Consider the following 905854-nt stretch of genomic DNA (forward strand, 5'->3'; position numbering starts at 1 on the left):
CTGCAGGCGCGCGTTGTCGCCGGTCTGCTTGTTCACCGCGATGCGCAAACTGTCCACCTCCTGCATGCTGCCGCTGCCGAACCACAGCTTCAGCTGCAAGCCGACCAACAGCAGCAACAACAGCAGGGCGATCCAACGCAGCATGGCGGCGTGTCCCGCTCAGCCCGGCAAACGGCCGAGGTTGGGGAACGCCTCGCGACCGGCGTAGCGCGCAGCCGAGCCCAGCGCCTCCTCGATGCGCAGCAACTGGTTGTACTTCGCCACGCGATCGCTGCGGCACAGCGAGCCGGTCTTGATCTGGGTCGCCGTGGTGGCCACCGCGATGTCGGCGATGGTGGTGTCCTCGGTCTCGCCGGAGCGGTGCGAGATCACCGCCGCGTACTTCGCCGCGTCGGCCATGGCAATCGCCTCCAGCGTCTCGGACAGCGTGCCGATCTGGTTCACCTTGATGAGGATCGCGTTGGCGATGTTCTTCTCGATGCCCTCGCGGAAGATCGCCGGGTTGGTCACGAACAGGTCGTCGCCGACCACCTGCACGCGCTCGCCGATCGCGTCGGTGAGCAGCTTCCAGCCGTCCCAGTCGCCTTCGGCCATGCCGTCCTCGATGGTGACGATCGGATACTGCTTCGCCCAGCCGGCGAGCAGGTCGACGAACTCGGCCGAGCTGTACTGCTTGCCTTCGCCGGCGAGGTCGTACTTGCCGTTCTTGTAGAACTCCGAGCTGGCCGCGTCGAGGCCGAGCAGGATCTCGCTGCCGACCTTGTAGCCGGTCTTGTTGATCGCTTCGAGGATGGTGTCGATCGCCTCGACGTTGGAGCGCAGGTTCGGCGCAAAGCCGCCCTCGTCGCCCACCGCGGTGGCGAGGCCACGGCCGTGCAGCACGCTCTTCAACGCATGGAAGATCTCCGCGCCGGCGCGCAGCGCCTCGGCGAAGCTCGGCATGCCGACCGGCAGGATCATGAACTCCTGCACGTCGACGTTGTTGTCGGCGTGCGCGCCGCCGTTGATGATGTTCATCATCGGCACCGGCAGCGCGCCGGGCTTGCCGTGCGACAGGTACTGCCACAGCGGCTCGCCGCGCGAAGCTGCCACCGCGTGCGCGGCCGCCATCGACACGCCGAGCAGCGCATTCGCACCCAGCCGGCCCTTGTTCGGCGTGCCGTCCAGCGCAATGAGCTTGGCATCGAGGCCCTTCTGATCGGCCGCATCGAAACCCTTCAGCGCATCGGCGATGGTGCCATTGACGTTGGCTACCGCGTTCTTCACGCCCTTGCCGCCGTAGCGCGACTTGTCGCCGTCGCGCAGCTCGACCGCCTCGCGCGAACCGGTGGAGGCGCCGCTCGGCACCGCGGCGCGGCCGAAGCCGCCGCCGGCCAGGGTGACTTCGGCTTCCAGCGTGGGGTTGCCGCGCGAGTCGAGGATTTCACGGGCTTGGATGCGGGTGATCAGAGTGGTCATGGTTATCCGTCAGTGAAGTGTTGTCGTAGGGGCCCGCTCGCGGGCGATGCTTTTACAGATCCCGAATCCCCGCTCTCAGCAGACGAACGTCCGGTCATCCCGACCCAACAGCATCGCCCGCGAGCGGGCTCCTGCAGGCGTGGTCACACGTCCTGTTCGAGGAAGCGGTGGCGCTTGGTCACGGCGTCCAGTTCCAGCAGGGTTTCCAGCAGCGCCTCCATCTTGCCCAGCGGCCACGCATTCGGGCCGTCGGACAGCGCCTTGCTCGGATCGGGATGGGTCTCGGCGAACAGGCCGGCCACGCCGACCGCCACCGCCGCGCGCGCCAGCACCGGCACGAATTCGCGCTGGCCGCCGGAGCTGGCGCCCTGCCCGCCCGGCAACTGCACCGAATGCGTCGCGTCGAACACCACCGGGCAACCGGTCTCGCGCATCACGCTGAGCGAGCGCATGTCCGAGACGAGGTTGTTGTAGCCGAAGCTGGCACCGCGTTCGCAGACCATGATGTGGTCGTTGCCGACGGCCCTGGCCTTGGCCACCACGTGCTTCATGTCCCACGGCGCCAGGAACTGGCCCTTCTTGATGTTTACCGGCTTGCCGGCACGCGCCACTTTCTGGATGAAGTCGGTCTGCCGGCACAGGAAGGCCGGCGTCTGCAGCACGTCGACCACCGATGCCACCTCGTCCATCGGCGTGTACTCGTGCACGTCGGTGAGCACCGGCACGCCGATCTGGCGCTTCACTTCGCCCAGGATGCGCAGGCCCTCTTCCAGGCCGGGCCCACGGAAGCTCTCGCCGGAGGAGCGGTTGGCCTTGTCGAAGCTGGATTTGAAGATGAAGGGGATGCTCAGCCGCGCGGTGATTTCCTTCAGCATGCCGGCGGTGTCCAGCTGCAGCTGCTCGGATTCCACCACGCAGGGGCCGGCGATCATGAACAGGGGTTGGTCGAGGCCGACCTCGAATCCGCAAAGCTTCATGACTCTTTCCCGTTCAAAGCGTTCTTGATTCCATCATGCCCGCATTCGCGGGAATGACAGCCACGAGGGTGTCGCGTTGCCGCGTCATGCCGTCGCCTGCACCGGCGCCAGCTTCTCGCCGGCGCGCACGGCCTTGTACTCGCGTGCCGCGCGCACGAAGCCGCTGAACAACGGGTGGCCGTCGCGCGGGGTCGAGGTGAACTCCGGGTGCGCCTGGCAGCCGAGGAACCACGGATGCTGCTGTTGCGGGAGTTCGACGATCTCCACCAGCAGGTCGTCCATCGACTTGCCGGAGATCACCAGGCCCAGGTCCTCGAACGTCTGCCGATAGCGGTTGTTGAACTCGTAGCGATGGCGATGGCGCTCGCGCATGACGTCCTGCCCGTACATCGCGCGCGCCAGCGTGCCGGCCTTGAGCCGGCATTCCTGCGAACCCAGGCGCATGGTGCCGCCCAGGTCGGAGCGGTCGTTGCGCTGCTCGACTTCACCGGTCGCGGTGGTCCACTCGGTGATCAACGCGATCACCGGGTTCGGCGTGTTGCGGTCGTTCTCGCTGGAATCGGCGTCGGTCAGGCCAGCCACGTGGCGGGCGAAATCCACCACCGCCGCATGCATGCCGTAGCAGATGCCGAAATAGGGCACGCCGTGCTCTCGGGCGTACTTCGCCGCCAGCACCTTGCCCTCGAAGCCGCGCTTGCCGAAGCCGCCGGGCACCAGGATGGCGTCGGCCTTGCCCAGCACTTTGGCGGCGCCTTCGGCCTCGACCTGCTCGGAGTCGATCCAGTCCAGGTTGACCCGTGTCTGCTGCTTGATCCCGCCGTGGCGCAGCGCCTCGCCGAGCGACTTGTAGGCGTCCTTGTGCTCGACGTACTTGCCCACGATGGCGACGGTGACCTCGTCCTTCGGGTGCTCCACCGCATCCACCGTGCGCTGCCACTCGGACAGGTCGGCCGGCTTGGCGGCCAGGCCGAGTTTCTTCACCACGATGTCGTCCAGGCCCTGCTGGTGCAGCCACAGCGGCTGCTTGTAGATCACGTCGACGTCGGCCGCGCTGATCACGGCGGATTCGGGCACGTTGGTGAACAGCGCGATCTTGCGCCGTTCGGCCTCGGGCAGCGGCTCCTCGCAGCGGCACAGCAGGATGTCCGGCTGGATGCCGATCGAGCGCAGCTCCTTCACCGAGTGCTGGGTCGGCTTGGTCTTGATCTCGCCGGCGGCCTTGATGTACGGCACCAGGGTCAGGTGCATGAACACCACCTTCTCCGGACCGTGCTCGATGCGCAACTGCCGGATCGCCTCCAGGAACGGCAGCGACTCGATGTCGCCCACGGTACCGCCGATCTCCACCAGCGCCACGTCGAAGCCGCGGGTGGCCTCGTGGATGCAGTGCTTGATCTCGTCGGTGATGTGCGGGATCACCTGCACGGTGGCGCCGAGGTAATCGCCGCGACGCTCCTTGCGGATCACCGCCTCGTAGATCTTGCCGGTGGTGATCGAGTTCTTGCCGGACAGGCGGGTGCGCACGAAGCGCTCGTAGTGGCCAAGATCGAGATCGGTCTCGGCGCCGTCGTCGGTCACGTAGACCTCGCCGTGCTGGAACGGACTCATCGTGCCCGGGTCCACATTGATGTAGGGATCGAGCTTCATCATGGTGACCGAGAGGCCGCGCGCTTCGAGGATGGAGGCGAGCGACGCCGCCGCGATGCCCTTGCCAAGCGAGGACACCACACCGCCGGTGACGAAAATCAGGGGGGTCATGGAAAGCAGCCGTGCGGGAAATTGGCATTTTAGCTGCAGAACCGTCCGACGGCGAGATGGCGTGCGAAAAATCGACCCCATCGGTTCATTTCCGGAGCAGCGCGTGCATGAAAACGGCAGATGGCGCCTGCTAGCATGACAGGATGAACAATCCCGTCCCCGCCCGTCTCGCCGCCTTGCGCGCGGCCATGAAGCAGCACGGCGTCGCTGCCGTGCTCGTTCCCAGTGCCGATCCGCATCTGTCCGAGTACCTGCCGGCGCACTGGTCGGCGCGGACATGGCTGTCCGGGTTCGACGGATCGGCCGGCACGCTCATTGTCGGTCGCGAGCAGGCCGGGCTGTGGACCGACTCGCGCTATTTCGCGCAGGCCGAGCAGCAGCTGGCCGGTAGCGGCGTCGCGCTGATGAAGCTGCGCGTGCCGCACACGCCCGAGCATCTGGAATGGCTGCAGCAGCAACTGCATGACGGCGACGTGCTGGCAGTGGCCGGGGACAGCGTGGCGGTCGCCACCCGGCACCAGATCGAACACCGGCTGGCGGAGACCGGCGCCACCGTGCGCACCGACCTCGACCTGCCGGGCGAGATCTGGACGGATCGCCCCGCCCTGCCGGCGTCGCCGGTGGTCGAGCACGCGCTGGCCTGGGCCTGCATCCCCCGCGCGGAAAAGTTCGCGCGCCTGCGCAAGGCGATGCGCAAGCTCGGCGCCAGCCATCACCTGGTGTCAAGCCTCGACGACATCGCCTGGCTGACCAACCTGCGCGGCAGCGATGTCGAGTGCAACCCGGTGTTCCTCGCCCACCTGCTGGTACAGGCCAACGCCGGCGCCACCTTGTTCGTCGGCCGCGCCAAACTCGATGATGCGCTGGTCGCGGCACTGGCCGCCGACGGCATCGGCATCGCCGATTACGCTTCGATCACCTCGGCGTTGCCGGAGCTGGGCGCGGACGACCGCCTGCTGCTGGACAGCGGCCGCGTGGTCAGCTCGATCGCCGCGGCAATCGCGCCGGAGGTCACACGCATCGAGGCGCCCAACCCCAGCACGGCGTTCAAGGCGATCAAGAGCGCCGCCGAACTCGACCATGTCCGCGACGTGATGCGCCGCGACGGCGCGGCGCTGGTGCGCGGTTTCCGCCGGCTGGAACAGCGGCTCGCCGCCGGCATGACGCTGACCGAGCTGGACGTGGACACGCTGCTGCACGAGGAACGCTCGGCCCAACCCGGCTGGGTCGGCGAGAGCTTCGCCACCATCGCCGGCTACCAGGCCAACGGCGCATTGCCGCACTACCGCGCCACGCCGCAGTCGCACAGCACACTGCAGGCAAAAGGCCTGCTGCTGATCGACTCGGGCGGACAGTACCTCGGCGGAACCACCGACATCACCCGCGTGCTCGCCCTGGGCGAGACCACCGCCGAGCAACGCCGCGATGCCACGCTGGTGCTGAAGGGCATGATCGGGCTGTCGCGCGCGCGTTTTCCCAAGGGCGCCAGCGGCCCGCAACTGGATGCGCTGGCGCGTGCGCCGCTGTGGGCGGCGGGCATGGATTACGGCCACGGCACCGGCCATGGCGTGGGTTATTTCCTCAACGTGCACGAAGGCCCGCACGGCATCCGTGCACCGGTGCCCGGCGGCGCGCTGGTGCCGCTGGAGCCGGGCATGATCAGCTCGATCGAGCCGGGCCTGTACAAGCCCGGCCGGCACGGCATCCGCCACGAAAACCTGGCCGTGGTGGTCGAGGCCGACCACACCGAGTTCGGCGAATTCCTCGCCTTCGAGACACTCACGATGTGCCCGTTCGATCGCCGCGCGCTCGAACCGAACCTGCTCAACCCGGAAGAGCGCGCGTGGCTGGACGACTACCACGCCAACGTGCGCGCCGCGCTCAGCCCGCTGCTGGCCGACGCCGATCTGGAGTGGCTGAACCGCCACTGCGCGCCGCTGTAGGCCGCGCCCTGCGGCAGGCTCCATGGACCTGCCGTCGCGCCGCGGGTCACAGCCCCAGGTTGTTGTGCTCCAGCACGCGTTCGGCGCGATAACTCGAACGAACCAGCGGTCCGGCGACCGCCTCCACGAAACCCTTGCCCAGCGCCAGTTCGCGATAGGCACGGAATTCGTCCGGCGTGACGAAGCGCTCCACCGGCAGGTGGTGCGGGCTGGGCCGCATGTACTGGCCCAGGGTGACCACGTCCACGCAGGCGGCGCGCATGTCGTCCAGCGCCTGCTCGATCTCGGCGTCGGTTTCGCCCAGGCCCAGCATCAGGCTGGTCTTGGTGAGCGTCCTGGGCGCGTGGCGCTTGGCGAACGCCAGCACGTCCAGGGTCTGCTCGTAGCCGGCACGCGGATCGCGCACCGGATGGGTGAGGCGGCGCACGGTTTCCAGGTTCTGCGCGTAGGTGGCCAGGCCGGCGTCGAGCACGGTGGCGACGCTGGCATGGTTGCCGGCGAAATCGGGCGTGAGCGCCTCCACCGCGGTGTCGGGCGAGCGCAGGTGGATGGCCTTCACGCAGGCGGCGTAGTGGGCGGCCCCGCCGTCCGCCAGGTCGTCGCGATCCACCGAGGTGAGCACCACGTACTTCAGCCCCATCAGCGCCACCGCGTCGGCCACCTTGGCCGGCTCCAGCGGGTCGAGCCAGCCGTTCGGGTTGCCGGTGGAGACCGAGCAGAACTTGCACGCGCGCGTGCACACCGATCCCATCAGCATCAGCGTGGCGGTGCCGCGGCCCCAGCACTCGGCGATGTTGGGGCACTTGGATTCGGCGCACACGGTGTTGAGCTGGTGCGTGCGCACGATATCGGCCACTTCCTCGTAATGCGCGCCGCTGGGCAGCTTCACGCGCAGCCACGGCGGCTTGCGGCTGACGTCGGGCTCATGGCTGTGCGCGTTGGGCTTCTGGCCGCCCTTTACCGCACGCGTGCCCTGCGGACTGGTGAACTTGCTGCCGTCCGGGATGGAAGGGTTGCTGGACATGGAGATGCGGGCTGGCTGGACTGCCGCCAGTGTCGCGCGCCACGCCTGCGCCTGCCCTGATGCACGTCAAAGCAGCCGGGTCGATGCCACGCGCCGCATGCCGATCAACCGCGCCGTGGCGGCACCAATCGCAGACGGGGGGAGCCGCTCTGCTGGTTGGGGCTGAGCAACGCCTGGATTTCCTCGGCCTGCAACGGATACGAGTAGAGGTAGCCCTGCCCCTCGACGCAACCGGCGCGCAGCAGGAACTCGTGCTGCGCCTCGGTCTCGATGCCTTCGGCGATGGTGACCAGGCCCAGGCTGCGCGACATCGCCAGCATCGCCTCGGTAATCGCCGCGTCGTTGGCGTCGCCGGGCAGGCCGGTGACGAAAGAGCGGTCGATCTTCAGGTAAGTGACGGCCGGCAGCTTGAGGTACGCCATCGAGGAGTAGCCGGTGCCGAAATCGTCGATGGCCACGTCGATGTTCAGCATGTCCAGCGTCTGCATGGTGCGCTGGGTGTCGTCACCCAGCCGCAGCATCGCGCTCTCGGTGATCTCCAGCAGCAGGCGGTGCGGCGACACGCGACGCGACTGCAAGGTACGGCTGACCCCGTCGACGAAGGACGGATGGCCGAACCAGCGCGCGGAGATGTTCACCGCCACGCGGATCGGCGGCACGCCGGCCAGGTCCCAGGCCTGGATCTGGGCGCAGGTGGCCTGCAGCACCCATTCGTCGATGCGCCGGATCAGGCCCAGACTCTCCGCCACCGGGATGAACTCGCCGGGCAGTACCTCGCCGCGCTCCGGATGCTGCCAGCGCAGCAGCGCCTCCACCGCGACGATGCGTCCCGTGCGCAGCTCGATGCTGGGCTGGAACACCAGGTCGAACTCGCCGCGACTCAGTGCCTGGCGCAGTTCGGTCGCCAACTGCAGGCGGCGCCGGTTGTCGGCGTGCATCATCGGCGTGTAGAAGCGGAACGCGTTGCGCTCCTCGGTCTTGGCCGCATACATCGCCGCGTCGGCGTTGGCGATGAGGACTGCCGCGTCGTTGCCGTCCAGCGGGTAGCCGGCCACGCCGATGCTGGCGGTGAGCACGACCTCGTAATCGTCCAGCACCAGCGGCTCGGACAGCGTCGCCAGCAACCGGTTGACGATCGCCCGCGCATCCTCGCGCAGGCTCAGTCGCGGCAGCAGCACGGTGAACTCGTCGCCGCCGATGCGTCCGGCCACGTCGCCGTCGGAGAGCTGCCGGCTGATGCGCTCGCCCACTTTCACCAGCAAGCGGTCGCCGATCGCGTGACTGTAACTGTCATTGACGATCTTGAATGCATCCAGGTCGATGAACAGCACCACCGCCGCCAGCCGCTCGCGCTCGGCCTGGGCGATCGCCTCGCTGCAGTAGCGTTCGAACTCGGCGCGATTGACCAGGCCGGTGAGCGGATCGTGCCGGGCCAGGTGTTCCAGCCGGCGCTGGTTGGCCTTGGCCTCGTGGATGTCGGTGCACACCGCCACGTAATACGTCACGTGGCCGTCGCCATTGCGGATCGCGCTGAGGCTCAAGTGTTCCGGATAGGTCGTGCCGTCGGCGCGGGTGCTCAGCACCTCGCCGATCCAGTTGCCGCCGGCGGCCACGTCGTCCCAGATGGCTTTCGGCAGCGCACGTCCGTCCGGCAGGCGGCGCGTGTCGCCCAGCCGCCGGCCCTGCAGCGCCAGGCTGCTGAAGCCGGTCAGCTCGGTGTGCGCCGCGTTGGTGGAGGTGATCCGCTGCTGCGCGTCGGCGATGACCACGCCCTCGGCGATGCTGGCCAGCGCCTCGGCCGCCACCCGGCGCTCCTGTTCCATCGCCACCCGCTCGGAGATGTCGCGGATGATCGCCTGGCACACCGGCAACTCGCCCCAGCGGGCAACGCTGGTCTGGGTCTCCACCGGGCGGGAGCTGCCGTCGGCGGCCAGCAGCGCGTTGGTGGCGGCGCGCCCCGCCTGCTGGCCGGCCAGCGGCTGCAGGAACAGGTGCACGTAGCGGTCGCCGATCAGCTCCTTCGCGCTGCGCCCGGTCCAGGCCGCCGCCGTGCGGTTCACGTCGAGAATGCGTCCGCTGCCTTCGTCGATCATCACGATCGCGTCGGCGGCGCTGTCGAACAGCAGCCGGTAGCGCTCTTCGCTGCCGCGGATGCTCTCCAGGATGCGCCGGGCCATGCCCAGCCACAGCAGCACGGCGACCAGGGTGACCGCGACCACGCCACCGAAGAGCAGCTTGCCGACCCACGAGGCGCCGCGCGCCACCTCGACCGAGAAGACGTTTGTGCGCGGCTCGATGAAGCGGTTCAATTCGTGGATGCGACTGCGTTGGCGAAGCTGCTCGGCCGGCGGCAGGCCACCGGCCGCGTAGGCGCGTTGCAACTCGCCGGCAATCTCGTCCAGCTCGGTAATGGCGTCGTCGACCGAGTACCAGGCGCGAAGCGCCTCGCTGATGTGCGGCGCCGACGAAAAATGCTGGAGGATGAAGATCATCCCGGGGATGGCATCGGGGATCACGCTGCCCCGGGCGAACGCCTGGGCGACCTTGTCGTGGTCGAACTGGCCCGAGGCGATCGCGTCGCGGGCCCAGCGATCGGAGAGCACTACCGCGTAGTGGCGCCTGAAGCCGGCCAGGTCCGCGGCGTCGCCGCTGATCGCATAGGCTTCCAGGTCGATCACCGACTGCTTCTGCGCCTTGGACCACAGACTCTCGCCGTTGAGGAAACCGGCGAGAGTGATCTGGATCTGCAACGCGCCCCAGGTCAAGGCCAGCATCAGCCCCACCATCGCGATCAGCGCATACGCCAGCGGCATCAGTCGCCGCGACAATGGCTTTTGCAAGGTGGCTCGGGAAGTGCGCATCATGCCCCTTCTACCATGACTGGTGCCTTGTGACCCACTGCGTGCTCCTTGGTTGCTGCAGTTCTGTACGTCAGGCGGCGGCTTCCCTCAGGGCCTCCAACTCGTAACGCGTGCCGATGCAATGATCCATGCTGATGCGCATGCTTACATAGCTGCGCTTGATGCAACTGGCAATATGTTCCACGTCGTGCGCGGCCGGGGTCGTCCCCATCAACGTGCAGACGATCTCCAGCGCCTCCCACGGATGGGTATCGTCATAAGCGGCATGAAGTTGAAGCCAGCGCAAACTGCCGGCACGTTCCTTCGGCGCGAAGCTCTCGGCATAGGCCTTGCTTTCGTATACGCGCTGCGACCACTCGCCAGTGGCCCCCTCGACGGCGTAGTTGGTGGCTGCGATGCTCGCCGCCAGCGAACCGCTGGCGCAAATCTCCTCGCACCAGTCCGCCAGGGTACCGGTGCCGTGCGGCGCCCGGCCGTTCAGCACGTCCTCGCGCTCAACGCCCGCGCCTTCGGCCCAGTTGAGCCAGTATTCGGCATGGTTCTGCTCCACGCGGATGTTGCGCACCAGCCAGCGCCGGGCCAGGTTGTCGCCGGGGCTGCGGCCGAAGCGGGTCTTGAGCAGGCTCAGCGCCATGTACGCCGGGAAACGCTCGATCACCGGCCAGATCCCGACCATGAAGTGACGCGTCGCCGTGTGGCTGAGCGAAGCCTCCCTCATCAGGTCCCACATCTCGTGCCGCACGACGCCTTGCTTGGCGGCTTCGCAATCGGCCACCATGTCCTGCGCCCATTGGGGGTAGCTGGTCAGTTCGGTGAGCGGGCCGGTACGTTCAAAACGGGTGTTCATCTTCCATCTCCTTACAGGTGGATGTTGCGGTGGTTCGCCTTGCCTGACCGCGCGCTGGACTGCTGCCGGTCCTGATCGGACGCCGCCGGAGGCGGCGCCACGGAAAAATGCCGCATCGGCTGCAATGGCGACGCACGAGCAGCGTGCCGCAGTGCAGGGGTTGCTGTCTGGATACCATGTCGCACTCCGCCCATTCACGCCAGCCGGCGGTCCGGACATCCGGATGCCTGGTTGGTTTTCGCGGGTTCGCGAGGGGGCGCTCGGCAATCACTGCGCGGCCACCGCGCTCTCGGGCAGGTCCTTGCGATAGCGGGCGATTTCATCCTCCGGTACGCCAGCGGCGCTCATGTTGCGCAATGCCTGCTGCATCCGTGCTGTCCCTTCGGCGCGCCTTCCCATGCGCAGCAGGATCTGCGCGTGCAGCGCGCCAAGCACGGAGGCGCGGCCCGGATCGGCAGTGCTGGCCTGGTAGGCCGCCGGATCGACATGCTCGATCAGGGCCAGCGCTTCGGCCTGGCGACCCAACTGGCTGAGCACGTCGGCGCGCGCGACGCGCGCCGCCTGCACCGCGGGACTACGTTCGCCGGACACCGCCACCAGGCCATCCTCGGCCGCGCGCAGATCGGCCAGCGCGGCGGGCAGGTCACCGGCCTCCTGCTCCTGCGAGCCAAGGTTGAGCTGCTCGACCAGGGTGTACTGGTGGCGAGGACCCCAGCGTGCCAGCGCGCGCCGGTAGACGTCGCGCTGCACCACCAGCGCCCTGGCCTCGTCGCCGCTCAGCGAATACAGGTAGCCCAGCGAACTCAGCGCCGTGATCGTGCCCTGCCCGCTGGGCCCTTGCGTCGCCTCGTAGTCCGCCAGCGCCTGCTGCGTGGCCACGATGGCCGCGGCATGGTGACCCTGCGCGCGCAGCGCGTCGCCCAGCCGCGAGTGCGCCAGCGCCAGCACCGCCCGGCCCACGCGCTGCTCGGTGTAGGCCGGCCCGCCCAGCACTTCGCGGGCGATCCGTTCGGCCTCGCCGGCCCGGTCCAGGCGCAGCTGGCAGCCGGCGATGCCCAGCAGCAGGTGGGCGGACATCAGCGCATCATCCGGATGCAGGATCTTCTGCGTGGTCAGCGCGGCACGGTAGTTGTCCAGCGCCACCTGCACTTGCAACTGCTGGTAGGCCAGGTCGCCGCGCGCCATGTGCGAGCGCAGGCTCACCTCTGACACTGCCTGGCGGGTCACGCCGGCGGCCGCATCGGCCTCGTCAAGGCGCGCCGTGGCCTGCTTGAACTGCGACATGTGCGCCTGCATCACCACCAGTTCGTACTCGGCCAGCAGGCTGCGTTCGTCCGCGCGGCCGAGCTTCTGGCGCAGCAAACCGGCTGCGGCCAGCAGGTGGGCCAGCGCCTTGCGGTAATCACCGGTGCTGCGATACGCGCGGCCCAGGGTCTGGTGCAGGCCGGCCGCCAACAGCGGTGCCTTGCCGAAGCGCTGGTCCACGCGCGTGGCCGCGGCATCGAGGATGTCGCCGAGGCGGGGGTTCTTCTCGTACCACGCCGGCGAGTCACCGCCGATGCCTGCACCCAGCAGGTCCTGGTTGAGGAATTGATTGGTCGCGGTAGCCAATGCGGCCTGCCGCTGCGCTTCGTCGCGGGCCACGCGGGCACGCTGGAACTGCCACAAGCTGGTAGCCAGGCCGACCAGCAGCAGCAGCACGGCGGCGACGATCCACGGCCGTCGTGCACGGCTGCGCTGCAGGCGCTGCTCGGCGCGATGCGCACGCGCCTCGGCCTCGCGCAGCCGGCTGCGTTCGACCTGGCGCGCCTCGCGCCGGCGCAATCGCGCGCACAGCTCGGCCACGCTGCGCAGCCGGCGCGCGGGCGCGCCGGCGGTCGCCGCGGCGATGTCCTCGCACAGCAACTCGTCGTCGACGTCGGCCTCCCATCCGGGTGCCAGCGGCCGGCGCAGGTCGCCCACTACCAGTTGGTACAGCATCAGGCCAAGCGCATAGACGTCGCTCTGCACCGTCGGCGGCTGGCCCGCCAGCAGCTCCGGCGCCAGGTACAGCGGGGTGGCGCTCGAGTCGCCGGCCGCCTGAGTCAGGGTCAGGCCCAGCGCGGTGATGCCCAGTTCCTGCAGGCGTTCGGGCTCGAGCAGCCGACTGGCGCCGAAATCCGCCAACCGCGGCTGCCAGCCGTCGCCGGCCGGCCGCATCAGCACGTTGGCCGGCTTGATGTCCTTGTGCAGCACGCCGACTTCGTGAGCGGCGACGATGGCATCGGCGATCTGCAGGAACAGCTGCAACCGCTGCGGCAAGTCCAGCGCGGCCAGGCCGGGCGAGCCGGCGGCCCATTGCGCCAGGTCCTCGCCGCCGTACTCGCATTCCAGATAGAACGGCGCGGTGGCGAAGTTCCAGTCGATCACGCGCACGAAGTCGACGCGCTCGCCCAGGCTCTCGCGCAACAGCCGGTGGATCGTGGCCTCGCGCTTGAGCGCCGCCAGGCGCTCACCGTCGGCACTGAACTTGTACACGCGCAATTCGCCGGTCTTGTCGTGGCGGGCCAGCCAGACCTCGTTGCCGTGCGCCGGCCCGAGCTGCTTGCGCAGACGGAAGTGTTCGCGTCCGGGCACGCTCTGCCCTGCGGCCAACGACAGCAGACTGTGCAGACGCCGGCCGGAAACGGTCCGCTCCACCGGCCCGTGCAGGCGATAACCGACCCGCGGCAGGTTGACGATGCGCCCATGCCCACCGGCGCCGAACGCCTTGCGCAGCTTGGCGACCGCGTTGGCCAGCACGTTGTCCACGGTAGGCCGCGCGCCCCATACCGTCGCGAACAACTCCTCGCGCGGCACCACCTCGTCGGCGCGACGCAGCAGGCAAGCGAGCACCTGCTGCGGGCGTTGCTCCAGTTCCACCGGCTGGCCGTCGACGCGCAACTCGCCGCGCGCCTCGTCGAATTCGACGTTGCCGAAGGTGTACCGATAAAGCGGTTGTTCGTCGCCCTGTTCGACCGGCTGCATAGGCCCCCCACGGGAACTATGCCGCAGATGGCAGTGCGGCGCGAGCCGCGCCCCGCAACGATCGCCACCGCCGTTAGTGATCGGTTAGGCCGCCGTGACGACTTGGCGGCCGCCGGCGTGCGCCAATCGCTCCGTCCACTGCCACTGCCGCGAAGCCCGCCATGCGATCCCTGCCGCATCCGTCCGCCGCGTCGCTGTTGCTGATCCTGGCCTGCGCCGCGGGATGCGACCACCGGACCAGTTGGGTCGATGTCGACGCCAGCGGCTGCAACGACGCGCGGATCAGCGCGATGAACCGCGACCGCGAGCTGGTGCACCAGATGGGTGCCGTGTGCGCGGTCAACGGCAAGGCGGCCACCGCCGACCGGCTGCGTTGCCACGGCAACACCCTGCAGGTGGCCTGCCGCGAATGACCGCTGTCGTACCCGTTGAACGTCCATCCGCCACGAGGTGATCCCGATGTCCACGCCAACCACTGCAAGCGCTGCCGGACCCGGCAGTTTCCTGTCCGCACTGGAAGCCTTGCGCAGCCCGGCCAACCTCGCCCTGGTCGCGCTGGCGGCGATCCTGGCGCTGGCGCTCACGGCGCTGGCCACGGCCGGCTTCGCCGCCGGCAGCATTGGCTCGACCTTCGGCCTGCTGCTGATGGTGCTCGCCTGGCTGGTGGGCGAAGCCGGCTACTGCGCCGTGACGCTGCGGCAGTTGCAGACGGGTCGTGGGCAGCGGCCGGCCGGCATCGCGGTCGCGGCGATCAGCGGCTTCTTCGCCGCGATCAAGGTGCTGCTGGCGATGCTGCTGCTGTGCATCGCGATGCTGTTGCTGCTGCTGGCAGCCGGCGCGCTGTTCCTGGTCACCCAGATCCCCGGCATCGGGCCGCCGCTCAACTACGTGGTGTTTCCGGTCGTGGCCCTGGTGGTGGGCGTGACGCTGTACGCACTGCTGTTCATCGCCGTGCCGCTGGCGGCGGTGGCTGCCTGCAACGGGCGCTCGGTGTTCGGCATCGTCGCCACCACGGTGCTGGTGATCCGCTCGCGGTTGTTCGACACCGCGCTGCGCGGCGTGTTGCTCAACCTGATGGCGGCGTTCGTGATCGTGCTTGGCGTGCTGATCGTCTCGCTCGGCGTGGCCACCTCCGGCGCGCTGCAGCAGATGGTCCACATCGGCCACGCCGGCTACGGCCAGCCGGGCGGCTACGGCAACGCCATGCTCGCCTTGGGCGGGATGGGCGGCGGCCTGCTCGGCGCACTGCCCGGCTTGCGGGCAGCGGGCGCCTCCTCGCTGGTGCTGTATTTCCTCGCCTTCAGCCTGGGCCTGGTGGTCTACGCCAGCGGCTGGGTGGTGATCTTCAACGACACCGCGCGCGACCTCGATCCGGCGGCCCTCGAAGCGCAGATGCGCACCCAGGCGGAGCGCGTGCAGCAGAAAGCGCGCGCGGCACAGGCCCGCGCCGCCCAGATGGCCCGCGAGCACGGCAGCAGCGCGGGCAACGACACGCCACCGCCGGATGCGTGAACGCGCCGGCCCGCACGACCCGGGCACTTCCCTATCCCTTCGATGAGGACCAGCACCATGCACACCACACAGCTTGCAGGTCTCCTGCTGATCGCCGGCCTGCTCTGCGCCTGCGGCGCGGACAAGCCCGGCGCGGCCACCGCCGGAAGCGATGGCCGAGCCGCGGCACCGGCGGCGGCGCCGTCCGGCGACGCGTCGGCCGAGGACGTCGCCGCCGCCGCGCGAGGCGATGTCGACTGCCCGGTCGATGCCGCGCCGAACGCTCCGGGCACGCCGGTGGACGACATCGTCGGCGTGCGTCCCGGCATGAGCTACGAGCAGGCCGCCAACGCGGTGATGTGCAGCGGCCCCTTGCTGGTGATCAAGCCCGAGAACAGTCGCGGCTTCGAGATCAACACCTTCGGGCAGACCGTCCGCCAGGGCTTCAGTGCGCGCTTCGCCGAGCCGCGGGTGAACAAGAGCGGCCGCCAGATCATGCAGGAGATGGAGCGCGATGCGATGGCGCGGGGCATGAACGCGGTCCGCCAGGACATGCAGCCGGGCCAGTCGAAGTGGTTCGTCGCCACGATGGGCATGCCGGGCCAGGAGAAAGCCATCAGCGTGGCCCGCGAGCAGTGGTTCGAGCAGGATCGCAACCCGACCGTGGACAGCGTCGAGCAGGCCCTGCTGGAGAAATACGGCGCCTCCACCGAGCGCAACGACCAAGGCGACACCCACCAGCTGCGCTGGGCCTACGACCCGCGCGGACGCCTGATCACCGAGACCTCGCCGCTGTTCAACCGGTGTCGCGGCGCCGCCGACCCGGACAGCGGCGTGAGCCTGTCGGCGGATTGCGGCCTGGTGGTGGCTGCCAACGTGGTTCCGCTGCGCGGCAATCCGGCGCTGGCGCAGTACCTGCAGGTCGGCGTGGTCGACCAGGCCGGCGGCTACCAGGCATTGACCGACACCCAGCAGGGGCTGCAGGCGATGGATGCCGAACGCCGCGCGCAACAGGTGCGCGACGCGGGCAAGAACGCCCAGGCGCCCCAACTGTGAGGTACGCAGGCATGCGCATGAATCCGATCCCCCGCACCGGCACGGTTCCGCTCTGCCTTGTGCTGGCAGCGCTGTTGCTGGCCGGCTGCGGCAAATCGCCAGCCGCACCGACCGCCGCCACGGCAGTGGGCGAGCCGGCCGCGGCAACGCCGACGCGACCGGCCGGAGCCGCGGCGCCCGGCGCCGATGCCGGCAGCCTGGCCGGCCGCAGCGGCACGCTGAACAACCCGGACAACGCCACCATGGTGTTCCTCTATTACGACCTGGCCGGCATCGCGCCGCCGGTCGACCAGTGGGTGGAGGCCGATCAACGCGTGCGCTACGCACCCGGTGCCGACAAGGCGGCACGCCGCGCTGCCGTGCGCGCCGAGTTCGAGGCCGGCCTGGCCGCAGTGCGCGGCGTGGGCATGCTGCAACTCACCCTCCAGGCGAACCTGAGCAGCTACGACCCCACCTACGGCGAGTTCACCGTGGGCGCGCTGTCGCCCGGCGCGGTCTACACCTTCAAGGCGCAGGAGCAGACCGTGAATCTCAAGTTCGACAACGCGCTGGCCGCACAGAGCTGGAGCGTGCCGAAAGACCAGGCGCAGGCGATCGTCGACAGGATCGGCAACGACTCGCTGCTGCTCGATGCCACCGTGCACATCCGCAAGGTGTTGCCGGGCCCCGGCGGCGGAACCGTGGTGGCGCACGTCGACTCGTGGAGCCTTCGCGACAGCCGCAGCGGCAGCACCGTGGCGCGTGTCACGACCAGGGACTGACCGTCCGCCCCAACCCTCCACCAGCCCAGGAGCCACCATCATGATCCGAGTCCGTGCCTTCGCCACCCGCCTGCCCGCACTCGCGCTGGCCACGCTGTTTGCCGTGGCCATGCCAGGCGTTCCCGCCCACGCGGCCGACTGTGCCGGCGTGTCCTGCTTCGATGCCGGTCCGTTCGTGGCCGAGGTGACCTCGGTCAGCCCGTCGTGGGACCGTACGCATCGCACCCACTTCCTGCGCCTCAACGTGCGCTTCCGCAACACCGGCAGCGAGCCCGTCTCGCTGGCCTTTCCGTGGCGCGGGGCGGCGACCATGACCGACAACTACGGCAACACCTATTCCATCGACTGGCGTTATCCCGAGCGCATCGTCGGCATCGCCGTGATCAGCCGCAGCGGGGTCAAGGGCAACTTCACCATCGCGCCGGGATCAAGCCGCACGGCCAGCTGGATCTTCAGCCGCAGCGTCGCGTCGACGCCGGTCGGCAACGTGTTCGCCGCCGACCTGCCGGTGGAGGATCTGCAGCCCATCCCCGGCCAGCAGAAGGTGCGCGTGGGCAACCAGTATTCGCTGGACTTCCAGCAACTGCGTGGCGGTTCGCTGGGCCTGCTCGGCGATGGCAACGGCAACGGCAACCGCGGCGAGCAGGCCGCCGCGGGCATGGGGCTGCTGCTCGACGCACTGTCGAAAAAGAAGCACCACTAGGGTCGCGGTGAGCGCAACGCCGCCGTCGGAGCCCGCGGACGGGCCCCGACGGACTTGGCGCGGCTGCCGGGATGCGGCCGGCTCCGCTCAGTGGCTCGGCGCCATCGGCGCCAGCACCGCCTCGGTCACGCTGCTGCCGTCGTGGCCGAACACGGAGTGGTTTTCCTCGGTGCGCCGCGACACCGCCAGCAGGCGCGTGCCGACCTGCTGCAACGCGTAGTCGGTGGTGGTGCCGAACTCGATGCTGATGAGCAGCTTGCGCCCCTTGATCGCCAGCATGTTGCGCACCGCCACCGGCACGCCATCGGCGCCCAGCCACACGCTGAGCTGGCCGGCGTACTTCTTGACCGACATCTCCTTGTTCGCTGACGGCGGCATCGGCACGTCGAACACCAGCAGGCGCGCCGGCTTGCCGTTGCGGGTGTCGTCGCGCTGGCTGGCCAGGGTCGCGCCGTCGAGCTGGCGCAGCAGCACCGGCGCGTAATTCACCATCGGCTGCACGTTGACCGGGCTCAATTGGCCGAGCAGGTCCTGCACCGGCGTCGGCGCATCCTTGTTCTTCGCGTTCACCGCCGCCTCGGCCGCGGCACGCTGCAGCAGCTCCGGCGAAAAATGCAGCTCCAGGCCATCGGTGCCGCTGCGCACGCCCAGCTGCAGCTGCGCGCGCTCGATCTTGCCGTCTTCCTTCTTCACCGTGCTGCTGACGCGCGCCGTGGCCAGCAGCGGCTGCGCCGGCTGCAGTTTGCCCAAGGTGGCACGCAAGTCGGACACGGCATCGGCCCGGGCCAGTGCCGGCAAGGCCAACGCGGCGAGCAGCGCGGCAAGGATCACGCGTGAGGTCATGGTACGGTTCCGGTCGCCAAGGGCGGCCAGTATCGCCTGCCCGGGCGGCGCGCACACGGTCGGCGCCGCCGGCAGTTCAACCGGCGTGCTTGTGCGGCACCGCGCGTACGGTCGGCTCGAACAGGATGCCCACGCGGCTGGCCGGCGCATCGCGATACAGGCCCAACACGCAGTGCTCCGCGCGCAACGCAAAGTCCGCGTAATAGACCACGCCCGGATAGGGCACGAAGGTCAGGTCGGGCGAACACGAATACATCCGCTGGTAGCCGCTTGCCACCAGCACCTTGAACAGCATCAGGCGCTCGCCCGTCGGCACCTGCAGCTCGCCGTGGCTGCTCTTGAGGTCGTAGCACCGGCGACCATCGCAGAAACTCAGCGGCATCGCTTGGCTGGCCAGGTTCGGCGACAGCTTGATCGTGGCCAGCGGCTGGCCGGCCGCCGGCTGGTACATCGGCAGCCCCGCGCAGCCGCCAAGAACGGCAGCGGCCACGGCGGTCAGCAGCCGGCGGATGACGTGATCGGCGCTCATCGGTGGCCTGCCTGTGCATGGACATAAGAGACGTAGCGCTTCTCGATCTCGCCCGCGTCGAGGTCGCCGGCGGAGTAGTCCTGGTCGAACAGCACGAACACCCAGTCGCCCATGTCGCCCGCCACCCGGCCTACGGTGAGGTCCATGGTGGGGCGGTCGCGGATGGCATCCGGCAGCGATTCGTACAGGCGGAAATACCGTTTGTGCCGCTGCAGCGCCAGCTCGGCGCAGCGGTACATCAGATAGGCGTGGGTGGTGTCGCGGTCGATGTAGCCGTTGCCGGAGAAACCCACCTTGAGCAGTTCACCCGGGCCGGGCTGCTCCCAGTAACCGCCGGTGTAACCGCGGATCACCCCCTTGTCGGAGTGATAGCCCGTGGCGCAGCCGCCAAGCAGCACGGCGGCCACCATCGCCCACATCCTTCTTCCCATCCCCTTCCCCCATTCCCTCGCCAGCCTGTCGCGGCGAAAAGCCGCCTCGATGCGTATCCGCCGACGCGTGCCGCGCGATGATGCACGGCCACCCCGGTGGCCGCAAGCGCTTCAGGCCAGGGCGCGGCGCAACTGGGCGAACGCCCTGGTGATGGCGTGCGGATCGATCACGCCGTAGCCGAACGTCACCGCCGGCTCGATCGTGCGCGTCATCGCGTAGCTGGCGGTGGATTCGGCGCCGACGGCGTGGCGCAGGATGATCGGCATGAGCCGGGCCGCCCGCGCGGGGTCGCGGAATCGCGCGGCCAGGTGCAGGCCGGCTTCGGAGGGAATCGGTTGCAACCAGCGGCCGAGCTCACCCTGCAGCGCGTCGAGCAGGGCCGCGCGACGCTCGGCGTAGATCGGCCGCATGTGGCGCACGTGCCGCGCGAGGTGGCCGTCGCGGATGAAGGCGGCAAGCGCGGCCTGGGTTATGCCGTCGCAATGCGAGTCGACGCAGTGCTTGACGGTGACCAGCCCGCTGCGCGCCCACGCCGGCGCCACCACGAAGCCCTTGCGCAGCGAGGGAAACATGCTCTTGGAGAAAGTGCCGACGTAGAACACCAGCGCGTCGCCATCCAGCGTCTGCAGCGCATCGAGCGGACGGTCGCCGAAGCGGAACTCGCCGTCGTAGTCGTCCTCCACGATCACCGCATGGCGACGACGCGCGAAGTCGAGCAAGTCGGCACGCCGACGCAGCGACATCGCCACGCCGGTGGGCGACTGGTGCGACGGGGTGACGCTGATGATGCGCACGTCGTCGGGCAGGCGCTCGACGCACAGGCCCTCGTCGTCCACCGGCAGCGGCACCAGTTGCGCGCCGGCGGCGGCGAACGCGGCGCGCACCGGCGGGTAGCCCGGTTCCTCCACCGCCACCTTCGTCTGCCCCGGCGTGACCAGCAGGCGGGCGATCAGGTCGACCGCCTGCTGCGCGCCGGAGGTGACGATCACATCGTCGGCGCCGCAGGCCACCGCGCGGGTGAACGCGACGTGCTGAGCGATCGCCTCGCGCAAGGCAGGGATGCCTTGCGACGGTGCATAGGCGAACGGTTCGCGCGCGCTCTGGCGCAGCGTCTGCGCCATCAGCCGGCGCCAGACCTCGTGCGGAAAATGGCGGTGGTCGGGAATGCCCAGACGGAAATTTCGCTCGGGCAGGCTGCGCGCCGGCGACGGCTGCAGGAACGGCGTGCGCCATGCCGGCGCGAAACGCGATTCGTCCGCGCCCGTGTGCACCGGCCTGGATCGCCGCCGAACGAACTCGGCGACCCGCGGCCGGGCGCCCTGACGTGGGGCCAGGTAGCCCTCTGCGATCAGCAGGTCGTAGGCGGCGACCACGGTATTTCGCGCCACGCCCAGGGCCTCGGCCACTTTCCGCGTGGCGGGCAACGCGGCGTGTGGTGGCAGGCGGCCGTCCAGGATCGCCGCGCGCAATTGCTGGTGCAGCGCCTGCGTGAGCGTGCCTGAGCCACGCGGCAGCAGCACGGGGAACGGAAAAACTGGTTCCATGGAATCTCTCGGGAATGGGTCAATCACAGGTCCAGATTATGCCTAGAGTCGGCACCGTACGGCGGGCACCGCCCGCCGTTCCCGAGTCGAAAAGCCGGCGGGCACCACCCCGCCCCAAGCGAGGCCAGACCATGACAAACGCCATCTGCGAAACCTGCGGCACGCAATACCCGAACGTCCCCACGCACTGCGCCGTCTGCGAGGATGAGCGCCAATACGTCGGCGCGCGCGGCCAGACCTGGACGACGCACGACGCCCTGAAAGCCACCCACACGCTGCGCCTGCAGGACGAAGCCGGCGTGCTCGGCATCGGCCTGGCGCCGGATTTCGCCATCAACCAGCGCGCGCTGTACCTGCCCACCGACGCGGGCAACATCCTGTGGGAAGCCTTGAGCCTGGTGACCGACGAGGCGGTCGCCGCCCTGAAGGCGCGCGGCGGCGTGGACCTGATCGCGATCTCGCACCCGCATTTCTACGCCGCGATGCTGGAGTGGAGCGAGGCGTTCGGCAACGTGCCGATCCTGCTGCACGAGGCGGACCGCGACTGGGTGCGCCGGCCGTCGCCGAACGTGCAGTTCTGGCGCGGCGAGGTCTACCGCCTGTCCGACGCGGTGACCCTGATCAACAGCGGCGGCCACTTCCCCGGCAGCACCGTGCTGCACTGGAAGAACGGGCCGCGACCCGGCGGCGCGCTGTTCTCCGGCGACGCGCCGCACGTCGCCAGCGACCGCCGCCACGTCTCGTTCATGCACAGCTACCCCAACTTCATGCCAATGCCGGCGGCCGACGTGCACCGCATGCGCTCGCGCCTGGCCGGCTGCGACTTCGGGGACGTCTACGGCTTCACCTGGGGCCGCAACATCATCGGCGGCGGCCGCGCGGCGGTCGATGCCTCGTTCGCACGCTATCTCGCCGCCATCGCCGCCTGAGGACACGCCATGAATCGTTCCTCCCGCCTGCACGACTATCTGCCCGCCCGCTTCAGCACCGCCGCCGCGCGGCACTGGGTGCCCTCCTCCACGCCCGGCAAGTCGTCCAGCCCGTTGCGCTTCTTCGCCGACGACCGCGGTTTCGTCGAGCTGCTGCGCATGGAACCGGGCACGGTGATGCCGCTGCATCGGCATACCGGCGAGATCCACGCGTACAACCTCAGCGGCACGCGCAAGCTGTGCACCGGCGAGCTGATCGGCCCGGGCGACTACGTCTACGAGCCGCCGGGCAACACCGACTGGTGGAAGATCGTCGGCGACGAGCCGATGCTGGCGCTGGTGATCGTGATGGGCACGGTCGAGTTCCTCGGCCCGGGCGGTGCGGTGACCGCCCGCGCCTCGGCCAGCACGCAACTGGCGGAGTACGAACGCCATTGCCGCGAGCTGGGCGTGGCGATGCCGGATGTGCGGGACCGCTGAACGTGGCTCGGCGACGACGCAGCCCGGGCGGCGGCGGCAACCTTCGCCGGCCGTGTCGAAATCGCCGCGCGCCAATCGTCTTACGGGAGACGAGCAGCGCCGCTCTCCGTATCCCCCACCACCGGAAAACCCCGCCATGCCCAAGATGATCTTCGTCAACCTGCCGGTCGCCGACCTCAAGAAGTCGATGGCCTTCTACGCATCCCTCGGCTTTGCGAACAACCCCCACTTCAGCGACGACACCGCCGCGTGCATGGTGTGGAGCGAGGCCGTCCACGTCATGCTGCTCACCCACGCCAGGTGGCGCGGCTTCACCGAGCGGCCGCTGCCGAGCGCAGGCGCCAGCGAAGTGATGCTGGCGATCTCGCTCGACGACCGCGCCGCGGTCGATGCCATGAACGGCACGGCCGCGGCGAACGGCGGCACGGCCGACATCAACCCCGCGCAGGATCACGGCTTCATGTACAGCCGCAGCCTGGCCGATCCCGATGGCCACGTGTGGGAAGCATTCTGGATGGACCCGGCGGCCATCCCGCCGGGTTGATGATGTCCGCTGCCGTGGTGGCCGCTGACGCAGCGCCCGGTACCGTCATCGGCTGCTGTAGCGGCCGTCCTGTTCGCGGGCGCGGCCCAGCGCCACCAGCATGTCGAGCAGTTGCGGCAGGCGTTTCTTCCACGGGCCGCGGGCGGTGAAGCGGGTCGCCAGCGCGTCCGCGTCGAGCGCGACCGGACTGGCGGCGAGCGCGTCGGCTACGGCACGCACCTGGGCCACCGCGTCCTTCGGCCACGGCAGCGGCTTGGCCGCGGCGGCCGGTGCAGCGGCTTCGTCCCCGCCCTGCCCGGCGGCAAGCTCGGCCTGCTCCGGTGCCGCCTGCGCGGTCGGGTGCTGGAATGCGGGGCGCAGCCAGCGGACCAGGCCGCGCGCTTCCTCCGCCGCGCGTTCCGCATTGAGCGCCACCAGCCGTTCGAGGATCGCCTCGTCGAAGGCGCGCTTCGCCTCGTCGCGGCTGGCGCCATCGGCGGGCGCGTCATTACCGTGCGCCACGCGCAGCAGCGGCAACAGGTCGCCCCAGCCGTAGGCATCGAGCACCGCCGCGTCGATCTCGTCGTGCAGCTGGCGCAGCACCGAGACCAGGCCCTGCTCGTGGATCACCCGCTCCTTCGCCGTCAGCGGCTCGCCGCTGCGCAGCTTGTCCAGCACGTTGTACATGCCGGTGAGGGTGAGGTCGGGGTGCGCGGCTTGCTGGTGTTTGCGGTGGGCGTCGAGTTGTTCGGCGAGATCGCGGAGCTTGGTTTGCTGCTCGTCAGTAGTGAGGGGGAAAGGGAAGGGGTCGAAGCAACGAGTTTTGTTGTAGCGAGGGTCGTTGCCAACGCCGAGACGGCCACCTGCACTCAAGCTCCAGGCAACGTGAGTCGTGCTGGAGAGGATTGAGAGGGCGGCTGCGTCGCTATCGGCGATGCAGACAATTGAGTGGTCAGCCATCACATCGCCAGCGATAAATTGAAATGGGCGGTGCTTGGATGTTTCTGTTGTTCCGATGTATCTGGACAGACCGTGCAGCGCCTTCCGCAACTGCGGTCTCTCCCAGCCAAAGCGCCACCACAGCGTCTTGAGAGCTGCGCGGTTGTTTTGGTCGCGCTCGGGCTTTACGTAGTCGATCACGTGCTGGAATGCGGCGGGATTCGCAGCGCGCGCTTGTTCCTGGCTCATTCCGAAGAAGTCGATCAGGTAGCGCTCGCGCGGAACCTGCAGCAGATCGCGACCGCCGACGTAACGCTTGATGACGGATTCTCCGTGCAAGCGGAGATGTGCGGCTTCCTCAGGCTCGACGATGAAGCCTGCGCCGTGCAGCGCGACGCCCATGCCGGCGATTCCGTCGTTTGCCCGAAGCGCCCGCGCCGAACCGATATTCGCGCCAATGCGAAGGTTGGCGTGGATGATGCCGCTGCCATGTTCAAGCTCAACTTGAGTTTCACCCTCAACTTGATCGAGTTCCCGAGTGACGCGCGCCATCCGTCCGATTTTTGCTTGCGTCGTGCCAACGGTCATCGCGATACGGACGGCCGCACCGTCAGTGCTATCCACCCACGGGTGGTCCGGCACCGCGAACACCAGCGAGAGCGGCATGCTTTTCCCTTCTCCCTTCGGGAGAAGGTGGCGCGCAGCGACGGATGAGGGTTCGGGCGAAGCGCGACGGCTCGCCCTGACCGCACCCTCATCCGCCCTTCGGGCACCTTCTCCCGGAGGGAGAAGGGAAGAAGCCATCGCGGCTTCGATGACGCGGCGGTTGAAGGTCTGACTGATGGAATTGGTGGTGATGAAGCCGAAGCGCTGCAATGCGCCACGGCTGGTCAGCACGGCGGCGTGATGCCACCAATACATGACGAGGTCAGCCGATTCGGGCACCTCAGGCCATGTGTCGCGCAGCGCTTCCACATAACCCTCGCCGAGCGCCGCTTTCATGCGCTTCGTGCCAATAAACGGCGGATTCCCCACCACGAAATCCGCCTCAGGCCACGCCGCCTTGCGCGGATTCACATACCGCTCCAGCGGCACGCGCTTGCTGTCGTCCGGCACGTCCTCGCCGGTGACGGGCGAGGGCTTCATGCTCACGCCGTCCCAGCGACTGACCGGCACGCCGCGTTCGTCGAGCACGTACTCCATGCGGTCGTAGGCCAGCACCGCATCGCGGTTCTCGATGTTGCGGAAGTCGCGGATCACCGGCTGCGGCGGGTTGATGTCGCCGCGGGTGCGGTAGTGCCATTGCAGGTAGCCGATCCACAGCACCACTTCGGCGATGGCGGCGGCGCGCGGGTTCAGCTCGATGCCGAGCAGCTGGTGCGGGTCGACGGTTTCGCCGCCGAGCGCGTCCGCGCGCTCGCCATCCAGCGCCAGGCCGGTCTGGCGGTAGCCGAGTTCGTCCAGCGCGTTGAACACTTCGCCTTCGAGGCGCTTCAGGTGTTCCAGCGTGACGTAGAGGAAGTTGCCGCTGCCGCAGGCAGGGTCGAGCACCTTGACCGTGCACAGGCGATGGTGGAATGCGCGCAGGGTCTTCACCGCCTCGTCGGCCTTGCCTTCGGCGGCGAGGGTGAGCGCGGCGGCATGGGCGTCGCTCCATTCGCCGCGCAGCGGCTCGATCACGGTGGGCAGCACCAGCCGCTCGACGTAGGCGCGCGGGGTGTAGTGCGCGCCGAGCTTGTGCCGCTCGCCGGGGTCGAGCGCGCGTTCGAGCAGGGTGCCGAAGATGGCCGGCTCGACGTGTTCCCACTTGGCCTTGGCCGCCTCGATCAGCAGCGCGACCTGCTCGCGGGTGAGCGGCAGCGTGTCGGGCTGCTTGAACAGCTTGCCGTTGAAGTGCAGCACCTCGCTGGCGATGGCGCCGCTGAAGCCGCCCTTGTCCATGTCGTGCCAGAGCAGGCCGAGCATGCGCATGGCGGTGTCGGGCTGGTCGGCGTATTTCAGCAGCAGGTCGCGGAAGCTGTCGCTCGGCAGCAGCTTCACGTCTTCGGCGAACATGGTGAACAGGCAGCGCATCAGGAACTGCGCGACCGCCTCGGCGCGGTGGCCGGCCGCTTCCAGGCTACGCGCCAGGGTGGCGAGCCGCGCGGCAATCTCGCGGGTGACGCGGGCGGATTCGCGACTGGGGTCGAGCGCGAGCGGGTCGGTCCAGATCGTGCGCAGGCGCGCGCGGATCTTTTCCTCGCGCAGCTCGTCGAGCGCGATGCGGTGGCTGCGCGGGTCGGGGAACGGCGTGTAGGTGGCGCCGGAGCGGCTGAACTCCGCATACAGCTCGATGCGGTTGCCCACATCCACCACCAGCAGGAACGGCGGGCGGCCCTCGCTGGCCGGCAGCGCGCGGGCGTACTGCTCGGCCTGGCTGCGTGCGCGCAGCATCGCGTCGTCGAAGCCCTTGGTATGGGTGGGCGCCTTGAGCTTCTTCGCTTCGAGCACGAAGCAGCCGCGCTTGTACAAGTCGATGCGTCCGGCCGAGCTGCTGCCGTCGCCGTGACTGAAGGTGACCGGCCGCTCGAACATGTATTGCTGCTCGGCATCCGGGTGCGGCGCTTCCACGTCGAGCAGCCGGCACAGGTCCAGCGCGAAGCTCTGCGCGGTGGACAGCTCCGAGGCGGTGACGCCGCGCCATTTGGCGATGAAGGCGTCGGCGGCTTCCATGCGGGTGGTCGTCATGAGTGCTTCACCGCGACGGCGAGTAGGTGTTCCACGATCATTCCTTTCGATAGCCCCGCCGCCGAGGATATCCGGTTCCGCGCCCTGCCCTCACTTCGCCGTCTGCGCCGCCGCGTGCAAAAGCTCAGGCCGAACCCGACCGCCGCCTGCCGGCCGCGGCCACGCGCTTGGCCGGCGCGCTCTTGCGCGTGGCCGGCGCGCAGGTGCCGCCGGACTGGCTGCAGCAGTGGTCGGTGAGGTAGCCGACCAGCGCGTCCATCGTCTCGATCACCGGCGCGTAGTAGATGAAGCGACCGCTCTGCCGGCTGCTCACCAGGCCCGCGTGCGACAGCTCCTTCAGGTGGAAGGACAGCGTGGCGTTGGGCAGGCCGAGCTTCTCCGCGATCGCGCTGACCGCCAGTCCTTCCGGCGCATGTTCGATCAGCAGCCGGTAGACCGCCAGGCGTGATTCCTGGGCGAGCGCGGCGAGGATGGTGATGGCTTGCCTGTTCTGCATGGCGCTACTCCCGGGCCGATTCATACCAGCGCTTGCTGCGGTTGACGATGCGCACCACCGACAGCATCACCGGCACCTCGATCAGTACGCCCACCACGGTCGCCAGCGCCGCGCCGGAATGCACGCCGAACAGGCCCACCGCGGTGGCCACCGCCAGCTCGAAGAAGTTGCTGGCGCCGATCAGCGCCGACGGGCCGGCCACGCAGTGCGGCACGCCGAAGCGACGATTGAGCCAGTAGGCCAGGCCGGCGTTGAAATACACCTGGATCAGGATCGGCACCGCCAGCAGCGCGATGATCGCCGGCTGCGCGAGGATCTGCCGGCCCTGGAAACCGAACAGCAGCACCAGGGTGGCCAGCAGTGCGCCCAGCGACACCGGCCCCAGCCGCTGCAGCAGTTTCTGCAAGCGCGCCTCGCCGCCGTGCGCCAGCAGCTGGCGCCGCAGCAGCATGCTGAGCGCCACCGGTACCACGATGTACAGCAGCACCGACAGCAACAGCGTGTTCCACGGCACCGTGATCGAGGAGATGCCCAGCAGCAGCGCCACGATCGGCGCGAACGCCACCACCATGATGGCGTCGTTCAGCGCGACCTGGCTCAGCGTGAACGCCGGCTCGCCGCGGCACAGGTTGCTCCACACGAACACCATCGCCGTGCACGGCGCGGCGGCCAGCAGGATCAGGCCGGCGATGTAGGAGTCGAGCTGTGCGGCCGGCAGCTGGCCGGCGAACAGGTGACGGATGAAGATCCAGCCCAGCAACGCCATCGAGAACGGCTTCACCGCCCAGTTGACGAACAGCGTGACGCCGATGCCCTTCCACTGGCGGCGCACGCCGCCGAGCGCACCGAAGTCGATCTTCAGCAGCATCGGGATGATCATCAACCAGATCAGCACGGCGACCGGCAGGTTCACCTGGGCTACCTGCATGCCGCCCAGCGATGCGAAGCTGCCGGGCAGCAGGTGGCCCAGCAGCGTGCCGGCGACGATGCACAGCAGCACCCAGAGCGTGAGCCAGCGCTCGAAGAAACCGATGCTGGCGCCGTCCGGAGCAACCGCGTCGGCGGCGAGTGCGGCGGATGGCTGGTTCATGCGTCGGCTTCCTCGCCGGTGAGGCTGCCGATGCGGTCGAGCGCCTGTTTCAGTTCGTCGCGGCCCATCGTTTCCACCGGCAGCTGCAGCAGTGCGGTGATCCGCCGCACGATCAGCGCGTGCGCACGCCGGAACGCCGCGGCGGCGTCCGCGTCCCGGGCGGCAGCCGGATCAGGCAGGCCCCAGTGACTCTTCACGAAATCGCCGAACAGCACCGGGCAGGTCTCGCTGGCGGCGTTGTCGCAAACCGTGATCACGATGTCCAGCGGCGGCGCGCCCGCTTCGGTGAAGCGGTCCCACGACTTGCTGGCGAGTCCCTCGGTGGCGATGCCGTGGGCCTGGAGTTCCTCGATCGCGTAGGAATTGACGCGCCCGGTGGGCTGGCTGCCGGCGCTGAACGCCGCGAAGCGTCCCGCGCCTAAATGATTGAGGGTGGCCTCGGACAGGATGCTGCGGGCCGAATTGCCGGTACAGATGAACAGGACGCGACACGGGTGCATGGGCGGCGGTTCCGGGTTGGTTTCCATATTTCCATAGTTATAGAATTGACAAACCAATGCAACAGGAACTGCCGTGATCCCGGACCTGCCCCATGTCGCCGCCGACGTGCTGGATACCCCCAGCCTGGCCAAGCTGGCCTTGCCGGCCGACGCCGGCCACCCGCCGCGCATCCTGATCCTGTACGGCTCGCTGCGCCCGCAGTCGTTCAGCCGCAAGCTGGCGCTGGAAGCCGAGCGCATCCTGCGCCACTTCGGCGCCGAGACGCGGGTGTTCGACCCGCACGAACTGCCCCTCCTGGACAGCGTGCCGGCCAGCCACCCCAAGGTGCAGGAACTGCGCGCGCTGTCGCTGTGGTCCGAGGGCCAGGTGTGGGTCAGCCCCGAGCGGCACGGCACGATCACCGGCGTGTTCAAGAACCAGATCGACTGGTTGCCGCTGGAAGACGGCAGCGTGCGGCCCACGCAGGGGCGCACGCTCGCGGTGATGCAGGTCTGCGGCGGCTCGCAGTCGTTCAACGTGGTCAACACCCTGCGCGTGCTGGGCCGCTGGATGCGCATGCTGACCATCCCGAACCAGTCCTCGGTGGCCAAGGCCTGGCAGGAGTTCGACGACGACGGCCGGATGAAGCCCTCGTCGTTCTATGACCGCGTGGTGGACGTGATGGAGGAGCTGTTCAAGTTCACCCTGCTGGTGCGCGGGCGCAGCGACTACCTGGTCAGCCGCTACAGCGAGCGCAAGGGCGCCGCCGCGGCGAAGGCGCTGACGGCGGCGGCCGAGGTGCTGGAAAGCGCGGCGACGGCGGGCAAACCCGCCTGCTGCAGCGGCGCGGCATGTTGAGCCCGCAGCTCTCGTAGGAACCCGCCAGCGGGCTCCTACGGGAGTGCATCCTCCGCCGCCACGAAGCCACCGGTTTGCCGCTTCCACAGTCGCGCGTACAAGCCCTCGTGCGCGATCAGCTCGGCGTGCGTGCCGGTCTCGACGATCTGCCCCTTGTCCAGCACCACCAGCCGGTCCATCCGCGCGATGGTGGAGAGGCGATGGGCGATCGCGATCACCGTCTTGCCCTGCATCAGGATGTCCAGGCTGTCCTGGATCGCCGCCTCCGCTTCGGAGTCGAGCGCCGAGGTTGCTTCGTCCAGCACCAGGATCGGCGCGTCCTTCAGCAGCACGCGGGCGATCGCGATGCGCTGGCGCTGGCCGCCGCTGAGTTTCACGCCGCGCTCGCCGACCAGGGCGTCGTAGCCGCGACGGCCCTCGCCATCGCTGAGCTGCGGGATGAATTCGTCGGCGCGCGCCTTGCGCACGGCCTCGGCCACCTGCGCTTCGCTGGCATCGGGGCGGCCATAGAGCAGGTTGTCGCGGATCGAACGGTGCAGCAGCGAAGTGTCCTGGGTGACCACGCCAATCTGCGAGCGCAGGCTTTCCTGGGTGACGTGTGCGATGTCCTGGCCGTCGATCAGGATGCGCCCGGCCTCGAGGTCGTACAGCCGCAGCAGCACGTTGACCAGGGTGGACTTGCCGGCGCCGGACGGGCCGACCAGGCCGATCTTCTCGCCCGCGCGCACGTCCAGATCCAGCCCGGCGATGACGCCGCCACGCTTGCCGTAGTGGAAGTGGATGTGCTCGAAGCGCACCGCGCCGTTGGTCACCTCCAGCGGCATCGCGCCTTCGCGGTCCTGCACCGCGCGCGGCTGCGAGATGGTGGTGATGCCGTCCTGCACGGTGCCGACGTTCTCGAAGATGCCGTTGACCACCCACATGATCCAACCGGACATGTTGTTGATGCGGATCACCAGCCCGATCGACAACGCAATCGCCCCGGTGGTCACCCGCCCCTCGCTCCATAGCCAGATCGCCAGCGCCGAGGTGCCGGTGATGAGGAAGCCGTTGAGCGCGGTGATGCTGACGTCCATGGCCGTCGTCAGGCGGGTCGTCAGGCGATGCTTGTCGATCAACTCGCCCATCGCCTCGGCCACGTATGCCTCCTCGCGGCGCGTGTGGGCGAACAGCTTCAGCGTCATCACGTTGCTGTAGCCGTCGACGACGCGGCCCATCAGCTTCGATTTCGCCTCCGAGGATTTCCACGAGCGCTGTTTCACCCGCGGAATGAAGAAGGCCAGCAAGCCGATGTAGCAGAAGATCCACGCCGTCAGCGGTACCGCCAGCCAGCCGTCGGCCTGCGCGAACAGCGCGATGGCGCTGCCGGTGTAGATCACGATGTACCAGATCGCGTCCACGATCTGCACGGCCGAATCGCGCAGCGAGGCGCCGGTCTGGATGATGCGGTTGGCGATGCGCCCGGCGAAATCGTTCTGGAAGAAGCCCAGGCTCTGGCGGATCACGTAGCGATGGTGCTGCCAGCGGATGCGGTTGGTGAGGCTGGGCAGGATCGCCTGGTTCACCAGCAAGTCGTGCAGGCCGCCGAGCAGCGGCCGCGCCACCAGTGCGACCAGCGCCATCCAGATCAGCGCCTGGCCGTGCAGGCGGAACAGGTCCGCCGGCGTGCCGCTGGCCATGTCCACGATGCGCCCGATGAAGCCGAACAGCGACACCTCCACCACCGCCACGCCAAAGCCGACCACCAGCGTGGCGGCGAACACCGGCCACACCTGGCGCAGATAGAACACGTAGAAACGCACACCGGCCGCGGCGGCATGCCGTCGGCCGGTTCCTTGAACGCGTCGATGAGGGATTCGAACCAGCGAAAGATCATGGGCGGCACGCAGCAGGCAGGTTCTCTAGCGTGGGTGCGCGGCTGGCTGCATGCAAGGACCCAAGCGTGACCAGCGGCGGCGACTGCGGCAGGCCAGGCGCGCTTGCCCGCGCTTGCCACCGCGCAACCAAGCTGAACCGTCGCCGTGCCTTTCGCCGCGCAGGACGCCAACACGATTGACCGCCTGTCGCACCGCTCCGATCATGCGCGGATGCCCACACCATGCCGCTTCCTCCTGCTCGCCCTGCTCGCCTGCGGCAGCCTCGCCGTGCACGCCCAGCAAGGCGACGCCGCGCCGGCATCGGCGGCGAGCGCCGCCACGCCGGCGCAGTCGCTGGAGCAGTTGGACGATCGCCTCGATGCACTCAAGGCAGCACTGAAGGACAAGCAAGCCGCCAGCTCGCTCGGCGACCTGCGCAACGACGCGCTGGCGGTGCAGGACCAGGCGCGGCAACTGGCCAGCGACCTGGCGCCCCAGCTGGCCGCGCTGCAGGCGCAGCTCGACGTGCTGGGCCCGCCGCCGGCCAAGGGCGCGGCGCCGGAAGCGCCGCAGGTCGCGGCCCAGCGGCGGCAACTGGACAAGGCCGGCGCCGCGCTGGATGCACGGATCAAGCAGGCGCAGCTGCTGGGCCAGAACGCGCTGCAACTGGCCGCGCAGATCACCGGCATGCGCAACGACGCGTTCCAGGCGCGGCTGGCCTCGCGCACGGCATCGCCGTTCGGCCGCGCATTCTGGAGCGAGCCGGCGCGCAGTTTTCCCGATGACCTGGCACGGCTGGACCGCCTCGGCGGTCGCGTGGCCGATGCCTGGAGCGAGGCGTGGGAAGCGCCGAACCGCACGCCACTGCTGCTGTGCCTGATTGGCGCATTGCTGTGGCTTGGCGTGGGCCGCTGGCTGCTCGATCGGCTGCTGTTGCGCCTGGCCACGCGCCACGTGCCGGACGGCCATCTGCGCCGCAGCGCGATGGCGGTGGCGGTCGCGCTCACCGCGCTGCTCACCACCGGCATCGCCGCCCAGCTGGCGTACCTGGGCCTGAACTGGAACGACATCCTCGCACCGGACCTCGACGCGCTGGCGCGCTCGGCGGTACGGCTGGTGCTGTTTGCGGCGTTTGTCACCGGGCTGGGCCGCGCGCTGCTCTCCGTGCGCCGGCCGAGCTGGCGCCTGCCGCCGCTGTCCGACCTGGCTGCGCAGCGCCTGCGCATGCTTCCCTGGCTGCTCGGCGCCGCCGCGTTGCTGTTCGGCCTGGTCGAGCGCATCAGCCGCACGATCGGCTCCAGCTTGCCGACCACGGTGGCCACGCGCGGCGCGGTGGCGCTGGTGGTCAGCGGTCTCATCGCGGCGGGCTGGTGGCGTTTGCGTGGGGCGCGGCGGCAGGCCGCGGCCGAGGGCGTGGTCGAACATCAGCCGTTGTGGGTCGGCGCGCTCGGTGCCGGCGCAGTGCTGGGCGTGCTGGTGAGCTGGCTGGGCGTGGCCACCGGTTACATCGCGCTCGCGTTCTTCGCCGCGGTGCAGATGCTGTGGGTCGGCGTGGTGGTGGCCAGCGCGTGGCTGCTCGGCCACCTGTTGAACGACCTGATCCACGTGGCGCTGTCGCCGCACGAACGCGGCGGCCAGCGGCTGCAGGCATCCTTCCAGCTGGCGCCGCATGCGCTGGACCAGGCCGCCACCCTGCTCGCCGGCATCGCCAAGGTGCTGCTGACCCTGCTGGCCATCGCCATCGTGCTGACCCCGTTCGGCGCCGGCCCGGGCGACCTGCTGGCCAGCGCCCTACGCACCTTCGGCAACCTGAAACTGGGCGATCTGCCGATCAATCCCGGCAACATTTTCCGGGCGGTGCTGGTGCTGGTGGGCGGCGGCGTGCTGCTGCACATGCTCAAGCGCTGGCTGCGCGAGCAGTTGCTGCCCAAGTCGACGATGGAACCGGGCATGCAGGATTCCATCGTCACCCTGCTCGGCTACCTCGGCGGCCTGCTGGTGCTGGTGCTGACCCTGGCCGCGCTGCACGTCAACCTGACCAGCATCACCTGGATCGTCAGCGCGCTGTCGGTGGGCATCGGCTTCGGCCTGCAGGCGATCGTGCAGAACTTCATCTCCGGCCTGATCCTGCTGGTGGAACGGCCGGTGAAGGTGGGCGACTGGGTCAGCCTCAACGAGGTCGAGGGCGACATCCGCCGGATCAACGTGCGCGCCACGGAGATCCAGTTGTGGGACCGATCCACCGTGATCGTGCCGAACTCGCAGCTGATCACCGAGAACGTGCGCAACGTGACCCAGGCAAACGCGCTGGGCCGCGTGCAGATCAAGCTGCCGATGCCGCTGGACACCGACGCCGACAAGGTACGGGCACTGGCGCTGGAGGTGCTCGGCGCACACCCGGGCACACTGGCCGCGCCGGCGCCCTACGTGCAACTGGAGGGCCTCGATGCCGGCTCGATGACCTTCAACTGCGTGGCCTACGTCGGCAGCCCGCGTGACACCGGCGGCGTCAAGAGCGACCTGCTGTTCGAACTGCTGCAGCGCCTGCGCCGCGCGCGACTGCCGCTGGTGCGCGCGCAACTGGTGCGCACCCTGCCACCGCTGGCCGAGGAAGACGAACAGACGGGCTGAGCCGGCACGCCAGACTGCCGCGTATCCACGGAGACGAGCCGATGGGATTCCAGTACTACCTGCCCGGGCCACCGCTGGACAAGCTGATCGCGAAAGTGTGGGACTGGGACATGCCGCCCGCGGCGCATCGCCACGAGCGCGTGCTGCCGCAACCCGGGGCGCAGCTCATCATCAACCTGCACGAGGACGAAACCCGTGTCTACACCGATGACGCGGCGCGGCGGTGTATCCGCTCGTCCGCCTGCGTGCTTGGCGGCCCCACCCTGCGCAGCGAGATCATCGACACCGCCGAACAGATCCGCGTGATGGGGGTGGTGTTCCGCCCGGGAGGCGCCCACGCGCTGACCGGCGAGGACGCCACCACGCTGATCGGACGGGACGTCGACCTGGTGACTTGTTCGGGCCGGCCGCCGCGCTGCTGCGCGAGCAACTGCTGGAGACCCCCGCACCACGGGGCCGCCTGCGCCTGCTGACCCGGTGGCTGGTGCGACGCCTGCACAGCACCGCCTTGCATCCCGCCATCGCCTACGCGCTGGATCGGTTGGCCGACCCGCCGCAGGTGCAGCGCATCGCGCCGCTGGTGCGCGAGGCAGGCTTGTCCGAGCGCCGCTTCGGCATGCTGTTCCAGCGCCAGGTGGGCATGCGTCCCAAGCACTACACGCGGCTGCTGCGCTTTCGCGCGGTGGTGGATCATGCGGCAGCGCAGTCGGCGGTGAACTGGAGCCAGGTGGCGGCCGATGGCGGCTATTTCGACCAGGCCCATTTGACCCACGAGTTCCGCCAGTTCGCCGGCGTCACGCCGACCGCATTCATGGCTGCGCGCGGTCCCTACTCGAACCACCTGCCGCTCGATTGAGCGACGGAAATCTACAAGACCGCCACGCCTCGCGGGGATAGTCTGGTCGCGTCCCTGCTGGGCCGCGACGTCGTTTCGTGCAAGCGGAATGACCGCCTCACCGGCTCTGCGAAATTCCACCACGGAGGTACCCCATGGAACAGTCCGGCGGCAGCACCATCATCCCTTGCCTGCGCTATCGCGACCCCCACGCGGCCATCGCCTGGCTCTGCCAGGCATTCGGTTTCGAACGGCACGCGGTCTACGAAAACGACGCCGGCCAGGTCGAGCACGCACAACTGGCCTACGGCCGCGGCATGATCATGCTCGGCGGCGTGCGTCATGACGATTTCGGCCGGCACATTGCCCAACCCGACGAGATCGGCGGTCGCGAGACGCAGTGCGCCTGCGTGACCGTGACCGACTGCAAGGCCCACTACGAGCGGGCAAAGGCAGCCGGCGCGGTGATCGTCGACGACTACGCCGAAAAGGACTACGGCGGCGCCGGCTACAGCTGCCACGACCCGGAGGGCCACCTCTGGTACATCGGCAGCTACGACCCGTGGCAGCCGGAATGAACCGAAAACGCGCGGGCGGCGGGCGGTGCCCGCCCCACGGCGCGATGAGGATCAGGGCGTGACGACGGGCTTCAGCCTGGAATCCGGCCGCGCGATCGCATACATCGCCCAGCTGATCTGCTTGAGCAGGCCGTGGTGGTCCTCGCCGATCCAGTACAGGTTGCCGTGGGTGCGATCAGGCAGGAAGCGGAACTCCGTCTTCGCTCCCAGGCCATCGAGCACGGCCTTCAGCTTGTGCGCGGAACCGTCGAGATAGAACGTGTCGGCCGTGCCCACGTAGAGATGGATCTTGCCGTCCAGGTCGGGCTTCAGCTGCGGCCATTGCTGCTGCAGGCGGTGCGCGATGTCGTAGTGATCACGCCAGTACGCCACCACCGCCGGGTCGACGGCGCCGGTGTCGCGATCGAACATCGGCACGGGCCGGCCATCCTCACCGCGCGGCGAGAATACCCACTCGAACGACGCCAGCTGGCCGCCGTAGCTGCCCAGCACGCGTTCGAGTTTCGCGAACTGCTCGAAGGTGCCCAGCACCTTGTCGTGGTTGCGCACCAGCGGGTAGGCCGAGCCGTCGGGCCGGCGGTAGACGTTGGCGTGCGGCGCGTAAAGATCCACGCCGGTGAAATCGTGAAAGTCACTCGGGTCGGGCGAGGTCGACCAGGTGCCTCCGAACAGCTTCGGGTAGCGCGTCTGCAGCCACAGCGTGGCCCAGCCGCCGGAGGAGTGGCCGTTGAGGAAGCGGCCGTTGGCATCGCCATCCATGCGGTAGTGCGCTTCGAGATGCGGGATCAGCTCGGTGGTCAGCGCCAGTCCCCACGGGCCGTTGTTGACCGAGTCGGCAAACTCGTGGGTGCCGGTGGGGCTGGACTCGTCGAGGAACACCCAGATCATCGGCGGCATCTGCTGCTTCGCCATCGCGGTGTAGACGGTGACGACCGGGCCGATCACGCGCTCGTTGTTGCCGCCGAAACCCTGCGTGTAATAGACGGTCGGGTAACGCGCGGCAGCCGCGGCGTCGTAGCCGGGCGGGGTCAGCACCCAACCGCGCATGTGGATCGGCCGGCCCCAGAACGCACTCAGCGACGGGCTGGTGAAATCGACCAGGTGCGCGTGCGCGCGTACCGCCGCCACACGTTCGCGCAGGTCCGGCGGGGCCGAATCCGGCACGGCCCAGGGATCGCCGTCCGTCGGCAACGCTTTCGCCAGGACCAGTTCCGGCACGCCGGTCGCCGGCAGATGCAGCCTGACCACGTCGCTGACCAGATCGCCGGCACCACGCCCGGTGTAGTTGTAGTCGTGGTTCACGTCGAGCACGGCCTGCACCAGGTAATCGCCCGGCGGCAGCTGCGACCACGGAGCCGGGTACGCCATGCGGTTGGTGTCGATGTCGATGGCCTGTCCCGGCGCCCAGTGGTCCACCTCGCGCGCGGCCACGCTGGTCACCGTGCCGCTGAACGGATCGGCGTCGACCGACTCGACCACGCTGCTCTTGCCCTTGGACTCCGCTTCGGCCGCCGCCTGCGCCGCCTTGGCATCGACCGCGAACAGCAGCAGCCGGCCCGAAGTCGCTTGCGTGCTGGCCGCGCCCAGTTCGACGCGGATGTAGCGATGTTCCAGCGCCTTGTCGCTGCGTGCCTGGGCAACGCCGACGAGCAAGCCGAAAGCCAGCAAAATCGCCCCGGCGTGACGACGATGATTCATGTCCCTTCCCCTTCGGCGTGGACGCCGCGAACGGCGCCGTGATGGATCACTTGCCTGCTGACGCCCCGGTGGCGGCCTCCACCGGCACCAGTCGCAGGTCCTGGAAATCGAAACTGAAATCGGTCAGCGGCGAGATCGGCTGCATGCGCACTTCACGGATCTTGCCGTCCATGTCCAGCGCGAAATCGACGAAGGCATCGGCGTCCAGCGAGCGGTCATCCCAGCGCACGGTGAAGCTGTCGTGTTGCCACGGCGTCAGCGTGCCGACCAGCTGTTCGGTCTTGCCGAAGCGCATGCGCAGCTTGCCGCGCTCCTGGCTGATGATGACGTCGCCGTACCACGGGTCGCGATAGGTGCCGGCGTAATCGGCCAGCGGCAACGAAGGTTTGCTGCGCTTGTCGCGCGCCTGCTCGTGCTTCGCCACGCTGTCGTCGGCCTTGGCCTGGGCGTGCTGCACGGCCTTCTCGTACACCGCCACCCAGTCGGTCTTGTGCGACGGGTTGAGGTACGCATCCAGCACTCGGTACGTCACCGCGTTGAACGCGGCGCCGGACTGCTGGTTGGTCAGCACCACCACGCCGAGCTTCAACGAGGGCACCATCGTCACGCGCGAGACGAAACCGGGCCAGCCGCCGGTATGCCAGACCAGCTTGCGGCCCTGGTATTGGCCGAGGAACCAGCCTTCGCCATAGCCGTAGTAGTCCGGTGTCAGCGGCTCCAGCTCGGGGATCGACGCCTTCCTGATCGGTATCGGCGTCAGCATCGACCACATCTCGTGGTGGCTCTTCTCGGAGAACACCCGGCGCGGCTTGCCGTCGGCGCCCACGGTCGGCAAGGCGCCGCCGGCCAGTTGCACGTTCATCCACTTGGCCAGGTCATGCACGCTGGAGTAGATACCGCCAGCGCCCGGATCATTGAGCCAGGCCATCGGCGGCACCGGCTTGATGTCCTTGAACTCGTACGGGGCATGACCGGCAGCCACGTCCATGCCGGGCTTCAGGTAAGTCATGTCGATCAGCGACTCCTCCATGCCCACCGGCTTGAACAGGTGCTCGCGCACGTAATCGGCATAGCTCTGGCCGGAAGCCTGTTCGATCACCAGGGTGGCCACCGCGAACAGAATGTTGTCGTAGGCGTAGTGGCTGCGGAACCCGTTCTTCAGCGGCACCTTGGCCAACCGCTCGACCACTTCCCTGGTGGTGTACGAGGACGGCGGCCAGTACAGCAGATCACCCGCGCCCAGACTCAGGCCACTGCGGTGCGCCAGCAGGTCGCGAATGCGCATCTCGTGCGTCACGTACGGATCGGACATGCGGAACCAGGGCAGGTGGTCGATCACGCGGTCGTCCATGTCCAGCTTGCCCGCGTCGGCCAGCTGCTGCAGCGCCGCGGCAGTGAAGGCCTTGGTGTTGGAGGCGATCGCGAACAGCGTGTGCGCGTCGACCGGGTCCGGCTTGCCCAGCTCCTTCACGCCGAAGCCGCGCTCCATCACCACCTTGCCGTTCTTGACGATGGCCACCGCGATGCCGGGCACCTCGAAGGTCTTCAGCGTATCCGCCATGTAGGCGTCGAAATCCTGCAGCTGCGCCGGCAGCAGCGGCTGCACGATGTCGCCGGTCGATACCGGCGGCGGCAGCTGCTGCGTGGCCGGGGCCTGCGCCAGCGCCGACGCGCCGAGTACCAGCAAGGCATGGCCGGCCAACAGCCGGAACGACAGCGCACGCACGGACCCGAATCGCTGGACCATCGAAGTTCTCCCCCAGGGCGACGACCCGCGCACTATCGCGAGAAATCGCCCGCAAGGCCAGCCCGGCATCCAACTCGACGCCGGCCGCGCAAGCCGCGATCATGCGCGGATCGGCAAGCGAAACAAGGATCGCAATGAACACGCTGGCGGAATGGATTGCGCTGCACTCCCTGCTGCTGTGGGCGCTGCTGTTGTTGCTGGCCTTGCTGGCCGGCGACCTGGCCTGGCGGCGCAACGCGCGCTGGCAGCGGCGCGCTGCGCTGCTGGGCCAGGCGCCGACGATGCTGCGCTGGCGCACGGGCCTGCTGCTGTGCATGGTGCTGGGGTTGTTCTTCGGCGGCCTCGCGCTGGCGATTTCCGGCCAGCCGACGACCGGCCTGGACGGCTTCGACGCCAGCCTCGCCGCCAGCCTCCGTGCCCATCTGCCGGTGCCGGCGCTGCGCGTGATCGCCGCCATCACGCATCTGGGCGACACCTTGTGGGTCGCCAGCGCGGCGGCCGTGGTGCTGCTCATCCTGCTGCTGCGACGCCAGTGGACGCTGGCGGCGAGCTGGAGCGTGGCCCTGCTCGGCATCCTGCCGATCAACGGCGGGCTGAAGGCGCTGTTCCGCCGTGCCCGCCCGATGCACGACCACGGTTTCATCGTCGAGCCGGGCTGGAGTTTCCCCAGCGGGCACGCGTTCGGCGCGATGGTGTTCTACGGCATGCTGGCCTACGTGCTGCTGCGGTTGACGCCGCGCTTCCATCGCGCGGTCATCGCCGGCGCCGTGCTGATGGTCGGGGTGATCGGCGTCAGCCGGATCCTGCTGCAGGTGCATTACCTCAGTGACGTGATGGCCGGTTATGCCATCGGCGCGGCGTGGCTGGTGCTGTGCATGGGCACCTCCGAATGGCTGCGCCACCAGCCCGGCGGGGCCACGCCATGAACAAGCACGGCACGATCCGCGTCGGCATCGGCGGCTGGACCTACGCACCGTGGCGCAACAACTTCTACCCGACGAAACTCGTGCAACGGCGCGAGCTGGAATACGCCAGCCGCCAGCTGCGCGCGATCGAGATCAACGGCACCTTCTACGGCGCGCAGAAACCGGCCACGTACGCGAAGTGGGCGGCGGAAACGCCGGACGGTTTCGTCTTCTCGCTGAAGGCGCCGCGCTACATCACCGAAGGCAAGCGGCTGGCCGACACCGGCAAGGGCATCGGCGGATTCATCCACGGCGGCCTCGTCGAGATGGGCGACCGGCTGGGGCCGATCCTGTGGCAGCTGCCGCCGTCGCGACGGTTCGATGCCGACGACCTGGCAGCCTTCCTGGACGCCCTGCCGCGCGAGTTGAACGGGCGCCCTCTGCGCCACGTGCTGGAAGTGCGCCACCCCAGCTTCGCCTGCGCGCCGTACGTGGAACTGGCCCGCGCACGAGGCGTACCCACCGTGTTCACCGACTCGACCGAGTACCCGTCGCTGGCCGATCTCACCGGCGACTTCGCTTACGCGCGCTTGATGCGCAGCGTCGACGGCATCCCGACCGGCTACGCCCCCGACGCGCTCGACCTCTGGGCCACGCGTGCACGAGCCTGGGCTGCCGGCGAGGACATCGCCGACCTTCCGCACGCGGCCGCCTTGCAGCCACGAGGCAAGCCGCGCGACGTGTTCGTGCTCTTCATCAGCGCCGCCAAGCACCGCAACCCGGCCGCCGCGATGGCGCTGCAATCACGCGTGGATTCGGCGCCGCAGGGCGGGCGCGATCGCCCGGGCGCCGCCACGTGATCTGCAGGAGTGCCCCCTGCATCAGGCAGGGCGGTAGTGGTCGACTTCGCGATAACGCCTGGCGTAAAGGCCGAACGCCAGCGCAGCGAGCAAGGCGAAAGCGGCGAAGAAGAACATCTGGAACGCCGTGACGCTGAGCCCGCTGTGGGCGATCGAACCGATCACGCTTTCGTTGCGCACCGCCGCGTTGGCCAGCAGCACCCACAGGTTGCCGACCGTGGTGGTGAGGTTCCAGAAACTCATCACCACGCCCTTCATCGAGGCCGGCGCCTGGCTGTAGGCGAACTCCAGACCAGTCGCGGAGACCAGCACCTCGCCGAAGGTGAGCAGCGCGTACGGCAATACCTGCCACACGATGGACAGCGGATCGCCGCCGTCGATCACCACCTGCAGGCCGCCCACCACGATCCAGGCCAGGCCGCTGAACGCGATGCCGGCGGTCATCCGGCGCAGCGCGGTGGGCTCGTAGCCGAGTCGGCGCAACAGCGGGTACAGCACCAGGTTGTTGAACGGGATCAGCAGCATCACCAGCAACGGATTCAGCGCCTGCATCTGCGCCGGCCGGAACCAGGACGGCATCGTCATCTCGCCACCCTGGATCACCCAGGTCGAGGCCTTCTGGTCGAACAGCGAGAAGAACGGCGTGGTCAGCGCGAAGATCACCAGCACGCGCAGCACGTTGCGTGCGCCATCGACCGCAGCGTCCGGATGCGCGCCCCGTGCGCGATCCATCTGCAGCCAGGCGCCGCCGCCCACGCCGCCGATCAGCACCACCAGCGCGATGCATGCGGCGATCACGAAGCCGAGCGACGGCACCAGCGCGAACGACGCCAGCGCCACCACCACCGCGACCACCGCCAGCCACAAGCCCGGCCGCGTCTGACCCGGCCGCTGCGTCAGCAGCGCGGTACGGACCACCCGCGAAAACGCGTGCTGGTCCGGCGGCCCCGGCGGCACCATCACGTACTGCTTGCGGCCCAGCCAGAACACCACGGTGGCGACGAACATCAGGCCCCCGGGAATGCCGAACGCCACCGCCGCGCCGAAGTGGTGCAGGAACAGCGGCATCAGCAGCGAGGCGAAGAACGAGCCGAAGTTGATGATCCAGTAGAACGCGTCGAACACCATCTTCGCCAGGTGCTTGTTCGACTGGTCGAACTGGTCGCCCACGAACGACGCCACCAGCGGCTTGATGCCGCCCGCGCCCAGCGCGATCAGGCCCAGTCCCGCGAAAAAGCCCAGCCGGTTGTCCTCGAAGATCGCCAGGCAGGCGTGACCGGCGCAATAGACGAGGCTCATCCACAACACGGTGTTGTACTTGCCGAAGAAACGGTCGCTGATCCAGCCGCCCAACAGCGGGAAGAAATACACGCCGATCACGAAGGTGTGGAACACGTCCTTCGCCGCCAGCATGCGCTGGCCCTCGGGCAGGTACAGCAGCAAGCTCGTGATCAGGAACGGAGTGAGGATGTTGCGCATCCCGTAGAACGAGAAACGCTCGCAACCCTCGTTGCCGATGATGTAGGCGATCTGGCGCGGCAAGCGGCCGCGATCATGGTCGGAGGTGGTGCTCATCCGGGCTCCGGAAGTCGGGTGGGCAGCGCACGCGCTGTATCCGGGAGCCTGTCGGACTTTGGTGGTCGAGGCGAGAATTCGGCTGTGTGAGGACAGATTTTCGACGATTCGCCGGTCCATAGTGGTTCTATGGACCAAGGATCGGCGGAAATATGGACCACACAGGCGGATTCGCAGACCGGCCAGCAAAGTCCGACAGGCTCCCAGTGGAAGGCGGAGTGTGCGTAATTTCCTTCGATGAAGGAAGCCTGCAGCCCCGTTCGGCCCTGCTAAGCTCGCCTCGCCACCGCCTGCCGCGAGAACCATGCGCCGTATTCGACCGCTGCTGTTGCTGCTGATCGCCATCGTCGCCGTGCTGCTGTGGCAGCGCCACGGCGAAGCGCCGGGCGCGCCTGCCGGCTCCCCCGGCAACCCTGTCGCCACGCGCGTGGCACCGGCGGACGACGCGATGGCATCGCTGCCGCCGCAGGCGCGCGCGATGGTGCAGCGGATCGCCGCCGGCGGTCCGTTCGAGCACCGCCAGGACGGCGCCGTGTTCGGCAACTACGAAGGCTCGCTGCCCAAGGAGCCACGCGGCTACTACCACGAGTACACGGTCGAGACTCCGGGCGCGCGCAACCGCGGCGCGCGGCGCATCGTCACCGGCGGCACGCCGCCGGAAGTCTGGTACTACACCGACGATCACTACCGCAGCTTCCGCCGCTTCGAGGTGGCGCGATGAGCGCGGACCGTTTCGACCTGGACCTGACCCGGCCCGCGCTGAGCGGCGTGTATTTCGTCGGCGTCGACGATCTCGATCGGCTGGCCCGCATCGCGGCGCGTGACGATTTGCACGTGTGTCGCACCGACCTTGCCGGCTGCCACGACAAGGATGAACTGCTGCACCGCCTGGCGGTGTCGTTGCAGCTGCCGGCCAGCTTCGGTCACAACTGGGACGCGCTGGCCGACTGCTTGCGCGATCTCGGCTGGCTGCCGGCGTGGGGCCACGTGCTGTTGTTCGAGCACGTCGACGACTTGCGCGCGACGGCCAGCCGCGACTACGAGATCCTGCTCGGCGTGCTGGACGACGCCGCCACCTTCGGCGCAGAGCGCGACCATCCCTGGTTCGCCTTCCTGGCGCTGCCCGACAGCGCGTTCGAGCACGCCCATCCTTCCGCCTGAGTGCGGACCATCCATCCCCACGGCAAGACCATGCAGACCATCGAATTTGAACTGGAAGGCGGCTACGTCGAACTCAACATGCTGCTGAAGCTGGTCGGACTGTGCGACAGCGGCGGCGCCGGCAAGGCGATCGTGGCGAGCGGCGCGGTGAAGGTCGACGGCACCGTGGAACTGCGCAAGACCTGCAAGATCCGCGCAGGCCAGTTCGTCACCCTCGACGACGTGGAAATCCACGTGCTGGCCGACCCGCTGGGCGACGAAGACGGCCGCCCGTCGGCCGGCGGACACCGCTGAATCAGGCGCGCGGCAAGCCTTGCAGGCGATCGCCAAGCGCCTCGACCGCGGAAGCTGGCAGCAGGAATTCACCTTCCATCACCTCGCGCAGCTCGGCCACGTCGCGCAGTTGCCGGCGCTCCGGCTCCTGGCCATCGCGACGGATGATGAACTCGTAATCGAGCAGGCCCAACCGTCGATCCGCGGTGGTGCGGCCGAGCAAGAGATGGCTGACGAAGCGCGAGGCCGGGTGGCTCGACACGTAATGATTGGCCACCACGTAATCGACCATCGGCACCGCGCGCAGATCAAACCGGTACAGCGTGCGCCACTGGCCATGCGCCAGCGACTGCATGCGCCACTCGCCATCGCGTTCGAGCAACCGGAAGGGTTCGTGCGCGGTGGCCTGCCGGATATCCGGCAGCAGCCGCAGCGCGCCGGTGAGCACGTGGCCGCCGAAGCCGACATCCGCCAGCCAGCTCTCGCCCTCCAGCTCGACGCGCAACAGCATGTGGCTCTGCGGGGTTTGCGTATCCTCCGGATGACCCCACAGCACGCGGGCGATCAGGCCGCTCACCTCGAAGCCGATCTCGCGCAGCATCGCTTCGAACAGCAAGTTCTGCTCGAAGCAGTAGCCGCCACGGCCCTCGTCGACCAGCTTGCGCTGCAACGCCGCCAGACCGAGATCCACCGGCCGGCCCATCAGCGGATCGAGGTTGGCGAACGGGATCGTGGCCACGTGCGCGATGGCCAGCCCGCGCAGGGTCGGCAGATCCACCCCGACCGGGCCGGACCAGCCCACGCGGCGCAGGTAGGCGTCCAGATTGACGGCGTCAGGCATGCAACCCTCCAGCGAATTCGCCGCCCATGGTAGCGCCGCACCGTCGCGAGGTAACCGCCGCCCTCCCGTCGACGAATGATGGGTTGAGTGCGTCCGCATGCCATCGTCAGCGAGGTTGCCCATGATCCGTCCACGCCGCCTGTTTCCGTTTGTCGCCGCGCTCCTGCTCGCCGGCCTCGCGGCCTGCCAGCCCGCCGCGGCTGCTCGTGAAGGCGTGCGCCTGCCCTCGCCCGTCGTCGATGCGGCGCCTTCCACCGCGCACGACGAGGTGGCCGTGCTCGCCGGCGGCTGCTTCTGGGGCATCGAGGCGGTATTCGAGCACGTGAAGGGCGTGCGCAAGGTCACCGCCGGCTATTCCGGCGGCGCCGCCAGCACCGCCCACTATGATGAGGTCAGCGGCGGCGACACCGGCCACGCCGAGTCGGTGCAGGTCGAGTTCGACCCGTCCCGGGTCAGCTACGGCACGCTGCTGCAGGTGTTCTTCTCGGTCGCGCTGAACCCCACCGAACTCAACCGGCAAGGACCGGATCGCGGCACCCAGTACCGCTCGGTGATTTTCTACGGCAACGACGAGCAGAAGAAGATCGCCACCGACTACATCGCCCAGCTGACGGCGGCCCATGCGTTCGCCGCGCCGATCGTCACCCAGGTGGTTCCGCTCACGGCGTTCTACCCGGCCGAGGCCTATCACCAGCACTATTACGACCTGCACCCGCGCAACCCGTACATCGTGATCAACGATGCGCCCAAGGTGGCCCACCTGCAGCGGCTGTTCCCCGAGCTCTACCAGGCCGCTTTGTAGGGGCGCGCTCGTGCGCGATGCTCTTCGTGACGCAACGAAAAGGCATCGCGCCCAAGGGCGCTCCTGCGACAGGGGTCGCCTTGCGTGTGACGGCACGACCCCCATGTCGGAAGCTCCGCGCACCGTCCGCGCCTTCCGGCGACCTCCCACGTGCCACCCCACGCCACTTCTCCCGAGCCACCGAAGGAACTCGCCCGCAGCTTCCTGGGTGTGTTCCGCTACAGCGGTCGTGCGCTGGAACTGGTCTGGAGCACCAGCCACGCGCTGACCGTCGCGCTGGCCGCGCTCACCCTGGTCGCCGGCCTGCTGCCGGCCGGCATCGCCTGGGTCGGTGCGCACATCGTGGATGCGGTGGTGGCCGCCAGCCGCCTCTGGGCCACAGACGGCCACGCGCCGCTGCGATCGGTCTTCGAATGGGTGGCGCTGGAAGGCGTGCTGGTGGCGGCGCTGGCCGGCGCGCAACGCGGCCTGTCGCTGTGCCAGTCGCTGCTGCGCGCGCAGCTCGGCCAGCGCGTCAACGTGATGATCCTGGAAAAGGCGCTGACCCTGGAGCTGGCGCACTTCGAGGATTCGGAGTTCTACGACAAGCTCACCCGCGCCCGGCGCGAGGCATCGAGCCGGCCGTTGTCGCTGGTCACGCGCACGTTCGGGCTGGGCCAGAACGCGATATCGCTGCTCAGCTACGGCAGCCTGCTGTTCCAGTTCTCGCCGTGGGCGGTGGCCGTGCTGCTGCTGGCCGGCTTGCCGTCGTTCTTTGCCGAGACGAAGTTCTCCGGCGACGCATTCCGCCTGTTCCGCTGGCGGTCGCCCGAAACGCGGATGCAGCTGTACCTGGAAACCGTGCTGGCGCGCGAGGACCACGCCAAGGAAGTGAAGCTGTTCGGCCTCGGCCCGCTGCTGCTGCAACGCTATCGCGACATCTTCCACACCCTGTACCGCGCCGATCGCGACCTCGCCGTGCGCCGCGACAGCTGGGGTTTCGTGCTGGGCTTGCTGGGCACGCTGGCGCTGTACGGCGCCTATGCGTGGATCGCCGCCAGCACGGTGATGGCGCGCATCACCCTGGGCCAGATGACGATGTACCTGGCGCTGTTCCGCCAGGGCCAGTCGGCGGTGTCGGCGATGCTGTCGGCGATCGGCGGGATGTACGAGGACAACCTCTACCTCTCCACGCTGTACGAGTACCTGGAAACGCCGGTGCCGCCGGCGACCGGCATGGCGCAGCGCGGCGCGAAGCCCGAGGACGGCATCCGCTTCGAGCAGGTCAGCTTCACCTACCCCGGCGCCAGCGAGCCGGCGCTGCGCGACATCGACCTGCACATCCGCCCCGGCGAATCGCTGGCCCTGGTCGGCCAGAATGGCTCGGGCAAGACCACGCTGATCAAGTTGCTCACGCGCCTTTACACGCCCGACAGCGGCCGCATCCTGCTCGACGGCACCGACCTGCGCGAGTGGGACGAAGCCGTGCTGCTGCAACGCATCGGCGTGATCTTCCAGGACTTCGCCCGCTACCAGATGCGCGTGGGCGAGAACGTCGGCGCCGGCGACGTCACCCATTTCGACGATGAAGCGCGCTGGCGCGAGGCCAGCGACAAGGGCATGGCCAGCGATTTCATCGACAGCCTGCCGGCCGGCTTCGAAACCCAGCTCGGCAAGTGGTTCAACGACGGCCGCGAACTCTCTGGCGGCCAATGGCAGAAGATCGCCTTGGCCCGCGCCTTCATGCGCTCGCGCGCCGACATCCTGGTGCTGGACGAACCCACCGCCGCGATGGACGCCCAGGCCGAAGCCACCATCTTCGAACACTTCCGCGAACTCGCAGGCAACCGCATCGCGATCCTGATCTCGCACCGCTTCTCCACCGTGCGCATGGCCGACCAGATCATCGTGATCCAGGACGGCCGCATCATCGAACGCGGCAACCACGAACAACTGATGGCCGAGAACGGGCACTACGCGCATCTGTTTTCGTTGCAGGCGCAGGGGTATCGGTGAGCCCCTGACGACCGCGGCACCAACTCAGTCGTAGTAGCCGGGTGCGAACACGAGCACGCTTTCCGACGGCAGTTTCGGATCCTTCGCCGCATGCGGGGCGTAAAGGCTTATCCCCAGCGCCAGGGAAATCGCCCCGTCGACCTCGCGCTCCAGCTGTGGGTCCTTGGATTTCAGGTACTTCACGGCCTCGTCGAAACCCATGCCCAACAAGTTCATGCCGTAGAGTTCCGGCGCTGCAGGCGGGGCGAGTTCGATCGCCTCAAGGTGTCCAGCCTTGTCGTAAATCGCGAACAGCCCCAGGTCGGCGAAGTGGTCACTCGGACAGGCGGCGTCCGGGGTTCGCTTGAACGAGTTGAACCTCGCATGCAGCAGCGCCCTGACTTGCGCCGCGGACATCCCGAAGACAAGACGACCCACACCCTTCTGCGAAGTGATCACGCGCTCCATCGGCCCCTTGCCTCCTGCAACGCCTGATCACTTGAACAGCAGTTTGCGCAAGCGAGTCCGCACGCGTACTGAACTCCCGCCCAAAAAGTCACCGAAGATGTTCGTCAGCCGCGTCGAGTGCGCCGCGACAGGAAACCCGCATCGCCGTGTTCAACGCAGGCCTGCAGCGCTGATCGGCACGGTCACCGTCGGCGAAGGCTTTTTCAACGAAGCATCACCGTCGCCCATTGCCACCGATACCATGCGGCCACCGTCGACATACTCGATCTCCCGCGTGTCGCTGGTGAACACCGTACGCGGCTTTCCGACCTGGCCGATGGTGGCCTGTGCAGCCAGGTCCAGCTGCAACATATGTGCAATTTCGGCGCCGCTGGCCTGCATCGCGGCCTTCAGCGCCTCTCCATGATCGGCTGCCCAGGCACCGGCCAGATACTGGGCGCGGGTATCGGCATCCCATATGGGCGAAGCCGCCTGCGCCAGCCGCCTGCGGTGCTCGACCTGCTCCTGGTTGATCTTCGTGCGCAAGCGCGCCGCCTCCGGGTCGCGCCGATTCAGGTCGGCATTGGCTTTTGCGATGTCGTCATCCACATGCAATGCGAAATAACGCTGATTTTCCTGCGCTGTCATGCGTTTGCTGTCTTCGGCGGTTTTCCGCGGCGCTACCTGCCGCTTCGACTGATAGACGAGCATGTTCCGGTAGATCGGTTTGCCGGAGTCTGCGCCAGTGCCTTCGATCGACACGAGCGAGATCACCTGCAAGGCGGAGAAATCCGGCGTCATCGAGTACGTGGTTTTCACCAGCAGGCGACGGGGAACGGAGGCCGGCGCGGTTGCCACCATCTTGAAATCACCGAAGCGCGCCGGTTGCAGGATCAACGCCTGCCGCAACGAGTCGCTCAATGCCGATCTTGCGTCAAACCCCTGCAAGGCTGCGCGCAGCGGCTGCACGTGCTCCTCGGCAAATCGCTTCGCCTCCGCCTTGATCTCCGCATTGACTATCGCCATGCCAAGCGCGCCACCGGCCGCGGCGGCCATGATCGGCACGCCTGGCCCCGCGATCACGTTGGCACTGGCGGCAGTAAACGTGTCTTGCGCAGCCAGACTGTCCTGATCGATCACCTCGACCACGGACACTGGTTCGAGCTCGTGCAGTTGCGCCGCGCTCGGCCGTATCACCTGTGCTTGCTGTGCGCAGCCGGCCAGCCCCATCACCGCTGCCATGGCAACGGCCCAATTGACCCCTCGGTTCATGCTGTTCCCCTGATGATTTGACGGTCGGGCTGCGCCGTGTCCGCAACGACATGGCGAGTCGACGCGCAACTCTAGTCCCGCGTTGCGCGTGACGACAAGCGATGCCTGGTCGCAATAAATTGCGCCTCGGCGTCACCGAGCCACGCGGGCGTCAGCGGGGTCAGCTCGACCCCGAGGCCATCCAGCGCGAAGCCAATTGCCGCTTTCCCCAAGCGCCCTTTTTTGGTCATGACGTCGGGGACGTGACCAGCAGGCGCCAAGCGCCAGGCGGCGTGCCTGTTGTGCGTCGGCTTGACCCTGCCCGCCCGAGCCCCGCATGCTTTGTGTCTTGTCTCGCAGAAAACACCCGCATGAGCAGTCGCTACAACGCCGTCGACATCGAAGTCCTCTCCGGCCTGGACCCGGTCAAGCGCCGGCCGGGCATGTACACCGACACCACCCGGCCCAACCATCTGGTGCAGGAGGTGGTGGACAACTCGGTGGACGAGGCGCTGGCCGGGTACGCCAATGCGATCGAGGTGATGCTGCATGCCGACGGTTCGGTTTCGGTCAGCGACAACGGCCGCGGCATGCCGGTGGACATCCATCCCGAGGAAGGCGTGTCGGGCGTCGAGCTGATCATGACCCGGCTGCACGCCGGCGGCAAGTTCAGCGGCAAGAACTACAGCTTCTCCGGCGGCCTGCATGGCGTCGGCGTGTCGGTGGTCAACGCCCTGTCCGATCGGGTCGAGGTGACCATCCGTCGCGACGGTTCGGAATACGCGATGGCGTTCGAGCACGGCGACAAGGTCAGCTCGCTGGAGATGACAGGGACGGTGCCGAAGAAGCGCAGCGGCACCACGCTGCGTTTCTGGCCCGAGGCGAAATACTTCGACTCGCCGAAGATCTCGCTGGGCAAGCTCAAGCATCTGCTGCGCGCCAAGGCCGTATTGTGCGCGGGGCTCGACGTGAAACTCACCGACGAGGCCAGCGGCGAAGTCGTCGAATGGCGTTACGAGGACGGCCTGCGCGACTACCTGCGCGGAGAACTGAACGGCAACGAGCTGCTGCCGACCGAGCTGTTCGTGCACCAGATGGCGCGCGACGCCGAAGGCATGGAGGTCGCGCTGGCCTGGCTGCCCGAGGGCGAACTGGTCCAGGAAAGCTACGTCAACCTGATCCCCACCATGCAGGGCGGCACCCACGTCAACGGCCTGCGCAGTGGCCTGACCACCGCGATCCGCGAGTTCTGCGACATCCGCAACCTGCTGCCGCGCGGCGTGAAGCTGGCGCCGGAGGATGTGTGGGAGCGCATCGCGTTCGTGCTGTCCGCGCGCCTGCAGGACCCGCAGTTTGCGGGCCAGACCAAGGAGCGGCTGTCCTCGCGTCATGCCGCCGGGTTGATCGAGAACGTCATCCACGACGCCTTCAGCCTGTGGCTGAACCAGCACGTGGACATGGGCGAGCGCATCGCCCAGTTGGCGATCGAGCGCGCCAGCGCACGGCTGAAGGCGGCCAAGCAGATCGTGCGCAAGAAGATCACCCAGGGCCCGCAACTGCCCGGCAAGCTGGCCGACTGCACCGCCACCGACCTCACCCGCACCGAGCTGTTCCTGGTCGAGGGCGATTCGGCCGGCGGCAGCGCCAAGCAGGCACGCGACAAGGAGTTCCAGGCAATCCTGCCGCTGCGCGGCAAGATCCTCAACACGTGGGAGGTCGAATCCACCTCGGTGCTGGCCTCCGAAGAAGTGCACAACCTCGCCGTGGCGATCGGCTGCGATCCGGGCAAGGACGACTTGAGCGGCCTGCGCTACGGCAAGGTAATCATCCTCGCCGACGCCGACTCCGACGGCCTGCACATCGCCACCCTGCTCTCTGCCCTGTTCCTGCGGCATTTCCCGCGACTGGTCAGCGAAGGCCACGTGTTCGTGGCGATGCCGCCGCTGTTCCGCGTCGACGTGGGCAAGCAGGTGTTCTATTGCCTCGACGAGGGCGAGAAGGAAGCGATGCTGCAGCGGATCGAGCGCGAGAAGATCAAGGGCGCAGTCAGCACCACCCGCTTCAAGGGCCTGGGCGAGATGAATCCGCCGCAGTTGCGCGAATCCACCATCCACCCGGACACCCGCCGCCTGGTGCAGCTGACCGTCGACGACGATGCCGGCACGGCGAAGCTGATGGACATGCTGCTGGCCAAGAAGCGCGCCGGCGACCGCAAGGCGTGGCTGGAGGAAAAGGGCGACCTGGCCACGCTGGAAGTTTGAGCGCGGCGACAGCGCTAAGATGCGGCCATCGAACGCGAGCGACGCCATGTCCCTGACCCCGCCCCTCAACTTGCAGCGCTGGATCGACGAGCACCGCCACCTGCTGAAGCCACCGGTGGGCAACAAGTGCATCGTCGACGGCGACTTCATCATCATGATCGTCGGCGGCCCGAACGCGCGCACCGATTATCACTACGACGAAGGCCCCGAGTTCTTCTACCAGCTCGAGGGCGAGATCACGCTGAAGGTGCAGGACGACGGCGTGGCCCGCGACATCCCGCTGCGCGCCGGCGAGATCTTCTACCTGCCCGCACGCGTGCCGCATTCGCCCAACCGCGCCGCCGGCTCGATCGGACTGGTGATCGAGCGCCGCCGCCTGCCCGGCGAAAAAGACGGCCTGATGTGGTTCTGCGAGCAATGCAACCACAAGCTCTACGAGGAGTATTTCTCCCTCGCCAGCATCGAGCAGGACTTCCCGCCGGTATTCGAGCGCTTCTACCGCTCGACCGACGCACGCACCTGCAGCGAATGCGGCCACGTCCATCCCGCACCGGAGAAATACACGTAGGGCGAGCACGGCCCGCCGTTGCCACGCACGAATCGGTGCGGCGTTCGGTATCGCGTAGTTCCCCAGCGATGGCTGTGGGAGCGCACCTTGTGCGCGATGCTCTTGGGCCTTGGCCGAAAGGCATCCGCACAAGTTGCGCTCCTACATTTTCATCAGCCACTTGCGCGCCATCCGCCGCAACGACGCGTCGAGCGTCTCGTCGGCGGCAACTTCGTTCACCGGTCGCCATGCCAACGCGTGCGATTCGGCATTCACCACGAACGATTCGTCGGCGCCGGCATGCACCACGTAACGCACGTCGTAATGCCAATGCTCCGGTTCGTTCCCGCGCGCCGCGATGCGATGCCGGTCGATGTCGAAAATGTCGCCATCGATACGAAGGCCGGTCAGGCCGGTTTCCTCTTCCGCTTCGCGCAGGGCCACACGCCCGAGGTCCGTGTCGCCATCGGCATGGCCGCCCGGCTGCAGCCAGCGATCCAGCTTGCGGTGATGCATCAGCAAGACACGGCCGCCATCGGCGCTGACCAGCCAGGCCGAGCCGGTGAAATGGGCCACCGGGTTGCTGCGCTCGAAAGCATCCGCGTGTGTCTGCGCGAAATCCTCGAACTGCGCGACGACGTCGGCGTCACCCTGCCATTGGTCACGGTAGCGACGAAGGGCCTCGATGAGACTGCTTGCGGACTCGCCCATGGGCACCTGCACGCGTGAAAGAAAGTGGGCGCGGCATGTTTCGCCGCAACATGGACGAAGCTTGTACAACCTTCGTCGCATGGGATATGTTGGCCCGCCATTGTCCAGCCTGTCCACGCACGCCGCCATCGCGCGGAAAGGACAGGAAATCCATCCGAGGGGAACCCGATGACAAAAGGTCTTTTTGCCACCCACGGCATCGAGGCGATGCCTCATGTCGACGCCGGCGAGCCTGTCGAGGGCAGCGGTACCGGCGAGGTGACACTGAAACGCGCACTGACCGCGCGTCACCTGGTGATGCTCGGTATCGGCGCGGTCATCGGCGCCGGCATCTTCGTGCTCACCGGCACGGCGGCGGCGCAGTTCGCCGGTCCGGCGCTGGTGATCAGCTTCCTGATGGCCGGTTTCGCCTGCGCACTGGCCGGTCTCTGCTACGCGGAGTTCGCCGCGATGCTGCCGGTATCGGGCAGCGCCTACTCCTATTCCTACGCCACGCTGGGCGAGGTGGTCGCCTGGTTCGTCGGCTGGAACCTGGTGCTGGAATACCTGTTCGCCGCCTCGACCGTGGCGGTGGGCTGGTCGGGCTACTTCAATGAAATGCTGCGCATGATCAGCGCCTGGATCGGCGTGGATGTCTCGCTGCCCGCCGCACTGGCCTCGGCACCACTGACCTTCGACGCCAGCGGCCACCACATCATCGCCACCGGCACCCTGATCAACCTGCCGGCGGTGGCCATCGTGGCGGCGATCAGCTGGCTCTGCTACCGCGGCATCACCCAATCGGCCACGGTCAACGCGATCATCGTGGCGATCAAGGTCATCGTGATCCTGCTGTTCCTGGCCGTGACGTTCCATTACCTCAACCCGGATCTCTGGCACCCGTTCATCCCGGAGAACGAGGGCGGCGCCAAGTACGGCTGGAGCGGCGTGATCCGCGCGGCGACGCTGGTGTTCTTCGCCTATATCGGCTTCGACGCCGTATCCACCGCCGCGGGCGAGGCGAAGAATCCGCAGCGCGACATGCCGATCGGCATCCTCGGCTCGCTGGCGATCTGCACCCTGCTCTACATCGCGATGTCCGCGGCGCTGACCGGCCTGGCCCCCTACACCGAACTCAACACGCCCGAGCCGGTGGCCACCGCGCTCAACTACGTGCTGGGCAACGTGCCGGCCGGCAGCAGCGCCAGCCATATCCTCGGCACGCTGAAGATCCTGGTGGTGTTTGCCGCGCTGGCGGGTCTCAGCTCGGTGGTGCTGGTGATGCTGATGGGCCAGCCGCGCATCTTCTATTCGATGTCGCGCGACGGCCTGCTGCCGCCGCTGCTGGGCAAGGTGCACAAGAAGCACCGCACCCCGTACGTGGGCACGGTCATCGTGGGCGTGATCGCCTCGGTGCTGGCCGGCCTGTTCCCGGTCGACGTGCTCGGCGACCTGGTTTCGATGGGCACGCTGCTGGCGTTCACCACCGTATGCATCGGCGTGCTGGTGCTTCGCCACACGCGCCCGGATCTGCCGCGCGCATTCCGCGTGCCATTCGTGTGGGTCGTCTGCCCGCTCGGCGCGGCGGCCTGCCTGTTCCTGTTCTGGCAGGCGTTCGTGGTGCGCTGGTGGCTGATCCTCGGCTGGACCGCGATCGGCTTCCTGATCTACGGCTTCTACGGTTACCGCAACAGCAAGTTGCGCCAGAACGCCCACTGACCAACCCGCGGCCGGCGCCTCCAACGCCGGCCGCGACGCTTTTGCTGCTCTCCGCCCCGGCCACGAAGACTTTCCCATGCTCAGCCAGTTGCTCGCCCGCAAGACCGATTTCAGCAACGACGACCACGCCCACGGTCCGGGCCTGCGCCGCACGCTGGGGCCGTGGGGCATCACGGCGCTGGGCATCGGCGCGGTGATCGGCACCGGCATCTTCGTGGTCACCGGCACGGCCGCGGCCGAACATGCCGGCCCGGCGGTGCTGATCTCCTTCATCATCGCGGCGATCTGCAGCGGCTTTGCGGCCTTGTGCTACGCCGAGTTCGCCACCTTGATCCCGATCTCCGGCAGCTCCTATTCGTACGCCTATGCGTCGCTGGGCGAACTGGCGGCCTGGTTCATCGGCTGGAACATGGTGGCGGAATACGGCATCTCCGCCTCCGCCGTGGCGGCGAGCTGGACCGGCTACTTCACCAGCCTGCTCGATCATATGGGACTGCACCTGCCGGTGGCGCTGACCGAAGCACCGCTGGCCTTCACCAAGGGCGAACTCGTGGTCACGGGCCACCTGTTCAACCTGCCCGCGGTGGCAATCGTGATGGCGCTGACCTGGCTGTGCTACATCGGCATCCGCGAATCGTCCAGCCTCAACGCGCTGATGGTGCTGGTCAAGGTCGGTCTGATCATCATCGTGGTGGTGGCCGGCTACCGCTACGTGAACCCCGAGAACTGGCACCCGTTCATCCCCGAGCCGCAGGGCGACGGCAAGTACGGCTGGTCCGGCATCATGCGCGGCGCGGCCATGGTGTTCTTCGCCTACATCGGCTTCGAGGCCACCTCCACGGCGGCGCAGGAATGCAAGACACCGCAACGCGACCTGCCCTTCGGCATCCTGGTGTCGCTGGTGATCTGCACCGTGCTCTATCTGGCGATGGCCGCGGTGCTCACCGGGCTGGTGCCGTACACCCTGCTGGACACCGCCGAGCCGGTGGTCACCGCGGTGGCCGCGCATCCGGAGCTGGACTGGCTGCGCCTGATCGTCGAGATCGGCGCCATGATCGGCCTGTCGTCGGTGATCCTGGTAATGATCATCGCGCAGCCGCGCATCTTCATGATCATGGCGCGTGACGGCATGCTGCCGAAAGTGTTCGCCAAGGTGCATCCGCGTCACCGCACGCCGCACATCAACACGTTGATCACCGGCAGCATGATCGCCTTGCTGGCGGCCGTGTTCCCGCTCGACCTGCTGGCCAACCTCACCTCGATGGGCACGCTGATAGCGTTCTCGGCGGTGTGCGCCGGCGTCCTTATCCTGCGCTACACCTTGCCCGACCTGCCGCGCACCTTCCGCGTGCCGTGGGTCTGGTTTACCTGCCTTGCCGGCGTGGCGTGCTGCTTCGCCCTGCTGTTCAGTCTCGACTGGTTCAACTGGGCGATCCTGGGCGGCTGGACCCTGCTGGGTTTCGCCATCTACTTCCTCTACAGCCGCAAGCACAGCGTGCTGCATCAGGCGGCCAATCAACCGTCCGTGACGAAATTTCAGTGATATTCGCTTAAGATCGCTGAAAATACTTCATAAGCACACAAGTCACGCAAACGTCGCGATTCCACCATTCTCGTCAGAACATGCGAACTTGAATGTAAAATGCGTGTTATATGATTGATTTTAAATAGCTTGTCGGTGCGCCATCGCGGCGAGTTGCATCCGGGGTCGCCCATTCGCCGAACGCGGGAGTATGATCCCCAGTCCGAGGGTAAATCACTTGGCAGTGGGCCCCGGATCGCGGCCCGGCCCGTCAGGCAAAGCAGCTCCTCAGCCTGACGTCGCCGGGCCGCACTTTGTCCAGCATCCGCGCATCCATCACCGGCTCGTCCGCGGAATCCGCCCCATGAAATGAAAAGGCCGGCGAGATCGCCGGCCTTGCAGAGCTTGCCGCGTGGCGGTCAGGCTTTCTTGGGGGTGTGCGACACGCACCAACCTTTCGCGTTCACCGACTTGCCCGGGAACAGCTGGCACGGGCCGCGGCCAGTGGGGCCACCGGAGTAGAACTGACAGTTGGCGCAATCGTCGCCGGCCTTGTGCTTGGGGTTGGTGGACTTGGTGGTGTCCTCCACGTAGTCCAGGGCCTTGGCGGTCGGATCGTCAGGGCCCAACGCCGGCAGGTCGGCGGCACGCGCGAACCGCGGCAGGCCCCCCATCACCACGGCTGCCGCCGTGGTCCCTGCGGCCACCTTGAGGAACCGGCGACGCGATTCGATATCTTTGTCGTTCGACATGGCACATGTCTCCATTGGGTTGCAGCCGACGCACCCTGCCCCGGCCCCTCGGCGATGGTACGCCCGGTCACGCAATCTTTCCTGACTCGCGAGAATGGCTCTCATTCCGGCAAGAGCCGCTGGCGCGGCGTGTTATCATCGATCACTCATTTGGACGTCCAAATCACATGAGCCAGCCCCTGCCCGACGCGATCGCAGCCAGCCACTTCGACGCCTGCGCCGACCGCGTGGCCGAGACCGCGCGCGCGCTCGCAGGCAAGGGCTGGACTCCTGCGACCAGCAGCAATTTCTCGATGCGCGTCGATGCGGGCCACGCCGCCATCACGATCTCCGGGCGCGACAAGGGCAAGCTGGGCCGCGACGACATCATGCTGATCGACCTCGAGGGTCGACCGGTGGGCACCGGGGCGCGCCCCAGCGCCGAGACTGCGCTGCACACCCAGGTCTACCGGCGCTGGCCCGACATGAATGCGGTGTTGCACACCCACTCGCGCACGCAAAGCGTGGCGTCGCGACTGTTTGCCCGCGAGGGCGTGGTCCGGCTGCAGGGCTGGGAGTTGCAGAAGGCGATCAGCGGCTACCACAGCCATGACAGCGTGCTGGAGATCCCGGTGTTTCCCAACACCCAGCACATGCCCGAACTGGTCGCCCATGTGGATGCCTGGCTCGACGCCGGCAAACCGCTGCACGCCTACCTGATCGACGGCCACGGCATCTATACCTGGGGCCGCGACATGGCCGAGAGCGAGCGCCACCTGGAAGCGCTGGAGTTCCTGCTCGGCTGCGAACTGGATCTGCGAACACTGAGGTCATCATGAGCCGCCTGCGCATTTTCGACGAGAACGAACCGCACACCGCCCGCGCCACGCTCGACCGCCACGAAGCCATCGCGGAGGAACTGGCCAAGGTCGGCGTGCGCTTCGAACGATGGGAAGCGAACCAGCCGATCGCCCCGGGCGCCAGCCAGGAGGAAGTGATCGCGGCCTACCGCAGCGACATCGACCGCCTGATGGACGAAGCCGGCTACCAGGCCGTCGACGTGATCAGCCTCGCTCCCGACCATCCCGACCGCGCCGCCCTGCGCCAGAAGTTCCTCAGCGAACACACCCACAGCGAGGACGAGGTGCGATTCTTCGTCGCCGGCTCCGGCCAGTTCACCCTGCACCTGGATGGCAAGGTCTACGACGTGCTGTGCGAGCAAGGCGACCTGATCGGCGTGCCCGACGGCACGCGGCACTGGTTCGACATGAGCGAGGCGCCGTACTTCGTGGCCATCCGCCTGTTCACCAACAAGGAAGGCTGGGTGGCCAACTTCACCGGCGACGACATCGCCACCCGCTTCCCCCGCATGCAGCCGAACCCGTAGGAGCCCGCTCGCGGGCGATGCCTTTTCCAACCCCCGCATCCATCGTCCTGAATCTGTCGAAGGCCCGAGTCCCGTCCCCATGACCGAAATCCGCGCCATCGTCACCGACATCGAGGGCACCACCAGCTCGATCGACTTCGTCCGCGACGTCCTGTTTCCGTTTGCCCGCAAGCGCCTGCCCGCGTTCGTGGAAACCCATGGCAATCGTCCCGACGTGCAGCACTGGCTGCACGAGGCCGCGCGCGAAGCCGGCATGATCGAGGCCGAACGACAGGAGGTGGTGGAATTGCTGCTGCAATGGATCGCGCAGGATCGCAAGTCCACCGCGCTCAAGGCGTTGCAGGGCATGATCTGGAAGGAAGGCTACGAAAGCGGCGCCTACCGCGCCCATGTCTACCCCGAAGTGGCTGCCCGCCTGCGCGCCTGGCGCGCCGACGGGCTTCGCCTGTATGTGTACTCCTCCGGTTCGGTACCGGCGCAGCAGCTGTTCTTCCGCTACTCGGAAGCCGGCGACCTGACGCCTTTGTTCGCCGGCTATTTCGATACGGAAACCGGCCCCAAGCGCGAGGCGCAGTCCTATCGCCGCATCGCCGAAGCCGTGGGCGAGGAGCCCCGCCACCTGCTGTTCCTGTCCGATATCGTCGAGGAGCTGGACGCCGCGCGCGCCGCCGGTTTCCAAACCGCCTGGCTGGTGCGTGAGCCGCAACCGCTGCCGGAGGCGGCAAGCCATCGGGTCTATCGCGACTTCGACGCGATCGACCCGGCCAGCTGAGATGCGTCGGGGCGTGCGTACTCTGCTGACCATCGCGGCGGCATTCAGCGCCGGCGTGGCGCTGGCCGCGTGGTTGCCGGTCAGCGCTCTCCCCGACTCGGCCAACACGCCGCCCACCATGCCGCTTCAAGCCGAAACACCGGCCGAATCGACAGCGGCGCCCGATGCCTGGCCGGCATCCGCGCCCAGCCCCGAGCAGGTGCTCTACGCCCAGCCGCAGATGGTACGCGACGCCCTCGCCCGACTGACGCCGCGGGTGGCGGGCAAGCCCAATCTCTACCTGCTCGCTTTCGCCGGCGACGGCAGCGAGGACGTGTTCCGCAATGAGGCCGAATACGCCGCGCAACTGTTCGGTTCGCGCTTCGGCCCCACCGTCCACAGCCTGGTGCTGGAGAACAACCCGGCCTCGCTGACCACCCACCCGCTGGCCAGCTGGAGCAATCTCGAAGTGGCGCTCGACGGTATCCAGCAGATGATGCGGCCGGACCAGGACATCCTGCTGCTCTACGTCACCAGCCACGGCGGCGAGGACCATACCCTGCTGGTCGACATGGACCCGCTGCCGCTGGACCAGATCGGTGCACAGTATCTCGCCGACATCCTGGCGGCACGCCACTTCAAATGGAAGGTGGTAGTGATCAACGCGTGCTACTCCGGCGGCTTCGTGCCGCCGCTGCGCGGCCCCGGCACCCTGGTGCTCACCGCCGCGCGCAGCGACCGCAGCTCGTTCGGCTGCGGCAGCGATTCGGACATCACCTACTTCGGCAAGGCCTGGCTGGTCGATGCGCTGAACCACACCGACAACTTCGTCGAGGCGTTCAAGCGGGCACGCAGCGACATCGCCACGTGGGAAAAGCGGGACGAACTCACCCCGTCCGAACCGCAGATCGACATCGGCAGCGGCATCGCCACGCAGCTGGCGGCGTGGCGCAACCATGTCGTACCTGGCCCGGCGGTACCGTTCAAGCCGGCGGGGCCCGACACGGTTCGCGTGCCCACGACACCCTGATCGCGGCTCAATCCCTCGGCCAGCGCCACGCGCAAACCACGATCAGCAGCGACAGCACCACTTCGATCACGCCCAACGTGATGTAGAACCACCACGCGCCGGGCATGGTCAGCAACATGATGGCGGTATAGAACAGGCCGAGCACGATGTTCGCCCAGCGGCACAGCCGCGGCGACAAGGCCAGCGACAGGAAGACCATCAGCCCCGGCATCGCCAGCAGCAGCGCCGTCATCACCAGCGATGCCTCGCTCACCGGGCCGACAGGGCCCTCGCCGCCCAGCATGCCCTTGAGCTTGCCCGGCACGTACAGGCCGAAATAGTCGCCGTAGACGTAGCAGAACATCAGTGCCGCCCACAACGCCGACAGCTTGAAGCGGACGTGGATCCGGATATCGCTCAACCTGGACGTCGTCATGCCTGGCCTCCTTCGGTCATCCCCGCCCGCCTGCCGCCAGTGTGCACGCCCATAACCAGCAGCCACAGGCAGGTGCCCACTTCGCCCACCGCCGCCGGCAGGTGCACGATGTCGGAGAACGCCGTCTGTGCATACCCTTCCAGCAACAGCGTGCCGAAAACATCGATCACATAACCTGCCCCACCCAGCATCAACAACGCGCCGAGCACGCGCGGAAGCCTCCCGCAGCGCATCACCAGCCAGCCGAACGGAAACAGCCACAGGCCCCAAAACAAGCTGGCCACGAAAATGGCATGGCCGTACGACTTCAGCGACAGCCATGCCATCGCATGCGCGATGTCCACCGGCAGACCACCCGCGTCCGTCAGCAGCTGCAGCGCGTCCAGCCGGTGCGCGACGCCGAGTACCGCCATCGGCACGCCCGTGAACGCCAACGCCACCATCGCCACCGCCGAAGGGCGATGGATCCCGCCGAGCAACCGGAACAGCAGCAGCGGCAACACCAGGAACGCCACCTGCTCGACCAGGAACGCGGCAACACCCGCGCGGAACAGGCCCTGCTGCGACACGATGTTGGCGAGCATGGCTTCGTGACTGCCCGCCACGGCGAGCTGCCCCGGGACATAGCCGAGGCTGAAAAAGCCGGTCACGACCACCACCAGATAGACCAACCCCGCGCAGCGCGCGAGCCCGCTTTCATTCGTCATGGACAACCCCGGACCCATCGGCTCCCCCGTGGAGCGTGCGGGGCAGTGTCCCTGCGGGGCCGCGCTGCCATGAGTGCCGGAAGTAACGCGGCACGCATGTCGCTAGGCGGCTTCACGGATTTCACGCACGGCGCCTGTTAGCGTCAGCGCTTTTTTCCCCGCAGGAGACCCGAATGAACGTCCGCTGCGGCCGCCGGCTCGGACTCGCCACGCCGAGTCGCTTGCGCAGGATATTCCTGCAGCCGTGGTGGCTCGCCATGGCACCACTGCTGGTACTGTCGGCCTGCTCCCCGCAGCCGCCGGCGACGCGCCCGGCGCAGGCTTCCGGACCGGCGGCCTGCATGCCCGCGCAGCTGAGCCTGCAACTCGACGACGGCAATGGCCGCTTCAACGGGATGTCACATTCCGGCACCATGCTGGTCGTGCGCAACGCAGGCAAAGTCGCTTGCTCGATCGTCGCCATGCCCTCGCCGAGGTTGCAGGATGCCCGGCACCAAACCCTGGTCATCACCGCGCAGGTCCCGCCCTCACCGGCAAGCCAGCCGCCGCGGCTCATGCTGGCGCCCGGGGCAGGCGTGGGAAGCGACATGCGCTGGGTGTCGGGCAACGTCTACGATGACGGCCACTGCGAATCGCCTGCCTTCATCACCCTGCCCCTCGGCACGGGAACCGTGACGACACCGTTCCACGGGCAGCTTTGCGGTGCCGGCGGCAAGCCATCCACATACTCGATCACGCCGTTCCGCGTGACGGCGGCAGGCGCAGCCATCCGCCTCACCTACGCCTGCGACGACGGCCGCACGGTGCAGGTGGCCTACCCCGACACGCAGACCGCCGTACTGAACTTCGATGCGCAGACCCATCGACTGCACGCCGCCGTCTCGGCGGATGGCGCGCGCTACGTGGGCGGGCGATGGCAATGGTGGAGCAAGGGCATGCACGACGCTTGGCTCGCCGAACTCAAGCCGGGCGAAAAGATCGCGTCCGCCGCCGGCGTGGCCTGCCGCGCCCCCTGATCCGCAGCAGTTGTGCGCTGCCCTGCGCTAGCGGGGGCGATGTCGGTCGGCAAGCACCGCCACCACGTCGGCCAGCGACAAGCCGCGCGCCCGCAGCGCCACGACGAGATGGAAAACCAGGTCAGCCCCCTCGCCCAGCAGGGCCTCGTCGTCCTGCGCCACCGCCGCCAACGCCGTCTCCACGCCCTCCTCCCCGACTTTCTGCGCGATGCGGCGGATGCCGCTGTCGAACAACTTCGTGGTGTAGCTGCCCGCGGGGCGTTCCGCGTCGCGCCGGGCCACCAGGGCATCGAGTTCGGCCAGGAAACCCAGCGGCGCACGGACGTCGGCACGCTCACCGAAGCAGCTGAAGCTGCCGGTATGGCAGGTAGGCCCGTGCGGGTCCGCTTGTATCAGCAAGGTGTCGCCGTCGCAGTCGATGCGGATGGACTTCAGCACCAGCACGTGGCCGGAGCTTTCGCCCTTGGTCCAGAGACGCTGCCTGCTGCGGCTGTAGAACGTGACATGGCCGCTGGCTCGTGTCTGTGCCAGCGCGTCGGCGTTCATGTAGCCGAGCATCAGCACTTCGCCGCTGGAGCAGTGCTGCACGATCGCAGGCAGCAGGCCATCGCCCTTGGACCAGTCGAGGCGCCCGGTATCGGAGTTGTCGCTCATCGTCATTCCTCGTGGCTTACCGGCGTACCGGCACGCCGTGTTCGTGCAGGTAGCACTTGAGTGCGGGGATCGCGATGGCCCCGGAGTGGAACACGCTGGCCGCCAGCGCGCCATCCACGTCGGCCTCGACGAAGGCATCGCGGAAGTGTCCGGGAGCGCCCGCCCCGCCGGAGGCGACCAATGGCACGTGGCAGATCGCCCGGGCGACCGACAACTGATCCAGGTCGTAACCACGGCGCACGCCATCGCTGTCCATGCAGTTGAGCACGACCTCGCCGGCACCGCGCTGCTGTGCCTCCTCCATCCAGTCCAGCGTGCGGCGCGGCAATGCTCGGGTTTTCGAAGGGTCACCGGTGTACTGGCGCACGCGCCACTCGCCGTCGCCGTCGCGCAACGAGTCGATGCCGACCACCACGCATTGCACGCCGAACGCGGCGGCCAGTTCGTCGATCAGGCCAGGACGCTCCAGCGCCGGAGTATTCACCGAGATCTTGTCCGCTCCGGCGTGCAACACGGTCCGCGCTTCCTCGACGGAACGGATGCCACCGGCCACGCAGAACGGGATGTCGATCACGCGGGCGACTTTCTCCACCCAGGCGCGGTCCACGCTGCGCCCCTCGGGGCTGGCGGTGATGTCGTAGAACACCAGTTCGTCGGCGCCCTCGTCGCGATAGCGCAGCGCGAGGTCCACGATCTCCCCCATCACCACGTGGTCGCGGAAACGCACGCCCTTGACCACCTGGCCATCGCGCACGTCGAGACAGGGAATGATGCGGCGGCTCAGCATGCCAGCGCCTCCGCCACGGTGAATCGCCCGTCCAGCAGGGCGCGGCCGAGGATCACCGCCTTCGCGCCGGCGTCGCGTGCGGCACGGATGTCGTCCAGCGAGCGCACGCCGCCGGACGCCTGCAATGCCAGCTGCGGCACGCTGGCGGCGAGGTGGCGATACAGATCGAGATTGAAACCGGCGAGCATGCCGTCGCGATCGATGTCGGTGCACAACAGGTGGCGCGCGCCGTGCGTCGCGTACCACGGCGCCAGTTCATCCAGTGTGCGTGCCTCCACCTCGGTCCAGCCCGCGCTCGGCAGGATCCAGCGCCCGTTCGTGTGGCGCGTGTCCAGCGCGAGGGTCAGCCGTTCCGCGCCGAACTTCGCCAGCCAGTCGGCCACGCGCGCGGAATCGCGGATCGCCACGCTGCCCAGCACCACGCGTTGCACGCCGGCATCGAACAATCGCTGCACGTCGGCCTCTTCGCGCACGCCGCCACCAGCCTGGATCGCCACGCCATCGGCGGCGATCGCGGCGATCACCGCAAGGTTGCCCGGTTGTCCCGAGCGCGCGCCATCGAGGTCGACCAGATGCAACCAGCGTGCGCCGGCATCCGCGTAGCGCCTGGCCAGTTCGCGCGGGTCGGCCGCATAAGTCGTCTGCTGCGCGTAGTCGCCCTGCCTCAGGCGCACCACTTGGCCGTCGCGCAGGTCGATGGCGGGAATGACATCGAAGTTCATAGCTCGAGAAAATTCCTGAGGAGCTTCGCGCCGACGGCAGCAGAGCGCTCGGGATGAAACTGGAGGCCGTGGAAATTGTTCCGGGCGATCGCTGCGGAGAACGCCTCGCCGTGGACGCTGGCAGCCAGCGTCCAGTCGCCCGTCGGCACCGCGTAGCTGTGCACGAAGTAAGCCTGCTCGCCTTCGCCGAGACCGGCCAGCAGCGGATGCTCCCGCAGGATCGACACGCCGTTCCAGCCCATGTGCGGCACGCGCAGGCCGGGGGCCTCGGTGAAGCGGCGCACCGGCGCGGGAATCAGCCCAAGGCATTCGGTATCGCCCTCTTCCGAGTGCGCGCACAGAAGCTGCATGCCCAGGCACACGCCCAGCACCGGCTGACGCAAGGACCGCAGGACCTCGACCAGGCCCAGCTCGCGCAGCCGCGCCATGCCCGGGCCTGCCGCACCCACGCCGGGCAGGATCACCTTGTCGGCGGCGCGGATTCCGGCCGCGTCGCAAGTCAGGGCAGCATCCACGCCGAGTCGCTGCAACGCGTAACGCACCGAGCCGATGTTGGTGCCGCCGGCATCGACCAGCACCACGCTCATGCGAACCCCCTGTTTAGGAGCTCGTTCGGGGGGACCGGGGGAGACAGCATCACAGCGCACCCTTGGTACTTGGCAGCTCGCTGCCTTCGCGGCGGATCGCCTGGCGCAGCGTGCGCGCCACCACCTTGAAACAGGCTTCGACCATGTGGTGCGCGTTGTCGCCACGCACGGCGAGGTGCAGGTTTGCACCCAGCGTCTCGCACAGCGAGCGAAAGAAGTGCGGCACCAGTTCGGTCGGCACCTCACCCACGCGCTCGCGCGGAAAATTGCCGTCGAACACGAAGTACGGACGACCGGACAGGTCCAGCCGCGCGTCCGCCGCGCTTTCGTCCATCGGCAGCGCAAAACCATAGCGGCCGATGCCACGCTTGTCGCCGAGTGCCTGTTTCAGGGCCTGGCCCAGCGCCAACGCGCAGTCCTCGATGGTGTGGTGCTCGTCGATATGCGTGTCGCCGTCGCAGTCGAGTTCCAGCGCAAAGCCGCCGTGCTTGCCGATCTGCTCCAGCATGTGATCGAAGAAACCCAGCCCGGTGCGCACCCGCGGCTCGGCCACGCGATCCAGATCGACCCTGATGGTGATGCGGGTCTCTTTCGTGTTGCGCACCACGGTGGCGGTGCGTGGTGCATCGAGCAGCTGGTGCGCGATCTCGCCCCAGCCCACGCCCTGCGGGCCCACGCGGAAGCCGCGCACGCCGAGGTTGGCGGCAAACTGCAGGTCAGTTTCGCGATCGCCGACCATCGCCGACGCAGCGCGGCTCCAGCCGTCGTCGGCCAGGTAATGACGCAGCATGCCGATGCCAGGCTTGCGCGTGTCGAGGCCCTCGTGCGGAAAGCTGCGGTCGATCAACACTTCGTGGAAACGGATGCCTTGCGAAGCGAGGATGCGCAGCAGCAGGTCATGCGGGCCACGGAAATCGGATTCGGGAAAACTGTCGGTGCCCAGCCCATCCTGGTTGCTCACCATCACCAGCGCGTAGCCGGCGGCGACGAAGCGCTGCAACGCGGCGATCACTCCGGGCAGCAGGGCCAGCTTCTCCCAGCTGTCGACCTGCTCGTCGGCCGGCTCCTCGATCAGGCAGCCGTCCCGATCGACGAAAAGAATCTTGCGGACGGTCATGCGATGCCTCGATCCGAAGCCAGCACGGCCAGTACCCGCTCGTTCTCCGCCGGCGTGCCGATGGTGATGCGCAGCGCGTCGGCGAGGTTCGGGTAGCGGCGCACGTCGCGCACCACGATGCCGGCGGCGAGCAGGCGCCGGTAGACGTCGGCGGCATCGTCGAAGCGGACGGCAAGGAAGTTCGCCTGCGAAGGCAACACCTCGCGCACGCCGGGCAACCGGCGCAACGCCTCGCGCATGCGCGTGCGCTCCGCACGCACGACGGCGAGGTGTTCGCGCGCATTCGCCTGGCCCCAGCCGGACAGCGCCAGCAGCGCCGCGTCCACGCACGGCAACGGCAACGGGTACGGCGCCATGATCTTCCGCAGCAAGGCGACCACGCCGGCGTTCGCCAGCAGGCTGCCGATGCGTGCGCCGGCCAGCGCCCAGGCCTTGGACAGAGTGCGCAGCACGGCGAGGTTGTCGTAGCGGTCGATCAAGTCGGCGATGCTGCCGTCGTCGGCAAACTCCACGTACGCCTCGTCCACCACCAGCAAGGCGCGGTCAGACAGCGCCCGCGCCAGCCGTTCGAGTGCCGCACGCGGCACCGCCTGACCGGCGGGATTGTTCGGAGTGCACACGAAGACGAGCGTCACCGCCGGGGTCAGTGCCGCGAGCACCGCGTCCACGTCCAAGGTGAAATCCGCCGCCAGTGGCACCTCGACGATGCCGGCGCCCTGCACCCGCGCGCACACCGCGTACATGCCGAACGTCGGCGGCTGGATCAGGATCGCGTCGCGGCCGGCGCGACAGAACGCGCGCAGCAGCAGGTCGATCGCCTCGTCGCTGCCGCGGCCGACCAGCAACTGTTCGGGCCGCACGCCATACAGTGCTGCCAACGCAGCGACCAATGCGACGGGCTGCGGTTCGGGATAGCGGTTGCAGCCCAGTCCGTCGTCACCCACCGGTGCCCACGCCGACTCGTTCGCGTTGAGGAAAACCTCGCCGCCGCTGGCCTCCATCCGCGCCGAGGAATACGGCTGCATCGCCCGAAGTTCCGGCCGCGCCAGGTCGAGCACGCTCATGCCAGCGCCTCCAGCCGCAGGGTCACTGCGCGGCGGTGCGCTTCCAGCTGCTCGGCCGCCGCCAGCGTCGCGGTGCACGGGCCGATGCGGCGCAGGCCGTCGGCGCTGACTTCCTGCACGCTGATCTGCTTCTGGTAGCTGGCCACCGACACGCCGCTGTAGCTGCGCGCGTAGCCGTAGGTCGGCAGCACGTGATTGCTGCCGCTGCAGTAATCGCCCACCGATTCGGGCGTCCACGGACCGAGGAAGATCGAGCCGGCACTGTCGACGCCGTCGAGCAACGCACGCGGCTCAGCCACCTGCAGGATCAGGTGCTCGGGCGCGTAGCGGTTGCTCACCTCGACCGCCTGCGCCAGCGAGTCGACTGCGATCAACCGGCTCTGCGCGAGCGCCTGGCGCGCGATGTCAGCGCGCGGCAGGCCGTCACACTGACGTTCGACCTCACGCTCCGCGCGCTCGATCAGCTCCACCGAATCGCTGAGCAGGATCACCTGCGAATCCGGTCCGTGCTCGGCCTGCGACAGCAGGTCGGCGGCGACGAACACCGGATTCGCGGCGGCATCGGCGATCACCAGTACTTCCGACGGCCCGGCCGGCATGTCGATCGCCGCACCGTCCGGATCGGACGACACCTGCAGCTTCGCCTCGGTCACCCAGGCATTGCCGGGGCCGAACAGCTTGTCGCACTTCGGCACCGACTCCGTACCGTAGGCCATCGCGGCGATCGCCTGAGCGCCACCGAGCTTGAACACCTTGTGCACGCCGGTGAGGCGCGCGGCGTACAGCACCGCCTCGTCGCAGCACCCGTCAGCGCGCGCGGGCGAGCACAGCACCACCTCGCGACAGCCGGCGATGTGCGCCGGGACGCCCAGCATCAGCGCGGTGGAAGGCAGCGGCGCACTGCCAGCCGGCACATACAGGCCCACCCGGCTGACCGGCCGCAGCATGCGCTCGACCCGCACGCCGGGCGCGGTGTCGACCGCCACCGGCCGCAGCGCCGCGGCACGATGGAACAACTCGATGCGTGCGGCGGCTTCGCGGATCGCCGCTTTCAATTCGGGATCGAGCGCCGCCTCGGCCGCGACGAACTCGGCCTCGTCGACCTCAAGTGCATTCAGTGTGCAGCGATCGTACCGGGCGCTGAGCGCGCGCAACGCCGTGTCGCCGTCCTTGCGCACGGCCGCGACGATCCGTTCGACACCATGACGCACGTCGTCTGCGCGCGACTGCGCCGGTCGCGCCAGCGCCTCGCGCCGGGCCGTTTCGTCCAGGGCGTTCCAGTCCAGACGTTTCATGCAAGCGAACTCCTCGTGCTGCCCTGCTTCATGCCAGCATCTTCTCCACCGGCAGCACGAACATCTCGCGTGCACCGGCCTTCTTGATTTCCTCCAGTTGCCGCCAGCTCACCTCACCGGCGCACAACGCCTGCAGCATCAACTGGTCGGCCTGGCCAGCCACCGCCAGCAGCGTCGGCTGCGGACCGCCGGGGAGCAACCGGGTGACCGCCTCCAGCGAGTGACGCGAGGTCTGCAACAGCAGCAGCCGCGATTCGCGCACCTGGATCACGCCATCGAGCCGCTTCAGCAACAACTCCAGCATGTCGCCGCGCTCGTCCGCCGGCAGGGTCACCGGCCCGGCCAGCACCGCCTCGCTCTCCAGCAGCACCTCGGTCTCGCGCAACTGGTTGGCCACCAGGGTGCCGCCGCTCTGCACCAGGTCGCAGATCGCGTCGGCCGTGCCCAGCTTCGGCGCAATCTCGACCGAGCCGGCCAGGGTCACCACGCCGGCGTCGATCTGTTGCGCGCGCAGCCATTCACCAAGCAGGCCGGGGTATGACGTGGCGATGCGCCGTCCCGCGAGATCGCCGGGCGCGGAATAGTCGAGCTCCTGCGGCACGGCGATCGACAACCGGCACCGTCCGAAGCCGAGTGGCCGCAGTTCGGCCAGCGGCTCGCCATCGCGCCCGGCAGTGAGCTGGAACTCGCCCAGCACGTTGCGGCCGACGATGCCGACGTCGCATACGCCTTGCGCGATCAGGCCGGGGATGTCGTCGTCGCGCACCAGCAGCAGGTCGACCGGCTCGCCTTCGCCGAAGCAGAACAGCTTGTCGCGGCTTTGCCGGAAGGTCAGGCCGCATCGCTTGAGCAGGTCCAGCGCCGGCTCGGTCAGCCGTCCGGATTTCTGCATCGCGATGCGCAGGCGGTCGCGCGGCTTCATGCCCTCTTCCTTGCCGCCTGCGCCTGCCGCCGCGCCGCGCGGGCCGCGGCCGCGAGATAGCCGCCGCTGCCCTGGTTGAGATAGCGCGCGACCCGCCCGATCGTGGTGATGCTGACCGCAGTGCGCTCGTGGATCTCCCGGTACGACACGCCTTCGAGCAGGAACGGCACCACCCGCCAGCGGTCCACCAGCACTTCGAGTTCCGCCGGCGTGCACAGGTCGCTGAGGAACGCGCCGACTTCCTCGACGTTCTTCAGCGACAGCAACGCCTCGTACAGGCTCAGCTCGGCGGACTCGACGGGTGTTTCGGGATCAAGCGATCGACGCTTCATAATGTACTAACGCATTAACACAGTGGTGCGCATCATACACCCATGCGGCGCTGCCGCAACCCCCTCGTTCCTCGCCGCTCGCCTCGCATCCCGGAACCCGCATCCCGGCTCTCGACAGACGAATGCCCGGTCATCCCGGCCCCAAAAACATGAACCCCCGCCGAGGCGGGGGTTCATGGCAACACGGGAAAGCCGTGTCGACTCAGGCGGACTTCTTGCGCGGGGCCGCCTTGCGGGTCGCCGGCGCCTTGGTCACCGTCGGCTTGGTGCCGGCCACGGCCGGGGCCAGCGCGTGCGCGCGCGTATTGCCGTAGCTGCTGCGGTAGATCTTGCCGCGGCGGGTCTTGCGATCGCCCTTGCCCATGGGGAACTCCTTGATTCGATGGATGTACGGCCGTCCATCATAGCAGTGCGGCGGGCAACGCCATAGGCCACTCGCGTCCAGCCCCAACCAGCCTCAATGCGCGCATTGCGGGCCGTGCACATGGACCTGGACACGGCGGTCGCGACGCAGGTTGACGAAGTGCGCGGCGGCCAACAGCAGGCCGCCCGACGTGACCAGTGCACTATGCACCAGGGTCAGTCCACCCTCGGCCCAGGTGACGCCGGAAATCAGCAGGAGCAACCCCGGGATGGCCAGCAGCAACGGCAAGGGCTGCTGGTGGCGCCGAAAGCCCCGCACCAGGGCGATCACCGCCAGCACGCAGGCAAACGCCACGAAACCCCGCTCGAAGCGATGGTCGGCCAGGAACTCCAGCCCGACCAGTGGCAGCGCGGCCAGGACGAAGGGCAGCAAGGCACAGTGGATCGCGCACAGGAACGAGGCGATCGCACCGATGCGATCGGCGCTCTGCCATCCACGCGATGTGCCTGCCTGCCCGGAATGCATCTGCCTGCCTGCCGTCGCCGCGCGAGGCGGCCGGGGAATCTGGCCGGCATGTTACATTATAACAATAGGCCGCGCTACCGGGCGATGGTCGCCGTTCAGGCTTTGCGGCAGGCCCGGCACAGACCGTGGACTTCCAGCGTCTGCGCCTGCGGCCGGAAACCCAGCGCGCGGGCCTGCGCCTCGATCAATTCGGCGACCCGTTCGTCGCAGACCTCCTGCGCGCTGGAACAGTTGTCGCAGATCAGAAATGGGACCTGATGCGCCTCGGTCGGATGGTGGCAGGAGACGAAGGCGTTGATCGACTCCAGCTTGTGGATGAAGCCGTTCTCGAGCAGGAAATCCAGCGCGCGATAAACCGTGGGCGGAGCGGCATTGCCGTGCTGTTCGCGCAGCTGGTCGAGCAGTTCGTACGCCTTGACCGGTATGCGAGATGCCGCGATCAGTTCCAGCACCTCCTTGCGCAGGGGGGTCAGACGCAGGCCCCGCTCCTCGCTGGCGTGTTCCACCGCACGCACGAAACCCTTCGCGTCATGATGGTGGTGCGGGTGGTGCGCGTGCGCGTTGTCGGCAACATCGTGGTTCAAAGCATTCACCTCGCCTCGATCATACATCCGCCACCGCCCGCCTCAGCGCGGCACCGGCGGCGGTTTCACGGCCGGCTGGCCGCGCGGCCTGCGCAGGATCACGATCCAGCCGATCGGGCCGAGCACCCAGGACCACAAGACCGCTTCCAGCACCCGGCCGCGCCACCAGCCGAGCAGCAGGCCCACGGCGACGAACAGCAGATTCCACCAGAACATGGCTGCCCAGGGCACCATATTCAACAGATTGAAGAAGACGTGCCGGAACGCGCCGGGAGCGTCGAGATCGACGCCCTGGGTGGCGCGGGCCAACAGCTCATCCACGGGGAGACTGGCGCCAGCTGCGCCGCGCCGCCAACTCAGGCATGGGTCATGGCCATCGCGGCGTCGAGGCGGCGGATCGCCTCCTCGCGCCCGGTGAGATAGATCGTGTCCTCGATCGAGGGCGAGACCTGGGTACCGGTCATTGCCACCCGCAGCGGCTGCGCCACCTTGCCCATGCCCAACTCCAGCTGCGCCGCCACCTGCTCGATGACCAGGTGGATCGCCGCCGGCTTCCACTCGCACGCGCTCAGCAGCGTCTTCGCCGCCGCCAGCACGCCCGGGGCACCGGCATTGCCGAGATGCTTCGCCACCGCCTTGTCGTCCCAGGCAGTGATCGGGCCGTACCAGATCTTCGCCCGCTCGGCCATTTCCTTCAGCGTGTGCACGCGCTCGCGCAGCGCCACGATGACCTCGATCGGCGCGGGGCCTTGCGCGACGTCCACGCCGGCGCGCTGCAGGTGCCATTCGAACTCGGCCAGGAACGACTGCGGCTCGTCGGTCTTCAGGTAATGCTGGTTCAGCCACGCCAGCTTCTCGGTGTCGAAGCGCGAGGCCGCCTTGTTGACGTCGGCGATGTCGAACAGCGCGATCATCTCCTCGCGCGAGAAGATCTCCTGATCGCCATGCGACCAGCCCAGCCGCACCAGGTAGTTGAGGATCGCGTGGGGCAGGAAACCCTGCTCGCGATAATCCATCACGCTGACCGCGTTGGTGCGCTTGGACAGCTTCTTGCCTTCCTTGTCCAGGATCATCGGCAGGTGCGCGAACTCCGGCACCGGCGCGCCGAGCGCGTGATAGATGTTGATCTGCCGCGGCGTGTTGTTGACGTGATCGTCGCCGCGGATCACCTCGGTGACGCCCATGTCGATGTCGTCGACCACCACGGCGAAGTTGTAGGTCGGCCAGCCATCGGAGCGAAAGATCACCAGGTCGTCCAGCTCGCTGTTGGCGATCTCGATGCGGCCCTTGACCTTGTCCTCGAATACCACCGAGCCTTCGATCGGGTTGCGGAAGCGGATCACCCGGTTGGGGTCGTCGCGGCACGCCTCGTTGCGATCGCGGTAGTAACCGTTGTAGCGCGGTTTCTCGCCGGCCTTCATGGCCGCCTCGCGCATCGTCTCGATCTCGTCCTTGCTCTCGTAGGCGTAGTAGGCCTTGCCGGCGGCGACCAGTTCGTCGGCAACCTGCCTGTATCGATCGAGTCGCCGGGTCTGGTAGAACGGGCCCTCATCGGCATCGAGGCCGAGCCAGTGCATGGCGTCGAGGATCGCCTGCACCGCCGCGTCTGTGGAACGTTCGCGATCGGTATCCTCGATGCGCAGAATGAACTGTCCGCCGCGACGACGCGCCTCCAGCCAGCAATACAGCGCGGTGCGCGCGCCGCCGATGTGCAGGAAGCCGGTGGGGCTGGGAGCGAAACGGGTACGGACGGCCATGATGTTCCGGACAACAAGGAGAAACGATGGATTTTAACCGATACCGCGGGCAGCGCCGGCCTCGCATGCGCGCCCTGCCCACCTCCATGCTCGCGTTGGCGCTGCTTGTCGCCGCCGCACCCGCAAGGGCGGAGAACCCCGGTTTCGACCGCCCCGGCTACGGCTTCACGCCGGGCGTGCTGGCCGCTGGCGAGGCAATCCTCGAACAAGGCCTGCCGGACTGGAGCCGCGACCGGCAGGATGGCGTCACCGTGTCGCAGTACACCGCCGACAGCTTGCTGCGCATCGGGCTCGGCGGGCCGTTGGAAATGCAATTGGGCAGCGACTCCTGGAACGTGCTGCGGCAAGCCAGCCCGGGCGGCAGCGTGCACAGGGAAGGCCGCGGCGACAGCCAGCTGGGGCTGAAGCTGGCGCTGCCGTCGAGCCATGCGGGCTTCAGCTGGGGCCTGCTGGGCAGCGTCACCTTCACCGACGGCGAGCGGGAGTTCCGCGGAGACCATCGCCAGTACCTGCTCGGCGCGCAGTTCAACCTGGATGTCAGCGAGCGCCACTCGCTGGGCCTTTACCTGGAGAACGTGCGCCGCGGCGGCGCCGACAGCCCCACCGTGGCGCTGGACGACAGCCATGCGCTGTCGTCGGCGCTGACCCTGTACACCGAACTCGCCTGGCAGCACCTGCCCGGCGAGGGCAACGGCAGCCTCGCCGGTGCCGGCGTGCAGTGGATGGTCACGCCCCGCGTGCAACTGGACGCGGGCTTCGACCATCGCCTGCACGGCTCGGCAAACCAGTGGCAGGGCAATCTGGGCGTGTCGATCTACTTCGGCGGCTGATTGGGTCGCACGCCCCCGCGATTACTTCACGTGGACGGTGATCTTCTTCGACACCACCGCCGGCACGAACGGCACATGATTCGCGTCACCCAGCTCCAGTTGCAGAGTATGCGTACCCGGGGCCAGCTTCAGCGTGGTCTGGGTCTGGCCGCCGCCGAAATGGATGTGGTTGGTGTCGGCCGGAATCGGCTGGCCGGCGGCGGGCAAGGTCTTCACGTCGACCAGCAGGTGATGATGGCCGGTGTGCTCCCTGGTCACGCCCGCTGGCGCCACGCCCATGCCCTCGAGGCCGAAGCGCACGGTGAATTCCTGGCCGACGGTGGCGCCGTCCGCGGGCGAGATGATGTAGACCCTGGCGGCGGCCGGCGCCGACGTGCCCGGCAGCGCAGGTGCTTCGGCTGCCATCGCGACAGTGGCCAGACCGGTGAGGGCGAGAATGAGCAGGATGCGATTCATCGAGGGAACCTCCAGCAAAGGGGAACTCCCAGTGTAAGCGCTGCACCGCGCCGCCGCCCACTGTGCGCAATATGCTCACGCCGTCGTGGCTGCCTTTGCGCTCAAGCAGATAGCGAATTTGTCCACAGGCTTTGCCGAACGTGCTCCACAGTCGCTGTGGAAAACTCTCGCGCGGTTGCTCAGAAAATCATCAAGGCGTGGCAAGTCATTGCCGGCAAAGGACGAAGCGCGGTTGTCCACAGGCTTGTACAGCGACGGCGCACAGAAGCTGTGGAAAACCCGGCCCGCGATACGACGATGCCGCCCGTGGGCGGCATCGCTCCGCGACACGCGACGCACGCTCAGGCCGCGCGATCGGCCCGGGTCAGGATGCCGAACAGGTCGGCAAGCTTGTCGCGCATCTCGCGGCGGTCGACGATCAGGTCGATCGCACCGTGGTCAAGCAGGAACTCCGAACGCTGGAACCCTTCCGGCAGCGTCTCGCGCACGGTCTGCTCGATCACGCGCGGACCGGCAAAGCCGATCAGCGCCTTGGGCTCGCCGATGTTGATGTCACCCAGCATCGCCAGGCTGGCCGAGACACCACCGGTGGTCGGGTTGGTCAGCACGCTGATGTACGGCACGCCGGCATCGCGCAGACGCGCCAGCGCGGCCGAGGTCTTGGCCATCTGCATCAGCGAGAACAGCGCCTCCTGCATGCGCGCACCGCCAGTGGCGGAGAAACACACCAGCGCGCTCTTGTCGGCCAGCGCACGTTCGGCGGCGCGGGCGAACTTCTCGCCCACCACCGATCCCATCGAACCGCCCATGTAGGCAAACTCGAACGCCACCGCCATCAACGGACGTCCCTTCAAGCGGCCGCTCATCGCGACCATGGCGTCCTTCTCGCCCAGTTTCTTCTGGGTGGCGATGATGCGGTCGCGATACTTTTTCGAATCGCGGAACTTCAGCGGATCGGCCGGTTCCATGCTGGCCCACAGTTCCTGGCCGGAACCTTCGTCCAGCAGCGCGCCCAGGCGCGCCCGTGCGCTGATGTAGTGATGGTGGCCGCACTTGGGACACACCATCAGGTTGCGTTCCAGTTCAGGCCGGTACAGCACGGTGCCGCAGCCCGCGCATTTCTCCCACACGCCCTCGGGCACCGAGCCCTTGCCGCCACCCGAAGGGAGCGTGCGGGTACGCGGGTTCATGATCTTCTGCAGCCAATTCATGTCAATCGAATTCCATCCGGGCACAAGAGCGTTCGTATGCGGCAACCTCTCACGAGGCCAATCCCGCACGGCACCCCTTTGAGAGAGGGCAAAGGGTGAGGGTCCACGCTACCTCGAACCAACAGCAATAACCGCAATCATTTCCCTCAGCGTGCATCCAGCGCCGCGCGGATCGGCTGCAGGAAACTGCGCGCACGATCCGGGATATCCGCCGCGTCCGTGGCCGCCGCCAGGTTTTCGACCAGCGCGCTGCCGATGACGACCGCGTCAGCGAAGCCGCCGATCGCTGCGGCGCTGGCCGCATCGCGAATGCCGAACCCCACCGCCACCGGCGTACCGGCGAGGCTCCTGACTTCGGCAACGCGCTCGGCAATCTCGCTGACGCTCAACTGCGCCGCTCCGGTGACGCCAGCGAACGATACATAATACAGGAAGCCTTCCGCCGAGCTGCACAACTGCGCCATACGCGCAGGTGCGGTGGTGGGCGCGGCGAGCAGGATCTGCTGCAACCCCGCCTCGCGCAGCGACTGCAGCACGGTCGACTCCTCCAGCGGACAATCGACCAGCAGCACGCCATCGACGCCGGCCGCCACGGCCTCCTGTGCGAAGCGCGCGTAGCCGTGGATCTCCAGCGGGTTCAGATAGCCCATCAGCACGACCGGGGTTTCCGCATCGCGTTCGCGAAATGCATGCACCCAGCCCAGCACCTGCGCGAGACCGACGCCCTTGGCGATCGCCCGCTCACTGGCGTGCTGGATCACCGGGCCGTCTGCCATCGGATCGGAAAACGGCACGCCCAGCTCGATCAGGTCTGCCCCCGATTCCACCAGCGCATGCATCATCGCCACCATGTGCTGCGGCGAGGGATCGCCCGCGGTGACGAACGGGATCAGGCCGGTGCGGCCGGTGGCCTTGAGTTGGGCGAAGCGGGTGTCGATGCGGCTCATAAGACAGGAGTGAGTAATGAGAAGTGAGAAGTGAAAGAGAGCTCGGGCGGGTCTGAGCGGTTCTGGAGTGCGAGACTTCCTCTCACTTCTCACTCCTCTCCACTCACTCCTCGCTACACGCTCACTCCCTCGCGCGCCGCGATCGTGTGCACGTCCTTGTCGCCGCGGCCGGACAGGTTGCACAGCACGATGCCGTCTTTGGGCAACTCGCGCGCCAGCTTGATCGCCTGCGCCACCGCGTGGCTGGATTCCAGGGCGGCCAGGATGCCTTCGGTGCGCGCCAGCAGGTGGAACGCCTCCAGCGCCTCGTCGTCGGTGATGCCGACGTACTCGGCGCGACCGGCATCCTTCAGGAAGGCATGCTCCGGCCCCACACCGGGATAGTCGAGGCCGGCGGAGACCGAATGCGTCTCGGTGATCTGGCCGTTGTCGTCGCACAGCACGTAGGTGCGGTTGCCGTGCAGCACGCCGGGACGGCCGGCCGCCAGCGAGGCGGCATGATGGCCGGTAGCGATCCCCTCGCCTGCCGCCTCGGCGCCGACGATGCGCACGTCGGCGTCGTTGAGGAAGGCATGGAACAGGCCGATGGCGTTGGAGCCGCCGCCGACGCAGGCGGTCAGCACGTCGGGCAGGCGGCCGTATTGCGCCAGCATCTGCGCGCGTGCCTCGCGCCCCACGACGGCATTGAAGTCGCGCACCATCTTCGGATACGGATGCGGACCGGCCACGGTGCCGATGATGTAGAAGGTGTCGGCCACGTTGGTGACCCAGTCGCGCATCGCCTCGTTCAACGCATCCTTCAACGTCTTCGAACCGGAAGTCACCGGCACCACCTCGGCGCCGAGCAGCTTCATGCGGTAGACGTTGATCTTCTGCCGCTCGATGTCGACCGCACCCATGTACACCACGCAGCGCATGCCGAAGCGCGCCGCCACCGTGGCCGTGGCCACGCCATGCTGGCCGGCGCCGGTTTCCGCGATGACGCGCTGCTTGCCCATGTGCCGCGCCACCAGCGCCTGGCCGATGGTGTTGTTGATCTTGTGCGCGCCGGTGTGGTTGAGGTCCTCGCGCTTGAACAGAATGCGCGCGCCGCCAACCTGCCGCGACAGCCGTTCGGCGTGGTAGATCGGGCTGGGCCGGCCGACGTAGTGCTGCAGGTCGCGATCCAGTTCCGCGAGGAAAGCCGGATCGGTGCTCAGCCGTTCGTAAGCCTCGCTCAACTCGGCCAACGGCGCCATCAGCGTCTCGGCGACATAGCTGCCGCCATACTCGCCGAAGCGGCCATGGGCGTCGGGGTAGAGGTTGAAGTCCGCAATCTTGCTCATGGGGTCACTCGGGGATGGGCATGCCGCACTGCGGCAAGCGACCATCTTAGCGGATAGTTCACAGATAACGCCGGATGGTTTCCCGGAACTCGGCCAGTTGCCCCGGCGTGAGCGCGCCGAGTATCCCGCGCCGCTCGGCGGGGATGTGCGCGGCGGGGTCGTCGTCGCCGAAGACGTAGTGATCCAGCAGGCCTTTCCACGCCGCCCGCTCTGCCGGCGGCAACGCGCGGAACACGAGGATGCAGTGCATCAGGCAGCCCAGCGCCGTGGCCGGTGCGTCGCCCCCGGCCGGCACCGGTTTCCACCAGTAGTTCACCAGCGCATTGATCTGCTCCAGCGACTCGACGTGGTGCCACCACATCGGCGGGATGTAGATCGCGTCGCCGGGATGCAGTTCGGCCACCTGCGCCGCGGCCAGCGCATCTTTCAAGCGCGGATAACGCGGATCGTCGGGACGATCCAGCCGCGCCATGCCGATCGCCGCGCCGGTCGGCGCGAAATCCAGCGGGCCGACATAGAGATTGCTCACCTGCTCCGGGGCGAACAGGGTGAAGCGCCGCACCCCGCACGCCACACAGGCGACGTTGTGGTACTCGTCGAAATGCGCCGGCGTGGTGACCTTGTTGCCGATCCAGATGCGCGGCTGGATCGCCTTGTCGATGAAGGGAACCGCATGATCCTCCAGCAGTCCGGGCAGGCAGTCGGCGATCAGCGCGCTCTGCATCGCCAGCCCCGGCGGATTGTCCTGGCGACTGTAGGCCGCCAGCCGCTGCAGGCCCCGGGTGATCGAGACGCGGTGATGCGCGTAGTTGAAACCGTCGACATTCGCGTTGTAGCCGATCACGCCGCCCTCGCCTGCCGGCATCAGCAGCGCGTCGACCTCGCGGCCGTTGTCCAGCTTCGCCAGGCCTTGCGCAAAGGCGGTGTCCGACTGCCGCGACCACGCCACCATCGGCCAGTCGCAGCAGAGGCCGCGGATCACCAGCGGGCGGGCACGATCCACCAGGCCCGCGAGTTCGAGTGCTTGCCCGGCGCCGCGATATTCCTCGATCACTCCCGGCATGCCGCCTGCTCCGCGTCGGCCGCGCGCACCGCGCGGATGAAGGCTTCGAGCCGCGCCACGTCCTTGATCCCCGGTGCCGATTCCACTCCGCTGGCCACATCCACCGCCCACGGACGTGCCGCGCGCACCGCATCGCCCACGTTGCCGGCGTGCAGGCCACCGGCCAGGATCAGCGGCTGCGCCAGATTGCCGGGCAGCAACGACCAGTCGAACGCCTTGCCGCTGCCGCCCGCCTCGCCGGGTGCATGGCCGTCCAGCAACAGGCCGGCGGCGCGCGGGTAATCGAGCAGGCGCGGCAGCGCGGCAGCGCCATCGCCCATCGCGATCGCCTTGACGAAGGGGCGGTCGAACCGTGCGCACCAGTCGTCGCCCTCATCGCCATGGAACTGCAGCAGCGCGGGATCGACTTCATCGACCACCTGCCGCACCAGCGCCGCCGCGTCGTCCATGAACAGGGCCACCGTGGCGATGAACGGCGGCAGCGCCGCGACGATCTCGCGCGCACGCGCCAGCGTCACCTGCCGCTTGCTGCGCGCGGTGAACACCAGGCCGATCGCATCGGCGCCGAGCCGCGCGGCGAGCAGCGCATCCTCGACGCGGGTCATGCCACAGCATTTGATGCGGGTCACGGGCCGGCTCCCGTCAGGCAGACTTCGGTGGGCAGGCCCCAGTGCGCCTCGTAGCGCGGGCCGATGAAGGTCAGCCCCGAGGCCGGCGCAGTCGGTCCGGCCACCTGGCGGTCGCGGCCGGCGAGCAGTTCGGCCATCCATTCCACCGGCTGCTCGCCGCGACCGACCAGCAGCAGCGAACCCGCGATGTTGCGCACCATGTGGTGCAGGAAGGCATTGGCCTCGATCTCCAGCATGACGTGCTCGCCCTCGCGGCGAACGCTGATCTCGAGCACCGAGCGCCGCGGGTGCGGCGCCTGGCACGACAGCGCCCGGAACGCGCTGAAGTCGTGCTCGCCCAGCAAGGATTGCGCGGCTTCGTGCATGCGCTGCGCGTCCAGCGGGAGGCGCTCCCAGGTGACGTAGCGCGCGTCCAGTGCGGCGCGCACCGGCCGGTTGAGGATGTGGTAGCGATAACGGCGGCTGCGCGCGGAGAAGCGCGCGTGGAAGCTGTCCGGCACCGGTTGCGCCCACAACACGGCCACGCTGGCCGGCAGGTTCGAGCACGCGCCCAGCACCCAGCCGCGCAATTCGCGGCGTGCATCGGTATCGAAATGCACCACCTGGCAGCGGCCGTGGACGCCGGCGTCGGTGCGTCCTGCGCAACTGACCAGCACCGGATGGGCCGCCACTTTCGACAAGGCCTCCTCCACTGCGCCCTGCACGCTCGGCCCTTCGGTCAGGCGTTGCCAGCCGAAGAAATCGGTGCCGTCATACTCGATGCCGAGGGCGATGCGCATGGATGCCGCAGATCCGGAAGGAAGCGTCGAAGATTAGCAGGCAGGCACCGACGTCATGCCCGCCGAAAAGAAATCGGGCCGGCAAGGCCGGCCCGGTTCCGTCCCGTTCGCGATGCGATCTCAGCCCAGACCGTCGAGCAGCTTGCGCGCCACGTCGCGCTGCATCTGGCTGCCTTCCTTGAGCACTTCGCCCAGCATCGCGCGGGCGCCATCGGCATCGCCCATGTCGAGATAGGCGCGCGCCAGGTCGAGTTTGGTATCGACCGGATCGTCGCTGAACTCAGCCGACTCCGCGGCGGACGCGCCGGTTTCCGGCGCATCCCAGGAAGCCTTCGGCTCGGCGTGCGGCTTGACCACGGTAATGTCGTCCGCGGCCGCCGGCGGCGCCGTGCGCGAACCACCGGCTGCGGGCTGGGTCAGGTCGAAATCGAAGCTGTACTCGGTGACTTTCTTCGTGCCGGTCGGCAGCGCCGGCGGCAGCGGGGAAACCACGGTGGGTGCGTCGCTGTCGTCGGCGTAGTCGTCGATGTCGAACGCCTGCGTCGCCTCGGACTCGACGTCAGCAGGCTCCGCATGATGGTCGAACAACGGATGCCCCGGCGCGAGATCCTCGCCCATGTGCACCACGTCCTGCCACTCGTCCTGTTCCGGGTCGGTGATGTGGGCGTGCATCGCTTCGGCCGCGGCCTCGAAACGCTCCACGTCGCGGCGCGAGTAGTACAGCGTGACCAGTTCCAGATGCAGGTAGATGTCGTCCGGATGCTCGGCCAGCTGGTCGAGCAGTTGCTCCTGGTCGGTATCGCCATCGGCCAGCAGATCGTCGTCGCCCTCGCCTGCCGGCGGCGTGGCGCCGAAACGATCGGCCAGCGAGGCTCCCCCCGTCTTGGCGGCGGCCGCAGGCTTGCGGCGGCGACCGAGAACGGCAAGCAGAATCAACACGATGACCGCGCCGGCCGCTGCGGCCCAGGCCCAAGTCTGCATGTACCAGGGTTGCTCGACCACGCGTGCCGGGGCGGGCGCGGGCGCGGGTGCGGACGCAGGTTCGGCCGCAACCGTGGCCGCAGCAGCCGGTGTCGCACTGGCAGTAGCCAGCGAGGCCGAACCGGCCGGCGCGAACGCGGTGCCTGCCGCTGCCACCGATGCCGAGGTCGCCGCGCCGGAGGAGGCCGAGGCCACCGGGCTCTCGCTGGCCTCGGCGCTGCTGCCGGCGCTGGCCACCGCCGGCGCGAGCGCTGCGGGTTCCGCTACCGTGCTCGCAGCCACGGGAGCGGTTGCCGGCGCGCCGGTGCCCTTGCGTGCAGCGGCCAGCTTGGCCTGCAACTCGGCGATCTCGCTGTCCTTCAGCGACAGCAGGTGTTCGTTCTTGGCGTTGATGTCGGTGAGGTCTTTCAGCCGCGCCTTCAGGTCGCCGCTCTGCTGCTTCAGGCTGGCCACGCTTTCGCGGGAGCGCAGCAATTCCTCGCGCAGGCTGGCAGCCGACTGGTCGGTCTTGCCGGATGACTGCCCGCCGCCGACGGTGCCGGCCTGCGGAGGCACCAGCGCCAGCCGGTCCTCGTTGTCGGCCGCGCCGGTGGTGGGCGAGCCGGAGGAGGAAGCGCGCGTTGCCGCATCGGCCACCACCGCGGGCTTGCCCGGCGTGCCGGCGCGCCAGTCGCTGTTCTGCCGGCTCACCTCGGCGGCCGCCGCGGCCAGGCTCATGGCCTGCGCCTCGGAGGCGCTGGGCACGCGCAACACCGCGCCGCTCTTGAGCGCGTTGATGTTGTCGCGATAGAAGGCGTCCGGATTGGCCTGCTGCAGGGCCAGCATCATCTGGCGCACGTCGACGCCGGTCGGCGTCACGCTGCGGGCGATGCCCGACAGCGTCTGGCCGCTCTGCACCGGACCGAGACGGCCGTTCTCGACGGCAGCGGGAGCCGGTGTGCGGGTAGCCGCTGCCGCTTGCGGCGCCGGGGCGGGAGCGCGCTGCGCAGGGCGCGGCGCCGGGCTGGCCGGGCGCGGCGCCGCCACTGGCGCCGGCGCGGGGGTTGCCGCGACCGGGTGCGAGCCGGGTGGATCGAGCAGGATCGCGTACTCGCGCACGCTGGGGCCGTCCTTGCCGTCCACTTCAATGAGGAGGTCGAGATAGGGATCGTTCACCGGTTCGCTGCTGGTGATGCGGATCACCGGGTGCGCGCCGGTGGCAACGCTGAAGTGCAGCGGAATGTCGGTGCGCCCGCCGACGATGCCGGCCCGGGCAAACTGCTCGCTGGAGGCCAGTTTCACCTTGAGACCCTGCAACTCGGCCGGACTGGCCGGGTGCAGCGGAATCTCGGCCAGCAGCGGCTGTCCCAATGCCGATTTGACCTGGACCTGGCCCATGTCCACGGCCAGGAGCTGGCTGCTCCCCAGCGCCAGCGCCACCAGCATCGACAATTTCAACGAACGATTCATGCATGTTCCCCCGAGCGATCCCTGACGCTTTCTTGTTGAAAAGATGCCGCCACCAGGGCGGCGGCCGCGTCACCGTGCCGCCACTTTAGTTACAAGAAGCGCAATCAACAATAGCCGCGGCGAATACTTGCGACACATTGCTGCTGCCGGTTCTTGCCCCGGACACACCGTCATGGGTGGTCATCAGGCACCGCGGCCCGCACCTGCAACAACTGGCGGCGCAACTCGGCGATCTGCGCGTCCTGCTGCTCCAGGCGCCGGCTGGCGCGCTGGCTGGCCGATTCCTGACGCGCCACCTCCTGCTGCAGGCGCTTCACCTCGACCTGATTGCGTTGCATCCGCTGCCGTACGGCCGGCAGTGCCGGGACGGCCGTCGAGCCGGCGCGGGCCGGTCCGGCCGGCGGCGCGGCCCAGGCCGACGCGGTGAGCAGGATGCCGATGGCGGCAAGAGACGGCAGGACACGCATGGTCAGAGATAATCCTCGATCAGCAACTCGGCAATCTGCACCGCATTCAAGGCCGCACCCTTGCGGATGTTGTCCGAGACGACCCACAGGTCCAGCCCGCGCTCATGCGAGATGTCCTCGCGGATGCGCCCGACGAACACGCCATCGGTCCCGGCCGCCTGCGCCACCGGGGTCGGGTAGCCGGCCGGCTTGCGCTCGTCAATCAGCACCACGCCCGGCGCCTGGCGCAGCAGTTCGCGCGCCTCCTCGGCGGTGATCTTGTCGCTGGTCTCGATGTGCACCGCCTCGGAATGGCCATAGAACACCGGCACGCGCACCGCGGTCGGGTTCACCTGGATCGACTCGTCCTCCAGGATCTTGCGGGTCTCCCACACCAGCTTCATCTCCTCCTTGGTGTAGCCGTTGGGCTGGAAGTCGTCGATCTGCGGGATCACATTGAACGCGATCTGGACCGGGAATTTCTTGCCCGGTTCCACGCTTTGGAAATTCAGCAGGGCCGCGGTCTGTCGGCCCAGCTCCTCCATGCCGCTGCGGCCGGCACCGGAGACGGACTGGTAGGTGGCCACGTTGATCCGCTCGATCTGCGCCGCGCGGTGGATCGGCGCCAGCGCGACCAGCATCTGCATGGTCGAGCAATTCGGGTTGGCGATGATGCCGCGGTTGGTGTACTGGGCGATCGCGTGCGGGTTGACCTCGCTGATCACCAGCGGGATGTCGTCCTGATAGCGGAACTCGGAAGTGTTGTCGATCACCACCGCGCCGGCCGCTGCCGCGCGCGGCGCGTGTTCGCGGCTGACCGAGCCGCCGGCGGAGAAGAACGCGATGTCGACGCCGGCGAAGTCGTAGGTATCCAGCAACTGCACGGTGACCTGCTTCCCGCCGAAGCTGACCTTGCCACCGGCTGATCGCTCGCTGGCCAGCGGCACCAGCTCGCTGACCGGAAACTCGCGCTCGGCGAGGATGGCCAGCAGGGCTTCGCCGACGGCACCGGTGGCGCCGACCATGGCGACCTTGTAACTGCTCTTGTGACTCATGGAATGGGTTGCTCTGGAAGTGGAGGCGTGCCGGTCACAGCACGTTCGGGTTGAGGAGGTTGGGTGGTCGTCCTGCGTGCGGACCATGGCCGAACAACGCGAGCACATTGTCCACCGCCACCGATGTCATCGCGCGGCGGGTATCGGTCGTGGCGCTGGCGATATGGGGGCTGAGCACCACGTTGTCGAGCGTGAGCAGCGCCGGATGCAGCTTCGGTTCGCCCTCGAACACGTCCAGCGCCGCGCCGGCCAGGCGCCGGTCGCGCAACGCCGCGGCCAGCGCGGCGTCGTCGACAATGCCGCCGCGGGCGATGTTGACCAGCATCGCGGTCGGCTTCATCAGGGCCAGCTCGGCCGCGCCGATGGCGTGTCGGGTGCGCGGCGTCAGCGGCAAGGCCAACACCAGGAAATCGGACTCGCCCAGCAACTGCGCCTTGTCCACGTGGCGTGCGTTGCAGGCGCGCTCGACCGCCTCGGGCAGCGGCGAGCGGTTGTGGTAGATCACCGGCATGCCGAAGCCGACCGCGCGATGGGCGATGGCCTGGCCGATGCGGCCCATGCCGAGGATGCCCAGGGTGCGACCGCGCACGTCGCTGCCCAGCCACGCCTTGAACTCGGTGGCATGCCAGTGGCCGGCACGCAGCCAGCGCTCGGCCGCAGTCATGCGCCGGGCCGCGCCCAGCAGCAGCGCCCAGGCGAAGTCGGCCACGCTCTCGTTGAGCACGTCGGCGGTGTTGGACACCGCGATGCCGGCAGCGCTCATCGCGTCGACGTCGATGTTGTCGTAGCCCACTGCAAGGTTGGCCACGATACGCAGGCGCTCGGCCGCACCGATTTCGGCCGCGCCGATGCGGTCCTTGAGGCCGACGATCACCGCATCCTGCCCTGCCAGCCGGGCGGCCAGTTCGGCAGGACTGAACTTGCGTTCGGTCTCCTCCACGGTCACCTGGAAATGCGGCTCCAGCCGGGCGATGACACCGGGGAAAGTGGGGCGGGACACCCAGACGCGCGGCTTGTCGGTCATCGAACGGGTTCCGGTGGCGGTGGCTCGGCCTCAGGCGATGCGTGGCGCGACCGGCCCCACGTCGCCGCATTGCGCCCGATGGCGCAAGGCGTGATCCATCAGCACCAGCGCCATCATCGCCTCGGCGATGGGCGTGGCACGGATGCCGACGCAGGGGTCGTGACGCCCCTTGGTGACCACGTCCACCGGCTCGCCGGCCAGGTTCACGCTGCGGCCGGGGATCAGGATGCTGGAGGTGGGCTTCAACGCGATCGAGGCGGTCACCGCCTGTCCCGTGCTGATGCCACCGAGAATGCCACCGGCGTGATTGGACGTAAAGCCGTCCAAACGCATTTCATCGCGATGTACGCTCCCGCGTTGGGCGACGGCGGCGAAACCATCGCCGACCTCCACGCCCTTGACTGCGTTGATCGACATCAGCGCACTGGCCAGGTCGCCGTCCAGCTTGCCGTAGACCGGCTCGCCCCAGCCAGGAGGCACGCCCTCGGCGACCACGTTGACGCGCGCGCCGACCGAATCGCCGGACTTGCGCAGCTTGTTGATGTAGTCCTCCAGCGCCGGCACCTGCGATGCATCGGGCCAGAAGAACGGGTTCTGCTCCACCGCGCTCCAGTCGAACGCACCGGGCACGACCTCGCCGATCTGCGCCAGGTAGCCGCGCACGTGCACGCCGTGGCGTTCGGCCAGCCATTTCTTCGCCACGACGGCGGCGGCCACGCGCATGGTGGTCTCGCGCGCCGAGGAGCGCCCGCCGCCGCGCGGGTCGCGGATGCCGTACTTCTGCCAGTAGGTGTAGTCGGCGTGGCCGGGGCGGAAGGTCTGCTCGATCTCGCCGTAGTCCTTGCTGCGCTGGTCGGTGTTGCGGATCAGCAGCGCGACCGGCGTGCCGGTGGTCTTGCCCTGGTACACGCCGGAAAGAATCTCCACCTCGTCCGCCTCGTGCCGCTGCGAGGTGTAGCGGCTGCGGCCGGTGGCGCGGCGCTCGAGGTCGGTGCGGAACTCTTCCGAGGCGATGGCCAGCCCCGGAGGGCAGCCGTCGATCACGCAGCCGATCGCCGGCCCGTGGCTTTCGCCGAAGGTGGTGACGGTGAACAGCTTGCCGAAGGAATTGCTTGACATCGCGCGTCCGGGATCAAAGCCCAGAGCATACCGGCACCACCCCTCTTGTAGGAGCCCGCTCGTGGGCGATGCCTTTTTAATCTTGCGAATCCCGAATCCCCAATCCCGGCTCTCGACAGACGAATGTCTGGTCATCCCGGTTCAAGAACATCGCCCGCGAGCGGGCTCCTGCCGTGGCGCCGCTGGCCACTCGCGGGAGAGCATGGCGAAGATCATGTCGTCCACCCATTCGCCGTGCAGCCACAGGCTTTCGCAGTGATGGGCTTCCTGGCGCATGCCCAGCGAACGCAGCAGGGCGAGGCAGGCCTGGTTGCGCGGGTCGACCGAGGCGTGGATGCGGTGCCGACGCCACGGGCCGAATACCTGCCCGAACAGGGCGCGCACGGCCTCGCCGGCGTAGCCACGGCCCTGCCCGGCCGGCGCGAGGCTGATGCCGAACTCGACCGATTCCATCGCATCCTCGGGCAGGTTCACGCCAAGATCGCCGATCAGCCGGCCGTCCTCGCGCAGGCGGATCGCGCGCTGGAACCAGCCGGCGGGAGTGGCTGCGGGCGATTGTCGCTCGATGAAGGCACGCGCGGCGGCGAGATCGGCTGGCCGCCAACCCTGGTAGCGCGCCACCACGGGGTCGCTGCGCAGGGCGAACAGCGCCGCGGCGTCTTCAGCGCGCAACGGGTCGATCCGCAGTCGCGCCGTGACCAGTTCCATGTCAGCCCGGGCGGCGTGCGACAGCCGCGGCGTGAATCGCCGCCGCATGCTCGACCAGGTCGCGCCGCTCCAGCGCGAACACGCCCATCGGGCCGACCTTGAACTCGATCCACACGAACGGGACCTCCGGCAGCAGCGCGGACAGCGCGTGCTCGCTCTCGCCCACCTCCACGATCAGCAGGCCGTCCTCGGTCAAATGACCAGCCGCCTCGTCCAGCATGCGCAGGCACAGGTCCAGGCCGTCCGCGCCGGAGGTCAGGCCCAGCTTGGGCTCGTGCGCGTATTCGCCCGGCAGCGCCGCGTACTCGTCCTCGGTGACGTAGGGCGGGTTGGAGACGATCAGGTCGTACTTGCGCCCGGCCACGCCGGCGAACAGATCCGACTGGATCGCCTCGACGCGGCCCTCGACGTGCTGGAACGCGATGTTCTCGCGCGCCAGCGACAGCGCCTCGTCGCTGATGTCGACGATGTCGACCTGCCATTCGGGGTTGTACTCGGCCATCGCGATGCCGATGCAACCCGAGCCGGTGCACAGGTCCAGCGCGCGCTCGACGTGGCGCTCGTCCAGCCACGGCGTGAAGCCCGTCTCGATCAGCTCGGCGATCGGCGAGCGCGGCACCAGCGCGCGGCGGTCGCTCTTGAACTTCAGCCCGGCGAACCAGGTCTCGCCGACCAGGTAGGCCACCGGCAGGCGCTCGTTGACGCGCCGCTCGATCAGCGCCAGCACGTTCGCGCGCTCTTCCGCGGTGAGCCGGCCGGCGCCGTAGGCCGGCGGAATGTCCGGCGGCAGATGCAGGCTGGCCAGCACGAGATGCGTGGCCTCGTCGATCGGGTTGTCGTGGCTGTGCCCGAAAGTCAGCCCGGCGGCCGAGAAGCGGCTGGCGCCGTAACGGATGAAGTCGATGATGGTGGCGAGATCGGCAGTCACGGTGGTGCCCGGAGCGGAATGGCCCGCAAGTATAGGGGCGAGGAGTGAGTGGAGAGGAGTGAGAAGTGAGAGAAAGCCAAGGCAGTTGCCGGCGATCCCATGCGTTCCTCTCTTTTCTCACTCCTCTCCACTCACTCCTCGCCTCTCCACTCACTCCTCGCCCCTATACTGCCCGGATGACTTTCAAGGTATTCCTCCAATACGTCCTTCCGCACCGCTTCCTGTCCCGCCTGGTCTACTGGGCCACGCGCTGGACGTTTGCGCCGTGGAAGAACTGGCTGATCGCCACCATCGTGCGCAACTACGACGTGGACATGGCCGAGGCCGCGCAGTCCGACCCGCTGGCCTACCAGCATTTCAATGCGTTCTTCACGCGCAAGCTGAAACCCGGCGCGCGCCAGGCGGATGCCGATCCGGCCACCCTGCTCTCACCCGCCGACGGGCGCATCAGCCAGGCCGGGCGCATCGTCGACGGGCGGATTTTCCAGGCGAAGGGGCAGGATTACACCGCCGCCGAACTGCTCGGCGGCGACCAGGCCGCCGCCGCGCCGTACCGCAACGGCAGCTTCGTGACGGTCTACCTGTCGCCGCGCGACTACCATCGGGTGCACATGCCGATGAAGGGAACGCTGCGCGAAACCGTGCATGTGCCGGGGCGCATCTTCAGCGTGGCGCCATTCGCGGTGGAGGCGATCCCGCGGCTGTTCGCGCGCAACGAGCGGCTGGTCTGCCATTTCGACGGCGAACGCGGCCCCTTCGTGGTGGTGATGGTCGGCGCGATCCTGGTCTCGTCGGTGGCCACGGTCTGGGACGGCCTGGTGATCCCGCCGTACGCCTCGTCGATCCGCCGCAAATCGTTTGCCGGGCAGGACATCACGCTGGAACGCTTCGCCGAGATGGCGCGCTTCAACATGGGTTCGACCGTGATCGTGTTGTTGCCGCCGGGCAGCGCGACGGTCGATCCGCTGCCGCCGCAACAGCACGTTCGCGTGGGCCAGCGGATCGGCCAGATCAGGGTGGCAGGCGGCCACTTTCCCGAAAACTGACGTTGCGCGTCATTTTGTGACGCTATGCGCGCAAATTCCGGGGGTGGCCGGTTAACCTCCTCGCGACGGACCGGCCAACATGCCGTGCCGAACCTGTGCCGAGGGGAACCATGCAGATACTCACTCCATTCTTCGCGGTGGTGCGTTCGCGCCAGCTTGGCCGCCAGTTCCGCGATGTCGAACGCAGCATCCGGACCCTGCCCAAGCGCAGCCGCGATCGGCTGAGCATGCTCACCCTGCGCGAGATCGGCCAAGCCTCGCGCTGCGATTTCCCGCACCTGTACGGCACCACGCCGGAATCGCGCTACCTGCCGTGGGGACAAGGCACCGACCTGGGCTACGAGCGTGCACGTTCGAACAACGCCGAGGTCGCGCTGCGCGGCATCGCGCTGTGGCTGGCGGTCGCCTATCACGAGACCAAGACCGCCACCCAGCCCAACCTGCAGGCCCAGCACCGGCAGTTGCTGCAGTTGCTGCGCGAGCTCAAGGAGCTCCACGGCGGCGGCAGCCGCAGCGATACCTCGGACAGCTGGATGCAGGAGAGCGCCGTCGCCTGACCGCGCGGCGGCGCCCCACCCCGCGCCTCAACGGCAGACCGGCACCTTCAGATGCTGGCCCACCCGGATGCGGTGGTGCTGGAGATCGTTGATCTCGGAAATCTCCTGCACGCTGGAACAATGCAGTTTGCGCACGATGCTGATCAAGGTGTCGCCGCGGCGCACGCGATACGTGGTCGTTCTCTGCGCACCCGCCTTCGCCAGCGCCTGCGCCGGATCGGGTACCACCGGCACCGTCGCACGGTGCAGGTCCGCCGCGAGGATCGGCCACGGACCATCGACGCAACGGGCGGCATAGGCACGCTCCAGTCGCTTGGGCACCCGCAGCGTGGCGCCGACCGGCTGGCTGGTATCGGGGTCGAGCCGCGGATTGAGGTTGCGCAGGGTGCGGAACCAGCCCTCCTCCATGCCATCGGCCGAACCCAGGCAGACGGTGAGCTCATCAAGCGACGCGGCGCGCTTGAGCGTGATGCTGCCGGGGTCGCCGTCGATCTTCGGGAAGCGCAGGTTGTAGCTGTCTGGATGCAGGAACAGCCACGCCGCCGCCAGCACCGCCGGCACGTAGTCGCGCGTCTCGGGCGACATCTGGTCGTAGATGCGCGGGTCGTAGAAACTCACCGACGGGTCGTCGCCCACCGCCCGGCGCATGCGGCCTTCGCCGCCGTTGTAGGCGCCGATGACGAGCTCCAGGTTGTTGTTGAAGATGCGCAACTGCTCGTTGAGGTATTCGGCATTGGCCCGCGCCGAGGCGGCCGGGTCGAAGCGCATGTCGAAGCCGTTGTCCACGCCCAGCCCGAAACGCATGCCGGTGGAATACATGAACTGCAGCGGGCCGGAGGCGCCGGAGCGCGACACCGCGTGCACCTTGCCGCCGGATTCCTGGGCCACCATGCCGAACAGCAGCGCCTCGGGCAGGTCGGCCTTCTGGTAGGCCGGCCACATATCGTGGCGCAGGTACTGGTAATTGACCCAGGCGTCCATCAGGTAAGGCCGGCGCTGGGTCAGCCACATCTCCAGCGCTGCCTTCACCGGCCCGTTCATCGCGATCAGCTGCGACAGCTTCTGTCCGTGCAGCAGCGTCACGCTGCGCTGCGCCTGCGGCAGGCTGGCCGCACCGGCATGACCGGTGGCCAGCGCCGCCTGCGACGACTCGACATCCCCGGACAGATCCGGGAGGTCGTCGAAATCGCCATCTTTCAGGCGCAGCAGGCGGTCGAATACGGAAAAGAAGCGCTGCGGATCGCAGCCGGCGGTGACCGCACATTTCGCCGACGACTGCTTCAGCAAGTCGAGCGACTGGCGCAGGCTCAGTGCCGACGCATCGCTGTCGCCTTCGCGCGCCTGCTGCAAGGCGGTCTCGTAGCCCTTGCTGGCCTGGTTCAACTGGCCGTACAGCGCATCGGCCGGCGTCGGGGTCCTGTCGCCGCCGCTGCTGGCGCAGCCGCCCAGCAAGGTGCAGGCCAGCACAAGCGACGCGAGGTGCCGCGGGCGAAAGACGTGGGGCAACGACATGAAGAACTTCACCTGCAAAAAGCATTCACCATAGCCGGCCGCGAAGCCGGACTCAACGCACGGCGTCACAACCGCGAGCCACGCGTCGGGTTGGCTACAATCGCGTCACCACCAATGGAAGGACCGCCATGACTGACATCCTGATCGGCCGCAACGACAGCACCAGCGTCAGCCTGGACCCGCACTACGGCAATCGCCACGGCATGATCGCCGGCGCCACCGGCACCGGCAAATCCGTGTCGCTGATGGTGCTGGCCGAAGGCTTCTCGCGGCTGGGCGTGCCGTGCTTCCTGGCCGATGCCAAGGGCGACCTGGCCGGCCTGGCGATGGCCGCGGGCGAGCCGGGCGACAAGCTCAAGGCGCGCCTGGAAAAGCTCAAGCTCGCGGACTGGAAGGCGCAGGCGAACCCGGTAGTGTTCTGGGACATCTACGGCAAGCTCGGCCACCCGGTGCGCGCCACCGTCAGCGAGATGGGTCCGACCCTGCTCGGCCGCGTGCTGGAATTGAACGACACCCAGGAAGGCGTGCTCGAAGTGGTGTTCAAGGCCGCCGACGACCAGGGCTGGCTGCTGCTGGACCTGGCCGACCTGCGCGCCCTGCTCACCTACGCCGCCGAGAACGCCAAGGCGCTGTCCACCCAGTACGGGCTGATCAGCACGACCAGCATCGCGGCGATCCAGCGCGCCCTGCTGAAACTCGAGGGCGACGGCGCCGACCAGTTCTTCGGCGAGCCGGCACTGGAACTGGCCGACCTGATGCGCCAGGACATGAGCGGGCGCGGCATCATCAACGTGCTGGCCGCCGACCAGCTGATCATGAAGCCGCGGCTGTACTCCACCTTCCTGTTGTGGCTGCTGTCCGAACTGTTCGAGCAATTGCCCGAAGTGGGCGATCTCGACCAGCCGAAGATGGTGTTCTTCTTCGACGAGGCGCACCTGCTGTTCGACGACGCCTCGCCGGCGTTGCTGCAGCGGGTGGAACAGGTGGTGCGGCTGATCCGCTCCAAGGGCGTCGGCGTGTACTTCTGCTCGCAGAACCCCGACGACGTGCCCGGCGTGATCCTCGGCCAGCTCGGCAACCGCATCCAGCATGCGCTGCGCGCGTTCACCCCGCGCGACCAGAAGGCGGTCAAGGCGGCGGCGGAAACTTTCGTCGCCAACCCGAAACTCGACGTCACCGAGGCGATCACCAAGCTGGCCGTGGGCGAGGCGCTGGCCTCGACGCTGGCCCACGGCGGCGTGCCCACGCCGGTGGAACAGGTGCTGGTGACCACGCCGTGCTGCCGCATCGGCGCGATCACCGAGGCCGAGCGCGGCACCATCCGCCAGCGCTCGCCGGTGGGCGCGAAATACGACACCACGGTCAATCGCGAATCGGCCGCCGAGATGCTGGCCAAGCGCGCCGAGGACAAGGCCGCCAATGCCGCCACCGTGGCGGCCGACGCGCCGGCCAATGGCTCGGCGAAGGAAGCGGACGGCGGCTGGGGCGGCGCCGTGCATGACGCCCTGTTCGGCACCAAGCGCCGCCAGGGCATGATCGAGACGATGGGCAAGCAGATGGTGCGCACCGCGGGCAGCCAGCTCGGCCGACAGATCCTGCGCGGCGTGCTGGGCGGCATCTTTGGCGGCAAGCGCTGAGTGAGAGCCTGCTCCATGTCTCCGCATAGCCCGCGTTGCCTTGCCGTGGCCGTCAGGTGGTGGCGCGTGGCGCAGCGCCTGCCTGGCTGGCAGGTCAAGCCGCGCGCTGCCGCATGGCGGCCACGGCAAGGCAACCCGAAGGGCCGGGTCTGTTTGCCCGCATCCCTGCGTCATCACTCGGTCGTGGACGGACGTCCACTCCTTCGTTCTTCCTTGGCCTGCGCGCAAACAGCTCCCGGCGCGGGCCATGCGGAGACATGGAGCAGGCTCTGATGCCGCGCGTCGAAATCGTCGCCGCCGATACGCCGTTCGCGCAGCGCCTGCGGGACGGTTTCGGCTATCCGCTGCGCGGCGCCGCACTGGCCACCTGCGTGGCGCTGGCGCTGGCCCACTACGTCGGCCTGCTGCCTGGCTATGTCGGTGCGCTGGCCAGCGCGCTGGTCTGGGCCGCCACCTGGCGTTATGCCGCGGACTGCATGCAGCACACCGCCAACGGCTACGCCGACCCACCGGACGTGGGCAGTGACGGCAACAGCGCCAGCGGCTGGGGACTGACCGCGATTCACCTGCTGGTGGTCGCCTTGTGCGTGGTCTCCATCGTGTTCTTCCCGCGCCTGCTGTGGCCGGTGCTGCTCCTGGCGGCGCTGGTGCTGCCGGCGATCGACATGTCGCTGGCGTTCGACGGCAACCTCGCGCTGGCCATCAATCCGCTCAACTGGTTGCGCATCATCGGCGGTTTCGGCGGCGCGTATCTGGTCCCCGTGGCGATCAACCTGCTGCTCGGCGTGCTGATCGTGGTCGCTTCGGTCACCACTGCGCGGCTGCCGCGACTGCTCGCCTTGCCGCTGTTCGCGTTCGCCTACACCTACCTGATCGTGCTCGCCTTTCATCTCATGGGCGCGATGATCCACCAGCGCCACGAGCGTTTCGGCATGGTGCCGGAAGCGCCGGAGCTGGCCAAGGCTTCCGGGCAGGACGCCGACGACCGACTGGTGGATGCCGCGCGCCAGCAGGCAACCGACGATCCGCAGGCCGCGTTGCGCCAACTTGCCGCGCGACTGCGCGAGCGCGCGGCGCCACCCGCCGTGCACCAGTTCTACCGCGAGCTGCTGCACCGGCAGGGCCTGCGCGACGACCTGCTGGTGCACGGCCAGATCTGGATTGCCGCGCTGATCGCCCAGGGCGAATCGCGGCGCGCCCTCGGCGTGCTGCAGGAATGCTGCGGCATCGACGCCAGCTTCATCCCGGACGACCCGCAGACCTGCGGCGCCCTGGCCGACCTGGCCGTGCGGATGGGCATGAGCCGCCTCGCGATCCATCTCGGCCAGGGTTATGTCGCGCACTGGCCACGCGACCCGCAGGCGCCACACTACGGCCTGCTGGCCGCACGCGCACTGGCCGCCCATGCCGACCAGCACGCCGACGCGGCAGCGCTGCTCGACCGGCTCGTCGCGGCCTGGCCCGAGCACCCGCTGCGCGGCGAGATCGACGCGCAGCGACGACAACTGGCCAGCCCGGCATGAGCCGCTGGCGCCCGCCCTCGCCCGGCTCCACCGCGATCATCACCCGCGACGGCTTCGAACGGCTCAAGGCCGAACTCGACCACCTGTGGCACGTGTTGCGCCCGGAAGTGGTGAAGGCCCTCGCCGCGGCAGCCGCCGAAGGCGATCGCTCGGAGAACGCCGAATACACCTATCGCAAGAAACAGCTCGGCGAAATCGACCGCCGCGCGCGTTACCTCAGCAAACGCATTCCCGCACTGAAAGTTGCCGAGGGCGTGCCGGGCGATCGCCGCGCCGTGTTTTTCGGCGCCTGCATCGGGCTGGAAAACGTGGACAGCGGCGAAGTCCACCGCTACCGCATCGTGGGCCCGGACGAGACTGACGCCAGGCGCGGCTGGATCAGCATCGACTCGCCGCTCGCACGCGCCGTGCTGAAAAAACGCGTCGACGACGAGTTCTCCGCCGAGCTGCCGGGCGGGCGGGCGGAGTTCGTGGTGCTGTCGGTGGATTACGAGCAGGAAGCCTGACGCGGGCCAGTCGACCGCTCAATGCGGCCGCAGCAGTTTCAATGCATGCTGGTGGTCGCGTTCGATCTGCGCCAGCCGCGCCTGCCGTGCCTGCGGGCTGATCCACCGGCCCTGCTCGGCCTGCTGCCGCAGCAGGGTGTACTGCATGTCGACGAAGGGCTGCAGCACGTGGTTGGTCTCCGCCGCGAAACCGCCCAGGTCCGGAATCCGCGCCAGCCGCTCGCGCTGGCGCTCGCCGACCTCGCCGGGCGCCTTGCCGTAGGCCAGCAGGAATGCCGTGAGCTTCTGGCGCAGCGATTCGGGCATGCCGTCGCGGATCACCAGCACGCCGGAGGGAATCAGCCGCGAGCGCCAGATCACCCGCAGTTGCGCTGCCTCGCGCGGAAAGTTGCGCCGGAACAGGTCCATGTCCGGGTTGTTGCTGCTGGCCACGTCCACTTCGCGGTTGACCACGGCGAGCAGGTTGCTCTGATGATCGCCCACCCGCACGTTGGCGAAGAAAGTGTCCGAATTGAGCCCGCGCGGCGCGAACACGTAGGCTTCCGGCGCGGTATAGCCGGTGACCGAAAGCTGTTCGCTGCGCGCATAACGCCAGCCGTGGCTGGTCGTGGCGAGCAGGTCGTTCAGATCGCGGATCGGGCTGTCGCTGCGCACCACCAGCATGGCGACGTTGCCGTTGACGCCATCGTTGCGCACGAACTGGGCGAACACCTGCATGTGCTGCTGCGTCACCGCCTCCACCGCGAGCTTGCCGGAGAGAAAGGCCACGTCCACCCGCTGCGCGCCGATGGCGTCGGACAGGCCGGCGTAGCTGCTCACCGACACGGTGGTCACGGGGTGGTCCAACTGCTTGTGCAAGTCGTCCAGCAGCGGCCGCCATTGCTCCAGCGACTCGGCCGCGCTGCCGATCGGCAGGATGCCGAAGCGGATCGGCTCCATCGGTGTCGCTGCCTGCGCCGTCCCTGCTCCGGCGCACGCGAGCAGCACACCCTGGGTGAGCAAGGCTGCAAGCATCCACGTCACGCCACGCCCGAGACGCCCCTGGCGTCGTCGCAAACCCGCGATATTCAATGCCCTGCTCCCTCGAACCCCGTGCTCCCCGATTGCTCGTATATAGTCGCGATCGGTCGATCCGGCAAGCACGGGGAGGGCTTCGGCGTCGCGGAAGATGCCGGCCCGGATGCGGATGCAGGGTTTCCGGGCGATCGGTCAACCTCCGGCCAGCGGCGGCGGGTAACTCCGCCCGGCCCGCACCGGCCGAAAGCACGCCGCCTCGCGCACGAAAGCCTCCTGCTCGTTGTCCGGATGCCAGCCGGGCACGCCGGCCAGCGGCAAGGGGCGCAGTTCCAGCGGATCGCCGAGCACATCGCCGTTGCCGATGGCCTGCGCGCAGGCTTCGAGGACCTCGCCCGGTGACAACCGCGGCCCGGCGACCACCAGCGCCTTGCCCACCAGCAGTTGCGCCGGTGTCAGCGCGTGTTCGAGCAAGGCGTGGCCGAACACCTCGACATGGATGCGCCCGTCGAACCACGCCTCCCGCTCGCGCCAGAACAGGCCATGCCAGTCATGCGCATTCCACAGCGCCAGCAGCGCCGGATTGCGCAGCGCGACCACGACGCCGGCCTCGTCGAAATGGGTCAGTGCGCATTGCGCACGCGAGCGCTGCCTGGTGCCCATGCGGGCGATTTCGGCCACCTGCCGCGCGTTGAGCGCGCGCTTGAGCGCACAGTGGCGCAGCCAGGCGAGTGCGTTGAACAGGTCGTGCCAGTTGCGTTCGCGGGTAGCGATCGCGCCGTGTTCGGCAATGCGCTGTTCGTAGTGCAGGCCGTCGGCCAGCAGTTCACGGGTCTGCGCCACGAAGCGTTCGTGCATGCCGGCGGGGCGGGCGGCATTGAGCGCACCGATGGATGGCCAGTCGCGGCCCTCGACCAACCGGGCGTGCTCGCGCCACGCGGCCAGCGGCATCCGACCGAACACTTGCGGATCGACCGCACCGCGCGCCGGCGCCACATAGCGCATGGCGCGTTACACGATCTTGAGCGCGGGATGCGCCAGGCGCGCGTGCAGGTCGTGTTCGCTGGCCGCCTCGACCACCACGTCCACGAACTGGCCCGGCTTCAGCTGCTGGCCGTCGGCGATCAGCACGCAGCCGTCGATCTCCGGCGCATCGGCGGCCGAGCGAGCCACCGCGCCGTCGACGCCGGCCTCGTCCACCAGCACCTTGAGCGTGCGGCCGATCTTGCGCTGCAGTTTGGCGGCGGAGATTTCCGCCTGCACCGCCATGAACTGTTCGAGGCGATCCTCCTTCAGCTCCTCGGACACCGCGCCGGGCAGCTCGTTGGCCTTGGCGCCGTCCACCGGCGAATAGGCGAACGCGCCCACGCGGTCCAGTTCGGCCTCGCGCAGGAAGTCCAGCAGCTCCTCGAACTCGGCATCGGTCTCGCCGGGGAAACCGACGATGAAGGTGCTGCGGATGGTCAGCTCCGGCACCAGCTCGCGCCAGTTCCGGATGCGCTCCAGCGTCTTGTCGATGTTGCCGGGGCGCTTCATCAATTTCAGGATGCGCGGGCTGGCGTGCTGGAACGGGATGTCGAGGTAGGGCAGGATTTTCCCCTCCGCCATCAGCGGCATCAGCTCGTCCACGTGCGGGTACGGGTAGACGTAGTGCAGGCGCGTCCACGCGCCGAGTTCGGACAGGCCTTCGCACAGCTCGGTCATGCGGGTGCGGTAGTTCTTCCCGCGCCACGGGCGCTCGGCGTACTTCACGTCGACGCCATAGGCGCTGGTGTCCTGCGAGATCACCAGCAGTTCCTTCACGCCGCCCCTGACCAGTTTCTCGGCCTCCACCAGCACCTCGTCGACCGGCCGCGAGACCAGGTTGCCGCGCATCGAGGGGATGATGCAGAAGCTGCAGCGGTGGTTGCAGCCCTCGGAAATCTTGAGGTACGCGTAGTGCTTCGGCGTCAGCTTCACGCCGGTGTCCGGCACGATGTCGAGGAACTTGTTGCGCGTGGGCGGCAACACCTCGTGCACCGCGCTCATCACGCTGGCGTAATCCTGCGGGCCGCTGATCGAGAGCACGTCCGGATATGCCTCGCGGATCAGCTCGGCGCGCTTGCCCAGGCAGCCGGTGACGATCACCTTGCCGTTCTCGTTGAGCGCGGTGCCGATCGAGTCCAGCGACTCCTGCACCGCCGCGTCGATGAAACCGCAGGTGTTCACCACCACCGCGTCGGCCTCGCCGTAGCTGGGCACGATCTGGTAGCCCTCCACCTTGAGCTGGGTGAGGATGCGCTCGGAATCCACCAGCGCCTTGGGGCAACCGAGACTGACGAAGCCGATCTTCTGGGTGGGCTGGGGCATGGCGGACGGCTACCGTGGCAGGGCGCGAAAACGGTTGATTATACGTGACGGCCACGCCCTCGCCGCTGCGGTTACCATCGCCGCATCGGCAACTGATCGAGGCAGAGCCATGGGCCAGGACATCACCATCCCCACCGGCGGCACCCATTGCATCGGCGCCTACATGGCCACCGCCGAGGGCAAGCCCAAGGGCGGCCTGGTGGTGATCCAGGAAATCTACGGCGTCACCGCGCACATCCGCCGGGTGGTCGACCACTTCGCCGCGCTCGGCTATACCGCGATCGCGCCCGCGTTCTTCGACCACCTGGAAAGCGGCGTGGAACTGGCCTACGACCAGGTCGGCACCAACAAGGGCCGCAACCTGGTCAACGAGCTGGGGCTGGAGCGTGCCGTCGAGGACGTCGCCAGCGCCGCCGAGGCCATTTCCTCGGCGGGGAAAATCGGCACGGTCGGCTACTGCTGGGGCGGCACCGTCGCCCTGCTCGCCGCGCTGCGCCTGGGGCTGCCGTCGGTGAGCTACTACGGCGCGCGCAACCTGCCGTTCCTGCACGAGGTGCCCAGGGCGCCGGTGATGTTCCATTTCGGCGAGAAGGATCAGAACATCACGCCGGAGATGGTGGAGAAACATCGCGTGGCGCTGCCGCAGATGGAACTGTTCACCTACCCGGCGGACCACGCGTTCAACCGCGATGGCAGCAAGGCGTATCACGAAGCCAGCGCCAAACTGGCGCTGCAGCGCACGCTGGCCTTCTTCGACAAGCACCTGGCCAACGCATGAGCGAGGCGTTCACCCTCGACCCGCGGCTGGCCGCCGACACCCGCCTGCTCGCCTCGCTGCCGCTGTGCGACGTGCGCCTGATGGATGACGCGCGCTACGGCTGGCTGGTGCTGGTGCCGCGCCGCGACGGCCTGGTCGAGATCGCCGACCTGGACGAGGGCGAACAGGCCACGCTGTGGCACGAAGTCAACCGCGCCGCCGCCGCCCTGCGTGCGGCGATGCCGTGCGACAAGCTCAACCTGGGCGCGCTGGGCAATATCGTGCGGCAGTTGCACGTGCACGTGGTGGCGCGTCGCGAGGGCGATGCCGGCTGGCCCGGCCCGGTGTGGGGCCACGGCCAGCGCGAGCCCTGCGCCGAAGCCGTGCTGCACGAGCGGATGACCACGCTGCGGCAAGCACTCGCGGCGCGCGGCTAGCGTGCCGGCCGACGCGATCCAGTTCGAGCCGCTGGCCGAGGATGCGCTGCTGCTGCGCTTCGGCGACCGCATCGAGCCGGTGCTCAACGACCGCGTGCACGCTGCCGTCGCCGCGCTGCGGGATCTGCCCTCGCTGGAATGCGTGCCAGCCTATGCCAGCGTGCTGTTGCGATTCGCGCTGGCGGCGTGGCAAGGCGACGAGGCGGCGAGTGCGCACCAGCGCGTGGAACGGGCCGCGCGCATCGCGCTGGAAACCCGCCACGCGCCGGCCGGCGCTGGCCGCATCCACGAAATCCCCGTGTGCTATGGCGGCCCGCACGGCCCGGATCTGCATGAACTGGCGCAGCACCTGGGCCTGTCCGGGACGGTGGTGGTGGCTCGCCACGTCGGCGTCGACTACCGCGTGGCGATGCTCGGCTTCGCGCCCGGCTTCCCCTACCTGCTGGGGCTCGATCCCACGCTGGCGATGCCGCGCCGAAGCGACCCGCGCACCCGCGTGCCTGCCGGCAGCGTGGCGATCGGCGGCGCGCAGACCGGCATCTATCCGGCCGAACTGCCCGGCGGCTGGCATCTGATCGGGCGCACGCCGCTGCGCCTGTTCGACGCCGACGCAAGCGAACCTTCGCTGCTGGCCGCCGGCGACCGCGTGCGCTTCCGCGCGATCGACGCGGAGGAATTCGCCGACCTCGATGCGGTGCGGCGCCGATGAGCGTGCGCGTGCTCAAGCCCGGCCTGCTCGGCACGCTGCAGGATCGCGGCCGCCCCGGTCATGCAGCGATCGGCGTGGGCCGCGCCGGCGCGATGGACCTGCCGGCCTGGCGCCTGGCCAACGCGCTGGTCGGCAACCCCGGCGACGAGGCGGCGCTCGAATGCACCCTGCTCGGCCCGACCCTGCGCTTCGAACACGCGGCGTGGATCGCGATCACCGGTGCGCCGATCGCCGCCCGGGCCGGCGACACCGACTTGCCGACCTGGACAGCCTGCTGGCTGCCCGCCGGCAGCGTGCTGCAACTGGGCCGCATGGCCGCCGGCTGCCGCAGCTACCTGGCCGTGCGCGGGGGTTTCGACGTGGCCGCCGTGCTGGGCAGCCGCAGCAGCGACCTGCACGCCGGGCTCGGCCGCGCGCTGCAAACCGGCGACACGCTGCCGGTCGGCGCCACCGCCAGCAGCGCGGCGCCGGCGAACCATCCCCACGCCCTGCCATGGCGACTCGACCCGCGGCCATGGTTCGACTTCGCGCAAACGCCGCTCATGCTGCTGCCCGGCAGCCACCACGCGCAACTCGACGAGGTGTCGCGGCAAGCACTGCACATCGGCACTTTCCGCGTCGCCAGCGACAGCAACCGCACCGCCAGCCGTCTGGACGGCGCACGCCTGCAGTTGCGCGCACCGCTGGAACTGATCTCCGAGGCAACCCTGCCCGGCACGATGCAACTGCCGCCGTCCGGCCAGCCGATCGTGCTGATGGCCGAGGCGCCGGTGACCGGCGGCTATCCGCGCATCGGCCAGCTTGCCGCGGCGGATCTTCCGCGCCTGGCGCAACGCCGGCCGGGCGATCCCGTATGCTTTCGCCGTGGCACACTGGAACAGGCTGCCGATCGCCTGCGGCGCCGCGAGCAGGCGCTCGACGCTCTGTGCCGGCAGATCGCGCGACGACTGCAACACGACGGACTCCTCCCCGCATGACTGGCCTTGCATGACGCGCATCGACCTCAATGGCGACCTCGGCGAATCGTTCGGCGCCTGGCGAATGGGCGAGGACGCTGCGCTGCTCGATGTGGTCAGCTCGGCCAACCTCGCCTGCGGCTTCCACGCCGGCGACTTCATGACCATGCAGCAGACCGTGGCCGCCGCGATGGAGCGCGGCGTGGCGATCGGCGCCCACGTCTCGCTGCCCGACCTGCAGGGCTTCGGCCGCCGCGAGATGCGCGTGACACCCGCCGAGGTGCACGCGATGACGCTGTACCAGCTCGGCGCGCTCCACGGCTTCGCTCACGCCGCCGGCACCCGGCTGAGCCACGTCAAGCCGCATGGCGCGCTGTACAACATGGCGGCACGCGATCGCGCGCTGGCCGATGCGATCGCCGCGGCGGTGTGCCAGTTCGACCCGCGCCTGCGGCTGTTCGGCCTGAGCGGATCGGCACTGGTCGACGCCGGCGCGGCGCAGGGCCTGGCGGTGGCCGCCGAGGCATTCGCCGACCGTCGCTACCGGCCGGATGGCACGCTGCAACCGCGCAGCGAAGCCGGTGCGGTGATCGACGATGCCGGACTGGCCACTGCGCAGGCCTTGCAGATCGCGCTCGACGGCACCGTCACCGCCATCGACGGCAGCACCATCGCCATGCGCGCCGACACGCTGTGCCTGCACGGCGACGGCGTACATGCCGCACGCCTGGCGCGCAGCCTGCGCGCCGGGCTGGAAGCGGCCGGGGTGACCATCACGGCAACAGGTGAGGCATGAACTACTGGCCCCTGCTCGGCGTGGCGGTGATCGTGATCGGCTTCGCGCTGCGCTTCAACGCGGTGCCGGTGGTAGTGGTGGCGGCTTTGGTCAGCGGCCTTCTGTCCGGCCTGTCGGTGCCCGACCTGCTCGCCCTGCTGGGCAACAGCTTCGTGTCGCAGCGCATGCTGCTGCTGTTCGTGCTGACCTTGCCGGCGATCGGCCTGCTCGAACGCGCCGGCCTGCGTGAACACGCCCAGCGCTGGATGGCGCGATTGCAGAACCTGACCCTGGCGCGGCTGCTGGTCGGCTACCTGCTGCTGCGCCAGCTGCTGGCCACGATGGGCCTGACCGGCGTGGCCGGCGCAGCGCAGACGGTGCGCCCGCTGCTGGCTCCGATGGGCGAGGCCGCGGCGCAGAAGATCCTGCCCCGGCTGGACCAGGGCGATCGCGAGGAGCTGCGCGCGGTCGCCGCGGCCACCGACAACATCGGCCGCTTCTTCGGCGAGGACGTGTTCATCGCGCTGGGCGCGGTGTTGCTGATCCAGGGTTTCTACACCCAGCACGGCATCGAACTGAGTCCGCTGGCGATCGCCTTGTGGGCGCTGCCCACCGCGGTGGCCGCCTTCATCATCCAGTCGGTGCGCATCTGGCTGTACCAGCGCCGGCTGCAACGACGCGCTGCCAGCATCGAGCGGGACGCCTGAGCATGCTGCGGATCGAACACGCGTACTGGCTGATCGCCGCCTTCCTGCTCTACAGCGGCTGGCGCAACCTGCGCGACGGCCACCGCTGGCATGCCGCGTTCTGGATCGTGCTGGGGCTGCTGTTCGGCGCCGGCGATTTCATCCTGGCACAGTCCGCGGCCGGCCACGCCCTGCCCGCGCAGATCGCCGGCATCGGCGTGATCGCGCTGGCCTGCCTGGCGCCGCGGCTGCGCCGCCAGGCGCATCCGGAAAACCGCACGGCGGAGCAACGCCTGCAGTCGGCGATCGCGCTCGGCCACCGGCTGTTCGGGCCTGCCCTGCTGATTCCGCTGGTGACCCTGCTGGTGGCCTTGTTCGGCGGCTACCTGGTGATCGGCCACTTCGCGCTGTTCGCCAAGTCGCAGATGACGCTGACCGGGCTGGCGCTGGCCTGCGTGATTGCCCTGCTGGCCGCTGCGCGGGTGGCGCGAACGCCGGTGCTAGAAGGCGTGGCCGAAGGCCGGCGGTTGCTCGACGCGATCGGCTGGGCCGCGCTGCTGCCGTTGCTGCTGGCGGCGTTGGGCCAGGTGTTCACGCGCAGCGGCGTGGGCGCGGCGATCGCCGAGATCGCCACCGATTTCCTGCCCACCGGCAACGCCACCGCGGCGCTGGCGGTGTTCGCGCTGGGCATGGTGCTGTTCACCGTCATCATGGGCAACGCGTTTGCCGCGTTTCCGGTGATGATGGCCGGCATCGGCCTGCCGCTGCTGATCCACCAGCACGGCGCGCACCCCGCCATCCTCGGTGCGATGGGCATGCTGTGCGGCTACTGCGGTACCCTGCTGACGCCGATGGCGGCCGACTTCAACCTGGTGCCGGCGGCGCTGCTGGAATTGCGCAATCCGTACGGCGTGATCAAGGCGCAAGCCTGGAGCGCCGTGTGGATCTTCGCCAGCACGTTCACCATGATGTGGCTGCTGGTCTTTCGTTGAACGTGCGAGGCCCGATGAGCAAGACCCTGCCACGCATCCTGCTGACCGGCTTCGACCCGTTCGGCGGCGAGACGATCAACCCCTCGTGGGAAGCCGCGCGCGCCCTGCACGGGCGGCGCATCGGCGGGCACCGGGTGGTGGCGCGGCAAATCCCGACCGAGTTCGCCGCCTCGCTGCGCCTGCTCAAGGCCGCCCTGCGGGAAACGACGCCGGCGATCGTGCTGGGCGTGGGCCAGGCTGGCGGGCGCGCGCAGTTGTCGCTGGAACGCGTGGCGATCAACCTGCAGGATGCGCGGATTCCCGACAACGCCGGCGCCCAACCGATCGACGAACCGGTGATCCCCGGCGCGCCCGCGGCCTACTTCAGCACCCTGCCGCTGAAGGCGATGCTGGCGGCACTGCACGAGGCCGGACTGCCCGCCGCGATCTCGCACACGGCCGGCACCTACGTGTGCAACCACCTCGCCTACGCGGCGCTGCACTGGAGCGCGCCCAAGCGCCGCGTGCGCGCCGGCTTCATCCACATCCCGTAGCTGCCGCTGCAGGCCGCATCGCGGCCCGGCGCGCCCAGCATGGCACTGGACGACATGGTGCGCGGCCTGGAGATCGCGCTGCGGGTGGCGGCCGTCACGCACGCCGACCTGCGCCTCGGCGGCGGCACGATCGCCTGATCGCCGTTCGACAAAAAGCCCGCGGCTCGCGCCACGGGCTTTTCGCGGTGCCGCGGTCGCGGCGGTTCAGTGCTGCTGCGAAGGCTCGTAGCCGCCGCCGTCGCTGGACGGCTGCGCGCGCTGCTGGTGGTCCTCCAGCTTGCGCGCCTTGACGTCGACCGGGCTGATCTGGGTGAGGCGGCCCTTGTGGTCGAAGAAATACGCGGCAAAGCCGTAGTCGATCGACATGCGGGCCAGATACTGCAGATGCTTCTTGCCGACCTTGGCCTCGTCACTGTCGATCAACAGCACTTTCGCGGGCAGCTTGCCCTGGTCGCGCAGGTAGGCGAAGTGACTGCCGGCGTCGAGCGCCGAGAGCACCGCGCCATCGATCAGGAATTGCCCGTCCTTGTACGCCTGCATGGTCAGGCTGAATTCGCCCTTCATCGACGCCGCCAGGTGCTGCTCGTTCTTGACCTGGTTGCGGTGGCAACCGGCCAGCAGCAACACGCTGCCCAGCACGATCGCGGCGGACATGCGGACAAGCAGGGTGGACATTCGGCTCATGCAGCTCTCCCGGAAGGCGTCGTGGCAACGGTGAAGTCTAGCAGTCCGTGGCGCCGACGGCGGTTGCCGCGCGCCGCCGTTCAGGCAGGCGGGGTCAGGTACGCGGCAGGGTCACGCCCTGCTGGCCCTGGTACTTGCCGCCACGGTCCTTGTAGCTGGTCTCGCACTCCTCGTCGGACTCGAAGAACAGCATCTGCGCCACGCCCTCGTTTGCGTAGATCTTCGCCGGCAGCGGCGTGGTGTTGGAGAACTCGAGCGTCACGTGCCCCTCCCACTCCGGTTCCAGCGGCGTCACGTTGACGATGATGCCGCAGCGCGCGTAGGTGCTCTTGCCCAGGCACACCACCAGCACGTTGCGCGGGATGCGGAAGTACTCCACCGTGCGCGCCAGCGCGAACGAGTTGGGCGGGATGATGCACACGTCCGAGGCCACGTCGACAAAGCTGTTCGGGTCGAATGCCTTGGGATCGACGATGGTCGAGTTGATGTTGGTGAAGATCTTGAACTCGCGCGCACAGCGCACGTCGTAGCCGTAGCTGGAGGTGCCGTAGGAAACGATGCGCCCGCTGTCGTTCTGCTTGACCTGGCCCGGCTCGAACGGCTCGATCATGCCGTGGCCCTGGGCCATGCGGCGGATCCACTTGTCGGATTTGATGCTCACGCGCTCTCCGGTCGATTGCGGGCAGCCCGAACCAACCGGGCGCAAAGCGGCAAAAATACATGGTCGGGGTACCGCCACGCCAGCCGGCTGGCCTTCGTCACCCGTAGACACTTAGATCGAAGTCAAGCCTTTTCGAGGTCTGCATAGAGGAGAGCGGAGTCGTAGAGGGCGGGGTTTTTCATGACGGCCCAAGCGGCGGTGAGCATCTTGCGCATGACGGCGGTGGTGGCCTGCAAGGGCTTCTTGCCGCGGGCGACAAGGCGTTCCTTGAAGGCCTTGGCGCGTGGGTCGTGCACGGTCGCGCTCATGGCGGGCAGGAAGAGCGCGCGGCGCAGGTACTTGTTGCCGTGGCGGGAGATGCGCGGCGCCTTGTGCACGCTGGTGCCGGATTCGAACACGCGCGGGTCGAGGCCGGCGTGGCTGACGCAGGCGCGGCTGCTGAGCGTGGGTGGCAGGGTGATCAGTTCACTGAGCAGGGCGACAGCGGAGACGTCGGCGATGCCCGTGAAGCTGCACAGTGCCTTGAAGCAGGCGTTCAAGTGAGGCTCCTCGCGGATCAGGGCGATGGCGTGGGTGCGGATGCGCGCGATGCGCTTGTCGGTGCTGGCGATCATGCGCTTGAGCTCGTCGCGCAACAGGCGCGGGCTGCCTTTGACGCTTTGCAAGGCGTGCAGGCGGTTCTTGTTGGCGGTGTTCGCCTCGGTCAGCTGGACAAGGAAACGTCCGTAGCTCCGCAGCTGCAGGTGCGCCTCGCTCGGCGCCACCCAGGCCAGGAACGGCATGCGCTGAAGGCATTCCAGCAGCATCTTGGCGTCCAGCCGGTCGGTCTTGTTACGCTGGTTCAGCGCTTGCGCGAAGTGGTGCGCCACGCGCGGGTTGATCACCATCACCTCGGCGCCCAGCTGCTGCGCCTGCAGCGCCACGTCCAGGTAATACACGCCCGTGGCCTCGACCAGTACGCGCAGCGTCATGCCGTGGCGCAAGCGCCCTTTCAGGAACGTCAGCAAGGCTGGCGCCGTGTTATCCACCGTGCCTTGCTCACGCTCGCCGGCGATCTCGCTGGCCCAGGCATGGGACTTCGCGCCGATGTCCAATGCCAGCCAAGCCGTATCCGAAGAAGAAGTCATGCGCGTGCCTCGTGCGGTATCGTGGGGTAGGATGTTTTCAGGTTCCCCGACCCCGCACTCTCGCGGCACACCCTTGTCACGCTGGCTCAACGGCCCGGGACACTTATCGTGCTCAGCGAATGGGGCGGGGAGCCGCTCTACGTGCGAGGTCAGCCAGGCTGCCTCAAGGAGCCCGCGGCTTCCCCGAAAACGTGGACGACCTTACGCCTGCCGCCCTCGATGACCAACGTACAAGGAGCCCGCTCGCGAGCGATACTCTTGCGAACCCCGAATCCCGGCCAGGAGCATCGCCCGCCAGCGGGCTCCTACGGGCGGGGTGGAAGCTCGGCCAGGAGGTCCAGCGCTTCCTGCAATTCCGCGCAGCGTTCCGCGCTGGCCAGCACCTGCGCCGCGGTGCAGCCGGCGCCCGGCAATGCCACCGGCACGGGCCGTGCCGTCAGCAACCGGGCCGACATGGTGAACAGGATATCGGCCAGTGCCTCCTGCGCATGGTGCGAACCGCGCGCGGCCGTGTTCAACAGCAACACCGGCTTGCCGGGAAACTCCAGGCTGCCGACCAGCCAGTCGAGCAGGTTCTTGAACGCGCCGGGCACGCCGTGGGCGTATTCGGGACAGGCGATCAGCAACGCATCCGCGGCGCCGACTGCTTCGCGCAACGCCAGCACCGATGGCGGCAACGGATCGACCTCGTCATCCGGATTGAACAGCGGCAGCGTGCCCGGCGTGTCGTGCAACACCAGTTCGAGCGGTGCCGCGGCCAATTGGCACGCGGCTTCCAGCGCGGCGCGATTCGACGATACCCGGCGCAAGCTGCCGCACAGGCACAGCACGCGCCGCGGCGCCGTCATGCAGAGGGCACGCCCTGCACCACGATCTTGCCCAGGCCCAGCGACTTGTTGCGCGGCTGGCGCGACAGCCGGCCGGCGGTATTGCGGGCGATCTCGCGGTAGCGGGCAGCAAGGTCGGAATCGGGGATCGCCGCCACCGTGGGGTTGCCGCCATCGGTCTGCTCGCGGATGCGGATGTCCAGCGGCAGCGAGCCGAGGTAGGCCGCGCCGTACTGCGTGGCCATGCGCTCGCCGCCGCCTTCACCGAAGATGTTCTCCTCGTGGCCGCAGTTGGAGCAGACGTGGGTGGCCATGTTCTCCACCACGCCAAGCACCGGCACCTCGACCTTCTCGAACATCTTGAGCGCCTTGCGCGCGTCCAGCAGGGCGATGTCCTGCGGCGTGGTGACGATCACCGCGCCGGCCACCGGCACTTTCTGCGACAGCGTGAGCTGGATGTCGCCGGTGCCCGGAGGCAGGTCGATGACCAGGTAGTCGAGCTGTTCCCAGCGGGTGTTGGTGATCAGCTGCATCATCGCCTGGGTCACCATCGGGCCGCGCCAGATCATCGGCGTGTCCTCTTCGACGAGGAAGCCGATCGACATCACCGGCATGCCGTGCGCCTGCATCGGCAGGATGCTCTTGCCATCGGGCGAGGCGGGCTTGCCGTGCACGCCGAGCATGGTGGGCTGGCTGGGGCCGTAGATGTCCGCGTCCATCACGCCCACCTTCGCGCCCTCGGCCTGCAGCGCCAGCGCCAGGTTGGCCGACACGGTGGACTTGCCCACGCCGCCCTTGCCCGAGGCGACCACGATGATGTTCTTCACGTTCGGCAGCGGCCCCAGCGTGCCCTGCACCTTGTGCACGTGGATGCGGCTGGTGATCGACACCGTCGCCGACTCGATGCCCGGATCGGCCTGCAACGCCTCGCGCACCCGCGCGGTGATCGCCCCGATCGCGCTGGCGGCGGGATAACCAAGCTGCAGGTCCACCGAAACCCGGCCGCCGTCGACGCCCACGGCGCGCACGGCCTCGCCCAGCGGGGCACCGGTGTGGGTGTCGATCAGCCCGCCCAGGATCTGGCGGACCAGGGCTTCATTCACCTGCGTCATGTCGGTTCGGTCGTCGAGAGAGACGCCCATTATGCCAGCGCGCCGCAGACGGCCGGCTGACACAGATCAGCGCCTCACCGGCGCACCGGCAGCCATGGCGCAATGCAGCTTGACGACCTCGCCGAACCTCGCCAGTCTCGATTCCATACGCTTTCGTACGGGAGAGACGCCATGAAGTCAGCACGACGCTTTGCCTTCGCCACCTGCCTGCTGCTCGCCGCCGGTTCGGCACTGGCTGCCAACGACACCCCCGTGGGCAACTGGAAAACCATCGACGACGAAAGCGGCCAGGCCAAGTCGATCGTGCAGATCACCGACGAGAATGGCGAGCTGAAGGCCACCATCGTCAAGCTGCTCAACCGCAGCCCGTCGGATATCGCCCGCGACGGCGAGGTGGCGCTGTGCAAGAAGTGCGACGGCGAGCGCAAGGACAAGCCGATCGAAGGCATGAACATCATGTGGGGCGTGCACCAGGATGGCGACGTCTGGAGCGGCGGTCACATCCTCGACCCGAAGACCGGCAAGGTCTACAAGGTGAAGCTGTCGATGCTCGACGGCGGCCAGAAGCTCAACGTGCGCGGCTACATCGGCTTTTCCTGGGTCGGCCGCTCGCAGCAGTGGGAACGCCAGCCCTGACCATCCGCTGCGTCGATTGACCTTCGACCACGCCCCGCACCGCCGACCGGTGCGGGGCGTTCTTGTGTGCGCGGCCGGCGTCCGCACCGCTGAGCCGGCGTAACCCGGCATGGTCACCGTGGTCAGCGAGACCCCGGGCGACGCCCCGGGCAAACGCCCGACCGCGCCGAACATCACCGGCACGATGGCCGCCATGCCGATGCCCAAGGCGAGGAAAACCAGCCGCGTGGCGCGCGGCCCTGGCGCAAGGCTGCCGTGATCCGTGGCCGAAAGGACTCTGCCCACATGCGCTCCAGCAACCAGCGACAGCAGCCAGGCGCTCTGCACCACCGCACCGGAATCCCCGGCGAGCAAAGTCCGCGCGCGCTGCGGCATGGCCATCCGGACGGCCAATACCGGCGGGGACGCATGCCATAATGCGCAGTCCCCCAAGGAAGCCACGCAACCCATGAGTCGTCGCCTGCTCGTCACCCACGCCCTGCCCTACGCGAACGGTCCGCTGCACCTGGGCCACATGCTGGGCTACATCCAGGCCGACATCTGGGTGCGTGCGCAGCGGATGATGGGCAACGAGGTGCATTTCGTGGCGGCGGACGACGCGCACGGCACGCCGATCATGCTGGCCGCCGAGAAGGCCGGGATGACGCCGGAGGCCTTCATCGCTGGCATCCGGGCAGGTCATGAAGCCGATTTCGGCGATTTCCACTTCAGCTTCGACCACTACCACACGACCCACTCGGACGAGAATCGCGAGCTGGCCTCGCTGATCTACACGCGCCTGCGCGACAGCGGCTGCATCGCCAGGCGCAACATCCAGCAGCTGTTCGATCCCGAGAAGCAGATGTTCCTGCCGGACCGCTACATCAAGGGCACCTGCCCGAAATGCGGCACGCCGGACCAGTACGGCGACAACTGCGAAAACTGCGGCGCCACCTATGCGCCCACCGACCTGATCAACCCGTATTCGGTGATGTCCGGCGCCACCCCGGTGCTGCGCGATTCGGAGCACTACTTCTTCGAGCTGGGCAAGTTCGAATCGCTGCTGCGCGACTGGTTCGCCGGCAAGTTCACCCAAGGCAAGCCGGTGGCCGACAGCGGCGTCGCCGCCAAGCTGCGCGAATGGCTGGATGGCGGCCTGAAGGACTGGGACATCTCGCGTGACGCGCCCTACTTCGGCTTCCCGATCCCCGACGCGCCGGGCAAGTTCTTCTACGTGTGGCTGGATGCGCCGGTCGGCTACCTGGCCAGCTTCAAGGCGCTGTGCGACAGGACCGGCCTGAAGTTCGACGACTTCCTCGGCCCCGACAGCACCGCCGAGATGCATCACTTCATCGGCAAGGACATCATCAACTTCCACGGCCTGTTCTGGCCGGCGATGCTGCATGGCGCGGGTTTCCGCACGCCCACCGCGTTGCACGTCAACGGCTACCTGACGGTGAACGGCGCCAAGATGTCCAAGTCGCGCGGCACCTTCATCCAGGCGCGCACCTATCTCGACGCCGGCATCCACCCGGAATTCCTGCGCTACAACTTCGCCACCATGCTCAGCGCGGCGCCGGTCGACGTGGACCTCGATCTGAAGGCATTCGAGGAACGGGTCAACTCGCACCTGATCGGCAAGTGGGTGAACATCGCCAGCCGCACCGCCGGCTTCGTGCAGAAGTTTTTCGACGGCAGGCTGGCCGACCGTTTCGAGGCGGAGGAAGCGGCGCTGTGGCAGACCCTGCTGTCGCACTACGACGGCGTCGACGCGTTGTACGACGCCGGCGAGTTCGCCGAGGTGACTCGTCGTTTCGTCGCCATCGCCGACCTGGTCAACGGCTACATCGCCACCAGGGCGCCGTGGCTGATCGCCAAGGACGACGCCCGCCGCGCCGAACTGCAGCAGGTCTGCACGCTGGCCCTGCACGGCTTCCGCCTGCTGTCCGGCTTGCTCAAGCCGGTACTGCCGGCCACCGTGGCAGCCGCCGAACAATTCCTCGCCGCACCCATCGCCAGCTTCGACGACGCCCGCCGCGAACTGCACGGCCACCGCGTCAACACCTTCGAGCCGCTGCTGGCCCGCCTCGATGCCAAGCGCATCGAGGCGATGGTCGAGGCCTCCAGGGAATCGCTTGGCGCATCCGTTCCCGCCGCGCCGGCTGCCCCGGCGAAGAAATCCATGAACGACAAGTCGAAATCTGCCGCGACGAACCCCGAATCCGGGATCCACCGTCCCGAGCCTGTCGAAGGGGCGAATCCCGGCCTCATCTCCATCGACGACTTCGCCAAGCTCGACCTGCGCATCGGCAAGGTCACCACCTGCGAATTCGTGGAAGGCTCGGACAAGCTGCTGCGCTTCGAACTGGACGCCGGCGAACTCGGCAAGCGGCAGATCTTCTCCGGCATCCGCGCCGCCTACGCCGAACCGGAAAAACTGGTCGGCCGCGACGTGGTGTTCATCGCCAACCTGGCCCCGCGCAAGATGCGCTTCGGCCTGTCCGAAGGCATGATCCTGTCCGCCGGCGACGGCGGCAGCGACCTGTTTCTGCTCGATGCCGACCAGGGCGCCAGGCCCGGCGCCAGCGTGCGCTGACACGCAGGGCGGGCACTGCCCGCCTTACGGCGAGCGACCCGCAGGAGCGCACGCGGTGCGCTCCTGCCCTCGATCCAGCGGACCGTTCACTGCCTCGTGTAGGTCACGAAGAAGCCGACCAGGTCGCCGTTCTCGTTGTACGGCGCCATGTCCACGTAGCGGTAGCCGCGCGCGGCGTAGTCGGCGTGGGATTTCGTGAGCTGGTTCGCCATGTGCTTCTTGCGGAAACCCAGCGTGGCGTCGACGAAGACGGTCACCGTGTCGGCGGTGGCGCTCGATTGCGCCTGCGCCGTGCCGGCATGGGTCAGGAGGATCGAGCCGCCGGCACCAAGCACGGCAGCCAGCAACAGGGAAGCGAGGAACGACGGTTTCATGGCGACACTCCAACAAGTGATCGGCAATTGCGGGACAATGGGCGTCGATTATCGCCCACCCCGCACCGCGCATGAGTGATCCCATCGCCGTCCTGGCCGACCGCATCGACGCGCTGCTGCCGCAGACGCAGTGCGAGCAATGCGGCTACCACGGCTGCCGGCCGTATGCCGAGGCGATCGCGCGTGGCGAGGCGGCGATCAACCGCTGCCCGCCCGGCGGCGCGGCCGGCATCGCGAAACTGGCGAACTTGCTGGGCCGGCCACCGCTGCCGCTGGACCCCGCCTGCGGCATCGAGAAGCCACGCATGCTTGCGCGCATCGTGGAAGCCGATTGCATCGGCTGCACCAAATGCATCCAGGCCTGCCCGGTCGACGCCATCATCGGCGCGCCGAAACTGATGCACACCGTGCTCGCCGACGATTGCACCGGTTGCGAGCTGTGCGTGCCGGCGTGCCCGGTGGATTGCATCGAACTGGTACCGATGCCGATGGGGCAGATCGATCAGGCGCACGCGGATGCCGCACGCGCTCACTTCCAGCGCCGCGGCGCCCGGCTGGCGCGCGAACGCGCCGAGCGTGACGCCGAGCTGGCCGCACGCAAGGCCGCGGTGGATACCGCCGCGTCGACCAATCCGGTGCTGGCGGCGCTGGCACGCGCGAAGGCGAAGAAATCCTCATGAAGCGCGCCGACGTGGTGGAACTGTTCACGCGTCTGCGCGAACTCGACCCGCATCCGACCACCGAGCTGCTGTACGGCACCCCGTTCGAGTTGCTGGTGGCGGTGGTGCTGTCGGCGCAGGCCACCGACGTTGGCGTGAACAAGGCAACCCGCAAGCTCTATCCGGTGGCGAACACGCCGCAGGCCATCCTCGACCTCGGCGAGGATGGGCTGAAGCGCTACATCAGCACGATCGGCCTGTTCAACGCCAAGGCCAAGAACGTGATCGCGCTGTGCCGGCTGCTGATCGAGCAGCACGGCGGCGAGGTGCCGCGTACCCGCGAGGCGCTGGAAGCGCTGCCCGGCGTGGGCCGCAAGACCGCCAACGTGGTGCTCAATACGGCCTTCGGCGAGCCGACCATCGCGGTCGACACGCACATCTTCCGCGTCGCCAACCGCACCGGGCTGGCGCCCGGCAAGGACGTGCGCACGGTGGAGGACAAGCTGGTCAAGGTGATCCCGGCCGAGTTCAGGCAGGACGCCCACCACTGGCTGATCCTGCATGGGCGCTACGTGTGCAAGGCGCGCAAGCCGGATTGCCCGCACTGCGTGATCCGCGATCTGTGTCGTTACAAGCACAAGACGCCGGCGGAGTAGTTCCCGGTCGAAGGCGCGCGGCACTGCCCGCGGCCTTTCATCCCGATCACGCGCCATCGTCGAGCGTCAACTTGCTGCGGAACCGACGCGGTTCGCCCGACAACGGATCGACGAACGCCAACTCCCGCGCCAGCAACTTCAGCGGCCGCCGATAATCGTCCGGCGCCGCCTCCGTCAGCTCGGGATAGAACGCGTCGTTGCGGATCGGCGCACCGAGCGCCGCCATGTGGACCCGCAACTGATGCTTGCGCCCGGTCACCGGATGCAGCGCATAGCGCCAGTCGGTGTCGCCGCGCTCGATCACCTCGATGCGCGTCTCGCTGTTGGGCTCACCCTCGACCTCGGCCATGCGGAAGAACGGCTCTCCCTGCACGATGCGCGTACGCCGGTAGAGCGGAAAAACCCCTGCCGGCAAGGCCGGGGCGAACGCCTCGTAGCACTTGTCGATGCGCCGCTCGCGAAACAGGGCCTGATAAGCCGCGCGGCTGGCGGGATTCGCCGAAAACAGCACCAGTCCGGCGGTGGCGCGGTCGATCCGGTGCAGCGGCACGAGCTGCGGATTGTCGAGCCGGCGGATCAATCGCCGCAGCAGGGTCTGCTCGACAAAACCTCCGGCCGGAGTCACCGGCAGGAAGTGCGGCTTGTCCGCCACCACCAGGTGTTCATCCGCGTGCAATACCGTCTCGACGAACGGTATCTCCGCCTCGTCCGCCACCTCGCGGTAGTAGTGGAGGCGCATTCCCGCGCGGTACGGCACCTGCGCGTCGATCGCCACGCCATCCCCGTCCAGCACGCGGCCGCGCGCGATCCGGTCCAGCCATTGCGCACGACTGATCGCGGGAAAGTGCGCGCACAGCGCGTCGAGCGCCCTTCGCCAGGGTCCTGGCGGCAGGTGCACCGTGCTGGCGCCGCGGTCAGGACGGAAAGGAACGTTCGGCATGATCGGGCCAGTCTAGCCGCAGGTCGGCGGCAGGTCGGCGCCACGCCGCGTACAATGGTCGGCTGTTGTCCTCCGGCATGCGCATGGCACTCAACTCCACCATCTACAAGGTCGAACTGCAGATCAGCGACATGGACCGGCATTACTACGCCACCCATGCGCTGACCCTGGCGCGCCACCCGTCGGAAACCGAGGAGCGCCTGATGGTGCGGCTGCTCGCGTTCGCCATGCATGCGGACGAGCGGCTGGAGTTCGGCAAGGGCCTCAGCGACGAGGACGAGCCGGCGCTGTGGCGCAAGGCGTATACCGACGAGATCGAGTTGTGGATCGACGTGGGTCAGCCCGACGAGACGCGCGTCCGCAAGGCCTGCGGCCGTGCGCGCCAGGTGGTGGTGATCAATTACGGCGGCAACGCGGCGGAGCTCTGGTGGAACCGCCACGCCGCCACGCTGGCTCGCCACCGCAATCTCAGTGTGCTGGACATCAGCGCCGACACCGTCGCCGCACTGGCCGCCCTGCTGCAGCGGGGCATGCGCCTGCAGGTGCTGATCCAGGACGGCCAGCTGCAACTGATGAACGATGCCGACGCCGTGGCGGTCGATCCGCAGATCCGCATGGCGAGCGCCGAAGCGGTGAGCTGACCGGCATGTCGGCTGCTGGTCCGCTATCGCCGGCACGGCGGCAGCCTGACCCGTGCGAGCTCACCGCGGCAGGCACGCGCCGGTCGATTGCCGGATAATCGCGGCTCCCTCAAGAAAAACCCGACCAGGTTCTCGCCCCGACGAAAGTCGGAATGACAAACCCGAGACTTGATCGGGACATCCGCTGCCCCCTTGCCCAGGAGTCTTTCCATGCGCTGGTTGCTTTCCCTGTTCGCCCTGATTTCGCTCGTCGCCTGCTCGGCGCCGGCGCCGCAACAAACCCGCGGCAGCGTGGACCAGCTCACCGTCGTCGACAGCAAGGTCGGCACCGGCACCGAGGCTGTGGCGGGCATGAAGGTCACCGTGCACTACACCGGCTGGCTGTATGACGAAACCGCCGGCAACAAGCACGGCAGCCAGTTCGACAGCTCGCGCGATCATGGCGAGCCGTTCTCCTTCGTGCTCGGCGCCGGCAACGTCATCGCCGGCTGGGACCAGGGCGTGGCCGGCATGCGCGTGGGCGGCAAGCGCACCCTGCTGATCCCCGCCGCGCTGGGCTACGGCGCGCGCGGCGCCGGCGACGACATCCCGCCGAACGCCTCGCTGGTGTTCGACGTTGAGCTTTTGGACGTCCAGAAGCCCTGAGGCGGCTCGGCCACCGGCGGGCAGCGCCCGCCATCGTGATTGGCGACCCACCGGGCGCTCCTACAATTCCCGCTCCGCCGCTTCCCTGCCCTGCTGGCGGATGATCGCTTCCTCGCGGGCGTCGATGATCGACTGCATCACGCTGTCGACGTCGGCGATGTGCTCGTCGAACTCGAACCGGCCGGTCAGTTCGGTATCGGGATGCAGCTCGCCCAGTTCGTACAGCGCCCACATCTCCTCGCCGTAGTGGGTGTCCAGCAGCTCGGGCGCGAAGCGCGACAGGCTGATGGTGATATTGCCCACGTCACGCCGCAGCATCGTGCGCGCGCTGTTGTTGCCCGCCGCGCTGACCGCCTGCGGCAGGTCGATGATGACCGGGCCGTGCGGGCCGACCAGCACGTTGTACTCGGACAGGTCGCCATGGATCAGCCCCACGCACAGCATGCGGGCCACCTGCTGCATCAGGAAGCGGTGATACGCGCGCGCCTCGTCGGCGGACAGTTCGACCTCGCCGAGCCGCGGCGCGGAATGGCCGTCCGCATCGGTGACCAGTTCCATCACCAGCACGCCGTTGAAGTAGCCGTACGGCCGCGGCACGCGCACGCCGGCGGCGGCCAGCTGGTACAGGGCGTCGACCTCGGCATTCTTCCATGCCTCCTCGGCCTCGCGGCGGCCGAACTTCGTCGCCTTGCCCATCGCCCGCGCCTGTCGGCTGCCGCGTACCTTGCGCCCTTCCTGGTATTGCACGCGCGCCTGGAAGCTGCGCTGGGCCATGTCCTTGTAGACCTTGGCGCAGCGCACCTCGTCGCCGCAGCGCACGACATACACCGAGGCTTCCTTGCCGCTCTTGAGCGGCCTGAGCACCTGGTCGATCATGCCGTCGTCGATCAGCTCCTGCAGGCCCTTGGGGGTTTTCATCGGTGGCGTGGCTTCAATGCGTCGACGGGGGAACGCCCATTATGGCCGACGCCGACCGCATCCGTGGCGAAGCTCATGCCTCGCGTGCCGCCGCGGCGATCTCGAACGAATGTCGTCGCGCCGCGTGCTCGAAGATGTTGGCGGTCAGCATCAACTCGTCCGGCCGGTGGCGGGCCACGAAGGCCGCGATGCCCTCCTTCACCGTGACCGCATCGCCGACCACCGCGCAGGCCAGCGCGCGCTCGACCATCAGCTTCTCCGGCGGCGTCCAGTACGCCTCGATGTCGTCGATCGGCGGCGGGATCAGGCCGGGCTTGCCGCGACGCAGGTTGATGAAGCTCTGCTGCTGGGTGGTGAACAATCGCCGCGCCTCGGCGTCGCTGTCGGCGGCGACCACGTTGATGCCGAGCATCGCATACGGCTGCTGCAACCGCGCCGAGGGCACGAAGTTGCGCCGGTATAGCGCCAGCGCCTCGTCCATCGCATCCGGCGCGAAGTGCGAGGCGAACGCGAACGGCAGCCCCAACTGCGCCGCCAGCCGCGCACTGAACAGGCTCGACCCCAGCAGCCACACCGGCACCTCGATGCCGGCGCCGGGCACCGCGCGCACCGGCTGGCCGGGCTGCGCCGGCTCGAAATAGCCAAGCAGCTCCAGCACGTCCTGCGGGAACGCGTCGGCGCTGTCGAAGTAGCGGCGCAGCGCCCGCGCCGTGGGCTGGTCGGTGCCCGGCGCACGCCCCAGGCCCAGGTCGATGCGGCCCGGATGCAGCGAGGCCAGCGTGCCGAACGCCTCGGCCACCTGCAACGGCGCGTGGTTGGGCAGCATGATGCCGCCGGCGCCCACGCGGATCGTCGAGGTGCCGGCGGCGACATGACCGATCAGCACGGCGGTGGCCGCGCTGGCGATGCCGGGCATGTTGTGGTGCTCGGCCAGCCAGTAGCGCCGGTAGCCGAGCCGTTCTCCCAGCTGCGCCAGGTCCAGCGTGTTGCGGAAGGCCTGGCCCGCGTCGCTGCCTTCGGTGATCGGGGCCAGGTCGAGGATGGAAAATGGAATCATGGCGCAATCCCGGATGACGGAAGCACCCTATCTGGGGGCGAACCGGTTCATTGCCAGCCACAGCCACGCGCGGCGGCCGTCGGCTCAACTTTCCGGCCGCGCGGCCGCTAACGGGAGCGAACCATCGACGACACGGCGCGACAGAGGGGCAGTCCCCATGGTGGGAAACATGTGGCGGCGCGTGTTTTCGCGACGCAAGGCAAAGGCCAGTCCGCAGCGCGCCAGCAAGGCGCGGTCGCCGGCCCCTGCCGCCGTCCCGTCGCCCGCCGTCGCCCACGCCGCGACGGAAACGCCGTCGCTGGCCTTGATCGACGAGCGCTTCCACCGGCTCGTGCTCGGCCTGCCGCCGCCCCGCCAGGATGACCCGCTGCCGGCCGAAGCGGCCCTGCTGCGACGACTGGAGCTGCTCGGCGCTCGCTTCGACCTGCGCAGCCTGCCGCGGCTGCCGACCGTGCTGCCGCAACTGCTGCGCACCCTCAAGAGCGACGAGGCTGCAGGCGCCGAACTGGCCAAGCTGGTCGGCCGCGACCCGCTGATGGTGGGCGAGGTCATGCGCGCCACCAGCACCGTGTTCTACCGTTCGGCACAACCGATCAGCAGCCTGCAACAGGCGGTGGTGCTGCTCGGCCAGGACGGCCTGCGCCGGGTGATCACCCTGCACGTGATGAAGCCGATCCTGCAGGGCAACACCGGCAGCATGGGCCACGCGGCAGGCGGGCGCCTGTGGGGCCACGCGGAACGCTGCGCGCATGCCTGCGCGTGGCTGGGGCGCACCACCGGCTGCGATGCGTTCGAGGCCTATCTGGCCGGGATCGTGCGCCATGCCGGTACGGGCGCGGTGGTGCGCCTGCTGGATCAACTGCTGCCCGGCACGCCGCCTCCGCCGTTGTCGGCGGGCTTCGTGCGGCACTGCGCGATGCTGGCCGCGCAACTCTCGCTGCAGGCTGCCCGCCAATGGGGGCTGCCGGCGCGCGTGCTCGGCGCCCTGGCCGAGTGCCAGGGCGAGGTCAGCGCAGCCACCTCGCCGCTGGGCCGCGCGCTGGCGGTGGCCGACAGTCTGGCCAGCCTGAGCCTGCTGGTGGAAAACGGCGAGTTCCCCGCCGATGCGGACCTGGCGCACAGCTGGCCGGGCGTCATGCCGCCGGCCGTGCTCGCACGCTGCCAGCGCGACCTCGGCCAGCACTTCGCCGCCGGCCTGGCCACGGCCTGATCGGCGACGGCAACGACTCCCGTTTGGTCGAGGAAACGCCTAGACTTGCCGCCACCACCATCGTCCACATCGAGGAGCCGCGCATGAGCAAGGGCATGGATTCGAAGAAGAGCGAAAAGAAGAAGCCGGAGAAAACGCTGAAGGAAAAGCGCGCCGCCAAGCAAGAAAAAAAGAAGGACAAGTAGCTCCGCCGCTCACCAGCCGGCAAGCGGCGAACGCGATGCGGAAAGCATGTTGCATTCCGCTCCTGCACCGTCGCCACCGGCACCCACGCAAAGCATGAAACGTGCGGGCAGGCCCGCGACGTCCCGGCTTGCTCCGCTCGCCAGCACGAACTGCCGTGCGCCGGACTGCTCGCAGGCCGGCGCCTTGGTCGCGTGCGCGGCCGGCGTCGGGCACGCCAGCAAACGGTAATGGCAACGCCCGCTGGCGCTGCGCACGCAGGTGATGTCGGCGATGTCGGCGACAATCCGCGTACGGCTGTAAAGCACGTCGACACCGTTGACGCTGGCGCGCGTGGCGTGCGACTGGCTGCCGTAGCCCTCCACCCCGGCCAGCGAGAGCACCAGCCAGATCAGCGCGATGAGATAGTGCATGGCCGTCCTCCCGACAAACCGTTGCGAACGCGGCAGTTACATGTTGCGAAACAGGGTCATGAACGGCGCGCTCACGCTGAGCGTTTCCGGCCGCTCGCGCAGGCGCACGATGCCCTTGCCGGTGTCGTCGCGGGTGACGGCGGCGACCGCCTTCATGTTGATCACGGTGCCGCGGTGGATCTGCTTGAACACGGTCGGGTCGAGCACCTCCAGCAGTTCGCGGATCGGCGTGCGCAGCAGCGCCTCGCCCTCGGCGGTGACCACGGTGGTGTACTTGTTGTCCGCGCGGAAATAGGCGACGTCGTCGAGCAGGATCAGCCGCGTCTCCCGCCCCGTGCTGGCGGTGACCCAGCTCAGCGGCGGTTGCTGGCGCGCCGGCCCCAGCCGGCTGCCGATCTGCCGGACCAGGTCGGCCAGCGAGGCAGTGTCGGACCGATCCGCGCCCACGCGCGACTGCACGCGCTCCACGGTGGCGCGCAACCGTTCCGGGACGACCGGCTTGAGCAGATAGTCGATCGCGCCGCGCTCGAAGGCGTCGATGGCGTACTGGTCATACGCGGTGACGAACACCACCTGGGTCGCCGGGCACGCTTCGGCCGCGGCGGTGGCGACTTCGAGGCCGGTGAGGCCGGGCATGCGGATGTCGAGGAAGGCCACTTCGGGCCGATGCTCGACGATCGCCTCCAGCGCGCTGGCGCCGTCCTCGCACTCGGCGACGATGTCCAGCCGCGGCCATGCCGTCTCCAGCGCGGCACGCAGCGACTGGCGCAGCAAGACCTCGTCTTCGGCGATCACACCCTTAGCCATGGGCCTGCTCCTCGTTGTAGTGCTCCGGCACGTTGATGGTGGCGGCGACGCCCTGCGGGAAGTTCGCCGCGATGGCCAGGCTGGCCTGGCCGGCATAGATCAGTTTCAGCCGTTCGCGCGCGTTCTTCAGGCCGATGCCCGCGCCGCTTTCCTGCGCGCCGAAGCCCTTGCCGTCGTCGGCCACGGTCACCGCCACGCGGCCATCCTGCCGGCGCGCGAAGATCCACACCGTGCCGTCGCCGGGCCGCGGCTCCAGGCCGTGCTTGATCGCGTTTTCCACCAGGGTCTGCAGCAGCATCGGCGGCAGCGGCGTGGCCAGCAGTTCGTCCGGCACGTCGATCTGCACGTTCAGGCGTGCGCCCATGCGGATCTTCATGATCGCCAGGTAGGCGCGCGAGCGCTCCAGTTCCTCGCCCAGGCTGGCGAGCGCGCGGTCGGCGCGCGGCAGCGAGTGACGCAGGTACTGGATCAGGTGGCCCAGCATCGCATCCGCCCCGGCCGGGTCGCTGCGCACCAGCACCTGCGCGCTGGCCAGCGTGTTGTACAGGAAGTGCGGCTCCACCTGCGCCTGCAGCAGGCTGAGCTTGGCGATCGCCAGCTCCTTCTCGGTCGCCGTCTGTGCCGCCGCCGCCTGCTCGCCGCGGCGGCGGCTGGCCACGCCGAGCGTCACCGCGCGGGCGATCGCCTCGAGGTTCTCCAGGTTGACGCCGTCGTCCACCTGCAGCCAGTCGCTCCACGGCGCGCTGCACGGCTCGCAGACCAGGCTGAAGCTGCTGCTGCCTTCGCCGCGGTTGACCGTCGCCAGGATTCGGTTGCGCTGGCTGACGATCCAGCGCATCGGATTCCAGCGCCCCAGCTGCGCCAGGTCATAGGGGTCGGCGTAGACCGCGGTCGCGCGAATCTGCAGATGGTTGCGCGTGCGGTCCACCTGCTCCACGCCCGGCAGTTCGCGAATCGCGGCGTCCAGCAGCTCGAACGCCTCCTCCGCCTCGAACGGCGCCTCGATCTGCCGCCGTTGTCGGGTCGCCAGCGTCGCCGAAGTCAGCTTGCCCGCGATCATGCGCACCCGCACCAGGTGCGAATGCGCGCGGATCACCACGAACACGATCACCACCAGCCCCAGCAACTGCACCAGGCTGCCCAACCCCGACCAGATCCAGCTCACGGACAACGTCGCCAGCAGCACCAGCAGGTACCAGGCCACGATCAATCGGAGGTAGAAAAACAGGCTTCGAAACACGGCAACCATCCACGCTGGGGAGACCGCCAACGAGACTAGCGGCCCCGCCGCGGAAAATCGCGCGGCCTGCGACGAAACCGGCCAGGAGGCGACGAAACGGGGCGGCGGGTGGACGAAGGTTCTAGGTCCCTACGCGATCCCAGGGACATCTACGCCGGGTTGGAGTGTCGGCAAGGTCGAGGCATGCCATCAGATTGCGACAGCGAGCGGCCACAAGAGTGCACTGCCAACGACGTAGATGCCCAGGAACACCGCGGCAATCCAGCCAATCACGCGGACGAAGCCCGGCGCAGCCGGGTTTGGCTGTCGGTACTTGCCGTGAGGCCCGAACCACAGACACGCACAAAACAATCCCCAAGGAAGAAACACCAGAGGTCCCATCGCGGCAAAACAAAAGATATCAAGCCCCGGCTTGTGCACCGCGACGATTGTTGCGAGCAAAATTGCCAGCGCACCGACGGCAGCCGAAAGAAGGAGCCAACGGTAGTCAATCAGCTTCCATGCGAGCGATGTAGCGATTCGAGGGGTCATGTCGAACACCTTGGTGGTGTGCGTGTCGGCCGGGCTGCGCAGGGCGTTGCTCTCGCAATTTAATTGGCCACGTCCCCCTTATTCCTTTATTCTTCACGTCCCCTTTATTCTTTATTCCCTTTATTTCAAATCAAATAGGTCGTTCCGCACCGGTCTTGTGCGGCCGCTGCCCTTCCTGGTTCACGTAATGGATCATGCCGCCGGCCGCGTTCAGGCGGTTGAAGGCGTCGTACTGGTAGGCCGTGGCGTGGTGAGGTTAGCGCGAGCTGGTGTGAATGAAGTGTCTCGCAGGCGCCTAATTATGTTTGAATGTGATCTATCTCAATAAAAGCCTCAAGAAAAGCAGCAAAAGCCGACATTCTCGGGGGAATAACAATCGATGGAATTCTCAATTCACTATTAACGACTATAGTTAATTTCGCACTCCCTGTTCCAGCGACTTCCCTCAAAGCTTCTTTCTTATTCAGCAAGATGCCTTCGAGCTCATTCCAATGATCTTCAATGCTGTTCGAATTGACCTTAGACCTTATTGCCCAAAGATTCTCTCGAGGAAGAACAAGTTTGTTGTTTCGTTCCCCCTTCAAAAATTGAACATCCGGTTGAATTTTCGTTAGCTCAGATATCCTTCGCGGAGGAATTGATGTAGCCCAAAGCTGAAAATCTATTTCTACATTATTTTTCATGAGTTTTAGTTAGGCCCGCCTGTGTTCATCTTTAGCCACTCCATAGCCCCTGATCCACTACGTGGACCAGAGTACATGTTGCCATTTCTATCAGAGAAAATATCCCGATCAGAACCGAGTCCTAAATCCCTTTTAAGCTCATGCGCGTCCTTATAACCATTTGCTTTACACGCTTTATCCAACCGGTCCTTTGACATCCTTTTTGCGTCCTTTGCGTCCTGCACGCTAGGTGCCTGGCCATTCTCCGCACACTGCTGACCCTCAAGGTTAAGCCCTATTAATGGTATAGGGATTCTAACTATAGTTTTGCATTCCTTAACCAAGCCAAGCTGATCAACATAATTCAGCGGATTACCACCGACATAGACATACGTATTTATTCCACCCGCCAACCCAATCGGATCACTCTCCACATACCGCCCCAACGTATCGTCGTAATCCCGAAACCCGTTATGCCACAGCCCCGTCTCCGCATCGTGGTACTGCCCCGGGAACCCCAGGTTCAGCGGCACGGTATTCGCCACCGCCACGACGCGCGTGAACGGCCAGTTCTGCGCGCGCCACACCACGGATTGCGAGGCGTTGGTCACCACCTGCGGACGTCCCAACTGGTCGCCGTGGATCGCCTCCAACTGCCCGTTGACCTCGCGCCCGATCAGCCGGCCGTTGAGCCACAAATAGTTGATCCATTGGCCGCCACTGTACTCGGCCAACAGCGCGCCGCCCCGATCCGGGGCGAAGTAGGTCGTTCCCGCCGCACCGGTCTTGCGCAGCCGCTGCCCTTCCGGGTTCACGTAGTAGGTCATGCCACCGGCCGCGCGCATGCGGTTGAAAGCGTCGTACTGATAGGCCGTGGCACCGCCCAGCGTGGTGAGGTTGCCCAGCGCGTCGTAGCCATAACTCTGCGGGTCAACGCCCGTGCTGCTGACCAGGCGATTGCTGGTGGCGCTGTAGCTGGTCGCACGACTGCCGCTGGTGCCGGCCGTATTGATCCGGTTGCCGTTGGCATCGTAACCATAGCCAGCCACCGCATTGGCCGAGTACATCGACACCAGCCGCGACTGTTCGTCGTAGCCGAAATCCTGACTGAGGGTGCCATCGAGCGCGTTATCGATGCCGGTCAACCGATTGGTCGCGTCGTAGCTAAAACCCAGCGCCTCTACCCCGGGCACGTTGATGCCGGTGAGCCGACCATCGGTGTCGTAGGCCAGCGTGGTGGCCAGCCCGTTGCTGGCTGTCCAGCCGACCATGCCTGCATCCATCGGCCGATAGGTCACGGCACTGGCCGCAGTGACCGTGGTGCCACCCGTCACGAACGAAACCCCCGACACCACGCCACGGGTGTAGCTGTAGAGCGCCTGGCGTCCATCGGGATAGGTCACCGCGACGGGATGACCCATGCCGTCATAGCCGTAACCCAGCGCGTAGGAAGTACCCGCGATGGTGAACGACCGGCTGGCGATCCACCCCTCCGGCGTGTAGCCATAGCTCGTGCTACCGGTGCCATCGCTGTCCGAGCACAGCCGACCGATACCGTTCGTGCAGCTGTCGTAGGCGAAGCTCTGCGTCTGCCCACCGGCGCTGACGCTGACGAGCCGGTTGAGGCTGTCGTAGCCGTAGGTGGTCTGGACATTGTTGGCGCGGGTCAGGCTGGTGCGCCGGCCATAGGCATCGTAGCCGTAGGTGGTCGTGCCGGTGTCGGGGCTGGACAAGCCCCACAGTTGGCCCAGGCCGTCGTAGTTGTAGGCGGTGACCAGGCCGCGCGGGTCGGTCACCGCGACGACGTGGTCCCCCGCGTCGTAGGCGAACGTCGTCACCAGCGGATTGGCGGCGACCGGCTGGCTCATCAGCAACCCGCCCACCATCGCCAAGATGGCATACGACAGCCGATAACCGTGGAAAGCTTCCATGCGAGACATCCTCTGCGCGGCGAAACGAGCTTCGGTACCATCGCGCGGCATACCCGCCGATGGTCGAACAAGGTGACGGGGCAGCATCAGTTTGACCCCGCCATGGTTGCCGTCAACGTGCAGGTGGAGCTGGACACGTTGGCGCCTGCCGCGTTGAAGAAGTCCACGCGCAGCTGATACTGCATCCCCACCACATCAATGCGGTAACTGTAGGTGCCACTGGTGTACTGGCTCACTGGGTTGGTGCCCAGTGCCACCGGCGAGCTGGCTGGATTGCTCACGCTACCGCCTGACGTGGCGTCGCCACTGGGCGGGCCCTGCTGGACCCAGGTCAACTGCACCGTGCTTGCTGTGGCGGGCACGGCGCCCGAGGCCACCGCCACGCCTCCATTGCCTACGCCGGGCTTGGTGGTGAACACCTTCCAGGTGTTGCCGCCCGTGATCTGAAAACCGATCGAAACCGATGCCGACGTTTGCATCGGGATAACGTAGCTCACCGAGTAGGACTGCCCATTGATCGCAATGGGCACGGGGATGGTGACCGTGGTGGTCCGCGGCGCGCTCCATGCGCTGCAGCCGCCGGCATTGCAGGCCTGGACCTCGTAACCGTAACTGCCGCTTCCCTGCCCACTGGCGCTCCAACTGGTGGCGGCGGAGTTCTGCACGACCGCCCAGCTACCGCCGTTGACCTGCTTCCGCAGACTGTAGCTGGCTGCCCCGCTCACGGCGCCCCAGCTCACGGCGTAGTTCCCTGTGCTGCTGGTGGCCGGCACGCTGAGCGACGGCGTGGCAGGCTGTGGCGGCAGCGTCACCACCACCGTGCCGGTCGCACTCCACGGGCCGCAACCGACGGCATTGCAAGCCTGCACCGCATAACCGTAGCTTCCGCTACCTTTCCCGCTGGTGCTCCAGTTGGTCGCGGCCGAACTTTGCACAGTCGACCAGATCCCTCCGTTGAACTGCTGCCGCAGCTGGTAACTGCTGGCGCTACTGACCGTGGTCCAGCTGAGCGCATAGGTTCCGGTAGCATTGTTGCCGGGCACTGTCAGGACGGGGGCCGAACCGGGGGCGGCGGGGATGGACACGGTGATGGTCCGCGTGGCGCTCCACGGCCCGCAACCAGTGGCATTGCAGGCTTGGACCCGGTAGCCGTAGGTTCCATTCGTCTTCCCGCTGGCGCTCCATCCATTTGCTGCAGAACGTTGCACAGTGGCCCATGCGCCGCCGTTGACTTGCTCCTGCAGTTCATAGTCGGCCGCGCCGCTGACCGTCGTCCAGCTCACCGAGTAGTTGCCGTTGGTGCTGCTTGAGGGCAGGCTCAACGAGGGCGCGGTGGCCGGCATCGCCGGGCTTGCACCGCCGGCTTCGGTCTTCTGCATGACGCGGTCGAGCGCATCGTACTGGTACGAAGTGACATGGCCCGCCGCATCGGTCATCGACAATACGTTGCCGTTGCCGTCATAGCTGTAGGTCGTCACTTGGCCGTGATTGCCTTGCACCTGATACGGTCGCGCCAGCGCATCGTAGACGACATGCCGCGAGGAACTCGTCACGCCGCCACGACTCACGACGTCGCTGGTGACATCGTTGTTGGCATCGTAGCCAAAGGTTTCGAGCGCCGTTGCATCCTTGTCGTTGTGCGTGATGCTGGTGACGCGCATCTCGGGATCGCGATTCCACGCCGTGATTTCTCCGTCGGGTGCAGTCAATTGGGACAGCAAGCCGAAGCCGTCGTAAGCGTATGTCCAGGTCGTCGCGACGCCATTCGGGTGCGTAGTCCGGGATGCAACCCGACCGCGCGCATCGTAGACAAAATCGGTGGCATCACCGTTCGCACCCACTACATGCCCCGGTTCGCCCAACCCGTTGTAGCTGCTGTAGGAGGTGGTCTGGCCCAAGCCATTCGTGACCGTCGCCAAGTTGCCCAACGCATCGTATGTGTAGGTAGTGCTGTCGCTCCCGTTCGGCGACGGTTGCGTCACGACCCGGGTGTGAACCATCCCGTTGGGATAGAGCGTGTCGGCATAGTTCGTCGTCAGCGTCTGGCCCGTCACGCCATTGCCGGACAGATTGGTGACCGCCACCGACGCCAGGCGGTTCTGGGCGTTGTAGGTGTACGCCGTCTTCGACCAGCCTTCGACCGTGACGGTCGATAGTCGATTGAGTTGCGGGTTCGGATCCCACGTGTAATCCGTGGTGCGCGCAAGCGGGGTGCCGTAAGCCTCGGTCTCCTTCAGCAACTGACCGTTGGCGGCGTAGGTATAGGTGTGGGCATTGCCGTTGTTGTCGACGGTTTTTGAGAAATTACCGTTGCTGTCGTAAGTACGAGAGCTCGCGGTCGCTCCGCATGTCGACACTGCAGAATCGCTGACCGCCGTCAGGCGACGATATCCATTTATCCATGTGTACTTGTTTGTGGTGACATGACCAAGCGGGTTGGTGATGGTACTTGTGAGGTTATCACTGGCGTCGCGACTGTATTGAGTTGATATCAACTCACTGCCATCGGCAAGGTAGGTGCTCGTACCCCACCGATACCAGTAACTGCTCGGATCGGTAACATAGGTGGTGTACGAATAAGGAACACCGTTGTAATCGACCTCTGTCAGCCTTGCGTCGGCGTACTTGAAAGAAATGATCGTTTGCGGCGAGCCGGGAAAAGTTATCGAATCGACCAGACCTTTTATGATGTAGGCATTGCCGGCAGGGTCCGTTACGGTCGTCACGTTGACCGATCCGGCTGTTGTGTAACCGAAAGTGACTGATTTACCGTTTGTGTGAGTTACCTTCAGGAGGTAACTACCGACTCCGTTCACAGGCCCGTAAGTCATGGTCCAGCCGATGCCCGAGGCGTCGGTGATCGACTTGATATGGCCATCCGACGCATAGGTCTGGGTCGTAGCATCCTCGTCGTGCAGCGTGAATTCGCCGGTGACAGCATCCCGCTGCAGGGTCGCTAGCCCCCCGCCGCCTCGCTCCGTAAAAGTCGTGTCCGCGGTTGGATTCCCGTCGAACACGAGTGCCGAGCCGTCAGGGCCGTAAACCTTCACGTACCTACATAGACCCGTATCCTGTTCACTGCACGTCGCGTCGAGCCAATAGTCAAAACTATTTGACCAGTGAGATCCGGGTACTGCGGTATTATAATAAAGCGCGTAACTCAGACCCATCTCACCAGGCGTGCTGAAGATGGGGTATGTCTCGATTTTTGCGCCCGTACTGACGTCGATCGGCGGACCCACTAAACTCCCACAGTCGGATGAACTCTCCGACGAATCGTGTTTATTGCTTAAAAATTTCCCGACAGGTGCGCGAAAGCCAGGCGACGGATGCTTCAGTTGCCCAATAACTTCGTGAACGTTAGGGCCTGCCGGTTCTTTCGGTCCAGGCACACCATGAACAATAACTTTGGCAATATCTCTAACCGGCTTGCCATCCTTATATTTTTTAGTCGTTCCTGAGTCAGTCTCAGAGAAAACTTGCGTCGAGACCGATATAAGAACCAACGCAATGAAGGCAATTCGGCACAGCTTGAAAAAATGGTTTTTCATTCCCCTTCCCTGGCGAAACTTCGAACGTGAAGTTCACCGTAATAGTCAATACAAACTACGGCCTTTCCTTTCGAAAACTCTCTTCAAAAATAGTCGTAAGTGTTAAATCTTGTCAAGAGGTGGCCGTGAAGTTCGATCGGCGAATTCAACCCTGGCGCGCGCCAGCTCTGCCACAAAGTGGTGCAAGCGCGATGAGCCCCATCGGTGACGCCGCGGTGCAGCAGGCCACCTGCCAGCCGCCCCACTACGGCCGGGCACGTGCTCACCCTCGTAGCCGTCGGCGCTCGCGCCACACCGCGAGGGCTTGTTCGTAGCGTTCGAGCGCCTCGTCATGCACGTCGTACACGCAGCGCACGCAGCCCTCGCCGCAGCAGTCGGCGGCGTCCGGTTCGGGCGGGCGCCGCGGCATGGGGTCGGCTGGGTCGTCGTCGGGCGGGTCGGGTTCGCTGGGGCTCATGGAATCGCTTCGGGCGTGGCGGCGCGGTGTCGACACCGTCCGAGGGTGCCGACTACTGCGGTGAAGCCCAAGCCTGCCCCCGTCAACGCGCTACGCGCAACCCCGCGCTGCCGTGGTTACTTCGCCGGCTTGCGGAAGCGGTAGACGAACTGGTCGGTGTGGCCGCGTATCGACTTGTCGAACACCTTGGTGGTGTGCGTGTCGGCCGGATTGCGCAGCACGTTGCTTTCGCCGTCGAAGACGAAACCGGCGGCCTCGACCTCGCGCTTGACCACGTCCGGGTCGATGCGATGCAAGGTGTCGGTGTCGGCCAGGCCGGAGCCGGCGGGGGCCACGTGGTCGATCACCACGAACAGGCCGCCGGGCTTGAGCGCGTCGTAGACCTGCTTGTCGAAGCTGGCCATGTCGACCGGGCCCATGAACGGGTCGTGGTAGTCGTGGTAGTTCTGCGAGGTGAATACCAGGTCCACCGGCATCGGCACGCTCAGCTTGGCCGCCGGCTGCTGCAGCACGCTCACGTTGGCGTAGTGCGGCGTGGCCGCCAGCTTCTGCCAGTTGGCCAGGCTCTTGGCGGAGTACTTGCCCATCTCGTCCGGCCAGACGGTGTAGACGTGGCCCGTGGGCCCGACGATGGCGCTGAACGCCCGCGTCCAGTAGCCACTGCCGGGCACCAGTTCGAGCACGTTCTGGCCGGGCTTGACCTCGGCGAAGGTCATGACAAGCGCCAGCTTGCGGCGCGCATCCTCGTGGCGGTCCGCCGCGCGCGCCGGATCGTCGACGCCTTTCTGCACGGCAGCGGTGATCGCGCCGCTGTGCAGGTCGGCAACCTGGGCGGTCGCCACGGCGGGGAGCGGGAGGGTCAGCAGGAGGGCAAGCATGGCGTGGCGCATGGCGTACTCCATCGGCAGGCGGGGCTCCCGATTGTGCTCCGCTTTGATCGTGATGACACTGTGTCGACAGGCACAGGCATGCGATGGTGCTTGCGGTAACGTGCACGGGTTGCGGTTCCACCGCCGCGGGATGGCCACGCAAACCCACCGACTCACGGGAGGTTCCATGCGCTGTACCAGCATTCTGTTCGCCGCCGCCTGCGCCGCGATCGCCGGCATGCCCGGCTCCGGCCATGCGCAATCGCCGGCGCACTGGCAGGCCAGGCAACTCAAGGCGTCGCAGGAATCCGAGGCGATCATGCGCGACGCCGACAAGCGCAACGGCCTGCTGGCCCAGTTCCAGGTGATGCGCTACGCCTCCGTCGGCAACAACGACCCTGCTTTCCAGGTCATTTTCAGCCAGTACCTGAGCTGGTATCAGACCTTCATCGGCGATTACCCGGACGCGGCGACCAGCTTCTCGATCAGGCAGGGAGCGTTGCCCGACGACCGCCCCTTGCCGCTGGACGACGGGGTCCACCACGCCGAGTCTGCCCTGACGGCGATCGCACGGCTGGCGAAAGGGCGCCGGGCAGTGTTCTTCAACGAGGCGCACAACATCCCGCTCACCCGCAGCCTGACGGTGCAGATGCTGGCGCGACTGCGCGCCGAGGGTTACGACTATTTCGCGGCCGAGACGGTCTACCAGACCGACAAGGGGCTGCAGGCGCGCGGATACCCGACCAAGGACAGCGGCTTCTACACGCAGGAACCGGTCTGCGCGGAAATGGTGCGCACCGCGTTGCGGCTCGGCTACAAGGTGGTCGGCTACGAGGCGCTGTCCGATGCCTCCGGCGACGCCCGCGAAGCAGAGCAGGCGCGCAACCTGTACCGACAGGTGTTCAAGGACCATCCCGACGCGCGCGTGGTGGTCAACGCCGGCTACGCGCACATCCAGGAATCCGGCGCCTACCTGGGCGGTGCCTCGATGGCCCAGCACCTGCGGCGGCTGATCGACATCGACCCGCTCACCGTCGAGCAGACCATGCTGTACGACCACCCCGATGTCGGCGGCAATCATCCGTACTACGAGCCGGTCATGAAGAAGTTGCAACCGACCGGCCCCATCGTGTTCGTGGACGACGCCGGCAAACCGTGGTCGTTGCGGCCGGGCTACGACGTCAGCGTGTGGTTTGCGCCGATATCCATGCGCCGCGGCCGCCCGACCTGGCTCAGCCTGGGCGGCGAACGCAAGCCGTATTACGTGGATGGCGAACGCTGCAACCAGCATTTTCCCTGCATGGTGGAGGCGCGTTACGCCAGCGAAGGCAACGACGCCATCCCGGCCGATCGCGTGGTGCTCGATCCGGTGCCGCTCAACGCCGTGCCCAGCGACCGCGTGCGCAGCGGCGGCGCGGCGCCCGCCAGCGAGCTCTACCTGCGGCCCGGCAAGTACCGCGTGGTCTACAGCGGCGAGAACAACGCCACGTTGTTTTCACAGAACGTCACGATCAGGGACCGCAACCCGCGGCCACCGCCCTCCCAGCCCCCGGCAGCCACTGCCGGGCCCGTGTCCACGCCGGTTCGCGGCGATGTGGCGCAACCCTCCGTCGACCAGGGGAACTGATTCCATGACCCACCACAGAATGCGCGTACTGCTTGCCACGGCGTGTGCGCTTGCGACCTTCGCCGCCATCGGAGCGGAACCCGCCGCCCCATCGCAAGCCGGCCTGCTCGGCTTCACGCCCGCGCATGCCACCACCCAACTCGACCTGGAACGACGTTTCGACGCCCAGCTCGACCCGGCCGAGCTGCGCGACTGGTTGAAGCAGATGGCATCGGCGCCGAACCAGGTCGGCTCGCCGCACGACAAGGCGAATGCCGAGTTCATGCTGGAGCAGTTCCGCGCCTGGGGCTGGGATGCGCACATCGAGACGTTCGAGGTGTTGTATCCGACGCCGAAGAAAGTCGCACTGGAACTGCTCGGGCCGCAGCCGTTCACCGCCACCCTGCACGAGCCGCCGGTCGCCGGCGATGCCACTTCGGCGCTGCCCGGCGCGCTGCCGCCATACAACGTCTACGGCGGCGACGGCGATGTCACCGCACCACTGGTCTACGCCAACTACGGCATGCCGGACGACTACAAGGAGCTGGCCCGCCGCGGCATCGACGTGCGCGGCAAGATCGTGATTACCCGCTACGGCGGCGGCTGGCGCGGGCTCAAGCCGAAGCTGGCGCAGGAGCATGGCGCGGTCGGCTGCCTGATCTACTCCGACCCGCACGATGACGGCTACGCCCAGGGCGACACCTGGCCCGAAGGCGGCTGGCGCCCGCCCGAAGGCGTGCAGCGCGGCTCGGTCGCCGACATGCAGCAATATCCCGGCGATCCGCTGACCCCCGGCATCGGCTCCACGCCCGGCGCCAAGCGGCTGGCGATCAAGGACGCGAAGACCCTGCTGAAGATTCCGGTGCTGCCGATCTCCTACGCCGACGCCACGCCGCTGCTGAAGTCGCTGGGCGGCCCGGTGGCACCCGCAGCCTGGCGCGGCGCACTGCCGCTGACCTACCACGTGGGCCCGAGCACGGCCAAGGCGCACCTGACCGTGCTGTCGGACTGGAACCGCAAGCCGATCTATGACGTGATCGCCAAGATCGAGGGCGCCCGCGCGCCGGACCAGTGGATCATCCGCGGCAACCACCACGACGGCTGGGTGTTCGGCGCATGGGACCCGCTGGCCGGCAACGTGGCCCTGATGGCCGAGGCCAAGGCCATCGGCGGCCTGCTCAAGCAGGGTTGGCGGCCGCAGCGCACCCTGGTCTACGCCAGCTGGGACGGCGAGGAACCGGGCCTGCTCGGTTCCACCGAATGGGCCGAGGCGCACGCGAAGGAGCTGCAGGCCAAGGCCGTGCTCTACATCAACTCGGATACCAACGGCCGCGGCTTCCTCGGCGCCGGCGGCAGCCATTCGCTGCAGCACCTGGTCAACCAGGTCGCCGACGGCGTGACCGATCCGGAAACCCGCGTCAGCGTGGGCAAACGCTGGCGGGCGCACCTGATGATCGAAGGCAGCGATCCCAAGGCGAAACCCGAAGCCAAGGCCAATGCCAAGGCGGCAGCCAGCGGCGGCGATTTGCCGATCGAGGCACTGGGCTCCGGCTCAGATTACAGCCCGTTCCTGGAACATCTCGGCATCGCCTCGCTCGACCTGGGCTTCGGCGGCGAGGACGACAATGCCGGCATCTATCACTCGCGCTACGACTCGTTCGACCACTACGCCCGCTTTGGCGATCCCAGCTTCGAGTACGGCGTGGCGCTGGCCAAGGTGGCCGGCCACATCGTGTTGCGCAGCGCCGATGCCGATGTGCTGCCGCTGCGCTTCGGCGATTTCAGCCAGACCCTGGGCCGCTACGTCGGCGAACTGCACAAGCTGATCGAGAATACGCGCAAGGCAACGGCGCAACAGCACCAGTTGCTCGACGCGCATGCCTACGCGCTGGACAGCGACCCAACCCGGCCGCTGCTGCCGCCGGCGCGCGACTCCGATGTGCCGGCGATCGAGCTGGCCCCGCTGGACCGCGCCGCCAGCCAGCTGGAGCAGAGCGCAAAGGCTTTCCAGGCCGCCTACGCGCGGCAGGCCGCCGACGGCTTTGCCCTGCCCGCCGCGCGGCTGCGCCAGATCAACCGGCAGATGGGCCGGATGGAACAGGCGCTGACCGATGCCGACGGCCTGCCCGGCCGGCCGTGGTTCCGGCACTTCATCTACGCGCCAGGCATGCTCACCGGCTACGGCGTCAAGACGGTTCCCGGCGTGCGTGAGGCGATCGAGGCACGGCGCTGGGACGAGGCGAACCGCTATGCAACGATCACTGCGCAGGTGCTTGACCACTACCGCGCCCAACTCGACCAGCTGACCCGTTTGCTGACCCCGTCGAGCTGACCGGCGCAAACCACGGCGAATCCACGGATGGATCGCCCGCCGGCCGTCACCCGTACGGCCGCTCGCCGGAGCCAGGACGATGATGCTGAGCCGCACCCTTCCATCGAGCATCCGCAAGCTGGACCCCGGCGCGTTCGCGCTGGTGATGGCCACCGGCATCGTCTCCATCGATGCCGGCCAGCACGGCATGCCCGTGCTGGCGCGTGCGCTGTTCGTGCTGAACGCGGTGGCCTTCGTGCTGCTGCTGGCGCTGAACGCGCTGCGCCTCGTGCATGCCAGGTGCGAGGTGCTGGACGACTTCACCAACCCGGCGCGGGGCGCGGGCTTTCTCACCTTCGTCGCGGCCATCGGTGTGCTGGCCAGCCAGTGTGTGCTGGTGGTTCCGCTGCCGCATTGGGCCGTCGCGTTGACCGTGCTCGGCGCGGTCGGCTGGGGCTGCCTGTCGTACCTGCTGCTGCTCGCCGTGATCACCGGCCAGCGCAAGCCCGGCTTCCGGCGCAGCATCAATGGCGGCTGGCTGGTGGCGGTGGTGTCGACGCAGGCGCTGGCGGTGGCGATCACCTTGCTGGTGGCGCACGACCATGCGACGCCCGCGCTCGGCTGGCTGTTCGCCGCGCTGTGCCTGTACCTGGTCGGTGCGGCGCTGTACCTGATCCTGATCACGCTGATCTTCTACCGCCTGCTGTTCCTGCCGCTGCCGGCCAGCGGCTTCACGCCGCCGTACTGGATCAACATGGGCGCGCTGGCGATCACCACGCTGGCCGGCAGCCTGCTGGTGCTGCATGCGCCGGCGCAACCGTCGCTCGGTGCGCTGGTGCCCTTCGTCAAGGGCTTCACCCTGTTCTTCTGGGCCAGCGCCACCTGGTGGATTCCGCTGCTGGCGATCCTCGAGCTGTGGCGCCACGGCATGCGCCACGTGCGCCTGCGCTACGCGGTGGACGACTGGGACATCGTGTTTCCGCTGGGCATGTACACGGTCGGCACGAATGCGCTGGCACAGGCACTCGACCTGGATCTGCTGCAGCCGGTGTCCGACCTCGGCGTCTACATCAGCCTGCTGGCCTGGTTGCTGGTGGCGGCCGGTGCACTGCGGCACTGGCGGCGCGCCTTCGTGCGGGGCTGAGGCGCACGATGCGCGCCTTCACCGGCGGCTTTCGGCGTGCCGCACCTGGCCGTCGCCGCGCAGCACGAAGCGTTCGATGGTCAGCGCCTCGGCACCCATCGGCCCGTAGGCGTGTAGCCGCGTGGTGGAGATGCCGATCTCGGCGCCGAGGCCCAGCTCGCCGCCGTCGCTGAAACGGGAGGAGGCGTTGACCATCACCACGGCGGAACGGATCGCCTGCACGAAGCGTTGCGCGGCGGTTTCGTCGGTGGTGGCGATGACTTCGGTGTGGTCGGAGCCGTGGCGACGGATGTGCGCGATGGCGGTGTCGAGGTCGTCGACCACGCGCACGGCGAGGATCAGGTCGAGGAACTCGGCGGCGTAGTCGTCGTCGGTCGCCGCGCGCATGTCGGGCACCAGGGCGCGGCTGCGCTCGTCGCCGCGCAGCTCGACGCCGCGCTCGCGCAGTGCCTGCGTGGCGCGTGGCAAGAACGCTTCGGCGACGTCGCGATGCACCAGCAACGTCTCCAGCGCGTTGCACACGCCGGGGCGCGAGGTCTTGCCGTCGAGCAGCAGGTCCAACGCCAGGTCGAGGTCGGCGGCGCAATCCACGTACAGGTGACAGACGCCCTTGTAGTGCTTGATCACCGGCACGCGCGCGTGTTCGGCAACGAAACGGATCAGGCCCTCGCCGCCGCGCGGAATCGCAAGGTCGACGATGTCGACCAGCTGCAGCAGTTCGACCATCGTCTCGCGGCGCAGGTCGTCGACCAGGGTCACGGCGGCGGTCGGCACGCCGTGCGCCTCCAGTGCCGACTTCAGCGCCGCGGCGATCGCGGTGTTGGAATGGATCGCCTCGGAGCCACCGCGCAGGATCACCGCGTTGCCGGCCATCAGGCACAGCGCGGCGGCGTCGGCGGTGACGTTGGGGCGCGCCTCGTAGATCATCGCGATCACGCCGAGCGGGATGCGCACGCGCTCGACCGACAGTCCGTTCGGTCGTGTCTCGCGGCGGGTCGTTACGCCGACCGGGTCGGGCAGCTCGGCCACTTCGCGGAGCGCGCCGGCGATGCCGGCCACGCGTGCCTGGTCCAGCCGCAGGCGGTCGAGCATGGCGCCCTGCACGCCTTTCGCCGCGGCCTGTTGCACGTCTTCGGCGTTCGCTGCCAGCACCGCGGCGGACTGCGCTTCCAGCGCCGCAGCCATGTCGCGAAGCAACGCGCGCTTCGTCCCCGTGTCGAGCGCCGCGACTACCTGCGCCGCGCCGCGGCAGGCGAGTGCCTGTTCGCGGATCGTGCTCATGTGCTGATCTCCTGTCCGGACACAACCGGGCGACTCATGCCGACGAGGTCGTCGCGATGCACCACCTCGTCGCCGTAGCTGTAGCCGAGCACGCCGTCGATCTCGCGGCTGTGCCGGCCGGCGAGACGGCGCACTTCGGCGGCGCCGTACTGGCTGAGTCCGCGCGCGACGGCGGCACCGTCCGCGTCGACGATCTCCACCAGGTCGCCGCGGTGGAACTCGCCGTCGGCGCCAAGCACGCCGCCCGGCAGCAGCGAGACGCGCCCGCCGGCCAGCGCCTTCACCGCACCGGCGTCGATGCGGATGCGGCCCGGCGCCGCGGGTGCGTGGCGCAGCCAGTACTTGCGCGCCTGCAATCGCGTGGAAGCCGCGGCGATCAGCGTGCCGCGCAGTTGCCCGCGGTGCAGCGCCTGCACGGTGGCCGTCTCGCGCCCGCTGAACAAGGCCGTGGGAATTCCGGCCGCCGCAGCTTTCGCCGCCGCCTGCAGCTTGGTGCGCATGCCGCCGGTGCCGGCCGCGCTGCCGCTGTCGCCGGCCATCGCGACGATCTCGGGGGTCAGCGCGGCCACCTGCGCGATCGGCACGGCCGCGGGATCGCGCCGCGGGTCGGCGCTGTACAGCGCATCGACGTCGGAGGCGATCAGCAGCAGGTCGGCGTCGACCAGCGCGGCCACGATGGCGGCGAGATTGTCGTTGTCGCCGAGCTTCAATTCATCCACCGACACGGTGTCGTTCTCGTTGATCACCGGCAGCACGCCGAGCTGCAGCAGCTCGCGCAGGGTGGCGCGCGCGTTGAGGTAGCGGCGGCGGTTGCGCAGGTCGTCGTGGGTCAGCAGCACCTGCGCCACCGGCCGCGCGGACAGCGATTGCCACAGCGCGACCATCGGCGCCTGCCCCAGCGCGGCCAGCGCCTGCCGCGCGGCGAGGCCGCCGCCGTCGCGCGCATGCTGGCGCAGCAGCGCGCGCCCGGCCGCCACCGCGCCGGAGGACACCAGTACCACCTCGCGGCCTTCGGCATGGCTGGCGGCAACGAAACCGGCCAGCGCTTCGGCATGACGCGGGGTGAGGCCGCCGCCGTCGGCGGCAAGCAGGTTGCTGCCCACTTTCAGCACGGCGCGGCGCCAGGAGGGCAATGCCTGTGCGGGCAGGTCGGTGTGCGTGTTCCCCGTGTCGATCGCCGCCATGCCCGTGCCTCCGCTTCAGTCGTCGAGCGCACGCAATCGCGCGTGCAGTTCATCCAGTCGCAGGTCGTTGCCGGCGCCCGGCGACACGCGGGCGGCGAGGCTGCCTTCGGGCGTGCGCCCCTGCCCTGCGGATGCCGCGGTTTCCGCCGCCGCGCGATACGCATCGCGGAACGGCACGCCGGCGGCGGCCTGCTCGATCGCCACGTCGGTGGCGTACATCGCCGGCTCGATCGCAGCGCGCATCGCGGCTTCGTTCCACGCAAACCGCGCCAGCAGGTCGGGTACCAGTTCCAGCGCCATCAGGCCATGACGCACGCCATGGAAGATCGAGCCCTTGGAGAACTGCAGGTCGCGCTGGTAACCGGACGGCAGCGACAGCAGCTGCTCGATCTCGGTGCGCGCGGCGGCCACGCTGGCGTAGCTGGCGCGCAGCAGTTCGATCACGTCGGGGTTGCGCTTGTTCGGCATGATCGAGCTGCCGGTGGTGTACTCGGGCGGCAATTTGACGAAGTCGAATTCGGCGGTGGTGAACAGCGACAGGTCCCACGCCAGCCGGCGCAAGTCGAGCAGCGCGCCGCCGATCGCCTCCAGCACCGCCATCTCGAACTTGCCGCGCGACAGCTGCGCGTAGATCGGCGAAATCTGCATGCGCGCGAAACCGAGCGCCTGGGTGGTGTGCTCGCGATCGAGTTTCATGTTCACGCCGTAGCCGGCGGCGGTGCCGAGCGGGTTCGCGTCGATCAGCGTCATCGTCTGCCGCGCGCGCAGCGCATTGTCGATGAAGCCCTCGGCGAAGCCGGCGAACCACATCGCGGTGGACGACACCACCGCACGCTGCAGGTGGGTATAGCCCGGCATCGGCACGGACGGCTGCGCGGCGCGGCCGAGGCACACTTCGGCGATCGCACGGCAATGCGTTTCCAGCGCGGCCAGCTTGTCCTTCAGCCACAGCCGCGTGGCAACCAGGATCTGGTCGTTGCGGCTGCGTCCGGTATGCACGCGGCGGCCGGCGTCGCCGAGGCGCTCGGTGAGCCGCGCCTCGATCGCCGAGTGACCATCCTCGTAGCGCTCGTCCAGCACGAACGCGCCGCTCGTGAAATCGTCGGCCAGCGCATCCAGCTCGCGCTTCAGCGCGGCGGCTTCGTCGGCGTTGACCACGCCGATGTTGGCCAGCCCTTCCACGTGCGCCTTGCTGGCGGTGATGTCGTGCAGGAAGAACTCGCGATCCAGCAGCACGTCGTCGCCGGCGAGGAACTGCATGATCTTCGCGTCGATCCGGATGCCGGCTTTTTGCCAGAGGGGTTGGGTCATGGTAGCCAGAAGTGAGTTGAGAGGAGTGAGAAGTGAGAGAGATCAAGAGCGGAGGGGCGGGAGTGCTGTGAGTGTGAGCTTCTCTCACTTCTCACTCCTCTTCCCTCACTCCTGCCCCACTGGAATCGCGGTGTATTCGTCCACGCCGATCGCACGGTTGATGTTCTGCATCGCCTGGGTGGCGGCGCCCTTGAGCAGGTTGTCCAGCGTGGCCACGATCACCACGCGCTTGCCGTCGGCCGATACGGCGAAGCCGCCGACCTCGGCATGGTGGCGGTGCGCGATGCGGCTGACCCACGGCGCCTCGTCGGTCACGACGGCCAGCTTCTCGCCGTCGTAGGCGGCATGGAAACGCTGCAGCACGTCCTCGCGTTTCAGCGGGCGGGTGAGATACAGGTTGGTGGTGACGGTGAGCCCGCGGAAGTGCGGCGCCACGTGCGGCATGAACTCCACCGGCACGCCGAGCCGGAACGAGGCCTCCTTCTCGTGCATGTGGCCGGTGAGCGCGTACGGCATCAGGTTGTCGCGCAGTTTTTCCGGATCGTTCTTGTCCGACGGCGTGGTGCCGGCGCCGGAATAGCCGGAGACACCGAAGCACACCGGTGGCGCGGCCAGCAGGTCCTTCAGCGGTGCGATCGACAGCTGCATCGCGGTGGCGTAGCAGCCGGGGTTGCTGATGCGCTTCTCGCCCCGCCACTTGTCGCGGGTGAGTTCCGGCAGGCCGTAGTACCACGACAGGTCGAAGCGGTAGTCGGCGGAAAGGTCGAGGATCAACGTATCCGGCTTCGCCGCGTCGATCGCCTCGACGAACGGCGCCGCCTTGCCGTTCGGCAGCGCCAGGATCACCACGTCGGCGCCCTGCGCCACCACCGCGGCCGGGTCCAGGCTGGCGTAGCGCAGTTCGCCGGCGAAACCGTCGACGTGATCGGCCACTCGCTGGCCGTCCAGTTCGCGCGAGGAGACGAAGGCCAGTTGCAGCAGCGGGTGCGCCGCGATCAGGCGGATCAGTTCCATGCCGGTATGGCCGCGCGCGCCGACGATGCCTACCGTTTTCCTGTTCGTGTGCATGGCTCAATCCACCAGTGTCGGCTGACGTTGCGCGCAATGCGCCACGCAACGGGAGATCGTGTCGAACCCGTCGATGCCGTACCAGAACACCTTCCAGCGCGGCTGCTTGATGCAGCCGTCCGATTCGGCGTAGTAGAAAGGGTTGACCGGGTTGCCGTGACGCGAGCGCCAGAACAGCCGCGGATTCTCCTCGCGCATCACCTGCCACACCGCGCGGCCCAGGCCTTCGCCCTGCGCGTCGTCCAGCACGGCGAACTTGTCGAGATACGGCAAGCCGTCCTCCTCGACAAGGATCATCGCCGCGCGGTAGTTCTCGCTGACGTAGATGCGCATCGGCCTGGTGCGCTCGAAATAGTCCGGCACCAGGGTGCGGCCGAAGCTGGACTCGATCAGCCTGCGCATGCGCGCGCGGTCCACGCCGTCCCAGGAGTCGAAGCGCAGCACCTTCTCGCCGCGTCGCACGAGGGTGCCGGAACCCTTGTGGGTGAACAGCTCCTTGGCCAGTTCGGACGGGCGGGTGATCGACACCGACGAGGTCAGCGGCAGGTCGGCCAGCAGGTCGGCGATCTGCTCGATCTTCAGGCGCATGCCACCGTTGATCCAAGGCTGCGCCATCAAGTGATCGAACTCGGTGCTCAGATTGATCGAATCGATCACTTTGCCGTGCTCGTCGAGCAGGCCTCCCGTGCCGGTGAGGAACACGATCTTGTACGGCTGCAGCACGCGCACCAGTTCGTTCGCGGCGAAGTCGGCGTTGACGTTGAGGATCTGCCCTTCGTCGGTTTCGCCCAGGCTGGCGATCACCGGGATGGAGTTCGCGCGCAGGCTGGCCTCGATCGGCGCCAGGTTGATGCTGCGGACCTTCCCGACCAGACCGTAGGTATCGCGGTCCAGGTAGTCGGCCATGAACACGCCCGTCGCCACCGAGGTGGCGCGCGTGTCCATCGACTGCAGTGCCTCGACCAGTTTCAGGTTCTGCTGCTGGAACACGCGGCGCACGATGCCGAGCGCCTTCGGCGAGGTCACGCGCAGGCCGTCGATGGTGTGCTTCTCGATGCCGGCGGCAGCCAGCTCCTCGTCCAGCTGCGGACCGGCGCCGTGCAGCACGATCGGGGTCAGGCCGACCTGCTGCAGGAAGGTCAGCGACGAGGCGAGATCGGCCAACTCGTCGCGCAGCACCGCGCCGCCGACCTTGACCACGGCAAAGCGCTTGGCATCCAGCTCGGAGAAGCGCTTGAGGTACTGCTGGATCTCCTTCGCGCTGCCCATGCTCGAAAGCAGGCGCACGATGGTCTTGCGGGTGTGCTTATGCGTTTCCATGTTTATTCCTTGCGTTCATCCGTGAACGCCAGAGTCGAAAACCGGCCTTCCCTGGCCGGACCTCTCGATGATTCGATAAACCGTTTGTGCATAGCGCTCGAGCTGCTCCAGCGCGACCCACTCGTCGGCGCTGTGCGCCTGCGCGATATCGCCGGGGCCGTAGACGAAGGCGGTGTAGCCGGCGGCGGAGAACAGCGCCGCCTCGGTCCAGAAGTCCACCGCGTTGCCGACCGGGATGCCCAGCTCGTCGGCCACGTCGCGCGCGACCAGCCGGTTCGCCTCGGCGTTCGCCGTGTCGCCGGCCGGCAGCGAGGCGCCGCGGAAGGTTTCCGCGAACTCGACCGGCGCCGGCTCGACCAGCGAGCGGAACTGGGTCAGCAAGCGGTCCGGGTCCATCGTCGGCAGCGGCCGCATGCCGAAGCGGACCTCGGCACTCGGCGCGATCATGTTCGCCTTGATGCCGCCCTCGATGCGGCCGATGTTGAAGCGCAGGCCGGTCAGTCCGCCGAAGCGTTCGTGCGACTGCGCCGCCACGAAATCCAGCGCCGCGTTGCCCCAGCGCACGGCCTGGTGCAGTGCGCTGTCGCCCGGCTTCTGCTCGCCCGAGGCATGCCCGGCCTGGCCGGCGAAGCGCATCAGCACCGACTGGATGCCGCGATGCGCCAGCACCGCCTCGCCCTTGGTGGGCTCGGCCACGATCACTGCGTCGTAAGCGTGCGGTTCGCGCAGGAAGCCGGCGATGCAGCGCGCGTCGTTCGCCTCCTCGTCGGTGGTGAACAGCAGCGCCAGGTCGCCGTCGCTGGCCTTCGCCACCGCCAGCAGCGCCGCCGCCGCCCCCTTGATGTCGCACGCGCCCAGGCCGATCGCGCGATCGGCAGTGACCCGCAGCGTGTGCGGATCGGCCGTCCACGCCGGCGAGTCCGGCACGGTGTCCAGGTGCACGTTGAACAGGACCTTCGGCTCGCCGCGCACCGCGTGCAGGGCCACCGCGCCGGCACCGAAGTCGGTCACCGTCACGTCGAAGCCGGGCAGCTGCGCGCGCAGGTAGTCGAAGATGCCGCCGGTATCGATCGTGCGCGGCGGATTGCGCGTGTCGAAACCGACCAGCGCCGCCAGGTGTTTCAACGTGGCATCGAGCAGTGCGCTCATCCGCGATTGACCTCGGCCCACAGCGTGCTGCTCATGCCGAACAGCTTGATGAAACCCTCGGCCTCCTCCACGCCCCAGTCGGCCGACTGCGCATAGGTGGCGCCCTTGGCGTTGAGGATGTGCTTCGACTCCACCGCCACCGCGCCGACGCTGCCGCCATTCGTTTCCAGCGTCACCGTGCCGTTGACGGTGGACTGGCTGGACGCCAGGAACGCCTCCAGGTCGGTCTTCAGCGGGTCGTGGAAGAAGCCCTCGTAGACCAGCTCCACCCACTTGCGCGCCACCTCCGGCTTGAAGCGGTTCTGCTGCTTGCTGAGCACCGCTTCTTCCAGCGCGCGATGCGCGGCGAGCAGCGCGGTCAGGCCCGGTGCCTCGAAGATGATGCGGCCCTTGAGGCCGATCGTGGTGTCACCGGTGTAGAGGCCGCGACCCACGCCGTACTGCGCGAACAAGCCGTTGAGCTTCGCCAGCATGGCGTGCCCGGCGATCGCCTCACCGTCCAGCGTCACCGCCTCGCCGTTGACGAAGCCGATCTTCACCTGCAGCGGTTTGGACGGCCATTCGGCGCGCTGCTTGCACCAGCCCACCGCGCCGGCGCCGGGCGCCTGCCACTGATCGATCTCGCCGCCGGACATGGTCAGGCCGAGCAGGTTCTCGTTGATGGTGTAGGCCTGCTGCTTGGCGCGCACGCCGAAGCCGCGGTCTTCCAGGTACTTCTGCTCGTAGGCGCGCGTCTGCGTGTGTTCCTTCTGGATCTCGCGGATCGGCGCCACGATCTGGTAGTCGCCCAGCGCCTTCACCGCCAGGTCGAAACGCACCTGGTCGTTGCCCATGCCGGTGCAGCCATGCGCGATCGCCTTCGTGCCCAGTTCGGCGGCGCGCTTCAGCGCGGCTTCGACGATCAGGTAGCGGTCGGACACCAGCAGCGGGTACTGCCCCTGGTAGCCCTCGCCGGCCCACACGAACGGCTTGACGAAGCCCGCCCAGATCGCCGGGCCGCCATCGACCGTGACGTGGCTGGCCACGCCCAGCTCCTTCGCGCGGTTCTCGATGAAGGCGCGCTCTTCGGCGTCGACACCACCGGTATCGGCGAACACGGTGTGCACGGCCCAGCCACGCTCCTGCAGGTAAGGCACGCAGAAGCTGGTGTCGAGGCCGCCGGAAAAGGCGAGGACGATGTCTTTGCTCATGGCTTGCAGATCCTGGAAATAAGTAGGGTCAGGCGGATTCGACGACGACACGCGGCTCGCAGCGCACCGGGAAATTCACGGAATTGGCGATGAAGCAGGCGTGATGCGCCGCCTCGTGCGCCGCTTCGGCCTTGGCCGGGTCGCTGGCGGCAGTGATGGTCACCGTGGGGCGCAGCACCACTTCGACGAAGCGGCCGCCGTCGCCTTCGGTGGCCATCGTGCCTTCGGCGGCATCGCTGTACGCCGTCACCACCACGCCGGCCATGGTGGCCATGTGCAGATACGACAGCATGTGGCAGGTCGACAATGCCGTGACCAGCATGTCCTCGGGATTGTGCCTCGCGGCATCGCCGCGGAATGCGGGATCGGAGGAACCGGCGATCGCCGGCTTGCCGTCGATGCGGATCACGTGGTCGCGGCTGTAGTTGCGGTAGCCGTCCGTGCCGCTGCCGAGGTTGCCGGTCCATTCCACGGCGACGCGATAGTGATGCTGATGGTTCACGGTTTCGACTCCTCTTGTCGGGACATCCATGCGGCCAGTTCCGCGTCGCCATCGCCGTCGCGCTCGCGCAGCCCGGCGATCACGCCCGCGCGGTTGCGCGCGGGATGATTCTGGCTCAGCTTGAACTTGCCTTCGATGCGGTCGATCGAGACTCCAAGGCCGACGATCGCGCGCAGCGACTTCTCGATGTGGTCATCCGGCGCGTCGCTGATCTTCCATGGCTGCGGCTGGCCCGCCTCATGGTGGTCGGTCAGGGTTTCCAGCAGACGACGCAGCCACGCCGCGTCGTCGATCACGCGCAGCCGGCCGTGCACGTGCACCACCGCGTAGTTCCAGGTCGGCACCTCGCGCCCGGTCTCGTGCTTGCTGGGATACCAGTTCGGGCTGATGTAGCCGTCCGGGCCCTGGAACACCAGCAGCACCTCGGCGCCGTCCAGTCGCGCCAGTTCGTTGCCGCGCGCGACATGGCCGTGCAGCACCTCGCCGACGAGTTCGAACGGCAGGTGATTGGCCGTCAATCCGTCGGCCGCGCGGGTCACCAGCGTGGCGAACGGGTATGCGCGGATCAGCCCGTGCAGGGCCTCGATGCGGCTTTCCACGAAATGCTTCGGCGTGTACATGACGGTTCAGCCCTGCCCGATCAGCGAAGCCATCACCGCCTTCTGCACGTGCAGGCGGTTCTCGGCCTCGTCGATGGCGATGCAGGCGGGCGAATCCATCACCGCGTCGGTGGCCTTGACGTTGCGGCGCAGCGGCAGGCAGTGGCTGAACAGGCCGTAGTTGGTGAGCGCCATCTTCGCCTCGTCGACGATGAAGTGCCTGCTGGCCTCGCGCACAGGCTTCTCCTCTTCCCAGCGACCGAAGAACGGCAGCGCGCCCCAGCTCTTGGCGTAGACCACGTCGGCCCCGGCGTAGGCTTCCTCGATGTCGTGGCTGACCTTCAGCGAGCCGCCGTTCTGCTCGGCGTTCAGGCGGCCAAACGCCATGTAGCGCTCGTCCAGCACGTAGTCGGCTGTCGGGCAAAGCAGGGTCACGTCCATGCCCATCTTCGTCGCGATCAGCAGCGCCGAATTCGCCACCGCGGTGTTCAGCGGCTTCGGGTGATAGGTCCAGGTCAGCACGTACTTCTTCTTCGTGAGGTCGCCCAGGTGCTCCTTCAGCGCCAGCGCGTGGGCCAGCTCCTGGCAAGGGTGGGTGATCGTTTCCATGTTGATCACCGGCACCGTGGCGTAGTGCGCGAACGCCTTGATCACCTTGTCCTGGCGATCCACCGCCCAGTCCTGGAATTTCGGGAACGCGCGCACCGCGATCAGGTCGACGTAACGCGACAGGACCCGCGCCACCTCGGCGATGTGTTCCTCGGTATCGCCGTCCATCACGCTGCCCACCTCGAACTCGATCGGCCACGCGTCCTTGCCCGGCGCCAGCACGATCGCGTGGCCACCCAGCTGGAACGCACCCAGCTCGAAGCTGGTACGGGTGCGCATGGAGGGATTGAAGAACAGCAGCGCGATCGACTTGCCGGCGAGCTGCTGGCCGCGCGGCGAACGCTTGAACACGGCGGCCTGCTCCAGCAGCGCGTCGATCTCGGCGCGGCTGTAATCCTGGGTAGTCAAGAAATGCCGAATGATCATGAAGTCGATGCCTTATTGAAGAGTCCGGCCATGGATGGCCGGGGTGTTGCGGATGGATCCGCGTGAAATAAACCAACAAAAAACCCGGCACAAGGGCCGGGTTTGTCGTCGATGCACAAGAAACGCGTGCGACTGCCTACCCGGCCGGATGTCGAGTCATCGGTCGGCGCGCACGCGACGTCATGCCAGCGGCCGCGCGGGCGCTGGTAAGTACGGTGGCGGTATAGACGGCTGAAGACATGCGATGTTCCGGGTGGTCGGCGGCTATCATGGCGAGAATTTCGCTGCCATGCAACAAAAATCTGCGCCAGGTCAGTGCCTGTCCGGCAAGTATCGGCGTCTGAAAAAAAATCGCCGCCCGAGAGGGGCGGCGGGATGGATGAGCGGAAGTCGGGATCAATCCACCGGGGTGACGGAAACCCGCACGCGCAGGCGCTCGCCCGGATCGTAGTCCAGCCGCGACATGTAGACCTCGCCGCGATAGCGATATTCCACGTCGTAGCCGATGATCCGGCGCTGCTCGCTGACCGTGTTCACCTCGCGGCACTGGGTCTGCGTGCTCTCGTAATCGCGACCGCGCGTGCTGCGGTTGCCGATCGCGCCACCGGCCACGGCACCGGCGACCGTCGCCGCCTTGCGCCCGTCGCCCTTGCCCACGGTGTTGCCCAGCACGCCACCGATCACCGCGCCCAGCACCGTGCCGGCGGTGCTGTTGCCGCCCTCGTGGCGCACCACCTGCTGGTCGTAGCACTCCTGCCGCGGCACGTTGGTGCGCGTCACGCCATGCACCGGGTCGGCGCGCAGCACGTCGGCCCAGCCGTAGTGGGCATTGCCGTCATCGTTGGGGTACGGCGCATTCTGCGCGTGCGCGCCGGCCGCCATCATGGCCAGCACCAACGCGGAAACCCATAGCTTGACCATGACCTGCTCCCGTGATGCACGTTCCACGCCACGCGCGGACTGGCAGCATTGCAGCAAATTCACTATGAATACACGCTTAGGCCGGACCGGCCTGTTCAGCCGTGGCGACCGTTTGCCGCAAGGCCGACGGCATCACGGATCGCCGGGTCCGGCCAGGAGCGGGCGATCCGCGGGGCACGAGCGGCATCGTCGCTTGTTAAGATGCGCAACCTGCCCCGCCCGACCGCCGACTCCCTCGCGGATGTGACCGATGCCGATTTCGCTCTACAACAGCCTGACGCGCCGCACCGAACCGTTTGTTCCGCTGGATCCCGCGCGCGTCACGATGTACCTGTGCGGACCGACGGTCTATAACTACGTTCACATCGGCAACGCGCGCGGGCCGGTGGTGTTCGACGTGCTGGCGCGGCTGCTGCGGCGGCACTACCCGCAGGTGGTGTATGCCCGCAACATCACCGACGTCGAGGACAAGATCAATGCCGCGGCATTGGCCGAAGGCGTGCCGATCTCGATCATCACCGAGCGCTACGCGCGCGCCTATCGCGAGGACATGGCCGGGCTGGGCATTGCGCCGCCGGACCTGGAGCCGCACGCCACCGCGCACATCGGCGCGATCATCGCCATGAACGAGGCGCTGATCGCCGGCGGCCACGCGTACGCGGCCGAAGGCCATGTACTGTTCGACGTCGGCTCGTACCCCGACTACGGCGCGCTCTCCGGCCGCGACACCGAAGAGTTGATCGCCGGCGCACGCGTGGAAATCGCGCCATACAAGAAGAACCCCACCGATTTCGTGCTGTGGAAGCCCTCCACGCCCGAACTGGCCGGCTGGGACAGCCCGTGGGGGCGCGGGCGCCCCGGCTGGCACATCGAGTGCTCGGCGATGTGCGCCGCGCAGCTGGGCGAGACCATCGACATCCACGCCGGCGGCGTCGACCTGCTGTTCCCGCATCACGAGAACGAGATCGCGCAATCCACCTGCGCGCACGGCGGCAAGACCTTCGCGCGCTGGTGGATGCACAACGGCATGCTCACCTTCGACGGCCGCAAGATGTCCAAGTCGCTGGGCAACGTGCTGCTGGTGCACGAGCTGATGAAACTCCACCCGCCCGAGGCGCTGCGCCTGCGCCTGCTCAGCGGCCACTACCGGCAGCCGCTGGACTGGTCCGACGGCGCCATCCAGCAGTCGGTCAGCACGCTGGACGGCTGGTACCGGGTGCTGCGCGACCTTGCCGACGTGGCGATCGACGCATCGCGGCTGCCCGTGCCGGCCGCCGTCGAAGCGGCGCTTTGCGACGACCTCAACACGCCCCTGGCGCTGGCCGAACTGGCCGTGCTTGCAGACGCCGCGCGTCAACACGGCACGCCCGCGGCCAAGGCCGATCTGCTCGGCGGCGGCGCCCTGCTCGGCCTGCTGCAGCAGGACCCGGAAGCATGGTTCAAGCACTCCGGCGGCGTGCACGTGGATGCCGCGCAAGTCGAGGCCTTGCTGGAAGCGCGTCGCGTCGCCCGCAGCGCCCGCGATTTCGCCCGCGCCGACGCGATCCGCGACGAGCTGGCCGCGATGGGCGTGGTGATCGAGGATGGTGCACAGGGCACGCGGTGGAGCATCGCCAAGGCCTGACGGCCATGCCGGAGCGGGTTTCATTTCCCACCCTGCTACGCGCGATAATGGCCGCATGAATATCGCCGCCAGCAGCACCGACCAGGCCCAGCAGGAAATCGCCGAAGAGTTCGCCTTTCTCGGCGACTGGAGCGAGCGCTATCAGTACCTGATCGACCTCGGGCGGCAATTGCCGCCGTTTCCCGAGGAGTGCAAGACCGAAGCTTGGCGCGTGCACGGCTGCCAGTCGATGGTGTGGCTGGTGCCCAGTGGCGATGCGTCGTGCATGCACTTCGAAGCCACCAGCGACTCCGCCATCGTCTCGGGCCTGATCGCGCTGGTGCTGCGCGTCTACTCCGACCGCCCGGCCGCGGAGATCGTGGCCACCGAACCCGGCTTCATCGGCACGATCGGCCTGGCCAAGCACCTTTCACCCACCCGCTCGAACGGCCTGACGGCGATGCTGGCGAAGTTGAAGGGATACGCCGCGGCAGCGGCGGGACAAAAGTGAGCAAGGAAGGGAAGCGAGCAAAGAGAAGTGAGGAATGAGAGAAGGCAACGGCGTCTCGCGCTCCGGCTCCTCTCCCACTCATCTTCACTCGCTCCTCGCAAAAAGCCCCGCTCGAAGCGGGGCTTTTTGCTGCATCGCGAAGCGGCGCGCCTTGCTCAGTCCCCCATCTGCTTCTGCAGATGTTCGCGGCGTTCCTGGGCGTCGAGCGAGAGCGTGGCGATCGGGCGCGCGTCGAGGCGGTCGACGCCGATCTCCTCGTCGGTCTCCTCGCAGAAGCCGTAGCTGCCTTCCTCGATCCGGCGCAGCGCCTTGTCGATCTTGGAGATCAGCTTGCGATAGCGGTCGCGGGTACGCAGCTCCAGCGAGTTCTCGGTTTCGCGGGTGGCGCGTTCGGCTTCGTCGCCGACGTCGCGCACCTCCTCCCGCAGGTTGTCCATGGTCTGGCGCGACTCTTCCACCAGCTGGTCGCGCCATTCACGCAACTTGTTGCGGAAGTAGGCCAGGTGTCGCGGGTTCATGTACTCCTCGTCGCTGCTCGGGCGATAACCCTTGGGCAAGGAGATCGTGCTGGTGGAGGGCAAGGCGTATCGCCCGTCTTCACGGGTGACGCCGCTGTCTAGAGTTTTTGTTGCCAGTTTATTCATTGGGGACGACGAATTCTTCGATTTCTTGTGGGAGGAAGCATGATTCCCGGGAGCGCTGACCATGGCCGTGGCGCTTGCCACCTTGCCCTTGAAGAGCCTGCTCGCGGGTGAAGGAGAATGGTGGATGGTCGCCGCGACCGGCTCCGGTCGTGCCGCGTGGGTTGCCGGCGCCTTGGCTGCCGGTGCCGCCGGTTTGGCGGCCTTGCCGTGCACCGGCCGGGGCGCCGGCTTCTTCGCCGCGGGCTTCGCCGCGACCTTGCTGGCCGGTGCCTTGCCCGCTGCAGCCTTCCCGGGCGATACCTTCTTCGCGGGAGCCTTCTTCACTGCGGGATGCTTCACGACGGGATGTTTCGTCACGGCCTTTTTGGCAACGACCTTCTTCGCCGGCGCTTTCTTCACCGCGGCCTTGCTCGCCGGCGCCCTGCCCTTGGCGGCCTTGCTGCCCGCCGCGGCCTTCTTGGCCGGTGCGTGGGCAGTCGGCCTGGAGGCCTTGGTGTGCGGCGCAGCCTTCTTCGGGGTGGCCTTGCTGGCGGGTTTCGCGGCGGCCCGTGCGGGGGACTTCGCGGCGACCTTGGCAGCCTGCCCCTTGCCTGCCACCGGCTTCGACTTGACGGCCTTGGTGCCAGCCTTGTTGGGCGTCTTGCCCTTGTGCGCCTTGGCGGCGGTCAAACTCGCTTTGGTCTTCGCCATATCCCTTCACCCTGATTGGCCTTGGGGGCCGCGTGTTATAGCCGATGCATTCAACACCGGCAAGCCTGCTTCTGGAATACTTGTACCACTACATGGCGCACGCCGCTTCGGTATCCGTGAACATCCTCTCCCGATTCATACTGTGGTTGCTTGGTTTGTACAAGCGCTGGCTCAGCCCCCTGCTTGGCCCTCGCTGCCGCTTCCACCCCAGTTGTTCCGATTATGCACGGATTGCGGTCATCCGCTTCGGTCCGTGGCGGGGCAGCCTGCTGGCCGCATGGCGACTGCTGCGCTGCCAGCCGCTGTGTCCCGGCGGAGAAGATCCGGTGCCGGAACATTTTCATTTTGCGAGTTGCCGCGACCACGACGCGCCGCGTGATCCGGATGTGCCGCACTCCCGCTGACGATCGCGCGGCCTAACCGATGGAACCGTAGCCGCCTTCCACGCCCTTGCTGGCATAGGCAACGGCGTCGTGCGGATGCAGGCTCTCCTGGTGTTCCACCCGGATGTGGAAATCGCCGAGGCGGTCGTCGGCATCGAGTGCCTTCTGGATGCGCCGGGCGGCGTCCTCGCAGAACATCAGGTTGCCGCCGTTGGCCAAGGCGAAGGCTTGTTCGTCCTCGCGCTTTACCGCGGTCTGCACCGGCGTGCCGAGCGCGCTTTCGACCCGATCGATCAGCCCGACCAGATGGAAGCCGGCGTCGGCCGCCGGGCGCACGCGCAGGCGCGCCACGCTGCGCTGCGCATGGGCGGCGGCCACGATGCCCTTCTCGCTGCCCAGCCACGCCAGCACGGCGGCGTGATCGAGCGCCTCGCCGGGCGCAAAATCGTGAATGAACTGGTCCTGGATCAGCTGCCGCGACAGCGCCGCCGAGGCCGGGCAAGTCGACGAATAGACCACCTCGGTGCCGAACTCCAGCAGGAACTGGTCGCCAACCAGGCTGGCCTCGATGCACACCGGATAGGCGCGCCAGCCGCTGTTCGCGCTTTTCAGTGCCGGCCGGCGCACGAGGTGTTCGAAGCGGATGCTGAGGCAGGCGCGGTCGGACAGATCCTGGTGCGAGTCGAGGAAGCCGCGCAGCAGCGAGCGCAGCATGTCGGCGCTCAGGGTCTGCGTGCTCAATGCCTGCTCCACCTGCAGGTACAGCCGCGACATGTGGATGCCGCGCTTGTCCGGTCGCTTGAGATTGACGAAGGCACCGACGCGGGCGCTGGAGCGCTGCGTTTGTCCATCGCCCGCGTCGAACAATACCGGCACCTGGATCTCGGCCATGCCGACCCAATCCAGCGCACCGGCAAGATGCGGCTGTGCGTGGACGGCCACGTCGGGGAGCAAGCGGGCGGTGTTTTCCTGGCTGGGCATGGAGGAGATCCTGGCATCGGCGCGACGAGCCGCCGCGAAACCGCCAATCTTGGGGCAAGGCGGCCACCTCACAATGGTGTCGCCGCGGAAACGCTGCGTCCGCTCGCGCAAAACTACTGTGTCTGGCGCCGCCATGCACGGGCGGCCTGCCACGCCCGCCACGGCGTCGACCACGGCGTGCGCGACCAGTCGGCCTGCAACACGGCCAGTGCCTCGTCGGCATGCAGCGCGCGGCGCGCCAGCGCGCAGGCCTGACGCGACTCGAGTGCACGGAACACGCTGAGTGGCCCGCCCAGCGCATCGGCAGCGCGCCAGTCGCCGAGCAAATCCTGCAACTGCGCCCGGATCGCCTGCTGCCGCGGTGCGCAAGGCTTGCGCAGTTGCGCGCGATCCAGCCCGTGGCGTGCCAGCCGGGCCATCGGCAGTGGCAGGCGGTCGCGTTCGGCGTCTGCGTCCAGGTGCAACAAGGCATGCAACAAGTGATTGAGCACGGCCACCCGGGTCGCGCGCTCGGGCGAGGCCGCAGCGCCATACCACCATGCCGTCTCCAGTGCGGCCAGCGCACCGTGCAGCGGCATCGCCGCCTGCAGTTGGTCGGCGTAATCGGCCGCCGTGCCCTGCTCCAGCTGCGCCATCGCCGCCAATACCGGTGCCAGCCACAGCTCCGTGGTGATCGCGTGAGCGCGTTCGTCATCGAACAGCACCTGGGTGAGCGGATGCCGTCCGCCGCTGGCCGCCGCACCGGCCAGTTCCTCCGCCCACCAGCCGAGCTTGGCGGCGGCCACCTGCGGCTCGCGGATGCCGTAAGCCGCGCTCAGCAGCTCCTGCTCCAGCGCGGCCAGCGCCACGTGGCCCGGATGGCGGCGGCCGTCGACGAAGGCCAGCGCCACGCGCTGCTGCGGCTGCGCGGCCAGCCATTTGTCGATGAAGCCCTGCAACACCGCGTTCTGCCCAGTTGGTTCGCTCATGCCGTCGCCGACTCCAGTCGCAGCAACTCGGCCAGGGCGGCGGGCCGATCCAGCACGACATCGGCGCCCCAGGCGTGCGGATCGCCGCCGTCGAGGTAGCCCCAGCTCGCGGCCACGGTGAACACGCCCGCCGCTGCGCCGGCCTGCACGTCGCGGCGATCGTCACCGACGAACAGGCACTGGCCCGGCACCAGTCCTGCGCGTTCGCAGGCCAGCAGCACGGGTGCCGGATCGGGCTTTTTCACCGGCAAGGTGTCGCCGCACACCACGGCGGCGGCGCGCGTCGACCAGCCGATCCGGCGCAACAGTTCGTCGGTCAGGAATGCCGCCTTGTTGGTGACGATGCCCCAACGCAGGCCTCGCGCTTCCAGCCGCGCCAGCAGGTCGTCGACCCCGTCGAAGGCGCGCGTGTCGCGGGCCATCACCTGCTCGTACAACTGCAGGTAGCGCGGCACCAGCGCCTCGATCACCGCCTCGCCGCGCGAGGCGAACGCGCAACGCAGCACCGCGCGGGCACCGCGCGAGACCACCTCGCGCACGGGCGCGTAGGCGGGCGATGCCACGCCCTCCTCGGCGCACTGCGCCTGCAGCGCGGCGTACAGATCGGGTGCGCTGTCCAGCAAGGTGCCATCGAGATCGAACAGGACGCCGGCGACGGATGAAGGCAGCGGCTTGCTCATGCCGGCTTCTGCGCGCAAAGCACGTAATTGACTGCCGTGAGAGAGCTCAGGCGTGCCTCGCGGCGGAACGGGTTGTAGGCCAGGCCGCTGACGTCTTCCAGCTCCAGCCCCGCGCCGCGCAGCAATCGCGACAATTCGGAGGGCTTGAGGAATTGCGCGTAGTGGTGTGTCCCGCGCGGCAGCATGCGCAGCAGGTATTCGGCGCCCAGGATCGCCGCACCGAACGCCGCTGGCGTGCGATTGATGGTGGACATGAACAACCGTCCGCCGGGCTTGAGCATCGCGGCCAGGTCGGTGACCAGCGCCGCCGGATCGGGCACGTGCTCGATCAGCTCCATGCAACACACCACGTCGAACGACGCCGCTTCGGCAGCCGCCAGCTCGGCGGAGGATTGCACCCGGTAATCGACCTGCAGGTTCGACTCGTGCAGGTGCAAGCGGGCGATGTCGATCACCTTCTCGCCCAGATCGATGCCGGTGACGTGCGCACCGGCACGGGCCAGCGATTCGCTGAGCAGGCCGCCGCCGCACCCGACATCGGCCACGCGGGCACCGCGCAGTTCCGCGCGTGCCGCGATGTAGGCCGTGCGCACCGGATTGAGGTCGTGCAGCGGTCGCGATTCGCCGTCGGGGTCCCACCAGCGGGACGCCAGCTGGTCGAAGCGGGCGATTTCGGCGGGGCTGACATTGGCGGCGGTCATGTTCGAGTCCACGTTGAATCCACGAATTTATTGAAAAGTGCGGCCATGGATGGCCGCCTCTTGATTTTCACGCTTATGGATGAGCGCAAAAGTCAAGACGCCTGCCATTCGTGCACCGTGATGTCCCAGCCGCCACTTACATGCGCGGGGTCGCGCTGCACCAGCGCCGTTGCCTCGGCGAGGTCGGCCGCGTGCAGCAGGTAGGCACCGCCGGACTTGTCGCCGAAGCCGCCGGACAGCTCCACCTTGCCCTCGCCGCGCAACTGGTCCAGATAGGCCAGATGCTGCGGCACCACGGCCGCGTCGAACTGCGGCCGGCGGATCAGCAAAACCAGGTAACGATTCATCGGAAAACTCCCACTCAAGTTGCGGCGATCCGCTCGCGCCAGGCGCGCGCTCGCGCCAGGATCGCCGCGGTATCCATGTCGATCAGCTCGCGCGCGGCCAGCTTGCGGTGCCCGGCGATCCACACGTCGGTAACCTGCTGGCGGCTGCACGCATACACCAGTTGCGAGGCGACGTGGAACAGCGGCTGGGTCTCCAGGTCGCTCAGGCGCACGGCAGCCAGGTCGGCCTGCTTGCCGGGTTCGATCGAGCCGATGCGCGCTTCCAGCCCGATCGCCCGCGCGCCGTTGAGCGTCGCCGCACGCAGCGCAAAGGCGGCGTCGAAGGCGGCGGCGTCCTGCGCCACCGCCTTGGCCAGCTGCGCCGCCGTGCGCATCTCGCCGAACATGTCCAGGTCGTTGTTGGAGGCGCAACCGTCGGTGCCGATCGCCAGGTTCGCGCCGGCGCGCCGGAACTGCTCCGCCGGGCAGAAGCCGGAGGCGAGCTTGAGGTTGGATTCCGGGCAATGCACCACCGAGACACCGGCGCTCGCGCAGGCGGCGATCTCGCCCTCGGTGACCTGGGTCATGTGCACCGCGATCAGGCGGTCGTTGACCAGGCCCAGGCGCTGCAGGCGCTGGAACGGGCGCAGGCCGCTCTTTTTCTTCTCTTCCTCGATCTCGTGCGCGGTCTCATGCAGGTGCAGGTGCACCGGGATGTCGAGCTGATCGGACTGCAGCCGGATGCGCTCGAAGCTCTCGTCGGAGACGGTGTACGGCGCATGCGGCGCGAACGCGGTGCTGACCAGCGGATCGCCGCGGAAGCTGTCATGCACCTCGCCGGCGCGCGCGAAATACTCGTCCTGGCTGTTCGCCCAGGCGGTGGGGAACTGGATTACCGGCAGGCCGACCACCGCGCGGAAGCCCAGCTTGCGATAGGTCGCGCCGATCACGTCGGGGAAGAAATAGTTCTCGTTGGCGCAGGTGGTGCCACCGCGCAGCATCTCGGCCACGGCCAGTTCCACGCCGTCGCGCACGAACTCCGGGCCGATCACCCTGGCCTCGGCCGGCCAGATGTGCTGCTGCAGCCAGACCATCAGTGGCAGGTCGTCGGCGAGGCCGCGCAGCAGGGTCATCGGGTTGTGCGTGTGGCTGTTGACCAGGCCGGGGATCAGCGCGTGCTCGCCCAGTTCGACGCGCTCGCGCGGCGCATAGGCGGCGCGGGCCTCGTCGATCGGCAACAGCGCCACGATGCGCTCGCCGTCGATGGCCACGGCGTGGTTTTCCAGCACCACCGCATGCGGCTCGACGGGCACCACCCAGCGCGCCTCGATCAGCAGGTCGATGGATTGCGGGGTGGTCTGGGTCATCGTTCACTCACTTGCAAGGGGTGGATGCGAGAAGGGGCGGCACACCCCTCGATGGTGCCCGCCCCGTGTTCGTCATCCCGGCCAAAGCCCGGATCCCATGTTGCTGCGGTTGCTTGTGCGCAGGATGAGGCGTGCTGCGCACGAGTGTTTCACTGGACCCTGCCTGCGCAGGGATGACGAACCGGCAAAGGCGCGGGCATGGCCCGCGCGCCGCTTCGTCACTTGACGCGGCTGTCGTATTCGCCGGTGCGGGTGTCGACCTTGATGACTTCATCCTGGCCGACGAACAGCGGCACGCGCACCACCGCACCGGTCTCCAGCGTGGCCGGCTTGCCACCGCCGCCGGAGGTGTCGCCGCGCACGCCCGGGTCAGTCTCGACGATCTTCAGCTCGACGAACTTCGGCGCCTGCACCGCCACGATGTTGCCGTTGAACAGGGTGACCACGCACTCCTCTTCGCCCTTGAGCCACTTCCACGCATCGCCCATCGCGGCCTGCGTGGCCGGCACCATCTCGAACGTCTCCATGTTCATAAAGTGCCACAGGCGGTCCTTGCCGATGCCGTCGATGAAGGACAGCTGCATGTCGGTGTCGGTGACGTCGGCCTCCTCGAACGAGTCGCTGGACTTCAGCGTCTGCTCGGTGGTGCGGCCGTCCTTCAGGTTGCGGATGCGGATGCGGGTGAACGCCTGGCCCTTGCCCGGCTTGATGAAGTCGGCCTCGGTGATGATCCAGGGATCGCCGTTGTGGAGGATCTTCTTGCCCGTCTTGACGTCGTTGAGGCCGAGGGTCGCCATGCGCTGTCTGCTCCAAAGGTAAAACCGCCCCGCAGGACGGCTAAAATGGGTATCTTTTCACGGGCCAAGAGGCCCGCCGAAGGCTCTCCATGATAACCGCAAGCCCCAGTGCCCGCCTATCGTCGCCTGCAACCGACTGGCGCGAGCTCTGGCGCAACGCCATCACCGACCCTGCCGAACTGCTGCAGGCGGTGGGCCTGGGCGACCGCACCGACCTGCTGCCGCCGGACGACGCCGGCTTCGCCCTGCGCGTGCCGCGCGGTTTCGTCGCGCGGATGCGGCGCGGCGATCCGCGCGATCCGCTGCTGCTGCAGGTGCTGCCCCAGCGCACCGAACATGACCGGGTCGCCGGCTTCACCCTCGACGCCGTGGGCGACCTCTCGGCCAAGGCCGGCCACGGCATGCTGCACAAGTACGACGGGCGCGCGCTGCTGATCGCCAGCGGCAGCTGTGCGGTGAACTGCCGCTACTGCTTCCGCCGGCACTTCCCGTACGGCGAGGAAATCGCCGCCGCCTCGCACTGGCGCGAGGCGCTGGAGCGGCTGCGCGCCGACCCGTCGATCCGCGAACTGATCCTCTCCGGCGGCGATCCGCTGTCGCTGGCCACGTCCAAGCTGGAGGAGCTGACCCGCGGCCTGGCCGAGCTGCCGCAGGTGATCCGCCTGCGCATCCACACGCGCCTGCCGGTCGTACTGCCCGAGCGGGTCGATGACTCCCTGCTGGCCTGGCTGGCCGGCCTCCCGCTGCAGAAGGTGGTGGTGCTGCATGCCAACCATGCCAACGAACTCGACGCCGGCGTCGACGCGGCCTGCGCCGCCTTGCGCGAGACCGGTGCGACGCTGCTGAACCAGTCGGTGCTGCTGCGCGGCGTCAACGATGATGCCGACGCGCTTGCCAACCTTTCCGAACGCCTGTTCGCCGCCGGCGTGCTGCCCTATTACCTGCACCAGCTGGATCGGGTCCACGGCACCGCCCATTTCGAGGTGGCCGACGACACCGCGCTCGCGCTGCTGGACACCCTGCGCGCGCGCCTGCCCGGCTACCTGGTGCCGCGACTGGTACGCGAGGTGGCGGGCGACCCGGCCAAGCGGCCGCTGTGAGCCGCCACCGGCCAGGTCCGGGGCTGCCGCACCGGTGGCGAGCGACAGCGGAATCCGCTACAAACACTCATTGCCATCGACCATGCGGACCCGTCAAGGGCGCCCGCCCTGCCCGGAACCCACGCCCCGCCCCATGAAAAAAGACTTCGTCATCAAGATCCTGTTCGTCGAGAACTCCCTGGAGGAGGCCGAACAGATCATCAGCCTGATGCGCAACAGCGGCATCGCGGTGCGACCGGCGCGGGCCACCAACATCGAGCAGATCCGCTCGGCGGTGGGCGAGCTTGAGCCTGACGTGGTGATGTTCGACCCCTCGGTCACCGACGTCAGCCTGGACGAAACCATGGGCGTGATGGAGGCCTCCGGCCGCGATTTCGCGCTGGTCGGCCTGGTCAGCAACATGGACAACGAACTGGTCGCCGACCTGTTCGTGCATGGCGCCCGCGGCGTGGCCTCGCGCACCCACCCCAAGCAGCTCATCGCGGTGCTGAAGCGCGAATTCGAATCCCTGCACACGCGCCGCCAGGTGCGCTGGCTGCACACCGCGCTGCGCGAAACCGAGCGCCGCTGCGACGCCCTGCTCGACTCCTCCACGGACGCGATCGCCTACGTGCACGAGGGCATGCACGTGCGCGCCAACCAGGCCTACCTGGACACCTTCGGCTACGAGAGTTTCGACGACCTGTTGGGCATGCCGCTGCTGGACATGATCGACTCGGCCAATGCCGATGAGATGAAGGCGCTGCTGCGCGGCCAGGCCCACCAGGGCAAGTTCCCGGCCCAGTTGCCGTTGCGCGCGCGTCGCGCCGACGACAGCCGCTTTGATGCCACCGTGGAGTTCGCCCCGGCGACCTTCGAGGGCGAGCGCTGCCTGCAGATCGTGTTCCGCCGCCAGGTCGTCGACCCGGCCGTGCTGGAACAGCTGCAACGCGACCCGGTCACCGGCCTGTACAACCGCCAGCACATGCTGGCATGCATCGACGATGCGGTGACCGAGGCAGCCAAGGGCAAGAAGGGCCAGTCGCTGCTGCTGATCGAACCGGACAACTGGGCCTCGCTGGTCAGCGGCATCGGCCTGGGCAAGACCGATGAACTGCTGGCCGGCTTCGCCGGGCGCATCCGCATGCTGCTGGGCGCCACCGACATCGCCGGCATGCTCGCCGAGCACACTTTCGGCGTGGCCCTCGACTCGCGTTCGGACGAGGCGATCCGCGAATGGATCGCCAAGCTGCAGCACAGCGTCGGCAGCGAGATCTTCGATGCCGGCACACGTTCGCTGACGGTCACCGCCAGCGTCGGCGGCAGTCTGCTCGGCGAGAAGAACGCCAACAGCGAGCTGCTCCTCAACCAGGCCAGCCACGCCTTGCGCACCGCGCAGAACCTGGGCGGCAGCCAGGTCGAACTGCACGACCCGGCGGCGCGGGAGAAGGCCGACGAGGAGCGCGAGCGCTACTGGCTGGACCTGCTGCAGCAGGCGCTGGCCAACAACGGCCTGGTGCTGTATCACCAGCAGACGATCAGCCTGCAGGACGCCGAGGGCGAGTTCTCCGAGATCCTGCTGCGCATGAACGGACCGCAGGGCGAGGTGCTGCCGGGCTTCTTCATGCCGATCGCCGAGAAGCACAACCTCACCGGGGCGGTCGACCGCTGGGTGCTCGACCAGGCCATCCGCATCCTGCAGGCGCGCGAGCCGCAGGGACAGCCGACCACGTTCTTCATCAAGCTTACCGCCGCCTCGCTGCAGGACGACAGCCTGTTGCCATGGCTGAAGGAGCGCCTGGGCAAGGCCGGGCTGAAACACGGTCGCCTGGTGCTGGAGATGACCGAAAGCAAGGTGATGACCCTGCTGCGACCCGCGCAGGAGTTCGTCAACGCGTGGAAGAAGATGGGTGGCGGCTTTGCGCTGGAGCAGTTCGGCTCGGGCCTGAACTCGTTCCAGCTGCTGAACCACATCGACGCCGACTACCTCAAGATCGACCGCAGCCACATGGCCGACCTGCCGCAGCATGCCGACAGCCAGAAGAAGGTCGCCGAGATCTGCCAGCAGGCACACGAACTGAAGCGCCTGACCATCGCCGAGTGGGTCGAGGACGCCACCAGCACGTCGCTGCTGTTCGCCTGCGGCGTCGACTTCGTGCAGGGCAACTTCCTGCAGGTGCCGCAGCGGCTGGAATGAATGCTGCCTCGGGACCCGGGGTTCGGGATCCGATCGCAGGAACATCAGGCGGTATTCGCAGAATGGCCGGAATCAAACAGCAAAAACCCCCGGGGAGCGATCCGCGGGGGTCTTTTCATGCAGCCTTCGCAGCGAGGATTACTCGGCAGCGGCAGCCGCCTTGGCGTTCGCCTTGGCGGCGGCAGCGGCGGCGATGTCTTCCTTGATGCGGGCGGCCTTGCCTTCCAGGCCACGCAGGTAATACAGCTTGGCGCCGCGCACCTTGCCCTTGCGCTTCACCGAGACCGAGTCGATGGTCGGGCTGTGCGCCTGGAACACGCGCTCCACGCCGGTGCCGTGCGAGATCTTGCGCACGGTGAAGGCCGAATGCAGGCCGCGGTTGCGCTTGGCGATGACGATGCCCTCGAACGCCTGCACGCGCTCGCGGTTGCCTTCCTTCACCTTCACGTTGACCACCACGGTGTCGCCGGGGCCGAAGTCCGGCAGCTGGCGGGTGATCTGCTCGGATTCGAACTGTTCAATGATCTTGTTCATGGCGCACCTGTCGGTTCACTTTTGCGATATCAAGGCTGCGGCCGTCACTCGACCGCATCGTCTTGCCGTGTCGACTGCCCGGAGGCATGTTCACGGCGAAATTCATCCAGCAAGGCCCGGGATGCCGCATCCAGGCCACGCTGCGACAACAAGTCCGGGCGGCGCAGCCAGGTGCGACCCAACGATTGCTTGAGGCGCCAGCGGGCAATTGCCGCATGGTCGCCGGACAGCAACACCGCCGGTACCTCACCCAGCGCATCCTGCACCGGTTTTCCGTAATGCGGACAATCCAGCAGGCCATCGGAGAATGAATCCTGCTCGGCCGACTGCGCGTCGTTCAACGCGCCATCCTGCAAGCGCCCCACCGCGTCGATGACCACCGCCGCGGCAAGCTCACCGCCGGACAGCACATAATCGCCGATGGAGAGCTCCTCGTCGACCTCGTGCGCCAGCAGGCGCTCGTCCACACCTTCGTAACGTCCGCAGAGCAGGCCGATGCGCGGCAGCTTCGCCAGCGCCTCCACCCTGCCCTGCGTCAGCCGCGCTCCCTGCGGACTGAGATATACCAGATGCACCGGTTCCGGTGCCGCCTCGCGCATCGCCTTCAAGGTGGTGCGCAAGGGCTCGATCATCATCACCATGCCCGGACCGCCGCCATACGAGCTGCTGTCCACGCTGCGATGCTTGTCGGTGGCGTAGTCGCGCGGGTTCCAGGCTTCCACCTGCAGCAGCTCGCGTTGCTGCGCGCGTCCCACCACACCGACGGCGGCGCACTGGCGCACGAAGTCGGGAAACAGGCTGACGACATCGATGCGCATGACCCTTGATCCTCTGCCCACAAGCCGGCGACGTCAGAATTCGGGATCCCAGTCCACCACCATGCGCCCTGCGGACAAGTCCACCGAACGCACATACGACCCTTGGACAAAGGGGATCAGCCGCTCGCGCGTACCGTCCCTGACCACCACGACATCGTTGGCGCCGGTGGCGAACAGGTGGCTGACCCGCCCCAGCTCCACGTTGTCCGTGGTGACGACATCGAGTCCTTCGAGGTCGACCCAGTAATACTCGCCCTTCGCCGGGGGAGGCAGCTGTTCGCGGGCGACATGGATGTCGGTACCGATCAACGCTGCCGCCTGGTCCCGATCGTCCACCCCGGGCAACTGGGCCACCATGCCCTTGCCCTGCGGTCGACCTTTCACGCCGGAGACCTCTCTTTCCGTGCCTGGCGCTGCACCGAGCAGCCACGGCTGGTAATCGAAGATCCGCATGCGCGGCTCGGCGAAGGATTCGATCTTCAGCCAGCCCTGCACGCCATACAGCCCGACGATGCGCCCGATCAGGACGCGCCGACCGGCTGTCGTCATGCTCAGGCGGCCGGCTGCTGCTTGCCGGCTTCCTTGACGAGGGCGGCGACCTTGTCGCTCATCTGCGCACCCTTGCCGACCCACTCCTGCACGCGCGCCACGTTCAGCTCCAGACGCTTGTCCTTGCCGGAGGCGACCGGATTGTAGAAGCCGACGTTCTCGATGTTGCGGCCGTCGCGCTTGCTGCGCTGATCGGTCACCACGACGTGGTAGAACGGACGGCCCTTTGCGCCACCGCGCGAAAGACGAATCTTGACCATGGTAAAACTCCGGAAATTGCCGAATCAGCGGCAGGCGCACGAGAGTCGTGCGCGGGAAACGGGGCATTTTAGCGGATTTTCGGGAAAAGGGAAGGCTTGGGAAGGCAGGAGTGAGTGGAGAGGAGTGGGAAACGAGAGAAAGCCAGCTCGGCGCTCCACTCTCGTTTCTCGCTCCTCTCCGCTCATTTCTCGCTTTCAGCGCATCGGCGGCAGCCCGCCCATGCCACCCATGCCCTTCATCGCGCCGCGCATCTGCCGCATCAGGCCCTTGCTGCCGCCCTTGCCCAGCTTGGACATCATCTTTTCCATCTGCATGTACTGCTTGAGCACCCGGTTGACGTCGGCCGGCTGGGTGCCGGAGCCCCGCGCCACGCGGGCACGGCGCGAGCCGTTGAGCAGGTCCGGGTGGCGGCGCTCCTTGCCGGTCATCGAGTTGATGATCGCGATCATCTTCTTCATTTCGCCGTCGTTGACCTTCGACTTCACGCTGTCAGGCAGGCTGGAGACGCCGGGCAGCTTGTCCAGCAGGCCGGCCAGGCCGCCCATGTTGCCCATCTGCTCCAGCTGATCCTTCATGTCGTTGAGGTCGAAGCGCTTGCCCTTCATCACCTTCTGGGCCAGCTTCTGCGCCTTGTCCTGGTCGACCTTGCGCTCGACCTCCTCGACCAGGCTCAGCACGTCACCCATGCCGAGGATGCGCTGGGCCAGGCGGTCGGGATGGAATGGTTCAAGCGCGTCGGTTTTCTCGCCGGCACCGAGGAACTTGATCGGCTTGCCGGTAACGTAGCGCACCGACAGCGCCGCGCCACCACGGGCGTCGCCGTCGCTCTTGGTCAGGATCACGCCGGTCAGCGGCAGCGCCTCGTCGAACGCCTTGGCCGTGTTGGCCGCATCCTGGCCGGTCATCGAATCGACCACGAACAGGGTTTCGATCGGCGTGATCGCGGCGTGCAAGGCCTTGATCTCGGCCATCATCGCCTCGTCCACATGCAGGCGGCCGGCGGTGTCGACGATCAGCACGTCGACCAGCTCGCGCCGCGCGGCGGCGATGGCGTCCCTGGCGATGCGCACCGGGTCCTGGCCCACCTCGGAGGGGAAGAACTTCACCCCGACCTGCCCGGCCAGCGTGCGCAGTTGCTCGATGGCGGCCGGACGATAGACATCGCAGCTGACCACCATCACTTTCTTCTTCTTGCGCTCGGTCAGCAGCCGCGCCAGCTTGGCGACCGTGGTGGTCTTGCCCGCGCCTTGCAGGCCAGCCATCAGCACCACCGCGGGCGGCTGCTGGGCCAGGTTCAATTCGGTGTTGGCGATGCCCATCACCATGGTCAGCTCATCGCTGACCACCTTCACCAGCGCCTGACCGGGCGACAGGCTGCGCGCCACTTCCTGGCCGACCGCGCGCACCTTGATGCGCTGGATCAGCGCCTGCACGACCGGCAAGGCCACATCCGCCTCCAGCAGCGCGATGCGCACTTCGCGCAGCGCTTCGCGGATGTTCTCGTCGGTCAGCCGGCCGCGACCGCGCAGTCGGTTGACGGTGGTGGCAAGGCGTTGGCTGAGCGACTCGAACATGGCGAAACCGGCGAACAGGAAAAGGATGATTATAGCGGACGGATCGATCGGCTCCCGCATGCAACCCGGCCGGGCCCTGTGCGACACTTCACCGTCATGCCGCTGACTCTTCCTTCCATTCTCGCCATCGCCCTCTACGCCGGCGGCGCCGCCTTGCTGGCTGCTCCGCTGACGGGTTGTCCGCGCTCGCCGCGGCGGCTCGGCCTGGCGACGGCAACGGTGGCGGTCCTGCTGCACGCAGCGGTCCTGCTGGGAGCGCATGGCGGCCGGCTCGACCTGCACTTCTTCGCCGCGCTGTCGCTGGTGGCCTGCGTGGTGGCTGCGCTGACCCTGCTGGTGAACCTGTCGCGACCGGTCGCCGGGCTGGGCGTGATCGTGTTTCCGCTGGCTGCACTGTTGCTGGCGCTGGACGTGTTCCTGGCGCCGCCGACCGTGCCCAGGCCCATGGACTGGCAGATCCAGTTGCACGTGGTGATCGCGCTGCTTGCCTACAGCGTGCTGTCGATCGCGGCGGTACTCGCCCTGCTGCTGGCGGTGCAGGAGCGCGCACTGCGCGCGCGCCGGCCAGGCATGCTGGTTCGCGCCCTGCCGCCGCTGACTCAGACCGAAGCCTTGCTGTTTCGCCTGATCGGCGCCGGATTCGCGCTGCTCACCCTGACCTTGCTGAGCGGCTTCCTGTTCATCGCCAATATCCGTGCGCAACACCTCGTGCACACCACGGTGCTCAGCGTCGTGGCATGGCTGATCTTCGGGGCCTTGTTGTGGGGTCGCTGGCGCCATGGCTGGCGCGGGCGCAGCGCCGTCAACCTCACCCTGATCGGCATGGCGGTGCTGGGGCTGGCGTTCTTCGGCTCGAAATTCGTGCTGGAAGTGATCCTGCAGCGCACGATGGGCTGAATCCGCCCGCGACCGGTTCTAGCGGCAGGCGTCGATCGCCTCTCCCAGCCGCTCCACACCGATCACTTCCATCTCGCCGACCCTGCCCTTCTTCGGCGCATTCGCCTTGGGCACGATCGCGCGGCGGAAGCCGTGATGGGCCGCTTCCTTGAGCCGCTCCTCGCCATTGGGCACCGGACGGATCTCGCCGGACAGGCCCACTTCGCCGAAGGTGACCATGTGCTCCGGCAGCGGGCGATCGCGCAGGCTGGACAGCACCGCCAGCAGCACCGGCAGATCGGCCGCGGTTTCCTGCACGCGGATACCGCCGACCACGTTGACGAACACGTCCTGGTCGTACGCTGCCACGCCGCCATGCCGGTGCAGCACGGCAAGCAGCATGGCGAGCCGGTTCTGCTCCAGGCCCAGGGTGACCCGGCGCGGGTTGCCCAGCGAGGACTGGTCCACCAGCGCCTGCACCTCGACCAGCAACGGGCGGGTGCCCTCGCGGGTCACCATCACCGCGCTGCCTGATGTCGGAGTGCTGTGCGAGGAAAGGAAGATCGCCGACGGATTCGGCACCTCGCGCAGGCCCTTGTCGCTCATCGCGAACACGCCCAGCTCGTTGACCGCGCCGAAGCGGTTCTTGAACGCGCGCAACACGCGAAAACGGCTGCCCGATTCGCCCTCGAAATACAGCACCGCATCGACCATGTGCTCGAGCACGCGCGGCCCGGCGATGCCGCCCTCCTTGGTCACGTGGCCGACCAGGAACACTGCCGTGCCGGTCTCCTTGGCGAAGCGAGTGAGCTTGGCGGCCGATTCGCGCACCTGCGACACCGAGCCGGGCGCGGCGGCCAGCAATTCCGTCCAGATGGTCTGGATCGAGTCGATCACCAGCACCTTCGGCCGCGTGGCCATGGCCTGTTCGAGAATCCGTTCGATGCAGGTCTCGGCCAGCGCCTGCAGCGGCTCCAGCGCCAGGCCCAGGCGCTGCGCACGCGCGGCCACCTGCGAAAGCGACTCCTCGCCGGTGACGTAGACGCTGGGCAGCTGCAGACCCAGCGTGCCAAGCACCTGCAACAGCAGGGTCGACTTGCCGATGCCCGGATCGCCGCCGATCAGCACCACCGAACCCTGCACCAGACCGCCGCCCAGCACGCGGTCCAGCTCGCCGATGCCGGTCAGCGTGCGCGCGTCGGCGGTCAGCATCACTTCGGTAAGCGGCGTGATCTTCGGCGCGCCCGCAGCGGCGCCGGCATAGCTGGAACGCTGTGCACCTGCCGACGCCTTGCCCGCCGTGGCCGGCTCCAGCACGATCGCGCTGAGCGTGTTCCACACCCCGCACTCGACGCACTGTCCCTGCCACTTGCTGTGCTCGGCGCCGCATTCGGTGCAGACGTAGGCGGTCCTGGCTTTGGCCATGCGGATTTCCCGAGTGAAGCGACAGAGGACAACGAGTTTAGTGCGCGACCATCGCAGGCGGCGAGACGCGCGCGGCGCGCAACGATGTCAGCCTTCGTCCTCGACGAACAGCACACGGCGGGTCATGCCGCAAGTGAGGTCGTAGGAGATCGTGCCGGCCGCGGCGGCGATCGTTTCGACCGGAAGCTGCGGTCCCCACAGCGTCACCCGGTCGCCGATCGTCGCGTCGGGTGCGCCGCGCAGGTCGAGCGTGATCAGGTCCATCGAGACCCGGCCGATCAATGCCACGCGGCGATCGCCGACGAGCACCGGCGTGCCGGCGGCGGCACTGCGCGGGTAGCCGTCACCGTAGCCGACCGCGGCCACACCGACCGGCATGTCCTCGGGACAGGTCCAGGTGCCGTTGTAGCCGATGCGCTCGCCTCGGCCGATGCGGTTGATCGCGATCAGCCGGGTGGACAGCGTCATCGCCGGGCGGAAGCCGAAATCGCCACCATGCCTGCCCTCGACGACCGACAAGCCGTACAGCAATCCGCCGGTGCGCACCCAGTCGCCGCGCGCGTCGGGCCAGCCGAGCACCGCGGCGGAATTGGACAGCGAGCGCGGGCCGGCGAACGAGTCCGTCACCGCCGCGAAACGGGCGATCTGCGCCGGCGTCTGCGGGCCGTCGAACACCTCCGAATCGGAAAAATGCGTAAGCAGGCCTATCTCGGGATCGACGCCGGCCATCGCGGCCAGCTGCGCATGCACCGCCGCGACACGCCCGGGCGCGAAGCCCAGCCGGTGCATGCCGCTGTCGACCTTCAGCCACACCCGCAGCCGCCCGCGCACCGGCGCCATCGCGGCCAGCCATGGCAACTGCGCCTCGTGGTGGATGGTCGCTTCCAGCTGCAGCCGCTGCATCTCGGCGAGGTCGCCCGGCTTGTCCGGCCCGGACAACACCACGATGCGCTGCCGATGCCCCGCCGCGCGCAGGCGCAGGCCATCGCCCAACGCCGCCACCGCAAAGCACTCGGCCTCGCCATCCAGCGCACGCGCCACCCGCTCCAGCCCATGCCCGTAGGCATCGGCCTTGACCACCGCCATCACCTTCGCCGGCGCCGCCATGGCCTTGAGCCGCGCCAGATTGTGGCGCAGCGCACCGAGATGGATGGTGGCGACGGTGGTGCGGCTCATGGGGCTCTGCCCGGCAATGGGACATCGGAGACAAGGAATGGGAAAAGCATGCGACCTTGAGATACGACTTGGCGTTCCAGATTCGGCAAACCCTCAGAAGCGCTTCGAAGACTGCCGGTTCTTTCCGATTCCCGATTCCCCATTCCCCGCCTCAATCAAACCCGCCCACGAACGAGTCCGGTGCGTAGTTCACGAACTTGGTGTAGTGGCCGAGGAAGGTCAGTTTGCAGGTGTCGGTGGGGCCGTTGCGCTGCTTGCCGATGATGATTTCGGCGATGCCCTTGTCCTGCGATTCCTTGTTGTAGTACTCGTCGCGGTAGATGAACATGATCACGTCGGCGTCCTGTTCGATGGCGCCGGACTCGCGCAGGTCGGACATCATCGGGCGCTTGTCGGCGCGCTGTTCCAGCGAGCGGTTCAACTGCGACAGGGCGATCACCGGCACGTTCAGCTCCTTGGCAAGCCCCTTCAGTGAACGCGAGATTTCTGAAATTTCGGTGGCGCGATTCTCCGTGTTGCCGGGCACCTGCATCAGCTGCAGGTAGTCGATCACGATCAGGCCGAGACCGCCGTGCTCGCGATGCAGCCTTCGCGCGCGCGAACGCAACTCCACCGGCGACAGGCTGGGCGTGTCGTCGATGAAGATCTTGGCGTCGGACAGCAGCGCGATGGCATTGGAGACGCGTGGCCAGTCCTCCTCCTCCAGCGTGCCGTTGCGCAGATGCTGCTGGTGGATGCGGCCCACCGAGGAGATCAGGCGGAATGCAAGCTGCGAGGAGGACATCTCCATCGAGAACACCACCACCGCCTTCTTGCTGCCCAGCGCCGCAGTCTCGGCGATGTTCAATGCGAAGGCCGTCTTGCCCATCGAGGGGCGCGCGGCCACGATGATCAGGTCCGACGGCTGCAGGCCGGAGGTGAGCTCGTCCAGGTCGGTGAAGCCGGTGCTGACGCCGGTAAGCTGGCCGCGGTTCTGGTAGCGCTCGGTGAGCAGCTTGAAGGCATCCTTCACCGCCTCGCGCATCGAGACGGAATCCTTCTTGCCGCGGGCGCCGGATTCGGCGATGTGGAACACGCGCTGCTCGGCGCTTTCCAGCACCTCGTGCACGCTCTTGCCTTCGGGCCGGTAGCCGTCCTCGGTGATCGAGGTGCCGGCGTCGATCAGCTGGCGCAGTACCGACTTCTCGCGCACGATCTCGGCATAGGCGGCAATGTTCGCCGCGCTGGGCGTGCTGTTGGCCAGCTCGATCAGGTAGCTGGCCCCGCCGACCATCTCGGCCAGGCCATTGCTCTCGAACCAGTCGCCCAGGGTCACCGCGTCGCACGGCATGCCCTTGTTGGCCAGCTCGTTGATCGCGCGCCAGATCAGCCGGTGATCCTTGCGGTAGAAATCGTCCTCGGCCAGCCGGTCGGCGACGTTGTCCAGCGCGCCGGGGGCCAGCATCAACCCGCCCAGCACCGCCTGCTCCGCGTCGATGGAATGCGGCGGCACCCGCAACGCCTCGATCGCCGCGGAGGAGGATTTGCGCTCTGGGACGAAGGACATCGGATTACCTCGGGAACGACCCCGCCACCGGCGCCGCAGGCGCCGACCGCAGGTGAGCGGACATGTCGACACATCATGCGCGGCCGCGTCTCACGCGTCGAGACAACAACTCTGTGGATATGTTGGGGATGGCTGGGGATAAAGCCGGGAATGGGGAATCGGGAGTGGTAAATCGAAGGCAGCGGCCAGGCCGTTTCCGATGCCCTGTTCCCCATTCCCGGCCCTCGAAAAACAAACGGGCGCCTCGCGGCGCCCGGACGTTTCCGATGGACCGGAACTTACTTGTCGCTGACCACGATCACCTTGACGGTGGTGTGGACGTCGGCGTGCAGGTGCACGGCAACCTCGAACTCGCCGGTGGTGCGCAGCGGGCCTTCGCCCAGGATCACTTCGCCCTTGTGGACGGCGTGACCTTCGGCGGCCAGGGCCTCGGCGATGTCGCGCGGGCCGACCGAACCGAACAGCTTGCCCTCGGCACTGGCATGTGCCGGGATCGTCACCGCCACGTCGGCGAGCTTGGCCTTGCGCGCTTCGGCGTCGGCCAGCACGGAGTTGGCCTTGGCCTCGTACTCGGCGCGACGCTGCTCGAATGCGGCCAGGTTGGCGGCATTGGCGCGCGCGGCCTTGCCCTGCGGCAGCAGGTAGTTGCGGCCGTAACCCGGCTTCACGGTGACCTTGTCACCCAGGTTGCCGAGATTGCGGACTTTCTGCAGAAGAATGAGTTCCATGATGCTTTCCTGTTCGTTAGCGCCGGTGTGGCCCGACGCAGCCAGAGGACGGTTGTCCGAAGTCTTGCACCCTCTCCCCATCGGGGGAGAGGGCTGGGGTAAGGGGCCGGACTTGCGAAGGTGCCTGTCGAAGAGACTTCGATGAAGCTTGTCGCGAGTACCCGCCCCTCATCTGCCCTGCGGGCATCTTCTCCCCGGAGGGGAGAAGAAATGGCAGATCAGACGTCGTGGTTGTCGGTATACGGCAGCAGCGAGAGGAAGCGCGCGCGCTTGATCGCGGTGGCCAGCTGGCGCTGGTAGCGCGCCTTGGTGCCGGTGATGCGGCTGGGCACGATCTTGCCGTTCTCGGTGACGTACTGGCGCAGGGTGTTGAGATCCTTGTAGTCGATCTCCTTCACGTCTTCGGCAGTGAAGCGGCAGAACTTGCGGCGGCGGAAAAACTTGGACATGTGGGTGCTCCCTGATCAGTCGTCGCTGTCGCGATCGTTGTCGGCGTGGCCATGGCCACGGCTCTCGCCATCGTTGTCGTCGTCGCGGCGACGGCTGGACTTGGCATCGTCCTTTTCCTTCGACTTCAGGATGAAGGACGGCTCGATGTCGGCCTCGTCACGACGGATCACCAGGTGGCGCAGCACGGCGTCGTTGAAACGGAAGCCGGACTCCAGCTCGTTCAGCGCGTTCTGGCTCACTTCGATGTTGAGCAGCACGTAGTGTGCCTTGGCCAGGTTGACGATCGGGTAAGCCAGCTGGCGCCGGCCCCAGTCTTCCAGGCGGTGGATCTTGCCGCCGTCGGCCTCGATCAGCGACTTGTAGCGCTCGAGCATGGCGGAAACCTGCTCGCTCTGGTCCGGATGGACCATGAATACGACTTCGTAATGACGCAGGGTCATCGTGGGTTGACTCCTTGTGGATGCGGCCAAAGCGGCCTGGCAGCCTCCCGTCAGTGCGGTGAGGCAAGTGTCCCGCCCGTGCCCTTTCGGGTGCAGACAGAAGCGGAATTGTACGATGACGCACAACGGCCACGCAAGTCATTGAAAAGCCTGCGCGCCGGGCGGAGGCGCTCAGCTGACGGTGAAGCTCTCGCCGCAGCCGCACTCGCCGGTGGAGTTCGGGTTGTGGAACACGAAGCTGGCGTTGAGCCCGTGGCGCTGGAAGTCGATGACGGTGCCGTCGACCAGGGCCAGGCTCTTGTCGCTGACGATCAGCGGCACGCCGTCCACCTCCAGCAGCCGGTCACCCTCGTCCATCGACTCGGCCAGGTCGACCACGTAGGCAAACCCCGAACAGCCGGTGCGCTTGACCCCGAAGCGCACGCCTGCCGCCGCGGGCGTCGAGGCGAGGAAGTGGCGCATGCGTTCGTTGGCAGCGGGGGTGATGCTGATGCTCATGGCAGGCGAATTCGATCTCGTGAAATGGGCGGCAGGTGTCGCGACCCGGGCAAGCCCTACATTATCATGCGGGTTTGGCTCCGCGCGCCGCGCGGGCGCCCACCATCCAGCGCACCGACCGGTGCGCAAGCAGCAGGAGTTCCAATCCATGGCCGTGGTCAGTGTGAAGCAGGCGTTGTCGGGCAGCATCGATGCCGGCAGCCAGGTGACCGTGCGCGGCTGGGTGCGCACGCGCCGCGATTCCAAGGCCGGCCTGTCCTTCGTCAACGTCACCGACGGCTCCTGCTTCGACCCGATCCAGGCGGTAGTGCCGGCCACCCTGGCCAATTACGAGAGCGAGGTGAAGCACCTCACCGCCGGCGCGGGCGTGATCGTCACGGGCACCCTGGTGCCCTCGCAGGGCAAGGGTCAGCGTTTCGAGATCCAGGCCGGCGAGGTGATCGTCACCGGCCTGGTCGACGACCCGGAAACCTACCCTATCCAGCCCAAGCAGCACTCGATGGAGTTCCTGCGCGAGGTCGCCCACCTGCGCCCGCGCACCAATCTGTTCGGCGCGGTGACGCGCGTGCGGCACACGATGATGACGGCGATCCATCGCCACCTCACCGAGCAGGGCTTCTTCTGGATCAACACGCCGATCATCACCACGTCGGATGCGGAAGGCGCCGGCGACATGTTCCGGCTGTCCACGCTGGACCTGGCCAACCTGCCGCGCCTGCCCGACGGCAAGATCGACTTCCGCAAGGACTTTTTCGGCCGCGAGGCGTTCCTCACCGTGTCCGGCCAGCTCAACGTCGAGGCCTATTGCCTGGCGATGAGCAAGGTGTACACCTTCGGTCCCACTTTCCGCGCCGAGAATTCCAACACGGCGCGCCACCTGGCCGAGTTCTGGATGTGCGAGCCGGAGATCGCCTTCGCCGACCTGGCCGCCAATGCCGACTGCGCCGAGGGCTTCCTCAAGGCGATCTTCAAGGCCGTGCTGGACGAACGCCCCGACGACATGGCGTTCTTCGCCGAACGCGTGCAACCGGATGCGATCAGCCGGATGGAGGCATTCATCGCCAAGCCGTTCGAGCGCATCGACTACACCGACGCGATCGAGATCCTGAAGAAGTCCGGCGAGAAGTTCGAATACCCGGTGGCTTGGGGCATCGACCTGCAGACCGAGCACGAACGCTACCTCGCCGAGAAACATGTCGGCCGCCCCGTGGTCGTGATGAACTACCCCGAGGCGATCAAGGCGTTCTACATGCGCTTGAACGATGACGAGAAGACCGTGGCCGCGATGGACGTACTCGCGCCCGGCATCGGCGAGATCATCGGCGGCAGCCAGCGCGAGGAACGGCTGGATCATCTGGACCGCCGCATGATCCAGTTCGGCCTCGATCCGGCCAGCTATGGCTGGTACCGTGACCTGCGTCGCTACGGCACGGTGCCGCACGCCGGGTTCGGCCTCGGCTTCGAGCGCCTGCTGGTCTACATCTGCGGCCTGTCCAACATCCGCGACGCCATCCCCTACCCGCGTGCCGCCGGCACCGCCGAGTTCTGACGCCCATGTCGTACCGCTTCGCCGCCCTTGCCGCCGTGTTCACCGCCGCCCTCGCGCTGACCGGCTGCCATGCCGCCAAGGCGTTGCTGCCGCCCAACCTGCGGCCGCCCGCGGAGGACCCCGGCGATCCGCTGAAGATCGCCCAACTGCATCTGCAGCAGGCCACGCCCTGCTGCAGCAGCTTTGCCGATTTCTCCTACCGCAGCCTGCTGCCGTGGCAGCCGCAGAAGTTCACCCTGGGCAGCGGCAGCATGGTCGCCAACCTCAACGGCACCAAGAGCTATTTCCTCGCCTTCCGCCTGCCCACCGGCATGAAGCTGCCGTACCGGGTGGCGCTGAAATCGGAATTGAACGGACGCTGGCTGCATGCCAGCTACCTGTTCGCGCCCACCATCGTGCTGCTCGACGACGGCTTCCAGCCGATCCGCTTCGACGACATCCGCCTGTGCGAACACATGGGCTGGAGCGACGAAACCAGCGGTGCCTTCGGCAGTTTCAAGATCGACAGCGACAAGGCCCATTACCTGCTGGTCTACAGCTCGGCTGACCAGCAGTCGGGCAAGACCTACTGGGAGCAGTCGCCGGCCTCGCTCTCCAACGCGACCACCGCGGCCACCCTGAAGATGAACTCCAGCGGCAGCTTCAGCATCCCGCACGGGCCGGACGGGTCGCTGTGGATCGGCATGATGAACTCCGTCTACCAGAAAGCCATCGACAACGCGGTGTGCGGCGAAGCACCCCACGGCGACGGCCTGCTGAACGACTTGCCGCTGCCCTGGAGCGGGAAACGCGGCAGTTCGTCGTGATCGTGCTGTACCTGGCGTTGCTGGTCGCCGGGGTGGGCCTGTTTGTGCTGTCGTTCGTGGCGCAATACCGATTGGCCACGCTGTTGCGACGGCGTTATCCGCAACACTGGCAAATCATCGCGGCAGCCGACCACGCGCGGCCCTCCGCCTGGCGCCGCTGGGCGCGGATGCAGCAGGTGCTGCGCTCGCCGGCACTGCCGGCGCTGGGCGACCGCTCGATCGACCGCTGGCGCCACCTGTGGCGACTGGGTCCATGGCTAGGCTGGCTGTGCTGGCTGGGCGCGCTGGCCACGCGTCTCTCCTCCTGACCCCTCACCGAGGAAGAACTCCATGCAACTGGATCTGAGTGGACGTCATGCGCTGGTCTGCGGCGCTTCCCAGGGCATCGGCCGTGCCTGCGCGATCGAGCTGGCCCTGCTCGGCGCCAACGTCACCGTGCTTGCGCGTCGCGCCGAAGTGCTGGCCGAGGTGGTCGGCAGCCTGCCGCGCACCGACGGCGCGCAGCACCACGACCTGCTGGTCGCCGATGCGAGCGACACCGGCAGCCTGCGCGAGCGGGTCGAAGCCCTGGTCGCGGCGGCGCCGGTGCACATCCTGGTCAACAACAGCGGCGGACCGCCGCCGGGCAGCATCCTCGACGCCACGCCGCCGCAATTCCTCGATGCCTTCGGCCAGCACCTGCTGGCCAATCACACGCTGGCGCAGGTCGTGATCCCCGGCATGCGCGACGCCGGCTGGGGCCGCATCGTCAACATCATCTCCACCTCGGTGAAGGAGCCGCTCTCCGGCATCGGCGTCTCCAACACCACCCGCGGCGCGGTGGCGAGCTGGGCCAAGACCCTGGCTGGCGAACTGGCGCCGCTGGGCATCACCGTCAACAACGTGCTGCCGGGCTCCACCCACACGCCGCGGATCGAGCAGATCGTGCGGGTACGGGCGCAGAAGTCGGGGCGCAGCGAAACAGAAGTCGCGCGCGAGATGGCCGCGGAGATTCCGATGGGCCGCTTCGCCGATCCCGCGGAAACCGCCGCCGCCGTCGCCTTCCTCGCCTCCCCGGCGGCCAGCTACATCACCGGCACGAGCCTGCCGGTCGACGGTGGGCGCATGCGCTCGCTTTGAGCGACCAGACCCGCCAGCAGCCCGACTGAAGCCCGGCCCATCCAGCGCGTCGCGCGCCCTGCGTACGGTCGCGTTCGGTGCAATTGTCGCGTGCTGGACTTAAGATGACGCGGATGTCCACTCCGCGCCTAGCCAACCTGATCGACGGCCGCCTGCGGGCGCCCATTCGCGACAGCTGGCTCGACGTGCACGAACCCGCCACGGCGGGCGTGCTGACCCAATGCCCGGATTCCGATGCCGCCGATGTCGGGGCCGCCGTCGCCGCCGCCAGTCGCGCAGCAACCGCCTGGGCGGCCACGCCGATCGAGCAACGGGCGCACTTGCTGCACCGCCTGGCCGACCTGATCGAGGCGCGGCTGGAGGAGTTCGCTGCGCTGGAATCGCGCGACAGCGGCAAGCCGCTCGCCCTCGCGCGCCGCCTCGACATCCCGCGCGCGGTGAGCAACCTGCGCTACTTCGCCGCCGCGATCATCGGCTGGGGCAGCGAGTCGCATGCGATGGAAACGGGCACGCCGGGCGCCGGCGCCATCAACTACACCTTGCGCCAGCCGCTCGGCGTGGTCGGTTGCATAAGTCCGTGGAACCTGCCGCTGTACCTGTTCGCCTGGAAGATCGCGCCGGCACTGGCGGCCGGCAACACGGTGGTGGCAAAGCCCTCGGAGATCACGCCGTGCACTGCAGCCCTGCTGGGCGAGCTGAGCATCGAGGCCGGCTTTCCGCCGGGCGTGCTGAACATCGTGCACGGGCTGGGGCCACAGGTCGGCGAGGCCATCGTGGCGCATCCGGCGGTCAAGGCGGTGTCGTTCACCGGCTCCACGCGCACTGGCGCGGCCATCGCTGCCGTCGCGGCACCGGCGTTCAAGAAAGTCTCGCTGGAGATGGGCGGAAAGAATCCGGCGATCGTGTTCGCCGATGCGGATCTTTCCGACGCCAACCTCGACACCATCGTGCGCTCGGGCTTCGCCAACCAGGGCGAGATCTGCCTGTGCGGCTCGCGCTTGCTGGTGCAGCGCTCCATCTACGACGCGTTCCGCGAACGCTACCTTGCGCGCGTGCAGGCGCTGCGCGTGGGCGATCCGGACGACGCACGCAGCGACCTCGGCGCCATGGTGTCGCGGGCGCACTACGACAAGGTGCTCGGCTGCATCGCACAGGCCCGCGCCGAGGGCGGACGCGTGCTGTGTGGCGGCGCGGCGGTTGCCGTGCCGGGCCGCTGCGCCGGCGGCTGGTTCATCGCGCCGACCGTGATCGAAGGGCTGCCCTCTTCGGCGCAGACCAACCAGCAGGAAATCTTCGGCCCGGTAGTCGCGCTGATCCCGTTCGAGGACGAAGCCGAGGCGCTGGCGATCGCCAACGACAGCCACTACGGACTGGCCGCGTCGCTGTGGACGCAGGATCTTTCCCGCGCGCACCGGCTGGCCGGGCAACTCGAATTCGGCATCGTGTGGATCAACTGCTGGTTGCTGCGCGACCTGCGCACGCCGTTCGGCGGCGCCAAGCAATCGGGCGTCGGCCGCGAGGGTGGTGCCGAGGCGCTGCATTTCTTCACCGAACCGAAAAACGTCTGCATCGCGTACGGTGCCAGCCCCTGATACGCCGCGCCACCCGTCCGAAACGCCTGGAACCTTGATGAACTCACTGAACGATCTGCTTGCCAACAACCGCCGCTGGGCCGATCAGGTCACCACGCAGGACCCGACCTTTTTCGAGAAGTTGTCGCAGCAGCAGGCGCCGCAGTATCTGTGGATCGGCTGCTCGGATTCGCGCGTTCCGGCCACCCAGATCGTCGACCTGCCGCCGGGCGAGATCTTCGTGCATCGCAACGTCGCCAACGTGGTGGTGCACACCGACCTCAACGCGCTCAGCACGATCCAGTTCGCGGTCGACGTGCTCAAGGTCAAGCACATCCTGGTCGTCGGCCACTACGGCTGCGGCGGCGTCGGCGCGGTGTTGAAGGAGAGCCGCCTCGGCCTGATCGACAACTGGCTGCGGCACATCACCGACATTGCCCTGAAGCACTCGGACAAGCTCGACCCGAACCAGTCGTTCGCCCTGCGCCACGCCCACCTGTGCGAGTTGAACGCGCTGGAACAGGCGCTCAACGTCTGCCACACCACGGTGGTGCGTGAAGCCTGGGAGCGTGGTCAGCAACTGGCCGTGCACGCGTGGATCTACGGCCTGGACAACGGTCACATGCACGACCTGGGGCTGGACGTGCGCGGCCGCGAACAGTTGCCCGAAGCCTATGAGCAGGCGGTGGCCCAGCTGACCCGCCGCTGGACCGGCGGCGCATGAGCGGCGCGGGTATCCGCACCGACGCCGCGCCGCAACCGGTGGGCGCCTATCCGCACGCGCGGCGGGTCGGAGATTTGCTGTTCCTGTCCGGCGTCGGCCCGCGTCAACCGGGCAGCAATGCCATTCCCGGCAACGTCCACGACGCGGATGGCCGTCTGCTCGACTACGACATCGAGGCGCAATGCCGACAGGTGTTCGCCAACGTACGCGCCGTGCTGGAAGCCAGCGGTGCGCAGTGGACCGATCTCATCGACGTCACCGTGTTCCTGACCGACATGGCGCGCGACTTTGCGACCTACAACCGCCTCTACGCGGAATATTTCGCCGGCGTCGACGCCTGCCGCACCACGCTGGGCATCCACAGCCTGCCCACGCCGATCGCGATCGAGCTCAAGTGCATTGCCGCGCTGCCGGCACAAAAAAACCCGCCGACCTGAGTCGGCGGGGCACTCAGCCAGAACCTTTCCAGGCCGGCGCGGGATCAGCCCGCGGTCGGCGTGGCGGCGGCCTTCTTGTGGCTCTTGTGATGCTTGTGGGTCTTGTGGTGCGTCGTCGTGTGCGCAGCGGCTTTCGGCGCAGCTTCGGTCGCCGGGGCGGCCTTGGCTGCCACGGCAGCCTGCGCCGCGGGGGCGGCGGCCTGCGGGGCAGCAGCCTGGGCCAGCACGGAGCCGGAAAGCGCCACGCCCGCAACCAGCAGGGAGGCAATCAGAACATTACGCATCATGGTGACAAACCTCGGAGAAGAAATGCCGCGAGCCCGGCCGGAACCCGGCGCCTCGGGTGGCGCGACGGCAAGACAATGCGGCGCACAGGACATACGGCTGCTGAATGCAGCAGGCCATTTCGGTGCGCCGGATCGCGCCGGATCTTGACAGTCGAAAAACGCTCCGGCCGCCGGCAATTTCTTGCGTTCAGTCCAGACAGGTGCGCAACAAGGATTCGATCAACGCCTGCACCTGCGACGCCTTCGACGCGTCATAGGCAAAGCTCGCCTCGTCCATGTAGTTGAGCTGCACCAGCTCCAGTTGCACCGCCTGCACGCCGGCGTCCGGGCGACCGTAATGACGGGTGATGTAACCGCCCTTGAAACGCCCGTTGATCGCAACGCTGAAGCGCGACTGCGCCTGCAGGCCATCGGCCAGGCGCATCTGCAGGGCGGCATCGCAGCTCGCCCCGTTTGCCGTGCCGAGGTTGAAATCCGGCAGCCTGCCCTCGAACAGCATCGGCACGCGACTGCGGATCGAATGGCCTTCCCACAGCACCACGCGGCCGTGTTCGGCCCGCAACCGCGCAAGTTCCTGCGCCAATGCATCGTGGTAAGGCTGCCAGTACTCGTTTATCCGCCGTTGAACTTCGGCCGCGTCGGGCGCATCGCCGTCGCGGTACAAGGGCTCGCCATCGAAGCCGATCAACGGCACCAGGCCGGTCTCGCGCTGGCCCGGATACAGCGCATGGCCATCGGCAGGCCGATTGAGGTCGACCACGTAACGCGAGGCGGCAGGTTTCAGCACGCTGGCGCCCAGCGCCTCGGCCAGCGGCTCGTACAACCGCGCCACGTGCCAATCCGTATCGGGCGAGCGCCGCGCGGCCGGGGGCATGCGCGCGGCGATGTCGGCGGGAATGAAGCTGCCATCGTGCGGCAGGCTGATCAGCAGGGGTACGCGGCCCCGGTGCAAGGTGAACGTGTCCATGGGGGTAGTCTAAGGGCCGGGATCAGGGTTGGGGAGTCGAAAGCCAAAGCCCGCATGCGGCCGCTCCCCCGAATCCCGAGTCTTCGATCGCGGCCACTAATCCATCAACACCAGCTCTTCCGCCGAGGTCGGGTGGATCGCCACCGTGGCATCGAGATCGCGCTTGCGGATGCCGCGCTTCAGGGCTACCGCGAACCCTTGCAGCATCTCGTCGGCACTCGCGCCCAGCAGATGAATGCCGACGACGCGTTCGTCCTCGCCAACGCACACCAGTTTCATCAGGCTCTGCTCACGCTTGCCCACCAGCGCCCAGGCCATGGGCGTGAAGCGGCTGCAGTGGATGCGCACCGCGTCGCCGTGGCGCTCGCGGGCCTCTTCCTCGGTAAGGCCGACGCGACCCAGCGGTGGCTTGGAGAACACCACGCTGGGGATGTTGCGGTAATCCAGCCACGACTCGTCCTGCCCGCCGAACAGGCGGTCGGCAAGCGCGCGCCCGGCGGCCACCGCCACCGGGGTCAGCGCATGCCGGCCGGTGACGTCGCCCACCGCGTGGATGCCCGCGACGTTGGTGTCCTGCCAGGCATCGGTCGTGACGTGGCCCTTGTCGTCCCGCTTCACGCGGACAGTATCCAGGCCCAGCGATTCGGTGTTCGGCACGCGCCCCACCGCCCACAGCACCGCGTCGTAGGGACCTCGCGTGCCGGCAACGGCAGCGTCGTCCAGCACGATGCCATCGTCGGTGCGACGTGCGCCGCGCACGTCGGTGTCCAGCTGCACGGCGATGCCCTGGCCATGCATGTGTTCGCGCAGGGCGCGCACCAGTTCCGCGTCGAACCCGCCGAGCAGGCGCTCGCGCGCCAGCATCTCGACGCTGCAGCCGAGCGCCCGCAGCAAGCCGGCGAACTCCGACGCCACGTAACCGCCGCCGACGATCGCCACGCGCGCGGGCGCGGCGTCGAGCGCGAAGATGTCGTCCGACACCAGACCCAGATCGAAGCCGGGGAGATCCAGCCGACGCGGCCGTGCGCCGGTGGCGATCACCACGTGCGGCGCCTGCGTGCGGCGGCCATCGGCCAGCTCCACCGTGTCCGTCGCGACGAATCGCGCGGCCTGCCGCACAAGCTCGACACCGGCCTGCTCCAGCCGTTCGGCATAACGACGGTCGATGCCTCCGATGTAGGCCACGCGCACCTCGCGAAAGTGCCGCCAATCCAGCGGCCCGGGCTGTGCATCGAACCCCAGCGCTGTCGCCCAGCGCTGCTCCTGCGCCCATTGCGCGGCGATCCACATGGCCTTCTTCGGCACGCAACCGCGATGGACGCAGGTGCCGCCCAGTTCTCGCGGCTCGACCAGGGCCACGCGGGCACCATGCCTGGCTGCGCGAAAGGCCGTGGCCAGGCCGCCGGAACCGGCGCCCAGCACGATCAGGTCATGGCTTGCCGTCATCGCATGCTCCTCGGCGTTCGTGGGAGGCGCCGACGGATGGCGCCGCGATCGCTACAGCCCGAAACGCGCGGGTGCGTAGGGGGTGGCGTCGAGCAGCGCCGGCGTGCCGGCCAGCAGCGACGCCACCAGTTCACCGGTGGCCGCCGACATGCTCACCCCCAGCATGCCATGGCCGGTGGCCAGGCACAGATTGGTCCAGCGCGTGCTGGGGCCGATGATCGGCACTTCGTCGACGCTCATCGGTCGCCAACCCCACCATTCCTCCAACAGCCGGCCACCGGCCGGTTCGCGCAGGTTCGCGGCGGCGCCGCGGCGCAACGCCTCCAGACGGGTGCGATTGAGCCCGGCGCGGTAGCCGGAGAACTCCATCGTGCTGCCCAACCGGAAACCGTCGCTCCAGCAGGTGACGCAGACGGAAGGTTCGCGCAGGCTCAGCGCACGGCGCGGCGCCAGCGCGGGACGATCCCAGGTGATCGAATAACCCTTGCCCGGCTGCATCGGCAGGCGCAGCTCCAGTTGTCGTGCCAGCAGCGGCGACCACGCGCCCAGCGCCATCACGATGCGCTCGCCGCGGAACGCGCCGCGAGAAGTGCGCACGCCGGTGATTCGCGTACCGTCGGTGATGAAGCCCTCGATGCACGCACCGCTCTCGATCGTGCCGCCGCATTCGAGCACGCGGCGCGCCAGCTCGGCCGCGTAGCGGTCCGGCCGCAGCGAGGCATCCTGCGGATGCAGCACGCCGCCGGCCACGCCCGGTTTCAAGGCCGGCTCCATCGCCTCGACCTCGGCGCCGTCCAGGCGCTGCACCGTCACGCCGAGTTTTTCCAGCAGCGCCGCATGCCCCTTCTCGTCCGCCTGGCGCAGCCGGTCCGTGCGGTAGACATGCAAGGTGCCCTGCTCGCTGAACTCGCAGTCGAGCCCTTCGTCACGCACCAGCTCGCCGAGCAACCGGCGCGAGCGCTGCAGGATCGCCAGCCGCGCATGGGTCGCCGCATGAAAGTCGCGCCAGTTGCAATGGCGCGCGAAACCCAGCAGCCAGCGCAGCCGCGGCCCGTCCAGGCGCGGGTCGAGATACAGCGGCGCGTCTGCGTGGGCGATCGACCGCAACGCGACGCCGATCATTCCCGGCATGGCCAGCGACGCCGCATGGCTGGGCGTGATGGTGCCGCAGTTGCCGTGCGAACTGCCGCAACCGGGCGTGCCCTGCTCCAGCACGCGCACGCTGGCACCGGCCTTGCGCAGTTGCAGCGCACAGGCCAGCCCGATGACGCCGCCGCCAAGGATCAACACATCGTCGCGATCCGAATCCATCGACGGATTGTAACCAGCTGCGCCGATACCGCGGCATGGCCACAACTGCACCAACTTGTGAGAACTTTCTTCCAACCCATTGATTTGATAACCTCAGCCCGACTCAAGCCGGGACCCCGCCATGCGCATGGACCGAACACGCCGCGTCACGTCGATCGCCGCCGCCCGGCGCATGACGCACGCCTTGCTGCTCGGCGCCATGCTCGCGTTGCTGGCCGCTTGCGCCAGCGCGCCGCACCATCGCGAGCCGACCTACAGGACTTCGCATTCCGCGCTGGCCGACCTGCCGCCACGCGCACCGTCAGCCGCCAGCGCGGGCGAAGCCAACGACATCCTGTTCCGCGCGATCGGCCTGGTGGGCACGCCTTATCGCTGGGGCGGCAACACGCCGGCCGGCGGCTTCGACTGCAGCGGGCTGGTCGATTACATCTACCGCACGGCGGCCGGCATCGCCCTGCCACGCACCTCGCACGCCATGGCCTCGATGCGCGCGCACAAGGTGAAGCGCATGACCCAGTTGGCCAGCGGCGACCTGGTGTTCTTCGACATCGGCGGCAGCATCAGCCACGTCGGCGTGTACGTCGGCAAGGGGCGTTTCGTGCATGCGCCGAACAGCGGTGGCACGGTGCGGCTGGACGACATCGACGGGCCGTACTGGGGCGATCATTTCGCGTACGGGAAGCGGGTGCTGGATTGAGGGGCCACACGGGCCGGAACCCTGCAGGAGCGCACCTTGTGCACGATGCCTTTCGTTACGCGGCGAAGATCGTCGCGCACAGGGTGCGCCCCTGCACGAATTGCCGGCCCTCATCCGGACCTTTCACCCGCAGTGGGACTTCCGCGGGTCGCCCGGGCTACCCCTCTCCAACGCTCCCGTGGAAGGGAGAGGGCCAACGAATGACGGCGCCCGAGGGCGCCGTCATTGCCTTGATTCGATATCCCCTGCTCAGTGCTCCGCACTGCCCGGCGGATGGGCATGGCCGTGCTGGAGTTCTTCCTCGGTGGCCTCGCGCACCTCGCCGATGGCGACATCGAAATGCAGGTCCTTGCCGGCCATCGGATGGTTGAGATCCACGTCGATCGTGCTCATGCCGACCTTGTGCACGGTGACGGCGCGCTGGCCACCCTGCTTCAGCTGCAGCACGGTGACCATGCCGGGCTTGAGTCGGCTGGCCTGCGGGAAGTACTTCTTGGACATGCGCTGGATCTGGCCTTCCTGGCGCTCGCCGTAGGCGTCCACGGCGGCCACGTCCACCGCGAGATTCTCGCCGGCTTCGTGGCCTTCCAGGGCGGCTTCCAGACCGGGAATCAACTGGCCGTGGCCAAGCAGCACCCACAACGGCTCGTCGCGATCGTGCGAGCTTTCGACCTTGTCGCCGGCCACCGTCAGCGTGTAGTGCAGGGAAACCACCTTGTCCTTTCCAGCTTTCATCATGTGTCTCGCAAGAGGGCGCAAACCGGCGATTCTATCAGGAGTGCGACCTGCCAAAGCGCGTACCGCGCACCTCCGGCCCCAGCCAGGCCAGCAGCGCCAGCGCGACGGCGACCACGGCCATCCACCCCGCCATCACCAGCGCATAGTTGCCGCCGCTGCGGTCGGCCAGCCACGATTGTGCGGTGGCCGTGCTCGCGGCCAGAAGATTGCCCAGCTGGTAGGCGAAGCCGGGCAAGGTGCCGCGCACGTCGTCGGGCGACAACTCGTTGAGGTAGGCCGGCACGATGCCCCAGGCCCCCTGCACCATCACCTGGATGAGGAACGCGCCCAACCCGAGCAGCACCAGCGAGCCGCCATGCGTCCAAAGCGGAATGCACGGCAAGGCCAGCAGCGCCGCCACGATCATCGCCCGCCGCCGGCCGATGCGTTCGGACCAGGCACCGAAGCTCAGACCACCGAGGATGGCGCCTGCGTTGAGCAGCATCGTCAGCACGGTCACCGCGCCGACCTGCAGGTGCAACTGCGATTTGAGGAAGGTCGGATACATGTCCTGCGAGCCATGGCTGAACATGTTGAACGCCATCATCAGCAGCATCATGTACAGCAGTCGCTTCCATTGCCCGCGCATCGAATCGCGCAGGCTCCGCCGCTGCCTGCCCACCTGTCCCGCCTGCCACACCGGCGACTCGGGCACCTTGCTGCGCAGATACAGCACCAGCAACGCCGGCAGCACGCCGACGACGAACATCGCGCGCCAGCCCAGGCCCAGCACGTCGAATACCACCCAGTAGGCGATCGCGCCGAGAAAGTAGCCGCACGGGTAGCCGCTCTGCAGCAGCCCGGAAACCATGCCGCGGGAACGCGCCGGGATGCTCTCCAGCGCCAGCGAAGCGCCGATGCCCCACTCGCCGCCCATCGCGATGCCGAAGGCGAAGCGCAGCACCAGCAACACGGTCAGCGTCGGCGCGAAGGCGCAGGCGAGTTCCAGCAACGAGAACAGCAGCACGTCGAACATCAGCACCGGCCGGCGCCCGTAGCGATCGGCCAGCCTGCCGAACAGCAGAGCGCCGAGCGGGCGGGCCGCCAGGGTCAGCAAAATGCCCAGCGTCACCTCGGTCTTGTGCACGTGGAAATCGTCGGCGATGTCGCCCAGCACGAACACCAGCAGAAAGAAGTCGAACGCATCCAGCGTCCAGCCCAGGAAGCTCGCCGCCACCGTATGCCGCTGGGTGACATCGAGTTGGCGCAGGGGTGCAAACCATGACATCGCGGAACTCCAGGGAGCGGCCGTCGGCCAGCGCTGCGCACGGTATGCACGAGGCCGGCCCGCCACGCAACCCCGCACCGCCCCGGCAAGCTTGCTAGGCTGGCCGCATCTTCGGCACGCGGGACACGCATGGACCGTCACACCCGGCAACGCATCGCCCGGCTCTATCAGGGCAGCCTGCAGCGTGGCTACGTGCGCGGCAAGCTGGCCAGCGACCCGGTCTACGCGGCCGTGGCGGCGCGGATCGACGGCACCGCATTGCCGCTGCTGGACATCGGTTGCGGCATCGGCCTGCTGGGCCAGTACCTGCACGCGCAAGGCCACCACCAGCCCTACCTCGGGCTGGACCATGACCGGCGCAAGATCTTGGCGGGCCAACGTGCGGTGCAACGCGCGGGACTCGATGCCATGATGCGGCTGCAACAGGCCGACGCCGCCGAACTGCCCGCGCAGCAGGGCCATGTCGCCCTGCTCGACGTACTGCACTATCTGCCCGCCGTGCGCCAGCCGGCCCTGCTGCGGGACGCCGCCCGGCACCTGTCGCCGCAGGGCTGCCTGATCATCCGCAACGTACTGCGCGAGGCCAACTGGCGCTTCCACGCCACCCGCGTGGAGGAGTTCTTTCTGCATGCCTCCGGCTGGATTTCCGGCGGTGCGCAGCATTATCCGAGTGCCGGCGAATTGCGCGAGCCACTCGAGCAGGCGGGGCTGGAGGTGCGCATCGAGCCGTTGCGTGGGCGCACCCCGTTCAACAGCTACCTGGTGGTGGCGCACCACCCGCGCTGACTCCTGCCCGAAGGGGCAGACGCCGGCGCGTCGAATCCGCTATACTTGCCGGGCCGTCGTCTTCACGATGGCAGCGGCACCTGCCGCCCCCCTTCCCTTTGCTTCGCAACACGGTATGAACACTCCGGGTTGCCCAGGAGTGTTTCATGTCCTTCGATTCGCTGGGCCTTGCGCCCGCGTTGTTGCGTGCGCTCGCCGATTACGGCTACGCCAATCCCACCCCGATCCAGGCCGCGGCGATCCCGCCGGCGCTGGAAGGTCACGACCTGCTCGCCGCCGCCCAGACCGGCACCGGCAAGACCGCCGCGTTCGCGCTGCCCCTGCTGCAGAAGCTCTCGACCAGCGGGCAGACCATGACCCGCCGCCCGCGCGCGCTGATCCTCACCCCCACCCGCGAGCTGGCCGCGCAGATCCACGAGAACATGCGCGACTACGGCAAGCACATCCACGTCAGCGCCACCACCATCTTCGGCGGCGTCGGCATGGGTCCGCAGATCAATGCGCTGCGCCGCGGCGTGGACATCGTCATTGCCACCCCGGGCCGGCTGATCGACCACCTGCAGCAGCGCACGCTCGACCTCTCCGCGGTGGAAACGCTGGTGCTGGACGAAGCCGACCGCATGCTCGACATGGGCTTCCTGCCGGCGCTGAAGCGCATCCTGCAGGTGGTGCCGAAGAAGCGCCAGACCCTGCTGTTCTCGGCCACCTTCGCACCGGCGATCAAGACGCTGGCGATGGAGTTCATGCACAACCCGCGCGAGATCTCGGTCTCGGCGCCGAACACCGTGACCGCCCTGGTCAGCCACCAGGTGCACCCGGTGGACGCCTCGCGCAAGCGCGACCTGCTGCTGCACGTGCTGTCGCAGGACAGCCGCCGCCAGAGCCTGGTGTTCAGCCGCACCAAGCACGGCGCCGACAAACTGGTCACCTACCTCAACGCCTCGGGCCTGCGCAGCGCCGCGATCCACGGCAACAAGAGCCAGAACGCGCGCACGCGCGCCCTCAGCGATTTCAAGAGCGGCCGCGTCACCGTGCTGGTCGCCACCGACATCGCCGCGCGCGGCATCGACATCGAGCAGTTGCCGATCGTGATCAACTTCGACCTGCCGTCGGTCGCCGAAGACTACGTGCACCGGATCGGCCGTACCGGCCGCGCCGGCATGGAAGGCCTGGCGCTGTCGCTGGTCAGCCATGACGAATCCGGCTTGTTGTTCGACATCCGCAAATTGCTCAAGCAGGACATCGCGATCACCGCCGTGGCCGGTTACGAGCCGTCCGCCCCGCTGCGACTGGATGCCGGCGCGCCGCGTCCGAAGCAGGGTGGCGGCGGTCAGCGCCAGCAGTCGCGTGCACCGCGCCAGGGCAAGCCCGCCGGCGCGGCACGGCCGAACGGCTACGCGCCGCAGGGCCGCGGCGATCACGCCGCCGGCAACCAGCGCCGCCGCAACAACCGGCGCCCGGCGGCCAAGGCCTGAGCAAGCCGACACGCGCCGAGTCTCCCACGGCAGGAGCACGCTTGCGGGCGATGCTCTTTTCCTCGCGACTCCGGGGCAACGGTATCGCCCGCGAGCGGGCTCCTTGTACGTTGGTCATCGAGGGCGGCAGGCGTAAGGTCGTCCACGTTTTCGGGGAAGCCGCGGGCTCCTTGAGGCAGCCTGGCTGACCTCGCACGTAGAGCGGCTCCCCGCCCCATTCGCTGAGCACGATAAGTGTCCCGGGCCGTTGAGCCAGCGTGACAAGGGTGTGCCGCGAGAGTGCGGGGTCGGGGAACCTGAAAACATCCTACCCCACGATACCGCACGAGGCACGCGCATGACTTCTTCTTCGGATACGGCTTGGCTGGCATTGGACATCGGCGCGAAGTCCCATGCCTGGGCCAGCGAGATCGCCGGCGAGCGTGAGCAAGGCACGGTGGATAACACGGCGCCAGCCTTGCTGACGTTCCTGAAAGGGCGCTTGCGCCACGGCATGACGCTGCGCGTACTGGTCGAGGCCACGGGCGTGTATTACCTGGACGTGGCGCTGCAGGCGCAGCAGCTGGGCGCCGAGGTGATGGTGATCAACCCGCGCGTGGCGCACCACTTCGCGCAAGCGCTGAACCAGCGTAACAAGACCGACCGGCTGGACGCCAAGATGCTGCTGGAATGCCTTCAGCGCATGCCGTTCCTGGCCTGGGTGGCGCCGAGCGAGGCGCACCTGCAGCTGCGGAGCTACGGACGTTTCCTTGTCCAGCTGACCGAGGCGAACACCGCCAACAAGAACCGCCTGCACGCCTTGCAAAGCGTCAAAGGCAGCCCGCGCCTGTTGCGCGACGAGCTCAAGCGCATGATCGCCAGCACCGACAAGCGCATCGCGCGCATCCGCACCCACGCCATCGCCCTGATCCGCGAGGAGCCTCACTTGAACGCCTGCTTCAAGGCACTGTGCAGCTTCACGGGCATCGCCGACGTCTCCGCTGTCGCCCTGCTCAGTGAACTGATCACCCTGCCACCCACGCTCAGCAGCCGCGCCTGCGTCAGCCACGCCGGCCTCGACCCGCGCGTGTTCGAATCCGGCACCAGCGTGCACAAGGCGCCGCGCATCTCCCGCCACGGCAACAAGTACCTGCGCCGCGCGCTCTTCCTGCCCGCCATGAGCGCGACCGTGCACGACCCACGCGCCAAGGCCTTCAAGGAACGCCTTGTCGCCCGCGGCAAGAAGCCCTTGCAGGCCACCACCGCCGTCATGCGCAAGATGCTCACCGCCGCTTGGGCCGTCATGAAAAACCCCGCCCTCTACGACTCCGCTCTCCTCTATGCAGACCTCGAAAAGGCTTGACTTCGATCTAAGTGTCTACAGCAAGCCCAGCGCCCCGGCGTGGTGCCGCAGGTGGTCGTCGATGAAGCTGGTGATGAACCAGTAGCTGTGGTCGTAGCCGGCGTGCCGGCGCAGCAGCAGGGCCTGTCCGGATTCGGCGCAGGCCTGGTCGAACAGTTCCGGTTTCAGCTGCGCCTCAAGGAAGCCGTCGGCCTCGCCCTGGTCGATCAGGATGGTGCCGGGAAAGGTCTGCCGCCGCACCAGTTCGCAGGCATCGTGCGCGGCCCAGGCCGCCGGGTCGTCGCCCAGGTAACGCGGCAGCGCCTTGCGCCCCCACGGCACCTGGCTGGGGGCCACGATCGGGGCGAAGGCCGACACCGAGCGATAGCGTGCAGGATTGTTCAAGGCCAGGGTCAGCGCGCCGTGGCCACCCATCGAATGGCCGCAGATGCCGCTGCGCACGAGGTCGGCCGGGAAATGGGTGCCGACCAACGCGGGCAGTTCGTCGACGACGTAGCTGGCCATGCGGAAGCGCGTCGACCACGGTGCCTCGGTGGCGTCGAGGTAGAAGCCGGCGCCTTCGCCGAACTCCCAGTCGCCGGTGGCGCCGTCGAAGCCGGTATCCCGCGGGCTGGTATCGGGCATCACCAGGATCAGGCCCAGTTCGGCCGCCAGCCTTTGCGCGCCGGCCTTGATCGTGGCGGTTTCCTCGGTGCAGGTGAGGCCGGCCAGGAAATACAGCACCGGACACTGCTGCCGCGCCGCCTGCGGCGGCTGGTAGACGGCAAAGCGCATGGGGCCGGCACAGGCATGCGATTCATGCCGATAGAAACCCTGCACGCCCGCATGCAGGCGCTGTTCGGAAATCGTTTCGATGGCCATGGCTTTGTACTGTCCTGGTCGCGCGAACCGCCAGCATACTTGGCCGCCACGATGGCAGCCCGTTCAGGCTTGCCGGCCACGCGCGTCGGCAGAGACTGGTAGAATCCGCCCCTTGCGCGTCTCATTCACGGCGCTGCGTTCCATTCCGAGGTTTCCCCATGTCATCCCCCACTCCCGACCACGCCCCGGTCCCGTCCGGCTTTGGCGCGCTGGCACTGCACCCCGACGTTCAGCGCGTGCTGGCCGACGTCGGCTACGAGTCGCCCTCGCCGATCCAGGCCGCCACCATTCCGCCGCTGCTGGAAGGCCGCGACGTGCTGGGCCAGGCGCAGACCGGCACCGGCAAGACCGCCGCGTTCGCCTTGCCGATCCTCTCGCGCATCGAGCGCCGCGCCGGCAAGCCGCAGGCGCTGGTGCTGGCGCCCACGCGCGAGCTGGCGATCCAGGTAGCCGAGGCGTTCCAGACCTATGCCGCGCACGTCCCCGGCTTCCAGGTGCTGCCGATCTACGGCGGCCAGAGCTACGGCCCGCAGCTGCATTCGCTCAAGCGCGGCGTGCACGTCGTGGTCGGCACGCCCGGCCGCGTGATCGACCATCTGGACAAGGGCACGCTGGACCTGTCGGAGCTGAAATTCCTGGTGCTCGACGAGGCCGACGAGATGCTGCGCATGGGCTTCATCGACGACGTCGAGAAGGTGCTGCAGGCCACCCCGCCCGGGCGCCAGGTCGCGCTGTTCTCGGCGACCATGCCGGTGCCGATCCGCAAGATCGCGCAGCGGCATCTGAAGGACCCGGTCGAAGTCACCATCAAGTCCTCCACCACGACCGCGGCGAACATCCACCAGCGCTACTGGTTCGTCAGCGGCATGCACAAGCTCGATGCCTTGACCCGCATCCTCGAGGCCGAGCCGTTCGACGCGATGATCATCTTCGCGCGCACCAAGCAGGCCACCGAGGAGCTGGCCGAGAAGCTGCAGGCGCGCGGCCTGGCCGCTGCCGCGATCAACGGCGACATCGCCCAGGCGCAGCGCGAGCGGGTGATCCAGCAGCTGAAGGACGGCAAGCTCGACATCCTGGTCGCCACCGACGTGGCCGCGCGCGGGCTGGACGTGGAGCGGATCAGCCACGTGCTGAACTACGACATCCCGTACGACACCGAAAGCTACGTGCACCGCATCGGCCGCACCGGCCGCGCCGGGCGCAGCGGCGAGGCGATCCTGTTCGTCAGCCCGCGCGAGCGCGGCATGCTGCACGCGATCGAGCGCGCCACCCGCCAGCCGATCGAGCAGATGCAGCTGCCGTCGGTCGAGGTGGTCAATGATGTACGCATCGGCAAGTTCAAGCAGCGCATCAGCGACATGCTGGCGCAGGGCGACCTCGGCCAGTTCCAGCAGCTGATCGAGCAGTACGAGCAGGAACACAACGTGCCGGCGGTCGAGATCGCCGCCGCGCTGGCGCGCATCGCCCAGGGCGACCAACCGCTGCTGCTGGCGCCGCCGCCCAAGCGCGAGAAGTACGAGCCGGCCACGCGCGAACACAAGCCGCGCGAGCGCGACGGTGCCAGCCGCACGGCCCGCGAGCACAAGCCGCGCAGTCACGAGGGCGCGCCAACGCGCGAGTTCGCGGCGCGCCCGCTGCGCGCGCATGCCACCGAACAAGGCAAGCGCACCTACCGCATCGAAGTCGGCCACGAGCATGGCGTCAAGCCGGGCAACATCATCGGCGCGATCGCCAACGAGGCAGGACTGGACAGCCAGTACATCGGCCGCCTCAGCATCCGCGACCACTACAGCCTGATCGACCTGCCCGACGGCATGCCGAAGGAAATCTTCGAGCACCTGAAGAAGGTGTGGGTGGTGCAGCAGCAGTTGCGCATCCACGAGTGGGACGGCAACGACACCGGCTCAGCGGCACCGCCCGCACACCACGCCCCCAGCCACAAGCCGGGCGGCCACAAACCCGGCGGATTCAGGCCAGGCGGCGCCAAGCCGCGCACAGGCAGCAAGCCACCACCGCGCAAATAAGGCGCGCGCCCGACAGTCGAGGCCGCTCAGGCACTCTGCGGCAACGGCGGCTCGCCGGCATCGAAGGGGTCGAGCCAATCCTCCGGCTGCAGCACCGGCAAACCGTGCGCCAGGCGCGCCTTGTCGCACTGCGGGCTGGCCGCACCGAACTCCCACGAGGGCTGCACCTCGCGGCACACCGATGGCCGCAGCGGATAGATACCGCATTGCGCGGCCTCGCCCACCACGCCCTGCAAGGCGGTGCAACGCGGCCGTGCGGCCTGCGTGCCGCGCATCACGACGCGGTGCGGATCGAGTTTCTCGGTCAGCTCCGGCGGCACCTTGCCGCCCAGGAACGCCTCCGTCTCCGACCAATGGAAGGCCACGCGGAAATACGCGCAGCAGGCACCGCAACGCAAACAGGGATGCAGCATCGAATCGAACCCGGGCGCAGCTCATGGCGCACCCCGCGGCGCGCAGCGGACGATTCTAGAGCGTCCGCAACCCGCCGCACGGCGGACCAAACGATACGTTCAACACGCGCTCAGGGTTCACCCGCAAACGTGTTGCACTGACTCACGTCGCCGCTGCCGAAGCCGGTCTTGAACCATTTCACCCGCTGCGCCGAGGTGCCGTGGGTGAAGGTGTCCGGCCGCACCCGGCCCTGCGACTGCTGCTGCAGGGCGTCGTCGCCGATGTGGCTGGCGGCGTTCAGGGCCTCCTCGATGTCGCCCGGCTGCAGCCAGTTCAACTCGCGCTGGCTGTGGTTTGCCCACACGCCGGCGTAGCAGTCCGCCTGCAGCTCCTGGCGCACCGACAGGCCGTCGGCGCCATCCATCGGCGCGCCGCGGCGGCGTGCCTCGTCGACCTTGTCGAACACGCCGGTGAGCTTCTGCACGTGATGGCCCACCTCGTGGGCGATCACGTAGGCGCGGGCGAAGTCGCCGGACGAATGCAGCTCGTCCTGCAATTGCTGGAAGAAGGCCAGGTCGAGGTAGACCTTCTGGTCGGCCGGGCAATAGAACGGCCCCACCGCGCTGGTCGCGCCGCCGCAGCCGGTGCTGACGCCGCCGCTGAACAGGTGCAGCTTCGGCTCGACATAGGTCATGCCACTGGCCTGGAAGATCTCCCCCCAGGTCTGCTCGGTCGAATGCAGGATCGCGCTGACGAAGGCCTGTTGCTCCGGATCGACCTGGGCCGGCGTGTCGGACGAGGGCGCGTAGGACGCGCTGCCGCCCTGATCGAGCAGGGCCATGGGATTCTTGAAGAAGACCCAGCCCAGGATCGCGAGCACGATCAGGCCGCCGATGCCCATCCGGCCGCCACCGCCGCCGAAGCGCCGACCGCCGCCGTTGCCGCCGATCTCGACGTTGCTGCTGCTGCCACCTTTTCGCCAATCCATGATGTCCTCGCCGGGCGCCGTGAGGTGGCGCCATCGTGCGACGATAGCGCCACGCCCGCGATCGCGCCAAGCGGCACGCCACCGATACCCCATCTGCCGAGGACCACCATGACCCAGTTGCCCGCCCTGGTTACCCTGCTCACCATCCTGCTGCTGTTCGGCACCAGCTGGCTGGTGGGCCGCGCCCGCGGCAAGTACGCGATCAAGGCACCGGCCACCAGTGGGCACCCGATGTTCGAGCGAGCCTATCGCGTGCAGATGAATACGCTGGAACAGACCGTGATGTTCCTGCCCACGCTGTGGCTGGCGGCGACCTACGGCTTCACCGGCTGGGCCGGCATCGCCGGACTGGTCTGGGTGGCGGGACGGGTGTGGTACGCGGTGGCGTACATGGCCGAGCCGGCGAAACGCGGCCCCGGCTTCGGACTGGCCTCAGTCGGCTGGATCGCCTTGCTGGTGATGGCCGCCATCGGCGTGGTGCGCGCGATGGCGGTGGGCTGACGCGCTTGCCGTCAATCCGGCAACCCCGGCGCCACGGCGCTCAAGGCCCATACGCGATGTGGCACCGCCAGCGGCTCGTGCGGATGACGGCTGGCCAGCATCGCGGCCAGTTCCCCATCGAAATGCTTCACCTTGGCCGCATCCAGTACGGCGCCGATACCGGCGCTGGCACGGATCCGGCCGCGCCAGGCCTCGTGGCTGTAGGGGATGTCCAGGTCGAACGACCAGGTGCGCAAATCGGTGAAACCGGCCTCGGCCACATCCTTCAACCAGGCAGGATACAGGCCGCTGCCGCTGTGCAAGGTCCAGCCGGGATTGCAGGCCAGGATCAGCCGCTCGGTGTCCTGCACGATGTTGCCGTTCAACGGCAGCCAGTCGAAGTGGGCAATCAGCAAGCGTCCGCCCGGGCGCAACCAGCGACGCACCAGGGCCGCGGTGCGTGCGCGCTCGAACCAGTGCCAGCACTGCCCGGCGGTGACCAGGTCGAACGAGGCCGGCGGGAAATCCGCGTTCTCGACCCGCGCCCGCACCTGCTTCACCTGCACGCCGGCAGCCCGGTCGAGCTCGGCCGCCTGCGCCAGCAGCGGCGCCGAATGATCCAGCGCGGTGACCGTGCAACCGCGCAACGCCAGGCCCCGGGCGACCGTGCCGGTGCCGCTGCCCAGGTCGAGCGCCTGCTGGCCGGCGCGCGCCGTGCCATCCTGGAAGATGCGTTCAAAGAACGCTTCGGGAAAACCCGCCCGATGGCGTACGTAATCGTCGGCCGTCCTGCCAAAGTCGATAGCCATCGCGCGCCCCCTGATGCATCGGTTCCTGCCACGATGTTACGCCATGCGGCCGGTAGCGACCGTGTCGGATGGCCGATTGCGCGGGAGCGCGGCCACGGACTAGCGTGCTGCCAGGAACGCCGTGCCGCTGCGGCGCGGCTCGTCACTCGCCGCAGCTGAAGGAACCTCGATCATCGACATCCGCCCCGCCACCACCGCTGCGCCGACGGCCCCCGGACCGTGGATGGCACTGGGCTGGATCGTGCTTTATTTCGCCCTGCAGGCAGCCGGCAGCAGCGTGCTGGTGGTCCTGCTGGCCATCGCCACCGGCCACCTGCACGACTGGCACGGCGTGGCCGATTTCACCGTGCGCATCCGCGAAACCCTGCAGCCGCCCGGCATGCAGGCGCTGCTGGTGATGCTGACGCTGGGCCTGGCGGCAGCCACGATCCTGTGGCTGGTGTGGCGGCGCTCGCCGCGGCTGTGGTCGCTGGCGCAGCCGCCGGGTTTCGGCTTCGTGCGCCCGTCGCGGCTGGGCTTTCTCGCGCTGGCGGTGGTCATCGGCCTGCTCGCACCCGTGCTCGGCGGCTGGCTGACGCACTGGCTGGCGCAAGGCCACCCGGTCACCCAGAACATCCAGCAACTGGGCGAGAACACGCCGCTGGGCTGGCGCATTCCTCTGATGCTGATGGTGGCGAGCCTGGGGCCGCTGGTGGAAGAGCTGCTGTTCCGCGGCGTGCTTCTGTCTTCGCTGCAGCCGCGTTGGGGTCGGTTCGGCGCCGCGGTGCTGAGTTCAGTGATATTTGCGACTGCCCACCTGCCCGGGCTCAACTGGCAGGTGTTCGCGCTGCCCGCCCTGTGGCTGCTGGCGATGGCGCTGGCCTGGCTGCGCCTGCGTTCGGGCTCGATCTGGCCCGGCGTGATGGCACACGCGGCGAACAACGCACTGGCCACGGCGGCGTGGTTCCTGGCGGCTCACGCAGGCTGACCCGCGATCAATCCGCAAACTTGCGCAGCGCCTGTGCGGTCTCGAACAAGGGCAGCCCCATCACGCCGGAATAGCTGCCGGCGAGGTGTTCGACCAGGGCCGCGCCACGGCCCTGGATCGCGTAGCCACCCGCCTTGCCGAATGGCTCGCCGGTGTCGACGTAGGCGGCGATGGCCGCCGCATCCAGCGCCGCAAAGCGCACCTGCGACACGCTGACCGCCGCCAGCTCGCGCCGGTTCGCCACCAGCCACAGCGCCGAGATGACCTCATGCGTGCGTCCGGCCAGCCGGCCCAGCATCGCCGCCGCATCCCGCGCATCGCGCGGCTTGCCGAACACCTCGCCGTCGAGCACCACCTCGGTGTCGGCACCCAGCACCACCGCGTCGGCGGCATCAGCGCCGAGCGATGCCAGCCCCGCACGCGCCTTGTCGTGCGCCACCCGCTGCACGTAGGCCAGCGGCGACTCCGCCGCGTCGCGACACTCCACCACCTCGACATCAATGACGGCGAACTCGACGCCGAGCTGCTGCAGCAACTGCCGCCGACGCGGCGACTGGGAAGCGAGATGAAGCATGGACAGTTCCGGCGTGACGATCCCGGCAGCATAGCCGTCTCACAGCCCCAGGCTGTACTCGCAGAAGCCCGATTCGCGCCGCCAGCCCAGTGATTCGTACAAGGCCTGCGCCGGCGCATTGTCCAGCGCCGTGGACAGCGACAGGCTCGCCGCACCCCGTTCGCGCGCCTGCTCGGCCGCCACCCGCAACAACGCACCCGCCACCCCGCGTCGGCGCGCCGACCGGGCCACGAACAAGTCGTTGAGCAGCCATGTGCGCACCGCGCGCACCGACGAGAACAGCGGGTACAGCTGGGTGAAACCCAACCCCGTGCCGTCATCGTCGCGCGCCAGCAGGATCAGCGATTCGCCGCGCTCGATGCGCTCGGCGAGAAACGCCCGCGCCCGCGGGAGGTCGGGCGACTGGCGGTAAAACTGGCGATAGCCATCGAACAACGGCACCAGGGTGTCGAGGTCTGCCATCGTGGCGAGCTGGATGTGGGTTGGCATGGCGGGGATTCGGGATTCGGGATTCGGGATTCGGGATTCGGAAAACCATAGCTCGCCCGGGCCCGCAACGCGATGTTGCATGCATCCATCAATCCGTGACGGGTACTTCGCCCAGCCGCAAACTCCGTTCGCCCTGAGCGCAGCCCAGCGGAGTCGAAGGGCTCACCACGCCATGCCCAGGGAGAACGACGAAAGGGTCGGGCGAAACGACCGGGCAGGAGGCCCCACCTTCACCCCCGGTGATACGGATGCCCCGCCGCGATCTTGCACGCGCGATACAGTTGCTCGGCCAGCACCAGCCGCACCAGCATGTGCGGCAGGGTCAGCGGGCCCAGCGACCAGCGCTGGTCGGCGCGCGCCAGGACTTCGGGCGCATGACCGTCGGGACCGCCGATCAGGAAGGCGAGATCGCGCCCGCCCGTGCGCCATGCCGCCAGCTGTTCGGCCAGGTCCTCGCTCGACCAGGCCTTGCCGCGGCCATCAAGTGCGATCGCGTGGGCGTCGTGCGGCAAGGCGGCGAGTAGCGCGGCGCCCTCGTCCTGGATCGCCCGCGCATCGTCGCGGCCCTTGCCGCGCAGGCCGGGCTTCAGTTCGACCAGCTCCAGCGGCAGTTCGTGCGAGAGCCGCTTGCGGTATTCGGCGAAGCCTTCCGCCACCCACCCGGGCATGCGTTCACCGACCGCGATCAGGCGCGCGCGCATGGTCCGCTCTCATGAAATGACACGCGCGCAGCGCCGCGTTCGCTTCCTCTCCCCTGCGGGGAGAGGACTGAGGTGAGGGGCCACTCCTGCGACGCACCCCACACGAAATTCAGCCGGCTTGCGCGGCGTCGGCTTCGTGCCCGTGGTCACCCACCGTCCACAGCCGCTCCAGGCCGTAGAACTCGCGGATGCGGGGCAGCATCACGTGGACGATCACGTCGCCCAGGTCGACCAGTACCCATTCGCCCTCGGTCTCGCCTTCCACGCCCAGCGGCATCACGCCGGCCTTCTTGGCGAATTTGCCGACTTCGTCGGCAATGGATTTGACGTGGCGGGCGGAGGTGCCGGAGGCGATCACCAGCAGGTCGGCGATGGAGGTCTTGCCGCGGACGTCGATCTCGCGGATGTCCTTGGCTTTCAGTTCTTCGAGCGCGTCGATGACGCACTTGCGCAGGGTGGCCGTGGTGACGGCCGGGGTGCTACGAGCTGTGCTCAAAAGGGTGGGCCTCGATGCAGGATCGCCGCGCAAAATGGCGCGGGCGCAGTATAACCGCCCAGCCGTGACGGCAAGTCAAGCCGGCCGCCCAGGCCGCGGCCATCAATGTGCGAGCGACCTTTTCGCCATCCGGTACTCGTGCATCAGCCGCGCCACCAGTTCGGCGGCCGGTTGCGGGCGCACCATGGCGGCGGCCTGGCCGCACCACTCGGACAGCAGGTCGCCACGCCCGGCCGCCGCCGCGGCGCGACGCAGCGGCGCGGTGAGCGCGTTCAGCACCGGATACGGCAGGCCCTGCGCCGCCTGCGGCATCGCCTCGACGAAACGGTTGCGCAGGCCACGGGCGGCGCGGCCGGAGAAGCTGCGGATGGTGGCGACCTGATGCTCCTCGACCCGTGGCAAGTCCTGCTTCCAGGCCTCCGCCGCCGGACATTCCGGACAGGCGAGGAAGGCGGTGCCGAGCTGGCTGGCCGCCGCGCCGAGCACTTCCGCCGCCAGCATGCCGCGGCCGTCCATGATGCCGCCGGCGGCGATCACCGGGATGTTCACCGCGCGCGCGGCCAGCGGCAGCAGGGCGAACAGGCCGATCATGGCGTCCTCGGGCTCATGCAGGAAGGTGCCGCGGTGACCGCCTGCCTCGGCGCCCTGCAGCGACACGGCGTCGGCACCGGCATCGGCCCAGGCACGCGCCTCGGCGACCGTGGTGGCCGTACCGATCACGACGATGTCGCGTCGGCGCAATTCGCGCCGCTGGGCCGGATCGATCACCCCGAACGCGAAACTCGCCACCGCGGGACGCGCCTCGCACAGCGCGGCGAACTGTTCGGAGAAACGTGGCGCCCAGCGCGCCGGCACGCGGGTGCGCACGTCGAGCCCTTCGCGCGCCATCAGCGCGTCGAGCTGTTCGCGCGCCCTGGCCACCGCTGCCATGTCGGCCTCGAACTCGTCCGGCAGCACGAACAGGCCGATCGCATACGGCCGATCGCCCAGCGCGCGGATCTGCGCCGCCTGGTCCAGGATCGCCTGCGGCTCCAGGTAGCCGGCACCGAGCGAACCCAGCGCCCCGGCGTTCGATACCGCGGCCACCAGCGCGGGCGACGTCGACCCGGCCATCGGTGCCTGGATCAACGGATGCTCGATGCCGAGCCGGCTGGCGAACGACGCGCTCATGCATGATGGCCTGCGGCGGAAATGATCCCAGTATCCACCGCCGCCGCAGGCAACTGAAGCCGGTCAGCCGCCGAAGCCGATCGCCTCCTTCCTCATCGCATCCCCCTTCATGGCGTTCTGCTTCATCGCGTCGTGCTTCATCGATCCGCGCTTCATGGCATCGTGCGGCATCGCGCTGCCGGAGCTGGCAGCCATCGCGTCCAGGGCAAACGCCTTGCTGGCGACAAGGGCAAAGGCAAAGGCGCGCGTTCATCGGTCATTCCCCGGGGAAAAGGCAAGAAGGGATGAAGCGGTCATGCCGCTCCACGCTCCCTTTGCCGCGAACCGAGGCCGGGTTGCCCGGCCCGATCAGCTCCCCTGCCCGGCCACGATATTCACCGTGATCGCGATGATGAACACGTTGAAGAAAAACGCGATCACGCTGTGCAGCAGCACCACGCGGCGCAGGTAGGGGCTGGTGATCTGCACGTCGGAGACCTGGAAGGTCATGCCGATGACGATCGAGAAATAGGCGAAATCCCAGTAGTCGGGTTTCGGCGTGTCGGGAAACTCCAGGCCGGCATGCTTGTCGCCGAAGTTGCCGTAGTAGCCGTGGGCGTAATGCACCGCGAACATCACGCTGAGGAACAGCCAGCTCAGCACCACGCTGAGCACGCCGACGGCCAGCTCCGGCACCCCGCCGCTCCTGGCCGCGTGCAGTTCGTCACCCAGCGCCGCCAGCACCACCGCCGACAGCAGCACGCCGCCCCACAGCACGCCCCAGCGCCCGGTATCCAGCGCCTGCGCCTGGCGCCGCATGTGGCTGGGCGTGGCGTGGTTGAACAGCCTGGCCAGGATGCCGAGGTAGACCACCGCGGCCAGGTCGAAACCGAGCAGCACCGCGCTGGCCAGGCGCAGACCGAATCCCCACGACAGCACCGCGACCGACGCCACGAAAAGGACCAGCGACAGGATCAGCCACGGGCGCCCCGCCACGAAACGCCACGGCCGCCAGCCACGCGGCCGGACTGGAGTCGGCTCCGGCAGTGCCGAGGGTTTTCCCATGCATGCCTCCGCGTCAGGAGTTAGCCGAGCAGGTCGTGATATTCGGGATGCCGCTGCACCCACGCGGCAGCATAGGAGCATGCCGGCACCACCTGCCAGCCTTCCGCACGCGCAGCCTCCATCGCCGCCTGCACCAGCGCCGAGGCGATGCCGCGACCGCCCACCTCGGGCGGCACGCCAGTGTGGGTGATCGTCATCACGGTGCCGGCCAGGCTGTAGTCGAGCACGCAGTGCGCGCCATCCACCTCGGTGTGGAAGCGGTGCGCCTTGCGATCGTGCTGGATGGACAGTGGCATGGGTGCTCCTGACGGTCGGGCAAACCGCGAGCATACGGCGCGCGAGGGGCAACCGCATGTGAACCGAAATGCCCGCTTCATTCGCGCCGGCTGCATGAAGCTTCGTGCAGCATGGGTGCTTGTCCGCACAGGAGAACCCCGATGAAGAAATCCGCATTCGCCCACTGGTCCGGCGGCATCAAGGACGGCCAGGGCACGATCTCGACCGAGACCGGCGTGCTGCGCGAGGCGCCCTACGGCTTCAAGTCGCGGTTCGAGGATGGCCCCGGCACGAACCCGGAGGAACTCATCGGCGCAGCACATGCCGGCTGCTACTCGATGGCGCTGTCGCTGGGCCTGGGCAACGCCGGGCTCACCGCCACCGGCATCGACACCAAGGCGGTGGTGACGCTGGAGAAGGACGGCGACGGTTTCACGATCACGGCGGTGCACCTCAGCTGCGAGGCGAAGGTGCCCGGCGCCGACGCGGACACGTTCGCCCGGATCGCCGAGGCGACCAAGCTGGGCTGCCCGGTATCCAAGGTGCTGAAGGCCGAGATCACGCTGGACGCGCGCCTGCTCGGCTGACTCAGGCGGCGGCTTCCGCCGGAAGCGCGGCAACAGTGCGGCGGCGCTGCCGCACTGCCCGCGCCAGCCGCTGCAGCACCTGCACGGAATCCTCCCAGCCGAGGCAGCCGTCGGTGATGCTCTGGCCGTAGCGCAGCGGCTGGCCGGGCTGCAGCTCCTGCCGACCGCCGAGCAGGTGGCTTTCCACCATCACGCCGAGGATGCGCGTTTCGCCGGCGGCGATGCGCACGGCGAGGTCTTCGATCACCCGCGGCTGGTTCTCCGGGTTCTTGCCGCTGTTGGCGTGGCTGGCATCGATCATCACCTGCGGGCGCAGGCCGGCCTTGTCGATCGCCGCACAGGCGGCCTCGACGCTGGCTGCGTCGAAGTTGGGCGCCTTGCCGCCGCGCAGGATCACGTGGCAGTCGCCGTTGCCGCTGGTGCTGGCCACGGCGGCCCGGCCGTCCTTGGTCACCGCCATGAAATGGTGCGGCTGCGACGCGGCCTGCACCGCGTCCACCGCGATCTTCACGTTGCCGTCGGTGCCGTTCTTGAAGCCGACCGGGCAGGACAGCCCCGAAGCCAGCTCGCGGTGCACCTGGCTCTCGGTGGTGCGCGCGCCGATCGCGCCCCACGCCACCAGGTCAGCGATGTATTGCGGCGTGATCATGTCGAGGAACTCGGTGCCGGCCGGCACACCCAGCGTGTTGATGTCACGCAGCAGGCCGCGGGCAAGGCGCAGCCCCTTGTCGATGCGAAAGCTGCCGTCGAGGTCGGGGTCGTTGATCAGCCCCTTCCAGCCGACGGTGGTGCGCGGCTTCTCGAAATACACCCGCATCACGATCTCCAGCGCGTCGCCCAGTTCGCGGCGCAGCGGCGCCAACCGTGCGGCGTACTCCAGCGCCGCGCGGGGGTCGTGGATCGAGCACGGGCCGATCACCACGGCGAGGCGGTCGTCGCTGCCGCAAAGCATGCCGTGCATGGCGCGGCGCGCGGCATCCACGGTGGCCATCGCGGCGTCGCCGGCGGCGCAGTCGCGCATGATCTCGGCCGGCGTGCCGAGGGGGGTGATGGCGCGGATGCGCAGGTCGTCGGTGGCGTGCATGGCGGCTCTCCTGGGGATATTCAGGTGGCGGCCAAAAAAAAACCGCCATGGATTGGCGGTTCGGTGTGGTTTTTCGATCAGTTCAAAACGATCGCGTCCGCGCCGCCGCCGTTGGCTTCGGGTAGCCGTAAAACCAGAAATACAGGCGGGCGGTGATGGAGGACATGGCGCCATTGATAACACAATGGACGTCCAAATCAAACCTTCGCGTCCAGGCGATAGACTGCAGGCATGCCCTCGCCCATCGACGTGCTGCGCCAACCGATCCGCCACTGGGTGCTGCGCGCCTTCCCGCGCGCCGGCTCCGACGGCCCCGACTACGACCATCCGCACGGCGATCCGGGCCTGTTCGGGCCGCACAGCGCCACCTGGCGCGTGCACTCGGATTTCCCCGGCATGCTGGCCGGCGGCCTCGCCGCGCTGACCCTGCAGACGCTGCACCCGCTGGCGCTGGCCGGAGTCTGGGACCATTCCAATTTCCGCGGCGACCTGATCGGACGGCTGCGTCGCACCACGGCCTTCGTCGGGGGCACCACCTATGCGCCGCGTGCGCAGGCCGAGGCGACGATCGCGCACGTGCGGATGATCCACGGCCACGTCACCGGGCACGGCGAAGGCGGACGGCCATACAGCGCCGACGATCCCGACCTGCTGACCTGGGTCCACGTCAGCGAGGCGTACTGCTTTTTGCAGGGCTACCGCCGCTACAGCCACATCGCGATGCCGCCCGGTGCTGCCGACCGCTACTACGACGAGGTGCGGCGGATCGCCGAGGCGCTTGGCGCGCGCGACGTGCCGGCGTCCGAACGCGAGACCATGGATTATTTCCGCCGCATCCAGCCCGAACTGGCCTTTACCGAACGCTCCCGCATCGTGCTCGGCCTGCTCGCGCGGGTGCGGCTGCCGGTGCCGGCGGCCGCGCTGTCGCGCGACCTGTTCCTGCGTGCCGGTCATGCCCTGCTGCCGGATTGGGCGCTCGCGGCGCTCGGCCACACGCCTCGGCAACAGCGCCAGGCGCGACTGGCCGCGCGTGCGCTGTGGTCGATCGCGCCGGTGTTCCGCGCCGCCCTGCAGGACGGCATCGCCAGCCGCGCGTGTCGGCGGGTGGACGTGGCGCCGGAGCAGTTGTCGCACTGGACGCAGCTCCACGCCGTCAATCAGCATTGACAGCGCCACCCTATCGGCTAACGTCACCCGGTGACGTCAGCCAGGGGCGCCTGTGGCAACACTCATCCCAACCCGCAACAGCTGCCTGCCGCGCATGACCGGCGGCGAGAAGCGTGTCTCCGAACGGCTGGAACAGAAGCTGGAGGACGACTACCTGCTCTGGTACGACGTGCCGGTCGGGCTCAAGCAGCGCCATCCGGACTTCGTGGTGTTCCACCCGCGCCGCGGCCTGCTGGTGCTGGAGGTGAAGGACTGGAAGGCCGACACCATCCGCCACGCCGACAGCACCCAGTTCACCCTGGTCACCGAGCGCGGCCTGGTGAAGGAGAACAACCCGCTGCTGCAGGCGCGCGCATATGCGCTGGAGATCGGCGTGGTGCTGGAGCGCGACCCGGCGCTGCGCCACCCGCAAGGCTCACGCCACGCCGGCAAGCTGATCATGCCGTGGGGCTGGGGCGTGGTGCTGGCCAACATCACCCGCAAGCAGTTCGACGAGGGCGGCCTGGGCGAGGTACTGCCCGAGCACCTGGTGATCTGTCGCGACGAGTTGTACGAGACGGTCGACGCCGAGGCGTTCCAGCAGCAGCTGTGGGCGATGTTCCCGCAGGTGTATCCGGTGGCGCTGACCCTGCCGCAGATCGACCGCGTGCGCTGGCACCTGTTCCCCGAATTGCGCGTGGAAGCCGGCAGCGGCCAGTTCGGCCTGTTCGGGCCCACCGATGCCGCGGTGCGGCCGCTGGAAATCCCCGACCTGGTCAAGGTGATGGACGCCCAGCAGGAGCAACTGGCACGCTCGATCGGCGGCGAGCACCGGATCATCCACGGCGTGGCCGGTTCCGGCAAGACGATGATCCTCGGCTTCCGCGCGATGCAGCTGGCGCGCGAGATGTCCAAGCCGATCCTGGTGCTCTGCTACAACAAGACGCTGGCCGCGCGGCTGGAACAACTGATCGGCGAGCGCGGTCTCGGCGAAAAAGTGCAGGTCTACAACTTCCACAAGTGGTGCCGGAAGATGCTTGTGGCCTACAACGAGCCGCTGCCGCCAGGCAGCGGCAAAGCCTTCGTCGAGGCGTTGCCGCCGGCGGTGATCTCGGGCGTCGATCGCGGGCAGATCCCGCGCGCCCAATACGGCGCCGTGCTGGTCGACGAGGGTCACGACTTCGAGCCGGACTGGTACAAGCTGATCGTGCAGATGATCGACCCGGCCACCAACTCGCTGCTGGTGCTGTACGACGACGCGCAGAACATCTACGGCCATGCCGACCGCCGCAAGATCAGCTGGAAGAGCCTTGGCGTGCAGGCGCAGGGCCGCACCACCATCCTCAAGCTCAACTATCGCAACACGCTGGAAATCCTCTCGGTCGCCCGCGCGTTCGCCCAGGACCTGCTTGCCTCGCGCAGCGACGACGATGACGGCGTACCGCTGATCGCGCCGGAAAGCGCCGGCCGCCGCGGCGCCGTGCCCGAGCTGGTGCGCACCGAGACCGCCCGCGCGCAGATGGATGTGCTGATCGCCCGGCTGCGCGACGAGCATGCACATGGCCGCCCGTATTCCGACATGGCGGTGATCTACCGCAACCAGTGGGAAGGCGAAAGGCTGCACGAAGCACTCAGGCAGCTCGGCATCCCCAGCCGCCTCGCCGACAACGCCGGCAAGCAGGCCCTGTTCGTGGTCGAGGACAGCGTGAAGCTGGTGACCATGCACTCCAGCAAAGGCCTGGAGTTTCCCTTCGTCATCATCCCCGGCATCGGCGGCCTGCCCAAGGAAGGCCAGGCCGAAGCCGACGAGGCGCGCCTGCTCTACGTCGCGATGACCCGCGCCACCGAACACCTGCTGCTGATCCACCACGACGACTCGGTGTTCTCCAAGCGCATCCGCGACTCGATCAACGAAGTGCAGGGTCAGCTGAAAGACACGCCGTAAGCCAGCGCCCCTCTTTCGCGTGAACCCGCCCGCGAGCGATGCTTTCGGGGTCCGGATTCGGTATCTGCAAGAGCGAGAGCATCGCCCACGAGCGAGCTCACAAGGGGCGTCGCAGCCATCGGTGGCCGGCCCGAGAAGTTGAAAAACTCACAAGCTCTCAGCGTGGCTTGACCGGCAGATATTGCCGCCGCTCGCCATGGCGCGCGCCGCGGGTGTCCACGTTCGCGCACAGCGTGCCGCTGTCGCACAAGGTCACGTCGGCGCCGTTGTAGGCTTTCAGCAACTCGGCGGAAAGCTGGTTCTCGCGAATCACGCGGGTGTAATGCGTCGACAACCACACGCTGCCGGCCAGCAACAAGGCGAACGCCAGCACGACGGCGCCGAGGGTTTTCCATATCAACTGGCGATGCAGCCGTTGCAGGTGACCGATCTGTCCGGCCAGCGCCTGTGCAGTCTTTTCCACATCGCCGCTCGCCGAATCCAGACGCTGGCGATAATCGCCGATCGACGAGCCAAGGCCCTCGCGCATCAGCGAACTCATCTCGGCCGGCAAAGTCTGCAACGCACCATCGGCAGAGGTCTTGACTACCGCCGGCAGTTGCAGCGCCAGTCCCTGCAGCGCATCGGCCAGAGCTTGCAGGCGCGAGTCGATGGCGGCGCCGCGGCGCTCGTAATGCACCATCAGCGTCGCGGTCTTGTCGATCAAGGCGGTCAATTCGTCCTCTTGCATGGTGTCGCTCCTTGATGCCAATCGATCGTGTTCAGCGCTGCAGCACGGGTTCCGGAACGGGTTGCAGCCGCGGTGGCGCGGGCATCGCCTGCTGCTGCGCCGCGTGCTGCTCCAGCCAGCCCGCCTGCATCGCGGCGCGCTCGAGCAGCCGGCGGCCAGCGTCACCATCGGCCAGCGTGCGGTTTTCGCGGCTGAACGTCGCCCAGTCGTTTGCCTGTCCGGCCGCCAGCAGGCGGTCGAGCCGTGCCGACAAATCGTCGGCTGGCGTCTTCCATGCCGACTCGGGCGTTACCGTCCGGGCCCCTGCCTGCACCGGCTGCCGTTCAAACTGCCGGCTCAGCACTTCGTCGCGGGGCTCGGCGTTGTACGGATCGCTCACCTTGCCAGCTTCGTGCTTTGGCACCAGCAGCTCGTTGTAGCCCTCGGGACGGAGTCGGTCGACCTCGCGGCCGAGTCGATAGATCAGCATGCCGTCCTCCGATCGATGCACCACGTTCAGGCGCGGGTCGCCGGGTACCGCCTGCAGCGTGAGGAACGGCTGATCGCTGAGGGCGTTGAGGTAATCGCTCATCAGGTTCTCGCTGCGGATGGCCAGGCCATCCCGGTGATAGCTGCCCCCGACGTCCGAATGCACCCCGGCCACGATCACGCCCAGGAAGCGACCATCCGGCGTCATGCCCGGATCGATGATGCGATCGGACTTGAACAACCCGCGCCGCTCGTCCGCGGAAATGATCTGGAATCCGAAAATCACCGACGGCGGCAGGCGCCGGTCGTGTTCGCGCACCGGCTCGCCGGTACCTACCGGATCGAACAGGCCCACCACCTGTGCCACCTGGCCGGGGGCGACCAGGGGAGGCCTGCCGTATTCGACGTGGGTTATCTGGCCGTGCCGGTCGCGGATATAGATCGCACCTGAAGGGTCTTGAATGCCCCGCTCATGAACCAATCGCGCGAACCCGGCAGCTTGTTCCGAGCCGCGGCTGAAACCAATATCGGCCACGCGGATTTCAGCCTCGGGATCCTTCTGCTTCCACTGCCAAGCCTTGTCGATGAGCTGCTTGTACACCTGCTCGATGCGTTCGTCGTAGGTATTGCCGTTGATGCCATCCAGCGTGCGCCCAAGATAATGATCCTGCGTGCCTGGGCCCGGAACATAACCAGCCGCAATTTGCTTGTTTCCCTGTTTGGCCAACATATCGACTTGCGCGTTGATCCTGGCCACATTGGTCGCATGCTGTGGGTCCTTGAAAACATCGTTACCGGTACCGTCGAACGCCGCCAGGAACAAATGCTCGTGAGGGTTGCATTCGTGCACCAACACCGGAGCCTGGAACCTCGACAACGCAGCGGCAGCGTCGACGTAACTTTGCAGCCGCTGTGCGTCCGCCGCATAGTACGGCACGCCATCATCGAGAATACCGTCCTTGTCCAGCCTGTCCTCCTGGCTCATTCCCTTGCCCCTCGATCAATAGGTGCGCGTCCAGACCAGAAACAGATCGTCGCGCGCGCTGCTGTACTTGTTCCCCGGTATCTGCTCCGTCCTGGTGGGAACAAGCATCTTCATGTAGACGTCGATGGTGCGGTCGTTTACCACCAGAATAATTCCGGGTTCGCCAGCCACGGGGCCACGGAAGAAATCAGCCATGTCCGCCTTGGGCACTTTGTGCCAGATCAACTGATTCTTGAAGATTGCAGCCATGTCCACCTTGGCCTCATGCGGAATGCCATCCAATGACTTCCAACGCACTTCTGCAGGTGCCGGAAAGTTGTCGATGCCCAGGTACGACGCATCCAGATTGGCTTGGTAGTCCCCCGCGGGCGGCGGCCCGGAAACCACCTCGGGATCCCGCTCGGATCCAGACCCGGTGTGATCGAAGTTGTCGTAGATAACGTGGCAGCCTGTCGCGTTGTAGCAATAAGCCCCGAAACTGTGCTTTGCAAACCGCAACGGCACCGCAAGCGTCTCCGGCGGCGGCTGGATCTTCGTGGACTGGGTGGTCATGGCGGGGTGGCATCCTGTCATCAGGGCGGCGGCAATCGCCAGCAAGGGAAGTGCGCCGTGGCGCATGGGCTTCCGTCGATGCATCGGGCTCTCCTGCCTCGGTCTGCAAACGTCATGGAATGTACGGTGCCTTCGGCGCGATGCGCAACGCGCAGGCCGGGGAAATGCCGAATCGATCGGACTTTGCAGCGGAGGCCCACAACGCGGCGGGGCTTGCGCCCACGGCATCGGCGATTGATACACTGCAAGCTCGATTCGCGCGCGGGGCGCGACCATGGATGAACACGAGGCCGGCATGAAGGAAACCGATCGACGACCCATCGCCGCGCGCAGCAGTGCCTGGGCGAAAGCCGTCACCCGCGCGCTGGTACGCACCTCGATCACGCCCAACCAGATCTCCTGCGTCAGCGTGGTGTTCGCATTGTCGGGTGCTGCCGCCCTGCTGGTGCTGGCCGACCCGTTCGGCAAATTGCTGTGCGCGGCAGCCATCGTGCTGCGGCTGCTTTGCAACATGTTCGACGGCATGGTCGCGGTCGAGGGTGGCAAGGGTTCGCCGGCCGGCGCGCTGTTCAACGAGATACCGGACCGGCTGGCCGATTCGCTGTTCCTGGTCGCTCTCGGCTACGCCGCCGGGCTGCCGTGGCTGGGCTGGCTGTGCGCCCTGCTGGCCGCGCTCACCGCCTATGTGCGGGTGCTGGGCGGTTCGCTGGGGCTGGTGCAGGACTTTCGCGGGCCGATGGCCAAGCCGCACCGCATGTGGCTGCTGGTGGCGACGTTGCTGCTTGCCGCGCTGCTGCCCGCATGGAGTCGCGAACTGCTGCTGGGCGGCGCGCTGGTGATCGCCGCAGGCGCGGCGCTGACCTGCATCACGCGCAGTCGCGCGATTGCCCTGCGGCTACGCACTGAAGACGGCGCATGATTACCTCGCACGTCCTCGTCGGCCTGGTGCGGCTGCTGGTGGGCGCGCACGCGCGCTGGATCGGCTGCGAACCTTCGCCTGCGCAGCGGATCTACTTCGCCAACCACGCCAGCCACCTCGATGCACTGGCCCTGTGGTCAGCCCTGCCGCCGAGCTTGCGCGCCCTCACGCGTCCGGTGGCGGCGCGTGATTACTGGGGCCGGGGCGGCATCCGCGGTTTCATCGCCGACCACGGTTTTCGCGCCGTCTACATCGAGCGCGACCGCAGTCGCTGCGAGGGCGATCCGCTGCAGCCGCTGCGCGACGCGCTGGATACTGGCGAGTCGCTGATCATTTTCCCGGAGGGCACGCGCAGCCAGCAGCCGCTGCCGCAACCGTTCAAGGCCGGGCTGTTCCATCTGGCGCGCGATTACCCGCAGGCAGAGCTGGTGCCGGTCTACCTGGATTCGCTGCACCGGAGCATGCCCAAGGGCAGCCTGCTGCCGGTGCCGCTGACCTGCGTGGTGCGCTTCGGCGAAACCATGCGATTGCGGGCGAACGAAGACAAGGACGATTTCCTCAGGCGCGCCCACGCGGCGGTGGTGGCACTGGCATGACGGCACAGCAGAAGTTCTGGTGGGTGATGGGCGGCATCCTGGCGCTGTTGCTGCTGGCCAGCGCGATCGGTGGCTGGCTGGGACGGCGGGCGGCGCCGGACAAGCGCGAGGTGATCGACAACCTCAACGCCCGCATCCGCGCCTGGTGGTGGATGGTCGCGCTGCTGTGCGCCTGCTTCGTGCTGGGCCGCGTCGCCACCCTGGTGTTCTTTGCGCTGGCCTCGTTCTTCGCGCTGCGCGAGTTCGCCACGCTCACGCCGACCCGCCGCGGCGATCACCTGCCGCTGGTGCTGTGTTTCTATGTGGCGATACCGCTGCAGTACTGGCTGATCGGCATCGACTGGTACGGGCTGTTCGCGATCTGCATTCCGGTGTACGGCTTCCTGCTGTTGCCGGCGATCACCGCGCTCAGCGGCGATACCGAGAATTTCCTGGAGCGCACCACCAAGATCCAGTGGGGACTGATGCTCACGGTGTACTGCGTGAGCTACGCGCCAGCGGTACTGCTGCTGCACATTCCCGGCTATCAGGGGCAGAGCCTGCTGCTGATGCTGTACCTGCTGCTGGTGGTGCAGATCAGCGACGTGCTGCAGTACGTGTTCGGCAAGCTGTTCGGCCGACACAAGCTGGCCCCTCGGGTGAGTCCGTCCAAGACCGTCGAGGGCCTGGTCGGCGGCGGCCTTTCGGCCATCGCCATCGGCGCCTGCCTGTGGTGGATCACGCCGTTCACGTTCTGGGGTTCAGCCGGCATGTCGCTGGTGATCGTGCTGGCCGGCTTCCTCGGCGGACTGGCGCTGTCGGCGGTCAAGCGCAGCATCGGCGCGAAGGACTGGGGCAGCATGATCGAGGGCCACGGCGGCATCCTCGACCGGCTCGACTCGGTCACCTTCGCCGCGCCGATCTTCTTCCACATCGTGCACTATGCATTCATGTGATCCGGGGCCGGATCAGCGGCGATAGGGCGCAAGCAGCCCGGCCGAATCGAACAGCCCCGCCGGCAGCAGGTAGCGCGGATCGCGGCCGGCGGCCAGCAACTGGCGGATGCGGGTGGCGGAAATCTCCAGCGGGGTGACCGCCAGCTCGATCACGCAACCGGCTGGCGCCAGCCGCAACGCCGCGGCGTCGTCCGCCCGGCGGCCGGCGAGTTCCCGGTGCAACGCTTCCGGCAGCGGGGCCTGTTCACCCGGACGGCTGAGCACGCCAATGTGCGCCAGCTCGAACAGCCGCTGCCACTCGTGCCAGCCGGGCAAGCCGGCGAACGCGTCGGCGCCGAGCAGCAAAACCAGCGGACGATCACCCTGCTCGGCGCGCAAGCCGGCCAACGTGTCGACCGTGTAGGACGCGCCCTCGCGGGCCAGCTCGCGCCCATCCGGGATCAGCCGCGATTGGCCGCGCAGCGCCACCTGCAGCATCGCCAGCCGCTGCGCCGCGCTGGCGATCGGCGGCGGGCGATGCGGCGGCAGCCCCGCCGGCATCATCAGCACCTCGGCATCGAGCAGTTCGGCGGCTTCCCACGCCACGCACAGATGGCCGAGGTGGATCGGATCGAAGGTGCCGCCAAAAATCGCCAGCGGTTTCACGCGAGCGCCTTCGCGGCGCGCGGCTCGGCAATGGCCGCGATCAGCCGTTCGGCTTCCAGCCACGGATCGCCCTGCTCGCGGCCCTTGGCCATGCGGTCGATGCGCGCGGCACGCGCCAGGCATTGCAGCCAGTGTTCGCGCGGCGCACGGCGCAATGCCTGGCGGAACATCTGCTCGCGCGATTGCCACAGGCGCTCGGCCTTGGCCTGCGCGGCGAAGTTCTGCGCATTGGCCAGACGCAGCGCCAGCTGCAGCTGGTTGACCAGCCAGCCCATCAGCGCGATCAGCTCGTCTCCTTCGGAGCGCAACCCGGCCAGCACGCGCAGCGCGCGCGCACCGTCGCCGGACAAGGCGGCGTCGGTGAGCTTGAATACGTCGTAACGGGCGCTGTCGGCGACGAGGCTCTCCATCTCGGTCGCGTCGATGCGGCCTTCACCATGCAATACCGCCAGCTTGTCGACCTCCTGCGCCGCCGCCAGCAGGTTGCCCTCGACCCGCTCGGCCAGCAACGCCACCGCGTCGGCACTGGCGCTGAGTCCGCGGGAAGCCAGCCGCGCACCGACCCAGGCGTTCCACTCGTGCGGCCGCGGCGCATTGAACACCACCATGCTGTGGCTGGCGTCGAGCTTCTTGCTCCAGGCGCCGTCGTGCTTGCTGCTCCACTCCATCGCGGTGATCAGCAAGGTGACGTCCGGCGGCGGGTCGGCGCAGAACGCGGTGATCGCCTTGGCGCCTTCGATGCCGGGGCGACCGGTCGGCAGGCGCAGGTCGATCAGCCGGCGGCTGGCGAACAGCGACATGCTGGCGCCGGCGCGGGCGACGTCATCCCAGTCGAAATGCTGGCCGACCTCGAGCACCTCGCGCTCGCCGTAACCCAGTCGCCGTGCCTGCGCGCGCAAGGCGTCGGCGGCCTCCAGCACCAGCAGTTCCTCGCCGGCCAGCAGGTAGACGGCGTCGAGTCGATCCGCCGCCAGCGCCTTCGACCACTGGTTCGGGTTGAGCGGCATCAGCGCACGCTGGACGCCGCGGCGGGAGAATGGGCGGCGGCCTGCAGGCGGAACATGATCGCCTGCACCATGTCGTCATCGAGGCTCTTCTGGATCTGCTCGACCTGCGAGGCGCTGCCCACCGTGTTGCCGGCGTCGTAGCTGAACTCGCGCGACATGTTGATGGTCTGCAGCGGCACCAGGATCTGCCCGCTTGCGTCGGTGACGCCGAACCTGACCGTGTAGTGGATCGCGAACTCGCTGATGCGCGCGTAGCCACCGGAGGTGAGCGTGTCGGTGTTGAAGGCGGCGGTGGGTACGGCAAGCTCGGCGATGCCGGGGCCGGGCGCGTCTTCGACGGCAACGCCGGCGCGTTCCAGCGCGAGGGTCAGCTGGCGCTGGAAATTGCTGCCGCCGTGGGCGTCCAGATGCACCCGCTGCATGGCCGCGGGCAGGTTGGCGTTCTGACGCAGATGGAAGCCGCAGGCAGTCAGCGCCAGCGCGGCGAGCAGCAGCGACAGCAGGCGAATCCGACGCGCGTTGATGAAGCCCATGGTTGTCATCCTGCGACGATGTTGACGATCTTGCCGGGCACCACGATGACCTTGCGCACCGTCATGCCCTCGAGGAACTGCCTGACCTGCGGCTGCGCCCGGGCCAATGCCTCGGCCTCGTCCTTGCCGGCGTTGACCGGCAGCTCGATGGTACCGCGCAGCTTGCCGTTGACCTGCACCGCCAGCGTCGCGGTGTCGCGCACCAGCGCGACGGGATCGACTCGCGGCCACGGCTGGTCCTCCAGCACCGCGACCGGGTGGCCGAGCACCTGCCACAGCGCGTGGCAGACATGCGGCACCACCGGATTGAGCAGCAGCACCATCGTCTCCAGTGCCTCGTGGCGCACGGCGCGGCCCTGCTCGCTGGCGTCGTTGAACTTGCCCAGCGCGTTGAGCAGCTCCATCAGTGCGGCGATCGCGGTGTTGAACGCGTGGCGCCGGCCGATGTCGTCGCTGACTTTCTGGATGGTCTCGTGCAACTGGCGGCGCATGGCCTTCTGCGCGGCATCCAGTGCCGCCGGGTCCACCAGCGCATGGTCGGGGCCGCCGGCGTGGGCGGTCACCTCGCGCCAGAAGCGCTTGAGGAAACGCGCCATGCCCTCGACGCCGGCCTCGTTCCACTCCAGCGACTGCTCCGGCGGCGCGGCGAACATGGAGAACAGACGCACCGTGTCGGCACCGTACTTGGCCACCATCGACTGCGGATCGACGCCGTTGTTCTTCGACTTGGACATCTTCTCGATGCCGCCGATCCGCACCGGCCGTCCGTCGGACTTGAGCCGCGCGCCGGTGACGCGGCCGTGGTCGTCGCGCTGCACCTCCACGTCGGCCGGGTTGAACCATTCCCTGGAGCCGTCGGCGTTCTCGCGGTAGAACGTCTCGGCGATCACCATGCCCTGGCACAGCAGGTTGGTGGCCGGTTCGTCGGTGGCCACCAGGCCTTCGTCGCGCAGCAGCTTGTGATAGAAGCGGAAATACAGCAGGTGCAGGATGGCGTGCTCGATGCCGCCGATGTACTGGTCCACGGGCAGCCAGTAGTTGGCGCGGTCGTCGACCTGGGTGGCCGCGCCGGGCGAGGTGTAGCGCGCGTAGTACCAGCTCGACTCCATGAAGGTGTCGAAGGTGTCGGTCTCGCGCTCGGCGGCGCCGCCGCAATTCGGGCAGGTGGTCTGGCGCCAGGCCGGGTCGGCCTTGATCGGCGACTGCACGCCGGAGAAGGCGACGTCCTCGGGCAGCAGCACCGGCAGTTGGTCTTCCGGCACCGGCACGTCGCCGCACGCCGCGCAGCGGATCACCGGGATCGGGCAGCCCCAGTAGCGCTGGCGGCTCACGCCCCAGTCGCGCAGGCGCCAGTTGACCCGGCGCGCGCCGCAGCCGGCGCGCTCGAAGCGCGTGGCCAGCGCGTCGAACGCATGGGCGAAATCCATGCCGTCGTACTCGCCGGAATTGACCAGGGTGCCGCGCGCGGTCCAGGCCGCCTCCTCCATGATGCGGCGCTCGAACTCCTGCACCACGCGCAGCGGCGCGGAGACATCCTGCGCATGGATGTCGCGGCCTTCCAGCGCGGCCAGCATCGCGTCGCTGCCCACGCCCAGCGCCAGCTCGTGGCGGATCTGTTTCAGCGCATCGAGCACCGACTCGTCGACGATCACCATCCTGATCGGCAGGCTGTACTTCTGCGCGAATTCCCAGTCGCGCTGGTCGTGTCCCGGCACTGCCATCACCGCGCCGGTGCCGTAGCCCATCAGCACGAAATTGGCCACCCAGATCGGCACGCGCTCGCCGCTGATCGGGTGGATCGCGCACAGGCCGGTGTCCATGCCGCGCTTGTCCTGGGTCTCCAGTTCGGCCTCGGACACGCCGCCGTGCTTCAGCTCGGCGATGAAGGCGGCCAGCTTCGGATTGTCCTGCGCCGCGCGCTGCGCCAGCGGGTGCTCGGCGGCGATCGAGAGGAAGGTCACCCCCATCAACGTGTCGGGGCGGGTGGTGAACACGCTCAGCGGTTCGCCCTCGCCGTCCAGCGCGAAGCGGATCTCCAGCCCCTCGCTGCGGCCCAGCCAGTTGCGCTGCATGGTCTTGACCGCATCGGGCCAGCCCGGCAGCGCGTCCAGGCCGTCAAGCAGTTCCTGCGCGTAGTCGGTGATCTTCAGGAACCACTGCGGGATCTCGCGCTTCTCCACCAGCGCGCCGGTGCGCCAGCCGCAACCGTCGATCACCTGTTCGTTGGCCAGCACGGTCTGGTCCACCGGGTCCCAGTTCACCACCGCGTTCTTGCGGTAGGCCAGGCCCTTCTTCATCAGCCGGGTGAACATGCGCTGCTCGTGCACGTAGTAGTCCGGCCGGCAGGTGGCGAACTCGCGCGACCAGTCGAACGCGTAGCCCATCGCCTGCATCTGCGCGCGCATGTGCTCGATGTTGGCGTAGGTCCACTTGGCCGGCGCGGTCTTGTGCTTGATCGCGGCGTTCTCCGCCGGCAGGCCGAATGCGTCCCAGCCCATCGGCTGCAGCACGTTCTTGCCCTGCATGCGCTGGAAGCGGCTGATCACGTCACCGATGGTGTAGTTGCGCACATGCCCCATGTGCAGCGCGCCGGACGGGTACGGCAGCATCGACAGGCAGTAGAACTTGGCCCGGCCGGACTGTTCCTTCACCTCGTAGGCGCGCTGCGCATTCCAGTACTGCTGCGCGGCAGCCTCCACCGCTTGCGGGCGGTAGGCGGTTTCGTCGGTGTCGGCAGCGGTCGGGGCTTGATTGTCCTGCATGATTTCGGAAGGCCATGATGCGGTGGGTGCGCACCGGATCGAACCGGCGGCGGTGAACGGGTCAGACTAGCCCAGCGCGGGGTTTCCGCCAAGGCCGGCACCGTTCCGGCATTCACGCAGGAGCGGCCGACTCAGCCTTCCGGGCAGGCGGCCGGCTGGCCGGATGCCAGCGCGCGCGCCACTCCCGCCATCTGTTCCGCCAGCTGATCCAGCGCCTGCTGGTGGCCCTGCACCAGGGCGTCGTAGCCCGGCCCCACGGCTTCGCGGATGCGGCTGCTGCATGCCTGCGTGGCCAGCTTGCCGTCGTGGCGCCAGCGCAGTTGCCAGGCTGCCTCGATCAACGCGTGATCGCCCGGCTGCGAATCGAAGCGGCGCACGTCCAGACTCACCTGCAACAGCGGCTTGCCGCTGGCCGCCATGCCGCCCACGTCACGGCCCGGCAAGGCGCGAGTCAGGTCGGCGGCCAGCGCGCCGCGCACCTCGTCGGCCAACGGCGCGATCCAGCGCTCGCCCTCCAGCAGGGCCACGCTCTGGCCGCCCTGGCGCACGACCAGTTGCGGCCGGTCGACCTGCGCCGGCACGTTGACGGTGAGCACCTCGAACGCAATCGCGGTCGCCGACTCGGCCACCGGTGCCGCCGATCCGGGCAGCAAGGTGTAGTAGTGCAGCGGTGCCGAGGCACAGGCCGCGAGCAAGGCTGCGGCGGTGACCGCCAGCAACGCGATGGCATTACGCATCATGGCTTGTGCTCCTGTGCCGGGGCCGGTTCCGGTGCGGGCGGCGTGGCAGGTCGGTCGTCGGGGCGGCGCCCGCGCAGCAGGGCTTCGGGATGACCGCTGAGGTAATCCGACAGCACGCGCAGCGAACGCGACATGCGCTGTACCTGCTCCAGCGTGGCGCCGAGATTGCGTTGCAGCGGCGAATCGTCCGACAGCGCCGCATCGGCGGTGCCCATGGTTTTCTGCACGCCGTGCAAGGTCTCGGTGAAGGCCGGCAAGGTCTTGCCGTTGACCTGCTTCAAGGTGGTGTCGAGCCCGGCCAGCACCTGGTCGACATGTTTGCCGATGCTGTCGAACGGCACCTTGTCGAGCTTGTCGACGATCTCCGCCAGTTGCTCCTGCAGTTTGTCGAAACTGCCCGGCGCGGTGGGGATGGTGAGCGGCTTGGCGGCCGGGTCGAAGTCGACCTTGGTGGCGTGCGGCACGAAATCCAGCGCCACGTAAAGCTGCCCGGTGAGCAGGTTGCCGGTGCGCGCCTGTGCGCGTAGCCCGTGCGCGATCAACCCGCCCATCATGCGCGCCAGGTCCGGAGCATGGCCGTTGGCCCTGGCCATCGCTTCCAGCTTGTCGTAGGCGGCACCGAGGCGCTCAGGGTAGACCACCGCGCCCACCAGCACCGGGAATTTCTGCGTCTTCTCGTCGTAGTCCAGGCGCACCGAGACGACCTTGCCGATGTTGATGCCGAGGAACTCCACCGGCGCATCCACCGCGAGCCCGCGCACCGACTGTTCGAAGCGCATGCGCAGGTAGTGCGGCTCGCCGTCGGGCGGCGCCATCGCGGTGGTGCGGTCGCCGAACAGTTTGAAGCTGGTGTCCTCCGGTGCCGGCGTGCTGTCGTGGGGACCGGGCGGGTCCTGGAAGGCCACGCCGCCGGCCAGCACCGCGGCCATCGACTGGGTATTGAGCTTCAGCCCGTTCGCGCCGAGCGAGAGATCCACCCCGCTGGCATTCCAGAAGCGGCTGGAGCGGCTGACGAAACGGTCGTTCGGGCCGTCGATGAAGACGTGCAGCGACACGCCCTTGCCGTCCTTGTCCAGCGTGTACGAGGCCACCCGCCCGACCTGGATGCGCCGGTAATAGACCGGCGAGCCGACATCCAGCGAGCCGAGGTCCTCGCTGTGCAGGACGAAGCTGCGGCCCAGCTCGCCGTGGCGCACCGCCGGCGGCGCTTCCAGGCCATCGAAGTGCTCCTGCTGCTCGTCCGACTCGCCCACGTCGGCGCCGATGAAGGCGCCGGAAAACAGCGTGTCGATGCCGGACACGCCGCCCAGCCCGATGCGCGGGCGCACCACCCAGTAGCGCGTGCCCTTGGTGGCGAAACCCTCGGCGCTCTTCTCCAGCGCCACCGACACCAGCACGTGGCTGCGGTCGGGGCTGAGCCGGATCTTCTTGACCCGCCCGATCACCACGTTCTTGTATTTGACCGGCGTCTTGCCGGCGTCCAGCCCCTCGGCGCTCTGCAGGCTGATCACGACCTGCGGGCCGGTCTGCAGCCAGTTGTGGATCACCAGCGAAAGCCCCACCAGCGCCGCCAGCGCGGGCACCAGCCAGATCAGCGACTCCTTGAAGCGGCGCTGCTCCACCACCGGCCGCGGCAGGGCGTCGGGCGCGGGCGGACCGGGTTCGACGCGGGTGTCTTCAGTCATCGGTGTTCCTGCCATCCCAGATCAAGCGCGGATCGAAACTCATCGAGGCGAGCATGGTGAGCACCACGGTCAGCCCGAAGAAAATGACGCCGGGCAGCGGCTCGACCCGACTCAGCACGTTGAAGCGCACCAGCGCCGTCAGCAGCGCTACCACGAACACGTCCAGCATCGACCAGTAGCCGATGAACTCCACCAGCCGATACAGCCTGGCCCGCTGCGGTCGCGCCCAGTCGCTGCCACGCTGGCTGCTCACCAACAGCATGCCCAGCGAGAGAAACTTCAACATCGGCACCACGATGCTGGCCAGGAAAACGATGATCGCCAGGTCCACCGAGCCATTCGTCCACAATTCGACCACGCCGCTGATGATGGTGTTGTCGTCGACGTCGTTGAGGCTGGCCGTGCGCATGATCGGCAGCACGTTGGCCGGAATGTACAGGATGAAACCGGCGATCAGCAGCGCCCAGGTGCGCGCGTAGCTGTTGGTCTTGCGCCGGCGCAACGTGGAACCGCAGCGCGGGCAGGCCATCGCGTCGCCCACGCCGTCGCCGTCGAGCTTCGCGTTGCCGGCCACGTTGCGGCACACCAGCCCGCACATGCGGCAGCCGATCAGGCCCAGGTCGACGGCACGAGGCAGCGCGCTCACGGCTTCGGCTCCGGCGTCTGCTCCCACAGCTGGCGCATGTCCACGCCGGCGAAAATGGTGATCAGCAACGTCAACGCGCCATAGGCGTAGATGCCCGGGTCGGCCACCACCTCGAAGTAGGTGTGCGCCTTGACGATCGCCACCAGCGCACCCAGCACGAACACTTCGCTCATCGTCCACGGGCCGATCCGGTGCAGGGCCACCATCAGCGGGGCAAAGCCGGGCGCACGCCGGCCCATGCGGGCGAACCACAGCAGCCAGCCCATCACCATCATCTTCGTCATCGGGAAAAAGAACAGCGTGCCCGCCGCCAATACGGCGACCACCTGGGCGCCCTGCTCCCACATCGTGACGATCATGCCCCACAGCGTGGTGGCGCTGAACTGGCCGTTCAGGCCGAGCGTGAAGATCGGCCAGATGTTGGCCTGCACGAACACGATCATGGCGGTGAGGATCAGCGCCAGCAGCGCATTGACCGACAGCGCGCGATGGCGATCCAGCTCCGCGCCGCAACGCACGCAGCGGGCGACCTCGCCCCGCGCGAGCGGACGCCGCCGATAGACGGTGTCGCAGTGTTCGCAGATCAGCAGCGCATCGGACGAACGCGCATGCAGGCAATCGGTGTTTCGTACGGCGGTGGCCATCGGGGGATTCTCGCAAATCTTTCGTGAATGCGCGCGCGAGCGCAGGCCGCGCGTCCGCTGCTTGATATGCTGGGCATCGCCCTGATCTGGGCATCCACAACCCGCCGCCGGAGCTTTCCGTGACCGATACCACCCGCGCCAGCCACGTCTTCGACATCGACCAGCAGACCTTCGAGACCGAGGTGCTGCAGGCGTCGATGGACACGCCGATCCTGGTCGACTTCTGGGCCGCATGGTGCGAACCGTGCAAATCGCTGGGGCCGATCCTGGAAAAGCTGGCCGCCGAGTTCAACGGCGCGTTCCGGCTCGGCAAGGTCGATGTCGACGCGCAGCAGGAGCTGGCGGGGATGTTCGGCATCAAGAGCATCCCCACGGTGATGCTGGTCAGCCAGGGCCAGGTCGTCGACGGCTTCGCCGGCGCACTGCCCGAGCGCCAGCTGCGCGAGTTCCTCAGCCGCCACGTGCAGGCCCTCGAAGGCGACGAGGGCGACATCGCCGACGACGACGCTCCCGCCGAAACGCCCGAGGCGGCGATCAACCGCATCCAGCAGGCGATCGCCGCCGAGCCGGCCAAGGCCGAGCTCAAGCTCGACCTGGCGCTGGCGCTGATGCGTGCAGGCCAGGCCGATGCCGCCAGCGCCGAACTCGACGCCCTGCCCGCCAACCTCGCCACCGACGCGCGCGCCCAGCGCCTGCGCAGCGAACTGGAACTGGCCCGCGCCGCCGCGGCCGCCCCTGCAGCAGACACATTGCAACAGCGCATCGAGGCCAACCCGGAAGATTGGGAAGCACGCGACCTGCTCGGCCTGCGCCTGCTGCAGGAAGGCGACGCCGAAGCCGGCCTCGACCAGTTTCTCGCCATCCTGCAAAAGGCCCGCGACTGGAACGACGGCCAGGCGAAGAAGCGCCTGCTCGCTGCCTTCGCCACGCTGGACGACGCCGAGCTGGTCGGGCGTTACCGGCGACGAATGGCCTCGATGCTGTTCTGAGGCCGATCATCCCCCTCGCAGGAGCCCGCTTGCGGGCGATGCCCTTAAGCTTTTGCAAATCCCGAATCCCGAATCCCGGCGCAAGCGCATCGCCCGCGAGCGTGCTCCTGCGTGTTCATCGGGGTGCGCACCCGTTCCATACCGTTACGTATGTTCGGGTAGGATGTTTCTTTTCTCGTTCCATCGCCCTCATGCGCGCCTCCACTTTTCGCCGGCTGTTCAACCTGTGGCCGCCGGCCCTCGTCAACGCGATTCGCGTGCAATCACTCAGCGAGGACTACACCGAAGCGACGGTGGTGTTGCGGCTGCGGCCGTGGAACCGCAACTACGTCAAGAGCCAGTTCGGCGGCAACCTGTTCGCCATGGTCGACCCGTTCTGGATGCTGCTGGCGATGCACCAGCTCGGCAGCGACTACTTCGTGTGGGACAAGGCCGGCACGATCGACTTCGTGGCGCCGGGCTACGAGGACGTCTACGCACACTTCAAACTCGACCCCGCCGTGGTCGATGAACTGCGCGTCGCCGCGGCCGGCGGCGAAAAAGTGCTGCGCTGGTTCGAGACCGAAGTGACCACCGCCTCCGGCAAGGTCATCGCCATCGTGCGCAAGCAGCTCTACGTTCGCCTCAAGCCCAAGGCACGCTGATCGCGCACGGCGGATGGGCATTCTCATGCCCGCGGAAGCGGCTGTCATGTCAATGTGGCCGGAGTCGACACCGGTGCGGGCGCAAGTTCCTGCGTTTCCAAAATGCGATCTCCGACTGCTATAAATAAGCGATCGCGTGGCCGCCATCCGGACGGTCGCGTCCAGGGGGGGGAATCAGAGATGGATATTCGGTGCAAGGTTGCGGCCCTGTTGCTGGTCTGTGCGGGCGTGGTCCACGCCGCGCCAGTGTCGTTTGCCGATCTGGCGAGACATCCCGAATACACGGAGGTGAAGATTTCTCCGGACGGGCAGTACCTGGCGGCAATGGGCCTGGTCAAGGGGCAGCGCTCGCTGGCACTGATCCACCTGTCCGACATGAAGGGGCACGTGGTGCGCCCGCGCGAGGGAGACGACGTCATCGACTTCTGGTGGGCTTCGCCCACCCACGTGGTCTACAGCGTCGGCGAGCACGTGGGTGGGTACGACGTGCCGCTGTCCACCGGCGAACTGTTCGGCGTCGAGGCCGATGGCGGCAATCCGCTGCTGCTGTACGGCTACCGCAAGGGCGGCAGTTCGGTGAGGTGGCTGACGCAGCGCAACGACGGCAAGTACGGCACGGCGACGTTCATCGCGCCGATTCCCGGCGATCCCAACCACGCGCTGGTCTCGATCAGCTCCTGGTCCGGCTCGGGCAACGAGGGCGAGCTGTCCCGGGCGGTGCGGATGGACCTGCGCAGCGGCGACATCGCGCCCATCATCAACGCCCCCGGTCGCGACATGACGTTCGTGGCCGACCACCAGGGCCGCATCCGCTTTGCCGCCGGACTCGACGCCAACGGCAACCCGAAGGTGTACACCCACCCGGTGGATGCGGACGGCTGGAAGGAGCTGCCGGAGTTCGAGGCCAGCCGCTCCTTTCCGTGGGCGTTCGACGCGGACGACAGCCATGCCTATTTCAGCTGCTCGCCGAAGGCGGGCGGCTTCGGGGTGTGTCGCTGGGACCCGGCCACCGGCAAGCTGACCGAGCTGTGGAGCAACCCGACGGTCGAGGCGAACGCGCTGATCTTCGGTCCCGCCGACGACCAGATCATCGGCGTCGGTTTCGAGGATGGGCGGCCAGGCGTGGCGCTGTTCGATGGCAACGCGCCGGCAGCGAAGACGGCGGTGGGGTTGATGCAGCACTTCCCTGGCGAATACGCGCGCATCGTTTCCGGCACCCGCGACGGCGCCCTCTGCATCCTGTACGTGTCCGCGGACAGCGACCCGGGCCACTTCTACCTGTTCGACCGCAAGGCCGGCAAGCTCACCTCCTTGCTGGCCACGGAACGCTGGATCGACCCCGTCCGAATGGCGACCAAGCAGCCGTTCGCGTTCTCCGCCCGCGACGGGTTGAAGTTGCAGGGTTACGCCAGCTTCCCGCCGGGGCTCGAAACCGCCCGGCACCTGCCGATGGTGGTGCTGGTCCACGGTGGCCCCTACGGCGTGCGCGACGATTGGGACTTCGACCCCTACGTGCAGATGCTGGCCACCCGCGGCTACCTGGTGTTGCAGGTGAACTATCGCGGCTCCGGCGGTTACGGCTACGCCTTCGAGAAGGCCGGCTGGCTCGAATGGGGCGGCAAGATGCAGGACGACGTCACCGACGCCACCCGCTGGGCGATCGCGCAGGGCCTCGCCGATCCGAACCGCATCTGCATCTTCGGCGGCAGCTACGGCGGCTACGCGGCGCTGGAGGGCGCAGTGAAGGAGCCCGACCTGTACAAGTGCACCATCGGCTACGTGGGCGTGTATGACCTCGCCCTGATGTACCGGCGCGGCGACATACCGCAGTCCACCTCCGGCGAGAACTACCTGCAGCGCGTGCTGGGCACGGACATGGACACGCTGGCGCGGCGCTCGCCGATCAACCAGCTGGACCGACTCAAGGCCAGGGTCATGCTGGTGGTTGGCGGCAAGGACAAGCGCGTGCCGTCGATCCAGGGCCGCAGCCTGCACACGGCCCTGCTCGACCGCCACGTGGCGCACGCCTGGATCGACCAGCCCGACGAGGGCCACGGCTTCTACGACGAGAAGAACGTGGCCGAGCTGTACCAGCAGATCGTGCAGTTCGTCGGCTCCAGCATCGGCCCGGGCGCCCCGACGGCGGTTGCCGCATCCGCCAAGTGACCCAAGCCGGCCCGGCCGCCCGCCGCCATGGGCGGCGGCCGACCGCGGCCGGCTCGGCCAGCTGATAACCACCCCGACACGGCCCGGGCAAGCGCGCCCGCGTTCTGGCACAGTGCAACGATCCGTTGCCACGTTGCGAAGGGGAGCCATGGCCATGCCCGCTTGTTGTCGAATCCCGTTGCTTGCCCTGCTGGCGTTGGCCAGTTGTGCAGCCACCGCCGCCACCGAGCCGAACGGCTCGATCACCTACGCGCGTGACCCGGCGCAACCGGTCGACCAGGCGTACACGGCGCAGATCCTGAAGGACACCACCGATCCCTCGTTCAACTCGCCGCTGACCGACTACCTGCCCGCCTCGGCTACCGTGCCGACGCCGCTGAAGGTGCTCGGCCACATCGCCGGCGCGCCGAATTACCTGCCCTACTCCACCGACGTCTACCGCTACTTCCGGGCGCTGGCGGCGGCCAGCCCGCGGGTGAAGGTGTTCACCATCGGCCAAAGCGAGGAGGGCCGCCCGATGATCGCGGTCGCCGTGGCCGATGAAGATCTGCTGGCCGGCCTGGATGCCAACAACGCACGCCTGGCCAAGCTGGCCGACCCGCGCACGATCGGCATGGACGATGCTGCCGCCGACACGCTGATCGCCCAGTCCACCCCGGTCTACTACATCACCGGCGCCATCCACTCCACCGAAACCGGCTCGCCCACCGCGCTGATGGAACTGGCCTACCGGCTGGCGGTGGACGACGCGCCCTACATCAAGCACATCCGCTCGCACGTGATCACCCTGATCACGCCGATCGTCGAGGTGGACGGCCGCGACCGCCAGGTGGACCGCTACAACTGGCATCGCGCCCATCCCGGCCGGAACTATCCGCGCCTGCTGTACTGGGGCCATTACGTGGCGCACGACAACAACCGCGACGCGATGGCGATGACGTTGAACCTCACCCGCAACGTCGCCGACACCTTCATCGGCTGGCACGCGCAGGTGTTGCACGACCTGCACGAGTCGGTGCCTTTCCTCTACGACAACACCGTCGGCGACGGCCCGTACAACGCCTGGATCGATCCCATCCTCACCGGCGAGTGGCAGCAGTTGGGCTGGGACAACGTGCAACAGATGACCAAGCTCGGCATGCCCGGCGTGTTCACCCACGGCAGCTTCGACACCTGGAGCCCGGGCTACCTGATGTTCATCGCCGCCATGCACAACGGCATCAGCCGGCTCTACGAGACCTTCGGCAACGACGGTGCCGACACCGTCAAGCGCATCCTGGAACCGGAGGAGTACCAGCGCACCTGGTACAAGCCGAACCCGCCGCTGCCGGTGGTGACCTGGTCGCAGCGCAACAACAACAATTACCAGCAGACCGGCCTGCTCACCGCGCTGAAGTATTTTTCCGACAACGGTCAGCTGTTCCTGAAGAACTACTACCTGAAGAGCAAGCGCTCGATCGAGAAACCGCAGAACGCCGGCCCGGCCGCCTACGTGTTTCCCGCCGACGACGCGCGCCCCGGCTCGCAGGCGCAGTTGCTGCGCATCCTGCAGCGCCAGCACGTGGAACTGAGCCGCAGCACGGCGCCGATCAAGGTCAGCCTGCCGGCGGCGAAGGACGATGAGGGCAAGGAGCAGCCGGCGCGCACGCGCCGTTTCCCCGCCGGCAGCATCGTCGTGCGCATGGATCAGCCCTACTCGCGCATCGCCGACACCCTGCTCGACCGCCAGTACTGGTCGCCGAAGGACCCGCAGCAGCACCCCTATGACGACACCGCCTGGTCGATGGGCGACCTGTTCGACGTGGAAGTGGTGCGCGTCACCGACAGCTCCATCCTGAAAGCGCCGATGCGCAAGCTCGACGCGGCGGTGGACGTGCCGGCGGGGCTGGCCGCGATCGACCTGCCGCACGCGAAACTTCCGCGCATCGCGGTGATGCACACCTGGCTCAGCACGCAGACCGAAGGCTGGTGGCGCATGGCGCTGGACCAGTTGCAGGTGAAGTACGACTACATCAGCACCCAGGACGTGGCGAAGCTCGGCGACCTGCGCGCGAAGTACGACGTGATCCTGTTCGGTCCGATCGGCGGTGCCAGCAGCCGCCGCATCATCGACGGCCTGCCGATGTGGGGCGAGCCGATGCCATGGAAGACCACCGAACTGACGCCGAACATCGGCCGCATCGACAGCACCGACGACATCCGCCCCGGCCTGGGCGAATCCGGCGTCGCCAATCTGAAGCGCTTCGTGCACGAGGGCGGCCTGCTGATCACCGCCGAGGACACCGCGCGCTTCGCGATCGACGTGGGCCTGGCGCCGGGCGTCTCGGTCACCCCGACCGACAAGCTCAAGGTGGTCGGCAGCGTGCTGCAGGCGCAGTTCGTCAACCGCAAGAGCCCGATCGCCGCCAGCTACACGCGCGACGACCTGGCGATCTATAGCGCCGAAGGGCAATCGTTCAAGATCTCCAACCTGGTCACCGGCGACCACGGCCTGCCGACGGCGAAGGATTTCCAGCGCGCAACCGGCCGCGGTGGCCCGCACGACACCGACACACCCGAGGGACGCGCCGCCGTCGAACCCGAGGCGCTGCCCGACGTCAAGCCATGGCAGGCCACGCCGCTCAACGCGGAGCAGCTGCGCAACAACCCCTGGGTGATCCCGGCCGACCAGCAGCCGCAGGTGATCCTGCGCTTCGCCGCCGCCGACAAGCTGCTGATCGCCGGCCTGCTCGACCACGGCAGCGAAATGGCCGAGCGCGCCGCCGTGGTCGATGCGCGCTACGGCAAGGGCCACGTGCTGCTGTTCGCCAGCAATCCGATGTGGCGCGGCGAAACCATCGGCAGCTACCCGCTGGTGCTCAACGCCATCGTCCATTTCGACAAGCTGGACGGGCCCGCGAAACCCTGAGCCGAGCACACGCGGAGGAGCCCGCTCGTGGGCGATGCTCTTGAGCAGGGATCAGGGAAGGTCCGAACAATCCGTCATCCCGGCGAACGCCGGGATCCAGCGCCTCGGCAATTATTTGAAGGCACTGGATTCCAGCGTTCGCTGGAATGACGGGCAAAGACTTGATCAAAGCATCCTTGGGGATTCGGCAAGAACAAGAGCCGGCGGACACTGCCCGCCGGCTCTTTATTGCCCGCGAAACGCGCCTAGGGTTGCTTGGCCGGCGGCGCCATCATCCTGTCGCGCCTGGCCTTGAACGGGCTGTCGGCGTACCACGCCGGCCACACGCCGGCGTGGCTCAGGTATTGGCCCAATTCGTACAGCGCCTGGGTGTCTTCGAGGATGCCCGAGTAATCCCAGGCCGGATCGAATACATCATTCGGCGTGTGGTAACGATGCGCGGTGTAATCCTCGGCGGCCTTGCGACCGGCCGCCTCGCCGCCGTCCAGCAGGTCGAGGCCGGAGCTGGCCAGCATGGCCGGCACCCCGGCGCGGGCGAAGTTGAAATGGTCGGAGCGGAAGTAGAAACCGTTCTCCGGCGTGGTCTCGGGCGAGATCACCCTGCCCTGGGCCTTCAGCACGTCGGCCAGCATGTCCTCCAACTGCGACTGGCCCTTGCCGATCACGGTCATGTCGTGGGCGCGGCCGATGATCGGCAACGCGTCCACGGCGATGTCGGCCACGGTGCGGTTGAGCGCAAACACCGGTTGCGCCGCGTAGTACTGCGAGCCGAGCAGGCCCGATTCCTCCAGCGTGGGCATGAAGAACAAGATGCTGCGCTCGGGCGGCGTGCGCTGCTGCGCGAAGGCGCCGGCGATTTCCAGCAGCATGCTCAGGCCGGTGCCGTTGTCGATCGCGCCGCCGTACACCTTGTGGCCGGGCCGCGAAGGGTCGGTGCCCAGGTGATCCCAGTGCGCGGTATAGACCACCACCTCGTCGGGCTTGTAGTCGCCGGGGATCATGGCCAGCACGTTCTTCGACTCGAAGTGGTCGATCTTGTTCCTGAGGCTGATCGAGGCGGTCGCGCCGAGCGGCACCGGCTTGAAGCCCGGTTTCGCGGCTGCCGCGGCGAGCGCGTCGAAATCCTTGCCGGCGGCGGCGAACAGGCGCGTGGCGGCGGCATGGGTGAGCCACCCGGCTACCGGCAGGCGCGGCGCGGGATCGACACTCGATGGCAGGCTCAACTGCGGGCCGCGGTTGCCGTTCTGCAACACGCTGAAGGGGTAACCCGCCGCCGCGTCGCTGGTGTGCACGATGAAACACGCCGCCGCACCCTGCAGCGCAGCCTCGGCATACTTGTAGGTCCAGCGGCCGTAATAGGTCATGGCGCGGCCGTTGAACAATTTCGGATCGCCACTGGCAAAGCCCGGATCGTTGACCAGCACGATCACCGTCTTGCCCTTCACGTCCACGCCGGCGTAATCGTTCCAGTGCCAGTTCGGCGCATCCGCGCCGTAGCCGAGGAACACCACCGGCGAATCCTTCAGGTCGACCTGCGCTTTTCCTTGCAGGGTCTGCACCACCATGTCCTGCTGGTTGGCGAAACTGGCGTGCTGCGCGCCGGCGGCGATCTGCAGCTTCACCTTGTCATTGAGCAGCAGGGTGCTCTCCGCCGGCACGGTCTGGAACCATGAACCGTGGTTGCCGGGCTGCAAGCCCATGCGCTTGAACTCGCCGACCAGGAAATCCAGCGTGCGTTGCGCACCCACCGTGCCGGGCTTGCGCCCGCCGAAGTCGTCGGAACTGAGCGTCTTCTCGTAGCGGGCAAAATCGGTCGCGTTGATCGACGGCGCCAGCGTTGCAGGCTCGGTGGCAGGGTCATCGGCCATGGCCGATGACGGCAGCACCGCCAGTGCCACGGCAAACAGCAGGAACGAACTCATCGCGCGCATCGGAAAATCCCCGGCCGGAACGAATGCCTGTTGTAACCCGCACTCGTCCCGCTGTCCACGCCGGCCGGCGCGGATGTCCTGCCGCGAGGCTGAGCTAGACCAGGCTCAATTGCACATGGCGGCTGCTGGACAGGTTGACCCGGTTGCGGCCTTCGCGCTTGGCCGCGTACAACGCGTCATCGGCATCGGTCATCAACTGGCGCAATTCATAGCCCGAGTTGGCGACCGTCGCCACGCCGAAGCTGGCCGAGACTGCCACGTTCGGCACGTCCTCGCCAAGGGAGACCGAGGCAATCGCCAGGCGGATCTGCTCGACGCGTGCAACCGCCTGGTCCAGCTCGCACTCGGGCAGCAGCACGCCGAACTCCTCGCCGCCGAGGCGGCCGAACAGGTCGGTGGAGCGCAGATGCGCCTGACAGGCTGCCACCGCGCGTCGGAGCACACGGTCACCCACCGCATGGCCATGGGTGTCGTTGACCTGCTTGAAATGATCCAGGTCCAGCAGCACCAGGCAGGCCACCCGGTCGGACTTGCGGCAGTACTGCAGCAGCCGCTCCGCCTCGCCGACGAAATGCTGCCGGTTGAAGATGCCGGTAAGCCCGTCGCGCCGCGCCAGTTTCATGAACTTGAGCTGCGAGCGCTTGATGCGATAGGTGATGAAGCCGATGGAACACAGCAGCAACACCAGCAGGATGATCCACAGCCGCCCCGCCTCCACGGCCTTCTTGCTGAGCGCCTGCTGCAGCTGCAGGATCTTGTTCTGCTTGGCCAGCGTGTCGACCTGGAGTTTTTTCGCAAGTACCTGTTGCTTGACGGTCTGGTAGGCGAGCGCACGGGCACTGATTTCGTTCAAATAGCCCTTGTCGGCTGCCATGTACTTCTTGTGATATTCCAGCGCCGATTGCAAATCGCCCTGCCCTTCCTCGACCAGGTACAACACGCGATAAGCAGCGACAAGTCCTTCGGAAAACTGATTAGGCGCCACATGATCAATGGCTTCCAGAGCCGATTGCCTGGCGGCCACAGGATCATTGGTCTCCAGATACGCCCGCGCCAGCATGGCATCAAAAAACAAGATGATCGGAGGATAACGAGTAGCCTTGGTAGCAGCGAGGCTGCCTTCGAGCAGCCGCAGCGCTTCCTGCGCGCGCCCTTGATCCAGGTTTCGTTCTGCCACGTAGACGCGAACGAAGCTTGAGTAGATTGGCTCGCCCACCTTCACGCAGGTATTGATACCGCTCGATGCCTGCTGATCGAACAGATCGAACCGCTGGTTCTTGTACAGCGCCAGAAGTTTCAGGGCAATGGCTTTGCAGGCACCCGGACCACTCGGATTCTCTTTCAGCAACCGATCCGAATACTGCGTCGCAAGCTCGTATTGCCCTGCCTGCGAATAGAGTTGCACAGCCGTACCCAGCGCTTGCAAACGGGCATCCTTGTCGGTGATATGTGGCAAGTCATCGAGCAACTGGTTCATGCGCGCATACGCTTGCTCGTAGTGCGCGCCAATTCCAAGGACGTTGACCACGGTCAACCCGGCCCGAAAGCGCAGCACCGGGTCGGTGGATTCGTCCATGACCCGGCTCAACAGCGGAACCGCCGCATCGTACTTGCCCGCATAGCTGTACTCGAAACCCTGCAGGTAGAGCAGATACATACGCTGCTGGGCCGACAGCTTCAGTTCCGTATCGTCGAGGCGCCGCAGCACTTCGGCGAACTTCGCATGATTGGAAGTGCGGTAGTTGTCAGCTTGCCTGAGCAACTGCGCCGGGTCATCGGCAGGAGGCACGGCGGCGCGCGCCGTACCTCCTGCCACGATCAGTAGCATCACACCTGCCGCGACCCAGAGGGAATGCCACCTGCTCATGCAAGTTTCAATCAGGTTCGCAAAGCCGCGATGGGGCGGATAGCTCTTGCCCGGCTTTCCTCTTCCTCAGGCGATGGAGTGTTTTCATCCTCGCGCTCGTTCTCGCCTTCCTCTTCCTCCGCAGGAAGCAGCAGGCAGCAGATCTGTCCGCCTCCCCGCAACCGATCGAACGCCGAAAAATCCCTCGCCAGAATCGCCTCGCGCATCTCGGGGTCCAGCCGCTCGCCATCCAGGGCCGACTCCAACTCGGTCGCCGACGCGTACCTCAATCGAGCGTCGTGCCCCACCCTTTCCAGAAAATCGATCACATTCGACATAGTTACCTCAATGGTTGAAATGGTTTGATGCCCGGCCAACACGAACGCTGAACCGACCAGCGACACTCAGGAGAAGATGGCCGCCCTGCCGGCAGCTCATCACTCACCTTGAAACCAACGGCTGCAACTAGCCGCCGCGCTGCCGGGTTGTCCCGCGAAAACTGTGCCCCTACCTCATCTGCAGCTGCGACGGTGAATACACGATCCACCAGTGCTGCAAGTCCTTCCCGCGCCAGTCCCCTCGACCGCGCCGACCTGATCAATACTAAGCCAACTTCCAACCGGATGGCAGCGGCATCGAAACGCGGCAAACCGCAGATGCCAAGTGGCTGCCGAGACCCCTTGTCGAGCATGGCCAGATAAATGCACGACGGAGGATGCCGTCGCATCCCGGCCATGATCGCGGGAAATACCCTCGCTGCCTGTTCCAGGGAAAGCGGACGCCCAATATGGTGCATGGTTTCCTGATCGGTGTAGAGCCCAATGAACAACGCTTCATCGCCCGCGGCTAGAGGGCGCAAGCTCAGTCGCGCGGTCTCGCATGAAAACGTTTCCGGAGTAATTGCGGACATCAGCAGCAAGCGACGATGCAGGTTTTGCCGTCCAGCCAGGCCGACGGCAAATCCTGGTCGGAACCCTTTCCGTTGCAGCAGGAAGTCAGCAGGCAATCCCTTGCCGCATACGCCTCCGATGACTCACGCATGGCCCGGCTGTACAGATCGACAGTTGGCCAGGCTGACCCGGTTGCGCCCCTCGCGCTTGGCCCGGTAAAGCGCGTCGTCCGCGTCCGTCATCAACTGGCGCAGTTCATATCCCGAGCTGGCGGCGGACGCGACGCCGAAGCTGGCCGAGACAACCACGCCGGAGCCCGCCTCGCCGGCAGGAACCTGGGCAACGGCCAGGCGCATCTGCTCCACGCGCTCCAACACCTGCTCCCGCCCGCACTCGGGCAGCAGCATGCCGAACTCCTCGCCGCCCAGCCGCCCGAACAGGTCGGTGGTCCGCAAGTGCTTCTGGCAGGCCCCCACCGCACGCCGAAGCACGCGGTCGCCCACCGCGTGGCCATGGTTGTCGTTGACCTGCTTGAAATGATCCAGGTCGAGCAGCACCAGGCAAGCGTCGCGGCCGGACTTCTGGCAATAGCGCAGCAGCCGTTCCGCCTCGTTGACGAAGTGCTGCCGGTTGAAGATGCCGGTGAGTCCGTCGCGCCGCGCCAGTTTCATGAACTTGAGCTGCGAGCGCTTGATGCGATACGCCCACAAACCGATGGACGCGAGTACCAGCAGCAGCAACAGGATGTACAGGCGGCTGGTTTCGACCTCCTTGCGATCCAGCTCGCCCTGCATCCCGAGCAGCTTGTTTTTCTTGTCCAGCTCTTCGACCTGCAGTTTCTTCGCCAGCACCTTTTGCTCGACGATCTGGTAGGCAAGCGCCTTTGCACTGAGGCGATCCATGTAGCCGTCGTTGGTGACGACGAACTTCTCGAGATTCTCCAGCGCCGCACGGTCGTCGCCGGTCTTCTTGTCGACCCGATAAAGCACGTGGTACGCCCGGGCGGTCGACTCGGAATACGGCCTGCTGGCGTTCGTCACCAGGGCCTGATTGGCAAACTTGGCAGCCGAGACAAGGTCGCCACGCTCCAGGTGCGCCTTGGCCAGAGTGGACTCGAACTCCGCGACCTGGGGCGGAAAGCCTGCTCGCAGCACCTTGGGATAGCTGGTCTGCAACAAGCGGATGGCGGAGTCGAGGCGGCCTTGCCGCATGTCGAAACTCGCCAGCAAATACTGGAAGCTGAGTGCGAAAAGCGTATTGCCTGCCTTGCTGCATGCTTCCGTGCCATCGCGAAGCTGATCGGCAGCCAGCTTCGTGGTGCCACTTTCAAACAAGGCCTCGGACTTGTAGAACCACCCCCTGCAGGCGCTGCGCGTATCAGTGCTCTCATTGATGATCTGATCTGCGTAACGCGAGGAGGCTTCATACTGACCTGCCTCGTTGTACAACTGCGCCGCGACACCAAGTCCCTGCACACGGACATCGTTTTCCTCCATCTTCGGCAGCTGCTCCAGCAGCGAATTCAGCCTGGCGAAGGCTTCCTCGTAGCGGGATTGCGCCACCAGAAGGTCAATCACCGTGGCTTTGGCGCGAAACGCCAGCACGGGATATGCGGTCTGACCCGCGATCGCCGTCAACGGCGGCAAGGCGGCGTCGAAATTGCCGGCAAAAGCGGCCTGCCGGGCCAGAAGATAGCGGCGATGCACTTGCTGCTGCGGAGAAAGCTCCCGCACAGGCTTGGCGAGCCGGCGCATCAATTCGTCGAACTCGACACGATTGGAGGACGGAATGCTTTCCGCCTGTTTCAGCAGTTGCCCGGGGTCGTCCGATACGGACGCGGGTACGGTGGCGAGACCCGCCACTGACCAGAGCAGAAGCGCAGAACATGCGAAAGCCAGCCTGTAGCCGCCAGCCTTGTCCATGGGCTAGTCGGTGGTCGCCAGCGCAGACAAGACAAAGGGCGAATGATCCTCAGTCCCCATCCCTTTTCTCCTTCCTTTCCTCGTCACGCTTCTTTTCCTCGCTTTCCTTGCAGTTGCCGTCACATTCCTCCTGCTCCTCATCGGGCTTGGCCGGGTTGATCAAGCAGCAGAACGGATCCTGCCCAAGCAACGCCTGCAAGCCCGGGCCATTTCTGGCGAGGATCGCCACCCGCATCGCCGGCTCCACCACCGCCCCGGACAGCGCAAACTCCACTTCATCCTGCGACGCGTAACGCAGCTGCGCGTCTTGCCCCAGGGTCTCAAGAAAATCGATAACGTCGAACACCTGATGATTCCCCCTACCTCGCTGATTGACAACTGGCCGCCAGCTCCAGTCTTACTGCGACTCCCTGCTCGCAACGGCGCTCTTGTCAGGCACGGCTGCGCCGAGGCCATCTTACGCTTGGTTTTTGACGCCTTGCAGACTCGATGCGGCAGCATCGCCGGCGGCTTCGGACGCCGCCTTGTCAAGCACATCCAGCCTCGCCCTCATCTCGTGGTCCACCGACAGCGCCCGCGCCGGCGGCACCACCACCGTATCGGCCATGCCCACCTCCGCTTGAGGCAGCTCCCCCAGCGGCAACCGCTCGATCCGCGCCTGCTGAATCGGCAGGGTCGGTGCGCGGTAGATGATGACCTCATGCTCCGGCGGGTAGTCGCGCGAGAGCACCTCGACCAGCAGTTGGCGGTAGGCCGGGCCGGTGGAGAAGCGCGCCAGCGACAGGTCGCCGACCAGGCCCACCTGCCACAGCATCAGGTAGGCCGTGGGGTCGATCCGGCGTCGGTAGAACAGCAGCTGGCTGGCCTCGTAGTGCTGGCAGCCGACGCGGCCGGGGTCGATGCCGAGATCCGCATAGAGACAATCCTCGGCGGAAATGCCCGGCTCCATGTGCGCGGCGTAGCCTTCGCCGCGGGCCACCTCGATCGCCTTGTGCGGCGCCCAGGCGAATACGCCGGGATGGCCGTAGAACACGCCGCACACCTTCTTGCCCGCACGCACCTCGGTGAGGATGGCCTCGACCATCTCGCGGTAGGTCTGCATGCGCGACTTGCCCTCGCGGTAGTACACCTGCAGGCTGCGCACGTCGCGGTGCATGCGCTGCAGCCACAGCTCGACGATGCCGTCGGAGAGGCCGGCGAAAACCACGTCGGCCTGCTCGATGTGGCTGCGCGCCAGCGGGCCGAGGTGCGAGCCCAGGGTCATGCCCAGACCCACGCAGACCAGGCTTCCCGTTGAATATCCTGCTTCCATCTTGTCGCTTGCTCGCAAAAAAAAAATCGTCCCCGAATCGAGCCTGCTCCCGCAAAAGACTCCGATTTCCGTCATTCCCGCAAAAGCGCGAATCCGGCGGCTTTGGCAGCAGGAGGCCCGTCATCCCCGCCTTGGCGGAGATGACGGGCCTGAGCAAGTATCATTCGAATCAAATCCTTGTACCTGAATCCGGCTTCGGCGGAAATGCCTCCATCAGCGGCCGGATCAGGTCCAGCGGCAGCGGGAACACGATGGTCGAGGATTTGCCGTTGTTGGACATGTCGGCCAGCGTCTGCAGATAACGCAACTGCAGCGCCTGCGGCTGTTGCGACAGCATCGCCGCAGCATCGCGCAGCTTCTCGGCGGCCTGCATCTCGCCTTCGGCGTGGATCACCTTGGCGCGGCGTTCGCGTTCGGCCTCGGCCTGGCGCGCGATCGCCCGCACCATGGTCTCGTTGAGATCGACGTCCTTGATCTCCACGTTCATCACCTTGATGCCCCACGGGTCGGTGGCCTCGTCCAGGGTGACCTGCAAGGTGTGGTTGATCGACTCGCGCTGGGACAGGATCTCGTCCAGCTCGTGCTGGCCCAGCACCGAGCGCAGCCGCGTCTGTGCCAGCTGGCTGGTGGCCTGCAGGAAGTTCTCCACCTCCAGCACCGACTTGTCCGAGTCGACCACGCGGAAGTACACCACGGCATTGACCCGCACCGAGACGTTGTCGCGCGAGATCACGTCCTGCGGCGGCACATCCAGCACGGTGACCCGCAAGTCCACCCGGATCATCTGCTGCACCACCGGGATCAGCAGCACCAGGCCGGGGCCCTTGGTGCCGGTATAGCGGCCCAGGGTCAGCACCACGCCGCGCTGGTACTCCGGCAGGATCTTGATCGCGGCGAACAGCAGCAAGATGCCGAGGATGATCAACACACCGACGAATCCGAACATGGTCTTCTCCTGTCAAAAACCTCAAACGGTCGCGACGGCAGGGGCCGGCTCGACCCACAACAACAAACCTTGCCGCGACACCACCCGCACCGCGGCGCCCGCCGGCAGGTCGACCGCGCAGCGCACGCGCCAGCGCTCGCCGTGCAGCATCGCCCAGCTCTCGCCGCCGGCAGCCACGCTTTCCAGCAGGCGGCCGGTTTCCTCGACCATCGCGGCCTCGCCGCCGAACGGCGGTGCGCGGCGCGCGCGAAAAACCAGCCACACCACCGTGCCCAGCAGCGCCGCGAAGCCCACCGCGATGCCGCCGATCACGCCCAGGTTGACCGCGTAGCCGGGCACGCCGGTCTTCATCAGCATCACCGAGCCGATCACGAAGGCCGCCAGCCCGCCCACGCCGAAGGCCCCCACCGTGGGATTGACCGCCTCGGCCACCAGCAGGCCGATGCCCAGCGCCATCAGCGCCAACCCGGCGTAATTCACCGGCAGCAGCTGCAAGGCGTACAGGCCCACCAGCAGGCTGATCGCGCCCACGATGCCGGGGAGCATCGCGCCGGGGTGCATCGCCTCCACCGCCAGACCGAAGATACCGCCGAGCAGCAGCAGGTAGGCGATGGTCGGATTGGTGATGATGCCCAGGAAACGGGTGCGCGCGCCCGGCACGTAGTCGCGCACGCTCGCGCCCGCCAGTTGCAGGGTCAGCTGGCGCTCGCCGACGCGTACCGCGCGTCCGTCGGCCTTCGCCAGCAGGTCGGCCACGTCGCCGGCGACGAAGTCGATCACGTGTTGTTGCGCTGCCTCGCTGGCGGTCAGCGTCGCCGCGCCGCGCACCGCCTGCTCGGCCCAGACCGCGTTGCGATGGCGCAACTGGGCCAGCGAGCGGAGGTAGGCGATCGCGTCGTTCAGCACCTTGTTCGATTCGGCGTTGTCGCCGGCCTCATCCTGCGCGGGCGGCGCGCCGGAACCGGCCCTGGCCGGCTCGCTCGCCTGCGGCACCGGCAACGGCATCGGCGTGGCGCCACCCAGCGATACCGGTGTCGCCGCACCCAGGTGGGTGGCCGGCGCCATTGCGGCAACCTGCCCCGCATAAAGGATGTAGGTGCCGGCCGAAGCAGCACGCGCACCACCCGGCGCCACGTAGACCAGTACCGGCACCGGCAGCGCCAGCATGCGGCCGATGATCTGGCGCATCGACTCGGACAGCCCGCCCGGTGTGTCCAGTTGCAGCACGATCGCCACCGCGCCGTCGGCTACCGCGCGTTGCGCCGCGTCGTCGAAGTACTCCGCTGCAGCCGGCCCGATCGGTCCGTCCAGGGTGATCCGCGCCACCATCGCCGAAGGCGCAGCCACCGGCGGTTCGGCGCGCGACGGGGCCGACGGCACCAGCCACGCCAGCATCAGAACGATCAGCCAGCAGCCACGCATCATGATTCCGTCCTCCGCGCACGGTCTCGCGACGTCGGCCCACTGTAGCCGGTCGGGTGTACAGAAAGCGCTCATTCACGGCAACGGCGCGCTTTCGGTGGACAATCGCCATCCACGCCGGAGAATCCCCATGCCGAAGATCGATGTCAGCCAGGTGCCCGAGCGCAAGGGCTCGGGCTATCCGCCGCCGTTTGCCGCCTTCGCCGGCGCGCGCACCGGGCAGGCGCTGGGCGATGCCGGCGGCCTCGCCGATTTCGGCGTCAATCTCACGCAGCTTCCGCCGGGCGCGTGGTCGAGCCAGCGGCACTGGCATACCGACGAGGACGAGTTCGTCTGCGTGCTGTCGGGCGAGCTGGTGCTGATCACCGACGACGGCGAGCAGCCGCTGCGCACGGGCGAGTTCGCGGCGTTCCCGAAGAACTGTCCCGACGGTCATCACCTGGTCAACCGGAGCGCACAGACAGCCGTCTATCTGGAGATCGGCAGTCGCCACGCGGACGACCGCTGCCACTACCCCGACATCGACCTGCACTGGGACGGCGCGGCCGGCGTCTACACGCACAAGGACGGCTCGCCGTATCCGTAGGAGCACGCTTGCGGGCGATGCTTTAGTAGCTGGGATTCGGGATTCGGGATTCGCGAGAGCATCGCCCGCAGGCGGGCTCCTACCCGTTGATGAGTCGGCAGCCTGGCTATTTCAGCGTGGCGGCTCCAGTGGCCGAACCCGCCGCGGCAGGCTGCAGGTGCTGGCCGACCAGCAGGCCGCGGATCGTGCGCAGCCGGGCCTTGATCTTCGCTTCGTTGGCCGCTCCGGTGCGCAGCAGCAGGCGCTGGCCGGCGGAGCGCGCTTCCAGCGCCGGATCGGCGAACACGTACTGGCCCCTGGACGGCAGCAGTGCCGGCGGCGTGGCAGGCTCGGGCGCGGCGAGCAGGTTGTCGATCACCACGATCAGGCGGTCGTTGAAGTAACCGTGCGGGTAGCCCAGGTGTTCGTAGGCCTGCTGGAACAGCGGATAGGCGTGCACGTACCAGGCCACCAGCGCCTGCGGATCGACCTGCTCGACGATCGCCATGTACGGCGCATAGCGGGCGGCGTTGGCTTCGCCGATCACGGTTTGGCCGTCCATCTCGCCGGTGACGAAGGCACCCTTGGGCGGCCTCGCGGGCATCATGATGCCGCCGAGGCTGCGCCCGGGCATGGCGTCGATGCTGGCCACGATGCGGTTGATGATCTGCGGGCGCACCAGCAGCAGCGACAGCTCGCTGTCGCCGGCCAGCCGCTGCAGGGCGGCCAGCACGTCGTCGTCGCTCTGGTCCAGCGCCGGCAGCGGCGCGGTGGAGGCGCTGGCCGGGACGGCTTGCGCCTGCGCCTGCGCGATCGGATGCTGGGTCGGCGCCACCGCGCTGCGGCTCGTCGCCGGTTGCGCCGTTTCCGCCGTCGGCGGGCTCGCCGCCTCGGGCTGCATGGCGCGTCGCACCAGCCAGCCCCCCGCCCCGACCAGGACGATCACCACGATCGCCGCGGCGACCCAGCTTCCGGTTGATGTCTGCCTGCGCATGAACTTCCCCGTGGTTGCCTTCAAATAGTGCTGGGACTGGAGCCCGCGCGATTCGTTCAACCGGCGTGGTTCAGGCCTTCAATCGGTAGCCGCTGCGGAAGATCCACCACACCAGTCCCAGGCAGATGCCGAGGAACACCAGGGTCATGCCCAGGCTGATCCCCACGCCGACGTCCGACACGCCGTAGAAACTCCAGCGGAACCCGCTGATCAGGTACACCACCGGGTTGAACAGGGTCACCTTCTGCCACAGCGGCGACAGCATGTGGATCGAGTAGAAACTGCCGCCAAGGAAGGTCAGCGGCGTGACGATCAGCAGCGGCACCAGTTGCAGCTTCTCGAAGTTGTCCGCCCAGATGCCGATGATGAAGCCGAACAGGCTGAAGGTCACCGCGGTGAGCACCAGGAACGCGACCATCCACAGCGGGTGCGCGATCTCGAAGGTGACGAACAGCCGCGCAGTGGCCAGGATGATCGCGCCCAGGATGATCGACTTGCTCGCCGCCGCGCCGACGTAGCCGGCGACGATCTCGAACGGCGACACCGGCGCCGACAGGATCTCGTAGATGGTGCCGACGAACTTGGGGAAATAGATCCCGAACGAGGCGTTGGAGATGCTCTGCGTGAGCAGCGACAGCATCACCAGGCCCGGCACGATGAAGGCGCCGTAGCTGACCCCGTCGATGCCGTTCATGTGCGAGCCGATCGCCGCGCCGAACACCACGAAGTACAGCGATGTGGAGATCACCGGCGAGACGATGCTCTGCAGCAGCGTGCGCCGCGTGCGCGCCATCTCGAAGCGGTAGATCGCGCGGATGCCGTGGATGTTCATGCGCGCTCCCTGACCAGGTCCACGAAGATGTCCTCCAGCGAGCTCTGGCTGGTCCTGAGATCCTTGAAGTCGATGCCCAGTTCGCCCAGCCGGCGCAGCAGCACGTCGATGCCGCTGCGCTCGTCCTGCGCGTCGAAGGTGTAGACCAGTTGCTGGCCGTCAGCGGACAACTCCAGCGCGTGGCCGGAAAGTTCGGTGGGGATCGCCGCCAGTGGCGACTGCAACTGCAAGGTGAGTTGCCGCCGGCCGAGCCTGTTCATCAGCTCGGCCTTGTCCTGCACCAGGATCAGCTCGCCCTTGTTGATCACGCCGATGCGGTCGGCCATCTCCTCGGCCTCGTCGATGTAATGCGTGGTGAGGATGATGGTGACGCCACTGGCGCGCAGGCCGCGCACCATGGTCCACATGTCCCGGCGCAGCTCCACGTCGACGCCGGCGGTGGGTTCGTCCAGGAACAGGATGCGCGGCTCGTGCGACAGCGCCTTGGCGATCATCACCCGGCGCTTCATGCCGCCGGACAGGGTGATCATCTTGTTGTCCTTCTTGCTCCACAGCGAGAGGTCCTTCAGCACCTTCTCGATGTACGCCGGGTCTGGCGCCCTGCCGAACAGGCCGCGGCTGAAGCTGACCGTGTTCCACACCGTCTCGAACGAGTCGGTGGTCAGCTCCTGCGGCACCAGGCCGATCTGCGAGCGCGCGGCGCGGTATTCGCGCACCACGTCGTGGCCATCGGCCAGCACGGAGCCTTCGCTGGGATTGACGATGCCGCAGATGATGCTGATCAGGGTGGTCTTGCCGGCGCCATTGGGGCCGAGCAACGCGAAAATCTCGCCCTGGCGGATCTGCAGGTCGATCGGCTTGAGCGCCTGGAAACCGGAGGCGTAGGTCTTGCTGAGCTGTCTGACGTCGATGATCGGCTGCACGCGATCTCCTGGGCCTGGGGACGGGCGACGGGAACGGGCGATGGTATGCCCTTCGCCGCGCCACGGCCAGCCGCTGCCGCACCCCTGGACTTCCTCGCTCCTCAAAGCTGCGGCCATCCATGGCCGCTCCCCGCGTGCGGCGCCGCGCCTGCGCTCAGGGCGAACGGCGATGTCGTTTCCCGCTCCCCATTCCCGATGCCGCCCGACGGCACGCCCTTCCCCGCAGGCGGGCCGCCCATCTTCCTCGCCACCGCGCTGATCCCGCTCTCGCTGGTGGTCGCCAGCATCGGCCTGCTGCCGTTGCTCGAAGGCCAGGAACTGCCGCCGGAACCGGCGGTCCTTCGTGAGGAGAACATGGCCCGCCGGGCCGCAGCCATCGCCGCCGTCGTCTCGGACGAGGTCTCGCACCGGCGGGTGCGCGAGATCGACCTGCAGGAAGCACACTACCGCCAGACCGCACGCCCCGGTTCCGCGATCCTTCCGGCCGATCGCTCCACGCATTCCCCAGGGAACCAGACCATGCGCATGTTCCGCCAGTTGCTCATCGTGGCAACCCTCGCCATCGCAGGACCCGCTGCCGCCGCCAGCCTGCCGAACCGGCCGGTGCCGTCGCTGGACCTGCATCGGTATGCCGGCCAGTGGTACGAAATCGCGCGCCTGCCGATGTACTTCGAACGCGAGTGCCTCGATGCCGTCGTCGCCACGTACACGCCGAATCCCGACGGCACCATCCACGTGCACAACACCTGCCGCACCCGCAAGGGCCGGTCGTCGGTCGACGGCGTGGCGCGGATGAAGAAACACCAGCCGGCCGCGCTGGAAGTGCGCTTCGCGCCTGCCTGGCTGACCTGGCTGCCGATGGCGTGGGCCGACTACTGGGTGATCGAGGTGGACGCCGACTACCAGTGGGCGGTGATCGGCGGCCCCGGCCGCAACCACCTGTGGATACTCTCGCGCCAGCCCACGATGGATCCCGCACTTTTGCAGACCCTCGTGGAGCACTCGCGCCAGCGTGGCTATCCGGTCGACCGATTGATGATGACCGCACCCGCCGGTGCGCCGGACCAGCCCGCGGAAAGCGCGCCGTCGCCGAACGGAACCCCACCCCTCCACGACCGTGGCCTCAGGCCGGCGGCACCGGAAACGCGCGGATGATTTCGAACGTCGCGATCGCGCAGGCGGTGGCCACGTTCATCGACGAATGCGCGCCCAGCATGGGGATGTGCACGGTCTGGTCGGAGCCGTCCAGCAGGGCCTGGCTTACGCCGCGGTTCTCCGAACCGAGCACCAGGCAGATGCGCTCGCCCGCGGCCACCGGCAACTCGCGGATGTCGATGCTGGCGCTGGTGAGCTCCAGGCTGACGATGCGGTAGCCGGCGGCCTTCAGTTCGTGCACTACCGGCAGCGGATCGTCGTCGTGGCGGAACGGCACGTGCTGCTCGGTCGCACGCGAGGTCTTGCGCAACTTGCGGTTGGGCGGCACCGCCGAAGCGCCGGTGAGGTGGATCATCTCCACCCCCAGCGCGTCGGCAATGCGGAACACGCTGCCCACGTTCATCGGCACCTCGAAGTCGTGCACCAGGTAGCGCAGCGCGAACGCGGAACGCGCCGGGCGATGCTGCAAATGGTCGAGCTGCCGGTTCGCCATGCCGCGACCGGCTCAGGCCAGCAAGAGCAGCAGGGGCGCGGCAATCCCGCCCAGCAGCACGGCGCCGAACAGCCGCGGCCGGCGAGTGAAGCGCCAGGCCATGTACAGCCCGCTGCACACCGACATGAACAGGCCCAGCGCGATCGCGGCGAAGAAGATCTTCATCGGCAGCAGGTTGCGGCGCGCACCGGGTGCCGCGGGCGCGCCCTGCACCGCTGCCCGCGCGACCGGCGCGGCCTCGGCCGCCGCTGTCGCCGGACGCGGACGCCGCACCGGTACCTCCAGGGTCTGCTTCTTGTGCAGCTGCGCCATGCCGGCCAGCCACGCCGGTGGCGCGTAGCTGCTGCCGCGGCTGGCCTCATGCAGGCCGAAGGTCTGCAGGCCGCCGCTCACCGCCAGGAACAGGAGCATCGGCGCGGTGAACACGCCGAGGTAGAGATGGCAGCTGCGAACGAAGCGGATCAGGCGATGCGACGACGGCATGGGCGGCGATATCCACGAAACGGGCGCACAGGGTACGCCGCCGCATGGCGCACCGGCCAGCCGTTGGCACGGCAATCCGCACTGCTGCTAACCTCGCCGCTGGACCGCCGCGATCGCGTTGCCGTGGCTCGGCGTCCACCATCGGTCGGAGCAGTGCGTGGCTTTCGAAATCGAAGAGCGTCGGATCGACGTGGCCGATCTGCAGCTGGGCATGTTCGTGTGCCGGCTGGATCGGCCATGGGAGGAGACGCCATTCGCACTGCAAGGTGTCGCGCTGACCCGGCTGGAGGACATCGAGACCCTGCAGCAGTTGTGCCGCGAGGTCTGGGTCGATGCGCGCCGCCTGGTGCCGCCGGACGCGCCGCAGGCGCTGATGCGCGCCGACGCCCCGCGCCACCGCTTCAGCAGCCGCACCCATTACGCCGATCTCGCCGCGGTCGAGGACGAGGCGCCACGTGCCCGCGCCGCGCTGGAGAACGCCTCGCAGATCGTCGATGGCCTGTTCGAGGACGTGACCAGCGGCCGCGAGCTGTCGGTCGAGCGCGTCGAGCAGGCGGTGCGCCCGCTGGTGGCCACCGTGCTGCGCAGCGCGGATGCGTTCTTCCTGGTGGAGGGCCTGCGCCGCAGCGACAGCTATTCCTACAGCCACGCGGTGAGCTGCAGCGCGCTGGCCGCCGCGTTCGGCCGACACATGGGTTTCGACGAGGAGACCATCTTCAGCCTCGCCGCCGGCGGCCTGCTGATGGACGTGGGCAAGACCCGCCTGCCGGAGCAACTGCTGCAATATCCGGGTTCGCTGGCTCCCAGCGAGGTCGACATCATCCGCTCGCACATCGGCCACGGGCTGGCCCTGCTGGACGAGGCAGGCATCGCCAACCTCGACGTGCTCGACATCGTGCGCACCCACCACGAGCGCCACGACGGCAGCGGCTACCCGGACGGCCTGGCCGGCCACGCCATCCCGATCAGCGGGCGCATGCTCGGCATCATCGACAGCTACGACGCGATGTCCAGCGCGCGTCCCTACCGCGCGCCCATTTCACGCCACCAGGCGCTGCAGCAGATCTACGCCGCACGCAACCGCCTGCATCAGGCCGAGATGATCGAGCAGTTCCAGGTCTGCCTCGGCGTCTACCCCACCGGTTCGCTGGTGGAACTGAGCACCGGCGAGGTGGCGATCGTGATGGCGCAGAACCAGGTGCGCCGGCTGCGCCCGCGGGTGGCGATCCTGAGCGAGCCGAACAAGCAGCCGCTGGACGATTTCCGGGCGGTGGACCTGATGCAGCTGGACGACGACGAGGGCGTGGACATCGTGCGCAGCCTGGCGGTCGGCGACTACGGCATCGATGCCAGCCGCTTCTTCCTGTAATGATGACCACCCCGACGCCTGTCCGCCCGCCTTCCCCCTGGCCCGCCGCCGCATGCTGAATCGCGAACACATCTTCGAGCAGATCGACGCGCACATCCGCGCCAGCGCAGGCGAGCGTTTCGCCGTGCTGATGCTGCGCGTGCCCGGCCTGCGCGAGATCAGCCTGCGCTTCGGCTACGCCCAGGGCGAACAGGCCGAGGACATGGCGCATGCGCTGATCCAGCGTTCGCTGCGTCCGATCGACCGCGTGTTCCGCGCCGGCGACGACAGCTTCGTCGTGCTGCTGCCGGATATGCTCAGCGCCAACCACGCCCTGCTCGCCGGCACGCGCCTGACCCAGGCCTTCGAGCAGCCGCTGGACGGAACCGCCTCGCCCTGGCTGGTGCGGCCGGTGATGGGCATCGCGCTGTATCCCGACCACGGCCCCGGCGCCGACCGCCTGTGTCGCCGCGCCAGCATGGCGCTGGACGAGGCGCAGCGGCGCGGCGAGCTGTACGTGGTCTACGCGCCGCACGACACCCAGGTCGAGATCTTCTACGACGAACTGCGCGAGGCGCTGGACGCCAACCGGCTGCAGGTGTTCTTCCAGCCGATCTGGAACCTGCAGAGCGACCGCCTGGCCGGCGCCGAATCGCTGGCGCGCTGGAGCAGCCCCAACCACGGCGAGGTCTCGCCCGCCAACTTCGTGCCGTTCTCCGAGCAGAGCGACCTGATCTCGGTACTCACCCGCTGGAGCATGAACACGACCCTGCGGCACGTGGCCAGCCTGCCCTCGTTCCAGGGCCTGCGCTTTGCGATCAACTTCTCGCCGCGCGTGCTGTCGCGCCCGGGCATGGTGGAGCAATTGACCGGCGCGCTGGAAATCTGGGGCGTGCCACCGACGGCGGTGATCGTGGAGATCACCGAGACCACCCTGGTCAACGACCTCGAGCTGAGCGTGCAGGTGTTGCGCCGGTTGCGCGACCGCGGCATCGGCATCGCGATCGACGATTTCGGCACCGGCTACGCCTCGATCGCCTACCTGCGCCAGTTCCCGGCCACCGAATTGAAGATCGACCAGTCGCTGATCGGCGCCATCCGCAGCGAACCGCATACCGCCAAGCTGGTACGCGCCATCATCAACATGGCCCATCACATGGACCTGGCCACTACCGCCGAAGGCATCGAGGATGCCGCCACCCAGGCGTTGCTGATCGACATGGGCTGCGACTTCGGCCAGGGTTTCCATCTCGGCCGCCCGCAACCGGCCGCCGACTTCATCGCGCGCTTCGCCACCACGGTGCCGCCCGCGTGAGCGCGCACCGGACCACGCCACAGGGTGGTTCCCGTCGCGCCCGGAACCATGGGCGCCGCTGAGGTCGGCGGCGGCATCCGCTTCGCGCTCGACGGCGCCAGCAAGCGGTACGGCAAAGTCGTGGCGCTGCAGCGGATCGACCTGGCCTTCGCCGCCGGCAGCACCACCGCGCTGATCGGCAGCAGCGGTTCGGGCAAGTCCACCGTGCTGCGCCTGCTGCTGGGGCTCGAGCGCAGCGACAGCGGCTGCGTGCGCGTGGACGGCCGCGCCCTGCAGCCGGCCGACATCCTCGCCTTGCGCCGTCGCGTGGGCTACGTGATCCAGGACGGCGGGCTGTTTCCGCACCTCACCGCCATGGGCAACCTCGGCCTGCTGCCGCAACACCTGGGCTGGGCGCCGCAACGCATCCGCGAGCGAGCGCAGGCGCTGGCGCAGCTCACCCGGCTGCCGTCGGACGCGCTGGCGCGCTACCCGGCCGAACTCTCCGGCGGCCAGCGCCAGCGCGTGGCGCTGATGCGCGCGCTGATGGTCGATCCCGACGCCTTGCTGCTGGACGAACCGCTGGGTGCACTGGACCCGATCGTGCGCCACGAATTGCAGGAGCAGTTGCAGCGCATCTTCGGCGAACTGGGCAAGACGGTGATCGTCGTCACCCACGACCTGGCCGAGGCGGCCTGGTTCGCCCCCCGACTGGTGCTGCTGCGGCGCGGCGCGGTGGTGCAGGACGGCAGCTACGCGGATCTGCGCGACCGCCCGGCCGACGACTTCGCGCGCCAGTTCGTGCAGGCGCAACGCACGCTGCCGGCCACGCCATGACCGGCATGCCTGCCCGCATCGCCATCGTGCTGCTCGCCGGCCTGCTGCCGGTGCTGGCGATCGCGCAACCGGTGCGGATCGGCTCCAAGCAATTCACCGAGTCGGTGATCCTGGGCGAGATCGCGCGACTGGCCGCACGCGATGCCGGCGTCCAGGCCGTGCACCAGCGCGAGCTGGGCGGCACCCGCATCCTGTGGAAGGCCCTGCAGCAGGGCGACATCGACGCCTACCCCGAGTACACCGGCACACTGACCCACGAGCTGCTGCAAGACGTGCCGGCCGACGCCGACATCGCCACCTTGCGCGCCCGGCTGAAACCGCTGGGCATCGGCATCACCGACCCACTCGGTTTCGACAATACCTACGCGATCGGCATGCGTCAGGACGAGGCGGCGCGACTGGACATCCGCCGCATCTCCGACCTGCGCGCACACCCGTCGCTGCGCTTGGGCTTCTCCAACGAGTTCATGGACCGCGGCGATGGCTGGCCGGGTTTGCGTCGCGCCTATGCCCTGCCGCAAACGAAGGTCAGCGGGCTGGATCACGTGCTGTCCTACCGCGCGGTGGCCAGCGGCGCGGTGGATGCGATCGACCTGTACAGCACCGACGCGGAGATCCCCTACTACCACCTGCGCACTCTGCTCGACGACCGCCACTACTTCCCGCGCTACCAGGCGGTGTTCCTCTATCGGCTGGCGCTGGAGCGGGACGAGCCCGCCTTCGTCGCCGCCCTGCGCCGCCTCGCCGGCCGCATCGACGAGCAGGCGATGCGCACGATGAATGCCGCGGTGAAGCTCGACGGCCGCCGCGACAGCGCGGTGGCCGCCGACTTCCTCGGCACCCGCGTCGAGGCGGGGCGGCGCGGCCTGTGGCAGCGGCTGCGCCAGCGCAGCGTGGAGCACATCGAGTTGGTGGCGAGCTCGCTGGGCCTGGCGCTGGCGCTGGCGATCCCGCTCGGCATCGTCGCCGCGCGTCGGCGCCGGCTGGGGCAACTGGTGATCGCGGCCACCGGCGTGCTGCAGACGGTGCCGTCGCTGGCGATGTTCGTGTTCATGATCCCGTTGCTGGGCATCGGCACCTGGCCGGCGGTGGCCGCGCTGTTCCTGTACAGCCTGCTGCCGATCGTGCGCAACACGCATGCCGGCCTGGTCGGCATTGCGCCGGAACTGATGGAATCGGCCGCGGCACTGGGCCTGCCACGGCGGGTGCGGCTGCGCCGCATCGAATTGCCGCTGGCGATGCGCTCGATCCTGGCCGGCATCAAGACCGCCGCAGTCATCAATGTGGGCACGGCCACCCTGGCCGCGCTGATCGGCGCCGGTGGCTACGGCCAGCCGATCCTCACCGGCATCCGGCTGGACAGCATCCCGCTGATCCTGGAAGGCGCGATCCCCGCGGCGGTGCTGGCGCTGCTGGTGCAGGGCCTGTTCGAACTGGTCGAGCGCTGGCTGACGCCGCGCGGGCTGCGCCTGCAGGCGCGGCAATAAACGGCCGCAAGGCGGCGTCGGCTATCCTGTGGCGGGTTCACTGCGAGATTGTCGACATGTTTCGATCCCTGTTGTTGTCATTGATTCTGACGGTCACTCCGCTCGCCGTGCATGCCGCCGCACCGGCCGAGACCGCGCTGGCCGACCTGCCGAACGTGTCGTTCCCGGCGCCGCATCGGGTCGCATCGGGCAGGTTGCAGGCCGATGACGTGGCCGCCCTGCAGCGAGCCGGCATCAAGCAGGTGATCGACCTCAGCGTGGACAGCGAGACGCCGCGCTTTGACGAGGCCGCCGCCATGCGCGCGGCGGGCATCGACTATCACAACCTGCCGATCCACGGCGCCGCCGACCTGACCCGCAACAACGTGGTGCAGTTCGACCGCCTGCTGCACCAGGCCGGCACGCAGGAAACCCTGGTGCATTGCGCGAGCAGCAACCGGGTCGGCGCGATGATCGCGCTGCGCGCTGCCTTGATCGACGGCAAATCGACCGAAGCCGCGCTGGCAGAAGGCCGCCGCTGGGGCATGAAGAGCCTGGAGCCGGTCGTGCGCGAACGCCTGCAGGCGTGGTCGGGCAATCCGCAACACGGAAGGCCGGAGCAGAGTCTGCCCGCATCCGGCGGCACAACGCCGTAGGGCGGCACCGCCCGCCGGCTCTTGTCACAGTGTGAAGCGGCGGGCATTGCCCGCACGGCGCCGAGGCGGAATGGGCTACCATGCGCGCCTCCCACGTCCTTGCGCGGCACCGCCCTGGCTCCGATCCCCCCCTCGTCGCCCGTAACCGCACTGCCCTTGCGCGCGGTGTTGCTGATGCTGGCCAGCGCCAGCCTGTTTGCCCTGATGGCGGTGGTGATCCGGCTGGCCTCGGCGCAACTGCACCCGTTCCAGATCACGTTCTTCCGCAGCGCGTTCGGCACGCTGTTCGCGCTGCCGCTGCTGATCGGGCCGGGCTGGTCGCTGCTGCGCACGCCGCGCTTCGGTTTCTACGTGATGCGCTGCGTGCTCGGCATGGGCGGCATGCTGGCGGGCTTCTGGGCAATCGTGAACCTGCCGCTGGCCGAGGCGGTGGCGCTGTCGTATTCGTCGCCGCTGTTCGTCACCATCGGCGCAGTGATCTTTCTCGGCGAGGTGGTGCGCCGGCGCCGCTGGACTGCGGTGATCGCCGGCTTCATCGGCGTGCTGGTGATCGTGCGCCCCGGTAGTGCCGCGTTCGCACCGGGCAGCATGGTCGCGCTGCTGGCGGCCGGGCTCACGGGCGCGGTGACGATCAGCATCAAGTCGCTGACCGGCAGCGAGCCGGCCGACCGCATCGTGCTGCTGACCACCTTGCTGTGGGTGCCGCTGTCGCTGCCTGCGGCGCTGTCGGTGTGGCAATGGCCGCACGCCGGCATCTGGCCGTGGCTGGTGCTGTCAGGCGCGCTGGGCACCGGCGGCCACTATTGCTGGACGCGCGCGCTGCGCCTGGCCGAGGCGTCGATGCTGGCGCCCTTCAGCTATCTGCAGTTGCTGATCGTGGCGGTGCTGGCGTGGTGGATCTTCGGCGAGGCGGTGGATCACTACACCGCGCTGGGCGCGGCCATCATCATCGGCGCCAGCCTCTACATCGCCCAGCGCGAGCACGCGCTGACGCGACAACAGCGCACAAGCACGCCGCAGGTCCGCGCGGAGCCGCCGATCTAGGCATCCCCGACCGACACTTCATTCGTCGGGCAACGAGGGCAACTCCGGCAGGTTGGCCAGCTCGGCCAGCAGGTCCACCGGCGCCGGCGCCGGCGCACCCGGCAATGCCCAGCGCCCGACGATCTCGTGGCTGGATTGACCGAAAAAGCTGCGGATCAGCACGAACTCCTCCGCACGCCACTGGATCGGGGTGATCGACTCCTCGATCGCATCGATCGCCGGGCCATGCTGCAGCGCCACGTGCGGGTGGAAGCTGGACACGCCGTTGACCCGCAGTCCCTGCGCACGCTGCGCCTCGGCGATCGCCTTGCGCAGGCGCAGCGTCGCCTCGGCGGCCGCCTGGTCCGCGCACAGCACGAACGGGAACTGCCCGCCGACGGGAATGCAGCGCATGGCAGTGTCGAGGGTGACCACGAACGCATGGGTTCGCACCGCGGCACCCGCGGCCAGCAGGGTGTGTTCCAGCGACTGACGCAGCCGTTCGGGACGGCCCATCGGGCACAACAAAAGATGCAGGTTGTCGATCGGCATCGGCACCCCGCTGACCCGCTGGGCACGGCGGAAACGCGCGGCAGCGTCGGCGATCTCCGCGCGGGCCCGGCCGTCGGGGCGCAGCGCGAAGAAATAGTCGATGCCGGAGGCAATCTCGGCGGGGGGCGTCGGGGTCGAAATGGCCTGTACCTCAGCGACAATCGCGCGGGCAAATGCTGACGCCGCCACCATACTCCCCCGCCGTGGCAACCGGATGTGATCCGCGTCGCCGGCCGGGTGCGAACCTTCCCCCCCCCCCCCGGCGGCACCGGATTCGCTTGGGTCCGGGGCAACAAGGTGGGTAACATGTCCGCCAAGGGGCCACGGGGGAGTTGCCGACAGGCACTTGGCCGATTCATGACTTTGTATGCGTCCAGCTTGCTGATCGCCTGCGGCATCTGCCTGTTCGCGGGCGTGCACGCCTTGCTCGTGGGGTCGGCCGGCGAACGCGAGCCGGTGAACCAGTCGTTCGGCTGGCTCAGCCTGTTGCTGGCCGGCTACCTGTTGCTGACTGCCTGCATCTTCCGGAACGACTCGCTGGAGATGGCGCGTTCGCTGATCCGCTGGCAGATGGGCCTTGCCTGCCTGATCTACCCCGCTGCCGTGTGGTTCCTGGGCCTGTACGCCGGGCTGCGCCATCGGCGGCGCTGGCTGCTGGTGGCCGCCGTGGTGTTCGGCGCACTGCTGCTGGCCAACGCTTTCTCGCCCGACAGCGTGATCTATTCCGAGATCGTCCAGCGCGAGCCAATCCGCTTGCCCTGGGGCGAGCAGGTCAGCAATTTCGCCGGCACCAGGTCCGCCCTGTTCGGGCCCTACTTCCTGGCCAAGGATGCAATCTATGTGTGGGCGATCGGCTGCTGCGTGGCGCTGTGGCGTGCACGCAGCGAGCGTGCGTGGCCACTGACGCTGTTCCTGCTGATCGAGGCCACCGCCGCGCTGCACGCCGACGTGGTCAACCGCGCGGGCATCCAGACCGTGACTTACGAATCGCTGGCCTTCCTCGCCCTGGTGCTGGTGATGGGCGACCAGTTGCGGCGCGAGCTGCAGCACCGCGGCACGCTGCTGGAGCACCGACTGGAGGAGCTGCGCGCGGAAACCGTGCGTCGGCAGCGGGTGGAATCGGAGCTGCGCCACCTTTGCCTACCATGACCCGGTCACCGGCCTGCCCAACCGGGTGGCGCTGCGCGAGCACGTGCGGACCGTGCTGGCGGGCGAACACCGCGGCGACAGCGCGCTGATCATGCTGGACCTGGACCACTTCCGTACCATCAACGAAGCGCTCGGCCACGACGTGGGCGACCTGCTGCTCAAGGCGATCGCCGAACGGCTGGTCGCCGCGGCACCGGCTGGCGCGCTGGTGGCGCACCCGGGTGGCGACGAGTTCGCCCTGCATGTCGAGCTGCCCTTCGGCCAGCCACCGGCAGCCACCGCGCGCGACCTCGTACGTGAACTCACCGCACGGCTCACCGCACCGTTCCAGATCGACGCCCACGACCTGGCCATCGGCGTCAGCGGCGGCATCGCCCTGCTGCCCGGCATGGCCGCCGACGTCGATGCAGCCCTGCGCCAGGTCGCGGTGGCGCTGCACCAGGCCAAGGCCGCCGGGCGCAACACCACGATGGTGTTCGAACAGCTGATGCAGGCCGGTGCCGACCGTCGCCTGCTGCTGGAGAAGGGCCTGCGGCTGGCGCTGGAACGCGACGAATTCGAATTGCACTACCAGCCCCAGGTGGACGCCCGCGGCCGCTTCGTCGCGGCGGAGGCGTTGTTGCGCTGGCGCCATCCGCAGGAAGGCCTGATCGCGCCGGACGAATTCATCCCCATCGCCGAGGAAACCGGCCTGATCCACGCGATCGGCCGCCATGTGCTGGAACAGGCATGTCTGGAACGCCAGCGCTGGCCGGCCGCGCACGCCGCAGCCCGCGTGTCGATCAACGCCAGCGCGTGGCAGCTGTTGGCCAAGGATTTCGTGCGCACCGTGCACGACACCGTCCGCGCCACCCGCACGCGACCGGAGCTGGTTACCATCGAGATTACCGAAAGCGTGCTGCTGCACGATCTCGACGACGTGGCCTACAAGCTGCGTGAACTGGCCAGCCTGGGCTTCCAGTTTTCGCTGGACGACTTCGGTTCGGGCTACGCCTCGCTGGGCAACCTCAAGCAGCTGCCGCTGCACGAGCTCAAGATCGACCGGGTGTTCGTCGAGACGCTGCAGGCCGGCGTGCCGGACCCGTTCATCGAGGCGATCATCACGATCGCGCACGAGCAGCAACTGTTCGTGGTCGGCGAAGGCGTGGAGACCAGCCAGCAGCGCGACGCACTGGCCGAGCTGGGTTGCGATGCGCTGCAGGGCTACCTGATTTGCCGGCCGCTGCCGGCTGCGGCGTTCCGCCAGTGGCTTGAGCAGGAGACGGCGGCGCAGGTGTTGCCGGGCATCTGACGTCGGCCCAGTGCCTGTGAAGAAAGCCACGTCTTGGGGGAATGGCACGGCGCTTTTCAACGGCCGAAGGGCCGGTCAAACAGGAATCCAGCGCCTTCAAGGCTTTGGGCGGCGTGAGGGGCACTGGATCCCCGCTTTCGCGGGGATGACGCCGCTCAAGCAAGTGCCATTCCGTCCTGGGGCTTTCTTCTGTCGCGAGTCCGGTACACGCCCGGACGCGCGCACGCGAATCAGTCACTTGCGGGACCGATCCGCGTCCGGCGTCCGTGGCCGGCCTGAGAGGTTGAAATATTCACAACCTCTCAGCGCAGTTGGCTGTCCTTGCTGCCACGCCGGTTGTACAGGCTGGCCGACTGCTCGGTGTCGCGTACCTGCTGACAGGCCACGCACAATCGCACGCCAGGCACTGCGAGGCGCCGCGCTTCGGGGATCGGAGCCTCGCATTCCTCGCAATGGGTCAGACCCGGGCCCTCGCGCAATTGCCGGCGCGCCCGCTGCACACCGTCGTTGACGGTGGCATCGATCTGATCCTGCACGGCGCCGTCGCCGGCCCAGCCGGTTGCCATGGTCTACCTCCGAAAAGCGTGGATGCGCCGCGGGCGATCCATGCTCCCTGGCGCGCGGACCCTTGACGGCCCGATTCAACCCATGACTTGGGTGCACCCGGTCGAGTTTCAAGCAGCCGCGGCTTCCCGTGGTCGAGGCAGGCGGTGCCTGGGGCCTGCGTCGATTCGCACCGGTGCCCGCGGCGGAGGAAGTGTCAGAATGAGGTTTCCACGTCCCAGGAGAACCTGCCGTGAGCATGCCGCCCGCCCCCACCGAGCAGCCCGCGCTGCGCAGCGACGAGAGCGTCGCCAAGCAGCTGTTCCTGGGCAACATCCTGGAGGAGAACCTGTTCCCGTATCCGGCGATCCGCGCCCGCGACAGGGAAATGCTGGGCGCGATGACCGACGCAATCGACCAGTTTCTCGCCGACAAGGGCGCCGAGCTGAAGCAGTACGACCGCGATGCCGAGCAGCCGGCCGAGTTCATCCAGGCGCTGCGCGAGATGGGCCTGTTCGGCCTGATCATTCCCGAACAATTCGGCGGCCTGGAGCTGTCCAACGGCGCCTACGCGCGGGTGCTCGGCCAGACCAGCAGCCACGACAGCTCGGTCTCGCTGACCATCGGCGCGCACAGCTCGATCGGCATGAAGGGGCTGCTCTTGTTCGGCAGCGACGAGCAGAAGCAGCGCTACCTGCCGAAGCTGGCCAGCGGCGAGATGATCGCCGCGTTCTGCCTCACCGAATCCGGCGCGGGTTCCGACGCCGCCTCCATCCGCACCAGGGCCGTGCGCAACGACGACGGCAGCTGGACGCTTTCCGGCGAGAAGATCTGGATCACCAACGGCGGCATCGCCGACTTCTACACCGTGTTCGCGCGCACCGACACGCCCGAGGGCAAGATCACCGCGTTCATCGTCGAGGCGAAGTGGCCCGGCGTCAGCCACGGCCCGCACGAGGACAAGATGGGCATCCGCGCGTCGAGCACCACCACGGTCGCGTTCGCGGACGTGCGGGTGCCGCCGGAAAACGTGCTGGGCCCGGTCGGCAAGGGCTTCAAGGTGGCCATGAGCATCTTGAACAGCGGCCGCACCGGCCTGGGCGGCGGCGCGGTCGGCGGCATGCGCTCGCTGATCCGCCTCGCCTGCGCGCAGGCGAAGGAGCGCAAGCAGTTCGGCCAGCCGATCGCCGAGTTCGGCCTGGTCCGCGAGAAGATCGCGCAGATGACGGTGGACTGCTTCGCCGCCGAGAGCGCGGTGTGGATGGTGGCGCACCTGATCGACGGCGGCGGCAGCGACTACTCGGTCGAGGCCGCGATGAGCAAGGTGTTCGCCAGCGAGGCGGTGCAGCGCGCGTCGTACGAGGCGCTGCAGATCGCCGCCGGCAACGGCTTCATGCGCGAGTTCCCGTACGAGCAGATCACCCGCGACACGCGCATCCTGTCGATCTTCGAAGGCACCAACGAGATCCTGCGCCTGTACATCGCGCTGTCCGGCCTGAAGGGCGTGGGCGCGGGCCTGAGCGAGCTGAAGGCGGCGGTGGGCGACATCTTCAACGACCCGATCAAGGGCTTCGGCGTGCTCGGCAGCTACACCGGCCGGCGCATGCGCGAGGCCACCGGCTACGGCATCGACCGCATCGCGCACGAGCTGTCGCCGCGGCTGCGCAAGGTCGCCGCCACCTACGAGAAATACACGGTGGAGCTGTCCAAATCCTCCGACGCGCTGCTGCGCCGCCATGGCAAGAAGGCGGCCGACATGCAGCACGCGCAGAAGCGCCTGGCCGACATCGCGATCGACCTGTTCGTCGGCCTGTGCGTGCTGTCGCGCGCCGACAGCCTGGCGCAGCAGTCGCATCCGGCCGCCGAGGAAGCCATGAGCATCGCCGAGGTGTTCGCGCGCCAGGCGCGCCGCCGCATGGCGCGCAACGTGCGCGGGTTGGAGCGCAACGAGGACGAGGCGATCGAGCAGCTGGCCGGCGCGGTGCTCGCGCATGACGGCTACCTGTGGGACGTGATCTGAAACCCGACCAAGGAGAACCCGCCATGAGCATCCCCACCGTCCGCACCAGCACCGGCGGCGCGCCGTACGCGGTCGATTTCACCGACGACCAGGGCAACCACTGGCACGCCGACGAGCCGCTCGAGGAAGGCGGCGCCAACACCGGCCCGGCGCCGCACCGGCTGCTGCTGTCCGCGCTGGGCGCCTGCACCGCGATCACCCTGCAGATGTACGCGGCACGCAAGCAATGGCCGCTGCAACATGTCGACGTCGAACTCGCGTTCAATCCCGACGGCACGCCCGAGTCGGGCAACGACATCACTCGCGTCATCACCCTGCAGGGCGCGCTGGACGACGAGCAGCGCGAACGCCTGCTGCAGATCGCCAACAAGTGCCCGATCCACAAGGTGCTGACCGGCGAAGTGCACATCGCCTCGCGCCTCGCGGGCACTGCGTAGACGCTCCAGCCGCGTCGACATCCGGAGGATGCGGCCGCCGCGCGCGGTTTTCAGATCGACGCGGCCACGTGGCCTGCGCCGGATTCGGCGAGGGCTCCTTCGCCATGCGGCCCGATCGCGTTTTGACACCCGGGACCAGCTGGACCATAGTGCCCCCGTCTTGACCGGTGGGGACCGTCATGATTCTTCAGGATCTCATCTGGACCATTGCGCTGGTCGGCATGGGTCTGATTGCGCTGGGTTTCATCCACGTGATCCATCAGGCCGGCAAACCGGCCGACGACGCGGCGACACGCAAGGCCGCGAACACCTCCAACGTACTGCGACGATGGCTGTTCGGCGCCCTGCTGATCATCTTCGTGGGCGCCACCTACGCCACGCTCCACCGTTTCCCGATCGCGCCACAGCACGCTGCGCTGGATATCCAGCAGGTGGTGGACGTGACCGGGCAGCAATGGTCGTGGCAGATAACGCCGAACACGGTGCACGCCGGCAGCCCGGTGGAATTCCGGGTGACCAGCCGCGACGTGAACCACGGCTTTGCCATCTACGCGCCGGACGGCCGGATCGCCGCGCAAACCCAGGCGATGCCGGGTTTCACCAACAAGCTCGTGCACACCTTCACCCAGCCCGGCACCTACCGGGTGATGTGCCTTGAGTACTGTGGCCTCGGGCATGCGCCCATGACCTCCGAGTTCACGGTGGTCGCTGCGAGCGGAGACTGATCATGGCTGCTCTCACGATGTACCCCGAAAACGAGCGTCTCGCCGGCGGGAACCGGGTCGTCTTCAATCTCTACGTCATCTCGGCCGTGGCGCTGTTCGTGCTGATGATGCTGCTCGGCCTGACCATGCGCATGGGCCAGGCCACCTGGCTGTCGGTGCCGCCCGATCTTTTCTACCGCATCCTCTCGATGCACGGCGCCGGGATGGTCGGCACCGCCGGCCTGGCAACCACGGCGGTGATGTGGTTCTTCCTGCGCCAGCATGTCCAACTGCATCTGTGGGCGTTCGTCACCAACTACGTGATGTTCCTGCTCGGTGCGTTGTGCATCATCTTTTCCATCTTCGTCGACGGCTACGCCGCGCTGTGGACCTTCCTCTATCCGTTGCCCGTGCACGGCATGGGGCTGTGGAGCCCCGACGCCGCGGCCGTATTCATGCTCGGCTATCTGCTGATCGGCGTGGGCATGCTGGTGTTCTATCTCGACGCTGCCGCGGCCATCATCAAGGTGCACGGCAACCTCGGGCGCGCGCTGGGCCTGCAGTGGTTGTTCCGCGGCACCATCGACCCGAACCATCCGAAGACCGTGGTGGCCAGCACCATGGTGATCATCTCCAACGTGCTGGGCATCCTGGCCGGCGCAGTGGTGCTGGTGATGAGCCTGGTCAACGTCTTCTATCCCGAGATGGCGCTGAACGCGCTGCTGGCCAAGACCCTGATCTTCTGGTTTGGCCACATGTACATCAACGCCACCATCTACATGGGCGTGATCGTGGTGTACGAACTGCTGCCCCGCTATTCGGGCCGGCCCTACCCGATCTCGCGGGCGTTCCTGTGGTCGTGGGCGCTCAGCACGGTGTTCGTGACCATCGTGTTTCCGCACCATCTGCTGATGGACTATGCCCTGCCACGCTGGTTCGCGGTCATGGGCCAGCTGGTGTCGTACGGCGCGGGGTTCCCGGTATTCCTGGTCACCATGTACGGCGCGCTCACCAACATCTATCGCGCAAACATGCGCTGGACGATGCCCTCGCGGCTGATGATCCTGTCGCTGTTCGGCTGGGCGGCGGGGATCGTGCCGGCGATCCTCGACGGCACCATCCGCATCAACCTGGTGATGCACAACACGCAGTGGGTACCCGGGCATTTCCATTTCTACCTGCTGCTCGGCGTGCTGCCGATGGCGCTGGCCCTGATGTTCCATGTGATCGGCCAGCGTGCGGACGCGCCGCCGAACAACGCCGCCGACCGGCTGGGATTTCCCGTCTACCTGATCGGCGGGCTGATCTTCGTGCTGGCCTTCCTCGACGCCGGGCATCTCAGCGTGGCGCGGCGCATGGCAACGCATCTGCCGGAGTGGACCGGCACCGACAAGGTCGGTTCGATCGGCGCGATGCTGGTGGTGCTGGGCATGCTCTATTTCGCGGTGCGCATCACGGTGGGCCTGCTGAAGGCGCCGGCGCGCGGAAAGCCCGATGACGGTACTGCGAACCCTGCTGGCTAGCCTCGTCCTGTTGGCGGCGGGCCTCGGAGTGCTCGCCGCCGCCACCCACGGGTTTCGCGCCTACACCAGCGAGACTGCCCGCCGCATCGATGTCCGCGAGCATCCCCGCCCGCTTCCGCCCACGCCGTTGCAGACCGCCGATGGCCGGCACACCAGTTTCGGGGAACTGCGCGGGCGCTGGCTGCTGGTCGATTTCATCTACACGCGCTGCCTGACCTACTGCTCGGTGCAGGGCAGCGAGTTCGCGCGCCTGCAAGGCGAGCTGGCCGGACCGATCAGCGCCGGCAAGGTGGCGCTGCTGAGCATCAGTTTCGATCCGGCCCGCGACGATCCCGCCGCACTGGCCGATTACCAGCGTCGGCACGGCGACCACGGCACGGGCTGGATCGCGGCGCGCCCGGTCGACCAGTCTGGCCTCGCCGTGCTGATGCAACGGTTCGGCGTGGTCGCCGTGGCGGATGGAATGGGCGGATTCGTGCACAACGCAGCGATCGCGGTGGTCGACCCGGGCGGCAGGATCGTCGCGATACTGGACTGGAACGACTGGCATGCCGCCGTCGGTTACGTCAGCCGGTCATCAGCACCATGAAGCGGTTCCGGGGCCGCCTGTGCCTGGTCGGTGCATTGCTCTGGGCGGCACTCGCCCTGCCCCCGGCGCGGCATGTGCTCGAATCCACCATGACCCTGCAGATGCTGGTGCAGATCCCGTTGCTGGCGCTGGCCGGTGGCTGGCTGGCGCAGGGAACGCCCGAGTGGTTTGAGCGATCGCTGTCGGCGTGGAACCATCGCGGCATCAGCGGACTGCTGTTGGCCTCGCTGGCGGGCGCGGTCTGGATGCTGCCACTGGCGATGGACGCGGCACTCGACGACCCGCGCATCGAACTGGCGAAATTCCTCAGCGTGCCGCTGCTGATCGGCGCGCCGATCGCCTTGAGCTGGCCGCGGGCGGGGTTCGTGGTGCGCGGTGTGGTCCTGCTCGAACTGATCGCCACGATGCTGCGCCTCGGCTGGCTCTACCTGATTTCACCGGTGCGCCTGTGCAGCAATTACCTGCTGGACGACCAGCAACGACTCGGCAGGATTCTCCTCGTGGCCGGCTTTGCCGTGCTGCTGATGCTCGCCTGGAAGCTGATGTGGGGGCACGTCGACAGCGGGCGCGCGACTCACGACGATGCGCCGGACGAACGGGACTGACTCGCCACGCGCAGTGGGCGTCAGCCGCCGCAACCGCCGCAGCAGATCGACGGCAACTGCACTACCTGCGCCGGCGTCACCGACCAGCCGACCTGACGCAACACCTCGACCAGATCCGTCGCGGAGGCGGCCGCGGACACACGCATCACCAGGCCGCTCATGTCCAGGTCAACCACGGCAGTCGGGTCGACGTCGAACAAGGCATCCTGCACCACCGCCGGTTCCGGCGACGCGCTGGTCAGCGCAATATGAAATTCCATGGGGCACCTCGCTTTACCGGCACCTGCGCAGTGTCGTCAGGAGCGATGCTGGCCCCCACCGCGCGCTGATGCCTTGACTCCAGTCAAGTCACGCCATGGCGAGCGATCTGCGTCACGCTCCGGGCCTGCAGCAAATTGCCGCAGGCCCCGGCGCGGCGCGCTCAGCGGCGACGCAGGAGCTTCGGGTTCGACGCGCCCCACACCGTGTACTGGTCGGCCAGGATCACGCCGGTGACCTGCTCGACTTCCGCCTGGGTGATTTCGGCATCGCCCTGCTTGCCGAACATCACCACTTCGTCGCCCGCCTGCACACCGGGGATGTGGGTCACGTCGACCATGGTGGTGTTCATGGTGACGTTGCCCATCACCGGTGCACGCTGGCCGCGGATCAGCATGGCGCCCTTGTTGGAATACGCGCGGCGGTAGCCGTCCGAATAGCCGACGGGGATGTTGGCCAGCAGCGAATCGCGCTTGAGCACGCAGGTGCGGTCGTAGCTCACCGTGTCGCCGGCGGGATAGGCCTGCACCTCGGTCACCCGCGACTTGAACGCCGCAACGTGCGCGAACGGCGGTTTGGGTGTGCCACCGTAGCCGTACAGCGCGCCGCCTGGGCGCACCATGTCCAAGTGCGATTCGGGAACGTGCTGGACGGCGTAGGAGTTGGCCGCATGCAGCAGCACGTGCTCACGCCGCAAGGCGGTATGGGCGAACATCCATGCGGCCTGCGTCTTGAAGGCCTCGACGCCCTGCAGCGCGTCGGCGCGTTCCTCGGTCGGGAAGTGGGTCATCAGGCCGACGATGCGCAGGCCTTCGATCTTCGCCAGCGCCTCGGCGTCGCTGCGGCCGCGCGCGGTCTGCATCTCGATGCCGTTGCGGCTCATGCCCGCCGAGTTCAGCGCCAGGTGCACGCGCAATGTCCGCCCGCGCTGGTGCGCCCAGGCACCGATCGCCTGCGCCTGGGCGAGGTTGCCCATCAGCTCCTCCAGGTCGTAACGCAGACCGTCGTGGATCTCGTCCAGCGTGGCGGCGCGCACGCGCATCACGCGACCCCGGTAGCCGCAGGCGCGCACCATGCGCGCCTCCTCGTTGCTCGCGATGCCGACGTAGGGGATGCGCGCCTTGATGACGCTGGGCATCACCAGGTCGATGCCGACACCGTAGGCGTCGGCCTTCATGATGGCGCAGATCTTCGGGTGGCCGATCAGGGCGGCCTCGACCCGTCGCAGGTTGTCCTCGAAAATCGCCGGATCGATTTCGATCCAGGCGTTGAACGCGCCCGTCGCCCTGCGCTGCCCCGGCAGGCCGAGCAGCGGTGCGGCGTGAGCATCGACGGCCAGCGCCACGGCCGTCCCCGCGGTGGCCAGCAGGAATCGGCGGCGGCCGGGAGAAGGAGGCGTGGGCTGGCGCTCGGACATGGAGTTCTCCGGTGGCCGCCGCCGGTCCACCGGCGGCGGCTGGATGCAGCGGTCAATCGAACCTGTATTCGGCCATCAGGTAGAACGAGCGGCCACGCGGATCGGCCACGCGCGGCTCCCACGCCGCGCCCGAGGCGAAGTCGACCTGGTGCGCGGTGAACGGCGGATCGGTATTCAGCAGGTTGCGCACCGCGAAGCTGAGCTTGGTGTTCGGCAGGCCGGTCCAGTTCAGGCTGTAGTTGTAGAGGATGTAATCGTCGACGTCGGGGTTCCAGTTCGGCGGGATGTAGCTGCCGTTGGCAACGCTGATCGGCTCCTCGTCCTTGTAGCCGGCGCGATAGATCTGGCTCAGCGTGTGTGTCCAATCACCCTTGGACCAGTCGAGGCTCAGTGTGTGCTTCCACTTCAGCGGCAGGTTGTAGAACTGCACGTACTCGCCAACCTCATTGCTGCTGTAGGGCTGGTTGGCGAGCGGCTTCTCCTTGAAGGTGTTGATGTAGCTGCCGTTGAGGTTGACGTGCCAGCGGCCGCCGGCCAGTTCGCCGGTGAGGTTGGCATCCAGTTCCACGCCGCTCATCAGCGTGCCGCCGGAGTTGATGAAGCGACGGTCGATCGCGGTCACCTTGCCGCTGCTGTCGCGGATCCAGTTGGCGGAGAACAGGTCGTAGTTCTCGATCAGCGTCGGCAGGTTGGGCGAGCGGATCGTGTTGCTGCGTTCGATCTCCCACCAGTCGAGGCTGAGGTTGAAACGCGGCGTGGGTGCGTAGACGAAGCCCAGGCTCTTCTGTCGAGCCGTCTCCGGCTGCAGGTCGGTCTTGCCGCCGGTGATGATGGTCGGCTGGATCAGCTCGCAGCCCGGCACCGTCGAATTGGCCACGCCACCGGGACAACTGGCCGGGTCGGCCAGGTCGAGGCCGAAGTACTCGACCTCGTTCACGCCGGCAAACAGCTTGGTGAACTCCGGCACCTTGAAACCGGTGCTGTACGCACCGCGAAACGCCAGCGACTCGATCGGCTGCCACTTGAACGAGTACTTCGGATTGGTGGTGCCGCCGAAGGTGTCGTACTGGTCGCGACGCACGGCCAGGGTCACGTCCAGCGTCTTGACGATCGGCAGGTAGACCTCCGCGTAGACCGCCTTCACGTTGCGGTGCACCTTGGGCAGCTCGCTCGTTTCGTCGAACGGCGCCTGGTAGATGGTGTCGTAGTTGAGCGGCAAGCCGTTCAACTCCTGCACGCCGCCAAACTCGAACTCCTCGCGCCGCGCTTCGAAGCCCGTCGCCAGCTGCGCTTCGCCGCCCCACAGGTTGAAGCCCAGGCCACCGCTGAAACTGGCGTCCAGCGAGGTGACCGTGGACTCGCCGCCGTAGAGATGGATTCCCGTGGCCGACGCCGCCTGCAGCGCGGAAATGCCGGCCGGGTTCTGTGCCTCGTTCGGCATCAGGAACGGATTCAGCAAGCCGCTGCCAAGCGCCTGCTTGAGTCCGCTGGAGAAGTAGTAGCCCCCGGCGAGCACCGATTCGGCCTTGCTCGACGCGCGCGACAGACCCACGTCGTAGTCCCACCTGCCGATGCTGCCCTTCACCCCGGCCAGCAGGCGATAGGCCTTGGTGGTGGTCTCGATCTCGCGCCGACCGCAGGGGATGCAGCGCCAGCGGTACGGAATCTTGTTGCCATACACCAGGTCGCCGGTGCCGAAATAGTCGGCGATGGCGTTGTAGATCATGTCGTAGGTCGGCTGCGTGTCCGCGTTCAGCGGATACCAGGTACTCGGATCGAGCACGGCGGTGGACGACGCGCTGGAGGTGAGCTGCAACGGCTCGTACTCGCGCCGAACCTTCACGCGCGAGCTCATCGCCTCCACGTAGAACTCGTGATCCCCGCCGAGCTTGCGGGTGGCGTGGCCGAGAAACTGCACGCTGTCCTGCGGCTGCTGCAGCGCCTGCGCGGCCGGATAATCCCAGGCGCAGGCGTACTTGGAACTGCCGCCGTCCCACAGCCGGTAATCGTACGGCCCCATGTTGGCGCCGCCGTTCTCGCAGCCGGCACCGCCAGGCAGGTTGAGGATGTTGATGTAGCGCATGGCGTTGCCGCCATCCGGATCGGTCAGCGAGCCGTTGATGATGCCGCCGGCGGCGTTGGTCACCGTGGCGAACGGCGTGCCGCGCGTGTCGGGCGAGACGCCGCGGTCGGGCTGGAAGCTGTTGGCGAAGTCGCGCTGGCCGCTGCGCAGGATCTGCGCGCGTCGGTAGTTGATCGTGCCCCATGCGTTCCAGCCATCGCGATCCAGATCACCGATGCCGCCCAGCACGCTGTAGGTGGTGATGCCACCGCCGCCGTCGGCGGTCACGTCGACACCGGCGTTGAGCGTGACGCCACGATAGTCGGTGCGGGTGATGAAGTTGATCACGCCGCCGATCGCGTCGGTGCCGTACATCGCCGACGCGCCGTCGCGCAGTACCTCCACGCGCTCGATCGCCGCGAACGGAATCGAGTTCAGGTCCACCGCCTGGCCGCGCAGGCCGTGGGTCGCGACGCGGCGGCCGTTCAGCAGCACCAGCGTCGCGTCGGAACCCTGTCCGCGCAGGTTGGCACCCGACACGCCGGCAGTGCCACGCAGTTCGCCGAGATCCATGTCCACGGCAGCCGAGGTGAGCCCGTCGGCGCCGTTGCCGGCGATGTTGAGGAACTGCAGCAGTTGTTCCGCCGAGGTGATGCCCTGCGCGTCGATCTTCTGCTTTTCGATGATGGTGATCGGCAGCGCCTGCTCCAGATCGGTGCGCTTGATGCGCGAACCGGTGACGGTGACTTCCTTGAGCGTGGTGACCTGCGCGGGCTGGCCGGGTTGCGAGGGCTGAGCAGTCTCCTGCGCCGCGGCCGGGACGGCAATCGCGACCAGCAGCGCCGCGCAGAGGAGATTCAATCGGAGGTCGTGCCGGATGTGCATGGTGTGCCCCTCAGGGTGATGAACGGCGGATCGGTTGGACCAACTTTCTGCTGCGCGAATCGGGTCGACGAAACCCGGTCTGTTACTGGGTGCCCTCCATGAACAGCCGGCCAATCGAGACGGCCAGGTCATACGGCGTGGGATCGTTGCGGTTGCTCAGCACGACCACGGTCAGGTGCTGCTTCGGCCAGCGCACGATCGTGTTGCGGAAGCCGATGCTTTCGCCGGAGTGCCACAGCCGGTCGCCGGCGACACGCCAGCCGAAGCCGTAGTACGTGGCTTCGGGCGTGTCGGAAACCTGCGCCTGGTGGCCAAAGGCCAGCGCACGCGAGGCGTCGCCGAGCAGCCGGTCGTCGTACAGCGCGGCGTCCCAGCGCGCCATGTCGGCAATGTTGGAATAGATGCCGCCATCGCCAAGCACCGCGCTGTAGGCGTTCTGGTCGGTGCGTGTCCAGCCATCGCAGGACTTGCTGTAACCCCATGCCCGGTGCGGCACCTGCGGCCCGCCGGCCACGTAGGCCAGCGTGTTGCGCATGCCCAGCGGCTGGAAAATGCGCGTGCGCACATAGTCCGCGAAGCTCATTCCGGAAGCGCGCTCCGCCACCAGCGCCAGCAACGCGTAACCGCTGTTGCTGTAGCGATACTTGCTGCCCGGCGGGAAATACAGCCGGTTTTCCTTCTCCAGCAGGGCCAGCACGCCGGCATCGCTGATCTGCCCGGCGTAGGGCTCGGGCATCAGGTCTTCGTAGTTCAGCACGCCGGAGGTGTGGTCGAGCAGGTTGTGCAAGGTGATGCCGTCGGCCACCTGCGGCAGCGAGGGCAGCCAGCGCCTAACCGGATCGTCGATGGAAAGCTTGCCATCCTGCGCGAGCAGCAGGATCGCCGCGGCGGTGAACTGCTTGGTCACCGAGGCGAGTCGATAGTCGGTCGCCGGGCCCGCCTCGGTGCCGCGCGTCAGATCGGATCGCCCGTAGCCGCGACTGAGCACCGCCTTGCCGTCCTTGAGCACCAGCAGCGACACGCCCGGCACATCGCCGTCATAGGGCTGCACCAGACGCTGGATCTCCGACTCCCGATCGGTGCCGTCGGGGGCCGTCACCGGAACGTCGTAGAGGGTGTCGGGCGTGGGTTCGGGGTGCAGCGTGTAGTGCCACCACTCCATCGCGTAGTTGCGAAAACCCTGCGCTTCCATCGCATCGCGCAGCAGGTGGCGGTTGGCACGCTGCGCGGCGTCGACCTCGCTCGTATCGGTGTGTGCGCGGGTTCCGAAGAAGTCGAAAGCCGTGCCCATGTCCAGCGGTTCGCAACTCTCGTTGTTTGCATCGCAGCGCAAGGCGGTCAGGTCGACGGTGGCGCCGCGGCTGTGGCCGGAGACCGGCGCAATGTAATCGCCGAGCAGCTTCGACTTGTCGAGGTCGGGGTAATGTGCAGCCTTGGTGCGCTGGTCGGCGGGGTCGTTGGCCCAGCGCACGAAATTCGCCACGGCGCGCGCCGGCCGGTAGCAGTCGAACACGCGCAGGCGCATGTGGCGCTCGCGCAGCGCGGCATCCACCCGCGCCAATGCCTCGGCGGCTTCGCGCTTCAGCCAGCAACGCGGTGCCTGGTAGCCGTTGACCGGCGCGCCGACGAAGTTGTCGCTGCCGGCATAGGCGATCGACTGCGAGATGTCCGGCACCAGGCTACGGATGTCGACCATCCCGGCCTGCTCCATCGTGGCCGCCGCCGAGACGTGGGGCGCGGTGTCGACCTGCGCCGGTGCCGGCGCCGATGCCAGGCACAGCGCAAGCAACAGGGCGGAGCGCATGACAACCTGGTGTCGCTTCCGCTCGCGCCAGGAAGGACTGTCGAAGGGAAAACCCGGCGCAACATATTGCGACACGACGCGCAGACATTCCCGGATACGCACGGCATCTCCCCAAGACCGATCAACGTGGATGGATGAACAGCATCCATGCCGCCTGACCAGATCAAGATCTCCGTACGCGCCTGCCCCCGCTCCGGCCCTGGTCCCGGACTCCCCGGTCTGATGCCATCAATCGCATGGCATGGCGCCGTACCGGGGCCTGCCGTCGCTGTGTAGCACGGTCATTTCGGAAGCGTCAACGAGGCGCCGCGAGGGTGTTTCGGGTGGTCTGCAACGGCACCCGGGACGAGGAAATTCGCACAACCTGCTACCGACGACGCCGCGTCCTTAACCAAAATATCTTGCGAATCCACGAGTTGCCGAGGCGGCCGACGACAGGCACCGCAACGTGCCACGCCCGCCTGTCGCATCACGCGTGCCGATGCCACCACAAAATCCATAACCGGGGGTTTGGGTTCACCCAAATCATTCCATGGACTTTCGTCGCTTCCGCTTGCGTCGACGCAGCCGACTTGCCCGCAAGGCGCTTGACGACGGTCGCGGGATCAACCTTCCCCTATTGCTTCTTGCGCGAATCCAGCACGCCTTGCAGCAGGCTGTTCAGGGCATCCTGCTTGCTGGACTTGTTCGCAGGCTGGGTCCCGGGTGCCGGGTTGTTGCGGCCTGCCCCACTGCCAAGCAAGCCGGCGACGGCCGAGGGATCGAGCTTGAAGCTGGGCGCGCTCGCGGTGCCGCCGACGTGCACGCCGACGCCATGTTCGGAGGCGCCGCCGAGCACGCCACCGAGCAGGCGCCCGGCCTTGGAGTTGCCGAGCAGGCCACCGGCCGCCTGACCACCACCGACCACCGCCTGGTCGAGCTTGACCAGCATGTTGAAGTCGAGCCCGCCGTCGGCGGCCATGCCACCCTTGCCAGTGAGGCTGCCCAGGTCGACGATCTCCGCACTGGCCGGCTCGGCGTGGATGCCGGACGGCGCGATTTTCAGCGTCGCGGCAGCATGCCGGATCACCGTGTCCTTCGGCGCCTTGATGCCGGCCAGCGACAGCACCCCGCCGAGTTTCGAGCCCAGGCTGTAGCCGGCCAGGCGCGAGTCGTCGAGGGTCACCGGGCCGCTGATCACCAGCGCATCGAGCGGCCCGCGCGCGCGCAGATCCACGCCCACGCTGCCGCCGCTGAGCCGCGAATCCTTCGGCAACACCACGCCGAACACCGGCAGCAACGGCTGCAGGTCGTCGACCGGCAACGACTTGCCGCGCAGGCGCAGGTCCAGCTGGATCACCTTGCCGCGGTTGTCGAAGCTGCCATCGACGGCGAGCTTCGCGCCGCCGCTGCCCAGCGTGCCTTGTTCGATGCGGCCGGTGCCGTCGAGCAGCCGGTAGCTGGCCTGGTAGTCGATGCGCAGCGGCTGCGGCGACGGCGAACCGGACGCCACCAGCTTGAGCCGGCGCGCGTCGATGCCGCCCTTCGACGTCAGTACGCCCTTCGCCGAACTGATCCGCGAGTCGATATCAAGCACGCCGCCGACGCCGTCGGCGCTGCTCATCAGGCCGGCGCCGACCAGGTCCAGCCCCTGCATCACCAGATGCGCCTCGACCGGCGTCAGCAGTGCGTCCTTCGCGTCCCATGGGCCGAGCGTGCCATCCAGTTTCAGGCTGCCGCCGCCGGCGATGTCGGCGCCCATCGAAAACGGAAACGCCGCACCGAGGCCCACATGGTCGGCGCGCAAATCCACTTTCCGATAGCTGCGCGTATCGCCGGCCGCGCGCTGCAGGTCGATGCGACCATCCGCGATCCGCAACCGGTCGACACTGAACGCGGGCGGTGGAGCCGACGAGGCACTGGCGGCGGGTGTCGCCGCCGTGCCGGCGCCGAAGTGGGAGAAGTTCCACTGGCCGGCACGATTCTGCAGCAGGCGCACCACCGGCTGGTCCAGCGTCAGCGAGGTGATCTGCACCTGCCTGTGCAGCAGCAACGGCCACAGCTTCACGCCAAGCTGCAACGATTTCGCGCTGACGAACGGCTTGTCGCCGAACGCCGGATCATCGCCGATGCGGATCTCGTCGGCATCCAGCGAGCCGGACCAGATCGAAACGTGCAACTGGCTCAGCGTCACCTCGCGGCCGAGCGCCTGGCCCAGGCTGGCCTGGATCTGCGGACGGAAGTGGTTGGCGTCGACCAGCAGCAAGGCGCCGCCCGCCACGATCAACGCCAGCAGCACCAGGCCGAGCAAACCGAGCAGCAGGCGTTTCATGACCGTCACCTCGCGCAATTCTGTCGTGTGCCGATACTAGGAGCGTCGAGCTTCACCTGTCGATTCCGCGCGCCTTCGTTCGTCGCCTTCGCGTACCCTCCCCTATCAGGTGTCCCACGATGACCCTCAAGCTCTACGCCCACCCCTTCTCCTCCTACTGCCAGAAGGTGCTGATCGCGCTGTACGAGAACGACATCGCGTTCGAATGGCGCGTACTCACGCCGGATGACGCGGCCACCGACGCCGAGTTCACCGCGCTGTGGCCGATCCGGCGCATGCCCCTGCTGCGCGACGGCGAACGCACGGTGATCGAATCGAGCATCATCATCGAGTACCTCGACCGGCATTACCCCGGCGCCGCACCGCTGATTCCCTTCGACGTCGACACCGCACTGGAGGCGCGCGCGATGGACAGCTGCTTCGACCTCTACGTGCAAACCCCCGTGCAGAAGATCGTGTTCGACAGCCTGCGCCCCGCCGCCGACCGCGACCCCAGCGGCGTGAACGAGGCACGCGCGAGGCTGGATACCGCCTACGCCTGGCTGGACCGGAAACTCGCCGGCCGCCACTGGGCCACCGGCGGCGATTTCAGCCTCGCCGACTGTTCTGCCGCGCCCGCGCTGTTCTACGCCGACTGGACCCATCCCATTCCGGCGGACTTCGCCAACGTGCTGGCCTATCGGCAACGCCTGCTCGCGCGCCCTTCGTTCGCCCGGGCGGTGGACGAGGCGCGGCCCTACCGCTCGTACTTTCCGCTCGGCGCACCCGACCGCGACTGAGAGCCGCATCCCGCCGGATTGCCCGCAGCGGGACAACAGACATTCGGCTCATGCGCGGCGCGCCCGGCGCCCCTTCCACGCGTAACCGATCCCCAGCAGCACGAACCACACCGGACTCGCAATCAGCGCCTCGCGCGTATCCGGCTGCAGGCTCAGCAGTACCAGCACGAACACGAAGAACGCCAGGCACACCCAGCACATGAACACGCCGCCGGGCATCTTGTAGATCGACGCCTCGTGCAATTGCGGGCGCTTGCGCCGATAGGCCATGTAGGCAAACAGGATCAGCGACCACACGAACATGAACAGCACCGCCGATACCGTGGTGACCAGGGTGAAGGCGGTGACGAGGTCCGGAATCAGGTAGATCAGCGCCGCGCCCAGCAGCAGGCAGAAGCAGGAGAACAACAGGCCCAGCGACGGCACCGCAGCGCGCGACAGCCGACCGAACGTCTTCGGCGCATGTTTTTCTTCGGCCAGGCCGTACAGCATGCGGCTGGTGGAGAAGATGCCGCTGTTGGCCGACGAGGTGGCCGAGGTCAGCACCACGAAATTGATCAGGCTGGCCGCGGCCGGGATGCCGGCCAGCACGAACAACTCCACGAACGGGCTCTTGCTCGGCTCCACCAGGCGCCACGGCGTGACCATCATGATCGCGACCAGCGCCAGCACGTAGAAGATGATGATGCGGATCGGGATCGAGTTGATCGCCTTGGGCAGGTTGCGCTGCGGGTTGGCGGTTTCCGCGGCGGTGGTGCCGACCAGCTCGATGCCGACGAAGGCGAACACCGCGATCTGGAAGCCGGCGAAGAAGCCGCTCATCCCCTTCGGAAAGAAGCCGTCGTCGTTCCACAGGTTGGCCACCGAGGCCTGGTGCCCGGTGGGCGAGGTGAAGCCCCAGGCGACCAGCGCAAAGCCGGTGACGATCAGCGCGCAGATCGCCACGATCTTGATCAGCGCGAACCAGAACTCCATCTCGCCGAACAGTTTCACCGTGACCAGGTTGAGGCTGAGCAGCAGCAGCACGCACAGCACGGCGGGAATCCACGGCGCCAGCCCCGGGAACCAGAACTGCGTGTACGCCGCGATGGCGATGACGTCGGCGATCGCGGTGATGATCCAGCAGAACCAGTAGGTCCAGCCGCAGAAGAAGCCGGCCCACGGCCCGAGCAGGTCGGTGGAGAAATCGATGAACGACTTGTACTCGAGGTTGGACAGCAGCAGCTCGCCCATCGCCCGCATCACGAAGAACAGCATCACGCCGATGATCAGGTAGACCAGCAGGATCGACGGCCCGGCCAGGCTGATCGTCTTGCCCGAACCCATGAACAGGCCGGTACCGATCGCGCCGCCGATGGCGATCAGTTGCAGATGTCGGTTGGAAAGGCTGCGGCGCAGGTGGTCGGGTTGTCCCGGCAATGCGGTCATGCGTCGAGCCTTTGCAATGAGGAAAGCGACAACATACAGAAAACCGGGTCCCGCGTGCACTCCCGCGCTACGCGCCCGCAGGCACCGCCCGCGCGCAGTCCAGCGGCCAGCAGCCGAGCCGGATATGCCGCGTCCTGCCCAGCAGGCTGTGCACCAGCACGAATTCGTCGACGCGCCAGCCGATCGGCGCCACCGGCTCGGCGGCCACCTTGCGCGCGTCATATGCCAGGGTGACATGCGGCTCGAAACCGGCCCCGACCGGCACCACGCCCGCCTCGCGCAACAGCGCGGCAAGTTGCGCCTGGAAGGCGCGCAACGGCGCATTGCCGCCATCGGCGCGCAGCACGAACGGCAGCTTGTCGCGCCGGCCGTCGAAACTGGCCACGCGGTCGAACACCACTTCGAAAGGCGCTTCCCGCACCCGCGCTGCCGCCTTCATCGTGGCCTGCGCCACATCCGGTGGCAGCCCGGCCCAGTCGCCCAGATGCAGCAGGGTGATGTGGAAACGCTCCGGCAGCAGCGGCCTGCCGCGCAACCCGTGGCGGGTGCATTGTTCGGCGGCAAGCGCGCTCAACCGCGCCACGGTTGCCTGATCGGGGAACACCGCCAGGAACAGCCGGTCGGTCGCCGCCGCGGGTGCAAAGCCGGGAAATGAAGTCTGTGCCGCCACGCCCGTCACCCTCTGTGGTCATTGCCGGTGCGCGGCACCGGCGAGTTCAGTCCCTGCCCGCGCATCACTGCGGCAACGACGGAATCGCGAGGCTGCGCTCGGGGTCGCCGCTGGCGCCCGTGCGCAGGCCCGGCGGGATGTGCCCGACGTCGCCCACCGAGATCACCTTGAAGCTGCCGTCGGCCTCCACCCGGATGCGGGTGATGCTGGCGTTGCCCACCGACATCTCCAGCCACGCCTGCGGATCGACGCCCATCGCGCGCACCACCATGTTGCGGATCACGTTGCCGTGGCAGACCATCAGGTCGGTCTGCTCATGACCGGATGCGGGCTTGAAATAGCGCGCGAACAGGCGATCGAACTGCGCCTTGCAGGCGGCCAGATCGGCCGGCTTTTCCTTCGCCATGATCGCGGCCCGGCGCGTCGGCGGCGTGCACTCGGCCAGATCGTCGACCACCTCGAAGCGACGCGCCGGGAAGTCCTCGCCGATCAACGCTGCCGTATCGCGCGCCCGCTGCACCGGGCTGACATACATCGCATCGAAACGCGTCGGCAACCCGGCCAGCCGCGCACCCGCCAGATGCGCCTGCGCCACCCCGAGCGGCGCCAGCTGCGGCCCCAGCTTCGGATCGGCTTTCGCATCGGGCAGGTAATAGCCATGGCGGACCAGCACGATGGTGCGGGCAGCCGGCGCCGCCACATCGGCCGCGTGCAACGGGGCGATCAGCAACACCAGGCACAACCAGGGGAGCAGCCTTTTCATCACGAGCCATCCTGCAGCGGGTGTGGTGTCGAATGGTACCCGCTGCACGTCGTCATTCCCGTGCACCGGCATCCATGGCCATGCATGGGGCCATTCCTTCAACGCAGTCCCACCGTGCCCTCGGCAGCCTTGACCAGCTTCACCGGGTCGTAACCCACGCCATCCTTGAACACGAGGGTGACGTTCTCGATGTCCTTGATGCGCTCCGCCGGGTTGCCCCTGACCAGCACCAGGTCAGCCGCCTTGCCCACGTCGATCGAGCCGATCTCCTTTTCCACGCCCATGAAACGCGCGCCGTTCAAAGTGGCGATCCGGATGGCCTGCACCGGCGTGAAGCCCGCCTCCACCAGCAGCTCCACCTCACGCTGGTCGCCATAGCCCGCGATCACGCCACCGTAGCCGGTGGGATCGAGGCCGGCGAGCAGGGTGCCACCGGCCTCGACGAAGGCGCGTTCGAAAGCCATCTCCAACTTGAACGCCTGCGGCCACGGGGAATCCTTCATCGCCGCGACGCGCTCGCGCGCCTTCAGGTATTCGACGCGGGCCTGCGGCAACATCGCGTCCAGCACCCGCGCATCCTGCGGCGCGCGGCCGGGCACGAAGGTCTCGAACACCGGCAGCGTAGAGGTCACCGCAACGCGCTTCGCCACCAGATGCTTGATCAGCGCCCGGATTTCCGGGTCGTCGACCTTCAGCGTCGCCAGGCGCGCCACCGCGGCCTTGGTGTCCGGACACACATCCGGCTGCTTGCCGGGGCTGAACTCGGTGTCCACGAACAAGCCGTGCTCGAGATCGTCGATGCCGAGATCCGCCGCTTCGGTGAAGCCGATCGAACACAGGTGGCCGGTCACCTTGATGCCGCGCGCATGCGCCGCCGCGATCGCCGCCGACAACTCGGCGCGGGTGATGTGCATGTAAGCCTTGAACGACGTCGCACCCTCGTCCATCCAGTAGTTCACCGTATCGCGCGCGTCGGCGGCATCTGCCAGCTCGTGCATCTGCGGCGTGAAGCTGCCCTTGCCTTCCAGATACGGCCCGGTGGTGTGCATCTTCGGCCCCGGAATACGGCCCGCGTCGACCGCCTTCTTCAGCGCCAGGTCGGTGTAGGGCTCGGTGCTGCCGGTGGTGCGGATGGTGGTGACGCCGCCGGCGAGGTACAGCTTGGGAAAACTCGACGCCTGCTCCGGATAGATCGCCTCCTTCGCCGCGGGATTCACCTTGGGCGCGGGATAGAACATGTGGTCGTGCATGCCGACCAGGCCGGGAATCAGCGTCTGCCCGCCGCCGTCGATGACCGTCGCGCCCTCGGGCAAGGTCACGTGGCGCCCGACCGCCGCGATGCGCCCGTCGCGCAGCAACACCGTCTGGTTCTCCCGGGCGGGCGTGCCGTGGCCGTCGATCACCCGCACGTGGATGATCGCCAGCAGTGGCTGGGCGTGCACGACATAAACCTGCGCCGGAGACGACAACACCGGCATGGCGGCCCGGGCCGGCGACGCGGCCCCGAACGCGGCGCAGACCACAACCAGGGCGAACGCCCGCACTGTACCCATGCCACGAAGATTCGACGAACGATGCATGACTGCCCCCGGTTTGCGTGATGCACGGTTCCACTCGACCGCGCCGGGCGGAATGTACGCCCAGCGCCGCCGCCGGGGAATGGCTTGCCGCGACCAATTTGTCATGTATGTTGACTATCAAGTACACGGACTAATGAGTTGCCATGTCCCGCACACCTCACTGGCACGAGCAAGTCGTGACGCCGGCCCTGCTCCGCCACGCGCGAACCATTTACGGCACGGCCATGCGCCGGGCGCTGGGCAACGCCGGCTATCACGACATTCCGAAGAACGGCCTGTACCTGATTGGCGGCATGGCACTCCACGAGCGCGGCGTGCCGCTGGGGGAACTGGTCCGGGAGTTGCGCGTGTCCAAGCAGGCCGCCAGCCAGCTCGTCGACGCACTGGTGGCGGGTGGCTACCTGCAGCGTGCCGCCGACGAAAACGATCGCCGCAAGCTGGTCGTGACCCTGACTCGACGAGGCCGCGCCGCCGCGGAGGTGCAGGCGAAAGCGCGCGAGCAGGTCGACGCCGAACTGCTTGCACGTGTCGGTGCCCGCGCGGTCAGCACCACCCGCAGGACGCTCGCCGCCCTGATCGACCTCGGCCAGCCCGGCGAAAGTGGCCACCGACACGACTGAGCCGCTTGCTGGAACCTTTGCTCCAGCCCACCACCTGAGCGATGCCGCGCGGTTCGCGTACGTGTCGGCATCGCCCGTACCCGCCGGGCCTGGTACTGGACCCACATCGATGGCCATCGACTGGCGCTCGCGAGCCAACGCTTCTTCGACGGCCAGAGTGCGGGCCATTGCGCCGCGACCACCAGCCCGATCGGAACCGACCCCATCGCGCGGCATCATTGCCGCCCATTCGGGACACCGCCAAGGATGCTCTTCGCGCGCAAGGCGACATCCCTTTAGCTCACCTAAAATTCGCGGTGACGCTCGCACGGAATTTGTTGCCCGCGATTTCAGCGCATGAGCCCGCTCGCGGTGATACTCGGCTGCGTCGAGCCCGTTCGCTTCCTACAAAACAGCCTCCAGCCCCTTGCGATCAATCAGGTTCAGCAGCTTCAGCGAAGGACCGCTGGGCTTCTTCTCGCCGATTTCCCACTTCTGCACGGTGGAAACGCTGGTGTTGAGCACGGCAGCGAAGACGGCCTGGCTGACCTTCGAATTCTCGCGGATCAGCTTGATCTTGCTTGCGCCAATGTCCGGCACGGCGAGATGGCTCAGCGCTTCGTACTCGTGCATGCGGCGCTTGCTGATCACACCAGCCCGATGCAGGCCTGTGGCCGTCTCGTGGACTTCGGCAAGAATGCGGCTCTTGCGGACTTTGTTAGTCATGGTCTACCTCCACAAGTTCGTCGGCTTCCAGCGCGGCGGCAAGAGCTTTGTCGTCCTGACCAAGAAGATCTGACGCCAGCTCCTGCAGCGCGCGAAGCTCATGCTTGTCGATATTGGCTCGTTCGTTCTTGCCGAAACCAAAGATGAAGTACCAGCGGTCGCCTCGATTGGTGGCGACGATGGTTCGTGCGCCTCCGCGCTTTCCACGGCCGGGCAAGGCAATCCGTTTCTTGACCAACTGTCCGCCGAGGTCGGCATCGATCAGTCGTGCCTCCATCTCGATCACCGACTGGAACAGATCAGGACCGGCCAGACCCGTCTTGCCCATCCAACGGCTGAACGTCCGTGTTCTGAAAATCCGTTTCATGGCTACAACCATAGCACTTGGTGATATGGTTTTCATCTGCCCGTGGAGTCCTCGCATCAGTCAAAAAAGAAGCCCGCCATCGGCGGGCTTCTTCAGGCCAACGAGGTATCCCGTGCCCTACCCCAGCAACACCCGGTTCATCCGCTGCACGAATGCGGCGGGGTCCGGCAGCTGCGCACCGGCGGAAATCTCCGCCTGCTCCAGCAGCAGCGTAGCGAGATCGCGCGCCTTGTCCTCATCGGCCTCGTTCTCCACACGCTTGACCAGCGCGTGCGCCGGGTTGATCTCCAGCGTCGGCTTGCTCTCGGGCATGTCCTGCCCGGCTTCGCGCAGCAGACGCGCCAGGTGCGGGGCCATTTCGTAATCGGAGAGCGCCAGGCACGACGGCGAATCGGTCAGGCGGGCGGACACCTTCACCTCGCCCACGCGATCGCCGAGCAGGTCCTTGAGCTTCTTCAGCAGCGGCTCGGCCTCTTTCGTGGCCTCTTCCTGCTTTTTCTTGTCGGCCTCGTCCAGCGGTACCTCGCCCTTGGCCACGCTCTTGAGCTTCTTGCCTTCGTACTCGCCCAGGGAGCCGATCATCCATTCGTCGATGCGGTCGGACATCAGCAGCACCTCGATGTCCTTGGCCTTGAACGCTTCCAGCTGCGGGCTGCCGGCGGCGGCCTTGTAGCTGTCGGCGGTGATATACCAGATCGCGTCCTGGCCGACGGCCATGCGGCTGATGTAGTCGTCCAGCGAGACGTTCTGTGCGGTGCCCTCGCCCCTGGTCGAGGCGAAGCGCAGCAGCTTGGCGATGCGCTCGCGGTTGTTGGCGTCTTCGCTGATGCCTTCCTTGAGCGTATTGCCGAAGGCCTTGTAGAAGGTCGCGAACTTCTCCGGTTCGTCGCGGGCGAGCTTCTCGATCAGGTCGAGCACGCGCTTGACGCAAGCCGCCTTGATGCGGTCGACCTGACGGTTGTGCTGCAGGATTTCGCGGCTGACGTTGAGCGGCAGGTCGTCGGCATCGACCACGCCGCGCACGAAGCGCAGGTAGTTCGGCAGCAGCTCTTCGGCGGCGTCCATGATGAAGACGCGCTTGATGTAGAGCTTCAGGCCCTTGCGCTCGTCGCGGCCGCCCATCATCAGGTCGAACGGCGGCTGCGCGGGAATGTAGAGCAGCGTGGTGAAACTCTGGCTGCCCTCGACGCGGTTGTGCGTCCACGCCAGCGGGTCGTTGAAATCGTGGCCGAGCGACTTGTAGAAGCTCTGGTAGTCCTCGTCGGAAATGTCCGATTTCGGCTTGGTCCAAAGCGCGGAGGCCGCGTTGATGCTCTCGAACTCGTCGGTGGGCTTGCCGTCCCCGCTCTTATCAGAATCGGCCACCGGCATGCGGATCGGGAACGCCACGTGGTCGGAGTACTTGCGGATCAGCGATTTCAGCCGCCAGCCCTTGAGGAAGTCGTCCTCGTCGGCCTTCAGGTGCAGGGTCACCGCGGTGCCGCGTTCGGCCTGCTCGACCGCTTCCAGCGAGTACTCGCCCTTGCCGTCGCTCTCCCACTTCACGCCCTCGGCCGCGGGTGCGTCCGCGCGCCGGGTCACCACGGTGACCTTGTCGGCCACCACGAAGGCGGAATAGAAACCCACGCCGAACTGGCCGATCAGGCGGGCGTCGGCCTTCTGCTCGCCGCTCATCGCCTCCAGGAAACGGCGCGTGCCCGAGCTGGCGATGGTGCCGATGTTGGCCACCACCTCGTCGCGGCTCATGCCGATGCCGTTGTCGCGCACGGTGACGGTACGCGCCTCCGGGTCCCAGTTGATGTCGATGTGCAGCTCGCTGTCGCCGGCCAGGAGTCCGGGCTTGGCGATCGACTCGAAGCGCAGCTTGTCGCAGGCGTCGGAGGCGTTGGAGATCAGCTCGCGCAGGAAGATCTCCTTGTGCGAGTACAGCGAGTGGGTGACCAGGCGCAGGACCTGGGCAACTTCGGCTTCGAACTGGCGAGTTTCGGCGACAGGCGCATTCATGGGCGGATTCAACTCCATGGCAAATGAAAATGGTGGGTCGTCGCCTCCTCGGGCATGACCGGCGGACCGACCCCGCACGATCCCCGCACCGGTGGAACCGGTCATGGAAACGCGACAACTGGCCCCGAGATTCGGGCAGCCGGCCGCGGTTTCAAGGCCGGGCGGCCGATAAAATGGCCCGATGACGTACCGCGGACGCTTCGCCCCTTCGCCCACCGGGCAACTGCACTTCGGCTCGCTGGTGGCCGCGGTGGGCAGCTGGCTGTGCGCCCGCCACGCCGGCGGCGAATGGCTGGTGCGGATGGAGGATATCGACCCCCCGCGCGAGGTGCCCGGCGCCGCCGCCGACATCCTCGCCGCGCTGCCCGCGTTCGGCCTGGTGGCGGATGCGCCGGTGCTGTTCCAGTCGCAGCGCACCGCCGCCTACGACGAGGCGTTCGCGGCGTTGCGCGCGGCCGACCTGGTATTTCCCTGCACCTGCAGCCGAAGCCAGCTCGCCGCCAGCGGCGGCATCCATCGCGACGGCCACTGCATCGACGGCAGTCACGCCGATCGCGAACCGGCGTGGCGGCTGCGCGTGAGCGATGTGGAGATCGGGTTCGACGACGCCCTGCTGGGGCCGCAACGCGAGCGGTTGCGCGAAACCGTGGGCGATTTCGTGATCCGCCGCGCCGACGGTTTCTATTCCTACCAGCTGGCCTGCGTGGTGGACGACGCCTTCCAGGGCATCACCGAGGTGGTGCGGGGCCAGGACCTGCTCGACTCCACCGCGCGGCAGATCTGGCTGCAGCGCTGCCTGGGCCTGACCACGCCGACGTATCGACACCTGCCCCTGGTGCATGACAAGGCCGGCAACAAGCTGTCGAAATCCTCCCACGCCTGGCCGCTCGACCCCGGCGAGCCCACGCCGGCGCTGCGCCGCGCACTCGCTTTCCTCGGGCAGGCATTGCCGGACCGGCCGGTGGACGCAGACGCCCTGCTGGCCCACGCGCTGACCAGCTTCGACCCCGCCCGATTGCCGCATTGCAGCGGTAGTTCCCCCGACTGATCGGCTATAACTGGACGGCCGTTCACGCCGTTTTGCACGAGCAGTGCAGGCGCGCGACAACGGCAACATTCGCGTGCTTGACTTGGGCAAACAGGAGATCGACGGCATGACCCAGCGTACGGCTTTGGTTACCGGGGGAACCGGGGGCATCGGCAGCGCCATCGTGCGCCATCTGGCGAAACAGGGTCACAAGGTCGCCACCAATTATCGCGACGAGGCCAAGACCGCCGCCTGGCGCGAAGCGATGGCGCAGGAGGGCATCGAGGTGTGCACGGTGCGCGGTGATGTGTCCGATCCCGAATCCTGCGCGGCGATGGTGCGGGCGATCGAGGAAAAATGCGGTCCGGTGGACATCCTGGTCAACAACGCCGGCATTACCCGCGACACCACCTTCCACAAGATGAACTATCAGCAGTGGACGGACGTGATCAACACCAACCTCAACTCCTGCTTCAACGTCACCCGCGCGGTGATCGAGGGCATGCGCGCGCGCAAGTGGGGCCGCATCGTGCAGATCAGCTCGATCAACGGCCAGAAGGGCCAGTACGGCCAGGCCAACTACGCCGCGGCCAAGGCCGGCATGCACGGTTTCACCATCTCGCTGGCGCAGGAAAACGCCAAGTTCGGCATCACCGTCAACACCGTCTCGCCCGGCTACGTCGCCACCGACATGGTGATGGCCGTGCCGGCGGAAGTGCGCGCCAAGATCGAGGCGCAGATCCCGCTCGGCCGGCTCGGCCGGCCGGAGGAGATCGCCCACGCCGTGGCCTTCCTCACCGGCGAGGAAACCGGCTGGATGACCGGCGCCAACCTGGCGATCAATGGCGGCCAGTACATGGGGTGGTGATAGAAGAGGAGTGAGAAGTGAGAGAGGAGCCCCTGCTTTCTCTCTTTCCCCACTCCTCTGCACTCACTTCTCACCTTTCCCCAGGAGCTTCTCGATCACCTTGCCCACCGCTGCAAAGGCGAACGCGCCGGTGACGTGGGTGGCCGCGCCCAGGCCCCCGCCGCAGGCGAGGTTCATGGAATCGCCGCCCGGCGGCCGGGTGCCGCAGACAGTGCCGTCGGGTTGCGGGTACTGCACGTTCTGCAGCGAATAGACGGCTGAAACGCCGAAGTAGCGATCCGGGTTGCGCGGGAAATTGAAATCCGCACGGAGCTTCTTGCGGATCAGGCTGAACATTGCGTCGTGCTCCGTGCGCGACAGGTCGCGCACGCGGATCTGGGTGGGGTCGGTGCGACCACCCGCCGAGCCCACGCTGACGATCGGCAGCTTGCGCCGGCGGCACCAGGCGATCGTTTCCAGCTTCACCCGGAACGCGTCGCAGGCATCGAGCACCACGTCGTAGCCGCGGTCGAGCAGCTCGTCCAGCGTGGCCGGGGTGAGGAAGCGCTCGATCGCCTCCAGCCGGATCGCCGGGTTGATCGCATGCGCGCGCGCCGCCATCACGCCCACTTTCGACTTGCCGTATTCGCCGTCCAGCGCGTGCAGCTGGCGATTGGTGTTGGACACGCAGACCTCGTCGGCGTCGATCAGGGTGAGCCGGCCCACGCCGCTGCGCGCCAGCGCCTCGACCGCCCACGAGCCGACGCCGCCCACGCCGATCACGCAGACATGCTTCTGCGCCAGCATGCCCACGCTGCCCTGCCCGAACAACCGCTCGACGCCGGCGAAGCGCTCGACCGGCACGGCTACCTCGTTCATGGCATACCCGCGCGAAGCGGCGGCGGCAGGAAAACGGTCACGGCGAGCACCCTGGCGAAAACGGTCATTTTATCGCGCCGGCTTGGCCTCGCGGCAGTCGCGCAGGCTATGCTTGCGCTTATCCCTCGAAATGGAGCGGCTCCATGCGTGTTGCCCTGATGATCCTGCTCGGCCTGGTGATTGGCATCATCGGTACCGTCAACGTGATGAACGTGCTGAGCGAGCGCAATCCGATGCCCGCAGCGGTGATGCATACGCTCGGCTATCACGTGGGCGAATTGAAAGGCGCGATCAAGGCCAACCAGTGCGAGGCGGCGAAGGTCCAGCATCACCTGGCCCGGCTCGAATCCACCGCCAGCGACATCACGCCGGTGTTCGGCATGAACGACAAGGATTTCGCCGACCACGCCAGCCAGTTGCAGGACCGCCTGCACCAGGCCGTGGCAGCGGCGCCGGCGACCTGCACCGCGCTGGCCGCCGTGCTCAAGCCGGTGGGCGAGAGCTGCAAGAGCTGCCACGACAAATATCGCTGATCGCGGGCGCCGCTCAGAAGCGGATCTTGCCGCGCAGCATCTGCGCGTACATCACCCAGTCGCCGGCAAGGCTGTACAGCGGGTGCTTGAACGTGGCCGGGCGGTTTTTCTCGAACGCGTAGTGGCCCAGCCAGGCGAAGCCGTAGCCGGCCACCGGCACCAGCCACAGCCAGCGCCACTGGCCGCTCGCCACGGCCAGCACCAGCACCGCGAGCACCAGCGTGCTGCCGATGAAATGCATTCGGCGGCAGCTGCGATTGGCGTGCTCGCCGAGATAGAACGGATAGAACTCGGCAAAACTGCGAAAGGTCGACATGCTGCTGCTCCGCGAGCGGGCGCCCTGATTCCGCCCCGCCACATTTACCAGGCGCGTTGATATTGCACCGGTGCGTCGATCGACGCACCCAGCTGCGCTGCCGCGCGGCGGGGAAAATAGGGATCGCGCAGGCTCTCGCGGGCGATCAGCACCACGTCGGCGGCGCCGTTGGCGATGATCTGCGCGGCCTGCTCCGCGCCGGTGATCAGGCCCACCGCACCGGTGGCGATCCCGGCCTCGCGGCGGATTTGCGCCGCGAACGGCACCTGGTAACCCGGCGCCAGCGGAATCTTCACGTGCGGCAGCAAGCCGCCGCTGGAGACGTCGATCAGGTCCACGCCCAGGGGCTTCATCTGGCGCGCCAGTTCCACGCTCTGCCCGATGTCCCAGCCGCCGGCATCCGCCCAGTCGGTAGCCGAGACGCGCAGCCACAACGGCAGTGCGGCCGGCCACACCTCGCGCACGGCGACGACCACCTCGCGCACCAGACGGATGCGATTCTCGAAGCTGCCGCCGTAAGCATCGTCGCGCCTGTTGCTCAGCGGCGACAGGAACTGATGCAGCAGGTAGCCGTGCGCCGCATGCACCTCGATCAACTCGAAACCCGCTGCCAGCGCGCGTTGCGCGGCGGCGCGAAAGTCCGCGATCACCGCCTGGATACCGGCCTCGTCCAGCGCCTGCGGCGCCGGCCAGCCGGCAGCGAACGGCAGCGCCGAGGGCGCGACGGTAACCCAGTCGCCCTGCCCCGCCGGCACGGGGCCGTGCCCGTCCCACGGCCGCAGCGTGCTGGCCTTGCGCCCGGCGTGAGCCAACTGCATGCCGGCAATCGCGCCCTGCGCCTTGATGAAACGGGTGATCGGCTGCCATGCCTGCAACTGGGCGTCGTTCCACAGGCCGGTGTCCTGCGGCGAGATGCGCCCCTGCGCGGACACCGCCGAAGCCTCGGCGATCACCAGCGCCGCGCCGCCGACCGCGCGGCTGCCCAGGTGCACCATGTGCCAGTCATTGGGCACGCCGTCGGTGGCCGAGTATTCGCACATCGGCGACACCGCGAGGCGGTTGCGCAAGGTCAGGCTGCGTTGGGCAAGCGGATCGAACAGGTTCATGGAAAATCCAGCGTCACGGAACGGTCGAGATGCAGACGGCGACGCCGGGAATCAAGCCGCCGTGTCGCCGCGCGCGACGAAAGTCGCATCCGCCTCGGCCAACCAGCCGGCGATGCGCGCGGCGACCGGCGCCGGCGCCTTCATCCAGCCGAAATGGTCGGCCGGCGTGCCATCCAGGTCGTCGCGCAAGATCGTCTCCACGCGACGCGCGGCCGGACCGAGCTTGCCCAGCAGCCATGCCAGCGAGGCCGGCGGACCGAGCCAGTCCTGCTGCAGTCGCAACGCCAGCACCGGCAGTTGCAGCGCGGCCAGCAAGCGCTCGAAATCCTGCGTCATGCCGGCCACCGCATAGCGGCCGCTGCGGCCGCTGCGTGCCCAGTCGGCGATCACGCCGCGCGCCTCGTTGCCGCCGAAACCGATCCGCCGCCCGGGCAGATGGCCGACCAGCGCAGCCAGCCAGGGCGCCAGCGCATAAGCGGCACCAATCAGCCAGCCGTGCCGGAACCGCCGCCAGTACGGCGCGCCACTGGCGACCAGCACCACGCCGGCGAAATCGTGCGGATGCAGGCTGGCGTAAAGCAGTCCGAGCTGGCCGCCGAGGCTGTGGCCGCCCAGCCAGCAGCGCGCCTGCGGCCAGCGCTGGCGCACCGCCGCCATGCCGGCGGGCAAGTCGTCCTCCAGCAATTGACGGTAACCCCAGTTGCAATCGCGGCCGGCGCGCCGATCGCTGGAGCCGATGCCGCGCCATTCATGCAACACCACGGCGACGCCGGCCACCGCCAGCGCTTGGGCCAGCGGCAGGTAATGCCGCGCCGGCATGCCCATCGCCGGCATCCAGTACAACAACTGCTGCCAGCGACCGGCCGGAAGCGTGGCCAGCAGCTCGCAGCGCGCGCCGTCGGCGGCGGTGACCGGGATGACCAGCGACTCGGCCGCGACAGGGGCGTTCTGGATGAAATGGTCGGGCATCCCGACAGGCTAGCGAATTGCCCGCGCCACTACAAAAAGGGTCCTTCCGGCTTTAGCGTGGGTAAACATCGAGGCCGCCGCAGAAGAAGTAGGCGGCGGTCTTGAAGTGTTCGGGGTTGCGGTAACCGCAGGCCCGGCGCTTGATGGCCATGAGCTTGCTGTTGATGCCTTCGGCGACGGCGTTGGTGATGCGTAGGCGACAGTAGGTGACTATGTTGTCCAGACGCCGCTTGAGCATGTGGGCAACTTGCCGGATGGGCTCCAGGCGGCTGTGCGTGGCCCAGTGGAACCAGTGTTTGAAGTAACGGCGTGCCCATGCCTCACGCCGGTAGGACCACAGGTGGCGCAAGGCCTCCTTGATCGCCCAGGCACGAGCCACCTTGAGGTTCTGCCCCATCAGGTCACGCAGTTGATGCCGTCGCTGCTGGGGCAGGTTTTCCCGGCTGTAGAGCCACAGGTATTTGGTTCGCGCCAAGGTGTTGTCCCCGGTCGCGCGCAGGGCCCGATGCTCTGCCTTGCGTACCGCATCCACGGCTTGCCCCATGTGCTGCATGATGTGGAAGCGATCGAAGACGATCTTGTCGGTGGCCGCGGGGACATGCGACACGGTGGCCTGGAAATAGGGATCCCACATGTCCATGGCCACCGCCTGGATGTGCTCACACTGCTCCGGCGTCAGGGTCTCGTAGAACTCTGCCAGCGATCCACGCGTGCGCTCATCTGCCATGTACTCGATGGTGGAACGATCCACGTCACTGACAATGGTCGTGTACGAATGGCCTTTGCGGAACGCCTTTTCATCCACGCCGATCCGACGCAGCGACAGCGGCCCCTTGCGCGACTGACCACGGCGCACCGCTCGCTCCATGACGCCGAACACCTCGTCCCAGGACAGATGCAGCAGCCGGCAGGTGCCACTGACCGTGGCGCACTGCTGCAGCACGTCGATGATCCAGCGCTCCATCAGCAACGTGAAGCGAGAGCGTGGCTCGGCCCAAGGCACCGCGACCTGCACCACGCCGTGATCCGGGCAGCGAACACGAGGCACCCGTGCCTTGAGGATCGTCTGCAGCTGGCAGGTATCCAAGTGGCGCCAAGCGCGCGCCGGCGCATGGTCATGGACCGGCAGTTCCTGGTCGCACTTGGGGCAACGCCAGCGACATCCCTCCGGATGATCCACCTCTACCTCAACCCGATTCCCTGGTAGATCCAGATGAACATCCGCTACTCGCCAGGGTGCTGATAGACCAAGGATCTGCCGGTATAGCTCTACATCGCGCATTGGACGGGCTCCGCTCACCGCTCCCGCCCATCCTCCTATCCCCAGCTACCCACGGGAATCCCGGAAGGACCACAAAAAGAGGCCGGCTTGCGCCGGCCTCCTCAAGCAGACCTCGCCACCGTCATCAGACGGGGGTGACGTCTTCGGCCTGCAGGCCTTTCTGGCCGTCGACCACCTTGAAGGTCACCTTCTGTCCTTCCTGCAGGCTCTTGAATCCCGAACCAGTGATGGCGCGGAAATGCACGAACACGTCGGGGCCGCTTTCACGGCTGATGAAGCCGAAGCCCTTGGCGTCGTTGAACCACTTGACTGTACCCGTTTCACGATCCGACATGACTCACACTCCGATCCAATCCAGACTCTATCGACTAACCGGCCACAGGGGGGCCGACGGTTTACTGAGCATGCCAAGGTCGGGTGCAACGGACGGATTCAGGAAATCCCCAGTGGGCACTCACGCCGCCAAGCAGACGCAGCGATTCAAGCATAACGGATTTTTGGAAGAAAAGTGATTTGTCAAGCGGCTCGTCGTGACAGCCGTCCCGACAGCCGAAATCCGTTGCCGATCCGCGCCCCTGGCGGGCCGGGGCGGGCTCGCCGACAACCGACCCCTGCCGACCCCGGCGCGCGGGTTTCAGGTTTTCTTTACTTCACTTGCGGTTTAGTTGATTCGTTCGACCTTCCGCCAGACCGGGTGCCTGCGGCCTGCCCAATGCACAGGAGAGCATCATGACCACCCCGTTCCGCCTGGCCCTGGCCGCCACGGCCGCCACCTTGCTTCTCGCCGGCTGCGCCAGCGACACCGGGACCCGGCCGACACCGGCCACCTCGTCCCACGCCACCACCCGCTCGACCGCTCCGCCGACACCCGGCCAGCGCTCCAGCCACCACGCCGCCGCGCCTGGCGACGCGAACCTGCCGGAACAGACCGGCATCCCCGCCTGCGACGACTACCTGTCCAGCTACCTCGCCTGCCACCGTGCGGCCGGCATCTTCTCGGCCGAACAGCTGCCGCTGCGTTACGAGGCGATGCGCACCAACTTGCTGCGCGATTCGCAGAACCCGGATGTCCGTCCGCAACTGGGCGAGCGCTGTAACTCGCTGGCGCGCAGCCTGCGCGAGGCACTGCATGGCAAGTCCTGCAGCCCCAACCCGGCTCCGGCGGGCAGCACGCCGTAGGCTGGGCGCCTAAGCCAGTCGACGCAGCTCGGCGCGCAGCGACCGGGCGAAGGCGGCCGGTCGCGAGCGGACCACCCGCACCTGCGGCGTGCCATGCCAGCGCGCGGTATCGAGGATGGCTTGTGCCAGTTCCGCCAGCAGGCGCGGCGCGATCGCCACACCGGGTTCGAGTTCGATCGACTTGACCTCGAACAGGCCATCGCCGCGATGCGCCTTGGCGTCGAGCCGCCCGACCAGCCGGCCGCGATGCAGGATCGGCAGCACGAAGTAGCCGTAGCGCCGTCGCGCGGCCGGGACGTAGCACTCCAGGCTGTAGTCGAAATCGAACATCGCGCGCAGCCGCGTGCGGTCCCACACCAGCGGATCGAACGGCGACAGCAGTGCCGTGCGCGTGGCGCGCAGCCGCCCGCCCAGCGCCCGTTCCAGCAGATCGGCGTGATCGCGATGCACGTAGCCGGGAGTCGCCCAGCCCTGTACCGCCACGGCCAGCAGTTCACCGCTGGCCAGCAGCGGCGCCAGTTCGGCAGCGCCAACGCGCGGCTTGAGCCGGTGGTAGTCGGCGATCCACGCGGCCGGCGCCACGCCCAGTGCGCGCACGCCGTCGAGGACGAAGCGGCGACGCAGCGCGGCGGCCGGGAGCGTGGCCACCCGCGGATCGGGCGGCGGGTCGAGTTGCGCCAGCACCCGTTCGCTCAAGTCGTACACGCGCTGGAAGCGCTCGCGCCGCAGCACCATCAGTTCACCCAGGGCGAACCACGCCTCCAGCCAGCGCTTCTCCGGCTTCCACTCCCACCAGCCCGAGCTGGCCGCGCCCTGCTCGCGGGCAAAATCCGCCGCGCGCACCGGGCCCTCGGCGCGAATCCGCTCGAGCAGGCCGTCCATCCCGCTGCGCTGTTCGCGATGCATGCGTGCGGCGTGTCGGTGCGCCCAGTGTCCACCGCGCTGGTCGCTCCACGCACGGTGCCACGGCAGATCGGCGGCGCTGACGAAGCAGGCCTCGTGCGCCCAGGTTTCGGCCAGCTTGCCTTCGGCCAGCGCCTCGTCCAGCCAGGCCATCGGGTAATCACCCAACCGCGCGTGCAGTACCAGGTACGGGCTGCGCGCCACGACGTGGATGGTGTCGATCTGCAGCAAGCCCATGCGCTCGATGGCGGCCACCACGTCGGCGCGCCGGGCGCGTCGCCGGCTGGCCTGCAGCAAGCCCTGGGCCGCCAGTTGCAACAGGCGCGCCTGGGCAAGGCTGAGGGTGGGCGAAGCTGAAGCCCGGCTCAATGGCGTGTCGCCGTTGCCCGCATCGGCGGGCGATCTTGAGCGGACATATACACATCCCTTGCTAGGGTCGAGAGGAGTTCGGGTGCGGCGGCATGCGCGACCGGACCCCCGTGTTTTTTCGGACACTCATTCTGGCATGGAGGATTCCATCATGAACTTCCGCACTCCCCTGTACGGCTGCCTGTTGGCCGGCGGGTTGTTGTTCGCCGGCGCGAGCCTGGCGCAGGACACCCCTGCCCCGGCCGCTTCCGCCACCGCCACCGATACCGCCACGTTCAACACGCCGCAGGGTCAGGTCGTGGTCAAAAGCGCACCGGCTCCGGCGCCGACGATCGCCCCGGCGCCCTCGTTCCAGCAGTTGGCGGCGGGCGGCAAGGGCATCACCGAGGAACAGGCCTCGGCCTATCCTCCGTTGGCCAACGACTTCCTCAACGCGGACAGCAACAAGAATGGCAAGGTCAGCGAAGCGGAATACGCACGCTGGGTGAAGCAGCTGCATTGAACACGCGGACGCGATGCCCGTGAATCGTGCATTCACGGGCATCGGATAAACTTGCCGGCCTGAATCGACGGCCGGCATGGCGCTCGCCGCGCATCGGAAAGACATCATGAAACTCCCGCTCGTCGCAGCCTGCGCGGCATGGGCCTGCGTGGCTGCTGCCACGGCGCATGCACAGAATCCCGACCCGATGGACATCCGCGGCTGCACCGCGATCGAGAGCGATGCGCAGCGGCTGGCCTGCTACGACCAGGCCACCGGCCGGGTCAACCTGCCGGTGGCGCAGAAGCGCACGGTGCAGGCGGCCGGCGGCGAAGTGTTCGGTCACGACCATCCCGGCACACCCGCGGCCGGCCCCGGCAACAGCGAGGTGGCCGTGCCGCTGTCGCTGCTTGACAGCCGCTGGGAGCTGGCGCCGGAAAGCAAACTGGGCACCTTCAACGTTCGCGGCTACAAGCCGGTCTACGTGCTGCCCATCTTCGCCAGCAGCAACCAGAACAACCAGCCGCACAGCCCCAACCCCGACAACGACGCCACCGGCAGCGAGCGGCTGGACAACATCGAGGCGAAATTCCAGCTGAGCCTCAAGGCCAAGGTGTGGCAAGGCGTGTTCGGCGACGCCGGCGACCTGTGGGTGGGCTATACCCAGTCGTCGCGGTGGCAGGTCTACAACTCCACCCTGTCGCGCCCGTTTCGCGAGACGGACTACGAGCCCGAGGCGATGCTGATGTTCGACACCAGCTACCACGTGCTTGGCTGGGAGGGACGCCTGCTCGGCATCGGCTTCAACCACCAGTCCAACGGCCGCGGGCTGCCCTTGTCGCGCAGCTGGAACCGACTGATCGCCAACGTCGGCTTCGAACGCGAGGGCTGGACGGTGATGATCCGCCCGTGGTGGCGCATTCCCGAATCGCGAAGCATCGACGACAACCCCGACATCAGCGATTACGTGGGGCGCGGCGAGGTGGAGATCGTGCACGAGTGGAACGGCCAGGAATTCGGCCTGACCTTGCGCGACTCGTTCCGCGGCGGCAGCCGCCAGCACGGATCGTTGCGCTTCGGCTGGAGCTTTCCGATCGCCGGCAACCTGCGCGGCTACGCCGAACTGTTCAAGGGCTACGGCGAGAGCCTGATCGACTACAACCACAACGCCACCTACCTCGGCGTGGGCGTGTCGTTGCTGGACTGGTACTGACGCGCGACGCGTTGCCGGCGGGCTTCAAGGCTCGCCGGCGATGCCGTTGCGTTCACCAATGCACTGGCGCATCGGGGCACGATTGCCCTGGTTGCTCAGTGGTGATGGCCACCCGCACCGTGCACGTGGCCATGTGCCAGCTCTTCCTCGCTGGCCGCGCGCACGTCGGTCACCTCGATGGCGAAATGCAGGGTCTTGCCCGCCAGCGGATGGTTGCCGTCGATGAAGACCTTGTCGTCCTCGACGCGGGTGACGGTGACGTTGATCTCGCCCTGCGGACCGCGGCCCTGGAACTGCATGCCGGGCTGGATGTCCTCCACGCCCTGGAAGGCCGAGCGCGGCACTTCCTGCATCAGCTCGGGATGGTGCACGCCGTAACCCTCCTCGGGAACCACGTCGGCGGTGAACTTGTCGCCCGCCGAGCGGCCTTCCAGCTGCTTTTCCAGGCCCGGTACGATCTGGCCGCCGCCGTGCAGGTAGGTCAGCGGATCGCGACCGGCGGAGCTGTCGATGACCTGGTTCTGGTCGTCGGTGAGGGTGTAGTGGAAGGCGGCAACGGAATCTCGGGCAATCTGCATCATCTGGCCTCGCTCGGGGGTCATGTGGGCCGACCACGGTCGGCAAAGGGACAAAGCCTATCAGACCGCGCGCGCATGGCCTGCGCAGGGGCGTCCCGAGCGCCGCCGACCAGCTCAATGCAGGCCGTGGCGATCGCCGTGGACCGCGGTGACGGGATGGTTCACCCCTGCAAGCGGGCCCGCGTGTCGCGACCGATCTTCTGCGGCGTGTCGGTGGGCGCGTAGCGCTTGACCACCTGGCCGTCGCCATCGACCAGGAACTTGGTGAAGTTCCACTTGATCGCCTCGCTGCCGAGGATGCCCTTGGCCTGGCTTTTCAGCCATTGGTACAGCGGCGCGGCGTGCTCGCCGTTCACCTCGACCTTGGCGAACATCGGAAAGGTCACGTCGAAGCGGGTGCTGCAGAAATCCTTGATCTCGGCTTCGCTGCCCGGCTCCTGGTGGCCGAACTGGTCGCAGGGAAAGCCCAGCACCACCAGGCCCAGCTCGCGCTGTTCGCGCCACAAGGCTTCCAGGCCCTCGTATTGCGGAGTGAATCCGCACTGCGAGGCGACGTTGACCACCAGCAAGGTCTTGCCGCGCCACTCACCCAGCGATCGCGGCTTGCCGTCGATGTCGGTCACGGTGAAATCGTGGATGCTGGTCATGGCTTGCTCCGGAACTGTGGCGGGTGTCCGGCCAGCGTACGCCATCGAGATGGCTCGGGCATATCCATATGCGGCATGCTCCTTTGGCGCCGGCGGTGCGCGCGGCTACCGTCAAGGCGTTGCCGCCACGCCGGATTCGCCGTGCTCCACCTTGCCCTCGTGCTGCTGTCCCTGTTGCTGCTGGCCGGCGTGTTCAGCCGCGCGCCGGACGATCCGTGATCGGCGCCACTCACCCCTGGGTGGCGGGGATCTCGAACACCTGGCGCAGGTAGGCCACGTAGGCCGGGTCATCGCACATGTTCTTGCCGGGGGAATCGCTGAGTTTGGCCACCGGCTGGCCGTTGCAGCGGATCATCTTGATCACGATGTTGATCGGCGCCGGCCCCACGTCGTTGGTGAGGTTGGTGCCAACGCCGAAGGCGAGTTGGCAGCGGCCGCGGAAATGCGCGTAGAGCTGCATCACGCGCGGGATGTCCAGGCCGTCGCTGAACACCAGCACCTTGTTGCGCGGGTCGACGCGGTTGTCGCGGTAGTGCGCCAGCACCTTCTCGCCCCAGGCGAACGGATCGCCGGAATCGTGGCGGGTGCCGTCGAACAGCTTGCAGAAGTACATGTCGAAATCGCGCAGGAAGGCATCCAGCCCGTACACGTCGGACAGCGCGATGCCCAGATCGCCACGGTATTCGCGCGCCCACGCCTCCAGCGCCGCGACCTGCGAATCGCGCAGCCGCGGCCCCAGCGCCTGGTGTGCCTGCAGATACTCGTGCGCCAGCGTGCCCAGCGGGGTCAGGCCCAGTTCGCGTGCCAGCCACACGTTGCTGGTGCCGGCCAGCTGCGCGCCCAGTTCGTCGCGCAAGGTGGTGACCACCTCCTGCTGCCAGCGCCGCGAATACCGCCGGCGGGTGCCGTAATCGGCGATGCGGCACAGCGTGTAATCCGGCGCATCGCGCAGCATGGCGATCTTGTCGTGCAGGCGCCGGCGCCCTTGGGCCAGATCCAGCCCGGCGCTGGTGCGGCGGAAATATACCTCGTTGACGATCGCCAGCAGCGGCACCTCGAACATGATCGTGTGCAGCCACGGCCCGCGGATGCGGATCTCGATCTCGCCGGGCACGGCGGCCGAGGGCGCGATCTCCACGTACTTCTCGTTGAGCTGGAACAGGCCCAGGAAATCGACGAAATCGCTCTTGATGAAACGCCAGCTGCGCAGGTAATCCAGCTCGTCCGCGCGAAAACGCAGGCGGCACAGCGCGGCCAGTTCGGCGCGGATGTCGTCGATGCACGCGGCCAGGTCAATACCCGGCGTGCGGCACTTGAAGCGGTATTCCACCTCGGCCGCGGGATACTGGTGCAGCACCACCTGCATCATCGAGAACTTGTACAGGTCGGTGTCGAGCAGCGATTCGATGACCATCGGGCGCCCAGGGGAGGAAGAAGCGGCAGCACCGGCCATTATCCATGGTCGGCCATCGGCGCCGGGCAAAATAAAACCCCATCGGCCAGGGGAGGACCGATGGGGCTTGTCAGGCGGCCTCCAGGGGAGGTAAGGCCGGCCCCTCAGCAAGGCGATGGATTGCCCCGCTTCCTGTCGCCGTCACGGCGATACACGGGCTTAGTGTGTGCGCGACGACGTGAGTTCAACGTGCACGCCCGCCGCCGTTCAGCGCCGCGACAGGTGCGCCGGCCCGCCCGGCGCCAAAGCTGGCCCTACACTGGGCCCATTGCACGGAGAATCCCATGCGCGGAACCTCGATCGACGCCCCCCGGATGACGCGGATCACCGCCCTGCTTGCGATCGCGCTGATGCTTCTCGGCAGCAGTCGATTCGTGCGCGCCGCCGAACTCCGCATCGACCTGGGCCATGGTGCCACCCGCTGGAGCACCGCCACCCTGCTGGCGCGCCCGGACGCGCGCACCGTCACCGTGCTCGGCGACGTGGCGTTCAAGCGCACCCGACACTACCGCGCCGTGCCGCTGACTGCCCTGCTGCCCGGCATCGTGGCCGGCGATCACCTGCAATTTGTCGCGAAGGACGGCTTTGTCGCCGAAATACCCGCCGCGCTGATCCTGAGCCGGCGCGGCAGCGTCGCCTGGCTGGCGATCGAGGAGCCGGCCCGGCCGTGGCCGGCGTTGCCTGGCGGACACGGCCGCGCCGGCCCGTTCTATGTCGTGTGGACGCAGCCGCGCGCGGCGGGCGTGGGACCGGAGCAATGGCCATATCAACTGGCCACGATCCGCCGCGCCGACAGCATGGCCGCGCGTTTTCCGGCCATGCTGCCGGACCCGCGAACGCCGGCGGACAGTGCCGTGCGGCGAGGGCTGGCGGTGTTCCAGCGCACCTGCTTCGCCTGCCACACACTCAACGGCGCCGGCGATGCCCGACTCGGGCCGGACCTCAACATTCCGCACAACCCCACCGAGTACCTGCGCGCCGACCTGCTGCGCGGGTACATCCGCGATCCGCAATCGCTGCGCCGCTGGCCGCAGGCGAAGATGCCGGGCTTCGACACGCGGGCGCTTTCCGACGCCGACCTCGATGATCTGCTGAGCTACCTGCGCCACATGGCGGGGAGAAAAACATTGCCGGGCGGCGGGCACTGAGTTTTCAGCGCGGCGCGTCCTGAGCCTCCGCACCGTGTGGCGGCGTCATCAGCGCTTCCAGCGCGCGATCGCGGCGCGGCTTCGGGTCGCGAGCCAAAGCGCGGACGTCGGCGTAGAACGCCGTCCAGTCCTGCCCCGAGCGCTGGAACAGCACGTCGAACGCCGGCACCCAGTGGTCGTACAAGCCGAACGGCAGCAGCCGGGCGTTGTTGATCGGCTGCGCCACCCACGCGTCGTAGCGATGGTCGCCGGGCCATCGGCGTTCGCGCCACTGCGCGTAGCGTTCGCGGAACGCGGCGATCGCGGCCTGCTTGCCGGCTTCCATTGCCTCGGCATCGACGCCGCTGGCGTACAACAGCTTCAGGCGCTCGCGCAGATCCAGCACGAGCCGGGTGAAGCCGTCGGCGATCGCGTCATCGTGGCCTTGCGCCGGCGGCAGGCCGCGCGAGGCGCGCCATTCGCGCAGGCCCTGGCGCTGCACGAAGCTGGCGAAGGATTCGTTGAACGCGCTGTCGCTTTTCACGTAGATCAGCTGGTGCGCCAACTCGTGGAAGATCGTGCCGGCCAGCTCGTCGTCGTCCCAGCGCAGCATGCTGGACAGCACCGGATCGGCAAACCAGCCCAGCGTCGAATACGCCGGCACGCCGCCGATCCACACATCGTCGCCGCGGGCCTTCCAGCGCGCCGCATCGGCCTGCGCCGCCTGTTCGCTGAACCAGCCCCGGTAAGCCACGCAACCGGCGATCGGAAAGCACTGCGGCACCGCCTGCACCGAATGGCGCGGCGCAGCGAACACGTTCCACACCACGTAGTCGCGATCCAGCGGCACGTAGCCGGTGTAGCTGCGATTGTCAGGCAGGCCCAGCTCGCGCGAGGCGAACCGGCGCGCCTGCAGCGCCAGGCGCAGGCGCGCGGCCAGCTGCGGGTCGGTGTGCTGGTCGGCGAGCACGCGCTCGATCGGGCGTCGATGCACGATGAGTTCGGCTTGCCCGTGGGCGGCCTGCGCGTAGTAGCGCACGCTGGTGCAGGCGGACAGGGCAAGTCCCGCCACCATCAGGAGGGCAAACCGGAATATCGCGGCGGATGCGCTTGACGGTCGCGAAGGCATCCGCCGATTGTGCCTGAACGCCCGGCGCTACCGGGCGCGGCGGGGGTCAATGGCGACGGTCGTCGCGGTCGCGCGAATGGCGTCCGCCGTGCTGCGAGTCACGATGTCCCGAGTGGCCATCGTCGCGGTAATGGCCGCGGTCGTTGTCGCGATGGCGGTAGTCGCGTCCGTAGTCGCGCCCGTGATAGCGCGGATAGCGCGAACCGCCGTACCAGTGCGAGCTGATGCCGACGCTCACCCCGGGTGCGTAGCAGCAACCGTAGTAGCCGCCGTAATAGGCCGGCCCGTAGTAGCTGTCGTAAGGCGAGGCGTAGTACGTCGTGCCGCTGCCGTAATACGCGTCGCCGGACGACCCGCCGCCACGCACGTAGGTATAGCCGGGGTCGTAATAGCAACCGGACAGCGCCGCCGCTGCCACCATCAATCCAACGCAAGCGAGCAGTCGTTTCATGGTTCACCTCCGCGGTGCTTATCAAGCTCCACGCTGGACCATGCCGCTTGAACTCTGCCTGAGCGGACCCGGCGCCGCGGCACCGGCCCGCCCGCGGAGATTCAACCCTTGCGCTTGCCCAGGTCGTCGCGCGGCGATGCCGTCACGGACGCATCGCCCGTGCCGGTCACCGGCGCGTGCATCTCCGTCACGTTGGGGGTCGGATGCGACGGGTTGGCGCCAGGCCACGACGGCTCGCGCTGGTCCCGCTCATGCTTGGCGTCAAGCAAGGCCTGGATATGCGCCACGGCTTCTTCCGGGCTGATGTGCGCCACCGGCCGGTCGGCCGGACGAGGGCCCGCGGGCGACGACTTGGGCGCAGGCCGGGTTGCGACCCGAGGTGCGGCTGGCCGCGTGGCCAACGGCTTCTTCGCCATGGCTTTCTTCGCGGCAGGCTTCTTCGCGGGCGCGGCCCTCGCCGCGGATTTCACGGGCACGGCCTTGCGTGCGGCGGACTTGCGCGGTGCCGACTCGCGCGACGCTGCGCTGACGCTGGGGCGAGACTTCTTCGCTGCCGGCTTCGGCGCGGCCTTGCCGGTAGCGACTTTTTTTGTCTCCGGCCGCCGGGGCGTCGCCTTCTTCGCGCTGCGCGGGCCGGTCGTGCGCTTGGCGACGGCCTTCTTCGCGGCGGTTTTCTTCGCCGGGGACTTCCTGGCGGCTGCCTTCTTCACGGCGACCTTTTTCGCCGGAGCTTTCTTCGCAACTGATTTCTTCGCAACTGATTTCTTCGCAACTGATTTCTTCGCAACTGATTTCTTCGCAACTGATTTCTTCGCAACTGATTTCTTCGCAACTGATTTCTTCGCGGCGGGCTTCTTCGCGACGGACTTCTTCGCGGCGGCTTTCTTCGCGACTGGCTTTTTCGCTGCGGACTTTTTCGCCGATGCTTTCCCTGCCGCGGACGTCTTCGCTGCCGACTTGCGGGTCATTGCCATGCGTTCGTTCTCCTGCGGTGAGCGGTGAGCAACGCAGCCAGTATGCGCGTATCGGCGCGCGACGGCATTACGCAGCGCAAGAAGCGTTCATCTGCGGGCCGACCGAACGCGCGCTCAGCCCGGGTGCATCAGCGCGTCGAGAAAGTGCGGCAGCACGCGATGATTGATCGCGATGGTGAACAGCACGCCATAGGCTGCGCCCCACAGGTGCGCGCTGTGGTTGACGTTGCCCTGCCCGCGCCGGTCCATGTAGATCGAATAGGCGGTGTACAGCACCGCGTAGACGATTGCCGGCATCGGGATCACCAGCACGATGATCTGCTGCCATGGCGCGATCAGGATGTAGGCGAACAGCACCGCCGACACGGCGCCCGACGCACCCAGGCTGCGATAGTCCGGGTTGTTCCGGTTCTTCAGCCAGGTGGGCAGGATCGAGACCACCAGCCCGCCGATGTAGAACAGCGCGAACCCCAGCGTGCCGAGCACGCCGGTGTAGAACGGCTCCATCGCACGCCCGAAGAAGAACAGCGTGAACATGTTGAACAGCAGGTGGCCGAAATCCGCGTGCACCACGCCGTAGGTCACCAGCCGGTGGTACTCGCGCTGGCGGGTGATCGCCGGCGGCCACAGGATCAGGTCGTTCATCAGCCGCGCGTTCTTGAACGCCATGAACGAGACGATGCAGGTGATGGCAATGATGGCCAAGGTGATCGGCATGGACGGTTCCGCGACGCAAAAGTCGGCATCTTGGCGCCTTGCCCCGGGCTTGTCGACTCGCCCGGCGCCCCGGCGCACTTATGCCCGGCACGGCGCGGCTTATGCGAAAGCGGCAGTGTCGCCGCCGTGGCCGCCCCTCTATCATCTGCCGTTTTGCACCGCGCCCCGCGGTCGGACGAAATGCATGAGCCTGCTCCGTTACCTGCATCTGGACGTCTTTGCGGCCACCCTCGGCGGCGGCAACCACCTGGGCGTGGTGATCGGCGCGGACGGCTGGGACAGCGCGGCGATGCAGCGTTTCGCGCGCTGGACGGCGCTGGTGGAAACCACCTTCCTGCTGCCGCCGACCGATCCCCGGGCGAGCTATCGGGTGCGCATCTTCACGCCGCACGAGGAGATCCCGTTTGCCGGCCACCCCAGCATCGGCAGCGCCCATGCGGCGCTGGAAGCAGGTCTGGCCACGCCGCGCGACGGACTGCTGTGGCAGGAGTGCGGCGCCGGCGTGTTGCCGATCCGGGTCGAAGGCAGCGGCGCCATGCGCGAACTGCTGCTGCGCTCGCCGGGCGAACGCGTGCTGGCGACCGGCCGCGACGCAAACCCGCTGCTGGCCGCAGCGCTGCACGGCGTGACCGATGGCGCACTGCCGCCGGCGCTGGTCGATGGCGGCCGACGCTGGTGGCTGGCCGAGGTCGCCGACGAGGCCAGCCTGCGCGCCTGGCAACCCGACCACGCGGCCATCCTTGCGCTGGCCCGCGCCAGCAGCAGCATGGGGCTGTGCGCCTTCGCACGCGTGGCATCGGATCAGCCGCGACTGGTGGTGCGCGCATTCCCCGCCGGCGTGGGCATCGTCGAAGACCCCGCCTCCGGCGCCGCCAACGGGTTGATCGCCGCCTGGATCGCACACGCCGAACCGCACGGCCCGCTGGCCCGCGGCTACCAGGTCAGCCAGGGCCGCGAGATCGGCCACGACGCGCAGCTGATGGTGCACATCGACAACGACGCGATCTGGGTCGGCGGGCGCAGCCACACCATCGTCGACGGCAGCCTGGCCTGGTCGGCGTGAGCTTCCAGTCTCTCGGTGCCGGTGAAAGCGGCTTTCTGCTCGGGCGCTGACACGCACGCGCCCACGGCTTAAGCTCGTCGCACCTGCGACCGCCGGGAGCGCACGATCGTGTTCCATCCCTTGCACAGGCTGGGCCGTGCCCTGGCCCGTTACCTCTCGAAGCCGCGCGTCGGCGGCATGCATTTCGGCACCTCGCGCCACGACATGCTGGAGGCATCGCTGCGGCCGGCCGACGTGCTGCTGGTCGACGGCAACAGCCGCATCGGCACCGCGATCAAGTACGTCACCCAGTCGAGCTGGTCGCACGCGGCGTTGTACGTGGGCGACGCCCTGCGCGACCGCTACCCCGCGCTCGGTGCGCACGTGCTGATCGAAGCCGACGTGGTGGAAGGCGTGCGTGCGCTGCCGCTGCAGGCGTATCGCGGGGCGCACACGCGCATCTGCCGCCCGGTCGGGTTGCACGCCGGCGAGATCGAGCAGGTGATCGAACACGCCGCGCGTCGCCTCGGCCAGCGCTACGACATGCGCAACGTGATCGACCTCATGCGCTACCTGCTGCCGACGCCGCCGGTGCCCGGACGCTGGCGCCGGCGCCTGCTGGCGCTGGGCAGCGGCGAGCCGACCCGGGCGATCTGCTCGTCGCTGATCGCGGCGGCCTTCCACAGCGTGCGTTATCCGATCCTGCCGATGCTGGACCGCGACTACCGCCAGTTGCGCGGCACCCAGCGCGCGCGCCAGGAGATCCTGCACATCCGCAGCTCCAGCCTGTTCACGCCGCGCGACTTCGACATCTCGCCCTACTTCCGCATCATCAAGCCGATGATCGAGAGCGGTTTCGATCCGCACCACCTCCACTGGGCGACCCTGGCGCCCGGCGACCTGCAACCGTCGGTGGGATCGCTGCAGGCCCCGCGATGAATCGGCGCGCCGCTCAGCGCAGGTTCGGCAGCGCCGCGAGGCACGACTCGCGGCAAAGGTAGCGCTGGTTGGTTGCCCCGCCGTCGTACAGATAGGCTGCCCCGCCGGCGAAAATCTCCCAGTGGTAGAGCTGGCCCGCACGGCGCAGGGTGCCGCGGTAGCTGCACGGCATGATGATCGCCTCGGCGTCGAACGTGGCCGGATCGACCACCTCGGCCAGCGTGAAATACCGCGCCACGTCCGCGCGACTGAGCGTCAACGCGCTGCAGATGTCGGCGTCGGCGCGCGTGGCATCGACCTGCCGCTGCAACGAAACAACCTCGATGCCGCCATTGCCGCGCACCGGCACACACGCAGCCAGCGCTGCGCCCAGCAGCACCAGGCCCAACGCCTTCACGGCTTGCCTCCAGCGGTCAGCGCCTGCAGCAACTGGGCGCCCTCGGTGACCTCCTTGCGGGCGATCGCGCCGTGCGCGTAGACGTCGCCCAGCAGGTTCAGGCCGAACAGGCCGACCAGAATATCCACCAGGTGCTTGAGCGACTTCAGTTGTTCCGGCGTCGGCGCCTCGAACGCCTTCTGCGCGGGCTGGAACGTGCCCACCACCTCGATCCCCAGCGAGTCCTGGTTGGAGGGATAGCGCGAGGGATACGGCTTGCCCAGTTCATGTCGCGAAAGGTTCTTCGCGCGGGTACCGAAGCCCACGCCTTTCGCGTGCATGAGCGAGGCAATCGTCTTCAGTTCCTGCGGATCGCAGCCGTGTTCGACCTGGCAGCGCGCCTGCAGCACACCGACGTGCCAGCACACCTGATCGACGCGTGCGGTCTGGCAGATCTTGCCGGCCTTGTCGATCAAGAAGTGCGCGCCGGTCTGCTTGCCGCCCGCGTACGCTTCGAGCGTGCTGGTGGCGGTGGAGGAATCGGTACGATGCAGCACGATCGCGTGGACGGCATCCAGGCTGCCATGCTCGATCGACGCATACAGCTTGACCTCGATCGCCGGGTCGACCAGCTTGCCCTTGTCCAGCGTTGCCATCGGCCGCCCTCCTCTGGAGATGCGCCGCCGCCCGATGGCGGGCGCGGCGCGTTGGAAATTCCGTCGCACGATGCTGCAGCCCCCGGCCGGAGGCGTCAAGCAACCGGCATCAGGCCGCCGCGCCCGCCGCCTGCCCCGACGCCCACGCCCACTGGAAGTTGTAGCCGCCGAGCCAGCCGGTGACGTCGACCACCTCGCCGATGAAGTAGAGGCCGGGCACGAGTTTCGATTGCATCGTGCTGGAGGAGAGGCCATCGGTGTCGACGCCGCCGAGAGTGACCTCGGCGGTGCGGTAGCCTTCCGTGCCGCTGGCGGTGATCGGCCACGCGGCGAGCTGCGCGCCGATCTGCGTCAGTTCGGTCTCGCGGTACTGGCGCATCGGGCGGTTGCCGAGCCATTGCTCGCACAACCGCTGCGCGAGGCGCTTCGGCAACACCTCGCCGAGCACGGTCTTCAGTTCGGCCAGCGGCCGCGCCGTGCGTTGGTCGACCAGCCAGGCGCCGACGTCGAGGTCCGGCAGCAAGTCGAGGCGCAAGTCGTCGCCGGGCTGCCAGTGCGAGGAGATCTGCAGGATCGCCGGGCCGCTGATGCCGCGATGGGTGAACAGCAATCCGGCGCGAAAACCCTGCCTGCCCACGCGGGCCTCCACCCTCGGCAACGCCACACCGGCCAGATCCGCGTAATGCTCCTGGTGCTTGCCGCTCAGCGTCAGCGGCACCAGGCCGGCGCGCGTGGGCAGCACGGCGTGGCCGAACTGGCGCGCCAGTTCGTAACCGAAACCGCTGGCGCCCATGCTGGGAATCGACAGGCCGCCCGAGGCGACCACCAGCGACTCGGCATGCACCTCGCCGCGCGCGGTGTGCACGCTGAAGCCCTCCGGCGTCCTGCGCACGCGTTGCACGGCGCAGTTCGCCTCCACCGTGACGCCGGCCGCGGCGCACTCGTCCAGCAGCATGCGCACGATCTGCTTCGAGGAGTCGTCGCAGAACAACTGGCCCAGCTCCTTCTCGTGGTAGGCGATGCGATGCTTCTCCACCAGCGCGACGAAATCCCACGGCGTGCAGCGCGCCAGCGCGGACTTGGCGAAATGCGGGTTGGCCGAGAGGTAATTCGCCGGCGTCGTGCCCAGGTTGGTGAAGTTGCAGCGGCCGCCGCCGGACATCAGGATTTTCTTGCCGACCTTGTTGGCGTGATCGACCACCAGCACGCGCCGGCCGCGCTGGCCGGCGGTGATCGCGCACATCAGGCCGGCGGCGCCGGCGCCGATGATCAACACGTCGGTTTTCAAGAACTCACCATGGTCACGCCATCAAGCTCGTTGTTCGTCATCCCGGCGCGGCGCCTTTCAACGACCGAAGGGTCGGTCAAGCCGGGACCCGGTGACTGTGTCCGTTGAAAGGCGCCGGATTCCGGCTTGCGCCGGAATGACGGAAGTGAGGGTTGCGCCATTATCGCCCAGCGCCATCGCTTACACTTTGCCTCCTGTTCCCAGCGAGCCGCCGCCATGCCTTCCTTCGACGTGATCTCCGAAGTCGACAAGCACGAACTGACCAATGCCGTCGACCAGGCCAACCGCGAACTCGGCACGCGCTTCGACTTCAAGGGCGTGGACGCGAAGTACGTGCTGGACGATGGCGTGATCGCCCAGAGCGCCCCCAGCGAATTCCAGCTGCAGCAGATGCTGGACATCCTGCGCGCCCGCCTGATCGCGCGGAAGATCGACGTGCGCGCGCTGGACGTCGGCGACCCGGAAACCAACCTGGGCGGCTCGCGCCAGAAGATCACCGTCAAGCAGGGCATCGAGCAGCCGGTGGCGAAGAAACTGGTGGCCGAGCTGAAGGCGGCCAAGCTCAAGGTCGAGGCGCAGATCAACGGCGACAAGCTGCGCGTCAGCGGCAAGAAGCGCGACGACCTGCAGGCGGCGATGGCGGTGCTGCGCAAGGCCGACGTGGAACTGCCGCTGCAGTTCGACAATTTCCGCGACTGAGCCGGGATTCGGGATCGAGGCCGGCATCCCACGCGCCCCGCCACAGCGGATCAAGGCATTCCCCCGCAGGAGCCCGCTCGCGGGCGATGCCTTTAAGCTCTTGCGAATTCCAAACCCCGCCAAGAAAAGCATCGCCCGCGAGCGGGCTCCTACGCTTTGGACAGCAGCCGTCCGCCCATCGCCGCGTTGACGGCCACCACCACGGCCACCGCCAGTGCGTGGGTCAGCAGGTCGGTGGCGGCGGAATCGAACGCGTGGCAGATCTCCAGCAGGCTGGCCGAAGCCGCCGCGCTGGCCAGGCCGATCAGCACCGCGGCAAGCACCGGCCGCAGCGGGCAGGCGCGGCGCAGCAGCACGACCAGCAGCGCGGACAGCGGCACCGAGAAGCCGATGATGAAGAGCAGGCAGTCGGCGCTCTGCTGCACGCCGGCGACTTCGGTGCCCGGCGCGAGCCACGTGCGCAGGCAGCCGAGGCCGCTGGCACCGATCCACAGCAAGGCACCGGGCAGCGGCAGCCACGCCCATGCCGCACGCCGCCCGGGCACGGCCAGCGCGAACGCGGCCCACGCCGCGCTGATCGCGGTGATCACCGCGCCGATGCCGGCCCAGGCCAGGTCCGGCGTGGCGGCCCAGCGCCGCAGCATCGGACCTGCGCCGTAGTGCATCAGCAAGCCCGCCGCCAGCGCCGCCACCAGCAGCAGCCAGCCGGCCGTGCGCAGCCCTGGCGGCAGCAGCCGCCGCACCGGCACCAGGTCGGTGCCAAGGCGGTCGATCAACGCCTGGTGGGATTGCGGATCGGCCGTCACGTCAGGGTTCTCCATGGAAACGTTCGCGCAGTGCCTTCAGCGCGCGATGCAGGTTCACTTTCAGCGCGCCGGTATTGCGCCCGGTCAGCTCGGCCGCCTCGCTGAGCGAGCGCTCGCGCAGGCCAAGCTGTTCCACCGCCTCGCGCTGGCCGGGCGGCAACTCGGCGATCGCCTCGTGCAGGCGCTGTGCGCGCTGCTCGCTTTCGGTGGCGGCGCTGGCGTCGTCGGCATCCGGGTGACGGTCGAGCGCGAATTCATCGTGCAGTTCGCGGCTGTCGCGGCGACCGCGGCTGCGCAGGGAGTCGATCGCGCGGCGAGCGGCGATCGCGCCGAGCCAGGCGTCGTAGGAACGGCTGGGGTCGTAGGTCTGGCGCACGCGATGCACGGTGATCAGGGTTTCCTGCACCACGTCATCCAGATGATCGGGCGCCACACCCTGGCGGCGTGCCACGGCGCGGATCAGCGCCACCGAATCGGCCAGCAGTTTTTCGTAGGCACGCCGGTCGCCGGCCTGCGCGGCGGCCATCCACGCCGACCGGCGCCGGTCGGGCGATTCGCTGGCGCTGGCGGCGGCGGATTCGGCTGGCACGGTCCGGACGGGACTGATCCCATGGGAAAGTCCACTATCTAGACCCATGAAGGCGGTGGCGGTCAAGGCTTGCGACCCGTTCGCTCCACGACGGAACGCTCACCGGGGTCTTCGCCGCATCGTGCGCCGACGTTACCTCCTGCCCGCAGGTAACCCGGGCGGCGGCGGCGGCGAATCCTCAGGCAACCACCCACGGATGAAACTCCATGCTCGTGTTGATCCTCGCCTATCTCGGCGGCGTCCTGACCATCCTCAGCCCGTGCATCCTGCCGGTGCTGCCGTTCGTGTTCGCCCGCTCCGACCGGCCGTTCATGCGCAACGGCTTGCCGATGCTGCTGGGCATGGCGATCACCTTCGCCGTGGTCGCCACGCTGGCCGCGCTCGGCGGCGGCTGGGCGGTGCACGCGAACCAGTACGGCCGCTGGGTGGCGATGGCGGTGCTGGCCTTCCTCGGGCTGACCCTGCTGTCGACCCATCTGGCCGAGTGGATCACGCGCCCGTTCGTGGCGCTGGGCAACCGGCTGTCGCAGCGCTCGGCCGCGGACGGCGACTCGGTCTGGGGCGCAGCCGGCCTCGGCGTCGCCACCGGCCTGCTGTGGGCGCCGTGCGCGGGGCCGATCCTCGGCCTGCTGCTGACCGGCGCGGCATTGAACGGCGCCAGCGTGCAGACCACCCTGCTGCTGCTCACCTACGCCGCCGGCGCGGCCACCTCGCTGGGCCTCGCCCTGCTGATCGGCGGCAGGGTGTTCGCGCTGATGAAGCGTTCGCTAGGCGCCGGTGAATGGGTGCGTCGTGCGCTCGGCGTGCTGGTGCTGTGCGGCGTGGCGGCCATCGCGCTGGGCCTGGACACCGGCCTGCTCACCCGCGTCTCGCTGGCCAGCACCAGCGGCATCGAACAGAAGCTGATCGACGCCGTGCGCCCGGCGCCGGCGCCGCAGCCCGAGCTGAAGGCCGGCGAGCCGTTGCCGGTGGAAGGCGCGTTCCCGTCGCTGGCCGGCGCCACGCAGTGGCTCAACAGCCCGCCGCTGAGCGCCGAATCGCTGCGCGGCAAGGTGGTGCTGGTCGATTTCTGGACCTATTCCTGCATCAACTGCATCCGCGCGCTGCCGTACGTGCGCGGCTGGGCCGACAAGTACAAGGACCACGGCCTGGTGGTGATCGGCGTGCATGCGCCGGAGTTCGCCTTCGAGAAGAACCCGGCCAACGTCGCCAAGGCGGTGAAGGATCTGGGCGTCGACTACCCGGTAGCGCTGGACAACGACTACGCGATCTGGAGAGGCTTCAACAACGAATACTGGCCGGCGCACTACTTCATCGACGCGCAGGGACGGATCCGCCACCACCATTTCGGCGAAGGCGAATACCGGCAAAGCGAGGACGTGATCCGCCAATTGCTGACCGATGCAGGCCAGAAGAACCTGCCCGGCGGCTACGTGCGCGACGACCATCGCGGCGTGGAGGCCGCTGCATCGAACGATCCCACCCGTTCGCCCGAGACCTATGTCGGCTATGCCCGCGCCAGGAACTTCGTCGGCGGCCGCGTGACGCGCGACGAGGCGCACGACTATCACGCACCGGCCGCGCTGGCCACCAACCAGTGGTCGCTCGACGGCCGCTGGAGCGTGCACGACGAGAACGCGCAACTGGAGCAGGCCGGCGGCGCCATCGTCTATCGCTTCCGCGGCCGCGACCTGCACCTGGTGCTCGGCCCGGCGGCGGACGGCAAGCCGATCCGCTACCGCGTCACCATCGACGGCAAGCCGCCCGGCGCCGACCACGGCATGGATACCGACGCCGATGGCAACGGTACCGTCACCGGCCAGCGCCTGTATCAACTCGTGCGCCAGGCCAACGGCAGCGGCGAACGCCTGTTCAAGATCACCTTCCTCGATCCCGGCGTGCGGGCCTACGCCTTCACCTTCGGCTGATCCGATCCGCCATTCCACCCATTCCGCAACCCGGGAGGCCGTCATGTCTCGACTCGATGAAACCCTCGCGATGGATCGCCGCCGCTTCCTGCGCGCCGCGCTCGGCGGCGGTGCCCTGCTGGCCGTGGGTGGCGGCTGGCTGGTGCCGCGGCTGCACGCGGCGGCCAACACGCCGGTGGGCGAAGCCGGCAACGTGCTGCTGGAGATCTTCGACGATGCGGGCCGCGACCTCGGCGCGCGCGAGGTAGCCAAGCTGGTGCTGAGCGACGCGCAGTGGCGGCAGCGGCTGTCGCCGGCGTCGTACGAAATCATGCGTCACGCAGGCACCGAGCGAGCATTCAGCGGCGAGCACGAACACCCCGCCGTGCCCGGCCTGTTCCGCTGCATCGCCTGCGGCACCGCGCTTTACGACGCCGCCACCGAGTTCGACTCCGGCACCGGCTGGCCGAGCTTCTGGCAGCCGATCGCGCGGCGCAACCTGGTCGAGGCGACCGACCACCTGTTCGGCATGACGCGCACGGCCATCAGCTGCAAGGGCTGCGACAGCCACCTCGGCCACGTCTTCAACGACGGCCCGCGCCCGACCGGCCTGCGCTACTGCATGAACTCGGTGGCGTTGCGGTTCGTGCCGCGCCGGACGGCCTGATCCGCCAGCCGCGGCCGGCTTGGATTTCGCCGCGCGCGCCGCCATCTGCACTGCAGGGCGTCGCCCGCCCGTTGCCGGAGTCCGCCATGAGCACCGCACTGACCATCCCCTGCCCGCATTGCGGCGCGCTCAACCGCGTGCCCGCCGAGCGTGTCGCCGAGCACCCGAACTGCGGCCGCTGCAAGCAGGGCTTGTTCGAGGGGCATCCGGCGGAACTCACGACCGCGAACTTCGACGCGATAGCCGGCCGCGGCGACCTGCCGGTGCTGGTGGATTTCTGGGCGCCGTGGTGCGGGCCGTGCGTCGGTTTCGCGCCGGTGTTCGTGCAGGCCGCCGGCAGGTTCGAGCCGCGCCTGCGGCTGGCCAAGCTGGACACCGAAGCCCAACCGCAGATCGCCGCGCGCTTCAACATCCGCAGCATCCCCACCCTGGTCATGTTCAGGCAGGGCCGCGAGATCGCGCGGCAATCCGGTGCGCTGAACGCGGCGCAGCTGCAGCAGTTCATCGAAGGCGCGCTGGCGCACGGCTGATCAGCGCGCAGCAGGCCGCCGCTCGCCACGTCGTCCGCCGCCAGCCGATGGCGCGCCAGCGCCACGCCCTGCCCTGCATCGCCGCACGCAAGACCAGGTCGGGATGAGGCGTGTAGCGGGTGCCGCGCTGCAGCGCGCCGTCGACCCATGCCTTTCAGCACACTCGGTGCATGCGCCGCGCGTTTAGGCTTCGGTCTTTACGCTCGAGGAGAGGCCTGTGCGCAAGTCCCTGCCGTTTGCCCTGATGGCTGCCCTGCTGTTGCCGGGGTTCACCACCGCCGCCGTGGCGGCCGACAACCACAAGCCGGCGGCGAGCGCCGAGGCAACCGGCAAGGACGGCTTCCAGCTGCCGCCGTTCCCTGCCGACGCGCACGTGACGCAGACCACCACGGTCGACGGCAAGACGCTCAAGTACACCGTCACCGTTGGCTCGCTGCCGGTGCGGGACGAGCAGGGCAAGACCACTGCCGAAGTGGTGTTTACCGCCTACACCATCGCCGGCAAGGACCGGCCGGTGACCTTCGCGCTCAACGGCGGCCCCGGCGCCTCGTCGGTCTACCTCAACCTGGGCGCGATCGGCCCGAAGAAGGTGAGCTTCGGCGACGCCGGCGACTCGCCTTCCGACCCGCCGGTGCTGCACGACAACCCCGGCACCTGGCTGGGCTTCACCGACCTGGTCTTCATCGACCCGGTGGGCACCGGCTACAGCCGCGCGCTGGTCGACGACAAGCAGGCGACCAAGGATTTCTACAGCACCGACGTCGACATCAAGTACCTCTCGCGCATCATGTACGACTGGCTGGTGAAGAACGGCCGCATGGATTCGCGCAAGTACTACGTGGGCGAAAGCTACGGCGGCTTCCGCGGCCCGCGCATCACCGAGTACATGCAGACCCAGCTGGGCGTGGCGATGAGCGGCGTGACGCTGATCTCGCCCTACCTCGATCCGTCGGCGTGGAGCGACGACACCGTCTCGCCGCTGCCGTGGATGACCACCCTGCCTTCGATCGCCGCCGCCCACCTGGAGCGCGAGGGCAAGCTCAGTGCCGAGGCGATGGCGCCGATCATCGCCTACACCCGCGGCGAGTACGCGACCACGCTGATGAAGGGCCGCTCCGATCCGGCCGCCACCGAGGCGATGATCCGGAAAGTGACCGAGCTGACCGGGCTGGACCCGGTGTTCGTCAAGCGCTCCGGCGGGCGCATCGAGACCCAGGCCTACCTGCGCGAGGTGTACCGCGCCGAGGGCAAGCTGGGCAGCCGCTACGATTCCAACGTCACCGCCTGGGACCCGTTCCCGCATGCGCCCTCGCAGCGCACCGGCGACCCGCTGCTCAACAGCATCATCGCGCCGACCACCAGCGCGATGGTCAACTTCGTCACGCAGACGGTGGGCTGGAAAGTCGCCGGCCGCTACAACGCGCTCAGCTACGAGGTGAACCGCCTGTGGCATGAGGACGACGACGCCCGCGAGGGCTCGGTCAGCCAGCTGCGCGAGGCGGTGGCCAACGATCCGAAGCTGCGCGTGCTGATCGCGCACGGCTGGGACGACCTCTCCTGCCCGTTCATGGTCTCGGTGCTGGCGGTCGACCAGATGCCGGCCATGGGCGACCCGACCCGCGTGCAGGTGAAGGAGTACCCCGGTGGCCACATGTTCTACTCGCGCGCCGACAGCCAGTCCGCGCTGACCCGCGACGTGAAGGCGTTGTACGGCGCCAGGTAAGCGTGCCGCGCGACGACGGCAGGAGTCGGCAGCGCCCCGCCGACTTCCGCGTCGTCGCCATCCGCCAGGCCACCCATGAACAAGCGCACGCTGTATCACGTCGACGCCTTCACCACCACGCGTTTTCGCGGCAACCCGGCCGGCGTGGTGCTGAACGCCGACGGCATGTCCGACGCGGAGATGCAGGATCTCGCGCGGGAACTGAAGCACTCCGAGACCGCCTTCGTGCTGGCGCCGGACGGCGCGGACCACGACGTGCGGCTGCGCTACTTCTCCCCCACCACCGAAGTGCCGCTGTGCGGCCACGCCACGATCGCCACCCATTACGTGCGCGCCGGCTTGCCCGGCTTCGGCAGCAACGAATTTCGACAGAAGACCGCCGCCGGCATCCAGCGCATCCGCATCGGCCGCAACGAAGCCGGGGGCCGCCGCGTCTTCATGCAGCAGGAGCGGCCGCGCATCGGCCCGCCGCTGGGCGATTCCGTCCGCCGTCGCATCGCCGCCGCACTGGGCGTGGCCGACGACCAGCTGACCCCGACGCTGCCGCTGCAGGTGATTTCCACCGGCCATGGCAAGGTCATGGTGCCGCTGGAACCGACGGTCGACCTCGACGCCCTGGCGCCGAGGATGTCCGCGCTGGCGGCCCTGAGCGCGGAGATCGGCTGCAACGGCTACTTCGTGTTCCAGCGGCGCGAGGGCGAGGCGGCCACCGACGGGCGCATGTTCGCCCCCGCCATCGGCATCGACGAGGACCCCGTCACCGGCAATGCCAACGGCCCGCTGGGAGCCTATCTGGTGCACCACCGACTGCTGCCGCACGACGGCGCCTCGCTGCGGTTCGCCGGCCACCAGGGCCGCGCGCTGCGCCGCGACGGCATCGTCCATGTCGAGGTGCGCATCGTGGACGACGAGCCGGTCGAGGTGACGATCGCGGGCGACGCCTGCATCCTGTTTTCCGCGCCGCTGAGCGGCTGACGCCGGCCCTCCCGCCCGCGGCGTCAATCCATCCGCAGGCCGGCACGCACCAGGTATTGCACGCTGAACATCTGTCGGGAATCGGTCCACACCCGCTGCACCGCCAACCCCGCCTTGTCTGCCAGCGCCGCGAAATCCTCCAGCGAATACTTGCAGCTGTATTCGACCTGGACAGCCTCCTCCGCGCCGAAGCGCACCTTGTCGCGCCCGATCGCCACCTGCTGCTCGCGCCGACTGACCAGTTGCGTCTCGATGCGCCCGGCCATCGGGTTGTAGCGCGCGCGGTGGGCGAAGGCGGCGAGGTCGAAATCGCTGCCGATCTCGCGGTTGAGCCGGAGCAGCATGTTCAGCGTGAACTCGGCGGTGACGCCGGCCGCATCGTTGTAGGCGGCCTCGATCAGCGCCGGGTCCTTTTTCAGATCCACCCCGATCAGCAGGCCGCCGGCGTCGCCCATCTCGCTGCGCATCTTGCGCAGCAAGGCCACCGCGTCATGCGCCTCGAAATTGCCGATGGTGGAACCGGGGAAATAGAGCACCGTGCGGCGCGGCGCGCGCGGCGGAATCGGCAGGCGCAACGGCTTGCTGAAATCGGCACAAAGCGGCTGCAGCGGCAGTTGCGGAAACTCCTGCGCCAGGCGTTGCACGCTGTGCTGCAGCGGCTCGGGCGAGATTTCCACCGGCACGTAACTCACCGGCTCGCGCAGGTGGCGCAGCAGCATGCGCGTCTTGCGTCCGCTGCCGCTGCCGTACTCGACCAGGCGCACGTCGCTGCCGAGGCTGTCGGCGATGTCGGCGGCGTGCTCGCTCATCAACGCGATCTCGCAGCGGGTGAGGTAGTACTCCGGCTGCTCGCAGATCTGCTCGAACAAGGCCGAGCCGCGCTGGTCGTAGAACAGCCACGACGGCAGCCGCTTGGGTTTCAGCGCCAGCCCGTGCCGGGCGACTTCGAGCAGTTCGCTGGCGGGCGGGCGGCGTTCGTCGTCGCGAAGGCCGCAGGCTTGCATGCTGTTCATCGGTCCTGTCCCAGTCGCAGCCCGGCAAACTGCCAGCGGGCATGGGGTGGAAAGAAATTGCGGTAGCTGGCGCGGATGTGATCGCGCGGGGTGGCGCAGGAGCCGCCGCGCAGCACCCATTGGCCGCACATGAACTTGCCGTTGTATTCGCCCAGCGATCCGGGCAGCGGGCGGTAACCGGGGTAGCCGACGTACGGCGAGGCGGTCCATTCCCACGCGTCGCCGAACAACTGCAGCGCGCCCTCGCCAGCGTGCGCGGGCAGCGGCTGGCAGCGCCCGCTTTCCTGCAGGTTGCCTTCGATCGCGACGCCCTGCGCGGCGGACTCCCACTCCGCCTCGGTCGGCAGCCGCGCGCCGGCCCAGCGCGCGAACGCATCGGCCTCGTAGTAGCTCAGGTGGCATACCGGTTCGGCGGGGTCGAGCGCACGCACGCCGGCCAGGGTGAACTCGCTGGCCAGGTCATCCTGCCAGTAGAGCGGATGTTGCCAGCCTTCGCGCTGCACCGTAGCCCAGCCGTCGGACAACCACAAACCGGGCTCGCGATAGCCGCCTTCACGCACGAACGCCAGGTATTCGGCATTGGTCGCCAGCCGGTTGGCCAGCGCATGCGGTTGCAACAGGGTGCGGTGGCGCGGGGTTTCGTTGTCGAAGGCGAAGCCTTCGCCACGATGGCCGATCTCCACGATGCCCTCGCGCCCGGGCAGGAATTGCAGCGGCACCGTGGGCGCACCCGCGGGTGCCGCGATCGACGAATGCAGCGCCGGCTGCAGCGGATTGCACCAGAACGCATGCTTGATGTCGGTCAGCAACAACTCCTGGTGTTGCTGCTCGTGCTGCAGACCCAGCTCGACCAGGCTCGCCAGTTCCGGATCGTCGCGGCGATCCAGCAAAGCAAGCACCGCCTCGTCCACGCGCCGGCGGTAATCGCGCACCTCGTCCAGCGAGGGCCGCGACAGCAGCCCGCGCTGCGCGCGCACGTGCATCGGCCCGACCGACTGGTAGTAGGAGTTGAACAGGTAATGCCAGGCCGGGTCGCGCGGCTTCCAGGCCGGGTCGTGCGCAAGCACGAAGGTCTCGAAGAACCAGGTGGTATGCGCCAGGTGCCATTTCGCCGGGCTGGCGTCGGGCATCGACTGCAGCTGCATGTCCTCGGCCGTCAGGCTCGCGCACAGCGCCGGCGTCTGCCGGCGCACCCGCTCGAAACGCGCGGCGGTGCCGGCGCGGGCCGACGGTGGATCAACGGTCATGCATGCTGCGCCGCGGTCGCGACGGCCGGACGAACCGGCTAGGGGACAGCGGCATGATGGTGCGAAAGTGCATGCCCTCAAGGATGCCGCGAGAGTTGTTCAGAACTTGTGATCGGACACGCCGTCTTGCGACGGGTACAAACGCGCGAGCCCGGCCGGGGCCGGGCTCGCACACTCGCATCACGACGTGACTCAGTTGCCGTCGTAGCCGTCGTCGCGGTCGTAGCCGTCGTCGCGGATGTAACGCGTCTGGTACGGGTCGTCGTATACCACGGTACGCGTTTCCACCACGCGGCGGGTCACCACCGGCGCACCGTACTCGTAGACCACCGTGCGCGGCGCGCGGTAGACCGGCTGGTCGTAATAAACCGGAGCCGGCCGCAGCGCGTCGGCGACCAGGCCGACCACGGCACCGGTGACGATGGCCCCGGCGATCCAGCGGCCGCCGCTCCAGTGGCCGCCATGACCGTAGTAGCCGCCGTGATAACCGCCATGGTGACCGCCGTAGTAGCCACCATGGGGACCATGCCCGCCCCAGCCGCGCGCGGACGCGCCCAGAGGCATTGCCAACGCGGCGACCAGCGCCAGGCCGATCGCGGCACTCTTGCCGGAAGCACGCAAACCCGCTGTGTTCATGATCGTTCTCCGTTGTACGCGGGGATAGTCGAGCGCGCGGGCTTAATGCGCACTGAAAGGTTCACGGCTTGATGCGCGCCGTATCCCACGGGTTGACTCCCGTCACGGCCCGGCGCCGGCGCAGCAGCCAGCAGCCGTGGATGTCGGCACGGCGGGCGAAGTCGAACGGGATGCTGGGCGCGCTCCAGTCCTCGATCTCGAAGTGCGGCTCCAGCGCCTCGCGATCCAGCTTGAAGCGACGGAAATTGTTGGAGAACACGATCACGCCGTCACGGGTGAGCCGTTCGTTGCAGGCTTCGAGCAGCTTCACGTGGTCGCGCTGCACGTCGAAATCCTCGGCGCGCTTGGAGTTGGAGAAGGTCGGTGGATCGACGAAGATCAGGCCGTAATGGCCGCGATCACGCTGCAGGAACTCCAGCGCGTCGAACTGCATCAGCCGATGGTCGGCGCCGGTGAAACCGTTCAACGCGAGGTTGCGCGATGCCCACTCCAGATAGGTGGCCGACAGATCCACGCTGGTGGTTTCCAGCGCGCCGCCGGCCGCCGCGTGCACGCTGGCGGTGGCGGTGTAGGCGAACAGGTTGAGGAAGCACTTGCCGTCGGCCAGCTCGCGCACTTTCGCGCGCACCAGCCGGTGGTCGAGGAACAGGCCGGTATCGAGATAATCGGTGAGGTTGACCAGGAACTTCAGGCCGCCCTCCTCCACTTCGATGAACTCGCCGCGCTGGTCGAGCTGGCCGTACTTGGAACCGCCCTTGCCGCGCTCGCGGGTCTTGATCGCGATGCGTTCGCGCGGCACGCCCAGCACCTCGCCGGCGACGCGGGCGATCTCGCGCAGGCGCAGGCGCGCCACGTCGGCGGGGATATCCGCCGGCGCGCGGTACTCCTGGATGTGCAAATGGTCGTCGCCACCCGTGTCGCCGTAGACGTCGATCGCCGCCGCGTACTCGGGCAGGTCCTGGTCGTAGGCGCGCCAGCAGTGGATGCCTTCGCGGGTGAGCCGCTTGCGCAAATGCCTGACGTTCTTCTCCAGCCGGTTCTTCAGCATCTGCGCGCCCGGCGAGAGCGGCCTGGGTTCGCGCGGCGTCTCGTCGCGCGGCTTCAGGTCGAACGTCAGCAGCACGGTTTCCAGTGCGCCGTTGTACAGCGCGTAGCGCTTGTCCGCATGCAACTGCATGGCACGCCCCAGCTCCAGGTCGCCGGCCAGCACCGCGGCGCGCCAACCGGTGAAGCGCTGGCGCAACGTGTCGCCCAACGCGCGGTAAAGCTTCGGCATCTCGGCGCGGTCGCCGAGGCGCTCGCCGTACGGCGGATTGGTGATGACCAGGCCGTAGCCGACGCCGGGCGGCGGCGCGGCGCGGGCCATGTCCTGCTTGTCCAGGGTGAAAAAGCCGGCCACGCCGGCGGCCTGCGCGTTGCGTTTGGCCGTCTGCACCATGCGCGGGTCAGCGTCACTGCCGAAGAAGCACGGGCGCAGCGCGCGCAAGCCGGTCTCGGCACGCTGCTTCGCCTCGTCCAGCAGGCTGCGCCACAGCGCGATGTCGTGCTGCTGCCAGCCGAGGAAGCCGAAGTATTCGCGGCGCAGGCCGGGCGCCACGTCGGCGGCCATCAACGCACCTTCGATCAGCAGGGTGCCCGAGCCGCACATCGGGTCGAGCAGCGCGCCGCCGCCGGCGTAGACCTCGGGCCAGTGCGCGCGCAGCAGCATCGCCGCGGCGAGGTTTTCCTTGAGCGGCGCCTCGCCCTGCTCCTCGCGCCAGCCGCGGCGATGCAGCGGTGAACCCGCGAGATCAAGCGATACGGTGGCGCGGTCGCGCCGCAGGCGCAGGTTGATGCGGATGTCCGGCTCGTCGGTGTCGATGTCCGGGCGCGAGCCGTCGCGCTGGCGGAACTGGTCGACCACCGCGTCCTTGGTGCGCAGGCCGACGAACTGGCTGTGGGTGAGCTTGCTCAGCGCGGTGCCGGCGTCCACGGCGAAGGTGCCGTGCGCGGCCAGGTGCGCGCTCCAGTCGATCGTCTGCACGCCGCGATACAGCGCCTCGTCGTCGGCCGCGTCGAACTCGGCCAGCGGCAGCAGGATGCGGCTGGCCAGGCGCGACCACAGGCTGGCGCGGTAGGCGGTTTCCAGCGTGCCGGAGAAGTGCGCGCCGGCCAGTGCCTCGCGCACGTCGAGCGCGCCGAGCGCGACCAGTTCGTCGCGCAGCAGGTATTCCATGCCTTTCGGGCAGGTGGCGAAGTAATGGTTCATGCGGCGCTCGCCAGGCGTTCGAGCATGGCCCGGAACTGCGTCGCGATCAGCTCCATGCTGGAACCCAGCCGGTGGTCATCGTCCAGCACGAGCAGCGGCAGCCGGCGCTTCGCGGCGAACGCCTGCACGCCGGCCAGCGGGCACACCTCGTCGCGCCAGCCATGGATCAGCATCGTGGGCACGCCGGGACGCAGATCGAACGCCCGCGCGTATCCCGGGACTTGACTGGGCGTGGCGAGCAGCAACAGCCCGGCCACGGGCACCTCCAGGGAGACCAGGCCGGAGACGAACGCGCCCATGCTCGACCCGACCAGCAGTGGCGGCGCGTCCAGCGATTCGATCGTGGCGCGCAGGCGCGCGATCCGCGGCGCCACCGACCCGGCATGGCCGCGCGCGTCGTCGCTGCGGTAGTCCGGTCGCTGCGTGCGCCAGCCCAGCGACTCGGCCAGTGCGGCCAGCGCGCTGACCTTGGTCGCCTCCGGCGCGGAATCCGAGCCGTGCGAAAGAATGATCTGGCCGCGCATGGCGGTCTCCGGAAAGGCCAAAAGCAAGACGCGCATGGTAGCAGGCGGCGTTTCCGCCTCCGGCCGCGCCATGCGAGACTTGGCCGATGTCCCTGACCCTCCACGACCAGCCGCTGCCCTACGTCGACCGGCTGCCCGAGCGCCCGGCCGAGGCCATCGAACTGGTGGTGATCCACTGCACCGAGCTACCCGACCTGGCCATGGCCCGCGAATACGGCGAACGCGTGCTGCATCCGAGCGGCACCGGCAACAGCGGCCACTACTACATCGACCGCGACGGCACGATCTGCCGCTACGTGCCCGGCACGCGCATCGCCCATCACGTACGCGGGCACAACGCGAATTCGATCGGCATCGAGCTGGTGAACGCGGGCCGCTACCCCGACTGGTTCGACTCGCGCCGCCAGACCATGACCGAGCCCTACCCCGCCGCGCAGATCGACGCCCTGCTTGCCCTGCTGACGCAGTTGCGCGCGGCGTTCCCGAACCTGCGCCGGATCGCCGGCCACGAAGACCTGGACACCGACCTGATCCCGGCCAGCGACGATCCCGCGCAGCAGATCCGCCGCAAACTCGACCCCGGCGTGCGCTTCCCGTGGGACGCCATCGTGCCCGCCTGCGGCCTGCAACGGCTGCGTTAGACTGCGAACCAGCCTCCCCCGGCCCAGGCCATGTCGGAATTCACCGTCCAGCCGCTGCTGCAAACGCCGCTCGTCGCGGCGCACGACGTGCATTGCCGCGGCGAGTGCCGTCATCGCAGCGCGGAGGAATGCGCGGCCGCGACGCACCTGGTGTTTCCGTATCGCGGCCTGTTCCTGCGCCACGTCGGCAGCACGCAGTCGGTGGCCGATGCGAACCACGTGCTGCTGTTCAATGCCGGCCAGGACTACCAGGTCAGCCATCCGGCGACTGGTGGGGATGCCTGCCTGTCGCTGTCGATCGCGCAACCGCTGCTGCGCGAGCTGGCGCCGACCGACCTGCTGCAGCGTCGCGACGAACCGGTCTTCCACGGCCAGTCGCTGCGCATCGACGAACGCGCCCAGGTGCTGGTGGCACTGCTGCGCCACAGCCTGCGCCACGGCAACATCGAGCCACTGGAAGCCGAGAGCCTGGCGCTGACCCTGGTCTGCCGCAGCCTCGGCCCTCGCACCACCCATGCTCCCGGCGCCAGCCACGCGCGCCAGCGGCTGGTGGACCGGGCCAAGCTGCTGCTGGCCAGCGACCTCACCCGGCGCTGGACGCTGGCCGAGATCGCCGCGGACATCGGCGGCTCGCCGGTCTACCTCACCCAGGCCTTCCAGCAGGTCGAAGGCATGCCGCTGTACCGCTACCACCTGCGCCTGCGGCTGGCGCATGCGCTGGACCGGATCGCCGATTGCGAGGACGTCGCCGCCCTGGCGCTGGACCTCGGCTTCTCCAGCCACAGCCACTTCAGCGCCGCGTTCCGCCAGGCTTACGGCCGCACGCCCAGCGCGTTCCGCCAGGCCGCGCTGACGCGCGCATCGTGAGTCGCTAAAGATCCTGACAGCCGCGCCTGTCGCGGCATGGTCTCCTGCGCTTGCCCGATCCCGGGCAGCCCACGGAGAACCCCCATGAACGAGAAAACCTGCGCCGCCTGCGACTACCCGCTGGACCACAACGCGATCGAAGTGACCATCGGCGGACGCACCGTCGAAGTGTGCTGCGAGGAATGCGCGCAGAAGCTGCGCGAGGCGGCAGCGCAAGCGTGAGCGGCGAAGTCCCCCTCGCCACAGGATCGGCGCCCCTCGGGGCGCCGATCCGCCGCCGAGAAACGCCCCGGCGGGATCGCCGACATGACCCGGAAACTCCCGAGAACTACCTGATGAGCAATCGTCGCGTCGCCGTGTACGGCGCCTACGGCCATACCGGCCGCTTCGTCCTGGACGAGCTTCGCCGGCGCGGTTTCGTGCCGGTCGCCTGTGGCCGCGACGCGTCCCGGCTGCAGCAACTGGCTGCGACCACCGGCGTGGAAGTGCATGCAGCATCCGTCGACGATCCCGCGGCATTGGACGCCGCCTTCGCCGACGCCGCCGCCGTGCTGCATTGCGCCGGGCCGTTCCTCGACACGGCGGGGCCGGTGCTGGATGCCGCGTTGCGCGCACGCATCCACTATCTGGACGTGGCGGCGGAACAACGCGCCGTGCTCGATACGTTCGCACGCGATGCGGCGGCGAAAGCCGCTGGCGTGACCGTGCTGCCGGCGATGGCCTTCTACGGCGGCCTCGCCGACCTGCTCGCCAGCGCCGCGCTCGGTGGCGCCACCGATGCGGATGCCGTGGACATCGCCGTGGCGCTCGACGGCTGGCATCCCACCCGCGGCACCCGCATCACCGGCGAGCGCAATCATTACCCGCGCACCTGCATCGAGCACGGCCGCAGCCGCACCGTGCCCGACCCCGCGCCGCTGCGCGAGACGGATTTCCCGGCCCCGTTCGGACGACTGGAAACCGTGCTGCTGCCCTTGTCCGAGGCCGTCGTGCTGCCACGGCACATCACCTGTGGCGACCTGCATTCATGGATGAACCTGGCTCCGCTGCGCGACCTGCGCGATCCGTCCACGCCGGCACCGGTGGCCGCCGACGGCAGCGGGCGTTCCGCGCAGCGGTTCGTGGTCGACGTACGCGTACACCGAGACCAGCGCCGCCTGCGCGCCGTCGCCAGCGGCCGTGACATTTATGCGGTGACCGCGCCGCTGCTGGTGGAAGCGTTGCAGCGCATTCTGGACGGCCGCGTCAGCGGTACCGGCGCACTCGCCCCGGGCCAGGCTTTCGACGCCCGCGACTTCCTGGCCGCGCTCGATCCCCGGCAGATCGCCGTCACCTTCGACCGCTGAACGGGGATCGCGGGGCACCGCCGCTATACTGGCGCCCCCTGCAAGGATCCCCCATGAGCGAAGACCACGTCGCCGAACTCGTCGAACTGCTGCAGCTCGAACGGCTGGAAGACAACCTGTTCCGCGGCCAGAGCCGCGACATCGGCACGCGTTTCGTGTTCGGCGGCCAGGTGCTGGGGCAGGCCTTGTCGGCGGCGCAGCAGACAGTGGACCCGGCGCGCGAGGCGCACTCGCTGCACGCCTATTTCCTGCGCGCCGGCGACATCCGCGCACCGATCGTCTACAACGTGGAACGCACCCGCGATGGCGGTTCGTTCTCCTCGCGGCGGGTGGTGGCGATCCAGCACGGCCAGCCGATCCTCAACGGCTCGATCTCGTTCCAGCTCGCCGAGCACGGCGTGGAGCACCAGACCTCGATGCCCGAAGTGCCCGCGCCGGAAGACATCGAGCCGATGCATCCGCTGCCGGCCGACGAACTGGCGCGGCTGCCGGTGAAACTGCAGCGCTGGCTCGGCATCGACGGCCCGTTCGAGTTCCGCCAGGTGTGGCCGCGCGACGAGATGCACCCGGTCAAGCGCCCGCCGATCCAGCACATCTGGTTCCGGCTCACCGCGCCGATCGACGATTCGCCGATCCTGCACCGCGCGCTGCTGGCGTACGCGTCGGATTTCCACCTGATCGGCACCGCCACCTTGCCGCACGGCATCTCGTACATGACCCAGAACGTGCAGATGGCCAGCCTCGATCATGCGCTGTGGTTCCATCGCCCGTTCCGCGTCGACGAATGGCTGCTGTACTCGTTCGACAGCCCCACCGCGCAGGGTGGGCGCGGCCTGGCGCGCGGGCAGATCTTCAGCCGCGACGGCGCCCTGGTCGCCTCCAGCGCGCAGGAAGGGCTGATCCGCGTGCGCAACGGCGTGGCCGGGGACGACTGAACGCCCGGTTCAAGGCTGTTCGCGTAAACTTCCCGCATGCGCCAGATCTATACCTCCCCCCGCCCGGAAAACATCGATTCGGTGGTCGCCCTGATGGCCGAGCACGGCATCCAGGCGACGGTGTCCAATCGCTCCAACTACCATCGGCGCGGCTGGCAGCGGCACAGCTATTCGCCGCGCCGGCAGGATCGCAGCCAGTGGCCGCAGGTGTGGATCACCCACGCCGACGACTACAGCCAGGCGCGCAAGCTGCTGATGGGCCTCGGCATCGAGCCGGTGATCCGCCACGGCGAGGAACTGGCCGCCACGCGCAACGCCTCGCCGCTGGAGCGCCGCGCCCGCATCGCCACCCGCGTGCGCCGCGTGCTGCTGCTGGCCGTGCTGGCGGTGTTCGCGGTGCAGATGCTGCGCTACCTGCGCGTGTTCTGAACCGGGCCGCGCCGGCATAGAATCGGACCATGCGCCGCTCCGATCCCGTCCGCCTGTTCCAGACCCTGCCGCATGCCTGCGGCTACTACGCCGAGCGCACGGCGCAGAACCTGGTGCTGGACCCGGCCGCGCCGCAACTGGATCAACTTTACGGGCCGGCGCTGGAACGCGGCTTCCGCCGCGCCGGCGGCCACCTCTACTACCCGCATTGCCCGCAGTGCCACGCCTGCACGCCCTGCCGCATCGACGTGGAAAACTTCCGGCCGGATCGCGCGCAGAAGCGCTGCCTGAAGCGCAACGCGGATCTCACGGTGGTCGAATGCATGCCCGGCTACAACCGCGAGCGCCACGCGCTGTACGAGCACTACCTGCGCACGCGTCATCCCGGCGGCGGCATGGATGATGCCGACGCCAGCGATTTCCGCCGCTTTCTCACCGCGCCGTGGAGCCCCACGCTGTTCCTCGAACTGCGCCTGGGCACGCGCCTGCTGGCGCTGGCGGTGACCGACGTGTGCCCGAACGGGATCTCCGCCGTCTACACCTTCTACGACCCCGCCGAAACCGCGCGCAGCCTGGGCACCTGCGCGATCCTGCAACAGATCGAACTGGCCCGCCGCCGAGGCATGCCCTGGCTGTACCTGGGTTTCTGGATCGACGGCCACCCGAAGATGGATTACAAGCGCCGCTTCAAGCCGCTGCAGATTCGCGGCACGGATGGCTGGCGCGAACTGGCGTAGGGCGGGCACTGCCCGCCGCTTCGCTGGCGGCAGAGGAGTGAGTGAAGAGGAGCGAGAAGTGAGAGAAAGCGGGATGACGCAGACTGGATGCTTTCTCTCACTCCTCACTTCCAACCTCTCACTTCTCGCTCCATCGGATACGGGTAGAGCTTTTCCAGCGGCATGGAGATGCCGTCGTCGCCGACCACGCGGCAATGGCTGCGGTCGAGCTGGCGCGGGTCCTCGACACCGCAGCTGTGCGCGATGATGCCCACCTCGTGCATCACGTTGCGGGCGTAGTTCGCCACCTTCTCGCACTTGTCGGTGACCACCAGGCCGCGCTGCAGCTTCGGGTTCTGCGTGGTGATGCCGGTGGGACAGGTATTGCGGTTGCATTGCAGCGACTGGATGCAGCCCAGCGCCAGCATGAAGCCGCGCGCCGAGTTGACAAAATCCGCGCCGGTAGACATCGCCCGCGCCACGTCGTAGGCGGTGATGCACTTGCCCGAGCAGATCACCTTGATGCGCTGGCGCAGGCCGCGCCGGATCAGCACGTTCACCAGTTCCGGCAACGCCTCGTGCAATGGCAGGCCGACGCCTTCCATCAGCGTCTGCGGCGCCGCGCCGGTGCCGCCCTCGGAGCCGTCGACGATGATGAAGTCCGGTGCGCTCTCGATGCCGCGCAGCTCGACCTCGTCGCACAGTTGCTCGATCCAGTCCATGCCGCCGAACACCGCCTTGAAGCCGGTCGGCTTGCCGGTGAGCTCGCGGATGTGCGCGATCGCATCCATCAGCTGCGCCACGTTGGCGATGTCCAGGTGGCGGTTCGGGCTCTGCGAATCCTCGCCGACCGGGATGCCGCGGATCGCCGCGATCTCCTCGGTCACCTTGGCGCCCGGCAGCAGGCCGCCCATGCCCGGCTTGGCGCCCTGGCCGAGCTTGATGCTGACCATCTTCACCTGCCTGTGCGCGCAGATCGCGAGCAGCTTGTCGTCGTCGAGCTTGCCGTCGCTGGTACGCACGCCGTACTTGGCGGTGCCGATCTCGAACACGAGGTCGCAGCCGCCCTCCAGGTGGTACGGCGCCAGACCGCCTTCGCCGGTGTCCATCCAGATGCCGGCCTTGGCCGCGCCGATCGACAGCGCACGCACCGCCGGCGCCGACAGCGCCCCGAAACTCATCGCCGAGATGTTGAAGAACGCGGCGTGATCGTACGGCTCGCGCGCGTACGGGCCGATGCGCACCGGCTTGGCATCCACGTGGTGATCGCCCAGCGCCGGGAACGGTGCGTTGACGAAGAACGGCACGCCTTCGGCGCGCAGGTCGCGGGTGGAGCCGAACGCGTTGGTGTTCTCGGCGTTTTTCGCGGCGCGATAGACCCACACGCGCTGCGCGCGGTTGAACGGCAGTTCCTCGCGATCGCTCGAATACAGGTACTGGCGAAAGAACTCGCCCAGGTGCAGGAACCAGTAGCGGAAGTGGCCGATCACCGGGAAGTTGCGCAATACCGCGTTGGCGGTCTGGTTGCGGTCGATCACCCACGTGGCCATCAGCACCAGCACCGCAACCGCCAGCAGCATCAGCGCCAGCAGCGCGAAGGTCTCCACCAGTACCACCAGCCAATGCGAAAAACCCGTCGATTGCATGCCGCCTCTCCCCCGTCGTCATCCGGTGCAATACCGCAAGCGTAACCCAACGGCGCGCACCGCCTGGCTCACAGCTCGATGCGCAACGCCTCTTTCGCGCGCACCGCCTTGGCCACTGCCGCCTCCAGCGTGCCGGCGCGCGCCAGCGTCACCGCCATGCGCCGGCGGCCCTTCACCTCCGGCTTGCCGAAGATGCGCAACTGCGTGTCCGGCTCGGCCAGCGCCGCGGCCACGCCGTGGTAACGCGGCCCCGTGCCATCGCCTTCGACCAGCACTGCGCACGACGCCGACGGTCCGTATTGGTGGATCACCGGGATCGGCAGGCCGAGGATCGCGCGCGCGTGCAGCGCGAACTCGGAAAGCTCCTGCGAGATCAGCGTGACCAGACCGGTGTCGTGCGGCCGCGGGCTGACCTCCGAGAAGATCACCCGATCGCCCTTGACGAAAAACTCCACGCCGAACACGCCCCAGCCGCCCAGCGCGGCGGTCACCGCCGCAGCCTGCCGCTGCGCTTCGGCCAGCGCGGCTTCGCTCATCGGCTGCGGCTGCCAGGATTCGCGATAGTCGCCGTCCTCCTGGCGATGGCCGATCGGTGCGCAGAAGCTGACGCCATCAACGTGGCGCACGGTGAGCATGGTGATCTCGTAATCGAAATCGACGAAGCCCTCGACGATCACCCGGCCCTTGCCGGCGCGCCCGCCGGACTGCGCGTACTCCCACGCGTGCTGCAACTCGTCGGCACTGCGCACCACGCTCTGGCCCTTGCCGGACGAACTCATCACCGGCTTGATCACGAACGGGTAGCCGATCGCGGCGGCGGCCTCGCGGTACCGGGCCTCGTCGTCGCAGAAGCGATACGGCGAAGTCGGCAGCTGCAGCTCCTCGGCCGCCAGCTTGCGGATGCCTTCGCGGTCCATGGTGAGCCATGCCGCGCGGGCAGTCGGGATCACCCGCTGCCCTTCCTCTTCCAGCGCGAGCAGGGTCGGCGTGTGGATCGCCTCGATCTCCGGCACCACCAGGTCGGGCCGCTCGGCCTCGATCACCGCACGCAGCGCGGCGCCGTCGAGCATGTCGATCACGTGGCTGCGATGGGCGACCTGCATCGCCGGCGCGTCGGCGTAGCGATCCACCGCGATCACCTCCACCGCGTAGCGCTGCAACTCGATCGCCACCTCCTTGCCCAGCTCGCCGGCGCCCAGCAGCAGCACGCGCAGCGCGTGGTCGGTATGGGGCGTGCCGAATGGCTTCATCGGGTTCTCCGGTGCGGGCAAACCGGCATTGTATGCGGCCACGCGGGGTGTCCGGCGGCGGCGTTCACGGCATGCCGGAAGTTCGCTTGCATCAGATATCATTTTGATATCTAATTTTCCCACCTCAGGGAGACTGCTCATGAACGAACATCAAGGTTTTTCGGTCGCCGGCATTCCTTTCGTCGGCTTTTGCCTGGTGCTGGCCGGCATCGGCGTGTGGCTGGTGCTCGGCGCCATCCACGGCCAGCCGGACGCGCCGCCGCTGGCGCGGTTGCTGGGCGGCGCGCTGCTGCTGGCGATCGACGGCTTTCTGCTCAAGGGCTTCTTCCAGGTCGCGCCGAACGAGGGCCAGGTGCTGCAGCTGTTCGGCAAGTACGCCGGCACCGTGCGGGTCGAGGGCCTGCGCTGGACCAACCCGTTCTACTCGCGCCAGCGCATCTCGCTGCGCGTGCGCAACTTCGAGAGCGGCAAGCTCAAGGTCAACGACAACGACGGCAATCCGATCGAGATCGGCGCGGTGGTGGTGTGGCAGGTGCTGGATACCGCCGAGGCGGTGTTCTGCGTCGACGATTACGAGGACTTCGTGCACATCCAGAGCGAATCCGCGCTGCGGCAGATGGCGCAGAGCTACCCCTACGACGCCCACGACGACGGCAAGCCCTCGCTGCGCAGCCACGGCGAGGTGATCAACAACCACCTGCGCGACGAGATCCAGGCGCGGCTGGAGAAGGCCGGCGTGCAGGTGATCGAGTCGCGCATCAGCCACCTCGCCTACGCCCAGGAAATCGCCCAGGCGATGCTGCAGCGCCAGCAGGCCGGCGCGATCATCGCCGCGCGCACCCGCATCGTGGAAGGCGCGGTCAGCATGGTCGGCATGGCGCTGGTGCAATTGCGTGCGCAGGGCGTCGTGGAACTCGACGAGGAGCGCAAGGCGACCATGGTCAGCAACCTGCTGGTGGTGCTGTGCGGCGAACGCGGCACCCAGCCGGTGCTGAACACCGGCACCTTGTACTGACCCGTGGCCGGCGAAAAAAAAGCCTACCCGCTGCGCATCAGCGCAGCCGTACTCGACGCCATGCAGCGCTGGTCGGACGACGAACTGCGCAGCGTCAACGCCCAGATCGAGTACGTGCTGCGCGAGGCATTGCGCAAGGCCGGCCGGCTCAAGGCCGGCCCGATCCGGCCGACGCCGGACGACGACGCAGACTGACCCCACCCATCCCCGAAGCCTGCCCATGCCCACCCATCCGACCAACCTGTCGGCCAGCGGCCCGCACCTGAAGCTCGCCGTATTGTTCGGCGTCGCCGGCGCGTTGGCCACGCTGGCACTGATGCCTTATCTGCTGGCGCTGGTGCCGACGCAGCTCACCGCACTGCACTGGCCGCTGCCGGCCATCGTGCTGACGCAGGTGGGAGCGACCGGCGTGCTGTGCTGGTTGCTCGGCTGGGCGGGCCTGCGCCTGGGCGCACCGTACGGACTCGACGCACCGTGGCTGCGCGCCTGGGTATATGCGCAGCCGCGCGATCCGGCGCGGCGTTCGCGCTGGTTGCTGGCCGCGCTGCTCGGCGTACTCGCGGCGCTGGGGGTGATCGGCGTGTCGCTGCTCGGCCCGCAGCCGGCTCACACCGGGACGGTCATCGCGGCCTGGCGCGGCGCGCTGGCATTGCTCTACGGGGGCGTCGTGGAGGAAGTGTTGTGCCGCCTGTTCCCGATCGGCGCCATGGTGTGGATGCTGGCGCGCGGCAACGGACGCGTGGCGCGGCCGTGGATGTTCATGCTGGCAATCGTGCTGGCCGCGCTGCTGTTCGGCGCCGGCCACCTGCCCGCTGCGCACACCGCCGGCATGCTCGGTACCCCACTGCTGGTGGCGCGCATCGTGCTGCTCAATGCCGTAGTCGGCATCGTCAGCGGCGGCCTGTTCTGGAAATACGGACTGGAGCACGCGATGCTCGCGCACTTCTGCGCCGACGTGGTGCTGCACGTGACCCTGCCGCTGATCGGCACCTGACGATCAACGCGTGTCGGCGCTCACCGCCTGCAATTGCGGCAGCTTCAGCAGGCGCACCTTCGGATGTTGCCCACCCGTCACGAACAGCCACGGCCCCTGCAGCACGATCGATTGCACGGGCGGCACGCCGTCTTCGGCGCCGAGGCGTTGCAGCGGCCGGCCGTCGCGGGCGTCATAGACGACCAGCTCGCGCGTCTGCGGATCGACCACCAGCAGCCAGTCGTGTCCGGCACCCTGCCAGTGCACCAGCTGGTTTGCCGCGGGAAGTTCCGTCGTTTCATCGGACGCCGGCAGCCACGACCACAGCAGGATCGCCGACAGCACGACGAGCAGCACGATGCCGGGCCGGCGCAGACGCTGCAGCAAGCGCCCGGGCCACGCGGCCGTGTCGGATGAATGCCGAAGGGCGATGCGCATGTCCATGCCGCCACCATCGCCGTCGACGATGACCGCCGCATGACACTTGCCGAAACTATTCGTGACGCGGGCGCAGCGCCCAACCCAGCGCCAGCCAGCCGATCACGAAGGCCAGCCCGCCGAACGGCGTGATGATTCCCGTCCAGCGCGGCGCACCGAGCGCCAGCGCGTACAGGCTGCCGCTGAACAGCACGATGCCGGCGGCAAACGCCACCGTCGCCACGCGCGCGCCGCGGCCGTGGCCGAGCGCCACGGCGAGCGCCAGGGCCAGCGCGTGCCAGGCGTGATATTCCACCGCGGTATGCCACAGCTCGACGGCACGGGCGTCCAGCATGCCGCGCAAGGCATGTGCGCCGAACGCGCCCAGCAGCACCGCGCTGGCACCGGCGAGACCGACCAGCAAGGCAGTGGCGAGGTGGGCAGGTTGTCGCATGGGCGGTGAATCTCCCGCACCGTCGGCGCCGCGGCGCGGCCGGTGTCGTATGCTTGAATGGATGAAGCTGCAGGATTCTCGCATGAAGTCACTTCGCACCCGCCTTGCCGCCCTGCTTGCGCTGCTGGTTGCCGGCACGCTGCTCGCCGGTTGCCACGGCGCGACGCCGCTGCCGTTCCGCCTGACCGACCTCACCGGCCACATGCCGCAGCTCGAGTTCAACCTGACCAGTGACGAGAACAAGCCGGTGTCCGCCACCGACTATCGCGGCAAGGTGGTGCTGCTGTTCTTCGGCTACACGCATTGCCCGGACGTCTGCCCGCTGACCATGGCCCAGCTGCACGTGGTGATGAAGAAGCTCGGCGCGCAGGCCGACGGCGCACGCATCCTGTTCGTCAGTGTCGACCCGACGCGGGACACGCCGGCCGTGCTGCACGGCTACGTCAACGCGTTCGACAAACATGCGATCGGGCTCACCGGCGCACCGCGCGCGGTCGAGGCGCTGGTCAAGCGCTACCGCTCCGCGTTCACCCGCGAGCCGTCCGGCAAGGACGGCAACTACGAAGTGAGCCACAGCTCGGCGATCTACGTGTTCGACCGCGACGGCAACCCGCGCGTGTTGTACACCCCGGCCGACAAGCAGGACGACCTGGTACACGACCTGCAACTGCTGCTCGACCAGGGAGAACCGACATGAAGCACGCCCGCCTGTTTGCCCTGCTCGCCGGACTGTCGCTCGCTGCCGGCGTGCATGCCGCGGCCGCCGACCAGGTGCACGCCAGCCACGCCTGGATTCGCGTGTTGCCCGGCACGTTGCCGGCCGGCGGTTACGTCACGCTGGAAAACCGCGGCGACCAGCCGGTTGCGTTGACCGGCGCGCGCAGCACGGCATACGCGGAAGTGATGCTGCACCACAGCTCGACCCAGGGCGGCATGAGCCGCATGGCCATGGTCGAATCGTTGCCGATCCCCGCGCACGGCAGCGTCGTGCTGGGGCCCGGCGGCTATCACCTGATGCTGATGAAACCGGCCGCGGCGGTGTTACCCGGCAATCGGGTGCAAATGCAACTGCAATTCGACGACGGCAGCAGCCTGCCGGTCGACTTCGCCGCCCGCCCCGCCAATGCGCTGGGCGACGAGGCCCCCGCGTCTGCCCATTCCGGGCACTGATTCAATCCGCTCAGTCGTGCGCGCTGCCGGCGATCACCGCCGGCGGCAGCGGCTTGCGCGGCAGGCGCCCGTTGCGTGACAACCGCATCCAGTGGCGCAGCGCAATCAGGCCGCCGACCGACTCGATCAGCGCCGCCGGCACCCAGGTGATCAGCCCGCCGACCATCTGCCCGGTCAGCACGTTGAAGGTAAACGCGCGGCCGCAGATCTCGAAGATCGGATAGAGGTCGGTGCGCGAGAACGTGATGATCGCGCCAGCCAGGATCTGCGGCGTCATGGTGATCGCCGGCGACAGCACGCGCATGCCTGCCACCATGCGACCCGGCGGATGCGGGCGGTGATCGAGCACCAGCGCCCAGTAGGCAAAGCCGCTGAGCAGCATCGTCCAGTTCATGAAGCGGTACACGCGCCAGTCCAGCATCGCCAGCGTCTGCAGGCCCGGGATCAGCCAGATCAGCACGAACACCACGAACAGCACGGTGACGATCGTGGGATTCATCAGCACGCCCATCACCGACCGCCACGGCCACGACCGCTGCAACGGCCGCAGCCACCGCGCCCGCCACGCCAGCGGCAGGCCGGCGCGCAGCGCACTGGCCGGATAGGCGATGACGATCAGCAGCGGCGCCAGGTGGTGCAACAGCAACTGCTGCAGGCGATGCATGAAGAACTCATGCTCGGCGTAGTAATCGAGATAGGTGTGCAGCGACAGGTAGATGATCGCCATGCCGATCCAGAACGCCAGCCGCCGGCTGGACGGCACCCTCAGGCGGCGGCTGCCGCGCCAGTACAGCACGCAGGCCAGCACGAACGTGGCCAGGAACAGCCACGAGAACTCCCACGGCACCACCCATTTCAACAGCGTTGCAATCACGATCGGCTTGCTTCCACGTCCGTCAGCACCGGCACGACCGGCGACCACCGCCCAGCATAGTGCGCCGCGCCGGCGCCGTCTGCCCTGCCGCGGACGGTCGCTTGCGGCAGATTGCCGCCATCAGCGTCGACGCCGGCTGTGGCGGGTGCGACGCCAGCCGTACAGCAGGCCGATCAGCACCACCAGCGCCGGCACCAGCACGATGTTGATCACCTTCACGCGCAGGCCCAGCGCGTCGATCTCGGCATTGAGCTGGTGCTGCACGTCGCGCAGCTCCTTGTTGATGGCGAGCTGGCGCTGGCGGAACTGCTCGATCTCGCGGCGCTGCTCGGGGGTGACCGTGCTCGACCGCGCACCCTTGGCCGGCTGCAGCTCGTCCAGCCGGCGGCGGGTGTCGGCCAGCTCCTTCTCCAGCTCCTGCTCCTTCTGCAGGAACTTCTGGTCGGCCACGTTGCGCAGCGCCTGCACCCGGGTGAACGGCCGCTGCGAGGTGGAGCGCGCGCGGATCGACAGCAGCGCCGACGAGCCGCTGAGGTTGTCGACCAGGTTGGTGACGAAATCGCCGTTGTTGGCGAAGATGCGCACCATGGTCTGGCCCAGCACGGTCTGCGGCTCCACCCACAGACGATCGCTGAGCACGTCGGTGTCGGCCACCAGCACCACCTGTGCGTTGGCCGCCGAATGCGCACGGTGGCCCGGCTTGCCGGCGTCCTGGGGAAACGCGCTGACGAAGGTGCCACGCAACCGCGCCGCCAGCACGTAGTGCGCGTTGTCCGCCTTGTAGTCTTCGAGCAGGCTGGTCGGATCGCTGCTGGCATCCATCACCCGCTGGGTCGGCGCCAACTCGGCGTCGGCACTGCTCTGCAGCAGCGGGACCAGCCGCGCGGTCGCGGTCCGGGTGAGGTCGAAATGGCCGATGCTGGAGACGTTGATGCGCTGCAGGCTGGCGGTCACCGGATCATTGCGGTTGAGCTCCTGGTCGCCCAGCCCGAGCATTGCCGGATGGTTGAGGCTGCTGCCGGCCAGCTCGATCTGCAGGCCGCGGCTGCGGTCCAGCACCACCTCGCGCGGCTGGTATTCCACGCCCCACGCGGCGAACAGGCGCGGCAGGTCCGAGGCGTGCGCAGGCAAGCCGCTGATGTCGGGCGTGAACGGTGCGGCGTCGAGCTCGGCATCGGGATCGACGAACACCACCAGGTGGCCGCCGCCCATCACGTACTGGTCGATCGCGTACTGCGCGGCCGGCGGCAGCTGCTTGGGGTGGATCAGCAGCAGCACCTTCAGGCGATCATCCACGTGCTGCAGGGTGGCGGCGTCGAGGGTCTTCAGCTCGAACAACTGGCCCAGCTGCTGCATCACCGCCCAGGGCTGCTCGCCCAGCGCCAGGTCGCCCTGCACCGGCAGCGAGCTGAGCACGCCGATCTCCGGCTTGCGCACCTGGTTCAGCTCGTACAGCAGCTTGGCGATGTCGTATTCGAGGAAGGCCTCGCGCGAGGGATCGAAGAACGCGATCGAGAGCGATTTTTCCGGCGTGCCGGCGTCCTCCGCACCACGCGCCTCGCCCGGCGCCATGGCGCTGCCGGCCAGTCCGAAGAACACCCGCTCGCCGTTGCTGCCGCCATTGGCGGCAATCAGCCCGCTGCCCTCGGCGCCCGCCTCGTCGTCCGAATACGGCACCGGGTCGATCACGCGCAGGCGGATACGCCCGTGCGAGCGCGCCACCATCTCCTGCAACATCTCGTTGACGCGCCGCTCGTAGCTGCGCAGCTTGGGCAGGTCGCGGGTGGCGTGCTCGGAGAAGTACAGGGTCAGCTGCAGTGGCCGTTGCAGGCTGTCCACGATGTGCCGCGTGCCGGGCGTCAGCGTGTAGAGCTGGTCAGCGGTCAGGTCGATCCGCGTGGCATGCAGCCAGCGGCTGCTGGCCACCACCAGCGGCACCAGCACCAGCACCAGCGCCACCAGGCCGGCGTACAGCCAGCTGCTGCGGGTCAGGCGCAGCGGCGTGGTGAGCAGGCGGGGCAGGCGCAGGCGCGGCATCGTTCAGCGCGTCCGCTTGAGGTCGAGCAGCAATACGCCGGCGACCAGCCAGCCCAGCGTGCTGAGCACGAAGTACAGCAGGTCGCGCAGGTCGAGCACACCGCGCGAGATCGCCTCGAAATGACGCAGCATCGAAAGGTGCGCCACGGCGTTGATGAGGCGCCGCGGCAGCGCGCCCTGGAAGAAATCCAGCACCTGCGGCTGCCCGGCCAGGATCAGCAGCACGCAGACCAGCGCGGTGAGGATGAAGGCCACCACCTGGCTGCGCGTCAGCGCCGACAGGCAGGCGCCGATGGCGATGAAGTTGCCGGCCATCAGCCAGCTGCCCAGGTAGCCGGCCAGGATCACGCCGTTGTCCGGCGCGCCCAGGTAGTTGACGGTGATCCAGATCGGAAAGGTCAGTGCCAGCGCCAGCCCGATGAACAGCCATGCGGCGAGGAACTTGCCGAGCATCGCCTGCCACAGCGTCAGCGGCAGGGTGAGCAGCAGTTCCAGCGTGCCGCCCTTGGTCTCCTCGGCCCACATGCGCATGGTGATCGCCGGCACCAGGATCAGGTACAGCCACGGGTGCATCACGAAGAACGGCTGCAGGTCGGCCTGTCCGCGCTCGTAGAAATCGCCGACGTAGAAGGTCAGGATGCCGGCGAGCACCAGGAAGATCACCAGGAAGACATAGGCCACCGGCGTCGCGAAGTAGCTGCCCAGCTCGCGCCGCACCACCGCGTTGACCGGACTCATGCCGCCACCCCGCGGCCGACTTCCTCACCGCTGGTGATCTGGCGGAACACCTCGTCGAGGCGGCCGCGTTCGAGCTGGATCTCGGAGACTTCAAGCCCCTGCTCTTGCAACAGCCGCTCGACCGGTTCCAGGATGCGCTCGCCCGGCTTGGGGAACACCGTGACGCGACCGTCCAGAGGATCGATCTCCACTCCGGCCACCTGCGGCAGCCGGCCCAGCATTTCCTGCGACATGCCGCTGCCCGGCGCACTGAACGATACCGCGCCGTGATAACGCGAGCGCGCCTCCAGCTCGGCGGGCGTGGCATCCGCCAGCAGCTTGCCGCGGGCGATGATCACCACCCGGTTGCACAGCGCGTGCACTTCTTCCAGCAGGTGGGTGGAGATCAGGATCGTGCGGTCGCGCGCCATCATGTCGATCAGCTGGCGCACCGCGTGCTTCTGGTTCGGGTCGAGGCCGTCGGTGGGTTCGTCCAGCATCAGCACCGGCGGGTCATGCAGGATCGCCTGGGCCAGGCCCACGCGTCGGCGCAAACCCTTGGACAGCGTGTCGATGCCCAAGCCGAGCACCTCGTCCAGCTGCAGTTGCTGCACCACCGCATCCATGCGCCGATAGCCCGCCTCGCCGCGCAGCCCGCGGATGCGCACGATGAATTGCAGGAACTCGCGCACGGTCATCTCGCCGTAGCTGGGTGCGCCCTCGGGCAGATAGCCCAGCGCGCGCTTGGCCTTCAGCGGTTCGCGCATCGCGTCGTAACCGCACACCCGCGCGCTGCCGGAGGTCGGCACCAGGAAGCCGGCGATCATGCGCATGGCCGTGGACTTGCCCGCGCCATTGGGTCCGAGCAGCCCCAGCACCTGGCCCGGCTCGACGCGGATGCTCAACGCATCCACCGCCGTGAGGTTGCCGTAGCATCGGGTGAGTTTGTCGGTTTCGATCATGTCCGCGAGCGGGCTGTGGCCGGGCTGGCGACGCGCTGGCCGCCGGCCAGTCGGGGCGCCGGAGTGTCCCGGCAATGTACCGCAAGAGCGCCGCGACCGCGCGCACGTCCGGCGTGCAGTCGCAGGGGCGCCCAAGAAAAAGGCCCTTTCGTCACGAAAGGGCCTTCATCGAACAGCTGCCGTGCGCCAGGTTTATTCGGCGGCAGTGGCAGCCGCAGCCGGTGCGCTGGAGGCAGCCGGTGCGGGCGCCGAACCTGCAGCCGCCGGTGCACCGTTCTGCTCGGGCGGAAGCAGGCCTGCTTCCTGCTCCGGCGTCTGCGCCGGCGCGTCGAGCAGCGGCAGCGACACCTGGTGGCGTGCGTAGCTGGTGATCGCACCGGTGGAATCCCTCACCTCTGCCGCGACCACGATGTCGTAGGGCGGGTTCACGGTGCTGTCGAACTTGTAACCGTGGGTCTGCGCGTAGGCGGTGAGCATCTTCACGGTCTGCGGCACGCCGTTGAAGGTGCCTTCCCAGATGCCCTGCAGCGTGGAACCGCCGAAGGCCATCATGCCGCGCACATCGCCTTCCACCACCAGGTTGCCGAAGCGGTCGCGGGTGCCGGCCGTGGCGGCGGCCGCGGCGGCTGCGGCGGCGGAAGCGGACGGCGCCGGCTCGGCGGCTGCGGTCGCGTCCAGCGTGGGCGCGACGGGAGCGGTCAGCTGCTCGCTCTGGCCGTTGATGGTCAGCGTGCTGGAGTCGATCGGCAGGGCCACGTCGAAATCGAAATCCGGATCGCCGTAGTTGGTGATGAACAGGATCGCCGGGCCGGTCACGTTCACGCCCAGCTTCTTGGCCTGCGCCTTCAGCTCGGTCTGCGACTGCGCCAGGATGTCGTCGAGCACTTCGGAGCCGCCCTTGCTGCGGTCGATGTGACGCGTGACGAACAGCACCGGGGTCGGCTGCGACTGCGCGATCTTCGGCATCAGGCCGCTGTAGTCGACGTTGGCCACGCCGGCCAGCACGTTCTGCAGGTTGTTCAGGCTGAACTGGATGAACGAGTCCGGATCGCCGTGGATGTACAGGTTCGCGAAGCGGTTGATCAGGTTCCAGCCGTACTGCACGTCGTACGACCAGGTGATCTGGGTCAGGCGGCCGTGACCCTGGCGCTCGAGATCCAGCGTGAAATGCTTGTCCAGACCGCGCCAGTTGTTGTCCAGGTTCCAGACGATGGTCGCATCCTGCGTGTTGTTGTCGATCTGGTCGAACTGCGGCGTGGCGCTGGCGATGGTCAGACCGCCGTCACCCAGCTTGGGGTCGGTGCTGGTCCAGCTGATCTCGGAACCCGGGCCATACGCCTTGCCGGAGAACTTGAACTGCACGCCGCTGTCCTGTGAACGGAGCACGGAGTAATCCGGGAAGCGCCGGAAATTGTTCAGCAGGTCGTACACCTGGCGCATGTCCTTGCCGACAACCTGTGAGCGTTCGACGTGCCCGCTGGAGGGCATGACCACCGCCGCCACCACGCCAATCACCGCGACGATGACCAGGGCAACCAGAAATTCAAAGACACGCATCATTCCAGAGTTCTCCGAAGCGTCTTTACGCCATACCTTGAGTGTGCCCCAACAGCTGCGCGGGCCCAGGGGGCAGCAGCGGGGGTCGGCAAACGCCGAAGCCGCCGATGTTACTTGCTCGCGGGCTTGAACGCCATCCGCCCGCAGAGGCTCCCGCCGCGGCCGCGAAGGCAGCTCCACCCAAGGCGCGCAACCCCGTCGGAGCTCATACGATGCCCAGTTCCAGCGCCTTCAGCACGGCCCGGGTGCGATCGCGCACGCCGAGCTTGGAAAGGATGTTGGAGACGTGGTTCTTGACCGTGCCCTCGGCCACCTTCAGCGAGTTGGCGATCTCCTTGTTGCTGTAGCCGCCGGACAGCAGGCGCAGGATCTCCGTCTCGCGCTCGGTCAGCGGGTCGGGCTGTTCGAGGCTGGTGAACTGGTTCTGCATCCGCGCCACGCCGGCCATCAGGCGCTGGGTGACCATCGGCGCCACCAGCGAGCCGCCGGCGGCGACGGTGCGCACGGCCTCGACCAGCTGCTCCAGCGAGACGTCCTTCAGCAGGTAGCCGCGCGCGCCGGCCTTGAGGCCCTGCAGCACCAGCTGGTCGTCGTCGAAGGTGGTCAGGATGATGGTCGGCGGCAATTCGTTGCGCGCCGACAGCGCCTGCAGGACTTCCAGCCCGCTCATGTTCGGCATGCGCAGGTCCAGCAGCATCACGTCGGGCTTGATCCGCGGCACCTCCAGCACGGCCTGCGCGCCGTCGGCGCACTCGGCCACCACGCGGATGTCCTCGGCCAGGTCCAGCAGCGAACGGACGCCCTGCCGCACCAGGTTCTGATCGTCGACGAGACAGACGGAAATCATCGGGGATCCTCGGTCATGGGTGACTGGCGGCTGGCTGGGTGGTGCCCCTGGGGAAGCGCCGTATTGTTGCACGGCTTCCGCCGCGGGCGACCGCGCCTGCACGAGGGCTGCCGCCAAACCACTTACGAAACATCCAGCGCCGGCGGCTCGAACCGCGAGGGCGTGTGCGCCAGCGCCGCCTGCTCGCCCAGTGGCAGCCGCACGGTCAGCGCAAAGCCTCGACTCAGGCCGGCATCCAGCGACACGCTGCCGCCGAACTCGGCCAGGCGCTCGCGCATGCCGGACAGGCCGTTGCCTTCGGCCACCTGGTCGGCGCCGCGACCGTCGTCGCGCGCGTGCAGCCCCAGCTGGCCGGCCTCGGCGTAGGCAAAATTGAGCCACAGGTTGCGCGCGCCCGCGTGTCGCGCGGTATTGGTGACGATTTCCTGCGCGCAGCGCAGCAGCACCTGGGCGCGCTGCGGGTCCTCCACGCTGAAGCGCGGCGGCATCGCCACGTGCACGTTCAGGCCGGGCACGCCCTCGGTGAGGCCGCGCAGCGCCTGGGTCAGGTCGATCGAGTCGTCCTGGCGCAACTCGCTGACCACCTCGCGCACGTCGGCCAGCAGCAGCTTGGCCGTGCTCTGCGCCTTGCGCACGTGCGCCGCGGCCGCCTCGTTGGTGAGGTGGCAGGCCACTTCCAGGTTCAGGCTGAGCGCGGTGAGATGGTGGCCGATCAGGTCGTGCAGGTCGCGTGCGATGCGCATGCGCTCGGCGATCCGGCTCGATTCGGCCAGCAACGCCCGCGTGGTGCGCAGCTCGGAGTTCAGGCGGCGCTGCACGTCGCTCTGCTCGGCCTGCTGGCTGGTCGCCAGCGAGGCGATGTAGGTCAGCGCCGAGATGCCCAGGTAGATGCTGGTCTGCAGGAAGGCCAGTCCGACGCTGTGGTCGTACTCGGGGAAGTTGACGAACACCGCGACCAGGCTGAGGTTCTGCAGCACGATGCACAGCACGCCCAGCCACACCGGCAGCAGCCACGGCAACGCCACCGCGCTGATCGCCATCAGCATCGCCGACAGGCCGCTGTGGCTGTACCAGCCCACCGCCATCGCGAAGAAGCTCATCGCCACCAGCCCGATCAGGCGCAGCCCCTGGTAACGGCGCTGGCCGAGGTTGCTGGTGACCACCCAGTACAGGAGGCCGAACAGCAGGTAGCACAGCGTCCACATCAGCAACGCGAGGTTGGGCCGATGCAGCAGGCTCACCCGTTCGGCCGCCCAGCTGGTGATCAGCGGGGTACCCACGCACAGGTAGGTGAACAGGCCGGCGTAGCGCAGCAGCCGCACGTGGTTGAAGTTGGACAATTGCATGCCCGGCATCATAGGGGAGCACGCCACGCGCGCAATGCGCGGGAAGTCACGCCCGGCCAGGCCTTGCCGGCACCGTTTTACGCCGGTTTTACATGTTCCCGGCTTGATGCCAGCGCGACAGCCGCATGGCATAATGCGCCGTCCGGGAGCCGCACCGTCGACTCCTGTCCCGATTCCACCATTGCGGAGCAACGAATGGCCCTTGCCATCCGCGACGTGCGCGAGCACGACCTGGATGCCGTGCTGGCGCTCAACAACGCCGCCGGTCGCTCCATCCTCACCCTCGATGCCGGCCAGTTGCGCTACTTCTTCGAGCACGCGAACTACTTCCGTGTCGCCGAGATCGACGGCCACATGGCCGGTTTCCTGATCGCCCTGCGCGAAGGGCTCGACTACGACAGCCCGAACTACCGCTGGTTCGCGGCGCATTACCCGCAGTTCGTCTACATCGACCGCATCGTGATCGCCAACGCCTATCGGCGCCACGGGCTGGGCCGCATTTTCTACAGCGATGTGCACAGCTACGCCGAAGTGCGCGTGCCGCTGCTGACCTGCGAGGTGTTCCTGGAGCCGCGCGACGACGTGGTGGTGCTGTTCCACGGCACCTACGGCTTCCAGGAGGTCGACCAGCAGAAGATGGGGCCCGACGGCCCGCAGGTCAGCCTGCTGGCGAAGGACCTGCCCAGCTACGCCTACGTCCGCGACACCTGGCTGGAGCACGGCGGGCTGCCCGACACGGCGTGGCTGGCCGAGCGCGAGCTGCCGCACGACGACAGCGGCCAGCGGCGTATCGCCCGCGAGCGGCACGCATGAACGCCCGCGCCGAAACCAACGACGCCTGCGACCTGCGCTTCGGCCAGGTCGGCATCGCCTGCGTGCGCGTGCGCCGGGTCGACGCCGCCGCGCTGTGCGACGAACTCGAACGCCGCGTGCGCGCCGCGCCGCAGATGTTCGCCCGCGCCGCGGTAGTGCTGGACCTGAGCCACCTGTCGAGCCTGCCCGACGACGGCGCGGTCGACGCCCTGCTGGAGGCCGTGCGCAGCGCCGGCATGCTGCCGGTGGGCCTGGCCTACGGCACCAGCGAGACCGAGGCGCTGGCCAAGCGCATGGGCCTGCCGCTGATCGCCAAGTTCCGCGCGGCGTACGAACCGGCCGCGGCCGCGCCGGCGGCAGCCCAGCCGGCGCGCACCGAACCCGCGCCGCCGCCCGAACCGATCCTGTCCACCCCCGCCGCCGGCAACCGGCAAAGCACCGAGCACCACATCGGCACGGTGCGCTCCGGCCAGCAGGTCTACGCGCGTGACTGCGACCTGATCGTCACCGGCACCGTCGCCAACGGCGCGGAGGTGATCGCCGACGGCAACATCCACATTTACGGTGGCCTGCGCGGCCGTGCCATGGCCGGCGCGCAAGGCGACGAGAAGGCGCGCATCTTCGTCTCCGGCTTCCGCGCCGAGCTGGTCGCGATCGCCGGGCAATACCGCGTGTTCGAGCAGATTCCGGCCGAACTCGAAGGTCAATCCGTGCAATGCTGGCTGGAAGGCGAAAAGCTGCTGATCGCCAGGCTGTGATCGTTCACCACGCATCCTGTACAACAAGAACAACCACGCGGAGATGGGCCCTTGACTGCTGAGATTATCGTTGTCACCTCCGGCAAAGGCGGCGTCGGCAAGACGACGACCAGCGCCTCGCTCGCCACCGGCCTGGCCATGGCCGGCAAGAAAACCGCGGTGATCGACTTCGACGTCGGCCTGCGCAACCTCGACCTGATCATGGGCTGCGAACGCCGCGTGGTGTACGACTTCGTCAACGTCGTGCACGGCGAGGCCACGCTCAAGCAGTCGCTGATCAAGGACAAGCGCTACGACAACCTGTACGTGCTGGCTGCCAGCCAGACCCGCGACAAGGACGCGCTGACCATGGAAGGCGTCGAGAAGGTGCTCGACGGCCTGTCCGCGGAGGGTTTCGAGTACGTGGTGTGCGACTCCCCCGCCGGCATCGAGAAGGGCGCCCACCTGGCGATGTACTTCGCCGACCACGCCGTGGTGGTGGTCAACCCGGAAGTGTCCTCGGTGCGCGATTCGGATCGCATCCTCGGCCTGCTCGCCAGCAAGACCCGGCGCGCCGAGAAGGGCGAGACCCCGGTCACCCAGCACCTGCTGCTGACCCGCTACAACCCGGCGCGCGTGGCGATCGGCGAGATGCTCAGCGTGAAGGATGTGGAGGAAATCCTCGGCATCGAGGTGGTCGGCGTGATCCCCGAATCGGAGAACGTGCTGACCGCCTCCAACAACGGCATCCCGGTAATCGTCGACGCCAACTCGCAGGCCGGCCAGGCCTACGGCGACACGGTGGCCCGCATTCTCGGCGAAGAGCGCCCGTTGCGCTTCATCGACGTGCCCAGGAAGGGCTTTCTCCAGCGCGTGTTCGGAGGTTGATCACGATGGGTATTCTCGATTTCCTGAAGCGCAAGCCCGAAGCCACCGCCACGGTGGCGCGCGAACGCCTGCGCATCATCGTGGCGCAGGAGCGCTCCACCCGCGGCGCACCGGACTACCTGCCGATGATGCGCAACGAACTGCTCGAAGTGATCAAGAAATACGTCCACGTCGACCTCGATGCGATCAACATCAACTTCGAGCGCGACAGCGGCCACGAGATCCTCGAACTCTCGGTCACCCTGCCGGAAGGCAAGCAGGCGGCCAAGGGCGAGAACAAGGACGAAGCCAGGACCGGCTGAGCCGCGGCCAGCCGGTTTTCATCATTCGACAGCCCGCCGGCACCCTGTCCGGCTCCACTCCGCCGCCACCGCACGCGCCCGGCGCACGACCATGCATCCCGACATCACGCGACCTTCCGGCGATCCGGCCCGCACCGTGCTGCGCATGGCCGACATCGGATTCGACGCGCCCGCGGCGCTGCTCGGCCGCTTCGGCCTGCACCTGCAGCGGGTGGCGGCGGGTGAACCGATTCCCGGCAGCTTCTGGGGCGAGGAGGAGGCCGGCATCATCGGCACCACCGTCTACGCCCGCGACGACACGCCGGCGCACTCGCTGCTGCACGAGGCCGGCCACCTGATCGTGCTGCCGGCGGATAGACGTCCGGACGTCCATACCGACGCCACCGATTCGATCGAGGAAGAAGACGCCACCTGCTACCTGCAGATCGTGCTGGCCGACGAGCTGCCCGGCGTGGGCCGCGAACGCCTGATGCGCGACATGGACGCCTGGGGCTATTCGTTCCGGCTCGGCTCGACCCGCGCGTGGTTCGAACACGACGCCGAAAATGCCCGCGAATTTCTCAAGGCGCGCGGCCTGCCGCACGCCTGACGCAAATCCCCGACTCCGAACCCCGAATCCCGGCTACCTGGCGTGCCAGTTGCCGTCGCGGCCCTTCTCGTACTTCTGCTTGACCGCCGACCAGGCGACCTTGTGCGCCACTTCCTCGCGTGACTCGTCGCCGCGCCGCTCGTCCTTGTCGGCGTATTCGTCCCAGGCGCTGTTGAATGCTTCCTTGTAGATCTCCTGCGCGTGCCTGGGCAGGTGGTCGCGTACGGAATCGGGCAGGTTGCTGATGGAGGAATAAGGCATGGCCGCAGGCTCCGCAATGGATGGTGAGGCTGGGTACCGTGTACCGCGCGCGATCAACCTGCCGTCAATTCCATGTGGTCTGCGCGGAAAGCACCGCCGCTCAGCGACGCGAGACGTGCGGGTCGTTCGGCACGTACCAGCGCCACGGCTCGTCGACCGCGCGGGTGATGCCGACGCGCGGCGTGACCACCGGCGCGGCGGGCGGCGGCACGCCATCGTCGACGATGCTGAAGCCGCCGGCGCCGTCGACCAGGTCGATGCCGTCCTGCGCGCGGTCGATGCCCATCGCCTGGCACAGCCGCGCCGGTCCGCGGCACAGGTCGCGATCGCTGCGGCAGGCCGGGCGTGCGGCGCGCATCGCGGCCAGCCCGTCCAGCGGCGCCAGCGCGCGCAACAACACCGCCACGCCCTCGCCCTCCTCGCCGCAGACCGGGTTGCAGCACCAATGCATGCCGTAGGTGAAGTACACATAGAGCAGCCCCGGCATACCGAACATCGTCGCATTGCGCGCCGTGCGGCCGCGCCAGGAGTGCGCGGCCGGATCGGTCGGCCCGCAGTAGGCTTCGGTTTCCACGATGCGGCCGCTGCGGCCGTCGGCGTGCCGCAGCACCTTGTTCAGCAGTTCCGGCGCCACCGTGCGCGGGTCGCGCCGGTAGAATGCGCGCTCCAGCACCATGGCGCGATCAACCCGCCGGCTGCGGCTGGTAGTTGCCGACATCCGCGCGGAATCCGATGGCCAGCCGGTTCCAGCCGTTGATCGCGATGATCGCCAGGGTGAGATCGACCATGGCCTTGTCGTCGAACTGGGTGCGTACCTCGTCATACAGGGCGTCAGGCAGATCGTTCGTCGATACCAGGGTGACCGCCTCGGCCCAGGCCAGCGCGGCACGCTCGCGCGCCGAGTAGAACGGCGCCTCGCGCCACGCCGCCAGCACGTGCAGCCGCTGCTCGGTCTCGCCGGCGGCGCGCGCGTCCTTGCTGTGCATGTCCAGGCAGTACGCGCAGCCGTTGATCTGCGACACGCGCATCTTCACCAGCTCGATCAGCGAATGCTCCAGGCCGCTGCCGCGAACCTGGGCTTCCATCGCCAGCATGGCCTTGAAGGCGGCCGGCGAGGCGGTCCTGTAGTCGATGCGTCCACTCATTCCTGTCACCTCTCGTCAGTTCGAACCGGTTCGAACAGTTGCTGCGCGTCGGCGTAGCCGAAGTCGGCAACCAGTCCCTCGAAATTTCCGCTCTCGCGCATGCGCGCCAGCGCGTGATCGACGGCCGCCAGCGCCAGCGTGGTCAGCCGCGTGGCGGTGCTGACCCGGGCCACGCCGAGCTGGAAAAGCTCGGCCAGGCCGGGCATGCCGGCGCCTGCCGCGACGTTGACCGGCGCGTCGAGCGCGCGCACCAGCGCGGCCAGCGTGGCCGGATCGGCCAGTCCGATCGGATAGATACAGTCGGCGCCCGCGGCGAGGTAGGCGCGGCCACGCTCGATGGCGTCGGCCAGGCGTGCGGCCGGCTCGGCGCCGTCATGCTGCATCCAGTGATCGACCCGCGCATTGATCACGATCGGCACCCCGGCCGCGTCGGCGGCCGTTCGTGCCGCGCGCACCCGCGCCGCCGCCGCGGACGCCTCGCGCAGCGGGCCGTGGCCCGGCATGCCGTCCTCGATGTTGATGCCGACGGCGCCCGCGGCAATCACCGACTGCACCGTCGCGGCCACCTCCGCCGGCGTCTCGCCGTAGCCGGTCTCGATGTCCACCGTCACCGGCACCTCCGCCGCGCGCACGATGCGGGCGACCGCCGCCAGCACCTCGTCCAGCGGCGCCTGCTCGCCATCGGCGTAGCCCAGCGACCACGCCACGCCGGCGCTGGTGGTGGCCACCGCGGCGAAGCCCCGCCGCGCGAACAGCCGCGCGCTGAGCGCATCCCAGGCGTTGGGCAGCAGCAGTACGCGGCTGCGGTCGTGCAGGCGCCGGAACGCCTGCGCCATGTCTGTCCGGGCCCGTGACTGCATCGTCGCGCGTCGCCTCGTCTGGCGGAGTTGACCTTGCAGCATACGCCGCCGGCCACACTGGCGCATGGCGCCTGCTACAGTCGGCGCCGATCGACCCGAAGCTGTCGCGGGCTGCGCCCGTCGCGACGGAGGAATCCATGACCACGCGCCGACTGGTGCTGTTGTTCGACGGCACCTGGAACAAGCCGGAATCGAATACCAACGTGGAGCGCCTGCGTCGGCTGATCGCGCCGCGCGACGCACTGGGCAACGTGCAACAGGTCAACTACATCCCCGGCGTGGGGGTGAAGCGCGGGATCACCCACCTGCTCGGCGGCGCGTTCGGCTATGGCCTCTCGGGCAACGTGCTGGATGGCTACCGCTGGCTGTGCGACACGTGGCAGGCGGGCGACGAGATCTACCTGTTCGGTTTCAGCCGCGGCGCCTATACCGCGCGCAGCCTGGGCGGCCTGATCCGAAAATGCGGCCTGCTCAAGCGCGACGGCCGCGGCAAGCTGTCCCGCGCCGACGCAAGTCACGCCTACGATTTCTACCGCGACGTGGAGACCAGGCCCGACGACCCGGCCGCGCGGGCATTTCGCCAGCAGCACTCGATCGAGGTGGACATCCATTTCATCGGCGTGTGGGACACGGTCGGTTCGCTCGGCATCCCCGACACTGCCTCGTGGTTTCCGTTTGCGCGCTCGCGCTACCGCTTCCACGACACCGAGCTGAGCAAGATCGTCAAGCACGCCTACCAGGCGCTGGCGCTGGACGAACATCGCGGCGATTTCCAGCCCGCGGTGTGGACGCGCAATCCGTACACCGTCAAGCCCGGCGAATCGCTGACCTCGAAGAAGCGCGAACAGATCGACGTCGAGCAACGCTGGTTCATCGGCTCGCACTCCGACGTGGGCGGCGGCAATCGCCGCGACGGCGCCGGCCGCAAGCCCGACCCGCTGCCCGACCTGGCCCTGGCCTGGCTGCAGACCCGCGCGATCAAGGCCGGCCTCACCTGCAGCGAACTGCTGGTGCCGCCGCGTGATGCATGCACGGGCGTGCCGCGCGACTCCTACAAGGAGTTCATGGACGGCCTCTACAAGGAGTTCAAGCCGCCGTTCGACCGCACCGTGGGCAGCGGCGTCAACGAGAAGGTGGACGAATCGGTGTGGCGTCGCTGGCTGGCCGACCCGGGCTACCGTTCGCCCAGCCTGGTTCGCGCCCTGGCCACCGCGACCGTGTTGATGTCGGTGGAAAGCGTGACCGACCCGGTCGCGCCGGTCGGCAGGCGCGGCGGTTGATCCACGCTTGACGGGCGGCCGGCGGTTTCCACTACGATGGCCCGATGGGAGATGGCATGCCTCCCGTTGCGGGCGCGCGACGCGTCCGCAACCAACCACCCCGGGTGCTTCCGCCACGAGGTTGATGATGCCTGCAACGCCGGTTCCCGGCGGCGCAGGCCTGCCTGTCGCTGCGGTCGCCGGAACCTTTCCTGCAACGGAGTAGCGCACGTGGGTCTGACTGGATTTGTCGCGATCGGGCTGGGCGGTGCCCTCGGTTGCTGGTGCCGCTGGGGCCTGGGCCTGCTGTTCAACCCGCTGTTCCCCACCCTGCCGCTGGGCACCCTGGCCGCCAACCTCACCGGCGGCCTGCTGATGGGCGTGGCAATCGGCCTGTTCCGCCATTTCCAGGCCGCCTCGCCGGAGCTGCAATTGTTCGTGATGACCGGCTTCCTCGGCGGCCTGACCACGTTCTCCACCTTCTCCGGCGAAGCGGTCACCCTGCTGCTGCGCCAGCAGTACCTGTGGTTCGGCGGCCACGTGCTCAGCCACCTGGCCGGCTCGCTCGGCATGACCGTGCTCGGCCTCGCCCTGACCCGCAACCTGCTGCGCCACTGAACGAGAGACCCCATGAATCACGAAGCCCTGCAACACGGCGCGCACCTCACCTTCTATTGCCATGCGCGTGCGCGTCACGAAGGCATCCTGCTTTCCGAGTGGCTGCTGGCGCAGGCCAAGGCGCTGCATATCGGCGGCGGCTCGGTGTTCCGCGCGATCGCCGGCTACGGCCGCCACGGCGTGCTGCACGAGGAGCAGTTCTTCGAACTGGCCGACGACCTGCCGGTCAAGATCGAGTTCGTGCTGCTCGACGAGCAGGCCGAGGCGCTGCTGCAACGGCTGCGTGAGGCCCGCGTCGACGCCACGTATGCACGCTGGCCGGCAAGCTTCGCGGTACTCGGCGATTCGCCGCAGCCGCACGGGCATCATCAAGGCACGAGGTAGCGCATGAGCCAGGACGACCTCAAGAACCGCGCCGGGGAACTGCTGGCGCAAGCCGGCATCCACATCAACGGCCACGACGCGACCGACCTGCAGGTACACGACGAACGCCTCTACGCCCGCGTGTTTGCCCACGGTTCGCTGGGCCTGGGCGAGGCCTACATGGACGGCTGGTGGGACGCCGCCGACCTGCCCGGCCTGTGCACCCGCCTGCTCAGTGCGGGCATCGACCAGGGCCTGAAGACCCTCGACACCGTGCTCGCCCACCTCAAGGCGCGCTTCATCAACCTGCAGCGCGGCGAGCGCGCGTTCGAGATCGGCAAGGCCCACTACGACCTCGGCAACGACCTGTTCCAGGCCATGCTTGGCAAGCGCCTGGTGTACTCGTGCGGCTACTGGGCCAAGGCCGACAACCTCGACGACGCGCAGGAGGCCAAGCTCGACCTGGTCTGCCGCAAGCTGCAGTTGAAGACCGGCCAGCGCGTACTCGACATCGGCTGCGGCTGGGGCGAGGCGTTGAAGTATGCCGCCGAGCACTACGGCGTCGAAGGCGTCGGCATCACCGTCTCGCAACAGCAGGCCGACTACGCGCGCGAACTCTGCGCCGGCCTGCCGATCGAGATCCGCCTGCAGGATTACCGCGAGGTCGACGAGCCGTTCGACGCGGTGTATTCGATCGGCATGTTCGAGCACGTCGGCGGCAAGAACTACCGCAGCTATTTCGAAACCGTGCGCCGCTGCCTGAAGGAGGGTGGCCTGTCGCTGCTCCACTGCATCGGCAGCAACGGCGCGCCGGCGCAGACCGATCCGTGGATCGAGAAATACATCTTCCCCAACTCGATGATCCCCGCCGCCAGCCAGGTCGCGGCCGCGCTGGAAGACCTGTTCGTGGTCGAGGACTGGCACAACTTCGGCGCCGACTACGACCGCACCCTCACCGCCTGGCGCGCCAACGTCGAATCCGCCTGGCCCACCCTGCCGGAAACCTACGACGAACGCTTCCGGCGCATGTGGCGCTACTACCTCGCCGTCTCCGCCGCGGTCTTCCGCAGCCGCCGCGACCAGCTGTGGCAGATCACCCTGAGCCCGCACGGCGTGCCCGGCGGCTACCGCGTGCCGCGCTGACGCGCGCGCGGGCTCAAGTCATTGCCGCCGCGCCGTGCCGAATATCCAGGGGATGCCTGAGGGCTTTCATGTGCACCAGGGAACGGATGGAAGGGTCATGCGGAAAACCGGGGGCACCCGTCTCCAGGCCGGCATGCTGTCGCTTCTGGGGCTTGTGTTCGCGCTCCTGCTGCTACTCGATGTCGCCTATTTCATCCATGGGTCGCTGGAGCTGTTCCCCACGCAGGAACAGCAGGGGAAGATCAAGGGCATCGCGGCGCTGGCAGGGTTCGGTTTCGCGCTCGTCGAACTGGTGATCCTGACCCTGCTCAGGCGGCTTTGCGCGCGCACCCATCGAACCCGAAACTCCGCGAAAGCATCCACGCCCGACGGCATGACGGGATTGAAGACAGCTTCGCTCCGTCCGGATTCGTTGCCACCTCCAGCGCGGGGCCCCACTGAATCGCATTGACGGCCCACGCAATGGCGGCTGCCAAAACAAGAGCATATTAGGGACGCGAACAAGGGGCGGAAGAAATGAATTGGCTGTAATCCAAACGAGCCCCGACCTAGCCGGCGGCTACCACCCATCCCACCCACTCCACGCAAATCGCAGGCGGCACCATGACCACCTCAGCTCTGGTACTCACGCTGTTCCTCGCCTGGACATTACTGCTGCTGGTCGTGATGGAGGTGCTGCGCAGCTACCTCGTCGTCACCGGCCGCGTCCGCTCGAACGGGTTCGCGCCCGACAACGCGGGCCTCTCGCCGTTCATGCAGCGGCTCGCCCGGGCACATGCGAACTGCATCGAAAGCCTGCCCGTCTTCGGCGGGCTGTTGCTGGTCGCGCTGGTCACGGATCGGACCGAGGTCACGGATGCGCTGGCCCCCTGGCTGCTGGGCGCGAGGGTCATCCAATCCGGCATCCACCTGGCTTCGACCAGCGTCATCGCCGTCAACGCCCGCTTCACCGCCTTTGCCGCGCAAATGGGCATTGGTGTTTACTGGACGTGTGGGCTGCTCGGCCTGTAGGTCAAACGAGGTCGGCTTCATTCAAATTCAAACGCCACGCACTCTCCCAGGGGAGCCGAAATGAATAGCCGGAACAAGTATTGGTTTCCCGCCAAACGGTACGGCTGGGGTTGGGGCCTGCCGGCTCGGTGGCAGGGCTGGGTTTGCCTCGCCGTCTATGCGGGCTGTGTTGCGCTCGTCTTTCGTTTGCTGCCGCCAGCGGCCGATCCGGTCATGTTCGCGCTCAGCCTGGCATTGCTTACCCTCGGCCTGATCGCCGTGTGCTGGCTGAAGGGCGAACCGCCGCGCTGGCGTTCGGGCGACTGATCGGCATGGACGATCGCAGACAATCCGGGATACCGGATTGAACCGCCACGCGCTTGCCGCAACACTCGCAGGCATGAAGCACCTGCTCGCCCACATCTCCCTCTGCCTGCTCCTGCTGCTGCCCGCGGCAGTCATCGCCCACCCCGCGCTGTGGGTAGTGAAGGATGCCGATACCACGATCTACCTGTTCGGCACGGTGCACCTGATGCCGAGCGACGCCAGTTGGCACGACCCGACGCTGGACCGGGCGATGGCAGACAGCCGCACGTTGTACATCGAACTGACCGACGACGACCCGGCGAACATGACGGCGCTGGTGCTGCGCTACGGGATGGATGCGACGCACCCGTTGTCCAGCCAGCTCAGCCAGTCGGAGGCGCATCGACTGGACCTGCTGGCGAACAAGCTCGGCGTGCCCGGCGGCATGCAGACGCTGAACGTGATGCGCCCGTGGCTGGCCGCGCTGACGCTGGCGGTGACGCCGCTGCTGAAGGCCGGGCTCGACCCGAAGCATGGCGTGGACAAGCAGCTGAAGGCGCAGATGAGCGCCGCCGGCAAGCCGGTGCTGGGCCTGGAAACCGCGGAACAGCAGATCCGCTTTCTCGCCGACATGCCGCGCATGATCGAGCTGGCCCTGCTGCGCTCGACCATGCGCGACGCGGACAAGGGCACGTTTCGGCTCACCGAACTGATCGACGCCTGGAAGGCCGGCGACGTGGACGCCATCGCGCGCATCGGCAACGACGACATGCGCCTGCACGAGCCGAAGCTCTACCAACGGCTGCTGGTGCAGCGCAACCAAGTGTGGGCGACCAAGATCGCCGCCATGCTGCAGCAGCCCGGTACAGTCTTCATCGCCGTCGGCGCGGCACACTTGGCCGGGCCGGACAGCGTGCAGGTGCAGTTGCGAAAGCTCGGCATCTCCGCTCAACGAAATTGAGGCCATCGCCGTGATGAAGTCCGCAGGGATCGTTGCATTCGCACTGGTGTGTCCGCTTGCCTTGTGGGCACAAACGCCGGTGCAGCCATCGCACGGCCGAAATTTCAGCCACCTGCAGGTCATCGACATCGCCAACGGACCCAACGCGATCGACATCGATGGCGATGGCCGGAAAGATCTGGTCTTCAATGCCCACCGAAGCAACTTCAACGCACATGATTTCGAGCACATCACGTTCTACATGCAAGATCATGTTGAGGCCGGCGAAACGGATGGGACGGTGCAGGAGAAGTCGATGTGGAATGTCGTGCCGTTCTTCAACGAGAAGATTCCCGAATACGTGGCCTTCGACACCATCGAGGGGGCGGATTGCTGGCTGCGCGACATGGTCTTGCTACGCAACTCGGAGGGTTCCGTCACCGTTATCACGGCTGATCGCGCCCTGGGGACGTCCTATGCCGACAAAGCGCGCATGACATTCTCGATCTATCGTGTTGCGCACAATGCGGATGGTGCACCAGGATCACCGCCTGTTTATTTCCAACGTATCGACCAGTTCCAAAGCAGGAACCTCTATTGCGATGCGAATTACGCCATCGCCGCAGAGCTCGGCGTGAAGTTCAGGCACCCGCTCGAAGACAACGGCATCGATCACTGAAAGGTACCCGCAGGCACCGGCTTTCTGGCACCATCGTCCGGCTATCCGCGCAGCCTGCGCGCTACCTGATTGATCCAACTCCATGAACCTGCAAGCCAATTACGAACAGATCCCGCTGAAGGAATACGCCGAGCGGGCCTATCTCGACTACTCGATGTACGTGGTGCTGGACCGCGCGCTGCCGTTCGTCGGCGACGGCCTGAAGCCGGTGCAGCGGCGCATCATCTACGCGATGAGCGAGCTGGGCCTGGCCGCCACCGCGAAGCCGAAGAAGTCCGCGCGCACCATCGGCGACGTGATCGGCAAGTTCCATCCGCACGGCGATTCGTCGTGCTACGAGGCGATGGTGCTGATGGCGCAGCCGTTCTCTTACCGCTACCCGCTGGTCGACGGCCAGGGCAACTTCGGCTCGCCGGACGACCCGAAAAGTTTTGCCGCAATGCGCTACACCGAATCCAAGCTCAGCCCGATCGCCGAGGCATTGCTCGGCGAGCTGGCCCAGGGCACGGTGGACTGGGTGCCGAATTTCGACGGCACCATGGACGAGCCGAGCTGGCTGCCGGCGCGCGTGCCGCACGTGCTGCTGAACGGCTCGATGGGCATCGCGGTCGGCATGGCCACCGACATCCCGCCGCACAACCTGCGCGAACTGGCCACCGCGTGCATCCGCCTGCTGGACGATCCGGACGCCAGCGTCGCCGACCTGTGCGAGCACGTGCGCGGGCCGGACTACCCGACCGAGGCGGAGATCATCACCCCGCGCGCCGACCTGCTGGCGATGTACCAGACCGGCGGCGGTTCGGTGCGCGCCCGCGCGGTGTACCAGCGCGAGGAAGGCAACATCGTGATCACCGCGCTGCCGCACCAGGTCAGCCCGTCGAAGATCCTCGAACAGATCGCCGCGCAGATGCGCGCGAAGAAGCTGCCGATGATCGAGGACCTGCGCGACGAGTCCGACCACGAGAATCCGATCCGGCTGGTGATCGTGCCGCGCTCGAACCGCGTCGACGCGGACGAGACCATGCAGCACCTGTTCGCCACGACGGACATGGAGAAGAGCTTCCGCGTCAACCTCAACATGATCGGCCTGGACGGCCGGCCGCAGGTGAAGGACCTCAAGCGCATCCTCACCGAGTGGCTGAGCTTCCGCACCAGCACCGTCACCCGGCGCCTGGAACATCGCCTGGCCAAGGTCGACCGTCGCCTGCACCTGCTCGAAGGCCTGCACACCGCCTACCTCAACCTCGACGAAGTCATCCGCATCGTGCGCAGCGAGGACGAGCCCAGGCCGGTGCTGATGGCACGCTTCCGGCTCAGCGAGGAGCAGACCGACTACATCCTCGAAACCCGCCTGCGCCAGCTGGCACGGCTGGAGGAAATGAAGATCAATGCCGAGCGCGACCAGCTCGAGGAGGAGCGCGCGCGCATCAACGTGCTGCTGAAATCGCCGGCCAAGCTGAAGGGACTGATCAAGGACGAACTGCGCGCCGATGCCGAGAAGTTCGGCGACGCACGCCGCTCGCCGCTGGTCGAGCGCGAGGTGGCGCATGCGCTGGACGAGAGCGCGCTGGTAGCCAGCGAACCGGTCACCGTGGTGCTCTCGCAGAAGGGCTGGGCGCGCGCCGCGAAGGGCCACGACATCGACGCCGAGGCACTGAACTACCGCGACGGCGACGGCCTGCTCGCCGCGGTGAAGGCGCGCACCACGCAGCAGGTCGCGTTCATCGACTCCACCGGCCGCGCCTACTCCACGCCCGCGCACACCCTGCCCTCGGCGCGCGGCAATGGCGAGCCGCTGACCGGCCGCTTCAGCCCGGCCGCGGGCGCGAGCTTCGACGCGGTGGTCGCCGGCGACAACGACACGCGGCTGATCCTCGCCACCGACTTCGGCTACGGCTTCGTCAACCGTTTTGAATCGCTCACCGGCCGCAACAAGGCCGGCAAGCAGATCATCTCGCTCAGCGACGGCGCGAAAGTGCTGGCGCCGCAGGTCAGCGCCGATCCGGCGCGCGACCGCATCGTGGTGGTCACCAGCGAAGGGCACCTCTTGATGTTCTCGGTGGCCGAACTGCCGGAACTGGACAAGGGCAAGGGCAACAAGCTGATCGAGATCCCCAAGAAGCAGCTGGCCGAGGGCGAGCGCGTGGCCGGCGTGGCGGTCGTCGCCGAAGGCAAGGGCGAGGTCACCCTGTACGCCGGCGCGCGCAAGCTCACCCTGAAGTGGGCCGACCTGGTCGAGTACGGCGGCAACCGCGCCACCCGCGGCAACCTGCTCCCCCGCGGCCTGCGTCGCGTCGAACGCATCGAAACCACCGGCTGAACCGAACACCCGTAGGAGCCCGCTCGCGGGCGATGCTCTTGGGCGACCTCGTCAGAAGCATCGCCCGCAAGCGGGCTCCTACGACAGACAGGTCGTGACGCCTCCCGGAACTTGTCGGCGCGCCGCCTTTCCAACAGGGATGTACACGCCGACGCGGCCTCGCGCGTTGGATACGTGATCACCCCGGAGTCCGCATGAACGTCCCCCGCCTTCTCCCCGCCCTGCTGGCCACCTTGCTGGCCGCGCCGGCATGGGCGCAGAGCACAACCCAGCCGCTGAATCTCAAACTCCCGCCCGGCGAACTGCCAGCCGCCAGCAGCACCACGGTCACACCTGCGAACGACGCCACGACACCCGCTCCCGCCACCACGCCCCGCACGCGCACCGCAGACAGCGTCGCCGCCACGCCACCGCGCGACCCGCCAGGCGTCTACTACGGCGACACCAGCGGACGCCTGGGCAACACCGAAGTCGCCCGCGACGCGCGGGCGGACTGCGACGACTCCACCTACAACCAGCCGCAAGTCCACGGCAGCGTCGGCATGGGCGTGGCCGGCGGCAGCCGCTTCAGCGGCAACTACCAGACCGGCACGGTCAACGTCACCAAGGCCTTCGGCAGCTGCGACGAGCCGAGCGGCGGCATCAGCATCTCCGTCGGCGGCGGCACCAGCCACTTCCACGGTCGCGGTCATTGATGCGGCAGGGGTACTCGCGCCCAAAGGGGTCAGGTTCATTTCCTACGCCAGATTGAGCCGTACGGAAGTGCGCCACGCGCGCGCTCCCGGCAGCACTCGTTTCAACAGCCATGCAACCTGATCCGCTCCAACGCAGGAAGCACGGCATGGCGCGCTAGCCCCGTATCGATCTTCCCGCCATCCCGCAACACGTGGTTCAACGAGGCAATGACCGCCAAGCCTGCTTCGCGGGAGAAGCCGACTACTTGCGCTATCTGCAGGGGTTGCGTGGAGCATCATCCAGACACGACTGTGCGATCCCCGCCTACGTGTTGATGACAAACCACGTCCACCTGCTGGTGACACCGGCCACCACCGGAGCCATCTCCCGCATGATGCAAGCGGTAGGCCGCCGCTACGTCGGCAGTTTCAATGCACGCTACCGGCGCACGGCACCTTGTGGGAAAGACGCTTCAAGGCAGCACTGGTCGATACCGACCGGTACCTGCTCACCTGCTATCGCTACATCGAGCTCAATCCCGTCAGGGCCCACATGACCGACGATCCCGCGGACTACCCTTCGAGCTACCACCACAACGCGATGGGACAACCAGCGCCGCTCATCACGCCGCACCAACAATACATGCTGCTGGCCACCACACCTGCCACACGACAAGCCGCCCACCGCGCGCTGGTCGATGAACTCGTGGAAGAAAAGCATCTCGACGACCTTCGCCAACACACTCAGCAGCAGCGCGCCTGGGGCAGCGAACGCTCTCGACAGCAAATCGAAGCACTGACCCAACGCTCAGTCAGCGTCAGGCCTCGCGGCAGACCCCCCAAGCCGCGAAAAATCGGGACTAAATGAACCTGCCCCCTTTTTTCGACCCCTTTTTCCGGGGACTGGGCACCGCGGCGGCCTGCCGGGCGCGCGAACGGGCGAAACGGCCAGCCCTTGCCTCGACCCATGCGCGGAATCGATCCAAGCCCGGTATCTTCTGTTGCTGCGGGTAGTCGCGGATATCCGATGCCAATTCAATGGACAGCGCATCCTCGAACAGGGCCCGTTACGTCACGGCGCGAGCGAAGGGCAGGGACCGCCCCAGCCCTCGTCCACCCCCCCCGCGCGCTGCCAAGTGGGGTCTGCCGAACGGGCCAACTCAACCTCACTCCGTTCTTGCCACCGTTTTTGCCCCCACTTTTTCGCTTCCGCTACCATTCGCTGCGAACGTAGAGTTCCCTTTCACAGGAGTGAGCACTTATGGCGTTCGATGAGGGGAAAAGCCGCTCGGGTGAACCCGATCTCGACTTGCTCGGCTTGCGGCTGGGAGCAAATCGGATCGCCCAAGGAACGGTGGCCTACGAGGTTGGCAACGAACTCGTCGTCAGAAAGAAGAAGCGAGAAACCCTTTACAGGAATGGCTTCACATTGCCGGTGACGGCAGAACGACTGATGGCCGAGGCCGAGCGAACAACACGGCACTCGACGAAACTGACGCGCAACATGAAGGCCGCGGGTCAGATTCGGCCGGTCGATGCCGCACCCAGAACGGTGTCCGCGCACCACGTGGTTGCGGCCAAGGATCTACGCGCTGACGAAGCGAGAAAGATGCTGTTCCGATGGTGCATAGGCATCAACGACGTCGACAACGGCGTGTATCTGCCGGCCCACAAGAAGTCCACGGTGGCCAGCATTCCGGGCGCATCGAAGCATGCGGTGATACATACCGACCTTTACCATTTGAATGTCCTGGCGCGGCTCATGCCGGTACCAGCCAACAACCCTCAGAACGGGAGACTGGCGCTTCGTCAGATCAAGCAAGAGCTGGTCGACGGCGTCTTCCCCTACTAACCGGGCCATGCGATGACAATCTGGGAAATTGCGAACGACTCGATCGACAAGGCATCCATGCTCGTGGCGACCGAAAGCGATCGAGCCAACCTGCACTTCTGGGACCAGTTCGGCGGCGACGGATCGCCGATCCACTGGTCGAAGCCACCCAAGCTGCAACCGTTCACCGACAAGAAGCGATCGAAGCCAAAACCACGCGTGGACATAAGCCCGTTCCGGCCCGGCAGCCTTGCGCTCAACGCCAGGGCGCGCGACGCGCTGGGCGAATTCCTCGGCCAGTTCGGCCAACTGCTCGAAATCGACGTGCTTGGCGAGGTCGAGTACTACTACAACATCACCAACGCCATCGACTGCATCGACCACGACAGGTCGAACGTGCTGCCGGGCGGGTTCATCAAAAAACCGGTGTTCAAGGACTCTGCGGTCCCGACCCAGGCGACGATATTCAAGGATGCTACCCACCGCTCGAGCATCTACGTCAACGACGCCGCGAAATCGGAACTTGAAAAGCGCATCGCCGAGTCCGGCATCACGGGCATGAGCTTCAGGAAAGCGTGAACGCAACGGGGTGCCTGGCAAAAAGGGGACGTGGCCAATCAAGCCACCACCCTCAAAGCTTGTACTTGTACTTCCCCTTCACCCCCAACCCCTCCCTCTCCGGCCACACCGGACACAACGCCTCCACCACCTCCATCAACTCCACCCAGTCGGAAAGACCCCCCTTCCCCGGCAGCGAGGCCGACACAACGCAGCCACCGGCCAGCGGCTCGGCCACCCGGTCAGGATGCTTCGTCGGCAGCTTGGGCGAGGAGTTCATCGAGCCATTCCGTGCGGTCGAACAGGGCGAAATATTCGCATACCTCGGTCATTTGAGCTTTCGGCCACGGTCGCGCTGCCCGAGCAGTACCGCTGGTCAAGCGTGGACGCAAACCTGGACTTGTCAGAGGACCGGTTGGTGAACCCTCACCCGGTCTTCCTGGCGCAGGATCGTGATCCTCAGACGCGCGCGGCGTGCTACCGGGCCTGGTTGCGTGAGGGTGTCGGCGAAGACGAACTGACGAGCATCCGGGCGCATCTCGAACAAGACCGTGCGCTGGCCGACGCGAAGTTCCAGACGATGATCGAAAAGGCCATGGGCCGCCCGGCCCACGTACGGCACCGCGGTAGGCCGCGACGCGCAAACCGCCCGCCGGACGAGGCTTAATTCCCTCCGTCCCCTTTTTGCCTTTTCACCCTTGGCAATAGACCAGAATGGTTTTGCTGGCGGCGCTGACAACCACACCAATCATTTCGTTGGTATCGATATCCACCATTTGAGCTGAATACTCATGGAGTTCGTCGAAAATTGCCGTGGCGACTTGAGCGCTTCGAGAAGACCCCTTCCTGATGATGTAGATGTCCACATCGTGCCCGCTGGCAACTTTCTTGATTTCAGAGACCTTGACTGTCCCGTTGGCGTGCAAGAGCCATACGTTTGTCGGCGAAAAGATGATGACCGGCACACATGGGCTGAACGAATCGGAGACCAGGAAACTGTTGTTCCCGATGGCGGAGATCTGGTTTATTCCGGTGAACCGACCGCGATATCCTCCCACAACATCCACGTCCTGACTGGAGTTGTAGTCAACGCCGTCCACCGAATAGGGAGGCGCCTGGGGCTCACTGAGAAATGTCACGGTCACATCCGTGGATACGATCTGCATCTCCGTCAGCAGTGCTCCCACCCGGGCCGAACTGGTGGTCACGGGAACTGCGTCGAGATCCTGCTCATTTGTCGCGAGCTTGCAACCGCACAGTCCCATGTCTTTCTCCGGCTGGCTTTGGGTGAGTGAGCGAGGACAGAGTACTCGCCGAGGAAGCCATGATCCATAAGCCATCGGGAACAAGGGCGGAGATGGCTGATTAACCCCGGGCAATCCGCCCGCGCTAGCAAACGATCGGCGAGATTTATTCGCCGCGTCCTATTTAATTGAAAAGGCCTTGGGCCACCCAGTGAGCGTGCGGCGGCCCGGGAGACGGTCGCGGACGGAAGAAAAGCTCGATGGCATTTAACTTCATCCGTCCCCTTTTCGCCCACCCGGGCGGCCGGCCACCGCGCGCAAGCAGCCAGGAAGACATTTAATTAGCCACGTCTCCTTTAACTGGACGGAAGAAAAGCTCGATGGCATTTAACTCCCTCCGTCCCCTTTTTGCGTCCCTGCGGTTTCGCAAGCCATGCCGACCATCCACCTGGCGAAGGCTGCCATCGTGTGGAAACCACCCTGGGACGCCCCGCCGCATGCCGCCCACGTGGGCGACCAAGGCTGGCCGGCGTGTGGGACGAGGCTTAATTAGCCACGTCCCCTTTATTCTATTCCATTCCGCTTTATTCCGCTTGAGGTGGCTCCTGCTTTTTCCGGGCGACCAAGGCTGACCGGCGCGGATGACAGATTTAATTAGCCACGTCCCCTTTAGTTCGTCCCCTTTAGTTTGTTTTTAGGCCTGCGTACAGACCGCCACGCTGCGGTTCAAACGGGTGTAATTGAACCTGACCCCGTTTTTGTTTTGGATTAAATGAACCTGACCCCTTTGTTTTTCCGCCCGCGTGGGCGGCCGCCGCGGGCAAGCAGCCGGGAAGACGTTAATTAGCCACGTCCCCTTTAATTTCGTCCCCTTTAATTTAATTAGCAAGAAGGGGACGCATCAGAAGATCAATGCAAGTACGCAGCCGATCACCGCCAGTGCGGACATCACCACAGCCATGTTGGCGCGAGCCTGCAGAGCCGCGGCCAAGATGGTGACCTTCTGCAGTTCTTCCAGCGTCTGTTGGATCAGTTTGGCTTGGGCAACCTGTGAAATCTCCAGTTGCTCAACCCGTTTGGACAACGCTTCGACCTTCTGCTGCGGCGTATCCTCGGCCGGTCGTGAGTCACTGGTTCCCTGCGCAGTGGAATCGGCCTTGGTAAAGAGTTTGGCCGCCTGCTCGATGAGAGCTGGCAAGGCGGCCCCGGCGATGGTTTTCCAGATAATCGCGGACATTCAATGCACCCAGAAGTTGAGATAGACGACCACTGCGATCAAAACAGCCAACACGACCAGATGCCCGGCCACGCCGCGGATACGAAACACACCTAGGTACTGCGAGGCGTAGAAGGCGGCATCTTTCTTCAACTTGCTGGCGTTGATGTAGTTGGAGATACCTTTGGACACAAGCCAGATACCATGCCCTATCGCCAACGCCAAGACGAAGCTGCGGAATATGCCGTAGATGTCCATGTCACCCGACACGTAGCGCCGATACAGCACCGAGATGATCCCCACCAACACGGCGGAGAATAACGCGATCGCCAGATTACTGATCGCCGAACGCTTCTGGATATCGGCAGCCTCGGACATTTCTCTTCTGACCTCGGACAGCTTCGCCGTGATCAGGGCATCCGTCTCGGCCTTCAGCTTATCGATCCTGTCGTCGAGTGTTTTGCCGAAACGCTCAGCCGCGTAATCGATCAACTCCTCGGCGTGGCGTTTGCCTTCCTGCATCTCATCTTTAAACCAGTTCGCCACACTACCCCCTGCTGCTGTACAAAAAATCCCTGGAACCCGGCTTACATGGTTCCCCGACACTCCCCACCTACCTCATGCAACGAGCAAAAGGGTGTCAGGGACAATTTGAGCGTCCATCGTCGGAAATTGTCCCTGACACCTTTTTTGCTTTTGAAACGGTTGTAAGTGAACCTGACCCCGTTTTGCAACAACAACGTGCCTTGGGTCGAGACGACTTCCGCGCCATGGTCGAAGCGAAGACTCAACGCTTTGCCGGCATCAGGCCTGCGCACAGACCGCGAGGCTTCGGTTCAAACGGGTGTAAGTGAACCTGACCCCGTTTTTGCTTTAAGTGAACCTGACCCCGTTTTTGCTTGGTGACGAGCGCTTCCAGCGCATGGTGGAAACCACCCTCGGACACCCTGCCGTGTGCCGCCCGCGTGGGCGGCCACCGCGGGCAAGCGGCCAGCAAGACATTTAATTAGCCACGTCCCCTTTAATCGACTGCCCTTTAACTGGATCAGGGACTGGCCCATGGAGCGAACATGCCACTGGCTCGAACGCTTGCGCACGCCGCCTTCCGATATCCTTCTACAGACGCGAGCGACACCGTGAATTCGTGGGAAAACCTCAGAACCTGACCCCGTTTTTGCGTTACTAGCTCGCCGCAAGGTTCAAATCGTTAACCAAGGACCTGAAAAGCGCGAGCTCGCCACTCGTACCGGGCTTAAAATTGTCCGTATTAAAATCCTCATCCTTCAAATGCGACTTTCTGAGGAGCGTCAAGAATGCTCCGGACGGAACCACCGATCCTGGCTTTGTAAGATGCAAATACGCAGGTCTCAAAAGACGCATACATGCCTTGAATCCGTTCGTCTTATTCAACATCATGCCATCACCACTCGAAGACCACGCAGCCGGCCAGCGTTCTGCCACCGCCTTAAAGAAATTGAAGACCACGTCGGCAATTTCGAGATCACGCTCTTCCAGAAACATATTCCGGAAAATCGTTCGCCGCAATTCTGGCATATCAACCTTACTCGGCACACGCCCTCTCAGAAACATATCCCTATCCTTAACCGGATCATCGCTAAGATAGGGAAGCAAAGATTCTACGAGAGTTGCTTGCGTCAGAGTTTCAGTGAACCTTCCATGTGTAGCCACCCCAAGGCGCTTTATGCGTTGATAGAGGGGGCTTGGAACCGTAGTGTCGAGCGCCACCGCAACTTGGTGGCAGGTCTTCTGCGGACTTCTTGCTCTAGAAAATTCGAATAAGTCATACACGAGACTCTTGTTGACCTTGGTTTGAGCAAGATTTACTACGGAAAAAAGATATGCTTGGCTTTCAATATCCATTTCAACGAAAACAGAAATGTTTATCTCAAATGGCGGATGGCCATCTGCCAATGCCTTCAACCCCTCAATTCTATGCTGACCGTCCAAGACTCTCGCAATTTCTAATCTATTAACTCTACGCTCTTCGTCGTCCTCGTCGAGCGATGTATGCAGAGTAAGTATCCTTCTGTCGGGATCAAAATCGGCACAGCGACCGGGAATCGCCAAGATAACCGCTGTCGGAAAGCAGGCATCGACCGTATTAACGTATTGACCGATATCCTTCACCCGCTTTGGATTGACCTCGCGTTGTATACCGAGATACCTATCCATCTCGCGGTCTTCTGTCAGACGACGAACATCAGAATAGGTAATTTGCCCCAATACCGCGGAGTCTATAGAGGCCACATAGAAGTCGCCTATCGGCTGCGAAACCCTCACACAGGGTAATTCGATGCTGAAATCTTCGTCGAGCACGCTTCGATGGTTTGTATTGCTCATTCGCGGTTCCTCTTCGCAAATTCAGCTGCAAAATCGTGCGCCGGCTCCACAAGCTCTGCCTCTGGATCAAATATCAGTGTATTTTTCCTATAGACGACAGCAAGATAACGTAACGCAATGGAGAAGATGGCTATTACTACCGAAGCGCGGAAGAGGAAACTAGAGTTCAGGTGTACGCCTCCGGGAAACTCTCGCGCTGCGAGCTGAATAGCATAGAAACTAGATCCAACTACGGCCAGAAGAAATAGAAGAACGAGATGTAGCCCACGATTAGGAAACGTTTTTGCCTTCGCAGGATCATCGCCCGCAATAATGAACACAGGACCCAAAAACGTTACCGCAAAAATAAAAAGTTGGCCCGCATTTGCGGTCTTATAGAGCAAATCTATGAATGACGCATCTCGATTAACGAGGAACGCCTCAAATAAAAGCGCAGAAATCCAGAACGTGGCTGTCGAGAACACAAGGGTAATGAAGAGCTCCTTGATGGTCTCAGCGTGATTCTTGCGAGTACAGTAAGACAAGTAGCCAAGTAACGGCACCTTAGTCCATAGCGACCTTAAAGATTCCCCGCCTATCTTCTGAGTCATTCCGAGACCCCTACCCTGTGATGATCAATTCGGCGAAAGTTCCCCGAGAAGCCTTCGTTCCCGAGATGGCGCTGTATCTACTAACTGCCGTCAGCGAAAAGAATTTTTCATAGAGCTCTCTGACGCTTTGATGGTCCGCATTCGTGCAAAAGATGATCGCCCCGCGGGATTTTGCCCGACGAAGCGCTTCCATCAATCTTTCCTGATCCGCCCAGGAAAATAGCTTTTCGTTATATTTTATAAAGCCATTGAATTGGTGCCTTACCGTATAAGGAGGGTCTGCAAAAACCAGATCGCCATCGCCAGCCATGTTTATAATCTTCTCAAAATCGCCATTGGCTAACACAGCAGACTCCAGAATTGAAGACACCAACTCGAAATCATCGGTTTCAAGGACAACATGTTTCTTGGAGCCAACGGGCGTATTAAACACGCCATCGCGGTTCACGCGATAGAGGCCATTCCAACAAGTCCTATTCAGATAGATAAAGCGAGCTGCTCTCGTATGCGCTGTGCGGGGAAGACTCGCGCGCACTCGATAATAATATTCCGGAGAATGATTTCGATGATGGCGTTTCAGCTCCATATATACGGCACGCCAGTCTGCACGGATAGCAGCGTAGGTGTTCATCAGATCCTCATTCGAATCTGACAGCACTGCCATTGCGGGTCGGAGCGCAAAATACATTGCACCACTACCTAGGAATGGCTCGTAATATGTGTTAAATCGCTGCTGTACCAGGAGCCTTGCTGTCGGCATTAACCAACGCTTGCCTCCCGCCCACTTCAAGAAGGGCAAAATCTTCACGCCACCAGCGGGAGTCTCATTGAGCTCTGATATGTTCGATACCGGCGCACTTGATTTTAATGCCCCATTTGAATCGATGAGCGTCGCGAACCAATCCTTTTTCTTCACTGTGCCCCCTCAATTCGCGCCATCTAACGATAGGCGGATATCGAATGCTCGTTCATTCCTCGTGCCGGCGATGCGCTCGTACCTCACATATTCCTCCGATACTCCCCCCCCACCTCATACAACGCATGACTAATCTGCCCCAACGAGTTGTACTTAACCGCCTCAATCAACTGCTCAAACACATTCCTACGCTCCCGCGCCGTCCCCTGCAACACCTTGAGACTGTCGGCAGCCAGCGAGTTCCTCGCCTCCCCGTAGCTCCGAACATTGGCAATCTGCGCGCCCTTCTCCTCGGGCGTCGACCGAATCAACTCGATCTCGGTCGCAATCTCCCCCCCATGATCCTTCGGCAGGAACGTATTCACGCCGATCAACGGCAACGACCCATCATGCTTCTTGTGCTCGTAATACATCGACTCTTCCTGGATCTTGCCGCGCTGGTACATGGTGTCCATCGCCCCAAGCACGCCGCCGCGCTCACTGATCGCCTCGAACTCCTTGTACACCGCTTCCTCGACCAAGTCGGTCAGCGTGTCGACCACGTAGCTGCCCTGCCACGGGTTCTCGTTGAAGTTGAGGCCGAGTTCCTTGTTGATGATCATCTGGATCGCCACCGCGCGACGCACGCTTTCCTCGGTCGGCGTGGTGATCGCCTCGTCGTAGGCATTGGTATGCAGCGAGTTGCAGTTGTCGAACAGCGCGTACATCGCCTGCAGCGTGGTGCGGATGTCGTTGAACTGGATTTCCTGCGCGTGCAGCGAGCGGCCTGAAGTCTGGATGTGGTACTTCATCATCTGGCTGCGCGCGCTGGCACCGTAGCGTTCGCGCATGGCGCGGGCCCAGATGCGGCGGGCGACGCGGCCGATGACGGTGTATTCCGGGTCCATGCCGTTGGAGAAGAAGAAGCTGAGGTTGGGCGCGAAGTCGTCCACGTTCATGCCGCGGGCGAGGTAGTACTCGACGATGGTGAAGCCGTTGCTGAGGGTGAAGGCGAGCTGGCTGATCGGGTTGGCGCCGGCTTCGGCGATGTGGTAACCGCTGATCGACACCGAGTAGAAGTTGCGCACCTTGTGGTCGACGAAGTACTGCTGGATGTCGCCCATCATGCGCAGCGCGAATTCGGTACTGAAGATGCAGGTGTTCTGCGCCTGGTCTTCCTTCAGGATGTCGGCCTGCACGGTGCCGCGCACCTTGGTCAGCGTGTCGGCCTTGATGCGGGCGTAGGTTTCCGCGTCGACCAGCTCGTCGCCGCAGACGCCGAGCAGGCCCAGCCCCAGACCGTCGTTACCCTTGGGCAGCTCGCCGTGGTACTGCGGGCGCGAGGTGTTGGCGTACAGCTTGTCGATGTATTGCTGCGCGGCGGCCCAGCGCGTGGCGTCTTCCTTCAGGTACTTCTCGACGTTCTGGTCGATGGCGGTGTTCATGAACATCGCCAGGATCATCGGCGCGGGGCCGTTGATGGTCATCGACACCGAGGTGCTGGGCGCGCTGAGGTCGAAGCCGGAGTACAGCTTCTTCATGTCGTCCAGGGTGGCGATGTTGACGCCGGAGTTGCCGATCTTGCCGTAGATGTCCGGGCGCGGCGCCGGGTCTTCGCCGTACAGGGTGACCGAGTCGAACGCGGTGGACAGGCGCGTGGCGGCGCCGCCCTGGCTGAGGTAATGGAAGCGGCGGTTGGTGCGCTCGGGCGTGCCTTCGCCGGCGAACATGCGGGTGGGGTCTTCGCCGCTGCGGCGGTACGGGTAGACGCCGCCGGTGTACGGGTAGTGGCCGGGCAGGTTTTCCTTGCCGAGGAAGGTGAGGAGTTCGCCCCAGTCTTTCGATTTGGGCGGGGCGACCTTGGGGATCTTCTGGTGGCTCAGCGATTCGCGGTAGTTGTCGACGCGGATGACCTTGTCGCGCACCTTGTATTCGTTGACGTCGGCGGTGACCGAGGCGTACAGCGCGGGCCATTCGCGCAGTTGGTGGATCGCCTCGTGGCTGAGTTCCTTCAGCGCGGCGTTGTAGCGCTGGCGCAGGGTGAGCAGCGAGCGGTCGGCCTCGGCCTGCAAATCGGCGTTGCGATACAACTCCAGCGGGCGCGGCAGCTTGTCGTCGCCCAGTTCCTTCAGCGACTCGTAGTAGTGCTGCGCCTTGCTGGCGTACTCGGCCTGGGTCTCGATGCTCTTGTTGATGGCGCGGCCCTGCTCGGCGATTTCGGCGAGGTAGCGCACGCGGGGGCCGGGGATCAGCACGGTGGCGCGGGGTTCTTTCAGGGTGGTGTCGAGGTTGGGGGTCCACTTGTCGGCGGGCAGCGACAGTTTTTCGCGCATGAGCCGGCACAGGTTGGCGAACATCCAGGTGATGCCGGGGTCGTTGAACTGGCTGGCGATGGTGGGGTACGCCGGCACGTCCTCGTCTTTCACGGTGAACGCGGTGCGGTTGCGCTTCCACTGCTTGCGCACGTCGCGCAGCGCGTCCTCGGCGCCGCGCTTGTCGAACTTGTTGAGCACGATGAGCTCGGCGAAGTCGATCATGTCGATCTTCTCCAGCTGGCTGGCGGCGCCGTAGTCGCTGGTCATCACGTAGGCGGGGAAATCGACCAGGTCGACGATCTCCGAATCGCTCTGGCCGATGCCGGCGGTCTCGACGATGACCAGGTCGTAGGGCTGGCTCTTGAGGAAGTCGATGCAGTCGTGCAGCACGGTGTTGGTGGCCGCGTGCTGGCGGCGGGTGGCCATCGAGCGCATGTAGACGCGATGGCTGCGCAGCGAGTTCATGCGGATGCGGTCGCCCAGCAGCGCACCGCCGGAGCGGCGGCGGGTGGGATCGACGGCGAGCACGGCGATGCGCATGTCGGGGAAGGCGTGCAGGAAGCGCAGCAGCAGTTCGTCGACCACGCTGGATTTGCCGGCGCCGCCGGTGCCGGTGAGGCCGAGCACGGGCGTGTGCTTGCCGGCCAGCTTCCACTGCTTGCGCAGGCGGTCGAGTTCGGCGTCGGTGTAGCTGCCGCCTTCCAGGCTGGTCAGCACGTGGCCGATGCTGATCTCGTCGTCGACGTCGGGCGTGGCGTGGCTGGCCACCTCGCGCTGGGTGAGGCGCGACTCGCGGCCCTGCTGCGCGCGGCGGATCACGTCCTCGATCATCTCCACCAGGCCCAGCTTCATGCCGTCGTTGGGGTGGTAGATGCGCTCCACGCCGTAGGCTTCCAGCTCCCTGATCTCTTCCGGGGTGATGGTGCCGCCGCCACCGCCGAACACGCGGATATGGCTGGCGCCCTTCTCCTTGAGCATGTCGACCATGTACTTGAAGTACTCGACGTGGCCGCCCTGGTAGGACGACATGGCGATCGCGTCGGCGTCCTCCTGCAATGCCGCGCGCACCACGTCCTCGACCGAGCGGTTGTGGCCGAGGTGGATCACCTCCGCGCCTTGGGCCTGGATGATCCGCCGCATGATGTTGATCGCCGCGTCGTGGCCATCGAACAGGCTGGCCGCGGTGACGAACCGCAGTGGGGTGGTTTCCGTCTGCGGGGCGCTGGCGGGGACGTGCTTGGCGGGGGAACTCATGGCAACTCCGGACATCGTGTGCTTGAACTCCTCGATTCTAGTGGGAATCGGCAGCAAGGGCTTGGACGGGGCCAGCCTGGTGCGAGGTGCGTCGGCGTTTTTCGCCGGCATCCGGCGGCACCCCACGTGGTGGCTGCCACCACGTTTTGCCGACATACTCGGCTCAGACAGGTGACGCCATCCGCGCGCCGACCAAGGCGAACGGGTAACGGACCGCGGCAGGGAGCGGCGCCAGGCAACTTCAACGCACTGGAGGAATGCACGCATGAAGAAGGTGATATTCGCGGCCATCTTTGCCTTGGTCGCGGTGGTCGTGCAGGCCAGCTCGGTCAAGGATCTCGAATCCTCTGCCGTCATCGACGGCAGCATCGTGGTGACCACGGATGGCTCGGTGCGGGCCACGCAGATCGATGAGCCCGAGAAGTACGGTCCCATCGCCGAGATGGTGCGCAACGCCGCGCTGAAGTGGCGCTTCCAGCCCGTGCTGCGCCATGGCGAACCGGTGGTGGCGAAAGCCAGCATGCATGTCCGCGTGGTGGTCAAGAAATTGTCCAAGGGCCGCTATGCCGCGCGCATCACGGGCGCGACGTTCGGCGACGACGACCCCGTGCCCACCAACGAGCTGCGATATGCGGACAGCCAGCGGGTCGTGCCGATCTACCCCGCCGCCCCGGCCAAGGCCGGCGTGGACGCCACGGTGTACGTGGTGTTGCGCGTGAACCGCAGCGGCCGCGTCGCCGATGCCGTGGCCGAACAGGTGAACCTTGGCAGCCCCGGGGCCGAAGTTCTGGCGCGCAGATACCGCCGTGCCTTCGCCGAGGCGGCGCTGGAGGCGGCGCGCAAGTGGACTTTCAAGGTCCCCACCACCGGCGAGCTGGCCGCCAGATCGGACTGGACGGCTCGCGTCCCGATCAATTTCCACATCGAATCACCGCGCCATGGCGATGCCGTGCCGGTCTGGCAGACCTACGTTCCCGGGCCGTACACGCCCGCCCCATGGGTTCACCGCCAGGGGCAAGACGCCAGCGATGCCATTGCCGAGGGTGCGCTGCAGACCGATGGCACCGGCCCGGTACTGCTCAGCAAACCGGACCAGGGCTGACAAGCGGCGAATAGCGCGTCGTCCGGTGACACGGAAGCGGTGCTTGCCCAGGGACACGCCATGGTGGCGATCACGCCGCCGCAGGCGTGGCTCAGGCCTGGTCGCAGAAGAGGTTCGGCGAACCCACCACGCGCGCGCCCACCGTTTCCCCGCGCAGGAAAGCAAACGCCGCGTTGATCACCTCGGGCGCGTCGAGCACGCGGCTATGGCCCAGGCCTTGCGTGGTGTACAGCCGCGCGCCGGAGCAGTACTGGGCGTAGCGCTCGCCCTCGCTCCACGGCACCTCGGTGTCATCGAGGTCGTGCACGATCAGCACGGGCTGGCCCAGCGCGGGCAGGTGGCGATGCACCTGCAGTTGTTCGACGCTGACGCCGGTGCGGCGCAGCAGCCAGTCGAAGAATGGTTGTTGCAGGTGTTCGCCCAAGCGCACGAAGCGGAAAAAACGGCTGGCCGCGGCCTTCATGTCTGCCGCCGGCGCCACCAGGATCAGCCGCCGCGCATGCCAACTCTCGTCCTGCGCGAAGACGACGGCGGCGCCACCCAGCGAGTGGCCGACCGCCAGCGCGGCGTTGCCGTAATGTTCGCCGATCGCGTGGATGGTCGCGGTGAATTCCGGCAGCGTGCACAGCGTGCCGCTGCTGTGGCCGTGGCCGGGCTGGTCGAACGTGACCACGGCGAATCCCAGCGCGCGCAAGCGCGCCACCCACGGCAGGAAGCGCAGGCCGAAGCTGGACCAGCCGTGCGCCAGCAGCGCATACGGCTGGATCGAGGGATCACCCCAGACATAGGTGGCGATGGTTTCGCCGTTGACGTGCAACTCGCCGCGGCGCATGTCCGCATCGCCCTGCACGGCTTCGGCGCGGCTGCGGCTGCTGGCGAACGGGGTGGCAAACAGGCGCGCGGCGCGGTTCACGGTGCGCCCGGGCGCGATCCGCCCGCCCAGCACGAAGCCGGTGCGCACGGTGCCGAGCCTGATTTTTTCGATGACGGTGGACATGGGTCTCGCCTCAGGTTTGCCAGCTGCGCCACAGGCGCTCGAAGGCCGCGCGGGTGCGCTGGCCGGCTTCGTCGAATCCGAACAGCCCGGCGTCGTGGTGCAGGCCGAGCATCAGGGCGTAGATCTCGAAGGCGAGCTGGGCGACGTCGGTGTCGCTGCGCAGGTGGCCCAGTTCCACCGCCTGCGCGATCGCCTTCTGCAGTTCGTCGCGCCAGCCGGCCTGCTGCCGCACCACGCCGTCGTGCAGCGCACCGTCGCGGCCGTCGTACTCGCTCACGGCCGACAGCAGCACGCAGCCGCTCTGGTGCTCGCGGCTCCACTCGAACCAGTGCGCCACGATCGCGCGCAGCCGCGGCAGGCCGCGTGGCTGCTTCAGCGCGGGAAGCAGCACCTGGGTCACGAAGCGCTGGCGGCCGGTGTCGAGCACGGCCAGTTGCAGGTCTTCGCGCGAGCCGAAGTGGGCGAACACGCCGCTCTTGGACATGCCCACGTCGCTGGCCAGGCCGCCGATCGACAGGCCTTCCAGCCCGTCGCGGCGGGCCAGCGCATAGGCATGATCGAGGATGGTGTCGCGGGTGGCCGTGCGCTTGCCGGGGCGGGTTGCGAGTGTCATGTCGGAAAAATAGCACGACCGTTCGTTCTATATCAAATGGCACTCACACAGTCTCGGCGGACCTTGCGGCTATGCTTCACCACTGCACGCCATGGAGGATTCCGCATGAAAATCCGCAACCTGGGCATTCCGCTCGCCACCGCGCTGCTGGCCGCCTGTGTCACCTCGCCCACCGGCCGCTCGCAGCTGATGGTGGTGTCGGACAGCCAGATGAGCCAGATGGGGCTGGCCGCTTTCAACGACATGCGCAAGCAGGGCAAGTTCGTCGACGCGCCGCGCGAGCGCGCGTATGCCACCTGCGTGTCCCGCGCGCTGGTCGCGGTGCTGCCGCCGCCGTGGAATACCCAGCAGTGGGAAGTGCAGATCGTTGGTGACGACACCGCCAACGCGTTCGCCCTGCCCGGTGGCCGGATCGGCGTGAACAAGGGCATGTTCAAGCTCGCCGACAACCAGGACCAGCTGGCCGTGGTGCTCGGCCACGAGCTGTCGCACGTGGTGGCACGCCACGGCGCGGAGCGCGTGTCCGACAACATGGCGGCGCAGGCGGCGGTGGCCGCCGGCACGATCTACGCCGGTTCGCGCGGCGGCGACGCCGGCAACGCCGCCGCCCTGCTGGGCGCCGGCGCGCAACTGGGCATCCTGCTGCCGTTCTCGCGCACCCAGGAAAGCGAGGCCGATACCTTGGGCCAGCGCTACATGGCGCAGGCCGGTTTCGATCCGCGCGCGGCGGTGGTGCTGTGGCAGAAAATGGGCGCGCAGGGCGGCAGCAAGCCGCCGGCATTTCTTTCCACGCATCCCGCGCCGGGCAACCGCGCCGAGGCGCTGGGTCGGCAGGCGCAGCAGTTGCTGCCGGTCTATCAACACGCACGCGCCAGCGGCCACGCACCGGACTGCCACTTGTGAACGGCGCTTGATCGCCGCCTGAACGAGCCACGCGCGGCGGGTCAACTGCCCGCCGCGCATCCCGTTTTCCATCCTGCCTGCCGCCTGACGCGGCGCCGACGGAGAACGCGATGTTGCGCAGCCCACTCAAGTTTGCCCTGCTGGCCGGTTTCGGCCTGAGCCTTGCCGGCGCGCTGTATGCGCCGCCCGCCACCGCGCACACGCGGGTCGCGGTGGGCGTGAGCATCGGCGTGGCGCCGCCGCCGGCCCGCTTCGAACGCGTCCCGCCGCCACGCCGCGGCTACGTCTGGGCGCCCGGTTACTGGCGCTGGAACGCGCCCGCGCATCGTCATGTCTGGGTCGGCGGCTACTGGGTGCGGATGCGTCCGGGCTACCACTACCGACCGGCGCATTGGGTCCGTCACGGCCACGATTGGCGCTTCCGGCGAGGCTACTGGGGCCGCTGAGGGCGGCGGCCCGCGGCGCTCCATCCGCAGCCGGCTTGACGCGCCGCACCATCGCCGCAGGGGACGACGTACTAAACTTGGCGTTTTGACTGATCGCCCCGGCCCTGGTCGGGGCGATCGATTTCGTCCCTTACCACCATCGAGCGGGCCGCGTGCCCGCACCTTAGTCGGCGAGGCCTGCGGGCAACGTCAATCCATGGAGTCACCGTCGCAATGATTTTTGAAACCATCGCCAAGACCGGCCACGAAGAAGTCGTGTTCTGCCACAACGCCGACGCCGGCCTGAAGGCCATCGTCGCGATCCACAACACGGTGCTGGGCCCCGCGCTCGGCGGCCTGCGCATGTGGCCGTACAAGTCCGAGGCCGAAGCGGTGAACGACGTGCTGCGCCTGTCGCGCGGCATGACCTACAAGAACGCCGTGGCCGGCCTGAACCTGGGCGGCGGCAAGGCGGTGATCATCGGCGATCCGAGCAAGGACAAGTCCGAGGCGCTGTTCCGCTCCTTCGGCCGCTTCATCAACTCGTTGAACGGCCGCTACATCACCGCCGAGGACGTCGGCATCGACGTCAACGACATGGAATACGTGTTCCGCGAAACCGAGTACGTCACCGGCGTGCACCAGGTGCACGGCGGCTCGGGCGATCCCTCGCCGTTCACCGCCTACGGCACGCTGCAGGGCCTGATGGCCACGCTGCAGTTCAAGCACGGCAACGAGGACGTGGGCAAGTACAGCTTCGCGGTGCAGGGCTGCGGCCACGTCGGCGGCGAGTACATCAAGCTGCTGCGCGAACAGGGCGCCAAGGTGTTCGTCACCGACATCAACAAGGAAGCGGTGCAGCGCTGCGTCGACGAACTCGGTTGCGAGGCGGTGGGCCTGGACGAAATCTACGACGTGGACGCGGACGTCTATTCGCCGTGCGCGCTGGGCGGCACGCTGAACGAACAGACCATCAACCGCATCAAGGCGAAGATCATCTGCGGCCCGGCCAACAACCAGCTGGCCACCGACGAGATCGGCGACGAGCTGAACCGCCGCGGCGTGCTGTACGCGCCGGACTACGCGGTCAACGCCGGCGGCGTGATGAACGTGTCGCTGGAGATCGACGGCTACAACCGCGAGCGCGCGATGCGCATGATGCGCACGATCTACTACAACCTGGGCCGCATCTTCGAGATCAGCAAGTCGCAGGGCGTGCCGACCTACCTGGCCGCCGACCGCATGGCCGAAGAGCGCATCGCCGCGATCGGCAAGATCAAGCTGCCGCACATGGGCAACGGCGGCACCCGCTTCCAGGGCCGCATGCGCGGTCAGTGATCCCGACGGTTGCGCAAGACAAGGGCCGCGTCGCGAGGCGCGGCCTTTTTCATGGCAATCACGCCAGGCAGACGCCGTTGCGGCCGGCGTGCTTGGCCGCGTACATCTGCTGGTCGGCGCGGGCGACGGCTTCCATGAAACCCTCGCCGCGGCGATATTGGGTCACGCCGGCGGAAAAGCTGAAGGGCTGGCCCTCCGCTGCCCGCAATCCGCGCACGCCCCGGAGCAGACGATCGACCGTGGCGAGCGCGTCGACCCCGGCGCTGTCCGGCATCAGCACGAGAAACTCCTCGCCGCCCCAGCGGGCCACCATGTCCGAGCCGCGCAGCAGGTCGCGCACCGTATCCGCGAATGCGCGCAGAACGCGGTCGCCGCCGGCGTGGCCGAGCGTGTCGTTGATTTCCTTGAAGTGATCCAGATCGATCAGCGCCACCGAAAAGATCGTGCCGCTGCGCTCGGCGCGTGCCTGTTCCTGGGCCAGGCGATCCTGCGCGTGGCGGCGGTTGGCGAGTCCGGTGAGTTCGTCGTAGGCGGCGAGCCGCTGCACTTCCTCCAATGCGCTGGCCAGCGCCACGCGCTGTTCGCGCAGGTTGGAACGCAGGCGCGAGAGCCGCGACGCCACGTACGAAATCACCGGCAGCACGATCAGCAGCATGCCAAGGGCGGAAATGTCGTCGAGCATTTCCGGCGAGTCCAGCGACCACCCGATGGCGGGGGCGCGCTGCCACTCCATCACCGCGATGCTGACCAGAAAGCTTGCCAGCGCAAAGATGGTGAGCCGGGCGATGCGCTGCCACGGCAGCGAGAACGCGCCGAAGGTGAAGACCAGCAGCAGCGGGCACAATGCCAGGTGGCGCGCGCTGCCGGCGGACATGTAGGCATAGTCCACGGCCACGATCGCCAGCACGGTCTGCCATTCGGTGAGCGCCGGATCGGCAAAGCGCAAGCTGAAGCCGCTGCGCAACGCGGCGTAGATGAGCCCCTGCCCGATCGCCTCGATCACACCCAGGATCAGCAGGTTTTCCCAGCTCATCCAGCCCAGGAAAACGCCGCCTGCAAAGAACAGCGCGCAGCCCGCGGTGGCCACGCAGGCGATCAGCCACTGGCGCAGCCGGATGCGCTGGTGTCGCTCCGACCCCAGGATGATCTTGTCCAACCGCTGCATCAACGTTGTCACGTGGGCCTTGCCACCTCTTGTCGCCGGGGCAGACATGGGGTGCACCATGGGCAACTGTGCCCATGGACAACCTGCAAGGCGGCCCGAACTCTGACGGTTGCCCGCCGTCGTCTTGCGACACGGCAACGGCCGGGGCGGCGAAAACTTTAGCCGGTCCCCGCGCAGCACTCGGTGAAGGCCGCCTGGCGGCGCTCCCGCGGCCGTTGCGTGCCACGCCAGACTGTCCATTCCCCTTCCGGCTTTGCGTATGCGCGGCGGTCAACGAATAATCGGGTACGGGAGGTGCCACGGATGCGCAGGATGATGATCTGGCTGGGTTGCGGCATGTTCGCGCTGGTGCTGTTGATGGTCAGCGGGCTTTTGCTCGCCGACCGGCTGACCCCGCGCGCCACCGGTGCCCCGAGCAGCGCGTTGCCGATGCGGCCGGCACAGACCCCGATCGATCGCGAACTGGCCCCGTACCTGGCCGCGCACCCCGGCGAGACCGCGGCGACCCTGCTGCCCGACGGCCTGGATGCGTTCGCCGCGCGCGCCGCCTCCGCGCGCCTGGCCGGGCGCAGCCTGGACCTGCAGTACTACATGTGGCACGACGACCTGGTCGGCCACCTTCTGGCGCGCGAGGTGTACGCCGCGGCCGAGCGCGGCGTGCGCGTGCGCCTGCTGCTCGACGACATCAACACCAAGGGGCTCGACCCGGCGCTGCTGGCGCTGGACGCGCACCCGAACATCGAGGTGCGCCTGTACAACCCGTTCCGCAACCGCAGCGGCGTGTGGCGCCTGCTGGAGATGGTGCAGCGTTTCTTCAGCGTCAACCACCGCATGCACAACAAGGCGTGGATCGCCGACGGCCGCGTCGCGCTGGTCGGGGGGCGCAACATCGGCGACGAGTACTTCGACGCCAACCGCAGCGTGAATTTCCGCGACCTCGACATGCTCCTGCTCGGTCCGGCCGTGGCCGACGCCAGCGCGATCTTCGACGACTTCTGGAACTCCAGCGCCGCGGTGCCGATCGAGGCGCTGAACCCGCAGACACCGGAAAACCTGCACAGGCTGGTGGCCGCGCTCGCCAACGAGTCCGCCGACGCGGCCGCGCAGGTCTACCTTGGCCGTGTCGCCGCCTCTCCTTCGGCGCAGCGCCTGACCAACCACGAGCTGGTGCCGCACTGGAGCGCGAACATCACCGTGGCATCCGATCCGCCGCAGAAGACAAAAGGCGCCGACCGCCGCGGCTGGCTGCAGCCGCGGCTGGCCGCGCATCTCGACGGCATGCATCGCGAGGTACTGCTGATCTCGCCCTACTTCGTCCCCGGCAAGCAAGGCACGGCGACCCTGCTCGGGCTGGCACGCGGCGGCACCCGCGTCGGCGTGGTCACCAACTCGCTGGCCGCCAACGACGTGCCGGCCGTACACAGCGGCTACGAGCGCTATCGCGATCGGTTGCTGGATGGCGGCGTGAGCCTGTTCGAGATCCGTCGCCACGGCCCGGTCGCCACCCACGGCCTGTTCGGCAGCAGCGGCGCCAGCCTGCACACCAAGGCATTCGTGATCGACGGCGCGCGCGGCTTCGTCGGATCGTTCAACCTCGACCCGCGCTCGGCCAACCTCAACACCGAGATGGGCGTGCTGTTCGACGACCCCGGCCTGGCCCGCGACCTGCGCCAGGAATACCTGCGGCTGGCCGCGCCGGTGCTCAGCTACGCGGTGCGCCGCGGCGCGGATGGCTCGACACAGTGGCTGGACCGCAGCACGCAGCCGCCGCAGGTGCTGGAGCACGAGCCCGACACCAGCTGGTGGCTGCGCACGACCACCCGCGCGATCAGCTGGCTGCCGATCGAATCGCAGCTGTAGGGACGCACGGGCCAGGCGGTGCCGCGTGCGCTAAAATCAGCAGCTCGCACCCAAGGAACCACCATGCGCCCGTTCCCGCTCGGAGAAGACATCGACCTGTTGCGCGAATCCGTGCATGCGTTCGCGGAGAAGGAGATCGCCCCGCGCGCCGACCGCATCGACCGCGACAACCTGTTCCCCGCCGACCTGTGGAAGAAGTTCGGCGAGATGGGGCTGCTCGGCGTGACCATTCCTGCCGAATACGGCGGCAGCGGCATGGGGTTCCTCGCGCACATGGTGGCGATGGAGGAGATCTCGCGCGCTTCCGGTTCGGTGGGCCTGTCCTACGGCGCGCACTCCAATCTCGCCGTGCAGAACATCTTCCACAACGGCAACGAGGCGCAGCGGCGCAAGTACATCCCGAAGCTGTGTTCGGGCGAGTACGTCGGCGCGCTGGCGATGAGCGAGCCGGGCGCCGGTTCGGACGTGGTCGGTTCGATGAGCTGCAAGGCCGAGAAGAAGGGCGACGCCTGGGTCGCCAACGGCAACAAGATGTGGATCACCAACGGCCCGGACGCCGACGTGCTGCTGGTCTACATGCGCACCGCGCCGCGCGTCGCCGGCAGCCGCTGCATGACCGCCTTCATCGTCGAGAAAGGCATGAAGGGCTTCCACACCGCGCAGAAGCTGGACAAGCTGGGCATGCGCGGCTCCAACACCTGCGAGCTGGTGTTCGAGGATTGCGCGATCCCCGAGGAGAACATCGTCGGCGAGGTCAACGAGGGTGTACGCGTGCTGATGAGCGGCCTGGACACCGAGCGGTTGGTGCTCTCCGGCGGCCCGATCGGATTGATGCAGGCATCGCTGGACCTTGCCCTGCCCTACGTGCGCGAGCGCAAGCAGTTCAACGCGCCGATCGGCACGTTCGGCGTGATGCAGGCGAAGATCGCCGACATGTACACGCGGCTGCAGTCCTCGCGCGGCTTTGCCTACATGGTCGCGCAGCAGTTCGACAACGGCGTCAAGTCGCGCATCGACCCGGCCGCGTGCCTGCTCAACGCCTCGGTCAACGCGGTGCAGGTGGCGCTGGAGGCCATCCAGACCCTCGGCGGCAACGGCTACATCAACGAGTTCCCCGCCGGGCGCCTGCTGCGCGACGCCAAGCTGTACGAGATCGGCGCCGGCACCAACGAGATCCGCCGCATGCTGATCGGCCGCGAACTGTTCCACGGCAAGGCATGAACCATATGCGCCGACAAAGGCATCGGCGCCGGCACATCGAACCGAATTCCGCCGCATGCTGATCGGCCGCGAACTCTTCCACGGCAAGGCATGAACCACATGCGCCGACAAAGGCATCGGCGCCGGCACATCGAACCGAATCCCGCCGCATGCTGATCGGCCGCGAACTCTTCCACGGCAAGGCATGAACCATATGCGCCGACAAAGGCATCGGCGCCGGCACATCGAACCGAATTCCGCCGCATGCTGATCGGCCGCGAACTGTTCCACGGCGAGGCATGAACCACATGCGCCGACAAAGGCATCGGCGCCGGCACATCGAACCGAATCCCGCCGCATACTGATCGGCCGCGAGCTGTTCCACGGCAAGGCATGAAGCAAGGCGCCGAGGGAAGGCGCCAGACATGAAAAGGCCCGCACGACGCGGGCCTTTTCATCACGCATGACTCGCGCGTTTCAGAACGTCCAGTTGAAGCTGATGGTGCCGGTCTGACCCTGCTGGTGCTGGCCGGCGTAGCGGTCGTAACCCAACTGCAGGCTGGCCGCCGGGCTCATTTGCCAGTCCAGCGTGGTGCCAAGCACGCTGCCGTAGCGCGCCAGCCCGATGCCGCCGACCGGGGCAAACTGGTTGACGCCGCTGAAGCTGGCGTCGACCCACTCGCCACGCAGGCCGAAACTCTGCTGCCACAGCAGGCGCGTGCGCAGGCTGAGGCTGCCGCCATGCGCCAGCGCCCACGTGCGCGTGGCGCGCACGCCCAGGCCGGCCTGCCACAGGGCGGTGGTCTGCGCTCCCGACTTCAGTCCGAAGCCATAGGCGCCGACTTCGTTGAAGCCATCGCGTTGCAGCTGGGCGTACTGCATGTCGACGTACGGCGTCAGCTCGGTGCGACCCAGCGCAAGGCGGTAACCGCTCTCGCCATAAGCCACGCCGTAGCGGCCATTGACGTTGCTGGCCACGCCGGTGACCTGGTTGCCCAGTTGCACCTGGCGACGCATCATCTCGCGATAGCTGCCAAGCCCGAAGCGGCCCATGGTGTACCACGAGCCGTGGATGATGCCGCCGTACAGCATGCCTTCCAGCGCGTGGCTGCGGCCCTGGTCGGCACTGCCGGCCAGCCGGCCCAGCCCCTCGCTCTGGCTGATCGCGTAACCAGCCACCGCATTGCCGCCGCCGAACCGGTAATCCTGGCCGACCAGCCAGCCACTGAGATCGACGCCGACGTTGCTGTAGCCGCTGCGCGACAGGTCGCCGTGATAGCCGAGGTTCTGCGTCCAGCCACCGGGCTGCGGGTTGTCGACCAGCGTATCGAAACGATCCGACAACGCGCGCGTGCCGGCGTTGATCGCCTCCAGCGTCATCGCGGCACTGGCCGCGTGCAGTTGGCCGGACAGGCTCTCCAGCGAATTCTGCAGCGCCGGGATGCCCTGCGTGTGCTGCAGGTTGCCGGCGCCCTCGATGAAGCCCAGCGATGCCGGCGCGATCCCCGACGGCGCCGCCGGACCCAGTTGGGTGTTGATCTGGTCGAATGCCGTCTGCACGCGCTGGGCCGCACCGTAGGACGCGGCGGTATAGCCCATCCCCTGCACGGCCGTGGCTTGCACCTGGGTCACGTTGAGCCAGGCGTTGTTGCCGTCGTAATTGAGCGTGGCGGTGAGCAAGGTGACGTTGGATGCCTTGTTCAGCGCACTGAACGTCCCGGTGAGGCCGCCGGTCGCGGTGAGCACGTCGGTGTGCGTGTTGACCGTGTAGCCGGAGTCGTAGCCGGTGACGTACAGGTCGCCGCCGTTGAGCGTGGCGGTGCCGGTCACGCGCAATGCCGAACCCAGCGAAAGCGCCAGTCGCCCGCTGCTCTGCTGGGTGTAGTTCCCAGCCACGTTGACGTCGCCGCCGGCCACGGCCAGCACGCCGGCATTGCCCACGTTGCCGCCGATATCGTGGGTCTGGCTCAGCGTGCCGGCGGTGCCGATGTTGACGCTGCCGCCCAGCGACTTCGCCGTGAGCGTGCCGCCCAGCACCTGGGTCATGCCGGTGTAGCTGGCCGCCTGGGTCAGGTTTAGCGTGCCGGTGCCTTGCTTGATCAGGCCGCCCGCGCCGGAGATCGGGTTGTTCCAGTTGGAGCTGCCGGTAAAGCTGACGGTGACGTCGCCCCAGTTGAACTTCGCCGGGCCGTCGACCGCCCGCCCGACGTTCAACGCGCCGTAGCCGAAGACCGGGTCCGGGCCGGCAGCGCCGAGATCGTCGGCGGTGCCGAGCAGGGTCTGCCGCACCAGATCATTGGTGAAGTACGGGAACGCCTGCCACACCACGGCTGCGGCGCCGGAGATTTCCGGTGCAGCGAACGAGGTGCCCTTGACGATCCAGTAATCCGGGCTCGTCGTGCTGGCCGTTGCATCCTTGTCCAGCACGATCACGTCGCCCGGCGCGGCCAGGCAGTAGTCCATCGCCTTGCCGCAGGCGTTGGAATAACTGGCCAGCTGAGTCGGGTGCAGGCTGTCCAGCGCCACCGCGACCAGCCAGCCCTGCTCCAGATCGGGCGACAGCGTGGGCAAGGCGGCGATGTCGCTGGGATCAGTCCTGGATTCGTTGCCCGCGGCGAACACCACCAGGCCGCCGTGCTGCACCACGAAGGGTCGATAGGCGGCAGCGAAAGCCTGGTTGATCGAGGCGTCGGTGGTATCCCAGTAGATGCCGCCCCATGAATTGTTCATCACCTGCACGCCGGCATTGATCAGCGCCGGGTTCAGGGTCTGCGCGAAAAAGTCCGCGTCGGCGGCGGTGACCTTGTTGCCCTGGCCCGAACCGTCGTCGGTCGGCTCGGTGTCGCTGATGATGCGCGCCGATACCAGTTTGGCCCCGGGGGCGATGCCGCCCGGGAACTTGTCGAAAGCCGCGCCGGCGGCAATCTCCGATACCCAGGTGCCGTGCCCGACCACGTCGTCGATGGAGGTGTTGTTGAGCGTCGGGTCGACGTAGATCAGCTCCTGCGTGACCCGACCGGCCACGGTCGGATTGCTGCGCATGATGCCGCTGTCGACGATGCCCAAGGTGATGCCGGCGCCGGTGAAGCCCTTGCTGTGTGCGGCATAGGTGTTGGTGAGACCGAGCTGGGCGTCGATCGGCGGCTGATCGGCCGGCGGCGGTGCCGGTGGTGGTGCCGGCGGCGGAGCGGGTGGCGGCCCGGATGGAGTGACCGGCGGCGCCTTGACCATGCCGCCGCCACCGCCGCAAGCACCCAGTGCAAACGCCAAGGCCGTCACCAAGGCGACGTTGCGTCGACGCATTCCCGCCACAGTCCTGCTCATGTCCCTTCTCCCGTCTCGTTCAGCACGCCGACCGCCAACGCTCGATCGCGGCAGTAGTATCCCCCCGGATCGGCGTATCTTCGCACAACAAATGTCATGAAAAACGCGCCGATATGTGCGCTTCGTCTACTGCCGGGGCCATTTGCCGTCGCCGGGAGCGCACTGCGATAATCCAGAGGTTCATTCCGGGCATTTGGCCCGTCGATTGCCACCTTTCAGTACCCCAGCGGAGTGTCATCATGTCGGACGTAAGCATCGTCATCACCGGTTCCAGGCGCACCGCCATCGGCTCCTTCCTCGGCCAGTTCACCGGCGTGCCCACCCCGAAGCTCGGCGCCACCGCGATCCGCGCGGCGCTGAAGCAGTCCGGCGTGGCGCCGGCCGAGGTCAGCGAGGTGATCATGGGCTGCGTGCTGCCGGCCAACCTGGGCCAGGCCCCCGCGCGCCAGGCGGCGCTGGCCGCCGATCTGCCGGCCGGCACCGGCTGCACCACGATCAACAAGGTGTGCGGCTCGGGCATGAAGGCGATCATGCTCGGCCACGACCTGATCAAGGCCGGCTCGGCCAGCGTGGTGGTGGCCGGCGGCATGGAGTCGATGACCAACGCACCGCACATGGTGCAGGCGCGTACCGGCATCCGCTACGGCGATGGCCAACTGGTCGACCACATGGCCTGGGACGGCCTGACCAACCCCTACGACGGCAAGTCGATGGGGGTGTTCGCCGAATCCTGCGCCGACAAGTACCACTTCACCCGCGAGGAACAGGACGCCTACGCGATCGAATCGGTCAATCGCGCCAAGGCAGCCCAGGCGAGCGGTGCGTTCGCCGACGAAATCGTCCCGGTCACGGTCAGCGGTCGCAAGGGTGACGTGCTGGTCGACACCGACGAGCAGCCCGGCCGCTCCGACATCGCCAAGGTGCCCACGCTCAAGCCCGCGTTCCGCAAGGAGAACGGCACCGTCACCGCCGCCAGCTCGTCCAGCATCTCCGACGGCGCTGCCGCGGTGGTGCTGATGTCCGCCGACGACGCGGCCAGCCGCGGGTTGAAACCGCTGGCCCGCATCGTGGCCCATGCCACCCATTCGCAGGAGCCGGAATGGTTCACCACCGCGCCGGTCGGTGCGATCCGCAAGGTGCTTGAAAAAGCCGGCTGGAAGGTCGAGGACGTCGACCTGTGGGAGATCAACGAGGCATTCGCGGTAGTGGCGATGACGCCGATGAAGGAGCTGGGCATTGCGCACGACAAGCTCAACGTCAACGGCGGCGCCTGCGCGCTCGGCCACCCGATCGGCGCCAGCGGTGCGCGACTGGTGGTGACGTTGATCAACGCCTTGAAAACGCGGGGATTGCGTCGCGGCGTCGCCTCGCTGTGCATCGGCGGCGGCGAGGCGACGGCGATTGCGGTGGAGTGCACCGACTGACACGACAAGGCGCCGTCCATCCCGCCGCCTTCACCTGACGCTTGCGTAAATCGTTTTGCCGGCAAGGCCCGCAGCACCATGAAAGATGTGGCGCAATGCCGGCGAAAGCGCTATTAATACACGGCCAAACGGCATTCCACGGCAAAGGAGATCACCCATGAAGTTTACGCGTACCCTACTCGCCGCCGCGCTCGTCGCGCTGTTGGCGGCATGCAGCAACGGCGCGCAGGATTCCGCGCAGGACGCCCAGAAGTCGGCGGACACGGCGCAGCAGGCGGCAGACCAGGCGCAGCAGGCTGCTTCGGAGGCCCCGAACACGGCCACCGAACAGGCTGCCGGCCAGGCCGCCACCGCCGCTTCCGCTGCGGGCGAGGCGGCCACCCAGGCTGCCGGCGCCGCCAGCGCCGCTTCCGCGATGGCTCCGGCCGCTGCCGGCACCTCGCATGACGCGATGTCGATGGCGAAGGATGCCGCCAGCAACGCGGCCGACGCGGCCAGCAACGCTGCCGACGCCGCCAAGAGCGCTGCCAGCAACGCGAAGGACGCCGCCGAGAAAGCCAAGGACGCCGCGAAGGGTCACTGATCCCCAGCTGGCTCTCGGCAACAGAAAAAACGGTCGCCTCGTGCGGCCGTTTTTTTTGCCCTTGATATCCAGCCGCCTTGCCCTGCGCCGGCCACCTTCCGTTTTGGGGGGCACGCCGCCGCCGGTTATGATCCAGAGTTTGGCAACCCGCCGTTTCCCGCTTCCCGTGAATCCCTCCATGAATGTTTTCGCGACCCAGATCGACCCCCGCTCACCCGAGTTCCAGGGCAGCACGACCCAGTTGCGCGCCATGGTCGACGACCTGCACCGCGAACTGGCGCGCAACGCCGAGGGCGGCGGCGCGAAGGCACGCGAGAGGCACGTCGCCCGCGGCAAGCTGCTGCCACGCGAGCGCATCCGCGCCCTGCTTGATCCCGGTTCGCCCTTCCTCGAACTGTCGCCGCTGGCCGCACACGGCATGTACGACGACGCCGCGCCCGGCGCAGGCATCGTCACCGGCATCGGCCGCGTGCACGGCGCCGAGGTGGTGGTGGTCGCCAATGACGCCACCGTCAAGGGCGGCACCTATTTCCCGATGACGGTGAAGAAGCACCTGCGCGCGCAGGAAGTGGCTCTGGAAAACCGCCTGCCCTGCATCTACCTGGTCGACTCCGGCGGTGCGTTCCTGCCGCTGCAGGACGAGGTGTTCCCGGACAAGGAGCACTTCGGGCGGATCTTCTACAACCAGGCGCGGATGTCGTCGCTCAACATCCCGCAGATCGCGGTGGTGATGGGCTCGTGCACCGCCGGCGGCGCCTACGTGCCGGCAATGAGCGACGAGACGATCATCGTGCGCGAGCAGGGCACCATCTTCCTCGGCGGCCCGCCGCTGGTGAAGGCGGCCACCGGCGAGGTGGTGGACGCCGAGACGCTGGGTGGCGCGGACGTCCATACGTCCATTTCCGGCGTGGCCGACCACTTTGCCGAGAACGACGCGCACGCGCTGTCGATTGCACGCGACATCGTGGCCCACCTCAACCGGAAGAAGGACATGCCGCTGGCGCTGCGCACACCGGTCGAGCCGAAGTATCCGGCCGAGGAACTGTACGGCGTGATCCCGCAGGACACCCGCCGCCCGTTCGACATCCGCGAGGTGATCGCGCGCATCGTCGACGGCTCGGAGTTCCACGAGTTCAAGGCGCGCTACGGCAAGACCCTGGTGTGCGGCTTCGCGCACATCCACGGCTACCCGGTGGGCATCGTCGCCAACAACGGCATCCTGTTCGCCGAGAGCGCGCTGAAGGGCGCGCACTTCATCGAGCTGTGCAACCAGCGCAACGTGCCGCTGGTGTTTTTGCAGAACATCACCGGCTTCATGGTCGGCAAGAAATACGAGCAAGCCGGCATCGCCAAGGACGGCGCCAAGATGGTCACCGCGGTCGCCTGCTCGCACGTGCCGAAATTCACCGTGGTGATCGGCGGCAGCTTCGGCGCCGGCAACTATGCGATGTGCGGTCGGGCCTATGGCGCCCGCTTCCTGTGGATGTGGCCGAACGCGCGCATCTCGGTGATGGGCGGCGAGCAGGCCGCGAGCGTGCTGGCCACGGTCAAGCGCGACGGCATCGAGGCCAAGGGCGGCGAGTGGTCGGCCGAGGAGGAGGAAGCGTTCAAGGCACCGTTGCGCGAGCAGTACGAACGCCAAGGCCACCCGTATTACGCCAGCGCGCGGCTGTGGGACGACGGCATCATCGACCCGGCCGATACCCGGCGGGTGCTGGGACTGGCGATCTCCGCCTCGATGAATGCACCGATCGAGCCGCAGCGCTATGGCGTGTTCCGCATGTAGCCAGGCGGACCGCCCTCAATCGCCGGCTTTTTCGCCGCGCAGGCGCACGTCGTCGGCAAGCATCTCGGTGCGTTCGGCTTCGGCTTCGCGTTGCGACTCGAAGAAGCGCTGCACCTGCTGGCACACTGCCATGGTGTTTTCACGCGCGATCGCCGAGACCAGGAACCACGGTTGGGTCCAGCCCAGTTTGTCGACGATGCCTTGCGCCACGGCCTGGCGTTCGCCCTCCGGCAGCACGTCGGCCTTGTTGAGCACCAGCCAGCGCGGGCGCTCGAGCAACTCCGGATTGAACTTCTGCAGCTCCTGCTCGATCGCGCGGACCTGATCGGCCACGTCGGTGCCGTCGATCGGCGCGATGTCGACGATGTGCAGCAGCAGGCTGGTGCGCGCCACGTGGCGCAGGAACTGGATGCCCAGCCCCGCCCCCTCGGAAGCGCCCTCGATCAGGCCGGGGATGTCGGCGATCACGAAGCTCTGGTCGGTACCCAGGCTGACCACGCCAAGATTCGGATGCAAGGTGGTGAACGGATAGTCTGCCACCCGCGGGGTCGCTGCCGACACCGCGCGGATGAAGGTGGATTTGCCCGCATTGGGGAACCCCAGCAGGCCCACGTCGGCCAGCAGGCGCAGTTCGAGTTTCAGCTCGCGCACCTCGCCCGGCGTCCCTGGCGTGGCCTTGCGCGGGGCGCGGTTCACCGAACTCTTGAAATGGATGTTGCCCAGCCCGCCCTTGCCGCCTTGCGCCACCAGCATGCGCTGGCCGTGGGCGGTCAGGTCGCCGATCACCTCGTCGGTGTCGACGTTGGTGACCATGGTGCCTACCGGCACGCGGATCGTGGTGTCCTCGCCGCCCTTGCCGTACATCTGGCTGCCCATGCCGTTCTCGCCGCGATGCGCCTTGAAGCTGCGCTGGTGGCGGAAATCGACCAGCGTGTTCAGGCCCTCGTCGGCCACCAGCCACACCGACCCGCCCGAGCCGCCGTCGCCGCCGTCGGGGCCGCCGAACGGAATGAACTTCTCCCGCCGGAAACTGATGCAGCCATTGCCACCGTCACCGGCCAGGACCTTGATTTGCGCTTCGTCGACGAATTTCATGGAATAGGGCCGGGAATGGAGAATCGGGAGTCGGGAATCGGAAGAGCAGGCAACCAGGGCATGGTACGAGGCCGGCGGCAGGCCCGCCTTTGCCATCCCGATTCCCGGCGGTACAAAACAAAAACCCCGCCGAAGCGGGGCCTTCGTTGCCGCGTCGCGAAGAGCTTACGCCTGCACGACGTCGACGAAACGGCGGTTCTTGTCGCCGCGGACAGCAAACTGGACCTTGCCGTCGACCAGCGCGAACAGCGTATGGTCGCGACCCAGGCCGACGCCATTGCCCGGATGGAACTGGGTGCCGCGCTGGCGCACGATGATGTTGCCGGCTTCGATGGCCTGGCCACCGTAGACCTTGACGCCGAGGTATTTCGGGTTCGAATCGCGACCGTTGCGGCTGGAACCTACGCCTTTTTTATGTGCCATGACTCAATGCTCCAGGTGCTCAGGCGTTGATGCCCGTGATCTCGATTTCGGTGAAATGCTGCCGATGGCCCTGCTGACGCTTGTAGTGCTTGCGGCGGCGGAACTTGATGATGCGGATCTTGTCGGCACGGCCGTGCTTGCGCACGGTGGCGCTGACGGTGGCGCCCTCGACGACCGGCGCACCGATGGTGACCGACTCGCCGGTGCCGACCAGCAACACCTGGTCGAAGCTCACGCTGGCGCCTTCATCGGCAGTCAACAGCTCCACGCGCAGCACGTCACCCTGCTGCACACGGTACTGCTTGCCACCGGTCTTGATGACTGCATAACTCATGGGAATGCCCTTCTGTCGTTATTCTCTTGGGTATCGCCAAGGCCCTGCGGGTCTGGCGAACCGCGGATTATAGCGATGGCAACACGGCCTGGTCAAATAGTGAGCAGGCCCACTGAACGCCCGCCCGGCGCTCAGTGGGCCACGGCCGGCGACGGCGCGGTGCCGCTGGCGGCGGGGCTGGCCGGGCAGCGGCCGGTGGCGTCCAGCGTACCCTTCTGCTGCAACTCCCGGATCATCTGTTCGCCGCGCTCGTGCCCCCATTGCTGGCCGACCTTCATGCCCTCGGCCATCGTCTGCGGCATCTGGGTGATCACCTTCTGGCCCAGCGCGGACTTGTAGAACTTCAGCAGGCCGGCCACATCGGCGGCGGTGAAGTGCTGCTGGTAGACCGGAACCATCCTGTCCAGCAGCTGCTCGGTGCCGGCCGCGTCGATGAAGCCCTGCCAGTAGGACGCCGGCACGCAGGGCACGGCCTGGCCCATCACGCCGGCCATCTGCGTGTTCATCTGGCTGAACATCTGGCTCAGGTGCATCACCTCGAACAGCTGGCGTACCTGCCTGGCGCTGGGTTGCGCCGCCATCGCCGCGCCGCTCGCGCCCCATGCCAACACGGCCGCAGCCGCCATTCCTGCCCATCGGTGCATGCCGGTTCCCGGTCGAGTGGAACCGCCATTTAGCCACAGCCGCCGCGTCGGGGGAAAGCAAGGCGCGGCTCCTGTCGAGTGAACTATCCAAACTACTTGGTATAGTAATGAGTCCCCCCCATATACGGCGTCCATGGACACCATTCGCATCCGCGGCGCACGCACGCACAACCTCAAGAACATCGACCTCGACCTGCCGCGCGACCAGTTGATCGTGATTACCGGCCTGTCCGGCTCGGGCAAATCCTCGCTGGCGTTCGACACCATCTATGCCGAAGGCCAGCGCCGCTACGTGGAGTCGCTCTCCGCGTACGCACGACAGTTCCTGTCGATGATGGAAAAGCCCGACGTCGACCACATCGAAGGCCTGTCGCCGGCGATCTCGATCGAGCAGAAATCCACCTCGCACAACCCGCGCTCCACCGTGGGCACGATCACCGAGGTGTACGACTACCTGCGCCTGCTGTACGCCCGTGTGGGCACGCCGCGCTGCCCCGACCACGGCATCCCGCTGGAGGCGCAGACGGTAAGCCAGATGGTCGACGCCACGCTCGCGCTCGACCCCGGGCAGCGCTACATGCTGCTGGCGCCGGTGGTGCGCGAGCGCAAGGGCGAGCATGTGCAGGTGTTCGAGCAGCTGCGCGCACAGGGTTTCGTGCGCGCCCGCGTCGACGGCGCGGTGTACGACCTCGATGCGGTGCCGCCGCTGGGGCTGCGCATCAAGCACACCATCGAGGTGGTGGTGGATCGCTTCCGCCCGCGCGAGGACATCAAGCAGCGCCTGGCCGAATCGTTCGAGACCGCGCTGCGGCTCGGCGACGGGCTGGTGATCCTGGCCAACATGGATGCAACCGACGCCCCCGAGCAGTTGCTGTCCTCGCGCTATTCCTGCCCGGTCTGCGACTACTCGCTGCCGGAACTGGAGCCGCGGCTGTTCTCGTTCAACTCGCCGATCGGCGCCTGCCCGGCCTGCGACGGCCTGGGCGTGACCCAGGTGTTCGACGCCGCGCGCGTGGTCGGCCACCCGGAGCTGTCGCTGGCCAACGGCGCGGTGCGCGGCTGGGACCGGCGCAACGCACACTATTTCCAGCTGCTCATGTCGCTGGCCGCGCACTACGGCTTCGACGTCGACGCGCCGTGGCAGAAGCTTCCCGCGGACGTCCAGAAGGCCATTCTCTACGGCAGCGGCAAGGAACAGATTGCCTTCCGCTACATCACCGAGCGCGGCGGCAAGGTCACCCGCGAGCACGCGTTCGAGGGCATCGTGCCGAACCTGGAACGACGCTACAAGGAAACCGAATCCGCCGCCGTGCGCGAGGAGCTGGCCAAGTACATCAGCGACCAGCCCTGCCCCGAGTGCGCCGGTCAGCGGCTGAACCGCTCGGCGCGCAACGTGTTCGTCGCCGACCACGCGCTGCCCTCGCTCACCGCGCGCTCGATCGATGATGCGCTGGCGTTCTTCCAGGAGTTGAAGCTCAGCGGCTGGCGTGGCGAGATCGCGGTGAAGATCGTCAAGGAGATCCGCGAGCGGCTGACCTTCCTCAACGACGTGGGCCTGAACTACCTCACGCTCGATCGCCAGGCCGATTCGCTCTCCGGCGGCGAGGCGCAACGCATCCGCCTCGCCTCGCAGATCGGCGCCGGCCTGGTCGGCGTGATGTACGTGCTGGACGAACCGTCGATCGGCCTGCACCAGCGCGACAACGAGCGCCTGCTCGGCACGCTCACGCGCCTGCGCGACCTCGGCAACACGGTGATCGTGGTCGAGCACGACGAGGACGCCATCCGCATGGCCGACCACGTGCTCGACATCGGCCCCGGCGCCGGCGTGCACGGCGGCGAGATCGTGGCGCAGGGCACGGTGCAGGACATGCTCGACTCGCCGCGCTCGGTGACCGGCCAGTTCCTCTCCGGCGTGCGCGCGATCGAGGTGCCGAAGGAACGCCGCCAGCCTGTCGACGACGCGTGGCTGCATCTGAACGGCGCCAGCGGCAACAACCTCAAGCAGGTCGACTTGGCGATCCCGGCCGGCCTGTTCACCTGCGTCACCGGCGTGTCGGGTTCGGGCAAGTCGACCCTGGTCAACGACACCCTGTTCCGCCTCGCCGCGATCGAGCTCAATGGCGCCAGCGCGCAGCCGGCGCCGTTCAAGTCGGTCACCGGACTGGAACTGTTCGACAAGGTGGTCGACATCGACCAGTCGCCGATCGGCCGCACGCCACGTTCCAACCCCGCCACCTACACCGGCTTGTTCACCCCGCTGCGCGACATGTTTTCGCAGGTACCGGAGGCGCGCTCGCGCGGCTACACGCCAGGCCGCTTCAGCTTCAATGTGCGCGGCGGCCGCTGCGAGGCGTGCGAAGGCGACGGCATGATCAAGGTGGAGATGCACTTCCTGCCCGACGTCTACGTGCCCTGCGACGTCTGCCACGGCAAGCGCTACAACCGCGAGACGCTGGAGATCCTGTACAAGGGCCACACCATCGCCGACGTGCTCGACATGACGGTGGAGGACGCGCTGAAGCTGTTCGAGAACGTGCCAACCATCGCGCGCAAGCTCGACACCCTGCGTGCGGTCGGCCTCGACTACATCAAGCTCGGCCAGAGCGCGACCACGCTGTCCGGCGGCGAGGCGCAGCGTGTGAAGCTGTCCAAGGAGTTGAGCAAGCGCGACACCGGCAACACCCTGTACATCCTCGACGAGCCCACCACCGGATTGCACTTCCACGACATCGAGCAGCTGCTCGACGTGCTGCACCAGCTGGTCGACCAGGGCAATACCGTGGTGGTGATCGAGCACAACCTGGATGTGATCAAGACCGCCGACTGGGTGGTCGACCTCGGCCCCGAAGGCGGCGCCGGCGGCGGTCGCATCCTGGTCGCCGGCACGCCGGAGACCGTGGCGGCCACAACCGGGTCGCACACCGGCCACTTCCTCGCACCGCACCTGAAACCGGTCAAGCCGAAAAAGCCGGGTACCACCACGCGGGTCAAGGCCGCCACCAAACACATTGCCTCGGCCGACAAGTACAAGCCGATGCGCGGACGAAAGAAGAAGCCCACATGAGTACTCGCACCCCCAACCCGCCGCCAGCCGACACGGACACCGGCGCGGGCAAGCCGCTGTTCGTCGCCGCCATCGGCGTGCGCTGGCGCGATCTCGACGCGTTCAATCACGTCAACAATTCCAACTACCTCACCTACCTGGAAGAGGCGCGTCTGCAGTGGCTAAGCCACGTGCCGGGCCCGTGGTTCGACGAGCACGCCATGCCGGTGATGGCCGCCAGCCAGGTCAACTACCGCCGCCCGATCGCGTGGCCCGCGCAGTTGCAGGTGCAGCTGTTCTGCGAGCGCATGGGCAACAGCTCGATGACGATCGCGCACCGGGTGATCGACGCCGAACGGGCCGACACCCTTTACTGCGACGGCAACGTGGTGATGGTCTGGATGGACCCGGCCACCGGCAAGCCGGTGCCGCTGCCAGAGGCGATCCGCTGCGCGGTGGAGTAAACGGCCCGTGCATGCCGCCGCCCGCACCTTCTTCACGGTCAGCGCAACCGGCGCCCATCGGATCGAAACGATCGCCGGCGCGCGCCATGCCTGGCGCTTCCGGCTGCATTTTCATGCCGGCGACGAAGTCGTGCGGATGTTGGCGGGACGGGCACGACTGCGCTTCCCCGATACCTGCAGAGACGTGGTCGCCGGCGATACCGTCGTGGTGCCGGCGGGTGTGATCCACCGCTTCGAACCGGTGGATGGCGGTGGCTGGTCCTTTGTCTCGCGCTTCGAGCAGCCCGCCGCGAACAGCGACGAGGGCCGCGAAGCGCTCATCGCGCGGGTCGCGGCCTTGCTGGCCGAACGACCTTCGCTGCACACCGACGTGGAGATGATCGCGCGCACGTGCGCGATTTCCGCCGGCCACCTGTCGCGCACGTTCCGCCGCCAGACCGGCACCAGCCTGCACAACTTCCACGTCCTGCTGGCCTTGCACAAGGCCAAGGCCCTCTTGCGCAACCAGGTGCCGATCATCGACGCGGCGCTCGACGCAGGCTTCTGCGACCAGGCTCATCTCAACCGCGAATTCGCGCGGACATTCGGCATGACTCCCGCCGCATTCCGAGCGGCCTGGGCCACTTGCGGATCGATGTCCAGGGCCATGTACAAGGTTCCGGGCAGCGGGTTGTCGTAATACGGCGCCACCGGATGAAAACCCAGCGCGACATAGAGCTGCCGCGCCGCCGCCATCGACGCCAGCGTATCCAGCAGCATGCACGCATAGCCGGCTCGCGCGGCCCACGCGATCGCCGCTTCGGCCAGTTGCCGCCCCAGCGCCTGCCCGCGCGCCGCCGGGCGCACGTAGAGGCGCTTGATCTCGCACACGCCAGGCTGCGGCCATGGGCGCAAGGCCACGCAACCCGGCGTGGCTCCCGCACTGTCGCGCGCGAGCAGGATCACGCCGCCTGGTGGCGCGTACTTGCCGGGCAGTTGCGCCAGTTCCGTGGCCACATTCTGAAAGGAAAGATCGACGCCGAGGCTGTCGACATATTCCGTGAGCAGTTGGCGCACGCTCCCGATGTCCTCCGGCAGGCGGGCGGGCGCGATGGTGACGGTCGGGGAGGCGGGCATGCTCGGTCACTCGCGGGAAAGCTCCCGACACGATAGTGAATCCGGACCGCCGGTTCTTGAACGGTTCTGATCGCACGCGCACCCCGCCGACGCGCGCTGCACGCGTGATCGTTATGATGGCCGTTCGGTCCCCACCATGGAATGCACCATGACGACAGCCCGCCACCTCCTCGCCTTCGCCTGTCTCACCGCCCTGGCCGGCACTGCCAACGCGCAGACGGCCGACAGCACGGCACTGAGCTTGTACCGCAGCGACAACCCCTCCCTGTATGCCAGCCAGGGCGGCGACGTCGACGCGGGCTACGCGGTAGTGCGCGAACAGCGCGCGCTGACCTTGGCCGCGGGCACCCACGACGTGACCATCGGCAACTTGCCGAATGCGCTGGACGCCGAGGCGCTGGCGCTGGCCTTTCCCGACAACGATGCCACGGTGATCTCGCAGCGGCTGTTGCTGGCGCAAGGCAACGACGGCGCGTTGTCCGGTCTGGTCGGACAGGAGGTCAACGTGCTGGGCAGCAACGGCGAATCGCTGGCCAACGGCACGTTGCTGCGTGCCGGCAACGGCCTGCTGGTCCGCGGCGTCAGCGGCGTCAGCGGCACCACGCTGGTGCGCGATTACGCGGCGGTGCGCAGCAACGGCGGCAGCTTCCCGCTTGGCTCCAGCCTCAGCCTGCGCGTGGACGCCGCCCGCGCCGGCCGGGCGCGCGCCGTGCTCAGCTATCCCACCGCCGGCCTGGGTTGGCGCGCTGCGTATGTGGCGACGCTGCAGCCGGGCAATGCCTGTCGCATGCAGTTCGAATCGCGCGCCAGCATCGCCAACCGCAGCGGGCGCGACTGGCAAGACGCCCAGCTCACCCTGATCGCCGGCGAGCCGAACATGGCCAGGGATTCCGGCCCGCGCCCGATGATGGCGATGGCGCGCGGCTACAGCGCCAAGGCCGAGGCGATGCCGCAGCAGGACAGCCTGGGCGATTACCGCAGCTTCACCCTGCCCGACAAGGTGAGCCTGCCCGACGGCAGCGTCAGCCAGGTGCCGCTGTATGCCACGCGCACGATGGATTGCGAGCGCACCACCTTGCTGGAGAACGGCAATGCCTTCGAGCCGCAGCAGCCTGTCATCCAGCGCGACTTCCAGCAAGGCGCCGGCGCCATCGTCAGCACGCTGCAACTGAAGGCCTTCGACAGCCTGCCCGCCGGTTACCTGCGCGTGCTCCAACACGACCGCCACGGCGTGCCGCAGTTCATCGGTGAAGGCCGCATCAACGACACGCCCAAGGGCAGCGACGCCACGATCACCCTGGGCACGCCGTTCGACCTGCGTGCCGAACGCACGCGCACCAGCTTCCACGTCGACAAGGACGGCCGCACCCTCGACGAGGCCTTCCGCATCGAGCTCAGCAATGCCGGCGACAGCGCGCGTACCGTGACGGTGCGCGAGCATCCCTCGCGCTGGCGCGAGTGGAAGCTGGTCTCCTCCAGCAGCAAGCCCGCGCAGCAGGACGCCGACACGCTCGAGTTCCGGGTAGAAGTGCCCGCCAACGGCAAGGCCACGCTGAGCTATGCCGTGCGCTACAGCTGGACCGCCGACCAACAGCCGCAGTAACCGAACGGAGTCGATCATGCTCAACCTCATCACGCACGACCATGCCATCCGTGAAATCCAGCTCGCCCGCCCGCCGGTCAACGCGCTGAACCTGGAACTGCTGCAGGCGCTGCGCAAGGCGATCGACGACAGCGTGCGCGACGACGTGCGCGGCATCGTGCTGTCCGGCGCGCCCGGCCTGTTCTCCGCCGGCGTCGACGTGCCCGCCCTGCTGCAGCGCGACCGCGCCGGGGTTCGCGAATACTGGCGGGAATTTTTCGCCCTGTGCGGCGCGCTGGCGCGCGCGCCGATCCCGCTGGTCGCGGCGATCACCGGTCACAGCCCGGCCGGCGGCGCGGTGCTGGCGCTGTTCTGCGACTACCGGGTGATGGCCGACGGCCCGTACCGGATCGGCCTCAACGAGGTGCAGGTCGGCCTGATCGTGCCCGAGGCGATCCAGCTGGCGCTGCGTCGCGTGGTCGGCACCTACCGCGCCGAGCGCCTGCTGGTGGTAGGCGCCATGATCGAATCGGCCGACGCGCTGGCTTGCGGCTTCGTCGACGAAACCACCGCCGTCGAACAGGTCACCACCCGCGCGCTGCGCTGGCTGGACGAACTGCTGGCGCTGCCGAAGCACGCCATGCTCACCACCCGCCGCCTGGCCCGCGCCGATCTCGCCAACGCCTACGCCGACCTGGACGCGTTGCCGCTGGACGACTTCGTCGAAGCGTTCTTCCACCCGGAGACGCAGGCCACCTTGCAGGCGCTGGTGGCGCGGCTGAAGAGCAAGAGCGAGAAGTGAGTAAAGAGGAGTGAGGAGTGAGGTCGAGCATTCGCTTCCACTCTCTTTTCTCCCACCTCTCCACTCACTCCTCGCCTGTTGCCACTGGTCGCGACGGGTCGCTGACCCAGCCGCTCCACGATGGCGCGTACAGCCGCGAGCCGTGCAGGCCGGCGTGTTCCATCGCCAGCAGGTTGTGGCAGGCGGTGACCCCGGAGCCGCACATGTGCACCACGTGCGAGGGTTCGGTGGCGCCGAGCACGGCGGTGAACTCGGCACGCAACTGCACCGCCGGCTTGAAGTGGCCATTGGCATCGAGGTTGTCGGCGAACGGGCGGTTCAGCGCGCCGGGGACGTGGCCGGCGGCGCGGTCCAGCGGCTCGGTATCCCCGCGGTAGCGCGGCGCGCCGCGCGCGTCCAGTAGTTGGCCCGAGGCGCCATCGGCGACGGCCCGGTGATCGAGCAGCAGCTGGCTGGCGTCGTAGCGCAGCGAAACATCGCTGGACGGTCGCGGCGCGGGCTCGCCGCGTTCGACGGGCTTCCCCGCCGCCGTCCAGGCGGCCCAGCCGCCATCCAGCACCGCGGCGGGAATGCCCGTCAGGCGCAGCAGCCACCAAAGCCGCGCGGCCGCCAGCGCGCCGCCGGCGGCGTCATAGGCCACCACCTGCATGCCGTCGCGCCAGCCCCAGCGCGACAGCAATGCGCTGAACGCCGCCTCCAGCGGCAGCGGGTGGCGGCCCAGACCTTCGGCCTGGCGCGACAGGTCGGACAGGTCGCGATCGAGACTGGCGTAGATTGCGCCGGGCACATGGCCCTGCGCGTAATCACGCGCGCCGCCGGCGGGGTTGGAAAGCTCGAAGCGGCAATCCACGATCAGTACGTCGCGTGGCGTCAGCGCGGCCAACGCGTCGACGTCGATCAGGGTAGTTTTCAGGCTCATGTGCGGTCCATCCTCTCCAGCAGGTTGCAAAGCATCGCGGCGGTGGCGCCCCAGATGCGGTGTCCGGCGTGGACGAATTCCACCATCGGCCGCTGCTGCCCACGGAACTCCATCGTGTAGCGACGCAGGTTGGCCGGGTCGAACAGGAACGTCAGCGGCACCTCGAACACCTCGGCCACTTCATCGGGCGACGGATACAGGCGGGCCTCGGCCGCGATGCTCGCCACCACCGGCGTGACGCTGTAGCCGCTGATCGTCTCGAAGCGATCGAGGAAACCCAGCGGCTTCACCAGCGCGCGATTCAGGCCGATCTCCTCCTCGCTCTCGCGCAGCGCGGTATCCACGGCATCGGCATCCCGCGGCTCGCTGCGCCCGCCCGGAAACGCCACCTGGCCGGCATGGGCCGGCAGGCGCGCGTCGCGCACGGTAAACACCAGCCGCGGCTGCACGCCTTCGCGGATGCCGAGCAGCACGGCGGCCGGCAGGCGTGCCTGGTCGCCGAGCCATTCGTTCACCTCGGCGTGGTTCCAGGCCGGACCTTCGGGCGGTGCGGACAAGGGCCGCAGCGCCTGCACCAGGGTATCCATCATGGCCGGCGACCGGGCAGCAGCACGTCCATCACGTGGCGGCGTTCGGGATCGCTCATCGCGCGCCAGCGGCCGATTTCCTCGCCGCTGCGGCGGCAGCCGATGCAGTAGCCGTGGCTGTCCAGTCGGCACACGCCGGTACAGGGAGTCAGGGGCGGAACTGGCTGCGGCGCGGGATCGTTCGGCATGTCGGCGCATGTTAGCACCGGCCGGATTCAGCCCCTCAGCCCCGCGGCGGCTTGATCTCGATCAGTTCGATCACGAACTGCAGCGCCTCGTTGGGCCCGATGCGCGGCAGCGCGCCCTCCTCGCCGTATGCGAGCCGCGAGGGGATCACCACCTTCCAGCGATCGCCCACGCGCATGCGCGGGAGCACGTCGCGCCAACCGGGAATGACCTGGTCGACCGCGATCGTCGCTGGCGCGCCATGCGCCCAGGTGCTGTCGAACTCCGTACCGTCCACCAGCATGCCGCGATAGTTCACCACCACCGTGCTGGTCAGGCTCGGGTGCACCGTGCCGCTACCCTGGTGCACCACCGCGTACTGGATGCCGGAAGGCAGCTGCACCACGCCCGGCTTCTTGCGGTTTTCCGCCATGAACGCCGCGCTCTTGCTCGCGTTCGCCGCAGCGATGCGCTTGAACTCGGCCAGGGCGTCGCTGTGCATCTGTTGCTGCAGGCGTTGCAATTGCGCCTGCATCTCGCCAATCGGCACGCGCGGCTGGTGACGCGCGTAGGCGTCCGCGATCGCGCGCTGCAGGGTGGACAGATCCACCTCGGGCGAGCCGCCGGCGAAGCGGCTGCCGATCTGGTAGCCGATCGCATAGGACAACTTGACCTTGTCGGGTTTCGCCGTGCTGGCGGCTTGCGCGGGCGCGCCAGCCTGTGCCGCATGCGCCGGCAGCATGCCACCCGGCAACACGCCGATCAGCAGCCACGCCGCCAGATGTGTCACGCCTTTCGCCATCGAATCCATGCCCGCCGTGGTGAGGTATCGCGGCCCCGCACGCGTGCCGCTGATGCATACGCGAGTTGAGAACCCCGCCATCGGCAAAGGTTCCCGCTGCTACCATCGGCGGCCTGCACTCACAGGAACCGGCCATGGCCTATCGCAATCTGGAACTCGGCAACCGCGGTGCGGTGCGCACGATCGTAGTGAACCGCCCCGACAAGCTCAATGCGCTGGATCGGCAGACGCTCAACGAGCTGACGCTGGCCTTTGCCCAGGCCGCGCAGGACGACGCCGTGCGCGTGGTGGTGCTCGCCGGCGCCGGCGAAAAGGCGTTCGTGGCCGGCGCCGACATCAGCGAGATGAGCGGCTGCAGCAGCGTGCAGGCGCAGGCGTTCTCGCGCGCCGGGCAGCGCCTGATGAGCAGCATCGAACGGCTGGGCAAACCGGTGATCGCGCGCGTGCAGGGTTTCGCGCTGGGCGGCGGCATGGAGCTGGCGATGGCCTGTCACCTGCGCGTGGCCAGCGAAAAGGCGAAGTTCGGCCAGCCGGAAATCAACCTCGGCCTGATCCCCGGCTTCGGCGGCACCCAGCGCCTGCTGCGCCTGGCCGGGCGCAGCGCCGCGCTGGAACTGTGCCTCACCGGCACCCCGGTCAACGCGCAACGCGCGTACGAACTGGGCATCGTCAACCGCGTGGTGGCACCCGAGGCGCTGGACGAAACCGTGGAAGCGCTGGCCGACCAGCTCGCCGCCGCCGCGCCGCTGGCCGCCGCCGGCATCCTCGATGCCGTGCTGCAAGGTGGCGAGACGTCGCTCGACCAGGGGCTGGAATTCGAGACGCAGGGTTTCGCGCTGATGTTCTCCACCGAGGACATGCGCGAGGGGACGCGCGCGTTCCTGGAGAAGCGCAAGGCCGCGTTCAAGGGGCAATGAGCCCCCCGACAAAGTTACGGGTCAGTGCCCGCCGCGGTATTTCTTTTCGCCGGCGGTGATGGCGACGTCCAGCCGGTTCTCCGGTGGCGCCAGCGGACAAGTCGCGAACGAGGTGAACGCGCAGGGCGGGTTGTAGGCCTTGTTGAAATCCAGCACCACCTTGCCCGGATGGTCGAGACCGCCGGCAGGCAGCGCGGCGTAGAGGAAACGCGCGGCGCCGTAGGTTTCCTTGCCGGAGGTGCGATCGGCCAGCACGAAGAACAGCTCGCCGCCCGGTTCCTCCTGGTACGGCAACAGCTCGAAGGTGTGGCCGTCGCGCCGGAACACCGCCTTGCCGGGCACCTTGACCGTGTCGATGGTGCCGATCACCGAGCCCATCGCCAGGTCGTGCGGTGGCGTGAACGGGACCCAGTCGGCCTCGATGCGCCAGGCGTCGTCGATCGGGAAATAGTCGATGCCGAGAAAATGCCGGCGCGACTCGGCGTCCTCGTCCTTCACCCGCAATGCCTTGCGGCCATCGCGCTCGATCACGTAGAAGCTGGCCTTGCCGAAACGCACGGTGGTGGGATCGGCATCAGCGGCGGCGTGCATGTCGTCGACCAGCGCGGCTTCGGTCACGGCCTTGCCGTCGACGGTGGCGCCGCTGGCCGGGTCGAGCGCCAGGTGCAAGCCGCCATCCGGCGCCAGCGTCACCGTACCCAGGTGCGCGGGACCGGCCTTCAGCACGATGTCGTTGTCGGCGGCGCTGCCCACGCGGTTGGCGCCCTCGTTCAACCATTCCAGCCCGATCAGGCTGAGCCATCCCGTCGGCGCGGTGAGCCTCGCCACGCGGGCGGCGCGCCATTGCTCGATCTGCTGCGTGTAGGTGGCGCTGGGTGACGGGACATCGGCGGCAGACACGGTGGCAACTCCGGAAAGCATGGCAAGGACGAAGGCGGCGGTACGCAACATGGGGACGATCCCGCATCGGTGAAAGCATCGAGTATGCGCAGCAGCGCGCGCCGTCGGCAAGCCGCCGTCCGAAACGGCCCCGAGCCCCGGCGTGACGCGCAGCGCCCTTGCTCCCGCGAATCCCCAACCCCGGCTCTCACCGCCCCCGCATGAACAACTTGTCCAACTCGCCCAACGACAACTGCGCCCACGTTGGCCGCCCGTGATTGCACTGGCCGGAGCGCTCGGTCTCTTCCATCTCGCGCAGCAGCGCGTTCATTTCCGGCAGGGTCAGGCGGCGCCCCGCGCGCACCGAGCCGTGGCAGGCCATGGTGGAAAGCAGTTCGTTCTCCAGCTCCTGCAGGCGGTGCGAGCTGCCGTGCTGGGCCAGTTCGGCCAGCACGTCGCGGGCCAGTTGCGCCACGTCGGCCCCGTCGAGCAGCGCGGGGATGCGCCGCACCACCACGCCCGACGGGCCGCTGCGCGAAAGCTCCAGGCCCCACTCGGCCAGCGCGTCGGCATGTTCCTCGGCGGCGGCGGCCTCCCTTGCGCTCACCGCGATGCCGAGCGGCACCAGCAGCAACTGCGAACGCAGGTTGCTGCACACGCGACCGGCCTTGAGCTTCTCGTAGGTGATCCGCTCGTGCGCCGCATGCATGTCCACCAACACCAGCCCGGCAGCGTTCTCGGCGAGGATGTAGATGTTCTTCAGCTGGGCAATCGCGAAACCCAGCGGCGGCGCCTCGCCGGGTTCGGGCCCGGGCATCGGCACCGCGTTGGCGGCGGTGCCAAGCAGCGCGGCGTAACCGGCCAGCGGCTCGTCGCGCACGCCCAGCGACAGCCGGCTCTGGCTCGCGCTGGCCGGCCATGCCGCCGGCATCGGCATCGGTGCGGCTGCGGCCATGCGCAGGCCGCCCTCGGCCTCGTGCGCGGGCGACCCCACCTGCCCCGCGCGCGTCTGCGCCAATGCCTCGTGCAGGGTGCGGAACAGGAAATCGTGCACCAGCCGCTGCTCGCGGAAACGCACCTCGTGCTTGGCCGGGTGCACGTTCACGTCGACCCCGGCCGGGTCGAGTTCGAGGTACAGCACGAAGGCGGCGTGGCGACCGTGGAACAGCACGTCGGCATACGCCTGGCGCACGGCGTGGGCGACGATGCGATCACGCACCAGGCGTCCGTTGACGTAGAAATACTGCGCATCGGCCTGCGCCCGCGACGCGGTGGGCAAGCCGACCCAGCCGGACAACTGCAAGCCGGCGGCGGCGTGCTCGACGCGCAGGCTGCGTTGCGGGAATTCCGCGCCGAGCACTTCGGCCACGCGCTGCAGCGCGGCCTGTTCGTCGCGCGCCGCCTTCCACACGCGCACCGGCTTGCCGTTGTGGCTGAGTCGAAACTCCACCGAACTGCGCGCCAGCGACAGCGACTTCAGCAGATCGTCGATGTGCGCGAATTCGGTGCGCTCGGCGCGCATGAATTTCTTGCGCGCCGGCACGTTGTAGAACAGGTCGCGCACCTCCACGCTGGTGCCCGGGGGGTGCTGCGCCGGGCGTGCGGCCTGCAACCGGCCGCCATCGACCTCGATACGGAAGGCGGCCTCCTGGCCGGCGCTGCGCGAGACCAGCGCGAAGCGCGACACCGACGACACCGAGGCCAGCGCCTCGCCGCGAAAACCCATGCTGGCGACGTGTTCGAGATCGTCGAAGCTGCGGATCTTGCTGGTGGCATGCGAGGCCACCGCCAGCGGCAGGTCGTCCAGCGCGATGCCGCCGCCGTCGTCGCGCACGCGGATCAACCGCGCGCCGCCAGCCTCGATGTCCACCTCGATGCGCGTGGCGCCGGCGTCGAGGCTGTTCTCGACCAGTTCCTTGACCACCGAGGACGGCCGCTCGATGACCTCGCCGGCGGCGATCTGATTGATGAGTTCGGGAGGAAGCGCGCGGATGTTGGCCATCCGCGGACTTTAGCAGCCTGCCGTCGGAAGACGGATCAGCCAGACGGGATCGTCAGCACCGCGCCGGCCTGCACGATGTTGCTGCGGATCTGGTTGGCGGTCTTGAGCGCGCCCACGCTGATTCCGTATTGCTGCGCGATGCCGCTGAGGCTTTCGCCGCGTGCGACCTTGTGCGTATCCGCGGCGCCACCCGTCGCCTTGACGGCGCTGCCGGCGGACGTGTCGACGGTTGCCACGCGCACACCGCGGCGCCTGGCCGCCTGCGCGGCGAACCAGGTGCCCGGCGGCGGCGTCGATTCGAAATAATTCCTGACGCCGGACATCACCGCGTTGGCCAGCAGCTTCTGGTGCGACGGGTCGCGCAGCTTGCGCTCTTCGGCCGGGTTGCTGATGAAGGCCGTCTCCACCAAGATCGAAGGCACGTCGGGCGAACGCAGCACCACGAAGTTGGCGCGCTCGACATGGCCACGATGGGTCGGGCCTAGCTTGGCCAGCGCGCGCAACACATTGCCGGCCACCTCGTCGCTGGCCTGGATCGCCCAGCCCTGCTGCAGGTCCAGCAACACCTTGGCGAGGCCGTCGTCCTTGTCGTCCAGGCTGATGCCGCCGATCAGGTCGGCGCGGTTCTGCCCGTCGGCGAGCCAGCGCGCAGCCATGCTGGTCTTGCCGCGCGGCGACAGCACCCACACCGACGAGCCGCGGGCGTCGTCGCTGGTGAAGGAGTCGGCATGGATCGACACGAACAGGTCGGCGTTGTGCTCGCGGGCGATTTCGTAGCGGCGCTTGAGCGGGATGAAGGTATCACCATCGCGAGTCAGCACCGCCTTCATGCCGGGCTGCCGGTTGATCTCGGCAGCGAGGTCGCGCGCCACCGCCAGGGTGACGTTCTTCTCCAGCGTGCCGGCCGGACCGTGGGCGCCCTGGTCCTTGCCGCCATGGCCGGCGTCGATCGCCACCACCACGGCGCGCTGTCCGTTGAGCATCGCCGCAGCCTGCTCGGCGGCGACCCGGCGGCTGCGCGTGGGGTTGCTGTAGTTGACGGTCGGGACCGGCGCGCTGGCAGCGGGCGCCTCGGCGACCGGCGCCTTGGCGCTCGGCGCGCTGCCCGGGTACAGATCCAGCACCAGCCGGTAATTTTCGTCGGCGGTGGGCTTGAGCACGAAACTCTTGAGCGTGCTGGCGGGATCGACCGTGGCGATCAGTTGCAGGTCGTCGCCGCGACGCGCATGGCTGATGCCACGAAACAAGCCTTGTGCCGCCGGCGCGGAGAAGCCGCCCGCAGCCTGACTGTCGCGCAGGTCCACCACGATCCGGCCGTCCTTCTGCGCGATCGTGTAGTGCAGCGGACCGTCCGCATCGAGCACCACGCGGGTGTATTGCGGACCTGCCCAGACGCGGGCGTCCTTGACCTGGGCGGCTTGCGCCGCGCACGGCAAAAACGCCGCCAGCATCACCGCGACGCCCCAACCGGCCAGCTTGTTCAGATAACCCCGCATGGGCCGCATTGAAACGCAGTCGCCATCTGAATGCAAGCGGGTTTTCCTTTTAATATCCGCCACCTGCAGTGCATTCATCAGGGGATATCAAGTTATCGGCCGCAAGTGCCACATTTCGAACAGCTCCCTGCCCGATTCGGCGACCGGGGAAAACCCAAGCAGAAATAGTCACTTGGAGTGTCAGGACAGGCGCGAGAGCAACTTGTCGCCACGCACGGTATCGGCACGCAGGACGGCCTGGCGACCGGGCCCGGCGTAATCGAGATGAACGTGGAGATCCGCCGCCGGCAAGGCGCCGGCACCGCGTTCGGGCCACTCCACCAGCACCAGCGCAGCCGGGTCGGCCAGCGTGTCCAGACCCAGCCACTCCAGCTCGGCGGGGTCGGCGATGCGGTACAGGTCGAGATGCCAGGCCGGTCGCTGCGCGGTCGCATAGCCCTCGACCAGGCTGTAGGTCGGGCTCTTGACCCGCTCGCCCACGCCCAGCGCCAGCAGCAGGGCCCGGGCGAAACTGGTCTTGCCGGCGCCGAGCGGGCCATGCAGGTAGACCACCAGGCCGTGATCCAGCAGGCCGGCCACGCGTTGCGCCAGTGCGGCGGTCGCGGCCTCGTCCGGCAAGCTGCGGGAAAGCTCGTTGGACATGGTCCCGTTCATTCGTCGGTTTCACAGGGAACGGCATTGCCGAGCCGCCGCAGCGGCAGCAGCAGGTCACTGGCCAGCAAGCCGCGCTCGCCCTCGCATGCGGCGAGGTCGCCGGCCCGCGCATGCAGGCCGACGCCGAGGCGTGCCGCCTGCCAGGCGTCGCAGCCTTGCGCGAGCATGGCCGCGACGATGCCGGTGAGCAGATCGCCCATGCCGCCGGACGCCATGCCGGGGTTGCCCCACGGACAGACGTCCAGACGTCCATTCGGATCGGCCACCAGGCTGCCGGCGCCCTTCAGCACCACGACGGCATCGAAGCGCGCGGCCAGCTCGCGCGCGGCCGCGAAACGGTCACGCTCGACCGCCTCCACGGAACGGCCGAGCAATCGCGCCGCCTCGCCCGGATGCGGCGTCAGCACGGTCGGCGCGGTGAATCGCCGAGGCTCCTTCGCCAGCAGGTTGAGGCCGTCGGCGTCGAGCACCAGCGGCTTGCGGGCATCCAGCGCGGTCAGCCACAGCGCATGCGACCACGCGGACTGGCCGAGCCCCGGGCCGAGCGCCAGCGTGTCGGCACGCTCCAGCAGCGGCCGCAGCGCCTGCGGGCCGTCCACGCCGTGGGCCATCAATTCCGGTCGCGCCGCGTTGAGCGCGCCCACGTGTTCGGCATGCGTGGCGACGCTGACCAGGCCGGCACCGGCGCGCAGTGCCGCCGCGCCGGCCAGGTGCACGGCGCCGGCCATGCCCTGCCCGCCACCGATCACCAGCACATGGCCATAATTGCCCTTGTTGGCATAGCGACGGCGCGGCGGCAGGCTCGCGGCAACAAGCAGATGCGCGTCCGGCGCCACCTGCGCAAACGCACTGGCCGGCACGCCCAGCGTCGCCAGCTCCAGCACGCCCGTGCAGTCGGCCGCGCGACCGGTGTGCAGGCCGCGCTTGTCGGCGATGAAGGTGACCGTGAGATCCGCGCGGATCGCGGCACCGGGGCACTGCCCGCTGTCGGCGTCCAGCCCGGACGGCACGTCGAGCGCCAGGACGGGGATGCCGCTGCCGTTGATGCGTTCGATCAGCGCCGCGGCAGCCGGCTCGGGCGCGCGGTTCAAGCCGATGCCGTACAGCGCATCCACCTGCAGGTCGGGCTCCGGCAATTCGTGCAGTGCGTCGACGGCATGCACTGCACCGCCGGCGTCCACCCACGCGGCACGCGCCGATGCGGCATCGCCGCGCGACGTGTCGGCCAGCGCCACCATGTCGACCTGCAGGCCCGCTTCGCGCGCCAGCACGCCAAGCAGGAAACCATCGCCGCCGTTGTTGCCCGGGCCGCAATGCACGCGAAGCCTGCGCGCCTGCGGCCAGCGCCGGTGCAGGCTGCGCAGGGCGTCGCTGGCGGCACGGCGCATCAACTCGCTGCCGGAGATGCCCAGTGCATCCAGCGCGGCGCGATCGATCCGCCGCATGTCGTCGACGGTGTACAGGTCGCGGGGCGAAGGTTCGGACATGCGGCGAATTATAGGGGTGCGACTAGACTATGCGGATGTCCGTGTCGTCCGCTTCCGCCTCACCCGATTACGCCGCGCTCGCCCGCGACATCAAGCGCTGGGCGCGCGAACTGGGGTTTGCCGAGACCGGCATCAGCGGTGTCGACCTCGCCGAGGACGAGCGGCATCTGCAGCACTGGCTCGATGCCGGCCGGCACGGCGAGATGGAGTACATGGCCAGACACGGCAGCAAGCGCACCCGCCCGGCTGAACTGGAACCGGGCACGCAACGCGTCATCTCGGTGCGCATGGATTACGCCCCACCCGGCACCGCCAACGCCTGGGACGTGCTCGGCGACGGCGAGGCCGGCTACGTCTCGCGTTACGCGCTGGGCCGCGACTATCACAAGCTGATGCGCAACCGCCTGCAGAAACTGGCCGAGCGCATCCGCGCCGCGGTGGGCGAGTTCGGCCATCGCGCCTATGTCGATTCCGCGCCGGTGATGGAAAAAGCGCTGGCGCGCAACTCGGGGCTGGGCTGGATCGGCAAGCACACCGTGCTGATCAACCGTCATGCCGGCTCGTACTTCTTCCTCGGCGAGCTGTACACCGACCTGCCGCTACCGGTGGATGCACCGGCCAGCGCGCACTGCGGCACCTGCACGCGCTGCATCGAGGTGTGCCCGACCCAGGCAATCACCGGGCCGTACCAGCTCGACGCCAAACGCTGCATTTCGTATCTCACGATCGAGCTCAAGGGCAGCATTCCCGAAGATCTGCGCGCGCCGATGGGCAACCGCATCTTCGGTTGCGACGACTGCCAGCTGGTATGCCCCTGGAACAAGTTCGCGCAGGTCGCCACCGAGGCGGATTTCGCGCCGCGGCACAGCCTGGACGGCGCGAAGCTGGTCGAGCTGTTCGGCTGGAGCGAGGAGGAGTTTCTCAAACGTACCGAAGGCATGGCGATCCGCCGCACCGGCTACGAAGGCTGGCTGCGCAATATCGCCGTGGCGCTGGGCAACGCGCCTCCCGGTGACTCGGTCGACGCCGCCCTCGCCAGCCGCGCCGACGATGCCTCGCCGCTGGTGCGCGAACACGTCGCCTGGGCGCTGGCGCAGCAAGCGGCCAAACGGCGCGCCGGCTGAATCCCGCGGTCAAGCCGGCGACGGCGCCGCCGGCAAGCCCGGGCCCGACCGTCAGGCAGCGGCCATCTGCTTGGGGATCGAGCGGTTGGTGTGGCTGATGTGGTTCCCTTCACCGGCGGCGATGTACACGCAGGTGGGCTGGAATTTCTCCAGCTCAGCCTCGTTCAGCTGGGCGAAGGCGGCAATGATGACGATGTCGCCGGGATTGGCCCGATGCGCGGCACTGCCGTTCACCGAGATGATCCCCGAGCCTTCCTCGGCGCGCAGCGCGTAGGTGACGAAGCGCTTGCCGTTGTTGACGTTCCACGCGTGGATCTGCTCGTACTCGCGGATGCCCGACGCATCCAGCAGCAAGCCGTCGATCGCGATCGAGCCTTCGTAGTGCAGCTCGGCGTGCGTCACCGTGGCGCGGTGGATCTTGGCCTTGAGCATGTTCAGGTGCATGACGTTGTTCCCGCGGTGCTCCGCAAAGTCGGCGATTATCGAACCGATGGCGCTGCGCTGCAACATCAACGGCCCGCCCACGATATGTGCGGGCGGCTCAGTCCAACAGCAAGTTGTCGATCAGCCGGGTGCCGCCCAGCCGCGCGGCGATCAGCGCCACCAGCCCGTCACGCTGGCCATCGTCCGGCTCGGCGAGATCCCCGGCCCGGCGGATCGCCGCGTAGTCGGGCACGAAGCCGGCGCGGGTCAGCTGGGCTTCGGCCACCTGCTCCACGGCGCGCCAGGCGTGGCCCTGGCCCAGCAATTCGCGCATTTTCAGCAAGGTGTCGTGGATCAGCGGCGCCCGCGCACGCTCCTGCGCCGAAAGGTACTGGTTGCGCGAACTCAGCGCCAACCCGTCGTCGTCGCGCACGATGGGCGCGGCGATCACCTTCACTGGCAGCGACAGGTCGCGCACCATGCGCTCGATCACCTTGAGCTGCTGGAAATCCTTCTGCCCGAACACGGCCAGGTCCGGATTGACCAGGTTGAACAGCTTGCACACCACGGTGGCCACGCCATCGAAGTGCCCGGGCCGGTGGGCACCTTCCAGCGTGGCGGTGACCTGCGGCACGCGCAGGTTCACGCTGAGCGCGGCGCCGTAGGGATAGATCGTGGCGACCTCGGGTGCAAACAGCAGGTCGCAACCTTCGTCGGCCAGCGCCGCCTGGTCGTGCACCAGGGTGCGCGGGTAGCGCTCGAAATCCTCGCCGGGGCCGAACTGGGTCGGATTGACGAACACGCTCGCCACCACCCGATCGGCACGCGCCCGCGCCAGCCGCACCAGCGACTGGTGGCCGGCGTGCAGATTGCCCATGGTCGGCACGAAGCCGACCGTCTGGCCCTTGCTGCGCCAGCCGCGAACCGCGGCGCGCAACGCCGGCGCATCCTGAACCGTTTGCATGGTGGAAACTCGTCAGCTCAGTTGAAACAATGTTCCGGCGCCGGAAAGGCACCGCTGCGCACGTCGTCCGCATAGGCGCGGATCGCCGCTGCCACAGAATCGCGGCCGGCGAGAAAATCCTTGCTGAACTTGGGGCGCTTGCCTGGCGTGACGCCGAGCATGTCGTGGATCACCAGCACCTGGCCATCGCAATGCGGGCCGGCGCCGATGCCGATCACCGGGATCTCCACCGCCGCGGTCACGCGCCGGCCCAGCTCGACCGGCACGCCCTCCATCACCAGCAATTGCGCGCCCGCCGCCTGCACCGCCAACGCGTCGGCCACCAGTTGATCCGCAGCGGCCTGCTCCCGGCCCTGGACGCGGAAACCGCCGAAGCGGTGCACGGATTGCGGGGTCAGTCCCAGATGCGCGCATACCGGCATGGCCCGCGCGGTCAGCGCGGCGATGCCCTCCAGCACGTGCGCGGCGGCGCCTTCGAGCTTCACCATCGCCGCACCCGCTTCACCGACCAGCCGCGCACCGGCCGCGAGCACGTGGGCGACGTCGCGATCGGCCATGAACGGCAGGTCGGCCACCAGCAAGGTGGCGGACAAGCCGCGCGCCACGGCTGCGGTGTGGTAGACCATCTGGTCGAGTGTCACCGGCAAGGTGCTGGCGTGTCCTTGCACCACCATGCCGAGCGAATCGCCGACCAGCGCCACGTCGATGCCCGCCGCTTCCAGTTGCCAGGCGAAGCTGGCGTCGTAGGCCGTCAGCATGGTGATGCGCTGGCCTTGCGCCTTCATCGCGCGCAGGCCCGGCACGGTCACCGGCTTGCGGTCGGGGAGATTGGCGTTCTGCACGTACACGGGGGTTTCCTGGTCGGCGAGGGTGACTGCCGATTATGGCGCAAGCAGCCGCTCGCAACCGGCCGGGTCGACCCGCGCCAGCAGCTCGGCCACGCGCCCCTGGCCGGGCAGGTGCAGATCCGGTACGACATCGTTCAGCGGCAACAGCACGAAGGCACGCTCGGCCAACCGTGGGTGCGGCAGGGTCAATGCCGGGTCGTCGCGACGCACGCCCTCGACATGCAGCAGATCCAGGTCGAGCGTGCGTGGCCCGTTGCGTTCGGCGCGGACGCGGCCGGCGCGCTGCTCGATCGCCAGCAGGTGCTGCAGCAGCGCTTCGGGCGACAGCGTCGTTTCCAGCTCGGCCACGGCATTGATGAAGGATGGTTGATCGAGCACGCCCCAGGGCGGCGTGCGGTAAAGCGGCGAGCGCTGCAGCAAGCAGGTGCCGGGCAGCTCGGCGAGCGCGTTGAACGCGTCGAGTACCTGCTGGCGCGGTTCACCGAGGTTGCTGCCCAGCGCCACGTAGGCCAGGGTCATTCGGAGGCCGGGTTGTCGCTGCGTTTGCGCCGGCGCCGGCGCGGGCGCGGCGGCTTGCGCACCGCCGGTGCGGGAGCAGCCTCTGCCGCAGCCGCGCCGCTGAGCACCGGCAAGGCCGCGGCCAGCACGTCCTGCGGCAGGCGCTGGGCGTGCGCCCACCACTGCCCCAGCTCACGCATCGCCGGCGATTCGTCGGCGCGCAACAACAGGAAATCGAACGCCGCGCGGAACCGCGGATGTGCCATCAGGCGGAACACCCGCTTGCGTTGCACCTGCTCGAAACGCGGCTGCAGCGACCAGATCTCTTCCATGGTGAAGGTGAAGCGCCGCGGGATCGCCACCCGCTGGCACTGTTCGCCGACCACCTTGGCAGCCGCGCGCGACCACGCCTCGGCGCTGTCCAGGCCGCGCTCGATGCCGAGTTGGGCCTCGTCGCGCACCTCGCCCCACAGCAGCACCGCGAACAGGAACGCGGGGGTGACCGACTTGCCTTCGCCAATGCGCGCATCGGTGTTGGCCAGGCCCTGCTCCACCAGCGAGCGCAACGCCGCATCGCCACGCTTGAGCGCGCGCGCGGTGGCCGGGAACAGGAACTTCAGCAGGCCGCACTGCTCCAGCATGCGGAAACTCTTCAGGCCGTTGCCGGACAGGAACATCTTCAGCGATTCGTCGAACAGCCGCGCCGGCGCGGCGTCGCCCAGCAGCGGCCCCAGCGATTCGAAAGGCGCCGCCGCCGCCGCGTCGATGCGCATGCCGAGCTTGCCCGCCAGCCGCGCGGCGCGCAGCATCCGCACGGGATCTTCGTGGTAGCGCACCTCGGGGTCGCCGATCAGGCGCAGCACGCGATCGTGCAGGTCCTGCATGCCGCCGACGTAATCGCGCACGGAGAAATCGCTGATGTCGTAATACAGGGCATTGACGCGAAAATCGCGGCGCAGCGCGTCCTCCTCGATGGTGCCCCAGATGTTGTCGCGCACGATGCGGCCGTCGACGATGTGGCGGTCGCCCTCGCCTTCCTCGCCGGTGCCGCGGAAGGTGGCGACTTCGATGATCTCCGGGCCGAACACCACGTGCGCCAGGCGGAACCGTCGCCCGATCAGGCGGCAGTTGCGGAAGAGCTTCTTGACCTCCTCCGGCGTGGCGTCGGTGGCGACGTCGAAATCCTTCGGACGAAACCCCAGCAACAGGTCGCGCACCGCGCCACCGACGAGGTAGGCGGCATAACCGGCGTCATGCAGCCGGTACAGCACGCGCAGCGCGGCCTTGCTGATGTTCGCCCGCGAAATGATGTGCTGGTCGCGCGGAATGATTCGCAGCGCGGGGGTGGGATCGGTGCCTGGTGTGGGGTTCAAGCGGTTGGAATCCTTGCGGGACGCAGGCGCCCCGTGCTTGCCATGTTCACGATGCCGAGCATCAACAAATAGCCGCGGCAGGACGACGATCTGTGCACCTGCGCGGCAGGCTTCGACGCGCGTCGATCGGGCGTTGCCGCGCGAAGCAATTCCGCTATACTAGCGCGCTTCGCCGCACAACGCTCCCTTCGTCTAGTGGCCCAGGACACCGCCCTCTCAAGGCGGGAACACGAGTTCGAGTCTCGTAGGGAGCGCCATTTGGTTGTGCAATCTTCCATGATTGCCATGGTCTGGAAGGAGTGCGGTAGCCCAAGGTTACCGGCTATCGGCTGGATCAAAAGCAGCCATCCATGGCCGCACTGTCTGTCACCTGTGCGATCATCCCCGATCGCGGTTGTCCGGGAACATCCGGACAGCAGGGAGTTCCGGGCCTTCGGCCGGATCAAAAGCGGCCATCCATGGCCGCACTTTTCAAAAGAGCCCTCTGCCGAACCCCGCGAGAGCCCTTCGGTGTACTTTGCCGTGGATCTGCGTCGTTTTTCAGAAGAGCGTTCCATCTGCCCCTTCCTACAACCGAGTTGACTTCATGACTTTCGTCGTCATCGACAACTGCATCAAGTGCAAGTACACCGATTGCGTCGAGGTGTGCCCGGTGGATGCCTTTCACGAAGGCCCGAACTTCCTGGTGATCGACCCGGACGAGTGCATCGACTGCACCCTGTGCGAGCCGGAGTGCCCGATCAACGCGATCTACCCGGAGGACGACGTGCCGGTGGGGCAGGAGCCGCTGGTGGCGCTCAACGCCGAGCTGGCCAAGAGCTGGCCGGTGATCACCGAGCGCAAGGACGCTCCCGCCGATGCCGGCGACTGGGAAGGCAAGCCGGACAAGCTGGCGCTGCTCGAGCGCTGAACCGGCCTCCCGTCACGATGTCGAAACGAAAACGCCGCCCCTCCGGGCGGCGTTTTCGCATGCGTGGCGCGCTTGCGATCAATCCAGCTTCGACTTCAGCCGATCGATCACCTTGGCCACCGCGCCCAGCGAATCGCTCTGCGCGCGAATCTCGCTGCCGGCGTCGCCGCGGCTCTCCACGTTGACCTGTACCTGGTGCATGCCGCCACCGGCGGTGCTGGCAGAATCATCCCGGTGCCGGCCGAACAGCCGCGAGAAGAAACCGCGCTTCTTGCCGGTGGCGGCCGCCATCACGCTGACCACGTAGGAGTGCGTGGCGTCGTCGTGGCTGACCAGTTGGCCCGCCTTGCCGTCGGCCAGCACCTTGCCCACCTGCTGGTACACGCTGTCGACCGTGCCCTCGTGCACGAAGCCGTCGGAGATCTGCCCTGCCTGGCCCGGCACGCCCGCCACGGAGGCAGTCGCGCCGTCCGCCGTCGGCTGGTTCGCGCCCGGCGGCGGGATCACCAGGGCGTCGCTGGTGGAGGGACGATCCATGCTGGGCGGAATCTCCAGCGGCGCCTCCTGCCGGGCCTTCTGCCAGGCGCTGTGCGAACGGAACATGCCGCAACCGGAGAGCAGCAGGCCGGCGAGCGCGACGGCCGGCAAGGCCACGAGGAGCGAGGTTTTCTTCATCGAATCGGATTCCGTGAGTGAGCCAGGCCCGGATCAGCGGGCACAGGTGTCTAGGATGACAGACTGGACAGCGCCTGGTGCAAGCGGGCGCGATCCGGGCCGTCGGGCAGTTCCACCAGCGGCAACCGCGGCCGGGCCGAGCCCAGCCCCAGCGGCGGCAGTCCGGCCTTGACCGCGATCGGATTGGGCGCGCAGTCCAGCGCGTGCAGCAAGGGTTCCAGTGCATCCCGGCACCGTGCCGTGGCCGCCTCGTCGCCCGCCGTGGCGGCGTCGCACAGGGCGCGGAACGGCCGCGGCACCAGGTTGGCCACCACCGAGACGGTGCCGGCCGCACCGGCAAGCATCGCCACACCGGCGCTGGCGTCGTCACCGGACAGATAGACGAAATCCGCGCGCGCAAGTTCCGCCAGCGCGGCGATCCGCGGCGCATCGCCCCGCGCTTCCTTGATGCCGATGATCGCCGGATGCTCGCTCAGGCGCGCCACCGTCTCCGGCAGCAGGTCGCAACCGGTGCGACCGGGCACGTTGTAGAGCAGCACCGGCAAGCCGCCTGCATCAGCGACCGCGGTGAAGTGTCGCCACAGGCCCTCCTGCGTGGGGCGCACGTAGTACGGCACCACCACCAGTGCCGCATCCGCGCCCAGCTCCTGCGCACGACGCGTGGCAGCGATGGTCTTCGCGGTACCGGCCTCGCCGGTGCCGGCAATCACCGGCACGCGACCTGCCACGCGCTCGATCGCGAACGTCAGCAGGCGGTCGAACTCGCCCGCCTCCAGCATGTGCGCCTCGCCGGTCGAGCCGGCCACCACCAGCGCCTGGGTGCCGCCGGCGATCTGCTGTTCGATCAGGCGGCCGAACGCCGCCAGGTCGAGGCTGTCGTCGGCCGCGAACGGCGTGACCAGCGCACAGATGCTTCCACGAATGTCCACGTGCTCGATTCCGCTGCAACGGCAAGCCCTGCATGTTACTTGCCGCTTCGCAAGACGGGCAAGTAAGCTCGATGGGAGTAACCTGATGCTTCCGCATCGGGCGGAATGCTGCCCACAGGTGGACCTCCTTGAAATCTCCCTCCACTGCCTCGCACGCGGCCGGACGCACGACTGGCGACAGCCAGTTGCTGATCCAGGCGCTCACTCCGGCCGACAAGTCGCCGCTGCTGGCGCTGGCCCGCCGCATTGCCGACGCCGGCTGCAACCTTTCCGAATCGCGCGTCTCCACCATCGGCACCGAGGTCTCGCTGATGCTGCTCGCCAGCGGCGCCTGGGATGCGCTGGCCAAGCTGGAAACCGCACTGACCAAGCTGGCCCGCGACGAAAGCCTGCGCCTGGTGCACTACCGCACCGGCCAGCGAGGCAACAGCGCGCAGCTGCCTTATCTGGTGGAAGTGGTGGCCGCCGATCGCCCCGGCATCGTCGCCCGGATCGTGGAGTTCTTCGCCCAGCACGAAATCAGCGTGGAGCAGTTGAACTCTACCCGCTATCGCGCCATGCAGACCGGCGCGGAGATGTTCCAGGCCCAGTTCACCATCGGCATCCCGGCGGACATCCACATCGCCGCCTTGCGCGACGATTTCCTGGAACTGTGCGACGGCATGAACCTCGACGCGATCATGGACCCGGTGAAGTTCTGAAGTGTTGCCGTCCGCCGAGCATCGCGCGAACGCCTTGCCCTGACAAGACCTGTCATCCGCCACCCCGGGCGCGCTAGTCTGTGGCCGTGGCCCTGCCGGAGGACGTCAGCATTGCAGAACCGCGAGTCGATTCACGCCAGCCGGCCCCGGCTTGCCCGGTCGCCTCGCCGCCGCACTGTCGTCATCCGCGCCACGTCTCCCTTCCATCCCACCGCAAGCACGGCCGCGCAGGCCGCGCAGGATGCCCCATGCCCGCCATCGGCAAGAAACTTCCCGCACTGAAAGGCACCACCGGCGACGGCACCGAGCTGAAGCTTTCCGACTACCGCGGCCAATGGCTGGTCGTGTACTTCTATCCGAAGGATTCGACCCCCGGCTGCACCAACGAGGCCAGGGACTTCCGCGACTTGCACGCGAAGTTCCGCCAGCGTCACGCGCAGGTCATCGGCGTGTCACGCGACTCACCGAAATCACACGCCAACTTTGCCGCGAAGCAGGAGCTGCCGTTCCCGCTGATATCCGACGCCGACGAAACCTGGTGCCAGGCCTTCGACGTGATCCACGAGAAGGTGCTCTACGGCAAGCGCCACCTCGGCATCGTGCGCAGCACCTTCCTGATCGACCCCGACGGCAAGCTCGCCGCCGAATGGCGCGGGGTGAAAGTCCCCGGCCACGCGCAGGCCGTGCTTGACGCGATCCCCGCCGCCTGAGCCATTCGCCTTGATGAGTTGTCGCCATCCGCTTTGCCCACCCACCAGCGAGGACACTTCCGCATGACCGGAAGCAAGCGCATCTACGCTCTCGACACCAACGTCCTGCTGCATGACCCGACCTCGCTGTTCCGCTTCGAGGAACACGACGTCTTCATCCCCATGACCGTCCTGGAGGAGCTGGACGAGAAGAAGAAAGGTGCTTCGGAAGTCTCGCGCAACGGCCGCCAGGTCAGTCGCTTCCTCAACGAACTGATCGAGGCCGGCAAGCAGCACGACCTGGCGGAAGGGCTGGAACTGGCCAATCCGCAAGGAGTCAAGCTCAAGCGCGGCGGCTCGGCCGGTCGGCTCTATTTCCAGCATCGCATCAGCAGCAACGGCCACACCAAGGCCGACAACCAGATCCTCGCCGCGGTGATCGAGCTGCGCGACCAGAACCAGGATCGCGACGTGATCCTGGTCACCAAGGACATCAACCTGCGCATCAAGGCCGGCATCAACGGCCTGGTTGCGGAGGATTACGAGAACGACCGCGCGCTCGACGATTTCTCCCTGCTCTACACCGGCTCGACCGAACTGCCGGCGAACTTCTGGGAGCTGCACCCGGAAGTGCACTCGTGGACCGATCACGGCCGTACCTATTACCAGCTCGATCGCCGCGAGGACGAGGCGTGGCATCCCAACGAGTGCCTCTACCTGCCCGGCGAGAACGAGATCGAACTGCGCGTGCAGAAACTGGACGACGAGCACGCGACGCTCATGCTTCTGGACGACCACTCGCACGCCAACCATCACGTCTGGGGCATCGGTGCGCGCAACCGCGAGCAGAACTTCGCGCTCAACGCGCTGATGGACCCGGAGATCGACTTCGTCACCCTGCTCGGCAACGCCGGCACCGGCAAGACCCTGCTGGCGCTGGCCGCCGGCCTGGCCCAGGTGATGGACCAGCAGCGCTACCGCGAGATCATCATGACCCGCGCCACTGTTTCCGTCGGCGAGGACATCGGCTTCCTGCCCGGCACCGAGGAAGAAAAGATGACGCCGTGGATGGGCGCGCTCACCGACAACCTCGAAGTGCTCGCCAACCCCGAGGACGGCGGCAGCTGGGGCCGCCAGGCCACCAACGACCTGCTTGCCTCGCGCATCAAGATCCGCTCGCTCAACTTCATGCGTGGGCGCACCTTCCTGTCACGCTACCTGATCATCGACGAGGCCCAGAACCTCACCCCGAAGCAGATGAAGACCCTGATCACCCGCGCAGGCCCCGGCACCAAGATCGTCTGCCTAGGCAACGTCGAACAGATCGATACTCCCTACCTCACCGAAACCACCTCCGGGCTTACCTATGCGGTGGATCGCTTCAAGAGCTGGGAGCATTCGGCGCACATCACGTTGCGGCGGGGAGAGAGGTCGCGGTTGGCGGACTTTGCGGCGGAGATGATGTAGGAGCTGGCTTTCGGTTTTCGGCGTTCGGAAGCCCGGTAGCGGAATACCTGCCAGGCAACACCACTCCTGCCATCATGGTGAACACCCGATGCGCTGCGCGCGGTTGACCAGCCGCGACGCGGAACGCAGGTTGGATTTGCCGGTGTCCAACGATCCATTGCCGGCACGTCCATGGGAAATCGTGCCAAACAGTTGGGGGGCAAGCCTTGAACGCGGTGACCCGTCGAGGCTGGCCAACCTGGCCGCGGGAACGGCGCACGCGCGAATCCGCATCCGGTGGCTGAAGAACGTGATCGCACGTGGTACCGGCCCCGTCAAGTAGAATGTGTTGCCGTTGCCAAAGCCAAGACCGAGTTTTCGCCTCTCACGACCAAGCAAGGACCGCCATGTCAACCGCACTTTTGATGCAACTGTTCCAGATCATGCTGGTTCTCGGCCTGGGCACGGCGTTGGCGGTTTCCGCCATACGGTTGATGTGGATTGCCGGCAGTTTCCTCAAGCGCAAATCGCGCCTGTTGCCGTAAAGACAAGTCGCACGAAATGGCGTCCGGCCGGGCCGCCGTCAACTGATGTTGCCATCGGTCGAGTAGAATCACGACATTGCTGGCTCCGTGGTTCCTCTGCCCATGTTCGTGACGCCGCGCCTCATCCTGTTGCTCTTGTTCGCCTTCTTCGCACTGTGCGTGCTGCTGGTGCATTTGCGCGGGCGGGTGCGGTTGCGTTTCGACCGCCAGCTGGTGGATCACTCGGCAGTGTTCGCGCCTTACAACCTGCTGATGTACGCGTTCTCGGCGGTGCCGGCCAAGCCGATACTCGACCGCCGCGGATTTCCCGAGCTGGATTTGCTGCAGGCAAACTGGGAGACGATCCGGGCCGAGGCGCTGCACCTGACGGACCGGGGACACATTCGCGGCACCACGAAGAACGACGACGCCAGTTTCAACAGCTTCATCAAGCAGGGCTGGAAGCGCTTCTACCTCAAGTGGTACGGCGAGCCGCTGGCCTCGGCCCAGGCGCTGTGCCCGAAGACGGTGGAACTGCTCAATGCGATCCCCGGAATCAAGGCGGCGATGTTCGCCACGCTGGCACCCAACAGCAAGCTCAATCCGCATCGCGATCCGTTTGCCGGTTCGCTGCGCTATCACTTGGGCCTGATCACGCCGAACTCGCGCGACTGCCGCATCTTCGTCGATGGCGAAGAGCACGCCTGGGGCGACGGCAAGGACGTGGTGTTCGACGAGACCTTCGTGCACTGGGTGGAGAACAAGACCGACCAGACCCGGGTGATCCTGTTCGCCGACGTGGAGCGCCCGCTGCGCACGCGCTGGATGAGTGCGATCAACCATCGCGTGGGCGCGTTCATGGGCAAGATCACCGCTTCGCCCAACAGCGACACCGGTACCGAGAAGACCGGCTTCGTCAACCGCCTGTACGCGTGGAGCCAGCGCAAGGGCGCCATGCATCAATGGAAGGCGGCGTTCAAGCGGCGTCACAAGAAGCTGTACAAGGCCGGAAAATACGTCGGCATCCTTGTGCTGTTGTGGCTGATTTTCCTGGCTCCCTGGCCATTGCTCCGCTAGCGGTCACGTTTCGCTCCATCCATGCGTCCTGGCAGCATCCTTTCCCCGGAGTGCCTCATGGATTCGCAAACCGCCCTGTTCCAGCAACACCGCCAGCGCCTGTTCGGCCTGGCCTACCGCATGCTCGGCACGCCCGCCGACGCCGAGGACGTGCTGCACGATGCCTGGCTGCGCTGGCACGCACAGAATGTCGCCGCGCTGGACGACCCGGAAGCCTGGCTGGTCACCGTGACCACGCGCATCGCGCTGGATCGCCTGCGCCGGGCCAAGACCGAACGCGCGCACTACTCCGGCCCCTGGCTGCCGGAGCCGCTGACCGTGGATGCCGACCAGCCCGAGGCGCAACTGGAACGCGCCGAAAGCCTCACCCTCACCTTTCTGCTGTTGCTGGAGCGGCTGAGCCCCGAGGAGCGTGCCGCCTTCCTGCTGCGCGAAGTATTCGACTACAGCCACGCCGAAACGGCCTCGATGCTGGAAATCAGCGAAGACGCCTGCCGCCAGCGCGTGCACCGGGCGAAGCAGCGGCTGCGCGAGGATCGACCGCGCCAGACGATGCCGAACGCCGACATCCAGCGGCGCCTGCTCGAACGCTTCATGCAGGCGCTGCAGCAGCCGGACATGCCCACGTTGCGTGCCTTGTTTGCCGAAGACGCCATGAGCGTATCCGACGGCGGCGGCCTGGCGCGGGCCACCCTGCACCCGCTGCACGGCGCCGAGCGGCTGGCCCGGCTGTACATGCAGATCGCGCTGCAGCAGCAGCGCCATGGTGGCGTGCGCCACGAAATCCGTCAGCTCAACGGTACGCCGGCCCTGTTCGGCTGGCAGGGCGACACGCTGGTCTCGGCCAGTTGGATCGACGACGACGGCGAACGCATCACCGCCGTGCATGCCCTGCGCCACCCCGGCAAGCTTGCCCGGCTGGCGGCGGTCACGAAATCGACGGCGCCCACGTCCTTGCACTGAACGGCCGATCCCGGCCGCACATCGCAAGGAGAACCCCATGCCTCGTTTCAACATCAACAAGCGCCTCGACGCCGTGAAGCCCTTGTTCGCCCTGGGCGAATACATCAAGAACTCCGGCATCGAACAAAGTCTGATCGAACTGGTACAGATGCGCGTTTCCCAACTCAACGGTTGCGCCTACTGCCTGGACATGCACAGCAAGGATGCCCGCGCCGCCGGCGAGACCGAGCAGCGCCTGTACGTGCTGCAGGCCTGGCGCGAGGCGCCGTTCTACAGCCCGCGCGAGCGTGCCGCGCTGGCGTGGTGCGAGGCGGTGACCCGGCTCGACCCGGTGCACGGCGTGCCGGACGAGGTCTACGAACAAGCCCGCGCCGAATTCAGCGAAGAACAGCTGATCGACCTCAACATGGCAGTGATCGCGATCAACAGCTGGAACCGCATCGCCATTCCCTCTCGCGCGGAACCCGGTCACTACCGGGCGGCGCAACACTGAACCGGCGGCGCCTCGCGCAAACCGTGCACGACAAGCCTGCCTCGCGATGCGCGCCAACGGCGTATCCCGTCAACGGCATGACACCGGCTGGGGCACGACCATCCCGCGCCGATCCAACGAAAAGGCCGCGGCATGCCGCGGCCTTCATTGCGCCCAGCGGCGTCCCGGATCAGGCCGCGAGGCGCTTCACGATGGCGTCGGCGAAGCTGCCGGTGCTGCCCTTGCCGCCGATGTCCGGCGTCACGCTGTCGCGATCGTTCGTCATGGTGTCGCGGATCGCGGCGCGCAGCTTGTCGCCCTTGGCCACCATGTCCAGGTAGTCGAGCATGTCGGCCGCGGCCAGCAGCAGCGCGCAGGGGTTGGCGATGCCCTTGCCCGCGATGTCCGGTGCCGAGCCGTGCACCGCCTCGAAGATCGCCGCGTGCTCGCCGATGTTGTCGCCCGGCGCCAGGCCGAGGCCACCGACCAGGCCGGCGCACAGGTCCGAGAGGATGTCGCCAAACAGGTTGGTGGTGACGATCACGTCGAACTGGTACGGGTTCATCACCAGTTGCATGCAGGTGTTGTCCACGATCATCTCGTTGAACTCGATCTGCGGGTATTCCTTGGCAATCTCGCGCGCCACATTGAGGAACAACCCCGAGCTGGTCTTCAGGATGTTCGCCTTGTGCACCGCGGTGACCTTCTTGCGGCCCTTCTTCACCGCCAGCTCGAAGGCGTAGCGCACGATCCGGCTGCTGCCCTTGCGCGTGTTGCGCGCCACCGACTCGGCGATCTCGCCGTCGGCGGACAGGGTTTGCCCCTCGGAGCGGTAGGCGCCCTCGGTGTTCTCGCGCACGGTGATGATGTCGATGTTCTCGTAGCGCGACTTGGTACCGGGGAAGCTCACCGCCGGGCGCACGTTCGCGTACAGGTCGAAGTGGCGGCGCAGGGTCACGTTGACCGAGGTAAAGCCGCCGCCGATCGGCGTGGTCAGCGGGCCCTTCAGCGCGACCTTGTGCTCGGCGATCTTGTCCAGCGTGGCCTTGGGCAGCAGGTCGCCGTGCTTCTCCAGCGCGACCATGCCGGCGTCGACGAAGTCGTATTTCAGGCCGCAGTCCAGCGCGTCGAGCACGCGCAGCGTGGCGGTCATGATCTCCGGGCCGATGCCGTCGCCCGGGATCACGGCGATGGTGTTGTTCATGGGGGGACTCCTTGGGGGCTGATCGCATGCACGGCGCGCAAGGCGCGCGTCAAGACCGCCCATTATCGCTCATGAGCCCCAACGCCGGACACCCGTCCGCCGCGCAAGTCGTTGCAAATCCTCGCATGGAGCGTTGCGGAAAGCCGCATGCCCGCGGGCATCTCAAGCGTGGTCGGCGCACTCCGGCGCACCGGACTCGCCGTTCTCCAGCTGGTCCAGGAAATCCACCGCGCGGCGCAGATGCGGGATCACGATCGAGCCGCCCACCACCAGGCCCACGCTGAACACCTCGAAGAACTCGTCGCGCTGCACGCCGGCTTCCTTGCACTGGGCCACGTGGTAGCTGATGCAGTCGTCGCAGCGCAGCACCATCGAGGCGACCAGGCCCAGCATCTCCTTGGTCTTCACGTCCAGCGCGCCGGCCTTGTAGGTCTGCGTGTCCAGCGCGAAGAAGCGCCGCACGACCTGGTTGTCCTCGGCCAGGATGCGCTCGTTCATGCGTTGGCGGAACGCGGTGAATTCGGCCAGCTTGTCGCTCATGCGCCCGCCTCCAGCAATTGCGCCAGTTTGCCGCTGCGGTCGGCCGCCGCCAGGTCGTCGAAGCCACCGACGTGGTGATCGTTGATGAAGATCTGCGGCACAGTGCGCGCGCCACCGCTGCGCGTCAGCATCGCCTCGCGCTGGGACGGGTCGGTGTCCACGCGCACCTCGGTCCACTCCAGCCCACGGGCCTTGAGCAGGTTCTTGGCGGCCACGCAGTAAGGACACACCGCGGTGGAATAGACCTCGATCTTCGACATCACGACAACTCCGCAAAACGGGGGAACGGCCTGTAAATGGGGGCGTCCGGGACAACAGGCAAGGTGGGAACCGACGCCGCCCGGGGCGGTCACAATGCTATTGTCGCTTACCCATGGCCATGACACCACGACGACCCGCCCGGCGTGTTCTGACTGCGCTGCTCTGCGCCGGCCTGACCTGCATGGCCAGCGCGCAGGACGACGTACGCCTGCCCGACCTGGGCAGCTCGGCCGACGCGCTGATCTCGCCGCAGGAGGCGCGTGATTACGGCGCCTCCATGCTGCGCCAGATGCGCGCGCTGGACATGGTGGTGGACGACCCGCTGCTGGACGACTACGTCAACGATCTCGGCCATCGCCTGGCATCCAACTCCGACAAGCCCAAGGACCACTTCGCCTTCTTCATCGTGAAGGACCCGGAGATCAACGCCTTCGCCGCGCCGGGCGGCTACATCGCGGTCAACTCCGGGCTGTTCGTCATCACCCGCGACGAGAGCGAACTGGCCGGCGTGATCGCGCACGAGATCGGCCACATCACCCAGAACCACCTGCAGCGGGCATTCGAGGCCTCGCGCAAGGATGCACCGCTGATGGCGCTGGTGCTGCTGGGTGCGGTACTGGCCGGCGCCGGCAGCCACAGCGGCGACGCGCCGATGGCGGTGCTCGCCGGCGGCCAGGGCCTGATCGCGCAGCGTTCGATCAACTTCACCCGCAAGGACGAGATCGAGGCCGACCGCGTCGGCATCCAGACCCTCGCCAAGGCCGGTTTCGACCCGGAAGCGATGGCGGCCTTTTTCCAGCGCATGCAGGACGTGCTCAGCACCGGCGCCGGTGGCGACGACGTGCCCGTCCTGCTGCAGACCCACCCGGTGACCAGCATGCGCATCAGCGACGCCAAGGCGCGTGCCGGCGCACTGGTGGCGGCGCAGAAGCTGCGGCCCTCGGGCACCGTCATGGACGTGCAGCAGTGGCAGCAGCACACCGCGCCGATCGCCTTCGTCAAGGACCCGACCTCGCTGCTGGACACGCCCAGGCCCGGCCCGCTCGACACCTACCAGCTGATGCGCGAACGCGTGCGCGTGCTGGCCGGCGACGCCACCCGCGAAGCGACGTACTACGGCTCCAACCTGCAGGACCGGCCTGCGTTCGACACCCCGGCCAACCATTACGGCTACGCGCTGGCACTTACCCGCAGCGGCCGCGGCGCACAGGCGGTGGCGCAGTTGCAGCCGTTGCTGCGCGACGCGCCGGACAACCTGATCCTCAAGCTCGCGCTGGCCGATGCCAAGTTGCAAGCCGGCCAGCGTGCCGCGGCGCTCGCCATCTACCAGGACCTCAACGAGCAATCGCCGCGCAACCGCGCGGTGGCGCTGGCCTACGCCAAGGCGCTCACCGCCGGCGGCGACAAGGCGCAGGCCGGCCTCGCCGCCAGCTTGCTGCGCCCCCTGCTGGACGACGCCAGCGAACCGGAGATCTACAGCGCCTACGCCCGCGCCAGCGACGCAGCCGGCGACAACGTGCGTGCCGGCGAGGCGTTCGCCGATGCCAGCTATTACTCCGGCCGCCCGTTCGACGCGATGGAACAACTGCAGCGTCTGCTCAAGCGCAACGACCTGGATTACTACGCCCGCGCACGCATCCAGGGCCGCATCACCGAACTGACGCCGCTGCTGCTGGAGCTGCGCAAGCGCCGGATCGAGACCAAGGACAACCCGGACAGCCAGCAGCATGCACAACCGTTCGGCCCGTGCATCGAGCCCGCCTGCCGCGGCAGCGCGCCAGTCTCCGCCTGGCGGCAGGATTGATCCGCCGCTGAAGGTCCTTTGCGCGCCGGCGCATCATGCATCGTCCACCGCCATGGGCCAGAATGGGCCATGTCCAGACCTTCCGCCCGCGTACCCGCCATCGACCTTGCCGCCCCGCAGCTGTACTTCAGCCGCGAGCTGGCCGCCCTGGAGTTCAACTTCCGCGTGCTGGCGATGGCCCGCGATGCCAGCGTGCCCCTGCTCGAACGCGTGCGCTACATGAGCATCGTGGCGAACAACCTCGACGAGTTCTTCGAGGTGCGCGTGGCCATGCTCAAGCATCATCACGCCTACGGCTCGGCCGCGCCGGGCCCGGATGGCGTCCCCTCCGGCGAATTGCTGGCGCGCATCCGCGGCCGGGTGCTGGACCTGGTGGCCGAGGTCTACGCCGCGTGGCGGGAACAGATCCGCCCGCAGCTGGAGCAGGAACACATCCACATCCTTACCCGCAAGCAGTGGACGCCGCGCCAGCGACGCTGGCTGCAGGGCTATTTCGAGCACGAGGTGCTGCCGGTGCTGTCGCCGCTGGGGCTGGACCCGGCGCATCCGTTCCCGCGCATCCTCAACAAGACGCTGAACATCGCGGTCGTGCTGAAGGGCCGCGACGCCTTCGGCCATGAAGGCCATCTGGCCCTGGTGCGCGCACCGCGCTCGCTGCCGCGGATCATCCGCGTGCCGGCCGAGGTCAGCGGCCGTGGCCATCACTTCGTGTTCCTGGCGGAGTTGCTGCAGGCTTTCGTCGACCTGATGTTCCCCGGCCTCAAGGTGCTCGGCTCGTACCAGTTCCGCGTCACCCGCAACAGCGAGCTGATCGTCGAGGAGGCGGAGGTGGAAAACCTCGCGCTGGCGCTCAGCGAGGAACTCCTGGGCCGCGGCTACGCGCGCCCGGTGCGGCTGGAGATCGCCGAGGATTGCCCGCAGGCGATCACCGCGCTTCTGGTGGAGAAATTCCAGCTCGGCGAGGCCGACGTCTACCGCTGCGACGGCCCGGTCAACATCATCCGCGCCGGCCTGATCTACGACTGGCTGGACCGTGCGGAGCTGAAGTTTCCGCGCTTCACCCCGCAGTTGCCGCCGTCGCTGGACAGCAGCCTGAACAAATTCGAGGTGATCGCCAAGGGCGACGTGCTGCTGCACCATCCCTACCAGAGCTTCGCCGCGGTGATCGACCTGCTGCGCCAGGCCGCCGCCGACCCGCAGGTGCTGGCGATCAAGCAGACCCTGTACCGCGCCGGCGAGGACACCCCGCTGGTCGACCTGCTGGTGGAGGCCGCGCGCCACGGCAAGGACGTCACCGTGGTGATCGAACTGCGGGCGCGCTTCGACGAGGAGGCCAACATCCGCCTGGCCACGCGGCTGCAGGAGGCCGGCGTGCAGGTGGTGTACGGCGTGGTGGGTTACAAGACCCACGCCAAGATGATGCTGATCGTTCGCCGCGAGGGCGACACCTTGCGCCGCTACGCGCACCTGTCCACCGGCAACTACCACCAGGCCAACAGCCGCGTGTACACCGACATCGGCCTGATGACAGCCAACCCCGAAATCGGCGAGGACTTGCACAAGGTGTTCCAGCAGCTGTCCGGACTGGGCCCGGTGATCGAGCTGAAGCGCCTGCTGCATTCGCCGTTCACGCTGTATCGCGGCGTGCTGGCCCGGATCGAGCGCGAGACCGAACACGCCCGCGCGGGGCGACCGGCGCGCATCGTGGCCAAGCTCAACGCGCTCAACGAGGCGAAGGTGATCACCGCGCTGTACACCGCCTCGCAGGCCGGCGTGGAGATCGACCTGATCGTGCGCGGCGCCTGCACCTTGCGACCCGGCCTGCCCGGTGTCTCCGAGCGCATCCGGGTGCGCTCGATCGTCGGGCGCTTCCTCGAACACAGCCGGGTGTACTGGTTCGCCAACGATGGCGAGGCGGAAATCTACTGCGCCAGCGCCGACTGGATGGAGCGCAACCTGATGCGGCGGATCGAGATCGCCTTCCCCATCCTCGATCCGCAGCTGGCCGCGCGTGTCTACGACGAGACGCTGGCCAACGGCCTGGCCGACAACACCCAGGCGTGGCTGCTCGACAGCGACGGCCGCTACACCCGCGCCGAGCCCGGCGACAACCCGCCGTACAGCGCGCAGCAGACGCTGCTGGAACGACTGTGCCCGTGAGCCGCCTGCAATGCGCGCACGCGTGCGAGAATCCGCACTTCGCGATTGCCGGAGCGCCGGATTGAGCGCAGTCGAACAAACGCCGATCCGCGATGGCGAACTGATGGCCGCCATCGACATGGGCTCGAACAGCTTCCACATGGTGGTGGCGCGCATGGAGCATGGCGAACCGCGGGTGATCGACCGCCTGCGCGACACCGTGCGCATGGCCGCCGGCCTGCGCGCCGACGGCAGCCTGGATGCCGAACGGCGCGCGCGCGCACTGGCCTGCCTGGCCCGCTTCGGCCAGCGCATCGCCGGCTTGCCCACCGCGCGCGTGCGTGCCGTGGCGACCAATACCGTGCGCCAGCTCGCCTCGCCGCAAACCTTTCTGACCGCGGCGGAAGCCGCGCTGGGCCACCCGATCGAGGTGGTCTCCGGCCGCGAGGAGGGCCGCCTGATCTTCCTCGGCGCCGCGCACGACCTGCCCGCCTCGCGCGAACCGCGGCTGGTCATCGACGTCGGCGGCGGCAGCACCGAATTCATCATCGGCCGCGGCCTCGCGCCGTTGCACACCGAGAGCGTGCAGGCCGGCTGCATCGCTTCGACCCTGCGTTTCTTCCCCGGCGGCAAGATCACCCGCGCGCGCTGGCAGCGCGGCCTGAGCGAGATCGGCGTGCTGCTGCAGCAGTTCGCGGAGGACTATCGCGAATCGGGCTGGCAGGATGCGTTCGGCTCGTCCGGCACCACCAAGTCGATCGGCGCGGTGGCACTGGCCATGGAGCTTTCCGACGACGGCATCACGCCCGCGGCGCTGGCCGCCCTGCGCGATGCGCTGATCGAGCAGGGCCAGGTCGGCACGCTCAAGCTGCCGGGCCTGGTTCCTGAACGCACGCCGGTGTTCGCCGGCGGCGTGATGATCATGGAAGCGGCCTTCACCGCGCTGGGCATCGAGCGGCTGCGCGTGTGCGAAAGCTCGATGCGCGAAGGACTGCTGTGGGACCTGCTCGGCCGCGCCGGCGGCAGCGACCCGCGCACCGCCAGCATCGACGCGCTGGCGACCCGCTACGGCGTCGACCGCGCGCAGGCGCGGCGAGTGGAAGCGACGGCACTGATGCTGTTCGACCAGGTCGCGCGCAACTGGAAGCTCGACGCCGACGCGCGTGAGTGGCTGTCCTGGGCTGCGCGGGTGCACGAGATCGGCCTGGCCATCGCGCACAGCCAACATCATCGCCACGGCGCCTACATCCTGCGTCATGCCGACCTGGCTGGCTTCTCGCGGCAGGAGCAGGAATTGCTGGCCGCGGTGATCGAACTGCACCGGCGCAAGCCGGACAAGTCCATCGTCGCCAGCCTGCCGCTGCGTTATCGCGCGCTGGCGAAGCACATCACCGCGCTGTTGCGTCTGGCCGTGCTGTTCCGCCGCGCCCGCCGCGCCGAGTCGCTGCCGCAGATGCAACTGGCAGCCAGCGCCCGCTCGCTGCGCCTGAAACTCCCGCCGGGATGGGGCGAGCAGCACCCGCTCACCGAAGCCGACCTGCAACAGGAAAAGGCACCGATGACCGAACTTGGGGTGAAACTGGATCTCGCGAACAAGTGATCCGCCTTTTTCGCGGCATGCCGATGCCATGCCGCGTATCATGGACGCCCGCCTCGTGAATGCCGGTCCGGATCGCTCGCTGCCATGCTCAAATCCCTGCTGATCGCCCTGCTCCTGCTCGTTCCGTTCGGCGCCGCCGCGCAGGCGGGCAAACCTGCACCGGCCACATCGAGCGCCGCGCCCGTCGCCGCACCGCCGCACGTCCTGCTGCACACATCGCAGGGCGATCTCACGCTGGAGCTGTATCCGGACAAGGCGCCCAAGAGCGTGGCCAACTTCCTGCAGTATGTGCGCGACGGCTTCTACGACGGCACCCTGCTGCACCGGGTCATCCCCGGCTATCTGGTGCAGGGCGGCCTCTACACCCGCGACCTGCAGCCCAAGCGCACGCGCCCGGCCATCGCCAGCGAGGCGGACAACGGGTTGTCGAACCTGCGCGGCACGATCGCCGTCGCCCGCGGCGCCGATCCCAATTCCGGCACCGCGCAGTTCTTCTTCAACCTGGTCGACAACCGCCGGCTGGATTTCGTCGGCAACCAGAGCGGCCTCACCTGGGGCTTCGCGGTGTTCGGCAAGGTGACCAAGGGCATGGACGTGCTGGACAAGATCGCCGCCCTGCCCACCCGCCCGCTGGGCCCGTTCGCCGGCGACGTACCCGAGCCACTGGTGGTGATCGAGAAGGCCAGCGTGATCGGCGAAGAGGTTCAGGCGCCGGCGAGCAGCGCCAAGGCGCCGGCCAGGGCAGCATCTGTCACCAAGCCGACCAGCAAGCCGGCGGCGAAGCAGTCCGGCGGGAACTGATCGGCATGGCCACGTTGTTCATCGCCGACCTGCACCTCGATCCCGCACGCCCGCAAATCACCCGCCTGTTCGAGAATTACCTCGCCAGCGACGAAGTGCGAAGCGCCGACACGCTGTACATCCTCGGCGACCTGGTGGAAGCCTGGATCGGCGACGACGATGATGCCGAGTTGCCGCAGCGCATCGCCGAGGCCATCCGCGCCGTGCACGATGCCGGTGTGCCGGTGCATTTCATGGTCGGCAACCGCGACTTCCTGCTCGGCGAAACATTCGCCACCCGCGCCGGCATGACCCTGCTCGACGACGGCACCGTGCGCGACATCCAGGGCCGGCCCACCTTGCTGATGCACGGCGACACGCTGTGCACCGATGACCTCGCCTACCAGGCCGTGCGCAAGCAGGTTCGCACGCCCGAATGGCAGGCGCAGATCCTGGCGATGCCGCTGGAGGCGCGCCGCGCGTTTGCCGCCAAGGCCCGCGCCGACAGCAAGGCACACACCGGCAGCACCATGGAAAGCATCATGGACGTCAACGCCGAGGCGGTCGCCGCGGCACTGCGCGGAGCGGGCGTGACGCGGTTGATCCACGGACACACGCATCGGCCAGCCATCCATCGTCTCGAACTGGACGGAAAGCCTGCCGAGCGGATCGTGCTGGGGGACTGGTACGAACAGGGGTCGGTGCTGGTGGTGGACGGCGAGCGCGTGGAGCTGCGTGGATTGGCGACGAGGTGAGGCCCCACGGGCCAGAAACTCGACATCAAGGATTGATTCCCCGAACCGTTCGGGCTGAGCGTAGCGCTGGAGGCGCGCAGTCGAAGCCTCGGCGCGACCTGCCAAGCAAGAGCTCGCTTCGATGGAATGCGTCGCGGTGTAGAGGGCGCGGAGATTGTGAATCCCATCCACGGGATTCACAATCTCCGCGCTGTGCGCTACCGGGCCAGCCTTCGGCTGTCCAAATTCGTTCCAGACGAATTTGTCGCTCGCGGAGGCAGGATGCCGGAGCGAACAGCGGCAAAGCCGCCGGCCCGAAGGGTGAGGCGCAGGATGCGCCGAGTCACCGGAGAGTCCGTCCACCGCCTCTCTCCGCCAGATACGCAAAACGCCCGCTTCGACGGAGCACGTGGTTACTTGGTCGTGCACGAGGGATTGTTCGGCCCATCCATGGGCCTCACCCCTTCGCGCTGCGCGCTACGGGGCCAGCCTGCGGCTGTCCAATTTTGTTCCAGACAAAATTGTCGAACCGGGAGGGTCCGTCCACCACCTCTCTCCGCCAGATACGCAAAACGCCCCGTTCGGGGCGCTTTGCGTATCTGGCGGAGAGAGAGGGATTCGAACCCTCGATCAGGCTTTTGACCCGATACTCCCTTAGCAGGGGAGCCCCTTCGGCCACTCGGGCATCTCTCCGGGGTTTTGCCGCATGACTGCGGAGCCGGCAAGGATACTGATCGGCGCGGCCCAGGTAAAGTCTTGAAACGGTGGTCAGTGGTCGCCGCTGTCGTCCGGAGCGCTGCCGGCGTCGTGTTCACCGCGGATTCGCTGGTAGATTTCCTCGCGATGGACGGCCACGGTTTTCGGCGCGTTGATGCCGATGCGTACCTGATTGCCTTTCACGCCAAGAACGGTGACGGTCACCTCGTCGCCGATCATCAGGGTCTCACCGACCCGGCGGGTCAGAATCAACATGATTGCTACTCCATAAAATGCTGCTGGTCACAGGCTTGCGGATTGACCCTGCCTCACCCCTGAGCGTGAGTCCATCCGCGGCTCGACGTTTTTGATCCGTCGAAGGCCCTACCGCCTTCCCGGCTCACAGCCAAAACACTCCTTAAGCGTCCTGACTGGCGGCTTTGCGCCTTTTGGCGAAAAACCGACCTCCGCGGATACTAACTGAGCACGATTCCCCGGTGCAATCGGCGCTGCAGCAGTCGTTAAGCCGAATCAACGCGAGGAAACCCAGTCGGCAAGACCCGCCAGGATCGCCGGCAAGTCGGCGCTGTCGGAACCGCCGCCCTGGGCCATGTCGGGTCGACCGCCGCCCTTGCCACCGATCTTCGCCGCGACATGGGCGACCACGTCACCGGCCTTGATCCGGCCCAGCGCCTTGCCGTGTACACCGGCGATCAGCGCGACCTTGCCGTCGGCAGCCCCGGCCAGCAGCACCACGCAATCGCCGAGCTGCTGCTTGAGCTGGTCGACGCTGTCGCGCAGCGACTTTGCGTCGAACCCTTCCAGGCGCGCAGCGACCACCTTGATGCCGTCGACGTCTGCAGCCGAGGCAGTCAGGTCGGCAGTGACGGAACCGGCGGCCTTGCTGCGCAGCGAATCCAGTTCGCGCTCGAGTTTCTTCTGGCGATCGAACAACTGGCGCAGTTTTTCCACGGCGTCGTCGCCGCTGCTGGAGAGCAGACGGGAGAGATCGGCGAGGCGGCGCTCCTCCTCGGCGACATGCGCGAGCGCACCGTCGCCGGTGACCGCCTCGATGCGACGCACGCCGGAGGCGACGCCGGATTCGCCGACGATCTTGAACAGGCCGATGTCGCCGGTGCGGTTGACGTGCGTGCCGCCGCAGAGTTCGGTGGAAAAGTCGCCCATCTTCAGCACGCGCACTTCATCGCCGTACTTTTCGCCGAAGAGTGCCATGGCACCAGTGGCGATCGCCTCGTCGTAACCCATGCGGTGCACCTCGGCGGCCGCGTTGCGGCGCACCTCGGCGTTGACCATCGACTCGACGCGAGCCAATTCCCCGTGGCTCACTGGCTTGGGGTGCGAGAAATCGAAACGCAGGCGCTCCGGCGCCACCAGCGAGCCCTTCTGGGTGACGTGGGTGCCGAGCACCTCGCGCAGCGCCGCATGCAGCAGATGCGTGGCCGAGTGGTTGAGCACGATCGCCTGGCGGCGCGCGGGATCCACCTGGGCGTCGAGCAGGTCGCCGCTGCGCAGCGGTTGCGTGCCGTGCCAGTGGCCGGCGTGGCCGAAGAACACGCCGCCCATCTTCAAGGTGTCGTCGACCGCGAAACAGCCGGACGTGCCGGACAACGTGCCGGTGTCGCCGACCTGGCCGCCGGATTCGGCGTAGAACGGCGTGCGATCCAGGATCAGCAATCCTTCCTCGCCCTCGCCCAGCCGGTCGACATGGCGACCGCCGCGCACGATGCCAAGCACCTTGCCGCCGCGGTCTTCCAAGGCCTCGTAGCCGAGGAACACGGTAGGCGGCAGTTGGCTGGCCAGCTCGGCCGGCATCTGTCCCCTCGCCTCGAACTTGCCGGCGGCGCGGGCGCGTTCGCGCTGCTCGTTCATGGCCTGCTCGAAGCCGGCCATGTCGACGTCGAGGCCGCGCTCGCGTGCGATGTCGGCGGTGAGGTCGACCGGGAAACCGTACGTGTCGTAGAGGCGGAACGCCTCGGCGCCCGGGATGGTCTTGCCGGACTTCGCCGCGGCCTCGTCGAACAGCCGCATGCCGTGTTCCAGCGTTTCGCCGAAACGCTGCTCCTCGGTGCGCAACGCATCCTCGACGATGGCCTGTTTCTCTTTCAGCTCCGGATAGGCCTCGCCCATCTCCTCCACCAGCGGCGCCACCATCTTCCAGAAGAAGTCGCCGCGCACGCCGAGCATCCAGCCGTGCCGCAGCGCGCGGCGGATGATCCGGCGCAGCACGTAGCCGCGCCCCTCGTTGGACGGCAGCACGCCGTCGACGATCAGGAAGGAACAGGCGCGGATGTGGTCGGCAATCACGCGCAGCGACTTGTTGGCCAGGTCGGGCGTGCCGGTGAGTTCGCCGGCGACGCGGATCAGGTGCGCGAACAGGTCGATCTCGTAATTGGAATGCACGTGCTGCAGGATCGCGGCAAGCCGCTCCAGGCCCATGCCGGTATCCACGCACGGCGCCGGCAGCGGGCTCAGCGTACCGTCGGGGGCGCGGTCGAACTGCATGAACACCAGGTTCCAGATTTCGATGTAGCGGTCGCCGTCCTCATCCGGCGAACCGGGCGGACCACCGGCGATGTGCGCGCCGTGGTCGTAGAAGATCTCGGTGCACGGGCCGCACGGGCCGGTGTCGGCCATCTGCCAGAAATTGTCGGAGGCAAACGGCGCGCCCTTGTTGTCACCGATGCGGATGATGCGCTCGACCGGCACGCCGATCTCGTCGCGCCAGATCGCGAAAGCCTCGTCGTCGGTGTGGTAGACGGTGACGGTGAGCCGCTCCGGCGGCAGCTTGAACACCTGGGTCAGCAGCTCCCACGCCCAGCCGATCGCCTCATGCTTGAAGTAATCGCCGAACGACCAGTTGCCGAGCATCTCGAAGAACGTGTGGTGGCGCGCGGTGTAGCCGACCTGGTCCAGATCGTTGTGCTTGCCGCCGGCGCGCAGGCAGCGCTGCACGTCGGCCGCGCGCACGTAGCCGGGTTTCTCGCTGCCGAGGAACACATTCTTGAACTGCACCATGCCGGAGTTGGTGAACATCAAGGTCGGGTCGCTGGCCGGCACCAGTGAACTGGACGGCACGATGGCGTGGCCCCGGGCGCGGAAGAAGTCGAGGAAGGCGGAACGGATTTCGGAGGTTTTCATGCGGATCGCGGTGGCTGGCGGCAGGGGGTCACACCGGCTTGGCGCCAATCGCTCCTCCACCGCCGGGTGGCGATGGATGTCAGGGAAGATCGTCGGCGTCGTCCACTTCGGCGTGGGTAACACGTCGTACTGTGGCGGCGGCAAAGCCGCGGCGCAAGAGGAACTGTGCCCGGCGGGCGCGTTCGGCGGGGTCGTTGGCGCCTGTCTTGCCGTAGCGTCGGCGCAGTTGGGCGGCGGCCGACGCGTCCCAGTCGACCTCCGCCGCGTCCAGCAACTCGCGGATGCGGGCGTCGGCCAGGCCGTGGCTTTTCAGCTCCTGGCGCAGGCGCATGGGTCCGTAGCCCTGGGCAATCCGGCTGCGCAGCAGCACTTCGGCGAAGCGGTCGTCGTCCTGGTAGTGCTGCTCGCCCAAACGATCCAGCGCCGCAGCGGTTTCCTCGCCCTCGTAGCCGCCCTGGCGCAGCTTGGTCTTCAGTTCCTTGCGCGAATGCTCGCGGCGGGCGAGCAGGCCCAGCGCCTTCTCGTAGGCGCTGCGTTGGGGTTTGGTCGGGTTGCCCGCGCCAGGACGCTTGTTCATGTCATGGCCATGCGAACGCATACCGGGTACGGGCAAATTTCCCCCGCCGTTCTGCCTGGGCGTGGCGTGGCGAAGCCGAAGGGCGACCCTTCGACGCCGATCCTGCGGATCCACGCCCGGGCGGACCGACCGGGAAGACATGCATCGTCGCGCCGAGATACGGCACCTGGCCAAAACGCGCATGGCCCGGGCGAGCCGGGCCATGCGCATGCAACGGAACGTCAACCATCACGGCTCACGCTTCCTCGAGCGCCTCTTCGGGACCGGCCGCGGCCGCCTTGCCCACCGGCACCAGCAGGCGTTCGCGCAGCTGCTTGTCGATCTCGTTGGCGATGGCCGGGTTGTCGCGCAGGAACTGGCGCACGTTCTCCTTGCCCTGGCCGATGCGGTCGCCGTTGTAGCTGTACCAGGCGCCGGACTTGTCGATCAGGTTCTGCGCCACGCCCAGCTCGATGATCTCGCCTTCGCGCGAGGTGCCCTCGCCGTACAGGATTTCGAATTCGCACTGGCGGAACGGCGGCGCCACCTTGTTCTTGACCACCTTGACGCGGGTTTCCGAGCCGATGATCTCGTCGCCCTTCTTCACCGCGCCGATGCGGCGGATGTCCAGGCGCACCGAGGCGTAGAACTTCAGCGCGTTGCCGCCGGTGGTGGTCTCGGGGCTGCCGAACATCACGCCGATCTTCATGCGGATCTGGTTGATGAAGATCACCAGGCAGCCGGACTTCTTGATGTTGGCGGTGAGCTTGCGCAGCGCCTGGCTCATCAGGCGCGCGTGCAGGCCGACGTGGGAGTCGCCCATTTCGCCCTCGATTTCCGCCTTCGGGGTGAGCGCGGCGACCGAGTCGACCACCACCATGTCCACCGCGCCCGAGCGCACCAGCATGTCGGCGATTTCCAGCGCCTGCTCGCCGGTGTCGGGCTGCGACACCAGCAGGTCGTCGACCTTGACGCCGAGCTTTTCCGCGTAGGTCGGATCGAGCGCGTGCTCGGCATCGATGAACGCGGCAGTGCCGCCGGCGCGCTGGCAGCTGGCGATGGCCTGCAGGGTCATGGTGGTCTTGCCGGAGGACTCCGGGCCGTAGATCTCGACTACGCGGCCGCGCGGCAGGCCGCCGACGCCCAACGCGATGTCCAGGCCCAGCGAACCGGTGGAAACCGTCTCGATCGCCTCGTTGACGCGGTCACCCATCCGCATCACGGCGCCCTTGCCGAACTGCTTCTCGATCTGGCCGAGGGCGGAGGTGAGCGCCTTGCGCTTGTTGTCATCCATCGTTGGTATTCCGGTTGGGCGGTGAGTGGGAGGCATGATGCCCGGATCGAATCTCACGGGTTGCGATCATGCGGGCTCGGCCGCGCGCGGCAACGGGCCATGATCGGAACGTGCAGTATCCCACACTCGTCAAGCCGGTCCGGCAGCGCGCGGCGCCTCATTCCGTCAGGGTTTTCCGCAAGCCTTCGAGCGCCGCCGCCACGGTTTGCCGGCGCACGGCCTCGCGATCGCCGGAAAAATGGAACATCCGCGCATGGGCGTAACCGCCGCGGCGTTTCCAGCCGATCCAGACCGTACCGACGGGTTTGCCCGGCATGCCGCCGGTCGGGCCGGCGATGCCGGTCACCGCTACCGCCACGCCGGCACCGAAGCGCGCCAGCGCGCCGGCCACCATCTCCAGCACGGTCTCTTCGCTGACCGCGCCGGCATGCTCCAGCGTGCGCGGGTTGACCCCGAGCAGGGCCTCCTTGGCCTCGTAGCTGTAGGTGACCACGCCGGCGTCGAACCAGGCCGAACTGCCCGGCAGGTCGGTCAGCGTCTTGGCGATCCAGCCGCCGCTGCAGGATTCGGCCGTGACCAGCATCAAGCGGCAGCGCTGCACTTCCACGGCCACCTCACCGGCCAGCGCCAGCAGTTCGGCATCGGTGGGAACGGACGGCATATCCATACGGGGCTCCGGGGATGGGGCGTGGTCGTCGCCACGCGCGAACGGCACCGTTCTACCCGTTCCGCGCGACCACGCCAAGACGGCGAGTCGCACGTCGGCGCGAGCCATTCAGCGTGTCGAGGAGTCCACCGACTCGGGCCGCGACCGGGACGGCGGCTTTCCGGCATCCCGGGGGCGGACTGCCGGAATCTCGCCGCCCGCGTCGGCGCCGTGTCGGCCAAGCAGGGTTTCCATCTGCAGTTGCAGGTTTTTCAGCGCCACCGTGTGACGGTGAAGCGCGGCCATGATGGCCCACAGCAGCACGCCGTTGACAATGAGCAGGATGCCAAGACTGGTGAGGGTCATCGGTATGGTTCCCGGTTGCAGCAATCGCGGACGCGTGGCGTCGCTTGTGGACATGGAATGGTCGCTCACCCGTCCGGTGGCGCGACGGATGGCCGGCTCGGCAGAGCCTGCAGGGGATTCAAGCACATTCCAGGCCATGACCACCGTGCGCGCGTGCACGTCTCCCCTGATGACGGTCACCCTGCCGGTTGCGCAAGCGCACCGCGCCGCGAAATCCGACGCGCGCAGCGGGTCATCTGCGCGCAGCCGATACCCCGCGCAGGGATCAGGCGAGCCGTCAGTCGACGGCGGCGGCGTGCGCCATGCGGTCGGGCTGCAGCAGTTCGCGGTATACCGCCAGTGTGCGTTCGATGACGAGGCGTTCGTCGAAATTCGCCAGTACCTTGGCCCGCGCGGCGGCGCCCAGGCGGGCGGCCAGTTCGGGCGCATCGACCAGGCGGGCGATGGCGCGCGCCAACGCGGCGGCGTCATGCGGCGGAATCAGCAGGCCATCGACCTCGTTCGTCACTACCTCGCGGCAGCCCGGCATGTCGGTGGTGATCAGCGGTCGCGCGCAGGCGGCGGCCTCGATCAGCGATTTCGGCAGGCCTTCGCGGTAGTACGTGGGCAGCGCCACGATGTCCACCGAACGGAACAGCTCGCTGGTGTCGTCCACGTGCCCCAGCCACTCGATCACGCCCTCCTCCACCCACTGTTGCAGCGTGGCTTCCGGCACCGCCGCCGGATTGCCCCGATCGGGCATGCCGGCGAGCAGGAAGCGGATGCGGCGGCCGGCCCCACGCAGCAGGCGCGCCGCCTCGACGTATTCGGCCACCCCCTTGTCCCACAGCAGTCGCGCGGCCAGCAAAACGCACGGTTGCGGCCTGCGCGGACCGTCTGCGTTCGCGCGCGGACTGAACCGCGTGCAGTCCACACCCGAGCCCGGGATCAGGTCGATGCGATCGGCACCGATCAGGCCCGATTGCCGAAACATCATCTCGTCGTCCGGATTCTGCAGGATCAGCCGCGTGCGCCGCCCGCGCATGGCCAGACGCAGCGCCGCGCGCACCATCGGCCGCAGGCAGCGCGCCTTGCGGTCGTTGCTGGCGAACACGTAGCCCAGCCCGGCCACCGCATTCACCCGCGCCGGCACGCCGGCGAGCTGCGCGGCAAGCGAGCCGTACACCGCGCACTTGATCGTGAAGCCATGCATCAGCGCCGGGCGCTCGCGCCGGAACAGCCGCACCAGGCTCGCCAGCAGTTGCAGTTCGCGGGCGGGATTCAGGCTGCGCCGATCCATCCCTGCCAGCGGCTGCCAGCGCAGGCCAAGGCCGCGCAGCCGCTCGCCGTACGCGCCGGACGGCGACACCAGCAGCACCTCGTAGCCGCTGGACTGCGCGGCCAGCGCCAATGAGCGGCGGAAGTTGTAGAGGTACCAGTCGGTGTTGGCGAAAAAGACGATCTTCACGGTGGGTATCGAGCCTCCTCAGTGTGCCTGCCTTTGCGCCAGCGGGTCGGCAGCGCTCGCCGTGCAGGACGCGCGCATCGCATGGATGGCGGCGGTGTACTGCGGAAAGTCGGCGGTGACCGGCGCGCCGCCATAGGGGCCGTCGGCCTGCCACGCGCTGCCGTAGCCGTAGATCCACACGTAGTCTTCCGCCGCGCTGTAGGCGGACCGCAGGTGCTCGGCGAATGCCTGCGGCGTATCGCGGGCGGACTTGTCGGTGTAGGAATGCCCCAGCGGCCACAGTCCGGGAGCCACGCTGAGGCCGCTGCGACTGGCCTGTTCGGCGCCCATGAAGACGTCGTAGTTGCGCTGCGTCTGGCGTACCGGCGTGGCCATGTCCGAGCCGTCGTAGGTGACTTCGGTCGCAATCACCACATGCGCCCAGTTCGCCGACAGCAACCCGTGCAGGAACGGGATGGCCAGCGCATAGCCGCCATGCCAGAAATGACGCGAGGGGCCCGGATCGGTGCCGAACTTCGAGACCAGTTCGTCGAGCGGCGTGCGCGGATAGTTCTGGTGAAGCGCGTCCTTGATGACGACCAGGGTCATCTGCGGATAGGCCGCCCGCATGGCCTCGGCGATCGCGCTTGCCTCGGCCTGCACGGTGGCGGACAGTTCGCCGCTGTCGACCCAGGTCGGCTCGTACGGCTCCAGGTCGATCGCGATGCCCTTGAGCCCTGCATGCCGCGCCAGCGCCGCGGCGTGCGAGAAGTTCCGCACCACCTGTTTCAACCCATCCGGGTCATGCCAGTCGATCGGCTTGTACAACGCCACCTTGATGAAGTTGTCGGTCACGCCGTGGCGGGCATAGACGGACTGGAACAGGCCCAGTTGCCGCCACAACTTGCTGTCCGTGCGGGTGCCGACATCGTCCTGCCAGGAGGCCATGACGCGGTTGACGAAGAATCCCTGCACGCCGACCGTGTCGCCCCAATAGGCAGCCTGCCCGTCGGTCGCCTGGGTGTGGAAATTGGTGCCGTCGAACATCAGCAGTTTCGGGCAGCCTGCGCTGACGGGCCTGGCTGCGAACAGCAGCAGCGCGACCGCGCCGAGCAACGCCCGCGTTGCGCGCGGCGACGCATGCACCCCCCTCATGGCGTGGAACCCGGTGCGTCGGCTGCGCCGAACACGCCGGCCCGGCCGCGCCGGGAGCGCAACAGGAACACCATCTCCTGCGACAGCGCAGGCGCGATCCATATTTGCCGGAGCACCTCGAAATCCGCTGACAGCTCGGCATGCGCCTGCCGGACGCTGCAGAAGCACAGCGGGTCCCGCCCGCCGCCGAACACCGCCGCGCGCAGTTCACGCCGTTTCTTGTGGAAACCGGTTTCGATCCCGTACGAGACGATGGTGCAAGGCGCGATCCGGGCGAACTCGCGCAGCATCCGCCGGCGCAGACCCGAAGGCACGCGGTGCATCAGCCGCAGGCACACCACCACGTCGAACGACCCTTCGCGGAAGCGCGCCAGGTCGGTCGCGTCCTCCACCTGGAAGCGCGCATCGGTGCAGCCGGCGCGAGCGTATTCGGCCTCGGCCAGTTTCAGCATGCTGGCGGAGATGTCCGAGGCCACCACGCGCGTACCCCGCGCGGCGAAGATGCCGGCGAGCTTGCCGGTGCCGGCCGGCAGGTCCAGCGCGGTGCGGTGCGGCACCTGGTCGAGCAGGGTTTCGATGGCTCGCCGCTCGCGTCGCGCGACCAGCCGCGAGGGAAGATTGCGCCACCCTTTCGGCGACATGAACATCTGGTGGTAACGCCGCGCCGTATCGTCGTTCTGATAGAAGCCGCGGGTATCGCGCTCATAGTCAAAATTCATGGTTTGCGGCCCAGTGGTTGAGTTGCATGAAATAGCCGGCCAGATACGGTCGGCCAATGACCCGCCTGGCGCCCGCCATGTTGCGCAGCGCCTTCTGCGCAAAATGTCGACGCATGGCGATCGTCTCGCGCAGGAAATAAGTGAGCAGGGTGCCGTCGAGCAGGAAGCCGGCGGCATCCTCGTAGGCGGCGAGCAGGTCCTCCACGTCGAATCCCTGCCACAGCGTGACGCCGCCGCCCTGCCCCCAGTTGATCATCAGCAGGGAGATCACGAACCGCGCCACGTCGTCCTCCGGCATGCCGAGGTAGACGTGCTGCGGGTCGAAGAACAACCAGTCCTCGCGCTCCTCGTCGTAGCGGAAATTGCGCACTTCGAAACCGCCGATGAAGAGCGTGCGCTCGCGTTCGCCAATGCGCCGTGCGACCTCCGCGTCGGGCACCAGGTAGCCGTCGTGCAGGTAGTCCTTGGCCGGGTAGCCGGCCGGATTCGAGCGCGCGCGATGCAATTGCGCCAGCACCACCATCGCCTTGCGCAAGGCTTGCGCTCGATGCCGCGCGCCGAAGGCACCGTGCTTCTGCTGCAGCATCGGGCGCAGGTCTGGCCCGGAGAGTCGCGGATAGACCACGCATGCATGGTCGAGCCGCAACGGCGTGCAGACGTGTTCGCTCAGCTCCCGCAGCAGCAGCGCGTCGGCGTACTCGCGGCCGGCCTTTTCCATGCACGTCGGGTCCAGCCAGTCGCGCAGCGGGTCGTCGCTGCGGCGGAATATCTTGTAGAAGCGGTCCGCCGACGAGGCCACCCAGGATTCCTTGCGTGGCGTGAAGGCAAGCTCGGCGAGCCACCCCGCGGAGCCGGTCGGCGGCACCCGTTCGGACGCTGTGTTCTGTCCGTTCATGTCGTCAGCTCGCCATGCCACGTCAAAAGCCCGCCGGCGCGTGCGAGCCGCACGCGTTCGCGACCGCATCGCGCGGGTGCGCGTCCGGCTGCCGGGTTTCCCGCAGCCAGGCCTGGAACATCAGCACGTCCCACAGCCGGCCGCCCTCCTGCACCCGCCCCGCCAGGTGGTCGACGAACATCGCGCGCACGTATTCGGGTTCGAAGTAACCCTCCTCGCGCAACCGTGCCGGTTCCAGCAGCGCTTCGGCCCACTCGCGCAGCGGCCCGCGCAGCCACTCGCCCATCGGCACGCCGAAGCCCTTCTTGGGGCGGTCAATCAGCGCGCGCGGCACGTGCCGGTACAGCACCTGGCGCAACAGCCACTTGCCCTCGCCGCCGCGCACTTTCTGCCGCATCGGCACGCGCCAGGCGAACTCGGCCACGCGGTGATCCAGCAGCGGCACGCGCGCCTCCAGGCTCACCGCCATGCTGGCGCGATCGACCTTGGTCAGCACGTCGCCCGGCAGGTAGCTGACCAGGTCGCTGTACATCATCCGCTCGAACACCTCCCGCACCTGCGGCCCCAGCTCGGGGTGGCTCAGCCCGGTCGGCGGCTCCTCGCCGTGCAGCACCACGCGAGCGGGATCGCGCAAATGCGACATCAGCAGGCGATAGCGCTGCTCCTGTGGCCCGGCGTCGAGCATGCTGGCGAGCACGCCGATCTTGGAGCGCGGCCGCTTCAGGCGGATGCGCGCCGGTACGCAGCGATTGGCGCCGGCGAGCAGCGACTCGTAGAAACCGGCGCGATGCGACAGCGAGCGCGCGAGCCGCCGCTGCAACCCCGCCGGTATCCAGTCCAGGCCGCGCTCGATCGCGCGCGCCTTGAAATAGCGCTCGTAACCGCCGAACAACTCATCGCCGCCGTCACCGGAGAGACTCACCGTCACCTGGCGCCGGGCCAGCCGCGACAGCAGGTAGGTCGGTATCTGCGAGGAATCGGAGAACGGCTCGTCGAACATCGACGGCAACTTCGGCACCACGTCCAGCGCGTCGCGCGCGGTCACGTACAACTCGTGGTGCTCGGTGCCAAGGTGTTCGGCCACGGCGCGGGCGTAACCCGCTTCGTCGTAGCCCTTCTCGTGGAAGCCGATGGAGAAGGTCTGCACCGGCCGCATCGACTGCGCCTGCATCAGCGCCACCACCAGCGAGGAATCCACGCCGCCGGAGAGGAACGCGCCCAGCGGCACGTCGGCCTCCATGCGCAGGCCGACCGCGTCGAGCAGGAGTTTCTCCAGCTCGTCGGCGGCCGCGGCGTCGGACAGGTGCAGGCGATCGGCCACGCCGGCCTGCGCGACCTCGCGGGCCGACCAGTAGACTTGCGCCCGCGTGGCGAGCGTCGACGCGTCGACGCGCGAGGCGGCCATCCCCTGGTCCACGCTCAGCCAGGTGCCCGGCAGCAGCTTGCGGATGCCCCGGTAGATGGCGTGCGGTGCGCCGATGTAGTTGTGCCGCAGCAGCAGGCACAGCGCGTCGCGGTCGACCGGGTTGGCGAACCGCGGGCAGCGCCGCAGCGCCTTCAGCTCGGAGCCGAACACGAACAGCGAACCCACCCAGCCGTAATAGAGCGGCTTGATGCCGAGCCGGTCGCGCACCAGGGCGAGCGTGCGCTCGCGGCGATCCCACAACGCGAAAGCGAACATGCCCACGAAGCGCCTGACCGCCGCTTCCAGCCCCCATTGCTCGATCGCCGCCAGCATCACCTCCGTGTCCGAGTGCCCGCGGAACGTCGCGCCGAGCGGCGTCAGCTCGCGGCGCAGGCGGTGATGGTTGTAGACCTCGCCGTTGAACACGATCACGTAGCGTCCACTGGCCGAAGTCATCGGCTGGTGGCCACCCGGTGTCGGGTCGATCACCGAAAGACGCCGATGGCCGAGCGCCACGCCTGCCGCGGCATCCTGGAAATGGCCGTCGTCGTCCGGGCCGCGATGGCTCAGCGCGTCGGTCATGCGCCGCACGATGGCGCCGCCGTCTTCGGCGGTGAAGGCGTGGGAGGCATCCCAGAAGCCGGCTATTCCGCACATGCTTGTCGCTCCTGCACGATGGACGAATACAGATCGGCGTAACGCCGCGTGCGCAGCCTGGCCGTGTAGTTGTCGACGATGCGCTGGCGCGCGCGCAGACCCAGTTGGTGCCGCTCGCGCGGCGACAGCGCGGCCAGGCTGGCCCAGCCGGCGCAGAGCGCGGCGGAATCGCGCGCCGGCACCACCACACCGGTGTCGGCCACGATCAGCGGCACATCGCCCACGTCGGTGGCCACGCACGGCACGCCGCAGGCCATCGCCTCGGCCACCGCATTGGGGAAGGCCTCGCCGCGCGAGGCCAGGGTGGCGATGTCGAACGCCGCGTTGATCGCGGGGATGTCCTGGCGCCGGCCGAGCAGGCGCACATGGGTGCGCAATTGCAAGGCGTCGACCTGGCTGGCGAGTTCCGCATTCGCGGCGGTCGCGCCGTCGCCGACCAGCACGAACACGCTGTCGGGATGGCTTTCCCGGAACAGCTTCGCTGCGTGCAGGAAGTTGCCGTGATCCTTGGTCGGATGCACGCGCGCCACCATGCCGATCACCAGGCCATCGCCCGGCACCGCCAGCTCCTCGCGGATGCGCGCGCGCGCCGCCGGGTCCGGCACCAGCACGCCGGTGTCGTAACCGTTGGGAATCACCACCGTGCGCAAGCGGCTGAAGCCGTAGTCCTCGTGCTGCGAGGCGCTGAGCTGGGAGGCATACAGCACGCAGCTGGGCCGCGTCGAGAACACCGCGTTGAGGCGGATCACCACGCGCGTCAGCGGCTTGTCGGTGGCCAGGTCGGTCAGTGAATGGTGCACGCTCCACAGGTGCGGCACGGACTGCCCCCACAGCGCCAGCGAGGTGAGCAGGTGCGCGTGGTACATCCAGGCATGGACCAGGTCGGCCGACTCGTGCGCCAGCAATCGCCGCAGCCGCATCACGTCGCCGGGGCCGGCGCGGCCGGGCCGGATGCCCATGTGGTGCACCCGGGCAGATTCGGCCAGGCGCGCGCTCAGCGTCCCCTCGCCGCCCAGCACCACCACCGCATGCCGGTACGCCGGGGCGGGCAATGATTCGAGCAGGCGACACAGCGCGATCTCGGCGCCGCCGGCGTTCAACCCGGTGATGACGTGGCAGATCTTCACGCCGGCACCCCCACGCGGGGCGACGCCAACCACCGCGTCACCGCGAGCTCGCGTTTCTCCAGCGCCTGCCGCGCAAGCATGAAGCTGATGACGAGGATGATCGTCGGGCTTTCCAGCAGGTTGTGCGAGAAGAAGCTGGCGATCACCAGTTGCAACACCAGCACGCGCTGCAGCCCCGACGTGGCCCGCCACAACACGACCAGCAAGGCCAGGTAGAAAGCCAGCCCGAACACGCCGCCCTCGACCAGGAAACGCAGGTACATGTCGTGCGGCCCGACCGGAAACGCCCACTCGTAGACATAGCCGCTGCCATGCCCGAACAGCGGGCTCCGCGCCGCCTCGTGCAGCGAGAACCAGACCAGGTCCATGCGGGTGGCAGCCGAATCGCCCGACAGCGAGGAGCCGCCCACGCCCATGCGCGCCAGCGTGTTCGGATCGAGATAGCGGGCGAACGACGTGCCGGCCAGCAGTTCGCCCAGCTCGCCGCTGAACAGGGACAGCAGGATGCCGATGCCGGCCAGCGTGGACAGCGTCATCACGGCGAGCTTCCACTTCGCGCCGTGCGTGCGATCGTGCCGGCCCAGCCAGATCAGCGCCACGCCCCACATGATCCACGCCGATCGCGAGAACGTGACCAGCACGCCGACGCCGCAGACCAGCACGAACAGCCAGCGCAAGCGCGCCGGCACGCTGTCCATGCCGCACAACATCACCAGCGCGAGCGCATAGCCGGCCACGTTGGGGTTGATGTACAGCCCGGCCGCGCGCCCGGGCACGTTGGAGAACCGCGGATGGATGAAATCGAGCAGGTTCATGCCGGCGGCGAACAGGGCCAGCAGCAGGAACATCCCGCCCAGCATGTGCAACCGCCGCGGATGCACCATCAGCGTGGCGAACGCCATGCCGATCGCCGCCATCTCGATCAGCGTGATCAGCGCCTGCAACGCGGTATGGCTCTGCGAGGACTGCAGGAAGATCAGCACGCCATACACGATGTAGAGCAGCAGCCAGATGACGAAGCGACGCGTGCCGCCGTCGCGCAGGATGGCCAGCGACTGCGCCGCCGCGCCCTGGGCCACCGCATAGAAGGCGGCAAAGCCGATCACCGCCACGTAGGAATAGAGCGGCTTGAGGCCGCGCGTGGTGAACAGGAAATCGCTGGCATCGCTGCCGAACCACAGCACGAAGGCTGCCAACAGGAGGTCCACCGGCGTGCGCGGCAGGAAGCGGGCGTTCACGACGTCGCCCCGCCCAGCGTGCAGTGGCGACGATGCACCTCTTCCAGCACGCGCTCCGAATGGCCGACCAGCCGCGCAGTGCTGAACTGGTCGACGACGCGCGCGCGTGCAGCGTGCGCCGCCGCGAACGGATCGCGCGCCATCCGCTCACGCATCCGCGCGATGCCGTCGCGCAGCGCCACCGGGTCGCCGGCCGGCACGACGATGCCGGTGTCCCCCACCAGATCTGCCGAATCGCCGACGTCGGTGACCACGCACGGCCGTCCGCACGCCATCGCCTCGGCGACCACGTTCGGAAAGCCTTCGCCGCGCGAGGAGGACGCCAGGATGTCGATCGCGCTGTAGGCCGCGGCCATGTCCTCGCACGGGCCGGCCCAGACCAGGCGCTCGGCCAGCCCCAGCCCGCGCGCCAGTGCCTGCAGTTGCTCGGCGTAACCCGCATCGCCGCCGCCGACGCAGACGAAACGCCAGCGCGCATCGTCCGCCAGCCCCGCGATCGCCTGCAGGAAGGTCGGGTGGTCCTTCATCGGATCGAGCCGCCCGACCAGCCCCACCAGCAGCGCAGTGTCGGGCACCTCCCACGCGCGCCGCATCCGCGCGCGCGAGGCCGCGTCGAAGCGGAAGTGTCCGGTGTCGATGCCGTTGGCGATCACCACCAGCCGGTCGGCGGGATAACCCTGCGCGCCATGCAGCGTGGAGCCGGCGCGGGAGTTGAAGATGATCCGGTCCGCGCGGCGCGCCATGCGGCAACTCAGCGCAAAGGTGGCGCGCGACATCCAGTCGTAGCGCTGCCGGTCGATGAACGAGGAGCGCACGCCCCAGACCACGCGCGAACCCGGGCTGGCCAGCGGCGCGAACAGCGACAGCAGATTGCCGACGGTGAGGTAGCCGTGCACGATGTCCGGCCGGTACCCGCGCAAGGCGCGCGCCAGGCGCCACAGGAAACCGGCCACGTCCCAGCGCCCGCGCTTGTGCAGGTCGATGATCGGCACGCCGCCGCGCTCCAGCTCGTGCTGGAACGGGCCGCCGGCGTAGAAGCAGGCCACCGCCACCTCCCAGCCGTCGCGGCGCAGGCCGATCGCCAGCGTCGCCAGCTGCCGCTCGGCGCCGCCACGGCCGAGCGAACGGATCAGGAACAGCACGCGCGGCTTGCGCGCGTCGTCCGCGCCGTTCGACGGCACAGTTGCGCGCACGCGCACCGGGCACTGCGCCACCACGCGCGTCACCAGCGACTGCCAGCGGGCGAACACCGAGGCCAGCGAATGGGTGTGGCGCACCTCGATGGCGCGTGCGCCAAGGCGCCGCCGCAGCGCCTCGTCGTGCATCAGCGTGCCGAGCCCGGCGGCCAGCGCGGGCGCATCGGCCACCGGCACCAGCCAGCCGTTGCTGCCGTGCTCGATGATCTCGCGCGGGCCGGTCTCGCAATCGGTGCTGACGCAGGCCAGGCCCAGCGACATCGCCTCCAGCAGCACATTGGGCATGCCCTCGAAACGCGAGGAGAGCACGAAGATGTCGGCCTCGCGCATCGCGCCGGCGAGGTCGTCGTCGAACCCGGCCAGCTCCACGCTGGCGCCGAGGCCGAGCCGGTCGATCTGTTCGCTCAGCGCCGCACGCATCGAGCCTTCGCCGGTGATGCGCAGGCGCCAGTGCGGGTGCGTCGCGGCGAGCGTGGCCCAGGCGCCGATCAGGATGTCGAAACCCTTCTGCGCCTCCAGCCGGCCGGACGCCAGCACGATGCGCCCTGGCCCGCGCGGGGTCCGAGGCGCGCCGGCCAGCGGCAGCTCGCGCACCGGGTTGGGGATCACCTCGACCGGACGTTGCAGGCGCGCCTCCAGGTCGTCGGCGCCGCGGCGCGTCTGCGCCACCACGGCGGCGGCGCGACGGCAGAGCACGCGGTACAGGAGCCGCCAGGGCGCCCGCGGCGGATGCGCCGCGACGAACACCCGCTCCGAAACGATCACCGGCACGCGCCAGCCGGTGACGGCAAGCACCACCATCAGGTTGGTGGTAGTGGTGAAGCTGACGATGACATCGGGCCGCGCCGCGCGCAGCGCATGGCGCAGCGCGCGCAGCCGCAGCACATTGCTGCGCAGCGCCACCAACGCATGCGGCGAGGGCGCCGCCACGTCCAGCCCCACCCGCTGCACCGCCGCGTGCAGCGGGTACTTGTCGCCATGGCTGCGCGCCAGCGTGATCAGGGTCACGGCCGCGCCGTCGGCCACCCACGCATTGGCCAGCGTGGCCATCACGCGCTCGGCGCCGCCGCCGCCCATTGTCGGAATGACCAGCGCCACCCTCATCGCGGCACCCCCTTTGCCGGTACGCCGAAGATCGACGGATCGATGCCCAGTCGCGCGCGCACCGCGCGCCACGCCAGGGCGCGCCAGACCAGCAGCGACGCCACTGCGCCGATCGCCGCGCCGGTCGCGCCGAGGCTGGGCACCAGCAGCCATGCCACCGCCGCATTGGCGGCCACGCCCACCAGCACCAGCATCGAGGCCCGCCGCTGGAACCTGGTCATCGACAACATGAAGCCGACCTCACCCAGCGAGGTGGTGGCGCAGTAGCCGCACAGCAGGATCAGCAACGGCACATAGGCCGCGTCGAAGCCCGGGCCGAACAGCCCCAGCAACCAGTGCCCGGCGACGCCGAAGCCCAGGCTCACGGCGAGCGCGCCGGCGAAGGAGAAACGCGCAGCGCGGGTGGCCACCAGCTGCAGGCCGCCCATGTCGTGCGCGTCGTAGCGCTCGGCGATCATCGGCGCGAGCACCACGTTGGCCGCGCTCTGGGCGAACAGCGCAAAGCCGGCCATGCGCACCGCGGCGTAATACGGGCCGACGTCGCCAGGACCCATCAGCGCGCCCAGGATGAGCACGTCCAGACGGCTGCCGGAAACCACGATGATCGACAGCATCGACATCTGCGAGCCGACGACCAGCCAGCGGCGGATCTCGTACGCGGGCGCCGCCGCCCTGCCCTGCTCGGGCCAGCTGCGCTGCAGGTGCCGCGCCGAGCCGGCCAGCGCCAGCGCCGCGGCTGCCAGCGACGCCGCCGCCGCCCACGGCGCGTCGATCTCGCGCACGCTCAACACCAGCACGCCCAGCAACACGATCAGCAGCAGCGGACGCCCCAGCGTCTGGTACAGCCCGCTGACCACCGGTCGCTTGAACGCCCGGTGCAACGCCCCGCTCTGCTGCAGCTGGGTCAACACCGGCAGCATCGCGAAGCCGATGTAGAAGGTGTGCCGCCAGCTCGCACTCTGATTCGCGCCGAGCACGTGCACCACCACGCAGCCGCCCAGCGCGATGCAGCAGCTGGTGGCCAGCACGATCATGCCCACGCCCCGCCGCAGGCCGTGCACCTTGCCCCACGCGCCCTCGCGGATATAGGACGGCAGCAACCGGATCATGCTGATGTCCTGGCCGGCCTGCGCGATCACCGCCAGCACGCTGACCCAGCTGAACATCAGCGCGTAGACGCCGAACTCGTGCCGCCCGATGACCCGCGCCATCACCAGGTTGGCCAGAAAGCTCAGCCCGGTGCCGCCGACGGTGACGAGGAACGCACCGGAGGCGCCGCGCTTGAGCAGCTGCAAGCTGGACGCGTGCAGTGCCGGCAGCGAGCCGATCGTGCGGGCGGCGGCGGTGTCATTCATGGCTTCCACCGAGGCATCCCTGGACGCGCTCACGAGGCGGACGCCCGCGCCAGCAGCGCATCGAGCGTGTGCGCGGCCTCGTCGGCGCCGTACCAGTCCAAGCCGGTATCCGCCTGCGACGGCTGCCGCTCCAGGCTGCGCAGCGCGTGCACGCAGTGGAAGGCGATCAGGCGTCGATTGGCTTCGTTGCGCGAGCGTCCCAGCTCGCCCATCAACCGTTGTTCGAGGCCCTGCGCCCGCGCGGCCGGCGCATCGCCGCCCAGCCGCGCCACCGCGTCGAGCAGGCAGATCAGGTCGTGGTCGGCCGGATACGCGGCGCCGGCGTATTCCCAGTCGAAGACGCACAGGCGGCTGTCCTGCCGGAAGCAGTTGACCGGCGTGAAGTCGCCATGGGCCAGGCCGCGGGATGCGATCAGCGACGGCTCCGCCGCCAGCACCGCCATCGCGCGATCCAGGCGTTGTCGCCACGGCGGCGCCAGAGCGTCACCTAGTTGCGCAAGGCGTGCGCTCCATTCGTCCAGCAGCGAGGCTCCGCTGCGAGCCCATGACGACGCCGTGCGCGCAGCGAGTTCCTGCAGGAAATCCAGGTGCAAGGCATCGAGGTCGGTCAGGCAGCGGGCGGCAGGTGTCCGCACCGCATCGGTGGCGAGGATCGCGGTGCCGCCGCGCACTTCACTGCGCAACACGCAGGGCAGCCACGCCGAGCGCAGGTCCATCGCCGCAAGCAGGCGCAACACCTGCGCTTCGCGCTGAAGCAGCACCTGCACCGCCGGCACGAGCGACACCTTCGCGTAGGCGCGAATGTGGCCGGCGTCGTCCATCAGCTGCACGCTCAGCTTGCGATGCGGGCCGGGCGTGCCGGTCAGGAAGGCACCGTGGCGGGCACCGGCATCCGCCATGCGCGCCAGGTCGCCCACCCCGGAAACATGCACCTTGTGCGGCAACAGCGGCCCCAGTCCCAGCCGCGCGCCGACGCTGGCCACGCCCTTGACCGCGCGCGGCACCCACCGCACCGGCTGCACCAGGGCCAGCGCACCGGTGCTGACCGCACGCGGACGCAGCGGCAGCAGGAAGAAGCGCGAACCGGTGCGGCCGGACAACACGCCGTACGGCGCGGAGCCGGCATGCGGCTGCGTGCGCACGCGCAGGCCGACCGCCTCCATCTCCCGCACCGCCGCGCGGAAAGACGTATCCGCGCCGAAACCCGGCCGACGGCGCGAGCCGGACCCGTCGCGGTTCGACGGCCGCGGCACCGGCTCAGCCAAGTCGCTGATCTCGGCGCGGATCATTGGGCAAAGCCGTATCCGAGGAACCCGTAGGTGGAAAAGCCGTTGCTTCGCTTCTCCATGCCGTTGAACACCACGCCCTTGATCGACACGCCAGCCTGGCGGAAGCGCTGTATGGCCAGCTCGACCTCGCGCGACTGGTTGAGCCCGTAGCGCACCACCAGCAGGCTGGTGCCCACGTGATGGCCGATGATGGCCGCGTCGGTCACCGCCAGGATCGGCGGGCTGTCGATCACCACCAGGTCATAGGCCGGCGAAAGCCGCCGCAGCAGCGCGCCGAAGTACGGCTGCATCAGCAGCTCCGACGGATTGGACGGCTTGCTGCCGCGCGGGATGAAATCCAGCTCGCCGCCCAGGCCGGTGATCGGGCGGATGGCTTCAGCCACCTCCAGCTCGCCGGCCAGCAGCTCGGACAGGCCGCCGTCCGCGCGCACGCCGAGTACCTGGTGCAGGTCGCCATCGCGCATGTTGGCGTCGATCAGCAACACGCGCAGGCCCGCCTGCGCATTGACCGCCGCGAGGTTGGACGAGACGAAGGTCTTGCCTGCCTGCGAGCTGGAGCCGCAGACCATCAAGCGGTTGTCGCTGGCGCCGAGCTGGGTGAAGCGCATGCTGGTGCGCAGGCTGCGCATGGCCTCGGACGCCACGTCGTCGGGGGCCGCCAGCGCCAGCAGCGCGGAGCGCCCCTTGCCGAGCAGGCGCCGACGATGCTGCGACAGCTCGATCTGCTGCTCGCTCAACGGAATCGCGGAATACACCTCCACGCCGAGCTGTTCGATCTCGGCGGGGTCTTCCAGGCCGCGCCGGAACATCTGCTGCAAGAAAATGTACGCCACCGCCAGGAACCCGCCGAGAAAGGCGCAGCCCATCAGGGTGAGCAGCTTGCGCGGCTTGGCCGGGTGGGTGATGTCGACCGAAGGCGCATCCACCACGCGCGCGGTGCCCACCGTGCCCGCCTGCGCAAGTTCGAGTTGCTGCGCCTCGTTGAGCAGCCCGGTATAGGTGTTGTTGAGCACTTGCACGTCGCCGGTCAGGCGCAGCAGTTGGCGCTGCGTGTCGGGGAACGTGGTCATCCGCTTGTCGATCGCGGCGCGCTGCGCCTGGAGCTGCCCGATCTGCTGCATGATCGCCTTGTAGGCCGGATGCTGCGGCGTGTACAGGCGCTGCACCTCCGCCTTCTGGATGTTGAGCTGGTCGATGTTGTTGTTGATCGTGGCCATCTCGCTCAGCAGCGTCTGCGTCTGCATCGGCACATCCACCGAATGGGCCTTGAGCTGGAACGCGGCCAGCGCGGCCTGGGCGTCGGCCAGCTTCTTCTTGACGTCGGGCAGTTGCTGCTGCACGAACTTCAGGCTGCTGGATGCCTGGGCCGAATTGCGCCCCACGTTCTGCGCGAGGAACGCGCTGACCACGTGCTCGAGCACCTTGACCGCCTGGTGCGGATCGGCGCTGTCATAGGCCAGCGAGATGATGTTGGAGCCCTGCACCGGCTGGCTGGTCGAGATCGCCTGCTGGATGCCGGCGATCGTGGTCACCTCGTCGTTGCGCACCACGTGGAAGCGCATGCCGGGGTTGGCGCGCATGCTCTTGACCAGCATGGTCACGCCCGACCCGCTCGACACGCGTCCGACATGGCCCTGCAGCAACTGCATCCCCGGCGAGAACGGCACCTCGCTGTCCTCGGTGAGCACATAGCTGCCGTCCGGGCCGGCGGTCAGTGTCATGTCCTCCCCCAGCAACCGGTCGGGCACGTTCAGCTGCGGCATGTCCAGGTGCGCGCCGCCCCATCCGTACCCGTTCAGCCCGAACCAGGGCGCGTTGACCTCGTTGCCCGAGGTCAGGTCGTGCAACCGGGCGACCAGACCGCCGATCACCGGCACGCGATAGGGACTGGTGTCGATATAGAGATGCAGGTTGCGCACCGCCTCGCCGACCACCGATTGCGCGGTGAGGATCGCCTTGGCGTCCGCCGCCGCGGGGCTCGACGGGCTGCTTTGCTGCGTGCCCAGGTTCAATCCGGGCAAGCTCGGCGCCTGCTCCACCTGCACCATCGCCTTGGCCTCGTACTGCGGCGTCGCCACCAGCAGGTAGGCGAGCCCGATCGCCAGGGCGCCCAGGGTCGCCTTGATGATGAGCCATTTGTGGTCCAGCAAGGTGCCCACCAAGGCACGGGGATCGATCTCGTCGTCGGGCTGGATCTGGATCGCGGGACCACTGATGGCTTTCACGGGGCTCTCTCCGGAACGAAGCTGGATACGCGGACGCCACGGCGGACGGCCATGCCCGGGAACCGGCATTCGCCGGCATCGGCGACGCGATTACCCGGGCGCATCCACAGTGGACCTTGAAAATGTGAATGTTCCATATGAAACCATTATCTACTCATGCATTTCATGCAGAAGACATTCCGGTTTGAAACGGATATTCACGTCATTCATGAATCAGCCAAGTTGGCGCATCGATCACTCACCATCGAAACAAAATGCGACGCGCCATCGCGCCGAATATCCGCCGCACCCACCGGAGTTTTGCCGCCTCCATCCTTCGCTGCCGCACGAGGCCTCGAGGCGATCGGATTCAGGCCATGGATACCGGCTTTCGCCGCGGCCGCAGCGCAATTTCTTGCGGCACGCCGCCTCGCGAGGGCCGGCGTGAACGGTAGAGCCACATGACGCAATGCGCCGTTGTCGAAGGAAGCATTTGCGCGCGGCGCGCCGGAATTGTCAACCCGGACATCGGCACTGAAACGTGAAATGCCGATGAAATGGTTCACTGCCGGGACATGTGAATGAACATCCAATAAATCCATGCACTGGACAAATCACCCACGGCGCGGATTATTGGGCCGGCTCGATATTGCATCAATGCCATTATCCGATCCGAATGACAGGAGCAAATCCGACATGAACCGAGGTGCGCTTGCTGCAGTTCCGACGATGCCCCGCCGCCAGGTCCGCAACGACATCCGCCCGCAGGGCAAGCGCGGCAGGGCGCACGCCGCGGCGTCGATGCGCAGCGTGGCCGGCATGCTGCTGGTGGCATCGCTCGCCGGCTGCGTCTGGGCGCCGGGGCAGTCGATGTCGAAGAGCTCGCTCGGCGGCGAAAACAGCTACGTGACGCTGGTGCCGATCACGCCGAGCCTGGTCCAGACGCAGCAGCAGAACGCGGCGGCGGACACGACCTCGGCGCTGCCACCGGCGCTGCTGGACTATCGCCCGGAAGGCTACCGGATCGGCCCCGGCGACACCCTGCACATCACCGTGTGGGACCACCCGGAGCTGACCTCGCCCGCCGGGCAACAGCAGGAAACCGCCGCCAACGAGCGGCTGGTGCGGCCCGACGGCACCTTGTATTTCCCCTACGCCGGCGTGGTGAAGGTGGCCGGCATGACCATCGAGCAGGCGCGCCAGGCGATCACCTCGGGGCTGTCGCACTTCATCCGGGCGCCGCTGGTGGACGTGAGCGTCGCCGGCTACGGCAGCCAGCGCGTGGTGCTGGAAGGCGCCTTCGTCAAGGCCGGCGCGCAGCCGGTGACCACGGTGCCGCTGACGCTGGGCGAGGCGATCGGCGTGGCGGGCGGCGTGGACAGCAAGAATGCCGACCTCTCCAACGTGGTGTTGACGCGCGGAGACGAGTCCTACCACCTCGACCTGAGCCCGTCGCACGACGGCAAGGCGCTGGCCCGCAAGATCTACCTGCGCCCGGGCGACCGCGTGTTCGTGCCGTTCAACTTCGACCAGGAGGTCTACGTGATGGGCGAAGTGCTGCGCCCGCAGGCGCTGCGCTTCAACACCTCGAACCTCACCCTGACCCAGGCGCTGGGACAGGCCGGCGGCCTCAACGAGACCACCTCCAGAGGCATGGTCTACGTGGTGCGCGGCGCGCTGCACAAGGAGGACCCCAACCAGCGGCCGACCGTGTACGAGCTGGATGCGAAATCGCCTGCCGCGTTCGCGCTGGCCGACAGTTTCAAGGTGCAACCGGGCGACGTGGTGTTCGCCAGCGCGGCCGGCATCACTCGCTGGAATCGCTTCACCAGCCAGTTGCTGCCGCTCACCAGCGCGCTGAGCGCCACCGCGTCCAGCCAGTACTACCTCAACAACAGCAAATGACCGGGCTGGGCGGCGAAGGGTCGCGGAGTCGACCCCTCGCCGATGCGGCATGCCCCTCCACCGAGCCGTTCGTGTGGCATCTCGAACAGGCCGAGCAGCGTCACCGAATGATGCAGCGACCCGGGCTTGCGAAAGCATCGAGGCTGCCGGCGACGCGAAGAACAAGCAGGATTGCCATGACCTTCGACCCGCGGATACTCGAAAGCTGCGCGATCGCCACCGGCGTGTCGGCTGTCTCGCTGATGGCACTGCTGCCGCTCGGTCGCCGCCTGGGCCTGGTCGATTACCCGGACCAGGGTCGCAAGCGGCACGCCTTCGACACGCCGCTGGTCGGCGGCCTGGCCATCGCCATCGGCATGCTGGCCGGGTGGTGGCACGCGGATGTCTTCACCCCGTTCGAGGACGCCGTGATCTGGACCACGCTGATGCTGGTGGTGGTCGGCGTGGCCGACGACCTGCTCGACCTGCGCGTGTGGGTGCGCGTGGTCACCGAGCTGGCCGCCATCGCCATCGTGGTCATCAGCTCGGGCGTCTACATCCGTTCGCTGGGCATGGTGCATGGCCACGAGCTCACGCTCGGCTGGCTGGGGATACCGTTCACCGTGGTCGCGGTGATCGGCCTGCTGAATGCGTTCAACCTCATCGACGGCATCGACGGATTGGCCGGCTGCCTGGCCCTGGTCGCCGCCGGCGGCATCGAGCTGCTCGGCCGCCACACCGGATCGAACCTGCAGTTCGCCGCGGTGGCGGTGATCGCTGCCGCACTGGTGCCGTATCTGGCGGCCAACCTGGGTCTGTTCGGACGCGTCGGCAAGGTGTTCCTCGGCGATGCCGGCAGCGTCATGCTGGGCTACCTACTGGCCTGGTCGCTGATCGGCATGAGCCAGGGCCAGCCGCGGCAGCTCTCGCCCGGGCTGGTGCTGTGGTGCGTGGCGCTACCCGTGTTCGACACTTTGACCGTGATGTTCCGCCGCCTGCACCGGGGCGAGTCCCCGTTCACCGCCGATCGCGGCCACATCCATCACCTGCTGATGGATGCAGGCCTGAAGCCACGCGACACGCTGATCTGCCTGGTGGCGTTCGCCGCGATCATGCCGGTGCTGGGCCACGTCATCCACCAGCTTGCCGGCGCGCTGGCCAACGCGGTGGCCTTCGTCGTGCTGCTGGCCATGTATGCGCTGTTTACCGCTTGCCTGGGGCGGCGGCGGGAGATGGAACAGCCATCGCCGCGGATGGCCTCGCGCGTGCTCGCCGGCCCGGGCATGCCCGCGCGGCCTCCTTCGCGCATGCGCCAGCGCAGCGGTGAGGGCGCGCAACACGACGCACCGCCGCGCGTCCAGCGCAGCACCGACCTGCCGACCTGAATCTCGCCGCCCGCACCGGCGTGTTCACCGGCAGTCGCAGCGCGGGATCACGCACGCCGTTACCATGGGCACGAACTCCGTGCCAGACTCGCGCCCCGGAATCCGGCCGCGGGCATGTCGCCGGCCGGGCGCCTGCTCCCCTTCCAGATCCGATTGCATGAGTCACGACGACCACGCCAAGCACACCCCGTTCATGCGCCAGAATATGGGTGTGGTGAACAGCGCTAGGCGCAGCAAGGCTTCCCAGCCAATTTCTGACAATCCGAGAGCCTTGGACACTTCTTGGACACCATAAAACGGGGGTTTTGACCCGGGTACAACCTCGAAAAACGCTTGGACACCCCCATAAAACACCGCCGCACAGGCCGCCGTTTGGACGTCCAAACGCCCGCCACGAATGCACCCACAGTTCAGCGACAGGACCTTCTCAACGCGTGGATAGCGCCCACCACTTGGCCGACTCCTCTAGCGAGCCTGGGGTGCTTGGAATTACCCAGCCAAAAGGTCCAGGACAAGCGGACCGTGATGACGACCAATGCTGGTCGCGACGAAAACGGAATGAAGTGGTCCGCGGATGCGTTAGGGGGTGATGTGCTCGCCTGCACCAGAGACGGGTAAGCAATCCAGAACAGCTGGAGCGCTGATGGCGCACCACCACGCCGGGAACAAGGCCTGGGGTGCGGCACGAATTGACCAGAAAAGGTTGACCGGCCGGTGGATCGCTGGGCCAAGTTCGGGCTAATCAGGACTTGGGCGTCGCCCAGGCTCGGGTTTCAGGCTGGTCGTGAGAGGAAAGACCTCACAACCCCACTATCCTGATGTAAGCGGCACGCAATGCCTCGGCGTCCACTGCTGCGTGATGTCGGCGCGCCGCCCTCTCAGGCCTGCAGTCGAAATAGATCTCCAGTTCCCCCAGGACGTCTTGGCGTGTGACGAGCACCGGCTCCCACATCGGCACCTCACCGCTCCACGTTCCAAACCCCGTCAGAGCCCGCGCCAACTGTCTCTTGTCGATCGCCCCGTCGAAGTGAATGCGTGGGTGGCCGAAGGACGCTACGAACCCTCGTAGTTGTTCACCGAAGTTCTCATCCGAGAGCGCTGCATCGCCACCGTCCAGGAGCGGGTAGACCGCTTTGCTCACGAAGGATGACGGTGCTCCGGGTCGTGGAGCCCGCTCGGCGTAGAAGCATTGGGTGGCATCCGCGTTGACCAAGGCCAAGCTGACCAGCTCGCGCACGGCATCGTTGTTCCACTCGGTGTCGAGAAAGAGAAGATCGGCCATGCTGGGCCCCGGTGTCATTGGGCGGTGATTGGGAATAACGACGGACGGCGATGTCGTCAGTATGCCCCGCGTGCGTATTCTGCTGAAACCCGCCATCAATTGCGGTTGCAAATCCACCATTCGCAACGCTTCCAAACCAACCAGCTGTAATGCTCCAAATCAGCCATTGACAGCCTCAATTGCAAAGCGCCATCTACCTGCCCACATTCGCTGACCGGCTACGCCAGTGAAACTGACCCCAGCCGGCAGTCACACTACCCAGTGTTGTCAGCGTGTTGCCTATGCCCGCATCGTGCTTGACCACCATCGCCGGAAGAACCGACCACGTTCGCCAGGAGCGCTGACAAGCGCAGTCGATTGGCTCACTTCGGCCGATTCTGTTGAAAAACTCCTTTTTAACGAATGGACGTCCGAATTTTCGATCACGACGGCCGTGACGATTCGATTCTGTACAAATTTGCACATTCAGCTCGACAGAAAGCGATTGTCGCGGCCGCATTTTCTCGCTTCGAACGAGCTCGAATTTTCGAAGCGAGTTTTTCAACACTATCGGCCAGGAGCGGACATTGAACTGGCCGGTCCACTAGGGTTCCCCTTTGACGCCTACAGCGGTCTGTCCGATCGCCAAAAACGCATTCCGGCGCGTGGCCGATACGCTGCAAGAGGAGGATGGTGCCAAAGCCGCACGCGTTCGGCGCGCATCGACGCACTGATCCCGGCGTTCGCGAACTCATCGTGGCCTGAGAGGATTATTTGAAGCTGTGATGGTGGGCGCTCAACTCACATGCGTCGTGACTCAGGGCAGCGCATCTTGCCTTGAATCTACCCATCAACCCTGAACTAGTCGAAGCAAGGCACCCAGGCAGGCGCATATGCCGAGCGTCCATGCCATGCCAACGCGATAACGCAGCATGGCGATCATCGCCCCGGCAGCAAGCATCAACGCGGCCAGATTGAGCGTGGCTGGTTGCGGCACATCAAGATGGATGATCCCGGCGCTGAATGTTTTCACCGATCCGAAGATGGTGTGCTCCGCGAACCATACCGACAGGTTCAGCACCACGCCCACCACGGCGGCGGTGACGGCGCTGAGTGCGCAGTGCAGTGCCCGATTCCCGCGGAGTGCTTCGATGTAGGGGCCGCCGAGAAATATCCATAAGAAACACGGCACAAACGTCACCCATACGCTCAGCAGCGAGCCGAGAATGCCGGCGAGCAAGGGCGACATGCCGGCCTGGTGCTGGAACGCCGCTATGAAGGCCACAAACTGCACCACCATGATCAGTGGCCCGGGGGTGGTTTCCGCCAGCGCCAGTCCGTCGAGCATTTGTGCCGGCGACAACCAGCCGTAATCGGTCACCACGCGCTGAGCAATGAAGGCCAGCACCGCATAGGCACCGCCAAAAGTCACCACAGCGGTTTCGCTGAAGAACAGACCCGCGCGGGCGAGCACACTGGTGCGCCCGAGCAGAATCACAGCCGCTACCACCGGCGTGGCCCATAGCAACAGGCCAATCACGGCAGTGCGCAATGCCCGCGCTCGTGATGGCCTCGTATGGGTCAACTCACCGCGCAGTATCTGTTGGTCGATCAGGTAACCATCGCTGGCCAGTTCCTCGGCCGTGGCTGGCGTCGGGAACCACTGCGGATACCATCGGCGGGCCACGAGGCCCAGCACGGCGGCTCCGGCGATAATCAAAGGGAACGGCAGCCGAAACACATGGATGGCCAGGAAGGCCGCCGCCGCAACACCGACAAAGAAGTGGCCTTTCAGGGCACGGCGCGCGATCCGCAGCACCGCCTCGACCACTACCGCCAGCACTGCCGCCTTCACTCCAAAGAAGACCGCGACCACCATCGGCACTTGACCGACCGAGGCATACAGCAGACTCAGGCTGAGCAGCACGATCACGCCAGGCAGCACAAACAGGATGCCCGCAATGAGACCGCCGATCGTGCGATGCATCAGCCAGCCGATGTAGATAGCCAGTTGGGTCGCTTCGGGACCTGGCAGCAACATGCAGTAGTTCAGCGCATGAAGAAACCTCGACTCGCTGATCCATCGACGCTGCTCGACCAGCTCACGATGCATCACGGCAATCTGGCCCGCCGGACCGCCGAAGCTCAACCAGCCGATCTTTGCCCACACCCGCGTGGCTTGCGCGAGGCTGACCGGGGCAACCGCTGGCGTATCCGCTTTCACGAGTGCACCACGCCGACCAGGGTGCGATGCAGAGCCTGTGCCTGTGCGAAGCGGCGATCGACTTCATCCCATTGCACATTGGTCAGGAACGCTTCGATGTATTTCAGTGCTGCGGCACCGTAGTCCATCTGGTAGGAATGCTCATACATGTCCATGACCAGCAGAGGCAACGCGGTCGCGAGTACCTGCGTGTGGTGGCCCGACCAAACCGTGCGTAACTCACCGGTCATCAGTTCGAACGCCAAGATCGCCCAGCCACTGCCCCCACCAAGGCTGGCACCGGTCAGGCGGAAATGAGTTTCCCAGGCATCCATGCTGCCGTACGTGGCCGAGATGGCGGCAGCGATACCGCCGGTGGCGCGACCGTCGCCACCCAAGTTGCCGAAATACGCCTCGTGCAACGTCATCGAGTTGCGATACATCAGCTCGTGCTGACGCAAGCCGCCGACGACAAACGCAGGCGTGTCCCTACTGACCTGCACCAGCTGCTTCTCCAGGTTATTGAGGTTGCGCACCGCGCCGCCGTAATTGTTCTCGTGATGCGAGACGATCAACCGCTCCGAGAGACCGGTAAGCGAGCGCGGATCGAAGGGCAGCGGTTGCAGTACATGCTGGCCCGCAAAGGCAGGCGACGTGGAATCGGACATGGCGATACCTCCTGCGTGTATTACGAACGAAAGTCCCAGCGCAACTTGGCAATCACGGCGTTCGAGATGGGCGCGTAGCGTGCGATCGGATCCGTCACCGAGGTTTTCACCCCGTGATTGAAGACCAGATAGAAGTCCCGTCCCGGCGCGATGATCCAGTGCAGACGCGTGTTGATGCCGACATGGCCTTGCGCCGAGTCGTACTGGGCAAAGCTGGACAGGATGAGGTCGGGGCTGAAGGAGTAACTCAGCTTGAGTTGGTAGAGCCGCTGGATGAACCGGCCTTGCGGCAAGCGACCGACATCCGTTTCATTCTGCAACTCGAAGCGCAGTTTTCCTTCCAGTGCCGTCCAATCCACGAACGGCATGTATTGCGTCAGCCGCCCACTATAAAAATCGCCAAATTCAACCACGCTGCCGATGCGCCATGGCCGCGCATCGGACGACTGCGTTTCGAAGCGATAGCGATTGAAGTGATAGCGTCCCGCCGGCAGGATCACACCATCGGCGATCTGGAACGGTTCGGTCAGCGCCTCGTAATCCGGAATCCAGTCGAACTCGTAGTGCTCGCCGGACTCGGCGTCAACATTGAACGGGGCAGTGAAAATGCGCCGGGTCTGCGTGGTGCCATGCAGGTCGTCGATCTGCTGCACTTCGAATTGGTAGAAGAACTGTCGCGCCCAGCTGAGCGTCGCGCTGGTGGGACGCGGCCGATAGTCGATATACACGTCGTACTGGCGCGTGCCTGGACGTGGCAGGAAACCCAACGCGGGGTTGAGAGCGTCACCGAATACATTGACGCTGGCATTCCAGTTCCATAGATCATTAGGGTACTGCGCATAGACGCCCCAACCCGAATGCCGTCCTTGCAGACCATCGTCTTGCGTACGCGCCGCCCAACCCGAAAGCGTCAGGTTCTTGTCACCACGAAACGTGGCCGTATGCCAGACCGCATCGACGCCAGCAAAGAGATTACGCGTCTGCCCGGTCGGATCGCCGCGTGTCACCAGCGTACCGACGCGCAAATGGTCATCGACATCGTAGGTCAGGCGCCCGACGAACAAGTTGATCGGGCGGCCATAGAGACCCGAGGGGCCGGTTTGCACATCCAGCGCACCGATCGACCACGGGCCGGTTTGGCCGATAAGCTTGACGCCTTCATCCAGGCGTACCGTTTCGCCGTTCAGAAGGCCGACGCGGCGCGAGTAAAACGGAATGAACGTGCTGTTGAGGTCGCCGGTCTGGCTGAGCCCAGCGGCAAAATTGAACTGATTGGAGCCTTCCAGGAAGAAGCGGCGCTTCTCCGGCAACGACAGCGAAAAACGGGTCAGATTGATCTGTTGAGCATCGGCCTCGGCTTCGGCGAAGTCCGGATTGACCGTGACGATGGCCGCCAGTTCGGGTGTCACGTTGTAACGCACATCACCACCGGCCTGCGCCGAATAGCGATTGCTGAGGCTGTCGTGATTCAGCAAGGCATACGGCGATACTTCCAGGCCGTGTCCCTGTTCAAGGCCGCTGGTCCCGCTCAGGACGCCCATGCGGGAAAGATCGAAGATCGAACTATTGAGCGTGATGCTGGCCCACTGCAGGCTGAGCTGAGCGCGCGGCACGTAGCGCTGCACATTCAGACCCCAACGATCCAGCCCCTTACGGAATTGCAGACTGCGCGTGTCGATCGCGATCTCGGCGCGCCAGCCGTCTGCCGTTTGCCGAACGTTCGCCCGCCAGATCCCGTCCCAGTCGTAATTCGGATCGGGCGATGCGGGGGAGATCAACCCATCGGTACGCGCGCCACCGGCGTTGACCTGAAACACGTAGCCCACGCGGTGGTTGCCGAAGGTGTCCAGCACCAACGTGACGTGATCATCGTTGGTCTGATCGCTGTCGCGCTCCAGCGTATGCACCGAACGCTTGCCAAAACTCGGGTCGACGCAGTCGATCAACAGATACAGGTGCGTGCGATCCTTCAGCACCCGCACCGTCGTACGGTAGGACGTCGGCTGGCCGGGGTGCGGATCTTGCTGCGTGAGTTCGATCGGCGCCGACTGCGCCCAGTCTGGTTCGTCGGGCAGCGCGCCCGTGAGGGCGCTGCGTACCGACAGGACGCCGATCTCGGGTGGTGCGATGCTGGGACTGGTCACGATCGCCGCATAGGTGTTCGGCGACAACAAAGCGAGAAACATCCACGCTGATCCGCCTACTCGCTGGTGGGCATATCTGGTCATGGATCGCCATCCGATCAATCAGGGCTGCTTGACGGCGGCTTGGGCATCAAGCGCGGCGCGGAATCCACGAGCGAGCTCCGCGGTCGTTCCCTTGCCCCAGAAGTGGGCGAAGTACAGATCGGGCTGCACGTCCATCATGTGGTTGTGCAACGCCACCACATGGATACCGGCCCTGCGCAAGGCACGCAGCACAGGCTGCACCTCCCCAGTGGCCATGATGAAATCACCGTCCATCGCGGCCGCTTCGTCGCTACCGCTGAACGCGGCCCAGGTGGTCAGTCCCATCGAGCCGCCGACCTGCATGCCCTGCATGCTGCCGCTGCGTCCGATCGTGATCTTGCCGACGCCCTGCATGTCGACCGCCGGCTGACCCACGATCTTGCCGAGTGCATCCACGTTGATATGCCCGGCGATGGGCGTCATCCCTGCGAACCCCGTTGCCGGCTGTGGATGCGCGTGGCGCACCGCGCGGATGGCCGTCCAGACGGCTTTGACACCGGCGGCAAGCATTTCAGGGTTGCCTTCGCCGCCGATGTGCATGAAGTAGACCTTCGGCGTGTCGTAGAAGAAGTGATTGTGCAGCGCGGTGACGGTGAGGCCGTGGGCAAAGGCCGCATCCATCGCGGCGTCCACTTCGTCCTGGAACACCACCGTGTCGCCCATCACCATGGCGCGGCCGCCCGTCATCGACGAAAACGCGGCCCAGGAACCCAGGCCCGCCGCCGGCGGAAGCTTCATGCCATCCACGGTGACGGCGACATCGGTACGTGACCAGCCAATTTTCACGACGCCATCCGGCGTGGCGGTGGCGGTCGCGCCACTGGCCGCGCTAATGGCTTTCAAGTCCAGCTGGCCAGCCGCCAGCGTCGGCAGCGCACAGCCAAGGAGCATGGCCGCCACCACCATCACCTGGAAACGACGAGAAAGAGAGGTTCGCGTGTAGTTATGGGCAGACGATTTCATAGACACCTCCGGGTGGTAATTGAATGGCGTCGACAGCGGCAACTCATGTCGCTGGCGGTTCGGCATAGGCGGCGTACAGGCTGTCGAGCACCGGGCTGATGTTGCGCAGCAGTGCGTCATCGTCCGGCTGGGTCGCACGAGCGCCGGCCATGATCGCGGCGAAGCCCGCCGCCTCCGGCACCGGCACGCCCCCGACATCGAGGTAATGCACCAGCGCGCCGAGACGGGCGAGACCGCGGTCATCGCCCAGCCCGAAACTGATCAAGAGCACCTCGAAAGTCACCCGGGCGCCGCGATGGGTGAACTCGGCGCCATCGAAGTCAAAGCCGACCGCCTTCTTCGGACAGCTTTTCGGGGTCTTGATCCACGCGAATGTCGCCTTGCGATCAATGAACCGGGCGATCAGCCACGCCGATGCCACCCGATCGATCCACAAGTGCTCGCGGGTAGCCCACAGACGCCCGCGATACTCCGCCGGATCGCAGCGTGGCACCCCGCCGCGCAAGGCATGGGGCTCGTCCGGTGAAAAACGCGCATTCAATGCCGCTTCGGCATCGCTCAAGGCGCTTTCCACCTGACGGCGCGGCGAACCGGGAAAGAAGTCGATCTCCACCACGGCGGCGACATCGCGACGCAACATGGCCAGCTCCCGGCGTGCCTCGACTTCTTCCAGAGTGGCCAATCGGGCCTGCAAAGCATCGAGCTGACTGAAGAGTTCACGGTACTCGTTGCTGCGATCGAGCAAGGCAACGAGTGCGCGCTGCTGCGCCTCGTCCCGGCTGTCGAAGGCGACGATTTGCGCGGTGCCGTCGGCCGCGACCACCTCGGCAGCCTGCTCCTCGAACACGGCGTGGGCATTGTCGGCCTGTGGCAGCACGTACACGCCGTCCCGCATGGCGCCAGCACCCGCCGCCTTCAGCGCCCGCCATACCCGCATGCGCGCCGTCTGCGTCTTTCCGGGCAAGCTGCTGATCAACATCAGCCATCTCATGGGCTCAGTCATGTAGAGTACACTACATGACTGTTATATAGTCTACAACTGCCGGAGAATGCGGTCATGCAATGGGTCACACGAGAACGCCCCAAGATTGATCGGATCGCCTGTCCTTGGCTGATCGCCCGATTCATCGACACGGCGCCAGAGTTTGTGTACGTGCCGACTGACCAGGTATTTGCGGTCGCTGAGGCGACCGGCGCCATCCCTTACGACATTCCGGGTGCCGAACTGTCCCACGAGGGAGAGTTCTGCAGCTTCGATGCCTTTCTCAAACGCTATGCACTCGATGATCCCGCCTTGCAACAACTTGCTGTCATCGTGCGTGGCGCGGACACCTCACGCCTCGATCTGACGTCTCAGTCCGCCGGGCTGTACGCGATCTCGCTGGGATTGTCGCGGGTGTTCGAGGACGACCACGATATGCTGCGCCACGGGCTGGTGATCTACGACGCGTTGTATGCCTGGTGCAAGAAGGGCCAGGGCGAAACGCATCGCTGGCCACCCGGCGCTTGATCGTCATCGGGATAGACGGAGTATTTATGAGCATGTCGATCTTGCTTCGCCGGGTCGGATCGTTGGTGGCTCTCCTGTGCACGGCCACGGCCTGTGCCAGTCCGGCCGGCGCCAGCAGCTTGCCGCTCACTCAGGTTGCCGATGTGCCCCTCGGTGGCGAAACCACGCGTCTGGACTACGAAAGCTACGATCCAGCACGGCACCTGTTGTTCATTGCGCATCTCGGCGATAGCGCGGTGATCGTGTTCGACACGCAGACACAGCGGGTAGTGACGCGAATCCCTGACATCAGCAAGGTCCACGGCGTGCTGGTGATCCCGGAGCTCGGGCGGGTCTATGCGTCGGCCACGGGCACCAACGAAGTAGTTGCGATCGACGAGGACAGCCTGAAGATCCTGGCGCGTGCGCCGGCTGGTGTGTATCCGGATGGCATGGCTTATGTCCCCGATCTGCACAAGCTCTACGTTTCCGACGAACACGGCGCGACCGATACGGTGATCGACGTGCGCACGAACCAGCGGGTGGCGACCATCCCGCTCGGTGGCGAAGTCGGTAATACCCAATACGATCCCGTCTCCAAACACGTCTTCGCCAACGTGCAGACCCGCAGGCAGTTGGTCGAGATCGACCCGGCAACCGACAAGGTGATCGCTCGCATCGATCTACCCGGTGCAAAGGGCAATCACGGCCTGCAGATCGTGCCGCAACAGCGGCTCGCGTTCATCGCCTGCGAGGACAACCACAAACTGCTCGTGCTGGATCTGACGAGTCGCCGCGTCACGGCCTCCTTCGAGGTCGGCGACGATCCGGACGTGCTGGCCTACGATGCCGGCAAGGGCTGGCTGTATGTCGCCAGCGAATCAGGCGTGGTCTCGCTGTTCTCCGTGGCCAAGGCCACTGTGACGAAGCTCGGCGAGGGCATGCTTGGACCGCACGCGCACGTGGTCGCCGTCGATCCGGACACCCATCTTGCTTACTTTCCCCTCAAGGACCTGCAGGGACATACCGCACTGCGCATCATGCAGCCGCTTCCTTAATAGCCGCCGACCCGAGACGGCCACCAACGAAAACTCCGAAGCCACGAAGAATCCGTTGGCCGCCACCAGTACCAACACCGAAAGCACGCCAATCACGTCAGACACTATGGCGGTCTCCATCAAACAAGAGGCTCCTGCCGTCGCTGTCAGTCGGTGCCCATCAACGTCGTACCCTGCGCATGTATTGCGCAGGGTACGACAGCTGCATAGGCCGGATATCGGTTATTGCCGGATTACCGCTTCTTTGTCGGCGGGTGCAGTCTCGGCGTCACAGCGTGCTTTCAGAGCCTTGATGTCGGGGACCGAAACGTCATTGGAATAACGCTGAACATCGGCCAGCTCGGTGCAGGTGGCGGGCTTGGCCTTCTTCGCGGTGACGGGGGCCTGCGCGGCTTCATGCAGACGGGGATCGTGAGCCAGTGCTGTCATGGAAGCCACCGATGCACACGTGGCAACAGCAATCAACAAAGAACGAAAAATCATTGCAGCATCTCCTGATGGATGAAGGCGGCGTTTTCGCCGCAGTTGGAACATGCAGGACAGTGTCGTCTCGCCGTACGACGGCTCAGGACTGCCCCGGTCGGTACAACTTTTCCTGGAAGCCCGTGACTTCGATCCGAACGGTCACGGGCGCGGTCCCGCGATTTTCCCAGTACCAGCCATGGCTGCCGTCGAAGGGGGCGACAAAGGTGCCGGCCCCCTCGCGCTGGGCTTGTTCGACCCAATAGCTGGTCCAGGCATTTTTCACGCCGCTTCGCTCGCCATGCATGTCGACAGCCACCTCACCGGTGGCCGTCCAGTGGAACACGGCACCATCGCCGGACTTCAGCAGGGCCTTGACCTCGGTACCCTTGCCGGGCAGCAGCTCGACCGTGAGCGTGTCATGGCGGATCGGCACGCCGCTCTGGTCAATAGCTTGCGTGTCGAAGGTCTGGCCGGCATTCACACCAAAGGCGGCCGCTGCCTTGGCGGCCTCTCCGGTATCGTCGGCATGGCTGTTTGATGGTGTCGGCATGCCCGTGGCAGCAGGCACCGCAGGCTCCGCGGCTTCGGCGGTTTCAGCCAGTACGTTGAGGCCGAGGCGTTTGCCCATGCCGGTGGGGTCGATGCCGTACTCGGCCGGCAGAACGGTGGTAACCAGCAGAGCACCGGCCACGACGATGGCCACGGCAGTGGCCTTCAGCAGCCGGCGCGTAGTGGGCAAGGGATGCGATGGGATAGTGGACATGGAAGCCTCGGTCAGGAAACGAAATAGCCGGTGAGTTGGTAGCCAGTCAGCATGAAGCCGGCGGTCATGAGCACGGTATTGGCCGCAAAGGCCTGACGTGAAAAAGCGGTGCTGCGACGCCAGAATCCCATCGCGATCAGGATGGCGCTCAGGGCCAGCAACTGGCCGAGTTCGACGCCCACGTTGAACGCGAGGATGTTCGCCACCAGCCCGTCGCGGGACAGTTCAAAATCCTGCAGCTTGGTGGCCAGGCCGAAGCCATGGAAGAAGCCGAAGATCAGCACCGCGGCCTTGGTGTTGGGCTGGAATCCGAACCAGCGCTTGAAGGCCCCGAGGTTGTCCAGCGCCTTGTAGACGACCGACAAGCCGATGATCGCGTCAACCAAGTAGGCGTTGACGTGGAGGCCACCCAACACCCCGAGCAGGAGCGTGACGCTGTGGCCGACGGCGAACAGCGTCACGTAGGCTCCCACCTCGCGCACGCGGTACAGGAAGAACACCACCCCGAACAGGAACAGCAGATGGTCGTAGCCGGTGACCATGTGCTTGGCACCCAGGTAGATGAAGATGAGCAGTTGACGGCCGCTGCTCTGTTCGAGAAACGCCTTGTCACCGCCGGTGACGCCATGCGCCGAAGCGACGCCCACTGCCACCAATGCGAGGAACAGCACCAGCAGCCCGCGCCAACCTACGGCCAGGCCGAGCAGCCTCGCAGGTAATGAAGGGATCAAGGCAATCTCCGTAATGGGTTTGGGTTGGACATAAATCCTCATGGCGAGACGCCTGCTGTCGGCGTGGTTCGATCGTCGCGGTGCACCAGTCGGTACAGCGCCGGCAGCACCAGCAAAGTCAGCAGCGTTGACGACAGGATGCCGCCGATCACCACCGTGGCCAGCGGACGCTGCACCTCGGCACCGGTGCCGACGTTCAGTGCCATCGGCACGAAGCCGAGCGACGCCACCAGCGCCGTCATCAGCACCGGCCGCAGACGGGTCAGCGCACCTTCGCGAATGGCACCATCGAGATCCATGCCGTCGTCGAGCAGGCGGCGGATGAACGACACCAGCACCACGCCGTTGAGCACCGCCACACCCGACAGCGCGATGAAGCCCACGCCGGCGGAAATGGAGAACGGGATGTCGCGCAGCCATAGCGCGAGGACACCGCCGGTCAGCGCCAGCGGCACGCCACTGAAGATCACCGCGGCGTCCCGGCCCGAACCAAAGGCCATGAACAGCAGACCGAAAATCATCAGCAGCACGATCGGCACCACCACCTGCAGGCGCTGGCTGGCCGACATCAGCTGTTCGAAGGTACCGCCATAATTGATCCAGTAGCCTTCCGGCAGCGTGACCTCCGCGGCCACGGTGTCGCGCAGTTCCTCCACGAACGAGCCCAGGTCGCGATCGCGCACGTTGGCGGTGATCACCACCCGCCGCTTGCCGCTTTCGCGGCTGATCTGGTTAGGCCCGGTGGACAGTTCGATATGCGCCACTTCGCCCAACGGCACCGTGGTCGGGGCGGTCGGGTCGTCACGTGGTGGCAACGGTATCGGCAAGGCACTCAGGCTCTCCAGTCGGCTGCGCTGCGCCTCCGGCAGGCGCACTACGATGTCGATGCGCCGATCACCCTCGAACACCTGACCGGCGGGCCCACCGCCCATCGCGATGGACACCGTGTCCTGCACGTCGGCGATCGCCAGCCCATAGCGGGCGAGCGCGGCGCGGTCGGGCAGGATCGTCAACAACGGCAGGCCGGTGGATTGTTCCAGCTTGACGTCGGCCGCACCGGCGACGCCAGCGGCTACTTTCTCCACCCGCTCGCCCAAGTCCACCAGCGTGTCGAGGTCGTCGCCGAAGACCTTGATCGCCACCTCCGCGCGCACGCCGGCGATCAGCTCGTTCATACGCATTTGTACCGGCTGGGTGAACTCGTAATTGTTGCCGGGTATGGCACGCACCGCCGCGTCCATCTCACGCACCAACTCGGTCTTGGGCTTGCGTGGATCGGGCCAGTCCTTGCGATCCTTCATGATGATGAAAGTGTCGGCGACGGACGGCGGCATAGGATCGGTGGCTACCTCGGCGGTGCCGAGCTTGGCGAACACGCGATCGACTTCGGGGAACTGCTTGATGCGCGCTTCCAGGTGTAGCTGCATGCCGATCGCCTGGGTCAGGCTGGTACCGGGAATGCGCAGCGCGTGCAGCGCGATGTCGCCTTCGTCCAGATCGGGGATGAACTCGGCACCAAGCCGGCCGGCCAGCAGTCCGGCCGCGACCACCAGCACGGCCGCAACGGCCACCACCGCCACTCGCCATGCGACCACCTGCTCCAGCAGCGGCGCGTAGACACGGCGAAATCCCTGCATCACGCGATTTTCTTTTTCGGCCACGCGGCCGGTCACGAACATCGCCACCGCCGCTGGCACGAAGGTCAGCGACAAGACCATCGACGCGGTGATCGCGATCACCACAGTGAACGCCATCGGATGGAACATCTTTCCCTCGACGCCTTCGAGGCTGAAGATCGGCAGGTACACGGCGGCGATGATGAACAGGCCAAACAGGCTTGGCTTGATGACCTCGGTGGTGGCGCTGGCCGCCAATGCGAAGCGCTCGTCCCGACTCAGTACACGGCCCAGGCGTTGCTGCGCCTCGCCAAAGCGGCGCAGGCAGTTCTCCACGATGATCACGGCGCCATCGACGATCAGACCGAAGTCGAGTGCGCCCAGACTCATCAGGTTGCCGGAGATCCGATTGCTGACCATGCCGGTGATCGTCATCAGCATGGTCAGCGGAATCACCGCCGCGGTGATCAGCGCCGCGCGCAAGTTGCCCAGCAGGAGGAACAGCACCGCGATCACCAGCAGGGCGCCCTCGATCAGGTTCTTCTGCACGGTGGCGATCGCGCGATCGACCAGCTGCGTGCGGTCATAGACCGCGCGTGCCCTCACCCCGGCAGGCAGGTTTTTGTTGATGTTCTTCAGCTCGGCGGCGGCGCGCTGGGCCACAGCGCGGCTGTTCTCGCCGATCAACATGAAGACGGTCCCGAGCACGGCTTCGTGACCGTTCTCGGTCGCCGCGCCGGTGCGCAATTCCTCGCCTTCGACTACCTCCGCCACATCGCGTACGCGCAGCGCCACACCGTCTTTCTGCTTGACCACGACTTCGCGCAAACCGTCGAGATCGGCAATCTGCCCCGGTACGCGGATCAGGTACTGCTCACCGAAACGCTCGATGTAACCGGCGCCGACGTTCGCGTTGTTGCGTTCCAGCGCCTGTTGCACTTCCACCAAGCTCAGTCCGTAGGCGGCCAGCTTCGACGGATCGGGCGTGACGTGGAATTGGCGGACAAAGCCGCCGACCGTGTTCACCTCGGTAACCCCGGCAAGGTTGCGCAACTGCGGACGGATCACCCAGTCCTGCAGCGAACGCAGGTCCGTCGGCGTCCATGGCTGACCATCGGCACGCCGCGCGTCCGGATCGGCTTCGACCATGTACATGAAAATTTCGCCCAGGCCGGTGGCCACCGGTCCCAGCGTCGGCTCGACACCGGCCGGCAGCCGCGAGCTGACTTCCTTCAGACGCTCGGCCACCTGCTGCCGGGCGAAATACACATCGGTGCCGTCCTCGAACACCGCGGTGATCTGGGACAGCCCGTAACGGGCAATCGAGCGCGTCTGCTGCAGATGCGGCAGACCAGCCAGCGCCGTCTCGATCGGATAACTCAGGCGCTGCTCCGCTTCCAGTGGCGAGTAGCCGGGCGCTTCGGTGTTGATCTGCACCTGGACATTGGTGATGTCGGGCACGGCGTCGATCGGCAGTTGCGCATAGTTCCACACGCCCAGCGCACCCAACCCCAGGGCCAGGATGAGCACCAGAAAGCGGTGCGCGATCGCGGTACGTACAAGTCGTTCAAGCATGCGGGCGTCCTCAGTGGTCGTGGCTGGCGCCGGACTTTTCGATGTCCGCGCGGATGAGGAAGCTCTGCTCGCTCACGTAGGCCGTGCCAGGCTTGAGACCGCCGAGCACCTCGACCGAGGTGTCGTCGCGATCGCCCAGTTCCAGCATGCGCACCTCGTAGGTGTCGCCGACCTGGGCAAACACCACGGTGAAGTCGCGAAAGCGCTGCAGGCCGGAGATCTTCACGGCCAACGGCACCTCCCGCTCGGCGACAGTGACACCGCCGACCACCGCCATACCCGGACGCCAGGCGCTGTCCTTGTTGGGGATCTGCGCACGGGCCACCACGCTCATGCCCGCGTTGGTGACCGGCACCAGGGCGTCGATCCGGGTCGCCAACGCCTCACCGCCACTGGCCGGGCGCACATTCACCGTTTGCCCCGGTCGCAAGCGGTCGGCATCGCGCCCGACCGCATTGAGTTCGATCCAGACCGAGGACAGGTCGGCGATTTCGAACAGCGGCGTCTCGCCGGCGACGTCGCCGACGTTCGTGTTGCGCGCCAGCACCAGGCCGTCCAGCGGCGCGATGACCGCGTAGCTGCGCATGCTGTCGTTGCCTTCCACCGTGGCCAGTGTCTGCCCGCGGCGCACGTGATCGCCCAGGTTCACCGGTACCGCGCGGACAATGCCCGGGAAGCGCGCGCGCACCTGTGCCTGGCGGCCGCGGTCGATCGCCACGTGCCCCATCAGCGGCAGTACGTCGCGGATCGTGGCCGGGCCGGCGGTGGCGGTTTTTACGCCCGAGGCTGCCGCGGTCGCGGCGGGGATCGTGACGCGCCCTTCGTACGATGCGTAGTTCCACACGGATGTCTTGCCGTCGTGGACGGCGCTGACCTTGACGTCGAACGAATGCGGCTCGACCACCGTGTTGCTGGCGACCAGCGCATCGCCTTCGGGGCGGAACGTGAAGCGGGTGGTTTCACCATCCAGGCGCTTGACCTCGACCGCCGGCTGCAGCGTGTTCGGCGGCAATGGCTTGCCGTCGCGATAGCCATACAGGCGGAACTCCGGTGGCACGCCGGTTTCGTAGACAGTGACTTCGAGCGCGAACGCACCGTCGCGCAGCAAACGGCCGTTGTGCGGGCCACGTTCGAACGCGTCGGCAGCCGCATGGGCGCCTTCGGCCGGGTTCTGCGCCGCACGATCGCTGCAGGCACCGAGGGCAAACGAGGTGACGATCAGCAGCGCCAGGGCGGCGCGCTTGAGGTGAGCGGTTTTCATGGGGACGAAACTCCGGCAGTGACCGTCATCCGTTCGATGTCGGTCAACAAGGTGTGGTAACGGACGGCGGCGTCGATCTGGGTGTTGCGCAGTTCGAGCAGCGTGCGCTGGGCCTGCGACAACGCGACAAAGCTGAAGCGTCCGGCCTCGAAACCCTTGCGGGTCAATGCCAGCGCGGCTTCGGCTTTCGGGATCATGCGGTCGCGATGCGCCTCGAAGGCAGTACGTGCGTGGACCAGTTCCTGGTACGTCGAGAACAGCCGCTGGCGCACGTCCATCTGCTGCGCCTGCGCGCGTGCGTCGGTCGCCTCGGTCTCGGCCACGGACTGGGCCACGCTCAGCGCCGAACGTCCGGCGCTTCCCAGTGGCAGCGAGACGCCGGCGATCAGCGCCGTGTCGTTGAATGTCGACAACCGCCGCACACCGACGTGCCATGTGACGTCCGGCGTGGCACTGGCGGCGGCCACGCGTTCGCGCGCCTGCGCTGCGCGTGTATCCAGCGCGAGAGCACGCAAGGTCGGGTTCTCGGGAAGGCGCGCAACCAAGGTTTCATACGACGGTAGCGCCGGCAGCTCGAACAGGTTGCCGGCCGCCGCGTCGAAATCGGGCTCGACGGTATTCCACAAGGCAGAGAGCGACACCCTGGCGCTGGCCAATTCGTGCGACGCGTGCTCCACCTCGATGTCAGCCCGCTCCTCGGCGATCTGCATCAGGTTGAGATCTGATTCCGGACTGCGGCCGGCCTGCACCCAGCGATGCACGGTCGCGGTCAGCTCGCGCGCGAGGGCGAGATCCTGCGCCGCCACGCTGGTACGCGCCTGATCGGCGAGCACTTCGACAAAACGCCGGGCTGTCTCGGTAGCCAGCTCCAGACGAGTCTGGTCGATCGCATTGCGCGACCGCTCGATGTCGATGGCGCCCACCGCCCGGCGTGCGTCGCGTTTGCCGCCTCGCTCAAAGACGCGGCCCAGTCGCACCGTGGTTTCGGCGGCATGAATGCCCGATACCGCTCCGGTACCGCCCACATTCTCCACATCCGCCCCGACCACCCAGGGTGGAGTCAGCCCGGCGAGATCCGCCTGCCGTTCGGCGGCGACGACCGTCTGGTCACCGGCACGAACGGCCGGGTTGTGCGCGAGCGCACGAGTTACCGCTTGCGGTAACGAAAGAGCCTCGCCCGCGACCGCAGGCGTGCCAAATCCGCCTGCCAATAGCAGGAGGCACCAATAACGTAAAGAAAGCACGAGGTTCTCCCATCGAATGCACAGTCAACGAGTTCAGGCCGCAGTGCGGCCGTCGGGACGTTGCCGTCAGACGATGGGAGGGCGGTGCAAGGGTGTCAGTGGGCCATCAGAGGTCGACGCATCGCGCCCGGATGGGCATGTACCACCCGGGATGGCCAGCTGGCACAGGTCGGCGAGCGTTGCCGGCAGCGTCGCCACCACCCCGGCCAGGTAATGCACATGGGGGTATGGCGCATCCGGGAACGAGGTGGCCGGCTCGTCGGCCTCATCGAAATGATCGTGATCATGGTCGACCGACACATCGGCAGTGAGCGCCGGGACCGTCTCATGCGCCCGGTCATGGCTATGCGCAACCCATTTCGGCATCGAGGCAAAGGTCATGATCGCCAGCAAACACAGCAACGCCCCGCGCACCACCATGGCATGGCGGTGTTGCAGTCGGCGAATGGTGCGAAGGGTCGGCATGATTCGTAACTATGCGCAGGCTGGCCGGCAAAGGCAACCCGCCGATGCCATTCCACGACGGGTGAGACGCAAGGCGCGCTCCGAGGATAGGTTGTCAGTGGGCATAGGCGCTCAGCCCATGCCAGCCCAGATACGCGGTATACAAGCCCACCAGAACGATCAGCCCACTGGAGAAGTAAGGGGCTCGGCGGGCCAACGTTCCAAATCCGCTCCACCGCCGGCTGGCCTGCCGCATGCTCAGCGCGGCCACCGTGCCCGCCAATACCATCGTCAGTGCCAGGCCGATGCTGAAACACAGCACCAGGACGATACCCAAGCTCACCTGCTTGAGCTGCAAACAGAGCAGCAGCACAGTGATCGAGGCTGGACAGGGAATCAGTCCACCGGTCAAACCGAACATCACGATCTGCCCGGTGGTGACGTCCTTGTTGTGGAAGCGACGCTTGATGTCGTTCGCGTGCGCCAGTTCATGGGCATCCTGGTATCCCGGCGCGGTCAGATCCAGTGCGATGTCGTCATGGTGGTGACCGTGATCGGCAGCTTCCTCGAACTGGACATCGAAGTCATGCACATGGCCGTGCGACAGACGCAGACGCGCAGTGAAGGTATGCGGTTCGGGAATGGCGTCGATGGATTCGAGCCCATCGCCCTTGACGGCGAACCGGAACGTGGCACGACTCCCATCGGACCGCGTGGTCTCCACCGAGACTTCCTCTGGCGACGGCGAGGCGGTGGGTTTCTCGTGCGCCTCAAAGCGCAGGCGGAATCGCGGCGGCCCCTCGTGCTCATCGATTTCCAGCCAGGCGATCCCATGATGACCGGTCTCGATGCGCCGGCTTTCATCGTGAGCGTGATGGTCATGGCCGCCGTGATCGTGGTCGTGCTCATGCGCCATCTCGCGCTGATGCTCGCGGTACGTGCGGCGAAGCATCCACACGGCCACGCCGATAATGACCACGGCCGAGACCAGCTGAAAGTAGGGCTCATACCGCTCGGCGTCGATCTGGCCACCCAGATGCAGGCCGACCAGCGCAATGGTCCACACGATGGCCGTGTGCGAAAGCGTTGCCGACAATCCCAGAAGAATCGCTTGGGGCACCGTGCCACGGATGGCCACAATGAACGCGGCCATCATGGTCTTGGAATGGCCGGGCTCCAGTCCGTGCAGGGCACCGAGCAGGATCGCGCTGGGAATGAAGAGCCAGGCATGGCCGGCTCCCTGCTGGAGAAGTTCAGCAAACGGGGTCATGGACAGGGCGTCTCTCAGAGGTACTTGGACATTTCCTTGAACTCTTCAAGCACCGCCCGCGAAGTGGTGGCGATGCCTTCGTCCAGGCAATGGTCGATGTGATCGTGGATGAAGGTCTTCTTTGCTTGCACGATGGCTTTCTCGACAGCCTTCAGCTGCATGGCCACCTCCGTGCAGGCACGCTCCTCCTCGATCATCACCACAATCGAGTTGAGTTGCCCGATCGCCCGGCGCAATCGCTTGAGGATGTCCGGGTGGGTGGTGTGGGCGTTGCGCGAGGTGTGACTCATGGCGATACCATACCCCCCCTGGGTATATCATGGCAACGAGATTGACGGGAGCACCGGCCCACACGGCAGGCACTCTGTTTAGCCCACTGCACGATCACTCTTGTCGAGTACCGCCATGCCATGGATCATCACCAAATACCTCATCACCGCAGCCATCGTGGTGGCCGTGTCTGAGTTGGCCAAGCGCAGCGATCGCCTCGGCGCGCTGCTGGCGTCGCTTCCGCTGGTGACACTGCTTGCGTTGACGTGGCTCTATCTGGACAAGCAGCCCGCGGAGAAGATTGCGAACCACGCCTGGTATACGTTCTGGTATGTCGTACCGACGCTGCCGATGTTCTTGATCTTTCCGCGCCTGTTTTCCCGTTTTGGCTTCTGGCCGGCACTGGCGTTGAGTGCGCTCATCACCGTGGTGTGCTTCGGCATTTTTGCGCTCGTCCTCAAACCCTTCGGGATCAAGCTGCTCTAATCCTGTTTTCCTGGCTGCGGCGAGTCGTAGTGCGCCGCTACGGATTGGATTGACAGCCGGCAATCATGTGTCGATGTCGCAACAGTCGTGCGGTCGGCATCGAATGCCGAGGCGACTGCACCCGCCCAGCAGAACTCGCCATGAGCACCATATCGATGGTTTGAAATACGTGCCGCACGTTTTGCATTGATACCGCGGGATGGGCTGGCGGTTGTGCTTGGCCGCCGGTAGCCTTTCTTCCGATAGGAGTTCGGCAGCGGATGGTGGTGGGCCGCGCAGGCCGTGTTGGGACACTGAGGGCGTGGGTTCTTCACACCTCCAAATCTACGCCGATTTATCCCCACCTTGGATATCGCACGGGGCTAAGGGCTGTTTACACCCGGGTTTGATGATGGTTGGACGGGTCGGTGGTGCCGCGTGGTGGGGCAGGTAGGGTGGAGCGCCCCACCAGGTCGACCCAAATCCGATGTGCACGGGCCAACCATGCGGATCATCCCTTGTTGCCCAACTTTTCCATGGTTCAATGACTGCAGCTCCGGCGCCCATCCCGACGACTCGTCTGGTTCAAGGCCTCTCATTGGTTTTTCACGAAGAAGAACTTGGACACCCCAGGGCACCGACATGCGCACTCCTCATCAACCTGGACGCTACCTGGACACCAATTTGTCCCCTCCAAGCCACGGACGCGCGAAAAGCACACGAAATCACCCAAACTGTACAAAAATACCAAAAGCCAAAATATTGAAATGATTGATAAAAATGACAAAGAAGCGCACGCTGGTTGGTTGGCTGCTCATTCTCCTTCCATGCGCCAGTACCTCGCCGCCAAGGCCGAGCACCCGGACGTGCTGCTGTTCTTCCGCATGGGCGATTTCTACGAGCTGTTCTACGACGATGCGCGCAAGGCGGCGCGGCTGCTCGACATCACGCTGACCCAGCGCGGGCAATCGGCCGGTGCGCCGATCCCGATGGCCGGCGTGCCATACCACGCGGCGGAGAACTACCTGGCGCGGCTGGTGCGCCTGGGCGAGTCGGTGGCGATCTGCGAGCAGATGGGTGACCCGGCACTGGCCAAGGGCATCGTCGAGCGCAAGGTGGTGCGCGTGGTCACCCCCGGCACGGTGACCGATGCCGCGCTGCTGGAGGAACGCCGCGACAACCTGCTGCTGGCGATCGCCGCCGGCGCGCGCGGCGATTACGGGCTGGCCTGGGTCGATCTTTCCAGCGGCCGTTTCCTGCTCAGCGAAGTGCCCAGCGCCGAGGCGCTGGCCGCCGAGCTGGCACGGTTGCAGCCGGCCGAGACCCTGGTCGGCGAAGACGTGGCCTGGCCGAAGCTGGTCAGCGCCCTGCCCGGCCTGCGCAAGCGTCCGCCGTGGCATTTCGACAGCGACGCGGCGCAGCGCGAACTGAACCGTTTCTTCGGCACCCACGACCTCGGCGGTTTCGGCGTGGACAAGCTGCCGCTGGCCGTGGCCGCCGCCGGTTGTTTGCTCGGCTACCTCGAGGAAACCCAGAAGAGCGCGCTGCCGCACCTCACCGGCATGGCCGTGGAAAGTGCCAGCGAGACGATCGCGCTGGACGCGGCCACGCGGCGCAACCTGGAGCTGGACACCCACCCGAGCGGGCGCACCGAACACACCTTGCTCGGCGTGCTCGACGAGACGGTGACGCCGATGGGGGCGCGAGCGCTGCGCCGCTGGCTGAACCGGCCGCTGCGGGCGCGCGAACTGCTGCGCCAGCGCCACCAGGCGATCGGCGCGCTGATCGACAATCGCCGTTACGACAACCTGCGCGAACAGCTGCGCGGCATAGGCGACCTCGAACGCATCCTCGCCCGCGTGGCGCTGCGCTCGGCGCGCCCGCGCGACCTGTCGACGCTGCGCGACGGCTTGCTGGCCGCGCCGGAGCTGCGGGCGCGCATCGCGGATCTGGACAGCCCGCTGCTGCACGCCCTGGTCGAACGTATCGGCGACCACGCCGACAGCGCCGCGCTGCTCGCCCGCGCCGTGGTCGAACAGCCGCCGGTACTGCAGCGCGACGGCGGTGTGATCGCCGACGGCTACGACGCCGAGCTCGACGAACTGCGCCGGCTGTCCACCCACGCCGACCAATTCCTGGTCGAGCTGGAGGAACGCGAGAAGGCCGCCAGCGGCATCACCACGCTGAAGGTCGGCTACAACCGCGTGCACGGCTACTACATCGAGATCACCAAGGCGCAGTCGGACAAGGCGCCCACGCACTACACGCGCCGGCAGACCACCAAGAACGCCGAGCGCTACATCACCGAGGAACTGAAGGCGTTCGAGGACAAGGTGCTGTCGGCGAAGGAACGCTCGCTGATGCGCGAGCGCGCGCTGTACGAGGCGCTGCTCGACACGCTCACCGAGAAACTCGAACCGCTGAAAACCGCCGCCGCCGCGATGGCCGAACTGGACGTGCTGGCCACCCTGGCCGAGCGCGCCGAAGCGCTCGACTGGAGCGCACCGCAGCTCACCGACGAACCGGGCATCGCGATCGAGCGCGGCCGCCACCCGGTGGTCGAGAAAGTCCGCGACGAGCCGTTCGAGCCGAACGACCTGAAGCTCGACGACACCCGCCGCATGCTGGTGATCACCGGCCCGAACATGGGCGGCAAGTCCACCTACATGCGCCAGAACGCGCTGATCGTGCTGCTTGCGCACATCGGCAGCTACGTGCCGGCGGCCAGCGCGGTGATCGGCCCGATCGACCGCATCTTCACCCGCATCGGCGCCGGCGACGATCTTTCGCGTGGCCAGTCCACCTTCATGGTGGAGATGAGCGAGACGGCGAACATCCTGCACAACGCCACCGCCGACAGCCTCGTGCTGATGGACGAGGTCGGCCGCGGCACCAGCACCTACGACGGTCTGGCGCTGGCCCGCGCCGCCGCCGTGCACCTGGCGCGGCACTGTCGCGCGTACACCTTGTTCGCCACGCATTATTTCGAGCTGACCGAACTGGCCGGCGAGTTCCCGGCGATCGCCAACGTGCACCTGGATGCGGTGGAGCTGCACGACCAGAAGCGCGGCGAGCAGCTGGTGTTCATGCACGCAGTGAAGGACGGCCCGGCCAACCGCAGCTTCGGTCTCCAGGTGGCCGCGCTGGCCGGCCTGCCGAAATCGGTGATCGCCGATGCGAAGCGCACGCTGGCCGAACTCGAACGCGGCATGCACCGGCACGCCAGCGCAGCGCCCTCCGCTGAAGTTTCGCCGCAACTGGGATTGTTTGCGCCGGCGCAACCCTCGGCCGCCCAGCGCGAGCTGGAACGCATCGATCCGGATACGCTGACGCCGCGCGAAGCGCTGGAAGCCCTGTACCGGCTGAAATCGCTGGACTGAGCCGGCGCGCTGTCAAGCCACGCGATGCAGCGGCAGCGGCGCCTCGGTCGTTCCCGGCGTCCCGGCATCGGGCATGGCGATGTCGGGAATGCCGTCCAGCGCCTCCGCCGACAAGGCAGACAGCAGCGTGTTCTCCGCCACCGAGGTATCGCGGGCGGGCAACCGCCCGGCGGCCACCAGGCTGCCGATGCGCTCGTACACATCGTCGCGGTCGAACGGCTTTTTCATGAAGTCGTCCGCACCGTAACGCTGCAGGTAGAACTGCTCGGTGGCCTGCTGGTTGCCGCTGATCATGATGATCGGGATGTCGCGCGTGGCCGGATCGTGGCGAAGCGCGCGCAGCACGCTGAAACCGTTCATGCCGGGCATCACCACGTCGAGGAAGATCAGCGCCGGCAACTCGCTGCGCGCCAGCTCGATCGCCGCCGCGCCGTCGGCCGCCTTCAACGGGTGGTAGCCATCCTGGCTGAGCATCTTGCCGAGCACGGCGCAGATCGTGGGCGAATCGTCCACTACCAGCATGCGCGCGCCCTGCGTGGTCTGCACGTGTTGCGGCTCGACCGCATGCCCGCCCAGCAGGCGCTTGATGAAGCCGATGCCACTGATGCGTGCCAGTCCGTCCATGCCTTCTCCCCGGGTCGTGAGTGGTGCGCGCGGGGCGCACTCGTGGATACGTCGCGCATGCTCGCGCAGAGCGACGCAGCAATGTGCGACGCAGTACTCAGCCTGAACTTGTCAGCGCAAGTCCTTGATCTTCCGCAATTGCCGGCGCGCCTGCTTGTCGGGTCGATGTGCCGGATGATCGAGTGCCGCGCCGCTCAGGCGACGCTGTTCGCGCAATACCTCGGCGGCCTCGCGGCTGGCTTCGGTTTCCCGATACAGCCATTGCGCCTCGCTGGCCGGCCCGCGCCGCCAGGCCAGCGCGAGCACGTCCAGTTCCAGTCGCTCGTGCCCGCGATTGACCTGCATTCGATCGCCGACATGCACGGCGCGGGAAGGCTTGCAGCGCGCGCCATCGAGTTCCACGCGCCCGGCCTCGATCGCCGCGCGGGCGAGGCCACGGGTCTTGAAGAAGCGTGCCGCCCACAGCCAGATGTCGAGACGCAGCTCGCCGCGTTCCTCGGGCATGCCGTTCAGTTCGTTTCGCCCGGAGGCGGCACCAGGTCCTGCGGATCGGGCATGGCGATGTCCGGAATGGCCGCCTGCTCGTCGGCGCTGAGCACCGGCTCGGCCGCCGCCACCGGCACGCTGGTGCGCGGTCGCACCACCAGGCGGCCGGACTGGGTCAGGTGCTGCAGGCGCGCAAACACCTCGCCGCGGCCGAACGGCTTTTTCATGAAGTCGTCGGCGCCGAATCGCTGCACGTAGAACTGCTCGGTGGCCTGCAGGTTGCCGCTGATCATCACGATCGGGATGTCGTGGGTGAGCGCTTCGCGGCGCAACGCGCGCAGCACGGCGAAGCCGTTCATGCCGGGCATCACGATGTCCAGGAAAATCAGGTCGGGCAATTCGTTGCGGGCCAGCTCGATCGCGCTCTCGCCGTCGGCCGCCTTGAACACCACGTGGCCGTCCTGGGTGAGCATCTTGCCCAGCACCGCGCGAATGGTCGGCGAGTCGTCGACCACCAGGATGTGCGCTTCCTTGGGCACGCCACTGCGCGGCACGGCACGACGTTCGCCGTGTTCGTTGCCGAAAATCCGCCGTATCAGCTCAAAGCCGGACATGACGCGAGCCCCTTCCCCCGGGAAATCCCCGCCCAGTCTCGACGCAGCGCGGCCGCGACGCAAGCGTCCGCACCGCGTCGCTCACCACGCCGCGCCGACCATCAGATAGTTGGCCAGCGGGACGGTCAGCAGCGACAGCACGATGCCCGCGCCCAGCACGGTGTTGGCCAGCGCCGGGTCGAGCTCGTACTCGTCGGCCAGGATCGCCGCCGACACCATCGGCGCCATCGCCGCCTGCAGCACGCCCACCGTGAGCACCAGGCCCTCCACGCCCGCCGCCGTGCCCATCAGCCAGCACAGCAGCGGCGCCAGCAGCAGCTTCCAGCCCAACCCCCAGGCGGCCGCGCCGAGCTGACGCTGGCCGGGATGGAACTTGAACTGCAAACCGACCGAGAACAGCGCCAGCGGCGTCAGCGTGGCCCCGATCGGCGCGAACACCCCGTCGAGCCACTCCGGCCAGCCACCGAGGCGGCCCACCACGATGCCCAGCAACAAGGCCAGGAACGGCGGAAACGAAAACACGCGGCGCAGCATCGGGCGCAGCTGCGGCGTGCGTCCGGAATAAAGCGACGCCACCACGATGCCCGCCGACGCCAGCACCGGAAACGCGCCCAGCTGATCGGCGACCACGGCCAGCGCCAGGCCGGCCTTGCCGTGCAGCGCCTGCACCATCGGATAACCCATGTAGGCGGTGTTGCCCAGCCCGCACACCAGGATCAGCGAACCGGTGCGCTGCCGCGACCAGCCCAGCCGCGGGCCGAGCAGGCCGAACAGCAACCAGGCGCCGCCGAAGGTGAGCCACATCGCGGCCACCACGAACCACAGGTCGGCGTTGAACTTCAGCTTCGGGATCAGCTCCAGCACCAGCGCCGCCAGCGCCACGTTCAGCACCCACCAGTTGATGCCTTGCACGATGCCCGCCGGCGGCCGCGCGAAACGCGCCACCACGACGCCGAGCAGCAGGCAGACGAACAGCAGCAGCAAGGCACTCATGGGATGCGCACGGACCCGGGCAAAGAGCGTCATTAGACGCGAAAAACACCGTCGGCCGAAAGGCGCAGCGGCTGGGCGATAATCGTGCCGATGCCAAAGCCGACCGCCCCTGCAGACCCCGATCACCTCGTGCACGGCCTGGCCGGCGACGATATCGCTCCCGACTGGCCGGCTCTCGTCGCGCCGGAACTGCAGGTGCTGCTGAGCCGCTTTCCGCAAACCGGCGCCTTGCGGCGAGTCGTCTGGCACAGTCCGCGCCCGCTCTCGGCGGCCTGTCTGGTCGACACCGAAGCCGGCACGCTGTTCGTCAAGCGCCATCATCAACGGGTGCGCTCGGCCGCCACGCTGACGGAGGAACACCGCTACATCGCGCACCTGCGCCAGCACGGACTGCCGCTGGCCGACGTGTTGCGCGACGCCGACGGCGACACCGCCATCGCCATCGGCGACTGGGTCTACGAAGTGCATCGGCGCGCCGCGGGCATCGACCTGTACCGCGAGCTGGTCTCGTGGCAGCCATTGCCGAACCCGTTCCACGCGCGCCGCGCCGGCCGCATGCTGGCGCGGCTGCACGACGCCGGCGCCGACTACGCGGCGCCCCAGCGCAGCACCCACATTCTGGTGGCACGCAGCGAGCTGATCGCCGCTGCCGATCCGGTGGCGGCACTGGAATCGCAGTTGCCGCAGCGACCCGGCCTCGCCGATTACTTGCGCGGCCGGCCCTGGCAGCGCGAGTTCGCCGACCTGCTCGCGCCATGGCACGCGCGCCTGCAGCCAGCGCTGGCCCGGCAACCACGGCTGTGGACGCACGGCGACTGGCACGTCTCCAACCTCTGCTGGAGCGGCAGCGGCGACGACGCCGACATCACCGCCGTGCTCGATTTCGGCCTGGCCGCGGCGAACTGCGCGCTGTTCGACCTCGCCACCGCGATCGAGCGCAATGCGGTCGCATGGCTGGCGCTGGATACCGGTGCGGCGGCGATCCATCCGTCCATCGCCCGCGCGCTGATCGAGGGTTATCGGGAAATCCGCCCACTCGCCCGCGACGACCTGCAACTGCTGGCCGACCTGCTGCCGCTGGTGCACGTGGATTTCGCTCTGTCCGAAGTGGAGTACTTCCACGCAATCACGCAATCGACTGCGAGCGCCGACGTTGCCTACGACACCTTTTTGCGCGGCCATGCGGCGTGGTTCCGCACATCCGCCGGGCAGGCTCTGTTGCAAACCATCCGCGCCCTTGCCACCGGCGCGCAGGGCGATTCGGCAGGCCGCGCCCATTCGTGTTTCAATACGCATTCTTGAAGCGGGGGTGCCCGGCAAAACGCCGGGCTGAGAGAGTCCCTTGGAACCTGATCCGGTCAATACCGGCGTAGGGAGCTTGCAGAGTCGGATCGTTCTCGCGAACGTACCGGTTCGCCGTCGCTTCGTCCGCTACCCGAAGACGACGACGATGACCCGCACTCCCCTCGCCCTGGCCCTGCTTGCCGCCCTTGCCGCCACCGGCGCGGCCGCCACCGGCAGCGCCACCCCGCAACCCGATACCCCGCAGGCCGTCGACCTGGCCACCGTGCACGTGCGCGGACAGGCGCCGGAGCACCCGCGCGACAGCGGCCTCGACAGCTACGGCCGCGCCACGCTGCACGACACGCCGGCGTCGATCACCGTGGTGGCGCGCCAGCAGCTGGACGACCGGCAGATCCGCACGCTCAGCGAACTGGCCCGCGAGGATGCCGCGCTGGGCGACAACTACGCGCCGGTCGGCTACTACCAGGACATCGCGATCCGCGGCTACGTGCTGGACCCCGCTACCGGCTTTCGCAGCAACGGCCTGACCATCGCCGGCGAGCAGAAGGTGCCGCTGGAAGACGTGCAGCAGGTGCAGATCCTGAAAGGCCTGGCTGGCCTGGAAGCCGGCGTGATGGAGCCCGGCGGCGTGGTCAATTACGTCAGCAAGCGGCCGGCCGACGTGCGCAGCGTCACCCTGGGCACCGATTCGCACGGCTCGCGCCACGTCGCAGTCGACGTCGGCGGCTGGCTCACGCCGCAGTTCGGCGTGCGCGTCAACGCGGCCCACGAGGACATCCATTCGTATGTGCACCACGCCAACGGCCGACGCAGCATGCTGGCGCTGGCGGCGGACTGGAAGATCAGCGAGCGCACCACGCTGGAGCTGGACGGCAACTACCAGACCAGCGGCCAGCGTTCGGTGTCGGGCTACCAGTTGCTCGGCGGCACGACGCTGCCGGCGCACCCGGACGCCACGCGCATGCTGGGCTATCAGCCGTGGCAGCAGCCGGTGGGTATCCAGTCGTCCAACAGCAGCGTGCGCATCGAGCATGCCTTCAGCGACGACTGGCACCTGCGCTTCGCCGGCGGCCACAGCCGCAGCGTGATCGACGACAACGTAGCGTTCGCCTACGGCTGCTTCTACGCCAGCGAATGCGCCGACGGCAGCGTGCCCGGCTGGTTCTTCGCGCCCAACGGCGACTACGACATCTATGATTTCCGCAGCCCCGACGACACCCGCGTCAGCGACGAGGCCCGCGCCGTGCTCGAAGGTCGTTTCGCCACCGGCGCGCTGAGCCACGAGCTGAGCCTCGGCGCCAGCGCGTTCCGCCGCACCATCGACCGCCGCGCCTATGTCTACGACTACGTCGGCACCGGCAACATCGACCAGGCCGACCCACCCATCTTCGCGCCCTCGCCGAACCAGCCCGGCCCTTCGGTGCGCCGGCTCACCAGTTGGCAGCATTCGCTGTTCGCGCTGGATCGCGTGCACCTGGGCGAGCGCTGGCAGCTGATCGCCGGCGCCCGACTGGCACGCCTGCACGAGCGCAGCTACGACGACAGCGGTGCGCCCGAGCGCACCACCCGCTTGCGCAAGGCGTTGCCGCAGGCCGCCGTGTTGTGGCAGCCGAACGCACCGACCACCGTATACCTGAGCTACAGCGAAGGCCTGTCGCTGGGCATCGAGGCGCCGTACTGGACCAGCAACGGCGGCAGCACGCTGGGGCCGCGGCTGTCGCGCCAGCTCGAAGCCGGCGTCAAGCTGCAGGCCACCGATGCGCTGGCGCTGAGCGGCGCGCTCTACCGCATCCACCAGCCCGGCCAGTTCGCCCGGCCGGACGGCACGCCCGAGGGATTCACCTTCGTGCAGCAAGGCGATGAAGTGCATACGGGTGTCGAGCTGGGCGCGAACGGCCGGCTCGGCGACAACCTGCGCGTGATCGCCAGCGCCAGCGTCATCCAGGCCCGCGCCGAAGGCAGCGGCACGCCCGCGTACGAGGGCCACCAGTTGACCAACGTGCCGCGCCTGCGTGCCGCCGTATTCCTCGACTACCGCCTGCCGTCCGCACCGGCACTGAGCCTGCTCGGCGGCTGGCGCCACGCGTCGGCCAACGTCGCCACGCCCGATGGCGCCGTGCGCGTACCGTCGTACGACGTGTTCGACGCCGGCCTGCGCTACACCACGCCGTGGCGCGGCCACGCGCTGACCTGGCGGTTGTCGGTGGACAACGTGTTCAACCACTTCTACTGGCGCGACACCGGCTCGGCCGGCGGCGATCGCTACCTGTTCCCGGCTGCGCCGCGGCTGGCGCGGCTCTCCGTCAGCTACGACTTCCAGTGATCTGGATCGAACTCGCCGGCGCGCTGATCAGCGCCTGGGCCGTCTGGCTCACCGCCAGGCGGCGGCCCTGGTGCTGGCCGGTCGGGCTGGTGTCGGTGCTGGTCTACGGCTGGATCTTCATCGACGCCAGGCTGTATTCCGACGCCCTGCTGCAGCTCGCCTTCGCCGGCCTGATCGTCTACGGCTGGCGACGCTGGCTGCAGAACCTGGACGACGACGGTCGCGTCCAGCTCGCCCCGCTGCCGCTGATGCAGGCGATCGTCCACCTGACCATCGGTACCGTCGCGGCCTTGCTGCTCGGCTATTCGATGCATCGCTGGACCGATGCCGCGCTGCCCTGGCTGGACGCGGCACTCACCGCCTTCAGCCTGGTCGCGCAGTGGTGGCAGGGCCGCCGCCACATCGCGGCGTGGTGGCTGTGGATTGCGGTGGACGTGATCTATGTCGGCGAATACATCTACAAGCACCTGCTGATCACCTCGGTGCTCTACGCCGGCTTCGTGGTGCTGGCGGCGATCGGCTTGCGCGCGTGGCGGCAAGCCGGGCGCGCCGCTGCGGCGGCTTGATTTCACGGCACATGGTGCCCGTCGGGGCACAATGGGCGATTCCGCAACCATGACGAAACAGCATGCCCGACCTGTCCCGTTTTCCGATCACCGCGCGCTGGCCCGCGCGGCACCCCGAACGCATCCAGCTGTATTCGCTCAACACGCCCAACGGCGTGAAAGCGTCGATCATGCTGGAGGAAACCGGGTTGCCGTACGAGCCGCACCTGGTCGACATCACCAACGACGAAAGCCACACGCCGGAGTTCCTGTCGATCAACCCCAACGGCAAGATTCCCGCGATCATCGACCCCGACGGCCCCGGCAGCGAGCCGCTGGCGCTGTTCGAATCCGGCGCCATCCTGCTGTACCTGGCCGACAAGACCGGCGGCTTCATTCCCGCCGAACCCGCGCGGCGCTGGGAGTGCATCCAGTGGGTGTTCTTCCAGATGGCGTCGATCGGCCCGATGTTCGGCCAGCTCGGTTACTTCAACAAGTTCGCCGGCAGGGAGATCGCCGACAAGCGCCCGCGCGAGCGCTACGCCAACGAATCGAAACGACTGCTCGCCGTACTCGAGGCTCGCCTCGCGGGCCGCGACTGGATCATGGGCGACGACTACGGCATCGCCGACATCGCCACGCTGGGCTGGGTGAACAACCTGATCACCTTCTACGAGGCGCGCGAGCTGGTCGACTACGACCGCCTCGTGCACGTGCCCGCCTGGCTGGAGCGCGGCATGGCGCGGCCGGCGGTGGCGCGCGGCCTGCAGATCCCGCGGCGCGGCTGAACCGGGCGCCTGCGGGCTGGACGAAGGTACGCGCCGGGGGCAAGCTTCCAGTCACGCGGCATCCAGTCGCGCTGCCGCAAAGTGGCCATCACCATGAACGACTCGATCGCCTCATCGTTGCTGCCTGGCCTGGCGCTGGCCTTGTGGTTGCTGGCCCCGGCGGCCGGCGCCCAGAACATCTACAAGTGCCCGCAGGCCGGCGGCGGCGTAGCCTATACCGATCACCCCTGTGCCGACGGCAAGGGCCAGCTGCTGCACCAGGCCGACGACAGCGAGGTGATCGACCGCTACCTGCGCCTGGGCCAGCACGACCTCGCCAGGCAGTACGCCCACGCGCGCCATCTCGACGCGTTGTACGAGGAGCGCGTGGCCGCCTATCGGCAGGCGCAGGAGGACGCCGAACAACGCCGCTACGACGAGGCCCTCGCCGCGCAGCAGCGCGAGGATGCCGCGCGCCGGCAGGCGCAGCTCGACCAGGAGGCCGAGCGCAACCAGTTGCAGGTCGAGAACGACACCCTGCGCCAGCAGAACGACCAGTATCGCGAGGCGTTGTCCCAGCCGGTGGACGACTACGCGCCGCTCTACTGGGGGGCGCCGGCGCCGCCGTATCGACACCGCCCGCACGACCACGACGGCGATCACGGCCATCGCTGGACGCCGCCCCCACCGCCGACCTACCAGCCGTGCACGCAACTCGCCGGCGGCCGGGTGCAGTGCTGAGGCCGCATCCGGACCACCGCCGCCGCTGAGGCGCGCAGGCGCCCGATTCAGCGCGCCGCTTGCGGTATGTCGGCACCCTGGCGGCGAACCCCCGGATCGTCCAGATGCTCGGCCTTCCACACCATCGCGCGATGGATGCGCTGCCAGCCACTGGGATGGTCGAAGAACAGGAACTCCTCGACCGGACCGGGATGCATCTTGCGGTACTCGGACAACTGCACCGCGACATGCGCAAAACCATCCGGCTGGCGTGCCGCGTTCAGGCCGAACGCGTCGGCCTCGGCCTCCATGCTGCGGGTGATGGTGTTGTTCACCGGCGTCATGAAGAACATGAAGATCGCGAACAGCGCCGCGATCAGCGGCAAGCCCGCCACGTCGCCCACGTCGCGCAACTGCCAGCGTTCGCCCCAGCGCCGCTGCGCCCAGCCGAAGCCCCAGCGCACGAAGGCGAAGCCGATCACGATGATGACGCCGAAGAACACGATGCCCTTGTAGATGTGGTTGAGCACGTAGTGGCCCATCTCGTGCCCGAGCACGGCCTTGATCTCTTCCGGCGAGCTGCGCTTGAGCAGGTTGTCGTTGAGGCTGATGCGGGTGGTGCCGAACATGCCGCTGACGTTGGCGCTGATGCGCTTGCTCTGCCGCGAGGCGTCGAACCAGTACACGTCCGAGGCGGGGATGCCGTTGGCGCGCGCCATCGACAGGACCTGCTCCTTCAGCGGGCTCTCCGGCAGCGACTGGTAGGTATTGAACAGCGGCGAGATGTAGACCGGCGCGATGGTGGCCATGAACATCACGAACACGATGGCCACCCCCGCGCCCCACAACCACCAGGTGCGCGTGGCGCGCCGGATCACCGCATAGATCAGCACCAGCGCCAGCGTGCCGAAGATCAGCCCCACCGCCAGCCCCTTGGCCTGCTCGCCCAGCCAGCCGCCGAGGCCCAGATTCGACAAGCCGTACTGGTGCTCGCGGAAATAACCTTCGTACAGCGCCCACGGCAGGGTCAGCACGGTCGTCAGCACGATGTACTGGATCGCGTAGATCGCCGTCTGCAGCCAGCGCCAGCGGGTGAGTCGCTCGGCGAGGTTGCGCATGCGCGCCGAGAGCCGCGTGCCGAGCAGCAGCCACGCCACGCCCAGGGCCACCAGCAGATCCCAGCCGGTCAGCCAGTAACCGCCCTCGAAGTAGGCATCGGAATTGGCCCGCTGCGCCGGCGTCAGCTCGGCCATGTAGGCCTGGGTGGCAGCATCGGCGTCGAACGCCGCCGCCGCGGAAACCGCCGGCGCCGGGGCCGCTGCGGTGGACGAAGGTATTGCTTGCGCGTGGATCGCGCCGACGACAAACCATGCAAGCAGCAGCACGCCGATCAGCTTCTTCATGACTCCCCCATCCCCATGTGGAGCCAGCACGCTAACCCAATCGCCGGAAGCCCGCCACCACGCCCGTCGCCGCGCCGGTCGCCTACAATGCGGGACACGACCCGCCGGATCGATCCATGCCCCCGCTCCGCCTCAAACGCTATCTGCTGACCGGCCTGCTGACCTTCATCCCGTTGTGGGTGACCTGGCTGGTATTCAATTTCGTGCTGGGCGTGCTGGCCGGGATCGGCGCGCCGATGGTCGAGGCCCTGCTCGGCACGCTGGCGCTGGTGGCACCGCGTGCCGCCGAGTCGTTGAAGATGGAATGGCTCACCTACATCGCCGCCCTGCTGATCACACTGGGCTCGCTGTACCTGCTCGGCTTCGTGGCAAACCGGGTGATCGGCCAGCGCTTCCTCAATGCCTTCGACAACCTGCTCGCGCGCATCCCGCTGGTGCAGACCATCTACGGCGGCACCAAGAAGCTGATGGCGGTACTGCAGAACAAGCCCAGCGGCATGCAGCGCGTGGTGCTGGTGGACTTTCCGCGGCGCGGCATGAAAGTGGTGGGCTTCGTGACCCGGGTGATGATCGAGGAAGGCAGTGGCCGGGAGATCGCCGCGGTGTACATCCCGACCACGCCCAACCCCACCGGCGGCTATCTGGAACTGGTGCCGGTGGACGAGCTCGTCCCCACCGACTGGACCATGGACCAGGCCATGGCCTTCATCATTTCCGGCGGCGCGGTGGCGCCGGACAGCCTGCCGGCCGCGCCGGTCCGGCACGCCCTCAGCCCCTCACCCCCTGACCTTTGACACTGTCTGGCCCCTGTCGATTGGCCTAGCGTGAACGGCTGCGTCCGCGCGCCCGGGGAGCCTTTTGCGCGCGGCCATGTCCGCAACCTCAAACCGTCCAGATCCACCCATCGAGGGATATCCATGACCAAGCAGTACCTGAAGCCCCTGGCCCTTGCGGTCAGCCTGGCCCTGACCGTGAGCGCCTGCGGCAAGCAGGATGCCACCCCGGCCGATGCACCGGCGCCGACCGCCAGCACCGCACCGGCCGCCGCCGGCAGCACCGCGGCCGTCGACAGCAAGAGCATCTTCGACGTCAGCGAGCTGGGTGCGCCGGCCGAGGCGTGCACGGACTTCGACCAGTTCGTCAATGCCAAGTGGGTCGCCGCCAACCCGATCCCGAACGACCGCACCCGCTGGGGCGCGTTCGACAAGCTGGCCGAGGACAGCCTCAACACCCAGCACACGATCGTCGAGAACGCCGCCAAGGGCGCCGACCAGGCTGCCGCCGGCTCGATCGAGCAGAAGATCGGCAACCTGTACAAGTCGGGCATGGACGAGGCCGCCATCGACAAGGCCGGCTTCGACCCGATCAAGCCCAAGCTGGCCGAGATCGATCAGCTGAAGAACGGCAACGACGTGGCCGCCTTCCTCGACAAGAGCTTCGCCCAGGGCGACATGCTGGTGTTCCAGTTCGGCGCCGGCGCCGACTTCAAGCACGCCGAAACGCAGATCGGCTACACCTTCCAGGATGGCCTGGGCCTGCCCACCAAGGACTACTACACCGACCCGAAGCATGCCGACCTGCGCAAGGCCTACCTCGACTACATCGCCAAGACGCTGGAGCTGACCGGCGTGTCCGCCGCCGACGCCAAGGCACAGGCCGACCAGGTGATGGCGTTCGAGACCAGCCTGGCCGCCGCCTCGCTGGCGCCGGTCGAACTGCGCACCCCGGAAAACCAGTACCACTTCGTGAGCGTGGCCGAAGCGGACAAGATCACCCCGCACTTCAGCTGGGAGAACTTCTTCAAGGCCCAGGGCGTGACCATCGACAAGGGCTTCTCGCTGTCGCAGCCGAAGTTCTTCGCCGAGTTCGACAAGCTGCTGGCCAGCGCGCCGGCCAGCCAGTGGCAGGCGTACCTGCGCTTCCACACCATCGACGGCGCCGCCGATGCGCTGAGCAAGCCGTTCCGCGACAACCGCTTCGCCTTCTACGGCAAGACCCTCTCCGGCCAGCCGGAGCAGAAGCCGCGCTGGAAGCAGGTGCTGAATGCGGTCAACGGCTCGATGGGCATGGCGCTGGGCGAGCTGTACGTCAAGCAGGAGTTCACCCCCGAGGCCAAGCAGCGCGCCGAGGAACTGGTCACCAACATCCGCAACGCGCTGAAGGCGCGCATCCAGAACCTCGACTGGATGAGCGACGAAACCAAGGCCAAGGCGATCGCCAAGTGGGAAACCTTCCTGCCCAAGATCGGCTACCCGGACAAGTTCCGCAGCTGGGACGGCCTGACCATCGTGCCGGACAACTACTACGCCAACCTCGAAGCAGCGTCGAAGTTCAACTACGACTACGACATCGCCAAGATCGGCAAGCCGACCGACCGCAAGGAATGGGGCATGACCCCGCAGACGGTCAACGCGTACTACAACCCCACCGACAACACGATCAACTTCCCGGCCGCGATCCTGCAGCCGCCGTTCTTCGATGCCAAGGCCGACGACGCGATCAATTACGGCGGCATCGGCGCGGTGATCGGTCACGAAGCCAGCCACGGCTTCGACGACGAAGGCAGCCAGTTCGACGGCGCCGGCAACAACGTGAACTGGTGGAGCAAGGCCGACCGCGCCAAGTTCGACGCCCGCACGGCCAAGCTGGTGCAGCAGTTCAACGACTACACGCCGATCAAGGACAAACCCGACGCGCACGTCAACGGCAAGCTGACCCTGGGCGAGAACATCGCCGACCTGGGCGGCCTCAACGTCGCCTACGACGCCTTGCAGGTGGCGCTGAAGCAGCACCCGGCCGAAGCCACGCAGAAGATCGACGGCTACACCCAGGACCAGCGCTTCTTCCTCAACTGGGCGCGTGTGTGGCGCGGCAACATCCGCGAGCAGCAGGCGCTGCTGCGGCTGAACACCGACCCGCACGCCCCGGCCCCGCTGCGCGCGATCGGTGCGCCGTCCAACATGCCGGCGTTCGCGGCGGCGTTCCAGTGCAAGCCGGGCGACGCGATGGTGCGTCCGGCCGACAAGCAGGTGAAGATCTGGTAACCGCGCTCGTCGCAGCCGCTTGAGAACCGGGGCCCCGCATGCGAATGCGGGGCCCTTTTGCATGCCGGCCCCTGACCTTTGACACTGTTTGACCCATGACGTTTGGCCTAGCGTGAATCGGCATGGCCACGGCCTTGCCGGCCGTCGAACACCGGCCATCCGGACACCCACGCAACGCCTGCGGGCGAACCATCCATGGAGGCAATCCGCATGACCAAGACCCTTCTGAAACCGCTCGCGCTCGCCGTCAGCGCCGCGCTGGCGCTCACCGCGTGCGGCAAGCAGGAACCTGCCAACACGCCGGCGACTCCGGCCGACGCAGCCAGCGCGGCCCCCGCATCCAGCAGCGCCGTCACGGCGGCAGCACCCAGCGTGTTCGACATCAGCGAGCTGGGCCAGGCCGCCGAGGCGTGCGCCGACTTCAACCAGTTCGTCAACGCCAAGTGGATCGCCGCCAACCCGATCCCGGCCGACCAGACCGTGTGGGGCTCGTTCAACCTGCTGCGCGAGAAGAGCCTGTCCGACCAGCACGCGCTGGTCGACGCGGCCGACAAGAACGCCGACAGCGCCGCGCCCGGTTCGATCGAGCAGAAGATCGGCTGGCTGTACCGCTCCAGCATGAACATGGACGCGCGCAACAAGGCCGGCTTCGAGCCGCTCAAGCCCTACCTGGCGAAGATCGACGCGCTGAAGTCGAACAAGGACATCCCCGCCTGGCTCAACCAGTCCTTCGCCAAGGGCGACAGCGCGGTGTTCCGCTTCGGCGCGCGCGCGGATTACAAGAACGCCAGCATGCAGATCGCCTACGCGGTGCAGGGCGGCCTGGGCCTGCCCACCCCGGACTACTACACCGATGCCAAGTACAAGGACGTGCGCGCCGAGTACGTGAAATACCTGGCCAAGCTGTTCGAGCTCACCGGCACGCCGGCCAAGGACGCGGCCACCCAGGCCGACCTGGCCATGAAGTTCGAGACCGAGCTGGCCAGGCACTCCATCCCGCGGGTGGAGATGCGCAAGCCGGAGAACCAGTACCACTTCGTCACCGTGGCCGAGGCGAACAAGGTCACTCCGCATTTCGACTGGAACGATTTCTTCAAGGCGCAGGGCGTCACCATCGACAAGGGCTTCTCGCTTTCGCAGCCGAAGTTCTTCGCCGAAATGGACAAGCTGCTGGCCAGCGCGCCATTGGCCCAGTGGAAGGCCTATCTGACCGCCCACACGATCTCCGGCGCGGCCGACGTGTTGTCCGAGCCGTTCGTCGACGCCCGTTTCGATTTCTACGACAAGACCCTGCGCGGCCAGCCCGAGCAGAAACCGCAGTGGAAGCGCTCGCTGAGCGCGGTCAACGATGCCATGGGGCAGGCGCTGGGCCAGTTGTACGTGGCCAAGTATTTCCCGCCGGAAGCCAAGCAGCGTGCCGAGGAACTGGTCACCAACATCCGCAACGCGTTGAAGGCGCGCATCCAGAACCTCGACTGGATGAGCGACGAAACCAAGGCCAAGGCGATCGCCAAGTGGGAAACCTTCCTGCCCAAGATCGGCTATCCCGAAAAGTGGCGCAGCTGGGACGGCCTGAAGATCACCGCGGACAACTACTTCGCCAACATGGAGGCGGCGCAGCAGTTCGACCATGACTACGACATCGCCAAGATCGGCCAGCCGACCGACCGCCAGGAATGGTTCATGACGCCGCAGACGGTCAACGCGTACTACAACCCCACCGACAACACGATCAACTTCCCGGCCGCGATCCTGCAGCCGCCGTTCTTCTATGCCAAGGGCGACGACGCGATCAACTACGGCGGCATCGGCGCGGTGATCGGCCACGAGGCCAGCCACGGCTTCGACGACCAGGGCAGCCAGTTCGACGGCAGCGGCAACCTGGACAACTGGTGGACGGACGCCGACAAGAAGCAGTTCGACGAGCGCGCGCAGAAGCTGGTCGACCAGTTCGACAACTACGCGCCGCTGCCCGACCACCCGGACCTGCACGTCAACGGCAAGCTGACCCTGGGCGAGAACATCGCCGACCTGGGTGGCCTCAACATCGCCTACGACGCGCTGCAGACCGCGCTGAAGAATCAGCCGGCCGAGGCCACGCAGAAGATCGACGGCTACACCGAGGATCAGCGCTTCTTCCTCAACTGGGCGCGCGTGTGGCGTGGCAGCATCCGCGACAAGGCGCAGATGGTCTACCTCAACGCCGATCCGCATTCGCCGATGAAGTTCCGCGCGATCGGCGCGCCGTCCAACATGCCGGCGTTCGCCCAGGCGTTCCAGTGCAAGACCGGCGACGCGATGGTTCGCCCGGCCGACAAGCAGGTGAAGATCTGGTAACCGCCGGCGCGGCGGCAGGCGCAACGCCTCGCCGCCGCAGCCGAACATCGACAAGCAGGAAACACGAGGCCCCACACGCTGCTGCGGGGCCTCTCGCTGTGTGATGCCTGTCGTTGGCGAATGGGCCTTGTTGCCTCGACGAGTTATTGCAAATCATTCTCATTGGCAATATCGTGTGCGCCTTCACGGCCACCGCCGTCACTCCATTCGATCGACGGCGATGGCTGTCGCGCGTGCGGGACGGGGACCGGCCTGATTCCACACGACGCACAGGACCCCGCATGAGCCCGATCAAGAGCAGGAAACACCCCACCCGCCGCGCCCTCCCCGCGATGGCGCCCGGGTTGCTGACCACCGCCCTCCTCGGCAGCCTGGCCCTCGCCCCCGCGCATGCCGCCACGCCCGCCGACGCGGCTGCCGCGGACGCCCCGCTGGTCGCGCAGGCGCGCAACCTGCCGCGCGTGCAGGTGCGAGGCAGCGTCGGCGTCGACTACCGCATCGACGAGCTCTCGTCGAACAAGTTCACCCAGCCGCTGCTGGACACCACGCAGACCATCAGCGTCATCGGCCGCGACCTGATCCAGCAGCAAGGCGCCACCACGCTTTCCGAGGCGTTGCGCAACAGCCCCGGCGTGGGCACCTTCTACGCCGGCGAAAACGGCGCCACCAGCACCGGCGACACGATGTACATGCGCGGCTTCGACAGCTCAGGCAGCATCTTCGTCGACGGCGTGCGTGACCTCGGCTCGGTCTCGCGCGACGTGTTCAACATCGAGCAGATCGAAGTCACCAAGGGCCCGGACGGCACCGAATACGGCCGCACCGCGCCGACCGGCGCGATCAACATGGTCAGCAAGCGCCCGCAGCTGGACAACGCCATCTCCGGCTCGCTGGGTTACGGCAGCGCCAGCCAGCAACGTGCCACCGCGGACTGGAACCAGGCGATCGGCGAAGACGCTGCCTTCCGCCTCAACGTGATGGGCCAGGACAGCGGCGTGCCGGGGCGCGACCGGGTGCAGAACAACCGCTGGGGCGTGGCGCCGTCGCTGGGCCTCGGCCTGGGCAGCGCCACCCGGACCTATCTCGACTACCTGCACGTGAAGCACGACAACGTGCCCGATGGCGGCGTCTCCACCATCGGCCTGCCCGGCTACGCCAGTCCCGATCCGACGCGGCCGTTCCTGTCCGACGCCGCTGCGGTCGACCCGCACAACTTCTACGGCACCCGGCAGGACCACGACGACGTGCAGGTCGACATGTTCACCGCGATCGTCGAACACGATTTCTCCGATCACCTCGCCGTGCACGACACCTTGCGCTGGGGCCGCACGCGCCAGGATTACCTGCTCACCTCGTTCACGGCCACCGCGGCGCACCTGTCGACGCCGGACCCGGATGACCCCTCGACCTGGACGGTGGCGCGCAGCAACCCGACCTTCAAGCACCAGACCAACCGCATCCTCACCAACCAGACCAACCTCGCCGCCAGCTTCGACACCGGCGCGGTCGGCCACGACCTCAGCGCCGGCATCGAGCTCAGCCGCGAGCAAGCCGCGACGCAGGGCATTGCCCCGCTCTCCGGCAGCACCTGGCCCCCGGCAAACCTGTACCGGCCCGACCCCGACCAGGGCGGCCTGGCCTACGCCCGCAACGGTGCCCACGGCAACGGCAAGACCGATACCGTCGCGGCCTACCTGTTCGACACGCTCAAATTCGGCGAGCGCTGGCAACTCAACGCCGGCGCGCGGCTGGACCATTACCGCACGCGGTTCGTCAGCACCGACGTCTGCGGCGGCCGGCGCGGCCCGGCCTGCGGCAGTCACCCGGCCGGGACGGTGCTGCCCAGCGTGGACGCGCGCCTCTCCGGCAACCTGCCCAATTACAAACTCGGCGTGCTGTTCAAGCCCGTCGCCGCCGGCAGCATCTACGCCAACTTCGCCATGTCGCAGGAGCCACCGGGCGGCAACACGCTTACCCTCAGCAACGCGTCGAACAGTGCCGACAATCCCGACCTCGACCCCCAGCGCGCGCGCACCGTCGAGCTGGGCACGAAGTGGAGCGTGCTGGGCGACAGGCTGCTGCTGACCGGTGCGCTGTACCGCACCACGGTCAGCAACGACCTGGTGCAGGACCCGACCGATGGCCTGTACTACCAGGTCGGCAGGAAGCGCGTGCAAGGCGTGGAGATCGGCGCGGTCGGCAGGATCACCGACCGCTGGGCGGTGAGCACCGGCTATACCCGCATGGACGCCAAGGTCATCCGCGGCAGCGCGGTGACCAGCGACGGCTCCGCCGATCTGCCGTACACGCCGACCAGCGCGTTCACCGCGTGGACCACATACCGGCTGCCGTTCAACCTCACCCTCGGCGGCGGCGCACGCCATGCCGGCGGGATGAAGCGCGGCAGCGACGGCGCGGTCGGCACGCCGGCCTTCACCCGCGGCTACTGGGTATTCGACGCGATGGCCAGCCTCGAGGTGAACACGCACCTCGACCTGCAGCTCAATGTCTACAATGTCTTCGACAAGCACTACATCGCGGCGATCAACAAGAGCGGCTACCGCTACACGCCGGCCATGCCGCGCTCGGCGATGCTCACCGCGCAGTTGCGCTTTTGACCCGCCGACCCACGCCACCACTTCCCGCGGGTGACCCATGCTGCTGCACATTCCCGGTGTACTGAGCGCCGAACAGATCAGGCGGATGCGCGAGTCGCTCGACGCGGCGCCGTGGGTCGACGGCCGCGAAACGGTGGGTGCGCAGGGCGCGCGGGTCAAGCACAACCAGCAACTGCCTGACGCCTCGCCGCTGCGTCGGCAACTGGGCGAAACGGTGCTGGCGGCGCTGGCCGCGCAACCGCTGTTCCACGCCGCCACGCTGCCGCTGCGCATCCTGCCGCCACGCTTCAACCGCTATGCCGACGGCGGCCAGTACGGCTTCCACGTCGACGGCGCGGTGATGGCCCTCCCCGATGGCGGCGGGCAAATGCGCAGCGACGTCTCGTGCACGCTGTTCCTCGGCGAACCGGACGAGTACGAGGGCGGCGAACTGATCGTCAGCGACACCTACGGCGAGCACGAGGTGAAACTGCCGGCCGGCGACCTGATCGTCTACCCGTCCAGCAGCCTGCACCGGGTGGCCCCGGTGACTCGCGGCGCGCGGGTGGCCTCGTTCTTCTGGGTGCAAAGCCTGGTGCGTGACGACAGCCAGCGCCGGCTGTTGTTCGAGCTGGACACCTCGGTCCAGGCATTGACCCGCACCGGCGCCGACCACGCCGCCGTGCTGCAACTCACCGGCGTCTACCACAACCTGCTGCGGCAGTGGTCCGTCACCTGATCGTCGCAGCGGTTCCCTCGGCGCGGCGCACGGCGGATAATCGTCGACCCCCGACGCCGATGGCTGCACGATGTTCGTACCCGGTCAACGCTGGATCTCCTCCGCCGAACCCGAGCTTGGCCTCGGCACCGTGCTGCGCGTCGAAGGACGCGGCGTGCAGGTGCTGTTCGCCAAGGCCGGCGTGCTGCGCCCTTACGCGATCGACTCGGCGCCGCTGCTGCGCGCCGAGTTCCGCGCCGGCCAGCGCGTCGCCGGCAAGGGCATCGCGTTCCTGGTCGAGCGCGTCGAGATCAAGGACGAGCTGCTGATCTACCGCGGCGAAGGCCGCGAACTGCACGAAGGCCAGCTCGACGACGAACAGAGCGTGAGCCAGGCCGACGACCGCCTGATCGGTGGGCGCACCGACAGCGTGGCGCAGTTCGAGCTGCGCCTGGAGGGTCTGAAGCGGCGCGCCGAGGCGCGCCGTTCGCCGATGTGGGGCCTGGGTGCCGCGCGCATCGGACTGGTGCCGCACCAGCTGCGCGTGGCCGGCATCGCCTCGGCGCGCCGCCCGCCGCGCGTGCTGCTGGCCGACGAAGTGGGACTGGGCAAGACCATCGAGGCGGGCATGATCGTCGCGCGCCAGCTCGCCACCGGCCGCGCCTCGCGCGTGCTGCTGCTGTTGCCCGACACGCTGGTCTACCAGTGGTTCGTCGAGATGCTGCGCCGCTTCAACTTGAGCTTCGCGATCTACGACGAGGAACGCTGCGAAGCCCTGGAGCAATCCGGCGACGCCGGCAACCCGTTCGAGGACGAGCAACTGGTGATCGCCGACTTCGGCTTCCTGGAAAGCTCGCCGAAATACACGCAGCAACTGCTGGACGCGCCGTGGGACCTGCTGGTGGTGGACGAAGCGCATCACCTGGCCTGGTCGCCGGAAGCCGCCAGTCCGCGCTACACGATGGTGGAGCAACTGGCCGCGGCGATCCCCGGCGTCATCCTTCTCACCGCCACCCCGGAACAGCTCGGACGCAGCGGCCACTTCGCCCGCCTGCGCCTGCTCGATCCGCAGCGCTACCACGATCTGGACGGCTATCTGGCCGAGGCCGACACCTATCAGGCGCTATCGAAGATCGCCGACCGCCTGCTCGACGGCCAGCCGTTGGATGCCGGCCAGCACGCCGCGCTCACCGAGGCCTTCCACGGCGATGCGACGCTCACCGCACTGCTGGCCGATTCCACCAGGCCGGCCCATGCGCGCGAACTGCTGGCCGCGCTGATCGACCGCCATGGCACCGGTCGCGTGATGTTCCGCAACAACCGCGCCGGCGTCGGCGGCTTTCCCAAACGCCTGCCCGAATGGCACCTGCTGGACGCCGACACGGTCGACGACAGCACACGGCAGGCGCTGCTGGCCGAGTTCCACGCCGACATCCAGCAGCCGCCGGCGCTGATCGAGGTCGACTACGCCACCGACCCGCGCATCGATACCCTGATCGCCCTGCTGGAGAAACATCCGCAGGACAAGTTCCTGCTGATCTGCCGCAGCCAGGCCAAGGTGCTGGCGCTGGAAGAAGCGCTGCGCACGAAGAGCGGCGTCGGCGTGGCGCGTTTCCACGAAGGTCTCAGCATCGTGCAGCGCGACCGCAACGCCGCCTATTTCGCCCAGCCCGACGGCGCGCGTTTGCTGCTGTGCTCGGAGATCGGTTCGGAAGGCCGCAACTTTCAGTTTGCGCACCGGCTGGTGCTGTGGGATCTGCCGCTGGATCCGGACCTGCTCGAACAGCGCATCGGTCGGCTCGACCGCATCGGCCAGAAGCACGACATCGCCATCCACATCCTCGCCGTGGCCGACAGCGCCCAGCACGTGCTGGCGCGCTGGTACGACGAAGGCGTCGACGCGTTCCGCCTCAGCCCGGCCGACGGCCGCGAACTGTTGCGCCGCTACGGCGAGCCGCTGACCCGCCTGGCGGACGAGCACGCCCGCGGCGACGACAACCGCGATCAGGAACTCGACGCCCTGCTCGCCGAAACCCGCGCCAGCCACGAGCAGATGGCGGCACTCATCCGCGGCGGCCGCGACCACCTGCTGGAACTCGCTTCCAGCCGCGACCCGCACGCCGACGAATTGCAGCAGGCCTTCCGCCGCGACGACCATGATCCGGGCCGCGACGCCTTCGTGCAGCGCCTGCTGGAGGCATTCGGCATCCACGCCGAGGAGCTCGGCGCGCAAGTGCTGCTGCTCGACCCGCAATACCTCTCCACCGACGCCCTGCCCGGCTTCGCCGAAGGCCCGCAGTCGGTCACGTTCTCGCGTGAGGTGGCGCTGTCGCGCGAGGAGCTGCCGCTGCTGCGGCTGGACCTCCCGCTGGTAGCCGGTGCGCTGGATCTGGCGCTGTCCGGCGAACAGGGCAATGCCGCCTTCATGGTCGACGACGTGCTGGCTCCGCGGACCGCACTGCTGCAGGCGGTTTACGTGCTCGAATGCGTGGCCGATCGCCGGCTCGACGCCGAGCGTTTCCTGCCGCCCTCGCCGCTGGTGGTGACCGTGGACACCCGCCTGGTCGAACGCGCCGACTTCACGCCCAGCGACACGGCGCTGCGCAAGGCCAACGACCGCCACATCGAGGTGGCACGCTACCGCAAGTTCCTCGGCAAGCTGGTGCCGCCGATGCTGGAACGCGCCGAAGCGCTGGCCAGTACGCGCGCGCAAGCGCACATCGACGACGCCGTGGCCGCCGCCACCGAATCGCTGGACAACGAACTCTCGCGGCTGCTCGCCCTGCGCACAGTGAACCCATCGATCAGCGACACCGAAATCGCCGCCGTCACCGACGAGCGCCACGCCCTGCTCGGTGCACTGCCGCAAGCGCGGCTGCGACTGGACGCCGTGCGTTTCGTCGTCAGCGCCGACTTCCTCGCCCTGCGCTGACCCGCCTGCGACGCCGGGCGGGCACCGCCAGCCCGGCGCGTCCGCCTTTGCGATCCCCGATTCCCGGATCTACAGCATCAGCCGCCGCTGCGGCTTGATCGGCAGCTTGCCACGCCAGTACTGGATCAGCACGATGCCGCCGACCATGCCGCCGAGATGGGCGAAATGGGCCACGCCGGCCTGGGTGCCGGTCACGCCCAGCACCAGCTCCACCGCCGCATAGCCGATCACGAAGATCCATGCGGGGATCGGCACTGGCAGGAAGATCAGCATCATCTTCTCGTGCGGATACAGCATGCCGAAGGCCAGCAACAGGCCGAAAATCGCGCCAGACGCGCCCAGCGTGGGATAGAAGCCATGGGTGAACCAGTGCACCACGATCAGCTGGGCCACCGCCGCCACGACTGCACAGACAAAGTAGTAAATGATGAAATTGCGCGCGCCGAAGGTGCGCTCGATGGTGCCGCCGAACATGAACAGCGCGAACATGTTGAACGCGATGTGGGTCAGGCCGCCGTGCATGAAGGCGTAGGTCACCAGCTGCCACGGGCGAAAGCCGATCGAGGCCAGGCCCTGCGTGGTCTGGAACACCTGGTCGGCCCCCCACGGCCACAGCGCGAAATACTGCAGAAAGACCTCGCCGAAGAACTGTTGCAGCAGGTAGACGACGATGTTGGCGATCAGCAGGTTGCGCGTGACCGGCGGCAGATCAAGGGGCATCAGGCGGTTCCGGGGAAGGGGCTCGACCCCAAGCGTAACGGCGCGCGCGCCCGGCCGCCATGCAGGCGATGTCGCGGGGGTCCGATCGGCCCATGGCGCCGGCCATAAAAAAGCCGCCTTGCGGCGGCTGCAGAACGTACCTGTGCAGGTACTCAACCCTTGTTGTTGGCAGCGAGCGCCATCGCCTCCGGCCGCTTGGCACCGGCGAAACGCTTGGCCCAGTAACCGTCGTCCAGGCTGGAGATTTCCACCGACTTGCCGGCGCTCGGCGAATGGATGAAACGTCCGCCGGAAATGTAGATGCCCACATGCGAGATGCGGTGACGGCCATGGGTGCGGAAGAACACCAGGTCGCCCGGCTTGATGTCGGCGCGATTGATCTTGACCCCGGCCAGGAACTGGCTGGCGGAGGTGCTCGGCAACTGCAGGCCGATCGCGTGCGAGAACACGTAGCGCACGAAGCCGCTGCAATCGAAACCGGTGGCCGGATTGCGGCCGCCGCGCACATAGCGGATGTCGCGCAGACCCATCGCCGCGGCCAGCAATGCCTTGCGCAGGTCGGTGATGTTCTGCGTGGCGACGCGGGCTTCCGGAGTCCGGGCAGTCGTGATCGCCGGCTCGGCCGCAGCCGCCTGCGTGTCCGCCGCCTGGGGCAGCAGGTCGCTGGCGTTGTCGGGCAGTACCGACTGGCTCAGGCGAACGGCCGGGCTGAAGCTGGGGAGCGGCTGCAGCAGCGGCGCGGCCACGCTAACGGAAGCCGATGCGCTGAAGGCAGTGTCGAGATTGGCGGCGCGAAGGGTTCCGGAAAACAGCAGCGCAGGCACAAGCGCAGCAAGCACGATCAATCGCTGGGTTGGCATGCAGGAAAATCCCGGATATTCACGGAGTTGGCCATCACCGCAAAGCGGCAACGACGTGACTGAGCCGTGAAAATACCAAGCCAGGGCCCCTCGTATGTTGGATTGAGGTTAAGTGAACCCTGCCGTTTCGGTATTTCGGGACGCACCGCACATTTGACACAAGTTGATGATAATAAAAGGATTTACTTGCCATCTGACGACTCGGGCCAGTAGTGCGAGTCCGGATAGGGTCGCCGGCCGAAGATCGCGGTGCCGATCCGCACCTCGGTCGCTCCCTCGGCGATGGCGAGCGGAAAATCACCGCTCATGCCCATGGAAAGTTTCGGCAAATCATGCCCTTGCAAAACCGCCTGGTCGCGCAGCTCGCGCAACCGATGGAAGCAGCCGCGCACCTCGACCGGATCGGTGGAGTGGATCGCCAGGGTCATCAGGCCGCGTACGCGCAAGGTGGCGTAGCCGCGCAGGGTGTCGAGGAAGCCGGGCAGCTGTTCAGGCGGCAGTCCGTATTTGCTGGGCTCGGTGGAGGTCTTCACCTGCACCAGCACGTCGATCGCCCGACCCTCGTGCTGCAGGCGGCGATCCAGCGCCTCGGCCAGTTCCAGGCGATCCAGCGACTGCACTTCGCTGGCCAGCCGCGCCACGTCTTTTGCCTTGTTGGTCTGCAGGTGGCCGATCATCACCCAGGCGATGCCGCAGTCGACCAGCAGCGGTGCCTTGTCGCGGATCTCCTGCACCTTGTTCTCGCCGAAGCGATGCATGCCCAGCGCCACGCCCTCGCGGATCAGCTCCGGACCGAAGGTCTTGCTGACCGGCAGGATGGATACCTCGGCCGGGTCGCGGCCGGCGGCCCGGCAGGCCTCGTCCACCCGGCGCCGGATATCGGACCAGTTGGCGGCGAGGTGGGAATGGGTGGTCATCTTGCGGACTCCGCGGGAGAAAAAGGAGTGAGAAATGAGGAGTGAGAGATGAGCGGACGCGTGCGATGCGGCTATCTCTCACTCCTCACTACTCACTACTCACTCCTCGCCCTCAGCCTTGCGCGAAGTGCTTCGCCACCACCTCGGCCACCACCATGCTGACCTTCTTGCCGGTGGGAATGTGCAGGAACTCGTTCGGGCCGTGCGCGTTGGAATGCGGACCGAGCACGCCGGTGATCAGGAACTGCGCCTTGGGGAATTTCTCGCCCAGCATGCCCATGAACGGGATGCTGCCGCCTTCGCCCATGTAGGTGGCCGGCGCGCCGAAGTAGTGCTGCGAGGCATCGCTGACCGCCTGCTCCAGCCACGGCGACAGTGCGGGCGCGTTCCAGCCCGAGCCGTCCTTTTCCAGGGTGAACGTGACCTTGGCGCCGTACGGCGGGTCCTTCTCCAGCAACTGCTTGACGAACTCGCCGGCCTTGGCGCCGTTGAGCGTGGGCGGTACGCGCAGGCTCAGCTTCACCGCGGTGAACGGGCGCAGCACGTTGCCGGCGCTTTCCAGCGGCGGAATGCCGCCGATGCCGGTCACCGCCAGCTGCGGGCGCCAGGTGCGGTTGAGCACCAGCTCGGCAAGGTTCTTGGTGACCGGCTGCATGCCCTCGGCCCACGGGAACTTGCTGTAGATGTCCTCGCCCAGCACTTCGGCCGACAGTTTGGCCTGGTCGATGCGCTGCTGCGGAATGTCGACGTACAGCTCCTTCGGCTTGATCGTGCCGGTGGCAGGGTCCTCCAGCCGCGACAGCAGCTCGCGCAGGATGCGGAAGCTCGACGGCACCACGCCGGACGCATCGCCCGAATGCACGCCCTCTTCCAGCACCTGCACGGTGAGGTTGCCGCCGGTCATGCCGCGCAGGGACGTGGTCAGCCACAGTTGGTCGTAGTTGCCGCAGCCCGAATCCAGGCACACCACCAGCGACGGGCTGCCGATGCGCTCGGCGAGGTGATCGACGTAAAACGGCAGGTCGTAGCTGCCCGATTCCTCGCAGGCCTCGATCATCACCACGCAGCGCGCATGCGGAATGCCCTGCTCGTGCAGCGCCAGCAGCGCGGCCAGCGAGCCGAAAATCGCATAGCCGTCGTCGGCGCCGCCACGGCCGTACAGCTTGTCGCCCTTGAGCACCGGCGTCCACGGACCGAGACCATCAGCCCAGCCGGTCATCTCCGGCTGCTTGTCCAGGTGGCCGTATAGCATGACGGTGTCGTCGCCCTGGCCGGGAACTTCGATGTAGATGAGCGGCGTGCGCCCTTCCAGCCGCACCACTTCCAGCGAGGCACCCGGCAACTGGCTGAGCTTGGAGCGCGCCCAGGTTTCCATCAGCTTCACGGCCGCATCCATGTAGCCGTGCGCCACCCAGTCCTTGTCGAACATCGGCGACTTGTTGGGAATGCGGATGTATTCGACCAGTTGCGGCACGATCTCCGCATCCCACAAATCGCTGACGAAACGGGACAGGCGGCTGGTATCCATGGGCAACTCCAACGTGGCGAACAATCGCTCATTGTAGCAGCGCACCCGCGGCGGCACCGACGTCGCGGGCGGCCGTCGCCCACACGAGCGGGGGCGCAAGCCGCACGTCGGGGCAACCCGGGGTCCGGCTGCGCGGCCATGCGGTGGCGCGCATGGTGAGGGCGCGGCGTCGACCGCCGCGATCCACCCGCCAACCCGCCATTTCACGGAGGAAAGACCATGTTCCACAAGCTCGCCGCCATCGCCCTCGCGCTGGGCCTCGCCGCCCCGGGGCTGCTGTTCGCCGCCACGCCGGTCAACATCAACAAGGCCGATGCCAAGGTCATCGCCAAATCGCTCGACGGGATCGGCGCGACCCGCGCCGAGGCCATCGTGGCCTGGCGCGAGGCGCACGGCCCGTTCAAGAAGGCCGACGACCTGAAACATGTCAAGGGCCTCGGCAAGGCCACGATCGAGCGCAACCGCAGCGCGATCCTGTTCGCCGACGACGGCGCCGCCGGCAGCGACACCGCCGCCGTACCCAAGCCGCGACGCGGCAAGACGGCCGCCAGCGAGTAATCCCGGCGGCGACGGGCGCAAGCGGTGCGCGCCCTGCACCGCTTGCGCTACACTCGCGCGCCGCATCCGCCGCCACGCCGACATGATCCTCCCGCGTTACCACATTGCCGCCTCCGCCATCGCCGGTGCCGGCAAGGGTCTGTTCCTCGACGAGGCGGTGGCCGCGGGCCGCATCCTTACAGCACCTGACGGCATCGAACAGACCTACCGGCAGGCCGACATCGAGGCCTCCGACGCGCTGCGCAGCTTGTGGCACGCCAGCGCACGCTGGTTCGAGGACCGCTACACGCTGACGCCGGAATGGCCCGACGAGTGCTTCATCAACCACAGCTTCACGCCGAACGGACTGTGGCACCTGGGTTTCGTGTTCGCCTTGGCGGACCTGCCCGCCGGCAGCGAAATCACCGTGGATTACCGCCACCTGCTGCCTCCCGGCCAGGCCGAGGACTTTGTCGATGCGGCCACGGGTGAGACAATAACGGGGTTGTCCTGGCAAGAGAGCCTCGTCAGCAGTACCCGCGCCCTGGCCGAACTGCTGGCTCCCGCTCGATCCGGGTCGTGATGGTTGATGGTGATGGTTGAGATTCCTACCCTTGAGACGCCGCGGTTGCGCCTGACCGCGTTGAGCGAACGACACTTCAACGACTACGCCGCGATGCTGGCCGATCCGGACAGCACCCGCTGGGTGGGCGACGGCCAACCGCTGGACCGCACCAACGCCTGGCGCTCGCTGGCGATGCTGTTGGGCCACTGGCAGTTGCGGGGTTTCGGCATGTGGGCGCTGGAGCTGAAGGAGACCGGCGAGTTCGTCGGCCGCGCCGGCCTGATGTATCCGGACGGCTGGCCGGACCTGGAGCTTGGCTGGATGCTCAAGCCGACGCATCGCCACCAGGGCTATGCCACCGAGGCGGGCAATGCGACGCTGGATTTCGCCTGGACCCAGTTGCGCGCGCCGCGCGTGATCAGCCTGGTGCGCATCGGCAACGAGGCCTCCGACCGGCTGGCCGAGCGGCTCGGCGGCGAACACATCGAGAACATCGACTTCTACGGCAGCAACAGCCACGTGTTCGCCTACTACCCGCCGCATCGCGAACGCCACCGCGCCTACGCCTGAGCGGACGTCAGTAGACGTCGCGGCGATAACGCCCCTGCTCACGCAACTGCGCGACCTGTCCCGCCCCCAGCACGTCGCACAACGCCGCATCGACGCCGGGGGCCAGCCCGTCGAGGCTGCCGCAGACGTAGATCGCCGCCCCCTCGTCGACCCAGCGCCGCAGCTCGTCGCCGGCTTCGCGCAGACGCTGCTGCACATGGATGCGCTCGCCCTGGTCGCGCGACCAGGCAAAATCGGCGCGCTCGATGGCGCCTTCGCCGATCCAGCGCTCGATGTCTTCCCGGTGGAGGAAGTCGTGCGCACGATGACGCTCGCCGAACAGCAGCCAGTTGCGCGTCCGGCCGACGGCGATGCGCTGCTTGAGCAGGGCGCGCAAGGCGGCCAGGCCCGTGCCATTGCCGATCAGCACCAGCGGGCGCGCATCGCGAGGCGCATGGAAGTTGACGTTGCTGCGCACGCGCAGCGCGATCTCCGCGCCGATCGGCGCGTGCTCGGTAAGCCAGCCCGAGCCCAACCCGGGATAGCCACCACGCGCACGCATCCGGCGCACGATCAACTGCAGCGCGCCGTCCTGCGGCAGCGAGGCGATCGAGTACGCGCGATGCGGCAGCTGTTGCAATATCGCGGCGACGCCTTCCTCGTCCAGGCCGTCGACCTCGCCCGGCTCGGGCAGGCGACAGCGCGCCAGCAAGGTCGCCAATGGCAGCCGCTCCCGGTGCCCGAACGGCACCACGACGCGGCCATCCAGCCCCCGCGCCGCCAGCCATGCCGCCACCGCTTCGGCAGCATGGCAAGGACCGATCTCGGCCAGGTCGCCGGCCTGCCAATCGGCACGACCTTCCAGCGGCTTCATCGCCAGATGGAAGCAGGGTTCACCCACGCTGCCCGGATTGAGCAGGCGGCGCTCGACCAGTTGCCAGCGCTGGTATTTCGGCGCCTGCCAGTCCGGCAGATCAGGCGCGCCGCCGAGCATGGCCAGGTGATGCTGCCAGTGGCGCAGGCTGGCGTCGTCCTCGCTGTCCACCTCAACCGGATCGAACAGCGCCTGCGCGCCGCTGGCCTGCAGCCAGCGCTGGAGCTGGCGGCCGAAGCCGCAGAAGTCCTCGTAGTCGCTGTCGCCCAGGGCCAGCAGGCCGTAATGCAGGCCGGCCAGTGACGCCGGCTGTTGCATCAGCTTGCGGCTGAACATCTGTGCCATGTCCGGTGGCTCGCCATCGCCGGTGGTGCTGACCACGAACAGCACGCGGCCGGCCTGGCGCAGGTCGTCCAGCGCCAGATCGCCGATGCCGATCATGCGAGTGGGCAGACCGGCCAGTTGCAGGCTCTGCGAGGTCTGCCGCGCCAGTTGTTCGGCGAAACCGGTCTGGCTGGCGTACACCACGCGCAACATCGCGTCCGCGGGCCGAGCCTCGATGCTGCGGATGTCGCCCGCATCGCGCGTGGCGGGCGACTCTGAGGCCGCCATGTCCGTCACGGCGACCGGCCGGCGTGGCGCGGCATGACGCCGAAAGCGCAACAGGCCGAACAGATCCAGCGCCGAAATGGTCCAGTGCCACGGGTACAACTGGCGCGTGCAGAAGGTACCGCGCTGCAGTTGTGCGTTACCGACAGAAGAGGTGGGTTGATTCATGGCGATCCGTGTTCCGCGCGCCAGCCCTTCCCGCGGCAACTTGCGTGGGCGCGAAAGACGGAACCGGCGCGGTGCCGGGCAAATGATCCGGTCGCATCATTAGACAGTAAACAAGAATCAATCGCAATACGGCACGTCGGGGAACGCAGCATTCCCCATGGGCGAAATGGCTGCCCCGACCCATGAGCAATGCACCACGGACGCGGCGCCACACACGCCAGCGCTATCGTCCGGCGTGATACAAACGGGTACCGCGCGCCCCCTCGCAACCGCCGTGCCCGCGCCGGCAGTCAGCTCAACCCGATCTGCTTCATCGCCTTGCTCTTGATGCCCGCGAAGAAACCCTTCTTCGCATGCGTCCCCTTGTTGCTGCTCAGCCCCTCCAACTGCAGGCGGGAACCCATGATGTTCTTGTTGGCGATCTTCAGCAGCGGGTCCATCTGCTTCTTCTTCATCAGCTCGACCTTGTCCATCCAGCCCGGCAGGCCGATGTCGGCGATGAACATGTTGGCGACCGCCGAGGTGTCGGCGCAGGTGAGCAGGTAGCAGCCGAGGATCGGGCACTCGCCGAACACCGTGAGATCCAGCGTGTTGGGCGCCGCCAACCGCTTGTTGCCGGCACGCATGTCCTTGATGTCCAGGCCCAGCGAGAACAGCTGGAGGCCCAGGCTGGCCAGCGTGTTGGCCACGCCGATCGCCGCGGTAGTGGCCGTGCCGAAGTCGGCGAACAGACCGCCGATCTTCGCTCCCGTCGCCACCGTCTGCTGGCCCAGTTTCACCGAGTGCTGGGCCAGGTCGCGCTTGATGATCGCCTGGATCGCTTCGGCCGCCGCACTCGGATCACCCATGCGGAAGCCATTCTTGTATTCGTCGCTCTTGTAGAGGTTGTAGCCGTCCTGCGCCACCGCCTTGCCCGCCTTGGCCAGCCTCACCGTGCTGGTGACCACGCCGAGGTAGGGCGTCACCTCCGACAGCAGTTCGTGCAGCACCTCGCCGCCGATCGCCTCGATCACGTCGTGGATGTTCTCCACGTCGGCGCATTCCACCATGAAGTTCTCGAACGCCTCCTTCATGCCCGGCACGCTGGCGACCTTGCTTGCCGTGCTGCCGCCCTTGGCAAGCTTGTCGACGCCCGACTTCAGCTTCTTGCCGGACGACAGCAGCGACTTGCCCGACGACAGCATGCTGGCACTGCCGAACTTGAGCTTGGTGCCCCCGAACATGTTGACGACGAGCTGGCGGCGTGCGCGCGCCAGCTCGCCCATGGCTTTGAATTCGCCCGAGCTCAGCGGTTTGGAGGGCATTGGTCTGGTCCCTCGTTGAGGCTGACGATATTGCGCAGCGGCGCCATCATGGCTTCGTGCATTGGTCGTAATCCGTACTGGCCGGATGGGTCATCTTCAGCGAGCCACAATACAGCGAGACTGCCGCCCATGCGTAAGAGTCAGCGTTTTCAAGCCGGTCCACGAGACTGAGCGAAAAGTAGGTTGGATCGTCTGCATATGCATGATCCTCCGTATTGAAATATTTGTGTGTTGCCTCATGCACGATGGTCTGTGCATAGCTGATGGGCGAGAAATTGAGATGCTTTACGAAGGACACGTGTATTTCGCCGTGCCGGAAACCGCACGTGATGCCGTTACCCCAGCGCGCGCTCCTTGTTCTCCACGTTGTTGGATCGAGCGAGGTTTTCTCCGGCGATACATAGCCAAGGGCGGAAATGGTGCCGGGCGCCTTGGCAACACCTGATTCCAGATCACGGTTGTTGGCATCTATGTCGATGAGGTAGATGCCGGTATTGAGGTGGAAGCTCAGGCTCAACATGTTCTTGCGGATCTTCTCCAGCACCCATCGGCGGTCTTTTTCGAACACCGCGCGCGGCGAAAAGGACTTGTTCACGACGTTGTCTTTCAGGTACCCACCCTGCGTGTCTCCCGCCACCAGACCAAAATGGGTGGCGAGCACCTGTTGAAACAGCGCCGACTCCTTCTTGCGCAGAAGCACCACCGCGGCGAATTCGTCGTTGGCCTTGCGCACGATACGTCTGGCGCGGCTCGCCGCTGCGATGATCGATGCTTTCATCGCATCACTTGGATAATTCGCGCCCGCCGCGGGCTTCTTGTAACCGATGACCACGCCCGGCGAAAGCACTTCCATGTGATCCGTGAAACCACGCCGTGGATCGGCAGGCACATGCATTCCGAGAGTCTTGCGTACGCCGACTTCCGCCTTGCGCACGAGAGTGCTGGGTTTCGTAAAGCCGTTCATGCGGTAATCTCCTGAAGACCGACCGATTGATGATGTGGCCGAGTGGATCCGGCCAATTCTTTGCCATCACAACTGCACGAGAGTCGGTACAAAGCGGCGTGCATTGCTCGCGCACGTCAACCGAACGCGTAAGAAAAATCTCCGTCCGCCACGTCTACCCGCACCTTCGCAATCTCCTCTCCCGCGATCATCTTGCTCAGGAAAGCGCGCGAAATATCCGGCAGCATCGAGTTGGTCAAGATCGCATCGATCATGCGGCCGCCCGACTCGGTCTCGGTGCAGCGCTCGACCACCAGCTTCACCACGTCCTCGCTGTACTCGAACGGGATCTTGTAGCGGGCCTCGACGCGCTTCTTGATGCGGTTGATCTGCAGCTTGACGATCTTGCCCAGCATCTCCGGGCTCAGCGGGTAGTACGGGATCGTCACCAGGCGGCCCAGCAGCGCCGGCGGGAAGATCTTCAGCAGCGGCTCGCGCAGCGCCTTGGCCATGCCCTCGTGATCGGGCATCAGCTCCGGGTCCTTGCACAGGCCGGCGATCATGTCGGTGCCGGCGTTGGTGGTGAGCAGGATCAGGGTGTTCTTGAAGTCGATCTGGCGGCCCTCGCCGTCTTCCATCACGCCCTTGTCGAACACCTGGAAGAAGATTTCATGGACGTCCGGATGGGCCTTTTCCACCTCGTCCAGCAACACTACCGAATACGGCTTTCGACGCACCGCTTCGGTAAGCACGCCACCCTCGCCATAACCGACATAGCCCGGAGGCGCGCCCTTGAGCGTGGAGACGGTGTGCGCCTCCTGGAACTCGCTCATGTTGATGGTGATGATGTTCTGCTCGCCGCCGTACAGCGCCTCGGCCAGCGCGAGCGCGGTTTCGGTCTTGCCCACGCCGGAGGTGCCGGCGAGCATGAACACGCCGATCGGCTTGTTCGGGTCGACCAGGCCGGCACGCGAGGTCTGGATGCGCTTGGCGATCATCTCCATCGCGTGGTCCTGGCCGATGACGCGCTGGCCCATCAGCTTGGCCAGGTTCATCACGGTCTCGACTTCGCTCTTGACCATGCGACCGACCGGGATGCCGGTCCAGTCCGAGACCACCGAACCCACCGCCTGCTGGTCGACCGAGGCCAGGATCAGCGGATGCTCGCCCTGCAGCTCGGCCAGCTGGCCCTGCAACTCCTGCAGTTCCTTCAATGCAGCAGCGCGATCATCCCCCGCAAGGGCAGCCTCTCCCGCCGATGCCTCCTTTGCTTCGGCAACCTGGTTGGCCGACTCTTCCAGCGCACTGCCGGTGCCTTCTACCGGCGCCGAAGAACCGCGCAACTTCGAGCGGATGTCGAGGATCTTCTCGACCAGATCCTTCTCCTTGATCCAGTTCGCCTCCAGCGTTTCCAGTCGTGCCTTCTGCGTGGCCAGCTTCTCGTTGGCGGCGTCTTCGCGGGCAGTGACGTTCACGCCGACGTTCTTTTCGCGCGCGATGATGCCCAGCTCGGTCTCCAGCGCCTGGATGCGCTTGCGGGTGTCGTCCACCTCGGCCGGCACGGCGTGCTGGCTGATCGCCACGCGGGCGCAGGCGGTATCGAGCAGGCTGACCGACTTGTCCGGCAACTGGCGCGCGGGAATGTAGCGGTGCGACAGCTTCACCGCCGCCTCCAGCGCCTCGTCGAGGATCTGCACCTTGTGGTGCTTCTCCATCACGCTGGCGACGCCGCGCATCATCAGGATCGCCTTCTCCTCGCTGGGCTCGTCGATCTGCACGGTCTGGAAGCGGCGGGTCAGCGCGGGGTCTTTCTCGATGTGCTTCTTGTACTCCGCCCAGGTGGTGGCGCCGATCGTGCGCAGGTTGCCGCGCGCCAGTGCGGGCTTGAGCAGGTTCGCCGCGTCGCCGGTGCCGGCCGCGCCGCCGGCGCCGACCAGGGTGTGCGCCTCGTCGATGAACAGGATGATCGGCTTGGTGGACGACTGCACCTCCTCGATCACCTGCTTCAGGCGGTTCTCGAACTCGCCCTTCATGCTGGCGCCGGCCTGCAGCAGGCCGACGTCAAGCACGCGCAGTTGCACGTCCTTCAGCGGCGGCGGCACGTCGCCGATGGCGATGCGCATGGCAAAGCCCTCGATCACCGCGGTCTTGCCCACGCCGGCTTCGCCGACCAGCATCGGGTTGTTCTGGCGACGGCGCATGAGGATGTCGACCAGCTGGCGGATCTCGTCGTCGCGACCGACGATCGGGTCCATCTTGCCGTCGCGCGCCTGCGCGGTGAGGTCGATGGTGAACTGCGCCAGCGCTTCCTGCTTGCCCATCTGTGCCGGCGACATCGCGCCGCTGGCCTCGCCCGGCGCGCTGCCACCGCCCATGCGGAAACCGTCGTTCGCATGCTGCCCGTCCTCGGGTGAGCCGCCGACCACCTCGGCGAACTTTTCCACCAATGCTTCGGGCTTGATCTTGTCGAACTCGGCCGAGATGTTGACCAGCGCGTTGCGCAGATTGCGCGTGCGCAGGCAGCCGACGATCAGGTAACCGGTGCGCACCTGCGCCTCGCCGAACATCAGCGTGGCGAACACCCAGCCGCGCTCGACCGCTTCCTCGACGTTGCTGGACAGATCGGAGATGGACGAGGAGCCACGCGGCAGCCGGTCCAGCGCATCGGTGATGTCGCGCGCCAGGTTCGACGGGTTGAGGTTGAACTGCTTGACGATGCGGTGCAGGTCCGAATCCTGCAATTGCAGGATCTGGTGGATCCAGTGCACCAGTTCCACGTACGGATTGCCGCGCAGCTTGCAGAACACCGTCGCGCTTTCGATGCACCGGAAAGCGAGCTTGTTGAGTTTCCCGAACAGCGCGCCGCGACTGATCTCGGCCATGTCATTGATCCTCTGAGTTGATTGCCAATCCCATCATGTCTGTTGCCACGTCGACCCGGCCGCCAGCGGCTATCCCACCGGTTGCAGCACGACCTCGTCGACGTCGTCGTCGTGCCGGGGCGAACCCATCCACGTCGTCAGGCCCATCCGTCCTTCGCGCCCCAGGCGCGTCACCGGGACATCGGCCTTCTTCAGTACCAACTGCACATCCCAGGCTTTTTCCTCGCCGACGTAGGTTTTCACCGCGGCCACCAGTTGCCGCAGCGCTTCGCCGCCGGGCAGGAAGTTGTTGAACTGGGCGCGGGTGAGCGGCCCCAGGCGCAGGCGGAAACGCTGCTGGCTGCCGCGCACGTATTCGCCGGTGACCGTGGTCAGGCCCAGTGCTGCAACCTCGCGCGAGGCGCCCAGGCGCAGCTGCGAGGCGGACGGCAGGCGCATCCATTCGGCGATGAACTCGACGACGCCCACCGGCACGCGGAAGAAGCGCTCCAGCATGCCCTGCAGGCCTTCGGCATTGCGCGCCTGCTGCAGCAGGCGTGCGGCGAAGAACCGCTTGAACTGGTCCGGCAAGGCGTCGCGATCGCCCAGATCCGGCGTGGCCAGGCCGACCAGCGCGCCCATGTACAGCTGGAAACGATCCTCCTCGGGGCGATCCAGCTGCACCGTGGGCTGGGCGTCGGCCCAGCTGCGGTAGAACAGGCTCATCATGCGATGGTGGAAGATGTCGGCGAACGCGCGGAAGGTGGAATCCCGCGCGTTGATCTCGCGGTCCATCGCGTATTCGGTCAGGTGCAGCGGCAACGGCCCGTTCGGGCCGAACAGGCCGAAGAACAGGCCTCGCATGCGCGCCGGCCGGCCGCCGCCACCGGGCTGGTAGCTGTCCACGGTGCGTGGCGCAAAGGCCAGCGAAGGGGTCTGGCCCAGGCGCACGAAGTCATCGCTGACCTTGGTCGACTGGCCCAGCCGAGGACGCTCCGGGAATGCGCACTCCAACCGCCGGAGCGCTTCGAAGAACTCGAAGGACTCGGGATGGTCGCGCAGCGCGTTCTCCAGCGCTACAGCGTCTGCCGTGTTCCCAGCCGGGCGGGCCATCGGGCGACCTCGTTGCGTTCCAGCGTGCGCAGAACGGTTTCAGTGAAGGAGTTGATCGACACGTAACGGGTAAAGAACTGCTGCATCACCGCGCCCAGCAGGAACGCTCCGGTGCCCTCGAAGGCGCCGTCGTCGCAGGTCAGGGTGATCTCCAGGCCGCGGCCGAAGGTGATCGGCCCGGGCAACGGGATGCGTCGCACGATGGATTGCGAACTCACCGCCTTGAGCCCCTCGATCTGGCGCAGTGCGCTGGAGTCGAACTCGTCGCAGTACAGGGTCAGCATCTCGCGCAGTGCCGCGGCGCCTTCGCCCGCGTTGTTTTCCAGCAGCGACACGTAGTTGAGCTGCAGGTGGCTGAGCAGGCGCCACGCGGTCTCGCCGGTGGCGACCGAGGCACGCGGCTTGGTCGGACCGGCGACGCAGCGGATCGATTCCACCGGCGCGCCCGTCTCCAGGGTGAAGTCGGTGTGGGACTTGCCGACCGGCATCTGCAACGGAAGGTCGCGGTTGGTGCACATCAGCTGCATGCCGATCTGGCGCAGCTCGGTGGAGTACGGCGCCTCGCTGGAGTCGACCAGCGAGATGAACATCTCGTTGCCGATGTAGCTGGAGCGCGCACCCTGGCGCTTCTGCCGGGAGGACAACAGCCGCGGCTCGCGGCGGATCGTGTAGTAGGCCGAGTGCCGCGCGTGCCAGGTGCGCTCGTCGCAGCCGTAGAACGGCAGGAAGCGCTGCTCCGGCTCCTGCCGGTCGCCGAACCCCTCGACGTTGCCGATGCTGTGGATTTCGAAATCCATCGGCCGGGTGCGATCGGCGAGGATGTGGTATTCGCTGGTGCCCTGCGTCAGGTGGATGCGATCGGCACGCCGCGGGAACAGGTTGATCGCCGGCGTGCAGAACAGCCGGAAGTTGCTGACGTCGACGGCGTTGTGCAGGCTGGCCACGCTGCGGTCGAACAACACCACGATCTCGAACTCGTTGCCCTTGGCCCGCGCCAGCAGCGACCGCAGGCCGGTGAACTCGGCGAACAGGAAGCGCTCGGGGCAGGCGAAATACTCCTGCAGCAGCCGGTAGCCGCTGAACGAGCGCCCGGAGTACGGGATCAGCGCCTCGTCGTCGTCGTAGCCGCGACGCTCGATGTGGCTGGCGTCGTGGTTCTCGTTGATCGCCCCCGACGCGCCCTGCGCGCGGACCTGGTAGCCGACCGCATTGCCGAGCAATTGCTCGTACAGGCGCTTGGGCAGTTCATCGGCACCGGCAAGGAATATCGGCAGCCGGTCCAGCGCCAGCATGTTGGCCTGGGCACCGGCGGTGACGCGGAACTTCAGGCGCAGGCCGGCGCGTACGATCTTGCCGGCCGGCAGCACCACCCCGGCGGCGGCGATCGCGGCGGGGGTCTCGAAATACTTCGCCTCGGCCAGCTCCAGCGGCCACAGGGTGACCTCGTGGGCGGTGCGGTATTCGCAGGCGGTGCGGTCGTCCTTGCCGATCATGCTGCGCAATGCCGTGTGCCGGGCCACCTTGTGGCCGGCCAGCAGGCCGCTTTCCTTGAGGTCCGGGTGCATCTGCACCACGGCCATCGAGGGCACCGGCGCCAGGTAATGCGGATAGATCATCTCCAGCAGGTGCTGGGTGAACACCGGATACTGCGCGTCGAGTTTGAGCTGCACGCGCGCGGCCATGAAGGCAAAGCCTTCCAGCAGGCGTTCCACGTAGGGGTCGGCGCACTCGAAGCCTTCCAGGCCTAGGCGGCCGGCGATCTTCGGATACTCGCGGGCAAACTCGCCGCCCATTTCGCGTACGTGTTGCAGTTCCCGGTTGTAGTAGCGCAGCAGTCTCGGGTCCATGGGCGATCAGCCGAAGCCCTCCGACACCTTGAAGTTGCCGGTCTCCAGGTCGACTTCGGTCTTCAGGTACAGGTTCAACGGAATCGGCTGCGCCCACATTTCCGATTCGATGTTGAAAATCAGCGCCTGGCGATCCATGCGCTTGGTCAACGCGTTGACGTTGACGCGCAGGGTGTTGGCGGTCAGCCGCGGCTCGTAGGCCACGATGGCATCGCGCACACGACGCTGCAGCGCTTCGGCGTTGATTCCCGACAGCGCCGCACCGGTAAGGTCGGGAATGCCGAAGTTGAGCACCGAGCGGGAAACCTCGGGATATTCCTCGAGCTCGACATTCGCCTCCAGGCTCACGCAATTCAGCAGCCAGGAGATATCGCGGGTGACGCATTCGCGCAGTCGAGACACCGAGATCACGCGCTTCTCGCGGCTTTCCTCCAGCTTGCCCGGCTCGTCGTCGGTCAGGCGATCGAGCAGCGAAGGCTGAAGTCGTTCCTGGGTGGTGAGCTCAGCCATGGAAAGTCGGCACTCCGGCTCAGGCGACGTCGAAGGTGATCAGTCGCGCGTCGAGCAGCGGATAGTCGGCCACGTCGGTGGCCAGCATGCGCTGTCCCAGACCGATCTGGTCGCTGCCCTGCTCCACCCAGTCGGTCTTGCGCCCGAGCACGATGTCCTGGTCCTCGGACCGTTCGCTGCCGGCGTAACGCCCCGGAATGAAGCCGATGGCCTGGCCGCCATTGCTCCATGTCACCTGGGTGGGCACCCAGATCTTGTCGCGCAGGTCACTGGGGGCCTCGAATTTCAGCTCGCGCAGGCGCGAGAACGGTACCCAGGAGTAGCCGCCGTTGACGATGATCTCCAGGCACGGCCCGATGCGGGGGTCGGCATCGGCGATCCACTCGAACGCGGCGCCGTCGATGTTGCCCGCCACCGCGGGAGCCTGTTCCAGTGCCTGCTCGCGCAGCGTCGCGGCCTGCTCGTGCCTGCCTTCGGCGCCGAGCTTGAGCGATTGCAGCAGCCACGCCAGCCAGGGTTCCGGCTCGCCGATGATCACCGGCATGCGTTTGCCGGCGAAGACGTCGGCGCGCACCAGTTCGCCCTTCAGCGCCTCCGAATAGGCACCGACCATCATGGCGTTGAGCGGGTCGAGTTCGCCGCAGACGCTGAGCTGGTTCTGTGCCCGCTCCCATTGTCCGAGCAGCGCCAGCAACTGGAATAAAAAAACCCGGCGCTTGGCATCTGCCGGGTTGTTGCGTACTTCCGCCGTGAGCAGTTGCAACGCTTCGTCCGGCCGGCCTTCTTTGAGCTTGCTTTCGGGTGTCATGTCGTCTCTCGATGCCGGCGCCCCGTCGGCAGCGTGGCCGCGGGCGCGGGAAGGTCGCCGTCACCCCGACCGGACGATCCCGGGTGCAGGCGGACAAACGCCGCTGGTCGCACCCGGAAGTCCGGGGTGCGACAAGCCGTTGCATTCGTCCCCTGCACCTGGACCGCCGGACAGCAGGTTCCGGCGAAGCCTGGTCAGGCGCCAGCTCAGCTCGCCGCGACTTCCTCGACGCTGTACCCGACCGTGCCGGCCGAAGCCACCACGCCCTTGTCGTTCTGGGCGAAGTACTCGACGTCGAACTTGGCGAAGCTGATCGAGATGTTCTCCGTCAGCATGTCCTCACCGCCCGAGCCGCCGGTGGAATAGCTGGTCACCATCGCGCTGGTCAGCTTGATGGTGAAGTAGTCCTCCTGCTTGCCGCCGGCCTTGGACACGAACAAGGTCGCGGTGCCGATGTGCGCGCCGGTGACCAGCGCCTTGATGAAGGACGTGGTGCTCTTGTCGAGGTACTTGGTGAAGCTGATGTCCTGCACGTTGGCCTTGCCCGCGCCGCCGCCGGTGCCATGGCCGAAGGAACCGCTCTGCGACATCCCCCAGGACCAGGCCAGCAGCTGGATCTGGTCCTTGTGCTTGGTGTGCTTGGATTCGCCGGTGAAGGTGACGTCGCCGCCCTCCAGCTTCAGGTGCATGTCTAGTGCCATGAGAATTCTCCTTGTCTGTTGAAATCAGGTGAACCGGACAGTTCTCGCTCGGAGGAAGCTGCTCGGCGATTGACTGGTACTGCCAGTTGAAACCGTGGAACGAACCTGCGAGAAACTTCCGGGTCAGCTCTTGGCCGCCGAAGGAAGACGGGACACCAGCCTCAGGGAAACGGTCAGGCCCTCCAACTGATAATGCGGCTTGAGGAAAAACTTCGACGTGTAATACCCAGGTGCTCCTTCCACCTCTTCCACCACCACCTCCGCGGCCGACAAGGGTTTGCGGGCCTTGGTCTCTTCGCTGGAGTTGGCCGGGTCGCCGTCGACGTACTGGTTGATCCAGGACGCCAGCCAGCGCTCCATCGCCGTACGATCCTTGAAGGAGCCGATCTTGTCGCGCACGATGCACTTCAGGTAATGCGCGAAGCGGCAGCAGGCGAACATGTACGGCAAGCGCGCGCCCAGCGCCGCGTTGGCGGTGGCGTCCGGATCGTCGTACTCCTCCGGCTTGCTCAGCGACTGGGCACTGATGAACGCGGCCATGTCCGAGTTCTTGCGATGCACCAGCGGCATCATGCCCATCTTGTCCAGCTCGGCCGAGCGGCGATCGGTGATCGCGATCTCGGTCGGGCACTTCATGTCCACGCCGCCGTCGTCGGTCGGGAAGGTGTGTGCGGGCAGGCCTTCCACCGCGCCGCCGGACTCGATGCCGCGGATGCGCGAGCACCAGCCATATTCCTTGAACGAGCGGTTGATATTCACCGCCATCGCGTAAGCCGCGTTCTGCCAGGTGTACTTGGACGAGTCCGCGCCGGCAGTGTCTTCCTCGAAGTTGAACTCCTCCACCGGATCGGTGTTGGCGCCATACGGCAGGCGGGCCAGGGTGCGCGGCATGGTCAGGCCGATGTACTTGGCATCGTCCGACTCGCGCAGCGAGCGCCACGCGGCATAGTCCGGCGTGGAGAACACCTTGGCCAGGTCGCGCGGGTTGGCAAGCTCGTTCCAGCTGTCCATGCCCATCAGGGTGGAAGCCGCGGCCGAGATGAACGGCGCGTGTGCCGCCGCAGCAACCTGCGCGATGCCCGAGAGCAGCTCGACGTCGGGCGGGCTGTGGTCGAAGTAGTAGTCGCCGACCAGGCAGCCATAGGGCTCGCCGCCCAGTTGGCCGTACTCTTCCTCATACAGCTTCTTGAAGATCGGGCTCTGGTCCCAGGCCGTGCCCTTGTAGCGTTTCAGGGTCTTGCCCAGCTCCTTCTTGGAGATGTTCATCACGCGGATCTTCAGCAGCTGATCCGTCTCCGTGTTGTTGACCAGGTGATGCAGGCCGCGCCACGCGCTTTCCAGCTTCTGGAAATCGGGGTGGTGCATGATCAGGTTGATCTGCTCGCTGAGCTTGCGGTCGATCTCGGCGATGTAGGCGTTGATGGTCTGGGCGACGTCGTCGGAAACGATGTCGGCCTTGTTCAGCACCTGCTCGGCCAGGGTGCGCACGGCCGATTCGACCTCTTCCTTGGCGCGGTCGCTCTTGGGTTTGAACTCCTTGCTCAGCAACGCAGCGAAGTCGCCGGCGTCGAGAGTCTGTACGGCGCCTTCCTGTTCGGCTAGCTTTTCGGTGGCCATGCGTGCTTACTCCCCGTCTTTGTTGGTGTCGTCGGCGGGCTTGGGCGCCGAAACCAGCGACTGCAGCAGCGCCGGGTCCTTGAGTGCCTGGGCAATCAGGTTTTCAGCGCCTGCCTTGCCGTCCATGTAGGTATCCAGGTTGGCAAGCTGCGTGCGCGCCTCGAGCAGTTTCGCCACGGCGCCCACCTTGCGGGCGACCGCCGCTGGCGAGAAGTCGTCCATGCTCTCGAAGGTGATGTCCACCGCCAGGCTGCCTTCGCCGGTGAGCGTGTTCGGCACCGCGAAGGTCACCCGCGGCTTCATCGAATTCAGGCGGCTGTCGAAATTGTCGACGTCGATCTCCAGCGCCTTGCGATCCTCGATCGGCGGCAGCTCGCCCGCATTGGCACCGGACAGGTCCGACATCACGCCCATCACGAACGGTACCTGCACCTTCTTCTGTGCGCCGTAGACCTCGACGTCGTACTCGATCTGCACGCGGGGCGCACGATTGCGCGCGATGAATTTCTGACTACTTTGCTTGGCCATGCGACTCTCCCGGTGGGCATGCTTGGGTTTTCGAGATGCAGCATTCATCCGCCCCGGCGCGGCCGGGACCTGCCCGGCGGCAACGGAACGAAAAGTCATTGAAGGCAGGTGCGCAGACGCGGCGGCGACCTTGCACGGTCGTGACCGAGACATCGTGCGCGCGGCATTGGCGATCGGCAGAAAGATCGGGCGACACGGCAACGCGCCCGCGCGAACCGCGTCGACGTACGGGAGCAAGGCACGATTCCGATGGCGACTGTGCACGCAAGTCCATACGTCCCCTTCGTTCCCCCCGGCGGTTCGGCAGTGGCGGCATGACATGCGCCGCGACGGATGCAACGTCTCGGCACACCATCCGACTTTACTGAAGCACCACATCCCGCCGTCGCACGTCGAAACCGATGACCACCCCACCTCGGCGTTGGACTTGGCGTAGCTGCGTGCCCGATCTCCTCGTCGCCTCACGGCGCGCCCGGACCCGAAGATCGCTGGCAGCCGGAGTACGATCGACCGTCCGGGCAATCTACATCCGTGAAGAGATTGCTGCAAGCTGAATCGACGGAATTCCGCCGATCCGCGAGGGAGCGGCGAGAGGGCATCGAATCGAGCGGCTGGCGAGGGCACGCGCAGCGGACGCGAACGTGTTCGGCGAACGAATCAGATGGCCGCGCAGCCAGCGACGAGCGCGCCGTCGCCCCACGAAAAAGGGGAACCCTGGCCGGATTCCCCTCTCGGTTCCACTCGATCGGTGGATCATGGAATTGGTGGGCGGTACAAGGATCGAACTTGTGACCCCTACCATGTCAAGGTAGTGCTCTACCGCTGAGCTAACCGCCCGTCGCCACGGCCAGGCCGTGCGAGCCGCGCAGTATACGGGAGCCGACGGCGCCCGACAATATCCCGCCGCCCGGCTCAGCGCAGGGCCTGCTCGCGCAACTGGTGGATCTGGTCGCGCAGCCGGGCGGCGTCCTCGAACTCCAGGTTCTGGGCGTGCTTGTACATCTGCGCCTCCAGCTTCTTCAGCAGGGCAGCCGCCTGCGCCGCGCCGAGACCGGCGTAATCGGCGCCCTGCTCGGCCACCGCGCGGTCGCGGGTGCGCGTCTTGCCGCCACGCCGGTTGCCGACCTCGCTGCGCGCGCCCTCCATGATGTCGGCGATGCGCCGCACCACGGTTTTCGGGGTGATGCCGTGCACCTCGTTGAAGACGATCTGCTTCTCGCGGCGGCGGGCGGTCTCGTCCATCGCCGCCTGCATCGAGCGGGTGACGTTGTCGGCGTACAGGATCGCCTTGCCGCGCACGTTGCGGGCAGCGCGGCCGATGGTCTGGATCAGCGAGCCGGTGGAACGCAGGAAGCCCTCCTTGTCCGCGTCGAGGATCGCCACCAGTGATACCTCGGGCATGTCCAGGCCCTCGCGCAGCAGGTTGATGCCGACCAGCACGTCGAACTCGCCCAGGCGCAGGTCGCGGATGATCTCGCTGCGCTCCACCGTCTCGATGTCCGAGTGCAGGTAACGCACCTTCACGTCGTGCTCGGACAGGTACTCGGTGAGGTTCTCGGCCATGCGCTTGGTCAGCGTGGTGACCAGTACGCGGTCGCCCATCGCCACGCGCTTGTGCACCTCGCTGAGCAGGTCGTCGACCTGGGTGCGCACCGGGCGCACCTCGACTTCCGGGTCGACCAGGCCGGTCGGGCGCACCACCAGCTCGGTCACCGCATCGCCGGATTTGTGCAGTTCGTAATCGCGCGGCGTGGCGGAGACGTAGATCGCCCGCGGCACGCGCTCCTCCCATTCCTCGAAGCGCAGCGGCCGGTTGTCCATCGCCGAGGGCAGGCGGAAACCGAACTCCACCAGGGTCTCCTTGCGCGAGCGGTCGCCCTTGTACATCGCGCCCAGCTGCGGCACGGTGACGTGCGACTCGTCCACCACCAGCAGGCCGTCGGCCGGCAGGTAGTCGAACAGGGTCGGCGGCGGCTCGCCCGGCGCGCGGCGGGTCAGGTGGCGCGAGTAGTTCTCGATGCCCTGGCAGTAGCCGACCTCGGCCATCATCTCCAGGTCGAAGCGGGTGCGCTGCTCCAGTCGCTGCGCCTCGACCAGCTTGTTCTCCCGGTAGAGATATTCCAGCCGATCCTTCAGCTCGAGCTTGATCGTCTCGATCGCGTTGAGCACGCTCTCGCGGGTGCTGGCGTAATGGGTGCGGGGATAGACGGTGTAGCGCTGCACCTTGCGGATCGTCTCGCCGGTGAGCGGATCGAACAGCGCCATCTTCTCCACTTCGCCATCGAACAGCTCGATGCGCAGCGCCTCGGTCTCCGACTCGGCCGGGAACACGTCGACGATCTCGCCGCGCACGCGATAGGTGCCGCGGCGCAGCTCCGTTTCGTTGCGGGTGTACTGCAGCTCGGTCAGCTGGTGGATCAGCTTGCGCTGGTCGATGCGCTCGCCGGTGGCCAGGATCAGGCGCAGTGACAGGTAGTCCTCCGGATTGCCCAGGCCGTAGATCGCCGAGACGGTGGCCACGATGATCGAATCGCGGCGCGACAGCAGCGCCTTGGTCGCCGACAGCCGCATCTGCTCGATGTGCTCGTTGATCGAGGCATCCTTCTCGATGAAGGTGTCCGACGCCACCACGTAGGCTTCCGGCTGGTAGTAGTCGTAGTAGCTGACGAAGTACTCCACCGCATTGTGCGGGAAGAACTCCCTGAACTCGCCGTACAGCTGCGCGGCCAGCGTCTTGTTCGGCGCCATCACGATGGTCGGGCGCTGGATGCGCTCGATCACGTTCGCGATGGTGTAGGTCTTGCCCGAACCGGTCACGCCGAGCAGGGTCTGCGCGGCCAGGCCGGCCTCGAAACCCTCGGCCAGGCGCTGGATCGCCTGCGGCTGGTCGCCGGCGGGCTGGTAGGGGGCGGCGAGTTGGAAGCGGTCGGTCATCAGCTGCAGATGTGGGCGGGACGGCACATTTTAAATCCGGCCTGCTGACATGCCGCGTCAGCAGAGTCCGACGCCGCGGGCGGCATCGGGCTGCTGGCTGGCACGGGCCATCGTCCTAGCATGCCGGTTCCGGCACAGCGCAGGATGCGAGATGACGACGACGCCATGGAAAGCGAACCGCGGTTTCAGCCTGATCGAACAAGTCATGGTACTGGCCATCGCCGGCATTCTGACCGGCATCGCGTTGCCGCCGCTGCACCATGTGTTGAGCCGCAATCGACTGCAGGCGGCGCAAAGCGACTTCATCGCCGCCTTGCGACACACGCGCAGCACCGCGGCGATCACCGGCAAACGCACGCTGTTCTGCCCCAGTGCGGATGGCAGCCGATGCAGCGAAGACAACCGCTGGGAACATGGCTGGCTGCTCGGACAGGACCTCGACGGCGATCACCAGCCCGATGGCCAACCCGCCCGCACCGGGACGGCCTACGACCTGGGCCTGCGCATCACCAGCAGCAATGGCCGCCACGAGGTGCGTTTCCAGCCTGACGGCAGTGCCGGCGGCAGCAACCTGACCTTGCTGTTCTGCGAGCCGGGGCGGGACAGCCAGGCGCTCAGCGTGGTGGTGTCCAATGCCGGCCGGGTGCGCGGGGCGCCGGCCACAGCCGCACAGGCCGCGCGCTGCCAACATGGCGGCTGACGCGCGAAGTCAGCGGTCGTCGCGCGTCCAGATCGCGCCGTCTTCCTCGCGCACCGGAAAGCTGGCGATCGGGACATACGCCGGCGGCCTGGTCACCGCACCGGTGCGCAGGTCGAAGCGCGCGCCGTGGCGCGGGCATTCCACCTCGAATCCGAACACTTCGCCGCCAGCCAGTTCGCCGCCATCGTGGGTGCAGGTGTCCTCGACCGCATACAGCGCGCCGTCGATGTTGTACACGGCGATCGACGTGTCGCCGTCCCACACCACCTTGTATTCGCCGGGCAGGAAATCGCTGCGCGTGCCGACCCTGATCCATCCGTTCATGCAAGCACCTCGGTGAACTCCTTGACCAGCACCTCGAAACACAGGTCGGCGCGACGCGGAATGCCGAAACGCTCGTTGCCGTACGGGAACGGCTGCCGTTCACCGGTGCGCCGGTAGCCGCGCCGGCCATACCAGGCGATCAGCTCTTCGCGCTGCACGATCACCGTCATGCGCATCGCGCTGCAATGCCACTGTTCGCGCGCGATGCGTTCGGCCTGGGCCAGCACCTGCTTGCCCAGGCCGTGGCCCTGCTCCGCCGGGTCAACCGCGAACATGCCGAAATAGCCGGCCGCAGCTTGCCGCTCGACGTGGCAGCTCGCCACCAGCGCACCGTCGCGGAACGCCAGCAGCACGCAGCTGTCCGGCCGCGCGATCAACGCCTCGACATCGGCCGCGTCGGTGCGCTGGCCGTCGAGCAGGTGGGATTCGGTGGTCCAGCCGCGCAAGCCCGATTCGCCGCGATAAGCCGATTCGACCAGCGCGACGATGGCAGGGACGTCCGCCGCGCGGGCGGTGCGAAATGCGACGGGGGCGCGTGGCTCTGTCATCCGCGCATGGTAATGCGCGACGTGCCGGCCGGCCATGATCTGCAGCAAGCGCGCACGCCGGATCGACTCATGCCGACGGGGTGGCCAGCCGACGGGCCTCGTAGACCTTGAGGTGCGCATGGACGAGTTCCAGCATCGCGGCCGGCAGCTGCGCCTGCCGCGCGCGCGCAAGCATGTCGCCCACCACGTGGTCGGCCTCGATCGGATGGCCCTGGCGCAGGTCGCGCAGCATGGAAGCTTCGAGGCGCGACCCTGGTTCCGTCAGCATGCCGCGCGCCCGTTCCAGCACGCGCTCGTGGGGAGCATGGCCGGCCGCTGCCGCCGTCGCGCGGCATTCCTCCAGCAGGGCGAGCGCCGCCGCGCGACCGCCGGGTGCGGCCTCGATCTCGCCGATCGCCCCGCGCATCAGGCAGGTGATGCCGGCCAGCGAGGTCAGGAAAAACCATTTGTCCCACATCTCCTGCACGATCGCGTCGCTGGGTCGCGCGTCGAAACCGGCCTGGCCCAGCATTTCGGTGATCGCCTGCATGCGCGCGGACGCGCTGCCGTCGCGCTCGCCGAAGGTGAGGCTGTGAAGCCGGTTGAGATGCTGCACGGCTCCTTGCGCGTCGAGCGTGGCGGAAATGGCGCATTGGCCGCCAAAGATGCGCTCGGCACCGAAGCGGTGATCCAGCAGGTCGAGATGGCGCATGCCGTTGAGCAATGGCAGCACGGTGGTGCGCTCGCCCACGGCCGGAGCGATGTCGACCATCGCCTGCTCCAGGCCGTAGGCCTTGCAGCTGAGCAGAATCAGGTCGAACGGCTCGCACAGTGCACTTGCCAGCACGGTCGGCGGCGCGGGCAGGTCGACGTCGCCGGCCGCGCTGCGGATGACCAGGCCGTGCTGCGCCAGCTGCCGCGCGCGGCCCTCACGCACCAGGAAGGTCACATCGCGCCCGTGCTGCAGCAGGCGACCGCCAAAATAGCCGCCGGTAGCCCCGGCGCCCACGACCAGCACACGCATTTCAGTCTCCTCTCGATCCGGCATCGGGCGACAGCTGCATGCGCGCCGCCTGGGCGTCCTTCTCGTGCCACAAGTCGTTCATCCATGCCTTGACCCGGCCGCGGAATGCCGCGTCCTCGTCGTAGCTGCCGATCAGCTCGCGACCGATCGGGCGTTCACGCACATGCACGCGAATTTCGCGCACGCGACCGGCGATCAGGTCGGCAATGGTGCATGGGCCATGCGGATAGACGATGGTGACGTCGAGGATCGCGTGCAGCGCCTCGCCCATCGCATCGAGCACGAAGGCCACGCCGCCGGCTTTCGGCCGCAGCAGGTAGCGAAACGGCGAATGCTGCGCGTCGTGCTTGGCCGGCGTGAAGCGCGTGCCTTCGGCGAAGTTCATCACCGACACCGGCATGTGGCGGAACTTCTCGCAGGCGCGGCGGGTCGCCTCGCGGTCCTTGCCCTGCAGCTCGGGGTGGCGCAGCAGGGTCTGCCGCGAATAGCGCTTCATGAAGGGGAAATCCAGCGCCCACCATGCCAGGCCGAGCAAGGGCACCCAGATCAGTTCCTGCTTGAGGAAAAAGCGCAGGAACGGGATGCGCCGGTTGAACACCTTCTGCAGCACCGGGATATCCACCCAGCTCTGGTGGTTGCACAGCACCAGGTAGTTGCCGTCGCGACGCAGCCCGGCCAGCCCCTCCACCTGCCAGCGCACGCGGGCGAATACGCCGAACAGGACATTGTTGACGCCGATCCAGCTTTCCGCGATGGCGACCAGGGCTCGTGAGCAGGCCTGCCGGATCGCGTGCACCGGCAGCAGCAGCTTGAGCAGGGTGAACGCGAAAATGAAAGCCACGTGCAACAGGATGTTGAGTGCAAGCGCAAGCAGCGCCAGCGGCACGCGGATGAACGATGGCAACGAGGCAAGCATGGGGATGATCGATGGGAACTCCGCCGCACATGATGCCCGACCGTGGCGGCGGCAGGAAAGCCGCCGCCGTTTCAGCGCAGCAGGCGGCGCACCTTGAGCAGGGCGACGACGAAACTGTCGATCTCCTCGCGCGTGTTGTAGAGCGCCAGCGACGCACGCAGCGTGGCGGGCACGCCGAAGAACTGCATCAACGGATGCGCGCAGTGGTGGCCGGAGCGCACGGCGACGCCTTCGAGGTCGAGCAGGGTCGCTAGATCGGTGGCCTGCGCACCTTCCAGCAGGAACGAGACCACCGGCTCCTTCTCGGCCGCCTCGCCGATGATGCGCAGGCCGGGAATCTCGCGCAGGCGTTCCGTGGCGTAATGCAGCAGTTGCTGCTCCCATGCCTCGATCGCCGCGAAGCCGACCGACTCGTAGTAGTCGATCGCCGCCGCCAGGCCGACGAAGCCGGCGATGTTCGGCGTGCCGGCCTCGAACTTGTGCGGTGGCGCAGCGAAGGTGGTGCCGGAGAACTTCACCTCGCGGATCATCTCGCCGCCGCCGAAAAACGGCGGCATCGCCTCCAGGTGTTCGCGCCTCGCCCACAGCGCGCCGGTGCCGGTGGGGCCGAGCATCTTGTGCCCGGTCAGCGCGTAGAAATCGCAGCCCAGCGCCTGCACGTCCACCCGCCGGTGCGGCACCGCCTGCGAGCCGTCGACCAGCAGCGGGATACCGCGCTTGCGGCATTCGCGCGCGATCTCGCGCACCGGGTTGACCGTGCCCAGCACATTGGAAACGTGGGTGACGCAGGCCAGCTTCACCTCCGGCGTCAGCATCTCGACGTACTTCTCCACGATCAGCTCGCCGCGCTCGTCGATCGGCGCGGCCTTCACCGTGGCGCCGCGGCGCGCGGCAACCAGCTGCCACGGCACGATGTTGGCGTGGTGCTCCATCACCGTGGTGAGGATGCTGTCGCCCGCCTTCAGTTGCGGCAGCACATGGCTGTAGGCGACCAGGTTGGTGGCCTGGGTGGTGCCGGAGGTGAGGATGACCTCATCGCGCGAACCGGCATGGATGAACCGCGCGAGCTTGTCGCGCGCGCCTTCATACGCCGCCGTGGCCTCCTCGCCCAGCTGATGCACCGCGCGCGACACGTTGGCGTTGTGTTCGCGATAGTGGGTGTTCACCGCCTCGATCACCGACACCGGCTTCTGGCTGGTGTTGGCGCTGTCGAAGTACACCAGCGGCTTGCCGTGCACCGTGCGCGACAGCAACGGGAAGTCCGCGCGGATGCGCTGGACGTCGAAGACGGTCGGTGTGCTGGCTTGTGCGTTCATTCGGAGAATCCGGTTGGGACTCCCTCCCCTGCTCGCAGGGGAGGGTTGGGCTGGGGTTCGCTCTTGATCTTCAGGCCAGGAGCCTCGCCCCTCCCGGCCTGCCCCTGCGGGCAGGCGCAGGAGCTGGAGCGTCAAGCGGGAAGCTGTGCGACCAGCAAGGTGGATAGATGCTCGCGCAGGGCCACGTTCGGCAGGTCGTCCAGCACCGCGCGGCAGAATGCGGCAGTCAGCAGTGCGCGTGCCTCGGCGAGCGGAATGCCGCGCGAGCGCAGGTAGAACAGCGAACGCTCGTCGAGCTGGCCCACCGTGGCGCCATGCGCGGCCTGCACTTCGTCGGCATAGATTTCCAGCTCCGGCTTGGTGTCGATCTCGGCGCTCGGCGACAGCAGCAGGTTCTTGTTGGTGAGGTTGGCGTCGCTGCCGTCGGCACCGGGCGCCACCACGATCGCGCCGCGGAACACGCCGCGCGCGCGGTCGTTGGCGACGCCGCGCCAGTGCGAGGTGGAGGTGGTGTCCAGCGCCTGGTGGCGGATCGCCAGCTGGGTGTCGATGTGCTGGCGACCATGCGGCATGAACACGCCGCGGGTGTGCACCTGTGCGCCGTCGCCGATCAGCTCGGCACGCAGGTCGTGGCGTACCAACGCGCCACCCAGTTCCAGCACGTGCAGGGCAGCCTGCGCGCGCGCATGCAGGCGCAGGCTGCTGCGTCGAATCAGATTGGTGCCGGCTGCCGCATCCTGCAGCATGACGTGATGCAGCTGCGCACCGTCGCGCAGTTCGATGTCGCTGACCACGGTGGCCAACTGCGCGGCCTCGCCACGGCTTGCATGCTGTTCGACCAGGCTCAGCTCGGCGCCCTCGCCCAGCTCGATCACATTGCGCACATGCCAGGCCAGTTCGGCCTCGGCGCCGACGAACACCAGCTGCACCGGCTGGTCGATCCTGGCGTGGGCGGCTACGCGCAGTACCACGCCATCACCGGCACTGGCGGCATTGATCTGTGCGAAGGCGTCGCCGATGTCGCGGTAGTGGCGCGACAGCGCGAAGCGCAGCGGTTCGACGTCGCCCCGCAAGGCCTGCGACAGCGGTTGCAGCGAAAGTCCGGCGGGCAGCGAATCCACCGCCGACAGATCGGCGCGGAATGCCCCGTTGACGAAGACCAGGCGAACGCCCGAGACACCGGGCAATGCCAGAGTCGATGCCTCCACCGCGCGCGTCTGCGCCGCGGCGTCGCCTTGGGTAAAGCGGCGCTGGCCGAGCCCGCGCAGTGCGGTGTACTTCCATGCCTCCACCCGCGTGTCGGGCAGACCGCCGATGGCGAACGCCGCGCGGTTTTCCTGCCGCGCCGCATCCAGCCAGGCGATGCCGCTGGGCGGCAGCGGGGCATCCAGCAGCGAGGCGACCAACGGCAGCGATGCCGGCTGGTTCATGCCTGCGCTCCCGCCTGGTGCGGGACTGCCGGATGGCTGGCGCCGATCCCGGCGTAGCCATGCGCTTCCAGCTTCAACGCCAGCGACCTGTCGCCGCTCTCGACGATGCGGCCACCGGCGAGCACGTGCACGAAGTCCGGCACCACGTAGTCGAGCAGGCGCTGGTAGTGGGTGATCATCAGGAACGCGCGCTCGGGCGAACGCAACGTGTTGACGCCCTGCGCCACCTGCTTCAGCGCGTCGATGTCGAGGCCCGAGTCGGTCTCGTCTAGGATCGCCAGCTGCGGCTCCAGCACCGCCATCTGGAAGATCTCGTTGCGCTTCTTCTCGCCGCCGGAAAAGCCCTCGTTGACGGCGCGGTGCAGCAGCTCGTCGGAGATCTGCATCACCTTGAGTTTCTCGCGCACCAGCTTGAGGAACTGCATCGAGTCGAGCTCCTTCTCGCCACGCACCTTGCGCTGCGCATTCAGCGCCGCGCGCAGGAAATAGGTGTTGTTGACGCCGGGAATCTCCACCGGGTACTGGAACGCCAGGAACACCCCGGCCGCCGCTCGCGCCTCCGGCGCCAGCGCCAGCAGATCGATGCCGTTGTAGGTCACGCTGCCCGCGGTCACCTCGTAGCCGTCACGGCCGGACAACACGTTGCCCAGCGTCGACTTGCCGGCGCCGTTCGGCCCCATGATCGCGTGCACCTCGCCCGCGTTCACTTCGAGGCTGAGCCCCTTGAGGATTTCCTTGCCCTCGACGCGGGCATGCAGGTTTTCGATTTTGAGCATGAGGATTCCTGATCTTGAGCCCCTCTCCCACCGGGAGAGGGGTTGGGGTGAGGGTTCGGGGCTTGCGGAAAAATCCGTGCAGGCCCGCACCCTCATCCGCACTTCGGGCACCTTCTCCCGGAAGGAGAAGGAAAAAGCATCAACCCACCGCACCTTCGAGGCTCACCTCAAGCAGCTTCTTCGCCTCCACCGCGAACTCCATCGGCAGTTCGCGGAACACCTGCTTGCAGAAGCCGTCGACGATCATCGACACGGCATCCTCTTCCGGGATGCCGCGCGCGCGGCAGTAGAACATCTGGTCGTCGGAGATCTTGGACGTGGTCGCCTCGTGCTCGACGATCGCGGTGGGGTTCTTCACTTCCATGTACGGGAAGGTGTGCGCGCCGCACTGCTTGCCGATCAGCAGGCTGTCGCACTGGGTGTAGTTGCGCGCGCCCTCGGCGCCCTTCTCCATCTTCACCAGGCCGCGGTAGCTGTTGGAGCTGCGCCCGGCGCTGATGCCCTTGGAGACGATCTTCGACTTGGTGTGCTTGCCGAGGTGGATCATCTTGGTGCCGGTGTCGGCCTGCTGGAAATGGTGGGTCAGCGCCACCGAGTAGAACTCGCCCACCGAGCGGTCGCCGCGCAGCACCACGGACGGGTACTTCCAGGTGATCGCCGAGCCGGTCTCGACCTGGGTCCAGCAGATCTTCGAGTCGTCGCCGCGGCAGTCGCCGCGCTTGGTCACGAAGTTGTAGATGCCGCCCACGCCGTTCTCGTCGCCGGGATACCAGTTCTGCACGGTGGAGTACTTGATCTGCGCGCCCTCCAGCGCCACCAGCTCGACCACCGCGGCGTGCAACTGGTTCTCGTCGCGCTTGGGTGCGGTGCAGCCCTCGAGGTAGGAGACGTGGGCGCGCTCCTCGGCGACGATCAGGGTGCGCTCGAACTGGCCGGTGTTCTGCGCGTTGATGCGGAAGTACGTGCTCAGCTCCATCGGGCAGCGCACGCCTTTCGGGATGAACACGAAGCTGCCGTCGGAGAACACCGCCGAGTTCAGCGCGGCGAAGAAATTGTCGCCAGTGGGCACCACGCTGCCCAGGTATTTCCGCACGATCTCGGGGTATTCGCGGATCGCCTCGCTCATCGAGCAGAACAGCACGCCGGCGTCGGCCAGCTGCTTGCGGAAGGTGGTGCCGACCGAGACCGAGTCGAATACCGCATCCACCGCCACGCCGGCCAGCGCAGCGCGCTCGTGCAGCGGTACACCGAGCTTCTCGTAGGTTTCCAGCAGGGCCGGATCGACTTCGTCCAACGACTTGGGCTGCTTCTTCGGCGCGGCGTAATAGCTGATCGCCTGGTAGTCGATCGGGTCGATGTTGAGCTTGGCCCAGTCCGGTTTGGGCATGGTCAACCAGTGGCGATAGGCCTGCAGCCGCCACTCGGTCATCCATTCCGGCTCGTGCTTGACGGCGGAGATGGCGCGGATGGTGCCCTCGTCCAGGCCCGGCGGCAGGCCGGTCATCTCGATCTCGGTGATGAAACCGGCCGAGTAGCTGCGACCGAGCGCCTCGGCGACGTCGGCATTGTCGCGCAGTGCGGTGGCGCTGCTGCTGTCGTTGATCATGCTGTTCATTCGGTGATGGCCTCGCCGGTTTTCACGGTGACGGCGATTTTTCGTTTCGCGGGCGGCGGCTTGAGCATGTCGGCCAGGCTGACCGCGCGCAGGGTCTGGTCCAGCACGCTGTTGATGCGTTGCCAGCTGCCGCGCACGCCGCACTGCGCCTCGCGTTCGCACTGGCCTTCGCCCACGCCGCACTCGGTCATGCCGATCGGGCCTTCCAGCGCCTCGACGATTTCCGCCAGCGATATCTCGCTGGCCGGGCGGGCCAGCCGGTAGCCGCCGTTGACGCCGCGGAAGGACTCGACCAGTTCGGCGTGGCCCAGCGCCTTGAGCAGCTTGCTGACCGTGGGCAGCTCGAGCCGCGTCTCGTCGGCGATCTGCGCGGTGCTCAGCACGTCAGCCGGGTGCGCAGCGATGCAGGTCATCACCACGGTGGCGTAATCGGTGAGGCGGCTGACGCGAAGCATGGCAGGCGGAATCGGCCGGGCTTGAATCGGGACCAAAATGGTACTGATTAAGCCGGCCGCGGTCAACGTGACCGCCGCCACCGGCGCAGGGTAGCCGGGCCCGCCTCTTTCATCTCGTCGCGTGCGCAGGCCAGCCTGTGCCTGCCGCGCCCACGCACGCACGGGGTCCGGGCTGAAGCGATCCAGCGAGGCCGTGTCGCCATGCCGTGGCGGCCTCGCTAAGCTGGCGGCCATGACTTCGCACGATCGCGCCGCTGCCCGCCTCGCCTGGGCCCGCAAAACCCTGAACGCCCCCACGCTGACGCTGGACAGCGCCTCGGCCGATGCCAGCTTTCGCAGCTACTGGCGCACCACGCAAGGCGGGCAAAGCTGGATCGTGATGGATTCGCCGCCCGATCGCGAAGACCCGCGCCCGTGGCTGGCCATTGGCGAGCGCCTGGCCGCCGCCGGCCTGCACGTGCCGCAAGTGCATGCACGCGACCTCGACCAGGGCTTCCTGCTGATCGAGGACCTGGGCTCGCGGCTGTACCTCGATGCATTGAACGACACCAGCGCCGACCGCCTGTACGGCGATGCGATGGACGCCCTGCTGAAGATACAGACGCGGGTGGCCGCCGACGACCTGCCGCCGTTCGGCCATCAGGTGCTGGTGAGCGGACTGGAGGTGATGCCCGAATGGTTCCTGCAGCGCCACCTCGGCCACACGCCGGCCTGCGGGGAATGGGACGTGCTGGAGGCGGCGTTTGACCTCATCGTGCACAACGCGCTGGAGCAACCGCGCCGTTTCGTGCACCGCGACTTCCACAGCCGCAACCTGCTGCTGACGGAGGCGAACAACCCGGGCATCGTCGATTTCCAGGGCGCGCTGCACGGGCCGGTCACCTATGACCTCGCCTCGCTGCTGCGCGATGCCTACATCGCCTGGCCGGGCGATCGCGTGGAGGCGTGGGTGGAGTCGTACCGGCAGCGACTGCTGCGCGCAGGCGTGATCGACGCGGCAGTGGACGCCGCGCGTTTCCTGCGCTGGTTCGATCTCACCGGCCTGCATCGCCACGTGCGCGTGCTGGGCCAGTTCTATCGGCTGTGGTACCGCGACGGCAAGAGCGGCTATCTCAAGGACGTGCCGCAGGTGTACCGCTACGTGATCGAGGTGGCGCGCCGCTATCCCGAGCTGGCCGATTTCGCCGACCTGCTGGAGCGCCACGCGCAGGGCCGCGACCTGACCCGGGCGGCGGCATGAGGCACGCACTGATCTTCGCCGCCGGCCGCGGCGAGCGCATGCGCCCGCTGACCGACCGCACGCCCAAGCCACTGCTTTGCGTGGGCGGCAAACCGCTGATCGTCTGGCACCTCGAACGTCTCGCCGCCGCCGGCGTGCACTACGTGGTGATCAACACCTCGCACCTGGCCGAGCAGTTTCCGGCGGTGCTGGGCGACGGTTCCCGCTGGGGCCTGCGCATCCGCTACGCCTACGAAGGCCCCGTGCCGCTGGAAACCGGCGGTGGCATGCTGAACGCGCTGCCGTTGCTGGGCACCGGGCCGTTCCTCGCCATCAGCGGGGATGTCTGGTGCGATGCCGATTTCGGCACGCTGCCCGCCGAGCCGGCGGGGCTGGCGCACCTGCTGCTGGTCGACAACCCGCCGCACCACCCCGAAGGCGATTTCGCGCTGGACGGGCAAGGCTTGGTGCAGGCGAGCGGCGAACCGCGGCTCACCTTCAGCGGCATTGGCGTGTTCCGCCGGGAGCTGCTGGACGGCTGGCGGGAACTTGCCGGCACGGCCGCCGACGAAGCCGCGGCGCCCACCTTCAAGCTGCGCCAGTTGCTGCTGGGCGCGATGGCTCGGCAAGCCGTCAGCGGCACCCATCACCACGGCGTGTGGACGGACGTGGGCACGCCCGAGCGCCTCGCACAGCTCGACGCCGAACGCGGCGACGCAGCGATGTCGCACGGCGATCAGCGCGACGAGGGTTTCGCCGAGAACTGAGTCGCGCCCGTTCCCGGCGTCGCCGCGCTCTCGGGGTGGACGATCACCGGCGGCACCGGCAGACGCGCCAGCGCGGGCGTCGTGGCGACAATCGAAGCGGCCAGTGGTGCCGGTTTTGGAGTCGGCATCGGCGAAGGCTGCGTCGCACCGCCATCGGCCACTTCCATCGAACGCGCCGCCTTGGCGGCCTGGTCGGTCATCACGATGATGCTGATGCGGCGATTGACCGGATCGGCGGGGTTCTGCTTGTCGAACGGCACGGATGCGGCCAGGCCCACCACGCGCGAGATCTTGTCCGCCTCCAGCCCGCCGGCGATCAGCGCACGACGGGCGGCGTTGCCGCGATCGGCCGACAACTCCCAGTTGCTGTAGTCGTGCCCGCTGTTGTACGGCGCATCGTCGGTGTGGCCGGAGATGCTGATCTGGTTCGGCACGTCGTCGATCGAGCGGCCCAGTTCGCGCAGGATCTGCACCGTGTACGGCTTGAGCCGCGCGCTGCCGGTGTCGAACATCGGCCGGTTGAGCTTGTCGACGATCTGGATGCGCAGGCCTTCGGAGGTGATGTCCAGCAGCAGCTGATCCTTGAATGGCGCCAGCGCCTGGCTGCTCTGGATCGAGGCATTCAGCCGCTTCATCAGCTCCTCCAGACGCGACTTGTCGGCCTGGCGCGCCAGTTTGATCGCGTCCTCGACGTTGTGCTTGACCTGCGGCGCACCGCGCTTTTCCGCGCCCGGGCCGCGCGGCAGGTCCATCGTCCCGCCAAGCTTGATCATGCTGTCGCTGGCGCCGCCGGGGCCGGCCTGGCCAGGCGGCGCGATCGTGGCGGCGCCCGGAGTCATGCTCGGGTTCTTGAAGTACTCGGAGATCGCGGCCTTCTGCTCGCGGGTGCCCACGCCGATCAGCCACATCACCAGGAAGAACGCCATCATCGCGGTGACGAAATCCGCATAGGCCACCTTCCACGCACCGCCGTGATGGCCGTGCTTCCGGCGCTGCACGCGCCGGATGATGATCGGCTGGTCGAACTCCTCGCTCACGCCCCGGCTCCGGCGCGCGCGCCCTTGAGATGCCCCTCCAGCTCCATGAAGCTGGGCCGCACCTGCGCGACCAGCGATTTGCGCGCGAACTCCACCGACACCATCGGGTTGTAGCCGCGCAGGTTGGCCATCAGCGCCACTTTCACGCATTCAAACGCCTTGCCGTCCTCCTGCGCGCGGTTCTCCATCGCCGAGGCCAGCGGCCCGGCGAAGCCATAGCACAGCAGGATGCCGAGAAAGGTGCCGACCAGCGCGCCGGCGATGTGCTCGCCGATGCGCGAGGTATCTCCGCTCAGCTGCGACATCGTGGTGACGATGCCGAGCACCGCCGCCACGATGCCGAAACCGGGCAGCGCGTCGGCGGATTTCATCAGGGCCATCGCCGGCGCCTCGGCTTCCTGGTGGTGGACTTCCAGCTCCATCTCCAGGAGCTGTTCCAGCTCGTGCGGGTTCATGCTGCCGCCCACGATCAGGCGCAGGCAGTCGGTGATGAACTCGATCAGGTGGTGCTCGGCGAGCAGGCGCGGATAGGCCGAGAACACGCTGCTGGTGGCCGGCTCCTCGATGTGCGATTCGAGGCTGAGCAGGCCGTTCTTGCGCATCAGGCTGAAGATGTCGTAGAGCAGCGAAAGCAGGTCGAGATAATCCTGCGTCCGGTACTTCGGGCCTTTCAGCAGCCCCATGATGTCGCGGAAGGTGGCCTTGACGATCTTGGTCGGATTGGCGGTGAGGTAGGCCCCCGCAGCGCCGCCGCCGATGATCAGCAGTTCGTAGGGCTGCCACAACGCCAGCAGCTGCCCGTGGGACAGCAGGTAGCCGCCCACGACGCTGACGAGCACAACCAGGGTTCCGACCAGGACAAGCATGCAGGTTCCAGCGCGCGGTTCGACAACGAGTTATCGGCCCGCCGCGGGAAAGATGTAGCCCGGATTTGCCGCAAGGCCGCCGGCGTCGCGAACGGCGGGTATCCCGAAAAAGGAAAGGCCCGGGCATGGCCGGGCCTCTCGTCTGGCTCGTGCCGCGCGGTCGGTCAGGGGCGGCGCGCCAGCTCCGGGTTGTCGCGGGTGACCGGCATCAGGTCCTTCTTCGAGACGCCCAGCCACAGCAGGATCGGGCTGGCCACGAAGATCGAGGACAGCGTGCCGACCACGATGCCGATCAGCATGGTGATGGCGAAGCCGTGCACGGCCGGGCCGCCCAGCAGCCACATCGCGCCCATGGTAATGCCGGTGAACAGCGAGGTGATGATGGTTCGCGACAGGGTGTTGTTGATCGAGCGGTTGAGGATCTCCTCCGGCTCGGCCTTGCGCGCGAGGCGGAACAACTCGCGGATGCGGTCGAACACCACGACCTTGTCGTTGATCGAGTAGCCGATCACCGCCAGCACCGAGGCCAGCACGGTCATGTCGAATTCGCGCTGCACCAGCGCGATGACGCCCAGCGTGACCAGCGTGTCGTGGATTTCGGTCGCCACCGCGGCGATCGCGAAGCGGCGCTCGAAGCGGATCCACAGGTAGGCCATGATGCCCAGGATCACCAGCAAGGCCGCCCAGGTACCGTCCGATTTCAGCTCCGCGCCGACCTGCGCGCTGACGAAGTCGCGGCTCTTCAGCTTGGCGTCCGGTCGCGCCGCGTGGAGCTTCGCCATCACGTCGGCGGAGACACGGTCGAGGTTGACCGTGCCGTTGGCCAGGATCGCCTCCGGATCATCCTTGGCCTGGAACCGGATCGACACCTCGCGGGTGCCGCCCAGGCTCTGCACCACGGCGTCCTCGAAGCCGCCCTTGGCCAGCGCGCCGCGCACGTCGGCGATCTCCACCGGCTGGTCGTAGTTGACCAGCATCGACACGCCGCCGGTGAAATCCAGCCCGTAGTTGAGCCCGCGGGTGGCGATCAGCACGATCGAGCCGATCATCAGCAGGATCGCCAGGCCGACCGTGTACTTGCGCATCCCCAGGAAGTGGATGTTGCTGTCGTGATTGAAGATTTCCATGGCAATTCTCTGTGTGGACGTTCCGTTCCGGTCAAGCGGCCCTCATGGCCGCACGATCAATTCAGGGAATCCCTTTCCGGCGAAAGCGGCCGTCCGGGGCCGCACTGTTCGACGCGACGCCTAGACCGACAGGGTCTTGAGCTTGCGGTGGCCGTGGATCGCCGCAGTGAACGCATGGGTCAGCGTCACCGAGGTGAACAGCGAGGTCAGGATGCCGATCATCAGCGTGACGCCGAAGCCCTTGATCGCGCCGGTGCCCATCGTGGTCAGCGCCAGCGCCGCGATCAGGTGGGTGACGTTGGCGTCCAGAATGGTCGACCAGGCCTTCTCGTAGCCGGCGTAGATCGCCGCGTGCGGCGTGGAGCCGTTGCGCAGCTCCTCGCGCACGCGTTCGCAGATCAGCACGTTGGCGTCGATCGCCATGCCCAGGGTGAGCACGATGCCGGCGATGCCGGGCATGGTCAGGGTCACCCCGATCAGCGACATCACCGCCACCAGGATCACCAGGTTGAAGAACAGCGCGATGTCCGCGACCAGGCCGAACAGCTTGTAGTAGACCGCGGCGGCCAGCAGCACCAGGGCCAGGCCCAGCATCACCGACTTGAAGCCCTTGTCGATGTTGTCCGCACCCATGCTGGAACCGATCACGCCTTCCTCGATGATGTCCACCGGAGCAGCGAACGCGCCACCCTTGAGCAGCAGCGCCAGGTCGGAAGCTTCCTTCGGGCTGCCCAGGCCGGTGGTCTGGAATTGCCGGCCGAACGGGCTGGCGATGTTGGCGTCGTTGATCACCGACTCGGTGACCTTCGGAACGCGCACTTCCTTGCCGTCGATCATCTTGGTCTCGGTCACGCGCTCGACGTAGACCACCGCCATCGGCTTGCCGACGTTCGCGTTGGTGAAATCGCTCATCTTGCGCGCGCCGGCGGCATTGAGCGTGACGTCGACCTTGGGCGTGCCGCTCTGCTGGTCGATGCCCGAGGAGGCGTCGACCAGCTCCTTGCCGGTCACGATCACCTTCTTGCTGACCAGCACCGGCAGGCCGGTGCCGCGCATGTGGTAGAGGTTGGCGTCCGGCGGGATGTTGCCGGTCTTCTCCGCCTCGCGCGCCTGCGGATCGCCGGGGTGGCCGATGCCGGGGCGGTATTCCAGGGTGGCCACGGTGCCGATCAGCTTCTTCGCCTCGGCCGGGTCCTGCACGCCGGCGAGGTCGACCACGATGTGGTTCTCGCCCTGCTGCTGGATCAGCGGCTCGGACACGCCCAGCGCGTTGATGCGGTTGCGCAGCGTCTGCAGGTTCTGGGTGATCGCGCCGCGGCCGATGTCGCGCAGCTTGTCGGGCTTGATCACCGCATTGAGCACGAAACGGTCGCCGGTGCTGGGACCGTTGGACACCAGCAAGTCGGTGTACTCGTTGGCGATCGCGTCTGCGGCCTTTGCGCGGTCGTCCTCCGAGCGCAACACCACGGCGACGCCCTTGCCGCGCACGGAATTGCGCGCCACCGATTCATAGCGGATCTTCTTGTCGCGCAGCAGGCTGCGGATGTCGTCGGCGTAGCTGCTCTCCTGCTTGTCGATGACGTCGTTCTGGTCGACCTGCATCAGGAAGTGCACGCCGCCCTGCAGGTCCAGGCCCAGCGGCATGGAACGGGCACCGATCATGCCCAGCCACTCCGGCACGGTGGACTGCAGCTTGAACGCCACCGTGTACTTGTCGCCGAGCAGCGCCTTGATCGCGTCCGAGCCGCTCTTCTGCACGTCGGTGTCGGCGAAGGTGGCAAGCAGGCTGTCGCCTTCCACCACGACCTCGCCGAAGGCGATGCGCTTCTGGGTCAGCGTGTCGATGACCTTCTGGCGCACGGCCTGGTCGATCGCCGGCGCACCGCGATTGGCGCTCACCTGAACGGCGGGCACGGGAACAAAGGCGTTCGGCAGCGCGTAGATCACGCCGAACACCATCACCAGCGCGACCAGCGCGTATTTCCAGCGGGGAAAATCAGTCATGATCCGGTCCTTTGCGATCATCCATGATCGTGAACGTCAACAAGCGGCCATCCATGGCCGCACTATTGGAGAAAGTCCCGCGTCCGGACATCCCGCGACTCATGCAGACTTCAGCGAGCCCTTGGGCAGCACCTGCTGCACGGCACCCTTCTGCAGCTTCACCTTCACGTTCGGCGCGATCTCGACCGTGACGAAGGTGTCGCCCACTTCTTCCACGCGCCCGGCCAGGCCGCCGTTGGTGACCACTTCGTCGCCCTTGGCCAGCGCGGCGATCAGGGCGCGGTGCTCCTTCTGCCGCTTCATCTGCGGCCGGATCATCATGAAATACATCAGGCCGAACAGCACCACCATCATGATGATCATGGACATGCCGCCGCCCTGCTGCGGCGTGGCTTGGGCAATCACGGGGGAAAGCGGAAAACTCATCTTCGCGTCTCGCAAGTTGTGGCGCCAGCAGCGATTTCCGCCGAACGCCCGATAAAAGATTCTCGATTATGCCTTGCAGGAGGGGTCAGCGTCACCCTTGGAGGGGGTCAGGGTCACCTTTCGCTTGCCAAAGGTGACCCTGACCCCGGTTCCGGCCCCGGCTCCGCGCCGCGCCGGGCATGAAATTCGGCGACGAAGGCATCCAGACGGCGCGCGGCGATCGCCTCGCGCAAGCCTGCCATCAGCCGCTGGTAGTAGCGCAGGTTGTGCATGGTGGCGAGCTGGCTGCCGAGGATCTCGTTGCAGCGGTCGAGGTGGCGCAGGTAGGCGCGGCTGAACCCGTGGCTGCAGGCGTAGCAGTCGCAGCCTTCCTCGATCACCGCGGTGTCGCTGGCGTACTTCGCATTGCGGATGCGCAGCGTGCCCGCGGCGGTGAACAGGAAGCCGTTGCGCGCGTTGCGGGTAGGCATCACGCAGTCGAACATGTCGATGCCGCGGCGCACTGCTTCCACGATGTCCTCCGGCCGGCCCACGCCCATCAGGTAGCGCGGCTTGTCCGCCGGCAGCAGGGGTACGGTGAAGTCCAGCGCGTGGTTGCGCTCGGCCTCCGGTTCGCCCACCGCCAGGCCGCCGATCGCGTAGCCGTCGAAGCCGAGCTTCACCAGGCCTTCCGCGGAGCGTCGGCGCAGGGTTTCGTAGACGCTGCCCTGCACGATGCCGAACAGCGAGTTCGGATTCTGCAAATCGTCGAACGCGCGGCGCGAGCGCTCGGCCCAGCGCAGGCTGAGCTCCATCGAATCGGCCGCCACCTTCTCCGTCGCCGGGTATGGCGTGCACTCGTCGAAGATCATCGCGATGTCCGAATCCAGCGTCGTCTGGATCCGCATCGACACTTCCGGCGACAGGAACACCTTCGAGCCGTCCACCGGCGAGGCGAAGGTCACGCCTTCCTCCGTGATCTTGCGCTTGTGCGCCAGCGAGAACACCTGGAAGCCGCCCGAATCGGTGAGGATGGGCTTGTCCCAGCCGATGAAGCGGTGCAGCCCGCCGAACTTCTCCACGATCTCCAGCCCGGGTCGCAGGAACAGGTGGAACGTGTTGCCCAGGATGATCTCCGCACCGGTATCGGCGACATCGCGCGGCGTCATCGCCTTGACCGAGCCATAGGTGCCCACCGGCATGAACGCCGGCGTCTCCACCGTGCCACGGGCAAACGTGAGGCGGCCGCGGCGGGCGGCGCCGTCGGTGGCGTGGAGGTCGAACTGGAGGGAGGTCATCCGGCCATTATCGCGGGTTTGCCCTGTTCCGCCCATCGCCACACCGTGTGTGCAGGAACCCGCTGGCGGGCTCCTGCAACCATGCAACGATCGCTCAGGCGCCGTGCGGCAGGATCAGCATGGCGTCGCCGTAGGAGAAGAAGCGGTAGCGCTGCTCGACCGCGTGGCGATACGCGTCCAGCATGAACTCGCGCCCGGCCAGCGCCGACACCAGCATCAGCAGGGTCGACTGCGGCAGGTGGAAGTTGGTGAGCAGGCCGTCGATGCTGCTGAAGCGGTAGCCGGGGAAGATGAAGATCTGCGTCTCGCCGGCGAACGGATGCACCTGGCCATCCTTGCTGGCGCTTTCCAGCGCGCGCACCACCGTGGTGCCGACCGCGATCACCCGCCCTCCGCTGGCGCGCGTGCGTCGGATTTGCTCGACCAGGTGCGCGCCGACATTGAGCCACTCGGTGTGCATGTGGTGATCTTCGAGATTGACCGCGCGCACGGGCTGGAAGGTGCCGGCGCCCACATGCAGGGTGATGTAGCCGAACTCGACGCCGCGCTCGCGCAGCTGATCCAGGATCGCCTCGTCGAAATGCAGGCCGGCGGTGGGCGCAGCGACCGCGCCGGGCTCGCGCGCGAACACGGTCTGGTAGCGCTCCATGTCGCTGGCGTCGGCGTGCCGCTCGATGTACGGCGGCAACGGCATCTCGCCCAGCTTCAGCAGCAGCCTCTCCAGCGGCTCCGGCGCCTCGAAGCGCAGCCGGAAGAAACCTTCGTCGCGGCCCAACACCACGGCATGGCTGCCGTCGGCCAGTTCGATCTGTGCGCCTTCCTTGGGCTTCTTGCTGACGCCCAATTGCACGGTGGCCTCATGCGCGCCGGTAACCCGCTCGATCAGGATCTCCACCGCACCGCCGGTGTCCTTGCGCCCGTACAGCCGCGCCGGCAGCACGCGGGTGTCGTTGAACACCAGCAGGTCGCCCGGACGCAGGAAGTCGGGCAGCTCGCGAAACATGCGGTCCTGCCGCGACTGCGCGGCCACGTCGAGCAGCAACAGGCGACTGGCCGAACGCTCGGGCAACGGGGCCTGCGCGATCAGCTCATGCGGCAGGTCAAAATCGAAATCGGACTTCTTCAAGGCTGCGGCCGGCATCGGAAAACGGGACATTATCCCGCAGCCGGCGCGCCGGGGCACGCGCGAAAAGACGCCGCCCCTCGCGGAGCGGCGCCGGCTTCATCCCTTCACGCACAGCACCTGGCGCAGCGTGTGCACCACGTCGACCAGGTCGGACTGCGCCGCCATAACCGCGTCGATCGACTTGTACGCCGCCGGCGATTCGTCGATCACCGCCGCGTCCTTGCGGCATTCGACATGGGCGGTGGCCTCCCGATGCTGCGCCAGCGTGATCCGCTGGCGCGCCGCGGTACGGCTCATCACCCGGCCCGCGCCGTGGCTGCAGCTGTGGAAACTTTCCGGATTGCCCTTGCCACGCACGATGTAGCTGCACGTACCCATGCTGCCCGGGATGATGCCCAGCTCGCCGACCCGCGCGCTCACCGCACCCTTGCGGGTCACCAGCAAGTCCTCGCCACCGTGCGTTTCCTTCTGCACGTAGTTGTGGTGACAGTTCACCGCCAGCTTTTCCAACTGGAACTTCGGCAGCCGGTGGCGCATCTCGGCCAACACCCGCGCCATCATCGCCTCGCGGTTGGCCTGGGCGTAGTCCTGCGCCCAGGACACCGCTTCCACGTAGTCGTCGAACAATGCTTCGCCTTCCATGAAGAAGGCCAGGTCTCTGTCCAGCAGGTCGAAACCCAGCACGCGCTGCGCCAGCTCCTCGCGCGCCCGCTCGATGAAGTAGCTGCCAATCAGGTTGCCGGTGCCGCGCGAACCCGAGTGCAACATCACCCACACGGCGTCCGATTCGTCGAGGCAGACCTCGATGAAGTGGTTACCACCGCCCAGCGTGCCGATCTGCCGGCCCAGCTTGTCGGTGCGGATCTTGCGATGCTTCGCCTTGATTGCTTCCAGCCGCGCGACCAGCCCGGATTGCGCCAGTTGCGTCTCAATGCTGTCCGGCAGCTTGTGATGGTCGCCACCACGGCCGTTGCCGACCGGCACGCCGCGCTCGATGCTGGAACGCAGCTGGGCCAGGTTGTCCGGCAGGTCGCTGGCGCGCAGCGTGGTGCGCACCGCGGCCATGCCGCAGCCGATGTCCACGCCGACCGCAGCCGGGATGATCGCGCCCCGCGTGGGCACGACTGAACCGACCGTCGCGCCCTTGCCCAGGTGCACGTCGGGCATCACCGCGACCCACGGACCGACAAACGGCAGCATGGCGATGTTGCGCAGCTGCTGCCTCGCGGCATCTTCCAGCGGCACGCCATGCACCCAGCCCTTGATCGGCGTGGCGCTGCCTTCGGCATGCAGAAACTCGTACTGTTGGTTGCTCATCTCTTCTTTCCTTGAATGGATCGCGGCGAGCGCTTCCGTGCGATCGCCGCGAGGTTACTGCTTGAGGCTCACCAGCTGGTTCAGCACGCCGTCCAGGCCGCCGAACACGGTGAGCTTGTCGATCTTCTCGGTGACCTTCTCCAGAGCCTCCAGCTCCTTCAGACGCATCAGCACCGGGCTCTCCTCGATCAGCCGCGCGGTATTGAGCAGCGAACGGGTGGCGTTCGACTCCTCGCGCCGGCGGATCACGTTGGCCTGGGCCGCCTTCTCCGCCTGCACCACGCTGTTCAGGATGTCCTTCATCTCGCCCGGCAGGATCACGTCCTTGACGCCCACGCCGAGCACTTCCACGCCCAGCTCGACGACACGGCCGCGCACGTAGGCAAAGATGTCCGCGTCCAGCGAAGCCTTGTCGCCCAGCAGCTCGTCCAGCGTCTTGCCGGACACCGCCTTGCGCAAGCCGTATTGCAGCTCGCGATAGACGTAGTCGCCGTACTTGACCACCTTGGTGCGCGCGGCGACCGGATCGGTCACGCGCAGGCTGGCGGCCAGGTTCACCCGCAGGCTCACCTTGTCGCGGGTCAGCAGTTCCTGGCCCGACACCTCCAGCGATTGCACGCGCAGCTCGACCACCTCGGCCGCCACGTTCTTCTGGAAATTCCAGAACGCCCAGGCCCCCGGTGCCAGCGTACGCACCAGCTTGCCGTCGATGAACAGCAGGCCTGCCGACTCCGTCGGCACGTCCACCGTCACCGCGACCTTGCCGAGCACGCCCAGCTGGCGCAGTCGGCTGGCCACGCGCGCATCGACTTCCAGCGTTTCCGCCAGCGACACCGCCTGCACCTCGACCGGCACCAGGCCCTTCCAGTAGAGCTTGCGCGTACCCGGTGCCAGCACGTCCTCCAGCTTGCCGTTCTTGAGCACCAGGCCAACCTGCTGCGTGCCGATGTCGGCCACGTCGAAGCATTCGGCCAGCGCACCATCCATCAGCGCCATCAGCACGTCAGTGTCGGCGCCGGTGTACTCGGGCTTGGCCAGGTTGTGCACGCTGGCCGCGATACGCTTGCACGGGTCGACAAAGTGGTACACGCCCGGCGGCAGTACGCGCTGGAAACGACGGTTGCGATACAGCAAGCCGCGCTCGCCGTCGCCGATCACGATTTGCTTGATCCAGAACATGTTGATACTCCTTCCGTCAATCCTTGTTTCGATCCGTGGGATAAGCCGACTGCGTCGCCGGATCGGTACGACGCATTAACATTGCAGATAATCGGGCCGCAAAAGCCCCTCCCTCGCGGGATAATCGACGTCATGCGCCGATGAAAGCGAATAAGGCGGAAACGCCTCCTGACGATAATGGGGCGGAGCCGACGTGCGTTGGCGGGGACCGGATATTCCGGCGAATGCCTGCAAGACAATCGCTTCGATATCCGCTTGCCCGCTGTCGGGACGTGGGCCCGGCCCCGCCACCGCCGCCTTGCCTGATCCGCAAACCCTCCGTGGCTTGCAGGCCAGGCGCCGCACGAGGCGTTTCCTGGTCGGAACTTTCGTTCCTGGTCATGACGTGACAGGTCATGGTTTGGAGCGGGAGTCGAACCCGCGACACTCGGTTTACAAGACCGATGCTCTACCCCTCTGAGCTATCCAGTGGCCGACGTGCCGGAATCGAACCGGCGTTTGCAGGAACGAACCTGCCGCTCTACCGCTGAGCCAACGTCGTCGTTGTGGAACACCGCCCGGCAGACCCCGGCATACGCCGCCGGCAAAGCCGCGCGCACCGGATGGGGCTTGAGCCCATGCCGCTGGAGCCGGTCGGTTCGATGTTCCCGATTGCCGGCTGTCACCAACCGGCAATAGGTGCGGGCATGGTTGCCCGATACGTGGTGATCCGTTTCTCGCACAGCCCGCGCCGAAGCACCGGGACGCAGCGCGCAAGCGCCATTGCAGCTGCGCCCCTGCCTCGGCCATGGCTCACCGGATGCCTCAGGGCGAAACGGATTCCGCAAACCTTGTTCGATGCATGCGCATCCCCTGCGAACGGCAAAAACAAGACGCCCCGGGGTTGGCGACCCGAGGGCGTTCGCGTTGCCTCGGGAGATCGGGGTGACCGATCTCCGCAAAGGGATCAGTCGATTATCGGCAGACGATTGCCAAGTCGAGCCATTCGCCGCGCATGAACAGGCCTGCATCGCGGCAATACTGCGACGTGCATGGTGTGCTCATCTGGGTTATGCGGAACGACATGGAAACTCTTTTATCTGATGGTCGCCAAAAGGCGAGGGCTGCGGACGTTACACCTATTAACAACCACGCGCAAGCATTTTTTTATCGAATATCGGAAAAACTTACAACCAGCCTTTTTGCCGCGCCAGCCGATACGCCTCGATGCGGTTGCCGACGCCGAGTTTGCCGATCGCTTCGGACAGATAATTGCGCACGGTGCCGTGCGAGAGGTTGAGTTTTGCGGCGATGTCGCCGGCGGATTGGCCCTCGCCGGCGAGGCGCAGCACCTGGCGTTCGCGATCGTTCAGCGGGTCGGCTTCGGACCAGGCTTCCAGCGCCAGCTGCGGGTCGATCGCGCGCCCACCGCGGTGTACGGTGCGCAACGCCTCGGCGAGGTTCTCGGCGGGAGCGTCCTTCAGCAGGTAGCCCGACACGCCGGCGTCCAGCGCGCGACGCAGGAAACCAGGGCGGGCGAAGGTGGTGACGATGATGACCTTCACCGGCAGCTCGTCGTGACGCTGGATGCGCTGGGCCAGCTCCAGCCCGGTGAGGCCGGGCATCTCGATATCGGTGACCAGCACATCGGGCTTCAGGCGCTGCATCTCCCGCCACGCCGCCTCGCCGTCGGGTGCGGAGCCGAGCACCTCCATGTCCGGCTCCAGGCTCAGCAGCGCCGACAGTGCGCCGCGCACCATCGCCTGGTCCTCGGCCAGCAGCACGCGGATCATGCGGCGCCTCGTGGCGATTGCTTCAGCGGCATTGGAAAAGCTCCATCGTGATGGCTTTGATCGTCAGGCGGCCGAATGCCCACCCTGCGCCGCGGGCGCCACGCCGCCGGCAGCGGTCGCTGGCATGGCGACCAGTCGCAGCACCGGCAGCGGCGCGCTGACCAGCATGGTCGTGCCGCCGCGCAACGGCGAGCTGATCTCCAGCGTGCCGCCCAGCGAGCGCACGCGCTCGCGCATGCCGCGCAGGCCGTTGCCGGCGCCGTCGATGCCGCCGCGGCCGTTGTCACGGATACTCATGCGCACGCTGGCAGGCTCGCGCACGAAATCGACGTTCGCGCAACTTGCCGCCGCGTGGCGCGCGATATTGGTCGCCGCCTCGCGCAGGATCAGCGAGAGGCTGCGTTCGGTGTCTTGCGGCAAGTCGGTCGGCGGTGCCGCGTATTCCATGCACACCCCGGAGGATTCCAGCAGCAGCCGCGCCGAGGCCAGCTCGGCCGCCAGGTCGGTGGCGTGGATGCCGCTGACCGCACTGCGCACTTCGGCAAGGGCGTGACGCGCCACCTTCTCCGCCTCTTCCACTTCGCGCCTGGCCGCCGCATGGTCCCGGTCGAACAGCTTGCGTGACAACTCCAGCTTCAGCGTGATCAGCGACAGGGTATGGCCCAGCAGATCGTGCAGGTCGCGGCCGATGCGCTCGCGCTCGGCAGTGGCCGCCAGCCGACGCACTTCTTCGTGCGAGAGCCGCAGCTGCGCGTCCTTCTCCTCGCTGCCATGCTCGGCCTTGATGATGATGCCGATGATGAACGAGGTCAGCGGGATGGAGAACACGGCCTGCCATGGGTAACTGAGCAGCGAGGTCTCGGCCAGCAACACCACATTGAGCCCGGCCAGCCAGCCGAGATAGGCGCGGAAACGACCCACGCTGGTGCAGAGCATCACGCAGCCATAGATGAAATAGGTCAGCCCGCTGGGGTACCAGGGCAGCAACGACATGCTCAGCAGCACCAACGCGAGGGCGCCGGCGCGGACCTGCGCACGCGGCCCCGCGATGCACCGGTAATACAGCAGCAGGAACAGCGGATAGCTAACCAGAGTGGTGACGACCCAGCGCGTGCTCCAGCCGTCGTTGTTCCACACCGGCACGACGAAGATCCACGCCGACCACAACAGGTGCACAGCATCCACCCACGGCGATTTGCCGCGATGCATGCTGCGCGCCGCCGCGGAGTCCGGCGCCGGGGTCAGAAACTGGACGATGCGCTGGTGCATGACGCCAGGCTCCCGCAGATTGGTCATGAGGGTGATCCTACTTCAACCGTTCCGGTGCAAACGCCGCGCCGCCAGCCACAGGAAAACCGCAGCGAAACCGGCCAGCGCCAGCACGTGGCCCAGCACAGGGCCATGGTTCAGACCCACCGCCGCCTGGGTCAGCTGGTTGAGGTGATAGCTGGGCCAGACGGGCGCGATCTGTTGCAGCATCCGCGGCAACATCGACAGCGGCAGCCACAGGCCGGACAGGAACGCCATCGGCAGATAGACCAGGTTGAGCAGCCCCGGCGCGCCCTGCCCCTTGAGCAAGGTGCCGACGAACATGCCCAGCGCGCAGAACGGCAGTACGCCGAAAGCACCGGTGGCGACCAGCGCCAGCATCTGGCCCCACGACAGACTGACGTGCGCCAGGAAGATGCCGATCAGCAGCAGCAGCGCGATCACCACGGTGGCCGCGATCATGGCCATCACCATCTTGCCCAGCAGGTAGGCGCCAGGCGGCATCGGCAAGGCACGCTTGAGCGTGAGCAGGCCGCCATCGCGCTCGATCGCCAGCGAGACGCCGAAGCCGAACAGGCCCGGTCCGATGATGCCGAACGCACCATAGCTGGCCAGCAGGTAGCGCGACGCCTCGCCGTGGTTCAGCAACACGCCGAACATCACGTAGAACACCGTCGAGAACAGCGTCATCGGCAGAATGAAACCCGGCGCGCGCAGGTAGCGCAGGCACTCGCTGCGCATCTCGGCCAGGTAGGCGCCCAGCACGCGCCGGCGCGACATCGGCATCGCGGCGGCAAGCGGAATCGACATGGCTTGATCCATCTCAGGCAACCTCGCGGCGTGTTTCGGGCAAGCCCTGTTCGGCCTCGCGGGTGAGTTCGGTGAATGCCTCGGCCAGGCCGGCGCGCTGCACTTCCAGCTCGCTCAGTTGCGGGTCGGCGTCGAGCAGGCGGCGTACCACCGCTTCGGCCGCGTCGGTGGTCACGTGCAGGCGGTCCTGGCGCCGTTCCGCCGCGGTGACCGCAGGCCAGCCGCCGACCACGCCGGCATCCACCGTGCTGACGCAGCGGATGCGCCGGGTCGCGATCCGTGCGCGCAGCGCCTCGACCGTCCCTTCGTGGATCACCCGCCCGCGCGCCATCACGCAGACCCGGTCGGCCAGCGCCTCGGCTTCCTCCAGGTAATGCGTGGTCAGCAGCACCGCGCAGCCCTCGGCCCGCAATTGGCTGATCGCCGCCCACAGCCTCTGCCGCGCCTCGATGTCCATGCCCACAGTCGGCTCATCCAGGAACAGCAGCTCGGGCCGGCCGCACAGCGCCAGCGCGAACTGCACGCGCCGCTGCTGGCCGCCGGACAGCTTCGCGTAGGGGCGAGCCAGCAGGTCGTCGACACCGGCCATGCGGGCGCTCTCCGCCATGCTGCGGGGGGCCGGGTAATAGCTCGCAATCAGACGCAACAGTTCGCCCACCCGCAGCGTGCCGGGCAGTTCGGCGTGCTGCAGCATCACGCCGATGCGCCGGCGTGCGCGGACATCCCCGGGATCGCGCCCGAACAGCTCGACCGAGCCGGCATCGGCGCGCAGCAAGCCCAGCAGCAGGCTGATCGCGGTGGTCTTGCCGGCGCCGTTGGGGCCCAGCAGGGCCAGCAACTCGCCGCGGCGCAGTTGCAAACCGGCATTGTCCAGCGCGACCAGGCGGCCGTAGCGCTTCTCCACGCCCGCCAGCCGGGCCACCACCTGCTCGGAAACAGTCATCGACATGATCCTCCTCGATGCCCGCAGCTTGGGCATTTCGCGGCCGATTGCCCATGCGCCGGCGTCAGTCATCGGGGGTGACAGCCGTCATGCCGGGGGTACCGGAGACCTGCCCGGGCGCGTTATGCTGGGCCAATGATCTTGCGCGACCGGCACGTCCGGGCGCCCCGACGCGGGCTCGCCACGCTGGAATTTGCGCTACGCAAGGATTTCCGGCCCACGACGCCCACGCGCGGATCGAGCGGCCTGCTTCGCGCTGGGTGCGAGGCGCCGACGTCTACGAGGAGAATGTCATGGGTGTGATCAACCAGCTGCGCGAACTGCGCGAATTCGGCGGCAAGCCCCGCACCACCGGCCTGGACGACGCCAGCATCGAGCGCATGGCGGCGAACGATCCGCTGCTGGGCCAGGCAGTCGCCGAGGCCGTCGCGCGCCACCGCGAGCTGCGCGACGAGCTGGGGGATTTCCTCAAGCTCGACGAAGCCGAGCAACTGGCCAAGGCACAGGCGGGTTTCGTCAATTTCTACCCGGACGACGCGATCAACCCGTACCTGCCGGCCGCCGCGCGCGGGCCGTGGATCGTCACGCTGAAGGGCGCCGTGGTGCACGACAACGGCGGCTACGGCATGCTGGGTTTCGGCCACAACGATGCGGCCATCCTGGCGGCGCTGTCGCGCCCGCAGGTGATGGCCAACGTGATGTCGCCCAGCGTGGCGCAGATGCGTTTCACCGCCGCACTGAACAAGGAGCTCGGCCGCAACCGCGGCAAGAATCCGTACGAACATTACCTGTGCCTCAACTCCGGCTCCGAGTCGGTGTCGCTGGCCTGCCGCATCGCGGACGTCAACGCCAAGGCGATGACCGATGCCGGCGCGCGCCATGCGGGCCGCACGATCAAGCGACTGGCGGTGAAGGGCGCCTTCCACGGCCGCACCGAGGCGCCGGCGCTGTATTCGGACTCCTCGCGCAAGACCTACCAGCAGAACCTGGCCAGCTACCGCCACGAGGAGAGCGTGATCACGGTGGCGCCGTATGACGTGGCGCAACTGAAGGCCGTGTTCGCCGATGCCGACAGGCACGGCTGGTTCATCGAGGCCATGTTCCTGGAACCGGTGATGGGCGAAGGCGACCCGGGCCGGGCGGTGACGCCGGAGTTCTACAGTGCCGCCCGCGAGCTGACCGAAGCGCACGGCACCCTCCTGCTGGTCGATTCCATCCAGGCCGGGCTGCGCGCACACGGCGTGTTGTCGATCACCGACTACCCCGGTTTCGAGAAACTGCCGGCGCCGGACATGGAAACCTTCTCCAAGGCGCTCAACGCCGGCCAGTACCCGCTGTCGGTGCTGGCGGTGGGCAACCGCGCCGCCGGGTTGTACCGCAAGGGCATCTACGGCAACACCATGACTGCCAACCCGCGCGCACTCGACGTGGCGCTGGCCACGCTGGGCGAATTGACCGATGAGGTGCGGCAGAACATCCGCGAGCGCGGCAAGGAGTTCGTCGACAAGCTTGGCGCGCTCAAGCACGAGCTGGGAGGCCTGATCACCAAGGTGCAGGGCACCGGGCTGTTGTTCTCCTGCGAACTGGCCCCGGAGTACAAATGCTTCGGCGCCGATTCGACCGAGGAATTCATGCGCGAGCACGGCATCGGCGTGATCCATGGCGGCGTCAACTCGCTGCGCTTCACCCCGCATTTCAAGGTCACCAGCGCCGAGGTCGACCTGATCGTCGCCCACGTGCGCAAGGCCTTGCTGGAAGGCCCGCGCAAGGCCAAGGCCGAAGCGGCCTGAGCCGCGCGGCCACCCACACCGGCTGCGGCGAAACACGACGTTTCGCCGCAGCTGAATACTTCATGCACGTAAGAACTTGCCGACTGCCCTGACGGTGTCCCCCTGCCTAGACTGATCCGGCCGGCAGCTGCCGGTCACCCAGGGAGGATTCACCATGTCACTGCCACTGCGCCTGCTCGCCATCAGCGCCGCCTTCGCCTTTGCCGGCACCGCCTTCGCAGCCAGCCCGGCGACCCCGGCGGCATCCACCAAGCCGCACACTGCCCAGCAGCAGCGGATGATCGACTGCAACCACCAGGCCACCGGCAAGAAGGGCGCCGAGCGCAAGGCGTTCATGAGCTCCTGCCTGAAAGGCCATGCCTCGGCGCCCGCGGCGGCGTCGACCGACACGGCCCAGCACGCGAAGATGAAGAGCTGCAACGCGGACGCCAAGACCAAGGCGCTCAAGGGTGCCGAGCGCAAGGCGTTCATGAGCTCCTGCCTGAAGGGCGGAGCGGCCGCCGCGCCCTGACGCATCGCGGTGCTGTCCATGCCGGCGTGCGTGGACAGCACCGCTTCGCTAAGCTCCCGGACTGTCGCGCCCGGCGCCGCCACCAGACCGTCCACCGATGAAGATCGTCGAAGTCCGCCACCCGCTGATCCAGCACAAACTGGGCCTGATGCGCCGCGCCGGCATCAGCACCAAGGAGTTTCGCGAACTGGCTTCCGAAGTCGCCGCCCTGCTCACCTACGAGGCCACCAAGGATCTGGAGACGGTCGAGGAGGAGATCGAGGGTTGGGCCGGACCGCTGCACGTGCATCGGATCAAGGGCCGCAAGATCACCATCGTGCCGATCCTGCGCGCCGGCCTGGGCATGCTGCCCGGCGTGCTCGACATGATTCCGGCGGCCAAGGTCAGCGTGGTCGGCCTGCAACGCGACGAGCACACGCTCAAGCCCGTCACCTACTACGAGAAACTCACCGGCCGCATGGACGAGCGCATCGCGCTGATCGTCGACCCCATGCTGGCCACCGCCGGCACCCTGGTCGCCACCGTGGACATGCTCAAGGCGGCCGGCTGCAAGCGCATCAAGGGGCTGTTCCTGGTCGCCGCGCCGGAAGGGCTCGAACGCATCACCGCGACCCATCCCGATATCGAGATCTACACCGCCTCCATCGACCAGCGGCTCAACGAGAACGGCTACATCCTGCCCGGCCTGGGCGACGCCGGCGACAAGATCTTCGGCACCAAGCAGCTGCCCGCCGGCTGAGCGCCAGATCGCCGCGGAAGCGGCGTGCGCGGTTTCACGGCACGGTCACAAGGCGCCACTAAACTCGGCGCGTTCCGGCTGACCGGACGTCATCGGGGGAGAAACCATGTTCGCAAAGCTCGCGCAACGCGGCCTGTGGCTGCTGCTGGCCGGCATCGCCTCGACGTTCGCCGCACAGGCTGCCGACGTCAGCATCGACCAGTTCCGGGTTCGCGGCCCCGCCGGCGGCAACGACGAGTTCGTCGAACTGTTCAACGCCGGCCCTGCGGCGATTGACTTGTCCGCGTACAAGTTCAACGCCTCCAACGCCAGCGGCACGATCGGCACGCGGCTTACCTTCCCCGCCGGCACGCAACTGGCGTCGGGCTGCCACCTGCTGCTGACCAACAGCGCCAGCGGCGGCTACTCCGGCAGCGTGCCGGGCGATCTCACCTACGCCACCGGTGTCACCGACACCGGTGGCCTGGCCCTGCTCGACGCCGACGGCAACATCGTCGACCAGGTGGGCCTCAGCACCGGTTCGGCCTACAAGGCGGGCACGCCGCTGGCCTCGCTGGGCAGCAGCAATACCGACCAAGGCTACCAGCGGCGGCAGACCGCGGCCGGCCTGCCACAGAACACCGGCGACAACAGCGCCGATTTCGTCACCTTGAGCCCGACCCAGCCGCACAACAGCGCCAGCACCTGCGTGGCCATGGGCCCGTCGCTGTCGATTGCCGACGCCAGCATCAGCGTGCACGGCGCCAGCGACGTGGCGATGCCGTTCACCATCACCATGAATGAACCGGCGCCGAGCGGCGGCACCAGCGTGCACGTGGCCACCGCCAACGGCAGCGCCACTGCGGGCGTGGAGTACGAAGCGCTTGACACTACCCTCACCATCGCCGCGGGCGAGACCCAGGCCAGCTTCAACGTGGTCGTGCATGGGCGCTCCACGCCGGCCGACGACAAGGACTTCAGCGTCACGCTGAGCGATCCCGGCGACGGCGTGGCGCTGGGCGACGCCACCGCCATCGGCACCATCCACTACGACATCCCGGTGCAGGCGGAGATCTGGCAGATCAACGGCAGCGGGCAGCGGGCGGCCCTGCTCGGCAAGTCGGTGCTGACCTACGGCAACGTGGTCACCGCAGTGGGCCCGCTGGGCTTCACCATGCAGACGCCCGACGCGCGCGCCGACGCCAGCCCGCTGACGTCCAATGGCGTGTATGTGTTCACCAACGCCGCACCGACGGTAAGCGTGGGCGAGGCGGTGGACGTCGCGGCGGTGGTGGACGACTACTACGGCCTCACCGAGTTGAAGAACCCGACGATAAGCGTGGTCGGCCGCCACGTGCGCCTGCCGCGCGCCGTCGTGTTCGACCGGCGCACGCCCTCGCCCGATCCGGACCAGCTCTCCTGCGGCACCACCAATTTCCAGTGCTTCATGAGCATGCGTGTGCGCATCGATCACGGCATGATCAACACCGGCAACAAGCGTTTCAGCAGCGAACCGTATGCGGAGGTCAGCATCACCGCCAATGGCCGGCGCTCGCTGCGCCAGCCCGGCGTGGTGTTCGGCGTGCCGGTGCCTGCGGGCGTGGACCTGCCCAACTGGAGCGGCAACCCGGAAGTGTTCAAGATGAACACTGCCGACTTCGGTGCGGTGCCGCTGAACACGCCGTTCAACGCCGGCAGCACGTTCCGGGCCGAGGGCGTGATCTCCTACGACTTCGGCGCCTACACCTTCATCCCGACGCAGTTCCGGCTGGCGTACGCCGCGCCGATACCACGGCCGGTCTCGCCCACCCCGCTGCTGGCGCTGCGCATCGGCGCGTTCAACATGGAGCGCTTCTGCGACAGCGTGTTCGACACCACCTACACCTGCAGCGGCGGGAGCAAGGAGCCCACGCCGGACGCCGTCGCGCTGAAGACCCGCCGCCTGTCCAGCTATGTCGGCAGCGTGCTGCAGCTGCCCGACGTGCTGTCGGTGGAGGAAGTGGAAACCCGGCCGCTGCTGCAGGGCCTGGCTACGCAGATTCTTGCCGACTATGGCGTGGCGTACGACGCTTACCTGCTGCCCGGCCACGATCCCAGCGGCATCAACGTCGGATTCCTGGTGCGCCGCGACCACGTGCAGGTGCTCTCGGTGCAGCAACTCGCCGCCGGCGAAACCTGGGACGACGACGGCCACACCGCCTTCATCCACGACCACCCGCCGCTGCTGCTCACCGCGCAGGCAGGCCGCACGCGCTTCCACGTGATTGCCGTGCACATGAAGGCGCGCTCGAACGTCGACGACAATACCGCCGCCGCCGAGCGTGATCGGGAAAAGCGTTTCCTGCAGGCAAAATCGCTGGCCAGCCAGGTGCAGGCGCTGCAGCAGGCCGATCCGCGCATGCCGCTGCTGGTGGTGGGCGACTTCAATGCCTACCAGTTCACCGATGGCTGGACCGACGTGGTGAACCTGGTCGCCGGCCGCTACGACGACAACCAGAACCTGCTCAAGCTCGGCCACAATATCGTGCAGCCGGCGCTATGGAACGCGGTGAACACGGTGCCGCCCGACGATCGCTACTCGTTCCTGTACACGCAGAACTTCGGCGAGATCCAGGGTTACACCAGGGCCGGCAGCGGCAACCCCGGGCGCACCGTGCCGACCTTCCAGGTGCTGGACCACGCCCTGCTCAACGTGCCGGCGCGGCTGCGCTTCCTGCGCATGCAGTTCGGCCGTGCCGACCTCGACGCGCCGGCGCAGACCGTCGACGACGCCGCCAATGCCAGCGACTGGACGCGGGCGATCGGCGTCTCGGACCATGACGGCTTCGTGGTGGACCTGTTCGTGCCGCTGATCCACCGGCGGCTGCACTGAACACACTGGCGAAGGCCGCCGACCGGCGGCCTTCGCACGTTGACCGGGCTCAGCGACCGAAGCGGTCGGTGGCTTCCAGCAACTGGTGCAGGATGCCCGGCTCGAACGCCGAATGGCCGGCGTCCTGCACGATGTGCAGGTCGGCTTCGGGCCAGGCACGGTGCAGATCCCATGCGCTGCGCAATGGGCACACCACGTCGTAGCGGCCCTGCACGATCACCGCCGGAATATGGCGGATGCGATCCACGTTGCGCAGCAACTGGTCGTCGTGTTCGAAGAAGCCGCCGTTGACGAAGTAATGGCATTCGATGCGGGCAAAGGCCAGCGCGAAGTCGTCCGCGGCACTCGATTCGATGTGCGACTTGTCCTGCCACAGGAAGCTGGTGGCGCCTTCCCATACCGACCAGGCGCGCGCGGCCGCGCTGCGCACCGCCGCGTCGTCGCTGGTCAGGCGGCGGTGGTAGGCGCTCATCAGGTCACCGCGTTCCACCTCGGGGATTGCAGCCAGATAGGTTTCCCATGCGTCCGGATACAGCGAGTCGCAACCCTTCTGGTAGAACCACTCCAGCTCTTCCCGGCGCAGCATGAAGATGCCGCGCAGCACCAGCTCGGTCACCTTGTCCGGATGGGTCTGCGCGTATGCCAGCGCCAGGGTCGAACCCCACGAACCGCCAAACACCTGCCAGCGGTCGATGCCCAGGTGCTCGCGCACGCGCTCGATGTCGGCGACCAGGTCCCAGGTGGTGTTGTCGGCGAGTTCGGCATGCGGGGTCGACTGGCCGCAGCCACGCTGGTCGAACAGCACGATGCGATAGACCGCCGGATCGAAGAAGCGCCGGCATTTCGGATTCGTGCCGCCGCCCGGGCCACCGTGCAGGAACACCACCGGCTTGCCGTGCGGATTGCCGCTCTGCTCGTAGTACAGCGTGTGCAGCGGCGACACCGGCAACATGCCGCGGTCGAACGGCTCGATCTCGGGATACAGCGAACGCAGCGGCGACGACGGCATGACGGCTCCTTCGAATCCACAGACAAGCCGCCAAGGCTAGCACGGGCATGGTTTGCAGGCCCTCAATCGCCAGCAAACAGCTTGCCGGGATTGAGGATGCCGCGTGGGTCGAACACCTTGCGCACGCCGCGCATCAGGTCGATCTCCGCCGCGCTGCGGGTGCTGTCCAGATAGGCCCGCTTGACCAGACCGATGCCGTGTTCCGCCGAGATGCTGCCGCCATGGCGCTGCAGGGTATCCGCCAGCAGATGGGTGACGTGTTCGCACTGCTCAATGAACGCGGCCTCGGCCAGGTCATCCGGCCGCAGCACGTTGATGTGCAGGTTGCCGTCGCCGATGTGACCGAACCAGACCACCTCGGCTTGCGGATACTCGCGCGCCAGCAACGCCTGCATGTCGTGCAGAAAGGCGGGAACCGCGCCGACCCGCACCGAGATGTCGTTCTTGTACGGCCGCCGCGGCGCCAGACTCTCGGTGATGCCTTCGCGCAGGCGCCACAGCGCGGCTGCCTGCGCTTCGCTCTGCGCGATCACGCCGTCGCTGACCCAGCCCTGTTCCAGTGCCAGCTCGAATGCAGCCAACGCTGCTTCCTGCTGCCGCTCGTCCGCAGCATCGAACTCGGTGACCACGTAGTACGGATAATCGCCGTCGATGGCGCGCTGCGCGCCGTGTGCCAGCACGTGGCGCAAGGCGTGATCGGTGAAGAACTCGAACGCCTGCAGCACCAGCCGCGCGCGGAACAGCGCGAACACCTGCATCAGCGCGTCCATGTCCGGCAACGCCAGCAGCATCACCTGCGAGGGTAGCGGCGGATCGGTGAGCTTCAGCGTCGCCTCCAACACGATGCCCAGCGTGCCTTCCGAGCCGACCAGCAACTGGCGAAAATCGTAGCCGCTGGAGTTCTTCACCAGGCCGCGGTTGAGATCGAGCAGCTCCCCGTTGCCGGCCACCACCTTCAACCCGGCGATCCACTCGCGCGTGTTGCCGTAACGGATCACCCGGATGCCGCCGGCGTTGGTGGCTATGTTGCCGCCGATCGAACACGAGCCGCGCGCCGCGAAATCGACCGGATAGATCAGGCCATGCTGGCGTGCCGCGTCATGGACGTGCTGCAGGATCATCCCCGCCTGCACGGTGAGGGTGCGATCGACTGCATCGAAGCCGAGCACGCGCTGCATCCGCTCCAGGCTGAGCACCAGCTCGCAGTTCGCCGCCACCGCGCCGCCGGACAGGCCCGTACGCCCGCCCGATGGCACGATCGCCACCGCCTGCTCGTTGGCCCAGCGCACGATCGCCTGCACTTCTTCCACCGACGCCGGCAAGGCGATTGCCAGCGGCGCCGGCGTCCAGCGGCGGGTCCAGTCGCGACCGTAGTGTTCGAGGTCGGCCGCGGCCGTCAGCAGGCGCAGTTCGGGCAGTCGGCGGGACAGGTCGGCGAGGCGGTCATCGGACATGCGGCGGCTCCGGGGGCATCCACACAGACTGCCAGCCGCGCCGGAGCGCGTCCAGTGTTGCAGTGCGGCAATTCCTCGCCTACTCTGGACCGACCGCCGCCACCGGACACGCCACGAAGATGCAGACCTCCTATCCGCGCCAGGACATCAAGGTATTGCTGCTGGAGGGGGTCAGCGCCAGCGCGGTGGAGGTATTCCATCGGGCCGGCTACAGCCAGGTCGAGTTGCACGCCAAGTCGCTGCCCGAGGACGAACTCAAGGCGCGCATCGGCGAAGCCCACATCATCGGCATCCGTTCGCGCACGCAGCTCACCGCCGAAGTGCTGGCGCAGGCCAAGCGGCTGATCGCGGTGGGCTGCTTCTGCATCGGCACCAACCAGGTGAACCTGAGCGCCGCCCGCCTGGCCGGCGTGCCGGTGTTCAACGCGCCCTATTCCAACACCCGCAGCGTGGCCGAACTGGTGATTGCCGAGGCGATCATGCTGCTGCGCGGCATTCCGCAGAAGAACGCGCAATGCCACCGCGGCGGCTGGGCCAAGTCGGCCAACGGCAGCTACGAGACGCGCGACAAGGTGCTCGGCATCGTCGGCTACGGCCACATCGGCACCCAGGTCGGCGTACTGGCCGAGAGCCTGGGCATGCGGGTGATCTTCCACGACATCGAGACCAAGCTGGCGCTGGGCAATGCCCGTGCGGTGTCCAGTCTGGACGAACTGCTGGAACGCGCCGACGTGGTCACCCTGCACGTGCCCGAGACCCCGGCCACGCAGCTGATGATCCGCGCCGAACAACTGGCGAAGATGCACGCCGGCGCCATGCTGATCAACGCCTCGCGCGGCAGCGTGGTCGACATCGATGCGCTGGCCGTGGCACTGCGCGAGAAGCGGCTGGCCGGCGCGGCGATCGACGTGTTCCCGCTCGAACCCAAAGGCAACGACGACGCCTTCGTCTCGCCGCTGGCGGGCATGGACAACGTGATCCTGACTCCGCACATCGGCGGCAGCACGCTGGAAGCGCAGGACAACATCGGCATCGAGGTGGCCAGCAAGCTGGTGCGCTACAGCGACAACGGCTCCACCCTGTCGGCGGTGAACTTCCCCGAGGTCACCCTGCCCGAACACCCGCACAGCCGCCGCCTGCTGCACATCCACCGCAACGTGCCCGGCACGCTGTCGCGCATCAACGAACTGTTCTCCGCCGGCAACCTCAACATCGACGCGCAGTTCCTGCAGACCGACAGCGAAGTCGGCTACGTGGTGATCGACGTCAGCGCCGACGAGGCCCAGGCGAATGCGTTGAAGGCGCAGATGGCGACGATTCCGGGGACGTTGCGCGCCCGGGTGTTGTATTGAGGCTGGGAATAGGGAATGGGGAATAGGGAATCGGAAAAGCAGTTGCCGGACCGCGGCTCTGGCTCCTCCATTCCCTATTCCCCATTCCCTATTCCCGACATGAAAAAGGCGCCCAGTGGGCGCCTTTTTCATGTCAAACCATTGGTCGGGGCGGCCGGATTCGAACCGACGACCCTCTGCCCCCCAGGCAGATGCGCTACCAGGCTGCGCTACGCCCCGACGAAACGGCGATTCTAGCAGCTTGTGGTGCGCTGCCGGAAGCGTGATGTCGCTCAGCGGCGCAGCAACGTCAGCACTTCCTCCAGCTCCATCCGCACCTGGCGCACGATCTGGTGCGACATGCTCGATTCCAGCCGTGCCTGCGGGCCTTCAAGGCGCGCGCGCGCACCGGTGATGGTGAAACCCTCGTCGTACAGCAGCGAACGGATCTGACGGATCATCAGCACGTCGTGGCGCTGGTAGTAGCGGCGGTTGCCGCGGCGCTTGACCGGGTTGAGGGCCGGAAACTCCTGCTCCCAGTAACGCAGCACGTGGGGCTTCACACCGCACAGCTCGCCCACTTCACCGATGGTGAAGTAGCGCTTGGCCGGGATGGCCGGCAGTTCGGTGTTATTCCCTTGATCCAGCATAGCTTTCGACTCTCACCTTGAGTTTCTGCCCCGGTCGGAAGGTCACCACCCGCCGCGCGGAGATCGGGATCTCCTCGCCGGTCTTGGGGTTGCGCCCCGGCCGCTGGTTTTTCATGCGCAGGTCGAAATTGCCGAACCCGGACAGCTTCACCTGCTCGCCGTTCTCCAGCGCACCACGCACCACCTCGAAGTAGGCATCCACGAATTCCTTGGCCTCACGCTTGTTGAGGCCCACGTCGAGGAAAAGCCGCTCGGCCATTTCCGCCTTGGTCAGCGCCATCTCATCCTCGCAGTTTCCCCTGGCATGTCTGCTCCAACGCGTTCACCGCTTCGCGTACCCAGTGATCCGCGTCGTCGTCTGTAAGGGTGCGTGAAGCGTCCTGCAAAATCAAGCCCATAGCGAGACTCTTTCGGCCTGCTTCGACGCCTTTGCCGCTGTAGCGGTCGAACAGCCGCAGCTCCCGCAACCGCGCGCCCAGCGTGCCGCGAACGGTGTGCTCGATCCGTGACCAGCTGACGCTTTCCGGCAAATCCATCGCGATATCGCGGCGCACCGCAGGAAATCGCGGGATCGCGGTCGCCCGGGGCAGGCGGCGGGCCAGCAGCGGCTCCAGCGCCACCTCCAGCACATGCACGTCGGGGCCCAGATCGAGCTCCCGCGCCAGCCGGGGGTGCAGGGCGCCGAGATAGCCGACCGTCTCGCCGTCGCGCGCGACCCGGGCGCCGCGGCCCGGATGCAGCCAGGACGGCAGCTCATCGGCATGGATCGACCAGCGCTCCGGCTCGCCGCCCCAGGCGATCAGCGTATCCAGGTCGCCCTTGAGATCGTGGAAATCGAGCAGGCGCGACGGCTCGCCCCATTGCTCGGCGCGCGCGTTGCCGCTGGCCACGACGGCCAGGCTGGGGGTTTCCATCGGTGGTTCGCCGGCCTGCGGATGCGTCAGGCCGTGGATGCCCGGCTCCTCGCACCCGGCCGCGCCTTGCCGGAACACCCGCGCCACTTCGAACAGGCGCACGCGACCCTGCTGGCGTGCGCGGTTGTGCCGCAACGCCTCGACCAGGCCCGGCAGCAGCGAGGGGCGCATCACCGCCAGGTCGGCCGACAGCGGATTGGCCAGCGGCACCAGTTGTTCGTTGAAGCCCCAGCGGGAGAGCAACTCGGCCGCCACGAACGACAGGTTGACGGCTTCGTGGTAACCCCGTGCCGCCAATTGCTCGCGCAGCGCCAGCTCGTTGATGCGCGCTTCGGGCTCGATCGCCAGCACCAGCGCGCCGGACGGCGAATGGGTGGGAATCTTGTCGTAGCCGAAGATGCGCGCGACCTCCTCGATCAGGTCTTCCTCGCGCTCGATGTCGAAGCGGCTGCTCGGCGCGGTGACCCGCCAGCCATCGCCGATCGTTTCCACCCGCATGCCCAGCGCGGTGAAGATGCGTGCCACCTCGGCGTCGGCCACGTCCACCCCGAGCACGCGTTTCAGGCGTGCTCGGCGCAAGGTCACCGGCACCGGCTGCGGCAGGTCGGCGGCGTTCTCGGCCACCAGCACCGGGCCGGCCTGCCCGCCGGCGATCGCCAGCAGCAGTTCGCTGGCGCGCTCCAGCGCGCGACGCGGCAAGCCCGGATCGACGCCGCGTTCGAAGCGGTGCGAGGCGTCGGTGTGCAAGCCCAGCTTGCGCGCGCGGCCCATGATCGCGGCCGGGGCGAAGTGCGCGGACTCCAGGAACACGTTGCGCGTGGCGTCGGTGACGCGCGAGTCGTGACCGCCCATCACGCCGGCCACCGCCAGCGCTTTCTTCTCATCGGCGATCAGCACGAAGCCGTCATCCAGCTTTGCTTCGCTGCCATCGAGCAGCTTCAGTGTCTCGCCGGCGCGCGCATGGCGCACCACGATGTCGCCGTCCAGCGTGTCGTTGTCGAACGCGTGCAGCGGCTGGCCCAGTTCCAGCATCACGTAATTGGTGACGTCGACCACCGCGTTGATCGGGCGCAGGCCGGCTCGGCGCAGGCGCTCGGCCAGCCACAACGGCGTTTTTGCCGCCAGGTCGATGCCTTCGATGATGCGACCGAGATAGCGCGGCGCATCCTTGCCCGCCTCCAGGCGGATGCCGCGGCGCGCTTCGCTGCTCACGGGCACCTCTGCCTGCGCGACGGTCTTCACGTGACTGCCGAACAGCGCAGCCACGTCATGCGCCAGGCCGACCAGGCCGAGGCAATCGGGGCGATTCGGGGTGAGCTTCAGTTCGAAGCTGGCATCGGGCAGGCCGAGGTAGGCAGCCAGCGGCTGGCCCACCGGCGCATCCAGCGGCAGTTCCAGCAGGCCGGAGGCATCGGCATCGATGCCCAATTCCTTCGCCGAGCAAAGCATGCCGAACGACTCGACGCCGCGCAGCTTGGCCGCCTTGATCGAAACATCGCCGGGCAACTGCGCACCAACGGTGGCCAGCGGCACCTTGATGCCCACCCGCGCGTTCGGCGCACCGCAGACGATCTGCAGCGGCTCGCCCTGCCCTGCATCGACCTTGCACACCTGCAGCCGGTCGGCCTGCGGATGCTTTTCGGCTGCGACGATTTCGGCCACCACCACGCCGGCCAAGCCCTCGCCCAGTGGCGTGAGCTCTTCCACCTCCAGCCCGGCCATGGTCAGCGCATGCGCCAATGCCGCACGGTCAGCCTTGACCTCGACCAGTTCACGCAACCAGTTTTCGGAAAATTTCATGGTTTGGATCCGGGAATGGGGAATCGGGAATCGGGAATGGGAAAGGCAAAAACCACGGCACCGAGGCCGCCTCTACGATTCCCTGCTCTCCATTCCCGATTCCCGTTCATGCAAACTGCCTGAGAAACCGCAGATCGTTCTCGAAGAACGCACGCAGGTCGGAGACGCCGTAGCGCAGCATGGCGAAGCGCTCCACACCGAGGCCGAAGGCGAAGCCGGTGTAGCGCTCCGGATCGATGCCGCAGTTCTTCAGCACGTTCGGATGCACCATGCCGCAGCCGAGCACCTCCAGCCAGCGGCTCTGGCCATCCTCGGTCTCCCAGCGGATGTCGACCTCGGCCGAAGGCTCGGTAAAGGGGAAATAGCTGGGGCGGAAACGCATCTCGAAATCGCGTTCGAAGAACGCGCGGATGAACTCGGCCAGGGTGCCCTTGAGGTCGGCGAAACTGGAAGTCTCGTCAACCAGCAGGCCTTCGATCTGATGGAACATCGGCGAGTGAGTCTGGTCCGAATCGCTGCGGTAGACCTTGCCCGGCGCGATGATGCGGATCGGCGGCTGGCGACCGGCCATCGTGCGGATCTGCACCGGCGAGGTATGCGTGCGCAGCAGACGGCCGTCGCCGAAGTAGAAGGTGTCGTGCATCGCGCGCGCCGGATGGTGCGGCGGGAAGTTCAACGCCTCGAAGTTGTGCCAGTCGTCCTCGATCTCGGGGCCGTCGGCGCGCTGATAGCCGAGCCGCGCGAAAATCGACGCGATGCGTTCCAGCGCGCGGGTGATCGGGTGAATGCCGCCGCGCTCGCCATCGCGGCCGGGCAGCGAAATGTCGATCGCCTCGGAGGCAAGCCGATGGTCGAGCTCGGCCTGTTCCAGCACGGCCTTGCGTGTCGCCAGTGCGTCGACGAGGCGCTCCTTGACACGGTTCACTTCGGCACCGCGCGCCTTGCGCTGCTCGGGCGCCAGGGTGCCCAGGGTCTTCAGCGCGGCGGTCACGATGCCGCTCTTGCCCAGCAGGCCCACGCGCAGGGACTCCAGCGTATCCAGCGTCTCGGCCTGTTCGATGCCAGCCAGCGCCTGCGCGGCCTGGCGTTCCAGATCATCCATCGGTGCGGTCCCGGTTCGGACGTGCAAAAACGAAAACGGGGAGGAGGCGTGTGGCCTCCTCCCCGCTTGATTCACATTCTATCGTCGCAAGCGACGATCAAGCAGCCAGGGCGGCCTTCGCCTTGTCAGCGATGGCCCCAAACGCCTTGATGTCATGCACGGCGATATCAGCCAGGACCTTGCGGTCGACGGTGATGCCGGCCTTGCTCAGCCCATTGATCAGACGGCTGTAGGACAGCCCGAACATGCGCGCGGCAGCGTTGATGCGCACGATCCACAGTGCACGGAACTGGCGCTTGCGCTGCTTGCGGCCGATATAGGCGTACTGACCAGCCTTGATGACGGCCTGGTTGGCGACGCGGAAGACCTTGCGGCGGGCGTTGTAGTAGCCCTTGGCGCGGCCGATGATGGTCTTGTGACGACGACGAGCGGTGACACCACGCTTTACACGAGCCATGGTCTATCTCCTCACAAGTACGGCAGCATGCGAGCCACGCCCGGCGCGTCGCACGCCTTGAGGTGGTTCGGGGCACGGAGACCACGCTTCAGCTTGGTCGACTTCTTGGTCAGGATGTGCGACTTGTATGCGTGGCCGCACTTGATCTTGCCGGATGCGGTCTTGCGAAAACGCTTCGCAGCCGCCCGGTTGGTCTTGATCTTGGGCATGGAATGCTCCTTGAGTGGGAATGATCCCGTTTCTGACTGATCTGGCGGCAACCGCGGGTTGCTCTTTCCGTCCTGCCATGACCGGTGCACGACCCTTCCGGCGGGTCGAACCCGTAATCATACGGGTTCAAAAGGTCAAACGCCAGCACGAAGTGCCGACGCGTGCCTCCTCTCCCCTCGGGAGAGGATTGGGGAGAGGGCACGGGGCTTGCCCGCTACCCAATTGAGGGCGGCCGCTCCGGGAGACACGGCAAAAGGAGCATTGCCCGCGAGCGAGCTCCCGCAAACGCGAACAGCCTATTTCTTCTTGGGCCCGATCATCATGACCATCTGGCGCCCTTCGAGCCGGGGGTACGACTCGACCTGGCCGTTGTCGCCGACGTCTTCCTGGATCTTGCGGGCCAGGTTCTGGCCGAGATCCTGGTGCGACATCTCGCGGCCGCGGAAGCGGATGGTGACCTTGACCTTGTCGCCCTCTTCCAGGAAGCGAAGCATGTTGCGCAGCTTGATCTGGTAGTCGCCCACGTCCGTGACCGGACGGAACTTCACTTCCTTGATCTCGACCTGCTTCTGCTTCTTCTTGGCGGCCTGGGCTTTCTTCTGGGCTTCGAACTTGAACTTGCCGTAATCCATGATGCGGCATACGGGCGGATCGCCATTGGGCTGGATCTCGACCAGATCCATGCCGGCTTCCTGCGCCAGCGCCAGCGCTTCGTCACGGGTCAGGATGCCGAGTTGCTCGGAATCTGCGCCAATGACACGCACCCGCGGCACGCGGATTTCCAGGTTGCGACGATTGCCCTTGTTGTCGGTGGTTGCGATACCACGATCCTCCAGAAGAAGTGATGAAACAGACCGTTCGGCGTTCAACGCCGGGTTTCGGTCTCCAGTCGCCCGATGAAATCGGCCAGCGGCATGCTGCCCAGATCCTCGCCGGAACGGGTACGGACAGAAACCGCCCCCGTCTCTTTCTCGCGGTCGCCGACCACGAGCAGATAAGGCACTTTCTGCATCGTATGTTCGCGGATTTTATAGCCGACTTTCTCGTTGCGCAAATCCGATTGTACCCGGAAACCTTTGTCGACAAGGGCTTGCGTGACCTCGCGAACGTAACCGGCCTGCGCATCGGTGATGCTGAACACCATCGCCTGGACCGGTGCCAGCCAGGTCGGCAGCAGGCCGGCATGGTGCTCGATCAGGATGCCGATGAAACGCTCCATGGACCCCACAATGGCCCGGTGCAGCATCACCGGATGCTGCTTCTGGGAGTGCTCGTCCACGTATTCGGCGCCCAGCCGCTCGGGCATCATGAAATCCACCTGCATGGTGCCGACCTGCCAGTCGCGGCCGATCGAATCGCGCATGTGGTACTCGATCTTGGGGCCGTAGAAGGCGCCCTCGCCCGGCAGCTCGGTCCAGGTTACCCCGGCAGCCGCCAAGGCACCCCGCAGCGCGGCCTCGGCCCGATCCCATACCTCGTCGTCGCCGATGCGCTGGTCCGGACGCAGCGCCAGAGCCACCTCGATCTTGTCGAAGCCGAAATCGGCGTAGACCTGCATCGCCTGCCGGTGGAAGGCGGTGACCTCCGGCTCGATCTGCCCGGGCGTGCAGAAGATGTGGCCGTCGTCCTGGGTGAACGCGCGCACGCGCATGATGCCGTGCAGCGCGCCGGACGGCTCGTTGCGATGGCAGCCGCCGAACTCGCCATAGCGCAGCGGCAGGTCGCGGTAGCTGCGCAGGCCCTCATTGAAGATCTGCACGTGGCCAGGGCAGTTCATCGGGCGCAGCGCGAAGGTGTGCTTCTCCGACTCGGTGAAGAACATGTTCTCCTTGTAATTGTCCCAGTGCCCCGACTTTTTCCACAACGACACGTCCAGCACCATCGGGCAACGCACCTCCTGGTAACCGCTGCTGCGGTACACGCCGCGCATGTACTGCTCGACCTGCTGCCAGATCGCCCAGCCGTTCGGGTGCCAGAACACCATGCCGGGGCTCTCTTCCTGCTGGTGGAACAGGTCCAGCTGCTTGCCGATCTTGCGATGGTCGCGCTTCTCGGCCTCTTCCAGCTGGAACAGGTAGGCCTTCAGGTCCTTGTCGTTGAGCCAGGCGGTACCGTAGATGCGGCTGAGCATCGCGTTGCTCGAGTCGCCGCGCCAGTACGCGCCAGCCACCTTCATCAGCTTGAACGAATGCAGCTTGCCGGTGTTCGGCACGTGCGGCCCCCGGCACAGGTCGGTGAATTCGCCCTGTGAATACAGCGACAGATCCTGGTCGGCCGGGATGCCCTCGATGATCTCGGCCTTGTAGTTCTCGCCCAGGCCGCGGAAGAACGCCACCGCCTCGTCGCGTGATTTCACGCTGCGCGTGACCGGCAATTGCTCGGCCACGATCTTGTGCATCTCCGCCTCGATCTTCGGCAGATCCTCGGGCGTGAACGGGCGTTCGTAGGCGAAGTCGTAGTAGAAGCCGTTGTCGATCACCGGGCCGATGGTGACCTGCGCGCCGGGAAACAGCCGCTGCACGGCCTGGCCCATCAGGTGCGCGGTGGAGTGGCGCAGGATCTCCAGCGCCTCCGGGCTCTTCTCGGTGACGATCTGCAGGCTGGCATCGTGTTCGATCGGGAAGCTGGCGTCGACCAGCTTGCCGTCGACCTTGCCGGCCAGCGTGGCCTTGGCCAGGCCGGCGCCGATCGAAGCGGCCACGTCCTGCACGGTGACGGGGTGTTCGAACGGCTTCTTGCTGCCGTCGGGGAGCGTAATCTCGATCATCGCGAAAGCTTCTCTTGAAAAGCAAAAAAGGGCTTGACGCCCTTTCTTTGACAAACGAAGGCGTGGTGGCGGTCAGTCGTGGCAGCGCGTAGTCGTCATGTCGCACACTCGGCCGGCGCAAGCGCGGGCCACCTTGGTCTCGTGGATGGTGCCGAAATCCTAGTCTAGCCCAGATCGTGCGCGTCGCGGAGAGCCTCAGAACGGCTTGGCCAGCACCAGCCAGATCACGCCCAGCAGCAACAGCACCGGCAGCTCGTTGAGCCAGCGCAACGTGCGCGCCGAGGGCAACGCAAGGCCCTTTGCGCTGCGCTTGAGCAATCGCCCGGCCCAGGTGAAGTAGATCAGCAACAACGCGACGAGGGTCAGTTTGGCGTCGATCCAGTGCGTGCCGGAGGCCACGTTCGGCAGGCTCTGCGGGAATACCCGCCAACCCTGCCACAGCACCAGGCCGAACAGGAACGCGATGCCGAACATGTTGTGGCCGAACTTGTACAGCCGACGCCCCATCAGCTGCAGCCGCGCCTGCACCGCCGGCTCATTCGCCGCTTCGGCCATGTTCACCAGGATGCGCGGCAGGTAGAACACCGTGGCCATCCAGGCGATCACGAACAGCAGGTGCAACGATTTGATCAACAGATAGGTCATGACGAATGGGCGTGGCCGCTGCCTCGCGCAGCGGCGGGCATGATAGCGCGAGCCGCCGGCTTCACTCGCGCGCGGGACCGATCCGCGCCAGCAACGCCTGCAGCAGGCGCTGCTGGTGCTGCGCATCGAGCGGCGCGTTGGCGCGGTCGGTCAGCAGGAAGAAGTCCTCCACCCGCTCGCCGAAGGTGGCGATGCGTGCGTCGTGCACGCGTACGTCCTCGCTCAGCATCACCTGCGCCACCGCCGCCAGCAGACCGGGCCGGTCGGTCCCCGCCAACGCCAACTGGGTGCGGCCGCCGGCGGCATGGAAGCTGATCTTCGGCGTCACCTGGAAATGCTTCTGATGGCGCGACATGCTGCGCTTGCTCGGCTGCACGCCCACCGCTTGCGCGAGTGCGCGCTGCAGGCGCTGCTGCAACTCTTCGGCACGCGCGGGACTGGCCGGTTGCTGGCTGTCGGCTTCGAGCAACAGGAAGGTATCCAGCGCCATGCCGGTGGGCGAGCTGAGGATGCGCGACTCCATCACCGAAAAGCGCAGCCGATCCAGCATCGCCGTCACGGTGGCGAACAGGCCGTCCCGATCGGGCGTGTAGACGAACAGCTCGGTGCTGCCGCGTACCGACAACGGTTCCACCGCGACCAGCGGCACCGCACCCTGCGCGCGCAGGATCGCCGCGGTCTGCCACGCGATCTGCTCGGGCCGATGGCGCAGGAAGCTGAGTTGCGGAAAATCCCCCCAGACCTGCCGCACCCGGGCTTCGTCGAAGCCATCCTCCTGCAGCCGCGCCAGCGCCTGCGCGCTGCATTCGCGCACGCGCACGCCGGCGTCGCGCGGCAACTCGACGTCGCTGCGCAGGGCATGGCGGGTGCTGGTGCAGAGATCGGCCAGCAGGCGATCCTTCCAGCTGTTCCACAGGCGCGGGCTGGTGCCGATGATGTCGGCAATGGTCAGCAGGTAGAGCTGGCCGAGCTGCTCCCGCTCGCCCACCGTCTCGGCGAAGCGGTGCACCACCTCGGGATCGGTGATGTCCTGACGTTGCGCCGTGGTGCTCATCAGCAGGTGATGGCGCACCAGCCAGGCGACCCGTTCGACGTCGCCGGAGGGGAGGCCCAGCCGCGTGCAGAAATCCCGCGCATCCTGTTCGCCCAGCACCGAATGGTCGCCGCCGCGACCCTTGGCGATGTCGTGGAACAACGCCGCCAGCAGCAGCACCTCGGGCTTGGGCAGCATGGCCCAGATCTCGCAGCCAAGCGGGAACTCGCCCCGTGCCGCCGGCTCGGCGAAGCGCGCCATGTTGCGCAACACGCGCAAGGTGTGTTCGTCGACCGTGTAGACATGGAACAGGTCGTACTGCATGCGCCCGAACACCTTGCCGAACGCCGGCAGGATCGCCGCCAGCAGGCCGTGCCGGTTCATCCGCCACAACGCCTCCACCGCCGGCGCACCTCGCCGCAACAGGCGCAGGAACGCGGCCAGTACCTCCTCGTCCCGGGCCAGCGCCGCGCCATGGGCGTCGGTCGCCTGATGGATGCGGCGCATGGTGTCGGCGCTGAAGCCCAGCACGCCGGACTGCTCCAGCCGGGCGATGAAAATCTCCACCAGCGCCGCGGGCCGGCGCATGAACAATTCCGGATCGCGCGCGGCCAGGCGCGCGCCGTAGCGCACGAAATCGTCGCCCACCGGCTGCTCCGCCGCGGGAGGCTCCAGCATCTCCTCGAAGCGCTCGGCCACCTGCACGCCTAGCCGCTCGACCTGGCTGGCTGCGCGGTAGTAGCCCTGCATGAACTGTTCGACGCCGAGGTTCTTCTCGTGCTCGTCCTGGAATCCCAGGCGTGCGGCCAGCGCCTGCTGATAGTCGAACAGCAGCCGCTCCTCGGCCCGTCCCGCTTCCAGATGCAGGGCATAGCGGTAACGGCGCAGCGTCGATTCGGCTTGTTCCAGCTGGGCTTGCTCGGCCGGATCGAGCAGCCCCTCGGCGACCATCCCCGACAACCCGTCCGCGTGCGCCAGGCGTCGCCCCATCCAGCGCAGCGAGTCGAGCGTACGCAGGCCGCCGGGCCCGTCCTTGAGGTTCGGTTCGAGGTTGTAGGCAGTGTCGTCGTAACGGGCGTGCCGCGCGTTGCGCTCGGCCAGCCGGGCGGCGAGGTATTCGCGCGGCGGCCACAACGCCGGGTCGTCAACGATGCCCCGCAGTTGCGCATCGAAGGCCGGATCGCCGGCCAGCCGTCGCGCGTCGAGCAGGCTGGTGAATACGCTGGCGTCCTGCGCGGCCAGCGCCCGGCATTGCGCTGGTTCGCGCACGGCGTGGCCCACTTTCAGGCCGATGTCCCACAACGTAGCGAAGAACTGCTCCAGTGCCCGCAGGCGCGCAGGCTCGGGTGCCGCCGCCAGCGCCAGCAGGTCCACATCCGAGTACGGAAACAGCAGGCCGCGGCCAAAGCCGCCAATCGCGAACAGCGCCGCGCCGGCTACCTCACCGAGGCAGGCTGCCCACACATGCGCAACCACCCGCGCCACCGACTCGCCGCGCCGCCGCGCCAACGCACTGGCGTCCATGCCGTCGCGAAACGCCGTAGCCAACCCGCGATCCACATCCTCCAGCAACTGCCGCAACGCCCGCCGCGCCTCGGCCGAAACGCCGGAGCGCGGCACTGCCACGGGCAGGCGCGGCAAGGGAGGGAGCGCTGAATTCATTGGAGCGAGAAGTGAGTGGAGAGGAGTGCGGAATGAGAGAAGGCAGTCTGCCATGTCTGCATGGCATCCGGCGCCGACGCCGCGCGTCCGGCTCTCTTTTCTCACTCCTCCCCACTCACTCCTGCTTCACGCATCCGGCCAGGGCGTGAGGATCTCGAAACCGTCGTCGGTCACCGCCAGGGTGTGTTCCCACTGGGCGGACAGCGAATGGTCCTTGGTCACCACGGTCCAGCCGTCGGGCATCTGGCGCGTCTGCGGCTTGCCGGCGTTGATCATCGGCTCGATGGTGAAGGTCATGCCCTTCTTCAACTCGACGCCGGTGCCGGGCTTGCCGTAATGCAGCACCTGCGGCTCGTCGTGATAGACCTTGCCGATGCCGTGGCCGCAGTACTCCTTGACCACGCTGAAACCGGCCGCCTCGGCATGCTGCTGGATGGCGTGGCCGATATCCCCAAGCGTGGCGCCGGGACGCACCGCCTCGATGCCGCGCATCATCGCCTCGAAAGTCGTATCCACCAGCCGTTTGGCCAGCACCGACGGGGTGCCGGCGACGTACATGCGACTGGTGTCGCCGTGCCAGCCGTCCTTGATCACGGTGACGTCGAGGTTGACGATGTCGCCGTCCTTGAGCACCTTGCCCTCGCTCGGGATGCCGTGGCAGATCACGTGGTTGACCGAGGTGCACAGGGTCTTGGGGAAGCCGTGATAGCCGACGTTGGCGGGAATCGCCTTCTGCACGTTGACGATGTGCTCGTAGGCGCGGCGGTCCAACTCCTCGGTGGTGACGCCGGGCTTGACGTACTCCTTGAGCATGGCCAGCACTTCGGCAGCCAGCTTGCCGGCGACGCGCATGCCTTCAAGGTCTTCGGGAGATTTCAGGGTAATGGCCATGGATTCCACTCATGTGGCGACAGAACTCCTTGAAATCCAGAGACTTGCCGCACCGCCGGCGTACCGGCTACAATTTCGGAGTTTTGCAGGGCTGATGCCTCCCGAGCGGGAGTCGATCCACGCAAAGCGAGCCGGGATTGTAACGCCCAGCGGTACAACACCCAAACCAACGCCACACACGCATCGGCACCGCCTTCGGGGTGCCGCGCCTCACCCGCCGTCAAAATCGGGCCAGTCGCGGTCGAAGCCGGGGATGCGTGGAGGTCCCAACCCCCAGGTTCCTTCTCGAGGGAACCGACAATCGGAGCGACACCCATGGCACAAGTCACCATGCGTCAGATGCTGGAAGCCGGCGTCCATTTCGGTCATCAGACCCGTTACTGGAATCCCAAGATGGCCCCGTACATCTTCGGTGCCCGCGGCAAGATCCACATCATCAATCTCGAAAAGACCCTGCCGCTGTTCACCGACGCGATGAATTTCCTGTCGGGCCTGGCGCAGAAGCGCGGCACCATCCTGTTCGTCGGCACCAAGCGTTCGGCCCGCGAGCCGTTGGCCGAAGAGGCTGCCCGCGCCGGCATGCCGTTCGTCACCTCGCGCTGGCTCGGCGGCATGCTGACCAACTTCCGCACCGTGAAGCAGTCCGTTTCGCGCCTGAAGGAGCTGGAAGCAGCCGAGACCGACGGCAGCTTCGACAAGCTGGTCAAGCACGAAGTGCTGGCCCGTCGCCGCGAGCGCGACAAGCTGCAGGCCTCGCTGGGCGGCATCAAGGACATGAACCGCCTGCCCGACGCGCTGTTCGTGATCGACATCGGCCACGAAGACATCGCCGTGCAGGAAGCCAAGAAGCTCGGCATCCCGGTGATCGCCGTGGTCGACACCAACTACAACCCGGAGCTGGTCGACTACGCCATCCCGGGCAACGACGACGCGATCCGCGCGATCCAGCTGTATGCCCGCGCCGCCGCCGACTCGATCCTCGAAGGCAAGGCCGCCGCGCCGGCCGCCGCCCAGGGCGACGGCAACGACTTCGTCGAGCTGGACGAGGAAGGCAACCCGGTGGCCAAGGTCGATCGCCCGCGCCGCGAGGCTGCCCCGCGCAAGTCCGCGCCGCGCCGCGACGGCGGTCGCGACGGCGGCCGTGGCCCGCGCAACGAAGGCGCGCCCGCCAAGTAAGCGCCGAGGCGGCGGTCGCCGACCGCCGCCAGGCTGCCGAGATCAACGCGTGACGGCGTTTGCTTGCCGTCGCGCCATCCAAGCATTGGAGAACTACCGATGAGCAATATTTCCGCCCAGATGGTGAAGGAGCTGCGCGAGCGGTCCGGTGCCGGCATGATGGAATGCAAGAAGGCGCTGGTGGAGAACAACGGCGACCTCGACGCCGCCATGGAGTGGCTGCGCAAGTCCGGCCTCGCCAAGGCCGACAAGAAAGCCAGCCGCATCGCCGCCGAAGGCCGCATCGTCACCGACCAGGCCAGCGGCAAGGCCGTACTGGTCGAGATCAACTGCGAAACCGACTTCGTGGGCAAGGACGCGAGCTTCCTGAAGTTCAGCGACGCCGTCGCCGAAGTCGCGCTGAAGTCCGGCGCCGCCGATATCGACGCGCTCAAGGCAGCCGCCTATCCCGGCGGCGGCACCGTCGAGGACGCGGCCAAGGCGCTGATCGCCACCATCGGCGAGAAGATCGACGTGCGCCGCATGGCCCGCATCGAGAACGACGGCGTGATCGGCAACTACATCCATGGCGGTCGCATCGGCGTGCTGGTGTCGCTCAAGGGCGGCTCCGAGGAGCTGGCCAAAGGCATCGCCATGCACGTGGCGGCGATGAACCCGGCGCACGTCCGCGCCGAGGACGTGCCGGCCGAGTTCGTCGCCAAGGAGAAGGAAATCGCGCTGAGCCTGATGTCCGAGAAGGACAAGGCCAAGCCGGCCGAGATCCTGGAGAAGATCATCAGCGGCAAGATCCACAAGATCGTTTCCGAAGTCACCCTGCTGGGCCAGCCCTACGTGCTGGACACCAACGTCACGGTCGCCGAGGCGCTGAAGAAGGAAGGCGCCGACGTCATCTCGGTCGTCCGCCTGGCCGTCGGCGAAGGCATCGAGAAGGTGGAAGAGGATTTCGCCGCCGAAGTCATGAAGCAGGCAGGCTTGAGGTAATCCGAAGTACCCGTCATCCCTGACGGCAAAGACCGGCCATCGGGCAACCGCTCCTGCGTTGCCTCACCTCGGGCATCCATGCCCTCGCCATGGCCGGACTTTCAGAAAGAGCGGGTGCTTCGAACCAGGGGCCGCGGGAAACCGCGGCCCTTTTCGTTGTCGCGGTCAATCCCGGTAGGCGCCCAGGTCGCGACGATGGCCGAACTGCGTGACGTAGAACCCCAGCCGCCCGCGAAAGCCTCCCAGCGCCACCTCCACGCGATGGCGCGGATGGGCCTCGTAATAGGCCGAACTGGTGCAAAGGTGGTCGAACAGGAAGCCGGTCATGGGGCCGCCCCTCAACTGGTAGTCGCATTCCCGGCGCCGCCGGCGGTGAACGGTGTGCATCTGCACCGGCGGCAGGAATGCGGCATCGCCCAGCATTCGCGTGACCCCGCCCGCCACCCCATGCGCCAGCGCGCACCAGATGAAGCCTGCAGCCAAGGCAGCGCAGAACGGTGCCGCCAGGAGCATTTTGGCGGTACCGCCCTGATAGGCTTCGTTGCGTCCGGTGAGATTGACCCACGCGAGCCACACCGTGACCGCCACGCCAAGCACCAGCGCCACGTAGAAGCTGGATCGTTCCACCCACGGCTCGGGCAGGAAGTCGATCCAGCCGCCGTAGAACGCCAGGGCCATCACGATCAGCGTGCCGTGGATGGCGATGCGTCGCCCGCGCGACGGCGCCGGGACCCCGTAATAAAGCGTGTTCCACCCCACCCGTTCGCTCCTTGAACCGAATCCGTCACGGCGACTTCAATCGACCGACGCAAGCTTACCCGAGAGCGGCTCTGCCGCTACAATGTGGCGGTTTGCCCCCACAATCCGGAGAACCCATGAGCACCCAGCCCAAGTACCACCGCATCCTGCTCAAGCTCTCCGGTGAAGCGCTGATGGGCGAGGCCGACTACGGCATTGATCCGAACGTGATCGGCCGGCTCGCCGAGGAGATCATCGAGGTGCGCCGCGCCGGCGTGGAAGTGGGCGTGGTGATCGGCGGCGGCAACATCTTCCGCGGCGCCGGCCTGGCCGCGGCCGGCATGGATCGCGTCACCGGCGACCACATGGGCATGCTCGCCACCGTGATGAACGCGCTGGCGATGGCCGATGCGATCGAGAAGCGTGGCGGCTATGCGCGGGTGATGAGCGCGATCCAGATCCACGACGTGGCCGAGGACTACATCCGCCGCCGCGCGATCCGCCACATCGAGAAGGGCCGCATCGTGCTGTTCGCTGCCGGCACCGGCAATCCGTTCTTCACCACCGACTCGGCCGCGGCGCTGCGCGCCGTGGAAGTCGGCGCCGACCTGCTGCTCAAAGCCACCAAGGTCGACGGCGTCTACAGCGCCGATCCCGCCCGTGACGCGCACGCCATCCGCTACGAGCGGCTGAGCTACGAGGAAGTGATCCAGCGCAACCTGCAAGTGATGGACACCGCCGCGATCGCGCTGTGCCGCGACCACGGCATGCCGCTGCGCATCTACGACATGAGCGTGCCCGGCAGCCTGATGCGCATCATGGGCGGCGAGTCGATCGGCACGCTGGTCGGCTGAGTCGGCCCGCGGGGGCGACGCCCGCCACTGCTATAATCACGCGTTGCCAGATTCACCGGGGTACGACACATGCTCAACGACATCAAGAACGATGCCCAGGCCCGCATGGGCAAGAGCATCGACTCGCTCAAGCACGACCTCACGCGTATCCGCACCGGCCGCGCCAGCACCACGTTGGTCGACCACATCAAGGTCAGCTATTACGGCGCGGAAACGCCGCTGTCGCAGGTCGCGTCCGTGACGCTGGCCGATGCGCGCACCATCCTCATCACGCCGTGGGAAAAAAACATGGTGGCGCCGATCGAGAAGGCCCTGATGGCATCGGACATCGGCATTACGCCGACCACCGCCGGCACCGTGATCCGGCTCAACATGCCCGCGCTCACCGAGGAGCGTCGCAAGGAGCTGGCCAAGCACGTGGGCCATGAGGGCGAGAACGCCAAGATCGCCATCCGCAACGTGCGCCGCGATGCCCTGCAGCAGGTCAAGGACCTGCTCAAGGACAAGCAGATCACGGAGGACGAGGATCGCCGTTTCGACGACGAGATCCAGAAGCTCACCGATCGCGCGGTCAAGGACGTCGATACCGTGGTCAAGGCCAAGGAAGAGGAGCTGATGGCGCTCTGAGCGCCATCGCACCCCGCATGCCGGCCGCCACGGCTGCCCGGGTTCCCCGCCATGTCGCCATCGTGATGGACGGCAACGGGCGCTGGGCCCGCGCCCGGCACCGTCCGCGCAGCTTCGGCCACAACGCCGGGCGCCGCGCGGTGCGCGAGGTGATCGAAGCCTGCCTGCGCGAAGGCGTGCCGGTGCTGACCCTGTTCGCCTTCTCCAGCGAAAACTGGCAGCGCCCGCAGGACGAGGTCAGCGCGCTGATGAACCTGTTCGTGCGCGCGCTGGACAAAGAAGTGGAGGAACTGCACGGCCACGGCGTGCGCCTGCGCTTCATCGGCGACCTGGACAGCTTCGACGAGCCGCTGCGCCAGCGCATGCGCGCGGCGACGGACCGCACCGCCGGCAACGCGGCGCTGCAACTGAATATCGCGGTGAGTTACGGCGGCCGCTGGGACATCGTGCAGGCCTGTCGCCACGCTGCCGCGGCAGTCGCGCATGGCGAGTTGCGCGCCGACGAGATCGACGAATCACGGCTGGGCCAGTGGATGAGCCTGGCCGAGCTGCCGCCGCTGGACCTGTTCATCCGCACCGGCGGCGAACGCCGCATCAGCAACTTCCTGTTGTGGCAGGTCGCCTACGCCGAGCTGTACTTTACCGATACGTTGTGGCCCGATTTCGACCAGGCTTGCCTGCGCGAGGCCATCGCCGACTACGCTTCGCGCGAGCGCCGCTACGGCCGCACCAGCGCGCAGCTGGCCCCTGCCCCCTAGAGGATTTCCATGCTGCTTCAGCGCATTCTCACCGCCCTGGTGCTCGCGCCGCTGGCGATCCTGATCGTCCTGCTGCCGCCGACCGGCGTCTTCGGCGTGATCGTGGCCGTGGCTTTCCTGGCGGCATGGGGGGAATGGGCCCAGCTGAGCGGCCTGCATGGCCGTGCCCGGGTGGCCTTGCTGATCGTGGCCGCCGGCGTGTTCGTGCTGCTCTGGCTGGCGCGCGACAGCGCGTGGCTCGACTGGCTGCTGGTCGCTGGTGTGGCATGGTGGCTGGTGGCCTGCCTGTGGCTGCGCCACTTCGCGTTCGCCGCCGCGCCCACGCGCGACAACACCGCGCTGAAACTGCTGGCCGGCGCATTCGTGATCTTTCCGGCCTGGGTCGCCCTGGTCCGCATCCATGGCCACTCGCCGCACGGCCCGTGGTGGACCTTGCTGGCGCTGATGATCGTGTGGGCCTCGGACATCGGCGCCTACGCCGCCGGCCGCGCCTTCGGCAAGCGCAAGCTGGCGCCGCATATCAGCCCGGGCAAGACCTGGGCCGGCGCCTACGGCGCGCTGGTCGCCGGCGTGCTGCTGGCGCTGGTCGGCGCCTGGCTGCTCGACGTGCGTGATGTGCGGTTGCTGGCGCTGGCGCTGCTGGCGGCGGCCACCGTGTCCATTTCTATCGTCGGCGACCTGTTCGAGAGCCTGCTCAAGCGGCATGCCCAGGTGAAGGATTCGGGCAGCATCTTTCCCGGCCATGGCGGCCTGATGGATCGACTGGACAGCGTGTTCGCGGCACTGCCCATTTTCGCCGCCGGCTTGTGGCTGCTGCAGTTGTGACGATGCGCACGGTCGCTGTCCTTGGTGCCACCGGCTCGATCGGCGGCAGCACGCTGGACGTGATCGCGCGCCATCCGGAGCGGTTCCGCGCCAGCGTGCTCACCGCGAACCACCGCGTCGAGGCGCTGGTCGAACTGTGCGCTCGTCACCGGCCGGACCTGGCCATCGTCGCCGATCCCGCGCACGAGCGCGAACTGGCCCGGCGCCTGGTCGACGCCGGGGTGCGCTGCGACGTCGCCAGCGGCCCGGACGCGCTGGTCACCGCGGCGGCCGGCAACCTGTGCGACACCGTGGTGGCGGCCATTGTCGGCGCCGCCGGGCTGGAGTCGACCCTGGCCGCCGCGCAGGCCGGCAAGCGGCTGCTGCTGGCCAACAAGGAGTCCATCGTGATGGCCGGCCCGCTGCTGCTGCAGGCGGTCGAGCGCGGTGGCGGGGTGCTGGTGCCGGTCGACTCCGAGCACAACGCGTTGTTCCAGTGCCTGCCGGGCGGTCGCCCCGCACTGGCCCGCAGTGGCGTGCGCCGATTGATCCTGACCGCGTCCGGCGGCCCGTTCCGCGGCCGCAGCCGCGCCGAGCTGGCGCATGTCACGCCCGACCAGGCCTGCAAGCATCCCAATTGGGTCATGGGCCGCAAGATCTCGGTCGACTCGGCCACCCTGATGAACAAGGGGCTGGAGGTGATCGAGGCGCATCACCTGTTCGCCGCGCCGGTCGAGGCTATCGAGGTGGTGGTGCATCCGCAGAGCCTGATCCACTCGATGGTCGACTACGTCGACGGCTCCGTGCTGGCGCAACTGGGCAACCCGGACATGCGCACCGCGATCGCCCACGCGCTGGCCTGGCCGGAGCGGGTCGAGTCCGGGGTCACCCCGCTCGACCTCGCCGCCTGCGCGCCGCTGCAGTTCGAGGCGCCGGATCTGGCCACCTTCCGCTGCCTGGCGCTGGCCTTCCAGGCGCTGCGCGCCGGTGGCGATGCCCCGACCGTGCTGAGCGCGGCCAACGAGGTGGCGGTGGAGGCCTTCCTCGCCGGCACGCTGGCGTTCCTGTCGATCGCCGACGTGGTCGAGGCGGTGCTTGCGGAACTGCCGGCGCAGCCGGTGGTCGATATCCCGACCCTGCTCGAGCGCGACCGGGCGGCCCGCGAGGCGGCCCGGCGCGTACTGCGCAGGGCTTGCTGATATTCTTGTCCCGATGACTTTCCGCTGCGGTACTTGATGACTTCCTTTTTCGGCTCGGTGTTCTGGTTGCTGGTCACGCTCGGCGTGCTGGTGACCTTCCATGAGTTCGGCCACTACTGGGTCGCGCGGCGCTGTGGGGTCAAGGTGCTGCGGTTCTCGATCGGCTTCGGCAAGGCGATCTGGAAGCGCATCGGCCGCGACGGCACCGAATACTGGATCGCGGCGATCCCGCTGGGCGGCTACGTGAAGATGCTGGACGCGCGCGAGGGCGAGGTCGACCCGGCCCTGCGCGACCAGGAGTTCACCGGCAAATCGGTGTGGAAACGCATCGCCATCGTGGCGGCCGGGCCGGGCTTCAACGTGATCTTCACCATCGCCGCGCTGTGGCTGATGTTCATGCTCGGCCGGAGCGACTACGCGCCGATCGTCACCGCCACGCCGGACAGCATCGCCGCCGAGGCAGGCATCCAGCCGGGCGACCGCATCCTCAGCGTCAACGGGCGCCAGGTCTCCACCTGGAGCGATTCGATGGACGCGGTGGGCAACGCGCTGCTGGCGCTGACCCCGCTGCCGCTGACGGTGCGCCACGCCGACGGCCAGACCCGCGAACTCGTGCTGCCGCTGGACCGTCTGCCGGCCGGCCAGCCGATCGACCAGTACTTCGGCAAGCTCGGCTTGCGCCTGGCGCCGCCGCCGGCGATCGCCGGCACGGTCAAGCCCGGGCAACCGGCGGCCCTGGGCGGCATCCAGGGCGGCGATCGCATCGTCAGCATCAACGGCCAGCCGGTGGGCGATTTCGACAGCCTCGGCAAGCTGGTGCAATCGGCGGCGGCCACATCGCCGCGACTGTCGATCGGCGTGCTGCGCGACGGCCGGCTGCTGACCCTCGCGGTCACCGCGACATGGGAGTCGCTCGGCGACCAGCCGGCGAAGTGGATGCTGGGCGTCGCCCCGCCGCCACCGGAGCCGGCCACCGTGCAGTACTCGCCGGCGCGCGCACTGGGCGCCGCGTTCGCCACCACCTGGCGCAATACCCGGCAGACCTTCGGCATGATCGGGGAGATGCTCAGCGGGCACGCCTCGACCAAGAACATCTCCAGCGTGATCGGCATCGCCCAGTACGCCAATGCGTCGGCGCAGATGGGGCTGGCGTGGTTCCTGCAGTTCCTGGCGATGGTGTCGCTGAGCCTGGCGATCCTGAACCTGCTGCCGATCCCGGTCCTCGATGGCGGGCACCTGCTGTATTATCTGATCGAACTGGTCAAGGGCAGCCCGGTCAGCGAACAGGCCATGATCATCGGCCAGTACATCGGTCTGGTCCTGCTGTTCAGCCTGGTCGGATGGACGCTATTCAACGACATCCAGCGAACCCTGCTGTCGTGATGCGCATCGCCATCGCCCTCGACCACCTGGCGATCCGCCAGACTGCGCCGGCCGTGCTTGCCCGGGCCGACGCGGTCCGCGACAACTCCCGCTGGAATGCAGCGCCCCTTTTCGCGACGGGCTCATCCCCCGCCGCATGCGTTGACGGAGCGGCCGCGCTGGCCGCCCCGTCAAACTAACCCAACGGAACCGACGATGAAGCGTATCGCCGCGCTGATCCTGCTTGCCTCCCTTGCCGCCAACGCGTACGCGTTCGAGCCCTTCGTGATCTCGGACATCCGCATCGACGGCCTCAGCCGCATCGCGGCCGGCACGGTGTACAACTACCTGCCGGTGAACAAGGGCGACCGGCTCACCAACGCCGAGGCGGCACGCGCCATCCGCGCGCTGTACCAGACCAAGTTCTTCAGCGACGTGGAGCTCGACCGCGACGGCAACATCCTGGTGATCAAGGTGGTCGAGCGGCCGTCCATCGCCAAGCTCAACATCCGCGGCAACCACGACATCAAGACCGACGATCTGAAGAAGGGCCTCAAGCAGACCGGCATCTCCGAAGGCGAGACCTTCGACCGGCTGGCCATCGACGGCGTGCAGCAGGAGCTGATCCGGCAGTACTACAACCGCGGCAAGTACAACGTGTCGGTCGAGCCGCACGTGACCCGGCTCGACCGCAACCGTGTCGCCATCGACATCGAGATCCGCGAGGGCAAGGCCGCCAAGATCCGCGAGATCAACATCCTCGGCAACCACGCCTACACCGACAAGCAGATCCGCGACGATTTCGAGTCCGGCACACCGAACCTGATGTCGTGGTACTCCAAGAATGACCAGTACTCGCGCGAGAAGCTTTCCGGCGACCTGGAGAAGCTGCAGTCCTACTACATGAACCGCGGTTACGCGGATTTCGGCGTGGATTCGACCCAGGTCAGCATCTCGCCGGACAAGCGCAACATGTACATCGACGCCAGCATCAAGGAAGGCGACATCTACAAGGTCACCGACGTCAAGCTGCTCGGCGACCTGATCCTGCCGGAAAAGACGATGCGCCAGCTGGTGTTCGTCAAGGAAGGCGACATCTTCAACCGCGGCGCGATCGAGAACTCCAGCAAGGCGATCAAGGCGGTGCTGTCCAACATCGGCTATGCCTACGCCAAGGTCACGCCGATCCCGAAGCTGGACAAGGACAAGCACACGGTCGACCTGACCATGTACGTCGAGCCGGGCCAGCGCGTGTACGTGCGCCGCGTGATCTTCTCCGGCAACACCAAGACCGAGGACAACGTGCTGCGTCGCGAGATGCGCCAGCTCGAAGGCTCCATGTACTCGCAGGCCGCGATCGACCGCTCGAAGATCCGCCTGCAGCGGCTGGGCTACTTCAAGAAGGTCGACATCGACAAGAAACTGGTGCCCGGCTCGCAGGACCAGGTCGACGTCAGCGTCAAGGTCGAGGAGCAGGCCGCCGGCAGCATGCAGTTCGGCATCGGCTACTCGCAGTACGCCGGCATCATCCTCAACGCCTCGTTGAGCCAGAACAACCTGTTCGGCAGTGGCGACAGCTTCTCGGTGAGCGGCTCGCGCAGCACCTACCAGACCAGTTTCGGCGCCAACTACTACAACCCGTACCTGACCGACAACGGCATCGGCATCGGCTACAGCGTCAACTATTCCAAGACCGACTACGGCAACACCGACTACGCCAACTACAGCACCAGCGCCAAGGGCTTCTCCACCTACCTGGGCATCCCGATCAGCGAAACCGACGGCGTGCGCGTGGGCCTGGGCATCAGCAGCAACAAGGTCAACCTGTTCCCCGGCTACAGCCCGCGGGACCTGATCGACTACCAGAACCAGCTCGGCAACAAGACGATCCATTCGTGGACCGGCACGCTGGGCTGGAACCACGACACCCGCAACGGCTTCTGGGCGCCCACCCGCGGCGGCCTGCTGCAGGCCCAGGCGGATGTCGCCCTGCCCGGCTCCACCGTGCAGTACTGGAAGCTCACCGCCGAGGCCAACCATTACTGGCCGATCGGCAAGGGCTTCGTGCTCTACCTGGACGGCCAGGTGGGCTACGGCAAGACCTATGGCAAGAACGGCATCAGCGACGACCAGTTCGCCGTGCTCAAGGCCGCCACCGAAGCGCAGCGCGGCGCAGGCTACGTGATGCCCGACCTGCGCCAGGATTTCCCGTTCTTCGCCAACTTCTCCGCCGGCGGCGTGCGCGACGTGCGCGGCTTCCAGGACAACACCCTGGGCCCGCGCGTGTGCATCGACGGCAGCTCGCCGGACGCGCGCGGCAACTGCCTGGGCGCCTACTGGGCGCAACCGATCGGCGGCTCGTTCAAGGTGCTGGGCACCGCCGAGCTGTACCTGCCGCTGCCGTTCCTGAAGGACATCAACACCGCGCGCGTGTCGCTGTTCACCGACGTCGGCAACGTCTACCGGGATTACCAGAGCTTCGACGCCAGCACGCTGCGCGCCTCGGCCGGCGTATCGCTGCACTGGCAGGCGCCGATCGGCCCGCTGATCATCAGCCTGGCCGTGCCGTTCCGCTCGCAGCCGTCGGACGGTCATTACGAGGAGCGCATCCAGTTCACCTTCGGCAGCCAGTTCTGACCATCGGCCGGTGCGGGCGCCGCCACGTGCGGAGCTGCCGGCGTATCGAAGGAAAACGCGGCGATGCCGCGTTTTCTTTTTCGTCGTCCGGGCACACCTGCGTCGTGCGGTGCCACGCCCTACAATGACGCGCACCGTCCGGAGCCACGCATGAACGCCATCCACTACTCGGCAGCCGAACTGGCCGCGCGCTTCGGCCTCGACGTCCGCGGCGACGGCACGCGGATGGTGAGCGGCGTGGGCACGCTCGGTGGCGCCGGCGCCAGCGAGTTGAGCTTTCTTTCCAACAGCAAATACACCGCGCAGCTGCTGTCCACCCGCGCGGGCGTGGTGGTGCTGCGCGAGGAGAACCTCGCCGATTGCCCGGCCACCGCGCTGATCGCCAGGGACCCCTACGTCGCCTACGCGCGCATCGCCGCGCTGTTCGAGCGCCTGCCCGCCGCACCGGCTGGCGTGCATCCCAGTGCCGTGGTCGCCGCTTCCGCGCGCGTCAGCGCCGGCGCCAGCATCGGCCCGTGCTGCGTGATCGAGGCCGATGCAGTGGTCGAGGACGGCGCCGTGCTGGGGCCACATTGCATCATCGGCGAGGGCTGCACGGTGGGGGCGCAATCGCGGCTGGTGGCCCGGGTCACCCTGGTCACGCGCGTCATCCTGGGTCGCCGCGTGCTGGTGCATCCCGGCGCGGTGATCGGTTCGGACGGCTTCGGCCTGGCCTTCGACACCGACCACTGGATCAAGCTGCCCCAGTTGGGTGGGGTACGCATCGGCGATGACTGCGAGATCGGCGCCAACACCACGATCGACCGCGGCACGCTGGACGACACCGTGCTGGAAGAAGACGTGCGGCTGGACAACCAGATCCAGATCGCCCACAACGTGCACGTGGGCGCGCACACCGCAATGGCCGGATGCGCCGCCGTGGCCGGCAGTGCCAGGATCGGCCGCTACTGCCAGATCGGCGGCAATGCGGGCGTGCTCGGCCATCTCGAGCTGGCCGACCGGGTTACCATTACCGCCAAGAGCCTGGTCACCCATTCGATACGCGAACCGGGCGAGTACTCCTCCGGCGTGCCGCTGCAGGAAAATCGCCTGTGGCGCAGGAATGCGGCGCGATTCAAGCATCTGGACGAATACGCGCGCCGTCTGGCGGCACTGGAAAAGGACAAGAGCAATGACTGAGGAAAATTTCGAGATCACCCTGCCGGTGCAGGTGGAGCAGATCCAGCGCCTGCTGCCGCACCGCTACCCGTTCCTGCTGGTCGACCGGGTGATCGAGGTCGTGCCGGACGTCAGCGCGGTCGCGCTGAAGAACGTCACCATCAACGAACCGTTCTTCGATGGCCATTTCCCGGGCCATCCGGTGATGCCGGGCGTGCTGATCATCGAGGCGATGGCGCAGGCCGCCGGCCTGCTGACGCAGATCAGCCGCCGCATGAAGGGCGACGCGGGCAGCCCGTTGTTCTATCTGGTCAAGGTCGACAATGCGCGCTTCAGCGCTCCGGTGGTGCCGGGCGACCAGTTGCGCCTGGAAGTGAACCTGAAACGCCTGGTCCGCGGCATGGGCCTGTTCGCCGCGCGCACCACGGTCGACGGCAAGGAAGTGGCAAGCTGCGAACTGATGTGCGCCGCGAGGTCATGAACATGAGTGACAGCACCGCGATCCACCCCACTGCGCAGGTCGACCCGGCTGCCGTGATCGGCGCCGGCGTGCGCATCGGCGCCTATAGCGTCATCGGCGCGCAGGTGGAGATCGGCGACCGCACGGTGATCGGCCCGCACGTGGTGATCGAAGGCCCCACCCGGCTCGGGTGCGACAACCGCGTCGCCCAGTTCGCCTCGCTGGGCGGCGATCCGCAGGACAAGAAATTCGCCGGCGAGCGCACCGAACTGGTCATCGGCGACCGCAACCTGATCCGCGAATTCACCACCATCAACCGCGGCACCGGCGACGGCGGCGGCGTCACGCACCTCGGCGACGACAACTGGGTGCTTGCCTACGTGCACATCGCGCACGACTGCCAGGTCGGCAATCACGTGGTGTTCTCCAACTATTCCGCCCTGGCCGGGCACGTGGAGATCGGTGACTGGACGATCCTCTCCGGCTATTCGGGCGTGCACCAGTTCTGCAAGGTCGGCGCGCACGCCTTCATCGGCATGGGCTGCCTGGTCGGCCACGACGTGCCGCCGTTCGTGATGATGGCCAACGAGCAGCAGGGCCGCCCGCGCGGCATCAACAGCGAAGGCCTCAAACGCCGGGGCTTCGATGCCACCCGCATCGCCGCGATCAAGCGCGCCTACCGCACCCTCTACATGGCCGGCCTCTCGCTGCCCGAAGCCCGCGAGAAACTCGCCGAGCAGGCGCGCGAAAGCGCCGACGTCATGGCAATGCTGGAGTTCCTCGACCACAGCGAGCGGTCGTTGGCGCGATAAGCGCGTCGCGCTTATCGCAAAATCAAGCACGCGCTCTGGCTCTCGCTTCACGACGGAGACGAAATGCAAAACACCGGCGTCTCCGCACCTGCCCCGCTGATCGCCATCCTCGCCGGTGAGGATTCCGGCGACCAGCTCGGTGCCGACCTGATCGTCGCCTTGCGCCAGCGCTACCCGCAGGCGCGCTTCGTCGGCATCGGCGGGGCGCGGATGCAGCGCGAGGGCTTCGAGTCCTGGTACGACATCCGCGAGCTGTCGCTGTTCGGTTTCAGCGAGGTGATCAGCCACCTGCCGCGCCTGCTGCGTCTGCGCCGTTCCCTGGTCGCGCGCCTCAGGCAGGCCAGGCCGGCGGTGGTGATCGGCATCGACGCCCCGGATTTCAACCTCGGCGTGGAACGGCGCCTGAAGGAGGCCGGCTTGCGCACGGTTCACTACGTCAGCCCCTCAGTGTGGGCATGGCGCGAGAATCGCGTGGAGAAGATCGGTCGCAGCGCGGACCGCGTGCTGTGCCTGTTCCCGATGGAACCGGCGATCTACGCGCGCCATGGCATCGACGCGCGCTTCGTCGGCCACCCGCTGGCCGACCGCTTCGCGCTGGTCGCCGACCGCGTCGGCGCGCGCGAGGCGCTGCACCTGCCGCAGCAGGCGCCGGTGCTGGCGGTACTGCCGGGCAGCCGGATGTCCGAGGTGGATCGGCTGGGCCAGATTTTCCTGGATGCCGCGCAGCGCGTTGCTGCAGTCGTGCCCGGCCTGCGCATCGTGGTTCCCGCCGCCAATGCACGGGTACACGCGCGGTTGCAGGAACTGCTCGCCCGATTGCCGGCCAGCGAACCCGCGCCGCTGCTGCTGGACGGCCAGGCCCACGAGGCGATGCTGGCCGCCGACGTGGTGCTGCTGGCCTCCGGCACCGCCACGCTGGAGGCCATGCTGGCCAAGCGGCCGATGGTGGTCGGCTACCGCGTGGCGCCGCTGAGCTATCGCATCGCGCGCGCCCTGAACATGATCAAGACGGACGTCTATTCGCTGCCCAACATCCTGGCCCGCGCCAGCGGGCTGGGCCCGGGGCCGTGGGTGCCCGAGCTGATGCAGGACGACTGCACCGCCGACAAGCTGGCCGCCGCCACGCTGGCCCTGTTCGGCGACAGCGAGCGCCGCAGCGCGATCGTGGCCGCCTTCGAATACCTGCACCAGGAACTGCGCGGCGACATGGCCGGCCACGCCGGCGAACGGGCCGCGACCGCGGTGGCGGAGCTGGTCGACGATCACGGCCGCGCCGATGGCTGAGCTTGTTCTCGACAGCCATCGCCCGCCGCCGCGCTCGCAGGCGGACGAGGACGGATCGGCGACCAGCCTGCTGGTCGCCGGCGTCGACGAAGCCGGTCGCGGCCCTCTCGCCGGTCCGCTGGCGGTGGCGGCGGTGATCCTCGATCCGGTCCGGCCGATCCGCGGCCTCGACGATTCGAAGAGGCTCAGCGAGGCGCGCCGCGAGGCGCTGTTCCCGCTGATTCTCGAACGCGCGCTGGCGTACTGCATCGTGCTGGTCGAGCCGGAGGAAATCGATTCGCTGAACATCTTCCGCGCCACCATGACCGGCATGCGCCGCGCCCTCGCCGGCCTGGCGCCCGCCGCGCAGCACGCGCTGATCGACGGCAACAAGCTGCCGCCGGACCTGCCCTGCCCGGCGCGCGCGATCGTCGGCGGCGACGCGCTGGAACCGGCCATCAGCGCGGCCTCGATCCTGGCCAAGGTCACCCGCGACCGCTTGATGGTGGAACTGGACGCGCTCCACCCCGGCTACGGCTTCGCCCTGCACAAGGGCTACCCCACGCCGGCCCACCTCTCCTCGCTGCAGCGGCTGGGGCCATGCCCACTGCACCGCCGCAGCTTTGCCCCGGTGCGCCTGCTGCTGGATCAGGCCAGCTTGTTCTGAGGCAAACATCGCGGCCGCGATTGCCGCACCCGGCCATCGCTTACACTGGCCTCTCGTGACCGCTGGTCCATGGATATGAAGGGGACGCCATGCGACGGATGAGCCTGCTCCTGGTCGCCTTGATGAGCTGCTTCGCCGCCACCGCGGGCGTGCGGCCCGGCGACGTGCCGCCGGATTCACTGGGGCCAACGATGGATGGACACACGGTGAGCCTGGCCTCGCTGCGCGGCAAGGTCGTGGTGATCAGTTTCTGGGCGACCTGGTGCGGCTACTGCATGAAGGAGATGCCGGTGCTGGCGAAGATGCAATCGCTGGCGACCGAGCGCGGCATGTCGCTGCAGGTGGTGGCGGTCAACTACAAGGAGGATCGCCGCGTCTTCCTGCGTGCCGCGCGCGCACTGGGCAAGAGCCTCCCCGAACTGCTGCTCACCTAGGATCGTCACGGCGCCATCGGCAAGCCGTATGACGTCACGGGAATCCCGGTGATGGTGATGCTGCATCGTGACGGCACCGTGGCCCATGTCCACGTCGGATATGGCGAAGACATGCTCGGTACGCTCGTCGAGGAGATCAACGCGTTGCTGCGCGAACCGCCGATCGCGGCACCGGTGCTCGCGCCGCGATGACCCCCGGTCGGCGCCGGCCCGCGCTTCGCGCAAACCCCGCGCAAGTCAATCTTGCCGCTGCCTGCGGCGGCGGGTAGCCTGCACGGATAACGCGCGCAGATTTGCATGACCGCCAGCTTCGCCCACCTTCACCTGCACAGCGAGTACTCGCTGGTCGACTCGACCATCCGCATCAAGGCGCTGGTCGCCGCCTGCGTGCGCGACGGCATCCCGGCGGTGGCGTTGACCGACGAATGCAACATGTTCGCGCTGGTCAAGTTCTACAAAGCCTGCAGCGCGGCCGGAATCAAGGCCATCGGCGGTTGCGACCTGCTGGTCTCGGCGCCGGACGATCCGCGCCCGTGGCGGCTGACCCTGCTGTGCCAGGACCATGACGGCTACCTCAACCTGTCGCGGCTGGTGTCGCGTGCCTGGCAGGAGGGCCAGCACGGCGGACGCGCGCTGATCGACGCCGGCTGGTTGCATGGCGAGGCCTGCAGCGGGTTGATCGCCCTGCTCGGCCGCGACAGCGAAGTAGCCCGCATCGCGGTGCACCAGGGCGGCGACGCCGCGCTGGCGAAACTGCGCGCGCTGGCACGACTGTTTCCGGATCGGCTGTACCTGGAGTTGACCCGCTGCGGCCGCGACGGCGAGGAGCTCTGGAACAGCGCCGCCCTGGGCCTGGCCGCCACGCTCGACTTGCCGGTGCTGGCCAGCAACGACGTGCGCTTCCTCAAGCAGGCCGACTTCGACGCGCACGAGGCGCGCGTGTGCATCAACCAGGGCCGCGTGCTGGCCGACCCCAAGCGCCCGCGGGAATACACCGACCAGCAGTACCTCAAGACGCCCGGAGACATGGCGACGCTGTTCGCGGACCTGCCCGAGGCACTGGCAAATACCGTCGAGCTGGCCAAGCGCTGCACGCTGGAACTCAAGTTCGGCAAGTACTACCTGCCCGACTTCCCCGTGCCGGCGGGCCACGACCTCGACAGCCACATCCGCGAACTGTCGCGGCAAGGCCTGGAACAGCGCCTTGCACTCGCGCCGCTGGCTGCCGGCCACTCGCGCGCGGACTACGACGCGCGGCTCGAACGCGAGCTGGACGTCATCGTCAAGATGGGCTTCCCCGGCTACTTCCTGATCGTCGCGGACTTCATCAACTGGGGCAAGCAACACGGCATTCCGGTGGGCCCCGGGCGTGGTTCCGGCGCCGGCTCGCTGGTGGCGTGGGCGCTGAAGATCACCGACCTCGACCCGCTGCAGTTCGACCTGCTGTTCGAGCGCTTCCTGAATCCCGAACGCGTGTCGATGCCAGACTTCGACATCGACTTCTGCATGGACCGCCGCGACGAGGTGATCGACTACGTCGCGCGCAAGTACGGTCGCGACAAGGTCAGCCAGATCATCACCTACGGCTCGATGGCGGCCAAGGCGGTGCTGCGCGATTCGGGCCGCGTGCTCGGCATGGGTTACGGCCAGGTCGACAAGCTGGCCAAGATGATCCCGCCGCGACCGCTCGACCTGACCCTGTCCGACGCGCTGGGCCTGTCGGAGAAATCGAAGAAGGAAACCGACCGCGTGGTGCGCGAGTTCTGCGACGCCTACGCGCAGGACGAGGACGCCCACGCGCTGATCGACCTGGCGCTGAGCCTGGAAAACCTCACCCGCAACGCCGGCAAGCATGCCGGCGGCGTGGTGATCGCGCCGACCCCGCTCACCGATTTCTCCCCGCTGTACTGCGAAGCCGGCGGCGGCGGTGTGGTCACCCAGTACGACAAGGACGACGTCGAGGCGGTCGGCCTGGTCAAGTTCGACTTCCTCGGCCTGCGCACGCTGACCATCATCGACTGGGCGGTCAAGGCGATCAACGCGCGCCGCGCGAAGACCGGTGAGGCGGCGCTGGACATCTCGGCGCTGCCGCTGGACGACCCGGCGCCGTACGAGCTGCTGAAGAAGGCGCAGACGGTCGCCGTGTTCCAGCTCGAATCCTCCGGCATGCAGCGCATGCTGAAGGATGCGAAACCCGATCGCTTCGAGGACATCATCGCGCTGGTGGCGCTGTACCGCCCCGGCCCGATGGACCTGATCCCCAGCTTCATTGCGCGCAAGCACGGCCGCGAGGAAGTCGAATATCCCGACCCGCGCGTCGAGCCGATCCTGAAAGAGACCTACGGCATCATGGTCTACCAGGAGCAGGTGATGCAGATGGCGCAGATCGTGGGCGGCTACACGCTTGGCGGCGCCGACCTGCTGCGCCGAGCGATGGGCAAGAAGAAAGTCGAGGAGATGGTCAAGCACCGCGCGATCTTCCGCGAGGGTGCGGCCAAGGACGGACTCAGCGGCGAAAAGGCCGACGCCATCTTCGACCTGATGGAGAAGTTCGCCGGCTACGGTTTCAACAAGTCGCACGCGGCCGCCTACGCGCTGGTGTCGTACCAGACCGCCTGGCTGAAGGCGCATTACCCCGCCGAGTTCATGGCCGCGACGATCTCCGCGGACATGGACAACACCGACAAGGCGGTCACCTTCCTCAACGAAGCGCGCGCACTGGGCATCGTGGTGCAGCCGCCGGACGTCAATGCGTCCGAGTACATGTTCGTGGCGGTGGAACCCAAGGTCATCCAGTACGGCCTGGGCGCGATCAAGGGCGTCGGCCACGGCGTGTGCGAGGCGATCGTCGCCGAGCGCGCGCACGGGCGCTACACCGACCTGGCCGATTTCTGCCGCCGGATCGATCCGGGCAAGCTCAATCGGCGTGTGCTGGAGGCGCTGATCCTGTCCGGCGCGCTGGACGCGCTGGCGGCCAACCGCGCCAGCCTGATGCTCCAGCTTCCCGACGCGGTCAAGGCCGCCGAACAGCACCAGCGCGACCGGCAATCGGGCCAGAACGACATGTTCGGCGCGGCGATGGGCTCTGCCACGCCGGTACTCGAGATCGAATTGCCGACCGCGCCGGAGTGGCCGCTGGAACAACGCCTGCAAGGTGAACGCGACACCCTCGGCCATTACCTCTCCGGCCACCCCACCGACCCGTGGAAAGACGAGCTGGCGCAGCTGTCCACCTGCCCGCTGGGCGAGATCGTCGACCGCTACCAGCCGCCGAAGCCGCGCCGCAACGACGACGGCAGCGAGAACCGCTTCCGCCGCGGCCCGGACACGCCCTGGACCATCGCCGGCATGGTCGCCGCCGTGCGCAAGCGCGGCGACAGCGACGCGTTCGTGCGCATCGAGGACGGCGGCGGCGCCATCGAGGTGAGTTTCTTCGGCGAGATCTACCACCAGGCCGCGCCGCTGCTCACGCGCGGACAGTTGTTGGTCGTCGACGGCGGCCTGCGCATCGACGAATTCTCCGGCGGCGGTTTCCAGTTGCGCGCGCGCAGCGCCTGCTCGCTCGACGACGCCTGCCGCAGGCACGCGCGCCTGCTGCAACTGAAATTGAACGGCATCCACGCCGACTTCGCCGAACAACTGCAACGCACCCTGGCCGGCTACCGCGGGGGCCAGGCCAGCGTCACCCTGCACGGCTACCGCAACCGCAGCGCCCAAGCCGACCTGGAACTGGGCGAGGAATGGCGCGTGGACGCCATCCCCGCCCTGCTGCGCGCCGTGCGCGCGCTGCCCGGAGTGCAGGCCGCACGCCTGCGCATCGTCAAGCAGCAGGATTGAGACACCGCCGGGCGCATGTATTCACTGTCTGCGGGCACGCATGGAGAGACCGATGACCGTTGCCTATAAATGGACTTTCGCGCTGTTCGCGTTGGTTTTTTTCGGCGGCGTCCATGCGCAGCAGACACATCCCGACGCGCCGTTTCTGTGCGAGGGAGGCGATGGCAGCAGCGACCAGACGACACTCGCCGAAGTCGTCGGCGACGGACGCGCCCACTTCGTCGCGGGCACCGACGACTGCCCTTCCACGGCGGATCACTGCCGGGAAAAGGCCTACCTGATCCCGGGTGACCAGGTACTGGCGGGCGACGTCCGCGGCGACTACGCCTGCGTCATGTTTCCCGACAACCAGGATGGACACGCCGGCTGGCTGCCGCGCAACCGCCTGCGGCCGGTGCTGGCGCAGCCATCACCGTCGGCATGGGAAGGCGACTGGGTGCAGGGGGACAACCGCATCACGATCCGCCATGACAACGGCATGTTGCGTGCCGACGGCGAAGCCTATTATCCGATGGCCGACCCGCCGCCGGACCAGTTCCCCGGCGGCCCCAACCTGGGCGCCATGGGCGGGGAGGCACGGCCCAGCGGCCATCACGCAACCTTTGTCGACGATGCGTGCGAGATGAGCGCCTTCCTGGTCGGGAAGTTTCTGGTGGTCAGCGACAATCACCAGTGCGGCGGACTCAACGTCCGCTTCGACGGCATCTATCGACGCAGGTAGGCCTTCGCGGGATTACTTGCCGCCCCGCTCCATCATCGCCTTCAGGTCGGCAAACGGATTGCCCGTCGCCGGCGGCGCTTCCTCCACTGCCATCACCCCGCCGCGCACGTGGTCGATATGCCGCGCGTGCTCGTTGTCGTGGCAGTACACGCACAGCAGTTCCCAGTTGCTGCCGTCGGCCGGGTTGAAGTCGTGATCGTGGTTGCGGTGGTGCACGGTCAGTTCCTGCAGATTGGCGCGGGTGAACTCGCGGGCGCAGCGACCGCACACCCACGGATACATCTTCAGCGCCCGCTCGCGATAGCCCAGCTCGCGCTGCTCGGCGGCGCGTCGCGCCTCGGCCACGATGCGGTCGAGTTTCGCGTTGTCGATGGGTTTGCTGGGCATGGCGGCGATCCGGCGGCGGGTGCTCGATGGGGCGGACGATAACGCAATCACCGCGTCCGCGGCAGGCATCTGTCGACCCGATCACGGCCATACGGCGCCGTTCTCGCCTTTTCTTGCGGAACGGTATACTTGAGCGCTTCCGTGCAATGAACAGCAACGAATGAACCCCAACTTCCTCGATTTCGAACAACCCATCGCCGAACTGGATGCGAAGATCGAGGAGCTTCGCCACGCCAGCGATGGCCAGGCGTTCAACATCGACGAGGAAGTGGCGCGCCTGCGGCAGAAGGTGAAGGTGAAGACGGCGGACATCTTCCGCAACCTCAATTCCTGGCAGACCACCCAGCTTTCCCGCCACCCGGCGCGGCCCTACACGCTCGACTACATCGGCGTGATCTGCGAGGAGTTCCACGAACTGGCCGGCGACCGCATGTACGCCGAGGACGCTGCCATCGTGGGCGGCCTGGGCCGCATCAACGGCCGGCCGGTGATGATCATCGGCCACCAGAAGGGCCGCGACACCAAGACCAAGGTGCGCCGCAACTTCGGCATGCCGCGCCCCGAGGGCTACCGCAAGGCGCTGCGCCTGATGCAGATGGCCGAGCGTTTCGGCTTGCCCCTGCTGACCCTGATCGACACCCCGGGCGCCTACCCCGGCGTCGGCGCCGAAGAGCGCGGGCAAAGCGAGGCGATCGCGCGCAACCTGCTGGAAATGGCCGAACTCAAGGTACCGATCATCTGCACCGTGATCGGCGAGGGCGGCTCCGGCGGCGCGCTGGCGATCGGCGTCGGCGACCGCACCAACATGCTGCAGTACTCCACCTATTCGGTGATCTCGCCCGAAGGCTGCGCCTCGATCCTGTGGAAGAGCGCCGACAAGGTAAAAGACGCCGCCGAGGCCCTGGGCATGACCGCCCCGCGCCTGCTCGAACTGGGCCTGATCGACAAGCTCATCCGCGAGCCGCTCGGCGGCGCCCACCGCAACCCGCGCTCGATGGCGATCCGCCTGAAAGCCGTGCTGCTGAACCAGCTCGACGAGCTGCAGGCGATGCCGGTCCCCGACCTGCTCGAACAGCGCTACAAGCGCCTGCGCAGCTACGGGGCTTATCAGGAATAGCTCCCCTTGCCCCGTCCCTGCCTGTGCGGGTAGGAGCCCGCTCGCGGGCGATGCTTTCGCGAATCCCGATCCCCGACTCCCGGCTCCGAAAGCATCGCCCGCGAGCGGGTTCCTTCGGCAATGGCGGAAAGGCGGCGAAGCGCTACCATCGGCTCATTCTTTCCGACGGACTCGCGCGCCATGGCCCACGACAAGCTCGCCGTACTGATCGATGCCGACAATGCCCGCCCGGCGATCGTCGAGGGCCTGCTGGCCGAGATCGCCAAATACGGCACCGCCCACGTCAAGCGCATCTACGGCGACTGGACCAAGCCGGACTTGAACGGCTGGAAGGAAGCGCTGCTGCGCTACTCGATCCAGCCGATCCAGCAGTTCCGCTACACGGTCGGCAAGAACGCCACCGACTCGGCGATGATCATCGACGCGATGGACCTGCTCTACGCCGAGCGCTTCGACGGCTTCTGCATCGTCTCCAGCGACAGCGATTTCACCCGCCTCGCCTCGCGCATCCGCGAATCGGGGCGCATCGTCTACGGTTTCGGCGAGAAGAAGACGCCGGAGCCGTTCCGCACCGCCTGCGACAAATTCATCTATACCGAGGTGCTGGCTGGCACCAGCGAGACCGAAACCGAGACGGCACCGAAACAGCGCTCGGCCAAGGAACTGCGCGGCGACAGCAAATTGATGAACATGCTGCGCAATGCGATCGAGGCCGCGTCCGACGAGACCGGCTGGGCCAGCCTCGGGCCGGTCGGCAGCATCATCAACAAGCAGTCGCCCGACTTCGACTCGCGCAACTATGGCTACGCAAAACTGAGCGGCCTGATCAAGGGCATCGGCCTGTTCGACACCGAGGAGCGCCAGATCGGCAACGGCAAGCACATTTACGTGCGGTCCCGCGCCGACAAGAAATGAGCGACCCGCTGCAAGCCCATCTACTCGCGGCGCTGACCGCGACAGCACCCGCGCCGATCTGTGTCGCCTTCAGCGGCGGCCCCGATTCCAGCGCCCTGCTGCACGCGCTGGCCCGCGAACCGCTGGCCCGGGAACGCGGGTTGCGCGCGGCGCACGTCGATCATGGCTTGCATGCCGACAGCGCGCGTTGGGCGGCACACTGCGCTCGCTTCTGCCAGGACCTCGACGTGCCTTGCGCGCTGGTGCGCGTGGACGTGCCGCGCGATGGCGGCAAGGGCCTGGAGGCCGCCGCGCGGCACGTCCGCCATGCCGCGCTGGCCGACTTGCTGCACGATGGCGAGTGGCTGCTGTTCGGCCACCATCGCGACGACCAGGTCGAGACCGTACTGCTGAAATTGCTGCGCGGCGCAGGGCCGGAAGGCCTGGGCGGGATGCGCGTGCGGCGACCGTTCGGCGCCGGCCAACTCTGGCGCCCCCTGCTGGAGCTGCCGCGGGCCACGCTGCTCGACTACGTCGCCGCCCACCAACTCGACTGCATCGACGACCCCTCCAACGCCGACATCCGCCTCGCGCGCAATCGCCTGCGCCATGAAATCCTGCCGGGGCTGCTGCGTTACTGGCCGCAGGCCTGCGACTCGATCCTGCACAGCGCCGCGCTGAGCCGCGATGCCGCCGACGCACTGCGCAGCCAATGGCTCCCCGCGTTCGATGCCCTGCACGACCACGCCAGCGGCAGCCTCGACCTGCCCGGCTGGCGCGCGCTGCTGCCCGCATTGCGCGAACCGCTGCTCGACCACTGGCTGCACCTGCGCGGACTGGCCGCTCCCGGTGCGGCGCAGCGCCGGCAGATCGAGCGCCAGTGCGATGCACGTGCCGGCCAGTTGCCCTGCGTGCGCTGGGCCGGCACCGAGTTGCACATCTGGAAGCAGCGATTGTGGGCCCTGCCGACACAGGCACCGATCGACCCCGACTGGCAACAGCGCTGGAGCGGCGAACCGCTGGCGCTGCCGGACGGTGGCGAACTGGCGCTGACGGCGCCGGCCACCCGCCTGGCGCAACCGCTGCAAGTGCGCATGCGCCGCGGCGGCGAGCGCATCCGCCCGGCGGGCAACCCGCACACGCGCGAGTTGCGCAACCTGTTCCAGCAGGCGCAGATGCCGCCGTGGCGACGCGACGCGTGTCCGCTGCTGTATGCCGATGGCGAGCTGATCGCCGTGGCCGACCGCTGGATCAACGCCCGCGGTGCCGAGCTGTTCGAACGCTGCGGCGCGCAGCCCCGCTGGCGCCCCGGACGCTGATCCAGATCACGCCCGCGGCTTGCGACGACGCCGCGCCGATTGATTCGCCCGCCGCGCTGCGCTAGCGTTGCGGGCCATGGCCAAGACCGCTCCCAAGACCGTTGCCGACCCCGCTCCCGCCGTCGATTTCGAACACTCGCTCGACGAGCTGGAGCAACTGGTCACCCGGATGGAAGGCGGCGAGTTGAGCCTCGACGAATCGCTTGCCTCGTTCGAGCGCGGCATCGGCCTGTTCCGTCATTGCCAGCAGTCGCTGCAACAAGCGGAACTGCGCGTGCGCCTGCTGCTGGACCCCGATGCCCCCGACCGCGCCGAACCGTTTGAACCCGAACTCTGAGTCCGCCGAACTCGGCCCTGCCCTGCAGTCGCTGGTTGCCCGCGCCGAGCGCGCGCTGCAACGCTGCCTGCCCCCGGCCGCCCACGCCACCGACCATCTGCGTCGCGCCATGCACTATGCCGTGATGGGCGGCGGCAAGCGGCTGCGCCCGATGCTGGTCTACGCTGCCGCGCACGCGCTGGACGAAGACGGTCCGGCACTGGACGCCGCCGCCTGCGCGGTGGAACTGATCCACGCCTACTCGCTGGTGCACGACGACCTGCCCGCCATGGACGACGACGCGCTGCGCCGCGGCCGGCCGACCTGCCACGTGGTGTTCGGCGAGGCGATGGCGATCCTCGCCGGCGACGCGCTGCAGGCGCTGGCGTTCGAGGTGCTCGCCGCCGAAGAGGCCGGTGCCATCGACACCCGCGTGCGCATCGCGATGCTGCAAACGCTGGGTCGCGCCTGCGGCGCCGACGGCATGGCCGGCGGGCAGGCGCTCGACCTGGCCGCGGTCGGGCGTCCGCTGGAGCTGGCCGAACTGGAATACATGCATGGCTGCAAGACCGGCGCGCTGATCCGCGCCTCGGTGCGCCTCGGCGCGCTGGTCGCTGCGGCGGACGACGACGCGCTGCAGGCGCTGGACCGCTACGCCAGCGCCGTCGGCCTGGCCTTCCAGGTGCGCGACGACATCCTGGACGTGGAAGGCGACCCTGAAGTGATCGGCAAGACTGCCGGCAAGGACGCCGCCGCGGTCAAGCCCACCTTCCCCTCGATCATCGGCCTCGACGCCTCGCGCGCACGGCTGGCCGAACTGACCGATGCCGCGCTGGCGGCGATCACGCCGTGGGGCGCGCGCGCCGTGCTGCTGCAAGAGCTGGCCCGCTACGCGGCGCATCGCACGCGTTGATTCGCGGCAACGAAAAGGCGGCCCGCAGGCCGCCTTTTCAATCCACTCGCCGAACTACTTGATCAGGCGCAGCGTGAACGGGTAGCGATACGTCACGCCCTCGTTGGCCTTGATCGCGGCGATGATGGTGAACACCAGCCAGGCGATGCCGATGATGAACCACAGCGGGATCGCGATGACCAGGCCGATGCCGAACGTCATCACCGAGAGCAGGAACAGCACCACGAACGCGATGGCCACCGTGATGTTGAAGTTCAGCGCCTCCTTGCCCTGGTCGTTGACGAACGGCATGGTGTCCTTCTTGATGAGCCAGATCACCAGCGGGCCGATGAAGCAGCCCCAGCCGCCGCCCAGCGCACCGGTGAGGATCGCACCGAGCAGCGCGGACAGATGCGCAAACATCGCCCACTGTCTTTCCTCGGCAGGCGGAACGCCCGGCGCCGGATCGGTCGGCGCGGGCGGGATGACGGATTCGGGTGGAACGCTCATGCGCATCTCCTTCGACGTCGAAGCTCACCGGCCGCTTGCCGGTCGTGCCGATGCTAGCAAGGCTTGCGCCGCTTTGCCGCAAGAACCTGCCAACCGGCCCAACCCCGCCGGAGGCGCGGCTACTCGCCGGCGACGGTCATGCGATCGAGCAGGATCGAGCCGGTGAGGACCGGCGAGCGCGGATCGACATCGTCGCCAACCGCCACGATGCCGGCGAACATGTCGCGCAGGTTGGCGGCGATGGTGATGCCTTCCACCGGATGCACGATGCGGCCGTGCTCCACCCAGAAACCGGCGGCCCCACGCGAATAATCGCCAGTGACGATCGACACGCCCTGGCCCATCACCTCGGTGACCAGCAGACCGGTGCCCAGGCGCCGCAGCATGCCGGCGAAATCGGACGCCTCGCCATCGGCCGCGCCCGCGGCCACCACCAGATTGTGCACGCCGCCGGCGTTGCCGGTGGATTCCATGCCGAGCTTGCGCGCCGAATAGCTGCCCAGCATGTAGCGCGCCAGCACGCCGCCTTCGATCAGGGCGCTGTCGCGCGTGGCCACGCCCTCGGCATCGAAATTGGCCGAGCCCTGGCCGCGCTGAAGATGCGGCCGCTCGTCGATATTCAACCATGCAGGCATCACCGCCTGGCCCACATGGTCGAGCAGGAAGCTGGCCCGCCGATACAGCGAGCCACCGCTGACCGCCCCGAGCAGATGCCCGATCACGCCGCGCGCAAGCTCGGGCGCGAACAGCACCGGGCATTGCCGGGTGGACAGGCCGCGCGCCCCAAGCCGCGCCAGCGTGCGCTCGGCGGCCTTGTCGCCGAGCGCCTTCGCGCTGATGAAATCGCCCGCCGCGCGCACGCTGTCGTACCAATAATCGCGCTGCATGCCATCCTCGTCGCCGGCGATCAGCGCCAGCGACAACGCGTGGCGAGTGCCGCGCTCGCGGCCCACGAAACCGTGCGAGTTCGCGTACACGGACAGACCCTGCCCGGCCTGCACGGAGGCGCCATCGGAGTTGCTGATGCCGGCATGTGCGCGCCCGGCATCCTCGATCGCGATGCCCAGCTCGATCGCCTGCGTGGTGTCGATATCCCAGGGGTGCCACAGGTCCAGTTCCGGGAACGCGCTGGCCATGCGCGAGGCATCGGCCAGCCCGGCGGCGGGATCGGCCTCGGTGTAGCGCGCAATCGCGCAGGCCTGGTCCAGCGTCGCCTGGATCGAGTCGGGATGGAGGTCGGCCGTGCTCGCCGAGCCCTTGCGCTGGCCGAAATACACCGTGAGCCCGAAGCCGCGATCGCGGGTGTGCTCGACCGTCTCCACCTCGCCGAGGCGCACATTCACGCTGAGCCCGGTGTCGATGGTGGCGGCCACTTCGGCCTGGCTGGCGCCGGCGATCCGCGCGCGGCGGATCACGTCCTCGGCCAACTCGGCGAGTCGATCCAGTTCGGATGTACTGCTATCGCGGCTGACGACGGCTTCACTCACGTTGGTCTTTCCTGGGCAAGGGGCGGGTAGAATAGGCGGCTCGCAATCGCCAGAGCGTTCACATGGGGGCGCGGCGGGAGAATGAAAGGAGCCATGAGCCTTCCCTCGCCACCTGCCCCGGGCATCTATCGCCACTACAAGGGCCGGCGTTATCGCGTGCTGGGTACCGCGCGGCACAGCGAGACGCTGGAGTCGATGGTGGTCTATCAGGCACTCTACGGCGAACATGGCCTGTGGGTGCGGCCGGCCGCCATGTTCACCGAAACCATTGATCTGCACGGCACGCCGACGGCACGCTTTGCGCTGGAGCAGGCCGAAGCCGACCCCGCCGGCAACGCCGCCGACGATCCACCCGCCCCTGCCGGAATGAACCCGTGAGCCCCAGCCGCAGCCGCAACCAGACCGAACTCGACGAACAGGACTACGGCCCCAGCCGCACCCAGCAGCGACGCGAGGCGCTCGCCGTGCTGACGCTCGCCGGCCAACTGGTCGAGCTGCCCGCCAGCCGGCTGGCCAAGCTCGACCTCCCCGACGACGTGCGCCGCGAGATCGAGATCACCCGTCGCATCACCGCACACGGCGCCAGGAAGCGCCAGATGGCGTTCCTGGCCAAGGTCATGCGCCGCTTCGGCGAGGAGGATTTCGCCGCCGTGCGCGCCGAGCTCGGCGAGAACCGCGAGAAGCAGCGCCAGGACACCGCTGCGATGCACCGTCTGGAAGCGATCCGCGACCGGCTGGTCGACGGTGACGACGCGGCACTGGCCGAAGTGATCGCCGAACACCCGCAGGTCGATCGCCAGCACCTGCGCTCACTGGTGCGCCAGGCGCGGCTGGAGCGGGAGACGCCGAACAAGCCGCCCCGCGCCTTTCGCGAAATCTTCCAGTTGCTGAAGGAACTGACCGCCGGCAATTCCGACGCTTCCTGAGCGCGCCGACGAACGTCCGCGTCGTCCGCTGCAGCAGCTCGCGAACTGCCCTGCATCGCCCGTCGCAAGGACGCGCGGAGTCGGCCCCTGCCAATTGACGGCCATGCGCCGGCTGGCATAGGCTGGCAATCTTTTCCAACCGCCTCGCGAGTCGCCAACCATGAGCCTGGAACTGCACATCACCCTCAGCGACGCTGACCTGAAGCTGTTCGTCGACAGCATCACCGAGGCGCGAAAGCAGGTGGACACCGTGGATGCCATCAGCATCGTCGGCGCCGCGCGCAAGCTGCTCGAGGAAACCAATCGCGCGGAACTGCCCGACTTCGTCGCCAATCGCCTGAAGCATCTGGACACCATGATCAGCATGATCGAGGACGCCGGTTTCGCCCTGCCCGAGGAGGATCGCAACAACGTGCTGGCCGCGCTTGCGTACTTCTCCAGCCAGGATGACGTCCTCCCCGACAATGTTCCCGTACTGGGCTTCCTCGACGACGCCATCATGATCGAGCTGTGCATGCGCGAGCTGCAGTACGAAATCGAGGCCTACGACGACTTCCGCCTCTGGCGCGACAATGAGGCCACCCGCCGCGGCGAAAGCAAGGCCGGCCTGATGCTGAACCGCGTGGAATGGGCCGAGGTTCGCCGCCAGGAGGCCATCGAACGCATGCACCGCCGCCGCCGCGAAGCCTATGCCGGCGGCAGCTGGACGCCGGTACTGTTCAAGGTGCGCTGAGGCGGCATCGGCCTCACCCGCGAAGGGCGCTGCGGCGCCCTTCGTCGTTTCCGCCAACGACAAAGGCCGGCAGTTTCCTGCCGGCCTTTGTCTTGCATCTGGCGCCCGAAGTTGGACTCGAACCAACGACCCCCTGATTAACAGTCAAGTGCTCTAACCAGCTGAGCTATTCGGGCGGGAGCTGCGTAGTTTGTCGACGCGGCGGCGTACTGTCAAGCCGCCGGCCGCATGATCCGCCGCCGATTCAGTGAGTGATCACGCGATAGCAAGGCACGTAGGCCGAACCGCCCGGCAACTTCATGCGGTGCTGCTGCACGAAGGCCTGCAGCAGCTGGTCCAGCGCGCGCATGATGTCGACATCGCCGTCGATGGCGAACGGCCCGTTGCGCTCGATCGCCTGCACGCCCTCTTCCTTCACGTTGCCGGCGACGATGCCGGAGAACGCCCGCCGCAAGTCGGCGGCAAGCTCGTGACGCGGGCGGCCGTGGCGGATCTGCAGCGCACCCATCGCCTCGTGCGTGGGCCGGAACGGTTGCTGGAATTCCACGGGAATCTGCAACGCCCAGTTGAAGAAGAACGCGTCCTTGGTGTCGAGCCGGTTGTGGCGCACTTTCTCCAGCCCCGTGACCATCGTGCGCGCCACTGCCTGCGGATCGTCGACGATGATCTGGTAATGCCGTGCCACCTCGTCGCCGAGGGTCAGCCGCAGGAAGCGGTCGATCTGTTCGAAATAGGCGGCCGAATGGCGCGGCCCGGTGAAGATCAGCGGGAACGGCGTGCTGGCGTTGTCCGGGTGCAGCAGGATGCCGAGCAGGTAGAGGATCTCCTCCGCCGTGCCGACGCCGCCGGGGAACACGATGATGCCGTGGCCCAGGCGCACGAACGCCTCCAGCCGCTTCTCGATGTCCGGCATGATCACCAGGTGGTTGACGATCGGGTTCGGCGACTCGGCCGCGATGATGCCCGGCTCGGTGATGCCGATGTAGCGGTTGTGCCGGCGCCGCTGCTTGGCGTGCGAGATGGTGGCGCCCTTCATCGGCCCCTTCATCGCGCCCGGGCCGCAGCCCGTGCAGATGTCCAGCCCGCGCAGGCCGAGCTGGTAGCCGACGAGCTTGGAGTAGTCGTATTCCTCACGCGAGATCGAGTGGCCGCCCCAGCACACCACCAGGTTCGGGTCGACCTGCGGCTTCAGGATGCGGGCGTTGCGCAGGATCTCGAACACACCCTGGGTCAGGCCCGCGGAAAGATCCAGGTCGAAGCCGACCTGTTCGAGCTGGGTCGACACGTAGACGATGTCGCGCACCACCGCGACCAGCAGCTCGTTGATGCCGCGGATGATCTCGCCATCGACGAACGCTTGTGCCGGTGCGTTCGAGAGCTCGATCTTCATGCCGCGGTCCTGCTGCAGCACCTGGATGTCGAAATCGGGGTATTGCTCCAGCATCGCGCGCGGATCGTCGCTGAAGTTGCCGGAAGTCAGCACCGCCAGCGCGCAGCGCCGCAGCAGCGCGTGCAGCCCCGAACCGCTGGCGCCACGCAGTCGCGCCACCTCGTGCCGCGAGAGCACGTCGAGCCCGCCGATCGGCGTGATGCGGGCGCTCACCGTGCCCGCTTTGCCGGCACGGCCGGCCTGGGAATCATTCATCCACCACTCTCCTGCCGCTGACGACGTGACTGCCTCATGCAGTGTCGTGGCGGGTTGCCAAGCATCCGCTGCGCGAATCATCGGGTCAAGACAGCACGACGCCGATGCGCTCTCCGTCGGGCGAAAAAAAACCGGCACCCTGGGGTGCCGGTTCGTTTCGGGACGATGCAGCGATCAGAACGTGTAACGCAACGTCAGCATGGCCGACCAGCGCGACACCACGCGGGTCGGGTTGGAACCGGCGTCGTAGCGGATCAGCTGCTGCGGCTGGTAATTGCCGTTCTGGTCGGTGGGCAGGTAGTAGATGTACTGGCCCTGCGCATTCACGCCGTCGTAGCCGGCCAGCGTGCGCGTGTTGAACTGGCCGTTGACGGTCTGGCCCCAGTCGCTGTCGAGCAGGTTGAGGAAGTTGTAGACGTCCAGACGCACGACGCCCTTGTTGCCCTTGAAGATGCCGGGCACTTCCTGCGAGAAGCTCATGTCGAGCTGATTCACCCAGCCGTAGTGATCGGTGTTGCGACCGGCAATCTGGCCCCGGTGACGGCTGAGGTACTTGTTGCCGGCAATGTAGTCCTGGAACTGCTGGATCAGTTCGGGCGATGCGCTGCCGTAGCTGACCTTCGCGTCGTTCACCGTCGGGATGTAGATCGGGTCCTGGTAGGTGATGCCGTCGCCGTTGGAGTCGCCGGAGAAGATCCAGCTGTACGGCAGGCCGCTGTGGCCGTTGTAGAACGCCGACACGCTGGTCTTGTAGTTGCCGAAGAACGCATGCTGCCAGGTCAGCGACGCCTTGAGCGCCTTGGGAATGTTGCGGTCGGCAGTGGCGGCCACTTCGTCGTTGACGTTTTCGCGCACCACGTACTTGTAGCCGGAGAACGCCTGCGAGCTGTTGCCCGGGTTGACCTCGGTGGCATGGCTGAAGGTGAGGCTCACGTTGCCGAACCAGCTCTCCGAGAAGGGCTTGGCCAGGGCCAGGGTCAGGCTGTCGGACTTGCCCTTGCCGGTGTTGGTGAGCAGCGTGGACTGCTGGTCGAACGCCCGGTCGCGATTGGCGGCGGCATCCTTGCTGCTGCCGCGCTCGCCCGGGGTCTTCCAGTACTGGTTGCGGCCGTCAGGCATCGTGCCGGTCGGCGCACCGATGTTGATGGCCTTGTAGAAGATCGCGTTGTCGGCCTGGATGTGCTGCAACTCCACCGAGCTGATCAGACCCCACCACGGCAGTTCGGCATCGAATGCCAGGGTGGTCTTCCACACGCTGGGCAGCTTGAAGTCGGGATCGATCGTGTCGACGACGCCCGCCGGCTGGACTTGCGTGCCGGTCGGAATGTTCTGGTGGTACGGGTCCGGGCTGAACGGCGCATCCGCCGGATCGAACGACGAATAGCTGGCCACGGTGAGGCCGTTGTTCTGGTACGGATTGGTCATCCATACCGTGGGCGGGGTGGTCTGGAACAGGCCGATGCCGCCGCGCAACTGCATCATGCGCTCGGTGTTGAAGGCGTAGTTGAACGCGAAGCGCGGCTCGACCACCTTGTTCTTGCTGCCCAGGCTGCTGTTGTTCGGGTAACCGAACGACTGCTGGAAGGCGGCGTTGTAGAACGGTGCATGGTCGGACTGCGGGATGTTCACGCGCAGGCCGTAGGTCACCGACAGGTTGTTGTTGACCTGCCAGCTGTCCTGGATGAACGGGCTGTACTGGCTGTACACCCACTGCGCCGCCACGTCGTTGAGGGTATAGCCCGGCGCGGGCTGGTACAGGAAGTACGAGTCGTAGTCGCGATTCGCGAAATTGGTCAGCCCGTAGAACGTGTAATTGCCGTGCTGGGTGCGGCCGAACAGGTTGTAGATCTGGTCGCGCTGGAAGTCGATGCCGCCCTTGATGGTGTGGTCGCCAAGGAAGTAGGTGCCGGCGATGAAGGCCGACCACTTCTTGGTGCTGATGGCATTCTCGTGGCGGTACTGATCCTCGCCGAGGTTGACCGACGGCCCCTTGTTGTCGTTGCTCAGGTAGACCTTCACCTGCGGCTGGTTGATCGCGTTGCCGGCCAGCTGCTCGAACGTCTGGTAGCTGATCTTGGCTTCGGTCGAGAAGTTCTCGCTCCAGTCATCGTAGAACTGCAGCGCGGCGTTCTTGGTCAGGCTGTCCTTGCTGTACCAGTAGCTGTCCAGGCCCACTTCCTTGGAGCTGTTGCCCTGCACGATGGGCTGGTTCTCCTTGGTGTACTGGTAGGTGAAGCTGGCACGATGGTCGTTGCTGATGTTCCAGTCGATCTTGCCGAGGTAGCGCTTGTCGGTCAGGCCGACCGCACCGCCGCCCAGGCTGCCCGGCTGCAGGCCAAGCGCCTTGGCGGTGTCGATCACCTGCTGCAGGTCGCTGGGCGAGATCTTGTTGGAGGTGGACGCGCCGGTCAGCGACGGATCCAGGCCGTTGGACGAGTCCGCGCCGATACCGGTGGTCTTTTCCTGCTCGGCCGAGAAGAAGAAGAACAGCTTGTCCTTGATGATCGGGCCGCCCACGGTGACGCCGCCGGTCCAGTCGCGCTGGTAGCCGGTGTAGTCGTAACCGCGGTCGCCGTTGTCCAGCCAGCCGGCGTTGCCGACCATCTTGTTGGCATTGCGATAGGCGTAATACACCGAGCCGTGAAACTCGTTGGTGCCCGACTTGGTGACCGCATTGATGTCGGCACCGACCGTGTCGGAGGTGACGTCGAAATTGGCGGTGGAGATGTTGTACTCGCCGATCGTGTCGACCGAGATCGGCGAACCCTGGTACGGCAGGCCATTGGCGTTGAGGCCGTAGGGGTCGCCCTGGGAAATGCCGTCGACGCTGATGTTGTTGAAGCGGTTCGGCAGGCCGGCCATCGAGATCGAACCGTCACCCTGGTCGGTCACGTTGATGCGCGGGTCGAGGCGCGCGATGTCGTCGATCGAACGGTTGCCCTGCGGCGTCGTCTCCAGCTCGCGCTGCGAGACGTTCATCGACAGGCCCTTGTTGTCCGCCGAGAAAATCTGGCTGAGCGCCGAGGTGGTGACCGTGACCGCGCTGAGGTCCTTGGCCTGAACCCCGGATGTGCTCATCTGCACGTTGATCGAGGATACCTGGCCCAGTTGCAGGTAGACGTTGTTCTTTTCCGCCTGCCCCATGCCCGTCTTGGACACGGTGATGTCGAACGGGCCGCCCACGCGCAGACCCTGCGCGGTGTAGCGGCCGTCGGCGTCGGTGGTGACCGTCTTGGTGGTGCCTGACGGCTCATGCACGATCTGCACGGTGGCTCCGGCCACCGGCTGGCCGCTGGCGTCGACGATTCGTCCCGTCGCGCCGGAGGAGGTCACGTTCTGGGCGGCGGCCGGCGCGCCCGCAAGCAACGCAGCAATCGCGAACGGCAGCAATTTGGTGCGAATTCGGCTGTTCATGTCTTGTTCGTCCCTCGAGTCAACGACAAAAGAAAAGTATGTACGGAATCAAACATGCCGCGACCCGGGATGGCCCAGGCATGGTGGCGAAGCGTTTGATGGTCCTGCTTGGCTCCCGGCAGCGGTCCGCGCGGGATCGATGCGGGCGGCTGGCAGCTGTCTCCCTCTGCCAACCAATTGTTAAAAGAATTTTAACGGCATTGTATGACACTTTCATGCCAGTGGCACGTCACCCCGGCGACGGCCAACCGCCCCCGCGGGGCATGGTTTTCAGGGCATCGAACGCAGGAACGAGGCCACGCCGGACATGAACATCTGTACCGACAAGGCGATCAGCAGCATGCCCATCACGCGCTCCAGCGCGGTCAGCACGCTCTCGCCCAGCCAGCGGAACAGGTAGGTCGAGCTGAGCAGGATGATCGCCGTGGCCAGCCACGCCAGCAGCAGCGCGAGCACCCAATCCGCGGTGCGCCCGGGCTGGGTGTTGGTGAGCAGCAGCAGCGCGGCCATCGCCGAGGGCCCGGCCACGCCGGGGATCGCCATGGGCACGATGAAGGGCTCGCCCTGCCCCGGCTTGCCGAAGATGCCGCTGCCGTCGGCCGGCGGGAACACCATGCGGATGCCAATCAGGAACAGCACGATGCCGCCGGCGACGCTGATGGAGTCGGGCTTGAGCTGCATCAGGTGCAGGAACTGCTGGCCGCCGAACAGGAACACCAGCAGCACGCCGAGCGCGATCAGCAGCTCGCGCACCATCACCCGGCGCCGGCGCCGCGGCGGCACGTCCTTGAGCAGGCTGAGGAAGATCGGAATGTTGCCCAGCGGGTCCATGATCAGGAACAACATGATGCCCGCCGACAACGTGGTCATTTGCGCTTCCATTTCGACTCCCTGCAGTCAGGTTTGCGACGTGCCCCGATCGTGGATGCGCGGCGGGAGCCTGCCCGCGAGCTCTACGAGCGAAGGTCCAGCACCGCGCCGCGTGCCGCCCGCGCCTGCGGGCCGAGCAGATAGATGGCCGCATCGGCAGTGGCGTCCGGCGTGGGCTGCTGCATGATGTCGTCGCCGAAATAGGCCAGCCGGCGCAACGCCGTGCGCATCGGCGCGGGCAGCAGCGCGTGCACGCGCAGCGAAGTCTCGTCGGTTTCCTCGTGCAGGATCGCCGCCAACCGCTCCAGCGCGGCCTTGGACACGCCGTAACCGCCCCAGTGTGCACGTCGCAGCAGGTCGGGGCTGTCCAGCACGAACACCACGGCGCTGTCGGCGGCCTCGGTCAGCAGTGGCATGCAAGCCTGGGTCAGGGCGAACGGCGCGTTGACGTTGACGTGCATCGCGCGCAGCCAGTCGTCCGGTCGCTGCATGGAAATCGGCGTCAGCCCGGCGAAACTGGCCGCGCAATGCACGATGCCGTCGAGACGGCCGAGGTCGCGCTGCAAGCCATCGGCCAGTGCGGCGTACTCGCGCGGCGTGGCCACTTCCATGTCCAGCGGATGGATCACCGGCTCGGCCAGGCCCTCCTCGCCCATCGCGTCGTAAAGCTTCTCCAGCTGCCGCTTGCGCTTGCCGGTGATGACCACGGTGGCGCCGGCCAGCGTGGCCGCGCGCACCACCGCGCTGCCGAGCCCGCCATAGGCGCCGGTGACCAGGATCACGCGACCGGCGAGGCTGCCGGCCTCGGGCTGCCAATCGGCCGGCAGGCGCGCCACGGGCAAGCCGCTCAAGAGGCGGCCCCCGCCACGTCGCTGGCCATGCGCGCGAGTTCGCCGGAGGACATCAGCTCCTCGATGATGTCGCAGCCGCCGATCAACTCGCCGTTGATGAACAGTTGCGGGAACGTCGGCCAGTTCGCGAAGTGCGGCAGCGCGGCGCGCACCTGCGGATCGGCCAGCACGTTGACTGCGTGGAATGTCGCTCCTGCCCGAGTCAGCGCCTGCGCCGCGCGACTTGAAAAACCGCACATGGGATATTGCGGCGTGCCTTTCATGAAAAGCACGATGGGATGCTCGGCCAGCATCGCCTTGATTGGCTCGTTGATGTCCATGGTGGTGTTTCATCTTTACAATGCAGGCAAGCCGCTATTGTATCAGCCGCCCGTCGGCCGCCACCTGTTGCGCCGACATTTTCTCCCTCAGCAACATCCCAAGGAGTCGCTCATGGCCATCGAACTTCCCCCGCTTCCGTACGAAAAGAATGCATTGGAGCCGCACGTCTCCGCCGAGACGCTCGAGTACCACTACGGCAAGCACCACCAGGCCTATGTGACCAACCTCAACAAGCAGATCGAAGGCACCGAGTTCGCCGACGCGAAACTCGAGGACATCATCCGCAAGTCCTCCGGCGGCATCTTCAACAACGCCGCGCAGACCTGGAACCACACCTTCTACTGGAACTCGATGAGCCCGAACGGTGGCGGCGAACCCACCGGCAAGCTCGCCGACGCGATCAACAAGGCGTTCGGCTCGGTGGCCAAGTTCAAGGAAGAGTTCAGCAAATCCGCCGCCGGCAACTTCGGCTCCGGCTGGACCTGGCTGGTGCAGCGCCCGGATGGCTCGCTCGGCATCGTGAACACGTCCAACGCCGGTACGCCGATCACCGGCAGCGACAAGCCGCTGCTCACCGCCGACGTGTGGGAGCACGCCTACTACATCGACTACCGCAACGCGCGCCCGAAGTATCTGGAGGCGTTCTGGAACCTGGTCAACTGGGATTTCGCGGCGAAGAACCTGGCCTGATCCCGCGGCTCACCGGAAAAAGGCGGCGCCAATGGCGCCGCCTTTTTCATGCCCGCTTTTGCACGAGCGCACCCTGTGCGCGATGGTTCCGGGTCACGTGACGAAAGGCTCGCGCACAGACGGGGGTGCGATCCTACCGGCCCGCCAGCGCACGCAACACGGGTGCCACCTGCGCCTCGCGCCCCAGCGCCTGCGCGATGTCGCGCAAGCGTGACGCCAGCGTGGCGGCATCGGGCGCGCACACGGTGGCATGACCGACCTTGCGCCCCTGCCGCGCCTGCTTGCCGTAGTCATGCCAGTGGGCATCCACGCCGCGCAGCACCGGCGCGGCATCGGGCAGCTCGCCGATCCAGTTGAACATGGCCGCCATGCCGCGCACGTTGGTGTCTCCCAGCGGCAGGCCGAGCACGGCGCGCACGTGGTTCTCGAACTGGCTGGCGTGCGCGCCCTCGATCGTCCAATGGCCGGAGTTGTGCACGCGCGGGGCCATTTCGTTGCCGAGCAATTCGCCGTCGCGCACGAACAGTTCCAGCGCGAACACGCCGACGTAGCCCAGGCGCTCGGCCAGGATGCGCGCGTGTTCGCTGGCGCGCTGCTGCAGCGGGCCGAGGTCCGGCGCCGGCGCGAGGCTCATCGACAACACGCCGTCGACGTGCCAGTTGCCGGTCAGCGGCCAGGTGCGGAACTCGCCGTCGCGCCCGCGCACGGCGATCACCGACAGCTCGCGCTCGAACGGCACGAAGGCTTCCAGGATCAGCCCCAGCGTGGCCGCCTGGGCACCCAGCGCCGCCCAGGCCGCATCCGCGTCGGCCGCCGTGGCCAGCCGGAACTGGCCCTTGCCGTCGTAACCCAGGCGACGCGTCTTGAGGATGGCCGGGGCGCCGACCGCGGCCAGCGCCTGATCCAGCTGCTCGCGGGTGTCGACCGCCATGAATTCGGTGGTGGGCAGGCCGCAGGCGCGGAACAGGTTTTTCTCGGCCAGCCGGTCCTGCGCCACCGCCAGCGCCTCGGGCGCCGGGTGCACGGCGACCCGTTCGGCCAGCCAGTGCGCGGTATCGGCCGGCACGTTCTCGAAATCGAAGGTGACCACGTCCACCCGACGGGCGAACGCCTCCAGCGCGGCGCGATCGTCCCAACCGGCCACCACCAGCGGCGCCACCTGGCCGGCGCACGCATCGGCGGAGCCATCCACGACCAGGCAGTTCGCGCCCAGCGGCGCGGCGGCCACGGCCAGCATGCGGGCGAGTTGCCCGCCGCCGAGGATGCCCACCACCGGCTGCTTGCGGTCGCTCATGCCCGCGGGTCCGGCTGGGCGAGCACGGCTCGCGTCTGGCGCGCGCGCCATTGATCCAGCGCATCGGCCAGCGCGTGGTCGTGCAGGGCCAGCACGGCGGCGGCCAGCAAGGCGGCATTGACCGCCCCGGCACGTCCGATCGCCAGCGTACCGACCGGAACCCCTGCCGGCATCTGCGCGATCGACAGCAGCGAGTCCATGCCGTTGAGTGCCTTCGACTGGACCGGCACGCCGAACACCGGCAGGCGGGTCTTGGCTGCCAGCATGCCCGGCAGGTGGGCGGCGCCACCGGCGCCGGCAACGACGACCTGGATACCCCGCCCGGCCGCTTGTTCGGCGTAGCTGAACAGCAGGTCCGGCGTACGGTGGGCCGAGACCACGCGAACCTCGTGTGCCACACCCAGCTCGGTCAGCACGTCGGCGGCGTGCTGCATGGTTTCCCAATCCGAATGCGAACCCATCACCACGCCCACGCGTGGTGTTTCTGTGGCTGCTGTCATGGCCGGAGTGTCCAAAAACCGTTATTGTACGGGCTTTCCCGGCCCGACACACCCGAACCCCGATGATGGACAAGCGCCTGCTCGACATCCTGTGCTGCCCCGTCAGCAAGACCCCGCTGCGATCGGTGACGCGCCCGCAACTGGAGGCGCTGAACGAGGCCATCGCCGCGGGCAAGGTCGACACGGTGGCCGGCGTGCCGGTGCGCGAGCGGGTGGCCGAGGCGCTGATCACCACCGACCGCAAGGTCATTTACCGCATCGAGGACGGCATTCCGGTGATGCTGCCGGAGGAAGGCATCGGCACCTTGCAACTGGCCGATTTCCCCACCGGCCAGGGCTAGCGCGTCGTGGCGGGCGGGAATGGGCATGACAGGCGTGCGCGAATTGGCTTATTGTCGGCCTCTGCGCAAGCCTGCAGGGTCCGGCCGTGCGTGCTACAGGTCAGGGGAACAGGGCGATGAACGAGGCCAATGAGCCAACCCGCGTAGTCAACTTGAATCAGCGCCTGGACCCGTCCAGCGAGCGCGTGGGCGAGTTGCTCAATGCCGTGCGCAGCATCGCCAACAAGCGCCTGCAGCAGTGGGTGGGCAATGCCTTCGAGCAGGTCGACGACGCCCTGTTCGACCTCGCCGAGAAGGCCGAGAACAACGCGGCGCAGATGCACTACTTCGACGGCATGCGCGAGGTGCGCAAGCGTCGCCCCGGCATCGAGCGCAACTTCCTCAACGCCATCGCGCGCAAGCTCGGCGATCTGGCGCACCCGGGCAAGGCCACGGCACCGGCGGGGCCATCCTCGCTCGGCACCGCCGAACTGACCCTCGTGGCCGAAAGCGACCTGGAAGAATCGCTGGCGATCACCAGCATGATCAGCAAGAACGACGCGCGCCTGGCGCGTGACCTGTTCGCGGTCAACCAGCGCCTGTCGGTGATCTGCGGCGGCTACAAGATCGAGGACACCAGCAACCCGGTGGCGCCGGCCACGCTGTCCCAGGCGTTCCGCGAAGCGCTGCAGGAACTCAGCGCAGACATGCGCGTCAAGCTGATCATCTACAAGCTGTTCGATCGCTACGTGCTGTCGCTGCTGGAGGAGCTGTACCAGGAGATCAACACGGAGCTGGTCCGCGCCGGCGTGTTGCCGCAGCTGCGCCACGGCCTGCTGCGCGGCGGTCAGGCCAAGGGTGGCAGCGGCACCCCGGCGGGAGCCGCGGCCACGGCGGCGGCTGCCATGGACGACGGCACCGAGATCTCCGACGACCTGCTGCATACCCTGCACGCACTGTTCAGTGCACGCCGCGGCACCGCCGGCGGTGGCCGCATGGCCAGCGGGGGCGGCACGGCGGCGGGGGGTTCGCTGCCGTCGGTCAACGAGCTGCTCGGCGCACTCAGCGTGCTGCAGAGCCAGATCAGCAACAGCGGACCGGTCAACTACGACGAATCCGACGACGCCGGCGCGCTCAGCCGCGAAGTCCTGCAGCTGAAGACCCAGCTGCTGGCCCAGATCGGTGCCCTGCGCGGCGAACGACCCAGCCATGTGGCCAGCATGGACGAGGACACGATCGACCTGGTCGGCATGCTGTTCGAGTTCATCCTTGAGGACCGCAACCTGCCCGCAGCGATGCAGGTGATGCTGGCGCGGCTGCAGATTCCCTATCTCAAGGCGGCGATCCTCGACCGCAAGATGTTCTCGCACCGCCAGCACCCGGCACGCCGGTTGCTGGACAGCCTGGCCGAACAGGCCAAGAGCTGGTCGGAGGAGTCCGACCGCGACCATCGCCTGCACGAGAAGGTGAAGTCGATCGTCGACCAACTGCTGCACGATTTCGACGACGACATGGGCATCTTCGAGCGCCTGTTGACCGACCTGCAGCAGTTCCAGGACGTCAACAAGCGGCGCTCCGAGCTGGCCGAGCAGCGCGTGGCCGAATCCGCGCGTGGCCGCGAGAAGCTGGAACAGGCACGCCGCCGCGCCGCCCGCGAGATCCTCGAGCGCATCGGCAGCCAGAAGCTGCCGCCGCTGATCCACGGCGTGCTGGCGCGTGCCTGGGCCAACCACCTGGTGCTGACCCTGCTGCGCCAGGGCGAGGACTCGCCCGAGTTCAAGACCGCCTTGCGCTTCATCGACGAGTTCATCGCCAGCACCCGGCCGGCCAACGACACCACCAGCCGACAGGCCCTGCGGCAGATGCTGCCGGGTATCGAACGAGCGCTGCGCCAGGGCCTGGCCAACGTCGCTTTCCAGGAACAGGACGTCGAACGCCTGCTGGGCCAGCTGCACGCCTACTATCGCCAGCAGCTGGGCGAAACGACCGCGTCGGAAACGCCGGACGTCGCCGCCGCAGCCGAGGAGGACGTCGCGATGCTGGCGATCCCGGACAGCATCCAGCCGGTCATCGACCGCCAGACGGTACCCGCGGACATCCTGGAAGAAGAGGAAGAGCTGGCCGAGGTGCCGCCGGACAGCCCGGAGTGGTACCAGGTGCAGGCGCTGCAACCGGGCAACTGGCTGGAGTTCACGCTCGACGACGAGGCACCGGCACGCGCCAAGCTGTCGTGGATCAGCCCGATGAGCGGCCGCTACCTGTTCGTCAACCGTCGCGGCCTGAAGGTCGCCGATTACGCCCCGCGCGAGCTGGCTGGCCTGTTTGCGGACGGCAAGGCGCGCGTGCTGGCAGCCAACGCACTGTTCGATCGCGCGATGACCGCGATCGTCGGCAAGCTCAGCCAGGCCGGCGACGACACGCCCGCCAGCGGCACCGCTCCCACGGACACCGAATGACCGCCACGCCCCGTTTCGCACCGCCCGCTGCCGCCCAGATCGCCGCTGATGTCGAACGCGCCCTGACCGAGGATCTCGGCCAGGGCGATGCCACCGCCGCCCTGCTCCCGGCCGATGCGCGGGCGCAGGCCCGGCTCACCTGCCGTGACGCCGCCGTGATTGCCGGCAGCGCCTGGTTCGACGCCTGCTTCCGGCGGCTGGACCCTTCGGTGCAGATCGACTGGCGGGTAAGCGACGGCGACCAGGTCGCCCCCGGCACGCTGCTCTGCAGCCTGTCCGGACACGCCCGCTCGCTGGTTACCGCCGAGCGTACGGCGCTCAACTTCCTGCAACTGCTCTCGGCCACCGCCACTACCACCGCACGCCATGTCGCCGCGGTAGCCGGCACCGCCGTGCGCGTGCTCGACACCCGCAAGACCGTGCCCGGCCTGCGCGTCGCGCAGAAATATGCCGTGCGCTGCGGCGGCGGCCACAACCAGCGCATGGGCCTGTACGACGCGATCCTGGTCAAGGAGAACCACATCATCGCCGCCGGCGGCATCGCCGCGGCGGTGTCGGCTGCGCGCCGGCTGCACCCCGACCTGCCGCTGGAGGTGGAAGTGGAGAACCTCGACGAGCTCGAACAGGCCCTGCAAGCCGGCGTGGACCGCATCATGCTCGACAACTTCGAGCTGGAGCAGATGCGCGAGGCCGTGGCGCGCACGGCCGGCCGCGTGCCGCTGGAGATTTCCGGCAACGTCGACCTGCAGACCATCGGCGACTTTGCCCGCACCGGCGTGGATTTCATCTCGGTCGGCGCACTGACCAAACACGTGCACGCGATCGACCTCTCGCTGCGCCTGCAATTGCTCTGACCCTGGCTTGCGCGGGCGCCGGCGCGCCCACACACTGGGTGCATGTCCGATTTCTCCGCCCTCGTCCTGCTGCTGGTGCTCGGCGCCGCCGTGGGGCTGTGGCTGAAGCTCAGCGTGGCGCGCGAACGCGCGGTGCGGATCGCGCGACAACAGTGCCATTTGCACGGCCTGCAATTGCTGGACGAGACGGTGGGCATGCGTGCACTGCGCCTGCGCCGGGTCAACGGCCTGCGCCGGGTCGAGCGGGGTTACGGCTTCGAAGTCAGCATCGACGGGCACGATCGCGAGCCGGGCCGGCTGTGGATGATCGGCGACGCGCTGACCGGCCTGAGCCTGCCGGTGGTCGAGCCGCTGGCAGTCGCAAGCACGCCCGAAGACGGATTTGCAGCCTCGTCGGGGAAGGTCGTGGCATTGCGTCCGCGGCGGGCCGATCGACAGCCCTGAAACGGCAGCCGCCCGACGGGGCGGCAACGGGTTACTTCACCACGCGCAGGTGCGGCGTCGCGCGCTTGGGCTTGTCGCCCCCCTCATCGGCTGCAGGGGCGGGGCCGTCCGGCGGCGGCTCGTTCGGCGGAGTGTCGCCGCCCTCGCCTTCGGCCGGAAACATCATGCCCTGGCCGTTCTCCTGCGCATACAGAGCCAGCACGGCCTGCACCGGAATCTGGATCGCCTGGCTGACCCCGGAGAAACGCGCCTGGAAGCTGATCCATTCGTTGCCGAGGTCGAGGTTGGCCACCGCGCGGGTAGCCAGGTTGAGCACTACCTGGCCGTTCTGGATCACCTGTGGCGGCACCCGCACGCCGGCCACGCCGGCATCGACCAGCACGTAAGGGGTCAGGTTGTTGTCGGAAATCCAGTCGTAGATCGCCCGCAGCAGGTACGGGCGATTCGAGCTCATGGCGATGGCGTCATGCTTGCTCATGGACCGGCCGCATGGCCTTTTCCTCGTCGGTCATGCTGCGTGCAAAACCCTGGCTGTGGAACAGGCGCTCGCCGTAATCGACGATCGACTTGCCCTCGCGGCCCAGATCCACGCCGAGCCAGGGCAGCCGCCAGATCACCGGCGCCACCAGGCAATCGGCCAGGCTCATCTCGGGGTTGAGGAAGAACCGCGAGGCCTTGAACAGCGGCACCGTGGAGAGCAGGTGTTCGCGCAACCGCTTGCGTGCCGCATCCGCCGGACGGCCGCCTGCGCGGATCTTGTCCACCTCGGGCAACCAGTCCTTCTCGATCCGCACGGCCGCCACGCGCAGGCGCGCGCGCGATTGCGGGTCGATCGGCATCAGCGGCGGGTGCGGGTAACGCTCGTCGATGTATTCGCACACCACCGCGGTATCGAACAACGTCAGGTCGCGGTCGATCAGGGTCGGCGTGCTGCCGTACGGGTTGAGATCGAGCAGGTCCTGCGGTGGCCGGGCGTGGTCCACCAGCACCCGTTCGTAGCTGACCCCCTTGGCGGCCAGCACCAGTCGGGCACGATGGCACTGGATGTCATCGGCCGTGGTGTACAGCGTCAATGCGTTACGCAAGCGGGGGTTTTGAACCATGCGCGATTTCCCCATCGGTGAGACAGACGCGGCGGCCCGTGGCCGCCGCGTCCGCAGTGCCTTGCGGCTCAGTGGACGTCTTTCCAGTATTCCTTCTTGAGCAGCGCCGCCAGGAAGGTGAACAGGGCCAGGAACAGCAGCACCCAGATACCGTAATGGTGGCGTTGCAGCGCCGCCGGCTCGGAGACGTATTGCAGGAAGCTGGTCAGGTCACGGGTGGCCTGCTGGAACTGCGCCGGGGTCATCTTGCCCGGGTGCGACAGCACCAGCTTCTCCACGCCCGCGGCTTCGCCATCCTTCGCCGGCTTCATCTGCGCGGTCTGCATGCCCTGCAGCTCCCACAGCGGGAACGGCATGGCGGCATTGGGCAAAGTGGTGTTGTTCCAGCCGATCGGGCTCTTCGGGTCGAGGTAGAAGGTGTTGAGGTAGGTGTAGACCCAGTCGGCGCCCTTGGCATCCACTTCCAGCGAGAGATCCGGCGGAGCCTTGCCGAACCACGTGCCGGCCAGCGCTGCCGGCATGTGCGAGACCACCGGCTCCTGGAACTTGGCGCCGGTGAAGTTGAGGTTCTTCATCACCTCGTCTTCGGTCAGGCCCAGGTCCTCGGCCATGCGCGAATAGCGCACGTACTTCAGCGAGTGGCAGCCGACGCAATAGTTGAAGAACAGCCGCGCGCCGCGTTGCAGCGAAGCCTGGTCGCGCACGTCGGCGCCGGACTTCATCAACTCGACCTTGGCGCCCTCGGCGGCGTGCGCCGGCAGGGTGCCGACGATCAGGCCGAGCGCCAGCGCGATACCGGAAAGAAAATGCTTCATCGTCGTTGGCAGCTTAGTCATGCGTGGTCACCCGATCCGGAACCGGCTTGGTCGTCTCCCAGCCGAAATAGGTATAGGCCCAGAGGAAAACGAAGAAACCGAAGTACAGCAGCGTCATCAGCCGTCCGAACAGGTTCTCCCAGAACGTGAGGTCGACATTGCCGAACCACGCCGGGATGACCTCCGCCGTGATGCCTGCGCCGACCGCGCCGAGCCCGAAGAACGACAGCACGAAGACCGCCAGCGCCACTTTGTAGCCGGTACCGCGGTAACGGATCGACTTGACCTTGCCGCGATCGAGCCAGGGCATCGCGAACAGCACCGCGATCGCGCTGAACATCGCCAGCACGCCCCACACGGCCGAGCCGAGGAAGGACGGGATCATGCGCACGATCGCGTAGAACGGGGTGAAGTACCACACCGGCTTGATCTCCGGCGGAGTCAGCAGGTTGTTGGCCGGGATCGCGTTGTCATGCTCCAGGAACCAGCCGCCGAACGTCGGCGCGAAGAAGATGATGAACGCGGCGATCAGCAGGAAGAAGCCCACACCCACCAGATCCTTCACCGTGTAATACGGATGGAACGGGATGCCGTCGGCGGGCTTGAGCGCATCCCAGCGGTTGCCCTTGGGACCCTTCTTGATCTCCACGCCGTCCGGGTTGTTCGAGCCGACCTCGTGCAGCGCGGCGATGTGCAGCACCACCAGCAGCAGCAGCACCAGCGGCAGCGCGATCACGTGCAGCGCGAAGAAGCGGTTGAGCGTGGCATCGCCGGGCAGGAAGTCGCCCATGATCCACTGCTCCAGCCCCGAACCGATGTAGGGCAGCGTGCCAAACAGCGAGATGATCACCTTGGCGCCCCAGAACGACATGTTGCCCCACGGCAGCACGTAGCCCATGAAGGCCTCGGCCATCAGCACCAGGAAGATCAGCATGCCGAGCAGCCAGACCAGCTCGCGCGGCTTCTTGTACGAGCCGTACATCAGGCCGCGGAACATGTGCAGGAACACCACCACGAAGAACAGCGAGGCGCCGGTGGAGTGCATGTAGCGGATCAGCCAGCCCCACTCCACGTCACGCATGATGTACTGCACCGAGTCGAAGGCTCCCGCCGCGCTCGGGGTGTAGTTCATGGTGAGGAAGATGCCGGTGACGATCTGGTTGACCAGCACCAGCAGAGCCAGCGAACCGAAGTAGTACCAGAGGTTGAAGTTCTTCGGCGCGTAGTACTCGGTCATGTGGGCGCGGTACATCGGCATCATGCCGGGGGCGCGCTCGTTGACCCAGTCGCCGATGTTGCTGAATACGTTGGCCATCAGCCAGCCTCCTTCGGATCAACGCCAATCTGCACGGTGGTGTCGTCCACGAAGTGGTACGGCGGAACCTGCATGTTCTTCGGCGCCGGCACGTTCTTGTAGACCCGGCCCGCGATGTCGTAGCGCGAGTGGTGGCAGGGGCAGTAGTAGCCGCCTTTCCAGTTCGGGTCGAACGGCTCGGGCTTGATCTCGCCGTAGAAGTCCGGCACACAGCCCAGGTGGGTGCAGATGCCGACCATCACCAGCCACTCGGGCTTGATCGAGCGCGTCTCGTTCTGCGCGTACTTGGGCTGCTGCTCGACCTCGGACTTGGGATCGACCAGCAGCGGGTCTTCCTTCGGCAACTGCGCCAGCTGGGCCGGCGTGCGGTTGACGATGAAGACCGGCAGGCTGCGCCAGGCCACGATCAGCTGCTGGCCCTTCTCGATCTTCTTGAGCGACTGGGTAACCGGAGCGCCGGCGGCCTTGGCCCGCGCGCTGGGCTCCCACGACTTGATGAAGGGCACTGCCGCCGAGACGACCCCGATGCCACCCACCACTGCGGTGGTTGCGGTCAGGAATCGGCGGCGGCCGTGGTCGACGACTTCGTTCGCCATCAGGCTCTCCGGTACTTGCAAGGTCATGCCAGGACGGGGTTTCAGGCCCCGCAAAAATCGCGTTAGTGTAGCGTCAGGGGCCGCGCCGTACAATAAACCGGATGCCTGCCGGACTCTGCCCGGTGCCTCCCCCGCCACGACTCGCCGGAACGTTCTCCCCGACATGAAACATGCCGCCGGCACCCTTCTGTTCATTGCCCGCTTCGTCATCCTTGGCCTGGCGCTGGCCTTCGTGATCGGCCTGTTCTGGCCCGGCAGCGGCGAGCGCCTGCGCGCGCGCCTGGGGCTCGCTCCGGCGGCGGTCGCGCCGACCCGGCACGAGCAGGCGGGCGCGGCGCCGGTATCGTACGCCGACGCCGTGGCCGCCGCGGCACCGTCGGTGGTGAACATCTATGCCAACAAGATCGTCACCGAGCAAGCGCTGCGCATGTACGACAACCCGGTGCTGCAGCAGTTGTTCGGCGGCCAGCCGACGACCTACCAGCATCGCGAGCAGACGCTGGGCTCGGGCGTGATCGTCAGCGCCCGCGGCAACGACTACGTGCTGACCAACAACCACGTGATCGCCAACGCTGCCGATATCCAGGTGCTGCTTTACGACGGCCGCATCGCTAAGGCGCGGCTGGTCGGTTCCGACCGCGAGACCGACCTGGCCGTGCTCAAGATCGACGCCAGCAACCTGCCGGTGATCCACATGGCCGACCCCAGCCAGTTGCGCCCCGGCGACGTGGTGCTGGCGATCGGCAACCCGTTCGGCCTCAACCAGACCGTGACGATGGGCATCGTCAGCGCGATCGGGCGGCAGTTGAACAGTTCCAGCGCCGAGGACTTCATCCAGACCGATGCGGCCATCAACCTGGGCAACTCCGGCGGCGCGCTGGTCAACACGCAGGGGCAGCTGGTCGGCATCAATACCCTGCTGATCGGCAAGGGTCAGGCCGCCAACGCGGAGGGCATCGGTTTCGCGATCCCGGTGGCCACCGCCACCAAGGTGCTCGATCAATTGATCACCACCGGCCACGTGGTGCGCGGCTGGCTCGGTGCCGACTACGCCTTCGTGCCGGTGGCGGCGGACAGCGGCCTGCCCGCTGCCGCGCGCGGCGCACAGGTCATCGCGGTGTACTCCGGCGGTCCGGCCGCGCAGGCGGGGATCAAGCCGCGCGACATCCTGCTGCGCATCGGCAACGACGACATCATGGGCCCGGCCGACCTGCGCCGCCGCGAGGCCACGCTCAAGCCCGGCAGCCAGGTGCAGATCTCCGGCCTGCGTGACGGCACGCCGTTCCAGGTCACGGTCACGCTGGCACAGCGCCCGCCGATGGACGGCAGTCTCTCCAGCCAGCCCTGAGCGGGTCGCCGCGGCGGGCGGGCCTCAGCCCGGCCCGCGCGAAGCCAGCGGCGGATGGATCGCCGCGCCGTAACGCTTGCGCAGGGTTTCCACCCGCTCCACGTAGACCTGGGTCTCCGCATACGGCGGCACGCCCTTGTAGCGCTGCACCGCCCCCGGCCCGGCGTTGTAGGCCGCTGCGGCCAGCCGCTCGCTGCCGTCGAAATCGCGCAGCAACAGGCTCAGGTAGCGGGCGCCGCCGCGGATGTTCTGGGCGGAATTGAAGGCATCGAGCACGCCCATGTCGCTGGCGGTGCCGGGCATCAGCTGCATCAGCCCCTGGGCGCCCTTGAGCGACAACGCACGCGGGTTGAACGCACTCTCGGCATGGATGATCGCGCGCAGAAACGCCTCGTCGACGCCGTACTCGATGCTGGCCGCGCGGATCGTGTCGGCATACGCGTCGAGGTTCAGCGCCACGCGATCCCAGCGGATCGTCGAATGCAGGTTGCAGGCCACGCAGGTGGAGATGTAGCTGAACAGCATGGTCACCGCGCGGCCCTTGCCGCCGGCGGGACGCAGGTTGGTGTATTCCACGCTGCCGTCGGCGCGCACGATGCGATAGACCGCCCCGCGCAGCACGCGGTCGCCGGCGTCGGCCACCTTGGGCGCGACCGGCGCGGCGTCGGCATGGGCTTCGCGATACTGCCACTGGCCCGGCGTGCCGGCCGCCCTGGCCGCCAGCGGCAACTTCGCCGTGCTGACCGCCGAACTGCTCACCGCGGCCAGCGACTCGCGCTCTACCCGCGCCGTCTCGCGTGTCTGTGCGGTGCTCAGCGCGCCGCCTTGCACGCGCGCCAGCGACACCGGTCGGGCGCCATCGGCCGCAAGGCTCTGCGCCGTGGTGACCACCTGGCCGCTGACCGCGGTCAACGATGCGCGCGCGACCGGCGCGGCCCGGCGCGTCGCCTTCGGCTCGGCGTAGCTGCTGATTGCGCGGCAGCCGTGATACCCCGCCCGCTCGCTGCTGTACACGGTTTCGCCGCTGCTGCCGGTGCACTGGTACAAGGTGCCGGCGCGGGCCCCCGTGGCCAACAGGCAGGCAGCCAGCAGCGCGACCCCGACAAGGATCGAACGCAAGGGGAAACCGCGAACAGGCCGATCGACGCGTCCCCCGTGACTGGCGGCACCGGACATGGGCGCAGTGTGCCGCCACGCGCGGCCAGCGCCAAGTGCGCAAGTCTCATTCCACGACCGTGGCCAGGGCGGCGCCGCAAACTCCGTGGCGGCCGCAAGTGCTTGATCTGGCAGGCACACGGGCCGCGCAGTACACTGCGCGGTTCCGCGGATCGCGCATCCGCCCTGGAATCACGGTACCCACGCGATGAGCGGCAAGCTTTTCATCAAGACCCACGGCTGCCAGATGAACGAGTACGACTCGGCCAAGATGGCCGACGTGCTGAAGGCCTCGCACGGGCTGGAGCTGACCCAGGACGAGTCCGAGGCGGACGTGATCCTGATCAACACCTGCTCGATCCGCGAAAAGGCGCAGGAAAAGGTCTTCAGCCAGCTTGGTCGCTGGAAGCAGCACAAGCAGGACGGCCGCCAGGTGGTGATTGGCGTCGGCGGCTGCGTGGCAAGTCAGGAAGGCGCGGCGATCGTCAAGCGCGCGCCGTACGTGGATCTCGTGTTCGGCCCGCAGACCCTGCACCGCCTGCCCCAGCTGATCGAGGCGCAACGCGCCACCGGCAAGCCGCAGGTGGACATCAGCTTCCCCGAGATCGAGAAGTTCGACTGCCTGCCCGAGCCGCGCGCCGAAGGCCCGACCGCCTTCGTCTCGATCATGGAAGGCTGCTCGAAATACTGCAGCTACTGCGTGGTGCCGTACACCCGCGGCACCGAGATCAGCCGTCCGTTCGACGACGTGCTGGTGGAAGTGGCCAAGCTCGCCGCCCAGGGCGTGCGCGAGGTGAACCTGCTCGGCCAGAACGTCAATGCGTACCGCGGCCCCACCTTCGACGGCGGCGTCGCCGACCTCGCCGTGCTGATCCATGCGATCGCGCAGATCGACGGCATCGGTCGCATCCGCTTCACCACCTCGCATCCGCTGGAGTTCTCCGACTCGCTGATCGAGGCCTACGCCAACGTACCGCAGCTGGCCAACTACCTGCACCTGCCGGTGCAGGCCGGTTCCGACCGCATCCTTTCGGCGATGAAGCGCGGCTACACCGCGCTGGAGTTCAAGCAGAAGATCCGCAAGCTGCGCGCGGTGCGACCGGACATCTGCGTGTCCACCGACATCATCGTCGGCTTCCCCGGCGAGAGCGACGAGGATTTCGAGAAGACCATGAAGCTGGTCGACGACGTCGGCTTCGACCAGAGCTTCACCTTCATCTTCTCCGCGCGCCCCGGCACGCCGGCGGCGAACCTCGCCGATGACACGCCGATGGCGGTCAAGCACGAGCGCCTCGCGCGCCTGCAGGCCGCGATCAACGCGAACGCCAGGAAGATCAACGAGGCGATGGTCGGCTCCGTGCAGCGCGTGCTGGTGGAAAAGCCCAGTACCCGCAATCCGGACGAACTCAGCGGTCGCACCGAGAACATGCGCTACGTGAACTTCGCCGGCGACGCCCGCATGATCGGCCAGTTCGTCGACGTGGTGATCACCGACGCGATGAGCAATTCGCTGCGCGGGCGGGTGAAAACGTCCGACGACGCGGCCGCACTGGCGTCGTGAGCGAGCTGGTGATCCGGGAAATCGGCGCGGACGAGTTCGCTCGCGTGTGGCCGTTCTTCCAGGCGATCGCCGCTGGCGGCGAGACCTATACCTACCCGCGCGACATCAGCCTCGAACAGGCCCGTTCCATGTGGACCACGCCGCACGCACGCTGCTTCGTGGCCGAACGCGACGGCCAGGCGCTGGGCTGTTACCGGCTGGCGCCCAACCAGATGGGGCCGGGTGACCACGTGGCCAACGGCAGCTACATGGTGGCGCCGCAAGCGCGCCGCCAGGGCGTGGCGTCGGCCTTGTGCGAGCACTCGCTGGAACAGGCGCGCCGAGCCGGCTTCCGCGCCATGCAGTTCAATGCCGTCGTCGCCAGCAATACCACCGCCGTGCGGCTGTGGCAGCGCCACGGCTTCCGCATCGTCGGCCAGGTGCCCGGTGCGTTCCGCCACGCCCAGCTCGGCCCCACCGATCTGTACGTGATGCACCGCATGCTGTGAGCGCGAGGCGGCACGCGGAGCGGCGGGTCAGTCCAGTCGCTTGCGGAAGCGCAATATCGCCAGCGCCATCATCGCCAGCGTGAACACTGCCAGCGCCAGCACGTCGAGCCACATCTCCCGCAAGCCCGCGCCGCGCAGCATCACGCCGCGGATCAGGCGCAGGAAATGGGTCAGCGGCAAGATCTCGGCGAGCCACTGCACCAGCTTCGGCATGCCGGCGAACGGGAACATGAAGCCCGACAGCAGGATCGATGGCAGGAACACGAAGAACGTCATCTGCATCGCCTGGAACTGCGACTGCGCGCGCGTGGAGATCAACAGGCCCAAGGCGAGGTTGGCGAGGATCAGCAAGCCCGAGGCCAGGTACACATCGACCACGCTGCCGAGAATCGGCACCGCGAACAGCCACGTGCCGAGCGCCAGGATCACGCTGGTCTGCACCAGGCCGATCGCCACGTACGGCAGCACCTTGCCGATCATCAGCTCCGAGCTGGTCAGCGGGGTGGCGATCAGCAGCTCCATGTTGCCGCGCTCGCGCTCGCGCACGATCGCGATGGCGGTGAACAGCACCATCGTCATGGTCAGGATGACGCCGATCAGGCCGGGCACGATGTTGACCGCGGAGCGTCGCTGCGGGTTGTAGAAGGCGACCATGCTGATCCGCCCACCGACCGGGGTACTGGTCGCCGGCGCGCGGGTATCGGGCGCGGCGCTGTCGATCGGCACCTGCATCAGTTGCGCGGCAGCGGCCTGCACCGCCGTGTCGCTGCCGTCGACCAGGATCTGCGCCACCGCGCGGCCGTCGATGCGGCGCCGCTCGAAGTCCGGCGGCACCACGAGGCCGATGCCGACCTGCCCGCGCCGGATCATCGCCATCAACTCCTGCGGCGTGTTCGCCCGCGCCACCGGCGCCACCACGCCGGTGGCCAGCATGTCCATCACCAGGGCGCGCGAACCGGCGCTGTTGGCCTGGTCGACGATGCCGGCGTCGAGCCCGCGCAGGTTGGTGTTGATTGCATAGCCGAACAGCACCAGCTGGATCACCGGGATGCCCACCACCATCGCCAGCGTGATGCGGTCGCGGCGCAGCTGGCGCAGCTCCTTGACCACGATCGCCCACAGCCGCCGCACGTTCATGCGGCGCGCTCCGCGTCGCGGCGCGTGGCGGCGACGAACACGTCTTCGAGATTCGGCGGCGTCGCCGTCAGCGCGGCCTGGTGCCCCGTCGTCGCCAGCGCCTTGTCCATGTCCGGCGTGGCGCCGTCGGCGTCGGTCAGCACGCGCAGGATGTTGCCGACCTGGGCCACGCCGAGCACGCCCGCCACGCCGGCGAGCGCGCGCTGGGCGGCCCGCGGGTCGTCCGTTTCGACGGTGAAGGTGCGCCCTTCCAGTTGCGCGGTCAGCTCGCGCGGCGTGCCGTCGGCGACCAGTGCGCCGCGGTCGAGGATGGCCAACCGGTGGCAGCGCTCGGCCTCGTCCATCAGGTGGGTGGAGACCAGCAGCGTGGTGCCGGCATCGGCCAGCTCGAAGAGCTTTTCCCAGAAATCGCGGCGCGATTCCGGGTCGACCGCGCTGGTCGGCTCGTCGAGGAACAGCAATTGCGGCTCGTGCAGCACCGCACAGGCCAGCGCCAGACGCTGCTTCTGGCCGCCACTCAGGGTGCCGGCCAGTTGCCGCTGGCGATCGCCGAAGTGGTATTGCTCGATCAGCTCGTCCACGCGGCGTTTCGTCTTCGTCTTCGGCACGCCCTGGATGGCGGCGAGGAACTCCAGGTTCTCGCGCACGCCGAGGTCCTCGAACAGCGAGAACTTCTGTGTCATGTAGCCGATGTGCGAACGCAATTCGTCGGCCTGCGCCGGAATCTTCAGGCCGAGCACCTCGATCTCGCCCTCGCTTGGCGTGAGCAAGCCGCACAGCATGCGGATGGTGGTGGACTTGCCCGAGCCGTTCGGCCCGAGGAAGCCGTAGACGCGCCGCGCCGGCACGTCGAGGTCGACGTGATCGACCGCCACCAGCTTGCCGAAGCGCCGGGTCAAACCGCGGGCGCGGATCGCCACGCCTTCGGCGCCGGCATTCATTTCGCCGGTCCGCGGAACTCGACGCGCACCGGCAGGCCGGCGGGCAGTTCCGCCGCGTCCGCACCCAGCGCGACTTCGGCGAGATAGCTGAGCCGCGCCGCGTCGTCGCCGATCAGTGCGTAGTACGGGGTGAAATCCGGTTCGCTGCGGATCATGCGCAGCTTGCCGGCATAAGGTTTTTCGCGGTCGGCCACGAACACGTCGATGGCGTCGCCGACGTGCATGCCTGCGCGCTGCTGCACCGGCACGTAGATGCGCGCGTACGGCGCGTCGCCGGCCAGCAGGATCGCCAGCGGCGCGCCGACCGGTGCCTGATCGCCCAGCCGGTACGGCAGGCTGTCGACGCGCCCGGCACGCGGCGCCACGACGGCCAGCTTGCCCAGCAGCACCTGCTGCGCGCTGACTTGCGCCTCCGCCGCCGCGACCGCGGCTTGCGCCTGGGCGAGCTGTTCCGGACGCGTGCCGTGCAACAACTCGTCGAGCGCGGCGCGTGCGGCCGCTGTCTGACCATCGGCGTTGCCTGCCGCGGCGCGGGCGCGGTCGAGATCGGCCGCGGCCACGTAGCTCTTGCCCTTCAGCGGCAGCAAACGGTTGTAGTACGCGCGAGCTTCGCGTGCCTGCGCCTGCACTGCGGCCAGATTCGCGCGAGCCTTGGCGATGTCCTCGCGGCGCGGCCCGGCCTGGAGTTCGGCCAGGAGTTCGCGTTGCTGCTCCAGCTGGGCCTGGGCCGCTGCGAGCTGGGCGCGGGTATGCGCGGGGTCCAGTTGCAGCAGCGGCTGGCCCGCCCTGACCTGCTCGCCCTCGCGCACGTCGATCGCCACGATGCGCTCCGCGGCCGGCGCCGGCAGCGTGATGCGGTCGAACTCGAGCGTACCCAGCGCCTGCGGCACCCGCTTGCTGCAACCAGCGGGAACGACGAGCACCAGCGCCGCCAGCGACTGGCAGATCACGGTCGTGAACTTCATGCGGGTTCTCCACGTTTCGTCGTGCCGACGCCCTGCCCCAGCAAGGCCAGCGTGTGTTGGAGCATGGTCTCGGGGCCGAGTGACTCGGCATCGAATGCGCGTCGCCAGATCGGCGCACCGGCAGCAGGGAACAGGGTCAGGCCGACCAGTGAGACGACCAGCAGGCGTGGGTCCAGCGCCGGGTTCAGCCGTCCATTTGCCTGCGCCGCGGCGAAGCGTTGCGCCAGCAGCTGCGGCACGCCCGGCACGGCGCGGTCGAACAGTACCTCACGCAGCGCACCGCCCTCGCACAGCACTTCGCGCACCCACAGCGGCGGCAGCCAGGGATGGCTTGCCACGACGTCGCTGATCCCGCGCACGAATGCTTCGGTCAACGCGACCGGGTCACTGCCGGCATGCTCCAGCTGCGCGCGCAGCGGCGCCAGCGCCGGCAGCAGGCGCTCGTCGATCACGGCATGCAGCAGCCGCGCCTTGTCGCCGAAGTAGTAATGCAGCATCGCCGGGGTGACGCCCGCCTCGGTGGCGATTGCCCGCAACGAGGTGGCGGCGATGCCTGTGCGCGCGAACTGCCCCAACGCCGCATCCAGCAGATGCCGGCGCAGATCCTGGTCGTCGCCGCTGGGGCGTCCGGCGCGACGCGGCGGTTTTGCGCGTTTGCCTGAAATAGTCATGAGCCTAAATTAATTCATCGTTTAATTATTTGCAAACCCATCAGCGCCGACCGCCACCGGCATGGTCCTTCCGGCGCCTGCGCGCTACGCTCGCGCCCCTATGAGCGAACTCAACCAGCGCGACTTCACCCTCGATCCCGACGACAACGCCCGCCTCGCCAACCTGTGCGGGCCGTTCGACGAACACCTGCGCCAGATCGAGCTGCGCCTCGGCGTGGAGATCAACCACCGCGGCAGCATCTTCCAGGTGATCGGCGAGAACCCGCCGGCGCGCGCCGCCGAAAATGTGCTGCGCGCGCTCTACGCCAGCACCGCCGGCGAGGCGCTGACCGGCGCGAAGATCAACCTGCATCTGGCCGAATCGGGCATCGACGCGATCACCGAGTCGGCCGCCGAAGGCGCCCAGGAAGTGGTCATCAAGGTCAAGCGCGGCGTGATCAAGGGCCGCGGCCCGAACCAGGCGCGCTACCTGCACGCCATCGCCAGCCACGACATCAACTTCGGCGTGGGCCCGGCCGGCACCGGCAAGACCTATCTCGCCGTGGCCAGCGCGGTCGAGGCGCTGGAAGCGAACCGGGTGCAGCGGCTGATCCTGGTGCGCCCGGCGGTGGAGGCCGGCGAGAAGCTGGGCTTCCTGCCCGGCGATCTGTCACAGAAGGTCGACCCCTACCTGCGCCCGCTGTACGACGCGCTGTACGAGATGCTCGGCTTCGAGAAGGTGGCCAAGCTGATCGAGCGCAACGTGATCGAGATCGCACCGCTGGCCTACATGCGCGGACGCACCTTGAACGATTCCTACGTGATCCTCGACGAGGCGCAGAACACCACGGTCGAGCAGATGAAGATGTTCCTCACCCGGATCGGCTTCGGCACGGTGGCGGTGATCACCGGCGACGTCACCCAGGTCGACCTGCCGCGCAACACGCGCTCCGGATTGCGCCAGGCGATCGAAGTGCTGCGCGGCGTGGCCGGCATCAGCTTCACCTTCTTCACCTCGCGCGACGTGGTGCGCCATCCGCTGGTGGCCAAGATCGTGCGCGCCTACGAGGCGTTCGAGGAGGCAGGGAGTGGAGGATCGGAAAGCGGGAATGGACGAGAACCAACCCCGTCGCCTTGAACCACATCGCCACAAAGACGCCAGCCATGCCTCGCCCTGCTCCGCCGACGCCCGATTCCCGATTCCCGCCTCCCGCACGCGTCCACCTCGGCTACGCCGTGCCGCGCGCCGGCCTGCCCGCACCGGCCAGCTTCCGCCGCTGGGTCGAGGCGGCCTTGCGCGGAGCCAAACGGCGCAAGCCGGCCGAGCTTTCCATCCGCATCGTCGATGCCGCAGAGGGCCGTACGCTCAACCGCGACTACCGCGGCAAGGACTACGCCACCAACGTGCTGTCGTTCCCCGCCGAGCTGCCGCCCGGCGTGGTGCTGCCGCTGATCGGGGATCTGGCGATCTGCGCGCCGGTGGTGCTGCGCGAGGCCGCCGAACAGGGCAAATTGCCGCGCGACCACTGGGCCCATCTCACGGTACACGGCGTGCTGCACCTGCTCGGCTACGACCACATCGTGGAGACCGAGGCCGAGGCCATGGAAGCGCTGGAAACACGCATCCTGGCCGGCCTCGGCATCGCCGACCCGTACACCTGAATGCTGCAGGGCGGACCCGGCCCGCCGCCATTTCGCCGTATGACGATGACGGGCCGTGCCCGCCCTGCGCGGCCCCCGGGCGATCGCGCATACCGTGCGCCCCTGCCGGGCCGGGATGGATTTTTCCGCTAGAATCAAGCTTCCGCCCGCGTCCGGGCTGATTTTCAACGAGTGATGAACGACGACCCTGGCAGTACCAGCGGCCCGGCCCACCGCACCTGGTGGGATCGACTGGGCCACCTGTTTTCCGGCGAGCCGCGCAACCGCAACGAGTTGCTTGAGGAGTTGCGCGCCGCGCAGAGCAACGGCCTGCTCTCCGTCGACACCCTCACCATGGTCGAGGGGGCGATCAAGGTCACCGAGCTGGATGTCGACGACGTCATGGTGCCGCGCGCGCAGATCGTGATGCTCGCGGCGGACTCTTCCCTGTCCGACCTGCTGGCCACCGTGGTCGAATCCGGCCACTCGCGCTTCCCCGTGCACGGCGAGGACAAGGACGAGATCCTCGGCATCCTGCTGGCCAAGGATCTGCTGAAGTACTTCGGCGCGACCGAACACTTCGACATCCGCTCGATCCTGCGCCCGGCCGTGCTGATCCCCGAGTCGATGCGGCTCAACGTGCTGCTGGAGGAGTTCCGCCTCAGCCGCAACCACATGGCGCTGGTGGTCAATGAATACGGCGGCGTCGCCGGCCTGGTGACCATCGAGGACGTGCTGGAGGAGATCGTCGGCGAGATCGACGACGAGCACGACGACGAGGAAGAACCCGAGCTGATGCACGAACAGCCCGGCGGCGACTGGCTGGTGAGCGCGCTGACCCCGATCGAGGATTTCAACGAGCAGACCGGCGCCGGCTTCCCCGACGAGGAATACGACACCGTCGGCGGCATGGTCACCGCCGAATTCGGCCACCTGCCCGAGGTCGGCGAAGAAGTCGCGATGGGCGACTACCTGTTCCACGTCACCGCGGCGGACGACCGCCGCGTGCAGCAGTTCCGAGTGGTCCGGCAACCCGGCCTGCTGGCCTCCTGATCCGGCGCATGGACCCGCTCTGCCGAATCGCCGTCATGTTCGCCCTGCTCGTGCTCGCCGCACTGGCACCGGCGCACGCCGGCATCGCCGAGGCGCCCGGCACCGACCTCGAGGTGTCGCTGGTGACCTACGGCCCCGGCGACATCTACTGGGAGCGCTTCGGCCACGACGCCATCGAGGTGCGCGATCGCGTCTCGGGCGAGTCGGTCAATTTCAACTACGGCGTGTTCGACTTCGAGGAAAAGAACTTTCTCCTCAACTTCGCGCGCGGCCGCATGCATTACATGATGGACGCCGAAGCCAGCGCGCCGGAGGAGGCCTACTACGCCGAAGTCGGCCGCTCGGTGACACGCCAACGGCTGGCGCTGGACGCCGACCAGGCCGCCCGCCTGCGCGACGACCTGCTGTGGAACCTGCGCCCGCAGAACGCCGTCTACGACTACGACTACTACGCCGACAACTGCACCACCCGCGTGCGCGACGCCTTCGATCGCGCACTCGACGGCGCCGTGAAAAGCCAGTTGCAGGCGCGTGCGGGCGAATTCACCTATCGCCAGCAGACGGTGCGGCTGATGAGCGCGCAACCCTGGCTGATGCTGATGCTGGACCTGGGCCTGGGGCCGTACGCCGACCAGCCGTTGACGGCGTGGCAGGAGAGTTTCCTGCCCGCCGTCCTGCAAACGCAGTTGCGCCACGTGCAGGTCACCGGGCCGGGCGGCGACAGCCGACCGCTGGTAAAGGACGAGCGCGTGGTGTCGCCCAACCGCCTCGTTCCGCCGCCGGCCTCGCCGCCCGACCTGCGCATGCCATTGGGCGCGGCGGGCCTGCTGCTGGGTGCGTTGCTGCTGGCCACGCGGCTGTGGTGGCCGCTCGGCCATGCCCTGCTCGGCACGCTGTTCCTGCTGCTGGCCGGTCTTGTCGGCGTGGTGTTGCTGGGCCTGTGGACGCTGACCACGCACCACTCCGCCTGGGCCAACGCCAACCTGCTGCTGTTCAATCCGTTGGCGTGGCTGCTGCTGCCCACGCTGTGGCGCACGCGTCGCGGCTTCGCCGCCTCGCGCTTCGTCGACGGCCTGATCGTGCTGCAGTTGCTGGCCATGCTCGCCGCGCTCGCGCTGCACCTGCTGCCCGGCACGGTGCAGCAGAACCAGCCGTGGCTGCTGTTCGCGCTGCCGTGCTGGCTGGCGCTGGCGTGGGGCCTGCGCCGCAACCGCTGACCCCGCGCGCGTTGCCCCGCCACGACGGGCACGGCATCATGGGACATGCTCCCGACCTCGCCATCGCCTGCTGCACTTGCGCCCGTTGCCGAACCGATGGTGGTCAACTGCATCGCCTACCAACGCGACGGCACGCGCCTCGGCGAAATCAGCCTGGACGCCATCAGCGACGTGCTGGCAGCGCCGGACACCTTCGTCTGGGTCGGCCTGCACGAGCCGGACGAGCCGCTGCTGGAAAAACTGCAGGAGGAGTTCTGCCTGCATGACCTGGCGATCGAGGACGCGCACACCGCCCACCAGCGCACCAAGATCGAGACCTACGGCGACTCCCTGTTCCTGGTGGTGCAGACCGCGCAGCTGATCGAGGCCGAGCTGAAGTTCGGCGAGACGCAGATCTTCCTCGGCGCGCGCTACCTGGTCACCGTGCGCCACGGTGCCTCGCTGTCGTATGCCCCGGCGCGGCGTGCCTGCGAGAACGTGCCCGAGCTGCTCGCCAACGGACCCAGCTATGGTCTCTACGGCGTGCTCGACCTGATCGTCGACAACCTGCTGCCGATCGTGCGCGACTTCCGCGAAGAGCTGGGCCTGCTCGAGCAGGACATCTTCGCCGAGACCTTCAAGCGCAGCACGGTGCACCGGCTCTACGACATGCAGCGCGACCTGATGACGCTTCGTCTGGCCGTGGCCCCGCTGCAGGACATCACCAGCCAGCTGGTGCGGCTGCACCAGGGTCTGATCCCCGACGAGCTGCGGCCCTACTTCCGCGACGTCTACGACCACGTGTTCCGCGTCAACGAATCGATCAGCGCAATGCGCGAAATGCTCACCGCCGCGATCAACGTCAACCTCTCACTGGTCACCTTCGGCCAGAACGAGGTGATGAAGAAACTCGCCGGCTGGGCCGCCATGCTGGCCGCGCCGACCCTGCTCACCAGCTGGTACGGCATGAACTTCCAGCACATGCCCGAGCTGGGTCAGCCGTGGGCATACCCGGCGATCATCGTGGTGATGGCCGGCGTGGTGGGCGGCATCTACGCGGCCCTGAAGCGCAACAAGTGGCTGTGACGCCCGTTCGACACCGCTGACGACCTGATCCGCGCCCGCCCGCGCTGCCGCGGCGCCCCCTGCCGGGCCCTGTCCCGCCGTCCCGCTCCGGCGGCGATGGGGCGCGGGGCTAAAGATTTTCCCGCGCCGGCCGAACACGGTAGTACTCACCACAAAACCCCAGGGGATGCATCGACCCATGAAAACTCTGCTCATGACCACCGCTTTGTTGCTGGCGCCGATGGCGGTCCACGCCGAGTGCACCGTCAAGGATTTCGCCATCACCGAGTTCACCCCGTCGGCCGCCAGCGGCCTGGCCGGCAAGCTGAGCCTGCGCGGCCAGCTGGTGAACAGCTGCGCCACGCCGTCGGCGGCGCAGATCCGCATCGAGCTGAAGGACGACGCGGGCAACGTCCTGCAGTCCAAGCAGGCCTGGCCGGCCGGCACCTCCAACATCACCCCGGGCCAGTCGGTGTCGTTCGACCTCGGCCGCCTGTTCCATTACGAGCGCAACATCGCCAGCTTCACCGCCAGCGTGGTGAAGGTGCGCTCCTGGTAAACCTGCCGGTTTCCATCAACAGCAAAAAAGGCTCCCTCGGGAGCCTTTTTACTGTGTGAGTCCCGCAGGAGCGGCTCGCGGGCGATGCTCTCTTGTCCGGATTGGGGATCAGGGCGGGGACTCGCAAAGGATCGCCCGCGAGCGGGCTCCTGCGGGAAATGCCGCGGGGGACAGGGCTCTCTTGAAGCTGATCCCTCGCCCCTCAATGCAACACAAACAGCTTGTCGAAACCCGCCACGCGCAGGGTGCCGCGCAGTTCGGTGCCGGCGTTGACGATGCGGATGTCCGCGTGGTCCGCGCCGGCGTGTTCGCGCAGCAGCAACAGCATGCCCAGCGCGGAGCTGTCCATGTGGGTGACTTCGGCCAGATCGATCAGGTAGCTGCGTGCCACGCGGCCGGCGCCGAGGCAGGCGTCGTGGAACTCGCGGTGGATGCTGAAATCGAAGCGCTCGCCCAGTTGCAGGCTGAGGCAATCGCTTTCGCTGTCGTGGTGAACAATCATGGCCAATCCTCAGAAAAGTTCGATTTCGCCGGCGTCCATGCTGCTTTGCAGGGCCGGGCCGCGCGAGCGCAGGCGCGCCTTTTCGCGTTGTACCGCGAGGCGTGAACGCACGCGCCGAGCGCGCTCGTCCAGCGCCTCGGCGTCCATCGACGCGCAGGCCAGCTCTTCGATGTCGCGGGTGCAATCGGCGGTGATTTCCTGCAGTTCCACCAGCCGCGCGCGGGTCTGCGTGATCAGCTGGCTCAGGATGTCCTCGAACTGCAGCGAGCGGATCGTGGTGGAGACGTCGCTGCCCAGGCCGCGGTTGATCTCCACCACCTGGTCGGCCACCGCGCTGGTGCGCGCGTCGCTCTCGGTGACGTGGGCCATCATCGCGTCGATGCCGCCCTTGGCCGACAGCGCCACGTTGAGATCCTGCGAGGCCATCGTGCCGACCAGGCCGCGCAGCTGCTCCATCGCTGCGCGCGCCCGTTCGACGTGGCTGCCGATCTGTTCGTTGAACTGGTTGGAGTTGCTGGCCAGGTTGCGGATCTCCCCGGCCACCACGGCAAAGCCGCGGCCGGATTCGCCCGCGCGCGCCGCCTCGATCGCGGCGTTGAGCGCCAGCAGGTTGGTTTCCTCGGCGATCGTGTTGACGTTCTTCAGCAGGCCGAACACCGCATCCATCTCCTTGGCCATGCCGTCGATGCGGTAGACGATGCGCAGGCTCTCGCGCGACATCTGCACGATCATGCCGACGAAATGCTCCAGCAGGTCGCCGGTGCGGCTGGCGAAATCCTGGATCGACACGCCGCCGTCCTGCACCTCGATGATCTGCTTGAGCAGCGACTGCTGCAGCGCGGTCTTGTTGGAGAGGCCGTCGAAGCCGCCGCCGAGTTCGGAGACGGCATCGCGCAGCAGGCCCAGGCCCTGGTGCAGTTCGCGGCTGGCGTGGCCGAGTTCGTCGACCAGCGCGCCGCGCACGTCTTCCAGCGCCTCGCGCACCGGCCCGGCATGGATGGCCGGTACCGGTTCGGCGGCCGGTTCGGCGCGGTGGCAGGTCTCCACGATCCACACCACGGTCAGCAGCACCACCAGCAGCGGCGCCAGCCAGGCCGGATGCCACAGCAGCGACAGCCCAAGCGCCAGCGCGCTGGCGGCGACGCCGGCAAGCGGGCGTCCGGCAAGAAGGGAGGGCGTGAAAGTCATGATCGAATCCCCGGATCAGGCGCGCATGGCGCCGGCTAGCGGTTGGCGCGCCAGCGCCAGCAGGCGCGGCGCGATGTGGTCCAGCGGCAGCATTTCGCCGGCGGCACCGAGTTTCCAGGCAGCACCGGGCATGCCCCACACCACCGAACTGGCCTCGTCCTGCACCAGCGTGGCGGCACCGGCCTGGCGCAGTTCCAGCAGGCCGCGGGCGCCGTCGTCGCCCATGCCGGTCAACAGCACGGCAAGCGTGGCCGCGCCCGCGCTGGCGGCCAGCGAACGGAACAGCACGTCCACACTGGGCTTGTGCCGGTTCACCGGCGGGCCGTCGTGCAGGCGGCAGACGTATTTCGCGCCGTCCCACATCGCCAGCAGGTGGTGGCTGCCGGGGGCGATGTAGGCATGGCCGGACTGGATCGGCTGGCCATCCTGCGCCTCGCACACGCGCATCGCCGAGCAGCGATCCATGCGCGCGGCGAACGGGCCGCTGAACGCAGCCGGGATGTGCTGGGTGACCAGGATCGGCGGCGCATCCGGCGGCATCGCCTCCAGCACCACGCGCACCGCCTCGGTGCCGCCGGTGGAGGCGCCGATGGCGATGATCGGACTGCCGCCGCGGCTGCCGGCGGTCTGTGCCCGCGGCAGCACGGCGTCGGCAGACAGGCGCGGCGCCACGTCCAGCTTGCGCACCGTGGTCCGCGCGCGCGGGCGGGTGCGCGCGGCGAGCTTCACCTTGTCGCAGATCTCCTGCGCGCATTCGCCGAAGCGGCTGGCCAGGTCGTGGTCGGGCTTGGCGAAGAAATCCACCGCGCCCATTTCCAGCGCGCGCAAGGTGACATCGGCGCCTTCCACGGTCAGCGACGACACCATCACCACCGGCATCGGCCGCAGCCGCATCAGGTTTTCCAGGAAGGTGATGCCGTCCATGCGCGGCATCTCCACGTCAAGGGTCAGCACGTCGGGGTTGAGCTGCTTGATCTTCTCGCGGGCGATCAGCGGGTCGGCGGCAGCGCCGACCACCTCGATCTCCGGATCGCAGGCAAGCATCGTCGACATCAGCTTGCGCACCAATGCGGAATCGTCGATCACCAGAACGCGCACCCTTGTCATTGCCTGCTTCTCTGCCTTGTCTTGTCGAGGGTGGTGCGAAACGAGCCGCGAGCGCGGAGGCGGAAGCAGTGCGGCCACTTCCGGCCCCCGCCGCCGCCACTAGAACAGCTCCACCTCACCCTTTATCGGATCGTTTGCCAAACGCTTGAGGTAACCGCTCTCGCCGGCCACCAGCGCCACGTCGTCGCTGCGCCGGAGCAGGCGCACGCGGGCGCGGCCGCTGTGCGGGAAGAACTGCACCTGGCGCGGGAACACGTCGCCGAGATCCGACGCCACCAGCTCCAGGTTCTCCGCCGCGATGTAGCGGCGCACGAACTCGATGTTGCGCTGGCCCACGTCGCTCATGCGCGCCAGCACGCGGCCGCCGCCGAATACCTTCACGCGCAGGTCGGCGCGCTGGCCGCCGGCCTTGAGGATCGCGTTGATCAGCTGCTCCATCGCGTCCGAGCCGTAGCGCGCCGCGCGGCCCACGGTGGAGGACCAGTTGTCGCGCTCGCCGACCGGTTCGGGCAGCATGAAATGGTTCATGCCGCCGATGCCGCGGCGCACGTCGTGGATGCAGGCGGAGACGCACGAGCCCAGCACGGTGCTGAGCATTTCTTCCTGGTCGCTGACGTAGAACTCGCCGGGCAGCACCTTGACCGTCATGCAGCCCTGCGCCGGGTCCCAGAAGCGCCGCAGGTGCTCGAAGCCCGGCGGTGCCGCCGAAATCGCGGGCGCCTTGCGTCGATCGGCCAGCTGCACGTCCATCAACCGCGTTTCCGGTAGACCGTGCGGCCGATCAGTTCGAAATCCTCGCTGATGCCGTGCAGCGACTCGCTGTGGCCCAGGAACAGGTAGCCGCCGACCGGCAACAGCTCCGCGTAGCGACGGAACAGGCGCTGCTTGGTCGGCTGGTCGAAATAGATCACCACGTTGCGGCAGAAGATCGCGTCGAACGGGCCCTTCATCGGCCATTCGTGCAGCAGGTTCAACGGCTGGATCGTGACCAGCTCGCGCAGCGTCGGATGCACGCTGGCGAGGCCTTCGTACTCGCCCGAGCCGCGCAGCATCCAGCGGCGGCGATGGGCGTCGCTGATGCCGCCGAGGCGGTCCAGCGGATAGACGCCGCGGCGCGCGGTTTCCAGTGCCTGCGGCGAGAGGTCGGTGGCGAGGATCTTCGCGTCCACGCCGCTGGCGCCGTGCTGCTCGATCGCCTCGGCCAGCACCATCGCCAGCGCGTAGGGCTCCTCGCCGGTGGAGCAGCCCGCCGACCAGATGCGCAGGCGCTCGCCGCTGCGACGCTTGTCTTCCAGCCAGCGCGGCAGCAGCTCGGCAACCAGCAGGTCGTAGTGGTGCACCTCGCGGAAGAACGAGGTCACATTGGTGCTGATGACGCTGGCCAGTTCGCCCAGTTCGCTTTGCGGATCGCGCTGCAGCAGCTCGCAATAGCTGCTGAACTGCTGCAGGCCAAGCGCGCGCAGGCGACGGAACAGTCGCCCCTGCACCAGTTGCCGCTTGTGCTCGCCCAGCGAGATGCCGCAATGGGTGTAGACGAACTTGCGCAGGAACTCGAACTCGCTGTCGCCCAGGCGCGGACCGCCGGCGACCTCGGCGACGGGCATGTCGACCGTCGCGTTCATGCTCAGAACTCCTTCCACGCACCAGCCGCGGCGGCGTCCGCCTCGGCCATCGCGCGTGCCGGCTGCGCCTTGCGCACGGCGGCCAATACCGCGGCAGTCTCCACCGCGGCGGCGGCCGCGACCGGCGCCTTGGCCGGCGCCGCCTGGCCGCTTTCGGCGACCTGGAAGAACGCCACCTGGCGTGCCAGTTCGTCGGCCTGCTCGTGCATCGCGCGGGCAGCGGCCGAGGCTTCCTCGACCAGCGCGGCGTTCTGCTGGGTCATCTCGTCCATCTGCATCACGGCGTTGTTGACCTGGTCGATGCCGGCGGACTGCTCATGGCTGGCCGCGGCGATCTCGGCCACGATGTCGGTGACTTTCTTCACGCTGTCGACGATCTCGGCCAGCGCCTTGCCTGACTGGTTGACCAGCTCGGAACCGGTACGCACCTTCTCCTCGCTGTCGCTGATCAGGCCCTTGATCTCCTTTGCAGCGCCGGCGCTGCGCTGGGCCAGGCTGCGCACCTCGGTGGCCACCACGGCGAAGCCGCGGCCCTGCTCGCCGGCGCGCGCCGCTTCCACCGCCGCGTTGAGCGCCAGCAGGTTGGTCTGGAAGGCGATCTCCTGGATCAGCCCCACGATGTCGCCGATCTTGCGGCTGGAGGCGTCGATCTCGGTCATCGCCGCGATCGCCTTGCCGGCCACTTCACCGCCGCGTTCGGCCTGTTCGCGCGCGCCACGGGCGAGCTGGTTGGCGTGGCTGGCGTTCTCCGCGTTCTGCTTCACGGTGGAGGTCATCTCCTCCATCGACGAGGCGGTTTCCTCCAGGCTGGAGGCCTGTTCCTGCGTGCGCTGGCTGAGGTCGTCGTTGCCGCGGGCGATCTGCTGCGCGGCCGTGCTCACCGCATCCGAGCCAAGCCGCACTTCGCCCACGATCTCGCTGAGGTGCTGGTCCATGTTGCGGAAGGCGAGCAGCAGGCGACCGAACTCGTCCTTGCGGTTCACGCGGATGTCATGGCCCAGCTTGCCCTCGCCGATCTGGTCGGCGATCTTCACCGCATGGTGCAAGGCGCCGGTGATCGAGCGGATCAGCCGCACCGCCACGAACAGCGCCAGCAGCAGGCCGGCGATCAGTGCCGCCAGCGTGGTGGTCTGCACGAAGCGGTAGCGCTTGACCTGCGACTGGTAGATGTCACGCACTTCGTCGCTCTGCGCGGTGACCAGCTTGTCCAGTGCGTCCTGGCGCATCATCAGCAACGGGCGCAGCTGCATGTCCATCATGTCGGCGGTGCCGGTGTCGCTGGAATTGAGGCCGTCGTAGATCTCCTTCAGCGCATCGCTGTAATCCCCCGTGGTGTCGTTGTAGTCCTTGTATTTCTTGGCGACCTCCGGGCTCAGATGAATGGCGGCCAGTTGCTTGTTGACCGCCGCGATATCCTTCTGGATCTGCTCGGACTCGGCGACCTTCTGTTTCACCTGGTTGGGCTTGTCGATCGCGCCGGCGGCCTCGCCCAGCACGATGAAATTCAGCAGCGACTTGGCGCGCAGCTGGCCCATCAGGCTGGCCGGCACCATCGCCTCCTCGTAACTCGTGCGCATGCCCTCGTTCTGCCAGGACATCACGCCCAGGCCGATCGCCGCACCGGCCACCAGCATCGCGCCGAGCAGCGCGAACACGCCGATCAGGCGCGCCTTGACGGTTAGGGTGGGCACCTTGGCGAAACGTGCCAGCACTTTCTTGATCTTCATGAGCATTCCCCGATTCAGGCGGCAACTTCGACTTCGCGGACATGCGGCAGCGCCGCGTCCAGGGTTTCCACGTCTTCCGGACGCATCAGCTTGTCCACGTCCAGCAGCATCACCATGCGTTCGACATGGGTGGCCAGACCTTTCAGGTAGCGGGTGTCCACGACGGCGCCCATGTCGGGCACCGGCTTGATCGCGGACGGGTCGATGTCGACCACGTCGGAAACGGCATCCACCACGATGCCGAACAACCGCTCGGCGACCGCCACGATGATCACCACCGTGCTGTCGCCATAGCTCTCGCGCTCCAGGCCGAAGCGCAGGCGCAGGTCCATGATCGGCACGATCGCGCCGCGCAGGTTGAGCACGCCGAGCAGGTGGTCGGGCGTCTGCGGGATGCGCGTCACGCGCGACCAGCCGCGGATCTCGCGCACCGACAGGATGTCGACGCCGTACTCCTCGCCCGCCAGGTTGAACGTCAGCTGCTGCACCGTCGGTGCCGCGCCATCGGTGTTCTCGTGCATGAGCCTGCTACCTCGTGATGGGCGATTGCGGTCGCCGTGCCGCCATCACCTGTGTCGGCACGGCGACAGGAAACTTGAGCGGAAAGGGGACGCGGCCGCTGCTGCCGCGCCGTGCGGAAGACGGGCGCGGTCCCGCCATCGGGCGGCCGCTGGCAGGCAAGCGCCCGGGGAGGACCGCGAAACGGAGAATCAGAACTCGGTCCAGGCGCCGGCGGCCGCCGCGCGCCGCGGCGCCGGCTCGGCAGCACGAGCCACCGCCTTGCGCGGCAGCTCCACCACGCGTGCCGATTCCGGCGCCGCGACGGGCGCTTGCGCATCGGACGGTGCGCCGCCGAGCTGGAAGAACCTCATCTGCCGCTGCAGTTCCAGCGCCTGTTCCTGCATCGCCCGCGCGGCGGCGGCGGCCTCCTCGACCAGCGCCGCGTTCTGCTGGGTGACCTCGTCCATCTGCATCACGGCGCGGTTGACCTGGTCGATGCCGGCGGACTGCTCGTGGCTGGCCGCGGCGATCTCGGCAACGATGTCGGTGACTTTCTTGACGCTCTCCACGATGCCGGTCAGCGCCGCACCGGACTGGTCGACCAGCGCGCTGCCGGCCTGCACCCGCTGCACGCTTTCGTTGATCAGCCCCTTGATCTCCTTCGCCGCCGCCGCGCTGCGCTGGGACAGGCTGCGCACCTCGCTGGCCACCACGGCGAAGCCGCGGCCCTGCTCGCCGGCACGCGCGGCTTCCACCGCGGCGTTGAGCGACAGCAGGTTGGTCTGGAACGCGATCTCGTCGATCAGCCCCACGATGTCGGCGATCTTGCGGCTGGAGGCATTGATCTCGTCCATCGCCGCCACCGCCTGCGCGGCCACCTCGCCGCCGCGCTCGGCCTGCTCGCGCGCGCCGCTGGCAAGCTGGTTGGCGTAGCTGGCGTTCTCGGCGTTCTGCTTCACGGTGGAGGTCATCTCCTCCATCGAGGCGGCGGTTTCCTCCAGGCTGGAGGCCTGCTCCTGCGTGCGCTGGCTGAGGTCGTCGTTGCCCTTGGCGATCTGCTGCGCTGCGCTGCTCACCGCCTCCGAGCCATGTTGCACTTCGCCCACGATGCCGGTCAGTCGGTCGCGCATGCGGGCCAATTCGGCCAGCAGGCTGCCGGCGGCAAACGTCTTGCCACCGTCGTCCTTGCCCAGGTCGCCGTTGGCGATGCGCGTGGCCATGGCCACCGCGAAACCCGGCTCGCCGCCGATGCTGCGACGGATGCTGCGCATCGACAGCCACACCAGCGCAATCACCAGCAATGCCACCAGCCCAGCTTCGGCCAGACTCGCCTCCAGCGTGTGGCGGAACTGGGTGTCGATGTCATCGAAATAGGCGCCGGCGCCGAAGTGCATGCCCCACGGCTGATAGCGCTCGGAGTAGGTCACCTTGCCCACGACCTGCTTGGTGCTCGGCTTGAGCCAGTCGTAGTAGGTCAGCCCGCCGCCGTCCTTCATGTCGATGGCATGCATCGCCTGGAAGATCGCCTTGCCGTTCTGGTCGGTCATGTCGCGCACGCTGGTGCCGAGCTTGTCCAGCATCACCGGGTGCGAGGTCAACGTGTACTTGTCGTCGAATGCGAAGACGTAGCCGGCACCCTTGTTCCATTGCATGTCGTGGATCTGGGCGAACGCGCGCTTCTGCGCCTCCGCCTCGCTGAACTCGCCCTTGCCCGCGCGCTCGTGGAACGCGGCAGCCACCGACACGGCCGACTCGATCTGGCTGCGCAACAGGCTTTCGAGTCCGTCCATCTGGCTGGCACGTTTCTGTACCGCGTTCAACATGGTGAGGCCGAACAGCCCCAGCACGACCACCGACATCACCAGCACCAGCCGTGCGTTCAGGCTGAGCCGATCAAAGAAACCGCGTATCGCCGACAACATCTCGAACACCTCGAAGAGAAGGCCCGCCGGCCACCATGACCGCGCGGGGCGGCGCGCAGAGGCGCCGTAACACTCGCCGGCGAACGCATCCGGGTTCGTCGTCGCCATTCTTGAAGGACGCTTGCAGGCGCCGTCGTGGCATGCACGTTCAGGCCGCCGCCTTGCCGCGCTGCCCCAACCGCACCACGCCACACACATCCACGATCAGCGCCACCGAACCATCACTGAGGATGGTGGCGCCCGAAATGCCCTGCACGCGCTGGTAATGCGCCTCCAGCGACTTCACCACCGCCTGTTGCTGGCCGAGCAGGTCGTCCACCAGCAGGCCCACGCGGCGACCCTCTTCCTCGACCACCACCACGATGCCGCGCTCGATCTCGGTGATCGCCGCGTTGCAGCCGAACGCGCGGTGCAGGCGCATGATCGGCAGGTACTCGTTGCGGAAATGGAATACCTCGCCGCCGCCGGCGATCTTGCGCACCATCTCCGGGCGCAGCCGCAGCGACTCGACGATGGAGATCAGCGGCACGATGTAGCGCTCCTCGCCCACCGCGGTGACCAGGCCGTCGATGATGGCCAGCGTGAGCGGCAGGGCGATGGTGAACACGCTGCCCTTGCCGCTCTGGCTGCGCACGCCGACGCTGCCGCCGAGGTCGCGCACGTTGCGTCGCACGACATCCATGCCCACGCCGCGGCCGGACAGGTCGGTGGCCTGCGCGGCGGTGGAGAAGCCCGGCTGGAAGATCAGCTCGGCCACTTCGGCATCGTCCACTTCCTGGCCGGGGCGGATCAGGCCGCGCTGCTCGGCCTTGGCCACGATGGCGGCGCGGTTGAGGCCGGCGCCGTCGTCGCTGATCTGCACCACGATGTTGCCGCCTTCGTGGTAGGCGTCCAGCCGCAAGGTGCCGGTTTCGTTCTTGCCGGCGGCGCGGCGCTGCTCCGGCGATTCCAGGCCGTGGTCGATCGCATTGCGCACCAGATGCACCAGCGGATCGCCGATCTTTTCCAGTACCGTCTTGTCCAGCTCGGTGTGCTCGCCGTGCAGTTCCAGCTTCACCTGCTTGCCGAGCTTGCGCTCGAGGTCGCGCACCAGCCGCGGGAAGCGGTTGAACACCGAACCGATCGGCAGCATGCGGATGCGCATCACGCTCTCCTGCAGCTCGCGCGTGTTGCGCTCCAGCTGCAGCAGGCCCTCGCGCAGGCGTTCGAGCTGCGAGAGGTGGAAATGTTCGCCGATGTCGCTGAGCATCGACTGGGTGATCACCAGCTCGCCCATCATGTTGATCAGCGCATCGACCTTGTCGATGCCGACGCGGATCGAGCTGCCCTCGCTGCTCGCGGCCGCCGTTTCGCGAACCGGGCGCGGCGCGCTGGCGGGCGCGGGGCTGGCGACGGGGGCGGCGGGGGCGGCGACCGGTGGCGCGACGAGGGTCGGCGCGACCGCAACGGGCGCAACGGGCGCAACGGGCGCAACAGACGCGGCGGCGATCGGCTCGATCGTCAGCTCGCAGTCGCCCTCGACCCAGTCGAACACCGCGGCCACGTCGGCGCGCGCCACGGCACCATGCAGGCGCAATTCCCAGGCCAGCCAGCACTGGCCCGGATCGAGTTCGGCCAGTTGCGTCGGCGCCGCGTCGACCACGAAGGCGCGGCACACGTCGAGCTGTCCCAGCTGCTGCAGTTCGCGGAACAGGCGCAGCGGATCGTTGCCGGTCTGCAACAGGTGCGGCAAGGCCACGAAGCGGATCGCCCAGCCGTCCACGCTCGCTGCCGCGGGGGTCGTCGCGGCCGGCGCGGGGGCCGCCTCGCCGCTGACCAGGCGCACCAGTTCGCCGCGCAGCGCCTCGCTGTCGGCGTCGGCCGCGGGCAGGCCGTGGCTGGTGTGGTCGAGCATCGCGCGCAGGCAATCCACCGAGCGCAGCAGCAGGTCGATCAGTTCGCCGTCCACGCCGCGACGTTCGCTGCGCACTTCCTCCAGCAACGATTCGGCCACGTGGGTAAACGCAGCCACCTCGGCAAAGCCGAACGTGGCCGCGCCGCCCTTGATCGAGTGCGCGGCACGGAAGATGGTGTGCACCAGCTCATGGTCGGTCGAGCCCGAATCCAGCGCGAGCAACGCCGCTTCCATGGCGTCCAGCCCTTCCAGGCTTTCCTCGAAGAAGGTCTTGTGGAACTGGGTCAGGTCGACGGCGCCCATCGGTATTCCTTCAGCCGAGCACGCGCTTGACGGTGGCCAGCAGCTGTTCCGGGTCGAACGGCTTGACCAGCCAGCCGGTGGCGCCGGCGGCCTTGCCTTCCATTTTTTTCTCGGTGTGCGACTCGGTGGTCAGCATCAGGATCGGCACGCCCTTGTACGCATCCAGCGCGCGCAGCTGGCGCACCATCGCGATGCCATCCATCACCGGCATGTTGACGTCCGCCAGCACCAGCTCGAACGCGTTGCCGCGGGCGGCGTCCAGCGCCAGCTGGCCGTTCTCCGCTTCGGTCACCTCGTGGCCGGCGCCACGCAGGGTGAAGGCCACCATGCCCCGCATCGAGGCCGAATCGTCTACCGCGAGAATCTTTGCCATGCTGCCACCTCGTGTCAGGCCGACGTTGCCGTCGGCAGGTTCAATGACTGTTCCAGCCCGAGCAGGGCCGCGGCCTCGTGCAGGACCTCGTTGGTGCCGCGCCAGGCCAGCGCGCCGCCGTTGTGTTCCAGCTCGCGCCGGAACAGCACCAGCAACTGCAACGCCGCGGTGTCGACGCGCTCGAGCGCCTGCGCGTCGATCACGATGTCGCCGTGTTGCAGCACCTGCTGCAGTTGTTCCTTCAGCGCCATCTGCGCGGCCAGCCGGCAGTCCGCCGGCAGGCAGACCACCGCGGCCCCGTCGGCCGCCGCCGGTGGCTGCTTGTTCTTCGCTGCCCGCTTGCCGCCCATTTCGATGACTCCGTTCGCGCCGTTGTGCGCCGACGCCTGCTCTATCGGCCGCCGGGCGGTTCGCTTTAGGGAGTCTCGAATAACTGCCCTCTTGCCGTCATTCCCGCGAAAGCGGGAATGACGGCAGCCCGGGTTCTCCCGGGTTTCCCTGCCGGCGCCGGCAGGCGTCGCGCGCCCAAACGGCACGCTCAAGTATTCCCGCAAGCGGCCGATGACCTTCGCGACCGCCGCCTTTCCCATCCGCGCCAGGCGCAGGAACTTACGCTTGAACATTCCACCGATCAGCCTCGCCGCGCTTACCTGGGCTGGCGCCGCCTCCGGCACCACTGCCCAGAGCTGGCGCATCGGCACGGTGCTGGCGGCGCGCCCGCTGGGCGTGAACCCGCAGGGCCTGCTGGTGTTGCAGATCGGCGCGCTCACGGTGGAGGCGGACGTGTCGCACAGCCAGCTGCCGGCACAGTTCCAGGTGCGTGTGCTGAGCCTGGGCGCGCAGCCGCAACTGGAGGTGCTCAGCCAGGCGGCCGACCCCACTTTCCAGCGCATGCTGCGCGAACGCCTGCCGCAGCAAAACGGCTACACGCCGCTGCTTTCCACGCTCTCCGCGCTGGCCCAGCGGCCGGCGCTGCGCCAATTGCCGGCCGACGTGCGCACCGCGCTGGCGGTGCTGGAGCAGGCGCTGCGCACGCCGGCGGAAATCACCCGCGGCGACGGCCTGCGCGAGGCGATCCGGCGCAGCGGCCTGTTCTTCGAATCACGACTGCTGCAACCGCGCCCCGGCCAGCCGATGCCGCCCGCCGACGACTGGAAAGGCGCCTTGCTGCGCCTGGCCAGCCTGCTCGACCGGCGTGCGCCGGCGCCGCCGCCATCGGATCGCGGCGACGCCGCGCCACCCTTGCTGCAGCGCGCACTGCAGTCGCAGCCGCGCCTGCCGCTGCCGTTGCCGGCGCTGACCGGCGATGACGACGTGGCCCAGTTGCTGCGCCGCCTGCACGGCGACGTGAAGGCCGCGCTGGCACGCATCGAAGTGGCGCAGCTCGATGCCAGCGCCCATCCCGCCTCGGCCTGGATCATCGAGGTGCCGCTGCTGGGCAAGGACGGCCACGACGTGCTGCAGATCAAGCTGGAGTTCGGCACCGACGGCGCCGAGGGCAGCAAGGGCTGGACACTGGGTTTCGCGCTGGACCTGCCCCCGCTGGGCCCGGTGCAGGGCGAGCTGCAATTGAACGAGCCGCGGCTGTCGGTGCGACTGTGGGCCGAGCGCATCGAGACTGCGCAGAAACTGGAGCGCCAGTTCACCCCGCTGCGCCAGCGCCTGGCCGCCTGCGGCGTGCTGCTCGACCAGCTGAGCTGCCAGGTCGGCATACCGCACCCGCCAGGCAGCAGTGCCCTGCTGCTGAAGGCCACCGCATGAACGATCAGCCGCCACCGAAGCGGGTCAGCCTGCGCCTGGCCGGTGCCAGCGAGGAAACCGCGCCGATGTCGCCGCAGTCGCTGGAACTGCTGCTGGCGCGCGCCCGCGAGATGGGCGTGCCGCTGCACCACGACGCGCAGATCGCCGCCCTGCTGGCCACGTTGCGCCTGCGCGACGACATCCCCGTGCAGCTCTACGCCGCCGCCGCCTCGGTGCTGGCGACGATCTACGACGCGGCGGAGGAGTAGGCGCGAGGCGCGCCGGCCGACCCGGAAACGGCAGGAGCCCGCTTGCGGGCGATGCCTTTGGCCGGGAATCGGGAATCGCGAAAACAAAAGCATCGCCCGCAAGCGGGCTCCTGCGGGAGCGCGACACCGGCGCGCTGATTCCAGCCGACGTCAGGAACCGGCCGGATGCATCTGCATTACCAGCCGCGCCTCGTCGCGCGACAGGCCGCAGCGGCTTACCAGCTGGTCGAGGTCGGCGCCTTCGCGGGCCAGTTGCTGGGCCAGCTCGTAGGACTGGCGGGTGGGCGGCGGTTGCTGCTCGGCGTGGCGGATCTGCCGCTCGACGCGGCCAAGCGCGGCAACCAGCATCGAGGTCGGCACGTCGGTGAAGCCGTGGGCGGCGTCGTGCGCTATCCGCTCGATGCGCTGTTGCAGTCGCCGCGACTGGCGCCAGAGGCCCAGCAAGGCCACCGATTGCGCCAGCGCGAGCACCAGCAGCGTCCCGATCCCGATCTCAAGCCACATGGCCCGCTTCTCCCCCCAGTCGACACAACCGACATACATCAAGCAGGGCCACGAATCCACCCTGCCATGACAGTACACCGGTGACCGGATCGTCGCGGCGGCTGGCGCGGCCCGGTGGCGGGGGTTCGATCTCGATGCCGTCGCTGTGCAGCAGCTCGCCGACCGCGCCCACGCGCAGGCCGACCAGGTGTTCGGCGTGGGCCAGCATCACGATGCGCACGCTGGCCGGATCGAGCGGCGCGCTCGCCACGCCCATGCGGCGCTGGCCATCGAGCACCGGCACGATGCGTCCGCGCAGGTGGCGCACGCCGAGCACGTCGGCGGCGGCACCGGGCACGGGGGTGATGTCGCCGTCGCGGATCACCTCGTTCACCGCCTCCAGGGGCGCGGCATAGAGCTGCGCGCCGATGCGGAACGTGAGCCAGTGCCCGGCGGCAGCGGCGGGTGCGCGGGCGGGCGCGTTCATGGGCAGGGTCCGGCAAGGTTGAACAGAGGCATGGCGCTCACCGATCCGGGCTCAGGTTGCGCGCGACCGGATGCGGCGCATCGGCCGGCACGGCGGGCGGGACCGCGGCAGGCAGCGGGTCGGCGGGATGGACGGCGATCACCGCGGGCACGACCGGCAGCAGGCCTGCCCCGCTGGCCGCAGCGGGTGCAGGCGCGGGTGCGGCAGCATTCGCGACAGGCGCCGCGGCCGGGCCGGCCAGCTCGCTCCATCGCTGCGCATCGAGCTGCTGGCGCGGCTCGCCCGTGCGCTCGTTCATCACCACCACCAGCACGCGACGGTTCTGGTTGCGGCCTTCGGCGGTGTCGTTGGTGGCCAGCGGACGCACCTCGCCCCAGCCGATGATGCCCAGCCGGTCGGGTGCCACGCCCGTCATCGCGAACAAGCGCGCCACGCTGGCCGCGCGCGCGGCGGAGAGCTCCCAGTTGGACGGATATTGCGCGGTGCTGATCGGCACGTTGTCGGTGAAGCCTTCCACGCGCAACGCGTTGGGGAAGCGGGCCAGGATGCCGGCCAGGTTCTCCAGCACCGCGTTGGCCGAGGTGGAAAGCTGTGCCACGCCGCTGGGGAACAGGATGTCGGTGCGGATCTCGATCTCCAGCCAGTTCGGCGTGTGGCGCACCACCACCAGCTTGCGGTCGATCAGCGGCTGCAGTGCCTTGCGTACCTGGTTCTCGATGTCGTGCATGCTTTGCGCGCCGCCGCGTCCCGGCGCCGGCGGGCGCTGCAGCGGCAACGGCAGCGTCACCGGGTTGCTGCGGTTGACGGAATGGCGGATCGGCACGGCCGCGGCCGGCTGGCGCTGGCCTTCCGACGCGGGCGGCGGCGCGATCACCTGGCTGTTGCCGTTGAAGGCCTGCAGCAGCGATTCGGACATCACGCGGAACTTGCCCTCGTTGACCACCGACACCGCGTACATCACCACGAAGAAGGCCAGCAGCAGGGTCATCAGATCGGCATAGGGGATCGCCCACGCCTCGTGGTTCTGGTGCTCTTCGTGGCGATGCCGCCTCACGCGACGTAACCCTGCAGGCGCGCTTCGATCTGGCGCGGGTTGTCGCCCTGGGCGATCGAGACCAGGCCTTCGACCAGGATCTCGCGCATCTGCGACTGCTTGCCCACCAGGCTCTTCAGCCTTGCGGCCATCGGCAGCATGAACAGGTTGGCCAGCGCCACGCCGTAGATCGTCGCCACGAAGGCCGCGGCGATGCCGTGGCCGAGCTTGCTCGGATCTGCCAGGTTCTGCATCACCGCCATCAGGCCCATCACCGCGCCGATGATGCCCAGCGTGGGCGAGTAGATGCCGGCGTTCTCGTAGACCTTGGCGCCGGCCAGGTCGATCGCCTCGCGCGTGTCCATGTCCACTTCCAGCACGCTGCGGATGGTGTCCGGCTCGCCGCCGTCGACCAGCAGTTGCAGGCCCTTGCTGACAAACGGGTCGCTCTCGGACTCGATCTGCGGCTCCAGCCCGAGCAGGCCCTGGCGGCGCGAGATTTCGCTCCAGCCCACGATGCGGCTGATCAGGTCGCGCGGCTCGTGCCGCGGCGGCCGGTAGATCAGTTTCATCATCTTCAGCGCGTGTTTCATCACCGCGCCCTGGTTCTGCACCAGCAGCGCGGCCAGCGTGCCGAAGAACACGATCACGAACGCGGCCGGGTTCCACAGCGCTTCCACGGTGGAGCCCTTGAGCACGGTGCCCATCACGATCACCACGAAGCCCAGGATGGTGCCGATGATGCTGATTCTGTCCATGCGGTCAGACTTCCTTCTGCAGCGAGGCGGAACAGCTGTCGGCCGCGGCGACCAGGCCCGCCAGGTCCATCACCAGCGCCAGCCGTCCGTCGCCGGTGACGGTGGCGCCGGCGATGCCCGAGGCGTCGGCGAACAGCGGGCCGAGCGGCTTGACGATGACGTCCTCGCGCCCGCGCACCTCGTGCACCAGGCAGCCGAGGCGCTGGTGGCCGATGTGCAGCACCACCACGTGGCGGCCGGCACCGGCATCGGTGCCCACCCAGCGCGCGAGATCGGTCAGCGGCAGCGCGCGGCCGCGGTGCTCGGCGACCAGGCGGCCGTCCAGCTCGCGATCCTGGCCGTCGGCCAGTTCGAACACTTCCTGCACGTTGCCCAGCGGCAGCGCCAGCAGGCGGTCGGCCACGCGCACCATCAGCACGCGCAGCACGGCGAGGGTCAGCGGCACGGTCAGTTCCAGCTCGCTGCCGTGGCCCAGCCGCGACTGCACGCGCAAGGTGCCGCCCAGCTCGGCCACGCGGGTCTTGACCACGTCCATGCCGACGCCGCGGCCGGAGATGTCCGACACCGCCGCGGCGGTGCTGAAGCCGGGGCGGAAGATCAGTTCATAGCACTCGGCGTCGCTCAGGCGGGCGGCCTGGGCATTGTCCAGCAGGCCCTTCTCGACCGCCTTGCGGCGCAGGATGTCCGGGTCCATGCCGTGGCCGTCGTCGCTGACCGCGATCACGATGCGCTCGCCGCGCTGACTGGCGGAAAGCACGATGCGGCCCTTGCGCGGCTTGCCGTTGCACTCGCGTTCGTCCGGCATTTCCACGCCGTGGTCGAGTGCGTTGCGCAGCAGGTGGATCAGCGGGTCGGCCAGCGCTTCGACCAGGCTGCGGTCGAGGTCGGTGCCCTCGCCTTCCAGCACCAGTTCGACCTCCTTGCCGAGCTGGCGCGCGAGGTCGCGCACGATTCGCGGGAAGCGCTGGAACAGGCGTCCGACCGGCTGCATGCGCATGCCCATCGCCGCGCCCTGCAACGCGTCGGTGACGCGATCGAGTTCGCCGGCGGTGGTGGCCAGCGATTCGTCGCCGAGGCGCGCGGCCAGGCTGAGCAGGCGGTTGCGCAGCAGCACCAGTTCGCCGGCGTGGTTGACCAGCAGGTCGAGTCGCGCGGTGTCCACCCGCACCGAGTGATCCGCCGCCGCGGCCGGACGCGCCGGGGCGGCGTTCGCCGACGGCGCGGTCGTTGCGGGCGACGGTGCAGGTGAAGGTGAAGGTGCGGCAGGCTGGCCCGGCTTGCCGTGCAGGCTGTCGAGCAGGGCCTCGAACTCGTCGTCGTCGATGCCGGCCGGCGGCGCGGCGGGAAGCGGGGCCGGCGCGACGGTGCCGGGGGCGGCGGTGCCGTACAAGGTGTCCAGCAGCGCCTCGAATTCGTTGTCGTCGATGGCGCCGGCTTCGGCAGGCGCCGCGGCCGGCGGCGGCGCGGCCACCGGTGCCGGCGCCGCGGCGTGCGGCGTGAGCGCCTGCAGCAGGGCCGGCGGCGGCATCGCCATCGCGCCGCCGTCGCTCACCGCGGCCATCATGTCGTTGAGCAGGTCCAGCGCCTGCAGCAGGCCGTCCATGTGGGCGGCGTCCAGCGCGAGCTTGCCGTTGCGCGCCTCGTTGAGCAGGTCCTCGGCGTGGTGGCACAGCAGCACCATCGGCTCCAGCGCGAGGAAACCGGCGCCGCCCTTGACGGTGTGGAACGCGCGAAACACGGCGTTGAGCAGCTCGCTGTCGCGCGGCGACGTCTCCAGCGCCACCAGTTGCTCGCCGAGCCGCTGCAGCAACTCCCCGGCCTCGACCAGGAAATCCTGGCGCAGCTCGAGGTCGAATGCCGTGTCCATCGAGGCCATGTCCTCAGAACCCGAATTCGCTGAGCAGGCGATCGGCCTCCTCCTGGCTGGAAACCTTGGCCACGCTGGCCGGCACCTCGCTGCCTGCCAGCGCGCCGGTGAGGCGCACCAGTTCCAGCAGGGTCGACTCGACCGAACCGATGAAGTTGTCGACCTTCTTGATGCGTTGCCCGGTGAGGTCCTGCCACGACTGCGCCACCACCAGTTCGGCCAGCCCTTCGCGGCAGCCGTCGGCAAACATCACCGACTCGCGCGCCAGCACTGAAGCCGGCTCGTTGTCCTGCGACCACTTGAGCATTTCGGCGGCGTTGATGGTCAGCGCCTCGGCCTGCGGGCGCATGCGTTCGGCGAAGTCGATGGTGCGATGCGCGGCGTTCGCGCTCATCTCCAGCGCGTCCTGCAGGTAGCGGCGCGCATCGGCGGCATTGCCGGGGAAACCGTCCTGCGCCAGGTCGCTGCCCAGCCGGCGCACGGCGTCGTGCAGGTCGCGCGCAAGCTGGCCGAGTGCACGGAACATGTGCTGCTCGCGCTGGCGCACGATGGCGTCCAGCGCCTGTTCGAACTCGGCGCCGTCCGGGCTGTTCAGCAGCGCGCGCAGTTCGGTCGGCAGGTTCTCGTCCATCGCGAGGGCGGGTGCGGCGCTCATGCCGTCACCCCGCCGGCGGCGATGCGCTCGAAGATCTTGGTGAGTTTTTCCTTCAGCGTGACCGCGGTGAACGGCTTGACGATGTAGCCGTTCACGCCGGCCTGGGCGGCGGCGATGATCTGGTCGCGGTTGTTCTCGGCGGTGACCATCAGCACCGGCAGACCCTTCAGCGACGCTTCGGCGCGGATCGCCTTGAGCAGGTCGATGCCGGTCATGTTGGGCATGTTCCAGTCGGTGACCACCAGGTCGAACGGCTGGCTGCGCAGCATCGCGATCGCGTTCTCGCCGTCGTCGGCCTCCTGGATCAGCGGGTTGCTGAAACCCAGCTCCACCAGCAGGTTCCTGACGATGCGCCGCATGGTGGAGAAGTCGTCCACCACCAGGATTTTCATGTTCTTGTCCAACGCTTCTCTCCACATGGGCCGTCAGGCGGCCCCTTGGTTTTGGTCCGTCCGGCCGCGGTCAGCCGCGCCAGCCGGAAAGTCGTGCGCGCAACCGGAGCACCGCCTGCCCGTGGATCTGGCAGACGCGCGACTCGCTCACGCCGAGCACCGCGCCGATCTCCTTCAGGTTCAGCTCCTGTTCGTAGTACAGCGACATCACCAGCTGCTCGCGGTCGGGCAGGCCGCTGATCGCCTCGGCCAGGTCCTCACGCATGCCCTCGCGCTCGATGTTCTCCGACGGCCCGAGGCTGCCCTCGTCGGCCACGTCCATCACGCCGCCCTCGTCGCCGTCGTCCGACCCGGTGAGGCTGAGCAGCCGCACGCAGGCGGCATCGGCCAGCACCTGGTGGTATTCCTCGGCGCTGATGCCCAGCCGCCGCATCACCTCCTTCTCGTCCGCCTCCGCACCCGTCTCGACCTCGATCTGGCGGATCACCTCCGCCACCTCGCGGGTCTTGCGATGGACCGAGCGCGGCGCCCAGTCGGTGCGTCGCAGCTCGTCCAGCATCGCGCCACGGATGCGGATGCCCGCATACGTTTCGAAGCTCGCCCCGCGGTTCTGGGCGAAATTGCGCGACGCTTCCAGCAAACCGATCATTCCCGACTGGATCAGGTCGCCCACGTCCACGCTGGCCGGCAACCGCCCCATCAGGTGATAGGCGATCCGCCGCACCAACGGTGCATGCCGGCGTACCAGTTCGTCGGCACTTTCGCGGGAAACCTGCAGATACTCCGAAGCCACACTCATCTCGGCACCCCATCAGCCGTTGCGTTCCGGCCGCCAAAGAAGGCAATCCGGTCGAACACTGCGCGGTCCGTCTCCGCCCACTTATCGACCAGTTCCGCCAATTTCTTGAATGCCAGCGCCGAATGGCTCGACGGCCACACGTCGACGACGGCACATTGCCTGCGGATGGCCTGGCGCAGACGCTCGTCGTGCGGCACCCATCCACTGAAATCGATCACCACGTCCAGGAAGCGGTCGCTGACCCGCGCCAGCTTCTGGTGCAGCGCGCGCGCATCGCCCTCGTTGCGCACCATGTTGGCCACCATGCGGATGCGCCGCACGCCGAAATCGCGGCTGAGCACCTTGGTCAGGCCGTAGGCGTCGGTCAGCGAGGCGGGCTCGTCGCACACCACCAGGATCACGTCCGAGGCGGCGGCGGCAAACATGGTCACGTTGTCGGACAGGCCGGCAGCGGTGTCCACCAGCAGGAATTCGGGCGGGCGCGCCAGTTCGTCGAACGCGCGGATGATCGCCGCGTGCTCGCCGTTGTCGAGCTGCGCCAGCCGGCGCGCACCGGAGCCGGCCGGCACCACCTGCAGGCCGCGCGCGGCGGGCAGCAGCAGTTCCTCCAGCGTGCACTCGCCGTCGAGCAGGTGGCCGATGTGGCGCGAGGGGGTGAGCCCGAGCATCACGTCGACGTTGGCCAGGCCCATGTCGGCGTCCAGCAGCATCACCTCGCGGCCGGCGATGGACAGTGCCATCGCCAGGTTCACCGCGACCGTGCTCTTGCCCACGCCACCCTTGCCGCCGGCCACCGCGATGGTGCGGCACGGCGGGCGTGCGGGCGCGCCGTTGCCGAACAGGTTGCTGGCCTGGTGACCCGGCGGCAGCGCGGCCGGCGGGGTCGCCGGGCCGGCGGCCATGCCCAGTGTCTGTTGCAGCCCGAAGGCCTGGTCCATTGCAGGTACTCCGCTCATGCGCTGGCTACCGCCAGTCCGAACCGGTCGGCCATCAGGCTGTCGTCGGGAATGCCGGTCTTCAGCGATTGCGCCGCGCGGCACACCAGCACGCGCGCGTCGGCCACGCTGATGTCCTCCGGCACGCGCTGGCCGTCGGTGGTGTAGTCCAGCGCCAGCCGGCGCCGGATCAGCACCGACAGCGCGCCGCCCAGGTTGGGCGCTTCGTCGAGCTTGGTCAGGATGCAGGCCTGCGGCTGCAGCGGCAGGTAGGCGCGCACGGCGTCGTCCAGCGACTGTGCATGCGTGTTCGCCGCCAGCACCAGGGTGGCGCGCAGTTCATTGGCCTGGGCCAGGGTGTCCAGCTGCTGGTTGAGCCGCGGATCGTGGCTGGCCACGCCGGCGGTGTCGATCAGCACGGTGTGGCGATCGCGCAGCAGCTCCAGCACCTTGCGCAGGCTGTCGCCGTCGTAGGCCGGGTAGACGCGCACGCCGAGCAGGCGGCCGTAGTGTTCCAGTTGCGCGGCCGCGCCGATGCGGTAGTGGTCGGTGCTGACCAGGGCGACCTGGTCGGCGCCGTGGCGCATCACCGCGCGGGCGGCGAGCTTGGCGATGGTGGTGGTCTTGCCCACGCCGGTGGGACCGACCAGGGCGGTGACCATCGGCGCATCGTCGGCCAGCGCGCGGCCGCTCACCGCCAGGCGGCGGCTGAGCATGCCCAGCGGCAGGTAGCGCGCCTGCTCGGCATTGATCTGCTCGGGCAGGTCGTCGACCAGCAAACGCGCCACGTCGGGCTCGATGCCGATGCGGGTCATCTCGCGCAGCACCCGCGCGCGCAGCGGCTGGCGCCGCTCCAGGTCGTTCCAGGCGAGGCTGGACAACTGCACTTCCAGCATCTCGCGCATGCTGCCCAGCTCGTTGCGCAGGCGCGCCGTGTCCTGCGCGGCACGTTCCATCAGCGGCGCGGCCGCGGCACGCGCGGCGACCGGCGCGGCAGGCGTCGGCTCGACGCGCGGACGACGCGGCGGCGGCGGTGCCACCGCGGCACGAGGCGCGGGCGCCTCCGCAACCGGCGCGCGCGTCGCCGGCGCCGCGACCGGCGGCTGGCTGTTCGCCGCCGGCAACGGCGGTGGCGGCTCGGCCGGCGCACGCGCGCCCCCCTGGCGCGAAGCCTCGCGCATCAGCGCTTCGTCGTAATCCAGCGCCGCGATGATCTCGATGCCCTCGGCAATCCGCCGCGTCGACAGGATCACCGCCTCGTCGCCCTGCTCCTCGCGCACCTCGCGCATCGCCTGGCGCATGTCGGGGGCTACGTAACGTTTGATTTTCATGGGTGCTCGCTTCGCTCGCGGGAATAGGGAATGGGGAATAGGGAATCGGCAGAAGCAGCCGCGTCGCGCTCGACAGCACGCGGCCTTCGCGATTTCCCATTCCCGATTTCAGTTTCGTGTGCGCGCATTTCCTATTCCCTATTCCCTATTCCCTATTCCCTATTCCCTATTCCCTATTCCCTATTCCCTATTCCCTATTCCCTATTCCCTATTCCCTATTCCCTATTCCCTATTCCCTATTCCCGGCGTTGGGGCGCTAGCGCCCCAGCGCTTGTACCAATCGCACCCGACGGTTGTCGGGCACCTCGTTGTAGGCCAGTACGTGCAGGTTCTGTGCCACATGGCGGGTGAAGCGCGCGAGCCATGGCCGCAGCGGTGGCGCAACCAGCAATACCGCGGGTTCGCCGCTCATTTCCTGGCGTCGCGCGGCATCGGCCACGCTCTGCTGCAGGCGGTCGGCCAGGCCCGGTTCCACCGCGGCTCCGGCCACGCCGCCGCCGGAAAGCGAGCCGAGCAGGATCTGTTCGAGCTCCGGCGCCAGCGTGATCACCGGCACCTCGGTACCCAGCCCGGTGATCTCCTGCACGATCTGCCGGCCCAGCGCGACGCGCACGGCGGCGGTCAGAACGCCGGGATCCTGACTCTGCCCGGCGTGCTCCGCCAAGGATTCGACGATGCTGCGCATGTTGCGGATCGGCACCCGCTCGGCCAGCAGGTTCTGCAGCACCTTGACCACCACGCCCAGCGACAGCCGCTTGGGCACCAGGTCCTCGACCAGCTTCGGCGCGTTGGCGGCGAGCCGGTCCAGCAGTTGCTGCACGTCCTGGTGGCTGAGCAGTTCGTGCGCGTGGCCCTGCAGGATGTGCGACAGATGCGTGGCGATCACCGTGGCCGGGTCGACCACGGTATAGCCGTAGCTTTGCGCCAGCTCGCGCTGGCCGCTCTCGATCCACACCGCCTCCAGCCCGAATGCCGGGTCCTGCGTGGCGATGCCCTGCAAGGTGCCGTGCACCTGGCCCGGATTGATCGCCATCAGGCGGTCGTTGTGCACCTCGGCCTCGCCCATCGGCACGCCCATCAGGGTGATGCGGTAGGTGTTGGGGCCGAGGTCCAGGTTGTCGCGGATATGCACCGCCGGCACCAGGAAACCGAGTTCCTGCGACAGCTTGCGGCGCACCGACTTGATCCGCCCCATCAGCTCGCCGCCCTGGTGGGTGTCGACCAGCGGGATCAGCCGGTAGCCCACTTCCAGGCCCAGCGGATCGACGCTGGCCACGTCCTCCCAGCCCAGCTCCAGCCGCTCGGTCGGTGCGGCCGCCACCGGCGCCTCGGCTACCGACTCGGCCAGCCGCTCGCGCGTCTCGCGCTCGCGCCTGAACAGCAGCCAGGCGATGCCGCCGCAGATGCCGCCCAGCAGCAGGAAGGCCACGTTCGGCATGCCCGGGATCACGCCCATCACGCCCAGCACCACCGCGGCCACCGCCAGCGCGCGCGGCTGGCCGAACACCTGGCCGATCACCTGCTTGCCCATGTCCTGCGATTTGGACACGCGCGTGACGATCACCGCCGCGGCCACCGACAGCAGCAGCGCCGGCACCTGCGCCACCAGGCCATCGCCGATGGTGAGCAAGGTGTAGGTGCGCGCCGCCTCGCTGGCGGACAGGCCGTGCTGCATCACGCCGACGAAGAACCCGCCGACGATGTTGATGAACAGGATCAGGATGCCGGCGGTGGCGTCGCCGCGCACGAACTTCGAGGCGCCGTCCATCGAGCCGTAGAAGTCCGCCTCCTCGCGCACTTCCTGGCGCCGCTCGCGCGCCTGCTCCTGGGTCAGCAGGCCGGCGTTGAGGTCGGCGTCGATCGCCATCTGCTTGCCGGGCATGGCGTCCAGGGTGAACCGCGCGGTCACCTCCGATACGCGGGTGGCGCCCTTGGTGATCACCACGAAGTTGATCACCACGATGATGGCGAATACCACCAGGCCCACGGCGAAATTGCCGCCGATGACGAACTCGCCGAATGCCTCGATCACCTTGCCGGCGGCGCCGGGGCCGTCGTGGCCGTGCAGCAGCACCACGCGGGTGGAGGCGATGTTGAGCGCCAGCCGCAGCAAGGTGGCCATCAGCACCACGGTGGGGAACGCGGCGAACTCCAGCGGCCGCATCACGTAGACCACGGCCAGCAAAATCACCAGCGACAAGGCGATGTTGAAGCTGAACAGGATATCCAGCAAAAACGGCGGCATCGGCAGCATCAGCATGCCCAGCATCGCCAGCACGATCACCGGCGCGCCAACACCCCGTCGCGCGAGGTGTCTGAAATTGCCCAGTACGTCTGCACCCGTCATCGTTTTGACTCGTCACGCATCGCGGTAGGGGCCCATCAGGTCAGGATCGACCTCGGGGTTGGGTGCGGCCGGCGGGCTCTCGCCCTGCGCCGCGGCTTGCTTGAGCTGGTAGACCCAGGCAAGCACCTGGGCCACCGCGACAAACAGCGAAGCGGGGATTTCGCGACCCAGTTCAGTCGTTGCATACAAGGCGCGTGCCAACGGCGGCGCTTCCACCACCGGGATGCGGTGGCTGGCCGCCACCAGGCGGATCTGCGCGGCCAGCACGTCGACGCCCTTGGCGATCACCCGCGGCGCGCCCATGCGGCCATCGTCGTAGCGCAGCGCCACCGCGAAGTGGGTGGGATTGACCACCAGCACGTCGGCGCGGGGCAGGTCCTCCATCATGCGGCGGCGCGCCTGCGCCTGCTGCACCTGGCGGATGCGCCCCTTCATCTCGGGGTTGCCCTCGCTCTCCTTCATCTCGTCCTTGATCTCCTGCTTGGTCATGCGCAGGTTCTTGGCGTGGTCGAACTTCTGGTACAGCGCATCGATCGCACCGATCAGCGCCAGGATCACGCCGAACCACAACGCGGCACGCCCGAGCAGCCCGATCGACTGCGCGATGCCGGCCGCCACCGAGCCGCGCCCGGTGGCCTGCAGTTCGCCCTGCCAGTGCTGCAGCACCAGCGCCAGCACGCCACCGATGAACAACAGCTTGAGCAGTGCCTTGCCCAGTTCCACCAGGCCGCGCAGCGCGAAGATCTTGCCCAGCCCCTTGATCGGGTCGAGTCGCTCGAACTTCGGTTGCAGCGCCTCGGTGCTGAAGTTCAACCCGCCCAGCAGCAGCGGCCCGGCCAGCGCGGCCAGCAAGGTGGCGATGGCCACCGGCGCGAACAGCAGCAGCGCCTCGTGCATCGCCGCGTGCAGCGCACTGCCGGCCAGCGCGTCGGTGAACAGCGCATCGCGCGAGTAGCCCAGGCCCAACGCAAAGATGCGCCGCGCATGCTCCAGGCCGCTCTGCCCGCTGCCCATCAGCGCCGCCACGCCGGCCAGCACCACCAGCGCGCCGGACAGGTCGCGCGATCGCGGAACCTCGCCCTTCTCGCGCGATTCGCGAAGTTTCTTTTCTGTCGGTTGTTCGGTTTTTTCCTGGTCGCTGTCGTCGGACATGGCGTCAGCTCCCCATCAATTCGCGCATCAGCGACCAGGCATCACCCTGCAACGCCTGGAACGCGCCGGGCAGGCTGCGCAGCGACAACCACAAGGCGATGAAGCCCAGCGACACGGTGATCGGAAAGCCCACCGCAAACAGGTTCATCGACGGCGCCGCGCGGCTGATCGCGGCAAAGCCGATGTTCACCACCAGCAGCGACGTCATCGCCGGCAAGGCCACCCGCACCGCACCGGCAAACAGCTCCGTGCCGAACGCCACCACCGCATGCAACGCATTGGCGCTGACCGCCGGCGTACCCGGCGGCAAGGCATGGAAGCTGTCGGCCAGCAGCGCGATCAACTGCAAATGGCCGTCCATCACCAGGAACAGCAAGGTCACCAGCAACAGGTAGAACTGGCTCAGCACGGTGGACTGCCCGGCGCCCGGGCTGACCACCTGGGCAAAACCAAGGCTCATGCTCTGTGCCACCAGCTCGCCGCCGAACGACACGGCCTCGAACACCAGCTTCAGCACGAAACCCACCATCGCACCGATCACCACCTGCCCCGCCAGCGTGGCCACGCCCGCGCCGCTCAATGGATCGATCGTGGTCGGCGCCAGCGGTGCCAGCACCAGCGAGAGCACCACCACCACGCCCACGCGGATGCGCGCCGGGATCACCGTGGAGCTGAACACCGGCGCCACCAGGCACAGCCCGCTGACCCGCCCCAGCGACCAGAACAGGCTGCCCAGCCACGCCGGGAGCTGCGCCAGATCCAGCGCAGTCATCTGATCGCGCCCGGCAGGCTCTCGATCAGCTGCGTGGTGAACTGCACCAGCAGGCGCAGCATCCACGGCCCCGCCACCAGCGCCACCAGCGCCATCGCGATCAGCTTGGGGATGAAGCTGAGCGTCATCTCGTTGATCTGCGTCGCCGCCTGGATCACGCCGATGAGCAGGCCCACCGCCAGCGCGGTGAGCAGCAGCGGCGCGGCCACCAGCATCGCCACGTAGAGCGCATGCTGGCCGAGTTCCATGATGGATTCGGGGGTCATGGGCGGGGTCCTGCGGTGTGGTTCGCCGAGAGCGGGGTTCGCTTTGCCCCTGTAGGAACGCACTCTGTGCGCGATGCTCTTGCTCGCGGCACATTCGGAGCGAAGAGCGGTCGATCGCCTTCGGCGACCGAGTCACTTTTCTCTTGCGTGGCCAAGAGAAAAGTAACCAAAAGAGAAGGCCACCCCGCTTGGCGCTTGCCGCCCATCCATGGGCGGCAAGTCCGTGAGCCGGGGCCGGGCTTTTCGACCGGACTCCTGTCCGGGCGAAAAGGCATCGGCATCCCTGCCGATGCCCGCTGCGCGGCCTGTCGACCCCGACTCACCGCCGCACAGGGGCCCCGGCAGAGCAGCGGGCCATCGTGGCCCGCACTATTCAGAACGGCCAGATCAAAATCAAAGCCGTGGCGAACCGGCACTCTGCTCTGGCTCTGGCTCTTGCTTTTCAGCTTTATCACGGAGTGCGGGCCACGACGGCCCGCTGCTCTACCCGGGGCCCCTCTGCAGCGGCGGGCGGATGAAGGAAAGCCCGCAGGGTGGCCGGCAAGGATGCCGGCCAGTTTGGCGTCAGGGCAGGATGCCCTGTCGACAAACCCCGTAAGCCGCCCGCGAACCTTGTGGGCAGGATGCCCACAAGGCGCGAAAGCGGGGTGGCCTTTCTCTTTGGTTACTTTCTCTTTGGCCACGCAAAGAGAAAGTGACTCGGTCGCCGTAGGCGATCGACCGCTCTTGACCTTGATTGCACCCGCGCCAAGAGCAAGAGCATCGCGCACAGGGTGCGCTCCTACATGGCCTCGAGCGAGGGAGCAAAAGAGCGTGGTCGCGTGCACGCTCACGTGAAAAAACTCCCCGCCAGCGTGCCCAGCAACAACGTCCACCCGTCCACCAGCACGAACAGCATGATCTTGAATGGCAGCGAGATGATCATCGGAGAGACCATCATCATGCCCATCGACATCAGCACGCTGGCCACCACCAGGTCGATGATGAGGAACGGGATGAACAGCAGGAAGCCCATCTGGAACGCGGTCTTCAGCTCGCTGGTGAGGAACGCCGGCATCGCCACCTTGAACGGCACGTCGGCCTTGCTGGCATAGGGCTTCTCCTTGGCCAGGCGGGTGAACAGCTGCAGGTCGGCGTCGCGGGTCTGCTCGAGCATGAAATGCTTGAACGGTGCGGAGGCCGCCGGCAGTGCCTGCTCGGCGGTGATCTGGCCGTCCATGTAGGGCTTGATGCCGTCGTCGTAGGCGCGGGTGAGCACGGGCGACATCACGAACAGGGTGAGGAACAGCGCCAGCCCCAGCAGCACCTGGTTGGGCGGCGTGGACTGCGTGCCAAGCGCCTGGCGCAGGAAGCCGAGCACGATGATGATGCGGGTGAACGAGGTCATCATCAGCGCGATCGCCGGCAGCAGCGTCAGCGCCGTCATCAGCGCCAGCATCTGCAGCGACAGCGTCCAGCTCTGGCTGCCGTCGGCGGCCGGTTGCACGTTCACCAGCGGAATGCCCGGCGTGGCCGCCAGGGTGGCCAGCGGCAACAGCAGCAGCGCGCCGCCGATGATCCAGTGCCGCGCGCTCACGAGCGCACCTTCAGTCGCGCCAGCAGATCGCCGAACACGGGTTTGAGCGGCTCGTTCGATGCCGCCGGAACGATGTCGCGCGGCGCCTCGCTGTCGTAGACATGCAGGGTGCGCATGCCACCGGGGCCGGTGCCGATCAACAGCCGCTTGCCGTCCGCGTCCAGCAGCAGCAGGCGCTCGCGCGCGCCCACGGCGAACGATTCCACGCAGCGGATGCGCCGCCCGCCGCCGCCCGGCCGACGCTGCAACCGACGCGTGACCCAACCGGCGACGAGAATCATCGCGATGATCGCCACCAGGCTGACGATCACCCGCAACAGTTCGCCGCCCACGTTGATGTCGGCGGCGGGCAACGCTGCCGGCGCCAGGGCCGCGACAATCCGATTCCCGATTGACTCGCCGCATCGGCGGCTCGCCCTGCGGGCCATCGGCTGCGCCGATGTTCGCTCCGGCATCCTGCCTGCGCGATCCGGTTTCACTGTCCTGAGCCTGTCGAAGGGCGAATTCACGGCGCTGTCACCGCAACTTGCGCACGCGCTCGGCGGGGCTGATCACGTCGGTCAGGCGGATGCCGAACTTCTCGTTGATCACCACCACCTCGCCGTGCGCCACCAGGGTGCCGTTGACGAACACGTCCAGCGGTTCGCCCGCGGCGCGGTCCAGTTCCACCACCGAGCCCTGGTTGAGCTGCAGCAGGTTGCGGATGCTGATGCGGGTGCGGCCGACTTCCATCGCCAGGGTCACCGGCACGTCGAGGATCATGTCGAGGTTGACGTCGCCGCCATCGGCCGCAGCCCCGTGCAGGGCATCGAATTGAACGCGCTCGCCGGCATCGGCGAAGGCATCTGCAGACTGGTTCATGAGAGGTTCTTCCGGGTGGAGGGATCGGTGGCTGCCTGTCGCTCGCGACGACCGGCCGGGACATGGAAACGCACGGCGTTGCGGCCGTTGGACTGGCCGTAGCGGCCGCGGAAAACCGGCACGTCCTCGGCATACACGGTGGTCAGCTCGGGCAGCTGCACGGGGATCACGTCGCCGGGGCGCAAGTGCAGGAACTGGCCCAGACTCAGCTGCGCCTCCAGCAGCAGCGAGCTCACGTCGACCTCGGCGTCGAGCACTTCCTCGCGCAGCATCTCGGCGAAGCGGTCGTCGCCATCCATGCGGTCGCTCTGCACGCCGGCGTCGAGCAGGGTGCGGATCGGTTCGACCATCGCGTAGGGCATGGTCAGGTGGACTTCGCCGCCGCCGCCGTCCAGTTCGACGTGGAAGCGCGACACCACCACCGTCTCGGTGGGACTGACGATGTTGGCGAACTGCGGGTTGATCTCCGAGTTGAGGTACTCGAAGTTGAGCGCCAGCACCGGCGCCCACGCCTCGGCCATCGCACCGAACAGCTCGGCGAGCATGATCTGGATCACGCGATTCTCGGTCGCAGTGAAGTCGCGGCCCTCGATGCGCGCGTGGAAGCGGCCGTCGCCGCCGAAGAAATTGTCGATCACGGTGAACACCAGGCGCGGCTCGAACACCACCAGCGCGTTGCCGCGCAGCGGCTTGATGCGCACCATGTTCAAGTTGCTGGGCAGCGCCAGGCCGTGCACGTACTCGGCGAACTTCACCATCTTCACGCCCAGCACCGAGACCTCGCAGGTCTTGCGCAGCACGCCGAACAGCGCGGTGCGGAAGAACCGCGCGAAGCGGTCGTTGACCATCTCCAGCGTGGGCAGGCGGCCGCGCACGATGCGGTCCTGCTGGGTAAAGTCGTAGCTGATCACCGCATCCGGCGGCAGCGGTTCGTCGCTGCCGGTGGCCACCGTGCCGCCGGTGACGCCATCCATCAGCGCATCGATTTCGTCCTGGGAAAGCAGGTCGCTCATGGCCGTGGCTCCCGCCTACTGGATCACGAAGCTGGTGAAATACAGCGCGTCGATGCCCGGCCGGCCGAGCCGCTTGCCGACCACCTTGCGCACCTCGGCCAGCGCGTCGGCCTGCAGCTTCTCGCGGCCGGCGGTCTCGCTGACCGTCTCGAACTTCTGGCTGCTGAACAGCGAAACCAGCCCGTCACGCAGGATCGGGTCGACGTCCTTGGCCACCGTGATGGCCTGCTGGTCGTGCGCCATCAGGGTCACGCCCACCTGCAGGTAACGCAGCGCATCGCCATCGCGCAGGGTGACCACGAACGCCGGGTCCATCGCCAGGAAAATCTCCGGCTTGTTCGCCTCCGCCTTCGCCTGCTTGTCCGACCCGGCGCGATGCGATTGCCAGTAGTAGCCGCCGCCGGCCAGCGCGACGAGCAGCACCGCCACGATTCCGATCAGCAAGGGCGAACGCCGGCTCGGTACCAGCTCTTCGTCTTCCACTACCTCGGGTGCTTCGTCGTCGCTCATGGAGAATCTCGTGTGGGGATCGGGGCTGCCGTCGCCGGCTTGCGAGATGGAAAGCAATCCGCGTGCCATCACAAATACATGTTTTTATTCATGCATTTGCGTGGGTTTCAGGCGTGGGCGGCGCTTTCTTGACGCGTGCCGGAGCGGTGGCGCGGCGCCATCCCGACAGCGCGCCCGCGGCGGGCGAATGACGTTCCTGCAAGACGCCATTCCCCACAGGTCGGGTGCCGCCCGCCGGCTCTTCTTCGCGCCGGGACGAGGAAGCGGCGGGCAGTGCCCGCTCCAGGCAGCACGCCTGTTCGCGGATCGGGGTTCAGGCGAAGGCGTCGACGAGCCCGAGCTGGGTCAGCGGGACGGTCTGGCCGGGGCCGGTGACTTCGTCGATGGCGGCAATCTCGTCGCCCTGTCCGCGATGGCCGGCCTGGCCGCCGCGATCGTGCTGGCCCACGTCGGCGTGGCCGAGCGACAAGCCGTGGCGAGCGAGCATCTGGTCGAGCTGGGGCAGAGCCTGCTGCACGGCGATGACGGCGCCGGGATGCTGGGCCTGCAAGACCACGTCGACACGGTTGTGCTGCACGCTGATCTTCAGGTCGAGCGAACCCAGCTCTTCCGGATGCAGGCGGATGCGCGCCTGCTTGACGTCATGGCCGACGAACCAGGCCAGCTGCTGGCCCAGCTCCTGCGCGAAGGCGTGTGCAGGGGCCACCGGCACCGGCGCGGCAGTCGGCGCCACTGTCGCCGCGGTGTGGGTGATGACGGGCGCCGCGCCGGGGGCGGGGTCGAGTCGCACCGTTTCGCGGGTGGCGTCCGGGTCGAGCTTCAGCAGTTCGGCGGCAGGGACGGTGGTGGTCGCGGCCATGACGGCGGGGTCGACGGCAGGCGCGGCGGGCGCGGCGCTTGCTCCGGCCTGGCCGAGCGCGGCAAGCCCGGCCTGTGCGGCGGCCAGCCGTGCCGCCGTGGCGTCGACGATGCCGGTCGCGACGCTGCCGGCAGGTGCGGCGGGATGGACTGGCGCGGGAGCGATCAAGGCAAGCATCGCTTCGACCAGGGCAGTGGCGCCCGTATCGGTGTCGTCGTCCTTGCCACCGGCGGGTTCGACGGTGGCCACGTCGGCAATCGCCTTGGGCGGTGGCGGTGGCGGCGGCGCCGCGACCGGCAGCGTGGGAGCGGTGGCGTCGGCAGCCGGCGGCGGCGTGACAGCGTCGCGCGATGTATCCAGGCGAGCGGCGGCGGACGACAGCTGCGCGTCCGGCCCCTTCGGCGAGGGATCGTCGCGACGGTCGCGCCCCGGGTCCGGGCCGCGCTGCGGGCGCGCATCGTGCGCATCGCGGGCGGGGGAACCGCCCTGCCCGCGCGCGTCCTGCAAGCGCTGGTGGAACGGTGCCGTGCCCGGCGACTCCGGCGTACCCGTGTTCGCAGCCGTCTTCGCGGCGACCGTGGAAGCGGACAACGATCCGACGTGGGTGGCAGTCATGGCATGAAGGCTCCTGGCGGGACAACACGGCCGCGCGGAGACGCAGGCACGTGGCCGAGGCGGGATCGGCGGGCGCGACGCATCACGGCCGCCGGTGCTGGAAACGTTCGTCGAGCTCGGCCTGCTCGCGGCGTTCCTCGGCGCGGCGTTCGTTCTCGACGTGATGGGCGACCACGCTGTCCAGCGCGCTCTCGCGGGCGTGGCTGTGGGTCCAGTCCGCGCGCACCAGCTCCAGCTGGCGCTGCTGGCGGGCGACCTCGGCCACCTGCTGGGTGATCGCCTGGTCGATGCGCTGCACGAAGGCCTGCCGGTTGAGCATGGCGCTGACGCTGGAGGCGGCGTCGCCGCCGTTGGCGTATTCGTCGCGATAGCGATGCAGTTCGCTCAGCTGGTGTTCGGCGCGCGCCAGCTGCTGCTGCTGCGCGGCGAAACGGGCCAGCGCATCCTCGCTGCGCTGGCGGGCCTGGTCCACGGCCGGCTGCAATCGTTCGGCGCGGGAACTCATTCATGCACCTGTTCGGCCAGCACGGCCAGGCGTTCGATGGCCTGGTCGAGGGTGATTGGTTCGTCCACTTCCTGCTGCAGGAACGCACGCAGCTGCGGCCACATCTCGATGGCCTGGTCCACCTGCGGGTCGGAGCCCTTCTGGTAGGCACCCACCGCGATCAGGTCGCGTTGCTGGCGATAGGCGGAATAGACCTGGCGGAAGCGCTGCGCGCTGCGCATGTGCTCGCGCGTGGCGACCGCCGGCATCACGCGACTGATCGAGGCCTCGATGTCGATGGCCGGGTAATGGCCGGCTTCGGCGAGGTCGCGCGAGAGCACGATATGGCCGTCCAGGATCGCGCGCGCCGCATCGGCGATCGGGTCGTGGCGATAGTCGTCGCCCTCGGTGAGCACGGTGTAGAACGCGGTGATCGAACCCTTGCCGTCGGCATCGTTGCCGGCACGCTCGACCAGCGCCGGCATCATCGCGAACACCGACGGCGGATAACCCTTGGTCGCCGGTGGCTCGCCGATCGCCAGCGCGATCTCGCGCTGCGCCTGGGCGTAGCGGGTGAGCGAATCCATCAGCAGCAGCACGCGCTGGCCGCGGTCGCGGAACCACTCGGCGATCGCCGTGGCGTACTGCGCGCCGCGCAGGCGCTTGAGCGGCGGCGCGTCGGCGGGCGCGGCAACGATCACCGCGCGGCGGCGGCCTTCCTCGCCCAGCGTGTGTTCGACGAACTCCTTCACTTCGCGGCCGCGTTCGCCGATCAGCCCCACCACCACCACGTCGGCGTTGGTGTATTTGGTCATCATGCCGAGCAGGGTGGACTTGCCCACGCCGGAGCCGGCGAACAGGCCCAGGCGCTGGCCACGGCCGACGGTAAGCAGCGCATTGATCGCGCGCACGCCGGTGTCCAGCGGCGTGTCGATCGGCTTGCGCGCCATCGGGTTGATCGGCTCGGCCTTGAGCGCGGCCTGCTCGTCCGATTCCAGCGGACCGTGCCCGTCCAGCGGCACGCCGTCGGCGCCGATCACGCGGCCGAGCAGGCCCGCGCCCACCGGCAGGCCGCCGCTGCGCGCGCACGGGCGTACCCGCGCATTCGGCAACACGCCGTGCATGTCGCCCACCGGCATCAGCAGCAGGCGCTCGTCGGCGAAGCCGACCACTTCGGTATCCAGCGTGGCGCCGTCGGCGGTGTCGACCAGGCAACGCGCGCCCAGCGCGGCCTCGCAACCCTCGGCCTCCAGGGTGAGGCCGACCACCCGGCGCAGGCTGCCCTCGACCACCAGCGTGCGCGCGGTCTCGGCGAGACTGCGCCGCCGTGCCAGCTTCTGCTGCCACGTCTGGCGGCGTGCGGCGATGGCGGATTCAGGCGTCATGGACGGGAACGAGGAGTGAGGAGTGAGTGGTGGGAAGTGAGAGACGGTTGTCGCCATCGGATGGCGTCGGTGATCCTGCCGTCATCCCGGCGAAAGCCGGGACCCAGCGCCTTTCCGGTGCTTCGGAGACGCTGGGTTCCAGCTTTCGCTGGAACGACGAAAGGGAGTTTCCGGCGGGGCGCGGGGGGCGGTGACGGGAGACAGGACTCATGCATCGCCCTCCCCTGCTTCAACAATCTCGTCACCGGCGTCGTCGCCGAGCACGGCATCGACCACCGCGGCCAGGCGGGCATCCACCCGCGCATCCAGCCGCGAGCGCTCGCTTTCCAGGCGGCAGTCGCCGCGCGCCAGGGCGGGATCGGCGAGCAGTTGCCAGTGGCTTTCGACCGCGCCGAGGTCATGCAGCAGGGCCAGGTCGTCCGGGTGCACGTGCACGCGCAGCTCGCGGGCGGCGGCGGGCAGCGCGGTCGCGGCCTGGCGCACGGCTTGCACGATCAGCTCGGGGGAGAGTTTCAATTCGCGCACGATGACCCGGCGCGCGATCACCGTGGCCAGCCGCGCCAGTTCCTTCTCGACCTGTTCGTCGAGCGACTGCAGCGGACGGGCGACGGCGTCGCACAGCGCGGCGAGTCGGGCCAGCTGCTCGCGCACCTGTTGCTGGCCGGCAGCCAGCCCTTCGGCGTGGCCGCTGGTGAAGCCTTCCGCCCGCGCCTGCTGGTGCAGCGCCTCCAGCTCGCGCACGGTCGGTTGCGGGGCCGGCGGATCGGTCGCGCGGCGATGCGGGTGATCGTTGCCGACCTCGGGCAGTTCCCAGCGCCGGAAGTCCTGTGCCGCGTGGTGGAACACGGCGACCATCAGACGAACTCATCCCCGCCGCCGGCGAGGCTGAGCTGGCCGGCGTCGGACAGCTTGCGGGCGATGCCGAGCACTTCCTTCTGCGCCGCGTCGACTTCGCTCAGGCGCACCGGGCCCTTCACTTCGAGGTCGTCGCGCATCATGTCGGCGGCGCGCTTGGACATGTTGGCGAAGATCTTTTCGCGGATCTCCGGCTCGGCGCCCTTCAGCGCGGTGACCAGGGTGGCCGAGGGCACTTCGCGCAGCAGCACCTGCATGCCGCGGTCGTCCAGCTCCACCAGATCCTCGAACACGAACATCAGGTCTTCGATCTTCTCGCCCAGCGTTTCGTCCTGGCTGCGGATGGCCGACATCAGCTCGGCCTCGCGGCTGCCTTCCATCGCGTTGAGGATGTCGGCGGCAGCCTTCAGCCCGCCGACGCTGGCGGACTTGAGTTTCTTGGAGCCGCCGGAGAACTGGCGCTCCATGATTTCGTCCAGCTCGTTCAGCGCATGCGGCTGCACGCCGTCGAGCGTGGCGATGCGCATCACCGCGTCGGAACGCACGCGCGGCGGCAGGTAGCCGATCACCTCGGCGGCCTGGTCCGGTTCCAGGTGCGCCAGCACCAGCGCGATGATCTGCGGGTGCTCCTGGTTGATCATCTCGGCGATGGCGCGGCTTTCCATCCACTTGAGCGATTCCAGGCCCTTGCTGGAACGCCCGAGCAGGATGCGGTCGATCAGGCCGCCGGCCTTGGTCTCGCCCAGCGCGTTGACCAGGATCTTGCGGATGTATTCCTCGGTGCCCACGCCGAGCGAGGTCTGCCGCCCGATGTCCTCGTCTAGCTTGTCCAGCGCCTTGGTCACGTGTTCGCGGCTGACACTGGTCAGCGCGGCCATCGCGGTGCCGATGGTCTGCACGTCGCGGGCGCTGAGGTGCTTGAGCACCTCGGCGGCGTCCTGCTCGCCCAGAGTCAGCAGCAGGATCGCCGCACGCTGGGCACCGGTGATCGGCGCGTCATGTTGGTTAGTTGCCATCTTCGCTTACCCAGTTCCTCACGACCTGCGCCACTTGCCTGGAGTTTTCGCCGACCAGGCGGCGAGCCTGGCCGATGCGTTGTTCGTACTCGAGCGCGGGCGTGGCACCGGCAAGCCGCGCCGGTTGGCCATCGGCCTCCGGCTCATCGGCCACGCGTACCGAAATCTGCGGCCTCGGCGCGGGCAGCGCCTTGGCATTGGACGTGCCGCGCGTCACGCCGCGCAGCAGCGGGCGCAGCAGGCCGAACGCCACCAGCAAGGCGATCAGCACGCCGATGCCCTGCTTGATCAGATCCATCGCGCCGGGGCGCTCCCACAGCGGCGGCTCGGGCAGCGCCTCGGGCGCCACCGGGCGCTGGAACGGCTGGTTCACCACGCTCACGCTGTCGCCGCGCGCGGCGTCGAAGCCCACCGCGTTCTTGGTCAGTTCGGTCAGCCGCTCCAGCTCCTGCGCGGTGAACGGCACGCCGGCGGGAGCCGCACCGGCGGCGCTGCCGGCGGTGGCCGGCCCCTTGTCGGCGAGCTTGTTGTCCAGCACCACGGCCACGGTGAGCCGGGCCAGTCGTCCGGCCGGGTCGCTGATGTGGCTGATGGTGCGATCGAGTTCGAAGTTGCGCGTGGCGCTGCTGGACACGTCGCCGCTGGCCACCGTGGCGCTGGATGCGGCGGCGGACGGGTTCGCCTTGCCGGCATCGGGGTTGGCCGCGGTGGGCTGCGCCACCAGGCTGGGCGGCTGGTTGCTCAGTGCGCCGGGGATGCCGCCGCCCGCGGCACCGCCGCCGCGCCGCTCGCTGCTGGTCTGCTCGCTGCGCAGCGCCGGGTGATCGTGGCCGTAGGTTTCGGTGGCCTTTTCCGACTGGCTGAAATCGAGATCCGCATACACCTGCGCGCGCACGCGGCCGGGGCCGACCAGCGGGGTGAGCAGCTCCTCGATGCGCTGCGCGTAGGTGTTCTCGATGCGCGTGGCCATGCGCAGGCGATCGTCGCCGACGGCGGCCGGGCTGCTCGGATCGGTGGTCAGCAACTGGCCCTGCTGATCGACCACCGACACCTCCCGCGCGTCGAGCCCGGGCACGCTGGAGGCGACCAGGTGCACGATCGCGGCGACCTGGCCGGCATCGAGCTGGCGGCCGGGATAGAGCGTGACCAGCACCGAGGCGCTGGCTTCGCGGTTGTCGCGGATGAACGCCGACGGCTTGGCCATCGCCAGGTGCACGCGCGCGGCGCGCACCGACTGCAGGCCGCCGATGGTGGCGCTGAGATCGCTCTCCAGCATCTGCTGGTAGCGGGTGCGTTCGGCCAGGTCGCTCATGCCGAACGGCGAATCGGACGCCGGCATCACGCTGCTGGTGGCGCTGCCGCGCGGCAGGCCCTTGCTGGCCAGCTTCAGGCGCAGGCCGGCCAGGTCGGCGGCCGGTGCCATGATCGAGGAGCCGTCCGCACTCAACTGGAACGGCGTGTTGCCCGCCTGCAGCTCCTGCGCCACCGCGGCGGCGTCCTTCTGGTCGAGCCCGGCATACAGCAGGCCGTAGTTCGGCCCGCGCGACCACAGCACCACCGCCACGCCCAGCGCCACCGCCGCAGCGATCGCCACCAGCAGCAGCATCTGGCGCGCAGCCGGGCTGCGGGCGATCTGCTTGAAGGGGTCCGGTCGCGCCGCGTCGTTGTCGCGGGCTGCGATGGCGTTGTCGGCCATGGTGTTGCTCGTGTGGGGTAAGCGGGGTCAGCGAAGCGCCGGGATCAGACCGGCATGTTCATGATTTCCTTGTACGCATCGACCATCTTGTTGCGCACCTCGACCATCGTGCGCAGCGAGAGATCGGCCTTCTGCACCGCGATCATGGTGCGGCCCAGGTCCGCGCCCGGATCGCCGCGCTCGAAACTGGCAGCCATGCGACCGGCCTCCATCTGGCTGCGCCCCACCGCCGACACCGACTCCTTCAACACCGACGAAAAGTCCGGCTGTCCCGCCACCGGCACGGCCTTGGCCACTGCCGCCGGCGCGCGCACCTGCGCCGTCATCTGGCGCATCTGTGAAAGCAGGTTGTTGACGTCGATCGTGCTCATCGCGGTGCGTCCTCATGACGTATTCCCGACGCGTGGCGGGGTTTCGAGGTGGTGTTGCAGGAGGCGTGCCAGTGGGGGTGGGAATAGGGAATAGGGAATCGCAAGTGCAAAAGCTGCTGCGTCCGCCTTCGAGTTTTCCTATTCCCTATTCCCTATTCCCTATTCCCTATTCCCTATTCCCTATTCCCTATTCCCTATTCCCTATTCCCTGTTCCCTGCCCTCAGGCGGCCAGGCTGCTCTGCAGCCCGTACTTGCGCAGTTTTTCGACCAGGGTGGTGCGTTGCATGTGAAGCAGGCGGGCGGCGTGGGCGACGACGCCGCCAGTGGCGTCCAGTGCCTGGCGGATCAGGCCGACTTCGATGTCGGCAAGGTGATCCTTCAGGTCGAGGCCTTCTTCCGGCAGCAGGCGTTCGGATTCGCTGGCCGGTTGCAGCGCAATGCCGGCGATCGCGTGATCTTCGCTCATCATCGCCAGCGCCGTGGCGCCGTGTTCGTCGCCGACCAGCGTGGCGCCGCGGTATTTCGCCGGCAGGTCGCTGCTGCGCACTTCGCCGTGCGGGAACAGGATCGCCATGCGCTCGACCAGGTTGGACAGCTCGCGCACGTTGCCCGGCCAGGCGTAGGCACGCAGCGACTGCATCGCGCCGGTGCTGAAGCGCACCACGCCCAGGCCGCGGCGCGCGCCGCGCAGGTTGAACTCGGCGATCAGGGTGGTCAGGTCGTCCAGCCGCTCGCGCAGGGACGGCAGCTCCAGCGGGAACACGCTGAGGCGGTAATAGAGATCCTCGCGGAAACGATCCTCGGCGATCGCCTGCTCCAGGTTGCGATGGGTGGCGGCGATGATCCGCACGTCGCAGTGCAGCGTCTTGTTGCCGCCGACGCGCTCGTAGGCGCGCTCCTGCAGCACGCGCAGCAGCTTCACCTGCATCGGCAGGCTCATGTCGCCGATCTCGTCGAGGAACAGGGTGCCGCCCTCGGCCATCTCGAAGCGGCCCTTGCGCGCACTGATCGCGCCGGTGAAGGCGCCCTTCTCGTGGCCGAACAGCTCGCTTTCCAGCAGCTCGGGCGGGATCGCGCCGCAGTTGATCGCCACGAACGGCTTGCCGCGGCGCGGGGAATGTTCATGGATCGCGCGGGCGACCATCTCCTTGCCGGTGCCCGATTCGCCCAGCACCAGCACGTTGGAGTCGAACGGCGCCACCTGGCGGATCAGCCCGTTGACCCGCACCATCGGCGCGGAGTCGCCGACGAAGCGCAGCCCGCCGGAACGCCCGCCGAGCAGACGCGCATAGACATTGCGCAGCGCCTCGGTGAGCTTTTCATAGCTGAGCGGGAACGACAGCGTGGCTACGCGACCGGCGAACGGCGACTTCGCCGCACCCAGGCGCTGCGCCCAGGGCGAGTCTTCGGCCAGCAACACCGGGATGTGGCCAGCGCTGGCACCGAGCAGGGCGAACTGCCGCTCGGCCTCGGCCACGTCGTCGATGCCGCCGACGTAGACCGCGCGCCATGCATGGGAAGACTCGTCGGTGCGCGCGCACTGCGCGCCATGCTGCGGGTGGTAACCAAGGAAGTGGAGCGCCGACATCACCGCATTGACTCGCGCCGCATCGGATTCAATCACCAGAAAATCGAACTGCTGCATCTCTACTCTCCGTCTTGCATCGTTGGTTGACCCAACTTCCGGCATGGCCGTTTTTCGTCACCGCCAGCGAGTCGTCGCCGGGCTGATGAACCGGTTGCAACAAGGAGGCCAGTTTCTGGCGCACGGGGCGCCGACAAAATGACGCAGATCGGCCACCCGCTCCGTGAAAATTTCCAGAGCCGGTTCGAGCTGTCGCATGTAAACGTTTGATGCCGCACGTTTGCGCCGGCATTCGTCTGCGATCGTGCGGGGTCGGCGGAGCTCGGCGGGGCGCGAAAACGCTGACAGCGCGTGAGGGTTTTCCTGCACGCGAGTTCTCAATAGTGTGAACTGGGTCTCGCGACGCCGACGGCGCATCCGCGCCCGCGGCGCCGGGGGTCGGCGAACTCAACCGGGAAGCTGGCGCGCTTCTGCCACTTTGCGTCGGTGATGACGAAAAACGAGGCGCTCAATTGCGTCACTTTGCGCGTCGCTCAGCGAGGTGAAAGCGACAAAGGTTCGACCATCGTCGAATTGCTTTTCGCGCAACGCCGGCAACTCCAGCGGAAGGCTGCGGCAATGCTCGAAACGCAGGCCCAGCAGCACTGCGTCGCCCGGCAACGCGACGTCCGCAGCGAGCACCGCGCCACGTGCGTTGAAGCGCACCAGGCGCTGTGCCGGCAGCGTGCCGGGCGGCACCAGCAGGCGGTTGACGATGTCCACCAGCGCGGTGAGCTTGGCATCCATGCGGCGCATTTCCTGCACCAGCGGATTGTCGTCGTCGGGCGTCTCGACACGGCGTTCTTCCAGCGCCGCGATCGCCGCCAGCGCATTGCCGTTGCGCTCGGCCAGCGCCAGCGCCAGCGCCTGCGGCATCGGCCAGGCCAGCGGCTCGATCGCCACGTGCAGCAGTTCCTCGACGCTGACCCGCTGCTCGAACTCGTTCCAGCTGGCGTTGTTCATCGTGCGGCTCCCGGATATCGGCTGTCGGCCTTGGCGGCAAGGCCTGCATGGCGCGGGCCATCTGCCGTGCATGATGACATCGCCGGGCGATTCAGGCCTGCGCGTAGGCCGCGATGGCCTGGGCCCGGTCACGCTCGCGCTGCCACTGGTGGGCGAGCGCATCGCGTGCCGTCACCAGCAGGGCCTGCAGTTGGCGATCGCAGGCGAGGATCTGGCCGAGCTGGGCCTGGGTGGCCGCGTCGGGGTGGTGCTGGCGATGCACCAGCGGGGCGCGCGCTTCTTCCAGCTGCAGCAGTTGCTGCCAATCTTCCGCGCGCGCGGCGGCGAGCATCGCGCGGGTAATCACCAACGCGCTGGTCAACGCCGAGTTGTCCTCGAAAGTTGACGGCGACATGGTTCAGGCGCCTGCCACGCGACCGACGGGGGCGGGTGCCGGCGACGGGCCGATCTGCACCCAGCTGTCGCGCACCTGCTGCAACAGCCGGCTGACCTCGTCGATGATGCCGGCGTCGTCGCGCAGGTTGGCCTGCAGCAGGCGCCGGCTCATGTATTCGTAGAGCGAATCGAGGCGGTCGACCAGGGTCGGGTCGGCCTTGCGGTCGAGCGCATCGCGCAAGCCACCGAGGATCTCGATGCAGCGGCTGATGGTTTCGCCCTTGGGCCCCGTCTCGCCGCGCATCATGTGCGCGCGGGCCTTGACCAGGCGCTCCAGTGCGCCATCCATCAACAACGTGATCAGGCCGTGCTTGTCGGCCGACTCCACGCCGCCGTGCGAACGAACCTGTTGGTAGGCGCCTGCGCCGTAACCGAATCCCATGATCGTCTCCTGCCCTTACTTCTTGTTGATGTTGTTCAACGCGTCGAACTGCTGCTGCAGGTAGCTGCTGGTGCTGTTGAGCTTGCTCATCAACGTGTCCAGCGCGGTGAACTGCGCCTGGTAGCGCGCGGTGAGGTCGGCCATGCGGCTGTCCAGCGTGGCTTGCTGGTCCTTCAACGCGCTCAGCTGCTGGCTGATGCTGCTGGTGCGGCCGGCCAGCGTGCCGTTCGGACCGACCCACTGGTCGAGCTGGCCGTTCAACTGTGCGGCCAGGCCGGTATCGCCGCCGAACAGCTGGCTGGCGAGCTTGCCGCCGTCGCTCATCGCCTGGGTCAGCTTGCCGTTGTCCAGCTTCAGCGTGCCGTCCACCTGCAGCGAGATGCCCAGCGCGGCCAGCGAGGTGCCGTTGGCCACGCCGCCCACCAGCCGCGAGAGCGTGCTGTTGATGCCGTTGATGGTGGCGTCGCCGATCATGGCGCCGGCCGTGCCACTGGTAGCGTCGTACTTGGTGAGGTTCTGGTAGATCCCCACGAAACTGTTGTAGGTATTGACCAGGTTGCTCAGCGCGCTGCTGCCCTTGCTGGGGTCGTTGGCCACGGTCAGCGTGGTCTGGCCCGAAGCGACCAGGCTGAGGGTCAGGCCGTCGATGGCGCCGCTGACGCTGTTGCCGGCGCCGTGGCCGGCTACGCCGTCGATGCTGTACTGGGCATCCTGTGCGGCGGTGATGACGGTCAGCGCGTTGCCGCTGCCGGCGGCCGCGTCGTAGTCGAGTGCGGCCAGGCCGCCGTCGCCGCCGCTGCTGCTCACCACGAAACCGTTGGCCGCGCCGGTGCGGGTACCGCTGAGCACCAGGTGCGCGCCATCGGTGCCGGTGACGATGGTGGCGCTGATGCCGGGGTTGTCGCTGGCCTTGTTGATGGCGTCGCGAACCTGGGCCAGCGAGTTGTTGCTGTCGGTGAGATCCAGGCTCATCGACTGGCCATCCACCGCGAGGGTGAGCGTGCCGGTGCCCACCTTGGCGCTGCTGTCGGCGAACGCGCCGGAGGAGGCCTTGAGTGCGGTGGCCAGCTGGGTGACGTCGATCTTGTAGCTACCGCTGACCGGGGAGCCGGAGGCCGTGGCCCCGAGGACGTCGGTGTCGGCGGAGTTCACCGTGCGCGCGTTGAAGGCGCTGCCGTCGGTGATCGAGGCCATGGCCGATTGCAGCGCGGAGAGCGCGGCGCCGACCTGGCCCAGGCCGGACAACTGGGTGTTGGCCAGGGCGGCCTGGTTGGTGATCTGGTTCTGCTGCGGCGCCTTCTTGGCGGCCACCAGCTTGTCCACCAACGTGGCGACATCCAGGCCGGAACCCACGCCCATGGAGGTAAGCAAACCCGTGGTGGGTGTGGTCGAACCTACCGTGATAGCCATGGACGTCGATTCCTGTAATGAGGGAAACGGCCGCGGGCTGTCCGCGGCCGTTCCGGGTCAAGCAGTTACTGCAGGAGCTTCAACACGCTCTGCGTGGTGGCGTTGGCCTGCGCCAGCACCGAGACGCCGGCCTGCTGCAGGATGTTGGCGCTGGACATGTTCGCGGTCTCCGCGGCGAAGTCGGCATCCTGGATCTGGCTGCGCGACGCGCTCAGGTTCTGCGAAATGGTCTGCAGGTTGGCGATGGTGGAGGTGAAGCGGTTCTGCACCGCGCCCAGGTCGCTGCGCATGGAGCTGATGGTGCCCAGCGCCGAGTCGATGCGGCTGATGGTGTCGTTGGCACCGGCCACCGACTTCACGTTGGCACTGGCCAGGTCGCCGCCAATGGCGTTCGTGGCGCTGAACCCGAGGACGCCGGTACCCTTGGCGCCGCCGACCGTGAGCGCTTCCTGCGAGGCCAGGTGCAGGACACCCGTCGTGGCATCGGCGTAGGCCGAAACACCGGCGATGCCCTTGGCGTTGATCGCGGCCGCCAGCGAAGCGGCGTCGTTGAACGTGCCGCTGAACGTCGTCACGGCACCCGAGCCCGCTTGCAGCGAGAAGTCGCTGCCGTCGGCGGCCAGCACCAGCGGGGTTGCGTCGCCGACGGCCACGCCGGTGACACCGGCGGTGACGGCGCCAACGGCCGCATTGGTACCGGCAGTCACGGTCATTGCATCGGTGGTGGCCGTGTTCTGGGTGATCACCAGACCACCGGCAGAATCGGTGACCGTGTACTTGCCCGCCGCGTTGGAGTCTGCGTCCAACTGGCCCTGCACATCGGCGGCCATGGTCGCATAAGTGCCCGAAGCGTTGGCAGCAACGTTGATGCTCACACCCGCGAATTGGAAGTCCGTGGCCGCCGTGGCTGAAGCAACGGTCACCGCAGCCGTACCGACAACGGCCGTCGTGGCCGAAGTGGCGACGAACACGCCCGTGGCGCTGGTGGCCGAGGCGATCTTGCCCACCTGCGACGCACCCGCGCCCTGGCTCAGGTTGACCGAAATGGTCTCGCCGACGTTGGCACCGATCTGGAACGCGGCCGAACCGAAGCTGCCGTCCAGCACGTGGCGGCCGTTGAAGGTGGTCTGCTGCGAGATACGGGTGATCTCGGCCAGGCGCTGCTGCACTTCGGCGTCGAGCGCGGCGCGGTCGGAGTCGGAGTTGGTGGCGTTGGCGGACTGCACGGCCAGCGTGCGGATGCGCTGCATGTTGTTGGTCACCTCGTTCAGCGCCGACTCGGTGGTCTGCGCCAGCGAGATGCCGTCGTTGGCATTGCTGACGGCCTGGTTCAGGCCGTTGATCTGGGTGGTGAAGCGGGTCGAGATGGCGAGGCCGGCGGCATCGTCCTTCGCGCTGTTGATGCGCATGCCCGAGGACAGGCGCTCGATCGCGGTGGCGAGTTTGCTCTGCGAGGCAGCCAGATTTTTCTGGGCATTCAGCGAGCTGATGTTGGTGTTGACGCTCATGACCATGGGAATTCTCCGAATCGAGTTGGTATGCCGACAGTGGCCGGCTCAGACAATCCGGCGGGGATTCACCATTGAATGCATCCGCCTTGTGTACTGTTTCGACTCGCCATACCAAAACTTGAGCCTTGTCAACGCAAATAATCGAAAAGTTTTGAACCCTGGATCTTGGTGAACGTCTGCTGCGCGGCCTGCAGCGCCGTGGTCTGCGCACCGAGCTGGCTGATCGCGTCGTAGTAGTTCAGATCCTGCACGTCCGACAGCGACGTCTTGTACTGCAAGGTGAGGTCGTCATTGAGCGCCCCCTGCTGATCCAGCGCGTTCATGCGCGCGCCGACCAGGCCGCGCGTGCGCGTGATGGAGTCGAGCGCCTGGTCGAGATTGGCGAACTCGGTATTGAGCGCGTTCTGCATGTGCGCGTCGCCGCCGTTGGGCGTGCGCAGCGTCTTGATGATGTTGTCCAGCGTGGTGAATACGTCCTGCTTGCCGGAGGCACCGATGGCGAAGCTGTCGCCGACCGCGGGCTCACCGCTGAACGCGACCTGCGCGCCGCGGAAGGTGACGCTGCCGCCCTTGGCCGGATCGTAGCTGCCGCTGTCGAGCACGGCGCCGCCGGCATCGCGCACTTCGTACGCGTCGGCCGCGGTGAACACGATGCTGTACGCGCCACCGTCCCATGCCGACGGACTGGCCGACGGATCGCTGACGCTGCTGGCACCGGCCACCATCGAGCCGGTGTTGGTCGCCGCGGCGCTCACCGCGAAGGTGCCGTTGCCGGTGGGGATGTCCATGAACACCGCACTGCCCGCATCGCCGGTGGCGACCTGCAGGCCGGGACCGGCGGCGACCATGCGCTGGCCGGCGTCGCCCAGGTAGCTGACCGAATCGCCGGAGACGAACGGCTGCGTGCCGGTGCGATTGCCGGCAAAGATGTATTCGCCCTGGCCGTCGGTGCTGTTGGCCTGGCCCAGCATCTGCGCGCGCAGCTGCGACAGCTCGGCGGCGATGTCGCCGCGGCTGCCGTCGGTCTGGCTGCCGTTGGCCGCCTGCAGCAGCAAGGTGCGCACACGCTGCAGCACGTTGCCGGTGTTGGACAGGGTCTGGTCTTCCAGGCCCAGCCGCGCGTTGGCCGAGGTGATGTTGCGCTGGTACTGCGCCGAGTCGGCGATCAGGTGCGACATGTCCAGCGCGCGCGCCGCACCGACCGGATCGTCGGACGGCTGGTTGATCCGCTTGCCGGTGCTGAGCTGCGTGTTGAGATCGGACAGGTCGCTCTGCCGGTTCATCATGCTGCCGACGGACTGCTGCTGGATCCAGCTGGTGGAGACGCGCATGGTTTAACTCCGCACCGCGCCGAGCAGCGCGTTGAAAATGCTGTTGGCCGTGCTGATGACCTGGGCCGAGGCCTGGTACGCCTGCTGGTAACGCACCAGGTTGGCGGCCTCCTCGTCCAGGTTCACGCCGGAGACGCTCTGCTGTGCGCCCATCGCCTGGTTGTAGACCGCGGTCTGCGTGGTCAGCTCGTCCTTGGCCAGCGCGCCGGCGCTGCCGACCTGACCGACCAGCTGGCTGTAGGCGCGACCGGTGCTGGTGACGCCGCCGTCGAGCACGCCGAGATTGGCGACCTTGCCCAGCATCAGCGCGTTGGCGTTGTCGCCCTGCGCGTTGCTGTTGGCCTTGAGGCTGAAGCTGTCGCCGGCCTGCGGCGCGCCATCGAGCTGCATGCTCCAGCCGTTGTGCACGATCGGCTGGCCGGCGGTGAAGGTCTGCGCCGGGCCGCCGTCGATGCTGTAGCTGGTGGCCGAGCTGAACACGATCGAGGAGGCGTTGAACAGCGCCGGGTCGCTGCCGTCGGCGATGCTGGCGCGTGCCGTGGCGGAGCCGGTGTTGCCGGCGCCGGCGGCGACCACGAACGGCGCGGCGGCGGCGATCCGGTCGGGCTGATCGACGGTCACGGCGAAGCTGGCCGCGGCATCGCGGCTGGGCTGCACGCGGAAGCTGTCACCCGCGCTGGCGCCGCCACCGACCACCAGGCTGAGGCCCGCGGCGGTGAACGGGTCCGCACTGGTGCCGCTGCCGCCGAGCGCCACGGCATTGCCGCTGGTATCGCGCATGCTCCAGGCCGTGCCGTCGAAACTCAGCACGTATTCCTTGGCGGGCAGGGCCCCGATGTCGGTGATGCTGGCGGCGACCGTGCCGCTGCCGGTGTTGGTCGAGGCGCCCTGCACCGTCGGCCCGGCGGCGGCGAAGAACTGGCCGCCGACGTCGCCGTGCAGATCCACGCCCTGCGCATGCTGCGCGTTGAACGCGCTGGCCATCGCCTGCGCCGCGCGGCCGAGCTGGATCTGCGCCGGGTCCAGCACATTGCTGCGGAAATCCAGCAGCGCGCCCAGCGCACCGCCGCCGATGCGCCCGCTGATCACGTTGCCGCTGCCGGCGCCCACCACTTCCACGCGGGTGGCGTCGTAGACGTTGGCGGCCGTACCCAGCGCATGCGCCTCGGTGCCGGTGACCAGCGCCTGGCCGTTGCCGGCGAACACGCTGATGGTGTTGTCGTTCTGCGGCACCACGCTGATGCCCACCTCGCCGGCCAGTTTCTTGACCAACGCATCGCGCTGGTCGAGCAGGTCGGCCGGCGGCATGCCTTCGGTGGAGGAGAACGAGCGGATCTTCTCGTTGAGCTTGGCGATCGACTGCGTGTCGACATTGATCGCGTCGACGGTGTCGCCGATCTGCTGCTGGATCTGCCCGGACAGCTGGCTGAACTGCCCCGACAACGCACGGAACGTGGTCGCCAGGCCGCCGGCACGGGCCAGCAGCACCTGGCGCGAGGCGGCATCCGACGGCGCATTGGCCATGTCCTGCACCGCGCCGTAGAAACCGTCCAGCGACGTCTGCAAGTTGCTGCTGCCGGCCAGCTGGTTGTTGAGCTGGGCGGTCAGGCCCGCCATCGTGCTGGCACGGCCCTGGCCCGAGCTGGCCGACCACAGCGAGGCGTTGAGGAATTCGCTGTAGGCACGCTGCACCGCCACCGTATTGACGCCGGTGCCGACGTAGTAGCCCGCCTGGCCCTCGGGCAGGCGCGCGCCGAACGACACCACCTGGCGGCTGTAGCCGTCGGTGTTCACGTTGGCCACGTTGTGGCTGACCGTGCTGAGCCCGATCTGCGAGGCGAGCAGCCCGGACACGCCGGTCGAAAGCATGTCAGCCATGGAACATCCTCGACGCATGGCACACCGCCCGGATCGCGCGGTGCGTGGAAACGTTAACGGCCGGAGGAGGGATCACTTGAATGCCTCCGGCTGCTGCAGCGCCGCCAGCGCCTCGCGCATCTGCGCGCTGTTGGCGATCGCCGTGATCTTGGCCACGTATGCAGGGTCCGTCGCATACCCGCCATGAACCAACCCGCGCGCGAACGCGGCGATGTTCTCGCCCTGCCCCAGCGCCTGCTGGTAACGCGGGCTGTCGGCAATCAACTGCGCGTAGTCGGCGAACGAATCGGCCGGCGAATCGTAGGCGCGGAACGCGTCGCGCCGGCGCACCGCCACGCCGTTCTCGTACTCCAGCGTGGGCACGCTGACCTTGTCGCCATCCCAACTGCTGCCGGCCTTGATGCCGAACAGGTTGAAACTGCTGCTGCCGTCGCTGCCCTTGGGCAGGTGCTTGCCCCAGCCGGTTTCCAGCGCGGCCTGCGCCAGCAGCGCGCGCACGGAAACGCCCAGCTTCTTCGCCGCCTCGGCGGCGTGCGGCGCCAGGGCGCGCACGAAGTTCACCGGGTCGCCGCCGGGAAGCCAGTGGGCGGCGGTGTCGGCCACGTCCATCGCGCCGCGGGTCATGCGGTCGACCACGTGCTGCCACGGCGAGTCGTTGTCGGCGGTCGACGGCATGCCGATCGCGCTGGCTGCGTCGTCGCCGGCAACGGGCTCGTTGCCCAGCTGCAGCAACGCGCGCACGTGCGCGTTGCGCACATCGGCGACCGGCACCGCAAAAGGCTGCCGGGGCGCCGCGGCCGCAGCCGCCTCGCCCTTGCCGCCAAGCTGGCGCACCAGCATCTTCGCGATGCCCAGGCCGTTCTTGCCGTTGGCCAGGCTCAGCGAGAGCTGCTGGTCGAACAACTGGCGATAGGAGTCGACCTGCTCGCTGCCGGCGAGGTCGCTGCCCATGCCGGCGTTCGCCTCGCGCATGGACTTGAGCATCATCTGGGTGAAGATCGCCTCGAACTGCTTCGCCACCGCCGGCAGCGCGCTCTTGCCGCCGTCGCTGCGCGCCTGCGCACGCAGTTGCTGGAAGCCGGACAGTTCGGTCCAGGTGTCCAGCGCGGGGGAAGCGGGATTCAGCGGCGTCATGGCATCACCTCGCTCAGATCACCACCAGGTCGGCATGCAGCGCGCCGGCCTGCTTCAGCGCCTGCAGGATCGAGATCAGGTCGCTGGGCGTGGCGCCGACCTGGTTCACCGCGCGCACGATGGCGTCCAGGCTCACGCCCGGGCCGAACTTGAACATGTGCGCGCCTTCCTCGCTGACCTGCACGCTGCTGGACGGCACGATCGCCGTCTGGCCCTGGCTGAAGGGCGCCGGCTGGCTGACCTGCGGCTGTTCGCCGATGGTCACCTGGATCGCGCCGTGCGCCACCGCCGCGGCGGTGACGCGCACGTCCGAGCCGATGACCACGGTGCCGGTGCGCGAGTTGATGATGATCCGCGCCGGCGCATCGCCCGGCTGCACGTCGAGATTCTGGATCGCGCCCAGCCAGGCCACTTTCTGCGCCGGGTCCTGCGGGCCGCGCACCGAGACGGTGCCGCCGTCCACCGGCTGCGCGGTGCCGGCGCCATACGCGTGGTTGATCGCGGTGGCGATGCGCGTGGCGGTGGTGAAATCCGCCGTGTTGAGGTTGAGCATCAGGTCGCCGCCGCCGGCGAACGAGGAGGCCACCACGCGTTCCACCGAGGCGCCGTTGGGAATGCGTCCGCTGGCGGAAATGTTCACCTGCACGCTGGAGCCGCTCTTGCCCTGCGCGCTGATGCCGCCGACCACCACGCTGCCCTGCGCCACCGCGTAGACGTTGCCGTCGGCGCCGCGCAACGGCGCCATCAGCAACTGGCCGCCGCGGATGCTCTTGGCGTTGCCGATCGAGGCGACGGTGACGTCGATGGTCTGGCCCGGCTTGGCGAACGGCGGCAGGTCGGCCGTCACCATCACCGCCGCGGCGTTCTTCAACTGCGGCCGCGCATTGGCCGGCACGGTGATGCCGAACTGCTGCAGCATGTTCTCCAGGCTCTGCGTGGTGAACGGTGCCTGCGTGGTCTGGTCGCCGCTGCCATCCAGGCCCACGACCAGGCCGTAGCCGATCAGCTGGTTGCTGCGCACACCGGCTACCTGGACGAGGTCGCGGATCTTGTCGGCGTGGGCGGGGGTGGCGACCAGCGACATCAACACCCCGAGGAAGGCAGCCACCACGACGCGCGTAGGAGCGCACCCTGTGCGCGATGCTCTTGTCCAGCCCGCAAGAACAGCATCGCGCACAAGGTGCACTCCTACAGTCCGTTGCCCGGCACGGAATCCGAAGAGGTTCATCAGAAGGGCATCCACTTGGAATTGAAGAAGCGCGACAGCCAGCCGCGCGTGTTCGCGTCGGCGAGGGTGCCGCGACCGGTGTAGCTGATCCGTGCGTCGGCGACGCGGGTGGACGGCACCACGTTGTCCTGGCCGATGTCCTGCGGACGCACTATGCCGGCGATGCGCACCAGCTCCTGGCCCTGGTTGATGGTCAGCCACTTCTCGCCGCGCACGATCAGGTTGCCGTTGGACAGGCGCTGCGCCACGGTGACGGTGATCTGCCCGGTGAGCTGGTTGCTCTGGCTGCTCGAGCCGGCGCCGTCGAAGCTGCGCTCGCCGTCCAGGCCGATGTCGGCGACCTTGCCGCCGATCGCCAGCGCATGCCCGAGCACGGTGGGCGAGGCGAGCTTGGCCTTGTCGGTCTTGCTGGTGGTGGTGGTGGCCTTCTTGCTGGCCTGGGTGCTCTCCACCAGCGCGACGGTGAGGATGTCGCCCACGCGATGCGCGCGCGGATCGGCGAACAGCTCCATGTTCTGCTGGTCGTGGTAGATCGAGCCGTCGGCGGGCGTCGCAGCCATCTGCGGGGCGGGCGGCGAGGTCGGCGCCCACTGCGCGTCGTCGCGCGCGCCGGGGCCGCTGGCGCAGCCGGCCAGCAGGGCCAGCGCGCACAGGGCAAGGGGGAAACGGCAGGCAAGCATCACGTCGCGCCTCAGGTCTTGTTGGTGAGGAACTGCAGCATCGAGTCGGCGGCCGACACCGCCTTGGAGTTCATCTCGTAGGTGCGCTGGGTCTCGATCATGTTGACCATCTGCTCCACCACGTTGACGTTGGAGGACTCCAGTGCGCCCTGCGCCAGCGTGCCCAGGCCGTTCAGGCCGGGCTGGCCGATCTGCGGGGAACCGCTGGAGGCGGTCTCGAGATAGAGGTTGTCCCCGTTCGGCTGCAGACCGGCGGGGTTGATGAAATCGGCCAGTTGCACGGTGCCGATCTGCTGGGTGGCGGCCTGGCCGGGCAGGCTCACGCTGACCGTGCCGTCGCTGCCGATGGTGATGCTCTGCGCATTGGCCGGCACGCTCAGCGCCGGGTCCAGTGCGTAGCCATTGGCGGTGACGATCTGCCCGTTCTGGTCCATGTGCAGCGAACCGTCACGGGTGTAGGCGATGCTGCCGTCGGGCATCGTCACCTGCAGGAAACCGCGGCCCTGGATCGCCAGATCCAGCGAGTTGCCGGTCTGTTCGATGTTGCCCTGGGTGAAAAGCTTCTCGCTGCCGACCACGCGCACGCCGGTACCCAGCATCAGGCCGGACGGCGCCTGGGTCTGCTCGGTGGTCTGCCCGCCGGGCTGACGCAGGTTCTGGTAGACCAGGTCCTGGAACGCGGCGCGCGCGCTCTTGTAGCCGGTGGTGTTGGCATTGGCGAGGTTGTTCGAGATGACGTCCATGCGCGTCTGCTGCGCATCGAGGCCGGTCTTGGCTACCCACAAGGATGAAAACATGTCGTTGGACTCCGTCTGGACGTCTGGATGTCTGTTTTGGCGAGACCGGTCAGGTCATCTGCAGCAGGCGCGAAGCAGCCTGCGCGTTCTCGTCGGCGCTCTTGATCGAGCGGATCTGCAGCTCGTACTGGCGCGACAGCTGGATCATCTGCACCAGCGTCTGCGAAGGGTCGACGTTGCTCGACTCCAGCACGCCGGATTTCAGCGCCACCGCCGGGTCCGCCTGCGCGGTAGTGCCGTCGGCGAGGTGCATCAGGCCGTCGCTGCCCAGCGCGAGCTGGTCGACCGGCGGGTTGACCAGCTTGATCCGGCCCACCGCGGCGATGGTTTCCGGCGACTGGCCCATCGGCACCACCGACACGGTGCCGTCGGCGCCGATGTTCATCTGGCTGCTCTGCGGCACGCTGATCGGGCCGCCCTCGCCCAGCACCAGGTTGCCGCGCGCGTCGGTGAGCAGGCCGTCCGGCGTCAGCCGCAGTTCGCCGGCGCGGGTGTAGCCCTCGCTGCCGTCGGCGCCCTGCACCGCGATCCAGCCGGTGCCCTGCACGGCCACGTCGAGTTCGCGCCCGGTTTCCATCTGGCTGCCCGCGCGCAGGTCCACGCCCAGCCCGTGCGCCACGCCATTGATGCGCGTGGCCATGCCGGGGCCCTGCACGACCAGCGGCTGGAACGCCGACAGCTGTGCCTTGAAGCCGACCGTGTCGGCATTGGCGAGGTTGTGCGCCACCTCGGACTGCGCCCGCATCATCTGCGTGGCGCCGGTCATGGCGACGTAAAGCGATCTGTCCATGTGGATTCCCGGGTGTGGTCAGCAGAGAACGAGGAGCAGGCAAGGTGCGGTGATCCGCTCTTCCGATTCCCCATTCCCTATTCCCCATTCCCTCAATTGCGAATGTTGATGATGGTTTGGGTCAGCTGGTTGTCGGTGGAGATCACCTGCGCATTCGCCTGGTAGTTGCGCTGCGCCTTGATCATGTTGACCAACTGCGCGGTGAGGTCGGCGGTGTTGGAGGCCTCCAGCGCGCCGGCCTGCACGCTGCCGAAGGTGCCGTTGCCGGCCGCGCCCATCACCGGCGTGCCGGAGTCGTACGAGGCCGCCCAGTTGGTGTTGTCGAGCTGGCGCAGGCCTTGTTCGTTGCTGAACTGGGCGATCGCCAGCTGGCCCAGCGCGGTGCTCTGGCCGTTGGAATACTTCGCCTGCACCACGCCTTCGCGCGACACGTCGATGCTGGACAGGATGCCGGTGGGATAGCCGTCCTGGTTGATCGCGCTGGCGGCGTAGGCGTTGCCGAACTGGGTGGCCTTGGTCATGTCCAGGGTCAGCTGCATCGGATCGGCACCCGGGCTCACCGCCGCGGCGGGGAACGCGAGCTGGCCGTTGGCAGGGGCAACCAGGCTGCCGTTGCTGCCGAAGGTCAGCGTCTGCGGCGTGCCGACCGCGGTGCCGTCGATGTAGAGGTTGGCGTTCCACACGTTGGCCGCCGCGTCCTTGACGAAATACACCACGCCGTTGTGGGTGGCGCCGAGCGAGTCGTAGGCGGTGAACGGCGTGGCCTGGTTGTAGCTGGACGGATCGTTCAGCGGGTCGAAGGCGGTGGCCGGTGGCGTGGCGTCGGAAGGCAGGTTCAAGGCCATCTGCACCGAGCTGGTGGCCTTGGCCGCGTTCTGCGCGGTGAACAGCTGCAGGTCGGTCATGGTGCTGGTGTCGAAGCCGCCGCCGGCCACCGGCGGGAACACCTGCAGGCGCTGGCCGTTGGCGTTCATCACGTAGCCGTTCTGGTCCTTCTGGAAGGCGCCGGCGCGGGTGTAGGAGTAGCCCTTGCCGTCGCGGATGGTGAAGAAGCCCTCGCCGCTCAGGGCGAAATCCAGGCTGTTGTTGGTGGTCTCCACGCTGCCGGCGGTGAACTGCTGCGCCACGTTGGTCAGCCGCACGCCGCTGCCGACCTGGCTGGAGCTCAAATTGGGGCCGGCCGCGCTGAACAGCTCGGCGAACTGCGCGCGCGAGCCCTTGAAACCGGTGGTGCCGGTGTTGGCGATGTTGTTGGCCGTGACCTCGAGATCTTTCGAGGCGGCGTTCAGACCGCTCAGTGCAATGTTGAATGCCATCGGAGCATTTCCTCGTTCGGTTGCGACCCTTGAGGTCGTCAGTTGATCTGTGCGACCTGACTCAGCAGGACCCCGCCAAAACCATCCACGTCCAGATAGGTGCCGTCGGCGCCGGTCATGCCCACGCCGGTGACCTTGCCGCTAACGTAAGTCGCCACGGCGGTATTGCCCGCCTGCGCGGCCAGCCCGTAGGTGCCCGGCGCCAGCGCCTCGCCGTTGTCGCCGATGCCGTCCCAGTGGAAGCGCACCAGCCCGGCCGCGGGCTTGCCCAGGTCGATCGTGCGCAGCACGGTGCCGCTGGCGTCGGTGATCTTGACGAACACCTGGCCGCCGCCGTCGGGCACGTTGACCGCGCCGTCCATGCCGCTCGCGGCCAGCGTGCCGGCCTCGGCCGGCACCACCACATCGCGGCCGATCATCCCGCTCGCCTGCAGGATCTGGTTGCCCTGCAGCGACTTGCCGAGATCGTCGAACGAGGCCTGCAACGCCTGCGTCGCCGAGACCTGGCTGATCTGCGCGAGCTGGCTGACCATCTGCGATGAATCCATCGGCTTGGTCGGGTCCTGGTTGCGCATCTGCTGCACCAGCAGGCTCAGGAAGTCGGCCTGGCCCAGGGTTTTCTCCTTGCCCAGGCTGGCTGCCTTCGCCGCGCTGGCGGCATTGCCGATCGCCATGTCGCTCATGCGTGGTTCCTCGTGGCGGAGTGAAGGTGATTCATGTGCTGGCGCCTCACTTGCCCAGGTCCAGGGTCTTCTGCAGCAGCTGGCGCGCCGAGTTCATCACCTCGACGTTGTTCTGGTAGGAGCGCGAAGCGGAAATCATGTTGACCAGCTCGTCGACCGGATTGACGTTGCTCGCATAGACGTACCCGTCGGCATCGGCCAGCGGGTTGCCCGGTTCGTAGCGGCGGGGAATCGCCGCCTGGCTCTCGGTGACGCCGAGCACCTGCACGCCGTCGCCGGGCGCGTTCGGATCGCTGGCGCCCTGCTGGTTGCGGACAGTCGCGAACAGCGGCTCGCGCGAGCGGTAGGCCGCTTCGGGCGAACTGGCCACGCTGTCGGCATTGGCCAGGTTGCTGGCCACCGTGTTGAGGCGGGTCGATTGCGCGGCCATGCCGGAGCCGGCCACGCTGAAGATGGAGAACATCGACATCAGCCCTGGCCTCCGTTGATCGCCATCCGCAACATGCGGATCTGCGCGGTGATGAACGACAGGCTGGCCTGGTAATGCACGCCGTTGGCGGCGAACGCGGCCTGCTCCACCTGCGCATCGACGGTGTTGCCGTCCATGCTGGGCTGGGTCGGCACGCGGTAGGCGAGCGCCTCGGCGCTGCGCCCGGCGCCGGCGATCTGGCCCGGCGCGTCGGTTTCCAGCGTCACGCCGTTCGCCGCGTCGCTGGCCGTGGCCAGCACCTTGCGGAAATCCACGTCGCGCGCCAGGTATCCGGGCGTGTCGGCGTTGGCCAGGTTGTTGGCCAGCACTTCGGTACGGCGCTGCCACAGGTCGAGCGCCTGGGTATGGATGCCGAACAGATTGGGGGTGGACGGGTTCATTGTTTCGCTCCGCATGCACTGCTGCACGGAAACGAAAGGCAAATTGCATGCCACGGGCCGGGAAGCCTTGCGGCAGCTCGAATTCCGCGCATGTAGCGCGGCGCCGTCAGGCAGATGCCGCGGCGAAAGACGGTTTGTTGACGCGGCCCCGGCGCCGCGCGCCCGGCGTCAGCCGGTTGCCGCCTGCGGCGCGGCGACGGGTTCGGGCAGCAACTCCATCACCGCCTGCGCCAGCTGGTCGGGGTGGAACTTCGCCACGAAGCGGTCGGCCTTGACCTCCTTCACCATGCCCTCGTTGAACATGCCGCTGAGCGAGCTGTGCAACAGCACCTTGATCCGGCGCAGCGTCGGCGCCTCGCGGATCGCGCGGGTCAGCGCATAGCCGTCCAGCCGCGGCATCTCGATGTCCGACACCACCAGCTCGATCGCCTGCGCCGGGTCGCCCGCGGCCAGCTCCAGCAGCCGCTCCAGCGCCTCGCGCCCGTCCTTGGCCACCACGCAATCGGTGCCCAGTTGCTTGAACAGGTTGACCAGCCGCCGCCGCGCGATGCCCGAATCGTCCACCACCATCACCCGCCGCGACGCCAGCGAACGATGGCTGGCCTCGCGCTGCAGCCCCGCCGACAGCTCGGCCGGCGGTGCGTCGATGCTGGCCAGCACGTGCTCCACGTCGACCACCGCCAGCAGCGCGCCATCGACCCGGGTCACCGCGTTCACCCGCGAACCGAACCCCAGCGCGCTGGCCGGCGCCGCCATCGCGTCGCCCGCGCAATGCACCATGCGCTGCAGGTCGGCCACCAGGAAACCCTGCACCGAGCGGTTGAACTCGGTCACCATCAGGTGCGCCGATTCCACCTCGCGCAGCGGCGCGTAACCCAGCGCGGCAGCCAGATCGATCACCGGAATGGTCTGCCCGCGGTAATCGCAGCTGCCCGCGATCAACTCGTGCACGCCGTGCAGGCGCTCCATCGGCGGTCGGCGCAGCACCTCGCGCACCTTGAACACGTTGATGCCGAACAACTGCTGGTCGCCCAGCCGGAACAACAGCATCGCCACCCGGTTGTGCCCGGCCAGCCGCGTGTGCTGCTCCACTTTCTCCAGCAATGTGCCGGCCATGCGGCCTCCCTCGGCAAGCGCGGCCGCCACGCGACCGTCTGCTGCGCTATCGGCCGGGCATGCTCCGCCTTTAGCCGGCAAAGCCCGCCCCCAGTGGTGGGGTGATCACATCGCCGCACCCGCTGGCACGTGGATTGCTTGCTCAAGCTTCGACACCTGTGGCCGATGCAGCAGCCATTCCATTTCTTTGCGAGTCGACGCCAGCACCATGAGCTTTCTTCTCAAACAGCACATTGCCGCCCTGGTGAAAGCCGCCGCCCAGGGGGACGACGCCGAGCTCGCCGTGCTGCGACACCGCCACCCGCGCACCGCTGCGGTACTGGCGCCGCTGCTGGCGCGCGCCGCCAGCCGGCCGCCGTCGGCGGTGGCGCTGCAGACCATGGAACAGCAAGGCCTCGTGCTCGGCGCCGCACAACAACTGGCGCGCGAGCAGACCGCACTGGACCAGGCCGCCGCCGAAAGCCGCGCCAGCGTCGATCGCTTGACGGATGGCAGCGCCGGGATCTCGACGGCCCTGCAGCAGTTGGGCGCCGACCTGGAGCAGGCCAGCCACGCCGGCAGCGTCGGCGCCGACGGCGTCAGCGAGCTGGACGGCCAGCTGCGCCTGCTGCGCAGCGCGCTCAGCGCAATGAACCGCAACCAGAGCAAGCTGGCCGAACAGGTCGCGCAGATACGCAAGCTGACCGGCGCCGTGCAGGAGATCGCTCATCAGACCAACCTGGTGGCGCTGAACGCCGCCATCGAGGCGGCCCGCGCCGGCGAGGCCGGGCGCGGCTTCGCGGTGGTGGCCGACGAGGTCAAGCAGCTGGCCGAGAAAACCGCGCTGACCACCACTGAAATCGAGACCGTCACCGTCTCCATCGGCGATTTCTCGCTGCAGCTCGATGGCGACGTCAACCACGGCCTGCAGCAGCTCAAGCGCGCCCAGGTCGGCGTGAGCCAGTGCAGCAACCAGCTGGGCGAAGGCAGCGCCACCCTGCGTACCGCCAGCGAACGCATCCGCAAGCTGCAACAGGGTCACGACGCGCAACACGCGCGCGCCACCACCGCGCAGGCGGCACTGGGCGCTTCGCAGCGACGCAGCAGCGAGGCGCGGCGCCAATCCGAATCGCTCCATCGCGCCGCCCTGCTGGCGCATCGCCTGGGCCTGGACTGGCTGGAAGGCGAAAGCGGCAACGACCCGGCCAGCCTCAGCCTGACCGTGCGCGAAGCGGCCATGAACCTGCGCCAGGCGATGAGCCTGGCCCTGCTCGAACCGGCCGCGCTGGACCGGCGCTGGTTCGACACCCACGCCCTGGTCAGCGGCGTGCAGCGGCTCGCCCGGCTGCGTCGCGGCGGCGACAACGGCGCCGCGCTCGGCGATGCCGGCACCCAACTGGGCGAACAGGGCCAGCGCTTCATCACCTTGCTCGGCGCCGGGCAACTCGACCAGGCCGGCGCCGTGGCACGCGAACTCGAAGCGGGCCAGGACGCCCTGCTCGCCCAGCTCGACGCCCTGCTGGCCGACGCATGACCCTGCGCGCCGCCCTCGCCGCCGTCGGGTTGGTCGCGTTGCTGGGCAGCGCCACCGCGCATGCCGCTGCCACGCAGTCGCTCGACAGCGTGCGCGCGGCAGCCGAACAGGCGATGCAAGATCGTTACAGCCGACCCGGCAGCCGCGTCGTGGTCAGCACCGAGCCGCTGGACACGCGCCTGCAACTGGACGCATGCAGCGAGCCGCTGCGCGCGCTCGTTTCCGAACAGGCACAGCCGCGCTCGCGCATGACCGTGCCGGTGCAGTGCCCGCAGCCCGGCGGCTGGATCGTGCGCGTGCCGATCCAGTTGCAGGTGTTTCGCCAGGTGCTGGTAAGCAGCCGCGCGCTGCTGCGCGGCGACGGCATCGGCGCCGCCGACGTGCACGTCGAGCAACGCGACGTGACCCGCCTCGGCTACGGCTACCTGGACAACCTCGACCAGATCGCCGGCCGCACGCTTTCGCGCGCACTGGCGCGCGGCAGCGTGCTCAGTCCCGGCAGCCTGGGCGGGCGACGCATGGTGCGCGCGGGCGACCACGTGCAGGTGCTGGCGCAGCTCGAAGGCATCTCGGTGCGCGCCGAAGGCGTGGCGCTGGGCAGCGGCGACAACGGCGCCCGCCTGCGCGTGCGCAACGCGGCATCGGGGCGGGTGATCGACGCCATGGTCAGCGCGCCGGGCGTGGTGGTGGCCCTGCCATGAAACCGACACCCCTCATTCGAACCATGAAAATCAGTCACTTGCGCCACGGCGCGAGCGACGGTCGCGGCCCGGTCGATTTTTCGACGGGCTGCTAAAGTTTTCCGGACAGCGGCCGATTATCCAGTCACAGGGCACACTCCAGCGGGACGGGTTCAATGAACACGACGATTACCAACAACGGTTTGCCGAAGCTGCCGCAGGCCGGCAGCGGCACGGGCAGCGGCACCTCGGCCAATGCAGCCGCCGCGCCGGAGGCTTCGGTCGCGGCGCCACGCAACGCCGATCAGCTCAAGCTGACCGATTCGGCGCGGGCACTGCAGGAGGTCGCCCGGCTGGGCGACGCCTCGCCGATCGACGCCAAACGCGTCGAACAGGTGCGCCAGGCCATCGCCGACGGCAGCTACAAGATCGACGCCGGCAAGATCGCCGAACGCCTGCTGGCGATGGATCAGCAACTCGGCGGCACGGACAAGGCATGAGGCAGCCGCTGCAGCACGAACTGAACGATGCGCTCGCGTCCGTTCTGGACGAGATGCAGCAGCGTGCCGAGCAGTTGCAGACCACGCTGGAAGCCGAGCGTGCCGCGCTGGACATCGCCGACGCGGCAGCGCTGGACGCGGCGGGCAACCGCAAGCAGGCGCTGATGCAGCAACTGGAGCAACTCGACGCCGACCGTCGGCTGCTGCAGCGCCAGCAGCCGGTCAGCGACGCATCGCGCGAATCGCGCTGGGCGCAGATCCTGCAGGTGCTGCGCCACTGCCACGCGCTGAACCTGCGCAACGGCAGCCTGGTCAACCAGCGGCTGGCCCAGTTGCGCCAGGCGCTGGCCATCCTCACCGGCCACGCCGGCGAAGGCGAACTCTATGGCAGCGGCGGCGAACTGCACGGCAGCCTGCGCTCCAAATCGCTGGCCGCCGCATGAACGCGACATCCCACCCCTTCGCTGCCACCTGTCCCCGCAGGCGACACCCCCACTGACCACACGGCCGGCGCCGGCTGGCCCCGCACCGATGCGATGACCGACCATGAGCAATCTCCACGCCTCCCCCGTCGCCTCCCCGAACCACGCCAGCGCCGCCGAACAGCCCCCCGCCTCGGCACTCGTTCCGCTGGCCACGCCGCTGCCGGTGCTGCGCACGCCGATGCTCGACCGCGAGCGCAACCTGTTCGCCTATGAAATCGTCTTCCACTGCGAGCCGGGTGACGAGCAGAACCTGCTGCGCAGCGTGCTCTCCACCATCACCGACGGCGCGCTGACGCGGCTGGTGCGCGGCAACCGCGCCTTCCTCAACCTGCCCGCCGAACTGCTGCCCGAAGACTCCGACGTGCTGCTGCACCAGCCGCGCCTTGGCGTGGTGCTGCAACCTTCGGTGGCCGACGACGCGGCGCTGATGAAGCGCCTGCAGCAGATGGCCGAACGCGGCTGCCAGCTGCTGCTGGAAGCCGGCGACATCGACCCGGAAAGCAGCCGCCAGCTGCAGGCGCTGCTGCAGATCGTGCAACTGGTGCGGCTGGACGCCAGCCGGCTGACGCCGGAGACGCTGAAGGAGCGCACCGAGTACCTGTTCGCCCGCGGCATCCGCGTGGTCATCGGCCAGGTCAACGACCACCCCACCTACGAGCGCTGCCTGGAGCTGCAGGTGCAGGCGATCCAGGGACGGTTCCTGCTGATCCCGCAGCCCGTCGCCGTACCGGTGCTCACCGCCAACCGCATGAGCATCCTGCGGCTGATGGGCGCGCTGCAGGAAAAGAACCCCGGGCCGGTGGAACTGGGCAACATCATCCGCGACGACGCCGTGCTGAGCTACAAGCTGCTCAGCTGCGTGAACTCCGCCTATTTCGCCCTGCCGCGCCAGTTGAAGTCGGTGCAGCAGGCGGCGATCTTCTTCGGCGTCACGCGCATGCGCAACTGGATCGAGACGATGTCCCTGTGCGGCATGGACGACCACCCGCCCGAGCTGCTGCGCGCGGCGCTGATCCGTGCGCACATGTGCGAGAAATTCGCCGCCGGCAACTCGGCCATCTCGCCCGAAACCGCCTTCACCGTGGGCCTGTTCTCGCTGCTGGACACGCTGATGTGCGCACCGATGGATTTCCTGCTCAGCCATTTGCGGCTGGTGCCGGAAGTCAGCGACGCGCTGACCGACCGCAGCGGCCCGTACGGCACCCTGCTCAAGCAGATCATCGCCTGGGAAGCCGGCGAAATGACCAGCGGCATGGCCACGCCCCAGCGCATCATGAGCATGGCCTCGATCTACCTGGGCGCCACGCAGTGGGCCGACCAGGTGTTCGCCTCCGCCAACGGCAAGCAGGCCGCCTGACCGCACACCGGGCCACCGCCGGGGGCTTGTCACACACCCCCGGGCGACAAGCCCGCGCCCATCGCCGATAATGCGCACTCGTCGCGAATGCGCCGCGTCGGCCACTCCGCTTGCCGCAGATCAGCGACCCGACCCCGCGCGCATCGCACACTCCCCCGCCGTACCCGCGCGCTTTTCGCGCGGGCGCACAGGAATGAACCGATGAGCCGCACCATCCACTGCAGCAAGCTCCACGTCGACGCCGAAGGCCTCGACTTCGCACCCTGGCCCGGCCCCCTCGGCCAGCGCATCTATGCCGAGATCTCCAAGCCCGCGTGGCAGCAATGGCTGGCCCACCAGACCACCCTGATCAACGAATACCGGCTCAACCCGCTCGACGCGAAATCGCGCCAGTACCTGGGCGAGCAGATGGAGAAATTCCTGTTCGGCGGCGACGTCGACCATGCCGCCGGCTTCACCCCGCCGCCCTCCGCGTCTTGACGATTCCGCACACTTTCGGTCTAATGCACGGCTCCACGCATCAACGGCAACCCACCCGGTTGTGCTTGATCGCCAGGTTCCCGGCCGGGTAGCTCAGTTGGTAGAGCAGGGGATTGAAAATCCCCGTGTCGGCGGTTCGATTCCGTCCCCGGCCACCATCGGATTCAACGACTTAGCCCATCCTCGTCGGATGGGCTAAGTCGTTGTGTCCAGCCTGCGTCTGACAACGCGGGATGAACGCTTCCGCAAAATTTGAGAAAAAAATCCAACCAAAGGTTGAAACCAGCCCCAGTGCTAGGTACGCTTCATCTAGCAATGAAATTGCTATCGCTGTCTCAAGGAAACTTGGGCGGCAAATCCTACGGCCACCTCTGGTGGCCGTAGTTGTTTCTGTGGCAACGGGGGAAGGGGAGAACGGATGCACCTGATGTACGTAGATGAGGCTGGCGACCTAGCCTCCCTAAGTGATCCTGCGGGGCACAACGACCAGCCCGTCTTCATCCTTGCCGGACTCATCATCGAATCAAACAGGGTTCGGTCATTCACTGCCGAATACTTAGCAGCGAAACGACGATTCTTCCCCAAGCTCATCCAGAGCAAACATCACTTCGATTGGATGCTAGCCGAAGTAAAAGGTGCATCCATCAAAAAATCTGCGTTAGCCGAACCCCGAAATAAGCGCCGTCAAGCGCGCTTGTTCCTTGGTCAAATTCTTGATCTTGTCGAGAAACACGACTGTAAGTTAGTCAGCCGCGTATGGATCAAAGAGCCCGCAACCCCGATCAAGCACACGGCCGTATACACCTTCTCTGTTCAATCCCTATGCGCCGCTTTCGACAACTACCTAGAGTTCAGGAACTCGCACGGCGTATGCGTTGCCGACTTTAGAACCCAAAGTCTCAACAGCAAGGTCGCTCACTCCCTGTTCACACAAAAACACGGCTTTGCGGAAAAGTACCCACGCTTAGAAGAAGTCCCCCTCTTTGGTGACAGCAACAACCATGCAGGGCTCCAAGTTTGCGATCTAATTACTTCCGCCATCCTCATGCCTGTTGCTTGCGGTGCCTATTGTTTAGGACGGGTAAAAAACACGCACGTCACACCGAAAGCATTAGAGCTCCGCGAACTTTTTGGTGAGCGGCTCAAAGCGATCCAACACCGTTACGTCCAGCCGGATACTGGAAAATACGGCGGCGGTGTATCCGTCTCCGATCCAGTCGGTCACCGCAACGGAAGTCTCATGTTCGACAGGTAAGCCTCCTTAGCGCTCACGCCATCGGCTCGATGCGTGCCGGTAGCGGGTGCGCGGTTCCACGGGCCGGGCGCGGCGCTCCGCCGGCAGCAGCCGGCCATGCCCGCGCAGGTAGCAGGCTTGCGTCGAACTCGGGCGGTTCGTCAGGATCGCCGCACCATGCTGGGATGCCGTAGTCGTAGACCGGCGCGTAGGCCATAACCTCGTGGCGAGGCGCAATGCCGCCAGCCTGCAAGCGGTGCGGTTCGATCATGTGTGGGGCGCAGGCCGTGCCGTAGTACCAGCCCAGCGTTGCGGGTAGAGCTCGCGGGGCATTCCATGTCCACCACTCTGTCGGCCGGGTGTCTGGACTCTCTGCGATCCACTCGGTGAGGGTCCGTCGTGATCTTCTGCCGAGTAGCGGGAGGATTTTCGGCTGGCAACGCCCCCTTCTGTGACGCAGTTCTCATTTGGCACGGTTTCTGCTGTTGCTCTCAGTGAACCGCCCCGGTTCCGTCATCGAGAAGCAGCCATGGACGAAGTCATCGATCGCACCGCGCCGAACTCGCCGGAAGAGCTGGCGATCCATTTCCTGCTGCGCCACGCTGCGTGCCGCATGGCATTGACCGAGCAGGCCGGCGAGGAAGCGCTGCTGCAGGCTTTGCGGGATGCCCGCCCCGGCCAGCCGCAGCCGACGCCCGCTGGCGAACCCGTGCCTGGCGTCGTCGCAGCCGCGGCCGAGGTGACGAAGGACGACAGCTGCGCCGCCCGTTTTTCCCGGGCATATGCCGCGGCACGTCACCGCAGCCTGTCCGCCGGCACGAGCCGGGGCACGCGCAGCGCCGCCTGAAGGCGCGAGCCGCCGGCGCGGTGGCCATGCGAAAATGCACGGACCACGCCCCGACAAGTGTCCCGATGACCTCCTCGAAATACGACTTCCGCCAGTTCCAGGAAGAACTCGCCCAACTCGAACGCAAGACCCCCGCCCCCGCACCCGCCCCCACACCGGCCAAACCGCTGGGCAAGAAAGCCGCCGCCGCGCAGCGCCTGTCGGTGGCGCGCGAGGAGTTCCTGGCCCTGCGCAAACGCCACGGGCTCAGCGTGGCCGACGTGGTGGCCTTTTTCCCCGAGGAAGAAGGCATCGCCTACCTGCAGGAACTGATCGTCGCCGCGCAAGCCAAGCCGCGCCGCCGGAGCAAGCCGAAGCCGTAAGGCAAGCAACATGAATCAGGGTTCGGCGGCAGGACAGCCGGCGGGCGATGCCCGCCCTGCGCCGTCGGCTCTGCCGACACCGTTCACCCTGAGCGTAGCCGCGCAGCGGCGGAGTCTAAGGGTGGGGCTGGCGCGCGGCTTCGACATCGCGCCTGCGGCGCTACGCCCAGCCTGAACGGTGCAGGCGCGGTAGTGCTTCAAACCGCAGGGCGCGCACTGCCCGCCTTGCACGGTCGAGTCGACACTGCAAAAACTACTTGGCCGCGGGCGGTGGTGCGGCAGGCGTGAGCGTCACGTCGCCGAACCACGCCTGCGCGTGACCGCCGGTGTTGTCGGTGTCGGCGGAGAGTGCGATGCCGGTGATGCGCGGCGCGGGGCGGCCGAATGCGGCGAGGTAATCGGCGGCGAGATTGCGATCTTGCACTTGCCACTGGCCGGCGCGCGTGTTGCCGCTTTGCAGGACGATGGTGCGTATCTGCGGCGAGTACGGGCTGGGGGCGATGGTGCCGATCGGGTGGCGGTTGTCCCACACGTAGCAAAGCGCCGCGGTGGGCATCGCGTGGCCCAGGGTGCGGCGGGCCAGTTTCAATTTCATGCGCTGCAGCCAGGACAGGCTGGACAGCGGCACGTCGAAGAACACGTAGACGCGCGCGGCGAAATCGTCACCCTTCTTCTTCGACATGTCCGCCGCTGCCACGCTGTGGTCGACCTTCCAGCGCCAGTTGAGCGTGGTGGCGGCCGGCAGATCCAGCGCATGCGCGATGGCGCCGGCGGCGTGATCGGCGTCGATGCGAAACACGCTGTCGGTGCCGTCGCGCACGATCGCCATCGGCGCCATCGGACGGTGCCGCGACATGGCGTACGCCTTCCAGCCGCCGGGCAGCGCGTTGCCCGGCACGGCGCCGGAGAAGCGCAGCGTGACCGGCGTCGCCGCCCACGCGACGGGCACAAGCACAAGCACAAGCAGCATCGCCCATCGTGACCTGCGCAGGCCATGTGCGCGACGACGCGTGAGGCGTCCAGCCAGCCAGCGCGTCGCGGAGCGTTTCGTCATGGCCAAGCACCGGTGGGAAGTGTGCGGGGAGCATACCGATGCGGCGTGCCGTGGGCGTGAATGAGGGAGCGCGCAAGCCCGCCGATATGCATCGTGCGCTGCCGCATCCGCAGCGCCGCGAAAAAAAATATCGCGCGCGGGGCGCGACAGTTGCGTCAAACCCCTAAAATTTCGCTACATTGTGCGGGCCGCAAGGCCTCCGAGCCCAGAAAGCCGGGGTTTCCTACTATCGAGATCAACTAATGGCTACCAAAACCACTGCCAAGAAAGCTCCCGCCAAGGCTGCCAAGCCTGCCGCCGCCAAGTCCGCCGCGCCGGTCAAGCCGCTGGGCGAGAGCCTGTCGAAGTCCGGGCTGATTGCCCACATCGCCGCGCAGGCCAACGTCGAGGCGAAGGCGGTCAAGGCCGTGCTCGCCGGCCTGGAGTCGGCCGTGCTCGCCTCGGTGCACAAGAAGGGCGTGGGCCAGTTCACCCTGCCCGGCCTGTTCAAGATCAACGCCGTGAAGGTTGCCGCCAAGCCGAAGCGCAAGGGCAAGAACCCGTTCACCGGCGAAGAGCAGGTGTTTGCCGCCAAGCCCGCCACGGTGAAGGTGAAGGTGCGCCCGCTGAAGAAGCTGAAGGACGCCGCGCTCTGATGTGCGCGCGTTGATCAACCCTGCGTTGATCAATACCGTCTGATCCACCCGCGCGCCGCCGTCCGGCACTCCACCGGGCGGCGGCGTCGCGTTTGCGGTGCGGCGCCTCACGTTGCTGAACCGTTGGCGGGGATTCACGCCCGCATTCACCGCATGTTTTCGTCGGGCACCCAAGACTCGGAGCTTTCCGCAAGCAACGAGGTGCGCCATGAAACCGACGATCCCCTCCCTGGTCCTGGCCCTGAGCATCGGCGCGCTGTCGCTGGGCGTTTTCCAGAGCGCGCTCGCGCAGCAGGCGCTGACCGAAGCGCAGGTGCGCGCCCGACTCACCGCCCAGGGCTACACCGACGTGCACGACCTCAAGTTCAAGGACGGCATGTGGAAGGCCGAGGCGGACAGCGCCGACGGCAACGACCTGGACGTGCGCGTCGACGCCAGCACCGGCCAGATCTACCCGGATGCGCAAGTCTCCACGCTGAGCAAGCACGACGTGGAAGCGGCGCTGTCGACCCAGGGCTACACCGACGTGCACGACGTGGATTACGACGACGGCATCTGGAAGGCCAAGGCCGACAACCCCGCCGGCAAGAAGGTCAAGCTGCGCATCGATGCGCACAGCGGCAAGGTGATCGGCATCGACTGAGCACAGCCGGCGCCGCGGGCATCCGCCGGGACATGGACCGGTACCGGCTTGTTGACTAGTATCGGGCTTCCCTCCCCCACGTGATGGATTGCCCGTGAAGCGATTGATTCTCTCTGCGCTCATCATCGGCGCCTGTGCCGGCGCACAGGCTGCCGATGTCCCCACCTTCAGCACGCAGCGACTTTCCGACGAGGTCAAGACGCTGAGCTCCGATGCCTTCGAGGGCCGCGGTCCGGCCACGCCGGCGGAGACGCGCACGATCGACTACGTGGTCGAGCAGATGAAGGCCGCCGGCCTGCAGCCGGGCGGCGACCTCAAGGACGGCAAGCGGCTGTGGACGCAGGCCGTGCCGCTGCTGCGCAGCGAGATCATCGGCAAGCCTTCGCTCAGCCTGACCCTGGGCGACAAGAGCGAGCCGCTCACCCAGGGCGAACAGATCGCCATCCGCGCGCCGATGAACGGCGCCAGCGCGATCGACATCAGCCACGCGCCGCTGGTCTTCGTCGGCTACGGCGTGAAGGCACCGGAGCGCAACTGGGACGACTTCAAGGGCGTCGACCTGCACGGCAAGATCGCCGTGGTGCTGGTCAACGATCCGGATTTCGAAACCGGCAAGGGCGACTTCGGCGGCAAGGCCATGACCTACTACGGCCGCTGGACCTACAAGTACGAGGAAGCCGCGCGGCAAGGCGCGCTGGGCCTGCTGGTGATCCACGAGACCGCGCCGGCCTCCTACGGCTGGGCCACGGTGAAGAACTCCAATACCAACACCATGTTCGACATCGTGCGCGACAAGCCGGGCGACTCGCACGTGCCGCTGGAAGGCTGGATCCAGCGCGACCTGGCGGTGCAGCTGTTCAAGCACGCGGGGCTGGATTTCGACAGCGCCAAGAAGCTCGCGCAGACGCGCGCGTTCAAGCCGATCGCGCTGAAGGGCGAAAGCCTGTCGGCCAACTTCAAGGTCGACAAGAGCGTGATCACCTCGCACAACATCGTCGGTCGCGTGATCGGCTCCAGGCACCCCGACCAGACCGTGATCTACAGCGCGCACTGGGACCACCTGGGCGTCGGCCTGCCCGATGCCACCGGCGACCGCATCTACAACGGCGCGGTGGACAACGCCACCGGCACCGCGGCGCTGATCGAGATGGGCCGCGCCTTCGCGCACGCGCCGCAACCGGAGCGCAGCGTGGTTTTCCTCAACGTCACCGCCGAGGAAAAGGGCCTGCTCGGTTCGGAGTACTACGCCAGCCATCCGCTGTACCCGCTGGCCACCACCACCGGCGTGATCAACATGGATGCGCTCGACCCGCAGGGCCCCACCCGCGACTTCACCATCTCCGGCAGCGCCAAGCTCGGCCTGCTGGACGATCTGACCGCCGACGCGAAGCAGTTCCACATGGTCTACACGCCGGACTCGCATCCGGAAGCGGGCTACTTCTTCCGCTCCGATCACTTCTCCTTCGCCAAGCGCGGCGTGCCGGCAGTGTCGTTCGGCTCGGGCAGCGACCGCATCGACGGCGGCCTGAAGGCGGGCGAGGCGGCGGACAAGGAATACACCGCCAAGCACTACCACCAGCCCTCTGACGAGTGGCAGGCGAGCTGGCCGTTCACCGGCATGGCGCGCGACCTGCAACTGCTCTACACCGTCGGCAGCCAGCTGGCGAACTCGGACCAGTGGCCGGGCTGGAGCAAGGACTCGGAGTTCCGCGCCGCACGCGAGGCCACGGCGGATCAGCGCAAGTAAGCGCCTTTACCCAACGCCGCGCCGGTCGCCGGCGCGGCGTTGTCGTGTCCGCCACCGCAGGGGCCCGCTCGCGCGCAATGCTCTTGCGGCGAGATTCGGCATGTGAAAGGCATCGCCCGCGAGCGGGCTCCTGCGCGGGGCGTGCGGCCGGTCAGGAAAGACGCGCGAACCACGCCCCATGGCCGGGCAGGTGCAGGGCGCCACCGTGCATCGTGCCGGCTTGCAGGCCATGGCCGTCGATCGCTGACGGCTTGCCGGGCAGCGGCGGCAATGTCACCTCGCACGCCGACGCGCCAAGGTTGAACACCACCAGCACCGTGTCGCCCTGCAGCCGGCGCAGGAAGGCCAGCACCGGTTCGGGCGCATCGAGGAATTCGATGTCGCCCCAGCGCAGTGCCGGGTGTGCCTGGCGCCAGCGCATGAAGGTGCGGAAGCCGTTGAGCACGGACTGCGGGTTGCCCTGCTGTTGCGCCACGGCGCGGGCGCGATGTTCCTCGGGCACGGGCAGCCACGGCATGCCATGGCTGAAACCGGCTTGCGCGTCCTCGTCGCTCCACGGCATCGGCGTGCGGCAGCCGTCGCGGCCCTTGAACTGCGGCCAGAACGCGATGCCGTACGGATCGCGCAACGATTCGTAGGGCACGTCCGCCTCGGTAAGGCCCAGTTCCTCGCCCTGGTAGATGCACACCGAGCCGCGCAGCGAGCAGACCATTGCGGTGAACAGGTTGGCCAGCTGCGCCGAGGCATCGCCGTTGCCCCAGCGGCTGAGCACGCGCTCCACGTCGTGGTTGGAGATCGCCCAGCACGGCCAGCCCTCGGTCATCTGCGCCTCCAGCTGGCGCACCGTGCCGCGGATGTGCGCCGCGCTGAAATCCTCGGTGAGCAGCTCGAAGCTGTAGCCCATGTGCAGCCGGCCGTGCATGGTGTACTCGGCCATCGTCGCCAGCGAATCCTCCGAGGAGATCTCGCCCAGCGCCGCCACGTCGGCATAGCCGTCCATCAGCGCACGCAGCTCGGCGAGGAAGCCCAGGTTCTCCGGCTGCGTGTTGTTGTAGTAGTGGTACTGGAACGCGTACGGATTGGCCGGGCTGAAGCCGCGGCCCACGCGCTGCTCGCTTGGCTTGGGCGGGTTGTCGCGCAGCTGGCGGTCGTGGAAGCAGAAGTTGATCGCGTCCAGGCGGATGCCGTCCACGCCCTTGTCCAGCCAGAAACGCACATTGTCCAGCGTGGCCGCGCGCACGTCGGGGTGGTGGAAGTTCAGGTCCGGCTGCGAGGCGAGGAAGTTGTGCAGGTAGTACTGGCCGCGGCGCGGCTCCCACTGCCATGCACTGCCGCCGAACAGCGACAGCCAGTTGTTCGGCGGCGTGCCGTCGGGCCGGGCGTCGGCCCACACGTACCAGTCGGCCTTCGGGTTGTCGCGGCTCTGCCGGCTTTCGCGGAACCATGCGTGCTCGGCCGAGGTATGGCTGAGCACCTGGTCGATCATCACCTTCAACCCCAGCCCGTGCGCCTTGTGCAGCAGGCGGTCGAAATCCTCCAGCGTGCCGAACAGCGGATCGACCTCGCGGTAATCGGCGATGTCGTAGCCGAAATCCGCCATCGGCGACTTGAAGAACGGCGCCACCCAGATCGCGTCCACGCCAAGCTCGGCCACGTAGTCGAGCCGCTCGACGATGCCGGGCAGATCTCCCACCCCGTCCCCGTCGGTGTCGAGAAAGCTGCGCGGGTAGATCTGGTAGATGATGGCGCCACGCCACCACGGGGCATTGCTCATTCGCCTGTCCATGCCGTTGCCACCCGGGGCTGCAGGACACGCCGCGTGGCGAACCTGTCGGGGTTGGCGAGCAGCTTAGCGGCTGCAGACAGGCCCGCCGCGATCGTGCATACGTATTCATGGATCGCCGCTGCCGCTACGCAGCATCAGTGGCTACCACGGCGTTTGGACGTCCAAACGAACAGCGGCCGGAACCGGCGCACGCCGCGCCGCGCCTGCATTCGCGCCGCTCCGGCATCGACGCGCAGCGTCTGGCGCAGACATGCCGCTTCGACAGGCCGCGACGCCCCGGGCGAGGCCTTGCGACGCGGCGCAGCAGAATGAATACGTATGCATGAACGGCTCGCTCCGACGCAGCCGTCCTAACATCGGCCTCACGGAGTCGACCGCCGCATGTTCGACGGCAGCGGCCCGCGAGTTCCGAACAGACCATCACGATCGTCACAAGACCTGCAGTACTTACCCTGGGAGGGGACAACGGTGATACTCAAACACAACGTGCTTGCCTTGGCGCTGGCATCGGTCGGTTTCTGCGCATTCATTCCTGCCCACGCTGCCGCCCCGCGGGCCAGCAGCGCGACCGCTGCGCAGGACACCCAGGCCCAGGACGCCCAGACCCAGGATGCGACCACGACGGATACCAAGGCCGACAAGGATCGCCGCCGCTCCGCCAAGGACAACGCCAAGCAGCTGCAGGCGGTCGAGGTGAAGGGCTTCATCAGCAGTATCGAGAACTCCACCGCGCTCAAGCGCAACGCCAGCACCATCGTCGAGGCGGTGTCCGCCGAGCAGGTCGGCAAGTTGCCGGGCGTGTCCATCGCCGATGCGCTGGGTCGCCTGCCCGGCCTCGCCGTGCAGACAGTCAGCGGCCGTCCGCAGGTGCTGACCATCCACGGCCTGGGCCCGGACTTCTCCACCGCGCTGATCAACGGCGGCCAGCAGGTGTCCACCTCCAACAACCGCGACGTGCAGTTCGACCAGTACCCGTCGAGCTGGTTCGACAACGTGGTGGTGCACCTGTCGCCGTCGGCAAACCTGATCGGCCAGGGTCTCACCGGCACGGTGGACATGCATACCATCCGCCCGCTGGACAAGAACGGCCCGGAGGCGGCGATCAACGCGCGCTACATCTGGAACGGCATGTCGCAGCTGGCCGACGGCCCGGGCGTGAGCAACAAGGGTCACAACGTCAACGGCGTGTGGGTGCACCAGTTCGCCAACAACACGCTGGGCGTGACGCTGGGCATGGACCTGGAAGACAGCCCGTCGCAGATCGAGCATCAGCAGCCGTGGGGCTACCCCACCGACGCCAACGGCAACTACGTCATCGGCGGCTCGAAGAACTACGGCATCACCGATTCGATGAAGCGCAGCGGCCTGCTCGCCACCGTGCAGTGGCGGCCGAACGAGCACTACACCGGCACCGTCGACCTCACCTTCGACGATTTCAAGGAAGTGCAGCAGGCCAAGGGCATGGAGTTCCCGCTGTTCTGGAGCTCCGCGCAGCTGCAGCCGGGCGGCACGGTGCAGGACGGTTTCATCACCAGCGCTGCGTACACCAACGTCAAGCCGGTGATCCGCAACGACTACAACCGCACCAAGGCGCGGGTCTACAACTTCAACTGGGACAACCAGTTCACCATCAACGAGAACTGGTCGATCGACGCCGACGTCAACTACTCGCGCGCCACCCGCGACGACATCAACCTGGAGAGCTACTCCGGCACCGGCTTCACGGCGGCCAACGGCGCACTCGACACGATCGGCTTCAACCAGATCGACAGCGGCCTGTTCTATTTCTTCCCGACGCTCGACTACACCCAGGGCGTCGTGCTGACCGATCCGCAAGGCTGGGGCGGCGGCAACGACGTGGTGCAGGCCGGCTTCATCAACGCGCCGCACACCGTCGACTACCTCGCCAACCTGCGCCTCGCCGCGCAGCGCAGCTTCGCCAGCGGCCCGATCGCCAGCGTGGAATTCGGCGTGGCGCACAGCACGCGCAACAAGACCTACCACATCGACCAGAGCTTCCTGACCCTGGGCGGCGGCACCATCAGCGGCGGCACCGCGGTCACCACCGCGCCGTTCAGCGGCACACCGTGCAGCCCGCTGGCGTGGATGGGCGTGGCCTCGCAGCTCTGCTACAACCCGTTCAACCTGCTCGACAGCGGCACGCTGCAGAGCGTGCCGACCTTCGGCTCCTCGCTGAACCTGCCGCCGAACTGGGAAGTGCGCGAGAAGACCTTCACCCCGTTCGTGCAGTTCAACCTGGACACCTACCTCGGCGACGTCGGGCTGCGCGGCAACTTCGGCGTGCAGGCCTCGCACACCTCGCAGCGCGCCACCGGCGAGCGCGTGGCGCCGGGCAGCGCGGTCACCGGCAATGCGATCACGCTGATCCCGGTGGTGGGCAGCACCAGCTTCAACAAGTTCCTGCCCAGCGCCAACCTGATCTTCGGCCTCACCGCCAGCGATGATCTGCGCGTCAGCGCCGCACGCACCATGGCCCGCCCGCGCATGGACCAGATGAACGCCAGCATGGCGGTGAGCGGCAACATCACGCACCTGACCAGCACCGACCCGAACCAGGCCTATTTCAGCTCGTCCGGCGGCAACGCCAAGCTCAAGCCGACCATGGCCGACAACTACAACGTCAGCTACGAGCACTACTTCTCCGGCGGCAACAGCTACGAGTGCAGCTCCGCCGACCAGAAGAACTCCGACCTGTGCCGCGGCAGCGGCGGCTACGTCGCGTTGTCGGGCTACTTCATCAAGCTGAAGGATTACATCAACCCGAACGCGGCCTACCTGTACGACTTCAGCTCGTTCCTGCCGTTCGGCCTGACGCCGGATCAGCTGAGCCAGCTGGGCACCACGCTGGGCACCGTCTCCGGCCCGACCAACGACGGCCGCGGCTACGTGAAGGGCGCGCAGCTCACGCTGAACCTGCCGTTCAACCTGATCGCCCAGCCGCTGAACGGCTTCGGCGTGATCGTCACCGGCAACCGCACCAAGAGCTCGCTGGTGTACCCGGGCAACTCCGACCCGATCACCGTGCCGGGCCTGTCCAAGTGGGTCGCCAACGGCACCTTGTACTACCAGCACGAGGGCTTCGAGGCGCGCATCAGCGACAGCTACCGCTCCAGCTTCCTGGGCCGCGTGTCGGGCATCAGCGCCAGCCGCATCGAGCAGACCATCCAGGGCGGCAGCACCTACGACGCCCAGGTCAGCTACAGCTTCGACTCCGGCTCGCTGAAGGGGCTGACCCTGATCGCGCAGGGTTCCAACCTGTCCAACAAGACCTTCACCACGTTCCAGAACAACGACCCGCGCCAGGTGCTGACCTGGGAACGCTACGGCCGCATGTACGAACTGGGGGTCTCCTACAAGTTCCAGTAAGACCGAGCAGCACACCTGCTCCCCTGCGGGCCCCGTTGTGCAAGATCAACGGGGCCTTTTTTTTGACAGGCGCGGCGGCGCGGGTTACTTCAGGGCCGGACGCAAGCGGGGAAACGGCAACGGCATGAACGCAGCACCCATCCAACGCGTGGTGATCGTCGGCGGCGGCACGGCCGGCTGGATGACGGCCGCCCTGCTCGCCCGGGCGCTGGGCAAGGCGGTGCAGATCCGCCTGATCGAGTCGGACGAGATCGGCATCGTCGGCGTGGGCGAGGCCACCATCCCGCAGATCCGCCACATCAATGCGTTCCTCGGCATCGACGAGGACGACATGCTCAAGGCCACCCACGGCACGTTCAAGCTGGGTGTGCAGTTGAACAACTTCGGACGGCTCGGCGACTCCTACCTGCACGCCTTCAGCGACATCGGCCTGCCGCTGGGGCTGATCGGCTTCCATCACTACTGGTTGCGGAACCGCCGGCGCGATCCCGACAGCGACCTGTGGGCCTACTCGCTCAACACGCAGGCGGCGAACGAGCACCGCTTCGCGCGCATGGAGAAAGTCGGCGACACGCCGCTGGGCGGCATCAAGTACGCCTACCACTTCGACGCCGGCCTGTACGGCCAGTACCTGCGCAAGCGCTGCGATCCGGCCGTGGTCACGCGCACCGAAGGCAAGGTGGTGGAGGTGAAGCTGCGCGAGGGCGACGGCTTCATCGAATCGGTGCGACTGGCCAGCGGCGAGCGCATCGAAGGCGATCTGTTCATCGACTGCTCGGGCTTCCGCGGCCTGCTGATCGAAGGCGCGCTGCACACCGGCTACGAAAGCTGGCAGCACTGGCTGCCGTGCGACCGCGCGATGGCCGTGGCCTGCGCGCGCAGCGAACCGCTGTGGCCGTACACCCGCGCTACCGCGCGCAACGTCGGCTGGCAATGGCGCGTGCCGTTGCAACACCGCACCGGCAACGGCCTGGTCTACGCCAGTGCGCACCTGAGCGACGACGAGGCCGCCGCGACGCTGCTGGCGAACCTCGACGGCGAGGCGATCGGCGAGCCGCGCCCGCTGCGCTTCACCACGGGCATGCGGCGCAATGCCTGGCAACGCAACTGCGTGGCGCTGGGCCTCGCGGCCGGTTTCATGGAGCCGCTGGAATCGACCAGCATCCACCTGATCCAGTCCGGCATCAGCCGGCTGCTGGCAATGTTCCCCGACCGCCAATGCGATCCGGTGCTGGTCGACGAGTACAACCGCCAGACCCGCTTCGAATACGAAAGCATCCGCGATTTCCTGATCCTGCATTACAAGGCCACCGAGCGCGACGACACGCCGTTCTGGCGCCAGTGCGCGGCCATGGAGATTCCGCCCGGACTGGCCCGCAAGCTGGCGCTGTTCCGCGGCCACGGACAGATTTTCCGCGAGCGCGAGGAACTGTTCACCGAAGTCGCCTGGCTGCAGGTGATGATCGGCCAGCGCATCGAGCCGCAGGCGTATCACCCGCTCGCCGACGCACTGGACGCGACGCAACTGGATGGCTTCCTCGGCGACATCCGCACCCTGGTCGGCCGCGCCGCCGCCAGCATGCCCGACCACGCCCGCTTCGTCGCCGACCACTGCCGCGTCGACCCCTAGAAGGAGACCTCGCCATGCCTCGATCACGCCTCGCCCTGCTCGCCTTGCTCGCCCTGCTCATCGCCGGCCCGGCAATCGCCGCCACCAGGCCGGCACCCGCGGACACGAAGCCGGCCGCCTCCGGCGTGTGGTACGAAATCTTCGTGCGCAGCTGGGTCGACACCAATGGCGACGGCATCGGCGACTTGAACGGCGTCACCGCGAAACTCGATTACCTGCAATCGCTGGGCGTCAGCGGCATCTGGCTGATGCCGATCAATCCCTCGCCCAGCTACCACGGCTACGACGTCACCGACTACCGCGGCATCAACCCCGAGTACGGCACCCTGGCCGACTTCGACCGCCTGCTGGCCGAGGCGCACAAGCGCGGCATCAGGATCATCATGGACCTGGTCATCAACCACAGCAGCAGCGAGCACCCGTGGTTCAAGGCCGCGCGCGATCCGGCCAGCCCGTACCACGACTGGTACCAGTGGTCGAACAGGCACACCGATCTCGATGCGGTCAGCGCCACCGGCTCGCCTGCGTGGCACGCGCTGGGCAAGCAGCACTACCTCGGCATCTTCGTCGACCAGATGCCGGACCTGAACTTCGACAACCCGGCCGTGCGCAAGGAGATGATCGACATCGGCCGGTTCTGGTTGAAGCGCGGCGTCGACGGCTTCCGCCTCGACGCGGCCCAGCACGTCTATTACGACTTCGAGAACCAGCGCCACGACCCGAAGATCCTGGCGAAGAACCTCGCCTGGTGGAGCGAGTTCCGCCACGGCATCGACAGCGTCGATCCGCAGGCTTATGTCGTGGGCGAAGTCACCCGCGACACCGAGGCCGAGCTGGCGCCGTGGTTCAAGCCGCTCAGCGGCGTGTTCAACTTCCCGCTGGCCGTGCAGCTGATCGAAAGCGCCCGCAGCGGCCACGCCGGCAAGCTGCCCGCCCTGCTCGACGGCACCACCCGGGCCTATCACGCGGTCACCGGCAAGTACGGCGTGGACGTGCCGTTCCTGTCCAACCACGACCAGGAACGGGTGATGAGCCAGCTGCACGACAACCCGCAGCAGATGCGCATCGCCGCCGCGATGCTGCTCACGCTGCCCGGCGAGCCGTTCATCTACTACGGCGAAGAACTCGGCATGCGCGGCAAGAAACCCGACCCCGACCTGCGCGAGCCGATGCGCTGGTATCGCGACCCGCAAGGCACCGACCAGACGCACTGGAAGGCTTTCAGTGCCGGCGATGGCGCCGAAGTCACCGTGCAGGCGCAACAGGCCGACCCGCACTCCCTGCTGGCGCGTTACCGCGAACTGATCGGCTGGCGCCGCCACATCGGCGCCCTGCGTGATGGCGCGCTGACCACGCGCGACTTGGGCAACCCGCAATTAATCGCGTGGGAGCTGCGCGATGCGCACGGTGCGGTGCTGGTGGTGCACAACCTGTCCGGCAGCGCGCAAACCATCCGGCTCGCCGCGCACGACCTGCAGCGCTATGCCGGCGTGCGCGCCCGTACCGAGGACGCGACTACGCTGGCGCAAGGTGTGCTGCACCTGCCGGCGTACGGCTCGGCGGTGCTGCAACCGGCATCGGCCAGCACCAAGTGAATCGCGAGAACCGCCACCACGGCAGGAGCCCGCTCGCGGGCGATGCTCTGGCTTTGCCGGATCCCGAACCCGCCATCCTGAGCTTGTCGAAGGACCGAATCCCGAATTCCGGCCCAAGAGCATCGCGCGCGAGCGGGCTCCTGCGGGAGGGACATGGCTCCCACGCGAACGCAAGCCTGCACCGACCCCACTGCGGAGCCCACTCATGACCCGATCGTCCGCCCTGCTCGCCGGCATCTTCGCCACGATGCTCGCGCTCGCCCCAGCCGCCCCGGCCATGGCCAAGGCACCCACCACCTCCTCGACAACGAGTGAGCGCATCGACATCCCCACCGACACCGGCAGTGTGCGCATCACCCTGCCCGCCGCCAACGTCGTGCACCTGAGCGCGCTCGTCGACGGCAAGTCGCCGGCACGTTCGATGGTGATCGACCCCGCGCTCGCATCCGCGCCGACCGGCACCGGCGAAGCGACCACGGCGCTCACGCTCGACTCGCCGCAAGTGCACGTGCGCTACGACCGCGCCGCGCACAGCCTGTCCATCGCCGACGCGCAGGACCACGTGCTGCTGCACATCGCCGACGTCAGCGCGCTGGCGCACGGCAAGCTCAGCCTCGGCCACGCGGCCGGCGATCCGATGTATGGCGTCAGCGGCTACGACGCCTTCACCAGCGATGTCGGCGCCGGCATGCTGCGCCAAGGCAAGCTGGAGGCCAAGGCCGGCGAGCAGGGCTGGGCCGGCGCGCCGCTGGCGTGGAGCACCGCCGGCTACGCCGTGCTGGCCGACATCGACGGCGGCCACTTCATGCTGGCGCCCGCCAGCATCGACATCGCCGCACCCGAGGCGACGCCGCTGGGTGTCTACGTGATCGTCGGCGCGCCCAAGGCGATCTTCGCCGCGGTCGCCGACTTGAGCGGCCACACGCCGCTGTTCCCGAAATGGGCGATGGGCTTCACCAACAGCCAGTGGGGCATCGACCAGAAGGAACTCCTGCAGATCGTCGACACCTACCGCGCCAGGCACATCCCGATCGACAACTTCACCCTCGATTTCGACTGGAAGGCCTGGGGCGAGGACAACTACGGCGAGTTCCGCTGGAACCCCGCCAAGTTCCCCGACGGCCCCGGCGGCGCGCTGGCGAAACAGCTGCACGCGCGCGGCATCCAGCTCACCGGCATCATGAAGCCGCGCCTCCATGTCGGCACGGTGGAGGGACGTTACGCGACGGAGCACGATTTCTGGGTGCCGGGCGAGAAAGTCAGCGACGACTACTTCTCGCACAAACCGGTGAAGAACATCGACTTCGACATCCCCGCCGCGCGCACCTGGTTCGCCGAGCTGGCGATGAAGTACGGCTTCGACCAAGGCATCGTCGGCTGGTGGAACGACGAGGCCGACACCACCGGCAGCGACACCGAGTTCATGAACATGCAGCGTGCCTTGTATGAGGCACAGCGCGCGCAGAGCAAGCTGCGCGTGTGGTCGGTCAACCGCAACTTCTGGCTTGGCTCGCAGCGCTACGCCTACGGCCTCTGGTCGGGCGACATCGACACCGGCTTCGCCAGCATGGCCGGCCAGCGCGCGCGCATGCTCAGTGCGATCAACGTCGGCGCCATGCAATGGGGCATGGACGGCGGCGGCTTCAAGGGCCACCCGTCGAACGAGAACTACGCGCGCTGGATCCAGTTCGGCGCGTTCACCCCGATCTTCCGCGTGCACGGCGCGTTCGACGAAAAACGCCAGCCCTGGGTCTACGGCCCCGTCGCCGAGAAAGCCGCCACCGCGGCGATCCGCCTGCGCTACGCGCTGATCCCCTACATCTACAGCTACGAGTACGCCCGCCACGTCGACGGCGTCGGCCCGGTGCGTCCTCTGCTGTTCGACTGGCCGCACGATCCGAAGGTCGCCAACGACGTCGACAGCTGGCTGTTCGGCGATTACCTGCTGGTCTCGCCGGTAGTGCAGCAAGGCCAGACCGAAAAACACATCTACCTGCCCGCCGGCACCTGGCTCGACTGGTTCACCGGCAAGTCCTACGCCGGCGGCCAGACCATTACCCTGGCAGTGGACGCCACCCACTGGAGCGACATCCCGCTGTTCGTGCGTGAAGGCGCCATCATCCCGACCCAGGCGGTGCAGGACTACGTCGGCCAGAAACCCGTCACCGAAATCTCGCTCGACGCCTTCCCCGGTGACCAGCGCACCAGCTTCGACTACTACGACGACGACGGCAGCACCTACGCCTACGAACACGGCGCGTACTTCCGCCAGTCGCTTTCCCTGCAGCAACATGGCGACACCGTAACCTTCCGGACCGGCAAACCCGAAGGAAGCTTCCACCCCGCCCTGCGCACCTGGCTGCTGAAGATCCACGGCCACGCTGCACAAGCCGTGCAAGTCGACGGCAAGCCGCTGGCTGCACAAGCCGACGCCGCAACCCTGCAACGCACCGACACCGCAGGCTGGGCCACCGGAAAGGATCGCTACGGCCCGGAGACGTGGGTGCGCCTGCCCGCCGGCAAGACAACGACGGTCACGCTGCACGACCGGCGATAAGCGCACAACTTCTCCGGCCACGCCCACGAAGCACACCCCCGAACGGCCGAAGGACCGGCCAGGCGGGCACCCCGGAATACGACCCATCGAGCTTTGCTTCCGCGGGGACGGCGGCATCTTCGGACCGCCTCGGAACATCCCGGCCCCGTCGCGGCCGCGAACCGACGCGCCGGAACGAAAGGCATACAGTTTCCACCAGACCAACCGCAGACTCTGCGCCGCCGTTACACCGCCATGCGTGCTCCGGCAATTCATGCCGGCCCGAAAGTCGCTGACAACAACGGGAGATGCCCACACCCTGCCCCGCCTGCCATGCACGCAAACCCCTGTTCCAACGCGAGAATCGTCTGCTTGTGCGAGCAGGGGCACCGCCGCATACTCTGAGCAACACCCACTTTGTTGGGTCTACTTGGTTAGGCCTCATGGGGAGCATCTCGGTGGGTACCGCATTCTGGATCAAGCGCTTTTTTACCGTTCTCGTTGGCGCGTTTGTCATCATCGGCGCAGCGCAAATGCTCAAAGGCCATGATTTGTCTTACTCCGTGACTCAAGCTGCAATATGGGGCGCCATCACGGCAATCGTGTTCACGGTGGGCAGACTTTATCAATCTCGTAGAGGTCAGCACTGCGCAATCTGCAAGGACACACCAGAAATGCAGCAGGGTGATCGCGGCAGCGATGCCTGACCGTTCGTTCAAGGCGGACGGATTCGCTGCCTCTCAACTCCAGCGTTAGGCATAGGGATGCTGTCTGATGAGTACTGAGGTCATATTGGGCATTGGCGTCGTCTTGGTGATCGTGGTCGGCTTCATCGGCAAGCTCATTCCAAAGCGCATACCGCCCTCCAAGTCCTTCAAGTGTGGTCGCTGCGGTGTACAGGCACTTCACACCAACCGCACTGCAGAGGCGTGGCGCAATGGCAAGACAAAATTCTTCTGTCAGTCTTGCCACCACAAGTGGCTCCAGTCGCATCCGCCGCAAGAGCGCGAGTCTTATGGTGTACGTGGTTCGTCAGGGCGGGGCTCTGGATGTCTGGGCGTCGTGGTGCTGTTTGCGCTGGTTCCAATAGGCACGTGGGCTGTCTGGGCCTATGTCTGACAGCTCGTTCAAGACGGACGGCTTCGCCGCCGCTTATTCCAGCGTTAGACGTAGAGAGGCAGGAGTAACCACATGCACTGTCCGCTCTGCAGGCACTTCATTGAGCTTCGATATTTTGAGATGTGCCGCGTAACCATGCGGGGCTCCAAGGTCTGGTCGATGCAGTGTCCTTGCTGTAAGCAGAAAGTAACCGTGCCAAAGGTGTGTGACTTTGGTGCTTGCGTTTTGCCTTGCCTTTTTATGACCCTTGTCGCCGGATGCCTAATTCCATACCGTTCCAATCCAGCTATATCTCTTGTTATAGCGACTACATTTCTGTTTTTTCCAGCGGTGTACTTCCTCACTGGATTGAGCCGGATGATATTTTTCCCAAAACTGGCGTCAAGGCGAGTGAGGGCTAAACAGGCCGCCCAAGCACAGCAATCGCAACCGTCTGACACTCCCTTCAAGGCGCACGGCTGCGCCACCGCCTAGTTCAAGCGCCAGTTTTGCCTATGGAGATCAAAACACATGAAAGCTTCACGTAGTACTCATCTGTCATTATTGGCAGCATTTTTCGTGTGCGTCAGCGCAGAAGCTGTCGCAGCGTCACCAAGCGCACTCCACGCAGACGTACTACTCGGGTGTTACGCGCAAGACCCAAATGGACCGATCACCATGCGCGTAAACAGAGAAGATGGGCATTACTCTCTTGTTGCCATCCATAAGGATGGGAGCACAGAAAAATCATTCACGTTGTATAGTCGCGAGGCGAAGGAAGGCAAAGCACAGGATGCGGAGAAGATTGACGCGCTGATCTCGGATAAGCTAGGCGTCATCGCAATACTCAAGTCAAAAAACGGTGTGCCGATAAACACCACGAGTCCGGGTAGTGACGTCTATTTCTATGCTCCCCAGGTCGGTGGCCCGCTGTTCAAGAGAACGTGTCCAAAAGTGGGGGATCACGACCGGACAAGTCGTCCAAGCGGGCCGCGCTCCGCGACCGGTTGACTCGAGCGTTGTGCTTGCAGATCCACCGGCAACAGCTGCGGGCTCATGTCAATGTGTAGGTAGCGCGCCATGTCGGCCCCACTTGTTCGTGTGGGGCTATTGAAGCAAGATCGGCAGAGGTTTTTCTACAACCTCGTTAGGCACGGAGACAGGCATGTCCCTATTTGCCGGTGTTGCACTCGTGGCTTTTGCGGCCATCTGGCTCACGGCGGCCCTCACTTTGCTGGCGTGTGCCGTCTACGCGTTCAAGGCTGTTCGCCAAGCTCGCCCAGGTATCAATCTCCGGGGTCGCGACACGCTCTGGAACCCGCTCAACGTGCTCCTTAGCTCCAAGATGCTCACAGACGCGGGCCTGCGCTATCGTCACAAGTTTCTTGTGTCGCTCGCAATCTTCGTCGCATGCGTAGGTGGTACTTTGCTGTTTGCAACAATCACAGGGCACCTCGGGTGAAGTGCGGGCTGCCCAACCAGTCGCTCAAGGCGGACGGCTTCGCCGCGGCTTGACTCAAGCGTTGGTACTCACACCCATTTCTCTCGCATGTGAAAGCGGAGGTCGCAATGAAACGGCTATTCGCATTAGCGCTGTCAATCATTCTTCCTGGCCTGGCCTGTGCGAAAGAAGCACCAAAATTTTCCGGCCCACTAGCCGAGACGATGGCCGGCAAGCGAGTTCTTTTGGTTTCCGCTCATCCGGACGACGAGAGTCTGTTTGCCCCTCTCCTGGCTGAAGTTTGCCGCTTCAATGGAGCAACTTGCCACCTGGTTGTTGCAGCTGAGGCAAATAGTCCGGGGTGCATCATCCCGCTTAAACTGCATGATCTTGAAAAGTGCAGCTCGATGCGGCGCTACGAGACTGCCGCTTCTGCTTCAAACTTGAACGCGAGCCATGAGTTCTATGGCTGGCGCGACGTACTTTCACCCTGGAATGACGCAGGTCTTGACAGGAATATTGACGAGTGGGCAAAAGACGTAGGCGGACGCACCAAGCTCGTGCATCGCATCTACCACACTCTTTCGCAATTCAAGCCAGACTTCCTGCTTGGCTTTGACCCTCGCCATGGCACAACCTGCAACCCAAATCACCGCGCAATCGTGCTTTTGGCACTGGAGGCGGTGAAACAACTTCCACCCGAGCAACGTCCACACGTTTGGCTGGAGTCCGACTTTGCGGTTCCAACAACGGCGCCGCCCGACTTGGCCGCGATCATTGATGAATTCGGTATTGTCCGATGGCCGAACGATGACGTCGCAACAACGTGGTACGACAGCAATTTCAAACTGCCTAACGGCAGAACCACATGGGACTACCTCGTGGATGCGCTCAGACTCAATTCCACTCAGTTTCCTGATATTGCAACAGGCAAGAGGACGCCTAACCCTTCCACGCAGTATCGTCGAGTCCCATTTGTAAAGCTTGCCGATATCAATCCAACGCAGAGAGGCATGTGTGAACCTTACACTCCGGAGTTTTCGCTCTCCCTATAGTCGGTGAGTGCCAAAAATTCATTCAAGCCGAAGCCGCTTCGCGGCTCGGCTCAATTCAGGCGTTGGCCGGCAGCTCGAGCCGGTTTGCCGTATCGCGTGCTTCGCCCGGCTTCGCGCCGGGTTCAACTCACGTGCAAGTCATCAGCCCGAGACTGCAATGACGTCGAGACCGTCCGCTGCCACCGACTGCTTCATCGCCCTGTATCGCTGGCGTCTGCATGCCGGCGCCGAGGACGACTTCGTGCAAGGCTGGTCCCGCATCACCGAGTTGCTTCGGTTGCGCGGTTCGCTCGGTTCTCGCCTGCATCGCGGTTCCGACGGCCTGTGGTACAGCTATGCGCAGTGGCCCAGCGCGCAGGTGCGCCGCGACATCTTTGCGCTCGGTCCTCTCGACGAGGAAGCCAGCCGCCGGATGAAGGCAGCCATCGCGGAGAGCCTTCCGGAGATCACGCTCGACACAAGGGCCGACTACCTCGATGCACTGCATCGCGAGGGCATCTGAAATGACGCGGCAGCCATGGACGGCCTGCACGCCAGCGGGATTCCTGCGGGCCTGATTCTTGCTGCAGTTTGCGCGGCACGTTCGCGAAGCGCGGCTCCGGTGCCGCCTTTCGCGTGTCAACTGGATGCATCGCGCACTCTTTCTCACCCCTGCGACGATCCTCGTCCGCTGCCTCCTGCCCGCCTGCCTTCTCGCCATCCCGGCGCGGGCCGCGATGAAGGCGGGGAGCGAACCGCGGCCTGCGGCGAACCTGGGACAGGGTTCGCGGCAGGCCGCGGAAGTTGCACTACGGACTCAGTGCTGCGCATCCGCGCTGGTACCGGCGTCGCCGTTGGCTTGTGCCGAGGCGGAGAGGCCGCCGCGGGCCGAGCCGTGGGCGTTGGCGTGGCCGCCGGCGTTGGCCGAGCCGTTGCTTTGGGCGGCCGGGCCAGCGTTGGCGTCGGTGGTGCCGTGGGCGGCGCCGGAGCCGGAGACGTCGAGCGATGCATTGCCGGTGCGGCGTGCGGCATCCGCTGCTTGGGGCAGCAGGCCCGACGACGGGGACGCCGAGTCATTCGACGGCTGTTGCGCGGCGTCCGTGGTTACCGGGCTGGTCCGCGCCGCGTTGCCTGCGGCAGCCGCGCCGAGCGAGCCGTCCGCGCTGACCGACTGGGCGCCGTTGGCGATCGCCTGCCCGGCGGTGTCCAGGCCCGCGCTGGCCGCGGCTTCGGCGTTCGCCGGGGCGCTCTGCACGCGATCCAGCGCGTTGCGGGTTCCGCGTTTGGCCGTCGAGACGGCTGAACGCGTCGAGCCGGCGGCCTGACCGGCGGCATCGGTGGCGGCCCGGCGCGGACCGCTGGCGTCGATGGCGCCATTCACGGAAGAACCCAGTTCGCCTGCACCGTTCAATACCGCGTTGCCGTTGCCGGCGGGGTTGGCGGCGACCGAGCCGGCGAGGCTGCCGGCCGCACCCGCGCCCGCCTGGCCGTTCACCTGGCGAGTGGCCTGCGCGGCGGCGCCGGTGGCCGCATCGGCGGCTGCCCCGGCACGCGGGTGCGGCGCGCGACGTTCGGCGGCACGGGGGTTCACGTCGGGAGCATGGAGATTGCCCATGCCGCGTGCGGCGCCGTCGATGCGACCACCGATCTGGTCCATGGTGGTCGGCATGGAACCGCGCAAGCCACCGCCGATGCCACCACCGAGCGCGCCGCCCAGCACCTGGGCATGCACCGGTATCGCCGTGGCGAGCGCAAGCGTGCCGGCGAGCAGGCCGATGGTGACAGTCTTGTTGATGAGAGTCGTGTTGCGCATGGTAGGACCTCCTGCCAGCGGACGATCCGCGGCTTCCAAGGTCCTGTACGTCGCTGCCGGGGGAATCCTTCCGTACCGGCCAGTGACGCTTGGGCGGCGTTCAGTTTCAGGGCGACAGCAGGCCGTAACCGTAACGCGGGTCGCGACCGCGGGCGCCGAGCGGGCGCGCTTCGCCGATCAGCTGCTGCTGCACCTGGGCCGCGGCGCCCGTGCGCGGGGCTTCCAACAGTTGCGCCGCTTTTCGCGCCACGATCGGCGCCGCGAACGAGGTGCCACGCAGTGCGTTGCGGCCGCTGCCGACCACACCGGACGCACAGAAATCCACCTGCTCGCCGCTGCCGGCTTCGGGCAGCACACGGTCGCGCGCGTCGACGCCGCTGACGCCGATCACGTCCGGGTACGCCGCCGGATACAGCGGTGGCGCCGCGGGGCCGTCGTTGCCCACGGCGCTGACCAGCACGTGGCCGCGGGCGATCATCGCCTGCACTGCACGCGCGAGCACCGGGTTGTCCGGACCGACCAAGCTGATGTTGATCACCGCCACGTGCTCGCGCGCCATCCACGCCAGCGCGTCCACCAGTTTCGAGGTGGCGCCGCCGACCGCATCGCCGCACCACAGGTCGGCGGCATACAGCGTGTCCGCGTCGCCGGCGACGAGGCGCGCGGCGACCGCCGTGCCGTGCCGCGACGGATTCGCCGTGGTGCAGTCGTGCCGCTCGATGCGCGCGTGCGCCAGCGCGGGATCGCCGGGATCGACGCCGCCGTCGATCAGCCCCACGCGTTGCGATGGCGCAACGGACGACGGCGCCGCCGCCGTCGCGACGCGGGCCGCGTCGCCCTCGCCGGCGGGCAGGTACAGGTGCTGATAGGTGAACGCTGCGCCCGGCGCGGCTCGCTGCAGGGCGCGCAGGGCGCGGGACGTGCGGCGGTTGCGGGTGTCGTGCAGCACCACGAAGTCCAGCCCCAGCGTGGCATCCGCCGACGTTTGGCGATCCACCACGAAACCGGCTGCCTGCACGGCATCGCGTTGCGCCGTCGACAGGCCGGTGGCGAGGAATTCGCCGCGCAGGACCGGCGCGCCGTGCGGGTCGATGTCGACGCGCCGAGGCTCCCTGCGCCGCAGCGTGTCGATCTGCACTTTTCGCGTGAGGGCGAGTGGGCCGCGCAGCAGGTCGTCGACGCTGTGCAAGGGCGCAACGGGATCCAAGCCGGGCAGACGCGCGCCGGGCAGTTGCACGTTCGGCAATCCTTGCACCGGGCCGAGCACCTGCGCCTGCGCAGGCGCCACGCCGATCGAGGCGATGGCCAGCAGCAAAACGAACACGGCGGACGGACGGCGCATGGGCATGGCCAACGGCCTCGGGAGCAACGGGGCCGGATGCTAGCATGGCCCCGCTTTACGCCCTCGAACCGCGCCGACGCGCACGAGGGAAGGAATCCACCCCTCCAGACGTAATGGAAGGTGATGCGTGAATTCGAGCGACGCCGTGCGCGAAGGACTGATCCCGCTGTTGCCGCGCCTGCGCCGGCTGGCGCGGGCGCTGGCCGGCCAGGCCGCCGACGCCGACGACCTGGTGCAGATCGTGCTGGAGCGCGCGCTCGCTCGTGCCGCGCAGTGGCGGCCGGATGCCGCGCTGGATCGGTGGGTGTTCGCGATCGCACGCAATGCCTGGCGCGACGAACTGCGCGCGCGCGGCCGTTCGCAGCATCTGTTCGCGCCGGAGGAAGCCGGCGAGATGGCGGCCGACCGCGCCAGTGCGCAGCCGGCGCAGCAACTGGAACTGGCGATGGCGCTGGCGGCGCTGCCGCCGGACCATCGCGAAGTGGTGGCCCTGGTGCTGGTCGAGGGCATGTCCTACGGCGAGGCCGCCGAGCTGCTGGAGGTGCCGGTGGGCACCGTCACCAGTCGCCTGGCTCGCGCCCGCGCCACCTTGCAGGCCCACCTTGGGAAAGAAGCATGAACGCGATCGACGACGACACCTTGCAGGCTTACGTGGATGGCGAACTCGACGCCGACGCGGCCGCGCGCGTCGACGCCGCGCTGGCGCACGACGCCGTGCTCGCGCACCGCGTGCAGCAGGCGCGTGCCGTGCGCGCGCAACTGCATGCCGCGTTCGACCCGGTGCTCGACGAGCCGGTGCCGGCGCGGCTGTCCGCCTTGCTGCAGCCGCCCGCCGCCCCGGCGCTCGCCGGTGGACGTCATGCGCACGCCATGCATCGCCGCGCACCACGGCGCTGGTATGTGGGCGCCGCGCTGGCCGCGTCGGTGGCACTGCTGGCCGTGGCCCTGTGGTGGCCGCGCGCCGACGGCGACATGCTGCGCATGCACGGCGGCCAGTCGTTTGCCGCCGGTCCGCTGGAGCAAGCGCTGAATCATGCGCTGGCAAGCGAACCGGAAGCAGATGCGCAGGTGGCGATCGGCCTGAGTTTCCGCAGCAACGACGGGCACATCTGCCGCAGCTTCGTGCTGCATCGTGCACCGGCGCGCGCCGGGCTCGCCTGCCATGGCGACGACGGCTGGAGCGTGCCCGTGCTCACCGCGGCGCCCTCGCCCGGGTACGACGGCGAACTGCGCCAGGCGGCCAGCGACTTGCCGAGCGCGGTCCGCGCCGCGATCGACGCCCGCTTGCGCGGCGAAGTCTTCGATGCGAAACAGGAGCGCGCAGCGCGCGACGCCGGCTGGCAGTAACTGTGCAGCCCATCACGCGGACTGCGCGACTGCGGCCGTCGACGGCCTTGCATCGCCGGTCCGCTGCCGTGCAGGCTAGGCAGCGCCCGACCGTCGGCCGGCCGCCACCTTCCAATGCGGAGACATACGCCATGTTCAGTCACGTGATGGTCGGCTCGAACGACATCGAACGGGCAAAGCGCTTCTATGACGCCGTGCTGGGTACGCTGGGAGCGGGCCAACCGCACCGCGACCGGACCGCCACCGGCCACGACCGCCTGTTCTATCGGCACGACGGCAACACCTTCTGCGTGAGCGAGCCGATCGACGGCGGCGCGGCAACGTTCGCCAACGGCGGCACGATCGGCTTCAAGTGCAACTCGCCCGAACAGGTGCGCGCGTTCCACGACACCGCCGTGGCCCACGGCGGCACCTCGATCGAACAGCCGCCCGGGCTGCGCGAAAGCGGCTTTGGCGCGCTGTACCTGGCCTACGTGCGCGACCCCGACGGCAACAAGCTGTGCGCGAGCCATCGCGTCAGGCGGGAGGAGTGAGAGCGGGCGAGAAGATGTCTTGTGCCGAGCCGCGCGGAGAGCCCGGAAGGCCCAGTAACGTCATCCCAGCGAACGCGGGAATCCATGGTGCGCCCCGCAAGATCAAGACGAATTCCCGCGTTCGAACTTCCTTTCGTTGAAACGCAGGAGCACGCATGAACCAGACCGCGAACGCCTCCGACCACCACACTTCGCGCATCGCCCGGCCACGCTGGGTGGCCACGGTGATCCGCCATCCCTCGGCGATCCTCCTGCTGGTGCAGCTGGCCGGCTTGCTGCTGTATCCGTTCATCGAGCAGACACATTCGGCGCGCGCGTTGTTCGGCGCGTTCGGTGTGGTGGTGTTGCTGCTGACGATCGCGATGGTGCAGCGCACGCGCGGACGCGGCTGGGTGAGCCTGGCGATCGCGGTGCCGGCAGTGGTATTGAACGTGATGGGCCTGACGCTGGAGCTGCCGGCGCTGCGGCCCTGGTGGGCGGCGCTGGAGGCGCTGTTCTACTTCTACGCGGCCGGCTGCCTGATCGCGTACATGCTGGCCGACCGGCGCGCCACCACCGACGAGCTGTTCGCCGCCGGGGCCACCTTCACCCTGCTGGTGTGGGCGTTCACCTATCTGTTCGTGTTGTGCCAGACCCTGCAGCCGGGCTGTTTTTCCGCGGCGGTCGACCCGCAGGCACCGCGCACGTGGACCGAGCTGCTGTTTCTGAGTTTCGCGCTGATGTCGAGCACCGGCATCGGCGACGTCATCCCGATCACCGTCCACGCGCGGGCGGTGGCAAGCCTGGAGATGTTCGTCGGCGTGATGTATCTCGCGCTGGTGGTCTCGCGGCTGATCGGGCTCACCATCGCTCCGTCGGCAGCGGGCGGCAAGCGCGGAGAATCGTGATTTTTCGACCGGATGAGGAGGTTCGCATGAACGCGCCAGACGCCACCCGCAAGCCGCTGATCACGCGACCGGCGCAGGGCCGCCGCTACGACATGGGCCGCATGCGCGCGGTATTCCATGCCGATGGCGCGCAGACTGCCGAGCGCTACTCGCTGTCGGAGTGGTGGCTGCAGCCGCGCACCGGCGGGCCGGGCAGCCATGCCCATGACGACGACCACATCTATTATGTCCTCGCCGGCACGCTCAGCGTCTGCATCGACGGCGAGTGGGCGCCAGCGCCGCGCGGCAGCTGGGTGCTGATCCCCGGTGGCACGCCGCACGATTTCGAGAATCGCGACGCGGCCGAATGCGGTTTCCTGTGCATCAACACGCCCGCTGGCTTCGAACGGAAGATGCACGAACTGGTGGCCTGGTTTGCCGACAACCCGCTGGGCGACGCCCGGTCCGATTGACTCGCGCCGGCCGGGCGGACGGGGCTCACTGGACGCCGCACGCCGACTGCAAGATACTGCGGCAGTCGGCACGTAAACGTTTACATCGCGCGTGCCCGACCCCACCGACCCCAAGCTCCGCTGACGACGAGGAATCCCCCGATGCGCCTCCCGGCCGCCTTCCGCCATTTCCTGCTCGGCCTGTGCGCCAGCGCCTTGCTGGTTGGCTCCGCCCTCGCGGCCACGCCGGCCACCGTGCAGATCCGCGTCGACGCACAGGCCGCCGGCACGCCGTTCCCGCACTTCTGGGAAACCATGTTCGGCTCCGGCCGCGCCTCGCTGTCGCTGCGCGACGATTACCGCAAGGACCTGGACGCCGTGCGCGAGGCCACCGGCCTCAGCTACATCCGCTTCCACGGCATCTTCGACCACGACGTGGGCATGGTGAACCGCGACCCGGACGGCTCGATCCGCTACAACTTCTCCTACATCGACCAGATCTATGACGGCCTGCTCGAGCACGGCGTGAAACCGTTCATCGAGCTGGGCTTCATGCCGCCGGAGCTCACCTCCGACCCGAACGAGCTGCAGGAGTTCTGGTATCACCCCAACCGCGCGCCGCCGAAGAACTACGCCGAGTGGGACGCGATGATCACCGCCTTCGCCCGCCACCTGGTCGCGCGTTACGGCATCGACGAGGTAGCCAGCTGGTACTTCGAGGTGTGGAACGAGCCGAACATCGGCTTCTGGGCCGGCGAACCGAAGCAGTCCACCTACTACACGCTGTACGACCACACCGCCCGCGCGCTGAAGGCGGTGAGCCCACGCCTGCGCGTCGGCGGGCCGGCCACCGCACAGGGCGCGTGGGCCACGGATTTCCTGGCGCACACGAAAAAGAACAACGTGCCGGTCGATTTCCTCAGCACCCACGTCTACGGCGACGACACCGCGCAGAACGTGTTCCACAGCGACGAGCACATCCCGCGCCGCGACATGGTCTGCCGCACGGTGGACAAGGTGCACAAGGAGATCCTCGCCTCGCCCTACCCGCAGATGCCGCTGGTGTTCAGCGAGTACAACGCCAGCTACGCCAACCTGCCCAACGTCACCGACACCGTGTTCATGGGGCCGTGGATGGCCAACACGATCCGCGAGTGCGCCGGCAAGATCCAGATCATGAGCTACTGGTCGTTCTCCGACGTGTTCGAGGAACAGGGCATCGTGCGCAATCCGTTCTACGGCGGCTTCGGCCTGATCGCCGCGCGACGCATCCCCAAGCCCGCATTCAACGCCTTCGCGATGCTGCACAAGCTGGGCGATCGCCAGCTGAAATCGGACTCCGACTCGGCCCTGGTGACCAGGCGCGACGACGGCACCGTGGTGCTGGCACTGTGGAACTACGCCCCGCCAGTGGGCGACACCGCCAGCTACACGCCCGGCAAGCCCCGGGGCACGAACAGGCATTTCAGCGTCGACGTGCGCAACCTCGCCGCCGGCGCCCATGCCACCGTGTGGCGGCTGGACGAAAACCACGGCAACGCGGTAGCCGCGTTCGACCAGATGGGTCGCCCGGACTTCCCCAGCCGCGCGCAGATCGCCGCCTTGCGCAAGGCCGGCGAGATGGCGCCGCCGCAGCGCGTCGAACTGCATGATGGCAAGCTGCAGCTCGACATTCCGCCGCAGGGGCTGGTGGTGGTCGAGTTGCGCTGAGGTCGGAGCCCGGCGCGCATCGCGCGCGCCGGAGGCGTCAACCGCCGACTGCCACCGGTTCGCCTGTGCGAACCGGATTTCGCTGCGCATGTTGCCGGCACAACTGCTCCACCAGCGCCCGGTGATCCGGCAGATCCTGCAGCGCGCGCCCCGCCACCTGCTGGATCATCGCGAACTCGCGCCGCGCCTCGTCCATCTGCGGGTAGGCGCTGCGGGCGTGCTCCAGGTCGGTCCTGAACTCCATGCCATAGAGCACGTACTGCCAGCTCGCCGGCATGAACATTTCCAGGTCGGTGACGAAGTCCAGCCGGTGCGGCGGGCGACGCCGCCACAGTTGCAGGCGATCGCGCAGCGTCGGCGGAATGCTGGCCGGGTTGGCGTTGTCGATCCAGAACGCCGAGTCGCGCCGCTGCGACAGGCAGTAATGCATCTTGATGAAGTCGATGATGCGCTCGTAGCGCGCCACCATCATTTCGTTGAAGCGCCGTGCCGTGCGCTCCATGTCGTCGTGATCGGCCGGGAACAGGTGGGTCAGCATGCACACCGCCAGCTCGACCAGCGCGATGCCGGTGGATTCCAGCGGTTCCACGAACCCGCCGGCCAGACCGACCGCCACGCAGTTCCCGCGCCAGTGTTCCGGGCGATAGCCGGTCTCGAACTGCAGGTGCTGGGCTTCGAGCGCATCGGCCGCCGCACCGACGTAACGGCGCGCGATCTCCTCGGCCTGCGTGGCATCCATGTGCCGAGACGAATAGACGTGGCCGATGCCGCGGCGCTTCTGCAGGCCGATGTCCCAGACCCATCCCGCCGGCTGCGCCGTGGCCCGGGTATACGGCAGGATCGGCGTGTCCGGTGCCGGATACGGCACCTGCAAGGCCACCGCGCGATCGACGAACAGCACGTCGCGGCGACTGCGGAACGCCGATCGCATGGCGCCGCCGATCAGGCTGCCGCGCAGGCCGGTGCAATCCACGTAGAGGTCGGCCGAGAGCGCACCGAGCTCGGTGGTGACCACCCGCGCGATATTGCCCCGCTCGTCCAGCTCCGTGCGTTCGACCGTCGCCAGATGGCGCTTCACGCCCAGGCCCTGGCCGTGCTCGGCCAGGGTGGCGGCGAAGGCGGCCGCGTCGAAATGGTAGGCATGGTTCATCGGTGCCTGGTAATCGGCATCGGAGGCGTGCTTTGGTGCGCGCCCGTGATCGACCAGCCGGCTCTGCATGGTCACCGCTTCGGCGAACGGCGTGCCTTCGGGCGCCGCGCCCAGCAACCAATACGGCAACAGCTCGGGACTGCCCGGCCGACGGCTGGGCGTGTTGAACGGATGGAAGAAACGATCCGCGCCCGGCATGCCCGGCGGCCGCACCCAGTTGACGTACTGGATGCCCTGCTTGAACGTCGCCGTGGCGCCGACCAGGAACCGGCGTTCGTCCAGGCCGATCGCCGCCAGCGTGCCCCGGATCGAGGGAAAGGTCGCCTCGCCCACGCCGAGCAGGCGGATGTTCGGCGACTCGACCAGCTCCACCTGGACGCTCTCCGGCGCCGTGCTGTTCATCGCCTTGGCCAGGTAGCAGGCGGCCAGCCAGCCGGCCGTGCCACCCCCGACGACCAACACCTTCTTGAGACGTGGCATGGATTTTCTCCCCTGCTGCCATGCAGCAAGCAAATTCGCGATATTCGCAGTAGCATCCGAATTGACAGCGCTGTCATATTGAAGTTGACAGCGCTATCAATCAGCCTACCGCAAGCTCACGATATTGGGGAGAGGGAGACCATGAAACTTCGCTATTCCGCGCTGTACATCGCCGTGACCGCTGTATTTGCATCGGCCGCGGTCCACGCGGCAGGCCAGCAGGCAAGCCAGCCGACGGAGAAAGCTCCCTCCGCCAGCAAGGTCAAGAACCTGGATGCCGTCCAGGTCACCGCGACCAAGCGCGAGACGCCGCTGCAGAAAACCCCGATCGCCATCACCGCGATCGGCGGCGACACGCTCGACAAGGAGCGCGTCATGACGGTGCAGGACCTGACCAAACTGGTGCCCGGCCTGCAAGGCACTTCGCAGGGCGACCACGGCGTGGTCACGCTGACCTTGCGCGGCATCGGCAACGACAGCGCCAAGACCGAGTATGCCGATCCGGAGGTCGCCACCTTCGTCGACGGCGTGTACACCCCGCGTGCCGAGGCCGCCGCGAGCCTGCTGCTGGACATGGACAGCGTGGAAGTACTGCGCGGCCCGCAGGGCACGTTGTGGGGCCGCAACTCCACCGCCGGCGCGATCAGCTTCAACACCGTCAAGCCCGACATCGATGGCGGTTTCTACGGCAACGGCAGCATCGGGCTGGGCAACTACAACCAGAGCGGCGTGCGCGCGGCGGTGAACCTGCCGATCAGCAGCACCTTCGCGATGCGCGTGGCCGCCGTGCACGAACAGCACGATGGCTACGTCGACTACCAGAACCCGGTGGGGCAGATCCCGACGCTGGCGCAGCAGCAGGCCAACTATCTCGCCTCCGGCGGCGATCCGGCCAATTTCCGGCCGATCGACACCAACCTGTTCGTGCAGAAGGGCCCGAAGTACAACTCCCAGGACCAGTCCGCCGCGCGCGTGAGCGCCCGCTGGCGGCCCAGCGACAGCTTCCTCTGGGATCTGTCGTACGAGTACTTCAAGGATCGCGGCACGCCGGGCATGAACCTGATGCAGCATCCGCGTGCGGGGCAGGATTTCTGGTCCGCGCTGATCGACGTGGCGCCGTACCTGGACCGCAGCTCCCACTCGGTACGCAGCCGGATGGACTGGGTCATCAACGACAACCTCGAACTGACCTACGTGGCGGGCTTCAACCGCTACTCGGGCAAGAGCGACTTCGACCAGGACGGCGGCGTCAACGTGCCGACCAGTTTCACCACCAACGGCGTGTACCAGGAAGACCGCACCAACCATTCCAACTATCTCAGCTCCAGCCACGAGTTCAACCTCAAGTCCCGCGGCGACAACACGCTGGACTGGATTCTCGGCGCGTACTACGAGCACGAGAACAACAACATCCGCTTCGACATCCCGATCATGAACGGCACCCAGCAGGGCACCGTCAGCTGGCAGGGTTCCTTCATCCAGCCGGAGGAACGGGTCACCGCCACCGCCGCCTTCGCCCAGGCCACCTGGAACATGAGCGACAGCTGGCACCTCACCGGCGGCGCGCGCTGGTCGCACGACAAGCGCGAGAACCGCGGCGGCGTCAACTGGGGCTGGGCCTACGACCCGGCCTACCCGCAGCAGCCCATCTCGCCCGGCCAGCAGCCCGGCGATGTCGGCTTCGCCATCAGCCAGCACAACGACGCCACCTACAGCAAGAGCAAGCCCACCTGGCTGCTGCGGATCAACCATGACATCGGCGCCGACAGCATGATCTATGCGAGCGTATCGACCGGCTACAAATCTGGTGGCACCCAGGATGGCGGCGCGCTGTACCAGCCCGAGACGCTGACCAACTACGAGATCGGCGCCAAGCTCGCGTTCCTCGACGGCCACCTGACCTGGAACAGCGCCGCGTATTACGAAGTGTTCAAGAACTACCAGTTGTCGGCACCGGTCACCTATCCCGATGGTTCGCACGGGCTCGGCTTCTCCAACGTCGGCGGCAAGACCAAGGTGGCCGGCTTCGAATCCGAGCTGGCCTGGCAGTCGACCAACGACCGCGCCAACCTCGTGTTGTCCTTGATCCCCGAGAAGAAGCTGGGCACGGAGAAGTACGCCGCCAGCAACGACTACTACGTGCCGACGATCTGCCCGCCGGAGTCGACCATCAGCAACAACTGCATGGACATTTCCGGCAACGACCTGCCGCACGCCCCCAACGTGTCGCTCACCGCCATCTACGAGCACGACTTCGTGCTGGGCAGCGGCGGCCGCCTGACGCCGCGGATCAGCGCGCAGTACCAGAGCGCCCAGTGGCTCAGCTGGTTCAACTTCGGCGCAGGCGACAAGCAGAAGGCCTACGCGCGCGGCGATCTCTCGCTGCGTTACACCGAGCCCGGCGACAAGTGGTACATCAACGCCTACGTGCAGAATGTCACCGACGGCAAGGTGAAGAGCAACGCGGCAGGCAGCACCCTGCTCGCCGACGGCAGCGTGGCATTCACCTCCCAGTACCTGCCGCCGCGCACCTACGGCGTGCAGTTCGGGTTCTGGTTCTAAGGAGCCATTCGTTTCACCGGCGACAGGCCCCTCCCCTGCGGTCGCCACTGGATGCCCCGGCAACGGGGCATCCTTTTTTTCTGGCGAAGGGTGGCCCGCGATGGATGCGATTCGGCTCAGCGGGAGCGCGGACTCTTGCCATTCACGAACGGCATCACACCCGCGTCTCTGCTTTCAACTTCTTTGACGAAGCTCAGCCATGGAATCCGTTCGCGCTGAGCCTAGCTTGCGATAGCAAGCGAAGTCGAAGCGCCTCTTGGCGGCTACCCTTCGACTTCGGCCCTGCGGGCCTGCGCACAGGGCGAACGGGCGGGAGCTCAGGGCCTCGGCTCAATGCACCTTGCAGGCCAGCGTCCTGTCCGCCACGGTGCCCAGCGCCACTTCGGTGAGGACAATGCTTTCGCCACGGCTGCTGGTCCACTCGAATGGCCGATCCAGCTTGCTCATGTCGGCGCCCGCATCGCGGAAGCACTTCAGCGGAATGCCCACACGCAGCCACTGCCCGCGCGGCAGCGCCGCGAGTTGGGAGCCGATCGAAACCCCGGCGCCGCAGCCCTTGCCGCAGGCGACGCCGAGGGTCGTGCCGCGGGGCGACAGCGCATCGATGCGCAGGGTGGCCACCAGCATCACGTCGCCGTTGGTCTGGCGATCCAGGTCCAGCGGCGAGCTGCTCGCCAGCGCGGCGGTCGCCGTGCCTGCAGCGGACCAGCTCAAGCGTCGCGCGTCTTCCTGCGCCTTGTAGTCGAGGGCGGCCACTTGCAGGCTGCCGTCGCCGGTGGCGGCAGGCGCCGACGATACGGTGTCGCTTTCGCCGTTGGCCGCCGTCAGTTGCAAGGCGAAACCGTGCGCCGCCTGGCCGCGCACGAAGTACACCCCGGCGCGCTCGTCATCCAGCGCCACGCCGGCCTGCTCCGGCAAGGTGCCCAGCTCGCGGTGATCGGCATAGCTCAGGCCATAGCCATAGGGGAATTGCGGGTGGTAATCCGGCTGCCCCACGTTGAGCGGTGTCTGGATCGCCGTGCGCGGCCACGAATAGGGCAGCTTGCCGTGGAAGTCGTAGTCGATCGAGCCGTCGCGCTTGCGCAGCAGCACGTCGGCGATGCCCTCGCCCTCGCTGCCGGGCAGCCATGCCACCACGAAAGCATCGGAGGCGTTGATCTCGCGATTCATCCACAACGGCCGGCCGGTGATGAACAGGGCCACCACCGGCACGCCCCGATCATGCAGGCGGCGCAGCAGGTCGAGGTCGTGATCGTTTCCGGGCTTGTAGGCAAGGTTGGGCAGGTCGCCCTGGAACTCGGCATAGGGATCCTCGCCGAACACCACGATGGCGGCGTCGGGCTTCTGCCTGTAACTGCCGTCGACCGACAGCACCGCCGTGCCGCCCGCGGCACGCACCTGCGCATCGATGCCGGCCCAGATCGAGGTTGCGCCAGGGAAGTTCGCGTTGGTGAGGCCGGTGCCTTGCCAGGTCAGGGTCCAGCCACCGTTCTGCTTGGAGATGTTGTCCGCGCCATCGCCGGCGACCAGGATGCGCTTGCGCGGGTCCAGCGGCAGCAGGCCGTGGTTGTTCTTCAGCAGCACCAGCGACTCGCGCACGGCGCGCCGCGCCACGGCCCGATGCGCGGCGCTGCCGATCACCTGCGCCGATGAGCGGGCCAGCGGATTTTGGCTGGGCAAGCCTTGCTTGAACATGCCCAGGCGCATCTTCACCCGCAGGATGCGGCTGACCGCGTCGTCCACGCGGCTCATCGGGATCGCGCCGGACTTCACCTCGGCCAGCGTGTTGCGGTACAGCCCCTTCCAGGAATCGGGCGCCTCCAGCATGTCCAGGCCGGCGTTGTAGGCGGCGGCGCAATCCTCGTTGGTGCAGCCGGGCACCTGGCCATGCGCGTTCCAGTCGCCCAGCACGATGCCGTCGAAACCCATGCGCTTTTTCAGCACGTCGGTGATCAGCGCCTTGTTGCCGGCCATCTTCACCCCGTTCCAGCTGGAGAAGGACACCATCACCACCTGCACGCCGGCGCGGATGGCCGGCGGATAGCCCGCTCCATGCACGTCGCGCAGCACCGCCTCGCTGACTTCCGCGTCGCCCTGGTCCTTGCCGTCCCTGGTGCCGCCGTCGCCAATGAAATGCTTGGCGGTGGCGATCACGTGATTCGCATCGAGGAACTGCGGCGTGCCGACCGCGCCCTCCAGCCCGGTCACGATCTGCGAGGCGTATGCCGCCACCAGTGTCGGGTTTTCCGAATAGCCCTCGTAGGCGCGGCCCCAGCGACTGTCGCGCGGCACGGTCAGGGTGGGGGCGAAGGTCCAGTTGATGCCGCTGGCGCGCAGCTCCCGCGCGGTGACCTTGCCGATGTCGCGCAGCAGTTCGGGATCGCGCGTGGCGCCCAGGCCCACGTTCTGCGGAAACAGCGTGCTGCCGACCAGGTTGTTGTGACCGTGCACGGCGTCGATGCCGAACAGCACCGGGATCGCGGGGCGCCCGTCGGAGCGCTCCAGCGAGGCGCGATGGAACGCGTCGGACAACTTCTTCCACTGCGCTGCGGTGCCGTACTCGCCACCGTCGGGGCCGGAATTGCCGCCGGCCAGGATCGAGCCGAGGCGGTACTGGCGCACGTCCTCCGGCGTCACGTACTTGATGTCGGCCTGGATCATCTGGCCGACCTTGTCCTCCACCGACATGCGATCCAGCAGCGCCTTCACCCGTGCGTCCAGCGCGGGGTCGGCCGGCAACGGCGAGCTCACCCTGGGCCACAGCTGCGGATGCACGGTGGTCGAGGGGCTGACGGCATGGGCCGGCACGGCAAGGAGCAAGGTGCCAGCGATCGAAACGACCACAAGACGGCAGGGCAGGCCCCGGATCGGGCGAAAGGACTGTGGCACGTGAGGCTCCAGGCTGGCTCGCGCGCAAGGCGCGGAAGCCGCAGCGTGACACAATTGACAGCGCTGTCAATTTGCAGGGCAACATCGCCGCGGAGCGGGCTCGCGGCGGCCAATTCAGGCGGGGCTGGCGGTCGAGTCGCGGACTTCCAGCGAGAACGGCATCTCCACCAGCCGCCCTGGTCCGCGACCGCGCAATACTTCCAGCAATTGCAGGGCGGCGACCTTGCCCATCTCGCGGCTGGGCTGGCGAATCGTGGTCAGTGCCGGCCACAGCTGGCTGGCCAGCGGGATGTCGTCGAAGCCGCACACGGAAATGTCCTGCGGCACCTTCATGCCCCGCTCGTTGGCCACCCACATCACGCCGCTGGCCATGTCGTCATTGGCCGCGAACACCGCGGTCGGACGTTTCTTCAGCGCGAACAACTGCCGCGCCGCGGCCACCCCCGAGGCGAAGGTGAAGGCACCCTGCACCACCAGTGCCGGGTCCTCGACCAGGCCGGCGGCGGCCATCGCCTCGCGGTAGCCGGCCAGCCGCCACCTGCTGGCGCCGTGGTCGGCAATACCCGAGACGTGCGCGATCCGCCGGTGCCCAAGCGACAGCAGGTGCTCGACCATCGTGCGCGCGGCGAGTTGCTCGTCCATCGCCACGCCGATGTTGTTCTCCCGCGACACCGGCGACACGCTGGCGAACGGCACCTGGCGTTCGCGCAGGCGCTTGAGCAGCGGTGCGTAGTCGGTGATCGGCGGGGTCAGCACGATGCCGTCGGGATGATGGTCGGAGATCACCGCATCGAGCCGGCGCACGAAATCCTCGCCGCGCATGCGCAGCGGCCGCACCATCATGTTGTAGCGGTGCGCGTCGCAGGCCTCGAGCACGCCATCCTGGATCTCGGCCAGGTAGGTCGAGGCGGGATTGTCGTTGTTGTCGTACAGCATCGCCACCAGGAACGAACGATTGCCGGCCAGGCTGCGTGCCGACGACAGCGGCCGGTAATCCATCGCCTCCATCGCCTCGGTCACGCGCTTGCGCGTGGCGTCGCTGACGTTGGCCTCGTCGTTGAGCACGCGCGACACCGTCTTGGGCGAAACGCCCGCGCGGCGTGCAACGTCTTCCAGCCTTACCCGCATGCCTTGATCCAAGTGTTGCCGCGCCTGCGCTCAACTATGCGGTCAGCGCCGGCTCGTTTACAAGAACCGCCGCGACCGGCGGTCGGCAGCCGCCCGGGACCCGGCGCGGCCAGGGCATGAATACGTATGCATCGGGTAGTCGTCGGCGCGCGCGGCTGCCTACCATGCCGGATGGCCGGGCCGGTTGGGTGCCGTGGATGCTGCACTCGCAACGTGCAGGCCGGGCGCGGCCGTGACATAACAGCTGTCGGAGAATCCAGCACATGAGCCGCATGACCCCTCGCCACACTTCCAGGCTCTCGCCATGCTGGGCCTGATGCTGGCTGCCGCCATGGCCAGCGCGCCGCTGGAAGCGCCCGCATGGCATGACGGGCTGGACTGGCACGGCGTGCACGTGGGCATCCGGCGTGACGCGCAGGACGCCTACACCCTGGACTGGCCGTTCGGGCAGCGGGTGATTGCGCCGCAACCGTTCAAGGCCGATACCGCCAGTGCGCTGTTCGACGGCTTGTACGCGATGGCGCAGGACGATCTGCGCCAGGATTCGGTGAGCGCGATCCGCGACGGCGCGTTCGACCACGGCGCGCCGATTCCCTGCCACTGTTTCGAGACCGGGTTGAAGTGGCCATACGTGTGGACGCGCGACCTGTCGTACGCGATCGACCTCGGCCTGTGGCGGTTCGACCGCGCCCGCGCGCGCAACGGGCTGGAGTTCAAGCTGTCCGGCGTGCGCGAACCATCCGCGCCGCAGGGCCTGTACGTGATGCAGGACACCGGCTCGGGCGGCAGCTGGCCGATCAGCACGGATCGCGTGGTGTGGTTCCTCGCCGCGCGGCACCTGCAGGACGATGCCGCGTTCGCCGACAAGATGCGCACGGCCCTGCGCGACACCCTGGCGCAGGACCGGCAATACGCGTTCGACGCCAATTTCGGCTTGTACCGCGGCGAGACCTCGTTCCTGGACTGGCGCGAACAGACCTACCCGGCGTGGACCGCCAACGAGGTGACCTTCATCGGGCAATCGTTCGCGCTGTCGACCAACGTGCTGCACTACGAGGCGTTGCAACTGGCCGCCGCGCAGGCCGGCGCCGATCACCAGGCTACCGCCAGGAACACCTACCGCACCCAGGCCGCGGCGCTGAAGCAGGCGATCAACCTGCACTTCTGGCGCGCCGACCGCGGCATGTACATGAGCTACATCGGTGGCGACGGCACGCCGGTGGACAGCTACGACCTGCTCGGCATCTCGCTGGCGATCGCCAGCGGAGTGGCCGACGGCGAGCGCGCGCGCCAGACCCTGGAGAACTATCCGAGCTGGCCGGCCGGCAGCCCGGTGATCTGGCCCGAACGCAGCGACCAGCCGATCTATCACAACCGCGCGATCTGGCCGTTCGTCAGCGCCTACGCGCTGCGCGCCGCACGCACGGTCAACGACCCGGCGCGCATCGCCCACGAGATCACCTCGGTGATGCGCGGCGCGGCGCTGGTCGGCTCCAACATGGAAAACTACGAGCTGCTGACCCAGGGCCAGCACGTGGACGAGGGCAAGCTCAGCGGCCCGGTGGTCAATTCGCCGCGCCAGCTGTGGTCGGTGGCGGCGTACCTGGACGTGGTGACCGAGGGCGTTTTCGGCGTGGAGGAAGACGGCCGCGTGCAACCGAAGCTGCCTGTCTCGCTGGTGCCGATGCTGTTCGGCGCGCGCAACGCCATCAGCCTGGACCTGCCCGGTCGCCGGATCACGCTGCAATTGCCGGCCAAGCGTGACGGCAACCTGCTGGTCGCCGATCGCATCCGCACGCAAGGCACGCATGCCACCGTGACGTTGAAGGCGATCCGGGCCGACGCACCGCCGCTGCGCATGGACGCCCCGCTGTACGCGCCGATCGCCCCGGCCGCGCCGACGCTGGCCGCCGACGGCGATCGCTGGATCGTCAACGGCGACGGGAAGCTGCAGCTCTACGTCAACGGGCAGCGCGCCGGTGCCATCGACGGCCACGGCACGCTCGCCCGCACCGAGGATCTCGCCTGCGTGCGCGCCACCCGCGTCGATGCGCATGGCCTGGAATCCCTGCCCAGCCCGGCGACCTGCGTCGGCCCGGTCGATCAGGCCGGCGGCGACTGGCCGCGCCACTGGACCGCGCCCGCCACCGGCAGCTATCGCGTGTGGGCGAATTACCGCAACGCCAACGGCCCGATCAACACCGGCGTCACCGCCGCGGTGAAATGGCTGCTCATCAACTGCGATGGCAGCGACACGCAGCGCGTGCCGCTGGTGATGCCGCACAGCGTGGCCACCCAGCCATCCACCCATGGCCGCTTCAGCGCCACCGGCAAGGCGCGCTGCACGTTCGCGCTGGAGGACGGTTTCAACATGAGCTACCTGCAGCACTTCGCGCACTACACGGGCGGTACCGGCGGCATCGACGGGCCGTTGAACCAGGCCGAGGTCGACGACCTGCACATTGCGCCGCTGGCGGACGGAACCCGTACCCCATGAGCAGGAAACCCGAACTGTCGTTCTGGCAGATCTGGAACATGTGTTTCGGCTTCCTGGGCATCCAGTTCGGCTTCGCATTGCAGAACGCCAACGTCAGCCGGATCTTCCAGACGCTCGGCGCCGAGGTGAACGACATCCCGATCCTGTGGGTGGCCGCACCGCTCACCGGGCTGATCGTGCAGCCGATCATCGGCCACTACTCCGACCGCACCTGGAACCGGCTCGGCCGTCGCCGGCCGTATTTCCTGGCCGGCGCGATCCTCGCCACGCTGGCCCTGCTGGCGATGCCGAACTCACCCACGCTGTGGGTGGCTGCAGGGCTGCTGTGGATCATGGACGCCTCGTTCAACGTGTCGATGGAGCCGTTCCGCGCCTTCGTCGGCGACCAGTTGCCGGAGCACCAGCGCCCGCGCGGCTTCTCCATGCAAAGCGTGTTCATCGGCGTGGGTGCGGTAGTGGCGTCGCTGATGCCGTGGCTGCTGACCAAGGTCGGCGTCAGCAACGTCGCCCCGGACGGCGCGATTCCGGACACGGTCAAGTACGCCTTCTACGCCGGCGGCGCCCTGCTGATGGGCACGGTGCTGTGGACCGTGCTCTCCACGCGGGAGTACCCGCCCGAGCAGTTGCGCGAATTCGACGATGACGCCAGGCCCATGCCCGTGGACGCCTCGCGCGCGTGGCGGCCCGGCCTGCTGCTGATCGTCGGCGGCCTGCTGGTATGGCTGGCCATCCGGCACTTCTCGCTCGAAAAGGAACTCTACGTGCTGGCCGGCGGCCTGCTGGTGTTCGGCGCGCTGTTCGCCTGGCTTGCCTTCAGCCGCAGCCAGGGCATGCTGCGCGAGGTGATGGGCGATCTCTACAGCATGCCGGATGCGATGCGGCGGCTCGCCATCGTGCAGTTCTTCTCGTGGTTCGCGCTGTTCGCGATGTGGATCTTCACCACCCCGGCGGTAACCGCCGTGCAGTTCGGCAGCAGCGACCCGCATTCGGTGGCCTACAACACCGGCGCCAACTGGGTCGGCGTGCTGATGGGTGCGTACAACGGCTTCGCCGCGCTGGCGGCGATCGCGATCCCGCTGCTGGTGCGCCGCATCGGCCTGCGCTGGAGCCACCTGGTCAACCTGTGGCTGGGCGGCGCGGGGCTGCTCTCGTTCCTGTTCATTCGCGATCCCGACTGGCTGCTGCTGTCGATGGTCGGGGTGGGCGTGGCGTGGGCGTCGATCCTGTCGCTGCCCTACGCGATGCTGTCGGACAACCTGCCCGCGCAGAAGATGGGCGTGTACATGGGCATCTTCAATTTCTTCATCGTGATCCCGCAGCTGATGGCGGCCAGCGTGCTCGGCCTGCTGCTGCGGTTGTGCTTCCACGACGAGCCGATCTACGCGCTGGCGCTGGGCGGTGCCAGCCTGTTCGTGGCCGGTCTGTTCACCCTGCGCGTGCGCGAGCCCGCCATCGATGACGGAAAGCCTTCGCCCGCCGCGTAGGAGCCCGCTCGCGGGCGATGCTCTTGAAGTCGGGATCTGCAAGAGCAAGAGCTATCGCCCGCGAGCTGGCTCCTGCACGGAGAGTCGGAAGGGTCAGACGTACTCGACCACCTCAAGCCCGAAGCCGCCCAGTCCCACCAGTTTGCGCGGCGTACCCAGCACGCGCAGGCGGTGCACGCCGAGGTCGGCCAGCATCTGCGCGCCGAGGCCAAGCTGGCGCCACTCCTGCTGCTGCGCATCCTCCGGCGCCTGCGCCGTCGGCTTGCCCTGCAACCGCGCCAGCAGGGCCTCCGGCGTGTCCTCGCCGGAGAGCACCAGCAGCACGCCGCGACCCTCGTCGGCGATGCGGCGCAAGGCCGAAGTGACGGTGAGGCCGAGGTCGTCGCGCTTGAGATGCAGCACGTCGGACAAGGTATTGCGCACGTGCACGCGCGAGAGCACCGGCGCGCCGTCGTCCACGGTGCCGCGCACCAGCGCGTAGTGCAGGCCGCGACGGATCACGTCGCGGTACGCCACCAGCCGGAACGGGCCGAACTCGGTCTCCACCGCTTCCTCGTGTACACGCTGCACGGTCTTTTCGGTTTCCAGCCGGTAACGGATCAGGTCGGCGATCGAGCCGATCTTCAAGCCGTGCCTGGCCGCAAAGACTTCCAATTCGGGACGACGCGCCATCGAGCCGTCTTCATGCAGCACTTCGATCAGCACCGCCGACGGCTCCAACCCGGCCAGCGCGGCCAGGTCGCAGCCGGCCTCCGTGTGGCCGGCGCGGGTCAGCACACCGCCCGGTTGCGCGGTGAGCGGAAAGACGTGGCCGGGCTGGGCCAGGTCCTGTGGCTTCGCATCGGACTTCACCGCCACCTGGATGGTGCGCGCGCGGTCGTGCGCCGAAATGCCGGTGGTGACGCCCTCGGCCGCCTCGATCGAGACGGTGAAATTGGTGTGGTAGACCGAGGTGTTGTCGCTCACCATCGGCCGCAGCCCGAGCTGGCGCGTGCGCTGCTCGGTGAGCGTGAGGCACAGCAGGCCGCGCGCCTCGCGCACCATGAAGTTCACGTCTTCCGGCCGCACCATCTGCGCGGCCATGATCAGGTCACCCTCGTTCTCGCGGTCCTCGTCGTCGAGGATCACGACCATGCGGCCGGCGCGGATGTCTTCGAGGATTTCGGGGATGGTGTTGAAGGGCATGGGGACGTCCTGGGGAATTTTGATTTGATCGCAGTGACAGGGAGTGAGTGGAGAGGAGTGAGAAGTGAGAGAAGGCATCTCGATGCTGCGGCTCTCTCTCACTTCTCACTCCTCCCCACTCACTTCTCGCCTTCAGGCAAAGCCGTGCTGTTTCAAGAACGCCTCGTCGAGCTTCGGCGCCTCGCCGCTGGCCAGCAGGCGCTCGACATAGCGTGCAATCACGTCCACCTCGATGTTCACCGCATCACCCGCGCGGCGCGCGTGGAACGCCGTATGCTCGACCGTGTGCGGGATCAGGTTGACGCCGAAGCGATGGCCGGCGACTTCGTTGACGGTGAGGCTGGTGCCGTCGATGCAGATCGAGCCTTTCGCGGCGATGTAGCGCGACAGGGCGGCGGGCACTTCGAACGTCCAGCGCTGCGAGCGGCCATCGGGCGTGATCGAGACCACCCTGCCCAGCCCGTCGACATGGCCGGAGACCAGATGCCCACCGAGCCGGTCGGCCAGGCGCAGCGCCTTTTCGAGATTCACCGGATCGCCGGGCTTCAACTGGCCCAGCGACGTCAGCGACAGCGTCTCGTTGGAAACGTCGGCGCTGAAGCCGCGCGCGTCCAGCATGATCGCGGTGAGACATACGCCGGAGACGGCGATCGAGTCGCCGAGCTGCACGTCGGTGAGGTCGAGGTCGGCGGTATCGACGTGCAGGCGCACGTCACCGCCGCGCGGTTCGAGTCGCGCAACGCGTCCCACGGTCTGGATGATGCCGGTGAACATCAGCACACCTCCCGGGGGGAGATGGCAAGCGAGACTGAAACGATGACAGGCATGAAACGTTCTCCGCGTCGGAAAGCGAGAACGCCCCAAGGCATGAGGCAGACGCATGGCATCGCTGCCATCCGCCTGGCCGTCTTCTTTCATCCGGACTGTGGGCCGCACCGGCGAACCGGAACAACCTGGACCGTCGGCTCCGGCATCGGACCGGATCTGCTGACCTCCCGATGCTGCCGGGAGCGCTCGCGGGCTCGTTCCGAGGAACCTACCGCCGGTGGGGAATTTCGCCCCGCCCTGAAGACGTTTGCCGATGAACCGGCCGCCGGATTCTAACACGCCCGCCATGCGCCACTCGCGCGCCAGCCGTTTGCCCGCCCGCTGCGGCATCATGTCCGTCCCTGCCAAGGAGGTTTCCATGCGCAAGCATCGACGCGGCTGGTCGACGTGGCTCGCCATCCTGCCGGCCATGTTCTGGCTGGCCCACGCGCGCGCCGGCGAGGCGCCGGCCGACGTCTACACCGGCACGCTGGGCCGGCAGGCCATCGTGCTGCAACTCACCCCCGGCGACGACGCCGCCACGGCCGGCCGCTACTTCTACGTGCGCCACCATCGCGACATCGCCTTGTCGGGCGCGCCGGCCAGCAACGGTCACCTGCAACTGCGCGAAGGCTGGGACGCCGACGCCAACGGCCCGCGCATCACGCTGGACCGGCAAGCCGACGGTGGCTGGCGCGGCCAATGGCAGGACGACAAGGGAACGACCCTGCCGGTCGCCCTGCACCCGGCCACGGTGGCGCCGCCCTCCGCCGATACGCCGCCCTGGCTGAAGCAGCTCCATGCGAGCGACCGCTACGACTACCTGCGCCTGGCCGGCCTCAAGCCACAGGCCGGCAAGCGCGAAACCTTCATGGGCCATGCCCTGCAGTGGTGGCGCGTGCCCGACGCCGGCATCGCGTTCTTCGAGATCCTGGACGGGTACCCGCCCGCCGAGCTTGCGCGCATCAACCAGGTGCTGATGGACCGGATGTGGCGGGAAACCGGCAGCTACTACGACTGCATGTTCAACCACTTCAACGAAGGCGATTACGAGCAGACGGTGACGCCGCGCCTGCTCACGGCGAACCTCGTCAGCGTCAGCGTGTTCACCAATTACTACTGCGGCGGCGCCCATCCGGACTTCGGCGATGCGGCGATCAACCTCGACGCGCACACCGCCCGGCCGCTGACCCTGGAAGACCTGCTGTGGTTGGGCAAGGGTGAGCCGTTGCACTATGCCACGGATGCCGACGGCAACCCCGCACCCGGCTCGGCCAGCTTCGAGGCGTGGTCGGATTACCGCGAGCAGCACCTGGCGCCCTGGCTGGCGCGGCAATGGCGGCAACTCTATCCGCAGGAGACGACGGCCACCGGCGGCGAAGACGATTGCGGCTACGACGACCCCGGCGTGTGGCAGTTCGTGAGCTGGCACATGACACCGAAGGGCTTGTTCATCGGCCCCTCCTACGCTCGCGCCGCGCGCGTGTGCGAAGCCAACGACGACTGGTCGGTGCTGCCGTGGGAGACGGTGCGCCGGCATCCGGGGCGGCTCCGGCCCGGCTTGCCCTGAGTGACGCTGTGCGCGTGTTGGCGAGCGGGCGACGTGCGTGTGCGCGTCAGGCCGGCGGGCGCAGGCGCAAGCGGATATCCGGACCGAGCATGCGCTGGTCGACCACCTGCAACTGCCAGCGCGATGCCATGTCGGCCAGCGACGGCAACTGCAGCAGCGGCCGCGCGCTGTCGCCCAGCAGCAAGGGCGCGACATAGAGCAGCAGTTCGTCGACCAGGCCGGCCGCGAACAGCGCGCCGCACAGGGTCGGGCCGGCTTCGACGTGGACCTCGTTGCAGCCGCGTCCGGCCAGCAAGGCGAGCACGGCGGGCAGGTCGAGTCCGTGGTCTCGTGTCGCCACCGCAAGGCGTTCCGCCCGGGCAAAGCGATCGTCTGCGCACGTTGCCGCAGCGCCATGCAGGACCAGCGTCGGCGCCGCGCCGTCCAGCACATGGCTGCCGGCGGGCGTGCGCAGTTGGCGATCCAGCAGCACGCGCAGCGGCGGCATGAACTCCTCGTCCTGCGGCAACCGGACGGTGAATCGCGGATCGTCCGCCAGCACCGTGCCACTGCCGGTGAGGATTGCCGAGCTGCGCGCGCGCCAGCGCTGCACGTCCAGGCGCGCCGCATCGCCGGTGATCCACTTCGACTCGCCACTGGCCAGTGCGGTGCGCCCGTCCAGGCTCATCGCCAGCTTCACCCGCACGAACGGGCGGCCGCGTTCGAGACGGCCGAGGAAGCCGCAGTTCAACTCGCGCGCCGGCCTGCGCAGCAGGCCGGTTTCGACCGCAACGCCGGCGGCGCGCAGCTTGTCGATGCCGCGACCGGCCACCTGCGGAAACGGATCTTCCGCGGCAATCACCACCCGCGCCACACCGGCGGCCACCAGCGCATCGGCGCATGGCGGCGTACGTCCATGGTGTGCGCACGGCTCCAGGGTCACGTAGGCGGTGGCGCCCCGCGCCCGCGCGCCCGCCTCGCGCAACGCATATACCTCCGCGTGCGGCTCGCCGGCGCGCTGATGAAAGCCGGTACCGATCACCTCGTCGCCATGCGCGATCACGCAGCCCACGCGCGGATTCGGCTGGGTGGTGTACAGGCCGCGCTCGGCCAGGCGCAGCGCGTGCGCCATGTGGAGGTGGTCAGTGCCTGAAAATGCCATGCGTCGATTGTACGGGCCCGCTGGCGGGCGATGCTCTTGGCCGGGAATCGGCCTTTCGACAAGCTCGGGACGGTGAATTGGGGAATCGGAGAAACGGGAGCATCGCCCGCCAGCGGGCTCCTACGGTTTGCGCGTACCGCCACCGAGCAGGGGAAGCTGCAGATCGGACAGGCCCGGCAGGTCGCGTTCCAGCTTCTCGATCTCCTCGCGGAACGCGTGCACGTCCTCGAACTTGCGGTAGACCGAGGCGAAACGCACGTAGGCGACCTGGTCGAGGTTCTTCAGCTCGCGCATCACCAGCTCGCCGACCTGGCGCGAAGGCACCTCGCGTTCGCCGCTGCGACGCAGGTCGTTGACGATCGCCCGCACCGCCGCGTCCACCGCATCACTGGCCACCGGCCGCTTCTGCAACGCCCGCTCGAAACTCACCCGCAACTTGCGCTCGTCGAAGGTCTCGCGCCGCTCGCCGCTCTTCACGATCGCCGGCAACTTCAGCTCGGCCGTCTCGAACGTGTTGAAGCGCTCGCCGCACTGCGGACACTCGCGCCGCCGCCGCACGGTCGAACCGTCCTCGGTCAGGCGCGAGTCGATCACGCGCGTGTCTTCGTGCTGGCAGAAGGGGCAATGCATGGGTCAGGAATGAGGGTAGAGAAGTGAGTAACGAGAGAAAAGCATCAACGCCGGCTTTCTCTCACCTCTCACTCCTCTTCACCCACTTCTCGCTCAGCCGTAGACCGGGAATTTGTGGCACTGCGCCGTCACCGCGTCGCGTACGCGGGCGATCACGGCGGCGTCGTTCGGGGCGTCGAGCACGTCGCAGATCCAGCCGGCCAGGGCCACGCAGTCGGCTTCCTTGTAACCGCGGGTGGTGGCGGCGGGGGTGCCTACGCGCAGGCCGGAGGTGACGAAGGGCTTTTGCGGGTCGTTCGGCACGGCGTTCTTGTTGACCGTGATGTGCGCCTTGCCCAGCGCGGCCTCGGCGTCCTTGCCGGTGATCGGCTTGCCGATCATGTCGACCAGCATCAGGTGGTTCTCGGTGCCGCCGGAGACGATCTTGTAGCCGCGTTCGATGAAGGTCTTCGCCATTGCCTTGGCGTTCTTCACCACCTGCGTCTGGTACTCCTTGAACGCCGGTTCCAGCGCTTCCTTGAACGCCACCGCCTTGGCCGCGATCACGTGCATCAGCGGGCCGCCCTGGATACCGGGGAACACGATCGACTGCAGCTTCTTCTCGATCTCCTCGCCCGCGCCCCTGCTCACGATGATGCCGCCGCGCGGGCCGCGCAGGGTCTTGTGGGTGGTCGAGGTGACCACGTGCGCGTGCGGCAGTGGGCTCGGATAGACGCCGGCGGCGACCAGGCCGGCGACGTGCGCCATGTCGACGAAGAACAGCGCGCCGACCGAATCGGCGATCCGGCGCATGCGCGCCCAGTCGACCACCTGCGAGTAGGCGCTGAAACCGCCGACCAGCATCTTCGGCTGGTGTTCGGTGGCCAGGCGCTGCAGCTCGTCGTAGTCGATCAGGCCGTTTTCGTCGACGCCGTACTGCACCGCGTTGAACAGCTTGCCGGAGATGTTGACCTTGGCGCCGTGGGTGAGATGGCCGCCATGCGCGAGCGACATGCCCAGGATGGTGTCGCCCGGCTGCAGCAGCGCCAGGTACACCGCCTGGTTCGCCTGCGAGCCGGAGTGCGGCTGCACGTTGGCGTAGTCGCAGTCGAACAGCTGCTTGAGCCGCTCGATCGCCAGCTTCTCGGCCACGTCCACGTACTCGCAGCCGCCGTAGTAGCGCTTGCCGGGATAGCCCTCGGCGTACTTGTTGGTGAGCTTGGAGCCCTGCGCTTCCATCACCCGCGGGCTGGCGTAGTTTTCCGAGGCGATCAGCTCGACGTGATCTTCCTGGCGCTGGCCCTCGTGGGCGATGGCCTGGGCCAGTTCGTCGTCGTAACCGGCAATCGTGCAGTCCTTGGGGAACATTCTGGCCTCGGCTGGTGTTTGGCGGGATTAGCCGGAAAGTGTAGCGCCGCCGGGCGTTTGCAGCCACCGCCGGGCGTATCCGGGCGGCCGCATCGGCGCAACGCCACAACCCGCTATAATGTCCGGTTTGACGAATTCCCTTTCCGTGCCGAACCCGCGGCGCGGCGCACGCCTTCGGAGGTTGCATGAGCTCGCAGTACATCTACACCATGAACGGGGTCAGCAAGATCGTCCCGCCGAAGCGCCAGATCATCAAGGACATCTCGCTCAGCTTCTTCCCCGGCGCCAAGATTGGCCTGCTCGGCGTCAACGGCGCGGGCAAGTCCACCGTGCTGCGCATCATGGCCGGCGTGGACACCGATTTCCAGGGCGAGGCGCGCGCGCAGCCGGGCACCAAGATCGGCTACCTCGCGCAGGAGCCGAACCTGGATCCGGACAAGACCGTACGCGAAGTGGTCGAGGAAGGCGTCTCGGAGATTCTCGATGCGCAGAAGCGACTGGAAGAGGTCTACGCCGCCTACGCCGAGGACGGCGCCGATTTCGACAAGCTCGCCAAGGAACAGGAAGCGCTGGAAGGCATCCTGGCCGCCAATGACGCGCACGCGCTGGAGCGCCAGCTGGAAGTGGCCGCCGACGCGCTGCGGCTGCCGCCGTGGGACGCGAAGATCGGCCCGCTTTCCGGCGGCGAGAAGCGCCGCGTGGCGCTGTGCCGCCTGCTGCTGTCCAAGCCGGACATGCTGCTGCTGGACGAACCGACCAACCACCTGGACGCCGAGTCAGTCGACTGGCTGGAAAAATTCCTGCATGACTACCCCGGCACCGTGGTGGCGGTCACCCATGACCGCTACTTCCTCGACAACGCCGCCGAGTGGATCCTCGAACTCGACCGCGGCCGCGGCATTCCGTGGAAGGGCAACTACACCGAATGGCTGGAGCAGAAGGACGCCCGCCTGAAGCAGGAAGCGAACCAGGAGAAGTCGCGCCAGAAGGCGATCGCGAAGGAGCTGGAGTGGGTGCGTTCGGCCGCCAAGGGCCGCCAGTCCAAGGGCAAGGCCCGCCTGGCCCGCTTCGAGGAACTGAACTCGGTCGACTACCAGCGCCGCAACGAGACGAATGAAATCTTCATCCCGCCGGGCGAGCGCCTGGGCCAGGAGGTGATCGAGTTCAAGAACGTGACCAAGTCGTTCGGCGACCGCGTGCTGATCGAGGACCTGTCGTTCAAGGTGCCGCCGGGCGCGATCATCGGCGTGATCGGCCCGAACGGCGCCGGCAAGTCCACCATGATGAAGATGATCATGGGCAAGGAGACGCCGGACTCGGGCGAGGTGAAGCTGGGCCACACCACCAAGCTCGCCTACGTCGACCAGTCGCGCGACGCGCTCGACCCGAAGAACAACGTGTGGCAGGAGGTGTCCGGCGGCTCGGACATCCTCACCATCGGCAACTTCGAGATCCAGTCGCGCGCCTACATCGGCCGCTTCAACTTCAAGGGCACCGACCAGCAGAAGATCGTCGGCAGCCTGTCCGGCGGCGAGCGCGGCCGCCTGCACATGGCCAAGACCCTGCTGCAGGGCGGCAACGTGCTGCTGCTCGACGAGCCGTCCAACGACCTGGACGTGGAAACCCTGCGCGCGCTGGAAGATGCCCTGCTCGAATTCCCCGGCTCGGCCATCGTGATCTCGCATGACCGCTGGTTCCTCGACCGCATCGCCACCCACATCATCGCGTTCGAGGGCGACTCGCACGTGGAGTTCTTCCCCGGCAACTACAACGAGTACGAGGCCGACAAGAAGCGCCGCCTCGGCGAGGAAGGCGCGCGGCCGCACCGGGTGAAGTACAAGAAGCTGGCCTGAGAGCAGGAGTGAGTGGAGAGGAGTGAGAAAAGAGAGATAAAGCGTCGACGAACCCGCCTTCTCTCGTTTCTCACTCTTCGTCACTCGTTTCTCGAACGGAGATCCCGATGCACTTCATGCAGTCACTGCAGCAAGCCTGGACCCGCAACGACTCGCTGGTCTGCGTCGGCCTCGATCCGGAACCGGCGAAATTCCCCGCACATCTGCGCGACACGCCCGACGCGGTGTTCGATTTCTGCCGCGCCATCGTCGACGCCACCGCCGACCTGGTCTGCGCGTTCAAGCCGCAGATCGCGCATTTCGCCGCGCTGCGTGCGGAGGAAACGCTGGAACGACTGATCGCGCACATCCACGATCGTCATCCCGGCGTGCCGGTGATCCTGGACGCCAAGCGCGGCGACATCGGCAGTACCGCGCAGCATTACGCGACCGAGGCGTTCGAGCGCTACCGGGCCGATGCGGTGACGCTGAACCCGTACCTCGGCCGCGACTCGATCCAGCCGTTCCTCGATCATGCCGACAAGGGCGTGATCCTGCTCTGCCGCACCTCCAACCCCGGCGGCGCGGATTTCCAGGCACTGGATTGCGGCGGCCAGCCGCTGTATCTGCGCGTGGCCGAGACGGTCGCCCGCGAGTGGAACGCCAACGGCAACTGCGCGCTGGTGACCGGCGCCACCTGGCCCGAGGAAATCCGCCAGGTACGTGCACTGGTCGGCGACATGCCATTGCTGGTGCCGGGTATCGGCGCGCAGGGCGGCGACATCGAGGCGGTGATGCACGCGGGCCGCACCCGCGAGGGCCTCGGCCTGATGATCAACTCCTCGCGCGGCATCATCTACGCCGGCTCCGGCGAGGACTTCGCCGCCGCCGCGCGCGCCGCCGCCAGCGAGCTGCGCGGGGCGATCAACCGCTGCCGCTGAGCGGCGTCACTCTCGCATCGGGACGCGAAGCGACCGGCAACCAGCGAAGAAAAGCGCCGGGACGCCGGTCAGCCGGTCGCCATCTTCGCCGCCTGCAGCGCCTTCGCCTTCAGGTCGAGCGTATCGGCCGCATCCAGCAACGCCCGCGCAAAGCTGCGCACCTCGGCCGGACGCAGGGCGTACCAGCTGCCGCCCGTGCTGGCCTCGCCCACGTTGCGTCCCGCGCGCGACACACAATGCGGCCGGAAAATCACCATGCCGGTCAGCGGCTCCGAACTGATGTCCGCAGACACGATCTGCAGGTGTGTGTCGTCTTCTTTCTTCACCGAAGCTCTCCCGGACGGATAGCCGTCTTCCGGACACCTTACGCCGCCGGGCATTCAGGGATTGTTGGCCGCCCCGCCAGCGAACCGAACCGACGGGAACCGGCGTCGACAGGCGCTGCCATATCCGGCGCGGCGTGGGCGCGCGCCGGTCGGACCGGCGCATGTGCCATGGGCGCTCCCGCAACCGGTTGCCGAGCTGGCCGCACTGGCGGCCATGAGCGAACGCAGCTTCATGCGCCACTTCAAGCAGGCCACCGGCACGAGTCCGGCGCATTGGCTGATCTGTGCGCGGGTGGATCGTGCGCGCGAATTGCTGGAAAGCTCGACGCTCTCCATCGACGCGATTGCCGTGCACTGCGGCCTCGGCAGCGCGATCACTTGCGCCATCATTTCCGGCGCAGGCTGGCGATCAGTCCGACGGCTTGTCGGTCGCGCTTCGCGCAGACTCGCCGCGGCTGATCGGTCGCAGGCACCGCCCCCGCACGTTTCAGCGCACGTGCACCCAGTACACGCGGGTGCCGTTGGCACGATCCTCCGCACGGTGACCTTCGCGACCTTCCACCACGGTGCCCCAGTTTGAGCGCAGCGAACCCAGCACGATGCGGTCGATGCGCAGCTTCTCGCCGGCCTGGATGAGAAAGTTCGCCTCGATCACCATCACGCCCTCGCGCTCGAACACCAGGGTGGCGCCGCGCACCGCGCCCGCGCCCCAGCCGATGTGCAGCTCGCACGGTACCGGCGAGAACACACCGCGGTTGTCGAGGCTCCAGCCTTCGGTCTTGCCCAGCAGCGATTGCAGCTCCGGGTGGCTCCAATCGACGTTGTTGCCCGATGGGGGCTTGGCGTGATGGTTCATGAGCATGGCTCCTCGCACGCGTGGGCAGCCACCGGGAAGGCGAGGCTTCCCGGCCGGTCGGTTCCGCCATGCAGATGGCCAAAGCGTGGGCTCATGGCCTCGGTAACGGCAGGCCCGCCCGCCACTTGAGCGGCGCGTTCAGGCATCTGCTGGCGGCTGACCCGGAAACAGCACGTCGGTGTAGCCGAACTTGCTGAAATCGGTGATGCGCGAGGGGTAGAGGCGACCGATCAGGTGGTCGCATTCGTGCTGCACCACGCGCGCGTGGAAACCCTCGGCGGTGCGTTCGATGCGCTGGCCGCGCGGGTCGAGGCCCTGGTAGCGGATCAGCGAAAAACGGCTCACCGCGCCGTTCAGCCCGGGCACGGACAGGCAGCCCTCCCAGCCCACCTCCATGTCCTGCGACAGCGGGGTGATCACCGGATTGAGCAGGATCGTCTGCGGCACCTCGGGGGCGTCGGGATAGCGCTCGGAATGCTCGAAGCCGAAGATCACCAGCTGCAGGTCCACGCCGATCTGCGGCGCGGCCAGGCCCACGCCGTCGGCAGCGCGCATGGTCTCGAACATGTCCTTGATCAGCATGTCGAGCTCCGCGCTGCCGAGCATCGCCGGGGGCACCGGCGGCGCGATGCGCAGCAGCCGGGGGTCACCCATCTTGAGGATCTCGTGGATCATGCCTGCCTCGCTTTCGCCATGCCGACCATCCTGCCCGCGTCCACGTGAACGCGGCATGTGTTGCCGCGGTCGCGGCTGCCGTCAGCGGCCGAACACTTTCTTCAGCAGGTCAGTGGTGCGCGCGCCGGGGTTGGTCCGGATGGATTGCTCCTGCGCGCCGATCTCGGTGAACAGGCCATCGAGGGTCTTCGCGGTGACGTAATCGTCCAGGTCCAGCGCCGTGCCGCCGTGCGCCGACTTGTCATGGTCGAGCGCACCCAGCAGGCCGCCCAGCGCACCGCTGCTGCTGCCGGACATGAACGCCTTGTATTTCTGGGTGACGCCGACGCTGTCGGTGGCCTTGGCGACGATCGGATGGATGCGCGCCGTCAGCGCCTCGCCGGCGACGCGGCGGAAGTAATCGGTGGCTGCGTGGTCGCCGCCAGTGAGGATGCCGCGTGCGTCGTCGAGCGTCATCTTGCGGATGGCGTCGCCGAAGATCTCGGCCACCTGCGGCACCGCCTTTTCCGCCGCGCGGTTCATGCTCAGCTCGAACGCGTCCACCTTGGCGCCCTGGCCGAGCTGGCGCGCCAGCTTGCCAGCCTGCTCCAGCTTGCCCGGGAGCGGGATGCGCACCTTGGCGTTGTTCCAGAAACCGCCGTCGCGGCCGAGGTTGTTGATCGCGCTGGTGGTGCCCTTGGCCAGCGCCTCCTTGAGGCCGGCGGCGATGTCGCTGCTCGGCAGGTTGCTGCCCTTCGCCGGCGTGGCGTGGGTGGATTGCCTGGCCTTGTTCAACAGGTCCTTGAACTGGCTGGCGTTGGCCGCGGGGGTGCCCGCGGCGAGGAGGAATACGGCCAGGAAACTGCAATGTGCCAGGACGCGCATGACGAACTCCTCGCAATCGACAGGGCGGCCAGTGTAGCGCCGCCATGCCTCCCGCAACGAAGCCGGGCGCGCCTGCCATTCGACCAATGGCTAATGCCGGCGCGCGGCTTCCGGGATTGACCCCCGCCGCCGGCAGGACGATTCTTGCGGCATTGCCGAGGAGAACCGCCATGCAAGTCGCCGTGCGCAGATCCGGTGTCGCCAGCAAGCTGGTATGGACCGTCGTCGCCATCATCGGTGCAACCTGCCTCGGCGTGGTGGCGCTCAGGCGCGGCGAACCGGTCAACGCGATCTGGCTGGTGGCCGCGGCCATCGCGGTGTTCTCGATCGGCTTTCGCTTCTACGGCAAGTTCGTCGAGCACTCGGTGCTGCGGCTGGACCCGACGCGCGCGCCGCCCTCGGTACTGCGCAATGACGGGCTCGACTACGTGCCCACCGACAAGTGGGTGGTGTTCGGCCATCACTTCGCCGCGATCGCCGGCGCCGGCCCGCTGGTCGGACCGGTGCTGGCCGCGCAGATGGGCTATCTGCCCGGCACCTTGTGGATCCTGTTCGGCGTGGTGTTCGCCGGCGCGGTGCAGGACTTCATGATCCTCGGCCTCTCGCTGCGCCGGGACGCCCGCTCGCTCGGCCACATGCTGCGCGAGGAACTCGGCCCGTTGCCCGGCCTGGTGGCAATGATCGGCGTGCTGGTGCTGATGATGATCGTGCTGGCGGTGCTGGCGCTGGTGGTGGTCAAGGCGCTCACGCACAGCCCGTGGGGCACCTTCACCGTGGCCTGCACCATCCCGATCGCCTTCCTGATGGGCGGCTACATGCGCTGGTTCCGGCCGGGACGCATTCTCGAAGTGTCGATCATCGGCCTGATCCTGCTGCTGCTCTCGATCTGGGCCGGCAAGTTCGTGGCGGACTCGGCCACGCTGGCACCGCTGTTCGACATGGATGCCAAGGCGCTGGCCTGGTGGCTGATCGGCTACGGCTTCGTCGCCTCGGTGCTGCCGGTGTGGCTGCTGCTGGCACCGCGCGATTACCTTTCCACCTTCCTCAAGATCGGCACCATCGCGCTGCTGGCGCTGGCCATCCTGATCACCGCACCGGACCTGCAGATGCCGGCGGTGACGCGTTTCATCGACGGCACCGGCCCGGTGTTCGCCGGCGACCTGTTCCCGTTCCTGTTCATCACCATCGCCTGCGGTGCGGTGTCGGGCTGGCACTCGATCATAGCCTCGGGCACCACGCCCAAGCTGCTGGCCAACGAGGGCCAGGCGCGCATGGTCGGCTACGGCGGCATGCTGATGGAGGCGTTCGTGGCGATCATGGCGCTGATCGCCGCCACCTACCTGCACCCGGGCGTGTACTTCGCGATGAACTCGCCGAGCGCGATCATCGGCAGCACGGTGCAGGACGCGGCCACCACGATCAGCCAGTGGGGCTTCGTGGTGACGCCGGAGCAGTTGCTGCAGACCGCGAAAGACATCGGCGAAAACAGCATCCTCAGCCGCGCCGGCGGCGCCCCCACGCTGGCGGTGGGCATGGCGCAGCTGCTGCACAACATCATGCCCTCCGGCGGCCTGATGGCGTTCTGGTACCACTACGCGATCCTGTTCGAGGCGCTGTTCATCCTCACCACGGTGGACGCCGGCACGCGCGTGGGCCGCTTCATGATCCAGGAGATCGCCGGCCTGATCCACAAGCCGCTGCAGGAAACCGATTCGTGGGCCGGCAACCTGCTGGCCACCGCGATCTGCGTGCTCATCTGGGGCTACTTCCTGTACCAGGGTGCGGTCGACCCGCTGGGCGGCATCAACACCTTGTGGCCGCTGTTCGGCATCGCCAACCAGATGCTCGCCGCGATCGCGCTGATGCTGGCCACCGTGGTGGTGGTGAAACTCAAGCGCGAGCGCTACGTGTGGGTGCCCGGCATCCCCGCGCTGTGGCTGATCGTCTGCACGCTCACCGCCGGCTACCAGAAACTGGTCGGCCCGATCAGCTTCACCGCGGCGGCCAACAAGTACGCCGACGCCATGCAGCAGGGCCAGTTGCTGGCGCCGGCCAAGACCACCGCCGCCATGCAGCAGATCGTCACCAACAACTACGTCGACATGGTGCTCACCGGCCTGTTCATGGCGCTGGTCGTGGTGATGGTGCTGTTCTCCCTGCGCTCGCTGGTCAAGGCCTGGCGCACCAACCACCCGACCGCGCACGAGGAACCCTACGTGGCGCTGAGCAGCGTGGCCGGCTGAGATGAACGCGACGTTCCGGTCCGTGCGCAAGTGGGCGGTGCAAACCGCCCGCCTGTGCTGCGGCATCCCCGACTACGACGGCTACGTCAAGCACCTGCGCGAACACCATCCCGAACGCAAGGTGCCGAGCTACGGCGAGTTCTTCCGCGAGCGCCAGGAAGCGCGCTACAAGGGTGGCGGCGGGCGCTGTTGCTGAGCGTCCGCGCGGCACGGCGTGCCGGCTTCAGGGTTTGCGCGCCACGACGATCTGGCTGATCGGCATGAACTCGTCCAGCTGCTGCTTGAGCTGCGCGCCCTGCGGCATATCCAGCAGCGCCTGCCAGGCCGCGGTCCAGTGATCGAGTACCGGATGCGCGGGGTCATGCAGCTCCACCCGGCAACCCCAGAACAGCGCCCACCAGATCGACCAGAAAAAGCCGTGCTGGGTGTGCTCCACCACCACCAGGCCAGCCTCGCCGATCCATTGCGCGAACTCGTCGCGTCCGATCACCCGCAGTGCGCCACCGGGCAGCTCGCGGTACTCCGGCGGCAACACCTTTTCCTGCAGCGTCTCCTGCAGCGCGCCGGGCACGCTGAGCAGGTAGATGGCGCCGGATGCGCCGACACGGAACAGCTCGGCCAGCACCTGACGCGGGTCGTCGACGTGCTGCAACACCTCGGTGCAGATCACCCGCGTGGCGATGCCGTCGTCCAGCGGCAGCGGGTTTGCGTCGCTGACCAGCGCGGTCTGCGTGCCGCGGCCCTCGACGCTCAGCCGGGCGCGCACCTCGCGGATCACCTGCGGCTCGCGGTCGATGGCGTAGACGCGGGCACCGTGGCGCGCGCAGAACACGCTGTTGACGCCGGCGCCGCAGCCGACGTCCACCACCACGTCACCGGCGCCGATCGGCACGCCGCGGAACAGCTCGCCGCTGTCCTCGCGATACCAGCCGCCGAGTTTCGCGTCGCGCAGGCCGACCGCCGACGGGCCATGCGGCGCGGGCTCGTCCACGGCGGTGGAATGCTCGACGGGATGGGGCATGGCTGGCCTCCGGAACGGGTAAACGAAGAGTGGAGCGCGCGCGCACATCCTCCACGAACGAACCCGGTGCGCCACCCGGTCCGCGCAGTGTGGCACTGCGAAGCGTGCAAGGCATGCCGCCGGCACGCGCCGGACCGGCGACAATTCCGGCCGCTCCCCCCGCTGCCACCCGATCTCCGCCTGGCCACGGCGAGTTCTTCCGCGAGCGCAAGGAAGCGCGCTGCAAGGGCGACGGCGGGCGCTGTTGCTGGAGGAAGAACCCAGTCGGGTCCCTTGTGCCGGAAACCCCGGCAGACCCGGCACCTATTCCGACTCGCGTCAGCGGAACAGGACTCCGGGCGTATCGAACGATGCCGCCCTGCGCTGGATCAACTCCGTCTTGATGACCCGCTCCAGGTCATCCGCAAACCCGCGCATGGCACTCTCGCTGCCGAAGGAGGCGGTCATGGCGTTTCTACGGGTGCCGGGCCCGCCGGCCAGCGCTTTCGCCACCACGACGCTTCCGACATACGCGTTGAACTCCTGCTCAAGCCAGCGGCACACGATCGCCGTTTCCTTGGCCTGGATATAGTCATTGGCGACGTCAATACGCGCCGATGATCGCCCCGACCATTTCGGCGACGGCGGATACAGCCCCTCGACCGCGGCGCTCCCCGGGCGCGCCATGCTCCTCGCAGTTCGTTGGTCGCGCCCGGCTTGCCGGTTGACCCAGGCTGCGGGTGCAGTGTCGTTGGCCGTGTTGGTCTCCCCACTCCAGGCAGGGTCGCCCAGACGGGACGGATGGACGAACGCACGCTGGAAAGTGAAGTGCTTGCCATGTGCCGTTGGAGTCGGTGCCTGGTACTCCGTCCCCATCAGGTCGAGCATCATCAGTCCCATCATCCAGGCACGGGCATTGCGCATCGGCTCGGCTATGAACATGACGGCAGACAGCAGCGGCAAGGCCGAGATGGTGTCAGCCGCACCAGCTGTCTGCGGGGCCGAGGCCTTCTGCGGAGCCTTGCGTTTCAACTCGTCGGGGTTCATGTCGACTGTCCAGCGCGTACCCTTCGCCTGGAGTCCGCCGCCGGTTCTGGGGGCGGTTCCCTTGAGCACGCCGCGCAAGGACGCCGCGATACGCTGCGACCAGACGACGCCTTCCATGCCGGAGACCGTATTGCCTTCGTGCATGAACTTGCCGAACTCGCGATAGCTCGCACCATCGGCCCGATTCCAGATGGTGCCGGCGCGGGCGTCGGTGCCCGAATAGCCGACATCACACATGTAACACCCATCGGCGAAGCCGCCACTGCGCCCATCCTTGATCTTGTGGATCAGGCGACCGGCGATGGAAAAGTACAGGTCCTGCGACCGACGGCTTGCCGCGGCCTGCCAAGCGCCGGCGTAACTGCCGTACCCGCCAAGGACGTAGGGATCAGCCTGGGAGCCGCTCCCCGGAGGTGCGCTGGCACCGGCCTGCACGGCACGGGCAGCGGCATCCACCCACTCCAGCAGCGTCGAGCCGGGAATGTACAGGCTGTGCTGTTGTCGGCGTCCGGTGCTCCAGTCGGCCAGGTAGTCCACGTCGATAGCGAGATGGTCGAACATCCGTTTGTCTCCCTTTTGTCGTTCCAACAGGTGCCGGCAAGCATGCTCCGGAACTCGCATGGACTGCTCGAGTCAGAGCGGCTCCGGTCCGGGGTTGCCGGGCGCTTGTCCGTTCGTGCCGGGCTGAGTCGGCGCCGCCATGCTTCCCCCGAAGCGGCAGCCAGCGACGACCGTAGCCAATCACGACCAGCACCGACATCCGCCCGCTCAATGCCACACATCCCAAGCTCGACCGGAAAAAAGACAGGCCGACCCGAGGCGCCACGTGACCTCGGCAAGCGACCGCCCCATCGGGGGTGAGCAAGTGCTACAGGGTTGGATGATCCTCGTCGGCTGTCAAGATCGCACACAGCTCCATTTCCGCGAACTCGTGCCATCACGCACAGGCGGCACCACGCCTGATCGGCGAGAATGTCTGCTGCCCATGTCTTCTCCGCCCATGCCCAACTCCGAATCCGGCGACGCAGCCACCCCCGCGGCAACCGCACGCGGCCAGCACCACGCCGGCCTGCGCGTCATCGCGATCTACGAGATCATCAAGACCGCGTGCCTGCTGCTGGTGGCGCTGGCGGCGTTCCACTTCTATCGGCAGCAGAACTTCGAGCAGCTGGTGCACTGGCTGGAGCACCTGTCGCTGGCCGACAGCAACGGCCTGCGCTGGAAACTGGTGGAACTGCTGCACCAGCTCGGCCCCGGCAAGTTCGAGGCGGTGGGGCTGGTGGCGCTCGGCTACGCGGTGCTGTTCGGCATCGAGGGCGTGGGCCTGTGGCTGGGCAAGCACTGGGCCGAGTGGTTCACCGTGATCGCCACCGGCTCGCTGATCCCGCTGGAACTGTACGAGACGCTGTACCACTTCGGCTGGATCAAGCTGGCCACCCTGGTCGGCAACGTGGCGATCATCGTCTACCTGGTACGCATCGCGCTGCAGCCGGGTGTCGCCCCGCCCGCAGGGGAACGCCCTCACACCTCGTGATGCACCGCCTCGGCCGGCAGCTCGTCGCGCCGCGGCATCAGCTCCACCAGGTACATCGCTGCCAGCACCAGGCCGCCGCCGGCAAGCATGCGCCAGGTCAGCGCATCGACGCCCAGCAGTACGGCGAAGGCGGCGGCGAACACCGGCTCGGTGGTCATCACGATGGCGGCACGTGCCGCCGGCAGATGCGATTGCGCCCAGGTCTGCATCACCATCGCGCCGGCGCCGGCGATCAGCGCCATGTACAGCACGACGAACCAGGCGCCGGGGTCCGGCGGCAACATCGGACCGTGCGGCAAGGTGGCCAGCGAGCAGACCCCGGCGATCGCCACCATCTGCACGGCCGACAGGCCGAACGCCTCGCCGCGGCGGGACCACTGCCCAAGCAGCACGATGTGCAGCGCGTAGCACGCCGCCGACGCCAGGGTCAGCCACACGCCCAGGTTGATCTCGAAACCGTCGAGCGTGAGCAAGGCCAGGCCCGCGGTGGCCACGGCGATGGCCAGCCACACGCTGGCCGCGACGCGCTGGCGCAGCACCAGCAGCGCAAGGATCGGGGTGAACACCACGTACATGCCGGTGGCGAAGCCGCTGACGCTGGGCGAGATCAGCGCCAGTCCCCAGGTCTGCACCAGCTGGCCGACACCGTAGATCACGCCGAGCAGCAGGCCGCGCCGGATCTGCAAAGCGCCGAGCCGCCACGCCTGCCGCCCGAACAGGAGCACCATCGCCAGCGCCGCCATGACGAAACGCACGGCCAGGAAATCGGCCACCGGCATGCGCCCGAGCACGTCCTTGATCAGCACGAAGGTCGAGCCCCACACCGCCGTCATCGCGATCAGGCCGAGAGTGGCGAGGATGGTCAGGGTGCGTGGGGTCATCGGCGAGAAGTGCGTGGAGAGGAGTGAGGAGTGAGAGAACGACAGCGGCGCGACGAGGCGATGTTGCCTCTGGCTTTCCTCACTTGCTTCTCGTTTTCAGCCGCCACCACTGGCCGGGGACCTGCAGCACGAAGTGCGTCCAGATGCCCAGCCACACCACCGCCGACACGAACGGGTTGCGCGCGGCCGGATCATGCTGGCGGAACCAGCGCCACATGCCGCGGTGCTTGTGCCGGCTGACGAACACCGGGCGATGGCGGCTGGAGCTGCCCTTGCCATGGGCCACGCGCACGTCGCCGGCAAGCAGCACCTGGTAGCCGATGTCGCGCACGCGGCGGCACAGATCCAGATCTTCGCAATGCAGGAAGTATTTCTCGTCGAAGCCGCCGAGGCGCTCGAACATCTGGCGAGTCAGCAGCATCAGCGCACCGGAAACCGCCTCGCACTCGATCAGCTCGGCGGGAATCTCGCCGCCGACTTCCACCGTCTCGCCGGGCCGGCCGAGCAGTGTGTTGAGCGACCGGCGCAACAGCGGATCGCGCCGCCGCGAAGCCGGGTCGGGCCGACCCTCCGCGTCGCACACCACCGCGCCGATCAGGCCGGCCTTCGGATGCGCGGCCTGCACCGCCAGCAACCGCCTGAGGTCGTCCTCGCCGATCAGGCAATCGGGGTTGAGGATCAGCAGCGCGCGGCCGCCGGCCTGCTTCGCGCCCAAGTTCACCGCCGGGCCGAAGCCGATGTTGCGATGGCTGTAGATCAGCTTGAGCCGCTCGTCGTGCTCGTACGCCCGCGCGATCGCGGGCGGCACGCCATCGTGCGAAGCGTTGTCGACCAGGATCAGTTCCAGCGGCAGCCGGCAGGCCAGCACCTGGCGCACGCAATCGCGCAGATCCGGGCCGCTGTCGGCCGCCACTACGATCACGCTGAGCGCCGGCGAGGACGAGGACGGAGGAATGGCAGGCATGTTCACCGCGCGAAGTATGCGCGGAGACGCGCAGCACGTGAACCTCCGGTTCCCCGCGCGCAGGAGCCCGCTTGCGGGCGATGCCCTTGGACCGGGAATGGGGAATCGCAAAAGCAAGAGCGAAAGCATCGCCCGCGAGCGGGCTCCTACGGGGTGTGGGGAGGGTCTGGTGGTTCGTCGGCGTCGTGGCCCAGCACGGCGGCCAGCGCCAGCGGCATGGTGCCTTCGCGGCGGCTGAGCCAGGGTTGCTCGCGGTACCAGCCGCACAGTTGCCAGCCGCGCAGGCGGTGCCGTCGATCGCGCTGGCGATCCCACAGCAGCACGCCGCGCTTGCCGCTGCAGGCGACAAACCAGCGACCGGCGGGACTGAAGGCGATGCGGGTGACGCCGTCCCGCATTTCGACGCGGGTGCCATCGTCGAAACGACAGCCGCCGGGCTCGCCATGCACCGCCCCGCCGAGGGGGTCGGGCAGCTCGCCACGCGCTTCATGCCATTGCGGCGGCGACAGCTCGATGATCTCGGCCGGCGGTCCGATCGGTGCGTGGGCGAGTTCGGGCCATTCCGCGGCGGGCGGCCCGGCGGGCGCACGGCGCAAGTCCCGATCAAGCCAGGCTTCCAGCCCGGCCAGCAAGGTGTAACCGACCAGCGCGCCGAGCAGGGCCGCGCCCCAGGCGAAGGCATCGCCACCCAGGATGCGTTGCAGGGCAAACAACCAGCCCGGCAGGCCCCAGCGCAAGGCGCTCCGGATCAGCGCGGCATGCGCAGTTGCCAGCCGATGCTGCAGCAGCAAGACCGCCGCGGCGAGCGCCAGCAGGATCGGCAACCCCAACCACCACGGCAGCAACGCCAGCAGCACCACCCACAGCGCGGTGCAGCCGGCGAACATCCACGCGGGGCGACGCCGAGTCATCGCTGACGCCAGCGCCACATGCCGTCGATCAGCCGCACCACACGCGTGCGTTGCGGAACATCCGCATCCACGGCGAATCCTCGCCCCACGACTCCGGGTGCCAGCTCATCTGCACGCTGCGGAACACCCGCTCCGGGTGCGGCATCATGATCGTCACGCGGCCGGCGGCGGCGGTGAAGCCCGCCAGGCCGCCGGGCGAACCGTTGGTGTTGAGCGGGAAGTTCTCGGTCGGCTTGCCGCGGTTGTCGACGAAGCGCACCGCGCCATGCGATTTCGACGGGCTGCACGCTTGCGGAAAACTCACCCGCCCCTCGCCGTGCGCCACCGCCACCGGGATGCGCGAGCCGGCCATGCCCTGGAAGAAGATGCTGGGCGAATCGAGCACCTCCAGCGTGGCCACGCGCGACTCGTACTGCTCCGACGCATTGCGCAGGAACTTCGGCCAGTGCTGCGCGCCGGGGATGATCTCCTTCAGTTGCGACAGCATCTGGCAACCGTTGCACACGCCCAGCGCGAACTTCGTCTCGTCGGCGAAGAACGCCTCGAACTGCGCACGCAGCATGTCGTTGTAGAGGATCGACGTGGCCCAGCCGCGACCGGCGCCGAGCACGTCGCCGTAGGAGAATCCGCCGCAGGCGGCGAAGCCGCGGAAGTCGGCCAGCTTCACTCGGCCGCTGGCGAGATCGGACATGTGCACGTCGACCGCCTCGAAACCGGCACGCGTGAACGCGGCGGCCATCTCGACCTGGCCGTTGACGCCCTGCTCGCGCAGGATCGCCACGCGCGGCCGCGGGCCCTTGGCGATGAACGCGGCGGCCACGTCCTCGGCCGGGTCGAACGCCAGCCTGGGGCTGATGCCGGGATCGGCGTCATCCATCCGCCACTCCAGCTCGGCATCGGCGCTCTGCGGGTTGTCGCGCAGGCGCTGCATGGCGTGGCTGGTTTCGTTCCACGCCTTGTACAACTTGCTCCAGTTCCACTTGACGAAGACTTCGTCACCGAGGAACAGCTTGATGCCGAGCTTCTCCTTCGGCCGGCCGACGCGATGGCTGATGCCGGCCAGGCCGAACTTCACCAGCAGCGACTCGAATGCCTCGCGGTTGGCCTCGGCCACCTGCACCACGGCGCCCAGTTCCTCGCTGAACAGCGCGCGCAAGGTGGCTTCGGCCCAGCCGTCGAGATGCAGCTCCAGGCCGCAGTGGCCGGCGAAGGCCATCTCCAGCAAGGTGGTGATCACGCCGCCGTCGGAGCGGTCGTGGTAGGCCAGCAGCAGGCCATTCGCATTGGCCTGCTGAACCAGTTCGAACAGCGCCTTGAGGCGCTTGGCATCGTCCAGGTTGGGCGGGATGCCGCCGGAGCGATTGAACACCTGGGTCAGCGCCGAGCAACCGAGGCGATCGCGCCCGGCACCCAGATCGATCAGCCACAGGTCGGTGGCGCCGCGGTCGAGCTTGAGTTGCGGCGTCAGCGTGCGGCGCGCGTCGCCGACGCGGGCGAAGCCGGTGATCACCAGCGACACCGGCGACACCGTGCGCTGCTCCTGCGCGCCGTCCTTCCACACCGCCTGCATCGACAGCGAATCCTTGCCGACCGGGATCGAGATCTGCAATTGCGGACACAGTTCCATGCCCACCGCCTTCACCGCGTCGAACAACGCGGCGTCCTCGCCCGGATGATTCACCGCGGCCATCCAGTTGGCCGACAGGCGCACCTCGCCGAGGCTGGCAATCGGTGCGGCAGCCAGGTTGGTGATCGCCTCGCCCACCGCCAGGCGCGCCGCGTCGGCGCTGTCGAGCACGGCCACCGGCGCGCGCTCGGCCATCGCCATCGCCTCGCCGGCATAGCCGTCGAAATCGGCGAGCGTCACCGCGCAATCGGCTACCGGCACCTGCCACGGACCGACCATCGGGTCGCGGTGGTTGAGCCCGCCGACGGTGCGGTCGCCGATCGTGATCAGGAAGCTCTTGCTGCCCACGGTGGGCAGGCGCAGCACGCGCAGCAGCGCCTCGTCCAGGTCGATGCCGGTGAGGTCGGGCAGCAGGTCCACCCGCGGCGTTACCCGCACGGCGTCGCGATGCATGCGTGGCGGCTTGCCGAACAGCACGTCCATCGGCAGGTCGATGACGGTCAGCTCGCGGCGCGGATCGGTCAGCAGCAGGCGGCGCTCGAGCGTGGCCTCGCCCACCACGGCGTACGGGCAGCGTTCGCGGATGCACATGGCCTCGAATTCGGCGAGGTTCTCCTGCGCGATGGCGAGGACGTAACGCTCCTGCGATTCGTTGCTCCACACCTGCATCGGCGACAGCGAGGGATCGTCGCAGGGAATCTTCGACAGGTCGATCACGCCGCCGACGCCGGCGTCGTTGAGCAGCTCGGGGATCGCGTTGGAGAGGCCGCCGGCGCCGACGTCGTGCACGCTGACGATCGGGTTGTGCTCGCCGCGCGCCCAGCAGGCGTCGATCACTTCCTGGCAGCGCCGCTCCATCTCGGCGTTGTCGCGCTGCACCGAGGCGAAGTCCAGCTCCGCGCTCGACGCGCCGCCGGCCACCGACGAGGCGGCGCCGCCGCCCAGCCCGATCAGCATCGCCGGCCCGCCCAGCACGATCACCGCGTGGCCGGGCTGCACCGCGCGCTTCAGCACATGGTCGGGACGCAGGTTGGCGAGGCCGCCGGCGAGCATGATCGGCTTGTCGTAGCCGCGGCGCACCCCGGCCTGGCCCGGCACTTCGCTTTCCCAGGCGCGGAAATAGCCGCCCAGGCAGGGCCGGCCGAATTCGTTGTTGAACGCGGCCGCGCCCAGCGGGCCGTCGCGCATGATCTCGAATGCGCTGGCCATGCGCGGCGGCAGCGGGCGGTCCACTTCCCACGGCTGCGGCGCGCCCGGGATGCGCAGGTCGGACACCGAGAAGCCGGTGAGCCCGGCCTTGGGCTTGCCGCCGCGGCCGGTGGCGCCCTCGTCGCGGATCTCGCCGCCGGCGCCGGTGGCCGCGCCGGGCCAGGGCGCGATCGCGGTAGGATGGTTGTGCGTCTCCACCTTGATCGCGTAGTCGATGCGCTCCTCGTGCCCGCGCCACACGCGGTCGGCGGGGTCGGCGAAGAAGCGCTTGCCCGTGCTGCCCTCGATCACCGCGGCGTTGTCGCTGTAGGCAGACAGTGTATGTGCGGGCGACTGCTGGTGGGTGTGCTTGATCATGCCGAACAGGGTCTTGTCCTGTTCCTCGCCGTCCACCGTCCAGCTGGCGTTGAACACCTTGTGCCGGCAATGCTCGGAGTTGGCCTGGGCGAACATGAAAAGTTCGGCGTCGGTGGGATCGCGACCCAGCTCGGCGTAGCGTTCGACCAGGTATTCGATCTCGTCCTCGGCCAGCGCCAGGCCCAGGCGCCGGTTCGCCGCGGCGAGCGCCGCCTGCGGATCGGCGCCCAGCGCCACGTGCACCAGGTCGCCCGGCGTGCCGGCCAGGAACAGGCCTTGCGCATCGTCCAGGCGGGCCAGCACCGATTGCGTCATCGCGTCATGCAGCACACCCATGATCGCCGCATGATCCGGCGCGCCGGGTTCGGGCAGACCGCTGAGCTGCCACGCCAGCCCGCGCTCGACGCGGCGCACGTCGAAACCCGCGCCATGCAGGATGTCGGTGGCCTTGCTCGACCACGGCGAGATCGTGCCCAGCCGCGGCACCACCCACAACGTGGCCGGCTGCGGCGCGGCGTCCTTCGCCTCCAGCACGGCCAGCAGGCGTTCGCGCAGTGTGCCCTCTGGCGCCGCGTCCATGTCGAGCACGAACACATGCCAGGCGGATTGCACGCGCACGCCCCGGTGCATGGCGTCGAGCCGTGCATTGAGTCGTTCGAGGCGGAACGGCGAGAGGGCGCTTTGCCCGTCGAATGCGATCATGCGGGAAGGGGGCGCTGTGCGGAGGAAACGCCCATTCTACCCCAATGCTGCAATACGGCATAAGGCAACGCCAAGCCGCTGCCGGAAGGCCGGTTCACGGCGATGCATGTGCACGAACGCACCGCCTCCGGTCTCGGGTCGAGGCGCGGACAAGTCGTTTCGCCGCGGCGTGGCTGCCCGGCAACCGCCACGCCATGCGGATTGTTCCTGGCACCGCTATCGTTCCTTATTTGTTGCATTCTTGCAGGGCAATTGACGCAACCGCCGCCGTCCCTCGACATGCCGCAGCCATGACCGACCAGCCCACCCTCGAGCACCTGACCGCCCTGTTCAATCAGCGTGCATGGCCGCAAGCGCTGGCCCTGGCCAGGACACTGAAGGCCGACTTGCCGCCGCACCCGATGCTGTACTACATCGCAGGCATCGCCAGCCTCGAGATGCAACAGCTTCCCGAAGCCATCGACAGCCTTGGCCGGGCCGCGACGATGGCGCCCGACAATGCCGAATTCGCGGTACACCACGCCAAGGCATTGGTCCTGGCACGCCGCACGCGGGACGCGCGGCAGGAAGCCGATCGCGCGCTCGCGCTCGCGCCCGGGCGCGCGCAGACGCTGGATACGCTGGGCGTGGTCTATACGCAGATCGCAGCCCATGGCCAGGCCGTCGAGGTATTTCGCCAGGCCGCATCCAGCGCGCCCGGTCACGCGGTCTACCACTACAACCTGGCCACCGCGATGGTTGCCGTCGGCGACATCGATGGCGCCGAGCGCGAGATTGAAGCCTGCCTTGCACTGGAACCGCGCTACTGGCGGGCGCATCTGACGCTGGCCCAACTGCGGCGCCAGACCCCCGTGGCCAACCACGTGGCGCGCTTGGAAGCGGTGCTGGGCGAGGTTGGCCCCGACGCGGGGCAAACGCAGGCCCAGGTGTGCCTGAACATGGCGCTGGCCAAGGAGCTGGAAGATCTGGGCGAGTACGCCCGGGCGCTCGACCACATGGCCAGGGGCAAGGCTGCCGCAGGCAAGGGCCGCGATTACCGGATCGCGCGCGATGAACAGCTTTTCTCCGCGCTGCAGGCACGGTTTCCGGAACCGCCCCCGCCGAGCCGAGGGTGCGCCAGCGAGGAGCCCATTTTCGTCGTGGGGATGCCCCGCACCGGCACCACCCTGGTCGAGCGCATCATATCCAGCCATCCGGACGTCCATTCGGCGGGCGAGATGCTGAACTTCGGCATGGCGCTGAAGTTCATGTCCGGCACCCACACCCGCTCGCTGCTGGATATCGAGACCGTCGCCGGTACCCGTCACGTTGATTTCCGCACGCTGGGGCAGACCTACCTGGACAGCACCCGGCCGGCCACGGGCAGAACGCCGCACTTCGTGGACAAGCTGCCGCACAACTTTCTCTACGTGGGCTATATCGCCCAGGCATTGCCCAACGCGAAGATCGTGTGTCTGCGCCGCAACCCGATGGACACCTGCCTGAGCAATTTTCGGCAGTTGTTCGCGCCCAATTCGCCGTATTTCGATTACTCCTTCGACCTGCTCGATACGGGCCGCTACTACATCCTTTTCGACGCGATGATGCGCCACTGGCAGCGCGTGTTTCCCGGGCGGGTGCTCGAGGTGGATTACGAGGCCCTGGTGGACGACCAGGAGCGCATGTCCCGTCGCATCATCGAGTTCTGCGCTCTGCCGTGGCACGAGGACTGCCTGCGATTCGAGGCCAATCCGTCGCCGGTGGCCACCGCCAGTGCCGTGCAGGTGCGTGCTCCGATCTATCGCAGCGCGCTGCAGCGCTGGCGGAAGTACGGCGAGGCGCTGGCGCCGCTGCGCGAGTTGCTGGTCGGCGCGGGCATCGAGGTCTAGCGCCCCCCCCCGCTGCCCGAAAAAAAACGGCCCCGCCAGGGCGGGGCCGTCGCGTTTTGCATCCGGGTGCGGCTATCGGCCGAACTTGTAGCTCGCCTCGACGTAGATCGCGCGCCCGAACACGTTGTAGTTGAAGATGTTGTACGGCTCGGCGGTGAGGCCGCTGTAGCTGGTGTCCCTGGGCGGCATCTTGTCGAACAGGTTGTTCACCATCAGGGACAGCCCAAGCGCCTTGGTCGGGTTGAATGTGACGCTCGCGTTGTACAGCGTCCACGGCCCCAGCCGGCCGGTGCCCGGGGAGGTGTAGTTGTCGAGCGAACTGGCCAGGTAGTTCGGCGTGCTTCCGAACCGGTTCGCGTACAGCGTGGTGCTCCACTTCGCGTTCGACCAGGTGATCGAGCCGTTGGCCTTGGACTTGAAATCCGTGCTCCAGTTGGGGTGGCGCAGCAGATCCACCGGCTCGTCGGTCGGGTAGTCCTGGTAGGTGTGCTTGAACATGTCCGAGTAGGACAGGTTCAGTGCCAGCTGGCCGAAGCGGCCGATGTCCTGCACGTAGTTCACGCCGGCGGTGAGTGCGTTGACCTTCTCGTTCGCCACGTTCTGTTTCGGCGTGGCGATCGAAATGATGTGGCCCAGCAGATTGCCCTGGCCCGGCCCGCGGGTAACCAGGCTGAATGCCATGCTGCAGGTGGTCGAGTTCATGTCCAGCGTGCCGATATCACACAGGTACTGGGTGTTCGACAGCTGGTCCGCACTGACTTGGGCGACCTCGTTGCTGATGTCCCAATGCAGATAGTCGACGTTGAAGGACAGCTTTGGAGTGGGAGCCCACACGAAGCCGTAGGTCCACACCTTGGCGGTGATCGGCTTCAGCGCCGGGTTGCCGGAGGTGTGGCCGTTGAACTGCTCGTTGTCGTAGGGCGTCGGGCATTGGTCGATGTTTGCCCCGGAGAAGCCGAGGCGACCACAGTTGAGATAGTCGGTGACGCTGCTGTAGTAGCCGCTGAGGCCCTGGAATTCGTCGCTCAGGGTGGGCACCTTGAAGGCGGTGCCGTAGCGGCCGCGCAGCAGCAGGGTTTCGAACGGCCGGTATTCGATGCCGAAGTTGTAGGTCTTGTGGCTCACGCGGCTGGACGCCACCTTGTAGCTGTCGTAGCGACCCGAAACATCGAGCGTGAGCTGGCTCAGCACCGGCAGGCGAAGCTCGGTGGTGGCCGCGTAGCGCGAGCGGTGGCCGGCACCCGGCGTGGCGCTCCAGCCCCAGACATACGGAACCTGGTTGCCGTTGTAGTCGATGTCCTGCAGCAGCCGGGGGTCCGGGGTGCTGTCCCAGCCTTCGTTGCCACCCTCCAGCACCATGGCAATGCCTGCGTCGCCGCCGGGGAGGGAGAATAACGACCCGTTGGTCAGCTGGGCGCGCAGCAGGTTGTCCCAGGTCTTCGCGTTGTCTTCGGTGTAGCCGGTGAAGGCGCGGAAGTCGGCATTGGAGACGGGATGGTAGAGCGCCTCGTAGTCCGGCTGGAACACGGGATAGCCGTAGTAGGTACCCATCTGCGGCCCCATCACGTGGGAGGCGAAGTAATCCTCTATCGGCTTGGTGAAGCGCTGGAATACGCGACTCTGCAGCTTGTCGTCCGAATGCATGAAGGACAGTTCGTAGTCCCAGGCGGACTGGCCGAGCGTGCCCTTGGCGCCGAGCGTGAGCATGTAGGAATTTTCGGTGTCCTTGCTCATGATGTTCTTGTAACCGCCAACTTCTTCCGGAGAGAAGTTGCGCTGCACCAGCATGTAGTCACCGATGCGCGGATCCCAGAAGTAGCCGCCACCCGCAGCGGCGGTCACCACGTTGGTACCCCACCAGGTGTAGTCGGCGCCGTTGGTGTATTTCTGCTCCTGGTAGTTGTAGAGCAGGTCGCCGTACAACTGCAGGTTGTCGTTCACGTCGAACGTCGCATGCGTGTAGAAGTTCGCCTGCTTGTTGTCGGTGGTCAGCGTCGCGTAGCCGGGGCTGGTGAAGGAGCCGCAGTAATCGCCCTTGCCGGCGCGGTGCCGCTTGCCCTCGTTGCCGTACCACTGGTCGGTCAGGCCGCTGCAGTTGTCGGGGTCGAAAAAATGGTAGCCGGTGAAGTAGCCCAGTACCAGGTAGTCGCGTGACGCCACCGCGGGACTGGTGCCGTGGGTGTAGTAGTGGGCGGTCAGGTCGCGATCGCGGCGCCAGATCGGCTGGGTGCTCTCGAACTGGCCGCCGACCAGCAGGTTGAAACGGCCTGCGCTGAAGTTGTCCGCCACGCTGATGCGACGGCTCGCCCCGCCGCCGTCGCTGTGCCAGCCGTAGCGCGCATCGACGACCGGCCCGCCATCCAGGTGCTTCTTGAGGATGATGTTGACCACGCCGGCGATCGCGTCCGAGCCGTACAGCGAGGATTGTCCGCCAGGCAGGATCTCGATGCGATCGACCATCTCGGTCGGGATGCCGCTGAGGTTGTTGAAGACATCGCTGCCGTTGTAGAGGCCCGGGAAGTTGCCCATCGGGCGCCCGTCGATGAGGTACTTCACGAAACCTACCGGCATGCCGAACATGCTCAGGGTCTGCGCCGTCGGCGTGAAGCCCGCCGAGAACTGCGAACCCTGCACCGAGCCGGTCGCGAACGAGGACTGCTGCAGGGCTTCCGCCACCGTGGTGAAACCACGAGCCTTGATGTCTGCGGCCGTGATGGTGGTGATCGGTGTGGCGGTCTCGATCTCGGTCTGCGGGATCAGCGAACCGGTCACCGTGACTGCTTCGAGCTTCTTGGCCTTGGTGCTGTCCGGCGTTGGATGATTGCCGTCATCGGCGGACTGCATGTTGTCCTGCTGCACGCCGGACGTGCCTGCCTGTCCCGTCGCATCATGCGCGTCGCGCCCATGTGCGAACGCTGCGCACGGCCCGAAGCTCAACGCGACCAGCACGGCGGCCGCGAGTTTGGTCTTAAGCATGGATTTTCCTCCCCGTGTCATTTTCGAAAGACGACCGCCCGGTACCACCGGGCTTCCCCTGCGGCCAAGGCTTGCCTGGCCGGGTACGGCTGCGCGCTCCGGCAGGTACCTCGCCGGACGTGGAGGTTCATTGGCGGCTTTCTTTACGTCTCGAACCGTTGGCGCGGACACGTGCCAACAATGGGCGGGCGGATCAAATCCACTCATTCCTCGCGCCACGCCACGCTCTGTGGTCGTGGAGCGCCCCCGGGAACAGCCAACGGACCCCTCTGTCACCGCCATGATGGGCGGGAATTTCCGCGACGGTCTTGTCTTTTGACGACGCGAGGGGTGCGGATTCAAGCACAATCACGCAAACGCCGGTCGATCACTCGATCCGGCGCCACGGCCCCGCACACCATCGGCTATCGACTGCCGCCTATTTGAAGGATCGGAAGCCGTCTGCGGGAGACTGTTTCAGCGGTGCCCCAAGCCGCCGCGGGGGATCAACCGCCCGCTTGCAGCGCCTGCAGCAGTTGCTCCGGCGTCACGTAGCCGCCCAGCACGCTGCCGTCCGGCCCGATGATCGTGGGCGTGCCGCTCACGCCCAGCTTCACGCCCAGGTCGAATTGCTGCTTCACCGGGTTGGTACAGGTCGCCGCCGGGGGCGCGTGGCCCTTGGTGGCGGCAGTGAGCGCGGCCTTGGGGTCCTTCGCGCACCATACCGAGACCATTTCCTTGTAGGTCGGGGTGAGGTTTCCGGCGGTGGTGGTCACGCCCTCGCGCGGCCAGGCCAGGTATTCCACCGCGATGCCCGCCTTGTTGAACGCGGCGATGTGCTCGTGCAGCGCGCGGCAGAAGCCGCAGTTGACGTCGGTGAACACGGTCACCGTGTACTTCGGCTGCGCCGGCGCGAACACCAGCCGCTGCGACGCCGGCACCTTGGCCAGCGCGGCCACGCGGAACTTCGCCCAGGCATCGTCGCTGAGGTTCTCGCGGCGACTCAAGTCGACCACGTCGCCGTGCATCAGGTACTTGCCGTCGGTGCTGATGTAGACCATCTGACCCGACGCGATCACCTGGTAGAAACCCGGCAGCGGTGCCGGCTGGATCGAGTCGACCACCACCTTCGACGACAGCTTGGCGATGGCCTGCTGCACCATCTGCACCGCCGCCGGCGTGATCGTGGGGCCGACCACCGGCGCGTTCGCCGGCGCGGTGGCGGCCAGCACCTGGCCGGCCCAGGCCAGCCCACCCAACAACAGCAGCTTCTTCAACATCCGACGGCCTCGGCACGTTCAGCATCGCCCGCAGGACGCGTGCGACAACGCGGCATTCTCGCACGGCGCATGGGCCGCCTTGCCCAACTGCGGCGAAACGGCGCGTACGATGGTTCAGTAGCGCAGCAAACTGTGCAGCGGGCCACGTTCCGCCCAGCGTGCGCGTCCCGCCAGGGCGTCAAGCTCGATCACCACGCCGGCGCCGACCAGCGTCGCGCCGGCCCGCTCGATCAACTCCGCCGCCGCGCACAGCGTGCCGCCGGTGGCCAGCACGTCGTCCACCAGCAGCACGCGCTGCGCCGGCTGCAACAAGCCATCGCGGATCTCCAGCCGATCCTCGCCGTACTCCAGCCGGTAATCCACCGCCTGCACCGGCGGCGGCAACTTGCCCGGCTTGCGCAGGGGCACAAAGCCGGCCTCGAGCCGCAGCGCCAGTGCCGCACCGAAGATGAAACCGCGTGCCTCCACGCCGCCCACCACCTGCACGCCGCTGTCCCGCCACGGTGCGGCCAGCGCCTCGATGCAGCGCGCGAAACCGTCGGCGTTGGCCAGCAGCGGGCTGACGTCGCGAAACATCACCCCGGCTCGGGGGAAATCGGGCACGTCGCGAATCAGCTCGGCCAGGTCTCGCATGCACGCCTCCGGGAATCGCCATCGAGGCACCCACAGTAGCAAGCGCACCGCCGGCTCGCGCTTGACCGCAGCGCAACGGGCCCGCAAGGCTGACCGCCCTGCCGCCCGCGAAGGAGAACCCCATGCACCGCAGCCGCCTGTGCAGCCTCATGATCGACTGCCACGCCGACGACCTCGACGAAGCCGCCCGCTTCTGGTCGCGGGCACTGGGCCGCCCCATCAAGGAAGGCGCCGATCCCGCGCAGGAGAAATACGTCGGCCTGGTCACCCACGACGACGAGCCCGTCATCGAACTGCAGAAAGTCACCCACCCCAGCCGCGTGCATCTGGACATCGAGAGCGACGACATCGAGGCCGAAGTGCACCGGCTGGAAGTCCTCGGCGCGAGGAAGGTCGAAGCGATCCGCACCTGGGTGGTGATGGAAGCCCCCACCGGTCACCGCTTCTGCGTGGTGCGGCCGCAGCGCGGGGAGATGGGGGCGCATGCGAACGAGTGGCCGTGAGCGGCCGATGGCTCAGCGCAAGCTGGACTTGCGCACCATCAGCTTCACCGGCAGCACCTCGCTTTCCACCGATTCGCCGCGGATCAGGCCGAGCAGGCTGTCGACCAGGACCGCGCCGGCCTGGCCGGTGTCCTGCAGCACGGTGGTCAACGGCGGGTTGACGAAGCTGGCGGTGGCGATGTCGTCGAAGCCGGCCAGGGCGACGTCCTGCGGCACGCGCAGCCCGTGGTCGCTGAGCGCGCGCATGGCGCCGATCGCGATGAGGTCGCTGGCGGCGAACACGGCATCGAAGCCGGCTTCCTGCAGGATCAGCCGGCGCATGGCCTCGTAGCCGGAGTGTTCGGTGCTCTCGGCGTTCTCCTGCAGCGCGGGGTCGACCTCGACGCCGGCGGCGGTGAGTGCGTCGACGTAGCCGTTGTAACGGCCGAAGAACTCCGGGTAATGGCTGGAGGCGTCGCCGAGGAAGGCGATGCGCCGGCAGCCGCGTTCGAGCAGGTGCTCGGCCACCTGCCGCCCGCCGTAGACGTTGTCGCTGCCGAACGACACCCCGGGCTGGTCCGGCAGCACCGCGCCCCAGCGCACGAAGCGGGTGCCCTGCGCGACGAGCTTTTCCAGCTTGTCGCGGTAGGCGAGGTAGTCGCCGTAGCCGAGCAGGATCAGCCCATCGGCCTTCTTGCTGTCGGCGAAGTCGGCGTGCCAGTCGTCGGACAGCTGCTGGAACGAGATCAGCAGGTCGTGGCCCTGCAGGGCGCAGGCGCGGGTGATCGAGCCGAGCATCGACAGGAAGAACGGGTTGATGTGCGACTCGTCGGCAGTCGGGTCCTCGAAGAACAGCAGCGCCAGCGTGCCGGTATGCATCCGGCGCAGGTTCGAGGCGTTCTTGTCGAGCTTGTAGTTGAGCTGCTCGGCGGCGGCCTGCACGCGCCGCCGGGTTTCCTCATTGACCAGCGGGCTGCCGCACAGGGCGCGCGAGACCGTGGCCTGGGACACTCCGGCCAGGTGTGCAATGTCGATCGATGTGGCCTTGCCCTTCATCCGCGACCCGATCCGTCAGCATCTCGTTCAATCGCGCGCGATGAACCGTGGCCGGGCCATCGCCGTTGCCGCATCGTAGCTGCTTTGCGCGCCGCGCGTCGTAGACCGCCCGGCGCGCTTCCACGCCGAGGCAGGCGCTGGCCGGCGGCCGCGCGCCGGTACCGCCGCTGAAGCCGTGCTCCATGATCCTCATGCCTGCATGTCCTCCAGTTCCACGCCCTTGGTCTCGCGCACCGCGCGCAACACGAACACCAGCGACAGCACGGCGAACGCCGCGTACAGGCCGTAGGCAAAGGTCAGGCCCAGTTCGGCCAGTGCCGGGAAAGTGCTGGTGATGGCGAAATTGGCCAGCCACTGCGCGGAGGCGGCCACTGCCAGCGCGGTGGCACGGATGCGGTTGGGGAACATTTCGCCGAGCAACACCCACACCACCGGCCCCCAGCTCACGCCGAAGAACACCACGTAGGCGTTCGCCGCGACCAGCGCCACCATGCCGACCGCGCCGGGCAAGGTCAGCTCGGCGCCGCTGCCGACGGCCTGCGAGAAGCACCACGCCATTATGCCGAGGGTGATCGCCATGCCGGCCGAGCCGACCACCAGCAGCGGCTTGCGCCCGATCTTGTCGACCAGCGCGATCGCCACCAGCGTGACCAGCACGTTGACGATCGAGGTGACCACGGTGATGGTGAACGAGTCGGCCTCGCTGAAGCCCACCGAGTGCCACAGGGTGGCCGAGTAGTAGAAGATCACGTTGATGCCGACGAACTGCTGGAACACCGACAACGCGATGCCGATCCAGACCACCGGCAGCAAACCCGTGCCCTTGCTGCACAGGTCGCGCAGGCGCGGCTTGTGTTCCGAGCGGAGGCTGGCCTCGATGTCGCCGAGTTTCTTGTCCAGCGCCGCGGTGCTGTGCATCGACAACACCTTCTGCAGCACCACCCGCGCATCGGCCAGGCGGCCCTTGGCCACCAGGTGGCGCGGCGACTCGGGCACGCCCAGCACCAGCAGGCCGTAGATCAGCGCCGGGGTGACCGCGGCGAGGAACATCCAGCGCCACGCCGGCAGGCCCAGCCACAGCACCTCGGCTGCGCCGCCGGCCGCACCGGCCAGCCATGCATCGCTCAGCAGCGCGGCGAAGATGCCCAGCACGATCGCCAATTGCTGCATCGAGCCGAGCCGCCCACGAATCCGCGCCGGCGCCACCTCGGCGATGTAGGTCGGCGCGATCACCGAAGCCACGCCCACGCCGATGCCGCCGACCAGCCGCCACAGGACCAGGTCCCACACCGCCATCGCCAGGCCCGAACCGGCGGCGGCAGCCACCAGCAGCACCGCGGCCACCTGCATCGTGCGCACGCGGCCGAAGCGGTTGGCCAGCATGCCGGCGTACCACGCCCCCAACGCCGAACCGAGCAGCGCGCAGGACACGGTGATGCCGATCTCGCCCGCATTCAGCCCGAAATGGGCGCGGATCGCGTCGACCGCGCCGTTGATCACCGCCGTGTCGAAACCGAACAGGAAGCCGCCCAGGGCGGCGGCAGCCGAGATCAGGATCACCCGCAGTGTGGCGTGCTGGCCCAGCCCATCTGTCGCGCTCGTCGAACTCATTGCCTTCCCCAGGTCATGACAGGTCGCCGTGCCCCCGATTCTGCGGTGCACGCATCGCGCTGTCCGGTTGAATACGTATGCAGCGCCGTCAGCCCGCCATCGCCTTGCCCCACGGGCCGGTAAACGATTACGGTCGCCCCGTGGTTGCAGTATGACAGCGCTGTCAAACACATCCAGCATAACCCGCCCGTTTCACCCTGGGAACCACCCGGGATGACCGTCGGCGCGCGTACCGGGCGCACGCCCGCATCCAGGCGCCGAATCACTGGGGAGTATTGATCACCGCGAGGAAATCGCGCCCATAGCGTTTGAGCTTGGACTCACCGACGCCGCTGATGGTGGCCAGTTCGTCCTCGTTGGCGGGCATCGCGCGCAGCATCGCCAGCAAGGTGGCGTCGTGGAACACCACGTAGGGCGGCACGCCCTGCTGCTTCGCCAGTTGCGTGCGCAGGGCGCGCAGCGCGTCCCAGGTGGATTGCTCGTAGGCCTCGATGCCCAGGCTGCCGCTGGCCACCCGCCTGGCTTCGCGCTTGCGCCGGCTGGCACGTTCGGGGCGGGCGTCCTCGCGCAGTTTCACCAGCCGCTCGCCGCCGAGCACGGCACGGCTGGCGGTGGTCAGGCGCAAGGTGCCGTAGCCCTCGGCGTCGGCCTCCAGCAGGCCGGCGGCGAGCAACTGGCGGAACACCGAGCGCCACTGTTTCTCGTCCATGTCGGCGCCGACGCCGAAGGTGCTCAGGCGATGGTGATCGAGACCGAGCACGCGCTCGGTCTCCTCGCCGCGCAGCACGTCGATGACGTGGCCGGAGCCGAAGCGCTGGCCGGTGCGGTACACCGCCGACAGGGCCTTCTGCGCCACCACGGTGGCGTCCCAGGTCTTCGGCGGCGCCACGCAGTTGTCGCAATGGCCGCAGGGGCCGGGATAGGTTTCGCCGAACGCGCCCAGCAGCAGCTGGCGGCGGCAGTCGGTGGCCTCGGCGTAGGCGAGGAGCGATTCCAGCTTTTGCCGCTCGACGCGCTTGCGGTCGTCGGCCGATTCGGACTGCGCGATCATCTGGCTCATCGTCACCACGTCGGACAGGCCGTAGATCATCCACGCCTCGGCCGGCAAGCCATCGCGGCCGGCGCGGCCGGTTTCCTGGTAGTAGCCCTCGATGCTGCGCGGCAGGTCCAGGTGCGCCACGAAGCGCACGTCGGGCTTGTCGATGCCCATGCCGAACGCCACCGTGGCCACCATCACCACGCCGTCCTCGCGCAGGAAGCGCTGCTGATTCTTCGAGCGCGTGGCCGCGTCGAGGCCGGCGTGATACGGCAGCGCCTCGATGCCCGATTCGGCCAGCCATTGCGCGGTGTCGTCCACCTTGCGCCGACTGAGGCAGTAGACGATGCCGGACTCGCCCTCGTGCCCGAGCAGGAATTCCCCCAGCTGGCGCTTCGCGTTGTGGCGCAAGCCCACGCGATAGCCGATGTTCGGGCGATCGAAGCTGGAGATGAACTGACGGGCGTCCTGAAGCGCCAGCCGCTCGACGATCTCCTCGCGCGTGCGCGGGTCGGCGGTGGCGGTGAGCGCGATGCGCGGCACGGCGGGAAAGCGCTGCGGCAGGATCGCCAGCTCGCGATATTCGGGACGGAAATCGTGGCCCCACTGCGACACGCAGTGCGCCTCGTCGATGGCGAACAACGCCACCTCGGTGCGTTCGAGCAGGTCGAGGAAGCGCGCCGTCAGCAGCCGCTCCGGCGCCACGTAGAGCAGGTTCAGTTGGCCGGCCAGCAGTTGCTTCTCCACCTCGCGCTGCGCGTCCGCGGCCAGGCTGGAGTTGAGATACGCCGCCGCCACGCCCGCCTCGCGCAAGGCGTCGACCTGGTCCTGCATCAGCGCGATCAGCGGCGACACCACGATCGCCGTGCCCTGCCGCAGCAGCGCGGGAATCTGGTAGCACAGCGACTTGCCGCCGCCGGTCGGCATCAGCACCAGCGCGTCGCCGCCCTCGCCCAGGTGCTCGACGATGGCTTGTTGCTGGCCCCGGAAACTGGGGTAGCCGAAGATGTTGCGCAGGATGTCGAGGGCGGCGGAATGCATTGGCCGAATGCTAGCAAATGGGGACGGCGGGGTCGGGCGCCGTCGGTGTAGGCCCGGAGCGCGCGCGGATGCCGGAAAGATCAAGCTGCGTTCGTGCGCCGTGGGTGTCGGCGTTTGCCGCACGGCCTGCGTCGCGAAGCTCACTCCATACCGCAGCCAACCCCGACGCAACTGACCGTGTTGAAGTCATACAGGGTCGAGTGACCGAGTTTGCCGGTGGGCCGCGGTACGCCCTTGGGCACGAAGAAGGTGGCCGAATTCGCGCCGTACAATCCGGCCGGCAAGGTGTACGCCTTCAGCACCACGTAGGCGCGGAACATCGAGGGCATGCGCGGTGCCGGGGCGCCGCCGGCAATCGGCGGCGCATCGACCGGAGCGTGCTGCCGGGCGCGTCGGGCAGCGATCCACGCCGCACCGTCGGAAGCGTCCGCTTCGCGCAGAAAACCGTCGCGCACGCCCTGCTCCAGCCCCGCCGGCCCGGCCAGCGAGCTGTTCGGCAAGCGGAACGCGGAGGCCGGCCTGGCGCTTCCATCGGTGACCAGCGCGCTGCCTGCCGGCAGCGGTGATCCGACCACCACCTCGCCGCCCTGGGCGGGATACAGCATGTCGACCGGACGGCCAAACATGCGGCGTGCGATCGGGTTGAGCTTGCCGGCATTTTTTGGCGCCACGTAGAAATATTCGCAGCCGCTCCTGTTGTCGTACGTGCTTGTCCGCACCGGCACGTCGGCGGGCAGGCCGGTGATCTCCTGCCGGTGATAGCCGCTCACCAGCACCGCCAGAATGCGCGTGCCCGGCGTCCAGCCGACGCTCCACACGGTGGGTTCGTAGGCACCCAGCATCAGTACCACCGGCGCATCCGGCTGGTTGACCGCCACTCGCATGGCAGTGGCCTCGTGTCCGCTCTGGTCGATCTGGAAATCCTGCCGACTGCCGCCGTAGGCACCGGCGGCGTAGACCCTGGTCGACGGCGGCAACTGCAGGCCGGTGAACGCGCAGCCCGCAGTGGCCGACGCGGCATCGGCAGCAAATGCGAATGGCTTGGTCGGCGCCGACACCGGCGCGGCTGGCTGCGGTGCCGGACCGCTCGCCACGATCGGCGTCCGCGCCGCAACGGAAGCGGTCGCCGCGGGCGCCTGCGCGAGGCCGGTCGAGGGGGCCTCGGGGAGACAACCGGTCATCGCCAGACAGGCCAGCGCGAGCAGCAGGGAATGCGTGTTGGTCACCGGAGAAATCCTTGTCGTGGTTGCGCGCGGACCGCTGGCGTTCAATGTGATTTGAAGAATGCCGCAAACGCCGCCGCCGTGCGCTCGATGCCGTCGTCGTCGACGTCCAGATGCGTCACCAGCCGCAAGGTCGGCAGGTAGCCGATGCTGATGCGGATGCCGGCCTCGCGCAGATGGACGTCCAGTTCGCGCAGGCGCGTGGCCGGCACGTCGACGAAGACCATGTTGGTGTGCTGACCGAGCAAGTCGATGCCGGCGATCTCGCGCAGGCGACCGGCGAGGTAGGCCGCGCGCCGGTGGTCGTCGGCCAGCCGCGCCACGTGATGATCCAGCGCGTGCATCCCCGCCGCGGCCAGCATGCCCGCCTGGCGCCAGCCGCCGCCACAGACCTTGCGCCAGCGGCGCGCCTTGTCGATCAGCGCATGCGAGCCGAGCAGCACCGAGCCCACCGGCGCGCCCAGACCCTTGGACAGGCAGATCGAGACGGTGTCGAAATGCCGCGCGAGATCGCGCGCCGGCACGCCGCAGGCCACCGCGGCGTTGAACAGCCGCGCGCCGTCCAGGTGCAGGCCCAGCCCGTGCGCGCGCGCCGTGTCGTGCGCGGCGCGCAGGTAATCCAGCGGCAGCGGGCGGCCATGCCAGGTGTTCTCCAGCGCCAGCAGGCGGGTGCGTGCGAAGTGCGGGTCGACCGGCTTGATCGCCGCCTCGATCCGCGCCAGCGGCAGGCTGCCGTCCTCGTCCTGCACGATCGGCTGCGGCTGGATCGAGCCCAGCACCGCCGCGCCGCCGCCCTCGAACTTGTAGGTGTGCGCATCCATGCCGACCAGGTACTCGTCGCCGCGCTCGCAGTGCGCCAGCAAGGCCAGCAGGTTGGACTGGGTTCCGCTGGGCACGAACAGTCCGGCATCGAAGCCGAGGTCGTCGGCCAGCCGCTGCTGCAGCGCGTTGACCGTCGGGTCCTCGCCATAGACGTCGTCACCCACCGCCGCCGCCAGCATCGCCTCGCGCATCGCCGCCGTCGGCCGCGTCACCGTATCGCTGCGAAGATCAATGTCTTTCATTCCTCACCTCGAAGCATCACAGCCGCTCTCTCGAATCCCGAATCCCGAATGTACCGTCCCGAACTTGTCGAAGAACCGGATCCCGGCCCCTCACACCCTGCGCCTGAAATACAGCCAGGCAATGCACGCCAACAGCATCGCCGGCAGCAGGTTGGCGAGGAATGGCGGCAGGCCGTAGACGGTGCCGAAATTCACCATCGCCTGCTGCATGAAATACCAGCCGATCGCCAGCAACATGCCGATGAACAGGCGCTTGCCCAGGCCGCCGGAACGCAGCGTGCCGAACGCGAACGGCATCGCGCACAGCACCAGCACCAGCACGTTGAGCGGATACAGCGCGCGGCCCCAGAACGCCACCGCGTAGCTGCCCGGGCTCTCGCCGTTGCTCTCCAGGTAACTCATGTTGCGGCGCAGGTCGCGCATCGACAGGTATTGCGGTTGCACCACGGATTGCGCCAGCACCTGCGGGTTGAGGCTCGACGGCCACGACTCGTTGGCGGTGGTGGTGGAATGCGTGCCCTGCGCATCCAGCGTGGTGCTGCGCACGCCGTGCAGGATCCATTGGTGGCCGTCGTGCGTGGCGCTCTGCGCCAGGCGGAAGCGCTTGAGCTGACCGTCGGGCGTGAAGGTGAACACGCGCACGTCGCTCAGTTGCACCTCGCTGACCCCGTCGTGCTCCTTGAGCGAGGTGCCGCGTGCGTTGATGATGTCGTTGCCGTCGCGCGCCCACAACCCGCTGCCGTCGCCCAGGCCCAGGTTGCCCGAGCGCACGCGCAACTGCATCGCCTGCGCCTGCTGGTCGCCCCACGGCGCGACGGTTTCGCCCAGGATCACCACCCCCACGATCAGCACCGCCACCACGCCTGCGGCCGAGCCGGCGATGCGCAATCGCGACAGGCCGGCCGCGCGCAAGGCGGTGAGTTCGCCACTGCCGGCCAGGCCGCCGAGGCCGAGCAGGCCGCCGATCAGCGCGGCGTTGCCGAACATCTCGTAGGCGCGGCGCGGGAACGTCACCAGCACGTAGACCGTCGCATCGGTCACCGTGTAGCCGTGCTTGCCCACATTGCCCAGCTGGCGCAGGAACTGGGTCACCGCATCGAAGCCGGTGAGCACCAGCCACACCGTCAGCAGCGAGCCGAGCACGCTGAGCGCCACCAGCCGATCCACCCGCTTGATGCTGAACATGCCCATCACGCGGCACTCGCCGCCGTGCGCACGCGCCGCGGGGAATACTGTTTCCACAGCAACCAGCCGGCCAGCCCCAGCGCGAGCAGGTGCAGGCCCCACAGCGGCGCCTGGCTGTGCCAGTGATCCTTGCCGATCTGCGCGCGCCCCAGCGCCAGCAGCAGGTAGTAGAGATAGAACGCCAGCATCGCCAGCAGCAGCCGGCCGTACTTCGGCTCGCGCGGACTCTGCCGCGCCAGCGGCAACGCCAGCAGCACCAGCACCAGGGTCAGCGGCGCCGCATTGCTGCGCCAGGCGAACTCGGCGCGATCCTCCGGATTGTCGGACTGGAACAGCGCCCAGCTGGTCTTGGAGTGCGCGGGATCCTCATCCTCGTCGGCCTGCACGCTGGACAGCGACGTGTCGTTCTGCCGGTACTGCATCTGGCGCCAATTGTCGGCACCCAGCGGGATGTCGTATTGCCAGCCATCCTTGAAGGCGATGAAACGGCCCTCGCCGTCGCTCTCCTGGTACAGCTGGCCGCTGGCCGCGCTGACCACTTTCAGGTGGGCCCCGCCTTCCTTGCTGTTGCGCTGGGTCGCGACGAAGGTGCGGCCCAGTCGCGTGCCGTCTCGGCTCAGGCTGTCGACGAAGATGATGCCGCCCTGGGCGGGCAGGCTGGTGAAGCGCCCGGCGTCGAGGCCGGCGGCGATCACCGAACGGTTGGCCGCGGCCACCAGCGCATCGCTGGTGCGTACCGCCCACGGACCCAGCCACAACGCCACCACCAGGGTGATCGCCACCAGCACCGCGGCCAGCACCGCGACCGGACGCAGCAGGCCCGCCGGACCCATGCCGGAGGACGACAGCACGTGCATCTCGCTCTCGCGGTACATGCGGCCCAGCCCCATCAGCACGCCGATGAAACTCGCCAGCGGCATCAGGTTGGTCAGGCCGTCGAGCGTGCGCAGCCCCAGCACCTGAAACATCACGCTGGCCGGAAAGCTGCCGCTGGCCACCTGCTGCAACACCTTGGCGAACGCGCTGCCGGCCACGATCACCAGCAGGACCACCACGGTGGCGGCGACGGTCTGCGCCAGCTCACGCAGGAAGTAGCGGTCGAGGATGCTCAGCATGCGATAAACTTGATGGCTTGTGCGGTGACACCCCGGGAGCGTGGGCGGCAGAAACTTCCGAGGCGAAAAATGTGGATGCGCGAGGACGGGTTTTCGACGGTTCGCCGGCCCATGGTGGTTCCATGGGTCAAGAATCGGCGGAAATACGGACCGCGCAGCCGCTTTTGCAGCCCGGAAGATTTCTGCCGCCCACGCTCCCAGGGGCGGCGAACCGCAAGTCTAGCCTGTCCGGCCACGACCGGGCCCACACGGGAACGCATCCGATGACTCTCCAGTTCAGCCTGACCAACACTGCCGCCACTGCCGTCGACAGCCCGTGCATCGTGGTCGGCGTGTACGAGCAGGCGGTGCTGGGCAACGCCGCCGAAGCGGTGGATCGCGCCACCGGCGGGTTGATCCGCCAGCAACTCGAAAGCGGCGACATCAGCGGCAAGGCCGGCAGCACCAGCGTGCTGTTCGCCCCGCCCGGCATCGCCGCCAAACGCGTGATGGTGGTCGGCCTGGGTGCGCAGAAATCGTTCGACGGCGCGCGCTTCCAGAAGATCCACATCGAAGCCGCGCGTGCGCTCGGCCGGTTGCCGTTGAACGCGGCGGTGTCCTATCTCACCGACGTGGACGTGCCCGGCCGCGACGCCGCCTGGCGCGTGCGCGTGGCGGCGCTGGCCAGCGATTTCGCCGCCTACCGCTACACCGCCACCTTCAAGCCGCGCGACAAGGCCAAGCCGGCGGAACTGGCCACGCTCGCCTTCGCCGCGGGCGACGAGGCACACGCCGCGCTGGAGCAGGCCACCGCCATTGCCGAAGGCGTGCGCTTCGCACGCGAGCTGGCCAACCTGCCGCCGAACATCTGCAACCCCGCCTACATCGCTGCCCAGGCCCAGGCCTTCGCCGACCTGCACGACAAGGTCAACTGCCAGGTGCTGGACGAAGCGCAGATGGCCGAGCTGGGTTTCGGCTCGCTGCTCGCCGTGGCGCGCGGCTCGGCCAACAAGCCGCGGCTGATAGCGCTGGAATACAAGGGCGGCGATCCGGACGACAAGCCGTATGCCCTGGTCGGCAAGGGCGTCACCTTCGACTCCGGCGGCCTCAGCCTCAAGCCCGGCCCCGGCATGGAGGACATGAAGTTCGACATGGGCGGCGCCGCCGGCGTGATGGGCGCGTTCGTGGCCGCGGTGAAGATGGGCCTGAAGCGCAACCTCGTGTGCGTGGTGCCGAGCGTGGAGAACATGCCCGGCGGCGACAGCTACCGCCCCAGCGACGTGCTCACCAGCCTCTCCGGCCTCACCATCGAGGTGCTCAATACCGACGCCGAAGGCCGGCTGATCCTGTGCGATGCGCTGACCTGGACGGCGAAGACCTACCAGCCGCACACCATCGTCGACGCCGCCACCCTCACCGGCGCCTGCGTGGTCGCCCTGGGCAAGCATGCCAGCGGCCTGATGAGCAAGCACGACGACCTCGCCGCCGAGCTGCTCGCCGCCGGCGAGGAAACCCTCGACCGCGCCTGGCGCCTGCCGCTGTGGGACGACTACCAGGTGCAACTGGAATCGGGTTTCGCCGACGTCGCCAACATCGGCGGCAAGACCGCCGGCGCGATCACCGCCGGCTGTTTCCTCTCGCGCTTCACCGACGGCCAGCGCTGGGCCCACCTCGACATCGCCGGCACCGCCTGGGAAGACGGCCGCAAGGGCCTCGCCACCGGCCGCCCGGTGGCGTTGCTGGCGCAGTGGCTGTTGAGCCAGAGCGAGAAGTGAGTGAAGAGAAGTGAGGAGTGAGAGGTGGCGGTTTGAGGCATCATGCCCTTGTCTTTCTCTCGTTTCTCACTCCTCTCCACTCACTCCTGCCTTATGCGCGCCGACTTCTACCTGATCGCCAACAAGCCACGCTTCATCGAGCAGCCGCTGCTGCTGGTGTGCGAGCTGGCGAAGAAGGCCTACGCGGCGCAGCAGCCGACGCTGATCCTGGCGCGCGACCACGAGCAGGCGCACGAAATCGACGAACTGCTGTGGGCGTTCGACGACGACGCGATGATCCCGCACCAGCTGGCCGGCGACGACGACGACGAATTCACCGCCGTGCTGATCGTGCCGCCCGGCGTCGACACTCCCGACCGCCCGCTGCTGATCAACCTGCGCGACCGCTGCCCCGACCAGCCGTGCGAACGGGTGCTCGAAGTGGTACCCGCCGACCCCGATGCCCGCGACGGCTCGCGCGAACGCTGGCGCGAGTACCAGCGGCGCGGTTTCGAACTGCACAAGAGCGACCAGTAGGAGCCCGCTCGTCGTCAGGCCGGGGGCGCCTCGGCCGGCGTCGCCAGTGCACGCGCCAGTGCCGCCGCCAATTGCTCGCCGCTGACCGGCTTGCGCAGGAAGCCGTCCATGCCCGCTTCGCGGGCGCGCGCCTCGTCGCGGCCGCCGGAGCGGGCGGTGACCGCGATGATCGGCACGTGGCGGGCGTCACGTTCGCGCTGGCGGATCAGCCGTGCGATCTGGAAGCCGTCGACGCCGGGCAGGTCCAGGTCCAGCAGCACCGCGTCGAAACTCACGTGCGCCAGTTCGGACAGTGCGGCCAGCCCGTTGACCACGTGCACCACCGCGTGGCCCTCGCGCTCCAGCAGGCCCCGGATCACCACCGCCACGATGGTGTCGTCCTCCACCAGCAGCAAGCGGTAGCTGCGGGCGGCGCGGGTCGGCGTCGGCGCTTCGACCGGCGGCTCGGCCAGCGGCAGGCGCACGCGGAAGGTGCTGCCGTGGCCCACGCGCGATTCCAGCTCGATGCTGCCGCCCATCATGTCCACCAGCTCCCGGCAGATCGCCAGGCCCAGGCCGCTGCCCGCCGCACGCTGCGGGCCGTCGGCCTGCTCGAAGCGCTGGAACAAGCGCGCCTGGCTCGCCTCGGGAATGCCCGGCCCGGTGTCGCTGATGCCGAACTGCAAACCGTCGGCGGTGCGCTGCGCGCTCAGCGCGACGCTGCCGTGCTCGGTGAACTTCAAGGCATTGTTGGCCAGATTCAGCAGGATCTGCTTGATCCGCACCGCGTCGCCGAGCAGTTGTGCCGGCAGATCGTCGGCCAGTGCCAGCTCGAAGCGGATGCCCTTGGCGTGGGCCAGGCCCTGCTCCAGCTGCGCCACGTCCTCCAGCAACTGGCGCGGGCTGAACGGCGCCGGCTCCAGCTCCAGCCGGCCGGCCTCGATGCGGGCCAGGTCGAGCGCGTCGTTGAGCAGCTTCAGCAGCATGCCGCCGGAGCGTTGCATTGCCTGCGTGTAGTCGTGCTGCTGCCGGTTCAGCGGCGTGCTCAACAGCAGCTCGGCCATGCCCATCACGCCGGTCATCGGCGTGCGTATTTCATGGCTCAGGGTGGCCAGGAACTGCGTCTTCGCCGCGCTGGCCGCCTCGGCCATCTGCCGCTGCTGCTCGGCCAGCTGGATCTTGTGGCGCTGCGCCAGGCGACGGCGCCAGGCATGCAGGATCAGAGCCACCAGCGCCGCCACCAGCAGCACGTAGATGGCCCACGCCCACCAGCGCAGCCACGGCGGCGCCTCGACCTGGATGCGCAGCGGCGTGGCCAGGTGCACCCATCGGCCATTCGCGCCCGCGGCCATCACGTCGAGCGTGTAGTCACCTGCGCCGAGGCCGCTGAAATCGCGCTCGCCGCGGCTGCCGGTGTCCACCCAGTCGCTGTCGAAGCCGTACAGCCGGAAACGGTAGCGGTTGGCAGCCGGCGCGACATAGGAGAACACCCGCGCCTCGATCGCGAGCTGGCTGTCGTGCCAGTCCATGTGCAGCGGCTGCGTGCCGATCGGCAGTGCCTGGGTGGCGCCGCGGTGGCGCACCCTGGCCTGGGTGAGCGCCATCTGCGGCACGCTGGTCTGCCGGTTGCTCCGGTCCGGGTTGAACGCCACCACGCCGCCCAGGGTGGCGGCGTAGATGTAGCCGCTGGGCATCCGCGCGTAGCCGCGGAAGAACTCGCCGTTGGTCAGGCCATCCTGCAGGCCGAACGAACGGAACGTGCCGGTGTCCGGCTCGAACCGCCACAGGCCGTCGTGGCCGAAAACCCAGACCCGGCCGGCCGCATCGACGCGCAGGTCGGTGACGTTGACCGACGGCCAGCCATGCACCGCGTCGATCCGGCGGTCCGCCACGATGCCGTCGCCGCCGCGGCGGTAGTGGACCAGCCCGTCGGCATTGGCCATCCACAGTCCGTCGGCGGTGAAATCGAAGGCGTCGACGGATTGCCCTGCCGGCCCGCCCGGCACCATCACGAAGCGGCCCCGGGTCGTGTCCAGCCACATCATGCCGCCGTCGCTGGCGTACCAGAAGATGCCGTCGTGCAGCGTCATCTGGCTGCCCCAGCGCACCTTGTCGCTGGAGCCGTCCATCGGCACCGGCTGGACCGCCAGCGTCTCCGGGTCGATGCGGAACAGGCCCTGGCCGAAGGTGCGCGCATACATCTGGCCATCCGGCCCGGACTCGACCTCCAGCGGCCGCTGCAGCATCGCGCCGGCCGGGTCGACCCGGTCGAGCCGCCCGTCGGTGTCGCGGTACAGCGCGCCCTGCACCACCACCCACAAGCGGTTGCTCGCGTCCTCGGTCATGCCGACCACGTCGCCGCGCAGTCCCGATATCGCGTGCTCGACCGCGCCGGTCACCGGATCGAGCCGGTCGACCCGGCCGCCGCGCTGGCCCACCCACACGTGGCGACCGTCCTTGCCGCGCGCCATGGTGGTGGCGATCGCGTCGCGCAGGCTGGACGGATCGTCCGGCGTGTGGGTGAAGCGGCTGAAGCGGTTCCAGCCCGGCCCCAGGTACGCCACGCCGCCGTCGTACAGCGCCGCCCACATGCCGCCTTCGCGGTCGACCATCAGCTGCCATACCCAGGTACCGGGCAGGTTGCCGTAGAGCACCGGCTGGTCGGCCACCGCGGTCACCGGCCCGCCCGGGCGCGCCTGCAGGAACAGGCCCTTCTGCGTGCCGACCCACAGGCGGCCGGCGGCGTCGCGCACGCTGCTCATCACGTTGGTGGCGGGAATCACGCCGGCGCCGAAGCGGCGCGCCACGCCGTCGGCACCGACGATCCACAGGCCGTCGGTGGCGGCAAGCCGCACCTCGTCGCCGCTGCCGTCGATCCGCCACGCGTCGATGGTCCGCTGCGGCTCGGCCGACGGTACACGGCGGATCGCGCCGTCCGTCTCGCGCACGAATACGCCGTGGCTGCTGCCGATCCACAATCGGCCGCGCCCGTCCACATACAGTGCGGCAACGGTGCCGACCGCGGCTGGCGTGGCACCAAGCTGCGGATCGACCACGTGCTCGAAGCCGCGCTCGTCCGGGTGCATGCGGTCGAGCCCGCCGGCGCTACCTATCCACAAGCTGCCGTCCGGTGTTTGCGCGATGGCCCAGACCCGGTCGCTGGACAGGCTGGCCGGGTCGGCCTGATCGTGCCCCCAGTGGCGGAAGCTGCCGCTGGCCTCGTCGTAGCGGTTCAGGCCAGCGTTGAGGCCGGCGGCCCACAGGCGTCCGCGGCGATCGACCGTCAGCGTGGCAATGCCGTTGGCGTACAGCGAGCCCGGGTCGTTCTCCGCATGCCGGAACACCTTGAAGCCGACGCCGTCGAAACGCGCCAGGCCACCCTTGGTGCCGAACCAGATCGCGCCCTTGCGATCCTGCGCCACGGCGTAGACATTGGTGCTGGGCAAGCCATCCGAGGTGTCGTAGCGGCGAAACTGCGGCGTCGGCAGCGGATCGGCCCGACTCGCGGCCGTCGGGATGGCCGGCATGCCCGCGACGGGCAGGGCCAGCCCGAGGGCCAGGGTCAGCAAGGCTGCCGAAAACATTCAGGTCGTCCCCTTCGGGCTTCCATGCCGGCCAGCACCGCGTTGCATGCGAGCGACGCGCCATGGCGGCAGCCTGTCCCGTAGCGGCCATGATGCCAAAGCCTTCCTGCCAGCGCGAGCACAGGCGCCCGTCCGCGGCTCAGGCCGTGGCATCGCTCGCCGAGGCGATGACCCGGGCCAGCGCACCAGCCAGTTGTTCGCCGCTGACCGGCTTGCGCAGGAAGCCGTCCATGCCCGCTTCGCGGGCGCGCGCCTCGTCGCGGCCGCCGGAGCGGGCGGTGACCGCGATGATCGGCACGTGGCGGGCGTCGGGTTCGCGCTGGCGGATCAGCCGCGCGATCTGGAAGCCGTCGACGCCGGGCAGGTCCAGGTCCAGCAGCACCGCGTCGAAGCTGGCGTGGGCCAGCTCGGCCAGCGCGGCCAGCCCGTTGATCACGTGCACCACGTGATGGCCTTCGCGTTCGAGCAGGCCGCGGATGACCGCCGCCACGATGGTGTCGTCTTCCACCAGCAGCAGGTGATGGCTGCCGCCGGCGGCGAGCGGTGCCGCCAGTGGCGCCGGCTCGGCCGGTTCGGCCAGCGGCAGGCGCACGCGGAAGGTGCTGCCGTGGCCCACGCGCGATTCCAGCTCGATGCTGCCGCCCATCATGTCCACCAGCTCGCGGCAGATCGCCAGGCCCAGGCCGCTGCCCGCCGCACGCTGCGGGCCGTCGGCCTGCTCGAAGCGCTGGAACAAGCGCGCCTGGCTCGCCTCGGGAATGCCCGGCCCGGTGTCGCTGACGCCGAACTGCAGACCGTCGGTGGTGCGTTCGCCGCGCAAGGTCACGTGGCCGCGTTCGGTGAACTTGAGCGCGTTGTTGGCCAGGTTCAGCAGCACCTGCTTGATCCGCACCGCGTCGCCGACAACCTGCGCGGGAAGATCGTCGGCCACCTCCAGCACGAAGCGGATGCCGCGCGCGTGCGCCAGGCCCTGCTCCAGTTGCGTCACGTCCTCCAGCAACTGGCGCGGGCTGAACGGCGCCGGCTCCAGCTCCAGCCGGCCGGCCTCGATGCGGGCCAGGTCGAGCGCGTCGTTGAGCAGTTTCAGCAGCATGTCGCCGGAACGTTGCATCGCCCGGGTGTAGTCATGCTGCAGCGGATCGAGCGACGTGCTCAACAGCAATTCGGCCATGCCCATCACGCCGGTCATCGGCGTGCGTATCTCGTGGCTCAGGGTGGCCAGGAACTGGGTCTTGGCTGCGCTGGCCGCCTCGGCCATCTGCCGCTGCTGCTCGGCCAGCTGGATCTGGTGGCGCTGCGCCAGCCGCCGGCGCCAGCCGCGCAACGCCAGCGCGACCACGGCTGCCACCAGCAACAGGTAACCCAGCCATGCCCACCAGCGCAGCCACGGCGGCGCCTGCACCGTGACCAGCAGCGGCCGCGCCTTGCCCCACTGGCCGTCGGCACCATGGCCGTGCACTTCCAGCGTATAACTGCCGGCGCCGAGCCCGACGAACTCGCGCTGGCCCTGGTTGCCGGTGCTCACCCAGCCGCTGTCGAAACCGCCCATGTGGAAGAAGTAGCGGTTCGCTGCCGGGTCCACGTAGGACGACATGCGCGCCTCCACGCGCAAGTCGCGATCGCGCCAGCCCAGGTGCACCGGCTGCTCCGGCGACAGCGCGACGGTCTTGCCGTCGCGGCGCACGCTGACCTGGGTGAGCGACAGCAGCGGCAGCGGGCCGGGCCGTTCCAGCCGCGCCAGTTCGGCCGGCTGGAACGCGGTGACGCCGCCGCTGCTGGCGGCAAGCATGGTGCCGTCGGCAGCGATCACCGCCGAGCCGTTGGTGAACTCTTCATTGCTCAGGCCCTGCGCCGCACCGAACTGGGTGAACGTGTGGGTCAGCGGGTTGAAGCGGCGCAGGCCCGGGCTGCTGAACAACCACAGTTGCCCTTGCCGGTCGACCAGCATGGTGCGCAGGTCCGCGATCAGCCCCATCCGGCTGATGTCGACGCTGTCGTCGCGCGTGGCACGCCCGTCCGCCAGGCGGTAATGCTCCAGCGCGGTTTCGGTGGCGATCCAGAAACCGTCGTCATCGAACGCGAAACTGTAGATCTCCCGCCGCGACACGCCCGGCACGAACGCCAGCGGCTGTCCGGGCCCTTCGCTGCGCATCAGCCCGGCCATGCTGGCGTACCAGACCGCCCCGTCGTGCGCCCGCAACTGGTCGAAGAAGCGCGCGCCGTCGGGCGCATCGGCCGGCAGCAGCGGCGTCGACACCAGCGTGTCGGGGTCGATCGCGAACACGCCCTCGCCCCACGACGCCCCGTAGATATGGCCGTCCATGCCGGCGACCAGCGCGAGCGGCCGTTTCATGTGCGTCTGCTCGGCGCCCAGCGTCAGCAGCTTGCCGTGGTCGTAGCGGTAGATGCGCCCGGGCCCGGTGATCCACAGGCGGCCGCGCGCATCCTCCGCCAGCGAGGTGAGGTTGCCGTGCAGGCCGCGCAGCACGTGGCTGACCTCGCCGGTCGCCGTATCCAGCTTGTCGACCCAGCCGTTGTAGCCGCCCACCCACAGCTCGTGGTCGCGCCCGGCCAGCACCGACAGCGCGGCGGTGTTGGACAGGCTGTCGGCATTGTCCGGGATATGCGTGAAACGCGCGAAACCATTCCAGCCCGGCGGCAGGTACGCGATGCTGGACTGGTCGAAGGTGAACCACAGGCCGCCTTCGCGATCGCGGAAAATCTGCCACAGGCGATCGCTGGGCAGGCCGCCGGGCAACAGCGGCGCGCCGGTGATGTGCTGCAGCGGGCCCTGTTCCGATTCGAGCCAGACGCCGTCGAGGCTGCCCAGCCACAACCGCCCCTGGCTGTCGCGCACGCTGCTCAGGATGCGCGTGTTGGCCAGTTGCCGATTTGCCAGCGGCCGCGCCACGCCGTCGGCGCCGACCACCAGCAGGCCACCTCTGACCGCCACGCGGATCTCGTCGCCATCGCCCTCGATGCGCCACACCGCGCCGACGTCGCCGCCGAACGCGGGGTCGACCGCCACGCCGCGCACCTTGCCGTCGGTCGAGCGCACGTAGAGACCATGCTCACTGCCGATCCACAACCGCCCCTCGTGGTCGGCCAGCAAGGCGCGGATGGCGCCGAACGGGGCCGCCTGCCCGCTGTCGGCATCGAGCCGCACGGGTTCGAAACCGCTCTCGTCGCGGCGCATGCGGTCGAGGCCGCCCTGGGTGCCCACCCAGATCTGGCCATCGGGGGTCTGCGCGATGCTCCACACTTCGTCGTTGCTGAGGCTGTGCGGATCGTCCGCTCCGTGCACCCAGTGGCGAAAGCGCCCGCCGTCCTGGTCGTAGACGGTCAGTCCCGCCGAGACGCCGCCGGCCCAGATGCGGTCCGCCTTGTCCACGAACAGGGTGTAGATCTGGTTGCTCGGCAGCGACAGCGGATCGCCGCTGGCATGCCGGAACACCTTGAACGTGACGCCGTCGAAGCGCACCAGGCCGCCATCGGCACCGAACCACATCATGCCGCGATGATCCTGCGCCACCGCGTAGATCGAACCGCTGGGCACGCCGTCGGCCACGCCATAACGACGGAACTGCGGCGTCGCCGGCATGCTCGCGCCGGCGGCCGGCATTGTCGTGCTGGCACCGCCAGCGGCCGCGGACCCCGGCGTGGCCACCGCCAGAACCGCACCCAACATGAGCGATGCAAGCATGCGCAGATTCCCCTGATCCGCCCCATCATGCCAAATCGGGTCCGTGGCGGCGAGCATCGCGCCGGCCCGGAGCGATGCGTTTCACGCGTCGTGCGTCATTCGGCCGCGTCGGGCGCCGCCAACGCCTTGCTGTAGAAACCCGACGGATCGAAACAGCACACGCGCCGCTTGCCGGCGGCGAGCATGTCGCAGGCGGCGGCGACGCGCTGCGTTCGAGTCTTTGCCTGCTTGGCCGAGACGATCCAGTGGATCCAGTCCACGCGCGCGATCGTGGTGGTGGCGTCCCAGCCGGCGCGGGCGGCGGCGGGCGCATCGTCCAGCGCCTGGCGCAGGTCGGCCGGTAGCGCGGGTTCGGGCTCATGCTTCACCGGCGCGATCTCCAGCGCCACGGTGTCGCCCGCTTGCGCACGGACGGTCTTGAGCAGGCGGCTGTCCAGTTTCAGCCAGTGGCTCAACTGGCCATCCGGCTCCAGCGTCGCCTGGAAGCGGTGGCCGTTGATGCTGGCGTCGACCGTGGTGCGCCCGCGGCGCGGCAGCTTCTCGCTCACCGGTCGCGGCAACAGCACGAAGGCCCATGCGGCATCGTCGGGCATCGCCGGGCGCAGCACTTTCGCCGTGAAGCGGGAGGTGGTGTCGGCCTTGCTCATGTCGCATCGTCCTCGGGGAAGGGGCTTGCCGCACGCCTGGGGCAAGGCAGCGCGGGGATCGTACCGCGCATGCCATGGCGCGGCGAAAGGGCCATCGGCCATGGGCGTGTGCGGTGCGCGAGCCCCTACAATCGCCGGATGTCCCGACGCCTGCGCCTGCTGTTCGCCGCCCTGGCCATCGCCGCACTGCTGTGGCTGCTGTTTGCCGCGGCGGAACGTTTCCTCGCGCTGGCCCAGCGCTTCCTCGCCTTGCCGGCGCCGTTGCAGTGGACGCTGGGCCTGGTGCTGGGGATCTTCGCCGCCGCCGGCCTGGCCGTGCTGTGGTGGCTGCTGCGTCCGCGCCGCCGGCGCCGACCCCTGCCGGTGCCCGACCGCGCCAGCCTGGAGCAGCGCATCGACAAGTTGCGCGAACACGGCGCCGACACCGGCGCGCTCGCCACCGAGCTGGGCGAACTCGACCAGCGGCGGCTCGGCGCGCGCCTGTACGTCGCGCTGTTCGGCGAGATCTCCACCGGCAAGTCCAGCCTGATCCGTGCGCTGGCGCCGCAGGCCACACTGGCCAGCGAGGCGCGCGGCGGCACCACGCGCGCGGTCGGTCACTACGACAGCACCTTGCCTGACGGCCGCAACCTGGTACTCGCCGACGTACCCGGCAGCCGCGAGAGTGGCGGCGAAGCGCGCGAACGCGAGGCGCGCGAAGAAGCCCTGCGCGCCCACGCGGTGATCTACCTGTGTGCCGGCGACCTCACCCGCGGCCAGGTCGACGAACTGCGCTGGCTCGCCGATTTCGGCAAGCCGCTGCTGCTGGTGTTGAACAAGGCCGACCAGTGGGGCGAGCCGGAGCTGGCGCAACTGCTGGACAAGCTGCGCGCGCAATCGCGCGGCATCGCCAGCGCGGTGGTGGCGATCAGCGCCGGCGGCAGCGAGCGATACCAGCGCCGGCTCGCCGACGGCAGCACCGAATCGGTCGAACGCCAGCGCAAGCCGGCGATCGAACCGCTGCTGCGCGCACTCACCCGCCTCATCGCTCCCGGTGCCGAGGGACTGGAGCCGCGTCGCGAGCAGGCCGTGCTCGCCGGCCTGCACCAGCGCACCGGCACGCTGGAGGCGCAGACCCGCGCCGAAACCGCCGAGCGCATCGTGCGCCAGTACGCCCGCCGCGCGATCGTCGGTGCGATGGCGGCGGTGGCGCCAGGCAGCGACCTGGTGATCCAGGGCGTGCTCGCCACCGGGCTCACGCGGGCGCTGGCCGAGCTGTACGGCGTCGGGCTCAGCGACGTGCAGATCGAGGATTTCGTGCACCAGGCCAGGCTGACCCTGCGCACCGGCAGCTCGATCGTGCTGGCGGTTGCCGGCAATGCACTGAAGGCGTTCCCCGGCCTGGGCACGCTGGGCGGCGGCGTGCTGCACGCGTTCGCCTACGCGCTGATCTTCGACTCGATGGGCCGCGCCCTGGCCGCCTCGCTGGCCGAGCGGCAGACGCTGGACCAGGACGATGCCGACGCGCGGCTGAAGACCCTGCTCGCCGATGCCGGCGGCGCCCGCCTGCGGCAACTGGCGACCCTGACGATGGACACGCTGCGCGAACCGCGCGGGGAGTGAGCACCGCTCACGTGATCCGCGCAGGACTTTCCCGTCATTCCCGCCTTCAATGAAACTGGTCGGCCGCCGGCACCCACGAGCTGGAGGCAGCGGCGGGCGCGTGAATCGGCGTGGCGGGCGGCAGGTCTGATGCGCAGCCCGGCGGCAACGGGCCGCCGGCGACGCGGGCGGCAGCGCATTCGGCGGCGTTGTCGAACTTCACCATCGGCGTGGAGGTCGCCGGTGCCGGCGTGCTGGCGGCCGCGGGCGGCGCCAGCGGGGCGGCAGGCGCCAGGTGCAATGGCGCATACGCGCTGGCGGCGACCGGTGCCGGCGGCGGGTCGGGGTTGCGGCAGCCGAACAGCGCGATCGGCAGCAGTGGTTTCACCGCGCACTCCACCCGCACGCCACGCGGCAGGTGGAAGGTGTGCTTGACCGTGGTCTTTTCCACCGCGCGGCGCAGCGCGGTGTCGACCGAGCTTTCGTCCTCGGGCGTCCAGTCCTGCTCGAAGCGAGTGGGCCGGTAGCCGACGTCAGGCGTGCGGTGACGCATGATTTCGGTATCGCCGCTCGGCTTCAGCTGCACGTAGTCGCCCACCGCGCCGTGCTCCCCGCCCTGCGCTGCGCCGGGTCGATCGCCGCCGAGCTTGCCCGCGGCCAGCGAGGGCGCGTGCTGGCTACCGGTACTGGCGGCGGCACGAACCGCCGGCGCAGGTGCCGACGGCGGCGCGACGCTGGTGGCGCCGGCCGGCTCGCCGACCGTGGCGGTGTCGCTGCCTTGCGGCGAGGCCTCCGGCGCGCGGCTGACCTCGGCGGTGGCCGGCAGCGGCAGTGCGGAGGCGGCGGGCGCAGGCGTGATCGCGGCCACGGCGGTCGGTGCCTGCAACACCGGGCGCAGGGTCGCTGGCGTCATCGCCGGCGCCGGTGCGGAGCGCTGCAGGTCCAGCTGGGTCGGTGCCAGCGCGCGCGGGGGCGCGACAACCTCGGCCGGCACGGCTTCGGCCAGTTGCGCGGTTTGGGTCAGCTGCGGCACCAGGCGCGGGGCGGGCGGCGCGATCGGCGTGAGGGGCACCAGCGTTTGCGGCTGCGGACGCGGCAGTTGCGGTGGCGCTGGCGCGGGTTCCGGCGCTTCGCTGAGCGGGGCCAGCGTGGTCGGCGCCGCGACTTGCAGCGTGATCGCCGGCGGTGCGGCGACCGCAGGCACGCTCGCCTGCGGCAAGGCCAGCGCGGTCGGCGGCAGGATCGGGCGATTGCCTTCGGCCTGCGGTGGACGTTGCGGCTCGGGCTGGGGCGCCGGCAGCGCGGGAGCCACCGGCGCCGGCAGGGTCAGCGCCAAGGGAGGCGCCGGCACGGCCGGTGCCGCCGGTTTGGGTAGCGGCAGCGGCGTCGGCGCCGGCAGGCTCACTGGCGGCTGCGGCGCGGCGACCGGCGCGGCTTTCGCCGGCTTCGCGGGGGTGGCGGCGGCCGTCAGCGCGACGGCATTGGCGCTCGGTTCGACGCGCGGTGCGGGATGCTGCCGACCCTGCTGGCGCGGCCCGCGCTGCTTCGGTGGCGTGCCATGCACCGGCGGCGGTGGCGGCGGTTCGGGTGGCTCGATCAGGCGCACCTGCAGCAGCGGTTCGCGCGAATGGTCCGGCAGCACGGTGGGTTCGTAGGCCGGGCCGAGCACGAACGCGAACAGGCACAGCAGATGCACCAGCAAGGTGCCGAGGAAGGCCAGCGCGCGACGACCCCGCGACGGCGGCGGCGCGTGCCGACGCAGATGATAGACGCGGCCGCGCGTGGCCGCCGCCAGCGGCGAGTCCAGCAGGACTCGCGCGGGGTTGGCGGCACGACGGGGTGGGACGGAATCCGGGGACGGCGCGGGCATGCGGCCAGTGTAGCGGGGGCCATCAGCGGCCGGCGCCGCGCGCGGCCTTGCGCTCGCGCAACTCCTCGTCCACTGCGCGGTCGGGCGTATCCACCGGGCAGCCTTGCGCCAGCGGCTTGCCGGCGCGATACATCGCGATGCAGGCCTCCACGCCGGGCGGGGTGAAACCGTGCGTGCGACCGTCGGGCGTGCTGGCCGGCGCCATGTTGAGGCGCATGTCGCCACTTTTCGCCGACGGTGGCGGCGGCGGGTCGCCACCGCAACCACCGGCGAGCATCGCCAGCGACACGGCGCAGTGGATGCGGATGCCGCCGGGCAGGTGGATCGTCGTTTTCTTCGTGGTCTTGTCCACCAGCTTCTGCAGCGCGCTGTCGACGGAGCTGCCGCCCTTGTCCCAGTCGTCCGCGAAGCGGGTGGGCTTGTACTTGACCGGGCTGTCGTGACGCATGACCTGCGTATCGCCCTGCGGCATGCGTTGCACGTAGCCGGGCACCGGCGCACTGGAAACAGGCGCCGGCGGCAGCAGTGGCTGGCCATGCTCGTCGTACAACCGCAGCGGCGGGGCCTGTACCACCATGGCGCCCTTGGCCGGCGGCTCCGGCCGTGCCCGTGTCGGCGGCGGTGCGGCGGGCGGCGCGGGCGGCAAGGCCAGCGGCGGCGGCGCGTGGCTTGCCGGTGTGTCCTCGATCAGGCGGATCTGCAGGAATTGCTCGGGGGGCGCCTCCTCGTGAAGTACCGGCGGGCGCGTGCCGTACCACGCCACCAGCGCGAACAACGCATGCAACAGCAGTACCGCAGCGAGCGTCCAGCGATGCGTGGCCCGCTCGACCGGCGGCTCGTGCCAGCGATGCCGCTGCCGCGTGGCCCGCGCACGCCAGTCGCCAGCCGCGGGCACGAGCTCGCGCCGCTCGGGTTCGGGCGGCTCGGGCGTGGCTGGCTGGGGCTGCGGCGCAACGGCGATGGCGGTGCCTCGTGGAAATCGGTGGGCGGTCGCAGCATGGCCGAAGGCGATTGAACCCCGCTAGACCGGCGTGACGATCGCGTCGCCGGGGCGCGCGACACCTGGGACAGACAGCCGCCGGCGCCGCGCGGTTCCCCGCAGTGCAGCTTGACCCCACTTGCGCATGGCACAAGGCTAGGCCGATCGACGCCCCGCGCCGATCCCCCGCCATGACCGCCCTCGCCGCCGCATCGCGCAGGACGACCATGACGGCCCGCTTTTCCAGCCGCCCCGCGCGGCCTCGGGCGGTGCCGTTCATGCCACGAGGCTGCGCCCCCGCATGAGGAGGGTCGCATCGTGTCCGAACTCGTCACGGAACATATCCGCAACATCGCGCTCGCCGGTCACGCCGGCGCCGGCAAGACCACGCTGTTCGAGGCCTTGCTGCATGCCGGCGGGGCGATCCAGTCCATCGGCACCGTCGAGCGCGGCAATACCGTGTCGGATACCGACGCGCAGGAACAATCGCGCGCCCATTCCATCGACAGCAGCATCGCCCAGGTCGAGCACGGCGACTGCCGCATCAACCTGATCGACACCGCCGGCTACGCCGATTTCCGCGGCGGCACGCTGTCCGCGCTGGCTGCGGTGGAGAGCGTGGCGATCGTGGTCAACGCGATCAACGGCATCGAGCACGGCACGCGCCGCATGATGATGCACGCCCACGAGCGCGGCCTGGCGCGCATGCTGGTGATCAACAAGATCGACTTCGACGGCGCCGACCTCGCCGCCCTGGTCGACGCGCTGCGCGAGGAATTCGGCAGCCAGTGCCTGCCGGTCAACCTGCCGGCGCAACGCGGCAACCGCGTGCTGGATTGCTTCTTCCACGACGACGGCGCCACCGATTTCTCCTCGCTGGCCGCGGCGCACCAGCAGATCATCGACCAGGTGGTGGAGGTCAACGAGGCACTGATGGGCCGCTACCTGGACGAGGGCGAGCAGGCGCTGGGCGCGCAGCAATTGCACGACGCCTTCGAGCAATGCCTGCGCGAAGGCCACCTGGTGCCGATCTGCTTCACCAGCGCGCGCACCGGTGCCGGGGTGAAGGAACTGCTCGACGTCGCCGCGCGACTGCTGCCGAATCCGGCCGAGGGCAACCCGCCACCGTTCGTGCGCGGCGACGGCATGCCGCTGCGCGTGACCGGCGATGCGCGGGCGTCGGTGATCGCCGACGTGTTCAAGATCATCAACGACCCGTTCGTGGGCAAGCTGGGCGTGTTCCGCGTGTGGCAGGGCACCGTGCGGCGCGACAGCCAGTTGCTGGTCGACGACGGCCGCAAGCCGTTCAAGGTCGGCCACCTGTTCCGCCTGCAGGGCAAGAACCACGTGGAGATCGAGGCGGCGATCCCCGGCGACATCGCCGCGGTGGCCAAGGTCGAGGAAATCCACTACGACGCGGTGCTGCACGATTCGCACGACGACGATCGCATCGCGCTGGCGCCACCGCGGTTCCCCACGCCGATGGTCGGCCTGGCGCTGGAGCCGCGGCACAAGGGCCAGGAGCAGAAGCTCTCCAACGCGCTGGCGCGCCTGGCCGAGGAAGATCCCTGCTTTCGCGTCGAGCACCACAAGGAACTCAACGAGACCGTGGTGCGCGGGCTCTCCGAGCTGCACCTGAAAGTGATGCTCGAGCGCATGCGCGAACGCTACGGCGTGGAAGTGGAGACGCGCCCGCCACGCATCGCGTATCGCGAAACCATCGCCGCCCTCGCCGAAGGCCACCACCGGCACAAGAAGCAGACCGGCGGTGCCGGCCAGTTCGGCGAGGTGTTCCTGCGCATCGAGCCGCTCGATCGCGGCGCCGGCTTCGAATTCGTCGACGCGATCAAGGGCGGCGTGATCCCCGGCCAGTTCCTGCCGGCGATCGAGAAAGGCGTGCGCCAGGCGATGGAGCGCGGCGTGGTGGCCGGCTACCCGCTGCAGGACCTGCGCGTGACCGTCTACGACGGCAAGTACCACTCGGTCGACTCCAAGGAGGTGGCCTTCATCAGCGCCGGCAAGAAGGCCTTCCTCGACGCCGTGGCCAAGGCGCATCCCGTGCTGCTGGAGCCGATCGTCAACGTCGAGGTGGCGATCCCCGAGCGCCACGTCGGCGACGTCACCGGCAGCCTCGCCGGCAAGCGCGCGCGCATCCTGGGCACCGATGCGCAGCGTGGCGGCGAGCTGGTGATCAAGGCGCAGGCCCCGCTGGCCGAACTGATCGATTACCCCACCGAACTGAAATCCATGACCGGCGGCCGTGGCCGCTACAGCCTCGACCTGAGCCACTACGAAGCCGCCCCCGCCACCGTGCAGAAGCAGTTGGGAGAGGCTTGGAAGCCGCGCGCGGAGGAGGATTGAAGTGCATCGGGTGGCCTCTTGCCGGCGCGCCACGCTACGATGCCGGAGCACTATCCAGTTCACCACCAGCCAAGGGAATTGCTGATGAAGCCACTGTTGCTCGTTCCGACATGCCTGCTGCTGGCATGCGTCTCCACCCTTTGCCTGGCGGGTCAGTCGGCCGACGGCTCCAACGCACGGCCGGCTTCGACCCATGTCGCGCCCGCGGACGCGCCGCCACCGACGCCACCGCCACGGCAGACGCCTGACATCGAGCGCACCCTGCGCGCCATGGACGACGCCTCCACCCAGGGACACCCGGATCTCTTCGGCCAGTTTGCCGGCATGCGGCGCCTGTTCGAGGGCGATTACCAGGGCGCCATGAAGTACTTCCGGATCGGTTCGCGCTACGCCGACAAGATGTCCCAGCTCAGCATCGCGATGATGTATCTCAACGGCCGGGGCGTGAGGAAGGACCGGGCCAGTGCCTGCGCCTGGATCACGCTGGCCGCCGAGCGTGGCTACCCTTCCTACGTCAACGCGCGCGACCGGATCTGCGCCGCGCTGGCACCCGCACAACGCACGCAGGCGAACACGATGCTGGCCGCGTTGATGGCCGAGTTCGGCGACGCCGTGGCCAAGCCGAGGATGAAGCTGGCCCTGATCTCGGCCAGGAACTCGCTGACGGGGTCGCACCTTGGCCACGACTCCGGCGTCAAGGTCATGGGGTTGAACGCCGACAATCCGACCCGCTGCGGCGGCAACCGTCTCGTCCTCGGCGGCGTGGAGATTCCCCGCGAAGGATGCGGCAGGTACGACCCGTCGCTGCTGGACCCAAACCGTTATTTTGCCGCGCGGGACGCGCAATGGTTCGGCACGGTGACCGTCGGCAAGATGATCAAGGCGGACCCGCCACCGTCCACCGCACCGGGTGCAAGCGATCACTCCCACTGAGTGGGTCGCCCAAAGCCGAACCGGGATGAGTCACTGCCCCGATGGCGCGCGCCTTTCAGCGCGCGCCTGGAGGACAGCCCAGGTCGAACCATGCCGTCTTGGCACGCGTGACGCCGAACCCGTGAGGTTCCGCGCCAACCGGCAGCCTAGTAATCCCTGGCCCCGAGCAGCCCCACCGCGTAACCGGCCTGGCGCAGCCGCGAGGTGGCCCGGGAACTCAGCATGACCAGCACGAGCAGGCCGACCAGCGGGACGAGCATCAGCACCAGCAGCACGATGCGCCCCCAGACGGGGTAGTCCAGGCCGCGGGCGATCTTGTAGATGCCGGTCCAGGACATCCCCAGGCAGACCAGCAGGGCGAGCAAGGCGATCGGGCCGACCGCGGCGCGCAGCGCGGCGGCGAGGAAGTACAGCAGGATGGCGTAGATCACCAGCTTCTGGCCGGAAGCGACATCGTCCAGCGACGCGCTGCGCTTTTCGCGAACCTCCAGCACGGCACCGGGACTCTGGTACGGATTTTCCATGATTTCCCCCTGATCGGTTTTGAACGACATTTGCCCGGCGACAAGCGCAACGCGCCGGGATTTCCCCTACAGCCGATTCCCCCGCTTGATCGCCAGGTAGCGCTCGATCAGCGCACCGGACAGTTCGCCGCAGCTCACGTCCAGCGTGTTGATGCCTTCGCGACGCAGCGCTTCGTGGGTGCGTTCGCGATCGGCCAGGTAGTTCATGGCGGCGGCGCTGCGGATGCTGCCTTCCAGTTCGTCGCCGGGGTCGGCGGCGGCGTGGTCGAGGGCCAGTTCGCGCAGGCTGACCAGCATCACCAGGTGACGCCGGGACAGCATGCTCACCGCGGCGCGCAGTTCGGCGTCGTCCTCGTCGCGCACGTTGGTGATCAGCACCACCAGCGCGCGACGTTGCTGGTGCGCCTGCAGGGCGCTGGCAGCGGCGAGGTAGTCGGTGGCCAGCGGCATCGCGTGCAGGTCGTAGCCGGCGCCGAGCAGCATGTCCATGCCGCCGCTGCCCTGTTGCGGCGGCAACCAGCGTTGCTGCTGGCCGGTGCAGGCCAGCAGGCCGACCGCATCGCCCTGGCGCAGCGCGATGCTGGCCAGTGCCAGCGAGGCGTTCAGCACGTGGTCGAAATGCACCCGGCGATCATCCTGCGCCAGCAGGCGGCGACCGCAGTCGAGCATCAGCACCACCTGCTGGTTGCGCTCGTCGCGGTACTCGCGCGAGATCAGCCGGCTGCTGCGCGCGGTGGCCTTCCAGTCGATCTTGCGCAGGCTGTCGCCGACGCGGTAGTCGCGCAGCTCCTGGAACTCGGTGCCTTCGCCGCGACGCCGTTGCAGCCGCGCGCCGACGCTGCGCGAGGCAAGTTCCACGCTCAAGCCCGCCAGCTCGACCAGCGCGGCGAAATTCGGATACACACGCACCGTCGACGCGGCGCCGAGCACGCGGCGCACCGACCAGCAACGCCACGGCGAATGCAATTGCACGTGGCAGCCGTCGAAGGCGAACTGGCCGCGTGCGTCGGGCGTGACCGCATACTCGAGTCGCACGTCGCCGCCCGCCGGCAGCAGCAGCGTGCGCGGCATGCCGCGCACCGCCCAGCCGCCCGGATGCAGGTCGTGCAGGCGCAGCTTCTGCGCGCGCCGCGTGGTGCCGCGCACGCGCAGGCCGATCCGCGCCTCCGGCCCCAGCGGCAGCACCGGCGCCAGCTCGCGCGACACCTCGGGCGACGGCATCCGGCGCAGGCGCCAACCATCGACGAGCGCCAGCAACGCAAGCGCACCGCCGGCAGCCAGCCACGCCGCCAGCGGCAGCCGGCCGAGGCTGGCCAGCACGCCGAGCACGGTCCAGCCGAGCAGCAGCCACAGCAGCGCGGGCGCAGGCCTCATCACTGTCGCGGTGCCGGCACCTTGTGCAGCAGCGCCTTGAGCACGTCGTCGGGGCGCTGGCGTTCGAGCAGCGCCTCCGGCGCCAGCAGCAGGCGATGGCGCAAGGCCGGCAACGCCACTGCGCGCACGTCGTCCGGGGTGACGAAATCGCGGCCGTCGACCGCTGCCTGCGCGCGCGCCAGCCGCGCCAGCGCCAGGCCGCCGCGCGGACCGGCGCCGCCGATCACGCCCGGCCATTCGCGCGTGGTGCGCGCAATGCGCACCGCGTAGTCGGTGACCGCGGCATCCATGCGGATCGACGCCACCGCCCGCTGCACCGCCAGCAACTGCGCCTGGCTCAGCACCGGCTGCACCTGCGACACGTCGAGGTCGGCGGCAACCTTGCCGTCGATCACGCGCGCGACCATGCGCCGCTCGTCCTCCAGCCCCGGATAGCCGATCACCACCTTGATCAGGAAGCGGTCCAGCTGCGCCTCGGGCAGCGGGTAGGTGCCCTCCTGCTCGATCGGGTTCTGCGTGGCCACCACCATGAACGGTGCCGGCAGCGCGAAGCGACGACCCTCGATGGTCACCTGCCCCTCCTGCATCGATTCGAGCAACGCGGCCTGGGTCTTGGCCGGCGCGCGGTTGATCTCGTCGGCCAGCAGCAGGTTGGCGAATACCGGGCCGCGGCGGATCTGGAAACGTTCGGTCTTGGGGTCGTAGATCGCGTGGCCGGTGACGTCGGCCGGCATCAGGTCGGGAGTGAACTGCACGCGGCCGAAGGTGCAGCCGACCGACGCGGCCAGCGCGCGCACCAGCAGCGTCTTGCCCAGCCCGGGCACGCCCTCGATCAGCACGTGGCCGGTCGCCAGCAGCGCCAGCAACACCTGGTCGAACACCTCGGCCTGGCCGATGAAGGCGCGCCCGACCTGCTCGCGCAACGCGCGCACGTGGTCGCCGAGTTCGGCGGTGGAAGGCGGCGGCAAGGCCGGCGCGGCGAGCGTGTCGAGGGTCATGGACGATTCCTGAGTCGGGCCAGGGTGAGGATGGAAACGCGAAACGCCTGCGCGTTCGCCGGTGACTGGAAGGCCTGCGCGACGCGCGCGGCGTCCAGCGCGCTGCGCTCAGCCAGGCGCGCGTACAGCGCCTCGCCGTGCAGCATCGCGCAGGCCGGATCGCGGCGACGCAGGCGCGCCAGCACGGCCTGGCAGGCCAGCGCGTGCAGGCTGCGACCGCCGTCGCGGCGATAGATGAACTCGCCGGCGGCCTGCACGTGTTCAAGCAGGGCGCGGCGGTGCGCGGGCGGAGCCGGCAGCAATGGCCCGAGCCGTGCGCTGCGCATCGCCATCCACGCGGCCAGCAGCAACGCCAGCGCGAGCAGCGCGGGCCAGCCCCTGATCGCCAGGAATTGGAGGAAGGGCGGACCGTCCAGCGCGTAGACCAGGTAGATCGTGCCGCGGCCGCGATTGGGCTGCAGCAGGTTCCAGGCAAACTCCTGCGCCGCGGCCTGCTTCAGCGCGGTGTGCGCCAGCGGGGCAAAATTGGCCAGCACGCTGACCGTGCCCTGCCCCAGCGGCATGCGCGCGTACAGATAGCCGTCGTGCGGCGTGCCGATCGCGGCATCGAGTTTCGCCACCGCGCCGGGCTGCAGCCGGAAGCGCGAACCGCACAGGGCGACGTCGTCGCGCTTGCTCGCCGTCGCGCCGTGCAGGGCCGCGCACTCGAACGAGGCGGCGCGCGAATCGAGCACGCCGAGCGCATCGAACAGCGGCGTGTGCGCCACGCTGGCCGCTCCCGGCGACAGCAGCAGGTGGCCGCCGCTGCGCACCCATGCCACCAGCCGTGCCGCATCGGCGGCATCGACGCGGCCGGCATTTTCGCCCAGCAGCACCGTGTCGCCATGGCGCAACGGCAATCGCGCCGCACTCAATGTGGTCAGCGACTGCGCCGGCAGCTGCAGCTCATGCAGCATCAGTTCCAGCGCGAGGAAGCGGTTGCTGCGCGCCGCGCCATGCGGCGGGATCGTCTCGGTGACGTCCTTGCGCTCGAAGGTGGCGAAGAACCCGGCGACCAGCAGCGCCAGCGCGGCCGCGACCAGGGCGGCGATCAGCAGCGTCTTGCGGTTCATGTCGACGCCCCGGGCTGCGCCGGCCAACCGGCGAGCAGTTGCTCGACGGTGGCGTCGTCGGGATAGCGCCCGGCGTAGGCAGCGAACTGCCAGGTGCGCACGATCTCGACCACGCGGCGGCTGCGCTGCGGATCGTCGATGGCGCGCGCCTGGCGCAGCCAGTGCGCCTCGGTCGCATCCGCTGCGGGCGGCTGCCGCAGCTCGCGCGCGGTCTGCTCGACGCAGCCGCGATAGAGCAGCGCCAGTGCCTCGCGCCGGCGCTGTGCCTGCCACAGCGCGCGTGCCGCGCCGGCCAGGTCGGCGGGCAACGCGGCTGGCGCGTCGACGATCGACGATATCGGCGGCGACAGCGCCGGCGCGACCTCCTCATCCCGCACCAGCCAGCGCCCGCGCCAGCGCCAGCCCAGCCAGATCAGGCCGCCCAGCACGCCGATCAGCAGCAGCCACAACAGCAGCTGGAAGAACCCGCCCAGCAAGTGTCCGAGCCAGGGGAACAGCGGATTGATCGACGTCGCGGCCGGTTGCGGCTTGTACTTGAGCTGCCAGCGCCGCACCGTGTGTTCGCCGCCGAAGCGCGGGTCGCGATAAGCCCGCGCAGCCGCTTGCGCCAAGCCCGGCTCGGGTGCCTCCGCGCGCGCGCCGAACAACGCGTCCAGCGACACGCTGGCCGGCTTGTCGACCGCCGCGGTGTGCACCTCGGCCGTCGCCTGCGCCTGCGCGGGAGGTGTCCATGCGCCGAAGCACAGCAACGCAACCGCCAGCAGCGCGGTGCCCTGCAGCCGCGCGCGCAGGCGCCGGAAGGCCAGGTCGATGTCCCACGCCTCCAGTTGCGTGCGCCGGTTGAGATACAGCGCAAAGCCACAGGCGACGTAGAGCGGTTCGATCACGCTCATCGCCAGATAGGCCACGCCGGCGCCGGCCAGCACCCACGCGGTGGGGATCACCTGCGTGTCGCCGCGCACCAGCTCGATCAGCGATTGCGGCCGCCATTCGTGCGGGATCAGCAGCAGCGCAAACAACCACACGCTGAGGAACAGCACCAGCTCGAACAGCAGGCAGAAATAGGTGAGCAGGCTGGTTTCCCCCACCAGGCGCCGACGCAGCACTTTCCAGCGTGCCGAACGCTGCGCCCGCGTGCTGCCTTCGAGCAGATCGAGCGGCAGGCGCAGCGCGCGGTTGCTGTCGATGCGCAACCAGGTCAGCGCCGCCAGCGTCCGTCGCCACGGCCAGCGCGCCTGGCCGCGCAGGGTCTGGCGCCAGCCCGGCGCCTGATCGAACACCGCCCGCGACAACACGTACAGCGGCAGCCGATCGAACAGCGGCTTCAGCCACCACATCAGCCCCCAGCCCAGCCACGGCCAGCCGAGCGCGACACCGAGCCCGTTGCACAACACGAACAGCGGCAGGGTGAAGGCGAACCACGCCGACCAGACCGGCCGCGCATGCGCGCGCAACATCGCCGCGCCGAGATCCAGCGCCTCGCGCGTCACCCTGGGCCGCAACACCACGCCGATGCGTTCAAGCTCCATGCCGCACCGCCCTGCCGCCGCGCCACAGCCAAGCCAGCACCAGCACCCACAGCACGCCGGCCACGCCGAAGCGCAGCGGATCGGGCAGGCTGGCGATGGAGGACCAGTACGCCTCGATGAACGCCGCCACCAGCAGCATCGCGAATGCGCCCAGCGCCAGTTGCGCGCCGACCCAGCCGGCCGCGACCAGCGCCGGTCCGCGGCGCTGCCGGCCCGGCGCCAGCAAGGTCAGGCCCAGATGCAGGCCGGCGCCACCGGCAATCACCAGCGCGGTGAGCTCGAACGGCGAATGCCCCGCCACAAAGCGCCAGAACGGGCCGCCGTAGCCGATCGCGGTGAGATGGCCGGCGATGCCGCCGATCAGCACGCCGTTGGCGCCCAGCACGTAGATCGCGCCGACGCCGAACACCAGCCCCGAGGCGAACGTGCGAAACGCGATGCCGACGTTGTTCATCACGTAGAAGCCGAACATCTGCAGATCGGTGCCGCTGCTGCGGCCGATGTGCGGATTGGCCGGGTCGTACATCTTCTCGAACTGCGCCAGCTGGGCGCTGCTGAACAGCGTATGCGCCAGCTCCGGGCGCAGTTGCAGCAGCACCAGCAGGCACAGCGCCGGCACGTAGAACAGCACCGCCGCCAGCGCCATGCAGCGCCACTGCGCGCGCACCAGCCGCGGGAAACCGGCCAGCAGAAACATCGCCACCCGATGCCAGCGCGGCGGCGGCGGCCGGTACAGCACGCGGTGGCCATGCTGCACGAGTTGCTGCAGCCGGTCGGTCACCTCGTGGCTGTAGCCGCGGCCGCGGGCCAGCGCCAGGTGGTGGCAGACGCGCCGGTATTCGGCGGGGAAATCCAGCGCCTGCTCCTGCCGCAGCGTGCGTCGCGGCTGGCGGTCCAGCGCATGCAGCCAGGATTGCAGGCGATCCCAGGTCTTGCCGTGCAAGGCCACGAAGCGTTCCTGTTTCATGCGCGCCCCAGCAGCCAGTTCACGTGCGCCACCAGTTGCCGGATTGCCGCGGTGTCGCGCAGGCCGGTCAGCGGGGTCAGCAGGTTGGCCAGTTCCTCCTGGCGCTGCACGGTGAGCTGGCCGGCGCGCTCGGCATAGTCGACCAGCGCGGCCTGTTCGTCGGCGGACAAGGCCAGCGGCAGCGGCAGCGCGGACACCGCCGGTACCTGCTGGCCAGGCGGCAGTTCGCGCGCATGCACCACCATGGTGCCGGCCACGATGTCGCCGAGCCGCCGCGCGTGCGGATCGACCAGGGTGCTGACCAGGCCCACGCCATAGACGCCGGGCAGGATGTCCACTACGCGCAGCAGGTTGCGCACCACCGACGGCAGCCAGGTCACCGGCGTGCCGTCGGCATGCACCACGCGCAGGCCGAGCGCGCGCTTGCCCGGCGTCTGGCCGTCCATCCAGACCTCGCAGACCACCCCATACGCCCACATCAGCGCGAACAGCAGCAGCATCGCCAGGCCGTTGCCGGCCACGCCGAAGATCGACAGCGGGATCATCGCCACCAAGAAGAAGACACCGCGCAACAGCAGGTCGAGCACCCACGCCTGCGCCCGCGGCAACGCTCCGGCGGCGCGCAGGCGCAGCGAGATGCCTTCGGCGGTCTCGATCTCGCGGACGGTATCGATCATCTACACGTCGACGACGATGGTATCGGCGATCAGGTCGTGCAGGCAGCGGCGCTCGTTGCCGAAGATCAGCAGCGGATCGATCAGCGTCGCCAGCCGGCCGATGTAGGGAATCACGCCGAGCAGCGCCACCGGCAGCACGCGGATGAAGAGGTAACGCAACAGGCCCATGCGGCTGCCATCGGTACGCACGATGGCGATGTCCAGCATGCGCTTGCCGATGGTCTGGCCACTCCGATGCAGCATGACGCAGTTGACCACGAAGATCGCCACCAGCAGGGCGAAACCCAGCAGCAGCACGCCGATCATCGGCGCGGCCGGCTTGATCCCCTTGCCGACGCCGACTGCCATCATGGCGCCCCACAACACCGGGAGGACCCAGACCAGGTTGATCACCCCGTCGAGCAGCGTCGCCGCCAGGCGCTTGCCGCGGCTGGCCTTGCGTTCCTCCAGGCCCTGCGCATCCCACGCGCGCACATCGTCGACCGTTGCCTCGGGCGCGGCATAAGGATTGGCTTCCATCGCATTCCCCCGTCACTGTCCATGTTGCCGCTCCCCCCGGCCGGCAACTGCGGCGAGTATAAAAGCGTTGTCCGGAACGCGGCTACCGCTTGGGCTTGAGCAACGTGCCGGTGCATTTCGGCGCGCCGCACAGGCACTGCCACAGCTTCTTCAGCCGCGCGGTGTGCGGCACGTCAAGCACGATGCCGTAGTCGTAGGTGAGCTCATCGCCGGGCTTGATGTGGCGGATCGCCTCGATCTTCACCTTGTCCCGGCGCGGGTCGCCGCTGGCGCTTTCCTCGACCACGGCGCGACAGTTCGGCGCGCAGCTGTGGTTGATCCAGCGCGCGGTGTTGCCGCGCTGGTTGGCGTCGATCACGTACTTCTCGTTGAGCGTGAACAAGAAGGTATGCCCGGTTTCACCACCGTCCCCGTACAGCGCATCGGCCTCGTCCGGCGTGAGCAGCTTGCCCTTGTATTCGATGATCTCCTCGCCGCGGGCGATCGGCGCGGTGGCGAATACGCCGTTGCCGTGGATCGGCGAGCGGCGGGCAACGAAACGTCGTGACATGCTGCAGTATCCGGGCTGGAAGGCAAGCCGACGATGATGCCTGTTCGCGCGCCATCGCGAAACCTCGGCGCCACCGCGATCCCCGGCGCGGGCCGCGACGACGGCCTGCCCGGTCGACTGGCGCGGACACCCCGATCGCGGTTAGAGTCAGGATTCAAACGATCGTTTGGAGAACTGCGATGCGTCCGTTGCGCTGGGTCGTTGCCCCGTTCCTGCTCGCCGTGCTGGCGTTTGGCCTGGCCGCCTGCGGCCCGGCGAAGAAAAGCGTGTTCCCGCCCACGGTGAGCATCCAGCAGTTGCAGGTGCTGTCCAACGGGCAGTGGCAGCTGAGCGTGCGCATCCAGAACAACAGCTACGCCGGGATGGACTTCCAGTCGCTGGACGGCCAGTTGCAGGTCGCCGCGCTGGCGCCGGTGCGGCTGCACGACACGTTCGAGCTGGCCATCCCGCAACTTGCCGGCGACGTGGTGCAGCTCAAGGTATGGCCCACCGCCGCGATGAGCCGCGCACTGGAGGCCATCGCCGACAAGGGCAGCGCCGCGTCGCTGGCCTATTCGATCAGCGGCACCGCGACCGCCAAGCCCGAGCAGGAGAGCAAGGCGCGCGCCTTCGACTTCAGCGGCAAGGACTGGATTTCGGCCGTGCCTGGCATCGCACACACCTTCCGTTAAACCGCCTGCATCAGGAGTTCCCATGACCGCTTACAAGGCCCCCCTCGACGACCTGCGCTTCGCCCTGTTCGATGTGCTGGACGCCGAGCCGGTACTCACCTCGCTGCAGGGCGGCGAGGCGCATGGCCGCGACCTGCTCGACGCCGTGCTGGAAGAAGCCGGTCGCCTGAGCGAGCAGTTGCTCGCGCCGACCAATGCACCGGCGGACGCCGAGGGCTGCCAGTTCGACAAGGCCACCGGCAAGGTCACCACGCCGGCCTCGTTCAAGGAGGCGTTCCGGCAGTTCGCCGAAGGTGGCTGGACCGGCTTGACCAACCCCGAGCAATACGGCGGACAGGCCCTGCCCGGCGTGCTCGGCACCGCCACCACGGAGATTTTCCAGTCCGGCAACCTCGCCTGGAGCCTGTACCCGCTGTTGTCCGAAGGCGCCACGCATGCGCTGCAACAACACGGCGAGGAATGGCAGCGCGAGCTGTACATGAAGCCGATCGTGGCCGGCCGCTGGACCGGCACGATGTGCCTGACCGAACCGCAGGCGGGCTCCGACCTGGGCCTGCTGAAGACGCGCGCGGTACCGGGCGAGGCCGACGCCAACGGCCGGCCGACCTGGAAGCTCAGCGGCACCAAGATCTTCATCAGCGCCGGCGAGCACGACCTCACCGAGAACATCGTGCACCTGGTGCTGGCGCGCCTGCCTGATGCACCGGAAGGCAGCCGCGGCATCTCGATGTTCATCGTGCCCAAGTTCAAGCTCGACGCGGACGGCAAGCCGGGCGAACGCAACAGCGTCGCGGCCGGAGCGATCGAGCACAAGATGGGCATCCACGCCTGCTCCACCTGCGTGATGAACTTCGACGGCGCCGAGGGCTACCTGATCGGCAAGCCGCACAAGGGCCTGATGGCGATGTTCACCATGATGAATGCGGCGCGGCTGTCGGTCGGCGTGCAGGGACTGGCCCTGGCCGAGCGCGCGTTGCAGAACAGCCTCAACTACGCTCGCGAACGGCTGCAGTCGCGCTCGCTGTCCGGGGCGAAATTCCCCGACAAGCCGGCCGACAACCTGCTGGTGCAACCGGACGTGCGGCGCATGCTGCTGACCCAGCGCGCCTTTGTCGAAGGCTCGCGTGCGCTGGTGCTGTACACCGCGCTGCAGACGGACATCGAGCATCGCGCCACGGACGAGGCGGCGCGCCAGAAGGCCGGCGAACTGGTCGCCTTCCTGATCCCGATCGCCAAGGGCATGGTCACCGAGCTGGCGCAGGAGTGCACCAAGGAGGCGCTGCAGATCTACGGCGGCCACGGCTACATCGCCGAGAACGGCATGGAACAGTTCGTGCGCGACGCCCGCATCATCACCTTGTACGAGGGCACCACCGGCATCCAGGCCGCCGACCTGCTCGGCCGCAAGATCCTCCAGCTGCAAGGCGTGGGCTTCAAGCATTTCCTGGAGGAGATCAGCGCGTTCTGCCAGCAGCACGCCGACACCGAATCGCTGAAGGCGTTCATCGGCCCGCTCGCCGTGGCCACGCGAAACTGGAGCGATCTCACTGTGGCACTGGCCCAGCGCATCCAGGGTAACCCCGAGGAACTGGGCGCGGCGGCCACCGATTACCTGTACTACTCCGGCTACGTGACCCTGGCCTACCTGTGGGCGCGCAGCGTGCTGGCGGCAGGGAATGGTACGCAGTCGGCCGCGTTCAAGCAGGCCAAGCGCGACACCGCGGCGTTCTACTTCAGCCGTCTGCTGCCCCGCACGCTCGCCCACCAGGCGGCAATCGAGGCCGGCGTGGCCAGCGTGCCGGCGATCGGCTGAGCCGCAGGCACCCCCGCACGAAAGAGCCCGGCGATGCCGGGCTCTTTCGTATTCGGGGCAGTCATGGACCGAAGTCCGGCCATGTGCGGCACGTCACATGTCCCGGCGGGTCAACTTTTGCTCAAAAGTGGCAATGGCGGCCGGGCAGGTGTTCAACTGGCGCAGCTTTCACGGAAGGTCTCGCCGCTCAGGCGCAGGTACTGCTGGACCATGGCGTCGTGGATCGGCGCGCACTGGATCAGCTCGCGGGCCAGCGCCTCCTGCGCCTCGGCCACGCCGGAGCGGGCGGCCCGTGCGGGAACGGTGGGAACGGCCCGAACGATCCGCGGCGCCGGCACATCGGCCTGTTGGCGTTCGACGTCGAGCAGATGGGAGATGTCATAGGCGATGTCGTTCATGCCCGAGGTAATGCAACAGGCTTGCCAACTCACCGCCCGCCCGGCATCGGTTTCGGGCCGCGCGTTGTTTTCCGGCCGGGGAATCGGCACGCTGGAGGGATGGATCGCGGCAGCATCGGCGGGATGATGGACAAGCTCGGCATGATCGGTCGCGTGGCCATCGTGATGGTGATGACGCCGATCGTGTTCTGTTCCGGCGCGTGGGCCGCGCTGGCGCTGTGGTATCGGCTGCCCGGCGGCCGCGCCGGGCGCGCGCTGGGCAGTGCGCTCTGGGTGATCGCGACCGGCGTGCTGTACGCCTGCGCGATCGGCGGGCGCAGCTGGCTGCCGCTGGTCGTCCATGCCGCGCTGTACGCGATGGTCCTGCTGTGGTGGGTCGCGATCAGGCCCTCCGGCGCGCGCGACTGGCGCGACGACGTTGCCCGCACGCTGACCGGCAGCGTGCACGGCGATCGCGTGGTGCTCGACAACGTGCGCCACTTCGCCTGGCGCAGCGACAACGATTACGACATCCGCTGGGAGCGCCACGAGTACGACCTGGCGCAACTGGCCAGCGCCGATGCGGTGCTGTCGCACTGGGGCAGCCGGGCGATCGCCCACGCCATGATCTCGTTCGGTTTCGACGACGGCCGCCACCTGGTGTTCTCGGTGGAGGTGCGCAAGAGCCGCGACCAGGAGTATTCCTCGGTGGGCGGCTTCTTCAAGCAGTTCGAGACGATCCTGGTCGGCGCCGAGGAAGACGACATCATCCGCGTGCGCACCAACGTGCGCAACGAGGACGTCTATCTGTATCCGCTGCAGATCGAACCGGCCACGCTGCGCGCGCTGCTGCTCTCCTACGTGCATGCGGCCAACCGGCTGGCCGCGCGGCCGGCGTTCTACAACACCTTCACCTCCAACTGCACCACCCTCGTCCATCGCATGGCGCGGCAGATCGATCCGGGCCTGCCATGGGACATGCGCCTGCTGCTGACCGGCTATCTGCCGGAGTATCTGCAAGGCATCGGCGCCCTCGATCGTCGCGTGCCGATCGGAACACTGCGCGAGCGCGCACGCATCAGCGAACGCGCCCGTGCGACACCGGTCGGCGCCGATTTCTCGCGCGCGGTGCGCACCGTCACCGCACGCGACTGATGCGCGCGAGCCGTTCGCGTCACGACGTCGACGCGAGCCGCGCAACGCAACCCGACCTGAACGGCGCGACGCGGAATGTGCCGCTTTTACGCGTCCTTGCCGCCTCGATGGGTTAGGTTCCGGGAGGACAGCGATGGCGGCACCGTTTCGTTCGTCCTGCAGGCGCGCCGCTGTCATCAGCGCCTGCGTGCACCCCCACCCCGTACAAACCAGGAGACCCGGATGAACACGAGGATCACTCGCGTGGCCGCATTGACGGCGGGATTGCTCACCATCGGCCTGGCCGGCTGCTCGCAGTACGTCAAGCAATCCGATTTCAACACGGCCATCCAGCAGCTGCAGCAGAAGCAGACCGACCAGCAGCAGCAGATCGATGCCATCAAGCAGCAGATGCAATCGCAGTTTGCCAAGTACGACAGCCAGATCACCGCGATGCAGGGCCGCGTCAGCATCGACACGGTGGCGCACTTCGCGTTCAACAGCGCCACCCTGAGCGAGCAGGACAAGCCTGCGCTGCAGGACTTTGCCGCGACCATCGGCAAGTACCACCCCGGCGTGCTGATCACGGTGGAAGGCTTTGCCGACCCGGCCGGTTCGCGTGCCTACAACAAGAAGCTCGGCATGCAGCGCGCCGATGCGGTGCGCGATTTCCTGATCAGCAGCGGCCTGTCCGCCGACCAGGTACGTGCGGTCAGCTACGGTGAAGACAGCAACCGCCAGGTCGCCAAGGGCGCCACGCACGACCAGGGCCGCGACAACCGCCGCGTCTCGCTCACCGTCGATGCCACCGGCGCCGGTGCGGTCGCCACGACGGCCCCGTAAGCGGCGCCCGTCGATGGCCAGCAGCGCGGGTGGCCGGCACGGCCGCGCTGCTGGCGTGGTGTCCCCCCCCGGCATGCCTCGGCGCCGTCCCTCAGCGGCGTGTCAGCCTGCCAGCTCGAAACGCGTCACGCGCCGCACCGGGTCGGCCTCGACCAGGCTCACCCGGACGTCGGCGCCGAGCGTGAGGTTGCCGCTGCCGGAAACGCCGGCCTCCACCGCCGGGTTGCGCACGATCACCGTGCCCTTGGCCGGATCGCCGCGGGCGACCTCGACGATCGCACCGTCGAAAACCTCGCCCACCCGCGGCGCCAGCGCGGCGGCTTCGGCCAGGTTCAACACGGCGTTTTCGTACTGGCCCGCGCGATGGCCGGAAGCCTGCATGGTGTCCGGCAGGCCGGGCAAGGCGGCCAGTGCCCACGCCGGCACCGGCTGCTTCGCGCACAGCGCCAGGCAGACCTCGCCGGTATAGCGATCGACCAGCCGGCGCAGCGGCGCGGTGGCATGGGTGTACTGCGCGGCCAGCGCCGAATGCATCGGCTGCGCGGGCAGCGCGCCGTCGAACGCCGCGTAGCCGGCACCGCGCAGCACCGTGGTGCAGGCGGTCAGCATGGCCACGTGCACGTCGTTGGACGGGTCCAGCGAACGGATGAAGCCGGGGTAGTCCAGCCCGGACGGCCAGGCGATGCCGAGCACCCGCGCGGTGACGCGCAGCCGCGCGATGGCGCGCGGGTCGGGCGGCGGCAGCGTGCGCAACAGGCCCACTTTCGCCTGCACCATCAATTGCGCCGCGGCCATGCCGACCAGCAGCGAGATCTGCTCGTTCCAGTTCTCGATCGGCAAGCGCGCGCGGAACGCCAGCGTCCAGCGGCCGTCGACCACGTCGATCTCCTGTTCCGGCAGGGGCAGGCTCACGCCGCCGCGCGCGCGCTCGCACTGCTCGCGCAACTCGCCGATCCGGCGCAGCACCGCCCACATCGGATCGTCGCTGCCGGCGTCGATGGCCTGCTGCACGCCGGCATAGTCGAGCTGGGCGCGGCTGCGCACGCGCGCCCGGCGCACGTCGATGGCGGCGATGCGGCCGGCAGGGTCCAGGTCCACCGTCCACAACAGCGCCGGGCGCACCTGATCCGGCAACAGCGAGGCGGCATCCTCGGACAACACTTTCGGGTGCAGCGGGATCTTCGAATCCGCGCCGTACAGCGTCTCGCCGCGCCGATGCGCCTCCAGGTCCACCGGGTCGCCGGCCTGCACGAAGGCGGCGACGTCGGCGATGGCGTAATGCACGCGCCAGCCGTCGCCCTGCGCCTGCACGTGCATGGCCTGGTCGAGGTCGCGCGCGCCCGGCGGGTCGATGGTGACCAGCGGCAGCTCGGTGCGGTCCAGCGCCGGCAGGCGCGGGTTCGCCGCAGCGGCCGCGGCGGCGGCTTCGACTTCGGCCGGAAACGCGGTGGGCAGGTCCAACTGTTGCCGGATCTCGTCCATGCCCTGCGCAAGCACGGCACTGCCCGCGGGCTGCAGGCGGATGCGTCGCGTCGTGGTCATGGTTCCTCCGTTGATGGCTGCCGGTCGTACGCGAATATACATGCCGCCTCCGGTGGGCTTTCGTCCACGCCGGGGGCGGTGTAGAAAGCCGTCAGGCCCACCGACCCGATCGCCCATGAACGACTCGCCCCTGCTGATCCGCCTGGCTGCCGACGACGACGATTTCATCCTTGCGCTGGTGCCACGCTTCGCCGACTTCGCGCTGCCGGCGTGGCGTCGCCGCCACGAATGCGTCGAAGGCATCCGCCGGGACCTGCTGCACCATCTGGAGGACCAGCCGGCGAACAGCTTCCTGTTCGTGGCCGAGAATGGCGACGGCGAGCGGGTGGGTTTCATCCACCTGCAGCGCACCGCCGATTTTTTCAGCGGCCGCAGCAACTGCCACATCTCCGATCTCGCGGTGGCGCCGCAGCACGAAGGCAACGGCGTCGGCAAGGCCTTGCTGGCGCACGCCGAGCAGTGGGCGCGCGAGCACCAGTGCCAGCTGGTGACGCTGGCGGTGTTCCCCGGCAATGAGCGCGCCCGCGCGCTGTACGAGGCCAGCGGCTACGCGACCGACCTGATCAAGCTGGCCAAGCCGGTGCGTTGAAGGCGCGCAAACGAACAAGCCGCCCGCAGGCGGCTTGTTGCGTGCAGCAGGCGAAGCGAAGTCCTGCTCAGTTGGTGGTCTTGGCCGCCGACTCGGCCTGCTCGCGCTCGTCCAGGCGACGGGCCAGGCGGTCGATGTTGCTGAGCGACAGCAGGTGGGCGTAGATCCACGCCATCACGCCTTCGCGCAGCATCTCGTGGGCGACCTTCTCGTCCAGCGCGCGCAGCTTCTCCTCGTTGACCATGAACAGGCCGTTGAGCGTGATGCCATGGCCGGAATCCGGCTCGCCCTTGTGCAGCTGCACGTTGCGCGCTTCCAGCAGGTCATGCTTGACCAGGTACTGCATGAAGGTGCGGGTGCGGTCGATGTTCTGCTGGAACTCGCCGAGGAAACCCACGGCGTTCTTCAGCAGCTCGGTGTCGCTGCCGTCCTCGTTGAACAGGCGCTCGCCGTCCGCCGCGTTGAAACCCTCGAAGCCCTGATCGAGGAACACCGCGAAATCGCCGCCCTCCTGCCCGGCCGGTTTCTCGGCCAGCACGAACGGGTAGCGGCGCACGAAGGCCGGCACGTAGGTGTTGGGCGCCCACTGGCCGGCGGCGTCGACGTAGAGGTTCTCGTTCTGACGCAGGCCGAGCAACGCGATCGGGCCGGCATTGGCGGCGTCGGGACCGGCGAACACGATCAGCAGGTCACGCGCGGCCAAGCCGAACTCCGCCGCGGTCAACGGCACCGAGTGCGTGTTCATGGCGAACTTCATGTTGGGCACGCCCTTGAGCCGAAGATTCTTGTGTTCGGCCCGGTTCAGCGCCACCGGGTGCTCGTAGAAAATGACTTCAGCCACGTTGATCCACCTTTGGTCCCCCGTCGCGCCGGGCCGCCACGGCGGCGGCCCTGTCGAACCCGGCGTGGGTTTCATGTCGAGCCAGGGATCATATCAGCGGGCACCGGTGCCTGCGAATCCCGCCGCGCCGGCGCCTTCGGAACGGCGGAAAAGTGTTCTATGCTGCGATCGGGCTGGCCTTGCGCCATGCCCGCTGGTTCCCTCGATGCCCCGGCGGAAGGACGAACTGCATGCTGATGGACGCTGTCAAACCGGCTGACCTGCAGGCGACGCGCGTGTTGTCGCTGGACGCCGCTGGCCGCATCCTGGACTGGATCAGCTGGCAGGACGCGGTGTGCCTGTACGTGCGCGACGTCGTCGCCTGGACCCTGGGCGATCCCTGCCTCACCGTGCACGGCGGCCACAACCGTGCGCTGGGCACGCAGAGCCTGCTGCAGTTGCACCCGATCATCGCCAGCACCGGCCACTGTCGCGAGCATGCGGTCGACCCGTCGCCGGCGCTGACCAACACCGCGCTGTTCGCGCGCGACCGGCACATCTGCATGTACTGCGGCGAGCACTTCACGCGCATGGAACTGACCCGCGACCACGTGCTGCCGATTTCCCGGCAAGGCAAGGACGAGTGGGAGAACGTGGTCAGCGCCTGCCTGTCGTGCAACCTGAAAAAGAGCAACCGCACGCCGCAGCAGGCCAACATGCCGCTGCTGGCGGTACCGTACCGGCCAAGCTGGGTGGAGCACCTGATCCTGTCCAACCGCAACATCCTCGCCGACCAGATGGAGTTCCTGGTCAGCCGGCTGCCGCGCGACCGGCGCCCGATGGCGGAATACGCCTAGGAGCGTGGGCGGTAGAAACTTTCGAAGCAAAAGTGGCTGCGTGAGTGCAGATTTTCCACGCTTCGCCGGCCCATGATGGTTCTGTAGGCCGGGAAGCGGCGGAAACATAAACCGCGCAGACGCCTTTGCAGCCCGGAAGATTTCTACCGCCCACGCTCTAGGAGACGCCAAGCCTCACTTCCGCCGCTCCGCCGCGGTGTCGGCATGGCCCTCTTCCGCGCGCGTCTCGCGGTTCTTCTCCAGTTCGCGGTCGATCTCGTCGACCTCCTCGCAGGCTTCGTCCGCCTCGCCCGCTTCCTCGGCTTCGCCCCGGGCCGGGCCGCCGTGCCTGCGCTTGCGGCCGCCGCTGGCGCGCTCGCGCCGTGCCGCCAGCTTGCGGTAGTTCTCGCGGATACGCTCCAGGGTCTCCTCGTCGAGGTCTTCCAGGTCGAGCAGGCCGTTGTGGGCCGCGGTAGTGCGGATCAGCTCGTCCAGCTTGATCTGCAGCGCCGCGCTGTCGCGGTTCTGGCTGTTCTGGATCAGGAACACCATCAGGAAGGTGATGATCGTGGTGCCGGTGTTGATCACCAACTGCCAGGTGTCGCCGAAGTGGAAGAACGGCCCGCTGGCTGCCCAAACCGCCACGATCAATACGGCCGCCAGGAAGGTCGCCGGTCGACCGGACTGGCGCGCGGTGGCTTCCGCAAAGCGGCGAAAAGCCTGCGAGACACTGGCCATGGACGGATCTCCGCAAGGGAATCTGCGCGCAGCATGCGATGCCGATTGTGTGCCGCACGTGCAGGCTGCACCGGTCGCAATCAGGCCTTGTTCACTGTTTCGCCCTTGCTCCGCCCCGCCGCTGGGCCAACAATACGAGGATGAATGACCTCAGCCATTATCCCCGCCTGGCTTCGATCGACGCGCCCGCCGACCTGCGCCGGCTGCCCGACAGCGAACTGCCGCAAGTCGCCGACGAACTGCGCCAGTATCTGATCGAGGCCGTCGCCAGCTCCGGCGGCCACTTCGGCGCGGGTCTGGGCGTGGTCGAGCTGACCGTGGCCCTGCACCACGAGTTCGACACGCCGCACGACCGCCTGGTCTGGGACGTCGGCCACCAGTGCTATCCGCACAAGATTCTTACCGGCCGCCGTGACCGCATCACCACGATCAAGAAGAAGGACGGCCTGGCGCCGTTTCCGCGCCGTGAGGAAAGCGAGTACGACACCTTCGGCGTCGGCCACTCGTCCACCTCGATCTCGGCCGCGCTGGGCATGGCGATCGCCGCGCAGGCCAGCGGCGAGCAGCGCAAGGTGGTGGCCGTGATCGGCGACGGCGCGATGACCGCCGGGCTGGCGTTCGAGGCGCTCAACCACGCCGGCGACGTCGAGCCCGACCTGCTGGTGGTGTTCAACGACAACGGCATGTCGATCAGCGAGAACGTGGGCGCGCTGACCAAGATGATGGCGCGCGCGATGGCCAGCCGCCGCCTCAACGACTTGCGCGAGCGGGCCAAGCGGGCCATTCCCAAACAGTCGTTCATGGGCCGCTGGTTCAAGCGCTGGGAGGAGCACGCCAAGGGCATGTTCGTGCCCTCGACGCTGTTCGAGGAACTCGGCTTCCACTACACCGGCCCGATCGACGGCCACAACATCCCGCAACTGCTGCAGGCGCTGCGCACGGTGAAGAACCTGCCCGGCCCGCAGCTGCTGCACGTGATCACCACCAAGGGCAAGGGCTACGCCCCGGCCGAACAGGCGCAGATCGAATACCACGCGGTCGGCCCGTTCGACCCGCTGGCCGGCGTCAAGAAGAAAACCGGCAAGGCCAAGCCGACCTACACCGACGTGTTCGGCGACTGGTTGTGCGACCAGGCCGCCGTCGACCCGCGCCTGCTCGGCATCACCCCGGCGATGCGCGAGGGTTCGGGCCTGGTGCGTTTCTCCAGGGAATACCCCGCGCGCTATTTCGACGTGGCGATCGCCGAGCAGCACGCGGTGACACTGGCCGCGGGCATGGCCTGCGAGGGCGCCAAACCCGTGGTGGCGATCTACTCCACCTTCCTGCAGCGTGCCTACGACCAGGCGATCCACGACGTGGCGCTGCAGAACCTCGACGTCACCTTCGCCATCGACCGCGCCGGCGTGGTCGGCCCGGACGGCGCCACCCACTCGGGCAGCTTCGACCTCACCTACCTGCGCTGCCTGCCGAATTTCGTGATCATGGCGCCGGCCGACGAGAACGAGTGCCGCATGATGCTCAGCACCGGCTTCAGCCACCCCGGCCCGGCGGCCATCCGCTACCCGCGCGGCACCGGCCCCGGCGTGGCGACCCACCACGAGCTGGAAACGCTGCCGATCGGCAAGGCCGAGCTGCGCCGGCGCGGCCACGGCCTCGCCCTGCTCAGCTTCGGCGCGATGCTGGCACCGGCCGCCACCATCGCCGCCGAACTCGACGCCACCCTGGTCAACATGCGCTTCATCAAGCCGCTTGACGACACCCTGATCCTGGAACTGGCCAGGACCCACGACGGCTTCGTCACCCTCGAGGACAACGCCGTCGCCGGCGGCGCCGGCTCCGCCGTGGCCGAGTGCCTGGCCGCGCATGGCATCACCCTGCCGATCCTTCATCTCGGCCTTCCAGACGTCTATCTGGAACACGGCAGCCGCGAGGAGGTGCTGAGCATGGCCGGCCTCGACCTGCCGGGAATTCGCAACGCGATCCACGTCCGTTTCCCGCAAACGACGCTGCTGGGTCAGGCGAGCGCCTGAGCGAGAGGGCCGCAGCCGGCGGCCAACGACCGTAGCAGGACACAGGGGCGTAGCGCGCGGCACGCGGGTCCGTTGATTCGAGACACCGATCAAGCCCGCTCGTCGTCCGCATCGGCTACGCTCGCAACCGCACGAAAAATCCACGGAAGGAGCGGCGATGACGGGGTGGGCCGACGGTTCATGGCACAAGCTTCGCGACTGGGCCAGCCGCGAGGCGAATGCGATCCGTGCGGAAGCCCGCCTGATCATGGTCCGCGCCGACTGCCTGCAACTGGCGATCAAGCGCTCCGAAGATATCGCCGCCGGGCAGATCGTGCGGGACTTTTACGAGCTGAATCTGCGCGAAGTCATTGCCGACATACTCGCCGTACTGCGCCAATGCCTGATCGTGATGATCACCAGTACCGGCGCTGGCGCGCTGATCGGCGGCATTGCCGGCGGCATCGGTGGAGCGGGAGTCGGCGCCATTCCGGGCGTTGCCGTCGGCGCCGCCGCAGGGGCGCAGGTCGGTGAGTGGATTCTGATAGCGATGGGCCTGAAGGCGCTGACCTAGTACATCGTGCAGGACATGCCGGCGATCGCGCGCAATTACCGGAATGGCTTGCGCCAGGCGTGGCTCGCCGCCTCCCCGCCACCACTGCCCCAGCAGCAGGTGCACGTCGACGCCTTCGCCCTGCAGAACGCTGCCGCGACCTTGGCCCGCGGCCACGTCGCCATGTTCGTCCTGCTGCTCATGGGCATCATCGCCTACCTCGCCAAGGGCCGCGGCAGCATCGGCGAGCTGGCCGAGAACGTCCGCGGCAGCAAACTGGGCACGCGCTTCGCCGAGTGGATGGTGAGGAACGAGGGGCGGCTGAAGGCGGAGCCGCGGTTGCAGCCAAGAGTCGCCAAACCTCCAGAAGACCCGCCACCTCCCATCAAGCCAAGAACCAACCCGACAGCACGTCCGCGCCCGCCCGTTGCAAGCAAGCCAACCCCGGTAGTCGCGGATCAGCCCGCATTCCGTGGCACGATCAAGTATCGCTCAGCCAAGGACGCCAACACCGAATTGTTTGACCTCGGCATTGCTGACCCGGCCCATCCGCCATTCAAGGCCGGAACGCAGGTAACAGAGCGCACCATGCTGCCTGGCGAAAAGGTCAATATGCTCATCGACGACGACCAGCTGCTACTTTTGCAGGACCCGGCATCGGCATACGGCCTCGGCCGCTGGGGAACGCCGGAAAGTTTCAGTAGCCAATCGCAAGGCCTTCGGCGCATGGGCATCACAAATGGACCCGGTGGCTTCAAGCCAAACGGGGTTCAATACCAAATTGAACTGCAAGCCATGAAACCCATCCGCGTGCTCGAAGGCACGGCAGGCCCGCAAGGCGTACTAGGCGGTGGAGGACAGCAAACCTTTCTTGACGCGAATGCAGCAGCGCGACGAAGTTTACTCAAAATCGTCAAAATCACACCGCTACCGAAGCCGTAGGGAAGACAATCCCATGATCCATGATTTTCTCTTTATCTTGAACAATGGCATCAAGACCAAAGTCGGCGAATACCTTCCTTCCGTACCCATTCTTGACCAAATAAACGATCCAGCATATCGACCAAAAGCCTACGAATGGGAAAGCGAAGGCGAAACGTATACGCGACTGATCGACGGAAACGAGACAGTCACTGCCCGCCCCCTTTCCGATGGAACGGGCGTCGTTGTTCTTCAGAGTGAAGACACGTACGGTTCGAACAATGTCATCATCCTGAATCCCGCGAACGAAATGCTCAGACGCATCACCAATCCCTATCGGAACTCAAAATTTTTTATGAATGGCGACAGATTTTGGTTCGACGCCATCAAAGTAAGTGGCAAAGAAGTCTTCTTGAATATTCAGGTGCACCGCAAACTTGCAGGAAGGTCACACGATGCCGTGCCGATCTACGAGGCAAGTTACGACCCCATGACATGGGACTTGAAAAAGATCGAATGGAAGCCTGCGACGTAAAATCTCTGCTTCGCGGGGCGCAGCAACAATCGCCACCGCCAGCAGCAGGTTGTGCGTTGAACCGGAGCATCGTGGACGGGGGATGCACGCCGGCGGTCATCGCCGAACACAACGCCCGCCGCTCACGCGATCGCGCTGCTCCAGATCCTGCGCCGTGAATACTTCGGCATAGCCGGCATCGCGCAGCAACACGCGCGCGGCCTCGCCCTGGTTCCAGCCGTGCTCGAACAGCAGCCAGCCGCCCGGGGCGAGATGGCCGAGGGCGCCATCGACGATGCGGCGGATGTCGTCGAGGCCATCGCGGCCCGAGGCCAGCGCGCTGGCCGGCTCGAAGCGCAGGTCGCCGCGGGCCAGGTGTGGATCGCCGACCTCGATGTAGGGCGGGTTCGAGACGATCAGCTCGAAGCGCTGCCCCGCCAGCGGCGCCAGCCAGTCGCCTTGCACAAAGCTGACGTTGTCGATGCCGTGGCGCTGCGCATTGCGTCGGGCAACGGCCAGCGCCGTCGCGCTGGCATCGGTGGCGATCACCTGCGCGCGGGGATGCTCGCGCGCGATCGCCAGCGCAATCGCGCCGCTGCCGGTGCCGAGGTCGGCCACGCGGCCGCTGAAACCGGGTGGCAGGCGCTGCAACGCCAGTTCCACCAGCAGCTCGGTTTCCGGGCGCGGGATCAGCGTCGCCGACGTAACTTCCAGATCCAGCGTCCAGAAGCCGCGATGGCCGACGAGGTAGGCCACCGGCTCGCCGGCCTCGCGACGGGAAAGCAACTTCTGATAGGACGTCTGGACGTCCATTTCAAGCGGATCGCCGGCATGCGCGAACAGCCAGCTTCGCGGCCGCTGCAGGACGTGCAGCAGCAGGAGTTCGGCCTCGGTGCGGTCGCCCAGCCGTTGCGTCGCCGCGGCCAGCGCCTCGCGCACGTCAGGCATCGCGCCCCGGCCCCGCCGCCGAAGGCGGCAGTTGCGGCGGCACCACGCCAGGCTTCGGCTCGCGCTTGCGCCAGTAGCCCCCGTGCGTCCACGCGTCGAAGGCCCAGCGCAGCCAGCCGATCAGCGCATTGGCCAGCCACAGCGCCCACGCCAGCATGGCGAGCTTGTAGATCCACAACGGCAGGCTGAGCGCGCCGGCCAGCGGCAACGATCCGTCGCTGCGATCGGCGAACCAGTGCAGGTTCGACGCCGACGAGCCGTTGCCGGCCACATGCATGTCCGGCAGCCCCAGCAGGCCCTGCGGCACCGCGCCGATCAGCACGCACAGCGCGAGCACGGTCAAGGCCGCCAGGCCCAGTTGCAGCAGGTTGAAGCGCAGGCGTTCGACCTGCTCCGCCGCCCGCATCCGCGCGCGCAGGCCCAAGGCGATCAACCACACCACCACCAGCGCGAACGCACTCCAGGCGAAGGCGGAGAAGCCCAGCCCCAGCAGCACCCAGTGGCGCAGGCGCAGCGGCGTCGGGGCGTAGCGCGCCAGCAGCCAGGCGGCGATCAGCAGCACCAGCACCTGCGACCAGTACAACACCGCCGGGCCATCGGTCGGGCCCCAGGTCCACAGCACCCAGCGGTCCTGCGGCAGTTGCAGGTCCAGGCCGATGTTGGCCACCGGCGCATGCAGGTCGAGCGCCGGCGTGCGCACGCGCGTGGCCACGCCCAGCGGCTCGCGCAAATGCACGGCGTAGTCGTGTGCACCGGGCAGCAGCGGCAGGCTCAGCTTGCCGTCGCGCACCGCCAGGTTGATCGGCTGGTTGTCGCGCCGGGCATCGGTCAACTCGCTGCCCGGCGGCAAGTCGATGGCATGCTCGCCACCGCGGGTGCTGCGCACGCGCATGTCCAGCTGCAGCTCGCTGGCGCGCTCGCCGCTGCGGACGGTCAGCTGCGCGCCATCGATGGCGAGACTGTCGCCGGCCACCGCCACCGGTTGCGTGATCGCCAGTTGCAGCTTCTCGCCCGGCAGCGGATCGAAACGCAGGCCGTCATCGCTGGCGCTGGTCGGCACGCCTTCGGCGTCGACGTGCCACATCGGCGCCGCGCCGACTTCCCACACCTCGGAGCGATCGCCCAGCGGCGGTGCTTCCAGGATGATCTTCGCGGAGCGATCGAGCTGGCTGCTCCAGCTCACCGTCGATTCGCCGGCTTTGAAGGTGACGTTGATCCTGCCGTCCTTGACCAGCACGCCCTCGCCCCGCGGATGCTCGCCCGGCAGCAGCGGCAGGCTGATGCTGAAACCGCCCTCCTGCGGCGCGATGCGTTCGACCCGGTTCAGCACGATCCAGTCCAGCCCCAGACCGATGCTGCGGGTCAGTCGTACATACGGCGGAAAGCTCTGCATCGTCGGCAGCTGCTTGCCGTCGGCAGCTGTCTGCACGCGGCGCAAGGTGACGCTGTCGCCCAGCACGCGGCCGCCATCGACGCCGTCGAGCGACCAGCCCGGGCCGCTGAAGGCGATGCGTTGCGGCGGCAGCGCGAAGTGCAGCGCGGCGCTGTCCACCGCGTCAAGCCGATAGCGCAGGCCGACGCGGTGCACGCCGCGGTCCAGCCGCAGCAGCAGTTGACCGCCGTCGCGCAACAGCGCCGGACCGGCCTGGCCATCGAGGCTGACATCGATCAGCGGCATCGCCTCGTCAGGCGTCGGCAGCGGCAACGCCACGCCGGCGCCGACATGGGCTTCCAGCGCCACCTCCAGCATCGCGCCATTGACCTGCAGTTGCGCTTGCGCCACCTCGGCGCACTGCGGCGCGCACTTCGGTGCCTCGGTGAGCCGGCTGCGCAACTGGCTGAGCAGCTGCGCATCCGGCAGCGCCTGCGCACGTGCGCCGGTGGGCAACAGCGCGATCGCCAGCAAGGCGGCGCCGGCCATGCCGGCGCCGCGCGAAGGCAGCCAGCGGCCGCGCAGCGGCCGCCACAGGTTCATCGCCAGTCGACCCAGCATGGCCGCCAGCAAACCGACCATCAACACACGCAGCAGCCGCAGCAGCCACGCCGGCGCGATCACCAGCCGCGTGGTCTGCTGCGGCGTCACCGGCCCCGACCAGCCGAGCCGGTAGTTGTTGCCCTCGTTCCAGTGCGGTGTGCCGACGCCCGCCTGGATCACCGCGCGGTTGTCCTGCTCGCTGGCCACCAGCTGGCTGGCCGAGATCCGCGAGCCGGTGACGGCCACGCCGGCCAGCATGCCGGGCGGCGCCTGCACGGCATTCGCGCTCATCTCGCTCACGACAGGTGCCGACGGTGGTGGCGGCGGGGGTACGCCGATCGCGACCTTGTCGGCAACGACGGCCTGCGGTGCATACGCCGCCGACACCATCCGCGGCGCGCTGCCGTGCTCCAACTGCGGATGCAACGCGTACTGCAATTGCGCGGCCGCGAACGGCAGCGCCCACAGCACCGCCAGCGCGAACACGGCCAGCGCACCGCCACGCGCAAACGCGCGCAGGCGACCTTCCGGCAGCGCGCGCAGCAGCAGGGCGAGCGCCAGTGCCAGCGCCAGCGTCCACAGCGGCGCCAGCGCCTCGTGCTGCGCCAGCGCCAGATAGCCCGCCGCCAGCAAGGCCCACGGCCAGCCGAGCAGACGGCCGGCCAGCAAGGCAATCAGCGCCACCACGAACAGGTCGAGCAGGCTCCATTGCGCGGCCCAGGAATCGTTCGAGCGATCGGCACCGATCGCACCGAGCAGGCGATAGCCATGCGGCAGGTGCACCGTGGCCTCGATGCCGTCCAGCGGCAGCTGCCAACCGGAACCGGGCATCGCGCCGACGCCGGCCGGCACGCGCAGGCCGGCCGCCACGTCGATGCGGCGATCGCGCAGCTCGACACCCGCGCGACCCTTTGCATCACGGGTGACCAGCAGCGGCTCGCCATCTTCCGAGGCACGCTGCAACTGCCACGGCGCGGTGACATCGAGCCGCTGGTGATGACGCAACTCGCCGCTGAGCTGGTCGGCAACGCTGAAATGCCCGCCATCGAAATCCAGCCACATCTCGCGTTGCAGGTGCAGCGCGTCGCCGCGGCCGCCTTCATTGCCACGGTTGCCCTGCTCCACGCTCAGCCCGCTGCGCTCGTCCAGCGCATAGGCCGGCAGGTTGGCCCAGTCGTCCGGAACCCCTGCCTGCGCGGCGTCGACGGCGTTGCCTTCCACGCGCGTGCTGCGCAGCGCGTTGTCGTCGGCATAGCTCCAGACCTCCTGCTTCGGCCACGGCGCGGGCGGCAAGGTCACGCCGACCTTCGCCAGCGGCGCGACGCTGCGCGCCAGCAGGGTCAGCGTCCATTGGCCCGGCCGCAATTGCACGCGCAGATGGGCGTCGTTCTCCAGCCGCGCGGGCAGCTCGCCGCTGAGCGCGGTGGCGACGAAACCCGTGGGCAACACCGGCCCCAGCACCTGTTCGCGCGCGCTGCCGCTGACGTTGAACTGCAGCTGCGTTTCCAGCGTGGCCGGCAAGCCATCGGCCAGACGGCGATACACGCGCAGCGAAAGCGCATCGGCCGCGCGCTGTGCGCTGGCCGCTTCGCCCAGCGTGAGTTGCCCACCATCGCGTTCGATCCGCGTCACCCTGGCGCCGTCGACACTCAGCGTCACCAGCCCGATCGACTCCGGCACGCTCAGGTTGGCGGGCCGCGACGTCCACGGCAGCTCGCCGTGGATGCGGTAATCGCCCGGCTCCAGCCACAGCATCGGTTCGCCCTGATGCTGCAGCACCGTCGCCGGCCGGTTGCCCAGGTTCACCTGCTGCGGCCAGTGGCGGGTGTCGCCCGGCAGGGCCACCCAGCTCGGCGCATCCACATGCACCTCCAGGCTGAAGCGCCCGCCATTCTCATCGGCATCGAGCGCAAGCCGCCCCGGCCAGGCGCAGCGGTAGCTGTCCTCACCCGGCGCCTGATTGGCCAGGAACGGGCAAGCGTGCCCGGGCACGTCATGCAACACCCAGCCCTGCCAGTCACGCAGCGGCGGCGGAATGTCCTGCGCCGCCAGCGGCGCGGCCAGCAGCAAACCCAAGCTCAGCAAAATGCACAATCGACGAAGCATGCTGCTTTACCCCTGTAGGCCGGTCGGCGGGCACAGTGTAAGTGGAACGCGGCGAGCGAACGAAGCGGCCCGAACTTTGCGTCGGCCGCGACACGCGTGCATACATCGCGCACTCTGGATTCAACGCAGCACGGGACGGAATGGGGTCGAGGCCCGTGCCTCCACCCCCGTCATGCCTGCGCAGGCAGGCATCGCACTTCCTCGTACCCGAGAAGAAAACGACACGGGTTGCGGTGGGACTCCATGTAAAGCAAGAGCATCGCGCACAGGGTGCGCTCCTGCAGGTGCAGGCGATCACCGTTCTTGCTGGAAGTGCGATGCCTGCCTGCGCAGGCATGACGGAGTGGGGGGGATGAGGACGGGAGGTCTGTCGAAGAGCCCGAGAGCCACGCCGTGTCTTTCAATCAAAAGAATGGCGCGCCGGTCCAGGCGACCGGCGCGCCACGTGACGCATGCCCGCGCAGTGCGGGCGTCTGCGGGTTTACTTCAGGATGGCCGCGGGGTCCTGCGCCTGCTTCAGCGCCGCGCACAGTTCGATCGATTCGCCGGTTTGCGCCAGGCCGCGGGCGATGCCGGCTGCGTCGGCCGCGCGCGAATCGAAGAAGGCGTGCAGGCGCGTGGCTTCGGTCGTGCTGCAGCCGCCACTGGCGGCCAGCGACGGCAGGCGGCCGCCGGCGAAGCTGCCGGTGCGGGCGAGGATCTGCGCGTAATGCGCGGTGAACCATTGCCACATCGCATCGCGCTGGGCGACGGTGTCGCGCTCGCCCATCAGCAGCCGGCCCATCTCGCCCACCTTCACCGTGTCGGTCAGGGCGAAGTCGCGCACCTGTTCGGCGAGCGCGGGATCTTCCGCGCGCGACAGCCCGTCGAGGATGCCGTTGCGCAGCGCCGGATCACTGGTGCGGGGCAGTTCGGCGATCAGCGCGTCCACCGCGGATTTGCCGTGCGTCTGCACGGCCACGCCGAGTACCGTGCCGAGCAGGTCGGGATTGGCGGAGGCCAGGTCGAGACGTCCGTTCGCGCCGCGCTTGAGCGCCGCCTCGCCCTGCTTCAGCAAGGCCGCGCGCACTTCCGGTACGCGGAAGTGGAACGCCAGCGCGTCGGCGAGCGTGCTGCGCAGCAAGGCCGCTGTATCCGTCTCGCCGGCCACGCGCTGGTAGCCGAGCTTCTGCAGCCGCGGCAGATACGCCGCGCGAACCCAGCCGTCCACGCGCGCACGCTGCGCGTCGGTGCGCGCCGCGTGGTGCGCGATCCACGCCAGCTGGCCCAGCGGGGCGGTGGCGACGTCGGAGATCGGCGAGGCGGTCAGCGGCTTGAACGCGGCCAGCACGTCGCCGGCGTCGAGGTCGCCGCGACGGAAGCTGGCACTGACCGCGTCGGCATAGGCGAGCTGCTCGGCGTCGCTGAGCTTGCCGACCACGGCGGTGAGCCGGGCCAGCTGCGGCTTGTCGAGGCTGAAGCGGTAATAGCCGCTGGCGTTCGCATTGGGCATGACCCAGGTCGGCTTGCCGGCGCCGGGCAGCACCATCGAGCCGCTGGCCTGGTCGAGCAGCTTGCACTCCACCTTGCTGGAGTGTGTTTCATCCTTGCCGCTGGCGCCGGTGCCGTAGCGCACGCACACCGGCACGCCCCACAGCCGCTGCGCGTCGCCCTTGCTGCCCAGCGGCAGGTAGCGATCCTGGCTCAGCTGCAGCACGGCCTGGCCGCCCTTGTATTCCAGCCGGGTGCGCACGTAGGGCGCGCCGGACTGGTCGAGGAAGCTCTGGAACGCGTGCTTGAACGGCGCGCCCTTGCCCGCCGCGGCAGCGATCGCATCGACCAGGTCATCGGCGGTGGCGTTGCCGAACTTGTGCTTCTGGATGTACGCGCGCATACCCTTGCGGAAGGTGTCCTCGCCCACGTAGTTCTCGAACATGCCGAGCACGCTGGCGCCCTTCTGGTAGGTGATGCCGTCGAACGCGGTGGTGATGTCGCCGTTGCCGGTGATCGGCTGGCGCACGCTGCGCGCGCTGACCAGGCTGTCGTTGCCCATCGCGCGCTGGCCGCCGCGCACGCGGTCGAGATCGGCGCGGTATTCCGGATGCACCTGCATCGTCACCTTCTGCTGCATCCAGGTGGCGAACGCCTCGTTGAGCCAGATGTCGTTCCACCACTCGGTGGTGACGGTGTCGCCGGTCCACATGTGCGCCAGCTCGTGCGCGGTGACGTTGAATGAGCCGCGCACGTTGCGCGCGGGGGAATCCTTGTCGAGCAGCAGCAGCCAGTCGCGGAAGGTGACCAGGCCGGGGTTCTCCATCGCGCCGGCGGAGAAATCCGGCGCGGCCAGCAGGTCGAGCTTGTCGAACGGGTAGCCGAAGCCGTAGTAGTTCTCCAGCGCGTGGATGATGCTCGGCGTTTCGGACAGCACGTGCTGCATGCGATGGCCCTCGCCCTCGGCGGCCACGCCGCGCAGCGGCAGCGGCTTGGCGCGGTACGCATCGGGCGCGATATCCGGGCCGGCGACCACGTCCCACGGGCCGACCGCGAAGGCCACCAGGTAGGTCGGCAGCGGCACGGTCTGCGCGAAGGTCACCGTTTTCCAGCCGGTGCCGGCGGCCTGCTCGCCCACCGGCTTGGTGTTGGCCACCACGGTTTCGTCGGCCGGCACGGTGATGCTGATGTCGAATGGCGTCTTGAAGCCGGGCTCGTCGAAGCCGGGGAAGGCGAAGCGCGCGCTGATCGGTTCCATCTGCGTCATCGCGTACGGCTTGCCCTTGGCGCTGACCTTGTACAGGCCTTGCAACTGCGCGTTGAGCGGTGCGGTGTATTCGATCGTCAAGGTGAGCTGCTGCGGCTGCAGCGTGCTGCCGAAATCCACCCGCGCCACGCCGGCCTTCGGGTCCGCCGGCACGTACTTGCCGGCGTGCACGGTGCCGGCGGCGTCGGTGATCTGCACCTTCGACACCGTCAGGTCCGCGCCGTCCAGCCACAGGTGGTCGGAGGCCTTGTCCAGCTTCACCTCGATCGTGGTGGTGCCAGAGAAATCCGCCTGCGCGGGATCCACCTTGAACGCCAGGTGGTACGACTGCGGCACGGCCCAGCCGGGCAACCGGCCGGTGGGGGCCTGCTCGGCGGAAGCGGCCAGCGCCGAAGCGCCGCAGGCGGCGAGCGCGGTGAACAAGGTGGTCTGGACCAGGCGGCGCATGGTTCCACTCCGTGACGGGCAAAGCCCCACGCTAGGTGGCGGCATGACTTCCGACCCAGTGCCAGAAGGCATGGCCGCCGCTTTGGTGGCACCCGATGGGCGACGAAGTTCAATCACGGATTCCGTTCGTGTTGGGCGTAGCTTGATACGCGTGGAGCGACCATGAATGGCCACGGCCTTGAGGAGCAAAGAAGCCGAAGCGCCCTCTCGCGATCTCCCTCGACTTCGGCCTTGCAGGCCTGCGCTCAGAGCCTGTGAAAATTCGACCGCGGCGGCGCACCAGCTTTTCCTTCCCTCGCGAAGCGGGGGAAGCAAGAGCAGAAACTCACGACCTTTCAGAGCCTGTGAAAAATGCGATGGCGGCGGCGCACCGACGTTTCCTTCCCCCGCGCAGCGGGGGAAGGTGCCGAAGGCGGATGGGGGCGCTCTTGATCTTGGCTTTTGCAAAGCGAAAAGCCCCCCTTCCGCCCTTCGGGCACCTTCCCCCGCTGCGCGGGGGAAGCAAGAGCAAAAACTCACCACCTCTCGGAGCCTGCCCCGGACTCGACCCGGGTGAACGGCTGGAGTTGGCGACATCGCCACCGTTGATTATTTCCACGCTGCGTCATAGGTATGATCTATCTTTCGGCGGAACCGGGAACGGCGATGAACCTGCGCGACCTGCAATACCTCGTGGCCCTGGCGGAGCACCGCCATTTCGGTCGCGCGGCGGCCGCGTGCTTCGTCAGCCAGCCCACCCTCTCCACCCAGATCAAGAAACTGGAAGAGGAGCTGGGCGTGTCGCTGGTCGAGCGCGCGCCGCGCAAGGTATTGCTGACCGAGGTCGGCCGCGACATCGCGATCCGCGCGCGCGACGTGCTCGGCGGCGTCGAACAGATCCGCGCGGTGGCGCGGCGCACGCGCGATCCCGAATCGGGCACCGTGCGGCTGGGCATCTTTCCCACGCTGGGGCCGTACCTGCTGCCGCATGCGCTGCCATTGGTGCGCGAGGCGTTTCCCAAACTGGAACTGCTGCTGGTCGAAGAAAAGACCGAGGCGATCCTGCGCCTGCTGCGCGAGGGCCGGCTCGATGCCGGCATCCTCGCCTTGCCCCTGCACGAGGACAGCCTGCACAGCGAGTTCCTGTTCGAGGAACCGTTTCTGCTGGCGGTGTCCGAGGCGCACCCGCTGGCGCACCAGCAGGGGCAGCTCAAGCTGCGCGACCTGTCCCACCAGAACCTGCTGCTGCTCGAAGACGGCCACTGCCTGCGCGACCAGGCGCTGGAGGTCTGCCACATGGCCGGCGCCGGCGAGCACTCCGGCTTCCGCGCCACCAGTCTGGAAACCCTGCGCCAGATGGTGGCCGCCAACGTGGGCATCACCCTGCTGCCCGTGATGGCGGTGAAACCGCCGGTGGCACCGGTGGACGGCCTGCACCTGATCGAGTTCAAGGGCCACGCGCCCAGCCGCCGCATCGCGATGGTGTGGCGCAAGAGTTCCGCGATGCACGCCTTCCTGCAGCGCCTGGCCGAGGTGTTCCGGCAACTGCCCGCCGAGCTGCTGGACGCGCATTCGGCGGCCTCGCCGGCGGCGGCACCGGTGCCGCCATCCCGCGGCGGCCGCCGAGCAGCGGTCGCCCGGAAAGCGCCCGCGTCCGACGCCGGCTGAGCCCGCCGCCCGCTTCGCGTAAACTCCGCGCAGATCGAGGGTCGGGGCCCCATGCGCAAACTTCTGATCGTCGCCGCCGCGTCGCTGGTGCTGCTGGGCGTCCTCAAGCACCGCGAGCGCGCCACCGTGCATCCCGGCCCCGGCGTGCTGGCCGCCGCGGCGCCGGCGCAGGTCGACCTCGACCACGGCGCGCAACTGCAGAAGGGCGACACCACCCTCACCACCCGCGCGCACTTCGACATCACCGCCCGCGTGCTCTCGCGCAAGGACTACGGCGGCGCCGACGGCAAGCTGGTGCCGCTGGATCTGGCCATGGGCTGGGGCCGCATGTCCGACAGCGACGTGCTGCAGCACATCGACATCAGCCAGTCCGGCCGCTTCTACTACTGGCACGTGCAGGAATTCCCGATCCCCCGCCGCGAGATCGAAACCTCCAGCGCCAACATGCACATGATCCCCGCCGACGCCGGCGTGAAACGGCAGCTGGAAAAGATACGCTCGGGCCAGGTCATCCACCTCGAGGGCTTCCTGGTCGACGCCAGCCGACCCGGCGGCTGGCACTGGAAAACCTCGATGACCCGCAACGATACCGGCGGCGGGGCGTGTGAATTGATCTATGTGGAAAGCGCGGAGATCATCGAGAGTCAGGGGATACCGTGAACACGGGCCAGGACCTGATGGCGCTACCCGTGAGCCGGGCTGCTCTGGACAGAAGCTGACTGCAGGGTCGGATGACCGTTTCGGCTGTCCAGAAGCCTGTCCGCGGCAGAGTTCACCCCGATGGAGCGCCGGGTGATGTTTTCCAGACAACAACGTGACAAAAGCGAAGACTCTCCGCTCATTGAAGGGTGACTTCGGCCCCACGCTACAGTTCTTCTCGCCAGCGATTCATTGGCATCGAGCAAACGAACACCTGTCCGTTGACGATCGAGAACCAGCGGAATTTCCGTGCATCCAAGAATGATCTGCGTGGCACCACGCTCGACGAGCGCGTCTGCCGCGCGCCCCAGATATTCGGCCGCACGCGCGGTATCGCCAGCCTTCACTGCCGCAATACCCGGCGCAATCCACTGCGCGATTTCGCCCGGTGCAGGAAGCTGCCAGGCGATCGCCTGCTCCGCCATCACGTTCCTGCTGCGGTCCACGTAGATGCCTGAGCGAATGGTCGCTTCGGTGGCGAGGAGACCCACGCACGCCACGCGACCAGGATCGGTCTCCAGTTCGGCCAGGGCTGCGTCGACGATGTGCAACATCGGTATCCCCAGCGCCTCCTGCAAGGGCTCGAACCACAAGTGCGCGGTATTGCAAGGCATGACGATCAAGCTCGCCCCCGCTCGCACCAACCGTTGGCCGTTGGTGATCAACGCGTTGAGGGGTGAATCGCCGCGGCCCAGGAAAGCCGCGGTACGATCCGGGATTTGCGGTATCGAAGACACCAGCACGGGCAGGTGATCCTGGTCACTTGCGGCGGGCGTGAGTGCGATCAGGCGACGCAGGAAATCCACGGTTGCCGCAGGCCCCATGCCACCCAGCACGCCGATAATCGGCAGCGAGGCATCGGTCACACGGCGCCCTCGCGAGTGAAAGTCGTCGCCCGCGTGCGGCTCGTGCTGATAACGACCGACGCAACCCCCGACCCTGAGCGAATCAGGCGCGCGAGTTTGCTTGACGGAAACTGTGATGGCCAAAATCGCACCAGGTCCGGAGACAGGATGTCGGCGCGATAGCAGCCGTTGCCGTGTTGTCCCCGGATACGAATGACGAGTTCGCCTGAGCGCTCCTCAAAATCCAGCACGGCGTCGGCTTCGTCGCACCGAAAGGTGCATGGAACCCTTGCAAGAAACTCCTCAATGCCGCACGACATCTCCTCCACACGCTCGGCGCGATACCATCGTTTGCCATCAAAGTAGTCCACTGCGCCTGCAGGCGCTTCGGTCATGCTGTGCGCAGACAAGCGGAACCGCATGTCGCCCGTTCCCACATCGGCCCAGAACGGCAATTCCGCACCTTGGCGAGCCCGACCCTCCAGTGGAAACGGTGCATCGCCGAACAGGCTCAACGACAGTACGCCATCCACGTCGCTGAAGCCGAACAGCAGCCCGGTTTCACGCGCCACGTACTGACCCAGCAGGCCCCCATGGTTCCTTGCATCCGGATGCGCAGGTGCAGGAGGCAATCCCTCGCCCAACACGATTTCCGCGGAGCGCAGCGCAATGTCGGTTGCCGGTGCGGAGCAATTGAACAATACGACGATATCGAGAGCCTCATCGGGCAGCGTCAGCAAGGCGCTGTTTGCACCCGGCAACCCACCAGCATGCTGGATCAGGCGACAACCGCGCCAACGCTGGCCGATCAACCCGAGGCCGTAGCCGGTACCGTCGTTCGGACCCGATGGGGGTGCCATGCGCTCTAGTCGTACAGGACCGGCTGAATGACGCAGGTACGACGCCCAACGCAGCAAGTCGCCTGCAGTGGATACCATGCCACCATCGCCAAATCGTTCTTCGGTCATCGCCAAAGCCAGTTGCCAGCCAGTTGTGCTGGTTGGCTTGTCGGCGCGCATGTAGGTGTTGATTTCACCGACTTCCCGAGAGCCGTCCGGACTCGGCAGGGAGGTTGCGAACATCCCGAGCGGGGCGAATATCCGTTCGGCCAGGAAGCGCCCGAGGGGCAGGCCGGATGCGCGTTCGACCACCCGGGTCAGCAACAGGTAGCCCCCGTTGCTATACGACGATCCTTCGCCCGGCGGGAAGTTGGCCGTGCTCTGTCGACTCTGCACGGACCACGGCGTGCCGAGGGGCATCGTTCGATATCCGTCGAACATCCATTGATCGAGGTAACAACGCACGCCGCCGCTGTGAGTCATCAACTGGTGCAGGTTCGGCGCACGCTGTGCCGGCGGCAAATCCGGCAGCCAACGTCCGACCAGGTCGGCCAGGCTCAGCACGCCATCGGCTTCCAGCAAAAGCAGCGCGGCGCAGGTGAATTGCTTGGTGATGGAGCCGATCGGAAAGCGGGAGCCGGCCTGGAGAACCGTACCGGTCTCGACGTTGGCCAGCCCCACTGCGCGGTGTGCCCACAATTTGCCACGATGACTGATGGCCAGCACACCGCCCGGTGCGTCGGAGCGGTTCCACGGCGCCATCAAATCGTCGAGTGCGGCATCGCTCGATGGATACGGGTTCATGACGCTGATACTAGGTACGGCGCAGAGCCAAAGACATGGCAAGAACTCGACATTCGCATAGTGGGGCGGAACTGCATAATGCAAGAGTGAAAACAGGATTGACTATGTCGAACGCCGCCATTTCGGCCCCGTACAATGGCCTGATCGATAAACTCGATGCGCTGTTCGCGCCATTGAATCGCAGCGATGCGCCAGGCGCTGTCGTCGGCGTGGCGCTTCACGGGATCCCCATCTATCGGCGCGGCTTCGGGCTGGCCAGTGTGCAGCACGGCACGGCGAACCGTCCTGAAACGCGCATCCGCATTGCCTCGACCAGCAAGCATTTCACGTGTCTGGCCATCTTGCTGCTGGCCGAGGACGGCTTGCTGGACATCGACGCGCCAGCCGCGCGTTACCTTCCTGGTCTGCCCGCACCGCTCGGCGCGCCGACGCTGCGCGATTTCATGCAACACACCAGCGGCTACCGCTGCACGCTGGAGATGGGCACCATCGCCAACGGGTTCGCACCCCAACCCTCCCAATGGCAACTTCATGCGCTGCTGCGACAGAGCGCGGCACATTTCGGACCAGGCATGGGGCAGCTCTATTGCAACGGCACCTATCATGCGCTGTCGGAAATCATCGAGCACCTGACCGGAAACCCATACGAGCAATTCCTCAAGCAACGCATCTTTGAACCACTGGGCATGCATGATACCGATGCGATTGCCGACGATGCCGCGATGGTCCCCGGCATGGCATCGCCCCATGTTCCGGACGGCCTCGGTGGCTGGCGGCGGCCGCCGATCGATTCGGAAATTCGCGGTGACGGTGGCATCGTCTCCACCGTGGACGATCTTCTGCGCTGGCTCGGCCATTTGAACGGCAGCAAGAAGGTGGGCAATGTCGATACTTGGCGCGAAATGTTGACGCCCGCGACGCTGCACAACGGCACCATTTCGACTTACGGGCTTGGCCTCAAGCGGCATCGTTATCGTGGTGTGGAACTCATCCACCACTCCGGAGGTTTGTTCGGCCTCAATGGCCAGATGCTCACGGTACCCGAGCATGCGCTGGACGTGGTCATCGTGGTCAATGGTGCACCGGTCAGCGCGACTGCACTGGGACGAAAAGTGGTGGATCTGGTGCTTGAAGAGCACATGTTGACACCTGCGCCGACCCGACCGCACAGCGACAACTACAGGCATCTGCTTGACCAGCAATTCCAGGGTGGGGGCGGTCTGCTCTTTGGCTTTCACGATATCGACGGCAGCCTGGGCCTGTCGTTGATGCACATGGCACCCGCTGCCGTGCTGTACGAGGAAGACGAGCGTGTGTTTGCCCTCTTCGAGGACATAGGCATGGGTCCCCTGGTGTGGCGCAGGGCCGATTTGTTGGCCGCTTCGAGTGCAGCCTTGCCGATGACGCTTTCGGGCGACGTGCTCACCTTGCATCACCTGACGCCACCACAGGCGACGACGGCCGAATTGATCAAGCCGCTGCTTGGGCGCTACTACTCGAAAGACCTGTTGGCAGACGCGGAGTTGTCGATGGAAGGTGACGATCCCGTTCTGCGTATTCGCGGTGACTACAGCGGTTACCGACCATTCCACTTGCAGGCGTTCTCCAGTCGCTGCTTCGGCGCAACGTCATGGCAGGGTGACGAGTGCTATGCACTCGAAGCCAGTGAGGCTGGGGATGGCTTCTGGATCGATACCTTTCGCGCACGTCGCCTGCGCTTCGAGCGCGTCCCTGAGTGAGTGCCCATCCGATGAAGAAAATCTATATCAGTGCCGACATCGAGGGAGTGGCCTGCATCGCTGCGCCTTCCGAAGCCGACCCCGGCCAGAGTACGGAGTACTTGCCCTTTCGGGAGCAGATGACCGCCGAAGTCGCGGCCGCTTGCGAGGGCGCATTTGCCGCAGGGGCCAGGGAGATCCTGATCAAGGATGCTCACTGGACCGGCCGCAATATCGACGCACGTCGCCTGTCGACCCCCGACGGCTGCCGGCTGGAACTGATCCGCGGCTGGAGCGGGCACCCGTTCTCGATGGTGCAGGAGCTGGACCACAGTTTCGCGGGCGCCGTCTTCATCGGTTTCCACAGCAGTGCGAGCAGCGCCGGCAATCCCCTGGCGCACACCGTGAGCGGGCGATTGTTTTCGCGCGTCACCCTGAATGGCGTAACGATGTCCGAGTTTCATCTCTTTGCGATGGCAGCGGCGACAGTAGATGTACCCGTGCTGTTTGTCTCTGGCGATCAGGCGCAGTGCGAAGAGGCGGAAAGGCTGGTCGATGGCATCGTCACCGTCGCCACGCTGCGCGGGATCGGGCCTTCCGTGCAATCGCTCATGCCGTCGGAAGCCGTGCGCCGTGTCCGCGAAGCCGTGGAAGTGGCCGTCAACCAGGCGCCGTTGCCGTGTGTCGCGCTGCCGGCCGAGTTCGCCTTCACGCTGGAGTTCTCCCGGCCAGCCGAGGCGTATGCCCGCTCGTTCTATCCGGGTGTGAAACAGGTGTCCGCGCGCGAACTGCTGCTCGAAACGACGCGCTATCTCGACGTGCTCACCTTCCTCAAATTCGCATCCAGTTACCGCTGACGCCATGCCGCTCACCCTGAAAGCGCGCGCCGACAACTGGGCACTGATCGAGCCCGTGCGCATCGCCCGCGGCACCTATGTCGCGATGGAAGCCGTTACCGTCGAACTGACCGACGACCGGGGCAACACGGGCCGCGGTGAGGCGATGGGTCTGCCCTACGATGGCGAGACCCAGCACAGCCTGCTTGCACAGATTGCCGAAGTGGCAACGCGCCTGTCGAGCGACACGAGCCATGAGGACCTGTTGATGCTGTTGCCGCCCGGGGGCGCTCGCAATGCGATCGACTGCGCGCTGTGGGATCTCCGCGCCAAGCAATCCGGGCGGCGTGTCTGGGAACTGGCGGGCATGGCCACCGTCGCTCCCGTTTGCACCGCCTATACGTTGGGGCTGGCGACGGAAGCCGACTTCCGTCGACGCGTGCGCGCCATGCGCCATATGCCACTCCTGAAAATCAAGGCCAACCGCGAACAGCATCTGGAGACGGTGCGCTGGGCGCGCGAGGAACATCCCGCGGCGCGCCTGGTCATCGACGCCAACCAATCGTGGGACCGCAAACTGCTGGATGAGCTGGTTGTTCCGCTTGCCGAAAGCGGAGTCGAGCTGATCGAGCAACCCGTTCCGCGTGGCCAGGACGACAGTCTTTCCGGCTATGCCGGCCCGATGCCATTGGCGGCGGACGAATCCTGTACTGACCGCGCTTCCTTGCCGCGTTTGAGGGGCCTGTACCAGTTCGTCAATATCAAGCTGGACAAGTGTGGCGGCTTGACTGAAGGCCTTGCGCTCGCCGAAGCGGCTGCGACCATGGGGTTCGGATTGATGGTCGGCAACATGGGCGGCAGTTCACTATCCATGGCCCCGCACTTCGTGGTGGCCCAGCGTTGCCAGTATGTCGACCTCGACGCGCCGTTGCTTTGCAGCGCTGACCGACCTGCTGCAATGAAATATATGGACGGCTACCTCACTGCGCCGCAACCCGAGCTCTGGGGCTGACTGAGCGATCCGCGCGTTCAGTGCGCTGTGGGCCGACTGCCACGCAATTTCCAGGCAACGCCGCTGTACAGGGCGGCAGCTGACAGGAACGCAAGCACCGTGACGATGGCGACGCCTGTACCCAGCGTTGCCGGCCCTCTTGAGATGCCGCCGGAAACCCCGGCCACCACGGTAGGGGCGAATGCCGTCGTCAGGTTGGTCATGGCATGGGCGATACCCGTGCCGGTGCCACGTCGTCTCGACGACAACAGCGACTGGATGGCGACGTAACCGACCGTCATGGCCATGACCGAGAATATCCCGCTTGCGAGCAGGGCAGTGACCAGCAGGTGCGCGCTTGTTCCAGCGAACGAGGAAAGCAGGGGCGCGCATATCGCACACGCGATCGCGCAAGTAATCACGCTGCCAAAGATGCCGTGGCGACTATGGACGCGATCGTCAAGGAACCCTGCCAACAAAGGTCCCAGGATGCCTGCCGCCATGGTGATCAACGCAAACGTGAAGCCGACCTGTTCCGCATCGAACCCATATTGGCGCTTGAGCACGGTAGGTAGCCAGGCCAGGTTGGCCGAGTCGGAAAGCGCCAACAGGGCCGCACCGGCAATCAGTGCCGCCACCAGGAACATGGGGAATGCCGCATCGTCCGGATGTGCCGGATTCAGCGCTCGAACGGGTTCTTGTGGTGCACGCGGCGCATCGCGCAGCAGCGCCACCCAAACCAGCGAAATCACATTGGTCAGCGCCAGCAACAGCAGGGCGCTCCGCCAGGGCGCAAGTTGACCGATGAGGGGGATAGAGGCAAACAACCCCGAACTGGTCGCCCCAAGCGCGGTACCGCCCAGTGCGGAACTTATGCCCGGACCGATGTTGAGCACGATGAACAGTGCGCCGATTGCCTTGGCGCGACGCTCGGGCGGGAAGGCATCATTGACCCAGGTCATCGCCACGGGGAACGTGATGCCGGCCGCTGCGGCCACCACCATGCGTGCGATGGCGAGTTGCCCATAGCTTGCAGCCAGGGCGGTCCAAATGGCTCCCGCGGTCCATGCCGATATGGCGCAAAGCAGCAGCCGGCGACGGGAGAAGCGATCCGCAAGCCAGCCACCCGCGACTGCCATGACGGTGGAAGGAACTGCGTAGAACGCGCCGATCAACAGGCTGAACTGGAGGTCATTGATGCCGAAGCTTCGGCTGACCGGATCCACTACTTGCGCAAACGGAAGGATCACGGCATTCAGCGTGACGCTGACGGCGATGATGGCCAGCAGCGTCAATAGCGCATCCCGCTTCTGGTAGGGGACGGGTTGCACTGGAGCGGCCTGGGCCATGGCCACGTTCAGCCCCACAGATGACGGCTGGGGGGCTGCAGGAAAGCATTTTCGATGTGCATGGGCGGCTCGCGGTCGCGCAGCATGAACCCCAGCTCGAGGTCAACCACATCGAGCCCTTGCGCGAGGAGGAAAGCCGGTGCAACCGCGAGCGAACTGCCGCTCATCATGCCGACCATCACACCCAGTCCCGACCTTTCCGCCTCGGCGCGCAAGGCCAGCGCTTCGGTGAGCCCGCCGGTCTTGTCCAGTTTGATATTAATGTACTGAAAGTGCTTGCGCACCACGGGCATGCTGGCGCGATCAAGACAACTTTCGTCCGCGCAAAACAGGATGTCGCTCACGGGTTTTGGCATGTCCTCATCCTGAAGCGGCGGCAGCGGCTGCTCGATGATGCGCACGCCCGAACGTTGGCACAGGGGTAGCAGCGAAGCCAGTACCGACGGCGACCAGCCCGCGTTGGCGTCGAGAAGCAGATCGGTGCCGGGCACGGCTGCCGCCACCGCTTCAATGCGTAGCGCATCCTGGCCATCGTTGCTGCCGACCTTGACCTTCAGCCAGCGCGCGCCTTGGTGCCGGGATGCGGCACGCGCCATGATCTCGGGCGTGTCGATGCCCAGGGTGGCCATGACCGGCACGGCCTGCCATGACAAACCGGCCAGTACGTGTGCAGGCTTTCCCGTCGCCTTCGATTCCAGATCCCACAGCGCGCAATCGATGGCATTGCGCATCGGCGATCGGCTCAGCCGTTGGCCCAGGGTGTCTCGCGTCAAACCCTCGGCCCAGGATGGGCATTGGGTGGAGCCGGGAACCAGGCCGACCTGCGCCACGAGATCCAGGGCGGCGGCTTCGCTCCACTCGTGCGGTTCGCATTCGCCGTTGCCCACGTTGCCTTCCAGGTCGTAGACGTTCGCGGTGGCAACGAGGCTGGCGGTAAAGGTGCGGCGGGAAATCGTGAACGGCTCGCGCAATGGCCAGCTTTCCACATTCACACGCACGTTCAGTGCTGCAGGAGTCTGGTTTGGCATGGATCAACTCCCTGAAGTGGCGGCGGTGTCGCAAACGGCGTCGGCCAGACGTTGGGAATCGCTTACCCAGCCGAAGTTGTCGCCTTCGCTGTAGATCACCCGCACGGTCGCCTCGTGATCTGCGGGGTCATACGTCGCGCAGGCATCCTGCAGGAGCACGCAGGCGTAACCGATGTCCACGGCCGAGCGTAACGTCGAAGCCACACAGCACTGCGTGGTAAGGCCAATCAAAAGCAAGGTATCGATTCCACGCGTCTTGAGCATGGTGTCGAGCGTGGTTTGGTGAAACGCGCTGAACCCGGCCTTGTCGATCACCGGCTCCCGCGCAGCAGGGCGCATGGAGGGAACGATTTCGGTACCTGCTTCGCCTTTCACCAGAAAGCGGCCCAGCGGTCCGGGTGAACCGATGGCCTTGTCGTGCTTGCGGCGAAACGGGTTCAGATCCGAGAGATCCGGGGCGTAGCACTCGCGCGTGTGGAAGACGAAGATGCCCGCTTGCCGCGCGGCGGACAACGCACGCTCTGCGGCGGACAACGCGGTGAGCAAGCCGGCGATGGCAAGCCCCTGCATGCCGGCACGCCCCTCGGGCAGCACGAAGTCGGCTTGGAAGTCGATGCAGGCCAGCGCCGTGCGCGCGGGGTCGAGCCTGATCGAACGCCCGTGTTCGCAGGGGAGCGGAATGGGATGCAAGGCAAACATCAGAATTTTGTGCCGATGCGCAGTTCCACGGTACGTGGCGCGGCAAAGGTTTCGATGTCGGAGAATCCAGCCGAGTAGTTCCGGTTGGAGAGATAGGTAACATTGCTCAAGTTGCGCCCGATCAAGGCAATGTAGGTGCGTTTGTCAGGGAAGCTGTAACGCAGATTCGCATTCACCAGGGTGATCGCGCCACGGCGTTCGATGGCAGGATTCTGCAGCGCCGGGAAAATGATGGCGCCTTGCCGGTTGACTTCGACGCGCGCGGTCAATGTGCCGCTGCCCATGTCGAAGCGGTACTGCGCGCCCGCTGTGCCACTGAATTTCGGCGAAAGAGGCAACCGCATTCCGCTGAGGTCGGTGCCCGTCGCCGGCGAAACGTAGTGCTTGAGTGAACTGTCCACCAGCGCGCCGTTGAGGTCCAGGGTCAAACCCTTGGTCGGTCGTATCGCAAAGGTCATTTCCACGCCCTTTACGGTGGCCTTTGACACATTGGAGATCGGTGCTTCCTTGCCCACCACGGTGCGCAGTTGCAGATCCCTGTAGTCGTAGTAGAAGCCGGCAAAATCCAACGCCATCGCGCCATCGGCGAACGTGTTCTTGCTGCCCAGTTCGTAGGACGTGATCAGCTCGGGCCGATAAGTGCCCATCGGCGGATTGAAATTGATGCCGCCACTCTTGAAGCCGGTGGTGACGCTGGCATAGAACATGTGATCGAGGCTTGGCTGGTACTGCAGCACCAGCTTGGGCGTGAAGCGGCTCGATGCGGTCGATTCGGCGCCGGAGTACGGTACCTGGGTGAAGGTGTCGTAATCGATGCCCGAACCGTCGGCCGAACCCTTTATCGTCTCGTGCGTATAACGGGCGCCCGCGAGAATCGACCACTTTTCCGTCAACCAGTAGGTGGCCTCGCCGAAAATGGCGGCGGAACGATCCCGCGCCGAGAATCGATCGGTATAGAAAATGTAGGGGGTCAAATCGACGGGATAGTCGTTGGCATCCTGCACCAATGAGGAACCCGAGGTCGATTCGCGCGAAAAGTACAAGCCGGATGTCCACGACAGGTTTTCCAGCGCATTCCCGCTGAGCTGAAATTCCTGTGACCAGTAGGTCGAGTGATCGCGCCCGCCGGCGACTTCGATAAACCCGCCAGTACCGTCGGAATCGTAGTCGTAGCGACTGTTGTAGTTCACGTAACCCGTAATGGATTTGAACGTCAGCCCATCGTCGAGATCGGCCGAAACCTGCGCCGATACGAGGGTGCCGCGCCGATGGATGTCCGGAGCGGCGTCCACCCGAATATGGCGCGCATCCTGCCGTTGCGGCGGCAACAGGGAGTTGACATAGTTGAGCGTGTCAGGATTTTCCTGGACGCCATATCCCACCGTGCCGGTGTCGTTGACGTGTTGCGCGGTAAGGCGGGCCTCCACGCCGGGGGCGAGATGGAATATCCCCTTCAACCGCAGGGCCTGGTAGTCCTTGGCATCGATATGGCCTCCGGCCGGGTCGAGATTCTTCGTGTAGCCATCGTCTTTGGCGCTTGCGAGGCCGATGCGGAAGTCCGCGAATTTCCCCGCGGAAAAATTCAGTCCGCCCTGAAACTCACGCAGCCCGTATGAGCCGCCGCCAACAAAGCCGTCAAAGGTGGAGTTCTTGTCCGGGTCCCGGGTGATGTAGTTGATCACCCCCGCCGTCGCATTGCGACCATACAAGGTGCCTTCCGGTCCTTTCAGCACTTCCACACGACTCAGGTCGAACGTCTCGCCTTCGTCCAACGCCATCTGTGGATTAGGTACGTAGACGCCATCAATGTGCACGGCGGTTGAAGGGCCACCGCCACGCGGCGACGCGTTGTTGCTCACACCGCGGATGGAGATCTGATTGCCCGGTCCGCTGACTACGGCGACGCCCGGCATCTGGAACTGGAGCTGTTGCAGCGTAGTCACGCCGGAAGCTTCCAGCTCGGCCCCGGAGAAGACGTTGAGCGACTGCGGAACATCCTGCCCGCGTTCCTCGTGCTTGCGTACGGTGACAACGACGGTGCTCAGTTCCACGACATGAGGTTTGCCGGTTGAACTCGAGCTGGCCGGTGTGCTGGCGGGTGCCTGATCGGCGAAAGCCATGGTGCTGACACCACAGAGGGCGATCGGGCTGACGATTGCCGCGCGGCGCAGGGCGCGAGTAAGGGCTGTGAGTCGATATCGCATGGAGCGTCTCCCCGTCTCAATGTGATGGATCTTCCGCTACAGGCTATGAACTGCCTGCAGGAACGGCCATAGCAAGAAACTGACGGGTGGTGTCCGGGGAGATGTGGAAGAGGCGAGGTGGGACCTGGCGTCGAAAGGAGAAGGTCTGACCATCTTCAGCCGTGAGGCTGGTTCGTGAGCGTGTCCAGAAACAACGAGAACAGCTGGCTCTGGGAGTGGATTCCCAGCTTGTCGTAGACATTTCGCTTGTGGTTGGTGACCGTGCCTTCGCTGATACCCAGTTGATCGGCGATGAGTTTGGAAGAGTAGCCGCGCAGCGACAAACCGATGACTTCCACTTCGCGCGGAGTGATCTGTTCCGGGCGCATGTTGCGAATCACCCCGTCGATGCCGCCGGCCGACTGGATGGGTGAAGGGTGCTGCGCAGACAGCACGCGATCGCGCCAGGCCCAGTGGCGTCGAACCGCACTGGCGACCATCGGCTCCAGCACCTCGAGGCGCCGGATTTCTTCAGACGAGAACTTCGGGCTGGGCAGCTCGCGTTCCATGAACAGGTGTACCGAACGGCCTGGCTCGATCAGTATCACATAGTGCAGCTCGTCCAGAACTCCGACCGAGGTATAGAAGGTGAGGTAGAACTCGCTCTCCCTGAAATCCTCGGGAGCCACTTCGTCAAGACGCAACAGTCCACGGCGATGATCCTGCGTTTCCGCCACGTAAAACGGATCCAGCATGTACAGGCCGTTGGTGTACGGCTTCATCTGGCTGCCAAGCCGTTTCAGGTCGAGGTTGGAATGAACCAGATCGGCGACAAATTCCTGGCGGTAGGCGAAGACAATGAAGTTGTCCAATGAAACGATACTGCTGATCGCCTCAAAAGCCGTGGACAGGAAAGACTCACTGTCCAATTCATCGATGAATCTGGCGGCAGCGAGGGCGAGCGAGGCGGAATCACTGGAAAGCGGGCGAGTCTTCACCGGATCGAGTATCCAGCATGCTGGCACGGTCGCCAACTACCGCCATTCAATGTTCGCCCGACATCCTTGTCGATCAGGCCGGAACGCGGTGCCAGATTTCGCTTTGCTCGCGCCGGCATCCTGGGTCGACTCCCGCGAGGATCAGGCGCCAGCGCATGCGAGCTGATCCATGTGCGTGCCGGGCGGGGCAGTGAAACCGTGATGCCCCAACCACAGCCTCACTTGTCCTGCAAGGCCTCGACCTGGATCTGCAGCGCCACCTTCGTGTCCATGCCGGAAGACTGGCCGGCGTCGATGCCGAAGGCGGCGCGGTCGAAGCTCGCCGATGCTTCGGCGCCACAGCGTTCGCGCGGTTTCAGATGAATTCGGGCTCGCATTTGAAGTGTTCGATCTTGAGATCCAGCGGGCGGGTAACGCCGCGCAGGGTCAGCTGGCCGACCACGCGCGCGGGCGAGCCATCGACGAAATCCGCCAACGTGCCGTCGTAGATCGCCTGCGGATGTTTGTCCGCGTCGAAGAATCCACACTGCGTCTTGCACAGGGACGACGGCAGCGCGGCGCCCAATACCATCTTGTCGAGTTGGGCGTGGCCGAAGTTGATACTGGCCACCTCGGTCACGATATGTACCTTGCCCGTCTGCGCAGCGCGATCCAGGATGATCGTGCCCGCGCTGTGATTGAACTTGCCGCGCCAAGTCGAAAGACCCATGTGGTCAGCGGCGAAACTCGGGTAGGTATGCGACGGGTCGACGGTGTAGGCAACAGGTTGCGCCACGACGGTCGTCGCCATGGCAAGCAACGGCAGCACCAGCCAGGCCAGGGGCTGTATTCCGCATCGAATCGGTTTCATGGTTTGTCCTCGTCAGGGTGGGAAGGCGCATCTGCCCGCCTTCGCTCAGTTCACGCCACCTTGTGGCAGTTGACCATCCACATCGCGCCGTAGCGGTCGGTCAGCGTGCCGAACCGCCGTGCCCACGAGGTCTCCGTCAGCGGCATCGTCACGTTGGCGCCCTCGCTCAACGCGGCAAACAGGCGCTCCGCCTCCTCGGGCTGGTCCACGCTCAGCGACACCGCGTTGCCGTGGATGCCCGGATACGCTTCACCGGGGGGCGTGCACCAGTCCGAGCCCATCAGCAGCGCATCGCCGACCGCGAGGCTCACGTGGGCAATCAGATCGCGGATCTCCGGCGAGGCATCCCCGCCCTCGGGCATCTCGCCGAATGTCACCTTCATCACGATCTTGCCGCCAAGGCAACGGGCGTAGAAATCGAACGCTTCCGCGGCCTGGTTATCGAAAAACAGATAGTTGGCAAGTTGCATGTTGGACTCCTCGTTGGCCGAATGGGTGGCGTGGAAGGTCGCTGCGCGTTGCAACACCTCCGTTTTGCCACGTGTTCAGCCTGACGACGAACGACCGAATCGCAAATCGACACCGTCACCCCCGCGGATGATGCTGCGCATGCAGCCGCTTCAGCCCTTCCTTTGCCACCAGGGTGTAGATCTGGGTGGTGCTGAGCGAGCTGTGGCCGAGCAGCATCTGCAGGGCGCGCAGGTCGGCGCCGTGGTTGAGCAGGTGGGTGGCGAAGGAGTGGCGCAGCACGTGCGGGGAAATGCGTTTGGCGTGGATGCCGACCCGCTGCGCGTGGCGCTTGACCAGGGTCCAGAACATCTGCCGGCTCATGCCCTCGCCGCGCCGGCTGAGGAACAGTGCAGCCGGCTGCCGGCCTTTCGCCAGTACCGGCCGGGCGACGGCGAGATAGTCGGCGATCCGTTCCAGCGCCACTTCACCGACCGGCACCAGCCGGTCCTTGCCGCCCTTGCCGGTGACCCGCAACACGCCCTGGCGCGTGTTCAGCGCCGCCAGCGGCAACTCCACCAGTTCGGACACGCGCAGACCGGAGGCGTACATCAGCTCCAGCATGGCGCGATCGCGCAGGCCCAGCGTGGTGTCGGTATCGGGAGCATTGAGCAAGCCCTCGATCTCGCGTTCGGCCAGCGCCTTGGGCAGGCTGCGCGGCATCTTCGGCCGTTCGATCAGCAAGGTGGGGTCGACGAAATCCGGCTCGTCGCGGGCCACGCAGGCGTAGTAGCGGCGAAACGCCGACTGCCGTCGCGCGATCGAGCGGACGGCCGCCGGTTGCGCGCCGTGATAGGCGGAGATGTCCTCGCGCGTGGCCGTGCGCAAGTTGCGTCCGCGCGACGCCAGCCAGCGCGCCAGCGCTTCGAGATCGCGCCGGTACGCTTCGAGCGTGCGCTCGGCCAGGCCGTCCTCCGACCACACCCGCTCGATGAACAGCGCGATGCCGCGGCGATCGGCTTCGGCGATACTGGCGGGGTTTTCTTCCTTGTCCATGCGCACGATGCTGACCATCGCGCGCGCTCCACGCAAGCGACCCGATGCCGATGCCCGACCGTTCCGACGCGCCCACCGCCCCGCCCTGCCCGCTGTGGCGACGCCTGCTGGCGCTGGTCTACGACCTGCTGATCGTGGTGGCGATCGTGATGGTGGTGGGCCTGCTCAGCCAGCTGGCCACCGGCGGGCACCTGGTGCAGGGCGCCGATCACACGCAGGTGCCGGCGTGGTACCGGCCGCTGCAGGCGCTGGTGGTGTCGGCGTACTTCATCGGCTCGTGGCTGCGCGGCGGCCAGACCGTGGGCATGCGGCCATGGCACATCCGCGTGGTCGGCCGCGACGGCACCGGCGTGACTGCGCAGCAGGCGATGCTGCGCCTGCTGGTCGCTGCCGCGCCGATGCTGCTGCTGATGCTGGCACCGGTGCTGGGCCTGCGCGCCACGCTGTGGGTGCTGCTGGCAGCCTGGGCCGCGTGGTTCGCGGTGGCCCTGGTCGACCCGCGCCGGCGCGCGCTGCACGATATCGTCGCGGGCACCGAGCTGCGGCGGTCCGTCTAGCTGCGAACGGTTTTTGCCCGTCATTCCAGCGAAAGCTGGAACCCAGTGTCTTCAGGCGGAGGTGAAGGCGCTGGATCCCAGCTTCCGCTGGGATGACGGCCAGGCGACGGTTATCTGGATTGCGCGCCAAGTGGGCATCGCCGGGCCTTCACGCCGCGCATCGCGCCGACGCGGTTCAATCCGCCGATGTCCTCCCCGCCCGCCGCCGAGCACTGCAGCAACGCCGAGCTGGTCCGCCGCAACCGCAACTTCTACGAGCCGTTGTGGGAACGGGCCAACCTGGTCGAACCCTCCCGCTTCAATACCTGGCCACTGCTGCGGGCACTGGCGCACGAGGCGCCGCGCCGGCTGGAGGTGGCGCCCGGGCTGCGCCCGCGGCTGCCGCTGCGCGATACCTGCTTCGTCGACCTGAGCGAGGCTGCCGTGCGGCGGCTGCAGGCCCGCGGCGCGACGGCGGTGCACGGCATGATCGGCGCGCTGCCCTGGCGTGACGCCAGCTTCGACCTGGTCTGCGCGCTGGACATCCTCGAACACGTCGCCGACGACCACGGCGCACTGGCGGAGCTGGCCCGGGTGGCGGCGCCCGGCGCGCACGTGCTGCTGTCGGTGCCGCTGCACCCGCAGGCCTGGACCGCGTTCGACGATTGCGTGGGCCACTGCCGCCGCTACGAGCCGGCGCAGATCCTCGCCCTGCTGGCCGGGCACGGCCTGGTGCTGGAGCACAGCGCGATCTACGGCATGCAGCCGAATTCGCCGCGCCTGCTGGCGCTGGCGGAGTGGTTCCTGGACCACCAGCATGCACGCGCGATGTGGTGGTACAACCGCGTGTTCATGCCGCTGGGGCTGCATTTCCAGAAGCCGTTGCACTGGCGCGAGGGCCTGGGCGACACCCGGGGCGTGGACGAAGTGCTGCTGCGGTGCCGCCGCGCGAGTTGAGATCCAGGTCTCTGCCGCATTGCAACACGAGGCGGCCATTCCCGCTAAGATGCGGGGTTTGCGACCCACCACCCGACTCGATGCTCTATCAAATCCATGAATGGCAGCGCTCGCTGCTCGGCCCGTTGAGCTATTACGCCGAGGCCAACGCCCGCATGCTCAGCGCCCGCGGCAACCCGTTTGCCGCCTTTCCCGGCGTGCAGCGGCTGGCCGCCGCCAACGAACTGGTCTACCGGCTCGGCAAGGATTACGAGAAGCCCGCCTTCGGCATCCACGTGGCCCAGGCCCACGACCAGGAGATCGCGGTGATCGAGCGCCTGGCCCTGGCCAAACCGTTCTGCCAGCTCAAGCGCTTCAAGCGTTTCAGCGACGATCCGGCCACCATCGAGAAGATGAAGAAGGACCCGATCGTGCTGGTGGTGGCGCCGCTGTCCGGTCATCACGCCACCTTGCTGCGCGACACCGTGCGCACGCTGCTGCGCGACCACAAGGTGTACGTCACCGACTGGGTCGACGCGCGCATGGTGCCGGCCGCCGAGGGCACCTTCAGCCTCGACGACTACGTCGCCTACGTGGAGGAGTTCATCCGCCACATCGGCGCCGAATCGCTGCACGTCATTTCCGTGTGCCAGCCCACCGTGCCGGTGCTGGCGGCGGTGTCGCTGATGGCCGCGCGCGGCGAGGCCACCCCGCGCAGCCTGACCATGATGGGCGGCCCGATCGACCCGCGGCGCAGCCCCACCAGCGTCGACAACCTGGCCACCCGCCAGCCGCTGTCGTGGTTCAGGGGCAACGTGATCCACACCGTACCGCCGAACTATCCGGGGCGCGGGCGGGAGGTCTACCCGGGCTTCCTGCAGCACGCCGGCTTCATCACGATGAACCCCGGCCGGCACATGAGCTCGCACTGGGACTTCTACCAGGACCTGCTGCGCGGCGACCAGGAAGACGCCGAGGCGCACCGCAAGTTCTACGACGAGTACAACGCCGTGCTGGACATGCCGGCGCGGTTCTACCTCGACACGATCGAGAAGGTGTTCCAGCAGGCGCTGCTGCCGCGCGGGCTATGGGACGTCGCCGGCGAACGCGTGGAGCCCGTCGCGATCCGGCACAGCGCGCTGCTGACCATCGAGGGCGAGCTGGACGACATCTCCGGCCTGGGCCAGACCGAGGCGGCGCACGACCTGTGCAGCAGCATCCCGGCGAAGCGCCGCGCGCACCGGGTGATCGAAGGTGCCGGCCACTACGGCATCTTCAGCGGCCGCCGCTGGCGCGAAACGGTCTACCCGCAGGTGCGCGACTTCATCCGCCAGTTCGACCAGCCGTTCAAGCCGACCGGACGTCGCCGCGGCGACGCAGAGTAGCGGAGCAACTCACGCGTCGGGCCAGCCCCACAGCGCGTGGTCGAGGTTGCCGTCCAGGCCGAAGCGCGACAGCGGCACGCGGCCGTTGACCACCTCCACGCCCTCGGCACGCAGCCGGCGGCACTGTTCGCGGAAGCCGCGGCTGCCCGGCGGCATCGCGACGTGGCCGCTGGCCCGCAGCACGCGGAACCACGGCAACTCCATGCCCTCGGGCACCTCGCCCAGCAGCCGCCCGACCAGCCGTGCCCGCCCCGGCAGCCCCGCACGCGCGGCGATCGCGCCATAACTGGCCACGCGGCCGGGCGGAATCGCGGCGATGGCGGCATAGATGCGGGCGTTGCGGTCTTGCATGGGCACTCCGGTACAACCCGCCGACTCGGCAGGCGAGGCCCGACAGAGTAACCTCGGGCTCTGTCCCACGGGAATGGCACCATGCGCCACTTCGAAGCCGTGCGCTCCCACCTTGCCGGCGCGCACCAGTTGCACCACAACGATCCCTACCTGATCAGCTTCGACCTGGCGCTCGGCCAGGGTCGCCACCAGGGCATCTACCTGGCCGAGCTGGAGGGCGAATCCGGCCGTCGCTACCTGCGCGTGTCCACCCCGATCGGTCCGCTTGCCGGCACCGATCCGCAGCGCTGCCTGCGCTTCAACTGGGAGCAGCGCACCGGTTTCCTGGCGGTGGCCGACCTGGACGGTTCGCCCTACCTGCACCTGTGCGAAAACCGCCTGTACGAATTCCTCGACGCCGCGGAACTGGACCGGGTGATCCGCGTGCTGGGCAAGCTGGGCGACCGCCTGGAGCAGGTCATCGCCAGCGACGAGGATGCCTTGTAGCGGTGCCTCAGAACGCCGCGCGATACGCCAGCACGAAGCCGTAGGCCAGCAGCGCGGTGATCGGCAGGGTCAGGATCCACGCCCATACCATCCGCTCCACCACCGACCAGCGAATCGCGCTGAAACGCTTGGCAGCGCCCACGCCCATGATCGAGGACGACACGATATGGGTGGTCGACACCGGGATGCCGAACACCGAGGCGCTGAGGATCACCAGCGCACCGCTGGTTTCGGCGGCGAAACCGTTGATCGGATGCAGCTTGACCATCTTGTGGCCCAGCGTCTTGATGATGCGCCAGCCGCCGCCGGCGGTGCCCGCGGCCATGGTCAGCGCCGAGACCACCTTCACCCACACCGGGATCACGAAGCCGCCGGCCGGGTTCTCCTCGATGCGCAGGAAGCCGAGTATCCACGGCAGGTGGTCGAACTCGTGCGCCGCGGTGGCGCCGGCCAGCGCCAGCGCGATGATGCCCATGCTCTTCTGCGCATCGTTCATGCCGTGCGCCACGCCCATCGCGCCGGCCGAGAGGATCTGCGCCTTGCCGAACAGCGCGTTGACGAACGGCGTGCGGCCGAACCGACGCGACCAGCCCTGACGGCTGGCGAACCACGACAGCAGCGCGTACAGCAAACCCATCACGATGAAACCGATGATGAAGCCGCCCACCGGCGACACCACCATCGGGATGATGACCTTGGGAATGACGCCGCTGCCTTCGAACCAGCCGCCATGGATCCAGATCACCGAGTCGAAGTTGTTGCCCGACGCGGCCAGCGCGGCGCCGACCAGGGAGCCGATCAGCGCGTGGCTGGAGCTCGACGGCAGGCCCAGCCACCAAGTGATCAGGTTCCACACGATCGCCGCCAGCAGCGCGCAGATCAGCAGCTGCGAGCTCACCTCCAGCACGCCGGCATTGATCAGGCCCGAGGCGATCGTGGCGGCCACGGCGGTGCCGAGGAAGGCGCCGACCAGGTTGGTGCCGGCGGCCATCAACACGGCCTGGCCCGGACTGAGCACCTTGGTGGCCACCACCGTGGCGATGGAATTGGCGGTGTCGTGGAAGCCGTTGATGTAGGTGAACGCCAGCGCGATCACCACCACCGCGATGACGACGCTCATGCGCGAACTCCCGCGACAAGGCGGCGGCCGGCGGCCGAACGAGGCGAAAGGCGCAGGGTCACGAGCGGGCCCTCAGGAGTTCTTCAGCACGATCGAGTAGACGATATTGCCCACGTCGCGACACTTGTCGATGGCCTTCTCGATCAGCTCGAACAGATCCTTGGCCAGCATCGCGCGCATCGCGTCGCTGCCTTCGACATACAGGGTGCGGTACGGCGCCAGCAGCATGCGGTCGCCCTCCGACTCCAGCGCCTGCAGGCGATCCTGCAGCTTCTTCACGCGATCGATGCGCAGGCCGTTGCGCAGCTCGCCGACCATCTCGGCCACCACCTCGCTGGAATGCAGCAGCACCTGCGCGCGCTGCGCGAAATCTACGCCGCCCAGGCGGGCGGAGACGATCTCGTAGCGCTCGGCGAATTTCTCGATGGTCTTGGGGATCTTGTACAGCGAGGAGTTCAACGCCTCGATGTCCTCGCGATCCAGCGCGGTGACGAAGGTGTTGACCAGCCCCTCGCTGATCTGCGCGGCCAGCTCCTTCTCCCGCGCGCGGGTCGCCGCGAAGCGCGCCATCACCGAGCCCTGGTCCGGCTTGGTCAGCAGGTCGTGCAGGGCCTGGGCGCTTTCGCTGGCGGCGCTGGCGCTCTGTTCAAGCAGGCCGTAGAACTTGTCGCCTTTGCCGAAAATCGTCTGCAATGAAAACATGCTGGCCATGCCTGAAGGAGCGGGATGACGGAAATGTTACAGGATGCCCGTGCTGCCATGCATCAATATCCGCGTGAAGCGGAGCCCCGCTGCCCTTACACTGTGCCCATGCACCCTCCGACACCTCCGCCGCGATGCTGACCGAAATCGCGCTCGTCTTCGTGCTTGCGCTGTGCAACGGCTTCTTCGCGCTGTCGGAGATGGCCCTGGTCGCGTCGCGGCCCAGCCGCCTCAAGCAGATGGCCCGCACCAGCCGCAAGGCCGCGGCCGCGCTGCGCCACGCCGAGGCGCCGGAGCGCTTCCTCTCCACCGTGCAGGTCGGCATCACCCTGGTGATGCTGGTGACCGGCGCGGTTGCCGGCGATGCACTGGGCGCGCACATCGCCGCCGTGCTGACCGGTGAGCACATGGCCTGGCTGCTGCCGTACGCGCGCGGCGCGGGCATCGTGCTCGGTTTCGCGCTGATCTCGTACATCCAGATCGTGATCGGCGAACTGGTGCCCAAGCGGCTGGCGCTTGCCGCACCGGAGAAGGTGGCGTCGTACGCCGCCATCCCGATGCTGGTGCTGGCGCGGATCACCTCGCCGTTCGTGTGGCTGCTCAACGCATCCAGCGGCCTGCTGCTGCGCCTGCTGCGCATCAATACGCACGGCCGCGGCGTGGTCACCGAGGAGGAGATCCGCCTGCTGGTTGCCGAGAGCGTCGAGGCGGGCGTGATCGACGAGGACGAGCACAACATGGTCAACCGCGTGCTGCGCCTGGGCGACCGCACGGTGGACAGCGTGATGACGCCGCGCATGCGCATCGCCTGGCTGGACCTCACCGCATCGCGCGAGGAGAACATCGAGGTGATGCGGCAGACGCCGTACTCGCGCTACCCGGTGTACCGCGGCGACGAGAGCGACGTGGTCGGCGTGGTCGAGGTCAAGCGCATGCTGCACAGCTTCGCCGAAGGCAGCCCGGAGTTGTTCGGCCATCTGTCCCGGCCGCTGTTCGTGCCGGCCACGGCGCGCGCCCTCGACCTGCTGGAGGAGTTCCGCGACGCGGAGACGCCGCTGGCCCTGGTGGTGGACGAGTACGGCGACATCGAGGGCGTGGTCACCGTCAACGACCTGCTGGCCGCGGTGGTCGGCGCCAGCCAGATCGGCCACGGCGGCAGCGACGAAAGCCCGATCAAGCAGCGCGCCGACGGCAGCTGGCTGATCGACGGCAGCTTGTCCACCGACGACCTGCGCGAACTGCTGCGCACCGGCGAACTGCCGGGCGAGGCGGACCACGATTTCCGCACCGTGGCGGGCATGGTGATGACCGCGTTGGGCCACGTGCCGCAGGTCGGCGAGGTATTCGCCTGGCGCGGCATCCGCTTCGAGGTGGTCGACCTGGACGGCGCCCGCATCGACAAGCTGCTGGTCACCCCGGCGCCCTCGGCGAACGACGCCGGCGGTGAGGAGACTGGCTGACAGGCAGGAGTGAGTGAAGAGGAGTGAGGAGTGAGAGAAGGCCACAGCCGGTTCCGCATCAGCCTTCTCTCACTCCTCACTCCTCATTCCTCACTCCTCATTCCTCACTTCTCGCTCTTCGCCAGTCCCGCCATGCGCTGTGCATCGGCCAGGATGCCGTGCAGCACACGCAACTCGCGCTGGTCCGGCTGGGCGCGCTGGAACAGCTTGCGCAGGCGCAGCATGATCGTGGTCGGCTCGCGGCCCTTGTGGAACTCGATGTCGTCCAGTGTCTGCGCCAGATGGCGGTAGAACTGCTCCATCAGGGCGGCGTCGGCGAGCGGCTCGTCGTGCTCCGGCGGTGGTGCGGGCACTTCGTCGCCCAGGGCCGCCATGCGCAATTCGTACGCCATCACCTGCACCGCCTGCGACAGGTTGAGCGAGCTGAAATCGTCCACGCTGGGAATCCGCACCATCGCGTGGCAGTGCGCCAGCTCCTCGTTCGCCAGCCCGCTGCGCTCGTTGCCGAACAGCAGCGCCACCTGTTCGCCGCGCCGCGCGGCAGCCAGCGCCTGTCGCGCGGCTTCGCGCGGCCCGAGTTCCGGCAGGGTGATGCCGCGCCGGCGCGCGGAAAGGCCCAGCGCGAAACTGCAGCCGGCCAGCGCGTCGACCAGCTCGCCGTGCACGCCGGCATGCTCGAGCACGTCATCGGCACCGGCCGCCAGCGCGTTCGCCTCGCGGTCGGGGAAATGTGCCGGGCTGACCAGCCCCATCCGCGCGAAACCCATCGTGCGGATCGCCCGTGCCGCGCTGCCGATGTTGCCCGGGTGCGAGGTACGCACCAGCACGAAGCGGAGGCGGGAAGCGAGGTCGGCGGTGTCGGGCATGCGCGGATCGGCGTGGCGGGCGGAACACGCAAGGATAACGGACAAGTGCCGGCGCCGGCCGCTTTCCGCCCGCAGCGGCGGGCGGCCTGCTAGAATCGGCGGCCGCAAACCCCGCTCTCTTCCAAAGTCGATACCCATGGCCAGACCACACGTCACGATCGCGGCGCGCGCCGCGCGTTCCGCAGGCAATGTGATCCTGCGCTACATGAACCGCATCGACGGCCTGCACGTGGTCGAGAAGCAGCAGATGGATTTCGTCTCCGAGGTCGACAAGCTGGCCGAGGCGGAAATCGTCAAGGAACTGCGCCGCGCCTACCCCGACCACGCCATCCTCGCCGAGGAAAGCGGCGCGACCGGCAAGGGTCCGCTGACCTGGGTGATCGACCCGCTGGACGGCACCCACAACTACCTGCGTGGCATCCCCCACTTCTGCGTGTCGATCGCGCTGCTGGAAAAGGGCGTGCCGATCCACGCGGTGGTATTCGACCCGCTGCGCGACGAGCTGTACACCGCCAGCAAGGGCGACGGCGCCTACCTCAACGATCGCCGCATGCGCGTGGGCAAACGCGAGAACCTGGGCGGCGCGATGATCGCCACCGGCTTCCCGTTCCGCCAGCGCGAGCACCTCGGCCCGCAGCTGGACATGACCCGCGCCATCCTCGGCCAGGCCGAGGACATCCGCCGCTCCGGCTCCGCCGCGCTGGATCTGGCCTATGTCGCTGCCGGTCGCTACGACGGCTATTTCGAGATCGGCCTGAAGCCCTGGGACATGGCCGCGGGCGTGCTGCTGGTACACGAGGCCGGCGGCCGCTACTGCGACTTCGCCGGCCGCGACGGCATCCCGGAAAGCGGCAACCTCATCGCCGGCAACCTCAACGTGGCCAAGGCGATGGTCGACGCCATCGGGCAACAGGCGACGCCGGCGCTGCTCAAGGCTTGAGGTAGCCGCGCGCTACTGTGCCCACGCAGTTCACCGGTTCCCATCTGAAAGCGGCGGACACTTCGCGATATCAGGTTCACCGATGCGAGTCGCCGAAATGATGTCCGGCGGCACGGGCGGTGAATCGGGTGCCACGGCCCCGACAGCACCTCCCCAAATAGCGCTCGTGCCGCCGAGCCCCGTCGGCGTAGGGTGCAGACTTACTCCGTAACCACCATCGGGGGAGCGCACGAGTTCCAGTTCGACGGTGTGTTCGCGCATGCCCCAGGAAAAGAAGCCTTGCGCGGGAACGTAGTCGCCCTCCGCTGGTGCGCCAACGCGTTCAAGCACGAAGCAGGCATTGTCAGGATCACGCCGAAGCGAATCGCGAAACGTGTAGCCCTGCCGATCCAGCAGGGGTTGCTCGAAGAGAACCATCGTCCCGCTACGGAACACACGAGCTGACGACCCTGCACAGGAACCATGGCAGATTCGCACCACATAGGTGCCCGCGTAAACCGCCGGATGAGTTGCCGAATAGGGCTCGACCGTGCTTCCAAGAAGCGCCGCGATCACGACGCCGGAGAACAGCCACGACATGGCATCGACTCCCGATGTTGCTCCGAGGAATCATGCGCGTGCGAAACAGCTCGCACAAGAACGACTCGACAACTGCGCGCGCCAACAAGGCCATCGGCGGCTGGCGCGGTTCGCCCGGTCGCACGCTGGCGACCGGGCAATGGACAGACTACTTCACGACCAGGTTCGCCTGCATCGTCGGGTGGAACTTGCAAAACACCACGAAGCTGCCGGCCTTCGCCGTCATGCGCGCCGTGGCACCCGGCTTGAGGTCGACGTCGAAGCTGCCGTCGCGGGCGGTGGCGCTGTGTTCGAGGATGCCGTGATTGGCCCATTCGATGATGTCGCCGGCGCGCACGTCGGCAGGCATCGGGCCGAAGGCCATCTTGTCGATCACGACCACGTGCACGCGCGGGGCGGTCGCCGCGCCGGCGGCGGTGGCCGGCACGAAGCCGCCCACCAGCGCCAGCGCGATGCCGAGCCAAAGCATCATGCGAAGCATGGCGCGCTCCCTACTTCAGGCTCTGCGCCAGATGCTCGGCATGCATCTGGTGCGACTGGAACAGCTTCAGCCCGGTTTCCAGCAGCGACTTCAGCTCCGCGTTCTGTGCCGCCGGAATCAGCGTGCCGCTCAACGCACCGTTGACGGTCTGGTGGAAGGCGACTTCGTTGGCAGCGTAGGCCTTGTCGTAGGCATCGCCGCTCAACGCGGCGAGTTTGGCCTGTTCGGCCGCGGCGGCGCTGGCCAGCGACTGGCTGGTCGCGTTGTCCTCGGGCGTCACGCCCAGCTTCTTCACCAGCGCCAGCGCCTGCTCGTTCACCGCCGCGTGGTCGCGCGCCATTTCCTCGGCGAAGGCGCGCACCGCGGGGTCATGCGACTTCTGCAGCGCCTGCTTCGCCGCGGTGACGTCGATCGCGCCGGCGGTGTAGGCGATGTGCGCGATCTGCGCGTCATTGGGAGCCGGCGCGGCGGCATCGGCCTGCATGGCGGGACCGGCGGCCAGCGCCAGGCCGAGGATGAGGGCAAACAGCGGCTTGTTCATGATGGGTGATTCCTTGGGTTTGATGGGCGGCACGCAGCGGCCGCCCGTGCCCATCTGATGCAACCGTGGCGCGCCGGTTCCCGCCAATCGGTCACGGGCCGCGGGAACCTCGCGGCATGCAAATGCATCGGATCGGGTGTAGAAGGAGGAAACCATGCCCAACCAAGCCCGTATTGCACCCGTCGACTACGCCACCCTGGATGACCACGCGCTGGTGGCGTGCGTCCGCAACGGCGAGCGCGCGGCGTTCCGACACATCATGCAGCGCTGCAACCAGCGCCTGTTCCGCGTCGCGCGCGCGGTGATCGGCGACGACTCGGAAGCGGAAGACGTGCTGCAGGAATCGTATATGCGTGCCTATCACAAGCTGGATTCGTTCCGTGGCGAGGCGACCCTGTCGACCTGGCTGACCACGATCGTGCTCAACGAGGCCCGTGGCCGCCTGCGCAAGCGCCACACCATGGTCGGGCTGGAACAGGTGGACGCCGCACCCGACGACACGCACCAGATCATCCGCTTCCCCTCGGCCTTCGGCAGCGAGGACCCCGCCGCCTCCGCCGCCCGCGCGCAGATCCGCCACCTGCTCGAGCACGCCATCGACGAACTGCCGCCGGCTTTCCGCGTGGTGTACATGCTGCGCGAGGTCGAGGAATGCAGCGTGGAGGAAACCGCCAGCCAGCTCGGCATCAAGCCGGAGACGGTGAAAACCCGCCTGCATCGCGCCCGCCGCCAGCTGCGCGCCGCGTTGCACGACAAGCTCGCCACCACCGTGGGCGAGGCATTCGCCTTCATGGGTCGCCGCTGCGCCCGCGTCACCGACGCGGTGATGGCGCGGCTGGACGCCGAGACGGGCGAGGCCTGACGCCGGTCAGGACGCGCCAGCCCCACCCTCGCGCAGGAAATCGCGCAGGAACGGGATGGTGACGCGCCGCTGCGCGGCCAGCGAGGCGGCGTCCAGCTTGTCGAGCAGGTCGAGCAAGGCGCCGAGGTCGCGCGCATAGCGGGCGAACAGCCAGTCAAGCACGCTGTCGTCCAGCTCGATGCCGCGCGAGGACGCCTGCGCCTTCAACACCGCGCGCCGTTCGTCGTCGTCCAGCGGCTTCAACGCGAACTGGGTGCAGGCGCCGAGGCGCGAGCGCAGGTCGGGCAGCTCGATGCCCATCTGCGCGGGCGTGGCGTCGGCGGCGAACAGCAGCGCGTGACCTTCGGCTCTCGCGCGGTTGTAGAGGTCGAACAGCGCATGTTCCGCATCGCGCTTGCCGGCGATGGAACCGAGATCATCCAGCGCCAGCAGCTCGCTGCCGGCGACGCCGCGCATGACGGCCGCGGCATCACCCATCGTGGCCAGCGGCAGGTATTGCGCGCGCCGGCCGGCCGCGGTGGCGGCCTGGCAGGTGGCCAGCAGGAGGTGGCTGCGGCCGCTGCCGGCCACGCCATGCAGGTAGATCCAGGGCACACCGGGCTCCACCGCGAAGCGGCGCAGCGCAGCCAGCGCGGCCGCGTTGGCGCCGGCGTGGAAATGCTCGAAGCGCTGGCGTCGAGGCCAGCGCAACGCGAGCGGCAGTTGCGGGTTCATTCGACCGGCCGGTCCCCCGGCGCGGGCGCCACCTGCGCCCCGGCAGCGACGTCGCCATCGGCGCGCACGGCCACCTCGACCTCGGCGATCACCGGATCGGCGGGCCCCTCGTCGTTGTAAAGCTCGCTCATCCGGTAGCGCTCGACCAGATAGCGCAGCAACACCACGATCACCGACGCGGCGGGCAAGGCCAGCAGCACGCCGAGGAAGCCGAACAGGTAACCGCCGGCCAGCACCGCGAAGATCACCGCCACCGGATGCAGGCCGATCTTGTCGCCAACCAGCTTGGGCACCAGCACGTAGCCTTCCAGCAGCTGGCCCAGCATGAACACGCCGCACACCATCAGCACGTGGGCCCAGTCGCCGAACTGCACCAGCGCAGCGATGATCGCGGCGACGAAGCCGATGATGAAACCGAGATACGGCACGAAACTGAGCAGGCCGGCGACCATGCCTATCAGCAGGCCGACCGACAGGCCCACCAGCCCCAGCCCGGTGCCGTAGAACACGCCCAGCGCGAGCATCACCAGCAGCTGGCCGCGCACGAAGGCGCCGAGGATGGCATCGGACTCGCGCGCCAGGTGCGCGATGGTCGGCTGCACCGAGCGCGGCAGCATGCCGTCGATGGTGGCCACCAGCCGATCCCAGTCGCGCAGCAGATAGAACGCCACCACCGGGATCAGCACCAGGTTGGTCAGCCACATGGCGATGCCGACGCCCGAACGCGAGACCTTGCCGATCACCGCGGTGGCGACGCCGCCGATCGAGCCGATGTGCGCCTTGATGGTGCCGAGCAGGCGCTCGCTGTCGAAGGTGTGCGGGTCCAGGTGCAGTCGCGCCTGCAGCCATGGCCAGGCCACGTTCTGCGCCCAGTCGCCGTAGCGCGGCAGGTTGCTGACCAGGTTCTCGACCTGGTGGACGATCATCGGGATCAGCAGCAGCAGCACGCCGACGACCACCACCAGGAGCACCACGAAGACGATCGTGGCCGCCCACATCCGCTTCAGCCCCAGCCGCTCCAGCCGGTCGGCCAGCGGATCGCCCAGGTAGGCCAGCATCGCGGCGATCGCGAACGGCATCAGCACCGGCGCCAGCAGCCACAGCAGATAGACGATGACGGCGGCGAGCGCGAACAGCTGCCAGCGCCGCGAGATGTCCTTGTCCCGGGTCACCCGATCCACCGCCTTCACCGCAGCCAGCGCAAGTTGGCGTCCGCACCCTCGTGCGGTTCGCCCTGCAGCAGCAAGCGCCCGCCCGCGGCGAGGCTGGTGGCCAGCGCCTTGATCGGCATCGACGCGGTGACACCCAGCAGGACGCCGTCGTTCAGCGCACCGATCGTGGTCACCTGGTGCACCGAGGGATCGCTGTCGAGCGTGGCGAGCAGGCTGGCGTACTCATCGGCCGAATCCACGCCGCTGATCCACAGCTTGCCTTCGCTGGTCGCCGCGCCGATCACGTTGAGCTGCTTGCCCAGCCGGTCGACCAGGCCGTTGCCGGCATCGGCCAGCACGGCATCCTCGTCCGTACCCTGGTTGCTCCAGCGCTGCGCCTGGCCGCCGGCAATCAGCGTCCAGTCCGCGGTGCCGGCGTGCAGGCTGCCGAGCAGGACCAGGCCGGTGTGGTACTGCCGGTTGATGCGCGCCAGCGTGGCCGGGTCGGCCGCCGCGACCAGCGCCGGATCGGGCTCGCTGCCGGGCTCGGGGAAGACCACCGTGGTGCCGCGCGCCGCGGCAGTGGTGGCCAGGCTGGCCAGTTGCGCCGGATCGACGGCGCTGCCGTCGGCCTGCTGCACCAGCAGCAGCACCGGCGGCTTGATCCCCGCGCTGGCCACGCCGAGCTTGCCGATCAGCCGACGCACCGAGGCCGGCGCGAAATCCACGTCCAGCACCAGGCCGGTGGCGGCGCGCTGGTACTGGAACTTCTGCACCAGCGAACTGGCGCTGCCCAGCGCCTCGGCGTAGCCCGGGTTGGCGCGCAAGTCCTGCCCGCCGGCCACCCGCGCCATCACCTGCGCCAGCGCGGTGGAGAACGCCTGGTCGCGCTGCTCGTCGCTGGTGTCGGTCACCGGCACGGTGACCGAATACGGCGAGCCGGCCGCCTGCGCATGCAGGCGCGGCAGCGCCGCCAGCCCGAGCAGCAGGAACACGATCCACAGACGGTGCAGGCGCATGGGCACGGCGATCTTCCTGAAGAAAACACGGGTGAAGTCTGCCCAATCCCGCCCGAAGCGTCCATCCATGCGGTGCGGCGGCGACCGGATGCCGCGGGTTTCGGTGGCGCATGCTGCTAAACTTGCGTGTTTCTGCCACGCCGGTTTCCGCCATGTCCGACGCCCTCACCTACCGCGCCGCCGGCGTCGATATCGACGCCGGCAATGCCGTGGTCGAACGCATCAAGCCGCTGGTCAAGCGCACCTTCCGCCCCGAGGTGATGGGCGGGCTGGGCGGCTTCGGCGGCCTGTTCGATCTCTCCGGCCGCTACCGGGAGCCGGTGCTGGTGTCCGGCACCGACGGCGTCGGCACCAAGCTCAAGCTCGCCCAGCAACTGGGCCGGCACGACACCATCGGCATCGACCTGGTCGGCATGTGCGTCAACGACGTGCTGGTGCAGGGCGCCGAGCCGCTGTTCTTCCTCGACTACTTCGCCACCGGCAAGCTGGACGTGGACACCACCGTGGCCGTGGTCGGCGGCATCGCCAGGGGCTGCGAGCTGGCCGGTTGCGCGCTGATCGGCGGCGAAACCGCCGAGATGCCCGACATGTACCCGCCCGGCGAATACGACCTGGCCGGCTTCACCGTCGGCGCGGTGGAAAAGTCACGCATGCTGAGCGGCGCGTCGATCGTGGCCGGCGACGTGGTGCTGGGCGTCGCCTCGAGCGGGCCGCACTCGAACGGCTATTCGCTGGTGCGCAGGATTCTCGAGCGCGCCGGCTACCCGTGGGAGCTTGATCTCGGCGGCGTGCCCCTGGCCGATGCGCTGATGGCGCCAACCACGATCTACGTGAAGCCGATGCTGGAGTTGTTGAAGGAAAGCGTGGTCCACGGACTCGCCCACATCACCGGCGGCGGCCTCAAGGAAAACATCATCCGCGTCGTGCCCGACGGCCTCGGCCTCGCGCTGGACGCATCGGCCATCGTGCTGCCGCCGGTGTTCGACTGGCTGATGCGCGAAGGCAAGGTCGCGCGCGAGGAAATGTGGCGCACGTTCAACTGCGGCATCGGCTTCACCGTGATCCTGCCGCCCGACGCCGTGGCCGACGCGTCCGCGCTGCTGGCGCAGCACGGCCTGGTCAGCTCGGTGATCGGCGCGGTGGTGAAGGCACAGGACGACGAGCGCGTGCATATCGGCTGACATATCGTGCCCGCCCGCGCTGCGCCGACATACCGTTCGCCCTGAGCGCAGCGCACGCGGAAAGCAGCCGGAAATGGCTGCTCTTTCAGGAAGCGAGGAAGCCGAAGGACCCTTCGACTCCGACCCTGCGGGCCCACGCTCAGGGCGAACGGCGAAAACCATGACCTCACCAACACGCATCGCCGTCCTCGCCTCCGGCCGCGGCAGCAATCTCGCCGCGCTGATTGCCGCGCGCGACGCCGGCACCCTGCCGGTGGAATTCGCCCTCGTGGCCAGCGACAAGGCCGACGCCGGCGCGCTGCGCCTGGCCGAGGCGGCCGGCATCCCCACCCTGGCGCTGTCGCCGAAAGCCTATCCCGATCGCCGCGCCTACGACCTGGACCTGTTCGGCCGCGTTGCCGCCAGCGGTGCCGAGCTGCTGGTGCTGGCCGGTTTCATGCGCGTGATCGACGCCGAGGCATTGCGTCCGTGGGTCGGCCGCGTGATCAACATCCATCCTTCGCTGCTGCCGAAGTACCGCGGCCTGCACACCCATCGGCGCGCGCTGGAAGCCGGCGACGCCGAACATGGCGCCAGCGTGCATTTCGTCACCGCCGAGCTCGATGGCGGCCCGGTGATCGCCCAGGCACGGCTGGCGATCGAGGCCGGCGACGACGAACAGCGCCTGGCCGAGCGCCTGCTGCCGCTGGAACACCGCCTGCTGCCGGCCGTGCTCGGCCTGCTCGCCAGCGGTCGCCTGCAATGGCGCGACGGCACGGCGCACCATGCCGGGCAGCCGCTGTCGGCCCCGCTGCTGCTGGGCGACCACGGCCTGGAGTGATGCACCATTCAGGCCGGCGCGGGCAGACTCCTGGCATGACCATGCGACCCCTGCTCGCCACCCTGCTGGCCCTTTCCTTCTGGCTTGGCACCGCCACCGCGGCCACCACTCCGGGCGCCTTCACTGCCACCTACCAGGTGTCGCGCGACGGCAGCCCGATGGGCACCGCCACGGTGAGCCTGCAGAACGACGGCAACGGTCAGTGGACCTACCGCAAGGCGGTCAAGGGCACCGGCGGCCTCGCCGCGCTGCTCGGCGCCAGCACGGACGAGACCTCACGCTTCCGCTGGAAGGGCCAGCTGCCCGAGGCGATCAGCTACGACTATCAGCTGCGGACCGGGATCAAGGACAAGACGCGCCACCTGCGCGTGGACTGGAACGCCCGCCAGGTGCACGTCGAGAGCAGCAAGGGCAGCGAGAGCTATCCGGCGCAGCCGGGCATCGTCGAGCGGAACACCTTGCCGCTGGCGCTGGGCGTGGCCCTGCAGGACGGCCAGCAGCAGGTGGCGCTGGCAGTCGCCGTGCGCCAGCGGGTGGAGACCCAGCAGTTCAGGGTCGTCGGCAAGGAAAACATCCAGGTTCCCGCCGGCAGCTTCCAGGCCCAGCGGGTCGACCGCACCGATGCCGACCGCGGCTTCAGTGCCTGGTATGCGCCCGAGCGCTACCCGCTGCCGGTCAAGCTGTCGCAGCACGATGGCGGCGACCTCACGATGGAGCTGGTGAGCTACAAGGCCGACTGACCCGTAGGAGCCCGCTCGCAGGCGGTGCTTTTGTGCCGGGACTCGGCATTGGAGATTCGCCAAAAGCACCGCCCGCGAGCGGGCTCCTACGGGTGGGGACGCGGTCCTAGGACGCCGGATCAGCTCGGCAGGCGCCGGATACGCGCGCCGAGCACGCCGAGCTTCTCCTCGATGTTCTCGTAGCCGCGGTCGATGTGGTAGACGCGGTCGACCACGGTTTCGCCGCTGGCGACCAGGCCGGCCAGCACCAGGCAGGCCGAGGCGCGCAGGTCGGTGGCCATGATCGGCGCGCCGCTCATGTGCTCCACGCCCTTCACGATCGCGGTGTTGCCTTCCAGTCGGATGTCGGCGCCCAGGCGCTGCAGTTCGTGCGCGTGCATGAAGCGGTTCTCGAACACCGTCTCGGTGACCACGCCGGTGCCTTCGGCCACGCAGTTGAGCGCGGTGAACTGCGCCTGCATGTCGGTCGGGAACGCCGGGTACGGCGCGGTGCTGATGTTGACCGCCTTCGGCCGGCGCCCGCCCATGTCCAGCTCGATCCAGTCGTCACCGGTGGAAATCTGCGCGCCGGCTTCCTCCAGCTTGGCCAGCACCGCGTCCAGCGTGTTGGCGCGGGCGTGGCGCGCGCGCACCTTGCCGCCGGTCATCGCCGCGCCGACCAGGAAGGTGCCGGTCTCGATGCGGTCGGGCAGCACGCTGTACTCGGCGCCGTGCAGGCGCTCCACGCCGTGAATCACCATGGTGGAACTGCCGGCGCCCTCGATCTGCGCGCCCATCGCCATCAGGCAATGCGCCAGGTCCACCACCTCGGGCTCCTGCGCGGCGTTGTCGATGATGGTGGTGCCCTGCGCCAGGGTCGCGGCCATCATGATGTTCTCGGTGCCGGTGACGGTGACCATGTCCATGGTGACGCGCGCGCCCTTCAGCCGCGACGCCTTCGCCTTGATGTACCCGTTCTCCACCGTGATGTCGGCGCCCAGCGCCTGCAGCCCGCGGATGTGCTGATCGACCGGGCGCGAACCGATCGCGCAGCCACCGGGCAGCGAGACCTCGGCCTGGCCGAAGCGCGCCACCAGCGGGCCGAGCACCAGGATCGAGGCGCGCATGGTGCGCACCAGGTCGTACGGCGCCACGCAGGTGCTGGTGGTGCGCGGGTCGACGTGCATCTTCATGCGGTCGTCCAGCACCAGTTGCACGCCCATCTGGCCGAGCAGCTCGATGAAAGTGGTGACGTCGTGCAGATGCGGCACGTTGCCGATGCTGACCGGCTCGTCGGCCAGCAGGCAGGCGGCGAGGATCGGCAGCACGGCGTTCTTGGCGCCGGAAATGCCGACCTCGCCATGAAGTGGCACGCCGCCGTTGATGAGGATTTTGGCCATTGAGCTGGGAATCGGGAATAGGGAATAGGGAATGGAAAAGCCGGGATTGTCGCGAGTCAGGATGGGGAGCGGCTCTTGCCATTCCCTATTCCCTACTCCCTGTTCCCGGCCTCCTCCGGCGTCAAGGTCTTCAGTGCCAGCGCGTGGATCGCGCCGCCCATCAGCTCGCCCAGGGTGGCGTAGACCAGTCGGTGGCGCGCCAGCGGCAGCTTGCCGGCGAACTGGCTGGCGACGACGGTGGCTTCGAAATGCACGCCGTCGGCGCCGTCGACCTCGGCCCGGGCGCCGGGCAGGCCTGCTTCGATCATCGCCTGTATGCGGTTGGGGTCCATGGGCGTTCCATACGGAGTCGTGCCGGCGAAGCCATGGGTGGCGCGCGTGGCGGCACCATGGGGCAGGCAAAGACGTTAAAATGCGAATATGCCATGGTAATGGAATTCTTCTGGCACAGAAACGACGTCGGCGCCCTTCCCCCACTTGAGCTCACATGAACGCACGCATCGCCCCACCCGCGTCGAACGCACCGAGCCCCGACGCCATCATCCGCAGCGCCCGTACCGTGATCGCCACCGAGGCGACCGCGATCGCCGCGCTGGAGCAGCGCATCGGCGACGACTTCGCCGCCGCCTGCAGCCTGATCCTGGCCTGCAAGGGCCGCGTGGTGGTCAGTGGCATGGGCAAATCCGGCCACGTGGCGCGCAAGATCGCCGCCACCCTGGCTTCCACCGGCACCCCGGCGTTCTTCGTGCACCCGGGCGAAGCCAGCCACGGCGACCTGGGCATGATCCTGCCGCAGGACGTGGTGCTGGCGATCTCCTACTCGGGCGAGACCGACGAACTGCTGTTCATCCTCCCGGTCATCAAACGCCAGGGCATCCCGCTGATCGCGATCACCGGGCGCGCCACCTCCTCGCTGGCGCGCGAGGCCGAGGTACACCTGGATGGCAGCATCTCCAGCGAAGCCTGCCCGCTCGGGCTGGCGCCGACCACCAGCACCACGGTGGCGCTGGTGCTGGGCGACGCGCTGGCGATCGCGCTGCTGGAAGCGCGCGGCTTCACCGCCGACGATTTCGCCCGCTCGCACCCGGCCGGCGCGCTGGGCCGGCGCCTGCTGCTGCACATCAGCGACGTGATGCACAGCGGCGACGACGTGCCGCGGGTGTCGCCCGATGCCTCGCTCACCACCGCGCTGATGGAAATGACCCGCAAGCAACTGGGCATGACCGCCGTGGTGGATGCCGAGCAGCGCCTGCTGGGGGTGTTCACCGACGGTGACCTGCGCCGCGCGCTGGACGACGAGGAGGTCGACCTGCGCGGCGCCCGTGTCGCCGACCTGATGACCCGCGGCCCCAAGACGATCGGCGCCGAGCGCCTGGCCGCCGAGGCCGCGCAGCTGATGGAGAAGCACCAGATCCACGCGCTGCTGGTGGTCGACGACGAACAGCACGTCGTCGGCGCGCTGAACATTCACGATCTGCTTCGTGCGCGCGTGGTCTGATTAGCCTTGGCAAATCAGAAAATCAGGCAAGCTCGCGCTTTCGCTCTGAAACCCGAAATCACAATCGTGCCCAATCCCGTCTATCTCACCAATCTTCCGGCAGCGATCCTTGAGCGCGCGGCCCGCGTACGCCTGGCCGTGTTCGACGTCGACGGCACGCTCACCGATGGCCGCCTGTGGTACGGCGAGGACGGCCGCGAGACCAAGGTGTTCCACGTGCACGACGGGCTGGGCCTGAAACGGCTGCAGGCCTACGGTGTGCAGGTCGCGCTGATCACCGCGCGGATCAGTCATCCGGTGGCGCTGCGCGCCGAGGAGCTGGACATCGCCCACGTCTACCAGGGCCAAGGCAACAAGCGTGCCTGCCTGAACGAATTGCTCGACGCGCTGCAATTGCAGCCCGCGCAGGTGGCCTACGTCGGCGACGACCTGCCCGATCTCGCACCGATGCGCGTGGCGGGCCTGGCCGTGGCGGTGGCCAATGCACACCCGTGGATCGCCGAGGCGGCGCACTGGCAGACGCGTGCGCCCGGCGGCGAAGGCGCGGCGCGCGAGGTGTGCGACCTGATCCTGCATGCGCAAGGCCACGGCGACGCCGAGCGGGAGCACTGGCAGTGAGCTTGCGCCAGTGGCTGCGCGACCGGCGCCTGCCGGCCGCCATCGTGCTGGTCGGCCTCGCCGCGGGCACCAGCCAGTTGCTGCTGTGGTGGCTGGGCCCGGCGCCGCGCGCGCGCGACTTCGTCGGCCCACCGCGTTCGAGCTACACCTTGAGCGATGCCCGCGTCACCGAGTTCGGCGTCGACGGCAAGCCCAGCGTGTACCTGCAGGCGCCGCGGGTGGACCGGCGCGAAGGCGACGAGTCGCTGTATCTCGACTCGCCCACGTTCCAGATTCCTGCCGAACAGGCCGGCGTGCCGCCGTGGCGCGGCAAGTCGCGCTACGGCTGGGTCAACAAGCCGGGCACCGTGCTCAAGCTGCAGGGGCCGGTCGAGCTGCACCGGGATGCCTTCACCGACGCGCACGGCGTGGCCCGCCCCGATGCCGGCGTGAAGACCTCGGAAGTCACCGCGTGGCCGCGCGAAAACCGCCTGGAAACGGCCCAACCCGCCCAGCTCACGCAGGGCGACAGTAGAATGAACGGGGTCGGCATGCGCGCCAACCTCTCTGACAACCACCTGGAACTTCTCCATGACGTCCACGGCATCCTCTTTCCGCACCCACGGAATGCTCCGGCTCGCCCTGCTCGTGCTGGGGGCGCTGCTGCTGCAGCCCGCCCTGGCCAGGAAGGATGACCGCAGCCAGCCGATGCGGGTGGTGCATGCCGATTCGTTCAGCGGCTTCAATGCACCCAACAGCGTCACCACGCTCAACGGCCACGTCGAGCTGAGCCAGGGTACGCTGCGGATCACCGGCGACCTGGCCAAGATCTACGTCGACGGCAACCAGCAGCTGAGCCGCATCGTGGTCACCGGCAACGCCCACATCCAGCAACTGGACGATGCCGGCAACCTGATGTCCGGCGACGCGCGCACGCTGGACTACGACAACATCAAGGGCATCGCCACGCTCAAGGGCCAGGCCGCGGTGCACCAGCAAGGTCGCGGCGAAGCCCATGGCGACACCCTCACCTACAACACGCAGACCAGCGAGATGACCGGCAGCAGCGGCAACGACGGCATGGTGCACATGATTTTCCTGCCCAAGCCGCAGCCTGCTACCGCGCACTCCGCCACCATCCCTCCCGCCCCCGCGTCTTCCGCCGCGGCGCCGGCCGCCGCGGCCAGCAGCCCGGCGCCGCAGGGGCAACACTGACCCCATGCTCTCCGCCGAAGGTCTGCAGAAAAGCTTCAAGTCGCGCCAGGTCGTGCGCCATTTCGCGTTCTCCATCCGCGAGGGCGAAGTAGTCGGCCTGCTCGGCCCCAACGGCGCCGGCAAGACCACCTGCTTCTACATGGTGGTCGGCCTGATCGAGGCCGATGCCGGCACGATCACCCTGGACAAGCGCGACATCACCGGCCTGCCGATGCATGCACGCGCCAAGCTTGGCATCGGCTACCTGCCGCAGGAGGCGTCGGTGTTCCGCCGGCTCAGCGTGGCCGACAACATCATGGCGGTGCTGGAACTGCGCGAGGGGTTGACCTCGAAGCAGCGCGACAGCGAGCTGGAAAGCCTGCTCGACGAGTTGAAGATCGCCCACATCGCCGGCCAGAAAGGCATCAGCCTGTCCGGTGGCGAGCGGCGGCGCGTGGAAATCGCCCGCGCGCTGGCGGCCAATCCGCGCTACATGCTGCTGGACGAACCGTTCGCCGGCGTCGACCCGATCTCCGTGGGCGAGATCCAGCGCATCGTGCGCCACCTCAAGGAACGCGGCATCGGCGTGCTCATCACCGACCACAACGTGCGCGAAACCCTGGGCATCTGCGACCGCGCCTACATCCTGAACGAGGGCGAGGTGCTATCGCGCGGCACGCCGGCGCACATCCTGGCCGACGAAAAGGTCCGCGAGGTCTATCTGGGCCGCGAATTCCGGCTCTGAGCGAGGGCGTGACGGGCCGCGCTGGCCGCGTCTCCGGCCACGCGCTAGGATGGCCGCACGTTCCTTCGACCTGGCTGGCATGAAACCCGCATTACAGTTTCGCCTCCACCAGCAACTGACCCTGACGCCGCAACTGCAGCAGGCGATCCGCCTGTTGCAGCTGTCGCAGCTGGAGCTGGAAGCCGAACTGCGGCAGATCGCCGAGAGCAACCCGTTGCTGGAGTTTGCCGAGGAGGCCGAGGACGAGGAAACCGAAGGTCTCGACGACGCCGAGAACAATTTCCAGCTCGCCGACAAGGCGCCCGAGAGCCACAGCGAGAACGATGAAGGCGCCATCGACTGGGCCGACGGCGGCGGCGTGGCGGAGTCGCCGATCGACTTCTCCAGCAACAGTCCCGGCAACGGCAGCGGTTCGCGCGGCGACGAGGATTTCGAGCCGCAGAACGCCGCCCCGGAAACCCTGCAGCAACACCTGACCTGGCAGCTCAACCTGGCCTCGTTCAACCCGCGCGAACACCTGATCGCCACCGTGCTGATCGACGCGCTCAATCCCGCCGGCTACCTGGCCGAGGGGATGGAAGCGGTGCTCGCCGCGCTGCCAGCCGGCTTCGACGCCAGCGTGGAGGAAGTGGAGGCGGTGCGTCGCCGGCTGCAGGGCTTCGACCCGGCCGGCGTCGGCAGCCTGGACCTGCGCGACTGCCTGCGCGTGCAACTGGAGCAATTCGACCCCGACACCCCGCATCGCAGCCTGGCGCTGCGCATCGTCGACAGCGAGCTGGAATTGCTGGCGCGCAACGACATCGTGCGACTGGCGCGGCGCCTGCACGCCACGCCCGACGACGTGGCCGAGGCCGCCGTATTGATCCGCAGCCTGGACCCGCGCCCCGGCGCGGCGCTGGACGCCACCCCGGTCGAGTACGTGGCGCCGGACGCCTATGCGATCCGCGACGGCATGCGCTGGCGGGTCAGCCTCAACCCCGATTCGCAGCCCCGGCTGGGCCTGAACCAGCACTACTGCGGCCTGATCGCCAAGGCCCGCGGCGAGGATGCCAGCTGGATGCGCGGCCAGCTGCAGGAGGCGCGCTGGCTGATCAAGAGCCTGGAATCGCGCGCCGAAACCCTGCTCAAGGTGGCCGAGGCGATCGTGCGCCGGCAAAGCGCCTTCCTCGACTACGGCCCGGAGGCGATGCATCCGCTGGTGCTGCGCGAAGTGGCCGAGGAGGTGGGCATGCACGAATCCACCATCTCGCGGGTCACCACGCGCAAGTACCTGCACACGCCGCGCGGCACCTTCGAGCTGAAGTATTTTTTTTCCAGCGGCGTCTCCACGGAGGATGGTGGCAGCGCCTCGGCCACTGCGATCCAGGCCATGCTGCGCAAGCTCATCGAGGCGGAGAATCCGCGCAAGCCGCTGTCCGACCAGGCCATCGCCGAAGAATTGCAGGCCAAGGGCATCCAGGTCGCCCGTCGCACCGTGGCCAAATACCGGGAGGGGCTGCGCATACCCACATCCAGCGAACGCCAGCGCGCCGGCTGACCCGCCGCGACGCGCGGAGGAAACGGGGGAACTTGCTTGTCGCCAAAGTGTTCCCATGTCTTGTAGACGAGATGACTGAAAGACGTGCCAGGTCGAGCCGACCGCGGCACGTCCACCCGCCGCGAAACGCGGCACTGCACCACCAGAGGAGGCGCCTCCATGCAATTCCAACTCAGCGGCCAGCAGATTGAAGTCACCCCGGCGCTGCGCGACCACGCCACCGCCAAGCTCGACCGCCTCACCCGCCTCGACGACAAGCTGAAAAGCCTCGTGATCGTGCTCTCGCTGGACAAGCTCCAGCAGCGCGCCGACGGCACCCTGAGCGTGGTCGGCGGCACCCTGCACGCCGAAGCCACCGAGGCGGACATGTACGCCTCCATCGACGTGCTGTTCGACAAGCTGGTCGCACAGTTGCGCAAGTACCGCGAGAAAGTCGCCGACAAGCATCAACGCGAGGCGCGCGAGGAACGCCAGTACGGCTGATCCCTCCGCGTCGGTTCGACCATTCGCATGCAGCACGGCCCGCCGGTTCTCCGGCGGGCCGTTCTTGCCTCTGCACGCCGTGCAAGCCGCAAGCTGGCACAATGGTGGCGGTTCGGGCGGCCCACGTCGCCCATCACGCGACACAAGGGCCGCAGGCTTGGATCGGATCAGCGCGCGACAACTCTACGACGGCGTGCACGAGCGCATGGCGCTGCGCTGGGTGTCGGGCATGCGCGGCGAATCGCGGCTGCTGGAGCCGGGCGTGGCGCAGGCGCGGCGGCCGTCGCTGATCGGCTACCTCAACATCATCTACCCGAACAAGATCCAGATCATCGGCTCGGAGGAGCTCAACTACCTCGACGGGCTCGACTCGCGCCAGCGCTGGGAAGTGATGCACAAGATCGCCGCCTACCAGCCGGTGGCCCTGATCGTGACCAAGGATCAATCCGTTCCCGCCGACCTGCGCGAGGTCGCCGAGGAAACCGACATGCCGCTGTGGATCAGCCCCAAGCGCGGCCACGAGTTGCTGACCTACCTGCAATATCACCTGGCGCGCATGCTGGCGGCCAAGACCACGCTGCACGGCGTCTTTCTGGAAGTGTTCTCGATCGGCGTGCTGATCACCGGCGAGGCCGGCTCGGGCAAGAGCGAGCTGGCGCTGGAACTGATCAGCCGCGGCCATCGGCTGGTGGCCGACGACGCCACCGAGTTCACCCTGATCGCGCCGGACGTGATCGACGGCACCTGCCCCGAGCTGCTGCAGGACCTGCTCGAAGTGCGCGGCCTGGGCGTCCTCAACGTGCGCGAGATGTTCGGTCACATGTCGGTGAAGACTTCCAAGTACCTGCGCCTGGTGGTGCACCTGAAGCCGCTGCGCGACGGCGAGGAGGCCGATGCGCTCACCCGCCTCACCGGCGACATCGGCCATCGCCCGATCCTCGACGTGCAGGTGCCGATGATCACCATCCCGGTGGCGTCCGGCCGCAACATCGCGGTGCTGGTCGAAGCCGCGGTGCGCAGCCACGCGCTGAAGAGCAAGGGCATCGATCCGGCGCAGACCTTCATCGACCGCCAGGCGCACCAGCTGCGCCGACTGCCCCCGTGGTGAACGCATGAACGAGCACGAGCCGCCGCTGACCCCCTTCAACGCCCGCGAGGGAATCCACCTGATCGTGCTCACCGGCCTGTCCGGCGGCGGCAAGACGGTGGCGCTGCGCGCGCTGGAGGATCTGGAGTTCTACTGCGTCGACAACCTGCCCGGCAGCCTGCTGCCGCACCTGGTGCAGGCCGTGCTGCAGGATCGCAGCAGCCGGCGCCGGCGCATCGCGGTGGGCATGGACGTGCGCAATCGCGGCGAGGACTTCGCCCACCTGCCCCATGTGTTGTCCGAGCTGGCCGCCTCCGGGGTGGAGCCGCACCTGATCTTCCTCGACTGCCGCGACGAGGTGCTGATCAAGCGCTACTCGGAAACCCGCCGGCGCCACCCGCTGGCCTTGCGCGGCGTGTCGCTCGCCGATGCGATCGTCGAGGAGCGCCGCCTGCTGCGCCCGCTGATGGCGATCGCCGAGAAGGTGATCGATTCCAGCGAACTCAACGTGCACCAGCTGCGGCGGCTGGTCGCCACCGGTTACGCACAGGCCACCGAGGGGCTGACCCTGATGGTCCAGTCGTTCGCGTTCAAGCGCGGGCTGCCGCTGGATTCGGATTTCGTGTTCGATGCGCGCTGCCTGCCCAACCCGCACTGGCAACCGCATCTGCGGCCGTTGTCGGGCAAGGACGCGCCGGTGCGCGAATACCTCGACGCCGAGCCCATGGTGGGCGAGTACTTCGCCGACACCGCGAGCTGGCTCGACCGCTGGATTCCGCGCTTCGAACAGGACGACCGCAGCTACCTGACCGTCTCCATCGGCTGCACCGGCGGACGCCACCGCTCGGTCTACCTGGTGGAGAAGCTCGCCGCGCACTACCGCAGCCAGCGCGAAGGCGTGCTCACCTTCCACCGCGAGCTCGAATGATGATGCGCGCGAGCCACCCGGCGAGGCCAACCCCATGAGCGTCGGCGTGCTGCTGATGACCCACGAGGCGGTCGGCCACGCGCTGATCTCCGCCGCGCGCCACGTGATGCCGCAGCTGCCGCTGCGGGTGGCCGCGGTGGAAGTGCCGCCGGAGGCCGACCCGGAGGTCATGCGCTCGCTCACCGCCCACCACGCGCGCGAGCTGGACCAGGGCGGCGGCGTGCTGATCCTGGCCGACCTGTACGGCGCCACCCCGTGCAACATCGGCCTGTCACTGGGCGCGCTCGGCGTGCACCTGCGCTGCGTGTCGGGGCTCAACCTGCCGATGCTGCTGCGCGTCCTCAACTACGCGGAGAAGCCGCTCGACGAACTGGCCGAAATCGCCGCCAGCGGCGGTCGCGGCGGCATCTTCATCGACCACGCCTGACACTGCCCATGCTCGAACAAGAAATCGTCGTCTCCAACAAGCTCGGCCTGCACGCCCGCGCCTCGGCCAAGCTGGTGCAACTGGTGCAGGGCTTCAAATCCACCGTCTGGCTGGTCAGCAAGGGCCGCGAGGTCAACGCACAAAGCATCATGGGCGTAATGATGCTCGCCGCCGGCATCGGCACGCCGTTGAACGTGCGCGCCGACGGCCCCGACGAGGAAGCCGCCCTGGCCGCCGTCGTCGAATTGTTCGAACGCAAGTTCGACGAGGGAGCGTGAGATGCAGGGGATCGGTGCCCAAGGCGGCCAATCGTGAGACACGTCCTCCCCGGCACGCTGGCGGCGCGCGGCATGGCGCTCGGACGGGCGCGGCTGGTGCAGCCGAGCCGCTACGCCGTCGACACCCGGCCACTGGACGAGGGCGAGGTCGAGGAGCAATTGCAGCTGCTGCACCGGGCGCTGGAGACCGCGCGGCAGGAACTGCGCGAGTTGCGCGGCAAGCTGCACGGCGCGCTGGCACGCGAGGTCAACGAGTTCATCGACGCGCACAGCCTGCTGCTGGACGATGCCGAACTGCTGCGCGGGCTGGACGACCTGGTGCGGGTCGGCCGCTACCGACCCGGCGCGGCGCTGAAAAAACAACGTGACCGCCTCGCCGCCGTGTTCGAGGCGATGGACGACCCCTACCTGCGCAGCCGCAAGGAGGACGTCGAGCAGGTGATCAACCGGGTGATCTCCGCGCTGCAGCGCCAGACCAGCCCGGAGGAACGCAAGCTGGCCGCCCGCGTCGGCGAGATCCTGATCGCCGACTCGATCGCCCCGGCCGACATGGCGCAACTGGCCGGCGCCGGGCTGCTCGGCGTCGTCGCCAGCTCCGGCAGCGCCTACTCGCACAGCGCGATCCTGGCGCGCAGCCTCGGCCTGCCGATGCTGGTGGGCACGCGCGACGCGCTGGCCGACATCCACGACGACGACCTGATCCTGCTCGACGCCGAGCGCGGTGAAACGGTGGTGCATCCCACCGCGCAGGACCTGTCGCGCTACCGCGCCTGGCAGCGCCAAGCCGCCGACGAAGGGCGCCGCCTGGCCAAGCTGGCCAACGCGCCCACGCGCACCCGCGACGGCGTCGAGATCGCCCTGCTGGCCAATGCCGAAACCCCCGCCGACGTGGCGACGGCGCGCGCCCGCGGCGCGGACGGCGTGGGCCTCTACCGCACCGAGTTCCTGTTCCTGCGCAAACGCGCACTGCCCTCCGAGGACGAGCAGTTCATCGCCTACCGCGACCTGGTGATGGGCATGGGCGGCCTGCCGGTGACGATCCGCACGCTGGATCTCGGCGCCGACAAGGCCGACGCCGCCGGACTGACGCTGCGCGGCGAGGACAACCCCGCGCTCGGCGTGCGCGGCGTGCGCCTGTCGTTGCGCTACCCGGCCGTGTTCACCACCCAGATCCGCGCGATCCTGCGCGCCGCGTGCTACGGCCCGGTGCGCGTGCTGGTGCCGATGGTGACCCAGCCGGACGAGCTGATCGCCGTGCGCACCCTGTTCAAGCTGGCGCGGCAGGAGCTCAAGCGCGAGAACATCGACCTGCCGGAGAAACTGCCGCTGGGCGCCATGATCGAAGTGCCCGCCGCGGCGATCAACGTGCGCGCGCTGCTGGAACACAGCGACTTCCTCGCGATCGGCACCAACGACCTGGCCCAATACGTGCTCGCCGCCGACCGCGGCAACGATGCGCTGGACAACATCTACACCCCGCTGCAACCGGCCCTGCTGCGCCTGCTCTCGCACGTGATCGGCGCCGGCCGCCGCGCGAAGAAGCCAGTGAGCCTGTGCGGCGAGATCGCCGGCGACATCAGCTTCACCGCACTGCTGCTGATGCTCGGCCTCAACGAGTTCAGCATGCACCCAAGCCAGATCCTGCAGGTCCGCGACCGCCTCGCCGCGCTCGACCGCGCCCACCTGCGCCGCCACGCCGCGGCGTTGCTGCGCGCACATACCCACGAGCAGGTGGCGGCGACGTTGAACACGATCCTCGGGAACGCCGCGGCCTGATGTCGGCGAATAATGGAGAGGGGACATTAATGGAAGGGGACGTGGCTGATTGAGCGCGGCAGGTGGCTCGCCGTGCTATGCGACGCACGGATCAAATTAGCCACGCCCCCCTTTATTCCCCCGGGGTAACGTGAGAACGCCCTGAAACCACAGGAGCGTAATCAGTTCTCATGAATTCTTGCCATTTGCTGCACCACTCATGCAGCGACCGCTTCTCATCCGCCAGTTGATAGCGCCAATAAATATTATCTCCAAGCGATGAATGCTTCCGGATAAATCCGTTGTCCCCATCAGACAACGCCAAAAGAAGACAAGCTTCCGACCCAAGTGCCACGCGCTCGCGCTCTTCGCGTTGGGTCGGTTGCCGACCGGTCAGTTGCAGGGCGGCATGGGTCGATTCGTGAACGCCCACCATGGCAGCCAACCACAGTGCTTCGTCCGGACGGCCGCGCTCACAACGACTCAGGAAGTTGAGGGCAAATCGGCTGCCGCGCCTAAAGGAAACCACATAGCGCTTGACAACTGCATCCCCGGGAACGAGCGTGATCAAGGTAGAACCGCGCGCCGGCCATCCTCCAATGCCCTGTACCACTCCGTTGAGCGCGCGGCGGAGCGATAGCGTGGCCGCCTTTGACGCAGTGCACGTTTCGGGGGCGCGGATAACTAGCTGCCAGCCACTCTGTGATTCGTATTCAAAGATCGGAGAGCTCTCGGGGAACCGCTTGAACTTCCGAGTACCGGACAGGTAGCTTCCGGAAACGGAGAGAGTGAGCCCGACGCCATGCTTGATCGTGGTGTTGAATGCGCTATCAATTTCAACGTTTTTACGTGCAGCCTGGGTCACCATGCTGAACGACCAGGTCGGAGTGCGCACGGGGATTGAGCACCCAGAAAGGAATAGAGCTTGCAATCCGAGAGCGGCCAATGTTCTATTCAAGCTTCCCACGCTGACTCCTGGACGAAAGGTGGCTGCCGGTGCCAACCGGCAGCCGTTCCAACCTAGTGCCTGCAAAGCGAGCGTGTGTGGTAGCGCGTAATGCACTCTGCGGGAAAGGTAACAGTTTGCGATGCCTGTTGGATGCCTCGATATACCACCGCGGTTGTCATCAAGTCGAAACAAACGAAACAAGGGTCAGCGAAACAGGGGGCAGTACGCACTTTCCGGAGCGGGTGCAGACTTCCTTGGCCTGCCGATCTTGGCGGGACCGGCGCGACGCGATAGTTGCGCTTCGATGGCCTCGCGGAAGCGCTCCGTCCCGTAGGTATGCTGGCGCTGGAGATGCAGCCGGATGCTGTTCAACTCGTCCCGCGTGATGGCCTGTTCGACGTGCGTTCGATAAGCCGAGCAGCGCTCGGCCACGTTGGTGCCGGGGCTCACGTACCTTCCCACAGCGTGCCAGTACGGCGATAGCGATCATTGATGTAGTGCCCATAACGCCGCCCCAACGATTGCATCATCCGCGCCACTTGCCCGCAGGCTGTGGGTGTCACAAGCAGGTGCACGTGGCCGGTCTTCAGCACGTAAGCTTGCACCGCACAGCCCTCGCGCAAGCAGTCTCGCGTAGCTCAGCCAAATGGCGAAGATGGTAGACATCGTGGAAGAAGCAGGGCTTTCGGTCATTGCCTCGTTGCACGATATGCTGGGGTACCCCGGCAAGATCGAGTCTCGTCAGACGTGGCATCTGTCGTCCTTGGCGGAAAGTCCGACCAAGCTTGCTGCCAGTACCGGTTGGCGTCTGTCGGACCAAGCCGCGCACCCTCGTCGGAAAGTGCACACTGACCTCTGCCTTCCCGTTTTCCAATTAGCCATGCTCCCTTTATTGGAGCTCATCGCTGCCGACAATCAATCTCTCAGCGCACGCCTGCTTCGCGATGGTAAGAATTCCGATTGACGATGGTCGAATGCGTGTGATGTGCTTCGCGGGCCGCTCGACCACGAGACCGATGGCAACCCGGGAATAGCCGTTGCCGGTCTGGCCGTGTTTTCATGGCACAGGAAGCCCATTCATGACAAAGACCATCGACCCCGCCAAGCTCAAGGCTGCAGCCGAGCACTTGGAGCGGGTGCTGGAACGGTACCCGGACAGCACAGAGGTGAGAGGCCTCTTGCGGGCCTTATCGCCACTCATCGAGCAGGCCAAGGCAGGCATGGTGAGGGTGCCCTTCGAAGAAGCACTCATCCCTTGCGGCCGAAGTTTTGCCGAAGGCATGTACACCCAGTATGGAAGCCCCAGCGTTGACGACGCCTACTACGCGTTTGCAGCCGAACTACGGGGAGGGCGCAGCCCGGAGGAAGAACAACTGATTGCCGACACCCAAGCCATCATTGATGCGCGGAACGCTTATGAGTGATGGCTTGGTATCGAAAGACTTGAGGGCACGCAACGCCGCCGACATCTCCGAAGCGAAGACGTTTGAGACGCACGGGGTATCCAGAAAGGCGGCAATGGAGTTTCTCCGCTCTCCGGAAGGCACCATATTCAGGCAAAGGCTGATCGAAGCGGACCCCGGTGCCACGGCGTCCACAATCGTTGATCGCGCGATTCAACAAATCGGCTCCGGCATCGAGCTCCCTCGCATGGAACTCAGCGCAGAGCCGCTGCTCAAGATTGTTCCCGTCGGCCAGCAAGTCCCATCCTTCTCGCCGTTCTTTGTCCGGCAGTCGGTGTTCGAAGATGCCTTGGCCTCGGGCAAAAGTCTTTCCAACTACTTCGGATTGCCGATCAAGAGCGAGGCTCCGCGGTACGACATCATGGTGATGCGACCGCTGGCACCCACGGAAATATTCATTCACCGGGTGGCTCCAACCTCCGAGCTGCGTGGTCTGGTGAACAAGGCCGGTGGCGGCGAGCAGGTGCTGGTTCCCAACCGCAAGCTGTACGAACCACCAACCTATCTCAAGAGCATCGACGACAGTCTCGCGCTCCGAGCCGAGCGCAGGGTGGGTCTGGCGGTGAAAGGGCTAGGCACAGGCGCTGCCACGATCCTCATGGCCCTCGACGCCTACACCACCGCCGAGCAATACCAGGCGCTCAGCGCGCAAGGCAACCCGTTCGGCGCCGACGCGTTGCTTCGCCGCTACGAGGGCCGCACGGCGGGTGGCCTGATCGGAGGCATCGGAGCGGGTGCCGCCTATGGATTTGTGGCGGGCGCGGAAACTGGCCCCGGCGCGCTCGTCACTGGCGTGGTCGGCAGCGTGGTGGGGGCATTTGAAGGCGACCGGCTTGCCGTGACGATCACCGAGCACAAGGTCAATCATCAGACCGGCGCCGACGGCGTCACCTACCTGTACGAAGGCGGTGTCTGGAAACACACGCACTATCAGCTCGATCCCGATGGCTCCGCGGTGCCGGACCCTTACGGCGCCCCATCGATGCAGGCGGTGGTGACGACGGCGCCGGCCGAGCAGGTGGCGCAACTGGACTACCAGCGCATGACCGCGATCACCGCATTGGCGCTGGCCAATCCGGCCACGCAGGACACGCGGCTGATCGAGCTGGATGGCATCCGCTGGCACGCCACGCGCACCGGTTGGGCGCAGACGGTGGAACTCCCCGGCCTGCCCAACAACAGCTTCGGCATTCCTGCTTTCACGACGGTGGACCGGCCTGCCGATGCGCAGACCGCCAAGGCGCTGGACCAGCTCGCCGCCAACCGCAAGTTCAACAACACGCACTACGCCGAGGCCGTGGCCAACGCCTACGTGATGGATTACTACGGCAAGGGCTGGAGCGAGACCGGTCCTCTGCCCGAGGTTGTTACCCAGGCTCTCGGGCTGGCCAGCGAGAAGCACATCACCGACCCGCAGACCGGGCACGCCTGGAGCGCCGACGGCCACGGGCATTTCAGCAGGGAGGAAACGCGGCTGATCGGCAGGGTGGTGATCCACGAGACGCACGGGGCGAGCGGCGAGGAGCTGTCGCGACTCAGCCAGCTGCAACAGTCGGCCGTTCGCGCGCATGCGGACTACGGCAGACAGTTGATCGCGCAGAAGTACGAAGAGTGGCGGGCGACGCAGCTGCATGCGCCGATCGAGCGCGGCGCCATCGGACCCGATCATCATCCAGCTCCGCCCGAATCCGTGCCAACGTCTCCCGACCTGACATCCGCATCCACACGCACGGCGCCGCCGATCACGCCGGCAAGTTCCGATCGCGCCATGTTCGATGCGCTGGTCGCGGCCGCGCGCACGATGGACATCGACGCCATGCGTTCGATCGGCCAGCAATACCTGCAGTCGGAACAAGGGCAGGCGTGGCTGGCGGCGGGGCAACAACTCAACCAGCAACTTGCGCAGCAGGCGGGACGGGAGGTGCAGGCGCAGCAGGCAGTGGCCATGCAGCGATGAGGAGGGAACCCATGCACCCGCACTTCCTCACGCTCCCTTTTTCCGTCCCCTTTTTTCGCGGGCCGTGCCCGCCCTACAGCTTCGCCAGGAACGCATCCAGCAGCGCGCCGCGGTATTTCTGCCGATGCAGCAGCAGGGAGAGTTTGCGGCGCAGGTCGAGGAAAGGCGTGCGCAGGGCCTTGAGGTGGCCGGCGGCGACGGCGTCGGTGATGGCCACGGCGGGGAGGCAGGCGATGCCGAGGCCGGCGACCACGACCTGCTTGATCGCCTCGATCTGGTCGAGTTCCAGCACCGTTTCGCCGGGAGGAAGTTGCGAGAGCACGCGTTCGCTGGTGGCGCGGGTGGCCGAGCCGGGTTCGCGCAGCACCCAGCGCGCGCCAGCGAAGTCGGCAGGTTTCAGGCTGCGCTTGCGTGCCAGCGGATGTTCCGGCGGCGCGCAGACCACCAGCAGGTCGTCGCACCACGACCGCACTTCTAGTTGCGGGTGGGTCACCGGGCCTTCGACGCAACCGATGTCCAGGCCGTGGTCGAGCATGGCGGCGGCAATCGTCTCGGTGTTGGCCACGCGCAGGCGGATCGCCACCTGCGGGTTAGCGCGCACGAAGGCGCCCAGCAATTCGCCGACGCGATAGTTGCCCACCGTGTTGCTGGCGCCGATGCGCAGCTCGCCAGCCAGCGCGGCGCCCTCGACGCGCGCGCGGCGGCCGAACTCGGCGTGGCGCTCGAGCAGCTCCTGCGCCAGCGGCAGCAATTCGCGCCCGCGCGCGTTGAGATGCAACCGGCCACGCTGGCGGTCGAACACCGGTGTATCGAGTTGGCGCTCCATTTCGGCCAGCGCCATGCTGGCGGCGGGCTGGGTCAGGTGCAGGCGTTCGGCCGCCGCGCGCACGCTGCCGAGCACTGCGACCTGCACGAACACATCCAGTTGGCGCGGGCTGATGTTGGTCATCAAGGCATCTTATACACGTAATCAGAAGTTCAAAGTTCTATTGATGGCTGGCCCACCCGACAATGGCGGCTTCCTGCGGAGTCCCCATGAACGCCTCCCCGATCGCTGCCGCCCCCAAACCCTCCCTGCGCAACCGCGCACCCGGCCTAGCGCTGGCCGTGGCGATCGGCGTGCTGGCGCTGCTGCTGGGGCGCTGGGTGCCGCTCATCGGCGGGCCGGTGTTCGGCATCGTGCTGGGCATCATCGTGCGCAACGTGTTCGCGCCGGATGCGCGCTTCACGCCGGGCATCCAGTTCGGCGGCAAGCAGGTGCTGCAGTGGTCGATCATCGCGCTGGGCTTCGGACTGAGCCTGACCCAGGTGGCGAAGACCGGGCTGGAGTCGCTGTGGGTGACCCTGATCACGATGAGCGTGGCGTTTCTCAGCGCGTGGCTGCTGGGGCGCTGGCTGGGCGTGCACGACAAGCTGAAGATCCTGATCGGCGTGGGCACGGCGATCTGCGGCGGCTCGGCGATCGCCGCAGTGACGCCGATCATCAAGCCGGACGACCATGACACCGCGTTCGCGATCTCCACCATCTTCCTGTTCAACGTCATCGCGGTGCTGCTGTTTCCGCTGCTCGGCCACCTGCTGAACCTGTCCGATCTCGGTTTCGGCCTGTGGGCCGGCACCGCGATCAACGACACCTCCTCGGTGGTGGCCGCCGGCTACAGCTACAGCCATGCCGCCGGCGACTACGCCACCATCGTCAAGCTGACCCGCGCCACGCTGATCATCCCGATCTGCCTGGTGCTGGCCTTCGTGGTGGCGGCCCGCGAGAAGCGCCAGCACGCGCAAGCCGGCGACGCAGGCGGCTTCAGCCTCGCGCGCATCTTCCCGTGGTTCATCCTGTGGTTCGTGGTGGCTTCGGGCGTCCGCACGCTGGGCCTGGTGCCGGTCGCGATCCAGCCGGCGCTGCACATGCTGGCCGAGTTCATGATCATCGTGGCGCTCACCGCGATCGGGCTCTCCGCCAACCTGCGCAAGATGGTTTCCAGCGGCGCGCGGCCGATCCTGCTGGGGCTGGGCGTGTGGATCGCGGTGGCGGTCAGCAGTCTGCTGGTGCAGTTGCTGATCGGGCGGCTCTAGCGGTTTTTCGGGATTCGCTGAAAAGCATCACCCGCGGGCGGGCTCCTACGGTCCCGCGGGCGGCCGGCGGCGTTGCAGGTCGGGGCCACCCTTTAGCTTGAGGAACCGGGCTCAGCGCTTGTCCAGCGAGTACTTGCCCGGCCCGGTGATGCTGAGCAGGATCAGGCCGCCGACGATGCTGATGTTCTTGTAGAAGCTGATCATGCTCAGGTAGTGGGCCATGCCTTCCATGTTCCAGTAGCGGTGGCCGATCAGCGCCGCGGCAAGGGTGTAGAGGGCGAGCGCGAGTGCCAGCGGCCGGGTGTAGAAGCCGAGCACGATCAGGATGCCCACGACGAACTCCATCAGCACCGCGATCAGGGTCAGCAGCCCCGGTAGCGGCATGCCGGTGGAGGTCATGTAGGTGACGGTGGCGGTGAAGCCGGTGAGCTTGTCCAGCCCGAACTTCACGAACAGCACCATGAGCAGGATGCGGGCCAGCAGGATCAGCTCGTCTTTGCGATTCGCGAACAGGTCGTAGCGCATGGTTTCCTCCCTCGCCGTCGGCGTCATCAGCGCAGCGCACCTTCGCGCTGCGGACCAGGCTCGCCGCCGCACCGTGGCGAATGCGTGGACGCCATCCACGCGATGCCCGGCGAGGCCCCTCGCGGTCATCCTACGCCATTCGATCGAGGTGTACAGGGTGCCGGGACGACCATGCGTGGCGCCGTGGCGCCCGGTCTTCCGGGCCGCTTTCCCCGCACGCGGGGAAAGCGGTCGCCGGCTTCATGCGGGCAATCAATGGGCGGGGGTGTAGGTCAACTCCGCGTCGCGCCGGTCGATGTGCGACGCGTTCATCTCGGTCACCTCACTGAGCGTCTTGCGGAGGTCCGTTGTCGCATCCTTGCCGTAGACGCCTTCGACCATCTTCCACAGGCTGGGGTTGGCGTCGGCGCCAAGTTCGGCCCAGCTGGGCGCATAGCTCACCACCATGAAGTCGGGCGCATCTGCGCCGCCGTCGATGACCCGCACGAAACGGTAGGGGTAGGCCCATTTCGATTTCGCCGCCGCCGCGGCGATCTTCTTCGCCATGTCGACGAATGTCTTGTCGTGCATGTAGCCGTGCTTGAGCTTGAAGTAGGTGATCTCCATGAGGTCGCCCGACATCCCTTTCGGTGTCGTGTGGCTCATCTCGGCCTCCTCCTGGATGAACGCACTGGACTCGCTCTTGAGGTGCGGGTTCACCTGCTGCTGGAACGTCGCGTCGCAGGCTTTGCCCTGCGTGCGCATCGCGTCGAAATCCGCCCAGCTGACGGGGTCGGAGACGTACGAATAGGCGTAGACATCGCCGGTTTCATGGGTCAGTGCCGTCCAGGCGTATTTGAAGCCGTGCTCGCTCAGGCACTTGTTGTAGCTCTTGATGCCGGCGAGATAAGCCTGCTGGCTAGCCGGTGCCACGGTGTCGGTGTAGATGCGCGAGACCTTCGCGGGCGCGTCGGCCGCGGCTGCGCCGCCCATTGCCAACAGCAAACCCGCAGACAACACACTCAGTGCAATGCCTTTCATGAGTCCTCCCCGCAGGGTCGAAGACCCTGCCCGCATGGTGTCGGGTCACCGCCGCCACGCATGTGGCAGCGGCCCAACCGCGCGAGTATGCGCGCGCCATCCGGCCGCCGGCGGGCCCTCGGCAGAAAATAAATTCCGGGAAACGGGGGTCTCGCCGGGCGCTGCTGGCGCGGAACATGCTACGCGACGATGACCGCGCGACCGCGGGTGCTCGCCGCGGGAGCCTCAGGCCCGCCCCTGCTCCGCCAGGGTCAACGCCACCTTGTCGCGCAGGTACACCGGCAAGGCCTGCTCCGGCGCCAGCAGGTGACCGGCGCGGAACTCGCGCAGCGCCAGTTCGGCAACATGCGCGGCCTGCGGATAGCGCAGGCCATCGGCCGAATGCAGCGCACCGCTGAGGCGCTGGCTGATCGTCGGCGCATACGTGGCCCAACCGCTGCCGACCACCTGCCAGGCGGCGGCCACGGGCAGCTCCAGGGTCTCGGCGGTGCAGATGCGCTCCTCGTCCAGCGCCAGCAGGCCGCCGTTGTCGTCGCGGCGATAGCTGGCGGCGTAGATCTCGCCCATGCGCGCATCGATCACGGCGAGGATCGCGGTGCCCGCTTCTTCCGGTGCCTCCAGCGCCAGCGCGGCCAGCGAGGAAATGGTGACTACCGGCAAGTCCAGCGCCAACGCCATGCCCTGCGCCAGCGACACGCCCAGGCGCACGCCGGTGAACGCGCCGGGGCCGCGGCCCACCGCGATCGCGTCGAGCGCGTGGCGGCCGATGCCGGCTTCGGCCAGCAGCGCGTCGGCCATCGGCAGCACCAGCTCGGTGTGCCGGCGCGGCGCGATTTCGCTGCGGGCGATCAGTTCTTCGCCGTGGATCAGGGCGACGGAGCAGGCTTCGGTGGCGGTTTCGATCGCAAGCAGGTTCATGATCGCTCCATGATAGCGGCTGGCGACTCGCCCGACGCGGGGCCACAGGCATACCAGTCGATGCGCCGAGTCAGGAACATCATCAGGCCGACCACCGCCAGCAACACCAGCGCGCCGACCAGCAGCGCGTATTGCTCGGCGGCGATCAACCCGTACAGCATCGCGTAGATCAGGCCGAGCACGCCGCCGAGCAACGCGCCGGCGCGCCGCGCGCGCAGCACCGCCATCGCATAGCCGCCCACCAGCAGCACCACCGCGGCGGCGGCCAGCGCATAGGCCGGACCGAACCCGACCTGTTCGGACAACGCCAGCAGCACCACGTAGAACGTGGCCAGCGCCGCGCCGACCAGCAGGTATTGCACCGGATGCACGCGCAGCCGCTTGAGCACCTCGAACAGGAAGAACGCCACGAAGGTCATCGCGATGAACAGCAGCCCGTATTTCCCCGCGCGCACGTTGCGCTGGTACACGTCGACCGGCTGGTAAAGCTGCACGCCGAAACTCGACGACGCCAGCGCGGCGTCGATGTGCTCGCGATCGGTCCAGTGCTGGCCGTAGCTGCGGTTGAGGTCGAGCAGATGCCAGCGTGCGCTGAATCCGGTGGCGTCGATCCTGTGTTCCAGCGGCAGCGCCGCGCCGATGAAGCTGGGATCGTTCCACGGCGCGTGCATCTTGACGTCGGTGCTGCGCGCCAGCGGCAGCCATTGCAACGCCTCGGTGCCGGCGAGCTTCAAGGTGATCTGCACGTCGACCGGCTGGGCGCCCAGCGCATCCAGGTCGATCGGCACCACCACGTTCGGCCACGGGCCGAGCCGCTCGGCGGAGGATTCGAAGCGTGCCGGCTGGCCGTTGATGCGCAGCTCGCTCACTTCCTGCAGGCCGCGCAGGTCGGCCAGCGCCAACCGCAGCTCGGCCTTGCCGGCCCGCCACGGCGCATCGCTGGCGCGGCGGAACTGGGCCAGATCCTGCGCGCGGAACTGCGCAGCCAGCTTCACCGTGGCCACGTACACCGGCGCGCTGTAGATGCCGTAGCTGCGTGTGTCCACGCTCATCGCCACGTCCATCGCCAGCGTGTCGGCCAGGATGCTTTCGCTGCCGGCCTGCCACTGCGGCGTGGTTGCACCCGCCGGCGTCACCTCGCGCAGCGTCGGCACCACCAGCAGCGGCCCGCCCAGCACCTGCTTGCCGCCCCAACCCTGCGCGATCTGCGTGATCGCCGTCGTGCGCAGCTGCTGGCGCTCACTGACCAGGCCACGCACTTGCAGCAGCGGTATCGTCATCAGCAACGCCAGCAACCCGACCCCCAGCACCTTGGCGGTCACTGTCTGTGTCCACTTGCCCATCGCATTCGCTCCCCGTTGGCGGAGCGTCGATCACACCAGTGCGGGCGGCCTTGCAGCGGGCGACAGCGGGCGGGATGCGGGCCGAGTCATGGCATCGCGGGGGAGCCGGCAGCCACGATGGCGGCGCGCAACTGCCGATAGCCCTCGACCAGCCGTGGACCGGGTCGGCCAAGGCAGGCCTCGCTGATCGCATGGATGCGGTCGTGCTGCACTGCCGGCACCTCGGCCCAGTCCGGGCGCCCGCGCACCTTGTCGGCGCGGTAGTTCTCCACCTTCACGCCGCACCAGCTCATCACCACGATGTCGGGGCGCTCGGCCGCCGCGTCGGCATAGTGCAGCGGCACGCTGCGGGCATCCACCTCGCCCCACGGGTTGATGCCGCCGGCAAGGTGGATGATGTCGTTCACCCACGACTGCCGGGCCACCGCGATCACCGGCTTGGGCCACCACTCCACCAGTACGCGCGGACGCGCGCCGGGCACCTCCGCCGCCGGCATCGCCGCGCGCATCGACGCCACCAGCGAGGCGCCGCGTTCGACCACGCCCAACGCGGCGGCGATGCGCCGGATGTCGTCGTACACGTCATCCAGTGATTGCGGATCGCACACCAGAGTGGCCAGCCCCGCCGCATGCAGCTCGGCGACCACCTGCTCGTGCCCCGGCACGGTCAGCGAACTCAGCACCAGGTCCGGTTCCAGCGCCTGCACCGCCTCCACGTCCAGATCCAGATCGCGCCCGGTGCTGGGCAACCGCGCCACCACGTCGGGCGGGTAATCGGAATCGGCATCCACGCCAACCAGCTGGTCGGCGCAGCCCAGCGCGCAGACGATCTCGGTGTTGGAGCAGGTGTGGGAGAAGATGCGCATCGGCATGCCGGCGGCGGGAACTGCCGCAGTGTGGCGCAATGCCTGCTTGCGAGCCAAGGCGTGCCTGCCGGCCTTGCTCGGGCCGGGCCTGCTTCCGGCAGGCCGAAGGCGAACGAATCCATCGACAGCACGCTGCAGGTCATGCCGCCATCGGCCGGAAGCGATCGCCCGAACGTGCGCTGCGGGCGAATCTTGCGCCGCTGTCCCCGCGTGGCGATTCGCAATTTCCTGCATGTTTTTCTTGCGCCGGTGGCCGCCGATCGGGTGCGCCCGTGATGGCCCGGTGATATTCCGCGGGCCGCTCAAGCGCCTGCGGCCTTGCACGCGAGAGACGTATCGCCGGCGTTTGATGGACGTCAATATCGCGGGCATCCGATCGGCAAAGACTGCCCCCGTATCCAGCCATCACACTGGAATCGTGGGGAGCATGTCATGAACGCTTGCCGGAACAGCCTTATTGCGAGCCGGTTCACTGCCTTCGCCCGACCACCGCGCTGGATCGCGCTGATCGCGCTCGCATGGCTGGGGATACCCACCCCGGCATCGGCGGTGCCCTCGTACGCGCGGCAGACGCAGCAACCGTGCGTAGCCTGCCATGTGGGCGGCTTCGGGCCGGAGCTGACCCAGTTCGGGCGCCAGTTCAAGCTGATGGGCTACACCATGAAAGTCGGCGAGCAGACCGACGTGCCGCTTTCGGCGATGCTGGTGGAGTCGTTCACGCACACGCAGAAAGCCCAGGCGGAAGCTCCAGCCAAGGGCTTCGGCACCAACGACAACACCGAGCTGCAGCAGGCGTCGGTGTTTCTGGCCGGGCGGTTGAGCGAGCACACCGGCGTCTTCGCGCAGGCGACCTACTCCGAGAACGGCGGCCTGCTCGGCTGGGACAACGTGGACTGGCGCTATGCGCGCATGTTCAGCCATGGCAAACACAGCGGCATCTGGGGCATCTCGGTCAACAACAACCCCACCGTCAGCGACGTGTTCAACACCGCGCCGGCGTGGATGTACCCGTACATGTCGGCGGATCTGGCGCCCGGCGCCCCGGCTCAGCCGATGTTGTTCGGCGGCCTGGGCGGTCAGGTGATCGGCGCCAGCGCCTACGTGCAACTGGACGGCGCGTGGTACCTGGAGGCTGGCGGCTACCGCTCGCTGTCGCCGGCGTTCCTGCGGCACGTCAATGCCGGCTACGACGGCCGCCTGAGCGGGGTCACGCCATACACGCGGGTGGCCTACACGTGGAACCTGCCCACTGGCAGCCTCTCCCTCGGCGGGTTCATGCTGGACATGCGCCGCGGACTGGCTGGCCCCAACGCAGTCGGCGACGCGGTCGCGCTGCCCGGGCCGACCGACCGGTTCCGCGACTTCGGCGTGGATTCCAGCTACATGTACGCCAATGGCGACCACGTCGTCACCGTCGACGGGCTGTACGTCCACGAGAGCCAGCGCCTGGATGCCACCTACGGCGATGGCGGATCGAACCATCTGCACGACACGCTGCAGTCGCTCAACCTCAAGGGCAGCTACTGGTACCGCCACACCTACGGCGTGACCCTGGCGTCGTTCGTCGACAACGGCAGCAGGGACGTCACGCTCTACGGCAACGACGGCTCGCCGAACACCCAGGGCGAAAGCGTCGAGTTCGACTACAGCCCGTTCGGCCAGTCCGGCTCGTGGCATCAACCCTGGGCCAACGTGCGGCTGGGTCTGGAATACACCTGGTTCAACCGTTTCAGCGGGCGCGTGCACGGCGTCGACGGCGCAGCGCGCAACGCCAGGGACAACGACACGCTCTACTGCTACGTCTGGCTGGCGATCTGAGCAGGTCGGCCCTGGCGAAAAACCCGGCCCCGGCTCACGGACTTGCCGGACAGGAGGCCGGCAAGCGCCAAGCGGGGCGGCCTTCTCTTCTGGCTGCGGTTCTCCTGGCCACGCAAGAGAAAAATGACTCGGTCGCCGAAGACGATCGACCGCTCTTCGCCTTGGGGTGTCACGAGCAAGAGCATCGCGCACAACGCACAAGGTGCGCTCCTGCAGGCACGCGGGAACGCCCATGTCGGAAACCGCGATGGTGAACGTGATGTCCGCGACGGTGACGGAAAACTGCCGGGCAATGCCCGCGCTGCTCCGGGCGCATCCGGAGCCGCTGGATGTTTCCATCCCCTTCGACAGGCTCACACGATCCCCGTGCGCATGTTGATGGGCCAGGTCACCGGCCGTCGCGTTTCCGGATCGCCCCAGCGCGCGGCCAGCTCCGTCGAGAAACGCTCGATCAGCTGACCATGGCCTTCCTTCACGGCATGTTTCACTGCCGACCAGGTCGCGATGTAGCCCATGAGCTCGCCGAGCGACCATGTTTTCCGTATCGCCATCGCGGGCGGCGGGAACTCCGCGAATGGAAAGTCGAGGTCCGCGTAGCCGCGGTCGACCAGCTGCCGTTCCGGCGGCCAGAAGCGGCCGATGCCCTCGCGGTAGAAGCGCAGGAAGCACGCATCCAGCTCCTCGTCCAGTTTCGGCACGCCGTAACTGACCAACGCCAGCAGGGCGCCGGGCCGGGCGATGCGCCGGACCTCGGCATGGAACGCGGCGAGGTCGAACCAATGGGCGGCTTGCGCGGCAGTCACCAGGCTCGCGCTGCGATCGGGCACGGGCAGGTGTTCGGCGGCGGCCTGGGCATACCGCACGCGTTCGCTGACTGGCGCGTGTGCGATCTGGTCGACGCTGGGATCGAGGCCGAGCACGGCGTCGAAGTGCGCACCGAGCTGCGCCGTCAACTGGCCGCTGCCACAGCCGACATCGACGGCAAGGCGGGTGTCGGGCGCGGCCTGCGCCAGGAAGGCGGCCAGCGCCGGAGGGTACTCCGGGCGGAATCTGGCGTAGTTCTGTCCGCCGGCCTGGAACCAGTTGGCGACGTGATCACCTCGTTCAACGGACATGCGTTTCTTCCGGGTTCGTGCATGGGCCTCGGCAGGCGCCTCGCAAATCCATGCTGCTCCAGCGCGTGCGCCACGTCTTCGCGCACGCGCAACCAAGGGTAGACGGTTTGTGTTTCCAGCGCGTGGATGACGTGCCTGAAGCCGAACCCGCGGGGCACAACCCCGTGCAGTCATCGCGCGTACCGCGCGGGTAACGCGCCACCCAGCGCATATCGAAACCGGGTCACCCCTGCCCCATGCGCCCGCGCCGTGCGGCGTCGCGGCGCAGGCGCGGCGCGCCCGCGCGGCATGCAAGGCCGTGGCACACGGCTTGCTCATCCATCGTCATGGCGGCATCGCGAATCCGATGCCGGCCATCGCCGTTCCGCGCGTCGCGATCGCACCGATGCCGCGGGACGGGCGCCACCACACACCTGTCTTCAGCCAAGGCTTCACGGAGATCACGATGGCCAGTCGCAATGAAAAGGAAAAACCGCTGGATCTGACAGTCACCTTTGTCGGACTCGATGATGGACAGCAGCCGCCGCGCTTTGCGGCGTACAAGGTGGACGTCAGCGGCCGCCCGATCAGGAAGCTGGGCAGTTACGACGGCAAGCTGTTGCGGCTGGACCCGGGCGAGGCCAGCGCGATCGCGTTCGGACCGGACGTCGAGGATTACAGGACGCTGCCGACGGACAGCCTGGCGCGCTACCGCGTGGCGCAGCAGGTCGACCTGTGGCGCAAGCAGGGACTGGTGCTGGGGCCGGATATCTGGAACCGCTTCCACTTCCGTTTCCAGTGCGTCAGCGGCACCGTGAGCAAATGCCGGCCGTGGTTCTGGGACCTGCTCGACGATATCCGTCTGCAGCCGATGTACGCGCTGGCCCAGGTCGCGCGCATCAAGCCGATCACCGCGGAGCTGCGCCCGCATCTGCGCTTCCCGCTGCGTTGCGAGACACTGTGCGACGGCGTCGTGGAGGTCTACGAACGCGAATGCTGTTGCCGCTGGTTCCGCATCCCGGACCTGCTGGACCGGTTGCGCGAGATTCTCGCGGTGCTGCCGATACCGCTGCCGGACCCGATCCCCGACCCGATCCCCGGGCCGGACCCGGCGCCCTTCGACCCGCGTTCGCTGCGTGCCGCGGCGCGCGACATCCAGCAGCGCAAGGCGGCGTTCGATCTTGCCGCCACGCCACCGGAAAACCTGCACCAGGATTTCCTGGCGCTGCGTGCGATGCCGGAAGATGCGGCGCGCGAGTACGTGCTGGCGCGCCCGTACCTGTACCCGATCTTCTGCCACTGTTCGGTGCGCAAGGTCGGCGAGACGATGATCCAGCCCGGTGGCCGTTTCGACCTGTGCTACCTGCGCCCGCCGTTCCACCTGGCGCACGAGCATTGCGTCACGACCTACGCCTACCGCGTGCGGCAGATGATCAACGGCGCCTGGCACGTCGTCTACGACGGGCTGGCCGCACACCAGTATTTCGCCGCCGGCAGCACGGCGGACATCCACAGCTACGATCCGCAGGCGCGCGTCTGCGCCGACGGCCCGGGCGAGCCGCCGCCGAACGGCAACCTGCCGTTCGTGATGCTGGAGCACGTCGGCAGCTATGGCAGCTTCCACTTCAACTTCCCGGTGCAGACCGGGGTGTCGCAAGTCGGCGCGCTGGATGCCGACGACGGCACCTTCACCACCTCGTACGCGCCGGACTGCCCGTGGGGCGGCGGGCTGGGCCTGCGCCTGTGGTTCTCGCCGGAGCTGGAGCCGCTCGTGAAGTACTACCGCCTGAAGGTGTTTGCGCTGAGCGATGCCGGCACGCCGGTCGGTGCGCCGATCGTGCTGAACGACTCGGTCACCTGGGACAAGCTGGTGGACATTCCCGGCGACGTGGTGCGCGCACCGGAACTGCTGGGCCCGGCCACCGTCGGCGCGGAAAGCGACCTGTTCAAGGTGCCGTACTGGAGCTCTCCCGACCACCGCTACCTGAGCGGGCAGTTCCACCAGGGCTGGAACACGGCGCAAAGCCAGTTCCCCGACGGCAAGTACATGCTGGTCATCGAAGTGTTCGATGCCGCCGGCAACCGGGTGAAGCCGAACGGCGCAAGCGGGCCGGGCACGGCGCAACCGTTCGAATTCCGCCGCTGGATGTCCGCGGTGGATACCGACCCGGTGCCGTTCGCCGACGCGGCGCACGTGTTCTGGGTGGACAACACGCCGGTGGGCGGCGATATCGTCGACCTGCGCAAGAACGGCGTCGCCAACACCAGCCAGTGCCAGTTCATGACGGGCCCGGCGGCGAGCACCTTCGCCATCGGCTTCCGCGCCTACCACCTGCACGGCGTCGAGCACGCCGGCAACGGCGACGGCAATTCGTTCATGTGGCACTACGGCATCGGCTGGCAGCGAGGCCTGAACGGCAACAGCGGTGCGCTCGGCCCGGCACCGTCGGGCGGCAACAACCATACCGACGTCGGCGAGACCGGCGGCGCGGTGTCCTCCGGCAGCGAGACGTTCCAGACCATGCTGACCGACACCACGCAGGTGCCCAGCGTCGTGCTGAGCAAGTGCACCTTCAGCGTGACCCTGCACGTGTACGCCAAGCACTTCACCGGCAGCGGCCGCATCCAGGGTTACGACTATGCGGAGACGGCCTCGTTCGCACTGGAGATCACCAGCTGACGGCAGGCCAAATGGAGGCAACGGCATGGATGCCGCCGTCGGGGCTGCGCGCCAGGCGCTTGCGCGATATCGGCAAGCGCCTGGCGCGCAGCCTTCTTTTCGCTCCACACGTCCGGCCCGCCATCCTTCGGGCCGGCTTTGCCATTTCGCGCCGCGGCCGCGACGCGACGACAACCTCTCCCGGCCATACCGGATAGAAGGCGACCCGGCTGCACCCTGCAGACGAAAACCCTTGCCTGCGGACCGCGAGCCTCGGCCTGGCAAGCACGGCCACGCTTTCGGCTATACCCTGCCCGGGCGTCGGGCGGCTTGAGCCGCCCGCGAGTTCCCAGGAGGCGCCGCGATGAGCCTGCAGCCGGAAACACCCCGCCACGCCGCGGCGAAGACGCCGTCCGCGCTGCGCCGGATTCCGGCCGGCATCTGGGCGCTGGGCATGGTCTCCATGCTGATGGACACCTCCTCGGAGATGATCCACGCGCTGCTGCCGGTGTACCTGGTCGGCGCGCTTGGTGCCTCGGCGCTCGCGGTCGGCGTGATCGAGGGCATCGCCGAATCCACCGCGGCGATCACCAAGGTGTTCTCCGGCGCGCTGTCGGACTGGCTCGGCCGGCGCAAGCTGCTGGTGGCGATCGGCTACGGGCTGGCCGCGTGCACCAAGCCGGTCTTTCCGCTGGCGAGCACGCTCGGCTGGGTGGTCGCGGCGCGCTTCGTGGATCGTGTCGGCAAGGGTATTCGTGGCGCGCCGCGCGATGCGCTGATCGCCGACCTGGCACCGGCCGAGTTGCGTGGCGCCTCGTTCGGTCTGCGCCAGTCGCTCGACACCACCGGCGCGTTCCTCGGCCCGGGGCTGGCGATCGCGTTGATGTGGCTGACCGCCGACAACATCCCGCTGGTGTTCTGGTTCGCGGTGGTGCCGGGCTTTGCCGCGTTCGCGCTGGTGGTGTTCGGCGTGCGCGATGCGCCGGGCGACCGGGAAAGCAGGCGGGCGCGTTCGCCGTTGTCGCGCACCGAGCTGGCACGTCTGCCGCCGCTGTACTGGGGCGTGGTGACGATCGCCGCGGTGTTCACCCTGGCCCGTTTCAGCGAGGCCTTCCTGGTGCTGCGCGCGCAGGAGCTGGGCCTGGGGCTGGTGCTGATCCCGCTGGTGCTGGTGGTGTTGAACGTGGTGTATGCGCTCTCGTCCTATCCGGTCGGCGTGCTGGCCGATCGTTTCGGCCACGGCACGCTGCTCGCGCTGGGCGTGCTGGTGCTGGTGTTGGCGGATCTCGCGCTGGCCTTCGTCGGCGGGTTGGCGGGGCTGGCGCTGGGCGTGGCGTTGTGGGGACTGCACATGGGCATGACCCAGGGCCTGCTGGCGGCGATGGTTGCCGACGCCGCGCCGGCCGATCTGCGCGGCACGGCGTACGGCATGTTCAACCTGGTCGGCGGGCTGGCCCTGCTGGCAGCCAGCGTGGTGGCCGGCGCGCTGTGGGACGCGTTCGGCTCGCGCGCCACCTTCCTCGCCGGTGCCGGTTTTGCCGTGGTGGCGTTGCTGGCGCTGGTGCCGGTGGCGCGGCAGGTGCGCAGGCGTCGTCCGGCGTCGTGACGCGCAAGCAGCAAGGCCCGGCCCGGGGAAGCTTCGCGCGGACGCGCAACGAGCACCGCGGAACGGCCACTACGGCGCGGCCGCGACGCGCCTGCCGCGTACGCACCGGGCGCTGATCGGCGTACCATCGCCGGGCTGATAGTGGTGCCCGCCAGCGCCACGCGAGGGTGGCCGTTTCGTCACTTTACCCGGGGGAATTCCATGAGCGGAGAATGGCGCAGTGCTGCGGCACAGACCTTTGTGGGCGGTCGGATCACGCAGGTGGACAGCTACTGGCCGGCGAATACGCTGGCCGCCGACATCTTCCAGCTCATCGACGACTGGGATCTGTGGGGCGAAGCGTTCGGCGGCAAGGCAAAGAAGATCAAGGATCGCTGGCGCACGATGCTGGTGCTGCGCAACGGCGTGAAGTCCGCGGGTGGCCTGGTGCGCAAGGTCGGTGGCGTGCTCGGCGGCAAGAGCGAGGTCGGGTTGGGAACCGACCTGCTGCAGGAGCTCAAGGCCAACGTGGTGACCCCGCTGCAGAACCTGGCCAACCAGGCGCCGCTGACGATCAATTTCAGTGCGACCGGCTGGTTCGGCACGGGGCCCGGCTTCGACGAATACATCACCATGTGGGATCGGCATGGCACCGATGCGGCGCTGACCGCCAACCAGGACCCGAAAAACCCGGCCCATGTGCGGGCCAAGGCCGACCGTCACGCGCTGTACGGGCAGTTCGCCGACGGCAAGACCCAGGTGGGCGCTGCCGGCCTGGTGCTGCCGCACGTGAAAAAGCAGGGCGGCACCACGGCGCCGGCCACCATGCATTACTCCCCCAACCATGTGCATGCGCCCGGCGCGGCGGCGGACTCCCAGGTCTTTGCGGCGCTGAACTACGGCCGCCGACTGCATGGCGCCAATACCGGGTACGGCAAGAGCGTGTTCGAGCTGGACGACGGCTTCAAGAAGGACGCGATCTACTTTGCGATGGACACCTTCACGCCGGTCTCCAACGGCAGCGGCTTCAAGGCGAAGGCCGATCGCGGCAAGCTCTACCAGGTGAGTTTCAACACGTTCGGCGGCGCGATCCTGCTGGCGACCCGATCGCAGTACCAGGCCAACCCCAGCGCGACCCACCTGACCAATGCAAAAGCCCTGGTGGCCGACTTGCTGGCCTCCGCACGCAACGGCAATCCGCGGCCCGACAGCGCGGAAAACCATCTGCTGATCGAGGCACACATCTTCCGGCGGGTGCGCATGATCCCGGCGCAAGTGCGAACCGTGCACATATCGCGCGAGGAATGCGGCGCCCAACTGAACGCCGTCCAGGCCAACGCCGCGCAGTTCAGCCGGCGCACCGGGGTTCAGGTGAATTACATCGACTGAGTGGCCGAAGAGAGCCACGTAGCGGAAGCCGGGGCGAAGGCAGTCGAACAGAGAAGGTAGCGGCCGGCGTGCTGCGGCGGCGCGGTTCTGGATCTTTGAATGGTGCGGGCCACGGGCCTTCTCTCTGGTCGTCTTGTCTTTGGCCACGCAAAAAGACAGTGGCTCGGTCGCCGAAGGCGATCGACCGCTTTTGCCCTCGACTGCAAAAGCATCCGGACGCAACGAGGGCGCCCGCCTCCCGACGGACGCCCTCGCAGTTGCAACACGGAACTTACAGGCCCGCGTTCAGCGCACTCACGATGCCGCTGCCGAAGCCGCTGGCGTAGTCCCAGCCGACCGTCGCCGTCTCACCGCCATTGCTGCCGGAGGTGACGTCGTGATAGCTGGCGGTGGACACGCTGTACAGGTGCGGCCCGGCGAAGCCCAGCGCCGGATGCGCCGCGAGCATGCGGGCCCAGGTGGCCGCGAACAGCGGGGCCGCCAGGCTGGTGCCGCCGTACTGCGCGTTGCTGCCGTTGACGATGATGATCGCGCCCGAGTTCGGGTCGGCGTCGAAGGCCACATCCGCCACGTCGCGGGTAGTGCCGCCGCCCTGGGTCTGCCAGCTCGGTTTCGGTTCGACCGTGCTCGGGCTGCCGCCCGCGCCGCTCCACAGTGTCTCGCTCACCCAGCTGTTCGACGCGCCGGTGCTCAGCGACGTACCGCTCACCGCCACCACGTACGGCGAACTGGCCGGGTAGCTCGGCGTGGTGCCGGTCGGCTTCTTGGTGCATTCGTTCGAGCCGGAGTCGCCGGTCGAGATGGAGAACGTCTGGCCCTGCGCCACGCCCAGCGCGAGGATCTGGTCATCCGCCGCCATCGAGCCGTCCTGGTAGGCGCTGGTTTCGCATTCGCCGAGCGAGACGTTGACGACCTGTGCCTGGTTGTCGCTCACCGCCTTGTTGAACGCGGCGGTGAGATCGCTGTTTGAAAGCGAGTTGGCCGCGTAGAAGATCAGCTTGCCGACCCCGCCGGACATCGCGACGATGTCCTGGCTGTCCAGATCCCACTCGGGCGTGCCGCTGGTGTCGGTACCCGGCGTGCTCACCGTCACCACCTGCGTGTTCACTGCCGGCAGGCCGTTGGTGCTGGTGAACTGGTTGAGATCCTTCAGCGGCTGGGTCATGTCGCCATCGCTGATGATGCCCACCGTGACCGTGGAAGCGGTCGGGGTGCCGCCCACGTTGTAGATGGTCGGAAACGCGGTCGGGTTGTGGCCGACCAGGGTCGCGCCGCCACCACCGCCCGGCCGGCCCTTCTCCACGCGTCCCTGCGTCGAAGCCTTGGCCAGCATGGTGTGCGGATGCGTCACCGTCTGCAGGCCGCTCACCGACAGCACGACGTCGGCCAGTGCCGCCGGCACCTTGGCGTCGTCGATGTTGGCGAAGGCGGCGCGACCGTGCTCGTCAGTGGCCTTGACCAAGCGCGTGCCGAACGCGGCCCCCGCATTGCCGGCGGTACCGTCCGCCGAAACCAGCAGGCGGTTGGCCGATATGCTGACGTGGCTGAAGCCGGCCTGGCTCAGGTAATCGGCCACGGCCTGCGCCTGCGCCTGGCTCGGCAGGAAGTTCGCGGCCACGTCGCTCGACTGCAGCCTGGCGCGGAACAGCGGGCTGGCCGGGTTGTGTGCGGCGGCGATGAAATCGTCGAGCGCACCCTTGTTCCGGATCTTCAGCGTCACCTGCACGTGCAGCGGCATGCTGGATGCCACCAGGCTGCTCATGTTCACCGACGCGGCCGGCACGTGCGCATGCGTGGCCGTCGTCTTCCACGTCGAGTCGACGCCGGCCGCCGCTGCGACCGTGGACGCCAGCGCCCAGATTGCCCCCATTGCCAGACACAGCGAAGTCTTCTTCATCTGCATGGTTGATCCCCGAGGTTGATGGTGCGAACAGAAAAATTCCGGTCATTGACGAATCGGAATCCCGTGACGCGGCCCTGGTCCCACCCAACGAATCCCTGGCCTCGCCAGTCCTCGACGCTAACACGCGGGGGCGGCGAATAATCCGTGCAGCCGTCAAAAAAACGCATGCAAGTGGTTGATTCGCAAAAGCTTGCGGAAACGCATGAAATCGCGACAGGCGGCGAGGCGGTCGAATCCGGCTTGCCGCACCTGGCCATCAGACCCGCCGATGACGGTCTGTCCTTCGGTGCCCGCAAATGCCGTTGCAGGCACCGCCGCTACTTGAGGTAGCTGCGCAACACCGCCAGTACCGGGAGGAGTTCGTCCTGCCGTTTGCTGCTGCCGCGGCCGGCCACGTGCGAGCGCAGATGGCCCTCCATCACCTGCAGGATCAACCCGTTGACCGCGCCGCGCACGGCTGCCAGCTGCTGCAGCACGGCGCCACATTCCGTGTCGCCTTCGATGGCGCGTTCGAGCGAAGCCAGCTGGCCGCTGATGCGGCGCACGCGGGCAACCAGCTTCTTGCGGTTCTCCTGGATGTGCGACACGGCGACCGCCTCCCGTCATATACTGCGGGGGAGTATATGACCAGAGCACGCAGCATGCCCGCCCCCGACGTCTCCGCATTCACCCACAGCCACCAGTTCAACCACGTCGACGCCAAGGCGGAGCGCAACACACGGCGCGTGGTGTACATCACGGCGGCAATGATGGTGGTGGAGATCGCGGGCGGCTACTGGCTGAACTCGATGGCCCTGCTGGCCGACGGCTGGCACATGAGTTCGCATGCGCTGGCGATGGGACTTTCGGTGATGGCCTATGCGCTGGCCAGGCGCTACGCGAAGGACGGCCGCTTCGCCTTCGGCACCTGGAAGATCGAGATACTCGGCGGCTACAGCAGCGCCCTGCTGCTCGCCGTGGTTGCCGCGCTGATGATGGTGCAGTCGCTGGAGAGGCTGTTCGTGCCCGCCACGATCCACTACGACGACGCGATCCTGATCGCAGTGCTCGGCCTGGGCGTCAACCTTCTGTGCGCATGGCTGCTGAAGGGCGAGCACCCCCACGCGCACGGGCACGCGCATGGACACGATCACGGCCACGGGCACGACAACCATCATCATGACGTGAACCTGCGCGCGGCCTACCTGCACGTCATCGCGGACGCGGCAACTTCCGTGCTGGCCATCGTCGCGCTGGTCGGCGGCAAGCTATACGGTGCTGCCTGGCTCGATCCGGTGATGGGCATCGTCGGCTCGATCCTGGTCGCGCGCTGGGCGTTCGGCCTGCTGCGCGAGTCCGGCAAGATCCTGCTGGACGCCGAGATGGACCAGCCGGTGGCCGATGAAATCCGCGACGTGGTGCGCGATCAGTTCGCCACGGCGGCGGTCAGCGACCTGCACGTCTGGCGCGTCGGCCGCGACAGCTACGCCTGCATCCTCGGTCTGGTGGCCACCACGCCGATCAGCGCCGAGGAAGTCCGCCAACAACTGGCCATCCACGAGGAACTGGTGCACGTGACGGTCGAGATTGCGGCGGCCTGAGGCAACCACTCGGCATCCACGTTGCGGATGCGCGGCGCGGGCATCTATCCGCCCTGCGAGACACGCGCCACGCTTCCGAAGAGACGGACGAAAATGACGGCGGCGCAGGAAATACCCCTCGCCGCGCTGCCGCCATCCCGGCGGCCCCTGCCGGGTGCTCGCCAGGGCCGTTTCACGGCAACCCCGTCGCGGCTGTTCAGCCCTGGGCCTGGTCGAGCTGCTGCATCTTGAGCGCGCGCTGCACGCCGGCGTCGGCGCGCATGCGTCGCTCGAATGCCTGCAAGTTGGCGAGGCCGCCAAGGTCGACGTTTACCGCGTGGGTCCAGCGCAGGGTGACGAACAGGTAGGGGTCGGCAATGGAACGCTCGCCGGCCAGCCAGTCGCGTCCTTCCAGGTGCTTGTCCAGCCGCTCGAACCAGGTGCGCAGCTGCTGGCGCGCGGCGTCCTTGCTCTTCTCGATCATCGCCTCGTCGCCAAGGTAGCTGGTGGCGCCGAACAGCGGTTTGAACGCCGGGTGCACGTCGGAGTTGATCATTGCCAGCCAGCGGTTCACCTCGGCGCGGCCGCGCGGGGTGGGTTCGCCGCCCAGCTTCGCGGCGGGGAACTTGTCGGCAAGGTAGTTGAGGATGGCGGCGTTCTCGTTGAGCGCCCAGCCGTCTTCGACGAGGATCGGCACCTGGCCGTTCGGGTTCAATGCGCGGATCGCCGGACTCGCCAGATCATTCTTCTGCAGCAGTTGCAATTCGTAGGGCCGGCCGATCCATTCGAGCACGATGTTGGCGCCCAGCGCGCACGAGCCGGAAAAACTGTAAAGCTTCATGGATGTCTCCTTGGGTGAAGCGGACGTCGCGTGGCAGACGCGGCGAGATGGCGTGCAGCAGCACGTCCTGTCCAGATGCCGGCGGCAGCGGCGAACTTCAAGCCGCCGTCGGGGCCTGGGCCGGCGGTTGCCACAGTTCGATGCGGGTGCCTTCGGGATCGGTGATCCAGCCGAAGCGGCCGAACTCGCTTTCGTCGACGCGCTCGTCCACCTGGACGCCATCGGCGCGCAATTGCGCCAGCAGCGCGTCGAGGTCGTCGACGCGGAAGTTGATCATGTACGACTGCGGGCCCGCGCCGAAGTAGCTGGTGGCGGCCGCGAAAGGCGACCACAGCGTGTAGCCGGGCCGCTGTTCGTCCTCGTCGAAGCGCACGCCGCCCCATGCCTCGGCATCCAGGCCGAGATGTCTCGCGTACCACGCCGCGAGCACGGCGGGATCGCGCGACTTGAAGAAGATGCCGCCCAGTCCGGTGACCTTGGCCATGTCGTTGTCCTGTCGCGTCGGATGTTGCGGCCCATCGTATCCCGGCGCGTCACGGGCAGGGCGGGCGCTGCCCGCCGCTCCCCGGCCATGCAGATAAGGGGGGAGTATCAACAAGGACAGGACAAGGAGCTCTCATTGCCTTCGTCCCCTTGTTCCTGTTCCGGAGACCTCAAGCCGCCGCCGGCTCAGGCCTGCATCCTGATTGCCGGTTCGCGAAATGCGGGTCAACGAGCCGCGCCCTGTTCCCGTATCATCTGCGCCGCCCGCCTCGACCTCGGTACGAATGGAATCGGATGAAACGCAACAAGCTCGTCACGCTGGCAATCCTGCTCGCCGTTCCCCTCGCCGCGTGCATGCAACCGCAGGATGCCGGGGAAGCACCACCGGCAAACCCCGCCAACAGCCCTGACCTGTCGGAAGCCTGCAGTTCGGTCGATGCCGAAACCGGCGCGCTTGTTCCCTTTGCGCGCCTGATCCAGGTGCACGTGGAATTGCGCTACCGCGTCGACTACCTCAACGAATTCAACGACAACGACGGCACCGCAAGCAATCGAACCGAAATGCACGCGCTCGTCCAAGGCTCCGCAGACCTGCTCGCCTGTACATGGAAGGAGTTCGGCTACAACCAGTACATGTTCCATCCAGCGCGCGAAGACGAACTGCCTCCCTTTCCCGCCCCTGCGTCCGGCACGGTGAGCCTGAAGGGCCTGCGCACCGGGCGTGCCGTGGTACACGGCGAAACCATCACCACGAAGGAAACCGTGCAGGCCAGCGGCAAGCTGCGGGGGATCACGCTGTCCGTCCCCACCCGCGATGGAACCATGCCGGACGGCGACGGCACCTGCATTGAAGTGGGTTTTGATGCGCCGATGTCCGGCAACTGGACTCTCGATGTCGCAAGCACCGATGGCACTCGCAAGCATGAGGAGAGGTCGCCGGAGTCGCTGGAAGGCAGCGTCTATTCGGCCTTTGCCGTCAGAACCTACGACACCGGCGAATCCGAGTTCATCAATCATTCGCTGACGCTCTGCGATGGCCCGCGCAACCGACCCGACCAGATGACGCAGGGTCTGCCCGCCGGCGGCATGACGATCAATCCGGACGAGTCCGTGTGGACCCGCAGCGGCGAGTGGGTCGGCCACAACACGGTACCGGCCGAGCATCGCTATATCGACTTTTCCCTCAAGGTCGTGCCTCGAACCCTGCCATATCCGAATCCGTAGCTGCCCGGGCAACACGACGGCTGTCAGGGCGTGCCGGCAGCCAGCGCGGGTCTTCGGCCGGGTCTGTGAAGCAAAGGCTGGCGGGCGGCGCCCGCCCTACGACGGCAGGTCGAAGAAGGCTTGCACGTCAGCCAGCTCGCGGGTGCGCGGCATCGGCGGGACGCTGGCGAGGAACAGCTTGCCGTAGCCCTTGCCGGTGAGGCGCGGGTCGCACAGCACCAGCACGCCGCGGTCGTGCACGCTGCGAATCAGCCGGCCGGCGCCCTGCTTCAGCGCAATCACCGCGCTGGGCACCTGCCAGCCCATGAACGGATTGATGCCGGATTGTTCCAGCGCGGCGAGGCGCGCCATCAGCACCGGATCGTCGGGCGCGGCGAACGGCAGCTTGTCGATCACCACCACGCTGAGCGCCTCGCCGACCACGTCGACGCCTTCCCAGAAACTGGCCGCACCGAGCAGCACGCCGTGGCCGCTGGCGCGGAACTCCTCCAGCAGCCGTGGCCGCGGCGCGCTGCCCTGCACGAACAGCGGCCATGGCACCTTGTCCTGCAGCAGCTCGGCGGCGCGGCGCAGTGCGCGGTGCGAGGTGAACAGCAGGAAGGCACGGCCGTTGGAGGCCTGCAGCACCGGCAGCACCGCCTCGATCACCTGCTCGGTGTAGTCGCGTGCGTTCGGGTCGGGCAGGCCAGCGGGCAGGTAGCACAGCGCCTGGTGCGCGTAATCGAACGGGCTGTCCAGGCTCAGTGTCTGCGGCTCGTCCAGGCCGAGCTGGCGCGCGAAGTGGTCGAAGTTGCCGGCCACCGACAGCGTGGCCGAGGTGTGGATCCACGCCGCCTGGGTGCGTTCGCGCAGGCCGCGCATCGGCGCGGCGAGATCCAGCGGCGTGGCGTACAGCGCGAAGCCGCGCGGGAAGGTTTCGTACCAGCGCACGTCCTGGTCGCCATGCGTCTCGATGATGCGCTCCAGCCGCCCGCCGAACAGCGCGGCGCGTTCGTGCAGGTTGGCGAAGCCACGCGAGCGCTCGGCCTGCGAGGCGAGCAGCTCGGCCAGCGTGGCCAGCAGTTCGCCCAGTTCGTGCAGTGCGACGCGCACCTCGGCGCGATCCTCCAGCAGCGCGAAGGCGCCGCGCGAGGGCAGCGGCTCCAGCGCCAGGCGCAGCTTGCGCAGCGCGTTCTGCAATGCCTCGACCGGTTCCAGCAGCAGGCCGATCGCGCCGGTGATGCCGCTGCATTCGGTCAGCGCGTCCTGCGCCATGTCGGTGAGCTGCCGCGCGCTGATGCTCTGCGAGAAGAACTGGCCGGCCAGCTCGGGAATCTGGTGCGCCTCGTCGAGGATGAAGGCCGTCGCGCCCGGCAGGATCTCGCCGAAACCTTCCTGCTTCAGCGCGAGGTCGGCGAACAGCAGGTGATGGTTGACCACCACCACGTCCGCCTCCATCGCCTCGCGGCGCGCCTTGAACACGTGGCAGTCCTCGTAGAACGGACACTCCACGCCGAGGCAGTTTTCCGCGGTGGAGGTGACCCGCGGCCACAGCGGCGACTCCTCCGGCACCTCGGCCAGCTCCATGCGGTCGCCGCGGCGGGTGCGCGCGGACCAGGCGCGGATCGTCGCCAGCTGCGCGGCCTGCGCCGGCGCCAGGCTGCCGCCATCGCGCACGGTCTGCTCGAGCCGGTACAGGCAGAGATAATTCGCGCGACCCTTCAGCAGCGCCGTCTTCAGGCGTGCGCCCAGCACCGAGCGCACCTTCGGCAGGTCGCGGAAATACAGCTGGTCCTGCAGCGCCTTGGTGCCGGTGGAGATGATCACCCGCTCGCCCGACAGCAGCGCCGGCACCAGGTAGGCGTAGGTCTTGCCGGTGCCGGTGCCGGCCTCGGCAACCAGCGTGTCGCGCCCGGCGATGGCCTGCTGCACTGCCCGCGCCATCGCCTGCTGGGCCAGCCGCGGCGCGAAGTTCGGCAGCTCGCGGGCGAACGGGCCGTCGGCACCGAGCAAGGCGCCGACGTCCTCGTCGGACACGGTGTCGTCGGGAGCGATCATCCGCCGATTATGGCCGAGCGACCGCCGTCGACAAAGCGGCGCGGGAACCGCGACGGTGGCCGGCGCATCCACTGGCATGCCACCCGCCCGCCACTCCAAGGAGGCAGCCGTGAGACTGTTCGCACCCGAAACCGCACCCGTACTCGACCTGGTCGACATCCACGGCCAGGCCATCACGACCAGCCAACCCGGTCGGCTTACCCTGCTCTCGTTTTTCCGTGATGCGGCCTGCCCGTTCTGCAATTTCCGCATCTACGAGCTGACCCAGCGGCACCAAGAATTGTCCGAGCGCGGGCTGGACGTGGTGGCGGTGTTCAGCGCCTCGCAAGCCGAGGTGCTGCGCTTCGCCGGCCACCGCCCGCGGCCGTTTCCGCTGGCGGCCGACCCCACCTCGCGTGCGCACGAGGTCTACGGCATCGAGCGTTCGCTGTGGCGCAAGTTCAAGGCGATCGTGACGCGGGTGCCGACCCTGATCCGCGGCCTGCGCCTGGTCGGTTTCGCCGGCCTCAACACCGGCAACCTGATGCCGGCGGATTTCCTGATCGACGGCCGCGGCCGCATCGTGGAGGCCTACTACGGCCGCGACGCCGGCGACCGGATTCCGCTGCAGCGGGTCGAAAGCCTGCTGCGGCAGGATCGCAGCCGCCGCGCGGCGTAGCCCGGGGCCACTGGCGAGAAGCCGCGGCTGGATTCACCATGCGCCCACCATCGCCGGAGGAGTACGTCGTGACGACCGAACTTTGCATGCTGCTGTGGAGTGTGGTGCTGGGGCTGGTGCAGATCGCCCTGGCGGCGAGCTGTTCGATCGGCCAGCGCGGGCTCGGCTGGATCGCCAGCGCGCGCGACGAGGTGAAGCCGCCGTTGACCGGCGTCGGCGGACGGCTCGATCGTGCCCGCGCGAACTTCCTGGAAACCTTCCCGTTGTTCGCCGCCGCGGTGCTGGCCGCGCAGGTGATGCAGCAGCACGACCCGCTCACCGTGCTCGGTGCGCAACTTTATTTCTGGGCACGCGTGCTCTACGTGCCGGTGTATGCCGCCGGCATCCCCTACCTGCGCACGCTGGTCTGGGCGGTGAGCCTCGCCGGCATCGTGTTGTTGCTGGTGGCGCTGCTCTGAGCGGCCGGGGCGCCGCCGCTCAATACCGGGGCACACCCGCCTTGCGGCACTGCTGCACCCACTTGCGCGCAGTCGACGCGCCGACCGTGTCGTTCGCCTGCAAGCGGGTCTCGACGATGGTCTGCCAGTTGCGCGCGCACAGCGGACCAAGGCGCGGGCCCAGCGTCCACGACTTGTGCGCCAGCTTTTCGGCGCGCACGAAATTCTTCAGCCGGATCGCGATCTCGGCGCGCTCCTGCAGCAGGTCGGGCGCATCGGGGCTGATCTGCAGCGCCTTGTCCAGCGTGGCGGCGGCGGCAGTGTAGTTGCCGCTGCGTTCGTCCTGTTCCGCCTGGACCATCAGCGCATCCACGGCCGGGTCGCGCAGCGGCTTCACGTCGATGACCGAATCGTCGTGCGCGCCGGCGGCACGGATCGCCGCCACCGCGTCATGCTCCGGCGCGGCCGCTGGCGCCGGCGCCGGCGCGGAACGAAACAGGCTGCAGCCGGCCAGGGTGGCAAGCAGCGCCGACAGCAGCAGCGGCGCGAGGCGTCGGGAAGTCATGGGCATGGTCACGGCGTGGTGGTCGAGGGAGCGGGGGTGGCGGTGTCGCCGCCGAACAGGCTTTGCCAGAAGCAGCCCTCGGCATCGGCCGGCAGGCTGCCGGCGACCACCGGCACCTGCTGCGCGCCCTGGCATTGCGGCTCGGTGCGGCGGCCATCGGCGGGGTTGATCCAGGCCATTTCCAGGCCCGGTCCCGGCGCGGCGGACAATGGCGTGGTGGGCAGCTTGGCGAACAGGTCGCGCCAGGCGCGCAAGCCGCCGCTGGCGCCGAACAGCGTGGTCGGCTTGTTGTCGTCGCGGCCCATCCAGAACACCGCCAGGTGGTTGCCGGTGAAGCCGGCGAACCAGCTGTCGCGCATGTCGTTGCTGGTGCCGGTCTTGCCGGCGGCGTGCAGCGAGGCCAGCGCGGAGTTGCCGATCGCGCTGGCGGTGCCGTACTCGGCCACCTGCTGCATTGCCCAGGTGGTCAGCCGCACCGCCTCCTGGTATTCGCCGGGACCGGGCTGCACCTGGTAGCGCTTGATCGTGCGGCCGCTGCCGTCGAGCACGCCGCGCACCGCCAGCAGCGGCAGGGCGTGACCATCCGCCGCCAGATACTGATAGAGCTGCGCCACCTGCAGCGGAGACAGGTCCAGCGCGCCGATCAGCAGCGAGGGACTTGGATTGACGTCGGTGAGCCCGAACGATTCGAGGAACGCACGGATGCGCGGCAAGCCCACCGCCATGCCGAGGTGGATCGTGGCGAGGTTCCACGAATGCGCCAGCGCGTCGACCATGATCAGCGGGTCGTGGCTGCGGTGGTCGTCGTTCTGCGGCGTCCACATGCTGCCGTTGGGCTGGCGCATGCTGATCGGGCTGTCGTCCATCATGCTGGCCAGGTTCCAGCGCTCGGGCTGGGTCAGCGCGACCAGGTAGACGAACGGCTTGATCGTGGAGCCGATCTGCCGGCGGATGTCCAGCGCGCGGTTGAAACCCGGCTCGCCCGGATTGCGGTTGCCGACCACGGCAAGCACGCTGCCGGTGTGCGCATCGGTCACCACCGCCGCCGCCTGCACGCCGTCGCCGCGCTTGCCCAGGCCCTTGAGCGAACTGGTGATCGCCTGCTCGGTGTACAGCTGCGCGGCCGGGTCCAGCGTGGTGAAGATCGACAGGTTGCCTTCGCGCAACGCCTTCTCGTCGAAGTCGGTGGTGATCTGCTTGCGCACCAGATCCATGAACGCGGGGAAGCGGTTGTGCGGCAGCTGGCCGTTCTTGATCACGTCCAGCGGCGCAGCCTGGCCCGCATTGAGCTGCGCGGCGCTGATCAGGCCGGTGTCGAAGAACTCCTGCAGCACCAGGTTGCGCCGCGCCAGGGCGCGCTTGGGTGCGCGGCGCGGGTCGTAGTAGCTCGGCCCCTTCACCAGGCCGACCAGCAAGGCGATCTCCTGCGGCCGCAGCTCCTGCAGCCGGCGCCCGAAATAGAACTCCGACGCGGCGCCGAAACCGTGCACCGCCTGCGCCCCCTGCTGGCCCAGGAACACGTCGTTGACGTAGGCCTCCAGGATGCGCCCCTTGCTGTAGTGCGCCTCCAGCAGCAGCGACATCAGCGCCTCGTTGATCTTGCGCGTCAAGGTCTGGTCGCGGCTCAGGAACAGGTTGCGCACCAACTGCTGGGTCAGCGTGGAACCGCCCTGCACGGTGTGGCCGGCACGCAGGTTGGCCAGCGCCGCGCGCGCGATCGCGCCGAAGTCGATGCCGATGTTGTTCTTGAAATTGCGGTCCTCGACCGACTGCAGGCCCTTGACCAGCAGCGGCGGCACGTCGCGCAACTGCACGAAGCGTCGCTCCTCCTGGCTGGCGCCGTACAGCGTGGCGATGCGCGCCGGGTCGAGATGGGTCTGCTTGATCGGCTGCTTGTCCGCCGCGGTGTGCACCGAGGCCACCTCGCCGCCGCCCAGGGTCACCACGATGCGCTTGGGCAACTCGCCGCCGTCGGGGCCGGCGTAGCCACGCGAGGAGATCGTGTAGCGGCTGCCCTGCTTCATCCAGCTGCCGGGCACCTGGCCCTTGCCGTCGTGGCTGTAGCCGGCGAAGGTCAGTTCCAGTTCCAGCGCGGCGCTGGTCATCGGCTCGCCGGCCTGCAGCGGCAGCGGCCGCGCATACACCCGCGTGGGCACCGCGAACACCAGGTCGTTGAAACGATCCTGCACGCGCTTGTTGAGCACCAGCACGTACGGCAACACGAAACCGACCAGCAGGCCCAGGCCGATCCAGCACGGAATGCGCAGCCACGGCCAGCTGCGGCGGGCGAGGGAACGGGTACGGTCGAGGAAGCTCAAGGGCGGCGGAATCCGGCGATCAGGTTTCCCGATGATAGGGCGTGCATCCCGGCGCGCCCATGAACGCCGCGGCGGTTTTGCGGGCAAATTCGTGGCACGAGGGTGGTGGCGCGGGCACGGCGCGAGCGGCGTGAGGGGCCCGGGACGGGGTCAGAGTCACTTTTCGCTCGCGAAAAGTGACCCTGCCCCCCGGGGCATCCACATGCCGGCATCCGGCCGAAACGGCCGCGGGTGAATGCCCAGCAAGCGCTGCAACTCGCCGTTGTCGGCGACCAGATCGCGGTCCAGCCGGCTCAGCGGGCCACGCAGCGGCGGGCACGTGCGAGCAAGCAGCCGCAACAACCAGGCGGGCAGCGGCACTGTCACGGTGGCGCGCGGCAGGCTGTCGCGCACGCGCGCGAACATCTGCGGATACGGCAGCCGTTCGCCGCCGCCGATCGGCACGATGCGTCCCGCCGAGGCGGGACAATCCAGCGCGGCCAGCACTGCCTGCGCGACGTCGTCGGCATGCACCGGCTGGCGCAGGCCACGCGCGGCCGGGATCGGAAACAACCGCGTGCGCAGCGCACGGCGCGCGATCGGGGTGAGGCTGCGATCGAGCCCGGCGCCATACACCAGGGTTGGCCGCAGCACGGTCCACGCGCAGCCGTGGCGGGCGCAGGCGGTGGCCAGCGCAGCCTCGCCCTCGCGCAGCTGGCGCGCGATCGCGCGCTCGGCCGGCACCACCGAATCCCGCTTGCTTTCGGCGCTCATCGAACTGGTGGCCACCACCCTCGGCGCGCCGACCAGGCTGGCATGGGCCAGCCATTCGGCCAGCGCCAGCAAGGGACCGAAACTGATGATTGCCGACAGTTCGGGCAACGTCGGCATGTCGTGCGGCAGGGTACCGCGCAGCCACTGCACCCCGTCGCGCGCGGGCCGCGGATGCCGGCTCAGCGCCAGCACCGGCTCACCGGTGGCGCGCAGGTGCGGCAGGAGGAAGTGGCCGATCTGGCTGCTGCCGCCGACGACCAGCACCGTCATGTCGGCCTCACGGATTGCCTTGCAGTCGCGCGGCAAGCTCGGTCACGCGCGGATGGTTGGGCGCCAGCTTGCGCGCGCGCGCGAGCGACTGGCCGGCGCCGATGCGGTCGCCGCCATCGAGCTGCTGCTGGGCCCGATCGACCCAGGCGCTGGCCAGCTGGTTGCTCAGCCCCAGCTGTGCCGGATCGCCCGGCGCCAATTCGCCCAGGTTGGCCAGCATGTCGCCGGCCTGCTTCAGCTGGCCGGCCGCGAGGGCCTGCTTGAACAACTGTTCGACCCGGCCCGGCAAGGCCTGCAGGCCCTGCCGCGCAAGCACGTCGTTGCCGTCGATCGCCAGCGCGCTGCGGTACAGGTCGTACGCGCTGTCGCCGGGCGGCATCATGATGTTGCCGCTGGCGGTGGCCTGCTGCGCGCGCTGCACCAGTTGGGCCACGGCTGCGCTTTGCTGCGGCGACAACGCGGCGGCGACTACCGGGGCCTCGTCGGCCGCGTGCACCGTCTCGGCGGGTTCGTCCGCGGGTGGCTTGCTCGCCGGCGGCTTGCTCTGCAGCCGCGCGCGGGCGGCGGCCAGATCGGCCGACTTCGGCGCCAGCGCATTCGCCTGGCCGAGCAGTTTGGCCGCCTGCGCGCGATCGCCGTCATCCATCGCCGCATTCGCCTGCACGGTCAGCGCCTGCGCCACGTCGCCCAGCCCGGCCTTGGCCTCCTCGCTGTCCGGATCAAGCGCCAACGCAGCCCTGAAGTGCGCCAGCGCGGTGTCGTCGCCGGAGCCGGCGATGCGGCCGTCGCGCAAGGCCTCACGGCCCTGGGCAATGGCATCCTTTACCGCGCCATCCTGTTGCTGGCGCCGTTGCGCCTGCAGCGCGCGCAGCGCCGGCAGCGAGCCGTTGTTCGGCCGCAGCGCGGCGATCTGCAGCACCAGCGGATCGGCCTTGGCCAGGTCGCCCGCCTCCAGCGCGTCGTGTGCCTGCACCGCCAGCGCGTTGGCGACCTGGTCCAGCCCGTGCGCGGCCACTGCGTTGTCCGGGTCGGTGCGCAACACGCGCTGGTAGAGCGCGCCGGCGCCGTCGGCACCATCCAGCTTGCCCTGCGCCAATGCCTGCTTGGCCTGGTCGACCAGGTCGCCGGTGTGCATCTGGCCCGCCTGCGCCTGGCGGATGAGCATGTCGAGGCGATCCACGTCGCGCCCGCCCCCGAGCAGTTCGCGGGCGACCGTGGCGCGCTGGGTGGCCTCATCCAGCCGGCCTGCCTGCAGCGCTGCATCGGCTTGCGACAACTCGGCCTGGCCAACCTGGCGCAGGCCGTCGCGGGCGCGATCGTTGTCCGGCTCGCTGGCCGCCACCTGCTGGAACAGTTCGCGCGCGCTGGTGCCGTCCTCGCCATCCAGGTGGCCCGCGTCCAGCGCCTGCTGCGCCTGCGCCAGCACGCTGTTGAGGTCGGTGCGCGGCAGCATGCCGCGCAGCCGGTTCTGGCTGAGCCAGAGCGCCGCGCCGAGCGCGACGACCAGCAGGATCAAGATCGGCAGCAGCCAGCCGCGACGCCCGCGCGATGCCGCGGTGCGAATCCCGCGGGCACGACGCCTTTCCACGGTGACCCGCGGCAGGCCATCGGCAGCGGACGCGCGCGGCTTGCCCTCCACCTGATCGAGGTCGCCCAGGGTGGGCTCGCTGCGGTTCGGTGGCCGGGCATCATGCGGGTTGCGGCGGCTGCTCATGATTCATGGCACTGGCGATAAGCGGTCGCAGCTTAACATCGCGCGACCGGACGGCCCGGCCTGCGCGATACCGGCGTTCAGCGTCCAGCGCTGCTGGCGAGGGCGGCGCGGCGCCCGGCGCCCCGGCGCCGCGCTAGGCGCTGATGCGGCGCACTTCGGTGACGTTGGGCAGCGCCAGCAGCTTGCCCAGCAGGGTGGACAGCTGTTCGAAATCGCGCACGCGCAGGGTGTAGCGCATCTCCACTTCGCCGGTCTGCGGACGCGAGCGGCTGGACGAGGCGATGATGTGGGTGCCGGCGTTGCTGATGAGGTTGGTGACGTCTTTCTGCAGCTCCTTGCGGTCGTAGCCGCGCAGTTCGATGTCCACCTCGTAAGCCTGGCTGGCGACGTGGCCCCAGCTCACCTCGATCACCCGGTCCGGGTCGCGCCGCGCGAGCCGCGCCAGGCTGCCGCAATCGGCACGATGCACTGAAACGCCGCGGCCCTTGGTGATGTAGCCGCGTACCGCGTCGCCCGGCAGCGGCTGGCAGCAGCGCGCCAGCGTGGTAAGCAGGTTGCCGACGCCTTCGATGCTCAGCGCGCCCTGGTCCAGCGTGGCCGGCCGCGCCGGCGGCGGTGCCGGCGCGGGCGGCGGCGGTTGCACGGACTCCTGCAGCACGCGGGCGATCTGGCCGGGCGTGACCTCACCCAGTGCCAGCGCGATCAGCAGCTCGTCCTGCGTCTGCAGGTGGAATTGGGCGGGCAGCTTGCCGATGTCGGCGGCGGGCAGCGCCAGGCGCTTCAGTTCGCGCTCGAGCATGGCGCGTCCGACGCCGAGGTTGGCGTCGTGCGCGATGCGGCGGAACCACGCGCGCACCTTGTCCTTCGCCCGCGCGGTGTTGAGGTAGCCATGGTGCGGCGAGAGCCAGTCGCGGCTGGGTTCGGCGACCTTGGTGGTGAGGATCTCCACGCGGTCGCCGCTCTGCGGCTGGAAGGTCAGCGGCACGATGCGGCCGTTGACCTTGGCGCCGCGGCAGCGGTGGCCGACCTCGGTGTGCACCAGGTAGGCGAAATCCAGCACGGTGGCGCCACGTGCCAGGTCGAACACCTCGCCCTTGGGAGTGAGCAGGTAGACGCGGTCTTCCAGCAGCTCGGTCTGCAGCTCGGCGGCGAGGTTGCTGTCGTCGCCGCTGCGCGGCTCCAGCAGCTTGCGCATCCAGGCGATCTTGGCCTCGAACTCGGCGTCGCTGCCGCCACCCTCCTTGTAGCGCCAGTGCGCGGCCACGCCCAGTTCGTTGGCGCGATGCATCTCGTGGGTGCGGATCTGCACCTCCAGCGTCTTGCCCTGCGGCCCGACCACCGCGGTGTGCAGCGACTGGTAACCGTTGGGCTTGGGTCGCGCGATGTAGTCGTCGAACTCGTTCCGCAGGTGCGGCCACAGCGCGTGCACCACGCCCAGCGCGGCGTAGCAGTCGGTGACGCTGTCGACCAGCACGCGCACCGCGCGGATGTCGTAGAGGTCGGAAAAATCCAGCGACTTGCGCTGCATCTTTTTCCAGATCGAGTAGATGTGCTTGGGCCGCCCCGCCAGGTCGGCCTGCAGGCCGGCGGCGTCCAGCGCCTGTTTCAGCTCGTCCAGCGACTGGCGGATGAATGCCTCGCGATCGACGCGGCGCTCGTCGAGCAGCTTGGCGATGCGGCGATAGGTGTCCGGCTGCAGGTGGCGGAACGCCAGGTCCTCCAGCTCCCATTTCAGTTGCCAGATGCCGAGCCGGTTGGCCAGCGGGGCATGGATGTCGCGGCTCAACCGCGCCAGCGCGGCAGCCTGCTCCGGCGGCAGCCATGCCGCGGCGCGCATCCGCGCAAGCTGGCGCGCCAGCAGCACGAACACCACGCGCAGGTCGCGCACGATCGCCAGCAACAGCCGGCGCAGGCCTTCGGTCGCCCCGCCGGGTGCGCGCTGCGCGTGCAAGGTCCACACCTGTTCGGCCGCCTGCTGGCCGGCGACCAGGCGCTGCACGTCCGCCGGCAGGCCCGGGCCGCGCGCAGCCCACAACGCCGGATCGACGCGCGCCAGCTCGAACCACAACGCCGCCGCCTGGGTCGACGCGTCACAACCGAGCATGCCGAGCAGGTCGAGGGTGTCGCCGCACTCGGCCTGGTCGACCGGATGCTCGCCGCAGGCCTCCAGCGCATCGGCCAGATCGGGTGACAGCGTGTCGGCGCGCTTGCGCCATGCGGCGAGGCTGCCTGAATGAGTGCGCGGGGCCATGATGGCGGCCATTGTAGTGGCATGGTCGCGGCGGGCGGCCTGCGGCGCTTGGCCTCGGGCCGCTTGGCGGGCAGAATCGGGATTCGCCATTCCGGCTTCGAGGAAATCCCCATGTCCTTCCGCGCACGCTGTCTCCCGCTGTTGCTGGCCCTCCCGTGCTGCGCCGTGTACGCGCAGCAGACGTCCGGCGACCTGCAGCAACGCATGAGTCCTTCCGAGTTCAAGGCCGCTGGCCTGGACAAACTCTCGCCGCAGGAACTGCAGAATCTCGACGCCTGGCTGCGCACGCACGCCAAGACCACCACCAAGATGGTCAGTGCCAGCGGCAAGCCGGTGTTCTACGCGAGCGATGCCAAGCGCGAGAAGATCGAGACCCGCATCAAGGGCCACTTCGACGGCTGGAGCGGCAACAACGAGTACACCCTGGACAACGGACAGGTCTGGCGGCAGATCGGCTCGGACAATGTGTCGTGCATGACTGCCGACAATCCCTCGACCAAGGTCAAACCCTCGATGATGGGCAACTGGCTGATGTACGTGTCCGGCTGCAACGGCAGCGTGCACGTGGAACGCGTGCGCTGATCCGGCCGCTCACGCGAGCGCGGCCAGCGCCTTCGCCAGCCGCTTGGCCGACACCGGCTCGGCGGTCTTCAGCTCCTGCGCGAACAGCGACACGCGCCATTCCTCGATCAGCCAGCGCAACTCGGCCAGTTCGGCCGGGTCGCCGCCGGCGGCGCGGTGTTGCAGGTACGCGCGCCAGTACGGCAGCACCTGCAGCATGCGTTGCTGGTCCTTCGCCGGGTCCTGGCGCAAGCGTTCGCCACGCAGGCGCATCGCCTTGAGGTAGCGCGGATAATGCGCCAGCCGTGAAGGCGGCAGCTCGCGCAGGAAACCGGGCACGAGCAGCGCGTCGAATTGTTCACGCAGGTCGTCGTAGCTGGCGCGGGCGAAGCCGAGCAGCGGCGGCTCGAGCCAGGGCTTTGCCTCGGCCTGCGCCTCGATGATCGGCTCGGCCAGCTTGAGCCGCTCGACGCCGGCACCGAACAGTTCGCGCGAACACTGCGTGCGCAGCGCCTCGAACGCGCCGGCGGTACGCACGTCCAGTGCGTGGCGTTCCAGCAGATCGGTGAAGCCGCCTTCGAGCAGGTCTTCGCGCAGGCCGTCGACGCCGCCGAGCGGCGCGTATTTCAACGCCAGCGCGTTGCCGATCGGCAATCGCCGGCGCGCCTGCTTCGCCTCGCTGGCCAGTGCGTTGCGCAGCAGCCGCACCACGCCGGCGGCATGCGCCGCGCGCGCTTCGTCGCTGCGCTCGAATACGCGCAGCGCCACCGTCTCGCCCAGGTCGACCAGGGCCGGAAACGCGGTGAGGCCGGCGTCCGAACGCACCTGCGCAGGGATCGCCTCGAAATCCCAGCTGGCCACGTCTTCGCGAGTCAGCTCGATATCGGTCTTGCGCGAGAACGCCTCACGCGCCTGGCCTTCCCACTGCCCACGCAGCGCAGCCAGGTCGCGGCCACTGGCCAGCGTCTTGCCGCGTTCGTCATGCAGGCGGTAGCGCATCAGGAAATGCGGCGGCAATTCGATGCCGGCGAACTCGCCGGCGCCGATGTCGACGCCGGTGGCGCGTTTCAGGAAGGCGGCCAGCGCCTTGACCAGCGACTCGTCGCGGGGCGATTCCGCCTCGGTGAAGGCGCGCGCGAAATCCGGCGCCGGCACGAAGTTGCGGCGCAACGCCTTGGGCAGGCCGCGGATCAGTTCGGCCACCTTGTCCGCCAGCAGGCCCGGCACCAGCCACTCGCAGCGCGCCGCGGGCAGCGCATTCAACATTGCCAGCGGCAGTTGCAGGGTCACGCCATCGGCCTCGTCACCCGGAACGAAGCGGTATTCCAGTTTGTATCTCTGCGGCACCTCGATGGCGGCGGGAAACGCCTTCGCATCCAGCGCGGCACCAGCGCCCATCACGTCATCCAGCGACCAGCGCAGCGCGGCCTGTTCGGCCGGTCGGGCCTTGCGATACCACGCGTCGAGCGCACGCGAGCTGGCGATCTCTTCGGGCAGCTTGCCCTCGAAGAACGCGACCAGTTCGTCCTCGTGACGGATCAATCCTTCGCGGCGCTGCCTTGCCTCGATGCCCAGCGCCTCTTCCAGCACGCGCTGGTTCGCGCGCACGAAATCCGCGGCCGCTCCTGCGCGTCCTGCGCCCGCGGCACTTGACCGTCCATGATCGGCGCCGTCGATGTCGCCGCGCACCAGCGCCTCGCGCAGGAAGATCGCGTGCGCCAGCGCGGGGTCCTGCTGCTGGAAGGTGACCGGCCGCTTCTCCACCAGCACCAGGCCGAACAGGCTGACCTGTTCGTACGCCACCACGCAGCCGCGCTTCCTCGACCAGTGCGCGTCGCGGCAACTGGTGCGCAGCAGGTGCGCCGCCTGCTGCTCGATCCACAACGGCTCCACCCGCGCATTCGCCATGCCCCACACGCGGCCGCCCACGTCGAGGATCTGCGCGGAGAAGATCCAGTTCGGTGGTGCCTTCGACAGGGCCGAGCCGGGAAACACCTGGAACTTGCGCTCGCGCGTGCTCTGGTAAATGCCCTTCTCGTCCTTGCGGCCGACCTGGGTGGGCAGGCCGGCCAACAGGCTGCGATGGACCGCCTCAAAGAGGCGATCCATCGCAGCTTGCTGATCAATAACTCGCTCTTCGCGTTCGCCGCCTCTCCCCTCCGGGGAGAGGATTGCGACCGCAGGAAGTCCCCTTTTCGGGAAGGTGAGGGGCGGGTGCTCGCGCGAAGCCTCCCTGCCTTTGCTTTTCTTTCCGAGCTTTGATGCACCAGCCTGTGAAGTCTTCCGCGACCCCGCTCCCTCACCCCAACCCTCTCCCCGCAGGGGAGAGGGAGCAAGGCGCCAGCCCAGCTCTTCAACGACCAGCAGCAACTGCCGATGCAGCTCGCGCCATTCGCGCATGCGCATGAAGCTGAGGAAGTGCCGCGAGCACCAGTCGCGCAGCTTCGACTGGGTCAGTTCCTCGTGGGCGTCGTGATAGGCCCGCCACAGGTTCAGCACGCCGATGAAGTCGGACTTCGGGTCGGCGAACACGGCGTGCGCGGCGTCGGCCTGTTGGCGTGCGTCGCCGGGACGCTCGCGCGGATCCTGGATGCTGAGGAAGGCGACGATGACGAGCAGCTCACGCAACGCATGCAGTTTCTCGCCCTCGACCAGCATGCGCGCCAGCTGCACGTCGATCGGCAGCCGCGGCAGCGTGCGGCCGATCGCGGTGAGCCTGCGCGCCTCGTCGATCGCGGAAATTTCGGTGAGCCGGCGGAAGCCGTCGGCGATCACGCGCGGGTCGGGCGCTTCCAGGAACGGGAACTCATCGACCTCGCCCATCTGCAGCGCCAGCATGCGCAGGATCACGTTGGCCAGCGACGATCGCAGCAGCTCCGGATCGGTGAACGCGGCGCGGCCGGCGAAATCGGCTTCGTCGTAGAGGCGATAGCAGACGCCAGGTCCGACGCGGCCGCAGCGGCCCTTGCGCTGGTCGGCGGCGGCCTGCGAGATCGGTTCGACATGCAGCCGCTCGAGCTGGCTGCGCTGGCTGTAGCGCTTGACCCGCGCGGTGCCGGTGTCGATCACGTAGCGGATGCGCGGCACCGTGAGCGAGGTCTCGGCGACGTTGGTGGCCAGCACCACGCGACGCTTGATGCCGGGCTTGAACACGCGGTCCTGGTCGCCGGCGGAAAGCCGCGCGTACAGCGGCATGATCTCGGTCTCGCGGTATTGCCGGCGCGACAGCAGCTGGTGCGCGTCGCGGATCTCGCGCTCGCCGGGCAGGAACACCAGCACGTCGCCGCGCGGATCGTCGCGGGTGATCTCGTCGAGCACGGCGGCGATGTGTTCGGCGCTGCCCTGCTGCATGCCCTTGCCTGCGGCTTCCACCGGCCGCCAGCGCAACTCCACCGGGTACGCCCGTCCTTCCACCTCGACCACCGGCGCGCCGCCGAAGTGTTCGGCGAACCTTGCGGTGTCGATGGTCGCCGAGGTGACGATGATCTTCAGCTCCGGCCGCTTCAGCGTCAGACGCTTGAGGTAGCCGAGCAGGAAGTCGATGTTGAGGCTGCGCTCGTGCGCCTCGTCGATGATGATGGTGTCGTAGGCACTCAGCCACGGATCGCCCTGGGTCTCGGCGAGCAGGATGCCGTCGGTCATGAACTTGATCAGGCTGCGCTCGGACACCTGGTCGTTGAATCGCACCTGGAAACCCACGACCTCGCCCAGCGGCGTGCCCAGCTCCTCCGCCACGCGGCGCGCCACCGAGCGCGCGGCCAGCCGACGCGGCTGGGTGCAGCCGATCATGCCCGCTTCGCCGCGGCCGGCGGCCAGGCACAGCTTCGGCAGCTGGGTGGTCTTGCCCGAACCGGTCTCGCCGGCGATCACCACCACCTGGTGTTCGCGGATCAGCTTGACGATGTCCTCGCCGCGCGCGCTGATCGGCAGCGACTCGTCCAGCCGGATTTCGGGCTTGGCCGCGGCACGGTCGCGGCGTCTGGCCGCGGAACGCTCGATATCGGCGGCCAGCGCCCCCACCTTCTTTTCGTCGGGTCGGCGCGACAGCGTGCGCCAACGTCCCAGCAGGCGACCGAAGTCGCGACTGCACACCGCATCCAACTGCCGGCGCAAGGTGCGCAAGCCTGGATCGGCAGCGGGATCGGATGCGGGCGCGCGGTGGTCGTTCATCGAACTGCGCATGATAGCCGGTGGCACGCCTCGACCCGATAGTCGGCGACTATCGCCAGCATCCGAAGGATTCATTTCCCGCGCGAGCGCCGAGCCATTACCGTTGATTCATTGCATCCACCCCCAAAGGAGCACGCCATGGCCATTTCCATCGGTATCGCCAAGAAGGATCGCGAAGCGGTCGCCAAACACCTGTCCAAGCTGCTGGCCGACACCTACTCGCTGTACCTGAAGACGCACAGCTTCCACTGGAACGTCACCGGCCCGCAGTTCAACAGCCTGCACCTGATGTTCGAGACCCAGTACAACGCGCTGTGGCTAGCCGCCGACGAGGTTGCCGAGCGCATCCGCACACTGGACGTGTTCGCGCCCGGTTCCTACAGCCAGTTCGCCAAGCTCAGCTCGATCAAGGACGAGCCCGGCGTGCCGGACTGGCAGGAAATGGTCGGCCAGCTGGTCGAAGGCCACGAGATCGTCGCCGCCACCGCCCGCGACGCCCTCAAGACCGCCAACGCCGCCGGCGACGACGGCACCGCCGACATGGTCACCGGCCGCCTCAAGGAACACGAGAAGACCGCCTGGATGCTGCGCTCGCTGCTGCGTTGACGCCCGCGCGGCATGAACGAAGAAGGCCCGTCGATGACGGGCCTTCTTCGTTGGTGACGACGCCGCAACTCCCACCCCGGATCCACACCTGCCCCCGGCTGCGCGGGGACGCTGCGGTCAGTCAACCCGGCAGGCCGCCGATGGTCGGCGTCACCTTGCGGGAACGGGCGTTCGTCATGGTCATGCTTCACCCGTGCGGCAGGAACGGATGCGGCTGGCACCAGAATGCGCGCCAGCCGCGACGGCCGATGGCCAGCAGGATCGCCAGCAGCGCGATCCACAGCGCGAGGAAGATCGGCGAGAGGGCGAGCCGCTGCGCCAGCAGGTTGTCGCCGAACCGGAACAGCGCCGCGCCGGTGGTGGTCAACATCAGCACGATGGCGGCAATGATGAGTAGGCTTTGCCAGCCACGATGCCACGCCGTGCCACCCAACGCGGCCACGGACAGCGCAAAGGTGGCCAGCATGCCACCGCCCTGGGCGAGCAGCAGCAAGGCGGCATTGCCGCCGGGGAGATGCGCCCACAGCGCCACGCCCAGCATGCCCGCGAGCAGCGCCGCCTGCGCCAGCAGCGTTGGCACCACGCTGGCCTTGAGCAGGGCACGCTTGGCGTGCGCGGCATCGCCGAGACCCGGCAGCAGTGCCAGTACCGCCAACTCGGCGTTGTCGCGGCTCCAGCGGGCGCGCAGGGCGTCGGCGCTCACCGGCCCCAGCACGGCACCGAACAGGCTGAGGGCAAAGGCGATGACCGGTGTGCTGGCGAACATGGAGAGCACGACGGTATACGCGATGGCGTGGGGCTGATCGTTCGACACGTGGCGCAGCGTCGCCAGCAGCGCGAAGGCGAACAGCACATTGAGCAACACCAGGCCGGCCTGGCGCAGACGACTGGCCACCGTCTGCGGCACGCCCCATCCTCCCAGCGCCACGCGCAGGCCACGCACCAGATAATCAGGCCCGACGCGGCGCAGATCGACGCCCGGCTGCATCCGGGAGCTGCGCCGACGCAGCAGTTCGGTTTCCAGCTTCGCGCCGTTGCGGCCCTGCGCGGAAAGCGCGCGCCAACGCAACGCCAGTGGTTTGAGCCAGCGCGAAGCTTCGTCGTCGCAGCGCGCGGCCCGACGCCAGCACAGCGCGATCGTGGTCCACAGCACCGCGGCCACCGGTGCGACCCAATGCAGAAAGCCCACGGGATCGCTGACCGGCATGGGCAGCCATGCACCCAGGTGGTCGTCGAGCAGGGGCGCCAGGCAGGCCCAGACGCCAAGCCAGGGCGGCAAGGTGGCATAGCCCATGCCGACGCTCGCACCCAGCGCAAGTTCGGCCAGCGCCACCACCCCGCTGCCACCCAGCATCGCCACCACGGCGGCGGGCAAGGCGATGGTGAGCGCGGCATACAACACGGTGCTGATGGCCGCTGCGCGTTCCAGCGCCGGCAGGCGCAGCCGGCGTGCCTCGTTCGCCAGCACCAGCGCGCGCGGCACCACGGCGGCCCAGAACAGGCAATCGATGACGGCCAGGCCATGCGCCAGACCGGGCCCGGCCCCGGCCGAGCGCCGAAGCAGGACGTAGCCAGCAATGGCCAGGCAGAGGATGACCAGCAAGGTCCTCGCGATGATGCGCCGCATGCGCTGCGACCATGCCATCCACGGCAGCATCAGCAATTGCAGGAACGACGTCACTCCGCGATCTCCACGAACAGATCCTCCAACCCCAGCGCATCGACGCGCGCGCCGGGCAGGTTCGCCGCTTCCGGCCAACGGTCCCGGGCATCGCGCGCCACCACCAGGCTGAAGCTGCCGTCGTCGTGGCGGCGCCGGCTGAGCGAGGGGATCGGTGCGGCGACGTTTGCCGCGGCCGGCAGCCACAGGCGGGCGTAGCGTTCCTTGGCCTCGTCCACGCCACAACGCAGCAGCAACCTGCCCTCGTGCAGGAACGCGATCTCGGAGGCCACGCGCTCCAGGTCGGACACGATGTGGGTGGAGAACAGCACCGTAGTGCCGTTCTCGCCGGCGCGCATCGCCACCTCGCGCAACAGTTCGCGGCGGGCCACCGGATCGAGCGCCGCGGCCGGCTCGTCCAGCACCAGCAACTCGGGCTGCGAGGCCAGCGCGCGGATCAGGTCGACGCGCTGGCGCTCGCCGGGCGACAGCTTGGCCAGCAGCTTGTTCGGCTGGATCTTCCAGCGCTCCAGTGTGGTGCGCACGAAGGCGGCGTCCCAGCACGGATAGAAGCGCCCCAGGTAGTCCAACATCTGCTGCGCGGTGAGCCAGGCCAGCGCCTCGGGTTGCTGCGGTACGTAGGCAAGCCGTGCCTTGGCGTGGTCGGACAGCTTCAACGCCGGCTCGCCGAACACGAATGCGACGCCGGAGAGCGGTTCGAGCAAACCGAGCATGGCGCGGATCAGGGTGGACTTGCCCGCGCCGTTGCGCCCGATCAGGCCCAGCACCGAGCCTGGTTCCAGCGCCAGGTCGACGCCGCACAACACGTTGCTGCCCTCGTAGCAGTGGGTCAGCCCGCGCGCCTCCAGCGGTGCGACATCGACGGGATCCGCTTCGTGAAGCATGGCGTTCATTCTCGACTCCTCATCAAGCGGCCGAGCCGGTTCAACACCGCCTCGGTCGGCAATTCAAGTTCACTCGCGTGCCGGGCCAGCGCCACCAGCTGCGGTTCCAGCAGCGCGAGGCGCTGGCTCTCCGACTGTCCCGCGCGACGCGTCGCCGCGACCACCATGCCCTTGCCGCGCAGCCGCTCCAGCAGGCCCTCGCTCTCGGCCAGGCCGTAGGCCCGCGACACTGTCATCGGATTGATCGCATGGAACCCCGCCACCTCGCGCACCGAAGGCAGCAGCTCGCCGGCCACCAGTTGCCCGCCGGCGATCAGACGGCGCAACTGCTCGACGATCTGCCGGTAGATCGGCTCGGGCGCGGCGGGTTGCACAGTCAGCAGCGAGGCATCCATGCGTATCATTACACCAATACACATGATCACCTGTCAACCGCGACATGACTCAAGACGTACAAACACTTCAGCAGGGTCGATGCAGAACCCCGCCTTCAGCAGAGAAGGGCGGTTTCAAGGTCCACGTGCAACATGATCAGTGAATCGTTCCTGCTTCTGCCTCAGCCAGTCTGAGGTGGTCGTTGTAAACCTCCAGCGGGGTGCGGAATTGATGGCGCTTTCGCGGCCGCGTGTTGAGGCTCAGGGCGATCTGGTCCAGCTCGGCCTGGCTGTAGACGGACAGGTCCGTGCCCTTGGGCAGGTACTGCCGCAACAGACCGTTGGTGTTTTCGTTGCTGCCGCGCTGCCACGGGCTGTGCGGGTCGGCGAAGTACACCTGCACGCCGGTGCGCAAGGTCAGTGCCGCGTGATAACTCATCTCCTTGCCCTGGTCGTACGTCAGCGTCTTGCGCAGCGCTTCGGGGATGCCCTTCAAGGCCTTGCCGAAGCTCTCCAGCGCGTCGGCCGCGCTGGCGCTGCTCATCTTGGCCAGCACCACGAAGCCGCTGGTGCGCTCGACCAGCGTGCCCACCGAGGAACGGTTGCCTGCGCCCTTGATGAGATCGCCCTCCCAGTGACCCGGGATCAGGCGATCGGCAACCTCTGGCGGGCGGACGTGGATGCTCTGCATGTCCGGGATCTGGCCGCGCCGGTCGGTGCCGCGCGTGCGTGGCTTGCGTGTGCTGCGGCCTTGCCGCAAGCATCCGATCAGTTCCTTGCGCAGTTCGCCGCGAGGCACCAGGTACACCGCGGTGTAGATCGTTTCGTGGGACACCCGGTAGCTCGCTGTATCAGGAAACCCTCGCGCCAGTATCCCGGCGATCTGCTCCGGCGACCAGCGCGCCCGCAGCAGCGCTTGTACCGTCTCCCACAGGGCGGGGTCACCCAGTTTCCGTGGTACCCGTGGCTTGGCCCGGCACTGCTCGCGGTGATGTTGTGCCGCCTGCGCCTGGTAGCTATCCGGGGAAGCGCTCGCTCGACGGCACTCGCGACTGATCGTGCTTGGTGCGCGCCCCAGCGATCTTCCCATGGCTCGCAAGCTGTCGCCCGACGCCAGGCGCTGCTGGATCTCCACTCGCTCGTTCAGGGTCAATTCGTTGTACGTTCTCATCGCAACAGCCTATGTCAGATGCGGCATGGTGTTGCACGTGGAGTTTGAGTCGGCCAAGCAAAGAACCAAACGACACCAAATATTCAGGTCACCGCGAAGATCACCAAAGCTACCACCAGGTTGTTTATAAGATGGCAACAGGTCGTGGCATAAAAAGCCGTTAACGTAGATTCCTTGGCCCATCTCAAGAATGTATACGAAAGAAATGATCCACCGATTACGCCAGCGACAATGGTGACTGTTAGACCGGAACTTATATGTAGTCCGACAAAAGCCGCAAGCATAGCCAAGAATAGAAAAAATTTATTGTGGACACGAAACAATCGAAGTAACTTAAATGGCACCAGCTGGGCTATCACGGTTTCCAATGGAGGAGCAAGAACAATCGCAATCGCGAGCACTGGAGATATTGATGAACTAATATCTTCTCGGGATGGCAGCCTAAGAACTTGCACAAGCACGACAGCTGCAATTAATTCGGCGACCAACATGCACATCGAGACGACGCATATATACATTGCTAAATCTCGACGAGTTGACCAAATTTTACATCTTACTAAGATGCGCATGCGCTACATGAAGCCCCATATACAAGTTAAAAAATGCAGAATCGCCAGCCTATTTCCGGGCTGGCGATTCGTTTCCCCTAGGATCAAGTTGCTACACTGCGGCCCCGCTGGTATACGCTGCAGAAATCGCAGCTGATCCCTCCGGACTGGCAGCGGCCATCTCTATTTCATGGGCTACGTAACCGACACCGTACCCAATCGCGTGACCTACCGCCAGAAAGAAACCAGCGCCATCTACAGCTTGAGCTTCAATTTGAGACAGCAACCTCATACCTTTCTCCTTTTGTATTGGATTGACTTTTCTGAAATTTCACTCGCTATCTCAGCGATTTTGTATCTTTTTCCCGTTATTTCCATGACCTCACTTGCTTTCTTTACCAGCTGCGTTCCACCCGTCTTCCAATCCGGTAACTAGTCCTTTGGAAAAATCCCACAGCTGCTCTCCTACGGCAAGCACAACCTTCACCGTTTCGACTACAACTCCTCCACCTGACACGGATGAAATTTCAGAAGCATCCAGAGCATTCATTTTATTTCTCCATTCTTATCGGAAATTCAACGCCGTCCCGATTTCGGCGAGGCCACGCCAGATCGCTCCAGCGTGGAATTCTTTTGTATCGCCCCGTCCCCCAACACCACAATGCGTCGCGCGCTGGCGACGGTTTCGGTGCGATGGGCGATCACGACACGCGTCATCTTGAGTCGGCTTACGACGACGTTGATCTGCCGCTCGCGTTCCACATCGAGGTGGCTGGTCGCCTCATCCAACACCAGCAGTTTCGGTCGCCGATACAGCGCCCTCGCCAATATCACTCGCTGCTTCTGCCCGCCCGACAAACTAGATCCCATATCCCCTACCAAGCTCTGATACGCCATCGGCATGGCCGCGATGTCGTCATGTATCGCCGCTAGCCGCGCAGCGGCCTCGATTCGCACGGCCGTGGCGTCCGGATCGAAGAAGCTGATGTTGTCCGAGATGGAGCCGGCGAACAGCTGGTCGTCCTGCATGACGGCGCCGATCCACTGGCGGTAGGTGTCCAGGCCCAGCTTGCGGATGTCGATGCCGCCGAAGCGAACTTCGCCTTCGGTAGGTTGCAGCAGGCCCAACACAATCTTGGCCAGGGTGCTTTTGCCGCAACCACTGGGGCCGACGATGGCCACCGATTCACCCGCGTCGATACGCAGGTTGCAGTCCTTGAGAATCCATGGCTCGCCTTCTGCGTAGCGGAAGCTGACATGGCGTAGTTCGATGCTGGCCTCTGGCATCGGGCCGCTCCACGCGGCATCGGCTGCCTTCTCCGGTGCCGTCAGCGCGATATCCGCCACGCGCTCGGCATGCAGCTTGAGCATGCTGAAGTCCACCCACTTGTCGATCAGTCCGGCCGCGCGGCTGGTGAACTGGTCGGCGTAGGCGATGAAGGCGATCAGCATGCCGGCGGAGAACTTGCCGTCGAGTGCCAGCACGGCGGCGATCCAGATCATTGCCACGCGTCCGATGCCGAACATCAGCTGGTTGCCGAGCGTGAAGGCGATGCCCAGGCGCTGGATGCCGATACTGCGGTTGGCGGTTTCCACCGTGGCGTTGGCGTAGCGACCCAGCCGCTCGTCCTGCTTGTTGGCCAGCTTGATCGGCATGGCGCCGCGGATGGATTCCAGCAGTTCGCTCTGCTGGCGAGCGCCGTAGACGATCTGCTCCTCGTTGGCCCGTCGCAGCGGATTGAAGAAGGCCCAGCGAAGCAGACCGTAGGCGGCGAACAGGCCGATGACCAGCGCGGTGAGCCCGAGGCTGTAGAACGCCATCACCACCAGGGTCACCAGCGACATCACGCCGTCCAGCAGGGAGCCGATGAACTGCGTGGTGAGCGTGCGTTGAATGGTCTGGATCGAACCGAAGCGCGACACCACATCACCCACGTGGCGTTTCTCAAACCAGTCCAGCGGCAAGTGCATCAAGTGCTTGAACAGGTTGCTGGCCCACTGCACGTTGAGCGTGGCACCCAACCAGGTGACCGCCCACGAACGCGCCGCCGTGATGATCGCCGAGAAGATCGCCACGCCGATGAAGCCCAGGCCGAGCAGGGTCAGCAGGTCGCGATCGGCGGAGACCAGCACCTGGTCGAGCACCCATTGCATGTAGAACGGGCCGACCAGCGCGAAGACCTCCAGCGCCAGCGCCAGCAGCAGGATCTGCCCCAGCGCGGGCAGCAGGCCGCGGACGGTGCCGGTCAACGCACGCAGGGACACCGCCTGGCGCTCGACGACCGGCGCAAAGTCGGCGGCCGGGCTCAGCTCCAACGCCACACCGGTGAAATGCTCGGATACCTCGCGCAGGCTCAGCTTGCGGATGCCACGTGCCGGGTCGTGGATCACCACGCTGCGCTTGCCCACGCGCTTGAGCACCACGAAGTGATTGAGGTCCCAGTGCAGCACGCACGGGGTCTTGAGTTGCGCCAGCTCTTCCAGCTCCAGTTTCAGCGGGCGGCAGGTGAGGCCGAGCTGGCCAGCCATCGCCATCACCCGCGCCAGGGTGGCGCCCTTGAGCGAAGTGGAGAAGCGCCGGCGCAGGCCGGCCAGGTCTACGTCGTGGCCGTGGAAGCGCGCGACCATCGCCAGGCAAGCCACGCCGCATTCGGCGGCCTCGGTCTGCAGCATCATCGGCAGCTCCCGGCGCCAGCCGAACTGCAGGGCGACACGATAGCCGCGCGAACGCTCCTTTGAGCGTGCCTGCTGGCCGCCATCAGCCACGCGCGGACCCTCCCGCCAGATGATGCGCCATGCCGTACAGCGGCTCGAACACCCACTCGATCAGGCGGCGGCGATCGATCAGGATGTCGGCCTCCAGCGCCATGCCGGGCCTGACTGGTTCGGGCTTGCCGTAGGCCAGCACGTGCTGGCTGTCCAGCGCCACCTGCACGCGATACATCGGCTGCGCGGTCTGCGGCCGCTCGCCGATGAGTGTCGCCACGTCGGCGGGGCTCAGCGCGCTGCGCGAGATGTCGGTGACGTGGCCGTACTGCTGGCCGAACTTCTGGTAGGCGAACGCCTGATAGCGCATCACCACGCGGCTGCCCGGCTCGATGAAGCCGATGGCGCGGCTGGGCACCAGCAACTGTGCCTGCATCAGCGAACCGGCCGGCAGGATCGACAACAGCGGCTGGCCGGCACTGACCATCTGCCCGGGCTTCAGCAGCACGGTGGAGACCACGCCAGCGCGCGGCGCATGCAAGACGATCGCGCGCTGCTGCTCGTTCTGCGCTATGGACTGGGTGAGCGCAGCCAACTGGCGCTCGGTGTCGTTGCGTTTGGTCGCCTCATCCAGCGGCAGCTGCGCCAGTTGCTGGTCGGCGCTGTCCAGTTGCTGGCGCGCCTCGAGTTGCTGGCGTCGCAACTGCTTGTACTGCGCCTGCGCATTGAGCACAGCAGTGGTCTGCTGCTGGATCTGCACCGCCGAGACGTAGCCCTTGACGCCGAGTGGCTTGATCCGCGCCAGCAACTGCTGGTTGCTGCTGACCTGCTGTTGCTGCAGCGCCAATTGCCCATCGATCTGCTTGAGCTGCGCTTGCAGAAGCACGACCTTGGCGCGCAGGGCATCCGCCTGCTGCGTGGCGAGTTGATTCTGGTTGGCGAGGTCGCTGCGCAGACGCGCGCGCTGGATGTCGAGTTGTTGCGCCACCAGGGTGTGGGTATCGCCGAGTGCCGTGCTGTCCTGCTTGCTGGACAGCTCAAGTAGCGCGTCGCCGGCCTCAACGTGTTGGCCGCCGCGAACAAGCAGGCGCGTCACCGTGCTCACGCCGGGTGCTGCGACCGTGAGCACGCCCCTGTTGGGCACCAGTTGGCCAGTGACGGTTTCGCGGCGGGTGTAATGACCGAGCAAGAGAAACAGCATGATCGCCGCGGCCAGGATCAGCGCCAGCGTGGTGAGCGCCCAACGAGACAGCGGCGTGGCGACGATGATCGAGCCCAGCCACTCACCGCGCTTCGCCTCGATGACTTCCTGTCGGAACAATCCCTGCGACAAACCCGATTCCCCGCTGGCTCGATGTGGCTCCCTGAAGCGTTCAGCGGGGCGCTTGTCGCACACCGCCTATTTCAGGATTCTCAGCTCGCCAGCATGTGTCCATAGGAAATTTTCTCAGTCGCGACGCATCGTAAAACCATGCGTGTGCAGGAAAAAAAGCCTGCTTTGCGCGCCATCCGTTGTGCCGACTGGAATGCGATGGATCGGCTGGGCGCCCAGGTGCAGCCGAACGCTCAGCGAATCAGCAGGAACTTTCGTTCAGCGTGCACGGGTTGCAAGGCGAATTTGCCAACATCGCCGCGGGAAATCTCCCTCGGCGAAGCCATTCCCGCGAGATGCTTTCAATCTACGGATTGACAACAGGGACATCTGCGGGACTGACGGCGCACCATCTCCCGACAATCGTGTCAGCGCATTTCGCCGCCCCGCCGGCGAAGCGGTGAGCACATGATCACCCAAGTCTCCTACTGCGGCCCGCCGCGGATCCACCGCCACGGCCATCGGCCCTGACCTGGCGCTGACCGGCGCCGGGCGACTCGATTGAGCCGGAGGCCCCGCATTGGTTAAGCTCCGCAGGCTCCACCGCCTGTTGCGCAGGCTCCGCCGGGGATTTTTTTGAGCGCCACCGCAGCCAACTCCAACAGCCGGTATCCGCTGTTCACCGCCATCGTGTTGGCCCTGCTGGCGGCGGCGCTGAACATCGCGCTGTGGTGGGGGGGCAACTACCCGCACGGGCCGGACGACTGGCACGGCAAGATCAGCGGCTTCGCGGTGTCGTTCTTCCAGCGCTACCAGAGCCCGTTCAAGCAGAGCTACCCCAGCGACGAGGAGCTCGGCGCCGACCTCAAGCTGCTGCACCGCTACACCGACCACATCCGCACCTACACCATGCAACAGAACCCGCAGGTGTACCGGCTGGCGCAGCAGCAGGGGCTGAAGGTGATGGCCGGCGCGGAGATCGACAAGCGGCTGGAGAACAACGAACGTGAGATCGAGCTGCTGATCGCCAAGGCGCGCGCCTACCCGGACACGATCACCCGCGTGATCGTGGGCAACGAGGTGCTGTTCCGCAACGACCTCACGCCGGAACAGATGATGGCCTACCTGGACCGCGTGCGCGCGGCGGTGCGCCAGCCCGTGTCGATCGCCGAGCCGGACTACATCTGGCTGAAGTACCCCGAGCTGGCGCAGCACGTGGACTACATCACCATCCACCTGTTTCCGTTCTGGAACGGCGTGGTGCGCCACAACGCAGTGGACGCGGCCTATGGCGCGTACGAGTCGATCGTGCAGCGATTCCCCGGCAAGCCGGTGGTGGTGGGCGAGATCGGCTGGCCGTCGAACGGCGACCGCCACGAATACGCCGACCCGTCGACCTCCAACGAGGCGATCTTCGTCCGCGACTGGATGAACCGGGCCAAGGCCGCGCACATCGAGTACTACCTGCTCGAAGCGTTCGACCAGCCGTGGAAGGAGAACCTCGGCGAAGGCCGCACCGGCGCGTACTGGGGCATCTTCAACGCCGACCGCCAACTGAAGTTCCCGCTGACCGGACCGGTGGTGGAAGACACCGCCTGGCCGTGGAAGGCGCTGGCGGCGAGCCTGCTGGCATTGCTGCCGATGATCCTGTTTGCACGCCGCTTCAGCCGCTTCAAGCTGGTCGGGCGGTTCTTCTTCTGCGCGCTGATCCAGCTCGCCTGCGGGCTGATCGTGTGGGCCGCCACGCTGCCGTTCAATTTCTACCTGAGCTGGGTCGACTGGACCATGCTCACGCTGCTGTTCCCGGCGCAGATCGCGATCCTGGCGATTCTGCTGATCAACGGCTTCGAGTTCACCGAGGTGCTGTGGCGGCCGAAGTGGATGCGCCACGCCGGCATGCTGAAGCCGGATCATCCGGACCAGCAGCCGTTCGTGTCGATCCACCTGGCCTGCTACAACGAGCCGCCGGAGATGGTGATCGTCACGCTCGACTCGCTGGCCGCGCTGGACTACCAGAACTACGAAGTGCTGGTGATCGACAACAACACCAAGGACCCGGCGGTGTGGGAGCCGGTGCAGGCGTACTGCGAAAAGCTCGGCAAGCGCTTCCGCTTCTTCCACCTGGCGCCGTGGCCAGGCTACAAGGCCGGCGCACTGAACTTCGGCCTGAAGGAAACCGCGCCCGAGGCCGACGTGGTGGCGGTGATCGACGCCGACTACGAGGTGCGCGCCGACTGGCTGTCCACGCTCACCGGCTACTTCCACGACCCCAAGGTCGCCGTGGTGCAGTGCCCGCAGGCGCACCGCGAGTTCGAGCAGAATACGTTCCGCCGCATGACCGCGTGGGAGTACGACGGTTTCTTCCGCATCGGCATGCACCACCGCAACGAGCGCAACGCGATCATCCAGCACGGCACCATGACGATGGTTCGGCGCAGCGCGCTGGAAGGCACCGGCGGCTGGTCGGAGTGGACCATCTGCGAGGATGCGGAATTGGGCCTGCGCCTGATGTATGCCGGTTACGACCTGGTCTACGTCGACGAACTGATGGGCAAGGGCCTGACCCCGGCCGACTTCAAGGCGTACAAGAGCCAGCGCTACCGCTGGGCCTTCGGCGCGATGCAGATCCTCAAGGGCCGCTGGCACTGGATGACGCAGAAGGGCCCGCTCTCGGCCGGCCAGCGCTTCCACTTCCTCACCGGCTGGTTCAGCTGGTTCGCCGACGCGCTGCATCTGATCTTCACCCTGATGGCGCTGTTCTGGACCGCCGGCATGGTCGCCTTTCCGCAGTACTTCAGCCTGCCGATGCAGCTGTTCCTGATCCCGGTGATCGGCTTCTTCTTCGCCAAGGCGATCTTCGGCATCGTGCT

Annotated in this window: 849 protein-coding genes, 8 tRNA genes, 8 pseudogenes and 2 riboswitches (2 of these 867 cut by a window edge); of the genes and pseudogenes, 347 read left to right on the forward strand and 518 right to left on the reverse strand. The window is 67.6% G+C overall.

Going from position 1 to position 905854, the window contains the following annotated elements:
- The 4 genes from ftsB to ACVCMB_RS04245 all read right to left on the reverse strand — a co-directional run.
- Positions 1 to 144, reverse strand: the 5' portion of a protein-coding gene (ftsB, locus tag ACVCMB_RS04230) for a cell division protein FtsB (RefSeq protein WP_395118890.1). 186 nt of this gene lie to the left of the window's left edge; the window shows 144 of its 330 coding nt (coding positions 1-144); its start codon is at positions 142 to 144; the stop codon falls past the left edge of the window.
- A 15-nt stretch (positions 145 to 159) separates the two neighbouring features.
- Entirely contained in the window at positions 160 to 1458 is a 1299-nt protein-coding gene (gene eno, locus ACVCMB_RS04235; RefSeq protein WP_447106213.1) for a phosphopyruvate hydratase, read from the reverse strand.
- A 143-nt stretch (positions 1459 to 1601) separates the two neighbouring features.
- The gene (kdsA, locus tag ACVCMB_RS04240; protein WP_395118894.1) at positions 1602 to 2435 is read right to left on the reverse strand and encodes a 3-deoxy-8-phosphooctulonate synthase; all 834 of its coding nucleotides are present in this window, start codon (positions 2433 to 2435) and stop codon (positions 1602 to 1604) included.
- 84 nt (positions 2436 to 2519) lie between these two features.
- A complete protein-coding gene (locus ACVCMB_RS04245) occupies positions 2520 to 4193 on the reverse strand; it encodes a CTP synthase (protein ID WP_395118896.1) in 1674 nt (557 codons plus the stop codon).
- 143 nt (positions 4194 to 4336) lie between these two features.
- Here ACVCMB_RS04245 and ACVCMB_RS04250 point away from each other — a divergent pair, with 143 nt between their 5' ends.
- Positions 4337 to 6136 carry a M24 family metallopeptidase gene (locus tag ACVCMB_RS04250; RefSeq protein ID WP_447106214.1) on the forward strand — a complete coding sequence of 600 codons (1800 nt, stop codon included), beginning with the start codon at positions 4337 to 4339 and terminating at the stop codon, positions 6134 to 6136.
- Between the two features lie 46 nt (positions 6137 to 6182).
- Here ACVCMB_RS04250 and lipA read toward each other — a convergent pair whose 3' ends face one another.
- From lipA to ACVCMB_RS04270, 4 genes are all read right to left on the reverse strand, one after another.
- Positions 6183 to 7160: a lipoyl synthase gene (lipA, locus tag ACVCMB_RS04255; protein ID WP_447098738.1), complete on the reverse strand. Its 978-nt coding sequence runs from the start codon at positions 7158 to 7160 to the stop codon at positions 6183 to 6185.
- 104 nt (positions 7161 to 7264) lie between these two features.
- Complete coding sequence (locus tag ACVCMB_RS04260; RefSeq protein ID WP_447106215.1) at positions 7265 to 10021, reverse strand: putative bifunctional diguanylate cyclase/phosphodiesterase; 2757 nt, start codon at positions 10019 to 10021, stop codon at positions 7265 to 7267.
- A gap of 70 nt (positions 10022 to 10091) precedes the next feature.
- On the reverse strand, positions 10092 to 10868 hold the full coding sequence (locus tag ACVCMB_RS04265; RefSeq protein ID WP_395118904.1) for a TenA family transcriptional regulator: 777 nt from the start codon (positions 10866 to 10868) through the stop codon (positions 10092 to 10094).
- Positions 10869 to 11135: 267 nt separating this feature from the next.
- Complete coding sequence (locus ACVCMB_RS04270; RefSeq protein ID WP_395118906.1) at positions 11136 to 13874, reverse strand: protein kinase domain-containing protein; 2739 nt, start codon at positions 13872 to 13874, stop codon at positions 11136 to 11138.
- Between the two features lie 161 nt (positions 13875 to 14035).
- Here ACVCMB_RS04270 and ACVCMB_RS04275 point away from each other — a divergent pair, with 161 nt between their 5' ends.
- From ACVCMB_RS04275 to ACVCMB_RS04295, 5 genes are read left to right on the forward strand one after another with little or no spacing between them, the layout of a single operon-like run.
- On the forward strand, positions 14036 to 14287 hold the full coding sequence (locus ACVCMB_RS04275) for a hypothetical protein (RefSeq protein ID WP_395118908.1): 252 nt from the start codon (positions 14036 to 14038) through the stop codon (positions 14285 to 14287).
- Positions 14288 to 14333: 46 nt separating this feature from the next.
- Positions 14334 to 15386 carry a hypothetical protein gene (locus ACVCMB_RS04280; protein WP_447106216.1) on the forward strand — a complete coding sequence of 351 codons (1053 nt, stop codon included), beginning with the start codon at positions 14334 to 14336 and terminating at the stop codon, positions 15384 to 15386.
- Positions 15387 to 15443: 57 nt separating this feature from the next.
- Entirely contained in the window at positions 15444 to 16421 is a 978-nt protein-coding gene (locus ACVCMB_RS04285) for a hypothetical protein (RefSeq protein ID WP_447106217.1), read from the forward strand.
- Between the two features lie 17 nt (positions 16422 to 16438).
- Entirely contained in the window at positions 16439 to 17182 is a 744-nt protein-coding gene (locus tag ACVCMB_RS04290) for a hypothetical protein (RefSeq protein ID WP_447106218.1), read from the forward strand.
- A gap of 40 nt (positions 17183 to 17222) precedes the next feature.
- On the forward strand, positions 17223 to 17885 hold the full coding sequence (locus ACVCMB_RS04295) for a hypothetical protein (protein ID WP_447106219.1): 663 nt from the start codon (positions 17223 to 17225) through the stop codon (positions 17883 to 17885).
- A gap of 87 nt (positions 17886 to 17972) precedes the next feature.
- On the opposite strand, the gene ACVCMB_RS04300 is transcribed toward ACVCMB_RS04295, so the two are convergent.
- The 4 genes from ACVCMB_RS04300 to pdxR form a co-directional block, all read right to left on the reverse strand.
- Positions 17973 to 18728 (reverse strand): hypothetical protein, encoded by a 756-nt coding sequence (locus ACVCMB_RS04300; protein ID WP_447106220.1) that lies wholly within the window; start codon positions 18726 to 18728, stop codon positions 17973 to 17975.
- Between the two features lie 76 nt (positions 18729 to 18804).
- Positions 18805 to 19257, reverse strand: coding sequence for a hypothetical protein (locus ACVCMB_RS04305; RefSeq protein ID WP_447106221.1), 453 nt, complete (start codon positions 19255 to 19257; stop codon positions 18805 to 18807).
- Positions 19254 to 19676 carry a CC0125/CC1285 family lipoprotein gene (locus ACVCMB_RS04310; RefSeq protein ID WP_447106222.1) on the reverse strand — a complete coding sequence of 141 codons (423 nt, stop codon included), beginning with the start codon at positions 19674 to 19676 and terminating at the stop codon, positions 19254 to 19256. The genes ACVCMB_RS04305 and ACVCMB_RS04310 overlap by 4 nt, the downstream gene beginning before the upstream one ends.
- Before the next feature lie 123 nt (positions 19677 to 19799).
- Complete coding sequence (pdxR, locus tag ACVCMB_RS04315; protein WP_447106223.1) at positions 19800 to 21233, reverse strand: MocR-like pyridoxine biosynthesis transcription factor PdxR; 1434 nt, start codon at positions 21231 to 21233, stop codon at positions 19800 to 19802.
- A gap of 131 nt (positions 21234 to 21364) precedes the next feature.
- Between pdxR and ACVCMB_RS04320 the strand changes: the two genes are divergently transcribed.
- The 3 genes from ACVCMB_RS04320 to ACVCMB_RS04330 all read left to right on the forward strand — a co-directional run bounded on the left by ACVCMB_RS04320 (position 21365) and on the right by ACVCMB_RS04330 (position 23186).
- On the forward strand, positions 21365 to 22162 hold the full coding sequence (locus ACVCMB_RS04320) for an MBL fold metallo-hydrolase (RefSeq protein ID WP_447106224.1): 798 nt from the start codon (positions 21365 to 21367) through the stop codon (positions 22160 to 22162).
- Between the two features lie 9 nt (positions 22163 to 22171).
- Positions 22172 to 22642 carry a cupin domain-containing protein gene (locus ACVCMB_RS04325; RefSeq protein ID WP_447106225.1) on the forward strand — a complete coding sequence of 157 codons (471 nt, stop codon included), beginning with the start codon at positions 22172 to 22174 and terminating at the stop codon, positions 22640 to 22642.
- Positions 22643 to 22778: 136 nt separating this feature from the next.
- Complete coding sequence (locus ACVCMB_RS04330) at positions 22779 to 23186, forward strand: VOC family protein (RefSeq protein WP_447100208.1); 408 nt, start codon at positions 22779 to 22781, stop codon at positions 23184 to 23186.
- A 45-nt stretch (positions 23187 to 23231) separates the two neighbouring features.
- Here ACVCMB_RS04330 and ACVCMB_RS04335 read toward each other — a convergent pair whose 3' ends face one another.
- From ACVCMB_RS04335 to ACVCMB_RS04350, 4 genes are all read right to left on the reverse strand, one after another.
- Positions 23232 to 26831 carry a class I SAM-dependent DNA methyltransferase gene (locus ACVCMB_RS04335; protein ID WP_447106226.1) on the reverse strand — a complete coding sequence of 1200 codons (3600 nt, stop codon included), beginning with the start codon at positions 26829 to 26831 and terminating at the stop codon, positions 23232 to 23234.
- 124 nt (positions 26832 to 26955) lie between these two features.
- Positions 26956 to 27327 carry an ArsR/SmtB family transcription factor gene (locus tag ACVCMB_RS04340; protein WP_447106227.1) on the reverse strand — a complete coding sequence of 124 codons (372 nt, stop codon included), beginning with the start codon at positions 27325 to 27327 and terminating at the stop codon, positions 26956 to 26958.
- A gap of 4 nt (positions 27328 to 27331) precedes the next feature.
- Complete coding sequence (gene arsB, locus ACVCMB_RS04345) at positions 27332 to 28417, reverse strand: ACR3 family arsenite efflux transporter (protein ID WP_447106228.1); 1086 nt, start codon at positions 28415 to 28417, stop codon at positions 27332 to 27334.
- On the reverse strand, positions 28414 to 28917 hold the full coding sequence (locus ACVCMB_RS04350) for an arsenate reductase ArsC (protein ID WP_447106229.1): 504 nt from the start codon (positions 28915 to 28917) through the stop codon (positions 28414 to 28416). The genes arsB and ACVCMB_RS04350 overlap by 4 nt, the downstream gene beginning before the upstream one ends.
- Positions 28918 to 28990: 73 nt before the next feature.
- Here ACVCMB_RS04350 and arsH point away from each other — a divergent pair, with 73 nt between their 5' ends.
- A complete protein-coding gene (gene arsH / locus ACVCMB_RS04355) occupies positions 28991 to 29755 on the forward strand; it encodes an arsenical resistance protein ArsH (protein WP_447106230.1) in 765 nt (254 codons plus the stop codon).
- 35 nt (positions 29756 to 29790) lie between these two features.
- Here the strand turns inward: arsH and ACVCMB_RS04360 are convergent.
- A pseudogene (locus ACVCMB_RS04360) lies at positions 29791 to 31628 on the reverse strand (ABC transporter ATP-binding protein).
- 214 nt (positions 31629 to 31842) lie between these two features.
- On the opposite strand from ACVCMB_RS04360, the gene ACVCMB_RS04365 reads away from it, so the two are divergent.
- The 4 genes from ACVCMB_RS04365 (at position 31843) to ACVCMB_RS04380 (ending at position 35655) form a co-directional block, all read left to right on the forward strand.
- Positions 31843 to 34242 carry a DUF3772 domain-containing protein gene (locus ACVCMB_RS04365; protein WP_395118941.1) on the forward strand — a complete coding sequence of 800 codons (2400 nt, stop codon included), beginning with the start codon at positions 31843 to 31845 and terminating at the stop codon, positions 34240 to 34242.
- A gap of 41 nt (positions 34243 to 34283) precedes the next feature.
- Positions 34284 to 34715 carry a DUF6597 domain-containing transcriptional factor gene (locus ACVCMB_RS04370; RefSeq protein WP_447106231.1) on the forward strand — a complete coding sequence of 144 codons (432 nt, stop codon included), beginning with the start codon at positions 34284 to 34286 and terminating at the stop codon, positions 34713 to 34715.
- Positions 34637 to 35098: a helix-turn-helix domain-containing protein gene (locus tag ACVCMB_RS04375; protein WP_447106232.1), complete on the forward strand. Its 462-nt coding sequence runs from the start codon at positions 34637 to 34639 to the stop codon at positions 35096 to 35098. Before ACVCMB_RS04370 ends, ACVCMB_RS04375 begins: the two co-directional genes overlap by 79 nt.
- A gap of 134 nt (positions 35099 to 35232) precedes the next feature.
- Positions 35233 to 35655 (forward strand): VOC family protein, encoded by a 423-nt coding sequence (locus ACVCMB_RS04380; protein ID WP_447106233.1) that lies wholly within the window; start codon positions 35233 to 35235, stop codon positions 35653 to 35655.
- A 51-nt stretch (positions 35656 to 35706) separates the two neighbouring features.
- Here ACVCMB_RS04380 and ACVCMB_RS04385 read toward each other — a convergent pair whose 3' ends face one another.
- Positions 35707 to 37353 (reverse strand): alpha/beta hydrolase, encoded by a 1647-nt coding sequence (locus ACVCMB_RS04385; RefSeq protein WP_447106234.1) that lies wholly within the window; start codon positions 37351 to 37353, stop codon positions 35707 to 35709.
- 46 nt (positions 37354 to 37399) lie between these two features.
- Positions 37400 to 39100: a serine hydrolase gene (locus ACVCMB_RS04390; protein WP_447106235.1), complete on the reverse strand. Its 1701-nt coding sequence runs from the start codon at positions 39098 to 39100 to the stop codon at positions 37400 to 37402.
- Between the two features lie 134 nt (positions 39101 to 39234).
- On the opposite strand from ACVCMB_RS04390, the gene ACVCMB_RS04395 reads away from it, so the two are divergent.
- Complete coding sequence (locus tag ACVCMB_RS04395) at positions 39235 to 40026, forward strand: phosphatase PAP2 family protein (RefSeq protein WP_395118953.1); 792 nt, start codon at positions 39235 to 39237, stop codon at positions 40024 to 40026.
- The gene (locus ACVCMB_RS04400; RefSeq protein WP_447106236.1) at positions 40023 to 40865 is read left to right on the forward strand and encodes a DUF72 domain-containing protein; all 843 of its coding nucleotides are present in this window, start codon (positions 40023 to 40025) and stop codon (positions 40863 to 40865) included. The genes ACVCMB_RS04395 and ACVCMB_RS04400 overlap by 4 nt, the downstream gene beginning before the upstream one ends.
- A 21-nt stretch (positions 40866 to 40886) precedes the next feature.
- On the opposite strand, the gene ACVCMB_RS04405 is transcribed toward ACVCMB_RS04400, so the two are convergent.
- A complete protein-coding gene (locus ACVCMB_RS04405; RefSeq protein ID WP_395118957.1) occupies positions 40887 to 42440 on the reverse strand; it encodes a POT-type proton-dependent oligopeptide transporter in 1554 nt (517 codons plus the stop codon).
- 304 nt (positions 42441 to 42744) lie between these two features.
- On the opposite strand from ACVCMB_RS04405, the gene ACVCMB_RS04410 reads away from it, so the two are divergent.
- Genes ACVCMB_RS04410 through ACVCMB_RS04420 form a run of 3 tightly spaced genes read left to right on the forward strand, consistent with a single transcriptional unit; the run spans position 42745 to position 43895 of the window.
- Entirely contained in the window at positions 42745 to 43161 is a 417-nt protein-coding gene (locus tag ACVCMB_RS04410; RefSeq protein ID WP_447106237.1) for a ribonuclease domain-containing protein, read from the forward strand.
- Positions 43158 to 43601 carry a barstar family protein gene (locus ACVCMB_RS04415; protein ID WP_447106238.1) on the forward strand — a complete coding sequence of 148 codons (444 nt, stop codon included), beginning with the start codon at positions 43158 to 43160 and terminating at the stop codon, positions 43599 to 43601. The genes ACVCMB_RS04410 and ACVCMB_RS04415 overlap by 4 nt, the downstream gene beginning before the upstream one ends.
- Positions 43602 to 43631: 30 nt before the next feature.
- Positions 43632 to 43895 carry an RNA-binding S4 domain-containing protein gene (locus ACVCMB_RS04420; RefSeq protein WP_395118963.1) on the forward strand — a complete coding sequence of 88 codons (264 nt, stop codon included), beginning with the start codon at positions 43632 to 43634 and terminating at the stop codon, positions 43893 to 43895.
- 1 nt (position 43896) lies between these two features.
- Here the strand turns inward: ACVCMB_RS04420 and ACVCMB_RS04425 are convergent, their stop codons facing one another.
- Entirely contained in the window at positions 43897 to 44715 is an 819-nt protein-coding gene (locus tag ACVCMB_RS04425; RefSeq protein ID WP_447106239.1) for an arylamine N-acetyltransferase family protein, read from the reverse strand.
- 121 nt (positions 44716 to 44836) lie between these two features.
- On the opposite strand from ACVCMB_RS04425, the gene msrA reads away from it, so the two are divergent.
- The gene (gene msrA, locus ACVCMB_RS04430) at positions 44837 to 45517 is read left to right on the forward strand and encodes a peptide-methionine (S)-S-oxide reductase MsrA (RefSeq protein ID WP_395118967.1); all 681 of its coding nucleotides are present in this window, start codon (positions 44837 to 44839) and stop codon (positions 45515 to 45517) included.
- A 150-nt stretch (positions 45518 to 45667) separates the two neighbouring features.
- Complete coding sequence (locus ACVCMB_RS04435; protein ID WP_447106240.1) at positions 45668 to 47512, forward strand: ABC transporter ATP-binding protein; 1845 nt, start codon at positions 45668 to 45670, stop codon at positions 47510 to 47512.
- Positions 47513 to 47536: 24 nt separating this feature from the next.
- On the opposite strand, the gene ACVCMB_RS04440 is transcribed toward ACVCMB_RS04435, so the two are convergent.
- Positions 47537 to 47959, reverse strand: a complete 423-nt coding sequence (locus ACVCMB_RS04440) for a hypothetical protein (protein ID WP_447106241.1) — start codon at positions 47957 to 47959, stop codon at positions 47537 to 47539.
- A 150-nt stretch (positions 47960 to 48109) separates the two neighbouring features.
- Positions 48110 to 49210, reverse strand: coding sequence for a hypothetical protein (locus tag ACVCMB_RS04445; RefSeq protein WP_447106242.1), 1101 nt, complete (start codon positions 49208 to 49210; stop codon positions 48110 to 48112).
- Between the two features lie 350 nt (positions 49211 to 49560).
- On the opposite strand from ACVCMB_RS04445, the gene parE reads away from it, so the two are divergent.
- Entirely contained in the window at positions 49561 to 51450 is a 1890-nt protein-coding gene (parE, locus tag ACVCMB_RS04450) for a DNA topoisomerase IV subunit B (protein WP_447106243.1), read from the forward strand.
- A gap of 46 nt (positions 51451 to 51496) precedes the next feature.
- Positions 51497 to 52018 carry a 3-hydroxyanthranilate 3,4-dioxygenase gene (locus ACVCMB_RS04455; RefSeq protein WP_447106244.1) on the forward strand — a complete coding sequence of 174 codons (522 nt, stop codon included), beginning with the start codon at positions 51497 to 51499 and terminating at the stop codon, positions 52016 to 52018.
- Between the two features lie 141 nt (positions 52019 to 52159).
- On the opposite strand, the gene ACVCMB_RS04460 is transcribed toward ACVCMB_RS04455, so the two are convergent.
- Positions 52160 to 52708 carry an NUDIX hydrolase gene (locus ACVCMB_RS04460; RefSeq protein WP_447107215.1) on the reverse strand — a complete coding sequence of 183 codons (549 nt, stop codon included), beginning with the start codon at positions 52706 to 52708 and terminating at the stop codon, positions 52160 to 52162.
- Between the two features lie 168 nt (positions 52709 to 52876).
- On the opposite strand from ACVCMB_RS04460, the gene ACVCMB_RS04465 reads away from it, so the two are divergent.
- Entirely contained in the window at positions 52877 to 54406 is a 1530-nt protein-coding gene (locus ACVCMB_RS04465) for an amino acid permease (protein ID WP_395118979.1), read from the forward strand.
- Positions 54407 to 54482: 76 nt separating this feature from the next.
- Positions 54483 to 55949, forward strand: coding sequence for an amino acid permease (locus ACVCMB_RS04470; protein ID WP_395118981.1), 1467 nt, complete (start codon positions 54483 to 54485; stop codon positions 55947 to 55949).
- Between the two features lie 398 nt (positions 55950 to 56347).
- Here ACVCMB_RS04470 and ACVCMB_RS04475 read toward each other — a convergent pair whose 3' ends face one another.
- Positions 56348 to 56680 carry a high-potential iron-sulfur protein gene (locus ACVCMB_RS04475; RefSeq protein WP_395118983.1) on the reverse strand — a complete coding sequence of 111 codons (333 nt, stop codon included), beginning with the start codon at positions 56678 to 56680 and terminating at the stop codon, positions 56348 to 56350.
- A gap of 167 nt (positions 56681 to 56847) precedes the next feature.
- Between ACVCMB_RS04475 and ACVCMB_RS04480 the strand changes: the two genes are divergently transcribed.
- The 4 genes from ACVCMB_RS04480 to ACVCMB_RS04495 all read left to right on the forward strand — a co-directional run bounded on the left by ACVCMB_RS04480 (position 56848) and on the right by ACVCMB_RS04495 (position 59827).
- Positions 56848 to 57498 (forward strand): methylthioribulose 1-phosphate dehydratase, encoded by a 651-nt coding sequence (locus tag ACVCMB_RS04480; RefSeq protein WP_395118985.1) that lies wholly within the window; start codon positions 56848 to 56850, stop codon positions 57496 to 57498.
- Positions 57495 to 58046 (forward strand): 1,2-dihydroxy-3-keto-5-methylthiopentene dioxygenase, encoded by a 552-nt coding sequence (locus ACVCMB_RS04485; protein WP_395118987.1) that lies wholly within the window; start codon positions 57495 to 57497, stop codon positions 58044 to 58046. The genes ACVCMB_RS04480 and ACVCMB_RS04485 overlap by 4 nt, the downstream gene beginning before the upstream one ends.
- 79 nt (positions 58047 to 58125) lie before the next feature.
- Positions 58126 to 58818: an acireductone synthase gene (gene mtnC, locus ACVCMB_RS04490; RefSeq protein ID WP_447106245.1), complete on the forward strand. Its 693-nt coding sequence runs from the start codon at positions 58126 to 58128 to the stop codon at positions 58816 to 58818.
- A 13-nt stretch (positions 58819 to 58831) separates the two neighbouring features.
- A complete protein-coding gene (locus tag ACVCMB_RS04495; protein ID WP_447106246.1) occupies positions 58832 to 59827 on the forward strand; it encodes a C13 family peptidase in 996 nt (331 codons plus the stop codon).
- Positions 59828 to 59834: 7 nt separating this feature from the next.
- Here ACVCMB_RS04495 and ACVCMB_RS04500 read toward each other — a convergent pair whose 3' ends face one another.
- The gene (locus tag ACVCMB_RS04500) at positions 59835 to 60242 is read right to left on the reverse strand and encodes a DUF6326 family protein (protein WP_447106247.1); all 408 of its coding nucleotides are present in this window, start codon (positions 60240 to 60242) and stop codon (positions 59835 to 59837) included.
- Positions 60239 to 60949 carry a DUF4386 domain-containing protein gene (locus ACVCMB_RS04505; protein WP_447106248.1) on the reverse strand — a complete coding sequence of 237 codons (711 nt, stop codon included), beginning with the start codon at positions 60947 to 60949 and terminating at the stop codon, positions 60239 to 60241. Before ACVCMB_RS04505 ends, ACVCMB_RS04500 begins: the two co-directional genes overlap by 4 nt.
- 341 nt (positions 60950 to 61290) lie before the next feature.
- Between ACVCMB_RS04505 and ACVCMB_RS04510 the strand changes: the two genes are divergently transcribed.
- Positions 61291 to 61965, forward strand: coding sequence for an MliC family protein (locus tag ACVCMB_RS04510; RefSeq protein ID WP_447106249.1), 675 nt, complete (start codon positions 61291 to 61293; stop codon positions 61963 to 61965).
- Positions 61966 to 61992: 27 nt separating this feature from the next.
- On the opposite strand, the gene hisIE is transcribed toward ACVCMB_RS04510, so the two are convergent.
- From hisIE to gltX, 14 genes are all read right to left on the reverse strand, one after another.
- On the reverse strand, positions 61993 to 62619 hold the full coding sequence (gene hisIE / locus ACVCMB_RS04515; RefSeq protein WP_447106250.1) for a bifunctional phosphoribosyl-AMP cyclohydrolase/phosphoribosyl-ATP diphosphatase HisIE: 627 nt from the start codon (positions 62617 to 62619) through the stop codon (positions 61993 to 61995).
- A gap of 16 nt (positions 62620 to 62635) precedes the next feature.
- Complete coding sequence (hisF, locus tag ACVCMB_RS04520; protein ID WP_447106251.1) at positions 62636 to 63406, reverse strand: imidazole glycerol phosphate synthase subunit HisF; 771 nt, start codon at positions 63404 to 63406, stop codon at positions 62636 to 62638.
- The gene (hisA, locus tag ACVCMB_RS04525; RefSeq protein WP_447106252.1) at positions 63400 to 64128 is read right to left on the reverse strand and encodes a 1-(5-phosphoribosyl)-5-[(5-phosphoribosylamino)methylideneamino]imidazole-4-carboxamide isomerase; all 729 of its coding nucleotides are present in this window, start codon (positions 64126 to 64128) and stop codon (positions 63400 to 63402) included. Before hisA ends, hisF begins: the two co-directional genes overlap by 7 nt.
- Positions 64125 to 64715, reverse strand: coding sequence for an imidazole glycerol phosphate synthase subunit HisH (gene hisH, locus ACVCMB_RS04530; protein ID WP_447106253.1), 591 nt, complete (start codon positions 64713 to 64715; stop codon positions 64125 to 64127). Before hisH ends, hisA begins: the two co-directional genes overlap by 4 nt.
- Before the next feature lie 49 nt (positions 64716 to 64764).
- Entirely contained in the window at positions 64765 to 65832 is a 1068-nt protein-coding gene (hisB, locus tag ACVCMB_RS04535; protein WP_447106254.1) for a bifunctional histidinol-phosphatase/imidazoleglycerol-phosphate dehydratase HisB, read from the reverse strand.
- Positions 65829 to 66896: a histidinol-phosphate transaminase gene (hisC, locus tag ACVCMB_RS04540; protein WP_447106255.1), complete on the reverse strand. Its 1068-nt coding sequence runs from the start codon at positions 66894 to 66896 to the stop codon at positions 65829 to 65831. Before hisC ends, hisB begins: the two co-directional genes overlap by 4 nt.
- Positions 66893 to 68191, reverse strand: a complete 1299-nt coding sequence (gene hisD, locus ACVCMB_RS04545) for a histidinol dehydrogenase (RefSeq protein ID WP_447106256.1) — start codon at positions 68189 to 68191, stop codon at positions 66893 to 66895. The genes hisC and hisD overlap by 4 nt, the downstream gene beginning before the upstream one ends.
- 28 nt (positions 68192 to 68219) lie before the next feature.
- Positions 68220 to 69113, reverse strand: coding sequence for an ATP phosphoribosyltransferase (hisG, locus tag ACVCMB_RS04550; protein ID WP_447106257.1), 894 nt, complete (start codon positions 69111 to 69113; stop codon positions 68220 to 68222).
- Positions 69110 to 69445 (reverse strand): YerC/YecD family TrpR-related protein, encoded by a 336-nt coding sequence (locus ACVCMB_RS04555; RefSeq protein WP_395119011.1) that lies wholly within the window; start codon positions 69443 to 69445, stop codon positions 69110 to 69112. Before ACVCMB_RS04555 ends, hisG begins: the two co-directional genes overlap by 4 nt.
- 202 nt (positions 69446 to 69647) lie before the next feature.
- A complete protein-coding gene (locus ACVCMB_RS04560) occupies positions 69648 to 69809 on the reverse strand; it encodes a 30S ribosomal protein THX (RefSeq protein WP_395119013.1) in 162 nt (53 codons plus the stop codon).
- Between the two features lie 93 nt (positions 69810 to 69902).
- The gene (locus ACVCMB_RS04565) at positions 69903 to 70334 is read right to left on the reverse strand and encodes a MerC domain-containing protein (RefSeq protein WP_395119015.1); all 432 of its coding nucleotides are present in this window, start codon (positions 70332 to 70334) and stop codon (positions 69903 to 69905) included.
- A 95-nt stretch (positions 70335 to 70429) separates the two neighbouring features.
- Positions 70430 to 70945: a transcriptional repressor gene (locus tag ACVCMB_RS04570; protein ID WP_395119017.1), complete on the reverse strand. Its 516-nt coding sequence runs from the start codon at positions 70943 to 70945 to the stop codon at positions 70430 to 70432.
- Between the two features lie 15 nt (positions 70946 to 70960).
- On the reverse strand, positions 70961 to 71239 hold the full coding sequence (locus tag ACVCMB_RS04575; protein ID WP_447106258.1) for a hypothetical protein: 279 nt from the start codon (positions 71237 to 71239) through the stop codon (positions 70961 to 70963).
- Positions 71240 to 71274: 35 nt separating this feature from the next.
- Positions 71275 to 72675, reverse strand: coding sequence for a glutamate--tRNA ligase (gltX, locus tag ACVCMB_RS04580; protein ID WP_447106259.1), 1401 nt, complete (start codon positions 72673 to 72675; stop codon positions 71275 to 71277).
- A 26-nt stretch (positions 72676 to 72701) separates the two neighbouring features.
- Between gltX and ACVCMB_RS04585 the strand changes: the two genes are divergently transcribed.
- Positions 72702 to 73505 carry a transporter gene (locus ACVCMB_RS04585; protein WP_447106260.1) on the forward strand — a complete coding sequence of 268 codons (804 nt, stop codon included), beginning with the start codon at positions 72702 to 72704 and terminating at the stop codon, positions 73503 to 73505.
- 21 nt (positions 73506 to 73526) lie between these two features.
- On the opposite strand, the gene ACVCMB_RS04590 is transcribed toward ACVCMB_RS04585, so the two are convergent.
- The 14 genes from ACVCMB_RS04590 to prmB form a co-directional block, all read right to left on the reverse strand.
- Positions 73527 to 73961: a DUF4399 domain-containing protein gene (locus tag ACVCMB_RS04590; protein WP_447106261.1), complete on the reverse strand. Its 435-nt coding sequence runs from the start codon at positions 73959 to 73961 to the stop codon at positions 73527 to 73529.
- A 341-nt stretch (positions 73962 to 74302) separates the two neighbouring features.
- On the reverse strand, positions 74303 to 75172 hold the full coding sequence (gene accD / locus ACVCMB_RS04595; protein WP_395119027.1) for an acetyl-CoA carboxylase, carboxyltransferase subunit beta: 870 nt from the start codon (positions 75170 to 75172) through the stop codon (positions 74303 to 74305).
- 146 nt (positions 75173 to 75318) lie between these two features.
- Positions 75319 to 76119, reverse strand: coding sequence for a tryptophan synthase subunit alpha (gene trpA / locus ACVCMB_RS04600; protein ID WP_447106262.1), 801 nt, complete (start codon positions 76117 to 76119; stop codon positions 75319 to 75321).
- A 113-nt stretch (positions 76120 to 76232) separates the two neighbouring features.
- On the reverse strand, positions 76233 to 77444 hold the full coding sequence (trpB, locus tag ACVCMB_RS04605) for a tryptophan synthase subunit beta (protein WP_395119031.1): 1212 nt from the start codon (positions 77442 to 77444) through the stop codon (positions 76233 to 76235).
- A gap of 58 nt (positions 77445 to 77502) precedes the next feature.
- Positions 77503 to 78507, reverse strand: a complete 1005-nt coding sequence (locus ACVCMB_RS04610; RefSeq protein ID WP_447106263.1) for a cupin-like domain-containing protein — start codon at positions 78505 to 78507, stop codon at positions 77503 to 77505.
- Complete coding sequence (locus tag ACVCMB_RS04615) at positions 78495 to 79136, reverse strand: phosphoribosylanthranilate isomerase (RefSeq protein ID WP_395119035.1); 642 nt, start codon at positions 79134 to 79136, stop codon at positions 78495 to 78497. The genes ACVCMB_RS04610 and ACVCMB_RS04615 overlap by 13 nt, the downstream gene beginning before the upstream one ends.
- Positions 79133 to 79915, reverse strand: a complete 783-nt coding sequence (truA, locus tag ACVCMB_RS04620) for a tRNA pseudouridine(38-40) synthase TruA (protein ID WP_447098692.1) — start codon at positions 79913 to 79915, stop codon at positions 79133 to 79135. Before truA ends, ACVCMB_RS04615 begins: the two co-directional genes overlap by 4 nt.
- A 120-nt stretch (positions 79916 to 80035) precedes the next feature.
- Complete coding sequence (locus ACVCMB_RS04625; RefSeq protein WP_395119039.1) at positions 80036 to 82345, reverse strand: FimV/HubP family polar landmark protein; 2310 nt, start codon at positions 82343 to 82345, stop codon at positions 80036 to 80038.
- 170 nt (positions 82346 to 82515) lie between these two features.
- Positions 82516 to 82812 carry a hypothetical protein gene (locus tag ACVCMB_RS04630; RefSeq protein WP_447106264.1) on the reverse strand — a complete coding sequence of 99 codons (297 nt, stop codon included), beginning with the start codon at positions 82810 to 82812 and terminating at the stop codon, positions 82516 to 82518.
- 2 nt (positions 82813 to 82814) lie between these two features.
- The gene (locus tag ACVCMB_RS04635) at positions 82815 to 83846 is read right to left on the reverse strand and encodes an aspartate-semialdehyde dehydrogenase (protein WP_447106265.1); all 1032 of its coding nucleotides are present in this window, start codon (positions 83844 to 83846) and stop codon (positions 82815 to 82817) included.
- A gap of 34 nt (positions 83847 to 83880) precedes the next feature.
- On the reverse strand, positions 83881 to 84870 hold the full coding sequence (locus tag ACVCMB_RS04640) for a 2-hydroxyacid dehydrogenase (RefSeq protein ID WP_395119045.1): 990 nt from the start codon (positions 84868 to 84870) through the stop codon (positions 83881 to 83883).
- Positions 84871 to 84900: 30 nt separating this feature from the next.
- Positions 84901 to 85989 (reverse strand): chorismate synthase, encoded by a 1089-nt coding sequence (gene aroC / locus ACVCMB_RS04645; protein WP_395119047.1) that lies wholly within the window; start codon positions 85987 to 85989, stop codon positions 84901 to 84903.
- Between the two features lie 141 nt (positions 85990 to 86130).
- Positions 86131 to 86697, reverse strand: a complete 567-nt coding sequence (locus ACVCMB_RS04650) for a GNAT family N-acetyltransferase (RefSeq protein WP_447098688.1) — start codon at positions 86695 to 86697, stop codon at positions 86131 to 86133.
- Position 86698: 1 nt separating this feature from the next.
- Positions 86699 to 87625 (reverse strand): 50S ribosomal protein L3 N(5)-glutamine methyltransferase, encoded by a 927-nt coding sequence (prmB, locus tag ACVCMB_RS04655; protein WP_395119051.1) that lies wholly within the window; start codon positions 87623 to 87625, stop codon positions 86699 to 86701.
- Positions 87626 to 87801: 176 nt separating this feature from the next.
- Here prmB and asd point away from each other — a divergent pair, with 176 nt between their 5' ends.
- Both asd and ACVCMB_RS04665 read left to right on the forward strand, forming a co-directional pair.
- A complete protein-coding gene (gene asd, locus ACVCMB_RS04660; protein WP_447106266.1) occupies positions 87802 to 88671 on the forward strand; it encodes an archaetidylserine decarboxylase in 870 nt (289 codons plus the stop codon).
- A gap of 110 nt (positions 88672 to 88781) precedes the next feature.
- A complete protein-coding gene (locus ACVCMB_RS04665) occupies positions 88782 to 89228 on the forward strand; it encodes a hypothetical protein (protein WP_395119055.1) in 447 nt (148 codons plus the stop codon).
- 27 nt (positions 89229 to 89255) lie between these two features.
- Here ACVCMB_RS04665 and ACVCMB_RS04670 read toward each other — a convergent pair whose 3' ends face one another.
- Entirely contained in the window at positions 89256 to 90740 is a 1485-nt protein-coding gene (locus ACVCMB_RS04670) for a transglycosylase SLT domain-containing protein (RefSeq protein WP_447106267.1), read from the reverse strand.
- 128 nt (positions 90741 to 90868) lie between these two features.
- Here ACVCMB_RS04670 and ACVCMB_RS04675 point away from each other — a divergent pair, with 128 nt between their 5' ends.
- From ACVCMB_RS04675 to greB, 3 genes are all read left to right on the forward strand, one after another.
- Complete coding sequence (locus tag ACVCMB_RS04675; RefSeq protein WP_395119059.1) at positions 90869 to 92377, forward strand: helicase HerA-like domain-containing protein; 1509 nt, start codon at positions 90869 to 90871, stop codon at positions 92375 to 92377.
- A gap of 272 nt (positions 92378 to 92649) precedes the next feature.
- Complete coding sequence (locus tag ACVCMB_RS04680) at positions 92650 to 93900, forward strand: hypothetical protein (RefSeq protein WP_447098684.1); 1251 nt, start codon at positions 92650 to 92652, stop codon at positions 93898 to 93900.
- A complete protein-coding gene (gene greB, locus ACVCMB_RS04685) occupies positions 93897 to 94406 on the forward strand; it encodes a transcription elongation factor GreB (RefSeq protein WP_447098683.1) in 510 nt (169 codons plus the stop codon). Before ACVCMB_RS04680 ends, greB begins: the two co-directional genes overlap by 4 nt.
- Before the next feature lie 18 nt (positions 94407 to 94424).
- On the opposite strand, the gene phnD is transcribed toward greB, so the two are convergent.
- From phnD to rimO, 3 genes are all read right to left on the reverse strand, one after another.
- Positions 94425 to 95420, reverse strand: coding sequence for a phosphate/phosphite/phosphonate ABC transporter substrate-binding protein (gene phnD / locus ACVCMB_RS04690; RefSeq protein ID WP_447106268.1), 996 nt, complete (start codon positions 95418 to 95420; stop codon positions 94425 to 94427).
- Between the two features lie 195 nt (positions 95421 to 95615).
- The gene (locus tag ACVCMB_RS04695; RefSeq protein ID WP_447106269.1) at positions 95616 to 96425 is read right to left on the reverse strand and encodes a DUF3025 domain-containing protein; all 810 of its coding nucleotides are present in this window, start codon (positions 96423 to 96425) and stop codon (positions 95616 to 95618) included.
- Positions 96426 to 96431: 6 nt separating this feature from the next.
- Complete coding sequence (gene rimO, locus ACVCMB_RS04700) at positions 96432 to 97769, reverse strand: 30S ribosomal protein S12 methylthiotransferase RimO (RefSeq protein WP_447106270.1); 1338 nt, start codon at positions 97767 to 97769, stop codon at positions 96432 to 96434.
- A 109-nt stretch (positions 97770 to 97878) separates the two neighbouring features.
- Between rimO and ACVCMB_RS04705 the strand changes: the two genes are divergently transcribed.
- The 8 genes from ACVCMB_RS04705 to pcp are packed head-to-tail and all read left to right on the forward strand — an operon-like array spanning position 97879 to position 103614.
- Positions 97879 to 98547, forward strand: coding sequence for a dienelactone hydrolase family protein (locus tag ACVCMB_RS04705; protein ID WP_395119071.1), 669 nt, complete (start codon positions 97879 to 97881; stop codon positions 98545 to 98547).
- Entirely contained in the window at positions 98544 to 98963 is a 420-nt protein-coding gene (locus tag ACVCMB_RS04710; RefSeq protein ID WP_447106271.1) for an HIT domain-containing protein, read from the forward strand. The genes ACVCMB_RS04705 and ACVCMB_RS04710 overlap by 4 nt, the downstream gene beginning before the upstream one ends.
- Before the next feature lies 1 nt (position 98964).
- On the forward strand, positions 98965 to 99672 hold the full coding sequence (gene pxpB / locus ACVCMB_RS04715) for a 5-oxoprolinase subunit PxpB (protein WP_447106272.1): 708 nt from the start codon (positions 98965 to 98967) through the stop codon (positions 99670 to 99672).
- Entirely contained in the window at positions 99669 to 100649 is a 981-nt protein-coding gene (locus ACVCMB_RS04720) for a 5-oxoprolinase subunit C family protein (protein WP_447106273.1), read from the forward strand. The genes pxpB and ACVCMB_RS04720 overlap by 4 nt, the downstream gene beginning before the upstream one ends.
- Before the next feature lie 10 nt (positions 100650 to 100659).
- Complete coding sequence (locus ACVCMB_RS04725; RefSeq protein WP_395119079.1) at positions 100660 to 101424, forward strand: LamB/YcsF family protein; 765 nt, start codon at positions 100660 to 100662, stop codon at positions 101422 to 101424.
- Positions 101421 to 102110: a DUF969 domain-containing protein gene (locus ACVCMB_RS04730; RefSeq protein WP_447106274.1), complete on the forward strand. Its 690-nt coding sequence runs from the start codon at positions 101421 to 101423 to the stop codon at positions 102108 to 102110. The genes ACVCMB_RS04725 and ACVCMB_RS04730 overlap by 4 nt, the downstream gene beginning before the upstream one ends.
- Positions 102111 to 102112: 2 nt before the next feature.
- Positions 102113 to 103081, forward strand: a complete 969-nt coding sequence (locus tag ACVCMB_RS04735; RefSeq protein WP_136258440.1) for a 5-oxoproline transporter, DUF979 family subunit — start codon at positions 102113 to 102115, stop codon at positions 103079 to 103081.
- A gap of 14 nt (positions 103082 to 103095) precedes the next feature.
- Complete coding sequence (gene pcp / locus ACVCMB_RS04740; RefSeq protein WP_447106275.1) at positions 103096 to 103614, forward strand: pyroglutamyl-peptidase I; 519 nt, start codon at positions 103096 to 103098, stop codon at positions 103612 to 103614.
- 204 nt (positions 103615 to 103818) lie between these two features.
- Here pcp and ACVCMB_RS04745 read toward each other — a convergent pair whose 3' ends face one another.
- The 5 genes from ACVCMB_RS04745 to apbC form a co-directional block, all read right to left on the reverse strand.
- Positions 103819 to 104298, reverse strand: a complete 480-nt coding sequence (locus tag ACVCMB_RS04745; protein ID WP_395119087.1) for a hypothetical protein — start codon at positions 104296 to 104298, stop codon at positions 103819 to 103821.
- 94 nt (positions 104299 to 104392) lie between these two features.
- Positions 104393 to 104959: a dCTP deaminase gene (dcd, locus tag ACVCMB_RS04750; RefSeq protein ID WP_447106276.1), complete on the reverse strand. Its 567-nt coding sequence runs from the start codon at positions 104957 to 104959 to the stop codon at positions 104393 to 104395.
- A 122-nt stretch (positions 104960 to 105081) separates the two neighbouring features.
- A complete protein-coding gene (locus tag ACVCMB_RS04755; RefSeq protein ID WP_447106191.1) occupies positions 105082 to 106086 on the reverse strand; it encodes an IS110 family transposase in 1005 nt (334 codons plus the stop codon).
- Positions 106087 to 106391: 305 nt separating this feature from the next.
- Complete coding sequence (locus tag ACVCMB_RS04760) at positions 106392 to 106934, reverse strand: NADPH-dependent FMN reductase (RefSeq protein ID WP_447106277.1); 543 nt, start codon at positions 106932 to 106934, stop codon at positions 106392 to 106394.
- Positions 106931 to 108025, reverse strand: coding sequence for an iron-sulfur cluster carrier protein ApbC (gene apbC, locus ACVCMB_RS04765; RefSeq protein ID WP_447106278.1), 1095 nt, complete (start codon positions 108023 to 108025; stop codon positions 106931 to 106933). Before apbC ends, ACVCMB_RS04760 begins: the two co-directional genes overlap by 4 nt.
- A gap of 171 nt (positions 108026 to 108196) precedes the next feature.
- On the opposite strand from apbC, the gene ACVCMB_RS04770 reads away from it, so the two are divergent.
- The 3 genes from ACVCMB_RS04770 to metG all read left to right on the forward strand — a co-directional run bounded on the left by ACVCMB_RS04770 (position 108197) and on the right by metG (position 111236).
- A complete protein-coding gene (locus ACVCMB_RS04770; protein WP_395119095.1) occupies positions 108197 to 108661 on the forward strand; it encodes a DUF2147 domain-containing protein in 465 nt (154 codons plus the stop codon).
- Positions 108662 to 108770: 109 nt separating this feature from the next.
- On the forward strand, positions 108771 to 108920 hold the full coding sequence (locus ACVCMB_RS04775) for a hypothetical protein (protein ID WP_447106279.1): 150 nt from the start codon (positions 108771 to 108773) through the stop codon (positions 108918 to 108920).
- Positions 108921 to 109109: 189 nt separating this feature from the next.
- Positions 109110 to 111236, forward strand: a complete 2127-nt coding sequence (gene metG, locus ACVCMB_RS04780) for a methionine--tRNA ligase (protein WP_447106280.1) — start codon at positions 109110 to 109112, stop codon at positions 111234 to 111236.
- An 86-nt stretch (positions 111237 to 111322) separates the two neighbouring features.
- Here the strand turns inward: metG and ACVCMB_RS04785 are convergent, their stop codons facing one another.
- Positions 111323 to 111610: a hypothetical protein gene (locus ACVCMB_RS04785; RefSeq protein ID WP_395119104.1), complete on the reverse strand. Its 288-nt coding sequence runs from the start codon at positions 111608 to 111610 to the stop codon at positions 111323 to 111325.
- 71 nt (positions 111611 to 111681) lie between these two features.
- Between ACVCMB_RS04785 and rsxB the strand changes: the two genes are divergently transcribed.
- Positions 111682 to 112290: an electron transport complex subunit RsxB gene (rsxB, locus tag ACVCMB_RS04790; protein ID WP_447106281.1), complete on the forward strand. Its 609-nt coding sequence runs from the start codon at positions 111682 to 111684 to the stop codon at positions 112288 to 112290.
- Positions 112287 to 112925, forward strand: a complete 639-nt coding sequence (gene nth, locus ACVCMB_RS04795) for an endonuclease III (RefSeq protein WP_447106282.1) — start codon at positions 112287 to 112289, stop codon at positions 112923 to 112925. The genes rsxB and nth overlap by 4 nt, the downstream gene beginning before the upstream one ends.
- Positions 112926 to 112971: 46 nt before the next feature.
- On the opposite strand, the gene ACVCMB_RS04800 is transcribed toward nth, so the two are convergent.
- On the reverse strand, positions 112972 to 113865 hold the full coding sequence (locus tag ACVCMB_RS04800; protein WP_447106283.1) for a pseudouridine synthase: 894 nt from the start codon (positions 113863 to 113865) through the stop codon (positions 112972 to 112974).
- 83 nt (positions 113866 to 113948) lie between these two features.
- On the opposite strand from ACVCMB_RS04800, the gene ACVCMB_RS04805 reads away from it, so the two are divergent.
- Positions 113949 to 114506, forward strand: a complete 558-nt coding sequence (locus tag ACVCMB_RS04805; protein ID WP_447106284.1) for a YaeQ family protein — start codon at positions 113949 to 113951, stop codon at positions 114504 to 114506.
- 210 nt (positions 114507 to 114716) lie between these two features.
- A complete protein-coding gene (locus tag ACVCMB_RS04810) occupies positions 114717 to 115151 on the forward strand; it encodes an FKBP-type peptidyl-prolyl cis-trans isomerase (protein ID WP_447106285.1) in 435 nt (144 codons plus the stop codon).
- A gap of 60 nt (positions 115152 to 115211) precedes the next feature.
- Here the strand turns inward: ACVCMB_RS04810 and ACVCMB_RS04815 are convergent, their stop codons facing one another.
- Together ACVCMB_RS04815 and ACVCMB_RS04820 are read right to left on the reverse strand one after the other, a co-directional pair.
- Positions 115212 to 116069, reverse strand: a complete 858-nt coding sequence (locus ACVCMB_RS04815) for a PA4780 family RIO1-like protein kinase (protein ID WP_395119116.1) — start codon at positions 116067 to 116069, stop codon at positions 115212 to 115214.
- Positions 116070 to 116142: 73 nt separating this feature from the next.
- A complete protein-coding gene (locus ACVCMB_RS04820) occupies positions 116143 to 117126 on the reverse strand; it encodes an LLM class flavin-dependent oxidoreductase (protein ID WP_447100156.1) in 984 nt (327 codons plus the stop codon).
- 181 nt (positions 117127 to 117307) lie between these two features.
- On the opposite strand from ACVCMB_RS04820, the gene ACVCMB_RS04825 reads away from it, so the two are divergent.
- Entirely contained in the window at positions 117308 to 118336 is a 1029-nt protein-coding gene (locus ACVCMB_RS04825; protein ID WP_447106286.1) for an HDOD domain-containing protein, read from the forward strand.
- A 194-nt stretch (positions 118337 to 118530) separates the two neighbouring features.
- On the opposite strand, the gene ACVCMB_RS04830 is transcribed toward ACVCMB_RS04825, so the two are convergent.
- From ACVCMB_RS04830 to ACVCMB_RS04870, 9 genes are all read right to left on the reverse strand, one after another.
- Positions 118531 to 118932: a hypothetical protein gene (locus ACVCMB_RS04830; protein ID WP_447106287.1), complete on the reverse strand. Its 402-nt coding sequence runs from the start codon at positions 118930 to 118932 to the stop codon at positions 118531 to 118533.
- A gap of 36 nt (positions 118933 to 118968) precedes the next feature.
- Positions 118969 to 119739, reverse strand: a complete 771-nt coding sequence (locus ACVCMB_RS04835; protein WP_447106288.1) for a LytR/AlgR family response regulator transcription factor — start codon at positions 119737 to 119739, stop codon at positions 118969 to 118971.
- Complete coding sequence (locus ACVCMB_RS04840; RefSeq protein WP_447106289.1) at positions 119732 to 120988, reverse strand: sensor histidine kinase; 1257 nt, start codon at positions 120986 to 120988, stop codon at positions 119732 to 119734. The genes ACVCMB_RS04835 and ACVCMB_RS04840 overlap by 8 nt, the downstream gene beginning before the upstream one ends.
- Before the next feature lie 180 nt (positions 120989 to 121168).
- A complete protein-coding gene (locus tag ACVCMB_RS04845; protein ID WP_447106290.1) occupies positions 121169 to 121510 on the reverse strand; it encodes a hypothetical protein in 342 nt (113 codons plus the stop codon).
- 299 nt (positions 121511 to 121809) lie between these two features.
- The gene (locus ACVCMB_RS04850) at positions 121810 to 122193 is read right to left on the reverse strand and encodes a DUF4279 domain-containing protein (protein ID WP_447106291.1); all 384 of its coding nucleotides are present in this window, start codon (positions 122191 to 122193) and stop codon (positions 121810 to 121812) included.
- 5 nt (positions 122194 to 122198) lie between these two features.
- On the reverse strand, positions 122199 to 124103 hold the full coding sequence (locus ACVCMB_RS04855; RefSeq protein ID WP_447106292.1) for an RHS repeat-associated core domain-containing protein: 1905 nt from the start codon (positions 124101 to 124103) through the stop codon (positions 122199 to 122201).
- An 86-nt stretch (positions 124104 to 124189) separates the two neighbouring features.
- Entirely contained in the window at positions 124190 to 127654 is a 3465-nt protein-coding gene (locus ACVCMB_RS04860) for a hypothetical protein (RefSeq protein ID WP_447106293.1), read from the reverse strand.
- A 262-nt stretch (positions 127655 to 127916) separates the two neighbouring features.
- Positions 127917 to 128111, reverse strand: coding sequence for an oxidoreductase-like domain-containing protein (locus ACVCMB_RS04865; protein ID WP_447106294.1), 195 nt, complete (start codon positions 128109 to 128111; stop codon positions 127917 to 127919).
- Between the two features lie 116 nt (positions 128112 to 128227).
- Positions 128228 to 129001 (reverse strand): class I SAM-dependent methyltransferase, encoded by a 774-nt coding sequence (locus ACVCMB_RS04870; protein ID WP_447106295.1) that lies wholly within the window; start codon positions 128999 to 129001, stop codon positions 128228 to 128230.
- Positions 129002 to 129167: 166 nt separating this feature from the next.
- Between ACVCMB_RS04870 and ACVCMB_RS04875 the strand changes: the two genes are divergently transcribed.
- From ACVCMB_RS04875 to ACVCMB_RS04885, 3 genes are all read left to right on the forward strand, one after another.
- The gene (locus tag ACVCMB_RS04875; protein ID WP_447106296.1) at positions 129168 to 130607 is read left to right on the forward strand and encodes a hypothetical protein; all 1440 of its coding nucleotides are present in this window, start codon (positions 129168 to 129170) and stop codon (positions 130605 to 130607) included.
- Between the two features lie 4 nt (positions 130608 to 130611).
- On the forward strand, positions 130612 to 132918 hold the full coding sequence (locus ACVCMB_RS04880; protein ID WP_447106297.1) for a transferrin receptor-like dimerization domain-containing protein: 2307 nt from the start codon (positions 130612 to 130614) through the stop codon (positions 132916 to 132918).
- Positions 132919 to 132997: 79 nt separating this feature from the next.
- Positions 132998 to 134041, forward strand: coding sequence for a tellurite resistance/C4-dicarboxylate transporter family protein (locus ACVCMB_RS04885; RefSeq protein WP_447106298.1), 1044 nt, complete (start codon positions 132998 to 133000; stop codon positions 134039 to 134041).
- Positions 134042 to 134059: 18 nt separating this feature from the next.
- On the opposite strand, the gene ACVCMB_RS04890 is transcribed toward ACVCMB_RS04885, so the two are convergent.
- From ACVCMB_RS04890 to ACVCMB_RS04940, 11 genes are all read right to left on the reverse strand, one after another.
- On the reverse strand, positions 134060 to 135322 hold the full coding sequence (locus ACVCMB_RS04890; RefSeq protein ID WP_447106299.1) for a glutamate-5-semialdehyde dehydrogenase: 1263 nt from the start codon (positions 135320 to 135322) through the stop codon (positions 134060 to 134062).
- Positions 135319 to 136506 carry a glutamate 5-kinase gene (gene proB, locus ACVCMB_RS04895; protein WP_447106300.1) on the reverse strand — a complete coding sequence of 396 codons (1188 nt, stop codon included), beginning with the start codon at positions 136504 to 136506 and terminating at the stop codon, positions 135319 to 135321. The genes ACVCMB_RS04890 and proB overlap by 4 nt, the downstream gene beginning before the upstream one ends.
- Before the next feature lie 15 nt (positions 136507 to 136521).
- Positions 136522 to 137817 (reverse strand): argininosuccinate lyase, encoded by a 1296-nt coding sequence (gene argH / locus ACVCMB_RS04900; RefSeq protein ID WP_447106301.1) that lies wholly within the window; start codon positions 137815 to 137817, stop codon positions 136522 to 136524.
- A gap of 105 nt (positions 137818 to 137922) precedes the next feature.
- Complete coding sequence (gene argC, locus ACVCMB_RS04905; protein ID WP_447106302.1) at positions 137923 to 138885, reverse strand: N-acetyl-gamma-glutamyl-phosphate reductase; 963 nt, start codon at positions 138883 to 138885, stop codon at positions 137923 to 137925.
- Positions 138886 to 138888: 3 nt separating this feature from the next.
- Positions 138889 to 140205, reverse strand: coding sequence for an acetylglutamate kinase (locus tag ACVCMB_RS04910; protein ID WP_447106303.1), 1317 nt, complete (start codon positions 140203 to 140205; stop codon positions 138889 to 138891).
- Positions 140206 to 140220: 15 nt separating this feature from the next.
- Positions 140221 to 141354, reverse strand: coding sequence for an acetylornithine deacetylase (locus ACVCMB_RS04915; protein WP_447106304.1), 1134 nt, complete (start codon positions 141352 to 141354; stop codon positions 140221 to 140223).
- The gene (locus ACVCMB_RS04920) at positions 141351 to 142544 is read right to left on the reverse strand and encodes an argininosuccinate synthase (protein WP_447106305.1); all 1194 of its coding nucleotides are present in this window, start codon (positions 142542 to 142544) and stop codon (positions 141351 to 141353) included. Before ACVCMB_RS04920 ends, ACVCMB_RS04915 begins: the two co-directional genes overlap by 4 nt.
- Positions 142545 to 142572: 28 nt before the next feature.
- Positions 142573 to 143046 carry an OsmC family protein gene (locus ACVCMB_RS04925; protein ID WP_447106306.1) on the reverse strand — a complete coding sequence of 158 codons (474 nt, stop codon included), beginning with the start codon at positions 143044 to 143046 and terminating at the stop codon, positions 142573 to 142575.
- Positions 143043 to 143666 carry an FMN-binding negative transcriptional regulator gene (locus ACVCMB_RS04930; protein ID WP_447106307.1) on the reverse strand — a complete coding sequence of 208 codons (624 nt, stop codon included), beginning with the start codon at positions 143664 to 143666 and terminating at the stop codon, positions 143043 to 143045. Before ACVCMB_RS04930 ends, ACVCMB_RS04925 begins: the two co-directional genes overlap by 4 nt.
- A 6-nt stretch (positions 143667 to 143672) precedes the next feature.
- Positions 143673 to 144680, reverse strand: a complete 1008-nt coding sequence (locus ACVCMB_RS04935) for an N-acetylornithine carbamoyltransferase (RefSeq protein ID WP_447106308.1) — start codon at positions 144678 to 144680, stop codon at positions 143673 to 143675.
- Positions 144681 to 145076: 396 nt separating this feature from the next.
- Positions 145077 to 145601 (reverse strand): glycine zipper 2TM domain-containing protein, encoded by a 525-nt coding sequence (locus ACVCMB_RS04940; RefSeq protein ID WP_395119164.1) that lies wholly within the window; start codon positions 145599 to 145601, stop codon positions 145077 to 145079.
- 250 nt (positions 145602 to 145851) lie between these two features.
- On the opposite strand from ACVCMB_RS04940, the gene cysS reads away from it, so the two are divergent.
- Positions 145852 to 147225: a cysteine--tRNA ligase gene (cysS, locus tag ACVCMB_RS04945; protein ID WP_447106309.1), complete on the forward strand. Its 1374-nt coding sequence runs from the start codon at positions 145852 to 145854 to the stop codon at positions 147223 to 147225.
- A 55-nt stretch (positions 147226 to 147280) separates the two neighbouring features.
- Complete coding sequence (locus tag ACVCMB_RS04950; RefSeq protein ID WP_395119168.1) at positions 147281 to 147715, forward strand: SufE family protein; 435 nt, start codon at positions 147281 to 147283, stop codon at positions 147713 to 147715.
- Positions 147716 to 147870: 155 nt separating this feature from the next.
- Here ACVCMB_RS04950 and dksA read toward each other — a convergent pair whose 3' ends face one another.
- On the reverse strand, positions 147871 to 149049 hold the full coding sequence (dksA, locus tag ACVCMB_RS04955) for an RNA polymerase-binding protein DksA (RefSeq protein ID WP_447106310.1): 1179 nt from the start codon (positions 149047 to 149049) through the stop codon (positions 147871 to 147873).
- A 92-nt stretch (positions 149050 to 149141) separates the two neighbouring features.
- On the opposite strand from dksA, the gene yidD reads away from it, so the two are divergent.
- Positions 149142 to 149453 (forward strand): membrane protein insertion efficiency factor YidD, encoded by a 312-nt coding sequence (gene yidD / locus ACVCMB_RS04960; RefSeq protein ID WP_395121406.1) that lies wholly within the window; start codon positions 149142 to 149144, stop codon positions 149451 to 149453.
- 12 nt (positions 149454 to 149465) lie between these two features.
- Here yidD and folE2 read toward each other — a convergent pair whose 3' ends face one another.
- The 7 genes from folE2 to efp form a co-directional block, all read right to left on the reverse strand.
- Entirely contained in the window at positions 149466 to 150413 is a 948-nt protein-coding gene (folE2, locus tag ACVCMB_RS04965) for a GTP cyclohydrolase FolE2 (RefSeq protein WP_447098642.1), read from the reverse strand.
- 113 nt (positions 150414 to 150526) lie between these two features.
- The gene (locus ACVCMB_RS04970) at positions 150527 to 151381 is read right to left on the reverse strand and encodes a phytoene synthase (RefSeq protein ID WP_447106311.1); all 855 of its coding nucleotides are present in this window, start codon (positions 151379 to 151381) and stop codon (positions 150527 to 150529) included.
- Positions 151378 to 152061: a phosphoglycolate phosphatase gene (gph, locus tag ACVCMB_RS04975; protein ID WP_395119176.1), complete on the reverse strand. Its 684-nt coding sequence runs from the start codon at positions 152059 to 152061 to the stop codon at positions 151378 to 151380. Before gph ends, ACVCMB_RS04970 begins: the two co-directional genes overlap by 4 nt.
- Entirely contained in the window at positions 152058 to 152762 is a 705-nt protein-coding gene (gene ubiG, locus ACVCMB_RS04980) for a bifunctional 2-polyprenyl-6-hydroxyphenol methylase/3-demethylubiquinol 3-O-methyltransferase UbiG (protein WP_395119178.1), read from the reverse strand. Before ubiG ends, gph begins: the two co-directional genes overlap by 4 nt.
- A 92-nt stretch (positions 152763 to 152854) precedes the next feature.
- Complete coding sequence (locus ACVCMB_RS04985) at positions 152855 to 153109, reverse strand: YciI family protein (protein WP_395119180.1); 255 nt, start codon at positions 153107 to 153109, stop codon at positions 152855 to 152857.
- 14 nt (positions 153110 to 153123) lie between these two features.
- Entirely contained in the window at positions 153124 to 154455 is a 1332-nt protein-coding gene (locus ACVCMB_RS04990) for a TRZ/ATZ family hydrolase (RefSeq protein WP_395119182.1), read from the reverse strand.
- Between the two features lie 218 nt (positions 154456 to 154673).
- Positions 154674 to 155252, reverse strand: coding sequence for an elongation factor P (gene efp / locus ACVCMB_RS04995; protein WP_136258394.1), 579 nt, complete (start codon positions 155250 to 155252; stop codon positions 154674 to 154676).
- An 89-nt stretch (positions 155253 to 155341) separates the two neighbouring features.
- Between efp and epmB the strand changes: the two genes are divergently transcribed.
- Together epmB and ACVCMB_RS05005 are read left to right on the forward strand one after the other, a co-directional pair.
- Positions 155342 to 156352 (forward strand): EF-P beta-lysylation protein EpmB, encoded by a 1011-nt coding sequence (gene epmB / locus ACVCMB_RS05000; RefSeq protein WP_395119184.1) that lies wholly within the window; start codon positions 155342 to 155344, stop codon positions 156350 to 156352.
- 133 nt (positions 156353 to 156485) lie between these two features.
- Positions 156486 to 158528, forward strand: coding sequence for an EAL domain-containing protein (locus ACVCMB_RS05005; RefSeq protein ID WP_395119186.1), 2043 nt, complete (start codon positions 156486 to 156488; stop codon positions 158526 to 158528).
- A gap of 138 nt (positions 158529 to 158666) precedes the next feature.
- Here the strand turns inward: ACVCMB_RS05005 and rplS are convergent, their stop codons facing one another.
- The 5 genes from rplS to ffh form a co-directional block, all read right to left on the reverse strand.
- A complete protein-coding gene (rplS, locus tag ACVCMB_RS05010) occupies positions 158667 to 159062 on the reverse strand; it encodes a 50S ribosomal protein L19 (protein WP_395119188.1) in 396 nt (131 codons plus the stop codon).
- Between the two features lie 44 nt (positions 159063 to 159106).
- Positions 159107 to 159880 carry a tRNA (guanosine(37)-N1)-methyltransferase TrmD gene (trmD, locus tag ACVCMB_RS05015; protein WP_447106312.1) on the reverse strand — a complete coding sequence of 258 codons (774 nt, stop codon included), beginning with the start codon at positions 159878 to 159880 and terminating at the stop codon, positions 159107 to 159109.
- A 33-nt stretch (positions 159881 to 159913) separates the two neighbouring features.
- Positions 159914 to 160429: a ribosome maturation factor RimM gene (rimM, locus tag ACVCMB_RS05020; RefSeq protein WP_447098636.1), complete on the reverse strand. Its 516-nt coding sequence runs from the start codon at positions 160427 to 160429 to the stop codon at positions 159914 to 159916.
- A gap of 2 nt (positions 160430 to 160431) precedes the next feature.
- Positions 160432 to 160689, reverse strand: coding sequence for a 30S ribosomal protein S16 (gene rpsP / locus ACVCMB_RS05025; protein WP_395119195.1), 258 nt, complete (start codon positions 160687 to 160689; stop codon positions 160432 to 160434).
- Positions 160690 to 160884: 195 nt separating this feature from the next.
- Positions 160885 to 162264, reverse strand: a complete 1380-nt coding sequence (gene ffh, locus ACVCMB_RS05030; protein ID WP_395121407.1) for a signal recognition particle protein — start codon at positions 162262 to 162264, stop codon at positions 160885 to 160887.
- A 96-nt stretch (positions 162265 to 162360) separates the two neighbouring features.
- Here ffh and ACVCMB_RS05035 point away from each other — a divergent pair, with 96 nt between their 5' ends.
- Positions 162361 to 163161 carry a cytochrome C assembly family protein gene (locus ACVCMB_RS05035; protein ID WP_395119197.1) on the forward strand — a complete coding sequence of 267 codons (801 nt, stop codon included), beginning with the start codon at positions 162361 to 162363 and terminating at the stop codon, positions 163159 to 163161.
- An 18-nt stretch (positions 163162 to 163179) separates the two neighbouring features.
- On the opposite strand, the gene radA is transcribed toward ACVCMB_RS05035, so the two are convergent.
- From radA to ACVCMB_RS05070, 7 genes are all read right to left on the reverse strand, one after another.
- Entirely contained in the window at positions 163180 to 164565 is a 1386-nt protein-coding gene (radA, locus tag ACVCMB_RS05040) for a DNA repair protein RadA (RefSeq protein WP_395119199.1), read from the reverse strand.
- Positions 164566 to 164652: 87 nt separating this feature from the next.
- Positions 164653 to 165741, reverse strand: coding sequence for an alanine racemase (gene alr / locus ACVCMB_RS05045; RefSeq protein ID WP_447106313.1), 1089 nt, complete (start codon positions 165739 to 165741; stop codon positions 164653 to 164655).
- 151 nt (positions 165742 to 165892) lie between these two features.
- On the reverse strand, positions 165893 to 167287 hold the full coding sequence (locus tag ACVCMB_RS05050) for a replicative DNA helicase (protein WP_447106314.1): 1395 nt from the start codon (positions 167285 to 167287) through the stop codon (positions 165893 to 165895).
- Between the two features lie 278 nt (positions 167288 to 167565).
- Complete coding sequence (gene rplI, locus ACVCMB_RS05055; RefSeq protein ID WP_395119205.1) at positions 167566 to 168015, reverse strand: 50S ribosomal protein L9; 450 nt, start codon at positions 168013 to 168015, stop codon at positions 167566 to 167568.
- Between the two features lie 218 nt (positions 168016 to 168233).
- Complete coding sequence (gene rpsR / locus ACVCMB_RS05060) at positions 168234 to 168464, reverse strand: 30S ribosomal protein S18 (protein WP_007081973.1); 231 nt, start codon at positions 168462 to 168464, stop codon at positions 168234 to 168236.
- 15 nt (positions 168465 to 168479) lie between these two features.
- On the reverse strand, positions 168480 to 168905 hold the full coding sequence (rpsF, locus tag ACVCMB_RS05065) for a 30S ribosomal protein S6 (RefSeq protein WP_447106315.1): 426 nt from the start codon (positions 168903 to 168905) through the stop codon (positions 168480 to 168482).
- Between the two features lie 171 nt (positions 168906 to 169076).
- The gene (locus ACVCMB_RS05070) at positions 169077 to 169403 is read right to left on the reverse strand and encodes a HesB/IscA family protein (RefSeq protein ID WP_136258380.1); all 327 of its coding nucleotides are present in this window, start codon (positions 169401 to 169403) and stop codon (positions 169077 to 169079) included.
- 148 nt (positions 169404 to 169551) lie between these two features.
- Between ACVCMB_RS05070 and asnS the strand changes: the two genes are divergently transcribed.
- The 7 genes from asnS (at position 169552) to ACVCMB_RS05105 (ending at position 175609) form a co-directional block, all read left to right on the forward strand.
- Positions 169552 to 170952, forward strand: a complete 1401-nt coding sequence (gene asnS / locus ACVCMB_RS05075; RefSeq protein WP_395119211.1) for an asparagine--tRNA ligase — start codon at positions 169552 to 169554, stop codon at positions 170950 to 170952.
- A 5-nt stretch (positions 170953 to 170957) separates the two neighbouring features.
- The gene (locus ACVCMB_RS05080; protein WP_447106316.1) at positions 170958 to 171758 is read left to right on the forward strand and encodes a hypothetical protein; all 801 of its coding nucleotides are present in this window, start codon (positions 170958 to 170960) and stop codon (positions 171756 to 171758) included.
- Positions 171755 to 172066, forward strand: coding sequence for a hypothetical protein (locus tag ACVCMB_RS05085; RefSeq protein ID WP_395119215.1), 312 nt, complete (start codon positions 171755 to 171757; stop codon positions 172064 to 172066). The genes ACVCMB_RS05080 and ACVCMB_RS05085 overlap by 4 nt, the downstream gene beginning before the upstream one ends.
- Before the next feature lie 22 nt (positions 172067 to 172088).
- Positions 172089 to 172877 carry an SDR family oxidoreductase gene (locus tag ACVCMB_RS05090; protein WP_447106317.1) on the forward strand — a complete coding sequence of 263 codons (789 nt, stop codon included), beginning with the start codon at positions 172089 to 172091 and terminating at the stop codon, positions 172875 to 172877.
- Between the two features lie 113 nt (positions 172878 to 172990).
- Positions 172991 to 174469: an aldehyde dehydrogenase gene (locus tag ACVCMB_RS05095; protein WP_447106318.1), complete on the forward strand. Its 1479-nt coding sequence runs from the start codon at positions 172991 to 172993 to the stop codon at positions 174467 to 174469.
- Between the two features lie 37 nt (positions 174470 to 174506).
- Complete coding sequence (gene can, locus ACVCMB_RS05100; RefSeq protein WP_395119221.1) at positions 174507 to 175172, forward strand: carbonate dehydratase; 666 nt, start codon at positions 174507 to 174509, stop codon at positions 175170 to 175172.
- Positions 175169 to 175609, forward strand: coding sequence for a RidA family protein (locus ACVCMB_RS05105; RefSeq protein WP_395119223.1), 441 nt, complete (start codon positions 175169 to 175171; stop codon positions 175607 to 175609). The genes can and ACVCMB_RS05105 overlap by 4 nt, the downstream gene beginning before the upstream one ends.
- Before the next feature lie 44 nt (positions 175610 to 175653).
- On the opposite strand, the gene ACVCMB_RS05110 is transcribed toward ACVCMB_RS05105, so the two are convergent.
- The 4 genes from ACVCMB_RS05110 to ACVCMB_RS05125 form a co-directional block, all read right to left on the reverse strand.
- Positions 175654 to 175896, reverse strand: a complete 243-nt coding sequence (locus ACVCMB_RS05110; RefSeq protein WP_447106319.1) for a hypothetical protein — start codon at positions 175894 to 175896, stop codon at positions 175654 to 175656.
- Positions 175897 to 176083: 187 nt separating this feature from the next.
- Positions 176084 to 176863, reverse strand: a complete 780-nt coding sequence (hutG, locus tag ACVCMB_RS05115; protein WP_447106320.1) for an N-formylglutamate deformylase — start codon at positions 176861 to 176863, stop codon at positions 176084 to 176086.
- Positions 176864 to 176959: 96 nt separating this feature from the next.
- Positions 176960 to 178309, reverse strand: coding sequence for a glutathione-disulfide reductase (gene gorA, locus ACVCMB_RS05120; protein WP_447106321.1), 1350 nt, complete (start codon positions 178307 to 178309; stop codon positions 176960 to 176962).
- A 51-nt stretch (positions 178310 to 178360) separates the two neighbouring features.
- Entirely contained in the window at positions 178361 to 179620 is a 1260-nt protein-coding gene (locus ACVCMB_RS05125; protein WP_447106322.1) for an NAD(P)/FAD-dependent oxidoreductase, read from the reverse strand.
- Positions 179621 to 179792: 172 nt separating this feature from the next.
- Between ACVCMB_RS05125 and ACVCMB_RS05130 the strand changes: the two genes are divergently transcribed.
- The gene (locus tag ACVCMB_RS05130) at positions 179793 to 180317 is read left to right on the forward strand and encodes a C40 family peptidase (RefSeq protein ID WP_395121408.1); all 525 of its coding nucleotides are present in this window, start codon (positions 179793 to 179795) and stop codon (positions 180315 to 180317) included.
- Positions 180318 to 180566: 249 nt separating this feature from the next.
- Here ACVCMB_RS05130 and ACVCMB_RS05135 read toward each other — a convergent pair whose 3' ends face one another.
- Complete coding sequence (locus ACVCMB_RS05135) at positions 180567 to 181052, reverse strand: FKBP-type peptidyl-prolyl cis-trans isomerase (protein WP_395121409.1); 486 nt, start codon at positions 181050 to 181052, stop codon at positions 180567 to 180569.
- A 37-nt stretch (positions 181053 to 181089) separates the two neighbouring features.
- Positions 181090 to 182322, reverse strand: coding sequence for an MFS transporter (locus ACVCMB_RS05140; protein WP_447098627.1), 1233 nt, complete (start codon positions 182320 to 182322; stop codon positions 181090 to 181092).
- Between the two features lie 129 nt (positions 182323 to 182451).
- Here ACVCMB_RS05140 and ACVCMB_RS05145 point away from each other — a divergent pair, with 129 nt between their 5' ends.
- The 3 genes from ACVCMB_RS05145 (at position 182452) to ACVCMB_RS05155 (ending at position 185925) form a co-directional block, all read left to right on the forward strand.
- Positions 182452 to 183108 carry a class I SAM-dependent methyltransferase gene (locus tag ACVCMB_RS05145; protein WP_395119235.1) on the forward strand — a complete coding sequence of 219 codons (657 nt, stop codon included), beginning with the start codon at positions 182452 to 182454 and terminating at the stop codon, positions 183106 to 183108.
- A gap of 146 nt (positions 183109 to 183254) precedes the next feature.
- Positions 183255 to 184583, forward strand: a complete 1329-nt coding sequence (locus ACVCMB_RS05150) for a DEAD/DEAH box helicase (protein ID WP_395119237.1) — start codon at positions 183255 to 183257, stop codon at positions 184581 to 184583.
- 337 nt (positions 184584 to 184920) lie between these two features.
- The gene (locus ACVCMB_RS05155) at positions 184921 to 185925 is read left to right on the forward strand and encodes an IS110 family transposase (protein WP_447106191.1); all 1005 of its coding nucleotides are present in this window, start codon (positions 184921 to 184923) and stop codon (positions 185923 to 185925) included.
- 15 nt (positions 185926 to 185940) lie between these two features.
- Here ACVCMB_RS05155 and fghA read toward each other — a convergent pair whose 3' ends face one another.
- The gene (gene fghA / locus ACVCMB_RS05160) at positions 185941 to 186786 is read right to left on the reverse strand and encodes an S-formylglutathione hydrolase (RefSeq protein WP_447106323.1); all 846 of its coding nucleotides are present in this window, start codon (positions 186784 to 186786) and stop codon (positions 185941 to 185943) included.
- Between the two features lie 158 nt (positions 186787 to 186944).
- Between fghA and ACVCMB_RS05165 the strand changes: the two genes are divergently transcribed.
- Complete coding sequence (locus ACVCMB_RS05165; protein WP_447106324.1) at positions 186945 to 188810, forward strand: DEAD/DEAH box helicase; 1866 nt, start codon at positions 186945 to 186947, stop codon at positions 188808 to 188810.
- A 26-nt stretch (positions 188811 to 188836) separates the two neighbouring features.
- On the opposite strand, the gene ACVCMB_RS05170 is transcribed toward ACVCMB_RS05165, so the two are convergent.
- Together ACVCMB_RS05170 and ypfJ are read right to left on the reverse strand one after the other, a co-directional pair.
- Entirely contained in the window at positions 188837 to 189223 is a 387-nt protein-coding gene (locus ACVCMB_RS05170) for a YkgJ family cysteine cluster protein (protein WP_447106325.1), read from the reverse strand.
- A gap of 110 nt (positions 189224 to 189333) precedes the next feature.
- On the reverse strand, positions 189334 to 190191 hold the full coding sequence (gene ypfJ, locus ACVCMB_RS05175) for a KPN_02809 family neutral zinc metallopeptidase (protein ID WP_395119245.1): 858 nt from the start codon (positions 190189 to 190191) through the stop codon (positions 189334 to 189336).
- Between the two features lie 108 nt (positions 190192 to 190299).
- On the opposite strand from ypfJ, the gene ACVCMB_RS05180 reads away from it, so the two are divergent.
- Positions 190300 to 190692 carry an MAPEG family protein gene (locus ACVCMB_RS05180; RefSeq protein WP_395119247.1) on the forward strand — a complete coding sequence of 131 codons (393 nt, stop codon included), beginning with the start codon at positions 190300 to 190302 and terminating at the stop codon, positions 190690 to 190692.
- Positions 190693 to 190703: 11 nt separating this feature from the next.
- Here the strand turns inward: ACVCMB_RS05180 and ACVCMB_RS05185 are convergent, their stop codons facing one another.
- Positions 190704 to 191480: a class I SAM-dependent methyltransferase gene (locus tag ACVCMB_RS05185; protein ID WP_447106326.1), complete on the reverse strand. Its 777-nt coding sequence runs from the start codon at positions 191478 to 191480 to the stop codon at positions 190704 to 190706.
- Between the two features lie 223 nt (positions 191481 to 191703).
- Here ACVCMB_RS05185 and ACVCMB_RS05190 point away from each other — a divergent pair, with 223 nt between their 5' ends.
- Entirely contained in the window at positions 191704 to 192447 is a 744-nt protein-coding gene (locus tag ACVCMB_RS05190; protein ID WP_447106327.1) for a CPBP family intramembrane glutamic endopeptidase, read from the forward strand.
- A 7-nt stretch (positions 192448 to 192454) separates the two neighbouring features.
- Here the strand turns inward: ACVCMB_RS05190 and ACVCMB_RS05195 are convergent, their stop codons facing one another.
- The 8 genes and pseudogenes from ACVCMB_RS05195 to ACVCMB_RS05230 form a co-directional block, all read right to left on the reverse strand.
- Positions 192455 to 193021 (reverse strand): Maf family protein, encoded by a 567-nt coding sequence (locus ACVCMB_RS05195; protein ID WP_395119251.1) that lies wholly within the window; start codon positions 193019 to 193021, stop codon positions 192455 to 192457.
- A 39-nt stretch (positions 193022 to 193060) separates the two neighbouring features.
- A complete protein-coding gene (locus ACVCMB_RS05200; RefSeq protein WP_395119252.1) occupies positions 193061 to 193510 on the reverse strand; it encodes a GNAT family N-acetyltransferase in 450 nt (149 codons plus the stop codon).
- A 230-nt stretch (positions 193511 to 193740) separates the two neighbouring features.
- Positions 193741 to 194211, reverse strand: coding sequence for a 23S rRNA (pseudouridine(1915)-N(3))-methyltransferase RlmH (rlmH, locus tag ACVCMB_RS05205; protein ID WP_447106328.1), 471 nt, complete (start codon positions 194209 to 194211; stop codon positions 193741 to 193743).
- A gap of 109 nt (positions 194212 to 194320) precedes the next feature.
- Entirely contained in the window at positions 194321 to 194707 is a 387-nt protein-coding gene (gene rsfS, locus ACVCMB_RS05210; protein ID WP_395119254.1) for a ribosome silencing factor, read from the reverse strand.
- Between the two features lie 102 nt (positions 194708 to 194809).
- The gene (locus ACVCMB_RS05215; RefSeq protein ID WP_395119255.1) at positions 194810 to 195877 is read right to left on the reverse strand and encodes an NAD(P)H-dependent flavin oxidoreductase; all 1068 of its coding nucleotides are present in this window, start codon (positions 195875 to 195877) and stop codon (positions 194810 to 194812) included.
- Positions 195878 to 195940: 63 nt separating this feature from the next.
- Positions 195941 to 196105: pseudogene (locus ACVCMB_RS05220) on the reverse strand (pentapeptide MXKDX repeat protein); the annotation flags it as partial.
- A gap of 120 nt (positions 196106 to 196225) precedes the next feature.
- Positions 196226 to 196921 carry a DUF1345 domain-containing protein gene (locus ACVCMB_RS05225; protein WP_447106330.1) on the reverse strand — a complete coding sequence of 232 codons (696 nt, stop codon included), beginning with the start codon at positions 196919 to 196921 and terminating at the stop codon, positions 196226 to 196228.
- A 20-nt stretch (positions 196922 to 196941) separates the two neighbouring features.
- Positions 196942 to 197217 carry a GNAT family N-acetyltransferase gene (locus ACVCMB_RS05230; protein WP_395119258.1) on the reverse strand — a complete coding sequence of 92 codons (276 nt, stop codon included), beginning with the start codon at positions 197215 to 197217 and terminating at the stop codon, positions 196942 to 196944.
- 141 nt (positions 197218 to 197358) lie between these two features.
- On the opposite strand from ACVCMB_RS05230, the gene ACVCMB_RS05235 reads away from it, so the two are divergent.
- The gene (locus tag ACVCMB_RS05235; RefSeq protein WP_395119259.1) at positions 197359 to 197784 is read left to right on the forward strand and encodes an OsmC family protein; all 426 of its coding nucleotides are present in this window, start codon (positions 197359 to 197361) and stop codon (positions 197782 to 197784) included.
- 1 nt (position 197785) lies between these two features.
- Here ACVCMB_RS05235 and ACVCMB_RS05240 read toward each other — a convergent pair whose 3' ends face one another.
- On the reverse strand, positions 197786 to 198868 hold the full coding sequence (locus tag ACVCMB_RS05240) for a 3-deoxy-7-phosphoheptulonate synthase (RefSeq protein ID WP_395119260.1): 1083 nt from the start codon (positions 198866 to 198868) through the stop codon (positions 197786 to 197788).
- Positions 198869 to 199099: 231 nt separating this feature from the next.
- Here ACVCMB_RS05240 and ACVCMB_RS05245 point away from each other — a divergent pair, with 231 nt between their 5' ends.
- Both ACVCMB_RS05245 and ACVCMB_RS05250 read left to right on the forward strand, forming a co-directional pair.
- Complete coding sequence (locus ACVCMB_RS05245; RefSeq protein WP_447106331.1) at positions 199100 to 200035, forward strand: oxygenase MpaB family protein; 936 nt, start codon at positions 199100 to 199102, stop codon at positions 200033 to 200035.
- A 52-nt stretch (positions 200036 to 200087) separates the two neighbouring features.
- Positions 200088 to 201959, forward strand: a complete 1872-nt coding sequence (locus ACVCMB_RS05250; RefSeq protein ID WP_447106332.1) for a 3'-5' exonuclease — start codon at positions 200088 to 200090, stop codon at positions 201957 to 201959.
- A 157-nt stretch (positions 201960 to 202116) separates the two neighbouring features.
- Here the strand turns inward: ACVCMB_RS05250 and ACVCMB_RS05255 are convergent, their stop codons facing one another.
- The 3 genes from ACVCMB_RS05255 to ACVCMB_RS05265 are packed head-to-tail and all read right to left on the reverse strand — an operon-like array spanning position 202117 to position 204760.
- Positions 202117 to 202689, reverse strand: a complete 573-nt coding sequence (locus ACVCMB_RS05255) for a relaxation protein (protein ID WP_447106333.1) — start codon at positions 202687 to 202689, stop codon at positions 202117 to 202119.
- A gap of 31 nt (positions 202690 to 202720) precedes the next feature.
- A complete protein-coding gene (locus ACVCMB_RS05260; RefSeq protein ID WP_447106334.1) occupies positions 202721 to 204142 on the reverse strand; it encodes a T6SS phospholipase effector Tle1-like catalytic domain-containing protein in 1422 nt (473 codons plus the stop codon).
- Between the two features lie 15 nt (positions 204143 to 204157).
- Complete coding sequence (locus tag ACVCMB_RS05265; protein ID WP_395119265.1) at positions 204158 to 204760, reverse strand: hypothetical protein; 603 nt, start codon at positions 204758 to 204760, stop codon at positions 204158 to 204160.
- 208 nt (positions 204761 to 204968) lie between these two features.
- On the opposite strand from ACVCMB_RS05265, the gene ACVCMB_RS05270 reads away from it, so the two are divergent.
- From ACVCMB_RS05270 to ACVCMB_RS05280, 3 genes are read left to right on the forward strand one after another with little or no spacing between them, the layout of a single operon-like run.
- Positions 204969 to 205613: a CDP-alcohol phosphatidyltransferase family protein gene (locus ACVCMB_RS05270; RefSeq protein ID WP_447106335.1), complete on the forward strand. Its 645-nt coding sequence runs from the start codon at positions 204969 to 204971 to the stop codon at positions 205611 to 205613.
- Positions 205610 to 206209: a lysophospholipid acyltransferase family protein gene (locus tag ACVCMB_RS05275; RefSeq protein WP_395119267.1), complete on the forward strand. Its 600-nt coding sequence runs from the start codon at positions 205610 to 205612 to the stop codon at positions 206207 to 206209. The genes ACVCMB_RS05270 and ACVCMB_RS05275 overlap by 4 nt, the downstream gene beginning before the upstream one ends.
- The gene (locus tag ACVCMB_RS05280; RefSeq protein WP_447106336.1) at positions 206206 to 207144 is read left to right on the forward strand and encodes a phosphatidate cytidylyltransferase; all 939 of its coding nucleotides are present in this window, start codon (positions 206206 to 206208) and stop codon (positions 207142 to 207144) included. Before ACVCMB_RS05275 ends, ACVCMB_RS05280 begins: the two co-directional genes overlap by 4 nt.
- 12 nt (positions 207145 to 207156) lie before the next feature.
- Here ACVCMB_RS05280 and nadD read toward each other — a convergent pair whose 3' ends face one another.
- The 8 genes from nadD to ACVCMB_RS05320 form a co-directional block, all read right to left on the reverse strand.
- On the reverse strand, positions 207157 to 207789 hold the full coding sequence (gene nadD, locus ACVCMB_RS05285; protein WP_395119269.1) for a nicotinate-nucleotide adenylyltransferase: 633 nt from the start codon (positions 207787 to 207789) through the stop codon (positions 207157 to 207159).
- The gene (holA, locus tag ACVCMB_RS05290; RefSeq protein ID WP_447106337.1) at positions 207786 to 208796 is read right to left on the reverse strand and encodes a DNA polymerase III subunit delta; all 1011 of its coding nucleotides are present in this window, start codon (positions 208794 to 208796) and stop codon (positions 207786 to 207788) included. The genes nadD and holA overlap by 4 nt, the downstream gene beginning before the upstream one ends.
- On the reverse strand, positions 208796 to 209329 hold the full coding sequence (locus ACVCMB_RS05295; protein ID WP_395119271.1) for an LPS-assembly lipoprotein LptE: 534 nt from the start codon (positions 209327 to 209329) through the stop codon (positions 208796 to 208798). Before ACVCMB_RS05295 ends, holA begins: the two co-directional genes overlap by 1 nt.
- A 5-nt stretch (positions 209330 to 209334) precedes the next feature.
- On the reverse strand, positions 209335 to 212091 hold the full coding sequence (gene leuS, locus ACVCMB_RS05300) for a leucine--tRNA ligase (protein WP_447106338.1): 2757 nt from the start codon (positions 212089 to 212091) through the stop codon (positions 209335 to 209337).
- 131 nt (positions 212092 to 212222) lie between these two features.
- Positions 212223 to 212831, reverse strand: a complete 609-nt coding sequence (locus ACVCMB_RS05305; protein WP_447106339.1) for a PqiC family protein — start codon at positions 212829 to 212831, stop codon at positions 212223 to 212225.
- Complete coding sequence (locus ACVCMB_RS05310; RefSeq protein ID WP_447098600.1) at positions 212828 to 214516, reverse strand: PqiB family protein; 1689 nt, start codon at positions 214514 to 214516, stop codon at positions 212828 to 212830. The genes ACVCMB_RS05305 and ACVCMB_RS05310 overlap by 4 nt, the downstream gene beginning before the upstream one ends.
- Positions 214509 to 215162: a paraquat-inducible protein A gene (locus ACVCMB_RS05315; protein ID WP_395119275.1), complete on the reverse strand. Its 654-nt coding sequence runs from the start codon at positions 215160 to 215162 to the stop codon at positions 214509 to 214511. The genes ACVCMB_RS05310 and ACVCMB_RS05315 overlap by 8 nt, the downstream gene beginning before the upstream one ends.
- A complete protein-coding gene (locus tag ACVCMB_RS05320; RefSeq protein WP_395119276.1) occupies positions 215159 to 215806 on the reverse strand; it encodes a paraquat-inducible protein A in 648 nt (215 codons plus the stop codon). Before ACVCMB_RS05320 ends, ACVCMB_RS05315 begins: the two co-directional genes overlap by 4 nt.
- Positions 215807 to 215925: 119 nt before the next feature.
- On the opposite strand from ACVCMB_RS05320, the gene trxA reads away from it, so the two are divergent.
- From trxA to ACVCMB_RS05340, 4 genes are all read left to right on the forward strand, one after another.
- Entirely contained in the window at positions 215926 to 216795 is an 870-nt protein-coding gene (gene trxA, locus ACVCMB_RS05325; protein ID WP_447100115.1) for a thioredoxin, read from the forward strand.
- 191 nt (positions 216796 to 216986) lie between these two features.
- Positions 216987 to 217439, forward strand: a complete 453-nt coding sequence (locus ACVCMB_RS05330; RefSeq protein ID WP_395119278.1) for a DUF4442 domain-containing protein — start codon at positions 216987 to 216989, stop codon at positions 217437 to 217439.
- Positions 217440 to 217727: 288 nt separating this feature from the next.
- Positions 217728 to 219605 carry a prolyl oligopeptidase family serine peptidase gene (locus tag ACVCMB_RS05335; RefSeq protein ID WP_447106340.1) on the forward strand — a complete coding sequence of 626 codons (1878 nt, stop codon included), beginning with the start codon at positions 217728 to 217730 and terminating at the stop codon, positions 219603 to 219605.
- 178 nt (positions 219606 to 219783) lie between these two features.
- The gene (locus ACVCMB_RS05340; protein ID WP_447106341.1) at positions 219784 to 222513 is read left to right on the forward strand and encodes a M14 family zinc carboxypeptidase; all 2730 of its coding nucleotides are present in this window, start codon (positions 219784 to 219786) and stop codon (positions 222511 to 222513) included.
- 245 nt (positions 222514 to 222758) lie between these two features.
- Here ACVCMB_RS05340 and ACVCMB_RS05345 read toward each other — a convergent pair whose 3' ends face one another.
- The 9 genes from ACVCMB_RS05345 to ACVCMB_RS05385 form a co-directional block, all read right to left on the reverse strand.
- A complete protein-coding gene (locus ACVCMB_RS05345) occupies positions 222759 to 224435 on the reverse strand; it encodes a M28 family peptidase (protein ID WP_447106342.1) in 1677 nt (558 codons plus the stop codon).
- 103 nt (positions 224436 to 224538) lie between these two features.
- Positions 224539 to 226272, reverse strand: a complete 1734-nt coding sequence (locus ACVCMB_RS05350; protein WP_447106343.1) for a tetratricopeptide repeat-containing diguanylate cyclase — start codon at positions 226270 to 226272, stop codon at positions 224539 to 224541.
- Between the two features lie 50 nt (positions 226273 to 226322).
- Positions 226323 to 226628, reverse strand: coding sequence for a hypothetical protein (locus tag ACVCMB_RS05355; RefSeq protein WP_447106344.1), 306 nt, complete (start codon positions 226626 to 226628; stop codon positions 226323 to 226325).
- A 2-nt stretch (positions 226629 to 226630) separates the two neighbouring features.
- Positions 226631 to 227200, reverse strand: coding sequence for a GNAT family N-acetyltransferase (locus ACVCMB_RS05360; RefSeq protein ID WP_447110595.1), 570 nt, complete (start codon positions 227198 to 227200; stop codon positions 226631 to 226633).
- 123 nt (positions 227201 to 227323) lie between these two features.
- The gene (locus tag ACVCMB_RS05365; RefSeq protein ID WP_447106346.1) at positions 227324 to 229102 is read right to left on the reverse strand and encodes a diguanylate cyclase; all 1779 of its coding nucleotides are present in this window, start codon (positions 229100 to 229102) and stop codon (positions 227324 to 227326) included.
- Positions 229103 to 229151: 49 nt separating this feature from the next.
- Positions 229152 to 229448, reverse strand: a complete 297-nt coding sequence (locus ACVCMB_RS05370; RefSeq protein WP_447098591.1) for a hypothetical protein — start codon at positions 229446 to 229448, stop codon at positions 229152 to 229154.
- A gap of 111 nt (positions 229449 to 229559) precedes the next feature.
- Entirely contained in the window at positions 229560 to 230414 is an 855-nt protein-coding gene (locus ACVCMB_RS05375) for an SAM-dependent methyltransferase (RefSeq protein WP_447110587.1), read from the reverse strand.
- 169 nt (positions 230415 to 230583) lie between these two features.
- Positions 230584 to 231360 (reverse strand): slipin family protein, encoded by a 777-nt coding sequence (locus tag ACVCMB_RS05380; protein WP_395119288.1) that lies wholly within the window; start codon positions 231358 to 231360, stop codon positions 230584 to 230586.
- A gap of 21 nt (positions 231361 to 231381) precedes the next feature.
- Positions 231382 to 232785, reverse strand: coding sequence for an NfeD family protein (locus ACVCMB_RS05385; protein ID WP_447106348.1), 1404 nt, complete (start codon positions 232783 to 232785; stop codon positions 231382 to 231384).
- A 127-nt stretch (positions 232786 to 232912) separates the two neighbouring features.
- Between ACVCMB_RS05385 and ACVCMB_RS05390 the strand changes: the two genes are divergently transcribed.
- A complete protein-coding gene (locus ACVCMB_RS05390) occupies positions 232913 to 233368 on the forward strand; it encodes a cupin domain-containing protein (RefSeq protein ID WP_447106349.1) in 456 nt (151 codons plus the stop codon).
- Between the two features lie 106 nt (positions 233369 to 233474).
- On the opposite strand, the gene ACVCMB_RS05395 is transcribed toward ACVCMB_RS05390, so the two are convergent.
- From ACVCMB_RS05395 to ACVCMB_RS05405, 3 genes are all read right to left on the reverse strand, one after another.
- Positions 233475 to 234341 (reverse strand): DUF3014 domain-containing protein, encoded by an 867-nt coding sequence (locus ACVCMB_RS05395; protein WP_447106350.1) that lies wholly within the window; start codon positions 234339 to 234341, stop codon positions 233475 to 233477.
- Positions 234342 to 234411: 70 nt separating this feature from the next.
- Positions 234412 to 235173: an ABC transporter permease gene (locus ACVCMB_RS05400; protein WP_395119292.1), complete on the reverse strand. Its 762-nt coding sequence runs from the start codon at positions 235171 to 235173 to the stop codon at positions 234412 to 234414.
- Positions 235170 to 236096 (reverse strand): ABC transporter ATP-binding protein, encoded by a 927-nt coding sequence (locus ACVCMB_RS05405; RefSeq protein WP_447106351.1) that lies wholly within the window; start codon positions 236094 to 236096, stop codon positions 235170 to 235172. Before ACVCMB_RS05405 ends, ACVCMB_RS05400 begins: the two co-directional genes overlap by 4 nt.
- Positions 236097 to 236615: 519 nt before the next feature.
- Here ACVCMB_RS05405 and ACVCMB_RS05410 point away from each other — a divergent pair.
- Positions 236616 to 237146, forward strand: a pseudogene (locus tag ACVCMB_RS05410) (lipocalin family protein); the annotation flags it as partial.
- Between the two features lie 73 nt (positions 237147 to 237219).
- Here the strand turns inward: ACVCMB_RS05410 and ACVCMB_RS05415 are convergent.
- Positions 237220 to 237744, reverse strand: coding sequence for a TrmH family RNA methyltransferase (locus ACVCMB_RS05415; RefSeq protein WP_395119294.1), 525 nt, complete (start codon positions 237742 to 237744; stop codon positions 237220 to 237222).
- Positions 237745 to 237756: 12 nt separating this feature from the next.
- Positions 237757 to 238227 carry a PepSY domain-containing protein gene (locus tag ACVCMB_RS05420; protein ID WP_447106352.1) on the reverse strand — a complete coding sequence of 157 codons (471 nt, stop codon included), beginning with the start codon at positions 238225 to 238227 and terminating at the stop codon, positions 237757 to 237759.
- Between the two features lie 157 nt (positions 238228 to 238384).
- Between ACVCMB_RS05420 and ACVCMB_RS05425 the strand changes: the two genes are divergently transcribed.
- The 6 genes from ACVCMB_RS05425 to ACVCMB_RS05450 all read left to right on the forward strand — a co-directional run bounded on the left by ACVCMB_RS05425 (position 238385) and on the right by ACVCMB_RS05450 (position 244872).
- Complete coding sequence (locus ACVCMB_RS05425; protein ID WP_395119296.1) at positions 238385 to 239596, forward strand: HD-GYP domain-containing protein; 1212 nt, start codon at positions 238385 to 238387, stop codon at positions 239594 to 239596.
- A gap of 52 nt (positions 239597 to 239648) precedes the next feature.
- Complete coding sequence (locus ACVCMB_RS05430) at positions 239649 to 240890, forward strand: putative bifunctional diguanylate cyclase/phosphodiesterase (RefSeq protein WP_395119297.1); 1242 nt, start codon at positions 239649 to 239651, stop codon at positions 240888 to 240890.
- Between the two features lie 48 nt (positions 240891 to 240938).
- The gene (locus ACVCMB_RS05435) at positions 240939 to 241706 is read left to right on the forward strand and encodes an ATP-binding cassette domain-containing protein (RefSeq protein ID WP_395119298.1); all 768 of its coding nucleotides are present in this window, start codon (positions 240939 to 240941) and stop codon (positions 241704 to 241706) included.
- Between the two features lie 5 nt (positions 241707 to 241711).
- Entirely contained in the window at positions 241712 to 243193 is a 1482-nt protein-coding gene (locus ACVCMB_RS05440; protein ID WP_447107216.1) for an ABC transporter permease/substrate-binding protein, read from the forward strand.
- A gap of 56 nt (positions 243194 to 243249) precedes the next feature.
- Entirely contained in the window at positions 243250 to 243828 is a 579-nt protein-coding gene (locus ACVCMB_RS05445; RefSeq protein ID WP_447106353.1) for a hypothetical protein, read from the forward strand.
- Positions 243829 to 243984: 156 nt separating this feature from the next.
- Positions 243985 to 244872, forward strand: a complete 888-nt coding sequence (locus tag ACVCMB_RS05450; RefSeq protein ID WP_395119301.1) for a DMT family transporter — start codon at positions 243985 to 243987, stop codon at positions 244870 to 244872.
- 18 nt (positions 244873 to 244890) lie between these two features.
- On the opposite strand, the gene ACVCMB_RS05455 is transcribed toward ACVCMB_RS05450, so the two are convergent.
- The gene (locus ACVCMB_RS05455) at positions 244891 to 245592 is read right to left on the reverse strand and encodes a 2'-5' RNA ligase family protein (RefSeq protein WP_447106354.1); all 702 of its coding nucleotides are present in this window, start codon (positions 245590 to 245592) and stop codon (positions 244891 to 244893) included.
- A gap of 168 nt (positions 245593 to 245760) precedes the next feature.
- Between ACVCMB_RS05455 and ACVCMB_RS05460 the strand changes: the two genes are divergently transcribed.
- Both ACVCMB_RS05460 and ACVCMB_RS05465 read left to right on the forward strand, forming a co-directional pair.
- Positions 245761 to 246552 carry a hypothetical protein gene (locus ACVCMB_RS05460; protein WP_447106355.1) on the forward strand — a complete coding sequence of 264 codons (792 nt, stop codon included), beginning with the start codon at positions 245761 to 245763 and terminating at the stop codon, positions 246550 to 246552.
- A 43-nt stretch (positions 246553 to 246595) separates the two neighbouring features.
- Complete coding sequence (locus ACVCMB_RS05465) at positions 246596 to 247843, forward strand: putative bifunctional diguanylate cyclase/phosphodiesterase (RefSeq protein ID WP_447106356.1); 1248 nt, start codon at positions 246596 to 246598, stop codon at positions 247841 to 247843.
- A 302-nt stretch (positions 247844 to 248145) separates the two neighbouring features.
- On the opposite strand, the gene ACVCMB_RS05470 is transcribed toward ACVCMB_RS05465, so the two are convergent.
- Positions 248146 to 248409: a DksA/TraR family C4-type zinc finger protein gene (locus ACVCMB_RS05470; RefSeq protein ID WP_447106357.1), complete on the reverse strand. Its 264-nt coding sequence runs from the start codon at positions 248407 to 248409 to the stop codon at positions 248146 to 248148.
- 236 nt (positions 248410 to 248645) lie between these two features.
- On the opposite strand from ACVCMB_RS05470, the gene ACVCMB_RS05475 reads away from it, so the two are divergent.
- The 6 genes from ACVCMB_RS05475 (at position 248646) to ACVCMB_RS05500 (ending at position 254264) form a co-directional block, all read left to right on the forward strand.
- A complete protein-coding gene (locus ACVCMB_RS05475) occupies positions 248646 to 250406 on the forward strand; it encodes an acyl-CoA dehydrogenase family protein (RefSeq protein WP_447107218.1) in 1761 nt (586 codons plus the stop codon).
- A gap of 23 nt (positions 250407 to 250429) precedes the next feature.
- The gene (locus ACVCMB_RS05480; protein WP_447106358.1) at positions 250430 to 250843 is read left to right on the forward strand and encodes an OsmC family protein; all 414 of its coding nucleotides are present in this window, start codon (positions 250430 to 250432) and stop codon (positions 250841 to 250843) included.
- A gap of 179 nt (positions 250844 to 251022) precedes the next feature.
- The gene (locus ACVCMB_RS05485; RefSeq protein WP_447106359.1) at positions 251023 to 251568 is read left to right on the forward strand and encodes a cytochrome oxidase; all 546 of its coding nucleotides are present in this window, start codon (positions 251023 to 251025) and stop codon (positions 251566 to 251568) included.
- A gap of 2 nt (positions 251569 to 251570) precedes the next feature.
- Positions 251571 to 253070, forward strand: coding sequence for a cbb3-type cytochrome c oxidase subunit I (locus ACVCMB_RS05490; RefSeq protein WP_447106360.1), 1500 nt, complete (start codon positions 251571 to 251573; stop codon positions 253068 to 253070).
- On the forward strand, positions 253042 to 253659 hold the full coding sequence (locus ACVCMB_RS05495; RefSeq protein WP_447106361.1) for an SCO family protein: 618 nt from the start codon (positions 253042 to 253044) through the stop codon (positions 253657 to 253659). The genes ACVCMB_RS05490 and ACVCMB_RS05495 overlap by 29 nt, the downstream gene beginning before the upstream one ends.
- Positions 253656 to 254264, forward strand: coding sequence for a hypothetical protein (locus ACVCMB_RS05500; RefSeq protein ID WP_447106362.1), 609 nt, complete (start codon positions 253656 to 253658; stop codon positions 254262 to 254264). Before ACVCMB_RS05495 ends, ACVCMB_RS05500 begins: the two co-directional genes overlap by 4 nt.
- 20 nt (positions 254265 to 254284) lie before the next feature.
- On the opposite strand, the gene ACVCMB_RS05505 is transcribed toward ACVCMB_RS05500, so the two are convergent.
- The 6 genes and pseudogenes from ACVCMB_RS05505 to ACVCMB_RS05530 form a co-directional block, all read right to left on the reverse strand.
- Entirely contained in the window at positions 254285 to 254524 is a 240-nt protein-coding gene (locus tag ACVCMB_RS05505) for a hypothetical protein (RefSeq protein WP_447106363.1), read from the reverse strand.
- A gap of 161 nt (positions 254525 to 254685) precedes the next feature.
- Positions 254686 to 255939, reverse strand: coding sequence for an alanine racemase (alr, locus tag ACVCMB_RS05510; RefSeq protein WP_447106364.1), 1254 nt, complete (start codon positions 255937 to 255939; stop codon positions 254686 to 254688).
- Between the two features lie 52 nt (positions 255940 to 255991).
- Positions 255992 to 258862 (reverse strand): TonB-dependent receptor domain-containing protein, encoded by a 2871-nt coding sequence (locus ACVCMB_RS05515; RefSeq protein ID WP_447110588.1) that lies wholly within the window; start codon positions 258860 to 258862, stop codon positions 255992 to 255994.
- A 106-nt stretch (positions 258863 to 258968) separates the two neighbouring features.
- The gene (locus ACVCMB_RS05520) at positions 258969 to 259985 is read right to left on the reverse strand and encodes a serine hydrolase domain-containing protein (protein WP_246031017.1); all 1017 of its coding nucleotides are present in this window, start codon (positions 259983 to 259985) and stop codon (positions 258969 to 258971) included.
- Positions 259983 to 260690, reverse strand: a pseudogene (locus tag ACVCMB_RS05525) (M15 family metallopeptidase); the annotation flags it as partial. The gene ACVCMB_RS05520 and the pseudogene ACVCMB_RS05525, both read right to left, overlap by 3 nt.
- Positions 260691 to 261306: 616 nt before the next feature.
- Positions 261307 to 263010, reverse strand: a complete 1704-nt coding sequence (locus ACVCMB_RS05530; RefSeq protein WP_447110589.1) for an AsmA family protein — start codon at positions 263008 to 263010, stop codon at positions 261307 to 261309.
- A 110-nt stretch (positions 263011 to 263120) separates the two neighbouring features.
- Here ACVCMB_RS05530 and ACVCMB_RS05535 point away from each other — a divergent pair, with 110 nt between their 5' ends.
- Positions 263121 to 263780, forward strand: a complete 660-nt coding sequence (locus tag ACVCMB_RS05535; protein ID WP_447106367.1) for a glutathione S-transferase family protein — start codon at positions 263121 to 263123, stop codon at positions 263778 to 263780.
- Between the two features lie 48 nt (positions 263781 to 263828).
- Here the strand turns inward: ACVCMB_RS05535 and cycA are convergent, their stop codons facing one another.
- The 4 genes from cycA to ACVCMB_RS05555 all read right to left on the reverse strand — a co-directional run bounded on the left by cycA (position 263829) and on the right by ACVCMB_RS05555 (position 268083).
- A complete protein-coding gene (gene cycA, locus ACVCMB_RS05540) occupies positions 263829 to 265208 on the reverse strand; it encodes a D-serine/D-alanine/glycine transporter (protein WP_447098571.1) in 1380 nt (459 codons plus the stop codon).
- A gap of 67 nt (positions 265209 to 265275) precedes the next feature.
- Complete coding sequence (locus ACVCMB_RS05545) at positions 265276 to 265878, reverse strand: 2'-5' RNA ligase family protein (protein WP_447106368.1); 603 nt, start codon at positions 265876 to 265878, stop codon at positions 265276 to 265278.
- A gap of 64 nt (positions 265879 to 265942) precedes the next feature.
- Positions 265943 to 266641 carry a histidine phosphatase family protein gene (locus ACVCMB_RS05550; RefSeq protein ID WP_447106369.1) on the reverse strand — a complete coding sequence of 233 codons (699 nt, stop codon included), beginning with the start codon at positions 266639 to 266641 and terminating at the stop codon, positions 265943 to 265945.
- A gap of 98 nt (positions 266642 to 266739) precedes the next feature.
- Positions 266740 to 268083 carry an amidohydrolase family protein gene (locus ACVCMB_RS05555; protein ID WP_447106370.1) on the reverse strand — a complete coding sequence of 448 codons (1344 nt, stop codon included), beginning with the start codon at positions 268081 to 268083 and terminating at the stop codon, positions 266740 to 266742.
- 281 nt (positions 268084 to 268364) lie between these two features.
- Here ACVCMB_RS05555 and ACVCMB_RS05560 point away from each other — a divergent pair, with 281 nt between their 5' ends.
- Positions 268365 to 268841, forward strand: coding sequence for a MarR family winged helix-turn-helix transcriptional regulator (locus ACVCMB_RS05560; RefSeq protein WP_447100095.1), 477 nt, complete (start codon positions 268365 to 268367; stop codon positions 268839 to 268841).
- A 384-nt stretch (positions 268842 to 269225) separates the two neighbouring features.
- Here the strand turns inward: ACVCMB_RS05560 and ACVCMB_RS05565 are convergent, their stop codons facing one another.
- The 3 genes from ACVCMB_RS05565 to htpG all read right to left on the reverse strand — a co-directional run bounded on the left by ACVCMB_RS05565 (position 269226) and on the right by htpG (position 271917).
- A complete protein-coding gene (locus tag ACVCMB_RS05565; protein ID WP_395119336.1) occupies positions 269226 to 269546 on the reverse strand; it encodes a helix-turn-helix domain-containing protein in 321 nt (106 codons plus the stop codon).
- Complete coding sequence (locus tag ACVCMB_RS05570; protein ID WP_447106371.1) at positions 269539 to 269913, reverse strand: type II toxin-antitoxin system RelE/ParE family toxin; 375 nt, start codon at positions 269911 to 269913, stop codon at positions 269539 to 269541. The genes ACVCMB_RS05565 and ACVCMB_RS05570 overlap by 8 nt, the downstream gene beginning before the upstream one ends.
- Before the next feature lie 117 nt (positions 269914 to 270030).
- Positions 270031 to 271917: a molecular chaperone HtpG gene (gene htpG / locus ACVCMB_RS05575; RefSeq protein WP_447106372.1), complete on the reverse strand. Its 1887-nt coding sequence runs from the start codon at positions 271915 to 271917 to the stop codon at positions 270031 to 270033.
- A 181-nt stretch (positions 271918 to 272098) separates the two neighbouring features.
- Between htpG and gluQRS the strand changes: the two genes are divergently transcribed.
- Positions 272099 to 272965 carry a tRNA glutamyl-Q(34) synthetase GluQRS gene (gluQRS, locus tag ACVCMB_RS05580; RefSeq protein WP_447098560.1) on the forward strand — a complete coding sequence of 289 codons (867 nt, stop codon included), beginning with the start codon at positions 272099 to 272101 and terminating at the stop codon, positions 272963 to 272965.
- Positions 272966 to 273071: 106 nt separating this feature from the next.
- Positions 273072 to 273812: a beta-ketoacyl-ACP reductase gene (gene phbB / locus ACVCMB_RS05585; protein WP_395119344.1), complete on the forward strand. Its 741-nt coding sequence runs from the start codon at positions 273072 to 273074 to the stop codon at positions 273810 to 273812.
- A 63-nt stretch (positions 273813 to 273875) separates the two neighbouring features.
- On the opposite strand, the gene ACVCMB_RS05590 is transcribed toward phbB, so the two are convergent.
- On the reverse strand, positions 273876 to 274670 hold the full coding sequence (locus ACVCMB_RS05590) for a tRNA threonylcarbamoyladenosine dehydratase (RefSeq protein WP_395119346.1): 795 nt from the start codon (positions 274668 to 274670) through the stop codon (positions 273876 to 273878).
- A gap of 143 nt (positions 274671 to 274813) precedes the next feature.
- On the opposite strand from ACVCMB_RS05590, the gene ACVCMB_RS05595 reads away from it, so the two are divergent.
- A complete protein-coding gene (locus ACVCMB_RS05595) occupies positions 274814 to 275203 on the forward strand; it encodes a cytochrome c (protein ID WP_395119348.1) in 390 nt (129 codons plus the stop codon).
- A 13-nt stretch (positions 275204 to 275216) separates the two neighbouring features.
- Here the strand turns inward: ACVCMB_RS05595 and ACVCMB_RS05600 are convergent, their stop codons facing one another.
- The 5 genes from ACVCMB_RS05600 to ACVCMB_RS05620 all read right to left on the reverse strand — a co-directional run bounded on the left by ACVCMB_RS05600 (position 275217) and on the right by ACVCMB_RS05620 (position 279210).
- Positions 275217 to 275519, reverse strand: coding sequence for a DUF962 domain-containing protein (locus ACVCMB_RS05600; protein ID WP_395119350.1), 303 nt, complete (start codon positions 275517 to 275519; stop codon positions 275217 to 275219).
- Between the two features lie 44 nt (positions 275520 to 275563).
- Entirely contained in the window at positions 275564 to 276625 is a 1062-nt protein-coding gene (locus ACVCMB_RS05605) for an NADH:flavin oxidoreductase/NADH oxidase (protein WP_447106373.1), read from the reverse strand.
- Positions 276626 to 276676: 51 nt separating this feature from the next.
- Entirely contained in the window at positions 276677 to 277594 is a 918-nt protein-coding gene (locus ACVCMB_RS05610) for an alpha/beta hydrolase family protein (RefSeq protein ID WP_447106374.1), read from the reverse strand.
- A 52-nt stretch (positions 277595 to 277646) separates the two neighbouring features.
- On the reverse strand, positions 277647 to 278876 hold the full coding sequence (locus tag ACVCMB_RS05615) for an ISL3 family transposase (RefSeq protein WP_395118704.1): 1230 nt from the start codon (positions 278874 to 278876) through the stop codon (positions 277647 to 277649).
- A gap of 124 nt (positions 278877 to 279000) precedes the next feature.
- On the reverse strand, positions 279001 to 279210 hold the full coding sequence (locus ACVCMB_RS05620; RefSeq protein WP_395119356.1) for a cold-shock protein: 210 nt from the start codon (positions 279208 to 279210) through the stop codon (positions 279001 to 279003).
- Positions 279211 to 279605: 395 nt separating this feature from the next.
- Here ACVCMB_RS05620 and ACVCMB_RS05625 point away from each other — a divergent pair, with 395 nt between their 5' ends.
- On the forward strand, positions 279606 to 280055 hold the full coding sequence (locus tag ACVCMB_RS05625) for a hypothetical protein (RefSeq protein ID WP_447106375.1): 450 nt from the start codon (positions 279606 to 279608) through the stop codon (positions 280053 to 280055).
- Positions 280056 to 280064: 9 nt separating this feature from the next.
- On the opposite strand, the gene ACVCMB_RS05630 is transcribed toward ACVCMB_RS05625, so the two are convergent.
- Positions 280065 to 281327, reverse strand: coding sequence for a winged helix-turn-helix domain-containing protein (locus ACVCMB_RS05630; protein WP_447106376.1), 1263 nt, complete (start codon positions 281325 to 281327; stop codon positions 280065 to 280067).
- Positions 281328 to 281478: 151 nt separating this feature from the next.
- Here ACVCMB_RS05630 and ACVCMB_RS05635 point away from each other — a divergent pair, with 151 nt between their 5' ends.
- Both ACVCMB_RS05635 and ACVCMB_RS05640 read left to right on the forward strand, forming a co-directional pair.
- Positions 281479 to 281829, forward strand: a complete 351-nt coding sequence (locus tag ACVCMB_RS05635; RefSeq protein WP_447100088.1) for a hypothetical protein — start codon at positions 281479 to 281481, stop codon at positions 281827 to 281829.
- A gap of 106 nt (positions 281830 to 281935) precedes the next feature.
- Entirely contained in the window at positions 281936 to 283021 is a 1086-nt protein-coding gene (locus ACVCMB_RS05640) for a phospholipase A (RefSeq protein WP_395119364.1), read from the forward strand.
- Between the two features lie 95 nt (positions 283022 to 283116).
- Here ACVCMB_RS05640 and ACVCMB_RS05645 read toward each other — a convergent pair whose 3' ends face one another.
- The 3 genes from ACVCMB_RS05645 to pncB all read right to left on the reverse strand — a co-directional run bounded on the left by ACVCMB_RS05645 (position 283117) and on the right by pncB (position 285660).
- Entirely contained in the window at positions 283117 to 283599 is a 483-nt protein-coding gene (locus tag ACVCMB_RS05645; protein ID WP_395121410.1) for an FKBP-type peptidyl-prolyl cis-trans isomerase, read from the reverse strand.
- A 161-nt stretch (positions 283600 to 283760) separates the two neighbouring features.
- Positions 283761 to 284246, reverse strand: coding sequence for a glutathione peroxidase (locus ACVCMB_RS05650; protein ID WP_447098552.1), 486 nt, complete (start codon positions 284244 to 284246; stop codon positions 283761 to 283763).
- A 229-nt stretch (positions 284247 to 284475) separates the two neighbouring features.
- Entirely contained in the window at positions 284476 to 285660 is a 1185-nt protein-coding gene (gene pncB / locus ACVCMB_RS05655) for a nicotinate phosphoribosyltransferase (protein ID WP_447106377.1), read from the reverse strand.
- A gap of 323 nt (positions 285661 to 285983) precedes the next feature.
- Between pncB and ACVCMB_RS05660 the strand changes: the two genes are divergently transcribed.
- Positions 285984 to 286847, forward strand: a complete 864-nt coding sequence (locus tag ACVCMB_RS05660; RefSeq protein WP_447106378.1) for a c-type cytochrome — start codon at positions 285984 to 285986, stop codon at positions 286845 to 286847.
- 4 nt (positions 286848 to 286851) lie between these two features.
- Here ACVCMB_RS05660 and ACVCMB_RS05665 read toward each other — a convergent pair whose 3' ends face one another.
- The 5 genes and pseudogenes from ACVCMB_RS05665 to ACVCMB_RS05685 all read right to left on the reverse strand — a co-directional run bounded on the left by ACVCMB_RS05665 (position 286852) and on the right by ACVCMB_RS05685 (position 290097).
- Positions 286852 to 287901, reverse strand: a complete 1050-nt coding sequence (locus tag ACVCMB_RS05665) for an aminopeptidase (RefSeq protein WP_447106379.1) — start codon at positions 287899 to 287901, stop codon at positions 286852 to 286854.
- A gap of 100 nt (positions 287902 to 288001) precedes the next feature.
- Positions 288002 to 288406: a hypothetical protein gene (locus tag ACVCMB_RS05670; RefSeq protein ID WP_447106380.1), complete on the reverse strand. Its 405-nt coding sequence runs from the start codon at positions 288404 to 288406 to the stop codon at positions 288002 to 288004.
- Between the two features lie 101 nt (positions 288407 to 288507).
- A complete protein-coding gene (locus ACVCMB_RS05675; RefSeq protein WP_395119376.1) occupies positions 288508 to 288720 on the reverse strand; it encodes a hypothetical protein in 213 nt (70 codons plus the stop codon).
- A gap of 381 nt (positions 288721 to 289101) precedes the next feature.
- Positions 289102 to 289380 (reverse strand): annotated as a pseudogene (locus tag ACVCMB_RS05680) (histone H1-like repetitive region-containing protein); the annotation flags it as partial.
- A 114-nt stretch (positions 289381 to 289494) separates the two neighbouring features.
- Positions 289495 to 290097, reverse strand: coding sequence for a rhomboid family intramembrane serine protease (locus ACVCMB_RS05685; protein WP_447098547.1), 603 nt, complete (start codon positions 290095 to 290097; stop codon positions 289495 to 289497).
- A 184-nt stretch (positions 290098 to 290281) separates the two neighbouring features.
- On the opposite strand from ACVCMB_RS05685, the gene ACVCMB_RS05690 reads away from it, so the two are divergent.
- The gene (locus ACVCMB_RS05690) at positions 290282 to 291160 is read left to right on the forward strand and encodes a PhzF family phenazine biosynthesis protein (RefSeq protein ID WP_447106381.1); all 879 of its coding nucleotides are present in this window, start codon (positions 290282 to 290284) and stop codon (positions 291158 to 291160) included.
- 108 nt (positions 291161 to 291268) lie between these two features.
- Positions 291269 to 292078: a YiiX/YebB-like N1pC/P60 family cysteine hydrolase gene (locus ACVCMB_RS05695; protein WP_447106382.1), complete on the forward strand. Its 810-nt coding sequence runs from the start codon at positions 291269 to 291271 to the stop codon at positions 292076 to 292078.
- 13 nt (positions 292079 to 292091) lie between these two features.
- Here the strand turns inward: ACVCMB_RS05695 and ACVCMB_RS05700 are convergent, their stop codons facing one another.
- From ACVCMB_RS05700 to ACVCMB_RS05710, 3 genes are all read right to left on the reverse strand, one after another.
- Positions 292092 to 292475, reverse strand: coding sequence for a hypothetical protein (locus tag ACVCMB_RS05700; RefSeq protein WP_447106383.1), 384 nt, complete (start codon positions 292473 to 292475; stop codon positions 292092 to 292094).
- Positions 292472 to 293110 carry a peptidoglycan recognition protein family protein gene (locus tag ACVCMB_RS05705; RefSeq protein WP_447106384.1) on the reverse strand — a complete coding sequence of 213 codons (639 nt, stop codon included), beginning with the start codon at positions 293108 to 293110 and terminating at the stop codon, positions 292472 to 292474. Before ACVCMB_RS05705 ends, ACVCMB_RS05700 begins: the two co-directional genes overlap by 4 nt.
- A 109-nt stretch (positions 293111 to 293219) precedes the next feature.
- Positions 293220 to 294398: an NAD(P)/FAD-dependent oxidoreductase gene (locus tag ACVCMB_RS05710; RefSeq protein WP_447110590.1), complete on the reverse strand. Its 1179-nt coding sequence runs from the start codon at positions 294396 to 294398 to the stop codon at positions 293220 to 293222.
- Positions 294399 to 294614: 216 nt separating this feature from the next.
- Here ACVCMB_RS05710 and ACVCMB_RS05715 point away from each other — a divergent pair, with 216 nt between their 5' ends.
- A complete protein-coding gene (locus ACVCMB_RS05715; protein WP_395119390.1) occupies positions 294615 to 295097 on the forward strand; it encodes a YajQ family cyclic di-GMP-binding protein in 483 nt (160 codons plus the stop codon).
- Positions 295098 to 295246: 149 nt separating this feature from the next.
- Here ACVCMB_RS05715 and ACVCMB_RS05720 read toward each other — a convergent pair whose 3' ends face one another.
- Together ACVCMB_RS05720 and ACVCMB_RS05725 are read right to left on the reverse strand one after the other, a co-directional pair.
- A complete protein-coding gene (locus tag ACVCMB_RS05720) occupies positions 295247 to 295918 on the reverse strand; it encodes an NrsF family protein (protein WP_395119392.1) in 672 nt (223 codons plus the stop codon).
- Positions 295905 to 296429 carry an RNA polymerase sigma factor gene (locus ACVCMB_RS05725; protein ID WP_447101546.1) on the reverse strand — a complete coding sequence of 175 codons (525 nt, stop codon included), beginning with the start codon at positions 296427 to 296429 and terminating at the stop codon, positions 295905 to 295907. Before ACVCMB_RS05725 ends, ACVCMB_RS05720 begins: the two co-directional genes overlap by 14 nt.
- A 269-nt stretch (positions 296430 to 296698) precedes the next feature.
- Between ACVCMB_RS05725 and ACVCMB_RS05730 the strand changes: the two genes are divergently transcribed.
- From ACVCMB_RS05730 to ACVCMB_RS05750, 5 genes are all read left to right on the forward strand, one after another.
- Positions 296699 to 298420 (forward strand): cytochrome c biogenesis protein DipZ, encoded by a 1722-nt coding sequence (locus tag ACVCMB_RS05730; RefSeq protein ID WP_447106385.1) that lies wholly within the window; start codon positions 296699 to 296701, stop codon positions 298418 to 298420.
- A 43-nt stretch (positions 298421 to 298463) separates the two neighbouring features.
- The gene (gene msrB, locus ACVCMB_RS05735; protein WP_447106386.1) at positions 298464 to 299066 is read left to right on the forward strand and encodes a peptide-methionine (R)-S-oxide reductase MsrB; all 603 of its coding nucleotides are present in this window, start codon (positions 298464 to 298466) and stop codon (positions 299064 to 299066) included.
- A gap of 86 nt (positions 299067 to 299152) precedes the next feature.
- Entirely contained in the window at positions 299153 to 299596 is a 444-nt protein-coding gene (gene trxC / locus ACVCMB_RS05740; RefSeq protein ID WP_447106387.1) for a thioredoxin TrxC, read from the forward strand.
- Positions 299597 to 299840: 244 nt separating this feature from the next.
- The gene (locus tag ACVCMB_RS05745; RefSeq protein WP_447107220.1) at positions 299841 to 301319 is read left to right on the forward strand and encodes a S10 family peptidase; all 1479 of its coding nucleotides are present in this window, start codon (positions 299841 to 299843) and stop codon (positions 301317 to 301319) included.
- Between the two features lie 75 nt (positions 301320 to 301394).
- Entirely contained in the window at positions 301395 to 302294 is a 900-nt protein-coding gene (locus ACVCMB_RS05750) for a PhzF family isomerase (RefSeq protein WP_395119409.1), read from the forward strand.
- Positions 302295 to 302317: 23 nt separating this feature from the next.
- Here the strand turns inward: ACVCMB_RS05750 and egtD are convergent, their stop codons facing one another.
- The 5 genes from egtD to ACVCMB_RS05775 form a co-directional block, all read right to left on the reverse strand.
- The gene (egtD, locus tag ACVCMB_RS05755; RefSeq protein WP_447106388.1) at positions 302318 to 303307 is read right to left on the reverse strand and encodes an L-histidine N(alpha)-methyltransferase; all 990 of its coding nucleotides are present in this window, start codon (positions 303305 to 303307) and stop codon (positions 302318 to 302320) included.
- Positions 303304 to 304554: an ergothioneine biosynthesis protein EgtB gene (egtB, locus tag ACVCMB_RS05760; RefSeq protein WP_447106389.1), complete on the reverse strand. Its 1251-nt coding sequence runs from the start codon at positions 304552 to 304554 to the stop codon at positions 303304 to 303306. Before egtB ends, egtD begins: the two co-directional genes overlap by 4 nt.
- Positions 304555 to 304746: 192 nt before the next feature.
- Positions 304747 to 305190 (reverse strand): hypothetical protein, encoded by a 444-nt coding sequence (locus ACVCMB_RS05765; protein ID WP_447100072.1) that lies wholly within the window; start codon positions 305188 to 305190, stop codon positions 304747 to 304749.
- Positions 305191 to 305251: 61 nt separating this feature from the next.
- On the reverse strand, positions 305252 to 307438 hold the full coding sequence (gene rlmKL, locus ACVCMB_RS05770; protein ID WP_447106390.1) for a bifunctional 23S rRNA (guanine(2069)-N(7))-methyltransferase RlmK/23S rRNA (guanine(2445)-N(2))-methyltransferase RlmL: 2187 nt from the start codon (positions 307436 to 307438) through the stop codon (positions 305252 to 305254).
- Complete coding sequence (locus ACVCMB_RS05775) at positions 307435 to 307962, reverse strand: alpha/beta hydrolase (RefSeq protein ID WP_447106391.1); 528 nt, start codon at positions 307960 to 307962, stop codon at positions 307435 to 307437. The genes rlmKL and ACVCMB_RS05775 overlap by 4 nt, the downstream gene beginning before the upstream one ends.
- 86 nt (positions 307963 to 308048) lie before the next feature.
- On the opposite strand from ACVCMB_RS05775, the gene ACVCMB_RS05780 reads away from it, so the two are divergent.
- The 7 genes from ACVCMB_RS05780 (at position 308049) to ACVCMB_RS05810 (ending at position 312917) form a co-directional block, all read left to right on the forward strand.
- Positions 308049 to 308603: an N-acetylmuramoyl-L-alanine amidase gene (locus tag ACVCMB_RS05780; protein ID WP_447100069.1), complete on the forward strand. Its 555-nt coding sequence runs from the start codon at positions 308049 to 308051 to the stop codon at positions 308601 to 308603.
- 30 nt (positions 308604 to 308633) lie between these two features.
- Entirely contained in the window at positions 308634 to 309470 is an 837-nt protein-coding gene (locus ACVCMB_RS05785) for a helix-turn-helix transcriptional regulator (RefSeq protein ID WP_447106392.1), read from the forward strand.
- A gap of 84 nt (positions 309471 to 309554) precedes the next feature.
- Positions 309555 to 309692 carry a hypothetical protein gene (locus tag ACVCMB_RS05790; protein WP_395119426.1) on the forward strand — a complete coding sequence of 46 codons (138 nt, stop codon included), beginning with the start codon at positions 309555 to 309557 and terminating at the stop codon, positions 309690 to 309692.
- A gap of 113 nt (positions 309693 to 309805) precedes the next feature.
- Entirely contained in the window at positions 309806 to 310816 is a 1011-nt protein-coding gene (locus ACVCMB_RS05795) for a saccharopine dehydrogenase NADP-binding domain-containing protein (protein WP_447106393.1), read from the forward strand.
- A 53-nt stretch (positions 310817 to 310869) separates the two neighbouring features.
- On the forward strand, positions 310870 to 311751 hold the full coding sequence (locus tag ACVCMB_RS05800) for an acyl-CoA thioesterase (RefSeq protein WP_395119430.1): 882 nt from the start codon (positions 310870 to 310872) through the stop codon (positions 311749 to 311751).
- 36 nt (positions 311752 to 311787) lie between these two features.
- Positions 311788 to 312180, forward strand: a complete 393-nt coding sequence (locus ACVCMB_RS05805) for a hypothetical protein (RefSeq protein WP_395119432.1) — start codon at positions 311788 to 311790, stop codon at positions 312178 to 312180.
- A 29-nt stretch (positions 312181 to 312209) separates the two neighbouring features.
- Positions 312210 to 312917: an arginyltransferase gene (locus ACVCMB_RS05810; protein ID WP_447106394.1), complete on the forward strand. Its 708-nt coding sequence runs from the start codon at positions 312210 to 312212 to the stop codon at positions 312915 to 312917.
- 104 nt (positions 312918 to 313021) lie between these two features.
- Here ACVCMB_RS05810 and ACVCMB_RS05815 read toward each other — a convergent pair whose 3' ends face one another.
- Together ACVCMB_RS05815 and purT are read right to left on the reverse strand one after the other, a co-directional pair.
- Positions 313022 to 314542, reverse strand: a complete 1521-nt coding sequence (locus tag ACVCMB_RS05815) for an FMN-binding glutamate synthase family protein (RefSeq protein WP_395119436.1) — start codon at positions 314540 to 314542, stop codon at positions 313022 to 313024.
- A gap of 68 nt (positions 314543 to 314610) precedes the next feature.
- A complete protein-coding gene (gene purT / locus ACVCMB_RS05820; protein ID WP_447107221.1) occupies positions 314611 to 315792 on the reverse strand; it encodes a formate-dependent phosphoribosylglycinamide formyltransferase in 1182 nt (393 codons plus the stop codon).
- Between the two features lie 139 nt (positions 315793 to 315931).
- On the opposite strand from purT, the gene ACVCMB_RS05825 reads away from it, so the two are divergent.
- From ACVCMB_RS05825 to ACVCMB_RS05835, 3 genes are read left to right on the forward strand one after another with little or no spacing between them, the layout of a single operon-like run.
- Positions 315932 to 316807, forward strand: coding sequence for an SPFH domain-containing protein (locus ACVCMB_RS05825; protein WP_447106395.1), 876 nt, complete (start codon positions 315932 to 315934; stop codon positions 316805 to 316807).
- 3 nt (positions 316808 to 316810) lie between these two features.
- Positions 316811 to 317002: an Arc family DNA binding domain-containing protein gene (locus tag ACVCMB_RS05830; RefSeq protein ID WP_395119440.1), complete on the forward strand. Its 192-nt coding sequence runs from the start codon at positions 316811 to 316813 to the stop codon at positions 317000 to 317002.
- A 25-nt stretch (positions 317003 to 317027) separates the two neighbouring features.
- Positions 317028 to 317801, forward strand: a complete 774-nt coding sequence (locus ACVCMB_RS05835; RefSeq protein WP_395119442.1) for a CPBP family glutamic-type intramembrane protease — start codon at positions 317028 to 317030, stop codon at positions 317799 to 317801.
- Positions 317802 to 317804: 3 nt separating this feature from the next.
- Here ACVCMB_RS05835 and ACVCMB_RS05840 read toward each other — a convergent pair whose 3' ends face one another.
- Both ACVCMB_RS05840 and ACVCMB_RS05845 read right to left on the reverse strand, forming a co-directional pair.
- Complete coding sequence (locus ACVCMB_RS05840; protein WP_447106396.1) at positions 317805 to 318218, reverse strand: hypothetical protein; 414 nt, start codon at positions 318216 to 318218, stop codon at positions 317805 to 317807.
- 55 nt (positions 318219 to 318273) lie between these two features.
- Complete coding sequence (locus ACVCMB_RS05845) at positions 318274 to 318651, reverse strand: DUF423 domain-containing protein (RefSeq protein ID WP_447098518.1); 378 nt, start codon at positions 318649 to 318651, stop codon at positions 318274 to 318276.
- 82 nt (positions 318652 to 318733) lie between these two features.
- Here ACVCMB_RS05845 and ACVCMB_RS05850 point away from each other — a divergent pair, with 82 nt between their 5' ends.
- Together ACVCMB_RS05850 and ACVCMB_RS05855 are read left to right on the forward strand one after the other, a co-directional pair.
- The gene (locus ACVCMB_RS05850) at positions 318734 to 319348 is read left to right on the forward strand and encodes an SCO family protein (RefSeq protein ID WP_395119449.1); all 615 of its coding nucleotides are present in this window, start codon (positions 318734 to 318736) and stop codon (positions 319346 to 319348) included.
- Positions 319345 to 319821 (forward strand): copper chaperone PCu(A)C, encoded by a 477-nt coding sequence (locus tag ACVCMB_RS05855; RefSeq protein WP_447106397.1) that lies wholly within the window; start codon positions 319345 to 319347, stop codon positions 319819 to 319821. Before ACVCMB_RS05850 ends, ACVCMB_RS05855 begins: the two co-directional genes overlap by 4 nt.
- 10 nt (positions 319822 to 319831) lie before the next feature.
- Here the strand turns inward: ACVCMB_RS05855 and ACVCMB_RS05860 are convergent, their stop codons facing one another.
- The 7 genes from ACVCMB_RS05860 to ACVCMB_RS05890 all read right to left on the reverse strand — a co-directional run bounded on the left by ACVCMB_RS05860 (position 319832) and on the right by ACVCMB_RS05890 (position 328161).
- The gene (locus ACVCMB_RS05860) at positions 319832 to 320695 is read right to left on the reverse strand and encodes a cytochrome c oxidase assembly protein (RefSeq protein WP_447106398.1); all 864 of its coding nucleotides are present in this window, start codon (positions 320693 to 320695) and stop codon (positions 319832 to 319834) included.
- Between the two features lie 120 nt (positions 320696 to 320815).
- Positions 320816 to 322732 (reverse strand): GldG family protein, encoded by a 1917-nt coding sequence (locus ACVCMB_RS05865; protein ID WP_447106399.1) that lies wholly within the window; start codon positions 322730 to 322732, stop codon positions 320816 to 320818.
- Between the two features lie 3 nt (positions 322733 to 322735).
- Entirely contained in the window at positions 322736 to 323470 is a 735-nt protein-coding gene (locus ACVCMB_RS05870) for an ABC transporter permease subunit (protein ID WP_395119457.1), read from the reverse strand.
- On the reverse strand, positions 323467 to 324411 hold the full coding sequence (locus ACVCMB_RS05875; protein ID WP_395119459.1) for an ABC transporter ATP-binding protein: 945 nt from the start codon (positions 324409 to 324411) through the stop codon (positions 323467 to 323469). The genes ACVCMB_RS05870 and ACVCMB_RS05875 overlap by 4 nt, the downstream gene beginning before the upstream one ends.
- 192 nt (positions 324412 to 324603) lie before the next feature.
- Positions 324604 to 325971, reverse strand: a complete 1368-nt coding sequence (locus tag ACVCMB_RS05880) for a polyketide cyclase (RefSeq protein ID WP_395119461.1) — start codon at positions 325969 to 325971, stop codon at positions 324604 to 324606.
- A gap of 202 nt (positions 325972 to 326173) precedes the next feature.
- Positions 326174 to 326815: a response regulator gene (locus tag ACVCMB_RS05885; RefSeq protein WP_395119463.1), complete on the reverse strand. Its 642-nt coding sequence runs from the start codon at positions 326813 to 326815 to the stop codon at positions 326174 to 326176.
- Between the two features lie 122 nt (positions 326816 to 326937).
- Positions 326938 to 328161, reverse strand: coding sequence for a sensor histidine kinase (locus ACVCMB_RS05890; RefSeq protein WP_395119465.1), 1224 nt, complete (start codon positions 328159 to 328161; stop codon positions 326938 to 326940).
- Positions 328162 to 328356: 195 nt separating this feature from the next.
- On the opposite strand from ACVCMB_RS05890, the gene ACVCMB_RS05895 reads away from it, so the two are divergent.
- From ACVCMB_RS05895 to ACVCMB_RS05915, 5 genes are all read left to right on the forward strand, one after another.
- On the forward strand, positions 328357 to 328974 hold the full coding sequence (locus ACVCMB_RS05895; RefSeq protein ID WP_395119467.1) for a GNAT family N-acetyltransferase: 618 nt from the start codon (positions 328357 to 328359) through the stop codon (positions 328972 to 328974).
- Positions 328971 to 329732 (forward strand): septum site-determining protein MinC, encoded by a 762-nt coding sequence (gene minC, locus ACVCMB_RS05900; protein ID WP_395119469.1) that lies wholly within the window; start codon positions 328971 to 328973, stop codon positions 329730 to 329732. The genes ACVCMB_RS05895 and minC overlap by 4 nt, the downstream gene beginning before the upstream one ends.
- Positions 329733 to 329783: 51 nt before the next feature.
- A complete protein-coding gene (gene minD / locus ACVCMB_RS05905; protein ID WP_395119471.1) occupies positions 329784 to 330599 on the forward strand; it encodes a septum site-determining protein MinD in 816 nt (271 codons plus the stop codon).
- 5 nt (positions 330600 to 330604) lie between these two features.
- The gene (gene minE / locus ACVCMB_RS05910) at positions 330605 to 330901 is read left to right on the forward strand and encodes a cell division topological specificity factor MinE (RefSeq protein WP_395119473.1); all 297 of its coding nucleotides are present in this window, start codon (positions 330605 to 330607) and stop codon (positions 330899 to 330901) included.
- A gap of 91 nt (positions 330902 to 330992) precedes the next feature.
- On the forward strand, positions 330993 to 331490 hold the full coding sequence (locus ACVCMB_RS05915; protein ID WP_395119475.1) for a hypothetical protein: 498 nt from the start codon (positions 330993 to 330995) through the stop codon (positions 331488 to 331490).
- 33 nt (positions 331491 to 331523) lie between these two features.
- Here ACVCMB_RS05915 and chaB read toward each other — a convergent pair whose 3' ends face one another.
- The 4 genes from chaB to ACVCMB_RS05935 all read right to left on the reverse strand — a co-directional run bounded on the left by chaB (position 331524) and on the right by ACVCMB_RS05935 (position 333732).
- Positions 331524 to 331751: a putative cation transport regulator ChaB gene (gene chaB / locus ACVCMB_RS05920; RefSeq protein WP_395119477.1), complete on the reverse strand. Its 228-nt coding sequence runs from the start codon at positions 331749 to 331751 to the stop codon at positions 331524 to 331526.
- 100 nt (positions 331752 to 331851) lie between these two features.
- Positions 331852 to 332427, reverse strand: a complete 576-nt coding sequence (locus ACVCMB_RS05925; RefSeq protein WP_395121413.1) for a DNA-3-methyladenine glycosylase — start codon at positions 332425 to 332427, stop codon at positions 331852 to 331854.
- A gap of 7 nt (positions 332428 to 332434) precedes the next feature.
- Positions 332435 to 332896, reverse strand: a complete 462-nt coding sequence (locus ACVCMB_RS05930) for a carboxymuconolactone decarboxylase family protein (RefSeq protein ID WP_395119479.1) — start codon at positions 332894 to 332896, stop codon at positions 332435 to 332437.
- 5 nt (positions 332897 to 332901) lie between these two features.
- Positions 332902 to 333732: an isocitrate lyase/PEP mutase family protein gene (locus ACVCMB_RS05935; RefSeq protein ID WP_447106400.1), complete on the reverse strand. Its 831-nt coding sequence runs from the start codon at positions 333730 to 333732 to the stop codon at positions 332902 to 332904.
- A gap of 161 nt (positions 333733 to 333893) precedes the next feature.
- Between ACVCMB_RS05935 and ACVCMB_RS05940 the strand changes: the two genes are divergently transcribed.
- The 14 genes from ACVCMB_RS05940 to ACVCMB_RS06005 all read left to right on the forward strand — a co-directional run bounded on the left by ACVCMB_RS05940 (position 333894) and on the right by ACVCMB_RS06005 (position 345458).
- The gene (locus ACVCMB_RS05940) at positions 333894 to 335036 is read left to right on the forward strand and encodes a DUF2235 domain-containing protein (protein ID WP_395119483.1); all 1143 of its coding nucleotides are present in this window, start codon (positions 333894 to 333896) and stop codon (positions 335034 to 335036) included.
- Between the two features lie 210 nt (positions 335037 to 335246).
- The gene (gene crcB, locus ACVCMB_RS05945; RefSeq protein WP_395119485.1) at positions 335247 to 335633 is read left to right on the forward strand and encodes a fluoride efflux transporter CrcB; all 387 of its coding nucleotides are present in this window, start codon (positions 335247 to 335249) and stop codon (positions 335631 to 335633) included.
- Positions 335634 to 335645: 12 nt separating this feature from the next.
- Positions 335646 to 336017, forward strand: a complete 372-nt coding sequence (locus tag ACVCMB_RS05950; RefSeq protein ID WP_395119487.1) for a DUF190 domain-containing protein — start codon at positions 335646 to 335648, stop codon at positions 336015 to 336017.
- 3 nt (positions 336018 to 336020) lie between these two features.
- A complete protein-coding gene (cfa, locus tag ACVCMB_RS05955; protein ID WP_447098510.1) occupies positions 336021 to 337139 on the forward strand; it encodes a cyclopropane fatty acyl phospholipid synthase in 1119 nt (372 codons plus the stop codon).
- Positions 337140 to 337272: 133 nt separating this feature from the next.
- Entirely contained in the window at positions 337273 to 337590 is a 318-nt protein-coding gene (locus tag ACVCMB_RS05960) for a hypothetical protein (protein ID WP_447106401.1), read from the forward strand.
- 152 nt (positions 337591 to 337742) lie between these two features.
- A complete protein-coding gene (locus tag ACVCMB_RS05965) occupies positions 337743 to 338150 on the forward strand; it encodes an MAPEG family protein (protein ID WP_447106402.1) in 408 nt (135 codons plus the stop codon).
- Between the two features lie 379 nt (positions 338151 to 338529).
- Entirely contained in the window at positions 338530 to 339396 is an 867-nt protein-coding gene (locus ACVCMB_RS05970; RefSeq protein WP_447106403.1) for a TraB/GumN family protein, read from the forward strand.
- 13 nt (positions 339397 to 339409) lie between these two features.
- Entirely contained in the window at positions 339410 to 340054 is a 645-nt protein-coding gene (locus ACVCMB_RS05975; RefSeq protein WP_447107222.1) for a carbapenem self-resistance protein CarG family protein, read from the forward strand.
- Between the two features lie 82 nt (positions 340055 to 340136).
- On the forward strand, positions 340137 to 342374 hold the full coding sequence (parC, locus tag ACVCMB_RS05980; protein WP_447106404.1) for a DNA topoisomerase IV subunit A: 2238 nt from the start codon (positions 340137 to 340139) through the stop codon (positions 342372 to 342374).
- A gap of 194 nt (positions 342375 to 342568) precedes the next feature.
- Positions 342569 to 343069 (forward strand): hypothetical protein, encoded by a 501-nt coding sequence (locus tag ACVCMB_RS05985; protein WP_447106405.1) that lies wholly within the window; start codon positions 342569 to 342571, stop codon positions 343067 to 343069.
- 191 nt (positions 343070 to 343260) lie between these two features.
- Entirely contained in the window at positions 343261 to 343605 is a 345-nt protein-coding gene (locus tag ACVCMB_RS05990; protein ID WP_447106406.1) for a transposase, read from the forward strand.
- On the forward strand, positions 343506 to 343916 hold the full coding sequence (locus ACVCMB_RS05995; RefSeq protein ID WP_447107224.1) for a transposase: 411 nt from the start codon (positions 343506 to 343508) through the stop codon (positions 343914 to 343916). The genes ACVCMB_RS05990 and ACVCMB_RS05995 overlap by 100 nt, the downstream gene beginning before the upstream one ends.
- 393 nt (positions 343917 to 344309) lie before the next feature.
- Positions 344310 to 344900: an AHH domain-containing protein gene (locus ACVCMB_RS06000; protein ID WP_447106407.1), complete on the forward strand. Its 591-nt coding sequence runs from the start codon at positions 344310 to 344312 to the stop codon at positions 344898 to 344900.
- A gap of 12 nt (positions 344901 to 344912) precedes the next feature.
- Positions 344913 to 345458, forward strand: coding sequence for a hypothetical protein (locus ACVCMB_RS06005; protein ID WP_447106408.1), 546 nt, complete (start codon positions 344913 to 344915; stop codon positions 345456 to 345458).
- A gap of 52 nt (positions 345459 to 345510) precedes the next feature.
- Here ACVCMB_RS06005 and ACVCMB_RS06010 read toward each other — a convergent pair whose 3' ends face one another.
- The 8 genes from ACVCMB_RS06010 to ACVCMB_RS06045 all read right to left on the reverse strand — a co-directional run bounded on the left by ACVCMB_RS06010 (position 345511) and on the right by ACVCMB_RS06045 (position 355312).
- On the reverse strand, positions 345511 to 345717 hold the full coding sequence (locus ACVCMB_RS06010) for a hypothetical protein (RefSeq protein WP_447106409.1): 207 nt from the start codon (positions 345715 to 345717) through the stop codon (positions 345511 to 345513).
- Positions 345718 to 346129: 412 nt separating this feature from the next.
- Entirely contained in the window at positions 346130 to 346702 is a 573-nt protein-coding gene (locus ACVCMB_RS06015; RefSeq protein ID WP_447106410.1) for a hypothetical protein, read from the reverse strand.
- A gap of 880 nt (positions 346703 to 347582) precedes the next feature.
- Positions 347583 to 347918, reverse strand: coding sequence for a hypothetical protein (locus ACVCMB_RS06020; protein WP_447106411.1), 336 nt, complete (start codon positions 347916 to 347918; stop codon positions 347583 to 347585).
- Positions 347919 to 348443: a hypothetical protein gene (locus ACVCMB_RS06025; protein ID WP_447106412.1), complete on the reverse strand. Its 525-nt coding sequence runs from the start codon at positions 348441 to 348443 to the stop codon at positions 347919 to 347921.
- A 636-nt stretch (positions 348444 to 349079) separates the two neighbouring features.
- Positions 349080 to 350258, reverse strand: coding sequence for a DGQHR domain-containing protein (locus ACVCMB_RS06030; RefSeq protein ID WP_447106413.1), 1179 nt, complete (start codon positions 350256 to 350258; stop codon positions 349080 to 349082).
- Complete coding sequence (locus tag ACVCMB_RS06035; RefSeq protein WP_447106414.1) at positions 350255 to 350848, reverse strand: hypothetical protein; 594 nt, start codon at positions 350846 to 350848, stop codon at positions 350255 to 350257. Before ACVCMB_RS06035 ends, ACVCMB_RS06030 begins: the two co-directional genes overlap by 4 nt.
- A gap of 10 nt (positions 350849 to 350858) precedes the next feature.
- Entirely contained in the window at positions 350859 to 351764 is a 906-nt protein-coding gene (locus ACVCMB_RS06040) for a DNA adenine methylase (RefSeq protein ID WP_447106415.1), read from the reverse strand.
- Positions 351765 to 351847: 83 nt separating this feature from the next.
- Entirely contained in the window at positions 351848 to 355312 is a 3465-nt protein-coding gene (locus tag ACVCMB_RS06045) for a methylmalonyl-CoA mutase family protein (protein WP_447106416.1), read from the reverse strand.
- A gap of 265 nt (positions 355313 to 355577) precedes the next feature.
- Between ACVCMB_RS06045 and ACVCMB_RS06050 the strand changes: the two genes are divergently transcribed.
- Positions 355578 to 356414 (forward strand): TonB family protein, encoded by an 837-nt coding sequence (locus ACVCMB_RS06050; protein ID WP_447106417.1) that lies wholly within the window; start codon positions 355578 to 355580, stop codon positions 356412 to 356414.
- A gap of 91 nt (positions 356415 to 356505) precedes the next feature.
- Here ACVCMB_RS06050 and ACVCMB_RS06055 read toward each other — a convergent pair whose 3' ends face one another.
- Both ACVCMB_RS06055 and ACVCMB_RS06060 read right to left on the reverse strand, forming a co-directional pair.
- Positions 356506 to 357411, reverse strand: coding sequence for an alpha/beta hydrolase (locus ACVCMB_RS06055; protein WP_447106418.1), 906 nt, complete (start codon positions 357409 to 357411; stop codon positions 356506 to 356508).
- Between the two features lie 10 nt (positions 357412 to 357421).
- On the reverse strand, positions 357422 to 358024 hold the full coding sequence (locus tag ACVCMB_RS06060) for a TetR/AcrR family transcriptional regulator (protein WP_447106419.1): 603 nt from the start codon (positions 358022 to 358024) through the stop codon (positions 357422 to 357424).
- A 105-nt stretch (positions 358025 to 358129) separates the two neighbouring features.
- Here ACVCMB_RS06060 and ACVCMB_RS06065 point away from each other — a divergent pair, with 105 nt between their 5' ends.
- The 3 genes from ACVCMB_RS06065 to ACVCMB_RS06075 all read left to right on the forward strand — a co-directional run bounded on the left by ACVCMB_RS06065 (position 358130) and on the right by ACVCMB_RS06075 (position 360690).
- Positions 358130 to 358927 (forward strand): M48 family metallopeptidase, encoded by a 798-nt coding sequence (locus tag ACVCMB_RS06065; protein ID WP_395119527.1) that lies wholly within the window; start codon positions 358130 to 358132, stop codon positions 358925 to 358927.
- Between the two features lie 110 nt (positions 358928 to 359037).
- Positions 359038 to 359373 carry a hypothetical protein gene (locus ACVCMB_RS06070; RefSeq protein ID WP_395119528.1) on the forward strand — a complete coding sequence of 112 codons (336 nt, stop codon included), beginning with the start codon at positions 359038 to 359040 and terminating at the stop codon, positions 359371 to 359373.
- Between the two features lie 213 nt (positions 359374 to 359586).
- Positions 359587 to 360690: a Glu/Leu/Phe/Val dehydrogenase dimerization domain-containing protein gene (locus ACVCMB_RS06075; protein ID WP_395119529.1), complete on the forward strand. Its 1104-nt coding sequence runs from the start codon at positions 359587 to 359589 to the stop codon at positions 360688 to 360690.
- Between the two features lie 58 nt (positions 360691 to 360748).
- On the opposite strand, the gene ACVCMB_RS06080 is transcribed toward ACVCMB_RS06075, so the two are convergent.
- The gene (locus ACVCMB_RS06080) at positions 360749 to 361903 is read right to left on the reverse strand and encodes a diguanylate cyclase domain-containing protein (protein WP_447106420.1); all 1155 of its coding nucleotides are present in this window, start codon (positions 361901 to 361903) and stop codon (positions 360749 to 360751) included.
- Between the two features lie 264 nt (positions 361904 to 362167).
- Between ACVCMB_RS06080 and ACVCMB_RS06085 the strand changes: the two genes are divergently transcribed.
- Together ACVCMB_RS06085 and ACVCMB_RS06090 are read left to right on the forward strand one after the other, a co-directional pair.
- Complete coding sequence (locus tag ACVCMB_RS06085) at positions 362168 to 363715, forward strand: phospholipase D family protein (protein ID WP_447106421.1); 1548 nt, start codon at positions 362168 to 362170, stop codon at positions 363713 to 363715.
- 63 nt (positions 363716 to 363778) lie between these two features.
- On the forward strand, positions 363779 to 364936 hold the full coding sequence (locus ACVCMB_RS06090; protein WP_395119532.1) for an isovaleryl-CoA dehydrogenase: 1158 nt from the start codon (positions 363779 to 363781) through the stop codon (positions 364934 to 364936).
- A gap of 456 nt (positions 364937 to 365392) precedes the next feature.
- Here ACVCMB_RS06090 and ACVCMB_RS06095 read toward each other — a convergent pair whose 3' ends face one another.
- Positions 365393 to 368239 (reverse strand): S8 family serine peptidase, encoded by a 2847-nt coding sequence (locus ACVCMB_RS06095; protein WP_395119533.1) that lies wholly within the window; start codon positions 368237 to 368239, stop codon positions 365393 to 365395.
- A gap of 239 nt (positions 368240 to 368478) precedes the next feature.
- On the opposite strand from ACVCMB_RS06095, the gene ACVCMB_RS06100 reads away from it, so the two are divergent.
- The 3 genes from ACVCMB_RS06100 (at position 368479) to ACVCMB_RS06110 (ending at position 372032) form a co-directional block, all read left to right on the forward strand.
- Positions 368479 to 369663: a thiolase family protein gene (locus tag ACVCMB_RS06100; protein WP_395119534.1), complete on the forward strand. Its 1185-nt coding sequence runs from the start codon at positions 368479 to 368481 to the stop codon at positions 369661 to 369663.
- Positions 369664 to 369820: 157 nt separating this feature from the next.
- Complete coding sequence (locus tag ACVCMB_RS06105) at positions 369821 to 370246, forward strand: hypothetical protein (protein WP_395119535.1); 426 nt, start codon at positions 369821 to 369823, stop codon at positions 370244 to 370246.
- A 178-nt stretch (positions 370247 to 370424) separates the two neighbouring features.
- Positions 370425 to 372032: a carboxyl transferase domain-containing protein gene (locus tag ACVCMB_RS06110; protein WP_447100037.1), complete on the forward strand. Its 1608-nt coding sequence runs from the start codon at positions 370425 to 370427 to the stop codon at positions 372030 to 372032.
- A 15-nt stretch (positions 372033 to 372047) separates the two neighbouring features.
- Here the strand turns inward: ACVCMB_RS06110 and cgtA are convergent, their stop codons facing one another.
- The 4 genes from cgtA to ACVCMB_RS06130 all read right to left on the reverse strand — a co-directional run bounded on the left by cgtA (position 372048) and on the right by ACVCMB_RS06130 (position 374510).
- Complete coding sequence (gene cgtA, locus ACVCMB_RS06115) at positions 372048 to 373127, reverse strand: Obg family GTPase CgtA (RefSeq protein ID WP_447100036.1); 1080 nt, start codon at positions 373125 to 373127, stop codon at positions 372048 to 372050.
- A gap of 165 nt (positions 373128 to 373292) precedes the next feature.
- Entirely contained in the window at positions 373293 to 373550 is a 258-nt protein-coding gene (rpmA, locus tag ACVCMB_RS06120) for a 50S ribosomal protein L27 (RefSeq protein ID WP_395119538.1), read from the reverse strand.
- A 19-nt stretch (positions 373551 to 373569) separates the two neighbouring features.
- Positions 373570 to 373884 (reverse strand): 50S ribosomal protein L21, encoded by a 315-nt coding sequence (gene rplU, locus ACVCMB_RS06125; protein WP_395119539.1) that lies wholly within the window; start codon positions 373882 to 373884, stop codon positions 373570 to 373572.
- 131 nt (positions 373885 to 374015) lie between these two features.
- A complete protein-coding gene (locus ACVCMB_RS06130; RefSeq protein ID WP_447098488.1) occupies positions 374016 to 374510 on the reverse strand; it encodes a DUF2059 domain-containing protein in 495 nt (164 codons plus the stop codon).
- Between the two features lie 151 nt (positions 374511 to 374661).
- On the opposite strand from ACVCMB_RS06130, the gene uvrA reads away from it, so the two are divergent.
- The 3 genes and pseudogenes from uvrA to ACVCMB_RS06145 form a co-directional block, all read left to right on the forward strand.
- Positions 374662 to 377595, forward strand: coding sequence for an excinuclease ABC subunit UvrA (gene uvrA, locus ACVCMB_RS06135; RefSeq protein WP_447106422.1), 2934 nt, complete (start codon positions 374662 to 374664; stop codon positions 377593 to 377595).
- Entirely contained in the window at positions 377592 to 378038 is a 447-nt protein-coding gene (locus ACVCMB_RS06140) for an acyl-CoA thioesterase (protein ID WP_447106423.1), read from the forward strand. Before uvrA ends, ACVCMB_RS06140 begins: the two co-directional genes overlap by 4 nt.
- 7 nt (positions 378039 to 378045) lie before the next feature.
- Positions 378046 to 378603: pseudogene (locus tag ACVCMB_RS06145) on the forward strand (helix-turn-helix domain-containing protein); the annotation flags it as partial.
- Here ACVCMB_RS06145 and ACVCMB_RS06150 read toward each other — a convergent pair.
- The gene (locus ACVCMB_RS06150) at positions 378594 to 379154 is read right to left on the reverse strand and encodes a GNAT family N-acetyltransferase (protein WP_447106424.1); all 561 of its coding nucleotides are present in this window, start codon (positions 379152 to 379154) and stop codon (positions 378594 to 378596) included. The pseudogene ACVCMB_RS06145 and the gene ACVCMB_RS06150 sit on opposite strands and share 10 nt — an antisense overlap.
- A gap of 148 nt (positions 379155 to 379302) precedes the next feature.
- On the opposite strand from ACVCMB_RS06150, the gene ACVCMB_RS06155 reads away from it, so the two are divergent.
- On the forward strand, positions 379303 to 380757 hold the full coding sequence (locus ACVCMB_RS06155; protein WP_447106425.1) for a DUF4139 domain-containing protein: 1455 nt from the start codon (positions 379303 to 379305) through the stop codon (positions 380755 to 380757).
- Between the two features lie 16 nt (positions 380758 to 380773).
- The gene (locus ACVCMB_RS06160; RefSeq protein ID WP_395119545.1) at positions 380774 to 381538 is read left to right on the forward strand and encodes an enoyl-CoA hydratase/isomerase family protein; all 765 of its coding nucleotides are present in this window, start codon (positions 380774 to 380776) and stop codon (positions 381536 to 381538) included.
- Positions 381539 to 381602: 64 nt separating this feature from the next.
- Here ACVCMB_RS06160 and ACVCMB_RS06165 read toward each other — a convergent pair whose 3' ends face one another.
- From ACVCMB_RS06165 to ACVCMB_RS06180, 4 genes are read right to left on the reverse strand one after another with little or no spacing between them, the layout of a single operon-like run.
- Positions 381603 to 382457: a sulfurtransferase gene (locus ACVCMB_RS06165; RefSeq protein ID WP_395119546.1), complete on the reverse strand. Its 855-nt coding sequence runs from the start codon at positions 382455 to 382457 to the stop codon at positions 381603 to 381605.
- Entirely contained in the window at positions 382454 to 383047 is a 594-nt protein-coding gene (locus ACVCMB_RS06170) for an NUDIX hydrolase (protein WP_447106426.1), read from the reverse strand. The genes ACVCMB_RS06165 and ACVCMB_RS06170 overlap by 4 nt, the downstream gene beginning before the upstream one ends.
- A complete protein-coding gene (locus ACVCMB_RS06175) occupies positions 383044 to 383232 on the reverse strand; it encodes a DUF1289 domain-containing protein (protein WP_395119548.1) in 189 nt (62 codons plus the stop codon). The genes ACVCMB_RS06170 and ACVCMB_RS06175 overlap by 4 nt, the downstream gene beginning before the upstream one ends.
- 35 nt (positions 383233 to 383267) lie before the next feature.
- A complete protein-coding gene (locus ACVCMB_RS06180; protein WP_395121211.1) occupies positions 383268 to 384011 on the reverse strand; it encodes an FKBP-type peptidyl-prolyl cis-trans isomerase in 744 nt (247 codons plus the stop codon).
- 134 nt (positions 384012 to 384145) lie between these two features.
- On the opposite strand from ACVCMB_RS06180, the gene ACVCMB_RS06185 reads away from it, so the two are divergent.
- Positions 384146 to 384928, forward strand: a complete 783-nt coding sequence (locus ACVCMB_RS06185) for an enoyl-CoA hydratase/isomerase family protein (RefSeq protein WP_447106427.1) — start codon at positions 384146 to 384148, stop codon at positions 384926 to 384928.
- 21 nt (positions 384929 to 384949) lie between these two features.
- Here ACVCMB_RS06185 and ACVCMB_RS06190 read toward each other — a convergent pair whose 3' ends face one another.
- From ACVCMB_RS06190 to ACVCMB_RS06210, 5 genes are all read right to left on the reverse strand, one after another.
- A complete protein-coding gene (locus ACVCMB_RS06190) occupies positions 384950 to 385879 on the reverse strand; it encodes a DUF1684 domain-containing protein (protein WP_395119550.1) in 930 nt (309 codons plus the stop codon).
- 136 nt (positions 385880 to 386015) lie between these two features.
- The gene (mutL, locus tag ACVCMB_RS06195; protein WP_447106428.1) at positions 386016 to 387809 is read right to left on the reverse strand and encodes a DNA mismatch repair endonuclease MutL; all 1794 of its coding nucleotides are present in this window, start codon (positions 387807 to 387809) and stop codon (positions 386016 to 386018) included.
- A 35-nt stretch (positions 387810 to 387844) separates the two neighbouring features.
- Entirely contained in the window at positions 387845 to 389305 is a 1461-nt protein-coding gene (locus ACVCMB_RS06200) for an N-acetylmuramoyl-L-alanine amidase (protein WP_395119552.1), read from the reverse strand.
- Positions 389306 to 389485: 180 nt separating this feature from the next.
- Positions 389486 to 389947 (reverse strand): tRNA (adenosine(37)-N6)-threonylcarbamoyltransferase complex ATPase subunit type 1 TsaE, encoded by a 462-nt coding sequence (tsaE, locus tag ACVCMB_RS06205; RefSeq protein WP_447106429.1) that lies wholly within the window; start codon positions 389945 to 389947, stop codon positions 389486 to 389488.
- 8 nt (positions 389948 to 389955) lie between these two features.
- Complete coding sequence (locus ACVCMB_RS06210; RefSeq protein WP_447106430.1) at positions 389956 to 391446, reverse strand: NAD(P)H-hydrate dehydratase; 1491 nt, start codon at positions 391444 to 391446, stop codon at positions 389956 to 389958.
- A 41-nt stretch (positions 391447 to 391487) separates the two neighbouring features.
- Between ACVCMB_RS06210 and queG the strand changes: the two genes are divergently transcribed.
- The gene (gene queG, locus ACVCMB_RS06215) at positions 391488 to 392570 is read left to right on the forward strand and encodes a tRNA epoxyqueuosine(34) reductase QueG (RefSeq protein ID WP_447106431.1); all 1083 of its coding nucleotides are present in this window, start codon (positions 391488 to 391490) and stop codon (positions 392568 to 392570) included.
- A gap of 51 nt (positions 392571 to 392621) precedes the next feature.
- Here the strand turns inward: queG and panD are convergent, their stop codons facing one another.
- The 5 genes from panD to pcnB form a co-directional block, all read right to left on the reverse strand.
- On the reverse strand, positions 392622 to 393014 hold the full coding sequence (gene panD, locus ACVCMB_RS06220; RefSeq protein WP_447106432.1) for an aspartate 1-decarboxylase: 393 nt from the start codon (positions 393012 to 393014) through the stop codon (positions 392622 to 392624).
- A 97-nt stretch (positions 393015 to 393111) separates the two neighbouring features.
- The gene (gene panC / locus ACVCMB_RS06225; protein WP_395119556.1) at positions 393112 to 393957 is read right to left on the reverse strand and encodes a pantoate--beta-alanine ligase; all 846 of its coding nucleotides are present in this window, start codon (positions 393955 to 393957) and stop codon (positions 393112 to 393114) included.
- A gap of 17 nt (positions 393958 to 393974) precedes the next feature.
- On the reverse strand, positions 393975 to 394805 hold the full coding sequence (gene panB / locus ACVCMB_RS06230; protein ID WP_395119557.1) for a 3-methyl-2-oxobutanoate hydroxymethyltransferase: 831 nt from the start codon (positions 394803 to 394805) through the stop codon (positions 393975 to 393977).
- A 33-nt stretch (positions 394806 to 394838) separates the two neighbouring features.
- Positions 394839 to 395324, reverse strand: coding sequence for a 2-amino-4-hydroxy-6-hydroxymethyldihydropteridine diphosphokinase (folK, locus tag ACVCMB_RS06235; RefSeq protein ID WP_395119558.1), 486 nt, complete (start codon positions 395322 to 395324; stop codon positions 394839 to 394841).
- Positions 395321 to 396676: a polynucleotide adenylyltransferase PcnB gene (pcnB, locus tag ACVCMB_RS06240; protein ID WP_395119559.1), complete on the reverse strand. Its 1356-nt coding sequence runs from the start codon at positions 396674 to 396676 to the stop codon at positions 395321 to 395323. Before pcnB ends, folK begins: the two co-directional genes overlap by 4 nt.
- Before the next feature lie 181 nt (positions 396677 to 396857).
- On the opposite strand from pcnB, the gene ACVCMB_RS06245 reads away from it, so the two are divergent.
- Positions 396858 to 396933, forward strand: a tRNA-Glu gene (locus tag ACVCMB_RS06245).
- A 329-nt stretch (positions 396934 to 397262) separates the two neighbouring features.
- Positions 397263 to 397586 carry a ferredoxin FdxA gene (gene fdxA, locus ACVCMB_RS06250; protein ID WP_395119560.1) on the forward strand — a complete coding sequence of 108 codons (324 nt, stop codon included), beginning with the start codon at positions 397263 to 397265 and terminating at the stop codon, positions 397584 to 397586.
- 78 nt (positions 397587 to 397664) lie between these two features.
- Here fdxA and ACVCMB_RS06255 read toward each other — a convergent pair whose 3' ends face one another.
- Positions 397665 to 398261 (reverse strand): hypothetical protein, encoded by a 597-nt coding sequence (locus ACVCMB_RS06255; RefSeq protein ID WP_447106433.1) that lies wholly within the window; start codon positions 398259 to 398261, stop codon positions 397665 to 397667.
- A gap of 50 nt (positions 398262 to 398311) precedes the next feature.
- Positions 398312 to 399190, reverse strand: coding sequence for a 4-hydroxy-tetrahydrodipicolinate synthase (gene dapA / locus ACVCMB_RS06260; RefSeq protein ID WP_447098471.1), 879 nt, complete (start codon positions 399188 to 399190; stop codon positions 398312 to 398314).
- A 185-nt stretch (positions 399191 to 399375) separates the two neighbouring features.
- Between dapA and ACVCMB_RS06265 the strand changes: the two genes are divergently transcribed.
- The 7 genes from ACVCMB_RS06265 to ACVCMB_RS06295 all read left to right on the forward strand — a co-directional run bounded on the left by ACVCMB_RS06265 (position 399376) and on the right by ACVCMB_RS06295 (position 405083).
- Positions 399376 to 399891 (forward strand): glycine cleavage system protein R, encoded by a 516-nt coding sequence (locus tag ACVCMB_RS06265; RefSeq protein WP_136258190.1) that lies wholly within the window; start codon positions 399376 to 399378, stop codon positions 399889 to 399891.
- 248 nt (positions 399892 to 400139) lie between these two features.
- The gene (locus tag ACVCMB_RS06270) at positions 400140 to 400601 is read left to right on the forward strand and encodes a peroxiredoxin (RefSeq protein ID WP_291229068.1); all 462 of its coding nucleotides are present in this window, start codon (positions 400140 to 400142) and stop codon (positions 400599 to 400601) included.
- 63 nt (positions 400602 to 400664) lie between these two features.
- Entirely contained in the window at positions 400665 to 402047 is a 1383-nt protein-coding gene (locus ACVCMB_RS06275; protein ID WP_395119564.1) for a PhoH family protein, read from the forward strand.
- 386 nt (positions 402048 to 402433) lie between these two features.
- Positions 402434 to 402571 carry a hypothetical protein gene (locus ACVCMB_RS06280; protein WP_395119565.1) on the forward strand — a complete coding sequence of 46 codons (138 nt, stop codon included), beginning with the start codon at positions 402434 to 402436 and terminating at the stop codon, positions 402569 to 402571.
- 102 nt (positions 402572 to 402673) lie between these two features.
- A complete protein-coding gene (locus ACVCMB_RS06285) occupies positions 402674 to 403627 on the forward strand; it encodes an aspartyl/asparaginyl beta-hydroxylase domain-containing protein (protein WP_447098469.1) in 954 nt (317 codons plus the stop codon).
- Positions 403628 to 403684: 57 nt separating this feature from the next.
- A complete protein-coding gene (sigJ, locus tag ACVCMB_RS06290) occupies positions 403685 to 404590 on the forward strand; it encodes an RNA polymerase sigma factor SigJ (RefSeq protein WP_447100015.1) in 906 nt (301 codons plus the stop codon).
- Positions 404591 to 404627: 37 nt separating this feature from the next.
- Positions 404628 to 405083 (forward strand): carboxymuconolactone decarboxylase family protein, encoded by a 456-nt coding sequence (locus ACVCMB_RS06295; RefSeq protein WP_447106434.1) that lies wholly within the window; start codon positions 404628 to 404630, stop codon positions 405081 to 405083.
- 169 nt (positions 405084 to 405252) lie between these two features.
- Here ACVCMB_RS06295 and ACVCMB_RS06300 read toward each other — a convergent pair whose 3' ends face one another.
- The 3 genes from ACVCMB_RS06300 to grxC form a co-directional block, all read right to left on the reverse strand.
- Positions 405253 to 406266, reverse strand: coding sequence for an isocitrate dehydrogenase (locus tag ACVCMB_RS06300; RefSeq protein ID WP_395119569.1), 1014 nt, complete (start codon positions 406264 to 406266; stop codon positions 405253 to 405255).
- A 162-nt stretch (positions 406267 to 406428) separates the two neighbouring features.
- Complete coding sequence (locus ACVCMB_RS06305; RefSeq protein ID WP_395119570.1) at positions 406429 to 406806, reverse strand: carboxymuconolactone decarboxylase family protein; 378 nt, start codon at positions 406804 to 406806, stop codon at positions 406429 to 406431.
- Complete coding sequence (grxC, locus tag ACVCMB_RS06310; protein WP_395119571.1) at positions 406803 to 407066, reverse strand: glutaredoxin 3; 264 nt, start codon at positions 407064 to 407066, stop codon at positions 406803 to 406805. Before grxC ends, ACVCMB_RS06305 begins: the two co-directional genes overlap by 4 nt.
- 113 nt (positions 407067 to 407179) lie before the next feature.
- Between grxC and ACVCMB_RS06315 the strand changes: the two genes are divergently transcribed.
- The 5 genes from ACVCMB_RS06315 (at position 407180) to ACVCMB_RS06335 (ending at position 414145) form a co-directional block, all read left to right on the forward strand.
- The gene (locus ACVCMB_RS06315) at positions 407180 to 408871 is read left to right on the forward strand and encodes a M48 family metalloprotease (RefSeq protein WP_447106435.1); all 1692 of its coding nucleotides are present in this window, start codon (positions 407180 to 407182) and stop codon (positions 408869 to 408871) included.
- A 69-nt stretch (positions 408872 to 408940) separates the two neighbouring features.
- Positions 408941 to 411031 (forward strand): polyphosphate kinase 1, encoded by a 2091-nt coding sequence (ppk1, locus tag ACVCMB_RS06320; protein WP_447098464.1) that lies wholly within the window; start codon positions 408941 to 408943, stop codon positions 411029 to 411031.
- A 61-nt stretch (positions 411032 to 411092) separates the two neighbouring features.
- Entirely contained in the window at positions 411093 to 412610 is a 1518-nt protein-coding gene (locus tag ACVCMB_RS06325; protein ID WP_395119574.1) for a Ppx/GppA phosphatase family protein, read from the forward strand.
- Between the two features lie 84 nt (positions 412611 to 412694).
- On the forward strand, positions 412695 to 413411 hold the full coding sequence (locus ACVCMB_RS06330) for a peptidylprolyl isomerase (protein WP_395119575.1): 717 nt from the start codon (positions 412695 to 412697) through the stop codon (positions 413409 to 413411).
- A 5-nt stretch (positions 413412 to 413416) separates the two neighbouring features.
- Entirely contained in the window at positions 413417 to 414145 is a 729-nt protein-coding gene (locus ACVCMB_RS06335; protein ID WP_447098462.1) for a UDP-2,3-diacylglucosamine diphosphatase, read from the forward strand.
- Positions 414146 to 414724: 579 nt separating this feature from the next.
- Here ACVCMB_RS06335 and ACVCMB_RS06340 read toward each other — a convergent pair.
- The 19 genes from ACVCMB_RS06340 to ACVCMB_RS06430 all read right to left on the reverse strand — a co-directional run bounded on the left by ACVCMB_RS06340 (position 414725) and on the right by ACVCMB_RS06430 (position 437213).
- Positions 414725 to 414817, reverse strand: a tRNA-Ser gene (locus ACVCMB_RS06340).
- 75 nt (positions 414818 to 414892) lie between these two features.
- Positions 414893 to 415096: a carbon storage regulator CsrA gene (csrA, locus tag ACVCMB_RS06345; protein WP_395119577.1), complete on the reverse strand. Its 204-nt coding sequence runs from the start codon at positions 415094 to 415096 to the stop codon at positions 414893 to 414895.
- Between the two features lie 255 nt (positions 415097 to 415351).
- On the reverse strand, positions 415352 to 417979 hold the full coding sequence (alaS, locus tag ACVCMB_RS06350) for an alanine--tRNA ligase (RefSeq protein WP_447106436.1): 2628 nt from the start codon (positions 417977 to 417979) through the stop codon (positions 415352 to 415354).
- Between the two features lie 79 nt (positions 417980 to 418058).
- Positions 418059 to 418556 (reverse strand): regulatory protein RecX, encoded by a 498-nt coding sequence (locus tag ACVCMB_RS06355; RefSeq protein WP_395119579.1) that lies wholly within the window; start codon positions 418554 to 418556, stop codon positions 418059 to 418061.
- Positions 418557 to 418791: 235 nt separating this feature from the next.
- A complete protein-coding gene (recA, locus tag ACVCMB_RS06360) occupies positions 418792 to 419829 on the reverse strand; it encodes a recombinase RecA (RefSeq protein ID WP_395119580.1) in 1038 nt (345 codons plus the stop codon).
- Between the two features lie 157 nt (positions 419830 to 419986).
- The gene (locus tag ACVCMB_RS06365; protein ID WP_395119581.1) at positions 419987 to 420496 is read right to left on the reverse strand and encodes a CinA family protein; all 510 of its coding nucleotides are present in this window, start codon (positions 420494 to 420496) and stop codon (positions 419987 to 419989) included.
- 108 nt (positions 420497 to 420604) lie between these two features.
- Positions 420605 to 420841, reverse strand: coding sequence for a hypothetical protein (locus tag ACVCMB_RS06370; protein ID WP_395119582.1), 237 nt, complete (start codon positions 420839 to 420841; stop codon positions 420605 to 420607).
- Between the two features lie 277 nt (positions 420842 to 421118).
- A complete protein-coding gene (locus ACVCMB_RS06375) occupies positions 421119 to 422288 on the reverse strand; it encodes a glycosyltransferase family 4 protein (protein WP_447098443.1) in 1170 nt (389 codons plus the stop codon).
- An 18-nt stretch (positions 422289 to 422306) separates the two neighbouring features.
- Positions 422307 to 423422, reverse strand: a complete 1116-nt coding sequence (locus tag ACVCMB_RS06380; protein ID WP_447106438.1) for a hypothetical protein — start codon at positions 423420 to 423422, stop codon at positions 422307 to 422309.
- Positions 423419 to 424198, reverse strand: a complete 780-nt coding sequence (locus tag ACVCMB_RS06385) for a class I SAM-dependent methyltransferase (RefSeq protein WP_447110591.1) — start codon at positions 424196 to 424198, stop codon at positions 423419 to 423421. The genes ACVCMB_RS06380 and ACVCMB_RS06385 overlap by 4 nt, the downstream gene beginning before the upstream one ends.
- Positions 424131 to 425036 carry a hypothetical protein gene (locus ACVCMB_RS06390; protein WP_447106440.1) on the reverse strand — a complete coding sequence of 302 codons (906 nt, stop codon included), beginning with the start codon at positions 425034 to 425036 and terminating at the stop codon, positions 424131 to 424133. The genes ACVCMB_RS06385 and ACVCMB_RS06390 overlap by 68 nt, the downstream gene beginning before the upstream one ends.
- Positions 425037 to 425058: 22 nt before the next feature.
- Positions 425059 to 427098 (reverse strand): asparagine synthase (glutamine-hydrolyzing), encoded by a 2040-nt coding sequence (asnB, locus tag ACVCMB_RS06395; RefSeq protein WP_447106441.1) that lies wholly within the window; start codon positions 427096 to 427098, stop codon positions 425059 to 425061.
- Positions 427086 to 428225 (reverse strand): glycosyltransferase family 4 protein, encoded by a 1140-nt coding sequence (locus ACVCMB_RS06400; RefSeq protein WP_447106442.1) that lies wholly within the window; start codon positions 428223 to 428225, stop codon positions 427086 to 427088. The genes asnB and ACVCMB_RS06400 overlap by 13 nt, the downstream gene beginning before the upstream one ends.
- The gene (locus ACVCMB_RS06405) at positions 428222 to 429463 is read right to left on the reverse strand and encodes an O-antigen ligase family protein (RefSeq protein WP_447106443.1); all 1242 of its coding nucleotides are present in this window, start codon (positions 429461 to 429463) and stop codon (positions 428222 to 428224) included. Before ACVCMB_RS06405 ends, ACVCMB_RS06400 begins: the two co-directional genes overlap by 4 nt.
- Complete coding sequence (locus tag ACVCMB_RS06410; protein WP_447106444.1) at positions 429460 to 431763, reverse strand: glycosyltransferase; 2304 nt, start codon at positions 431761 to 431763, stop codon at positions 429460 to 429462. The genes ACVCMB_RS06405 and ACVCMB_RS06410 overlap by 4 nt, the downstream gene beginning before the upstream one ends.
- Positions 431760 to 433118 carry a lipopolysaccharide biosynthesis protein gene (locus tag ACVCMB_RS06415; protein ID WP_447106445.1) on the reverse strand — a complete coding sequence of 453 codons (1359 nt, stop codon included), beginning with the start codon at positions 433116 to 433118 and terminating at the stop codon, positions 431760 to 431762. Before ACVCMB_RS06415 ends, ACVCMB_RS06410 begins: the two co-directional genes overlap by 4 nt.
- A 29-nt stretch (positions 433119 to 433147) precedes the next feature.
- Complete coding sequence (locus tag ACVCMB_RS06420) at positions 433148 to 434407, reverse strand: phosphotransferase family protein (protein WP_447106446.1); 1260 nt, start codon at positions 434405 to 434407, stop codon at positions 433148 to 433150.
- Positions 434404 to 436632, reverse strand: a complete 2229-nt coding sequence (locus ACVCMB_RS06425; protein ID WP_447106447.1) for a polysaccharide biosynthesis tyrosine autokinase — start codon at positions 436630 to 436632, stop codon at positions 434404 to 434406. The genes ACVCMB_RS06420 and ACVCMB_RS06425 overlap by 4 nt, the downstream gene beginning before the upstream one ends.
- 206 nt (positions 436633 to 436838) lie before the next feature.
- Positions 436839 to 437213 carry a hypothetical protein gene (locus ACVCMB_RS06430; protein WP_395119594.1) on the reverse strand — a complete coding sequence of 125 codons (375 nt, stop codon included), beginning with the start codon at positions 437211 to 437213 and terminating at the stop codon, positions 436839 to 436841.
- Positions 437214 to 437340: 127 nt separating this feature from the next.
- Between ACVCMB_RS06430 and ACVCMB_RS06435 the strand changes: the two genes are divergently transcribed.
- Together ACVCMB_RS06435 and ACVCMB_RS06440 are read left to right on the forward strand one after the other, a co-directional pair.
- Positions 437341 to 438516, forward strand: a complete 1176-nt coding sequence (locus ACVCMB_RS06435) for a polysaccharide biosynthesis/export family protein (protein ID WP_395119595.1) — start codon at positions 437341 to 437343, stop codon at positions 438514 to 438516.
- Between the two features lie 176 nt (positions 438517 to 438692).
- The gene (locus tag ACVCMB_RS06440; RefSeq protein WP_395119596.1) at positions 438693 to 439880 is read left to right on the forward strand and encodes an MraY family glycosyltransferase; all 1188 of its coding nucleotides are present in this window, start codon (positions 438693 to 438695) and stop codon (positions 439878 to 439880) included.
- A gap of 799 nt (positions 439881 to 440679) precedes the next feature.
- Here ACVCMB_RS06440 and ACVCMB_RS06445 read toward each other — a convergent pair.
- Positions 440680 to 441162 (reverse strand): hypothetical protein, encoded by a 483-nt coding sequence (locus ACVCMB_RS06445; RefSeq protein WP_447106448.1) that lies wholly within the window; start codon positions 441160 to 441162, stop codon positions 440680 to 440682.
- A 226-nt stretch (positions 441163 to 441388) separates the two neighbouring features.
- On the opposite strand from ACVCMB_RS06445, the gene ACVCMB_RS06450 reads away from it, so the two are divergent.
- Positions 441389 to 441919, forward strand: a complete 531-nt coding sequence (locus tag ACVCMB_RS06450; protein ID WP_447106449.1) for a hypothetical protein — start codon at positions 441389 to 441391, stop codon at positions 441917 to 441919.
- Positions 441920 to 441991: 72 nt separating this feature from the next.
- Here the strand turns inward: ACVCMB_RS06450 and chrA are convergent, their stop codons facing one another.
- From chrA to ACVCMB_RS06475, 5 genes are read right to left on the reverse strand one after another with little or no spacing between them, the layout of a single operon-like run.
- Positions 441992 to 443365: a chromate efflux transporter gene (chrA, locus tag ACVCMB_RS06455; protein ID WP_447106450.1), complete on the reverse strand. Its 1374-nt coding sequence runs from the start codon at positions 443363 to 443365 to the stop codon at positions 441992 to 441994.
- Complete coding sequence (locus tag ACVCMB_RS06460) at positions 443362 to 444012, reverse strand: superoxide dismutase (protein ID WP_447106451.1); 651 nt, start codon at positions 444010 to 444012, stop codon at positions 443362 to 443364. The genes chrA and ACVCMB_RS06460 overlap by 4 nt, the downstream gene beginning before the upstream one ends.
- A gap of 20 nt (positions 444013 to 444032) precedes the next feature.
- Positions 444033 to 446198 carry a DUF5916 domain-containing protein gene (locus ACVCMB_RS06465; protein ID WP_447106452.1) on the reverse strand — a complete coding sequence of 722 codons (2166 nt, stop codon included), beginning with the start codon at positions 446196 to 446198 and terminating at the stop codon, positions 444033 to 444035.
- A gap of 60 nt (positions 446199 to 446258) precedes the next feature.
- A complete protein-coding gene (locus tag ACVCMB_RS06470) occupies positions 446259 to 447203 on the reverse strand; it encodes a DUF1259 domain-containing protein (protein ID WP_447106453.1) in 945 nt (314 codons plus the stop codon).
- Positions 447204 to 447246: 43 nt separating this feature from the next.
- Positions 447247 to 448182 (reverse strand): chromate resistance protein ChrB domain-containing protein, encoded by a 936-nt coding sequence (locus ACVCMB_RS06475; RefSeq protein WP_447106454.1) that lies wholly within the window; start codon positions 448180 to 448182, stop codon positions 447247 to 447249.
- A gap of 78 nt (positions 448183 to 448260) precedes the next feature.
- Here ACVCMB_RS06475 and ACVCMB_RS06480 point away from each other — a divergent pair, with 78 nt between their 5' ends.
- Both ACVCMB_RS06480 and ACVCMB_RS06485 read left to right on the forward strand, forming a co-directional pair.
- Positions 448261 to 448713 carry a chromate resistance protein ChrB domain-containing protein gene (locus ACVCMB_RS06480; protein WP_447106455.1) on the forward strand — a complete coding sequence of 151 codons (453 nt, stop codon included), beginning with the start codon at positions 448261 to 448263 and terminating at the stop codon, positions 448711 to 448713.
- Positions 448714 to 448739: 26 nt separating this feature from the next.
- On the forward strand, positions 448740 to 449750 hold the full coding sequence (locus tag ACVCMB_RS06485) for a hypothetical protein (protein WP_447106456.1): 1011 nt from the start codon (positions 448740 to 448742) through the stop codon (positions 449748 to 449750).
- Positions 449751 to 449972: 222 nt separating this feature from the next.
- Here the strand turns inward: ACVCMB_RS06485 and ACVCMB_RS06490 are convergent, their stop codons facing one another.
- From ACVCMB_RS06490 to ACVCMB_RS06530, 9 genes are all read right to left on the reverse strand, one after another.
- Positions 449973 to 450233: a hypothetical protein gene (locus ACVCMB_RS06490; RefSeq protein ID WP_447106457.1), complete on the reverse strand. Its 261-nt coding sequence runs from the start codon at positions 450231 to 450233 to the stop codon at positions 449973 to 449975.
- 82 nt (positions 450234 to 450315) lie between these two features.
- Positions 450316 to 450978: a hypothetical protein gene (locus ACVCMB_RS06495; RefSeq protein WP_447106458.1), complete on the reverse strand. Its 663-nt coding sequence runs from the start codon at positions 450976 to 450978 to the stop codon at positions 450316 to 450318.
- An 11-nt stretch (positions 450979 to 450989) separates the two neighbouring features.
- Positions 450990 to 451751 carry a HupE/UreJ family protein gene (locus ACVCMB_RS06500; protein WP_447106459.1) on the reverse strand — a complete coding sequence of 254 codons (762 nt, stop codon included), beginning with the start codon at positions 451749 to 451751 and terminating at the stop codon, positions 450990 to 450992.
- On the reverse strand, positions 451748 to 454900 hold the full coding sequence (locus ACVCMB_RS06505; RefSeq protein ID WP_447106460.1) for an efflux RND transporter permease subunit: 3153 nt from the start codon (positions 454898 to 454900) through the stop codon (positions 451748 to 451750). The genes ACVCMB_RS06500 and ACVCMB_RS06505 overlap by 4 nt, the downstream gene beginning before the upstream one ends.
- Positions 454901 to 454910: 10 nt before the next feature.
- On the reverse strand, positions 454911 to 456161 hold the full coding sequence (locus ACVCMB_RS06510; protein WP_447106461.1) for an efflux RND transporter periplasmic adaptor subunit: 1251 nt from the start codon (positions 456159 to 456161) through the stop codon (positions 454911 to 454913).
- Entirely contained in the window at positions 456158 to 457405 is a 1248-nt protein-coding gene (locus ACVCMB_RS06515; RefSeq protein WP_447106462.1) for a TolC family protein, read from the reverse strand. The genes ACVCMB_RS06510 and ACVCMB_RS06515 overlap by 4 nt, the downstream gene beginning before the upstream one ends.
- A gap of 66 nt (positions 457406 to 457471) precedes the next feature.
- A complete protein-coding gene (locus ACVCMB_RS06520; protein ID WP_447106463.1) occupies positions 457472 to 457870 on the reverse strand; it encodes a hypothetical protein in 399 nt (132 codons plus the stop codon).
- A 94-nt stretch (positions 457871 to 457964) separates the two neighbouring features.
- Complete coding sequence (locus tag ACVCMB_RS06525; RefSeq protein WP_447106464.1) at positions 457965 to 459119, reverse strand: nickel/cobalt efflux transporter; 1155 nt, start codon at positions 459117 to 459119, stop codon at positions 457965 to 457967.
- 14 nt (positions 459120 to 459133) lie between these two features.
- Positions 459134 to 459409 carry a metal-sensing transcriptional repressor gene (locus ACVCMB_RS06530; RefSeq protein WP_447106465.1) on the reverse strand — a complete coding sequence of 92 codons (276 nt, stop codon included), beginning with the start codon at positions 459407 to 459409 and terminating at the stop codon, positions 459134 to 459136.
- Between the two features lie 115 nt (positions 459410 to 459524).
- Here ACVCMB_RS06530 and ACVCMB_RS06535 point away from each other — a divergent pair, with 115 nt between their 5' ends.
- The gene (locus ACVCMB_RS06535) at positions 459525 to 459875 is read left to right on the forward strand and encodes a DUF3147 family protein (RefSeq protein WP_447106466.1); all 351 of its coding nucleotides are present in this window, start codon (positions 459525 to 459527) and stop codon (positions 459873 to 459875) included.
- Positions 459876 to 460681: 806 nt separating this feature from the next.
- Positions 460682 to 463234 (forward strand): DNA mismatch repair protein MutS, encoded by a 2553-nt coding sequence (gene mutS / locus ACVCMB_RS06540; RefSeq protein ID WP_447106467.1) that lies wholly within the window; start codon positions 460682 to 460684, stop codon positions 463232 to 463234.
- Between the two features lie 12 nt (positions 463235 to 463246).
- Here mutS and ACVCMB_RS06545 read toward each other — a convergent pair whose 3' ends face one another.
- The 4 genes from ACVCMB_RS06545 to ACVCMB_RS06560 all read right to left on the reverse strand — a co-directional run bounded on the left by ACVCMB_RS06545 (position 463247) and on the right by ACVCMB_RS06560 (position 465951).
- Positions 463247 to 463858, reverse strand: a complete 612-nt coding sequence (locus ACVCMB_RS06545; protein WP_395119598.1) for a response regulator — start codon at positions 463856 to 463858, stop codon at positions 463247 to 463249.
- Positions 463859 to 463969: 111 nt separating this feature from the next.
- Complete coding sequence (locus ACVCMB_RS06550; RefSeq protein WP_447106468.1) at positions 463970 to 464362, reverse strand: RNA-binding S4 domain-containing protein; 393 nt, start codon at positions 464360 to 464362, stop codon at positions 463970 to 463972.
- 5 nt (positions 464363 to 464367) lie between these two features.
- A complete protein-coding gene (locus ACVCMB_RS06555) occupies positions 464368 to 464958 on the reverse strand; it encodes a response regulator (RefSeq protein ID WP_447100003.1) in 591 nt (196 codons plus the stop codon).
- An 81-nt stretch (positions 464959 to 465039) separates the two neighbouring features.
- A complete protein-coding gene (locus tag ACVCMB_RS06560) occupies positions 465040 to 465951 on the reverse strand; it encodes an AEC family transporter (RefSeq protein ID WP_447106469.1) in 912 nt (303 codons plus the stop codon).
- A gap of 90 nt (positions 465952 to 466041) precedes the next feature.
- Here ACVCMB_RS06560 and ACVCMB_RS06565 point away from each other — a divergent pair, with 90 nt between their 5' ends.
- The 5 genes from ACVCMB_RS06565 to ACVCMB_RS06585 all read left to right on the forward strand — a co-directional run bounded on the left by ACVCMB_RS06565 (position 466042) and on the right by ACVCMB_RS06585 (position 471632).
- Positions 466042 to 467253 (forward strand): phosphotransferase enzyme family protein, encoded by a 1212-nt coding sequence (locus ACVCMB_RS06565; RefSeq protein ID WP_447106470.1) that lies wholly within the window; start codon positions 466042 to 466044, stop codon positions 467251 to 467253.
- Positions 467247 to 467344, forward strand: a riboswitch (TPP riboswitch). (Overlaps the previous gene by 7 nt.)
- A 57-nt stretch (positions 467345 to 467401) precedes the next feature.
- Complete coding sequence (locus ACVCMB_RS06570; protein WP_447106471.1) at positions 467402 to 469579, forward strand: TonB-dependent siderophore receptor; 2178 nt, start codon at positions 467402 to 467404, stop codon at positions 469577 to 469579.
- Complete coding sequence (gene pnuC / locus ACVCMB_RS06575) at positions 469576 to 470145, forward strand: nicotinamide riboside transporter PnuC (protein WP_395119604.1); 570 nt, start codon at positions 469576 to 469578, stop codon at positions 470143 to 470145. The genes ACVCMB_RS06570 and pnuC overlap by 4 nt, the downstream gene beginning before the upstream one ends.
- A gap of 62 nt (positions 470146 to 470207) precedes the next feature.
- Positions 470208 to 470912: a glutathione S-transferase N-terminal domain-containing protein gene (locus tag ACVCMB_RS06580; protein ID WP_447106472.1), complete on the forward strand. Its 705-nt coding sequence runs from the start codon at positions 470208 to 470210 to the stop codon at positions 470910 to 470912.
- A gap of 93 nt (positions 470913 to 471005) precedes the next feature.
- A complete protein-coding gene (locus ACVCMB_RS06585; protein WP_447098423.1) occupies positions 471006 to 471632 on the forward strand; it encodes a DUF4124 domain-containing protein in 627 nt (208 codons plus the stop codon).
- Positions 471633 to 471679: 47 nt separating this feature from the next.
- On the opposite strand, the gene ACVCMB_RS06590 is transcribed toward ACVCMB_RS06585, so the two are convergent.
- The gene (locus ACVCMB_RS06590) at positions 471680 to 473014 is read right to left on the reverse strand and encodes a M48 family metallopeptidase (RefSeq protein ID WP_395119607.1); all 1335 of its coding nucleotides are present in this window, start codon (positions 473012 to 473014) and stop codon (positions 471680 to 471682) included.
- Between the two features lie 116 nt (positions 473015 to 473130).
- Between ACVCMB_RS06590 and ACVCMB_RS06595 the strand changes: the two genes are divergently transcribed.
- The 6 genes from ACVCMB_RS06595 to rapA all read left to right on the forward strand — a co-directional run bounded on the left by ACVCMB_RS06595 (position 473131) and on the right by rapA (position 484642).
- The gene (locus ACVCMB_RS06595; protein ID WP_395119608.1) at positions 473131 to 473808 is read left to right on the forward strand and encodes a DUF502 domain-containing protein; all 678 of its coding nucleotides are present in this window, start codon (positions 473131 to 473133) and stop codon (positions 473806 to 473808) included.
- A 123-nt stretch (positions 473809 to 473931) separates the two neighbouring features.
- Positions 473932 to 476058 carry a M13 family metallopeptidase gene (locus ACVCMB_RS06600; RefSeq protein WP_447106473.1) on the forward strand — a complete coding sequence of 709 codons (2127 nt, stop codon included), beginning with the start codon at positions 473932 to 473934 and terminating at the stop codon, positions 476056 to 476058.
- Between the two features lie 210 nt (positions 476059 to 476268).
- On the forward strand, positions 476269 to 478395 hold the full coding sequence (locus ACVCMB_RS06605) for a M13 family metallopeptidase (protein ID WP_447106474.1): 2127 nt from the start codon (positions 476269 to 476271) through the stop codon (positions 478393 to 478395).
- Positions 478396 to 478676: 281 nt separating this feature from the next.
- Entirely contained in the window at positions 478677 to 481013 is a 2337-nt protein-coding gene (locus ACVCMB_RS06610) for a catecholate siderophore receptor Fiu (RefSeq protein ID WP_447106475.1), read from the forward strand.
- Between the two features lie 37 nt (positions 481014 to 481050).
- The gene (locus tag ACVCMB_RS06615; RefSeq protein ID WP_395119611.1) at positions 481051 to 481731 is read left to right on the forward strand and encodes a Fe2+-dependent dioxygenase; all 681 of its coding nucleotides are present in this window, start codon (positions 481051 to 481053) and stop codon (positions 481729 to 481731) included.
- Between the two features lie 70 nt (positions 481732 to 481801).
- A complete protein-coding gene (rapA, locus tag ACVCMB_RS06620; protein WP_395119612.1) occupies positions 481802 to 484642 on the forward strand; it encodes an RNA polymerase-associated protein RapA in 2841 nt (946 codons plus the stop codon).
- Positions 484643 to 484711: 69 nt separating this feature from the next.
- Here the strand turns inward: rapA and ACVCMB_RS06625 are convergent, their stop codons facing one another.
- The 4 genes from ACVCMB_RS06625 to ACVCMB_RS06640 form a co-directional block, all read right to left on the reverse strand.
- Positions 484712 to 485362: a rhomboid family intramembrane serine protease gene (locus ACVCMB_RS06625; protein WP_447099990.1), complete on the reverse strand. Its 651-nt coding sequence runs from the start codon at positions 485360 to 485362 to the stop codon at positions 484712 to 484714.
- 152 nt (positions 485363 to 485514) lie between these two features.
- Positions 485515 to 486222, reverse strand: coding sequence for a C40 family peptidase (locus tag ACVCMB_RS06630; protein ID WP_395119614.1), 708 nt, complete (start codon positions 486220 to 486222; stop codon positions 485515 to 485517).
- 182 nt (positions 486223 to 486404) lie between these two features.
- Positions 486405 to 487139, reverse strand: coding sequence for a YggS family pyridoxal phosphate-dependent enzyme (locus tag ACVCMB_RS06635; protein ID WP_447106476.1), 735 nt, complete (start codon positions 487137 to 487139; stop codon positions 486405 to 486407).
- Between the two features lie 112 nt (positions 487140 to 487251).
- Entirely contained in the window at positions 487252 to 488667 is a 1416-nt protein-coding gene (locus tag ACVCMB_RS06640; RefSeq protein WP_447098414.1) for a M20 family metallopeptidase, read from the reverse strand.
- A gap of 219 nt (positions 488668 to 488886) precedes the next feature.
- Between ACVCMB_RS06640 and ACVCMB_RS06645 the strand changes: the two genes are divergently transcribed.
- The 3 genes from ACVCMB_RS06645 (at position 488887) to ACVCMB_RS06655 (ending at position 490339) form a co-directional block, all read left to right on the forward strand.
- Entirely contained in the window at positions 488887 to 489225 is a 339-nt protein-coding gene (locus ACVCMB_RS06645) for a ComEA family DNA-binding protein (RefSeq protein ID WP_447106477.1), read from the forward strand.
- An 82-nt stretch (positions 489226 to 489307) separates the two neighbouring features.
- Positions 489308 to 489787, forward strand: a complete 480-nt coding sequence (locus ACVCMB_RS06650) for an SET domain-containing protein-lysine N-methyltransferase (RefSeq protein WP_447106478.1) — start codon at positions 489308 to 489310, stop codon at positions 489785 to 489787.
- A 12-nt stretch (positions 489788 to 489799) separates the two neighbouring features.
- Positions 489800 to 490339 (forward strand): GNAT family N-acetyltransferase, encoded by a 540-nt coding sequence (locus ACVCMB_RS06655; protein ID WP_447098411.1) that lies wholly within the window; start codon positions 489800 to 489802, stop codon positions 490337 to 490339.
- A gap of 7 nt (positions 490340 to 490346) precedes the next feature.
- Here ACVCMB_RS06655 and ACVCMB_RS06660 read toward each other — a convergent pair whose 3' ends face one another.
- The 13 genes from ACVCMB_RS06660 to uvrB all read right to left on the reverse strand — a co-directional run bounded on the left by ACVCMB_RS06660 (position 490347) and on the right by uvrB (position 507135).
- Positions 490347 to 491969 (reverse strand): sulfite reductase subunit alpha, encoded by a 1623-nt coding sequence (locus ACVCMB_RS06660; RefSeq protein ID WP_447106479.1) that lies wholly within the window; start codon positions 491967 to 491969, stop codon positions 490347 to 490349.
- A 290-nt stretch (positions 491970 to 492259) separates the two neighbouring features.
- Positions 492260 to 493273, reverse strand: a complete 1014-nt coding sequence (locus ACVCMB_RS06665; protein WP_447106480.1) for a hypothetical protein — start codon at positions 493271 to 493273, stop codon at positions 492260 to 492262.
- Between the two features lie 46 nt (positions 493274 to 493319).
- Positions 493320 to 494237, reverse strand: coding sequence for a hypothetical protein (locus ACVCMB_RS06670; protein ID WP_447106481.1), 918 nt, complete (start codon positions 494235 to 494237; stop codon positions 493320 to 493322).
- A gap of 116 nt (positions 494238 to 494353) precedes the next feature.
- Complete coding sequence (gene tssH, locus ACVCMB_RS06675) at positions 494354 to 497098, reverse strand: type VI secretion system ATPase TssH (RefSeq protein WP_447106482.1); 2745 nt, start codon at positions 497096 to 497098, stop codon at positions 494354 to 494356.
- 69 nt (positions 497099 to 497167) lie between these two features.
- Positions 497168 to 498190 (reverse strand): type VI secretion system baseplate subunit TssG, encoded by a 1023-nt coding sequence (gene tssG / locus ACVCMB_RS06680; RefSeq protein ID WP_324899059.1) that lies wholly within the window; start codon positions 498188 to 498190, stop codon positions 497168 to 497170.
- The gene (gene tssF / locus ACVCMB_RS06685) at positions 498154 to 500037 is read right to left on the reverse strand and encodes a type VI secretion system baseplate subunit TssF (RefSeq protein WP_324899057.1); all 1884 of its coding nucleotides are present in this window, start codon (positions 500035 to 500037) and stop codon (positions 498154 to 498156) included. The genes tssG and tssF overlap by 37 nt, the downstream gene beginning before the upstream one ends.
- A gap of 6 nt (positions 500038 to 500043) precedes the next feature.
- The gene (gene tssE, locus ACVCMB_RS06690) at positions 500044 to 500547 is read right to left on the reverse strand and encodes a type VI secretion system baseplate subunit TssE (RefSeq protein ID WP_324899055.1); all 504 of its coding nucleotides are present in this window, start codon (positions 500545 to 500547) and stop codon (positions 500044 to 500046) included.
- A gap of 19 nt (positions 500548 to 500566) precedes the next feature.
- On the reverse strand, positions 500567 to 501355 hold the full coding sequence (locus ACVCMB_RS06695; protein WP_324899053.1) for a type VI secretion system accessory protein TagJ: 789 nt from the start codon (positions 501353 to 501355) through the stop codon (positions 500567 to 500569).
- Positions 501356 to 501561: 206 nt separating this feature from the next.
- Entirely contained in the window at positions 501562 to 502056 is a 495-nt protein-coding gene (locus ACVCMB_RS06700; protein WP_324899050.1) for an Hcp family type VI secretion system effector, read from the reverse strand.
- A gap of 123 nt (positions 502057 to 502179) precedes the next feature.
- Positions 502180 to 503673 carry a type VI secretion system contractile sheath large subunit gene (gene tssC / locus ACVCMB_RS06705; RefSeq protein ID WP_324899048.1) on the reverse strand — a complete coding sequence of 498 codons (1494 nt, stop codon included), beginning with the start codon at positions 503671 to 503673 and terminating at the stop codon, positions 502180 to 502182.
- A gap of 6 nt (positions 503674 to 503679) precedes the next feature.
- Entirely contained in the window at positions 503680 to 504201 is a 522-nt protein-coding gene (tssB, locus tag ACVCMB_RS06710) for a type VI secretion system contractile sheath small subunit (RefSeq protein ID WP_324899045.1), read from the reverse strand.
- A 762-nt stretch (positions 504202 to 504963) separates the two neighbouring features.
- A tRNA-Val gene (locus ACVCMB_RS06715) sits at positions 504964 to 505038 on the reverse strand.
- Positions 505039 to 505113: 75 nt separating this feature from the next.
- Positions 505114 to 507135: an excinuclease ABC subunit UvrB gene (gene uvrB / locus ACVCMB_RS06720; protein ID WP_447107144.1), complete on the reverse strand. Its 2022-nt coding sequence runs from the start codon at positions 507133 to 507135 to the stop codon at positions 505114 to 505116.
- A 151-nt stretch (positions 507136 to 507286) separates the two neighbouring features.
- Between uvrB and ACVCMB_RS06725 the strand changes: the two genes are divergently transcribed.
- Positions 507287 to 507835 (forward strand): GspH/FimT family pseudopilin, encoded by a 549-nt coding sequence (locus tag ACVCMB_RS06725; RefSeq protein WP_447106483.1) that lies wholly within the window; start codon positions 507287 to 507289, stop codon positions 507833 to 507835.
- 9 nt (positions 507836 to 507844) lie between these two features.
- Here the strand turns inward: ACVCMB_RS06725 and ACVCMB_RS06730 are convergent, their stop codons facing one another.
- The 9 genes from ACVCMB_RS06730 to ACVCMB_RS06770 all read right to left on the reverse strand — a co-directional run bounded on the left by ACVCMB_RS06730 (position 507845) and on the right by ACVCMB_RS06770 (position 516218).
- Positions 507845 to 508159 carry a non-heme iron oxygenase ferredoxin subunit gene (locus ACVCMB_RS06730; RefSeq protein WP_395119690.1) on the reverse strand — a complete coding sequence of 105 codons (315 nt, stop codon included), beginning with the start codon at positions 508157 to 508159 and terminating at the stop codon, positions 507845 to 507847.
- Entirely contained in the window at positions 508156 to 508707 is a 552-nt protein-coding gene (locus ACVCMB_RS06735; RefSeq protein WP_447099983.1) for a GNAT family N-acetyltransferase, read from the reverse strand. The genes ACVCMB_RS06730 and ACVCMB_RS06735 overlap by 4 nt, the downstream gene beginning before the upstream one ends.
- A 67-nt stretch (positions 508708 to 508774) precedes the next feature.
- Positions 508775 to 509710 carry a 2-dehydropantoate 2-reductase gene (panE, locus tag ACVCMB_RS06740; RefSeq protein ID WP_447106484.1) on the reverse strand — a complete coding sequence of 312 codons (936 nt, stop codon included), beginning with the start codon at positions 509708 to 509710 and terminating at the stop codon, positions 508775 to 508777.
- A 1-nt stretch (position 509711) separates the two neighbouring features.
- The gene (locus tag ACVCMB_RS06745) at positions 509712 to 510626 is read right to left on the reverse strand and encodes an acyltransferase (protein ID WP_395119693.1); all 915 of its coding nucleotides are present in this window, start codon (positions 510624 to 510626) and stop codon (positions 509712 to 509714) included.
- Between the two features lie 71 nt (positions 510627 to 510697).
- Positions 510698 to 511942: an aminotransferase class V-fold PLP-dependent enzyme gene (locus ACVCMB_RS06750; protein ID WP_447106485.1), complete on the reverse strand. Its 1245-nt coding sequence runs from the start codon at positions 511940 to 511942 to the stop codon at positions 510698 to 510700.
- A 131-nt stretch (positions 511943 to 512073) separates the two neighbouring features.
- On the reverse strand, positions 512074 to 513372 hold the full coding sequence (gene sufD / locus ACVCMB_RS06755) for a Fe-S cluster assembly protein SufD (RefSeq protein WP_447106486.1): 1299 nt from the start codon (positions 513370 to 513372) through the stop codon (positions 512074 to 512076).
- Entirely contained in the window at positions 513369 to 514148 is a 780-nt protein-coding gene (gene sufC, locus ACVCMB_RS06760; RefSeq protein WP_395119696.1) for a Fe-S cluster assembly ATPase SufC, read from the reverse strand. The genes sufD and sufC overlap by 4 nt, the downstream gene beginning before the upstream one ends.
- 139 nt (positions 514149 to 514287) lie before the next feature.
- On the reverse strand, positions 514288 to 515754 hold the full coding sequence (gene sufB, locus ACVCMB_RS06765) for a Fe-S cluster assembly protein SufB (RefSeq protein WP_447107145.1): 1467 nt from the start codon (positions 515752 to 515754) through the stop codon (positions 514288 to 514290).
- Positions 515755 to 515759: 5 nt separating this feature from the next.
- Complete coding sequence (locus ACVCMB_RS06770; protein WP_395119698.1) at positions 515760 to 516218, reverse strand: SUF system Fe-S cluster assembly regulator; 459 nt, start codon at positions 516216 to 516218, stop codon at positions 515760 to 515762.
- Between the two features lie 232 nt (positions 516219 to 516450).
- On the opposite strand from ACVCMB_RS06770, the gene ACVCMB_RS06775 reads away from it, so the two are divergent.
- Together ACVCMB_RS06775 and murU are read left to right on the forward strand one after the other, a co-directional pair.
- Complete coding sequence (locus ACVCMB_RS06775) at positions 516451 to 517458, forward strand: aminoglycoside phosphotransferase family protein (protein WP_447106487.1); 1008 nt, start codon at positions 516451 to 516453, stop codon at positions 517456 to 517458.
- Positions 517455 to 518204, forward strand: coding sequence for an N-acetylmuramate alpha-1-phosphate uridylyltransferase MurU (murU, locus tag ACVCMB_RS06780; RefSeq protein ID WP_395119700.1), 750 nt, complete (start codon positions 517455 to 517457; stop codon positions 518202 to 518204). Before ACVCMB_RS06775 ends, murU begins: the two co-directional genes overlap by 4 nt.
- On the opposite strand, the gene motB is transcribed toward murU, so the two are convergent.
- The 15 genes from motB to ACVCMB_RS06855 form a co-directional block, all read right to left on the reverse strand.
- Positions 518174 to 519241, reverse strand: coding sequence for a flagellar motor protein MotB (motB, locus tag ACVCMB_RS06785; protein WP_395119701.1), 1068 nt, complete (start codon positions 519239 to 519241; stop codon positions 518174 to 518176). The genes murU and motB overlap by 31 nt on opposite strands.
- Complete coding sequence (gene motA, locus ACVCMB_RS06790; RefSeq protein ID WP_447099978.1) at positions 519238 to 520107, reverse strand: flagellar motor stator protein MotA; 870 nt, start codon at positions 520105 to 520107, stop codon at positions 519238 to 519240. Before motA ends, motB begins: the two co-directional genes overlap by 4 nt.
- 164 nt (positions 520108 to 520271) lie before the next feature.
- Entirely contained in the window at positions 520272 to 521234 is a 963-nt protein-coding gene (gene secF / locus ACVCMB_RS06795) for a protein translocase subunit SecF (RefSeq protein WP_395119703.1), read from the reverse strand.
- A gap of 120 nt (positions 521235 to 521354) precedes the next feature.
- The gene (gene secD, locus ACVCMB_RS06800) at positions 521355 to 523238 is read right to left on the reverse strand and encodes a protein translocase subunit SecD (RefSeq protein ID WP_395119704.1); all 1884 of its coding nucleotides are present in this window, start codon (positions 523236 to 523238) and stop codon (positions 521355 to 521357) included.
- Between the two features lie 99 nt (positions 523239 to 523337).
- The gene (gene yajC / locus ACVCMB_RS06805; RefSeq protein WP_395119705.1) at positions 523338 to 523664 is read right to left on the reverse strand and encodes a preprotein translocase subunit YajC; all 327 of its coding nucleotides are present in this window, start codon (positions 523662 to 523664) and stop codon (positions 523338 to 523340) included.
- Between the two features lie 113 nt (positions 523665 to 523777).
- Complete coding sequence (gene tgt / locus ACVCMB_RS06810) at positions 523778 to 524941, reverse strand: tRNA guanosine(34) transglycosylase Tgt (protein ID WP_447106488.1); 1164 nt, start codon at positions 524939 to 524941, stop codon at positions 523778 to 523780.
- A gap of 94 nt (positions 524942 to 525035) precedes the next feature.
- Complete coding sequence (gene queA / locus ACVCMB_RS06815; RefSeq protein ID WP_447107146.1) at positions 525036 to 526067, reverse strand: tRNA preQ1(34) S-adenosylmethionine ribosyltransferase-isomerase QueA; 1032 nt, start codon at positions 526065 to 526067, stop codon at positions 525036 to 525038.
- Between the two features lie 96 nt (positions 526068 to 526163).
- Positions 526164 to 527384: an RtcB family protein gene (locus tag ACVCMB_RS06820; RefSeq protein WP_447106489.1), complete on the reverse strand. Its 1221-nt coding sequence runs from the start codon at positions 527382 to 527384 to the stop codon at positions 526164 to 526166.
- 54 nt (positions 527385 to 527438) lie between these two features.
- A complete protein-coding gene (locus tag ACVCMB_RS06825; RefSeq protein WP_447106490.1) occupies positions 527439 to 528563 on the reverse strand; it encodes a slipin family protein in 1125 nt (374 codons plus the stop codon).
- Positions 528564 to 528959: 396 nt separating this feature from the next.
- A tRNA-Thr gene (locus tag ACVCMB_RS06830) sits at positions 528960 to 529032 on the reverse strand.
- Positions 529033 to 529103: transfer RNA gene (locus ACVCMB_RS06835), tRNA-OTHER, on the reverse strand.
- Positions 529104 to 529729: 626 nt separating this feature from the next.
- On the reverse strand, positions 529730 to 530335 hold the full coding sequence (locus ACVCMB_RS06840) for a response regulator transcription factor (RefSeq protein WP_395119709.1): 606 nt from the start codon (positions 530333 to 530335) through the stop codon (positions 529730 to 529732).
- Between the two features lie 63 nt (positions 530336 to 530398).
- Positions 530399 to 531631, reverse strand: a complete 1233-nt coding sequence (locus ACVCMB_RS06845) for a sensor histidine kinase (RefSeq protein WP_447106491.1) — start codon at positions 531629 to 531631, stop codon at positions 530399 to 530401.
- Between the two features lie 15 nt (positions 531632 to 531646).
- Complete coding sequence (locus ACVCMB_RS06850) at positions 531647 to 532426, reverse strand: ABC transporter permease (protein ID WP_395119711.1); 780 nt, start codon at positions 532424 to 532426, stop codon at positions 531647 to 531649.
- A 1-nt stretch (position 532427) separates the two neighbouring features.
- Positions 532428 to 533357 carry an ABC transporter ATP-binding protein gene (locus ACVCMB_RS06855; protein ID WP_447106492.1) on the reverse strand — a complete coding sequence of 310 codons (930 nt, stop codon included), beginning with the start codon at positions 533355 to 533357 and terminating at the stop codon, positions 532428 to 532430.
- A 293-nt stretch (positions 533358 to 533650) separates the two neighbouring features.
- Here ACVCMB_RS06855 and ACVCMB_RS06860 point away from each other — a divergent pair, with 293 nt between their 5' ends.
- The 4 genes from ACVCMB_RS06860 to ACVCMB_RS06875 all read left to right on the forward strand — a co-directional run bounded on the left by ACVCMB_RS06860 (position 533651) and on the right by ACVCMB_RS06875 (position 539248).
- Positions 533651 to 535147 carry an aminotransferase class III-fold pyridoxal phosphate-dependent enzyme gene (locus ACVCMB_RS06860; protein WP_447098392.1) on the forward strand — a complete coding sequence of 499 codons (1497 nt, stop codon included), beginning with the start codon at positions 533651 to 533653 and terminating at the stop codon, positions 535145 to 535147.
- Positions 535148 to 535301: 154 nt separating this feature from the next.
- Positions 535302 to 535658, forward strand: coding sequence for a PsiF family protein (locus ACVCMB_RS06865; RefSeq protein ID WP_447106493.1), 357 nt, complete (start codon positions 535302 to 535304; stop codon positions 535656 to 535658).
- 97 nt (positions 535659 to 535755) lie between these two features.
- Entirely contained in the window at positions 535756 to 536397 is a 642-nt protein-coding gene (gene upp / locus ACVCMB_RS06870; RefSeq protein WP_447106494.1) for a uracil phosphoribosyltransferase, read from the forward strand.
- Positions 536398 to 536503: 106 nt separating this feature from the next.
- Entirely contained in the window at positions 536504 to 539248 is a 2745-nt protein-coding gene (locus tag ACVCMB_RS06875) for a lamin tail domain-containing protein (RefSeq protein ID WP_447106495.1), read from the forward strand.
- Positions 539249 to 539297: 49 nt separating this feature from the next.
- Here the strand turns inward: ACVCMB_RS06875 and pip are convergent, their stop codons facing one another.
- The gene (gene pip / locus ACVCMB_RS06880; protein WP_447106496.1) at positions 539298 to 540257 is read right to left on the reverse strand and encodes a prolyl aminopeptidase; all 960 of its coding nucleotides are present in this window, start codon (positions 540255 to 540257) and stop codon (positions 539298 to 539300) included.
- Positions 540258 to 540319: 62 nt separating this feature from the next.
- Entirely contained in the window at positions 540320 to 541711 is a 1392-nt protein-coding gene (locus ACVCMB_RS06885; protein WP_447106497.1) for an FAD-binding oxidoreductase, read from the reverse strand.
- A gap of 119 nt (positions 541712 to 541830) precedes the next feature.
- Here ACVCMB_RS06885 and serA point away from each other — a divergent pair, with 119 nt between their 5' ends.
- A complete protein-coding gene (gene serA, locus ACVCMB_RS06890) occupies positions 541831 to 543063 on the forward strand; it encodes a phosphoglycerate dehydrogenase (protein WP_447106498.1) in 1233 nt (410 codons plus the stop codon).
- A gap of 142 nt (positions 543064 to 543205) precedes the next feature.
- Here serA and ACVCMB_RS06895 read toward each other — a convergent pair.
- From ACVCMB_RS06895 to map, 12 genes are all read right to left on the reverse strand, one after another.
- Positions 543206 to 543282: transfer RNA gene (locus tag ACVCMB_RS06895), tRNA-Pro, on the reverse strand.
- Positions 543283 to 543335: 53 nt separating this feature from the next.
- Positions 543336 to 543692 (reverse strand): MerR family transcriptional regulator, encoded by a 357-nt coding sequence (locus ACVCMB_RS06900; protein WP_077513841.1) that lies wholly within the window; start codon positions 543690 to 543692, stop codon positions 543336 to 543338.
- The gene (ihfA, locus tag ACVCMB_RS06905) at positions 543673 to 543972 is read right to left on the reverse strand and encodes an integration host factor subunit alpha (RefSeq protein WP_395119720.1); all 300 of its coding nucleotides are present in this window, start codon (positions 543970 to 543972) and stop codon (positions 543673 to 543675) included. The genes ACVCMB_RS06900 and ihfA overlap by 20 nt, the downstream gene beginning before the upstream one ends.
- A 1-nt stretch (position 543973) precedes the next feature.
- Positions 543974 to 546406 carry a phenylalanine--tRNA ligase subunit beta gene (pheT, locus tag ACVCMB_RS06910; RefSeq protein WP_447106499.1) on the reverse strand — a complete coding sequence of 811 codons (2433 nt, stop codon included), beginning with the start codon at positions 546404 to 546406 and terminating at the stop codon, positions 543974 to 543976.
- 106 nt (positions 546407 to 546512) lie between these two features.
- Positions 546513 to 547508 (reverse strand): phenylalanine--tRNA ligase subunit alpha, encoded by a 996-nt coding sequence (pheS, locus tag ACVCMB_RS06915; protein WP_395119722.1) that lies wholly within the window; start codon positions 547506 to 547508, stop codon positions 546513 to 546515.
- A 97-nt stretch (positions 547509 to 547605) separates the two neighbouring features.
- The gene (rplT, locus tag ACVCMB_RS06920) at positions 547606 to 547965 is read right to left on the reverse strand and encodes a 50S ribosomal protein L20 (RefSeq protein ID WP_136257363.1); all 360 of its coding nucleotides are present in this window, start codon (positions 547963 to 547965) and stop codon (positions 547606 to 547608) included.
- Between the two features lie 11 nt (positions 547966 to 547976).
- Complete coding sequence (gene rpmI, locus ACVCMB_RS06925) at positions 547977 to 548174, reverse strand: 50S ribosomal protein L35 (protein ID WP_395119723.1); 198 nt, start codon at positions 548172 to 548174, stop codon at positions 547977 to 547979.
- A gap of 297 nt (positions 548175 to 548471) precedes the next feature.
- Positions 548472 to 548996, reverse strand: a complete 525-nt coding sequence (gene infC, locus ACVCMB_RS06930) for a translation initiation factor IF-3 (RefSeq protein WP_395121221.1) — start codon at positions 548994 to 548996, stop codon at positions 548472 to 548474.
- A gap of 44 nt (positions 548997 to 549040) precedes the next feature.
- The gene (gene thrS, locus ACVCMB_RS06935; protein WP_395119724.1) at positions 549041 to 550942 is read right to left on the reverse strand and encodes a threonine--tRNA ligase; all 1902 of its coding nucleotides are present in this window, start codon (positions 550940 to 550942) and stop codon (positions 549041 to 549043) included.
- A 195-nt stretch (positions 550943 to 551137) separates the two neighbouring features.
- The gene (locus ACVCMB_RS06940; protein ID WP_447106500.1) at positions 551138 to 551587 is read right to left on the reverse strand and encodes a CopD family protein; all 450 of its coding nucleotides are present in this window, start codon (positions 551585 to 551587) and stop codon (positions 551138 to 551140) included.
- A 61-nt stretch (positions 551588 to 551648) separates the two neighbouring features.
- Positions 551649 to 554282 (reverse strand): [protein-PII] uridylyltransferase, encoded by a 2634-nt coding sequence (gene glnD / locus ACVCMB_RS06945; protein ID WP_447099967.1) that lies wholly within the window; start codon positions 554280 to 554282, stop codon positions 551649 to 551651.
- Between the two features lie 126 nt (positions 554283 to 554408).
- Entirely contained in the window at positions 554409 to 555173 is a 765-nt protein-coding gene (gene map / locus ACVCMB_RS06950; protein WP_447098382.1) for a type I methionyl aminopeptidase, read from the reverse strand.
- A 315-nt stretch (positions 555174 to 555488) separates the two neighbouring features.
- On the opposite strand from map, the gene rpsB reads away from it, so the two are divergent.
- Positions 555489 to 556349: a 30S ribosomal protein S2 gene (rpsB, locus tag ACVCMB_RS06955; protein ID WP_395119728.1), complete on the forward strand. Its 861-nt coding sequence runs from the start codon at positions 555489 to 555491 to the stop codon at positions 556347 to 556349.
- Positions 556350 to 556448: 99 nt separating this feature from the next.
- Positions 556449 to 557330 (forward strand): translation elongation factor Ts, encoded by an 882-nt coding sequence (tsf, locus tag ACVCMB_RS06960; protein ID WP_395119729.1) that lies wholly within the window; start codon positions 556449 to 556451, stop codon positions 557328 to 557330.
- 165 nt (positions 557331 to 557495) lie between these two features.
- Here tsf and ACVCMB_RS06965 read toward each other — a convergent pair whose 3' ends face one another.
- The gene (locus ACVCMB_RS06965) at positions 557496 to 558089 is read right to left on the reverse strand and encodes a hypothetical protein (RefSeq protein ID WP_395119730.1); all 594 of its coding nucleotides are present in this window, start codon (positions 558087 to 558089) and stop codon (positions 557496 to 557498) included.
- A gap of 116 nt (positions 558090 to 558205) precedes the next feature.
- Between ACVCMB_RS06965 and pyrH the strand changes: the two genes are divergently transcribed.
- The 16 genes from pyrH to ACVCMB_RS07045 all read left to right on the forward strand — a co-directional run bounded on the left by pyrH (position 558206) and on the right by ACVCMB_RS07045 (position 575661).
- Positions 558206 to 558922 carry a UMP kinase gene (pyrH, locus tag ACVCMB_RS06970; protein WP_395119731.1) on the forward strand — a complete coding sequence of 239 codons (717 nt, stop codon included), beginning with the start codon at positions 558206 to 558208 and terminating at the stop codon, positions 558920 to 558922.
- 69 nt (positions 558923 to 558991) lie between these two features.
- Entirely contained in the window at positions 558992 to 559549 is a 558-nt protein-coding gene (gene frr / locus ACVCMB_RS06975; RefSeq protein ID WP_395119732.1) for a ribosome recycling factor, read from the forward strand.
- Positions 559550 to 559566: 17 nt separating this feature from the next.
- Positions 559567 to 560307, forward strand: a complete 741-nt coding sequence (gene uppS, locus ACVCMB_RS06980) for a polyprenyl diphosphate synthase (protein WP_395119733.1) — start codon at positions 559567 to 559569, stop codon at positions 560305 to 560307.
- Positions 560308 to 560316: 9 nt separating this feature from the next.
- Positions 560317 to 561132 (forward strand): phosphatidate cytidylyltransferase, encoded by an 816-nt coding sequence (locus tag ACVCMB_RS06985; RefSeq protein WP_395119734.1) that lies wholly within the window; start codon positions 560317 to 560319, stop codon positions 561130 to 561132.
- Positions 561133 to 561134: 2 nt separating this feature from the next.
- Complete coding sequence (locus tag ACVCMB_RS06990; protein WP_447106501.1) at positions 561135 to 562310, forward strand: 1-deoxy-D-xylulose-5-phosphate reductoisomerase; 1176 nt, start codon at positions 561135 to 561137, stop codon at positions 562308 to 562310.
- 36 nt (positions 562311 to 562346) lie between these two features.
- Entirely contained in the window at positions 562347 to 563693 is a 1347-nt protein-coding gene (gene rseP, locus ACVCMB_RS06995) for an RIP metalloprotease RseP (protein WP_395119736.1), read from the forward strand.
- A 195-nt stretch (positions 563694 to 563888) separates the two neighbouring features.
- Positions 563889 to 566309, forward strand: a complete 2421-nt coding sequence (gene bamA / locus ACVCMB_RS07000) for an outer membrane protein assembly factor BamA (RefSeq protein WP_395119737.1) — start codon at positions 563889 to 563891, stop codon at positions 566307 to 566309.
- Positions 566310 to 566459: 150 nt separating this feature from the next.
- Positions 566460 to 567488 carry a UDP-3-O-(3-hydroxymyristoyl)glucosamine N-acyltransferase gene (gene lpxD / locus ACVCMB_RS07005; protein WP_447106502.1) on the forward strand — a complete coding sequence of 343 codons (1029 nt, stop codon included), beginning with the start codon at positions 566460 to 566462 and terminating at the stop codon, positions 567486 to 567488.
- A complete protein-coding gene (fabZ, locus tag ACVCMB_RS07010; RefSeq protein WP_395119739.1) occupies positions 567481 to 567948 on the forward strand; it encodes a 3-hydroxyacyl-ACP dehydratase FabZ in 468 nt (155 codons plus the stop codon). Before lpxD ends, fabZ begins: the two co-directional genes overlap by 8 nt.
- A gap of 2 nt (positions 567949 to 567950) precedes the next feature.
- Positions 567951 to 568739 carry an acyl-ACP--UDP-N-acetylglucosamine O-acyltransferase gene (lpxA, locus tag ACVCMB_RS07015; protein WP_447106503.1) on the forward strand — a complete coding sequence of 263 codons (789 nt, stop codon included), beginning with the start codon at positions 567951 to 567953 and terminating at the stop codon, positions 568737 to 568739.
- A gap of 63 nt (positions 568740 to 568802) precedes the next feature.
- A complete protein-coding gene (gene lpxB / locus ACVCMB_RS07020) occupies positions 568803 to 570023 on the forward strand; it encodes a lipid-A-disaccharide synthase (protein ID WP_395119741.1) in 1221 nt (406 codons plus the stop codon).
- Complete coding sequence (rnhB, locus tag ACVCMB_RS07025; protein WP_395119742.1) at positions 570016 to 570669, forward strand: ribonuclease HII; 654 nt, start codon at positions 570016 to 570018, stop codon at positions 570667 to 570669. The genes lpxB and rnhB overlap by 8 nt, the downstream gene beginning before the upstream one ends.
- Before the next feature lie 98 nt (positions 570670 to 570767).
- On the forward strand, positions 570768 to 571103 hold the full coding sequence (locus ACVCMB_RS07030) for a TlpA disulfide reductase family protein (protein WP_447106504.1): 336 nt from the start codon (positions 570768 to 570770) through the stop codon (positions 571101 to 571103).
- 51 nt (positions 571104 to 571154) lie between these two features.
- Positions 571155 to 571295, forward strand: a complete 141-nt coding sequence (locus ACVCMB_RS07035) for a hypothetical protein (protein ID WP_447106505.1) — start codon at positions 571155 to 571157, stop codon at positions 571293 to 571295.
- A gap of 105 nt (positions 571296 to 571400) precedes the next feature.
- Positions 571401 to 574940 (forward strand): DNA polymerase III subunit alpha, encoded by a 3540-nt coding sequence (dnaE, locus tag ACVCMB_RS07040; protein WP_447106506.1) that lies wholly within the window; start codon positions 571401 to 571403, stop codon positions 574938 to 574940.
- A gap of 52 nt (positions 574941 to 574992) precedes the next feature.
- On the forward strand, positions 574993 to 575661 hold the full coding sequence (locus tag ACVCMB_RS07045; protein ID WP_395119745.1) for a hypothetical protein: 669 nt from the start codon (positions 574993 to 574995) through the stop codon (positions 575659 to 575661).
- Between the two features lie 12 nt (positions 575662 to 575673).
- Here the strand turns inward: ACVCMB_RS07045 and ACVCMB_RS07050 are convergent, their stop codons facing one another.
- Positions 575674 to 576048, reverse strand: a complete 375-nt coding sequence (locus tag ACVCMB_RS07050) for a YajD family HNH nuclease (protein ID WP_395119746.1) — start codon at positions 576046 to 576048, stop codon at positions 575674 to 575676.
- Positions 576049 to 576208: 160 nt separating this feature from the next.
- Here ACVCMB_RS07050 and ACVCMB_RS07055 point away from each other — a divergent pair, with 160 nt between their 5' ends.
- The 5 genes from ACVCMB_RS07055 to ACVCMB_RS07075 all read left to right on the forward strand — a co-directional run bounded on the left by ACVCMB_RS07055 (position 576209) and on the right by ACVCMB_RS07075 (position 580607).
- A complete protein-coding gene (locus ACVCMB_RS07055) occupies positions 576209 to 577165 on the forward strand; it encodes an acetyl-CoA carboxylase carboxyltransferase subunit alpha (RefSeq protein ID WP_395119747.1) in 957 nt (318 codons plus the stop codon).
- A gap of 180 nt (positions 577166 to 577345) precedes the next feature.
- On the forward strand, positions 577346 to 578080 hold the full coding sequence (locus ACVCMB_RS07060; protein WP_395119749.1) for an NYN domain-containing protein: 735 nt from the start codon (positions 577346 to 577348) through the stop codon (positions 578078 to 578080).
- Positions 578077 to 579378, forward strand: coding sequence for a tRNA lysidine(34) synthetase TilS (gene tilS / locus ACVCMB_RS07065; protein WP_395119750.1), 1302 nt, complete (start codon positions 578077 to 578079; stop codon positions 579376 to 579378). The genes ACVCMB_RS07060 and tilS overlap by 4 nt, the downstream gene beginning before the upstream one ends.
- A 76-nt stretch (positions 579379 to 579454) precedes the next feature.
- A complete protein-coding gene (locus tag ACVCMB_RS07070) occupies positions 579455 to 579715 on the forward strand; it encodes an exodeoxyribonuclease VII small subunit (protein ID WP_395119751.1) in 261 nt (86 codons plus the stop codon).
- Positions 579699 to 580607 carry a polyprenyl synthetase family protein gene (locus tag ACVCMB_RS07075; protein ID WP_447106507.1) on the forward strand — a complete coding sequence of 303 codons (909 nt, stop codon included), beginning with the start codon at positions 579699 to 579701 and terminating at the stop codon, positions 580605 to 580607. The genes ACVCMB_RS07070 and ACVCMB_RS07075 overlap by 17 nt, the downstream gene beginning before the upstream one ends.
- A 54-nt stretch (positions 580608 to 580661) precedes the next feature.
- Here ACVCMB_RS07075 and ACVCMB_RS07080 read toward each other — a convergent pair whose 3' ends face one another.
- A complete protein-coding gene (locus tag ACVCMB_RS07080; RefSeq protein ID WP_395119753.1) occupies positions 580662 to 581096 on the reverse strand; it encodes a DUF4870 domain-containing protein in 435 nt (144 codons plus the stop codon).
- Between the two features lie 119 nt (positions 581097 to 581215).
- On the reverse strand, positions 581216 to 582583 hold the full coding sequence (pmbA, locus tag ACVCMB_RS07085) for a metalloprotease PmbA (RefSeq protein ID WP_447098365.1): 1368 nt from the start codon (positions 582581 to 582583) through the stop codon (positions 581216 to 581218).
- Positions 582584 to 582676: 93 nt separating this feature from the next.
- Between pmbA and ACVCMB_RS07090 the strand changes: the two genes are divergently transcribed.
- The 3 genes from ACVCMB_RS07090 (at position 582677) to ACVCMB_RS07100 (ending at position 584242) form a co-directional block, all read left to right on the forward strand.
- Positions 582677 to 582961: a DUF1653 domain-containing protein gene (locus tag ACVCMB_RS07090; protein ID WP_395119755.1), complete on the forward strand. Its 285-nt coding sequence runs from the start codon at positions 582677 to 582679 to the stop codon at positions 582959 to 582961.
- Positions 582958 to 583509, forward strand: coding sequence for a ribosome biogenesis factor YjgA (yjgA, locus tag ACVCMB_RS07095; protein WP_395119756.1), 552 nt, complete (start codon positions 582958 to 582960; stop codon positions 583507 to 583509). Before ACVCMB_RS07090 ends, yjgA begins: the two co-directional genes overlap by 4 nt.
- Positions 583510 to 583669: 160 nt before the next feature.
- Positions 583670 to 584242 carry a YkvA family protein gene (locus ACVCMB_RS07100; protein ID WP_395119757.1) on the forward strand — a complete coding sequence of 191 codons (573 nt, stop codon included), beginning with the start codon at positions 583670 to 583672 and terminating at the stop codon, positions 584240 to 584242.
- Positions 584243 to 584341: 99 nt separating this feature from the next.
- Here the strand turns inward: ACVCMB_RS07100 and ACVCMB_RS07105 are convergent.
- From ACVCMB_RS07105 to grxD, 6 genes are all read right to left on the reverse strand, one after another.
- Positions 584342 to 584418: transfer RNA gene (locus ACVCMB_RS07105), tRNA-Asn, on the reverse strand.
- Positions 584419 to 584486: 68 nt separating this feature from the next.
- On the reverse strand, positions 584487 to 585887 hold the full coding sequence (gene ppnN, locus ACVCMB_RS07110; protein ID WP_395119758.1) for a nucleotide 5'-monophosphate nucleosidase PpnN: 1401 nt from the start codon (positions 585885 to 585887) through the stop codon (positions 584487 to 584489).
- A 174-nt stretch (positions 585888 to 586061) separates the two neighbouring features.
- On the reverse strand, positions 586062 to 589301 hold the full coding sequence (locus ACVCMB_RS07115; protein ID WP_395119759.1) for a TonB-dependent receptor: 3240 nt from the start codon (positions 589299 to 589301) through the stop codon (positions 586062 to 586064).
- 270 nt (positions 589302 to 589571) lie between these two features.
- The gene (locus ACVCMB_RS07120) at positions 589572 to 590171 is read right to left on the reverse strand and encodes a YhgN family NAAT transporter (protein WP_395119760.1); all 600 of its coding nucleotides are present in this window, start codon (positions 590169 to 590171) and stop codon (positions 589572 to 589574) included.
- Positions 590172 to 590254: 83 nt separating this feature from the next.
- Positions 590255 to 591022, reverse strand: coding sequence for an SDR family NAD(P)-dependent oxidoreductase (locus ACVCMB_RS07125; RefSeq protein WP_447106508.1), 768 nt, complete (start codon positions 591020 to 591022; stop codon positions 590255 to 590257).
- A complete protein-coding gene (gene grxD / locus ACVCMB_RS07130) occupies positions 591019 to 591342 on the reverse strand; it encodes a Grx4 family monothiol glutaredoxin (protein WP_395119762.1) in 324 nt (107 codons plus the stop codon). Before grxD ends, ACVCMB_RS07125 begins: the two co-directional genes overlap by 4 nt.
- Before the next feature lie 112 nt (positions 591343 to 591454).
- Between grxD and sodB the strand changes: the two genes are divergently transcribed.
- A complete protein-coding gene (gene sodB, locus ACVCMB_RS07135; RefSeq protein WP_395119763.1) occupies positions 591455 to 592033 on the forward strand; it encodes a superoxide dismutase [Fe] in 579 nt (192 codons plus the stop codon).
- 133 nt (positions 592034 to 592166) lie between these two features.
- Here the strand turns inward: sodB and ACVCMB_RS07140 are convergent, their stop codons facing one another.
- Both ACVCMB_RS07140 and purE read right to left on the reverse strand, forming a co-directional pair.
- Positions 592167 to 593327: a 5-(carboxyamino)imidazole ribonucleotide synthase gene (locus ACVCMB_RS07140; RefSeq protein WP_447106509.1), complete on the reverse strand. Its 1161-nt coding sequence runs from the start codon at positions 593325 to 593327 to the stop codon at positions 592167 to 592169.
- A complete protein-coding gene (gene purE, locus ACVCMB_RS07145) occupies positions 593324 to 593827 on the reverse strand; it encodes a 5-(carboxyamino)imidazole ribonucleotide mutase (RefSeq protein ID WP_395119765.1) in 504 nt (167 codons plus the stop codon). Before purE ends, ACVCMB_RS07140 begins: the two co-directional genes overlap by 4 nt.
- A 65-nt stretch (positions 593828 to 593892) precedes the next feature.
- Here purE and ACVCMB_RS07150 point away from each other — a divergent pair, with 65 nt between their 5' ends.
- The 4 genes from ACVCMB_RS07150 to ACVCMB_RS07165 all read left to right on the forward strand — a co-directional run bounded on the left by ACVCMB_RS07150 (position 593893) and on the right by ACVCMB_RS07165 (position 597901).
- Positions 593893 to 594168, forward strand: a complete 276-nt coding sequence (locus ACVCMB_RS07150; RefSeq protein WP_395121223.1) for a Trm112 family protein — start codon at positions 593893 to 593895, stop codon at positions 594166 to 594168.
- Positions 594169 to 594284: 116 nt separating this feature from the next.
- Positions 594285 to 596603 carry a DUF1631 domain-containing protein gene (locus ACVCMB_RS07155; RefSeq protein WP_447106510.1) on the forward strand — a complete coding sequence of 773 codons (2319 nt, stop codon included), beginning with the start codon at positions 594285 to 594287 and terminating at the stop codon, positions 596601 to 596603.
- Positions 596600 to 597457 carry a carboxylating nicotinate-nucleotide diphosphorylase gene (gene nadC / locus ACVCMB_RS07160; RefSeq protein WP_447098359.1) on the forward strand — a complete coding sequence of 286 codons (858 nt, stop codon included), beginning with the start codon at positions 596600 to 596602 and terminating at the stop codon, positions 597455 to 597457. The genes ACVCMB_RS07155 and nadC overlap by 4 nt, the downstream gene beginning before the upstream one ends.
- 42 nt (positions 597458 to 597499) lie before the next feature.
- Positions 597500 to 597901: a DUF3301 domain-containing protein gene (locus ACVCMB_RS07165; RefSeq protein ID WP_395119768.1), complete on the forward strand. Its 402-nt coding sequence runs from the start codon at positions 597500 to 597502 to the stop codon at positions 597899 to 597901.
- Positions 597902 to 597932: 31 nt separating this feature from the next.
- Here ACVCMB_RS07165 and ACVCMB_RS07170 read toward each other — a convergent pair whose 3' ends face one another.
- The 5 genes from ACVCMB_RS07170 to petA all read right to left on the reverse strand — a co-directional run bounded on the left by ACVCMB_RS07170 (position 597933) and on the right by petA (position 601730).
- Complete coding sequence (locus ACVCMB_RS07170) at positions 597933 to 598379, reverse strand: ClpXP protease specificity-enhancing factor (RefSeq protein ID WP_395119769.1); 447 nt, start codon at positions 598377 to 598379, stop codon at positions 597933 to 597935.
- Entirely contained in the window at positions 598366 to 599004 is a 639-nt protein-coding gene (locus ACVCMB_RS07175) for a glutathione S-transferase N-terminal domain-containing protein (protein WP_395119770.1), read from the reverse strand. The genes ACVCMB_RS07170 and ACVCMB_RS07175 overlap by 14 nt, the downstream gene beginning before the upstream one ends.
- A 68-nt stretch (positions 599005 to 599072) precedes the next feature.
- Positions 599073 to 599840, reverse strand: a complete 768-nt coding sequence (locus ACVCMB_RS07180; protein WP_447106511.1) for a cytochrome c1 — start codon at positions 599838 to 599840, stop codon at positions 599073 to 599075.
- Positions 599833 to 601134, reverse strand: a complete 1302-nt coding sequence (locus ACVCMB_RS07185) for a cytochrome b (protein WP_447106512.1) — start codon at positions 601132 to 601134, stop codon at positions 599833 to 599835. Before ACVCMB_RS07185 ends, ACVCMB_RS07180 begins: the two co-directional genes overlap by 8 nt.
- The gene (gene petA, locus ACVCMB_RS07190) at positions 601134 to 601730 is read right to left on the reverse strand and encodes a ubiquinol-cytochrome c reductase iron-sulfur subunit (RefSeq protein ID WP_136257406.1); all 597 of its coding nucleotides are present in this window, start codon (positions 601728 to 601730) and stop codon (positions 601134 to 601136) included. Before petA ends, ACVCMB_RS07185 begins: the two co-directional genes overlap by 1 nt.
- A gap of 163 nt (positions 601731 to 601893) precedes the next feature.
- Here petA and ACVCMB_RS07195 point away from each other — a divergent pair, with 163 nt between their 5' ends.
- Positions 601894 to 603078: a S1C family serine protease gene (locus ACVCMB_RS07195; RefSeq protein ID WP_395119773.1), complete on the forward strand. Its 1185-nt coding sequence runs from the start codon at positions 601894 to 601896 to the stop codon at positions 603076 to 603078.
- A 24-nt stretch (positions 603079 to 603102) separates the two neighbouring features.
- On the opposite strand, the gene ACVCMB_RS07200 is transcribed toward ACVCMB_RS07195, so the two are convergent.
- Complete coding sequence (locus tag ACVCMB_RS07200; RefSeq protein WP_447098357.1) at positions 603103 to 604197, reverse strand: lytic transglycosylase domain-containing protein; 1095 nt, start codon at positions 604195 to 604197, stop codon at positions 603103 to 603105.
- Between the two features lie 244 nt (positions 604198 to 604441).
- Between ACVCMB_RS07200 and miaB the strand changes: the two genes are divergently transcribed.
- Both miaB and ACVCMB_RS07210 read left to right on the forward strand, forming a co-directional pair.
- Entirely contained in the window at positions 604442 to 605794 is a 1353-nt protein-coding gene (gene miaB, locus ACVCMB_RS07205; protein WP_395119775.1) for a tRNA (N6-isopentenyl adenosine(37)-C2)-methylthiotransferase MiaB, read from the forward strand.
- A complete protein-coding gene (locus tag ACVCMB_RS07210) occupies positions 605791 to 606282 on the forward strand; it encodes an N-acetyltransferase family protein (RefSeq protein WP_447106513.1) in 492 nt (163 codons plus the stop codon). The genes miaB and ACVCMB_RS07210 overlap by 4 nt, the downstream gene beginning before the upstream one ends.
- A gap of 27 nt (positions 606283 to 606309) precedes the next feature.
- Here the strand turns inward: ACVCMB_RS07210 and ACVCMB_RS07215 are convergent, their stop codons facing one another.
- The 4 genes from ACVCMB_RS07215 to ACVCMB_RS07230 are packed head-to-tail and all read right to left on the reverse strand — an operon-like array spanning position 606310 to position 609996.
- Positions 606310 to 607419, reverse strand: a complete 1110-nt coding sequence (locus ACVCMB_RS07215) for an ABC transporter permease (protein ID WP_447106514.1) — start codon at positions 607417 to 607419, stop codon at positions 606310 to 606312.
- Entirely contained in the window at positions 607416 to 608360 is a 945-nt protein-coding gene (locus ACVCMB_RS07220; protein ID WP_395119778.1) for an ABC transporter ATP-binding protein, read from the reverse strand. The genes ACVCMB_RS07215 and ACVCMB_RS07220 overlap by 4 nt, the downstream gene beginning before the upstream one ends.
- Entirely contained in the window at positions 608357 to 609325 is a 969-nt protein-coding gene (locus tag ACVCMB_RS07225; protein WP_447106515.1) for an HlyD family secretion protein, read from the reverse strand. The genes ACVCMB_RS07220 and ACVCMB_RS07225 overlap by 4 nt, the downstream gene beginning before the upstream one ends.
- Complete coding sequence (locus tag ACVCMB_RS07230) at positions 609322 to 609996, reverse strand: TetR/AcrR family transcriptional regulator (RefSeq protein ID WP_447106516.1); 675 nt, start codon at positions 609994 to 609996, stop codon at positions 609322 to 609324. The genes ACVCMB_RS07225 and ACVCMB_RS07230 overlap by 4 nt, the downstream gene beginning before the upstream one ends.
- A gap of 100 nt (positions 609997 to 610096) precedes the next feature.
- Here ACVCMB_RS07230 and ACVCMB_RS07235 point away from each other — a divergent pair, with 100 nt between their 5' ends.
- The 6 genes from ACVCMB_RS07235 to ACVCMB_RS07260 all read left to right on the forward strand — a co-directional run bounded on the left by ACVCMB_RS07235 (position 610097) and on the right by ACVCMB_RS07260 (position 615489).
- A complete protein-coding gene (locus tag ACVCMB_RS07235) occupies positions 610097 to 611113 on the forward strand; it encodes a PhoH family protein (protein ID WP_447106517.1) in 1017 nt (338 codons plus the stop codon).
- A gap of 26 nt (positions 611114 to 611139) precedes the next feature.
- Positions 611140 to 611637 (forward strand): rRNA maturation RNase YbeY, encoded by a 498-nt coding sequence (gene ybeY / locus ACVCMB_RS07240; protein ID WP_447106518.1) that lies wholly within the window; start codon positions 611140 to 611142, stop codon positions 611635 to 611637.
- A 174-nt stretch (positions 611638 to 611811) separates the two neighbouring features.
- A complete protein-coding gene (locus ACVCMB_RS07245; protein ID WP_395119783.1) occupies positions 611812 to 612669 on the forward strand; it encodes an HlyC/CorC family transporter in 858 nt (285 codons plus the stop codon).
- A 35-nt stretch (positions 612670 to 612704) separates the two neighbouring features.
- Positions 612705 to 613886 carry a lipoprotein N-acyltransferase Lnb domain-containing protein gene (locus ACVCMB_RS07250; protein WP_447106519.1) on the forward strand — a complete coding sequence of 394 codons (1182 nt, stop codon included), beginning with the start codon at positions 612705 to 612707 and terminating at the stop codon, positions 613884 to 613886.
- Between the two features lie 45 nt (positions 613887 to 613931).
- Positions 613932 to 614951, forward strand: a complete 1020-nt coding sequence (locus tag ACVCMB_RS07255; RefSeq protein WP_395119785.1) for a magnesium and cobalt transport protein CorA — start codon at positions 613932 to 613934, stop codon at positions 614949 to 614951.
- A gap of 178 nt (positions 614952 to 615129) precedes the next feature.
- Positions 615130 to 615489: a hypothetical protein gene (locus tag ACVCMB_RS07260; RefSeq protein ID WP_395119786.1), complete on the forward strand. Its 360-nt coding sequence runs from the start codon at positions 615130 to 615132 to the stop codon at positions 615487 to 615489.
- Between the two features lie 202 nt (positions 615490 to 615691).
- Here ACVCMB_RS07260 and ACVCMB_RS07265 read toward each other — a convergent pair whose 3' ends face one another.
- From ACVCMB_RS07265 to ACVCMB_RS07315, 11 genes are all read right to left on the reverse strand, one after another.
- A complete protein-coding gene (locus tag ACVCMB_RS07265) occupies positions 615692 to 615991 on the reverse strand; it encodes an STAS domain-containing protein (RefSeq protein WP_395119787.1) in 300 nt (99 codons plus the stop codon).
- Positions 615992 to 616000: 9 nt separating this feature from the next.
- Positions 616001 to 617179, reverse strand: coding sequence for a methyl-accepting chemotaxis protein (locus ACVCMB_RS07270; RefSeq protein WP_395119788.1), 1179 nt, complete (start codon positions 617177 to 617179; stop codon positions 616001 to 616003).
- 15 nt (positions 617180 to 617194) lie between these two features.
- Positions 617195 to 618286 (reverse strand): protein-glutamate methylesterase/protein-glutamine glutaminase, encoded by a 1092-nt coding sequence (locus tag ACVCMB_RS07275; protein WP_395119789.1) that lies wholly within the window; start codon positions 618284 to 618286, stop codon positions 617195 to 617197.
- 99 nt (positions 618287 to 618385) lie between these two features.
- On the reverse strand, positions 618386 to 619036 hold the full coding sequence (cheD, locus tag ACVCMB_RS07280) for a chemoreceptor glutamine deamidase CheD (RefSeq protein WP_395119790.1): 651 nt from the start codon (positions 619034 to 619036) through the stop codon (positions 618386 to 618388).
- Positions 619036 to 619908 (reverse strand): CheR family methyltransferase, encoded by an 873-nt coding sequence (locus ACVCMB_RS07285; protein WP_395119791.1) that lies wholly within the window; start codon positions 619906 to 619908, stop codon positions 619036 to 619038. Before ACVCMB_RS07285 ends, cheD begins: the two co-directional genes overlap by 1 nt.
- Before the next feature lie 2 nt (positions 619909 to 619910).
- Positions 619911 to 621635, reverse strand: a complete 1725-nt coding sequence (locus ACVCMB_RS07290; RefSeq protein WP_447106520.1) for a methyl-accepting chemotaxis protein — start codon at positions 621633 to 621635, stop codon at positions 619911 to 619913.
- 14 nt (positions 621636 to 621649) lie between these two features.
- On the reverse strand, positions 621650 to 622156 hold the full coding sequence (locus ACVCMB_RS07295; protein ID WP_136257424.1) for a chemotaxis protein CheW: 507 nt from the start codon (positions 622154 to 622156) through the stop codon (positions 621650 to 621652).
- A gap of 189 nt (positions 622157 to 622345) precedes the next feature.
- Positions 622346 to 624058, reverse strand: coding sequence for a methyl-accepting chemotaxis protein (locus ACVCMB_RS07300; protein WP_447106521.1), 1713 nt, complete (start codon positions 624056 to 624058; stop codon positions 622346 to 622348).
- A gap of 148 nt (positions 624059 to 624206) precedes the next feature.
- Positions 624207 to 626255 carry a chemotaxis protein CheA gene (locus tag ACVCMB_RS07305; RefSeq protein ID WP_447106522.1) on the reverse strand — a complete coding sequence of 683 codons (2049 nt, stop codon included), beginning with the start codon at positions 626253 to 626255 and terminating at the stop codon, positions 624207 to 624209.
- 10 nt (positions 626256 to 626265) lie between these two features.
- Positions 626266 to 626628, reverse strand: coding sequence for a response regulator (locus ACVCMB_RS07310; RefSeq protein WP_136257427.1), 363 nt, complete (start codon positions 626626 to 626628; stop codon positions 626266 to 626268).
- A gap of 14 nt (positions 626629 to 626642) precedes the next feature.
- A complete protein-coding gene (locus ACVCMB_RS07315) occupies positions 626643 to 627251 on the reverse strand; it encodes an STAS domain-containing protein (protein ID WP_395119795.1) in 609 nt (202 codons plus the stop codon).
- On the opposite strand from ACVCMB_RS07315, the gene fliK reads away from it, so the two are divergent.
- Both fliK and ACVCMB_RS07325 read left to right on the forward strand, forming a co-directional pair.
- A complete protein-coding gene (gene fliK, locus ACVCMB_RS07320; protein ID WP_395119796.1) occupies positions 627244 to 628389 on the forward strand; it encodes a flagellar hook-length control protein FliK in 1146 nt (381 codons plus the stop codon). The two genes, ACVCMB_RS07315 and fliK, sit on opposite strands and share 8 nt — an antisense overlap.
- On the forward strand, positions 628386 to 628637 hold the full coding sequence (locus ACVCMB_RS07325) for an EscU/YscU/HrcU family type III secretion system export apparatus switch protein (RefSeq protein ID WP_395119797.1): 252 nt from the start codon (positions 628386 to 628388) through the stop codon (positions 628635 to 628637). Before fliK ends, ACVCMB_RS07325 begins: the two co-directional genes overlap by 4 nt.
- A gap of 150 nt (positions 628638 to 628787) precedes the next feature.
- Here the strand turns inward: ACVCMB_RS07325 and ACVCMB_RS07330 are convergent, their stop codons facing one another.
- From ACVCMB_RS07330 to ACVCMB_RS07545, 44 genes are all read right to left on the reverse strand, one after another.
- The gene (locus ACVCMB_RS07330) at positions 628788 to 629141 is read right to left on the reverse strand and encodes a DUF2802 domain-containing protein (RefSeq protein ID WP_447106523.1); all 354 of its coding nucleotides are present in this window, start codon (positions 629139 to 629141) and stop codon (positions 628788 to 628790) included.
- Positions 629131 to 629607 carry a chemotaxis protein CheW gene (locus ACVCMB_RS07335; RefSeq protein ID WP_447106524.1) on the reverse strand — a complete coding sequence of 159 codons (477 nt, stop codon included), beginning with the start codon at positions 629605 to 629607 and terminating at the stop codon, positions 629131 to 629133. The genes ACVCMB_RS07330 and ACVCMB_RS07335 overlap by 11 nt, the downstream gene beginning before the upstream one ends.
- Before the next feature lie 37 nt (positions 629608 to 629644).
- Positions 629645 to 630661, reverse strand: coding sequence for a flagellar motor protein MotD (motD, locus tag ACVCMB_RS07340; RefSeq protein WP_447106525.1), 1017 nt, complete (start codon positions 630659 to 630661; stop codon positions 629645 to 629647).
- Positions 630658 to 631398, reverse strand: coding sequence for a flagellar motor protein (locus ACVCMB_RS07345; RefSeq protein ID WP_395119801.1), 741 nt, complete (start codon positions 631396 to 631398; stop codon positions 630658 to 630660). Before ACVCMB_RS07345 ends, motD begins: the two co-directional genes overlap by 4 nt.
- Before the next feature lie 4 nt (positions 631399 to 631402).
- The gene (locus ACVCMB_RS07350) at positions 631403 to 633265 is read right to left on the reverse strand and encodes a chemotaxis protein CheA (protein ID WP_447106526.1); all 1863 of its coding nucleotides are present in this window, start codon (positions 633263 to 633265) and stop codon (positions 631403 to 631405) included.
- A gap of 13 nt (positions 633266 to 633278) precedes the next feature.
- Positions 633279 to 633920 carry a protein phosphatase CheZ gene (locus tag ACVCMB_RS07355; RefSeq protein WP_447106527.1) on the reverse strand — a complete coding sequence of 214 codons (642 nt, stop codon included), beginning with the start codon at positions 633918 to 633920 and terminating at the stop codon, positions 633279 to 633281.
- Positions 633917 to 634324, reverse strand: a complete 408-nt coding sequence (gene cheY / locus ACVCMB_RS07360) for a chemotaxis response regulator CheY (protein WP_136257437.1) — start codon at positions 634322 to 634324, stop codon at positions 633917 to 633919. The genes ACVCMB_RS07355 and cheY overlap by 4 nt, the downstream gene beginning before the upstream one ends.
- 58 nt (positions 634325 to 634382) lie before the next feature.
- Positions 634383 to 635111: an RNA polymerase sigma factor FliA gene (locus ACVCMB_RS07365; protein WP_447106528.1), complete on the reverse strand. Its 729-nt coding sequence runs from the start codon at positions 635109 to 635111 to the stop codon at positions 634383 to 634385.
- A complete protein-coding gene (locus tag ACVCMB_RS07370) occupies positions 635108 to 636049 on the reverse strand; it encodes a MinD/ParA family protein (protein ID WP_395119805.1) in 942 nt (313 codons plus the stop codon). Before ACVCMB_RS07370 ends, ACVCMB_RS07365 begins: the two co-directional genes overlap by 4 nt.
- A gap of 14 nt (positions 636050 to 636063) precedes the next feature.
- Positions 636064 to 637377 (reverse strand): flagellar biosynthesis protein FlhF, encoded by a 1314-nt coding sequence (gene flhF / locus ACVCMB_RS07375; RefSeq protein WP_447106529.1) that lies wholly within the window; start codon positions 637375 to 637377, stop codon positions 636064 to 636066.
- 256 nt (positions 637378 to 637633) lie between these two features.
- Entirely contained in the window at positions 637634 to 639724 is a 2091-nt protein-coding gene (gene flhA / locus ACVCMB_RS07380) for a flagellar biosynthesis protein FlhA (protein WP_447106530.1), read from the reverse strand.
- A gap of 12 nt (positions 639725 to 639736) precedes the next feature.
- On the reverse strand, positions 639737 to 640876 hold the full coding sequence (gene flhB / locus ACVCMB_RS07385) for a flagellar biosynthesis protein FlhB (RefSeq protein ID WP_395119808.1): 1140 nt from the start codon (positions 640874 to 640876) through the stop codon (positions 639737 to 639739).
- Positions 640877 to 640880: 4 nt separating this feature from the next.
- Complete coding sequence (gene fliR, locus ACVCMB_RS07390; RefSeq protein ID WP_395119809.1) at positions 640881 to 641648, reverse strand: flagellar biosynthetic protein FliR; 768 nt, start codon at positions 641646 to 641648, stop codon at positions 640881 to 640883.
- Positions 641645 to 641914, reverse strand: coding sequence for a flagellar biosynthesis protein FliQ (fliQ, locus tag ACVCMB_RS07395; protein WP_395119810.1), 270 nt, complete (start codon positions 641912 to 641914; stop codon positions 641645 to 641647). Before fliQ ends, fliR begins: the two co-directional genes overlap by 4 nt.
- A gap of 829 nt (positions 641915 to 642743) precedes the next feature.
- On the reverse strand, positions 642744 to 643472 hold the full coding sequence (gene fliP / locus ACVCMB_RS07400; RefSeq protein ID WP_447107147.1) for a flagellar type III secretion system pore protein FliP: 729 nt from the start codon (positions 643470 to 643472) through the stop codon (positions 642744 to 642746).
- A 14-nt stretch (positions 643473 to 643486) separates the two neighbouring features.
- The gene (locus ACVCMB_RS07405; protein WP_447106531.1) at positions 643487 to 643999 is read right to left on the reverse strand and encodes a FliO/MopB family protein; all 513 of its coding nucleotides are present in this window, start codon (positions 643997 to 643999) and stop codon (positions 643487 to 643489) included.
- 7 nt (positions 644000 to 644006) lie between these two features.
- Positions 644007 to 644351, reverse strand: a complete 345-nt coding sequence (gene fliN, locus ACVCMB_RS07410) for a flagellar motor switch protein FliN (protein WP_395119812.1) — start codon at positions 644349 to 644351, stop codon at positions 644007 to 644009.
- Positions 644348 to 645364: a flagellar motor switch protein FliM gene (gene fliM, locus ACVCMB_RS07415; RefSeq protein ID WP_395119813.1), complete on the reverse strand. Its 1017-nt coding sequence runs from the start codon at positions 645362 to 645364 to the stop codon at positions 644348 to 644350. Before fliM ends, fliN begins: the two co-directional genes overlap by 4 nt.
- Before the next feature lie 15 nt (positions 645365 to 645379).
- A complete protein-coding gene (locus ACVCMB_RS07420; protein ID WP_395119814.1) occupies positions 645380 to 645874 on the reverse strand; it encodes a flagellar basal body-associated FliL family protein in 495 nt (164 codons plus the stop codon).
- Between the two features lie 313 nt (positions 645875 to 646187).
- On the reverse strand, positions 646188 to 647348 hold the full coding sequence (locus tag ACVCMB_RS07425) for a flagellar hook-length control protein FliK (RefSeq protein WP_447106532.1): 1161 nt from the start codon (positions 647346 to 647348) through the stop codon (positions 646188 to 646190).
- 82 nt (positions 647349 to 647430) lie between these two features.
- Complete coding sequence (gene fliJ / locus ACVCMB_RS07430; RefSeq protein WP_395119816.1) at positions 647431 to 647853, reverse strand: flagellar export protein FliJ; 423 nt, start codon at positions 647851 to 647853, stop codon at positions 647431 to 647433.
- Positions 647850 to 649217 (reverse strand): flagellar protein export ATPase FliI, encoded by a 1368-nt coding sequence (gene fliI / locus ACVCMB_RS07435; RefSeq protein ID WP_447106533.1) that lies wholly within the window; start codon positions 649215 to 649217, stop codon positions 647850 to 647852. The genes fliJ and fliI overlap by 4 nt, the downstream gene beginning before the upstream one ends.
- 207 nt (positions 649218 to 649424) lie before the next feature.
- Positions 649425 to 650072: a flagellar assembly protein FliH gene (locus ACVCMB_RS07440; RefSeq protein WP_447106534.1), complete on the reverse strand. Its 648-nt coding sequence runs from the start codon at positions 650070 to 650072 to the stop codon at positions 649425 to 649427.
- Positions 650072 to 651061 carry a flagellar motor switch protein FliG gene (gene fliG / locus ACVCMB_RS07445; protein WP_395121229.1) on the reverse strand — a complete coding sequence of 330 codons (990 nt, stop codon included), beginning with the start codon at positions 651059 to 651061 and terminating at the stop codon, positions 650072 to 650074. The genes ACVCMB_RS07440 and fliG overlap by 1 nt, the downstream gene beginning before the upstream one ends.
- A 16-nt stretch (positions 651062 to 651077) precedes the next feature.
- On the reverse strand, positions 651078 to 652784 hold the full coding sequence (gene fliF, locus ACVCMB_RS07450) for a flagellar basal-body MS-ring/collar protein FliF (protein ID WP_395119819.1): 1707 nt from the start codon (positions 652782 to 652784) through the stop codon (positions 651078 to 651080).
- 44 nt (positions 652785 to 652828) lie between these two features.
- Complete coding sequence (gene fliE / locus ACVCMB_RS07455) at positions 652829 to 653155, reverse strand: flagellar hook-basal body complex protein FliE (protein WP_447099882.1); 327 nt, start codon at positions 653153 to 653155, stop codon at positions 652829 to 652831.
- Between the two features lie 221 nt (positions 653156 to 653376).
- Complete coding sequence (locus tag ACVCMB_RS07460; RefSeq protein WP_447106535.1) at positions 653377 to 654801, reverse strand: sigma-54 dependent transcriptional regulator; 1425 nt, start codon at positions 654799 to 654801, stop codon at positions 653377 to 653379.
- 387 nt (positions 654802 to 655188) lie between these two features.
- Positions 655189 to 655743 (reverse strand): PilZ domain-containing protein, encoded by a 555-nt coding sequence (locus tag ACVCMB_RS07465; protein ID WP_395119822.1) that lies wholly within the window; start codon positions 655741 to 655743, stop codon positions 655189 to 655191.
- 91 nt (positions 655744 to 655834) lie between these two features.
- Complete coding sequence (fliT, locus tag ACVCMB_RS07470; RefSeq protein ID WP_447099879.1) at positions 655835 to 656137, reverse strand: flagellar protein FliT; 303 nt, start codon at positions 656135 to 656137, stop codon at positions 655835 to 655837.
- 3 nt (positions 656138 to 656140) lie between these two features.
- Complete coding sequence (gene fliS / locus ACVCMB_RS07475) at positions 656141 to 656560, reverse strand: flagellar export chaperone FliS (protein ID WP_447106536.1); 420 nt, start codon at positions 656558 to 656560, stop codon at positions 656141 to 656143.
- 15 nt (positions 656561 to 656575) lie between these two features.
- Complete coding sequence (gene fliD / locus ACVCMB_RS07480; protein ID WP_447106537.1) at positions 656576 to 657970, reverse strand: flagellar filament capping protein FliD; 1395 nt, start codon at positions 657968 to 657970, stop codon at positions 656576 to 656578.
- Between the two features lie 65 nt (positions 657971 to 658035).
- Positions 658036 to 659484, reverse strand: coding sequence for a flagellin N-terminal helical domain-containing protein (locus tag ACVCMB_RS07485; protein WP_447106538.1), 1449 nt, complete (start codon positions 659482 to 659484; stop codon positions 658036 to 658038).
- A gap of 125 nt (positions 659485 to 659609) precedes the next feature.
- Complete coding sequence (gene flgL / locus ACVCMB_RS07490; RefSeq protein WP_447106539.1) at positions 659610 to 660812, reverse strand: flagellar hook-associated protein FlgL; 1203 nt, start codon at positions 660810 to 660812, stop codon at positions 659610 to 659612.
- 3 nt (positions 660813 to 660815) lie between these two features.
- Entirely contained in the window at positions 660816 to 662690 is a 1875-nt protein-coding gene (gene flgK / locus ACVCMB_RS07495; protein WP_447106540.1) for a flagellar hook-associated protein FlgK, read from the reverse strand.
- Positions 662691 to 662762: 72 nt separating this feature from the next.
- Positions 662763 to 663824, reverse strand: a complete 1062-nt coding sequence (flgJ, locus tag ACVCMB_RS07500; RefSeq protein ID WP_395119829.1) for a flagellar assembly peptidoglycan hydrolase FlgJ — start codon at positions 663822 to 663824, stop codon at positions 662763 to 662765.
- A 13-nt stretch (positions 663825 to 663837) separates the two neighbouring features.
- Positions 663838 to 664908, reverse strand: a complete 1071-nt coding sequence (locus tag ACVCMB_RS07505; RefSeq protein ID WP_447107148.1) for a flagellar basal body P-ring protein FlgI — start codon at positions 664906 to 664908, stop codon at positions 663838 to 663840.
- Between the two features lie 143 nt (positions 664909 to 665051).
- Positions 665052 to 665732 (reverse strand): flagellar basal body L-ring protein FlgH, encoded by a 681-nt coding sequence (gene flgH, locus ACVCMB_RS07510; RefSeq protein WP_395119831.1) that lies wholly within the window; start codon positions 665730 to 665732, stop codon positions 665052 to 665054.
- 11 nt (positions 665733 to 665743) lie between these two features.
- Positions 665744 to 666529 (reverse strand): flagellar basal-body rod protein FlgG, encoded by a 786-nt coding sequence (flgG, locus tag ACVCMB_RS07515; protein WP_447098322.1) that lies wholly within the window; start codon positions 666527 to 666529, stop codon positions 665744 to 665746.
- Positions 666530 to 666578: 49 nt separating this feature from the next.
- Entirely contained in the window at positions 666579 to 667319 is a 741-nt protein-coding gene (flgF, locus tag ACVCMB_RS07520) for a flagellar basal-body rod protein FlgF (protein WP_447106541.1), read from the reverse strand.
- A gap of 92 nt (positions 667320 to 667411) precedes the next feature.
- Complete coding sequence (flgE, locus tag ACVCMB_RS07525; protein ID WP_395119834.1) at positions 667412 to 668635, reverse strand: flagellar hook protein FlgE; 1224 nt, start codon at positions 668633 to 668635, stop codon at positions 667412 to 667414.
- 38 nt (positions 668636 to 668673) lie between these two features.
- A complete protein-coding gene (locus ACVCMB_RS07530; RefSeq protein WP_395119835.1) occupies positions 668674 to 669318 on the reverse strand; it encodes a flagellar hook assembly protein FlgD in 645 nt (214 codons plus the stop codon).
- A gap of 46 nt (positions 669319 to 669364) precedes the next feature.
- Positions 669365 to 669787 carry a flagellar basal body rod protein FlgC gene (gene flgC / locus ACVCMB_RS07535; RefSeq protein ID WP_395119836.1) on the reverse strand — a complete coding sequence of 141 codons (423 nt, stop codon included), beginning with the start codon at positions 669785 to 669787 and terminating at the stop codon, positions 669365 to 669367.
- Positions 669787 to 670188: a flagellar basal body rod protein FlgB gene (flgB, locus tag ACVCMB_RS07540; protein WP_447099869.1), complete on the reverse strand. Its 402-nt coding sequence runs from the start codon at positions 670186 to 670188 to the stop codon at positions 669787 to 669789. The genes flgC and flgB overlap by 1 nt, the downstream gene beginning before the upstream one ends.
- Positions 670189 to 670356: 168 nt before the next feature.
- Positions 670357 to 671304 carry a chemotaxis protein gene (locus tag ACVCMB_RS07545; protein WP_395119838.1) on the reverse strand — a complete coding sequence of 316 codons (948 nt, stop codon included), beginning with the start codon at positions 671302 to 671304 and terminating at the stop codon, positions 670357 to 670359.
- Between the two features lie 208 nt (positions 671305 to 671512).
- On the opposite strand from ACVCMB_RS07545, the gene ACVCMB_RS07550 reads away from it, so the two are divergent.
- The 10 genes from ACVCMB_RS07550 to ACVCMB_RS07595 all read left to right on the forward strand — a co-directional run bounded on the left by ACVCMB_RS07550 (position 671513) and on the right by ACVCMB_RS07595 (position 678762).
- A complete protein-coding gene (locus ACVCMB_RS07550; protein ID WP_395119839.1) occupies positions 671513 to 672817 on the forward strand; it encodes a methyl-accepting chemotaxis protein in 1305 nt (434 codons plus the stop codon).
- Complete coding sequence (flgA, locus tag ACVCMB_RS07555; RefSeq protein WP_395119840.1) at positions 672814 to 673518, forward strand: flagellar basal body P-ring formation chaperone FlgA; 705 nt, start codon at positions 672814 to 672816, stop codon at positions 673516 to 673518. The genes ACVCMB_RS07550 and flgA overlap by 4 nt, the downstream gene beginning before the upstream one ends.
- A gap of 155 nt (positions 673519 to 673673) precedes the next feature.
- Positions 673674 to 673997: a flagellar biosynthesis anti-sigma factor FlgM gene (gene flgM / locus ACVCMB_RS07560; RefSeq protein ID WP_395119841.1), complete on the forward strand. Its 324-nt coding sequence runs from the start codon at positions 673674 to 673676 to the stop codon at positions 673995 to 673997.
- Complete coding sequence (locus ACVCMB_RS07565) at positions 673994 to 674440, forward strand: flagella synthesis protein FlgN (protein ID WP_447098316.1); 447 nt, start codon at positions 673994 to 673996, stop codon at positions 674438 to 674440. Before flgM ends, ACVCMB_RS07565 begins: the two co-directional genes overlap by 4 nt.
- 103 nt (positions 674441 to 674543) lie before the next feature.
- Complete coding sequence (locus tag ACVCMB_RS07570; protein ID WP_395119843.1) at positions 674544 to 675839, forward strand: EAL and HDOD domain-containing protein; 1296 nt, start codon at positions 674544 to 674546, stop codon at positions 675837 to 675839.
- Positions 675840 to 676040: 201 nt separating this feature from the next.
- The gene (locus ACVCMB_RS07575) at positions 676041 to 676319 is read left to right on the forward strand and encodes an oxidative damage protection protein (protein ID WP_395119844.1); all 279 of its coding nucleotides are present in this window, start codon (positions 676041 to 676043) and stop codon (positions 676317 to 676319) included.
- Positions 676320 to 676401: 82 nt separating this feature from the next.
- Positions 676402 to 676477 (forward strand) — tRNA-Phe (locus ACVCMB_RS07580).
- A 260-nt stretch (positions 676478 to 676737) separates the two neighbouring features.
- Positions 676738 to 677574, forward strand: a complete 837-nt coding sequence (locus ACVCMB_RS07585; protein WP_447106542.1) for a DUF3800 domain-containing protein — start codon at positions 676738 to 676740, stop codon at positions 677572 to 677574.
- Between the two features lie 508 nt (positions 677575 to 678082).
- On the forward strand, positions 678083 to 678400 hold the full coding sequence (locus ACVCMB_RS07590) for a hypothetical protein (RefSeq protein ID WP_447106543.1): 318 nt from the start codon (positions 678083 to 678085) through the stop codon (positions 678398 to 678400).
- Between the two features lie 65 nt (positions 678401 to 678465).
- Entirely contained in the window at positions 678466 to 678762 is a 297-nt protein-coding gene (locus tag ACVCMB_RS07595; RefSeq protein ID WP_447106544.1) for a 2-hydroxyacyl-CoA dehydratase, read from the forward strand.
- Between the two features lie 253 nt (positions 678763 to 679015).
- On the opposite strand, the gene ACVCMB_RS07600 is transcribed toward ACVCMB_RS07595, so the two are convergent.
- Positions 679016 to 679732, reverse strand: a complete 717-nt coding sequence (locus ACVCMB_RS07600; protein WP_447106545.1) for a DUF3047 domain-containing protein — start codon at positions 679730 to 679732, stop codon at positions 679016 to 679018.
- A gap of 326 nt (positions 679733 to 680058) precedes the next feature.
- Here ACVCMB_RS07600 and ACVCMB_RS07605 point away from each other — a divergent pair, with 326 nt between their 5' ends.
- From ACVCMB_RS07605 to ACVCMB_RS07615, 3 genes are all read left to right on the forward strand, one after another.
- Positions 680059 to 680451: an HU family DNA-binding protein gene (locus ACVCMB_RS07605; protein ID WP_395119894.1), complete on the forward strand. Its 393-nt coding sequence runs from the start codon at positions 680059 to 680061 to the stop codon at positions 680449 to 680451.
- A 208-nt stretch (positions 680452 to 680659) separates the two neighbouring features.
- A complete protein-coding gene (locus ACVCMB_RS07610) occupies positions 680660 to 681094 on the forward strand; it encodes a PepSY domain-containing protein (RefSeq protein WP_447106546.1) in 435 nt (144 codons plus the stop codon).
- A gap of 94 nt (positions 681095 to 681188) precedes the next feature.
- Entirely contained in the window at positions 681189 to 682841 is a 1653-nt protein-coding gene (locus ACVCMB_RS07615; RefSeq protein ID WP_447106547.1) for a M28 family metallopeptidase, read from the forward strand.
- Between the two features lie 151 nt (positions 682842 to 682992).
- On the opposite strand, the gene ACVCMB_RS07620 is transcribed toward ACVCMB_RS07615, so the two are convergent.
- On the reverse strand, positions 682993 to 684615 hold the full coding sequence (locus ACVCMB_RS07620) for an alpha-glucosidase family protein (RefSeq protein ID WP_395119898.1): 1623 nt from the start codon (positions 684613 to 684615) through the stop codon (positions 682993 to 682995).
- 480 nt (positions 684616 to 685095) lie between these two features.
- Between ACVCMB_RS07620 and ACVCMB_RS07625 the strand changes: the two genes are divergently transcribed.
- The 10 genes from ACVCMB_RS07625 to ACVCMB_RS07670 all read left to right on the forward strand — a co-directional run bounded on the left by ACVCMB_RS07625 (position 685096) and on the right by ACVCMB_RS07670 (position 697871).
- Positions 685096 to 688014, forward strand: a complete 2919-nt coding sequence (locus ACVCMB_RS07625; RefSeq protein WP_447106548.1) for a TonB-dependent receptor — start codon at positions 685096 to 685098, stop codon at positions 688012 to 688014.
- A gap of 124 nt (positions 688015 to 688138) precedes the next feature.
- Positions 688139 to 689644 (forward strand): tryptophan halogenase family protein, encoded by a 1506-nt coding sequence (locus tag ACVCMB_RS07630; RefSeq protein ID WP_447106549.1) that lies wholly within the window; start codon positions 688139 to 688141, stop codon positions 689642 to 689644.
- Between the two features lie 14 nt (positions 689645 to 689658).
- Positions 689659 to 691239: an alpha-amylase family glycosyl hydrolase gene (locus ACVCMB_RS07635; RefSeq protein ID WP_447106550.1), complete on the forward strand. Its 1581-nt coding sequence runs from the start codon at positions 689659 to 689661 to the stop codon at positions 691237 to 691239.
- A gap of 205 nt (positions 691240 to 691444) precedes the next feature.
- Entirely contained in the window at positions 691445 to 693796 is a 2352-nt protein-coding gene (locus ACVCMB_RS07640; protein ID WP_447106551.1) for a glycoside hydrolase family 31 protein, read from the forward strand.
- A 437-nt stretch (positions 693797 to 694233) separates the two neighbouring features.
- On the forward strand, positions 694234 to 694482 hold the full coding sequence (locus tag ACVCMB_RS07645; protein WP_447099855.1) for a hypothetical protein: 249 nt from the start codon (positions 694234 to 694236) through the stop codon (positions 694480 to 694482).
- A gap of 67 nt (positions 694483 to 694549) precedes the next feature.
- The gene (locus tag ACVCMB_RS07650; RefSeq protein WP_447106552.1) at positions 694550 to 694894 is read left to right on the forward strand and encodes a hypothetical protein; all 345 of its coding nucleotides are present in this window, start codon (positions 694550 to 694552) and stop codon (positions 694892 to 694894) included.
- 510 nt (positions 694895 to 695404) lie between these two features.
- On the forward strand, positions 695405 to 695884 hold the full coding sequence (locus ACVCMB_RS07655) for a hypothetical protein (RefSeq protein WP_447106553.1): 480 nt from the start codon (positions 695405 to 695407) through the stop codon (positions 695882 to 695884).
- Positions 695885 to 696038: 154 nt separating this feature from the next.
- A complete protein-coding gene (locus ACVCMB_RS07660) occupies positions 696039 to 696335 on the forward strand; it encodes a hypothetical protein (protein WP_447106554.1) in 297 nt (98 codons plus the stop codon).
- A 107-nt stretch (positions 696336 to 696442) separates the two neighbouring features.
- Complete coding sequence (locus tag ACVCMB_RS07665) at positions 696443 to 697369, forward strand: PIG-L deacetylase family protein (RefSeq protein ID WP_395119907.1); 927 nt, start codon at positions 696443 to 696445, stop codon at positions 697367 to 697369.
- A gap of 157 nt (positions 697370 to 697526) precedes the next feature.
- On the forward strand, positions 697527 to 697871 hold the full coding sequence (locus tag ACVCMB_RS07670; protein WP_447106555.1) for an antibiotic biosynthesis monooxygenase family protein: 345 nt from the start codon (positions 697527 to 697529) through the stop codon (positions 697869 to 697871).
- 294 nt (positions 697872 to 698165) lie between these two features.
- Here ACVCMB_RS07670 and ACVCMB_RS07675 read toward each other — a convergent pair whose 3' ends face one another.
- Together ACVCMB_RS07675 and ACVCMB_RS07680 are read right to left on the reverse strand one after the other, a co-directional pair.
- Positions 698166 to 699161: a hypothetical protein gene (locus ACVCMB_RS07675; protein ID WP_447106556.1), complete on the reverse strand. Its 996-nt coding sequence runs from the start codon at positions 699159 to 699161 to the stop codon at positions 698166 to 698168.
- 106 nt (positions 699162 to 699267) lie between these two features.
- Entirely contained in the window at positions 699268 to 700509 is a 1242-nt protein-coding gene (locus tag ACVCMB_RS07680; RefSeq protein WP_447110592.1) for a S8 family serine peptidase, read from the reverse strand.
- A 121-nt stretch (positions 700510 to 700630) separates the two neighbouring features.
- Here ACVCMB_RS07680 and ACVCMB_RS07685 point away from each other — a divergent pair, with 121 nt between their 5' ends.
- From ACVCMB_RS07685 to ACVCMB_RS07710, 6 genes are all read left to right on the forward strand, one after another.
- Positions 700631 to 701122, forward strand: a complete 492-nt coding sequence (locus ACVCMB_RS07685; RefSeq protein ID WP_136257897.1) for an RNA polymerase sigma factor — start codon at positions 700631 to 700633, stop codon at positions 701120 to 701122.
- On the forward strand, positions 701119 to 701850 hold the full coding sequence (locus ACVCMB_RS07690; RefSeq protein ID WP_447106558.1) for an anti-sigma factor family protein: 732 nt from the start codon (positions 701119 to 701121) through the stop codon (positions 701848 to 701850). Before ACVCMB_RS07685 ends, ACVCMB_RS07690 begins: the two co-directional genes overlap by 4 nt.
- Before the next feature lie 131 nt (positions 701851 to 701981).
- Entirely contained in the window at positions 701982 to 702383 is a 402-nt protein-coding gene (locus ACVCMB_RS07695; protein ID WP_136257895.1) for a VOC family protein, read from the forward strand.
- A gap of 155 nt (positions 702384 to 702538) precedes the next feature.
- Complete coding sequence (locus ACVCMB_RS07700) at positions 702539 to 703270, forward strand: ion channel (protein ID WP_447106559.1); 732 nt, start codon at positions 702539 to 702541, stop codon at positions 703268 to 703270.
- Between the two features lie 26 nt (positions 703271 to 703296).
- Complete coding sequence (locus tag ACVCMB_RS07705) at positions 703297 to 703722, forward strand: cupin domain-containing protein (RefSeq protein WP_447106560.1); 426 nt, start codon at positions 703297 to 703299, stop codon at positions 703720 to 703722.
- A 141-nt stretch (positions 703723 to 703863) separates the two neighbouring features.
- Positions 703864 to 705411 carry a GH39 family glycosyl hydrolase gene (locus ACVCMB_RS07710; RefSeq protein WP_447106561.1) on the forward strand — a complete coding sequence of 516 codons (1548 nt, stop codon included), beginning with the start codon at positions 703864 to 703866 and terminating at the stop codon, positions 705409 to 705411.
- 37 nt (positions 705412 to 705448) lie between these two features.
- Here the strand turns inward: ACVCMB_RS07710 and ACVCMB_RS07715 are convergent, their stop codons facing one another.
- Positions 705449 to 707041: a tryptophan halogenase family protein gene (locus tag ACVCMB_RS07715; RefSeq protein WP_447106562.1), complete on the reverse strand. Its 1593-nt coding sequence runs from the start codon at positions 707039 to 707041 to the stop codon at positions 705449 to 705451.
- A gap of 141 nt (positions 707042 to 707182) precedes the next feature.
- On the opposite strand from ACVCMB_RS07715, the gene ACVCMB_RS07720 reads away from it, so the two are divergent.
- The gene (locus ACVCMB_RS07720) at positions 707183 to 709603 is read left to right on the forward strand and encodes a TonB-dependent receptor (protein WP_447106563.1); all 2421 of its coding nucleotides are present in this window, start codon (positions 707183 to 707185) and stop codon (positions 709601 to 709603) included.
- 330 nt (positions 709604 to 709933) lie between these two features.
- Here ACVCMB_RS07720 and ACVCMB_RS07725 read toward each other — a convergent pair whose 3' ends face one another.
- Positions 709934 to 712411, reverse strand: a complete 2478-nt coding sequence (locus ACVCMB_RS07725) for a glycoside hydrolase family 3 N-terminal domain-containing protein (protein WP_447110593.1) — start codon at positions 712409 to 712411, stop codon at positions 709934 to 709936.
- A gap of 195 nt (positions 712412 to 712606) precedes the next feature.
- Positions 712607 to 713620: a LacI family DNA-binding transcriptional regulator gene (locus ACVCMB_RS07730; protein ID WP_395119919.1), complete on the reverse strand. Its 1014-nt coding sequence runs from the start codon at positions 713618 to 713620 to the stop codon at positions 712607 to 712609.
- A gap of 304 nt (positions 713621 to 713924) precedes the next feature.
- On the opposite strand from ACVCMB_RS07730, the gene ACVCMB_RS07735 reads away from it, so the two are divergent.
- The gene (locus ACVCMB_RS07735; RefSeq protein ID WP_447106565.1) at positions 713925 to 716117 is read left to right on the forward strand and encodes a Six-hairpin glycosidase-like protein; all 2193 of its coding nucleotides are present in this window, start codon (positions 713925 to 713927) and stop codon (positions 716115 to 716117) included.
- Positions 716114 to 717601 (forward strand): MFS transporter, encoded by a 1488-nt coding sequence (locus ACVCMB_RS07740; protein ID WP_395119921.1) that lies wholly within the window; start codon positions 716114 to 716116, stop codon positions 717599 to 717601. Before ACVCMB_RS07735 ends, ACVCMB_RS07740 begins: the two co-directional genes overlap by 4 nt.
- 93 nt (positions 717602 to 717694) lie before the next feature.
- Here the strand turns inward: ACVCMB_RS07740 and ribB are convergent, their stop codons facing one another.
- Positions 717695 to 718786 carry a 3,4-dihydroxy-2-butanone-4-phosphate synthase gene (ribB, locus tag ACVCMB_RS07745; RefSeq protein WP_447106566.1) on the reverse strand — a complete coding sequence of 364 codons (1092 nt, stop codon included), beginning with the start codon at positions 718784 to 718786 and terminating at the stop codon, positions 717695 to 717697.
- Positions 718787 to 718918: 132 nt separating this feature from the next.
- Positions 718919 to 719560: a riboflavin synthase gene (locus tag ACVCMB_RS07750; RefSeq protein ID WP_395119924.1), complete on the reverse strand. Its 642-nt coding sequence runs from the start codon at positions 719558 to 719560 to the stop codon at positions 718919 to 718921.
- 128 nt (positions 719561 to 719688) lie between these two features.
- Positions 719689 to 719863: riboswitch (FMN riboswitch) on the reverse strand.
- A 109-nt stretch (positions 719864 to 719972) separates the two neighbouring features.
- On the opposite strand from ACVCMB_RS07750, the gene ACVCMB_RS07755 reads away from it, so the two are divergent.
- Positions 719973 to 721163 (forward strand): hypothetical protein, encoded by a 1191-nt coding sequence (locus tag ACVCMB_RS07755; protein ID WP_395119925.1) that lies wholly within the window; start codon positions 719973 to 719975, stop codon positions 721161 to 721163.
- Positions 721164 to 721209: 46 nt separating this feature from the next.
- Here the strand turns inward: ACVCMB_RS07755 and ribD are convergent, their stop codons facing one another.
- The 3 genes from ribD to glyA form a co-directional block, all read right to left on the reverse strand.
- Positions 721210 to 722304 (reverse strand): bifunctional diaminohydroxyphosphoribosylaminopyrimidine deaminase/5-amino-6-(5-phosphoribosylamino)uracil reductase RibD, encoded by a 1095-nt coding sequence (ribD, locus tag ACVCMB_RS07760; protein ID WP_447106567.1) that lies wholly within the window; start codon positions 722302 to 722304, stop codon positions 721210 to 721212.
- A 120-nt stretch (positions 722305 to 722424) separates the two neighbouring features.
- Entirely contained in the window at positions 722425 to 722934 is a 510-nt protein-coding gene (gene nrdR, locus ACVCMB_RS07765; protein ID WP_395119928.1) for a transcriptional regulator NrdR, read from the reverse strand.
- A 93-nt stretch (positions 722935 to 723027) separates the two neighbouring features.
- Positions 723028 to 724281 carry a serine hydroxymethyltransferase gene (glyA, locus tag ACVCMB_RS07770; protein WP_447106568.1) on the reverse strand — a complete coding sequence of 418 codons (1254 nt, stop codon included), beginning with the start codon at positions 724279 to 724281 and terminating at the stop codon, positions 723028 to 723030.
- Positions 724282 to 724466: 185 nt separating this feature from the next.
- Here glyA and ettA point away from each other — a divergent pair, with 185 nt between their 5' ends.
- A complete protein-coding gene (ettA, locus tag ACVCMB_RS07775) occupies positions 724467 to 726134 on the forward strand; it encodes an energy-dependent translational throttle protein EttA (RefSeq protein ID WP_447106569.1) in 1668 nt (555 codons plus the stop codon).
- A 107-nt stretch (positions 726135 to 726241) separates the two neighbouring features.
- Entirely contained in the window at positions 726242 to 727054 is an 813-nt protein-coding gene (gene pyrF / locus ACVCMB_RS07780; RefSeq protein ID WP_447106570.1) for an orotidine-5'-phosphate decarboxylase, read from the forward strand.
- Positions 727055 to 727122: 68 nt separating this feature from the next.
- Here the strand turns inward: pyrF and ACVCMB_RS07785 are convergent, their stop codons facing one another.
- A complete protein-coding gene (locus ACVCMB_RS07785; RefSeq protein ID WP_395119932.1) occupies positions 727123 to 727380 on the reverse strand; it encodes a hypothetical protein in 258 nt (85 codons plus the stop codon).
- A gap of 232 nt (positions 727381 to 727612) precedes the next feature.
- Here ACVCMB_RS07785 and ACVCMB_RS07790 point away from each other — a divergent pair, with 232 nt between their 5' ends.
- Positions 727613 to 727960: a helix-turn-helix domain-containing protein gene (locus ACVCMB_RS07790; protein WP_447107149.1), complete on the forward strand. Its 348-nt coding sequence runs from the start codon at positions 727613 to 727615 to the stop codon at positions 727958 to 727960.
- Here the strand turns inward: ACVCMB_RS07790 and ACVCMB_RS07795 are convergent.
- The 3 genes from ACVCMB_RS07795 to ACVCMB_RS07805 all read right to left on the reverse strand — a co-directional run bounded on the left by ACVCMB_RS07795 (position 727868) and on the right by ACVCMB_RS07805 (position 729775).
- Positions 727868 to 728236, reverse strand: coding sequence for a hypothetical protein (locus ACVCMB_RS07795; protein ID WP_395119934.1), 369 nt, complete (start codon positions 728234 to 728236; stop codon positions 727868 to 727870). The genes ACVCMB_RS07790 and ACVCMB_RS07795 overlap by 93 nt on opposite strands.
- Positions 728237 to 728374: 138 nt before the next feature.
- On the reverse strand, positions 728375 to 728911 hold the full coding sequence (gene def / locus ACVCMB_RS07800) for a peptide deformylase (protein WP_395119935.1): 537 nt from the start codon (positions 728909 to 728911) through the stop codon (positions 728375 to 728377).
- A gap of 81 nt (positions 728912 to 728992) precedes the next feature.
- Entirely contained in the window at positions 728993 to 729775 is a 783-nt protein-coding gene (locus tag ACVCMB_RS07805) for a DUF4197 domain-containing protein (protein ID WP_447106571.1), read from the reverse strand.
- Between the two features lie 182 nt (positions 729776 to 729957).
- Here ACVCMB_RS07805 and ACVCMB_RS07810 point away from each other — a divergent pair, with 182 nt between their 5' ends.
- Together ACVCMB_RS07810 and ACVCMB_RS07815 are read left to right on the forward strand one after the other, a co-directional pair.
- Positions 729958 to 732018: a carbon starvation CstA family protein gene (locus tag ACVCMB_RS07810; protein ID WP_395119937.1), complete on the forward strand. Its 2061-nt coding sequence runs from the start codon at positions 729958 to 729960 to the stop codon at positions 732016 to 732018.
- 1 nt (position 732019) lies between these two features.
- Positions 732020 to 732214 carry a YbdD/YjiX family protein gene (locus tag ACVCMB_RS07815; protein WP_395119938.1) on the forward strand — a complete coding sequence of 65 codons (195 nt, stop codon included), beginning with the start codon at positions 732020 to 732022 and terminating at the stop codon, positions 732212 to 732214.
- Between the two features lie 27 nt (positions 732215 to 732241).
- Here ACVCMB_RS07815 and ACVCMB_RS07820 read toward each other — a convergent pair whose 3' ends face one another.
- Together ACVCMB_RS07820 and ACVCMB_RS07825 are read right to left on the reverse strand one after the other, a co-directional pair.
- Complete coding sequence (locus ACVCMB_RS07820) at positions 732242 to 733039, reverse strand: class I SAM-dependent methyltransferase (RefSeq protein WP_447106572.1); 798 nt, start codon at positions 733037 to 733039, stop codon at positions 732242 to 732244.
- A 318-nt stretch (positions 733040 to 733357) separates the two neighbouring features.
- Positions 733358 to 734626, reverse strand: a complete 1269-nt coding sequence (locus ACVCMB_RS07825) for a hypothetical protein (RefSeq protein WP_395119940.1) — start codon at positions 734624 to 734626, stop codon at positions 733358 to 733360.
- 439 nt (positions 734627 to 735065) lie between these two features.
- Between ACVCMB_RS07825 and ACVCMB_RS07830 the strand changes: the two genes are divergently transcribed.
- The gene (locus ACVCMB_RS07830) at positions 735066 to 735599 is read left to right on the forward strand and encodes a DUF2127 domain-containing protein (RefSeq protein WP_447107150.1); all 534 of its coding nucleotides are present in this window, start codon (positions 735066 to 735068) and stop codon (positions 735597 to 735599) included.
- Here the strand turns inward: ACVCMB_RS07830 and ACVCMB_RS07835 are convergent.
- The 4 genes from ACVCMB_RS07835 to purL all read right to left on the reverse strand — a co-directional run bounded on the left by ACVCMB_RS07835 (position 735587) and on the right by purL (position 742250).
- Complete coding sequence (locus ACVCMB_RS07835) at positions 735587 to 736480, reverse strand: DMT family transporter (protein ID WP_395119941.1); 894 nt, start codon at positions 736478 to 736480, stop codon at positions 735587 to 735589. The two genes, ACVCMB_RS07830 and ACVCMB_RS07835, sit on opposite strands and share 13 nt — an antisense overlap.
- A 79-nt stretch (positions 736481 to 736559) precedes the next feature.
- Positions 736560 to 737444, reverse strand: coding sequence for a glycosyltransferase family 2 protein (locus ACVCMB_RS07840; RefSeq protein ID WP_447099825.1), 885 nt, complete (start codon positions 737442 to 737444; stop codon positions 736560 to 736562).
- 146 nt (positions 737445 to 737590) lie between these two features.
- On the reverse strand, positions 737591 to 738355 hold the full coding sequence (locus ACVCMB_RS07845) for a hypothetical protein (protein WP_447106573.1): 765 nt from the start codon (positions 738353 to 738355) through the stop codon (positions 737591 to 737593).
- A gap of 28 nt (positions 738356 to 738383) precedes the next feature.
- Positions 738384 to 742250, reverse strand: coding sequence for a phosphoribosylformylglycinamidine synthase (gene purL / locus ACVCMB_RS07850; RefSeq protein ID WP_447106574.1), 3867 nt, complete (start codon positions 742248 to 742250; stop codon positions 738384 to 738386).
- Between the two features lie 290 nt (positions 742251 to 742540).
- Here purL and ACVCMB_RS07855 point away from each other — a divergent pair, with 290 nt between their 5' ends.
- Positions 742541 to 744118 carry a sulfotransferase gene (locus tag ACVCMB_RS07855; RefSeq protein WP_447106575.1) on the forward strand — a complete coding sequence of 526 codons (1578 nt, stop codon included), beginning with the start codon at positions 742541 to 742543 and terminating at the stop codon, positions 744116 to 744118.
- 72 nt (positions 744119 to 744190) lie between these two features.
- On the opposite strand, the gene ACVCMB_RS07860 is transcribed toward ACVCMB_RS07855, so the two are convergent.
- The 3 genes from ACVCMB_RS07860 to ACVCMB_RS07870 all read right to left on the reverse strand — a co-directional run bounded on the left by ACVCMB_RS07860 (position 744191) and on the right by ACVCMB_RS07870 (position 748986).
- A complete protein-coding gene (locus ACVCMB_RS07860) occupies positions 744191 to 747094 on the reverse strand; it encodes a TonB-dependent receptor domain-containing protein (protein WP_447106576.1) in 2904 nt (967 codons plus the stop codon).
- Positions 747095 to 747579: 485 nt separating this feature from the next.
- Positions 747580 to 748353, reverse strand: a complete 774-nt coding sequence (locus tag ACVCMB_RS07865; RefSeq protein WP_395119947.1) for a thioredoxin fold domain-containing protein — start codon at positions 748351 to 748353, stop codon at positions 747580 to 747582.
- A gap of 114 nt (positions 748354 to 748467) precedes the next feature.
- Positions 748468 to 748986 carry an adenine phosphoribosyltransferase gene (locus ACVCMB_RS07870; protein WP_447106577.1) on the reverse strand — a complete coding sequence of 173 codons (519 nt, stop codon included), beginning with the start codon at positions 748984 to 748986 and terminating at the stop codon, positions 748468 to 748470.
- A gap of 122 nt (positions 748987 to 749108) precedes the next feature.
- Here ACVCMB_RS07870 and ACVCMB_RS07875 point away from each other — a divergent pair, with 122 nt between their 5' ends.
- Positions 749109 to 749489, forward strand: coding sequence for a VOC family protein (locus tag ACVCMB_RS07875; protein WP_447106578.1), 381 nt, complete (start codon positions 749109 to 749111; stop codon positions 749487 to 749489).
- Positions 749490 to 749501: 12 nt separating this feature from the next.
- Here the strand turns inward: ACVCMB_RS07875 and ACVCMB_RS07880 are convergent, their stop codons facing one another.
- The 7 genes from ACVCMB_RS07880 to lptF form a co-directional block, all read right to left on the reverse strand.
- The gene (locus ACVCMB_RS07880; RefSeq protein WP_395119950.1) at positions 749502 to 750524 is read right to left on the reverse strand and encodes a LacI family DNA-binding transcriptional regulator; all 1023 of its coding nucleotides are present in this window, start codon (positions 750522 to 750524) and stop codon (positions 749502 to 749504) included.
- 189 nt (positions 750525 to 750713) lie between these two features.
- Positions 750714 to 752135: a sugar porter family MFS transporter gene (locus tag ACVCMB_RS07885; RefSeq protein WP_447098265.1), complete on the reverse strand. Its 1422-nt coding sequence runs from the start codon at positions 752133 to 752135 to the stop codon at positions 750714 to 750716.
- Positions 752136 to 752397: 262 nt separating this feature from the next.
- Positions 752398 to 754212, reverse strand: a complete 1815-nt coding sequence (gene recQ / locus ACVCMB_RS07890) for a DNA helicase RecQ (RefSeq protein WP_447106579.1) — start codon at positions 754210 to 754212, stop codon at positions 752398 to 752400.
- 140 nt (positions 754213 to 754352) lie between these two features.
- On the reverse strand, positions 754353 to 755438 hold the full coding sequence (locus ACVCMB_RS07895; protein ID WP_395119954.1) for a hypothetical protein: 1086 nt from the start codon (positions 755436 to 755438) through the stop codon (positions 754353 to 754355).
- 41 nt (positions 755439 to 755479) lie between these two features.
- The gene (gene ltaE, locus ACVCMB_RS07900; RefSeq protein ID WP_447106580.1) at positions 755480 to 756499 is read right to left on the reverse strand and encodes a low-specificity L-threonine aldolase; all 1020 of its coding nucleotides are present in this window, start codon (positions 756497 to 756499) and stop codon (positions 755480 to 755482) included.
- Positions 756500 to 756589: 90 nt separating this feature from the next.
- On the reverse strand, positions 756590 to 757690 hold the full coding sequence (lptG, locus tag ACVCMB_RS07905; RefSeq protein WP_395119956.1) for an LPS export ABC transporter permease LptG: 1101 nt from the start codon (positions 757688 to 757690) through the stop codon (positions 756590 to 756592).
- Complete coding sequence (gene lptF / locus ACVCMB_RS07910; protein ID WP_395119957.1) at positions 757690 to 758799, reverse strand: LPS export ABC transporter permease LptF; 1110 nt, start codon at positions 758797 to 758799, stop codon at positions 757690 to 757692. The genes lptG and lptF overlap by 1 nt, the downstream gene beginning before the upstream one ends.
- A gap of 263 nt (positions 758800 to 759062) precedes the next feature.
- Between lptF and ACVCMB_RS07915 the strand changes: the two genes are divergently transcribed.
- The gene (locus ACVCMB_RS07915) at positions 759063 to 760553 is read left to right on the forward strand and encodes a leucyl aminopeptidase (protein WP_447106581.1); all 1491 of its coding nucleotides are present in this window, start codon (positions 759063 to 759065) and stop codon (positions 760551 to 760553) included.
- Positions 760554 to 760646: 93 nt separating this feature from the next.
- A complete protein-coding gene (locus tag ACVCMB_RS07920) occupies positions 760647 to 761069 on the forward strand; it encodes a DNA polymerase III subunit chi (protein ID WP_395119959.1) in 423 nt (140 codons plus the stop codon).
- A 14-nt stretch (positions 761070 to 761083) separates the two neighbouring features.
- Here the strand turns inward: ACVCMB_RS07920 and ACVCMB_RS07925 are convergent, their stop codons facing one another.
- The 3 genes from ACVCMB_RS07925 to ACVCMB_RS07935 form a co-directional block, all read right to left on the reverse strand.
- Positions 761084 to 764632, reverse strand: a complete 3549-nt coding sequence (locus ACVCMB_RS07925; RefSeq protein WP_447106582.1) for an ATP-binding protein — start codon at positions 764630 to 764632, stop codon at positions 761084 to 761086.
- Between the two features lie 139 nt (positions 764633 to 764771).
- Complete coding sequence (locus ACVCMB_RS07930; RefSeq protein ID WP_447106583.1) at positions 764772 to 768335, reverse strand: two-component regulator propeller domain-containing protein; 3564 nt, start codon at positions 768333 to 768335, stop codon at positions 764772 to 764774.
- 95 nt (positions 768336 to 768430) lie between these two features.
- The gene (locus ACVCMB_RS07935; RefSeq protein ID WP_395119962.1) at positions 768431 to 768982 is read right to left on the reverse strand and encodes a YdeI/OmpD-associated family protein; all 552 of its coding nucleotides are present in this window, start codon (positions 768980 to 768982) and stop codon (positions 768431 to 768433) included.
- Between the two features lie 138 nt (positions 768983 to 769120).
- On the opposite strand from ACVCMB_RS07935, the gene ACVCMB_RS07940 reads away from it, so the two are divergent.
- Entirely contained in the window at positions 769121 to 770584 is a 1464-nt protein-coding gene (locus ACVCMB_RS07940; protein ID WP_447106584.1) for a GTPase, read from the forward strand.
- Between the two features lie 46 nt (positions 770585 to 770630).
- Here ACVCMB_RS07940 and ACVCMB_RS07945 read toward each other — a convergent pair whose 3' ends face one another.
- A complete protein-coding gene (locus tag ACVCMB_RS07945; protein WP_447106585.1) occupies positions 770631 to 772433 on the reverse strand; it encodes a hypothetical protein in 1803 nt (600 codons plus the stop codon).
- A gap of 22 nt (positions 772434 to 772455) precedes the next feature.
- Positions 772456 to 773328 carry a hypothetical protein gene (locus ACVCMB_RS07950; RefSeq protein ID WP_447106586.1) on the reverse strand — a complete coding sequence of 291 codons (873 nt, stop codon included), beginning with the start codon at positions 773326 to 773328 and terminating at the stop codon, positions 772456 to 772458.
- A 402-nt stretch (positions 773329 to 773730) separates the two neighbouring features.
- Here ACVCMB_RS07950 and fusA point away from each other — a divergent pair, with 402 nt between their 5' ends.
- Together fusA and ACVCMB_RS07960 are read left to right on the forward strand one after the other, a co-directional pair.
- The gene (gene fusA / locus ACVCMB_RS07955) at positions 773731 to 775773 is read left to right on the forward strand and encodes an elongation factor G (RefSeq protein WP_447106587.1); all 2043 of its coding nucleotides are present in this window, start codon (positions 773731 to 773733) and stop codon (positions 775771 to 775773) included.
- Between the two features lie 39 nt (positions 775774 to 775812).
- Entirely contained in the window at positions 775813 to 776706 is an 894-nt protein-coding gene (locus tag ACVCMB_RS07960; protein ID WP_447106588.1) for a sel1 repeat family protein, read from the forward strand.
- A 146-nt stretch (positions 776707 to 776852) separates the two neighbouring features.
- Here ACVCMB_RS07960 and ACVCMB_RS07965 read toward each other — a convergent pair whose 3' ends face one another.
- From ACVCMB_RS07965 to ACVCMB_RS08005, 9 genes are all read right to left on the reverse strand, one after another.
- Complete coding sequence (locus tag ACVCMB_RS07965; RefSeq protein WP_447098251.1) at positions 776853 to 777230, reverse strand: hypothetical protein; 378 nt, start codon at positions 777228 to 777230, stop codon at positions 776853 to 776855.
- A 66-nt stretch (positions 777231 to 777296) separates the two neighbouring features.
- Positions 777297 to 778604 (reverse strand): DUF58 domain-containing protein, encoded by a 1308-nt coding sequence (locus ACVCMB_RS07970; protein WP_447106589.1) that lies wholly within the window; start codon positions 778602 to 778604, stop codon positions 777297 to 777299.
- Complete coding sequence (locus ACVCMB_RS07975; protein WP_395119970.1) at positions 778604 to 779602, reverse strand: AAA family ATPase; 999 nt, start codon at positions 779600 to 779602, stop codon at positions 778604 to 778606. Before ACVCMB_RS07975 ends, ACVCMB_RS07970 begins: the two co-directional genes overlap by 1 nt.
- Positions 779599 to 780714, reverse strand: a complete 1116-nt coding sequence (locus ACVCMB_RS07980; protein ID WP_447106590.1) for a DUF4350 domain-containing protein — start codon at positions 780712 to 780714, stop codon at positions 779599 to 779601. Before ACVCMB_RS07980 ends, ACVCMB_RS07975 begins: the two co-directional genes overlap by 4 nt.
- Positions 780711 to 782243: a DUF4129 domain-containing protein gene (locus ACVCMB_RS07985; protein ID WP_447106591.1), complete on the reverse strand. Its 1533-nt coding sequence runs from the start codon at positions 782241 to 782243 to the stop codon at positions 780711 to 780713. Before ACVCMB_RS07985 ends, ACVCMB_RS07980 begins: the two co-directional genes overlap by 4 nt.
- Entirely contained in the window at positions 782233 to 783210 is a 978-nt protein-coding gene (locus ACVCMB_RS07990) for a stage II sporulation protein M (RefSeq protein WP_447106592.1), read from the reverse strand. Before ACVCMB_RS07990 ends, ACVCMB_RS07985 begins: the two co-directional genes overlap by 11 nt.
- Complete coding sequence (locus ACVCMB_RS07995; RefSeq protein ID WP_395119974.1) at positions 783207 to 783887, reverse strand: RDD family protein; 681 nt, start codon at positions 783885 to 783887, stop codon at positions 783207 to 783209. The genes ACVCMB_RS07990 and ACVCMB_RS07995 overlap by 4 nt, the downstream gene beginning before the upstream one ends.
- Positions 783888 to 784406, reverse strand: a complete 519-nt coding sequence (locus ACVCMB_RS08000; RefSeq protein ID WP_447106593.1) for an RDD family protein — start codon at positions 784404 to 784406, stop codon at positions 783888 to 783890.
- Between the two features lie 82 nt (positions 784407 to 784488).
- Positions 784489 to 784956, reverse strand: a complete 468-nt coding sequence (locus tag ACVCMB_RS08005; RefSeq protein ID WP_395119976.1) for an SET domain-containing protein — start codon at positions 784954 to 784956, stop codon at positions 784489 to 784491.
- A 179-nt stretch (positions 784957 to 785135) separates the two neighbouring features.
- On the opposite strand from ACVCMB_RS08005, the gene ACVCMB_RS08010 reads away from it, so the two are divergent.
- Together ACVCMB_RS08010 and ACVCMB_RS08015 are read left to right on the forward strand one after the other, a co-directional pair.
- A complete protein-coding gene (locus tag ACVCMB_RS08010; RefSeq protein ID WP_395119977.1) occupies positions 785136 to 785627 on the forward strand; it encodes a hypothetical protein in 492 nt (163 codons plus the stop codon).
- Positions 785628 to 785649: 22 nt separating this feature from the next.
- The gene (locus tag ACVCMB_RS08015) at positions 785650 to 787440 is read left to right on the forward strand and encodes an acyl-CoA dehydrogenase C-terminal domain-containing protein (protein ID WP_395119978.1); all 1791 of its coding nucleotides are present in this window, start codon (positions 785650 to 785652) and stop codon (positions 787438 to 787440) included.
- 152 nt (positions 787441 to 787592) lie between these two features.
- Here ACVCMB_RS08015 and ACVCMB_RS08020 read toward each other — a convergent pair whose 3' ends face one another.
- Complete coding sequence (locus ACVCMB_RS08020; RefSeq protein ID WP_395119979.1) at positions 787593 to 787838, reverse strand: hypothetical protein; 246 nt, start codon at positions 787836 to 787838, stop codon at positions 787593 to 787595.
- Between the two features lie 99 nt (positions 787839 to 787937).
- On the opposite strand from ACVCMB_RS08020, the gene ACVCMB_RS08025 reads away from it, so the two are divergent.
- Positions 787938 to 788972, forward strand: a complete 1035-nt coding sequence (locus ACVCMB_RS08025) for an Lnb N-terminal periplasmic domain-containing protein (RefSeq protein WP_447106594.1) — start codon at positions 787938 to 787940, stop codon at positions 788970 to 788972.
- Positions 788973 to 789194: 222 nt separating this feature from the next.
- The gene (locus ACVCMB_RS08030) at positions 789195 to 789794 is read left to right on the forward strand and encodes an OmpA family protein (protein ID WP_395119981.1); all 600 of its coding nucleotides are present in this window, start codon (positions 789195 to 789197) and stop codon (positions 789792 to 789794) included.
- Between the two features lie 102 nt (positions 789795 to 789896).
- On the opposite strand, the gene ACVCMB_RS08035 is transcribed toward ACVCMB_RS08030, so the two are convergent.
- Positions 789897 to 791336 (reverse strand): RNB domain-containing ribonuclease, encoded by a 1440-nt coding sequence (locus tag ACVCMB_RS08035; RefSeq protein WP_447106595.1) that lies wholly within the window; start codon positions 791334 to 791336, stop codon positions 789897 to 789899.
- 115 nt (positions 791337 to 791451) lie between these two features.
- On the opposite strand from ACVCMB_RS08035, the gene ACVCMB_RS08040 reads away from it, so the two are divergent.
- Entirely contained in the window at positions 791452 to 791925 is a 474-nt protein-coding gene (locus ACVCMB_RS08040; protein ID WP_395119983.1) for a GNAT family N-acetyltransferase, read from the forward strand.
- A 67-nt stretch (positions 791926 to 791992) separates the two neighbouring features.
- On the opposite strand, the gene ACVCMB_RS08045 is transcribed toward ACVCMB_RS08040, so the two are convergent.
- Entirely contained in the window at positions 791993 to 792766 is a 774-nt protein-coding gene (locus ACVCMB_RS08045; protein ID WP_395119984.1) for a SapC family protein, read from the reverse strand.
- A 230-nt stretch (positions 792767 to 792996) separates the two neighbouring features.
- Here ACVCMB_RS08045 and ACVCMB_RS08050 point away from each other — a divergent pair, with 230 nt between their 5' ends.
- Positions 792997 to 793602 carry an HNH endonuclease gene (locus tag ACVCMB_RS08050; protein ID WP_395119986.1) on the forward strand — a complete coding sequence of 202 codons (606 nt, stop codon included), beginning with the start codon at positions 792997 to 792999 and terminating at the stop codon, positions 793600 to 793602.
- A 321-nt stretch (positions 793603 to 793923) separates the two neighbouring features.
- Here ACVCMB_RS08050 and ACVCMB_RS08055 read toward each other — a convergent pair.
- Positions 793924 to 794319: pseudogene (locus ACVCMB_RS08055) on the reverse strand (low affinity iron permease family protein); the annotation flags it as partial.
- 140 nt (positions 794320 to 794459) lie between these two features.
- Here ACVCMB_RS08055 and dxs point away from each other — a divergent pair.
- The 3 genes and pseudogenes from dxs (at position 794460) to ACVCMB_RS08070 (ending at position 798337) form a co-directional block, all read left to right on the forward strand.
- Positions 794460 to 796349, forward strand: a complete 1890-nt coding sequence (gene dxs / locus ACVCMB_RS08060) for a 1-deoxy-D-xylulose-5-phosphate synthase (RefSeq protein ID WP_447106596.1) — start codon at positions 794460 to 794462, stop codon at positions 796347 to 796349.
- 247 nt (positions 796350 to 796596) lie between these two features.
- Positions 796597 to 797823 (forward strand): annotated as a pseudogene (locus ACVCMB_RS08065) (DUF6861 domain-containing protein).
- A gap of 13 nt (positions 797824 to 797836) precedes the next feature.
- Complete coding sequence (locus ACVCMB_RS08070) at positions 797837 to 798337, forward strand: hypothetical protein (protein WP_447106597.1); 501 nt, start codon at positions 797837 to 797839, stop codon at positions 798335 to 798337.
- Positions 798338 to 798433: 96 nt separating this feature from the next.
- On the opposite strand, the gene prmC is transcribed toward ACVCMB_RS08070, so the two are convergent.
- The 3 genes from prmC to ACVCMB_RS08085 all read right to left on the reverse strand — a co-directional run bounded on the left by prmC (position 798434) and on the right by ACVCMB_RS08085 (position 806529).
- A complete protein-coding gene (gene prmC, locus ACVCMB_RS08075; protein WP_447106598.1) occupies positions 798434 to 799264 on the reverse strand; it encodes a peptide chain release factor N(5)-glutamine methyltransferase in 831 nt (276 codons plus the stop codon).
- The gene (locus ACVCMB_RS08080; protein ID WP_447106599.1) at positions 799257 to 803345 is read right to left on the reverse strand and encodes a hypothetical protein; all 4089 of its coding nucleotides are present in this window, start codon (positions 803343 to 803345) and stop codon (positions 799257 to 799259) included. Before ACVCMB_RS08080 ends, prmC begins: the two co-directional genes overlap by 8 nt.
- A 481-nt stretch (positions 803346 to 803826) precedes the next feature.
- Complete coding sequence (locus ACVCMB_RS08085; RefSeq protein WP_447106600.1) at positions 803827 to 806529, reverse strand: M1 family metallopeptidase; 2703 nt, start codon at positions 806527 to 806529, stop codon at positions 803827 to 803829.
- Between the two features lie 645 nt (positions 806530 to 807174).
- On the opposite strand from ACVCMB_RS08085, the gene ACVCMB_RS08090 reads away from it, so the two are divergent.
- Positions 807175 to 808176, forward strand: coding sequence for a LysR substrate-binding domain-containing protein (locus tag ACVCMB_RS08090; protein WP_447106601.1), 1002 nt, complete (start codon positions 807175 to 807177; stop codon positions 808174 to 808176).
- A gap of 51 nt (positions 808177 to 808227) precedes the next feature.
- Positions 808228 to 808836 (forward strand): hypothetical protein, encoded by a 609-nt coding sequence (locus ACVCMB_RS08095; protein ID WP_447106602.1) that lies wholly within the window; start codon positions 808228 to 808230, stop codon positions 808834 to 808836.
- Positions 808837 to 808859: 23 nt separating this feature from the next.
- Here ACVCMB_RS08095 and ACVCMB_RS08100 read toward each other — a convergent pair whose 3' ends face one another.
- Both ACVCMB_RS08100 and ACVCMB_RS08105 read right to left on the reverse strand, forming a co-directional pair.
- Positions 808860 to 809741, reverse strand: a complete 882-nt coding sequence (locus ACVCMB_RS08100) for an aspartate/glutamate racemase family protein (protein ID WP_447106603.1) — start codon at positions 809739 to 809741, stop codon at positions 808860 to 808862.
- Positions 809738 to 811363, reverse strand: a complete 1626-nt coding sequence (locus ACVCMB_RS08105; protein WP_447106604.1) for a serine hydrolase domain-containing protein — start codon at positions 811361 to 811363, stop codon at positions 809738 to 809740. The genes ACVCMB_RS08100 and ACVCMB_RS08105 overlap by 4 nt, the downstream gene beginning before the upstream one ends.
- Before the next feature lie 104 nt (positions 811364 to 811467).
- Between ACVCMB_RS08105 and ACVCMB_RS08110 the strand changes: the two genes are divergently transcribed.
- From ACVCMB_RS08110 to ACVCMB_RS08120, 3 genes are read left to right on the forward strand one after another with little or no spacing between them, the layout of a single operon-like run.
- A complete protein-coding gene (locus ACVCMB_RS08110; protein ID WP_447106605.1) occupies positions 811468 to 813102 on the forward strand; it encodes a serine hydrolase domain-containing protein in 1635 nt (544 codons plus the stop codon).
- An 11-nt stretch (positions 813103 to 813113) separates the two neighbouring features.
- Complete coding sequence (locus ACVCMB_RS08115) at positions 813114 to 813938, forward strand: M55 family metallopeptidase (RefSeq protein ID WP_447106606.1); 825 nt, start codon at positions 813114 to 813116, stop codon at positions 813936 to 813938.
- Between the two features lie 4 nt (positions 813939 to 813942).
- The gene (locus ACVCMB_RS08120; RefSeq protein WP_447106607.1) at positions 813943 to 814929 is read left to right on the forward strand and encodes a dipeptide epimerase; all 987 of its coding nucleotides are present in this window, start codon (positions 813943 to 813945) and stop codon (positions 814927 to 814929) included.
- Between the two features lie 17 nt (positions 814930 to 814946).
- Here the strand turns inward: ACVCMB_RS08120 and ACVCMB_RS08125 are convergent, their stop codons facing one another.
- The 9 genes from ACVCMB_RS08125 to xerD form a co-directional block, all read right to left on the reverse strand.
- Entirely contained in the window at positions 814947 to 816257 is a 1311-nt protein-coding gene (locus ACVCMB_RS08125; RefSeq protein ID WP_447106608.1) for an MFS transporter, read from the reverse strand.
- 8 nt (positions 816258 to 816265) lie between these two features.
- Positions 816266 to 817285 carry a dipeptide epimerase gene (locus tag ACVCMB_RS08130; protein ID WP_447106609.1) on the reverse strand — a complete coding sequence of 340 codons (1020 nt, stop codon included), beginning with the start codon at positions 817283 to 817285 and terminating at the stop codon, positions 816266 to 816268.
- A 3-nt stretch (positions 817286 to 817288) separates the two neighbouring features.
- Positions 817289 to 817984 carry a cysteine hydrolase family protein gene (locus tag ACVCMB_RS08135; RefSeq protein ID WP_447106610.1) on the reverse strand — a complete coding sequence of 232 codons (696 nt, stop codon included), beginning with the start codon at positions 817982 to 817984 and terminating at the stop codon, positions 817289 to 817291.
- On the reverse strand, positions 817984 to 820188 hold the full coding sequence (locus ACVCMB_RS08140) for a TonB-dependent receptor (RefSeq protein WP_447106611.1): 2205 nt from the start codon (positions 820186 to 820188) through the stop codon (positions 817984 to 817986). Before ACVCMB_RS08140 ends, ACVCMB_RS08135 begins: the two co-directional genes overlap by 1 nt.
- Positions 820189 to 820343: 155 nt before the next feature.
- Positions 820344 to 821165 carry a helix-turn-helix transcriptional regulator gene (locus ACVCMB_RS08145; protein ID WP_447106612.1) on the reverse strand — a complete coding sequence of 274 codons (822 nt, stop codon included), beginning with the start codon at positions 821163 to 821165 and terminating at the stop codon, positions 820344 to 820346.
- 218 nt (positions 821166 to 821383) lie between these two features.
- Positions 821384 to 821542, reverse strand: a complete 159-nt coding sequence (locus ACVCMB_RS08150) for a hypothetical protein (RefSeq protein ID WP_447106613.1) — start codon at positions 821540 to 821542, stop codon at positions 821384 to 821386.
- Entirely contained in the window at positions 821521 to 821973 is a 453-nt protein-coding gene (locus ACVCMB_RS08155) for a YceI family protein (protein ID WP_447106614.1), read from the reverse strand. Before ACVCMB_RS08155 ends, ACVCMB_RS08150 begins: the two co-directional genes overlap by 22 nt.
- A 92-nt stretch (positions 821974 to 822065) precedes the next feature.
- Positions 822066 to 822485, reverse strand: a complete 420-nt coding sequence (locus tag ACVCMB_RS08160) for a VOC family protein (RefSeq protein ID WP_447106615.1) — start codon at positions 822483 to 822485, stop codon at positions 822066 to 822068.
- Positions 822486 to 822600: 115 nt separating this feature from the next.
- Positions 822601 to 823536 (reverse strand): site-specific tyrosine recombinase XerD, encoded by a 936-nt coding sequence (xerD, locus tag ACVCMB_RS08165; RefSeq protein ID WP_447106616.1) that lies wholly within the window; start codon positions 823534 to 823536, stop codon positions 822601 to 822603.
- 32 nt (positions 823537 to 823568) lie between these two features.
- Here xerD and ACVCMB_RS08170 point away from each other — a divergent pair, with 32 nt between their 5' ends.
- The 3 genes from ACVCMB_RS08170 (at position 823569) to ACVCMB_RS08180 (ending at position 826375) form a co-directional block, all read left to right on the forward strand.
- The gene (locus ACVCMB_RS08170; RefSeq protein WP_447106617.1) at positions 823569 to 824075 is read left to right on the forward strand and encodes an RDD family protein; all 507 of its coding nucleotides are present in this window, start codon (positions 823569 to 823571) and stop codon (positions 824073 to 824075) included.
- A gap of 186 nt (positions 824076 to 824261) precedes the next feature.
- Entirely contained in the window at positions 824262 to 825011 is a 750-nt protein-coding gene (locus ACVCMB_RS08175) for a class I SAM-dependent methyltransferase (RefSeq protein WP_447106618.1), read from the forward strand.
- 80 nt (positions 825012 to 825091) lie between these two features.
- A complete protein-coding gene (locus ACVCMB_RS08180) occupies positions 825092 to 826375 on the forward strand; it encodes a polyhydroxyalkanoate depolymerase (RefSeq protein WP_447106619.1) in 1284 nt (427 codons plus the stop codon).
- A gap of 9 nt (positions 826376 to 826384) precedes the next feature.
- Here ACVCMB_RS08180 and ACVCMB_RS08185 read toward each other — a convergent pair whose 3' ends face one another.
- Positions 826385 to 826726: an MGMT family protein gene (locus ACVCMB_RS08185; RefSeq protein ID WP_447106620.1), complete on the reverse strand. Its 342-nt coding sequence runs from the start codon at positions 826724 to 826726 to the stop codon at positions 826385 to 826387.
- A gap of 81 nt (positions 826727 to 826807) precedes the next feature.
- On the opposite strand from ACVCMB_RS08185, the gene ACVCMB_RS08190 reads away from it, so the two are divergent.
- Positions 826808 to 827212: a hypothetical protein gene (locus ACVCMB_RS08190; protein WP_395120009.1), complete on the forward strand. Its 405-nt coding sequence runs from the start codon at positions 826808 to 826810 to the stop codon at positions 827210 to 827212.
- 7 nt (positions 827213 to 827219) lie between these two features.
- Here the strand turns inward: ACVCMB_RS08190 and ACVCMB_RS08195 are convergent, their stop codons facing one another.
- Together ACVCMB_RS08195 and ACVCMB_RS08200 are read right to left on the reverse strand one after the other, a co-directional pair.
- Positions 827220 to 828332, reverse strand: a complete 1113-nt coding sequence (locus ACVCMB_RS08195; RefSeq protein ID WP_447099791.1) for an anion permease — start codon at positions 828330 to 828332, stop codon at positions 827220 to 827222.
- A gap of 72 nt (positions 828333 to 828404) precedes the next feature.
- Entirely contained in the window at positions 828405 to 829034 is a 630-nt protein-coding gene (locus ACVCMB_RS08200; protein WP_136259163.1) for a DUF47 domain-containing protein, read from the reverse strand.
- Positions 829035 to 829168: 134 nt separating this feature from the next.
- On the opposite strand from ACVCMB_RS08200, the gene ACVCMB_RS08205 reads away from it, so the two are divergent.
- Positions 829169 to 830494: a hemolysin family protein gene (locus ACVCMB_RS08205; RefSeq protein ID WP_395120011.1), complete on the forward strand. Its 1326-nt coding sequence runs from the start codon at positions 829169 to 829171 to the stop codon at positions 830492 to 830494.
- A gap of 104 nt (positions 830495 to 830598) precedes the next feature.
- Here ACVCMB_RS08205 and ACVCMB_RS08210 read toward each other — a convergent pair whose 3' ends face one another.
- Positions 830599 to 831360: an RNA methyltransferase gene (locus tag ACVCMB_RS08210; RefSeq protein WP_447106621.1), complete on the reverse strand. Its 762-nt coding sequence runs from the start codon at positions 831358 to 831360 to the stop codon at positions 830599 to 830601.
- Positions 831361 to 831496: 136 nt separating this feature from the next.
- Here ACVCMB_RS08210 and ACVCMB_RS08215 point away from each other — a divergent pair, with 136 nt between their 5' ends.
- Positions 831497 to 832300, forward strand: a complete 804-nt coding sequence (locus ACVCMB_RS08215; RefSeq protein WP_395120013.1) for an inositol monophosphatase family protein — start codon at positions 831497 to 831499, stop codon at positions 832298 to 832300.
- A 30-nt stretch (positions 832301 to 832330) separates the two neighbouring features.
- On the opposite strand, the gene ACVCMB_RS08220 is transcribed toward ACVCMB_RS08215, so the two are convergent.
- From ACVCMB_RS08220 to ACVCMB_RS08230, 3 genes are all read right to left on the reverse strand, one after another.
- Positions 832331 to 832879, reverse strand: a complete 549-nt coding sequence (locus ACVCMB_RS08220) for a hypothetical protein (RefSeq protein WP_447106622.1) — start codon at positions 832877 to 832879, stop codon at positions 832331 to 832333.
- A 148-nt stretch (positions 832880 to 833027) separates the two neighbouring features.
- Positions 833028 to 833360, reverse strand: coding sequence for a cupredoxin domain-containing protein (locus ACVCMB_RS08225; RefSeq protein WP_447106623.1), 333 nt, complete (start codon positions 833358 to 833360; stop codon positions 833028 to 833030).
- Positions 833361 to 833370: 10 nt separating this feature from the next.
- The gene (locus ACVCMB_RS08230) at positions 833371 to 833901 is read right to left on the reverse strand and encodes a DUF4142 domain-containing protein (protein ID WP_395120016.1); all 531 of its coding nucleotides are present in this window, start codon (positions 833899 to 833901) and stop codon (positions 833371 to 833373) included.
- A gap of 154 nt (positions 833902 to 834055) precedes the next feature.
- Between ACVCMB_RS08230 and ACVCMB_RS08235 the strand changes: the two genes are divergently transcribed.
- On the forward strand, positions 834056 to 834763 hold the full coding sequence (locus ACVCMB_RS08235; RefSeq protein WP_395120017.1) for an RNA polymerase sigma factor: 708 nt from the start codon (positions 834056 to 834058) through the stop codon (positions 834761 to 834763).
- A gap of 6 nt (positions 834764 to 834769) precedes the next feature.
- Here the strand turns inward: ACVCMB_RS08235 and hda are convergent, their stop codons facing one another.
- The 3 genes from hda to ACVCMB_RS08250 are packed head-to-tail and all read right to left on the reverse strand — an operon-like array spanning position 834770 to position 837647.
- Positions 834770 to 835477, reverse strand: a complete 708-nt coding sequence (gene hda, locus ACVCMB_RS08240) for a DnaA regulatory inactivator Hda (protein WP_395120018.1) — start codon at positions 835475 to 835477, stop codon at positions 834770 to 834772.
- The gene (locus ACVCMB_RS08245) at positions 835474 to 836649 is read right to left on the reverse strand and encodes an AI-2E family transporter (protein WP_395120019.1); all 1176 of its coding nucleotides are present in this window, start codon (positions 836647 to 836649) and stop codon (positions 835474 to 835476) included. Before ACVCMB_RS08245 ends, hda begins: the two co-directional genes overlap by 4 nt.
- Before the next feature lie 14 nt (positions 836650 to 836663).
- The gene (locus ACVCMB_RS08250) at positions 836664 to 837647 is read right to left on the reverse strand and encodes a DUF2066 domain-containing protein (protein WP_395121233.1); all 984 of its coding nucleotides are present in this window, start codon (positions 837645 to 837647) and stop codon (positions 836664 to 836666) included.
- 152 nt (positions 837648 to 837799) lie between these two features.
- Here ACVCMB_RS08250 and purM point away from each other — a divergent pair, with 152 nt between their 5' ends.
- From purM to ACVCMB_RS08265, 3 genes are all read left to right on the forward strand, one after another.
- A complete protein-coding gene (gene purM, locus ACVCMB_RS08255) occupies positions 837800 to 838828 on the forward strand; it encodes a phosphoribosylformylglycinamidine cyclo-ligase (RefSeq protein ID WP_447106624.1) in 1029 nt (342 codons plus the stop codon).
- 160 nt (positions 838829 to 838988) lie between these two features.
- Entirely contained in the window at positions 838989 to 839648 is a 660-nt protein-coding gene (gene purN, locus ACVCMB_RS08260) for a phosphoribosylglycinamide formyltransferase (protein WP_395120021.1), read from the forward strand.
- Between the two features lie 35 nt (positions 839649 to 839683).
- Positions 839684 to 840388 (forward strand): DUF3108 domain-containing protein, encoded by a 705-nt coding sequence (locus ACVCMB_RS08265; protein WP_447106625.1) that lies wholly within the window; start codon positions 839684 to 839686, stop codon positions 840386 to 840388.
- 119 nt (positions 840389 to 840507) lie between these two features.
- Here ACVCMB_RS08265 and murA read toward each other — a convergent pair whose 3' ends face one another.
- Complete coding sequence (gene murA, locus ACVCMB_RS08270; RefSeq protein ID WP_447098210.1) at positions 840508 to 841767, reverse strand: UDP-N-acetylglucosamine 1-carboxyvinyltransferase; 1260 nt, start codon at positions 841765 to 841767, stop codon at positions 840508 to 840510.
- A gap of 92 nt (positions 841768 to 841859) precedes the next feature.
- Positions 841860 to 842099, reverse strand: a complete 240-nt coding sequence (locus ACVCMB_RS08275; RefSeq protein WP_395120024.1) for a BolA family protein — start codon at positions 842097 to 842099, stop codon at positions 841860 to 841862.
- 155 nt (positions 842100 to 842254) lie between these two features.
- On the opposite strand from ACVCMB_RS08275, the gene ACVCMB_RS08280 reads away from it, so the two are divergent.
- The 12 genes from ACVCMB_RS08280 to ptsP all read left to right on the forward strand — a co-directional run bounded on the left by ACVCMB_RS08280 (position 842255) and on the right by ptsP (position 852317).
- Positions 842255 to 843265: a KpsF/GutQ family sugar-phosphate isomerase gene (locus ACVCMB_RS08280; RefSeq protein WP_395120025.1), complete on the forward strand. Its 1011-nt coding sequence runs from the start codon at positions 842255 to 842257 to the stop codon at positions 843263 to 843265.
- Between the two features lie 66 nt (positions 843266 to 843331).
- Positions 843332 to 843883 (forward strand): KdsC family phosphatase, encoded by a 552-nt coding sequence (locus ACVCMB_RS08285; RefSeq protein WP_395120026.1) that lies wholly within the window; start codon positions 843332 to 843334, stop codon positions 843881 to 843883.
- Positions 843880 to 844557 (forward strand): LPS export ABC transporter periplasmic protein LptC, encoded by a 678-nt coding sequence (gene lptC / locus ACVCMB_RS08290; protein ID WP_447099782.1) that lies wholly within the window; start codon positions 843880 to 843882, stop codon positions 844555 to 844557. The genes ACVCMB_RS08285 and lptC overlap by 4 nt, the downstream gene beginning before the upstream one ends.
- Positions 844490 to 845077 carry a lipopolysaccharide transport periplasmic protein LptA gene (gene lptA / locus ACVCMB_RS08295; protein ID WP_447098208.1) on the forward strand — a complete coding sequence of 196 codons (588 nt, stop codon included), beginning with the start codon at positions 844490 to 844492 and terminating at the stop codon, positions 845075 to 845077. The genes lptC and lptA overlap by 68 nt, the downstream gene beginning before the upstream one ends.
- Before the next feature lie 4 nt (positions 845078 to 845081).
- A complete protein-coding gene (lptB, locus tag ACVCMB_RS08300) occupies positions 845082 to 845801 on the forward strand; it encodes an LPS export ABC transporter ATP-binding protein (protein ID WP_395120029.1) in 720 nt (239 codons plus the stop codon).
- 79 nt (positions 845802 to 845880) lie between these two features.
- Positions 845881 to 847338 carry an RNA polymerase factor sigma-54 gene (locus ACVCMB_RS08305; protein ID WP_395121236.1) on the forward strand — a complete coding sequence of 486 codons (1458 nt, stop codon included), beginning with the start codon at positions 845881 to 845883 and terminating at the stop codon, positions 847336 to 847338.
- A 159-nt stretch (positions 847339 to 847497) separates the two neighbouring features.
- A complete protein-coding gene (gene hpf, locus ACVCMB_RS08310; protein ID WP_395120030.1) occupies positions 847498 to 847821 on the forward strand; it encodes a ribosome hibernation-promoting factor, HPF/YfiA family in 324 nt (107 codons plus the stop codon).
- A gap of 157 nt (positions 847822 to 847978) precedes the next feature.
- Positions 847979 to 848929, forward strand: a complete 951-nt coding sequence (gene hprK / locus ACVCMB_RS08315) for an HPr(Ser) kinase/phosphatase (RefSeq protein ID WP_395120031.1) — start codon at positions 847979 to 847981, stop codon at positions 848927 to 848929.
- A 4-nt stretch (positions 848930 to 848933) separates the two neighbouring features.
- Positions 848934 to 849836 carry an RNase adapter RapZ gene (gene rapZ / locus ACVCMB_RS08320; RefSeq protein ID WP_447106626.1) on the forward strand — a complete coding sequence of 301 codons (903 nt, stop codon included), beginning with the start codon at positions 848934 to 848936 and terminating at the stop codon, positions 849834 to 849836.
- Positions 849837 to 849870: 34 nt separating this feature from the next.
- Positions 849871 to 850263 (forward strand): PTS sugar transporter subunit IIA, encoded by a 393-nt coding sequence (locus tag ACVCMB_RS08325; RefSeq protein ID WP_395120033.1) that lies wholly within the window; start codon positions 849871 to 849873, stop codon positions 850261 to 850263.
- A gap of 8 nt (positions 850264 to 850271) precedes the next feature.
- A complete protein-coding gene (locus ACVCMB_RS08330; protein WP_395120034.1) occupies positions 850272 to 850541 on the forward strand; it encodes an HPr family phosphocarrier protein in 270 nt (89 codons plus the stop codon).
- 33 nt (positions 850542 to 850574) lie between these two features.
- The gene (gene ptsP / locus ACVCMB_RS08335) at positions 850575 to 852317 is read left to right on the forward strand and encodes a phosphoenolpyruvate--protein phosphotransferase (protein ID WP_447106627.1); all 1743 of its coding nucleotides are present in this window, start codon (positions 850575 to 850577) and stop codon (positions 852315 to 852317) included.
- A 112-nt stretch (positions 852318 to 852429) separates the two neighbouring features.
- Here the strand turns inward: ptsP and ACVCMB_RS08340 are convergent, their stop codons facing one another.
- The 3 genes from ACVCMB_RS08340 to ACVCMB_RS08350 form a co-directional block, all read right to left on the reverse strand.
- A complete protein-coding gene (locus ACVCMB_RS08340; RefSeq protein ID WP_447106628.1) occupies positions 852430 to 853191 on the reverse strand; it encodes a hypothetical protein in 762 nt (253 codons plus the stop codon).
- A 258-nt stretch (positions 853192 to 853449) separates the two neighbouring features.
- Complete coding sequence (locus ACVCMB_RS08345) at positions 853450 to 853695, reverse strand: hypothetical protein (RefSeq protein WP_447106629.1); 246 nt, start codon at positions 853693 to 853695, stop codon at positions 853450 to 853452.
- Positions 853692 to 853850, reverse strand: a complete 159-nt coding sequence (locus ACVCMB_RS08350) for a transposase (protein WP_447106630.1) — start codon at positions 853848 to 853850, stop codon at positions 853692 to 853694. The genes ACVCMB_RS08345 and ACVCMB_RS08350 overlap by 4 nt, the downstream gene beginning before the upstream one ends.
- A 41-nt stretch (positions 853851 to 853891) precedes the next feature.
- Here ACVCMB_RS08350 and ACVCMB_RS08355 point away from each other — a divergent pair, with 41 nt between their 5' ends.
- From ACVCMB_RS08355 to ACVCMB_RS08365, 3 genes are all read left to right on the forward strand, one after another.
- On the forward strand, positions 853892 to 854209 hold the full coding sequence (locus tag ACVCMB_RS08355) for a hypothetical protein (protein WP_447106631.1): 318 nt from the start codon (positions 853892 to 853894) through the stop codon (positions 854207 to 854209).
- 115 nt (positions 854210 to 854324) lie between these two features.
- Entirely contained in the window at positions 854325 to 854669 is a 345-nt protein-coding gene (locus ACVCMB_RS08360) for a hypothetical protein (RefSeq protein ID WP_447106632.1), read from the forward strand.
- The gene (locus ACVCMB_RS08365) at positions 854662 to 856665 is read left to right on the forward strand and encodes a hypothetical protein (RefSeq protein WP_447106633.1); all 2004 of its coding nucleotides are present in this window, start codon (positions 854662 to 854664) and stop codon (positions 856663 to 856665) included. Before ACVCMB_RS08360 ends, ACVCMB_RS08365 begins: the two co-directional genes overlap by 8 nt.
- 73 nt (positions 856666 to 856738) lie before the next feature.
- Here the strand turns inward: ACVCMB_RS08365 and ACVCMB_RS08370 are convergent, their stop codons facing one another.
- Positions 856739 to 857614, reverse strand: a complete 876-nt coding sequence (locus tag ACVCMB_RS08370) for a LysR family transcriptional regulator (protein ID WP_447106634.1) — start codon at positions 857612 to 857614, stop codon at positions 856739 to 856741.
- An 86-nt stretch (positions 857615 to 857700) separates the two neighbouring features.
- Between ACVCMB_RS08370 and ACVCMB_RS08375 the strand changes: the two genes are divergently transcribed.
- Positions 857701 to 858741 carry a YeiH family protein gene (locus tag ACVCMB_RS08375; protein WP_447106635.1) on the forward strand — a complete coding sequence of 347 codons (1041 nt, stop codon included), beginning with the start codon at positions 857701 to 857703 and terminating at the stop codon, positions 858739 to 858741.
- 111 nt (positions 858742 to 858852) lie between these two features.
- Here the strand turns inward: ACVCMB_RS08375 and ACVCMB_RS08380 are convergent, their stop codons facing one another.
- The 5 genes from ACVCMB_RS08380 to ACVCMB_RS08400 all read right to left on the reverse strand — a co-directional run bounded on the left by ACVCMB_RS08380 (position 858853) and on the right by ACVCMB_RS08400 (position 863413).
- Complete coding sequence (locus tag ACVCMB_RS08380) at positions 858853 to 859266, reverse strand: DoxX family protein (protein WP_395120044.1); 414 nt, start codon at positions 859264 to 859266, stop codon at positions 858853 to 858855.
- Positions 859267 to 859518: 252 nt separating this feature from the next.
- Positions 859519 to 860286, reverse strand: a complete 768-nt coding sequence (locus ACVCMB_RS08385) for a hypothetical protein (protein ID WP_395120045.1) — start codon at positions 860284 to 860286, stop codon at positions 859519 to 859521.
- 225 nt (positions 860287 to 860511) lie between these two features.
- Positions 860512 to 861204 (reverse strand): tRNA (adenosine(37)-N6)-threonylcarbamoyltransferase complex dimerization subunit type 1 TsaB, encoded by a 693-nt coding sequence (gene tsaB / locus ACVCMB_RS08390; protein WP_395120046.1) that lies wholly within the window; start codon positions 861202 to 861204, stop codon positions 860512 to 860514.
- The gene (creD, locus tag ACVCMB_RS08395; RefSeq protein WP_395120047.1) at positions 861201 to 862547 is read right to left on the reverse strand and encodes a cell envelope integrity protein CreD; all 1347 of its coding nucleotides are present in this window, start codon (positions 862545 to 862547) and stop codon (positions 861201 to 861203) included. Before creD ends, tsaB begins: the two co-directional genes overlap by 4 nt.
- Before the next feature lie 86 nt (positions 862548 to 862633).
- Complete coding sequence (locus tag ACVCMB_RS08400) at positions 862634 to 863413, reverse strand: ABC transporter substrate-binding protein (RefSeq protein WP_447106636.1); 780 nt, start codon at positions 863411 to 863413, stop codon at positions 862634 to 862636.
- A 432-nt stretch (positions 863414 to 863845) separates the two neighbouring features.
- Here ACVCMB_RS08400 and ACVCMB_RS08405 point away from each other — a divergent pair, with 432 nt between their 5' ends.
- Entirely contained in the window at positions 863846 to 865231 is a 1386-nt protein-coding gene (locus ACVCMB_RS08405; protein ID WP_447106637.1) for a cytochrome C, read from the forward strand.
- A gap of 353 nt (positions 865232 to 865584) precedes the next feature.
- Here the strand turns inward: ACVCMB_RS08405 and ACVCMB_RS08410 are convergent, their stop codons facing one another.
- Positions 865585 to 866346 carry a class I SAM-dependent methyltransferase gene (locus ACVCMB_RS08410; protein ID WP_395120052.1) on the reverse strand — a complete coding sequence of 254 codons (762 nt, stop codon included), beginning with the start codon at positions 866344 to 866346 and terminating at the stop codon, positions 865585 to 865587.
- Positions 866347 to 866791: 445 nt separating this feature from the next.
- Between ACVCMB_RS08410 and ACVCMB_RS08415 the strand changes: the two genes are divergently transcribed.
- From ACVCMB_RS08415 to ACVCMB_RS08425, 3 genes are all read left to right on the forward strand, one after another.
- Positions 866792 to 869005, forward strand: a complete 2214-nt coding sequence (locus ACVCMB_RS08415) for a hypothetical protein (RefSeq protein ID WP_447106638.1) — start codon at positions 866792 to 866794, stop codon at positions 869003 to 869005.
- Positions 869006 to 869348: 343 nt separating this feature from the next.
- Positions 869349 to 870590 carry an MFS transporter gene (locus ACVCMB_RS08420; RefSeq protein ID WP_447106639.1) on the forward strand — a complete coding sequence of 414 codons (1242 nt, stop codon included), beginning with the start codon at positions 869349 to 869351 and terminating at the stop codon, positions 870588 to 870590.
- A 201-nt stretch (positions 870591 to 870791) separates the two neighbouring features.
- Positions 870792 to 871958, forward strand: coding sequence for a hypothetical protein (locus ACVCMB_RS08425; protein ID WP_447106640.1), 1167 nt, complete (start codon positions 870792 to 870794; stop codon positions 871956 to 871958).
- A gap of 271 nt (positions 871959 to 872229) precedes the next feature.
- Here ACVCMB_RS08425 and ACVCMB_RS08430 read toward each other — a convergent pair whose 3' ends face one another.
- Together ACVCMB_RS08430 and ACVCMB_RS08435 are read right to left on the reverse strand one after the other, a co-directional pair.
- Positions 872230 to 873855 carry a S53 family peptidase gene (locus ACVCMB_RS08430; RefSeq protein ID WP_447106641.1) on the reverse strand — a complete coding sequence of 542 codons (1626 nt, stop codon included), beginning with the start codon at positions 873853 to 873855 and terminating at the stop codon, positions 872230 to 872232.
- A 323-nt stretch (positions 873856 to 874178) separates the two neighbouring features.
- Entirely contained in the window at positions 874179 to 874448 is a 270-nt protein-coding gene (locus tag ACVCMB_RS08435) for a metal/formaldehyde-sensitive transcriptional repressor (protein ID WP_447106642.1), read from the reverse strand.
- A gap of 54 nt (positions 874449 to 874502) precedes the next feature.
- On the opposite strand from ACVCMB_RS08435, the gene dmeF reads away from it, so the two are divergent.
- The gene (dmeF, locus tag ACVCMB_RS08440) at positions 874503 to 875441 is read left to right on the forward strand and encodes a CDF family Co(II)/Ni(II) efflux transporter DmeF (protein ID WP_447107151.1); all 939 of its coding nucleotides are present in this window, start codon (positions 874503 to 874505) and stop codon (positions 875439 to 875441) included.
- A gap of 196 nt (positions 875442 to 875637) precedes the next feature.
- Here the strand turns inward: dmeF and ACVCMB_RS08445 are convergent, their stop codons facing one another.
- On the reverse strand, positions 875638 to 876261 hold the full coding sequence (locus ACVCMB_RS08445) for a glutathione S-transferase family protein (protein WP_447106643.1): 624 nt from the start codon (positions 876259 to 876261) through the stop codon (positions 875638 to 875640).
- Between the two features lie 97 nt (positions 876262 to 876358).
- Positions 876359 to 876745 (reverse strand): VOC family protein, encoded by a 387-nt coding sequence (locus ACVCMB_RS08450; RefSeq protein WP_447106644.1) that lies wholly within the window; start codon positions 876743 to 876745, stop codon positions 876359 to 876361.
- 293 nt (positions 876746 to 877038) lie between these two features.
- Here ACVCMB_RS08450 and ACVCMB_RS08455 point away from each other — a divergent pair, with 293 nt between their 5' ends.
- A complete protein-coding gene (locus ACVCMB_RS08455; protein ID WP_447106645.1) occupies positions 877039 to 877968 on the forward strand; it encodes a hypothetical protein in 930 nt (309 codons plus the stop codon).
- A 96-nt stretch (positions 877969 to 878064) separates the two neighbouring features.
- On the opposite strand, the gene ACVCMB_RS08460 is transcribed toward ACVCMB_RS08455, so the two are convergent.
- Positions 878065 to 880005 (reverse strand): ATP-dependent DNA helicase, encoded by a 1941-nt coding sequence (locus ACVCMB_RS08460; protein WP_447106646.1) that lies wholly within the window; start codon positions 880003 to 880005, stop codon positions 878065 to 878067.
- Between the two features lie 109 nt (positions 880006 to 880114).
- On the opposite strand from ACVCMB_RS08460, the gene ACVCMB_RS08465 reads away from it, so the two are divergent.
- Both ACVCMB_RS08465 and ACVCMB_RS08470 read left to right on the forward strand, forming a co-directional pair.
- The gene (locus ACVCMB_RS08465) at positions 880115 to 880663 is read left to right on the forward strand and encodes a redoxin domain-containing protein (protein WP_447106647.1); all 549 of its coding nucleotides are present in this window, start codon (positions 880115 to 880117) and stop codon (positions 880661 to 880663) included.
- A gap of 68 nt (positions 880664 to 880731) precedes the next feature.
- Complete coding sequence (locus ACVCMB_RS08470; protein WP_395120064.1) at positions 880732 to 881121, forward strand: MAPEG family protein; 390 nt, start codon at positions 880732 to 880734, stop codon at positions 881119 to 881121.
- Between the two features lie 19 nt (positions 881122 to 881140).
- On the opposite strand, the gene ACVCMB_RS08475 is transcribed toward ACVCMB_RS08470, so the two are convergent.
- The 5 genes from ACVCMB_RS08475 to ACVCMB_RS08495 form a co-directional block, all read right to left on the reverse strand.
- Positions 881141 to 881671, reverse strand: a complete 531-nt coding sequence (locus ACVCMB_RS08475; protein ID WP_447106648.1) for a tetratricopeptide repeat protein — start codon at positions 881669 to 881671, stop codon at positions 881141 to 881143.
- Between the two features lie 2 nt (positions 881672 to 881673).
- Positions 881674 to 883983, reverse strand: coding sequence for a penicillin-binding protein 1B (gene mrcB, locus ACVCMB_RS08480; protein ID WP_447106649.1), 2310 nt, complete (start codon positions 883981 to 883983; stop codon positions 881674 to 881676).
- 156 nt (positions 883984 to 884139) lie between these two features.
- On the reverse strand, positions 884140 to 885006 hold the full coding sequence (locus ACVCMB_RS08485) for an SDR family oxidoreductase (RefSeq protein ID WP_395120067.1): 867 nt from the start codon (positions 885004 to 885006) through the stop codon (positions 884140 to 884142).
- A gap of 7 nt (positions 885007 to 885013) precedes the next feature.
- Positions 885014 to 886720 carry a hypothetical protein gene (locus ACVCMB_RS08490; RefSeq protein ID WP_395120068.1) on the reverse strand — a complete coding sequence of 569 codons (1707 nt, stop codon included), beginning with the start codon at positions 886718 to 886720 and terminating at the stop codon, positions 885014 to 885016.
- A gap of 133 nt (positions 886721 to 886853) precedes the next feature.
- A complete protein-coding gene (locus ACVCMB_RS08495; protein WP_447106650.1) occupies positions 886854 to 888971 on the reverse strand; it encodes a RelA/SpoT family protein in 2118 nt (705 codons plus the stop codon).
- A gap of 111 nt (positions 888972 to 889082) precedes the next feature.
- Between ACVCMB_RS08495 and ACVCMB_RS08500 the strand changes: the two genes are divergently transcribed.
- The gene (locus ACVCMB_RS08500) at positions 889083 to 889553 is read left to right on the forward strand and encodes a hypothetical protein (protein ID WP_395120070.1); all 471 of its coding nucleotides are present in this window, start codon (positions 889083 to 889085) and stop codon (positions 889551 to 889553) included.
- A gap of 9 nt (positions 889554 to 889562) precedes the next feature.
- On the opposite strand, the gene hrpA is transcribed toward ACVCMB_RS08500, so the two are convergent.
- Positions 889563 to 893702, reverse strand: a complete 4140-nt coding sequence (gene hrpA, locus ACVCMB_RS08505) for an ATP-dependent RNA helicase HrpA (protein ID WP_447106651.1) — start codon at positions 893700 to 893702, stop codon at positions 889563 to 889565.
- Positions 893703 to 893840: 138 nt separating this feature from the next.
- On the opposite strand from hrpA, the gene ACVCMB_RS08510 reads away from it, so the two are divergent.
- Entirely contained in the window at positions 893841 to 894308 is a 468-nt protein-coding gene (locus ACVCMB_RS08510; protein ID WP_395120072.1) for a Dps family protein, read from the forward strand.
- 187 nt (positions 894309 to 894495) lie between these two features.
- Here ACVCMB_RS08510 and ACVCMB_RS08515 read toward each other — a convergent pair whose 3' ends face one another.
- The 7 genes from ACVCMB_RS08515 to ACVCMB_RS08545 all read right to left on the reverse strand — a co-directional run bounded on the left by ACVCMB_RS08515 (position 894496) and on the right by ACVCMB_RS08545 (position 903005).
- Entirely contained in the window at positions 894496 to 895989 is a 1494-nt protein-coding gene (locus tag ACVCMB_RS08515; protein WP_447106652.1) for a hypothetical protein, read from the reverse strand.
- Entirely contained in the window at positions 895986 to 896882 is an 897-nt protein-coding gene (locus ACVCMB_RS08520; protein WP_447106653.1) for an ABC transporter ATP-binding protein, read from the reverse strand. The genes ACVCMB_RS08515 and ACVCMB_RS08520 overlap by 4 nt, the downstream gene beginning before the upstream one ends.
- Positions 896879 to 897268 (reverse strand): GntR family transcriptional regulator, encoded by a 390-nt coding sequence (locus ACVCMB_RS08525; RefSeq protein WP_447106654.1) that lies wholly within the window; start codon positions 897266 to 897268, stop codon positions 896879 to 896881. The genes ACVCMB_RS08520 and ACVCMB_RS08525 overlap by 4 nt, the downstream gene beginning before the upstream one ends.
- Before the next feature lie 136 nt (positions 897269 to 897404).
- Positions 897405 to 898418 carry an IS30 family transposase gene (locus ACVCMB_RS08530; RefSeq protein WP_447105661.1) on the reverse strand — a complete coding sequence of 338 codons (1014 nt, stop codon included), beginning with the start codon at positions 898416 to 898418 and terminating at the stop codon, positions 897405 to 897407.
- Positions 898419 to 899348: 930 nt separating this feature from the next.
- Positions 899349 to 899516: a hypothetical protein gene (locus ACVCMB_RS08535; protein ID WP_447106655.1), complete on the reverse strand. Its 168-nt coding sequence runs from the start codon at positions 899514 to 899516 to the stop codon at positions 899349 to 899351.
- Between the two features lie 26 nt (positions 899517 to 899542).
- On the reverse strand, positions 899543 to 901732 hold the full coding sequence (locus ACVCMB_RS08540) for a peptidase domain-containing ABC transporter (RefSeq protein ID WP_447106656.1): 2190 nt from the start codon (positions 901730 to 901732) through the stop codon (positions 899543 to 899545).
- Complete coding sequence (locus ACVCMB_RS08545; protein ID WP_447106657.1) at positions 901725 to 903005, reverse strand: HlyD family secretion protein; 1281 nt, start codon at positions 903003 to 903005, stop codon at positions 901725 to 901727. Before ACVCMB_RS08545 ends, ACVCMB_RS08540 begins: the two co-directional genes overlap by 8 nt.
- A 615-nt stretch (positions 903006 to 903620) precedes the next feature.
- Here ACVCMB_RS08545 and ACVCMB_RS08550 point away from each other — a divergent pair.
- Positions 903621 to 905854, forward strand: partial view of a glycosyltransferase family 2 protein gene (locus ACVCMB_RS08550; RefSeq protein WP_447106658.1) — the 5' portion only. It continues 367 nt past the right edge of the window; 2234 of the gene's 2601 nt are visible here — the first part of the coding sequence; it begins with the start codon at positions 903621 to 903623; the stop codon falls past the right edge of the window.

The organism is Rhodanobacter sp. UC4443_H10 (assembly GCF_052978325.1).

Bases quoted from the DNA above. Each gene is read 5' to 3' on its own strand.
- eno (WP_447106213.1), bottom strand. From the start codon at position 1,458: ATGACCACTCTGATCACCCGCATCCAAGCCCGTGAAATCCTCGACTCG.
- kdsA (WP_395118894.1), bottom strand. From the start codon at position 2,435: ATGAAGCTTTGCGGATTCGAGGTCGGCCTCGACCAACCCCTGTTCATG.
- ACVCMB_RS04245 (WP_395118896.1), bottom strand. From the start codon at position 4,193: ATGACCCCCCTGATTTTCGTCACCGGCGGTGTGGTGTCCTCGCTTGGC.
- ACVCMB_RS04250 (WP_447106214.1), top strand. From the start codon at position 4,337: ATGAACAATCCCGTCCCCGCCCGTCTCGCCGCCTTGCGCGCGGCCATG.
- lipA (WP_447098738.1), bottom strand. From the start codon at position 7,160: ATGTCCAGCAACCCTTCCATCCCGGACGGCAGCAAGTTCACCAGTCCG.
- ACVCMB_RS04260 (WP_447106215.1), bottom strand. From the start codon at position 10,021: ATGCGCACTTCCCGAGCCACCTTGCAAAAGCCATTGTCGCGGCGACTG.
- ACVCMB_RS04265 (WP_395118904.1), bottom strand. From the start codon at position 10,868: ATGAACACCCGTTTTGAACGTACCGGCCCGCTCACCGAACTGACCAGC.
- ACVCMB_RS04270 (WP_395118906.1), bottom strand. From the start codon at position 13,874: ATGCAGCCGGTCGAACAGGGCGACGAACAACCGCTTTATCGGTACACC.
- ACVCMB_RS04275 (WP_395118908.1), top strand. From the start codon at position 14,036: ATGCGATCCCTGCCGCATCCGTCCGCCGCGTCGCTGTTGCTGATCCTG.
- ACVCMB_RS04280 (WP_447106216.1), top strand. From the start codon at position 14,334: ATGTCCACGCCAACCACTGCAAGCGCTGCCGGACCCGGCAGTTTCCTG.
- ACVCMB_RS04285 (WP_447106217.1), top strand. From the start codon at position 15,444: ATGCACACCACACAGCTTGCAGGTCTCCTGCTGATCGCCGGCCTGCTC.
- ACVCMB_RS04290 (WP_447106218.1), top strand. From the start codon at position 16,439: ATGAATCCGATCCCCCGCACCGGCACGGTTCCGCTCTGCCTTGTGCTG.
- ACVCMB_RS04295 (WP_447106219.1), top strand. From the start codon at position 17,223: ATGATCCGAGTCCGTGCCTTCGCCACCCGCCTGCCCGCACTCGCGCTG.
- ACVCMB_RS04300 (WP_447106220.1), bottom strand. From the start codon at position 18,728: ATGACCTCACGCGTGATCCTTGCCGCGCTGCTCGCCGCGTTGGCCTTG.
- ACVCMB_RS04305 (WP_447106221.1), bottom strand. From the start codon at position 19,257: ATGAGCGCCGATCACGTCATCCGCCGGCTGCTGACCGCCGTGGCCGCT.
- ACVCMB_RS04310 (WP_447106222.1), bottom strand. From the start codon at position 19,676: ATGTGGGCGATGGTGGCCGCCGTGCTGCTTGGCGGCTGCGCCACGGGC.
- pdxR (WP_447106223.1), bottom strand. From the start codon at position 21,233: ATGGAACCAGTTTTTCCGTTCCCCGTGCTGCTGCCGCGTGGCTCAGGC.
- ACVCMB_RS04320 (WP_447106224.1), top strand. From the start codon at position 21,365: ATGACAAACGCCATCTGCGAAACCTGCGGCACGCAATACCCGAACGTC.
- ACVCMB_RS04325 (WP_447106225.1), top strand. From the start codon at position 22,172: ATGAATCGTTCCTCCCGCCTGCACGACTATCTGCCCGCCCGCTTCAGC.
- ACVCMB_RS04330 (WP_447100208.1), top strand. From the start codon at position 22,779: ATGCCCAAGATGATCTTCGTCAACCTGCCGGTCGCCGACCTCAAGAAG.
- ACVCMB_RS04335 (WP_447106226.1), bottom strand. From the start codon at position 26,831: ATGACGACCACCCGCATGGAAGCCGCCGACGCCTTCATCGCCAAATGG.
- ACVCMB_RS04340 (WP_447106227.1), bottom strand. From the start codon at position 27,327: ATGCAGAACAGGCAAGCCATCACCATCCTCGCCGCGCTCGCCCAGGAA.
- arsB (WP_447106228.1), bottom strand. From the start codon at position 28,417: ATGAACCAGCCATCCGCCGCACTCGCCGCCGACGCGGTTGCTCCGGAC.
- ACVCMB_RS04350 (WP_447106229.1), bottom strand. From the start codon at position 28,917: ATGCACCCGTGTCGCGTCCTGTTCATCTGTACCGGCAATTCGGCCCGC.
- ACVCMB_RS04365 (WP_395118941.1), top strand. From the start codon at position 31,843: ATGCCCACACCATGCCGCTTCCTCCTGCTCGCCCTGCTCGCCTGCGGC.
- ACVCMB_RS04370 (WP_447106231.1), top strand. From the start codon at position 34,284: ATGGGATTCCAGTACTACCTGCCCGGGCCACCGCTGGACAAGCTGATC.
- ACVCMB_RS04380 (WP_447106233.1), top strand. From the start codon at position 35,233: ATGGAACAGTCCGGCGGCAGCACCATCATCCCTTGCCTGCGCTATCGC.
- ACVCMB_RS04385 (WP_447106234.1), bottom strand. From the start codon at position 37,353: ATGAATCATCGTCGTCACGCCGGGGCGATTTTGCTGGCTTTCGGCTTG.
- ACVCMB_RS04390 (WP_447106235.1), bottom strand. From the start codon at position 39,100: ATGGTCCAGCGATTCGGGTCCGTGCGTGCGCTGTCGTTCCGGCTGTTG.
- ACVCMB_RS04395 (WP_395118953.1), top strand. From the start codon at position 39,235: ATGAACACGCTGGCGGAATGGATTGCGCTGCACTCCCTGCTGCTGTGG.
- ACVCMB_RS04400 (WP_447106236.1), top strand. From the start codon at position 40,023: ATGAACAAGCACGGCACGATCCGCGTCGGCATCGGCGGCTGGACCTAC.
- ACVCMB_RS04405 (WP_395118957.1), bottom strand. From the start codon at position 42,440: ATGAGCACCACCTCCGACCATGATCGCGGCCGCTTGCCGCGCCAGATC.
- ACVCMB_RS04410 (WP_447106237.1), top strand. From the start codon at position 42,745: ATGCGCCGTATTCGACCGCTGCTGTTGCTGCTGATCGCCATCGTCGCC.
- ACVCMB_RS04415 (WP_447106238.1), top strand. From the start codon at position 43,158: ATGAGCGCGGACCGTTTCGACCTGGACCTGACCCGGCCCGCGCTGAGC.
- ACVCMB_RS04420 (WP_395118963.1), top strand. From the start codon at position 43,632: ATGCAGACCATCGAATTTGAACTGGAAGGCGGCTACGTCGAACTCAAC.
- ACVCMB_RS04425 (WP_447106239.1), bottom strand. From the start codon at position 44,715: ATGCCTGACGCCGTCAATCTGGACGCCTACCTGCGCCGCGTGGGCTGG.
- msrA (WP_395118967.1), top strand. From the start codon at position 44,837: ATGATCCGTCCACGCCGCCTGTTTCCGTTTGTCGCCGCGCTCCTGCTC.
- ACVCMB_RS04440 (WP_447106241.1), bottom strand. From the start codon at position 47,959: ATGGAGCGCGTGATCACTTCGCAGAAGGGTGTGGGTCGTCTTGTCTTC.
- ACVCMB_RS04445 (WP_447106242.1), bottom strand. From the start codon at position 49,210: ATGAACCGAGGGGTCAATTGGGCCGTTGCCATGGCAGCGGTGATGGGG.
- parE (WP_447106243.1), top strand. From the start codon at position 49,561: ATGAGCAGTCGCTACAACGCCGTCGACATCGAAGTCCTCTCCGGCCTG.
- ACVCMB_RS04455 (WP_447106244.1), top strand. From the start codon at position 51,497: ATGTCCCTGACCCCGCCCCTCAACTTGCAGCGCTGGATCGACGAGCAC.
- ACVCMB_RS04460 (WP_447107215.1), bottom strand. From the start codon at position 52,708: ATGGGCGAGTCCGCAAGCAGTCTCATCGAGGCCCTTCGTCGCTACCGT.
- ACVCMB_RS04465 (WP_395118979.1), top strand. From the start codon at position 52,877: ATGACAAAAGGTCTTTTTGCCACCCACGGCATCGAGGCGATGCCTCAT.
- ACVCMB_RS04470 (WP_395118981.1), top strand. From the start codon at position 54,483: ATGCTCAGCCAGTTGCTCGCCCGCAAGACCGATTTCAGCAACGACGAC.
- ACVCMB_RS04475 (WP_395118983.1), bottom strand. From the start codon at position 56,680: ATGTCGAACGACAAAGATATCGAATCGCGTCGCCGGTTCCTCAAGGTG.
- ACVCMB_RS04480 (WP_395118985.1), top strand. From the start codon at position 56,848: ATGAGCCAGCCCCTGCCCGACGCGATCGCAGCCAGCCACTTCGACGCC.
- ACVCMB_RS04485 (WP_395118987.1), top strand. From the start codon at position 57,495: ATGAGCCGCCTGCGCATTTTCGACGAGAACGAACCGCACACCGCCCGC.
- mtnC (WP_447106245.1), top strand. From the start codon at position 58,126: ATGACCGAAATCCGCGCCATCGTCACCGACATCGAGGGCACCACCAGC.
- ACVCMB_RS04500 (WP_447106247.1), bottom strand. From the start codon at position 60,242: ATGACGACGTCCAGGTTGAGCGATATCCGGATCCACGTCCGCTTCAAG.
- ACVCMB_RS04505 (WP_447106248.1), bottom strand. From the start codon at position 60,949: ATGACGAATGAAAGCGGGCTCGCGCGCTGCGCGGGGTTGGTCTATCTG.
- ACVCMB_RS04510 (WP_447106249.1), top strand. From the start codon at position 61,291: ATGCCCGCGCAGCTGAGCCTGCAACTCGACGACGGCAATGGCCGCTTC.
- hisIE (WP_447106250.1), bottom strand. From the start codon at position 62,619: ATGAGCGACAACTCCGATACCGGGCGCCTCGACTGGTCCAAGGGCGAT.
- hisF (WP_447106251.1), bottom strand. From the start codon at position 63,406: ATGCTGAGCCGCCGCATCATTCCCTGTCTCGACGTGCGCGATGGCCAG.
- hisA (WP_447106252.1), bottom strand. From the start codon at position 64,128: ATGAACTTCGATGTCATTCCCGCCATCGACCTGCGCGACGGCCAAGTG.
- hisH (WP_447106253.1), bottom strand. From the start codon at position 64,715: ATGAGCGTGGTGCTGGTCGATGCCGGCGGCACCAACATCGGCTCGGTG.
- hisB (WP_447106254.1), bottom strand. From the start codon at position 65,832: ATGACCGTCCGCAAGATTCTTTTCGTCGATCGGGACGGCTGCCTGATC.
- hisC (WP_447106255.1), bottom strand. From the start codon at position 66,896: ATGAGCGTGCTCGACCTGGCGCGGCCGGAACTTCGGGCGATGCAGCCG.
- hisD (WP_447106256.1), bottom strand. From the start codon at position 68,191: ATGAAACGTCTGGACTGGAACGCCCTGGACGAAACGGCCCGGCGCGAG.
- hisG (WP_447106257.1), bottom strand. From the start codon at position 69,113: ATGAAGCCGCGCGACCGCCTGCGCATCGCGATGCAGAAATCCGGACGG.
- ACVCMB_RS04555 (WP_395119011.1), bottom strand. From the start codon at position 69,445: ATGAAGCGTCGATCGCTTGATCCCGAAACACCCGTCGAGTCCGCCGAG.
- ACVCMB_RS04560 (WP_395119013.1), bottom strand. From the start codon at position 69,809: ATGGGCAAGGGCGATCGCAAGACCCGCCGCGGCAAGATCTACCGCAGC.
- ACVCMB_RS04565 (WP_395119015.1), bottom strand. From the start codon at position 70,334: ATGCATTCCGGGCAGGCAGGCACATCGCGTGGATGGCAGAGCGCCGAT.
- ACVCMB_RS04570 (WP_395119017.1), bottom strand. From the start codon at position 70,945: ATGTATGATCGAGGCGAGGTGAATGCTTTGAACCACGATGTTGCCGAC.
- gltX (WP_447106259.1), bottom strand. From the start codon at position 72,675: ATGGCCGTCCGTACCCGTTTCGCTCCCAGCCCCACCGGCTTCCTGCAC.
- ACVCMB_RS04585 (WP_447106260.1), top strand. From the start codon at position 72,702: ATGGATTTTAACCGATACCGCGGGCAGCGCCGGCCTCGCATGCGCGCC.
- ACVCMB_RS04590 (WP_447106261.1), bottom strand. From the start codon at position 73,961: ATGAATCGCATCCTGCTCATTCTCGCCCTCACCGGTCTGGCCACTGTC.
- accD (WP_395119027.1), bottom strand. From the start codon at position 75,172: ATGAATTGGCTGCAGAAGATCATGAACCCGCGTACCCGCACGCTCCCT.
- trpA (WP_447106262.1), bottom strand. From the start codon at position 76,119: ATGAGCCGCATCGACACCCGCTTCGCCCAACTCAAGGCCACCGGCCGC.
- trpB (WP_395119031.1), bottom strand. From the start codon at position 77,444: ATGAGCAAGATTGCGGACTTCAACCTCTACCCCGACGCCCATGGCCGC.
- ACVCMB_RS04610 (WP_447106263.1), bottom strand. From the start codon at position 78,507: ATGCCGGGAGTGATCGAGGAATATCGCGGCGCCGGGCAAGCACTCGAA.
- truA (WP_447098692.1), bottom strand. From the start codon at position 79,915: ATGCGCATCGCCCTCGGCATCGAGTATGACGGCACCGATTTCTTCGGC.
- ACVCMB_RS04625 (WP_395119039.1), bottom strand. From the start codon at position 82,345: ATGAATCGTTCGTTGAAATTGTCGATGCTGGTGGCGCTGGCGCTGGGG.
- ACVCMB_RS04630 (WP_447106264.1), bottom strand. From the start codon at position 82,812: ATGCGTGTCCTGCCGTCTCTTGCCGCCATCGGCATCCTGCTCACCGCG.
- ACVCMB_RS04635 (WP_447106265.1), bottom strand. From the start codon at position 83,846: ATGAGTCACAAGAGCAGTTACAAGGTCGCCATGGTCGGCGCCACCGGT.
- ACVCMB_RS04640 (WP_395119045.1), bottom strand. From the start codon at position 84,870: ATGACCGACAAGCCGCGCGTCTGGGTGTCCCGCCCCACTTTCCCCGGT.
- aroC (WP_395119047.1), bottom strand. From the start codon at position 85,989: ATGTCAAGCAATTCCTTCGGCAAGCTGTTCACCGTCACCACCTTCGGC.
- ACVCMB_RS04650 (WP_447098688.1), bottom strand. From the start codon at position 86,697: ATGGAACTGGTCACGGCGCGACTGCGGATCGACCCGTTGCGCGCTGAA.
- asd (WP_447106266.1), top strand. From the start codon at position 87,802: ATGACTTTCAAGGTATTCCTCCAATACGTCCTTCCGCACCGCTTCCTG.
- ACVCMB_RS04665 (WP_395119055.1), top strand. From the start codon at position 88,782: ATGCAGATACTCACTCCATTCTTCGCGGTGGTGCGTTCGCGCCAGCTT.
- ACVCMB_RS04670 (WP_447106267.1), bottom strand. From the start codon at position 90,740: ATGTCGTTGCCCCACGTCTTTCGCCCGCGGCACCTCGCGTCGCTTGTG.
- ACVCMB_RS04675 (WP_395119059.1), top strand. From the start codon at position 90,869: ATGACTGACATCCTGATCGGCCGCAACGACAGCACCAGCGTCAGCCTG.
- ACVCMB_RS04680 (WP_447098684.1), top strand. From the start codon at position 92,650: ATGCCGCGCGTCGAAATCGTCGCCGCCGATACGCCGTTCGCGCAGCGC.
- greB (WP_447098683.1), top strand. From the start codon at position 93,897: ATGAGCCGCTGGCGCCCGCCCTCGCCCGGCTCCACCGCGATCATCACC.
- phnD (WP_447106268.1), bottom strand. From the start codon at position 95,420: ATGCTTGCAGCCTTGCTCACCCAGGGTGTGCTGCTCGCGTGCGCCGGA.
- ACVCMB_RS04695 (WP_447106269.1), bottom strand. From the start codon at position 96,425: ATGCGCTATGTGGCGCCGGCGCGCGGTGCGGTCGATCCGCAAGTGTTC.
- rimO (WP_447106270.1), bottom strand. From the start codon at position 97,769: ATGCCCCAGCCCACCCAGAAGATCGGCTTCGTCAGTCTCGGTTGCCCC.
- ACVCMB_RS04705 (WP_395119071.1), top strand. From the start codon at position 97,879: ATGGGCCAGGACATCACCATCCCCACCGGCGGCACCCATTGCATCGGC.
- ACVCMB_RS04710 (WP_447106271.1), top strand. From the start codon at position 98,544: ATGAGCGAGGCGTTCACCCTCGACCCGCGGCTGGCCGCCGACACCCGC.
- ACVCMB_RS04720 (WP_447106273.1), top strand. From the start codon at position 99,669: ATGAGCGTGCGCGTGCTCAAGCCCGGCCTGCTCGGCACGCTGCAGGAT.
- ACVCMB_RS04725 (WP_395119079.1), top strand. From the start codon at position 100,660: ATGACGCGCATCGACCTCAATGGCGACCTCGGCGAATCGTTCGGCGCC.
- ACVCMB_RS04730 (WP_447106274.1), top strand. From the start codon at position 101,421: ATGAACTACTGGCCCCTGCTCGGCGTGGCGGTGATCGTGATCGGCTTC.
- ACVCMB_RS04735 (WP_136258440.1), top strand. From the start codon at position 102,113: ATGCTGCGGATCGAACACGCGTACTGGCTGATCGCCGCCTTCCTGCTC.
- pcp (WP_447106275.1), top strand. From the start codon at position 103,096: ATGAGCAAGACCCTGCCACGCATCCTGCTGACCGGCTTCGACCCGTTC.
- ACVCMB_RS04745 (WP_395119087.1), bottom strand. From the start codon at position 104,298: ATGAGCCGAATGTCCACCCTGCTTGTCCGCATGTCCGCCGCGATCGTG.
- ACVCMB_RS04755 (WP_447106191.1), bottom strand. From the start codon at position 106,086: ATGACTTCTTCTTCGGATACGGCTTGGCTGGCATTGGACATCGGCGCG.
- ACVCMB_RS04760 (WP_447106277.1), bottom strand. From the start codon at position 106,934: ATGACGGCGCCGCGGCGCGTGCTGTGCCTGTGCGGCAGCTTGCGCCGG.
- apbC (WP_447106278.1), bottom strand. From the start codon at position 108,025: ATGACGCAGGTGAATGAAGCCCTGGTCCGCCAGATCCTGGGCGGGCTG.
- ACVCMB_RS04770 (WP_395119095.1), top strand. From the start codon at position 108,197: ATGAAGTCAGCACGACGCTTTGCCTTCGCCACCTGCCTGCTGCTCGCC.
- ACVCMB_RS04775 (WP_447106279.1), top strand. From the start codon at position 108,771: ATGGTCACCGTGGTCAGCGAGACCCCGGGCGACGCCCCGGGCAAACGC.
- metG (WP_447106280.1), top strand. From the start codon at position 109,110: ATGAGTCGTCGCCTGCTCGTCACCCACGCCCTGCCCTACGCGAACGGT.
- ACVCMB_RS04785 (WP_395119104.1), bottom strand. From the start codon at position 111,610: ATGAAACCGTCGTTCCTCGCTTCCCTGTTGCTGGCTGCCGTGCTTGGT.
- rsxB (WP_447106281.1), top strand. From the start codon at position 111,682: ATGAGTGATCCCATCGCCGTCCTGGCCGACCGCATCGACGCGCTGCTG.
- nth (WP_447106282.1), top strand. From the start codon at position 112,287: ATGAAGCGCGCCGACGTGGTGGAACTGTTCACGCGTCTGCGCGAACTC.
- ACVCMB_RS04800 (WP_447106283.1), bottom strand. From the start codon at position 113,865: ATGCCGAACGTTCCTTTCCGTCCTGACCGCGGCGCCAGCACGGTGCAC.
- ACVCMB_RS04805 (WP_447106284.1), top strand. From the start codon at position 113,949: ATGGCACTCAACTCCACCATCTACAAGGTCGAACTGCAGATCAGCGAC.
- ACVCMB_RS04810 (WP_447106285.1), top strand. From the start codon at position 114,717: ATGCGCTGGTTGCTTTCCCTGTTCGCCCTGATTTCGCTCGTCGCCTGC.
- ACVCMB_RS04815 (WP_395119116.1), bottom strand. From the start codon at position 116,069: ATGAAAACCCCCAAGGGCCTGCAGGAGCTGATCGACGACGGCATGATC.
- ACVCMB_RS04820 (WP_447100156.1), bottom strand. From the start codon at position 117,126: ATGATTCCATTTTCCATCCTCGACCTGGCCCCGATCACCGAAGGCAGC.
- ACVCMB_RS04830 (WP_447106287.1), bottom strand. From the start codon at position 118,932: ATGCACTATCTCATCGCGCTGATCTGGCTGGTGCTCTCGCTGGCCGGG.
- ACVCMB_RS04835 (WP_447106288.1), bottom strand. From the start codon at position 119,739: ATGGCTAAGGGTGTGATCGCCGAAGACGAGGTCTTGCTGCGCCAGTCG.
- ACVCMB_RS04840 (WP_447106289.1), bottom strand. From the start codon at position 120,988: ATGGTTGCCGTGTTTCGAAGCCTGTTTTTCTACCTCCGATTGATCGTG.
- ACVCMB_RS04845 (WP_447106290.1), bottom strand. From the start codon at position 121,510: ATGACCCCTCGAATCGCTACATCGCTCGCATGGAAGCTGATTGACTAC.
- ACVCMB_RS04850 (WP_447106291.1), bottom strand. From the start codon at position 122,193: ATGAAAAATAATGTAGAAATAGATTTTCAGCTTTGGGCTACATCAATT.
- ACVCMB_RS04855 (WP_447106292.1), bottom strand. From the start codon at position 124,103: ATGGAAGCTTTCCACGGTTATCGGCTGTCGTATGCCATCTTGGCGATG.
- ACVCMB_RS04860 (WP_447106293.1), bottom strand. From the start codon at position 127,654: ATGAAAAACCATTTTTTCAAGCTGTGCCGAATTGCCTTCATTGCGTTG.
- ACVCMB_RS04865 (WP_447106294.1), bottom strand. From the start codon at position 128,111: ATGAGCCCCAGCGAACCCGACCCGCCCGACGACGACCCAGCCGACCCC.
- ACVCMB_RS04870 (WP_447106295.1), bottom strand. From the start codon at position 129,001: ATGCGCCACGCCATGCTTGCCCTCCTGCTGACCCTCCCGCTCCCCGCC.
- ACVCMB_RS04875 (WP_447106296.1), top strand. From the start codon at position 129,168: ATGCGCTGTACCAGCATTCTGTTCGCCGCCGCCTGCGCCGCGATCGCC.
- ACVCMB_RS04880 (WP_447106297.1), top strand. From the start codon at position 130,612: ATGACCCACCACAGAATGCGCGTACTGCTTGCCACGGCGTGTGCGCTT.
- ACVCMB_RS04885 (WP_447106298.1), top strand. From the start codon at position 132,998: ATGATGCTGAGCCGCACCCTTCCATCGAGCATCCGCAAGCTGGACCCC.
- ACVCMB_RS04890 (WP_447106299.1), bottom strand. From the start codon at position 135,322: ATGAGCACGATCCGCGAACAGGCACTCGCCTGCCGCGGCGCGGCGCAG.
- proB (WP_447106300.1), bottom strand. From the start codon at position 136,506: ATGGCGGCGATCGACACGGGGAACACGCACACCGACCTGCCCGCACAG.
- argH (WP_447106301.1), bottom strand. From the start codon at position 137,817: ATGACCCAACCCCTCTGGCAAAAAGCCGGCATCCGGATCGACGCGAAG.
- argC (WP_447106302.1), bottom strand. From the start codon at position 138,885: ATGCACACGAACAGGAAAACGGTAGGCATCGTCGGCGCGCGCGGCCAT.
- ACVCMB_RS04910 (WP_447106303.1), bottom strand. From the start codon at position 140,205: ATGGAAACGCATAAGCACACCCGCAAGACCATCGTGCGCCTGCTTTCG.
- ACVCMB_RS04915 (WP_447106304.1), bottom strand. From the start codon at position 141,354: ATGAGCGCACTGCTCGATGCCACGTTGAAACACCTGGCGGCGCTGGTC.
- ACVCMB_RS04920 (WP_447106305.1), bottom strand. From the start codon at position 142,544: ATGAGCAAAGACATCGTCCTCGCCTTTTCCGGCGGCCTCGACACCAGC.
- ACVCMB_RS04930 (WP_447106307.1), bottom strand. From the start codon at position 143,666: ATGTACACGCCGAAGCATTTCGTGGAAAGCCGCATCGAGGCCCTGCAC.
- ACVCMB_RS04935 (WP_447106308.1), bottom strand. From the start codon at position 144,680: ATGATCATTCGGCATTTCTTGACTACCCAGGATTACAGCCGCGCCGAG.
- ACVCMB_RS04940 (WP_395119164.1), bottom strand. From the start codon at position 145,601: ATGGTCAAGCTATGGGTTTCCGCGTTGGTGCTGGCCATGATGGCGGCC.
- cysS (WP_447106309.1), top strand. From the start codon at position 145,852: ATGCCGATTTCGCTCTACAACAGCCTGACGCGCCGCACCGAACCGTTT.
- ACVCMB_RS04950 (WP_395119168.1), top strand. From the start codon at position 147,281: ATGAATATCGCCGCCAGCAGCACCGACCAGGCCCAGCAGGAAATCGCC.
- dksA (WP_447106310.1), bottom strand. From the start codon at position 149,049: ATGGCGAAGACCAAAGCGAGTTTGACCGCCGCCAAGGCGCACAAGGGC.
- yidD (WP_395121406.1), top strand. From the start codon at position 149,142: ATGGCGCACGCCGCTTCGGTATCCGTGAACATCCTCTCCCGATTCATA.
- folE2 (WP_447098642.1), bottom strand. From the start codon at position 150,413: ATGCCCAGCCAGGAAAACACCGCCCGCTTGCTCCCCGACGTGGCCGTC.
- ACVCMB_RS04970 (WP_447106311.1), bottom strand. From the start codon at position 151,381: ATGAGCGAACCAACTGGGCAGAACGCGGTGTTGCAGGGCTTCATCGAC.
- gph (WP_395119176.1), bottom strand. From the start codon at position 152,061: ATGAGCAAGCCGCTGCCTTCATCCGTCGCCGGCGTCCTGTTCGATCTC.
- ubiG (WP_395119178.1), bottom strand. From the start codon at position 152,762: ATGACCGCCGCCAATGTCAGCCCCGCCGAAATCGCCCGCTTCGACCAG.
- ACVCMB_RS04985 (WP_395119180.1), bottom strand. From the start codon at position 153,109: ATGAATCGTTACCTGGTTTTGCTGATCCGCCGGCCGCAGTTCGACGCG.
- ACVCMB_RS04990 (WP_395119182.1), bottom strand. From the start codon at position 154,455: ATGACCCAGACCACCCCGCAATCCATCGACCTGCTGATCGAGGCGCGC.
- efp (WP_136258394.1), bottom strand. From the start codon at position 155,252: ATGGCGACCCTCGGCCTCAACGACGTCAAGACGGGCAAGAAGATCCTC.
- epmB (WP_395119184.1), top strand. From the start codon at position 155,342: ATGATAACCGCAAGCCCCAGTGCCCGCCTATCGTCGCCTGCAACCGAC.
- ACVCMB_RS05005 (WP_395119186.1), top strand. From the start codon at position 156,486: ATGAAAAAAGACTTCGTCATCAAGATCCTGTTCGTCGAGAACTCCCTG.
- rplS (WP_395119188.1), bottom strand. From the start codon at position 159,062: ATGAACAAGATCATTGAACAGTTCGAATCCGAGCAGATCACCCGCCAG.
- trmD (WP_447106312.1), bottom strand. From the start codon at position 159,880: ATGCGCATCGATGTCGTCAGCCTGTTTCCCGACTTCGTGCGCCAGTGC.
- rimM (WP_447098636.1), bottom strand. From the start codon at position 160,429: ATGACGACAGCCGGTCGGCGCGTCCTGATCGGGCGCATCGTCGGGCTG.
- rpsP (WP_395119195.1), bottom strand. From the start codon at position 160,689: ATGGTCAAGATTCGTCTTTCGCGCGGTGGCGCAAAGGGCCGTCCGTTC.
- ffh (WP_395121407.1), bottom strand. From the start codon at position 162,264: ATGTTCGAGTCGCTCAGCCAACGCCTTGCCACCACCGTCAACCGACTG.
- ACVCMB_RS05035 (WP_395119197.1), top strand. From the start codon at position 162,361: ATGCCGCTGACTCTTCCTTCCATTCTCGCCATCGCCCTCTACGCCGGC.
- radA (WP_395119199.1), bottom strand. From the start codon at position 164,565: ATGGCCAAAGCCAGGACCGCCTACGTCTGCACCGAATGCGGCGCCGAG.
- alr (WP_447106313.1), bottom strand. From the start codon at position 165,741: ATGAGCCGCACCACCGTCGCCACCATCCATCTCGGTGCGCTGCGCCAC.
- ACVCMB_RS05050 (WP_447106314.1), bottom strand. From the start codon at position 167,287: ATGTCCTTCGTCCCAGAGCGCAAATCCTCCTCCGCGGCGATCGAGGCG.
- rplI (WP_395119205.1), bottom strand. From the start codon at position 168,015: ATGGAACTCATTCTTCTGCAGAAAGTCCGCAATCTCGGCAACCTGGGT.
- rpsR (WP_007081973.1), bottom strand. From the start codon at position 168,464: ATGTCCAAGTTTTTCCGCCGCCGCAAGTTCTGCCGCTTCACTGCCGAA.
- rpsF (WP_447106315.1), bottom strand. From the start codon at position 168,905: ATGACCCTGCGTCATTACGAAGTCGTATTCATGGTCCATCCGGACCAG.
- ACVCMB_RS05070 (WP_136258380.1), bottom strand. From the start codon at position 169,403: ATGAGCATCAGCATCACCCCCGCTGCCAACGAACGCATGCGCCACTTC.
- asnS (WP_395119211.1), top strand. From the start codon at position 169,552: ATGGCCGTGGTCAGTGTGAAGCAGGCGTTGTCGGGCAGCATCGATGCC.
- ACVCMB_RS05080 (WP_447106316.1), top strand. From the start codon at position 170,958: ATGTCGTACCGCTTCGCCGCCCTTGCCGCCGTGTTCACCGCCGCCCTC.
- ACVCMB_RS05090 (WP_447106317.1), top strand. From the start codon at position 172,089: ATGCAACTGGATCTGAGTGGACGTCATGCGCTGGTCTGCGGCGCTTCC.
- ACVCMB_RS05095 (WP_447106318.1), top strand. From the start codon at position 172,991: ATGTCCACTCCGCGCCTAGCCAACCTGATCGACGGCCGCCTGCGGGCG.
- can (WP_395119221.1), top strand. From the start codon at position 174,507: ATGAACTCACTGAACGATCTGCTTGCCAACAACCGCCGCTGGGCCGAT.
- ACVCMB_RS05105 (WP_395119223.1), top strand. From the start codon at position 175,169: ATGAGCGGCGCGGGTATCCGCACCGACGCCGCGCCGCAACCGGTGGGC.
- ACVCMB_RS05110 (WP_447106319.1), bottom strand. From the start codon at position 175,896: ATGATGCGTAATGTTCTGATTGCCTCCCTGCTGGTTGCGGGCGTGGCG.
- hutG (WP_447106320.1), bottom strand. From the start codon at position 176,863: ATGGACACGTTCACCTTGCACCGGGGCCGCGTACCCCTGCTGATCAGC.
- gorA (WP_447106321.1), bottom strand. From the start codon at position 178,309: ATGACGGCAAGCCATGACCTGATCGTGCTGGGCGCCGGTTCCGGCGGC.
- ACVCMB_RS05125 (WP_447106322.1), bottom strand. From the start codon at position 179,620: ATGGATTCGGATCGCGACGATGTGTTGATCCTTGGCGGCGGCGTCATC.
- ACVCMB_RS05130 (WP_395121408.1), top strand. From the start codon at position 179,793: ATGACGCACGCCTTGCTGCTCGGCGCCATGCTCGCGTTGCTGGCCGCT.
- ACVCMB_RS05135 (WP_395121409.1), bottom strand. From the start codon at position 181,052: ATGAAAGCTGGAAAGGACAAGGTGGTTTCCCTGCACTACACGCTGACG.
- ACVCMB_RS05140 (WP_447098627.1), bottom strand. From the start codon at position 182,322: ATGTCATGGTTTGCACCCCTGCGCCAACTCGATGTCACCCAGCGGCAT.
- ACVCMB_RS05145 (WP_395119235.1), top strand. From the start codon at position 182,452: ATGGACCGTCACACCCGGCAACGCATCGCCCGGCTCTATCAGGGCAGC.
- ACVCMB_RS05150 (WP_395119237.1), top strand. From the start codon at position 183,255: ATGTCCTTCGATTCGCTGGGCCTTGCGCCCGCGTTGTTGCGTGCGCTC.
- ACVCMB_RS05155 (WP_447106191.1), top strand. From the start codon at position 184,921: ATGACTTCTTCTTCGGATACGGCTTGGCTGGCATTGGACATCGGCGCG.
- fghA (WP_447106323.1), bottom strand. From the start codon at position 186,786: ATGGCCATCGAAACGATTTCCGAACAGCGCCTGCATGCGGGCGTGCAG.
- ACVCMB_RS05165 (WP_447106324.1), top strand. From the start codon at position 186,945: ATGTCATCCCCCACTCCCGACCACGCCCCGGTCCCGTCCGGCTTTGGC.
- ACVCMB_RS05170 (WP_447106325.1), bottom strand. From the start codon at position 189,223: ATGCTGCATCCCTGTTTGCGTTGCGGTGCCTGCTGCGCGTATTTCCGC.
- ypfJ (WP_395119245.1), bottom strand. From the start codon at position 190,191: ATGGATTGGCGAAAAGGTGGCAGCAGCAGCAACGTCGAGATCGGCGGC.
- ACVCMB_RS05180 (WP_395119247.1), top strand. From the start codon at position 190,300: ATGACCCAGTTGCCCGCCCTGGTTACCCTGCTCACCATCCTGCTGCTG.
- ACVCMB_RS05185 (WP_447106326.1), bottom strand. From the start codon at position 191,480: ATGGCTATCGACTTTGGCAGGACGGCCGACGATTACGTACGCCATCGG.
- ACVCMB_RS05190 (WP_447106327.1), top strand. From the start codon at position 191,704: ATGGCACTGGGCTGGATCGTGCTTTATTTCGCCCTGCAGGCAGCCGGC.
- ACVCMB_RS05195 (WP_395119251.1), bottom strand. From the start codon at position 193,021: ATGCTTCATCTCGCTTCCCAGTCGCCGCGTCGGCGGCAGTTGCTGCAG.
- ACVCMB_RS05200 (WP_395119252.1), bottom strand. From the start codon at position 193,510: ATGCCAACCCACATCCAGCTCGCCACGATGGCAGACCTCGACACCCTG.
- rlmH (WP_447106328.1), bottom strand. From the start codon at position 194,211: ATGCGCGCGCGCCTGATCGCGGTCGGTGAACGCATGCCCGGGTGGGTG.
- ACVCMB_RS05215 (WP_395119255.1), bottom strand. From the start codon at position 195,877: ATGAGCGCGTCGTTCGCCAGCCGGCTCGGCATCGAGCATCCGTTGATC.
- ACVCMB_RS05225 (WP_447106330.1), bottom strand. From the start codon at position 196,921: ATGGGAAAACCCTCGGCACTGCCGGAGCCGACTCCAGTCCGGCCGCGT.
- ACVCMB_RS05230 (WP_395119258.1), bottom strand. From the start codon at position 197,217: ATGCCACTGTCCATCCAGCACGATCGCAAGGCGCACCGCTTCCACACC.
- ACVCMB_RS05235 (WP_395119259.1), top strand. From the start codon at position 197,359: ATGAAGAAATCCGCATTCGCCCACTGGTCCGGCGGCATCAAGGACGGC.
- ACVCMB_RS05240 (WP_395119260.1), bottom strand. From the start codon at position 198,868: ATGCACGCCACCGACGACCTGCGCATCCGCGCCATCACCCCCCTCGGC.
- ACVCMB_RS05245 (WP_447106331.1), top strand. From the start codon at position 199,100: ATGCCCTCGCCCATCGACGTGCTGCGCCAACCGATCCGCCACTGGGTG.
- ACVCMB_RS05255 (WP_447106333.1), bottom strand. From the start codon at position 202,689: ATGCAAGAGGACGAATTGACCGCCTTGATCGACAAGACCGCGACGCTG.
- ACVCMB_RS05260 (WP_447106334.1), bottom strand. From the start codon at position 204,142: ATGAGCCAGGAGGACAGGCTGGACAAGGACGGTATTCTCGATGATGGC.
- ACVCMB_RS05265 (WP_395119265.1), bottom strand. From the start codon at position 204,760: ATGCGCCACGGCGCACTTCCCTTGCTGGCGATTGCCGCCGCCCTGATG.
- ACVCMB_RS05270 (WP_447106335.1), top strand. From the start codon at position 204,969: ATGGATGAACACGAGGCCGGCATGAAGGAAACCGATCGACGACCCATC.
- ACVCMB_RS05275 (WP_395119267.1), top strand. From the start codon at position 205,610: ATGATTACCTCGCACGTCCTCGTCGGCCTGGTGCGGCTGCTGGTGGGC.
- ACVCMB_RS05280 (WP_447106336.1), top strand. From the start codon at position 206,206: ATGACGGCACAGCAGAAGTTCTGGTGGGTGATGGGCGGCATCCTGGCG.
- holA (WP_447106337.1), bottom strand. From the start codon at position 208,796: ATGCCGCTCAACCCGAACCAGTGGTCGAAGGCGCTGGCGGCGGATCGA.
- ACVCMB_RS05295 (WP_395119271.1), bottom strand. From the start codon at position 209,329: ATGGGCTTCATCAACGCGCGTCGGATTCGCCTGCTGTCGCTGCTGCTC.
- leuS (WP_447106338.1), bottom strand. From the start codon at position 212,091: ATGCAGGACAATCAAGCCCCGACCGCTGCCGACACCGACGAAACCGCC.
- ACVCMB_RS05305 (WP_447106339.1), bottom strand. From the start codon at position 212,831: ATGATGCGTAATGCCATCGCGTTGCTGGCGGTCACCGCCGCAGCCTTG.
- ACVCMB_RS05310 (WP_447098600.1), bottom strand. From the start codon at position 214,516: ATGACTGAAGACACCCGCGTCGAACCCGGTCCGCCCGCGCCCGACGCC.
- ACVCMB_RS05320 (WP_395119276.1), bottom strand. From the start codon at position 215,806: ATGGCCACCGCCGTACGAAACACCGATTGCCTGCATGCGCGTTCGTCC.
- ACVCMB_RS05330 (WP_395119278.1), top strand. From the start codon at position 216,987: ATGCGCGCCTCCACTTTTCGCCGGCTGTTCAACCTGTGGCCGCCGGCC.
- ACVCMB_RS05345 (WP_447106342.1), bottom strand. From the start codon at position 224,435: ATGAGTTCGTTCCTGCTGTTTGCCGTGGCACTGGCGGTGCTGCCGTCA.
- ACVCMB_RS05350 (WP_447106343.1), bottom strand. From the start codon at position 226,272: ATGCTACTGATCGTGGCAGGAGGTACGGCGCGCGCCGCCGTGCCTCCT.
- ACVCMB_RS05355 (WP_447106344.1), bottom strand. From the start codon at position 226,628: ATGTCGAATGTGATCGATTTTCTGGAAAGGGTGGGGCACGACGCTCGA.
- ACVCMB_RS05360 (WP_447110595.1), bottom strand. From the start codon at position 227,200: ATGTCCGCAATTACTCCGGAAACGTTTTCATGCGAGACCGCGCGACTG.
- ACVCMB_RS05365 (WP_447106346.1), bottom strand. From the start codon at position 229,102: ATGGACAAGGCTGGCGGCTACAGGCTGGCTTTCGCATGTTCTGCGCTT.
- ACVCMB_RS05375 (WP_447110587.1), bottom strand. From the start codon at position 230,414: ATGGAAGCAGGATATTCAACGGGAAGCCTGGTCTGCGTGGGTCTGGGC.
- ACVCMB_RS05380 (WP_395119288.1), bottom strand. From the start codon at position 231,360: ATGTTCGGATTCGTCGGTGTGTTGATCATCCTCGGCATCTTGCTGCTG.
- ACVCMB_RS05385 (WP_447106348.1), bottom strand. From the start codon at position 232,785: ATGATGCGTGGCTGCTGGCTGATCGTTCTGATGCTGGCGTGGCTGGTG.
- ACVCMB_RS05390 (WP_447106349.1), top strand. From the start codon at position 232,913: ATGCCGAAGATCGATGTCAGCCAGGTGCCCGAGCGCAAGGGCTCGGGC.
- ACVCMB_RS05395 (WP_447106350.1), bottom strand. From the start codon at position 234,341: ATGCGCAGGCAGACATCAACCGGAAGCTGGGTCGCCGCGGCGATCGTG.
- ACVCMB_RS05400 (WP_395119292.1), bottom strand. From the start codon at position 235,173: ATGAACATCCACGGCATCCGCGCGATCTACCGCTTCGAGATGGCGCGC.
- ACVCMB_RS05415 (WP_395119294.1), bottom strand. From the start codon at position 237,744: ATGGCGAACCGGCAGCTCGACCATTTGCAGCATCGCCCGGCGCGTTCC.
- ACVCMB_RS05420 (WP_447106352.1), bottom strand. From the start codon at position 238,227: ATGCCGTCGTCGCATCGCCTGATCCGCTTCGTTCGCAGCTGCCATCTC.
- ACVCMB_RS05430 (WP_395119297.1), top strand. From the start codon at position 239,649: ATGCTGAATCGCGAACACATCTTCGAGCAGATCGACGCGCACATCCGC.
- ACVCMB_RS05435 (WP_395119298.1), top strand. From the start codon at position 240,939: ATGGGCGCCGCTGAGGTCGGCGGCGGCATCCGCTTCGCGCTCGACGGC.
- ACVCMB_RS05440 (WP_447107216.1), top strand. From the start codon at position 241,712: ATGCCTGCCCGCATCGCCATCGTGCTGCTCGCCGGCCTGCTGCCGGTG.
- ACVCMB_RS05445 (WP_447106353.1), top strand. From the start codon at position 243,250: ATGTTTCGATCCCTGTTGTTGTCATTGATTCTGACGGTCACTCCGCTC.
- ACVCMB_RS05460 (WP_447106355.1), top strand. From the start codon at position 245,761: ATGACTTTGTATGCGTCCAGCTTGCTGATCGCCTGCGGCATCTGCCTG.
- ACVCMB_RS05470 (WP_447106357.1), bottom strand. From the start codon at position 248,409: ATGGCAACCGGCTGGGCCGGCGACGGCGCCGTGCAGGATCAGATCGAT.
- ACVCMB_RS05475 (WP_447107218.1), top strand. From the start codon at position 248,646: ATGCCGCCCGCCCCCACCGAGCAGCCCGCGCTGCGCAGCGACGAGAGC.
- ACVCMB_RS05480 (WP_447106358.1), top strand. From the start codon at position 250,430: ATGAGCATCCCCACCGTCCGCACCAGCACCGGCGGCGCGCCGTACGCG.
- ACVCMB_RS05485 (WP_447106359.1), top strand. From the start codon at position 251,023: ATGATTCTTCAGGATCTCATCTGGACCATTGCGCTGGTCGGCATGGGT.
- ACVCMB_RS05490 (WP_447106360.1), top strand. From the start codon at position 251,571: ATGGCTGCTCTCACGATGTACCCCGAAAACGAGCGTCTCGCCGGCGGG.
- ACVCMB_RS05495 (WP_447106361.1), top strand. From the start codon at position 253,042: ATGACGGTACTGCGAACCCTGCTGGCTAGCCTCGTCCTGTTGGCGGCG.
- ACVCMB_RS05500 (WP_447106362.1), top strand. From the start codon at position 253,656: ATGAAGCGGTTCCGGGGCCGCCTGTGCCTGGTCGGTGCATTGCTCTGG.
- ACVCMB_RS05505 (WP_447106363.1), bottom strand. From the start codon at position 254,524: ATGGAATTTCATATTGCGCTGACCAGCGCGTCGCCGGAACCGGCGGTG.
- alr (WP_447106364.1), bottom strand. From the start codon at position 255,939: ATGTCCGAGCGCCAGCCCACGCCTCCTTCTCCCGGCCGCCGCCGATTC.
- ACVCMB_RS05535 (WP_447106367.1), top strand. From the start codon at position 263,121: ATGACCCTCAAGCTCTACGCCCACCCCTTCTCCTCCTACTGCCAGAAG.
- cycA (WP_447098571.1), bottom strand. From the start codon at position 265,208: ATGACCGCATTGCCGGGACAACCCGACCACCTGCGCCGCAGCCTTTCC.
- ACVCMB_RS05550 (WP_447106369.1), bottom strand. From the start codon at position 266,641: ATGAAAAGGCTGCTCCCCTGGTTGTGCCTGGTGTTGCTGATCGCCCCG.
- ACVCMB_RS05560 (WP_447100095.1), top strand. From the start codon at position 268,365: ATGTCCCGCACACCTCACTGGCACGAGCAAGTCGTGACGCCGGCCCTG.
- ACVCMB_RS05565 (WP_395119336.1), bottom strand. From the start codon at position 269,546: ATGACTAACAAAGTCCGCAAGAGCCGCATTCTTGCCGAAGTCCACGAG.
- ACVCMB_RS05570 (WP_447106371.1), bottom strand. From the start codon at position 269,913: ATGAAACGGATTTTCAGAACACGGACGTTCAGCCGTTGGATGGGCAAG.
- htpG (WP_447106372.1), bottom strand. From the start codon at position 271,917: ATGAATGCGCCTGTCGCCGAAACTCGCCAGTTCGAAGCCGAAGTTGCC.
- gluQRS (WP_447098560.1), top strand. From the start codon at position 272,099: ATGACGTACCGCGGACGCTTCGCCCCTTCGCCCACCGGGCAACTGCAC.
- phbB (WP_395119344.1), top strand. From the start codon at position 273,072: ATGACCCAGCGTACGGCTTTGGTTACCGGGGGAACCGGGGGCATCGGC.
- ACVCMB_RS05590 (WP_395119346.1), bottom strand. From the start codon at position 274,670: ATGAACGAGGTAGCCGTGCCGGTCGAGCGCTTCGCCGGCGTCGAGCGG.
- ACVCMB_RS05595 (WP_395119348.1), top strand. From the start codon at position 274,814: ATGCGTGTTGCCCTGATGATCCTGCTCGGCCTGGTGATTGGCATCATC.
- ACVCMB_RS05600 (WP_395119350.1), bottom strand. From the start codon at position 275,519: ATGTCGACCTTTCGCAGTTTTGCCGAGTTCTATCCGTTCTATCTCGGC.
- ACVCMB_RS05605 (WP_447106373.1), bottom strand. From the start codon at position 276,625: ATGAACCTGTTCGATCCGCTTGCCCAACGCAGCCTGACCTTGCGCAAC.
- ACVCMB_RS05610 (WP_447106374.1), bottom strand. From the start codon at position 277,594: ATGCCCGACCATTTCATCCAGAACGCCCCTGTCGCGGCCGAGTCGCTG.
- ACVCMB_RS05615 (WP_395118704.1), bottom strand. From the start codon at position 278,876: ATGCGCGATGTAGAGCTATACCGGCAGATCCTTGGTCTATCAGCACCC.
- ACVCMB_RS05620 (WP_395119356.1), bottom strand. From the start codon at position 279,210: ATGTCGGATCGTGAAACGGGTACAGTCAAGTGGTTCAACGACGCCAAG.
- ACVCMB_RS05625 (WP_447106375.1), top strand. From the start codon at position 279,606: ATGACCACCCCGTTCCGCCTGGCCCTGGCCGCCACGGCCGCCACCTTG.
- ACVCMB_RS05635 (WP_447100088.1), top strand. From the start codon at position 281,479: ATGAACTTCCGCACTCCCCTGTACGGCTGCCTGTTGGCCGGCGGGTTG.
- ACVCMB_RS05640 (WP_395119364.1), top strand. From the start codon at position 281,936: ATGAAACTCCCGCTCGTCGCAGCCTGCGCGGCATGGGCCTGCGTGGCT.
- ACVCMB_RS05645 (WP_395121410.1), bottom strand. From the start codon at position 283,599: ATGCAGATTGCCCGAGATTCCGTTGCCGCCTTCCACTACACCCTCACC.
- ACVCMB_RS05650 (WP_447098552.1), bottom strand. From the start codon at position 284,246: ATGACCAGCATCCACGATTTCACCGTGACCGACATCGACGGCAAGCCG.
- pncB (WP_447106377.1), bottom strand. From the start codon at position 285,660: ATGGTCATCGAATCGCTGCTCGACACCGACCTGTACAAGTTCTCGATG.
- ACVCMB_RS05660 (WP_447106378.1), top strand. From the start codon at position 285,984: ATGCGCGGAACCTCGATCGACGCCCCCCGGATGACGCGGATCACCGCC.
- ACVCMB_RS05665 (WP_447106379.1), bottom strand. From the start codon at position 287,901: ATGGTGGCGGGACTTGCCCTGTCCGCCTGCACCAGCGTGCGCTACTAC.
- ACVCMB_RS05670 (WP_447106380.1), bottom strand. From the start codon at position 288,406: ATGAAACGACTGCTCGCTTGCGTTGGATTGATGGTGGCAGCGGCGGCG.
- ACVCMB_RS05685 (WP_447098547.1), bottom strand. From the start codon at position 290,097: ATGCCGATCACCTTGGCCATCATTGCCATCACCTGCATCGTCTCGTTC.
- ACVCMB_RS05690 (WP_447106381.1), top strand. From the start codon at position 290,282: ATGAGCCTGCTCCGTTACCTGCATCTGGACGTCTTTGCGGCCACCCTC.
- ACVCMB_RS05705 (WP_447106384.1), bottom strand. From the start codon at position 293,110: ATGGCAACGCTGGACAAGGGCAAGCTGGTCGACCCGGCGATCGAGGTC.
- ACVCMB_RS05715 (WP_395119390.1), top strand. From the start codon at position 294,615: ATGCCTTCCTTCGACGTGATCTCCGAAGTCGACAAGCACGAACTGACC.
- ACVCMB_RS05720 (WP_395119392.1), bottom strand. From the start codon at position 295,918: ATGGAGAACCCTGACGTGACGGCCGATCCGCAATCCCACCAGGCGTTG.
- ACVCMB_RS05725 (WP_447101546.1), bottom strand. From the start codon at position 296,429: ATGGCCGCCGCGCAGGCCGGCGACCGGCGTGCCTACGAAAAACTGCTG.
- ACVCMB_RS05730 (WP_447106385.1), top strand. From the start codon at position 296,699: ATGCTCGTGTTGATCCTCGCCTATCTCGGCGGCGTCCTGACCATCCTC.
- msrB (WP_447106386.1), top strand. From the start codon at position 298,464: ATGTCTCGACTCGATGAAACCCTCGCGATGGATCGCCGCCGCTTCCTG.
- trxC (WP_447106387.1), top strand. From the start codon at position 299,153: ATGAGCACCGCACTGACCATCCCCTGCCCGCATTGCGGCGCGCTCAAC.
- ACVCMB_RS05745 (WP_447107220.1), top strand. From the start codon at position 299,841: ATGGCTGCCCTGCTGTTGCCGGGGTTCACCACCGCCGCCGTGGCGGCC.
- ACVCMB_RS05750 (WP_395119409.1), top strand. From the start codon at position 301,395: ATGAACAAGCGCACGCTGTATCACGTCGACGCCTTCACCACCACGCGT.
- egtD (WP_447106388.1), bottom strand. From the start codon at position 303,307: ATGAACAGCATGCAAGCCTGCGGCCTTCGCGACGACGAACGCCGCCCG.
- egtB (WP_447106389.1), bottom strand. From the start codon at position 304,554: ATGACCGTTGATCCACCGTCGGCCCGCGCCGGCACCGCCGCGCGTTTC.
- ACVCMB_RS05765 (WP_447100072.1), bottom strand. From the start codon at position 305,190: ATGAACACAGCGGGTTTGCGTGCTTCCGGCAAGAGTGCCGCGATCGGC.
- rlmKL (WP_447106390.1), bottom strand. From the start codon at position 307,438: ATGAACCATTACTTCGCCACCTGCCCGAAAGGCATGGAATACCTGCTG.
- ACVCMB_RS05775 (WP_447106391.1), bottom strand. From the start codon at position 307,962: ATGCGCGGCCAGATCATTCTTTCGCACGGCTCGGATTCCGCGCCGGAG.
- ACVCMB_RS05780 (WP_447100069.1), top strand. From the start codon at position 308,049: ATGTCCCTGACCCTCCACGACCAGCCGCTGCCCTACGTCGACCGGCTG.
- ACVCMB_RS05785 (WP_447106392.1), top strand. From the start codon at position 308,634: ATGTCGGAATTCACCGTCCAGCCGCTGCTGCAAACGCCGCTCGTCGCG.
- ACVCMB_RS05790 (WP_395119426.1), top strand. From the start codon at position 309,555: ATGAACGAGAAAACCTGCGCCGCCTGCGACTACCCGCTGGACCACAAC.
- ACVCMB_RS05795 (WP_447106393.1), top strand. From the start codon at position 309,806: ATGAGCAATCGTCGCGTCGCCGTGTACGGCGCCTACGGCCATACCGGC.
- ACVCMB_RS05800 (WP_395119430.1), top strand. From the start codon at position 310,870: ATGAGCGAAGACCACGTCGCCGAACTCGTCGAACTGCTGCAGCTCGAA.
- ACVCMB_RS05805 (WP_395119432.1), top strand. From the start codon at position 311,788: ATGCGCCAGATCTATACCTCCCCCCGCCCGGAAAACATCGATTCGGTG.
- ACVCMB_RS05810 (WP_447106394.1), top strand. From the start codon at position 312,210: ATGCGCCGCTCCGATCCCGTCCGCCTGTTCCAGACCCTGCCGCATGCC.
- ACVCMB_RS05815 (WP_395119436.1), bottom strand. From the start codon at position 314,542: ATGCAATCGACGGGTTTTTCGCATTGGCTGGTGGTACTGGTGGAGACC.
- purT (WP_447107221.1), bottom strand. From the start codon at position 315,792: ATGAAGCCATTCGGCACGCCCCATACCGACCACGCGCTGCGCGTGCTG.
- ACVCMB_RS05825 (WP_447106395.1), top strand. From the start codon at position 315,932: ATGAACGAACATCAAGGTTTTTCGGTCGCCGGCATTCCTTTCGTCGGC.
- ACVCMB_RS05835 (WP_395119442.1), top strand. From the start codon at position 317,028: ATGCCCACCCATCCGACCAACCTGTCGGCCAGCGGCCCGCACCTGAAG.
- ACVCMB_RS05840 (WP_447106396.1), bottom strand. From the start codon at position 318,218: ATGCGCATCGCCCTTCGGCATTCATCCGACACGGCCGCGTGGCCCGGG.
- ACVCMB_RS05845 (WP_447098518.1), bottom strand. From the start codon at position 318,651: ATGCGACAACCTGCCCACCTCGCCACTGCCTTGCTGGTCGGTCTCGCC.
- ACVCMB_RS05850 (WP_395119449.1), top strand. From the start codon at position 318,734: ATGAAGTCACTTCGCACCCGCCTTGCCGCCCTGCTTGCGCTGCTGGTT.
- ACVCMB_RS05855 (WP_447106397.1), top strand. From the start codon at position 319,345: ATGAAGCACGCCCGCCTGTTTGCCCTGCTCGCCGGACTGTCGCTCGCT.
- ACVCMB_RS05865 (WP_447106399.1), bottom strand. From the start codon at position 322,732: ATGCCGCGCCTGCGCCTGCCCCGCCTGCTCACCACGCCGCTGCGCCTG.
- ACVCMB_RS05870 (WP_395119457.1), bottom strand. From the start codon at position 323,470: ATGAGTCCGGTCAACGCGGTGGTGCGGCGCGAGCTGGGCAGCTACTTC.
- ACVCMB_RS05875 (WP_395119459.1), bottom strand. From the start codon at position 324,411: ATGATCGAAACCGACAAACTCACCCGATGCTACGGCAACCTCACGGCG.
- ACVCMB_RS05880 (WP_395119461.1), bottom strand. From the start codon at position 325,971: ATGATGCGTGTCTTTGAATTTCTGGTTGCCCTGGTCATCGTCGCGGTG.
- ACVCMB_RS05885 (WP_395119463.1), bottom strand. From the start codon at position 326,815: ATGATTTCCGTCTGTCTCGTCGACGATCAGAACCTGGTGCGGCAGGGC.
- ACVCMB_RS05890 (WP_395119465.1), bottom strand. From the start codon at position 328,161: ATGCAATTGTCCAACTTCAACCACGTGCGGCTGCTGCGCTACGCCGGC.
- ACVCMB_RS05895 (WP_395119467.1), top strand. From the start codon at position 328,357: ATGGCCCTTGCCATCCGCGACGTGCGCGAGCACGACCTGGATGCCGTG.
- minC (WP_395119469.1), top strand. From the start codon at position 328,971: ATGAACGCCCGCGCCGAAACCAACGACGCCTGCGACCTGCGCTTCGGC.
- minE (WP_395119473.1), top strand. From the start codon at position 330,605: ATGGGTATTCTCGATTTCCTGAAGCGCAAGCCCGAAGCCACCGCCACG.
- ACVCMB_RS05915 (WP_395119475.1), top strand. From the start codon at position 330,993: ATGCATCCCGACATCACGCGACCTTCCGGCGATCCGGCCCGCACCGTG.
- chaB (WP_395119477.1), bottom strand. From the start codon at position 331,751: ATGCCTTATTCCTCCATCAGCAACCTGCCCGATTCCGTACGCGACCAC.
- ACVCMB_RS05925 (WP_395121413.1), bottom strand. From the start codon at position 332,427: ATGGTGCTGGAGCGCGCATTCTACCGGCGCGACCCGCGCACGGTGGCG.
- ACVCMB_RS05930 (WP_395119479.1), bottom strand. From the start codon at position 332,896: ATGAGTGGACGCATCGACTACAGGACCGCCTCGCCGGCCGCCTTCAAG.
- ACVCMB_RS05935 (WP_447106400.1), bottom strand. From the start codon at position 333,732: ATGGCGCAGGCGTTCCGGCGCCTGCACGACCGCAGCCGCGTACTGCTG.
- ACVCMB_RS05940 (WP_395119483.1), top strand. From the start codon at position 333,894: ATGACCACGCGCCGACTGGTGCTGTTGTTCGACGGCACCTGGAACAAG.
- ACVCMB_RS05950 (WP_395119487.1), top strand. From the start codon at position 335,646: ATGAATCACGAAGCCCTGCAACACGGCGCGCACCTCACCTTCTATTGC.
- cfa (WP_447098510.1), top strand. From the start codon at position 336,021: ATGAGCCAGGACGACCTCAAGAACCGCGCCGGGGAACTGCTGGCGCAA.
- ACVCMB_RS05960 (WP_447106401.1), top strand. From the start codon at position 337,273: ATGCTGTCGCTTCTGGGGCTTGTGTTCGCGCTCCTGCTGCTACTCGAT.
- ACVCMB_RS05965 (WP_447106402.1), top strand. From the start codon at position 337,743: ATGACCACCTCAGCTCTGGTACTCACGCTGTTCCTCGCCTGGACATTA.
- ACVCMB_RS05970 (WP_447106403.1), top strand. From the start codon at position 338,530: ATGAAGCACCTGCTCGCCCACATCTCCCTCTGCCTGCTCCTGCTGCTG.
- ACVCMB_RS05975 (WP_447107222.1), top strand. From the start codon at position 339,410: ATGAAGTCCGCAGGGATCGTTGCATTCGCACTGGTGTGTCCGCTTGCC.
- parC (WP_447106404.1), top strand. From the start codon at position 340,137: ATGAACCTGCAAGCCAATTACGAACAGATCCCGCTGAAGGAATACGCC.
- ACVCMB_RS05985 (WP_447106405.1), top strand. From the start codon at position 342,569: ATGAACGTCCCCCGCCTTCTCCCCGCCCTGCTGGCCACCTTGCTGGCC.
- ACVCMB_RS06000 (WP_447106407.1), top strand. From the start codon at position 344,310: ATGGCGTTCGATGAGGGGAAAAGCCGCTCGGGTGAACCCGATCTCGAC.
- ACVCMB_RS06005 (WP_447106408.1), top strand. From the start codon at position 344,913: ATGACAATCTGGGAAATTGCGAACGACTCGATCGACAAGGCATCCATG.
- ACVCMB_RS06010 (WP_447106409.1), bottom strand. From the start codon at position 345,717: ATGAACTCCTCGCCCAAGCTGCCGACGAAGCATCCTGACCGGGTGGCC.
- ACVCMB_RS06015 (WP_447106410.1), bottom strand. From the start codon at position 346,702: ATGGGACTGTGCGGTTGCAAGCTCGCGACAAATGAGCAGGATCTCGAC.
- ACVCMB_RS06020 (WP_447106411.1), bottom strand. From the start codon at position 347,918: ATGTCCGCGATTATCTGGAAAACCATCGCCGGGGCCGCCTTGCCAGCT.
- ACVCMB_RS06030 (WP_447106413.1), bottom strand. From the start codon at position 350,258: ATGAGCAATACAAACCATCGAAGCGTGCTCGACGAAGATTTCAGCATC.
- ACVCMB_RS06035 (WP_447106414.1), bottom strand. From the start codon at position 350,848: ATGACTCAGAAGATAGGCGGGGAATCTTTAAGGTCGCTATGGACTAAG.
- ACVCMB_RS06045 (WP_447106416.1), bottom strand. From the start codon at position 355,312: ATGAGTTCCCCCGCCAAGCACGTCCCCGCCAGCGCCCCGCAGACGGAA.
- ACVCMB_RS06050 (WP_447106417.1), top strand. From the start codon at position 355,578: ATGAAGAAGGTGATATTCGCGGCCATCTTTGCCTTGGTCGCGGTGGTC.
- ACVCMB_RS06055 (WP_447106418.1), bottom strand. From the start codon at position 357,411: ATGTCCACCGTCATCGAAAAAATCAGGCTCGGCACCGTGCGCACCGGC.
- ACVCMB_RS06060 (WP_447106419.1), bottom strand. From the start codon at position 358,024: ATGACACTCGCAACCCGCCCCGGCAAGCGCACGGCCACCCGCGACACC.
- ACVCMB_RS06065 (WP_395119527.1), top strand. From the start codon at position 358,130: ATGAAAATCCGCAACCTGGGCATTCCGCTCGCCACCGCGCTGCTGGCC.
- ACVCMB_RS06070 (WP_395119528.1), top strand. From the start codon at position 359,038: ATGTTGCGCAGCCCACTCAAGTTTGCCCTGCTGGCCGGTTTCGGCCTG.
- ACVCMB_RS06075 (WP_395119529.1), top strand. From the start codon at position 359,587: ATGATTTTTGAAACCATCGCCAAGACCGGCCACGAAGAAGTCGTGTTC.
- ACVCMB_RS06080 (WP_447106420.1), bottom strand. From the start codon at position 361,903: ATGTCTGCCCCGGCGACAAGAGGTGGCAAGGCCCACGTGACAACGTTG.
- ACVCMB_RS06085 (WP_447106421.1), top strand. From the start codon at position 362,168: ATGATGATCTGGCTGGGTTGCGGCATGTTCGCGCTGGTGCTGTTGATG.
- ACVCMB_RS06090 (WP_395119532.1), top strand. From the start codon at position 363,779: ATGCGCCCGTTCCCGCTCGGAGAAGACATCGACCTGTTGCGCGAATCC.
- ACVCMB_RS06095 (WP_395119533.1), bottom strand. From the start codon at position 368,239: ATGAGCAGGACTGTGGCGGGAATGCGTCGACGCAACGTCGCCTTGGTG.
- ACVCMB_RS06100 (WP_395119534.1), top strand. From the start codon at position 368,479: ATGTCGGACGTAAGCATCGTCATCACCGGTTCCAGGCGCACCGCCATC.
- ACVCMB_RS06105 (WP_395119535.1), top strand. From the start codon at position 369,821: ATGAAGTTTACGCGTACCCTACTCGCCGCCGCGCTCGTCGCGCTGTTG.
- ACVCMB_RS06110 (WP_447100037.1), top strand. From the start codon at position 370,425: ATGAATGTTTTCGCGACCCAGATCGACCCCCGCTCACCCGAGTTCCAG.
- cgtA (WP_447100036.1), bottom strand. From the start codon at position 373,127: ATGAAATTCGTCGACGAAGCGCAAATCAAGGTCCTGGCCGGTGACGGT.
- rpmA (WP_395119538.1), bottom strand. From the start codon at position 373,550: ATGGCACATAAAAAAGGCGTAGGTTCCAGCCGCAACGGTCGCGATTCG.
- rplU (WP_395119539.1), bottom strand. From the start codon at position 373,884: ATGAGTTATGCAGTCATCAAGACCGGTGGCAAGCAGTACCGTGTGCAG.
- ACVCMB_RS06130 (WP_447098488.1), bottom strand. From the start codon at position 374,510: ATGGCGGCTGCGGCCGTGTTGGCATGGGGCGCGAGCGGCGCGGCGATG.
- uvrA (WP_447106422.1), top strand. From the start codon at position 374,662: ATGGACACCATTCGCATCCGCGGCGCACGCACGCACAACCTCAAGAAC.
- ACVCMB_RS06140 (WP_447106423.1), top strand. From the start codon at position 377,592: ATGAGTACTCGCACCCCCAACCCGCCGCCAGCCGACACGGACACCGGC.
- ACVCMB_RS06150 (WP_447106424.1), bottom strand. From the start codon at position 379,154: ATGCCCGCCTCCCCGACCGTCACCATCGCGCCCGCCCGCCTGCCGGAG.
- ACVCMB_RS06155 (WP_447106425.1), top strand. From the start codon at position 379,303: ATGACGACAGCCCGCCACCTCCTCGCCTTCGCCTGTCTCACCGCCCTG.
- ACVCMB_RS06160 (WP_395119545.1), top strand. From the start codon at position 380,774: ATGCTCAACCTCATCACGCACGACCATGCCATCCGTGAAATCCAGCTC.
- ACVCMB_RS06165 (WP_395119546.1), bottom strand. From the start codon at position 382,457: ATGAGCCTGAAAACTACCCTGATCGACGTCGACGCGTTGGCCGCGCTG.
- ACVCMB_RS06170 (WP_447106426.1), bottom strand. From the start codon at position 383,047: ATGATGGATACCCTGGTGCAGGCGCTGCGGCCCTTGTCCGCACCGCCC.
- ACVCMB_RS06175 (WP_395119548.1), bottom strand. From the start codon at position 383,232: ATGCCGAACGATCCCGCGCCGCAGCCAGTTCCGCCCCTGACTCCCTGT.
- ACVCMB_RS06180 (WP_395121211.1), bottom strand. From the start codon at position 384,011: ATGGCGAAAGGCGTGACACATCTGGCGGCGTGGCTGCTGATCGGCGTG.
- ACVCMB_RS06185 (WP_447106427.1), top strand. From the start codon at position 384,146: ATGGCCTATCGCAATCTGGAACTCGGCAACCGCGGTGCGGTGCGCACG.
- ACVCMB_RS06190 (WP_395119550.1), bottom strand. From the start codon at position 385,879: ATGTTGCGTACCGCCGCCTTCGTCCTTGCCATGCTTTCCGGAGTTGCC.
- mutL (WP_447106428.1), bottom strand. From the start codon at position 387,809: ATGGCCAACATCCGCGCGCTTCCTCCCGAACTCATCAATCAGATCGCC.
- ACVCMB_RS06200 (WP_395119552.1), bottom strand. From the start codon at position 389,305: ATGCGGGGTTATCTGAACAAGCTGGCCGGTTGGGGCGTCGCGGTGATG.
- tsaE (WP_447106429.1), bottom strand. From the start codon at position 389,947: ATGTCCAACGAGCTTTCCCGCAGCTTGCCGGACGAGGCCGCGACCGCC.
- ACVCMB_RS06210 (WP_447106430.1), bottom strand. From the start codon at position 391,446: ATGTCCGAACCTTCGCCCCGCGACCTGTACACCGTCGACGACATGCGG.
- panD (WP_447106432.1), bottom strand. From the start codon at position 393,014: ATGCACCTGAACATGCTCAAGGCCAAGATCCACCGCGCCACGGTGACG.
- panC (WP_395119556.1), bottom strand. From the start codon at position 393,957: ATGCAAACGGTTCAGGATGCGCCGGCGTTGCGCGCCGCGGTTCGCGGC.
- folK (WP_395119558.1), bottom strand. From the start codon at position 395,324: ATGACCCTGGCCTACGTGGCGCTGGGCAGCAACCTCGGTGAACCGCGC.
- fdxA (WP_395119560.1), top strand. From the start codon at position 397,263: ATGACTTTCGTCGTCATCGACAACTGCATCAAGTGCAAGTACACCGAT.
- ACVCMB_RS06255 (WP_447106433.1), bottom strand. From the start codon at position 398,261: ATGAAGAAAACCTCGCTCCTCGTGGCCTTGCCGGCCGTCGCGCTCGCC.
- ACVCMB_RS06270 (WP_291229068.1), top strand. From the start codon at position 400,140: ATGCCCGCCATCGGCAAGAAACTTCCCGCACTGAAAGGCACCACCGGC.
- ACVCMB_RS06275 (WP_395119564.1), top strand. From the start codon at position 400,665: ATGACCGGAAGCAAGCGCATCTACGCTCTCGACACCAACGTCCTGCTG.
- ACVCMB_RS06280 (WP_395119565.1), top strand. From the start codon at position 402,434: ATGTCAACCGCACTTTTGATGCAACTGTTCCAGATCATGCTGGTTCTC.
- ACVCMB_RS06285 (WP_447098469.1), top strand. From the start codon at position 402,674: ATGTTCGTGACGCCGCGCCTCATCCTGTTGCTCTTGTTCGCCTTCTTC.
- sigJ (WP_447100015.1), top strand. From the start codon at position 403,685: ATGGATTCGCAAACCGCCCTGTTCCAGCAACACCGCCAGCGCCTGTTC.
- ACVCMB_RS06295 (WP_447106434.1), top strand. From the start codon at position 404,628: ATGCCTCGTTTCAACATCAACAAGCGCCTCGACGCCGTGAAGCCCTTG.
- ACVCMB_RS06300 (WP_395119569.1), bottom strand. From the start codon at position 406,266: ATGAACAACACCATCGCCGTGATCCCGGGCGACGGCATCGGCCCGGAG.
- ACVCMB_RS06305 (WP_395119570.1), bottom strand. From the start codon at position 406,806: ATGAGCGACAAGCTGGCCGAATTCACCGCGTTCCGCCAACGCATGAAC.
- grxC (WP_395119571.1), bottom strand. From the start codon at position 407,066: ATGTCGAAGATCGAGGTCTATTCCACCGCGGTGTGTCCTTACTGCGTG.
- ACVCMB_RS06315 (WP_447106435.1), top strand. From the start codon at position 407,180: ATGGCCATGACACCACGACGACCCGCCCGGCGTGTTCTGACTGCGCTG.
- ppk1 (WP_447098464.1), top strand. From the start codon at position 408,941: ATGTCCAGACCTTCCGCCCGCGTACCCGCCATCGACCTTGCCGCCCCG.
- ACVCMB_RS06330 (WP_395119575.1), top strand. From the start codon at position 412,695: ATGCTCAAATCCCTGCTGATCGCCCTGCTCCTGCTCGTTCCGTTCGGC.
- ACVCMB_RS06335 (WP_447098462.1), top strand. From the start codon at position 413,417: ATGGCCACGTTGTTCATCGCCGACCTGCACCTCGATCCCGCACGCCCG.
- csrA (WP_395119577.1), bottom strand. From the start codon at position 415,096: ATGTTGATTCTGACCCGCCGGGTCGGTGAGACCCTGATGATCGGCGAC.
- alaS (WP_447106436.1), bottom strand. From the start codon at position 417,979: ATGAAAACCTCCGAAATCCGTTCCGCCTTCCTCGACTTCTTCCGCGCC.
- ACVCMB_RS06355 (WP_395119579.1), bottom strand. From the start codon at position 418,556: ATGAACAAGCGTCCTGGCGCGGGCAACCCGACCAAACCCCAACGCAGC.
- recA (WP_395119580.1), bottom strand. From the start codon at position 419,829: ATGGATGACAACAAGCGCAAGGCGCTCACCTCCGCCCTCGGCCAGATC.
- ACVCMB_RS06365 (WP_395119581.1), bottom strand. From the start codon at position 420,496: ATGGATATGCCGTCCGTTCCCACCGATGCCGAACTGCTGGCGCTGGCC.
- ACVCMB_RS06370 (WP_395119582.1), bottom strand. From the start codon at position 420,841: ATGACCCTCACCAGTCTTGGCATCCTGCTCATTGTCAACGGCGTGCTG.
- ACVCMB_RS06380 (WP_447106438.1), bottom strand. From the start codon at position 423,422: ATGAGGGGGGTGCATGCGTCGCCGCGCGCAACGCGGGCGTTGCTCGGC.
- ACVCMB_RS06390 (WP_447106440.1), bottom strand. From the start codon at position 425,036: ATGAACGGACAGAACACAGCGTCCGAACGGGTGCCGCCGACCGGCTCC.
- asnB (WP_447106441.1), bottom strand. From the start codon at position 427,098: ATGTGCGGAATAGCCGGCTTCTGGGATGCCTCCCACGCCTTCACCGCC.
- ACVCMB_RS06410 (WP_447106444.1), bottom strand. From the start codon at position 431,763: ATGAGGGTGGCGCTGGTCATTCCGACAATGGGCGGCGGCGGCGCCGAG.
- ACVCMB_RS06415 (WP_447106445.1), bottom strand. From the start codon at position 433,118: ATGAATGACACCGCCGCCGCCCGCACGATCGGCTCGCTGCCGGCACTG.
- ACVCMB_RS06420 (WP_447106446.1), bottom strand. From the start codon at position 434,407: ATGATCCGCGCCGAGATCAGCGACTTGGCTGAGCCGGTGCCGCGGCCG.
- ACVCMB_RS06430 (WP_395119594.1), bottom strand. From the start codon at position 437,213: ATGGATTTATTGGATGTTCATTCACATGTCCCGGCAGTGAACCATTTC.
- ACVCMB_RS06435 (WP_395119595.1), top strand. From the start codon at position 437,341: ATGCCCCGCCGCCAGGTCCGCAACGACATCCGCCCGCAGGGCAAGCGC.
- ACVCMB_RS06440 (WP_395119596.1), top strand. From the start codon at position 438,693: ATGACCTTCGACCCGCGGATACTCGAAAGCTGCGCGATCGCCACCGGC.
- ACVCMB_RS06445 (WP_447106448.1), bottom strand. From the start codon at position 441,162: ATGGCCGATCTTCTCTTTCTCGACACCGAGTGGAACAACGATGCCGTG.
- ACVCMB_RS06460 (WP_447106451.1), bottom strand. From the start codon at position 444,012: ATGTCCGATTCCACGTCGCCTGCCTTTGCGGGCCAGCATGTACTGCAA.
- ACVCMB_RS06465 (WP_447106452.1), bottom strand. From the start codon at position 446,198: ATGTTTCTCGCTTTGTTGTCGCCGAACACCTATGCGGCGATCGTGACC.
- ACVCMB_RS06470 (WP_447106453.1), bottom strand. From the start codon at position 447,203: ATGAAATCGTCTGCCCATAACTACACGCGAACCTCTCTTTCTCGTCGT.
- ACVCMB_RS06475 (WP_447106454.1), bottom strand. From the start codon at position 448,182: ATGTTGATCAGCAGCTTGCCCGGAAAGACGCAGACGGCGCGCATGCGG.
- ACVCMB_RS06480 (WP_447106455.1), top strand. From the start codon at position 448,261: ATGCAATGGGTCACACGAGAACGCCCCAAGATTGATCGGATCGCCTGT.
- ACVCMB_RS06485 (WP_447106456.1), top strand. From the start codon at position 448,740: ATGAGCATGTCGATCTTGCTTCGCCGGGTCGGATCGTTGGTGGCTCTC.
- ACVCMB_RS06490 (WP_447106457.1), bottom strand. From the start codon at position 450,233: ATGATTTTTCGTTCTTTGTTGATTGCTGTTGCCACGTGTGCATCGGTG.
- ACVCMB_RS06495 (WP_447106458.1), bottom strand. From the start codon at position 450,978: ATGTCCACTATCCCATCGCATCCCTTGCCCACTACGCGCCGGCTGCTG.
- ACVCMB_RS06500 (WP_447106459.1), bottom strand. From the start codon at position 451,751: ATGAGGATTTATGTCCAACCCAAACCCATTACGGAGATTGCCTTGATC.
- ACVCMB_RS06505 (WP_447106460.1), bottom strand. From the start codon at position 454,900: ATGCTTGAACGACTTGTACGTACCGCGATCGCGCACCGCTTTCTGGTG.
- ACVCMB_RS06510 (WP_447106461.1), bottom strand. From the start codon at position 456,161: ATGAAAACCGCTCACCTCAAGCGCGCCGCCCTGGCGCTGCTGATCGTC.
- ACVCMB_RS06520 (WP_447106463.1), bottom strand. From the start codon at position 457,870: ATGCCGACCCTTCGCACCATTCGCCGACTGCAACACCGCCATGCCATG.
- ACVCMB_RS06525 (WP_447106464.1), bottom strand. From the start codon at position 459,119: ATGACCCCGTTTGCTGAACTTCTCCAGCAGGGAGCCGGCCATGCCTGG.
- ACVCMB_RS06530 (WP_447106465.1), bottom strand. From the start codon at position 459,409: ATGAGTCACACCTCGCGCAACGCCCACACCACCCACCCGGACATCCTC.
- ACVCMB_RS06535 (WP_447106466.1), top strand. From the start codon at position 459,525: ATGCCATGGATCATCACCAAATACCTCATCACCGCAGCCATCGTGGTG.
- mutS (WP_447106467.1), top strand. From the start codon at position 460,682: ATGCGCCAGTACCTCGCCGCCAAGGCCGAGCACCCGGACGTGCTGCTG.
- ACVCMB_RS06545 (WP_395119598.1), bottom strand. From the start codon at position 463,858: ATGGACGGACTGGCACGCATCAGTGGCATCGGCTTCATCAAGCGCCTG.
- ACVCMB_RS06550 (WP_447106468.1), bottom strand. From the start codon at position 464,362: ATGCCCGAGGAACGCGGCGAGCTGCGTCTCGACATCTGGCTGTGGGCG.
- ACVCMB_RS06555 (WP_447100003.1), bottom strand. From the start codon at position 464,958: ATGTCCGGCTTTGAGCTGATACGGCGGATTTTCGGCAACGAACACGGC.
- ACVCMB_RS06560 (WP_447106469.1), bottom strand. From the start codon at position 465,951: ATGAGTGCCTTGCTGCTGCTGTTCGTCTGCCTGCTGCTCGGCGTCGTG.
- ACVCMB_RS06565 (WP_447106470.1), top strand. From the start codon at position 466,042: ATGCCAAAGCCGACCGCCCCTGCAGACCCCGATCACCTCGTGCACGGC.
- ACVCMB_RS06570 (WP_447106471.1), top strand. From the start codon at position 467,402: ATGACCCGCACTCCCCTCGCCCTGGCCCTGCTTGCCGCCCTTGCCGCC.
- ACVCMB_RS06580 (WP_447106472.1), top strand. From the start codon at position 470,208: ATGCCCGACCTGTCCCGTTTTCCGATCACCGCGCGCTGGCCCGCGCGG.
- ACVCMB_RS06585 (WP_447098423.1), top strand. From the start codon at position 471,006: ATGAACGACTCGATCGCCTCATCGTTGCTGCCTGGCCTGGCGCTGGCC.
- ACVCMB_RS06590 (WP_395119607.1), bottom strand. From the start codon at position 473,014: ATGAAGAAGCTGATCGGCGTGCTGCTGCTTGCATGGTTTGTCGTCGGC.
- ACVCMB_RS06595 (WP_395119608.1), top strand. From the start codon at position 473,131: ATGCCCCCGCTCCGCCTCAAACGCTATCTGCTGACCGGCCTGCTGACC.
- ACVCMB_RS06600 (WP_447106473.1), top strand. From the start codon at position 473,932: ATGACCAAGCAGTACCTGAAGCCCCTGGCCCTTGCGGTCAGCCTGGCC.
- ACVCMB_RS06605 (WP_447106474.1), top strand. From the start codon at position 476,269: ATGACCAAGACCCTTCTGAAACCGCTCGCGCTCGCCGTCAGCGCCGCG.
- ACVCMB_RS06610 (WP_447106475.1), top strand. From the start codon at position 478,677: ATGAGCCCGATCAAGAGCAGGAAACACCCCACCCGCCGCGCCCTCCCC.
- ACVCMB_RS06615 (WP_395119611.1), top strand. From the start codon at position 481,051: ATGCTGCTGCACATTCCCGGTGTACTGAGCGCCGAACAGATCAGGCGG.
- rapA (WP_395119612.1), top strand. From the start codon at position 481,802: ATGTTCGTACCCGGTCAACGCTGGATCTCCTCCGCCGAACCCGAGCTT.
- ACVCMB_RS06625 (WP_447099990.1), bottom strand. From the start codon at position 485,362: ATGCCCCTTGATCTGCCGCCGGTCACGCGCAACCTGCTGATCGCCAAC.
- ACVCMB_RS06630 (WP_395119614.1), bottom strand. From the start codon at position 486,222: ATGCCAACCCAGCGATTGATCGTGCTTGCTGCGCTTGTGCCTGCGCTG.
- ACVCMB_RS06635 (WP_447106476.1), bottom strand. From the start codon at position 487,139: ATGACCACCCATTCCCACCTCGCCGCCAACTGGTCCGATATCCGGCGC.
- ACVCMB_RS06640 (WP_447098414.1), bottom strand. From the start codon at position 488,667: ATGGATACCAGCCGCCTGTCCCGTTTCGTCAGCGATTTGTGGGATGCG.
- ACVCMB_RS06645 (WP_447106477.1), top strand. From the start codon at position 488,887: ATGTTCCACAAGCTCGCCGCCATCGCCCTCGCGCTGGGCCTCGCCGCC.
- ACVCMB_RS06650 (WP_447106478.1), top strand. From the start codon at position 489,308: ATGATCCTCCCGCGTTACCACATTGCCGCCTCCGCCATCGCCGGTGCC.
- ACVCMB_RS06655 (WP_447098411.1), top strand. From the start codon at position 489,800: ATGGTTGAGATTCCTACCCTTGAGACGCCGCGGTTGCGCCTGACCGCG.
- ACVCMB_RS06660 (WP_447106479.1), bottom strand. From the start codon at position 491,969: ATGAATCAACCCACCTCTTCTGTCGGTAACGCACAACTGCAGCGCGGT.
- ACVCMB_RS06665 (WP_447106480.1), bottom strand. From the start codon at position 493,273: ATGCCCTCCAAACCGCTGAGCTCGGGCGAATTCAAAGCCATGGGCGAG.
- ACVCMB_RS06670 (WP_447106481.1), bottom strand. From the start codon at position 494,237: ATGAACGGCTTTACGAAACCCAGCACTCTCGTGCGCAAGGCGGAAGTC.
- tssH (WP_447106482.1), bottom strand. From the start codon at position 497,098: ATGGCCGAGATCAGTCGCGGCGCGCTGTTCGGGAAACTCAACAAGCTC.
- tssG (WP_324899059.1), bottom strand. From the start codon at position 498,190: ATGGCCCGCCCGGCTGGGAACACGGCAGACGCTGTAGCGCTGGAGAAC.
- tssF (WP_324899057.1), bottom strand. From the start codon at position 500,037: ATGGACCCGAGACTGCTGCGCTACTACAACCGGGAACTGCAACACGTA.
- tssE (WP_324899055.1), bottom strand. From the start codon at position 500,547: ATGGCTGAGCTCACCACCCAGGAACGACTTCAGCCTTCGCTGCTCGAT.
- ACVCMB_RS06695 (WP_324899053.1), bottom strand. From the start codon at position 501,355: ATGACACCCGAAAGCAAGCTCAAAGAAGGCCGGCCGGACGAAGCGTTG.
- ACVCMB_RS06700 (WP_324899050.1), bottom strand. From the start codon at position 502,056: ATGGCACTAGACATGCACCTGAAGCTGGAGGGCGGCGACGTCACCTTC.
- tssC (WP_324899048.1), bottom strand. From the start codon at position 503,673: ATGGCCACCGAAAAGCTAGCCGAACAGGAAGGCGCCGTACAGACTCTC.
- tssB (WP_324899045.1), bottom strand. From the start codon at position 504,201: ATGGCCAAGCAAAGTAGTCAGAAATTCATCGCGCGCAATCGTGCGCCC.
- uvrB (WP_447107144.1), bottom strand. From the start codon at position 507,135: ATGACCGACCGCTTCCAACTCGCCGCCCCCTACCAGCCCGCCGGCGAC.
- ACVCMB_RS06725 (WP_447106483.1), top strand. From the start codon at position 507,287: ATGACGACGACGCCATGGAAAGCGAACCGCGGTTTCAGCCTGATCGAA.
- ACVCMB_RS06730 (WP_395119690.1), bottom strand. From the start codon at position 508,159: ATGAACGGATGGATCAGGGTCGGCACGCGCAGCGATTTCCTGCCCGGC.
- ACVCMB_RS06735 (WP_447099983.1), bottom strand. From the start codon at position 508,707: ATGACAGAGCCACGCGCCCCCGTCGCATTTCGCACCGCCCGCGCGGCG.
- panE (WP_447106484.1), bottom strand. From the start codon at position 509,710: ATGCGTGTGCTGGTCGTGGGCGCCGGGGCTACCGGCGGCTATTTTGGC.
- ACVCMB_RS06745 (WP_395119693.1), bottom strand. From the start codon at position 510,626: ATGCTTGCCTCGTTGCCATCGTTCATCCGCGTGCCGCTGGCGCTGCTT.
- ACVCMB_RS06750 (WP_447106485.1), bottom strand. From the start codon at position 511,942: ATGAACGCACAAGCCAGCACACCGACCGTCTTCGACGTCCAGCGCATC.
- sufD (WP_447106486.1), bottom strand. From the start codon at position 513,372: ATGAACCAGCCGGCATCGCTGCCGTTGGTCGCCTCGCTGCTGGATGCC.
- sufC (WP_395119696.1), bottom strand. From the start codon at position 514,148: ATGCTCAAAATCGAAAACCTGCATGCCCGCGTCGAGGGCAAGGAAATC.
- sufB (WP_447107145.1), bottom strand. From the start codon at position 515,754: ATGATCAACGACAGCAGCAGCGCCACCGCACTGCGCGACAATGCCGAC.
- ACVCMB_RS06770 (WP_395119698.1), bottom strand. From the start codon at position 516,218: ATGCTTCGCGTCAGCCGCCTCACCGATTACGCCACCGTGGTGATGACC.
- ACVCMB_RS06775 (WP_447106487.1), top strand. From the start codon at position 516,451: ATGACTTCGCACGATCGCGCCGCTGCCCGCCTCGCCTGGGCCCGCAAA.
- murU (WP_395119700.1), top strand. From the start codon at position 517,455: ATGAGGCACGCACTGATCTTCGCCGCCGGCCGCGGCGAGCGCATGCGC.
- motA (WP_447099978.1), bottom strand. From the start codon at position 520,107: ATGCTTGTCCTGGTCGGAACCCTGGTTGTGCTCGTCAGCGTCGTGGGC.
- secF (WP_395119703.1), bottom strand. From the start codon at position 521,234: ATGGAAATCTTCAATCACGACAGCAACATCCACTTCCTGGGGATGCGC.
- secD (WP_395119704.1), bottom strand. From the start codon at position 523,238: ATGACTGATTTTCCCCGCTGGAAATACGCGCTGGTCGCGCTGGTGATG.
- yajC (WP_395119705.1), bottom strand. From the start codon at position 523,664: ATGAGTTTTCCGCTTTCCCCCGTGATTGCCCAAGCCACGCCGCAGCAG.
- tgt (WP_447106488.1), bottom strand. From the start codon at position 524,941: ATGACCTCCCTCCAGTTCGACCTCCACGCCACCGACGGCGCCGCCCGC.
- ACVCMB_RS06820 (WP_447106489.1), bottom strand. From the start codon at position 527,384: ATGAGCAACCAACAGTACGAGTTTCTGCATGCCGAAGGCAGCGCCACG.
- ACVCMB_RS06825 (WP_447106490.1), bottom strand. From the start codon at position 528,563: ATGTTCTGGATCAAGCAAATCGTGATCGGCGACGGCGAGCGCGGCTTG.
- ACVCMB_RS06840 (WP_395119709.1), bottom strand. From the start codon at position 530,335: ATGATCCGCGTGCTGCTGGCCGAGGACCAGGCGATGGTGCGCGGCGCA.
- ACVCMB_RS06845 (WP_447106491.1), bottom strand. From the start codon at position 531,631: ATGACCAATCTGCGGGAGCCTGGCGTCATGCACCAGCGCATCGTCCAG.
- ACVCMB_RS06850 (WP_395119711.1), bottom strand. From the start codon at position 532,426: ATGGATCAAGCCATGTCGATTCCGCTTGCCGCCGCGATGCCGATGTCG.
- ACVCMB_RS06855 (WP_447106492.1), bottom strand. From the start codon at position 533,357: ATGACTGTTTCCGAGCAGGTGGTGGCCCGGCTGGCGGGCGTGGAGAAG.
- ACVCMB_RS06860 (WP_447098392.1), top strand. From the start codon at position 533,651: ATGGGTGTGATCAACCAGCTGCGCGAACTGCGCGAATTCGGCGGCAAG.
- ACVCMB_RS06865 (WP_447106493.1), top strand. From the start codon at position 535,302: ATGTCACTGCCACTGCGCCTGCTCGCCATCAGCGCCGCCTTCGCCTTT.
- upp (WP_447106494.1), top strand. From the start codon at position 535,756: ATGAAGATCGTCGAAGTCCGCCACCCGCTGATCCAGCACAAACTGGGC.
- ACVCMB_RS06875 (WP_447106495.1), top strand. From the start codon at position 536,504: ATGTTCGCAAAGCTCGCGCAACGCGGCCTGTGGCTGCTGCTGGCCGGC.
- pip (WP_447106496.1), bottom strand. From the start codon at position 540,257: ATGCCGTCGTCGCCGCTGCGTTCGCTGTATCCCGAGATCGAGCCGTTC.
- ACVCMB_RS06885 (WP_447106497.1), bottom strand. From the start codon at position 541,711: ATGTCCGATGACCGCCTCGCCGACCTGTCCCGCCGACTGCCCGAACTG.
- serA (WP_447106498.1), top strand. From the start codon at position 541,831: ATGCAGACCTCCTATCCGCGCCAGGACATCAAGGTATTGCTGCTGGAG.
- ACVCMB_RS06900 (WP_077513841.1), bottom strand. From the start codon at position 543,692: ATGCTGGATCAAGGGAATAACACCGAACTGCCGGCCATCCCGGCCAAG.
- ihfA (WP_395119720.1), bottom strand. From the start codon at position 543,972: ATGGCGCTGACCAAGGCGGAAATGGCCGAGCGGCTTTTCCTCGACGTG.
- pheT (WP_447106499.1), bottom strand. From the start codon at position 546,406: ATGAAATTTTCCGAAAACTGGTTGCGTGAACTGGTCGAGGTCAAGGCT.
- pheS (WP_395119722.1), bottom strand. From the start codon at position 547,508: ATGGATGATCTGGAACGCCAGGCCGCGCAGGCGCTGGCTGGCATCGAA.
- rplT (WP_136257363.1), bottom strand. From the start codon at position 547,965: ATGGCTCGTGTAAAGCGTGGTGTCACCGCTCGTCGTCGTCACAAGACC.
- rpmI (WP_395119723.1), bottom strand. From the start codon at position 548,174: ATGCCCAAGATCAAGACCAACCGGGCGGCTGCGAAGCGTTTTCGCAAG.
- thrS (WP_395119724.1), bottom strand. From the start codon at position 550,942: ATGATCGAGATTACGCTCCCCGACGGCAGCAAGAAGCCGTTCGAACAC.
- ACVCMB_RS06940 (WP_447106500.1), bottom strand. From the start codon at position 551,587: ATGACCTATCTGTTGATCAAATCGTTGCACCTGCTGTTCGTGATCGCC.
- glnD (WP_447099967.1), bottom strand. From the start codon at position 554,282: ATGAATTCAGCGCTCCCTCCCTTGCCGCGCCTGCCCGTGGCAGTGCCG.
- map (WP_447098382.1), bottom strand. From the start codon at position 555,173: ATGGCCATTACCCTGAAATCTCCCGAAGACCTTGAAGGCATGCGCGTC.
- rpsB (WP_395119728.1), top strand. From the start codon at position 555,489: ATGGCACAAGTCACCATGCGTCAGATGCTGGAAGCCGGCGTCCATTTC.
- tsf (WP_395119729.1), top strand. From the start codon at position 556,449: ATGAGCAATATTTCCGCCCAGATGGTGAAGGAGCTGCGCGAGCGGTCC.
- pyrH (WP_395119731.1), top strand. From the start codon at position 558,206: ATGAGCACCCAGCCCAAGTACCACCGCATCCTGCTCAAGCTCTCCGGT.
- frr (WP_395119732.1), top strand. From the start codon at position 558,992: ATGCTCAACGACATCAAGAACGATGCCCAGGCCCGCATGGGCAAGAGC.
- uppS (WP_395119733.1), top strand. From the start codon at position 559,567: ATGCCGGCCGCCACGGCTGCCCGGGTTCCCCGCCATGTCGCCATCGTG.
- ACVCMB_RS06985 (WP_395119734.1), top strand. From the start codon at position 560,317: ATGCTGCTTCAGCGCATTCTCACCGCCCTGGTGCTCGCGCCGCTGGCG.
- ACVCMB_RS06990 (WP_447106501.1), top strand. From the start codon at position 561,135: ATGCGCACGGTCGCTGTCCTTGGTGCCACCGGCTCGATCGGCGGCAGC.
- rseP (WP_395119736.1), top strand. From the start codon at position 562,347: ATGACTTCCTTTTTCGGCTCGGTGTTCTGGTTGCTGGTCACGCTCGGC.
- bamA (WP_395119737.1), top strand. From the start codon at position 563,889: ATGAAGCGTATCGCCGCGCTGATCCTGCTTGCCTCCCTTGCCGCCAAC.
- lpxD (WP_447106502.1), top strand. From the start codon at position 566,460: ATGAACGCCATCCACTACTCGGCAGCCGAACTGGCCGCGCGCTTCGGC.
- fabZ (WP_395119739.1), top strand. From the start codon at position 567,481: ATGACTGAGGAAAATTTCGAGATCACCCTGCCGGTGCAGGTGGAGCAG.
- lpxA (WP_447106503.1), top strand. From the start codon at position 567,951: ATGAGTGACAGCACCGCGATCCACCCCACTGCGCAGGTCGACCCGGCT.
- lpxB (WP_395119741.1), top strand. From the start codon at position 568,803: ATGCAAAACACCGGCGTCTCCGCACCTGCCCCGCTGATCGCCATCCTC.
- rnhB (WP_395119742.1), top strand. From the start codon at position 570,016: ATGGCTGAGCTTGTTCTCGACAGCCATCGCCCGCCGCCGCGCTCGCAG.
- ACVCMB_RS07030 (WP_447106504.1), top strand. From the start codon at position 570,768: ATGAGCCTGCTCCTGGTCGCCTTGATGAGCTGCTTCGCCGCCACCGCG.
- ACVCMB_RS07035 (WP_447106505.1), top strand. From the start codon at position 571,155: ATGGTGATGCTGCATCGTGACGGCACCGTGGCCCATGTCCACGTCGGA.
- dnaE (WP_447106506.1), top strand. From the start codon at position 571,401: ATGACCGCCAGCTTCGCCCACCTTCACCTGCACAGCGAGTACTCGCTG.
- ACVCMB_RS07045 (WP_395119745.1), top strand. From the start codon at position 574,993: ATGACCGTTGCCTATAAATGGACTTTCGCGCTGTTCGCGTTGGTTTTT.
- ACVCMB_RS07050 (WP_395119746.1), bottom strand. From the start codon at position 576,048: ATGCCCAGCAAACCCATCGACAACGCGAAACTCGACCGCATCGTGGCC.
- ACVCMB_RS07055 (WP_395119747.1), top strand. From the start codon at position 576,209: ATGAACCCCAACTTCCTCGATTTCGAACAACCCATCGCCGAACTGGAT.
- ACVCMB_RS07060 (WP_395119749.1), top strand. From the start codon at position 577,346: ATGGCCCACGACAAGCTCGCCGTACTGATCGATGCCGACAATGCCCGC.
- tilS (WP_395119750.1), top strand. From the start codon at position 578,077: ATGAGCGACCCGCTGCAAGCCCATCTACTCGCGGCGCTGACCGCGACA.
- ACVCMB_RS07070 (WP_395119751.1), top strand. From the start codon at position 579,455: ATGGCCAAGACCGCTCCCAAGACCGTTGCCGACCCCGCTCCCGCCGTC.
- ACVCMB_RS07080 (WP_395119753.1), bottom strand. From the start codon at position 581,096: ATGAGCGTTCCACCCGAATCCGTCATCCCGCCCGCGCCGACCGATCCG.
- ACVCMB_RS07090 (WP_395119755.1), top strand. From the start codon at position 582,677: ATGAGCCTTCCCTCGCCACCTGCCCCGGGCATCTATCGCCACTACAAG.
- ACVCMB_RS07100 (WP_395119757.1), top strand. From the start codon at position 583,670: ATGAGCCTGGAACTGCACATCACCCTCAGCGACGCTGACCTGAAGCTG.
- ppnN (WP_395119758.1), bottom strand. From the start codon at position 585,887: ATGAATGATTCCCAGGCCGGCCGTGCCGGCAAAGCGGGCACGGTGAGC.
- ACVCMB_RS07115 (WP_395119759.1), bottom strand. From the start codon at position 589,301: ATGAACAGCCGAATTCGCACCAAATTGCTGCCGTTCGCGATTGCTGCG.
- ACVCMB_RS07120 (WP_395119760.1), bottom strand. From the start codon at position 590,171: ATGACCACGTTGTCGGCGGGCATCATGTTGTTCCTGATCATGGACCCG.
- grxD (WP_395119762.1), bottom strand. From the start codon at position 591,342: ATGGACATCAACGAGCCAATCAAGGCGATGCTGGCCGAGCATCCCATC.
- sodB (WP_395119763.1), top strand. From the start codon at position 591,455: ATGGCCATCGAACTTCCCCCGCTTCCGTACGAAAAGAATGCATTGGAG.
- ACVCMB_RS07140 (WP_447106509.1), bottom strand. From the start codon at position 593,327: ATGAGCGACCGCAAGCAGCCGGTGGTGGGCATCCTCGGCGGCGGGCAA.
- purE (WP_395119765.1), bottom strand. From the start codon at position 593,827: ATGACAGCAGCCACAGAAACACCACGCGTGGGCGTGGTGATGGGTTCG.
- ACVCMB_RS07150 (WP_395121223.1), top strand. From the start codon at position 593,893: ATGGACAAGCGCCTGCTCGACATCCTGTGCTGCCCCGTCAGCAAGACC.
- ACVCMB_RS07155 (WP_447106510.1), top strand. From the start codon at position 594,285: ATGAACGAGGCCAATGAGCCAACCCGCGTAGTCAACTTGAATCAGCGC.
- nadC (WP_447098359.1), top strand. From the start codon at position 596,600: ATGACCGCCACGCCCCGTTTCGCACCGCCCGCTGCCGCCCAGATCGCC.
- ACVCMB_RS07165 (WP_395119768.1), top strand. From the start codon at position 597,500: ATGTCCGATTTCTCCGCCCTCGTCCTGCTGCTGGTGCTCGGCGCCGCC.
- ACVCMB_RS07170 (WP_395119769.1), bottom strand. From the start codon at position 598,379: ATGAGCAAGCATGACGCCATCGCCATGAGCTCGAATCGCCCGTACCTG.
- ACVCMB_RS07175 (WP_395119770.1), bottom strand. From the start codon at position 599,004: ATGGTTCAAAACCCCCGCTTGCGTAACGCATTGACGCTGTACACCACG.
- ACVCMB_RS07180 (WP_447106511.1), bottom strand. From the start codon at position 599,840: ATGACTAAGCTGCCAACGACGATGAAGCATTTTCTTTCCGGTATCGCG.
- ACVCMB_RS07185 (WP_447106512.1), bottom strand. From the start codon at position 601,134: ATGGCCAACGTATTCAGCAACATCGGCGACTGGGTCAACGAGCGCGCC.
- petA (WP_136257406.1), bottom strand. From the start codon at position 601,730: ATGGCGAACGAAGTCGTCGACCACGGCCGCCGCCGATTCCTGACCGCA.
- ACVCMB_RS07195 (WP_395119773.1), top strand. From the start codon at position 601,894: ATGAAACATGCCGCCGGCACCCTTCTGTTCATTGCCCGCTTCGTCATC.
- miaB (WP_395119775.1), top strand. From the start codon at position 604,442: ATGAGCGGCAAGCTTTTCATCAAGACCCACGGCTGCCAGATGAACGAG.
- ACVCMB_RS07215 (WP_447106514.1), bottom strand. From the start codon at position 607,419: ATGAACGTGCGGCGGCTGTGGGCGATCGTGGTCAAGGAGCTGCGCCAG.
- ACVCMB_RS07220 (WP_395119778.1), bottom strand. From the start codon at position 608,360: ATGAATGCCGGCGCCGAAGGCGTGGCGATCCGCGCCCGCGGTTTGACC.
- ACVCMB_RS07225 (WP_447106515.1), bottom strand. From the start codon at position 609,325: ATGAAGTTCACGACCGTGATCTGCCAGTCGCTGGCGGCGCTGGTGCTC.
- ACVCMB_RS07230 (WP_447106516.1), bottom strand. From the start codon at position 609,996: ATGACTATTTCAGGCAAACGCGCAAAACCGCCGCGTCGCGCCGGACGC.
- ACVCMB_RS07235 (WP_447106517.1), top strand. From the start codon at position 610,097: ATGAGCGAACTCAACCAGCGCGACTTCACCCTCGATCCCGACGACAAC.
- ybeY (WP_447106518.1), top strand. From the start codon at position 611,140: ATGCCTCGCCCTGCTCCGCCGACGCCCGATTCCCGATTCCCGCCTCCC.
- ACVCMB_RS07245 (WP_395119783.1), top strand. From the start codon at position 611,812: ATGAACGACGACCCTGGCAGTACCAGCGGCCCGGCCCACCGCACCTGG.
- ACVCMB_RS07250 (WP_447106519.1), top strand. From the start codon at position 612,705: ATGTTCGCCCTGCTCGTGCTCGCCGCACTGGCACCGGCGCACGCCGGC.
- ACVCMB_RS07255 (WP_395119785.1), top strand. From the start codon at position 613,932: ATGCTCCCGACCTCGCCATCGCCTGCTGCACTTGCGCCCGTTGCCGAA.
- ACVCMB_RS07260 (WP_395119786.1), top strand. From the start codon at position 615,130: ATGAAAACTCTGCTCATGACCACCGCTTTGTTGCTGGCGCCGATGGCG.
- ACVCMB_RS07265 (WP_395119787.1), bottom strand. From the start codon at position 615,991: ATGATTGTTCACCACGACAGCGAAAGCGATTGCCTCAGCCTGCAACTG.
- ACVCMB_RS07270 (WP_395119788.1), bottom strand. From the start codon at position 617,179: ATGACTTTCACGCCCTCCCTTCTTGCCGGACGCCCGCTTGCCGGCGTC.
- ACVCMB_RS07275 (WP_395119789.1), bottom strand. From the start codon at position 618,286: ATGACAAGGGTGCGCGTTCTGGTGATCGACGATTCCGCATTGGTGCGC.
- cheD (WP_395119790.1), bottom strand. From the start codon at position 619,036: ATGGACGTGCAGCTGGCCGATCGACGCAAGGCGCCCGCGATTTCGGCG.
- ACVCMB_RS07285 (WP_395119791.1), bottom strand. From the start codon at position 619,908: ATGAACGCGACGGTCGACATGCCCGTCGCCGAGGTCGCCGGCGGTCCG.
- ACVCMB_RS07290 (WP_447106520.1), bottom strand. From the start codon at position 621,635: ATGAAGATCAAGAAAGTGCTGGCACGTTTCGCCAAGGTGCCCACCCTA.
- ACVCMB_RS07295 (WP_136257424.1), bottom strand. From the start codon at position 622,156: ATGCACGAGAACACCGATGGCGCGGCACCGACGGTGCAGCAGCTGACG.
- ACVCMB_RS07300 (WP_447106521.1), bottom strand. From the start codon at position 624,058: ATGTTGTCGGCGATACGCGGTTTCTTTGATCGGCTCAGCCTGAACGCA.
- ACVCMB_RS07305 (WP_447106522.1), bottom strand. From the start codon at position 626,255: ATGGGCGCCGTCGACCTGACCCAGTTCCACAAGACCTTCTTCGAGGAA.
- ACVCMB_RS07310 (WP_136257427.1), bottom strand. From the start codon at position 626,628: ATGGCAAAGATTCTCGCGGTAGACGATTCGGCCTCGATGCGGGGCATG.
- ACVCMB_RS07315 (WP_395119795.1), bottom strand. From the start codon at position 627,251: ATGTTCAAGCGTAAGTTCCTGCGCCTGGCGCGGATGGGAAAGGCGGCG.
- ACVCMB_RS07325 (WP_395119797.1), top strand. From the start codon at position 628,386: ATGAACGATCAGCCGCCACCGAAGCGGGTCAGCCTGCGCCTGGCCGGT.
- ACVCMB_RS07330 (WP_447106523.1), bottom strand. From the start codon at position 629,141: ATGTGGCTTGAGATCGGGATCGGGACGCTGCTGGTGCTCGCGCTGGCG.
- ACVCMB_RS07335 (WP_447106524.1), bottom strand. From the start codon at position 629,607: ATGAACGCGCCCGCCCGCGCACCCGCCGCTGCCGCCGGGCACTGGCTC.
- ACVCMB_RS07345 (WP_395119801.1), bottom strand. From the start codon at position 631,398: ATGGACAGAATCAGCATCATCGGCACCATCCTGGGCTTCGTGGTGATC.
- ACVCMB_RS07350 (WP_447106526.1), bottom strand. From the start codon at position 633,265: ATGGACACGGCATTCGACCTCGAGCTGCGCCAGGATTTCCTGGTCGAG.
- ACVCMB_RS07355 (WP_447106527.1), bottom strand. From the start codon at position 633,920: ATGAGCGCCGCACCCGCCCTCGCGATGGACGAGAACCTGCCGACCGAA.
- ACVCMB_RS07365 (WP_447106528.1), bottom strand. From the start codon at position 635,111: ATGAGTGTGGCTTCGGAGTATCTGCAGGTTTCCCGCGAAAGTGCCGAC.
- ACVCMB_RS07370 (WP_395119805.1), bottom strand. From the start codon at position 636,049: ATGGACCAGGCCTTCGGGCTGCAACAGACACTGGGCATGGCCGCCGGC.
- flhF (WP_447106529.1), bottom strand. From the start codon at position 637,377: ATGAAAATCAAACGTTACGTAGCCCCCGACATGCGCCAGGCGATGCGC.
- flhA (WP_447106530.1), bottom strand. From the start codon at position 639,724: ATGACGGGTGCAGACGTACTGGGCAATTTCAGACACCTCGCGCGACGG.
- flhB (WP_395119808.1), bottom strand. From the start codon at position 640,876: ATGTCCGACGACAGCGACCAGGAAAAAACCGAACAACCGACAGAAAAG.
- fliR (WP_395119809.1), bottom strand. From the start codon at position 641,648: ATGACTGCGCTGGATCTGGCGCAGCTCCCGGCGTGGCTGGGCAGCCTG.
- fliQ (WP_395119810.1), bottom strand. From the start codon at position 641,914: ATGACCCCCGAATCCATCATGGAACTCGGCCAGCATGCGCTCTACGTG.
- fliN (WP_395119812.1), bottom strand. From the start codon at position 644,351: ATGAACCAGTCTGCAGATGCCTTCGCCGATGCCGGCGAGCGCGTTCAA.
- fliM (WP_395119813.1), bottom strand. From the start codon at position 645,364: ATGAGCGACCTGCTTTCCCAGGACGAAATCGATGCGCTGATGGATGGC.
- ACVCMB_RS07420 (WP_395119814.1), bottom strand. From the start codon at position 645,874: ATGAGCGACGACGAAGCACCCGAGGTAGTGGAAGACGAAGAGCTGGTA.
- ACVCMB_RS07425 (WP_447106532.1), bottom strand. From the start codon at position 647,348: ATGACTGCCACCCACGTCGGATCGTTGTCCGCTTCCACGGTCGCCGCG.
- fliJ (WP_395119816.1), bottom strand. From the start codon at position 647,853: ATGAGTTCCCGCGCCGAACGATTGCAGCCGGCCGTGGACCAGGCCCGC.
- fliI (WP_447106533.1), bottom strand. From the start codon at position 649,217: ATGACGCCTGAATCCGCCATCGCCGCACGCCGCCAGACGTGGCAGCAG.
- ACVCMB_RS07440 (WP_447106534.1), bottom strand. From the start codon at position 650,072: ATGGTCGCCGTGTTCCACCACGCGGCACAGGACTTCCGGCGCTGGGAA.
- fliF (WP_395119819.1), bottom strand. From the start codon at position 652,784: ATGGCCGACAACGCCATCGCAGCCCGCGACAACGACGCGGCGCGACCG.
- fliE (WP_447099882.1), bottom strand. From the start codon at position 653,155: ATGAGCACGATCGACGTCAACAACCTGCTTTCACAGATGCGCCAGATG.
- ACVCMB_RS07460 (WP_447106535.1), bottom strand. From the start codon at position 654,801: ATGCAGCAGTTCGATTTTCTGGTGATTGAATCCGATGCGGCGCGAGTC.
- ACVCMB_RS07465 (WP_395119822.1), bottom strand. From the start codon at position 655,743: ATGAACAACGCCAGCTGGAACGAGTTCGAGCAGCGGGTCAGCGTCGAG.
- fliT (WP_447099879.1), bottom strand. From the start codon at position 656,137: ATGTCGCCGTCAACTTTCGAGGACAACTCGGCGTTGACCAGCGCGTTG.
- fliS (WP_447106536.1), bottom strand. From the start codon at position 656,560: ATGGGATTCGGTTACGGCGCAGGCGCCTACCAACAGGTTCGTTCGCAC.
- fliD (WP_447106537.1), bottom strand. From the start codon at position 657,970: ATGGCTATCACGGTAGGTTCGACCACACCCACCACGGGTTTGCTTACC.
- ACVCMB_RS07485 (WP_447106538.1), bottom strand. From the start codon at position 659,484: ATGGTCATGAGCGTCAACACCAACATCAGCTCGCTGAATGCCCAGAAA.
- flgL (WP_447106539.1), bottom strand. From the start codon at position 660,812: ATGCGCGTCTCCACCAGCTGGATCCAGCAGCAGTCCGTCGGCAGCATG.
- flgK (WP_447106540.1), bottom strand. From the start codon at position 662,690: ATGGCTGACATGCTTTCGACCGGCGTGTCCGGGCTGCTCGCCTCGCAG.
- flgJ (WP_395119829.1), bottom strand. From the start codon at position 663,824: ATGACGCCGCTGAATCCCGCTTCCCCCGCGCTGGACACCTGGACCGAA.
- ACVCMB_RS07505 (WP_447107148.1), bottom strand. From the start codon at position 664,908: ATGTCGCTGGTCGCCACCCCCGCCCACGCCGACAAGATCCGCGACCTC.
- flgH (WP_395119831.1), bottom strand. From the start codon at position 665,732: ATGCTTGCCTGCCGTTTCCCCCTTGCCCTGTGCGCGCTGGCCCTGCTG.
- flgG (WP_447098322.1), bottom strand. From the start codon at position 666,529: ATGTTTTCATCCTTGTGGGTAGCCAAGACCGGCCTCGATGCGCAGCAG.
- flgF (WP_447106541.1), bottom strand. From the start codon at position 667,319: ATGGACAGATCGCTTTACGTCGCCATGACCGGCGCCACGCAGATGATG.
- flgE (WP_395119834.1), bottom strand. From the start codon at position 668,635: ATGGCATTCAACATTGCACTGAGCGGTCTGAACGCCGCCTCGAAAGAT.
- ACVCMB_RS07530 (WP_395119835.1), bottom strand. From the start codon at position 669,318: ATGAGCGACATGGCGATCGGCAATGCCGCCAGCGCGGCGAAGGCAGCC.
- flgC (WP_395119836.1), bottom strand. From the start codon at position 669,787: ATGTCGATGTTCTCCATCTTCAGCGTGGCCGGCTCCGGCATGGCCGCG.
- flgB (WP_447099869.1), bottom strand. From the start codon at position 670,188: ATGAACCCGTCCACCCCCAATCTGTTCGGCATCCATACCCAGGCGCTC.
- ACVCMB_RS07545 (WP_395119838.1), bottom strand. From the start codon at position 671,304: ATGGCCGGCACATTGCTGGAGAAAGTGGAGCAGCACACGCGGCTGGCC.
- ACVCMB_RS07550 (WP_395119839.1), top strand. From the start codon at position 671,513: ATGAGCTTTCTTCTCAAACAGCACATTGCCGCCCTGGTGAAAGCCGCC.
- flgA (WP_395119840.1), top strand. From the start codon at position 672,814: ATGACCCTGCGCGCCGCCCTCGCCGCCGTCGGGTTGGTCGCGTTGCTG.
- flgM (WP_395119841.1), top strand. From the start codon at position 673,674: ATGAACACGACGATTACCAACAACGGTTTGCCGAAGCTGCCGCAGGCC.
- ACVCMB_RS07565 (WP_447098316.1), top strand. From the start codon at position 673,994: ATGAGGCAGCCGCTGCAGCACGAACTGAACGATGCGCTCGCGTCCGTT.
- ACVCMB_RS07570 (WP_395119843.1), top strand. From the start codon at position 674,544: ATGAGCAATCTCCACGCCTCCCCCGTCGCCTCCCCGAACCACGCCAGC.
- ACVCMB_RS07575 (WP_395119844.1), top strand. From the start codon at position 676,041: ATGAGCCGCACCATCCACTGCAGCAAGCTCCACGTCGACGCCGAAGGC.
- ACVCMB_RS07585 (WP_447106542.1), top strand. From the start codon at position 676,738: ATGCACCTGATGTACGTAGATGAGGCTGGCGACCTAGCCTCCCTAAGT.
- ACVCMB_RS07590 (WP_447106543.1), top strand. From the start codon at position 678,083: ATGGACGAAGTCATCGATCGCACCGCGCCGAACTCGCCGGAAGAGCTG.
- ACVCMB_RS07595 (WP_447106544.1), top strand. From the start codon at position 678,466: ATGACCTCCTCGAAATACGACTTCCGCCAGTTCCAGGAAGAACTCGCC.
- ACVCMB_RS07600 (WP_447106545.1), bottom strand. From the start codon at position 679,732: ATGCTGCTTGTGCTTGTGCTTGTGCCCGTCGCGTGGGCGGCGACGCCG.
- ACVCMB_RS07605 (WP_395119894.1), top strand. From the start codon at position 680,059: ATGGCTACCAAAACCACTGCCAAGAAAGCTCCCGCCAAGGCTGCCAAG.
- ACVCMB_RS07610 (WP_447106546.1), top strand. From the start codon at position 680,660: ATGAAACCGACGATCCCCTCCCTGGTCCTGGCCCTGAGCATCGGCGCG.
- ACVCMB_RS07620 (WP_395119898.1), bottom strand. From the start codon at position 684,615: ATGAGCAATGCCCCGTGGTGGCGTGGCGCCATCATCTACCAGATCTAC.
- ACVCMB_RS07630 (WP_447106549.1), top strand. From the start codon at position 688,139: ATGAACGCAGCACCCATCCAACGCGTGGTGATCGTCGGCGGCGGCACG.
- ACVCMB_RS07635 (WP_447106550.1), top strand. From the start codon at position 689,659: ATGCCTCGATCACGCCTCGCCCTGCTCGCCTTGCTCGCCCTGCTCATC.
- ACVCMB_RS07640 (WP_447106551.1), top strand. From the start codon at position 691,445: ATGACCCGATCGTCCGCCCTGCTCGCCGGCATCTTCGCCACGATGCTC.
- ACVCMB_RS07650 (WP_447106552.1), top strand. From the start codon at position 694,550: ATGAGTACTGAGGTCATATTGGGCATTGGCGTCGTCTTGGTGATCGTG.
- ACVCMB_RS07655 (WP_447106553.1), top strand. From the start codon at position 695,405: ATGAAAGCTTCACGTAGTACTCATCTGTCATTATTGGCAGCATTTTTC.
- ACVCMB_RS07660 (WP_447106554.1), top strand. From the start codon at position 696,039: ATGTCCCTATTTGCCGGTGTTGCACTCGTGGCTTTTGCGGCCATCTGG.
- ACVCMB_RS07665 (WP_395119907.1), top strand. From the start codon at position 696,443: ATGAAACGGCTATTCGCATTAGCGCTGTCAATCATTCTTCCTGGCCTG.
- ACVCMB_RS07670 (WP_447106555.1), top strand. From the start codon at position 697,527: ATGACGTCGAGACCGTCCGCTGCCACCGACTGCTTCATCGCCCTGTAT.
- ACVCMB_RS07675 (WP_447106556.1), bottom strand. From the start codon at position 699,161: ATGCGCAACACGACTCTCATCAACAAGACTGTCACCATCGGCCTGCTC.
- ACVCMB_RS07680 (WP_447110592.1), bottom strand. From the start codon at position 700,509: ATGCCCATGCGCCGTCCGTCCGCCGTGTTCGTTTTGCTGCTGGCCATC.
- ACVCMB_RS07690 (WP_447106558.1), top strand. From the start codon at position 701,119: ATGAACGCGATCGACGACGACACCTTGCAGGCTTACGTGGATGGCGAA.
- ACVCMB_RS07695 (WP_136257895.1), top strand. From the start codon at position 701,982: ATGTTCAGTCACGTGATGGTCGGCTCGAACGACATCGAACGGGCAAAG.
- ACVCMB_RS07700 (WP_447106559.1), top strand. From the start codon at position 702,539: ATGAACCAGACCGCGAACGCCTCCGACCACCACACTTCGCGCATCGCC.
- ACVCMB_RS07705 (WP_447106560.1), top strand. From the start codon at position 703,297: ATGAACGCGCCAGACGCCACCCGCAAGCCGCTGATCACGCGACCGGCG.
- ACVCMB_RS07710 (WP_447106561.1), top strand. From the start codon at position 703,864: ATGCGCCTCCCGGCCGCCTTCCGCCATTTCCTGCTCGGCCTGTGCGCC.
- ACVCMB_RS07715 (WP_447106562.1), bottom strand. From the start codon at position 707,041: ATGCCACGTCTCAAGAAGGTGTTGGTCGTCGGGGGTGGCACGGCCGGC.
- ACVCMB_RS07720 (WP_447106563.1), top strand. From the start codon at position 707,183: ATGAAACTTCGCTATTCCGCGCTGTACATCGCCGTGACCGCTGTATTT.
- ACVCMB_RS07730 (WP_395119919.1), bottom strand. From the start codon at position 713,620: ATGCGGGTAAGGCTGGAAGACGTTGCACGCCGCGCGGGCGTTTCGCCC.
- ACVCMB_RS07735 (WP_447106565.1), top strand. From the start codon at position 713,925: ATGCTGGGCCTGATGCTGGCTGCCGCCATGGCCAGCGCGCCGCTGGAA.
- ACVCMB_RS07740 (WP_395119921.1), top strand. From the start codon at position 716,114: ATGAGCAGGAAACCCGAACTGTCGTTCTGGCAGATCTGGAACATGTGT.
- ribB (WP_447106566.1), bottom strand. From the start codon at position 718,786: ATGCCCTTCAACACCATCCCCGAAATCCTCGAAGACATCCGCGCCGGC.
- ACVCMB_RS07750 (WP_395119924.1), bottom strand. From the start codon at position 719,560: ATGTTCACCGGCATCATCCAGACCGTGGGACGCGTTGCGCGACTCGAA.
- ACVCMB_RS07755 (WP_395119925.1), top strand. From the start codon at position 719,973: ATGCGCAAGCATCGACGCGGCTGGTCGACGTGGCTCGCCATCCTGCCG.
- ribD (WP_447106567.1), bottom strand. From the start codon at position 722,304: ATGGCATTTTCAGGCACTGACCACCTCCACATGGCGCACGCGCTGCGC.
- nrdR (WP_395119928.1), bottom strand. From the start codon at position 722,934: ATGCATTGCCCCTTCTGCCAGCACGAAGACACGCGCGTGATCGACTCG.
- glyA (WP_447106568.1), bottom strand. From the start codon at position 724,281: ATGTTCCCCAAGGACTGCACGATTGCCGGTTACGACGACGAACTGGCC.
- ettA (WP_447106569.1), top strand. From the start codon at position 724,467: ATGAGCTCGCAGTACATCTACACCATGAACGGGGTCAGCAAGATCGTC.
- pyrF (WP_447106570.1), top strand. From the start codon at position 726,242: ATGCACTTCATGCAGTCACTGCAGCAAGCCTGGACCCGCAACGACTCG.
- ACVCMB_RS07790 (WP_447107149.1), top strand. From the start codon at position 727,613: ATGCGCCACTTCAAGCAGGCCACCGGCACGAGTCCGGCGCATTGGCTG.
- ACVCMB_RS07795 (WP_395119934.1), bottom strand. From the start codon at position 728,236: ATGAACCATCACGCCAAGCCCCCATCGGGCAACAACGTCGATTGGAGC.
- def (WP_395119935.1), bottom strand. From the start codon at position 728,911: ATGATCCACGAGATCCTCAAGATGGGTGACCCCCGGCTGCTGCGCATC.
- ACVCMB_RS07805 (WP_447106571.1), bottom strand. From the start codon at position 729,775: ATGCGCGTCCTGGCACATTGCAGTTTCCTGGCCGTATTCCTCCTCGCC.
- ACVCMB_RS07815 (WP_395119938.1), top strand. From the start codon at position 732,020: ATGAACGCGACGTTCCGGTCCGTGCGCAAGTGGGCGGTGCAAACCGCC.
- ACVCMB_RS07820 (WP_447106572.1), bottom strand. From the start codon at position 733,039: ATGCCCCATCCCGTCGAGCATTCCACCGCCGTGGACGAGCCCGCGCCG.
- ACVCMB_RS07825 (WP_395119940.1), bottom strand. From the start codon at position 734,626: ATGTTCGACCATCTCGCTATCGACGTGGACTACCTGGCCGACTGGAGC.
- ACVCMB_RS07830 (WP_447107150.1), top strand. From the start codon at position 735,066: ATGCCCAACTCCGAATCCGGCGACGCAGCCACCCCCGCGGCAACCGCA.
- ACVCMB_RS07835 (WP_395119941.1), bottom strand. From the start codon at position 736,480: ATGACCCCACGCACCCTGACCATCCTCGCCACTCTCGGCCTGATCGCG.
- ACVCMB_RS07840 (WP_447099825.1), bottom strand. From the start codon at position 737,444: ATGCCTGCCATTCCTCCGTCCTCGTCCTCGCCGGCGCTCAGCGTGATC.
- ACVCMB_RS07845 (WP_447106573.1), bottom strand. From the start codon at position 738,355: ATGACTCGGCGTCGCCCCGCGTGGATGTTCGCCGGCTGCACCGCGCTG.
- purL (WP_447106574.1), bottom strand. From the start codon at position 742,250: ATGATCGCATTCGACGGGCAAAGCGCCCTCTCGCCGTTCCGCCTCGAA.
- ACVCMB_RS07855 (WP_447106575.1), top strand. From the start codon at position 742,541: ATGACCGACCAGCCCACCCTCGAGCACCTGACCGCCCTGTTCAATCAG.
- ACVCMB_RS07860 (WP_447106576.1), bottom strand. From the start codon at position 747,094: ATGCTTAAGACCAAACTCGCGGCCGCCGTGCTGGTCGCGTTGAGCTTC.
- ACVCMB_RS07865 (WP_395119947.1), bottom strand. From the start codon at position 748,353: ATGTTGAAGAAGCTGCTGTTGTTGGGTGGGCTGGCCTGGGCCGGCCAG.
- ACVCMB_RS07870 (WP_447106577.1), bottom strand. From the start codon at position 748,986: ATGCGAGACCTGGCCGAGCTGATTCGCGACGTGCCCGATTTCCCCCGA.
- ACVCMB_RS07875 (WP_447106578.1), top strand. From the start codon at position 749,109: ATGCACCGCAGCCGCCTGTGCAGCCTCATGATCGACTGCCACGCCGAC.
- ACVCMB_RS07880 (WP_395119950.1), bottom strand. From the start codon at position 750,524: ATGAAGGGCAAGGCCACATCGATCGACATTGCACACCTGGCCGGAGTG.
- ACVCMB_RS07885 (WP_447098265.1), bottom strand. From the start codon at position 752,135: ATGAGTTCGACGAGCGCGACAGATGGGCTGGGCCAGCACGCCACACTG.
- recQ (WP_447106579.1), bottom strand. From the start codon at position 754,212: ATGCATTCCGCCGCCCTCGACATCCTGCGCAACATCTTCGGCTACCCC.
- ltaE (WP_447106580.1), bottom strand. From the start codon at position 756,499: ATGAAAGACATTGATCTTCGCAGCGATACGGTGACGCGGCCGACGGCG.
- lptG (WP_395119956.1), bottom strand. From the start codon at position 757,690: ATGGGCATGTTCAGCATCAAGCGGGTGGATCGGCTGGTGGCGCTCAGC.
- lptF (WP_395119957.1), bottom strand. From the start codon at position 758,799: ATGCTGAGCATCCTCGACCGCTACTTCCTGCGTGAGCTGGCGCAGACC.
- ACVCMB_RS07915 (WP_447106581.1), top strand. From the start codon at position 759,063: ATGACTCTCCAGTTCAGCCTGACCAACACTGCCGCCACTGCCGTCGAC.
- ACVCMB_RS07920 (WP_395119959.1), top strand. From the start codon at position 760,647: ATGCGCGCCGACTTCTACCTGATCGCCAACAAGCCACGCTTCATCGAG.
- ACVCMB_RS07925 (WP_447106582.1), bottom strand. From the start codon at position 764,632: ATGTTTTCGGCAGCCTTGCTGACCCTGGCCCTCGGGCTGGCCCTGCCC.
- ACVCMB_RS07930 (WP_447106583.1), bottom strand. From the start codon at position 768,335: ATGCTTGCATCGCTCATGTTGGGTGCGGTTCTGGCGGTGGCCACGCCG.
- ACVCMB_RS07935 (WP_395119962.1), bottom strand. From the start codon at position 768,982: ATGAGCAAGGCCGACACCACCTCCCGCTTCACGGCGAAAGTGCTGCGC.
- ACVCMB_RS07940 (WP_447106584.1), top strand. From the start codon at position 769,121: ATGTCCCGACGCCTGCGCCTGCTGTTCGCCGCCCTGGCCATCGCCGCA.
- ACVCMB_RS07945 (WP_447106585.1), bottom strand. From the start codon at position 772,433: ATGCCCGCGCCGTCCCCGGATTCCGTCCCACCCCGTCGTGCCGCCAAC.
- ACVCMB_RS07960 (WP_447106588.1), top strand. From the start codon at position 775,813: ATGCCGGAGCACTATCCAGTTCACCACCAGCCAAGGGAATTGCTGATG.
- ACVCMB_RS07965 (WP_447098251.1), bottom strand. From the start codon at position 777,230: ATGGAAAATCCGTACCAGAGTCCCGGTGCCGTGCTGGAGGTTCGCGAA.
- ACVCMB_RS07970 (WP_447106589.1), bottom strand. From the start codon at position 778,604: ATGAGGCCTGCGCCCGCGCTGCTGTGGCTGCTGCTCGGCTGGACCGTG.
- ACVCMB_RS07975 (WP_395119970.1), bottom strand. From the start codon at position 779,602: ATGACCCTCGACACGCTCGCCGCGCCGGCCTTGCCGCCGCCTTCCACC.
- ACVCMB_RS07980 (WP_447106590.1), bottom strand. From the start codon at position 780,714: ATGAACCGCAAGACGCTGCTGATCGCCGCCCTGGTCGCGGCCGCGCTG.
- ACVCMB_RS07985 (WP_447106591.1), bottom strand. From the start codon at position 782,243: ATGGAGCTTGAACGCATCGGCGTGGTGTTGCGGCCCAGGGTGACGCGC.
- ACVCMB_RS07990 (WP_447106592.1), bottom strand. From the start codon at position 783,210: ATGAAACAGGAACGCTTCGTGGCCTTGCACGGCAAGACCTGGGATCGC.
- ACVCMB_RS07995 (WP_395119974.1), bottom strand. From the start codon at position 783,887: ATGATCGATACCGTCCGCGAGATCGAGACCGCCGAAGGCATCTCGCTG.
- ACVCMB_RS08000 (WP_447106593.1), bottom strand. From the start codon at position 784,406: ATGGAAGCCAATCCTTATGCCGCGCCCGAGGCAACGGTCGACGATGTG.
- ACVCMB_RS08005 (WP_395119976.1), bottom strand. From the start codon at position 784,956: ATGTCACGACGTTTCGTTGCCCGCCGCTCGCCGATCCACGGCAACGGC.
- ACVCMB_RS08010 (WP_395119977.1), top strand. From the start codon at position 785,136: ATGCGTCCGTTGCGCTGGGTCGTTGCCCCGTTCCTGCTCGCCGTGCTG.
- ACVCMB_RS08015 (WP_395119978.1), top strand. From the start codon at position 785,650: ATGACCGCTTACAAGGCCCCCCTCGACGACCTGCGCTTCGCCCTGTTC.
- ACVCMB_RS08020 (WP_395119979.1), bottom strand. From the start codon at position 787,838: ATGAACGACATCGCCTATGACATCTCCCATCTGCTCGACGTCGAACGC.
- ACVCMB_RS08025 (WP_447106594.1), top strand. From the start codon at position 787,938: ATGGATCGCGGCAGCATCGGCGGGATGATGGACAAGCTCGGCATGATC.
- ACVCMB_RS08030 (WP_395119981.1), top strand. From the start codon at position 789,195: ATGAACACGAGGATCACTCGCGTGGCCGCATTGACGGCGGGATTGCTC.
- ACVCMB_RS08035 (WP_447106595.1), bottom strand. From the start codon at position 791,336: ATGACCACGACGCGACGCATCCGCCTGCAGCCCGCGGGCAGTGCCGTG.
- ACVCMB_RS08040 (WP_395119983.1), top strand. From the start codon at position 791,452: ATGAACGACTCGCCCCTGCTGATCCGCCTGGCTGCCGACGACGACGAT.
- ACVCMB_RS08050 (WP_395119986.1), top strand. From the start codon at position 792,997: ATGCTGATGGACGCTGTCAAACCGGCTGACCTGCAGGCGACGCGCGTG.
- dxs (WP_447106596.1), top strand. From the start codon at position 794,460: ATGAATGACCTCAGCCATTATCCCCGCCTGGCTTCGATCGACGCGCCC.
- ACVCMB_RS08070 (WP_447106597.1), top strand. From the start codon at position 797,837: ATGATCCATGATTTTCTCTTTATCTTGAACAATGGCATCAAGACCAAA.
- prmC (WP_447106598.1), bottom strand. From the start codon at position 799,264: ATGCCTGACGTGCGCGAGGCGCTGGCCGCGGCGACGCAACGGCTGGGC.
- ACVCMB_RS08080 (WP_447106599.1), bottom strand. From the start codon at position 803,345: ATGCTTCGTCGATTGTGCATTTTGCTGAGCTTGGGTTTGCTGCTGGCC.
- ACVCMB_RS08085 (WP_447106600.1), bottom strand. From the start codon at position 806,529: ATGCGCCGCCTGGTCCAGACCACCTTGTTCACCGCGCTCGCCGCCTGC.
- ACVCMB_RS08090 (WP_447106601.1), top strand. From the start codon at position 807,175: ATGAACCTGCGCGACCTGCAATACCTCGTGGCCCTGGCGGAGCACCGC.
- ACVCMB_RS08095 (WP_447106602.1), top strand. From the start codon at position 808,228: ATGCGCAAACTTCTGATCGTCGCCGCCGCGTCGCTGGTGCTGCTGGGC.
- ACVCMB_RS08105 (WP_447106604.1), bottom strand. From the start codon at position 811,363: ATGAACCCGTATCCATCGAGCGATGCCGCACTCGACGATTTGATGGCG.
- ACVCMB_RS08110 (WP_447106605.1), top strand. From the start codon at position 811,468: ATGTCGAACGCCGCCATTTCGGCCCCGTACAATGGCCTGATCGATAAA.
- ACVCMB_RS08115 (WP_447106606.1), top strand. From the start codon at position 813,114: ATGAAGAAAATCTATATCAGTGCCGACATCGAGGGAGTGGCCTGCATC.
- ACVCMB_RS08120 (WP_447106607.1), top strand. From the start codon at position 813,943: ATGCCGCTCACCCTGAAAGCGCGCGCCGACAACTGGGCACTGATCGAG.
- ACVCMB_RS08125 (WP_447106608.1), bottom strand. From the start codon at position 816,257: ATGGCCCAGGCCGCTCCAGTGCAACCCGTCCCCTACCAGAAGCGGGAT.
- ACVCMB_RS08130 (WP_447106609.1), bottom strand. From the start codon at position 817,285: ATGCCAAACCAGACTCCTGCAGCACTGAACGTGCGTGTGAATGTGGAA.
- ACVCMB_RS08135 (WP_447106610.1), bottom strand. From the start codon at position 817,984: ATGTTTGCCTTGCATCCCATTCCGCTCCCCTGCGAACACGGGCGTTCG.
- ACVCMB_RS08140 (WP_447106611.1), bottom strand. From the start codon at position 820,188: ATGCGATATCGACTCACAGCCCTTACTCGCGCCCTGCGCCGCGCGGCA.
- ACVCMB_RS08150 (WP_447106613.1), bottom strand. From the start codon at position 821,542: ATGCGAGCCCGAATTCATCTGAAACCGCGCGAACGCTGTGGCGCCGAA.
- ACVCMB_RS08160 (WP_447106615.1), bottom strand. From the start codon at position 822,485: ATGCAACTTGCCAACTATCTGTTTTTCGATAACCAGGCCGCGGAAGCG.
- xerD (WP_447106616.1), bottom strand. From the start codon at position 823,536: ATGGTCAGCATCGTGCGCATGGACAAGGAAGAAAACCCCGCCAGTATC.
- ACVCMB_RS08170 (WP_447106617.1), top strand. From the start codon at position 823,569: ATGCCCGACCGTTCCGACGCGCCCACCGCCCCGCCCTGCCCGCTGTGG.
- ACVCMB_RS08175 (WP_447106618.1), top strand. From the start codon at position 824,262: ATGTCCTCCCCGCCCGCCGCCGAGCACTGCAGCAACGCCGAGCTGGTC.
- ACVCMB_RS08180 (WP_447106619.1), top strand. From the start codon at position 825,092: ATGCTCTATCAAATCCATGAATGGCAGCGCTCGCTGCTCGGCCCGTTG.
- ACVCMB_RS08185 (WP_447106620.1), bottom strand. From the start codon at position 826,726: ATGCAAGACCGCAACGCCCGCATCTATGCCGCCATCGCCGCGATTCCG.
- ACVCMB_RS08190 (WP_395120009.1), top strand. From the start codon at position 826,808: ATGCGCCACTTCGAAGCCGTGCGCTCCCACCTTGCCGGCGCGCACCAG.
- ACVCMB_RS08195 (WP_447099791.1), bottom strand. From the start codon at position 828,332: ATGAGCGTCGTCATCGCGGTGGTGGTGATCGCGCTGGCGTTCACCTAC.
- ACVCMB_RS08200 (WP_136259163.1), bottom strand. From the start codon at position 829,034: ATGTTTTCATTGCAGACGATTTTCGGCAAAGGCGACAAGTTCTACGGC.
- ACVCMB_RS08205 (WP_395120011.1), top strand. From the start codon at position 829,169: ATGCTGACCGAAATCGCGCTCGTCTTCGTGCTTGCGCTGTGCAACGGC.
- ACVCMB_RS08210 (WP_447106621.1), bottom strand. From the start codon at position 831,360: ATGCCCGACACCGCCGACCTCGCTTCCCGCCTCCGCTTCGTGCTGGTG.
- ACVCMB_RS08215 (WP_395120013.1), top strand. From the start codon at position 831,497: ATGGCCAGACCACACGTCACGATCGCGGCGCGCGCCGCGCGTTCCGCA.
- ACVCMB_RS08220 (WP_447106622.1), bottom strand. From the start codon at position 832,879: ATGTCGTGGCTGTTCTCCGGCGTCGTGATCGCGGCGCTTCTTGGAAGC.
- ACVCMB_RS08225 (WP_447106623.1), bottom strand. From the start codon at position 833,360: ATGCTTCGCATGATGCTTTGGCTCGGCATCGCGCTGGCGCTGGTGGGC.
- ACVCMB_RS08230 (WP_395120016.1), bottom strand. From the start codon at position 833,901: ATGAACAAGCCGCTGTTTGCCCTCATCCTCGGCCTGGCGCTGGCCGCC.
- ACVCMB_RS08235 (WP_395120017.1), top strand. From the start codon at position 834,056: ATGCCCAACCAAGCCCGTATTGCACCCGTCGACTACGCCACCCTGGAT.
- hda (WP_395120018.1), bottom strand. From the start codon at position 835,477: ATGAACCCGCAACTGCCGCTCGCGTTGCGCTGGCCTCGACGCCAGCGC.
- ACVCMB_RS08250 (WP_395121233.1), bottom strand. From the start codon at position 837,647: ATGCGCCTGCACCGTCTGTGGATCGTGTTCCTGCTGCTCGGGCTGGCG.
- purM (WP_447106624.1), top strand. From the start codon at position 837,800: ATGTCCGACGCCCTCACCTACCGCGCCGCCGGCGTCGATATCGACGCC.
- purN (WP_395120021.1), top strand. From the start codon at position 838,989: ATGACCTCACCAACACGCATCGCCGTCCTCGCCTCCGGCCGCGGCAGC.
- ACVCMB_RS08265 (WP_447106625.1), top strand. From the start codon at position 839,684: ATGACCATGCGACCCCTGCTCGCCACCCTGCTGGCCCTTTCCTTCTGG.
- murA (WP_447098210.1), bottom strand. From the start codon at position 841,767: ATGGCCAAAATCCTCATCAACGGCGGCGTGCCACTTCATGGCGAGGTC.
- ACVCMB_RS08275 (WP_395120024.1), bottom strand. From the start codon at position 842,099: ATGGACCCCAACCGCATACAGGCGATGATCGAAGCAGGCCTGCCCGGC.
- ACVCMB_RS08280 (WP_395120025.1), top strand. From the start codon at position 842,255: ATGAACGCACGCATCGCCCCACCCGCGTCGAACGCACCGAGCCCCGAC.
- lptA (WP_447098208.1), top strand. From the start codon at position 844,490: ATGCTCCGGCTCGCCCTGCTCGTGCTGGGGGCGCTGCTGCTGCAGCCC.
- lptB (WP_395120029.1), top strand. From the start codon at position 845,082: ATGCTCTCCGCCGAAGGTCTGCAGAAAAGCTTCAAGTCGCGCCAGGTC.
- ACVCMB_RS08305 (WP_395121236.1), top strand. From the start codon at position 845,881: ATGAAACCCGCATTACAGTTTCGCCTCCACCAGCAACTGACCCTGACG.
- hpf (WP_395120030.1), top strand. From the start codon at position 847,498: ATGCAATTCCAACTCAGCGGCCAGCAGATTGAAGTCACCCCGGCGCTG.
- rapZ (WP_447106626.1), top strand. From the start codon at position 848,934: ATGAACGAGCACGAGCCGCCGCTGACCCCCTTCAACGCCCGCGAGGGA.
- ACVCMB_RS08325 (WP_395120033.1), top strand. From the start codon at position 849,871: ATGAGCGTCGGCGTGCTGCTGATGACCCACGAGGCGGTCGGCCACGCG.
- ACVCMB_RS08330 (WP_395120034.1), top strand. From the start codon at position 850,272: ATGCTCGAACAAGAAATCGTCGTCTCCAACAAGCTCGGCCTGCACGCC.
- ACVCMB_RS08355 (WP_447106631.1), top strand. From the start codon at position 853,892: ATGGCGAAGATGGTAGACATCGTGGAAGAAGCAGGGCTTTCGGTCATT.
- ACVCMB_RS08360 (WP_447106632.1), top strand. From the start codon at position 854,325: ATGACAAAGACCATCGACCCCGCCAAGCTCAAGGCTGCAGCCGAGCAC.
- ACVCMB_RS08365 (WP_447106633.1), top strand. From the start codon at position 854,662: ATGAGTGATGGCTTGGTATCGAAAGACTTGAGGGCACGCAACGCCGCC.
- ACVCMB_RS08370 (WP_447106634.1), bottom strand. From the start codon at position 857,614: ATGACCAACATCAGCCCGCGCCAACTGGATGTGTTCGTGCAGGTCGCA.
- ACVCMB_RS08375 (WP_447106635.1), top strand. From the start codon at position 857,701: ATGAACGCCTCCCCGATCGCTGCCGCCCCCAAACCCTCCCTGCGCAAC.
- ACVCMB_RS08380 (WP_395120044.1), bottom strand. From the start codon at position 859,266: ATGCGCTACGACCTGTTCGCGAATCGCAAAGACGAGCTGATCCTGCTG.
- ACVCMB_RS08385 (WP_395120045.1), bottom strand. From the start codon at position 860,286: ATGAAAGGCATTGCACTGAGTGTGTTGTCTGCGGGTTTGCTGTTGGCA.
- tsaB (WP_395120046.1), bottom strand. From the start codon at position 861,204: ATGAACCTGCTTGCGATCGAAACCGCCACCGAAGCCTGCTCCGTCGCC.
- creD (WP_395120047.1), bottom strand. From the start codon at position 862,547: ATGGGCAAGTGGACACAGACAGTGACCGCCAAGGTGCTGGGGGTCGGG.
- ACVCMB_RS08400 (WP_447106636.1), bottom strand. From the start codon at position 863,413: ATGCGCATCTTCTCCCACACCTGCTCCAACACCGAGATCGTCTGCGCG.
- ACVCMB_RS08405 (WP_447106637.1), top strand. From the start codon at position 863,846: ATGAACGCTTGCCGGAACAGCCTTATTGCGAGCCGGTTCACTGCCTTC.
- ACVCMB_RS08410 (WP_395120052.1), bottom strand. From the start codon at position 866,346: ATGTCCGTTGAACGAGGTGATCACGTCGCCAACTGGTTCCAGGCCGGC.
- ACVCMB_RS08415 (WP_447106638.1), top strand. From the start codon at position 866,792: ATGGCCAGTCGCAATGAAAAGGAAAAACCGCTGGATCTGACAGTCACC.
- ACVCMB_RS08420 (WP_447106639.1), top strand. From the start codon at position 869,349: ATGAGCCTGCAGCCGGAAACACCCCGCCACGCCGCGGCGAAGACGCCG.
- ACVCMB_RS08425 (WP_447106640.1), top strand. From the start codon at position 870,792: ATGAGCGGAGAATGGCGCAGTGCTGCGGCACAGACCTTTGTGGGCGGT.
- ACVCMB_RS08430 (WP_447106641.1), bottom strand. From the start codon at position 873,855: ATGAAGAAGACTTCGCTGTGTCTGGCAATGGGGGCAATCTGGGCGCTG.
- dmeF (WP_447107151.1), top strand. From the start codon at position 874,503: ATGCCCGCCCCCGACGTCTCCGCATTCACCCACAGCCACCAGTTCAAC.
- ACVCMB_RS08445 (WP_447106643.1), bottom strand. From the start codon at position 876,261: ATGAAGCTTTACAGTTTTTCCGGCTCGTGCGCGCTGGGCGCCAACATC.
- ACVCMB_RS08450 (WP_447106644.1), bottom strand. From the start codon at position 876,745: ATGGCCAAGGTCACCGGACTGGGCGGCATCTTCTTCAAGTCGCGCGAT.
- ACVCMB_RS08455 (WP_447106645.1), top strand. From the start codon at position 877,039: ATGAAACGCAACAAGCTCGTCACGCTGGCAATCCTGCTCGCCGTTCCC.
- ACVCMB_RS08460 (WP_447106646.1), bottom strand. From the start codon at position 880,005: ATGATCGCTCCCGACGACACCGTGTCCGACGAGGACGTCGGCGCCTTG.
- ACVCMB_RS08475 (WP_447106648.1), bottom strand. From the start codon at position 881,671: ATGCCCATGACTTCCCGACGCCTCGCGCCGCTGCTGCTGTCGGCGCTG.
- ACVCMB_RS08485 (WP_395120067.1), bottom strand. From the start codon at position 885,006: ATGACGGTGCTGGTCGTCGGCGGCAGCAGCCAGATCGGCCACTTCCTC.
- ACVCMB_RS08490 (WP_395120068.1), bottom strand. From the start codon at position 886,720: ATGAGCAGCCGCCGCAACCCGCATGATGCCCGGCCACCGAACCGCAGC.
- ACVCMB_RS08495 (WP_447106650.1), bottom strand. From the start codon at position 888,971: ATGGCCCCGCGCACTCATTCAGGCAGCCTCGCCGCATGGCGCAAGCGC.
- ACVCMB_RS08500 (WP_395120070.1), top strand. From the start codon at position 889,083: ATGTCCTTCCGCGCACGCTGTCTCCCGCTGTTGCTGGCCCTCCCGTGC.
- hrpA (WP_447106651.1), bottom strand. From the start codon at position 893,702: ATGAACGACCACCGCGCGCCCGCATCCGATCCCGCTGCCGATCCAGGC.
- ACVCMB_RS08510 (WP_395120072.1), top strand. From the start codon at position 893,841: ATGGCCATTTCCATCGGTATCGCCAAGAAGGATCGCGAAGCGGTCGCC.
- ACVCMB_RS08520 (WP_447106653.1), bottom strand. From the start codon at position 896,882: ATGAACGCCATGCTTCACGAAGCGGATCCCGTCGATGTCGCACCGCTG.
- ACVCMB_RS08525 (WP_447106654.1), bottom strand. From the start codon at position 897,268: ATGGATGCCTCGCTGCTGACTGTGCAACCCGCCGCGCCCGAGCCGATC.
- ACVCMB_RS08530 (WP_447105661.1), bottom strand. From the start codon at position 898,418: ATGAGAACGTACAACGAATTGACCCTGAACGAGCGAGTGGAGATCCAG.
- ACVCMB_RS08535 (WP_447106655.1), bottom strand. From the start codon at position 899,516: ATGAATGCTCTGGATGCTTCTGAAATTTCATCCGTGTCAGGTGGAGGA.